Below are 922746 nucleotides of genomic sequence, written 5' to 3' on the forward strand. Positions count from 1 at the left end.
TGCGACGCCCCAAGACGTAGATGCCCGGGACAAGCCCGGGCATGACGCATATCGGAAAGATATTGGAGCAACGATCAGGCGTGCTTGACGTGCTTCTCGAGACCCGGATCGATCAGCTCGCCCTTCATCAGGAACAGCGGCGCCTTGTGGTAGAGCTTCAGGTCGTTGAAGGGGTCGGTGACGATCTTGGTCATCCAGACGAGGCCGGTCTCGATGTCGCGGATGAAGAACAGGTGGATGGTTCGGAACAGGAGGCCGCCGATGCCGACCACGAGCCAGACCTTGGCCACCTGACGGGTGAAGTCGCCCATCGTGACCCAGGGCTTGAACAGGCCGAACAGGGTCGGATCGAAGTACAGCACCATCGGCGACAGCGCCCAGATCGCCATCAGCACGACCTTGCGCTGCAGGTTGTAGCCGACCTTGATGTCTTCCTTGTGCTCGTGGGTCGCCTGGTTGACGTGGTCATACCCCTTCGGCTCGAAGAAGAAGTGACCGGCCTGGCGCGAGGTCATCGAGACCAGCCAGCCGACCAGTGCCGACACGACCGGATCGAAGAACAGCATCACATAGGCGAACAGGAAGCTCAGCGCGCTGACGAAGTGCAGGCTCTGGTTGATCCGGCTGTGATGGTAGAAGCGATGGTCATCCCAGCGCTGGGTACGCAGCTCTTGCAGAAAATTCTTGATCATTGGTTCCCCCAACATCTTTCGGGACAGGATTTACAGGGATTCGATGTACCGCGTGTGACATCATCATAATGACATATGACAATGCGGAGCGACGCCTTGACGCAACCGGGGAAGGGTCTTGCCTCATCCCGGCGAGGTCTGCGGGGATGAGGCGAAGGAGATCGTAGCCTCCTGGCTGGGGGCGCGCTCTGCGCCACCTCACCCGGAGGACCGGCGGGCTGAGCCGCCTGGTCAACCGCCTCAGGCGGCTTTGGCGACGTCCGCCTTGCGGAAGCGGACAAGCGAGAAGTGGCCGAGCGGCGGGATCAGGCGGCGCTCCGCGAGCTCCATGCCGCGCGCGCCGGCCAGCCACTTGGTGTAGCGCGACCAGGCGAATTCGGCGGTCCGGAACCCGAGCGGGCGCACCACCGGCTGCAGCTTCTGCTCGATGAAGCGGCGGACGCCGGCATCGGCGCTGACGCGGGTCAGGATGATCAGCTCGCCGCCCGGACGCACCACGCGGGCGAACTCGTCGAGCGCGGCTTCCGGGTTCGGCACCGCGGACAGCACGTACTGCGCCATCACCACGTCGAACGAATCGTCGGGAAATTCGAGCTTCTCGGCGTCCATCACCGCGAGGCCCTCGACATTCTTCAGGCCCTGCTCAGATACCCGCTTCTTGGCCTTCTCCAGCATCGCCTCGGAGATATCGGTGCCGAAGATGCGCACATTCTGGCTATAGAGCGGCAGCGAGATGCCGGTGCCGACGCCGACCTCGAGCACACGGCCGCCGATCTTGTTGGTGGCCTGGATCGCAGCCTGCCGGCCCTTGCTGAACACGCCGCCGAACACGAGGTCGTAGATCGGCGCCCAGCGGTCATAGGCCTGCTCGACCGTTTCGCGGTCGAAGTCCATGGAACGGTCGGCGCCCAGCTTGATGATTTCAGCCATAGATAGGTCTCTCGTCTTTCGTTCGTTTGAGCTGTTAATTCGGAACCGCACTGCGGCCGGCAACGCGGCGGGCGGGCCGCGGCGCGCGGCTCGGCTGCAACGTGGCCAGATTGCCGATGAACTGACGCGCACTGTTTTCCCAGGAACGCTCCAACGCAAAATTGCGGCAGTCGGCGCGCGACATATTCAGCGCGCGCAGGCAGGCGCTGCGCAGATTGTTGTCGATCGCGCCGATCGGATGATCCGCGATGACGTCCTTCGGGCCGGTGACCGGGAACGCCGCGACCGGCGTGCCGCAGGCCAGCGCCTCGAGCTGCACGACGCCGAAGGTGTCGGTCAGGCTCGGGAACACGAAGACGTCGGCGGCGGCGAGGTGCGAGGTCAGATCCTGGCCCTTCTTCTCGCCGAGGAAAATCGCGTCGGGATATTTATGTTCCAGCGCGGCCCGTTGCGGGCCATCGCCGACCACGACCTTGGAGCCCGGCAGATCCAGCGACAGGAAGGCGTCGAGATTCTTCTCCACTGCGACGCGACCCATGGTCATGAAGATCGGCCGCGGCAGGTCGAGCAGCGCTGGCTGGTCGGGATTGAAGATTTTGGTGTCGACGCCGCGAGTCCAGAAGCCGAGCTTGCGGAAGCCGCGCTCGGCAAGCTCTGATCGCAGCGAGTCGGTCGCGACCATCGTCATCGATCCGGCCGCGTGGAAGTGGCGCAGCACGGCATAGCCGACGCCGTCGGGAATGCCGGTACGCACTGAAACATATTCCGGGAAGCGCGTTGTATAGGAGGTGGTGAAGGCGAGCTTGTTGCGCTGGCAATAGCCGCGCACCGCCCAGCCGATCGGTCCTTCGGTCGCGATGTGGATCGCCTCGGGCGCGACCTCCTCGATCCGGCGCGCGATCTCGCGGCGGTTCGGCAGCGCCATGCGCAGGCCCGGATAGGTCGGCACGCCGACCGAACGGAAGCCGTCGGGGGTGAGGAATTCGATCTCGGCGCCGAGGGTCGCTGCGCTGCGCGCAAGCGACGTCAGCGTCCGGACCACGCCGTTGACTTGCGGATGCCAGGCATCGGTCGCAACGAGTATGCGCATCGCAGGAGACCCAAATCGTTAATCTTGATTCTGCTCGCACGACGTTCTGACATGGATGTTTCAAACGTATGACGTCATCGAAATGTTAGGTTGATTTTCACGACGAACTGCCGGTTTTTCGTGTAACATGACAGCCAGATGTCAGAGCAGCAGAGTGAACATTCCGGCACCGCGCGCCGCAGGCTCAGACGGCGAAACTCGTCGCTCCTGATCCTGGCGGCCGGCATCTTCGTGTTTGCCGTCGCCGCAGGGCTGCTGTTCTACGGGCTGCGTCCGGTGACGCTGAAGATCGCGGTCGGCCCGACCGGCAGTGACGACGTCAAGCTCATCCAGGCGTTCGCGCAGGCCTTTGCGCGTGACGGCAATTCGGTGCGGCTGAAGCCGGTCACGACACAGGGAGTCGCCGAAAGCATCGCGCTGTTCACCGCGAACAAGGTCGACCTCGCGGTCGTGCGCGGCGATCTCAGTCTGCCGGCGAGCGCCGAGGTGGTTGCGATTCTGCGCAAGAATGTCGTTGTGCTGTGGGCACCGTCGGGCGGGAAAGGCAAGCCGCGGTCTGCGAAGATCAAGAGCATCGACGATCTCCCGGGCCGCAAGGTCGGTGTCATCGGCAGCACCCCGGCCAACGTCACGCTGCTGCGCGTGATCCTGACCGAGTCCGGCATCAACCCCGACAAGGTTGCGATCAGCCAGTTCGCCGTCAACAAGGTCGCCGATCTCGCGCGCGATCCCTCGCTCGACGCCTACATGACCGTCGGGCCGCTCGAGAGCAAGATCACGGCGGAAGCGATCGCGGCGACAGCCGCGGCGCGCGGCGAACCGAAATTCCTTCCCGTCGATGTCTCGGAAGCGATCGCGCAGAAGCATCCGCTCTATGAGTCCGAGGAAATCGCGGGCAGCATCTTCTCCTCTTCGCCGGCCCGGCCCGAGGACAAGATCGAGACCGTCGGTGTCAATCACCTCATCATCGCGCAACATGCGCTGCACGAGGCAACCGTCGGCGCACTCGATCGGCAGTTGTTCACGCAGCGGCTTCAGGTCGCGCGCGACCTGCCGGCTGCCGCCAAGATCGAGAAGCCGGACACCGACAAGGATGCCGCGCTGCCGGCGCATCAGGGCGCGGCCGCCTATATCGACGGCACCGAGCGCACCTTTCTCGAAAAATACTCCGACTACATCTGGGGCGGCATCCTGCTGGTCTCCGGCCTCGGCACGGCGGGCGCCTGGCTGCGGCACTACGTGAAACGCGACGAGCGCGAGCGTTACATCACCCATCGCGACGGTCTGCTGACGCTGATCTCGCGGGTGCGCGGCGCCGAGACGCCGGAGGAGCTCGCGGCAATGCAGAGCGATGCGGACGCGCTGCTGCGTGAGGCGCTCGATTGCTACGACGACGGCGCGATCGAGGACGGCGATCTCTCGGCGATCGGGCTGACACTCGAGCAATTCCATCACGCCGTCTCCGACCGCCGCGCGGTGATCAACGGCGACAGGTCGGGCCTGCCGAGGATACGCGCCGGCTAGCCCGCTCGGGCACACCAATTGCACCGAGAGCAATGTTTGGATTGCGCCTGCATGCGTACGCCCCCATGTTGCGCCACACTATGATCGCATCCCTCATCGCAGACCTGCCCGCGCCGTTCGTGCTCGCGGTCGCACTGGCCGGCGTGTTCCTGATCTCCTTCATGAAGGGCGCGTTCGGCGGCGGCTTTGCCATTGTCGGCATCCCGCTGCTCTCGCTCGCGATGGACCCGATTGCGGCCGGCGCACTGCTTGCGCCATTGTTCATTTTCATGGACCTTACGGCGCTGCGTTTCTGGCGTCCGAGCACCTGGTCGCGCGTCGACCTCGCGATGCTGCTGCCGGCGCTCGTGGTCGGCGTCGTTCTCGGCTATTTCGCGCTGCGCGATCTCGACCGGCATGCCGTCGAGATCGTGATGGGCCTGGTGACGCTGGTGTTCGCCGCGCTGTGGTTCATCGGCGGCGGCGAGATCAAGCCGCGGCCGCGCTCGACGATCAAGGCGACGTTCGCCGGGCTCTCCTCCGGCGTCACTACGATGGTCGCACATTCAGGCGGGCCGCCGCTCGCGATCTATCTGCTGCCGCTCGGCATGTCGAAGGCGCTTTACGCCGGCACCACCAGCCTGTTCTTCACGGTCGGCAACCTCCTGAAGGCCGGTCCGTGGCTGGTGCTCGCCACGCCGTCGCGAAGTCTCTGGATGCTGATGGCGCTTTGCGTGCCGGCCGTGCCGGTCGGCGTCTGGTCCGGTTGGCGGCTGCACGAACGCCTCGACCAGCGGGCGCTGTACCGCGCCTGCTACGCCATTCTCGTCATCACCGCGGCCAAGCTGCTGTGGGATGGACTGGCCGGATACTTTCACCTCTGAGCGCCGGCGACGCTGTTGCTGCTCGTCAGGAAGATCGCCTGCTCGGGCTGCCGCTGACGGCTAGCGGCCCGGTCCCGTCGAGCATCTCGACCATATCCTCCGGCTCGAGCCGCTTGCGCGCCACGAACGAGAAATGGCGGCGCAGCCTCAGGACCGGCTTCTCGATCCAGTGCCAGGAGAACGCCGCGAACGCGGTGATCAGCACCAGCGCGACGGCGAACTGGACAATCAGCGACGCGTTCGGCAGCCACACCTTCACCACCTGCTGCACCGGAAAACCGTACAAATAGATCCCGTAGGAATAGTCGCCCCTTGAAAACAGCGGCAGCCGCGGCAGCTTCGAGACACCGAGGAACACGGTGATGTAGACCAGCGCCGGAGCAATGACGGCATTGAGGACGGGCTGGGTGATCCAGGCTGCCGGTCCGAGCAGTGCTGCTCCGAGGCAGAGCGCGCAGCAGACGGCGAGAATGCGCCCGTCATAGGGAATGCGGTCGCGGTAAAGGTAGATCGCGATCCCGAGCAGGCAGGCAACCGGCAGTTTCGCGCCGCGCCCGAGGAACAGCGCCGTGCTGAAGATCTTGTCATACAGCGAGCCGGCGACGCCCGGAGGCAGTTGCGACGGCGTTGCGGCATGGCCCGTGATCTGCACGGCAAAGCCGATGCCGACCAGGACGACGACGCCGAGCACGATCAGCGCCGGCCTGCGCAGCAGCCCCAGCGTCATGATGACCGCCATCACCGCGTAGCAGCCATATTCGAACGGCACGGTCCACAGCGAACTGTTGACCTCCGGCGCGGGATTGCCCGCGAACACGCCCGGCAGCGTGTAGTTCACGAGGCCGACGACGTTCGTGAAATATTTCCAGGTGCCGGCGCTGGTGAAATAGTCCCAGAGCGGCAGCGTGGTGAGGATCGGCCCGAGGATCAGCGCCGACAGCACGATCTCGACCGCGAGCGCCGGAATGATCCGCATTCCGCGATTGATCAGGAATTCCTTCAGGCTGAGCCGCAGCCCGCTTGCGGCGATCAGGAATCCGCTCAATGCGAAAAACATCACGAGGATGGCAAATTGCGGAAACCAGAGGATCCACGTCGGATCGGTGTCGCCGCGACCGGTAGCAACATAGGACGTATGCCCCGCGACGACGGAGATCGCGAGCGCAACGCGGAGAAAATCGAACCCGGGACCAAAGCCTTTCTGCTGATCCAGCATGCTCCCGATCGAAGGCGCTGGCATGATTTCCACTCCATTCCAAACCACCGCCGTTGGACAGCAAGTGCCGTGCCGGGAACGATGTCTTGGGATGGGACAGCCCTCCCGGCAACGCGCCCTTAACCCTGCGACGAAACACCGACGAAACAAATCCCTAACGGCACGAAACCATTTTGGCGATTTCGTGCAAACGTCCTGAAACGCCTCACCTGTACTGGTTTGACCCAACGACGCGCCGGAACTGGCGCGCAGGGCGCAAACAACAGGGGTCGACAATGTTCAATTCCATCAAGCTGAACGCACGTCTCGCTGCCGCCGCCTTCGGTGCGCTGGCGGTTGGCGCCGTCGCTTTCTCGAACGCCGCCGCGGCCGCTCCGCTGCCGATCTTCCCCTTCATCCTGACGCCGCCGACCGAGGCGGTGCAGCCGCCGGTGCAGTCGATGCCGCAGGCGCGGGACGAAGACCGTTCCGTCGAATTGCCCGCCCGGCTGCGCCGCCAGGTCGTCGCCTATCCGACCCGCGAGGCCCCCGGCACCATCATCATCGATACCCCGCACACCTATCTCTATCTCGTGCTCGGAGGCGGCCAGGCCATGCGCTACGGCATCGGCGTCGGCCGCGACGGCTTCACCTGGTCGGGGACCCAGACCATCACCAAGAAGGCGGAGTGGCCGGATTGGACCCCGCCGCCGGAAATGATCGCCCGCCAGCCCTATCTGCCGCGCCACATGGCCGGAGGCCCGGGCAACCCGCTCGGCGCCCGCGCCATGTATCTCGGCGGCACCGTGTACCGCATCCACGGCACCAACGCGCCGGAGACGATCGGCACCCACGTCTCCTCCGGCTGCCTGCGCCTCACCAATGAGGACGTCACCGACCTCTATTCGCGGGTCAACGTCGGCACCAAGGTGATCGTGCTGCCGATGACCGACCGCCGCGCCGACCTCGGCTCGGCCGTCCGCTAGCCCCGACACATTCAGACATTGACGACGGCTCCGGCATCATGCCGGGACCGTCGTCGCGTTCATAATCGTTAACGTCCGGATCGTTAACTTACAGGTGATGTCGGGCGACCTGCCCGTCTCCGCCCCCGAAGCAGCTTGATCCCGCCACACTGGCGCCCTCGTCGGCGGGCCTGTACAAACCCGTCAAGTTGATTTCATCCGGGGGAATGATGCGTCTACCGATGCATCCAAGAACGATCGCGCTCGGGCTCACGGTGGTGCTCATCTCGTTCGCGATCAGCCTCAAGGCCATGGACTGGCTCGCGCCGAGCGTCACGGTGCAGACGCCGCCGCTCGTGCAGCTGCCACCGCTGCCGCAGGCGCCGCGCTCCTCGACGGTCGTGGCGCAGGTCTCGGTCGCGCTGTCGGCGATCCGCGATGCCGCCGAACGCGGCGCGCCGAAGACCTTCGGCGGCAAGGCCGACAACCCGGTTCAGCAGATCCTGCAAAATGCCGACATCGGCTGGACCGCCTCGCGCGGGCCGATCGCGGCGACCGGCGCGCAGGACGTGCTGACGCTGACGACCCCGATCAACGGCACGCTCAAGGTCACCGGCTCGCTGTCCGCGAAGGCGACCGGCGCGGTCAGCGACGCGCTCGGCAGCCTGCTCGGCGGCAATGTCGCCAAGCAGATCGGCGCCGTGAACATCAAGAACATCAACGCCAATGCCGACATCAAGGGCAGCGTCACGCTGACCGCGCGGCCGAAGCTCGGCGCGTCCTGGCGGATCGAGCCGAACCTGCAGGCGCAGGTCAATCTCGGCGAGACCAGCCTGTCGGCCGCCGGCGTCCGCATCAGCGTGCCGGCCCAGGGTCAAGCCTGTCATCGACAGGGCGGTCGCCGACCAGATTTCCGCGGTCGAGGCGCGCTTGCACAACGACCCGGTGTTCCAGAACGCCGCCCGCACGCAATGGGTCAAGGCCTGCCGCTCGATCCCGCTGCAGGGCACCGGCGGCACCGCGTCGATGCCGCCGATGTGGCTCGAGCTGCGGCCGACCCGCGCGATCGCGGCGCAGCCGAAGGTCGATGCGTCCTCGCTGATCCTGACCATGGGGATCGAGGCCGAGACGCGGATCACGGAGACGCAGACCACGCCGAACTGCCCGTTCCCCGATAAGCTCTCGATCGTGCCGCCGATGCCGAGCCAGGTCGCGGTCGGCCTGCCGGTCGACATGTCCTTCACCACGCTGACGCAACTCGTCGAGGCGCAGTTGAAGGGCAAGACCTTCCCCGAGGACGGCTCCGGCCCGGTCGACGTGACCGTCAAGAGTGCGGGCATCGCCGCCTCCGGCGACCGGCTTTTGATCTCGCTTCTGGTGCACGCCAAGGAGAAGAAGAGCTTCTTCGGCTTCGGCGCCGAGGCGACCGTGCACATCTGGGGTCGGCCGCGGCTCGACCAGGCGGCGCAGACGCTGCGGCTGACCGACGTCGAGCTGGCGGTCGAGTCCGAAGCCGCGTTCGGCCTGCTCGGCGCCGCCGCGCGCGCGGCGATCCCGCATTTGCAGCAGGCGCTCGCCGACCGGCTGGTCGTCGACCTGAAGCCATTCGCAACCAACGCGCAGCGGAAGATCACCGCCGCCATCGCCGACCTGCAGAAGAACGAGGAAGGCATCCGCGTCGACGCCGACGTCAACAGCATCCGGCTTGCCGGCATCGCGTTCGATTCGAAGACGCTGCGGGTGATCGTGGAGACCGACGGCACCATCAAGGCCGCCGTCACCGCGCTACCGGCGCTGTAGGACGCAGATCGCGGCGTTCCATCCGCCGCGCGCCCCACGCATGCCCAAAAAGTCGTCTTTGCGACAGGTTGGCGCACCGGATAGAAGGTGCCTCGTGGAAGCAACCCCCAAGGAAAAGATCAGGGAGAGAAACACGATGAAATCGCTCTTGGCCGCAGCAGCGGCCGGCCTCGCGCTCGCGGTCTCCGGCACCGCGGCGAACGCCCAGATCTCCGACGACGTCGTCAAGCTCGGCGTGCTCACCGACATGTCGAGCCTCTATGCGGACGCCACCGGCAAGGGCTCGGTCGCCGCGGTCGAGATGGCGGTCGCAGATTACGGCGGCAAGGTGAAGGGCAAGCCGATCCAGGTCGTCGTGGCCGATCATCAAAACAAGCCCGACGTCGGCGTCAGCATCGCGCGCAACTGGTACGACAACGAGAAGGTCGATGCGATCCTCGACGTGCCGACCTCGTCGGTCGCGCTGCCGATCTCGGCGCTGACCCGCGAGAAGAACAAGATCCACATCAATTCCGGCGGCGGCTCCTCCGATATCACCGGCACCGCCTGCTCGCCCAACACGGTGCACTGGACTTACGACACCTACGCGCTGTCGAACGTCGCCGGCAAGGCGATGGTCAAGCGCGGCGACGACACCTGGTTCTTCGTCACCGCCGACTACGCCTTCGGCATGGCGCTGGAGCGCGACGCCGCCAACGTCGTCAAGGAGACCGGCGGCAAGGTCTTGGGCGACGTGCGCCATCCCCTCAACTCGTCGGACTTCTCGTCCTTCCTGCTGCAGGCGCAGGCTTCCAAGGCCAAGGTCGTGGCGCTGGCGAATGCCGGCGGCGACACCACCACCGCGCTGAAGCAGGCCGCCGAGTTCGGCCTGACCCAGGGCGGCCAGAAGTTGATCGCGCTGCTGATGGAAATCACCGACACCCACGCACTGGGCCTGAAGGCGACACAAGGCCTGATCGTCACCGACGCCTTCTACTGGGACATGAACGACGAGACCCGCGCCTTCTCGAAGCGCTTCAACGAGAAGGTCGGCCACATGCCGACCATGATCCAGGCCGGCCTCTACTCGGCGACCACGCATTACCTGAAGGCGATCGAAGCCATCGGCACCGACGAGGCGCCGAAGGTGATGGAGCAGATGCGCAAGACGCCGGTCAACGACTTCTTTGCCAAGAACGGCCATATCCGGATCGACGGCCGCATGGTGCACGACATGTACCTGTTCGAGACCAAGAAGCCCGAGGAATCCAAGGGCGAGTGGGATCTCTACAAGCTGATCGCCACCGTGCCCGGCGACGAAGCGTTCCGTCCGCTCGACAAGGGCGGCTGCCCGCTGGTGAAGTCGAACTGACGAGCACGCCGCCGCGAGCGGGTCGCCCGGATGTGCGCCCGATGACAGCCAACAAGAAATGCGCCCGGCCGGCACCGGGCGCATTTTTCTTTCCGCGGCAGGTCCCGGTAATCGCCCGCGTCAGCCGGCACTATTCGCCATTCGCGCGCGGGATCATCCAGGTCGAATACGTCTGCCAGACGCCGTCGCCCTGGTTGCGTTGATAGGCGATGAAATCGGCATGGTCGCCGTGCACGAGCTCATAGCGATAGTACCTTGAGAGGTCGTCGATCTGATTGGTCATGGAACGTCTCCGTCATGAGGGGAAGCCACTCAATTTCGACGTAGTCGAGCCGCGCCGGCGATCAATAGAATGGTTTTTATCATTCAATCACAGACGCGAGAGCTGGTCTGATCCGGTTTGAGGATGTGGGTCGATCGACGCACATTCTCTTTGCTGGGCCTCAGCGCCCGGCACGATGCGAACTGCGCCGCGGCACATGAACGACGCCGATGCCGCTCTCCCGCGCCTGCAGCGCCTGCAGCACGGCGGGCGGCAGCAGCACCAGCCTGGCCGCCGGCGTCGGCGCGCCGTTGTTGAGCACGTCCCGGTACGGATACAGCGCCTGATAAGCGGCCGGCTCGGAGATCGCGGCCTGCGCCGAGGCCGCCGTCGCCGTGATGGCCGACAGCGCCACAGCCAGCGCGACAGTTCTGAACGTCGTGGTTCTGAACGTCCTGGCGACGTGGGAAATCCTGGTAGTCATGGTAACGCTCCCGCGATTTACATCGCATACGATTAATTCGCTCGCGCCTGATAAAGGCATCGCGCGACCGGCCTTCAAGTATCCCGATTTAATCGGATGCGATTTATTCGGGCGCGGGGCTTCAAATATCCGTGTGACCGGCGATGCCATGCGCGGCCCGCAATGGCGGCCTGCTCGGGCCACGCGGCAGCGGCGCGAAAGTCAGCGGGCACGCTGGCGGTCGCAGGCGCGAACCTGGGCGGAACCTGGGTTCACTGCGGGATGGTTGGTCACATGCAGCGAGCACGCGAGCTTCGCGCTTCAAGCGCCCGCCGCTGGAATTGTGCATGCAACCGCGCGTCGATGCGGCGCACATCGAAGCGATATCGCTTGCGCAGCACCGGACGCGGTTGCTCCGGTCAAATTCGAGCCGGATCGGACAGGCTGCCGAGGTTGGCAGGATTTAACATCCACGCCATAGTGAATGACTATCCTCGTCATGAGCCAATGTGGGGTCAGCTATGGACGTGTCACCTTCTGGTAACGAGAGCCGAAGCACGTCGGAGCCACCACAAGCAGCGCGGCAGGACTATGCGCACGCCGCGATGCGCATGCCGGCCATCATTGTCGGCGTCGTTGCAGCGATCATCGTTGCGCTGTCGGTGTATTATCTGCTGCGGCCCGAGCCGCTGCTCGTGCAGGGCGAGGTCGATGCAACGCGGCTCGATATCGCCGCGCGCGTCGACGGACGGGTCAAGGACATCCCGGTCGAGCGAGGCCAGAACGTGCCCGCGGGCGCCGTCCTGGTGCGCATCGACAATCCGGAAACGCTTGCAAAGCAAGACCAGATGCGCGCCGCCAAGGCCGTTGCAGACGCGCAACTCGCCAACGTCATGGTTGGAACGCGAGTGGAAACCATTGCCGCGCGGAAGGCGGAAATGGAGCGCGCGGAGGCCGCGCAGGTGCTGGCGCAGAAGACCTTCGATCGCGCCAAGACACTGACCGAGCAAGGCAACGCGCCGCAAGCCCGTCTCGACCAGACCACCGATGCGCTGCACGAAGCCGAGCGCGGGCTCGACCAGGCGAAATCGGCCTATGAGCAGGCGGTCAACGGCTACACCAAGGAAGAACGCGCGATCGCGAAAGCCAATGTCGAAAAAGCCGAAGCCGACATTCAGAGCGTCCAGTCGGTGATCGATCAGCTCGCGGTCTACGCGCCGGTCGCGGCACAGGTCTATCAGCGCAACGTCGAGCCGGGCGAGTTCGTCTCGCCGGGCGTGCCGCTGGCGACGCTGATCAATCTCGGCGATCTCTGGATCCATTTCGATCTGCGCGAGGATCTGGTGAAGGGACTGAAGGTCGGCGACAAGTTCGACGTCCGGATTCCGGCGCTCGACGACCGTCATGTCACGGTCGAGGTCAAGCTGATCGCCACCAAGGGCGAATATGCAAGCTGGCGGGCGACCCGCGCCACCGGCGATTTCGATTTGCGGACGTTCTCGATCCGCGCCTATCCGGTGCAGCCGCTGCCTGAGCTGCGGCCCGGAATGAGCGCCTATCTCGACTGGCGGTCACGCCAATGAGGCTGGCCTCAAAGCCCGGATTCTGGCGGGTCGCACAGCGCGAATGCCAGTGGCTGTTGCGCGACCGCGTGGCATTGCTCTTGGTCTTCGGCGTGCCGCTGTTCGCCTTCGTGGTGCTCACGGCCGTGTTCAGCCAACCGGTGATCCGGGGCCTTGGCGTCACGATCGTCGACACCGACAAGTCGGATACTTCGCGGGCGCTGACGCAGCAGGTCGCGGCGTCGCCGAGTCTCAGAATCGTCGACGATTCCGGCTCGCTGTCGTCAGCCGTACAGGACATCCGGTCGGGCAAGGCGATTTCGGCGATCTTCATACCGCCGAATTTCGAACGCGACCTGAAGGCCGATCGCCGCCCGCAGGTCGTCGGCTTCTACAACCAGCAATTCCTGACCGCGGCCGGCATCGCGTCGTCGGGCCTGAACGATGTGCTGTCCGTCGCCGCGAGCGCGGCCGCTCCCGCCAATCGCGCCGCCCCCGCCCCGGCGTCGATGGGAACGCTTTCCGCGGAGACCATCGCGCTGGTCAATCCGCAGAAGAACTACGCGCAATTCCTGCTGCGTGCGTTGCTGCCGACGATTATCCACGTCGTGATCACGCTCGCCGCGGGCTATTCGGTCGGCTCCGAATTCCGCCGCCGCAACGCGCGCGAGTGGCTCGAAAGCGCCGGCGGCGATCCGATCGCCGCGCTCGCCGGCAAGCTGGCGCCGCTGTTCGTGACCTTCATCCTGATCATGCTGGCCCAGCCGCTGATCCTCGAAGGCGTGCTGCAGATTCCCTTCAAGGGCGATGTGCTGCTGATAATCGCGGCGGGCCTGCTTCTGATCATCGCATATCTGTCGCTCGGCGCCCTGCTGCAGCTTTTGGTCGGCGACCTCGCGACGGGGCTCGGCCTTGCCGGCCTGATCGCCTCCCCTGCCTTCGGCTATGCCGGTGTCGGCTTTCCCACCATCGGCATGAATACGTTTGCGCAGGTCTGGAGCGCGATCCTGCCGCTGCGCTGGTATATGTCGGTGCTGATGGGACAAGCGGCGCGCGGATTGCCGGCCTCGGAATCGGCAATTCCCTTCGCGGCGCTCGCAGGCCTCACGTTGCTGTTTGCCGCGCTCGCATTGCTGCGCATGGCGAGCCTGACGCGCCGGGGCTGGTTTGCGACGGCACAGCCCGAGGAGCCGCCAGCGAGCGAGCCGGCGCCAGCAGGCGTCGGTGGCGCCTTCGCGGCGGAGTGGCGGCGCGTGCTCGGAACGCGCAGCGCCTTCAGCCTGCTGTTCCTCGCGCCGCTGGTCTACGGCATCTATTATCCGCAGCCTTATCTGAACCAGATCCTCCGCAAGCTGCCGATCGCGGTCGTCGACAATGATCTCAGCGATCTCTCACGCCAGATCGTCGAGACGCTCGATGCCAGCGGCACATTGAGCGTGACGGTTCGCGCCCGCACCCTTGCGGAGGCAAGCACCGCCATCGACCGCGGCTATGCATTTGCCGCCGTGCAGATTCCGCCCGGCACCGAACGCGACGTGCTCAAGGGCCTCACCGCGCACATTCCGGTCTACGCCGACGCCACCTATCTGTTCATCTTCCGGTCGACCGCAGGCGCGGTCGCCACCGCGATCGGCACGCTGACATCCGAACTGGTGTCGCGGGGCGCCCGCGCCGACGGGAGTCTCGTCAAGGCGAAGCTGGCGAGCCTCAGCCCGGCCAACGTCCTGCTGCAACCGATCTTCAACCCGGTCGGCGGCTATGCGAGTTACATCGTGCCGGCGGCGTTCATCCTGATCCTGCAACAGACGCTGCTAATCGGCGCCGCGATGCTGACCGGCACGGCGCTGGCGAATTCCCGCAACACGGTCGCGGGCGTGTTCGGGCGCGGCGTTGCCCATCTGACCATCTATCTGCCGGCGCTCGCGCTCTATCTGATCGTGCTGCCGCGGATCTATGGCTTCTCGACGCTGGGCCATCTGCCGCAGATCTTCGCGCTGGCGACCGTCTTCCTGCTGGCGACGAGCTTCCTGGGACAGGCGATCGGCGCCTGGTTCACGCGGCCGGAGAACGCGACCATCCTGCTGCTGGCGACCAGCCTGCCGCAGTTCTTCACCGCCGGCTTCGCCTGGCCGCGCGAGGCCATCCCCCCTGCGGCCACGGCGCTCGGCCGGCTGTTCCCGGCCGACTCGGCGATCGACGGCCTCGTGCGTATCAACCAGCTCGGCGCCAGCATCTGGGAGGTCTCGCATGACTGGCTCAGGTTGTGGTGCCTGGCGCTGGGCTATTTCGTGCTCGCCGTGATCTCCGCGCTGGTGTTCAAGAGAGGACAGCAACATGCCCAACGCTAGGCGCGCAGCCATTGTCGCGATCCCCGTTGTGCTCGTCGCGGGCGCGCTGATCTACGCCGGGAGCCGCGCGACGCCGGCGCCCGCGATCGTCGGCGTGGTCCGCTCGACCGAGGTCAGGATCGAGCCGGAAGTGAACGGCCAGCTGGTGTCGATCGCGGTCGAGAAAGGCGCCAAGGTGCACGCGGGCGACGTCCTCGCCAAACTCTCTGCAGTCGAGTTGAGCGCACAGGCGGAGCAGGCGCGGGCCGCGCTCGCCGCCGCGGTGGCGAACCGCAACAACGTCTATGCCGGCGTACGCCGCGAGCAAATCGACTCGCTGAAAGCCGCGATCTCCAAGGCCAATTCGCGCCTCGACTATGTGGAGACCCAGCTCAAGCGGATCACCACGCTGGCGAGCCAGAGTTTTGAAACCCAGCAGGCGCTCGACCAGGCCGAGAACGACGTTGCCGCAGCGCGCGCCGGCGTGGCGGCGTCCCAGGCCAATTACGATGCCGGTGTGGCGGGGCCGACCAAAGAGGAGCGCGCCATCGCCGACGCGCAGGTGCAGGCGGCCGCGGCCGCCGTCGCAGTGCTCGAGCGCCGTCTCGACAAGATGGTGCTGCGCGCACCGGTCGACGGCGTGGTCAGCGTGATCGCCGCGGAAGTGGGCGAGAACGTTCGTGCGGGCCAGCCGATCCTGATGATTGCTGCGGCCGGCAAGAAATGGCTGTCGTTCAACGTGCGCGAGGACCATCTCGACGGTCTTGCGATGGGCAAGACCGTGAGCGTGATACCGAACGGCTCCGACGCCCCCACCAAGGCTGCCATCACTGAATTGCGGTCGCTTGGGGTGTTCGCCACCTGGCAGGCCGAGCGCGTGATCGGCGATCACGACCGCAACACGCTGCGTCTGCGTCTCGACCCTGCAGGCGCCGCGGACAGTCTCGAACCCGGCATGAGCGTCCGGATCGAACGTTGACAACGCGCCGCGATCGGCCGCGAGCCGCAATGAGGTGCGGACTGTCGCCCTCCGGCGCGTCGCGGAAGCTTGTGTCGGCCCGCCTCGCCGAATAGTCATCGGACTGTCAGAAGATTGCGACAAGAAGACAAAAGCGTCGGCCCTGTTGGGCTCGGCCTTCATGGCATCTCCCCGATGCCACGCAAAAGATGGAGACTTGGCCGTGAAGCAGATTCGTTCGCGACGGAAGGTGCATGTTGGCGCGATGCTGCTCGGTGCGGCGGCTTTGGCGGTCCTGCTGCCGTCGATGGCATCAGCGCAAACCGGCCCGGCGCCGGCCGGCGCCAAGCCGTTCCTGACCGTCGACGGCAAGCAGCCGCTTGTGATCGGGCATCGCGGCGTGCCGGGCCTGGTGCCCGAGGAGACCGAGGCATCGTATGAGCTGGCCGCCGACCTCGGCACCGACGCGCTCGAAGAGGACCTGCATTTGACCAAGGATTGCGTGCTGGTGGCACGCCACAATCCATGGCTCGGCGACAACACCAACGTCGCCGAAGTGGCGAAGACCAATGCGGACGTCGCGAAACGCAAGCGCACCGCGCCGGGCGTTGGCGTCAAGGTGAAATGGGCGCAAACGCCGACCAGCGGGCCGGCCGAATATCCCACCGACCTCATCGATCCGGCCGATCCCAAATCGGTGCTGAAAGCGCTGATCGTCGATGGCGACGACCATACCAATGACTGGTCGATCACCGATTTCACCATGGACGAGCTGAAGAGCTGGATCGCCGGCACCACCTATGATGCGGCCAACGAACGGCCAAGACTATTCAACGGCAAGTTTCCGATCATCAGTTTCCAGGGCATCATCGACATCGCCAAAGCCAAGAGCAAGGCGACGGGGCGTCCGATCGCGGTCTATCCGGAAACCAAGAATCCGACCTGGAACAATGCCCAGGCGATCGCCAATGGCTGCGGCGCGCCCGGCAGCCACCCGCTCGAGGACGCCCTGATCAAGATCATCAGGGATAACGGCCTCAACGCGAAGGACGCGCCGATCATCGTTCAGAGCTTCGAGCCCGGCAGCCTGAAATATATGCGCAGCCACGGACTGGAAACGCGGCAGGTGCAGCTCATCGATGGCAACGGCGTCGACTTCAAGACCGGCAAGGTGCTGCTCAACAACATCGCCAATTCCCGTCCGTACGACTGGACGGTCGCGGGTGACGGCCGCACCTTCGATGCGATGCTGACGCCCGAGGGCCTCGCGGAGATCAAGACCTATGCCGACGGCATCGGTCCGTGGAAGGCCTATATCGTCCCCTACAAGATCTCACCGTGGAAGGACAACAACGCCGACGGCACGCCATACAAGGGATCGACGGCGGATGCCTCGACGCAGGACGCCACCAGCGTGATTGCCGACGCGCACAAGCTCGGCCTGTTCGTGCATGTCTTCACGTTCCGGAACGAGAAGAAGTATCTCGCCGCCGACTATCGCGGCGACCCGAGCCTGGAATATCTGAAGTTCTTCCGTCTCGGCGTGGATGGGGTGTTCACCGATTTCACCCACACCGGCGTTGCCGCCCGCGCGGCTTACTTGCGTGAACTGGGCTGGTGACGCCGCAGCACGGCGCGCCCGGCATCGCCCGAGCGCGCCTGTGTCACTGCCGGAAAACCCGCAGCGTTACGATCTGGAACGGCCGCAGCGACAAACTGCAGCTCCGCGCTTCGGTCGGAATGGCAGCGATGCGATCTTCCAACGTGTTGCTCATCCACACCGACGACATGTCGACGCCGAAATCGAGCGTCGCGGCGGCACGAACGCCCGCACTCTCATAGAGCCGCACCACCCAGCCTTCGCCATCCTCGGCGGGTTTGATCGTATCGACGATCACGTTGGCCGGCGCCGCGGTCAGGAACGACTGCCGCAGCGGCGCGCGCGGCTGCCCCTTGGCCCAGAGCATCGGACGCTCAAAGCACAAAGCGCGCCCGACGGTGTCGGCCGTGCGCCAATCACCCTGGTGGGGGTAGATTGCGTAGCGCATCCGGTGACGTCCGATATCGGCCTGTGGATCAGGCAACTCGGAGCCGCGCAGCAGCGTCAGCGCGAGCTGGTTGCCAAACGCCGAATAGCCATGACGGCAATCGCGCTGAACAACGACACGCCGAAATCGGGCTCGGCGAGATCGGCCCAGCGATGGCCCGGCACCTCGTACTTGGCCGCATCGGCATCGGTGTTGGCATGGGTCGGCCGCTCGGTCGCGCCGAACATCGTCTCATAGGTCGCGTTCGATGCGTGACAGGCCACGGGGAACATGACCTTCAGCGTTGTCTTGCGCTCCTGCCAATCGACGATTGTCTCGAATGCGAGATGATCCGCGCCGGCATCGAGGCGGATCACTTGGGAGAGCCGGCTCGCGCGTCCGATCCCGCGCTCGAAACGGACTTCGCCGCGCAGCCCGCCATCCGACAGCACCTCGCAACTCACCTCGCCTGCCGCGGCGCGCGCGGTCTCCAGCGCGAATGGATCGATATCCCATGCCTCGAAATCGAGCGGCCTGTCATCGAGCAGCAGCAAGCGCGCAGCCGGCGATACGAACGTCTCGCGCCCGGTCGAGGCATGCAGCAGCGATCGGACAAGCCCGGTGCGATCAAGACGTGCCGTGAGTTGCGCATTCGACAGAACGAAGCCGTCCGCATCGGCGGCGACAGTGACGCGGTCGTCGATCGCCATCGCTTCTCCCGCCGCAAAGGGCGCGGCGGCGACATGGCGAAGTACCCCGTCGGGATCGGACACGATCTCGGTGCGCGCGCGTCCCAGCGTATTGACCGGCGTCCAGCCGGCACCTCCGGAATCGCACAGTGTGGCCAGCACGGTCTGCGAGCGGCGGTTGGCTTCCTCGGCGACCCCGGCCAGCTCGACCTCCGCCCGCTCATAGACCTCGCGAATGCTGCTGCCGGGGATGATGTCGTGGAACTGGTTGACCAGCAGCGTGCGCCATAGGCCTTCGATCTCCTGCGCGGACGGCGCCGATTGCTGCCAGGCGGCAGCGACCGCGACCACGAATTCGAGTGCCTGAAGGCCGGCCTCGCAGGCGCGGTTGAGGCGCTTGGTCTCGGACTGCGTGGTGTAGGTGCCGCGATGATATTCGAGATAGAGCTCGCCCTCGATCGTCGCCAGATTCTGCGCAGACTTTGCCAGGCGGTCGAAGAATTCGTCGGCGGTGCGGATTTGAATCCGCGGCAGGCCCTGCAGATCCTGCATCCGCTGCAACGCCTCGAGCATCGTCTCATCGGCGCCGCCACCGCCGTCGCCATATCCGAACAGATAGAGCGCTTCGGGCGATCGATCGGCATCCTTGTAATTGGAGGCGTGATAGCGGAGTTCGGCAAGCTGCACCGATCCGTTGTAGGTGTCCGCCGGCGGGAAATGTGCCAGCACGGTGCTGCCGTCCAGTCCACGCCAATGGAAGCTGTGATGCGGTGGCGAAGTGAACTTGTTCCACGATAGCTTCTGGGTGAGAAAGCGCGACATCCCCGCCGACTGCATCAGTTGCGGCAACTGGGCGTCGTAGCCGAACACGTCGGGATTCCAGAACACGGTGGAGCGCGCGCCAAACACGCGCTCGAAGTAGCGTTGGCCATAGAGGAACTGCCGGCAGATCGACTCGCCCCATGGCAGGTTGCAGTCCGGTTCGATCCAGCTACCGCCGACTGGAATCCACTGTCCGGCCGCGGCCTTGGCGCGGATTCGCGCGAACAGGTCGGGGTCGTTCTCCTCGATCACAGCGTACTGATAGGCTTGCGAGCAGGCGAACTTGAAATCGGGATAGCGGTCCATCAGCGCGACGGCCGTGGAGAAGCTGCGTTGCGCCTTGCGGCGGGTTTCCGCCAGCGGCCACAGCCACGCGGTGTCGAGATGGGCGTGACCGATCGCCGACATCTCGTGGGCAATGGTGCCGTTGCGCGCCGCCAGCAAGGTGGTGAGGATCTCCCGCGCCGCCGGCCAGGTCACGCGATCGTCGGGATCGGCGATGTTGCAAACGCGGTTGAGATCGTGCAGCAGGCGTCCCGCCCAGGTCCGATCAAGCGCCGGCTGCGCCGTCTCGCCAACAGCTCCGTACGACCTGCTCTTTATCGTGGGATCCCGATCGGCCTCGAGCTGGCGAAGCACCTCGTAGTCGAAATAGAACCCGGAAGCCTCGGGGTCGAAGCGGCGCAATTCGCACACCGCCAGCGCGTAGGCTTGCGGGTCGTTCCAGAACGCACCGAACAGGCCGTTGCAGGCAATTTCCACATGGAAGTTGACGGTCTCGCCGCCGCGCGCCGACTGAACGAGCGGCGCGGTGTGACGGCCGGGATTGAGGCCTTGCGACGAGCGGCCGTCGAGCCAAAGCAGCGCTTCCGAGCGGCTGTCCCAATAGAGATCGACGCGCGAGCCGGCCCAGGCTTCCGGTACGACCGCCGCGACCCGCACCCAGTAGGTCGCCCAGAGCGGCCCCAGCGTCTCGCCCAACGCGACCGGCCGGTAATCGAGCTCGAGGGCTTCCGCAACGCTGATCCGCTCAGTGGGACCGGCGATTTCGAGCGAGGTGACCGGCGCGCGGTCGGCGTGAATCTTCTGTTGCAGCCGCTCGGCAAAGCCTTCCAACCGGCGCCGCGTGTATTGCGGGTAGCGGCCGCGAATCCGGGCTATCGCGGGATTGTCGCTCTCTCGATCGGTTTCATTCATCGGGTTCTTCAGCCAGTTGACGAAAGAGTACCTAGGCGCAATTCAAGAATTGATAATAGCGATGGCGTCTCGCCGACCTCACCTTACCAAAGGTGCACAGGCGCGATATCCAAAACTGCTTCCTGCCTACTCGTTTCCCTACTCTCGACCGGAGCCTTTATCCGCAAGTCAACAAAAAGCACGCCCGGCAGTACCGGGCGCGCTGGTCTCTTACAGGTGGTGGTTACGATCCGCGTCAGTCGGTCGCGTACTTGAACTCGGGCATCGCCTTCAGCTCGTCCTTGGTCGCATTGAAGACGGCGTGATCCGGATACCACGGATTCGGCTTCGACGCCGCCGCCGCAGGCGCCGCGCCGGTGGTGGTCGTCGACTTGGTCGTGCTGCCGGTGTTCGAGGCGCCGGTGTAGGCGACCGGCTCGCTTTCGAACTTCACCTTGTCGAGCGGCACGGCGACCAGATGCTCGCCGACGCCAAGGAAGCCGCCGACGCCGATCACGACGGCCTTGATGGCGCCGCCCTTGTCCATCAGGAGATCGTTGATCGAGCCGACGCTCTCGTTCTTGTCGTTGTACACGCTGAGGCCGACGACCTTCGACGCGCGCCAGTTACCTTGATACGAGGTGGTGGCAGACGTGGTCGACGTTGATGTCGACGCCGCAGGTGACATCTTGTCGCCCTTGTCGGTGGGGGTCTGTGCAATCGCGACGGTTGCAAGCAGGGCGGAGCCGGCCACGCCGGCGATGATGGATTTGACCAACATAGTTGCGCTCTCCTCGGTTCGCAAAATCGATGCTGGGAAAACCCCTGATGTCCGCGACCGTTCCTAACGAGCCTGCGCTCAAAGGCCGCCCCAATGCTTGGGAACGCCATGGAAGCGATGCGGCAAGCCCGAGCATGCGCACTTTCCGACGCATGGAACGTTGCGGTCCTTGACGAAAGCGATCGTGATCTCTCAAGTAAGCTGCGGTTGAGCCTCACGACTGCGCCGGACGCGCAGTCCCTGATGTGACGATGTTTGGCTCACTAAGTCGTCCCGGCGAACCGCGCTTGCCCAAAATCATCCGCACGCGCATGTCGCAGCGCGCCCCGCGCCACGGAAGCTGAACGAGCGCGACGTGTTGCGCTCAGAAACCGCCCCAATAGGGCGGCACGCCGTAGAAGCGATGCAGCTCGACTTCCTGCGAGCGGTCGCCCCAATCGAAATCCTTGTCGGCGCGGAACGACGGCGCGCGCTTCAATTCGTCGTCCTCGATATCGAGCTCATAAGCCTCGAACTTCGGATTGTAGTGCAGCCGGGCCCACGGCAGCGGAAGCAGATTGGTTCCGATCCCGAGGAAACCACCGAAGCTCAGAACCGCGTACGACACCTTGCCCGAGATCTTGTCGATCATCAGTCGCTCGATATGGCCGATCATGTCGCCATTGGCGCGGCGCACCGCCGTGCCCTCGACCCGATCGCTTGCAATGAGCTGATGCGGCCTTGCCCTGACCTCGACAGCCATCTCATCCTCCTGGCCTGAAAGAGAAACAACGCGTCGCCTGGGGAACGGGTTCCGGCGCCGGATATGGCAGCCGCTCTTCCCCTTTTTTGGACCGCCGTGGCGCCGCGCGACCGACGCGCGGCATCGGAGACTTCCGCCCGTATTTCAACATATTAGGCTTGATGAAAGAACGATAACTTTTCTCCACAGCGCCAACCTGTTAACTCGTTATGCCGGGCAAGATTCCAGAAATGCACTGAAACAAAATTCCTGAGCCGCTTCCCCCGAATCACGGACAAAAGAGTCGGTATGACCCAGGCTGCGCCCAATATCCTCGTCGTCGAGGACGACCGCGAAACGCGGTCTCTCATCGCAAAATATCTCCGCACCAATTCCTGCCATGTCACGACCGCATCCGACGGCCGCGAAATGGCCCAAGGCCATGACCGATCACCGCGTGGATCTCCTGGTGCTCGACGTCATGCTGCCCGGTGAGGACGGCCTCAGCCTGTGCCGCAAGGTGCGCGCGGAGTCGCAGATGCCGATCATCATGCTGACCGCGCGCGGCGAGGACGTCGACCGCATCCTCGGCCTCGAGATGGGCGCCGACGATTATCTGGCCAAGCCGTTCAACCCGCGTGAGCTGCTGGCGCGCATCAACGCGGTGCTGCGCCGGCAGGCCGCCGCGCGCAACGCCAGCGCGATCGAGGGTGCGACCACGCTGACCTTCCTCGGCTGGCGCATCGACATCCGTCTGCGCGAGCTACGCAACCCCGAAGGCGCACGGGTCGCCATGACCAGCGCCGAGTTCGACCTGCTACGCACCTTCTGCGAACGGCCCGGCCGCGTGCTGTCGCGCGACAGCCTACTCGACCTGACCCAGGGCCGCAGCGCCGGCTCGTTCGAGCGTTCGATCGACGTGCTGGTCAGCCGTATCAGACGCAAGATCGAGCCCGATCCGCAGGAAGCCACCATGATCAAGACGGTGCGGTCCGGCGGCTATGTGTTCACTCCGAGGGTGGAGGCGGTTGCCGCCACGAGCAACTGACCATGAAGCTGCTGCGCGTGCTGAGTCTGCGGGGGATCGGCGCCCAGATGGCGGCGCTGGTCGTCGTCTCGATCGTCACGCTGCATCTGATCATCACCGCCACCTTCCTGATCCATCGCCCGGACCGGCCGGAGCCGTCCGATCGCTGGCACACCCAGCTCGCCGCCGCCGCGCAACTGCTCGGGCACGCGCCGGCATCGGAGCGGCCGCGGCTCCAGGCCGACGTCATCAGAGCCTTCCCGCAGCTTGCGATCGGTGACCTGCCGGCCGATACCGGCACGCTCACCGAGGCCGACACGCCGAGCCTGCACGCGCTGCGCCGGCTCGGCGCCGGCTATCGCGTCTACTCTCTGCCGCGCGAGGCGGGCAGCGCGCCACGTGACGGCGAAATCCGCCGCGTTGCGATCCGCCTGCCGGACGGCACCATGTTCGCCGCGAACCTGATGCCGGATCAGCACATGCGGCCGTTCTGGGGCGGCCCTTGGATGATGACCGTGCTGTTCGCCGTCATCAGCGTCACCCTGCTCGGCCTGTGGGCGGCATGGGCGCTGACGGCGCCGCTGTCATCCTTCGTCAAGGCTGCGGAGACCTTCAGCCTGAACGGCGCCGCCGCGCCGCTGCCGGAACGCGGCCCCGAGGAGATCCGCTCGCTGGCCAAGGCGCTGAACCGGATGCGCGAGCGCATCACGGCATTGATCGACGACCGCACCAAGATGCTGGCCGCGATCAGCCACGACCTGCGCACCCCGATCACGCGGATGCGGCTGCGCGCCGAATTCATCGAGGACGAGACCCATCGCCACCGCATGCTGCGCGACCTCGACCAGATGCGCTCGATGCTGGAATCGGTGCTGTCGTTCCTGCGCAACGACCGCAAGCTCGAGGAGATGACGCTGGTCGACATCGCGAGCACGCTGCACCTCGTCACCGACCAGTTCGCCGATATGGGACACAAGGTCAGCTACGAAGGTCCCCAGCACGCGATGGCGACCGCGCGGCCAGCCGACCTGCATCGCAGCATCACCAATCTGGTCGACAATGCCGTGCGCTTCGGCGGCGAAGTCGCGGTTCGCCTCGCCGTCAAGCCGGATCGCCTCGTCATCGACATCGAGGATGACGGCCCCGGCATTTCGGACGCGCACAAGGCAAGCGTGCTGGAGCCGTTCGTGCGCGGCGACCAGGCGCGCAACATGGACGAGGCCGAAGGCTTTGGCCTTGGCCTGTCGATCGCCAACGCCATCGTGCTCGCGCATGGCGGTACGCTGTCGCTGCACGATCGCAAGCCGCATGGGCTGGTGGTCCGGATCGAACTGCCGGCGCGGCAGCAGCTGCTGCAATCGGCGCGGAAATCCGCGGCCTGATCAGCCGGAGCTGATCGGCAACGAAGCTGACCGAGAATCAAGGCATCAGGCGGCGAGCGGCGTGAGCTGCGCTGTGTCGTAGATCGCGATCGCCTCGAAGCGGTAATTGCAGGCGCGGCAATTCCACAGGAACGACGTGCGCCCCTCGCTGTGCTCCACCCAATCGGGGCGGGCAATCGGCTTGCCGCATTGCGCGCAGGGATTTTCGCGAGGCATGTAGCCGGTGTCCTGACGGACCATGGCGCATCTCCCGAATGTTGTTTTTTTGCGTGCTCTGAAACGGACAGACGCGCTGACTCAACACGCGCGCCTGTCGTTGAGTGCAGTGTAAACCTTCATCGAGTCGTTTGCACGACAATCCGCTGTGGACAGCGTGCGGCAAAAGGCGGCCGAAAGAATCGGCGGCCAAGAAGATCGGAGACAATTTTCGGCTGAAAGGATTGAAGCAAACAATTTGAAGCATCTGTCTTCGCAACCGCGTCGTCCGCTTCACCCCCACCCGGATGATCACGGACGCAGAACGTTTCGCTGATGCGAAGGTTCTGCCACATTCCTGCCTGCTCGCCGTACCAATGAGACCGCAGAACCGACGCGCGTTTGATCACCCGGGCGATCCGAGATGAAGACCCTTCAGAGCCTTAGCTGCCTTGCCGCCGTCATCGCGGTGCTGGCGTCCTGCGCCGGTGCGCATGCACAATCGCGGGCGCAATATGAGGCGATGGTGGCGGCGGAGGCTCAGGCGAACCTGGTGCCGGAAGAGCTGGTGCATCGCGTCATCGTGCGCGAGAGCAAGTACCATCCGCAGTTGATCGGGCGCGGCGGCGCCATCGGGATGATGCAGATCAAGCTCGCGACCGCCCGCGGGGTCGGCTACAGCGGTACCGCCGAAGGTCTGCGCGACGCCGCGACCAACCTCAAATACGGCGTCAAATACCTTGCTGGCGCCTATCGCGCCGCCAATGGGGATTTCGACCGAGCCGTGCGTTATTTCGCGGGCGGCTATTACTATGTCGCAAAGCGGCAGCGCGGCGGTCACCTCAAGGAGGCGATGCAAGGCGGCGCGGGTGCGCCACCGAAGGAACTCGCCAGGCAAGAGCAAATGTCGGCCGAGACCGCCGAGCCAAAGCCGGAACAGGCTCCCAAATAGGTGTTTGCGTGTCCCGGACGCGGTACAACGCAAGCGTTGCTTCGAAAGAATGGCCCCGGACGCAGCCCACCGCTGTCGCGCTGGGCTGCATCCGAGGCACGCGCGCTCTGCGCACGCCGCGGTGCCGCTCCTGGCATGCAAGTTGACACATCCGCCCATCAGCTTACATTAGGCGCGTTCCGAGGGGTGCTCCGAAGGAGGAGCTGAGATACCGCAAGCTTGGACTTCGCCATCACGGCGATCAGTTCGGGACCGCGGTGACCCTTTGAACCTGATCCGGGTCATGCCGGCGAAGGGACAGGGATGTATCAGACGTCACAACCGCGGGGGGATTCCCCCGTCTCCATCATCGGCGCAGGCATAACCGGCGCCTGGCATGCGTTGTTGCTCGCAGAGGCCGGACGTGCGGTCACCCTGCATGAGCGCAGTGACGCTGCGATGACGCAATCGACAAGCCACTGGGCCGGCGGCATGCTGGCGCCGTGGTGCGAGGCGGAGGCCTCCGAGCCTGTAATCTCCCGGCTCGGCATCCGTTCGCTCGATTTGTGGCGGCAGCATTTTCCGGAAACGGCGTTCAACGGCTCGCTGGTGGTGGCGCATCCGCGCGACCGCGCCGATTTCGAGCGCTTTGCCCGCCTCACGTCAGGTTATCACCGGCTCGATGCCGAGGGCGTCCGCGAACTGGAACCGTCGCTCGAAGGCCGCTTCCGTGACGGCCTGTTCTATCCCGACGAGGGCCATGTCGAGCCGCGCCGCGTGCTGCCGCGGCTGCATGCCGCCATCGCGAAGGCCGGCGGCGCCATCAAGTTCGGCAGCGACGCCGAGGCTGATGATCTCGACGGCCTCGTGATCGATTGCCGCGGTCTTGCCGCGCGCGACCGCGAGCCGAGCCTGCGCGGCGTCAAGGGCGAGATGATCGTCATCGAGACCGCGGAAGTCGAATTGTTGCGCCCGGTGCGGCTGATCCATCCGCGCTGGCCGCTTTACGTGATCCCGCGCGGCGACGGCCGCTTCATGCTGGGTGCGACCTCGATCGAGGCCGAGGACAACGGCGTCAGCGTGCGCTCGGCGCTGGAATTGCTGGGGGCCGCCTATGTGGTGCATCCGGCGTTCGGCGAGGCGCGCATCGTCGAATTCGGCGCCGGCCTGCGCCCGGCCTTTCCGGACAATCTGCCCAAAATCAGCATCGAGCAGGAACGCATCACGGTGAACGGACTCTACCGCCACGGCTTCCTGCTCGCGCCGGCGCTGGCCGAGCTGACGCTCGCCTATCTCGCGCGCGGCGAAATCGACAATGAGGTGATGCAATGCGCGTGATCGTGAACGGCGAGCAGCGGGAGATCGCGGCTTCCAGCGTCGATGCGCTGCTCGCCGAGCTCGACTACGAGGGCACGCATTTCGCAATCGCCCTGAACTACGACGTGGTGCCGAAGAGCCGCTGGGCCGAGACCGCGCTCAAGGCCGGCGACGAGATCGAGATCATCACGCCGCGGCAGGGAGGGTGATGTGAACAAGAGTATTGCCGCGAACTCCCCTTACCTCGCCCCGCTTGCGGGGAGAGGTCGGATCGCATCGCGAGATGCGATCCGGGTGAGGGGGTACAGGTCCATCGGCATCGGAATGCGCGGAGAGATGCCCCTCACCCCAACCCTCTCCCCGCAAGAGCGGGGCGAGGGAGCAGACCGCAACATGCGGAGACATTGATGGTCACCTTCTACGGCAAATCCTTCCCGTCACGCCTCCTGATCGGCACGGCGCTGTATGCGTCGCCGGCGATCATGCAGGGCGCGATCCGCGCCTCGAGCGCCAGCATCGTCACCGTATCGCTCCGCCGCGAAGCCGCGGGCGGCAAGACCGGCGATGCGTTCTGGGCGCTGATCCGCGAGCTCGGCGTCACCGTGCTGCCGAACACCGCGGGCTGCCGCAGCGTGCGCGAGGCGGTGACCACCGCGAAGCTCGCGCGCGAATTGTTCGGCACGCCCTGGATCAAGCTCGAGGTGATCGCCGACAACGACACGCTGCAGCCCGACGTCGTCGGCCTGGTCGAGGCCGCCACCATCCTGATCAAGGACGGTTTTGAGGTGTTCCCCTATTGCACCGAGGATTTCTCGGTCGCCTCGCGGCTGGTCGAGGCGGGCTGCAAGGTGGTGATGCCGTGGGCAGCGCCAATAGGAAGTGCAAAAGGCATCACCAACCGCGACGCGCTGAAACTGCTGCGCGACCGCCTGCCCGACATCACGCTGGTGGTCGATGCAGGCCTCGGCGCGCCGTCGCACGCGGCGCAAGCGCTCGAGCTCGGCTACGACGCCGTGCTGCTCAACACCGCGGTGGCGAAAGCTGCCGATCCGGTGGCGATGGCCAACGCCTTCCGGCTCGGCGTCGAGGCCGGCCGCACCGCCTATGAAGCCGGGCTGATGGAAGCCCGCGACTTCGCCTCCCCCTCCACCCCTGTCGTTGGGACCCCGTTCTGGCATGCCGTATCCTGATCCGTTCTATCCCGTCGTCGACAGCATCAAATGGGTCGAACGACTGACCAAGCTCGGCGTCGGCACCATCCAGCTGCGCGCGAAAGAGCTCGACGATGCCGAGGCGCTGCAGATCGTCAGCGACGCGCTCGCCGTCACGAAGGGCACGGGCACAAAACTCGTCGTCAATGACTATTGGCGCGCGGCGATCGTCGCCGGCGCCGAGCATCTGCATCTCGGCCAGGAAGACCTCGCGGGAGCCGACCTCTCTGAAATCCGCAAAGCCAAACTCACGCTCGGCGTCTCCACCCATGACGATTCCGAGCTCACGACCGCGCTCGCGGCGAAGCCCGATTATGTCGCGCTCGGCCCGATCTTCTTCACCACGCTGAAGTCGATGCGGTTCGCGCCGCAGGGCATCCCAAAGATCACCGAGTGGAAGAAGCGCATCGGCGCGATCCCCCTGGTCGCGATCGGCGGCATCAAGTTCGAGCACGCCGCCGAGATCTTCGCCGCCGGCGCCGATTCGATCGCCGTCGTCAGCGACGTCACCCAGAACGCGGACCCCGACGCGCGGGTGCGGCAATGGCTCGGCCTCAACGCGGAGGCCGCGTGATGCTGCCCACCACGCACTGTCCATACCGTCACCCTGAGGTGGCCGCTTCTTCAGCGGCCCTCGAAGGGCGAGGGCCCGGCTCGTCGACCCTTCGAGGCTCGCTTCGCGAGCACCTCAGGGTGACGAGAACAACGACATTCACGCACACGAATTAAACCGGAGGATCCCATGAACATCCGCTCCAACCCCGACACCACGCTCCCCGCCGTCACCACCGGCCCGCTGCCCTCATCGCGCAAGATCTTTGTGACGCCGGAGGCCGCGCCCGATCTCCGCGTGCCGCTGCGCGAGATCATCCTCTCCGAAGGCGCCGGCGAGCCGAACCTGCCGGTCTATGACACCTCGGGCCCCTACACGGATCCGGCCGTGACGATCGACGTCAACAGCGGCCTGCCGCGCAATCGCCTCGCCTGGGTCAAGGAGCGCGGCGGCGTCGAGGAATATCAGGGCCGCACCATCAAGCCGGAAGACAACGGCAATGTCGGCGCCTCCCACGCCGCAAAGGCGTTCACCGCGCATCACAGGCCGCTGCGCGGCCTCGACGGCCACAAGATCACCCAGCTCGAATTCGCCCGCGCCGGCATCATCACCAAGGAGATGATCTACGTCGCCGAGCGCGAGAATCTCGGCCGCAAGCAGCAGCTCGAGCGTGCGGAAGCAGCCCTTGCCGACGGCGAAAGCTTCGGCGCCGCGGTGCCGGCGTTCATCACGCCGGAATTCGTCCGCAGCGAGATCGCGCGCGGCCGCGCCATCATTCCGTCGAACATCAACCATGCCGAGCTCGAGCCGATGATCATCGGCCGCAACTTCCTGACCAAGATCAACGCCAATATCGGCAACTCGGCGGTGACCTCGTCGGTCGAGGAAGAGGTCGACAAGATGGTGTGGGCGATCCGCTGGGGCGCCGACACCGTGATGGACCTCTCGACCGGGCGCAACATCCACACCACCCGCGAATGGATCCTGCGCAACTCGCCGGTGCCGATCGGCACCGTGCCGATCTACCAGGCGCTGGAGAAGTGCGAAGGCGATCCCGTCAAGCTGACCTGGGAGCTCTACAAGGACACGCTGATCGAGCAGTGCGAACAGGGCGTCGACTATTTCACGATCCACGCCGGCGTCAGGCTGTCCTACATCCACCTCACGGCGAACCGCGTCACCGGCATCGTGTCGCGCGGCGGCTCGATCATGGCGAAGTGGTGCCTCGCGCATCACAAGGAGAGCTTCCTCTACACCCATTTCGACGAGATCTGCGACCTCATGCGCAAGTATGACGTCTCGTTCTCGCTCGGCGACGGCCTGCGCCCCGGCTCGATCGCCGACGCCAACGACCGTGCGCAATTTGCCGAACTGGAGACGCTCGGCGAGCTGACGAAGATCGCATGGGACAAGGGCTGCCAGGTGATGATCGAGGGCCCCGGCCACGTGCCGATGCACAAGATCAAGATCAACATGGACAAGCAGCTCAAGGAATGCGGCGAGGCACCGTTCTACACCCTCGGGCCGCTGACCACCGACATCGCGCCGGGCTATGACCACATCACCTCGGGCATCGGTGCGGCGATGATCGGCTGGTTCGGCTGCGCGATGCTCTGCTACGTCACGCCGAAGGAGCATCTCGGCCTGCCCGATCGCAACGACGTCAAGGTCGGCGTCATCACCTACAAGATCGCGGCCCACGCCTCCGATCTCGCCAAGGGCCACCCCGCCGCGCAGCTCCGCGACGATGCGCTCTCCCGCGCCCGCTTCGACTTCCGCTGGCAGGACCAGTTCAACCTCGGCCTCGATCCCGAGACCGCGAAGAACTTCCACGACGAGACCCTGCCGAAGGAAGCCCACAAGGTCGCGCATTTCTGCTCGATGTGCGGCCCGAAATTCTGCTCGATGAAGATCACCCAGGACGTTCGCGACTACGCCGCGACGCTCAACGATCCGACCGGCGTCGGCGCGTCGATCTCAGGCACCATCGAAGACGGCATGGCGCAGATGAGCGCCAAGTTCAAGGAGATGGGCGAGAACCTGTATCTCGACGCGGACAAGGTGAAGGAGAGCAACAGGGTGTTGTGAGGAGTCGGCAGCGACGCCGGCTTGCACGGCGTCGCTGCTACGATGGAGTGCTCACCCCCTTAACTGAATACCTTTGTTGCCCCGACTAACGCGCCGGGCGACAAAATATCGATCAGAGGACGTTCCTGTTTAAATCGGTACTGCTAAACGCGGCGTCCAAATCGTCCTGGGAATAAGACTTGGGTCCCTCTTCGATCAACAACAGGAGTTGGGCGATGAATTCGCTATCTCGCATCTGCTTTCGCGATGCAGGTTGAATAAACGGAAAATTCCTTGGTAGAGTCGCGAAGGTCCATTCCGACAATTCCTCTACCTTGGAAATAAACAGCCCCGAGAACTTTGCGTGGCGCAACTCTTGGCGAGTTAGCTTGGCAACGTTTCGATTAATGCGATCGAACACCGTATTGATGAGGTTTTCATCCTCCGATGGAATGAATTCGACAGCAAATTGATATCTCCAGAAACTGCGCTTTGTGTCGTCATCCAAATCTTTGAAGTATTTGTCGCGATGTTTTGCAATCGACGCCTCGGAGGAGACGGGAAATTGATTCCCGGCAAACTCGAATAGAGTGAGCAGTCGCTGCTTACCATCGACAACGCTGTATTTTGCCACACCTTCTGGGGCAATATCCTCGTAAAGAAATATCGCCGGACAAGGATACTCATTGAGAACCGTGTCGACGAAGAAATCCTTGTAGGGTTGATTCCAGATACTCCTCCGTTGATAGGGAGGATCCATTTCTAGAAGGTTCCTGTTATACAGATCCCATAGCCAGGACAGGGATTGGAAAGTTGCTTTTCGTTGCATCGTTGCACTTTGCTCGCGCCATAGCTGCGGTTGGACATGTAGCTACTTATAATTGAATACTGTACGAGCGGAGAACGCAATACTGAGACGGTTGATAGGACCGATCTAAGCCTGATCTCCATCCTGCGCCACAAAAACCTTGTTATGCAGCAAGCGCGGCCCGAATGAGGGCAGCGTCGAATCCAGCCACTGATAGACGAAAGTCTACGCCGACGCGCTAGCCACCATCGCCTTTACGTTGCCACCCGAGCTCCCACCAAACGCAATCTCCCGATACCCGCCCGCGGCCACCCCGTTGATGATCCCCAAGAACTTCGGCGTACCGCCGTTGTAGACGAAGTACCGCACCGTGCCCTCCTCGTGGCCGGCGACGTTGGAGTTGTAGCCGGTGAACCACGACTTGGCTTTGCGCATCAGCATGATCTCGTACATCTTGACGACATGCGCGGTCCAGCGCTCTTGCGCCTCGAGTGTGGCGTCGGCGCGGGTCAGGCCGCGGTCCCACATGTATTGCAGCAGATTGGTGCACCAGTTGACGCCGTTCTCGATGCCGCGCGGGAAGTTCGTCGACGCGGATGCGCTTTGCGGGCCGGTCGGCATCAACAGGTTCGGGAAGCCGTGCACGAGCATGCCGAGGAAGGTCGACGGTGCATGCTTCCATTTGTCTGATAGCTTCGCGCCGCCGATGCCGGTGATGTCGATCAGATCATAGGCGCCGGTGATGGCGTCGAAGCCGGTGGCGTAGACGATGATGTCGAACTCGTAGTCGCGCGCCGTGGTGCGCAGGCCGGTCTCGGTGACGCGCACCAGCGGCGTCTCGGAGAGATCGACGAGATGCACATTGTCGCGGTTGTAGGCCTCGAAATAATTTGTCTCCAGCGGCAAGCGCTGCACGCCAAAGCCGTGATCTCTGGGGATCAGCTTTTTCGGCGACCTTGGGATCCTTCACACGGCGGCGGATGCGATCGGCGATGTATTCGGACAGCTCCGCATTGGCGGCCTCATCCATGAAAATCTCGCGGAAGTTCGCGAGCCAGATGCCGAAGCCGGGCTCGTCGTAGAGCTTGTCCCACAGTGCCAGCCGTTCCTCGCGGCTCACCTCGTAGAAGCCGCGCTTGTCGGGGCCGTGCACGAAGCTGCCGGGCGTCAGCGCGCAGGCGGCGAAGATCTCGTCGTAGCGTGCGCGGATATCGGCCATCTCCGCGTCCGAGATTTCGCTGTTGTTGAGCGGCGCGCTCCAGTTCGGCCGGCGCTGAAACACCGTGAGCTCGCCGACCTTGTCGGCGATCTCGCCGATCACCTGAATGCCGGTCGCGCCGGTGCCGATCACCGCGACCTTCTTGCCCGCGAGATCGACCGGCTCGTGCGGCCAGTAATAGGTGTGGAACGAGCGGCCCTTGAAGTCATCGATGCCAGGCACGCGCGGCATGGTCGGCGCCGAGAGCAAGCCGATCCCCAGCACGACGAAGCGGCAGGTCAGCGCGCGGCCGTCGCTGATCCTGAGCCGCCAGAGGTCGCGCGCCCCGTCGAACTGCATCGCCTCGACCTTGCAGTTGAACTGCATGTGCCGGCGCAGGTCGAACTTGTCGGCGACATAGTTCAGGTAGCGCAGATTCTCGGGCTGGCCGGAGAAGCGCTCCTTCCAGTGCCACTCGTCGAGCAGCTCGCGCGAGAACGAGAAGCCGTAGGTGTAGCTTTCCGAATCGAAGCGGCAGCCCGGATAGCGGTTCCAGTACCAGGTGCCGCCGAGATCGGGCGCGGCTTCGAGCACGATGGCGTCGATGCCGAGATCGGCGAGCCGCTTGATCTGGTAGATGCCGGCGACGCCGGCGCCGACCACGATCACCTCGTACTGGGTCTTCGGCTCTCCCGTCATGTCCTGCTCCAAAATTCTTCTTGATCTGTTGGCTGGATTACAGACCCTTTTGCTGGTGCAGGCAACTGCGCGCGAGCGGGCGCGACTTGCGTTGAGGCGCTGCGAGCGCCACATCGTAGCCCGGATGAGCGAAGCGGCATCCGGGTTTGCGAGCGCTCCGCATGTCGCTACGCTCATGCGGGCTACGCAACTAAGGCTACCATGACCGACAATCTCACCGGCGTCTGGGACGGCAGCTACGTCCAGCCGAGCGGTATGGTCACGTTCCTGGCGACGTTGATCGACGCCGGCGGCGCGCTCGGCGGCAGCGTGACCGAACCCTGCGTCGCGCCGGGCTGCCCGCTCAGCACCCACAATGCCTCGCTGGCGGGTCACCGCTCCGGCAGCGCGGTGTCTTTCGTCAAGCGCTACGAACCATCGGGCTACGGCTATGACACCGTCCACTATGAAGGCGCTGTCAATGCCGACGCGACGGAGATCGACGGCCGCTGGAGCATCCGCGGCACGGCGTTCTCGGGACGGTTCTTGATGGTGCGCTCGACGGGGCCCGGCGCAGGCGGCGACGACTGAGGACGAGATCAAGGAGCCGGTGCGCTAGCGCCTGACGAGATCAAGGCAATCGAGCCGCGACCTCGCCCCGCTATGCGGCAGGCAATCGCATAGGGCTACGGCCATGTCCCGTAGCGCGGGGTGAGGCGCGCCTATCCAATTTCGGAATAATAGAATAATGCCACTGATTTGCCCGACATGTCAAGTGGCCGTGCCCGAATGCCGGCACGCCGGCGGCTACTGTGCATGGGGTTGTTTTCGATGTTTTGGCAATGCGCCCCTGCGGAGCCAGGCCATATGCGGCTAAAGCCCCTCACCCAGCCCTCTCCCCGCAAGAACGGGGAGTGGGCGATTTACCGACAGCGCTCAGCCCAGCGCCGCGATCTCGCGCGCGAGGTTGTCGCGGGCCCGGCGGTCGTAGGTCGCGGCGAAGCCGGCGTCGGGGAAGATCACCTGGCGTGCGGCAAAGTGGCGAAGCACCTTGGCGCGGCCGGCGCGATAGTCGGCATCGGCGACATGGATGAACTCCTGCCGGATCGCCGCGGCATAGGCATCGTAGCGCGCGGGCTCGGCGCCGAGAATGCTGAGGTCGATCGAGATCAGGATCGCGCCGAGGCGATCGCCGGCCTGAACGTCGTGCGTCTTCGTCAGACGGATCAGGCGGCCGACCTCGTGGCCGATCCCGGCGCGAACGTGCTGCTCGGCGAGCTGCGCGCTCAGCTCCTCATTGTCCGTCCGGGTCGGGTCGTAGACGACATCGTGCCAGCAGATCGCTTCCGACAGGATCTCGCGCTCGACCGCGGAGAGCCCGTCGACGCGCGCGAGCGCCGCGAGGCAGTCCTCGATATGCGCGAGGTTATGATAATGGCGGCCGGGCGCCGTGTAGGCGGCGACCAATTCTTCGCGGTTCATCGCCGACGTATATGACGAGGGCGGCGGAAATGGTAGCGGTCGGGTCCGTCACACCGGCGACTTCCACCATCTCTCAAATGCAGGACAACGACAGTCACCGCCTCCCCGACCAGCTCCGCGCCAATCTGCGGCTGGTGTTCGTCGGCACCGCGGCCAGCACGCGCTCGGCCACCGTGGGGCATTACTACGCGCATCCCGGCAACCGCTTCTGGCGCGCGCTGCATGAGGCCGGCATCACGCCGCGGCGCTATCGGCCGGATGAGTTCACCGCACTGCTCGAACTCGGCATCGGCTTCACCGATCTCTCCAAGACCGGCGCCGGGATGGATCATGAGATCGCGCGGGGCTCGTTCGATGTCGCGGGCTTCAGGACCAAGATCGAGATGGTTCGGCCGAAGACCATCGCCTTCACCAGCAGGAAGGCGGCGAGCCTGTTTTACGACCGGCCGACAAGCGCGCTTGCGCTCGGCCGGCAGCCGCCCGTGAGCGGTTTTCCAGAGGTGTTCGTGCTGCCGTCGCCATCGGGTGCGGCGTCGGGGCACTGGACCTTGCAGCCGTGGCGTGAGCTGGCGCAGTGGATCGCAGAATCGTAGGATGGGTTAGCGCAGCGTAACCCGCCATCTTCAATCGCGGATATAAGTCGGTGGGTTACGCCTTCGGCTAACCCACCCTACGCACCGCGCCCCTTACTCCTTCAACGTGATCGCAAGCCCGCTGAGATCGACATTGGCCATCAACCCGATCTGCTTGCCGCTCAATTCGAGCACCGCGCCGTTCTGGTTGGTCAAGAGGATGCCGCGCACGCCGGCGCCGAGCGCAACGCCCATGCCTGCCGCGGCGTAGACGCCGGCGATATCCTGGGCGCGGCGGATATTGCGCACCCGCCCCTGCAACGTGGTCTGCGAGCCGCCGAACACGAGACCATAGTCCAGCCCGCCGGCGGTCAGCCCGTAGGTCTGGCCGTGGAAGGTCAGGACGCCCTTGCCGGCGGAGCCGCCGAAGATCCAGCCGCCCTTGAAGATGACGAGCGTCACCGCGCCCTCGTCGGCCAGTGCAGCGGACGATCCGGTGAGCAGCGCCAGTGCGAACCAGCACGGCGCGGGCGGCGGATGACAATCTCATGGGGAGTTCTCCGGACGAAGTGAAGCGAATCGCGGCAATCCAATCGGGCGGCGGCACGTCGAAATGCCGGCAAAACACGCGGGATTGCGCTTGTTCCTGTTATTGCGGAGTCTATCATCGGGCGTGTAGTCGCGCGACCATTGGCGCATGCGCTGCCACCGCTTTGCGCCATCGCTGAGGAGTTTGCGCAACAGGGACCCGCACCGATGCACGATTTCACCCCACTTTCCGGCCTCGCCGGCGGCGCACTGATCGGGCTTGCCGCCGCGCTGCTGATGCTGCTGACCGGGCGGATCGCCGGCGTCACCGGCATCGTCGGCGGCCTGCTCCAGCCCGATACCGCCGACCGCACTGCCGACCGCTCCTGGCGCATCGCGTTCATCGCCGGGCTGATCGCGGCGCCCCTGATTGCGGCATTGTTCGGCGCGCCGCTGCCGCGGCCGGCGATGAATGCGAGCCTTGTGGTGATCGCGATCGCGGGCCTTCTGGTCGGGTTCGGCACAAGGATGGGCAATGGCTGCACCTCGGGCCACGGCGTCTGCGGCTTCGCGCGGCTATCCGGCCGCTCGATCGTGGCCACGTTCATCTTCATGACGGCGGCGATCGTCACGGTTGCCATCGTCAGGCACGGGATCGGAGGTTGACCATGCCGGTTCTCGCAAGCTTCCTCTGCGGTCTGATCTTCGGCGCGGGCCTTTTGATCTCGGGCATGACCGATCCGCAGAAGGTGCTCGGCTTCCTCGATCTGTTCGGCGCATGGGACGCGACGCTCGCCTTCGTGATGGCGGGTGCGGTTGCGGTCTCGGCAACCGGCTTTGCGATCGCGCGGCGGCGCACGGCGCCCGCCTTCTCGGCGCGCTTCCTCTGGCCGGACCGCAACGACATCGATGCGCCGCTGGTTGGGGGCGCCGTGCTGTTCGGCATCGGCTGGGGCCTCGCCGGCATCTGCCCTGGGCCCGCGCTGGTCAAACCTCGCCGGGCTTTCGCTGCCGATCGTGGTGTTCGTCGTCGCGATGCTGGCAGGCATGATCGGCCAGAATCTCTTCGGCAAGAATCCCTGGCGCTGGCGTACGCTGGCGCCGAGCGCCGTCGAAACCGCTTCCCTTCCCTCTCGCGCAGACGGGTGACCCATGACTGAGATCAAGCACTTTCCTCCTCCGCCCGGCGTCACGGCGCCGCCGCTCTCGTTCGGCGCCCGCGTCGGCGATCTCTTGTTCATCTCAGGCATTCCCGGCTTCGACGCCAACCGCGAGCTGCCCGACGGCTTCGAGGCGCAGTTCGCCAATGTCGTCACCAATTTCCGGCGCGTGCTGACCGAGGCCGGCGCCACAATGCGCGATCTCGTCAAAGTCAACGTGCTGCTGACCCGCGCCTCTGACGTCGCGACGATGAACGTCCTCTATGCCGGCGCGTTCGGCCCCGCACCCTACCCCGCGCGCACCACCTGCGTCGTGGTGGCGCTGCCCAATCCGAAGATGCTGATCGAGATCGAGGGCGTGGCGTCAGTGAAGGGGTGATGGCGTCCTTGTAATTCCCGGCAATTGCGCACCCTGGAATGACGGAAGCCACAAACCAGATGTCGTCCCGGGCAAGCGAAGCGCGACCCGGGACCCATATGTGGACGGCCCCCGTGGCACAAGAGCTTTCTGGGATTGATCGGATCGCTTGCATCCATATGTCCGGCCTGTTGAGTGCGATCGAATGGATCGCTGGCCAAGATGGTTTGCGCGATGCGAGTTCCAAACAACCACGCGACCTGTTGACGGCCGATGGGTCCCACGGATTGTCTCGCATCGTTGCTCGATCGATCGCTCCATCTGCTCTTGCAGCTCCGGGTCGGCTGACGAGCGAGCCCGCCAGCCGGCCAATCTGTTAAGCGGTACCCGTCGTCGCGGCATTCAGCCGTGCGGCGTCATAACTCTCACCCGTCACCATCAGCTTCCAGACGATGCGCGCCACCTTGTTGGCGAGCGCTACGGCCGCAAGCTTCGGCGGCTTACGCTTGATCAGCGCCAGCAGCCAGCGCGAGTGATGACCGCGCCCCCGCCTGGCCTGCTGGATCACCGCCGTGGCCCCGACGACCAGCAGACGGCGCAGGTCCTCATCGCCCGCCCGGGTGATCTTGCCAAGCCTGGTCTTGCCTGCGGTGGAGTGGTCCTTGGGTGTCAATCCCAGCCAAGCCGCAAAGTGACGACCGGAGCGGAACGCGCCCGGATCAGGTGTCTTCATCACCAGCATCGTTGCAATGATCGGACCGACCGAGGGGATCTGAGCCAGGCGCCGGCCCGTGGCATCGCCGCGGTGCCAGGCCATCAGCCTGGCCTCAACCACCTCCAACTCGCCCTCGAGCCTGACGCACTCCCGGCCCAGCACGACAAACAGCTCGCGCGCCAGAGCGGGAAGCGTCTCGTCCTGCGCGATCCGCGCCAGCAGTGGTTCGATCGCCTCCAGTCCCTTGGGCGCGATCAGGCCATACTCCGCCGCATGGCCGCGGATCGTGTTGGTCAATTGGGTGCGCCGGGCGATCAGTCCGTCGCGGACCCCCATCAGCATCAGCGCAGCCTGCTGCTCGGCCGTCTTCACCGGCACAAAGCGCATGCTCGGCCGGCTCATCGCCTCACACAGGCCTTCTGCATCACGCCCGTCATTCTTGTTCCGCATCACGTAGGGCTTCACCAATTGCGGCGCCATCAGCTTCACCTCATGGCCCAGCCTGGAAAGCTCGCGCGCCCAATATTGCGAAGCTCCGCAGGCCTCCATCCCGATCACCGTCGGCGGCAATTTGGCGAAGAACTCCAGCACGAGTTTGCGCGAAAGCTTCTTGCGTAAGACCGGCTGCTCGGACGCATCAACCCCATGCAGCACAAAAATATGCTTCGACGTATCCATCCCAATACGGATAATCTCTCTCACGGACGGTCTCCTTGTCTGAGATTTACAACAACCTCATTCTGGCACACTGATGCCGTAGGGGGCCGTCCACACCATCAACCACGATTGCCAATTGGTTTGCGAAGCCGGAGCGACAGCGCGCTTCAACAATGCAGCCCTGTGGTTATGGGTCCCTGCTTCCGCAGGGACGACGACGTGGAGAGAACTGCGCTTCAATTCCAGCGCACGCTGCGCAGCTGTGCAGACGTTCGCTAAAACAACGACCCCTGCCCGTCATCCTCCGGCACCGGCACCTTGCGCACTGCTGCCTTCTTCGGCGCTGGCGCATCCTCGGCTGCGATCTCTTCCGCGCTCATCGGCAGCAGCAATTGCGCATCGTCGTTGGCGACGGCATTCACCCGCATCGTCACCTGGTGCCAGGCGAACTCGCCGACATCGGGTCCCTTCAGCAGCGGCATCACGTCGTCGACGTCGTTGGGCAGGCAGTCGAGCCAGCGCGCGAATTGCTCGGGCCGGATCGTGACCGGCACGCGGTGATGCAGCTGCGCGATGTCGGGGCTCGCAGGCGCGGTGACGATCGCGACCGTGTCCTGCTCCTCGCCGTTCGGTCCCATCCAGGTCTCGGCGAGCGCGGCGAAAGCAAGCGGATGGCCGTCGCGGCGATGGATGAAGAACGGCCGCTTGCGGCCGCCGGCATCCTGCCATTCGTAATAGCCGTCGGCCGGGATCAGCGCGCGGCGGCGCTTGATCGCGTTCTTGAAGGCGGGCTTTTCCCGCACCGTCTCGGAGCGGGCGTTGATCAACAGCGAGAATGTGCGGGGATCCTTGACCCAGGACGGGATCAGGCCCCAGCGCATCAATTGAAAATGCCGGCCGCCATTCTGCAGCAGCACGACCGGGATCGGCTGGGTTGGCGCAACATTATACCGCGGCGGAAAATTCGGCTGCTCGATGTAGCCGAACATCTCTCGCAAGGCCGCCGGCGGCGAAGTAATGACAAAGCGTCCGCACATATCCTGTCCAGGGTGGTATCCGTTTATTCCGCCTTAACTTGGACCGTTAAAGACTGCGACCAATGACCTCAACGGCCGCCATAGCGGGCACTTCCCCGCGACCGACGTTCCCCGACGAGGCGCGGGCGGCGCTGTTGCGCGCCGCCAACATCAATCCCCGCACCGGGCTTGCGACCGACTACCTCAATCACTTCAACGAAGCCATCATGCTGCTGGAGATGGTGCCGGACCTGCCGGAATGCGCCAGCGATTTCCTCGAATGGCAACCCTTGTCCTATGCCGAGCATTTCACCGCGTCCAATTTTCGGGCGCGTGACCTCGCGATCGAAGCCTATCAGATGGCGGATGCCGGCATCCGGGCAGAATTCGACCAGCTCACCGACAGCATGACCAAGATCCTGACCGAGGTCGGCTCCGCGATGCGGCAATTGCACCAGGACAGGAGCCGGGTCGCGCTCGCCGAGCAGGCGATCGTCTGGGTCAAGCCGCTGGTGATGCAGACCGCCGGTGTCATCAACGGCGCCGCAGAGGCCGATGTCGACGGCATCATGGCGGGCGCCTGATTTTATCGGGCATGATGGTCGTCAAAACTGGTTGTCGTCTTGAGCTCTCCCGAACCTCCGATCCGCCCGCAGCTCGCCGTCTCCGGCGTGATTTTCCGCGACGGCAGGGTGCTGCTGGTCCGCCGCGCCCGCTCGCCGGGCAAGGGCTTCTATTCGCTGCCCGGCGGCCGGGTCGAATTCGGCGAAACGCTGCATACCGCCCTGCACCGGGAGATCGACGAGGAGACCGCCCTGCGGGTCGAGATCCTGGGCCTGGCCGGCTGGCGCGAGGTGCTGCCGACCGGTCCCGGCACTGGGCATTATCTGATCATGACGTTCGCGGCGCGCTGGGCCTCCCGCGAGCCTGTGCTGAACGACGAGCACGACGATTTCAAATGGCTGGCGCCCGAGGAGATCGGCGACCTCAAGGTCACCGGCGGTCTGCATGAGGTCATTGCGGCCGCCCGGTGTCTGGTCTGAGGCCGGTTTGGGGGCGGTATTGGAGCCTTGCCGCCTTGCCTCGGGCGCATTGAGGGGGCATACCACGGCGATTCCGGAACCCCTGATGATCAGAGCCTTTCTCGCCGTTGTGATCCTGATGTCGGCATGCCTCGCGACGCCTGCCCGCGCGCAGGACGCGGCTGCGCCGTTCGACGGCGACCTACAGCGGCTCGCCGAGATCCTCGGCGCCCTGCACTATCTGCGCGGCATCTGCGGCTCCAACGAGGGCGCCAAATGGCGTAACGAGATGCAGGCGCTGATCGATGCCGAAACCCCCTCCGGCGACCGCCGCGCCCGCATGGTTGCGGGCTTCAACCGCGGCTACAACGGCTTCCAGCAGACCTACCGGACCTGCACCCCGGCCGCCACCGTGGCGATCCGCCGCTATATCGAGGAAGGCTCGAAGATCTCGCGCGACCTGACGGCCCGCTATGCCAACTGACCGCGCCATCTTCTTCGACCTCGACGGCACCCTGACCGACCCGAAGCCCGGCATCACCGGCTCGATCCAGTATGCGCTGGGCAAGCTCGGCCGCCCGGTTCCGTCGCAGGACGAACTGACCTGGTGTATCGGGCCGCCGCTGCGGGCGAGCTTTGCGATGCTGCTCGGCGGCGAGGAACTCGCCGACCGCGCCGTCGAGCTCTACCGCGAGCGGTTCGGCGATGTCGGGCTGTTCGAGAACAGCGTCTATCCCGATATCGCGGACGTGCTGGCGGAGCTGCGGCAGGCGCCGGGGCGCATCTACGTTGCGACCTCGAAGCCGCATGTGTTCGCGACGCGGATCGTCGCGCATTTCGGCCTCAGCCGGTATTTCGACCACGTGTTCGGCTCCGAGCTCGACGGAACCCGGGTCAACAAGGTCGACCTGCTGGCCTATGCGCTGGCGCAGGCCGGGGCCGACCCGGGCAAGGCCCTGATGATCGGCGACCGCAGTCACGACGTTGTCGGAGCGAATCGCAACGGCATCCGCGCGATCGGCGTCACCTATGGCTACGGCACGCCGGAGGAGCTGATCGAGGCCGGCGCCAGTCATCTGTGCGCCTCGCCGCGCGCCGTGCTGGACCATATCCACAGCGCATTTGGCTGATCGCGGCGGCGATACCCGGAATTCCCCTTCAAATGCCGTGGCGGGCGTTAACCTTTTCGAAAGATGTGGGCTAGGCGGTACCCGCATGCGTGATAAATCTCGCGCGTCGCAGTGGTTCGCTCCTCGGACCGCGCGCATCCATTTTGCAGAGTTTCATGCGCCATCCAGCGTCCTTTCCCCATCACCAAGACCCGCGTCCCGATCACGAGCAGAAGCAGGCCGCGCTGGGCTACCTGAACGAGGCGTGGGCGGAAGCGCGTCACGACGGCGTCGACGGCGACTGCCTCGCCCAGGCGAGCCTGTTCGCGGCGCTCGCCGAGCTCGTCGGCACCTATGGCGAGGACGCGGTGGCGAAGTTCGCCGAGGGCCTCGCCGCGCGCGTGCGCAACGGCGAGTTCTCGCTGGCATTGGCCCGGCAGTAATCCCGCAAAGCGTTTCGCGCGAAGTGGGCACCGGTTCGCGTAAAGAAAACGCGTCAAACAAGAATCTAGCGCATTTGATGCGCTAGGCCTTCAGCGTCTCGAGGAAGCGGACCGGCTCGCCCGTCGACGGCGTCGTCACTTCGCCCTGCCACATGACCCGCTTGCCGCGCACGAAGGTGCCGACCGGCCAGCCCTGCACCCGCACGCCGTCATAGGGCGTCCAGGCTGCGCGCGAGGCGATCCATTTGTTGGCGATGGTCTCGCTGCGCTTCAGATCGACCACGGTGAAGTCGGCATCATAGCCCGCCGCGATGCGGCCCTTGCAGGCGATGTTGAACAGCCGCGCCGGACCCGCGCTGGTGAGATCGACGAACCGCTGTAGCGACAGCCGCCCGGCATTGACGTGATCGAGCATCAAGGGCACCAGCGTCTGCACGCCGGTCATGCCTGACGGCGAGGCCGGATAGGTCTTGGCCTTCTCCTCCAGCGTATGCGGCGCGTGGTCCGAACCGAGCACGTCGATGATGCCCTGCTCGATGCCGTACCAGATGCCGGCGCGATGATCGGCCGAGCGCACCGGCGGGTTCATCTGCGCCAGCGTGCCGAGCCGCTCATAGCACTCCGGCGCGGCCATCGTGAGGTGGTGCGGCGTCGCCTCGCAGGACGCGACATCCTTGTGGTCGCGCAGATACAGAATCTCTTCCTTGGTCGAGATGTGCAGCACATGGATGCGCTTGCCGGTCTCGCGCGCGAGATTGACCAGGCGCTCGGTCGCCATCAGCGCTGCGGTCTCGTCGCGCCACACCGGATGCGAGCGTGGATCGCCCTCGATCCGCAGCGGCTTGCGCTCGTTCAGACGATACTCGTCCTCGGCGTGGAACGCGGCGCGGCGCCGGATCACCTGGAAGATCCGCCGCAGGCTCTCGTCGTCCTCGACCAAGAGCGCGCCGGTGGAGGAGCCGATGAACACCTTGACGCCGGCGCAGCCCGGGGCGCGCTCGAGCTCCGGCAGGTCCTGCACGTTCTCGCGGGTGCCGCCGATGAAAAACGCGAAGTCGCAATGCATGCGATGGTGGCCGCGCTTGATCTTGTCGGTAAATGCCTCTTCGGTGACGGTCAGCGGATTGGTATTCGGCATCTCGAACACCGCGGTGACGCCGCCCATCACGGCGCTGCGCGAGCCGGTCTCGAGATCTTCCTTCTGCGTCAGCCCGGGCTCGCGGAAATGCACCTGGGTGTCCATCACGCCGGGCAGGATATGCAGGCCCTTGCAGTCGATCACCTCGCCGGCCGAGGCCTGGCCGAGCGCGCCGATCGCGGCGATGCGGCCATTCGTGACGCCGATATCGCGCACGCCCTCGCCGTCCTGATTGACCACAGTGCCGGATTTTAGAATGGTGTCAAAATGCTGATTCATCGGTCCTCGGCGCCCGCTTTCGGCTGTCGCGCGGGCCTTGTTCGGCGCACTCTAGCGCCTTAGCTTGGCAGGGGATATCCGCGAGGACAGCGTTTCCCAAGGAACTTGGAAAAAGAGCCAATTTTGCGAATGAAAGCAGCGTTTCTTCCAGATCGGGGCGTGGTCAAAATCTCTGGCGAGGACGCCCGCAACTTCCTCAACGGCCTCATCACGACCGATGTCGAGCAGCTGGCCCCGGGACAGGCCCGGTTTGGCGCGCTGCTGACGCCGCAGGGCAAGATCATCGTCGACTTCCTGATCACCGAGATACCCACGGGCCACGGCGGCGGCTTCCTGATCGACGCGCCGCGCGCGCTCGCCAAGGGGCTTGCCGACAAGCTCGGCTTCTACAAGCTGCGCGCCAAGGTCGTGGTCGAGAACCTCTCCGACAGCCTCGGTGTGCTGGCAGCCTGGGACGGCGAGCCGGCGGCGATCCCCGATCTCGCTTTCTCCGATCCGCGCAACACAGCGCTCGGCTGGCGCGTCCTGATCCCGGAAGATCTGAAGCAGAAACTCGCTGAGCTGATCGGCGCCGATCTCGTCGACTCCAGCGCCTATGAGGCGCATCGCATCGCGGCCGGCGTGCCGCGCGGCGGGCTCGACTTCATGTTTGGCGACGCCTTCCCGCACGAGACCAATATGGACCGCCTCAACGGCGTCGATTTCGACAAGGGCTGCTATGTCGGCCAGGAGGTGGTGTCGCGCATGCAGCATCGTGGCACGGCGCGCACCCGCACGGTGAAGATCATTCTCGACGGCCCCTCCCCCGAGACTGGCGCGACGATCCAGGCTGGCGACAAGCAGGTCGGCACCATGGGCTCGACCGCCGGCGAGAAAGGCCTCGCGCTGGTGCGCATCGACCGCGTCGCCGATGCGCTCGACGCCGGCCTGCCGCTGACCGCGGGCGGGCTCGCGCTTCACCTCGCCGATCCTGATGCTGTCCGCACCACACCCAAGAAGACCGTTGCATGAGCCGCAGCGCGCAACTGCACCCCGACGGCAAGACGCGCTGCCCGTGGCCGGGCGAGGATGCGTTCTACGTCGCCTATCATGACAATGAATGGGGCGTGCCGGAATATGACGACCGCGCGCTCTTTGAAAAGCTGATCCTCGACGGCTTCCAGGCCGGCCTGTCCTGGATCACGATCCTGCGCAAGCGCGAGAACTTCCGCAAAGCCTTCGACGATTTCCAGCCCGAGAAGATCGCGCGCTACACCGACAAGAAGGTGCATGCGCTGATGAACGACGCCGGCATCGTCCGCAACCGCGCCAAGATCGAAGGTACGGTGGCGAGCGCCAAGTCGTATCTCGAGATCATGGAGAAGGGTCCCGGCTTCTCGAAATTCCTGTGGGACTTCGTCGACGGCAAGCCGAAGGTCAATCAGTTCAAGACCACCGCGAGCGTGCCGGCCTCGACGCCGGTCTCGATCAAGGTCTCCAAGGAACTCGGCGCGCGCGGCTTCAAATTCGTCGGCCCGACCATCGTCTATGCCTTCATGCAGGCGACCGGCATGGTCAACGATCACCTCGTGACCTGCTTCTGCCACGAGGCCTGCAGCGGCAAGCTCCGCACACCGCGGCTCAAGAAGAAATGACTGCGCGTCAATCGACCGAGACCACCCGCGCCTGGCAGCGGATGTTGTCGGGGCGGAGGCTCGATCTGCTCGATCCGTCGCCGCTCGATATCGAGATCGTCGACATCGCGCACGGACTGGCGCGGGTCGCGCGCTGGAATGGCCAGACCTCTGGCGCGCACATCTTCTCGGTGGCGCAGCACACACTGCTGGTCGAGGCCGTGATGCGCCAGCAGACGCCGCGCGTCGATATCCGCCATCGTCTCGCTGCATTGCTGCATGACGCGCCCGAATATGTCATCGGCGACATGATCTCGCCGTTCAAGGCGGTGCTCGCAGGCGAATACAAGGCGGTGGAGAAGCGGCTGCTGTCGGCGATCCATATCCGCTTCGGACTGCCAGCGGTGCTGGCGGATGAGATCACCCAGCAGATCAAGGCCGCCGATCGCGGCGCCGCCTATCTCGAGGCGACGCATCTGGCGGGATTTTCGCAAGCCGAAGCCAGGCGGCTGTTCGGCCGCGATCCGGAATTGCCGGAAGCCACCGAGCGCGACTATCTGACCCCATGGACCGCAGCGAGGGCTGAAAAGCAGTTCCTCGAACGCTTCAAGGCATTGCACGCGTCATAGGCGCCGCCGCGAAGCGTGCAGCCGGTTGCGCCGCAAAACGAAGAGCTGGCATCGCGCCGCCCGGCTTTGCCCACCTGGAAGCAACCGTTATAATCGGGCGCACCCGCTAGCCAAGGACCATCATGCTTCACGTCTGCTCGCTTGCCGCGCTCTCCGACACGGTTCGTGCCACCGGCGCCAGCCATGTGCTGACCGTGATGGCCAATGTCGACCAGGTGCAGCGGCCGCCCTCCGTGCTTCCCGCCAACCATCTGAAAGTGTCGATGGACGACATCGTCGAACAGATGGACGGATTCGTTGCCCCCAACGAGACGCATATCGAGAGGGTGCTGGCCTTCGTGCGCGGCTGGGATCGCCGCGCGCCGATGGTGGTGCACTGCTACGCCGGCATCAGCCGCTCGACCGCGAGCGCGTTCGCCACCGTCTGCGCGCTCAATCCGCACCGCGACGAAATGTCCATCGCCCGGCTGATCCGCGAGGCCTCGCCGATCGCGGCGCCCAACCGGCTGATCGTCGGCCTCGCCGACAAGGCGCTGGGCCGCGAGGGCCGGATGCTGCGCGCGCTCGATGCGATGGGCCCCGGCAGCATGAGCGTCGAAGGCCGACCCTTCCACATCGATCTGGACTGACTAGAGCGGGATGAATTTTGGTTGAATCTCATCTTGCCAAGGTTTCGGTTCACCTCTCCCCGCCGGGGAGAGGTCGGAATGCGAAGCAATCCGGGTGAGGGCTCTTGCTCTTTCGATAGACCGTAACCCCTCACCCGATTTGCTGCGCAAATCGACCTCTCCCAAGGGAGAGGTGAACCTGCGATCCCGTTGTAACACTATCCCATCTCGCTTTAGCACGAACGTGCCGCGCCCGATCGCTTGAACTTCCAGTCCTCTCACCTGCACTACTAGGTTGCGACGGGCGGCCGGCTGGCCGATGGTCCGGCGCGTCCCGCCGGAGGCCCAATGTTCGATTCGCCGTTCGATTTCCTCACGCTCGTCATCGCCATTGTCGCGATCATCTTTGCGCGCAAGGCGCTGGGCCAGATTGCGGTGCTGCAGCGCCGGCTGGATGGGATCGAGGCCGCAGCTGTGGCCGCCGCGCGGACGGCCGTGCCGCCGCCGCTGACGCCGCTCCAGGCGTTCGAGCAGACGCTTCCGGCGGCGCCTCCCATCGCACCGCCGCCGCTCCCCGAAGCGGCTGCGAGCGAACCGGATGTGCATGCAGACGCAGCCACGGAGGCGGCAAGCGCCGCCCCGCCGCCGCTGCCAGAACCGCCCGCCCCGCCGCCCCCGGCGCCCGGCTTCGAGGAAACACTCGGCACGCGCTGGGTGGTGTGGATCGGCGGCCTGACGCTCGCGCTCGGCGGCTTCTTCATGGTGCGCTATTCGATCGAGGCCGGGCTGCTTGGGCCCGGCGTGCGCACGATGCTCGGCGGATTGTTCGCACTGGCGTTGCTCGGCGCCGGTGAGTGGACGCGGCGCAAGGAAAGCATCTCCAGCATTGCAGCACTGCCGGTCGCCAACATTCCGGCGATCCTCACCGCCGCGGGCACCGCGGTGGCATTCGCCACCGTCTACGCCGCCTATGCGCTGTACGACTTCCTCGCGCCGGCAACCGCCTTCATCCTGCTCGGCATGGTCGCGCTCGGCACGCTCGCGGCCGCGCTGCTGCACGGACCTGCGCTGGCCGGGCTCGGCATCGTCGGCGCCTTCGTCACCCCGATCCTGGTCTCGTCCGACAAGCCCGACTTCTGGTCGCTCTACTTTTATCTTGCCATCGTTACGGCGGCGGCGTTCGGCCTCGCGCGCATCCGGCTGTGGCGCTGGCTCGCGGTCACGACGATCGCCTTCGCGCTGCTATGGACCTTCCCCTGCCTGCAATGCGGGCCGGAGATGATCGCGCCGCACGTCTTCCACGTCATCGCGGGCTTCGTGCTGGCGGCGCTGCTCGTGGTCTGCGGCTTCATGTTCGGCCCCGACGGCGATGGCGAGGAGATCGAGCCGATCTCGTCCGGCTCGCTCGCGGCCTATCTGTTTGGCGCCATGCTGATCGTGCTCAACAGCGCGCATGCCGACAGCGCGATGATCGGCTTCGCACTGCTGACGGCGGGAAGCCTTGTCGTGGCCTGGCGCGCGCCCGCCGCTGCCGGCGCGATCGCCGCCGCGTCGGTCTTCGTCTTCATCGTGTTCGGCGAGTGGGCCGTCCGCCGCAACGTCGACATGCTGGTGCTGCCGGGCGGTGCGATCCCGGGCATCGGCCCGTCCGCGACCGATGGCTCGGTCTCGCTGCATCTCGTCACCGCCGCTATGTTCGCGGCCGCCTTCGGCATCGCCGGCTTCCTCGCGCAACTGCGTTTTGCCACCACGAAGATCACGGTGACCTGGGCCGCGGCGGCCGTGTTCACGCCGGTCGCACTGCTGGTCGCACTCTATGCACGCATCGCGCATCTCGATCGCTCGATCCCGTTCGCCATCCTCGCCGTGCTGCTCGCCGCCGCCTACGCGGCCGCGACCGAAGCACTGACCCGGCGCGGCGAGCGGCCGGAGCTGTCGCCCTCGATCGCATTGTCGGCGACCGGCGCCCTCGCCTCGCTGGCGCTGGCGCTGACCTTCGCACTCGACAAGGGCTGGCTCACCATCGCGCTGGCGCTGGTGTCGATGGGCACGGCATGGCTGTCGGTGCAGCGGCCGATCCCGTTCCTGCGCTGGCTCGCCGCGATCCTGGCCGGCATCGTGGTGCTGCGGATCGGCTATGAGCCGCGGATCGCGGGCGATGCCGTCGGCACCACGCCGATCTTCAACTGGCTGCTGTGGGGCTACGGCGTCCCGGCGCTGTCATTCTGGGCGGCAAGCCATTTCCTGCGCCGCACTGGCGACGACGTCCCGCTGCGCATGGTGGAATCCGCCGCGATCCTGTTCACGGTGCTGCTCGCCTTCATGGAGATCCGTCATGCGGTCAATGCCGGCGACGTCTATCGCGACAGCGCCGGACTGACCGAGGTCGCGTTGCAGGTCGGCGTGACGCTTGCGATGGCGATCGGGCTGGAGCGGCTGCGGCTGCGCAGCGGCAGCATCGTCCATAATGTCGGCGCGGTGCTGCTGACCGCGTTCGCCGGGCTTGCCAGCCTGTTCGGCCTGCTGGGGCTGGAGAACCCGATGCTGTGGTGGCAGGACGTCGGCGGCAGCTTCTTCAATCTGCTGCTGCTCGGCTATGCATTGCCGGCCGTGCTGGCGCTGCTGCTGTCCTACGCGGTGGCGGGGCATCGTCCCGCTGCATATGCCAACACGATCGCCGCCGGCGCGCTGGTGCTTGCGCTCGCTTACGTCACGTTCGAAATCCGCAGGCTCTATCATGGACCGGTGCTGACGCGCGGCGAGACCACGGGTGCGGAGCAATACACCTATTCGATCGCTTGGCTGATGTTCGGCGTCGTGTTGCTCGGCATCGGCATCGTCGTCAACTCGCAGCGGGCGCGGCTCGCCTCCGCTGCGGTGATCGGGCTTACGATCCTGAAGGCATTCCTGGTCGACATGTCGACGCTCACCGGAGTCTATCGGGCGCTGTCGTTCATGTGCCTTGGCATTGTGCTGGTCGCGATCGGCTGGCTGTATCAGCGGATCCTGTTCCGCAGGCGGGCCGCTCCGCCGGTCCCGCAGGCTGGGGCCTGAAGCTTGTTGTCCTGAACGGCGAAAAGCCTCAGTCGACGGATTCGGCAACCAGCCGAATCCTGAACACGGGCTTGCGGCTCTCGTCGAGCAGCTCCATGTGCCATTCGCTGTCTTGCTTCATGTTGCGCGAAATGCTGCCAAGGAAATTACCGCAGACCTTGGTCATCTCGGCCCAGGCCACGTCACGGCTCTCGAACTCCGTCGCGTGGTCGGACGCACCAGCGTAATCGCCATCACTGATACGGAAAAAATACTGCGCCATATGACTACTCAAATCGGTGTCCCCGTCATCCCGCCTGTCGGCGAACGCTAAGGATATTGAGTAGCTATCAACGCGTGGCGACCGCCATCCGTATGACTACGGCTTGGCGTTATTCCCGCTAGCGCGCAGATGAGATGTTAGAGCGTTTTCGAGCGAAGTGGATACCGGTTCGCGTGAAGAAAACGCGTCAAAACAAGAATCTAGAGCCCGTTCCGATTCAATCGGAACGGATAGGCTCTAGTCGGTGGAACGGCGCAATTCCGGTGCGCTCTCGACCTTGGCAGGCTCGGCCTTGTCCGGCTCGAGCTTCGAGCTTCCGACCTGCGGTGTCTCGACACGCGACACTTCGGTCGGCGAGGCATCCGCGGATCGGGTGCGCGGGTGCAGCGAACGCGGACGCGCCACTGCGCGTGCCATCAGCATTTGCTGGCCGCCCTGGTGATGGAAATCGCAGTAGGCGAAGCCCATGCCGGAGACCGAGCCGCGGAACGTGCGGTCGTCCTGCTTGTCGAGATTGAAGCACGGTTCGAACGGAATGCCCTTCAGCGACGCGCACACGCTCTGACCGCGGATTTGCAGCGTATTGCCGGGCAGGCGCACGTGGCGGATGGGTCCGGAGCCGGAGAACTGGATCGAGCCGGTGGCGCCCAGATCGTCGAGGATACGGCCGGCGCCGCGGGTGCCGTCGAAACAGGTGAACGCGAACACCTTGCCGGCGACGAATTTGCGGGCCTCATCGGCGTTCATCATGCCTGCGAATGCCGGCACGACCATTGCTCCGGCCGTGACGGCCCCCAACACCAAACGCGCAAGCATGAGCTACTCCACTTACGAGCGCGGGCACCCGCTCCTTGTTGAGCATGATCCCCGCACCAACGCTTCTCGACGTCTGCGCGAGGAAACCCGGCCCCCCGGGATCATGCCGCAAGTCTCTTTACCCGCTGCTTACCATACCAACCGTGGCAACATTGGAGCAGCTTGGTTGGTAAAGTCTGAACGTCCTCAGACTATTTTTACCACGATCCGGCCGCGGACCTGGCCACCGAGGATTTTCGCACCGTACCCCATGACTTCGTCCAAGACGATTTCATGAGTGATATCAGCAAGTTTTGCCTTATCCAGATCGCTGGCAAGGCGGCGCCAGGCGGTCCTGCGAAGCTCGATCGGGCACATCACGGAATCGATGCCGAGAAGGCACACACCGCGCAAAATGAAGGGCGCGACCGACGACGGCAGGTCCATGCCGGCCGCCAGGCCGCAGGCCGCTATGGCGCCGCCATACCTGGTCATCGAAAGCAGATTGGCGAGCGTGGTCGACCCGACGCTGTCGACGCCGCCGGCCCAGCGCTCCTTCGCAAGCGCCTTGGGGGCACCCGACAGCTCGGCGCGGTCGATCACCTCGGTGGCACCGAGCCCCTTGAGATAGTCGGCCTCCGACATCCGGCCCGTCGAGGCGATGACGTGGTAACCGAGCTTCGACAGCACGGCGATCGCGACCGAGCCGACGCCGCCGGCGGCACCCGTCACCACCACCGGGCCGCTCTTCGGCGTGAGACCGTGCTTCTCCAGCGCCAGCACCGACAGCATCGCGGTATAGCCGGCGGTGCCGACCGCCATTGCATCGCGGGCCGAAATCCCGTCCGGCAGCCGCACCAGCCAGTCGCCCTTGACGCGGGCCTTTTCGGCGTAGGCGCCGAGATGGGTCTCGCCCATGCCCCAGCCATTGCAGACGACCTTGTCGCCCGCCTTCCAGTCCGGATGGCTGGATTGTTCGACCGTACCGGCGAAATCGATGCCGGCGATCATCGGGAAGCGGCGCACCACCGGCGCCTTGCCGGTCAGCGCCAGGCCGTCCTTGTAGTTCAGCGTCGACCATTCGACGCGGACGGTGACATCGCCGTCCATCAATTCCGTGTCGTCGAATTGGGTCAGTGCGGCGGTGGTACCCTTGTCCGCCTTGTCGATCCTGATTGCCTTGAACGTTGCCACGATGAGCACTCCCCGTAATTCTGGTTTCGGGGAGTGTTTAACCCATCAGGCAGGCTGCGCAACCGGGCGCACGACCGGCTTTTCGACGATCGGCAGATTGATCAGCGCCGACAGCACGCCGAACAGCACCGACAGCCACCAGATCGGCGTGTAGGAACCATACTGCTCGAACACGACGCCGCCGAGCCAGACCCCGAGGAAGCCGCCCACCTGATGGCTGACGAAGGCGAAGCCATAGAGGGTGGAGAACCAGCGGGTGCCGAACATCAGCGCGACCAGCGCCGAGGTCGGGGGCACGCTCGACAGCCACAGCAGCCCCGAGACCGCGCCGAATGCAATCGCAGAGAACGGCGTCACCGGGAACGAGATGAAGGCGACGGTCGCCAGCGCGCGCGAAAAGTAGATCACCGAGAGCAGGTAGCGCTTCGGGAAGAAGTTCTGCAGCCAGCCGACGCTGAGCGAGCCCACGATGTTGAACAGGCCGATCGCCGCAACCACCCAACCGCCGGTGGTCGCCGGAATGCCGCGGTCGGCCAGGTAGGCCGGCAGATGGATGGTGATGAAGGCAAGCTGGAAGCCGCAGGTGAAGAAACCGAGCACCAGCAGCACATAGGAGCGATGGCCGAAGGCTTCGGCAAGCGCGGTCTTGAACGACTGCTGGTCGGCGGCCGGCTCGTTGGCGGTCGCGGCGGGTGGCGTCACAAGCGCGAGCGAGAGCGGCACGATCAACAGCATCAGCGCGCTGAACACGACGAGCGCGGTCTGCCAGCCGAAATTGTCGATCATCGCAACACCAAACGGCGCGAACAGGAACTGGCCGAACGAACCGGCGGCGGTGCCGGCACCCAGCGCGATGCCGCGCTTCTCCGGCGGCAACAGCTTGCTGAACGCTGCCAGCACCAGATTGAACGACGAGCCCGACAGGCCGAAACCGATCAGCACGCCGGCGCTGATGTCGAGCGACAATGAGGTGGTCGAGTAACGCATCAGCAGCAGGCCGGCGGCGTACAGCAAGGCGCCGACGATCATGACGCGCAGCAGGCCGAAGCGGTCGGCAATGGCGCCTGCGATCGGCTGGCCGAGCCCCCACAACAGGTTCTGCAGCGCGATGGCAAGGCCGAACACGTCGCGGCCCCAGGCGAATTCGCGGCCCATCGGCTGCACGAAGAAGCCGAGGCTGGAGCGTGGGCCGAAACTCAGCAGTGCGGTCGCACAGCCGCAGACGATGATGACGAGCGGTGTGCGCCAGGTGGTGCCCGATGTCGGTCGGAGATCCCCGCTGCTAACGGCCATCTTTTATTCCCCCGCAACTGCTGCGGGGGAACCGCCCCGCGAAACATTGCCGGGAGTTAATGCATCTGCATGGAAAGCCCAAGAGGCGGCGGAGAAAAATATTCGCTCGCAAGGCAGCTCTGCAGAATCCGGGAGGATGACGAGCGTCATTCCGGGGTATGGCGAACCTGGAATGGAAGGCAGGAGGCGTTATCGCTTGGCGCTGGCCTGCTCGGCCGAGCTCTGGGCGGCTTCGGCGAGTTGCGCCGAGATCTTGGCGGTCTCGGCCGGGTTGCCCCAGCTCGGTGCGTCGCTGCCGTCGCCCCAGGCGCGCGGGCGATAGAAGGTGTGGACGCCGAACTTGTACGTCTTCTTCATTTCACTGACCCAGGACGGCCGCACCCAATAGGCGTGGTAGTGGGTCGAGCGATCGACTTCCGGCAGCCACAATTTGCCGTCGAGGATCGCCTTCGAGATCTTCTTCGCGCGGTCCCACATGTCGGGCTCGCGGACCACGTCGGGGATGTTGTCGCAGGCGAAGGTGAACTGGCAGGCGTAGTGGCGGTTCTTGTTCTGGTAGACCACGCCGCACACCGTCTCCGGATATTTGCCGGAGAAAGCGCGGTTCAGCACCACCTGGGCGACTGCGATCTGGCCCCGCACCGCTTCGCCGCGCGCTTCGAAATAGACCGCCTCGGCGAGGCACTTCTCCGACTTGGCGCGCGATTTCTCGTCGAACAGGCCGAGCCGTTCCGCCGGCGTCTTGGTGTGCTGGTCGTCGGCGTTGACCTCACCTTTCGGCGCGATGCTCTCGCCCATCTCACCGGCCTTGACCGGGCCGTCGGCATCGACCGGCAGTGACGCCATCACCTTCATGTCGGGATCGGGCTGCGCTGCCGGCACAACGACCACCGGCGCCTCGCCCGGCTGCCAGCGCTCGAGATTCTCGGGCGTGCCGAGCGACGAGCCGAAGAACAGGCTGGCGGTCTTGAATGCAAACGGGTCGCGCGCATGCGCTGAATCGACAGGCGGCGCAGCAGCAGGCTTGGCGGGCACAGGCTTCAGATCATCGAGCGGACTGGCCTCGAGCGACATCGACACGTCGTATTGCTGCGGCGACGGCTTGGCATATTGCGGCAACGGCGGCGCACGCAGCGCCTCCTGCAATTCGGGATCGAGCGGGGCGTTGTCGGCCGGCGCGGTCGCGGTCTTCATGCCCTTGACCGACGAATTCGATGTTGCGGGATCCTCGTTCGCCGGAGCCGTGTTCGCGGGCTGTGCAGGATCGACCTGGTCAGGCCGCCCGACGACGAGACGATCGCCCTTCAGGGTGCGATCGACCTTGGGAAATTCGGATGCCTGGTAGCGCGGCGGCGGAGCTGCGATCGGATTGCGCGTCACGGTGCCGGTGATGTCCGCGCTCGGGCTGTCCAGCCTTGCGAGCAGGATTTGCGGATCCTGCGGCGCCGATGTTCCGATCGGACGGCCGAAGCTGTAGGTCGCGACGTGGATGGAGCCGACCGCGGAGGCGAAGACGCGTTTCTGCCAGCGCTCGGCAACACCGGGCTGCCGGGCCAAAAGCGACGCAATATCCTGATATCCGAGCTCGGTCGGCATCAGTGCGAAGATGCCAAGACCGAGACCGAAGAGCGCAAGACGTGCGCCCTTCGGCTGGTTACGCGACACAAACATCGTACGCTCACGCAACGCTTACTGAGTGCAATCGAACGCGGTACATCCGCGCAATTCGACCTTTCTCGTTGCTAACTTGTTTAGGTTGCCGCGGAGTTAATCGGCGTTGCACGCGCGCTACACTCAAGCGATCGCGCATCCTAGGCGCGCTGCATCAGGCGCCTCGGTAAACGCGCGGCGCATGAAAGTCGTAAACACCGGGTCAATGAGAATAGTGAACAAAGTGTTGCAGGCGGTGACCGGCAATGCACCGTCATTGCGAGCGAAGCGAAGCAATCCATCTCACCGCTCAAGCGGGTCGATGGATTGCTTCGTCGCTATCGCTCCTCGCAATGACGGTGCTTACCAAGTGCCTCAACAAACAAAAATGGCCGGGACTTGGTCCCGGCCATTGCACTCTCTAAGCCGACTGATCGCTCACGCCTGGCTGGCGATCTCCTTGCCGAGCGCGGCCTGCGCTGCTGCGAGACGCGCGATCGGCACGCGATAGGGCGAGCAGGAGACGTAATCGAGTCCGACCTCGTGGCAGAACGCGACCGAGGCGGGATCGCCGCCATGCTCGCCGCAGATGCCGACCTTGAGGTTCGGCCGCGTCTTGCGGCCGCGCGTCACGCCGATCCTGACCAGCTCGCCGACGCCGTCGCGATCGACCGAGATGAACGGATCGATCTCGAGAATGCCCTTGGCGACATAGGTGCCGAGGAAGCTCGCGGCGTCGTCGCGGCTGATGCCGTAGGTGGTCTGCGTCAGGTCGTTGGTGCCGAAGGAGAAGAACTCCGCGGTCTGTGCGATCTCGCCCGCCATCAGGCAGGCGCGCGGCAGCTCGATCATGGTGCCAACCTGGTAGGTCAGCTTGACGCCGGTTTCCTTCATCACTGCGTTGGCGGTCGCATCGATCCGCGCCTTGATCAGATCGAACTCGGCCTTGGTCGCGATCAGCGGCACCATCACCTCGAGTCCGACCGGCTTGCCGGTGCGCTTGCCGGCTTCGACGGCCGCCTCGAAGATCGCGCGCGACTGCATCTCGGCGATCTCGGGATAGGCGATCGCGAGACGGCAGCCGCGGAAGCCGAGCATCGGGTTGAACTCGGACAGTTCGCGGGCGCGGTCGGCGAGCTTGCGCGGATCGGTATTCATGGCGCGCGCCACTTCCTCGATCTCGGCCTGGGTGTGCGGCAGGAACTCGTGCAGCGGCGGATCGAGCAAGCGGATCGTGACGGGCAGGCCCTTCATGATCTCGAACAGCTCGACGAAGTCGGCGCGCTGCATCGGCAACAACTTCGACAGCGCGGCGCGGCGCGACTGCTCGTCCTCGGAGAGGATCATCTCGCGCACGGTGCGGATGCGGGTCTCCTCGAAGAACATGTGCTCGGTGCGGCAGAGACCGATGCCTTCGGCACCGAACTTCACCGCGGTGCGCGCGTCGTCGGGCGTGTCGCCGTTGACGCGGACGCCGAGCTTGCGGACCTCGTCGGCCCAGCCCATCAGCGTGCCGAACTCACCGGACAGCTCCGGCTCGATCATCGGCATGCGGCCGGCCAGCACCTGCCCGACCGAGCCGTCTATGGTGATGACGTCGCCGGTCTTGAAGGTGCGCGAGCCGATGCTCATAGTGCCGCGGCCGTAGTCGACACGAATGGTGCCGCAGCCGGAGACGCAGGGCTTGCCCATGCCGCGCGCGACCACCGCCGCATGCGACGTCATGCCGCCGCGGGTGGTCAGGATGCCTTCCGCGGCGTGCATGCCGTGGATGTCTTCCGGGCTGGTCTCGATGCGGACCAGGATCACCTTGCGTCCGTCGGCCTGCAGCTTGGCCGCTTCGTCCGACGAGAACACGATCTCGCCGGAGGCAGCACCAGGCGACGCCGGCAAGCCGGTCGCGATCACGTCGCGCTTGGCGGCGGGATCGATGGTCGGGTGAAGCAGCTGGTCCAGCGACGCCGGATCGATCCGCGTCACCGCGTCCTTGCGCGAGATCAGGCCTTCATTGGCAAGCTCGACCGCGATGCGCAGCGCCGCCTTGGCGGTGCGCTTGCCGCCGCGGGTCTGCAGCATCCACAGCTTGCCCTGCTCGACCGTGAACTCCATGTCCTGCATGTCGCGGTAGTGCTTCTCGAGCAGCGTGTAGATCCGCGTCAGCTCCTTGAACGCGGCCGGCATCGCGGCTTCCATCGACAGCTTGTCGGAGCCGGATTCCAGCCGCGCCTCTTCGGTGATGTCCTGCGGCGTGCGGATGCCGGCGACGACGTCCTCGCCCTGGGCGTTGATCAGGAACTCGCCGTACAGCTTGCTCTCGCCGGTCGAGGGGTTGCGGGTGAAGGCGACACCGGTCGCCGACGTCTCGCCCATGTTGCCGAACACCATCGCCTGCACGTTGACGGCGGTGCCCCAGGATTCCGGGATGTCGTGCAGCTTGCGGTAGGTCACCGCGCGCGCGTTCATCCAGGATGAGAACACGGCGCCAATCGCGCCCCACAGCTGGTCGTGCGGATCCTGCGGGAAGTCGTGGCCGGTCTCCTTGGCGACCGCCTCCTTGTACTTGCCGACCAGTTCGACCCAGTCGTCGCCGGTGAGGTCGGTGTCGAGCGAGTAGCCCTGGCCGTCCTTGAAGGTGTCGAGGATGTCCTCGAAATGATGATGCTCGAAGCCGAGCACCACGTCCGAATACATCGTGATGAAGCGGCGATAGCTGTCATAGGCGAAGCGACGGTCGCCGGAGAGTTCGGCAAGCGCTTCGACCGTGCGGTCGTTGAGGCCGAGATTGAGCACGGTGTCCATCATGCCGGGCATCGAGGCGCGCGCGCCCGAGCGGACCGAGACCAGCAGCGGGTTCTTGGCATCGCCGAAGGTCTTGCCGGTCAGCTTGCCGACATAGTCGAGCGCCTTCTCAACCTGTGCTTTCAGTTCCTTCGGATACGTCTTGTCGTGGTCGTAGAAATAGGTGCAGACCGAGGTCGGGAGGGTAAAGCCGGGAGGCACCGGAAGGCCTAGATTGGCCATTTCCGCGAGATTGGCGCCCTTGCCGCCGAGCAGATTGCGCAAGGTCGCCTGGCCCTCGGCCTTGCCGTCGCCGAACGTATAGACCCACTTGCCGGCCTTGATCGCTGGCGGAGCCGCCTTTTTCGCAGCGGTGACGGCCTTTACCGGCGCCTTGCTGGCGGGCTTTGCAGCCGGCTTCAGAGCCGATTTGGCAGCGGGTTTCGGCGCCGGCTTCGGGGCGCTCTTCTTCAGCGCCTTGCGCGCCGGCACGGCCTTCCGGGCCGGTGCCGAGGACTTTGATTTCGCTGCGGTTTTCTCGGCAGTTTTCTTGGACTTCGCGACGGCTTTGGCCATGTCAGACAACAATCCGAAAAGAGGGGTCGAAGATGCGCGCCTTACACCATTTTGGGGGGTTCCGCGCAAGCCGCGAAACCCCGCTTTCCAGCTACAGGTGCAGCCAGCGCAGCAGGCCCATCCCCACGAGCCCGACGAAGATCAGGTAGATCGCGACGATGTAGTTGAGCAGCCGCGGCATGATCAGGATCAGGATGCCTGCAATCAGAGCGACAATGTGCGGCAAATGCCCAGCGGTGATGACCATTGAAGAGTTCTCCGGCGGTTTTTGGAGGAGCGAATCGAGCGGCAGTTTATCCGCTGCGGGGGTTTCCACATCAAGACGTCCGCCACGGCCTGAGAGTTCCCGCAACTCACGAAAATTGCTCCAAAATGCCGCGTATGTGGCGGCGATTTTTCCGGAACATCGCCACACCAGATGCATTGGCTCGCCGTGCGCATCGGCGAAGGCCGGCGCGCGCGTCAGACGAATGGAGCGAGCCATGCGAAACAGAATACTTGCCGTTGCAGCGGTTGCTGCTGCGATCACGGTGCCGGCTGTTGCCGCACAGGCCCAGACCGTCGGCATTGTCCGCGGTGGCCCGCCGGTTGCAGTCGAGGATGACGAGGGCATTGCCGTCGAGCAGCGCCCGGCATTCCGCGAATACATCGTGCGCGAGCGCGTACCGAACTACACCGTTCCGGATCGCGTCGTGGTCGGCACCGTGCTGCCGGATGCCGGCGTAACCTATTACGACGTGCCGCAACGGTTCGGCGCGACGCCTTATCGCTACACCGTTGTGAATGGCGAGACCGTTCTGGTCGAGCCGCGTTCGCGACGGATCGTTCAGGTCGTCGAATAGCGCAACTCTGCACGATCGCCTGAACGAACAGTCCGGGCGCCGCGCAAGCGGATGTGCGCGCAGATCGACCGGACCAGAAAGCCCCGCCCGGCCTCCCCTCCGGGCGGGGCTCTTCTGTTCTAAAGCATGATGAGATTAGGCTGAGCTGGAGCGGCGTCGAAAAGTTCACCTCTCCCTTTGGGAGAGGTCGATTTGCGCAGCAAATCGGGTGAGGGGTTACGGTCTGTCGAGAGAAGCAAGAGCCCTCACCCGGATTGCACCGGACGATGCTTCGCATCGCCGAGAGCAATCCGACCTCTCCCCGACGGGGAGAGGTGAACCGAAAGCGCGGCAAGCCGATTCAACCAAAACTCTTCCCGCTTCAGTGTCGCACCAAATTACGATTTCAGGATCGAGAGCAGCGTCGAGGTCGACTTGTAGCTCTTGATCGCCGCGTCCTGGAAATCCTGCGTCCAGTTGGCCGCCTGGCGTTCCTCCGCACTCATCGAGGAATATTGCTTGAGGATGCCGAGGCTGAACTGGCGCGGATCGCCGGCGGACTGGCTCTGCTTCAGCGCATCGAGCACCGCAAGACGGGTCCGCGTGTTGAGTTCCTGCTTGGCCGCGAAGATCTCCTCGCCTGAAAACTTCTTGTCCTGGTTCAACGAGATCGCCGACAGCGAGCGGTTGTCGAGCGAGGACAGGTCGGCGAGCTGCCCGGTCTTGCGGCGGGAATCGTACACCAGTTCCTTGCCGCTCTTCGCCGCCTCGCTCTTCTGCCGATCGAGGAAGGCACGCGCATCGCTCGCCACGCTGCCGAAATCGCGTGGCTTACCCGTCGTGGGAGATGTGGTTCCCGCCAGCGCGGCCGCGATCGGGTCGCCTGGAATTCCCGCCGGCGCCTTGTTCGGATCCTGCTGCGTCGCCTGATAGCCCTTCAGCACCGCGGCGCGCTGGCTGGCCCAGGTGGCGGTGGCCTTTTCCTCATCGCTGGCGCCGTCGAGATAGTCGAGCGCCGACTTGTAGCTGACGCTGTAGTCGCCGGTCAGGCGCGTGGTCGCAAGCGACGGCGCTAAGGCCTTGTCGAAGCGCTGCTTCAGTTCGGTGGCGGCGACCGCCTGCTCGTCCGGCGTGAACTTGCCGCCATTGTTGGTCGAGATCGCAAACAGCGAGCGGCGATCAAGTGTCGAGAGATCGATGGTGGTCTTGCCGTCGACGATCGGCTTGTTCACGCCCGCGACCGTGTAGAGCCGGTCGAGCGTGACGCGCGCGTCGTTGGTGACGGTCGCAAAATCCGGCAGCGGCGCCTTGGCGAGCTGCGCGCGGGCGGCGTCCGACAGCGTCAGGTTGGTTGCAGCGCTCGATGTCGCGGACGCCGACAGGTCGCCGGCGGTGCCGTCGCCCGACAAAGTCGCCGCCAGCGAGGGCGTCGCGGCGGCCCGCGCATAGGCCGAACCATATTGGGCGTAAGGATTGGGCGTGGTGCCGATCGAGGTCATCGGGGAGGTCCCTGCATTGGCGCGAGGGCCGATTTCTTAAGAAATCGTTGACTCGCCAGGAGCCTCGCAGGGCATGGTTAATAAATTGCGAATTGTTTCGAAATATTTCTGGCGCGACACATCTCGCGGCGGCAACCCCTTACCTGTCGACGACCCAGGCGTGGCGGCGCTGCGTAAAGACCGATTGCGACGGCGCGGGAAAATCGGGGTCCGCGAAGGCGCCGACCGCAACGCCTATCAGATCCGGCGCGCGACCGGGCTCCCAATAGACCGACGATCCGCAATTCGGGCAGAAATGAAACACCACCGCAGACCCGCTGCCGCCGATGCGGCTGTATTCGCGCGCCTCGCCCTGCGGCTCGACATCGGCGCGCGGAAAGAACGCGGCGACGCCATAGGTGCTGCCGGTCCGCTTCTGGCACTCCAGGCAATGACACAGCGATACCATGACGGGTTCGCCCTGACAGGTGACGCGGAGCTGTCCGCAGGCGCATGTCGCGAGCCGCGCCATCATCCCCTGCCCTTGCCGGCGACCAGCCGGTGAATGACCTTGCCGGACGAGGCGCTGACGACCTCCGCATCGAGCAGCAACTCGGCGGCCGCAAGTTCAGCCCGCACCAGCGCGGTATCGAACGCCGCGTAGAGCCTACCATGCACATCGCGCGCATCGTCACCCTCGGTGACGCGCCAGCTCAGGTAGAAGATACCGCCGGGTTTCACGAGTTCGAACATGCGGCGCACCGACGGCGCGATCAGCGCGTGATCGAGATGCATGATGACGGTCTCGCACAGCACATTGTCGAAACTGTCGGCGGCGATGCCGGATAGTTCGGGCAATTCGGCGTGGGTAAAGCGCAGCGTCGGGTAGCGGGCACGAGCTTCCGTGAGCAGACCCTCGGAGGCATCGAAGCCTTCGGCCGGAAAGCCGTTGGCATTCAGCCACGCCACCTCGCGGCCGCTGCCGCAGCCGATATCGGCGGTCGCGCCGCCCTTGATGAAGAATTGCCCGACGATCTCTTGCAGATCGACCGGCGCCGGCTGCTCGTGCCAGTCCTGCGCAAACGCCGCCGCCTCCTTGTCGTAAGCGGCGAGCGTTGCGCGGTCCATCGGTCAGCCCTCGATCCGGGAGAAATCTGCCACCGCGCGCGTCGCGGCGCGGATCTCGTTGAGCAGCTTCAGGCGGTTTTCGCGCACCTTGGGGTCATCGTCGTTGACCTTGACCTTGTCGAAGAACGCGTCGACCGCCGGACGCAGCTTGGCCATCGCGCTCATCGCAACGGCGAAGTCTTCCTTGGCGACGGCGGCGGAGGCCTCGGCCTTCACCTGGTCGATCGCCGCAGCCAGCGTCTTCTCTTCGTCGAGCTTGTAGAGCGCGGCGTCGGGCGCGCCGTCGAAGGTCCGCTTGTCCTTCTTCTCCTCGATGCTGAGGATGTTGCTGGCGCGTTTTGTGCCCGCGAGCAGGTTCTTGCCGTCGTCGCTGTCGAGGAATTTGCCGAGCGCATCGACACGGCGCACGACCAGCAGGAGATCATCCTGGCCACCGAGCGAGAACACGGCGTCGACGAGATCGTGCCGCGCGCCCTGGTCGCGAAGCTGGACCTTCAGACGGTCGGCGAAGAAAGCGAGCAGATCGTTCGGCAACGCGTCGGCATCGGCCTTGACCGACAGTCCACGCAATGCCGATTTGGCCGTCGTCAGGATCGGCAGACGCAGAGCGTTTTCGGCGATCAGCCTGATCACACCCAGCGCCGCACGGCGCAGCGCATACGGGTCCTTCGATCCGGTCGGCTTCTCGTCGATCGCCCAGAACCCGGCGAGCGTATCCAGCTTGTCAGCCAGCGCCACCGCGACGCTGACTGGATCGGTCGGCACGCGATCGGTCGGCCCCTGCGGCTTCCAGTGCTCCTCGCTCGCGGCTGCAACCGAGGCATCCTCGCCCTGAGCCAGCGCATAGTATTTGCCCATCAGGCCCTGCAACTCGGGGAATTCGCCGACCACTTCAGTCAGCAAATCCGCCTTGGCGAGGCGCGCGGCGCGTTTTGTCTTTTCGACGTCGGCGCCGACCAGCGGCGCGATCTCCGCTGCTAACGCCTCGATCCGCTTGATCCGCGCAGCCTGGGTGCCGAGCTTCTCGTGGAACACGATCTGCTCGAACTTCGGCAGCCGGTCCTCCAGCCTGGTCTTGAGATCGGTCTCGTAGAAGAACTTCGCGTCGCTCAGCCGCGGCCGGATCACGCGCTCATTGCCGGCGACGATGGTCTTGCCCCCGTCGGGCGCCTCGATGTTGGCGGTCAGCACGAACTTGTTGGTCAGTTTCCCCGTCTTGGGATCCTTGACCACGAAGCACTTCTGGTTGTTGCGGATGGTGGCGCGGATCACTTCGTCCGGAATCGACAGGAACTGCTCCTCGAACGATCCCATCATCACCACGGGCCATTCGACCAGGCCGGAGACCTCGTCGAGCAGCACCTGGTCCTCGACCAGTTCGAGGCCCTGCGCGAACGCCAGTTCCTTGGCGTCCTCGAGGATGATGTCCTTGCGCGCCTGCGGATCGAGGATCACCTTGGCGGCCTTCAGCTTGGCCTCGTAATCCTCGAAGCGGCGCACCGAAATTGCGCCCGGCGCCATGAAGCGGTGGCCATAGGTGGTCTGCCCGGCCTCGATGCCGTCGACCGAGAACTTGACGATGTCGGGCTCCTCGGTCTCCAGACCGAAGGTCGCGGTGATGGCGTGCAGCGGCCGCACCCAGGTGAGCGAACCTGATTTCGCCGAGCGCGCGCCCCAGCGCATCGATTTCGGCCACGGGAAGGTACGGATGATCACCGGCAGCATTTCCGCGATCACGTCGATCGCAGCGCGGCCGGGCTTTTCGATCAGCGCGATGTAGAAGTCGCCCTTCTTCGGATCGGTCTGGATCTTGGCCTCGCTGATCGAGGACAGGCCGGTGGCCTTCAGGAAGCCCTGGATCGCGGGCTCGGGTCCGCCGACGCGCGGGCCGCGGCGCTCGTCCTTCAGGTCGGGCTGGCGCGCGGGAATGCCGTGCACGGTGAGGGCAAGGCGGCGCGGGGTCGCGAACGCCTTGGCGCCTTCATAGACGAGGCCCTCGGCGACGAGCTTGTCGGTCACCATGCGGCGCAGATCGTCCGCCGCCTCGGCCTGCATGCGCGCGGGGATTTCTTCGGAGAACAGTTCGAGGAGAAGATCGGGCATCAGACCGCCCTGCCCGTTTCGGTGTGGATCCATGCCTCGCCGCAGGCCTTCGCCAGATCGCGCACCCGGGCGATATAGCTCTGCCGCTCCGTCACCGAGATGACGCCGCGGGCGTCGAGCAGATTGAACACGTGGCTCGCCTTGATGCACTGGTCGTAGGCCGGCAAGGCCATCAGATGTTCCTTTTGATTGCCACCCTCGCGCCAGCCGGCGGCGAGATATTTGCGGCAGGCCTCTTCCGCCATCCTGAATTGCTCGAACAGCATCGCGGTGTCGGCGTACTCGAAATTGTGCCGCGAATATTCCTGCTCGGCCTGCAGGAAAACGTCGCCATAGGTGACCTTCTCGGCGCCCTCGCGGCCGTTGAAGTTGAGGTCGTAGACGCGGTCGACGCCCTGCACATACATCGCGAGCCGCTCGAGCCCGTAGGTGAGCTCGCCCGCGACCGGCGCGCATTCGACGCCGGCGACCTGCTGGAAGTAGGTGAACTGCGACACTTCCATGCCATCGCACCAGCATTCCCACCCCAAACCCCAGGCGCCCAGCGTCGGGCTCTCCCAATCGTCCTCGACGAAGCGGATGTCATGGACGGCGGCGTCGATGCCGATCGCGGCCAGCGACTTCAGATACAGGTCCTGAAGGTTCGGCGGCGACGGCTTCATGATCACCTGGAACTGGTAGTAGTGCTGGAGGCGGTTGGGATTTTCGCCATAGCGGCCATCCTTGGGCCGACGCGAGGGCTGCACATAGGCCGCGTTCCAGGGCTTCGGGCCCAGCGCGCGCAGTGTGGTCGCGGGATGGAAGGTGCCGGCGCCCATTTCCATGTCGTAGGGCTGCAGGATGACGCAACCCTGCTCGGCCCAGAATCGCTGGAGAGCCAGGATGAAGCCCTGGAACGAACGTTCGGGGCGCATGTGGTCAGGCAGGGCGTCCATCGTCAGTACAGGTCTCGCGAGGGGGTTTTGAAGCGCGCGGGACCGTATCGGCGGCAGCCAATGGAATCAAGGCGATGCCGGAAAATCCGGCACCGCCATCTTGCGGAATCCGAAAGCTATTAGCCCGGGCGATAGGCTCCGGTCACGGGGTCGCGGCGCAGGGTCTTGATTTCGCTCGCACGCGTGGTCTCGGCCACGCGGGACAATCGCGCCTCTTCCAGTTCCTGGTTGATCCGGACGGCCGTCTTGTATGCCCAGCGGACCACGGCCAGGCCTCCCAGGACGCCTGCGAATGCAATCAGCGGCGGCATCGGTCGATCCTTGTCGTTCACGTCTGTCAGGCCCCCAATGGAATGTATTCTCGCGCAAGGCGGCCTGCGCCGCAATCGCGCTTTTGGGGCAAAATGGCGCGCTCAAATCCCCGTGTTCACAGCCCGAATCTGGCCCAAATCGCCCTGGTTTCCACCGCCGAGATCAGGTCGTCCGGCAAGCTTGCCAGCCCATCCAGCGCCGCCATCGAGCCCGCGCCGGGCGCCCGCCGGCCGAGCAGGCCGGACAGCATGCCGCTCGCAGGCGCGATCACCGGGGTCAGCACCTTCTCGCCATAGCGGGCCCGCAGCGTCGCGCGCAGGTCGCCGATGCCATCGGCGAGCCCGAGCCCGATCGCGGTCTCGCCGGCCCAGTATTCGCCGGTGAACAACTCCTCGTCGGGTCCCTTCAGGCGGCTGCCGCGGCTCTGCTTCACCAGCGCGATGAAGATCGCATGGATCTCGCGCTGGATCGACTTCAGCCGGGCGACGTCGTCGGGGTTCTCGGGAAGGAACGGATCGAGCATCGCCTTGTGCGCGCCCGCCGTATAGAGCCGCCGCTCGACCCCGATCTTCTTGATCAGCCCCTCGAGGCCGAAGCTGCCGCCGACCACGCCGATCGAACCCAGGATCGAGGACGGGTCGCAATAGATCTCGTCACCGGCGCAGGCGATCATGTAGCCGCCGGAGGCCGCGACGTCCTCGACGAACACCAGCACCGGCAGCTTCTTCTCCGCGGCCAGTTGCCGGATGCGCAGATAGATCTGCCGCGACTGCACCGGCGAGCCGCCCGGCGAATTGATCACCAGCGCCACCGCCTTGGCATTCCGCGTGCCAAAGGCGCGCTCCAGCATCTTGGCGACGCCGGAGAGCGTCATGCCCGGCCGCAGCGGCGTCACCGCGCCGATCACGCCTGACAGCCGCACCACCGGCACGACAGCCATGCCGGGCCTGAACCGCGCTGGAAGCATTCCCTGCACGCGTTCGAGCCATCCCGAACGTCCTCCAGAATACGTTCCGGAATGCCCTTGGCGATCACTTGTTTGTTCACTCATGCCGTTACCTCGAATTAACCACTTTTTATCACGCCAGTGTCATTGGATTTCGTGGAACGCGTTTTGCATTTTGTCATTCGGGCTGCAACGCGCGGGCGGAGAGGGAGCCATGAAGATCTACCTGCTGATTTTGCTGATCGGTACACTTCTGACCGCGATCCACTTCACATCCAGGCCTGAACGCCAGTCGGAAACGGCCCCGCAGTGATTTAGTGCCAGTACGACGCGGGCAGAATCCCTGCCCGTCAGCGCCGCGCCAGCGGCAATTCCCCTTTCCCAGCCAAGATCTCCTGCACCCATTTATTGGGCACACCTGACTCTTCCTTGAGCAATAGCGCGGCATGCAGCCGAGTCGGCGCCCGGCCGCCCTTGGTGGCCCGCACCAGGATTCGGATCGCCGGCGAGGCCGCCTCGCCATGAACCGGTAGGATCTCGAGGCTGCCAAAGCCGCGATCCAGCGCGGCCAGCACCTCGGCAATTCCGTCGGCCCGCCAGATCATCGCAAGCTGCCCATTCGACTTGAGGATCCGCCGCGCCACGTGAACCCAGCTAGCAAGCGTGGTCGCGGTCGCGACATGGGCGCGCTGCCGCACGCCGTCCGGCGAGGCGCGGTGCCTTGAGGGATCGTTGAACGGCGGGTTCATCAGCACGACGTCGGCGCTGTCGGGCGAGAGGCCAAAATCATCGAAGGCGGAGGCACCGGCCTCGACATCGAGCACGATCACATCGGCCGTGATCGCGTTGGCGCTGGCGTTATTCCGGGCCAGCTCGGCCAATGCCGGGTCGATCTCGACCAGGACCAGGTCGACCCCCCTCACCCGCCGCGCCACCGCAAGCCCGGCGGCGCCGACGCCAGCGCCGAGATCGACCACGCGGTCGCCTGACCGGGCCGGCGTCGCCGCGGCCAGCAGGATCGCGTCATGGCCGGCACGGTGGCCGCCGCGGGGCTGCCGGAGGCGCAACTGCCCGCCGAGGAATCCGTCTTCGGTGATCTCGGCGGCCGGAGACTCCTTCTTTGACGCGCTTTCTTCACGCGAACCGGGGCCGACTTCCCTTGAAAACGCTCTAGTCATCGGCCCGCAATTCGTGGCCGAGGCCGGCATCGGTCAGGAGCTGGCGGGCCTCGTGGTTGTCGTCCTCGTGTACCAGGATCCGCCGCGGCAGCACGCCGAGCGAGCCCTCGATGATGCTCATGTTCTGGTCCAGCACCAGATGGTGGATGTTAGCGCTGTCGAGCAGCGCGCCGATGGCGGAGACCAACACCATGTCATTGGTCCGTACCAATTCCCGCAAAATACGCTCTCCTGTTGCCCCGGCAGTGCAGCGAATGCGTCATATGTCAACAGCTTCGAGGCCTTGCCGCTGCACCGCGCAGTTTCTATTGTTATAGCTGAGCATAGTGCGAATTCGGCAAAATTGGAGACCAGCGTGGCGGTTATTGTACCCTTCGAAAGCCCGTCCAATGCTTCGATCGACGGGCTGGTGGGACTTGTCGCCGCCGACATGGAGCGCGTCAACGCGACGATCCTGTCGCGGACCGGCTCCGAGGTCACCATGATCCCCGAGGTCGCCAATCATTTGATCTCCTCCGGGGGCAAGCGGCTGCGCCCGATGCTGACGCTCGCGATGGCCCAGCTCTCCGACTACACTGGCGACGGCCATATCAAGCTCGCCGCCGCGGTCGAGTTTATGCACACCGCGACCCTGCTGCACGACGACGTGGTCGACGAGAGCGAGCTGCGCCGCGGCAAACTATCCGCGCGGATGCTGTGGGGCAACGAGGCCAGCGTGCTGGTCGGCGACTTCCTGCTCGGCCAGGCATTCCGGATGATGGTCGAGGTCGGCTCGCTGCGCGCGCTCGACATTCTCTCCGCGGCCGCCGCCACCATCGCCGAGGGCGAGGTGATGCAGCTTGCCGCCGCCAAGAACACCGCGACCACCGAGGACGAGTATCTCGCCGTGATCCGCGGCAAGACCGCGGAGCTGTTCGCCGCGGCCTGCGAGGTCGGTCCCGTGATCGCCAACCGGCCCAAGGCCGAGCAGACCGCGTGCCGCTCGGTCGGCATGAATCTCGGCATCGCCTTCCAGCTGGTCGACGACGTGCTCGACTATGGCGGCAAATCCGCAAAACTCGGCAAGAATGTCGGCGACGATTTCCGCGAGGGCAAGATCACGCTGCCGGTGGTGCTCGCCTTCCGCCGCGGCAACGACACCGAGCGCCAGTTCTGGATTCGCGCACTGGAGCGCGGCGAGATCGGCGCGGCCGATCTCGATCACGCGATCGGGCTGATGACCAAGCACCGCGCGCTGGAGGACACCATCAGCCGCGCCCAGCATTATGGCGCAATGGCCGTCGACGCACTGGCGCTGTTCCCGTCCTCGCCGATGAAGACGGCGCTGGAACAGGTCGTGGCGTTCTGCCTCGCGCGCTCGCACTGATCCAGGTACTTTCGAGCACCAAAGACGGTGTCGTCCTGGCGAACGCCAGGACCCATAGCCACCGAATTTGATTGTAAAGGAGATCGTGGTCCCGGCGTCGCGCAACAATTGGCATTTGGGGTAATGGGTCCTGGCTTTCGCCAGGACGACGCTGAGGATGGCTCTCGATTCAACCTGTCAAACAGCTTGCTCGGTGTCATCACCCGCGCATGCGGGTGATCCAGTATTCCAGAGACGCCGATGCTTGGCCCGAGAGGCCGCGGCGGATCGCCCGGTCGAGCCGGGCGATGACAGCTGAGGATGGGACGCAGTTTCGCACTCTCGCGACATGATCTGCCCGGACGGCGCGCCTCCTGGCGGCGAGCCCGGAATGACGAGGGGAGCTACTCCTCGACCGGCACCCAGATCTCGAGCCCGCCGTTACCGCTGTTCTTGTCGAACTTCTCGTCGTAGCGCTCGAAGTTCGGCGCGTCGGCGACCTTCATGCCGGACTGCGGCAGCCAGCGATTCCAGATCGTGTTGACGGTGCGGCGAATGGTCGAGATGTGGTCGGCGTGGGTGAACACCACGTATTTCTGCGCCGGGATCCGGACCCGCGCGAACTCGCGCGGCAGGTCGGAGAAATCGGCGACCTCGACACCCGCGATGTAGTCGAAATTGCCGGCATCGTCGCCGTTGCAGCAGACACCATAGGCAACGTCACCGGCCTGGCGGGGAATATGCGCGCATTGCTGGTGGAAGCCATGCCACTGGTTCGGGATGCCGGCCGTGCTGTCATTGGCGTGATTGTAGCGCTCGCCGATGCCGGCGACGAGGAATGCCCTGCCGGTCGCGATGCGCGGCGGATCGATGTGATCGAGAGCGGTCGAGATCATGGTGATCGGCTCCTGAAGCTTGAGCTTGGTCAGACACGTCGTCGCGCGCACCGTCTCCGGCGTGACGCCGAAATGGTCGCGAAACGCGCGGGTGAATGCCTCGTGGGAGCCGTAATCCGCATCCAGCGCGAGCGTGAGAATGTCGGGCGCACCGGCCGCGAGCTCGCGCGCGGCCTCGCTGAGGCGGCGCGCCCGCACGTAGCGCATCACCGAAAACCCGGTCGCCTCCGCGAACGCCCGCACCAGATGGAAGCGCGAGACCCCGGCAACGACCGCGATATCATCGAGCGTCAGCGACGTGCGCAGGTGGCTTTCGATGTACCAGAGCGCCTTCTGGGCTGGATTCATGGACGACGGCCTTCCTGCAAAGCTCGGGCATCATGCATGGCCGCGGCGCGCGGCATTTGACAGTCCTTGCTGCGCGGCGGCGAAACTATGATTCCGCTCCGCGAAATTTTACCGCAAAGCCGTCGCTGGCAACACCGCTGCAATCGTGCATACTCGCAGTTGCATCGATCCGACGGCTCACCAAGCTGCCCGAAAATCAAGACTGCATGAGCCGCGGCCAGCATGTCAGGGAGAACAATGATGCACCACCACCGCCTGAGCTATGTCAACTGCGTCAAGTCTGCGGCGCTTGCGGGGCTTTTGACGATCGCCGTCGCCAGCGCAGCCAACGCCCAGAAGAAATACGATCCGGGCGCGACCGACACCGAGATCAAGGTCGGCAACATCATGCCCTATTCGGGCCCGGCGTCCGCCTACGCCACGATCGGCAAGACGGAAGCGGCCTATTTCAACAAGCTCAACAGCGAGGGCGGCATCAACGGCCGCAAGATCAACTTCGTCTCCTACGACGACGGCTACAGCCCACCGAAGATGGTCGAGCAGGCCCGCAAGCTGGTCGAGAGCGACGAGGTGCTGTTGATCTTCAACCCGCTGGGCACGCCGGGCAACACCGCGATCCAGAAATACATGAACGCCAAGAAGGTGCCGCGCAGCTGTTCGTCTCCACCGGTGCCGCCAAGTGGAACGATCCGAAGAATTTTCCGTGGACCATGGGCTGGCAGCCGAGCTACCAGGTCGAGGCGCGCATCTATGCCAAATACATCCTGCAGAAATATCCCGGCAAGACCATCGGCGTGCTCTATCAGAACGACGATTTCGGCAAGGATTATCTGATCGGCCTGCATGAGGGGCTCGGCGACGCGGCCAAGAAACTGATCGTCGTCGAATCCTCCTACGAGACCACGTCGCCGACGGTGGATTCACAGATCGTGCAGATCAAGGGCGCCAACCCCGACATCTTCGTCAACATCGCGACGCCGAAATTCGCGGCGCAGGCGATCAAGAAGGCCGCCGAGCTCGATTGGCATCCGGTCCAGTTCCTGACCAACGTCTCCGTCTCGATCGGCGGCGTGATGAAGCCGGCCGGCTATGAGGCGAGCCAGGACATCCTGTCGACCCAGTATCTGAAGGATCCGGCGGATCACGAGTGGAAGAACGATCCAGCCATGAACGAGTGGCGCGCCTTCATGACCAAGTGGTATCCCGAGGGCGACCAGAACGACGCCTCGACCGTGTTCGGCTACGGCGTCGCCAAGGGGCTCGAGCAGGTGTTGCGGCAATGCGGCGACAACCTCACCCGCGAGAACCTGATGAAGCAGGCGGCGAGCCTCAACTTCGAGATCGGCATCTACCTGCCCGGCACCAAGATCAAGACCGGGCCGGACGACTACGCACCGATCGAGCAGTTGCAGATGATGCGCTTCAAGGGCGAGAGCTGGGAGCGGTTCGGCCCCATCATGAGCGGCGAGAAGAGTTCGTAGCAGCCTTCTCCACAGTTTCGGAGTTCGTGATGCCCGGCGCCACGCCGGGCATCCACGTCTTCGACACGATTCACGAGCAAGACTCGCCACAAGCAAGGCTTTACAACCAAGACCTGCGATGGCTGGAACCCAGGCGAGCAGCGACGCCGTCCAGACTGCCGTGTCCGGCCGTCACGAGCTCCAGCTACATCCTGCGATCGGAAGGACAACAACAATGAAGATCACCGACGTCCGCGCCCACCATATTCGCATTCCCTATGACGCAGGCCCCGCGAGCTTCCGCCAGGGCGCCTCCGCGATCTCGGCGCTCGACATGGTGCTGGTCGAGGTTTCGACCGATGCAGGCCTGACCGGCTGGGGCGATGCCTTCGCCTATGTCTGCCCGAAGACGAGTTGCGCGGCGGTGGCCGAGATGATCGCGCCGCAGGCCCGCGGCCTCGAGGTGCCCGATGCGGCCAGCATCCCCGCCGCGATGGAGCAGATCCAGCGCAATCTGCATCTGTTCGGCCGCTACGGCATCACGATGTTTGCGATCTCGGCGCTCGACATCGCGCTGTGGGACCTCGCCGGCAAGGTGAAGGGCGTGCCGCTGCATCAATTGATCGGCGGCGCCAAGCGCAGCACGATTCCGGCCTATGCCAGCCTGATGCGGATCGGCAATCCGACGCACATCGCCGCCGAATGCAAGAAGGCGATCAAGCTCGGTTACGCCGCGATCAAGCTGCACGAGACCACCGTGCCGGCCGTTGCCGCGGCGCGCGAAGCGATCGGCCCCGGCGTGCCGCTGATGGTCGACATGAATTGCCCGCTGGATGGACCGGCGGCGATCCAGTTCGCCCGCGACTGCAAGCAGGCCGCGCCGATGTTCCTGGAGGAGCCGATCTGGCCGCCGGAGGATTTTGCAACGCTCGCGGAGGTGCGGAGAGAAGGCCGGCTCGATATCGCCGCCGGCGAGAACGCCTGCACGGTGCATCAATTCCGCCAGATGATGACCGCGGGCGCGGTCAGTCACGCCCAGCCATCGGTGATCAAGGTCGGCGGCGTCACCGAATTCCTGCGCGTGGCGGTGCTTGCCGATGAGTTCGGCGTCCAGGTGATTCCTCATTCGCCCTATTTCGGGCCGGGCTTTCTCGCCACGCTGCATCTGATGGCGATCCGCGACGAAGGCCTGATCGAAGTGTTCTTCATGAAGCGCCCCGCTTGCCTGTGGGGCGACCGCATCGACGTCGACGCCCGTGGCCATGTCGCCGTGCCGCAGGGCCCCGGGCTTGGCTACGAACCGGATCGCGACGTGATGGAGACGTATCGGATAGCGTGAGCCGCACGCTGCGAGCCACGACAACGATGCGCCCCCTCTCCCGCTTGCGGGGGAGGGCTGGGGTGGGGGCTCTCTCCGCGAGTCACATCGTGGAGAGAGCCCCCACCCGTATCGCATCTGACGATGTGATACGGCCTCCCCCGCAAGCGGGGGAGGCGAAGCGAGACTGCCGACGGACTTCGCGCTACTTCGTCCCGTCCTTCGCGGCCGGCGTCGCATCCTTCGCCGGCGGCACGTCGGCTTTCTTCTTCATATCCTCGGTCAGCTTGACCTGCGTCGCCTGCAAATCGGTGACGAGCTTCTGCAAGCCCGCGATTGTGCTCTTCAGGCTTTCGATCTGGCGGTTGGCGGCGTCGAGCTTCTGCTGATGATCCGATGTGAGCTTGCCGATCGTCTTCTGCAGGAAATCGACATTGCTCTGCAGGCAGCTGGTGCGCCGCTCCATCGTCTTCTCGACGGTGCAGATCTCGATACCGGGAACGTCCTGCGCATGCGCGGTTCCGACGACGCCGAGTGCAAACGGCACGAGCAAGGCAGCAACGAAACGCGCGATCATCGACATCCCCAATCACATGCGTCATTCACAGTTTTGTGCTCGCGACGCTGAAAGCCAAGCACACATACCACACTGAAACCGCATTCGAGCGGTGTGCTTGACCCATTACGGGGACTACTCGTGGGGACGGGGGCCTTCGGAACTTGTTTGGTTCGACCCCTTTTGGCTCGACCTTGGGCAGTGGAGACAGATCGTATGGCTACGCGCGAAAAACGGCTGGCGCAATTCGACGGCAATGGTGAACCTTCGCCGGAACAACGCGTGGAAGTGCTTTGTGAGGATCACAGCGGAACGTATCAGCTGCCGTTCGCCTGCCGCTTCATCGACGGCCAGTGGCGCAATGACACAACCGGCGGCGCGCTGGAGGTCAATGTCATCGCCTGGCGCATGCCGCGCGTGAAGCAGGCCGGCATGGCCTGAGGGCCGCATTGGCGCGCTGTTTCAAAACGCGACGCGCACGCGAGGCGTTTTAAGATTTGGAACGCGGATGGAACGAACCGCGTCCGAATCACTGATTGAGCAACGTACTCCGTTGTTCACGGCTAGATGTGGTCATCAGTCCGAGGCAGCGCACCACATACAGAAGCATGACGATCGGCCGCAGCCAGCGGCCGACGACAAAGGTTAATTCCTCCGCAGACGACATTTGCACTCCCTCCTCGCGGTCATTTCCACGGCGTCACCGGCGGCACGGTCTCGGTCGCAGGCGGCACATCCACGGTCTTGAAATCGGCGGGGCTGACGATCTCGAGGTATTCCATGTCCTTCGAGTAGTCGAACAGATAGTGGGTGATGCTGCCGGGCCGCTGATGGATCACGTCGCCGGCCTCGACCAGCGTCTCCTTGTCTTCATACATGAAGCGCGCCCAGCCCTTGGTCATGATGACGATCTGAAAATCGCACAGATGCTTGTGCCAGCCGGTGCCCTCTTCCGGCGGCAGCTCGGGATTGGCCTTGACCAGATGGCAGATCACCTGCCCGCCGGTGGCATCGGCGATGCCGAGATCCCGATACAGGAAGAAGTCGCGCAGACCTCCGCCCTTGAACTCGGTGTCGCCGGGTTTGACGTGGGAGAATTTGCTGACGATGGCGTGCTGGTTCATTTCAAGCCTCCACGGTTCTCGTGTTCGCGAGATCGCGGCGCGGGCTCAGCGTCCAAATTTTCGGCAGCGTCGCATCGTCGCGGTCACAGCTTGCTTGTTGCTATGCGAAATCCTTGCCAGCCCGGTTGTGCTGCGGCGATCGGTCCTGCCATGCGCTGATATCGCCGCCGAAGCATTTGGCGCGAGGCACATATTTGCGTTCGGCGGCTGCCGGGCGCGCCCGCCGCACGCAGCCGGTGCCGGACGCCGAAGGCACGTCCATTGAGCAAGGCTTGCCTGGAGCTTGAGCCGCCGGCGCGGGCAGGCCGGGCGCGCGCTGCCTAATATTCGACCTCGAGCTCCTCGACATCGGCCGGCTCCGCCTTCGCGGCCTCGATCCATTCCTGCATCTCGGGCATGGTCATGATGGTGCTGGCATACACCGCAAGGGCCGGTTCGAGCTTGACGTCATAGGTCATGAAGCGGGTCACGACCGGCGCATACATCGCGTCCGCCATGGTGCGGCGTTCGCCGAACAGGAACGGTCCGCCGGACCTGCCGAGACAGTCGCGCCAGATGGTGCAGACACGGTCGATATCGGCCTGCGCCCGCGACCAGATCTTGAAGCCGGGAAAATGCCCCTTGAGATTGACGGGCAGCGAGGACCGCAGCGTGGTGAAGCCGGAATGGATTTCGCCCGAGATCGAGCGACAATGCGCGCGCTGGATCCGGTCCTCCGGGAGCAGCCCGGCATGCGGCGTGACCTCGTTGAGATACTCGCCGATCGCCAGCGTATCCCAGACGGTCGCGCCCTCGTGGCGCAGGCAGGGCACCAGGATCGACGACGACAGCAGCAGCAGTTCGGCCCGCGCCGAGGCGTCATCGGGCGCGGTGACCACCTCCTCGAATTCCAGCCCGGCGAATTTCACCAGCAGCCAGCCGCGCAGCGACCAGGACGAATAATTCTTGCTGCTGATGGTGAGTGTCGCTTTCGCCATATCGGATCCTCACGCCTGAACGCGTCCTGAGCCCCCGGTGACCGCGCGCCGGTCCAACCGCCGCGCCCCGAAGCCGTTCATTTTTGCAGCAAGCCACGTGCCAATTTGCCGGGCAGCCCGCCCCCGCTCTGGCGTCGATATTGCATATCCAGCCGGGCCAGGGGCGGATGCGTATGATGTCAATGATGTACCAAGCCTATCAGAACCATATGGACCTCACGGCGCCATGGCGGACCGGGGCTGCAGCGGCGCTGAAATACCTCAATCTGGTGCCGCAGGGCGCCGCCGACCGGGTGTACGGCCGGCTCGCGGCGGCGCTTGAGCTGATTTCGCGCTCCACCCTGACCTACGCCCGTCCCGACTACGCCATCGGCAGCGTGTCCGCCGGCAACCGGGAATACCAGGTGACTGAGGAGGTCGCCTACGCGACGCCGTTCGGCTCGCTGCTGCATTTCAGGAAGGTGGACGGCCCGGAGCAGCCGCGGCTCTTGCTGGTGGCGCCGATGTCCGGCCATTTTGCCACGCTGCTGCGCGGCACCGTGAAGACGCTGCTGCAGGACCACGACGTCTACATCACCGATTGGCACAATCCGCGCGACATCCCGCGCAAGGAGGGCCGCTTCGGGCTCGAGGACTACACCGATCATCTGATCGACTTCCTCGGCCAGCTCGGGCCGCGCGCGCATATGGTGGCGATCTGCCAGCCCTCGGTGTCGGCGCTGGCGGCTGCCGCGGTCATGTCCGAAGATAATCATCCGGCGCGGCCGGCATCGCTGACCCTGATGGCCGGACCGATCGACACAAGGATCCTGCCGACCAAGGTGAACGAATTCGCCAAGAGCAAGCCGATCAAATGGTTCGAGGACAATCTGATCAACTACGTGCCGATGCAGTGCAAGGGCGCGCTGCGTCAGGTCTATCCCGGCTTCGTGCAGCTGACGGCGTTCGTCTCGATGAACCTGGAACGTCACATCAAGCAGCACATCGACCTCGCTGACCATCTCGCCAAAGGCGAGACCGCCAAGGCCGAAGTGATCAAGACCTTCTACGACGAGTACTTCGCCGTGATGGATCTGCCGGCGGAATTCTACATCGAGACGGTGCGCGATGTGTTTCAGGAGCATCTGTTGCCGCAGGGCATGCTGATGCATCGCGGCCGCCCGGTGAACCCGGCGGCGATCCGGCGCATGGGTCTGATGACGGTGGAGGGCGAGAAGGACGACATCTGCTCGATCGGCCAGACGCTCGCCGCCCAGGACCTCTGCACCGGCGTCCGCACCTATCGCAAGGTGCACCACATGCAGGCCGGCGTTGGCCACTACGGCGTGTTCTCCGGCAAGCGCTGGAACAACGAGATCTACCCGCTGCTGCGCGATTTCGTGCATGTGAATTCGTGAGGGTGCTCCTCCCTCGTCATTGCGAGGAGCGAAGCGACGAAGCAATCCATCGGTCCGCATATGTGGAGCAATGGAGTGCTTCGCTTCGCTCGCAATGACGGCGACGCAACCCTAGTCACGCATTCCCTCGCGCAGTAATCTCCCCGCCTACGACGACCTGTTTCCCAAGAATCGTCCAGGGAGGAACTCCATGCGCGCCGCCACCGCCTTCCGCGTCCTCACGCTCGCCGTCATCGGCGCCCTCGCCCTCACGTCAGCCGCATCCGCCGCCGAAGTCCATGTCATGATCTCGGGCGGCCTGACGGCGGCCTACAAGGCGCTGGTGCCGGAATTCGAGCGCAAGACCGGGCACAAGGTGGTGACCGCCTTCGGGCCGTCGATGGGCACCACGACCAACGCCATTCCGGTGCGGCTGGCGCGCGGTGAGCCGGCCGACGTGCTGATCATGGTCGGCTATGCGCTGGGTGACCTGATCAAGCAGGGCAAGGTAGTGGCCGACAGCCGCGTCGACCTCGTGAAGTCGCCGATCGGCATCGCGGTGAAATCAGGCGCGCCACAGCCGGACATCGGCTCGGCCGAAAGCGTCAGGCAGGCGCTGCTGGCGGCGAAATCGGTCGCCTATTCCGACAGCGCCAGCGGCGTCTATGTCTCGACCGAGATGTTCGGCAAACTCGGCATCGCCGATCAGATGAAGGACAAGGCGCGGATGATCCCGGCAACCCCGGTCGGCGAGATCGTGGCCAGGGGCGAGGCCGAGATCGGCTTGCAGCAGATCTCGGAGCTGAAGCCTGTTGCCGGCATCGACATCGTCGGTCCCCTGCCGGAGCCGTTGCAGAAGATCACGGTGTTCTCCGCCGGCATCGCGACCGTCTCAAAGGAGCCCGATGCCGGCAAGGCGCTGATCAGCTTCCTCGCCTCGCCGGATGCGCGCGACGCGCTGGTCAAGAGCGGGCTCGATCCGATTGCCGCCGGCGCGACGCATTAGCGAGACATCGCCGGGTCTATCCCCGTCATCCCCGCTCTCTCCCCGTCATCCTGAGGCGCGAGCGGAGCGAGCCTCGAAGGATGAATCGGCCACCAGCGGGGGCCGTCCATCCTTCGAGACGCGCTGCGCGCTCCTCAGGATGACGGGGATAGGTTGGCGGATTTGGCGCCGCTACCGCCAATGATGCGCGCCGTAGGCGAGCAGCACCACCACGACGAGCGCCAGCAGCAGCGTGGTCGACTTCCAGAACAGCACCGGGTTGCGCTCGATCAGCGGGGTCGATGACGTCGTCAGATATCTTGCGTTGGGATTGCGCAGGTCGAACAGGAACTCCGAGAAGGTGTCGTAGCGTTTCAGCGGATTGGCGTGCACCGCGCGCTCCAGCGTGCCGTCGACCCAGGCCGGGATGTCGGGGCCGCCATGCGCAGCCGGACGGTAGACCAGCCGGTTGAAGTCGGATCGGGTGCGGGCGCGCGCGATCTGCGCGCCGTAGGGCAAGCGGCCCGTCAGCATCTGATAGGTCACGACGCCGAGCGAGAACAGGTCGGAGCGCGCGGTGCCGCCCTCGCCCAGGAAATACTCCGGCGCGGTGTATTGCTGGGTGCCCAGAATGTCCTCGACATCAGCCGGCGCCGCATCGGCAACGCCCGAGATCCGCGTCGAACCGAAATCGATGATCTTCACCGTTCCGGTCCTGTCGATCATGATGTTGTCGGGCCTGACGTCCTGGTGCAGCATCTCCTTGCGGTGGAACGCGCGCAGCCCTTTTGCAATCTGCTCGGTGATGTCGCGCACTGTTTCCAGCGCGGGAGCAGGATTGTCGATCATCCACTGCGTCAGGGTCTGGCCGTCGATATACTCCATCGCGACATAGAGGAAGTTGCGCTTGCGCTGCGGCAGAAACGGCTTCAGCACATGCGGGCTGTCGATCCGCCGGGCGACCCATTCCTCCATCATGAAGCGCTTCAGATAGGCGCCATCGTCGCGCAGGTCGATCGAGGGGATCTTGATCGTGACGGTGGTGCCGCTCTCCTCGTCGACCGCGAGATAGATGTGGCTGCGGTGCGATCCATGCAGCTCGCGGACGATGCGGTAGCCGTCGAACAGCATCCTTGCATCGAGCAGCGGCGGCAGCGGCAGCTCGGTGGGCTGGCCGAACACCTCGCTGGCGTCGCCGTCGGGCAATTCGTCGATCCGGATGATCTGCGCGGTGAGATTGTCCGGGCTGCCGTTCTCATAGGCCAGCTCGACGATCGATTTCGCGGCGGCATCGAGATCGGCAGCGCCGTCGAGGATCATCCGCGCCAGCTGCCGCGCGGGGACGTGCTCGTAGATGCCGTCGGTCACCAGCAGGAAGGTGTCGCCCCGCTCCAGCCGCAGATTCTGGTAGTCGATCTCCAGCTGCGGGTTCACGCCGAGCGCGCGGCCGAGATAGCTCTGCTGCGACGACAGCACGACGCGGTGGTCGTTGGTCAGTTGCTCGAGGCTGTTGCCCGCGACGCGGTAGATCCGGCTGTCGCCGACATGGAACAGATGCGCCGTGGTCGAGCGGATGACCAGCGCGCTCAGCGTGCAGACGTAACCCTTGTCCTTGTCGTAGGGGTTCTGGCTGCGCCTGGTCTGCGCGTGCAGCCAGGAATTGGTGGCCTCCAGCACCCGCTGTGCCGAGGTCTTCACCGACCAGGATTCCGAGGTGCAGTAATAATCAGTCAGGAAGCTTTTGACCGCCGACTCGGCGGCGACGCGGCTGACGCTGCTCGAGGAGATACCGTCGGCAAGCACCACGGCGATGCCCTTCAGGCCGAGCAGCGGCTCATCGGGGATCAGCACGCCGTGGAAATCCTGATTGGTGTCCTTGCGGCCCTGATCAGAGAATTGCCCGACCGATATTGTCAGCGCGCGCGGCATCGACCGTCCCAATGCGAATGGGGCCCTCCGTGACAGGAGAGCCCCATGAGCCGGCCAGGATCAAGCCGCGAGGCGCTGGCGCTTCGGCGCCGTCTTCACATGCGTCGTGTAGAGCGTGAGCCCGGTGAAGGCGAGACCGCCGGCGAGATTGCCCAGCACGGTCGGGATTTCGTTCCAGATCAGGTAGTCCATGATCGAGAACTTGGCATGGAGCATCAGTCCCGACGGGAACAGGAACATGTTCACGACCGAATGCTCGAACACCATGTAGAAGAACACCAGGATCGGCATCCACATCGCGATCACCTTGCCGGGCACCGTCGTCGAGATCATGGCGCCGACGACGCCGGTCGAGACCATCCAGTTGCAGAGCATGCCGCGGATGAACAGGGTGGCCATGCCCGCCGCGCCATGCGCCGCGTAGCCCAGTGTTCGCGCCTCGCCGACGTTTCCGATGGTCATGCCGACCTTGTCGGGCTCCTGCGTGAAGCCGAAGGTCGTCACGAACGCCATCATGAACGCCACCGTGAGCGCGCCGGCAAAATTGCCGACGAAGACGAGGCCCCAGTTGCGCAGCACGCCGCCGAGCGTGACGCCGGGGCGCTTGTCGAGCAGCGCGAGCGGTGACAGGACGAACACGCCCGTCAGCAGGTCGAAGCCCAGCAGATAGAGCATCACGAAGCCGACCGGAAACAGCAATGCGCCGATGAGCGGCTGGCCCGTGTTGACGTTGATCGTCACGGCAAACCAGGCCGCCAGCGCGAGGATCGCACCGGCCATGTAGGCGCGGATCACGGTGTCGCGCGTCGACATGAAGATCTTGGATTCGCCGGCGTCCACCATCTTGGCGACGAATTCGGACGGTGCGAGATAGGCCATTCGTAAATTCCCCTTGCGCAATTCGGCCGCGCCGGTTGCCTGCCGGAAGCGACGCGGGTTGGTTGCAATGCTCGTCCGTCGGGGAGTTGGGGGTGTAACGATTGCTCGCGGCGCCCGGGCGGGGCGCCTTGATCCCTCACCTCGGCCTGCATTGGCTTCGGCAATCCGGAGGACGGCAGTCGTCATTGACTAATGCAACCAAAAGCAATGGACATGCCAACCGGAAACGCTCGCGGGCGGCATTAAATCCTTGTTGATACAATGAGTTAGAGAGGCGACGCTGGAACCGCGTAGCGCGATGGCGCGGAATTGTGCAGCATGCCCAGATGTCACCCACGCCGGATGCGCCGGTCTACTTCACTTCGGTACGGACCGGGGAGCCCTTCAGCCCGTTATTGTCATAGGCCTTGCGCAGCGTGCCGTTGGCGATCGCATCGGTCATGAACCTGGTGGCGAACGCCGCAGCCAACGGATGGTTGAGCGGCACCGCAACCGCAGTGACGGTCTGCTTGAAGGTCTCGTCCAGCACGCGGCTACCCGGAATCTTTTTTGGCCATCGCATTGAGCTGATCGCGCGACAACGCGAACGCGTCGATCTCGCCGCTCTTCAGCAGATTGAAGATCTCGTCATAGGTCTGATAGCCCGTGACCTTGGCGTGCTTGAGGTGTGCGATCGCGCCGCGCATCGTGGTGGTGGCGTTGACGGCAGCGACCTTGACGCCGTCCTGGTCGAGCGCGGCGAAATTCGCGATCGCGGAGCCCGGCTTGACGATGTAGGTGGCGTCGGCAACTTCGTAGATCGGCCCGAACGTCATCTTGGTCTCGCGCTCGGGATCCTTGGGCAGGAAGGTGATATCCCAGCTGTTGCTCGACGCCGCGTCGGTGATCTGGCCGGAATTCTGGTGCACGACATAGTCGACGGGAACACCGAGCTGCGCCGCCATCTCCCTGCCGAGATCGACGGGAACGCCGGCATAGCCGTTCTCGGTCCGGGTCGACCAGAACGCACCGCCCGCCGGACTGATCGCGATCGCGATCCGGAGCTTTCCGGTCGGCGCGATCTGATCCTTCAAGGCGTCGGCATTGGCGGATATGGCCATGACAATCACTCCCAGAACGAGGCCAGCCAGACGCAGCAGTCGCGACAACATCGGACGCCCTCCACACCGGGTCTAGCGCCCGGCGGCGCGCAACAAACCGCAGGAGGCCGCTTTGCGCAAGCGGCGGTCGCGCAAGGGAGCTATCCGTATCGGCCTATTTGACCCGGATGGTGATTTTTTCGGAGACGACCGGCGGGTTGAATGGATAGTGCTTGGCGTCGCCCAGCACCAGCTGCAAGGTGTGCTTGCCGGGCGCCAGATCGAGCTGCGTCTCGGTCTGGCCCGCACCGAAGTGCTGGTGAGACTTGTCCGACGGGATCGGCTCATTCGGATTCAACGGGTCATCCACATCGATCAGAAGATGGTGATGGCCACTGTTCGGATATTCGTCGCCGGCATGGGTGACGCCCATGTTGCGCAGCCCAAAGCGGCACCAGAACGGGCTTCTGACCTTAGCTCCGTCGTGCGGCCAGATGAAATACAGCTTGGTGTCTTTCCCCGCCGGTTTATTTTGCGCGGTGGCCGGACTGGCGAGCAATGTCAGTGCCGCAGCGAGCATGATCAGGCCTGCACTTTTCATAACCCCTCCAAACCTGGCGATTACAGACGATCTCTCAGGGAGACAGCGCGACCCGGAAACCGTGGGTTGGGTAGCGAACATTGGTGTCGTAATTGTCGCGATTGGCCGGACGGACATAGCGCGCATCATTCTTCCAGGAGCCCGAACGAATGACGTGGGAGGCGCAGTCGCCGCCGGGCCACACCGCACCGTCGGCCGGGGCGCCCTGGTAGTTCCTGTGCCAGCAATCCTCGACCCACTGATCGACACTGCCGCCCATGTCGTAAAGACCGAACGGATTCGGCTTGAGGCTGCCGACCTTGACCGGCTGTTCGGCGGCACCGTCGCCGCCGCAATCCTTGCAACCGGCGTTGCCCGATTGAATCTGGTCGCCCCACCAGTATCTCGATTGCGTTCCGCCGCGCGCCGCATATTCCCATTCGGCTTCGCTCGGCAGCCGGTAGGCCTTCCCGGTGCGCTCGGCGAGCCACGTCACATACTGTTTCGCGTCGCTCCAGCTCACATTGGTGACCGGCACGTCGTCCTTGCCGCCGGCCGTGAAGTTACAGGCCTTGGCCGCCGCGCAAGCATTCCATTCCCGCACGGTGACCGGATATTTGCCCATCGCGAACGACTTGACCGTCACCCTGCGGATCGGGCGTTCCGAGGGATCGTCATTGCTCCCCATCGAGAAGCTGCCGCCCTGGAGCGCAATCATTTCGGGCTCCGGCACCGACACCACGGCTGGACTTGTCGAGGGTGCGGCTTGCGGTGTCGCTTGCTGTGCCGGCGCGGCACCTGGGATCGGACTTGAAGCCTGGCCTGGAGTCTGAGCGGGAGCGGCGGTTGTTGCCGGCTGCTGAGCTGCAGGCGATGCCGTCGGCGCGGAAGGCGCCCGCGCCACGTCGGTCAACCTGCCGCGCGGTTGCGCGAGCATGTACCAGAGCGCACCCGCGGCGATGATTGCGATGGCCAATCCGAGCAGCGTGAGCAGGATGGACTCACGACGCCTGCGCGTTCTTTGGTATGCGGCGGCGTCCGGCAGCACGCGATAAACCCGGACCGGATCGGTGATGTTCTTGACCTTGCGGTCCCCGAGCGATTCGTATCCGCAGACCATCTTGTGCTTGATCTGCTCGTAGATGCCGCCCGAGATGAAGACATCGCCCGGCGCCGCGATCCCTTCCAGACGCGAGGCCACGTTGACGCCGTCGCCATAGATATCGTCGGGCTCGATGATGACGTCGCCGAGGTTGACGCCGATCCGGTACTCGATCCAGTGATCTCTCGCGATCGCCGCATTGCGGCCGATCATGTTCTGCTGAATCACGATGCTGCAACGGACGGCCTCGACCGGGCTGTCGAACATCGCGATAAAACCGTCGCCGGTGGTCTTGACCAGCTTGCCGTGGTGCTCGGCAATGGTGGGCTCGACCAGATCGCGCTCGAGCCGCTTGACGCGGTTGTGGGTGCCCTCTTCATCGAGCTGCATCAGCCGGCTGTAGCCGGCGATATCGCCCGCAACGATCGCGGCAAGGCGTCGCGGCATCGCGTCGCCGGGCGGTGGCTTGCCCGGCTTGCCGGATCTGAAGTCGCGAATTTCGCCCATGGCCTCGGCTGCTCCACAAACCACAAATGGCAGTGATCGGCGCAACCGGCGCCTTGGCCCCGAAGGCCTGTGTGGAGCGTATCACACCGCCGGCTCCGGACAAAGTTTACGGATACAATTGTGCGGTGCGCGAAAAAAGCGCCATCCGCTTGGGGCGGACGGGCGCTGTGGGCTTGTTTCAGCTTGAAATGGGTGCGGCAAACCGCCAGGACGTCAACCCGCCTGCGCGGCGGGCGTCCGGATCTCGCGCGGCAGGATGATCGCGGCCGCAATCGCCAGCAGGCACAGCGCCGCGAAGGCACGCAGCATCATCGAGAAGCCGCCCTGGTCGTACAGCCAGGCCACCAGGCCGACGGAAGCGCCTGCGGCGGTGAAGCCGACGAAATAGCGCACCGCATAGGCGCGCGAGCGCCATTCCTCGGTCGTGTACTTGCCGACCATGGCATCGTTCACCGTGACCTGGCCGAACGCGCCCATCACGATGCCGATCGAGACCACGATCAGCGGAAAGTTGGACAGGCTCGCCGCCAGATAGAGGAACGGCGCCAGCATGAACGACAGCGGCAGCGCCACCGTCTTCAGCGAATGCCGGTCGAGCAGCTTGCCGATCGTGTACTGCGTCATCGCGCCGAACACATAGACCCCGGCCGCTATCACGCCGAGCAGCGCCGGGCTCCTGGTCAGATCGGCGAGCCGTTCGGCGAACAGCTTCGGCAGCGCCACCGTCACCGCGTTGAAGGTGGTCGAGATCGCGATCACCACGATCAGCAGCGACAGCACCACCCGCCACATGTCTTCCTTGGCGACCCGCACCTGGGCTGCGGCCTGCCTGGAGCCCTTGCGGTCCTCATGCACCACCGTCATCGCAAAGGCGATGCCGGCCAGCACGGTGACCGTACCGGGCACGATGAAGGCCCAGCGCCAGCCGAGATACTGGCCGATCACGCCGGTGACCAGCGCCGAGGAAGCGACGCCGAGATTGCCCCAGACGCCGTTGATGCCCATCTGGGCGCCGAGCTTCTCGGCATAGGACACGATCATCGCGGTGCCGACCGGATGGTAGATCGAGGCGAAGATGCCGATCGCCAGCAGTGCTGCGCCGAGTTGCAGCGGCGTCTGCACGAAGCCGACCGAGATCATCGACAGGCCGATGCCGACGAAGAAGATCACCATCATGTGGCGGCGGCTCCAGCGATCGCCGAGCCAGCCCGTGATCAGCGAGCCCGCGCCGAAAGCGATGAAGCCCGGCGTCGCATAGGGCAGCAGTTCCGAATAGGCCATGCCGAGCGCCGGGCCCATGATGATGACGGCGGCCGCGAAAATCAGCATCGCATAGTGGTCGATGAAATGGCCGGCGTTGACGAAGCTGATCACTCGGCTTGGACTGTTGGTTGGGCTGCTCATGGGCAGGTCTTTCACTGGCAAGTCTCTCACGCGATTCTTCAATTGCTTGAAAATAGGTTATAGGTCCTTGTCCTGACGGGATGTCGCCAATGACTATCGCTGAGCCGCCAATAAGAGCCCTCCACAAGGACCGGCGCGTCACCGGCGACGGGGTGCACATGGTCGCGCGCAGCTACCAAAAGGGCGTCCGCCTCGACCCGCACATGCACCGCGAGGCGCAACTGGTCTATGCCGCGAGCGGCACTATGCAGGTGACGACGCCGAAGGGCCGCTGGCTGGTGCCGCCGGACCGCGCGGTGTGGGTCCCTGCTCTGCTTCCCCACGCGATCGACGTGCTCGCCGATATCGAGATGCGCACGCTGTATTTCGACCGGGCCTGGCTCGCGCGCGAAGCGCGCAGCGACAGCCTCGACCATGAATTCGTGGTGCGGGTGTCGCCGCTGGTGCACCAGGCGATCCTTGCGCTGTTCGACGCCTCATGCGGACGCCAGCGCACCGACCTCCTCATCAGGCTCGTGATGCTGGAACTGCACCAGGCCGAGGATTCCGCGACCTTCATCCCGCTGCCGCAGGAGCCGCGCTGCCGCCGCGCCGCCGACATCGTGCTGGCCGATCCGACCAAGGACCACGAGATCGATGCGCTGGCGCGCACGGTCGGCACGTCGGCGCGGACGCTGTCGCGACTGTTCTCGGCGGAGACGCAGCTGTCCTTCAAGAGCTGGTGCCAGCGCGCCCGCATCGCGGCCGCGATCGAACGCCTGTCGACCAACGCGAATGTTTCGGTCAAGCAGGTCGCCTCCGACCTCGGCTATGCCAGCGTGCCGGCATTTTCCCATGCGTTCCGCCAGGTCACCGGCAAGACACCGACCGCGTTCGCGGAACGGACGTGAGCGGGGTTTGTCATCGGGCGCAGTGATGAAGAATTATACCGTTGTCGCGCTGCGACATATTTCCGTACGATCCATGCGCTTGATTGCATTCCTGCCGACCTTAAATCCCGTGTAAGGTCCGGCTTCACTGGATACGACCCGCTGGATACGACCCCGCACATGGCCAACGCCTTCTTCTCTGACCTGCTCTCGACGATTTCCGAACGCGGCCGCGTCCTGCTCGGCCGCGCCAGCCCGGCCAACGACAGGCAGGATGCCTCCGAGCTTCTGGAATTGTGCGAGGCGCTGCTGTCCGGCCGCGGCGAGGCCTCCGGCACCGCAATGGCGCGCGAAGTGCTCGACCGCTACCACCACCTCGATGCCGCTGGCCGCCTGTCGTTCTTCCAGACGCTGGCGCGCGATTTCGGCCCCGATCATGCCAGGCTGGCGCAGGCGATCGAGAGCTGGCGCGCCAAGGCGGATGACAAGGCCAATGGCGGCGACGCCAGCGACCTGCATTTCGCCTCCGAGCCGCGCCGCCAGGAATTGATTCGCCGGCTCAACCGCGCGCCGGGCGGCACCAGCGAGCTGGTGTCGATCCGATCGGATCTGCTTTCATTGATGAAGGGCAACAAGGACCTCGCCGCGCTCGATCGCGACGTGGTGCATCTGCTCTCGTCCTGGTTCAACAGGGGATTTCTCGTGCTGCGCAGGATAGACTGGTCGTCGCCGGCCAATATTCTGGAGAAGATCATCCGCTATGAGGCCGTGCACGAGATTCGCGACTGGGACGATCTGCGCCGCCGCATCGATCCGGTGGATCGCCGCTGCTACGCCTTCTTCCACCCGGCGCTGGCCGACGAGCCGCTGATCTTCGTCGAGGTCGCGCTGACCGAAGCCATTCCGGGCGCGATCGCGCCGCTGCTCGCGGAAGAGCGCGAGCCGGTGCCGGTCGAGCGGGCCCGCACCGCGGTGTTCTATTCGATCTCCAACACCCAGCGCGGGCTCGGCGGCATCTCGTTCGGCAGCTTCCTGATCAAGCAGGTGGTCGAGGAGCTGCGCCGCGAATTGCCGAAGCTCGACAATTTCGTGACGCTGTCGCCGGTTCCGGGCTTCATGCAGTGGGTGAAACAGGCCGATGACGTGCCGCTGTCAGATGAGGACCGTCAGCTCCTGGAAAGCCTCGGCAAGCCCGGCTGGTTCGAGAACGCCGAACTCGCCACGCAGCTGCGGACCGTGCTGGAGCCGCTCGCCGCCTACTACTTCCTGAAGGCACGCACGCCGAAGGGACGACTGATCGATTCGGTCGCGCGCTTCCATCTCGGCAATGGCGCACGGCTGGAGCGGATCAACTGGCTCGGTGACCTCTCGCCCAAGGGCCTGCGCGAATCCGCCGGCGTCATGGTCAACTACCTCTACCGCCTCGACGACATCGAGAAGAACCACGAGGCCTACGCCAACAATGGCGACGTGATCGCCTCGAGCGCGGTGAAGAAGCTCTTGAAGGGCGAAGGCCGGCGGCTGCTCGACATGCGGCTGGGGTAACAGGCCGCCCCTCTCTCCGCGTCATTGCGAGGAGCGTGAGCGACGAAGCAATCCATCCTTCCGCTTGTGCTGAAAGATGGATTGCTTCGCTTCGCTCGCAATGACAGCACCGCGGTCGACACCTCCGCCCCTAAAACCTCGCCCGCGCCGTCAGCCGCACCGTGCGGCCCTGTCCCGGCGAGATGTTGTTGTTGCCGTCGGCGGACGCCCAATAGCCCTTGTCGAAAATGTTCTCGACATTGAGCTGGGCGCTCCAGGTCTCGTCGATCTTGGCATAGACCGCCGCATCGAAACGGACGAAGCCGGGCAGCCGCACCGTGTCGTCGGACGAGGCAAAGGAATCGCCGAAATAGATCACGCCGAGCGCAGCCGCCCACATCGGCGTGAGCTGATATTTGTTCCACCAGGCAAACTGATTGTACGGCACGAGCTGGACGCGGTTGCCGGGCACGACGGTCGCCGAAGTGGCGCCGGTGATCTTCGCATCAGTATAGGCATAGGCCAGCGACGACTGCCATTGCTCGGTGACATGGCCGGTCAGGCTCGCCTCGACGCCGCGGGTCAATGTGCTGCCGGAGGGGAAGAAGAAGCCGGGATTGTTGCCGTCGGGGATCGGCTGGTTGGTGCGGTTCAGATTGTAGACCGCGGTCGAGAACAGCAGCTTCGGATTGATGTTCCACTTCATGCCGAGCTCGACATTCTCGAAGCGTTGCGGCTGCAGGATCAGCGTGCCGTCGGTCAGCGAGCTGAACTGATCGCCCGAGGCCGGCAGATAGGAGATGCTGTAGGCGGTATAGACCGACATCGAATCGATCGGCTTGATGATCAAGGCAGCCTGCGGCGACACCAGATTGTCGACCCGGCCGCGATTGGTGTTGGTGTTCATGTCGGTCGCCGACATGTCGAAGCGATCGAACCGCGCGCCCGCGATGATCTGCACCGCACGGGAAATCTCGATGGTGTCCCTGACATAGCCGGACTGGATGTTCAGCGCATAGCGGCTGTTCGAGTCCGGCGTGGTGACGCCGTCGGTATTGGTGCCGGTGAAATGGTGGATGAACGTCACCGCTCCGAAATAGGTCGGCGCGAACGGGTTCTGCACGATGGTGTTGATGCCGTTCGGGAACACGCCGGTGTTGCGGATGTCGACGCCGTTCTGCCGGCCAAATTCGGTGCCGAAGCCCACGGTGTGGAACAGCGGACCGGTCCAGGTCTTGTAGGTGAAATCGGTCTGGTTGAAGACATTGTCGCGGTTGGTCGTGTGCTGATAGGCGCCGAGATTGACCACGGTGTCCGCCGGATTGACCGCGCCCGCGAGCGCACCGCCGGTCGGGTAGACGTTCTGGTAGAACTTCTGGTAGTCGGCGGCGATGGTGCCGTTGCGCACCGTCAGCCCGTTCTCGAAATCGTGCTCGATGATAGCCATGCCGGTCTGCACCGTCGCCTGCGCGGTGTTCAGGCTCGGGCTGCCGAAGAAGGTCGAGAAATCGCCGTTCGGCGCGAACGGCGTGGTCGGGTTGAAGCGGGTCGCGCCGCCCAGCAGCCCCTGCGAGGGATTGCCGCGGTCGGCAGTGCGCTCGTCGTGGAAATACTCGTAGCTCAGCTTGATCCTGGTGTTGTCGTCGGGCTTCAGCGTCACGGTCGGATTGATGCCGTAGCGCTCGAGATGATTGAAATCGCGGAAGGCGTCGGCGCCCTCGTAGAACACGTTGAGCCTTGCTGCGACGTTCTCGTTGATCGCCTGTCCGCCATCGAGGGTGACGCGGCGATCGCCCCACGAGCCGGTCTGCGCCGTCGCCTCGTAGACGCGATTGCCGTCGGCCTCCTTGAGCGTGCGGTTGAGCAGGCCGCCGCCGGCGCCGCGGCCGAAGGTCAGCGCGCTCGGCCCCTTCAGCACCTCGATGCTCTGAGCGTTGTACATGTCGCGGAAATACTGCACGTCGTCGCGGAAGCCGTTGACGAAGAAGTTGGCGCTGGAATCGACGCCGCGGATCACGAGCTCATCGCGATTGCCCTCGCCCTGATGCACGGCGACGCCCGGAACGTAGCGGGTGACATCGGTGACTCCCTGGTAGTTCTGGTCGCGGATCTGCTCCCGCGTGACGACGTTGAGCGATTGCGGGATGTTGACGATGGCGGTGTTGGTCCTGGTTGCAACCGATGTGCTGTTGACGAAATAGCCTGACGTGCCGGTGCGGGCATCCTGCGATTCCGCGAACGGTTTTGCCGCGGCCGCAGGTTCGATCCGCCGCGCCGTCTGGGTGCGGCGGCCTCGCGCGGCGGCCGTGCTCCGCGATGTCGATGGCGCGCTGCGGCGGCGTTGCGCGGCCGGCGGGGTGATGGTCACTGGCGGCAGCGTCGAGGCGCCGGCTTGCGAGAGCGTCGGCTCCGCCTGTGCGGCAGACGCCGCGGGCGGAACGCTCAGTGCGAGATAACTCACCGTGAGCAGCGATAACTCCGCAAGCAAAACAGCGCGACGGTTGGTTTGTGATCCTGATGTCATGACGTCGTCCCCAAGCAACTGTCGCCTTGCGCGAAGGCGATGCGCCGTCCTCTAGAGACGTGAGGTGCTGCGCGTCCAGACGACGGACCTCGGAAAATTTTTGCGTGACGACGGAATAAAATCGCGACGAAAGCGCGCAGGCGCTGCTCGGAGCGAGCGCAGCGTTGGAAAAGTCAAGGATGCAAATGGCTTCTGTCGGCTTCCGGATTTGCGCCGGGAAACGAAGAGCGGCGCTCACGCGCCGCGCTTCTTGTAGGGATTCCAGATTGTACCGGTTCTAAAGCAGCCTTTCGATGCGCGCCGGCGTCACGCGGTGGCAGACCGCGGACGCAGCCCCGCCGGCAGATGCGCCTCGAGCCAGGCGGCGATCGCAGGCTCGTTGCGATGGTAGAGCAGGCCTGCGGCGATCACCGCAATTCCGATCAGCGACAGCGAGAACGGAAACCACAGCGAGTCCTTGAAAACGACGTCGGCGAGATGTCCGAGATAGATGCAGATGCCGAACGCGCCGAACACCGCATAGGCGCGCCGCATCAGGATCACCGCCACCGCGACGAGACCGACGTTGAGCAGGCAATAGACCGCTTTCGAGAGTTCGGTTGATCCTTCGGATGCAGTAATGCCGCCCCAGAACGCCATCAGGCCGAACAGGTGCAGCCAGAACGCAAAGTCACCGTTGCGGCTGCGATAGTCGACGATCCAGGCCACCGCGAGGACGGCCAATCCGAACCACACCGACACCCGGCGCCGTGTCTCGAAGTCGGCATAATTCGTGCCGCTGAACCACGGCGCCAGATCCATCGACATGAACCACAGTGCGAACGCGATGATCGCGACGATGAAGGCGAAGCGGAAGTAGCGCAGCGCGACGATGCCGGCGGCAACGGTCGCGATCTCCATGAAGATCCAGCTGCCCTTCACCCAAATGTAGAAATCCTGCACGGTTCCGGGCTTGCCGAACTTGCCCCACCAGCCGAGCTCGTCCTGGATGCCGTAGACCGCAAGCGGCGCCATCGAGACCGCGATCGCGATCAGCAAGCCGCCGGGAACCCGCAGATCCCTGCCGTACCAGAGGTGGTGACCGGCCACCGCGAATGCAGTGGCGTAGGCGATCGCACACACCGTCAGCGCCCGGCCGCCCATCTGCGTGAACGCCAGGGTCGAGAACAGGCCCATGGCGCCGATCACGATCAGCGCGCCGGCATACCAGAGCACATGGGCGGCATCGAACCTGGCCGCCGGGCTTGCGTCGCCCGCCGCGCCCTGCCCGTCATGGCTCGCCAGGAAGGCAAGCAGCCGGTCCAGATCAGCCGCGCTGATCACCCCGGCATCGGCGGCGTCCCGGAGATTTTTCGCTGAATATGGCATGCGACTATCCTCATGGCCGGTTCCGGCGCCCCTGCGGGGGGATCCGCGGAAGACGCCTCTCCCGCATGAGTATATCGGAACATGAGCAACGTTCAATATTTTATTGAGCGACGCTCAAATTATTCTGCGGCAGACCCAAGCCGATCGGGCGGGGCCGGACGGGCGCTGGCTACTCCGCCAACGCCTTCATCTCCTTGTAGAGGTCCGATTTGCCCTCGAAGCCGATGCCGGGAAGGTCGGGCATGACGATGTGGCCACCCTCGACGCGCACGCCGTCCGGGAACCCGCCATAGGGCTGGAACAGGTCGGGATAGCTTTCATTGCCGCCGAGGCCGAGGCCGGCCGCAATGTTGAGCGACATCTGGTGGCCGCCATGCGGGATGCAGCGGCTCGGCGACCAGCCATGGGTCTTCAGCACCTCGAGCGTGCGCTGGTACTCGCAGAGCCCGTAGGACAGCGCGCAGTCGAATTGCAGCCAGTCGCGGTCCGGCCGCATGCCGCCGTAGCGGATCAGGTTGCGCGCATCCTGGTGGCTGAACAGGTTTTCGCCGGTCGCCATCGCGCCCGGATAGAACTCCGCCAGCGCGGCCTGCAACGCATAATCGAGCGGATCGCCGGCCTCCTCGTACCAGAACAGCGGATACTCCCGCAGCATCTTGGCGTAGGCGATCGCGGTCTCCAGATCGAAGCGGCCATTGGCGTCGACCGCGAGCTGTGCGTCGCGGCCGATCTCCTTCAGCACCGCCTCGATGCGCTCACGATCCTCGGCGAGCGGCGCGCCGCCGATCTTCATCTTCACGACGTTGTAGCCGCGGTCGAGATAGCCGCGCATCTCCTTGCGCAACGCGCCGAGGTCCTTGCCCGGATAGTAGTAGCCGCCGGCGGCATAGACAAACACGCGCGGATTGGCTGATAGCCCGTGGCGCTCGGCAAGCAGCCGGAACAGCGGCTTGCCCGCGATCTTCGCCACCACGTCCCACACCGCCATGTCGATGGTGCCGACCGCGACCGAACGCTCGCCATGGCCGCCCGGCTTCTCGTTCGACATCAGCGTCGACCAGACCTTGTCCGGATCAAGATTGTCACCGGCGGCATCGAGCAACGATTTCGGATCGGCCTCGAGCAGACGCGGCGCAAAGCGCTCGCGGATCAGACCGCCCTGCCCGTAACGGCCGTTGGAATTGAAGCCGTAGCCGACCACCCGCTTGCCGTCGCGCACCACATCGGTGACCACGGCGACCAGGCTCGTGGTCATCTTGGTGAAGTCGATATAGGCGTTGCGGATCGGCGAGGAGATCGGTTTTGTCACCTCGCGGACGTCGACGATGCGGACGGACATGGTGCTGTCGCTCTCTGTGTTGAGTGCCCGCTTCTCTCCTCATCGCCATTGCGAGGAGCGAAGCGACGAAGCAATCCAGTTCTCAACAAGCGGAGGAATGGATTGCTTCGCTTCGCTCGCAATGACGGTGTAGGAAGCGCCTCAGGACTTCGCCTTGTCCCGGAAATACGGCTCGACCGGCCCGTGCACCTTGATGGTCAGCGGATTGCCGTAGCGGTCCTTGGCGTTGCCCGCGGTGACCCGCACCCAGCCTTCGCTGATGCAGTACTCCTCGACATTGGTCTTCTCGGCCCCCTTGAACCGGATGCCGACATCGCGCGAGAGAATCTCCGCGTTGTAGTACGGGCTGTTCGGATCGACCGAGAGGCGGTCGGGAAATTGGTCGTTGGTGTCGTCGCTCATAGCAGCGCCTCGATTTCCTTCTTCAATCCTTCGGGCCGGGCGGTCGGCGCATGCCGCGCCACGACCTTGCCGGCGCGATCGACCAGGAACTTGGTGAAGTTCCATTTGATCGCCGGCCCGAGCAGGCCCGACTTCTCACGTTTCAGATGCTCGTACAATGGATGCGCACCTGAGCCATTGACGTCGATCTTGGCGAACATCGGAAACGTCACGGCGTAGTTGGTCTCGCAGAACGCGGCGATCTGTTTCGCATCGCCCGGCTCCTGCGCGCCGAACTGGTTGCAGGGAAAACCCAGCACGGCAAAGCCGCGCGCCGCGAGACCAGCGTGCAGCTCCTGCAGGCCCTTGTACTGCGGCGTGAACCCGCAGGCGCTCGCCGTGTTCACGATCAGCAGCACCTGCCCCTCGAACCGCTGCAGCGGCACCTCGTCGCCGGTGAGCGATTTGGCGGTGAAATCGTAGACGGTCGCCATTTCAAACCACCGGATCGATCGGCGACGACGGCGTGCCGCCGGCTTCCACCGCCTCGCCCGCGGCAAGACAGAGGTCCTCGCGGTAGCGGCCGGCCACCAGTTGCACGCCGACTGGAATCCGCCCGACGAGGCCGGTGGAGACGACCAGCCCGGGAAGCCCCATGAAGGGGATCGCGATCTGCGGCAGCTGCGCGTGCCACACCCGCGCGAACGAGGCCTCGTCCTTGCGGTCGAGATGATCGGGGAACGGCAGCTCGCCGGAGACCGGCATCAGCAGCACCGGATATTTATCAAGGAACGCAAACCATTCGCGCGTCAAGGTTGCGCGGCGAGTCAGCGCCTGCGACAGGTCGAACGGATGCACCCTGGCGCGGACGCCGCGCAGGCAGGCCAGCGCGCCGGGATCGCCCTCGCGTTCCGCGAACGCGAGCTGGGCCTCGTAACCGTCGCCGAGCCAGAGCCGGGTCTGGATCTCGGCCGCCTCGCGCAGGGACGGCGTGTCGGCGATCTCCTCGACGATCCAGCCGGCCTCTCGCAATCGCTTGCCGGCATCGGCCACCGCGGCGACCACTTCCGGTACCGGGTTGAGGCCATCGGGATTGAGGCACATCGCAACGCGCTTCTCGCGCGGCGGTCCCTCGAGCGGCACCGGCGCGTACCAGGGATCGCGATAGTCCGGCGCCGACATCGCCGCGAGCGAGATGCGCAGATCGTTGACGGTGCGCGCCAGCGGACCCGACACCGCGCTGATCTGTGGGCCGATCGGACGCTCCGGTAAGGCCGCGTTGAAGGCGGGGATGCGGCCCATGCTCGGCCGCAGGCCGTGCACGCCGCAGGCATAGGCCGGATAGCGGACCGAGCCCGCGATATCGGTGCCATGCGCAATGTGGCCGATGCCGGCCGCGACCGCGGAGCCCGCGCCGCCCGACGAGCCGCCCGGCGTGATGCCGGGATCGCGCGGGTTCTTGGTGTCGCCGTGAATGAGATTGGTGGTGAACCAGCGATAGGAGACCGCCGGACAATTGGTGCGGCCGAGCAGCACCGCGCCGGCCTTGCGCAGATTGACGACCACCGGATTGTCGACCTTGGCGATTAAGTCGCGCTGCGCCTTCAACCCGTTGGTGGTGGCGTAGCCCTCCTGGTCGACATTGACCTTGATGGTGACAGGCACGCCGGCGAGCGGCCCGACTGCCTCGCCGCGCGCAATTGCCGCATCGATTTTCGCGGCCTGCGCCAGCACGTCGTCCGGCCGGTGATCGACCACCGCATTGATCTTCGGGTTAACCGCATCGAGCCGGGCGAGACCGGCCTCGGCCGCCTCCTTCGCTGACACCTTCTTGGATTTGATGAGGGAGGCGAGCTCGGCCGCCGACAGACGCCAAATATCCTGCATGAGACACTCCGTATGACGCAGGCGTTTTAGCCCCACACGAAGAGCAAGGCCAGCGGCCGGCCGCCTGATGTTTCAGCGGACATGCGCGAGGTAATAGGCAAGGTCGCCGATCTGCTCCTTGGTGACCGTCTGCATCACGTCCGCCATGGTGGCGTCGTAGCCGTGGCGGCTGTTGTCCTTGTATTCGGCCAGCGTCTTGGCGAGGTAGTCCTCGCGCTGGTTGGCGATGCGGGGGACGTTGTCCTTGCCCGAAAAATCGGTGTTGTGGCAGCTGTTGCAGCGGTTCTGCTGCGCCAGCGCCTGGCCACGCGCCATCCGCGCCGGATCGCCGGCATCCGCGGGCGGCGCAGGCTTCGGCAAGGTGGCGATGAAGTCCGAGAAGCTGCGCAAATCGTCGTCGGTCATCGCCTTCGCCATCTCGTTCATCGGGTCGAATACCCTGAGCTTCTCGCGGAACATGAAGAGCTGGATCAGCGCATAGGGCGCCTGCTGGCCGCCGAGCGAGGGCGTGTTCTCGGTTTCCGACGTGCCGCGCTCGCCATGGCAGGCGAAGCACGCCGCCGCGCGCTCCTGGATGGTCTCGGCATTTGCGGAGAAGCTGAGAGCGGCGAGCGCCGCGGCGATTGCGAGCTTACGCATCGGTCCATCCTTACGTGCAGTTCAAAAGAAAATCGGGGGCAGCAGACGCTGCCCCCGATCTCTGGTTTCAGCTTACTGGTTCGCGACCTTCGGCTTGCCGTAGCTGATGCGATAGACCGCGCCGTTCCAGTCGTCGGAGACGAGCAGCGAGCCATCCTTCAGCAGCATCACGTCGACCGGGCGGCCGACATACTTGTTGTCCTCGAGGAAGCCGGTCAGGAACGGCTCGATCGACTTCACGGTGCCGTCCTTGTTCAGCTTGACGACGACGACGTCACCGCCCTGCTTCTGCGACTTGTTCCAGGAGCCGTGGCGCGCGACGAAGATCGCGTTCTTGTAGGTCTTCGGGAACTGGCTTCCGGTGTAGAAGCGCATGCCGAGCGAGGCGGTGTGCGGACCCATCAGGCCGACCGGCGGCGTGTAGTCCTTGCAGTTCTTGCCCCAGCCGAGCTCCTGGTCGATGATGTTGCCCTGGTAGCAGTAAGGTGCGCCGAAATCCTCGCCCGCCTTGGTGACGCGGTTGAGCTCGTCTTCCGGCACCGTCTCCGACAACCAGTCGCGGCCGTTGTCGGTGAAGTACATCTGCTTGGTCTCGGGATTCCAGTCGAAGCCGACCGAGTTGCGCACGCCGAGCGCGTAGACCTCGGCGCCGGAGCCGTCGAGATTCATGCGGCGGATCTGACCATGATCGGCGTCATGCAGCACGTTGTTGCCGGGCTGGCCGACCGGGACATAGAGCTTGTTGTCGGGGCCGATGGCGATGAACTTCCAGCCATGCGCCTCGTCCTTCGGCAGCTTGTCGTAGATGACGGTCGGCTTCGGCGGGCTGTCCAGATTGTCCTCGATCTTGTCGATCTTGGAGACCTTCGACAGCTCGGCGATGTAGAGCGTGCCGTCCTTGAAGGCGACGCCGTTCGGACGGTAGAGGCCGGAAGCGATCACCTTGACCGAGCGTTTGCCGTCCTTGTTGACGATCGCATAGACCTTGTCGACGAGCCGGCTGCCGACGAACACGGTGCCCTTGTCGCCGAGCGCCAGTGAACGCGCATTGGCCATGCCCGCGGCGTAAACCTCGACATTGAAGCCGGCCGGCACCTTGAGCTTGGCGAGCGGCAGCTTGTCGGGCGCGGACGGCAGCGGCGGCGGCGCCACCGGCGCGAGCTTGGCGGCGGCTTCATTGTCCGGACGCCCGATCATGGGCGAGCCCGGCGGCAGCGGCTGGGCGGCCGGCGCGGCACCTGCGGCGGGCGCGGCCGCCGGCTGTTGCGCCGCGGCGGAGAGCGTGAACGCTCCCAGCATGGCCCCGGCGAGCAGCAGGCTGCGCGGTGCGAACGAGTGTTTTTTCATGATGATCTCCCCTGGGTGGAAGCCGTTGTTGATTGCGCCATTGACGTCGACCGGCGCCATTCGGCTTTCCGTTCATAGCCTTGCGAATTTGTCCGGACAATTGCAATCGGAAACATGCTGACATCGGCCAACGCATGGTTGTGGCCACGCGACCGTGTCGGTGTGCTCTGTGGCGGTGTCGCTCAGTGCTTTGTCATCGAGCGGTCCGGGCGATCGAGAATCGCCTCGGTGAATGGAAACTCCAGCACGATCTCGCCCTCGTCGTCGGTCACCTCGATCACCGCGTTGAGCAGCGCGCCGTCGGTCCCCTCGGTCTTGAGCAGTTCGCGAATCATCGCCCGCGCCATCTCCCACGCACGATCCGGATCCCGCAGGATTTCACCATCGGGGTCGGAGATCAGCTCATCGCCGATACGGGTATTGAAGAAATAGCGTGGCATCGGCAGAACTCGGCTCGGTTAGTTGCTTCCCGTCACCGGGAAGCACGGAATCGTCATCAGGACCTTCGGAGGACCGCGTGGCCCCTGTCTTCTAGTCCAAGATCACTGTTCACCGTGTGGCGAACAACAGGAAAAAGGTCTGATCCCACCGGGTTTTGACCGGAAGTGCGCGCACAAATTTGTGAGGGGACCGGATTCGCTTCCCGCAGTGCAGCAAGCGCTTCCGCAGGGCCGCTTGCGAAAAATTTAAGTGGCGAACTTTTCCAACCGCAGTAGTTTAACCTGCAGGGCGGAAAGTTCGTCCGGTTGCAACAAGGAGAGCCTAATGGCCTGGAAAGCACCGAAGATCGTCGAAGTGTCGGTCGGCATGGAAATCAACATGTATATGTGCGCCACCCGCAAGTAAGCGGGAGCGCCCTATACACGTTTAGCGTTTTAGCGCAGGTGGACATCCGGGCGTAACACGCTCCCGAGCACGGGGGCGTGTTCCAAAGCCGGCGTCCACCTCGTAACGTTTCTGGGTCCGGGTTTTTCGGATCCGAGTTAAACGTCTCCAGGGGACGGATCATGCTTCGTGTCGTCGTCCTGGGTGCCGCGGCGGGTGGCGGTGTTCCGCAGTGGAACTGCGGATGTGCCGTCTGCAGGACCGCACGAAGCGACCATCCGGAATTGCAGAGCACGCAAGCCTCGATCGCCGTCAGCGGCGATGGCGCCCACTGGTTCCTGGTCAACGCGTCCCCGGATCTCCGTCAACAGTTGATCGCCACGCCGCAGCTGCATCCGAAGCACGGCGCCTTGCGCCACAGCCCGATCGCCGGCGTCATCCTCACCAATGGCGAAATCGATGCGGTCGCCGGGCTGTTGTCGATGCGCGAGGGCTCGCCGTTTGCGATCTACGCGCATGAGCGGGTACTGGCGATCCTGCGCGCGAACAGCATCTTCAACGTGCTGAGCGAGAAGAACGTCGCGCGCCGGCCGATCGCGGTCGATCAGGCCTTCGAGCCGGCCCTGCCCGACGGATCGCCGTCCGGGCTCGAGGTGCTGCCGTTCGAGGTTCCCGGCAAGGGCGCGTGGTATCTCGAGGGCAAGGCGCACCCGGCGGGTGCCGACGGCGTCGGCGATACGCTCGGCCTGCGTATTGCGGACAAGCAGAGCGGCAAATACTTCTACTTCCTGGCCGCCTGCGCCCGGGTGACCGACGACCTGAAATCACGGCTCAAGGGCGCGCCCCTGGTGTTCTTCGACGGCACGGTGTGGCGCGACGACGAGTTGATCGCGGCGGGCCTTGGCAACAAGACCGGCCAGGGCATGGGACATATCGCGATGTCGGGCGATCAGGGCGCGATCGCGAGCCTCGCCGGGCTCGACATCGGACGAAAAGTGTTTTTGCATATCAACAACTCCAACCCGGCGCTGCTTGGGACTTCGGCCGAACGCAAGGCGGCCGAACAGGCGGGTTGGCAGATTCCCGCCGACGGAACGGAGATCGTGCTGTGAATGTCGTGCCTACCTCTGGAATGACCGCGCTCTCGATCGGCAAGGGCATCACGCTCGATAGCGCCGAGGCGATGGAGGCGACGCTGCGCACGATCGGCGCAACGCGCTATCACAGCCTGCACCCGTTCCACCGCTTGCTGCATGGCGGCAAGCTCAACAAGGGCCAGGTCCAGGCCTGGGCGCTGAACCGCTACTACTACCAGAGCACGATCCCGCTGAAGGACGCGATGGTGATGACGCGCTTTCGCGACCGCATGACGCGGGTCGAGTGGCGCCATCGCATCGAGGACCATGACGGCGATCTCGGCAGTGAGGGCGGCATCGAACGCTGGCTGAAGCTGACCGAAGGCCTCGGCCTCGACACGGCCTATGTCGAGTCGACCGAAGGCATCCTGCCGGCGACGCGCTTCGCCGTGGAAGCCTATGTGCATTTCTGCCGCGACCGCACGCCGCTGGAGGCGATCGCCTCCTCGCTCACCGAATTGTTCGCGCCGAACCTGCACGAGGAGCGCATCTCCGGGATGCTGAAGCACTACGACTTCGTCAACCCCGACATCATGAGCTATTTCAGCCGCCGCCTGACCCAGGCGCCCCGCGACGCCGGCTTCGCGCTCGACTACGTCAAGCAGCATGCCAGGACGCCGGCCGAGCGCGAGGCGGTCTGCAACGCGCTGATCTTCAAGACCAACGTGCTGTGGGTGCAGCTCGACGCGCTCTATCACGCCTATGTCGAGGGCCAGATTCCGCCCGGCGCCTTCGTGCCGAAAACAAGCTAGAGAACTGCAATGGCCAGCCGCAACATCAGCGTCAGCGAGACCAGCCGGCCGAAACTGCCGCGCCATACCAGGCTGAAATTCGACGAGACGCGGCAGGTCTGGGTGATCCTGGCGCCGGAGCGCGTGCTGGCGCCCGATGAAATCGCGGTCGAGGTGCTGCAGCTCTGCGACGGCGTCCGCAGTGTCGCCCAGATGGTGGACCAGCTCGCCGAAAAATACGCCGCCCCGCGCGAGGCGATCGCGACCGACGTGATCGCGATGTTGCAGGATCTGGCCGACAAGGGCTTTCTCACCGAAGCGCGCGAGAGCACGGCATGACTGACACGCTCGCCGGTAACAAGACAACGACAGCAGGCCCAACCGACGGACTCGCGGTGCTCGAGCAAACGCGCTCGGCAGCCGAAACCTACGGCATCCCGCTCGCGGTGCTGCTCGAGATCACCCACCGCTGCCCGCTGCAATGTCCGTATTGCTCGAATCCGGTCGAGCTCGACCGCGGCTCGACCGAGCTCACGTCAGAGGAATGGAAGAAGGTGCTGGGCGAGCTCGCCGAGCTCGGCGTGCTGCAAGTTCATTTCTCCGGCGGCGAGCCGACCGCGCGCAAGGATATCGTGGAGCTGGTACGACACGCGACCGATGTCGGGCTCTATTCCAACCTGATCACCTCGGCGGTGCTGCTGACCAGGGACAAGCTGTCGGCGCTGGCCGATGCCGGCCTCAGCCATGTCCAGATCAGCTTCCAGGGCAATGAACCCGTCGTCGCAGACCGGGTCGCCGGCCTGAAGGGACGCGCACAAGAAGAAGCTCGAAGTCGCGAAATGGACGCGCGAGCTTGACATGCCGCTCACGGTAAATGCCGTGATGCACCGGCAGAACCTGCACCAGCTGTCCGACATCATCCAGATGGCGGTCGATCTCGACGCCGACCGGCTCGAAGTCGCCAACGTGCAGTATTACGGCTGGGCGCTGAAGAACCGCGCCGCACTGATGCCGACGATCGAGCAGATCGAGGAAACCAGCCGCATCGTCGAGGAAGCCCAAGTACGCCTGAAGGGTACGCTCGCGATCGACTACGTGGTGCCGGATTACTATGCGCTGCGGCCGAAGAAATGCATGGGCGGCTGGGGCCGCCAGTTCTTCAACATCTCGCCGGCCGGCAAGGTGCTGCCGTGCCACGCCGCCGAAAGCATCACCGGGCTCGAATTCGAATCGGTGCGCTCGAACCATTCGATCGCCTGGATCTGGCAGAACTCGGAGGCCTTCAACCGCTATCGCGGCACCGGCTGGATGCCGGAGCCGTGCAAGAGCTGCGAGTTCCGCGAGGTCGACTACGGCGGCTGCCGCTGCCAGGCCTTTGCGCTGACCGGCGATGCCGGCAACACCGACCCGGCCTGCGCGCTGTCGCCGCGGCATGAGGAGATCTTCAAGCAGGCCGAGCAGGAATCCGCCGGCACGCAGAACCGCTTCCTCTACCGCAACTTCGCCGGCGGCACGCTGGAGACGGACGAACCCCAGGAAAAACCGCATGGCGCCTGACGCCGATGCCGGCAAGGCCGCAAGGCGCGCCGATCCCTTCGCTCCGCTGACATCGGAATGGCTCGATGTCGGCGACGGCCACGACCTGCATGTCGAGAGCGTCGGGTGCGAGGGCGGCATCCCCGCGGTCTATCTGCATGGCGGCCCGGGCAGCGGCTGCCAGCCCGATCATCGACGGCTGTTCGATCCGGAGCGCTTTCACGCCGTGCTGTTCGACCAGCGCGGTTGCGGCCGCAGCCGGCCGAAGGGCAGCCGCGACAACAACACCACGCAGCATTTGATCGCCGACATGGAGAAGATCCGCGAACGCTTCGGCTTCGCGCGCTGGATGGTGGTCGGCGGCTCCTGGGGCGCGACGCTGGCGCTGGCCTATGCGCAAGCTCATCCCGAGCGGGTCAGCGGGCTGGTGCTGCGCGCGACGTTTCTCGGCACCCGTGAAGAGCTGGAAGACGTTTTCCTGCGCGCCCTGCCGCGCTTCTACCCCGGCCTCTCCGAGGACTTCCTCAACTTCCTGCCCGAGCACGAGCGTGCGGCGCCGCTTGCGGCCTATTACCGCCGCATCCTCGATCCTGAGATCGCCGTGCATGCGCCGGCCGCGCGCGCTTGGCACGACACCGAACGCACGCTGTCGGAGCACACGCCGAAGCAGACGCGGCTCGACCTGACAAAGACAGCAGGCGCCCTGCCCTCGACGCCGTTCATGGAGGCGCACTACTTCGCCAACAACTGCTTCATGCGGCCGAACCAGCTGATGGACGAGGCCGGCAAGCTCGCCGGCATTCCCGGCATCCTGGTGCAGGGCCGCTACGATCTGCTGTGCCCACCCGCGACATCGCACGCACTCGCCGCGCGCTGGCCGGGCAGCGAGGTCCGCATCATCGATGGCGCCGGCCACATCCTCTACGACCCCGGCATCCGCAACGCCGTGATGAAGGCGATCGCGGATCTGGCGGCAAGACAATGACTGGGCGCGTACACATAAATTGGAGCGCCCGCTCGGCGGTGCGAAAGTAACGCTGCGTCACATCGCGAGCGGCTTTTCATCAACGCGGCGGCAGGGAAGCCCTGATCCGCTCCGAGAAATCGGGCGCGCCGTCGGCTGCCTGTGCGGCTGGATTGATCAGGGAGCGTTGCCGCAATTCATCGAACGGCATGTCCGTGTTGATCCGGCCCGAATGATACAGGTAGCTGTCGATCAGGCCGTTGAGCAGATGACGGATGTCGAACCTCCCCTTGCGTCCCGCGGCATTGGCGTAGCGTACGATGTTGATCGTGCAGCTGTTGGTCAACAGATGATAGAATTCGGGGTGATCGGCGAGCTGGTTGATGCGCTCCAGATAAACCAGCAACAGGCGGCGTGCGTCGTCGGCGGACGAATTGAGGCGATAAAGATAGGTCGGCTCGCTGCGATGGTTGGTCCGCACGCCAACGAGGTCGCGCTCGGTGCCCACTACGTAAATCAACTCGAACTGCTTGAACATCGATGCGATGGGAGCAAAACCTTCGCCGATCTCAGGGCGCGTCTCGATCGAGATGGTCAGCGGCGGCACATTGTCGAACATGAAGCTCAGAAACGTGTGCCCAACTGGCCCTTCCATGAAATAGGAAACGTAGAAATCGATGGCTTTTAGGTGCGACAGCCGCACCTCGCGCTCTTCGTAGCGCACTGTGAAATCGTTGCGCGAACGATAGTCGAAATCGCGCACGCCGGTGAACCGCACGCGGTCGCCGTCGATGAACGCCCGCGGCATCACGGCCACTTCCGGGCGCCAATTGCGATCATGTGACGGGGGAATGGCGATCCACCATCCGACGACGCCGAAAAACAGTACGGCCGCCACTGCGGACATGCTGCGCCGCCGCGACAGCAACAGCGCCCATACCGCAAATAGCGCGAAAGCCGCCGCCAGCACTAGGCGTGCCCAGGCCCACGGCAGGTTGGAATAATAGATAGCCAGCGTGGCCCATGTGACAGACAAGGCCTTCACCACAAAGCCGACGATCGCAATCAGCCGGTCGGCGATTCGAGTCAGAAATCCGACAGGTGCACTCATTGGCGTCCTGGCGTCGGAGCGCGTACGTCGCAGCGGACGGCGCGAGCGTACACGCATTGAACTTCACTTGTTAGACCCGCTCTGGTAGCATTCATGCCTGCGCGACGGTCCACAAATGGCGGCCGTCGAGATGCGATACTGTCACACGCGGCGCTCACGGCATTCTGCTGGATTCCATCCGCGAGGTATCTGCGATGGCTGCCTTATCCCTGCGAGCCTTTCGTGCCACCTTCCCGCTTCTAGCCCTCACTCTGGCGCCCGTGGTCTGCGCCCAGGGCACTCCGCCGGCGCCCATCAGCACGACGTTGTTCGAGAATGTGCGCATATTCGACGGCAAGGGCAGCTCGCTCTCGGCGCCGTCACATGTGCTTGTAAAAGGCAACATCATCGAGCGAATCTCGGCGACGCCGATCACCGCCGAACCTGGTAGCACCGTGATTGCCGGCAACGGGCGGACCCTGATGCCCGGCCTGATCGACAATCATTGGCATGCGATGCTGATCCGGACCAATCCCGTTCAGGCGATGGGCGACGTCGGGTTCAACAACATCGCCGCCGGCGTCGAGGCGACCGACACATTGATGCGGGGCTTCACGACGATCCGCGACCTCGGCGGCCCGACCTTCGGCCTGAAGGACGCCATCGACCAGGGATTGATCGCCGGACCGCGCATCTATCCCTCGGGCGCGATGATCACCGTGACCAGCGGACACGGCGATTTCCGCCAGTTATCCGATTTGCCGCGGACGATCGGCGGCATGCTGACGCGCATGGAACAGGTCGGAGGCAGCATGGTCGCCGACAGTCCAGACGAAGTCCGCGTGCGCGTCCGCGAGCAACTCATGCAGGGCGCTTCCCAGATCAAGCTAACGGCCGGCGGCGGCGTCTCCTCGCCCTTCAGTCCGATCGACGTGTCGACCTTCACGGAGACGGAGCTGCACGCCGCGGTCGAGGCGGCCGAGAACTGGGGGACTTACGTCGCGGTGCATGCATTCACCCCCGCGGCGATCCAACGGTCGATCGCAGCCGGGGTGAAATGCATCGAGCACGGCTTCTTGATGGACGAGGCGACTGCGAAACTGATTGCGGACAAGGGCGTTTGGCTCAGCACGCAGCCGCTCCCCGAAGAAATGCGGACCGGCCTGGCGATGGGATCGGTGCAGCGGGCAAAGGCCGATGAAGTCTGGCCCGGCATTACCAGGACCTATCAACTGGCAAAGAAGTATAAGATCAAGACGGCATGGGGCACCGACGTTCTGTTCTCCGGGGCATTGGCCAAGCGGCAGGGCGCGATCCTCGCTTCACTCACCCGCTGGTACACGCCTGACGAAGCGCTGGTCATGGCGACGTCGACCAACGCCGAATTGCTGGCTTTGTCCGGCAAACGCAATCCGTATCCCGGCAAGCTCGGGGTCGTCGAGCAGGGCGCGCTGGCCGATCTCCTGTTGGTCGACGGCAATCCGCTCGAAAATATCGATTTGGTCGCCGACCCCGCCAAGAACTTCAAGGTCATCATGAAGGACGGCAAAGTCTACAAGAACGAGAGTTGAAGCGGTGGCCACCACTAAGCCGTTCGACGGTCATGTAGCCGCCGATGCACGATTTCTGAATAATATAAAATTGTCGTTGATTTGCCCGACTCGTCAAGTTGCCGCGTCGAACCCCGGCAACCGACGGCACCTTTGCATGGGGTTGTTTTCGATATTTTGGCAGTGCCCCTTCAAACCAGGTTCAGATCCTTCGGCTTGATGCCGGTGAAGATGCGCTCGAGGCTTGCCTGCTGCAGGCCGTAGACGTGCTGGATCAGGCCGGCGAAGAACGCCTTGTAGTCGGTCAGCACAGGATAATCGCGGTTCTGGAACAGCGTCGCCTGGGCGACCTGGACCTGCTCGCCGGCCATGCGTCCGCCGTTGATGCCGCCGCCCATCACCCAGTAGACGCTGCCATGGCCATGATCGGTGCCGCGGTCGCCGTTCTCACGGAAGGTGCGGCCGAATTCGGAGATTACGACCACGACGGTGTCGCGCCACATCGCGGGGCCGATCTCTTCCGAGAAGCCGGCGAGGCCCCTGCCCAGTTCGCCGAGACGGTCGGCGAGATAGCCGGTCGCCGCGCCCTGGTTGACGTGGGTGTCCCAGCCGCCGACGTCGACGAAGCCGAGGTTGAACTGCTCGCGCATCAGCCGGCCGATCCGCCGCGCCGACAGCTCGAAGCCACGCGGCGACACGGCGCCGCGGTTGGCCGCCATCATCTCCTCGGAGACCGATTTGTAGACGTCGTCGCGGACCCGAAAGCCTTCCGACACCGAATTGGCGAGGTCGCCCCTCGCGTACATCTCCCTGATCAGCCGCGCCTGGCGATCGTCGACACCGGGTTTGCTGACGCTGGCGATGCCGATGTTCGGGATCTGGTTCTGGCCGCGGAAGATCAGCGGCAGCTGGTCGGTGAAGGAGATCGGCTTCACCCGCGTCAGCTCGGTCGCCAGCCGGCTCATGAAGCCGGAGCGGTAGTCGCGGCTGCCGCCGACCGCCTGCCCGAGCTCGATCGTGTCCTGGGTCTCGAAATGGCTGCGCGAGAGATCATCGCTGGTGCCGGCAAACGGAACGAAGGCGATCTCCCGCTTGGCCCACAGCGGATAGATCGAATCGCGCAAGCTTGGATGCAGCCCCCATCCGGCGTCGAGCGCCAGCGCCGCATTCGGGTTGCCGGCGTCGGGCCGCGCGACCGCAAGCGTCGGGCGCGAGGCGTAGTAGAATTCGCTGCCGACGGGCACGACGACATTGGCGGCGTCGTAGGCGCCGCGCAGGAACACCACGAGCAGCCGCGCGTCGGTCGCGGGCGCGGCCCAGACCCGGCCGGCAAGGGTGAGCGAAGCGGAAGCGGCGAAGGCCTTGATCAGTTCGCGGCGGTTCATTGGCGAACCTCCATTTCAATGCATGAACTCGGGTGACGACAGAAACAGCGTGTTCCAGTCCTGCGGCGAGACGGCCTGGTCGAGCGCGGCGAGCGTGGTCGGACTCAGCGTCTGCCTGATGTTGCTGAAGTAGAGCCCGTTCATCACCAGCGGAAACGCTGGCTGGTCGACCGCGTTGGGCTCGTTCGGCTTGAACAGCCCGGCCGATCCCGAGCCGATCGCGCGCGCGATCTCGAAACGCAGCATCATCTGCCCGGGACCGTTCCATGCCGCCGACAGCATCGAATAGCCATCGGGCGTCTCGTGATTGAACAGGCCCTCGGACAGGCGATTGAGCCAGCCCTGGATCGGCAGCGTGTTGAGGACGACCTTGCTATCGTAGGCGAGCCGCACCGACGACATCACGTAGAGCATCGGGTCCTTGAACTTGGCGCCGCCCTTCAGGCTCGCCGCGAATTCCGGTGCATGAACCAGCGTCGACATCACGGCCGCGATATCGCCGTCGGTCTTCTGGAAGGTCTGCGCCATCTGCTGCACCAGCGCGGGCGGCGGATTGTCCGACACGAAATAGGTCGCAAGCTGCTTTGCGATGTGCGTGGCGGTCGCGGGATGACGGCAGAGGATATCGAGGGCCTCGTCGACCTCGGCGAGACCGCGGCCCTTGATCTGATGGCCGAGGAAGGTCTTGTCGCCGAAATCGTGGCGCGCCGGATTGAACTCGAACGCGCCCTCGCGGACCAGCTGGGATTGCAGCTCCGGCTTCAGCTTCGGATCATCCGACTTGAAGTCGATGCCGACGCCGGTGAGGATCCGCGCCAGCGCCTCGACGTCGGCCTGGGTGTAGCCGGAGCCGACGCCCATGGTGTGCAGCTCCATGATCTCGCGGGCGTAGTTCTCGTTGAGGTGGCCGGCCGCGTTGTCGGCATTGTCGAGGTAACGCAGCATCACGGGATGATGCAGCGTGGCCGAGAGCAGGTTGCGGAATTTGCCGAGCGCGTTGGCGCGGATCGCGCGGTCCTCGTAGTCGCCGACCAGCACGCGGATGTTGGCCTTGTACTGGTGGACATTGAAGTGGTTGAACCAGAACCAGGTCAGGCGTTCGCGCAATTGATCCGGCGCGTAGAGCGAGTGCAGGATGGTGCGGGCCGCGGCCTGCCTGGCGCGGTCGTTCATGGCCTGCTGATAGACCTGTTGCGCCGCCTTGCGCTGCTCCGGATCGGCGACCTGGTTGGCGGATTTGCCCTGCTGATCGAACGAGGCCGCAATGTCGAACGGGAAGCGATGCACATCCGGCATCGCCTCGATCTGCTTCTGGACGGCGCCTGGGAGTGCGGTGTTGGCCGGATGCAGCTGCTCCTGCAGCCAGCGTTCGGTGCCGATCTCGCGCAGATGCGCCGCGCTCGAGGCGCTGACGCCCCAGGTCAGGCGGTCGAGCAGCGCGATGTCCTGCGCTGCGAGTTCGGCCGCCCGCGCCGGCTGGTGGAACGCCACCAGCCCCGCGATCGTACCGATCATCAGTTTCGCGGCTGTCCGCGCGCCGAGTGTGGCCGTGATGCTCATGAAGGCTGACCTGCCCGGCTCATGGTGTCATGCCCTCAGTGTTTGCATTTGCCGGGAGGGCATGCCGGCGCGGCGCGGGGTGCTGCTGCGGGCCTTGGCGGCGGCGCCGGCCGCGGCGGCGGCGCTGCGCGTTGCGCCTGCACAGCCGGCCGTGGTGGCGGCGGCGCGGCACGCGGAGCCGGTGCCGGATGCGGCGCAATGGCTGCGGCGCGGGGCGGCGGGGGGAGCCGCGCGGGGCGGAGCTGCGACCCGCGCCGGCGCAGGCCGGGAGACCGGTGCCGGCGACACCGCGGCATGTGCCGGTGCCGAACGCGCCGCCGGCGTCTGCCGTACTGGCGGCGTGCGGCTCGCCGGCGACGGCGCCGTTGCGGGCTTCACGTTCGCGGTCGGTGCGGTCGCGGTGAGCGGCTGCTGCCTCCCGGGCTTGCCGGCGGTCGCGGGCGAGGCCGGCGCATTGGTCACGGGGTTGCCTGGTGTCACCGCGTTCGGCTTTGCCCCGGGCTGCGCGGCGCCAGGTTGCACGGCGCCCGGCTGCACAGTGCCCGGCTGCACGGCACCATGCTGCTGCGTCGGGTTGGCCGGCGCGGTCGCCGACTGCGGCAGCGGCGGTCCATTCTTGGCGCCCGGCAAAGTGTGCGCACCCGGCGCACCCATCGCGTTCGGTGCGGCGGCTGCGTTCGGCGCAGCGCCGGGCGCGCCCATGGCCGCACCTTGCGCCGGGGTCACGCCTTGCGGACCGCCCGGCTGTGCCAGATTGGCGCGCTGCATCGCCGCGGCCGGCAGTTGCGGCGCCGCCGTGACCGGTGCGCCGCCCATCGCCGCCGTCACCCCGGCCGCGTGGAGCTGCGCCGGCGTCGGGTTGGGATTGTTGATCACCGTGTTGATCACTGTCGTGTTGTGGATGTTGTTGAACACGATGTTGTTCTGCGGCGGCACGACATAGGCCGGTGCGGCGACATAGGCCGGCATCGCCACGAAGAACGGCGTCGGCAGCACGAACAGTCCGATCGGCGGCGGCGGCGGCGGCAGCACGACGAAGTCGGGCGGCGGCGGCGGCAGGAAGAACACCGGCGGCGGCGGGGGCGGCGCGAAGTCGAATACCGGATCGCTGTAGTAGAGCACCGGGCGGTCGACATAGACGACCTCGTCGGGCGGCGGCGGCGGCACGTCGTAGTCGAGCGCCGTGAACTGCGGCGGCGGCTCCAGTGCGGCCGACAGATAGGCGAGCCGGCGCCGGGCGTCGTATGCATGCGGGCCGCGCGGATAACGCCGCAGATACGACCAATACGCATCGGGCGTGTCGGCGTTGTAGGTGCGCCGCCAGGTGATGGCCTCGCGCCGCGCCGCCACGATCGCGCGCACGCGCCTGGCGAGCGGATCGGTCGGATAGGCCTGCAGATAATCCTCGTAGCCTTGCAGCGTGTCGCGCTCCAGCGCGGCGGCATAGGCGTCGTGCGCCGGGAAGTCGCGGATCGGCTTGGTGCGCAGTCCGGCATCGACCTGCTGCGGCGGCGCGTCCGGCTTGCGCTCGAAGAACATGAAGGGCGCGTCGACCTTCTGGGCATTCCACGGGATCTCGGCGCCCTTGGTCATCTCGTTGACGCGCAGGCGAACGCGGTCGAACACCTCGGGCAAGGTCAGGCCGCCGGCGCGAATCATTTCCGCCAGCGCTTGCGCGTAGGGCCCGTAAGGCGGCGCCCCGTCAGGGGCGACGGTGCCGGGCGCCGAATTGAAGGCGATCAAGAGCTTCGGATCGGGGTCGACCAGCGCAAGGCCGCCGGCCAGCGGCTGGCCGTCCTTGGCGAAGGGATTGCTGCGCGCCGCATCGAGCACGATGACGCCCGCCTTGATCGGCAATGCCGACAGCTGATGGCTGTAGTCGGAGAGGCGGATCGCCTCGACCGGCACGTCGGTGTCGCGGGCGATCTTGGCGTCGACCGGCACGAAGTAGTTCTCTCCGGTGAGCTGCACGCCGTAGCCGGCGAGATAGACGAAGGCCACGGCATTAGGCCCCGCGTCCTGTACCTTCTGGATGAAATCGCGGAACGATTTGCGCAGCGTCTCGCTATCGAGATCGCGCGCTCCGACTACGTCGAAGCCGGCGGCCTGCAATGTCTGCGCGATCAGGCCGGCATCGTTTGCGGCAGTCTGCAACGCGCCGGCCTGATAGGCGCCGTTGCCGACCACGAGCGCGAGGCGCTTTTCCTGATCCTGCGCATGGACGGGAAGCGACGAGAGCGACACCAGACCGACGATCAATGCCCACAGAATGCGCGTCATAGTGGTCGTCCCTTTTCTTCTCGAGAGTTGGCGTTACGGATGGAAAGGCTACTTCCGTGAATGCGCGCTGAACAGGATTGCGGCAATTGTGGCAATCCTTGGTCTGCACGGTCGCGGGCACCCCGGAATCGGCTTCCCGGGCGCGCGCTATCAGGCGATATTGCGCAGATAAAACAGGCAAAAAAGGAGCACTCGATGCCAATCGCCGGACAAGGCATGCTGCTGACCTCGATGGATATCGACAGCTTACACGAAGCTGAATTCAACCGCTGGTACGATCGCGAGCATCTCGAAGAACGGGTCGCGATCGACGGATTCCTGGAGGCCCGCCGCTACGTCGCCCATGACGGCAGGCCGAAATATCTCAGCCTCTACTCGACCGCGACCTTCGAGGTGCTCGAGAGCCCCGCCTACCGCAAGGCGCTCGCCAACCAGACCGACTGGTCGAAGGCCAACATCGCGCGCTTCCGGAACATGATCCGCGGGGTCGCGCGCATCACGGTCAGCCACGGCGTCGGCCGAGGCGCAGCCCTCGGCATCATCCGCCTGCGCCCGCCGGCCGAGGGGGCGGACAGACTCCGCGCTGCATTGCGGGAGCAACTCGATCCGGCCGCGCGCGACGGCATCATCTCGATGCACCTGCTGGAGAACGACCCTGACCTGTCGAAACCGCTGACGCCGGACGCCGGGAAAGCCGATCCCGGTGCCGGCGACTGGTTCGTGCTGATCGACGCCACAGATGTCGGCGCGGTCCCCGCAGCCGCAGCAGGCATCACCGGCAATGCTGCCTTGAAGCCGCTGGTGGTCACCAGCGGCGTCTACCGGCTGTTGTGGGATGTCGCGAAGAGCGATCTTCCGCGCAACTGAAGCGTGGTCCGGAAAAGTGCGAAGCGGTTTTGCCCCGCGACCAACGCGCAGCGCTTGCGCGGAGATCATGCTCGAACAAGCGTGGTATCGCGATGCAGATCATGCTGCACCGCCACATAACGCAAACGAGATTAACGCTGGACGCGCATCAGCCGCGCGAAAGCTGATGATCGGACAATTTAGCCTTTGCCTTCTCCGGAACGGCTCTAATAAGATAAGCCTATGATCCAATTCAAAAACCAGAACAACGTCGTGTGAGCGTTCGTCGTCAACGATAAGGCCGCGCGGCAGGCATTTTTCGCGCGGGTCAAAGGTAGGAATGAAACCGACTGATATCTCGGCGCCGGATTACTTTCATAAAGTAGTCGATTGCCAATGGGCTTGCCCCGCGCACACCCCCGTTCCCGAGTACATCCGGTTGATTGCTGAGGGGCGTTACAGCGACGCCTACATGATCAATTGGAAGTCCAACGTGTTCCCCGGGATTCTCGGGCGCACCTGTGACCGTCCCTGCGAGCCGGCGTGCCGCCGCGGGCGGGTCGAGGACACTCCAGTCGCGATCTGCCGCCTGAAGCGCGTCGCCGCCGACTTCAAGGACGACATCAAGCACCGGCTGCCGAAGCCGGAGCCGAAGAACGGCAAGCGCATCGCGCTGGTCGGCGGCGGCCCCGCCTCGCTGACCGTGGCGCGCGATCTCGTCCCGCTCGGCTATCACTGCACCGTGTTCGACGGCGATCCCAAGGCCGGCGGCATGATGCGCAGCCAGATTCCAAAATTCCGCCTGCCCGACAACGTGATCGACGAGGAGACGGACTACGTCCTCAACCTCGGCGTCGAGTTCAAGGGCGGCCAGCGCGTCGACAGCCTGAAGCAGCTGCTCTCCGAGAATTACGACGCGATCTTTGTCGGCTCTGGTGCGCCGCGCGGCCGCGAGCTCGACATTCCCGGCCGCAAGGAGGCCGCCGCCAACATCCATATCGGCATCGAGTGGCTGGCCAACGTGTCGTTCGGCCACGTCGAAAAGATCGGCCGCCGCGTCATCGTGCTCGGCGGCGGCAACACCGCGATGGATTGCTGCCGCACCGCGCGCCGCCTCGGCGGCGAGAGCGTCAAGGTGATCGTCCGCTCCGGCTTCGAGGAAATGAAGGCCTCGCCGTGGGAGAAGGAGGACGCGCTTCACGAGGACATTCCGATCCTCAACTACATGGTGCCGGTGGCGTTCAAGCATGTGGCCGGCAAGCTGATTGGCGTCACCTTCCAGAAGGTGAAGGCGGAATACGACGACAAGGGCCGGCGCAATCTGGTGCCCTCGGGCGAGCCGGACGAGACCGTGTCCTGCGACGATGTGCTCGTTGCGGTCGGCCAGGAGAATGCGTTCCCCTGGATCGAAGCCGATTGCGGCATCGAATTCGACAAGTGGCACATGCCGAAGGTCGATCCCAAGACGTTCGTCTCGACCAATCCGAAGGTGTTCTTCGGCGGCGATGCGGCGTTCGGGCCGAAGAACATCATCTGGGCGGTGGCGCACGGCCATGACGCCGCGCTGTCCATCCACCGAATGCTGTCCGGCGAGGACATCAACGAGCGCCCGCTACCCGAGGTGCAGATCTCCTCACAGAAGATGGGCATCCACGAGTGGAGCTACGACAACGACATCTCCGCCGACAAGCGCTTCAAGGTGCCGCATCGCGACAAGGTGATCGCGCTGAAGGACATCCGCGCCGAAGTCGAGCTCGGCTACGACCTCAAGCTCGCGCTCGGCGAAGCGCAGCGCTGCCTGAATTGCGACGTGCAGACGGTGTTCTCCGCGCCGCTCTGCATCGAATGCGACGCCTGCGTCGACATCTGTCCGATGGACTGCATCACCTTCACCGAGAACGGTGAAGAGGATGACGTACGGCAGCGCCTGAAAGCCCCCTCGCCGCATCACGACCAGGCGCTCTACGTCTCCGGCGACCTGAAGACCGGCCGCGTCATGGTGAAAGACGAAGACGTCTGCCTGCATTGCGGGCTGTGTGCCGAGCGCTGCCCGACCGGCGCTTGGGACATGCAGAAGTACCTCATCGATATGGTTCAAGCGGGATCAACATGTCAGTCCAAAGCCCGATCAGCAGCGTAAACGACTTCGTCGTCCGCTTCGCAAACGTCAACGGTTCGGGCTCGGCTTCCGCCAACGAACTGTTCGCGCGCTCGATCCTGCGCCACGGCGTGCCGGTGTCGCCGCGCAACATCTTCCCCTCCAACATCCAGGGCCTGCCGACCTGGTATGAAGTGCGCGTCACCGAGGACGGCCATCTCGGCGCCCGCGGCGGCGTCGACATGATGGTGGCGATGAACCCGCAGACCTGGGACAAGGACGTCGCCTCGATCGAGCCCGGCGGCTATCTGTTCTACGATTCCACCAAGCCGATGCCGACGTCGAAATTCCGCGAGGACATCACGGTCATCGGCGTGCCGCTGACCGCGATCACCAATTCGACCTACACCGATCCGCGGCAGCGCCAGCTGTTCAAGAACATCATCTATCTCGGCGCGCTCTGCGCGCTGCTCGATCTCGACCCCAAGCTGGTCGAGCAGCTGATCGGCGAGCAGTACAAGGGCAAGGAGAAGCTGCTCTCCTCCAACGTTCATGCGCTGCACCTCGGCCGCGACTGGGCGCTGCAAAACCTGAAATGCCCGATCGGGCTCCGGGTGAAGAAGTCCGACAAGGTCGGCGACCGCATCTTCGTGGAAGGCAACAGCGCCGCCGCGCTCGGCGCCGTCTATGGCGGCGCCACCGTGTGCGCCTGGTATCCGATCACGCCGTCGTCGTCGGTGGCGGAAGCGTTCACCAGCCATTGCAACAAGTATCGTCACGATCCGGAGACCGGCAAGGCCAAATACGCCATCGTGCAGGGCGAGGACGAACTGGCCTCGATCGGTATCGTGATCGGCGCGTCCTGGAACGGGGCGCGGGCCTTCACCGCGACCTCGGGTCCGGGCATCTCGCTGATGACCGAGTTCATCGGCCTGTCCTATTTCGCCGAGATCCCGGCCGTGATCATGAACATCCAGCGCGCCGGCCCCTCGACCGGCATGCCGACCCGCACCCAGCAATGCGACGTGATCGCCTGCGCCTATGCCTCGCACGGCGACACCAAGCATGTGCTGCTGTTCCCGGAAGATCCAGCGGAGGCGTTCGAATTCGCCGCCGCCGCCTTCGATCTCGCCGAGCGGCTGCAGACCACGATCTTCCTGATGCTCGATCTCGACATCGGCATGAATCACCGGCTATGCCGCCCGCTGAAGTGGGACGACGCCAAGCAATACGACCGCGGCAAGGTGATGACGGCGGAGATGCTCGACGAAGGCCGCGACTTCGGCCGCTATCTCGACGTCGACGGCGACGGCATCCCGTATCGCACCTATCCCGGCACGCATCCGACCAAGGGCTCCTACTTCACCCGCGGCACCTCGCGCGACCGCTATGCGCGCTATTCCGAGGAAGGCGCTGTTTACGCCGACAACATGCAACGCCTGGTGCGCAAGTTCGAGACCGCGCAGGACATGGTGCCGCGGCCGCTGCAGGCCAACGCAGCGAAGCCGACCAAGTACGGCGTGCTCTATTTCGGCTCGACCTCGCCCGCGATGGACGAAGCGATCGGAATCCTGGAAGCGCGCGGCCATCAGCTCGACCGCATGCGCATCCGCGCCTTCCCGTTCCACTCCAGCGTCGCGAGCTTCATCGCCGATCACGACTTCGTCTACGTGGTCGAGCAGAACCGCGACGCGCAACTCCGTCAGCTGATCGTCAACGAAAACGGCATCGATCCCGTGCGACTGGTGCCGATCCTGCACTATGACGGCACGCCGATCACCGCGCGCTTCATCGCCAACGCGATCGGCGACCACCAGGATCATCTCAAGGTGACCCCTCTCCGCAAGGCCGTGACATGACCTACATTGCAAAGCCGAAGTTTCATCATCCCGGCCTGAAGAAGAACGAGCTGGGCTATACCCATCGCGACTACGAGGGGAAGATCTCGACCCTGTGCGCCGGCTGCGGCCACGATTCGATCACCGCCTCGATCATCGAAGCCTGCTACGAGCTCTCGATCGAGCCGCACCGGGTGGCGAAGATTTCCGGCATCGGCTGCTCGTCGAAGACACCGGACTATTTCCTCGGCAACTCGCACGGCTTCAACTCGGTGCACGGCCGCATGCCGTCGGTGCTGACCGGCGCCAATCTCGCCAACCGCGACCTGATCTATCTCGGCGTCTCCGGCGACGGCGATTCGGCCTCGATCGGCTTCGGCCAGTTCGCACATTCGATCCGGCGTGCAGTCAACATGACCTATATCGTCGAGAACAACGGCGTGTACGGCCTGACCAAGGGCCAGTTCTCCGCGACCGCCGACCGCGGCTCGAAGTCGAAGAAGGGCGTCACCAACACCGACAATGCGATCGACCTGGTCGCGATCGCGCTGCAGTTAGGGGCCACCTTCGTGGCGCGCAGCTTCTCCGGCGACAAGACCCAGCTGGTGCCGCTGATCGCGGCTGCGATCCGCCACAAGGGCGCGTCCTTCATCGACGTGATCAGCCCCTGCATCGCCTTCAACAACCACGCCGGCTCGACCAAGAGCTTCGACTATGTCCGTGAGCACAACGACGCGGTGAACCGTCTCGACGTGCTGGTCGGCCGCGATCCTATCAGCGTCGATTACGCGCCCGGCACCGTGCAGGTGGTCGAGCAGCATGACGGCTCGCGGCTCGCGCTGCGCAAGCTCGACGCCGACTACGATCCGCACGATCGGCTCGGAGCACAGACCTTCCTGCAGAAGCACGCGGCCAAGGGCCAGATCGTCACCGGGCTCCTTTACGTCGATCCGGATGCCGAGGACCTGCACACCCATCTCGACACCGTCGAGACGCCGCTCAACACGCTGGACGAACAGGCGCTCTGCCCCGGCTCGGCCGTGTTGGACAAGATCAACGCCAGCCTGCGCTGAGCACTCATTCTCGCCGACACAGTGGCGTGAAGGACGTGCAACAAACTCGGTGTCGTCCCTGCCTCGTGCGCAATTGCGCACGGGAGCAGGGATGACAGCGGAGTGGGTGACGGCTACTTGTCGCTCAAGACCTCGCCGAACAGCGCCCAGGACTTGCCGTCGAACCGCGCCATCTGGATCTGGCGGATCGGCGTCACATTGTCGGGCTCGGTCTGCACCTTGATGCCCGGCAGCAGCATCGGCAGTTCGAGCGCCTTCAGATTGGTCGCCTGCTTGATGATGTTGTCACGGCCGTAATCGCCGTTGCAGTTCTTCAGCACCGCCGTCATGACCTGTGCGACGGTGTAGCCCTGCACGTTGAAGAGGTCGCCCGGACTCGCGTTCGGCTGATACTTCTTCATCCAGGCCGAGAACTCCTGCTGCGCCGGATCGTCGGCCCAGCGCGAATCGGTCGGGTCCTTCAGATAGAGCCCGGTCACGACGCCGATGACGTTCTCGAGCCCGGCCGGCTCGAGCACTGCGGAGACCGAGTTGGAGACGGTCGGCAGAATGGTGAGCGGCTTCCAGCCCATGCTCGCCGCCTTGCGCAGCGCTTGCGCCGCGAATTTCGGCGTCGCTTCGGCGAAGAACACGTCGGCGCCGGACTCGCGCATCGTCACCATCTGGGAATCGATGGTCGGGTCGGTCGTGAGGTAGGTGGTCTCCGCAACGATCTGGCCGACATGCTCGCCGAGCCCGTCCTTGAAGCCCCTGAGATAGTCCTTGCCTGCGTCTTCGTTCGGCGTGATGACGGCGATCTTCGCGTCCGGCTTGGTCTTCAGAATATACTTCGCATAGAGCCGGCCTTCGAGCTCGTAGGTCGGATTGAAACCGACCGTCCACGGGAACTGCTTCGGATCGTTCCAGCGTGTCGCGCCTGAGGACACGAACAGCTGAGGCACGTGCTTGATGTTCAGATATTTCTGCACCGAGATGTTGGGCGCAGTGCCGACCGCGCTGAAGATCGCGAGCACCTCGTCCTGCTCGACCAGCTTGCGGGTCTGCTCGACGGTCTTCGACGGCGAATAGGCGTCGTCGAGACTCTCGAAATCGATCTTGCGACCGCCGATGCCGCCCTGATCGTTGAGCATCTGGAAATACGCGGCTTCGGCGCGCGCGATCGTGCCGTAGGCGGACGCCGGGCCGCTATAGGGTGCGGTGTTTCCTATTCTGATCGCGGAATCGGCTGCAACGGACGGCGAGATCGACGAGGCTGTGAGCGCGGTGAAGGCGAGAAAGGCCGCCAGGCGGGAGCGAGTTGACAAGAGCGTATCCTTTTCTTGGTTTTCTTGACGCGGCGCACATTATCAATCGCGCCCGCGCAGGCAATCGCCAAGAAGACTTCAATGAGATTTCCGCATGCCGGCAGTCACGTTCACGCGCGGAACATGACGCGCTTTCAATATCGGAATGTTGCCGGGATGTTCATGATGCGAGCCTTCGATAGACACGAAGGTTCGCCAAGCAAGACTCGCGTTCCGCGCGGCGGTCACCGCGCGCTGATCGCTGCGTGAGCGTACTGCTCAGGCAGCGACCGCAGCCGCGCGCGGGCTGACGACGTATTCCTTCAGCACCTTGTCGGTGCCGTCGAGTTCGGTGAGTGCCACGTCGTAGGTCCACAGATCGGCGAGATGCTGCAGCACGCGCCGCGTGTCGGTCTCGTTGAGTTGCGCGCCCTTCACGGTGGTGTGACGCAGCATCAGCCGGCGATCGCCGTCGAGATCGACATCCACGACCTCGATATTGGCGTCGACGAAGCCGACATCGTATTGCCGCGCCAGCTCACGGCGCACCCGCCGGTAGCCGCGCTCGTCATGGATCGCATCGACCTTGATACCCTGGCTTTCGGCGGGGTCGTCGTGCAGATGGAACATGCGGAAGCGCCGGATCAGCGCCGGGCTGAGGAACTGGTTGATGAAGCTCTCGTCGCGGTAATTGCTCCAGATCTCGCGCAGCACGCCCTCGACGTCGCCCTTGCCGGCGATGTCGGGGAACCAGGCGCGGTCCTCGTCCTCCGGACTCTTCACGATCCGCTCGATGTCCTGCATCATGGCAAAGCCGAGCGCGTATGGATTGAAGCCGGAATAGCGGCGATCGTCGAACTCGGGCTGAAACACCACATTGGTGTGCGACTGCAGGAATTCGAGGAAATTGCCATCGGTGATCCGGCCCTGCTGATGCAGCCGGTTCATGATGCGGTAATGGACGTAGGTCGCGGTACCCTCGTTCATCACCTTGGTCTGGCCCTGCGGGTAGAAGTACTGCGCGATGTGACGCACGATGCGAATGAGCTCGCGCTGCCAGCCTTGCAGGCGCGGCGCGGTCTTCTCGAGGAAGTAGAGGATGTTCTCCTGGGGCAGGCCGAGCAGCGCGCGGCGGCGCTCGGCAGTGAGCGCGGCCTTGCTCTTGGCCTTGGTGTTCGGCACCGTCCGCCACAGATCGTTGAAAACGCTCTCCTCGTGCTGCCGGCGCTCGCCGGCGCGCTTCTCCTCGGCACGCAAGTCGAGCGTCTTCTTTCCGGGATAGCGGTCGACGCCGTGCGACATCAGCGCATGCGCGGCATCGAGCGTCCGCTCCACCGTCTCGCGGCCGTGGCGATCCTCGCAGGCCGCGATGTAACCCTTGGCGAATTCGAGATAATCGAGGATGCCGTCGGCATCGGTCCACTGCTTGAACAGATAGTTGTTCTTGAAGAAGTGATTGTGCCCGAACGCCGCGTGCGCGATCACCAGCGTCTGCATCGTCGCCGTGTTCTCCTCCATCAGATAGGAGATGCACGGCGAGGAGTTGATCACGATCTCATAGGCCAGACCCATCAGGCCCTTGCGATAGGACGCCTCCTGGAAGGCGAACTGCTTGCCGAACGACCAGTGCTTGTAGAACAGCGGCATGCCGACCGACGAATAGGCGTCCAGCATCTGCTCGGCGGTAATCACCTCGATCTGGTTGGGATAGACGTCGAGCCCGAGCTCCTTGCGCGCGACCTCCTCGCATGCGTCGTGAATCCGCTGCAGCGTCTGGAAATCCCAGTCGGCGCCCTCGAACAGCCCGTTCGCCGGAAGACCCCATCAAACTATACCCTTTCCTGGCTGGTGCGGCGCTTGAACAGGTCCTGGAACACCGGGAAGATCTCGCCCCGCTCGCTCACCTTGCGCATCGACAACGGCGCGCCGTCGTTGCGCAGACGCTCATAGAGCGTCCAGAGCGAGGAGTCCGGCATGTCGAAGGTGTAGTTGGCGGCCTCGCCGACCTCGAGATAGGCGAAGAACTGGCAGACCGGCAGGATCTTGTCGGTCAACAGATGCCCGGTCACCGCGCTGTCGGAAGTCATGTTGTCGCCGTCCGAGGCCTGCGCGGCGTAGATGTTCCAGTCGGCGGGACGGAAGCGGGTGCGGACGATGTCGTTCATCGCAACCAGCGCGCTCGACACCAGCGTGCCGCCGGACGCCGGTCCATGGAAGAACGTATCCTCGTCCACCTCCTCGGCGCGGTCGGTGTGCCGGATGAACACGATCTCGACATGCTTGTAGCGCCGCTTCAGGAAGACGTAGAGCAGCATGTAGAACCGCTTTGCCAGATCCTTCATGTGCTCGGACATCGAGCCCGAGACGTCCATCAGGCAGAACATCACGGCCTGCGCCACCGGCTTCGGCACCGTCTCGAAGCGGCGGTAGCGGATGTCGATCGGATCGATGAAGGGGATCCGCTTGGCCTTGGCCTTCAGCGCTTCGAGCAGCGTGAGCAGTTCGCGGCGGCGCGTCTCGTCTTCGCACGCCGCGAGCTCCGCCTCGAGCGCCTCGATCTCGTCCTTGCGCGGCCGGCGCAGCGCCACGCGACGCGCCAGTGCCCGGCCCACCGTGCGGCTGATCGAGATGTTGGCGGGCGAGCCCGAGGTCGCATAACCGGCGCGCTGGATGCCCTCGCTCTCGGTTTGCGCGAGCTTGCGCTTGGCAAGATCAGGCAGTTCGAGGTCGTCGAGGAAGAGGTCGACGAACTCCTCGCGGCTCAGCACGAAGCGGAAGGCGTCCTCGCTGTCGCCCTCGCCCGCCGCCGGAGCCCTTGGCGCCGCTCTGGTTCGGACGCTGCAGCCAGTCGCCCTCGACGAATTTCTTGTTGCCCGGCAGCACCATGTCACGCGTGCCGCCCTCGCGCCGGAACCGCGGCTCATCCATGCCGTCCAGCGGGATGGTCACCTCGCCACCCTCCAGGACATCCTTGATGTCCCGGTCCTGCGACGACTTCTTGACGGCCCCCTGCACCAGCGCCTTGGCGCGCCGCAGGAAGCGCTGACGATTCTCCAGGCTCTTGCTACCCGGATTCAGCCGCCGATCGACGATATGCATGACCACGTTGCATCTGCCTCACGCCGGATGCGATCATGACAGTCGCATCGCATTCTTATTGGACGGGACGGAACGAGACGGAAAGCCGCTGCCGGCTTTCCGGATCGTGCACTAGCCGGCCTGCTTCACTCGCATGTACCACTCGACGAGCCGGCGGACCTGGCGCTCGGTATAGCCGCGCTCCACCATCCGCTCGACGAATTCGCCATGCTTCTTCTCGGTCTCGCCGTCCTTCTTGGAGCCGAACGAGATGACCGGAAGCAGATCCTCGACCTGGGAGAATATCCGTTTCTCGATCACGTCGCGAACCTTTTCGTAGGAGGTCCAGCTCGGATTCTTGCCGCCATTGTGCGCCCGCGAACGCAGCGAGAACTTGACGACCTCGTTGCGGAAGTCCTTCGGGTTGGCGATGCCGGCCGGCTTCTCGATCTTGGTCAGCTCCTGGTTCAAGAGCTCGCGGTTCATCAGCTGGCCGGTGTCCGGATCCTTGAAGTCCTGGTCCTCGATCCAGGCATCGGCGTAGTCGACATAGCGGTCGAACAGGTTCTGGCCGTAGTCAGCGTAGGATTCCAGATAGGCCTTCTGGATCTCGTTGCCGATGAACTCGGCATAGCGCGGCGCGAGGTCGGCCTTGATGAATTCGAGATAGCGCTTCTCGACCTCGTCAGGCAGCTGCTCGCGCCGGATCGCCATCTCCAGCACATACATCAGATGCACCGCGTCGGCGCCGACCTCGGTGGTGTCGTGATTGAAGGTCGAGGCCAGCACCTTGAAGGCAAAGCGGGTGGAGACGCCGTCCATGCCCTCGTCGACGCCGGCCGCGTCCTTGTATTCCTGCACGCTGCGCGCCTTCGGATCGGATTCCTTCAGGCTCTCGCCGTCATAGACCCGCATCTTGCCGAACAGCGTCGAGTTCTCGTGCTTGCGCAGCCGCGACATCACCGAGAAGCGGGCCAAGGTTTCCAGCGTGGCCGGCGCGCACGGCGCGGCGGCAAGCTCGGAGGTCTGGATCAGCTTCTCGTAGATCTTCTGCTCCTCGGTGACCCGCAGGCAGTACGGGACCTTGATGACGCAGATGCGGTCGATGAAGGCCTCGTTGTTCTTGTTGGTCTTGAAGCTCTGCCACTCGGCTTCGTTCGAGTGCGCGAGGATGATGCCGGTGAACGGGATCGCACCGATGTTCTCGGTGCCGATGTAGTTGCCCTCCTGCGTCGCGGTCAGCAGCGGGTGCAGCATCTTGATCGGCGCCTTGAACATCTCGACGAACTCGAGCACGCCCTGGTTGGCGCGGTTGAGGCCGCCGGAATAGCTGTAGGCGTCGGGGTCGTTCTGGGCGTAGGTCTCGAGCTTGCGGATGTCGACCTTGCCGACCAGCGAGGAGATGTCCTGGTTGTTCTCGTCACCGGGCTCGGTCTTGGCGACCGCGATCTGGCGCAGCCGGGAGGGCTGGATGCGCGCGACGCGGAATTGCGAGATGTCGCCGCCGAAGGCCTCGAGCCGCTTGTAGGCCCAGGGCGACATCAGCCCGCTCAGCCGGCGGCGCGGGATGCCGTACTTCTCCTCGATCATCGGCCCGAGCTGCTCGGGGTCGAACAGCCCGAGCGGGCTCTCGAACACCGGCGACAGCTCGTCACCCGCCTTCAGCACGTAGATCGGATGAATCTCCATCAGCGCCTTGATGCGCTCGGCGAGCGACGACTTGCCGCCGCCGACCGGTCCGAGCAAATAGAGGATCTGCTTGCGCTCTTCGAGGCCCTGTGCGGCGTGGCGGAAGAAGCCGACCAGGCGCTCGATCGTGTCCTCCATGCCGAAGAAGCCGGCGAAGGCCGGATACGACCTGATCGTACGGTTCAAAAAGATACGGCCAAGGCGTGGGTCCTTGGCCGTGTCGATCATCTGGGGCTCACCGATCGCCGCTAATAACCGCTCGGCCGCATTGGCGTATCGCATCGGATCACTTCGACACGACTCCAAATACTCGGCCATCGACATGTCGGTCTGGCTTCGCGCTTCAAACGACCTTGCGAAGGCGTTGAACAAAGAATCGTTGTACATGATCCCTCTCTCCACGATATGTATCGCCGCACGACTGACACGAGTCGCAACCAGAGCGTCCTAGGATCGAATCAGCGTCGGCACGCTGGGTCCATTGGACACTCGACCGACTCATTTCGGCAATGCACGGCGCGTGCAGCCTCTGCCTTATCAACAGGCAGGAAGCTTAATGGTTCATCAATATCCCCCGTTGGTAGCCTGATTTTAACGGTTGTAGCCCCTCAGCCACATCCGTGGTTTACCGGGGCCCAGGCTTCCGAGGCGGACATCCGAGCGGGGCAACCTCCCCGTCCGGCGATGAACGTTGGGCTCCCTGAAAAGGTGTGGCTGTCCTGCCTTGGCGTCAAGATGTGCACGTCACAGACTCGCATGAACAAACTGTCAGACGAGGTTGAACGTGCCTCCTTGTCGCCGCGACTAAGGCAACGAGCCCGCGCAGTTCCACGCGGCACCATTGCCGCGCATTAAAGATGACACCTTGGAGGCGCGGGCTATTCCCGAGGCGGTCATGAAGCAGACGTTCCTTGTTGTCGCACTTGCCGCCGCAGCCTGCGCCGGCGCGGCGTTAACCGTCGAGGCGCAGGAAGGCGTCGACAAGGCCAAGGCGGCCGCCTTCGACAACAGGATGTTCGCAGGCCCGCCCGGCGCGAAAAGCCTATGCCTGCTTCGTGCGGCGATACGATGCAAATCATCTGGCGCAGCATCCGAAGCAGAAGGTCAGCGCGATGAAGCTGCTCGTCGCCGCCGAGGATGCGCCGGAGGACAAGACCACCAACTACTCGTTCCGGCTCGGCGTCGCCTACCGCCACCGCCCCGGCAATTTCGACTCCAGCGGCTACTGCAACCACGCGGTCGCGACCGAATCCGGACACGAGATGCGCTTCGAATGCAGCGTGGATTGTGAGGGCGGCGGTATCACTGTGGCGTTGTCGAAAGACGACAAATCCGCGATCGCGCGCCTTGGCCGCATCGTGGTGTGGAATCGCAACAAGCCCGACGACGATGCGGGCGAGGCGCTGCTCGCCGGCGCCGACGACAAGATCTTTCGCGTCGATCGCGACGACTTGAGCCAATGCGCCGAACTTGTGACCGACCGCAAGGAACTCGCTGCCCTCCGGCACAAGTGATAGGCTTTGCGCCGATCAACAATCATTGCGCGAGGGACGCCATGCATCGACGCAGCATCCTGTGGGGCGCCCTCTCGGCGATCGGCGCTGCCTTTACAGCGTCACGGGCGAACGCCGCTACTGAGACCCCACCACCGGGAAAGCTGAAGGTGGTCTATCACCTCGACGACCTCGGCAAGGTCAATTTCGTGATCGGCAACATCCAGAACCATCTCGACGGCGTCGGCGGCCCCGGCAATGTGACGATCGCGCTCGTGGTGCACGGCCAGGCGCTGAAGGCGTTTCATTCGGCGGCGGTCAATCCCGGCCTGTCGAAGCAGGTCGGCCAGTTCACCAAGGATGGCATCGAGCTCGCCGCCTGCGGCAACACCATGAAATCGCAGAACATCACCCTCGCCGACCTGCTCCCGGGCTTCGTCGCCGCCGAACGCGGCGGCGTGGTCCGCCTCGCCGAGCTGCAATCCCAAGGCTACCTCTACCTGCGGCCCTGACGCGCAGCCGCGCGCCCGCAACGCGTCATAAAAATGTGCCGAGATCAGGGTCTGCTCGCACCGGCGTCCGAGGGGATCGAACTGTTGTGAATGGCGTTATCCCTTGGGAATGCTGATATTCCGCCCGGGCCCCCAGCCATGTTGACAATCCGCCTCCACCCCCGAAAGCTGCCCGGGAACCCAAAAATCGACCCTCGATCGAACGAGAACAGGCACCCATGAACCCCGTCAAAGCACTCGAAAATCACCGCCAGGCCGTCTGGCTGGACTTCCTTGCCCGCGGCTTCGTCGCCAAGGGCGACCTGAAGCGGCTGATCGAGACCGACGGCGTCAAAGGTGTGACGTCCAACCCCTCGATCTTCGAGAAGGCGATCGGCAGCTCGGACGAGTATGACGGGGCGATCGGCAAGGCCCTCAAGAAGGGCGACCGCTCGGTCGCCGACCTGTTCGAACACCTCGCGGTCGAGGACATCCAGCACGCCGCCGACGTGCTGCGCCCGGTCTACGACCAGAGCCATGGCGGCGACGGCTTCGTCAGCCTCGAAGTGTCGCCCTATCTCGCGATGGACACCAAGGGCACGATCGCGGAGGCCGAGCGGCTCTGGAAGGACGTTCACCGCAAGAACCTGATGGTCAAGGTGCCGGCGACGCCGGAGGGCCTGCCGGCGGTCGAGTATCTGATCGGCGAAGGCATCAGCATCAACATCACGCTGCTGTTCTCGCAGAAGGTCTATCGCCAGGTCGCGGAGGCCTATCTTAAGGGCCTGGAGAAGTACGTCGCCAAGGGCGGCGACCCCTCCCATGTGGCAAGCGTCGCCAGCTTCTTCGTCAGCCGCATCGACAGCGCCGTCGACAAGCAGCTCGACGAGAAGATCGCACGCGCCAACGACCCGTCCGAGAAGGAGCGGCTCGCGGCCTTGAAGGGCAAGGTCGCGATCGCCAATGCAAAGCTCGCCTACCAGGACTACAAGCGCCTGTTCTCGGGCCCGCGCTGGGACAAGCTCACGGCCAAGGGCGCCAAGCCGCAGCGGCTGTTGTGGGCTTCGACCGGCACCAAGAACAAGGACTATAGCGACGTGCTCTATGTCGAGGAGCTGATTGGCCCCGATACCGTCAACACCGTGCCGCCGGCAACCCTCGATGCCTTCCGCGACCACGGCAAGGTCCGCGACAGCCTCGAGGAGAATGTCGAGGACGCCCGCCACGTGCTGGAGGAGCTGGAGAAGTCCGGCATCTCGCTCGATGCGATCACCGAGGAGCTGGTCAAGGACGGCGTCAAGCTGTTCGCCGACGCGGCCGACAAGCTGTACGGCGCGGTCGCCCACAAGCGCGCGACCTCGCTCGGCGGCGGCATCGACCATCAGAAGCTGGCGCTCGGCGCCGGCATCGAGAAGGCGGTCGAGAAAAGCACCGAGGAATGGCGTGCGTCGGCCAAGATCCGAAGGCTCTGGCACAAGGACAAGTCGGTCTGGACCGGCGATGACGAGGACAAATGGCTGGGCTGGCTGACCAGCGCCGCGACCGCCGACGTCGCCGACTACGAGGATTTCGCCAAGCGCGTGAAGGGCCAGAACTTCACCGACGCCGTTGTGCTCGGCATGGGCGGATCGAGCCTCGGGCCGGAGGTGCTGGCGCAGACCTTCCCGCACAAGTCCGGCTTCCCGCGGCTGCACGTGCTCGACTCCACCGATCCGGCGCAGGTGCGCGCGATGGAGGAGTATGTCGACATCGCCAAGACGCTGTTCATCGTCTCCTCCAAATCGGGCGGCACGACCGAGCCGAACGTGATGAAGGACTATTTCTTCGACCGGGTGGCCAAGGCGATCGGCAAGGACAAGGCCGGCCATCGCTTCATCGCGGTGACCGACCCCGGCTCGTCGCTGCAGAAGGTCGCGATCAAGCAGGGCTTTGCCCGTATCTTCTACGGCGATCCCGCGATCGGCGGCCGCTATTCCGTGCTGTCGCCGTTCGGCCTGGTGCCGGCGGCGGCCGCAGGCATCGACGTCCGCAGCCTGCTCGGTCATACGCTCGCCATGGTGCGCTCCTGCGGCGCCGACGTGCCGCCGCAGGAAAACCCGGGCGTCCAGCTCGGGCTGGCGATGGGCATCGCCGGGCTCGAAGGCCGCGACAAGGTGACGATCTTCGCCTCCCCCGAGATCGCCGATTTCGGCGCCTGGGCCGAGCAGCTGATCGCGGAATCGACCGGCAAGGACGGCAAGGGCCTGATCCCGATCGAGGGCGAAACCATCGGCGACGCCGCGGTCTACGGCAACGACCGCTTCTTCATCGACCTGCGCACCGAGGGCGAGAACGACGCCGCGCATGAGGCAAAGCTCGCCGCGCTCGAGGCCGCCGGCCATCCCGTGGTCCGGATCGTGCTGAAATCGATCGACCATATCGGCCAGGAGTTCTTCCGCTTCGAGATCGCGACCGCGGTGGCGGGCGCGATCCTCGGCATCAACCCGTTCAACCAGCCTGACGTCGAGGCTGCCAAGATCAAGACCCGCGAGCTGACCGCGGCGTTCGAGAAGACCCGGATCGCTGCCGGCCGAGCAGCCGGTGGTCTCGGCGGATGGAGTCGAGCTCTACACCGACGCGCAGAACGCCGAGGAGTTGCGCAAGGCCGGCGCCAATGGCGACCTCAATTCCTGGATCAAGGCGCATCTCTCCCGCTCCGCCCGCGGCGACTATGTCGCCCTGCTCGCCTATATCGAGCGCGACGGCGACACCATCGATGCCATGCAGGCGATGCGGCTGAAGGTGCGCGACGCGAAACACCTTGCGACCTGCGCCGAATTCGGCCCGCGCTTCCTGCATTCGACCGGACAGGCCTACAAGGGCGGGCCCGACAGCGGCGTGTTCCTGCAGGTCACGACCGACGACAGCAAGGACCTTCCGGTGCCCGGCCAGAAGGCGAGCTTCGGCGTGATCAAGGCGGCGCAGGCGCGCGGCGATTTCGACGTGCTCACCGAGCGCGGCCGGCGGGCGCTGCGCGTGCACCTCAAGGGCGATCTCACCTCCGGGCTTGCGGCACTCGATGCCGCGATCTCGGCCGCACTGAACTGACGGAGGCGAGCAATGCAACTCGGCATGATCGGCCTCGGGCGGATGGGCGGCAACATCGTCCGCCGCCTGATGAGCAACGGCCACACCACCGTGGTCTACGACAAGGATCCGAAGGCGGTCGCGGCGCTGGTCGCCGACAACGCCACCGGTTCCTCGTCGCTGGAGGATTTCGTGCTCAAGCTGGAAGCGCCGCGCACCGCCTGGGTGATGCTGCCGGCCGGCAAGATCACCGAAGCCACCATCGAGGCGCTATCGAAGCTGATGCAGCCCGGCGACGTCATCATCGACGGCGGCAACACCTTCTGGCAGGACGACGTCCGGCGCGGCAAGGCGCTCAGGGAGCGCGGATTGCACTATGTCGATGTCGGCACCAGCGGCGGCATCTGGGGCATCGAGCGCGGCTACTGCATGATGATCGGCGGCGACAAGGCAGTCGTCGACCGGCTCGATCCGATCTTCAGGACGCTGGCGCCCGGCATCGGCGACATCCCGCGCACCTCCGGCCGCGAGGGGCGCGATGTCAGGATCGAACAGGGCTACATCCACGCCGGTCCGATCGGCGCCGGGCATTTCGTCAAGATGATCCACAACGGCATTGAATACGGCCTGATGCAGGCCTACGCCGAAGGCTTCGACATCCTGAAGAACGCCAATATCGAGGCGCTGCCGGCGGACCATCGCTTTGATCTCGACATCGCCGACATTGCCGAAGTCTGGCGGCGCGGCAGCGTGATCCCGTCCTGGCTGCTGGACCTCACGGCCTCGGCGCTGGCACAGAACCACACGCTCGACAATTACTCCGGCTTTGTCGAGGATTCCGGCGAAGGCCGCTGGACCGTCAACGCCGCAGTCGACGAGGCGGTGCCGGCCGAGGTGCTGACGGCGGCGCTCTACACCCGCTTCCGCTCGCGCAAGGACCACACCTTCGCCGAGAAGATCCTCTCGGCGATGCGCGCAGGGTTTGGCGGCCATAAGGAGCCGCCGAAAAAGGCTTAAAGCGAACCGCGGAAGGTCACGTGCAGAAGAAACCCGATCCTTGCTCCTTCATCATCTTCGGCGCCACCGGTGATCTGACACACCGGCTGGTCGTTCCGGCGCTCTACAATCTCGCCGCCGGCAATCTGCTGCCGGAGAAATTCTGCGTGGTCGGCATTGTCCGCAAGGGCATGTCGAGCGAGCAGCTGACCGACAGCCTGATGCAGGGGCTTCGCAAGTTCGCTACCCGCCCCGTCGACGAGGCGATCGCGAAGCAGCTGTTCGAATGCGTCACCTCGATCGAGGCCGATCCGAGAGATCCCGCTTCGTTCGATGCCATGAATGAACGGCTCGACAAGCTCGAGACCGCACGCGGCACCGGCGGCAACCGGCTGTTCTATCTCGCGACCCCGCCGAGCGCCTTCCTGCCGATCAGCGAGCAGCTCGGACGCACCGGCATGCTGGAGGAGAACGGCGCCTGGCGTCGGCTGATCATCGAAAAGCCGTTCGGCACCGATCTGGCATCGGCCAGGGCGCTGAATTCAGCGCTGCTGAAGCTGATGGACGAGCACCAAATCTACCGGATCGACCATTACCTCGGCAAGGAAACCGTCCAGAACATCCTGGTGCTGCGCTTTGCCAACGGCATGTTCGAGCCGATCTGGAACCGCAACCACATCGACCACATCCAGATCACCGTCGACGAGAAGCTCGGCGTCGGCCATCGCGGCAGCTTCTATGACGCCACCGGCGCGCTGCGCGACATGGTGCCGAACCATCTGTTCCAGCTGCTGTCGCTGGTGACGATGGAGCCGCCGGCGCGCTTCGACGCCCATGCGGTGCGCTCGGAGAAGGCCGAGGTGCTGAGCGCGATCCAGATCCAGAGCGCGCAGGAGGCGCTGTCCAACTCGGTGCGCGGCCAGTATCGCAGCGGCCGGATCGGCGACACCGAAATCGAGGACTATCTCAAGACGCCGGACGTCAAGCCCGACAGCTCGACCGAGACCTATGCGGCACTCAAGCTGACCATCGACAATTGGCGCTGGGCCGGCGTGCCGTTCTATCTGCGCACCGGTAAGGCACTGACCACCAAGCGCACCGAGATCGCGATCAAGTTCAAGCAGGCGCCGTTCGCGATGTTCCGCGATACCGCGGTCGACCGCCTGTCGCAGAACTACCTGGTCATCTCGACCGAGCCGACCGAAGGCATCGAGCTGCAGTTCAACACCAAGGTGCCGGGCCCGGCCATCAACATCGACGGCGTCGAGATGAAGTTCCGCTACAAGGACTACTTCAAGGCGGAGCCGTCGACCGGTTACGAGACACTGATCTACGACTGCATGATCGGCGACAATTTGCTGTTCCAACGCGCCGATAGCGTCGAGGCCGGATGGCAGGCGGTGCAGCCCTTCCTCGACGCCTGGAAGACTGCCGGCGGGCGTGGCCTGCAACCCTACAAGGCCGGCAGCGAAGGCCCGGAGGCGGCCAACGCACTGCTGACGCGCGACGGCCGCAGCTGGCGGAAGCTCAGCTGACCATGACCACGAGCGGCGAGCGCAAGATCATCACGGTCGCCGATCCGGCCGCATTGGCGCAGACCGCCGCCGAACGGATGATCGCCAGGATCGACCAGAACAGCGGCCGGATCGCGGTCTGCCTCACCGGCGGCTCCAGCCCCAAGGCGCTCTACCACCTGCTGGCGACGCCGGACTATCGCCGGCGGATTCCGTGGGATCGCATCGACTGGTTCATCGGCGACGAGCGGCTGGTGCCGCGCAAGGACCCGCTGCACAATATGAGCATGGCGCGCCAGGCCTTCCTCGACCGCTGCGCTCCGGCTGCGAACGTCCACCCGATCGCAACCGACACCGCCGATCTCAGGGATCCCGACGTCAGCGCGGCGCTGTACGAGAACGAGCTGATGGCCTTCTACGGCGCCGAACAGCTCGATCCGAAGCGGCCGCTGTTCGACCTGGTGCTGATGGGCATCGGGCCCGATGGCCACACCGCCTCGCTGTTTCCCGGCTATCCCGCGGTCGAGGAAACGCAGCGCTGGGTGGTCGGGGTGCCCAAGGCCAATGTCGAACCGTTCGTGCCACGCGTCTCCTTGACCCTGCCTGCCCTCGCCTCCTGCCGCGAGATGCTGTTCGAGGTGGCGGGCGAAAACAAGCGCGCGATCTTGACGCGCCTGTTCGCAGGCGAGAACCTGCCGGCAAACCGCGCGCGATCGCTAGGCGAAACCGTCTGGTTGATCGATCAGGCCTCGCTGCCGGAGGATTTTCGTGGATGATGCTCTTGGGTGACTTTCTTGGGTGACGGGCAAAACCCCTGCGCACTGGTCGTGATGGGCGTTTCCGGCTCGGGCAAGAGCACCATCGCCGACCGCCTTGCGATCAGGATCGGCTGGCGCTTCGAGGACGGCGACAGCTTTCATCCTCCGAGCAACGTCGCGAAGATGCATTCGGGCCAGCCGCTCACCGACGAGGATCGCTGGCCCTGGCTGCGCGCGATCGCCAATGAGATCGACCGCACCTGCGGCGTCCGCGAGCGCGCCGTCATCGCCTGCTCCGCGCTGAAGCGCGCCTATCGCGACATCCTGGTGCACGGCCGCGACGACATCCGCATCGTCTTCCTCGACGGCACGCAGGAGCTGATCGCCACACGGCTGGCCGCGCGCAAGGACCATTTCATGCCGCCGGGCCTGCTCGCCAGCCAGTTCAAGACGCTGGAGCCGCCGACGCCCGACGAACGCCCGATCACGGTTGCGATCGACCGTTCGGTCGACACCATCGTCGAAGACATCGTCAGTCAACTGAAACTGGACCGCCCATGACCCGCATCGCCCTTGTCGTGTCCGATGTCGACGGCACGCTGCTCACCAAGGACAAGACCTTAACCGACGGCGCCCTGGCGGCCGTGCGCAGGCTGCATGAGGCCGGTATCGGCTTCACCATCGTCTCCAGCCGGCCAACGATCGGGATGGGTTTCCTGGTCGCGCCGCTTGCGATCACGCTGCCGATCGGCGCCTTCAACGGCTCGTCGATCGTCGATCCGCAATTGCAGCCGATCGAGCAGCATGTGATCCCCCCTGCCGTCGCCAGGCGCAGCGTCGACCTGCTCCGCGAGCGCGGCGTCGACATCTGGCTGTTCACCAACGACCGCTGGCTGACGCGGAATCCCGACGGCGAGTACAACGCGCACGAAAAGCGCGCGATCAAGCATGATCCGACCATCGTCGGCGATTTCACGCCCTATCTCGACCAGGCCTGCAAGATCGTCGGCGCAAGCTCGGATGCGGCCCTGCTGCAGCGCTGCGAGGCGGAGATGCAGCAGATGGTCGGCAATGATGCGACCGCGGTCCGCTCGCAGACCTACTATCTCGACGTCACCCCGCCCGGCCACGACAAGGGCACCTTCGTCGAGGGCATCGCGAGGCGCCTCGGCGTGGCGCTGGAGAATGTCGCCACGATCGGCGACATGCAGAACGATCTGCCGATGTTTGCGAGAAGCGGCGTCTCGTTCGCGATGGGCAATGCCAGCGACGACGTGAAGGCGCGCGCCACGCATGTCACCGAAGCCAACGAGCACGACGGTTTCGCGCGCGCGATGGACATCGTGCTGACGATGGGCCGTTAAGACGGTTCTTCTAAAAAGATCGTGCGCAAGACAAATGCCACGATCAGGTCGACCGCTGCACCGCCGGCTTCTCGGCATCGGCCCTGGCGGCGCTGAGATTGTGTGCCGTGTTGATCAGCGCGATATGGGTCAGCGCCTGCGGGAAGTTGCCGGTCTGCCGGCCGGCTCCGGAGTCGAACTCCTCCGCCAGCAGCCCGAGATCGTTGGCGACCGCCACCACGCGTTCGAACATGGTTTGCGCCTTGTCGAGATCTCCCGCCAGCACATGGGCGTCGGCAAGCCACAGGCTGCAGGCCAGGAATGCGCCCTCGATCGGCTGGATTTCGTCGGACTCCTCGCGCGGATCGTGCCGCAGCACGAACCCGTCGCGCATCAAGCGCCGCTCGACCGCCGCGATCGTGCCGCGGATGCGCGGATCGGACGGCGGCAGGAAGCCGACCGACGGCAACAACAGCAGGCTGGCGTCGAGCAGCTTTGAGTCATAGCTCTCGACGAAGCTGTTGAGATCAGGATCGAAGCCGCGCCGGCAGACGTCGCGATGAATGGCCTCGCGCAGCACCCGCCATTTGACCAGCGGCCCCTTGAAGCCGAACCGTTCCGCGCTCTTGATGGCGCGGTCGAAGGCGACCCAGCACATCACCTTGGAGAACACGTAATGTCTGGGAGTGCTGCGACGCTCCCAGATGCCGTGATCCGGCTGGTCCCAGACATCGGCGAGATGACTGACGACGGTGCATTCGAGCGACCAGCTCTCATCATCGAGTTTCAGCTTGGCCATGCGGGACTGGTGGAAGGCGTCGATCAACTCGCCGTAGACGTCGAGCTGCAGCTGCGCATGTGCGGCATTGCCGACGCGGACCGGCTGCGCGCCTTCATAACCGGACAGCCATCCGGCTTCCCATTCCAAGAGGCGCCGCTGCCCCAGGATGCCGTACATGATCTGCATGTCGGCAGGAGCACCGGCCGCGGCCCGCAGCAGCCAGTTGTGCCAGGCCGCCGCCTCCTCGGTATAGCCCGAATTCATCAGCGCCAGCAGCGTGAAGGTGGCGTCGCGCAGCCAGCAGAACCGGTAGTCCCAGTTGCGCGCGCCGCCGAGTTTTTCCGGCAATGACGTGGTCGGTGCGGCAACGATGCCGCCGGTGGGCCTGAAGGTCAGCGCCTTCAGCGTGATCAGCGAGCGCATCACGAGGCTGCGCTGATAGCTGCCGTCATAGGTCGAACGGCTGCACCATTCCTTCCAGTATGCCTCGGTATCCTTCAGCGCTGCCTCGGGGGCGATCGACCCCGGCACCGGCTGATACGACGCTCCATATGTCAGGACGAACGGCACGGTGTCGCCCTCGCCGATCTCGAAATCGGCGATCGTGGTCAAGTCCTTGCCCGATGTCTTAACCGGCGTGCGCAGCACGGTCATGTCCTGCCCGCTGATCGCCAACAGTCCGTCGCCGTCCGGGTTCTTCTTCACCCAGGGGACATCGACCCCGAAGCCGAAGCGGATCACCAGCTCCATGTGCATCTTGACGCGGCCGCTGATGCCGCGAACCAGGCGGACCACGTCGGAGGCATTGCCGCGCGGCGGCATGAAGTCGATCAGCGCGACCACTCCATCCTCGGTCTCGAACCGCGTCTCGAGGATCAGCGTATCGTCCCAATAGCGGCGGGAGGTCTGTCGGACCTCCCCGGCCGGCGCCAGCAGCCAGCGGCCATTCCGCGACGTGCCGAGCAGCGCCGCAAAGCAGGCGTCGGAATCGAATGCCGGCCAGCACAGCCAGTCGATCGAGCCGTCACGGCCGACCAACGCTGCGGTCTCGCAATCACCAATCAGTCCATAGTCTTCGATACGAGAGGCCACGCGCCGTGCTCCGCGTTGTCAGGCGTGCGACCGCTCGCGGGTTGCACGCTTGAGCGCGTCGATATCGATCGCCGACGCGAGATGCTCGATCGAGACCGGCAGCCGCCGTTTCCAGTTCGGATGCTCATAGACGGTGCCGGGGATGTTCGGCTGCTCGACGATGCCGAGCAAATCCTCCATCGAAACCGCCATCATCCGCGACCGCGTCCGTGCCATGAAGTTCACCACCGAATAGAAATCATTGTGGTGGATGTCGTGACGGCGCAGCACGTCGTCGAGATGGCCGAGCGCATCCCAACGCCCCTGGTCGGTCTCGCCGGGATCGATCCCGAGCGCGCGCTTGGTCTTGAGGTCGCTGAACGAGCGCCAGCCGGCATAGGTCGAGAGGTCGTGGGTGTTGAACGTCACCAGCGCATTCGGCAGATAGTAGTCGACGTTGCGGAAGGCGCCCTGGTCGTCGGTCTCGAACATCATCACGAGATAGGACCAGATGCCCCAGCCGTTCATCTGCTCGCGGAACCCCGGGGGCACGGTGCCGAGGTCCTCGCCGATCACGACGCAGCGGCTCGCGACGCTCTCCTGCGCGGTCGCCGCCAGCAGCGCCTCGAACGGCATCAGCACGTAGGCGCCATTGGCCGGGCCGAAGCCGCGCGGCACAAGATAGAGCCGCTTCAGCCCGAAGGCGTGGTCGAGCCTGATCGCGCCGGCATGGTGCATCGAGGCGCGCAGCATCTGCCTGAACGGCTCGAACGAGCGCTGCTCGAGGCCCGCGGCATTGAAGCCGGCAAGCCCCCAGTCCTGGCCCGCGGTGTTGAGCGGATCCGGCGGCGCGCCAACGCCGAGATGACGCGAGATCGCGATCTGCTCATTCCAGGCGTCGAAGCCATCCGACTGCACGCCAACGGCGACGTCGAGATAGAGTCCGACCCGCATGCCGAGCTTGTGCGCGAGCGCCTGGCAGGCGCCGAGCTGCCGGTCCGCCGTCCATTGCACGAATTCGACGAATTCGACCTCAGTGGCGGTGTCGCGCGCCCGGCGCAATTTCGCGCACGCCGTATCGTCGGGCTGCCGCCATTCGTCCGGCCATTCCCACCACGGCGTGTTGAATTTGTGCCGCATCACCTCGAAGCAGGCGAAGCGCGACAGCAGCACGCCCTGCTCCTTGCGATAGGCCTCGAAATCCTGCCAGCGGCCGAGGCCGGGATTGGCCTTGAAGGCCGCGAAGGCCGCGCGCAGCGCGGGCCATTTCAGCGCCGCGGCACCGACATAGTCGACCATGTCACGGCTGCGGAGCTGCGCCAGCGCGGCTTGCGTCTCGGCATCGGCGCGGAATTCGGGAATCTTCGCGACGTCGATATAAAGCGCGTTGAGGAACAGCCGGCTGTTCGGCGAGTATGGGCTGCAATCGCCAGGCCGATCGTCGAACAGCGCATGCAGCGGATTGAGCCCGATGCCGTCGGCGCCGAGCCGATGGGCGAATTCGAGCAGGCCCTGCAGATCGGTGAAATCGCCGATGCCCCAGTTGCGCGCCGACCGCACGCCATAGAGCTGAACCGCGATCACCCAGCAGCGGTCGAACGCGCCGCCGAATGCGCCGTCCGGCGCCACCAGAAACGGCAGCTCCTCGCTGCCCGAGGCGTCCTTCAGCTGCAACCGGTGCACGCCCTCGGGCAGGCCCGACGGCCACGTCACACTCCGCTCATGCGCCTCGCCTTGCGCGAGCACTGTCGTGCCGTTGGTGAGCTTCCATTGCACCGGAAGCCGGGCCGCCTCGGCGAGCTGCGTCTGTCCGCCATGGCCGCCTCTGACGACCACGGGATCGGCGATCATCCGTCGCGGCGTCTGGGGCGGCAGCGCCGCGAGGATCGCCGTCAGCGCCTCAGGGGTTGTCACACGGCGGTGACCGCTACCATCGATATACTCGGTCTGGATTCCCAGGGTCTGGGCTTTGGCGTAATGGTCCATTCGGCACGCTGCCTGCTCGCAACGGTATTGGGATCGTTGCTAAAATTGTACAGATACGGGAAAGGGATAGTTGATGTTCAACGCTCTACCCTATCCGGCGTTCCCACCGGGAACCATTGCCCGGCGAGCGGCTTTCTATATGGGTCTGGCGTGCCTCCTTCCCGGCGCCGGGACTTCATTTGCCTATTCAATGGCGGCATCACCGTGAACAAAACCGCCCGGCCTGTCGAGAGTGCCCACGGCACTTTTCATATTACCGATGTCTATCCGTCGGTTGATGGCGGCCGCTTTGCGGTCAAGCGCATCGCGGGCGAACCTGTCGAGGTGTGGGCCGACATCTACCGTGACGGACATGATGTGATCGCAGCGGCATTGGTGTGGCGACATGAGGGCGACGGCGAATGGCAACACGCGCCGATGACGCCGCACAGCGACGACCGCTGGGGCGGCGCCTTCGTGCCCGACCGGCCCGGCCGCTACAGCTTCGCAATCGAGGCCTGGACCGACGAATTCGCCAGCTGGCGGCATCGCTTCGAGCAGAAGCAGCGCGACGGTGGCGACCACACGCTGGATGCCGTCGAAGGTGCGGGCATGCTGACCCGGGCGCAGGCCGGTGGCCCGGCCGCGGCCGCAATCATCATCAGGCAGTGCGAAATCTTTCTGCAGACCGGCGAGCCGGGCGCGCTGCTCGCACCGGAATTGCGGGAGGCGATGGCCGACAGCCAGTTTCGCCGCGACCTGATGCGATCGCAGCTCTATCCTCTCACCGCCGACCGGCCGCGGGCGCGCAGCGGCGCCTGGTACCAGATGTTTCCGCGCAGCCAGGGCAAGACACCGGGCGTGCACGCCACCTTCAACGACTGCATCGCGCGGCTGCCCGATATCGCGGCGATGGGCTTCGACGTCGTGTTGCTGGCGCCGATCCACCCGATCGGGCGGACCCATCGCAAGGGCCGCAACAATGCCGCCATCGCGCGGGCAGGCGATCCCGGCAACCCCTACGCGGTCGGTGCGGCCGAGGGTGGCCACGACGCGGTCCATCCGGAGCTCGGCACGCTCGACGACTTCCGCGCCTTCGTGGCGGCATGCCAAGCCCATGGCCTCGAGGCTGCGCTCGATTTCGCCGTGCAATGCTCGCCCGATCATCCCTGGCTCACCGCGCATCCGGAATGGTTCAAGCGGCGTCCGGACGGATCGATGCGCACGGCCGAACATCCGCCGCAGCGCTGGGACGATGTCGTCAGCCCGGATTTCGGATCCGAGGATGCCGCAGCGCTGTGGCGCGCGCTGCGCGATGTGGTGCTGTTCTGGGTCGAACAGGGTGTGAAAATCTTCCGGATCGACAATCCGCACACCAAGCCGCTGGCGTTCTGGGAATGGCTGATCCGAGAGGTGCAGGACCGCGATCCGGACGGGCTGTTCCTTTCGGAGGCCTTCGCGCGGCCGAAACTGATGAAGGGCCTCGCCAAGCTCGGCTTCACGCAGTCCTATACTTACTTCACCTGGCGCACGCAGCGTTCCGAGCTCGAACAGTATCTCGGCGAGTTGATATCCTATCCCGATCGCGACTTCTTTCGGCCGAATTTCTTCGTCAACACACCTGACATCCTGCCCTTCCACCTGCAAAGCGGCGAATCCTGGATGTTCAAGTCGCGTCTCGCGCTGGCCGCGACGCTTTCAAGCAACTACGGCATCACCAGCGGCTTCGAGCTGCTCGAGCACACGCCGGTCCCCGCCCGCGAGGAGTATCTCAACTCCGAGAAATACGAGATCAGGGTTCGCGACTGGGATCAGGCCGGGAACATCAAGCCCTATATCGCGGCCCTCAACCAAATCAGGCGCGGCAATCCGGCCCTGCAACAATTCGCCAATCTGCGCTTTATCAATGTCGATGACGGCGGCGTGATCGGCTTCGTCAAGGAAGCGGCCGATCAGGGCAATGTGATCGCGGCCGCGATTGCGTTATCGTCCGAGCCCCGCGACGTCTGGCTACCGCTCGGCGACGTCATGGCCGGCCGTGGCGATGCCCGCCGCCCCGTCACGGCCGTGGAAGACCTTGTCACCGGCGAGCGTCATGCGCTCGAATGGGGAGGCATCCGCCTGCGTCTGGATCCTGCGCGCGATCCCGCGTTGCTGTTGCGCTGTGTCGCCTGAAGGAGCCGTCATGAACGTATTCTCCTCCGTCAATAGCCAGGAGAAGGTCGCGACCGAGACCGCGGACCAGCTGTGGTACAAGGACGCCATCATCTACCAGCTGCACGTCAAGGCGTTCGCCGACAGCAACAATGACGGCATCGGCGACTTCGCAGGCCTGACCGAGAAACTCGGCTATCTGCAGGAGCTCGGCGTCACCTCGCTGTGGCTGCTGCCGTTCTATCCCTCGCCCGGCCGGGACGACGGCTACGACATCGGCGACTATGGCGACATCAATCCCGATTTCGGGACGATGAAGGACTTCAAGCGCTTCATCCAGGAAGCCAAGAAGCGCGGCTTGCGCGTCATCACCGAGCTCGTCATCAACCACACCTCGGACCAGCACGCCTGGTTCAAGCGCGCGCGCCGCAGCCCGCCGAATTCGAGCGCGCGCAGCTGGTACGTCTGGAGCGACACCGACCAGAAATACCTCGATACAAGGATCATCTTCACCGACACGGAGAAGTCGAACTGGACCTGGGATCCGGAAGCCGGCCAGTTTTACTGGCACCGCTTCTTCTCGCACCAGCCGGACCTGAATTTCGACAATCCCCGCGTGGTGCGCGCCATCGTGCAGGTGATGAAGCGCTGGCTCGACACCGGCGTCGACGGCTTCCGGCTCGATGCCATTCCCTATCTGTGCGAGCGCGACGGCACCAACAACGAGAACCTGCCGGAGACGCATGCCATCATCAAGCGGCTGCGCCAGGAGCTCGACGCCTATGCCAAGGGCAAGATCCTGCTGGCCGAAGCCAATCAATGGCCGGAGGACGTGCAGGAATATTTCGGCCAGGGCGACGAATGCCACATGGCCTATCACTTCCCGCTGATGCCGCGCATCTACATGGCGATCGCACAGGAAGACCGCTTTCCGATCACCGACATCCTCAGGCAGACGCCCGACATTCCGGCAGCCGCCCAATGGGCGCTGTTCCTGCGCAATCACGACGAGCTGACCCTGGAAATGGTCACCGACGTCGAGCGCGACTATCTGTGGTCGACCTATGCCAACGACCCGCGCGCCCGCATCAATGTCGGCATCCGCCGCCGCCTTGCGCCGCTGATGGACAACGACCGGCGCAAGATCGAGCTGATGAACTCGCTCTTGCTGTCGTTTCCCGGCACGCCGATCATCTACTACGGCGACGAGATCGGCATGGGCGACAACATCTATCTCGGCGACCGCAACGGCGTGCGGACGCCGATGCAATGGTCGCCGGACCGCAATGGCGGCTTCTCGCGCGCCGACCCGGCGCGGCTCTACGCGCCGATGATCATGGACCCGGTCTACGGCTATGAGGCCGTCAATGTCGAAGCGCAATCGCGCAGCCTGTCGTCGCTGCTGTCGGCGACCAAGCGGCTGATCGCGGTGCGCAAGTCGACGCTTGCCTTCGGGCGCGGCACCATGACCTTCATCCGCCCCGAGAACCGCTCGGTGCTCGCCTATGTCAGGCAGTACCAGGGCGAGGCAATCCTGTGCGTCGCCAATTTGTCGCGCTCGGCGCAGGCCACCGAACTCGACCTCTCCGCCTTCAAGGACCGCATTCCGCTCGAGATGCTCGGACGCACGCGCTTCCCGGCGATCGGCGAGCTGCCCTACATGATCACGCTGGCGCCCTACGGCTTCTACTGGTTCCAGCTGCAGGAGCGCGACAAGTCCGAGCCGGTGAAGCCGCGGGCGGTGCCGGAGTTCGAGACACTGGTCGTGCCGCTCGGTTCGACCTGGACGTCGCTGGCGCGGGAGCGCGGCGTGTTCGAGCACGACGTGCTGCCCGGCCATCTCGCCCGCTCGCGCTGGTACCCGGAGCATTCCGCGAAAGCGATCCAGCCGACGCTGGTGTCCGCGATCCCGTTCTGCGACATCGGTGACAACCGGCCCTGGCTGATCTTCTTCGAAACCACGGAGCGCGGCACCACCAGCCGCTACGTGCTGCCGATGCAGATCGAATGGGTGCGCTTCGACCGCGAGCGCTACAACCCGCGCGCCTTTGCCGCGATCCGTCAGGGCGCGCGCGAGGGCACGCTGCTCGATGTCGCCACCGACCAGATCTTCACCGGCCTGTTCCTGCGCAATCTCAGGGAAAACCTCACGGTCGACGAGGGCGAACAGGGCCTGAAGCTCGAATTCCGGCCGACCAGCCGCTTCTCCGACCGCCCGGTCCGGCAGCCCGAGCGGATCCGCGTCTTCGAGAACGATCAGCCGCATTCGACCGCGCTGGTCGACAACGAATATGTCACCAAAATCTACCGGAAGCTCGAGGTCGGCATCAATCCGGAGATCGAGATGGGCCGCTTCCTCACCGAAGTGGTCAATTTCCCCAACACACCGGCATTGCTCGGCACTTCGGAACTGGTGGAGGGTGACAATCGCAGCGCGATCGCGGTGCTGCACGCCATGGTGGTCAACCAGGGCGACCTCTGGACCGTGGCCGCTGCGCACCTCGATCGCCTCGTCGAGCGGCAGCGCCTGCTGGCAGCGAGCGAAAATCCCGATGAGAGCGGCGATCATGCGACTTATCTGCGCCATCTGTCGCACGGCGGAAAACGTCTCGCCGAGCTGCACATCGCGCTCGCCGGCAACCGCGACCTGCCGGATTTCGCGCCCGAACCGACCAGGCCCGAAGACCTGCAGCGCTGGAGCGACGAGATCATGGCGCGCGCCGAACGCGTGTTCGACACGCTGAAGCAACGGCGCGGCTCCCTGAAAGAGGCCGACCGGCTGCTGGCCGATCAGTTGCAGGCCCAGCACGACATGCTGCCGGAGCGGCTCAAGGCCCTGCTGCCACGTGAGACCGACGGGCTCAGCATCCGCCATCACGGCGACCTGCATCTCGGCCAGTTGCTCGTCGTCAGGGACGACGTCTTCATCATCGATTTCGACGGCGGACCGGGCCGCACCATCGCCGAGCGGCGCCGCAAGGCGCCGGCGGCACGCGACGTCGCCGGGCTGATCCGCTCGATCGATTACGCGGCGACTGTCGGGCTGGAGCGGGCCCTCAAGGTCGCGCCCGACGAGAGCGGCAGGCTGAGCCTCGCTTTGGCCGATTGGCGCGACCAGGCCGCGGATGCCCTGCTGGCGGCCTATCGCGAGACCATGGCCGGCCAGCGGCTGTGGCCCGCCGACGCCAGGGCGGCCCATCGCCTGCTCAACTTTTTCCTGCTTGAGAAAGCCTTCTACGAGATCGAGTATGAGCTGGCCAACCGGCCGGATTGGCTCCGCGTCCCACTGACTGGCCTGTTGAGACTCCTGGCCCAACAGCCGCATGAGGTTGCATGACCAAACTGCCCGCCGAGGCCTATGCCATCATCGAGGGCCGCCACTCCGATCCCTTCCACTATCTCGGGCTTCATGCCGAGGGGGATCGCAACGTCGTGCGCGCCTTCCTGCCTGATGCCAGCAATGTCGAGGCGATCGGCGAGCATGGCGAGGCGGCGCCGCTGGCCAAAATCCATGACGCAGGCCTGTTCGCGGGTCCCTTGCCGAACGGCTCGACGCGCTACCAGCTCCGCGCCCGCTTCGGCGACAACGTCGTCGAACTGGAGGATGCCTACCGCTTTCCGCCGATCCTGAGCGATTTCGATCTCTATCTGCTCGGCGAAGGCACGCATCTGCGCGTCTACGACACGCTCGGCGCCCATCCGATGACGCTCGACGGCGTCGACGGCATCGGCTTCGTGGTGCTGGCGCCCAATGCGCGGCGGGTCAGCGTGGTCGGCGACTTCAATTTCTGGGACGGACGGCGGCATCCGATGAGGGTACGCGGCCCGGGCTATTGGGAGCTGTTCATCCCGCGCGCACGCGTCGGCGATCACTACAAGTTCGAGATCATCGGGCGGAACGGCCAGCATCTGCCGCTGAAGTCCGATCCACTGGCGTTCGCCGCCGAGGTGCGTCCGAAGACCGCCTCGATCGTGATCGACGAGCGCAAGATCCCGCATCCGCGCCCGGCGCCCGATCGCATCAACGCGCTGAGCTCGCCGATGTCGATCTACGAGGTTCATCTCGGATCGTGGCGCCGCAAGGGCCGCAATGAGTGGCTGACCTATCGCGAGATGGCGGAGCAGCTTCCGGCCTACGCCAGCGACATGGGCTTCACCCATATCGAATTCCTGCCCATCACCGAGCATCCGTTCGACGGCTCGTGGGGCTATCAGCCGACCGGGATGTTCGCGCCGACCAGCCGTTTCGGCTCGCCCGACGATTTCGCCGCGCTGATCGACGCCTGCCACAGCGCAGGCCTCGCCGTGCTGCTCGACTGGGTTCCCGGGCATTTCCCCGACGATCCGCACGGTCTCGGCAATTTTGACGGCACCGCACTCTACGAGCATGCCAATCCGCTGCAGGGCCGTCACCTCGATTGGGGCACGCTGATCTATAATTACGGGCGCACCGAGGTCACCAATTTCCTGGTGTCGAACGCGCTGTTCTGGCTCGATCGCTACGGCATCGACGGGCTGCGCGTCGATGCCGTCGCCTCCATGCTTTATCTCGACTACAGCCGTCCCGCCGGCGGCTGGATTCCGAACAAATATGGCGGCCGGGAGAACATCGAGGCGATCGACTTCCTGCGCCGCTTCAACACCGAACTCTATGCACACTTCCCGCAGGCGATGACGGCGGCGGAGGAATCCACGGCGTGGCCGCAGGTGTCGCGGCCGGTCGAATATGGCGGGCTCGGCTTCGGCTACAAGTGGAACATGGGCTGGATGCACGACACGCTGAAATATATCGGCAAGGATCCCATCCACCGCAAATTCCATCACGGCGACATCCTATTCGGCCTGCACTACGCCTTCTCGGAGAACTTCATCCTGCCGCTGTCCCACGACGAGGTCGTGCACGGCAAGCGCTCGATCCTCGGCCGCATGCCTGGCGACGACTGGCAACGCTTCGCCAATCTGCGCGCCTATTACAGCTTCATGTTCGGACATCCCGGCAAGAAGCTGATGTTCATGGGCTGCGAGTTCGGCCAGGAGCGCGAGTGGAATCACGACCACTCGATCGATTGGCATTTGCTGCAACAGCCGAGGCATGGCGGCATCCAGAACCTGGTCCGCGACCTCAACCGGCTCTATCGCGCGCTGCCGGCGCTGCACGAGCTCGACTGCGACCAGGCCGGCTTCGAATGGGTCATCACCGACGACGCCAGCAACAACGTGTTCGGCTGGATCCGCAAGGGCAATGATGCGCGCGCCCGCTGCCTCGTGGTCCTGAACTTCTCGCCCAACGTCTACCGCAACTATCGCGTCCGGGTGCCGTTCGCGGGCAAGTGGCACGAGGTGTTCAACTCGGATTCCTCCCATTACGGCGGCACCAATGTCGGCAATATCGGCGAGGTCCGTGCCTCGGAGGGCGCCACGCCCGAGCTGAGCCTGACCATTCCGCCGCTGGCTGCGATCTTTCTCGTACCGGAAAGCTGATCCATGCGACTGACCGGGGGTACGTCCGCACGGCTCGGTGCAAGCTGGGACGGCAGAGGCACCAATTTTGCGTTGTTCTCGGCGAATGCTGAGAAGGTGGAGCTGTGCCTGTTCGACGGCCAGGGCCGCCGCGAGCTCGAGCGGATCGAGATGCCGGAGCGCACCGAGGACGTCTGGCATTGCTATCTCAACGACGTCTCGCCCGGCCAGCTCTACGGTTATCGCGTCTACGGGCCCTACGCGCCGGAGCGCGGCCACCGCTTCAATGCCAACAAGCTCCTGCTCGATCCCTATGCCAAGCGGCTCGCCGGCCGCCTGGTGTGGAGCGATGCGCATTTCGGGTATCGTACCGGCAGCGCGCGCGAGGACCTTTCGTTCGACCGGCGCGACAATGCCCGCGGCATGCCGAAGGCGGTCGTGGTCGACGAGACCTTCAACTGGGGCCGCCGCGAGATCCGGCCGCAGGTTCCCTGGCAAGACACCATCATTTATGAAGCCCACGTCAAGGGCCTGACGCAGAAGCGCGAGGACGTGCCGCCGAACCTGCGCGGCACCTATGGCGGCCTGTCGTCGCCGGCGATGATCGACCACCTCAAGCGGCTCGGCGTCACCACCATCGAGCTGTTGCCGATCCACGGCCTGATCGACGACCGTGTCCTGGTTGAGAAGAAGCTTTCGAATTACTGGGGCTACAACACCATTGCCTTCTTCGCGCCGGAGGCGCACTACGCCCAGGACAATGCGCTGGACTCGTTTCGCACCACGGTGGCGCGGCTGCACGATGCCGGCATCGAGGTGCTGCTCGACGTCGTCTACAACCACACCGCCGAGGGCAACCACATGGGCCCGACGCTGTGCTTCCGCGGCATCGACAATGCCTCCTACTACTGGCTGAACCGCGAGAACCCCCGCTTCTACGACGACTTCACCGGTTGCGGCAGCTCGGTCAACCTCACCCATCCGCGCGTGCTGCAGATGGTGATGGATTCGCTGCGCTACTGGGTCGAGGTCTGCCATGTCGACGGCTTCCGCTTCGATCTCGCCACGACCTTGGCGCGCGGACCCAACGGGTTCGATCGCAATCATCCCTTCCTCACCGCGATCCGCCAGGACCCGGTGCTGGCAACCGCCAAGATGGTCGCCGAGCCCTGGGACCTCGGTCTCGGCGGCTACCAGGTCGGCGCGTTTCCGTCGCAATGGTCGGAGTGGAACGACCGCTATCGCAGCGCGATGCGGCGCTACTGGAGCGGCGAAGGCAGCCTGATCGGCGACATCTCAGGCCGCATGACCGCGTCCTCGGATCTATTTCACCACGACAACCGAGCGACCCGCGCCAGCGTCAATCACATCACGGTGCATGACGGCTTCACGCTCGCCGATCTCTTCAGCTACAACGAGAAGCACAATGAGGCCAATGGCGAGGACAATCGCGACGGCTCGAACGACAATCACAGCAACAATTGCGGCCATGAAGGCCCGACCGATGATCCCGCGATCATCGCTCTGCGCCGCCAGCTCAGGAAGAACGCACTGGCCTGCCTGCTGCTCGCGCAGGGCACGCCGCTGATCCTTGCCGGCGACGAGGTCGCCAACACGCAAGCCGGCAACAACAACGCCTATTGCCAGGACAACGAAACAGGCTGGATCGGCTGGGAGAACCTCGGCACGGACGACGACGCCGTCGCCTTCATCGGTCATCTCACCGCGCTGCGCCAGCGCTTCGGCCAGATCCGCTGCCAGAGCTGGCTCGACGGCCGCCGCGCCGACGGCACCTATGGCGTGATCTGGCTGACGCCATCAGCGGAGGAAATGAAGGAGTCCGACTGGAAATTCCCGGAAAGCCGGTTCCTCGCCTACGTGCTGGGGCCGATGGAACAAGGCCAGGCGCCGATCTTTATCGTGCTGAATGCCGCGCCGCAGGAGATCGTGTTCAGGATGCCGAGAATGGCGGAATACAACAGCTGGCAGCAAGTCTTGAACACGACCAAGGCAGAACAAACGGCCGAGCAGTTCGCAGCCGGCACCGACACCACGGCACCGCCGCTCTCGGTCCTGGCATTCGCAGGCTCCGCATGAGTGCGCAGCATTTCGGCCCCGAACCGACCGCGGTCGGCACGCGCTTCCGGCTTTGGGCGCCGGCGGCGAAGCGTGTCGATCTCCTGCTCGACAAGCCGCATACGCAAAGCCGCGATGCGCATTCGCTCACGCGCGATGCCGCCGGCTGGTACATCGCCGAGATCGCGGGCGCACGCGCCGGCACGCGTTACAAATTCCGCATCGATGACGACGTCGATGTGCCGGATCCGGCCTCCGCGTTCCAGCCGGACGACGTGTTCGGCCCCAGCGAGGTGATCGATCGCTCAGCCTTCAAATGGCGCGCGACGGAATGGCGCGGCCGGCCCTGGCACGAAGCCGTCATCCTCGAGCGCCCATGTCGGGAGCTTCACGCCGGAGGGCACCTACCGCGCCATGATCGACAAGCTCGATCATCTGGTGGCAACCGGCATCACCGCGCTCGAACTGATGCCGCTGGCGGATTTCGCAGGCAAGCGCAGCTGGGGCTATGACGGCGTGCTGTGGTATGCGCCCGACAGTGCCTACGGCCGCCCCGAGGACCTCAAGACCCTGATCGACGAAGCGCATCTGCGCGGGCTGATGGTGATGCTCGACGTGGTCTACAACCATTTCGGGCCCGAGGGGAATTATCTCGGCCGCTACGCGCCCTCCTTCTTCAGCGACGCGCATACGCCATGGGGCAGCGCGATCGATTATCGCGTACCCGAGGTGCGCGCGTTTGCGATCGGCAGCGTGGTCAACTGGCTGCGCGACTATCGCTTCGACGGGCTGCGCTTCGACGCGGTCAACACCATCGTCGAAGCCGGCGAAATCTCCATCCTGCATGACTTCAGCAAGGCTGCCGGCAAGCTCGCCACGGAGACCGGCCGGCACATCAACCTCGTGCTCGAGAACGGCGACAACATTGCAAGCCTGCTCGATGCCGCCGAGGATCCGCCGCACGGCAAATTCCGCGGCCAATGGAACGACGACTATCATCACGCCTGGCATGTGCTGCTGACCGGAGAATCCCAAGGCTACTACGGCGACTACCGGACGCCGAAGCAGGACCTCGCGCGGGCGCTGTCGTCCGGCTACATCTACCAGGGCGAAGTCTCGGAGTTCTGGGGGGGCAAGGCCCGCGGCGAGCCGAGCGGCGCGCTGTCGCCGACCTGCTTCATCAACTTCCTGCAGAACCACGACCAGATCGGCAACCGGCCGCTGGGCGATCGGCTCGAGAGCATTGCAAAACCGGCGGCGATCGAGGCGGCGCTGGCGGTCACGCTGATGGCGCCGACCACGCCGATGCTGTTCATGGGCGAGGAATGGGGCGCGACGACACCCTTCCCGTTCTTCTGCGATTTCAAGGGCGGACCTCGCCAACGCCGTCCGCGCCGGCCGGCGCAAGGAATTCGCCTGGGCCTACGCCAAATATGGCGACGACATTCCAGACCCGCTCGCCGAGGAGACGGTGCAATCGGCCGTGCTCGACTGGGCTGCGCTTGGCCATGATCCCGCCCGCGCGCGGCTCGCGCTGGTACGCGACCTGCTCGCCGTGCGGCGGCGCGAGATCACACCGCGGCTCATCGGGGCACGGTTCGGCGGCGACCGCGTCGCGGGTGATCTCTTGACCGCGCATTGGCGGATGGGTGACGGCAGCACGCTGTGGCTGGCGGCCAATTTGTCGGATCGGGATATCACCGGCGCAGCGGAACCGAGGGGAACTGCGATCTGGGGCGGCGCGTTGTCGAGCGACCTCCCTGGCTGGGCGGTGCGCTGGCACATCGGATAGCACAATGCCTCCGGCGATCCCGATCGCGACCTACCGACTGCAACTCACTGCCGATTTCGATTTCGATGCCGCCGCCGCCGTGGCGCCGTATCTGAAGGCGCTCGGCATCAGCCATGTCTATGCCTCGCCGTTCATGAAGGCGCGCAAGGGATCGACCCATGGCTATGACGTCGTCGACCACACCAAATTCAATCCGGAACTTGGTGGCGAAGAAGGCTTTGCGCGGTTGAGCGATGCGTTGAAGCAGAGCGACCTCGGCCTGATCCTGGATTTCGTGCCGAACCATGTCGGCGTGCACTTTGCCGATAATCCGTGGTGGCTCGACGTGCTGGAATGGGGACCGGTGTCGCCGCATGCAGTCTCCTTCGACATCGACTGGGACCTCTTGCCCTATCGCGCGCGCGGCGGCGTGCTGTTGCCGATCCTCGGCTCGTCCTATGGCCAGGCGCTGGAGCACGGCGAGATCGAGCTGCGCTACGACGCAAGCGAAGGCAGTTTCTCCGCCTGGTATTTCGAGCACCGCCTGCCGATCGCGCCGGAGCGCTATGGCGAGGTGCTGCGAACCGTCGTCCGCGAGGCCGGCGCCGAAGACAGTCCGGCCGGGCGCGCGCTGCTCGAACTCGCCGCCAGGTATCGCGGGCTGCGTCACCCGAACCGCAAGGAAGCGCCGGCCCTGAAGGCCGCGATCCAGGCGATCGAGGGCGGTGCCGAGATCATCGCGCGTGGGCTCGACGCCTATCGCGCCGGCGAGGACCGGCCCACCCAGATACTGGCGCTGCATCATCTTCTGGAACGCCAGCACTACAAGCTCGGCCACTGGCGGCTTGCCTCCAGCGACATCAACTATCGCCGCTTCTTCGACGTCAACACCCTGGCCGGCCTCAGGGTCGAGGACGCCGCCACGTTCGAGGCGAGCCATAGTCTCGTGAAGCGGCTGATCGCAGAGGACCGGCTGCAGGGCCTGCGGCTCGACCATATCGACGGCCTGCGCGATCCCGCCCAATACTTCCAGCGCCTGCGCCGCCTGATCCGCTCCGCGCAGGGCGCCAAGGCCAAGCCGATCTACATGGTGATCGAGAAGATCCTCGGCGAGGACGAGAAGCTGACGAAATTCAGCGGCGTCCATGGCACCACCGGCTACGAATGGATGAACACGATCAGCCAGGTACTGGTCGAAGGCGGCGGGCTCGATCCGCTCAACGAGATCTGGCGCCAGATCAGCAACCAGTCGCCGAATTTGACGCCGGTGCTGCGCGCGGCCAAGCGCCGCGTGCTGGAGACCTTGCTGACCAGCGAATTCACCGTGCTGGCGCGGCTGCTGGCGCGCATCGCCAGTGGGCACTATTCGACCCGCGACTTCTCCGCCGACAGCCTGCGGCAGGCGCTCGAACTCTATGTGCTGCACTTCCCGGTCTATCGCACCTATCTCACCGCCTCCGGCCCGACCGCGCATGACCGCGCGCTGATCGGCGCGACCATCGCGCGCGCCCGCGCTGACTGGTTCGCCGCCGATGAAGGCATCTTCGACTTCCTGCGCGATGCCCTGACCATGGACCTCTTGAAGCCCGGCCGGCCGCCGCACGGTGCGCCACGGATCCGGCGCTTCGCGCTGAAGGTGCAGCAATTCACCGGGCCGATGATGGCGAAGTCGCTGGAGGACACCACCTTCTATCGCTACCACCGCCTGCTGGCACTCAACGAGGTCGGCGGCGATCCGGCGGCGAGCGCGATTACGCCCGCGACCTTCCACGCCATGATGCAGACCCGCGCCCGCGAATGGCCGCACGGCATGACGGCGACCGCGACCCACGACACCAAGCGCGGCGAGGATGCCCGCGCCCGGATCATGGCGCTTGCGGAGATCCCCGGCGAATGGACCAGCGCGGTGGCGCGCTGGAAGGTGCTGAACGCGCCGCATCTGGTGCTCGACGGCGAGATGCGCGCCCCATCGGCAACGTTCGAATACATGCTGTATCAGGCCCTGCTCGGCGCCTGGGACCCGGACGATACGTCGCTTGTCGCGCGTATCCAGGCCTATGCCCTGAAGGCCGCGCGCGAGGGCAAGCAGGAGACCAGCTGGCTCAATCCGCACGAAGCTTACGAGGCAGGCGTGAAGACCTTCATCGCGCGGATCCTCGATCGCACCGCCTCGCCTGAATTCCTCGAGGCGCTGGCGACGCTGGCAGAGCGCACCGCGCTGATCGGCGCACTGAACTCGCTCAGCCAGATCACCCTGAAGGCGACGATGCCGGGCGTGCCGGATTTCTACCAGGGCACCGAAAGCTGGGATCTTTCGCTTGTCGACCCCGACAACCGCCGTCCGGTCGATTTTGCCGCACGCGCAGGCATGCTCGCGGCGCTGGAGGCGCCGGACTGGGACGCGTTGGCGCAGAGCCGGCGCGACGGCCGTCTGAAGTTCGCCTGGACGCGGCATCTGCTGCGGCTGCGCAACGAGCTTCCCGAGGTCTTCAGCAGCGGCGGCTACCAGCCGTTCACGGTCAGCGGCCCGCATCGCGATCATGTCATCACCTTCGCACGGCGTCATGGCCGCGAGGCAGTCATCGTCGCGGTGGCGAAATCATTTGCCCCGTTCACGCAGGGCGGACGCAGCTGGCCGCGTCCCGAAGCCTTTGAAGGCGAGATCGACGTGGCTGGATACGCGCTCCCGGGCGGCGACAGCAGGATTCAGCTCTCGACGCTGTTCGCCAAACTGCCGGTCGCGGTGCTGAAGGCGAAAGCCGGCGCTGGAGCCAAGCAAGCTTCAAGCCGTGCGCGCGCACATGGCTAGCTCCGCGCGTCAGCGCTTGGTCAGCAGCAGCTGCCCGCTCTTCTGGATCGCGGCCTGCGCGACCTCGGCGAAGCGTTGCAGCAGCCACGGCAGCGTCACCTCCAGCCGCACACGGGTATCCTCGACATCGAGATGGCCGGCCGCGACCTGCCCCAGCGCGCGGACGCGGAAGCTCATGCGGTTATCCTCCCAGCGCTCTTCGTCGACGCTCATCACCGGCACGTTCGCCGCTGCGCGCGACAGGCCTGTCTTCAGGCGGCGCATCGCCTCGTCGCGGCCGAGGCTGTGGGGAATCGAGACAATCAGCGGAGCCGACATCGCGGTGCACTCCTCCATGGATTCCCTTGATGTAATTGTGTTCCAGCGCAAACGGAAGGACCACACAGGTTTATCGCACCGCCGAATCCGGAACCTTCGTAGTTCGCACGTGTTTCCTTCCCCGAAGGGCAGAGATCAATGGGCCCACGGGCTGAGGAGAGACTCAATGTCACTTGGAACGATCATTCTTATTATTCTGGTCATTGCGCTGCTTGGCGGCTTCAGCGGCATCGGCGGCGGACCGTTCTACGGCACAGGTTATTATGGCGGCGGCGGTCTCGGCCTCGTGATCGTGATCCTGCTGATCCTGCTGCTGCTGGGACGCCTCTAGCGCCCGGATGGATGTTGCGCAATCCGCATCAACAACTGTCATCACCCGCGAAAGCGGGTGCTGCAGTATTCCAGAGACGTCGACGATTGAACCGATGAGCCGCGGCGTACTGGATACCCCGCTTTCGCGGGGTATGACGGCTAAGCCAGCGGCACAAGCTTGCCTAGACGTTTGCTACTCGGCCGCGAGCTTCTTCATCGCCGCCTTGATCGACGAGGCCGCATCCTCATAGCCGTCCCACGCCCTGCTCTTCGCAAGCAGCGCCGGCACCGACCGTACCGTGTATTTCTTCGGATCGAGGTCGCCGCGCACCTGGGTCCAGGTCAGCGGCATCGACACCGTGGCGCCGGGCCGCGCCCGCGGCGACAGCACCGCAACCGCGGTCGAAAGCCGGTCGTTGCGCAGGTAGTCGAGGAAAATCTTTCCGGTACGCTTGGCTTTTGACATGTTGATCAGATAGCGCTCGGGATCGTCCTGCGCCATCCACTGGCAGATCGCTTGCGCGAACGCCTTGGCCTCCTTCCATGTCACTCTGTCCCTGGCGCCTGCGAGCAGCGGCGCCACGACATGAAGGCCCTTGCCGCCGGTGGTCTTGCAGAAGCTCGCGAGGCCGACTGCCGTGAGCCGCTGGCGCATGTCCTTGGCGGCCTCGATCACATCGGAGAACGCGACATCGGGCGCGGGATCGAGATCGAACACCAGCCGGCCCGGCGTGTCATAGGCATCGGGCGCGCAATTCCAGGGATGCAGCTCGAGGCCGCCGAGCTGCGCCACCGCCGCGAGGCCCTCGACCTCGTCGATTTGCAGGTAGGGTTTGCGGTCGCCGGAGACCTTGGCGAGCTTCAGGAGCTTCGACGTGCCGGCCATCGCGTGGCGCTGGAAGAACGTCTCGCCCTTGATGCCATCGGGAGCGCGCACGATCGAGCACGGCCGGCCCTTGAGGTAGCCGATCATCCATGTGCCGACCGCTTCGAAGTAATTGGCGAGATCGAGCTTGGTGACCGGCTCGCCGTCGCCGGCATCGGGCCACAACGCCTTGTCCGGATGGGAGATGGCGACGCCCATCACCGCGCTGGATTTTCCTTTGGCCATCGGCTTCACCACTCTGGTTACGACCGGCCGTTCGGCCTCGACCTCGCGCGCCGGCTTGTCCTGCCGCAGGCCCTTGAACGCCGCCTGGCGGATATTGCCGGCGTCGGTCCAGCCGGCGAACTCGATCTCGGCGACCAGCTCAGGCTTCAGCCAGTGCACGTCGCGGGTCTTCTTCGGCGCATCCTTGCCGCCGAACGGGCTGGTGTCTGACGCCGCCGCCTTCAGCGCCGGCATGATGCGGCGGACCGTGTCCTGGCCGAAGCCGGTGCCGACGATGCCGACAAAGACCAGATGATCGCCGCGATAGACGCCCGCCATCAGCGAGCGGAATTTGCCGTTGGTGGTCTTCCAGCCACCGATCACTACTTCATGGCCGGCGCGGATTTTCGCTTTCGTCCAGTCGTCTGAGCGCCCGGAGCGATAGGCGCCGTGGAGCCGCTTGGAGACGATGCCTTCCAGCCCGAGCTTGCGCGCGGACTCCAGCACGGCGTCGCCACGCTCCTCGAAATGCTCGACATAGCGGATCAGCTTGCCCTTGCGCGCGGCGAGCAGCACCTGCAGTCGCGCCTTGCGCTCGCTGAGCGGCAGCGGCCGGAGATCCTCGGAGCCGGCAAACAGCAGATCGAACGCGTAGAAGATCAGCTTCTCAGTCTTGCCGTCGGACAGCGCCGCCTGCAGCGCCGAAAAATGGGGGATACCGTTCTCGTCGAGCGCGACGATCTCGCCGTCGATCAGGGCATCCGGCAGCTTGCCGGCCTCCTTCATGATCGCGCCGAACTTGTCGGTCCAGTCGAGCCCCTTGCGGGTCCTCACCACGGCCTTGCCGTCCTCGACGCGAAGCTGCACGCGGTAGCCGTCGAATTTGATCTCGTGGCACCAGCCCGCGCCATTGGGCGGACTCTCGACCACGGTGCAGAGCTGCGGCGAAACGAAGTCCGGCATCTCCGCCACCTGCTTCGGCCTCGCCTTTGGCGGCGTCTTCAATTCCGCCTTGAGTTTTTCCCTGGGCGCCGGCGCCTTGGTCCTGGCGCGCGCGTTGGCGGCCATGCCGTGATTGGACTGCCAGACCGCATCTGCCTTGGCTTTGCCGTTGCCCTTGGCCAGCATGAACGGCTTCGGCGCCCGGCCCTTGCCGGCTGCGATCTCTGCCATCGAACGGCCGGAGGCGACCGAGCGGTCCTCGCCCAGGACCGCTTCGCCATTGCCATCCACAGCGTATTCATCGCGGTGCTTGATCAATAGCCAGTTGGTACGCTTGCCGCCGAAGCGGTCGTTCTTCATCCGCACCAGCACCCAGCTGCCGTGCAGCTTGTCGCCGTGCAGCGTGAACTTCAAGTCGCCCTTCTTGAAGCCGCGCTCGGGATCGTCCGATTCCCAGGTGCCGCGATCCCAGAGCTGCACCGTGCCGCCGCCATACTGGCCTTCCGGAATGGTGCCTTCGAAGTCGCCATAGTCGAGCGGATGGTCCTCGACCTCGACCGCCAGCCGCTTGTCGTGCGGATCGAGCGAGGGCCCGCGCGTCACCGCCCAGGACTTGAACACGCCGTCGAACTCCAGCCTGAAATCATAATGCAGCCGCGTCGCGTCATGCTTCTGGATGACGAAGCGCCGCTGCTTGCCGGGCGCCACCTTGACGTCGCCCGACGGCTCATTGGTCTTCTCGAAGTCGCGCTTCTTGCGATAGGTGGTGAGATTTCTCAGCGACACGTGATTTCTCAGCGACACATCCAGGCCTCGGCGCAAACCCCGGCCGCCGCCCTCGGTGCGGCCATCAGGAACCAAAACCTACGGTATCCGTTCAAGTTCCAAACTCAAGCTGTTTGGAGACGATCATGGCCGCTCCCCGCGCCTACTGGAAAGGCACGCTCAAACTCTCGCTGGTGTCGTGCCCCGTGGCGCTTTACCCGGCCTCGACCACGGTCGAGAAAACCCGCTTCCACATGATCAACCGGGAGACCGGCAACCGGCTGAAGCAGCAGATGGTCGATACCGAGACCGGCGACGTCGTCGAGGGCGACCAGAAAGGCCGCGGCTACGAGGTCACCAAGGGGAAATATGTCGAGATCGAGAAGGACGAGCTCGATGCGGTTCAGATCGAAAGCAACCACACCATCGACATCGACAGCTTCGTGCCCGAGGGAGAGATCGATAAGCGCTATCTCGACCACCCTTATTACATCAGGCCCGACGGCAAGGCTGGCGTCGACGCATTCGCCGTGATCCGCGATGCCATGAAGGACCAGGACCGCGTCGCGCTGGCACGGATCGTGCTCACCAATCGCGAGCACGTGATCGCGATCGAGCCGCTCGACAAGGGCATGCTTGGCACCACCCTGCGCTACCCTTACGAGGTGCGCGATGCTGGCGACTATTTCGACGACATCAAGAGCCCGAAGGTCACCAAGGACATGGTCGAGCTCGCCGGCCACATTCTCGACAGCAAGGCCGCGCATTTCGATCCGTCGAAATTCAAGGACGAGTACGAGACCGCGCTGAAGGCGCTGGTCCGCCGCAAGGCCGCCGGTAAGCCGATCAAGGCCGCCGCGCGCGAGGAGAAGCCGAGCAATGTGGTGAACCTGATGGACGCGCTGAAGCAGAGCCTGAAGGACCGAAAAGGTGGCGCGCGGCGCTCACGCCCCAGTGCACGCCGCCCGGCTGCGCACCGTGCCGCAAAGAAGGCGCACCGGCCGAGTGCGCGGTCGCGCAAGGCGGGGTAGGCCTCTCCACGTCATTGCGAGGAGCGAAGCGACGAAGCAATCCATCTTCCTGCAAATGCGGAAGGATGGATTGCTTCGCTTCGCTCGCAATGACGCTAGGATGGTGCTCGCCGCCCTACTTCTTCTTCGCGCTCTTCCGCTTCTTCGCGGCCTTGCGCTTCGTCGTCTTCTTCGACGCCTTCTTCCGCACCTTCCGTCCCTTGGCGCGCGCTTCTGACAGACCGATCGCGATCGCCTGCTTGCGGCTCGTCACCTTTTTCTTGGAGCGGCCGCTGCGCAGTGTGCCGGCCTTGCGCTTCTTCATCACACGCTCGACATCGCCTGATGCCTTCCGCGAGTATTTTCTTGCCATGGCTTCTCTCCCGGTAACGGAAAACAAGCCTCGATCGGGATGAAAGTTCCGACCATGTCGTCGCCCGGCTCGACCGGGCGACCCAGTATTCCAGAGACGCCAATGGTTGAGCGGAGAAGCCGCGGCGTACTGGATGCCCCGCTTGAAGCGGGGCATGACAGGTCAGTCCGCCGCGCGCAGCCGATAGCCGATCCCGGTTTCGGTCAGCACGAATTGCGGACGCTCGGGGTCGGCCTCGATCTTCTGGCGGAGCTGGCGCACATAGACGCGCAGATATTGCGCGTCGGTCAGCTCGTCCCACAATTCCTTCAGGAGGAAGCGATGGGTCAGCACCTTGCCGGCATGCTGCACCAGCACGCGCAGGAGATCATACTCCTTCGGCGACAGCTTGATCTCCCTGTCGGCGACCTTGACGATCCGGCGCACCAGATCGACCGAGAGATCGCCGGAGCGGAACACCGGCCGCTCGCCCTGCACCTGCAGCTGGTGGCGCAGCGCCGCGCGCAGCCGCGCCAGCAATTCGTCCATGCCGAACGGCTTGGTCAGGTAGTCGTCGGCGCCGAGGTCGAGCGCCTGCACCTTGCCGGCCTCGTCGCCGCGGCTCGACAGCACCACGATCGGGACGCTCTCGTTGCGGCCGCGGATCATGCGCAGGAGATCGTGCCCCTGGATGTCGGGCAATCCGAGATCGAGGATGATCAGCGCCGGCCCCTCGCCCAGCATCTCCAGCGCAATTTTGCCGTTGGAGGCCTCGAGGATGTCGTAGCCCTGCGTGCTCAGCCCCATCCGCAGCAGCTTGCGGATCGGCGGCTCGTCATCGATGACCAGGACCTTGATCGGCGTCGCGTTCATGCAGCAGTGTCCAGCGCGTTGGTGTCGGCGGGGATCGGCAGGCGGATGGTGATGATGGCGCCGCTCCGGTCGGATCGGTTGGCCGCCGCGATCGTGCCGCGCATTGCCTCGACGAAACCGCGCGAGATCGCAAGGCCGAGGCCGGTGCCGGGGCGGACATGGTCGCCCTTCTCGGCGCGATAGAACTTGTCGAATACGCTATCAAGCTCGGCGGCCGGAATGCCGTTGCCTTCATCGAGGATCTGCAGCGCGATGGTGTCGCGGTCGCGCACGCCGCGGATCGAGATCGTGGTGTCCGAGGGAGCATACTTGGCGGCGTTGTCGAACAGGTTAAACAGCACCTGCTCGAACAGCACGGCGTCGAGCTCCAGCATCGGCAGGTCGGCCGCGAGCTCCAGCGACACCCGGTGATGCACCAGGATCTTGGCGGCGCGCCGCAGCGCGCTGCCGACGATCTCGCCGACATCGTGCCGCGCAGTGTTGGGCACGATCGCGCCGGATTCCAGCTTGGTCATGTCCAAGAGATTGGCGATGAAACGATTCAGCCGCTCCGACTCGTCGATCACGGTCGCCAGCAGATCATGCTTCTGGGCATCGCTCAGGCTGGCGCCGAGATCGCGCAGTGCCGAAGCCGAACCGAGCACCGAGGCGAGCGGCGTCTTGAGGTCGTGCGAGATCGAGGTCAAGAGCGCGCCGCGGAGGCGATCGGACTCGACCGTGCGCTTGACGCGATCCATGTCCTCGACCAGCAGCACGCGCTCGATCGCCAGCGCGCCCTGGTCGACCAGCGCGTCGAGCAGCCGGCGCTGGTCCGGCGTCAACAGCGGCCCGGTGCGGTCGTCGTCGATGCCGATCACGCCGATCGGGCCGCGGCCGGTGCGCATCGGCAGGAACAATCGCTTGCCGCCCGGCAGCGTGTCGGAGCCGCGGCCGGCCGGGCGATCGTTGCCCCAGGCCCAGTTGGCGGCGGCGAGATCGGCCTGGTCGAGCTGGTCCTCCGGCGGATAGCCGCTCTTGACGGTCAGCATCCCGCCCTCCGGCAGCAGCAGCACCACGCGTACCTTCAACATCAGAGCAATCTGGTAGGCGGTTGCCCACAACACATCGTCGAGCGTCGCGGTGCCGGCGAGCTTGCGGCTGAACGCATAGAGCGACTCGGTGGTGCGGACGCGGCCGATCGCGGTGTCGGCCTGGACGCGCACCCGCGCCGCGACGTTGGAGACCAGAAGTGCGATCAGCATGAAGAAGAAGAACGCCGCGACGTTGGTCGGGTCGGTGATGGTGAAGGTGTAGACCGGCGGCAGGAAGAAGAAATTGTAGCACAGCGAGGCCGCGACGCTGGCCAAGAGCGACGGCCACAAGCCGTAGCGCGCTGCCGCGCCGACCACCGCGGTGATGAAGACGAGGTCGACATTCTCGATGCCGAAGAATGGCTGGATCAGCTTGGCCGCGCCGAGCCCGATGGCCGTCAGCAGCAGCGCCATCAGATAGGGCCGCGGGTTGAACGGCTCCTGCCGCTGCGCGGTCTGCACCGCCGCCTTGCCGACCGGCAGCTCGTCGCCGGCGATCACGTTGACGCTGATATTGCCGGCGCGGCGCACCAGATCGTGCACCACCGAGCCGTGCGTCAGCTCGAACCAGCGCGAGCGCGTCGACTTGCCGATGATGATCTGGGTAACATTGTTGGCCTGGGCGAAATTGATGACGTCGTCGGCGATGCGGCGGCCGACGCCGGGAAGGGTCAGCGCCTCGCCGCCGAGCGATTCCGCGAGCCGCATGGTGTCAGAAAGCCGATCGCGCTGCTCGTCGTTCAGTTGCAGGCTGCGCCGCGTCTCGATGCTGACGGCGGTCCATTGCGCATGCAGCCGGTCGGCCAGGCGCTTGGTATAGCGCACGAGCCCGGCCGCGCGCGGATCCTCGCTCAGGCACACCAGGATGCGCTCGCCGGCGGCCCAGGGACCCTGGATGGCATTGGCCTGCATGTGGGTGAGCAGCTGCTCGTCGACCCGCTCGGCGGTACGGCGCAGTGCGAGCTCACGCAGCGCGGTGAGATTGCCCGGCGAGAAGTAGTGCTCCAGCGCCCGCTCGGCCTGTTTGGGCACATAGACCTTGCCTTCCTTCAGCCGCTGGATCAGGTCGTCGGGCGTGAGGTCGATCAGCTCGATGGCATCGGCGCGATCGACCACCGAGTCGGGCACGGTCTCGCGCACCCGCACATGGGTGATCTGCGCGACGACGTCGTTGAGGCTCTCGATGTGCTGGATGTTGATCGCGGTATAGACGTCGATGCCGTGCGACAGCAATTCCTCGACGTCGAGATAGCGCTTGGGATGCCGGCTGCCCGGCGCATTGGTATGCGCGAGTTCGTCGACCAGTGCGAGCTGCGGCCGCCGCGCGATCAGGGCGTCGAGGTCCATCTCCTCGAGTGTCTGGTCGCGATAGGCCAGCCGCTTCCGCGGTATGACCTCAAGGCCCTTCAGCAGTGCCTCGGTCTCCGCCCGTCCGTGGGTTTCAACGACACCGACCACGACGTCGACGCCCGCCTTGAGGCGGGCGTGGGCGCTTTGCAGCATCTCGTAGGTCTTGCCGACACCGGGGGCGGCGCCGATGAAGATCTTCAGCCGCCCCGATCGATCGGTCTCCCGGCGCGCCGCTTCCAGCAGCGCATCCGGCGAGGGTCGTTTATTGGGGTCACGCTGATTGGCCATGCCGCAATATAGTCATCCTGCGAGAGCGGGCCTACTCCCCTATTTCGCCTTTGCCGCGTCGAGCGCCAGGTTGAGCGCAAGAACGTTAACGCGGGGCTCACCGACAATGCCGGCGAAGCGGCCCTGCGTGTTCTGCGTCACCAACTCGCGCACCGCGTCCTCGGACATGCTGCGCGCCTTGGCCACCCGCGGCACCTGGAACAGCGCGGCGTCCGGCGAGATGTCCGGATCGAGCCCGCTTGCCGAGGTGGTGACGAGATCGACCGGCACGTTGGCCGACGGATTCTCCGCCTTCAGCTTCTCGACATCCTCCTTGACCCGGTCGTTCAGCGCCTTGCTGGTCGGGCCGAGGTTGGAGCCGCCCGAATTGGCCGCGTTGTAGGGCGCCGGCACGGTCTTCGTGGAATCGTTCGGATCCCGGCGCGACCGTCGCCGACGGCCGGCCGTGGAAGTATTTATCCTCCTTGAACTCCTGCCCGATCAGGGCGGAGCCGATCACCTTGCCGTCCTTCTCGATCAAGCTGCCTTGCGCCTGCTTCGGAAAGATGACGCCGGCAATCGCCGTCATGGCGAGCGGATAGGCAAGGCCCGTGATCGCGGTCAGCAGGACCAGCACGAGGATGGCGGGGCGGATTTCTTTAAGCATTGTAGGTCTCCTCAGTCTGCTTCGTCATTGCGAGCGAAGCGAAGCAATCCATGGTTCGGCAGAACGAGTGGATGGATTGCTTCGTCGCTTCGCTCCTCGCAATGACGGTTGTGGTTACGCGAGGCCAAGGGCGGCGACGATGAGGTCGATCGCCTTGATGCCGATGAACGGGATGATGATGCCGCCGAGGCCGTAGATCATCAGGTTGCGGCTGAGCAGCGCGCCGGCACCGACCGCGCGATACTTGACGCCCTTCAGCGCCAGGGGAATCAGCGCGATGATGATCAGCGCGTTGAAGATGATCGCCGACAGGATCGCGCTTTGCGGGCTCGCCAGGTGCATGACGTTCAGCACCTGAAGCTGCGGATAGAACGCGAGGAACATCGCCGGGATGATCGCAAAGTACTTTGCGACGTCGTTGGCGATCGAGAACGTGGTCAGCGCACCGCGGGTCATCAGCAGCTGCTTGCCGATCTCGACCACCTCGATCAGCTTGGTCGGGTTGGAGTCGAGGTCGACCATGTTGCCGGCCTCGCGGGCCGCCTGGGTGCCGGTGTTCATAGCGACGCCGACGTCGGCCTGCGCAAGCGCCGGCGCGTCGTTGGTGCCGTCGCCGCACATCGCGACCAGCTTGCCCTTGGATTGCTCGTCGCGGATCAGCTTGAGCTTGTCCTCAGGGGTTGCCTGCGCCAGGAAGTCGTCGACGCCGGCTTCGGCTGCGATCGCGGCCGCAGTCATCGGATTGTCGCCGGTGATCATCACGGTGCGGATGCCCATGCGGCGCAGCTCGGCAAAGCGCTCGCGGATGCCGCCCTTGACAATGTCCTTCAGGTGCACGACGCCGAGCAGCTTGCCGTCCTTGGCCACCGCCAGCGGGGTGCCGCCGGCCTTGGCGATCTCGTCGGCGATCGCCTGGATCTCGCGCGCCTCCGGACTCATCGTCGCCGCGACCGCGCGAACCGTGTTGCCCGAGGCGACGGCGCGGGACGAGCCGCCATCGACATAGGCGAGGATGGCATCCACCGCGCCCTTGCGGACAGACGAGGTGCCGGCATCGATGCCGCTCATGCGGGTTTGCGCCGTGAACGGCACGAAGGTCGCGGCAAGCTCGTGCATGTCGCGGCCGCGGATGCCGTATTTCTCCTTGGCCAGCACCACGATCGAGCGGCCCTCCGGCGTTTCGTCGGCGAGCGAGGCGAGCTGCGCCGCGTCGGCGAGGTCCTGCTCGGAGACGCCGCGGATCGGCCGGAACGCGGTGGCCTGGCGGTTGCCGAGGAGGGTGATGGTGCCGGTCTTGTCCAAGAGCAGCGTGTCGACGTCGCCGGCGGCTTCCACCGCGCGGCCGGACATCGCCAGCACGTTGAAGCGGACCAGGCGGTCCATGCCGGCGATGCCGATCGCCGACAGCAGCGCACCGATCGTGGTCGGGATCAGCGTGACGAACAGCGCCACCAGCACCACGACCGAGATCGAGCCGCCGGCATAAGCCGCATAGCTCGGAATCGTCACCGTCGCGAACACGAAGATGATGGTGAGGCCCGCGAGCAGGATGTTGAGTGCGATCTCGTTCGGCGTCTTCTGCCGCTCGGCACCCTCGACCAGCCTGATCATGCGGTCGATGAAGGTCGAGCCCTGCGCCGCGGTGATGCGGACGCGAATCCAGTCCGACAGCACCTGGGTGCCGCCGGTGACCGCCGAACGGTCGCCGCCGGACTCGCGGATAACAGGCGCGGATTCACCCGTGATGGCGGCTTCGTTGACCGAGGCCACGCCTTCGATCACCTCGCCGTCGGACGGGATGTTGTCGCCGGCCTCGACCAGCACAATATCGCCGACCTTCAGCGAGGTGCCGGGCACCATGCGATAGGTCCGGTCGGTGCCGGTGAGCAGCTTGGCCTGGCTCTCGGTGCGGGTCTTCTTCAGCGATTCCGCCTGCGCCTTGCCGCGGCCCTCGGCGACGGCTTCGGCGAAGTTGGCGAACAGCACCGTGAACCAGAGCCAGATGATGATCTGGAAGGTGAAACCGAGGTTGGCGCCGCCGGTGACGAGGTCGCGCACGAAGATGATTGTGGTCAATGCGGCCACCACCTCCACCACGAACATCACGGGGTTCTTCATCATCAGCCGGGGATCGAGCTTGACGAAAGCCGACCAGATCGCCGGCACCAGGATCTTCGGGTCGAGCATGGTCGACGCCGTCACCTGCTTCTGCAGTTTCATGGTTTCCATGGATGTCACTCCGGACGTATTCGATCAGAACAGGGTGTTGGCGTTCATGGCGAGGTGCTCGACGATCGGCCCGAGCGCGAGCGCCGGGAAGAAGGTCAGGCCGCCGATGATCAGGATCACGCCGATGACGAGGCCGACGAACAGTCCGCCGGTGGTCGGGAAGGTGCCCGCCGAGGCAGGGATCGACTTCTTCTCGACCAGCGATCCCGCGATCGCCATCGCCGGCACGATCATGAAGAAGCGGCCGACGAACATCGCAGACGCAAGCGTCAGATTGTAGAACAGCGTGTTGCCGGACAGACCCGCGAAGGCCGAACCGTTGTTGCCGGTCGAGGACGTGTAGGCATAAAGCACCTCGGTGAAGCCGTGCGGGCCGGCATTGGCCATCGAGGCCACCGCCGACGGCAGCACCACGCCGACCGCGGTCCAGCCGAGATACATCAGCGGCAGCACCAGGATCGCGAGCATTGCCATCTTGACCTCGCGCGCCTCGATCTTCTTGCCGACATACTCCGGCGTGCGGCCGACCATCAGGCCGGCAACGAAGATCGCCAGCACGACGAACAGCAGCATGCCGTAGAAGCCGGCGCCGACACCGCCGATGATGACTTCGCCGAGCTGCATGTTGATCAGCGGGATCATGCCGCCGAGCGCGGTGAAGCTGTCATGCATGGCGTTGACCGCGCCGCAGGACGCGGCGGTAGTGACGACGGCGAACAGCGAGGACGCGACGATGCCGAAGCGGACCTCCTTGCCCTCCATGTTCCCGCCGGTAAGACCCAGCGCCTGCAGCGCGGAGGTTCCGTTGGCTTCCGCCCAATAGGTGACGGTGACGCCGGCGACGAACAGGATGCCCATCACGGCCAGGATCGCCCAGCCCTGGCGCTCGTTGCCGACCATACGGCCGAACACGTTGGTCAGCGCTGCGCCGAGCGCGAAGATCGAGATCATCTGCACCAGGTTCGACAGCGCGGTCGGATTCTCGAACGGATGCGCGGCGTTGGCGTTGAAGAAGCCGCCGCCATTGGTGCCGAGCATCTTGATCGGCAACCTGCGAAGCCACCGGTCCGAGCGCAATGGTCTGCTTGCCGCCCTCCAGCGTGGTGGCATCGACATAGGCGCCGAGGGTCTGCGGCATGCCCTGCGAGACCAGGAACAGCGCATAGACGATGCAGATCGGCAGCAGGACATAGAGCGTGCAGCGCGTGACATCGACCCAGAAATTGCCGACCGTGCGCATCGACGAACGGGTGAAGCCGCGGATCAGCGCCATCGCCAGCGCGATGCCGGTCGCCGCCGACAGGAAGTTCTGGTGGGTCAGGCCCAGCATCTGGACCAGATAGGACAGCGTGCTCTCGCCGCCGTAGTTCTGCCAGTTGGTGTTGGTGATGAAGGAGATCGCGGTGTTGAAGGAGAGATCCTCCGCAACCGCCGTCTGGCCGGCCGGGTTGAACGGCAGCACCGCTTGTAGCCGCATCAGGCCGTAAATGAGAGCGAAGCCGCCGACATGGAACAGCAGCATGGCGACCGTATAGGTCAGCCAGTGCTGCTCGCGCCGCTCCTCGACGCCGCCGACCCAGTAGATGCCGCGCTCGACCGGGCGCAGCACGGGCGAGAGGAAGGTGCGCTCGCCGTTGAACACGCGGGTCATGTACCAGCCGAGCGGTTTGACCAGCGCGACCACGATCGCGCAGAACAGAATAATTTGAATCCAACCGATGACGGTCATTGCGTCAAACCTTTCGAATGGGTGCGAAGCGCAGCAGCGACGCGAACACGCCGAGCAACAGCCCGGTCAGCACCGCGTCGGCCAACAGAATTGTGCAAAGCGCTGACATCGCGGGCCGCCTAGAAGCGTTCGGGCCGCAGCAGTGCGTAGGTGAGGTAGAACAGCAGGCTGAGCGAGACGAGGCCGGCGAGCGAGTAATCGAAGATCATCGCCGCCTCCCTTAAAGCCGTTCGCAGGCGTAGGCATAACCGATGCCGGCCGCGAAGAAGCCGATCGCGAGCGCCGCCATGAGAATGTCCATCATGTGAGACTCCTATGCATCCGAGGGGCGCGGGCGACCGTATAAGCGCTCCGCGCCGGATCACCGTGAGGTGCCATCCGGGGCATAGGTTTTCGAGATGTGACGCATAAGGACGTTATAGGAATCCTATAAGTACGACGGATGCTCTCCGCCGTCGTCCCGGCGAAGGCCGGGACCCCCATAACCACAGGGCCAAGTTTTGCGATGGCTGGGGCCCCAGCCTGATCTCACAAGCAGATTCGGTGGTTATGGCAATTGCGCACTAGGCCGGGACGACGCATGATCTTTATGGAATCCCTATATCTCCGCCCCTCGCCTCATCTCGTTTTCAAATGGCCATCGCGCCATTTTGGGCCTGCGGCCAATACCTTCGGCCGCATCTTCGACGAGATGACGCCATGTCCGTGCTATCCCAACCCACTTCCACCGACCTCGGCGAACGGCTCCGCGATGCCCATGCTGTCACCGCCGAGTTCATGGCCGACATCATCAGCCAGACCTGCCGGCGCTTTCCCTCGGTCGGACAAAGGGGCAAGACCTCCCGTGTCGAGCGCCTGATCCAGTCGGGCGCCTGGACCGATGCCGCGATCGCGCTGCTCGATCTCGAGCTGCCGCAATGGCAGATCCGCCGCCTGGTCTATGACGAGGGCGAGTGGTACTGCGCATTGTCGCGCGAACGCGAGTTGCCGGACTGGCTCGACCAATCGATCGAGGCCCACCATGCGGATCTTGCGCTCGCGATCCTCAGCGCCTTCGTCGAGGCGCAGCGGATCACGACACCCGAGAACCGCACCAGCGTGCCCACCGTCCGTCGCGGCATCAGCTCGCTCTACGAGCCGATGCTGGTCGACAATATCGGCTGATGGCGGCGCCGTGGTGAACGCAAAGCAACTGCCGCAGCAGCTGCAGTCGGTCCAGGTCCTGGTCCGGTTCGGTTTCCGGCTTGCCATCATGATCGGGTTCGCCGTCTTCGCGGGCGCAGGCTTCGGCAGGGGCCTCGTCACGCTGCTCTGGATGTCGGCGCTGATCTGCGCGCTCGCTGGCCTCGTCAAGCGCGAGATGCCGTTCGCGGCAAACCTCAATCACTGGGACGAGATGACCGCCTATGTCGCGCTGTGCGCGCTCGGCACCGGAATCGTCCAGCACATCTAAGCCACCCCCTCAAATCCTATGCCGCTCCTATGAAGTCGGCCGTCCGCCGCGCTCGATTTCATATCCGGCAAAACAGACATTGAACGCGTGACTTCCACCTGAAGGACTATCACCGTGAAACTCGTCGAACCTCCCTCGTGTAGCGCTGTGTCCACCATTGTCTTCATCGGCCGCAATCACCGCGGCCAGTGGGTCGCCCAGCAGCAGAACGGCCTCTATGGCGGCCTGTTCGTCAACCGCGCCCAGGCCGTCAAATACGCGCTGTTCGAGAACGGCCAGCACCCCGAAATGATCGTCGAGCTGTCGCGCGAGTTCGAGCTCGATATGCGCGGCGAAACCGCGCCCCTCCCCGCAAGCCGCGTGGGCCTGAGCCACTCCCATGACTGCGAAAGTCACTTCGAAAGCGGATTCGGCGGCGTGGCTGTCAGGCTTCATCCCCGATCTTCCGACCCCCTTCAACCACCGGGACGAAATCGACGCTGATGCGTTCGGCCGGCTGTGCGAGCGTCAGATCGCGGCCGGCGCCTCGGCGCTGGTGGTCGGCGAGACCGCGGGTGAAAGTTCGACGCTGGAGCCCGCGGAGCGCGCGCAGCTGGTTCGCATCGCGGCCAGTGTCGCGCGCAAGCGGATCCGCATCATCGCCGGTGCCGGGTCGAACGCGACGGATCGTGCCGTCACGTTCGCGCGCGCGGCGGAAGCGGCCGGCGCCGACGCCATCATGTCGGTCGTGCCGTATTACAACAAGCCGATGCCGCGGGGCATGGCGGCGCATTTCCGCGCCGTCGCCGCCGCCACGACACTGCCCGTGATCCTGCACGACATTCCCGCGCGGACGGTGAAAGGCCTCACCGACGAGACGCTGGTTGAGCTCGCAGCATCGCCGCGCATCATTGGACTGCGAGATGGCAGCAGCGACGTCGCCCGCCTCAGGCGCCTGCGTCCACGCCTGCCGGCGACATTCCGGATGCTGACCGGCGATGACACCGTGTCGCTCGCCTATATGGCCGCCGGCGGTAATGGCTGCATCTCGTCGGTCTCGAACGTCGCGCCTGATCTGTGCGTGGCGGTGGCCCGGCACCTGCGTGAGGGCCGGCTGTATCAGGCGCGCGAGCTGCATCAGCGCCTGGTGCCGCTCGCGACGCTGCTGGAGCGCGAGCATCCCGCCGCCCTGAAATTCGCACTGGCGCTGTTGGGGTTCATGCAGCCGGTGACGCGGCTGCCGATCGTGCAACTGGGTACAACGGCAAAGGCCGAGCTCGCGCAGGCGATGGCTGAGCTTGCCGACGAGTACCTCGCCGCTGCGCGGTGAGCTTTACCGACCCGACGCCAGCCATCGCGATGCACAATGGGATCAGCGAACGGCGTCCGTGACGCCGCGCCATATTGAGGTTCCGGAACGGCATCCCATATCCACGGCAAGGGAGTGCTTGCCGTGCAGACCTTCAAGGCGGCTCTCGTTGTGGCGATCGCCCTGGTCGCTCTGGTTGTTTCCATTGGTCCCGGTACGGCCGCGGACAACAACCGTCCTGCCCTGACCATTTCAATCGACGGAGCGATCGGGCCGGCATCGGCCAGCTACGTCAAGGACGGCCTGGCAAAGGCCGCTGAGCGGCGCGCCGAGATCGTCATTCTGCGCCTGAATACGCCGGGCGGTCTCAGCAGCAGCATGCGCGAGATCATCACCGACGTGCTGGCCTCGCCCGTTCCCGTCATCGGCTATGTTGCTCCCTCCGGCGCCCATGCAGCGAGCGCCGGGACCTATATTCTCTATGCGACCCATCTCGCGGCCATGGCGCCCGGCACCAATATCGGCGCGGCGACGCCGGTGCAGATCGGCGGCCCGATGCCAGGTTTGCCGGGCAGCACCCCGGACAAGGACGGCAAGGACCAGAAGGACGGCGACAACCCGTCCACGACCAAAGATACCATGACGGCGAAGGTGACGAACGATGCCGTCGCCTTCATCCGCAGCCTCGCCGAACTGCGCGGCCGCAATGCCGACTGGGCCGAGAAGGCGGTCCGCGATGCCGCCACTCTCTCCGCCAACGCCGCGTTGCAGGTCCGTGTCATCGAATTCACTGCGCATGATCCGGCCGACCTGCTCAGGCAGATCGACGGCCGGACGGTGGAGCTTGCCGGCGGCAAGACACAACGCCTGGCGACGAAGGATGCCGTGATCGAAGCCATCGAGCCCTCCTGGCTCTCGCGCGTGCTTGCGGTCATTACCGACCCCAACATCGCATTCGTTCTCCTGATGGTCGGCATCTACGGCCTGATCTTCGAATTCATGTCCCCCGGCGCCGTGGCGCCCGGAGTTGTCGGCACGATCTGCCTGCTGCTCGGCCTCTACGCACTCAACATGCTACCGATCAACTACGCCGGCTTCGCCTTGATGCTGATCGGGATGGCGCTGCTCGCGATCGAAGCCTTCAACCCGACCGTCGTGATCGGCCTCGGAGGCATCGTCGCCTTTGTCCTGGGAGCCGCCATGCTGTTCCGGATCGAGGCGCCCGGATACCACCTGTCATGGCCGCTCATCGGCATCGTCGCCGCGATGTTCGCAGGTCTCATTCTGGTCGTGCTCGGGGCGCTGCGCCGCGCGCGCAACGGTCCACTGCGGACAGGTGCGCAAGCCATGCGCGGGCTACCGGCCGAGGTGCTCGACTGGTCCGAGACGTCAGGTCACGTCTTCACCAATGGCGAACGCTGGCAGGCGCGCGGCACCGAGGCGTTCAAGGCCGGAGAGACGGTCGAGGTGGCCAACATCGTCGATTTGACGCTGGTGGTGCGGCGTGCGCCGGCTTCCGCCGGCGAAGGAGGTACAGCATGATGCTTGATTATTTTACCTATGCGGCGGTCGTCCTGCTTGTCATCATCTTCCTGACCCAGGCCGTGCGCGTGCTGCGCGAATACGAGCGCGGCGTCATCTTCACGCTCGGCCGCTTCACCGGGGTGAAGGGCCCGGGGCTCATCATCCTGATTCCGGTCGTGCAGCAGATCGTGAAGGTCGATCTCAGGGTGATGGTACAGGTGGTGCCGCCGCAGGACGTGATTTCCCGCGACAACGTCTCGGTCAAGGTCAACGCCGTCCTCTACTTCCGCATCGTCGACCCCGAGCGCGCCATCATCAAGGTCGGCGACTACATGGCAGCGACCAGCCAGCTTGCCCAGACCACGCTGCGCTCGGTGCTCGGCAAGCACGAGCTCGACGAGATGCTGGCGGAACGCGACAAATTGAACGCCGATATCCAGGAAACCCTCGACAAGCAGACCGACGTCTGGGGCATCAAGGTCACCGCGGTCGAGATCAAGGATATCGATCTCAACGAAACCATGGTGCGGGCGATCGCCAAGCAGGCCGAGGCGGAACGGTTGCGGCGCGCCAAGGTGATCAACGCCATGGGCGAGCAGCAGGCCGCCGAGAAGCTCGTCGAGGCCGGCCGGATCCTCGCCCAGGAGCCGCAGGCGATGCAGCTCCGCTATTTCGCGGCGCTGCATGATATCGCCGGCGAACGCTCATCGACCGTGGTCTTCCCGCTCCCGATGAACCTGCTCGATCACCTGATGCCACGAGGTGGAACGATGTAATCCGGTTTGCTAGTGCCCGTGATGCTTGGCCCGCCACGCCGGACCCGGGCCGCGCATATAATGCGCCTCGGGCCGGTAGCCGCTGATCGGCTCCTCGCCGATCCAGGCGAGGAATTTCAGCATCCCTTCGGCGGCGCGGCGCAGCAGGGCAGCGATGAATGAAGCGGCGCGCATCTCAGTAATCCCACTTCTCGCCGAGCACGACCGGCGCCCGGGGATATTTCTCGGCATCGCCGCCGAGCATGCCGACATGGAGATGGCTGCGCGCCCAATCCTCGTGGCCGCGATGCAGCAACAGCTCATTGCGCAGCCGATGGATCTTGGCAGCCGCGATGGCGCGGTGAACAGTCCTGAACGCAAGACCGATCCGCCGGATGGTCCGCCGCAGCGTCGCCGGCATGGCACCGGCCGAACCGTGCGGCCGGGCATCGTGTACATGGAGCAAGGTCATGTCCCACCTTCCTGGTAGGCGGTGCGCGAACGCACCGCGTCACGCCAGAAGATGCTGGGAAGGCCGTAGGAATTCGAGAGGACCCGCCGCGGTGCGGCATAGGCGCCGTATAAAGACCGGCCGCGCCGTCTGCTGTGACGGGGCGCCCCCGGGACTGTCGGAACAGGACGGACCCGCGCGTGTTGACCAGCGCCCATTCGGTGCTAGCCTTTTGATCGTGAATTGTCGTCAAGCGGATTCGATAACCGCGTCGAGGGTGGAGATCATGAACCTCGCATCGCCAACTGTCGCAACCGCCGGGCCCGTCCACTCCGATGGCGTCATCGCGGCAGGAGTCTACGTCGAGGGACGACGCGTTGCCAATATCGCGATCGATGAAGCAGCGGACTGGCGCAACAGGCCGGATCACGTCGTGTGGATCGGCCTGCACGAACCCGATATGGCAATACTCAGCAGCTTGCAGCGGCAATTCCAGCTGCACGACCTCGCCATCGAAGATGCGGATCACGCGCATCAGCGGCCGAAGATCGAGCAATACGGCGATGCGCTGTTCATCGTGGCCCGCACCGCGCAGCTCGACGGCGAAAGTATCGCGTTCGGCGAGACGCATCTGTTCGTCGGCGAGGGATACATCGTCTCGGTCCGACACGGCGCCTCGACATCCTACACGCGGGTCAGGGAGCGCTGCGAGAGCTGCCCGCGCGCGCTTGCCCGCGGCGAGGACTACATCCTCTATGCCATCCTCGATTTCATCGTCGACAACTACTCGCCGGTGCTCGAGACGATCCAGGACGAGGTCGAGGCGATGGAGGCGGAAGTGCTGGCGAGCGCGATGACGCGGGCGCAGATCGAGCGGCTCTATCTGCTGCGGCGGGATCTGCTGCGTCTGCGCAACGCGATTGGACCGCTCGTGGAGGTCTGCCGCAGGCTGGAACGCGACGATCTGCCGATGGTGCGCGACACGATGCGGCCCCTGTTCCGCGACGTCACGGATCACGTCCGCACGATCCAGGAACGGATCGACTCGCTGCGCGAGGTGCTCGCCTTTGCGTTTGAAGCAAGCCTGCTCGTCGGTCAGGCGCAGGAAACGGCGATCTCCAAGAAGCTCGCCTCATGGCTTGCGATCGTTGCGGTGCCGACCGCCGTCGCCGGTATCTACGGCATGAATTTCAAGTACATCCCGGAGCTGCAATGGGAGTACGGCTATTTCGTCGTGATGGGCCTGATGCTGGTCGTATGCGGCGGGCTGTTCTGGCGATTCCGGCATTCCGGCTGGCTGTAGGCGGCGATCCGAACATCGAGCCATTCCGGTCCGGGCAGCGCATCGCGCGCCGCCGCAAATCGCGGGATTTCGGACAATTTTAGCCTCGAACGGCCTCGCCCGGGGGCGGTTTACGGTCGGCTGCAAGACCGGTAACGTCGCCTCCCAATACGACGTGGAGAGTGCCCATGCGGCCCAAGGATCAGACCAACTGGATGCTGACGGATGCGATCGAGGCGCTCGCCCGCGCCGAGCGATTGCACCAGAGCTTCCTCAATTTGCACCCGCGCGCGGGCGGCAGCGAGCCGAGCTGGGAACCGCCGATGGACGTGATCGAGACCGAGGAGGAAATCCTGATCCTCGTCGCGCTGCCGGGGGTCGATCCCGACGAGGTCGAGGCCGCGCTCGACGGCGGCACGCTGGTGATCTCGGGCCGCCGCATCCTGCCCGCCGAGCTCCGCAACGCCCGCATCCTGCGCCTCGAGCTGCCGCAGGGCCGGTTCGAGCGCCGCATCGCGCTGCCGACCGGGCGCTACACCATCAGCCGCTTTGCCGCGCATGGCTGCGTCGGTCTGCGGCTCGGAAAATCGAGCTGAGGGATTTCGACATGGCTGCTTCAGGCGTTTCAAATCCGGCGAACTCGGCGCCGATCCCGAGCGACGCAACGATCATCGTCCCGGTGCGCAACACCGTGCTGTTTCCGGACGTCATCATCCCGATCACGATCGCGCGCGCGACCTCGATTGCCGCGGCCCAGCAGGCGGTGCGCGAGCAGCGGCCGATCGGCATCCTGCTGCAGCGTGATCCTGAGACCAACGATCCCGGCCCCGACGGGCTCTACCGCGTCGGCACCATCGCCAACATCGTGCGCTACATCACCGGCGCCGACGACAGCCATCACCTGGTCTGCCAGGGCGTGCAGCGCATGCGCGTGCTCGACTATCTGCCCGGCACGCCGTTCCTGGCGGCCCGCGTGCTGCAGATTCCGGAGCCGACCACCACCTCGCCGGAGATCGAGGCGCGCTTCCTCAATCTGCAGCGCCAGGCGCTGGAGGCCGCGCAATTGTTGCCGCAGACGCCGCCCGAGCTGATCGCCGCGCTGCAGGGCGCGACCTCGCCGGCGACACTGGCTGACCTTGCGACCTCCTACATGGACATCAAGCCGGCGGAAAAGCAGGACATCCTGGAAACCGTCGATCTCGTGGCGCGGATGGACAAGGTCTCGCGGCATCTTGCCGAGCGCATCGAGGTGCTCAGGCTGAGCCAGGAGATCGGGCAGAAGACCAAGGCGGTGTTCGACGAGCGGCAGCGCGAAGCGATCCTGCGCGAGCAGATGGCGACCATCCAGCGCCAGCTCGGCGAGGGCGACGGCAAGGCCGCCGAGGTCGCCGAGCTGACCAAGGCAATTGCGGACGCCAAGATGCCGCCGGAGGCCGAGAGCCAGGCGCAGAAGGAACTGCGCCGCTACGAGCGGATGCCGGAGGCGGCCGCCGAATCCGGCATGGTGCGCAGCTATCTCGACTGGCTGATCGACCTGCCCTGGAGCCTTCCGGAGGAGAAGCCGATCGACATCGCCGAAGCGCGCAAGATCCTCGACCAGGACCACTATGGCCTGGAGAAGATCAAGAGCCGCATCATCGAATATCTCGCGGTGCGCAAGCTCGCGCCCGGCGGCAAGGCGCCGATCCTCTGCTTCCTAGGGCCACCCGGCGTCGGCAAGACCTCGCTCGGGCAATCGATCGCACGCGCGATGTCGCGGCCGTTCGTCCGTGTCAGCCTTGGTGGCGTACATGACGAGGCCGAGATCCGCGGCCACCGTCGCACCTATATCGGCGCGCTGCCGGGCAACATCATCCAGGCGATCAAGAAGGCCGGCGCGCGCAATTGCGTGATGATGCTGGACGAGATCGACAAGATGGGCCGCGGCATCCAGGGCGATCCGTCGGCTGCGATGCTCGAAGTGCTCGACCCCGAGCAGAACGGCACCTTCCGCGACAATTACCTCGGCGTGCCGTTCGACCTCTCGCGCGTCGTCTTCATCGCCACCGCCAACATGCTCGACGGCGTCCCCGGTCCGCTGCTCGACCGCATGGAACTGATCAGCCTCCCCGGCTACACCGAGGACGAGAAGCTCGAGATCGCCAAGCGCTATCTGTTGCGCCGCCAGCTCGAGGCCAACGGGATCAAGGCCGAGCAGGTCGAGATCGATCCGGACGCGCTGCGGCTGATCATCAAGAGCTACACCCGCGAGGCCGGCGTCCGCAATCTGGAGCGCGAGATCGGCAAGGTGCTGCGCAACGTCGCGGTGCAGATCGCCGATGGCAGCACCAGCCATGTCACCATCGCACCGAAGGACATCGTGTCGCTGCTCGGCCAGCCCAGGTTCGAGAACGAGATCGCGATGCGCACCAGCATTCCGGGCGTCGCAACCGGGCTCGCCTGGACGCCGGTCGGCGGCGACATCCTGTTCATCGAGGCCTCGCGCACGCCGGGCCGCGGCGCGCTGATGATCACCGGACAGCTCGGCGACGTCATGCGCGAGAGCGTGCAGGCCGCGCTGACACTGGTGAAGAGCCGAGCCTCCCAGCTCGGCATCGACCCCAGTGTGTTCGAGAAGAGCGACATCCACGTCCACGTTCCCGCCGGCGCGACGCCGAAGGACGGCCCGAGCGCGGGCGTTGCGATGTTCACCGCCCTCACCTCGCTCCTGACCGATCGCACCGTGCGCAGCGACACCGCGATGACCGGCGAGATCTCGCTGCGCGGCCTCGTGCTGCCGGTCGGCGGCATCAAGGAGAAGGTGGTCGCCGCCGCGGCCGCCGGCCTGACCCGGGTGATGCTGCCGGCACGCAACAGGCGCGACTACGACGACATCCCCGCCGGCGCCCGCGCCAAGCTCGAGTTCATCTGGCTGGAGCGCGTCGACGAGGCGATCGCCGCGGCGCTGGAGCCCGCCAAGGCGACACCGGCCGCAGCGGAGTGACCGCTGGCGGTGGGATGAAGCTCCATGCCGATCATCTCGCCCTGGGCTTACCCCTCTCCCCGACCCTCCCCCGCAAGGGGGGAGGGAGCCTGACGAGCGTGCTCACCTCACGCTGCGCCGGACGAGCACGGACGATGCTTGGAAGTGCATTGCTCGACAACGCATACGAAGCGTTATGAGCACCAACCTTGTTTTCGACGGCCGCTGATGTGCGCGCGTGTAAGGGAGTCACCGGCGGAAGGGTTCCCTCCCCCCTTGCGGGGGAGGGTTAGGGAGAGGGGTGCCGCACGGCGGGCTCTCTCAACTTAACGCTCAACACCTTCAAATCGGGGCAGCCGGTTCTCAGGTCTTGTTCTCAGGTCTTGGCCATGCAGTCCGAGATATAGAACCAGCGATCATCGCCGGTCAGTCCCTTCTGCTTTACCTCTTTGCGGCAGGCCTTGAGCTTGGGCTTGTTGGCGCGCCACTGCTCCTTCATGGCCTTCAATTTCTCCATCGTCAGCTTGATCTTCGACGGCTTGGCCGTGGTGGTGGCGGCTGGTGCCGGCGCGGTCGGCGCCGCGGTCTGGGCTGACGCAGCATGAAGCCCTACGGCGAGCAGCGCGGCGGCAAGGCAAATCCGGGTGCGAAACATTGAAATCCCCCAATCCGATTTCTGTTCAAGGAATAGAGCGAATGCCGCGGGCGCCGGGAATCGGCGGCCCGCGGCGATGATGGTCGCAATCAGAGGATTTTGACCGCGCTGAGCAGCGTCATGTAAATGCCCCAAGCCAGCGGAATGCCGACGAACAGCCAGAACAGCGCCGCCCTGCCGTCCAGACCGCCCTTGCCGATGCCGAACGATCCGGTCGCGCCGTTGCCGCCGGTCGCCGTCGCCGCCTGCAGCTTGGCCACCTCGGCGTCGCTCATGTGCCACTTCGGATCGACCGGCTTGATCAGATAGTTGCAGATGAAGCCGGCGATCAGCATGCCGCACAGGATGTACATCGTGGTGTTGTAGAGCTGGTCGCGCGGCACGCCGGCGGCGAGCTGGAATTCGCGAAGGTAGTTCACCACGACCGGACCGATGATGCCTCGCGGTCGACCACGCCGTCAGCAGACGGCCATGGATCGCGCCGACGAACTGGGTGCCGAACATGTCGGCGAGATAGGCCGGCACGGTGGCGAAGCCACCGCCATACATCGACAGGATGATGCCGAAACCGAGCACGAACAAGAGCTTCGAGCCCATCGCTGCGAAGGTCGGCGCCAGCGCGTAGAGCACGATGCCGAGCACGAAGAACGTGTAATAGGTGTTCTTGCGGCCGATCTTGTCCGACAGCGAGGCCCAGAAGAAGCGGCCGCCGATGTTGAACAGCGACAGCAGGCCGGCGAAGCCGGCAGCGATCGCCGCGATCTGCGCCTTCTGCGACGCGTCGAGCGCGTTGAAGCCGACATTGGGCAGCCCGATCAGCTTGCCGGCGAAGATCTCCTGCAGCATCGGCGAGGCCATGCCGATGACGCCGATACCCGCCGACACGTTCAAGCACAGCACCCACCAGATCAGCCAGAATTGCGGCGTCTTGTGCGCATTGTCGAGATGAACGTTCTTGGTCGAGATCATCGCGTTGGTCTTGGAGGGCGGTGTCCAGCCGTCCGGCTGCCAGCCGCTCGGCGGCAGGCGATAGCGGAAGGCGCCGATCATCATGAAGACGAAGTAGATCGCACCCATGACGAGGAAGGTTTCCCAGACACCGACCGAGGTCGGGGTCTTGAAATAATTCATCAGTCTGTCCGCGAGCGGCGCGCCGATCATGGCGCCGCCGCCGAAGCCCATGATGGCCATGCCGGTCGCCATACCGCGGCGGTCGGGGAACCACTTGACCAGCGTCGACACCGGCGAGATGTAGCCGAGGCCGAGACCGACGCCGCCGATCACGCCGGAGCCGAGCCACATCAGCCAGAGCTGGTGCGTGTAGACGCCTAGCGCGCCGATCACGAGACCGCCGGCCCAGCACAACGCCGCGACGAAGCCTGCCTTGCGCGGACCGACCTTCTCGAGCCAGCCGCCCCAGATCGCGGCGGAGACGCCGAGCAACACGAAGAACAGAGTGTACATCCACCCCAGGCTCGCGACCCTCCAGTCGCAAGTCGTCGTGAACAATTCCTGGACCAGCGAGATATCGGGGCACGCCTTCGGCGCGGTCAGCCCGATCGCCCGCGACAGCGGCAGCCAGAACACCGAGAAGCCATAGGCCATGCCGATGCACAGATGGATGCACAGCGCCGCCGGCGGCACCAGCCAGCGGTTGAAGCCGGCGGTCGCGATCGTGTGTTCCTTGTCGAGGAAACCTGCGCCTGCCGCGGATACGCGTGCGGCGCTGCTCACTGTGGTCATTGACACCTCCCCTGCAGGCGCCATTACGTCGGCGCATCTGCGTCTTCGATCCCGTCTCAGCCCTTTGCGGCCACCGTCAGGCGACTGCTCCGCACATTTCCTCGATGCGCCGGGACCAACCACGCGCATTCCGCAAATGCTAACCCCCAATACGACCGGATATGCCCACCCGTGCCGTCCCTGATCTGGACGCAGGCCCGCCGTCGTCCGCCGATGTGCCCACATCCGGGCACAGCTGCATCTCCGCAACCCGGCGGAGATTATCAATTCGCGCAGAATGGAAAATAGGTGTCGATAGGCAAAAGGTAGATATCAAGCCGGATCTAGCGCGTACGCGGCGCTGCAGCATTTGAATTCTCTATCATTCCATTCGCCTTCTCGATCAGGAAAACGATCCGGACGTCGCTTCGCTCGGTGATCTCGACCTTGTCGCCGGTCTCCTGGATAAGGGCCGGAATATCGATCACCGAAAGCGGATCGGTGCAGTGCACTTCGAGGAAATCTCCCGCCGTCACGCTCTTCAGGGCCTTGCGCGTCTTCAGCGCGGGCAGCGGGCATTTCAGGCCGGTGAGATCGAGCTTCGTCGTGGTCATGGTTCGACCATGGCGAAGCCGTCAAGCATCGTCAACGGCGGCACCTTCTCGCCCTGTCAGCTTTCCGCCTCGGCCGAAGCCAGCACATCGTCGACCGGAATGGCGGGAGCGCAGCATCAATTCGGCGACGTCCTCGATGTCGTCGAGATGCGCGACCGGCAGCCTGGTTTCGATCGCGACGTCGCTGGCGATCCCGACCACGCGCGGGTCGTCCGGAAACAGCAGCGGCTTGCCGTTGGCAGCGCGATACACCTCGATCTTGTTGACCGGCTCGCGCTTGAAGCCCTCGACCACGACCAGATCGACCTGCGCCATCTTGGCGAGCAGTTCCGGCAGCCGCGGCTCGCTGGCGCCGCGCAGCTCGTGCATCAGCGCCCAGCGCCGCGTCGAGGACACCAGCACCTCGGTCGCGCCGGCCTGCCGGTGCACCCAGGAGTCCTTGCCGGGAATGTCGACATCGAATTCGTGATGGGCGTGCTTGATCACGGAGACGCGCAAGGCCCGGCCCAGCAGATAGGGAATCACCCGCGACAACAGCGTGGTCTTGCCGGCACCGCTCCAGCCCGCGAGGCCTATCACTTTCATGCGCAATCTCCGCAGACATATAACGTCCAATGCTGCTTATATCAGCCTTGACGCAATGTCATGCCAGCCCCGCCGGCGGCTGGCGATCGATCAGGCCCCCAAGAGGATCACCTTCGGAAACCCCTGGAGCAGCTGCGCCCGCGGCAGCGCGGACGCGACCGGGCCGCCCCATAAGGGCAATATTAACGGCATTTGCCGTACCAGTTCTCCCGATCAATGGGAGGCCTGTCCAGTGCCCAATCGTGATGGTGTTAGAGACGCCATAAGCCTGAAGAACAGGGTTCTGGTCACGGCGATCTTCCTGGCATCGGGCGCGGCATCCCTGATCCTCCAGGTTCTCTGGTTCAAGCAACTGCAATTCGTGCTGGGAAGCGCGACCGTCTCCGTAAGCGTTACGGTGGCGAGCTTCTTTTTCGGTCTCTCCCTGGGCAGCGCTTTCGGGGGCCGGATCGCCGACACCGTCAGCCGCCCCCTGAAAATCTACGGCTTTCTCGAACTTGCGCTCGCGGTCGTTTCCCTGGCGGTGACCGCGTTCCTGTCGCACTGGTCGACATGGGTGGGCTGGCTGTCGCCCATGTTGGACCTGGAGTCTCCATTCCGGTTGCCGCTCATGGTCGCGCTGTCGCTCGCCATCCTGTCGCTGCCGACGATGCTGATGGGCGCAACCCTGCCCTTCCTCGTGAAATTCCTGACCCGCTCGCAAACCGACCTGGCCAATCGCATCGGCCTGCTCTACGGGTTCAACACCCTGGGCGCCGCGATCGGCACCCTGGCTGTCGGCTTTGTCCTGATGGGCTTCTGGGGGATCACCGGATCGAGCCTGGTCGCAGCAGGCCTGTATGTCTGCGTCGGCGGCGTCGCCCTGCTCCTCGCGCGCGGCGCAAGCCCGCTGTCGCCGGTCACGGCGGAAGCGCCGGTGCAAACCGCCGGGCCGGGGCATCGCGGGACGTCCATCCTCATCGCGATCTTCGCGTGCTCCGGCTTCGTGTCCATCGCCTATGAAGTCGTCTGGTTCCGCTTCCTGACCAATGTCAGCACCTCGAGCGTTTACGCCTTCTCCGGCATGCTCGGCGTTTACCTGCTGGGCTTGGTGATCGGCGCCCTGATCTGCGCGAGGGTGCTCGCACCCCGCAAGGATCAACTGCTGCGATACTTCGCCGTAACACAGCTGCTCATCGCGGTTGCGGCCACGCTGACCGTCGGAATCCTCGGCAAGGCGCGCAGCGTGGAAGCCGTGCTGTCCCCCATCGTATCGGGCCTGGTTCCAGTCCCGGCGCAGGAGCTCTTGGGAGGTGATGTTTCATTCTTCCTGATCTGTGCCGTTGCCCTGTTGCTGCCGACCACGCTGATCGGCATCAGTTTTCCCCTGGCCAGCGAACTGACGGTGACGCAGATGAGCGCGCTGGGCCGTCGAATCGGCACGCTCTACGCCTTGAACACGATTGGCGGCGTGGTGGGCTCCCTGTCGGCAGGGTTTCTTCTGATCCCCTATCTAGGCAGCCAGGGGGCGCTCACCGCCCTGATCGTTCTGAACGTCCTGCTCTTTGTCGCGACGACCGTATCGCAACCGGGTCTTCTGAGGGAGAGGAGCCTGTGGCGGCAAGGGGCAGTCGCCGCAAGCATCATCGCTGCAGCGCTCCTGCTCTTCACCCCACACTATCTGGAACGGGTCCTGACCGCGATCGAAGGCGGCAATGTCCTCGAGCTGCGCGAGACCAAACAAGCAACATTTGCGGTGGTCGAGTATCGCGAGAAGGCGGCGGGCACTTATCAGCAATTGGTGGTGAATTCGAAGAGCTATGCCAACAACCGTCCGGAGGGCCGACGCTACATGGCCGCGATGGGGCACTATCCCATTCTGCTGCACCCGGGCCCGGTTGAAACGGCGGTCGTGATTTGCATCGGGACCGGCACCACCGTGGGTGCGGTCAGCACCCATCAGGAATTACAATCCATCGACGCGGTCGATCTGGCCTCGACGGTTTTCGAGTTTGCGCCCCGCTTCGTGCCGATCAACAAGCAGTTCTATCAAAATCCCAAGGTCCATCAGATCGTCGCGGACGGGCGCCATTTCCTGCTGGGGACAAACGAGACATTCGACGTCATCACCCTCGAGCCCCCGCCGCCCCATGACGCCGGCGTCATCAACCTCTACACAGAGGAATTCTATGCGCTGGCAAAGCAGAAGATGCGCCCCGGCGCCGTTCTCGCGCAATGGGTGCCGCTGGATTTCAACCGCGGCATTCTTCCGAAGATGATCCTCAAGGCGATGATGGGCCAGTTCAAGCACGTCTCCCTGTGGTTGCCGTCCAGAATGGAAGGCGTGGCCATCGCCTCCGATGAACCGCTGAAAATCGATCCTCGCGTGCTCGCCACGCGCATGTCGGAGCCTGGAGTGGCTGAAGACCTGACAGCCAACGGCCTGCGCTCGCCCGAGGATTTCCTGGCGACGTTCATCGCCGCTGATGAAAAGCTCGCGGCCTTTGTCAGGGATGTGCCGAGCCTCACGGATGATCGGCCGCGTCTCGAATATTACAACTGGTATCCGCTGAGTTCGGTCGGCGTGGACGAACTGAAGCGCCTCCGCGAGCCCGTGGAAACTTATCTTGCCGACAAATCCATCGACGAGGCCCGTCTCGACACCGCGCGCACGGTGGCCAATGCGATTCTGGATGAGCACCAAGCCACGGCTGAGGGTGACAAGTCCGCCGCCCGTGCCGCGCTTCGCCTGGCCGTCAAGCTGGACCCGGACAATTCCTATGTCGGCTTCCTGGACCGCAAGCTGCGCGAGTGATCGGGCAGCCTCCTAAGAGGGCCACTGGAAGCCGGTGCCGTCGCCGGGCGTCCCCAGGATCGATCACGCCACGCGCCATCCGACTATCCAGCGGATATACCTCGAAGTTTCCAATGCACGGGGCGACCGGAACACGATAATGTGCGGTGCCGGAGCACCAGCCATGCCTCGCTCACCTTCGATCGTGCCGCACCAAATCGACCACGACACCTATCTGGTGCTGAACGATTTTGGCCGGCTTGGCCGCGCCTGGTGCGAAACCGATGAAGAAGGCAGCGACCGGAAAACGTTGATCCGCCGCCTGCTGGATGACCATTACAGCCATCCGGTCCGCATCGTGGCCTTCAATACCAGCGAAGGATGGTCGCGCGACGTCACGACCGATATTGCCGACGAGCTTCGGCGCCGCTTCGTCGAATACGATGAGGTCCCCCGCTCCGTGCTGGAGTTCGTTGAGACGGCCATGCGGCACTGAGCCGGATCCGCAGTCGCACCGAGACCTGCGGCAAAACAACCCGACGGGGCCATCGTGCAGGGAAAGCCGGGTTGTTTCCGGTTACACCTGTGGTCCTACCCCCGTGCTTTCTACCTTTGCACGGGGCCCATGGGTGCGATCGGCACCCGGCTTTCCCTGCGCCCTCTGCCAAGCGAGAGGGCGAAGCAAGAAGCAAAACTCGGACAAATCATGTCGCGAGAATGCGAGTCCATGACTCCGCGGCCGCGCCACACATTCACTGTCGTCCCGGCCTTCGCCGGGACGACAGCGGTGATGTCTGCGGTGATGTCTGCAGCGTTCTTGAATCTACCATGCAGACGCCAACAATCGCCGCTACGCCGGCCTGAACCCTGCCGCCGTCAACGCGGCGCGGCCCTCGTCCGATGCCAGCGCGTCGAGAAAGGCCTGTACCGCCGGCCGCTGCTTGCGCGCCGTCACCAGCGCGAAGTCGTAGTGCTCTTCGGCAAGCGGAATAAAACCGAGCCCGGACGCACGGGCGACCGGGGCGATGGTCATGCCCCAGTCGGCGCGATGCTGCGCCACCGCGGCCGCAACCGCATTATGCGAGCGCGGCTGATTCCAGTAGCCGTCGGGCCGGCTGCCTGCCAGCAGGCGATCGATCAGGATACGCGTGCCGGCGCCCTGGTTGCGGTTGACCATGATGCAGGCGGGATCGGCGAGCGCGGCGCGCACCGCCTCTTCTGCGCTCAGGCCGGCAAAGCGCGTGTCGTCCTTGCGGAACACGATGCCCTGCATGCGCCGCCAGCCCGGCACGAGCTCGAGGCCGTCGGCCAGATACGGCGTGTTGTAGGTCTCGGTCTTGTCGTGGAACAGATGGATGGGGGCGAGATCGCATTCGCCGCGCTTGGCGGCGGCGAGTCCGCCGAGGCTGCCGACCGCGATCGAACGCACCACAAGGCCGGCCTGCGCCAGCGGTGCGGTGACGAGATCGAGCCCGGTGCAATGACTGCCGACAATGACGAGATCGGGCACCCGCACATGCGGCGTGAATAGCGTCACCTCGGCCTCGCTGCCGGCCGGCAGTTGGTCGGCGAGCGCCTCGATCTTCAAGAAGCCGTCGGCCTGGGCGAACGAGGTGATCGCGCCCGAGCCCTTGCCGCTGGGATAGGCGATCAGGCCGTCGGCGCCTTCGACCAACGACACCATCACGAACTCGGTACGTCCGAGCTCGGAGGCGATCCGCACCGGCACTTTCGCCGCCACCCTGGCATCCGAGCGCGGCGGCAGGCCGGCCATCCGCCGCAGCACCGGCACGATCATGTCGTGGAAGGTGAACATCGCCGAGGTCGGAAAGCCCGGCAGGATGATCACCGGCTTGCCGTCGCAGACCGCAAGGCACAGCGGCTTGCCTGGCTTCAGCGCCACGCCATGCGCGATGATGCCGGGCTTGCCGAGCCTTGTGATGATCCGGTGCGAGACGTCGCCTGCGCCCTTGGAGGTGCCGCCCGACAGCACCAGCATGTCGCTGTCCGCCAGCGCCTTGCGCATCGCAGCTTCGAGCATCGCCTCATTGTCCGCGATCGCGCCGAGGAACGCCGCATCACCGCCGTTCTCGGCAATCGCCGCGGTGACGATCGCGCCATTGGTGTCGTAGATCGCGGCCGGCCGCAGCGTCTCACCCGGCTGCACCAGTTCATCGCCAGTGGAGAGGATCGCAACGCGCGGACGGCGCACCACCTGAACGTCGGCAATGCCACAGGCCGCGAGCATGCCGATCTCGCGCGACCGGATCATCGTTCCCGCGCGCAAAAGCGCCTCGCCGCGCGCGATGTCAGAGCCGGCATAGGACACGAACTGCCCGGGCGACGCCGCGCGGCGGACCTCGATGGCGCCATTGCCGGCGGGTTGGGTGTGCTCGACCATCACGATCGCATCGGCGCCGCGCGGCACCGGACCGCCGGTCGCAATCGCGGTCGCGGTGCCCGGCAGCACCGGCCGGGTCGGCGCGGTGCCGCACGAAATGATCTCGTCGTTCAGCACGAGTTGCGCCGGCGTGGCTTCGCCGGCGGACGCAAGATCGGCGGAGCGCACCGCAAAGCCGTCGACATTGGAGCGATCGAACGGCGGCACGTCGATCGGCGCCACCACGTCCTCCGCCAGCGCACGCCCGAGCGCGTCAGCGAGCAGCCGCGTCTCGGACGGCAATTGCCGCGGGAACATCGCCGCCTCGAAGCGCGCGATCGCCTCCTCGCGGGACAGGATGGTCAGGAACTGATCCTGCTCGACGGACGGGTTGGGTTTCGGCGTGAACGTGTTGGTCATCTCGGGAACTCACTCCCGCAACATATAGGCATCGACAACCGTGGCCGCAGCGAAACCCTCGGCGGCGCCAGGCACGATCAAAAGGGCTTCGGCGCGCGCGATGGCATCGAGCGACAGGTCCCCGGTCGCAAGCACCGCCCAGGAACCGTGCTGAAAGCCCTGCCGAGAATCCTGCTGACGCGTCAGCAGCGCGACCTCGGCGATCCCGACGCCGGAGGCGATCTTGCGTTCCAGCGGCAGGGCGAGCGTCTTGCGCGGGCGCCGGCCCGACAGGCGATCGAGCACCGGAAGCGCAATCGCCCACCAGGCTGCGAAAGCCTGATCCGGCGTGCCCGGCAAGGCGACGACCGGCGTTGCATCGGCCCGGCCGACCGCCGTGGTGCGCCCGGGCTGCAGGGCAATGCCGTGCGCGACCAACGCTCCACGCGTCGCCAGCGCATTCACCGCCGCATCGGTGTGACCAACGCCGGTGCCGCCGATCGTGATGATGAGATCGCAACCATCTGCCTCGAGCGCGTTTGCAATCGCTCCCACATCGGGCGCCGCCTCGGCATAGACGATCTCAGCGCCCGCGAGGCGCGCGGTGTCAGCGATCAGTTGCGCGGTCAGCTGGCCATTGCAGATGTTGACGATGCGAAGCCGAGGCCGCCGGACGCGCAACAGCTCCAGTCCGGCCGCGCGCGCGAGCAGCAGGTCGCGCGGCAGCAGCGGTTCTCCCGCCGGCATCACGGCACGCCCAGCCGCAATGTCGCTGCCGGCACGCCGGACGCCCTGCCCCGGGATGGCTTCGGCGAGCACCTGCGGAAGCGGACCGGAGGTGTCGACGGCATCGGCATCGACCACGCAGTCGGTGCCATCGGGCATCGCCGCGCCGGCCGCGACCCAGACCGGGAGTCCGGCCAGCGGCAGCGGCGCATAGGACGACGCGCCGACCAGGTCATTGGCGCGCATCGCCCAGCCGTCGCTGACGGCGACATCGTGCGGCGGATAGGCGCGCAAGGCCGGCATCTCGGCTGCAATGCAGCGCAGTGCATCGGCCGGCGGCAGCTCGATCGGCTGGACCGGCGCGAGGTCGCGCAGCACGGCGGCCAGCGCCGCATCGAGCGGAGTGAGCGAAGCCGGAAGGCGCTGGGCGGTGATCATGGCCCGCTATGGACTGAATCGGTCCCGAAAGAAACCGGTTTGCGCCGGGCACCGCCATTAGACCGATGGCGCGTTGACGCGGACCCCAAAGTAGTTGCAAAAGAAACCAATATGACCGGGTCCCGGAGGCCCGGCACAACCATAATGGCCAATGCGCCAATTCAGGAGGGAGACAGAATGATCGCCACCAGACTAGCCATGTTCGGGACGCTCGCAGCCGCGCTGCTGGCGTCCTCGGCCGTATCGGCGCAGGTATCCGACGACATCGTCAAGATCGGCGTGCTGACCGACATGAACGGCCCGGCCTCGACGCCGACCGGACAGGGCTCGGTCACCGCCGCGCAGATGGCGGTCGACGATTTCGGCGGCAAGGTGCTCGGCAAGCCGATCTCGGTGATCGTCGGCGATCACCAGCTCAAGCCGGACATCGGCGCGACCATCGCGCGGCGCTGGTATGACGTCGATCAGGTCGATCTGATCGTCGACGTGCCGGTCTCGGCGGTCGGGCTCGCGGTGCAGAACATCGCCAACGAGAAGAAGAAGCTGTTCATCACGCATTCGACCGGCGCGACCGACTTCCATGGCAAGTTCTGCTCGCCCTATGCGATGCAATGGGTGTTCGACACCCGCGCGCTCGCGGTCGGCACCGCGCAGGAAGTAGTGAAGCGCGGCGGCGACAGCTGGTTCTTCATCACCGACGACTACGCGTTCGGCCACTCGCTGGAGAAGGATGCCTCCGCGATCGTGACCAAGAACGGCGGCAAGGTGCTCGGCGCGGTGCGGCCGCCGTTTGCGACGCCCGATCTGTCGTCCTTCATCCTGCAGGCGCAGGCCTCGAAGGCCAAGATCATCGGCATTGCCGGCGGACCGCCCAACAACACCAACGAGATCAAGACCGCCGCCGAGTTCGGTGTCTTCGCCGGCGGGCAGCAGATGGCGGCGCTGCTGGCGCTGATCACCGACATCCACTCGATCGGCCTGTCGGCCGCGCAGGGCCTGCTGCTGACCACCTCGTTCTACTGGGACATGGACGACAAGACCCGGGAATGGTCGAAGCGCTATTTCGCCAAGATGAACCGGATGCCGACGATGTGGCAGGCCGGCGTCTACTCCTCGGTGACCGCCTATCTGAACGCGATCAAAGACAGCGGCACCGACGATCCGCTCAAGGTCGCGGCCAAGATGCGCGAGAAGCCGGTCGAGGATTTCTTCGCCCGCAACGGCAGACTGCGCGAGGACAATCTGATGGTGCACGATCTCTGGCTGGTGCAGGTCAAGACCCCGGCCGAGTCAAAGTATCCGTGGGATTACTACAAGATCCTGGCCAAGATCTCCGGCGAGGACGCGTTCGGCCCACCGGACCCGGCGTGTTTGCTGATCAAGAAGTGACTGCGCAAGCAGTGATTCCGGGGCGCGCAACGCGCGAACCCGGAATCTCGAGATTCCCCGATGCACAATTGTGCATCTGAGGTCTGGTCCTTCGGACCATCCCGGAATGAGCTTTGCGGAGACGCGATAACGTCTCCGCAAAGATCACTTCGTCACCCCGATCTCGCGGAAATATCTGAGCACGCCGGGGTGGATCAGATTGATATCGGGCGCGGCGGCGACGGTGTTCGCTGCCGTGGTCTCGCAAGCCTGGGCGAGCTTCTTGCAGAACGTCGCCTCGATGCCGTGCAGCGTCTTCGCCAGCCGGTAGGCGACGTCGTCGGGCAACGTCTCACGCACCAGGATGTAGCTCCACGAGCCGACCGAAGAAATTGCCTCGCTCTGCTTCGGATAGCTGCCCGCGGGGATCGTCAGCGGCTTCAGGAACGTGTGCTTGGCCCGGATGCGGGCGATCTCGTCCGCGGTCGGCGCGATGAAGCGAGCGCCGGTCGTGCTCTCGGCCATCTTGGTGAAGCCGGGCCAGCCAATGCCGGCGCCCCACAGCGCCGCAGCGCGGCCGTCCTCGACCATCGCGGGCCCGTCGCCGGCGCGATCGAGATAGATCGACTTGAAGTCCTCGTCCTGCTTCAGCCCGATGCCGTCGAGGATGTAGCGCGACAGGATCGGCAGGCCGGAGCCCTTGGCGCCGAACGCGACGGGCTGGCCGACCAGGTCCTGGATCGTCTTGTAGGGACTGTCGGCACGCACCACGAACATGCCCGGGCTCGAATACATCGCGGTGAGGATCTTCAGCTTGGTGGCCTTCGGCCGGCCGATGCCCATGAAGGCCTCATAGGACGGCTCGCCCGCAACGGTTGCGATGTCGACGCTGCCGGTCTCGAGCAGCGGGATGTTCTCGTTGGAGCCCTTGGTGTTTGCGCGGCTCGATCGACAGCGTCGCATCGGCCGCGTTCATCACCTCGGCGAAGGCATTGCCATAGAGCGGAAAGCCGCCGCCCGGCGTCGCCGTGGCGAAACTGATCGTGGTCTTGGAAATGGTCTTGCTCCCCTCTTGCGCCGCCGCGCCGCCCGCGAGCAGCAGCGCGCTGGCGCAGATCATAACAGCGAATTTCATCCCGAGCCTCAAGCATTGCACATGAGCGCGACTATCGTCGCACGGGCGGGGTCGTAGGCAAAGCCAGCGTTTTGTGAAACCATGATGGCAACAGTCACGAGAAAATGACGGGAGAGACGATGTTCCGGTTCGCACGTGCCGCGTTGCTTGGCTTGATATGTTGCCTTGCCTCCGTTGCGCCTTCCTCCGCATCCGACTATCCGAACCGCCCGGTGCGCTGGCTGATCGGCTTTGCCGCCGGCGGCCCGGTCGACATCGTGGCGCGCATCATGAGCCAGTGGCTGTCGGATCATCTCGGCCAGCAATTCGTGGTCGAGAACCGCGCCGGCTCCGGCGGCAACATCGCAGCCGCCGCTGCGATCAACTCGCCGGCGGATGGCTATACGCTCTTGTTCGTCGCGCCCAACAACGCGATCTCGACCTCGCTCTACAAGAAGCTGCCCTACGACTTCCTGCGCGACACAACCCCGGTCGCCAGCATCATGCAGCTCACCAACATGCTGGTGGTCTCGAACGCGATGCCGGTGAAGACGGTTCAGGAATTCATCGACTACTGCAAGGCCAATCCGGGCAAGATCGCCTACGCCTCATCCGGCAACGGCACCTCGGTGCATATGTCGGCCGAGCTGTTCAAGGCGATGACCAAGTGCGACATGCAGCACGTGCCGTATCGGGGATCCGCGATCGCCTTCCCCGACATCATCTCCAACAAGGTGCAGCTGATCTTCGATAACCTGCCGTCGGCGCTGGAGCAGTCGCGCGGCGGCAGCGTCCGTGCGCTCGGCGTGACCTCGCCGCAGCGCTGGCCGGGCGTGCCTGACGTGCCGGCGATCGCCGAGACCGTGCCGGGCTTCGAGGCGGTCGGCTTCTACGGCATTTCAGCGCCGAAGGGCACGCCGCCGGAAGTCATCGATACCCTCAACAAGGCGGTCGGCGAGGCCCTGAAGGACCCCAAGCTGGTGGCGCGTCTCGCCGAGGTCGGCGGCATCCCGAAGCCGATGACCCCGGCCGAATTCGGCAGACTGGTCGCCGACGAGACCGAGAAATGGCGCAAGGTGGTGGAGTTCGCCGGCGTCTCGGTGGACTAAGGCGCCGATCGTGGAGCGCGCCGGATGGTCACGGTAGATGGCTGCCGGGCCGGTGTTCCAGCGATGCCGTCCGTGCGACGTGGCGGCACGACCGCGGTGGCGCAGGGCCAGGGGGTGGCATTGCCGAAACCCCACGCACCCTGTAAACGGAGCCCGCACCGTTGCCGGCCGCGGCCCGCAAGGCGGCGGGGCCTGTAGCTCAATGGTTAGAGCCGGCCGCTCATAACGGTCTGGTTGCAGGTTCGAGTCCTGCCGGGCCCACCACAGCAAGATCAAACACTTGTCGGTCACTGTCCTCGGTGCTGAAGCCCACCCCGAAACTGCAACGGTCTGTTCGCAGGTTGATCAACGAGGCGCCGGGGGATCACCTCGTCGCAATTGGAGAGCTACTCGGGCAGCCCTGCTTTCCGAAGACCTTCAACAAGCACCTTAAAGCCCGATTGCCCGTACGCGGACGCCCGAGCCATCCATGCGGATATTGCAAATGTGGGATCGGTCTCAAGCAGACGCGCCGCCGCCTCACGCGCCTCAGCGTCGCGTCCGAGATGCGCGAAAGCGGACGCGAGACACCGGTAAGCTGACGAAAACGAGGGGTTCCGACGAATGGCCTTCCTCGCTGCGATGATGGCCTCGTCGAAGCGACCAAGCTCAATAAAGGCGATCCCCATCCCAACAAGCGGCTGGTGTAGCTCCGGGCCTAGCGGGCTCATGTGAATAGCACGTTCAAAGCTTCGGACCGCTTCCTCCGGCAGCCCCGCAGCGTTATAAACCCAGCCTCGGCTGAACCATGCCCGATATGAATTGGGATTGAGCGCGACCGCCCGGTCCGCCATTTCGATCTCGCTTTCACGATCGCCGACCGTGTAAGCCGAGGTTAAGGCAGCCGATGCTAATGTATCTGGATCACCATCGTCGACGCTCAATGCCCACCGAAGAAGCCGAACCGCTTCGTTGCGTTCGAATTGAGGATCGATGGCATAACCAAAAATGACGTTTCGCGAGTGACAGAGACCTGCCAGAGCCGCGACCAAGCCGAACCGAGGGTCCAGCTTTAAAGCCCGATCCGCCAACCTGATCGCCTCGGCCAACGCTTCGCGGGTCGATAGGTAATAGTGCGGTAAAGCTCGGAGATAATAATCATAGGCAGTGAGGTTATCCGGTCGCCGCCGCGTCGCCATTGCAATTTCTGTTTGAAGCAATCTTGGCTGAATGGCTGAGACAACGGCGACCGTTACTTCGTCTTGGAGCGCGAAGATGTCTGTCAGGTTACGCTCGAACCTGTCCGCCCAAATGTGCGCGCCCGTCACCGCATCGATCAATTGCCCGGTGATGCGAACTTTCCCGGACGCCTTGCGCACAGCTCCCTCAAGGACATAGCGGACGCCAAGCCTGCGTCCGACTTCCTTGATATCGACGGCTCTGCCCTTGAACGTGAAACTGGAGTTGCGAGCGACCACGAACAGCGATTTGAATCGCGAGAGCGCCGTGATGATCTCCTCGACCATTCCGTCTGCAAAATATTCCTGCTCGGGATCGCCGCTCAGGTTCTCGAACGGCAGGACAGCGATGGAGGCCTTATCTGGAAGTGGCGCGGCCGCACTTAGCCTCTCGCTTAGCGGGCTATGCGCTCCCGCGCGTACGGTAAAAGCGCGGACCGGCTTGGAGATGTTCTTGAGCTGCTGTTCGCCCCGGTCCTCGAAGCCAACGTCCAGCTTGCCTTCGACTTCGCTGTGCACTTTTTCGGAAATCAGAATGCCCCCTGGATCGGCGCCCCCTTCTAGCCGGACAGCGATGTTGATCCCGTCGCCAAAAAGGTCACCGTCAGCCCCAACGATAACCTCCCCAAGATTGACGCCAATCCGTAGCGTAAGGGAGCTTCGGCCTGACGCGATGCTTTCCTGTACCTCCACCGCGCATCGCACCGCAGCCGATGGACTTGCGAACTCGGCCAACGCGCCGTCACCCGTGGTCTTGATCAGTCGCCCGTCGTGGCGGGAGAGGCTAGGCTCGATTACTTCGCGCTTCAGCCGCTCGAACTCGGCGTAAGTGGCTTCCTCAGCGCGTTGCATCAACGCTGAGTAACCGACCACGTCGGCAGCCAAGATCGCCGCCAGTCGTCTTTGAACCCGCTGCTCAGTCACGGCGCCCTCCGAGCGGCCAGACTAACCACGCCGCTGAGGCAAGGAGCAGCCTAGCACTTTGTCAAAGACCTGTGAGCGGCAATTGCCCTGGCACGGCGGCAATGAGCGTGCGTCAGCTCGGAGGTGCTCGCCGACATCGCACTCGACGAAGGCTAGTCGGCTGTGGCTCCAACAGCGGACTTTCGGGACCCCGGGGCCAAGCCGGTTTCAGGTCGATCGGGAATTCATCGCCGCCCACCAGAAATCCCACAGAAATCCCATGAACAAACGGGCATGAACATGCACGAACGGGCTCAAGAATCGTTGAAAATGCTCAGATTTTCCGGATATTCGCCCCGCTCATAACGGTCTGGTTGCAGGTTCGAGTCCTGCCGGGCCCACCATTCGAATCAAAGCCTTGATTAGATCAAAGCCCTGGCTCCGGGACCCATGCGCGCCGCGTCGATCGAGCCCTGCGGCATCGCCGCTCGCCACATCATCTCGCTACGGTCAACTACTCCCAGGCCGCCTGGAAAATGGCGCGGTAGCCGTCGGCATCCACAGGACGCGGATTGGTGGCGGTGGAATGATCCCTCGCCGCCTTCTCCGCCATGTCGTCCAGCACCGAGGCCGGCACACCCATGGCACGCAGGCCGCGCGGCAGATTGAGCTCGGCATTGAGAGCATCGAAGAACGCGGCGATGTCGGCAGCTTCGGGCAGACCGAGCGCCAGCCTCAGCCGCGGCAGCTTGCCCGCGATCGCCGGACCATTGTAGCGCATCACTGCAGGCATCAGCACCGCATTGAGCGTGCCGTGATGCAGGCTCGGCGATGCGAGGCTGCCAAGCGCGTGCGACAGCCCGTGCACCGCGCCGAGGCCTTTCTGGAAGCACAGGCCGCCCTGCAGCGCGCCCATCATCACTTCGGCGCGGGCGTCGCGGTCATCGCCCTCCCTCACGGCCTGCTTGAGATGGCCGACGATGCGCGCCGCGCCATCGAGGGCGATCGCATCCGCCGGTGGATTGAAGCGCGGCGACAGATAGGTCTCGACGCAATGCGACAGTGCGTCCATGCCGGTCGCAGCCGTGAGTGCCGGCGGGAGGCGGAGCGTCAGCAGCGGATCGCAGATCGCCCGCGCCGGGATGAGATGCGGACTGATCAGGCCGACCTTGCGGCCGTCCTCGAGCGTGATGAGGGCCGCGCGGCCAACCTCGCTACCGGTGCCGGCAGTGGTCGGAATCGCGATCACCGGCGCGACGGCGGCGGTGATCCGCGCGACGCCGCCATCGATCGCGGCATATTGCGCCAGCGGGCCTGCATGGGTGGCGAGCAGCGCCACCGCCTTGGCGAGATCGATCGGCGAGCCGCCGCCGAGCGCGACGAGGCCGTCGCATCCAGCCTCGCGATAGCGTGCGAGCGCCTGCAGCGTCGCACGTTCGGTCGGATTCGGTGGCGTCGCGTCGAACACGACATGCGCAGTGCCGAGCGGAGCGGTCACGCGTTCTGCCAGGCCGGCCGCGACAATGCCGCGGTCGGTGACCACCATCGGCCGACGGATACCGAGCGCTGCGATCTCGTCGCCGAGCGCGTCCGCCTCGCCGAAGCCGAAGCGAATGGTGGTGAGATAGGTGATCAGCGCCATGGCCTGTCGTCCGTTGCGCCGATTGATCAGAGATCGGTGCGTTCTTCGGCGATGTCGCGACGCTGCTCCATGTTGAAGCGCCCCGCATAGATCGGCCGCCCGCCGGTGGTCGGACCGGGATATTGCACGATCAGGATATCGCCGCCGGTCGCGGTCTCGAACTTGCCTTCGAAATGCGGGTCCGGATGAAAGATCATCGTGCCCGGCGTGTAGAGATTGTCGTCGATCCTGAATTCACCGCTGAGGATGTACCAGACCTGCGCGAACTCGTGATTGTGGATCGGATGATGTGCGCCCGGCTCCAGCCGCAGGATGCCCGCGTTCGGCTCGGTCGGCCGCTCGGGCCGCGGGTGGAACAGCATCTTGCCGGTCTCGCCAGGCCAGCGGATCGTCTCCCACTCCACATCGTCGATGTGCTTCGCCTCATACGGCAGGTGCCTGCCGGTCGCGGTTGCGGTCTGCATGGATCAGTCTCCTTGGGGCTTGCTCTTGGGTGATCGAGGCGGGGCGGCTGCGCTCGGCACGCGCCACCAGTCGAAATGCTCGGCCTTCTGCGGCGACTTCGCGACCACCATCAGAATGCGCGCTTCGTCCTCGCTGATGTTGTCGGCGCGGTGCGGCAGCTCGGAATTGAGGAAAATGCCTTCACCGGGCGCGAGATCGTACACCTCGGCGCCGACGTGGAAGCGGATACGCCCGCTGATCACGTAGCAGTATTCCTGTCCCGGATGCGACACCATCAGGTCCATCCGGTTCTTGCGCGGGAACGAGAGGTGAAACACCTCCAGATCGTCGTTCGGCATGCCGCCCGCTAACAATCGCCAGCGATAGCCGGTGCTCGGGATGCTTTGGTCTTCACCATCGTCGCCATGGCGATGCAGCGTGACGTGGCTGCGCGACTGGTCCTGCGGCGCGGCGAACAATTCGCTGACGCCAATGTCGAGCGCCTGCGCGATCTGGATCAGATTGGCAACGGAGCTCGACACCTGCCCGCGCTCGAGGCGCGACACGAAGGCGTCGGACAGCCCGGTGGTGTCGGCCAGATCCTTCAGCTTCATGCCACGCTCCTCCCGCAGCGAGCGAATGCGTGCTCCAAGCCTCGCCAGCGTCTCGTCCTGCGTTTTCATTGCTTCGACCCTCTCCCGAATTTGCTTACTTGTCAATAGAAATTGCTCTACAAGCAATTTTGTTGTGTCCGATGCTGAAAGATGCCCGTGGCTCTTCGCATCGATGCACGAGCAAATTGCGTATCACGCAACAAAACCAAACAGCAAACAACACGACCTCCGGAGGAGCACCCGACCATGACAACCACTCTCAGAAAGCTATGCGCGGCAATGACGGCGACGCTGCTGCACATTCACGTCGCGCACGCCGCCATGTCCGACAATGTGATCCGCATCGGGATCCTCAACGACCGCTCCGGCGCCTATGCCGACCTCGGCGGCGAAGGCTCGGTCGTCGCGGCGAAGATGGCGGCGGAGGAGTTCGGCAACAGCATCGGCGGCGCACCGGTCGAGATCGTCTCGGCCGATCACCAGAACAAGCCGGACATCGGACTTGGCATCGTGCGGCGCTGGTTCGACACGGAGAAGGTCGATGCCGTTGCCGACATTTCCAATTCGGGCGTGGGTTTCGCGGTGACCGCTCTCGCCAAGGAACGCAACAAGATCGTGCTGAACGCATCGGCCTCCTCGGACTTCACCGGCAAGGCCTGCACCCGGACCTCGTTCCAGTGGGTCTACACGAGCTATACCAACGGCTACGGCCTCGCGCGCGCGCTCACGGCGCAAAAGCTCGACACCTGGTTCCTGATCACGGTGGACTATTCGTTCGGACACGCCTTCGCCGCCGACATGCGCCGCGCGGTCGAGAACGGCGGCGGCAAGGTGATCGGCGAGGTGCGCCACCCGCTCAACACCGCCGACTTCAGTTCGGTGCTGCTGCAGGCGCAGGCGTCCGGCGCCAAGGTGATCGCGCTGGCCAATGCCGGCGCCGACATGACCAACTCGGTGAAGCAGGCAGCCGAGTTCGGCATCACCCGCGGGCAGGCATTGGTGGCGCCGACCGTGTTCCTCACCGACGTCGACGCGATGGGCCTTGCCGCCGCGCAGAACCTGCAGTTCGTCACCGCATACTATTGGGACCGCGATGCCGAGTCGCGGGCGTGGGCCAACAAGTTCTTTGAGAAGACTGGGCGGATGCCGACCATGACCCAGGCCGGCGTCTATTCGGCCGTGCGGCACTACTTGCGTGCGGTGCAGGCCGCAAATTCCGATGACGGCCTTGCTGTCGCAGCCAAGATACGCGAACTGCCGGTTGCCGATTCGTTTGCTCGCGGCACGGTCCGCACGGATGGCCAGTTCGTGCACGACATGTATCTGGCGCGCGTCAAGACACCGGCGGCCTCGAGCCGACGATGGGACTACTACGACATCGTCGCGACGATTCCCGCCGAGCAAGCCTTCCGCCCGCTCGGCGAGGGTGGCTGCGAGCTGGTCTCGCAGTGACGACGCAGGCGGACGGTGGCAAACACCATCATCCGCCATCGCCCATAACGGCCTGTATGCAGGTTGGCGAGCGACGTCTTTTGGGCTGCGTCAGGCGGGCTTTCGCCGTCGAAGTCTGAAATCGATAGACCGCTCGCCCGCGTTCAACTGCCGAAGTCAGTTGCGCGCTTCCCGCCGAAGAAATTGAGCAATCGGCATCAAGGCGTCGATCGAGGGCAAACCTGCGCGCGCTTCACCGTATGACGACCAGGGATAGGGGATAGCCGAAAGCCATTGCAGGACGGGCGTCTGATCGACAGCCGGCAGCACACACATGAACTCAATCTTGATGAGCAGCCGCTTGACGCGACCGTCGCCGGCGGCATCAAAATCCCAAGTGTACTCGCCGCAACCGACGCGAACGTCGCCGTCGGACTTGTTTGACATCCCCACCAGCCAGTCGCATTGAAACTGTGGAAGGCGATTGGACTCAGGGCGCGAGAGGCAGAAGGTGCGCACATTCTCATACTGCGATCCAAAGCTTCGGACGAGAACGTCGGTGACGCTCTCCAATCCATGAGCGGAGCTTGGAAAAGAGATTGCGTCGGTCAGGAGCTGCATCTGGAGCTCACACTCCTGCACGAACGCACGCTTCATGAGCTGGGGCAGGTTTCGGTCCTTTGCCTCGATGTACGTGCTGATCGCCTCGGCTGCCGTGATCGATTGGGTCTGAATCAAGTATTCTCTCCAGAGTTGCGCGACCAGATGCCAGGTGACAGCGGCGCCAACGACACCGCAGGAAACAACAAGATGGGTGCCGCCAAACCAGGCCCCACAATATACCGCAAGCTTGATTCCTTCACCCGCACGCCGCTGCGAAAGACGACTGCGATCAGGCTGCCGGAAATGCCGAGCACCGATCTGCCTGAATGGCAATGCCGACAGGCGCCCCCATTGGCCAGCGCAGAATGGCCTGCTCGCCCGGGGATCGCACCAGCAGCCGCTCCCCGGCGCACTCGATCTGAAGATCGACGTGGCCACCTTGGTAGATCCGAGCAACAACGCTGCCCTTGATGGCGCACGGCTCCTCGGGCGCCACAATGCTAAACTGCTCGGGGCGGACGAAGAGGTCAACCGCCGCGGACTTCTCGAGCCCGGACAGGCTCTCGCCCGGCACCTTCACCAGGGCATCGCCGAGCGCGACGGTCGCTTGCTTGGCCTGCATACTCACAAGCTGGCCACGCAGCCTGTTATTGTCGCCGACAAAGCCGGCCACGAACGGGTCCGCCGGGCTGCGGTAGACGTCGACAGGGCTTCCGAGTTGCCTGATACGGCCCTCGGACATGACAGCCACACGATCGGACATGCTCAAGGCCTCGCCTTGGTCATGCGTCACAAAGATCGTGGTCAGACCCAGCTTGCGCTGAATTTCCCGCAGCTCCACCTGCATCGAGGTCCGCAGGCTCTTGTCCAGCGCCGAGAACGGCTCGTCGAGCAGCAGGACGGTCGGGTTGATGACGAGAGCACGCGCGAGCGCAACGCGCTGCTGCTGACCGCCGGACAATTGCCGGGGCTTGCGGTTCTCCATGCCCTTCAGCTTGACCAGCGCCAGCGCATCGGCGACGCGCTTGTCCCGCTCAACCCTGGGGACCCGCCGCGTCTTCAGACCATAGGCGACGTTTTCCGCCACACTCATGTGCGGAAACAGCGCGTAGTTCTGAAACATCATGCCGATGCCGCGCTGGTAGGTCGGAATGTCATTCACGCGCTTGCCCTCGATCGAGATCGAACCGCCGTCCGGCCTCAGAAAGCCCGCGGCCAGCTTGAGCAGCGTGGTCTTGCCGCATCCTGATGGACCAAGCAGCGTCACGAACTCGCTGCGGCCAACGCCGAGCGTAACGGCGTTCAGGGCCACGACATCGTCAAATCGCTTGGTCACGGCGTCGAAATGGACCGCCGCTTGTTCCCCTTCAACATTCGCAGACGGCTTCAAGATCCGTGCTCCCTAGTGAGACTGCTCGATATTGAGGACCTTGCCGAGGCCCAGGAACGCATTGGCAAAGGCGATCAAGGCGGCGGTGCCGACGATATACATGACCGACAATGCCGCCATCGACGGATCGGCGAACTCGCGCACGTAATTGTACATCGCGACAGGAAGCGTCTGGGTCCGCTGCGAAGTCACGAACAGCGAGGCCGTGAACTCGTTGAACGACAGGATCGCCGCGAACAGCCAGCCGCTGACGAGCCCGGGCAGCAGCAGCGGCAGGGTGACGGTGGTCAGGACGCGAAGCGGTCCGGCGCCGAGGCTCGATGCTGCGTGTTCGTAGCTCTGATCGAGATTCCTCAGCGAGACATACACGCTGCGCAGCACGAACGGCAGCACCAGGATCACGTGGCAGATCACGACGACCGCAAAACCGCGGCTCAGGCCGACTTGCGCCGCGAGGATGAGAAAGCCGAGCCCTACCGTGAAGTGCGGAATCACCAACGGCGAAATCAGGATTCCTTCGATGGCGGACTTGAGCGGAAACTTGTACCGGTCGATGACAAAAGCGAACATGCCGCCAACGCACAGCGCGATCGTCGAGCTCCAGGCCGTGACGATCAGGCCGTTGAGGAACCCTTGCCGGAAGTCTTCATAGGCGAGGGCCCGACCAAACCATCGCCACGACCAGGTCTGCGGCGGGAATGACAGGATAGGCTTGTCGTTGAACGCGGCGATTGTCACGACTACCGCCGGCAGCACAAGAAAAGCGATGATGACGAGCACCGTCAACAATCCGACCCAGCCGAGCACTCTCTGATAGGTCGAGCGCGGAATCATCAGTGCACCTCCATCTTCTGAAGCGGTCGGGAGGCTAGCTGAAGCAGTCCAAGCACCAGGGCGGTCAAAGCCAGCCCGGCCACGCACAATGTCGCGGCGAAGGGAAAGTTGAAGCTGGAAAAGCCAAGCTGGTAGACCAGATTGGAGATCATATTGACGCGGCCGCCGCCGATCAGCTGCGGCGTGGCGAATGCCGAGAACGTCCAGGCGAATGCCGTCGTGGTGCCCGCGACCACGCCGGGCAAGGACAGCGGCAATGTCACGGTGAGGAACACGCGAATCGGACCGGCTCCCAGGCTTTCAGCCGCCCGGGAATAGTCGCGGTCGATATGGGACAATCCGGCAGCCAGCATGATGACCATGACCGGCAGCGTGACATGCACGAGAGCAACCACAACGCCGAATGGCGTGAACATCAGCTGCAGCGGCTTGCCGATGAAGCCGAGCGACATCAGCAAGGAATTGATGAAGCCGTTGTTGCCCAGGACGATGATCCACGCATAGGTGCGAACGACCTCGCCCAGAAACAGGGGCGTCACGACAATCACGAGGAGAATGGAGCGGAGGATCGGCTGTTCGACGCGCACAAGCGCATAGGCCAGCGGATATCCGACGATCAGCGTCACGACCGCGGGTCATCGCGCACACGACGACGGTATCGAGAAACACGCGCGCATAGAGCGGTTTGAGAAGGTCGGCGAAATTCCCCAGCGTGAACCCGCCGGGGTCGAGCGATCCCGGCACGTAGGTCCGGAGGCTGTATTGCAGAACCGCAACCATCGCCGCGAGGAACCCGATCGCACAGAGCGTCGCCGGCGCCGTGAAGATGCGCAGAAATGGCTGCTGATTCATGATGCAGGACCGATCTGGCAACGGATCAGTTCATGATGTTTTCGGCGAACCATTTGCGCCATTCCGCCGTCTTGTTGGCGCGCAGCTTGGCGTCGATGTTGATCTGCTGCTTCCATTGCTCCGCCGACGTGAAGACACCCGGAAGCTTGGCGATTTCAGGATCGATCTTCGCGTTGAGGACTGCCGGGCTCCCCTTCTTCTGCTTCGAGATCTCGGCCTGGATTTCGGGGTCGTAGAGCGCGTTGATGAACTTGTATGCGAGGTCAACCTTCTTTGACCCCTTCATGACCGCGACGGTGTCGATTCCCAGCACCGCGCCCTCTTTCGGCATCGCGAGCGTGATCGGAATGCCCTGCCCGATCATGTAGTAGGCGTTCATCGAAAGCACGATCTGCACCGGCGTCTCGCCGCTCGCGAGCAGTTGCTGGCTGTTGGCATCGTTGGTGTAGAACGCCTTGAAGTTTGGCTTGAGCGCCTTGAGCTTCTCCTCGCCTTTTTCCCAATGGGCCGGGTCGGCGCCGGCAAGAATGGCGGCGACCGCAATGATGTGACCGGGATCGAAATCCGGAGCGGCAAGCTTGTCCTTCAACTCCGGTTTCCAGAGATCATTCCAGCTCTCGAACTTGGTATCCTTGATCAGATCGGGGCGGTAGCCGATCGTGTAGACATAGGCCCAGGCGCCGAGATGGTAGGGACTGATCCGCGCCTCGTCCGCGAGGTTCTTCGCATTGGGGATCTTCGAGGTATCGATCGTCTCGAACAACCCGTCATTGGCATAGAGCCACCCGACATGCGACGTCGTGAACGTCACGTCGCTTTCGGGATTTCCCTTGGCGAGCTTTTCCTTGTTCAGTCGATCGATGGTGCCGCCGGTGATGAATTCGACAGGGACGCCGGTTTCGGCGGTGAATTTCCTGGCCACCGTCTCGGCCACCAGATCGCGCCAACTGCCGCCCCAGATACTGACAACGAGCTTGTCTTGTGCGTGAGCCGGCAAAGCAATCAGAACAACGATCAACACGGACCAAAGGCGAAGCATAGCTGCAGTCTCCCTCCAGCGAGGGAATGCAGCGCCCGGCTCCAGCTGCAATCCTCGGTCATGAAATTAAACTTATCATCTGCTTAATAGTACCTTTTATCAGGCGCCTCATCGACCCGCAATAGGTTTGTCTTATCGACAATAGTACCTTTTGCGATTAGCCTGCGCGCCACGTTGGTCGAAATCACGGAGGCAGTCGATGACGATATCGACGGAAGCTTTAGAGGCCCATCGGCCGTCTGCCGTTCTCAATACGCTCAGGCGTCTTGGTTTCGGCACCGTCGTCTCTGTCCCCGACAGCTGGCTGGGCGAAATCCTCATTCGCATCGACCAGGAGCCGGGCATGACGCTGGTGCGCGCAACGCATGAAGAGGAGGCGCTTGCGATCGCTTGTGGAAGCCGGCTCGGTGGCGTTCGCACCGCCCTGCTTGTGCAGAATGCCGGCGTACTCAGCATGGGTGCGGGCATGGTGTCGCTCGCGCAGCGTTATCAATTTCCGCTTCTGATGCTGGTGTCCTACCGCGGCACGCCGGATGATCCGGTCTTCTATCATGTGCCGAAGGGCCGAGCGACGGAGCCGGTCTTCCGCGGCATCGGCCTCGCCCATGCCTGCACCGATCGATACCGCCCGATCGGTCCACAGGTCGAACATGCCGCAACCTATGCGGAAGAAGCCTCATGTCCGTTTGCCCTGCTCATGGGTCGGGAGGATATCCAGTGGTGACCAATGCACGATCGACCCGGGCGGATCACTACAGGGCGCTTGCCGGCAGTCTGCCTTCTCGCGCGCTCGTCGTGACGTCGCTCGGCAATGCTTCGTATTTGTGGGCATCGCTGCATCACGCGCCGGAAAACTTCTACTTCGAAGACGCCATGGGACTGACACTCCCCCTAGCACTGGGCCTGGCGCTCGCTCAATCGGACCGTCCCGTCATTGCTGTCGAAGGCGATGGCGCGCTGCTCATGCATATGGGCGCGCTCGTCACGATTGGCGCGATGAACCCGTCAAATCTCACCATCCTCCTGATCCAGAACGGCGTTCACGCGGCTTCCGGCGGCCAAGCCTTGACCAACGCGACGCTCGATCTGGCACAGCTGGCGCGGGCCTCGGGAATCAAGCACGCTGAGAACCTGAATGCGCCGAGCGCACTCGCCGCCGGCATCGCCTCGGCCGAAAAACGCGATGGCGTCGGAGTCCTGGTTCTGGCGACGGAGCCCGACATCGAAGTCGTGCGGCCGCCGATCTCACTCGATCCGGTCGCGACAAAACATCGCTTCATGGCTGCGATCGAGGCACCACGTTACGTCCCGACGCTGTTCGGCGGCGGGATGCTCGAGCGGCCCTAGTCGACCAGCACTTCCCTTGCACGAATCCATGGCGGTCCGCTTCATTGCCGAAGCGGGCCGCCTTTTTCACATGCTTCCACATGCCACCCGGCCGCCGGAAGACGCTGCGATCTTAGGCACAGGACGTCGAAACTTTGAACTTGTCGGTCGTCCTTCACATAGTACGATGTATAGGACGATGGACTATTCGCCGGTTCGCTCGCTCTTGATGAGGACGACGACAACGATGGACAGCAACCAGGACGCCTTGCGGATCGATGTGGCCGCGTCGATTTCCGTCGGCATGCCCGTTATTCACTTCAATGACGGCGGCTCCCCGGTCCAGCCGAATAAGCTTGGTGAGACAGCGGCTGCGGGTCAGCCGCAACACGGTGAGCGTCGAATGCCGGTGCCCCAGGCCTTGCTGATGTGGATTTGCTCGTCATCCGGTGAGGCGTGGCCTTCCCTCGAACTCATCCTGGGCCGCGCGCTGTCGCCGCGGAGCCCGATCGGATCCGGCGCTTCATAGGTCATCTGCTTCCGGGTTAGCCAATCGCAAGGCCCTGGCACAGGCTGGCGCCATTTGCCGCCCGCCCTACATCGCCTTGACGATGTTCTCGGTGACCTTCTTGGCATCGCCGAGCAGCATCATGGTGTTGTCGCGGTAGAACAGCGGATTGTCGATGCCGGCATAGCCTGACGCCAGCGAGCGCTTGATGAACATCACGGTGCCGGCCTTCCAGACCTGCAGCACCGGCATGCCGTAGATCGGCGAGGTCTTGTCCTCTTCCGCCGCCGGGTTGGTGACGTCGTTGGCGCCGATCACAAACGCGATGTCGGCCTGGGCGAACTCCGAGTTGATGTCCTCGAGCTCGAACACCTCGTCATAGGGCACGTTGGCTTCGGCCAGCAGCACGTTCATGTGGCCAGGCATGCGGCCCGCCACCGGGTGAATGGCGTATTTCACCTCGACGCCTTCCTTCTTCAGGAGGTCGGTCATCTCGCGCAGCGCGTGCTGGGCCTGCGCCACCGCCATGCCGTAGCCGGGCACGATGATGACCTTGGAGGCGTTCTTCATGATGAAGGCGGCATCATCCGCCGAGCCGAGCTTGGCGGGCTTCTGCTCGCCGGAGCCGCCGCCGGCCGCCGCGGTCTCGCCGCCGAAGCCCCCGAGGATCACCGAGATGAACGAGCGGTTCATCGCGTGGCACATGATGTAGGACAGGATCGCGCCCGACGAGCCGACCAGCGCGCCGGTGATGATCAGCGCCGAGTTGCCGAGCGTGAAGCCGATGCCGGCCGCGGCCCAGCCGGAGTACGAGTTCAGCATCGAGATCACGACCGGCATGTCGGCGCCGCCGATCGGGATGATCATCAAGACGCCGAGCGCCAGCGCGATGATGGTGATCAGCCAGAAGTCGAGCGCGCTGCCCGACATCACCAGGCCGACGATGAAGAACACCAGCGCCAAGGCGAGCACGATGTTGATGACGTGGCGGAACGGCAGGATGATCGGCGCGCCGCTCATCCGGGCCGACAGCTTCAGGAACGCGATCACCGAGCCGGTGAAGGTCAGGGCGCCGATCGCGACGCCGAGCGACATCTCGACCAGGCTCTGCGGATGGATGTTGCCGGGCGTGCCGATGTCGAACGCCTCGGGCGCGTAGAACGCGCCGGCCGCGACCAGCACCGCGGCCATGCCGACCAGCGAATGGAACGCGGCGACCAGCTCCGGCATCGAGGTCATCGGCACCCGGCGCGCGATGACAGCGCCGATGCTGCCGCCGATCGCGATCGCGACGATCACCAGGAGCCAGGCCACGCCGTCGGCCGGCGGATGGCTCGCCAGCGTGGTGGCGACCGCGATCGCCATGCCGATCATGCCGAAGAAATTGCCCTGGCGCGACGATGCCGGGCTCGACAGGCCGCGCAGCGACAGGATGAACAGCACCCCCGCCACGAGGTACAGAACAGCAGCCAGATTGGCGTTCATCTCAGGTCCCCCTTTGTCTTCGTCACCCCGAGGTGCACGCCGCTCACTTGGCTTTCTTCTTGTACATCGCCAGCATGCGCTGGGTGACCAGGAAGCCGCCGAAGATGTTCACGCAGGCGAAGATCAGCGCCACGAAGCCGAAGCCGCGGGCCCAGGGCGAGCCGCTCGACACCATGCCGACGCCGACCGCGAGCAGCGCACCGACCACGATCACCGAGGAGATCGCGTTGGTCACGCTCATCAGCGGGGTATGCAGCGCGGGGGTCACCGACCACACCACGAAGTAGCCGACGAACACCGCAAGAACGAAGATCGACAGCCGGAACACGAACGGATCGACGGCCTGCGCGAGATGCTCCATGGCTTCTCTCCTTACTTCGGCTGGAAGTTGGGATGGATGACGGCGCCGTCTTTGGTCAGCACGGTGGCCTTCACCAGCTCGTCGTCCCAATTGACCGCGAGCGCCTTGCTGGCCTTGTCGACCATCGTCTCGATGAACGAGAACAGATTGCGCGCATACAGGCTCGAGGCCGAGGCGGCGACCCGGCCGGCGACATTGGTGTAGCCGACGATCTTGATGCCGTCGGTCTCGACCACCTCGCCAGGCCTCGCGCCCTCGACATTGCCGCCACGCTCGACCGCGAGATCGACCAGCACCGAGCCCGGCTTCATCGATTTGACCATCTCGCCGCTGACGAGCTTCGGCGCCGGACGGCCGGGGATCAGCGCGGTGGTGATCACGATGTCCTGCTTCTTGATGTGCTCGGCGGTCAGCGCGGCCTGCTTGGCCTGATACTCTTTCGACATCTCCTTGGCGTAGCCGCCGGCGGTCTGCGCGTTCTTGAACTCCTCGTCCTCGACGGCGAGGAATTTTGCGCCCAAGCTCTCCACCTGCTCCTTGGTGGCGGGCCGCACGTCGGTCGCGGTGACGACGGCCCCGAGCCGCCGCGCGGTCGCGATCGCCTGCAGGCCGGCGACGCCGACGCCCATCACGAACACTTTGGCGGCCGGAATGGTGCCGGCGGCGGTCATCATCATCGGGAAGGCGCGGCCGAACGCTTCGGCGCCCTCGATCACCGCGCGGTAGCCGGCCAGATTGGCCTGCGAGGACAGCACATCCATCACCTGGGCGCGGGTGATGCGCGGCATCAGCTCCATCGCAAACGCCGACACGCCGGCATCGGCCATCGCCTTCAGCGCGGTCTCGTTGCCGTAGGGATCCATGATCGCGATCACGAGCGCGCCGCGCTTGTACTTCGACAGCTCGGAGGCCTCCGGCCGCTTCACCTTGATGATGATGTCGGCATCCTTGAGCGCGTCGGCGCTGACGGTGGCGCCGGCCGCGACAAGCTCCGAATCGGGCAGCCCCGACTTGACGCCCGCGCCCGGCTCGACCGCGACCTCGGCGCCGAGCGCCTTGAACTTCTTGATGGTATCGGGCGAAACCGCAACCCGCGGCTCGGACGCATCGATTTCCTTGGCAACGGCGATCTTCACACTCACAGCACCACTCTTGAGAACCAACGAGGTCATTCACCAAATCCGCGCCGCAAGCACGGCATATCCCAGAGGATCGTCATCGATCCCAGGGTGGCCGCCCGCGTCGCAGAATTTTCCGGCTTGGCAACGCCGACGCATCAATCGCGCAGCGTCTCGAGCCCAAAGGAGACAATTCCGCCGGGCTCGAAGTCGGCGCATCGTTGCGCAAACTTGACGATCTCAGCACGAGCCTTTCGATCCCGCACCCTCATGAACGACGCGAGAAGCACCAGGCATTCGTCGGAACCCACCTCATCCCTCGCTCGCGCCGCACCGCCCATGAGATTCTCGTCATTCCTGCTCACCTGCCGTCATCCGCCCAAGTAGGCAGATCGCACATGTTCATCGTCGATGAGATCCTTGCCGCTCCCGGAAAGAACGATCGAACCGGTCTCCAGAAGGTAGGCGTAGTCGCACATCTCGAGCGCCGAGTAAGCGTTCTGTTCGACCATCAAGACCGTCGTCCCGGATTTCCTGATGCTATCGATGATCGAGAACACTTGTTCGACGATGTTGGGCGCAAGGCCGAGCGATGGTTCGTCGAACATCATGAGCCTGGGCTTGGACATGATCGCGCGCCCGATCGCCAGCATCTGCTGCTCGCCGCCGGATAGTGTCCCGGCAACCTGATGCCGGCGTTCGGCCAATCGCGGAAACATCCCGAAGATCCGCTCCCGATCCGCCGCGATCTCCCGACGGTCGGAGCGCAGATACGCGCCCATGTCGAGATTTTCGTCGACGGTCATGTCGGGGAATACACGCCGCCCTTCGGGGCAGTGGGCGATTCCCTTGCTCAGGATCTCCCGCGCCGAGCACTTCGTAATGTCGTGGCCGTCGAACGTAATCCGTCCGGCCGCTGAAGGCAGGATTCCCGAGATCGCCCGCAACGTCGTGCTTTTGCCCGCACCGTTCGCTCCGATCAGAGCGACCAGCTGCCCCTGCCCGATCGACAAGGTGACGCCCTTGAGAGCCTCGACCTTGCCGTATCGGCAAACAAGACCATTAATGTGCAGCATGCCGGCTGGCTCCTTCACCGAGATAGGCACGAATGACCTCGGGATTGCCGCGGATCGCCGCAGGCGGCCCCTCGGCGATGATGCGGCCGTAGTTGAGCACGACGATGCGATCGGAGACGCCCATGACCATGGGCACATCGTGTTCCACCAGCAGGATCGACATGCCGCGGCCGTGCAACTTGTTGAGCAGCTCCATGAACCGCGCGGTTTCCGTCGCGTTCATGCCCGACACCGGCTCATCCAGCAAAAGCATCGACGGGTCGGTCGCAAGTGCAAGGGCGACGCCGAGCAGACGCTGGTCGCCGTAAGACAGCGACCCGGCGAGTTCGTCGGCACGGCGCGCGATCCCGACGATCTCGAGCAGCTCGTGCGCAAGATTCCTCAACTCCGCCTCCGCGCGCCCTTCGCGCGGCAGCGCGAGCAGCGTATCCAGCAATGTCGACCGGCTCCGCCGGTGCAAGCCGATCATCACGTTCTCGAAGACAGTCACGCTCTGGAACACGCTCGTGCGCTGAAAGGTCCGCGCCAGGCCGAGCGAGGTGACTTCATGCGGCTTGAGGTTGCTGAGCGAGGTATTCTTATAGCGCACCTCGCCCTTGGTCGGCCGCAGAAAGCCGGTGATGACGTTGAAGGCCGTCGTCTTGCCGGCGCCGTTCGGTCCAATCAGGCTGACAATCTCACCCTGGTTGACGACGAAGCTCATATCGGTGATCGCAATCAGTCCGCCGAAATGCACGGCGATATGTTCAACGGACAGAACTGGCTGCGGAACGCTGGAGGGCATGGTGCTCATGGCGTGTCGTGCATCTTGGCTTGGAGAGGCTCCGGATCGGCGCGGGTGCTAGGCGCTGCGAACCACTTCTCGACTGCGGGGACAATGCCCTTCGGCAACACGAAGACGATGATGATCATCAGCAGGCCATAGAGGATCCACTGAATCTCGGGGGTAGCGAAAGACCGGGCGGCGACGGGAATGAAGCCGAAGATGAGGCCGCCAACGATGGGTCCCGCAAGGGTGCCCTTGCCGCCCGAGATCACCATGATCACCATCGTGACCGTGTAAAGAAACGCAAACACGTCAGGATCGATGATCTTGAGGTAATGGGCGTAAAGGCTGCCGGCGGCCCCCGCGATGCCGGCCGAAAACACCGCGGCCAGCACCAAATAGCGGGTGACGTCGATCCCGACCGAGACTGCCAGCGACTCGTTCTCCTTGAGCGCAATCATTGCGCGCCCGACGCGGGAGTAGACGAGACGCTGGATGACGATGTAGGACCCCACAAGGACGGCAAGCACGAGATAATAGTTGGATTGCTTGCTGTAGAAATCGAGATAGCCAACTCCGGGCAGCCCCAACGTCATCGGCGGGATCGAGGTCAAGGCCAGCGGCCCTTGGGTCAACTCGACCCAGTTCAGCGCGACCAGCCGGACCACTTCCGCAAAGCTGATGGTCACGATGACGAAGTAGGCGCCCCGCACCTTGAAGGACAGCTTACCGACGGCATAGCCGCAGAGCGCTGCAACCAGGGTGCCGATCACAAACCCGGTCCAGACCGGCCAGGGTTCGTGAACCACGCGGATACCGCCGATCAACTCGACATCGAAGCCCAGCGACACCAGCGCGCTGGTGTAGGCTCCAATTCCAAAGAATGCGACGTGACCAAGGCTCAGCTGTCCAGTGTATCCGAGCAGGAGATTGAGGCTCATCGCCGCGACAATGAGGATACCCGTCGTGATGAAGGCGTTCAGCAAATACGGATCGTGCAGCCAAAGCGGGACCGATGCGAATGCGGCGAGCGCGATATAGGGGATCAATCGCTTCATCCGATCCGCTCCGCGCGTGCAAAGAGGCCGGTCGGCTTGAAGAGGAGCACGACGATGATGATCAGGAAGCCCATGGCATCGCGGTAGCCCGACGAAACGTATCCGGCACCAAGCTCCTCGGCCAACGCCAGCAGGAAGCCGCCGATGGTGGCGCCCCCAATGCTGCCGAGACCGCCCAGGATGACGATGGCGAAAGCCTTCAGCGAAGCGAGATTACCCATTTGCGGGGAGATGACGTAGACGGGTCCGAGCAATGCACCCGCCGCTGCCGCGAGGCTCGAGCCGATCGCGAACGTCGCCATGTAGATGAACTGGATGTTGACGCCCATGAGCGAAGCAGCATCACGATCCTGGAAGGTGGCACGCATCGCCTTGCCGAGTTTTGTGCGGTTGATCAGGAGATAGGACACGCCGATCAAGGCAAGGGCAGCGCAGAAGACGAACAGGCGCAACCAGGACACCGAAATCGAACCAATGACGAGCGGAAGTTCCGGGAACGGCGTCGAAACCGACTTCGCGACACCACCCCAGATGAACTGCTCGCCATTCTGCATCACGATCATGGCGCCGATCATGACCAGCATGGTCGTATCGATGTCCGCACCACGCATTGGGCGCAGCAAGACGACCTCGATCAGCGCACCGGCAAAGCAGCCCAGGACGACCGCCACGATCAGCGCAAGGAAGAAGTTGAGGCCGAGCATCACGCCGACGAAATACAGCGCATAGGCTCCGAAGGAGTAAAGCTCACCATGCGCGAAATTGACGACGCGCATGATGCCAAAGATGAGCGTGAGCCCGATGCCCAGCAGCGCGTAGGTGCTGCCCAGAATGAGCGTATTGACGATGTGTTGCAGAAGCTCGGTCATGCTGATTTTTTCGGCCGAAAGACCGCTGATCCTCTCTTCAGAGCATGTTTATGGGCGAGGCAATGCCAAGGCGCCACCAATTATGGTGGCGCCTTCCGCGATCGTCGAGCTCAGGAGCCCGACAGGATGATCTTTTCGTTCTCGATCTTGATCAGATAGAGGTTGGGCATGCTCTGGCCGCTTTCCTTGCCGGTCGGCCCTTGCTTCTGGAACTTGATCTGACCGTTCAGGCCGGGAAAGTCGGTCGTCCAAAGCGCATCGGTGATCGCCGCGGGCTCTGCCTTGCCGGCCCGCTGGATCGCATTGGCGATCGTGCGAATTCCGTCGTAGCCGCGGAAGCTCTCGGTCGCGCCGGCGATCGCATAGCCACGCTTTTTCCACTCGCCGAGGAAATACTTCGTCGCTGCCGGATCCGGGGTCCTGTCCGGATACCAGGGCGCGAAGGTCGTCAGATGCATGGAGCCGTTCGCTGCGGCGCCGGCCTGCTCGATCAGCTGATCCGGATTCTGCGAGCCGCCGGTGGTGACGATCCGCTTGGTGATGCCGAGCGCTGCGGCCTGCTTCAACACCAGGGTCAGCTGCTCGACCGCGGTCGTGACCATGATCGTGTCCGAGTCGGTTGCCTTGATCTTGGCAAGCTGGGCGCTCATGTCCTGGGCGGCCTGATCCATGATCTCCACGAGGCCGACCTGAATGTTCTGGGCCTTCATGATCTTGCCGAAGTCCTCGGCTGATCCACGGCCCCAGTCATTGTTGATGACGAGGAAGTCGGCCTTCTTGATGCCGAGTGACGGCATGATAGACTTGAACTCGGTCGCCTCGACCGACGACGGCGGCGAGATGCGGAAGATGTAGGAATTGCCCGACGTCGTGATCTTGCTCGAGGAGGAGGTCTCCACCACCATTGGGACCTTGTATTCCATGAGCTTCGGCATCACCGCAAGCGTCAGGCTCGAGCCCCAGGCACCCATGATCACGGGCACCTTGTCGCCGGTGATCAGCTTCTCGGCGACGGCAGCGGCCTCCGTCGGATTGCTCTTGTTGTCTTCGATGACCAGTTCGATCTTCCGACCGAGCAAGCCGCCCTTCGCGTTGATTTCGTCGGCGGCAATCTTTGCGCCGTTCACGACATAGGTGCCGGAAGCGGCGAACGGACCGGTGAGCGGCTCATTGTGACACCGATCTTGATGGTCTGCGCCGCTGCGCCCGTCGCCAGTGCGGTCGACATCGCCGCGGCGAGGGCCGCGCCCGTAATCAATCCGTGTGCTCGCTTCATCTTTCCTCCTGTGCTCGCATGAGCCGTGCCTAGGGAACGAAACACCAGTGCAGCGCGCCAGCTTATGGGTGCCGGCCATTCGTCACCGCCAGGATGATCCTATCATCCTATTCTTAGTATCTTAAAGATACTTCTAATCCGTCGTCAAGCAGGCGCCCTGCTCTATTTTTGTTTTCGCAGTGCCCTCATTTGACGCAGCCGCTCATCATTTGCGCGATTGCTTTCGCCTAGACCAATTTCGAAACTCCTTCGACGGACACGATGCCGCGCGTGCCGATCAAGCGTTCGCCAAATTCGCTTCCTTGTTGAACTCGATGGTGAGTTGATCCCATTCGCCCAGGCTGTCCTGAATTTTGCTCCAGAAGGACTGCGAACGGCGCCGCTCAAAATCGGCGACTGAAACCCCCTGCTGCTCGACCCAGGTGTAGTAGCCGAGGTTGAAGACGGCGCGGCGCGAATGCTCCGTCAGCTCAATGAGATTGTCGGAGGCGGCGCCGAGCAGGCAGGCGCCGAAGATTTCGGCGGCGTTCACCTGATCAAGGCCACGCGCGTAGTGGCTCTCTTCGAACTGCCTGCGTTCACTGCCATACATGGAAGCGCTGTCCGTCGCCACGGTGACAATGGCCTTCTCGGGCCCGTAGTTCATCTGCTTTGCCAGCTTGATCGAGGCGATGATGTTGGCGAGCCCGGAGATGCCTATATGGTCAAAGGCGCGCACCAGCGCGGGTTCGAGACCGCGGCGCGTCTCGAGATAATCCCGGCCCGCTCTCGAACCGAACAGCAGGTTGAGCTGGTCCGTGGTTCGGTCCGAGACCCCGACGACGAAGTCGAGGTTCATGACATTGTGAATGAGCGGAATGTGCTTGTCGCCGATCCCCTGAATGTTGTGCTCGCCATAGGCCATTGTTAAGCATCGTCGGGCATTCGAGCGCCTCGACCGCTACGACCTTTGAGCCCCAGCGTCTCTTGAGAAAATCACCGGCGGCGATCGTCCCCGACGATCCGGTTGCCGAAACGAAGGCCGCCAATTCGTGGTTATCGTCTTGATTGAACGCCTTGAAGGCATCTTCCGCCGCGCGCCCCGTGCACTCATAGTGGATGAGATAGTTTGAGAACGACGAGAACTGGTTGAGAATGACGTTGCTGTCGTCCCGACTGAGCTCCGCGCACTTGTCGTAGATCTCCTTGACGTTGCTCTCGGTGCCGGGTGTCCGGATGATATCGCCTGGGTCCGTCACCCACTTCTCGAGCCATTCGAAGCGCTCGCGACTCATCCCTTCTGGTAAGACGGCAACGCCACGACAGCCGAGGATCCGTGAAACAGCGACGCCGCCGCGACAATAATTGCCGGTGGAAGGCCAGACAGCCTTCTGGTTGAATGGATCGAAGCGCCCGGTCACGAGCTGCTCGATCAAGGCGGCATAGGCCGGCAGGACCTTGTGCGCGCCGATCATCGGAAAGCGATCGCCGAGCAACACGATGATCTTGGCATCGACGCCGGAGATCTCCTTTGGCAGCACGATATGGCCCGGCACCAGGTCCCTGCGCCTGCGGTCTTCCGCATTGTACCAGTGCATGCGCCAGAGGTTCGCGGCGCTCGGCTCATCCGGCCCGACCGCCGCAATGTCCTCCCACACCCTGGCCGACGGAAGCGGTGGATGCGCGAGCTGCGAGAAGGTCGGCAGCCTCAGGTTAAGTTTGCGCGCTTGCGCCGCGGCTTGCCGCCAGCCTTTCCGGTCGACAACATTCGGCTCGATCACAAACGCCATTTCCATCATCCCTGTTGAATCTCACGGCCTCGCCCCGGGTCCTTTAGCACCCCGCGGATCGCATGCCCGTGCTGGTCTGCCGCTCGCGGACCGCGTCAAATGAACGCTGCCTCCGAACGTCATCCGCGACGCCATACGTCGTCGTGCGCTGACGCGGCACACGGCCTGCCGAAATGATGATCGATTCGAGCGCCTGCGGCGTCATTTCCTGGCCGTGCGAGGCGCCGGCCGACCGCGAGATGCTCTCATCCATCAGCGTACCGCCGAGGTCGTTGACACCGGCCGAAAGGCAGTGCCGCAGCCCCTCTGGTCCCATCTTGACCCAGGACGCCTGGATATTGGTGATGTGCGGGTTGAGCACGAGGCGCGACACCGCATGCATCAGGACCGCCTCGCGGAATGTCGGGCCCGGTCGTGCCCGGCCCTTGAGATAGACCGGCGCTTCCATGTGAACGAACGGCAGCGGCACGAGTTCGGTAAATCCGCCGGTCTCCGCCTGCAAGCGCCGCAGCCGGAGCAGATGCCGCGCCCAATGGTCGTACCGCTCGATATGGCCGAACATGATGGTGGCCGTCGATCGGAGCCCGATCGAGTGCGCCGTGCGCATGACGTCGAGCCACTGCTGGGTCCTGATCTTGTCGGCGCAGAGCGTCTCGCGCACCTCGTCGTCGAGGATCTCGGCGGCCGTTCCGGGCAGGGTGCCCAAGCCGGCCGCTTTCAGCTCCTGCAAGAATTCGGCAACCGAAATGCCAAGCGTGTGCGCGCCTTGATGGATCTCGAGCGGCGAGAACGCATGGAGGTGCATGGACGGGACGGCGCCCTTCACGGCCCGACAAACATCCAGGTACTTCTGCCCCGTATAGGAAGGATGGATGCCGCCCTGCATGCACACCTCGGAGGCGCCGCGGTCCCAGGCCTCGGTGACCCGCTGCGCGACTTCGGACATTTCGAGGTCGTAAGGACGCCCGCGCAGATTCTCGCTCATCTTGCCCTTCGAGAAGGCGCAGAACTGGCATTTGAAGGAACAGATGTTGGTGTAGTTGATATTGCGGCATACGACGTAGGACACCACGTCGCCGTTGACGCTGATCCGCAATTCGTCGGCCGCCTGGCAAATGCTGGTAAAGTCGCGCTCGTGAGCGCGGAACAGCCTGACGATCTCGCCCTCCGAAAGCTCATCGCCGCGCTGGGCCCTGGCAATGACCGATGTGACCTCGCTGCCGTGCGCGCTGCGCGGCACGGATTTCAACCATCCGAGCTCGCGCGATGGAAGCCCGCCGATGTGCCCTGGATGCCAGTCGTCGCTGCGCGGAAATCCGTCCCCATCGATGCGATCGAGGACCGACTTCAGCAGCTTGTTGTCGAGCCAGCGCGAGGGATAGCGCGCGAAGCTCGGATAGATCGGCAGCCGCTTCTCGAGCCGCTTGCCGGTTGACCGCGTTGCAGCCTCCAGCAGCCGCAGATGCGGCCACGGTGCTTCGGGATTGACGTGGTCCGGCGTGACCGGCGAAACGCCGCCCCAATCGTTGATCCCTGCCGCAACGACGCGCCCCAAGGCGGCCGGACTGAGGTTCGGCGGCGCCTGAATGTTCATCTCCGGCTCGAATATCAGGCGGGCGATAGCAATGGTCCAGAGATGATCGTCCACGGATGGCGCCGGCGCATCGGCCATGCGCGTCCCAACCTTTGGCCGGAAGTTCTGGACGATGATCTCCTGCAGATGCCCATGCGCATCGTTCAGGTCCCGCAGCGCGAGCAATGCATCGATCCGTTCGGCCCTGGTCTCCCCGATGCCGATCAGGATTCCGGATGTGAAGGGAATGGCCTGCTCACCGGCAGTCTTGATTGTCTGAAGCCTGACGGCAGGCACCTTGTCCGGCGATCCGAAGTGGGGGCCGCCCTTCGCGCAAAGCCGATCGGACGCGGACTCCAGCATGATCCCCTGCGAGACCGATACCTTGCGCAGCATGGCAAGATCGAGCTCGCTCATGATCCCGGGATTGACGTGAGGCAGCAGGCCAGTTTGCTCGAACACGGTCCCGGCGACTTCGGCGAGATACGACAGCGAGGATTCGTGGCCGAGCCTTGTCAGCTCCTCACGCGCGACGCGGTAGCGAAGCTCCGGCTTGTCGCCGAGCGTAAACAGCGCCTCGTGACAGCCGGCCTCCTTGCCAGCCTTCGCGATCGCGACCGCTTCCTCGACCGAGAGATACGGCTTGACGTTCGAACGCGGCGCGTGAGCGAACGTGCAGTAGTGACAGACATCGCGGCAAAGCTGGGTGAGCGGGATGAACACCTTGGGCGAATAGGTGATGACATCGCCGTGCGCGGCATCCCTTCGGTTGGCGGCGGCCATTAGGAGCTCATCCATGTCAGCAAGATCTATGAGCTCGTAGGCTTCGCTTCGGGACAGGCGGCGGTCGAACGGGAGATTCAAGACGGACGTCATCAGAACAGCCTCACGGGAACGGGATGGTCGTCGATGCCGAAGCGCACGGCAATTTTAAGCTCATCAAGAAACGAACCTGTCGTTCCGAGGTTTTGCGACGAGATCAGATACGGACCAAAATCGATTGGGCAGTCGATGTCCTTGCCGATGCCATGGGACTTGAACACGCTGCAGCTCAGTTGTCGCTGCCGCGCCAGAGCGCGGTGCGCGCGGAAACTGTCTTCGCCAAATCGAGGCTCCAGCATGTCGGGCGACCGCATCGCCAGAGCATTTGTGCCGCCGTCGTAAAGTGCGGGTACGAGCACGATCGGCGTGTGGTCCAGTAACCGGATGACGTGTTCGAAGTCCTCCGGACGGGCGAACGGAATATCGGCGGGGACGACAAGAACCCGCCGCCCGAACGGTTGGAACGCATCGAGGCCACGCTGCACCGCGGCATTGACGCCGGTCTCGACCTCATCAAAGATCATGGCCGCGCCGTAGCGCTTGGCGATCGCAAAAGCTTCCGGATCAGCGCTCACCACGGCGATGCCGGCCAACGAGCGCGTATCCCGCAGGTTTCCGAGAACATCGCACAACATGGCTTGCGCCAGCTGTGTGCGCTCGGTCGCCACCAGGATGTCGCCCAGCCTGCTCTTTGCTTGACTGAACCGTTTGACAGGCACCAGGGCCCAGGTTTCCGAATCGTCCATCGCTTCGCTCAGCCGTTGAGTCGATCAAGAAATCGGAGACACTCGCGTGCCAGCTCAACGCGCTCATCCTTCGAGCGCATGATCGTGTTCGTCGCATGCACGGGAATGCCGACCGCATCGGCGTCAGCCTGGTCCTCGCGATCCATCACCAGACCATCGAGGAAGCCATAGTGCCTCACGATCGAGACGCAATTTGTCGCGACGCCGAGCTCGTTCATGATCTTCGCGGTCGGTCCCTTGATGGCGCGGCCGCCGACGAGCGGCGAGATTGCAACGATGGGAGCCTTCGCCGCGTCCAAGGCTGCCCGGATACCGGTTACAGCCAGGATCGGATCGATGCTGAGATACGGGTTCGACGGACAGACAATGATGGCATCCGCGGCGCCGATGGCCCGCAATGCGGCGCTGGTCGCCGTTCCACCGCTGGGGCTCTGGAATTCGATCTTCCTCACCTCGGGTCGCGCCTGCAGCTCGACGAAATAGCGTTGCGAAACGCGAGCTTCTGATCGGCCGTCACGACGATCGTCGCAAACGGATCGTCGGTCATCGGCAGGATGCTCGCCTCAATGCCGAGATGCGATGCAATCCTGCCCGTGAAATCGGTCAAGGTCACGCCGGCGCTCAGCGCGCGCGAGCGCAGGACGTGCATGGCAAGATCGCGGTCTCCCAAACGAAACCATGTCTCGCCCTTCAGGCCGCCGAGCGCCTCCATGAAATTCCAGCTTTCGCCGGCTCGCCCCCAGCCACGCTCTTCGTCGGCAAGCTCGCCCAGCGTATAAACGACCGTGTCGATGTCCGGCGAGATCGTGAGACCGAGATGCTCGAAGTCGTCGCCTGTGTTGACGATGACGGCGAGCTTGGCGCCCAGCAGGCGATTGAGGCCATAGGCAAGCTTGGCGCCCCCGACCCCGCCGCAAAGCGCAACAACGTTGAGGTCAGCGCCACTCATCGGAACATGTCCTGGCTCTTGGGTCGCGCGAGCGCAGCCGCGGGTAAAACCGGTCCATCAAGCGTAAGGCCACGGACGAGAATGATCGGCATCCCCTCGCCCGCCTGCCCCATCAGGAGCGACGTCGCGCCGGCGATCTCATCGGCGATGGCGACCTCGGTGACGCGCATCGCCCGGCCGAACATGTCGGGGACGCCGATTTGGCTCAACAGCGAGGGAATGCCGGCGGCGCCGATCGCCACGCCGACGACACCATTGCGCCAGGGACGGCCAAAACTGTCGTTGATGATGATTCCAAGATTGAGGTCGCCGGCGGCGTCCAGCGCGACCTTCAGCCTCTGCGCGGATCCGTCGGGATCTTTGGGCAGCAGCAGGACGCGCTCCTCGCCTTCACGGTGCTCGATGTTCGATTGATCGATGCCGGCGTTGGCCATGACGAAGCCGAGCCGGTGCGCGGCGATGACGACGTTCGGCCGCGTCTTGACGACTTCGGAGGATTCGCGCAGCACGACCTCGAGGAAGCGCGGATCCTTACCGACCGTCGCCGCGAGTTCGAGCGCCGCCGGGGAAGGCTCGACGTCGCTCAGCCGAACGTACCGCCCTTCCGATTTCGAGACGATTTTCTGCGCAATGACGAGGATGTCGCCCCGCTGCAGCTCGAGAGACATCCCGGCCAGGCTTTGCCCGATGAGCGCGGCAAGATCCTCGCCCGGCTCAACGCGCCGAATGTCCTGCAGGGCGATGTATTCGACTCGCGTCCCCACAGGCATGGATCAGGTACCCGGGCTAGCGGACAGGCCGGTGATGCGGATGCCGGCGCCGGGCACCTTGTAGCGCCGATTGATCCCGATCAGCACGGATGTCAGCGCCTCAGCCGCCGCCGAGTTCGCCAGCACGCCGCCGTCGATGCCGGCGGATGCAACTTCGTTGGCGAGCCCGATGACGACGTCGCGCGCCGCCTTGTCGTCGCCAAAGACCAGAACGTCGCAATCCGCCCGGCTGCCCTGGTGCAGCTTGGTTGCACCCACATTGTGGAAGGCGGAGACGACCCGCACGCCGGGTCCGAGCAATTGCTGCGCGATCTGCGCGGCCGAACCTGCCGGCGGAAGCTGGACGACCGACACTTTCGGCGGCACCAGCGGGACCGCGGCATCCACGACGATCTTGCCCTGGACCACGTCCTTGACTTCGTTCAGCGTCGCGTCATGGCTCGCGAACGGCACCGCAACGACCACGATGTCGGCAGCCCGGGCGGCGGCGGAATTGTCGTCGCCCGCAACGTCGCCGGTCATGGTCTGGGCCGCGCTCCTGGCCTTCTCCGCGGAGCGTGAACCGAGAATGACTTTGTAACCGGCCGCAAGCCAGCATTTCGCGAGACCGGATCCCAAGTCTCCGGTTCCTCCAAGGATGGCAATCGTTGGTTTCGTGTTCATGTCTCGGTGGCCTTTCCGGGATTAGTCGAGGGGCATTTCGGTGAGCGGCACGAGCTTGACCCCGGCCTTCTCGAGGCCTTCCCGCACTGCACGGGCCGTGGCGACGCCGGTGGGCTCGTCGCCATGGACGCACAGCGAGTGGACCTTGCATTTGATCTTCTTGCCGTTGCGGGAGGTGATGGTGTTGTTCAACACCATGTCGAGCACCTGCCGGGTGGCGACCGCCGCATCCTTGATGACCGAGCCTGCGATCTTGCGCGATGTCAGATTGCCGTCGTCATCGTACTGGCGATCGCAGAAGCCTTCGATCGCGACGGGAAGTCCGAGCTTGCGGCCGGCCTTCTCCATCTCGGACCCCGCAAGAGCCACATAGATGATGCGCGGATCGACGGCCTTGATGGCGCGGCCGATGGCGAGCGCGTATTCGGCGTCTTCGGCGGCCATGTTGTTGAGCGCGCCGTGCGGCTTGAGGTGGGTGACCCGCTCGCCTTCGTAGGCCGCCATCGCCTGCAGCGCGCCAATCTGGTAGGCGACCATGTATTCGAGGTCGTCGGGGCGCATATCGATGCGCCGGCGTCCGAAACCCCAGAGATCGTTGAAACCGGGATGGGCACCGATCGTGACGCCGAGGCGCTTGGCTTCGCGCACGACGTTGCGCATCACCCGCGGGTCACCGGCGTGAAAGCCGCAGGCGATATTGGCCGATCCGATGATCTTGAGGATTCCGGCATCGTCACCGACGTCGTAGGCGCCGAACCCTTCGGCCATGTCGGCGTTCAAGTTGATCGATATGGTCATCCGTCACCTCGTCTGCTTGAGCTATAATGTCCTATCGTTAGTAAGACAATTCCTTTTGGCACACAATTTTTCCCGTTTTCCGAAGACCATTCTAGAGCGACGACAGCAGGCGGCCGTCTCACGAGATCCGTATTGAACCATCATCCCAATGATAGTATGTATCTCCAATCCTGGCAAGCTACGCTGCCCGATGACAACGCGTTCGATCAGCGGCGGCGGCTCCCACCAAACAACTCATCGCGAAGGCCGGTTCGAATGTTCCTGTCGAATACAAGTTCATCTCACGACCAACCGCTCGACCCGGCGGATGCCGCCACGCTGGCGCGTGAAGAAGCGAGCGAAGTCGAGCGCTTTCTCGCCTTCCGACCGAACCACGCGGAAACGCCGCTGCGATCGCTGCCGGCGCTCGCCCGCGAATTCGAGGTGAAGTCCATCCATATCAAGGACGAATCGCATCGGCTCGGCCTCGGCAGCTTCAAGGCTCTGGGCGGATCCTACGCCGTCGTCAGGCTACTGCTGGAGCATGCCGGCAACAAGCTGGGCCGCGCGGTGGATATCAGCGAGATCGGGACGCCAGCGATACGCGAGATCGCGCGCAGCCTGACGGTCGGATGCGCCACCGATGGAAATCATGGGCGATCGGTCGCGGCCGGCGCGCAGATGGTCGGAGCCAAGGCGGTCATCTTCGTGCATTCCGGGGTCACGGATGAGCGCGTGCAGGCAATTGCCCGCTTCGGCGCGGAAATCGTGCGGGTGCCCGGCACCTACGACGACTCCGTCGCGGTCGCCGACAAGGTCTGCCAGGACAATCATTGGATCGTCGTCTCTGATACGTCCTGGCCCGGCTATGAGCGCATCCCCGGACTGGTCATGCAGGGTTATACGGCGATGCTGAACGAGATCCTCCGGCAGCAGCCGGAGGCGCCCACTCACGTCTTTATCCAGGCCGGCGTCGGCGGCCTCGCCGCCGCGGTCGCGGGTTACTTTGATGTCGTCTTTGGCAAGAGCCGGCCGACATTCGTGGTCGTCGAACCCGAACGGGCTGCGTGCCTCTATCAAAGCGCCATCGCGGGCGCGCCGATCAAGATCGCCCATGGCGAGCCGACGATCATGGCGATGCTGGAATGCTACGAGCCTTCTCTGGTTGCCTGGCGCATCCTGTCGCGGAAGGCGGACGCATTCATGATGGTCGGCGAAGAGGATGCCGCGGCAGCGATGCGCCGCCTCGCGCATCCGACGGGCGATGATCCAGCCATTGTGGCCGGCGAAAGTGGCGCAGCTGGATTGGCCGGCCTTTGGCGCGCCGCCAAGAGCAGCGCCGTGCGTGAATCGCTGGGCCTGAACCAGGCATCGCGCGTGCTGCTGATCAACACCGAAGGTGCGACCGACCAACAGCGCTACACGGAAATCGTGGGCGCTTCGCCGGCCAGCATCCTCGCCTAGAGCATCTTCGGTTCTGATTACATCAGAACCGAAGCTCTAGATTCTTGTTTTGACGCGTTTTCTTCACGCGAACCGGTGGCCACTTCGCTCGAAAACGCTCCAGCGCGGCCTCGGAGCGGGCCTTGCGCCCGCTCGTTCGTCAGGCCTTCGTTCGCTTCTTCGATTTTTCGAGAAGGTCGGAACGGAGCGCGAAGCAACTACGATGATAGTGGATATTGGCGACGTAGACGGCGATGTCGTTGCTGTCGACCAGCACCAGGCGACAATCGGCCGTTGGTTCGCCGAGGCCGATCTTGAGCAGTTCAGCCGTTTCGGGATCGGCCACGCCGATCGTCACGACCTGATGAGCATGGGCGAGCGTTATGTCGTCCATCTCCATGATCTTCGTCAGCGCGGCCGTATGGGTGAAGCGCTTGCGATCCTTGAGGTAGAGGTTGCGCGCCAGATGGAGGTTGACGACCGAAAACGGCTCGTCCTCGTTGTATTGCACGCTTCTGAGAAACGCGTAGCTGGCGGCGGGCCGGCCTTCATGCGCGGCGAGCCGGGGCGGATCCGCATTTTCCTCGACATAAACGCGCTTGAGGACGTTGTTCCTGACGGAATCGACCATCGACTCGAAATCGTTGGCCAGGTTCAGCCAGTGACGATTCCTGGGTCTTCCGGACACGAACGTCCCGCGTCCCTGCTGCGCGTCGAGGAGCCCCTCGTTCCGCAACATCTCGATCGCCTGCCGGATCGTAACGCGCGCGACGCCGAATTCGGTTTCGAGCTCCTCGATGGTCGAGATCTTGTCGCCCTCTTGCCATCGCCCGGACTCGACCCGTTGGCGCATGACCGATGCAACCTGCACGTAGAGGGGGACCCGACTGCGCTCGTAATTTGGGACTACCTTATTCATGATAGTAAGATAGTCCATTTCATCGCCAAAGGCGAGTTTTTATCGCCGAACAACTAGGATCGTCGCAAGAGCCATCGAAGCGCTCGTCTCACATAATCCAACGCCATCGATCGCATGAGCGCGCCGGCGTCGAATTCCCTGACCATGGCCGGCTCGCCCTCGCCTCCACCCGATCGATGGGAGAGCCGCGTCTCGAGGTTCTGGACAAAGACAGCGATGATTCGTCCGGCCACATCCTGGATCAAGCCGGAGCGGCTGAACTGCGCCAGTGCCCCGGTCAAGGTGAAGCCAATGCTGAGATCGACCCTGGTTTGGTTCTCCACGTCACCCGGCTTGACGGCATAGCCGATCAAACCGCGGGTTGACGAGTTACTGCGCTTGTCCTTGCCTGCACCGACAATCGTGCCCGTGCGGCTCGCATCATCGCGCGTCACATCGGCGATGCCTTGAAATTCGGCAGAGATCGGCCCGACCTTGATCTTGATCTGACCGTCGACGTGACCGTCGACCGGCTCTCCGGCCAGCGATGCACCCGGCAGGCAGGCCGCGACCGCGCCGATATCGGAGAAGAAATTCCAGACGTCATCGACCGGATGCCCGACGGTGAAGCTCTGCGTGAACGTCGTTTGCGGCTTCCAGCTCGTATCCCTGAGCGAGGTCGCCGCCGCTGCCGGAGCTTCCGCCTTTATCGCCGTTGGTGCGGCGGTTGTCTTGGGCCGAGCAGCAGCCGCGGTCACCGCGGTCGCATTGCCCGAGCCCGAAGGCCCAAGACGCGTCCGGTTGCCGTTGGGAATCGCCGCGATCCCTCGCCCCCTGCGGTCCGCGATCACACCCTGGATGGCGCGGACGATGCCGACATAGCCGGTGCAGCGACAAAGGTTTCCGCTCATCGCCACGCGAATATCGCGCTCGCTGGGGTCCTGCATGCGCAGCACGACATCGCGCGCCGACACAACCATCCCCGGCGTGCAATAGCCGCATTGCAGGCCGTGCTCCCTCGTGAAGGCCGCGCGCAGCTCGCGCGTGATCTCGTCGTCGTCGAGCCCCTCGATCGTCGTGACTTCGGCCTGCTGGCAAGCCAGCGCGAAGGTGATGCAGGAGCGCGTGGGCACACCATCGACAAGCAGGGTGCATGCGCCGCAGACGCCGTGCTCGCAGCCCAGATGGGTGCCGGTCAGATTGAGCTTCTCGCGGAGAAAGTCCGCAAGATGCGTCCGCGGCTGGATCTCCGCGCTGACGGCGCTCCCGTTGACGTTGAGGTTGCAGGTGCTCATTGCGGCCGTGCCTGCTCGATCGCGCGGCGCAGCGCGACGACATGGGTTTGCTTGTCCAGGGGATCGACCATCCCTGCCTTCTCCAGAATCTCGTCGACGGCCCCGCCGTCGAAACTGTCGCTCGGACGCGGCGCGCGGCCGTCGCCGATCACATTGCTTGCCTTGGCAATGACGATCGGACGGCTCTCCGTCGCGCCGATCACCGCACGGCTGATGCCGCGATCGGGGTCGGTCATGAAGGCGCCGATCGCGTGGGCAAATTCGCCCGTCTTGCGGCAGCTCTTGTAATAGCCCCAGCGCGCCGATTTGCTCATTCGCGGCACCATGACGCGAACGAGAACTTCGCCAGGACGCAGGTCGGCCTCGAGAGCGCCGACCATGTAGTCCTCAACAGCCACGGTCCGCTCTCCGGCCGGGCCGCGCAGCACGACTTTTGCCCCAACCGCGGCGAGGATCGAGTGCCAGTCGGCTGACGGATCGGCATGCGTCAAGCTTCCGCCGATCGTGCCGCGATTGCGCACCGCGCGATAAGCGATGCCGTTGGCCACGGTCGGCAACGCACCGCGCGTGACGTCGGTGACGCGGAGGTCCTCGATATCGGCATGCGTGACGCAAGCCCCGATCGAGATTTCGTCCGCGCCGTCACTGAAACAGCGGAGCTCTTCGATTCCAGTGAGGTCGACGATCAGATCGGGCGAGCTGCACGAGCCTGAGATTCAACATCGGCCCGAGCGACTGGCTCCCGGCCATCATCTTGACGGTTCTGCTGTCGTCCGCGATGAGCCTGATCACCGCGTCGACCGCATCGGGGCGCGCATAGTCGAAATTGACAGGTTTCACGCCGGCAACCTTTCCGCCAGTTCGGGCGCCTTCTCCTTGCGGCCCTCGGCTGCGGCCCGAATGGCCTCGAGAACACGCCGCGGCGTCATCGGCGTGTGCAAGACCTGCGCACCGAGAGGCCGCAATGCGTCATTGACCGCATTGCCGATTGCTCCGGGAGGCGCAATGGCGCCGCCCTCGCCGATGCCTTTGACACCGAACTCCGTATACGGCGCCAACGTCTCCATGTGGCCAAGCTTGGGCGCGGGCACCTCGGTCGGGCCCGGCAGCAGATAGTCGGCAAAGGTCGACGCGAGGGGCTGCCCCGACGTGTCAAAGTTCATTTCTTCATACATTGCGGTGCCGATGCCTTGCGCCAGCCCGCCATAGATTTGCCCATCGACAACCATGGGGTTGATCAGCTGGCCGCCATCTTCGACGACCACGTAGTCGATCAGTTCGATATCGCCCAACTCCGGATCGACGGCGACCACCGCGATATGGGTCGCGTAACTGAACGTGCCGGAATCACGCGCGGGCTTGTAGCCGATGGTGACCTCCAGGCCCCTCGGATCGACAGTTGCCGGCAGATCCTGTGGCCGGCGATACCAGGTGTGCGCGATTTCATCGATCTTCACGCTGTTCGACGGACCAACCACCGCGCCGTTCTCGAGCTTGACGTTCTCGACTTCGGTCTGCAGCAGATGCGCGCCGATGCCCTTGATGAGCTTGGCGAGTTCACGCGATGCCGTCGCAACCGCGCCACCGGACATCACCGCGCAGCGCGACCCCCAGCTGCCCGTCGAGTAAGGCGTGTACTCGGTGTCGCCGTGAACCAGCTTGATGCGCGCGATGTCGATGCCAAGGATCTCGCGCGCGACCTGCGGAAGCGTAGTCTCCATGCTCTGACCGTGCGAATGCGCGCCGATGCGCAGCTCGAGGCCGCCGTCCGGGGTCATGCGGGCGGTCGCCTGTTCGTGCCCCGGAACCATCGGGATGCCCCAGCCTGCGTAGACCGACGTGCCGTGGGCGCCCTGCTCGCAATAGACTGAAAGGCCGACCCCGATCAACCGACCGTCCGGCTCGCCCTTCTTTTGGCGTGCGCGGAGGCCCGCCAGATCGATCTTTGCCAGAGCCTGCCGCAGCGATTCCGGATAATTCCCGCTGTCGAAATGCTTCTTGGTGATGTTGTCGAACGGCATCTGTTCCGGCCGCACCAGGTTCTTGAGCCTCACCTCGTAGGGCTCAAGACCGCATTCGTGTGCGATCGCGTCCATCATCAGTTCGATCGCGTAGCACACGCCGGTGCGGGCAACGCCGCGGTAGGGCAGAATCGGGCACTTGTTGGTCGACACCGACCAGGTGCGGCAGCGATAGGATGGGAAATCGTACGGCCCGGGCAGAATGCTGGCGATCTGCGCAGCCTCCAGGCATGCCGAGAACGGATACGACGAATAGGCGCCGGAATCGACCGAGGCCTCGCACTCGACACCGCGCAACTTCCCGTCGCGATCGGCATAGACGGTGATGTTATAATGATGCTCGCGGCAATTCGCGCCCGCCGTCAAATGCTCGCGACGATCCTCGATCCAACGCACGGGATAGCCGCAGCGCATGGCGAGCCAACCCAGACAAACATCCTCCGTCAGGACGATACCCTTGTAGCCGAAGCCGCCGCCGACATCGGGCGAGACGATGCGGATCTTCAGCTGCTCGAGATTGAGGCATTCCGACAGGCCATTGCGCACGATGTGCGGTTGCTGATTGCCGGTATAGAGGACGAGCTGGTCCATCCGCTTGTGCCAGACCGCAACCGTGCCGCGGCCTTCCATCGGCGCCATGCTCTGCCGCGCGGTCGATATCTCGCGCGTGATCTTGATCGGAGCGTCGTAGGCCGCTTCCATGTTGATGTCGACAAACGTCTCGAGGAAGACGTTGTCACCCCACTCTTCGTGCACCAGGGCCGAGCCCGGACGCCGCGCCAGCAGCATGTCGTGCACGGCCGGCAATTCCTCGAAATCAACTTCGACCGCAGCCGCAATGTCCTCGGCTTCCGCGCGGGTATCAGCGACGCACATCGCGATCAATTCGCCGACCTGACGGACCTTCTCGAACGCGAGGATCGGCTGATCGGAAGGCTTGAAGCCCGGCAGTCCGGACACAGCGCGAATGGGACGCGTATCGGCCGCGATATCCGACGCAATGAAGACGTTGCTGCGGAGGTGCGGCGGGATACGGATATCCTTGATCCGCGCATGTGCAAGCGGACTACGGACGAACGCAACGTCGCGCATGCCGGGCAAGCGAATATCGCCGACATATTCGCCTCGTCCACGCAGAAAGCGATCATCTTCCTTTCGGGGAACGGAAGCTCCAACGCCTTGCTTTGCCACTCCGTCTCCCCTCTTGTCGTCCGTGTCCGGAGCGATCGACGGCTCGAACATCAAATTCATTCTATTATCTCAAAGATAGCATCACCAGGAATGAGCGTCGAGTCTCGAGACCGCTCCCGTGTGCGACAATAGCGAGTTCGCAGCACCGACGCCGCCAAAAATGGAGGGGCCCAAACCATGGGCCCCTTCCCGATCAATCCGGCCCTTGATTACTTGGTTGGGGCGGAATTGCACCAGTCGTGGATGCTGAGCGCCATGACCTTGATGGCCGTCAGATAATCATCGATCGACACATACTCGTCGTTCGCATGCATGACCGCCGTCGAGCCGGGTCCGAAGATCACGGTTGGCGTATTCGCGTACTTGTTCAAGAACCGTGTATCCGCGGCACCCTGGCGCCCCGAGATCGTCGGCTTCTTGCCGGTCACTTCCGTATAGACGTCGCAGACGGTCTGCACGATTGGATGCTGGACCGGAATCTCCGAAGCCTCGGCGTCGTAGCCGACGAACTTCACCACGGGAGGATGGTCCTTCATCCAGGGATCCTGAGCCGCAACTTCGGCGATCTTCTTGACGAGGCTCTGCTTGACGCCCTCATGGTCCTCCCTCGGCACCGTACCGATCGATCCCTTCAGAACGGCGCTCGCCGGGAAGGCGCTCGGATAGTTGCCGGCCTGGAAGCTGCCGATGATGCAGGGCAAGGAGTCGATGGCGCTCGGGTAGAGCGCGTGCTTGACGTTCGCAACGCGCTCGTCTTCCAGCTCCTGCACGGCCTTCACGATCTTGTTGCCGAGCTCAATGGCGCTGATGCCAAGGTAGCGCTGCTGGATACCGGCGGGCTTGCCTTCGATGTCGATCTGGAACCAGATACGCCCGATGCAAGCCGGCTGCACGAACAGGTCGCTGGTCTCGCCGGAAATACCGGCGTCCGCCTTGTATCCGCGGATGACGGTGTCGAGCGTGCCGTGTCCGCTGACTTCCTCGTCGATGACGATGTTGATCATGACATCGCCCTTCGGAGTGAGCCCAAGCTCTTTCAAGTACTGGACCGCGAGCACGTGGCTGGCAACGCCGCTCTTCATGTCGCACGAACCGCGGCCATAGATGCGCCCGTTCTTGATCGAAGCGGACCACGGATTGTCGCTCCATCCCTCGCCGTTGCCGACGGGGATCACGTCGGTGTGACCATTGAGAAGCAGCGAGCGGCCGCCGCCGGTGCCCTTCAGGGTCGCAACGATGTTGGGGCGATTCTCATAACCGCGGTCGACCGGGCGATAGCCGGGATGCTTCTTCAGCTCGTCCCAATTTGTCTCCCACATGTCGACCTCAAGACCGACCTCGGTCAGGTAGCCGTGCATGTGCTTCTGGATCGCGGCTTCATCGCCGGTCACGCTCGGGATCGCGACCATATCCTGGAGGAACTTGATCGCGTGATCCTTCGAAGCGTCGACCTTGTCGAGGATCTTCTTGCGTACGGGGTCAGTCATCTGCTTGTCGCCTGTGTTGAGCGTTTTCCGGGTTCGTTACTTGGCGCGCAGGCGCGGGATGATCTCACGCGCGATGGTCTCGACCTGGTCCGCCTGATACTTGTACGGGACGAAGATGATCTTCTGGACGCCGAGCGCGATATGCTCGCGCAGCTGGGCGACGCACTCATCAACCGAGCCCATGATGGCGCTCTCGCGGCTGCAATCGCTGTGAGCCGGGAAATCCCACTCCTTGTTGAGCCAGTCCATCATGTCGGCTTCGACCGCCTGCCGCGATTTGCCGATCATGATCGGCAATTGCGAGGCGTTCTTCAAAGTCGACGGATCCTTGCCGCCTTCCTTGGCGAAGTTGATGATCTTGTCCCAGGACTTCTTGAAGTCGGCGGGACGATAGAAGTAGGTGAGCCAGCCATCCCCGTTCAGAGCGGCGCGCTTCAGCACGGGATCGGCGTATCCGCCGATCAGCAGCGGAATTTGCGGCTGCGCCGGCTTCGGATACATCACCGCCTTCGAAATGTTGTGGCGCATGTATTCGCCGGTAACCGACTCTTCGGTCCACAGCCGGCGCATGATCTCGAGATTTTCATCCATGATCTTGCCGCGCTTCTCGAAGGGAATGCCGAGCGCGTCGAACTCGCGCTTGTACCATCCGGACGCCATGCCCATGATCAGGCGGCCTTCCGACAGCTGATCCATGCTTGAGAGCTGCTTGGCGAGAGCCACCGCGTTGCGGAGCGGCAGAACCAGGATGCCGGTGCCCATCTTGATCCGCTTCGTGCGCGCGGCGATGCCCGTCAGCGTCGTCAACGAATCGATGATTGGGAAGTTCGGATCGACGCCGAGAAGCATGTGATCCCAGACCCAGACCGAGTCGTAGCCGAGCTCCTCGACCCGAACGCCGTACTCGACGAGCGCCCGGGCGTTGGGCATTTCGGGATAAGCGGTGAAATTGCGCGCGGCAATACCAAACGTGTTGGCGAGCGTGGTCATCAATAGATCTCCGGACTTGGTGTAGCTTTAAGCGGTGAAGAGACGGTTGGGATCGAGCATCCGCAGCGTCTCGAGTTCGTGATCGGTCGGCGGCGACGTGACGTGGAGGTTCTCGTCGAAGTCGAGCCTGAAGCCGGTATTGTCCTGCACTTCCTCGCGGCTGACGCCGGGATTGAGCGCCAGCACCTTGATGCGCCGGGTCCTGTCATCGAAGCCGAACACCGCGAGCTCGGTAATCACGCGCCACATGCCGCCGCTCGGCAGGCCGGAGTCGCGCCGGCTGGTGCCGCCGCGGATGAACCCGGGGCTGGTGATGAAGTCGACCTTTTCGACGAAGCGCCGCTTCTCGTGCTTCATCGCGACGATCATGTTGGTCAGGCTGGAGATGTCATTGCCGCCGCCGGTACCCGGCAAGCGCGTCTTCGGCTTCGCCGGGTCGCCGATGAACGACGAGTTCAGATTGCCGAACTGATCAATCTGGGCGCCGCCCATGAAGCCGACATCGACGTAACCGCGCTGGAGCAGCAGCAAGACATCGGCGCTGCCGAGGACCATGTTGGCGCGCTTGGTGCAGCGCTGGTCGTTGGTCGACGGCGGCAGTTTGCCCGGCTCGACGAAGGCGCCGACAACGCCGCCTTCGAACAGAATGGTCAGGGCCGGACAGCGGGTGCGCTGGGCCAGGGTTGCGGCGAGCAGCGGCACGCCGATGCCGGCGAAGACCACCTGCCCGTCCTGCAGCTGACGCGCGCTCAAGATCGCGAGAATTTCGCTTGCGGTGTAGCGCTGCGCCTCAGTCATTATAGATGCTCCTGCCCTTCTGCGTCGCCTCCAACACCTCATCCATGCCGATCAGCGAGAGATATTCGTTCCAGGACTTCGGGCTGTAAAAATAGCGGTCGAGATATTCCTGCATGCCCTTCACGGGATCCGCGTTGACCTGCGCGACATAGGCTTCCATGTGCCGCATCATCGGCTCATAGAGGCCGTAGCACTCGTGCGGCGCCGATCCGTAGGGAACCTCGACCACGGCATCAACGCAGAAGAACGGGATCTTGGTCTGGTCCGGCGCGCGCCGGATCTGGTCGTTCGAGACAATCCGCTCGGTCGTGAGGATCACGCTGTTGGCGGCAAGCGCGAGATCGATGTCCATGAATTGCAAGCCGTCGATCTGGGCGTTGCCGTAGGGGTCGCAGCGCTGGACGTGGATCAGCGCGACGTCAGGATTGAGCGCGGGGACCAGCAGCAGCTTCTCGCCGGTGAACGGACAATCGATCTGCTTGGCTTCGGGACGCTGACCAACGATATCCGACCCCAGCATGGCGCGGGTCGGCAGGAACGGAACGCCCATGCCGCCGGCGCGAAAGCGCATGCCGACAGCCATGTGGCTCCATTCCTCATAGCGCTTGCCGCCATTTTCCACGTGATGCCGCATCACCTTGGACAAACCCCAGAGAATCCCCTGGGCGAACCAGCTGGTGACGACGTGGTTCGCGATGCCGGATCCGAACACGAGGTCACCGTCCGTCGAGACGATGCAGCGCGAAATCGAAAGGTCCTTGCGATGCTGGCGGATCAGCTCCCAGAGCATCGCCATCGGCGTGCGGGACATGGTCGACCCGCCAACACCCACTTTCATGCCATCTTGGACGAAGCCTGCCGCTTCCTCGAGCGACACCACCTTCTCGCGCAGGCTGCGGTCGCGCTGCGCCATCTTCTCTCTGAGCCGCGTGTACGGCTCCACCAGGGTATCCGGCAAAACATCCTCCTTGTCGGCAACCGGCAGCGGCTGAGGAGCGAACCGCAGGCCCTCCTGCCAATTGGACCTATCGTACTAATGTTAGTCCCATGCGTCTAGCAGAATCTTCGCGACGGCCAATCGTGACGGATTCGGCAGCCGCGACATGCCATGGCGAAGTAAGTGGCCATCGAAGGACCGCAGCAGTCCTTGCTGCGAGAGATGAGCTATTGCGTCAGGCGACAATTGCTCGGCGCGTCATCGCGCCCTTCGGCCGGATGGTTGAGAACATCCGAATCACCAGGCAGCTCGGCAAGGCTGACCATTCCTTGACGCGAAACAGGGCGAAGCACTTGAACAAGCGCTACGGCATCATTGTGCCGCTTGGCGATCGCAAATCATGAGTCGAACGCGCGAGCTCGCTCATGTCTCAGATGATCCGCGACGGAAGACCACAGGTCGGCTGCACGTGAGACGAGCAGCGCGCACTATTCCAACTTGACGGTCCATCTATCACGGTTCCGGCCATCCGCTGCGTGAGCGGACGGAACTGCCGCATGGTTGACCTGACCAGCTCAAAATGTCGGCTCGAAGCGGCGAGTATTAGGACCATAAGGCGATAGATAGGATGTCCTATCCAGCATCACGGGTCTTGGCACAGATCGTGCTTATGAGCCAACGTCACTTTCGAAAGCATCGCCATGCAGCGCCCTGCTTCCATCACCCCGTTGAAGTGGCCGCCTGGTGCCGCAGCGGGCGCGGAGGCGCCAACAAGAACCAATGAGAAAGGATGGACCGTGGAGCATTATCTTACCTCGACACCAGATCATCTTCATTGGGGACTGTGGGATGGTCGGCTCAGTCCCGTCATCAGAATTGCGTCTGGTGATCGGGTGACGATCGAGACGCTATCGGCCGAGCCGGATGAAGCATTCGATCTCGCGAACGACTCGGTCGAGTCGGCTGCTCGCAGCGACATCCTCGCGTCCCACGGAGCCGCACCGCGGCTATTGACCGGACCGATCCACATCGAGGGCGCCGAACCGGGTGACGTGCTCGAGGTTCGTGTCCTCGATGTCCGCCTGCGATCGGACTGGGGTTGGAACATGAGGGCCCCGACGAGCGCTGCGCGGGAAACCTCATTGGACTTTTGCTGCCGGCATGTCCCGCTCGATCGCGCGCGCAATATCGCGCGCCTGCCTTGGGGACGGGAGCTGAGATTGTCGCCGTGCTTTGGCAACTTTGGTGTCGCGCCGCCGGCGAACTGGGACCCCCGCAAGCCGAAAGAAGCGGATGGTTTCAGCGGGCGCATCGACGACAGGGACCTCGGCGTCGGATGCATCGCCTATTTTCCAATTTTCGTCGCGGGCGCACTGTTCTCGGCGGGTCATGGCCATGCGTTGCTCGACGATGGAGCTGCACACCTCTCCGCCATCGAAACGGCGCTCGCCGGTACGTTCGAATTTCACATTCGCCGCAATCTGCATCTTGCGACCCCTCGGCTCGAGACCACATCCGCGTCGGCTAGCTCATCAATCGTCAATGCGCATGCACCGCAAGGCCGCGGCCAACGCACGAACTAGTGCTGCACGCCGCGCACAGCGCCTTGGCTCGGCGCGATGACACGACCGTCTATTGCTGCTGCAACGCCTGCTCGACGATAGCCACGGCTTCCGAAGGAGCCTTGGCCTTCCACATTGCGATTGGTGCCGACGCACCTTGCTTGAGCGCGGCGAGAACGGGAGCCGGCGCCGGCTCTGCGATCTCAACCCCGTTGGCGCGCATGCGCGCATAATTCTCGGCTGTGCGATTGGCCAGAAGCTGGAACTGGCTTTGTTCCGTCTCGGCAGCTACCTGCATCACCTGGCGTTGAACCGATTCCGGGAGCGCTTCAAAAGCATCGGTCCTTACAAAGGCAAGCGAGATCGGAATCGCGTAGTTGATCGCCGTGAAATGGGGCAGGTCCTGCCAGAGCTTTCGGCCGGCCCCGCCGTCGCCCGACGTCAGGATGGCATTCAGCTCATGGCTTCTTACCTTGGCGATTGCCTCGTTGAACGGAAGGTACTCGGCCGTTGCACCGACCGCGCGCATCACCTCAGCCGAATTGTAGTCATACGTCCGTGCGGCAATGGATCGCAGGTCCGCCGGCGTCGAGATTGGCTGGACACTCCAGAGGCCGGTGGACGGCCAAATGGTGATGTACAGGAGCTTGAGGCCCTGCGCGGCTAACGCCTTCTCATAGAGTGGCCGCGCTTGTGCGTTGATGGTCCGCGCCGCCTCGATGGACTGGACGACAAACGGCAGCGACGGCAGACCAAATACCGGATCGGACGCTTCGAGCGGTCCCGCAAATGCGTCACCACCGGCAATCCGTCCCTCTTGGGCCGCGCGCAGCATTTCGCCGGAGCTGATCTTCAACTCGTTGTCGAACGCATTGCGGACCGTAACGTATCCGCTCGTCTGCGCGGACACGAGCTCCGCGAATTTTGCCAAGCCAACTCCCGAGATATTGCTTCGAGGATATTCCGTCGCCATCGGCCACGCTACTTGAGCGGACGCAGGTAGGCTGAAGATGACCGTCGACGCGATGAGAAGCGCCGCCATGGCAGAGCGCAGACCTGCCCAACGGGTCGGCGAAGGCAAATCAGAATCCGAATTGAGCACCGGAAATGTCCCGCAAGCACAGTTTGACTGCGATCAGTCTTGCCTATGCTGACTGGGCCGTCAAATGACCCAGCTGTCTGCAACTTGTCTTGCGCTGGCTCCGTTCAATCAGCCAGGCTTCTCGCCTCCCTGCACATGCCGTCCTAGACCGGCGAGTGCCCGTCATCGCTTGCTGCTACGCCGTTTCTCGGCGCGGCGCGGTGCCGCCTTTGCCGTCGCACGGGCCTTGTTCGGCTTTGGCGCCTGCAACCCGTAGGTGGAGAACCCCTTCGCGGTGTCGGCGATCTCCTCGTCGCTCAGGATGATCCGCGAGTCGAGCGCAAGCGAGAGGTAGTATTGCCGCGCGAGGGTCTCGAGCTCGACCGCGAGCCACATCGCCTTGTCGAGATTGGCGCCGAGCGCGATCATGCCGTGATTGGCGAGCAGGCAACCATTGCGGCCTTCGAGCGCGGCAATCGCATGATCGGAAAGTTCCTTGGTGCCGTAGCGCGCGTAGCCGGCGCAGCGGACGTCGGTGCCGCCGAATGCCGCTATCATGTAGTGGCAGGCCGGGATCGGCTTGCGCGCGATCGCAAGCACGGTTGCATAGGTCGAGTGGGTGTGAACGATGGCGCCGACATCGGGCCGGGCGCGCGTGATGTCGAGATGGAAGCGCCATTCGGTGGAGGGCTGCAGCGGCCCCTCCCACGTCCCATCGTCGCCCTCGAGCGGCATCGAAGCGATCATCTCCGGCTTCATCGAATCATACGGGGTCGCCGAGGGCGTGATCAGCATCCTGTCCTTGTAGCGGGCGGAGATGTTGCCTGATGTCCCCTGATTGAGACCCGACGCGTTCATCCATCGGCACTTGGCAATGATCGCCTCGCGCAATTGTCGTTCCTCACGGGTCATACGGACTGCCTTTCTCTTCAGCACGAATTGCCTCTTCAGCACGGATTGCGTGACGGCTCGCCGATGTCTTGCACCGCCAACCGTTCTCTTTACTCTGGACCAGCGTAGGACCTCGTCGCTTCATCCCTTCTCGGCGGAGAGGAACAGCCGATAGGCGGGATTCTCGCTCTCGTTCCAGTAGGGGTAGCCGAGCGCGTCGAGCGCCTGAACGAACCGGGCGCGCTCGGAAGGCTTGACCTCGATGCCTGCAAGGATGCGTCCGTAGTCGGCGCCGTGATTTCGGTAATGGAACAGCGAAATGTTCCAGTCGGGCGCCAGGCTCTCGAGGAATTTCAGCAATGCGCCGGGACGCTCCGGAAACTCGAAGCGGTAGATCACCTCGTCCTTGAGAAGCGGCGCGCGACCACCCACCATGTAGCGCACATGGTCCTTGGCCATCTCGTTCTCGCTCAGATCCAGGATCGGATAACCCTCGCGCCGGAGCAGCTCCATGACTTCCCGCTTCTCGGCCTCGCCACGGCTCAGCGCGATACCGACGAAGAGCTGCGCCGGCGCCGTCGTCTCGGCAAAGCGGTAGTTGAATTCCGTGATGGCCCGCGAACCGAGGATACGGATGAAGTGCCGATAGCTGCCCGGCTTCTCCGGCACGGTTACCGCAAGCAGCGCCTCCCGATGTTCGCCGACCTCGGCGCGATCGGCGATGGTGCGCAGCCGGTCGAAATTCAGATTGGCGCCGCTGTTGACGGCAATCAGGCTTCCGTCGCTGAGCGCGCCGCGCTCGGCGTAGGCCTTGAGGCCGGCGAGCGCCAATGCGCCGGAGGGCTCGGCCACGGATCGGACGTCATCGAAGATATCCTTGATAGCCGCGCACATGGCGTCGGTATCGACGGTGACGACCTCGTCAAGCAGGTCGCGGCAGAGCCGGAACGTCTCGGCACCGACCTTGCGGACCGCAACACCGTCGGCGAACAGTCCGACCTGATCCAGCGCGACAACGTTGCCCTTGGCGAGCGCGGCCGCCATCGACGCAGCGTCTGCCGGCTCCACGCCGACGACCTTGATCGACGGATTCAGGAATTTCACGAAGGCGGCGACGCCGGCCGCCAGCCCACCCCCGCCGATCGGCACGAAGATCGCCTCGATCGGATCGGGATGCTGGCGCAGGATTTCCATCCCGACGGTCCCCTGGCCGGCAATCACATCAGGATCGTCGAACGGATGCACGAAGGTCAGGCCGCGCGCGACCTCGATCTCCCTGGCCTTGGTTTGCGCATCGTCGAACGTGTCGCCGTGCAGCACAACGTCGCCGCCCAAACGCCGGACGGCTTCGACCTTGATGGCGGGCGTCGTCCTCGGCATCACGATCGTCGCGGGAATGCCGAGCTTGCGCGCCGCCAGCGCCACCCCCTGCGCATGGTTGCCGGCCGACGCGCAGATGACGCCCTGCCTTCGCTGCGCGTCCGGCAGTCTGACGATCTTGTTATAGGCGCCGCGAAGCTTGAAGGAGAAGATCGGCTGGAAGTCCTCCCGCTTCAGCAGGACGGCGCGCGACAAGCGCTCCGAGAGCCGCGGCATCGGATCGAGCGGCGTCTCGATCGCCACGTCGTAGACACGGGCGGTCAGGATGCGTTGGGCGTAGTCACGGAGAGCGTTGGCGGCAGTGGTCATCAGGTCGCTTCTGTCGATGGGGAGGCAATCCATATCGGTTGCACCTGCCCATCGTCGGCGCCGACCTGGCGAGCAGACGGCCAGAGCCGGCCGCTGCATCCAACTCGAAGCATCGCATGACCGGAGGCTCGAGTGAAGCAAAGACCGCCGGATCAATCGCCTGGCCGAGCGCACATGAAGTCATCTGGGCCGTCGCAGGCAGGCGCCGCCAAAATATCGAAAACAACCCCATGCAAAGTAGCCGGCAGCGTCGCCGGCCTTGACCGGGCAACTTGACACGTCGGGCAACTCAGGGATACATTTCTATTGTTCCGAAATTTGCCGGCGAGCGCCTCCAGCACCGCGGCGGAATCGGTGCCCAGCCAAAAATGCAGTCCTGGCGTTGACCGCCTCACGCCATGAGACGCGACGAATTCCATTCCCTGCCGTGGTCGCCGGGCGCTTCCCAGCCCACCTCGGAGACGAGCAGCGTGTCCTCGAGCTTGATGTAGCCGCGCGCCGGATGCAGCAGCGCGGTTTCGATCGAGATCACCATCCCGCATTCGAGCGGCCGGCCGGCGTCATACGGCGCGTAAGGCACCGGACCGGTCGCGGCGAGGCGCGGCGCTTCGTGACTGACAAGCCCAATACCGTGTGCGGTGAAGTCGAGTACGGCGCGATGCGGAGAGGTTTTGACGGCCGCCTCGCCTGCTGCAATGATATCGCCACCCATGGCGCCCGGCCGGATCGCGCGGCGGGCCACCTGCTGGATGTCCTCGACCTGTTGCAGCAACTCACGCAGCTCACTATCGGGCTCGCCCAGAATGCCCATGCGGCTGAGGTCGCCGATATAACCCCGGTAGTTTCCGCCGGAATCGATCGAGATCACGTCTCCCTCCGCAAGACGCTGGTTCGACGGCGCGCGGTTATGGCTCTTGCCCGCGGCAATCAGGCAATATTCGAAGACGAGATCACGTTGCTGCTCCTCACGGCGCAGACGGGCGACGACGTCGTTCTTGGTCATGCCCGGCGCGCAGCCTTTGAACGTGGCCAGCATCGCATCGACGACCCGTTCGGAAGCCTCCCTGATGAGATCCAGTTCGGCACGAGATTTTACGGCACGAAGCCGTTCCAGCGTGAAATGGGCCTCGCGGACCTCGACGTGGCCAAGACCGGCAAGCAGGTGATCCCTGGCGTCGGCCGGCAGGAAGGCCGCCTCGATGCCGACGCGCTTGGCGGCGCCCCCGAGCTTTCTCACATGATCAATGGCGAGGCCGATCGCATCGATCGTTCCCCATGCGCTCGCCTTGACAATCGGCGCCGATATCCGTCCGAGTTCATGCTCGAACTTCTCCATGCAGTTGCCGATGTAGACGGAATTTTCAGGGTGCCCTTTCTGGTAGACGAAGACAGGCAGATAGCGGCTGGTGCCGATCGCCTCCATGACGTCGAAGAAGAAGAAGCGATATCCGCCGAGCAGGTACTGCACATTATGCCGCGAGGTGACGATCAGGATGTCGAGCCCCGCCTCATCCATCAGCCGATCGAGTCTTGCGGTATCGAACGGCGCCGCCGCCGCGACCATGTCGAGCGCATTGTCCATGATATGACCTTCCGTCTGCTCAAGTTGCCGTTTTTGCCGCCAGCGACTTCGGTGCGGCGCTCGCGCCCCCGTGTTCACCAAACAGAGCCACCGGGTGTCCGTGCGGCTCGACGCCGAGGAACGTAAAGGCGAGTCCAATCAAGAGACCCGCGCCGGCAAGAAAGAGAAACGCCGGCATCACCGCCGACGCGGTCGCACTGGGATGCACAACATTGTCCGCGCCGGCGATCAATGCGAGACACAGGGGACCTACGATCTTACCGACCCCGTTCGAGAGCTGGGCAAGGCCGACCGCGCGTCCCGAAAGCTGCACCGGAAAGATCTCCGCGGGATAGGGCCCGATGTTGGAGAATCCACCGTCGAAGAACACGGCGCCGATGATCAGGAAGACCAGAAACAACGGGACCGAGCCGGCAAAGTCGGCGTGAAAATAGGCGGCCAGCGCCAGCGAGACCGCGGTGCCATAGCCCATCAACTGACCGCACGGCTTGCGGCCGATCCGATGGGCGAGAAAGGCAAAGCCGGTCCGGCCGACAACGCCGGCGAGGCTGACATAGATGAACATCTTCGCCGCATCCTGGGGCGCGACGCCAAGCAGCAGCGCCACGATCGTCGGTCCCCACAGGAAGACGCCGTAATTCGCTGTGCTGGCGCCGAACCAGACCAGGACTGTCAACCAGAAGCGCCGCTGCTCGGCAAACAGATCGGCAAATGTCGCCGGGTTCGCCGGCGGCAGCGTGGGCAGGACAAATGACTCGCCGCCAACGTGATAGAGCTTTCGGATATTCGACTGCGCCTCGCGCACACGGCCTTTGCTGATCAGCCAGCGCGGCGATTCCGGCATGATGATCATGGTCAGAATTCCGAGGATGATCGGCAGGAAGCCGACCGCCGCCAGGCCGCGCCAGCCGACCAGCGGCAACAGGAAGCTCGCTGTCACCGATGCCGACAGCACGCCAAAGGCGACTGGAACGACCACGAGGCTCGTGACCAGCGTGCGATGACGGGTCGGTGCGAATTCGACGATGGCAGGAACTGCCGCCGCCGCGCCCGCGGCAAGACCGAAGCCGACGAAAAAGCGCAGGATCGCAAACGCAATCCAGCCGTCTTCCGGAATGAACGCGATTGCGCCCGAGGTCAGGCCACAAAGCAGAACGCCGGCAACCGCCAACGGCTTGCGCCCGAAACGATCCGCGAGGATCCCCGCGGCGAACGCGCCCAGCATTGCTCCAATGCCGGCGCTCATCAGCATGATCGAGGTTTGCCCAAACGTCAGGTGCCATTTCGGCGCCAGCACCGAGACCAGAAACCCGACCACAAAGAAATCGAAGAAATCCACCACGCCCGAGATGGCGAAGATGATGATCGATAGCCAATAGCGCGTCGTCACCGGCGCTTCGTCGAACGGCACAGCGCTCGCTTGCTCAGCCATGGTCTCTCCCTGTTGTTGTCAAGCCGCCTTCTTTTTGAATTCAGAAATGTCGCCACCGCTTCCGCGACCCGCCCGGGGGCCTGGATCGACGCGACATGGCCGACGTCCGCGATGGTCTTGGTCTCGACGCTCATAAGATCGTGGGCGAGTCCGAATGTCTCCGCGTTCGGGATCAGCCGGTCGTCAGCACCCGCCAGCAGCAACGTCGGGCGATCAAAGCCCGTCAGATCGGCGGCGACTGGCTGCGCGAGCAAGGCGCCGCGTCGTGCCTTCTGGCCGTCGTCGCGGTTCGAGCCACGGAAGATATCGATCAGTTCGGGCCGCGCGCGCAGGTAAGCCGGCGGAAAGAAGAACTCCGCAATCTTCGGCGCGTTGCCTGCAGTGTCCGCGCGGAATGAAGCGAGTGTGCGGAAGACCTCCGCATTGACGTCGAGCGGGCTTCTGTTGACCTTCCAGGTGCTGCTCAGGATCAGGCGGTCGATGCGGCCGGGATGGCGGGCCGCCAGCACTTGCGCGATCAGACCGCCCAGCGAGGTTCCGAAGACATGGGCACGATCGTAGCCGAGCCCTCCGATCAAGGCCGCGGCATCATCAGCCAGGTCGGCCAGCGAATAGGACGACGGAGGATTCCTGGTGGTACCGGAATCGCGCTGGTCATAAGCGATCACGGTGAAATGCGCCGCCAATGCAGGCGCGAGGCTGTCGAACATCGAATGATCGGCTTCGCCGCCATGCAGCAGCACGATCGGCTCGCCGCGTCCGGTCTTCTCAAACGCCGTGACGACGCCATTGGATTCGAACGATTGCATGGGAGGCCCCGCTAATGCAGCAGCGTTGAAAGCGCGCCGGCCAACTCCTTCGCCGGATCCGACGGCACCCACGGCATCCGCCACGCCACGTGTCCGTCAGGGCGCACCAGCACGGCGCCGCGCATGCCCAACTGGAATCCGTCCGCCGGGTCGGCTGACGGCAGTTGCTTGAGCGAGAGCGGCAGGCCGGTCTTCTCCGACACCTGCTTCCCTGCCTCCAGCCACTCGCTGCCGAGCGGACCCGTGACGACGGTGAATTCCTTGTCGAACCAGTCGAGCGTCGATTTCTTGCGCGATGGCTCGAGCCACATATGCGGAAAGCGCGCGCCGGGACGGTCCGTCGGCGTGTAGTAGCGGGAGTTCAGTGCCTTCGCGACGGTGCCATCGGGGATCACCGCGCCCTCCTCGTAATTGTGCCCGAGGTTCTGCCCGATGCTGTGCAAATGATTGTCCATATCGTTGATCCAGAACTTGATCCGGTCCGGATTGCGCGATCGCACGGCGTCGTCGGTCAGCCCAAATCGCAACCTGTTGCCATAACTGAAATTGGCATTGGATTGCGCGATCGGGCGGCGCTCGCTGGAATAACTGTCGAGCAGCCTTTCGTCGGCGCGGCCCTTCAACACGAAGGCCAGCTTCCAGGCGAGATTGTGCGCGTCCTGAACGCCGGAGTTCAGGCCGAAGCCGCCGGTCGGCGGAAAGCGGTGGGCGCAGTCGCCGACCAGAAACACCCGTCCCTTTCGAAAGGTCTCGGCCACCTGCATGCTGACGCGCCAGATCGAGCGATTCAGAAGCGTGACATCGAGGTCCGGAATGCCGACATGGCCGCGCGCGATCTCGATGAACTCCTGGTCGGTCCACGGCCGCTCGCGATCGTCCTTGGTCAGGCCGATTTGCGTCACCGTGAGCCAGCGATCCCGGCCATTGGTGTTCAAGATGCCGGCGCGCGGCAGATCGGGTCTGTCCGGAACGATGATGAAGCCGGCGGCCTCGCGTGCGATCGGCAATCGCGACAGATCGGCACGCCAATACTCGTTCGACATCACCGCCAGCGTGGAGGGGCCGACCATGTCGATCCCGGCGCTGCGCCGCGTCTGGCTGCCCGCGCCATCGGCGGCGATCAGGTAAGTCGCCGTCCACCGCGTCACTTCGCCGGTCTTTTCGCAACGCGTCGTGACGCTGACGCCGCGATTGGTCTCCACGAACGATTCACAGGCCGTGTTGAACAGGACCGTGGCGTGTTTTGACTTCTCGACCACCCGCAGAATTTCCTCCTCGACAGCGTCCTGGGCGACCAGGCTCTTCCAGGCGGGCGTGTGACCGACATTCGGTTCGGGACGGGTGCGGCCGAACTCGTGACCCGCGATGCTGTCGAGGAACACGAACATGTCGGAGTTGTCCTGCAGGCCGCGGTCGCGGATCGCCTGCTCGATGCCCCACTGCCGGAAGATCTCCATGGTGCGGACCCAGCAGCCGCGCGACTTCGGATGATCTGTCGTCGTCGGGCTCTTCTCGACCACGACGCAGTCGATGCCGAAGCGATCGAGCAGCAGCGACATCGCAAGGCCGACCGGCCCGCCGCCGGCGATGAATACGGACGTCTGGCGTGCCTCATCGGTGGCGATGCCCATCCTCGTCTCTCCTCCGTTTGATCCTTGGGAAGGAGACTGCTCCTTTCTTGGTATCTCACAAGAATATGTTTGATATGGTATCCATCTCGAATTGAGATGGAGCGCCCATGGACCTGCGGCAGATCCGTTATTTCGTCGCCGTCGCCGAGCGTGGCGGCTTTGCCGCCGCCGCGAGCACGCTGAACGTCGCCCAGTCGGCGCTCAGCCGTCACGTCAAGGAACTCGAAGACGAATTGGGCGGCGCCTTGCTCGAACGTGGCGCGCGCGGCGTCTCGGTCACGGAATCCGGCAAGGTGCTGCTCGCGCGCGGACGCTGGCTGCTTGGAACGATCGACGACATCAAGGCCGAGGTGCGCACGGAAAATCGGGAGCCCAGCGGTACGGTCCGGATGGGCGCGCCGCCAAGCCTCGGCGATATCCTCTACCCGCCGCTTGCCCAGACATTCGTGAAGCAATTTCCACGCGTGCGGCTCGAGCTCAGCGAAGTCTTGACGGAAAACGCATCCGAACGCCTGCTGCGCGGTGAGCTCGATCTGGCGATCGTGACGACGCCGCCCCCCAACGATCACCTCGACTATGAACTGCTCATCGTCGAGCAGGTGTTCCTGATCGGGCCGCCGCGCGATCCGCTGCTGAAGCGCGGCAGACTGACCCGCAAGGAGTTCGACGCGCTGCCATCCGCCGTGGGCCCGCTCAGCCGCAACCCGTTCCCATCGACAATGCCCTGCGCGGTACGGGTCGACAACAGCACGCCGATGAAGCGCATGGTGGCATCGGGCCTCGGCTATGCCCTGCTGCCCTTCTCCGGCATTCACCAGGAAGTGGCTGCCGGCGCGCTATCGGCAGCGCTGTTGCCGTGGATGCGCGCCGACCGCGTCCTGGCATTGCCGCGTGGACGGCCGGTCAGCCGGGCAACGCGTGAAGCGATTGCAACCTTGAAGAAAATCTGCCGCGCCCTGATCGATGAGGGAATCATCCTGACTGCGCCGGTGCGCAAGACCTGAACACGCAACTCCACCCCAAACGATCTGCTCGTTCCGCGCTGGTGCCCTACGCGCGGCTCCCATGCGCTGCATCCCACCGCCCGTTCCAGACGGCCGGGGGCCCCACCGCGTCTCACTCCGGCTGTCCGGTCAACCAATCGTCTTGACCATAGTTGTCATGACAACTATAGAGTTATTCCAAGATTGGCGATCAAGCCGGCTGTTCCCGCCGCGGACGGACGAGAGCCGTGAAACGGCCATGGCTCTGCAGGCGACCTTGTGGGTCGCCTTGCACAGCCGGCGGTAAGCCGAAGGGAGGACGTGATGAACGCTGCTTCGCAGAACCACGCGGCACGGCTGCGGGAGATCTCCCGGCTGATTGACGACCGCCCCAGCGAACGCATCTTCGAAGTCGATCGCCGGATCTTCACCGATCCTGACGTGTTCGACGCCGAGCTCCGATATATTTTCGAGGCCACATGGAATTTCATCGGCCTGGAATCCCAGATCGCCCGGCCCAACGACTTCGTCACCACCCATATCGGCCGGCATCCGATTCTCGTGATGCGGAGCGCCGAAGGCAAAGTCGGCGCATTCCTCAACACCTGCCGACATCGCGGAACGATCGTCTGCCCCTTCAAGCAGGGCCGGCAGAAATTCCATGTCTGCCGCTATCATGGCTGGGCCTACGACTCGAGCGGCCGCAACATCTCGGTGACGGAGGAAGCGAGCGGGCAGTATCCGCCGTCGTTCTCGAACCGGAATCACGACCTTCTCCCGGTCGCCCGGCTTGGCTCGTATCGCGGATTCCTGTTCGCAAGCCTCTCGGCCGACGTTCCACAACTGGAAGATTTTCTCGGCGACACCCGCGCCTTTCTCGACCTCATCATCGATCAGAGCGACAGCGGTGAGGTCGAGTTCGTGCCGGGTGCCAGCACCTACACATTCGATGCAAACTGGAAGCTGCAGTTCGAAAACGGCCTCGACTACTACCATTTCGCGACCACCCATAGCTCCTACGTCGACATCCTGAAGAAGCGCAACGCCACAGCCGGACCGGACGCCGGTTTCACGGTTGAGCCGGAAGGCGAACAGGAAGGGCAAGGCAGCTTCAGCTTCGATTATGGCCATGCCGTCAACTGGTCGATCAAACGGACGCAGCTCTATGGTCGTCCGCTGGGCATGGACCCCGCGCGTCTCGATGCCGTGCGGCAGCGCGTCGGTAGCACCCGCGCCAAGTGGATGCTTCGGCAACGCAATCTCACGATTTTCCCAAACCTCCAGGTCATCGACATCCTGTCGGCGCAGGTGCGGACCTGGCGGCCGCTGGCGCCGGACAAGACCGAGATGGTGTCGCATTGTCTCGCGCCGGTCGGCGAAAGTGCCGCCGCGCGCACGCTTCGGATTCGCAACTACGAAGACTTCTTCAACGCCTCCGGACTCGCGAGCTCGGACGATAACGTCATGTATGAATTCTGCCAGACCGGCTACGACGCGACATCAGCCGCGCCCACGCAAGGCTATCTGCGCGGCGTTGCGGAGGTCGGCCACGGCGAGAGCGCGCATACCCGCGAGCTCGGCATCACGGCGTCCGAATGGTCGTTCGGCCCCCACCAGCTTCGGCGGCGAGACGAATTTCCACCCGGGCTATCGTGAGTGGCGCAGGCTGTTGCAGCACGCCGCCGGGGAGACGGTGTGATGGCTGAAAGCGCAATCAAACATACGGATGTGCATGCGGTCGCCGCCGCTGTCATCTTCCGCGAAGCCCGCCTGCTCGACACCGGCGAATGGACCGATTGGGTCGCAATGTACAGCGAGGATGCCGTCTATTGGGTGCCGGGATGGCTCGACGAATACACCACCACCGATGATCCCGATACGCAGGTCTCGCTGCTCTACCACGATGCGCGGCGCGGGCTGGAAGAGCGGATCGCACGCATCGAGTCGCGCAAATCGATCACGGCGCTGCCGCTGCCGCGCACGGTGCACCAGATCTCGAACCTGGAAGCGTCCGAGAGCGGACCTGACGAGATCACCTGCCAGTCGGTGTTCTCGGTGCACGTCTACGACCCGCGCGTCGCCAAGGAGCATCTGCGCCACGGGCGCTATCAGCACACGCTGCGGCGTGAAGGCGACACCTGGAAGATTGCGCGCAAGGTCATCACGCTGGTCAATGACCGGGTCCCGACCGTGCTCGATTTCTACAGCATTTGAGAAGGCAAATGACGGATCAGGGAACCTGGCACGAAGCTGTCGCACTCGGCGCGCTGAACGAAGGCGAGCCCCACGGCATCGAGATCGCCGGCCACCACATCGCGCTCTATCGCGTCGGCAATGAGTACTACGCCACCAGCAATATCTGCACCCATGCGGAGGCGCTATTGTCCGACGGCATGCTGGACGGTTGCGAGATCGAATGCCCGCTGCATATGGGCCGCTTCGACATAAGGACCGGCGAAGCGCTGACCAGTCCGGTCGAGATCGACATCCGGACCTATCCCGTCCGCGTGGTTGGCGACAGGCTGGAAGTCTGCCTCTCCGCATAAGGCGACCATCAAAAATCAAGAATCGGGGGAACTGGGATGACCGAAATCGTGTTGGACAAGGCGGCGAGTGCGACCGCCGACCCGGAGATCGAACGCATCACCATCCGCAAGGTCGCGCTGCGCCTGATGTGGTTCGTGATGGCGATGTACTTCCTCGCCATTCTCGATCGCGGAAACATCTCCTTTGCCGCACTGCAGATGAACAAGGAGCTCGGCCTCAACGCCGAGATGTTCGGCATCGCGGTCGGCATCATGTATTTCACCTATTCCATCTTCGAGATCCCGAGCAATCTCATCCTCAGCAAATACGGCGCGCGCGTCACGCTGACGCGGATCGCGATCCTGTGGGGCATTGCCACCGTGCTGATGGCCTTCACCCAGGGTCCGCTGAGCCTCTATGCTTTCCGCGGCTTCCTGGGCTTTGCCGAGTCCGGCCTGTTTCCCGGCGTTATGCTGCTGCTGAGTCTCTGGTTTCCGTTCAGCTACCGCGCCCGCTACAACGCGATGTTCAATTATGCCGTGCCGATCTCCTACATCTTCGCCTCGCTGATCTCCGGCGCCATCCTCGAGCTGAACGGAACGTTCGGCATTTCGGGCTGGAAGTGGCTGTTCATCCTCGAAGGCGTGCCGCCCATCATTCTGGGGATCGTCGGCATCTTCTATCTGACCGACCGCCCGCAGCAGGCGAGCTGGCTGTCGACCGCGCAGCGCAACTGGCTGACCGGCGCGGTGGAGCGCGACGCCAAGGCAACCGGGGTGGTGCATGCCGAGGGCGTGCTCAGGACCATCACCAAGCCGATGGTGCTGCTGTTCGGCCTGTGCAATTTCGGCCTGTTCTGCGGGCTGGCTTCGCTGTTCCCCTGGCTGCCGCAAATCATCAAGTCGTTCGGCCTGCCGAATTCGCAGGTCGGCTTCGTGACCGCGATCCCGCCGATCGCCGGCCTGATCGGCATGATTGCACTGTCGCGGCATTCGGACCACGTCGGCGAACGCTTCTACTATGCCGCGACGACCTTCGTGATCGCGGCAGCGGGCTTCGCGATCGCGGCCTTTTCCACCTTGCCGGTCTGGATCATCGTCGGATTCATGGTTGCCAATGTCGGCGTCTATGGTACGCAGGCCGTGTTCTGGACTATTCCGCAGTCCTACATGTCGCGGCAGAGCGCGCCGGGAGCGATCGGCCTGGTCGGCATGATCGGCAGCATCGGAGGCGCGACGATCCCGATCGTGATCGGACGCGCCAAGGACGCTTCGGGCAGCTTCACCACCGGATTCCTCGTGGTCACAGGCGTTCTCCTCGTCGCGGCGGTCCTGGTCTTGATCGCGCGCACACAACTCGTGAAAGAATGAAAAATCGGACAGCCACAAGTCGGACCAAAGTCGCTGACGCGCGCCACGCCCCGCAGGAGGACGCGCGCTCGGAGCTGGTGATTGATTTCGAACGCTATGTGCCGACGGTGCTGTCGAGCCTGGTCGCGAAGTTGCGCGCGAACGCCAACGCGTTCTTCCCGCAGGCCTACGGCGTCTCGCTCGCGGAATGGCGGGTGCTGTCCTTTCTCAGGGAGCATGAGCCCGCCAGCGCCTACGACATCTGGACCAACGCGCAGCTAGACAAGGCCGTCGTCAGCCGCGAGACGACATCGCTGAAGAAAAAGGGGCTGATCGCCTTGACGCCGGTCAGGGGCAGTGCCCGGAACCGGAGCGAGATCCGCCTCACTTCCCAGGGTGTGGCGCTGCTTGACCGCAGCCTCGACGAAATCCTGCGCCGGCACAGCAACCTCACGGCCGGCCTCGATGCCAGGACGCTGGACACCTTCTTCCGCGTCGTTGATCACATCGAGCACCGCATTCCTCACATGGCCGATCCGTCCGGACATGCCGCGCCGGCGCATGCGCCGGTCAAGCGCATTGCGAAGCGGAGATCGCCGAGCGGCACCTGACAGCGGCAGGCCGGGAAGACGGCGATCGCGCAGGTCGAAATACGAGTCACGGTGCGGTGAGTGCACGAAGGAACCGGGCGTAATTTAGGTTTCAGTAAGCAAGTTGTAGCTAGGATCGATCAGTGAGTTGCGTATAGGAGACTTCCAGTGATCGACTTTGACGAACTTCGTAGTATCGCCGCGGATGTTCGTATCTTTATCGATGCTTCGGAAGACAAGGGTGGCGCGTTGAAGGCCATCGTCGACGCCTACGATGTCGTCCTCGGCATCTTCCCCGCCGGCCCCGGAATGGACCTTCACGTGGTCAAGGGCACCGAGGTCCTCAATCACATCGCGCAGACCCAGGCCTCGTCGGGCTTCACCCATACCGCGATCGCTTTCCAGACCCGCGAGCAGGCTGTTGCACTTGAGCACCTGATGGCGGCCTAGCCACCGGCGCAGAGCCGCTAACGACCGCGCAATTTGCTTTGAGATCAATCGATTGCCCGCCATGCGGCGCGATATGCACTTTGTGCCAGTCTCGTCCCCAAGGCGCGCGGTCCTGACAAAACGACGTCCCGACCCATCAATTCCGTGCCGTGGTCCACGTTGCCTTCCCGGGCAAAACCGGCAAAAATCCCGCCCACGATTCCGCCGTGGGACGCATGGATATGGGCCAGCACCTGACGGTTCACAGCGGTGAGCTTGACGGCTTCGAGGGACTCCACGACGCCGTCAAAGGCTCGCATGTCGAGGTCATGCAGCTTGAGCGCGGCAAGCTGCGCGGGACGTTGTCCCATGTCGGGATCGGCGATTTTTCGCTCAGCATCGGCGCATTCAATGTCGGGGTCCGCACCCAGCGTACTTCGGCCGATGACAAGCTGATCATCGGAATGCTGCTGAACGCCACGGATCGCGTCACGCATTGGGCATTCGACATGCAGCCGGCCGACGTGCTGGTGATCCCTCCGTCAGTCGAGCATGACGGCGTCTTTCACAAGGCCTCGTCCTATGCCGCCATTCGCTTCGACATGGCCGATCTGCCCGACATCTTCGGCGGCGAGCCGCGGCTCGCCGATGCAGAAACATGGAGCGTCAAGAACCATTTTCGCGCTGACCGCACGATCGGCATGAGCGCGGCGAACAGGCTGCCGCAAATCATCGAGCATCTCGCGCGGTATCCGGACGCCTTGTCGGAGGCGTCGGCCGAATTCTGGAAACGTGCGATCATCGACTGCGTGACCGCGACGGTCGTCACGTCGATGCCGCCTGACGGAACCAGCTACCTGCCGTCGGCGATGAAGCTGGTGCGCGACGTCGAGGACTATCTGCACGCCGCGGGTGCTCGCCCGGTCCATGTCTCGGAAATCTGCACCGAGCTTCGGCTGTCGCGACGCAGCCTGCACCGCGCCTTCCACGAAGTGTTCGGCGTCGGCCCGGTGACGTTCCTGCGCTACAAGCGGCTCTGCATGATCCGTTCGATCCTGCGCGAAAGCACGCCGGAGCAGACCACCGTTTCCAAGGTTGCGATCGAACAGGGCTTCATCGAACTCGGGCGCTTCTCGCAATACTACCGCGCGATGTTCGGGGAGTACCCGTCGCAGACGCTCGGCTACGCCGGTTAGAACGATCCGGCGGCCTCACGCACATTCAAACCGCTGCGCGCGCAAGCTCATTTCGATCGTCCCGGATCGCCATTGCCGGACAGCACCTGCGCGGCGCCGCCGATGCCGCGCCGGAAGGCCTCATCGAAGGTGACGCCGCGAAACCGCCATGTGTAGTCCCTGCCGCGCCACGCCATCCGCCATTGCGTGGTCCAGCCGAGATCCTTGTCATCCCAGACCAGCTGTCCGACCAGAATGGCCTCGCCGCCCCGCGGCGCCACGACCGAACTCAGCTGTGTGGGCGGCATCTTCAGGAGCACGGCGGCCGTGACATTGGCGCTCGTCAGAGCGGCCGTCTCGGGCAGCACGAAGCGCATGCCGCGCTTGCCGGCCGCAGCCGCGAGTGCATCGCGCTGCAAATCGGACTGCGTCCCGTCCGATGTGACGATGTAATCCTTCGGGGCGTGCAGCATCTCGACGAAGACGCCGAGCGTCGGCCGCTGCGATCGCCACGGCTTGAGGCCGAGCTTGGCGAGAAGACCGTCGATCTTGTTCTGGTCGAAAGCCACCGTCAGGTCGTAAGGCCGATCGCGGGTGCCCTGCTCGTCATGATGCGGCTTGCCGGCATACTGGTCGTGATAGTCGAAACTGCTGACGAACTCCTTGGCCTTCGCTTTATATGCGGCAAGCCGGCGGTCGCTTGCCAGCATCGGCTGGCCGGAGACCTTGATCAGGACGTCCTCCAGACATGCACCGAAGCCGATGATGCGGTTCGGCTCGCCCTGGCCGGTGACGACGGTCTGCGCACGGTAGAGGTTGTCATCCGCCGCCGCCATCGCACCACTGCACCAGATCAATGCAGCGGCAAGCAGCACCCGGACCACACCACGCGCGAACGCGGCGATCGGATTGCGTTTCGTCTCAAGCAAGGCAGCCATGGTCACCTCCGCTCGGTCACGTCATCAACGGCACATTGGCGGTATTTTCTGGCAGCGCCAACATGTTCGGACATGGGCGCCATGCCATCGGCCGCAACGCGCGCTATGGCCACACGTGGCAGGCCTGACATATGCTCGGTGGATGCGCGGCGGCGCCAGGTGCGCCGCCCGTGATAACAAGCCCCGGCAGGAGACGTCCCGTGAAATGCTATGAGTTGCAAGGTCCCGGCGGCGTCGACGCGCTTGCGCTGGTCGACAAACCGGTTCCACAGGCCGGCCCCGGCGAGGTGCTGGTGCGGCTGAAGGCGGCGACGCTGAACTATCGCGACCTGCTCACGGTCAAGGGCGGCTACGGCTCGCGCCAGAAATTTCCGCTGGTGCCGGTCTCCGACGGCGCCGGTGTCATTGAGGCGGTCGGCGCCGGGGTCAGGAGTTTCGTACCCGGCGATCGGGTGATCGGCAGCTTCTTCGAAAGCTGGCTCGGCGGCGAGCCGAGCGAGGCGCGGATGCGCGCAGCACTCGGCGGCAGCGTCGACGGCGTGCTGACCGAATACCGGGTGTTCCCGGCGCACGCGCTGGTGCGCACGCCGGACCATCTCAGCAACATCGAGGCCGCGGCGTTGCCATGCGCCGGCCTCACGGCGTGGAGCGCGGTAGTCAAGCTCGGCGACATCAAGCCGGGACAGACCGTGCTGACCCAGGGCACCGGCGGCGTCTCGCTGTTTGCGCTGCAATTCGCCAAGATGTGCGGCGCCCGCGTCATCGCGACCTCTTCCAGCGACGCCAAGATCGTGCGGCTGAAGCAGCTCGGCGCCGATGTGACGCTCAACTACAAGACCACGCCCGACTGGGGCAAGAAGGCGCGCGAGCTGACCGGGCGCGGCGTCGATCTCGTCGTCGAGGTCGGCGGCGTCGGCACGCTGAACGAGTCGATCCGCGCGACGAAAATCGGCGGCACCATCGCCTTCATCGGTGTGCTCGCCGGTCCCGCCTCGTCCGACACCCGGCTGCCGCTGATGGTAATGCAGCAGCAAAGGCTGCAGGGCGTCACCGTGGGCTCGATCGAGGACCTGCAGGCGCTGTGCGACGGCATCAGCATGCACGGCGTCAAGCCCGTGATCGACAAGGTGTTCGCGTTCGACCAGGTCAAGGACGCGTTCGCCCACATGGCGAGCGGCGCGCATTTCGGCAAGATCGCGATTGCGATCGGCTGACTTGCACACCATCTCGCTCTATCGTCCCGTGAACTGGGCCTTGCGCTTTTCGACGAAGGCCTTGCGGCCTTCCAGCGCATCGGCACTTTCACGGATCACCATCTGCAGCTCGATTTCGCGGCGGAACTGATCGGCGTAGCTTGCGTGCTCGCTCTCCTCGAGCAGCTGTCGCGTCGCGACCAGCGCGCGCGTCGGGCCGTCGGCGAGGCGGCCGGCGAGCGCTTTCGCCTCGTCGAGCAGCCTTGCGTCGTCGACCACGTCGCGCACCAATCCCCACTCCTTGGCCCGCTCGGCCGACAACGGCTCGTTCAGCAGCATCAGGTCGAGCGCACGCTGGCGGCCGACCAGCCGCGGCAACAGCCAGGTCGAGCCGAGGTCGGGCACCAGGCCGATCCGGCTGAACACCTGGATGAAGCTCGCCGAGCGCGCGGCCAGGATGATGTCGCCGGACATCGCAAGGCTGAAGCCGCCGCCGGCCGCGACGCCGTTGACCGCGACCACCACCGGCATCCGGCACTCGCGCAAGGCCTGCATCGCCGGCCAGTAATGCTTCATCACGCCGGTATAGATGTTGTCGCCGAGCGAGTTGAACGCCTTGAGATTCTGCCCGGAGCAGAAGCCGCGTCCCTCCCCGGTCAGGATCAGCGCGCGGATGCCGGGATCGACGCCCATCTCGCCTATGGCGCGCGCGAGATCGCCGAGCAGTTCCGGCGTCATGGCGTTCAGGGTGGCGGGATCGTTCAGCGTCAGAATACCGACCTTGCCGTCCCGTTCACGCTTCACACTGCTCATTTTCCGCTCCCTGAAACCGGTTCTTGTTGCACTGACAGTGCCATGCTTGGCATGCTACGCCAACGTGACCCACCCGCAACAAGAACAGCGAAAGCAACGCCATGTCCGACCAGTTCTCCAACTCGCAAGTGATCCGCAAGCCGGCCGTCAGCGCCAAGGGCGGCATCGTCGCCGCGCAGGCGCGCAAGGCGGCCGAAGTCGGCGCGGAGGTATTGGCAGCGGGCGGCGACTGCGTCGACGCCGTGATTGCAACCACCTTTGCCCTCGGCGTGCTGGAGCCGTGGATGAGCGGCGTCGGCGGTGGCGGCGCGATGGTGCTGTATCGCGCCCAGGAGAACCGCGTCGAGGTGATCGACTACGGCATGCGCGCGCCGGACGGCCTGCGCCTGGAGGATTATCCGCTGACCGGCGGCGCCGCCTCCGACCTGTTCCCCTGGGCGCGGGTCAAGGACGACCGCAACCTGCACGGACCGGGCTCGATCGCGGTGCCCGGTGTCGTCGCCGGCATGGAAGAGGCACATCGCCGCCACGCCAAAATGCCGTGGAAGGACCTGCTCGCACCGAGCGTCAAGCTTGCCGGCGAAGGCCTGCTGGTGGAATAATTGGTGGACCACCGACATGATCGCAAGCTCGGCCGCGGATCTGCGGCGCTATCCGGCCAGCGCCGCGGCGTATCTGCTGGATGGCCTGCCGCCGAATGCGCAATGGGGCATCAAGTCGGTGGTCCGCATGCCGCAGGACAGGCTGAAGGCGACGATGGCGCAGCTTGCCGCAGCCGGGCCGCGCGACTTCTACGAGGGCGATCTGGCGCGCAGCATCGCCGACGATATCCAGGCCGGCGGCGGCGCGCTGTCGGTGCGCGATCTCGCCGCCTTCCGCGCCCATCTGCACGAGCCGCTCAGGATTCCCTATCGCGGCGGCACGGTCTACGCGACGCCGGAACTGACCGCGGGTCCGACCATGGCGCGCACGCTCGGCCTGCTGCAGAAGGCGTTCGCGCCCGCACAGGGCGGCCCGGATGCGGCCGCCTATACCGCCTACGCCGAGGCGCTGCAGGCCGCCTATCGCGAGCGGCTGAAGGACATGGGCGACGTCGACGGCCGCCGCGCGCTCGGCGCGGAGGCGATCGCCCCAAGCTGCACCACACATTTCTCCGCGGTCGACCGCCACGGCAACATGGCCGCGGTGACGCAGACGCTGCTGTCGACCTTCGGCTCCAAATTCGTGACGCCGAACACCGGCCTCACCATGAACAACGGCATCATGTGGTTCGATCCGACGCAAGGCGCACCGAACTCGCTCGCGCCCGGGAAGCGCTGCCTGACCAATTACACGCCCGTGGTGGTTGAGGCGGCCGACGGCCGCCGTCTTGCCGCCGGCGCGTCGGGGGGCCGCCGCATCCTGCCCGCGGTGTCGCAACTGCTCTCCTTCGTGATGGACTTCGGCATGGATCTCGACGCCGCGATCCACCAGCCGCGCATCGACGCCAGCGAAGGCAATGTGGTGATCGGCGATGTCCGCCTGTCGCAAGCCGTGCGTGAGGTGCTGCGCGGCAGCTTCGACTATGAGGAGGCACGCATCCAGACCCAGCCAAAGAAGTTCGCCTGCCCCAGCATCGTGCTGCGCGATGGCGCCACAAACAGCGGCGCCACCGAGCCGTTTCATCCGTGGAGCGATGCCATCGCGGAGGCGTGACGGCAGGGACGGTGCATCAAAGCTGTCGTCCCGGCGCCGATCAAAACGACTTGCAGTTGGTTGCAGACTCTCATGCAAAACAACCACGGTGTCATCACCCGCGAATGCGGGTGATCCAGTATTCCAGAGACGCCTGTGCATGAGCCGAGAGGCCGCGGCGTACTGGATCGCCCGGTCAAGCCGGGCGATGACAGTGTGAGTGGGGACGCAGCTTTCATTCTCGCGGCGTGATTGCCCGAGCTTTGCTCTTCGTTCCGCCCTCTCTCTCGCAGAGGGCGCAGGGAAAGCCGGGTGCCGATCGCACCCATGTGACGGGGGGCTTGCGCCGTCGGGCAACTTAGTGATTGGCACTTTCGTGATGGCGTCTCGCGTGCCGGCAAGCCGGAAACCCACGAGGCCACCGGGCATGGTCCGAGGTATCCGGAACGTGAACCGTGTTTCGGCAGCAGAGGACGATGGCGCGCCGAGGGACATTGCAGGACGCAAATGGGCTGATACATTTCGGCTGACAACGAACAATGGTGACCGGCTTGAGCGATGCAAGCGCAGACGTGCCGCCCGGTGCTCAGCTCCTGGGACGCGAATGGCTCGGCTTCGACGGCGAAATCGCCTCGATCCGCTTTGTGGCGCAACCCCTGTTCACCAACCGGCATGGAACGATTCAGGGTGGCTTCCTTGCCGCGATGCTGGATTCGGCGACCGGCCTCGGCGCCCTCGCTGTACTTCCGTCAACCAAGACCGTGGTGACCAGAACTCTCACCACGCGGTTTCTCAAGCCGGCGCGCGTCGGTCCGATCACGGCCAAGGCCAAGGTCGTCTCGCAGACCGACCGCGACATGATCGTCGAGGCCGATCTGATCGACGCTGACAATTTGACCGTTGCCAGCGCCACGGCCGAATTGCGGAATTCTGGACAAGCGATAGCCATGCGTTTTGCTCCCTTCGTGCTGTCAGCGCTGTTGCTGCTTGCGGTCTCGGCGGCGCAGGCGGCCGGGCTACGGCGCTTCGACGTTCCCGCGGGCCCCGACGGGCCTGCGATCAGAGGGGTGGTATGGCATCCCTGCGCCGAGCCCCCGCACGAGATCGACGCCCGCGGCGGCAGAACGTTCTTCGGCGTCAACGACTGCCCGATCGTGGGAGACAAGCTGCCGCTGATCGTGATATCGCATGGAAGGCGCGGCTGGCTCGGCGGCCATCATGACACGGCCGCAGCGCTTGCGGATGCCGGCTTCATCGTCGTGACGATCAATCATCCGACCGATACCGAGCGCGACATCAGCGGCACCGACAGCCTTGCCGTCATGGTCGAGCGGCCTGCCGACATCAAGCGCGCGATCGACTATGCACTCGGAGGCTGGCCAGATGCAGTTCGCATCGATGCCGGACGCATCGGTCTCTATGGTTTCTCCCTGGGGCGGTTATACGGGCCTCGCGGCGATTGGCGGTGAGCCCGATCTCCGCAAGGGCCTGCCGAACTGCCAGACGTCGAGCTTGCGGGCCTGCAAGGAGCTCGAAGGCGGAGAAAAGCCTAGCGGACCGGTCATCCACGATCTGCGGATCAAGGCCGCGATCATCGTCGATCCCTTTCCTGTGCTGTTCTTTGCCGCCGAGAATCTGAAAGCCGTGACGATCCCGATTCAATTGTGGAGCTCGGACCCCGCGCAGAATGGCGACGGTCTCTCCGGGTGCTGTGCGGCCGCGATCAACGACAGGCTTCCGTCCAGACCGGAATTTCACCTGGTGCAGGATGCGAAGCACTTTTCCTTCCTCGCGACCTGCACGCCCGCGGAGACAGCGAAGATGGTTGCCATCTGCACCGACGCGCCGGGCTTCGATCGCGTCGCCTTTCATCAACGCTTCCACGCCGCGGCCATCGCGTTCTTCAGAACGCAGCTTGGCGAGGCCGCGACGCGATAGCGCGTAGCTAGACCCCGAGCTTGTCCCTTACCCGGCCGGTCAGCACCGCCGTGGTGACGCCGACGCGCCAGAAGGCGTGCATCGGGATCGGCTTGATGCCGGTCACGGGCATGTCGATCTCGGCCTTGGGACCTCCGATCAGGCGGCGGGCGAGTTGCGCGCCCATCGCGGTCGAGAGCGCGACGCCGCGGCCGTTGCAGCCGAGCGAGATCAGCAAATTCTCCGCGGGCGCATGGACATGCGGATAGTAATCGGTGGTGATGGCGAGCCGGCTGTTCCAGCCGTGGGTCCAGCTGACGCCCTTGAGCTGCGGCCACAGCCGCTCGGCGTAGCGGATCAGATAGGCGACGTCGGTCGGCTTGCTGATCCAGCGCATCGGGCCACGGCCGCCCATCAGCAGGCGATTGTGCTGGTCGATGCGATAATAGACCGTGATATGGCCGCTCTCGTACAACACCGGACGCGTTGGCATGATCGCACGCGCGATCTCGTCGGACAGCGGCGCGGTCGCCGCGATCGAAGAGAACACCGGCACGATGGTGCGGCGGAGCGCGGGCCAGAGATCATCGGTAAAGCCATTGGTCGCGAGTAGCACCTTGTCGGCACGCACGACCGCGCGCGGGGTCTCGATCCGCCAGCTTCTGCCGTCACGGCGCAACGACAGCGCCGGCGTCTCGCCATGGACGGCGACGCCGGCACCGATCGCGGCGCGCGCCAGGCCGCGCGCGTAACTCAGCGGATGCAGATCGCCGCCGCGCGCATCCAGCATGGCGCAGAGGTAACGGTCGCTGCCGGTCATCTCGCGCATCTCGGCGGCATTGAGCAGCTTCACCGGCATGCCGCGCCGGATGCACTGCTTCGCCGTGGTCTCGATCGCGGTCGCGCTGGCTTCATTGTAGGCGGCACGTAGCGTGCCGTTCTGCCGCGCCTCGCAGGGAATCTGGTAGCGGCGGATCAGGTCATGCGTGAAGTTGGTGGTGCCGTAGGAGAACTCGATCATGCGGCGGCCGAGGTCGGCGCCGAAATCCTGTTCGATCTGATCGGGGTCGTGCTTCAGCCCGGGATTGGTCTGGCCGCCATTGTTGCCGGAGGCGCCCCAGCCCGGCTCCTGCGCCTCCAGCACGGTCGCGAGCACGCCCTGCTCGGCGAGATGCAACGCGGTCGACAGCCCGGTGAACCCGCCGCCGATGATCGCGACCGGCACGCTCTTGTCCGATGTCAGCGGCGGTGTCGGCGTCGCTTCCACCGCGGTGTCGGCGTAGAGGCTCGGTGGCAGCGGCAAGCGGGTAGAAGAGGTCATGTAGGATACCGAACTAGAATGGATGTTGTGCCGAACGGCGCGTCCGCGGACTCACTCACCTCTCCCGCTTGCGGGGGAGGTCGGATTGCATCGGAGATGCAATCCGGGTGGGGGATTTCTCCTCAATATGACTCGTGGCGAGACCCCCCGCCCCAGCCCTCCCCCGCAAGCGGGAGAGGGAGTGCAGTCCCGACGCGGAAGCGGCTTGCGCAAACGTCGTCATCGTCATCACAGCGGGTGCAGCACGCGGCGCAGGAAATCCTGGGTGCGCGGATGCTGTGGTTGGTTGAGGACGGATTTGGCGGCGCCCTGCTCGACGATGACGCCGCCGTCGATGAACAGCACGCGGTCGGCGACGTCGCGGGCAAAGCCCATTTCATGGGTGACGACGACCATGGTCATGCCGTCATCGGCGAGCTTGCGCATCACCGAGAGTACCTCGCCGACCAGTTCCGGATCGAGCGCCGAGGTCGGCTCGTCGAACAGGATCGCCTTCGGCTGCATCGCCAGCGCACGCGCGATCGCGACGCGCTGCTGCTGGCCGCCGGAGAGCTTTGGCGGATGCACCTCGGCCTTGTCGGCGAGGCCGACCTGCACGAGCAGCGCGCGGCCGCGCGCGATCGCCGCCTCGCGCGGCTCCTTCTTCACGTAGAGCGGCCCCTCGATGACGTTCTCGAGCGCGGTGCGATGCGGAAACAGGTTGAAACGCTGGAACACCATCGAGACCTGGGTGCGGATCGCCACGATCGAGCGGTCGCCCTGATCGACCCGCGCGCCTTCGACGCTGATCTCGCCGCGATCGTAGCTCTCGAGCCCGTTGATGCAGCGCAGGATGGTCGACTTTCCGGAACCAGACGGGCCGATGATGCAGACCACCTCGCTCTTGGCGACCGAGGCGGTGATGCCCTTCAGCACCTCGACCTTGCCAAAGCTCTTGTGGACGTCGTTGAGCTCGATCATTTGCGGTTCGCCTTGTTCTCGAAGTGCCGAACCAGCAGGATAAGCGGAATGCTCATGGTGAGGTACATCAGCGCCACCAGCGTGAACACGCTGGTGTTCTTGAAGGTCGAGGAAGCGATCAGCTTGCCCTGCAGCGCGAGCTCGGCGACGGTGATGGTGGAGGCCTGCGAGGAATCCTTCAGCATCATGATCATGATGTTGCCGTAGGGCGGCAGGATGATCCTGACCGCCTGCGGCAGCACCACGCGGCGCATGGTGAGCCACCAGCCCATCCCGATGGTCTGCGCCGCCTCGATCTGCCCCTTGTCGATCGCCTCGATGCCGGCGCGGAAGTTTTCCGCCTGATAGGCCGAATAGGCAATACCGAGCCCGATGATCGCGGCCTGCAACGCGGAGAGAGCGATGCCGAAATCGGGCATCACGAAATAGATATAGAACAGCAGCACGATGATCGGGATGCCGCGGATCACATTGATCAGCGCGGCGCTGAGGCCCGTGAGGATGCCGTTGCCGGACACCCGCATCAAGGCCCACACCAGCCCGAGCACGGTCGACAGCAACAGCGAGCCGATCGTGACGACGATGGTCAGCCAGACACCCTGCAACAGGATCGGCACGAACTCGACGGCGTCATGGAAGAATTTTTGCATCGGTAGAATGTATCCAGTCCCTCGAATACGTCCCCGTCATCCTGAGGAGCGGCGCCTTCGCCGCGTCTCGAAGGATGAATCGGCCCGGCTGGTGGCCGTCGACCCTTCGAGACGCGCTACGCGCTCCTCAGGGTGACGGGTCAACTGATCTCATCTAGCCCTGACGGAGTGAAGCAAGGCGCTCACGACGCGCCAGCCTTCTGGCCCCATTTCTCCAGGATCTTCGCGATCGTGCCGTTGGCCTTGAGCTTCGCCAGCGAGGCGTTGATCTTGCCGAGCAGCTCGGTGTCGCTCTTGCGGATGCCGATCGCGACCGTGCCGACGGTGACCGGCTTGTAGCCATCGACCAGCCGCACGTCGGCGAAATTGCCCTGCTGCAGATTGTAGGCGAGGATCGGATAGTCGGCGAAGCCGGCCTTGAGCCGGCCGGCATTCACGTCGCGCAGGATGTCGGGAATGGTGTCGTAGACCTTGACCTCGCTGAACAGCCCGGTCTTCTTCAGCGCGTCGACGAACGCCGTGCCGACCTGGGCGCCGACCACGGTGCCCTTCAGATCCTCCTGCGTGGCATAGGCCTTGGTGTCGGCCTTCGGCACCACGAGGCCCTCGCCATAGGTATAGACCGGCTCGGAGAAATCGATCACCTCCTTGCGCGCGGCGGTGGCGAACATCGCGGCCGCGATGATGTCGATCTTGTTTGCGGTCAGCGAGGGGATCAGCGCCGAGAACTGCATCGGCTCGATCTGCACGGAGAAGCCTGCATCCTTGCCGATCTCGGTGGCGAGATCGACCATGATGCCCTGGATCGAATTGGTCTTGGTGTCGAGGAAGGTGAAGGGGATGCCGGTCGGTGTCGAGCCGACCTTCAGCACCTGCTGCGCCCCTGACGGCGCGCTCAAGGCAAGGGCAAGCGCCGCGACCGCGGCATGGACGAGACGCTGAAAGGACATCGCAACACCTCCCGAAGCTGGCCTCGGCGCCGCATCGCCCTGCTTTTCGAGCTAGATGTTGCGGGCGACGCCGTTTCGGCCTATTTTCACCAATATGAAATTGTGGTCACGAAACCGCGGCCAATGCAAGCGGTTTTCATGCACATGAAGGAAGCGGATTGACGTGAGCGGCGGCAAGAGAATGCGCAAAGGCGCGGCAGCGCGGCCCGTGACGCCACGCCGCGCGGCCAAAAAGCCGGTCAAGAAGCCGGCCGAGCCGGCGATGGATCTCGCGGTCGGGCGCCGTATCCGCGACCTGCGCCGCACCAAGCAGATGTCGCTGGAGGTGGTCGCCGCGCGTACCGACCTGTCGATCGGCTTCATCAGTCAGATCGAGCGCGGCCTGTCGTCGCCCTCGCTGCGCGTGCTGGCGACGCTGGCCGACGTGCTCGGCGTCGGCATCGCCGCGCTGTTCGGCGCGACCCCCAAGGATGACGGCGCCAGCGGCGTCGTGACCCGCGAGGTGCAGCGCGCCGAGCTGAAACTGTGGCGCACCGGCATTTCAAAGCAGCTGCTCAGCCCCGCGGGCAGCGAGAGCCGGCTCAATCTCTTCCTGGTGCATCTCGAACCCGGCGGCAACACCGGCGACGAGAGTTCTACACCCATGACGGCGAAGAGGCCGGCCTCGTGCTATCAGGCGAGATGATTCTGACGGTCGACACCGAGACCTGGACGCTGAAGCAAGGCGACAGCTTCCGCTTCGCCAGCCGCCGCCCGCATCGGTTCTCCAATCCGGCGCGTGATGCCAACGCCGTGGTGCTGTGGGTGAATTGCGTGACGGCGGCGGGGTGAGGCCTCGCTGCCACCCTCCCCTGGAGGGGGAGGGTCGGATCGCGTTGAGCGCAGCGAAATGCGAGCCGGGGTGGGGTGATCTCTCCCCACGGGCAGCACACGCGTGGAGAGACCGTCACCCCACCCCGCTAAGCATCTTGCTTCGCGCGATGCTTATCGACCCTCCCCCTCCAGGGGAGGGTGAAGCACCTATCCCGCCAACCCCATCACCAATTCCTCGATCTTGATCGGGAAATTCCGCACGCGGGTGCCGGTGGCGTGGAAGACGGCGTTGGCGACCGCGCCAGCGCTGCCGGTGATGCCGATCTCGCCGACGCCCTTGATGCCGAGCGGGTTCACATGCGGATCATGCTCGTCGACCGTGATGACCTCCATCGGCGGCACATCGGCATTCACGGGCACATGATACTCGGCGAGGTTCGCATTCAGGATGCGGCCCGAACGATGGTCCATCACCGCCTCCTCGTGCAGCGCGAACGAGAGGCCCCAGATCATGCCGCCGTAGAGCTGGCTCTGCACCATCAGCGGATTGATGATGCGTCCGGCCGCGAACGCGCCGACCAGCCGCGTGGCGCGGATCTGGCCGAGCTCCGGATCGACCTTGACCTCGGCAAACACGGCGCCATGCGCATGCATCGCATATTGCGACTGCGCCGCCGCATCGGCCGCGCCGCTGCCGGTGGCGTCGACCTCGGCCAGGCCGGCGCGCGCCAGGATGTCGGCGTAGCTTTCGCTGCGCGCGTCATCGTCGCGGCGATGCAGCCGACCGGCCCGCGCCACCACGCCGGCGTTGCCGGCGCCGAACAGCGGCGAGCGCTCATCCGAGGTCGCAAGCTCGGCGAGCTTTGCGATCACGGCAGCACCGGCATTGTGGATCGCGGCGCCGACGGTTGCGGTATGCCCCGAACCGCCGGCAATGCCGGCATCGGGCAGATCGGAGCTGCCGGAGCGGAACGTCAGCTGATCGAAATCGAGACCGAGCGCGTCGGCCGAGATCTGCGCCAGCGCGGTCCAGGCGCCCTGCCCCATATCATGCGCGCCGGTCTCCATCACGCCCTTGCCATCGGCGCGGATCACCGCGCGCGCATTGCCCTGGAACATGATGGCCGGGAAGGTCGCGGTGCCGACGCCCCAGCCAACCAGAAAGCCGTTCTCGTCCCGCATCTGCTTGGGCTGCAACGGACGCCCCGCCCAGCCGAAGCGTTCGGCGGCTCTTGCATAGCACTGGCGCAGCGCCTTGGAGGAGAACGGCTTGCCGGTGGTCGGCTCGACCTCGGCGTAGTTCTTCAGCCGGAACTCCAGCGGATCGATGCCGCAAGCGAACGCCGCCTCGTCGATCGCGCTTTCCAGCACGATCGATCCGGTGGCCTCGCCCGGCGCGCGCATGAACAGCGGCGTGCCGGTGTCGACGCGCACCGCCTCGTGCGCGGTCCGGATCGCAGGGCTCGCATAGAGCGTGTGCGAGGCGTCGGCCGCGGGCTCGTAGAAATCGTCGAAGCTCGACGTCGTGACGCGCGCCTCATGATTGATCGCGGTCAGCTGGCCGGCATCGTCGGTGCCGATCCGGATGCGCTGGCGGGTCGGCGGACGATGGCCGACCGGCCCATACATCTGGCTGCGGCGCAGCACGAGCTTGACCGGACGGCCGATCAGCCTGGCGGCCATGATGCCGAGCACCTGCGGCCCGGAGATCAGCCCCTTGGAGCCGAAGCCGCCGCCGAGGAAAGGGCTGTTGATATGGATATTCGCCGGCGGAATGCCGAACAGCCCGGCGATGCGCATCTGGGCGAACCCCATACCCTGGCTCGGCGTGTCGATGAACAGGCGGTCGCCGTCCCACACCGCGACGATCGCATGCGGCTCCATCGCGTTGTGATACTGCGCCGGAGTCTCGTAGGTCGAATCGGTCAGTTTCGCAGCCGCGGTCATGCCGGCATCGATATCGCCGTGGCGGACTTCGGCGGGGTTGCCGATCCCGACTACCGGTGGCGCATAGGCCTCGCCGGCGTCGAGGCCGACGCGCGCGATCTCGACCTGGTAGCGCGGCGACAGCAGCGCCGCGCCTTCGGTCGCGGCTTCCAGCGTCTCGGCGATCACGACCGCGATCGCCTGGTTGGCGTAACGCACCTGGTCGCTCTGCAACAGCTCCATGCGGAAGGCGAACGGATTCCCCTTGGCGTCGGGGTCTTCGGCAAGTTCGGGCTTGTGCGCCGGCGTCATCACGTCGATGACGCCGGGATGGCGCTTGGCGGCGGCGACGTCGAGCGCGGTGACGCGGCCGCGCGCGATGCAGCTGGTCGCGATCACGGCATAGACCATGCCGGGCGGATGATTGTCAGCGGCATAGCGGGCCTTACCGGTGACCTTCAGCACGCCGTCGGTGCGGGTCATCGGCTGGCCGATGTTCGAGCCATGCCTGAGATGGGCGGGGTCGCGGGTCAGACTCAGTTCAACCGTCATGCGTTACGCTCCTGCAACGGATGAGAAGGGAGAGCCGGGCAGCGCGGCAATGCGGTCCGGCGTGCCTGCGGCAGCAAGGGTGAGCGCGCGCACGACGATACGCTGCGCGAGCTCGATCTTGAAGGCGTTGTCGCCTGACGGCTTTGCGCCAGCGAGCGCAGCGCGCGCCGCCTCGCGATAGACCGCCGCATCGGGCGCGGCGCCTGCGAGCACCTGCTCGGCCTCGCGCGCCCGCCACGGCTTGGCCGCAACGCCGCCGAGCGCGAGCCGCGCGTCGCGGATCCTGCCGTCTTCTATCCGCAAGGCCGCCGCAGCCGAGACCACGGCGAAGGCATAGGACGTGCGCTCGCGCACCTTGATGTAGCGGGCATGCCCGGCGAAGCCTTGCGCCTCGGCCGGCAGCCGGAGCGCGACGATCAGGTCGCCGCGCTCCAGCGCAGTCTCGCGCTCCGGCGTCTCGCCGGGCAGACGATGCAGCGCCTCGAGCGGCAGCTCGCGCCGGCCGCCCTTGCCCTCGATCTCGACGATTGCATCGAGCGCGACCAGCGGCACGCAGAAATCGGACGGATGGGTGGCGATGCAGCCCTCGCTCCAGCCGAGCACCGCGTGCAGGCGGTTCTCGCCCTTCAACGCGTCGCAGCCGGCGCCCGGCCAGCGCCGGTTGCAGGCGCTGCCGGCGTCGTAGAAATAGGCGCAGCGGGTCCGCTGCATCAGATTGCCGCCGACGGTCGCGGCATTGCGCAGCTGTGCTGATGCGCCCGATAGCAGCGCCTCGGCGACCGCAGGATAGTTGCGCGCGAACGCGGCGTCATGGGCGAGATCGGCGTTGCGCACCAGCGCGCCGATGCGCAAGCTGCCGTCGGAGAGATGCTCGATACGATCGAGCCCGGGCAGACGCGTGACATCGACGAGGCGACTCGGCCGGCTGACGCCGCCCTTCATCAGGTCGAGCAGGTTGGTACCGGAGGCGAGATAGCTCGCGCCCTTCTCGGAAGCCGCCGCGATCGCGTCCGCGACGCTGGCCGGCCTGACATAATCGAAATTCATCATGCGGAGCGCCTCTGCTTGCTGGCGGCCATGTTGGATTGTGCCTCGAGCACGGCTTCGGTGATCCCCCGATAGGCGCCGCAACGGCACAGATTGCCGCTCATGCATTCGCGCACGCGCTCCGGGTCGTCGCCGGCCTGCCCCTCCTGGATCAGGCCGATGCCGCTCATGATCTGGCCCGGGGTGCAGAAGCCGCACTGGAAGCCGTCATGGGCGATGAAGGCGGCCTGCACCGGATGCAGCTCGCCGCCGCGCCCGACGCCTTCGATGGTGGTGATCTCGGCGCCGTCGTGGCTGACGGCGAGCGCGAGGCAGGAATTGATGCGGCGGCCGTCGACCAGGATGGTGCACGCGCCGCACTGGCCGCGGTCGCATCCCTTCTTGGTTCCGGTGAGGTCGAGCCGCTCGCGCAACAGGTCGAGCAGCGTGACGCGGGGGTCGTCGAGGACAATGTCCCGTCGAACGCCGTTGATGGTGAGACTGAGTGGGAGATTCATGCAAGGCGCTCCGATCCGTGTATGGTCGGGTTGAATCGAGGCAACGCGAACCCGTGGCCGCCGATGCATGATCGGCGCGCCTTGTCAGGCCCGGTGCTGGTCGCCATATACGGAGGCATCCTCCGTTTACAAGGGAGGGTAAAAAGAAAAAGGAATGGCCGGGTCATCACCAGAAATTGTCCGCAAGCCGCGCGCCGACGCCGTGCGCAACCGCGAGCGCGTGCTGGAAGCGGCCAAGGCCGTGTTTTCGGCCGGCGGCAGCGAGGCGAGCCTCGAGGCGGTGGCGCGCCATGCCAGGCGTCGGCATCGGCACGCTGTATCGCCACTTCCCGACCCGCGAGGCGCTGTACGAGGCGGTCTATCGCCGCGAGGTCGAGCAGCTCGGCGATCTTGCCGAGCAGCTGCAATGCGCGCCCGAACCGGTCGAGGCGCTGCGGCGCTGGCTGCGCGCCAATGTGGAATTCGTCGCCACCAAGAAGGGCATGGTGGCAGCCCTTGCGCTGGTCGCGCACGGCTCGACCGAACTGCACGCCTATTCGTTCGATCGCCTGACCAAGGCGATCGGCACCCTGCTGGCGCGCGCGGTTGCAGCCGGCGCCATTCGCGACGACATCAGTGCCGAGGACGTGCTGCGTGCGCTGATCGGCATGTGCTACATGCACGACCAGCCGGGCTGGCAGACCACGACACTCAGGCTGTTGGATGTGTTCGTGGACGGACTGCGGCTGCAGCCGGCGGCCAAGGCGGCGTCCACGGCGAAACCCGCGAAGAAGAAGGCCGGCCGGCCGCGCTCGCCGTAGCTGCTACAAATATATCGTAATCAGAAATACTCCGCGCGAAGGCCACGTGTTGGGCCTGCGGATTTCGGCCATTGAACGAAGGTCGAATGAACGATCCGGTGTTTCCATTCGCGTGCCGTCCCCGGGAATGACTATGCTGGCAAAAAACAGGTAGACGCGAAGGCCAACTCCGCGATCTGCCGATTGGCCATGGCGAGGAAACGCGCGTTCGCGCTCGAGCTTTTCGAGGACGAGTCCCGGCATTCGGGAAAAGATGCGCCTGCCGTTCATTTGGATTGCCGAAATGAACGAGAGCATCTCATCTCCGTTTATCCGCTACCCTATCGGCACCTCGCTGCTGATGGCCGGCATTCTGTTCGTCGGCATCGTCGCCTATCCACTGCTTCCGGTCGCACCGCTGCCGCAGGTCGACTTTCCGACCATCCAGATCTCCGCAAGCCTGCCGGGCGCAAGCCCCGAAACCATGGCCTCCTCGGTTGCGCAGCCGCTGGAGCGGCAGTTCGCGCAGATTCCCGGCATTGCCCAGATGACCTCGACGAGCTCGCTCGGGTCGACCGCAGTCACCATCCAGTTCGATCTGAACCGCAACATCGACGGCGCCGCCAACGACATCCAGGCCGCGATCAACGCCGCAGGCGGCCAGCTGCCCAAGAACCTGCCGTCGCCGCCGACCTATCGCAAGGTCAACCCGGCGGACTCGCCGATCCTGCTGTTGTCGGCGACCTCCGACACGCTGCCGCTGATCAGGGTGAGCGATGCGGTCGACGCCCAGCTCGGGCAGCAGATCAGTCAGATTTCCGGCGTCGCTCAGGTGTTCATCGGCGGACAGCAGAAGCCCGCGATCCGCGTGCAGATCGATCCCGCCAAGCTCGTCGCCAAGGGGCTCTCGCTGGAAGATATCCGCAGCCAGATCGCCATCACGACGGTCGACAGCCCGAAGGGCAACATCGACGGCGCGAGCCGCGCCTACACGATATACGCCAACGATCAGCTCCCGGATGCCAAGGACTGGAATGACGTCATCGTCGCCTACCGCAACGGCGGCCCGTTGCGGATTCGCGACATCGGCCGGGCCGTCGCCGGGCCGGAAGACATGAAGCAGGCCGCCTGGGCTGACGGCAAGCGCGGCGTCTTCCTCGTCATCTTCAAGCAACCCGGCGCCAATGTCATCGGGACGGTCGACAGGATCAAGGCGCAACTTCCAAGACTGATTGCCGCGATTCCGCCCGCCATCAAGATCAAGATCATCAGCGACCGGACATTGACCATCCGCGCCGCCGTCGAGGACGTGCAGATCACGCTGCTGATCACCATCGTTCTGGTCGTCATGGTGATCTTCGTCTTCCTGCGCAGCTTCTGGGCCACGGTGATTCCCGCCGTCACGGTGCCGCTCGCGCTGCTCGGCGCCTGCGCGCTGATGTGGGTGTTCGGCTATACGCTCGACAATCTTTCGCTGATGGCGCTGACGATTGCGGTCGGCTTCGTGGTCGACGACGCCATCGTCATGCTGGAGAACATCACGCGATACGTCGAGCAGGGCGAGCGGCCGCTTGCCGCAGCGCTGCGGGGCGCCGGCGAGATCGGTTTCACGATCCTGTCGATCAGCATTTCACTGGTCGCGGTGCTGATCCCGTTGCTGCTGATGGGGGGCGTCATCGGCCGGCTGTTCCGCGAGTTTGCGGTGACCCTGGCGATGGCGATCTTCGTCTCGCTGGTGGTGTCGCTGACGCTCACGCCGATGATGGCATCGCGCTTCCTGCGCGCGCATGGCGAAACCAGGCACGGCCGGCTCTATCAATGGAGCGAGGCGGCATTCGACAGGATGCTGCATGGCTATGAGCGCGGCCTCGATCTGGCGCTGAGCTGGAGCCGGACCACGCTCTGCATCTTCTTCGCGACGCTGGCGCTGTCGGTCTATCTGTTCGTAATCATACCGAAGGGATTTTTCCCGCAACAGGACAACGGCTTCCTGAACGCCGTGTCGGAGATGGCCCAGGACATCTCGTTTGCCGACATGAAGCAGCATCAGGAAGAACTCAGCCGGATCGTCCGGGCCGATCCCGCGGTCGACAGCATGGCCGAGTTCATCGGCGGCGGCGGCACCGCGCTGAATTCCGGCCGCATGTACATCACGCTGAAGCCGCACGAGGAGCGCGACGCGGACGCGCAGCAGATCATCGCGCGGCTGCGGCCGAAGCTCGAAGCGGTCGAGGGAGCACGCCTCTACATGCAGGCCTCCCAGGACGTCCGGCTCGGCGGACGCGCCACGCGGACCCAGTTCGAGTACACGCTGCAGGATGCCAATCTCGCCGAGCTGAACCAATGGGCGCCGAAGATCCTGGCCAAGATGAAGACGCTGCCGCAATTGCGCGACGTCGCGACCGACCAGCAGACCGAGGGAACGACGCTGACGATGACCTTCGATCGCGACACCGCGTCGCGCTACGGCATCCAGCCGCAATTGATCGACGACACGCTGTACGACGCGTTCGGCCAGCGCCAGGTGGCCCAGTACTTCACCCAGCTCAACAGCTATCACGTCATCCTGGAGATCCTCCCCGAATTGCAGGGCAAGCTCGACACGCTCAACAAGCTCTACATCAAGTCGCCGACCACGGGCGACGAAGTCCCGCTCTCCGTGTTCGCCAAGTGGACGACAGTGCCGGTGCGCCCGCTCGCAATCGCCCATCAGGGGCAGTTTCCTGCGACCACGATCAGCTTCAACCTCGCACAAGGGGTCGCGCTCGGCCAGGCCACCGATGCCATCCAGAACGCCGTCGCCGATCTCGGCGCTCCGGCAACGCTGAGTTCAAGCTTCCAGGGCACCGCGCAGGCCTTCCAGCAATCACTGAGCTCGGTGCCGCTGCTGATCCTGGCTGCGCTGGTGGTGGTCTATCTGATCCTCGGCATGCTCTATGAAAGCTACATCCATCCGCTCACGATCCTTTCCACGCTGCCGTCGGCCGGCGTGGGTGCGCTGGCGATCCTGATGGCGTTCGGATTCGATTTCAGCCTGATCGCGCTGATCGGCATCATCCTCCTGATCGGGATCGTGAAGAAGAACGGCATCATGATGGTCGACTTCGCGATCGCCGCCGAACGCGAGGAGCATTTGTCGCCGCGTGAATCGATCCGGAAAGCGGCGCTGTTACGTTTCCGCCCGATCATGATGACGACGATGGCCGCTCTGCTCGGCGGCGTACCGCTGATGCTGGGCACTGGAACAGGAGCGGAAATTCGTCAGCCGCTTGGCTATGCGATGGTTGGCGGCCTGATCGTGAGCCAGGCGCTGACGCTGTTCACGACGCCGGTCGTGTATCTCTATCTCGACCGGCTGTCGAACGCGCTTTCGAACTGGACGGCGACGAAACGGCACGACGATGCCGAACCGTCCGTGGACCGGGATGCCGCCGAATAGTGCAGCTCAGCCGCGTTGCGCCTCCTCCACCAGCCAGTCCCGGAAGGCGACCAGCGCGGGATTGGACTCCGAGGACGTCGGATAGACCGCATAGTGGCAATAGGCCACGCGCAGACTGTGGTCGAACAGGCGCACCAGTTTCCCCGCCAGCATGTCCGATCGTGTGATCGAGAGGCGCCCGAGCGCGATGCCCTGCCCGGTCACGGCAGCCTCCATCAGCGCGTTGGTATCGGTGAAGGACGTGCCGACGATGTCGCGATCGAGCTTCAGGCCCGCCGACTTGAACCAGGCCCGCCATGACAGATTGCGGTCGATCAGGAGCGGCTCCGACAGCATCGCAACCGGGTCCTTCGGCAACCGGCCGCCGTTGAGGCTCGGGCTGCACACCGGGAAAAACTCTTCACCGAACAGCTTGATGGCACGAAGCCCCTTCCAGTCGCCGGTGCCGAACCGGATCGCGATGTCGACGCCATCGGATTTGAAATTGGCCAGCGCCTGACCGGTCTTGATGTGCAGGTTGATGTAGGGATGGCGGGCCGTGAAGCGCGACAACCGCGGCACAAGCCAGCGCGCCGCCATCACCGGCAACAGGCTCACGATCAGCTCGGCGTCGGTGCGACGCGTATGAAGGCTGCCGAGCGCCGCGTTCAATTCCGAAAACGCGCCCTTGACGCCGGCCTGCAGCCGCAGTCCGGCCGGTGTCGGCACCATCCGGTTGCCCTGCCGCTCGAACAGGGTGAGGCCGAGCTCCTCTTCCAGCTGCCGGATGCGCTGGCTCACCGCGCTGTGCGTCACATGCAGCTCGCGCGCCGCTTCCGAGTAGCTGCCGTGACGGCAAGCCACCTCGAACACGCGCAGGGTCTCCAACGGCGGCAACGGGGCCATCCGGCAATTGTTAGGAACGCTAACAAGTGCTGTCAAATCATATCGTTCGCCCCATTGCCGCGGCGGGACTAGGTGAGCAGCTGCCGAGACCGAGCACCCTGGAGCACCTGCGATGTCCTCTTCCGCTGCCCTATTGCGCCGAACCGAAGCATCGGCCGACGGACGTCGTTGCCCGCATCGTCACGCAAGCCCGCCGTCGCGCGCCGCGGCCGCCGATCTCGATCCGCGCACCCGCATGCTGCTGGAGCAGCCGATCGCGCCGCTGATCCTGCGGCTTGCGCTGCCCAACGCCACCGTCATGACCGTGCAGATCCTGATCGGCCTGCTGGAGGTCTATTTCGTCTCGCGCACCGGCGTCGATGCGCTGGCCGGCGTGGCGCCGGTGTTTCCGCTGGTGTCGCTGGTGGTGGCGATCGCGCAGGGCGCGATCGGCGGCGGTTTCGTCACGACGGTCGCGCGTGCGCTCGGCACCGGCCGGATCGGCGACGCCAGCGACTACGCGTGGTATGCCGTGGCGCTCGGCGTTTTGCTTGGCCTTGCGACATCGGTCGTGATGTTAACCTTGGGCTCGCAGCTCTACGGCGCGATGGGCATCTCGGCCAACGCGCTAGCGATCGCGTTGTCCTATTCCGGCATCATCTTTGCCGGCGCGATCCCGATCTGGCTGTTCAACCTGCTGATGGCCGTGGTGCGCGGCACCGGCAACCTGCTGGTCCCCGTGATCGTGGTGTGCAGCGGTGCCTTGATCCTGCTGCCGCTGTCGCCGGCGCTGATCTTCGGCGCGTTCGGTTATCAGGGCCTCGGCCCCTCCGGCGGCGCGGTCGCGATGCTGGTGTACTACGCGTTCGGAACGCTGGCCTACGCGGTCTATCTCTGGGGCCACTTTGGCGCGCTGAAGCCATCGTTTCGCATGCCGACGCTCTCGCTTGCGCCAATGCTTGCGATCCTTCGCGTCGGCGGCATCTCGGCCGTCGTATCGGCCACCACCAATCTCACGCTTGCGATCGTCACCGCCTATGTCGCGATCGGCGGCGTCGAGGCGCTGGCCGGCTATGGCGCGGGCTCGCGGCTCGAGTTTCTGCTGGTCCCGCTCGCCTACGGCATCGGCGGGCCGGTCGGCATCATCATCAGCGCCAATCTCGGTGCCGGCCGGATCGACCGCGCGGTGAAGACGTCGTGGATCGGGATTGCGATGGCCTGCACGCTGACCGAAGCGATCGGGCTAGCCGCAGCGGCTTTTCCGGAAGCCTGGATCGGACTGTTCAGCCAGGACCCCGCCGTGCTGCAGATCGGCGCGGAGTATCTGCACCGCGTCGGTCCGTTCTTCGGATTCTTCGGGCTCGGCTACGTGCTCTACTGTGCCGGCCAGGCGACCCGGCGAATGGAAGCGTCGGTGCTCGCCGCGCTGCTCAGAGCCGCGATCGCGATCGCCGGAGGCTACGCGGTGGTCGCGTTGAAGGCGGACGTCACCTGGAATTTCATAGCGGTTGCGGTCGGCATGGTCGCGTTCGGCGTGTTCGCAATGCCGTCGCTGATCAGGCGCGCGGGCTACGAATAGCCCACTCGCTTTCACCCGAACCTGACATCGTAGCGCTTGATCGACAACTCCTTGGTGTCGATCTCGGGCTTCTTCCCCGAAAGCATGTCGGCCAGCACCCGGCCCGAGCCGCAGGCCATGGTCCAGCCGAGCGTGCCATGGCCGGTGTTGAGGTGCAGATTGGCAAAGCGCGTGGCGCCGATCACCGGCGGGCCGTCCGGGGTCATCGGGCGCAGGCCGCACCAGAAGGTGGCCTTGGGCAGGTCGCCGCCGCGCGGAAACAGGTCGGTCAGCGAATGGTCCAGCGTCGCGCGCCGCGCGTCGTAGAGCTTGGTCGAATAGCCCGAGATCTCGGCGGTGCCGCCGACCCGAATGCGGTCGCCGAGCCGGGTGATTGCGACCTTGTAACTCTCGTCCATCACGGTGGACTCAGGCGCGCCGCTCGCGTCCTTGATCGGCACCGTGATCGAATAGCCCTTCACCGGATAGACCGGCAGCGAGATGCCGAGCGGCCGCACCAGATGCGGCGAGTAGCTGCCCAGCGCCAGCACATAGGCATCGGCCGTCATCATCCCGGCGCTGGTCGCAACGCCGGTGATCCGCGTCGCGTCAGCGTTCAATCCGTCGATGCCGACATTGAAGTTGAAACGCACGCCGATCTTCTCGGCCTCCAGCGCCAGCGCCTGCGTGAACATGTGGCAGTCGCCGGTCTCGTCATGCGGCAACCGCAGCCCGCCGGCGAATTTCTGCTTCACGCCGGCCAGCGCCGGCTCGGCTTTGATGCAGCCGTCACGGTCGACCACCTCGAACGGGACGCCGTATTGCTTCAGCACGGCGATGTCGTCGCCGGTGTGATCGAGCTGGGCCTGCTCGCGAAACAGCTGCAAGGTGCCCTGCGCGCGCTCGTCGTAGCGGATGCCGATCTCGCTGCGCAGCGCCTGCAGACAGTCGCGGCTGTATTCCGCGATCGGGATCATCCGGCTCTTGTTCACCGCGTAGCGCGAGGTGGTGCAGTTGCGCAGCATCTTCAAGAGCCAGAGCCACATCACGGGATCGAGCTTCGGGCGGATCACCAGCGGGCCGTGCTTCATCAGCAGCCACTTCACCGCTTTCACCGGCACGCCGGGGCCGGCCCAGGGCGACGAATAGCCCGGCGACACTTCGCCGGCGTTGGCGAACGACGTTTCGAGCGCAGGCTTCGGCTGACGGTCGATCACCGTCACTTCATGGCCGGCGCGCGCAAGATAGTAGGCCGAGGTGACGCCGATCACGCCACTGCCGAGAACAAGGACCTTCACTTTTCCTCACATCCTGCAGCGAAAACGCAATCGCCGCTGCGAAACCACTCTGCTTCGCAACGGCGACAGCAATTTGTAGAGCTAGCTAAAGTTTAGCTAGCAATTATCAGGCCACGCGCTTGATGGCGTCGCCGAGGAACGAGACGATGTCGTCGATATGCGACTTCTCGACGATCAGGGGCGGCGACAATGCCAGCGAGTCGCCGCTCATGCGGAAGTAGAGGCCGCGGTTGAAGCAATCGACCATGACGTCATAGCCGCGCGCACCGACGGCACCATCGCGCGGCGCGAGCTCGACCGCGCCCATCAGGCCCTGATTGCGGATGTCGACGACGTTCGGCAGGCCCTTGAGCGAGTGCAGGCCATCGCGCCAGTAGTCGGAGAGCGAGGCGCCGCGGGTCAAGAGACCCTCGTCCTTGTAGATGTCGAGCGTGGCAAGACCTGCGGCGCAGGCCACCGGATGCGCCGAATAGGTGTAGCCGTGGAACAGCTCCATGGCGTTGTCCGGGCCGACCATCAGCCCGTCATGGACCTGGCGGCTGGCGAACACCGCGCCGCACGGTACGGTGCCGTTGGTGATGCCCTTGGCGGTCGTCATCATGTCGGGCGTGACGCCGTAGAAGTTGGCGGCGAACGGCGTGCCGAGCCGGCCGAAGCCGGTGATGACCTCGTCGAAGATCAGGAGGATGCCGTGCTTGGTGCAGAGCTCGCGCAGGCGCTGCAGATAGCCCTTCGGCGCCGGCAGCACCGCGGTCGAACCGGGCACCGGCTCGACGATCACGGCCGCGATGGTGTCTGCGCCATGCAGCGCGACCATCCGCTCGACGTCGTCGGCGAGCTCGGCGCCATGATCCGGCTGGTCCTTGGCGAATGCGTTGCGGGCGAGATCATGGGTATGGCGGATGTGGTCGACACCCGGCAGATGGGTCGCGAACTGGCGGCGGTTGGCGACCATGCCGCCGACCGACATGCCGCCGAAGCCGACGCCGTGATAGCCGCGCTCGCGGCCGATCAGGCGGGTGCGGGTCGCCTGGCCGGCGGCGCGATGATAGGCCAGCGCGATCTTCAGCGCGGTATCGACCGATTCAGAGCCCGAATTGGTGAAGAATATCCGATCCAGCCCCTTCGGGGCGATCTCGGCGAGGCGCTCGGCGAAATCGAACGCCAGCGGGTGGCCCATGTTGAAGGAGGGCGCGAAGTCCAGCGTGGAGAGCTGGCGCTCGACGGCGGCCGCGATCTGCGGGCGGCCATGGCCGGCGTTGACGCACCAGAGACCGGCGGAGCCGTCGATCACCTGCCGGCCGTCGACCGAGGTGTAGTACATGCCCTTGGCGGAGGAGAACAGCCGCGGCGCTTTCTTGAACTGCCGGTTGGCCGTGAAGGGCATCCAGAACGAATCGGTCTTGATGGTGTTCGGAATCTGATGAACGGTCACGGCGGCGCTCCATTGCTGACTGCGCCTAGTCGGACCACTCTTCACGACACTCAACAAGTCCTTTTCTTTTGCACGGCAAGCCATTGATCTTGTTGAGGCGGTCTGCGACCATTTGTTCGATCCGCAACACCTGCAACAGGGATCTTCCATGAGCGTCGACATCGGCGGACGGCTTCGATTCATCCGCGCGCGGCACAAGCTGTCGCAGCGCGAACTCGCCAAGCGCTCCGGCGTCACCAACTCGACGATTTCGCTGATCGAATCCAATCAGATGAACCCGTCGGTCGGCGCGCTGAAGCGGATCCTCGACGGCATCCCGATGGGGCTTGCGGAATTCTTCGCGATCGAGCCGGAGCGGCCGCGCAAAGCGTTCTACCGCGCCGACGAACTGACCGAGATCGGCAAGAAGCCGATCTCCTACCTCCAGATCGGTGACAGCCTGTTCGGACGTGCGTTGCAGATCCTGAAAGAGCGCTACGAGCCCGGCAGCGACACCGGCCGGGTGCCGCTGGTGCATGAGGGCGAGGAAGGTGGCATCGTGGTCTCGGGCCGGCTCGAAGTCACGGTCGACGACGAGCGGCGGGTGCTCAACGCCGGCGACGCTTATTACTTCGAAAGCCGCCGCCCGCACCGCTTCCGCTGCATCGGCGCCAAGCCGTGCGAGGTGATTTCGGCCTGTACGCCGCCGACATTTTGAACCCGGCGCAGGCGCTGCGCGACCCAAGCCGCAAGGGCCGCATGTCGCGGTCTTGCGGGTGACGTCGATGCCTTGCTCCCCACGGCTTGCGGCCGCCGTCGCGGCCATCTCGGTCCTTGCGCCCGGCGCGTCGGCTGCGATGGACGATTTCCTGCGCGCATCGAGCAGCGCGCCGACCGCGATCAGGCTGTGCGGCGATAGCGGCGACGACCGGATCAAGACCGACTGACTGCAGGAAGGCTGGCTACGTCAAGCTCGTGGCGCAGATCGACAAGGCGTTCGACGCGGCGCTTCCCAAGCTGCCGGCGAATGTCAGGCCGCTGTTGAAGCGCGACCAGGCCTGGTTCAACGAGATGATCATCGACGCCGCGGACGTGCTGGCCGATACCGACGAAGACGAGCTGAAAGCAAGTTTTGCCGCGGCCTTGCGCCGCCGCGCGGTCGCGCTTGAGGGCATGGCATCCGGCCGTCCGGGCCTGTCAGGCAACTGGGTCAATGCCTTCGGCCACCTCACGCTGACGCCGACTGAGGGCGGCGCCTATCGCCTCGCCGCCGATCTGCGCGGCGACTATGGCGGCGATCGCAGGCGAACCTGCAAGCTGACGGCCGATCTGAAGCCCTCGGGGACTGCCTGGCTCTCCGGCCCCGTGCTGATCGAGGCCGAGACGGCGCCCGACAAGCCCAAGACTAACATGGCGACCGATGCCGCCGCCGCCTCAAGCAAGCCCGCCGTCAATAAAACTCCGCCGCCAGGGCGACACGCTGCGGATCGTCGGCACCATCGATGACGAGGAGTTTGACGGGCTCAACGACTGCTCGTCGATGTGGCAGGTCACCGGCAGCTACTTTGCCGCCGGCAAGGATGCGGCATCCGACAAGGCCGACACCGCGTTCATCGCGCCGACCTTCGACTGCACCAGGCCCGAGACCGCGACCGACGAGGAAATCTGCGCCGATCCTGATCTCGCCGACAATGACCAGCGGCTGAACCGCGCCTGGAAGGCGTTGCAGCCGCGGCTCGACGAGGCGACGCGGCGCGCGCTGATCGAGGACCAGCGCAACTGGGTGAAGAGCCAGACCGAACAATTCCCGGAATTCCTGCATCCGGCCTGGAACAAGCAGAGCTCGCAGGTCCACTTCACCGTCGATGCGCGCGATCACGTCAACGGATTGCAGCGCGAACGCCTGGCGCTGCTCGAAGGCTTTGACGACAAGCGCAGCGGGCTTGCCGGCGTCTGGCTCGCCTATAACGCCATCATCAAGGTTACTGCCGAGAAAGACGGCGCGCTAAAGGCGACCGGATGGAAGTGGGACCAGGGCGACTGGAAGGCTGGCTGCGACTACGAGATGACGGGCAAGATCACGAGCGGCGCGTTCCGCTCCGACGAGCAGCGCAAGAATCCGGATACGCTCGAGCGCGATCATGCGATGCTGATCGTCAACCGGCGGGACGATTTCTTCGCCAAAAAGCGCACTGGGAAGGATGGCACCGAAGACAGCGCGGACGAGGCAAAATGCAAGCGCCGGCTCGACAACTCCTCGACCGCACGGCTGTTTCCTGCCCGTCCCTCGGCTGACATCGACAGTTTCAAGGGCTCGATCAGGTAGCAGCTGCGCGGCCGGACGGCTGCGCCATCACAGATTGCGGGTCTGGTGGTCGCCATAGGCGATCACGAACGCGACCGTCGCGAACATCATGGTCACGGCGATGACGACGAGAATGGTATCCAGGGTCATGACGGTCCTCCAAGATTGGCACAAGGTTAGTGCGCCGGCCGGAGCAAGCCTTGCGGCAGATCAATTTTTCGACGGGAATCGATCGCGCGTGAAACCACGCCGGATTTGCCGCGTAAGCTCAAGGATCGACCAGGGAGCCTTCCGATGCGCGCGATCGCCCTCATTGCCGCCATTCTGTTCGCCATCGCCTCGCCGGCCATGGCCGACGATGTCAGCGCCGCGCAGGACGTGATCCGCGCCCAGGAGCAGGCCTTCGGCCGCGACGACGCCGCGGCGGCCTATTCCTATGCCGCCCCTGCGATCCGCCAGATCTTTCCGCAGGCCGATATCTTCATGTCGATGGTGCAGAACCAATACGCGCCGGTCTATCGCCACAGGAGCTTCGAGTTCGGCGAGGCACAGAGCGCGGGCGACCGGATCGCGCAACGCGTTCACATCGTCGACGCCAATGGCGAGGCGTGGGAGGCGCTCTATACGCTGGAGCGGCAGGCCGACGGCAGTTTGAAGATCACCGGCTGCTCATTGCTGAAGGCCGGTCAGGCGGTGTGATCGCACGGATCGTATCCGCAACGGTCACCTTGGGCCGGTCGCTTCAGGACAAGCCCGTTCTCAGCCGGAGCCTGTCTTCAAGCCAGTCGAATATCACTTCATTGGCCAATGTAGGGTTGTCGATATGCCCCTGCATGGCGGCGGTTTCGGCACGCCGGAACAGGATCAGGCTGGCGTCGCGATGAATTCGGCTCAATTGGTTGCCGAATTCAATCAAGGCGCCCGGAAGGAGCCAGCCGCCCTCGCCCGCGGTGACGAGGAGCGGACAATCGATGCTTCGCGAGATCGCATTGGCTTCATCGAGCCATCCGGCCTGCTCGCCGTCGCCGGCTTGCCGATAAAAGAAACTCTTCTCGTGCGAGTCCCAAATTCCGGCGTCGCAAACGGCCGCGGCAAACCGGGCATCACTCGCGGCTGCCCGGGCGACCAGGGACGAGTTGCAGGCGTCCGCCACGATGGCGATCCGCGTGCTGTCGACACCGGGCTGCTCCGAAAGAAAGTCGAGGACGTGGCTCATCGCCGCCTCGAACTTGTGGCCCTCCAGCCGTTCCGGCGACAAGGCCGTGTCAGTCCCCAACAGATCCATGGCGAGAAGCGAGAACCCGCGCTCGTTGGCGTGACCTGCGTATTTGGTGATCAACTCTTCCTTGTAGGAACCTGGCTCGCCAATGCACACGATGACGGGTCCGTCGTCGCGCAAGGTTGACGGCAGGTAGTAGGCCTGAAGCGACAGGTCTTCCGTCCAGGGAACGGAGAGCACCTGGCCGGCCGGAACCCGGGTCTTCAAAAAGCTGGTTGCGCATCGCCGCATGCCGTCGACGGCACGATTCAGCAAATGGTTGGCGTATCCGGGAGGCCTGGCGGCGGCGTGAAAGTAGGTGGTCGCTCGAAGCCAGTTGCGACGGGCGGTGACCAGATTGTTGTTCAGCAACGAAAGCTCAGCTCTCGCCTCGTTCAGTTCCGCGGTCTTGATCCACTCTTCGGACCACGAGCTCTCCGAGGCGAGGTTTATCTTGCTCAATGTCAGCCAGCATTCGGAGACCGTCGAGCCGCCTTCCTGTGCGGCGGCCAGAAGCTTGATGAACTCCGCAGATAGATCCTCGCGATCCGGCCAGGCAGGCCAGCCCTTGTCATCGAACTCGACGCTGCTTGACGAGGCTCCACGCGCCCCACAGTGCTCATGCATATTTCGTCAACTCGTTCGCACCCGGCTCCGCTGCCGGTACGCGTGAAAGGTACGAGTCCGCCCGTTGGGGTCGACGAGCCGCCGCTTCGGTCGCCACAAAAAATCGGCGCCGAAATCGCAAACGCCAATCACGCGGCTCTCCCAAGAAATTATTCCAAATCGGATTCATATAATTGAAGTAATTCGGCGGCGGCAAATGTTGATATGGCGGCGCAGGAATGCGTTGCGCTTATGCCTGAGGGCGAATGTTGCTGCAGCAATCGTTGCCGAGCAAATGCTCGGTCATGTTCCGGAAGCCATCGACTCGCTTTGTCTCGTGTGGCGAACTTGCCGTCGGTATACTCACGGGATCGCGAGAACCGGCACGCCGTCACTCACTCGGCCGTGACTTCGCGACGCAGGTCGCTCGAACGCGCGTCGGCACTGCGCAGGCTTATCCCGGCACCGCTAAGGGGATGCGTTGTCGCCGTCGTCCTGCATCGCCCGCGCCCAAGCTCGGGATCGCGCGACCCTACCGCCTCAAACGAAAAACCTCCGGCAGGGCATTGCCGGAGGTTCTGGAGGTTTCATGAAGAAGTCTGATATCTCCCTCGTCATGGTCGGCAGAGCAACCGACACCCAGTTTGTACATGATAGACTAATGTTAGTAAATCATACAACAGACTCTTCTTTCAAAATCAAAGCCTCGACAGTTTCCCGTCGAGGCTTTGGGTAGCGATCAAGTCCGGATCAACCGGTGCTTTACCAGTTGCGCTGCGCGCGCAGCAGCAGCATGTAGGTGTCCTGGTTGCTGAGAGAGTAGACGGCGGCCGGCTTGCCGATCGCAGCGCTACCCGGGTAGGTGATCGTGCCAGCGTAGTTCTGATCCAGATGGGTGTAGGTGAAGTCAGCCGAGAAGGTCAGGTTCTTCACCGGGGTCCACTGGGTCTGCGTACCGATCTGAGCAATGCTGTAGTCGGGGTTGCACGAGGTCAGATTCGAGGTGGCGCCGATCAGGACGCCGAACGATCCTCCACCGCCAGTCCCGCCCGGGCCGCAGATGTAGCCTTTGGCGGTGCTGTTGTAGTTAACCTGGGCCCACGCACCATAGACACTGGTGTTCCAATAGGGATTCCAGTTGTGAACGTACGCACCGCGCACGCCGTAAGTCGTGATCAGCTGCTGCGAGCCGCCGCTGACGAACACGCTGTCCGGCGCGATGCCGAAGCCGATGCTCTGGTAGGCACCGGGAACGCTGGTGTTGCCGAAGTAGGTGAACGCACCGGCACCCGAGAGATCCTGGATGTTGTAGCGCGTTGCGCCGTTGGTATAGACGCCCTGGACGTTGATGGTATCGCCAGGTCCGGTCGGGATGTTCTTGATCGACAGGGCCAGCTGACCTGCCCAGCCCCACTTGTCGTCCGGATGACCGGTCAACTCGGTGCCACCGTAGTAGGCCGCGTGATTGTCATGCGCCGCGAACGACGCCTGGAACAGACCCCAGGCCTGATCGACGCGGAGAGACGCGACCAGATCCGGAGCAATCGTGCCGGCATAGTCGCTCGCGCCGTAGGGACCGAGAGCGCCGGTACCCTGCACACCGAGATTCTGCACGCCGGCCTGATAGTAGGCCGACTGATCCTGGGCCGACAGGGCCAGCGACACGCCGTTGCCGAACTGCGCGGTGTAGGTGAACTGGTTCACACCGGTGATCGTGCCGCCGCCGCCGACGAGACCGTCGAAGTTGTTGCCCGGATAGTTGGCCCACGGCGCCGAGAACTGGGAGACCGCCTTACCCATGGTGAAGCCGGCGAACTGGATGAAGGCGTAATAGACGCCGACCGTGCCGGCGGCGACACCGCCTGCACTTGCGTTGTTCGGGGCAGCAGCCGTTCCGATCGGCGAGTAGACCGTCGAGCCTGCCGCGGCGCCCGCGCCGTAGCTGTCCGAGGTCCAGCTGAAGGTCGCATCGAAGAAAGTACGGACCACGCCGTATTCGGTCGCGGTACGGGTGTCGACGTTGAGGTCTTCACGCGAGCGCCAGGTGTAGCCGTTGGTGAAGCGGTTCTGTGCGCCGCCCGCGCCGGCGTAGTTGCCGGTATGGTCCGAGTTGGTGTTCGCCAGAACATCCATGCGCAGGTAGCCGCCCAGCTTGATGCAGGTGTCGGTGCCCGGAATAAAGTAGAAGCCCGGACCATAGAGCGAGCAGACCTTCACGTACTCGACTGCCTTGGCCTTGACCGGAAGGTCGGCCGCCATCGCTCCGCTGCTCGCGGCGAGAGTTGCCACCGAGCCCAACAAAAGGCCCTTAACGATCTTCATGCTATCCTCCAAGTGATGCCTTGCACTGCTGGCAAAGCGACAAACGTTCCCCTCCCGAAAACCGCTGCGGCGCAGCCATTTTCAAGATGCTCGTGGTCAACTCGGCCACTGCAGGCGTGAGATGGTGGATGCCCCCCATCTACGACGGGGAACAATGCAATCGGGTAGTCACATATTCAACTTATATTAGTTAGTCATTCTATGTTTGCGCAGCCATGTGTCATTCAGGCAACGCATCGACGAACATTTTCGTCACGGCGCCCGCTTCAAAAATTGCTCGATATCCGTGAAGATGAATTTTTGTTAAGGTACGTCATGACCGAGCGCAAATCGACCGACAAACTGCAGGACGCGGCTGAGCGATTGGCTTGGGAGATCGTGTCGACCAGCATCCGCCTGGACGAGCTGCGCAGCATCTGGGCCAAGATGATCGGAATCACTGGTCCGCAATGGATGATCATGACGGTCCTGGCGAATGCCGAGGACCGCAGCGTCGGCCTGCCGGTCGGCGCGGTGTCGAGGGCACTGCGCGTCGATCAGTCGTTTGTGGTGACGCAGTCGAAGCTGCTCGAAAAAAAGAACCTTGTGCGCCGCAAGAGTTCGACCGAGGATGCCCGGGTCGTGAACCTGTCACTGACAGAGCACGCCAAGAAGCAGATGGCGAACCTGTCCGCGCAACGCAAAGAGTTGAACGAGTTCGTCTATGCCGACCTCGATCTGCGGGAGCTGCTGCAACTGACCGGCAAGATGGATTCCATCAAGAGCCGCCTGGAAAAGGCGATCGCGAGAATCTCGGTCGATCTTTAGGAAGTTGCCGAGATTCCGCTGCAGTCCCGCTTCGCACTTTTCCGGATCATGCGATCGCCAGCCGCTGCCGCGACCGCATCAGGAGCAGCAGGATGATGCTGACATTGAGCAGGTTCCAGGCGAGGCCATTGGCGAAGGCCGCGGCATAGGAGCCGGTGGCGTCGAAGATCACGCCCGAGATCCAGCCGCCGAAGGACATGCCGAACACCGAGGCGAAGATCACGATGCCGATCCGGGTCGCGGCTTCCGAGGCCGGCATCGCCTCGCGCACCATGATGGCGTAGCTCGGCACGATGCCGCCCTGGAACAGGCCGAACATCGCCGAGATGATGTAGAGCGAGGTCAGGCCGTCGAAGAACAGGTAGAACAGCAGCGCCGCGCCCTGCGCGATCGAGCCGATCAGCAGCGTGCGGATGCCGCCGATCCTGTCGGCGAGGAAGCCGGAGCCGATCCGGCTGATGATGCCGAAGCCCAGCATCAGCGACAGCATCTCGGCGCCGCGCGCCACGCCGTAGCCGAGATCGCCGCAATAGGCGACGATGTGAACCTGCGGCATCGACATCGCCACACAGCAGGAGATCGACGCGAGCGACAGGATCGCGGTCAGCGCGTTGGTGGAGAGCCGCATGTCGACCCGCGGCGGCGCGGCGTTGACATGGCTGCGCCGGGTCGCAGCCCCCATCAACAGACGCAGCACCACGAGCGCAAGCGCCATCGCGATCGCGGTGAAGATGCCGATCGCGATATGGGTGGTGCGCCAGCCGATGCTCTGCATGCCGAAATTGACCAGCGGCGGCCACACCGTGCCGCCGACATAATTGCCGCTGGCGGCGATCGCGACCGCAAGGCCGCGGTAGCGCTCGAACCAGTGCGAGGCCTCCGCCATCAGAGGGCCGAAGGTCGCGGCCGACGACAGACCGATCGCGAAATGCAGCAGGATGAAGGCCCAGATCGACGGCGCGTAGCCGGCGCAGATATAGCCGAGACCGAGAATGCCGATCCCGGCACCGATCGCCGCGACGATGCCGTGGCGATCGCTGATCTTGCCGGTCACGACCTGGCCGAGGCCGAAGCCGAGCATCACCATCGTGAAGGCGAGCGACGCCGTTCCGCGGGTCGCGCCGAAGTCGGTCTGCACTGCCGGCAACGCCACTACGACCGACCACATGCCGACGCTGCCGAGCGAGCCGATCACCACGGCGACGGCAAGACGCAGCCATGCCCGGCGCGAGTCGGGAATGAACACTGCTGCTTCAGGGGAAAATTCAGAAGAAATTACCACGGCGCGCGGAACTTCGTCGGCATTTGCCTCCGGGTCAAGCCACATTGCCGAGAGATTAGGCATGCGCCAGCGAGGGGACGCATTGCCTTCACCGGCGCGTGAGGCGGCTCAATTGCCGTAGTTCGGATCCTGCGCCTGGAACGGACCGCACTTCGCACCGATGCCGAAGCGCTGATCGAAATCCACGGTGCCGCCGCCGACCGGTATGCGGGTCGGCGGCAAGCCGCGCCGCCGACCGGTATGCGGGTCGGCGGCAAGCCGCGCGTGTACTGGTCGACGGTCACAGACTTCTTGTCCGCGCTCATCGTCACATGCACCGGCTCGAGGTCCTTGCCCTTGTTGAGCTCGGTCAGATCGAGCGTGTAGTAGCCGTCCGCCGTCTTGCCCGCGGCCATGCCGCCATGCGGCGCGAAGACGACGGATTGCGGCAGGTAGACCTCCATCAGGACGCCGTTACCCTTGCAGGCGATCATGCGGATCATCCAGGCCCGGTCGTCCGGCAGCGTCACGGCGGACGCCGGCGCCGACAGCAGTGCGATCGCGGCAGCAAAGCCTGCTGTCATGGTTCGACCTGCCCGGTTCGACATGGATGCCTCTGGCGGCTGAGTGGCGTTGCTGGCGCTTGGTCGGCGGCCGGGCCGCGAAAGTTCAATCCGCATCGTGCACCGCAGCGGTCGCAACGGACCGATCGACCGGGAATATCGTCCGTCGAACCGTGATCCATGCTGATGAGAAAAACTGCTACAATGCGAGCCGGTTCACATTGGCAGCTCGCCGTCCGGACCTATCATCCGCCCGGATGGCGCGCAGCTCGCAAGGTAAAGGATCGAAGCGCACATCGTCGGAGGAGATCGTCATGCATTCGTCGTCAGCAGAGTGGTTACCCGTTGCGTCGGCGCCGTCTGACCGGGAGCTCGAGGTCTGTGTCCTCGACTATGACGGCATGGTGCACGCGCTGATGTTCCCGTGCCACCGGGACGGCGCCGAATGGGTCGATCATGCCGGCAGCAGGCATCTCGACATCCAGCCGACGCATTGGCGCAGATGGATGCTCTCAGCCAATTGACGCCGCCATGATCGGTCTCGGGCAGCCAACGCCGATCTCGCGCCGGACCGGATATTGAGCTAGACTTGCCACGTGAGGTTCAAGGGTGGGCCAGGAGGCTCGTCATGGAATCACACGTGATCCCTTTCGAAAATCGCTGGACCAACGGCAAGCATGCCTGGGAGTGGCATTGCGAGCTCGAGCGGCTGGGCGTGCCGACGGTCCGCACGATGTATTGCGAGCATGAGACGCACCATCGCGACGAGCTTGCCGTGGTGTTCGACATTCCCGCGGGCTTTGTTCGCGACTGGCTCGCCTTTCATGACCAGCGCGCCGCCCGGCAGCAATTGCTGTGGCGTGCCAGCGTCATCACGCTCGGCCTCATCGCCGCATCGGGCGTCGTGCTCGGCGCGCTCAGATAGAGGCTGCGAACCCGCCGCCGGAACGGCCGGGCGGTCCCACCACCCCTCGCGCCCCATGCCCGGCGCCTGCGACGCCCCGCGCGGTCCTTGGACGGCACTTATTAACCCTTTGCTAACCATACACCCGGCAAGAATTGCCCAGTGAAGTCGAGTGTCGTCGAACGCGTCTAACGGGCGGAGATCCCCGTGAACGCCAGCGCGGTGCCTCACTTTCGGAACGGCGGCCCTGCGGCCGTCGCGCAGACGCTTGGCGGCCGCGGCCGCCAGTCGCGGGGGAGAGCGGCTACCATGGTCGACGTCACGGCGGGTCAGGGCACGGCAGGCAAGGGCGGATTGCCGAGCCTCGGCGAGATCGGCGACATCCTCAAGCGCGGCGATCTCGCGCTGGCGCTCGGCGTCCTCACCATCCTCGTGGTGCTGATCCTGCCGCTGCCGTCGATCGTGCTCGACCTGTTTTTGGCGGTCTCGATCACGATCTCGATCCTGATCCTGATGACCTCGCTGTTCATCCAGGCGCCGCTGGAATTCTCGTCGTTTCCGACCATCCTGCTGATCTCGACCATGATGCGGCTGTCGCTGAACATGGCCTCGACCCGGCTGATCCTGAGCCACGGCCACGAGGGCACGGCGGCTGCCGGGCACGTCATCGAGGCCTTCGGCAACTTCGTGATGGGCGGCAACTTCGTGATCGGCATCATCGTGTTCGCGATCCTGGTGATCGTGAACTTCGTGGTCATCACCAAGGGTTCGGGCCGTATCGCCGAAGTCGCGGCGCGCTTCCAATTGGACTCGATGCCCGGCAAGCAGATGGCGATCGACGCCGACCTGTCCGCCGGCCTGATCGACGAGAAGGCCGCCAAGGAGCGTCGCAAGGCGCTGGAAGACGAAAGCGGCTTCTTCGGCGCGATGGACGGTGCCTCGAAATTCGTCCGCGGCGACGCCATCGCCGGGCTTTTGATCGTCGGCATCAACATCGTCGGCGGCATCATCATCGGCGTCGCCCAGCAGGGCCTCTCCTTCGGCGAAGCCGCCCGCACCTACACCGTGCTGACGGTCGGCGACGGCCTCGTCACCCAGGTGCCGGCGCTGATCGTCTCGACCGCAGCCGGCCTGCTCGTCTCCAAGGCCGGCATCACCGGCGCCGCCGACAAGGCGCTGATGCGTCAGCTCTCCGGCTATCCGCAGGCGCTCGGCATGTCGGCCGGCGTCATGCTGGTGCTGGCGCTGCTGCCGGGCATTCCGACGCTGCCGTTCCTGGCGCTCGGCTCCGGCGCCGCGGCGCTGGCCTGGAACGCGCGCAAGAAGAAGCGGGTCGCCAACGCCGCCGAGGCCGCCGCCGCAGCCGCCCCCGCTGCAGCCGCGGCCGCCGCCGCTGCCGCCGCGGAAGAGCCGATCGCTGCCGCGCTGAAGATCGACGACCTCAAGATCGAGCTCGGCTACGCGCTGCTGCCGCTGGTCAACGGCCCCGACGGCACCGACCGCCTCACCGAGCAGATCAAGGCGCTGCGCCGCTCGCTCGCGATCGAGATGGGCTTCGTGATGCCGGCGGTGCGCATCCTCGACAATGTGCAGCTCGAGGCCAACAGCTACGTCATCAAGATCAAGGAAGTCGACGCCGGCACCGGCAAGATCTGGCCGAGCCAGTTCATGGTCATGGACCCCGCCGGCAACCAGGTGCAGCTGCCGGGCATCCACACCATCGAACCGACCTTCGGCCTGCCGGCGACCTGGGTCGATGCCGGCCTGAAGGAAGAGGCTGCGCTGAAGGGCTACACCGTGGTCGACGCCGCGACCGTGCTGTCGACACACCTGACCGAGCTGCTCAAGACCAATATGGCGGACTTGCTGTCCTACGGCGAGGTGCAGAAGCTGCTGAAGGACCTGCCGAAGGAGCAGGGCGAGCTGATCAAGGACATCGTGCCGAGCCAGGTCACGATGTCGGGCATCCAGCGCGTGCTGCAATTGCTGCTCGCCGAGCGGATTTCCATCCGCGACCTTTCCACCATCCTCGAGGGCATCGCCGACGCGCTGGCGTTCTCGCGCAATCCGGCCACCACGGTCGAGCATGTCCGCGCCCGGCTGGCGCGGCAGATCTGTGCCCAGAACACCTCGCCGAACGGCTATCTGCCGCTGATCGCGCTGTCGGCGCGCTGGGAGCAGGCATTTGCCGAATCGATCGTCGGCCAGGGCGACGACCGCAGCCTGGCGATGCAGCCCTCCAAGCTGTCGGAATTCATGACCGCAGTGCGCAACGCGTTCGAGCAGGCGGCGCGCGAGGGCGAGGCGCCGGTGCTGGTGACCTCGGCCGCGATCCGGCCGTTCGTTCGCTCGCTGGTGGAGCGGTTCCGCTCGCAGACCACCGTTTTGTCGCAGGCCGAGATCCATCCCCGGGCCCGGCTGAAGACCGTTGGCAGCGTGTAGAGCTTCTTGTTTGGACGCGTTTTCTTCACGCGAACCGGCGTCCACTTCGCTCGAAAACGCTCTAGCCGTCGCAAATCATTTGCGTTTTCGCTTGTGCTTTCTCGCCACAGGCAACTGATTTATGCGGAACGGTCCGGAACGGCCCCATCTAGCGTAACATGATCCGGCTTCCGAGCAAGCTATTGATATTACATCAAATTAATGTTGATTTGGGGAGCCGGAGACGGTTTTTGATCGCGCCCGATCACGTCTAATCACGCCCTTGTGATGACCCCTAGGGAACGGAATCGGCAAATCCTACGTTGGGGAGGCAAGAGACGTTGAACCGGGCAACAGACCAAACCGACAGATTTACTGAGAGCAGGAAGGCGGCAGGAGACTTCCATGAACCACTCGATCTACAGCGCTGATCGTACGACGCACCTGAAGATTGTGGTCGTGGCCTTGGTCGCCGGTATCCTGGTCGCTGGTTTCGGGATCACCGCGCACAATTCGTCGGACGAGGGTTACACCCAGACGGCACGTGTCATGAAGGCCGGCAAGCCGGTCGCGATCACGAGCACGAACAACTCGCTGGTCCGCTAACAGGAGAGTTTCACGAATTCACGTAGTGTTCTTTACAGCCCCCCAAAGTCGCTGCGTGGATATTTAAGACCCCCAACTACCCCAAGTTGACTATCGAAAACGCCCGCTCCCCACGGGCGTTTTCTTTTTTGTGCGGGTGGTGGGTTTAACGCCGGTGCCGACTGACAGCGCGCACAGCCCTGTCCACGTCATTGCTTCGTCGCTCCGCTCCTCGCAATGACGTGCTCACCGCTTCCGACAAGTCTCCAACGATGAGGCGCGCTGGCCTACCGTGGCGGCGTGTTCGACGCAGGCGGCACGGTCTCGATCAGCTTGCCGGTGAAGATCGGCGCCGAAGTCGGCTGGCCATTCGGCGAACCGCCGGCCTGCTCGACGGGGGTCACCGCGTAGGTGGCGCCGTTGATCACGTCGGGATCGTAGCCCGACAGCACCGGGCGCGCGGTGAAATCATCAGCGCCGATCACGCCGAGCGAGCGCGGCTGCGGCAGCTTGTCGGAGATCAGCCAGAGCTCAAAGCTCTTGCCGGGCTCGGACGGGGCGCCGACCTTGCGCACGGTGAAATTCTTGGTCGCGCCGTCGATGGTCATGATGAAGGCCGGCCCGCCATTCTGTCCCTGCAACAGCGCGACATATTGCGCCGACGGCGCGAGCGCCGGCGTCGGCGTCTTCACTTCCACGGTCTGGATGCGCGGCTTCGGCCGGATCGCATTCGGCAAGGCGTCGGGCCGGTAGACCTGCAGGCCGAGCGTGACCAGCAGCGCGGCCGCGATCGCGGTCGCGACTGAGGCGATGCCGCGCCAGCGTTTCACGCGGCTCGCAAGCGCGACGACGTTGCTGTCGCCCGCGCCGATCGGTGGCTGGACCGGTAGCTGCCGGATCTCGGCCGGCCGACGGATCTCGGATGGCTGCGGGGGCTCCGGATCGAACGCCGAGCCGAATTCGGGATCGTCGGTTATCGGCGGCGGTGTCACCGTCGCGGCCGGCGTCTCGGGCAGCACCAGCGGCGCCTGTGGCGCGCCGGCATGGCCGATCGCCGCCTTGATGTTTTCCCAGACCACCGGGCGCGGCTCGACCAGGCCGACCATCTGGTTCAGCGGCCCGAGCCTGAACTCCCAGGCCTGCACGAGCGCGGCGAACTCGGTGTCGACGGCCATCATGGTCTCGACCTGCGTGCGCTCGTCGGCATCGAGCGTACCGAGCGCATATTCCGCGGCGAGCGCGATATGGTCTTCGCTATAGGCCATCAATCAGAGTCCAAGACACTCCCGGATATCCATCAGGCTGCGGCGCAGCCAGGTCTTCACCGTGTTCACCGGTGTCTCGAACTTTGCGGCGAGCTGCTCGCGGCTCCAGCCGTTGTAGTAGGCGAGCAGCACGAGCTTCTGACGATCGGGCTCCAGACGACCGACGCACTCCAGCAACCGTTTCAACTCTTCCGTCATTTCCCGTCGCGCCAGCGGATCGGGCGAGTCGGCGGCGACTTCCATCGCCGCAGGCTCATCTTCCAGCGAGGACTCGCCTCGCTTGCGCACGACATCGATGGCGCGGTTGCGCGCGATCGACGCCATCCACGTGATCGGGGACGACAGGGCCGGGTTGAACTGCCCCGCGCTGTTCCAGATCTTGACGTAAGCCTCCTGAATGACCTCCTCGGCGAGGTCCTGACGCCGCAAGATACGGAGCACGACGCCAAAGAGTTTCGAACGGGTCGCGGCGTACAGCCGCTCAAAGGCGTCCTGATCCCCCTTCGCGACGGCGGCGATCAGCCAGACGAGCTCAGCCGGCGTCAGCATTCAGCGCCCTCCAAGCCTGCATCCCCCATCGCCCCATTGCCACCGCGCCGCCGATCATCATCTGGTCTGGACCGGTGGTAGCATATGTTTTGGGACAGCACGATCCGCCAAGTGGCCGACGAGAGGCCGGCTTGTGGACAGCGCCCAACAAAAAGCCCGGGCGATCGGCCCGGGCTCTCAAGATTGTCAGCGGAGGGAGCGAGATATCAGGCGATGACGCCGAGCCGGGCCCGCATCAGGCCGATCGAATCCATGTCGGCTTGCTCGCGGGCGCTCTCCTCCGCGCGTTCGCGCGCCTGGTCGCGCTCATCGAGCAGCTCGACCTTCTTCAGCTCCTCGAACGCCTCCGACAGCAGCGCCTTGGCGTCGTCGAGCTGGGCGCGCAGTTCGTCTGCCGAGCGGGTCAGGTTCTCCCGGCGCTGGATCGCGGCCTTGGCGTAGGTGGGATAGGCGAAGTGCGTGGGGTCGTTGATCCCGGCGCGCTCCTGCTCGGTCTGGATCTCGCGCTCGAGCTCGACGGACATGCGCTGGAAGTCGGCGATCATGCCTTCGATCTGGGTAACCCGACGGCGCTTTTCATCGACCTGGAAACTTCTTCAGGCGGATCAGCGTTTCACGTGACTTCATCGACTCATACTCCCCAGAAGTCCCAAATCTGAACGCGGGACAGAACCGGCTCCCCCCTGGGCCCCGCCGGCATAGCTATGGTGTGCCGAGGATGATGGCCTGACAAAGTTAGCGTTCCGTTTCCAAACCCGACAGGATTTGAGCGAGTTGCCGGTAGCCGTCGCCGAGGCTGGTCGCCTCGTCCTTGGCCTGGCGCAGGAAGCTCTCCAGCGGCTCGTGCAGCCGGATCGCCTCGTCGACCTCGGGGCTGGAACCCGGCCGGTAGGCGCCGAGCCGGATCAATTCCTCCATGTCGGCATAGGTCGCCATCACCTGCCGCGCCTTGTTGATGAAGGGCAGGAAGTCGGGGTCGGCGGACCGCGGCATGGTGCGCGAGACCGACTTGAGGATGTTGACCGCGGGATAGCGGCCGCGCTCGGCGATCGCCCGCTGCATCACAATATGGCCGTCAAGGATGCCGCGGACCGCGTCCGCGATCGGCTCATTGTGATCGTCGCCGTCGACCAGCACGGTGAAGATCGCGGTGATGGTGCCGACGCCGGTGCCCGGCCCTGCCCGCTCCAACAGCTTCGGCAATTCGGTGAACACGGTCGGCGTGTAACCCTTGGCGGTCGGCGGCTCGCCGGCCGAGAGGCCGATCTCGCGCTGCGCCATCGCAAAGCGCGTCACCGAGTCCATCAGGCACAGCACGTCCTGGTCCTCGTCGCGGAAATACTCGGCGATCGCGAGCGTCAGATACGCCGCCTGGCGCCGCATCAGCGCCGGTTCGTCTGAGGTGGCAACCACCACGACCGAGCGCGCCAGCCCCTCCTCGCCGAGATCCTCCTGGAGGAATTCCTGCACCTCGCGGCCGCGTTCGCCGATCAGCCCGATCACCGAGATCGCGGCATCGACATTGCGCGCCAGCATCGACAGCAGCACCGACTTGCCGACGCCGGAGCCGGCGAAGATGCCGAGCCGCTGGCCGCGGCAGCAGGTCAGGAAAGTATTGAGGCCGCGCACGCCGAGATCGAGCGGCGGACCGACCCGCCTGCGCGAATGCGCCGGCGGCGGCGAGTTGCGGTAGGACATCGGCGAGGCGCCCTGGACCAGCGGCCCCTTGCCGTCGATCGGTTCGCCCATCGCGTTGACGACGCGGCCGAGCCAGGCCGGCGACGGCCGCACCTGGCTCGCCGCATTGGCGATCACGGCGCGGCAGCCGCGCCTGACGCCTTCGAGCCCGCCGAACGGCATCACCACCGCGTTCTCGCCGGAGAAGCCGATCACCTCGGCCGGGATGAAGCGGCCGGCGCCGACGTCGATCACGATGCGGGCGCCGACCGACATCGCGTGAATGGGGCCGGCGATCTCGACCATGAGCCCGCGGACGCCGACCACACGGCCATAAATATTGACGCCGTCGATGTCCCCGATCTGCTCCGCGAGCGCCTTCATTGCGAAAACCTTAAGTTTCCGCAATTTGTGCGCCGGCCGCTTAACTTCGTGTTTACCCGCATCATTAATCATTGCGTCACTGTCTTTGGTGACTGAGGTCGCTCGCCCATCAGAAGAAGGGCGAGTCGCGAGAGTCGGTTAGGCCCGGCTCTTAATGTGGAAACTGAACGAGCGCGGTTAGGAAAAGCTTCTTCTACGCAATATCTTAGGGCGATTCGACAAAAATTGCACGGTTAGAGCTTGCGTCGAGGAATCAGTTTTTGTTAACCATATCTCGTCAGGATCCGAATCAGTTGTTCAAAGGCGTTTTGTGAGTGCCGCAAGTGCGGCCGACCTGACGCCCGGAGCGGCGACTATAGGGGACTGGCATGCGCGTTTTGCTGATTGAAGATGATAGCGCCGTCGCGCAGTCGATCGAATTGATGCTCAAATCCGAGAGTTTCAACGTCTACACGACGGATCTCGGTGAAGAAGGCGTCGATCTCGGCAAGCTTTACGACTACGACATCATCCTGCTCGACCTCAACCTGCCCGACATGTCCGGCTACGACGTGCTCAAGCAGCTCCGGGTTTCGAAGATCAAGACTCCCATTCTGATCCTCTCCGGCCTCGCCGGCATCGAGGACAAGGTCAAGGGTCTCGGCGTCGGCGCCGACGACTACATGACCAAACCCTTCCACAAGGACGAGCTGGTCGCCCGCATCCACGCGATCGTGCGCCGCTCCAAGGGTCACGCCCAGTCGGTCATCCAGACCGGCGATCTCGTGGTCAATCTGGACACCAAGACGGTCGAGGTCGGCGGCCAGCGCGTGCACCTCACCGGCAAGGAATACCAGATGCTGGAGCTGCTCTCGCTCCGCAAGGGCACCACGCTCACCAAGGAAATGTTCCTCAACCATCTCTACGGCGGCATGGATGAGCCGGAGCTGAAGATCATCGACGTCTTCATCTGCAAGCTCCGCAAGAAGCTCGCCAACGCCTCCGAGGGCCGCAATTTCATCGAGACCGTGTGGGGCCGCGGCTACGTGCTGCGCGAGCCGCACGAGGCCGACGAGCGCATTCCCGCCTGACCTTCTGGCCCGCAGCGTTCCGACTTCGCTTTCGACTTGAGCCCCGCCGCAAATGGCGGGGTTTTTGTTTTTAGGGCTTACGCCACCGGGATCGCGGTCAAAGCGGCGAGCAGATCCGCGCCCTTCGGAACACCGAGCCCGGTGCAGGCGCTCCAGCCAGGGCCGGCATCGTAGCCCTTGCCGCCGACGCGGTTGTTGCCCTGCTCGACCACACGGAATGCGCCGGGGTTGGAATAGAGCGCAGCGTTGAGAAGGCCGATCTGCTCGCCGCGCGCGGCGATCGCAATCGCGACCAGGGCGGCCCATAGCGGTGTCGCAGCACTGGTCCCGCTCATCGCCATCGCCTGTCCGTTGACGATGATGCGGTAGCCAGGGCTTGCCGCGGCCGCGCAGGCGACATCAGGGACGCCGCGCCGGATGGCGCCGTCGTTCTGCGATTTCGGTAGCGTCAAATGCGAATTGATAATCGGGGACCGGAAACGCGTCGCTGATGCCGCCGCCGGTGCCGACCGCACCGGCGTTCCAGACCGCCTCCGCTGCGGCCGGCCCATTGCCCGCGGCAGGCACGGGCTGGGTGCCGCCGCAGCTCGTCGCATAGGGGCTCGAGGCGGGAAACCAGACATGGAGCTTGCCGTCGGTCAGGCCACCAGAGGCGAACAGCACGCTGACGCGCAGCCGCGCGGCATCGGCCAGCACCGCCTGCATCGCGTCGCGCCCCGGCCCGGTCCAGTATTTCTCGGCACTGCCCCAGCTGACGGAGACCACCTGCGGCGCATGCTGTTCATCGAACACCGCCTGATGGATCGCGTCGGTGAGACCCGCGGCGGAGTTCTCGGCAAAGTAGACCACGATCTTGCTCTTTGGCAGCAGGCCGGCGAGCACCTGGAGATCGAGCGCGATCTCCTGATCGGCGACATCGTTGCTGCCGAAACCGCCATTGCCGGTCGGCGGCACATTGACGACAACCGGCGGCGGCCGGTTCATGCCGGCCACCGCCATGGCGAGATCGCTCGCGAGATAGCCGCCGCCGAGAGCTATGATGCCGACGCAGATCGACGACACGTCGCGATCCAGCGGAATGCCGTAGAGAGCCGCGATGTCGGTTGGCCACAATCCGCTGCCGCTGCCCGTGTCGGCCTGGGCCTGCACCAGCGGCGTCCTGGTCCGCAGCGGCCGCTGATCGAAGCCGAGAATGGCCCGGGTCCACGGCGCGATCTCGGCCGGCACCGTCAGGCCGCCGACGCGCGCGCGAAACGTGCGCTCGCTGTCGCGGTAGGTGCGAAGCGTCGCGCCGAAGATCTCGGCCATCTGTCGCGCGGTGCCTTCCAGCTCGACCGTGCGCGCGACAGAATCTGTGCGGCCGACGGTCAAGCCGCGCTCTGCCGCCAGCCGCACCACGCGGGCGACGGCGCGGGCATGGCTGCGATGGCGCTGCGTCGCGAGCTGGTGCCGCGTGATCGGCCGGGCGAGCCGGGCGAGATCCCCGGCGCTGCCCGTCGGAAACTTGTCGGGCGTGCGCCGCTTCACATAGACCACGATGGGGATCCGCTCGTCGGAATCGACATCGCCGACCAGCGTCGCTCCGACAGGCGCGGCGCGGTTGCTGCCGGCAAGCGGAACCATGCGCTCGGAGGTGCCCGCCATCGATGCGATCTCACTTTCCGCCGCATGGCGTCGGCTGCACCGGATTCTGCGTATCGTCGTAGGCGCAGAACGGGATCGACCACACGAAGTCGGCCGCGGTCGCGATGCGCGTGAGACCGGGCTTGCCTTCGAAGATCGGCGGCTGGCCCGAGAACTTCCAGTACCATTCGGGCAGCAGCGGCCCGAGCGGAGCGATCGGGCCATTCGGACCGAACGACAGGAATCCCGCCTGCGACGACGGCGTGCCGTCCGCCTTGAAGGCTGCGCGGCCGTGGCAGGTAATGCAGGACGATGTTGCGACGAAGCCGTCCTCGGTGACGGAATTGCCGACCCTGATGTCGAGCCCGACACTGTCGACGAAATCGGCCTGGGATCCCTTCAGGCAATAGTTGCTGTAGACCGGATCGATGTCCGCGCTCGACAGCATCGCCGTCAATGCAGCCGTCTTCACGCAATCCGGATAGCCCTGGCCGGCAGTCCGGTTCGACGGCACGAATGCGGTCTGCGCGCCGAAATTGTCACGACAGCCGATGATGTCGCAGCGACTCGGGTTGAACCGGTGCTCGAATGTCGCCCAGGTCCAGTTCGGCACCTGCTTGCTGATCACATGCATCGAGACCAGGGCGTACTGCACGCCGGCCGCGCTGTTGACGTGATAGAGCTGCGGCACCTGCGCCACTGTCACCTTGTTGTTGGTGAATTGCGGAATGTCGCTGACCGGCAGCCAATTCCCCTTCACCTCGATGGAATCGACCGGGAACGACAGCGCCTTGCCGAATGCGGCCTTCACGCCCGAGCGCTTGTGGAGGTTGTTCTGCACGATGAAGTCGAACGTCGGCTTGTTGTGACGCGTTTCCTCCATCTGCCCCTGCGCTGCGCCGGGCGGCAGCGCCGGCAGCAAACCACCGCTCTCCTGCACACCTTCTCGCGCCACCTGGGGGAGGATCGGCGGGCGCAGCGCCGGCGGCGTCGCGGCGGCCGGAAACTGCGGATTGGGCTGGAACAGATCGGTATCGCTCGCCCAGGTCTCGAACGTCGAATTGCTGCCGCCGGCGCGGGTATTGGCCTGGACGAAGAGCTGCCAGGCGACCTGATCCGGCGCGGTCATCGCGGGATTCGGCGGCGATTGCGCCGCGGCCGGAAGCGCGGGAAGCACGAGCAGACCACAGACGAGCAGCGTATCGATCGACCTTCTCATCTTGCTCTCCACATCGGGTTCAAGGTTGGAATCCGTCCCCCATCCAGCTCGCATAGACATCGAGCGCGTCCTGCGACCACCGGTGACCGGGCGGCATGAAGCCGGACGACAGCGCAGCGAAGACGCGGCGTGCGTTGGCGTGATCGGCAAAGTCATCATTGCCGGCCGGGTCGCAGATCCAGCCGGCGTCGCCGAGCCGAACGCCCTTGGGGGTCATGCAGGCGATGTCGCCCGGTCGAAACATCGGCAGGATGTCGTTGCCAAAACTGGTCGTCATCGGGAGCACCGAACCCATTCGCGACATGCACTTCTGGTTGCATATCGTATAGGCGACTATCGCGAGGGCCGCTGTGAAGCGGCTCACATCCCCGCGCAGCAATTTTCCGGCGGCCGTCCGCGGCCACCGCAGCCCACAGGTTGGGTCGAACCGAAGCTTCGCGAACCGCGACCAATCAGCTATAGGATGACCATCTAGGGCTGTTCGGGCGCATCACATGATCCTGCAATCCCTCGCCGGCCTGCCGGCGTTCCTGGTCTATTTCTGCACGGCGCTGATCGCCGTGGTCGCCTACCTCTTCGTCTACACCCGCGTCACCCCGCATGATGAATTCAAGCTGGGAGATCCGCGACAACGATCCGGCGGCGGCGATTGCGCTGGGCCTCAGCCTGCTCGGCTTCGTGCTGCCGGTGGTCAGCGCCATTGCCCATTCCGCCAATGTGGTGGACTGCCTGATCTGGAGCATCATCGCGCTGATCGTGCAGATCATCGTCTATTACATCGTGAAGATCCCGGTGCCGAACCTGTCGGCGCGGATCGCCTCCGGCGAGATGGCGGCGGCGATCTGGCTTGGGCTGTCCTCGCTGGCCGCAGGCGCGCTGAACGCCGCCTGCATGATCTACTGAGCCATAGAGCTAACCATGGCGCGCAAACCGAACCCGGAATTCGGCAAACGGCGACCGGCGGTGCCGCCGCGGCCGGATCCGCCTTCCAAGCGCTCCAGCCATGTCGCGCTGCTCATGATGGGCACGCTCGCGGTCGGCGGCAGCGCCTACGCGCTGATGCCGCGGCAGAATTGCCAGCCGATCCAGCCGACGCCACCGGGCGTGACCGCGCCGGCCCCCCTGCAACCCGGCGCCGATTGCGCGCCGCGCAGTTCGTCGTCCGGGTCGGGTGGCAGCGGCGGCGGCTCGTCGCACAGCAGCTTCTACAGCGGCAGCTCATCGTCGGGCGGCTCTTCATCCTCGTCGGGTTCGTCGTCAAGCGCGTCAGTGAGCCGCGGTGGCTTCGGCTCGTTCGCGCATGCGTTCGGCTTCGGCGGCGGCTGACAAGCACTTTACCGTGTCGTCATGCGCTTTCACTTGCCCGGCGATCGGAGCTGATGGAGACTCGGCGCGGCTCGCAAACGACAAGACGGAAGGCAAGGATCGCGTCCATGAAACGCTCGCGACGGGTCTGGCTGAAATTGATGGGAAGCGTCGCGATCGGCACGGCCTCGATGGGCCTGGCACCGGGCCATGCCCGCAGTCACCACCGTCATCCGGAGCACACGAAGCGAAAGCCCGAGCAAGTGTCACCTTCCGGCGGCTTCGGCGGCGCGCCGCGCAGCATCGCCCACTACGCACAACGGTCCCTCGCATGGCGGCGGCTGACGCCGAGCCGACACCCATCGTCTGAAGATCACGGACTCCTTCATGCAACGCATCGCATGTTCCGAGCGCGACGATTGGCAGGCAACCGCCGAAAGCGCCGGCTTCACCTTCCACACCATCGACGGCGAACGATACTGGGACGAGCGCGCCTATTACGCCTTCACGCTCGACGAGATCGAGCGCGATATCGAGGCGCCGACCGGCGAAATCGACGCGATGTGCCTCGAGCTCGCCGGACGCGCGGTCAGGGATGAACAATATCTGCGCCGGCTGAAGATACCGGAAGCATTCTGGGACCTGATCGCGGCGAGCTGGCGCCGCAAGGAGCCGAGCCTCTACGGCCGGCTCGACCTCAAATTCAGCGGCAGCGGCCCGGCCAAGCTGCTGGAATACAATGCCGACACGCCGACCTCGATCTTCGAGGCGGCGGTGTTTCAATGGACCTGGCTCGAACAGGCGATCGAACGCAACATCATCCCGAAGCGCGCCGACCAGTTCAACTCGATCCACGAGGCGCTGATCGAGGCCTGGAAGACGATCGGCGCGACCCATCCGCTGCATCTCACCGGGCTGACCGGCAACGCCGAGGACGCCGGCACGCTCGCCTATCTCGAGGACACCGCGGCGCAGGCCGGGCTGAAGACCACGCTGCTCGACATCGAACAGATCGGACTGCGCAATGACGGCCAGTTCGTCGACCTCGACGAAAGCCCGATCGCGCTCGCGTTCAAGCTCTATCCATGGGAGTGGATGTTCCACGACGCGTTCGGCAAGAACCTCGCGACGGCGCCCACGCAATGGATCGAGCCGCCCTGGAAGGCGATCCTGTCCAACAAGGGTATCCTGCCGCTGCTGTGGGAGATGTTCCCGAACCACCCCAACCTGCTGCCAGCCTATTTCGAGGACGACCCGCAGGCCGCGCAGCTCGGCACCTCGTTCGTGCGCAAGCCGATCTATTCGCGCGAAGGCGCCAATGTCGAACTGGTCAGCGCCGGCATCACGCTGGTCGCGGAGCAAGGCCCCTACGGCGCCGAGGGCTTCATCCGGCAGGCCCTCGCGCCGCTGCCGAATTTCTCCGGGCAGTATCCCGTGCTCGGCAGCTGGCTGGTCGATCACACGCCCTGCGGGCTGTCGATCCGCGAGGACGAGAACCCGATCACCGGCAACACATCGCGCTTCCTGCCGCACGCGATTTTGTAGCGCGTCGACGCGGTTGCGGTTTCATCCGTCATCCTGAGGAGCGCGTAGCGCGTCTCGAAGGATGAACGGCCCGGCTGGTGGCCGTCGATCCTTCGAGACGGCCGCGTTGCGGCCTCCTCAGGATGACGGACCAAGCAGTATCGCGCAGCCAATCGGAGAACTTCAGCTAGCGCGCCGCGGACGCGACCGCCTTCAGCACATGCGCGGCGCCGGCGCGCGCGACCGGCGCGGTGCTGGGCTGATAGAGCCCGCGGCGGTCGGGATAGGGCCTGAACAGATTGGTGATGCCGACCGCGGATTCCGCCGCGCCAAGCGCCAGCACGCCGTCGGGCTCAAGCATCCGGGAGATCTTGCCGAAGATGCCTGCCTTGGTCTGCTGATCGAAATAGATCAGCACGTTGCGGCAGAAGATCACGTCGAAGGTGCCGAGATGCGAAATGTCCTGCAGCAGATTGAGCTGGCGGTGCTGCACCATGCCGCGGATATCGGCGTTGAGCTGCCAGAGCTCGCCCTTCTGCACGAAGTGCTTGACCAGCAGCTGGATCGGCAGGCCGCGCTGCACCTCGAACTGGCTGAACAGGCCGGCCTTCGACTTTTCCAGCACCGCCTGCGACAGGTCGGTGGCGATGATTTCGATGCGCCAACCGGCGAACAGCGCGGTCATTTCCTTCAGCAGCATCGCGATCGAATAGGGCTCCTGCCCGGTCGACGAGGCCGCGCACCAGATGCGCAGGCTGCGGCGCGCGGCGCGCGCCTGTGCCAGCGCCGGCAGCACCGCCTCCTTCAGATGGTCGAACGGGATCTTGTCGCGAAAGAAGAACGTCTCGTTGGTGGTCATCGCCTCGACCACCTCCGACGTCAGCATCTCGGCGCCGCCCTTCATCTTCTGGACGAGCTCGGGAATGCCGGCGAGGTTCGACCGGCGCGCCAATGGCAGCAGGCGGCTCTCGACGAGATATTGCTTGTCGGCCGACAGATCGAGGCCGGAGCGTTCTTTCAGCAGCTTACGCAGATACTCATAGTCCAGCGGCGTCACGAACGGTCTCCGGCAAACACGCGCACAAGCTTCGATGCGATCTGATTGAGCGGCAGCACGGCGGCGCAGATGCCGGCATGGACCGCCGCACCGGGCATGCCCCACACCACGCTGCTCGCTTCGTCCTGGGCGATCACGCTGCCGCCGGCGGCGACGATGTCCTTGCCGCCGCGCATGCCGTCGGAGCCCATGCCGGTCAGGATCACCGACATGATGCTGCCCTGCCAGACATCGATCGCGGAGGTGAACATCGGATCCACCGCGGGTTTGCAGAAATTGACCGGCGGCCCGTCGTCGAGCGCGATCGTGGCATCGATGCCGTGACGAGCGATCCGCATGTGGCGTCCGCCCGGCGCCAGATAGATCTGACCCGGTTTGATGCTCTCGCCGTCGATCCCCTCATGCGCCGGCCGCTTGCTGGTGCGCGCCAGATGCTCGGCGAGAATGGTGGTGAAGGTCGGCGGCATGTGCTGGGTGATCAGCACCGGGACGCGATCGATCACAGGGCCGATCTCTGCGACCAGCGCCATCAGCGCCTGCGGGCCGCCGGTGGAGGAGCCGATCAGCAGCACCTTGGGCTGCAGCAGGCCGAACGAACGGCGCGCGACCTGGGCGGGCGCTGCGGCGGGAGGCAGCCCCGGGCGCGGCTTGTCGTGTCCGGGCGCCAGCGGCGGGCTCACCGCCGTATGCACCGTGCTGCGCCGCGCCTTGGCGCCGAGATGACGGATCTTCTGGATCAGGTCGTGGCGGAAGGTTTCCGCGGCGGTCGCCTCACGCGTGCTCTCCGGCTTCGGAATGTAGTCGGACGCGCCGAGCGAGAGCGCCTTCAGGCTGATCTCCGCGTTGCGGCGGGTCAGCGTAGAGGCCATGATAATGACGAGATCGCGCTTCTTCGCCAGCAGCTGCGGCAGCGCCGAGATGCCGTCGAGGTCGGGCATCTCGATATCGAGCACCGCGACGTCGGGGTTGATGCGCTCGAGCTGGTTGACGGCGTCGAGGCCGGTGCGCAGCGAGGCCACGACCTCCATGTCGGGTTCGGCGCCGATCCAGCGCGAGATCATCCCTCGGATGACCACGGAATCGTCGACGACCATCACCCGCACCTTGTCGGAACGGGTCGATGTCGGGACCGCAGTACTTGTCAACGCAACACTCATGACTTCACCAGCGACGCAACACGACGCACAACAACCGTTGAGCCGAAGGCTTCTGCCGCCGGATCGAACGTAGAGTTAAATCAAACCGACTTCCTGGAACTTCGCGGTGACGATGTCCCGGTCGAACGGCTTCATGATGTATTCGTTGGCACCGGCATGCAGCGCGCGTGCGATATGCGCGACGTCATTCTCGGTGGTGCAGAACACGACCTTGGGCTGATCGCCGCCGGGCATGCGGCGGAGATTGCCGAGGAACTCGTAGCCGTCCATGACAGGCATGTTCCAGTCGAGCAGCACGGCCTCGGGCATCGCGCGCTTGCAGGCCTCGAGCGCCTTGGCGCCGTCCTCGGCCTCGACGATCTGGAAATCGAGACCTTCCAGGATACGGCGGGCAACCTTGCGAATGACGCTTGAGTCATCGACAACAAGACACGTTCTCATCTGCGACCTCTACTTCCTCATCCCCGCTGGGATGTTTCAGTTCTTCGATTCAGTCGGCCCGTCTCAGGCCGCTTTGGCATCAGGCACCAGTTCGAGCACGCGATCGACATCGAGGACGACCATGAGCTGGCCATCGAGGCGGTGAACACCGCCGGCGAGCCTCGCCATGCGGGGATCGAGGTTGACCGGATTGTCCTGGCGGCTGTCGTCGGGCAGCCGCAGCACCTCGCCGATCTGGTCGATCAAGAGGCCGTAGGATTCGCCGCGCTGGTCGACGCCGACCGCCATCGGCGGCTTGCCGTCGTCGGCCTTCGGCAGGCCGAGCCGGGCCCGCATGTCGACCACGGTGACGATGCGGCCACGCAGGTTGAGCACGCCGGCGATCTCGCTGGAGGCCAGCGGCACCCGCGTCAGCCGCTCCGGCATGAACACGTCCTGCACCCGCGAGATCGGCAGGCCGAACAGCTGCCCGCCGATCACGGCCGTGACGTATTCGGCCATTGCGCCTTCGCTCATCTCGGTCTTGCTGGTCATTACTCTCGTTTCCTTTAAGCGGCGCGGCGCAGTTCGGCGGTCTGCTCTTTCAGCGCCGCGATCAGCCCGGGACGATCGAACTTGGCGACATAGTCGTGGAAGCCGGCCTGGCGGCCGCGCTCGATCGCCGCCGGCGACACCATCGCCGACAGCGCGATGATCGGCAGCCCAACGAGGTTGTGGTCGCTTCGGATGTTCTCGGCGAACTCAAAGCCGTTCATCTCGGGCATCTCGATGTCGGTCAGCACGACGTCGAAGGCCTGTCCCGAGCGCAGCGCGGCGAGCCCTTCCTGCGCGTTCGGTGCGGTCCGCACCTTGTAGCCGGCAGCCTTCAAGACCGGCGCCAGCATGTTGCGGAAGAACGCGGAGTCGTCGACCAGCAGCACCGACTGCGCCGACGCCGACGGGCGCATCTCCTTGCGCGAGAACCAGTCGGCGAACGCCATCGGGAGGAAGTGGCCGACGTCGATCACCTCGGTGGCCTGGCCCTTGATCACGGCCGAGCCCAGAATGCCGTCCTGGGAGCCCGCGACCTCGATGTTGAGCCGCTCCTCGACGATGTCGATGATCTCGTCGACCACGAGCCCCATCGAGCGGCCGTCGTCGGCGAACACCAGGATCGGCTGCGCGCCTTGGGTCTGCACCTCGACCCCGGCCATCTGCACCAGCGGCATCAGCTGCTCGCGGTACTGCACCATGTAGCGGCCGTTCGAGAGCTCGATCTTGTCGGTTGCGATTTCCTCCAGCCGGGTGACGAGGCCGAGCGGCACCGCCTTGGGCTGGCTCGAACCGGCGCGGAACACCAGCAGCGAGGTGAGCTGCTCGCCGCTCGTGGCATGCGCGGCGGCATTGTCATCTGCCATGTCATGGGCCGCCGCGCTGGAGGCGCCGAGCGCCTTGGCAATCCCATTGGGGTCGATGATCATGATGACGGCGCCATCGCCCAAAATGGTGTTGCCGGAGAACATGTCGATGTGCCGCAGCTTGGTCGACATCGGCTTGACCACGATCTCCTCGGTGTGGAACACGCCGTCGACCACGATGCCGAAGGTCTGGCTGCCCACTTGCGTCACCACGATGAAGCCGTTCTCGGCATCGGTGGTGGTCGCGCCGTCGTCGATCTTGAGGAGCTTCTTGAGGTGGATCAGCGGCAGCAGCTTGTTGCGCAGCCGCAGCACTGCCGTATCCTTGATCCGCTCGATGCGGTGCTCGGAATTGGCGCGCGCCCGCACCAGCTCGACCACCGAGAGCTGCGGGATGGCAAAACGGTCGCCGCCGGCTTCCACGATCAAGGCGGAGACGATCGCCAGGGTCAGCGGGATCTTGATGGTGACCGAGGCGCCCTCGCCGGCCACGCTCTTGATGTCGATGGTGCCGCCGATCTGGTCGATATTGGTGCGCACCACGTCCATGCCGACGCCGCGGCCGGACACCGAGGTCACCTGCGCGGCGGTCGAGAAGCCCGGCGCGAAGATGAACTTGTGGATCTGGGCTTCGGTCATCTTCTCCAGTTCGGCCTCGGTGACGAGACCGTTCTGGAGCGCCTTGGCCTTGATCCGCTCGGTGTTGAGCCCGCGGCCATTGTCGGCGATGCAGATGATGATGTGGCCGCCCTCGTGATAGGCGCTGAGGCGGATGGTGCCCTGCTCGGGCTTGCCGCTAGCGACCCGCTCGGCGGTGGTCTCGAGGCCATGATCGGCGGAGTTGCGCACCATGTGCGTCAACGGATCCTTGATCAGGTCGAGCACCTGGCGGTCGAGCTCGGTGTCGGCGCCGTGCATCTCCAGCTCGATCTGCTTGCCGAGTTCGCCGGAGAGATCGCGGACGATGCGCGGCAGCTTCTGCCAGGCATTGCCGATCGGCTGCATGCGCGTCTTCATGACGCCTTCCTGCAGCTCGGCGGTGACGTTGGAGAGCCGCTGCAGCGGCACCTTGAACTCGGTGTCCTCGTTGCGGCGACTGATCTCCAGCAACTGGTTGCGGGTCAGCACCAGCTCGGAGACCATGGTCATGAGGTGTTCGAGGGTATCGACATTGACCCGGATCGACTGGTTGGCGATCTTGTCGCCTTCCTGAACATCCTCGGTGGCGGCCTTGCGGGCCGGCTTCTTTGCAGCTTCCGCCGGCTCGGCTGCGGGCGCGGCGGCTGCGGGCTTCGCGACCGGCGCGGGTGCGGCGACTTCGATCTCGGTCTCGCGGAAGGCGCGCTCGAGTTCGTCGAGCGAGACCTCACCCGGGCGCAGCGGACGCTCCAGCGTCTGCACCACCAGCGTGCCTTCAGTCATTGCTGCCTGCACGGATGGAGATTCAACGACAGGCATGTCTTCAGGAGCAGCCTCACCGGCCACCATAGCGGCCATGCCGTGCTCGACCATCGCCTCGAGCTGATCGATCAGGTCGCGGTCGTTGCCCTCAGGCTCGGCTTCGGTCGCCTCGAGCCCGCCGAGGATCTCCTTGATGCGGTCGATCGAGGACAGGATCAGCGTCACGGCTTCCGCCTTCACCGGCATGCCGTCGCGGAATTTGCCCATCAGGGTCTCGCCGGCATGCGCCAGCGCTTCCAGCCGCGGCAGCCCGAGGAAGCCACAGGTCCCCTTGATCGTCGTCGTGTGCACAAGCCGGAAAATATTATCCAGGATCTTCGCGTTGTTCGGATCCTGCTCGAACTGCACCAGCTGGTTGTCGACCGTGTCCAGGCTCTCGCTGCTCTCCGTCAGGAACTCGCGCAACAGATCGTCCATGAAACCAACCTTCGAAAAACGCCGAAAACGCTGCGGCGCGCGACATCGACGCGCCGGCCGGAACTTAGGTCAGCTTGTCCGCAAAGCGTTTAAGTTTGGTTGAGTAATTGGAAAAGAACGGGATCAACAAAGAGATAAGGCCGCACGATCGAATCGCGCGGCCGGTCGTAACCTTTGCTTAATGATGTTCCCGCGGCCGCGTTCAGGACGCTGCGATAATGACCTTGTCGCCGTCGAGCGTGAGCGTCACTTTCAACCCGCAGGCTTCGGCCAAGAGGCGCGTGTAATGCGGCTGCACAGCATGCGCATCGACCGTGTTCGACGAGCTTGCATTGAGCAGGTCGACGATGTTCTGCGGCACCCGCGCATTGAGGCCCGCGGCCAGGATGCGGAAGCTCATCGTCTCACCCTCGCCGACCGGATCGATGGTGAGCGTGCCGCCGCGCGGGATGGTCTGCTGCGCGATGACCAGCATGTTCAACAGCAGCTTGACCCGGTTCTTGGGCAGCAGCAGCCGCGGCAAATTCCAGGTCAGCGTCACCTTGCCGTCCTCGATATGCCCCTTCGCCATGTTCTGGGCATCGCCGAGGTCGATCTGCGCGCCGGAGGAACCCGCGGCACCGAACGCCAGCCGGCAGAACTGCAGCCGCGCCGAAGCGGTCTTGGCGCTCTTGCGGATCAGATCGAGCGCGAAGTCGCGGTCTTCGGGCTTGGGATTGTCGTCAAGAACCTCAAGCCCATTGACGATCGCGCCGACCGGACTGATGAGATCGTGACAGACCCGCGAGCACAGCAGCGCAGCGAGTTCGAGTGCATCGGGAGCGGGACCGGGAGACGAAGTGCCAGACATCAATTGTTTCCTGGAAAGCCGCACGCCGCGGGAGGAGTGCGAATCACGCATGCCTGCCGGCTTGATACACCGTGCAGACGGATGCTGCCAGCTTGCGGCGGGACTGATAAGGCATGATCCGGAAAAGTGGAAACCGGTGTTCCGAAAAGATCATGCTCAAACAAGGGGATGAGATCATGATGCGATGCCTTGTCATCGCATCATGATCTCAGGGAACACAAACAGGATATGAGACCCGCCCATGAATAAGGCACAGCCGTCCCTGATCGGCTGCGAAGCCGCCGCCACGCTGCTCGAATCGCTGACCGAACTGGTGATCCAGGCCGGCGAGGCGATTCTTGCGGTCAACCGATCCGCGATGAACGTCACGGGCAAGAGTGACGGTTCGCCGGTCACCGAGGCCGATCTCGCCGCCGACCACATCATCGTCGAAGGGCTGACGCGGCTGACGCCGCATGTGTTGCTGCTGTCGGAGGAGCGCGTCCAACTGGCGACGCCGCCCTACAAGGACAGCTTCTTCCTGATCGATCCGCTCGACGGCACCAAGGAATTCGTCGCCGGCCGCAATGAATTCACCGTCAATGTGGCGCTGGTCACGCACGGCGTGCCGCTGCTCGGCATCATCGGTGCGCCCGCGCTCGGGCTGATCTGGCGCGGCATCGTCGGCAAAGGTGCGGAGCGATTGACATTGCAGGGCGGCGCGGTTTCGCGGGCAGTGCCGATCAAGAGCCGTCCGTGCCCGCCGCGCGGCGCGCCCTGGACCGTTGCAGTCAGCCGCTCACACGGCGATGCGCGCACCGAGGCCTTCATCGACGAACGCGGCGGCGCGGTCCGCGCCGTGCTGGGATCGGCGGTCAAGTTCGGCCGTGTCGCCGAGGGCGAGGTCGATATCTATCCGCGTCTGTCGCCGACATCAGAATGGGATGTGGCGGCTGGTCACGCGGTCGTCGTTGCGGCCGGCGGCAAGGTCACCGATTCGAAGGGGCGCCAATTGCATTTCGGGCTCGGCCGCGAGGACTTTCTGGTGCCCGAATTCATTGCCTGGGGCGACCCGGCCGCAGCATTGTGATTACTGCGCGAGATTTTCTTCCAGCTCCGGCCAGCGCGCCGCGGCTTCCTTCAGGAAGCGCGCGGGATCGGCGGCGAAGGTGTCGCGGCTGTGTTCCCGGTTGAACAGATAAAGCCTGTTCCCGACAACGGCCCAGAAGCGCGGATTGCCCGCGCAGGTCACGCCCCGCACCAGATCGGTCGGATCGTAGCCGCCGAACTGCGGGCCATAGATTTCAGGATGCGCCACGAACGAGGCGCGGTTGCCTTCGTTGCGGAAACGCCATACCACGCCGCTTTCAGCGGCCTCGTATTCCGGCCGCCCCTGGGTGGCGGCGGCATCGGTGAAATAGGCGACGGGATCGAATCCCTCGATCGCGAGGCCAGAGTAGCGGTTCGTCACCACGCGCTCGGTCGTCGTGGCCTGAACAGGCAAAGAGGGCCCGATGGCCGCCAAAATGCCCGCCAACAGGCCGAAAAACGCCATGCCCCGGCACGATCCATATCTTTCCTGCCGTTGTGCCGTCATAGTTGATACCGATAACATCCGAGTCGAGGGGACACTGGGCGCAACCTAGAGCCGTGCCTGTTGGCATCAGGTTAAGGGGCAACGCCCGGATTTCGATAGCAGGGGTTCTTAATGACTTTCGCATCACGCCTTGCCGCGGTCGCGTTTGCCGCGCTGATGTGCTGGAGCGCAGGGGCGTCCGCGCAGCAGCCCCCACCACCGCAATATCCACCGCCGCAGCGTGAGCCGACACCGTATACTTACGGGCCCGACGAGCTGGTGGGCGCCGGACACAAGTTCTTCGGCAACGTCTCGCGCGGGCTCGCCTCGGTGATCGAGCGCGCGGTCAGCCAATGGGGCCTGCCCAACGGTTACGTGCTCGGCGAGGAAGGCTCCGGTGCCTTCGTGGCCGGGCTGCGCTATGGCGAAGGCACGCTCTACACCAAGAACGCCGGCGACCTCCGGGTCTATTGGCAGGGTCCTTCGGTCGGCTTCGACTGGGGCGGCGACGGCGCCCGCACCATGACGCTGGTCTACAACCTGCCCTCGACGCAGGCGATCTATCAACGCTTCGTCGGCATCGACGGCTCGGCCTATATCGTCGGCGGCTTCGGCATGACGGCGCTGACCGCCAACAACATCGTGCTGGTGCCGATTCGCTCCGGCATCGGCTTGCGGCTCGGTGCCAGCGTCGGCTATCTCAAATTCACCCCGCGCGCGACCTGGAACCCGTTCTAGGTCTTGGGCCCGGACGGGTGATCCGACACGGTTAGCGATTCAGGTTAACGCGGCAAACGGGCTGGCCTTTGGCCGGCCCGCCGTGGCATTGTGATTAACAAATTCCTTCTTTCTTTGGAGTGACCCTTCATGATCGAGCCGATCATGTACGCGGCGATCGGTTTCCTGATCTCGATGCTGTGCGGCCTGATGATCGTTCCGCTGGTGCATAACCGGGCGGTGCGGCTGACCACGCGCCGCATGGAGGCGGCCACCCCGCTGTCGATGGCCGAGATCCAGGCCGACAAGGACCAGCTCCGCGCCGAGTTCGCGATGTCGGCTCGCCGGCTCGAGATGAGCGTCGATCAGCTCAAGAGCAAGACCACGAGCCAGCTCGCCGAGCTCGGCAAGAAGACCGATGCGATCAACCGCATGAAGATCGAGCTCGGCGAGAAGAACGCCGCGATCTTCGCGCTGGAGGCGCGCGAGAAGGCGATGAAGGAGCAGCTTCGCGCCACCGAGGAAGAGTTTTCCGCCAAGACGGAGCTGTTGCGCAACGCCGAGCAGGCGCTGACCGACAAGCAAAGCGAGCTTGGCAAGATCAACGCCGAGCTCAGCGATCGGTCGATGACGGCGGACAGCCGCCAGATCGAACTGGTCGCGGTGCGGACCCAGGTCGAGGAGCTGAAGAGCCGTGTCGGCGATGCCGCCAGGGAGTTTGCCGCAACCGAAGCCCGCCTCACCCAGGAGCGCAACCAGTCGGAAACCGCAACGCGCGAGCTCACCGACGCGCGCGGGCGGGTCGAGAATCTGAGCCAGCGGGTCACCGATCTCGACCGCCAGCTGATCGTCCAGGTCAAGGAAGCCGAGATGCTCGGCAACCGCGTCACCGACCTCGAGACCCGGCTTGCGACCCAGGGCAAGCTGCTCGCCGAACGCGAATTCGAGAACGGCCAGCTCAAGCAGGCCAACGCCGCCGCCGAGCGGACGGTGCAGGAGCTGCGCGAGGAGATCGCCGCGACAAGCGGCGGCAAATCGTCCGTGCTCGAGAAGCTGCGGCAAGAGAAGGCGGCGGTCGAGGAGCAGCTGCGCATCGCCCGCGACGAGCGCGGCAAGCTGCAGCGCGACATCAACGCGATCCAGCAGCAGGCCGAGAGTTCCTGGGCGACCGAGCGGATGGAGAACGCGCTGCTGCGCGAGCGCATCAACGACATCGCCGCCGAGGTGGCCAAGCTCGCGATCCAGCTCGAGGGCCCCAATTCGGCGATCGAGGCGATGCTGGCGGCGGAGCCGACCGTGCCGGCCAAGGAGGCCGCCAAACCCGCCAACGGTGCCGCAAATGGCGTCCCGCCGGGCAGCGGGATGCCCGAAGGCGGCGGCACGCTCGCCGAGCGCATCCGGGCGCTGCAGTCACACGCCTCCCGCGCCCGCCAGCAAGGCGCCTGATTCGCGGGCTCGATTCTCGCAGGGTTTGGCTTGACACCCCTACCCGGCACTTCGTAAATCGCACGCTCTGACGAAGCGCCACTTTTCGACCGGCCGCCGACCAGCGGCCATTGGCACGTCACATCCCGGACGCATAGCTCAGCGGGAGAGCGTTCCCTTCACACGGGAGAGGTCCAAGGTTCGATCCCTTGTGCGTCCACCATTCATCAAGCTAAATCAATAGCTTAGCGTCGATCCTCCCCTCTTATAGGCCCCAGAAAAACCGGGACACAATCGGGGCACTCTTGATCAATGTCCCTTTGCCGCCGTTCGAGTCCAATGGCCCGGTGGCGTTCGATGTAGTCGCGAGAAATCGTTCGGGTGTCAGCTGAGCGGGACCAGCCCGGCTCTTTGCTCGCGGCGAACTATTCGTCGCCAGATCGAGGTCTTGTCGTTGCGAGTGACTGCTCGACGCAAGCATGACTTGCGCGACTTGTTCGCCCTGTCGTTAGCCTCCAAGCCCAAACAATGGAAAGTTTAGGCATCATTCTCTATTAAAAGATAGGTTTGCAGATCAAATCGGTTGACTTTGTGCGGCAAAATGATAGCTAAACTAATCATTTCACTCAACAAAGATATGAATACCTATCATGAAGTCCTTCGACGCTCTACATGACTTGGGAAAAATCCTGCACGATGCCAGGAGACAGGCAAAACTGACGCAAGAGCAGGTGGCCGGGCGCGCAGGCATTTCCCGACCGAGCTATCGCGACATCGAGAACGGCGGAGCGGCGGCTCGCGCGACAACACTCATCAACGTTGCCCGCGCGCTCGGTATGGAATTGATGCTGATCCCGCAAGCGATGGTGCCTGGAGTGCAAGCGCTACTGCGCCCTTCCGAAGACGATGACCGCCCAGCATTCACTATTGAACCTGACGATAACGATCATGCCTAAAGTCAGCGCCCCTCACGAAATTCAATCGCTAGACGTATTCCTCCAGGACCTCAAGGTTGGCACGATCGTCCGAACGCCAGGCGACTTCAACGCCTTCAGCCTCGAAACGGAATATCGAAAGCTCGCGAAGCCGCCCATAGTGAGTCTGTCCTTCAGATCCGCAAATGGCGGCCTCCGCAACGATCCAAAACCTACACTGCACACGCTCCCCGCATTCTTCGCGAATATGCTACCCGAAGAACGGCTTCGCGAAGCGATGGAGAAACACCACGCCGGCAAAGTCCGTTCTGGGAACGACTTTGATCTGCTGACGGCACTCGGCGGCGATCTACCGGGCGCAGTGCGCGCACTGCCAAGCGACGGAAGTGCCACATCCCCTCCTCCGGGTGCCGCCGGCGCGATCAAGGCGCGCTTCTCTCTGGCCGGTGTACAAATGAAGCTCTCCGTAATGAAGAACACCGACAAGGAAGGTGGATTGACATTGCCCATCGGTGATGGACAGGGCCAATACATCGCAAAATTCCCATCCACCAATCATATAGGACTGTCGGAGAACGAATTCGCGATGCTGGCTCTCTCCGAGGCACTAGGGATGGATGTACCTGAACGTGAACTGGTCGATAAATCCGCTTTCGAGGGAATTCCCGAAGAGTTCAACACCCACTCCACAGGCAAAGTGCTCCTCGTCAAACGCTTTGATCGAGGCGCTAAAGGCGCGCGCATCCACATTGAAGACTTCGCTCAAATCTTCGGCGTCCCGCCTTCCCGGAAATATGATGGAGCTTCGTATCACGATATCGCCAGCGCCTTGAATGCGGCGGTCTCGATTGACGCCGCGATTGAATTCGTACGTCGACCCTTGGCATTTGCCGCGCTGATCGGAAACGGCGACATGCACCTCAAAAATTGGTCGACTATTTATCCAGGTGATGGACTGACCCCTGCGCTCGCCCCGGTATATGACGTGCTGTCCTCAGTCCCATATCTTCCGAAAGACCAAATGGCGCTCTCCCTGGGTGGCGAGAAGCCATTTAGGGCGCTTACTCCCATCGTCTGGCGCAAATTCAGCAACCGCGCCCGGCTTCCGGAAAAGGCGGTGCTGATGGCTGTAGAACAGGTCGTAACTTCCGTAAATGAGCATTGGTGGAAGCTGCCCGAGCGAAGCGTCGTGCCAGCTTCCGTGCTTGAGAGAATCGATGACCACGTCCGTATGATGAGCAACGTCTTGCCTCCCGGCTAACGACCTTCATATCCTCGCCGGAATCTTACTCGACGTCATGATCCGGGGTGCTTGGTACGATCTCTCGAACGGATTTGGTCCCTACCACCACTTGCCACAAGCGCTTTGTTCGCTGCCGGGAGCAGGTGTATGAATAGTTATCATAAGCTACTTGCTGGGCCCATTACGCGGCTCCGGCAACCCATCCCTTTAGTACGATCTACTATCTTGTTGCGCGACCTCGCTGCCGTCGAGGTTTCGAGCGTCGGCGGCAATCTGCAAGATGCATCCGCGCCACACGACTGGACGCGTTTCAGTAGCTCAGATTTCGACGGTTCATGCCACGTTTTGCGGTAATTCCTGCTGGTTCTTGGCCGCGTCGTATGTCAGCTGCAATTGCAGCTGGGTATTGCGGCGAACCAACCGCTGAGGCCTTCCTCAAGCGTGTCGGGAAAGAGTATCCTCCGCCCCGGATATCAGAGGGGCGCCGCCGGTTATGGCTCAGGGACGACCTGGACGCGGCAATCCTGCCGCAGGAAATGGTCCCGGCAACCGACATCGCCGCGGATCTGTGACCGTGAAGCTGCCTCGCCACGTCATCCCAAAGAAACTGGCGTCCGGAAAGACAGCCTTCTACTACAACGTCCCTACCCGCTATCGGAAGATGAGTTGCCCGGTGCCGAACGAGCCACTGGGCACCGATTACGCGGAGGCCTGCGGCGAAGGCGGCCGTGCGGCGACGCTGAATGGCCTCTTCGACGAATGGATGGATGGCCACAAGGGTCTCCCGATCTCGAGCGTGTCCGCGCCCCGGATCGGAACCATCGACTGGCTGTTTCGGGAGTACCGACAAAGCCGCGCCTACCTTGAGAAGGTCAAGCCTCGATCGCGCCGAAATTACGAATGGAACATGCGTGAGATTTGCGACACGCTCACCAAGCGCGGTGATCGGGTCGGCGGCCGGCCGATCAAGTCGGTGTCGCCGCTTGGCGCGGACAAGCTGTACGATGCGTTCGTGAAGGGAGGCAAAGGCAACCGCCTACGGACCGCTGAAAAGCTGGTCGTGCTGTGCCGTAAGGCTTGGCGCGTCGTCCACCGCATTCACCCCGCCGAATTTCCGTCCGACATCCCGAACCCGTGGCTGGGCGTCACGATGGCGACCCGCGTCAAGCTAGTGAAGCACGCCGTCACGCGAGAGCAGGTTTACAAGTTCGCGCACGGCTGCGTGGAGCGCGGCGAGCATGAGTGTGGTGCTGCTGCTGTCATCTGTTTCGAGTGGCTGCAGCGCCCAGAGAATGTGATCGCCGGCCATATCAAATGGACGGGCTACCGGACCGGACCGAAGCCGACGATCCGGATTGAGCACCACAAAACCGGCGCCGTGATCGACCACCCGCTGGAGGAGCACTTGCCATCCGGCGAGGTTGTGAAGTTCTATGAGGAAGCCGAAGGCGTGCTCGCCAAGCTGACACGCCGCGGCGTGCCGATGATCTTGCGGGAGATTGTCCCCAAGCGCCGTAGCTCGGATAAGGATCAAGAGATCGTCTCCAAACCATACTCGTTCTCCGGCATGCAGAAGATCGTTCAGCGCATGAGGAAGGAGATCGGTCTGCCGAAGGAGTTCACCTTGGACGCTTGCCGGCACGGCGGAATGACCGAACTCGAGGAGGCGGAACTGACCGAGGGACAGGGCCGCGCGCTCTCGGCTCACCGCACCCGGGAAAGTTATGCCGGGTACGCCAAGCGGACCGAGGCACGAATGCTGTCGGCGACTCGGAAGCGCCACGCGCACATGCTGGCGAACCAAACGGCAACAGATGTTCAGAATGCGCGGGCGGACGGCGTTCAGAATACGGACAGAATACAGAACAAGAACCATCAAAAACAGCCTGATAAATCAAAGCGATAGGATGGCTGGGGCGGGAGGGATCGAACCTCCGAATGGCGGAATCAAAATCCGCTGCCTTACCGCTTGGCTACGCCCCAACGCGCCGATCGAAGGCCACGCCGGTCTATAGGGTGAGTCCCACCATTTCAACAGGGCGGCGCGCGAAAAGGCACGAAAGCCGCAGGTTGATGCCGGCACCCTCATTATAGGGGCGCGACGCCGCGGTGGCCGAAACAGACCGGGCGATGTCCGCTCGGACAGTTGAGAGGCCGCTGGTTTCATGGGAAGACAATTTCCAAACGCCTCGTCGGGAGTAACGCCATGACCTACCGTGCGCCGATCAACGATATCCTGCTGTCCCTCAATCACGGCGCGGGGCTCGCTGCCGCCGTGGCGGCCGGCCACTACGGCGATTTCGACGGCGACATCACCGCTGCGGTGCTGGAAGAAGCCGGCAAGTTCGCCTCCGATGTGCTGGCGCCGCTGAACAAGGTCGGCGACGAGCACGGCATCAAGCTCGACAACGGCAAGGTGACGACCGCGCCCGGCTGGCCCGACGCCTATCAGCGCTGGACCGCCGCGGGATGGAACGCGGTGTCCGGGCCGGAGGCATTCGGCGGCCAGGGCCTGCCGCTCGCGATCAACGCCGCCTGCACCGAGATCTGGAGCGCATCGAACGTCGCCTTCGGCCTCTGCCCGCTGCTGACGCTGTCGGCGATCGAGGCGCTCGATGCCCATGGCAGCACTGAGCTGAAGAAGACCTATCTCGAGAAGCTCGTCACCGGCGAATGGACCGGCACCATGCAGCTCACCGAGCCCAACGCCGGCTCCGACGTCGGCGCGCTGCGCACCCGCGCCGAGCGTGCACCCGACGGCACCTACCGCATCAAGGGCACCAAGATCTTCATCACCTATGGCGAGCACGACATGACCGACAACATCGTGCACTTCGTGCTCGCACGATTGCCCGATGCGCCCGCCGGCACCAAGGGCATCTCGCTGTTCCTGGTTCCGAAATTCATGGTCAATGCCGACGGCTCGCTCGGCGAGCGCAACGACATCCATGCCTCCGGCGTCGAGCACAAGCTCGGCATGCACGCCTCGCCGACCTGCACCATGACCATGGGCGACAAGGGCGGCGCGATCGGCTTTCTGATCGGCGAGGAAAACGCGGGCATGCGTTGCATGTTCACGATGATGAACCAGGCGCGGCTCGGCGTCGGCCTCGAAGGCGTCGGCATTGCCGACCGCGCCTATCAGCAGGCGCTGGCTTATGCGCAGGAGCGCCGCCAGGGAAAAGCGATCGGCCACAAGGGCGACGGCATGGATCCGATCATCGTGCATCCCGACGTCAAGCGTATGCTGATGCAGATGCGCAGCATGACGGCTGCGGCGCGCACGATCTGCTACGCCACCGCGGTCGCGCTCGACGTCTCGGTGCGCGCCCAGGACGCCAAGGTGCGCGCGGATGCGGCTGCGCGCGGCGCATTGCTGACCCCGATCGCCAAGGCGTTCTCCACCGACATCGGCAACGAGGTCGCCTATCTCGGCGTGCAGGTCCACGGCGGCATGGGCTTCATCGAGGAGACCGGCGCCGCGCAGCATTACCGCGACGCCCGCATCACCTCGATCTATGAAGGCACCAACGGCATCCAGTCGATCGACCTCGTCACGCGCAAGCTCGGCGCCAATGGCGGTGCCTCGGTGTGGGCGCTGCTCGACGAGCTCGCCGCCACCATCAAGCAGGTCGAGACCTCCAACGATCCGGCATTCGGCACCACCGGCACGAAGCTCCGTGACGCCCATGCCGCGCTCGAACGCACCAGCAAATGGCTGCTCGAGCGGCTGGCCTCGGCGCCGAACGAGGCGCTGGCCGGCGCGACGCCCTATTTGCGGCTGTTCGGCACCACCCTCGGCGGCTGCATGCTTGCCGGCGAGGCGCTGGCCGCCAAGGCGAACGGCGACGCCGAGCCGCAGCGCTACGTCGCACTGGCGCGCTTCTTCGCCGAGAACATCTCGGTGCAGGCGCCGTCGCTGGAGAAGACGGTGACGGAGAGCGCCGAGGCGGTGACCGGCGCGGATGCGGTGCTGGCGGGGTAGGACGCTTTCCGCCGCCCTCATCGCAATTGTCGTCCTGGCGAAGGCCGGGACGACTGCGAATGTGTGGCGCGGCCGCGGAGTCATGGACTCGCGTTCTCGCGACATGAATCGTCCGAGCCTTTCACTTCTGGTAATACGAAATGTTTTTGCCGCGGGGGCTTGCGCCGTCGGGCGAATCAGAGATTGGGCTTCCGCGATCCCGTCGGCACCGACCAGGGACTCCCGTCGCATGCCAATCGGTCTCGCAGTCAAGGCAAGAAGCCGCACGACCGTTTCGTCAACGATCCTGGCGAGACGAGCGAAACTCCCTGGGACCGTCCAGCAGATCATGCTTGCGGGCAGACTGATCGATCAGGCTGGCCGAATGATCTGCCATTGCGTTGATGGCCGTGCCGGCGAGGTTCTGCGCACGCTGCCGTCGCACCTCGTCCTTCGATCGAACATCCCGGTCTTCGGCTCTCCGACGACAGAGTTCGTCAGAGATGCGTTCCTGGAGACATCCATTGCCTCGATAAGGTCGCTGCTTCATCTTGCACGCTCCCTCCAACAGGATTGCGGTACGGAGGACTAACTCTCTCGGGGGCCGCTGGTTCGCGGTGCCAATTGACTGAGTGCCGGGAATTTCGGCGCCAGCAATCTGGGCTTCTTCGGCGGAGCCGCAATCAATCCGTCCCGTATCGCCTGCTTGCGGGCAAGCTTGCGAGCTCGCCGCGCGGCCTCGGCTTTCTCCCGAATCTTTCTTTCCGAAGGCTTTTCGAACGAGCGGCGGCGCTTCATCTCTCTGAAGACGCCTTCGCGCTGCATCTTCTTCTTCAGAACGCGCAGTGCCTGGTCGATATTGTTGTCCCTGACAAGAACCTGCAACGGATCACCTCTCGCGGTAGAAGACACGTCAAGCGCACAAATACGAATGCCCGCTCTATCGGTGACAGAGCGGGCCGCACTGCCATTCCAGTACATCCGTGAAACGGCAGCCGATCAACAAGGTGACAAAAGCTTCAGCCGCAGTGCCGATAGCACTGCGCCTTCCCTTTCATCCGACGATGTCTTTGAAAAAGGGTCCCCTGGGACCGATCTACAAGGCTCAAGGCCAGTCGATATAATAGAAGTATACACTTATCTCAGCTATGCAAGGTGCAATTGCCAGTTCCGGGATTTATCTCTCGCGCTTCAAGCGTTCGAGATCGTAGCCGGAAGACGGTAGCGGGCCAGAGCGGGCCGCGTGAGCGGTTCCTTGAATCGATATCATTGTTGAGTAGCAAATTCGGACCCGCTGACGCAGAGTGCGGCGCTGCCGGGTGAATTCAGCGCGCCGGCATTCGAGAGCCTGGGCAGCTCCCACCGCAAAGAGGGAGCCACAATTGGCAACCCGCTATTATTTCGACATCCGCAACGGCGAGGAACTCTATGCCGACAGGCAGGGTATCGAGCTGCGCGACGAGGAGACTGCTGCCCACGAAGCGATGCAGTCATTGCTCAGCATGGCGAAAGACAACCCGCCGTTGGACAAACACAGTCTGTTGGCGTTCGAGATCCGCACGGACCAAGGGCCGCTGTTTCAGGTCAGTCTCAATCGGGGCATAACGCGGCACTAGGGGCGTCGGCGCGCAACCGAACGTCAAGAATCCGGCCGGCGAAGGCGCCAGGCGATGGCTACGGCTCGTGATCCAAATCTGGGGCGGAGATGCACCAGCTAGTTTCGAAAGACGAGGCAGCGCCCGCCGATTGCCTCCAGCCGCGCGCAGAGCTGGTTGGCTCGTTCGCGCGTCGTCTCGGCAACCCGGAGCAGATACCAGGTTGCCGAGCCAGGCCCGGCCATACGCGCTCTCAGAACGAGCGGCGCGCGATCGCCGAGCACGGATGCAAATCGCTTCTGAAGCTGCTGGTAATCGGCGAGGACCCTGGATTGCGACGGACCGCCGGCCAATTGGAGTCCCCAAGGTCCCCACGCCGCCTGCTGTGCAATTGCCACGGCCTCTCTCGGGGCCGCGGGCAGCGCCCTGATGAGCATACCGCGCACGATGTCACCGCAGGCCATGGCAGCGTCGGTGTGGACTCGGTCCTCTACCGAGTCCTGCGCCCATTCTTCGGCAGACTTACCGGTAATGATCCTGACATAGGCGCGTGTTTCGCCCGGCAGATTCCCACGTCCCGCCAACCAATCCTGAACGCGCCGCGGGCCACCATTATAGGCAGCCGCCGCAAGGCCAAGATTGCCGAATTGCGCGCGCAGCTCGCGAAGCCAGCGGGCGGATTCCTGCAAGGCAGGCAGTGGCTCGAACGGGTCGGCCAGGCCGCGCCAGCGCGCGGTGCCGGGCATGAATTGGGCAATACCCTGGGCACCGGCCGGACTGACCGAACCGGGATCGAAATTGCTTTCCTGCCAGATCAGCCGGACGAAGAAATCCGGCGGCAAGCCGTTCTCCAATGCGGCCTGCTCCAACGCCTTGCAGTATTGTTGCGGCCCGTCGAGCTTCGAAGGCGGTGGCGCCGGCGACGGAACGGATGAGGATTGATGGTCCGACGCCGACCGGTCGGCCTGACCATTGTGCTCTCCGATGCTCGTATTCGGACGAGATGTTTCCGTTTGCGCTGGCCCTGCGTCTTGCGCGGCCGGCGTCACGGCTGGGTCGCCGACGGGTTCAGCGCTTGCCAAGCGGACGAACAGCAGAAGGCAGACCCAGCCGATCGCCGCTCGTGGAAATCGATGAACCAGCTGCGGCCTGAAAATCGACTGCATGAAAGCGATCATCAAAGGGAGTACCTGTTCACCCGATCGTAGCATCAGCACCGCCTGGCAGGCAGAAATCTGGGATGCCGACCTCGTCGGGGTTGTCTTGACGTAAATCTGGAACATTTTTGGCGGGTAGATGGAACAAACGGAGCTATGCTCGCCTTGTGAGTTCGCGCAATTCCGCGCAGGAGGAATATCTCGGTGAGATATGTTCAGTGGATTACTGCAGGGGTGTCGTTATTGATTTTGGCGTTTGTCAGCCCTGCGTCCGCGAGGTTGGGAATAGCGCCGATTGCGGCCCAGGACGCAGCCGTCATTCAGGTAAGGGGCGGCCATGGACACGGCCACGGACATGGCGGTTGGCACGGCAATCGCGGTCATCACTACGGATGGTACCGCGGCCGGGGCAACTGGAAGCACCGTCACTGAAGCTGTCGGGGAGTTGCGACCAAGGGGCCAAATCTTGAAGTCGCCGGGTAGACCGGCGACTTCAATGCAGGCTTGATCCTCTACTTGCGCTTGTCGTTCATGCGATCGCCCGGCGTATATTCAGACGCGCCCTTTGCCCGGCCTACCGTGCCTTTGTCATGCATACGATCCCCGGGGCTGTATTCAGACGCGCCGGGCCCGGTGCTGCTCTTCGAATTTTGCATCTCATGGCCCGGGCTGGACTGCGAAGCGCCCGGAGATGCCGTTCCGCGGCCGCTCTTCGACGTCTGCGCCACAGCGAATGAAGCTGTGCCAAGCAGCAATGCGGTTGCGACTGCAATTGCCTTTGTCATTGCGGTTCCCTCTCTTGGAAGCCCCTTTCACCCAACAGCGGAAGAAGCCGGTTCGTTCCGCCGCGTTGCCCCAGGGGTCGGATGCATTGACGTCTAGTGGTCGGACAGGCTGCCGACGATCGATGCGCGGCGGGACACAGTTCGATCCAGTTGCCGTCCGGATCGAGGATCATGGAAATCCGCGCGACCTCGCCAAGCGTCACCGGCGCGAGGCCCTCGCGTACGCCCTTGGCGCGCAGCCCGTCGTGCACGGCGTCGATATCGGCGACTTGCAGCGTGACGTAGCGCCAGCCGCGCGCGCCCCGAACCGGATCGACGGTCGCGGCCCGATCTTCCCTGAGCAGGATCAGGCTCTCGCCGAGGCGAAACGCCAGACCGCCCGACCAGGATTGCTCGGCGAAGCCGAGAATATCGCCGTAGAATTCGCGATGCGCGGCGAGGTCGCGCACGGCCATGGAAACGGCAATCTGGGTGATGCCGTCATGTCCGGGCGCCACCAGGCAAACGCTGTTGCCGTCGGGATCGGCCATGCGCTGCGGCGCTCCGACGCCGTCTCGCGCAACGATCAGTTCGCGATAGCCGCTCGGTGCCGCATCCGGCAGCGGCTCGACATGATGGTTGAGCTTGATGACCGAACCATGCGCGTCGTGCCGGTACTGCTTCTGTCCGCGCCGGATCGGCAACATGTGGTCGAAGCGAACGCCGGCGTCCTGCTGCCAGAACCGCAGCATCGGCTCCAGATTGTTGGTGGAAAGGCCGACGTCGATCACGTTCTTTGCGAGTTGCATGTCCCGTCTCCCCAGCCGCCGTGCGCGCTCGCTGGGCCGGCTCAGCCGGGAAAGCGATCGCCGAACATCGGCAGTCCGCTGCGCGACTGTTCGCGCGTCGCCTCATCCTGGATGACGTCCCAGTGCTCGGCGAGCACGTCACCCTCCATGCGCACAATGTCGGCGACGACCCATGCCGCCGGCAGACCATGACCGCTGAACCGGCCGTGCAGAATGACGAAATCGCCGCGCGCCGCGCCGACATGGTTCTCATAGCGCAGCGTCGCGGGCAAGCCCTTGACGAGATCGAACAGCCCGTCCCGGCCGGGCGCAATGTGCGCGCTGTGCTGGATGTAGCGCGGCGACCAGAGCCGCTCGGCGGCGGCATAGTCGCGCCTGTTGAACAGGGTATCGAACGCGTCCAGCACGAACTGGACGCGGCAATCTTGGTTCGACGTGTTCATGGCTTCGTTCCCTTGACGATATCAGGGTTACTTGATCAGGGTTGCTTGCGGACCAGCGGGATCTGCAGATTGGTCGGCCGATTCTGCTCGGTGTCGAAGCCGCGGCCGTCGACATTGCGGGCGCCCCAGAACAGCAGGTCGCCCCTGAGATAGACCAGGTCGTATTCCATGAAGTTGGTGCCTTCCTTCAGCGCAAACGGCGCGAAGGATTTGCCGAAGATGCTCTGCGGCGCGTCGACCGCCCATGGCGCGTAGCCGGCGGAGGCGACCTTGTTGAGCACATCGGCAAAGCCCTGTGCCAGCGGCGTGACCTCGTAGGCCTCGTCGGCGACGAAGTCGACCTTCTGCGCGCCAGGTGCGATCGGATGCACACCCTGCCACTGCATGTGTCCGACGATCCTGATCCGCGCCAGCGGCACCTTGCCGTACGGATCGGCCGAGTTGACCACCACGAGTTCGAACCGGTCGGAGGACTGATAAATGAAGGCGCGCTTGAGATAGAACGGCTTGATCGAGCCGTCCGGATTCTTGCTCGGCCGGATCTCGGGCGCGATGCTCTCCCAATTTCCGGCGAGTGCCTGCTTGATCGTTGCGACGTCCGCATCCATGGCACTTGCCCTCGTTTGATTGCCGAAAGATTGCGCGGCGGCACCGCCGGGCCCTGTCAGCACCAGCAGCGGCAACAGCAATGCTCCGAGCCTCATCCGCATGCGCAAGCTCCGGCCTGGCTTCGCGCGGCTCCTCTGCCTGCGAGGCAGAGCGCGCACTGGGAATACGCTTCGCTATAGTGAGCGCTGGCCGGCTTGAAAAAGACTTTGTAAGCTGGCCCCATGCCTGCGAGACATGGCGATGAGGTTGGCAGGCCGTGATTGGGAGATTGCGATGGAGCTCCGGCATCTCCGCTACTTCGTTGCCGTGGCTGATGCCGGCAGCCTGACGGTTGCCGCCGAGCAGAGGCTCCACACCTCGCAGCCCTCGCTCAGCCGGCAGATCCGCGATCTCGAGGAGGAGGTCGGCGTACAACTCTTGAATCGCGGCGCGCAGGGCATCGAGCTGACCGCGGCCGGCAAGGCATTCCTCGACCATGCCCGCATGGCGCTGTTGCAGGCCGAGGCCGCCAAGGAAGCGGCGCTGCGCGCGGCCCAGCCGCCGAAGCCTGTCTTCTCGCTCGGCTTCCTGTCGGGCGCCGAAATCGATCTGCTGCCCGAGGTAACCCGCGTGTTGCGCGAGGAATTTCCCGGCATCGACATCCGCCTGTCGAGCGACTACTCGCCCTTGCTCGCCAAGGCCCTGATGCGGCGCAAGCTCGATGCGGCCTTCATGCGCGCCGACGAGAGCATGGAAGATCTGGCGAACAAGCGCGTGCGCACCGATCCGCTGGTGTTCGTGTTTCCGAGCAACCATCGGCTGGCGGCGCAGTCAGCCGTCGCGCCGGAAGACATCGCGGGCGAGACCTTCTATCTGCCGTCCAAATCCGCGCCGGCGGTGCGCCGCGTCGTACTGGACTATTTCAACCGCGCCGGGATCGATCCGAGGCCGGAGCACGAGGTGCATAATGTCGTGCACGCGATATCGATGATCACTTCGACGCATGGCGTGATGCTGCTGCCGGCCTACACGGCGCGCTATCTGCCCGATAGCATCACGACGCGGCCGGTGCAGGGCGAGGCGCCGACGCTGGATCTCGTGATCGCCTATCACAAGGCCAACAAATCGCCGATCCTGAAACTGCTGCTGTCGCGGGTCGGCCGGCTGGCCGCGGCGCCGGCCTGACACAACCAATCCAGTGAGGACCGATATGCCGGCAAGCCTCGTTCAGACTTTTCGCGCCTTTGCTTACAACAACGCCTGGGCCAATCATCGCCTGCTCGTAGCATGCGGCAGTCTCGGCCAGACGGAGTTCGCCGCCGCGCGGACCGGATTCTTCCCGAGCCTGCAGGCGACGCTGAACCACATCCATGTCATCGATCTGTTCTACGTCGACGCGCTCGAAGGTGGCTGGCTCGGGCCGAAGGCGTGGGCGAACGAGGTGCCCTACCCGGCGGTCGCGGCGCTGCAAGCAGCGCAAGGCGCGATCGACCAGCGCCTGATCGTTCACTGCGATGCGCTGACGCCTGAACGGCTCGATGAGGTGGTCAAGATCAATCGCGACAGCTCGGTGCAGACCGAGCGGCGCGACCGCCTTCTGATGCATTTGTTTCAGCACCAGATCCATCATCGCGGTCAGGCCCACGCCATGCTCTCCGAAACCACCGTCAAGCCGCCGCAGCTCGACGAATTCTTTGCCGCCTGCGAGGCGCCGCTCCGGGCGGCCGAGTTCAAGGACCTTGGCTGGAGCGAAGCCACCGTCTGGGGCGGCTGAACGCCAGGTTGCGCAAGCAATCTGGCGGCGGTGTGGATCGGTTTCCCGATTCGGAACAAGGTCTTGAATCCCGGTGCCTCCGCGCTCACCTCAGGTGAAACGTGGGGAACTCCAGACATGCCATTCGCCAATCATCGGGGCCAGCGCATCCATTACACCGTTGAAGGGTCCGGGCCGCTGATCGTGCTACAGCACGGCCTGCTGCTCGACGCCGCCAGCTGGAAGCAGTGCGGCGTGGTCGACGCGCTCGCCGATCGCTTCCGCGTCGTCTGCGTCGATTCGCTCGGACATGGCCTGAGCGACAAGCCCGCCGATCCCGAATTCTACGATCAGGAACAACGTGCCGGCGATATCGTCGCCGTGATCGACGATCTCGGCCACGAGCGCGCCCATGTGGTCGGACATTCGATGGGGGGCTGGGTGGCGGTCGGCGTCGCCCGGTTCTTCCCGGCGCGGCTGGCGTCGCTGGCGATCGGCGGCTGGGACTTTCTCACCGGACTACCGCGCGGCAATGCCGGCCCGCTGACGTATGGCGCCTTCATGACGTTTGCGCGCCGCACCGCGCCTCAGCTCACGGGATGGGTAACGTCCGACCTCGAGGGCGGCGTGCGCGCCTGCTTCAATGCCCTCGGCCAGGTCGACGGCGCCCGGGACGCCGTGCTGTCCTCGCGCGTGCCGGTGCTGCTCTGGAACGGACAGGACGACGCACCGCATGTGCCGATGCAGCGCTTTGCCGCGGAGAACGGCCTTGATGCGATGTCGGTCCCCGGCGATCATCTCGGCGCCCTACTTCATCACGGCGTGGAGGTCGGCCGCGGCATCGGCTCGTTCGTCGGGCGCGGCTGAGCGGAGCACGATGCAGGGTTACATGCGACGGCGCCGGTTCGGCTTGCGAGGCCGGCGCCCTGCAAATCGCGAAATCCGGTTAACTGCATTGCGCCGTTCTCATGCTCGCCCACGGGGAAAAGCAGAGCAGAACACGCTGGAGCCCTTGGGGCTTGCACGGGATCATGTAGGATGGCGTCACGACCGCTACCGGCGACGCTGCCGGCCGACACTCGGACCGCTTACTCTGGGACTGCTTGATGACCGCGCATGTCATAGTCACCGATGAAGCCGCCACACGCGTGATCCGGCTGCGCAGGCCCGAGAAGAAGAACGCGATCACCCAGGAGATGTTTCGCGCGATCAGCGATGCGATCGACAAGGCGCAGAACAATCCGAAGATCCGCTGCCTGATCATCACCGGCGGCTCCGGCGTGTTCACCGCGGGCAACGACATCGAGGACCTGCTCGCGCAGGGCACCTCGACCGGCGAGACGCCGCCCGCCTCCGACCTGGTCAAGTTCCTGTATTCACTGGCCCACAATGTGAAGCCGATCATCGCCGCCGTCGATGGCGTCGCGATGGGCATCGGCACCACGATGCTGTTTCACTGCGACTATGTGCTGGCGAGCAAGGCCGCGCTGTTCTCGACGCCGTTCTCCAGTTTCGGCCTGGTGCCGGAAGGCGCCTCCAGCCTGCTGATGCCGCGCATGATGGGCCATCAGCGCGCCTTTGCGATGCTGGTGATGGGCCGCACCATGTCGGCCGACGACGCCCGCGTCGCCGGCTTCGTCAACACCGTGGTGGCGCCGGGGCATGCCGAGGTCGAGGCGCACAAGGTGGCGCGCGAGATCTGTGCGCTGCCGGCCGAGGCGGTGGCGATCTCGCGACGCCTGATCCGGCTGCCGCCCGAGGACGTCACCCGCCGCATCGAGCAGGAGAACCATCTGTTCAGCGAGCGGATGCGCTCCAACGAGGCGGTCAGCGCCTTCAAGGCCTTCATGGCGCGCACGAAGGATTGAAACGAAGCGTCGCAAAATTGTAGTGGCGTCGCGCCATGACCGTGTGTTCCATGATCGTGCACGCCCTGGACAGGTCATGAGACAGCCCCGCCTTACGCCCCTCGCCGCGCTGTGCGCACTCGGACTGGCCGCGGCAGGCCCCTGCCAGGCGCAGACCGCAGCGCCGGTGAGCCTGCGCATTCTCGCGATCAACGATTTCCACGGCTATCTGCGGCCGCCGCCGGGCGGCATCCGCATCACCGATCCCGCTGACGCGACCAGGAAGATCATGGTGCCCGCCGGCGGCGCCGAGCGATTATCCACCGTCGTCAAGCAGCTGCGTGAAGGCCACAACAACAACATCTTCGTCGCGGCCGGCGACCTGATCGGCGCGAGCCCGTTTTTGTCGGCGATGTTTCACGACGAGCCGACTATCGAGTCGCTGTCGATAATGGGGCTTGCGATCTCGTCGGTCGGCAACCACGAATTCGACGAGGGCAAGGACGAGCTCCTGCGGATGCAGAAAGGCGGCTGCCACCCGGTCGACAAATGCCAGGGGCCGCATCCCTTCCTGGGGGCCAAATTCCGCTATCTCGCCGCCTCCACGATCGACAAGACCACTGGCAAGCCGGTGTTTCCGCCCTACGAGATCAAGGAATTCGACGGCATACCGGTGGCCTTCATCGGGTTGACGCTGAAGAACACCCCGAACCTGGTATCGCCGGCCGGCGTTGCCAGCCTGGAATTCCGCGACGAGGCCGAGACCGTCAATGCGCTGGTCCCCGAGCTGAAGGCGAAGGGCGTCGAGGCGATCGTGGTCTTGATCCACGAAGGCGGCTTTCCGACCGGCGACTATAATGAATGCCCCGGCATCTCGGGGCCGATCGTCGATATTGTCAAGAAGTTCGATCGCGCCGTCGACGTCCTGATCTCCGGCCACACCCACCAGGCCTATGTCTGCAAGATCGACGGACGGCTCGTCACCTCCGGCGACAAATACGGCACGCTGGTCACCGCGATCGATCTTCAGCTCGATCCGAACAACCATGACGTGATCAGCGCCAAGGCCGACAACACCATCGTGAAGATCGGCGGCACAGCCAAGGACCCGGAGCAGAGCGCGCTGCTGGAATCCTATGACCGGCTGGCCGCGCCGATCGCCAACCGCGCGGCAGGCTCGGTGACGGAAACGCTGTCGCGCACGCCGGCCGAGACCGGGCGAAAGCCCGCTCGGCGATATCGTCGCCGACGCGCAGCTGCTTGCCACCAGCTCGGAGCCGAATGGCGGCGCGGTGATCGCCTTCACCAATCCCGGCGGCGTGCGCACCGACATCGTCAAGCGCGAGGACGGCGCCGTCACCTATGCCGACATCTTCGCCAGCCAGCCGTTCCGTAACCAGCTGGTGACGATGACGCTGACCGGCAAGCAGCTCAAGGACGTGCTGGAGCAGCAATGGGCCGACCCGAAACGGCCGCGCGCCCTGCAGGTCTCGAAGGGCTTTGCCTATGCGTGGGATGCGAGCAAGGGCGACGGCGCGCGCATCATCGCCGCGCGGATGTCGCTCGACGGCAAGCCGATCGATCCGGCCGCGAGCTATCGCGTCACCGTGAACCATTATCTCGCCGAGGGCGGCGACGGCTTCACGGTGTTCAAGGACGGAACGGCGCAGCAGTTCGGCATCTACGACGTCGATGCGCTCTATGCCTATTTCAAGGCCAACAGCCCGGTCGGCCCGGCGGCCGGAAAGCGGATCGAGCGGATCAATTGAAGTGCGGGCATGGAACATCCGTGGGGCGGAGACAGGCCTTTCCGGCGGGCCGGTAACGGCCTAAATTAGACGCTCCTCGCACGCGCGCCCAATGCGCCGGGAATTTGCATGACACTGCTTCTGACGCACACCGCCTGCCTCGAACACCTGACCCCACCCGGACATCCCGAACGCCCCGACCGGCTGCGCGCGGTTGCCGAGGTACTTGGCGAAGACCGCTTCAAGGCGCTGGTGCGCGACCTCGCACCGGAAGGCGACCTCGACAGCGTGCTGCTCTGTCATGGCGAGCACTATGTCGGCGAGCTGCGCCACATCGCGCCGACCTCCGGCATGATCTATATCGACGGCGACACCTCGATGTCGCCGGGCACCTGGGAAGCCGTGATGCGCGGCGTCGGCGGCGCGGTGGCGGCGACCGATGCGGTGATGACCGGCGCGCACCAGACCGCCTTCGTCGCGGTGCGCCCGCCCGGGCATCACGCCGAGAAGTCGACGCCGATGGGCTTCTGCTTCTTCGACAATGTCGCGATCGCCGCGCGTCACGCGCAGCGCAAATACGGCATCAAGCGCGCCGCGATCATCGATTTCGACGTTCACCACGGCAACGGCACGCAGGATATCTTCTGGGCCGATCCGACCGTGATGTACTGCTCGACGCATCAGATGCCGCTGTTCCCCGGCACCGGCGCTTCAGGCGAGCGCGGCGAGCACGACACCGTCGTCAACGCGCCGCTGGCGCCCGGCGACGGCGGCGCTAAATTCCGCTCCGCCTTCGAGAACCTGATCCTGCCGCAGCTCGAGAAGTTTTCCCCCGAGCTCGTGGTGATCTCGGCGGGCTTCGACGCGCACCACCGCGATCCGCTGGCCTCGATCAACCTGACCGGCGAGGATTTCGGCTGGGTCACGCGCAAGCTGATGGACCTCGCCGACAAGAGCGCCGGCGGCCGCGTCGTCTCCGTGCTGGAGGGCGGCTACGACCTCGAGGGCCTGAAAGAGTCGGTGGCATCTCACGTCACCGCATTGATGGGCGGGTAAATCCCCGCCACAATACCCCCGCAAAAATTCGATTGATTCTGCGCCGGGGCAAGCATGGCCTGCGACAGGTCATGGTTGGACGACAAGATCCGATCACGGTCTGATCGGCGCACTGGGAACACATAATGGCCGAAAACGCTCAAGCCGACGTCAAGAAGCTCTCCTTTGAACGCGCGATCGAGGAACTCGAATCGATCGTCAAGCGGCTCGAGGACGGCAAGGTCCCGCTTGAGGAATCGGTCGCGATCTATGAGCGCGGCGAGGCGCTGAAGCGGCGCTGCGAGGAATTGCTGCGCCAGGCCGAAGCCCGCGTCGACAAGATCACCACCGACGCCTCGGGCCAGCCGACCGGCACCGAGCCGCTCGACGTGCAGTAGCGCCGATCCACCGCGATCACGCGACAGGATGTCCGCCAGCGGCGGGCGATTGTTGCTGCGCATTTCCGTTGATCGACCACGCCGCGGGGCGACCGCGGCGATCGGGTGCGGCTGCGAATCAGGCCGATCCGGACCGTCCCGGCCCCGCTAAATTAGCAAAAATGGAACCCGTCCCCGGCCCAAGCATTGAAAAGTCTAGGTTTTTCAGGACAGCGCATAGGAACCCTGCGCCCCCTATCGGGTTGGCTTTGGCTACGGCTTTGGTGTAATGCTTCCAGTTCTATGGGCATTTGAGGGTAGCGGGCGGCCCGAATTTTTCGGGCGGCATGCATCTCAAATGGTTCGACAAAACTGAACCGGGACGGGTGAAGAGCGACCAAGGTGATGCATATCACGTGGTCCAATCCGGAGTGAATCTAGGCTTACAACCAGGCAGGGCCTGCCGGGACGGCACCCAGTGTCTGGCATTCGCTGCGCGGTGAGCGCGCCAACCCATCTCGCGTCGGGCCGTTCGTTCCGACAGGCAAAAATTGGAAATTCGCTGTGACCACATTTAGTAAGACGCCGCTTCTTGACACTATTCACACGCCGGATGACCTGCGCAAGCTGAAGGTCGAGCAGGTGCGGCAGGTTGCCGACGAGCTCCGCCAGGAAACCATCGACGCCGTGTCGGTGACCGGCGGCCATTTCGGCGCCGGCCTCGGCGTGGTCGAACTGACCACCGCCATCCACTACATCTTCGACACGCCGCGCGACCGGCTGATCTGGGACGTCGGCCACCAGGCCTATCCGCACAAGATCCTGACCGGTCGCCGCGACCGCATCCGCACCCTGCGCACCGGCGGCGGCCTCTCCGGCTTCACCAAGCGCACCGAGAGCGACTACGATCCGTTCGGCGCCGCGCACTCCTCGACCTCGATTTCGGCCGGCCTCGGCATGGCCGTGGCGCGCGACCTCTCCGGCGGCAAGAACAACGTTATCGCCGTGATCGGTGACGGCGCGATGTCGGCGGGCATGGCCTATGAGGCCATGAACAATGCCGGCGCGATGAACTCGCGCCTGATCGTGATCCTCAACGACAACGACATGTCGATCGCCCCGCCGGTCGGCGCGATGAGCGCCTATCTGTCGCGCCTCTACTCCGGCAAGACCTACCGTTCGCTGCGCGAAGCGGCCAAGCAGATCAACAAGCGCCTGCCGAAGATCCTCGCCAACCGCGCCAACCGCGTCGAGGAATACTCCCGCGGCTTCATGATGGACGGCGGCACGCTATTCGAGGAGCTCGGCTTCTATTATGTCGGCCCGATCGACGGCCACAATCTCGACCATCTGCTGCCGGTGCTGAAGAACGTCCGCGACATGGAGACCGGGCCGATCCTGGTTCACGTCGTTACCCAGAAGGGCAAGGGCTACGGTCCGGCCGAGGCTTCCGCCGACAAGTACCACGCCGTCGTCAAGTTCGACGTCGCGACCGGCACCCAGGCCAAGGCCAAGCCGAATGCGCCGGCCTACCAGAACGTGTTTGGCCAGAGCCTCGTCAAGGAAGCCCAGAAGGATGACAAGATCGTCGCCATCACCGCGGCGATGCCGTCGGGCACCGGCGTCGACATCTTCAACAAGGCGTTCCCGGACCGCACCTTCGACGTCGGCATCGCCGAGCAGCACGCGGTGACGTTCGCCGCCGGCCTCGCCACCGAAGGCTACAAGCCGTTCTGCGCGATCTATTCGACCTTCCTGCAGCGCGGCTATGACCAGGTGGTCCATGACGTCGCGATCCAGAGCCTTCCGGTCCGCTTCGCGATCGACCGCGCCGGCCTGGTCGGCGCCGACGGTGCGACGCATGCCGGTTCGTTCGACAACGCCTATCTCGGCTGCCTGCCGAACTTCGTGATCATGGCGGCCTCCGACGAGGCGGAAATGGTTCACATGGTGGCGACGCAGGTTGCGATCAACGATCGTCCGAGCGCACTGCGCTATCCGCGCGGCGAAGGCCGCGGCGTCGAAATGCCGGAAGTCGGCATTCCCCTGGAGATCGGCAAGGGCCACATCGTCCGCGAGGGCAAGCAGGTCGCGCTGCTGTCGTTCGGCACCCGCCTCGCCGAGTGCGAGAAGGCTGCCGACGAGCTTGCCGCCCACGGCCTCTCCGCCACGATCGCCGACGCGCGCTTCATGAAGCCGCTCGACGAGGAGATGATCATGAAGCTCGCCCGCGGCCACGAGATCCTGATCACCATCGAGGAAGGCTCGATCGGCGGCTTCGGCTCGCATGTCATGCAGTTCCTGTCCGACAACGCCATGCTGGACAGCGGCATGCTCAAGTTCCGCTCGATGATCCTGCCCGACGTATTCCTCGACCACGACTCGCCGGCGGCGATGTACGCCCGCGCGGGTCTCGACGCCAAGAGCATCGTTGCCAAGGTCTTCGAGACCCTCGGCAAGGACTACAAGACCGAGACCGTGAAGCTCGCGTAATCGCTTCGGGCGGCGCCCACTAGAGCATATTCGGTTCTGATTGAATCAGAACCGAAGCTCCAGGTTCTTCTTTGGACGCGTTTTCTTCACGCGAACCGGTGTCCACTTCGCTCGAAAACGCTCTAGCCCCGGCAAGTCCATGAAAATCTATCTGGCAGGTCCTGACGTGTTCCTGCAAGATGCCGTGGAAATTGGCCGCCGCAAGGTGGAGGTGTGCGCCTATCACGGGCTGACCGGACTCTATCCGCTCGACAACAGCATCAATCCCACAGCCGCCGGCGCTTCACTCACCATCTTCAAAAGCAACGAGGCGATGATGGAGTCGGCCGACGCCGTCATCGCCAATTTGACGCCGTTTCGCGGCCCCAGTGCCGACGCAGGCACCGTCTACGAACTCGGCTACATGGCGGGACGCGGCAAGCTGTGCCTCGCCTATTCGAACGATCCCACGTCCTACGCCAATCGCGTGGCGCGGCTGCAGCAGGTCGTGCCGGCATCCGACGGACGCCTGATCGACGCGGAGGGACTGACGGTGGAAGAGTTTGGCTTGCCGGACAATCTGATGATGATGCATGCGCTCGAGCTGCACGGCAGTCCGCTGGTGACGCCGAGGGAGCCTGCGGCCGACCTCTGGCACGACCTCACCTCCTTCGAGACCTGCGTGCGGCTCGCCGCCGCGCAGCTCCGGCAGGGCGCCAAGTGACCAAGCACGTGACCAAGGCAGGCGACAACGACAACAACGCATCCGCCGGCAAGCGCATCGACGTGTTGCTGGTCGAGCGCGGCCTGTTCGAAAGCCGGGCCCGGGCGCGCGCCGCGATCGACGCCGGCCTCGTCACCGCCGACGGCAAGCCAATTGCGAAGGCATCCGAACTCGTCGCGCCCGGCGCCGCACTCACGGCCGAGCCGGCGCATCCCTATGTCTCGCGCGGCGGCGTCAAGCTCGCCGGCGCGCTCGAACACTATCCGATCGACGTCGAGGGCCATGTCTGCCTCGATGTCGGCGCCTCGACCGGCGGCTTCACCGAAGTGCTGCTCGCCAATGGTGCAAGCGTCGTGTTCGCCATCGATGTCGGCCACGGCCAGCTGCATCCCTCGCTGCAGGGGCATCCGAAGATCGTCTCCATGGAGGAGACCGACATCAGGAATTTCGAGGGCAAGCGGCTGCCGGCGCGGCCTGACGTCGTCGTGATCGACGTCAGCTTCATCTCGCTGAAGCTGGTGCTGCCGGTGGCGCTGTCGCTGGCGGCAGCGCCGATGCATCTCCTGGCGCTGATCAAGCCGCAATTCGAGGCGGCGCGCAAACACGCCAAGCGCGGCGTCATCCGCAACGCGATGGTGCACCAGGAGATCTGCGACGATATCGCCGCCTTTGCTGCCTCGCTCGGCTGCACCGACATTCAGGTGTTCCCGTCATCGATCACCGGCGGCGACGGCAATATCGAATTCTTCCTCGGTGCGCGCCGTGGCTGAGCTTCTCACCATCGACCATGTCGGCCATCGCGGCGACGGTGTCGCGATCGACGGCGCGCAGTCGATCTTCGTGCCCTACACGCTGGCCGGCGAAACGGTCGAGGTCGAAGACGTTCCGGGCAATCATCCCGACCGGCGGCGACTGGTGCGGGTGACGCAGGAAAGCCCCGAGCGGATCACGCCGTTCTGTCCGCATTTCGGCGTCTGCGGCGGCTGTGCGATCCAGCACTGGAATGACGCGCCCTACCGCGCCTGGAAACGCAACATCGTGGTCGAGACGCTGGCGCAGGCAAAGGTCGCGGCCGAAGTCGCGCCGCTGCTCGACGCCCATGGCGCCGGCCGCCGCCGCATCACGCTGCACGGACGCATGGGCACCCATGAGGTGCTCAAGGTCGGCTTCGCTGCGGCCGGTTCGCACGACATCATCCCGGTCGACCGCTGTCCGATCCTCGATCCGGCGCTCGACGGCGCGCTCGAGGCGGCCTGGGCCACAGCCGAGCCGCTGATCTCGATCGGCAAGCCGCTCGATATCCAGGTGACCGCGACCCTCAATGGTCTCGACATCGATGTGCGCGGCTCCGGTGCGCTGCCGACCAGCCTGATCACCGCTCTGTCGCGGGTCGCCGAGAAACACCGGCTGACACGCCTGACTCGGCATGGCGAGCTGGTGCTGCAGCGCGGCTCTCCCGAGATTGCGATCGGAAAGGTGAAGGTCGTGCTGCCGCCGGGCTCGTTCCTGCAGGCGACCGTCAAGGGCGAGGAGACGCTTGCGGCGCAGGTTCGCGAGCATTGCGGACGCGCCAAGCACATCGCCGATCTGTTTTGCGGGGTCGGCCCGTTTGCGCTCCGCCTAGCCGAGAAGGCGCGGGTCACGGCCTTCGACAGCGACGCCGGCGCGATCACGGCACTGCAAAAGGCTGCGCAATCGACGCCGGGGCTGAAGCCGCTCAAGGCCGAGGCGCGCGACCTGTTCCGCCGCCCCCTGATGCCGCAGGAATTGCGCGACTACGACGGCGTCGTGTTCGATCCGCCCCGGCAAGGCGCGCAGGCGCTCGTCACCCAGCTTGCGGCGAGCAAGGTGCCGGTGGTCGTCGCGGTGTCCTGCAACGCCGCAACGTTTGCGCGCGACGCAAAAATCCTGATCGATGGCGGCTACAAGATCGCTAGCGTCACCCCGGTCGATCAGTTCCGCCACACCCCACATGTCGAACTGGTGGCGCGCTTCGCACGCTGAGACAACGCTGCGACTATCGCAGCCCGCAATGTCCTCGCTATAATCCGCATCGCATGTCCGACGATCCGCTGCTCGCGCGCATCATTCCCGTCCTTGCCGGCGTGCCGGGCGTCGCCGCCATCGTGCTCGGCGGCTCGCGGGCGCGCGGCACGGCGCTTGAGGCCTCCGACACCGATCTCGGCCTCTACTATCGGGATAACGCCGCTCCGGATATCGATCGGCTGCGCGCGGTGGTGACCGGCCTGGTCGATGATCCCGCAGCTGCCCATGTGACGGCAGTCGGGGAATGGGGTCCGTGGATCGTCGGCGGCGCCTGGCTCGCGATCGGCGGCCGTAAGGTCGACCTGCTTTACCGCAGCATCGACCAGGTCACGACGGTGATCGATGCCTGCCGGAACGGTGAGGTCAGCATGCACTACCAGCCGGGCCATCCGCACGGCTTCTGCTCGGCGATCTGGATGGGCGAGGTTGCGCTGTGCCGTGCCCTGCATGATCCCGATGGCCTCATCGCGGCGCTGAGGGCAAAGATTGCGCCCTACCCGTCCGCCCTGCGCGATGCGCTGGTGCGGCGCTTTCAATGGGAAATCCTGTTCGCGATCGAGAGTGCCGGGCTTGCGCTGCCGCGCGGCGACAGCACGCATATCGCCGGCTGCGCCTATCGCGCGCTGGCGTGTATCGCGCAGGTGCTGTTTGCACTGAACGGGCAGTATCTGATCAACGAAAAGGGCGCGCTGGCGCAGGCGACGAATTTTCCGGTGACCGTTCGCGGCCTCGCCGGGCGCGTTGCCGAAGTGTGGCGGCAGATCGGCGCCGCGGAGCACACGGCCGCGATGCAGACGCTCCGCGAACTCGAGAGCGACGTTCGAGAGATTTGTACTGGGGGTTAGCGAAGCGTAAACCGCCGTCTTCGTGGCCGCAGATATGGTGGATTACGCCGGAGCCTGTCATCGGGCCGCTTCGCGCGGACCCGTTCGGCTAATCTCTACCCTACGAAGCATCGTGGTCGTCGTCATCGCCCCCAGCGATCCTGCCAGATCTTCTCGCCGATCGTGCAACTGACCCGCGGCTCCTTCTCGGCGGTCCGCATGATCGGGCGCTCGGGGGTGCGGCCGGCGACCTCGAGCAGCAGCTTGGTGCGGATCGCTTCCTTGAACTTCTCGCGATCCTTGATCGACACCACGAAGGAGCCGGGCCCGCCGATCACGCAGTCCTCGTAGTAGTAGTCGAGATTTTCGATATCCATCGTCGAGTAGGACGGCTCCTTCACCATGATCGGCAGGCCGTTGATGACGATGCCCTTGTCGAGCGCCGCATCGCGCGCAGGCGTGATCGGCGTGCCGTTGTTGTTGGGGCCGTCGCCGGAGATATCGATCACGCGGCGCAGGCCGCGATGCGGATTCTCGTCGAACATCGGGATCGCGAAATAGATCGCGCCCGAGATCGAGGTGCGCGAGGCGCGGCGCACCGGCGTCTTCATGATCTCGGCGGAGACCGCATCGGCGGATTCGGGGCCGTCGATCACCCGCCAGGGAATAATGACCTTCTGGTCGTTGGAGGCGGCCCATTCGAAATAGGTGATCGAGATCTTGCCGTTCGGGCCGGCCTTCAGCGCCTGCAGGAACTCCTTGGAAACGATCGCCTGCGCATAGCCCTCGCGCTGGATCGCGAGTTCGTCCATGTCCATCGAGTAGGAGACGTCGACCGCGATGATCAACTCGATGTCGACGCTCGGCGTGGATTCCTTTTCGGCCAGCCGGCCTGTCTGTGTTCCCGGGCCGGGGGCGGCAACACCGGCCACATCGCCGCTGGCCAATATGCCTGCGACAAGCACCGCTCCGATCGAGACATACCAGCGCATTGCGGCCCTCCCGTCGTGTCCTGTCATGGTGACACGCAAATCAGGCGGCGAAAAGCGCAGATATCATCTGTCCTTCACATTCAAGTTAGAGGCCTGCAAGTTAGAGACCTACAAGTTAGACGCTTGCAGGCTGGACATCACTTGCCACGCATGAGGCAACGCGCCGTGCCGTTGCCGCAATGACGCCGTGCAAATCGAACGGTTCCAACATGTGCGGGAAGACGGTATTCTTACGGGCAATCGCGAGGGAGTGCGATGCCCGATACCGTCGTCAAGCCGAAAACCAGGACCAAGACCAAGGTCGAGCGGCCACGCCTGCACAAGGTGATCCTGGTCAACGACGATTACACGCCGCGCGAATTCGTCGTCACCGTGCTGAAGGGCGAATTCCGCATGACCGACGACCAGGCCTACAAGGTGATGCTGACCGCGCATCAGCGCGGCGTCTGCGTGGTCGCGGTGTTTACCAGGGATGTCGCCGAGACCAAGGCGACGCGCGCCACCGACGCCGGCCGCGCCAAGGGTTATCCGCTGCTGTTCACCACCGAGCCCGAGGAATAGCGGCCATTACCGCTCCGTCGGCCGCGCGAGCTGCGCCCGCTGGCTCAGCGCAATGTCGGCGACGACCGCCCCCATCACCAGCGCGCCGCCGATCAGGGCGCGCGACGACGGCACCTCGGCAAACGCCAGCCACACCCAGAACGGCATCAGCGGCGTTTCGAGGGTTGCGATCAGCGAGGCCTGCGCGGACGGCAGCAATCGGGAGCCGACCGTGAACAGGGTGAGGCCGAGACCGACCTGGCATGCGCCGAACATCGCGAGCACGCCGAGATCAGCGCCGGTGACCGCGCCGATGCCCTGCCCCAACGGCAAGCTCACGGCGCTGCCGAGAAAGTTCGAGAGCGCCGCGGCGGCGATCATCGGCGTGGCCTTGCGCCGCCGGATCACCACCGTCATCAGCGAAATCGCCAGCACCATCACGCAGGCAAGGCCGATGCCCCTGTAATCCGCGATGCCGCCGGCGCCGCTGACGGTGATCGCCACACCCGCGAGCGCGACAAGGCTCGCCAGCAATGTGCCGGGCCGCGCCCGCTCACCGAGCCGAAGCCGGGCGATCGCGGCCGCCGCAAACGGCTGCATCGCGATCAGAATGGCGACATTGGCGACGCTGGTCAGTTGCAGCGCCGGAATGAACGTCACCATGCCGAAGGTCGAGAGGCCGGCCACCAGCCATCCGCTCGCCGGCATCACGACGAGATCGTGCGCACCGCGCCAGCCCTGCGTGGCGACCAGGAACAGCGCGATCGCGCCGCCACCGAACAGCCCGCGCCAGAACAGGATGGTCCAGGAATCGAAGTGCAGCAGCCGCGTGAAGAACGGCGCAGTGCTCCAGGCCGCCGCAGCCGCGACGACTAGCGCGATCCCGGTACGATGTTGCGCGTCCTTGTCAGTCACCGTGCGCAGCCGCTAACCAGCCGCCGCAATCGGCGCCTCGTCGAACAGGCCGTAGACCCGCTCTGCCTTGGCAAATCCCGCGATCGGGAACTCGCCGAGATCGCTCCAGCCGCCGTCGTGAATGCCGGCGAAGCGCTCGGAGGCCACGACAGTGCGGCCGAGGCGGCCGGCGATCTTCTCGAGCCGCGCGGCGAGATTGACCGCCGGACCGATGCAGGTGAAGTCGAGCCGGTTGCCGCCGCCGATATTGCCGTAGAGCACGCGCCCGAGATGCAGCGCGACGCCGAAGCGGAAGCGCTCGACCGCGTCGCCATTGGGGAATTGCAGCGCCTCGACCCCGGCGCGGGACGCGCGTGCCGCCTCCAGCACCCGCGAGCACACCTGCACTTCGTCGCCGAGATACTCGTCGACCGGGAAAACCGCGAGCAGTCCGTCGCCCATGAATTTGAGCACCTCGCCGCCATGGTCGCGGATCGCGGTGACCTGACAATCGAAGTAGAGGTTCAGGATCTCCACGACAGTCTCCGCCGGCAAGCGGTCGGACAACGCGGTGAAGCCGCGCAGGTCGGACAGCCAGATCGCGGCATCCATCGTGTCGGCATGGCCGCGCCTGATCTGGCCGCCCATGATGCGCTCGCCGGCACGGTTGCCGACGTAAGTATCGAGCAACAGCGTTGCGGTGCGGCGCAGCGTGATGATCTCGATGTAGCGCGCCAGCGGGACAGTGATCGAGCGGATCGCGTCGAGCTGTTCCTCGGTGAAGCCGCCCGGCTGCCTGGTGGTCCAGCTCGAGGCATTGGCGAAGCCGTCGGTATAGACCAGCGGCACCGCGATGTAGTCGGTGACGCCCTCGGCCTGCAAATCTACGACAATCGGAAAGCGCTTGCTGGCGGGGTCGTCGAGCCGCGCGCGCACTTCAACACCCTGCTTGAAGACGATCGACAGCGGGCTGACGGCAAATTCCGGGGTGTCCAGAATGTTGTGATCGACGGTGCCGGTTTCGACCTCGGCGCCGGGCTTCCAGAAGAAATGGCGGCCATAGATCTCGGGGTGCAGCGTGCGTACGAAGACGCCGACGCGCCATAGCGGCAGCCCGGCCCGTACCAAGCGTTCGCAGCATTCCGCCATCATCTGCGGCGGCGTCGGCGCCGATCGCGCGCCGCCGATCATCCATTCGATGATGTCCCGAAGCTCCGACGCGTTCATGGCATTCCCCAGGCGAGCACCCGATCCGGTGATCTCCACTATACAGGGGATCAGCGCCCGGTCTGCCCGCGGTCGCGCAGAAAATGATCGGCCAACACGCAGGCCATCATGGCCTCCCCCACCGGCACCGCGCGGATGCCGACGCAGGGGTCGTGACGGCCCTTGGTCAGGATGTCGGTATCGGCGCCCTTGCGGTCCACGGTCCGGCGCGTGGTCAGGATCGAGGACGTCGGCTTGACCGCAAAGCGCACCACCACCGGCTGGCCGGTCGAGATGCCGCCGAGCACGCCGCCGGCATGGTTGGACAGGAAACGCGTTCCGTTGTTGCCGGTCCGCATCTCGTCGGCATTCTCCTCGCCGGTGAGCTCGGCGGCGCCGAAGCCGGCGCCGATCTCGACGCCCTTGACGGCGTTGATGCTCATCATCGCCGCAGCGAGATCGCTGTCGAGCTTGGCGTAGATCGGCGCGCCGAGCCCGGCTGGCACGCCCTCGGCGACGACCTCGATGACGGCGCCGATCGAGGAGCCGCTCTTCCTGATGCCGTCGAGATAGCTTTCGAAGAACGCCGCCTTGTCCTTGTCGGGGCAGAAGAACGGGTTGTTGGCGATCTCGTCCCAGTCCCACTTCTCGCGGTCGATCTTGTGCGGCCCCATCTGCACCAGCGCGCCGCGCACCTTCACCTCGGGCAGGACTTTTCGCGCGATCGCGCCGGCCGCGACGCGGGTTGCGGTCTCGCGCGCAGAGGAACGCCCGCCGCCGCGGTAGTCGCGCAGGCCGTATTTCGCCTCATAGGTGAAGTCGGCATGGCCGGGGCGGAACTTGTCCTTGATCTCCGAATAATCCTTCGAGCGCTGGTCGGTGTTCTCGATCAGGAGCGCGATCGGCGTGCCGGTCGTGACCTGCACGCCGATCTCCGGATGCGCCATCACGCCGGACAGGATCTTCACCGCATCCGGCTCCTGGCGCTGGGTGGTGAAGCGCGACTGGCCCGGCCGGCGGCGGTCGAGGTCGTGCTGGATCTCCTCCACCGTCAGGGGGATCATCGGCGGACAGCCGTCCACCACGCAGCCGATCGCGACCCCATGGCTCTCGCCGAAGGTCGTGACGCGGAACATATGGCCGAAAGTATTGAAGGACATGGCGTGTCGTAACGCGCAGGGTCGGCAGCGTCAAACGGGTTTCATGAACCCAGGGACGTGGCTGGCTGGGCGCCCTTAACTATACTTCTGCAGGCCCGCCGCGCTGAACACGTAGACCGCGCCCTGCTCGATGGTGAGGTCGGCCGCAGAGGCCGGGGTCTCGAAGCCGAGCGCCACCATCAGCGCCCGCGCCGTGCCGCCATGGGCGATGGCGACCGTATCCGACGGCACTGAGCGGTACCACTCGGTCATCCGCGCCTGTACGTCGACATAGCTCTCGCCGCCCTCCGGCGCCACCGTCCACTTCTCGGCCAGGCGGCGGGCATAGACGACGGGGTCGGCGGCCTGCGCCTCTGCCAACGTCGAGCCTTCCCACGTCCCGTAGGCGATTTCGCGCAGCCGCGCGTCGAGGGCGTAGTCACCCGGCGGCAGGCCAAGCTCGGTGCGCACCAGCTCCATGGTCGCGCGCGCCCGGAGCAGCGGACTTGCGACGAAAGGCAGCGTCGTCTTGTCACGGCCGTCGCGCGCCAGGAGATCGGCGAGGATGCGGCCGGCATGTGCCGCCTGGGCGCGGCCGCGCTCGTTGAGAGCAATATCCTGCACGCCCTGAAGCCGGCCTTCGGCGTTCCATGAGGTCTCGCCGTGGCGGATGTAGTAGATCGTTGGCACAGGCATTCGCTTCGAATTTTTCTGGCCCGGAGGTACACCAGCACTTTGGCTGGCGACAAGCCCAAATCGGCCGCAGCCGAGGCGCTATGCGCGCAGGTCGGCGCAAACCGGAATAGCCACGCCGTTAGGGTGTTATGTTGAGCAAGGCGGCTATCGCCGCAACCATCGAAGACTGGGATGCATGACCGCGTTTCGTCAAAGTGTCGAAGCCATGATTCCAGCGCTCCGCCGCTATGCGCGGGCGCTGGTGCGTGACACGGATATCGCCGATGATTTGGTGCAGGACACGCTGGTGCGCGCGCTGCGCTCGGAGCGGCTGTTTCTCGGCGGCGACGTCAGGAGCTGGCTGTATACGATCCTGACCAATCTGAACAAGAACCGGAGGCGCTCGCTGGCGCGGCGGCCGGCCTTCATGCCGCTGCTCGACAACAATGCCGACGCCAGCGGCACCGAGGCGGAGGGACGCGACATCGAGCGCGCGCTGTCGACACTGGTCGAGGAGCAGCGTTCGGTGCTGCTGCTCGTGATGCTGGAGGGCATGAGCTACCGGGAGGTCGCCGACATCCAGGGCGTGCCGATCGGCACGGTGATGTCCCGCCTCGCCCGCGCGCGCGCCCATGTGCGGGCCTCGATCGAGGGCCAGCGCCCAACGCTGAGGCGGGTGAAGTGATAATGTGCGCGATGACAGGCGTTACGCATGAACGTTTTTCGAACAAGATTTGGCAGAGACCATTGATATGACCGACCCGAATATCCCCGTCACCGAAGACGAGCTGCATGCTTACGTCGACAACGAGCTGCCGGCCGAACGCCGCGGCGATGTCGAGGCGTGGCTCGCCGCGCATCCTGACGACGCGGCGCGGGTGCAGTCATGGCGCGCGATGGCCGAGACGCTGCATGCGCGCTACGACGCCGTGCTGGACGAGGCGGTGCCGAAGCGGCTCGAACTTGAGCGGCTGGTGCGCCAGCCGCGCCGCTGGGTCTATGGCGCGGTGGCGGCGACGCTGATGGCCTTCATCGCCGGCGGCGGCGTCGGCTGGATCGCACGCGGCGCCGCGGCGACGCCGTCGGCCTTCCAGAGCTTCACGCTCGATGCGCTCGATGCGCATCGGCTCTACGTGGTCGAGGTCCGTCATCCCGTCGAGGTGCCCGGCAGCGAGCGCGACCATCTGCAGCAATGGCTGACCAAGCGCTGCGGCTGGGACGTCCGCGCCCCCGACCTCACCGGGCTGAAGCTGGTCGGCGGCCGCCTGCTGCCGGGGCCGAGCGGGCCGGCGTCATTCCTGATGTATGAGAGCACGTCCGGCGAGCGCTTCACGGTCTACACCGCCAAGGCGAAAACCGAGGCGACCCAGATGCGCTATGCCGTCCAGGGCAGCGACGGCGCACTGTTCTGGGCCGATCGCGGTGTCGCCTATGTCGTCAGCGGCGGCACCGATCGCACGCGCCTGACCCAGGTCGCGCAGGCCGTCTACGATCAGATGGAGAAGAACGGCGGCTGATCTCCCGTAGATTTACGGGGAGATCAGCCACCGACATTGTGCCGTTTCGAGCAAGTGAATCCAGCCTCACTCGGCGTCCCAATTCCGACATTGAAAATTTCGATTCGCGTCATGGACGCGTCTCATTGTCGTACCGGATGCTCACGCGAAGATGATCCGCGCCCGATCCGCCGATCGGCGCACGCGGCCTCGATTGGGGTTTTGTGTACCGCGCTGGTCCCCCTCTCGAGGCCGCACTCTTTTTCCGCAGTCCGATCTGCACGCCGCAGATTTGGACGTCGGACGGCCGGTCATCCATTGACGCCCTCGCAACGGCTGCGTCTACCCCGATAGAGTCCGGGGTAGTGCAGTTTCGCGTCTCTTGCGCCTTTTGGGGCGCGCTCTCGGCGGTCAGCCGAGATCGCTGCGCGGATTGTAGGGATTTCGCTCCCGCCACGTCTGCATCAATGCCTCAAGCTCGGCATCGTTCCCGTCGGGAAGGATGATGCGGGTCGTGACATAGAGGTCGCCGACGGCGCCCGCCTTCGACAGCCCCTTGCCCTTGAGGCGGAAGGTACGGCCGCTCGAGGTGTTCTTCGGGATCGACAATTCGACCGCGCTGCCGAGCGTCGGCACCCGGACCTTGCCGCCCAGCACCGCCTCGTAGAGGGTCACAGGCAGATCGATCCGGAGATCGTTGCCGTCGACCTTGAAGAACGGATGCGGCGCGATCGAGATCGTGATCAGGAGGTCACCGGGCGGGTGGCCTTGCGCGGTGTCGCCCTGTCCCTTCAGGCGGATCTGCTGGCCGGCGGTGACGCCGGGCGGAATCTTGACGTTGAGCTCACGGCCGGTCGGCAGGCGGACGCGCTTGTCGCCGCCCCTGACCGATTCCTCCAGCGACACCGTCATGGCGACCGAAAGATCGAGGTCGACGCCGACCCCGCCGCCTTCGAATTCAAACGGGCTGGCCCGCCCCCCGCGCGCGCCACCGCCGCCACGCGCGGCGTTGCCGAACATGCTGTTGAGGATGTCCTCGAAGCTGCCGCCGCCCACGCCGCCGGGGCCGGGGCCGCCGCGGAAGCTGTACTCGAAGCCGCCGGGACCGCCACGGCCGCTGGCGCCGCCGCCGCCAGGGAATCCCTGAAAGCGCGGCTTGCCCTCAGCATCGATCTCGCCGCGGTCGAACTGCTTGCGCTTGTCCTCGTCGCCGACGATCTCGTTGGCCGTGTTGATCTCCGCAAAGCGGGCGGCCGCCTTCGGATCGTTCTTGTTGTTATCAGGGTGATGCTTCTTGGCGAGCTTGCGATAGGCGCTCTTGATCGTCGCAGCGCTGGCGCTCCGCTGCACCCCCAAGACCTCATAGGGGTCGCGCATCCGTCACGTCTCCTTCACGGGAAAATCAGTTTTGGCCGGGAACCCATCCGGGCTCACTTTACCTTCATGTGGGGGCTCAGTGGCATTTTTGCAACTAGCTTGGCGCCGGCATCGGCCGGAACTTTCAGGACTTGCTCCAGGGCTTCAGGCTATGGATTTGCCACCGGGCCTTGTCCAGACTTGCAGGCGGCGCCCTGCAGCCAGGTCTCGGTGGCTCCATTGACATAGCTGGCGAGAAAATCCCGGCACGTCTTGCCGTCCTCGCCCGAATAGGCCTGGGCCAGCGGCGTCACCGAGCCACGCGCGCCGGTCTGGGGATTTTCCCAGGGCTGGCTGGAATCCTTGTCGCCCTTGGTCAGCACGTCGGAGGCGGCGTTACGGGCAAAGGCGAGATCACTATCGGTCGGCATCACCGCGCTGACCTGGGTCGGACTGATCGAGCCCGTCACATCCTTGTCGTCCATCCTGGCGAAAGCATCGGTGCGCGACAGGCTGCAGCCGCCTGCGCCGACGCCGATCAGGATCAAGGTCACCACCGCGCCCGCGGGGTGGATCGCCGATAGGCCAACGCGCCCCCATGCCCTATATAGGGCTAGAAACGCGCTCTCGGACGCGGGCGAATGCAAATCGGGACTCCTGACATGACCGACACGACCTCCATCAAACACCCGACACCGTTAACATCGGGTGATTTCACCGCGGCGGAGGAGCCGTTCGCCCTGTTCGGCGAATGGTTTGCGGAAGCGGTCAAGTCCGAGCCGAACGATCCGAACGCGATGGCGCTCGCAACCGTCGATGCCGACGGGCTGCCCGACGTGCGGATGGTGCTGATGAAGGGCTTCGATGCCGACGGCTTCGTGTTCTACAGCCACGTTGCCAGCGCCAAGGGCCGCGAATTGGCCGCAAACCCCAAGGCCGCTTTACTGTTTCACTGGAAATCGCTGCGCCGCCAGGTGCGCATCCGTGGGCCGGTGACGCCGGTAACCGATGCCGAGGCCGACGCCTATTTCGCCACGCGGCCGAAGCAGGCGCAGATCGGCGCCTGGGCCAGCAAGCAATCGCAACCGCTGGAGAGCCGCTTCGCGTTCGAGCAGGCGATCGCCAAGGCCGGCGCGAAATACGTCATCGGCGAGGTGCCGCGTCCGCCGGGCTGGAGCGGCTGGCGGATCACGCCGCAGCGCTTCGAGTTCTGGCACGACCGCCCATATCGCCTGCACGACCGCATCGAATTCCGCCGCGACGGCGCCGGCAGCGCATGGTCGAAGGTGCGGCTCTATCCGTGACGACGACAGCTTAAAAGACGCCAACCTGAAAGACACCATGTCCCCTCCTTCCAACGCGCCGCGCCGTACCCTGCTCCTGACCGGTGCCAGCCGCGGCATCGGTCACGCCACCGCGATCCGGTTTGCTTCCGCCGGCTGGCGCGTCATCACCTGCTCGCGGCATGCATTTCCGGAAGTCTGCCCCTGGGGCGCTGGACCGGAAGATCACATCGAGGTCGATTTCGGCGACCATGACGACACGGTTCGCGCAATCAGCGAGATCCGCAAACGGTTGGTGAACGACGAGTTGCACGCGCTGGTCAACAATGCCGCGATCTCGCCGAAGGGGACGGGCGGTGCGCGGCTCGGGACCATGGACACCGATATCGAGACCTGGCTGCACGTGTTCCGCGTCAACTTCTTCGCGCCCATCATGCTGGCCCGCGGGCTGATCGACGAGCTCAGGCACGCCAAGGGCGCGGTGGTGAACGTCACCTCGATCGCCGGCTCGCGCGTGCATCCGTTCGCAGGCGTTGCCTATGCGACCTCGAAAGCCGCGCTGGCGTCACTGACGCGGGAAATGGCATCCGACTTCGGCCGCGTCGGCGTGCGCGTCAATTCGATCGCACCGGGCGAGATCGATACTTCGATCCTGTCGCCAGGCACCGAGAAGATCGTCGACCAGCAAATCCCCATGCATCGCCTCGGCACTCCGGACGAGGTCGCCAAGATCATCTACGTGCTGTGCACGGAAACCAGCTCCTACGTGAACGGCGCCGAGATCCACATCAACGGTGGCCAGCACGTCTGAGCTGTGGCTTGGATGTTATTTCGGGGAAGGAAGCGAAAGGTTCGAGGCGATCCCGGCCGCCGCCGCGGCCGTCACGTTGGGATTGCTTCGATTGCAGGCGTAACGATGCAGACGAGGCTTCTGCCTCCAAAAGGCCTCAGCCTCTAGTCCGCATAAAACCGACGAGATTTCTTCTCAAGCGGCTGCAGCGCGATGTCATTCAACGCGCTTGAGCAATCGTCTTCGTCCTCGCCATCCAGCAACGCAGCGCCACAGTAGCGGCAAAGTCTCGGCGAGATCGCCTGCACCTTGCCTGCTGCGCGGTCGTGTTGATAGCGCGCAAAGTCGATGACGTTACGCCGTGGCGTTATGATCTTCTCAACCATTGCTGTCCTCCGGCTTCGAGGCGGGCGTTATCGCAGACAAATTTCGCCCAAACGTTCAGCGCAACGCTCAAATTTTAGCAGAGGAAATAAGGCAGAAAGCGCGTCCCAAAACGCGACGTGTGGAACCGGCGCTACAGCCACTTTTTCCACTTGAAGATCCAGTACGGCACGATCGCCGCGATCAGCATCAGCACCAGCGCGAACGGATAGCCGTGCGTCCATTCGAGTTCCGGCATGATCTTGAAATTCATGCCGTAGACCGAGGCAATCAGCGTCGGCGGCATCAGCACCACCGCCATCACCGAGAACAGCTTGATGATGTTGTTCTGTTCCAGATTGACCACGCCGAGCATGGCGTCGAGCACGAAGGTGATCTTGTTGGAGAGATAGGAAGCGTGGTCGGTCAGTGAGGCCACGTCACGCTGCATGGTCTTGAGCTGCTCGCGCATGTCCTTGGACCATTTCACGCCCTCCACGATCGCCGAAAGGAAGGTGACGAGGCGGCCGATCGAGACCAGGCTTTCGCGGACCTTCGAGGTCAGGTCGCCCTTGCGGCCGATCGCGATCAGGATCTGCGAATATTGCTTGGCGTGGCCGTGGCGCTGGCTCTCCGGCTCGAAGATGTCGTGGGAGACCTGGTCGATGTCGGCCCCGCAGCGCTCCAGAATGTCGGCGCAGCGGTCGATCACCGCATCCAGCAGTTCCATCAGCACCTGCTCGCCGGTGATGCCGGGGGAACAGGCCCGAGCCAGCTTGTTCTCGACCAGCGCGAACGGCTTCGGCAGGTCGTAGCGCACCGTGACCAGCCGATGGCCGGTCAGGATGAAGGTGACCGCCGTGGTGCGCGGCATATCGGTGTCGGACTGGCACATCAGCGTTGCGGTCATGTAGCGGGCGCTGTTCTCGATATAGAGCCGGCTGGAGATCTCGATCTCCTGCATGTCTTCCCGGGTCGGAACCGCGATCCCCGCGAGCCTCTCGACGGCACGATCCTCCTCGACGGTCGGGTTCACCAGGTCGACCCAGACCGCCGCCTCCGGCAGCACGCCGAGGTCGGTGGCGGCGGCCTTCTTGAGGGAAAAATCGGAGGGAACGAACACCGACAGCATCACGGGCTCCACGAAACAGGGCTGGCAAGACCCGTCGATCTAGCGCGATTCTGGCTGGCGCTTCATGACCGGGCGATTAACCGGACATCCACCTTTGTGGCCGCCAGGCGGCGGTGAATGTGACGTTGAAGCAGCTTCGATTGAACAACCGTTGCCTGTTTGCACAAACACTGGCCGCACACCAGAAAACTTGCGGCAAAAAAGCCACAGGCGACGTCCCGCGATGCGGGAAAGGCATCTAAACTCTGGGAATAATGGCACGTTTCGGCAATAATGCCCTTCATGGAATCGTGGCGTTTGGGGCGTAATGTTGGCGCTTTCGGGCGCGGATTTTCGATTGGAATGTAATCATGTCGTCGTTCAAAGTTACCTTCGGGATCCTGGCCGCGGGCCTGATGTTGTCGGGCTGCATGCAGGCCACGACCTATGAGGCAACCAACACGGCCGCCTTCAAGCCGCGTGACAAGGAACTGCTGGCCAAGACCACCTACGTCAAGACGCCGGTGGCTGAACCGTTCCGCCGCGCCATCGTCGAGTACCACCGCAAGGAAGCCCCCGGCTCGATCGTGGTCGATTCCGACAACCATTACCTCTACTATGTGCTGAACGACGGCAAGGCGATCCGCTACGGCATCACCGTCGGCGAAGAAGCAATGGCCTGGTCGGGCATTGCCAAGGTCGGCAGCATGACCGAATGGCCGGCCTGGCATCCCACCCCCGGCGAAATCTCGCGCCTCGGCGTTCCGACCTTCGTGGCACCCGGCCCGGACAATCCGATGGGCTCGCGCGCGATGTATCTCTACTCGGGCGGCAAGGACACGCTGTTCCGCATCCACGGCACCAACCAGCCGGAATACATCGGCTCGTCGATCTCCTCGGGCTGCATCCGCATGACCAACGAGGACGTCATCGACCTCTACAACCGCGTCAAGCTCGGCACCATCGTCGTGGTGCTGGAGCCGAAGCACGGCGACTCGCCCTACAAGCCGCAGATGGCGCTGCAGGGCGCCGGCGGCACGACCTACTGATCCCAATCACGTCGCAGTCGCGATCAAAGGCGCCGGCTTTGCCGGCGCTTTTTTGTTGGCTGCGGCTTGGTCTCGGCAGCGCCGTCGGGCGCGGCCGCATCATCTGATTTCGCCGCATCCGGCTCATCAACCTTGCCGCGGTCGGCCGTGGATCCGTCGGTCCTGGATGAGTCCGGCTTGGACGCGTCCGATTTGGCGGCGACCTCGCGCGGCGGCGCCTCTTCGGGGCGCTCGGCCGGCAACAGCGGCGCGACACGCGGCAGCGGATCGTACACGTTCCACTGGCAGATCCGGTAATTGTTGCGACGCTCCGTCAGGTCGAGATGGACGTGATCCTCGTGGTACCAGTCCGAGCCCGGACCGAGCACGGTGGAGAAGCGGGCGCAGACCGAATGCAGCACGGTCTCGCGCAGATCGCGCGGCACGCTGCGGTCGGTCAGCGAGATCGACTTGCCGTTGGCGAGACCGAAGGCGCGCACGTCGAGCGCATTGGCGCGGCCATGTTCGGAGAGCTGCGCGCCGGCGACGCGATTGCGGCCGCGGCACTCGAACGAGTCGAAATTGTCGAGATTGCTGATCCCGCCCCCGAGGCTCTGCGCCAGCGGCGCGATATCGGTGCGGACCCAGTCGGCAACCGCACTTGCCATCTTGCACCGGAGGATCGCCGCGGGCTTGATCGCGACCTTGCGCTTATCCGGCAGCACGATGGCCTCGAGCCGCACCAGATCCTCGCCGCCGCAGCCGCCGGCGCCGTGGATATCCGGAATGCTCGGCGCGATCGCGATCTCCTCGGTGAGGGCCTGCCGGCAGGCCGACAGCTGCGACCTCAGAGGCTTGGCTGCTTCGGCTGGCCTGGCCGTCTCGCCGGGCCTGGCAGCCTCAACAGGCGCGGCCGGTGGCGGTGCCGCAGCCGCCGGCGGCTCGGGCTCCGCGGCCGCAGGCGCGTCAGCTGCTGCCGGCGCCTCCGCGGGGCGTGGCTTCGGCAGCGGCACCGCTGAGCGGTGGACCGCCTTGTGCGCCCTGTGCGGCCGGGTGCCGAACAGCTCGTCCCAAGGAAAGCCAGGCGCGCCGCGGGCGGCCTGCGCGGATCCCGCTTGCATGCCAAGGCACAGCAGCGCGGCGGCAGCGGTAACCATTGCCGCGCCCCCGCGACGAAACGCGCCATCAGGCCATTTTCGGCTTGCTTTCTCCGCGCTACAGTTCATGTCAGTTCCATGATTTTACTGCCGGCCGTCCAAGATGCCGGCAGATCATGCGTGAGGATCGAGGAGGGATTTGCGTATGCTTGGCTTGATGCAAGACTGGCCCCTGCTGTGCCACAAGATTATTGAGCACGCCGCCAAATATCACGGCACGCAGGAAGTCGTGACCCGGTCGGTCGAAGGCCCCATTCATCGCACCACCTACGCCCAAATCCATGCCCGCGCACTGAAGGTCTCGCAGAGCCTGGAACGCGACGGCATCAAGCTCGGCGACCGCGTCGCCACCATCGCCTGGAACACCTGGCGCCACCTCGAAGTCTGGTACGGCATCATGGGGATCGGCGCGATCTGCCACACGGTCAATCCACGACTGTTTCCGGAACAAATCGCCTGGATCGTCAACCACGCCCAGGACCGCATCGTCATCACCGACCTCACCTTCGTTCCGGTGCTGGAGAAGATCGCCAGCCAGCTGCCGAGCGTCGAGCGCTACGTGGTGCTGACCGACAAGGCGCACATGCCGCAGACCACGCTGAAGAACGCGGTCGCCTACGAGGACTGGATCGCGGCATCCGACGGGAAGTTCGAGTGGAAGACCTTCGACGAGAACACCGCCGCGGCGATGTGCTACACCTCCGGCACGACGGGCGATCCCAAGGGTGTCCTCTATTCGCACCGGTCCAACGTGTTGCACGCGCTGATGGCCAACTCGAAGGACGCGCTCGGCACCTCCGCGTCGGACACAATGCTTCCGGTCGTCCCCTTGTTCCATGCCAACAGCTGGGGCATCGCCTTCTCCGCGCCATCGATGGGCACCAAGCTGGTGATGCCGGGTCCGAAGCTCGACGGCGCCTCGGTGTACGAGCTGCTGTCGACCGAGAAGGTCACCCATACCGCGGGTGTCCCGACGGTGTGGCTGATGCTGCTGCAATACATGGCCGCCAACAATGTCAAGCTGCCGGATCTGCAGATGGTGATCTGCGGCGGCTCGGCGATGCCGCGCTCGATGATCAAGGCGTTCCTCGACATGGGCAGCCAGGTGCGCCACGCCTGGGGCATGACCGAGATGAGCCCGCTCGGCACGCTGGCGACGCTGAAGCCGCCATTCAACGATCGCAGCGGCGAGGAGCGGCTCGACATCCTGCAGACCCAGGGCTATCCGCCGTTCGGCGTCGAGATGAAGATCACCGACGATGCCGGCAAGGAGCTGCCGTGGGACGGCAAGACCTTCGGCCGTCTCAAGGTCTCCGGCCCCGCGATCGCGAAAGCCTACTTCCGGGTCGATGCCAACATCCTCGACGACGCAGGCTTCTTCGACACCGGCGACGTCTCGACGATGGACGAGCACGGCTACATGCGGATCACCGACCGCTCCAAGGACGTGATCAAGTCCGGCGGCGAATGGATTTCCTCGATCGATCTCGAGAACCTCGCGGTCGGCCACCCGGCGGTGGCGGAGGCGGCCGTGATCGGCGTCCATCACCCCAAATGGGATGAGCGGCCGCTGCTGATCGTGCAGCTCAAGCAGGGCGAGAGCGCCACGCGCGAGGACATCCTGAAATTCATGGACGGCAAGATCGCCAAATGGTGGATGCCCGACGACGTCGCCTTCGTCGACGGCATTCCCCACACCGCGACCGGCAAGATCCTGAAGACCGCGCTGCGCGACCAGTTCAAGGATTACACCTTCCCGACCGCCGCGGCTTGACGCTTCACCCTCCCCTGGAGGGGGAGGGTCGGCTCACAGCGAGCAAAGCGAGATGTGAGGCGGGGTGGGGTGATCTCTCCACTCGGGCAGCGCCCGATATGAGAAACCTTCACCCCACCTCGGTCCGCATTTCATGCGAACCGATCCTCCCCCTCCAGGGGAGGATAAGAATGTCCCAAATCCCTTGAATTCGCCGCAGGTCCGTGGTCTCACACGATCATTGGCGGCGGCTGAGGTCGCCCAAGGACATCTCAACCGGCAGATCTTTCGACGATGGCGCGCAGGTTTTCCGCTCCCTACCAGCAGGAGCCCGTGTCCGGTCTCGCCACCTGGTCACGCAACCTCGCCATCTTCTCCGTCGTCGCGGTGCTGATCTCGATCATTATCGTCCGGTTCGGGTTCCTGGAGGTCAAACCGGCACTGGCGACCTTCTTCGGTGCGCTTGGCCTGGCCGGCCTGTCGATCCTGCTCGGGCTGGCCGCCTTCGCCGCGATCTGGCAGAACGGCACCCGCGGTATGGGCCGGATCCTGCTCGCGTTCCTGATCGACGCCGCGATCCTCGGCTACCCGGCCTATCTGACCTATCAGTACCGCAAGCTGCCGCGGATCTACGACGTCACCACCGACGCGATCGACCCGCCGAAATTCGAGGCGCTGGCGCGGCTGCGCACCGGCGAAGGCACCAACCCGGCCGCCTATGCCGGCCTCTATTCGGCCGAGAAGCAGCGCGCGGCCTATCCCGATATCGAAACCGTCGAGCTGGAAACCCCGGTCGACCGTGCCTATGAGATGACCTTGCGGCTGGTGAACCGCCGCAAATGGCTCGTCATCGACGCACGCGCGCCGCAGCCGCCGCGCCGGATCGGCCGCATCGAGGCGGTGGCGCGCACGCCGATCATGGGTTTCCGCGAGGACGTCTCGATCCGGGTCACGCCCGACGACGAGGACTCGCGCGTCGATATCCGCTCCGCCTCGCGCTATTTCGACACCGATCTCGGCAGCAACGCCGCGCGGGTCAAGAAGCTGATCGAGGACCTCAACTCCGCCGCAGACAACGAAAACGCCAAGCCGGCGAAGAAGGCGGCCCCGGTCGCGCCGAAGGCGCCGCCGGCGAAGACCGTGAAGAAATAGTCTCCCCCGTCATTCCGGGGCGCGCGTAGCGCGAGCCCGGAATCCATCGGGCCGCAGACTCCGTGGTGAAATGGATTCCGGGTTCTCGCGGAGCCTGTCATCGGGCCGCGCTTCGTGCGGACCCGTTGGCGAGCCCCGGAATGACGAACTAAGCCATCCGGTACGTGCCGCCGATCACGGGATCGCCATCCGTCGACACGATGCCGCGCGCGACCAGATCCTCCAGATGCGCCAGCACCGAATAGCCGGCGGCATTGGCGAGGCGCGGGTCGAGCCCGATATAGATCGCCCGCACCATGGTCGGGATGTCGGCCTCGCCCTTGCCGAGGCGATGCAGGATCGACGCTTCGCGCGCCCGTCGATGCCGCGCCAGGAAACGGACGTAACGCGGGCCTTCCGGAATCTCCGGGCCGTGGCCGGAGAAATAGAGCTGCTCGGGGCGCTGCCCCAGCTGCTCGAGCGAAGCCATGTAGTCGATCATCGAACCGTCCGGCGGCGCCACGATCGAGGTCGACCAGCCCATCACATGGTCGCCGACGAAATTGATGCTGCGCTCGGCCCAGGCAAACGCCAGGTGATTGGCGGTGTGGCCAGGGGTCGCGACCGCCTCCAGCGCGAAGCCACTGCCCTCGATCACGTCACCGTGCTTCACCTCGACGTCGGGCCGGAAATCGCGGTCGGCGCCGGATTCCGGATTGTGCTTCTCGCTCTCGAAGCGCGGGCGCGAGGCGCGGTGCGGCCCCTCGGCATAGACAGGCGCGCCGGTCGCAGCCTTGATCCGCGGCGTGTTCGGCGAATGGTCGCGATGGGTATGGGTGACCAGGATATGCGTCACGGTCTCGCCCTTGACCGCATCGAGCAGCGCTTTCGCATGCGCCTCGTCGTCGGGACCGGGATCGATGATCGCGACCTTGCCCTGGCCTACGATGTAGCTGACCGTGCCGGTGAAAGTGAACGGGCTCGGATTGTTGCAGAGGACACGGCGTACGCCGGGCCGGACCTGCTCGACCACGCCGGGCTTCAGCGGAAAATCGCGGTTAAACGGGATGTCGTCGTTGTCGGCCATGGGATCCGATTCCTTGTGAGCCGTCATCCTGAGGTGCGAGCTCTTGCGAGCCTCGAAGGATGTCGGGCACCACCTCTCGTCATCCTTCGAGGCGCGCCAAAGCGGCGCGCACCTCAGGATGACGCCTCCGGGATTTACGAGAACGCCTGGATGCCGGTGATCGCGCGGCCGAGGATCAGCGCGTGGACGTCGTGCGTGCCCTCATAGGTGTTGACAGTCTCGAGGTTCGCGGCGTGACGCATCACGTGATACTCGATCTGGATGCCGTTGCCGCCGTGCATGTCGCGCGCCATGCGGGCGATGTCGAGCGACTTGCCGCAATTGTTGCGCTTGACGATCGAGATCATCTCCGGCGCCATCTTGCCCTCGTCCATCAGGCGGCCAACCCGCAACGAGGCCTGCAGGCCGAGCGCGATCTCGGTCTCCATGTCGGCGAGCTTCTTCTGCACCAGCTGGGTTGCGGCGAGCGGCCGGCCAAACTGCTTGCGGTCGAGCGTGTACTGACGCGCGCGGTGCATGCAGTCCTCGGCGGCGCCGAGCGCGCCCCAGGAGATGCCATAGCGGGCGCGGTTGAGGCAGCCGAACGGGCCCTTGAGGCCGGAGACGTTGGGCAGCAGTGCGCTTTCCGGCACCACGACGTTGTCGAGCACGATCTCGCCGGTGATCGAAGCGCGCAGCGAGAGCTTGCCGCCGATCTTCGGCGCCGACAGGCCCTTCATGCCCTTCTCCAGGATGAAGCCGCGGATCTGGTTGTCATGCGCGGCCGACTTGGCCCACACCACGAACACGTCGGCGATCGGCGCATTCGAAATCCACATCTTGGCGCCGTTGAGCTTGTAGCCGTCGGCCACCTTCTCGGCACGGGTCTTCATGCCGCCGGGGTCGGAACCGGCATCCGGCTCGGTCAGGCCGAAGCAGCCGACCCATTCGCCGGTCGCGAGCTTGGGGAGATATTTCTTGCGCTGGTTCTCGTCGCCATAGGCGCTAGATCGGATACATCACCAGCGACGACTGCACCGAGTTCATCGAGCGATAGCCGCTATCGACGCGCTCGATCTCGCGCGCCACCAGGCCATAGGCCACGTAGCTCGCATTGGCGCAGCCATATTCCTCCGGCAGCGTCACGCCGATCAGGCCGAGCTCGCCCATCTCGTTGAATATCTCGCGATCGGTCTTCTCTTCCAGATAGGCCTTGGTGACCCGCGGCAGCAGCTTGTCCTGCGCATAGGCCCGCGCCGTGTCGCGGATCAGGCGCTCGTCTTCGGTGAGCTGGTCGTCGAGCAGGAACGGATCATCCCACTGGAAGCTGGCGGCAGCCGGCTTATCCTTGGCCTGGGGGCGCACGCTCATGAAACATCCTTTCGCATCGTCTCTCGGAAATTGGCGGATAAATTAAAGCGCTATGCTGCGAAGCGCAATTGAATTGGGATCATTGTCATCCCGGGGCACGCGATAGCGTGAACCTCAGGAGCGCCATTGCGCCCCCGGGGAATCTCGAGATTCCGGGTCTGGTCCTTCGGACCATGCCGGAATGACGATGGTCAGCACTCCAGCCTCTCGTTCGACACGATCTCGATGCCGAAACCGGACAAACCCTTGTAGTCGTGCACCGAAGAGGTCAGGTGGCGGATCGAGGTGATGCCGAGATCGCGCAGGATCTGTGCGCCGACGCCGACCTCGCGCCATTGCTTGTTGCGATCGGCCTCCGCCGACTTCTGCTCGCTCACCGGCTGGACCGGAACTCCGGCGGCACCATCCCGCAGATAGACCAGCACGCCGCGGCCGGCAGCCTTGAAGTGCCGCAACACGGCTTCCATCCGCGCCGGCCCGGTGAAGAGGTCCGTCACGATATTGGGCTTGTGCAGCCGGGTCAGCACATCCTTGCCGTCGCCGATGCCGTTATAGACGAAGGCGGCATGCATGATCTCGTCGAACGGCGAACGATAGGCATAGCCCTGCAGGGGGCCGATCGGGCTTTCGATGGTGAAGGTCGCGACCCGCTCGATCAGCTTCTCGCGCGCCTGGCGATAAGCGATCATGTCCGCGATCGTGACATGCTTGAGCTTGTGGGCGGCGGCGAATTTCGCGACCTGCTCGCCCTTCATCACGGTTCCATCGTCGTTCATCAGCTCGCTGATGACGCCGACCGGCGGCAGGCCGGAGAGCCGGCACAGATCGACCGCGGCTTCGGTGTGGCCGGAGCGCAGCAGCACGCCGCCGTCGCGCGCGATCAGCGGGAAGATGTGGCCGGGGCGCGCGAAATCGTTGGCGCCGGCATTGGGATTGGCGAGCGCGCGGCAGCAGGAGGCGCGTTCGTCGGCGGAGATGCCGGTGCCGCCATCGGGCTTGTAGTCGATCGAGACGGTGAAGGCAGTGGTGTGGTTGGACTCGTTATGCGCCACCATCGGGTCGAGCCGCAGCCGGCGGGCGTCCTCGGTGGTGATCGGCGCGCACACGATGCCGGAGGTGTGACGGATGATGAAGGCCATCTTTTCCGCCGTGCAGAACGACGCCGCGACGATCAAATCGCCCTCGCCTTCCCGATCATCATCGTCGGTGACGACGACGAGTTCACCCTTCGCAAAGGCTTGCAGCACTTCCTGGATCGTATCGGCCATTGTCCTGACATCTCGTTATATGCAGGCAGTGGATTAGCCGGGTTCCGATGTCAGCGCCAGTATCATTATGCAACCCGCCATGCGTCCCGCAGGCATACCAGGACGCTCCACCTCTCCCAAAGGGAGTCGGATTGCATCGCCAGATGCAATCCGGGTGAGGGGCTGCCGCCCTCGTGAGAGCTGAGCCCCCTCACCCGCGCTTTCAGCGCGACCTCTCCCCGATGGGGGAGGTAAGGGAAAGCTCGCTACGGCAGCACCTCGCGCCGATCGCTGAGCTGGGCGTCCAGCTCGGCGCGCTTGTCGTCGAGCAGGCCGGCGTCGGCGGCCTCGATCACCGAATAGAGCTCGCCGGCGTCGCTGAGCCGGGTCACCGTCACGTAGTCAGCGCCGGCGTCGTAGAGGTCGTCGACGCCGGTCAGGAGATCGGCGGTGGCAACAACCTTCGCGGTCGGATTCAGGGCGCGGACGTGGCGTACCAGCTTCTCGTTGTCGGCACCGACCAAGAGGAAATCCGGCACGCTCAGGATGATAATCTCGGCCTTGCCGATGCCGGCATGAACCAGCGTATCGACATTGCTGATGTCGCCATAGATCACATGCATGCCGCGGTCGGTCAGCGTGCGGAACACTAGCGGGTTGAAGTCGATGACGCTGATCTGCTCGAGCAGCGACTGGTTCTGCCGCTCGATCTGGCTGATCAGCGCGCTCGCGGCACGGAAAAAGCCGAGGATGACGATGCGCCGGATTTCGCCATGTCCCTCCTCTTGGCCACTCTCGGGTCCGGACTCGCCGCCGCGCTCGCGTCGATGGTCGAGATCACGCAGCCCGATCCGCTTCAACGGACCGATCAGGCCGCGCACGATCTGATCGCTGCGGGCCATCGCGAAGGTCGAGAGCACCGCCAGCACCACGAAGGCGAACGAGACCGCATTCGCGGTTTCGGTCCCGATATGGTTGGCGGCAACGCCGGTCTGGATCACCACCAGCGAGAACTCGGAAATCTGCGCCAGATTGATCGCCGGCAGCAGGCTGGCGCGCAGGCCCTGCTTCATCAGATAGAGCGGCGTGAACGTCGTGACCAGGCGGCTCGCCACCGTGAAGGCCGCGACGACCAGCGCAAGCCAGATCACCTGTAAGCCCGGGATCGGGATCGTCATGCCGAGCGCGACAAAGAACAGCGTGATGAAGAAATCCCGCAGCGTCGTGACCTTGGCGGTGACGTCGAGCGCGTAGGGAAAGGTCGAGATCGAGACGCCGGCGACCAGCGAGCCCATCTCGCGCGACAGGTGCAGCCGCTCGGCGATCTCGCCGATCAGGAAGCACCAGGCGAGCGCGCCGAGCAGCACCAGCTCGGGCCGGCGCGCGATCTGGTGGAACAGCCGCGGCAGCACGTAGCGGCTCAGCACCAGTGCGGTCGCGACCAGCACCGCGACGCGGGCGATCGACAGCAGCACGACGCTGATCTGCAGATTGTCCAGGCTCGGCTGCACCGCCAGGAACAGGATCGCGAAGATGTCCTGCAGCACCAGCACGCCGAGCGTGATGCGGCCCGGCAGCGTGTCCAGCTCGCGCTTCTCGTAAAGCACCTTGACGATGATGACGGTCGAGGACAGCGCGCAGGCGACGCAGAGATAGACCGCATCGAACCTGCCGCCGCCGATCGCAAGCCCGATCCCGGCAAAGAACGCCACGCCGATCAGGCAGCCGCCGATCAGCTCGCCGGCGCCGGCGAACAGGATGACCTTGCCGGCACGGATGATCTTCTTGAGGTCGATTTCCAGCCCGATCATGAACAGCATGAAGATCAGGCCGAGCTCGGAGATGACGCTGATCGATTCCTGGGACTTGACCCAGCCCATGCCGAATGGACCAATGAAAAAGCCGGCGATAAGGTAGGCCAGTATCAGCGGTTGCCGGGAGAGATGGGCGAGCAGCCCAATCCCCCAGGCAAACAGGATACAGAGCGTGATATCGCGAATGAGTTCATGCATGCGTCAAAGACTTCCTGTTGCCGCAACCTAGAGGGCCGGGCGTGAGGATCAACCGAGCAATGTGTCACATCCGCGCAGGCGGCATTTTTCTGGCAGTTTTGCTCTGCCTGCTCACCGTGCGCATGACCGAGGCGCTAGCACAATCCTCGGCAAGTATTGAACAAAATTTTGCGAACTCGCTGACGGCGGTGCCATCGGAAGGCCTCACGGCCTCCGGTGCATTCTACGTGCCGGTCTATTCCAGCGTGTCGATGAGCCAGGGCAAGCTCAGGGCCGATTTCTCGGTGACGCTCAGCATGCACAATGCCTCGGAGACGAGGCCCCTGGTGCTGAAGCGGATCGCCTATTTCGACACATCAGGCAAGATGGTGGAGAGCTACCTCAAATCGCCGATCGCGCTAAAACCGTTTGCGACCGTCGAGGTCTCGATCGCGACGACCGATACCCGCGGCGGCACCGGCGCCAATTTCGTGGTCGATTGGGCGGCCGCCGGCGAGATCGCGGAACCTGCGGTCGAGGCCCTGATGGTCGGCAGCGTCGGCGCCGGGCACTATGCCTTCATCAGCCAGGGTCGCCCGATCCGGCCGACCGGCAAGAACTGACTTCATGGAAGGCCCTTGCCACGGGCCTTCTCAACGACAACAACACGGAGCGAAACGTCCATGTCCACCTCAGCCCAGTTCGACTTTGCACCGCTGCTTCCGGCCGGCCTGCCTGCGCCGGCCGCGCGCTGGACCGGGCTCGCCAAATACAGCTTCGTCGGCGGCAACAACGATCCCGACCAGGTCCCGGTCGATGGGCTGATCGAGGCGGTCAATGCCGTGCTGAAGCGCGAGGGCAGGAAGCTTGCGACCTACAACCTCGCGCACGGGCCGCAGGGCTATCTGGCGCTCCGCCAGTTCCTCACCGAGAAACTGAAGCGCGATGCCGGGATTGCCTGCACGCCGGACGAGATCATGATCGTCTCCGGCTCGCTGCAGGCGCTTGACCTCGTCAATCACACGATGCTCGCCAAGGGTGACACGGTGCTGATTGAGCAGGAGACCTATCAGGGCTCGCTGAACCGGCTGACCCGGCTTGGCGTCAACGCGGTCGGCATTCCCCTCGATGGCGACGGCATCCGGATCGATGCGCTGGCCGCGGCGCTCGCCGATCACAAGCGGCGCGGCATCACGCCGAAATACATCTACACCATTCCGACCGTGCAGAACCCGACCGGCTCGATCCTCCCCGAGGACCGTCGCGCCGAGATGCTGAAGCTATCGAAAGAGTACGGCGTGCCGATCTTCGAGGACGATTGCTATGCCGATCTGATCTGGAACGGCGAACGGCCGCCCGCGATCTATGCCATGAGCAAGCATGGCGGCGTGATCCATATCGGCTCGTTCTCGAAGTCGATCGCACCGGCGCTGCGGGTCGGCTTCATCGTCGCGCCCTGGGAAATCATGTCGCGGATGCTGCCGCTGAAGACCGACGCTGGCTCCGGCGCGCTGGAGCAGATGGTGCTCTCGGAATATTGCGCCCCGCATTTTGCGACCCACGTGCCGCGGCTGACAAAGGGCCTGCGCGCCAAGCTCGACACGCTGATGGAGGCGCTGAACGAGCAGTTCGGCACCGCGGCCGAATTCGAGGCGCCCAAGGGCGGCATCTTCCTCTGGGTCAAGCTGCCCGACAATGTCGACACCATGAAGCTCTATCAGGCGGCGCTCGCCGCCGGCGTCTCGATCAATCCGGGGCCGGAATGGTCGACCAGCAAGGCGCATTCCGCCAGCCGGCTCCGCCTCTGCTTCGCCAGCCCCTCGCACGAGCAGATCCGCGAGGGCGTCGCCGTGCTGGCGGAGGTGTGCCGCAAGGAGTTCGGCGTGCCGGCGCGCAGCAGCAATGTGGAGAAGCGCGGCTAGCGATCCGCATTCGCCGTCTCACGCGGTCAGGTGAAATTCCACATGCACCTGGCCGCTGCCACTCGACGGGAAATAATCGCAGAGCTGCTCGGCCGCGCCGTGAAAATCGTACCAGCCGAGCGCGGCAAACAGCATGATGGTATCGGCCATGCCGCCCTCGCCGTTGCACCGCACGGCGTAATCGGGGAGCATGTCGAGGAACTCCCGGTAACGGCGCTGCTGCCACAGCTCGAGCACACGCAGATCGACCTGGCGGTTGAATTCGCTGGCGATCGATGTCCAGGCGTCGGGGCCAAGCTTCTTGTTCGGCAATAACCGATGCGACAGCGATCCGCTGGCGAGCAGTGCGACCCGCTCGCCGGACCGCGCGATCGCACGGCGGGTCGCTTCGCCGAGCAGCCGGCTCTCCTCCATCGACGTGAACAGCGGCGACGCAACCGAGACGACCTTGGCCCAGCCATCTTGGTTCAGGTAGTGCATCGGGACGATGGTGCCGTATTCAAGACCGAGGCTTTCGACCCGGTGCGCCATCACATTGAGACCATCGCTCTCCGCCTCGCTCGCAATCGCTTCCGCAAGCGCGGTATTCCCCGGCCAATCGTAGCGCAGATCCTTGATCATCTGCGGCGCCTCGTGGCTCGTGAATGAGCCGCCGTGCCGGGCATTGGCGTTGATGTGGTAGCCGAAATTGGACAGCCAATGCGTATCGAACACCACGAAGGTCGACACGCCGCGTTCCCTGGCGCGCCGGCCGAGCTCATGTAATGCGGCGACCGCGCCGGCCCGCGCATCGTGCAGCGGGTGATCGGGGCGTTCCGACAGCATCAGGGACGGTACGTGGCTGACCTTGGCAGCAAGAACGAGTTCACCCATCGGCGTGATCTTCCCCTTCCCGGTCAGGCCGCCTTGGGGGCGTCGCTGCGGAACGCGTTCAAAATGCGCAGCAGCAGCAAGATTGAGACGTTGCCCTTGCCCGCTTCGATGAGAGCAATGTAGCGCTGCGACACGCCGGATCGGCGGGCCAGTTCGCGACGCGTCATGCCGATATTAGCCCGCGCCCCGCGCATGGCCTCGCCCAGTTGCCGCAGGAAGTCGCTTTCGGAAAACGACGTACCACGAGGCGCGGAAGAGCGTGTCAATCGGTCTATGGAGGAACGATTCCCAGTCACGACGTGCCCCTTATGATTGCCCATCATCGACGAGCAAGATTTCCTGTCCTTGACGCGGATCAATGACAGGAAACCGGCGGGGCCTGCCGCTTATCGTACCGAAAACGGCGCCTGATAGGGCCGGCCGAACGGCACGCCGTTCACCACGGTCTGCACCGGCTTCAGCTGCAGATTGCCGTCGCGCTTGTTGTTGCGGGTGTCGACGAAGGTGACCGGGCCTTCGATGAGGTCCATGATCGCGACATCGCCGGGGGCCCCGCGCTGCAGCGTGCCGATCTTCGGGGTGCGGTTGATGATCCGCGCCGGCACCGAGGTCGCCATCGCCACCACCTGATCCAGCGAGGAGCCCATCGCCAGGAACTTGCTCATCACATTCGGCAGGAACGGGATGCCGGGCGAATTGCCCGAGAAGACGTGGATGTCGGACGAGATCGTATCGGGCGTGCAACCGGCGGGGATCGCGATCTCGGCCACCGTGAAATCGAAGCTGCCGCCGCCATGGCCGACGTCGAACAGCACGCCGCGTTGCTTGGCCGCGAGCGCCGCCGGCAGCAGCTTGCCGTCCTGCACGATGTTGGTGAAGGCGCCGGACATGTTCGGCGCGCCGGAATAGGCGTGGGTGAGGATATCGCCCGGCCGCAGCAAATCGAGGATGTCGGACATCAACTCCCTGGTCTCGACACCGCCGATATGCACCATCATCCGCGCCGGCCAGCCGCACATCTCGCAGGCCTGGATACCGCGCTTCAGCGGCTCGATGCCATGCTTGAAGATGACGTTCTCCGACATCCGCACCTTGACCCCGATCAGGAAGTCCGGGTTCTCGGCGAGCGCCATCGCGCAGGCTTCGACCTGGGCGTTGTCGATGTTGTAGAGCTCGGCTACCGGGAACGCCGACAGGCCGTTGTTGGCGATATGGACGAAGGCATAGATCCGCGCCCGCGACTGCGCCACGATGAAGCGCCGCAGCGCCGCGAGATTGTTGACGCCGGCATCGCCGGCCGAGACCACCGTCGTGGTGCCCTGGAACTGCACCAGCTCGTCGGCGGGAATGCCGATCGCCGAGCCGTAAGGATAGACGTGGCAGTGCAAATCGACGAGGCCCGGCATCACGAGCTTGCCCGATGCGTCGATGGTCTTGGCGGCACGCGCGGCCGGGATCTCGTCTTCGATCGCCTCGATCAGACCCCAGCGGATGCCGATGTCGCGCTTGCCGCGCAGCGACTGGCTAGGATCGATCACGTCGCCACTCTTGATCACGAGGTCGAATTTGTCGTCCGGCCCCATCGCCGCAGCGGCCGGCCCTGCGATGGCAGCAGCTGCTGCCGATCCCGTAGCTTTCAAAAAATCACGGCGCGAAAATCCACCCACGGCGACGTCCCCCCGAACATTGATTTTTATGAAGCGATGATGCGTCGGACGCAGTGGTTAGGCAAGACCACCTGAACAACCGTTCAGAAAACTCCGCCGATTCCGAAGGAACGTTTCGATGCCTGTACGGTTTCCTCCCCGCATCATTTGAGGAGGATGAAATGAAAAAGATTGGTTTTGTTCTTGCGGCGATTGGTATGCTTGCAGTGGCCGTTCCGTCGATCGCGAGCGCCGAGACCGTCGTGATCAAGCGCGGCCATCACCATCACTGGGATCGCGGCTGGGGTGCGCGCGCCGAGATGCGCCATGACCGTGGTTGGCATCGCGGCTGGCATCACGACCATGACCGCACGGTCGTAATTCGGCGCGACCGCTACTAACCGCCGACACATCCAAGAGACCGACACAACGGAAAATGGCTCCTCGCGGAGCCATTTTTCTTTTTCAGCAATCGTATCGGGAGGTCGACGGCTTAATCCCACGCCGGCGCAAAACCTGGATTGACGCAGCGCATGTCCTTGCGCAGCGCAGCGATCGCCTTGCGGTCGTCGTCGTCGAGCTTGACCTTCAGCGCGTCGAGATTGGCCTTTTGGCTTTCCGCGCGCGAGGCTTTCGGGATGGCCGCAACGCCATCCTGGTCGAGCAGCCATTTCAGCGCCACCTGGGCTGCGGTCGCATCATGCTTGCTGCCGATTTTCGCCAGCGTCTCGTCGGTGGCGAAGCGGCCCTGCGCCAGCGGACAGTAAGCCACCAGCGGGATCGATTTCGCGGCGAGATATTTCCGCACCGGCGTCTGGTCCAGCATCGCGTGATACTCGATCTGGTTGCAGGCGATCGGCGCCTTGATGTCCTCGACCACGGTCTTGAGCAGCGCGGTGGTGAAATTGGCGACGCCGATCGCGCGGGTGCGGCCCTCCTGCTTCAGCTTCATCAGCGTCTCGAAGACCGCGGGCAGCTTCATGTTCCGCGACGGCCAGTGCACCAGATAAAGGTCGACGTGATCGAGGCGCAGCTTCTTCAGGCTCGCGTCGAACGCTTTCCGGATCGCGTCCGGCGCCAAATTCTCATGCCAGACCTTGGTGGTCACATGCAGGTCCTTGCGCGCGACCTTCGCGTCTGCGATTGCGGCCCCGATCGCTTCCTCATTGCCGTACATCTCGGCGGTGTCGATATGGCGGTAACCGAGCCCGAGCGCGCTCTCGACCGCCGCGCGGCAGTCATCGCCCTGCATGCGGAAGGTGCCGAGCCCGAGCTGCGGCAGGCTGATGCCCTGTGTCTGCAGACTGTCCATGGATAGCTCCTGACGCGTGGGACGCCGATGTCATCGACGACGTCACGCCAGCAAATCGTCTAGTGGGAATGAAATTGGCAGAACTACCAACACGCAGTCTGCCCGCAAACCGGCCCTTCGGGCAAGGCACCCGCAAATCAAGATGTCGCGACGAATCCTCGCTTGACGCGTTTTCCTCACGCGAACCGGAACCCCACTTCGCTCGAAAACGCTATGGGTTCTAGATGTGCTGCGCCATGATCTGGCCGGGCCGCGCATCCGGCCGCGGCTCGATGTCGACCGACCAGAGATCGTGGTTGTCGACGTCCTTCAGGGTCACTTTCATCACGCCGGTCCTGCCGTCGATGTCGACGCGGCCGAAGAATTGCAGGCCGAAGCACGGCGCGAGATTGTCGCCCTGCTCGGCCGAGCACCCCTTCTGGTACATCGCTTTGGGGCCGAAGGTGTTGTCGAGCTCGCCTGGCGACCAGGTGCCGGCATGCAGCGGGCCGGAGACGAATTCCCAGAACGGCTCGAACTCCTGAAACACGGCGCGGTTCGGATCATAATGATGCGCAGCGGTGTAGTGCATGTCGGCGGTGAGCCACACCGTGTTGCGGATGCCGGCGCGCTTCATGAAGGACAGGAGATCGGCGATCTCGTGCTCGCGCCGCTCAGGCGGGCCGTCGCCGAGCGCGACGGCATCCAGGCTGACGAGGCCGATCGGCAGATCCGCGGCGACCACCTTCCAGTCGGCATCCGACGCCACCAGCTCCCGCTTCAGCCAGGCGAGCTGATCCTGACCAAGGATGAACGCCTGGTCCGCGTCGCCCTGCTTGTTCCAGCTGGAATCGCGATAGGAGCGCATATCGATGATGAAGACGTCGAGCAGCGGCCCATAGGCGATCTTGCGATAGACCCGGCCGTCGCGCTCCGGCATCACCCGCATCGGCATGAATTCGTGGAAGGCGCGGCGCGCCCGCGCCACCAGGCGCGAGATGCCGTCCGTATCGTAGCCGGTTGCATCAGCGGTGCCGATTGGCGACCAGTCGTCGGCGACCTCATGGTCGTCCCATTGCGCGAACATCGGCACCTCGGCGTGGAAGGCACGGAAGTTGTCGTCGAGCCAGTTGTATTTGTAGTTGCCACGAAACTCCTCGAGGCTGTGGGCGACGACCGATTTCTCCTCGGTGACGATGTTGTGCCAGATCTCGCCGTTGGGCAGCGTCTGTTCCGCCGGCACCGTGCAATCCGCATAGATGTGATCGCCGGAATGGATGAAGAAATCCGGGCGCTCGTTCAGCATGGTGCGATAGCTGCGCAGGCCGCCGCGCGCGGGGTCGATGCCCCAGCCCTGCCCCACGACGTCGCCGGACCAGACGAACGAGACCGAGCGGCGGTCGACCGGCGCGGTGCGGAAATGCCCAATGCGGCTTTCGCCGGCGACGCCGTCGCGATCCTCGAAGCGGATACGGTAAAATAGGTCCTGGCCCGGCGGCAGGCCGTCGAGCAGCAGCTTGGCGGTGAACTCGCGCTCAGGCAGTGCATCGGCGGACGCGGTGCGCAGGATAGTGGCGAAGCTTTCCACCGTGGCGCATTCGATATGCATGCGCGCGGCGCGGTCGGCACGGGCCCAGATCACTGCGGAATCGCTGGCGACGTCGCCCGGACTGGATGCCCGCGATCGCGGCCCGATCCGCGGCGCGGCTCAGATAGGGCCTTGCCAGCGAGCCCAATCCTGCCAGCGCGGCCGTCGATGCCGAGCGCACCAGAAGCTGACGCCTTGTGAGGCCTCGCCCCCTCGCGGAGATCGCTGTCGGCATCGAATAACCTTCGTCGAATCGCAACGAAGGTTTTGCCTGCGCTGTTTGACTCCGCCCTTACGGTTTCTTGACTCTGCGCCGACGGTTTTGCGACGGCGGGATGACTCGGGGGATGATGGCTTTTGGAATGGCGGCACTCAAAGTTGATCCGTCATCCTGAGGCGCGAGCGGAGCGACGAAGGATGCACGGCCCGGCTGCGAGAGCGCGGCCGATTCATCCTTCGAGACGGCCGCTTCGCGGCCTCCTCAGGATGACGGATTTGGTATTGGTGCGAACGCGCGCGCAAGCCGGCGTGAGACCGCCGATTCGCACTCACCGCTGCCAGTTGCAGATGCCGCCGGTGCGGCACGGCCAGGTCTGGATCCTGGTGTCGCGGGCTTCCGCATCGAGCGGGTTCGAATGGCGCCGCGCGAGCTTGGCGCGGGCGGGGACGTGCGCCACTGCGCGCTTGGGTTCATGCGGTGCCGACACCCTGGTCGTCCGCACGGCCTTCTGCGGCTCGACTTTCGGCTGTTCGACCTTCGGTTCGACACTGGCGTGCTGATCCGGGCCATGGTCGGTCTTCGCCTCGACCGGAACCGGCTCGAACTGCGCCGGCGGGCCAAGCGGCTTCGGCGAGAGCACGGCCCGCGAGAGATCGAGGCTGAAGAACTCGCTTGGTCGATAGTCATCAGCAAACGCCACGCCACCCAACGCCAGGTACGCGGTGCAAACAGTTGCAACAAAAGCATTTTTCAGGACCATCAAAGGGCCTCCTGAAATCACTCGAACAGAACAGCCATCATGTAGGGACCCGGCCGCGCGAATCCAGCCGCGTCTCGCGGGCAGGGTTACCGGTCAACCAAGGCGGCCGTGGAAAGTTCCGCTGCCGCCGCCTCGAGCGCCGTTCCAACGGTATCGGAACGGGGCTCTAGGTTCTTGTTTTGACGCGTTTTCTTCACACGAACCGGTAGCCACTTCGCTCGAAGACGCTTTGGCCTATTCGGCCGCCTGCGCCAGCGGCTGGCCGATCGCACGCTCCAGCCGCGCACATTCGGTGCGGTAGCGGGCGACGTTGCCTTCCTTGATGTGGCCGTAGCCGCGCACGAGGTCCGCGGTCTTCGCCAGCGCCACCAGGCGCGGCAGGTCGAGCGGCGTCTTGCCGTCGAGATGACGCAGGATCATCGCCGCGTACTCCACCGGCAATGCGCGCTCCATCTTGCGCTCGGCGGTGTAGCCGAAGATGTCGAATGCGGTGCCGCGCAGGCCCTTCAGCCCCGCCAGCAGGCCGAACGCCTTGAAGATCCACGGGCCGAATTCGCGCTTCTGCAATCGCCCGGTGACGGGATCGCGCTGCGCCAGCAGCGGCGGCGCCAACAAGACCTTCAAGCCGGAATTGCCCTCGAACTGCTCCTTCAAGGCCTTGCTGAACTCGCCGTCCGAATAGAGCCGCGCGACTTCATATTCGTCCTTGTAGGCCATCAGCTTGAACAGGCCCTTTGCAAAGGCCTCGGTCAGGTCCTGCGAGCCCGGCGCTGCCGCAGCTTCGGCGGAGCGGACGCGCGCGACGTCGTCGAGATAGCGCTTCGTGTAGGCCGCGTCCTGATAGTCGGTGAGGAATTTGGCGCGGAACGCGATCGCCTCGTCGAGCGTCTTCTGCGCTGGTGCGGCGCCTGCGTTCTTGAAGCGGGCGGCGCTGACCACGCGCTGCAGATCATGCGCGGCGAGCCGGCCCCACGAGAACGCGGTCTTGTTCATCTCGATCGCGGCGCCGTTGAGTTCGATCGCCTTCAGGATGGCCTCGAGCGACAGCGGGATCGCGCCACGCTGGAACGCGAAGCCGAGCGTGAAGGCGTTGGTGGCGATGCTGTCGCCCATCAGCGCGGTCGCAAGTCCGGTGGCATCGAGGATGTCGAGATCATCAGGTCTCACCGCGCCGTTCAGCGCATCGCGCATCGAGCTGGCCTCGAAATCGATATCGGGATCGATCACGAAGCTCGCGGTCGGCAGCAGGTCGGCGTTGACGACCACGCGGGTGACGCCGCGCTCGGCGCGGCTCAGCGCCGGCACGCTGGTGGCGACGACGAGGTCGCAGCCGAGGATCAGATTGGCATTGCCGGGCGCGATGCGGACCGTGGTCAGCATGTCGGACGCCGGCGCCAGCCGGACATGGCTCATGACCGCGCCGTTCTTCTGCGACAGGCCGGTGAAGTCGAGCGTCGAGCAAGCGAGGCCCTCGACATGGGCGGCCATGCCGAGCAGCGCGCCGATGGTGATGACGCCGGTGCCGCCGATGCCGGTGATCAGGATGTTGTAGGGGCCAGTCAGCGCGGCCGCTGGCGGCGGCGGCAGGTCCGCGAACAGCGCCTTGGGATCGGCGGCGGTGCGGTCGGCCTTGCGCAGCTTGGGATCCTGCACCATCACGAAGCTCGGGCAGAAACCCTCGATGCAGGAAAAATCCTTGTTGCAGTTCGACTGGTCGATGCGGCGCTTGCGGCCGAACTCGGTCTCCAGCGGCTGCACCGAGACACAGTTCGACGCCACCGAGCAGTCGCCGCAACCCTCGCAGACGCGCTCGTTGATGAAGACGCGCTTGGCCGGATCGGGAAACAGCCCGCGCTTGCGGCGGCGGCGCTTCTCGGCGGCGCAGGTCTGGTCGTAGATCAGGACGGTGAGGCCCTCGATCTCGCGCAACGTGCGCTGCACGGCGTCGAGCTCGCGGCGATGATGGATGGTGGCGCCGGACGGGAAGTAATTGGCGGGATATTTGTCCGGATCGTCGGAGACGATCGCGAGCCGCTTGGTGCCCTCGGCCGCGACCTGGTGCGCGATCTGCGCCACCGTGAAGCCGCCTTCGGCCGGCTGGCCGCCGGTCATTGCGACCGCGTCGTTGTAGAGGATCTTGTAGGTGATGTTGACGCCGGCCGCGGCCGCCGCGCGCAGCGCCAGCAAGCCCGAATGCGTATAGGTGCCGTCGCCGAGATTCTGGAACACATGCTGTTCGCTGGTGAACGGCGCCTGCCCGATCCAGCTCACGCCCTCTGCGCCCATATGCGAGATGGTCTGGGTATTGCGGTTCGGTACCGACAGCGCCATGCCGTGACAGCCGATGCCGGCCATGGCGCGGCTGCCTTCCGGAATCTTGGTCGACGAGTTGTGCGGGCAGCCCGAGCAGAAATACGGCGTGCGTTGCAGCTTCGCGGTGCCCGTGCCCTCGGCCGGGCGATCGAATGCCTCGAGTTTTGCCAGACGCTGCTCCAGCAGCGGGCTGCGGTGGCCGAGCTTGCGCAGACGCGCGACGACGGCGGCCGCCACCATGGTCGGCGTCAGCTCGCCCTCGCTCGGCAGCAGCGGCGCGCCGCTCTCGTCGCGCTTGCCGACCACGGAGGGACGCCTGGAGGCGTCCATGTTGTAGAGGATGCGGACCAGCTGGTCCTCGATGAAGCCGCGCTTCTCCTCGACGACCAGCACGTCCTGCAGGCCTTCGGCGAAATCGCGCGCGCCGCGCGCTTCGAGCGGCCAGGTCAGCGCCACCTTGTAGATGCGCAGGCCCAGCGCCTGCGCCTCGGCGTCGGTGATGCCGAGATCGGCGAGGGCCTGGCGCAGATCGAGATAGGCCTTGCCGGTCGCCATGATGCCGAGCCGCGCCGGCTTGGAATCCAGCACGATGCGGTCGAACCGGTTGGCGCGCGCGAAGGCCGCGACCGCCTCCATCTTGGGCCCGTGCAGCCTGCGCTCGGCCTCCAGCGGCGGATCCGGCCAGCGGATCGAGAGCCCGCCCGGCGGCATCTCGAAATCGTCGGGCATGATGATCTTGATGCGATCGGGATCGCTGACGATCGAGGCCGAACTTTCGACCGTCTCGGAGATCGCCTTGAAGCCGACCCAGCAGCCGGAATAGCGCGACAGCGCAAAGCCGAGGATGCCGAGGTCGAGATAGTCCTGCAACGTCGCCGGATTGACCACCGGCATCAGCGCCGAGGCGAACACCTGCTCGCTCTGATGCGCCAGGGTGGACGACTGGCAGCCATGGTCGTCGCCGGCGAGCGCGATCACGCCGCCATTCGGCGAGGTGCCGGCGGAATTGGCGTGCTTGAGCGCGTCGAGCGAGCGGTCGACGCCGGGGCCCTTGCCGTACCAGATGCCGAACACGCCATCGACCTTGGCGCCGGGGAACATGCCGACCTGCTGGCTGCCCCACACCGCGGTCGCCGCCAGGTCCTCGTTGAGGCCGGGAACGAAGGCGATGTCATGCTCTCTGAGGAACGATTTCGCCCGCCACAGCGCGTGGTCGTACATGCCGAGCGGCGAGCCGCGGTAACCGGAGATGAAACCCGCGGTGTTCAGCCCGTGCGCGCGGTCGCGTTCGCGCTGCAACATCGGCAATCGGACCAGAGCCTGGGTACCGGAGAGGAAGATTCGTTTCGTATCCAACCGGTACTTGTCGTCCAGTCCAACTTCCATCAACGCCATCAGTTTCAGGCTCCCCGCCGATCAGGTCACGCCGGTCCGAACCGGTCTCATTCTCTTGCCCATGATCATGCATCAGCATGCACCGATTTTGTTATGCATGAACAGCCCCGTTCCATGGCCGCAGCACATATCTCATGTTGCGCATGCGAGGCCTTGTTGCTCTGCGAGGCCTTCTTGCTCTGCGAGGCTTGCCGAACCCCGGCTTCTTTGAAACGGTGGCGCGCAAAGGGAGACCAAGGATGATTAAAGTCGAATCCGCATTCACGACGGAAATCGTGGAGAACGGCAATCTGCTGATGGGTCCCTGGCGCAGCCCGAAGCAGATGCTTCAGGCCCAGACCTACGACTCCCACGCCTCGATTCACGACGATGCAACCGCGCAGAAGCTCGGCTTCCGCGGCGGCACGATCGAGGGACCGACCCATTTCAGCCAGTTCGCGCCGCTGTGCGAGCGGATCTGGGGCCGCGCCTGGTTCATGACCGGGTGCCTGTCCGCGCATTACCGCAATCCGGTGTTCGAGGGCGAAGAGGTGCAGGCCCAGATCGAGAAGCCGAAGCCGGGCCAGACCGTTTGCGCGGTCGGGATGATCAAGCCCGATGGCACCGAGATCCTGCGCGGCACCGCCTCGATCGACGGTGACGGCACGGAGACGGCGCTCGCCCGCAGGCTTGGCGAATTGAAGCCGCTGACCGATCCCGTGATCCTCGCCGACATCAAGGTCGGCATGAAGACGCCCCGGCAGGCGATCAAGATGGATTTCGACCAGAACATGGGCGATCTCTATCCGTTCTCGCTGGCAGACAAGCTCAAGGTGATCACCGAGCCGTCGGACTATTATTCGCTGGAACACAATCCCTGGGGCCGCGCCATCATCCCGATGGAGATGCTGAGCGTGCTGTTCCAGTACCGCGCGCGCGAGGACCGGCTGCCGGTCCGCGGCCCGGCCGTCGGGCTGTTCGCCGATCAGGAGATCCGGCTTGTGCGCGGACCGCTGTTCCCGGGCGAGACCTATTGGGTCGAGCGCGAGGTCGTTGCGCTCTCGGGCAGCAAGCGCACCGAGAGCATGTGGGTGCGCTCGACCGTGTTCGATGCCGACAACGCCGTGGTCGCGACCATGCTGCTCAACGGCGCCAGCATGAAGGACTCCTACGCCAACTACGAGCGCGAGCACAAAGCCCTTTACGGCTGAAGCGTCAGCTGCCTGCTCGCAAGCCGCCGAACCAAGGACAACAATAATGGCCCGCCTGCCCTATCTCGAAGCCGATCAGGTCGCTCCCGAATATCGCGACATGCTCAAGCGCAACACCAATCTGCACAAGCTCTTGGTGAACTCGCCGGACATGGCGCGCGCCTTCAACGGCATCGGCGGCTACATCCGCTTCAAGAGCAAGCTCGACCCGCGGCTGCGCGAGCTCGCGATCCTGCAGGTCGGCTGGCTCGATAAGTCGGAATACGAGTTCACCCACCATGTGAAGATCGGCAAGGAGTTCGGCGTCACCGACGAGGACATCAAAGGCCTGATCGCGGAGACGGACGCCAAGCCGTCGAAGCTCGAGCCGCTGGCAAAGGCGATCCTCAAGGGCGCCCGCGAGATGGTGCGCGAGCTCGCAATGTCGGAGGCAACCTTCGCCGAGATCAAGCGAGAGCTCTCCGACGAGCACATGACCGATCTGGTGCTGACGATCGCGTTCTACTGCGCCGTCGTGCGCGTGCTCGCCACCATGCAGATCGACAACGAGCCAAGCTATAAAGAGGTACTGCAGCAGTACCCGATCCCGGGAGGGAAGTGACATGCGCCTGCAAGATCGCGTCGCCATCGTCGTCGGCGCCGGCCAGAGCCCCGGCGAGGGTATCGGCAACGGCCGCGCCACCGCGCTGACCTTCGCGCGCGAAGGCGCCAAGGTGCTGTGCGTCGATCACAACCTGGCATCGGCGCAGGAAACCGTCGATATGATCGCGGCCAAGGGCGGCACCGCTGTCGCCTTCAAGGCCGACGTCACCAGGAATGCCGACATCAAGGCGATGGTGGCGGATGCGCATGGCCGCTGGGGCAGCGTCGACATCCTGCACAACAATGTCGGCGTCAGCCTCTCCGGCGGCGATGCCGAGCTGCTCGACATTACCGAGGAGGCGTTCGACCGCTGCGTGGCGATCAATCTGAAGAGCTGCATCCTCGCCGCCAAGCATGTGATCCCGATCATGCGCAAGCAGCAGCGCGGCTCGATCATCAACATCTCGTCGATGGCCGCGATCACGACCTATCCTTATGTCGCCTACAAGGCGACCAAGTCGGCGATGATCGCCTTCACCGAACAGCTCGCCTACCAGAATGCGCAATATGGCATTCGCGCCAACGTGATCCTGCCCGGATTGATGAACACGCCGATGGCGGTGGACACGCGCGCACGCGAATTCAAGAAGAGCCGCGCCGAGGTCGAGGCCGAGCGAGACAGCAAGGTGCCGCTGCGTCACAAGATGGGCACCGGCTGGGACGTCGCCAACGCCGCGCTGTTCCTCGCCTCGGATGAGGCCAATTTCGTCACCGGTGTGACGTTGCCGGTCGATGGCGGCGCCAGCGTGCGGCGCGGTCAACCCTGGGGATTAACCTGTGTGACGATGTGCGGTTAATCACTGTGACGGCATCACGCGGCAATGCGCCACAATGATTCGAAAAACTTGAAACATTCCAATGACACGGCGATGTGACGACGCGTCCACATAAATCGAAATCCTGACTCGTTGTGGTCGCACGAAATTCACCTGCGCTCTGTATCTCGCACGCCAAGAACTTCTGGAGTGCCTGGACCAATGAGCGAAGAATTCGAACTCAGACCCGATCAGTGGGATGCGTTGAAAGCGTTGCGGGCTCCCGCAGCAAACCCTTCACGGCTGAACCGGTTCGCCGTCGAAAGCCTGATCACGCTCGGTTATGTTGCTGTGCGAGGAGATTCGTTTGAACTGACGACCGCGGGCCGCAAGGTGCTGGTCCGCGGTTCGTCACAATTGCTGCTCGATATCGCAGCCTGACCCCCTTCAAACTGACACCAACGAGAGCTTCAGTTTTGATCAAAACCGAAGCTCTCGTTTCTTGTTTGGCGCGTTTTCTTCGCGCGAACCGGTATCCACTTCGTTCGAAAACGCCCTGCACACGCGGCATCATGCCGCGTGTGCTTTTCCGGGAATGGTCGCCTCGCCGTGCTGCGTCAGCGGCTTCATGCCGGTGACGGTGCGCAGCAGCACATAGAACACCGGCGTCAGGAACAGGCCGAACACGGTGACGCCGATCATGCCGGAGAACACCGCGACACCCATCGCGCGCCGCATCTCCGAGCCCGCGCCGGTCGACAACACCAGCGGCAGCACGCCCATGATGAACGCCATCGACGTCATCAGGATCGGCCGCAACCGCAGGCGGCTGGCCTCGATCGCGGCGCGGATCGGCGAGCGCCCCGCGAATTCGAGCTCGCGCGCGAATTCGACGATCAGGATGGCGTTCTTGGCCGACAATCCGACCAGCACGATCAGTCCGATCTGGGTGAAGACGTTGTTGTCGCCCTTCGACAGCCAGACGCCGAACATCGCGGCCAGCAGGCCCATCGGCACGATCATGATGATCGAGAGCGGCAGCGCCAGGCTCTCATAGAGCGCGGCGAGCACCAGGAACACCAGGAGGATCGCGAGCGGAAACACCCAGATTCCGGAATTGCCGGCGATGAACTCCTGATAGGTCAGGTCGGTCCATTCGAAGGCAAAGCCCGGCGGCAGCGTTTCGGCCGCGATCCGTGTCGCCGCCTCCTGCGCCTGGCCAGACGAAAAGCCCGGCGCCGCGGCGGCGTTGATGTCCGACGACAGGAAGCCGTTGTAGCGGATCGCGCGTTCCGGACCCGCGCTCTGGCGGACCTTCAGCAAGGCCGACAGCGGCACCATGTCGCCCGAGGACGAGCGCACCTTCAACTGCCTGATGTCGTCGGCACGCGCGCGGAATGGCGCGTCCGCCTGCACATAGACCGAATAGGTGCGGCCGAATTTGTTGAAGTCGTTGACATAGTAGGAGCCGAGATAAATCTGCAGCGTGTTGAAGACTTCCGTGACCGGCACGCCGAGCTGCAACGCCTTGGTGCGGTCGATGTCGGCGAACAGCTGCGGCACGTTAACCTGGAAGCTCGAGAACACGCCGGCGATCTCCGGCGCCTTCTGCATCGCCGTCATGAACGCCTTGGTTGCGTCGTTCAGCGCCTCGTAGCCGAGGCCGGCGCGGTCCTCGATCTGCAGCTTGAAGCCGCCGATGGTGCCGAGGCCGTTGACCGGCGGCGGCGGGAACATCGCGATGAAGGCATCCTGGATGCCGGCATATTTCTTGTTGAGCGCCGCCGCGATCGCCGGGCCGCTGAGCGAGGGATCCTTGCGCTCGTCGAACGGCTTCAAGGTCGAGAACACGATGCCGGCGTTGGAGGAGTTGGTAAAGCCGGAGATCGACAGGCCGGGAAACGCCACCGAGCTTTCGACACCCGGCTGGGTCAGCGCGATGTCGCTCATCTTGCGGATCACTTCCTCGGTGCGGTCGAGCGTCGCGCCGTCGGGCAGCCGGGCAAAGCCGACCAGATACTGCTTGTCCTGCCCCGGCACGAAGCCGCTCGGCACCTGCTTGAACAGCACGCCGGTCAGGCCGATCAGCAGCACATAGAGGCCGATCACCACGGCCTTGCCGTAGATCACCTTGGTGACGGTGCGGCCGTAGTTCTCCGACGACTTCGTGAAGACCTTGTTGAAGCCGCGGAAGAACCAGCCCAGCGACTTCTCCATGCCCCGGGTCAGCCAATCCTTCGGCTCGTCATGCCCCTTCAAGAGCAGCGCGGACAGCGCCGGCGACAGCGTCAGCGAGTTGATCGCCGAGATCACGGTCGAGATCGCAATCGTCAGCGCGAACTGCTTGTAGAACTGTCCGGTGAGGCCGGAGATGAAGGCCAGCGGCACGAACACCGCGATCAAGACCAGCGCGATCGCGATGATCGGGCCGGACACTTCGCGCATCGCCTGGTTGGTGGCATCGCGCGGCGACAGGCCGGATTCGATGTTGCGCTCGACATTCTCGACCACGACGATGGCGTCGTCGACCACGATGCCGATCGCGAGCACCAGGCCGAACAGGCTGAGCGCGTTGATCGAGAAGCCGAACACATGCATCACCGCGAAGGTGCCGACGATCGACACCGGGACCGCGATCAAGGGAATGATCGAGGCGCGCCAGGTCTGCAGGAACAGGATCACGACCAGCACGACGAGTGCGATCGCCTCGAGCAGCGTGTGGATGACGGCCTCGATCGAGGAGCGCACGAACTGCGTCGGATCGTAGACGATCTGGTACGACACGCCTTCCGGCATGTTCTTCTTGATCTCGGCCATGGTGGCGCGGACGTGGTCGGAGATCTCCAGCGCGTTCGAACCCGGCGCCTGGAAGATCGGGATCGCGACCGCCTGCTTGTTGTCGAGCAGCGAGCGCAGGCCGTATTCGGAGGCGCCGAGCTCGATCCGCGCGACATCGCGCAGCCGCACCACCTCGCCGTTCGCGCCGGTCTTCACCACGATGTCGCCGAACTGCTCCTCGGTCGACAACCGTCCCTCGGCGTTGACGGAGAGCTGGAGGTCGAGGCCCTTGACGCTGGGCGAGGAGCCGACCACGCCGGCCGCGGCCTCGACGTTCTGCGCCTGGATCGCGCGCACCACGTCGCTTGCGGTCAGCCCATGTTCGGCGGCCTTCTGCGGGTCGACCCAGACCCGCATCGAATAGTCGCCGGCGCCATAAAGCTGGACGTCGCCGACGCCGTCGATCCGCGCCAGCCGGTCCTTGACGTTGAGCACTGCGTAGTTGCGCAGATACGTCATGTCATAGCGGTTGTTCGGCGACAGCAGATGCACGACCATGGTGAGGTCGGGCGAGCTCTTCTTGGTGATGATGCCGAGCTGGCGCACCACGGCCGGCAGGCGCGGCTCGGCCTGCTGCACGCGGTTCTGCACCAGCTGGGTCGCCTTGTCGGGGTCGGTGCCGAGACGGAAGGTCACCGTCAGCGTCATCGCGCCGTCGGTGGTCGCCTGGCTCGACATATAGAGCATGCCCTCGACGCCGTTGATCTGCTCCTCGATCGGCGTCGCGACCGTCTCGGCGATTACCTTCGGATTGGCGCCGGGATAGGTCGCCCGCACCACGACCGACGGCGGCACCACATCGGGGTATTCCGAGATCGGCATCGCCAGCAGCGAGATCAGGCCGGCCAGGAAGATCAGGATCGACAGCACGCCGGCGAAGATCGGCCGGTCGATGAAGAATTTTGAGAGATTCATGGATCCGCCCCCGCGTGCAGCGCCTAGCGCTGCACGACGTGCTGGTTGGTTTCAGTGGATGCCTGCTGCATGCCGCGGGCGCCCATCTCGGCGACTTCCATCTTCAGAAGTGCACCGGGACGCACGCGCTGCAGGCCGTTGACGACGATGCGGTCGCCGGACTTCAGGCCCGCGGTCACGATCCGCAGACCATCGACCGCGCCGCCGAGCGTGACGGAGCGGTACACGGCGCGGCTGTCGTCGCCGACCAGCATGACGAACTTCTTGTCCTGGTCGGTGCCGACGGCCCGCTCGTCGATCAGCACCAGCGTCTGCTGCTTGGGCTGGCCCATGCGCACGCGGGCGAACTGCCCCGGGATCAGCCGGCCGTCTTCGTTCTTGAACACGGCGCGGACGCGAATGGTGCCGCTCTGCCCGTTGACCTGGTTGTCGATCAGCTGGATGTGGCCCTTGGCGCCGAGGCCGCCCGACGTCACCATGTCGACCGGGATCTGATCGAGATTGCCGCGTTTGCCGGAGGCGTCCGCGATTGAATTCAGCGCGCGCAGCACGACCTCCTCATCCGCATCGAAGCTCGCATAGATCGGATTGACCGAGACCAGCGAGGTCAGGACCGGCGAAGACGTGCCCGCCGCAACGAGGTTGCCGACGGTGACCTCGATCCGGCCGACCCGGCCATCGACCGGTGCGCGGACCTCAGTGTAATCGAGATTGAGCTTTGCGGTCTGCAGCGCGGCTTCGGCGGCCTTGACGTTGGCGATCGCCTCGCGATTGGTGTTGTCGCGCTGGTCGAAATCGCGCTTGGTCACGATGTTGTTGCCGACCAGTTGCGCGCCGCGCTCGACCTCGTTTGCGGCAAACACCGCACGGGCCTTGGCGGCGTCGAGCTGGGCCTGGGCGCGGTCGACCTCGGCCGCGTAGGGCGCGGGATCGATCTTGAACAGGATGTCGCCGGACTTCACCAGCGCGCCCTCGGTGAAATTGGTCGCCAGGATCGCGCCGGCCACCCGCGGCCGGAGCTGGACGCGGTCGACGGCCTCAAGCCTGCCTGAGAAGTCGTCGAACAGGGTAGTCGGGCGAGGCTGGATCACGGCGACGGTCACAGGCACCGCCGGTTCAGGGGCGGCGGCGCCGGTCGCCTGCGCAGCGTGGAAATAATGGCCGGTCGCGATCGAACCGGCCACCGCGAGAGCGCCAAGGATCACGACACCGCCGACGACGCGTCGGAAACGGCCGGAACGGGGATTTTGGGTTGACGAAGGCATTCACGCGCTCCAGATATCTGTAGTGTTGGCTACAGATGTGGAGCTGGACGTCGGTTCGCAAGATACTTATATATCGAGCACTATGAATTTATTATCTCATTCGCGGGGAAATGGGAAGTCGCGGAAAACATCACGTGCAACAAGAGGATAAGCTAGGGACAATCCGTCACAGAAACGGCACCCGGCTTACGGAGCAACAAAAATGGGAATGGGACGCCCCCGCGCCTTCGACGCGGACGCCGCTTTGGACCGGGCCATGGACGTGTTCTGGCGCCACGGTTCACGAGGGCACCACGATCGCGCAGCTCACCGAGGCGATGAGCATCAATCCGCCGAGCCTCTACGCCGCCTTTGGCAGCAAGGAAGGCCTGCTGAAGGCCGCGCTCGACCGCTACTCCGAAAAGCGCGACGCCTGGATGGAAAAGGTTTTGGGCGCCGCAACCGCCCGAGAGGTCGCCGAACGATTTCTGATGGAGCACGCGGACGCCCAGACCGATCCCGCCAACCCGCCCGGCTGCCTGCTGGTCCAGGGCGGCCTCGCCTGCGGCACCGGCTCGGCAAACGTTCCATTCGAGCTGGCGGCGCGCCGCACCCATACCGAAGACCAGTTGCGCGAACGCTTTGTCCGCGCCAAGGCCGAACGCGATTTGGGCGAAAGCGCCGATCCGGTCACGCTTGCCCGCTATCTCTCCGCGGTCACATCGGGCATGTGCGTGATGGCCTCCTCGGGCGCCGACCGCAACACGCTGCGCGAGATCGCGGCAGTGTCGCTGAAGGCCTTCGATGAGCAGGCGAAGGCCTGAGCCGCCGCCTCTTTCGTCACCACATCGTCTGTCGCGCGCGCTCCGGCCATTCGCGATCGTATTTCTCGCCGCCGACCGTGTGCTCGCTCATCTCGGCGAGGATCTGGCCCGGCGTCGGCAAGGCCCTCGGATCGACCCGCTTGTCCGGATTCCAGAGGTCGGAACGCGCGATCGCGCGAGCGCACTGGAAGTAGATCTCGTCGACATTCATCACGATCACCGTCCGCGGCGCCTTGCCTTCCATCTTGAAGGAGGCCAGGAGCTCCGGCTCGGCGGTGACATAGGCGCGGCCGTTGACGCGCAGCGTGCTGCCCGAGCCCGGGATCAGGAACAGCAGCCCGACGCGAGGATCGCGAACGATGTTGCGCAGCGAATCGCAGCGATTGTTGCCGCGGCGATCCGGCATCATCAGCGTCTTCGAATCATGGATGCGCACGAAGCCCGGCAGGTCGCCGCGCGGCGAGCAATCGAGCCCCTCGGGCCCCGAGGTCGCAAGCGACACGAACGGCGACTTCTCGATGAGCACACGATAGAGCGGCGTTACGTGGTCGGCGACCTTCACGGTCGACGCGTCGTTCGGGAAGCCGTAGATCGCCTCAAGCTGCTCGATCGTAGAGATCACCGACATTCGTGCTGTTCTCCTCGTTTGTTTTTTGACGCGTTTTCTTCATGCGAACCGGTATCCACTTCGCTCGAAAACGCTCTACTCGTCCCAACGCTCGCCCTTGATGATGCGGACAAGCTGTCGCGCGTGATATTCGGCGGTGCCGGAATTGACGATGGTGAAATCAGGCGTCGACGTGCTTTCGTCGACGGTGCGGGCCAGCCGCTGCGCGAGAAGGCCGTCGCTGCTGCGTGCCCGCATCGCGAGCCGCGCCGCCAGCACATCCAGCGGCGCCGTGATCGAGACAACCACGGCATTGGCATAGTTACGGCGCGCTGCCGCGATTACCGTGCGCGAGACGTTCGCGATCACGGTGCGCCCGGCGCGGATCTCATCGTCGATCGCCCGCGACAGCGCATAGCGATGGCCGTGTGCTTCCCAGTGCATGGCGTAGTCGCCGGCGGCGGCCGCGCGCTGGAAGGCCTCCGCGCTGACCTCTTCATTGTCTTCCGAGGCCGAGGCCTGGCGGGTGATCAGGCGGCGGGGAAACACGATGTCGCGATCGTCGGCGCAGGCCGCCTTCGCCAGCCCCAGCAGCGTATCCTTGCCGGCGCCGCTCGGACCGACCACCAGGATCAACCGGCCCGGACCGATCGTGGTGGTGTGCTGCTGCGCGGCGACGGCAGGGATTTCGCTCATGCGACCCTCGCTCCTTCGCGCCAGACGCTGCGCACGACTGGCAGATCGCGCGCAACATGCACGCGGATCAGATCGGCCCGTCTGCCGACCGCGATCTCGCCGCGATCGGCGAGCCCGACCGCCTCGGCGGGCGTCTTGGTCACGGTGCGGACGGCGGACGCAAGTTCGATCGCCGGCACATGCCGCGGCAGCTGCAGCGCCGCCATCAGCAGGCTGGAGGGGATGTAGTCCGACGACAGGATATCGAGCATGCCCTCATTGGCGAGATCGACGGCGGCGATATTGCCGGAGTGTGACCCGCCGCGCACCACGTTCGGTGCGCCCATCAGGATGTCGATGCCGGCGCCATGCAGCCCGCGCGCGGCTTCCATCGTGGTCGGGAATTCCGCGACCGCGACCTTATCGTTGACGGCATCGAACACGTTTTCATCCGTGGTGTCGTCGTGGCTCGCCAGCGGAATCCTGTACTGATGCGCCAGCGCGACGATCGCGCGGGTGTTGGCCACGGCATATTCCTTCTGATAGGCGAAGCGCCGTGCGAACAGCACGTCGAGCTGGGCGTCGGTCATGCCGCCGCCCTTGCCGCGGTAGTAGTCGCGCAGCTTCACCTCGTCGCGGAACTGGCGCTGGCCCGGCGTATGGTCCATCAGCGACATCAGCCGCACGTCGGGCCGCTCGATCAGCTCCTTGGCCTCGGCGACGACGTCAGGCATCGGCACCTCGCAGCGCAGATGCAGGAAGTGATCGGCCCGCAGCAGGTCCTCCTCGCGCGCGGCCGAGATCGCCGCCGCCAGCACGCCGGCGCGGCCGTCGACGTCCTCGGCGCCGTCCTCGCGCCAGACCCGCAGCGAATCCAGCACCGTGGTGATGCCCGAGGTCGCGAGCTGGCCGTCATAGGAGATCACGGCCGCGACCGGATTCCAGAACACCTTCGGCCGTGGCACGTAGTGCATCTCGAGGTGGTCGGTGTGCAGCTCGATCAGCCCGGGCATCAGGAGATCGCCGCCGGCATCCTCGGCTGCCTCGGGCGCCTTGCCCTCGCCGAATTCGGCGATCTTGCCGTCTGATATCGCAACCCAGCCCTGCTCGATCACGCGATCGGCGAGGACCAGCCGGGCGTTGCCGATGATGGTGTCTTGCTTGGCGATCATTTCAAACGGTCCTTCAGGCAGCAGCAGGCGAACGAGGTCACATCGACGATGCGATCGGCAATCAGATGGCGGATTTCGTCGTCATGGACAATCGCGACCATCGCGACTCCCCTGGTCTTTTTCTCCGCAATCAGCTCGACCACCACTGCGCGATTCGCCGCATCGAGCGAAGCGGTCGGCTCGTCCAGCAGCAGGATCGGGAGGTCCGAGATGAAGCCGCGCGCGATGTTGACGCGCTGCTGCTCGCCGCCGGAGAAGGTCGAGGGCGGCAAGGTCCACAGCCGCTCCGGAATGTTGAGCCGGCGCAACAATTTCCCGGCGCGATCGCGGGCCTCCTCGCGCGCCACGCCGTTGACGATCAGCGGCTCGGCGACGACGTCGATCGTCGCCACCCGCGGCACCGCGCGCAGGAACTGGCTGGCATAGCCGATGGTCGAGCGGCGGATGCTCAGCACCTGCCGCGGCTCGGCGGTCGCGAGGTCGACCACCGTGCCGCGGTGGCGAATGCCGATCCGGCCGCTGTCGCAGCGATAATTGCCGAAGATCATCTTCAGGATCGAGGATTTGCCGGCGCCCGACGGGCCGGACAGCACCACGCACTCGCCCGGATCGGCGTGGAACGAGACGCCCCGCACCACCGGCAGCTCGACGCCGCCTTGCAGATGCATGGTGAAGGTCTTCTCGGCGTTGGCAAGTTCGATCATCGCGGTCATTGGCAAGCTCATGGCGGAAGTATCGAGGAAACGAGCAGCTGCGTATAGGGCTCGCGGGGATCATCGAGCACCTGGTCGGTGAGACCGGTCTCGATGACGCGGCCGCCTTTCATCACCATCACGCGATGCGACAGCAGGCGCGCGACCGCGAGATCGTGGGTCACGACGATGGCGGCAAGGCCGAGCTCGCTGACGAGATTGCGCATGAGGTCGAGCAGGCGCGCCTGCACCGAGACGTCGAGGCCGCCGGTCGGCTCGTCCATGAACACCAGCCGCGGCTCGGTGACGAGGTTGCGCGCGATCTGCAGACGCTGCCGCATGCCGCCCGAATAGGTCTTCGGCGCATCGTCGATGCGGCCGACATCGATCTCGACCCGATCGAGCCAGGTCGACGCGGTGTCGCGGATCCGGCCATAGTGATTCCAGCCGACCGCCATCAGCCGCTCGCCGACATTGGCGCCGGCCGAAACGCCCATGCGGAGGCCCTGCGCCGGGTCCTGATGCACAAAGCCCCAGTCGGTGCGGAACAGGAAGCGCCGCTCCGCTTCGTCGAGTTCGGCGAGATCGCGCAGCACGCCGTCGCGCATCCGGTAGGACACCCGCCCAGCGCTCGGCGCGAGCTGCGCGGAGAGCAGTTGCAGCAGGGTCGACTTGCCCGAACCGGACTCACCGACAATCGCCAGCACTTCACCGGGATAGAGCGCGAACGAGACATCGCGGCAGGCCGGGAGCCGGCCGTAATTCTTGGCAAGCCCCTCCGCCACCAGCAGCGGCTGATCATTGTCGAGGCTCGAGAGCTCAGACATGCGCCTTCTCCTTGTGCGGCGCCGCGCTCTCGGTGCCGTGATGGCCGGCGGCCTGGCGCTGCTCGCAGAAGTCGGTATCGGAGCAGACGAACATCCGCCCGCCCTTGTCGTCGGTGACGATCTCGTCGAGATAGGAATTATCGGCGCCGCACAGCGCGCAGGGCGCGTTGAAGCGGTAGCGCGTGAACGGATGATCCTCGAAATCCAGCGAGACCACGCTGGTGTAGGGCGGGATCGCGTAGATGCGCTTCTCGCGGCCGGCGCCGAACAGCTGCAGCGCCGCGCAATTGTCCATCTTCGGATTGTCGAATTTCGGCGTCGGCGACGGGTCCATCACGTAGCGTGCGTTGACCTTCACCGGATAGGCGTAGGCGGTCGCGATGTGGCCGAAGCGCGCGATGTCCTCGTAGAGCTTGACATGCATCAGCCCGTATTCGGCGAGCGCGTGCATGCGCCGCGTCTCGGTCTCGCGCGGCTCGAGAAAGCGCAGCGGCTCGGGGATCGGCACCTGATAGACCAGCACCTGTCCGGCGTGCAGCGACGCCTCGGGAATGCGGTGCCGGGTCTGGATCACGGTCGCGTCCGTGGTCGAGGTCGTGGTCGCGACACCCGCGGTCTTGCCGAAGAACTTGCGGATCGAGATCGCGTTGGTGGTATCGTCCGAACCTTGGTCGATCACCTTCAGCACGTCGTCGGGGCCGAGGATCGCCGCCGTCACCTGCACGCCGCCGGTGCCCCAGCCATAGGGCATCGGCATCTCGCGGCTCGCGAACGGCACCTGATAGCCGGGGATCGCGATCGCCTTCAGGATCGCGCGGCGGATCATCCGCTTGGTCTGCTCGTCGAGATAGGCAAAATTGTACGTCGGCGCGTTCATTCCGCGGCCTCCTGCATTTCCACGGCCTCATTGGCCTCCGCGAACTCCTGCCGCAGCTTGCGCAGCAGGCCGAGCTCGGACTGGAAGTCGACGTAATGCGGCAGCTTGAGATGCTCGACGAAGCCGGTCGACTGGACATTGTCGGAGTGCGACATCACGAATTCCTCGTCCTGCGCCGGCGCTTCCGCCTCCTCGCCGAGCTCGCGTGCGCGGAGCGCGCGGTCGACCAGCGCCATCGACATGGTCTTGCGCTCGCTCTGGCCGAACGCGAGGCCATAGCCGCGGGTGAAGCACGGCGCTTCGGTGGTCGAGCCCTTGAACTGGTTGACCATCTGGCACTCGGTCAGCTCGATCGAGCCGAGCGGCACCGCGAAGCCGACGTCCTCGGCTGAGAATTCGACCTCGACCTCTCCGAAGCGGATCTCGCCGGCGAAGGGATGATTGCGGCCGTAGCCGCGCTGCGTCGAATAGCCGAGCGCGAGCAGGAAGCCCTCGTCGCCGCGCGCCAGATTCTGCAGCCGCAGATCGCGATCGGCCGGGAAGCTCAGCGGCTCGCGCGTGAGGTCGCCGACCGGCGCGTCGGCGTCCGCCTGCGGCGACGATTCGATCAAGCCGTCGCGGCCGAGAATGTCGGTGACCCGCGGCGTTGCCGCCTGCGAGGCTTCCGCGGTCGCCGGCTGCTCCGGCACAAAGCCTTCCGCGAGCTGCGGATCGAGCAGGCGATGGGTGTAATCGAAGGTCGGCCCCAGGATCTGGCCGCCCGGAACGTCCTTGAAGGTCGAGGAGATGCGCCGCCGCACCTGCATCTCGCCGGTATTGACCGGCTCGGTGGCGCCGAAACGCGGCAGCGTGGCGCGGAAGGCGCGAACCAGGAAGATCGCCTCTATCATGTCGCCGCGCGCCTGCTTGATCGCGAGCGCCGCAAGCTCGCGATCGTAGAGCGAGCCTTCGGTCATCACGCGGTCGACACCGAGCGCGAGCTGCTCGGAGATCTGCGCCAGCGTCACCTCGGGCACATCGCGATCGCCGCGCCGCTCATGCGCGAGCAGCCGATGAGCGTTCTCGATGGCGCGCTCGCCTCCCTTGACGGCTACATACATCGCTCACACTCCGCTTGCGATCAGCCGCGTGGTGCGCGGGATCGCGACAATCTTGTCGTCCTGGACCAGCACGACGTCGATGCCGCGCGGGAACAGCGCTTCATTGATCGACAGCCGCTGGAACAGGTCGCGCGGCTTGATCATCGCCTGCAACAGCGCGCTGCCGTCGATGCCGGGACCTTTCAGCTCGAAGGCCGGCCCCTGCGTCAGGCTGTCGACCTGCAGGATCAGAGTGGTCGACCGGTCAGGATATTCGCTGCTGCCGAACGCGAAACGCTCCAGCGCCGGCAGGTTTGCGGCATCGCCGATCAGCGCAAAGCTTGCGATCGCGGAATCCGCGACCACCGGCGCGCTGGCGTGAAACTTCAGCCAGCGGGCGACGTCCAGCGTCGCCGACATCGCGGCATCGAGCCAGATCGGCGTATCGTGATCGAACAGCGTCAGCGCGATCGCGGCCGAGCCGCGCATCATCCCGGCCGGCGTTCCGACATCAGCGGCGACACGCTGCACGCTGCCTGGGCGCGCCATCGCATCCATCACGGAGCGGAACGTGGATTGCGCCGACAGCACCTTGTCGGCAAACCCTGCGGGCATTTCGGCAATCGTCGTCATTGCATCATCCCTCACCGCGCACCATGGTGTAGAAATCAACCCGCGTCGCCGCGGTCTCCGCGGCCTTGCGGGCGCGTTCGGCATTCATGGCAACACGCAGCGGCGCGATCACCTTCGCTTCGACCTCGCCGGACAGCTCCGCCGATTGCACCATGGCGTCGCACAGCGCGATCATCTGCGCCTTGTGCGCATCGCGGCCGAGCGTGTAGCCGAAGCCCACCTCGCCGGTCGCAAGCCGCACCGCCGCGCGCGACACCGTCGCCTCGCCGACGTTGAACGGCGCACCGTCGCCGCCGATCCGCCCGCGCATCATCACGAGGCCATTCTCCGGCTCGCGCAGGTTTTCATGCGTGGGTACTGCGATCGCCGCCAGCCTGCCTGCGATATCGGCCGCGGCGGAGTGCGCCAGCACCGTCATCGCGGCCTTGCGCTGGGCCTGTCTGCTGTCGGGTCCGGTCGAATTCATGGGCAACCTTGCTTGCATCAAGTTGTCTATGATAATAGACAACTTGATAGCCGAGTGCCATGACTGTTTCGTGACAAACCGAAGATTTCTGGTATCACCGCGCCATGAGCATGCAGGAAAGTTCCGGCGTCGCCTTGTGGCGGCAGGTCGCTGACGGCATCGAGCGCGGCATCGCCGACGGCCGCTTTGCCGCGGGCGAAAAGCTGCCCGGCGAGATGGAGATCGCCGAGACTTACCGGGTCAACCGCCACACCGTGCGGCGGGCGCTCGCCGCACTGGCGGAGCGCGGCCTGGTGCGCGCCGAGCGCGGCAGCGGCACCTATGTCGAAGCCCAGCGCCTTGCCTACCCGCTGCGCTCACGCACGCGATTCTCGGAGATCGTCGGCGCCGGCGGCCACGAGCCGCGCGGCCAGCTGATCGATGCAGGCAGCGATGTTGCCAATCGCGGCATCGCGCGCGAGCTGGGCTTGAAGATTGGCGCGCCGCTGATCCGGATCGAAGCGGTGCGTCTCGCCGACCGGACGCCGATCTGCGTTTCCACCACCTGGCTGTCGGCCGAGCGCTTTCCCGATGCAGGCAGCGTGTTCGCCGACGTCCGGTCGATGACGAAGCTGCTCGGGCATTACGGCGTGAAGGATTACCACCGCGCCTCGACCCGGATCACCGCGGCGATTGCCGATGCGACCGACGCCGCACGGCTCGATCTGCCGCTGGGCCGGCCGGTGCTGGTGGTCGACGCGACCGATGTCGATATGCTGGACCGCCCGCTGGTGACCAAGCGCTCGCGCTTCGCCGCCGAGCGCGTGGAGTTTCTCGTCGAGAATAGCTGATCTCTCTACTCCCTCGCCCCGCTCTTGCGGGGAGAGGGTTGGGGCGAGGGGCTGCCTCCGCGAATCCGACAGATGTGAGTACGGGGACAAACCCCTCACCCGGATTGCACCGGACGATGCTTCGCATCGCCGAGCGCAATCCGACCTCTCCCCGCAAGCGCGGGGCGAGGTGACGTCCTACACCACCGCCCTTTGGCCGATGATGGCAAAGCGCAGCTTGCTCGAGATGAAATCGATCGCGGCGACCGCAATCAGGATCATCAGGATCAGGAACGACACCTTCTGCCATTCCAGCACCCGGATCTGCTCGGCGAGCTGCAGCCCGATGCCGCCGGCGCCGACGATGCCGATGATGGTGGCCGAACGCGTGTTCGATTCGATGAAATAGAGCACCTGCCCGGCGATCACAGGCAGCACCTGCGGCAGCAGCCCGAAGCGGATTTCATGCAGCGCGTTGCCGCCGGAAGCGCGGATGCCCTCGACCTGCTTGCGGTCCGCCGCCTCGATCGCCTCGGAGAACAGCTTTCCGAACGCGCCGAAGTCGGAGACCATGATCGCCAGCACACCGGCAAACGGGCCGAGGCCGACGACGTTGATCCAGACCAGCGCCCAGATCAACGTATCGACGCCGCGGATCGAATCCAGGAAGCGGCGCACCGGAAAGCGGATCAGGTTCGAGGGGATGATGTTGCGCGCCGCCAAGAGGCTGACCGGCAGCGCAAAGAGGGCCGCAAGCGTGGTGCCGAGCAGCGCGATCGACAGGGTCTCGCCGAGCGCCTGCATGTAGAGCGGGAACGACGCGCCGGGATTCGGCGGGATCATCATCATGGTGATCCAGCCGAGTTGGCTCATCCCCGTGATCAGCTTCGCTGGCGAGAAGTCGAGATCGACCAGGCCGTATGCGAAGATCGCGAGCGCCGCCACGATCACGGCCGGCAGCGCCAGCCGTGCCGACGCCGGACGTTCGAACACGCCGGGGTATTTCCCGCGCAATTCCGCGGTGTCCGGCTTCGGCAGCTGGCTCATCGGCGGGTTTCCTTGCCGAACAGCCGGCCGCGCAGCCAGCCGGTCGAGATGTCGATGATGAAGACGGTGACGATGATGGTGACGAGGATCGCGCTGACGTCGGAATAGTAGAACTTGCGGATCGCGACTACCAGCTCCTGCCCGATGCCGCCGGCGCCGACGAAGCCCATCACCGACGCCTCGCGGACATTGATCTCGAAGCGCAGCAGCGCATAGCTGGCGTAGCCCGCCGAGACCTGCGGCAGGATGGCAAAGCGCATGCAGGACAGCCAGCTCGCGCCGGTGGAGCGGATGCCCTCGACCGGCTTCATGTCGGCATTCTCGACGATTTCGGCGAACAGCTTGCCGAGCGCCCCGGTGGTGTGGATCGCAATCGCCAGCACGCCGGCCATCGGCCCGAGGCCGAACGCGATCACGAAGATCAGCGCGAACACGATGCCGGGCACGGTGCGGGCGAATTCGAGCAGGCGACGGACGGTAAAGCGCACCCACGGTCCCGGCGAGGTGTTCTGGGCGGCGAAGAAGTTCAGCGCAAAGGCGAACACGGCACCGGTCAAGGTGCCGACATAGCTGATCAGGAGGGTCTCACCGAGCAGCCGGAGCCATTTCTTCAGACCCCAGAACCATTCCACCGGATCGGTCCAGACCCGGGCACCGGAATCCAGCGTCAGGATGCGGTCGAAATAGCTGACGAAGTTGCCGAAATAGGTGAAGAACGTGTGCAGATTCACCTCGGCGCCGAGCGCCGCGATAAAAAGCGCCGCGCAGAACACCGCGGCCGCCACCGTTACCTTCAGCCGCTTGCGCGCGACCGCCTTGCGATAGGCATCGTTCAGCGTCGCCAATTGCTGCGCGGGAAGGATGGAAATGGCGGTCGCCATCGATGCGGGCCAGTCTGCTCGAGGGGTGAACGAAAAGGGCCGGGTTGTCGAAACCCGGCCCAATTCAGCAGCGACGTGCGATCAGGAGCCTTTCTTGCGCAGAGCGTCGACGAACTTGATCAGCTCGATGGTCTTGTCGTAGTCGGCGTTGGTGACTGGCTGCCATGGACGGTTCTTGCCGTCGGACAGCTTCTTGAAGGCTTCCGGATCCTTCGTCGGCATGTCGAGGAAGGCCTGCTTGATCTTCGCCTTCATGTCGTCGGGAAGACTCTCGAGATAGGCGTAGGGCGAGTTGATGATCAGGTCGGACTTCACGATGATGCGGAAGTCCTCCTTCTTCAGCGGCGTGCCGTCGCTCGACTTCACCATGTTCTTGGCGAGCATGCGGGTCAGGTTGGAATCATCGTCGGCATTCCACCAGTTGGCGGCGACGTCGACGGTGCCCTGCGCCAGCGCCAGCACAGCGTTCTCGTGGCTGCCGGTGAAGACGACCTTGGAGAAGTAGGTCTCCGGATCGATCCCCATCTGGTTCAGCTTGAAACGCGGCATGTTGTTGCCGGAGGTCGAGTTGGGATCGACCAGGCCGATATTCTTGCCCTTGAGGTCTTCGACCTTCTGGTACGGGCTCTTGGCGAGCACGTAGAACACCGAATAATAGCCCTTCGAACCGTCGGCATTGACGTCGATCACGAACGCGTCGGTCTTGACGCCGGTGAGGCGGGCGCGGGCGAACGACGCCGGGCCGTAGTAACCGATGTGGATGTTGCCGGCGCGCTGGCCCTCGATGACGGCTGCGTAGTCGTTGGCGACGCGCAGGGTCACCTTGATGCCGAGTTCCTTCGACAGATATTCGGTGAGCGGACCGTAGCGCTCGGTAACGCCGGAGCCGTTCTCGGCGGGGATCACCGCGAAGGTGATCTCCGGATACTTGGTCTTCCAGTCCTCGGCCGAAGCCGATCCTGCGAATGCCAGCGCAGCGGCGCCGGCCAGAATGATGCGACGAGTGATCATGTTACCCCTCTTTGGTAGTTACGCCTGTTGGCCGGGCGAAATGCCCGGTTGCCCTGTTTCTCGAAAATGCGCCGCTCAGGCCGCGGCTGCGGTGCCGAGCGCCGGAGCAGTTGCGCCATCGGGCACGGGCAGCGGTGCCGCGCCCATGACGTCATTGGCCTCGAGGTCATAGAGCTCGCGGGCAATGTGGTCGGTCAGCGCCGCGGGGGCGCCGTCGAACACCACGCGACCCGCCGCCATGCCGATCAGGCGATCGCAATAGGTTCGCGCCAGGTCGAGGGAATGCAGGTTGCAGAGCACCGTGATGCCGAAATGCTTGTTGATGCGCAGCAGCGCATCCATCACAATCTTGGTGTTGCGCGGATCGAGCGAGGCGATCGGCTCGTCGGCAAGAATGATGTCGGGCTCCTGCACCAGCGCGCGGGCAATCGCGACCCGCTGCTGCTGGCCGCCGGAGAGCTGGTCGGCGCGCTGCGCCGCGAGCTGGGCGATGTCGAACTGCTCGAGCGCCGACAGCGCAAGCGCCCTGTCCTGCTCCGGCCAGACCTGCGCCAGCGAACGCCAGGACGGGATCTGCGCAAGCCGGCCCATCAGCACGTTGGTCAGCACGTCAAGACGCCCGACGAGGTTGAATTGCTGGAAGATCATCGCCGAGCGCGCCCGCCACTGCCGCAGCGCCTTGCCGCGCAGCGCGGTGACATCGGTGCCTTCAAACAGGATGCGGCCGGAGGTCGGGTCGGCGAGACGGTTGATCATCCGCAGCAATGTCGACTTGCCGGCACCGGAGCGGCCGATCACGCCGACGAAGCTGCCCGGCGCGATCGAAAAGGATGCGTTATCGACTGCGGCCTTTGTGCCGAACCGGCACGTCAAACCTTCCACCACCAGCATGCAATGCTCCAACCGCGTCGCGTTGGGCCATCGCTATCCCCGGTGCTTGACAGTTATGTGACGTGACATTGCAGTGCGGCGATCGTCCACACCCCTCCCCTGCCGTTCGTTTGACGTCATTGCAACGTCATGATGTTGTCATCAAGCATCCCGATGACGAGCCCGCATCTCCCCGGAAGCCAAAGATTTACAAGATTTGCGGAGGCCCTGATGGCCGGAAAAACACTCTCGGTTGTGCCGACGATCGACCCGACTGCGTCGGTGCGCGAGAGCAAGCTCGGCAAATATACCGAGGTCGGCGCGCGCACCATCCTGCTTGAAGTCAGCATGGATGACTATTCCTACGTCGTGAACGACAGCCAGATCACCTACACCTCGATCGGCAAGTTCTGCTCGATCGCCGCGATGACCCGCATCAATCCCGGCAACCACCCGATGCATCGCGCGACCCAGGCGCATTTCACCTACCGCGCCAGCGCCTATTTTCCCGGCGAGAGCGACGACACCGACTTCTTCAACTGGCGACGTGCGCATCACGTGCATATCGGCCATGACGTCTGGATCGGTCACGGTGCGATCCTGCTGCCGGGCCGGAACGTCGGAACCGGCGCTGTCGTCGCTGCAGGCGCGATCGTGACCAAGGATGTGCCCGCCTACACCATCGTTGCCGGTAATCCGGCGCGTCCGGTCAAGCGGCGCTTCTCCGAGACAGCAGCGGATCGCCTGACAGCACTCGCGTGGTGGGACTGGGATCACGAAACACTTCGTCGTGTCCTGCCCGACTTCCGCAAGCTCGCGGTCGAGGAATTTCTCGACAAGTACGAGGCCGAGGCCGTATCCCAATCACGGAATAAATAACGGAGCACCGTATCGTGACGGACATTTTCATCGAGGGCGGACGCGCGCTGGTTGACGGTGCCTTGGTCGAGACTTCGCTGCGGACCTCAGGCCGCGACATCGGCGCGCTCGACGCCGAACAGGGCCGCGCCGCGCTCCACATCAATGCCGGCGGCCTGCTGGTGCTGCCCGGCATCATCGATCTGCACGGCGATGCGTTCGAGCGGCAGATGATGCCGCGCCCCGGCGTCGATTTCCCGACCGACGTGGCGCTCATCGACAGCGACCGGCAAGCGATCGCCAACGGCATCACCACCGTCTTCCATGGCACGACCTGGTCGTGGGAGCCCGGCCTGCGCAGCGCGGAGAACGCGCGCAAGCTGCTCGATGCGATCGAGGCGCTGCGGCCGCAGCTCGCCGCCGATACGCGCTTCCACCTGCGTCACGAGACCCACAATCTCGAAGCCGAAGCCGAGATCATTCAATGGCTCACCGAAGGCCGCATCGACCTGTTCGCCTTCAACGACCACAGCAACGTCAAGCCGAAGAAGCGCAACCAGCTGGCCGAACGCACCGGACTCTCCGTCGAAGCCGTCAACGACATGCTCGATCGGATCGTGGCGCGCCGTCCCGTGGTGCCCGCCTCGATCGCGCGACTGGCGGCCGCAGCACGCGCGGCGAACATTCGGATGCTCTCGCATGACGACAACACCCCCGCGATGCGCCAGGAGTTTCGCGCGCTCGGCGCCACGATCGCCGAATTCCCCGTCAATGAAGACACCGCGCGCGATGCCGCGGCCGCGGGCGACTTCATCGTGTTCGGGGCGCCCAATGTGGTGCGCGGCGGCAGCCACACCGGCTGGACCAAGGCATCCGACATGATCGCACAGGGCCTCTGCTCGGTGCTGGCGTCGGACTACTATTATCCGGCGCAACTGCTCGCCGCGTTCCGCCTCGCCGCCGATGGCATCCTGCCGCTCACCAAGGCCTGGGACCTGATCTCGTCGGCGCCGGCACGCGCGGCCGGGCTTGCCGATCGCGGCGTGATTGCCGCGGGCCGCCGCGCCGACATCATCGTCGTCGACGACAAGGTGCCGCAGCGGCCGCGCATCGTCGCCGTAATATCAGCCGGACGGTTGGTGCATCTGGCTGATGCGAGCTGCCTCGTTCACTCGCTCGCCCCGCGCAAAACGGTTGCGGCAGCATAGTCAGGACCTATTCTGCTGCCATGGCCAACACTCCGCGCTACGCGATCTATTATGCGCCGTCGCCCGACAGCGCCCTGCACCGCTTCGGCTCGACGCTGCTCGGCTACGACGCCGTGTCGGGCGACGACCTGCCGTTTCCCGATGGCGTCGCGCCGGACTGGCGCGAGGTAACGGAGGATCCGCGCAAATACGGCTTTCACGCCACACTGAAGGCGCCGACCGCGCTCGCCGATGGCGCGAACGAGTCCGAGCTTGTCGACGCCTGCGCTGCCTTCGCCGGGCGCGCACGGCACATTCCCGTGATCGCGCCTGTGGTCGATGCCATCAGCGGCTTCATTGCCGTGATCCCGGCGAGCCGCTCGGATGATCTTCAACAGCTTGCCGCCGATTGCGTCACCGAATTCGACACCTTCCGTCCGCCGCTGACGCCGCAAGATCGCGCGCGGCGCAGACCCGACCGGCTCACTGCGCGGCAGCGCGACTATCTCGATCGCTGGGGCTATCCTTATGTCATGGAGGAATTCCGCTTCCACATGACCCTGACGGGACGATTGAGCGAGGAGCGGCGGGGCCCGATCGTGGCGCGGCTGCGCGAGCGGTTCGCGGCGATCGACCTTGCGACGCTCGCAATCGACCGCATCGCGCTGTTCAAGCAAGCCGACAGCGCATCCCGCTTCCGCATCATCGGCAGCTGGCCGTTGCGAGCGTAGCGGCGGACGCTACTCGTCCACCCGGGTGCGGGCGATGATCTCGGCGGCACCCTTCGCGAGCAGCTCCATCCCGACGGCGCGACCGAGTTCGCGCGGCCGGTCCGCCGGTCCGCGCCGCGTCACCTCGATGAAGCCGGCACCGGCCTCGTCGAGCACCGAGGCGCGCAGCGTCAGCTCGTTTCCGGCGAGCGTGGCGTGGCCGGCGATCGGCGAATTGCAATGGCCGTTGAGCACCCACAGCACCTCGCGCTCGGCCTCGGCGGCAAGCCGCGACTGCGCGTTGTCGATCCCGGCAAGCCGCGCCCGCGTCGCCCAGTCGGTCTCGACGCATTCGACCGCGACGATGCCCTGACCGACCGCCGGAAGCATCTCGTCGACGGAGAAGTCATGCGCGATCCGCGCGGTCATGCCGATGCGCTCGAGGCCGGAACGCGCCATCACCAGCGCATCCGCCGGCCCCACCTCGCCGCCATCGGGCAGCCGCTGCTTGGCAGCGCGATCGAGTTTTGCAATTCGCGTGTCGGCGGCACCGCGGAAATGAATGACCGTCGCCTCCGGAAACAGCCGCCGCAGATAGGCGGCGCGGCGCACGGCATTGGTGCCGATCATGAAGCCCTTGCCGCGCGAGGCGCGAAACGCATCCAGCGACAGGCCCGGCCGCAACACGAGGCTGTCATTGGCGGCATCGCGCGCCAGCATCGCGGCAAGGACGAGACCCGGCGTCTCCTCATTGCCCGGCACGTCCTTCAGCGAATGCATCGCCGCCTGCAGCGTGCCGGCACGCATGGCTTCGCGGATCTCGGCGACGAAGGCGCCGCCCTTGCCGCCGTGACGCAACAGCTTGCTGGTCTGGTCCTGGTCGCCGCGGGTCTCGAACTTGACGATCTCGACGGCAAGGTCGCCCGCCGAGGCGCGCAGCAGCCGCGCGACCTCGTCCGTCTGCGCGAGCGCCATCGCGCTCTTGCGCGTCCCTATCCGCAAAACCTGTCCTGACACGAAAGCTCCGCTGCGCGTGATCATCAACGGCTGGGGATTAGAACAAAAGGCCAGTTAAAACAATGGTTTTTGCCCCGACCCGGCCACGCTCAGGGAATCTCGTCAACGAGCGCCACGCCGGCCTCGCGCATCGCCGCCGTGGCGGCAGCAAGCGAACCGCCGAGATCGATGGCGCGGCAGCCCGCCAGCACGACCGCGGTCTCGAACCCGAGCCGCCGCGCATCGAGCGCCGAATACTGCACGCAAAAATCCGTCGCGAGCCCGGCCATCACGACGCGCTTGAGGCCGCGCTCGCGCAGATAACCGGCGAGCCCGGTCGGGGTTGTCCGGTCGTTCTCGAAGAACGCCGAATAGGAATCGATCGCGGCCCGGAACCCCTTGCGGATCACGAGCTCGGCCCGGTCGGTTACGAGGTCGGGATGAAACGCGGCGCCCGCCGTGCCCTGGATGCAATGATCCGGCCACAGCGTCTGCGGCCCATAGGGCATGGCGACCGAGGAGAACGCTGCCGCGCCCGGATGCGAGCTCGCAAACGAGCTGTGGCCTGCCGGGTGCCAGTCCTGGGTCAGCACGACATGGTCGAAGCGCCCGGCGAGCCGGTTGACGACAGGCACGACGGCATCGCCGTCGGCCACCGCCAGCGCGCCGCCCGGGCAGAAATCGTTCTGCACGTCGATGATCAGCAAGAGATCGTCGGGCCCGATCTTCATCACGTCCCGATCCGCAACGACGCGCGCAGCTTGCGCAGGCAGGCGATCACCGACAGCGCCGTGATGCGGCCGGTCTTGGGATTCTCCGAGGGGATGTTCTCGATCATCATCGAGAATCGCGCGGAATCGGAATCGACCTCGATCCGGTGGGTGTTGCGTGTCACCGTCGGATCCGCCCAGATCTCGACCCGGGTGCGATCGGGGCCGATGCCGGCGAGCGACAGCGCCACCGCGACGTTGAGATTGGCCGGAAAGCCCTTCGCCGCGTCGCGCGCGCTGCCCTCGAAGACGCGCAGCGGTTCCGTGATGTCATCGATCCGGATGTTGTTCTCGACCAGATGCGGCGCGCCGATGAGGCCAGCGACCGGCTTCCGCGTCACGAGCCTTGCCGAATGGATGGTCCCGACCGCAGCCGCAGTCACGGCATCGAGCCCGATCAGCGCGCCGGTCGGCACGATGATCTGGCCGCCATGCGCTTTCGCGAGATCGACCAGGTCCTCGTTCTGCAACAGCGCGCCGACGCTGAGCACGACCGCGGTCTTGCCGCGCTCGACCACCGGCGCCACGATCGCGCGCACCAGCTTGCTCGGCGCACACTCGACCACGATGTCGGCGAGCTCGGCAAGCTCATCGATCGGCACCAGCTTCGGCGCAGACTTGAGCTCCGCGATCCAGCCGCGGTGCTTGTCCGGGCTGTTCGCCGACACCGCAACCAGCGTCAGGCCCTCGATGCCCCGATCGAGCGCCTTGACGACATCGGTGCCGATCGCGCCGAGGCCGGCGACCGCAACCCGTGTCTTTGCCTTGCTGTCAGCCATCATTTCCCGCCGGCGAGCATCTTGACCAGGCGATAGAGATACTCCTCGCCCTCGTAGAATGATTTGACGAGCACGCGCTCATCCTTGCCATGGTTCCGGTTGTCGTCGACATCGGCGCCGAGCCCTGAGTGACCATAGGTCGGAATTCCGGCATTGCGCAGATAGCTGCCGTCGGTGGCGCCGGTGCTCATCACCGGGACGATTTCGGCATTCGGCCAGAACTCCTTCGACAGCTTCTCGACCGATCCCATGATCTCTTCGTTCAAAGGCGACGGCGGGCTCAACACGGCTTTTCCGGTCGGGGTCACTTCGAGTTGCTTGTCGGCGAGCACGCGCTCGATCGTCGCCTGAACGCCTTCGACCGGCTCGCCGGGCAGAATCCGGCAATTCACCTTGGCGGTCGCCAGCTGCGGCAGCGCATTGATGGCGTGGCCGCCTTCCAGCATGGTCGCGACGCAGGTGGTGCGGAGCTGCGCGTTGTAGCCAGGATTCTCCGACAATCGCGCCAGCGCCGCCGGATCGGGCTGCGGTGCCAGGATTGCCTTGATATCGTCGGCATGCGACTTGTCGACCTCGGCGGTCTTGGTGAAATAGATCCGCGTCGTCTCGTTGAGATTCATCGGGAAGTCGTAGTTGGAGAGCCGCACCAGGCCTTCGGCGAGCCGATAGATCGCGTTGTCCTTGCGCGGCAGCGAGCTATGGCCACCGCGATCCTTCACGGTGAGCTGATAGCCGATCGAGACCTTCTCGCTGGTCTGCACGCTGTTGCGGATCGCCTTGCCGTTCTTCAGGCCGACGCCGCCGCCTTCGTTGAGCGCGAACTCGGCGTCGATCAGGTCGCGGTGGTTCTTGATCAGCCACTGCATGCCGAGACCGTTGGCATCGAGGATCTCCTCGTCGGTCTCGAGCGCGACGATGATGTCGCGGTCCGGCTTGTAGCTCTCCTTCTTGTAGCGGATCAGGTTGGTGATGAAGGCCGACGCCATGTATTTGTCGTCGCTCGAGCCGCGGCCATAGAAATAGCCGTCCTGCTCGGTGAGTTTGAACGGATCGACCGACCAGTCCTCGCGGAGGGCGGGGACGACGTCGATATGGGCGACCAGCAGGATCGGCTTGCGCGCACCGGAGCCGTGCAGCCGTGCCACCAGATTGCCCTTGTGCGGGGCGGGCGAGAACACGTGGACGTCGCCCTCGGGAAAGCCCGCCGCGCGCAGCCGCGCGCCCATCGCCTCCGCCGCCTTCTGGGTATCGCCGGTCGCGGTGGTCGTGTTGATCTCGACCAGCTCCTGGTAGATGCCGCGGGCAAATTGCTGCTGCTCGGTCAGTCCCTGCGCGCTGGCGCCGGACGCGAGCAGGAGCGGAGCGAACGCTGCCGCGATCTGCAGCGATCGAACCATGTTTCGGGGCCTGTGCGACATCGTGCTCTCCCAGAATTCCACCACCTGATTGGGGATGAATTCAGACAGGCGGCACGCGCTTTGGCAAGACGGCGAGCCCTTCAATTTCCGCGCGCATGCTCCGCGCTTTCGCGCACGCATTTGGCGTCCTTATTTGGCCGCAATCACCTCGATCTCGACCAAGAAGCCGGGATTGGCGAGCGCCGCGACGCCGACCACCGAGCGCGCCGGCAGGTTTGGCTGGCTGCCGCCGAAGAACTGGGTGTAGCCCTCCATGAAAGCCTTGAAGTCCATCGGCGCAGCCGTGTTGTGGACCAGGAACACCTGCATCTTGACGACATCGCCCATGCCGAGCCCCTGACCTTCCAGAATGGCCTTGATGCGGTTGAGCACGCCGACGGTCTGGGTCTTGGTATCGCCATAGGCCTGCGGGCTCGACGGATCGGCATCCTTGTTGGCGACCGGCGGCACCTGGCCGCTGACATAGACCGTCGTGGTGTTGCCGGTGACGGTCACGGCCTGCGCGATCGGGAAGGTCGAGTTGGGAATCGGATGCCTGACCACATCAGCCGAAGCAGCGGTCGCCATCGCCGACAGCGCGGCGCCCAGTGCAATACCGATGAATTTCATCGAACTCTCTCCAAAGTGGTTAGCGGCGGGCGTCCTGGACGTCCTTGGTCGTCACCGCGTCCTGATAGGTGTTACCGAAGTGCGTCCGCAGATAGTTCACAACGGCGGCGACTTGACCATCGGTCATCATGTCGCCGAACGCCGGCATGCCGCGGCGGCCGTTGACGACGAGGTAGATCGGATAGCTGCCGGTTTCGAGATTCTTGTTGCCGGCGAGCGAGGGATAGGTGCCGGCGCCGCTTGCGCCCGTCGCATCCGGCATGTGGCAGCCCTGGCAGACACTGCCGAACAGCTCCTCCCCGGTCATCTCCACGAAACGGTAGCCTGAAGAGAAGGTGCGCTTGGTCACCCCGCTGTCCTGCCCGAGGGCCGCGGTCGCCGACAGCAGTGCGAGCGCCGCGATAACCGATGTTCCTGTCCGCACCATCATGTCTTCACCACGCGTTCGTGCAATCGGGTAATGGCGTCGAGCGCGGACAGGATTGCGCCCTCCTGCCAGGCCGGCAACTGCGAAGCGTGCTCGCCCGCCAGCGCGATGCGGCCGTCGATCTGGCAGAGATTGCGGTAATGCTGCGCCCGCCCGGCTTCGGTCCATTCACCGGCGCAGCCGAGCGTGAACGGCACGCGATGCCACGCCACCGCGACACCGTTCTCGAACTCGCTTTTGTACTGCGGATGGATCTTGGCGCCGAACTCGACCGCGCTGGCGACCCGCTCGGCCGGCGTCATCGCGGTGAACTCGAAGGAATTGGCGCCCTCGTACAAATAGGCGCCGAGCAGGACGCCGCGGCCGCCGCGGTTGAAACCATAGTTCGGATAGCCGATATTCCGGATCGGCAGATCGGTGTAGCTGATGCCGCCATAGATCGCCTCATCCTCCTCCCAGAACCGCCGCTTGAACTGCAGCCCGACCTTCACCGAGGCGGCGTAGGGCAAGGAATCGATCGCATTCTTCATCGGCCCGCTGACGTCGAGCGGCAGCTGGCTCAGGATCGGCAGCGGAATGGTGCAGATGCACCAGTCGGCGGTCGCCTGCTGCACCGCGGATGCACTGGCGGTGTCGACATAACTCACGGTGACGCCGGAGCCGTTCTGCTGGATCTGCGTCACCTTGGCGTTATAGCGGATGAGATCGCCGACCTCGCGCGCGAACGCCTTGCCGATCATGTCCATGCCGCCGACCGGCTGGAACATCGTGGTCTGGAAATCGTAGTGCGCGAAGCTCTGCACGTAGCGCCACATCCGCGACCGCAGCAGTTCCTGGAGCGAGATCGGATCGCTGGGCAGCGGATCGCCCATCAGGCCACCGCCGGGATCGCGCGCATAACCGCGGACGTCGGCGGAGCCGAGATTGGCATTGTACTTGTAGTCGCGATCCAGTGCGCCCCAGTCGCGCAGCGCCTGCAGCAGGATCTCCTGGTCTTCCTTGCTGACGAACTCGTCGAGCCTGCCCTGCTGGCTGACTTTCGCGAGCAGTTCCGACAATCCGCCCTGGAAGTCTGCCTTGATGCTGCGAAAGCGTTGCTTCTTGCCGTCGAATGCACGCGTCGCGTGCAGATAGGCATTGTGGTTAAGCTGGATGAAGGGTTCCAGCGTCACGTTGAGCCGGCGGCAGTAATCGAGCAGCGCGCGATGATGATAGGGAATCCGCCACGGGCCGGGATTGAGATAGAGCCCCTGCTCGAACTGGCAGGTCTGCTTGAAGCCGCCGAGCTCGGTAAAGCTGTCACCGCCGCGGATCGACCAGTTGCGGCCGCCGGCGCGGTTGTTGAATTCGAGGATCTGGACCTTGTAGCCGGCCTTGCGCAGTTCCAGCGCCGCCGTCATCCCGGCAAGCCCCGCGCCGAGAACCAGCACCGAAGCGCCCTTCACGTCGCCCGCGAGCTTGAGCGGCCCCTTGTAGGCGGACTCGGATGCGAAGCCGAGGCTCGTCATCGCCTGATACATCGCCGAACTGCCGGCGATGGTCCCGATCAGCGCCAGCAAATCCCGCCGCCTGATCACAGATTGGTTCTGCACCCGCGTTCACCCAGCCGATGATTTCGATGGCGAAGGGAAACGGTTGACGCGACCAGTGTCAAGAAAGCGCACGCGCTTACACATCCGCCCACACGCGCTTTTGATGCATCACGCGACCGATAGATCACACTACGCGTTCGAGTTGCACACGCCGGCAATCCATTTCATAGTCTAATCCAACCACCGGCGGCCGGTCGAAATGCCAGGTCAGGCCGTTGCGAAGCACGCCACGGCGGCCGAGCTCGCTTTCGAGCACCGGATAGGCATCGTGCACGGTGTAGAGCTGCACCGCGGTGGTGTCGCGCCAAGAGGCACCGAACGCGCTCATCCGGCGTTCCATCTCGTTAGCCACGAATTTCGCCTTCGCCAGGATGCCAGCCGGGCTGGTGTCGCCGGGCGCGACAGTATGATCGCGATAATTGGCCTTGCCCTCGACCGACTCGCCGCTGCCGGCGACGACGAAGCTCGTCGGCGCGTCCTTCGCCGCCCCGGCACCGTGTAGCAGAAGGCGTGGAACGACGGCTCGGCGGGCGGATCGAGCTTTGGGCAGACATTGCTGCGCGCCACCGGATTGACGCCGTCGCGCATCACGCCCCAGGCGATCAACGTCTTGATGTAGATCTCGTTGAACGCCTTGAACCCGTCCTCTGTGAACGGCGCCGGCGAACGCAGTTCGCAGGCAGCGAACGCCGTCAACGGGCGGCCCGCGTCCCTGATGATCTCGGCTATCCGTTCAAAACCCGCGCTCAAGGGTGCCGGTTCAGAGAACCTGACCCGCTCGATGGCATAACCGGGCAGCGCACCGACGCCGCAGGAATACTGACTGACGCCGGGCATGAAGCGGTAGCCGCCGTCGGGAGCCTCGATGGTGTTGGTCATGGTGCCTCTGTTGGATGCTCGATGCGGTCGTCGCGATGGAGGGTATGCGCGGACTGCTCGATTTCATCACAGCCGTCGTCCTGGCGAAAGCCAGGACCCATAAACACCGCATTTCGTGATGAATGGGATCGCGGCCCCAGCGTCGCACAGCATTTGAGATTTGGGTAATGGGTCCTGGCTTTCGCCAGGACGACGCTGAGTGTGTTGCACCGCTTGTGAGTCGCACGTTCGCATTCTCGCGACATGAGCCCGAGATTTGCTTCTCATTTCGCCCTCTCCTCTCGCAGAGGGCGCAGGGAAAGCCGGGTACCGATCGCACCCGTGGGTCCGGTGCAACAAAAAGCACCGGAGATAAGACCACAGGTGTAACCGGGAACTCCGGATCTCGCCCGGGGGGGCACCCCTCTCCCCACCCACTCCCGCAAGGGGAGCGGGAGCCCGCGAAGCTCACCTCACCCCCGCTTCCACAACCGGCGCATCAGAACGCCGGCCGCAATCGCCTCGCTCCCTAATGCGCCTTGGCGACGTAGGGGCAGCCGCCTTCATCGAGCGGACGGAAGGCCTGGTCGCCCGGCACCGTCGCGAGATATTCGTAGAGATCCCACTTGCTCTTGGACTCTTCCGGCTTCTTGATGCGCATCAGATACATGTCGTGCACCATGCGGCCGTCCTCGCGCACCACGCCGTTCTGGGCAAAGAAATCATTCACCGGGGTCTTGCGCATCTGCGCGATCACGGTCTCCGAATCCACCGAGTTGGTCGCCGCGACCGCCTTGAAGTAGTGCCGCAGCGCCGAGTTGACGCCGGCCTGGTAGGCCGTCGGCATCGCGCCATGTCGCTTGAAGAACTCCTGGGCGAAGACGCGGGTCTCGGGCGTGCGATCCCAATAGAAGGAATCGGTGAACAGCAGATCGTGCGCATGCGCGAGGCCAAGCGCCGGCACGTCGGTGAGCGTCACCTGCAGCGCGACGAGCTGCATGCTGGCGCGGATGTTGAACTCGTCGGCCTGGGACACCGCGTTGCGGAAGTCGGAGCCGGCATTGGCGAGCGCCAGGATCTTGGCGCCGGAGGACTGGGCCTGCAACAGGAAGGACGAGAAATCGGCGGTGTCGAACGGATGACGGACCGCGCCGAGCACCTTGCCGCCGGCCGATGTCACGGCCTTGCTGGCGTCGCGCTCCAGCGCCTGGCCGAACGCGTAATCCGCGGTGAGGAAGAACCAGGGCGTGCCGCCACGCGCAACCACGGCCTTCGCCGTCGCGTTCGAGGAGGCATAGGTGTCGTAGGTCCACTGCACGCTGGTCGGCGAGCATTGCTTGCCGGTGAGGTCGGATGAGCCGGAGCCCGAGATCAGAAACAGCTTCTTGCGTTCGCGGGTCACCGTCTGGATCGCAAGCGCCACCGCGGAGTTGACGCCTTCGGCGATCACGTCGACACCCTTGTTGTCGATCCAGTTGCGCACGATGCCGGTCGCCACGTCGGGCTTGTTCTGGTGATCGGCGGAGATGATCTCGATCTTGCGTCCGGCGACCGTGCCGCCGATCTCCTCCGCCGCCATTTGCGCCGCGATCACCGATCCCGGGCCATTGCCGTCGGAATATTGCCCGCTCATGTCGGTGATGATGCCGACACGCAGGACACCATCCTCCGCGCGGGCAGCGCCGGCCGCAAATGAGAGACAAGCGGCGGCAATTGCGACCAGGACATGCGAGCTTTTGGTGATGGACATTTCGTTCCCAAGGGTTCGGATGGTTGGGACGATCTCCTGAAGCAATCAGGGATCGCCGACAACCCCGTGGCCGGCATGGCGCTCTGCGATTCCGCGCAAGAATTCCGGGAGGAGGAACATGCCCGCTGACACGCGCGTCGCCGATCATGCGAACGCCGCGACGAGATCTCGCCGCGGCGTTCCTTACAGTGCTGGGTGGTTTCGAAATCGCCTTAACGCCGCTGCCACAATTGTCTTGCCAGGATGCCGACCTTGCGCTCGATCGCCTCGGCCGCATCGAGACACATGTCCTCGCGATAGCGCGAGCCGACGATCTGGACGCCGACCGGCAACCCCTCATGCAGGCCGACCGGCACCACGGCCGCCGGTAGCCCCAGCACGTTTATCGACGAAATGAAGCGCAGGTCGTTCCAGAACAACTCCTTGACGCGCTGGTCGCCGCCGAGATCGGCATTGACCTCCGGCGTCTGGCGCACCGAGGTCGGCATCAGCACCAGCGGATACTGCTCGAGGAACGTCATCCAGTTCCTGATGTGGCGCGAGCGCTCGGCGATCGCCTTCATGTAGCCGGCCTGGTCGAGCGGGTTGGCCAGCGCCATGAAGCCGCGGAACGTCTTCTGGAAGTCGGCACTCGTCGTCGCCAGCATCTGGTCCTGCTGCAGGACGCGGGTCTCGGTCATGATCAGGTCGCACCAGAGCTGCCAGACCTTGTTGAGATCGGGCACCTCGACTTCGCTGACCGCGTAGCCTGCATCGGCCAGATGATCGGCCGCCTTGCGCTGAAGCGCGATCACGCCGCGATCGGTCGCCATGTCTTCAGGGATCCTTGCGAGCGCGACCTTGACCGGTGCGGCCGGCTTCGGCCCCGTCAACGGCGCCGGCACGTACCAGGGATCGCGCGGGTCGCGCTGCGCCATCACCTCGAGGCCGAGGCGCACGTCGGCGACGTGGCGCGCCAGCGGTCCCTGCGACGACATGAACTGCGCCATCAGCGGCCGTTCTGTCGTGGCGCTGGGATTGAACGCCGGAATTCGGCCCTGGGTCGGCTTGATGGTGGCGATGCCGTTGCAATGCGCCGGCCAGCGCAACGAGCCGCCGATGTCGTTGCCATGCGCGATGGTGCCGATGCCGGCCGCGATCGACGCGCCGGCGCCGCCCGAAGATCCGCCGCAGGTCACGTCGGCATTCCAGGGATTGCGCGTCAGGCCGTGCAGCGGATTGTCGGTAAAGCCGCGGAGCGAGAATTCCGGCGTGTTGGTCAGGCCGATGATGATTGCGCCGGCCTTCTTGAGATTGGCCGTCACCGGCGAATCGCCCGGCGCGATATTGTCCTTGAAGGCGACCACACCGTTTGAATTGGCCTGGCCCTCGACGTCGATGTTGATCTTGATCGTGACCGGCACGCCGTGCAGCGGCCCCACCGCGCCGCCCTTCCCTTTGCTCGCCGCCAGCGCTTCGTCCGCCGCCTTAGCTGCCTTCATCGCTGACGCGCCGAGATCGACGACGACGGCGTTGAGCGCCGGGTTGGCCGCCTGCATGCGGTCGAGATGGTTGCGAACCACCTGCTCCGAGGTCACTTCGTTGTTTCTGATCGCCCCGGCCGTCTCGAGGGCGGACCATTGCCAGATCGGTGCATTCGTCACGTGGTGTTCTCCCGTTATGTTGAGTGCTTTGTTGTTGGTTCAGTCGCGCGGGTCGATCGGCGTCAGCGTCGACGCACGCGCCTCGATCACCTCGGCGACGGCGAGACAGACATCCTCGCGGAAACGGCCGGCAATCACCTGGACGCCGACCGGCACGCCGCCGGCGGTCCCGGTCGGCACCACGACCGACGGAAAGCCGAGCGCGGGGACGGCGAGCAGCGGCCGCTGCGCATCGAGCAGCGCGCGCACCACCGTTGCGTCCTCCTGATCCTGATCGAAGCGGAACGGCAGTTGCGCCGAGACCGGCAGAATGATGACCGGGCAACGCTCCTGGAACAGCTGCCAGGCCCGCACGATCGCCAGCCGCTGCTCGAAGCAGGCCAGCACCTGATCCCCGTCGAGCTCAGGCGCATACGCAATATGGCAGTCCAGATTGTAGCGGCTCCGATCGTCGCCGAACTTGCGGATCATCGGCGCCAGCACGCGCCGCTCCTCATTGATGACGAGGCGATGCCAGAGATCGGCAGCCTCCGCGAGCCGCGGCGGCACGGTCTCCTCCACGGCAAAGCCGGCCTCGGCGAGCCAGCGTCCGGCGGCGCGCACCGCCGCGCTGACCTCCGGCGCCTCGTCTCCGAACGGCGCCGCCGCGATCGCAACGCCGACCGGACGCTTGAGTGGCGCGCCTTGCAGAGGCACCGGCAGCCATGTGCCGTCGCGCGCGTCCGGCTGCGCCATCGCGGCGAGGCCTGTGCGCAAATCGGCGACCGAGCGCGCGAGCGGCCCCTGCACCGACATCATCTGCGCCGTGATCGGACGATCGGAAGTCGCCGATGGATTGAACGAGGGAATTCGTCCCGGCGTCGGACGCAGGCCGGCGACGCCGCAGGCATAGGCGGGATAGCGGATCGAGCCGCCGAAATCATTGCCGTGTGCGATCGCGCCCATGCCGGAAGCGACGGCCGATGCGGCGCCACCGCTGGAGCCGCCCGGCGTCAGCCGCCGGCTCCAGGGATTGTAGGTCGCGCCGTGCAGATCGTTGTTGGTGAACCAGCGGTGCGAGAACGCCGGCGTGTTGGTGCGCCCGACAATCACGGCACCCGCTTTGCGGAAACTCGCGACCACCGGGCTGTCGTCGGTCGCGATGACGTCGCGGAAGGCGACGACGCCGTTGGTGGTGGCGTGGCCGCGCTGATCGACATTGACCTTGATTGTGACCGGCACGCCGTGCAGCACGCCGAGCTCCGCGCCGGATTTCACCGCTTCATCCGCCGCATCCGCCGCAGCCAGCGCTTCATCGGCGAGCACCTCGACGATGGCGTTCAACGCCGGATTGACCTGCGCGATCCGGTAGAGGCTGGATTGCACAGCTTCCCGGCTCGAGATCACATGCGTCGCGATCGCGCGCGCCAGATCGACGGCCGACCAGCTCCACAATTCATTCTCGCGCCGCGTGACCATTGTTGTTTCCTCCAACGCGTGATGCAGCAGTCAGCCGATGCGGTTCAGTCGAGCCGCAACGGCTGGTGAAAGACGGGCAGATCCATGCGGCGGTCTTCCGCGGGGACCACCACGGCTTCGGCGCTCAGCACATGGTCGAGCATCACGCGCCGGGCGCGCGCGGCATTGCCGGAGCGGAACGCGGTCATCAGGCGCTTGTGAAACTCGATATTCTCGCAGGTGAAGCTGGATGCGAATTCCTGCACGCCGAGCTTGCCGATCAAATGCCGGATCGCCTCGTTGACGAAGCGGGCGACCAGGCCGAGCAGCGGATTGGGACAGGCCTCGATCAGGATGTCATGGAAATCGATCTCGGCGTGGCGGTGGTGCTCCCAGTCCGCGATGCCACCGGGATGATGCTCCTGAACCGCGATCGCCTTGTCGAGCGCCGCGAAATGCGCCGCTGTGAGGTGGCCGACCACGCTGAAGGCGAGCTCCGGCTCGATCAGGCGGCGGATCTGGTAGATCTGCGCGGTGCTGATCGACTGGAAATAGAAGTAGTTGCTGAGCAGGCCAACGATCCGGTTGATCGACACCGGCGCCACCCGCGCGCCGCCGCCGGGACCGGTGGTGTTCTGCACCAACCCCTGTACTTCCAACGATTTGAGGGCCTCGCGGATGGTCGAGCGACTGCAGCCGAACATCTCGATCAGCTCAACCTCCTGCGGCAGCCGGTCGTTCGGCTGCAAGCCGGCCTGGAAGATGTGGCTGCGGATCAGATCGGCAACGGCGTCCGAGCGCTTGCGCTTGATCGAGGCGCGCCGCGACGGGTCCAGGGAGGGGAGAGCCGATTTATCCATTTTATGATCATAAATAGGATCGCGACGGCTTGGCAAGGGGTTTGATCGCCCCTCAAGTCGTCATGCCCGGAGTTCTCCCGGGCACAACGGCAAACCGAACATTCAGGAATTGGCGAGAGACGATCGCTCAGTTCGTTCCGCGCTGTGCCTCGAGGCCGCGGCTGTAGCGCGACATCGCAAAGCAGAACACGAAGTAGATCAAGCCGACGAACACATAGACCTCGACGCTGAAGGACTGCCAGGCCGGATCGACGATCGCGGTCTTCGCGGTCGTCAGGAGATCGAAGATGCCGATGATCAGGACCAGGCTGGTGTCCTTGAAGAAGGCGATGAAGGTGTTGACCAGCGGCGGGATCACGTGGCGGATCGCCTGCGGCAGCACGATCAGCGCGTTCTTCTCCCAGTAGGACAGCCCGAGCGCATCGGCGGCCTCATACTGTCCGCGCGGCACCGCCTGCAGGCCGCCGCGCACAACTTCCGCTAGGTAGGCGCCGGCATAGAGGATGAAGGCGATCTGCGCGCGCAAGAGTTTGTCGATGTTGACGCCGTCGGGCATGAACAGCGGGAACATCACGCTCGCCATGAACAACAGGCTGATCAGCGGCACGCCGCGGATCAGTTCGACATAGAGCACGCAGAGCGAGCGGATCGCCGGCAGCTTGGAGCGCCGGCCGAGCGCCACCAGGATGCCGAGCGGGAAGCCCAACGCCAATCCGAAGGTCGCGAGGATTAAGGTCACCGGCAGCCCGCCCCAGCGGTCCTGCGTGACAAAGGACAGCCCAAGGAAGCCGCCCCACATCAGGCATCCGATCGCGCTCAAGGCCGCGGCCCAGAGCAGGAACAGCTCCTTGCGCCAGAAGCTGCGGCGGCTCGAGACCGCGAACAGCGCGATGAAGATCAGGACCGCGAGCGCCGGCCGCCACTGCTCGTCGAACGGATAGGTGCCGAACAGGATGAAGCGGTACTTCTCGGGCACGACCGCCCAGCAGGCGCCGGCGCCGCGCAGCGCGCGGCAGGCGCTGGTGTCGTTGCCGGAGACGATCCAGACCGCGTTGGCAATGCCCCATTGCCAGAGGCCGATGCACGCCTTGCCGAGCACGAACAGCAGCAGCAGCGTCATGATGCTGGACGGGATCGAGGCGAACAGATTGGCGCGCAGCCACGCAGTGAGATGTCCACCGAGCGCCCGTGGTGCGGGCCGCGGGCCGATCGGCAGCGGATCCTGCGGAAGGTGCGCGACCGAGCTCATGTCAGCGCTCCACCAGCGCGATCCGCGCATTGTACCAGTTCATGAACAGGCTGATGCCGAGACTGATGGTGAGGAACACCATCATGATCAGCGCGATCGACTCGATCGCCTGCCCGGTCTGGTTCAGCGTGGTGTTGGCGATCGAGACGATGTCCTGGTAGCCGACCGCGACCGCAAGCGACGAATTTTTCGTCAGGTTCAGATACTGGCTGGTCATCGGTGGGATGATGACGCGCAGCGCCTGCGGCAGCACGATCTGCTGCAAGACGAAGCTGCGCTTCAGCCCGAGCGCCTTGGCGGCGTCCCACTGGCCGCGCGGCACCGCCTGGATGCCGCTGCGCACGATCTCGGCAATGAACGCCGAGGTGTAGGTCACGAGCGCGATCAACAGCGCGAAATATTCCGGCGCCAAGGTCAGGCCGCCGACGAAGTTGAAGCCGCGCAGCTCCGGCAGCATGATGCTCCAGCTCGCGCCCGAGAGCCACGACACCAGCGCGGGCAGCGCGACCACGAGGCCCAGCGCGTAAGGCCAGGCCGGCCGCGCCTTGCCGTCGAGCATCTGCTGCGCGATCAGGCGGCGCCTGACGAGATGGAGCACGACGAGGCCTACGACCAGCGCAAGGATCGTCCACCAATTGGCCTCCTGCAACGGGACCGACGGCAAGATCAGCCCGCGGTTGGAGAGGAACACGGCCCTCGACCGGCTTCCAGGCCTGGCGCGCCGCCGGCAGCCCCTGCATCAGCACGTACCAGAACAACAGCTGCAGCAGCAGCGGCAGGTCGCGCAGCACCTCGACATAAACAGCGGCAAGCCGCGCCAGCAGCCAGTTCGACGACAGCCGCGCGATGCCGACCAGCGTGCCGATCACGGTCGCCAGCACGACGCCGATGACAGCGACGCGCAGCGTGTTGACGATGCCGACGATGAAGGCGCGCAGGTAAGTGTTCTTCGGCGAGTAATCGATCCAGGAATCCGCGATCGGCATGCCGGCTTCGCGGCCGAGGAAGGCGAAGCCGGTCGAGATGCGGCGCACCGAGAGATTATGGACCGCGTTCGACCACAGCCAGGCGACGATGGCGACCGCGATGGCGACCACCAGGACCTGCCAGAACAGGCCGGCGACACGGGGATCGCTCAGCGAAAGCCGCCAGGACCGACTTGGAGCCCGGGCGGGAGTGCGTTTCGGCGTCGATGTCGTCACAGCACAAGGATCCCAGTGAGAAGCGATCTTCTGCCATGCGCAAGAGCGTATTCTGCGCACTTCATATGTTGCACCAAATTGATATTCGTGCAACATATGTTTCATGGCCCAGGCTCAGCCGAAACCATCGCCCCTGAACGAATTGTGCAGCGCATTGCCATCGCTGCCGATGCGTTTGCAGGAGGTCGGGCGTTTTGTCGCAGCCAATGATTACGACGCCACCACCCGCTCGATGCGCGAGCTCGCCTCGGTCGCCGGCGCCGATCCTGCATCCTTCACCCGTCTTGCCAAGGCACTCGGCTATTCCGGCTGGGACGAATTGCGCGCCGCACTCACCGAGGCGCGACGGCCGGCGCAGAGCTCGCCGTTCTCCGGCCGCGCCAAGGGCCGCCGCGCCGGGCCGAATGCCGATGTCAAACTGGTGCACGACAAGATCGAGGCTGAAGCTGCGGGGCTGGCGCGGATTTCCGCGAGCGCGATCGCGGACGCCGCGCGTGCGCTGCATTCCGCTGATAGAATCTGGATCACGGGCTTTCGCAGTTGCCGCAGCGTTGCGGAACTCCTGACCTATCAACTTCGCCTGTTCCGCCCCGACGCCGTGCAGCTGGTCGGCGGTTCCGGCCCGTTCGATCTCGACCATGGCGCCTTCCGCTCAGGCGACGCCGTGGTCGTGATCGGCTTTGCGCCCTACACATTGGTCAGCGTCGAGACCGCGCGTGCGGCGCACCAAGCGCGCGCCACGCTGATCGCGATCGCCGACACGATCAGCGCGCCGATGGCCGAGGGCGCCGATCATCTCTTGCTGTTCGAGGCCGCCTCCTCGCCCGGCTTCTTCCCGAGCCTCACCGGCGCAATTGCGGTGGCGCAGTCGCTGGCCGCCGTCGCCTTCACGCTGGGCGGCGCGGGTGCGAAGCGCAAGCTGGAGGAGACCGAGGGCCGGCTTGCCGCGATGTCGCAATATTTTGTCGAGAAAGGATAAGTGTCATGGCAGTCCCCTTGGCCGCCAACAAGAGCCGCGTGATGCATCGCAGCCTGCGCGAAACCCCGCCGAAAGCGGTCGGCGGCGACGGCGTCTGGTTGATCGCGGAGGACGGCCACCGCATTCTGGATTCCTCCGGCGGCGCCGCGGTGTCCTGCCTCGGTCATCAGCATCCGCGGATTCTCGCCGCGATCGCCAAGCAGGCATCAAAGCTAGCCTATGCGCATACTGGCTTCTTCTCCTCGGAACCCGCGGAAGAGCTCGCCGAGCGGCTGGTCGGCCACGAGCCCGGCGGCCTCGGCTATGTCTACTTCGTCAGCGGCGGGTCGGAGGCGATCGAGGCCTCGATCAAGCTGGCACGGCAATATTTCATCGAGCGCGGCGAGCCGAAGCGCGCCCGCTTCATCGCGCGCCGCCAGAGCTATCACGGCAACACGCTGGGCGCGCTGTCGGCCGGCGGCAATGCCTGGCGACGCGAGCCCTATGCGCCGCTGCTGTCACCCGCGTTCAGCCACGTCACCCCGGCCTTCGCCTATCACGAGAAGCGCGACGATGAATCGGAGGCCGCGTTCGTGGCCCGACTTGCCGCCGAGCTCGAGGCCGAATTCCAGCGGCTCGGCCCCGAGAACGTCGCCGCCTTCATCGCCGAGCCCGTGGTCGGCGCCACCGCCGGCTGCGTGCCGGCGCCGGACGGTTACTTCAAGGCGGTGCGCGAGATCTGCGACCGTCACGGCGCGCTCCTGATCCTCGACGAGGTGATGTGCGGCATGGGCCGCACCGGCACGCTGCATGCGTGGGAGCAGGAAGGCATCGCGCCCGACATCCAGGCGGTCGCCAAGGGGCTCGGCGGCGGCTACCAGCCGATCGGTGCGATGCTTGCGAGCGGTACAATCGTCGACACCGTGCGCAACGGCTCCGGCGCGTTCCAGCACGGCCACACTTATCTCGCGCATCCGCTCGCCTGCGCTGCCGCGCTCGAGGTGCAGAAGGTGATCAGTGAGGAGAAGCTGCTCGACCAGGTCAAGGAGCGCGGCCGCCAGCTCGAGCAGCGGCTCACCGAGCGCTTTGGCAATCACCGCCATGTCGGCGACATCAGGGGCCGCGGCCTGTTCTGGGCGATCGAGCTGGTCGCCGACCGCGGCACGCGGCAGCCGTTCGATCCCAAGCTGAAGCTGCATCAGCGGATCAAGTCCACGGCCTTCGCCGGCGGCCTCGGCTGCTATCCGTCGGGCGGCACCGCCGACGGCCAGCGCGGCGACCATGTGCTGCTCGCGCCGCCCTATATTGCGACTTCCGGCGACATCGACATGATCGTCGAAAGGCTCGGCTCTGCGGTAGACAGCGCGTTGAAAGATGTTGGTCATTAGGAGGAGGACAGGATGAGGAAAATATTGGTCGCGGCGAGCCTGGTCGCCGCAAGCATCACGGGCGCAAGCGCGGCGACGCTCGACACCGTCAAGCAGCGCGGCACGCTGGTGTGCGGCGTCTCGACCGGCTTTGCCGGCTTCTCGGCGCCGGACTCGCAGGGCAACTTCAAGGGCCTCGATGTCGACTATTGCCGCGCGCTTGCCGCAGGCATCCTCGGCGATGCCAATAAGGTGCGCTACGTCGCGCTGACCGCGCAGAACCGCTTCACCGCGCTGCAGTCGGGCGAGATCGACGTGCTCTACCGCAACTCGACGCAGACCTATCTGCGCGGCACCACGCTCGGCCTGCGCCAGGGCCCGGTCAATTTCTACGACGGCCAGGGTTTTGTGGTGAAGAAGGACCTCGGCGTGAAGGAGCTGAAGGATCTCAAGGGCGCCACGGTCTGCGTCGCGCAGGGCACCACGCATGAGGTGACGCTCGGCGATTACGGCCGCGCCAACGGCATCGACTGGAAGCCGCTGGTGTTCGACCGCCCCGACACCATGTACCAGACCTTCTTCGGCGGCCGCTGCGATGCCATGACCCAGGACGCCTCGGCGCTCGCCGGCGCGGTCGCGACCGCCGCGCCAAAGGCGGAAGATTACGTCGTGCTGCCGCAGACCATCAGCAAGGAGCCGCTCGGCCCGTTCACCCGCAACGGCGACGAGGTCTGGAGCGACATCATCACCTGGCTGCATTACGGCCTGGTCGAGGCCGAAGAGCTCGGCGTCACGCAGGCCAATGTCGACGAGATGACGAAGTCGCAGGTCCCGGCGATCCAGCGCCTGCTCGGCGCGTCCGGCGATCTCGGCAGCCGGCTCGGCCTCGACAACAAATGGCTGGTCGCCGCGATCAAGGCGGGCGGTAATTACGGCGAGATCTTCGAGCGCAATGTCGGCAAGGCGAGCCCCTTGAAGCTCGAGCGCGGTCTCAACGGCACCTGGAGCAAGGGCGGGTTGATGTACGCGATCCCGTTCAAGTAACGCTTCTTACCTCGCCCCGATTGCGGGGAAAGAGCCCCTCACCCCAACCCTCTCCCCGCGAAGAGCGGGGAGAGGGAGAACAAGAAGCATCGATGCGTATCACCCTCATTCACGCGCTGAAGCATTCGATCGTCCCGATCGAGGCCTCGTTCGCACGCCATTGGCCGGAGGCGCGGCTGATGAACCTGCTCGACGACAGCCTGTCGGCTGACCTTGCGCGCGACGGCAAGCTCAGCGAGCGCATGACCGAGCGTTTCCTCACGATGGGCCGCTACGCCGTCAGCACCGGCGCCGACGGAATTCTCTTCACCTGCTCGGCGTTCGGCCCCTGCATCGAGGCGGTGGCGCGCGCACACGCACCGATGCCGGTGCTGAAGCCGAACGAGGCGATGATCGAACAGGCAGTCGCGAAGGGAAAGCGCATCGGCCTGCTCTCGACCTTCCCGCCGACGCTGGTGTCGATGCCGCCGGAGTTTCCAGCGTCGGTCACTCTGGTGCCGAAACTCGCCGAGGGAGCGCTGGCGGCGCTCGATCGCGGCGACCGGGCCGAGCATGATCGCATCGTGGTCGAGGCAGCCAGGGATTTGCGCGACTGCGACCTGATCGCGCTCGCGCAATACAGCATGGCGCCGGCGGCCGAGCGCGTCGCGGAAATCACCGGCCGCGAGGTGCTGACGACACCCGACAGCGCGGTCAAGAAGCTGAAGGCGATGGTCGGGGCGTGAGCCCCGTCATTGCGAGCGAAGCGAAGCAATCCATCGCGCAGCATATGCGGCGACATGGATCGCTTCGTCGTTTCGCTCCTCGCAATGACGGAGATGCGAATTCACCGCCCTACCGATCCTACCCGCCCGCGTCATTCACGTTGAGATCAACGCCCTGCGGATCCTTGATGGTCGACACCGTGATCAGCGAGATCAGCGACAGCACCGCGATATAGACGCCGACGCGCCAGGACTGGCCGTAGGTGCCGATGATCCATTGCGCGATCATCGGCGCGAAGGCGCCGCCGAAGATGGCGCCGAGCGCGTAGCCGATCGAGACGCCGGAATAGCGCACCTTGGCCGGAAACAGCTCGGCATAGAGTGCCGCCTGCGGGCCATAGGACAGACCGAGCGCGATGGTGAGGCCGACGGCGCTGACGAAGAACAGCAGCAAATTCTTGCTGTCGATCAAAAACCACATCGGCACCGCCCACAGCACCATCAGCCCATAGCCGATCTGGAAGCAGCGCACGCGGCCGATTCTGTCGCCGAGGATGCCGCCGAGCAGCGTGAAGATGAACCAGCTCACCGCCGCCAGCGTGCCGATCAGAAGCAGCTGTTCCGACGGCATCTTCAGCGTGTTGGTGCCATAGCTGATGATGAACGCGATCAGGATGTAACCGGCCGCATTGTTGGCCATGAAGATCAACGCGGTGCGCAGGATCTCCTTGCTGTGGTTGCGCATCAATTCGCGCAGCGGCGCCGAGGATTCTTTATGCCGGCGCTGCATCGCCAGGAACACCGGAGACTCTTCGACCGTGCGGCGGATCACGATGCCGACGACGATCAGCAGGATCGAGAGCAGGAACGGAATCCGCCAGCCCCATTCGATCATCGCCTGCTTGCCGAGCGAAGCTGTCAGCGCCCACAACACGCCGGTTGCCAGGATCATGCCGAGCGGCGTGCCGATCTGCGGGAACGAGCCGAAGAAGCTGCGCTTGTCGCGAGGCGCCGATTCCACCGCCATCAGCGCCGCGCCGCCCCACTCGCCGCCGGCCGAGAAGCCCTGCAGGATGCGGAGCAGAATAAGGAGCGCCGGCGCCCAGGCGCCGATCTGCGCGTAGGTCGGCAGCAGACCGACCAGCGCGGTCGCAGCGCCCATCAGCAGCAGCGTGACGACGAGCATGTTCTTGCGCCCGAAGCGGTCGCCGAGATGGCCGCAGACGATGGCCCCGAGCGGGCGGAACAGGAATGAGAGGCCGAGCGTCGCAAACGAGACGATCTGCGCCAACAGCGGATTGTTCGCGTTCATCGGCGCGAAGAACAGCGCGCCGAACACCAGGCCCGCCGCCTGTGCGTAGACGAAGAAGTCGTACCACTCGATCGTGGTGCCGACGAGCGTTGCGATGAGGACCTTGCGCTCCTCATCCGACAGCGTAGCTTCGCGCGAGCGCGCGGAAATTTCGATGGACATTTGGCCTCCCCAAACCCGTTCTTGTCTGCACGGGCATGATCGGCTGCGATGCGCCTGCCCCGCACGGATGCTGGTATCGGGATAGCAGAGCTTCCTGCGCGGGACGAGCAAAATAGTTGCAGAAGCAACGATATAGCACCAGCCGACGGGCGCGCGGCCGGTTCCATGACCCGGCTACCTCACCCGCCGCCGACGGTCTCCCATCCCAAAACGCCGATTGTGCAATGCAGCAAGGCCGCTATGCTGGGAGCCTCCAAGGGGTTCTAAGTGTCTGACATCAATGCCGATGCCTGGGTGTCCTCAGGCCACCGCCCGATGGGCTTTCCCGAATTCGTCGTCGTCATCGCTTCCATCATGGCGCTCAACCCGCTGGCGATGGACATGATGCTGCCGGCGCTGCCGAGCATCCGTTCCGCGTTCCAGATCGCCGACGCCAACCGTCCGCAGATGGTGCTGTCGATCTTCCTGGTCGGTTTCGGCGTCGGCCAGTTCGTGATGGGCCCGCTGTCTGATCGCTTCGGCCGCCGCCCGGTGCTGCTCGGCGGCATGACCGTCTACACCATCGCCGGCCTGCTCGCGATCATGGCACCCTCGTTCGAGACGCTGCTACTGGCGCGCGCGCTGCAAGGGCTCGGCACCGCGGCAACCCGCGTGATCGCGACCTCGATCGTGCGCGATTGCTACGCCGGACGGCGCATGGCGAGCGTGATGTCGCTGGCGATGATGGTGTTCATCGCCGTGCCCGTGATCGCGCCGTCATTCGGCCAGGCGGTGATGCTGGTGACGCATTGGCGCGGCATCTTCGTGCTGCTGATGATCTACGGCGTGATCGCGCTGGCCTGGAGCGCGATGCGAATGCCCGAGACGCTGCCGCTCGAATTGCGCAAGTCGCTGGCGATCCCCGAGGTGCTGTCCGCGTTCCGCCAGACCATCACCAACCGCCAGACGCTCGGCTACGCGCTCGCCGCCGGCGGCGTGCAGGGCTCGCTGTTTGCCTTCGTGTTCTGTTCGCAGCAAATCTTCACCGAGATCTTCAAGCTCGGGCATTACTTCCCGGTCGCCTTCGCGGCGTGCGCGGTCGGCGTCGCGATCGCCGGCTTCCTCAATTCGCGCATCGTCGGCCGGATCGGCATGCGGGTGATCTCGCACGCCGCGCTGACCGGTTTTGCCGTGGTCGCCGGCGCGCTGTTCCTCGCCGTGAAGACCGACACGCTGTCGCTGCCGCTGTTCATGGTGCTGGCCGGCCTGATGATGTTCGCGTTCGGGCTGATGATGGCAAACTTCACGGCGCTCGCGATGGAGCCGCAGGGCAAGATCGCCGGCACCGCGTCATCGCTCTACGGCACCATCACCACCCTCCTCGGGATCGGCGTCGGCACCACGATCGGCCAGGATTACGACGGCACGCTGCTGCCATTCGCGACCGGCTTCTTCCTCTGCACGCTGGCTGCGCTCGCCGTCGTCCTGGTGACGGAAAAGGGCCGCATGTTCCGGCCGCATCATCATCCGATTTGATTTCGTAGGGTGGGTTAGCCGAAGGCATAACCCACCATCTTTCTCGCGAGTAGAACGGCGGATTACGCTCCGCTAATCCGCCCTACAGAGCCGGCGTTGGTCCGCGCCCGCACCGGCGCGGCGACACGCCGCGTCGCCGCAAACCCTTCCATACCAAGCTGCCACTGCAGGCCGACGATCGCGCCCTTGGTCGGCTGCAGCAGTCCGAGCGCGCTGAACAGCGTGAACGGCAGCCAGATCGCCAGTTGCAGCCAGGCCGGCGGCGCGTAGGTCATTTCCATCCAGAGCAGCGCCGGCACCACGACGTGGCCGACCACGACGATCACGAGATAGGCCGGGAAATCGTCCGCGCGCTGCGGGGTGAAGTCCTCGCCGCACGCCTCGCAATGATCCGCCACCTTGAGGAAGCGGCCGAACAGATGGCCGCGCCCGCAGTTCGGGCACTTCATCGTGAAGCCGCGCCACATCGCCTTGGGAAGGGAAACCGTCTCGGTCATTGTCGTTGTCCTTGACCTGATCTGATGATCCATACAATATGAATTGTGGCGCATACAATCAAAGACAAATTGCCGAATTGCATGGATTGGATCCCTACAGTTTCCGAATGGCACGGCCCGATGTTCCTGCGGATCGTCGATGCGCTCGCCGCCGATATCGCGGGCGGCCGGCTGGTACGCGGCCAGCGGCTGCCGACCCATCGCGCGCTGGCGTCGGCGCTCGACATCGATCTCACCACGGTGACGCGCGCCTATGGCGAGGCGCGGCGGCGCGGGCTGCTCGACGCCCGGGTCGGCCAGGGCACTTTCGTCTCGGAGACCACCGCGCGCGCGGCGTCCGACCTGCCCGCCTCCGTCAACATCGACCTGTCGATGAATCTGCCGCCGCAGCCGGTCGAGGCCAATCTCGATCTGCGGATCGCGCAGGGACTCGCCACCATCCGCTCCGAGGCCGGGTTCTCCGCCTATCTCGGCTATGCGCGTCCCGGCGGCACCGCTGATGAGCGCGACGCCGGCGCTGCCTGGCTGCAGCCGCGTGTGCCGCAGGCATCGGCCGAGCGGATCGTGATCTATCCGGGATCGCAGGCGATCATCTTCAACGCGCTGCTGGCGCTGACGTCGCCCGGTGATGTCGTGGTGACGGAGGCGTTGACGTTTCCCGGCATCAAGGCCGCGGCCGCGCGGCTCGATGTCCGCCTCGTGGGTGTTGCGATGGACGCCGAGGGGGCCAGGCCCGACGCGCTCGACGACGCCTGCCGCAAGCACAAGCCGAAGGCCGTCTATCTGGTGCCGACGCAGCAGAACCCGACCACGGCGACGATGAGCGCGATCAGACGCAAGGCGATCGCCGACATCATCAGGAAGCGCGGCTGCGTCCTGATCGAGGACGACGTCTACGGCCCGCTCGAACCGCAGGTGGCACCGATCGCCACGCTGATTCCCGAACGCACCTACCTTGCCGCGAGCATCGCGAAATGCATCGCCCCGGCCTTGCGCGTCGCCTATCTGCTGGCGCCGGATGCCGCCGCCGAACAACGGATGCGCGCCGGCATGCAGGCCACCATGCAGATGCCGCCATCGCTGATGGTCGCGCTGGTGACGCAATGGCTGCGCTCCGGCGTCGCCGCCGACATCATCCGCGCCATCCGCAACGAGGCGGCCGCGCGCCAGCAGCTCGCGGCCCGCTTCCTCAAAGGCGTCAGCTACGCGGCGCGGCCGGCGAGCCACCATCTCTGGGTGCCGTTGCCAAAACATTTCGACGGCACCGACCTGCTGTCGCATCTTATGCGCAATGGCCTTGCCGTGGTCGGCGAAGACGCCTTTGCGGCCGGCGATGCCGCGCCGCGCGGCTTGCGCGTCTCGCTCGGCGCCGCGCGCAATCGCGCCGAACTGAGCCAGGCGCTGCAGGTGCTGTCGAACGCCGTGCGCACGCCGGCCGGCGCCACGCAAATTGTATAAATTTCAACCATCGTGAGGGAATAAACTCGCCCGAAAATGATTATGGTGCGGGGGCGCCTGCGCTAGAACTGCGGCGTTCAGGGCATCAGGCAGGGGCGGCTTTCAATGTCATGCGGATACGATCGAGCATTCCACACTGCCGTGCGGACGCTCCGTGAGGTAGTGACCACGATCGCGTGTCTTGCACTTGTGACATCAAGTGCGGCGCGCGCCACCGAGGCCCCTGCCCCGTCGCCGGACAAGCTCGAACGCATCACCGCGTTCTTCGACAACGAGGTTGCGACAGGAAAAATTCCAGGCGCCGCCATCCTGATCCAGCAGCACGGCAAGCCGGTCTATCTGAAGACCTTCGGCTATCGTGACGTCACGACCAAGTCGCCGATGCGGCCGGACACCATGTTCGCCCTGCATTCGATGACCAAGCCGATCACCAACACCGCCGCGATGATGCTGGTCGACGAAGGCAAGCTGTCGCCGCAGGATCCGCTGTCGAAATACATTCCGGCATTCGCCGACGTGAAGGTCGGCATCGAGCCGGACGGCGGCAACGATCTGGGCAAGCTCGAGCTGGTGCCGCCGATCCGCCCGGTCACCATCGAGGACCTGATGCGGCATACCTCGGGCATCACCTACGAATATATCGGCGCCGACTGGATCCAGAAGCTCTACCGCGCAGGGCATCTGTTCGACGGCAAGTTCGACAACAAGGAATTCGTCGCGCGGCTCGCCAAGCTGCCGCTGTCGCGGCAGCCGGGCACGATGTGGCGCTACGGTCATTCCACCGATGTGCTCGGCCGGGTGATCGAGATCGTCACGGGCAAGACGCTCTATCAGTTCGAGAAGGAGCGCATCTTCGATCCGATGAAGATGAACGACACCAGATACGTGCTCGATGCGGAGACCGAACGGACGCGGCTGGCCGAGCCGCTGCCCTCGGACACGATCCTAATCGCGGGGGAGAACGACCGGCGCGGTGCATCCGGAGTGGGAATCCGGCGGCGGCGGCCTGGTGTCGACCATCCTCGATTATGCACGGTTCGCGCAGATGCTGCTCAACGGTGGCGAGCTTGACGGCAAGCGCTATCTCAGCCCTGCCGCCTTCAAGACCATGACGACGGACCATATCGGGCCGGGCTCCGGCGTCGGCCGCGACTATTGGTACTTTCCGGGCGACGGCTTCGGTTACGGCTACGGCATCGCCGTGCGCACCGATCCCGGCATTGCCAAGCCACCGCCGCCCGGCTCGATCGGCGAATTGAAATGGGACAGCGGCAGCGGCACCTATTTCGGCGTCGATCCGAAGCTCGACATGATCTACATCATGCTCGAGCAAACCCAGAACGAACGCCAGCGCATCACGCCGGCGTTCCGGAAGCTGGTGTACGAAGCGTTCAGCCCGGATTGAGTGAAGATCGGCAGCTCCGTCATTGCGAGCGCAGCGAAGCAATCCATCTCGCCGCATGGGGATAGATGGATTGCTTCGTCGCTTGCGCTCCTCGCAATGACGGAACCGGAAGCATTTCGCTTTACGACTTCCGCCGAACCACTTCCTGCCTGCGCCGTGCTGCTGCCGCGATCAAGCTCGCGGTGCATTCGTTGCGGACGAACGCACACTCATCCGCAAACAGGCCGATCCGCGGTTCGAATCCGATCGCACCATCATCGGCCAGCCCATCGATGACGCCGCCGCAGCACACGCATCGGTGGCGTGACGCCAGTTCCCACTCCATGACGCGCCCTCCGGCCGTCGCAGCTTCCCGCTCCGCAGCTTCCTCTCTCTGCAGCTTTCCTTGCGCTATATACTATCCTATATATCGAGACGACAAGGCAGGCGGGTGAACAATCCGGTCGGGAACCCTGCAGACAACAACCATCGACCGGAGACGATCGCCTCACAATTCCTGCCTGGTCCAACCAGGTTCATTGAGGAAACGCGATCATGATAAAAAAGAACGGCGACGCGGGACATCCGCGCGCAACGGGAGAACTGCTCAAGATCCGCCGCGCATCGGCGGAGCGTTTTCGAGCGAAGTGGATGCCGGTTCACGTGAAGAAAACGCGTCAAAATAAGAATCTAGCGCGCGCCGCGGCCACCATCCTTGCGCTCGGCATGGCCGGTATAGCCCGCGCCGAAACCGCTCCGGTCGGAGTTCCCGACAAGAGTTTCCCGGAGAGCGTGACCTCGACCTCCGACGGTACGCTTTATGTCGGCAGCTTCAACCATGGCGGGGTGACCAAGATCGCCGGCGGCAAGGCCGAGCAACTGGTCAAGCCGGGTGCTGCAGACAGCCGCTCGACGCTCGGCGTGCTCGCCGACGAGAAGAGCGGAACACTCTATGTCTGCTCCAACGACATCAGCGCCATGGGCGTCGCGGGACCGAGCGACGTCAAGGGCGCCTGGCTGAAGACCTTCGATCTGAAGAGCGGCGCACCGAAGGGCAGCTTTGCCCTGACCGATCCGAAATCGTTCTGCAACGACATCGTGGTCGGCGCCGACGGCACCGCCTATGTCAGCGATTCCTTCGCACCGTTCGTCTACAGCCTGAAGCCCGGCGGCACGGCGCTCGCGACCTTCGCGACCGATCCGCAGCTCGCGCCGGCCAAGGACGGCGTCGGGCTCGACGGCATCGCGATCGGCGCCGACGGCAACCTCTATGTCACGACCTTCGTTCCGGCAAAGCTGTTCAAGATCGAGATGAAGGACGGCAAGGCCGGCGCCGTGACGGAGCTCAAGCCGTCGCGGCCGCTCGACCACGCCGACGCGCTGCGCGCCCATGGCGGCGGCTTCCTGCTGATCGAAGGCAATGGCAAGCTCGACAAGGTCACCGTGAAGGGCGGCGATGCCACCATCGACACCATCAAGGATGGTCTGGCCGAGCCGGTCTCGGTGACGCAGGTCGGCGATGTCGGCTGGGTCGCCGAAGGCAAACTGTCCTACGTGATCGGCGACAACAAGGGCAAGGACCCCGGCCCGTTCAAGCTGACGCCGGTGGTGCTGCCGAAGTGAAGACCGAGAGTATCGCGATCTCCCTCCACTGACTCGCTATACCTCTCCCGCTTGCGGGGGAGGTCGACACGCGACGAACGACGCGAAGCGTCGTCCGGAGCGTGGCCGTATATCCTCGTCCATCGCTGTCATCGCCCGGCTCGACCGGGCGACCCAGTACGCCGCGGCCTATCAGTTCGAATACTGACGCCTCTGGAATACTGGATCACCCGCATGAGCGGGTGATGACACTGAGCAAGCTGAGCAATCACCCCATCACCCTGTGAGCCCGCCAACGGCGGGCGTCTCGAAGGATGGCCACAAGAAGCGACGCGCCAAGGTTTCCCATGCGAGGGACGTGTGCCACGATTTCTGAATAATGGAAGAATGCCGCTGATTTGCCCGACGAGTCAAGTTGCCGTGTCCCCCGGCAGCCACCGGCTATTTGCATGGGGTTGTTTTCGATATTTTGGCAGTGCGCCCCTCGCGACGGCAGGCTATCGCATCCGATGCGGTCGCACCGCCGTCACCACGTCATCCGCTAGATCACATAAAACCCATGCGTGCCGTCGCGGCGCAGCTGGTCGACAAGGCCGTACTCCCAATCGAGATAGGCCTGCATCGCCTGCTCCGCGACGCCGGTGCCTTCATAGGGACGCCGGTAGCGGTGCGCGGGATCGGGCCTCGGCACGACGCGCGACTGTCCGACTTCAAGCGGGCCGTTATAGCAGCCGTCGAGCACATAGACCTCCCAGCCCATCTGCGCGAGCCAGGACGCCGTCATGTCGGCGCGGATGCTCTTGTCGTCGGTCAGCACGATGCGGGCGCCGCGCACCGGCGCGGCCATATCGATTTCCTGCACCAGCTGGCCGCCCGCATAATGGCGGAAGCCGGCCAGATGGCCTGCGGCGTACTCCTCGGCGTCGCGCACGTCGAAGCGATACAGCGTGCGGCGTGCGTCCTTTTCCAGCGCGGCGAGTTCAGCCGCGCCGATGTGGCGGACGCCCGCGCGATAGGCGACCTCGCGCGCATTGTCGGCGGCGCCCGCGAACGGCCCGATGCCACCGCGCTGGCCGGCGCCGTGTTCGAGATCGTGTTTCGCCAGCGTCCAGCCGATCGTGCCGTTGCGCAGCGCCCACACCTTGTTGGGCAGCCCGGCATTGATCAGCGACTGCGTGCCGATGATCGAGCGGGTGCGGCCGGCGCAGTTGACGATGATGGTGGTGTCGGGATCGGGTGCCGCGCTCCCTGCGCGCAGCACCAGCTCCGCGCCGGGCACGCTGACCGAGCCCGGGATGTTCATGGTGGCATATTCGTCGAAGCGGCGGACATCGAGGATCGCGATGTTGGCCTTGTCGGCTATCAGCGCGGCGACCTCGTCGGCGCTCAGCGAGGGCGTGTGCCGGCGCGACTCGACCAACTCGCCGAAGGCCTTGGCGTAGGAATTGACGTCCTCGAACACCTCGTAGCCGGCCGCCTTCCAGCCCCTGCAGGCCGCCGGCGAGCGCCGCAACGTTGCTGTAGCCCAGCGCCTGCAACTCGCCAGCCGCGGCAGCGACCAGTCCCTCGCCATTGTCATAGAGAACGATCGGCACGTCCTTGCGCGGCAGTCGCAGCTCGGCTTCGAGCGCGATCCGGCCGGCGGCCATGTTGGCGGCAAACAGCGGATGGCCCGTGGCGAATTCGGCCTCATGCCTGACGTCGAGCAGCGCGATCTCCTGGCGCAGCAGCAGCATTGCACGGATGTTCTGGGGCGTGACGGAAGAAACTGTCATGAGATGCCGGCCTTGGGCAGGAAATGCGCAGGCCTGCTCTAGGCCGAAATCGCGCGCCGTCAATAGCCTTAACCAGCCCGCAACCCCGATCTTCAGAGGCCGGGATTCGGGGAACGAAAATCCGCCATCCCGCTTTGCCCAACCGGGGCGCGCTTGCTAACGTTCCAATCGGCCCCGTTGGCGCCGATCAGGCCTTCCGGACAAGAGAAGGTAGCGGGGCCGCGCCTGGAGTTCTGGGAGGACGACCATGAGATCAGTCGGAAATGAACCATTGTCGCGTCACGCCCTCGCCTACGTGCTGGCCGGCGGACGCGGCAGCAGACTTCAGGAGCTCACCGACAGGCGCGCCAAGCCGGCGGTGTATTTCGGCGGCAAGTCCCGCATCATCGATTTCGCGCTCTCCAACGCCGTGAACTCGGGCATCCGCCGCATCGCGGTGGCGACCCAGTACAAGGCGCACAGCCTGATCCGACATCTGCAAGGCGGCTGGAACTTCTTCCGCCCGGAACGAAACGAGAGTTTTGACATCCTGCCGGCAAGCCAGCGCGTCTCCGAGACCAACTGGTATCTCGGCACGGCGGACGCCGTGTATCAGAACATCGATATCCTCGAGGCGCACGGCACCAAATACATCCTGGTGCTCGCCGGCGACCACATCTACAAGATGGACTACGAGGTGATGCTGAAGCAGCATGTCGAGAGTGGCGCCGACGTCACGGTCGGCTGCCTCGAGATGCCGCGCACCGAATCCAGCGGCTTCGGCATCATGCATGTCGACGACAACGGCCTGATCAAGTCGTTCCTGGAGAAGCCGGCCGATCCGCCGCCGATGCCCGGCAAGCCCGACAAGTCGCTCGCCAGCATGGGCATCTACGTGTTCGACTCGCAATTCCTGTTCGACGAATTGCGCCGCGATGCCGCCGATCCGAATTCCAACCACGATTTCGGCAGGGACATCATCCCCTATATCGTCAAGCACGGCCGCGCGGTGGCGCATCAGTTCAACGATTCCTGCGTCCGCTCCGGCGACGATCCCCGCTCCTACTGGCGCGATGTCGGCACCGTCGACGCCTATTGGGGCGCCAACATCGATCTCACCGACGTCGTGCCGGAGCTCGATCTCTACGACCGCGCATGGCCGATCTGGACCTATGCCGAGATCACCCCGCCCGCCAAATTCGTCCACGACGAGGACGGACGGCGCGGCCAGGCGGTGACCTCGCTGGTCTCGGGCGCCTGTATCATCTCGGGCGCCGCGCTGCGCCGGTCGCTGCTGTTCACCGGCGTTCACGTCAATTCCTACGCCAATGTCGAGAACGCGGTGATCATGCCCTATGTGAATGTCGGCCGCGGCGCGCGGCTCCGAAACGTCGTGATCGATCGCGGCGTGCGGATTCCGGAAGGGCTCGTGGTCGGCGAGGATCCCGAGTTCGACGGCAAGCGATTCCGCACCACCGAGAACGGGATCACGCTGATCACGCAACCTATGATCGACAGGCTCCCGACATGACGCCCATCCGCGTCCTCGCGGTCGCCTCGGAAGTCTACCCGATCGTCAAGACCGGCGGCCTCGCCGACGTGGTCGGCGCGCTGCCGGCGGCGCTGAAGCAGCACGGCGTCACGATGCGGACGCTGGTGCCCGGCTATCCCGATGTGCTCAAGGCGCTGGCCTCCGCGGAGACCCTGCTGAACTGGGGAGAATTTTACGGCGGGGGGCCGATCCGCCTGCTCGGCGGTACCCATGACGGCCTCGATCTTGTTGCGCTAGACGCGCCGCATCTCTATACGCGCCCCGGCAATCCCTATGTCGGTCCCGACGGACGCGACTGGCCCGACAACGGCATCCGCTTTGCGGCGCTGTCGCGGATGGCGGCCGAAATCGGCCGGGGTGCGATCGAGGGCTTCGTCCCCGACATCGTGCATGCGCATGACTGGCAGGCCGGGCTCGCGCCGGCCTATCTGCATTACGGCGGGCAGCCGCGGCCGGGCACGGTGATGACCGTGCACAACCTCGCCTATCAGGGGCAATTCTCGCCGGACATGCTGGCTGCGTTTGGTCTTCCGGGCGAGGCCTATTCGCTTCACGGGGTCGAATATTACGGCACCATCAGTCTCTTGAAGGCCGGCCTGCAATTCGCCGACCGCATCACCACGGTGTCGCCGACTTATGCGCAGGAGATCCAGAGCGACGAAGGCGGCATGGGGCTCGGCGGCCTGTTGCGCGAACGCTCCGACGTGCTGAGCGGCATTCTCAACGGTATCGACATCGATGTGTGGAATCCGGCCACCGATCCCGACATCGCCGCGCGCTTCAGCGCCGGACAAATCGCGGAGCGCGCAGCCAACAAGGCGGCGCTGCAGCGGCGGTTTGGTCTCGATCCGGCGCCAGATGAGATGCTGCTCGGCGTCATCAGTCGGCTGTCATGGCAGAAGGGGCTCGACCTGCTGCTCGAGAACATTCCGACATTGCTCGGCGAAGGCATTCAGCTCGCGCTGCTCGGCAGCGGCGATCGCGATCTGCAGGATCGCTACGCCGCGCTGGCGCGCGACAACCCCGGGCGGATCGCGGTCGTGATCGGCTATGACGAGGCGCTGGCGCATCTGATCCAGGCAGGCGCGGATGCGCTCGCGGTGCCGTCGCGGTTCGAGCCGTGCGGCCTCACCCAGCTCTGCGCGCTGCGCTACGGCGCGGTCCCGATCGTTGCCAATGTCGGCGGCCTTGCCGACACCGTGCAGGGCTTCGACGAAGCCGCGATCACCGGCAGTGCTGCGACCGGCGTCAAGTTTGCACCCGTGACCTCGGAAGCGCTCGCCCATGGCTTGCGCACAGCGAACCTGCTGTTCAACGACAAGGTGACGTGGCGCCGGCTGCAGCAGGCCGGCATGGCCACCGACGTCTCCTGGCACAATCGCGCCGGCCGCTACGCCGCGCTCTACCGCGAGCTCGCCGCCGCGCGAGGATGACGCGCGATCAATTCAACAGATCGCAGGACGCGATGCGGTTGATGTCGGCGAGGCGGCGGTCGGGATTGCCCTTGAGATCGAGGCTTGCGACGAGAGCGAGCAGGCGGCCATAGGCGCGGTCGGCGACCGCGACGGGCAGCGGCTCCTCGTCGAAGGCCTCGATGTAGTTGCCGACGAGACCGCTCAGCAGCCGGCACATGGCCCGTTGCTCGGGCTGATGCCTGCTCAAGGTCTCGAGTTTTTCCTGGAGGGTCCGGTAGGTTCGCAGGCCGTGCGGCTGTTGCGAAAGCCAAGTATGCAAATCAGGAGCGTGCAAATCAGAATTTTGTAAATCAGTCATATCAGCCTCTTCAAGCAGGAGAAGAAGCTACCGGTTTATATAGCCGATCACGGTTCCGCGCCATGACGATTTTTGCATGCATCCCCTGCTCGGCCGCGCAGGCCGTGTCATCGGATTGGCGCGCGGCATAGCTAAAGTATCTTGGTTTTGATCAAAGTCGCGCGAGTGCCGGCAGGATCCTGTAGCGCGCGATCTCGTGCGGATAGTCGCCGCGATTGGCGAGCAGCACGATGCCGAACCGGCGCGCCGGCACCAGGCCGATATAGGCCGAGGCATTGTTGAGACCGCCGGGTTTGTCGATGACGGTGACACCGTCCAGCCGCGCATGCTCCCACGCCATCGCCTGCCCGAACGTCGCATCGACACGAAAACTCTCGCGCATGGTCATCTGCAATGCCGCGCGCAATTCGGGATCGATCACCGCGCCGTCGAGACAGGCGCGCAGCAGCACGCCGAGATCGCGCGCCGACGAGAACATCTGGCCAGTGCCGGGAAAATCGTAATAGCTCTGCTGATTGCCGGGTGGACCGATCGCCGTGCCGTCATGGGAGTAGCCCTGGACCATGCGCTGCATGATCTCCGGCGCCATCGCCGCGCGATTGTCCTCGCCACGATCCGGAACGAAGGTCGAGGTCATGCCGAGCGGCCTGAGGATACGGCTCTCGATCAACGTCGTGATCGGCATGCGATAGCGCTGCTCCAGCACCAGCTGCAGCAGGACATAGCCGGCATGGCTGTAGATGCGCTGCTTGCCCGGCTGCTCTCCTTTCTTGGGCGTCCAGGCATTGAGCATCGCGATGAACTGATCGCGGCTGAAGGCCTCGTTCGGCCAGGGCGGATGATCGGTCGGCAGCAGCAGCCCCGATGTATGGTCGACAAGCTCGCCGACCGTGACGCGGCTGATATAGTCGCCGTGCAACTCCGGCAGATACTTGCCGACGGGATCGTCCAGCCGCAATTCGCCGCGCTCGGTGCCGAGGGCAACCAGTGTCGCCTCGAACAGCTTGCGCAGCGAGGCGAGATTGAACAGCGTGTCCGAGGTGACCGGCCGCTTTGCCGCAGCGTCGGCGAAGCCGTAGTTGAAGAAGGCGACCCGACCGCCGGCATAGACCGCCGCGGCAAGGCCGCCCGGATCGGCCACGGTCGCGGTTGGCGCCAGTTCCGTCGTGACGATGTCCCTGATCTGCGCATCCATGTCGGAATCAGCTCGCGCTGCCGTCAGCACGCTAGCGGCAACGGCAAGCAGGACGGCCGCGATCCGGACGAAGAGCCATTGTCTCATGTAGAACGAATTCGGGACGATGTTGCGGTATGACCCGCAGCCTGTTCAGCCATCGAGAAATGGCGACATCGCGATCCTAGCGGTGGGACCCACGTTTCCAAATTCACGATCGCGCGTCTTGCACCGTGACCCGTTCCGGCTGGGGAACGGGCGGCCCGATCGCTGCTCCGGCGGTCACTCCCGGAACCCGCGATCGCGACCGCCCTCCCACTCCAGCCACGGCGCGGGAACTGCAATGGAACTAAAAAATGCGGGACGTTTGAAAATACGAGAAATGTGCAGCGACGGAGAGGCAATACCGACGCTTGCCGGGCTCGCCGCCGATATGTCTGACTTCGCCACATTCCGCTCCCAACCCGGGGACGGTTTCTTACTAGCAACAATTCGTCAATCAAGGGTTGCATATGCCCATGGGATTCGATTTGCAAGACACGGCTGCATGCGACGGATTGTCCTGTTCCCGATGCAGGGCGCGCGCGATGCCGTGGTTAAGCATGGCTTAACTATTGAACGCAGGGCGCGCCTATCCGCTTCGCGACCGGACGATCGACCGCGGCAACGACGCCAGCAGCAGCACGAGGCAGACGCAGAGCAGCACGATGTCCTTGAACAGGAACTCGCCGGCCAGGTTCCATGCCATCGGGTCGGTCGACAGGCTCCATTTCACCACCCCGGGTGTCGTGAAGAAGAACGACCAGGTCACCGCAAAGGTGATCACGCCCATCAATGCGCCGATCGCGGACAGGATCGGGCTGAACGCGCCGGCGGCAAGCAGCACGGCGATGCCGAACTCGGTGACGCCGAGCACATAGGCCTCGCCGCGAAGGCCGAACACCGACAGCCACGAGACGAACGGACTGTTGCTGATGAATTGCACGATGCCTTGCGCCGATTGCAGCGTGAACTTCTGCATGCCGAACGACACGAAGATCACCACCATGACCCAGCGCAGGATCGCGAGCAGACGATAAGACCCCTCGCCTTGTTCGGCGATGTTGAACGACAGATTCATGCGGATGTTTCTTCCCTCGCTGCGATGCCACCATCAGCCGCGGTTACGGCGTTCGTGGCAAACTACGCGGCGCGCCGCGCGCGCGTTACGCGCGGGACACGCTCGCAGCCTTCACGATCATGTGCAGAAGGTGATCAAGATCGTCGCTCGCGGCGATGGTCCTACGCGCGCTGACGCAGCGGCCGCGCGGTGTCCTTGGCCGGCACCGGCATGGTGAAGCCGTACAGGAACAGGTCCACCACCATGTCGGCGAACTCGCTGGGGTCGACGCCACCCTTCGGGTCGTACCAGGTGTGGCTGAAGTTCAGGATGCCGAACAGCATCATGCTGTAGATCTTCTTGGTCCGCCTGACGATCTTGCCTTCCTTGTCGAGCTTGACCAGAAGATCGGAGACCGTGTCGACCAGCTGGCGCTCCAACGCCTTGATCGCATCCTGCTCGGTCTCACCGAGGAACGAGAGGTCGTTGAGGATGACGCGCTGCTCGTCGCTGGAGCGCGCATTCAGTGCGACGATGGCCTGGATCGCCGCGCGGAACTGCTCCAGCGTCGCCGCCTTGCCGGCCATCGCGGCCTCGACATCGGCTATCATCTCGCGGATATGCGCATCGAGGATCGCGAACAGGATCGCTTCCTTCGAGTCGAAATAATGATACAGCGCGCCGCGCGACAGCTTGCAGGCGTCCGCGAGGTCCGCGATCGAGGCACGCATGTAGCCCTGGCGCGCGAACAGGCCGCAGGCGGTGGTGAGAATGCCCCGCTGGATCTCGTCGTAGTTTTCTGAGCGCGTCCGCGCCATACCCGTCTCTCTCGTCCACCGCTGACGCCGCCGGAATCGGGCGGCTTCCGTCTCTCTATACTATAGCCGTCGCGCTCTCCTCCCCTTTGCGGGCACCGTCCACCAGAACTCATCAACCCTGGCGCAGCGGGATCATTGACCTGCGTCAAAAAATAATTTGAACGACCGGTCGGATTATATTATCGTGACCATCATCAAGCAAGCAGATTGCGCACGCCGGAACCAATCCGGCGGCATCGAGGGAGGCTGCGCGTGGATGCTCATAAGGTCGATGCTGTGGTGATCGGAGCTGGCGCCGGCGGGCTGTGCGCCGCGGCGCGTCTCGCCCATGGCGGGCTGCATACCCTCGTCGTCGACGACAAGGACCGGCTCGGCGGGCGCGCCTCGACCGAGGAGATCGACGGCTTCAAGGTCAATATCGGCGCAATCGCGATCGAGTTCGGCGGCGTGTTCGAAGAGACCTTCCACCGTCTGCGCGCCGCTCGATATCCGCGCGCCGGAGCCTGCGAGCTCGTTCTTCATCGACGGCAAGGTGATCGATGTCGGCCGCGGCGGCTGGTCGCTGCTGCTCGGGCAACTGACCAAGCAGGCCTCGCGGATCCTGGAGAAATTCGCCGATGCCCGCTCCGGCAACCTGCCCGACGGGCGGCAATCGACCGAGGACTGGCTGAAGGGCTACACCAGCAACGCGACGGTGCACGCGCTGTTTCGCAACCTCTGCGCGGCGATCTTCGCTTGCAACGCCGCCGAGCTGCCGGCCCGCGCCTTCCTCACCTATTTCACCAGCAAGGGCGCTTTCAAGAAGTTCGGCTTCTGCCCGCAAGGCACGATCGGGGTCTGGAACAGCCTCGGCGGCGCGATCAAGCGCAATGGCGACATCTGGCTCGGCACGCCGGCGACCACGATCCACACCGCCAACGGCCGCGTCGAAGGCGTCACCGTTCTCAGGAATGGCGAGCGGGTGCGGATCGAGAGCGATCTCGTCATCAGCAACGCGGGACCGAAGGCCACTGTCGCGCTTGCCGGCAGCGAGGTCTTTCCAGCGGATTACATCGCCAAGGTGAAGAACGACCTTCGCCCGGCCGCCAATATTGTGATCAATGTCGCGAGCCGCGAGCCGCTGATCAACCATCCCGGCATCGTCACCTTCGGCAAGACGCGCCGGCTCTGCAACATGGCGAACCTCTCCGCCACCTGTCCGGAACTCGCTCCGCCGGGCTGGCATCTTTACGTCGCCTACGCCGTGCCGGTGCCGGCGCTCGGCGATTTCGACGCGGATGCCGAGGTCGCGCTCGCGCTCGAGGACCTCCGCGAGCAGTTCGCCAATTTCGATCAGGCGAAAATCCTGTCGATCCGGGTGATGCGCGACGACTGGCCGGCGCAACGGAGCTGCGCCGGTTACGATCTGCCGCGCGAGACCGGCATCGAAGGCCTGTGGTGCGTTGGCGACGCGGTGAAGCAGTATGGCAATGGCGGCACCCAGGCTTGCGCCGAGACCGCCAAGATCGTGACCGATGCGATCTTCGCCGCGCGACCGCGCCGGTCGGCCGGCCGGGTCTAAACGCGATGCCGACGACCATTCCGCATCCGACGCCGCCGGTAGCGCCCCAGGCCGCGCCGGCGCGGGAGTGCCTGCTCGAATTCCGCAACATCCGCATCGTCTACGACAACGCCATCGAGGCGATCCGCGATGTCTCGATCGCGGTGCCCGAAGGCAACATCGTCGCCCTGCTCGGCTCCAACGGCGCTGGCAAGTCGACACTGCTGAAGGCGATGTCCGGCATCCTCTATACCGAGGAAGGCGCGATCGAGAACGGCAGCATCCGCTTCCGCAATGACGAGGTGCATCACCTCGCGCCGGACGAGCTGGTGCGCCGCGGCATCGTGCAGGTGCCGGAGAGCCGCCGCGTGTTCGCGGCGCTGACCATCGATGAGAATTTGCAGATGGGCGGCTACACCAGGACCAGCGTCGAGGCGCGCGAGCGCCGTGACAAGGTGTTTGCGCTGTTTCCGCGGCTCTATGAGCGGCGCGACCAGATCGCCGGCTACATGTCCGGCGGCGAGCAGCAGATGCTCGCGATCGGCCGCGCGCTGATGACCGACCCCGTGCTGCTGGCGCTCGATGAGCCGTCGCTCGGCCTCGCGCCTCTGATCATCGACCGCATCTATGAGGTGATCGTCCGGCTGCGCGACGAGCTGAAGATGACCGTGCTGCTGGTGGAGCAGAACGCGCAGCGCGCGCTCGATATCGCCGATTACGGCTACATCCTGGAGACCGGCCGCGTCGTGCTCGACGGCACGGCCGCGAGGCTCACCGCCAACGAGGACGTCCGGGAATTCTACCTCGGCGTCTCCTCCGCGGGCCGCAAGAGCCTGCGCGACGTCAAGCATTACAAGCGCCGCAAGCGGTGGCTGTCGTGACGGCGCTGCTCGCAGTCGAGAACCTGTCCAAGCGCTTCGGCGGCCTGCAGGCGGTCGCCGATGTCAGCCTTGAAGTCGCGGCGGGCGAGATCTGCAGCGTGATCGGCCCGAATGGCGCCGGCAAGACCACGCTGTTCAACATGATCTCGGGCGTGCTGCGACCGAGCGGCGGCCGGATCACCTTCGACGGCATCGACCTTTCGACCATTTCGCCGTGGAAGTTCGCCGCCGTCGGGATCGGCCGCACTTTCCAGAATCTCGCGCTGTTCAAGCACGGCACGGTGGTCGAGAACATCCTGACCGGCCGCCACACCCATCTGCGCTCGACCGTGCTCGATGCCGTGGTGTTCTTCGGCCGCACCCGCAAGGAAGAAATCGCGGCCCGGCAGCGCGTCGAGCACATCATCGAATTCCTCGAAATCGAGCATATCAGGGACGCCGTGGTCGGCACGCTGTCCTACGGCCAGCAGAAACGGGTCGAGCTCGCCCGCGCGCTCGCCTGCGAGCCGAAATTGCTGCTGCTCGACGAGATGGTATCCGGCATGAACCAGGAGGAGACCGAGGACATTGCGCGCTTCGTGCTCGACATCCGCGACGAGCTCGGCATCACCGTCGTCATGATCGAGCACGAGATGCGCATCGTGATGGACATCTCCGACCGCATCCACGTGTTGAATTTCGGCCGCAAGATCGCCGAAGGCACGTCCGACGAGATCAGGCGCGATCCGGCGGTCGCGGAGGCCTATCTCGGCGGCCAGCGCGCCGAAGCGATGAAGGCAGGCGCGTGATGTCGACGATGGACAGCCTGCGCACCACGCATCCGCCGCTGCAAGCCAGCGCCGCGCGCAGCGCGCCTGCGGCAGGCACGGACGCGCTGCAGGCGACGCTTGCGGATGCCGCCATCACCATCCCGCAATTGCTGCGGCAGCGCGCCGTCATGCATGGCGACGCATTGGCGCTGCGGGAGAAGGACTACGGCATCTGGAATCCCTATTCCTGGCGGTACTATTACGAGACCGCGCGCGCGGTCGCGCTCGGCCTGCTCGCGCTCGGGATCAAGCCGGGCGACCGCGTCGCTATCGCCGGCGAAAACACGCCGGAATGGTTTTACGCCGATCTTGGCGCCCAGATGATCGGCGCGGTCGCGGTCGGCATCTATCCGACCAATCCCTGGGTCGAGCTGCAATATATCGTCAAGCATTCCGGCGCCCGGGTCGTCATCACCGGCGATCAGGAGCAGACCGACAAAGTGCTCGACGCAATGGCCAGCAATGGCGGCCTGCCGGATCTGGAGGCCATCGTCTGCGTCGACATGAAGGGCCTGCGGCACTACCGCCAGTCCGAGCTGATGTCGTTCGCAGCGCTTTGCGAACGCGGCAAGGCCTACGCCGACGCGAACCCGGAGGCTAACGCCACCCTCGACCGCCTGATCAGCCAGGGCGCACCCGACGATGTCTGTATCCTCGTCTACACCTCGGGCACAACGGGCCCGCCCAAGGGCGCGATGCTGACCCACCGCAATCTCGTCTACGCCGCCTATGCCTACGCCAAGACCGTCGGCATTGCAGACAAGCCGTTCGAGGCGGTGAGCTATCTGCCGCTGTGCCACGTCGCCGAGCGCTGCTACGGCACGGTGACGCATTTGGTGCTCGGCGGCACCGTGTCCTTTGCAGAATCGATCGACACCGTCGCGATCAACATCCGCGAGATTGCACCAACTTTCTTCGTCGGTGTGCCGCGCATCTACGAAAAGCTGCAGCAAGGCTTCCTGTTCAGGCTCGGCGAGAGCGGCCGGCTGCGGCAGGGCTTCACCAAGGCCTGCCTCGGCTGGGGCCGCACGCTGTCCGACCGCCGGCAGGCCGGCAAGGCCAATTGGCTCGATCACGCCGCCTACGGGCTGCTTTACCTCCTGATGTTCCGCAATTTGCAGCGCCATCTCGGCTTCGCTTACAGCCGGCACCGGCTCTGTGCCGGCGCATCGATCTCGCCGGAGACGTTGCGCTTCTTCGACATCGTCGGCCGTCCGGTGTCGCAGGGCTATGGGCTGACCGAAAGCGGCGGCGTCGCCTTCATCCAGACCGAAAGCCACCACCGGATCGGCGGCTGCGGCGTGCCGCTGCCGCAGACCGAATGGAAACTCGACAGCGACGGCGAGATCCTGCTGCGCAACCCCGGCGTCTTCAAGGGCTACTTCCTCGACGAGAAGGCCTCCACCGCTTCGCTCGAACAAGGCGGCTGGCTGCGCACCGGTGACATCATCGACGTGCTCGACAATGGCGAGATCGCCGTGGTCGACCGCAAGAAGGCGATCATCATCACCGCCGGCGGCAAGAACATCGCCCCGTCGGAAATCGAGAACGCGCTGAAGGATTCCGAATTCATCAAGGAAGCGATCGTGGTCGGCGAGGCCAAAAAATACCTCGGCGCCATTGTCCAGGTCGATTACGACAATGTCGGGCGCTGGGCGCGCGATCGGGCGCTGGCCTACACCAACTACAAGTCGCTGTCGCAGCTGCCTGAAGTGCACGAGCTGGTCGAGCGGATCGTCAACGAGACCAACAAGCGCTTCGCCCGGGTCGAGAACATCCGCCGCTTTGCGATCCTCGAGAAAGAGCTCGACCACGACGATGGCGAGCTCACCGCCACGCAGAAGGTGCGCCGCGCCATGATCGAGAAGAAGTTCGCGCGCGAGCTCGCCATCATCTACCAGTCGGAGGGCTGAATGCAGTATCTCATCCAGCTCCTGATCTCCGGGCTGGCGATCGGCGCGATCTACGGCCTGATCGCGATGGGCTTTGCCGTGATCTACAAATCTACCGGGCTGGTCAATTTCGCGCAGGGCGAGATGACCATGATCACCGCCTATATCGCCTGGACGATCTCGACCACGGTTCAGCGGCAATGTGCTCGTCGTCGCGGCGGGCGCGATCCTTGCAGCCATCGTGCTCGGCCTCATCATCGAGCGCTTCGTGATGCGGCCGATGCTTGGCGAGCCGGTGTTCGCGACCGTGATGGTCACGATCGGGCTCGCCGTGATCCTGCGTTCGGCCATCAACTTCATCTGGGACGCCTATCCGCACGGCCTCGATATCGGCATGGGCCGCGGCATCGTCCATCTCGGCGGCATCGGCGTGCGCACCGGGCAAATCGCCGTCATCGTCACGCTGCTTTTGCTGCTCGCCGCGATCTGGGCGTTCTTCCGCTACAGCAAGGTTGGCGTCGCGATGCGCGCGGTCGCGGCCGACGACCGCACCGCGCTGTTGATGGGCATCAGCGCCACGAAGGTCCATGCGCTGGCCTGGGCCGCGTCGTCGGTGATCGCCGGCATCGGCGGCGTGTTCTTCGCGCTGTCCTACGACCTGTCGCCGGCGATGTTCCAGCTCGGCCTGAAGGCGTTTCCGGCCACGATCCTGGGCGGGCTCGACGCCGTGCTCGGCTCCGGCCTCGGCGGCCTCCTGATCGGCATCACCGAAAACCTCGCCGGCGGCTATCTCGGCTCCGGCATGAAGGAGGTGGCGGGCTTTGCCATGATCATCGTCGTGCTGATGATCCGCCCGTTCGGCATCTTCGGCGAACGCGACATCGAGAGGGTCTGATGCGCACCGGTGATTACAAGCAGAGCTATGGCGATCTGGTTGCGCTGATCGATTCCCCGCCGGTGTGGCTGTGGTCGGCCGTGCTGCTGCTGGCGCTGATTGCAGCACCTTATCTTTTGAATTCCTACGCGCTGTCGTTCCTGATGATCATCCTGATCACGGTGACCGGCGCGCTCGGGCTCAACATCCTGACCGGCTACACCGGCTTGATCTCGCTCGGCCATGTCGGCTTCCTCGTCACCGGCGCCTATGCCTACGCGGTGCTGGTCTCGAAGTACCACATGCCGCCGCTGGTCGGCTTCCTCGGGGCCGGCGTGGTGCCGGCGCTGGCGAGCCTGATCGTCGGCGCGCCGTCGCTGCGGCTGAAGGGGCTCTATCTCGCCGTCACCACACTCGCCTTCTCCTTCATCATCAACACCGTGATTCTGGAGATGCGCTGGCTCACCAACGGCGCGCGCGGCATCCAGGTGCAGCGGCCGGAGATCTTCGGCATCAGCTTCGACGGCGACGCGGCCTTCACCTATCTCTGCCTCGCCTTCGCAGCCTTGACGCTATTCGCAACCCTCAACATCCGCCGCAGCCGGGTCGGCCGTGCCTTCGTCGCGATCCGCGACAACGACACCGCGGCCCGCGTGATGGGGATCAACCTGCATGCCTACAAGCTGTTCGCCTTCGTCACATCGGCCTTCATCATCGGAATCGCCGGCGCGCTCTACGGCATCTACCTCTCCTTTGTCAGCGTCGAAGGCTTTCCGTTCCTGCTCTCGATCGAGGCGCTGGCGATCCTCATCGTCGGCGCGGGCTCGGTTCGGCGCTCGGCGCCGTGCTCGGCACCGTCCTGATCGTGCTGCTGCCGGAAGCGACAAGGCTCGTCTTCAGCCTGTTCAGCGCTCAGATGGACGCGACCTTCACGACCGGCGCGCAGGAGCTGAAGAGCATGCTCTACGGCCTCGTCATCATCCTGTTCCTGCGCTTCCAGCCGAGGGGGCTGGTCGGCGCCTGGCACGACATCAAGCGGACCTGGGTGCACTGGCCGCTGCGCTACTAACCAAAAAAAGAGACACAGCACCATGAGGAGGAGACAATGATCAGACATCTGGCGGCGGCTTCGCTGCTGCTTTCCACGGCCTGCCTTGGCATCGGTCCCGTTGCCGCCGCCGACCCCGGCATCACCGACACCGAGATCCTGATCGGCGACGTCGAACCCCTGACCGGCCCGCCGGCGCTGCTCGGCGTCGCGGCCTCGATTGGCCACCAGATCGCAATCGCCGAGGCCAATGCCACCGGCGGCATCAACGGCCGCAAGATCAAATACGTGCTGGAGGACGACGGTTATGTCACCGCGCGAACCATCCAGGGCGTCAAGAAGGTGATCGACGTCGACAAAGTGTTCGCGATGATCGGCATCTCCGGCTCGGGCCAGTCGATCGCTGTGATGCCGGTGCTGGAGAAATCCGGCATCCCGACCGTGATCGACGTCGCGCCGGTGAAATTCCTGTGGGAGCCGCCGCGCAAGAACGTGTTCGTGGTCGGCCAATCCTACGAGGAAGGCATCATCCACCTCGTCAATTTTCTCGCCGACAAGAATCCCGGCAAGAAATGGGGCCTGATCACCCAGGACGACGATTACGGCATCACCGTGCGAGACGGCTTCGATACCGTCGTCAAGGCCAAGAAGCTGAACGTCGTCTACAGCGGCAACTACAAGAAGGGCCAGCAGGACTTCTCGTCCGACATGCTGCAGCTGAAGGATTCCGGCGCCGAGGTGTTCCTGGCCGGCGGCATCATCGGCGAGAACATCGCGATGATGAAGGAGCTCGAGAAGCTCAGCATCAAGCCGGTGACCGGCATTTTCTGGCCCGGCCGCATCGAACCGGTGCTGAAGCTGATGGGCCCGGCCGGCGACGGCATCTATGCGGTCGACTATGTCGAACCGTTCGCGGGCGCAGCCGGCAAGGCATTTCTGGAGAAGGCCAAGCCGCTGGTGTCGGAGGCCGAGTTCAAGGGTATCAACCGCTACACCATGACTGGCTATGCCGCCGCGAAGGTCCTGATCGCAGCGATCGAGCGCTGCGGCAAGCAACCGACCTGGGCTTGCACCATCGCGGAGCTGGAGAAGACCAAAAATGTCGAGACGGGCGTGATGGCGCCGATCGGCTTCGGCCCCGGCGTCCGCTTCTCGAACCAGAAGCTGCAGATCATGCAGGCCGATACGGCGACGCTCAGCTTCAGGCCGGTGAACTAGAACGATGAAGGTCCTGATCGTCTTTGCCCATCAGGAGGCGCAATCCTTCAACGCTGCGCTGCTGGCGCGATCGGTGGCGGAACTGACCGCGCTCGGACACACGGTCAGGATCTCCGATCTCTACGCTATGCGCTTCAACCCGGTGGCGACCGCCGAAGACTTCGGCGAGCGGCGGTTCCCCGACCGGCTGCAATATGACCGCGAGCAGAAATACGATCTGCAACAGGAGTCGCTCAGCGGCGACATCGTCGCTGAGATCGAGAAGCTGTTGTGGTGCGACCTCTTGATCCTGCAGTTTCCGCTGTGGTGGTTCTCCGTTCCCGCGATCATGAAGGGCTGGATCGACCGCGTGTTTGTCAACGGCGCGGTCTATGGCGCCGGCCGCCGTTACGACACCGGCGGCCTCGCCGGCCGACGTGCCATGGTCGTGACCTCGACCGCCGCCTATCCCGGGATGTGCGCGCCCGACGGGCTGATCGGCGCACTCGATGTGGTGCTGTGGCCGATCCAGAACGGCACCTTGGCCTATGCCGGCTGCAAGGTGCTGCCGCCCTTCGTGTCGTATTCGGTGAACTTCGTCGACGAGGCGACGCGGCACCGCTATCTCGACGGCTACGCCGAGCGGCTGCGGCAGCTCGAGACCACCGAGCCGCTGTTCTTCCATCCGCTCGCGGATTTCGGCGAGGACTGGCGGCTGAAGCCAGGGATCGCGGCACAGACGGTCGGCCAGGGTAAGGCGGCGGCGACTTAACGGCCGCCCTCCTTACATCCGCTTGGCAACCTCTTCCAGCATCACCTCGGTGGCGCCGCCGCCGATCGTCAGCACCCGCGCGTCACGCACCATGCGCTCGATCGGCGTGCCGCGCATGAAGCCTGAGCCGCCATGCAGTTGCAGGCAGCCATGCACGACCTCGTGCAGCACCTCCGGCGACAGCGCTTTCACCATCGACACTTCGCGCAGACACTCCTGACCGGCCGCCGCAAGCTCGGCGGCCTGATAGGCCAGTGCGCGCGCCGCGGCCGCCTTCGCCGCGAGCTGGGCGAGCTTCAGCCAGCACGCCCTGCTGGTTCCAGAGCGGCACGCCGAACGCCTGTCGCGTCTTCACATAATTCGTCGTCAGCTCGATCGCCTTGGCGGACTCGCCAGCGCAGATGCCGCCGATGCAGATGCGCTCGTTCTGGAAGGTCTCCATGATGCCATAGAAACCCTTGTTCTCCTCGCCGAGCAGGTTTTCCGCCGGGACGCGCACGTCCTGGAATGAAATCTCGGCGGTGTCCGAGCAGAGCCAGCCGTGCTTGTCGAGCTTGGTTGCCGTGATGCCCGGCGTGTTGCGCTCGACGATGAACAGCGAGATGCCGCGGCTGCCCTTGGCATGCGGATCGGTGCGCGCGGCGACGATCAGGATGTGGCCATAGACCGCATTGGTGATGAACATCTTGGCGCCGTTGATCACCCAGCTATCGCCGTCGCGCCGCGCGCGCGTCTTGAGGCCTGCGACGTCGGAGCCCGCGTCCGGCTCGGTCACCGCGATCGAACAGACCGTCTCGCCGCGGATGATCGCCGGCAAATATTTCTGCTTCTGCTCCGGCGTGCCGCGCAGGCTGATGTGCACCGCCGACATGTCGGTATGAACCAGGATCGACGAGGTGAAGCCGCCGAAGCTCGAGCGCCCGAGTTCCTCGGCGAATACCATCGAGGCCAGCGGCCCCATGTCGGTGCCGCCATATTCGGCCGCATGGCGCATGCCGAGGAAGCCGAGCGCACCCATGCGGCGATAGATCTCGCGCGGGATCTTGCCGTCGCGCTCCCAAGCTTCGGCATGCGGCACCACTTCCTTCTCGACGAAGCGGCGAACCTGCTCGCGCAGCATGCGCAGCTCCTCGGGCAGGTTGGGCTGCTCCGGGAAATGGAACTCGCTTTCGGTGAGGTGGCGCGGATCCGAGGTCATGACGTTCATTGTGGCGCCCTCTCATGGCCGATGTGAAGATGGTTGCGCAGAAAAACTGCGAGGGATGCGATCGCCTCTCGCGTCTGCGGAATCTCGGGGAACATCTGGAAGACGTGGATCATGCCGTCCCAGACCTGCAGCTCGACGTCGGCGCCGGCAGCCTTGGCGCGCGCGGCAAGGTCCACTGAATCGTCGCGCACGGTCTCGCGGTCTCCGACCTGAACCAGGAGGGGCGGCAGACCGTTGAGATCGGCATGAAGCGGCGAGGCCAATGGATTACGGGGATCGCCGTCCTTGCCGAGATAGTTCTTGGCGAGCGCCAGGATCATTGTGCGCTGGTGGATCGGATCGGCCTCGGCCCTGCTCTCGTAGCTCGCGCCAGCAGCGGTGAGATCGGTCCAGGGCGACATCAGCGCGCCGGCGGCGGGGAGCGGCAGGCCGCGGTCTCTCGCTGCCAGCATTGCAGCGAGCACGAGATTGCCGCCGGCCGAGTCCCCGGCGAAGGCAATATCGGCCGGACGCAGTCCCTGATCGCGGAGATACTGATAGGCAATCAGCGCATCATCGAGCGCCGCCGGAAACCGGTGCTCCGGCGCGAGCCGGTAATTGATTGCGAGCACACAGCAGCCGGACGCAGCCGCGATCCGCGCAATGAGGTCGCGATGCGAGGCGACCGAGCCGATGCGGAAGCCGCCGCCGTGAAAGTAGAGGATCGCCTTGTCGCGCGATGCGTCTGATGGCACCAGCCATTCGCCGTCGATGCCGCCGGCGGAAACCGGCTCGCACCTCACCGGCACCGAGCAGCCGGCAAAGGCCGCATCCCAATCGCTGCGCATCTGCGCCACCGATGTGTCGCGGGTCCAGCCGCGATAGATCGCACGCAGGCGCTCGATTGCGCGATCGACCGGCGTGATGGCGATATCGTTGCCTGTGCTGGCCATCTCAGCCGCCGATGCCCATACCGCCGGACACGCCGAGCGTCTCGCCGGTGATATAGGCGGCCTGGTCGGAGGCCAGGAACAGCGCGGCCGCCGCAACCTCCTCCGGCTCGCCGAGCCGGCCGAGCAGTGTCGCGCCGGTCATCGCCTGCAGGATCTTATCGCCGCCCTTTGCGACGGCTTGCTCCAGCATCGGCGTGCGGATCGGTCCCGGCGCGATCGCGTTCGCGGTGATGCGAAAGCGTGCATTCTCGCGCGCGATACTCCTGGTGAAGGAGATCACGCCGCCCTTGGCCGCGGAATAGACCGCGCCGCCCTTGGAGCCGAGCCGAGCCGCCTCCGAGGTGACATTGATGATGCGGCCGAACCGTGCCGCCTGCATCGCCGGCAGCGCGGCGTGGGTGCAGGCCAGCACCGAGGTGAGATTGACCGCGATCAGCCGCGCCCAATCATCCGCCGTGGTGTCGGTGAAGAATGCGTGCTGATCGACGCCGGCATTGTTGACGACGATGTCGAACGGGCCGTCCTGCGCTATCACGGCCTGCACGGCGGTGGCATCGCTGACGTCGAGCCCGGCGACGCCGGCGCCGGTCTGGCGCGCGAGCTCCGAGGCTGCGGCGACGTCGAGATCCGCGATCACGACCCTGGCGCCTGCGCCGGCAAAGCTGCGGACGATCGCCGCGCCGATGCCGCGCGCGCCACCGGAGACGAAGGCGCGGCGGCCATCGAGACGCCCGAACGGCAAGGTGCCCACCACGTCTCAGCGCCCCTTGAAGACGGGCTTGCGTCTCTCGATCACGGCGGCGAGCCCTTCGCGCGCGTCGGCCATTCCCGAGAGCTCGGCAACGGTGCGCGCCTCTTCCGACAGGCACTGCTCGATGCTGGTGCCGGTGCCGGCCCAGACCAGCCGCTTGGTCGCCGCCAGCGCCTTCGGCGCGCCAGCCGCGAGCTCGCGCGCCAGCGCGAGCGATGCATCGGCAAGCTCGGCATCGGGTACGACCTTGGTGACGATGCCCATCTGCAGTGCTTCCGCAGCCGGGATCACCGGGTTGGTCAGCAGGATCGACATCGCCCGCCGCAACCCGACCAGCCGCGACAGCGTGACGGAGACGCCGGCATCCGGCGCCATCGCCACCCGCGTCGCACCGGCGAGGAATTTTGCCGACTCCGCCGCAATCACGATGTCGGAGGCGCAGACCAGGCCGAAGCCGCCGCCGCCCGCCGCAAAGCCCTGCACCGAGGCGATCACCGGCGCCTCCAGCCGCAGCAATCCGCTCACCGCATTCTGCAGATACGCGGTGGCCTGCCGGATATAGTCCGGCAGCTTCTCGCCCTTGGAGGCAAAGGCGCGGACATCACCGCCCGCACAGAAATTGGTACCCTCGCCGCTCAGCAGCACGACGCGCAGATCCGGATGGCCGTGGCAGACCATGATGGCGTCGCACAATGCGCTCAGCAGCTCGGCGCTCATGCCGTTCGCCGCGTCGGGCCGGTTGAGCCGCAGCCGTGCGATGCCGTCGGTGATGTCGAGCAGAACGGGGCCCTTGTCGATCATGGCGAGACCTTCCCTAAAGCATGATCCGGAAAAGTGTGAAGCGGTTTTCCGAACAGATCATGCGCGAGCAATTTTCTAAAGCGCGATGAAGTCATCGCGCTTTAGACCAGGAATGACAGCGTGTAGATCGCCTTGTCGTTGTTGACGAGGATGACTTTCTTGCTGGCCATCCGCAATTCGCCATCGACATGGCGTAGCCGGTATTCGTTGCGCGCCGCCCACAGCGTGTCGTCGCGCAGGCTCGACTCGAAGATCAGGCTGTTGCTGGCGACCGCGATGTCGCCATCGTCGGGCTGCTCGTCCATCAGCTCGATGTTGGAGATCAGCCGGCGCAGGTTCGACTGCGGCGTCTGGGTGAAGTGCTTGCCGGTCATCAGCTGCCGGACGCGCAGCGCGATCCGCGAGCGGTTGTCGTAGATGATCGACATCTGCCGCTCCGGATCGATGTCGGCGCCGTTGGCCGGCACCCAATAGACGCCGTCGTCGGTCCAGAGCTTTTCCCAGGCCTCATATTGATGCTCGTCCTGCAACCGCGCCTCGCGATAGAGGAAGGCGGTGATGGCGCTAATCAACGTGGCACTGCTCTCGCGCGACAGCATCAGGCCGGCTCCATCAGCTTGCGGTAATGGGTCCAGATGCCGCGCGACGGCACCTCGTCGGTGACGTGGCCGACCGTGAAGCCGAGCTCATCCTGCCGCTCGCGTTTCTCGCCGCGGCCGAGGAAGATCCATTCCGGATTGCGCGCCAGCACGCCGCGATGGCAGCGCTCGTACATCTCGGAATCATCCGCAAGCAGGAAGCCGGCCGGGCCGACCGAGCCCATGGTCTGCTGGCGCAGCCGGCGGTTCAGATCGGGCGCGCCCTTGAACTGCAGCGCGGTGACGTGCTGCACGCTGTCGTCGACGCCGAGGGGCTGGATCACGAACATCTGGATCTCGGCGATGAACAGGTTCGGAAAGATCATCACATGCGGCGTGCCGTCGATCATGATCTCGCGCGCCGCGGTGTCGCCATAGGCTGTCTTCATCCGCGCGGTGTAGTCGGGCAACCGCTCCTCGCTGGTGCCGAACCAGCTCATCGGCGCATCGCGCTTGCGAAACTCGGGCCGCAAATCGATCTCGGTGTGTCCATTGCCGTAGTCACGCGTCAGCGCGGTCGAGGCGCCGCCATAGAGCTTGCCGATCATGCTGTCGGCGACGCCGAAGATCGAGGTGTGCACGAAGGCCGGGTGATAGCCGTCGCACTCGTTCTCCAGGATGAACTTCCAGTTCGCCTTGACGCGATGCTTGAGGAAACCCGCCGTGATCTCGACCTCGCCTTCTGGCGAGGTGCGCACCAGGCGATCGATGGTCTCGGCGGCGCCGCCGAGATGTTCCTTCAGGGTCGGGCCATCGGCCGCGAAAGAGCCGAACACGAAGCCGCGATAGGACTCGACTCGCGTCACCCGCCCGAGGGCGAGCTGCGACTTGTCCTGTCCTTCGTAACCATCAGGGAACGCATAGCCGACCAGCCGGCCGTCATTGGCAAAGGTCCAGGAGTGGAACGGACAGGTAAACGAGCGCGCATTGCCACGCTCAAAGGAGCAGACCTGGTTGCCGCGATGCGAGCAGCGGGTTGAGCAGCAGATTGACCTTGCCCTGCTCGTCGCGCGTCATGATCACGGATTGCGGACCGATCGACTTGACGACGTAGTCGTTGGCGTTCGGTACCTCGCTCTCGTGCCCGACATAGATCCAGGTCCGGTACCAGATGTTCTTGAGCTCGGCCTCGAAGATCTCCGGATCGGTATAGAGCGATCCATGCACCCGATCGGGCCGGATCAATCGCTCCCATGGCGAGACGCCGGTCATCATGTTCATCGCTCCGTCTCCCTCGCCGGCCGCTTGCGCGGATGCCTTCACTGACCGCCAATAATAATCCGAACGGCCGTTTTGTTAATGAATAACACGTGCGAGACGGGCCGGCAAGCTTCTTTGCAAACACCGCGGCTGAGTTCCGGAGCAGCGCGCAATGATGCAATCCCGGGTGGACCGCTGCGTGACTGCCTCAGCCCTGCGCCGCGCCGCCATCGCGTTCGCCGCCCGCGATCTGCTGCAACATCGACTTCGGCGTCGTCGCAAGCTCGACCTTGAGCTGGTCGCAGATCGAACGCCGTAGCAGCTGCTCGATCTCGGCCGCGGCATCGCGATTGGCCGCACGCGCGTCCGCGCCGCTCGCCCAGAGCAGAAGCTGCCCCAGCCGCCGGTCGCCATCGTCGCGCAACGCCTCGATCGCGGCAGTGTCGGACAAGTCGCTCGGGATGCGGGGCGTCGTCGGAATCTCCGGATGCGCAGCGCCATCCGCCAGTCGTTTGACCGCAGCAAGAGTATCGTCCTGCAGACGCACCTGCTCGAGCAGCGGTCCCACCTTCCAGTCGGCGGCGAGCTTCAGGCCATTCAGCGCATAGATCGCGGAGAACACCTGGCCGCGGACGAAATCATCGTCGCTGTTCGGCACGACGTGGATTTGCAGGGCATCGATGATGCCGTCGACCAGCCGCTCGAAGGATGCACTCATGCCGCGGCCTCCAATGCGCGCTCGAAGGCCCGCACGATCGAGGGCATCTGGCTTGCCATCACCGCAAGCCGCAGGTCGTTGAAGCGATCGACCTCGAAGGCGCGCACCGCACACATCTGGATCGCCGCCGCCTGATACAGCGCGTAGGCCTCGTAGAAGGCGAGGCTCTTGTCCGAGACCGCAATGCCGGAGGCGCGCTGATAGAGATCGATCACCTCGGTGCGCTCGAGCACGCCATACAGCTTGCGGCTCCTGGCATTGAAGGTCGGCATCATCGCCCAAGCCAGATCCTCATGGGGATCGCCGAGGTGAGTGAGCTCCCAATCGAGAATGGCGGTGATCCGCCCATTGTGCTCGATGAAGTTCCCGATCCGGTAGTCGCCATGCACGATGGTGCGGCATGGCGGCTGTGGGCAGTTGTCCTCAAGCCAGCGTCCGCCCCAATCGAGCAGCGGATAATAGCGCGCGGTCGGACGCGCCAGCGACGCGCGCCAGCCGGCGATCGCGCGAACTTCGGCGCGCTCTCCGCCCTGTTGCAGCGATGCAAAAGGGGTTGCGCTCGGGTCGATCCGGTGCAGCGACGCCAGGATCTCGACGAATTGCCGGGCGATCGAGCGCTTGTGGTTCGGATCGAGTTCGCTCGCCGTCCATGGTGCGGGCACGTCGCCCTCGACATGCGTACAGATGAAGAACGGGAAGCCGAACTCGGCGCCATCCTGTTCAAACGACACCAGCGCCGGAACCGGCACACCGGAGCCGGCAAGCGACTGCAGCGCATACACCTGCGACAGCACCGAATAGGGCGCAAACAGCCCATTCGGCGGACCGACGCGCAGGATCAGCATGCGGTCTCCGTCAGCAGCAGAGCGCGCCACGAAAACATAGGTGATCCAGGAGAAGCCCGACGATTTGCGGCCGAAGCTCGTGATCTCCGTCCGGCTCCCAGATATTCGCGACAGATGCTGCGCGAGCGCCGTCCGCACGGCGTCGTCGTTCACCACGGCCGGGCGGACGGGCTCCGACACATCATCGGATCGTTTGGTAGCCTCCTGCATCAATTGACCGACCTCGTATAGCCCTGCCACTTCTCCTCGCGCAGCGCCGACTTCATGATCTTGCCGGAGCCGGTCAGCGGCAGCGGCTCGAGGCGGATGTCGACCGAACGCGGGCATTTGTAGCCCGCGATCAGGGTGCGGCAATGCGCGATCACCATGTCGGAATCGAGCCGTGCGCCGTCCTTCGGCACGACGATCGCGTGCACCGCTTCGCCCCATTGCGGATCGGGCACCGCGATGACTGCGCATTCCCTGACTTGCTCGTGCTGGAAGATGGCGTTCTCCACCTCGCCGGAATAGACGTTCTCGCCGCCCGAGACGATCATGTCCTTCAGACGGTCGACGATATAGACGAAGCCGTCCTCGTCCATCCAGGCGCCGTCTCCGGTGTGCAGCCAGCCGTTGCGCAGCACGCGCGCGCTCTCTTCCGGCTTGCGCCAGTATCCGAGCATCACGCCGGCGCCGCGGATCGCGATCTCGCCGACCGTGCCGCGCGGCACTTCGTTGCCCGCGAGATCGACGATGCGGATTTCGACACCGGGCGCTGCTCGCCCTGCCGATTTGCGCTTTCCCGCCAGCGGTCCTTCCAGCGCGTGGTACTCCCACGGCAGGATCGTCGCCAGCGCCGCGCTCTCGGTCATGCCGTAGCCCTGGTGAAAGCGCCAGCTCGGCAGCACGCGCATCAGCTTGACCAGCAGCGCATCCGGCATCGGCGAGGCGCCATACTCGCAATCCCTGACGCTGCTCAGATCATAGCTGCCGAAGGACGGATGATTGAGCATCATGTTGAGCATGGTCGGCACGAACAGGCAGTAATCCACTCTGTGCTCGGCGATGGTCCGCATCGCGAGCTCGGGCTCGAATTTCGGGATCGTGACATGGGTGCCGCCGACCAAAGTCAGCGCGATCATCGGCGAGGTGCCGGCCAGATGGAACATCCCGGCCGAGTGCAGGTATCGCGTGTCTTCCCGGAACCGGAGCGCATAGATCCAGACCAGCGATTCATAGATGATATTGGCATGCGACAGCATCACGCCCTTGGGGAAGCCGGTGGTGCCGCCGGTGTAGAAGATGCCCGCGAGATCGTTATAGGCGCCGGATGCATCCTCGATCGGCGCGTTCGCAACAAGCTCGTCATAGCCCTGCATGCCGTCGGGAACCTGTCCCTCGTCCAGATAGACCATCGCGGTGAGTGATTTCGCGCCACGCAGGCCCGACGCGATCTCGGTAAAGGCCTTGTCGACCAGCAACAGCTTTGGCGTAGAATCGTCGACCGCATAGGCATTCTCGGCGACCGCCCAGCGTGTGTTGAGGGGCACTGCGACCGCACCGGCCCAGGCGATGGCATAGAGCGCCTCGATATAGAGGTCGCTGTTGTGCGCGAGGATCGCAACGCGATCGCCGGCCTCGACGCCGAGCCGCCGCAGTCCGCCTGCGGCGCAGGCGACGCGACGGCCGATCTCCTTCCAGCTTCGCGACCGTCCCGCATGGATGGTGCCGGGCGCATCCTTGCGCAACTGCACCGCCGAGATGAGCGCCTGCGTCAGCTTCATGTTTCCTCCTCACCGCCATGCGGCCGCGCGCGCCTGCGGATGTTTCCGTCATGCGTGAAGCCGATACGCTGCCCGGAGATTCCAGTTGATAATCCGGACAGACGGTCTATTATTACACAGCCAACGCGACGGGTAAAGCCCTTGAAGGCACCGCCGCAGGGATCAACCAGCCCCGCGAAAGAGGGCGTCATGGGAGGGGAAGATGCGGAAGCCAATCGTCACGCTTGCCGTGTGGGCGTTCGCGCTCACCGGCGCGCTCGGAACAGCGAATGCCCAGAAGGCTTATGGTCCCGGGGTCAGCGACACCGAGATCCTGCTCGGCGCCAATGCGCCCTACAGCGGACCGGCGTCGATCTATTCGAGCTTCCCGAAGACCATGCTCGCTTATTTCACGATGCTGAACGAAACAGGCGGCATCAACGGCCGCCACATCAATTTCGTAACCCGCGACGACGCCTATAGCCCGCCAAAGACCGTCGAGGTGACGCGCGCGCTGGTCGAGAACGACAAGGTGCTCGCCATCATGGCGCCGTTCGGCACGCCGACCAACGCCGCGATCCAGAAATACCTCAACAGCAACGGCGTCCCGCAGCTCCTGGTGCAGAGCGGCGGCACCCGCTGGAACGATCCCAAGCAGTTTCCCTGGACGACGCCCTACTCGCCGACCTACGTCAACGAATCCCGGATCATCGCGCGCTACGTCCTGCGCGAGAAGCCGGACGCCAAGATCGGCGTGCTCTTGCAGGCCGACGACATCGGCAAGGATTTTGTCCTTGGCCTGAAGGAAGGACTGGGCGCGAAAGCCGACACGATGATCGTCAAGGAGGCGATGTATCAGTCGACCGAGCCCACGATCGACTCCCAGATCGTGAATTTGAAGGCGTCCGGTGCCGATACCATCCTGATCGCCGCGCAAAACAAATTTGCCTCGATGGCGATCCGCAAGATCCACGAGCTCGGATGGAAGCCGCTGATCTTCCTCGGCTCGACTGCGAATTCGATCGCCGGCGTGCTGGTGCCGGCGGGGATCGAGGCCTCGACCGGCATCCTGACCACGACCTCCTACAAAACGCCGAACGATCCGGCCTGGGCCAATGACAAGGGCATGACCGACTATCTCGCCTTCGCCGCGAAATATATGCCGGGCATGGACCCGAACGACGTGATCGCGGTGACCGGCTACACCACGGCCCAGCTCGGCGCGATCATCCTGCAGCGCTGCGGCGACAATCTCACGCGGGAGAACGTGCTGAAGCAAGCCACCAACTTGAGCGGCATCGAGCTGCCGATGCTGCTGCCGGGCATCACCATCCAGACCACGCCGCAGGATTACGCGGCGATCACCGAACGCCGCTTCGCCCGCTTCGACGGCAAGACCTGGGTGCTGTTCGGCGACATCATGGGCGCGGGCCCGGCCAAGGACTGATCCTGCGCCTCGCATCCGACTGACCGAGCCGGCTCAAACACAAGGACAAGAACAATGCTGACAGCCCAGGACGATCTCATCGGCCACCAGACGCCGCAGCCGTTTGCCAAGGCAGGCGGCGGCGACATCAGGTTCACCGAGCGCTACTGGTACACCGCGCATCCAATCGACGGCAGCGAATTGCTGATCGACATCGGGCTCGGCTATTACCCGAACCGCAACGTGATGGACGGCTTTGCCGGCATCACCATCGGCCGCCGCCAGCACAATTTCCGTGCCTCGCGCCGGCTCGGGGCGCGTCCGCTGGAGACGGAAGTCGGTGGGCTCAGGATCGAGATCGTCGAGGGCATGGGCCTGCATCGGCTGTCGCTCGCCGACAATCCGTCCGGGATCAGCTTTGCGCTCGAATTCAAGGCGAGCTTTCCGGCGGCGCAGGAGAAGCAGAATTTTCGCGAGCGTAACGGCGTCGTCGAGGAAGACCTCGCGCGCGTCTCGCAATTCGGCCGCTGGCGAGGCTGGATCGTTGCCGACGGCAAGCGCACCAACATCGAACCGGAACTGTGGTGGGGACAGCGTGACCGCTCCTGGGGCCTGCGCTCCGAGATGCGCACCGACGAGACCAGGCCGCCGGTTGCAACCCATCGCAATTTCTTCTGGACCTGGTCGATGTTCCAGTTCGAGACGTCGGCGCTGTCGATCTTCATCAAGGAGCGCACGCCGGGCAAACCGCATTACCTCTCGGGCAGCGAGTTCCGCCGCGAAGCCGACGGATCTGTTTCGCATCGCGAGGTGACCTCGGTCGAGCACGCGATCGAATGGGTCGACGATCCGCTCGGCCAAACCATCGCTGTGGCCGACTTCACCTTCGGCTTCGATCGCGGCGAGCCGCGCCGCATCAGGATGCACGGACTGCCGATGCGATTTTATCTCAAGGCCGGCATGTATGGCGGCCTGCAAGGCTGGACCCATGGCGACGACCGCGGCGAGAACCATGCCGCCCACGACACCTGGAACCTCGACGACGCGGCAACGCGCGCCATCGCGCGGACGCTGTCGGACCATGTCGTCCGACTCGAAAGCGGCAACGAGACCGGCTTCGGCATCAGCGAGTACGGCGTCGCCGCCGGCTACCCGCTCTATCCGGGACCGCAGAAATTCCCGGCGATGTGATGGACGGGCAAGGCATCCGCGTCGCGGAGGAACATGGCGACACCTGCGATTCCTGGGACGACAAGGCAGCCGAGGCACTGGTCTCGCTCGAGACCATCGCGCCGCTCCGCTATCGCAGCCGCTTCGGCGACGGCAATCTCAACGGCCGTTCGTATGGCGGCCAGATCCTTGGCCAAGCGATGATGGCCGCGACGCTCAGCGCGCCCGAAGATCGCCCGGCGGCGATGCTGCAGCTCTTGTTCCTGCGCGGCGCCGATCCCACCCGGCGCATCACCTTTGACGCGGAGGTTCTGCAGGACGGCAAGCGGTTCTCCTCCCGCCATATCGTCGGCAGCCAGGGTGACGGGCGCACCGTGTTGAGCGCGCAGGCTACGTTCTGCGCAGCCCAGCCGGGCCCGCGACACGCAGCGCCGTTTGCGCCGCCGGAAGATCCCGAAAGCCTGCCCGATCTGACCATGATCCCCGATGAGCTGATGGCGCAGTTGCGGCCGCTCGGTCCCTATTCGCCGCAAATCAAGCCTAGCATGGATTTCCGCATCCCCGAGATCGAACGTCAGCTCTCGGCCGCGACGGCAGAGCCGCGACTGCGCTTCTGGATCAGATGTCGGCAGCCGCTCGCCGCCGGTTCCCGCGCCCAGGCCGCGGTGTTCGCCTATCTCTCGGATTGGTGGCTCAACTTCTCCAGCGTCGGCGGCCATCTCCGCGACCTGCAGTCGCGCGCGCCGCTCTATCTGTCGAGCCTCAACCATTGCATCTGGTTTCATCGTGCATTCTCGCCCGACGCCTGGATGCATGTCGAAACCGAGAGCCCATGCGCCGATGGCGGCCGCGGGCTGTCGATCGCCCGCGTCCATGACCGCGATGGGTCGATGCTCGCAACCTCGATCCAGGAAACCTTGATGGTGCATCCCGATGGCGATGCGTAGGTCACGCAGCAACAGCTGAGACGGCGCCGTGATCGCGGCTGAGTTGGAGCCGCTGTTCATCACCGGTTCCATGACCTGTTGAATCCCGGCAACACCGGCAGACAAAATGCGCGATCGTGCAGATTGCGCGTTTTGAACCACGACTGTGCCGCATCTCGGTCCAATCCTGCCTGCGGGTGGCGCAACAAAAACACGATTGGGGAAAACCTACATGCAGCAGGCACCGTCGGGCGCACGGAGCGCGGAACCGTCTGGATATGTTCTCCACTTCCAGCTTGCCAGCAATGGCGCGAGACGCGCGTGCAGTCTGACGATCCAGGCGGAAAGTGCCAACGAGGCAGCGCGAATCTTCCGCGAGAACTGGAGCGCAATCGAATCGATGGCACGCGACGGCGTCAGCACGGGGATGGTCGGCTCGGCGCCCATCCTCTTGGCGATGTCGTGAAGCGCACCGCGCTACATGAGCCATCCTGCGCTTGAGGCGTGACAGGACAACGACCGCTCACGTCATGCGAGGATCGCGCGACCATTTGACGCGCTAACGTGACATCAAGTCATGAGATGCGGGGCTCGCGCACACGCGCGAGCCCCGTTGCGTCTTAGAACGATTCAAATCCAATCCGGTTAGAGGGATTCAAGTCTGCTCCGGTTCTTTTCGCGCGCGCCGACTGCTAGAGGCGCGGCGTGAATGAGTTCGCGTGAATCGGAAATGCAAGAGTGCCTGTGATTGCTGATGGCCGGATTGTCGGCGACCGTCGAAATGCCGCCGACAAGGGCCGCACCCATCTGCTGATCGGCGCAGCATTCCTGCTCGCCGACATCTCCTCGGCGGTGACGCCGGCAAGCGCCCAATCGAGCGTCCCCTTGCCGCCGGTCATGGTCGAGCAACCGATACAGAAGCGCAAGCCCGCAGCCAGTTCGGCGCGGTCGGCACCGCGAACGCAGTCGGCCGCCGCGGCACGGCAGCGCAGCCGGAATGCCCAGCCGACCCCACCGACACCATCGGAGCGTGCGGCAGCTGCCGGCGCCGTGCTGAACGAAGCCAAGCTGCACTATCGCGCGATGCCGAGCTCAACCACCTTGCGCAGCGGCGCCTCGCCGCTCGACACCGCGCAAACGGTCAACGTCGTGCCGGAACAGGTGCTGAAGGATCAGCTGCCGCGCAATCTCGACGACGCGCTCGCCAATGTCAGCGGCGTCACCCAGGGCAACACGCTGGCCGGCACCCAGGATGCGGTGATGCGCCGCGGCTTCGGCGACAACCGCGACGGCTCGATCATGCGCAACGGGATGCCGCTGGTGCAGGGCCGCAGCCTCAACGCTGCAGTCGAGAGCGTCGAAGTGCTGAAAGGCCCGGCGTCGCTGCTCTACGGCATCATGGATCCCGGCGGCATCGTCAACACGATCAGCAAGCGCCCCGAGCTCTATCAGCATGGCTCGGTCACCCTGCTCGGCTCGACCTTTGCCAACTCGAGGACTGGCGCCGACGGCACCATCGACATCACCGGCCCGATCGGTAATGGCGGCCTCGCCTATCGCTTCATTGGCTATGGCGTCAGCGAGGACTATTGGCGCAATTTCGGACGCCATCGCGAAATGCTGGTCGCACCGTCGCTGGCCTGGTACGGCGAGAACACCACCGTCCAGCTCAACTACGAGCACCGCGAGTTCATCACGCCGTTCGACCGCGGCACCGCGTTCGATTCCGTGACCAAGGTGCCGCTGGCGATCCCGGCGACGCGCCGGCTCGACGAGCCCTTCAACAACATGTGGGGCACCTCGGACCTGATGCAGGCCTCGGTCGAGCACCGCCTGAACCAGGACTGGAAGCTGTTCGCGGCCTACAGCTACAACACCGAGACATTCAGCGCCAACCAGCTCCGCATCACCGGCATCAACACCAAGACCGCCGTCGAGACCCGCAGCAATGACGGCACGCAGGGCTCGCTCAGCAATTCGAGCTACGGCACCTCCTTTCTGCAGGGCAATGTCTGGCTCGGCGGTTTCCGCAACGAGGTGCTGTTCGGCGGTGACGGCCAGTACCGCACGATCTACCGTGACAATCTGATCCGGCAGGCGACGCCGAGCTTCAACTTCTATAATCCGGTCTATGGGTTGATCACGCCGGGTACCACCGTGTCCGCCGTCGACAGCGCCCAGACCGACAAGCTCGGCCAGTGGTCGCTGTTCTTCCAGGACACGCTACATCTGACCGAGCGCTTCGCGCTGGTCGGCGGCGTGCGCTACATGGACTACGACCAGATCGCGGGCAAGGGACGACCCTTCATCACCAACACCAACGTCTCGCAGGACAAGGCGCTGCCGCTCGGCGGCGCGATCCTCAAGCTCACCGACGAGGTCTCGCTCTATGCGAGCTACACCCAGTCGCTGAAACCGACCTCGACCATCGCGCCGCTCACCGGCGGCGTCGTGATCGGCTCCAACATCGCCCCGGAACAGGGCACCCAGTGGGAGACCGGCGTCAAGTTCGACTTCAACAAGCGGATCTCCGGCACGCTTGCGCTTTACGATATCGACAAGAAGAACGTGCTGGTCTCGCAGCTCAACCCTGCCACCAGCATTGTCGAGTACCGCACCGCCGGCAAGGTCCGCTCGCGTGGCATCGAACTCGACGTCACCGGCAGGCTGACCGAAAATTGGAGCATGATCGGCAGCTACGGCTATACCGATGCGCGCGTCACCGAAGATCCGGTGCTCTTCGGCAAGGCGTTGCAGAACGTCGCGCTCAACACCGCCTCGCTCTATCTGGTCTATGATTTCGGCACCACCCTGCCCGGCCGGCTGCGTCTTGGCGGCGGCGCACGCTATGTCGGCGACCGGCCCGGCGATGCCACGAACAGCTTCGTGCTGCCGGCCTACACCGTCGCGGATGTCTTTGCGACCTATGAGACCAAGGTCCAGACGTTCCCGGTGGTCTATCAGTTCAACGTCAAGAACCTGTTCGATACCGTCTACTATCCCTCGGCCGTCAGCAATCTGGCCGTGGCGATGGGCGACGCGCGGCGCTTCTCGCTTTCGGCGACGGTGAAATTCTAGCATGGCCACTGCACGGACAGCAATCGGACTGCTGGCCGTCCTGGCGACGACCGCCTTCGCCTGCGTCACCGCCCGCGCCGACGAGCTCACGCTCTACTCGACCCGCGAAGCCAATCTGGTCGAGCCTGTCATCGCGGCCTTCACCGCAGCGACCGGCACCCAGGTCAAGACCGTCTTCGTCGAGGACAGCCTGATCAAGCGACTGGCAGCGGAAGGCGACAATTCGCCGGCGGATGTCCTGCTCACCATCGGTCTCGACAAGACGACCCAGCTTGCCGCGCGCGGGCTGACACAGGCGGTTGCATTGCCGGCGCTTGACCAGGCGGTTCCGGCTAACCTGCGCGGCAACAACGGCCAGTGGATCGCGCTCGCAATCCGTCCGCGTGTGGTGTTCGCACGCAAGGACTACCCGCTCGCGGCGATCGCCTATGAAGAGCTCGCCGATCCCAAATGGCGCGGAAAATTGTGCATACGACCGGCACAGCACCAGAACAATGTCGCGCTGATCGCGGCCTATCTCGCGCATCACGGAACAGATGCGACGGAGAGCTGGCTCGCCGGGCTGAAGGCCAATCTCGCCCACAAGCCGAAAGGCAAGGACAACGACGTGATCCGCGAGATCGCGGAAGGACACTGCGACATCGGGATCGGCAACACGGTGGCACTCGCCCAGCTCCGCGACGGCCGCGAAGGCAATGACTTTCGCACATGGGCGGACGCCGTGAAGGCCGTTCCGACCGCGTTCGCGAGCGGCAGCAGTCACGTCAACCTGACCGGCGCAGCGATTGCCCGGCACGCACCGCACCCGGCCGCGGCGTGCGCGTTCCTCGAATTCCTCGTCACACCCGAGGCCCAGACGATCTTCTCCCACCGCCGAGCTGGAATACCCCGTGGTTGCGACCGCAAAGCGGGCCGCGATCGTGGAGGGAATCGGATCGTTCGCTGCCGATGCTCTCCCCATCGACGAGATTGCCGCGCATCAAGCGGCCGCAATCGCACTGATCCGAAAGGCCGGATTCGATGAATGATATCCGCCGCCCGATCAAGGCCGCGCTGCTGCAGGTCCACTCCCTCGCCGGCCTCGCGCTGGCGCTGCTGTGGGCTGTGGTCGGCATCACCGGCGCGACGATGGCGTTCGAGGACGAGATCGAGGCCAGCCTGAACAGCCACATCATGCGCGTCGACGCCAGCGCGACGCGGCGGCTGACACCGGATGAACTGGTCGCACGGCTGCAGTCGGCCGGCGACTTCGGCCGGCCCTCCGCCGTGACGATGGCGAGCGACCCGTCAGCGGCCGCACGCATCCGTTTCGCCCGCAGCGAAGGCGGCGCGCGTCCCTCCTCGGTCTATGTCGATCCCTATGACGGACATTTGCTCGGCTCGCCCCGCGGCGAGGACTTCTTCGCCACCGTCCGCAAGGTGCATCGCTGGCTGCTGTTGCCCGGCGACGGCAATAGTATCGGCCGCAAGGTCACCGGGTCAGCCGCGATCTGCCTGATCGTGATGCTGATCACCGGCCTCGTGCTGCGCTGGCCGCATCGCGCGCGCAGCGTGAAGATGTGGCTGAAGCCAAACCTCGGCCTGCGCGGGCGCGGCCTGCACCGCTCGCTGCACGCTGTGATCGGCACCTGGGTGCTGCCGGTCTATCTGGTGATGACGCTGACCGGCCTGTGGTACTCGTTCGAGTGGTACAAGGCCGGCGCTAACTGGCTCCTGGCGCGGCCTCAAGCCGCGGATGCGGCGATGCAGCCCAAGCCACCACGCGGCGCGGCGGCCGCCGCGGGCAAGGGCGATGCCAAAATCGAAGCGAAGGCGGAAGCAAAGCCGCTCGCCTTCGATCGTGTCTGGACCACGTTCCTGCAGCAGGAGAACAACGATTACGGACGGGTCCTGCTAACCCTGCCGGCCGGCGCGGGCACCGTGGTGCGCGTGCGGTCATGGCTGCGGGATTCGTCGCTCGAAAGCGTGCGCGACGAATTCCGGATCGATGCCGTCACCGGGCGCGTCATCTCGTCGGATCGTTACGCGGACAAGACGTTTGGCGAGCGCGTCCTTGCCGGCGTGCTCGACATCCACCGCGGCGCCATCCTGGGTTGGCCCGGCAAGCTCGTCTTCATGCTGGCCGCCGCCATGATGCCGCTGTTCGCCGTGACCGGCCTGCTGCTCTATCTGTCCCGCCGCAGGCACCGGTGCCTCGCGCGACAGCCGATTGGCCACCTCGTTCCGGGTGAATGAACCTCGCGATCAGCCGAAGCCGCACGCCGCGAGCCGGGCGCGCAACGCGGCGTCCGCTTCGGCAGCGAGTTCGAGCAACCCGCGATAGGGATCGCCCGGTATCCCGAGCAAGGCGACGAACGCAGGCTCGGTCCTTGAGGCCATCTGCCCGCAACTTGCCGACGGCTCGCCGCAACCGTCCGTTATCAAGCGCGAGCAGCCGCCGCTCGGCCTCGAAATGGATCCAGCCCTGCTGCTGGTTTACCGGACGCTGGTCGCCGAACAGTTCGAAAGGCCAGCCATCCCACACAAAGCGGGCAATCGCCGGACACGTTCCCTTGGCCCATCGGTACAGCACGAAATCATCGGCCGATTGGCAGTGGGTCCAAACGATGTCCGCGAAAGCGTTCGGATCGGGCGCATGACAAACGATATCGATGTCGCTACCCGGCACGGCAAGGCCGAGCGGCAGCGTTCCGACGATGCGGGGATCGAACGGCTTGAGCAGCTCCATCACAGCGGAGCTGGTGACGGCGGATGCATAGTGCCCGACAGTCATCGCGTGGTATGCCCTCAATGGTCGCAGTGACGCAATACCACGCTGGCAGGGAACGAGAGAACCTCGACAAGCGGGGACGAAGCCTGACGGGAACGGTCTTGCATACGCTACGGGGCGAATTCGACCGCGTCACCGTGGTCGAAATCGCCCGGCCAAACGAGCAGACAGGCGAGACTGCCTCGCAATCCCGCCTGTCCAGCCGATGTCTAAATGACCTATTCGATCGATTAGCCGAACTGGTTCATCGTGTTGTGCGCGCCGCCCGCCTTGAGGGCGGCCTCACCCGCGAAGTACTCCTTGTGATCGTCGCCGATGTCGGAGCCTGCCATGTTCTGATGCCTCACGCAGGCGATGCCCTGACGGATCTCCGCGCGCTGCACGTTCTTGACGTATCCGAGCATGCCCTGGTCGCCGAAATACTCCCTTGCGAGGTTGTCGGTCGACAGCGCAGCTGTGTGATAGGTCGGCAACGTGATCAGATGGTGGAAGATGCCGGCGCGCTTGGCCGAATCCGCCTGGAAGGTACGGATACGCTCGTCGGCTTCCTTCGCCAGCGGCGTCTCGTCGTACTCCGCCTTCATCAGCTCGGCGCGATTGTACTTGCTGACATCCTGGCCGGCTTCCTTCATCGCGTCGTAGACCTGCCAACGGAAGTTGAGCGTCCAGTTGAACGACGGCGAGTTGTTGTAGGCCAGCTTCGCGTTCGGAATGACCTTGCGGATGCGATCGACCATCGAGGCGATCTGCTCGATATGCGGCTTCTCGGTCTCGATCCACAACAGGTCGGCGCCGTTCTGCAGCGAGGTGATGCAGTCGAGCACGCAGCGATCCGCACCGGTGCCGGGACGGAACTGGTAGAGATTGCTGGGCAGACGCTTCGGGCGCATCATCTTGCCGTTCTGGTTGAGGATGACGTCGCCATTGCGCGCATTGGCAGCCGTCACTTCCTCGCAATCAAGGAAGCTGTTGTACTGGTCGCCGATGTCGCCGGGCTTGTGGCTCACGGCAATCTGCTGCGTCAGGCCGGCACCGAGCGAGTCGGTACGGGTCACGATGATGCCGTCTTCGACGCCGAGCTCGAGGAACGCATGGCGGCAGGCGCGGATCTTCGCGATGAACACCTCGTGCGGCACGGTGACCTTGCCGTCCTGGTGGCCGCACTGCTTCTCGTCGGAGACCTGGTTCTCGATCTGCAGGGCACAGGCGCCCGCCTCGATCATCTTCTTGGCGAGCAGATAGGTCGCCTCGGCATTGCCGAAGCCCGCGTCGATGTCGGCGATAACAGGCACGACGTGAGTCTGGAAGTTGTCGATCTTCTCGATCAGCGCCTTTTCCTTGGCCTTGTCGCCTTCCTTGCGGGCCGCATCGAGCGCGCGGAAGATGTCGTTGAGCTCACGCGAATCCGCCTGGCGCAGGAAGGTGTAGAGCTCTTCGATCAGCGCCGGCACCGAGGTCTTCTCGTGCATCGACTGGTCGGGCAGCGGTCCGAACTCGGAGCGCAGCGCAGCGATCATCCAGCCGGACAGATAGAGGTAACGACGGTCGGTAGTGCCGAAGTGCTTCTTGACCGAGATCAGCTTCTGCTGGGCGATGAAGCCGTGCCAGCAGCCGAGCGACTGGGTGTACTTGGTGCTGTCGGCGTCATAGGCGGCCATGTCGGCGCGCATCAACGCAGCGGTGTAGCGGGCGACATCCAGACCGGTCTTGAAGCGGTTCTGCAGGCGCATGCGCGCCACGGCCTCGGCGGTGACGCCGTTCCAGGTGTCCTTGGTCTTGAGCAGCGCTTCGGCCGCCTCAAGCTCGCTCTGATACGAAGCCGGTCCCTGGATGGCCCGATCGCTGATCCCGCGCGGTTGGAAGTTCATGTCCGTGATCCCTTCGGTGACGAAATAACTGCACCATTTGTGACGCGCGGCGTCATCGGGAGCTAGACTTGGCGCGGAAAACTTGTCATAACTTACAAGAAACTGATGTATTGTTGTAAGAATCTTACAAACCTTGGATGAGGCGATGGTAACCTCAAGCGCCCGTTCCGTTTTCATGGGCCCGCGGCTGCGGCGGCTGCGGCGCGATCTCGGGCTGACCCAGGCGGACATGGCAGCCGATCTCGAAATCTCGGCCCCCTATGTGGCGCTGCTGGAACGCAATCAACGGCCGGTGACGGCGGACATGCTGCTTCGCTTGGCCCGGACCTACAAGATCGATCTTGCCGATCTCGCCGGCGACGGCGGCGCGGATCACACCGCGCGCATGCAGTCGGTTTTGAAGGAGCCGATGTTTGCCGACATCGACATCCCCGCACTCGAGGTCAGCGACCTCGCTGTCAGCTATCCCGGAATGACCGAAGCGTTCCTGCGCCTCTACACCGCCTATCGCGAAGAGCAGCTGGCGCTGGCCGAGCGACGCGCGCCGGACCTGGTGGGTGGCGGGTCGCACCCGGGGCAGGAGAACTTTGACGCCAACGATCCCGTCGCGGAAGTCAGGCGATTTCTCGCCGCCCGCCGCAACAATTTCGTCAACCTCGACGATGCCGCCGAGCGTCTCGTCCATGAACCGGCCGGACCAGCCGGATTTATCGAGCGGCTTCGCGAGCGTCACAAGCTCCAGGTCCGCTACCTGCCGCCGAACGTCATGCTCGGCTCGGTCCGGCGACTGGACCTCCATCGCCGACAATTGCTGCTCGAGGATTCGCTCGATACCGCAGGCCTCAATTTTCAGCTGGCCAAGCAACTCGCCTATCTGGAGCTGGAAGGCGAGATCGGCGCGGCGGTGGAAGACGGCAAGTTCACCAGCAAGAGCGCCGAGCTGCTGGCCCGCCGGGCACTCGCGGCCTATGCGGCGGCCGCGCTGATCATGCCGTATTCCGTGTTTGCCAAAGCGGTCGAGACGCGTCGCTACGATCTCGAGGCGCTGGCGCGCCAATTCGGCACCAGCTTCGAGCAGACCGCGCACCGCGTCACGACCCTGCAGCGGCCGGGGCTCGAGAAAGTGCCGTTCTTCCTGATCCGCGTCGATCCCGCCGGCAACATTTCCAAGCTGCTCGATGGCGCAGGGTTTCCGTTTGCCAAGCACGGCGGCGCCTGTCCGCTATGGTCGGTTCACGATATCTTCAAGACGCCGCGCCAGATCGTCACGCAATGGCTGGAATTGCCCGACGGACAGCGGTTCTTCTCGATCGCCCGCACCGTGACCGCCGGCGGCGGCGCGTTCGGGGCCATCCGCGTGGAGCGGGCGATCGCGATCGGCTGCGCCGCCGAGCATGCAAGCCAGCTGATCTACACGCGCGACGGACAGGGGCCGAACGCGGATGAGCCGACCCCGATCGGCGTCGCCTGCCGGGTCTGCCATCGCCCGCGATGCGCGGCGCGGTCGGCGCCTCCGATCGGACGCGAGATTCTTCCCGACGATTTCAGAACCTCGAGCGTCCCGTTCGGCTTCTCGGCTGATTGACGAGGTCGATCACCCCTGCGGCCGGTTCGCGTCATACAGCACCCGCACCCGGATCGTGCCGTCAATGGCTTTCAAATCGGCCAGCAGCCCCTCGCCCTCGCCGCCGACAACGTCGGTCTCGAGCACGACATAGCCGACTTCCGGATCGGTCTGTAGATATTGCGCCAGGATGTTGATCCCGTGCCGGGAAACCGCGTCGTTGACCTGACGCATGACGCCCGGAACGTTGCGGTGAACGTGGATGAAGCGGGTGCCGGTCGGTCGCGCCGGCAATTGCACCTGCGGAAAATTGACCGCCCCGAAGGTCGATCCGACATCGGAATAATCGATCAGCTTGCGTGCGACTTCGCCGCCAATGCGATCCTGCGCTTCCTCCGTCGAACCGCCGACATGCGGCGTGAGGATGACGTTGGAGAGGCCCTGCAGCGGCGAGACAAAGCGCGCCTCGTTCGACACCGGTTCAACCGGAAACACGTCGACTGCGGCACCCGCCAGCCGGCCCTCACGCAGGGCGCTCGCCAGCGCATCGAGATCGACCACGGTGCCGCGCGAGTTGTTGATCAGATAGGCCTCGGGCTTCATCAGCCGGAGCTGGGCTGCGCCAATCATGTTGGCGGTGGTCGGCGTCTCCGGCACATGCAGCGAGACGACGTCGCTCGCTGCCAGCAGCGCGTCAAGCGATTCAGCGGGCTCGGTATTGCCGTGGCGGAGCTTGTCGGTCTGATCAAAATAGATCACGCGCATGCCCATGGCTTCCGCGAGGTTCGACAGCTGCGATCCGATGTTGCCGTAGCCGACGATGCCCAGCGTCTTGCCGCGCACCTCACGGCTGCCTTCGGCGGACTTGTCCCAGCCGCCGGCATGTGCGGAAACCGAACGCGGAAATATCCGGCGGAACAGCATGACGATCTCGGCGATGGTCAGCTCCGCCACGCTGCGGGTGTTGGAATATGGCGCGTTGAATACGGGGATGCCGAGCTTTCGCGCGGCGTCGAGATCCACCTGATTGGTGCCGACCGAAAAGCAGCCGACAACGAGCAACCGGTCGGCAGCCTCGAGGATTTCCGCGGTCAACTGGGTCCGCGACCGAATTCCCAGCATATGGATACCCGACAGCGCTTGCCTGAGTTCTTTCGGTCCTAGCGCCTTGGGCAGGCGTTGCAGCTCGGTATAGCCGTTCGCCTCGAACATCCGGGCTGCGGAATCATTCACGCCCTCCAGCAGCAGCACGCGTATTTTGGTCTTGGGCAGCGACAACATCATCAAGATCCAGGCTCGTAGGTTCGGGCAAGTTAGGCACGAACGCAGTTTCGACGGATCAGGTGATAACATGGAAAACAATCGCGTCAGAAGCCGCCATGGGCGGCGCGCCCTGCGATTTCCGGTGAAGCCCCCTCGATCCGAGGGTTCAGACGCGAGGCAGGAACCGAATCAGCCAAATGTCCTGTCAATTCGCCGGCAAAGCCCCTGTTGCGGTTCCCAAGGCGTTCGAGCGCCAGCTCCGGCTGAAGGTCAATCCCAGTCGCTTCAACTCGGCGCCGAGGGTTATGTCCGGAGCGTTGGTCTCACTTCCCGGTTCCGGTGCCCGCAAGCCTGCTGCCGTCGCCGGAGCAGATCAGCAAACAGCCATCCCTGACGCGCTGTCGAACAAATGCGTTCGCTCGAGATCGAGCGCGACGTCGATGACATGATCCGGCTCAGCGGCAACGCCGACCGGCATTTGCGCCGTAAACGCAAAGCCGGCGACGGTCCCGATCACCAGCGTGTGCGGCCCCAGCGGCTCCACGTCTTTCACGAGCAACCGGACGGAAGACCCGTCCGGCGCGCCTTGCCGCAACACATGATCGGGCCGCACGCCGAGCACCACCGGCTTGCCGACGCTGCCCGCATAGGTCGCCTCACGCGACTTCGGCACGCGCAACGCCGTGCCCGATGGCGCGGTGAAGGTGAGCGCGCCGTCGCGAGCGATGATCTCGCCATCGATGAAGTTCATGCTGGGCGCGCCCATGAAGCCCGCGACAAAGAGATTAGAGGGCTTCTCGTAGATCGTGATCGGATCGGCCGCCTGCTCGATCCGGCCTCTGTTCATCACCACGACGCGATCGGCCATCGTCATGGCTTCGACCTGGTCGTGGGTGACATAGACGATCGTCTTGGCGAGACGGCGATGCAGCGCCTTGATCTCGGTCCGCATCTCGATGCGGAGCTTGGCGTCGAGATTGGACAGCGGCTCGTCAAACAGAAACACGTCCGGGCTGCGCACGATGGCACGGCCGATCGCTACGCGCTGGCGCTGTCCGCCGGAAAGCTGCTTGGGCCGCCGCTGCAAATATTGCTCGAGGTCAAGCACGCGTGCCACGTCATTGACGGCCTTCTCGATGCTGGCGCGCGATCCGCCCCGCACCTTCATGCCGTAGCCGATGTTCTCGCCGACCGTCATGTGCGGATAGAGCGCGTAGTTCTGGAACACCATCGCGCAGTTGCGCAAGCCGGGGCGCAACTGCGTGACGTCGCGGTTGCCGATGCGGATGGTTCCGCTGGTGACGGCCTCCAGTCCCGCGATCATGCGCAATGTCGTGGTCTTGCCGCAGCCGGACGGGCCGACCAGCACGACAAATTCCTCGTCGGCCACGTTGAGGTCGAGCCCCTCGATGATCTTGTAGGGTCCGTATGCCTTGCTGACGTTCTCGATCTCGACGTGCGCCATGGAATCCTTTTCCGTCCTTTCGTCGACGGCTGGTCAAGCCCCGGATGACGCTCGCGCATCATCCGGAGGTCTCACTGGAAAGCTAGTTCTTGGGCGGGAGGCCCATCGCGGCGCGATAGGCGGCAAGCTGCTTGGCCCGGCCGAATTCGTCGGTCAGGCGATTCCACTCCTTCGCCATCGCCTCGAGCGCCGCCTGCGGCGTGGTCTGGCCGGCCAGCGCCTTGCCGAGCTCGATCTCCACCACCTCGGTATAGGAGAAGTAGCCGGGCAGACGCATGTCGAGCGCGACGTTCTTGGCGTTGATGGAGTCCGATTGCGCGCCGAGATATTCCTTGGCCTCTTCCGGCGAGAAGATCTTGCTCCACAGTTGCAGATTGGCGGTGTGCGATTTGCGATAGGGATTGACGCCGCTGCCGCCGGTGATCGCCGCCTGGCCCGACACTTCGGGGCTCGTCAAGGTCTTGACGAAGTCCCACGCCGCCTGCTGGTTCTTGCCGGCCTTCGGCACCGCGATCTGCCAGCCGCCGAATGCCATGAACGGGCCCGGAAGCACGCTCGGGAATTTGTCCCATTTCTTGGTCTTGGCGTTCCAGATCTCGTCCGAACCGGGCAGCATCGCCGAGCCGACCTTGCCCGAGATCTTCGACTGCTTCGGGTCGGCGGCGATCACGCCGGTGTCGCCCCAGCCGATCGATTCCGCCACCTGACCGCCGGCCACCGCAGCGTTCACCTCGCCGAACGAGAAGTTCAGCGCGTTGGGCGGCCCGAGCTTCGAAGCCCTTATGTATTCCTCGAGCCCCTTCACCCAGCCCGGGTTGTTGATCTGCGCGTCCATCGTCTCGGGGTCGAAGAACATCGCACCCGGATAGTTCGGATTGTTGGCGTAGGCCGCCGCATGGCTGAAGAAGAACCAGAACTGCTGACCGCCGCGACGGAAAGCTTCCGCCGTTCCCCACAGGCCCTTGTCGGGCCGCTGGAAGAACTCCGCAATGTCGAGATACTGCTTCCAGGTCTTCGGCGGCGCGAGGTCGTAGCCGTACTTGGCCTTGAAGGCGTCCTTCTCCTTGGGATCGCTGAACAGGTCCGTGCGGTAGGTGTAGGTGTGGACGTCGCCGTCCATCGATTGCGAGTAGATCTTGCCTTCCCACACCATCAGGCGTTCGCGATAAGCCGGCTCGATATCGTCCCAATCCTTGCCGGACTGCATCTCCTTCGGCATCTCGCTGAGATAGGGGACGAAATCCGGCAGCCAGGCCGGCGCAAAGCTGACGAGATCGAACGTCGCGTCCGACGCCGTGAGCGATGTCGCGATCTTCGGATAGAGCTCGGACCATGGAAATTCGACGACATTGACCTTGCCGCAGGTCTTCTTGGCCCATTCGTCCGCGCCGAGCTTGAGCGCGGATGCGATATAAGGTCCGGTCTGCGACGCCACTGTCAAGGTGACGCCGGTGTAATCCGGACTGCAGGCAGCATTCGCCTGGCTTGCGGCACAGGCCATCGCCAGCGAGGTGGTCAGCATCAGGAACGTCCGTCGCAACATGGTCTAGTCCTCCCTACAAGGTTTTTTGCTATTTAATGGCCCCGAGCAGCAGGCCCGACCGCATCATCCGGCTGAGCAAGCCCGCCATGATCATCATGGGAACGATTGCGACGAGCGCCGCAGCTGATATCGCCCACCATTCGTCGCCGCGCTGGCTGTTCTGTCCTGCCACCAGGATGGGCAGCGTCTGCCATCTGGAATTGGTCAGGAACAGCGCGAACAGAAACTCGTTCCAGACGAAGGCCAGCGTGATCATGAACGTCGCCAGCAGCCCGTTCATTGACATCGGCACCACGATGCCGAAGAAGATGCGCCAGCTCGGCACGTTGTCGACCATTGCGGCCTCCTCGACCTCGATCGGCACCGCCTCGAAGAAGTCGCGCATCAGCCAGACGACGATCGGCAGCGAGAAGGCGACGTAGCACAGCGTCAGGCCTACAAAGCTGTCGATCAGCTGGAAACCCAGCCGGCCGATCTCGCTGTAAAGCAGATACAGCGCGAAGGCCGTCACGATCGGCGGGAACATGCGCTGGCTGACGAACCAGAACAGGATGTCCTCATTGCCGAGGATCGGTCCGGGCAACGGCAGGCGGTTGGCGACGACGGCAGCGATCAGCGCGATTGGAAAGGCGAGTAGCAGCGCCTGCGGCCGGGTAAATCCGAACGTCGCGTTGAAGAGCAGATAGCCGCCGAGTGCGAGCAGGAAGAACACGAGGCCCGCACCAAGGCGTACCCTGAACTCGAACCGCACCAGCGCATAGGCCGCCATCGCGCCAATCGCGGTGGCGATGGCTGCCGCAGACAGGCCAACGATGGTCGAATTCAGGAAGGTGTGGAAGAACTCGCCGCGGATTCCCTGATAGAGATCGATGAAGGGCTGCAACGTCGGCGTGAAGTCGATGAACGGCAGATAGGTCGGTCCGCCGACCACGCCCGGCGGCGTCTTGAATGCGGTCACCACCACCCAATAGAGCGGAAACACCGTGATCAGGCACCAGGCGAGGACGCCGACCGCGACCAGGCGGCGACTCCATGGCGACAGTCCGGTCAAGCCCTGCCCGCTCATCGGCGTTTCTCCAGATGAGGCCGCAGCAGCGCCAGATAGGTGACGCCGATGATCGTGATCGCGATCAGGAACAGGAAGCTGAGCGCCGACGTGTAGCCGAGATTGAACTTCTTGAAGCCTTCCTGATAGGCGAACAGCGTCAGCGTCTCGGTGTCCACGCCCGGCCCGCCGCCCGTCATCACGAACACCGTGTCCATGATCTTGTAGCTCTCGATCAGGCGGATGAAGACGATCGCGGCCGAGATCGGCAGCAGCATCGGAAAGGTGATGCCCCAGAACTGCTGCCAGGCGCTGGCATTCTCGAGCTCGGCGGCCTCATAGACATCTTCGGGAAGCGTTTGCAGGCCGGCCAGCATCATCAGGATCACGAACGGGGTCCACTGCCAGACCTCGACCGCGATGATGCAGGCGAGCGCCCAATGTCCGTTGGTGAGGAACGGCAGGTTGACCAGGCCGAACTTCGATAGGAACTGGTTGAGCGGCCCCATGGTCGGGTTGAACATCATGCGCGCCACCAGCGCGACCGCGACGGGCGCGAGCAGCATGGGCAGCAGCAAGGCGACGCGAAACAGCCGCTCGCCCGGCACCCGCGCGTTCAGCGCCAGTGCGACGCCGAAACCGATCGCGTATTGCAGTCCGACCGCGATGAAGGCAATCAGCGTCGTGGTGTAGATCGCGTTCCAGAACCGCGGTTCCTGCAACAGCGTGGCATAGTTGCCGAGCCAGACGACCCGCGGCGGGATCGGCGGAATCAGGCGGTAGCTCAGGAAGCTCGTGGTAAGCGAATAGATCAGCGGAAAGATCGAGATCGCCAGCACGACGAGCACCGCCGGCCAGATGAAGACATGCTTGATCGGATCATTCCGCATCATCGCGCGATCATCCCTTCAGCAGCGCGTCGATCTCCGCGCGCCGCGGCATCGCGGGCGCGGTGCCCGGTCGCGTCACCGAGATTCCGGCCGTGGCCGAACCGAACCGCGCAGCCTCCAGCGGATCGGCGCCGTCAGCGAGCGCCGCCGCGAAGCCGCCGACGAAGGCGTCGCCTGCGCCGGTGGTTTCGACCACCTTGCCTGCGGCGAAGGGCGGCACGTGCACCGAGCGATCCCGCGCATGAAACAAGGCGCCGCGCTCGCCGAGCGTGATCAGCGCCGTTCCTGCGCCTTTCGCCAGCAAGGCATCGCCGGCGCGGCGGGCACCGGCGAGATCGCCGACCGCGATGCCGGTCAGCGCTTCGGCCTCGGTCTCGTTGGGGACGACATAATCGCAGAGCGCAAACAGGCCAGAGTCGAACTTGATAGCCGGCGCCGGGTTGAACACGGTGATGCTGCCGGCGGCGCGCGCGATCTCGAGCCCGCGCCGCGCCGCATCGACCGGCTGCTCGAGCTGCGTCACGAACACGCGGCTGTCGCGGATGGCGTCGGCCACCGCGTCGACATCGGCCGAACCGATCCCGCCTGCTGCGCCCGGCACCACGATGATCGCGTTATCGCCGCGCGTCTCGTGGACGTAGATGAACGCAGCTCCAGTCGGCGCGTCCGCCGTCGTGGCCACGCGCGGCCGGATTCCCTCGGCCTCCCAGGTCCTGATCGCAAGCTCGCCAAACGCGTCGCTGCCGATCCGGGAGATGAAGCTCACGCTGGCGCCGGCCCGCGCCGCCGCGACAGCCTGATTGGATCCCTTGCCGCCGGGCCCCATGGCAAATCCCGAGCCGGCGATGGTCTCGCCGATCGCCGGCATGTTGCCGGCGCGGAACGCCAGGTCGACGACGAAGACGCCGAGGACGGCGACGCCATGCTTGCTCATGTCGTCACTCCCCATCCGGCGCAATGACGCCTTTGCTGAACAGGAAGCAGCCGTAGAAGCGCCGCTCGCCGGTCGCGATCACGCAATAGGCCGCCTTCGCCTTCTCGTAGAACGCATGGCGCTCGACGCCGACCAGCGGCCAGGATCGTCCCTCGGCGCGATCGATCGCGGCCTGCACCTCGCGCTGCACGGGAGGCACTTCCTGGGCCTGGCCGACGATCTCCATCCGGATCGCGGCATCGTCGACAAACGTATCGAGCGACATCACCGAGAGAACGGCTTCGACCGCCTTGGCGGCACTTACATTGTCGATGCGCAGCAACCGGCCAAGCGCGCTCTGGCGCGCGATCGAGTCGGCCGGAAAATTGGTGTCGCATACCACCAGGCGATCGCCATGCCCCATCGCCCGCAGGGCGTAGAGCACGTCGGCATTGAGCAGTGGATTGATGCCCTTGAGCATGTTGCGTCCCTCCCTTGTCGTCTAAATCGCCGAACTCTGGCGGTCCGGATCCCCATCCCTATCACCGCAAGGTGACGTCTCTAGTGCCCCGTTCCGATTGGATCTGACCGGGGCACTCGATTCTTGTTTGACGCGTTTTCTGCACGCGAACCGGAACCCACTTCGCTCGAAAACGCTCTAGTCGCCATACGGAATCCAGATGTTCTTCACCTGCACGGCATGGCGGAGCAGGATCGGGCCCTCGCTCGCGGCCTTGTCGTACCAGTCGATCGCGAGGCCTTGATCGACCAGCGTGCGCTTGAGATTACCGATCGAGTATCGTTCGGCCGCCGTCGAGGCGTCCTGCGACCCGAACGCCCAGAGCGCGTCGACATCGTCATGCTCGGCAAGGACCTTGACCAGCTCATCGCGATCGCCAGTGACGATGTTGACCACGCCGCCCGGCACGTCCGACGTCTCGAGCACTTGGTAGAAGTCGGTCGCGGCGAGCGGATGCCGCTCGCTCGGCACGGCGACGACCCGGTTGCCCATCGCAACCAGCGGCGCGACCAGGCTGATGAAGCCGAGCAGCGGCGCCTCGTCGGGACAGACGACACCGACCACGCCGATCGGCTCATGCATCGCCAGCGCCACGCCACGCAGCGGCGGCGCATGGATGGATCCCTCGAATTTATCGGCCCAGGCACCATAGCTGAACAGCCGCTCGATGCTCGCATCGACTTCCGCGCGCGCCTTTGCTGCAGAGACACCGGTCATGTCGGCGATGCGGCGACTGAATTCGTCGCCGCGCGCGGAAAGGTTTTCGGCAAGGTAGTAGAGGATCTGGGCGCGATTGTGCGCCGTCGCCCGCGCCCATCCCTCGGCGGAGCGCGCCGCGGCCACCGCATTGCGGATATCCTTGCGATTGCCCTCGCCCGCCTCGCCGAGACGCCGACCCTTCGGCGAGAGCACCGCGCGCGAATAATTGCCGTCCGGACGGACCTGCTTGCCGCCGACGAACAGTTTTGCCGTTCGATCGATCGGCGGCACGTCGAAGCCGGCGCTGGCGCCGGACGCCGTCGGCAGCGGCGATGGCTTGGTCCGTGCCTTGCGGCCGCTCCAGGCCTTCGGCTTGAGATACTCATACATGCCTTCACGGCCGCCCTCGCGGCCGAAGCCGGACTCGCGATAGCCGCCGAAGCCGACGCTGGCGTCGAACAGATTGGTCGCATTGACCCAGACCACGCCGGCCAGGAGTTTCGGCGCGATGTCGAGCGCCAGCCCGATCGTCTCGCTCCACACGCTGGCGGCAAGGCCGTAGCGCGTGTTGTTGGCAAGCATCACGGCCTCGTCGGGCGTGCGGAACGTCATCGCCACCAGAACAGGGCCGAAGATCTCTTCGGTCGCAACCGTCGACGACGGATGCACGTTCCAGAGCAGGGTGGGCGGATAGAAGCAGCCTTCCGACGGGATCGCGCCGGACGCCTGATATTTCTCGGCGCCCTCCTTCACCCCGGTCTCGACCAGCGACTTGATCCGTTCGAGCTGCACCGGCGCGACGACCGCGCCCATGTCGATCGCCTTGTCGAGCGGCATGCCGACGCGAAGCGTCTCCATGCGGCGGATCAGGCGCCTGCGGAAGGTCTCCGCAATCCCCTCCTGCAGCAGCAGCCGCGAGCCGGCGCAGCAGACCTGGCCCTGGTTGAACCAGATGGCGTCGACCACGCCTTCCACCGCGCCATCGAGATCGGCATCGTCGAACACGATGAACGGCGATTTGCCGCCGAGCTCCAGCGTCAGCGATTTTCCGGTCCCTGCGGTCGACTGGCGGATCAGGCGCCCGACCTCGGTCGAGCCCGTGAAGGCGATCTTGTCAACGCCGGGACTTTCGACGAGCAGCGCACCGGTGGCACCGTCGCCGGTGACGACGTTCAGCACGCCCGGCGGCAGGCCGGCTTCGGCCGACAGTTCGGCGAACAGCAGCGCGGTGAGCGAGGTGAATTCCGCCGGCTTCAGCACCATCGTGTCGCCCGCGGCCAATGCCGGAGCAATCTTCCACGCCAGCATCAGCAGCGGGAAATTCCACGGGATGATCTGGCCGATCACACCGATCGGCACCTGATCGGCGAATTCGCGGTCCTGCAACTGCGCCCAGCCGGCATGATAGAGGAAATGGCGCGCGGCGAGCGGCACGTCGAGATCGCGGGTTTCCCGGATCGGCTTGCCATTGTCGATCGCCTCCAGCACGGCGAACAGCCGGGCGTGACGCTGCAGCATGCGCGCCAAGGCATAGAGATGACGCGCGCGGCCGTGACCGCCGAGCTTTGCCCACGCGACCTGCGCGGTGCGCGCGGCGTTGACCGCCGCCTCGACATCGGCAGCGTCGCCCTGCGCGATGCGCGCCAGCGCCTTGCCGGTGGCAGGTTCGCTTGTCGTGAGGTGCTTGCCCGCATGCGGCGCTGTGAACTTGCCGGCGATGAAATGCCCGAACGTGGCGCCATGCCGCGCCAGCCAGGCGCGCGCCTCGCCGTCCGCCTCGGGCGCGGGGCCATACTCCATGGTCTCGAAATAGCTTGCGACGCTCATCGCTGGAGTCTCATCCCACGGGGTGGCGGTTGAAAGCCGAGTAGTGGCCGGTCACGTGATGCTCGAGCTGCCGCTCGATGTCGGCGAGCAGGCTGGAGGCGCCGATGCGGAACAGATCCGGCTCGAGCCAGTCGCGTCCGAGCTCCTCTTTCATCAGGAACTGGTAGTTGAGCACGTCCTTTGCCGTCGAGATGCCACCGGCCGGCTTGAAGCCGATCTTGTAGCCGGTGCGCTCCTGATAGAGGCGGATCATCCGCAGCATCGCCAGCGTCACCGGCAGCGTCGCGTTCACGCCTTCCTTGCCGGTGGAGGTCTTGATGAAGTCGGCGCCGGCCATCATGCAGACCATCGACGCCTTTGCGACATTGCGCAGCGTCTTGAGGTCACCCGTGGCCAGGATCGTCTTCAGATGCGCGTTGTCGCAGGCGGCGCGGAAATCCCGCACCTCGGAGTAAAGCGCCCGCCAATCGCCGGTCAGCACGTGCTCACGCGTGATGACGATGTCGATTTCCTGCGCGCCATTCCGGACCGACGCCTCGATCTCCTTCAGTTTCAGCTCATGCGGCACCAGGCCTGCGGGAAACCCGGTCGAGACCGCGGCGACGGGGATGCCGGATCCATCGAGCGCTTCGACAGCGGTGCCGACGAACCGATCGTAGACACAGACCGCTCCGGTATGCAGCTCGCGCCCGGCAAAGCCGAGCTGCTCGAGAAGGTCGCCGCGCACGGGCGCCTTGGCCTTGGCGCAGAGCCGCTTCACTCGTTCGGCCGTATCGTCGCCGTTGAGCGTGGTCAGGTCGATGCAGGTGACCGCCTTGAGCAGCCACCCCGCCTGTGCGTCCTTCTTGACCGTGCGCCGGCCCGGCAGGCTCGCGACCCGCCGTTCGGCGGCCGACAGGTTGATCCTGATGTCGTCGACCCAATCCATCTCGAGCGCACGGCCGCTGTTACGCGGCAGCGGATGCAAATGCTCGCCGCCCGGGGAAGGCGATTGCACGGCCAACGGGGACGGATTCTGGATGAAGACGCTCTGCGTCATGGCGGCGCCGTGCGGTCCTAGCGAATCGACGAGGTGGCCAGATAGATTGAATGTGTCGATCGCAACATGTGATCCTCCCCTGACCTGGCCGCCGGGTTTTGCCGCCTGCCGAGGACGACATCGTCTCGACACCGGATCAGCCCGCCTGGATGTTATTATTGTAACAAATCGACGTTGATAAACTCACAACATTGTAAGATCATTGTCAATCGGATAAGCAAGCTCGGCGATCAAAATGGCTGAAACTTCCAACGCACGACCAAGCGAGACGCGCGTCCAGCGCCTACAGAGGCTGCGCCGCGCGGTCGAATCGAGTGGTGCGCTGCACCTGAAGGACGCCGCCGAGCTCCTCAAGGTTTCCGAAATGACGGTGCGCCGCGACCTTGCCGGTCCGGAGGCCGCCCTCGCTTTGCTCGGCGGCTACGTCGTCAATGCGGCGTCGCCGACCGGCATCAAGTACACGTTCGAGCAGGAGATCGACCAGCACACCCAAGACAAGCGCCTCGCCTGCCGGGCTGCCGCCGCCTCCATCAACGAAGGCGATACGATCTTCATCGACTGCGGCACCACGATGCAGTCGCTGGCGGACTGCCTGCCCGAGGATCTGCCGCTCTCGGTGATTTGCTATTCGATGAACGTGGCGTCGATCGTGACGCGCCGGCCGGGCACGCAGGTGATGCTGATGGGCGGGCTCTATCATCCCTCGTCGCAGTCCTTTGCGTCGGACGACGGCCTGTCCTATCTGCGGCGGCTTGGGATCAACAAGGCCTTCATCTCCGCCGGCGGCGTGCACTGGACCCGCGGCGCGAGCTGCTCCAACTTTCACGAGGTCGCCGTCAAGCAGGCCGTCATTGAGACCGCGATGGAGAGCACCCTGGTGATCGACGCGAGCAAGCTCGGCAGTCTCAAGTCGGCATTCTTCTCCGATATCGGCGCGTTCTCGCGGATCATCGTCGGCGGCGCGGCGTCATCGGAGATGCGCAAGCACTTCCGCAGCCTTCCTGTCGAGTACGTGACCAGCGCAACCTGATCCGAGCGGGGGCTGGCACGCCCGGATCAGGCTGCTCACGATGCGCGGGCTCGCGGGACCACGCATCGAACTCCTGCGGCTCAGTTGCAGGCAGGCTTCGCCTTGTTGCAGGCGTCGGTCAGTTCCGGCGGCGGCTCCTTCTTGAACACCGTCTTGTAGGATTCCAGCACGTTCGACTGCGTCACCGGCAGCGACTGCACGCCGATCCAGCCGGGCGTTTCCTTGCCGAGCAGCGCGTTCATCATCGCCATCGCTTCCGCGACACCCTGATCGTAGGGGCGCTGCGAGCCAGTCGCCTTCAACGGACCGCCCTTGGCGATCTCGATCGCCGATTGCAGGCCGAGGTCGACGGTCGTGACCGGAATATCGATGCCCTGCGCGCGCATCGAGCTCAGCGTATCGAGCGCCGGCTGATCCCAGACCGCGAACAGACCCTTGATATCTGGATTGCCGGTGAGGAAGTCACCCGCGATCTGCGACACCTTCGGCGGATCGGTAAAGTCGATCTGCTTCATCTTGACGTCCGGCCGGTTCTTCTGCATCCACTCGCGGACACCCTTGGTGCGCTCGTTGGTGCTGAAGTAATCGACGCCGAAATTGACGAGGCCGATGGTCGCGCCCTGCGCCACGCAGGAGGCCAGGATCTGGGCCGCGATCTGGCCGTTACCCTGACTGTCCGCCGAGATCATCGAGGCGTATTCCTCCGGATGCTTGAGGCCGGTCGGGATGCTGTCCATCAGCACGAGCTTGATGCCGGCCTTGGCGATCTTCTTGTAGGTCGGCGCGGTCGCCGTGAAATCCACCGGGATCGAGATGATGCCGTCCGGATGCTGCTGGATGGTGTTCTCGATGTCGGCGATCTGCTTGTCGACCTGATATTCGGCGGACGCGACGCCGGTCACCGTCACACCGTACTTCTTCAGCGTATCGGTGATGCCCTGGATCTGCAGTTGCGCCCAGTCGAGGTTGACGGTCTGCATGGAGATGCCGACCTTGAAATGCTTCTCCTTGATCTTGGCGGCGTCGGCGTCCGACAGTGCGAGCACCTCGGGCGATGCGGCCTTCTCGCCGTGCGGCCCCTGACCGACGATCGATTTCGGTCCCAGCGTCGCGAGATCGACGCCCTTGACGCAGCTTGCCGGCACTTCGGCGCGGGCCGAAGGGGCGATCGAAACGGCCGTCGCCGCGATCAGTGCGGTCAGCGGCAGGGTTTGTCGCAAGATTGGCTTCATTGTTTCCTCCCTTTTTTGGTCGCCGATTGACCGGAGGCCGGCGACCTTGCCCCTACCCTTCAACGCAGTGACCTTGCGGCCCATGCGCTTGGCGTCTTATTGGAGCATGATCCGGAAAACCGCTTCACACTTTTCCGGATCATGCTCTAGCGTTTCGTGAAGGCGACCGCGGCCACGATGATCGCTCCCTTGATGACGAGCTGCATCGGCGAGCTGACGCCGAGCAGCACGAGGCCGTTATTAAGCGTGCCGATGATGAGGCTGCCGAACAGCGTTCCCAGGATGTAGCCGCGCCCGCCGAACAGGCTGCAGCCACCGAGGATCACCGCCGCAATGACGTCGAGCTCCATCCCCTGCACGACGTCGGGCCGCGCGGCATGCGAGCGCGCGGACAGCACCAGCGCCGCAAGCCCGGCCAGCGCGCCGGTCAACACAAAAGCCGCCGTCGTCACCCATTTGGTGTTGATGCCGGAATAGAGCGCCGCGGTCGGATTGCCGCCGACCGCATAGATGCGACGGCCGAACACATTGTAGTGCAGCAGCAGGATGCCGACGATCATCGCCGCCAGCGTCCAGGCAATGGGAACGGGAATGCCCAGGAACGCGCCTTCGCCGAAGATCGCAAAGTATGTCTCGTTGGTGATGATGACCGGCTTGGTGTTGGTCACCATCATCGCCAGCCCCCGCGCCAATGCTCAGCGAGCCGAGCGTGACCAGGAAGGACGGGATCGAGAGCTGCGTGGTCAGGATGCCATTGAGCAGCCCGACCAGCGCACCGGTGCCGAGCCCGGCAATCGCGCCGACGATCCAGCTGTTGCTGATCTGGCTCATGGCGAGCGCCGCGGCCATGCCGGACAGCGCCAACGTCGATGCGACCGACAGATCGATCTGACGTGCGATGATCACGAAGGTCATACCGACGGCGATGATCGACACCAGCGTCGTCTGGCGTCCGATATTCAGGAAATTGTCGACCGACAGAAACCAGGGCGAGGACAGGCTGAAGACGACCAGGAGCACGACGAAGGCGATGTAGAGCATGTAGGGCCGCTCGCCGCGCAGCAGATTCTGCAGCAGCTTGCGGCGACGATCGGTTCGGGTCGACGCGGCGACGACATTTGGCGCAGTCAGTTCGGTCATGCGGGCAGCTCTTGCAATACGCCTTGTCCGGAGGCCTGGTACATCTGCAGAAGATGGTGGAGCTCTTCGGCATCATCGATCTCGCCGCGCGCGAGCGTTCGCGCCACGCATCCATCGACGATCACGGAGATGCGGTCGCAGAGCTCGATCAGTTCGACGAGATCCGAGGAGACGATCAGGACGCCGCTGCCGTCGCGGGCGGCATTGCGGATCACGCCGTAGATTTCCTCGCGCGCGCCGACGTCGACGCCGACCGTCGGTTCGTCCAGCAGCAGCACGCGCGGCCGCGGATCGTTCCATTTTCCGAACACGACCTTCTGCTGGTTGCCGCCGGACAGTGTCCTGACCAGGCTGGAAGCGCCTTGCGCTTTCACCGAAAGCCGCGCGACCGCGGCGTCCGCGCGCCGGGCGGCGGCGCGCTGCTGCACGAAGCCCCAGCGCGAGAAATGCGGAATCCGCGGCAGGGTGATGTTGCGTTCGATCGAGTGATCGAGCACCAGGCCCTGCACATGCCGATCCTCCGGCACCAGCGCGACGCCCTGATCGATTGCAATTCGCCGCGCTCTTCGGCAACCACGGCCGGCTCTCGATCTCGAGCGTGCCGCTCTCGGCCGGCCGAAGTCCGAAGATCGTCTCCAGAATCTCCGTGCGCCCGCTGCCGATCAATCCGGCAAGGCCGTGGATCTCCCCCTTCATCACGGACAAGTCGACGTCCGACAGCCGGTCATTCGACACACCCGACAGGGACAGAACCGGCGATGAATCCAACGAACGCACTGCCGCGGGCGCGGCGCGCGATGCCGCCGGCGCCAACCGATCGGTTCCGATGATGGCGTTCACTAGCCGCTTCATGTCGGTATCGGCGGTGACGAACGTGCCCGCATTGGCGCCATCGCGCAGCACAGTGACACGCTGCGAGATCTCGAACACCTCGTTGAGCCGATGGGTCACGTAGATCACGCCGACGCCGCGGCGCGTCGCCTTGCCGATCGCGTCGAACAGGATGCGGACCTCATCCGACGTCAACGAGGATGTCGGCTCGTCGAGGATCAAGAGCCGCACCTCGCCCATCAACGCCTTGGCGATCTCCGTCATCTGGCGGTAGGCGAACGGCAGGGAGCCGACCGTCGCGCGTGTATCAAGGGGAATGCCGAGCTCCCTCAGGAACGCTTCGGCTTTGGCCATCAGCTCGCGCTTCCGGACAAAGCCGAACCGCGCGCGCGGCTCGCGGCCGAGCAGCAGATTGTCGGCGACACTCAGCGATTCGACGAGGCTGAGGTCCTGATAGACGACGGCGATCCCCGCTTCGCGCGATCTTGCCGGGCTGTCGAACGTCACTGGTTTGCCGGCGATCTCGATCGTGCCACTGTCGGCCGCATGAACGCCGCTGAGGATCTTGATCAGCGTGGATTTTCCGGCGCCGTTCTCGCCCAGCAGCGCATGTACCTCGCCGGAGAGGACCTCGAGGTTGACGTCGCGCAGCGCGCGCACGCCGCCAAAGCGCTTGTTGATGCCACCGACCGTCAAAAGCGACGCCGACGGCCGAGGCTCTGGCCGCGATCGAACCGGACAATTCCATTTTCCTCCCATCGCCGCGCGAAACGCTGATGCGATGATGACATCTTGTTATTTTTGCAACTTATTATGTTATAATTCTATCACATCGGGCGGTCTGTCAATGGGAGATCACGCCGCCAGGCGCTCGATTTGGGGGCGGCCGGTCGCGATCGGGTCCGGCACCGCGCCACCGGCCTCCCCAAGCACGATGGAAGCCGGCAGGTTGTGCTACGCTTCAGTCGCTCATCTCATCAAAGCCAACGCTGGTGAACCACGATGAAACTGAGTGCCGCGATTGCCGTCGCCCTGATCTGGTCCTGCCTTCCCGCGACAGCGCAGCAAAGCGGAGCCGCTCTCTACGCGCAACGCTGTGCGCAGTGTCACGACAGCAGCAACACGGATATCCGCGCGCCGAGCCGCACCGCGCTGCAATCGAGGTCGTTCGATGAGGTCCTGGGTGCGATCACCACGGGCGCGATGTCATCCTTCGCGCAGGGGGCTGAGCAATGACGAGCGGGCGGCGATCGCCTCACTCGTCACCGGCAAGGCCGCCTCGCATGCGTCGGCCGACAGTGCAGGCCAATGCGCGCAGAGCGAGACCGGTTTCCCGCAACCGATCGATGGGCCACGGTGGAACGGCTGGGGCGCGGATCTCAACAATAGCCGATTTCAGCCGGCGGCGATGGCCGGCCTCACGCCAGACCAGGTCTCCCGGTTGCGTCTGAAATGGGCCTTCGGATTTGCTGACACGTCCAACGCCAACGCTCAACCGACTGTGGTCGGTGGCTTGCTGTTCGTGGGTGGCGGCGACCGCAAGGTCCACGTGCTCGACGCCAAGAGCGGATGCACCCGCTGGGTGTTTCCGACCGAGGCGCCGGTCCGGGCGGCCATCAGCGTTGCCCCGCTGGATAATGGCCGGTCCGCCATTTTCTTTGGTGATGTGCGCGCCAACATCTACGCCGTGAACGCTGCGACCGGTGCGCTGATCTGGAAGAGCAAGGTCGACGATCATCTGGCCGCCCGGATCACCGGTGCCCCAACCTTCCACGCCGGCGTCGTCTATGTCGGCGTCTCATCGATCGAAGAGGCCATCGGGTCCCGCCCCACCTACCAATGCTGCACGTTTCGCGGAAGCGTCGTTGCGCTGAAGGCCGAAACCGGCGCGCAGATCTGGAAGGCCTACACCATCCCTGAAGCGCCCCAGGCCACGAGGACGAACGCTATCGGGACCCAGCTGTTCGGTCCGGCGGGCGCGTCGGTCTGGTCCGCGCCGACGATCGATGTTCAGCGCCAGGCGCTCTATGTCGCGACGTCGAACAGCTATGCCGACCCGGCAACCGACACCAGCGACGCCATCCTCGCGTTCGATCTCGCGACCGGGCGAATGCTTTGGCATCAGCAGGCGACGCCGAGGGACAGCTTCGTCGTGGCGTGCTTCGGCACCGACCAGAGCAACTGTCCGCAGGACCGCGGCCCGGACCACGACTTCGGACAATCGCCGATCCTGGTGACCTTGCGTGACGGACAACGCGTGCTGGTGATCGGCCAGAAATCCGGCGTGGTGCATGCACTCGATCCCGACCATGAGGGCAAGATCCTGTGGCAGACGCGGATCGGCCAAGGTGGCCCATTGGGAGGAACCGAGTGGGGCTCCGCCGCGGACCAGGAGCGAATTTATGTCGCCAATTCCGACGTGCGGTTTCTGAGGGACGGCTCGAGGCGCCTCAACTCAAGCGAAGGTGGCGGCCTGTTTGGCCTCGAACTTGCGACCGGGAAAATCGCGATGCAGGTGGCGCCGGTTGCCTGTGGCGATCGTCCCCAATGCAGTCCCGCCCTCTCCGCAGCGATCACCCTCGTTCCCGGCGTCGTCTTCTCAGGTGGAGTGAGCGGTTTCTTGCGCGCCTACGCCACCGATGATGCGCGGCTGCTTTGGGAGATCGACACCGCGCGCGACTACACCACGGTGAATGGCGTTCCGGCCCGTGGCGGCGCCATGGACGGCCCCGGCGCGGTCGCCGTCGATGGCATGCTGTATGTCAATTCCGGCTACGCGCAATGGGGCGGCCTGCCCGGCAACGTTCTGCTGGCCTTCGAGGTCGGCAACCCCTGACGAGCGCAATGTCAGCATTTGCGACGGCACGTTGAGCACTACTCGCCACGGGCTATTCGTGCTTTGATGTCGGCCAGGATCGACTGACAGGTCCGACGGGAGGCCTTCTGGTGCTTGGTGACGTGCTACCCAACATCACGTCAGGCGGCTTTTCCCCCGCGCCCAACAATCGTCGCGCGTCAGGTTCCGAGCGGCGTCGAATCGAATCGACGGACATGGCTGCCGCGCCCGAAATCGATGCGCATGTCGTTGCGCACAAAAAACACAGAAACTATAAGTGCTTGGAAGAATGGTCGGAGTGGCGGGATTCGAACCTGCGACCCCTGCGTCCCGAACGTAAGTAGCAAGCGAAAATCACAACGAAAACAATGAAGTTTGGTTGCGATTGACCACCTTTATCGCCCCTTGTTCACGGCGTTTCGGTGGTCAATCGGTGGTTGGCGAAGCCTGATTTCTGGCGTGAGTAGCGGATTCTACTCCGCGGGTTGCAGGTTCGAATCCTGCCGGGATCGCCAGTTCATTTTCCCGCTCCAGTCTTCTCAATAGGTTGCGATTGATTTTGGCTCACCGGGTCGAAAGGTGAGCCAATGCCTATTCCTGAAATGAGCTTCGCTCCCTCCCGTGCCATCCGCTTCCGGTTTGCCGATCGCGTGTAGACCTGCGCCTGCGAGATCGACGTCCAGCCAAACCACGCCATTAGCTGATGGTCGGTAAAGCCCAGCTCAGCCAAGTACGTCGCGGCAGCCTTCCGAAGACCGTGCGAGGTGCAGTGCTCGGGCAGCTCCGCCTCACGGCAGAGATCGCGGAAGTAGTTTGCAAAGCCGGCAGCGGTGAAGGCTTGCCCTGCGCCGTGACCAAGAACGTTAGATGATCGCTCGCTGGCATCGCATCGATCGCGGCCTGTAGGCGCGGCATGACCTCCACGCTGAACGGAGCGCCGGTTTTCTGCCGGCCCATCGTCATCATGCCACCGCGGACACCCGCATGGATTGGGGCGAAGTGATCGACTTCGCGAAGGGCGTTTTCTGGCTAGCACCCGCGGCGTTCATTCCGAGCTTGTGCTGGAGTTGAGCAAGTTTCTTGCTAGTCTGCGCTCATCTGTGCTGGTTGGAAGGTGCAAACCAAGCCTCTGGGCCCGGTCATAAATGGAGTTGATCGGGCGCCTCAGTGCGACGGCAATGCGGTTAGCACTCGCTCGCGCAGCAATCATAGCTTTCAGTCATTCGATCTGTCCATTTTCGATAGCGCATCTCGTTTAAATCATTCGTGGACGGCCGCGTTCCGTTCCCCACCGCGCTGCTGATTTCTGATGAAATAACCTATGTGAATCCGCCCGGTGATATTGCCACTTGTTCCTGAAAAAACGGCCTCAACGAGAGGGACGCGGCTGAGGCCAAGTCTCCACTTTGGTCGACCCAGCGCGCAGACGCGCTGGAAACGCAACAACCGCATTGTCTTTTCGTCGTTCCTCCTGCCGGACTTTCGCAAGGATGGCCTCGCTCCGGACGTAGCTTTCCTATAACGCGCGCGCTGTCGAGGATCGCTAGGAACCGACGTCTTTTACAGTTGGTTGGAGAACACGGGCGGCGCGTATATGGACTTGGCACTGTGGAAGCCATGATGATGCACAAGGACGCGATCATAGACGAGCTAAGGCAGATTGAGTTCGATGTGGTCAAAAACGAAAAGCGGCTAGCGGAGCTTGAGGCGCTCCTGATTGAAATGAAGCGGCTGAATGAAGACACGACCAGAGTTCAAGCCGAGCTTGCCCTGATGCGTAGAAATCAGCTCGACCGGGATCAGAGCCGCCAACGCCTACTTTCGCTTCTTCATCCCTAACGGAAGGCAATTGCCAATGAGTCCTAGAGAACGCCATGACATGCCTTGGATAGTCGGAGCTGCCGCTTTGGCTTTCGTCCTAGCGATCGTGGCGGGAGGATTGACCTACTTCCATTAACCGGCCGGTCCCATTCTTGGCGGCGCGTCTACCGAACGAAAGATCGAGCCTCGCTTGCCGCAAACTGTGCAGGTGATTGCCGCGGGTACCCGGCACCTCTTGCTGCAGCATATGCCCAAGGGCGTAAAACTGCGGCTTGCTGACGTACTCGAACTGTTCAAGTTGATGCGATGACGACCCTAACGCTCGTCCCGCATATATGGACTTCGTTGGGAGACGAGTCTCAGGTCGCGATCTACAGCCAGCGCTTGGAGCCCGTGCATACGCGGCACATTCACCGGATTGCCCCAAAAGGTCCAGGCGACTGCGCCAGTGGCAAGTATTCCACCGCAGATAGCCAAAAGGTCCCGCCTCATTGCGCTTTCCTCCGTAGGCCATCTCGAAGCAAAACCAGGCTAAGCCCAGCGAGCACGATGCCAATCACTGTGTGGAAAAGGCCAGGAAGGCCGCGACACTCAATAACGCAGTCCAGACTAGGAAGTGCTCAGCAATCATTCCCGCCCCCTCTTTGCCAATCAGTGGTCAAAACGGGCCAAACAAGGATGGACGCGCTACCGTGATGGACGCGCTACCGTTATGAGCGTTTGGCGTCCAGTTGACGGCCCCCGGCCTGCGCTTGGGTCGATACCCGTATGGACTGGAGCGAGGTCATTAACTTCGCCAAGGGCGTTTCTGGCTGATTCGGCACCCCGTAAAGGCCCGCCAACCGCAAGGCCACGCTGCACGACCTTCGTAAGGCGCTGGAGGACCGGAATATGGTCCGCGACTACGGCGGACAGTGGAGCGTGAATAACACCGGCTAGGTTCGGTTACGGTTTACGGCTCTCTATAGAGAGAGAGCCGTAACGTAACGCCGTACGCGCGCCGCGATGTGTCTCATTGCCTTAGCCAGGCGGAAGGTAGCCGCCCGGCTTCAGGTCCTTCACCATCGCAAGATTCTTGTCGATCGCCGCCAGCAGCTTGTCGAACGCATTTCCGGGAACACTGACCGGGCTGGTCGGCTTGCCTCCCGAAACTGCTCCCAGTTCGTCGGCTGACAGTTCACGAATGCTCGTCATCTTCATCTGCTTTCCCTCCTGTTGCCGGCGGCTCCATTGCGACCGGTGCGGGATGGATACGAACTCCGAGCGAGGGTCGCCGTGACGCACGTCACACTCGCCTACAAGCGATAGGGCCGCTGCGGATCGCCCCCTCGCCAGCTACTGCTATATATTATACCTGATGGACCTCTTTCTCCGCCCTACCGTCATAGCCGGCGACAAGCTCGAGAACGACTTCGGCGTGATCCACGAAAGCCGGATGGCCGGCCGGATCAGGTTCGCGCAATTTCACGTTAATGCGAATGCCCAGAACCGGCATAGGCTTCATCAGGCGCTGTTGGACGCACTCTCCCCCGATACACCGCCGACAGAGAACCACCGTCTTCTCGCTCAGCTGCCCCTTACGACTGTTTGGACAACAAACTATGACCGGCTGATCGAGACTTCTCGTCGAAGAGTACAACGAGGTGACTGAGGTCCTAAAGGAGCTCGTGAATCGCTACCGACGTCGTACTGTCTTTATTTCGGCTAGCGCGGTTGACCTCACCCCTTGGGGAACAAGCGCCGTGGTCAACTTTGCGCAAGATCTGGGGCGCGCGATTGTGGCCGACGGAATGCGAACCGCGGCATGGCCGGATTGACGGCAAGGAAAGCCAGCCCGCCGGGCGTGAACCGGCGGACCAGCGCCAAGGTCGCCACTAAAACTCCCAGTCGAGGATGGGCACCTGAAAGGGAGCGTGTATCTACTCCAGCCGTTGCCACTAGTTCCCGACGACGGGCGGGCTTCATCCCGCTATGAGGTTAAAGAAATAGCAACTTGGACATAGGCACTGACGTTATGCGTCACGCTGGGAATTTTCAGGGCCCGGTTGTAGGAATGAACGCCGCCCGGGCACGTATTTCTGAAACCGGCGGCGTCTTTTCTTGGGACGATTTGATCAGGCGCAGTCGTGGCCACCGATCAGAGCGGCGATAGTCAACCGCGCAATAATGAGAACGACCCCGGCATGGGCAGCACGCCGAGGTCGCCATTCTAAACTCCCGACCGGGGGTTGGGTGTGAGAGCCGGGAGTATTTCCACGACTCCCGGCATTGTCACTTGTTCCCCGCTCATTTGGCGGCGGTAAATTGAACGTCAGTCCAACGGTGAAAGCGTCGAAGGCAACACCTTGTGGCCCTGCGGACAACCTGTTCGCCCATTGAGCGGCAGAACCGGAGCTGAAGTGGCCGCGGCCACCTCAGTCGTCCGGCTCACGAAATGGGCTAGATTGGCGTCCGACGACCACTCCACATAACCAACGACCGCAAATGCAAGCGCCGCTACGACGAGAATGCCGATCACCGAAGCGGTCGCTACTCCGGACCAACTTTCGCTGCTGAATGATGGCATCGCGATTCTCCGACACGGGGGCTTGCCGGTCGATAGGCCTACTCGCGATTTTCAAATGTGAACTGCGTTACATCTCACGCACACTTGATGCGCCGGCCGCCGTTAGAAAATCAGCAACTGAACCGGCGCAGGCTTCTTGTGGCACGGGATCGTTGGGGACGCAGCGCGGTCGCGTTTCGGGGAGGAGCCTGGGGCGCGGGCCCTGACGCCGGCTCCTCTTCCATTAACTTTGTGTGAACGAAGCCACAGTCATGTGCCCCCGATCCTGCTAGAAACATCGCCACTGGGGATTTCAGGGCCCAGGGCTGGAAGAACAGGCCGCCGCCGGGACGCTGCATTTCGAGCCCGGCGGCGTACTTTTCGACCGGGTCAGGCGCAGTCGTTGCCTCCAATCAAAGCGTACGGGAGCCGCCACCTCTCCTCCTCGTCGACGGTGAGGAAGGCCGTCACCAGTTGCTCGGAAAGCCGCGGCACCATCAGCGCATCCTCTGAAAGATGCGCGACCATCTGAATCGCGTGACGGCGATGCCAAGACTGCGCTTTCATGCCATCGCTCCCCTGCTGCCAATCATTGGTGCCGGCCTGCTCGTGGAGCCCGTCGTGATCGCCGATGCCGGATTCGGCGGGATCGGCCTCGAGGTCACGGCGACCGCCTGCAGCCCATCGCTCTTGGCTGTGATTGTGGTCCAAGCTGCCGAGGGTCCGCTCTAGATCGGCGTAATCCAGCTCAGCGTCGACTTCGACCTGCTCAGCGCCGATCCGTTGCCGGTTGGACCGCTCCTGATTGATCACCCGGTCGAAGCTACCCAGATCCGGCTCGCGATCGTCGCCGCCTCCGCCCGGGCCCATGCCGGGAAACGCGTCTTGGGTGCCGAGAGACGGCTCGTCATCGTCCGGCTCCCGCTCCATGTGGTCGTCGGTACCGTTCAAAAACCGGATGAGCCAGTCTATCTCGTCCCCGGCCTCTCTGCGGAGTTGCCCTATGGCGACGAAGACTATCTCCGGGGAAATGTCGGTTCGGAAATAGAGCTCACCAGCTGGCTCCGTAGCGGCGGGCATAGCTATGCTATTCTCAAATCAACCTGAGCCATGAATCACCTCATAGCTTAGACTAGTCCTGTTGCAGTGTTGCAAGCGCTGCGGCGGGCCGCTTGTTTTCAAGCCCAATAAGTGTAGTACGTTTTTATGAAGCCGTCAAAGAAAAACGTAGTACGGAAACGCCCTGGGCGTCCTGCCACAGGGCAAGATCCGGTGACGGCTATTCGCTTGTCGGAGGACTTGCGCGCCGCTGTTGATGGCTGGGCAGAACAGCAGGACGACGCGCCAAGCCGCTCCGAAGCCATCCGCCGGCTGGTCGAGATCGGGTTGACCGTACCGACCGAGCCCCTGCCTGATGAGCGCGAAGAGCAAGGCCGGGAAGACCCAAAGCAGCGCGCCCGCGAACTGGCGAGCAAAGCAATCGACAAGGTTACCGACCCTGCGGCCAGCCCGGACGAATCAAGCCAGTCGTAAGCGTCGGCTCATCAAAGGACCGGAGGAGTTTCAGAAAGTCAGACGCGACCGAAACTCAACTTGAGCAGTTTCGGCATGGCCGCCGCCGTCCCCTGTCAGCCCCCCAAAGCAAATAGGATCAAAACCAAGTCTCTGCGCGTTGACTGTCGAGCCCAAAATGGGAGGTCAACAATGATCAGTGACCGAGAACGACGGGCACCTACGGCAGCGGAACGCGAAGCCCGCAAGGTATTCAGACAAGCCGAAGCGAAGAAAGCTTTGACCGAATATGCGAAATCGCAAAAAGCGCTCCACGACAATCGGGAGCGCCTAAAGGCGGAACGGCTGGCGCGGGAGGCTGAAGCGGCCAATCGCACAAAAGCAGGTTAAAGCGTTCATCTGGATGACCGCGGAGGACAAGCTTGGACCCCGCCTGTTGGAGGGCTGAAATGGCCCTGCACTTTCGTCGCGTCGATACTGCTGAGGATCTGGAAATTTGGATCGCAAGCAGCGATGACTATTCATTCGTTATCAGCAGCGAGAATCGAAGTGGACCGGGCTTGCATGGAGAGCCTGGTTTTGTTGCGTCATATCGCCCGGACTTTCTGAATATGCCCGCGGCTCAAGTATCCGGATCGCCCTTCGGCACGTTCGCTGAAGCCGAGCGGGCCTGCAATGCGTTCCTGGGTCGCCTCACTATCGAGGGATGACTACCAGGGTCACCAGAGCAGCAAGGGTGACGTTCGTCCCGTGTTCTCCACCGTAAACTCACGCGCTACGGACGGTCCCGGACACCGCTTCCCTGCCCGCTTAGGTTGCGATACGTTGTCGCGCCTTTATAACGGGAGAGCGACCAAATGGCCGATAACCGAAACAAGCGCGGATCGCCGGACAGCAAGACGATCAACATGAACGAAGAATGGGAGAAGGAGTATTGGAAAAAGAAGTTCGATGTGTCGGGACAGCAGCTCGCGGGGCAGTCCGAGCCGTCCGGAAATCCGTCGCTAAAGTCAAAAAGTACCTAGAGGATAAGTGAGCCCGGAGTGAATGGGAAGATCATCTGTTGAGCTCTTCTTGGGGAGCGTTAGTTGCGACGGCACTTTGGGCGATATCACCATGTTTTTCGGAGAGCCATTCAATGTGGGGGATGCTGCAGGGCCGGGCGCCACCGTATTTGCTGCGGGAATGGCAGGTTGGATAAGCCCCAGCTTGTCGAAGTATTGGCGCGACGATTCCTAGCGGCTTCTCTCCGCACGCGATCGGCGTGATCATGGCGCCTGCCCTGGCGCACGAAGCCCGCTCGTTTCCTCAGATATTGGTCCGGCCCCGTTGATCGAAACGCCGGCTTCAAGACGGTGCTGGTCTCCTGCGTCGGGTGCCAGCACCACAACGGCCGGCTGAAGCTCGAGGACCTCCCCGACTGGGATTGGCAGGATACTTCGGCGCACCTCAAGTGCACCGCCTGCGGCAAGGTCGCCTGGGTCGATACACGGCTGGATTGGGGCGAGGTCGTTAATTGTCGCGCGCCATGGAAAACTGCCCCCTCAGCGTCACGAGGAATTGCCCCCTCCTCGGATAGCTGAGGAGAGAGTGAATGAAGCAGGAACGAATCACTGAAGGCTCGGCGTGGAGTGATCCACGGGAGCAGGTGATGAAGACGCCGGATGACGTGGCGGAGATGTTGCGCCTGAGGGCGTGCGGGTGGGGTCTGAAGCGGATTGCGCGGCAGCTGGGCTGCAGCCATCACACGGTAAAGGGCTACGTGGCGGCGGGCGGGGTGAAGGCGTTCAAGTCGCCTGAGCGGCCGAAGCGTCTCGACGGCCTTGAGGGTTGGCTGCGCGAGAGGCTCATTCGGCATCGCGGCAATGCCGACGTGGTGCGCCAGGACCTGTTGGCCGAGAAAGGCGTGACAGTCAGCCGGCGGACGCTGCAACGCGCCGTGCAGCCCAATCGCCAGGCGCAGAAGGCGGAGGCTCTGGCGACGACGCGGTTTGAGACGCCGCCGGGGCCGGCAGCTGCAGATCGACTTCGGGGAGCGCTTGGTCGAGATCGGAGGAGCGAAAGTCAAGGCATTCGTGTTCGTGGCAACGCTCGGCCACTCGCGACGGCTTCATGTGCGTGCGTTCCGGGCCGAGAGGCAGGAGCATTGGTTTGCCGGGCTCGAGAGTACATTCACGACCCTCGGCGGTGTGCCGGAGGAAGTGCTGATGGACAATCCTCGGGCGCTCGTGGTGCGCCACGACGCGGTGAGCCGGTCGGTTCAGTTCAATGACAAGCTGATCGCCTTCGCAAAACATTGGGGCTTCCGTCCTCGCGCGTGCGCGCCATATCGGGCGCGCACGAAGGGCAAGACGGAGAACGGCGTCGGCTACGTGAAGAAGAACGCGATCGCCGGTCATACCTTCCCTAGTTGGGAAGCATTCGAGGCGCATCTCGACAGGTGGGAGCGTGAGGTTGCGAACGTTCGTATCCACGGAACGACCGGCGAGGCGCCGATCATCCACTTCGCGCGTGACGAAATACATCGGTTGAAGCCGCTCGGCGGGCAGCCGTCGTTCGGATACTTGCGTGAACTGACCCGCGTCGTCGGCAATGATTGCGCCGTCGAGATTGATACGAACAGCTACTCGGTGCCGTGGCGCCTTATTGGCGAGCGCGTAGCGGTAACGATCGCGGCCGGCGAGGTGCGGATCCGCCATGGCGGGCACCAGGTCGCGGTTCACGAGCAATCGAAGGGGCGCCGGCTGCGGATCGTCGATCCGGTTCATCTCGACGGTGTTGCCGGGCGCAATGGCGCGGTCCGCCGGCCGGAGACTGCAGCGGCGGTGCCGGGATCGTCTCCACCGCATTCGTTGTTGCGTCCGCTTACCGAATATGAAGCCGTGATCGGGGGAAGCTTCTGATGACGCGCGCAAAGAAGGCAACCGAAGCACCGACCGATCCGCTCGATGCCATGCTGGCGCGATTGCAGCTCTCCGGCATCCGCGATCAGCTCGACAGCCTGCTCGACGAGGCGGCGCGCGCGAACCTGTCGGCGCGTGAGACGCTGATCTTGCTGTGCGAACGTGAGATCGCGCGCAAGGATCATCGCCGCATCGATATGGCGCTGAAGCTTGCACACTTCCCGGCCGTGAAGGAGCTCGCAGGCTTCGACTTCGAGGCGCAGCCCTCGATTGATCCCAAGCAGATCCGCGACCTTGCCGCATCACGTTGGATCGCTAACGGAGAGAACGTGCTGTTGCTCGGGCCGCCCGGAGTCGGCAAGACGCACTTGTCGATCGCGCTGGGGCGAGAGGCGATCCTGGCCGGGTACACGGTGCAGTTCACCACGGCGACAACACTGGTCGCAGGCCTTGCCAAGGCGCATGGCGAACGGCGTCTGGATGAGAAACTGCTCGCGCTGTCGAAGCCAAAGCTGCTGATCGTCGACGAGCTCGGCTACCTGCCGCTGGAACCTGACGCGGCGCATCTGTTCTTCCAACTGGTCAGTCGGCGCTATGAAACTGGCGCCATGCTGATCACCTCGACCCGCAGTGTTGCCGAATGGGGCACCGTGTTCGCCGATCCCGTGGTCGCCACCGCGATCCTCGACCGGCTCTTGCACCACAGCCACGTGCTGACGATCCGCGGCGACAGCTACCGGCTCCGAGCCAAGCGCAAGAGCGGCCTCATCAAAACGCCGACCGCCGGTGACGGCCCTCCGGTCGGCTCCGCCTCCCTCCGGCCCGTCACCGGCGGAAACAACCTTCAACCGAGATCATAATCCCGATGGAGGGGGCAGTTCTTCATGACGCAAAGGGGGCAGTTCCGGATGGCGTTTGACACGTTAATTTTGCGAAAGGCGTCTCCGGCTGATTCAGCGTCCCGTAAAAGGCCGGCCTTGCCCTCCATTGGCGGTTGCGGAAGGCGGTCTCTCCCTGAGAGCCGACGCGGCACCCTAATATCGATCACTAGTGATTTGCTCTGGCACCACACCCAGGACGCGGCCAGCAGGCGCTTCGGAAGGGACAAAGGGCTAATGGTTGACGTCGAAGTCTATACCGCCCGCTATGAACGCGAGCATGGGCACCCGCCAGTCGCAGCCGGTTCTGGCTGTTCACGCTGGTGTCGGAGACCGGCGCCATCCTCTACGAGGTCAACCTCAACGAGCAGATGATCTACCCGGCGGCACTCGATCGGGCCCGGGCAACGGCTGAACAGAGGAACGCCTTCCGGATTATCGTGGAGCCCTAGCGCGATTCTCGGGCCGTGAACCCGCCGCCTACATGGTGGCCAGGGGAGCGGTAGATCCGCTGCCCAAGTCTGCGCAGGCTGCACCATGATGAAACAACTAACCCGTCTTATTCATCAGCGGCTTGTTGAGAGGCTGGCGAGCGTGGCGTAAGCCGCTGAGATGGCGTAGGATTCGGTTGCTGACACCCACCCTCCGCGCATCCGGGCCGCCACACTCGCCATGACCGACGATACGAGTCTGCCGTTCTCATTTCCAGCCGTTTCCCGCAAGAAGATCACAGCCTCGTTCGACGGCGGCAAGCTGACGTCGGATGGCGGCGTCATGCTTCTGGCCATGGCGGACCGGCGCCTCGGCTTGGCCGCGAAGTTGTCCTGCGTATTCCCCGAGCGGCGCGATCCGGGACGCATCGTGCACAGCCTTGCGGATATGATCCGCGCCCGCATCTTCGCCATCGCGTGTGGCTACGAGGATGGCAATGATCTCGATCGTTTACGCGGCGATCCGGCGTTCAAGCTGGCTTGCGGCCGACTGCCGGACACTGGCCGGGATCTGTGTTCGCAGCCGACCCTATCGCGCCTGGAGAATGCACCACACCTGCGCGAGGTGATCCGGCTGAGCTCTGTGCTGGTTGACCTATGGATGGACAGCTACGCGCGAGCGCCGAGCGCAATCACGCTCGACATCGACGACACGGTCGACGTGGTGCATGGCCGTCAGCAACTCTCGCTGTTCAACGCCCATTATGATGAACACTGCTTCCTGCCGATCCACGTCTACGACACCGAGCACAGCCGGCCTGTTGCGGTCATCCTGCGCCCCGGCAAGACGCCGAGCGGCCGCGAGGTGCGGGCACACCTGCGCCGCCTGGTTCGGCGCATTCGCCGGCGCTGGCCCGATACGCGTATCACCTTCCGCGGCGACAGCCATTACGCCGGCCCCGAGGCGATGACTTTTTGCGAGCAAAACGGCGTCGATTACATCTTCGCGCTAGCCGGCACGAAGCCGCTCGCCAGAAAGGTCGACGAGGTCTGTGATGCATTTCGAACCGAACGTGCGATCGAGAACAAGATCGTGGTTCGCGGCTACACCGAGACCCGCCACGCGGCCGGCTCCTGGCATCGTGAGCGCCGCGTCGTCGCCCGCATCGAGGCAACCCAACAAGGGCTCGACGTCCGCTACGTCGTCACCAGCCTGGATATCGGCTCGGCTGAGTGGATCTATGACAGCCTCTATTGCGCTCGCGGACAGGCCGAGAACCTGATCAAGCTGCACAAGACCCAGCTCGCCTCCGATCGCACCAGTTGCCGCTCGGCGCTCGCCAACCAGGTCCGCCTCGTCTTCCACACCGCCGCCTATTGGCTCATCCTCGCCGTGCGCGATGCCATCCCAAAGCCGCGCGATCTGGCAACGGCCGAGTTCAACACGATCAGGCTCAGGCTTCTCAAGATCGCAGCCCGCGTCATCGAGACCGCCACCCGCGTCCGTCTCGCCTTCGCTGCGGCGTGCCCCGACGCCGACCTGTTCCGCGGCTTGGCAAACGCTCTGGTCCCGCAAGCACCCTGACGCGCGGGGCATGAGCCCCCGGTCACCCCGCTGCCGTCCTCCAACGCGTTCACGAAGTCGGGTCGAAAAGCGGCGAAAAAGCCGAAGCGTTCGCGCGCGCCTTCACCCCGACCGGAAATGTTCCAGCTGCCCCGCCCGGCAATCATGAATAAGACGGGCTAAGACACTTGATCTAGGAGATGCACATCGAAAGAATGCAACCTACTGGCGGGGACGCGCCGACGCGGGGTTTCGAGAATGATAGACGAGCGAGGTCGAACGGCGGCGGTCGAGTACAGCTCCGCTTTCGTCATCTTGGTGGATGGCTACATTACTAAAGGCAACCTGACTGCGCTTCAGAGCCTTCGATCTATCTACACCGCGGCCGCGCGCAGGCCACTAGTCTCCAACCGGCAAGACAATCTGGACCTGATGTCGATCTTCAAAACTCGCCTCGATCTCCTGGACGAGGCTATCACCACGGTCAGCCTCAACGCGCTCGAACGACATCTCATTCAAGAGCGGCCATTGTGAAATCCGTGCCCGGGGAAGCCGCGTACAAGAACAGCGATCCTCAAGGAGTGGGACCGTTGGATTGGGACGCAGCCAGGTCTAACAAGCCCAACGGGGCGTGACGCCTTCAGATTTTTCCTAGAGCTTCGATCATCGAATTCTTGCTCGATTTCGGCTCTGACGACGACAAATGGCAAGTTGTTCACGGTTGGCTGTTGAGCGCTGGCCGCGTGACAGACTGAAGCGCCTCCGGATAGGAACGCTTGACGATTGCGATGATTGCTTTCTGAAGCAGTCGTTTGTGGAGGATTTATCATGGCATTGGAAGCGAACGAGGCCGGCAACCTGATTGGAAGCGATAAGGTCGAAGGCACTGCGGTATACGGAGCGGACAGCCAGAAGATCGGCAGCATCGAACGGCTGATGATCGACAAGATGAGCGGGAAAGTGTCGTATGCGGTTCTGAGCCTCGGCGGGTTTCTCGGCATCGGCAACGACCACTATCCTCTCCCGTGGCAATCACTGAAGTATGACACCAATCTTGGAGGCTATGTCACTAGCATCACCGAGAGCCAGCTTCAGGGCGCCCCAAAGTATCGTGAAGAGACAGGCTGGAACTGGAGTGATCCGGCAGCTGGCCGGTCGGTGAACGAATACTACGGCGTCCCATTCTGACAGCATCAGCTCCACAGGGCGCGCTCGTTCCCGGGCACGCTGAAACTGTATTTGCCTATGTCCGGTCAACGCGAACTCTACCATAGCTCTAACGGGGATCGCTGGACGCTCTGCAGCGAGGATGACGGACGCGTATTTGTGCTGCACGAGGCCCATCTACCCTCGGGCGGTGCCTTTAAGAGGATAGAGATTTCGGACTTTCTTTCTCACGGAAACGGTGGACCCGAGCAGCAAGCTCTCCTTAAATTAATCGCTGCACTCGTTCATATGAATTGAGCGGCGGCTCGCCGCCCATGATGGCGGATACACACTCACCCTTGCGAACCCACCGGTCTCTGGAACCTAAGCGATCCGCTCGGCGTTCCTAGCGTTTGGAGGCTCGACAATGTCAATCAAAGAGATAGATGTAGGCGTTCGAGAAACGCTGAGTGAGTTTTCTCAGCGGCTTCCCAGCGAGCGAGCGAGCCCGGTATGGATCGATCGTCTCAGCGCAGCAACCCGTGAAGCTCCGCTTGAGATGCTTGCCGCGGCCTTTCTCATCGGAGCACTTCTGGGGCGTCGTCGACGCTAGCAAAACGCCGGCCTAAGCAGAAGCGCCGCGCGATATCAGCATTCACAGTTATCTCTCACCCACAAAAGGTTAGGCGGCCGAAGCCGCCGCCTGTCGATACTACGCCGTTGCCGCCGCGACGCGAAGCATCGCCTCGGCAAGGTCGTAGCCGAGAAGCACTCCCCGACTGCTCTCCGTAGCTATGACCGCCTCACTATGCCTCTTCGAAAAATGGTCATAGCGCGCGCGAAGATCAGCACGCCCGCCACCGTTCGCGGACGATGCTTCCGAATTTTGCACAACAGCGAATGGATTTCGGGCGCCCGTGCGCGCGCAGCTTTTTTGCGGCGTCGAAGCCCGACGCCCCGATCGCATTCGCGCAGTCGGCCTCGTACCCCTTCACCGCGACGATGCGGTTGGTCAGGTCCGCTTCCAGCCGTTGCAGAGCCCTCTTCCCACCCCAATCGCTGGGCTCTGTTACGGTCGTGTCGAGGAGCGACCGGAGGCGATCGGACCCGAGCACGTTAAAAAAACGTGGGCTGCCTAAAGCCGCCGGCCTGCTCAAAGCAGCCTTGGAAGGCGCGCCGGTCGGCCGCAGATGCGATCACGATCGACGCCGGCGGTTCGGGCCATAGTTCGGCAGCGAGCGCCTTGGTTTGCTCCACGCGCGCAAGAGCAAGCCGGCAGGCAGCCTGCTTCGCGTCCAGTTCGTGGCCCAGGGTCAGCAATTCGCAAATCCGCCGCAAGATAACCAGGCGCGCTACGGAGGGGCTGGTAAGAATTCGCCCTTCCGAGGAAAGGCAATGGTGATAGTTCATTTTTCGTGCCGCGGCTGCGGCGCTGTTTATTCTGCGGTTCAAAAGCGGAGCCCCGCTCACGTGATCAGTTCCGGATTTTTTAGCTGCGAACGTTGCGGGACCATCGTGCATCATTGGTCGGGACTCTATGGTTACGCCAACTGGAAGCGCATCGGGCACGGTGGCGATGGAAAAGAGGCGCCTCCGTTAAAACGGCCGCAGCTCCGGGGTAAGCATTGAGGCCGATCCATGATGACGTCACGCACACGCTCTTTCGGTGGGCGGCTCGTACCTTGAGGCGGCGCACTTCTATCTTGATGCTCGCAATCCCTTCGGCGTTAGCCATTCGCTCATATGGGCCGCCTCTTCGTGCTGCTGTGCCCTCCTAAGCAGCGATTTCCGGTCCTGACCCGACGAAAGCTCTTTCGCCCGGCGGTGCAATTCCTCGACTTCTTGTGCAAGGCGCTCTTCAAGGGAATGAATTTTTCTTAACCCAGCGTCGCTTCGTGCATGGTCACTCGCTCCGCTGAAAAATTCCCGGCGAAATGGAATCAATAAGCGCAGCACTGCCAAAAGTTCCTTTAATCGGAACCTACGGGCTGGAGCGAACGTCGCTCATGGCGCGCTCGACTTCATCAGCCAGGGGGCACGCGCACCTCCGGTAGTGCGTGGCCAGCTTGGCGAACAGCTCTTTCTTGGTCGCGTTGGGCGAGCTTGTTGATTAGCTCGCACTCGTCAGCTTCAATCCGAAGCTTCTCCAAGTGCGCTCGCATGTCCTGCATGAGAAAATCCCCCTCGGGACAGGCATCATCCCATGCGGAACCTGTCGCGGATAGTGGCCTTTTGGGAGAACGGATCGCGTTTGCTTAATCGGAATTAGGACACTCCCAAAATCCACTTAGGACACTGGCACAGACAGCTGCCGCTGGGCCGGTACTGGCCGGAATACTCGTAGGAACGCTGCGGTTTGGTTTGGTTTGGTTGGGATATCGGAGATCTGAAATGAGCGCCCGATGCCTCGATACTACTTCGACCTGAAAGACAGGAACGGAACTGCCGTTGATGAGGAAGGCCTTGACCTACGGGATTTGGTAGCGGCGCAGAGCGAAGCCGCGCTATCCTTAGGAGGCATGGCTCGGGATGCAGTCGTCAGCGCCAATCAGAACGGGATCGAGCATATGGAGATCGCGGTCCGGGATGAGGATGGACCGGTGATGGTCGTTCGCTTTTTCTTTGAGATCTGCTCGAAAAAGAAGAGCTAGCGCGCCGCCAAGCTGGCCACGGTCGATGGAAACAGCCCAAGCCAGGCGGCCTGTTAAGAGGTGCCTCGATGAATTCTGACCGGTCGCCCTGGTTTCCAAAAGAATGGCTCGAGCGAGGAGCTGGAGCCCAAAAATGTCGCCGGACTCCGCCGGGTGTCGAGGTCAGCGGACCCGTACTCGACGCCGACACCGGCGAAGAAGTCGCGTCCGACGACATCATATCGACGATCTCTATCTCGTGCGCCCCTACTACATCGTTCCCGATGGCAAGGTAGGACACGACGCTTATGCGGTCATCCACGAAACCATCCGCTCGCTCGATAAAATCGCCCTCGCCGGTGTGGTCTTGAGCAACCGCGAGCACGTCGTCGCCCTCGAGGCGCGCGACAGGAGCCTGATGGGCAGCTGCTTCGCTCCCCCTATGAAGTTCGCAACGCCGCAGAATACTCCGACGACATCCAGGATGTGGAGCCCGAAACATTTGAAGACCACTACGAGCAGGCTTTGCAGGAACCGCTCGACCAGAAGCGGAAGGGCCTTCCGATTGCGGCCGCCCGGAGGCCGGCACCGAGCAATGTGTTCAATTTGATGGACGCGTTGAAGCAAAGCATCGAGAGCGGCGACAAAGCTAAGCCAGTGACGAAACCCACGAAGGCGAAGAAAGCACCGGCCAAGCGTCTCACCTAGATAAACCGTTCTGACCATGGACGCCGGCGCCGCGGCCTTTCTTCGGCTTCTAGGTCGGCTTCTTCTGGCCTTTGCGCTTGGCCTCGGCCGCGGCGCCGCCGACGCTCTACCGCAGTCCATCCGATCGACGACGAACGGGCACTGCACCGTGTATAAGGAACGCTTCTGGGCAGATTTAATTACTGCCTTAGGGACTTTGCTGGTCCGCATGAGTTACACCGTCGTTCAGCTCGCTTCGGAGGTGAAATCAAGTATGAATCTGATGGAAGCCGAATCCGTCGCTCGATTGCCGCGCGGAGCAGAGTGGCAATATGAGCCGAAGTGGGACGGATTCCGTTGTCTTTTGATCCGCGAGGGCAGCCGAATTCGCATGCAATCCAAAGGTGGCCGCGACCTTGTTCGCTACTTTCCGGAGGTTGCTGCGGCCGCGGCGACCTTATCGCAGAAAACGCTCACGATGGATGGCGAATTGATCATCGAGCTTGAGGCCGGGTATTCGTTCGACGCGTTGCTCCAGCGCATCCACCCGGCCGTGAGCCGGGTTAAGCGCCTTGCCGAGGAGACGCCCGCGACCTTCATGGTTTTTGACCTGCTGCAATCGGGTACGAGAGACCTTGCGGTGCTTTCGCTTATGAAGCGTCGTGTCGCTCTTGAAAAACTTTCGCGACACACTTTCGAGGTAGGCGGCATCTTTCGTCTGTCACCGGCAAGCCGCAACTATGCGGACGCCGAGGCCTGGCTCAACACCGTGAATGAAGATCATGATGGCGTCGTCGCCAAACGCCTTGATCTTCCCTATCGAGCCGGCGCCAGGGATGGTATGCAGAAGATCAAGCTCCCTCGGTCGGCCGATTGCGTTATCGGAGGGTTTCGTTACGCCGAGAAGAAGCTGGCCAATCGTAAAGTGGTCGGCTCCTTATTGCTCGGACTTTACAGCAAGGACGGCCTTCTGCACCATGTCGGCTTCACCTCCGGCATCCGATCGTCGGATCGACCGGCTCTCACCGACCGGCTGGAGAAAATTGTAACGCCGCAGAGCTTTACCGGCAACACGCCCGGCGGCCCAAGCCGGTGGACGACAAAGCGATCCGGCGAATGGAGAGCCGTTCGACCGACTTACGTCGTCGAAGTGTCCTACGATCACGTATCGGGCGACCGTTTCCGGCACGGCACGAAGATAATCCGATGGCGTCCCGATAAGAAGCCGTCGCAGTGCCGCCTGGATCAGCTTCGGCAAGCGGCAACCAAGCGGCCTTTGAAAACTGTTAGCGGGGCTTGAGAAAGGCTGATGTGGACGGCAATGGTCGCGGGCGCTTTTCATAGATGTCGTGCCCGGGGCATTGTGGCGACGTCACGGCCTTGCCTCATTCACAATAGTTTTCAAGATTGTCCGCCCTTGCGTCCGGCTTCGCTGGCTTTTCGCGGTCATTGGCGAAGTTGCCCGGATTGCCCGACGAACTTCCGCCCTGCTGGCCGGGCTTGCTTTGCGCGTTGCGCCTGCTGCCCCGACTGCCAGTGGCTGTGCTCGCCACCTTTCTTGGCCCGCTTCCGATGCGCGCTGCGGATCATTCGCGAAATCTCCAGCACCACCGAAGACGCAATGGCGAAAGTGACAAGAAATGTCGGAAGGCATGCGGGAGATTCTCGAAGAGAGTCAGCCCCGGGCCAAGCGCTCGGCTTTCTCCGCGAGACTCCGCTTCCCTCATTGCTCTCGCTTTCATGCTTGGCTGCCTTGTCGCCCGCCGTTAGTCGGAAATATCACGGTCGATTGCAAAGTCATCGAGCAGGGGCGACGATCCTCCCGAGAGAAGCGAGCCGATCAGCTCCGCGGCTAGGAAGCTGAAGGTAATTCCGTTACCGCCATAGCCAAAGGCCGCAATGATATTCTTGCAGCCGGGCACTGCGCCGATGAGGGGCAGCCCGTCGAGGGTGGCGTCGAAGGCTCCTGACCAGGCGAATGCTACGCGGCTGGAGGCGCGCGGCCAGAGAGCTTTCAGGCGTTCCTTCAGTACCCTCACCTTTGCCGGGGTCGCAGCATCGCGGGCGCCAGATTGAATCAGCCCATGATCATCCTCACCGCCGAAGATGATGCGGCCATCGAATGTGGTGCGGGCATAATGGTAGTTCTGGGTTGCTTCCCAGATGAGCGCCTGCTCCGGCCATAGATTATCCCCCTGCGGGGCAGTTGCGATCGCCCAACTGGAGGCCGGTTGTTGGACAGTGGATCGCACGATGTCCGGCATGACATAACCTGTCGCCAGCACCACATGCTGCGCTTCGATCGAAAACCCGTCTTCAAGGCCGACGGTCACGGTCGAGGCGGTGTCGTCATATGCAACCGCGTTGGCCCTCAGAAGGCGGGCGCCACGCTTGCGTGACAGATCGAGCAGGCCGCGCGTGAGCAGAACGGGATCTGCGTCGGCTGCGTCACTTGACAGGATGGCGCCGGCCCGGACGAGCGCGAAGCGTTGCAGAAGTTCGGCATGGCCCAGTAGGAGGGACGGCAGATCAGTGCGGCTTCTGAGGCCATATTCGTCCTGAAAAAGCTTCGGGCTCTCATCGGCCGCAAGATAGAGCGAAGGACGCGGCCGCATGTGACACGCGATTCCATAGTGCGCAATCAACGTCCGCAATCCCCGAGCAGCCCGGTGACTGGCGCGATAGCAGCGGACTGCCTTCTCGAAACCGTAAAGCTGTGTGAGTTGGAAAAGCGGACGGTCGATTTCCCAAAGCAGCATTGCAGTGCTGGCGACCGTGCTGCCGAGGCTTGGAATCTCGCGATCGATGATGACGACCTGCCGACCTGCCGGGTCAGGCGCTGAGCCACCAGGGCACCGGTGATACCAGCGCCTATGACCAGGACTTCGCAGCGAAAGCTGTCGGCAATCGGCTCGATGGACGGTGGCGGGAGAACCGCCCATGGTGTGCGGGCACTGCGCAGGTCGTCCTGTTCGATATCTTCGTCTTTGAAGATGGAAAGCTCCCGAAAATAGGTGAAGTGACCTCGTCACGCAGGCTTATCGTTGAACGGGTCGCAAGGCCGAAACGGCCGGCGCATTGATCGGCTGGCCATTGGGCGCGAAGATCGAGCCGTGGCATGGACAGTCCCAGCAGGTCTCGAAGCTGTTCCAGTGCAGATGGCAGCCGATATGGGTGCAGCTTGCCGAATGCAAATGCAGCTCGCCCGCTTTGTCCCTGTAGGCAGCGATCTTCTCAAGACCACGACGCAGGATGGCGCCCTCACCCGGTCTAAGCTCCTCGAGCGAGGCGATTTCACCCGGCGCCACATACTCGGCGAGGTTTTGCAGGATCGTCATGTTCTCGCGCACGAAATTCCGTGCCGCTGCGAGAGGTTTGCGATCCGGCGCATAGACAGACCTCCAGGGGTGATCCTCGCCGAGAATGAGGGATGAGTTCAGCACCGCGCCCATCACACCATGGGTGAGCCCCTGACCGGAGTCGCCCATTGCGAGGTATATGCGCTTGCTGCCGGGCTCGCGGCCGATGAAGCCCGCATAATCGATGGTATCGAGTACCTGTCCCGACCAGCGGTGCGTGACGCTGCCAAGGGCCGGGATCAATTCACGCGCCCAGCTCTCCAGCCGGGCAAAGCGCTGGTCGGCGTCATTTGCCTCGCCGCTTTTGTGGTCTTCGCCGCCGACAAGAACGAAATCATGATCGTCCAGACCCGCTTGCAGCCGCACATAGTGGTAGGGATCCTCGGTGTCCCAGTAGAGCCCGTCCCGGAAGTTCACCCCGCGCGATCGCAAAAGCGACCACGTAAGTGCGATAGGGAGCGACCTTGGAATGCAGCTGGAAGCGGTCGGCAATCGAGGCGTTGGTCGCGATCACGGCGTGACCCGCGGTGATCTGCCCGTGTGGGGTTCGCAGCGTAACGCCGCCGTCCCGTTCGGCAACTTCTTCGACCGGGCTGTTGGCGAAGAAGCGAACACCGTTCGTTTCGCAGACTGCGGCAATTCCGGCAAGATATTTGAGAGGATGGATTTTTGCCTGGCGCGGATAGTGAAGCACGTGGCGTTTCTCACAGCCTTTGAGCGGCACGCCGACCAGCCGATGGACCGGCGCGCCGACTTCCTGCACCGCTTCCAGTTCCTGGTCGATGATGTCGGCCGGCATGCCGTTGCCCTGAAACAGGTACCCATCCAGTCGCATAAAATCGCAGGCAATCTTCTCGCTGGCCTGAATCTCCTCGATCCGATCGACCGCGGCGGCCTGACTTTCGTAGAATAGCTTGGCGATTTTAGCGCCGCGCAGTTTCTTGAATTCGGTCATCAGATCGTCGCAGAGCGGCGCAAGGTGCGCCGAAGTCCGCGCTGTCATGCCGCGGCCAATACCCTTGCGATCGATGACGATGACCGACTGGCCGCGCTTGGAGAGTTCATAGGCGGTCGAAAGCCCGGCGATTCCGGAGCCGACGACGGCTACATCGCAATGCGCATCGCCTTTGAGCTCAGCCGCCTCTGGGAGTATCTCCGTGTCCATCCATAGCGAGGTACTGACCATCCTGATCTCCGCGCAATATGGCAAAACGCCCGCTCGGTGCCGCAGTTCCGCCTGCGACGGGAAACGGCCTCCGCGCCCCTTCGCAGGGATGGTCAGAACGGCGACCCGACAGTTGCGGCCGCCGCGGCAAAGGCTGCGAGGAACAAAGTCTAATCCGCGCCGTTCCATCGGTTTGAATCAAGGAGTGACGTCATGGGACTATTCACAAAGGACATCAAGACGATGGATGATCTTCTGCTGCACGGTTTGCAAGACATCTATTATGCCGAACAGCAGATCCTCAAGGCGCTACCGAAAATGATCGACAAGGCCACCAACCGGGATTTGGTCGCGGGCCTCAAGGGCCATCTCGAAGAAACGAACAAGCAGGTCGAGCGTCTCGAGAAGGCCTTTCAGAAACTGGGCAAGTCGGCGAGCGGCACGCAATGTCCCGCCATCGACGGCATCATCAAGGAAGCAGATGCGACGACCGGCGAGATCGAAGACAAGACGGTACTCGATGCGGCGATCGTCGCCAATGCGCAGGCTGTCGAACATTACGAGATATGCCGCTACGGCACGCTGATCGCTTGGGCGGAAGCGCTCGGCCACGACGATATCGTGCGTTTCCTGACCACGAACCTGAACGAGGAGAAGGCGGCCAACACCAAGCTCAACACGGTTGCGCTGCGCAAGGGCGTCAACAAGAAGGCCTCCACCGCCGCCTGATCGCCGCCCACGGGTCTGGCGCATGAACTCGCGAGGCCCGTACCCATTTGTCGACGCCGAGATCGACGGTCGCGCCATGACCAATCTGACAAAACTGCCAAGCTGGGCCGACGACGACAACATCTTCGCCGTTGTCGAGACGCCGCGCGGAAGCTCTTGCAAGCTCGATTTCGATCCCAAGCTCGGTGTTTTTGCCCTGGCGAAGCCGCTAATGGCGGGTCTGACCTATCCTTACGACTGGGGCTTCATCCCCTCGACCAAGGCCGAGGACGGCGATCCGCTGGATGTGCTGATCCTGCATGACGCGCAGACCTATCCGGGCGTCGTGCTGCGCTGTCGCCCGGTCGGAATTCTCGAAGTAGAACAAAGGCGCAAGGACAAGAAGGAGCGAAACGACCGTGTGTTTGCCGTGCCTGACCGGTCACCGCTCGAAACGGATATCAAGGATATCCGAAATCTGCCCTCCCGTGCGCGCGACGATCTCGAACAGTTCTTTCGAGCGACGAATGCGCTGGAAAATAAGGAACTGAAATTTCTCGGGTGGCACGGCCCGAACCGTGCGGCCAAGACCATCAAGCGTCTGGCCCGCTAGTCGGCCCGGTCTTAATGCACATGGCCTCATGGTTTAGGGTTCGTCCGCACCCTTTGCTTCCTTGGAAGCGCCGCCGCCGCTCGTAGTCGGCAGCCAGCGCCTCGATTTTCGAAGCGGCTTCTCATTCATTGATGGAGGCAGCCAAACGTCGACACCGCGACGCTTCCGCAATCAAGCGGTATATTCGTTCGGCATTTCTTCTTAACAATCGGGTAGCGGCATGAGCTTCCCGACGGAAGCTACGCCGGAAAGAACTTGACCGGTTGTTAATCGTTGCCGCTCCAGCTCGCAAGAATGCTGGCAACTGGAGCCACCTCGATCTGCAAGCTGAATCGCTTGGTATAGAGATTGATGAGCGCATCATGACTTTCATCGGACGAGCTGCAGAGCGCGTCCTCAGCGAGGATGACACGGTAGCCGATATCGACCGCAGCCAGTACCGTTGCGAGCACACAGACATCGGTCTCACCGCCGGACACGATCAGCGTGTCCACCTGATGCCCATCCAGAAAGGCCTGCAGCCGCCCATTGGTGAACGCGCAGTAAGTCTGGCGGTCGAATACTGTGGCAGGCGGCACAAAGCGTGTCAGGGCCGGCATCAGCTCAAGCAACGCCGGATCGACCTTGTCGCGCGTCACGCATTCCCATTTCTCATAATAGGCTTTCCAGACGCCGCGCGCCTCGGACTTGTTGCGGACCGGAATGAAGCGCGTGAAGACAGTACGTTGCGGCGCGTGCGCGATCAGTCTGACTGCCTCAGGCAGCGCACGCTCCAACGAGGGCGTTGCCCATGGGGCACATGGCGCGAACAACCCTTGCATGTCGATACAGAGATGGACGGCACGCCGCCCTGCTTCCAGCCAACAACCGAAGCGACATGCATCGGCGGCATCAGATATTGCTGCAGCGCCGGCAGGTCGGGCCGCGCACCGATCTGGGTCTTCGGGTCGGGGGCCGTCTCCCTGCTGCAGCCAGCAAGTCCCAGCCCGGCCGTCAGCGCTCCGACCAGTGCGATGCGAGTTGCGTTTGTCGGATCAAATCGCATCAGTCCGCCACTCCAACCCGATACCGATAGACCATGGTCCAGCCGAGCCAGCCCGTGAACAGCATGACGAGGACCGTCAGCGCCGACAGCACCAGACCGGTCGGCACCACCGACGTCCAAGCGTCGCGACTGTGGATCAAGGCGTTACACAGCGCGAGCAGCATCACAACGACGTTGCCGAGCATGTGCAACCAGGCATAGGGCAGCCCGCGGACCAGGCGATTGCCCCAGGAAGTCGATCAGGCCGGCGATTGCGGCAAGACCGCCCATGATCAGTCCCGCGAACAACAACCAGGCCGAGAAATCCGCCCACATCATTTCGGCCGTGCGCCAGTAAGTAATGTCGGTCACCAACGTGCCGACGAAGCAGGCGATCGGAAATGGCACCAGCATCGGATGGAGGGGATGCATGCCAATTTTTGCCGTAGAGGCGGGATTGATAGAGCACGTGGTGACAGTCACGACCTCGTGCATTTGCGCACCTCCGAAAAAAGCCCAACGGCGCGCTCAGAGCGATGTTCCTAAAGTGTGTGCGGCCTCGTCCCGGCACACATTCTCATCTACGTTTTGATAAGATAGATGCGAACGCGTCGGCTGTCAGAAGCGGGCTGTCAAGCCGCCGTCCGGCACATCTCCGCGCCTGCCATCATCAAGCGGAAATGTGCCGGCCCAACGTGCTTGCCGCCGGTGACGGGGCAATGGTTCATCGCCGTGGCAAGGCAGGCCTTGGAAGAGGAAGTGCGAGCCTCGGCGCATCGGGTCATCTCATCCGAGAACGCCATGACTGCCACCTCATGCCGCGCTGCGTTGTGTATGCCGGCCTTCTCTCACCTCCTCGATGATCTTAGCGCTGAAGGCCTCAAGATCTCCAGGATTTCGAGAAGTCACGACGCCCTGGTCGACGACGACCTCGGCGTCCTCCCAGATTGCGCCGGCATTCGCCACGTCGGTCTTGATCGACTTGTAGGAGGTCATCTTGCGGCCCCTGGCGATCCCGGTCTCGATCAACAGCCAGGGCGCGTGACAGACCGCTGCGACGATCTTCTTCGCATCGAAGATATCCTTGATGAACTTCAGCGCCTTGGGTTCGACACGCAGCAGGTCTGGATTGATTTGTCCGCCCGGCAGGACGACCGCGTCGTAATCTAAGGCTGCCGCTTGATCCAGCGTTTTGTCGACGTTGACCGGACGTCCCCAATCCTTCTTGTCCCATCCCCTGATCTCGCCCGCGGCGATCGACACGATTTCGACCGTGGCGCCGGCCTTTTTCAGGCGATCGCGCGGCACTTCGAGCTCCGACTGTTCAAAGCCATGCGTTGCGAGGATAGCAATTTTCTTGCCATTCAAATTCATGAGTTGCTCCGTTGGCGTTCTTCACCGATCCATGATCAACGCGAAGCGGCACAGCTATCTGACGTCCTGCGATGGCGAGCGTAATGCCTCCGTCAGCAACCGTCGCAAGTAGCGCAGCCCGTCAACGGTCAGCCTGGTTTCTCTCACCTCGCCCTTCGCGACCTCCGCCTTGAGAAACGTCTCAGGCTCGGGAAGCGCACAATCGAACTTGTCTGCGATGCCCATTAGCTCGCAGGTTTCCTTGATGCGCTCGATCGGTCTTTCCAGCACGTTGACCTGAACCATTTGGCTCAAGCGCGGGTGCTGTTATTGGTTCCTATGTACATCGCAAGTTACGCGGTTGCGAAAAATAGCATCCACCTCGGCATCATGCGGCGGTCACGTGCGTTCATGGAACATGCGCCATCGCCAGGCAAAAGCGTCCGCCGCGCTTCTGGAATGGTTGCGCGATCGTTGAACGGCACAGGGCGTATCAATCTCGGGCAAGGCGCGGTCCCTACCGTCCAGGGCGTTGGCGCGTTGCTCAGCTCCGCACTCGGCGGCCGGATCGCACAATGGATCGGCTACGGCCCAGCCTTCTTGGTGCTCGGCGGATTGGGACTCCTGTCGGTTGCGATCTGGATCGCTTTCCGGTCAACCGTGCGGCTGTACTAGACAACGAGCGTCTTGCTATGACGCCCTGCCAACCGTATCCGCCATCCTTGCGCCCCGCGCCCCGAGGGGCTTGCCGCGACCCTCGGTCGAATCGATAGCGGTCTGATGCTCGATCTCCGAATTCAATTCTGCGCCACACAGCACGATGATAGCGGACATCCACATCCAGGTCATCAGGCCAATGGCCGCGCCGAGCGAGCCATAGGTTGCGCCGTAATTTCCAAAGTTTGCAAGATACCAGGAGAGCAGCGCGGAACCGATCAGCCATAGGAGAGCCGCCGCGACGGCACCGACGCTGAGCCATTGCCAGCGCGGCTTGGCTCGGCTGGGGCCATAGCGGTAAAGCACCGCAAGCGCCGTTAGGAGTAGGAGCAGCAAGATCGGCCACCGTCCGAACCGGACGATAAGCTCGGCCCGTGTGCCCAGGCCAAACTGCTGCAGCAGAAGGGGCACGACGACCACAGCTCCGACCATCAGCATGATCGAGATCAGCGCTGCGACGGTGAATGAGAGGGATATCAGATTGAGCTTGAAGAAGCCACGCTTCTCCTTCTCCTCGTAGACGACGTTAAGCGCATCGAAGATCGCTTTCATGCCGGCATTGGCGCTCCAGATCGCAACCAGCAGACCGACCACAAAGGTCAGGCCGAGCGTCGAGGTGCCCTTCGCCAGCACGCGGGCGATCTGGTCCTGGACGATCCCAAACGAACCTTCCGGAAGCATCAGCGCGAGGCTTTGCAGATTGGACGAGATCGTCGACGGATCGGCGAACAGGCCGTAACTCGACACCAACGCGGTGATGGCCGGGAAGACCGCCAGCAGGCCGTAGAACACGACGCCGGCGGCGGTCGCCAGCAGCCGGTCCTCGTCGATCTGCTGATAGGTTCGCAGCAGAATATCTTTCCACCCCGCGGCCGGAATCTGAAGCGGCGTCTCAGCCAGCCGTCCACGATCCTGTGCTTCGGCCAATGCGGGCTTGATGCCTTGCTCGCGCTCGACCGGCGCCTCCCACCGCGAGATATGTCGATAAATCGCGAGGGTTGCCAGAGCCGTCGCACCGGCAAGCATCAGGTCGTTTGGCCAACTGGAGCGCTGTGCCATCGCCAGCCCTAAATGCCGTCGTGCCGCCGCTTGAAGCGCGATGCGGCGAACCAGCCGACGAGCATGATTGCAGCCCCAGCGGCCAGCACCTGGGTCGTTGGGTCGACGGCTGCTGCCGATCCCGACCGGGAGGTGGCGATCAGCCGCGCCGCGACGGGCACGGCGATGGCACGCTTGAGCATGTCGGACTGCCGGCTGGGGCGCGGCACCGCCGGCGCTGGGCGGGCGAGCAGAATACGACCCGCCAGCAGCCCAATAAGCCCGAGCAGCAGAAAGGCGCCTCCGACCACCGCGTATGCGATCCAGATGTCGTAGCGCATCTCAAGGGCGTGAAAAGCCGCGCCAACCCCGATCCCGATCGCAATGAAGAGCGAGACCGCGCCAAACAGCATGACTCCGCACGCCACCGCGTAGCCGGTCATCAGGCGTCCGGCCCAACGTCGCAAGTCCCCGAGATAGGAGCGGAAGATCAGGCTCAGCGAAGACGATCGGGTGTGGGCGCCCATGGCGATATCCAATGCAAGTCGGCATCCGACAACCCGGCAGGATCATCGACGTTCCCTACCCCTGCCGCTTGAGACGGCTCCGGCCGGGCGGTGCCGGAATCGGTGAGCATGGCAGTGACGAGGTCCATGAGCCGCTGCTTGACGGCGTCGGCGTCGGCCGGCTACCACGTTCCCGCCACGTGGCCGGTCGCCAACCGAGTGCCTAGCTGATCGGAGCGAGATGCGTGCGCGGCGGCAGGGAACTTGAGAACGGCCTAGCAACCATGAGGGCCGCGCGCTCGTCGGTTTCGAGCGCGATCTTCTGGGCAAGCATCACGTCGCCCGGCACCAAACAACCGACCGGCCGAAAGCACCAGCCGACCACAATGCGGCCTGTGTCGTCTATTTCATAGACGTTGGTCGATGTCCCGTAGCAAATTCGATATCGCTTGCCCGACTCCGAGCCGACGACGTCGAAGCGGTTGCATTTTTCGAACTGCGAGCGCTGCTCGGGCGACAACCATGCGGACATCAGCGCCAGCCCGCGCGCCTCGTTTCGTTCGTGGGCCTGCCAGCGCTCCCAAATCGCGGATAGCGTCGCACGCAGCGTACCGACGGCGCGCCGCAATGCGGACAGTAGAGGCACGGTACGCAGACGGGCCATCATGGCCTTATCCGCCGACCAGCCTTGGATAGAACAAGGTTTCCTCGGCGGTCGGATCCAGCGCCCGCACGAGCGCGGCTTCGCCGTGCGATCTCCGCACCGCGGCGGTGTAGCCATCCGACGTCAGTTCGGCAAAGCGCGCGTTCGCCCAGGCGAGTTGCTCGCTGTCACTCGGGTCGAAATAATGCCGAGTGTCGCCGGTGTGGTCCATGATCAAGATCGTTGCCATCTCTGTCTTCCTCGAGCACGTTCAATCAACGATTCAAACGATCGGTACGGCCGTGGTCGGCCGACTTCCCATCCACTCCGGCAGTGGTGCGCCATCGCGGTGGCGACCTCCCGCGCAGGCCGCAACCCAAGCCGCGACCGCGCCGCACAGCAGCGCCGCCGCAGCAGAGAATGCCAGGATCACCGAGCTGCGCCGCGACCGCTGGATTGCGGTTCTGGCATCACCGATGACGCTGTCGACGCGACTTTCGGCGTCGGCAGCCGGCAACCCCGTCGCCGCCGCAACCTGCTGGATCAGATAGCTGTGATCTTCGGTGCTCACGCCGCTATGGCCAGAGCTAGTCAATAGAATGCGGCCTGCCTCAGCCCGTTCGTAACCGATGTCAATATTGGCCGGACGTCGTGGCGACCGGTACAGCCGGTCAAGCTCGGCACTCAGCAACGGCTCCGCGGCCGTGGCCGATGGCCGATTCTGGATCGTCGGACGCGCGGCCGATAGTCCGACCAGCGCGACAACCGCCGCGCCCACGATGACGGCGAGCGCCCAGGCGATCAGACCATGAAGCCCGTCGCTGCTTTCGATCACGTCGGCCGGCGTCGCGCCGATCACCTGCCGCGCGCGGCCGGCAATATAGCCGCCGACACCGAAGCTAACCAGCGCCTGCAGGACCAAGTACAGCCCGGACAGCAACGCGAGCGCAGACGATGCATCGCGCCACGAAGGTGAACTCGAGCTAACGCCCAAGCCGATTGCAGCGCCGAAGCTGATCAAGATCAGCGACAGAGCAGCTGCGGCGAGCGCACCCGCGAAGACCGGGCTCCACTGCAGACGCAAGCCGACCTTGCTGTCGACGACGTCGGCAACACTTTGGTGACTGTCCATGATGTACCTACCGCAATCCAAAGAACGACAGCACCGCAAGGATGACCACGATCAGTCCCACCAGGTAAATCAGCTGGTTCATGCAAGCCTCCTCCGCTCAATCGTCCTGACAATCTGGCCAGGAAGCCAAAGTTCCTATGCGAGCCAACGAGCCCGATGCGCGGGTGAACACTCGCGAACGGCCAGAAGCTGGAACAGGCGTGTGGCACAGCTGTTGGTGGAGAACGATCTCGCTGTTGACGAGGAATACGGCCCTATTCCTCGTAAGGGCTATCGAGTCGCGAGACTTCGCGAATGCGAACCTCAGACCAATTGGAAACTGGCCATCTCGCCTGAAGCGCCATGACGTCGCTACCCAACCCAAGCGGTTCAAAATTGGACGGGTGAATTGATCACCCCGGAAGCGTGGTCCTGTTGGGTTGGTCGATCTCCGTCGGTGCGTCAGGGCTCTCGCGTTCTGCATTTAACTCGACTTCCGCCGCGTGCCAGAATTCGGTGTCCCGGCCTTCTGGCTTCCCAGCTCTCTCCCAGAGCAGGTGCGCGTAGTCTCGTATCTGCTGTTCGGTCGCCATGGCTACTCCTTGATCCCCAACTCTTTGCGCACCGTCGCTGCAGAATTCCCGACCTTGTCGACGGCCTTCTGAAGCTCTTCCTTCGACACGCCAAGCGCATGAGTCCAGTATTTGACCTCAAACGGCTCGTGCATGTTGATCTTCGACCGGTCCGGCTGCTCTTTTTTCGTCAGATTGTCCATCGGCCCTTCGTTATTTCAAACGGCGCATTCGGGACGGCTTTGGTCCACGCAAATACCTCACTGCCTCGACCGCGACGACGTTTTCTTCGCCGGCCTTTCCGGCGATGAACTCGGTGACAGGTTGCCTAACCGACTTGCTTCTCCGCGGTCAAATCAGTCATCCTTCTCCGGCTGCTCCTTCGGGAAGACCGATCAACGCGGCCTAGAAACCGTCGTTCCTCGCGTTCGATTGGGGGCCTGAAAAATGAGGATCGATCGGTTCGGAGACGGAGTGTCCGCGTTGCCTTCAGCGGCTCGAGCCCATGATGTCTCTGGAGCGGCGCGCCAACCTGATCCGCCGACGCTGCGGTTAGGTTGAGCAGCGATCGGACAACAATATCAGGTCATCGGCCAGACGATCGAGATTTGCAGGGTGCGGTAAGCGACAGGACGGCACGCGCGGAAGCAAGCGTCCAGCAATCGGCACAAGCGCCGCTGACCAGGTTGGCGCCCGAATAGGAACGTAGTGCGTCTCGCGGGACTTAGGACTCGCTAGTTCGTCCTCCAGGAAACCAAGCAATGGCGAAGACAACGAAACCAACCCGCGAATTGCGCGGGACGGCAACCATTCACGACCAAAAACTTGAACGTGGTGAAGGAGGCGAACTTCATCAAATTGCATCAGGTAAGGTGCCTATGCTCACGACGGCGCAGGGTGGTCCGGTTTCCGACGACCAGAACTCCCTGAAAATCGGTCCGCGTGGCCCGACGCTGCCGGAGGATTTCCATTTTCGGGAAAAGATCTTCCACTTCGATCACGAACGGATCCCCGAGCGGGTCGTGCATGCCCGTGGCTACGCGGCGCACGGCTTCTTCGAGAACTACAAGCCCCTGTCGAAGTATACCAGGGCTGACCTGTTCCAGCGCACCGGTGAAAAGACACCAGCCTTCGTCCGATTTTCAACCGTGGCCGGCAGCAAGGGCTCTTTCGACCTCGCCCGGGATGTCCGTGGCTTCGCCGTAAAGCTCTACACACAGGAAGGCAATTGGGACATCGTTGGCAACAACATCCCGGTTTTCTTCATCCAGGACGCCATCAAGTTTCCCGACATGGTCCACGCTGTGAAGGAGGAACCTGATTGCGCCTTTCCGCAGGCACAATCGGCCCACGACAATTTCTGGGATTTCATCGGCCTCACCCCTGAGAGCATGCACATGATCATGTGGGTGATGTCCGATCGTGCTATCCCGCGATCGTTCCGCTTCATGGAAGGGTTCGGTGTGCACACCTTCCGGTTCGTAAACGCGAAGAACGAGTCCACCTTCGTCAAATTTCACTGGAAGCCAAAATTGGGCATGCAGTCAGTGGAAGCCGTCAAAATCAACGGTGCCGATCCGGACTTCCATCGCCGGGATCTTTGGACCGCCATCAAAACCGGCAACTTCCCGGAATGGGAACTTCAACTGCAACTGTTCGATCAGGACTTCGCCGATTCCTTCGACTTCGACGTGCTTGATCCGACGAAGCTCATACCGGAGGAAGTACTGCCGCCCATCCCCGCCGGTCGGCTAGTGCTCAATCGCATGCCCGACAATTTCTTTGCGGAAACCGAACAGGTCGCCTTCATGACCCAGAACGTTCCGCCGGGGTCGAATTCTCGAACGATCCGCTGCTGCAAGGACGCAACTTCTCGTACCTCGACACCCAGCTCAAGCGGCTCGGAAGTCCAAACTTCACGCAGATCCCGATCAATGCGCCCAAATGCCCGATCGCTCATTTTCAGCAGGACGGCCACATGGCCCTGCGCAATTCAGTCGGGCGCGCCAACTACCAGCCGAATTCCTTCGGCGAGGGCCCCAGAGAGTCGCCACAGCGCGGCTTCACGTCATTCGCCGACGTGGAGCAAGGCCCCAAACGTCGTCTGCGCGCCGAGAGCTTCGCAGACCATTATAGCCAGGCGCGTCAGTTCTTTATCAGTCAAACCATGGGAGAGCAGGCGCACATCGCTGCCGCTTTGACGTTCGAACTCAGCAAGGTTCAAACGCCTGCAATCCGGGAACGGATGGTCTCGCATCTCCTGAACATCGATGAGAAGCTGGCCAACAAGGTCGCCGGCAAACTTGGTCTGCAGAAGATGCCAAAGCCGGCAGATGCTGCCGCACCGACACGTCAGGATCTCAATCCCTCCCCGGCGCTGAGCATCGTCGAGAACGGACCCGAGCGCTTCGAGGGCCGCAAGTTGGGTATCCTGGTTTCCGACGGAACCGATGCCGGTCTCCTTCAGGCACTCAAGGCCGCGCTCGGCCAGGCCGGAGCGACGTACGAGATCATTGCGCCGACGGTCGCCGGAGCCAGGGCGAACGATGGCAGCTGGATCCACGCCGATCAAATGATCGATGGCGGGCCCTCGGTGTTGTACGATGCCGTTGCCCTGCTGCCGACACAGGCGGCCATGGACGATTTACTGCAGGAGTCATCGGCACGGGATTTCGTCGCCGACGCCTTTGCTCACTGCAAGTTCATCGGCTACGTTGGCTCCGTGCTACCGCTGTTCGCGAAAGCCGGCATCGCCGCCGATGACTTCGACGAGGGTTGTGTCACCTTGGAAAGCGCCGGGGACGCCAAATCGTTTGTCGACGGCCTCGGGAAGCTCCGCGTCTGGGAACGCGAGCCCCATGTCAAGATTCCCTAGAAGAGACAGTCTTAAGCGGCCAGAAGGAAGGCTTCGACGACGCGTCTGCGCTTTGCGAGCGAAGCGGCCAGACCGACCGGTTCGAAAATAGATTTCTGACTGAAGCGGAGCGCGAAATCGGCGCGGGCACGACTGAACCGTCGCAATAACAACGCCGCCGCTGCTTTTCATTCAACTTATGAAGACAAGAATCGATCAGCGCCGTCCTCCAACCTCGTCAATCCGGCGCAACAGGTCGGCTGGGTCGTCATAGACGCGAAACGCTCCGGATTGCCTGAGTTCGTCCGATCCATAACCGCCGCTCAGGAGACCTACTCCCAGTGCACGGCAACGAACGGCCGCCATCATGTCCCAGACACTGTCGCCGACCACGATGGCAGTCTCGATTGGCGCGTTAAGCCGCGCGGCCGCGGCAAGAAACAAATCCGGATCCGGTTTGGCATACTTGACCTGATCGCGCGTCACGACCGAGGTTCGTTCCGGATCGACGCCCAACGAAGCAAGATTAACGGCAGCGGTTTCCATTCGACCACTGGTCGCGATCGCCCACGGTATTCCAGCTTCCGACAACCATCGCAAAAGATCGCGCGCGCCCGGCAGGGGGCGGACCTGGCTTGCCTGTTGCTGGTAAGAGGCCGCATGCGCGCGCCGTAGGCGGTCGATGCGCTCCGCGCTGATCTCGATGCCAATCTCCCGGAGGAGTTGATTGGTGAAGAGGCCACCGCTCATGCCAATCTTGCGATGGATGCGCCAGACCGATAGTTCGATTCCTTCGGAATCGAGTGCATGCTTCCAGGCCAGCACGTGCTGATAGACGCTGTCGACCAGCGTACCGTCGAGGTCGAACAGGAAGACTGGCTCGATGCGCATGCGAACTCTCCGTCACAGTGGGCTTGCACCCTCCCCGAGGGACGACATAGGACTCATCGATACGCAATCAAGGTGCTGGCCCTTGGCCGACTGGAATGTAGGCTTCAGTCCTCGCCTTGCAGTTGCAATCAGTGAAGCGCACTTTTCCGACACAGGCCGGGACGCTTCTTTGGGGACCGCAAATGTCGTCGGATCAACTTCGCTCGCGCTGTATGAAACATCTGCGAGAGGCCGCGCAGGTTCCGCGGCCGACTGCGCCTAACAAGGCTCACTGCGCAATCGGCGCAGCCCGCCGATTTCTCTGGACGCCGCCTTCATCAAACCCCTTGCCGCCTCGCGCTCCCGACCAACCACAAATCCGGACACGAATGCCTGAGCCCTCCGATTGGCGCGAGGGGCGTTCAGCGCAGCGTTCGTCCCCATCTCGCGATGCGCCATAAAGTCATTCAAGGAGCCAAGGGCCGATTGAATTCTCTTGAGCCGGTCGGAGAGCCCTGCGAGTTCCTTGTGATCGCTATGGGCGTAAAGGCTCTTAAAGAACTCGACTGCATAACGGATCTTCTTGATTCTTATGCGTAGTTTGTGGCGTTGCGTCGGATCGAGTTCCTGCAAGCGCTTGCCTTGCTTGCGTGCCTTCCTGATGCGCCGGTCGAGCAGTGCTGCCGCATAGGGACCAATCAATCGCTTGTCGTGGGCTGACGCGCTGCTGGTCGCGATCCATTCGAGCACATCGAGCAAAAGACGACGAAACCGGGCCGACGCAACCGCCCGTCCAGCGCGCCTGAAGGCCGCAAGCCGTTGGGCGGCAAACTTCTTCTCGATAGCGCGAGAGCCGCGTTTTGGCACGCTCTCATGCGCGACGGGATGAACGCGCTCTTTCAAGAATACGTCGATCTCACGAGCTGGCGCGAGCTCACGGGTGAGCCATTTAAGCTCAGCCTTAATCCGCGCGGTATTCGTTCGCGGAAGGACATCGTTGAAGAGCGAGATGGCGGCACGCGTTCGCCGCAAGCCTACGCGCATCTGATGGATTGCCTCCGAATCCAGTGCACGCACCGCATCCGCATTGCATGCAAAATGCCGGAGCGTCGCAGACGCAACAATGCGGAAGGCTCCGTTTGGCGCTAACTCACGATCAAGCCGAATAGGTGCCGCATGCATCGCTCTTTCGCCGTCATCTTCGAGGAGCCGATAGCCCTTCTCTGCCTTCGATCGCAAGTCGAGTTCGGCGGCGGTCTTGCGGTCGAGCTTTCGCGCCAACGAAAACAGATCCGACGGACGCCCGGATTTTAATTCGAGCTCGAATTCGGCAATCGGTTGCGAGCGCCCGCCGGCCGAAATCTTGCCGCGGTCGATCGCGAGCTCAATCTCGCTGCGGCGGGTTCGAATTGTCTGTACGGCACGGCGAATCGAGGTGCGAAAGACCGGCTTCAGCTTCCGGGACAAGTGCTTAGCGCTGAAATCATCGAGCGGCGTACCTTCCGCCTTGGCAATGTCGGGCTTGAGGCGATCGACCTCGGCCTCCCATTCGCCACGCGTGAGGTTTCCTGAAGCGGTCGACTTTACCGTTTGCACAAACTTGTTGTCGACCTGTCGCACCCTCAGCGTGAGGCCACTCCGCTTGAGCTTGCGCTTGTTCGTATCAAAATACGTAGAAACAAGATCTTGCTGGGACCAATCGGCGCGCCGCACACCGGGGACGCCGCCCTTCGTCATGGCCGATAGCCCGCGGGGCGAAGCTCGGAACTTCAATTCAGTCTCGACGCTCATTGCCGATTCAAAAAGACGCAATCACGGAAAGGTTCCCGTCGTCGCGGCGTGAGATCTTTTTGGCTGTGACTGCGCAGTTAGGATTTGGCACGGCGACCGCGCCACAAACTTGTCGTCATGACTGGAACAGACAGGCCTTCCCGGTTTTGAACCGAATATTTCAATCGAGGAGGACCCCATGCCTCGCGGCGACAAGTCCAGCTACACTGAAAAGCAAAAGCGCCAGGCAGAGCACATCGAGGAAGGCTACGAGCACCGCGGCGTTCCGGAGAAGGAGGCCGAGCGGCGTGCTTGGGCGACCGTGAACAAGGAGACCCACGGCGGCAAGAAAAGCGGCTCCGGCCGCGGAACAGAAGAAGACCATTCGCCGTCGAAGAAAGGCGGCCGTCTCGGCGGCGCCGCCTCGGCCAAGCGGCCCGCTGCGGAGCGGTCGCGATCAGCCAAGAAGGCGGCGCGGACCAGAAAGCGGCGCGCTGCCTGAAGACGCGTAATCGGCTGCCGCTTCTCGGCGCGAGAATGGCTGTCCTTGCCACGGATCAAACGGGAGCCATCTGTGGACGAAAGGTTCCAGGAAAGGGCCATCATCACTACCGGCGGGGCGTCCGGCATCGGCGAAGCAAGAGCTCGCCGGTTCGCGGCCGAGGGCGCCAAGGTCGCGTTGGTCGACCGCAACAAGGACGCCCTCGAAAAGCTCGCCAAGAGCCCGCCGGCCGACCGGACGATGGCCCATGCCGCCGACGTGTCGGATTCCAGGGCTGTCGACGCAATGGTCACCGCAGTAGTGGGTCACTTCGGCCGGCTAGACGTGGCACCAAACCGGCGCGGCCGCCTTGGGTGAGACTTTCGGCCTCTTAGGCCTTGTCGCGGGCAAAAGACGTAGTCGCATCTGAGGCCGGTATCCGACATGGATTCATTGTGAGGTGATCGCGAGCACGGCCGTCGGCCATGCTCGATCGTTAAAGGAACGCCGCGCCTTCTATCCGGTTGTTTTTGACTTTCAACCTTGCGGGAGAAGCAGACGAAGGAGGAAGCAGTCATGCGGATACCCACTCTATTGACGCTCGTCTTCGCGGCCACGGCGATTGGTCTTCCGGTAGCCGCCCAGCAGACGAGCCCGGGGCAAAACCTTCAGAGCGAAGCCGACAAGGGTGCGAAAACCCACAACTCAGGCGCGTCGGGCTATGTCGGAGAACAAGAAAAGCCGGGCGCTGCCTCCCATCCGCCTGGCGAGCCGAACACCGCTGCCGCGGGCACAAGTCCGGCAACGGCGCCCAGCGCGCAGAATTCCGGTGCCGGCATCAGCGGTTCAGCTGGCAACAAGAACGGACCTGCTGCGCAAAAGGGCACAGTCGGATCAAGCCAGCAAAACCTCTCGGTGCAGGAACAGGATCCCTCGAACATCAGGGGCCTTCCGGGGGGCAAGAGCGGATCCGCCACCAAGCGATCACCTCGGTAGAACGTCAGACTATCTGTTGTCTTGAAGAAAAGGTGCCGCTGCGATCGTGGCGGCTCCTACGTGTGTGCGCGAGGTCGATGCTCGTGCAATATCCGCAACATTCGCGCGTCGCCGACACGACGTGAAATCCCGTTCGCACGCTAACCAGCAAGAGCCTGGATCCCGTCGTCTTCCGAAGGCGCACACTGTCCAGGAACCGTTCGCCCGCGCGCGTTCGCGCCCCTCGCGGCGACGTTCGGGTCGCCGCCTCGTCCGGTCAACGCCACATAATCGGCGCCTGCGAGAGAGCTCGGCGTCCGACCTGCTTGAGACCTTCGGGGCGACACCTCTCCGCAGTTGGCAGCTTCCAAAATCTTCGAGGCGAGTGGGCATGAAGGTCGCAGCTTTTCGAGGCTAGCCACGAGGGAGCTTTTCGGCCGCCGGCTGCCATACCGCGCCAGGGCCGGATTCAAATAGTTTCGGTTTGCACGACAGCTAGGAGGTCGCGGCATCGCCGGTCCGATGTGACGGCAATCGCGTCCATCTAGCTAAAAGTACGGCAGTTGCCGACGCCGGAGCTTTAGTGCCTTTCAGGTGACAGGCGGAGGACCCATATTAGATTTCCCGCCTCGTCAGTTACTTCCATCCGCCATTCCTGGCCGGGCTTCAGCGTGCCATCGAGGTCCTGAAGGAATTTTCCAGCAGTGATGGTGGCTTCCTTCCAAGCGGCGTCGCTGTCGGGCAGGTCCATGCCTGTTTCGTCTGGATCCCGCTGTCGGTGCTGGATGTGAAAAAAATACCGCGGCATCTCGGGGCCACTGATTGGAACTATTGCGCTCAAGTTGGCGGGACAATTATCTACATTCACGCCCGTTCCAAGCGTATGGTCGGAGTGGAAGCGGACAGCCTCCCGTCCGGAAAGGTTGACAAGGAACTTCAGATGCCCATCGAGATGATGATCCGGAAGTTGCGGCAGCACTCTGAGTTACCCGACGAGGATACGAAAGCCCTCCGGTCCATTATTGCATCGGTGAAGAGCTTGCCGGAAGATTCTTCGATCTTTCGCGAGGGGCAGCTTAGTACCCAGTGCTGCGTGATTCTGAGCGGCTTTGCCTATCGATCGAAAGTGTCGGAAGATGGCAAACGGCAGATTCTATCATTCCACATCGCAGGCGACATGCCCGATCTTCACGGCTTGCCACTGAAGCGGATGGACCACGACCTGACCACGCTGTCGAAAGCGCAACTTGGTTTCATTGATCACGATGCGCTCGAGCGAACCCTTAGTACGCGTCCGGCTTTGGCACGAGCGCTCTGGCGCGAATCGCTTGTTGACGCCGCATTGTTCCGGCAATGGATAGTCAATTTGGGCACACGATCCGCATCGGGGCGCATGGCCTATTTGATTGCGGAATTGCGCCAGCGGCTTGGAGCGATGGGTATGGTCGCTAACGAGCAGTTTGACTTTCCGATCACTCAATCGAACGCTGGCCGACGCGCTTGGATTGAGCGTCGTGCATGTCAACCGCGTCCTTCAGGCGTTCCGAACCCAAGGCATCCTTGATTTAAAGCGCCGCGTCGTTACGCTTGGCGACTTCGAAAGGATTGTCCAACTCGGTGGATTTGACAGCTTAAACGACAAAACTAGCACCCAGTAGCGCCCAGTGCGGTTGAGAAGCAGGACGGACTTCCGCTTGGGGCCAGACTCGGAAGTCAAAGGGCGCACCCGCGACGTCCGCTTCACCGCCCACTCTCGCGCCGCTTGCGCAGGTTTTTGCTCCTTCCAATGCGCGCGCAACGCGTCGAGTGTCTTGCAAATCGCAAGCCCTCATAATGCTGGTTTTTTCCGCCGGCGAAAGCCGATCGCCCGCACGCCGAGATCAGACAGTGCGATGCTCATCAAGGACATGCCGATGCGCTCACCGGTGGTCAACAACCTGTCGAGTTCGCGGCGATTAGGATGCGGGCTGCCTGATAGGCCATCCTGACGAGTTCGTCTGTGGTCTTGACGATCGCCGAAACGATCGCGACGACACGATGACCACGGCCAAATCTGCTGTTGCGAGACAGGCGCCGCGATATTTCTGCACGGTGACGGGATTGGTAGGCATTCTTGCCCGCGTCTTGTTGAAAGGCGCAGCTGGACGGGATCAGATCGTTCTCCCCTTCGACGCTTTTGCGGTGTTTGATCGTCTCGCCACGATCTGCAGAGCGCCCCTGTTGCGCTTCTTGATATCCGCTTGCGCGTGAGCCCGATCCGAGGCCTGTTGCACAGCCCAGCTCGCGACAGGGTCGATCATTTGGATCAAAATGGAAACGCGCAATGGGCGGAAGCCGTTGGCCCTACGTTTTCCAAACGCTGTTGCTCGAGCGCAACGTGCAGCTGCTGGCAGCGCGCTGCTGCGTTCGGTGATTTTCACCGACGATGAGCTCTGATATTGGTGTCGTCACCGAAACGATCAAGACTCCCCTCCCCGGCCGCGGCGACGTGTTACGGCGTGTATCCATACATCCCGGATGTCCGGTTTTGATGCTGCTACTCCAAGGACAGCCGGACCTACTTTTTCGCGTGCTTCGGGGCCGGTGCGCCGTCTTTTTCCCTTTTGATATTCCCCTTGGTCGCACTCATGCCGGTCGTATCCATCGAACCATCTGGCTTGGCACCGTGCGTCACTCCGGGTTTCTCCATCCCTGTCTGTGGAGCGGGGCCGGTGTTCTGAGCCAAGGCCGAGCCGCACAGGAGCGTAAGAGCGGTGACCGCGACGAACTTCTTCATTGGTGTCTCCTTTGGATGACCTACGAATAATTCGGCGCGCTAAAGTGCGGTTCCCAGGTAGGCGATCGCGGCGCTTGTAAGTGCAGCAGCGGACTGGCAAAAAGCGGCAAAGATTCACATGCGTTATTTCGGGAACCGCAGATCAATTTGATGATCCGAGCCACGGGGCACCTGATTTTCATTTCGTGTTTTTTCAGCCCTAGTAGCGACGACCGCTGCTTCTCGGCGGACGGCGGTTCGGCGATCCGGATTGGCCCCGGCATTACCCTCCAAGGGTGCCGGGGCCTTTTTTGTGGTGGCCAAACAGCACAAAACGGCCGCTAGAAATACGCGCGAGAATCCAGCCAGGCGCGGGCGCCAAACTCGTCAAAGGGCTGACGAGTTTCAAACGGGAGCGGAGCGACAGAAGCCAAAAACGATCGGCTGAAATATGCCAAGCCTTGCCAACGGCTCGCAGGCTTTGGAACATCGCGAAGTCATTGCCGTTGCTTCCCAATGCGAGGAGATGTGATGCTGATCCAAAAAAGCAGGCAGACCGACTGCGTATCAACATACATCAAGTCGCTGACATCAAGCACTGGACACACCCTCTCAGTGTGCCGAAGGCAGAGCTTCGAATGATCGTCGAGAAAGCCTGCGATTCAGTGATCGCCGTTCGCAAACAGCCTGGCATCGAGTGGAGCGATGAAGATGAATCGTGAGGCTGAAGAACTGGCAATTGAAGCCGCGCAATGCGCAAAAGAGGCCCGCCACCAAGCTGCGCTCCTACCGGAAGGTCCAATTCGCGATGCGCTACTTGAAAAAGCAAGCCAATACGAAGCTCTAATCCAAGTCGATCCAACGCATAATCCTGTTGGCTAGCGACAGGAACGGACTGCGCCGTCCTCGTCGCGCACCTCAATTGCTAATTCGCGTGTAAGTCCGCCGTCAGAAATAGCTCGCCGCGCCTCATCTCTAGCGAAGTTGGCCAAGCGCTCGTGCCGCTTCGTCCTGCAGGGCTATGACATTGCCTCGCTCGTCTCGTAGATCGAAAAAATAACTGCGCATTGAGTGCGCTCCCATATGGGGCGGGAGCATGATCGTTCCTACCCAGGCGGTTTCCCGATAGTCCCGCTTTCTTTCGCGAAGGCATCGCCCTTTCGCCCAAGACGCAGTGCGCGAGGCAACACCGGATGGAGCTTGCCTTTGGTTCGTGTATCGCCACTTGCGAACAAGGTAACGTCATGCCCAAGCTCGACCAGCTCGTCCCCCAACCTCTGCGTCGCCATAGAGCTTCGGAGAAACGCCTTCAGCCAGGAGGACCAAGTTGGGCTATGCGCATAGCCTATTCCCCCGCTCCGAGCATGGATCGCAGGGCCAACACGACGATTGAAGAGAGCAAATATGAGACGGCGAGGAGTGTCCAAACTGGCCGCGCGCCGACCGTGACGATGCGCTCGAGCAGCCTTTCTCTGCGCTTTAACATTCGACGTCGGGAAGTCGCGTGAGATAGGCCAGTCCAAAGCTGGCAATCTCTTCCGCATCGCCTTCGCGAACCTCCCATCCTGCATGCAGATGACGTTCAAGGAGACAGCGGCGCGTATCCGAGGCATCGACCCCCGAATGAGTAGCGCGGAAAACGGACCAGGCGGTGTCGACAGCTGTTCGCAACGTGCATGCTTCTGCCATTCACAAAGCTCCAAGGGCGCAGGTATCATTCGCCGGTAACTCGGAATCGGGGCGAAGGTTGCTACTTTCTCCCGATCTGACAAAACAGCTGCGACCACCCTGCCGCGCCACGTCGGAGCCTCTCCGGCGGGCCGGGCCCTGGCGTAGCCTGCTAGCCTCTACAGATCGGCAGTACCGCCTCGATCAGGCCCCATGTTTTGCGTCCTGATTCTCGGCGCGGCCCGCAACCCAGCAAGAATAAGAAGCGGCGGAAAGTTTCAGGCGGGCTATGTACCTTGGCCGTCGTCTCCGTCCTGTCGTTCGCGCCGTGCCCGTTGTCAATGGATGGTCAGATGGCCCGTCACCGCGACGGTCGTACCTGACGTATAGCTCGATCATGATGGCTGGCTGCTTGAGAGATGCCAGCAGTAGGGCTTTTCGGACGACAAAGCCGGAGACTTCTGACTTGATCCCCTGCCGAGAGGGGTTGCAGAGTAGGTTTTCTGCGGTGCTGCTTGAGAAGAGCCTCCTTTTGCCTTTTGTGCCCCAGCGACGCCCCATCCGACGGCGAGGCAATAGACCCGGCAAGGCTCCGGAATCGCCGACAGCACCGCCGACGATGCCGAGCGCGAAAACTAGCTCCGCGAAAGGAGTTGCGGCTTCAAGACCTCGGCTGCCCGAGAGCGCCTGTCCTCACGCCCACGCCGCCGCATTCTATGCGCGGCGCCGGTCGTCCTGCCTCATCCTTGGAACATTTGCCACTTCGTCCTGTTCCATAAAGGCAATCACCGAGGGAGACATAAGATGAAGAAACTCTTCGCTATTGGGCCTCTGCTGGCCGTCGCAATGGTAACCGGCGCATCCGCCGCAACAACCGTCCTAAAGGAAGGACCGACGGAAAGTTGGACTGTGACGAATTACTACAAGCAGGCCGTGTACGATCCGAAGGAAAGCAAGATCGGCGATATCGACGACGTCCTCGTCGACAAGTCGGGGAAGATCACGGGTCTCGTGATCGGCGTCGGCGGCTTTCTCGGAGCCGGCCAGAAGGATGTCATTGTGCCATTCACGGCAGTCAAAACCACCAAGAAGAACGACAAATGGTGGTTGACCCTGGACGAAACAAAGGACGACCTGAAAGGCGCTCCGGGCTTTAAGTACGACCGCACCAGCACCACCTGGGTGCCCGAGACAAAGTAGCGCGATATCAGCGAACGCGAGCATTCGTTGCTCGTGTTTGCTATGCAGCGTCGATCGCGCGGCAACTGCCGAAGGAGCAGGCGTCGCGAATTTGGCAATACGCCTCTCGGATGTCCGAGAGCGGTTCGCTAGGCGATTGAGATGCGGATAGCCTCGGCCGCCGAACCTAGTGGCGACACTTATCGCAGTGCCATGCGATGTCCATGGCTGCCATGTTCGCGGACGCGGAGGAACGAAATTCCTCACCAGGCCGGAGAGAAGCGACGCGCCACCTGGTTTGCCGGCGATCTGAAGATGCGTCCCGACCTCGGGCACGTCGTTCTCAGGCAGCCTGGCGTCAACGGACGTCGTCGTTCCCTATGCGATCGCCGCCAAATAGGCTGCGCCCGATTGTCCGTCATTGCGCCGTCGGCGACGGCCCCAGGGGATCGCGACTGATGCGCACCGGCACCGACTTGGCCGCCGGGCCCTTGCTGCCCACGGCGAAATGCCAGAGCGGGATAAGGACGTTGCACTCCGGATAGTATCCGACGATGCCGCCAGGGGCACGTCGTAGGGAACGACCTGAAGTTCTCCCAGCCGGCGCTCGACACCGTCATTAGCTGCGGTCTCCAGCGTGACGAGATCTCCCTGGGCGAGACCTAATGCGGCCATGTCGTCCGCGTTCATCAGCAAAACGTCACGGCTGCCGTAGATCCCGCGAAAGCGGTCATCCTCGTTGTAGACGGTCGTGTTGAACTGACCGTCAGCGCGGATCGTCATGAGTTCGAAGACGCCGTCGCGGATTTGCGGAACATCGATCGCTGCCTTCGGAACCGTGAAATTGGCCTTTCCGTTCGGCGTATGCCACTTTCGCTCACGGGCGCCAAGCGGACGGGCAAAGCCGCCGGGCTCGAACATGCGCGTGTTGAAATCCTTGAACTGATCCGGATAGGTCCGCTCGATGGCGTCGCGCACCAGCGCGTAATCGCCGACCCAGGCATCCCAGTCGACGTTCGGATTGCGCGACAACGTCGCTTTCGCCATCTCCGCGATGATCCGCGGTTCGGACAGAAGCCGGTCGGCAACCGGCTTGCGCTGTCCGCGCGAGCCATGAATGCACGCCGTGGAATCTTCCATGGCGACAGCTTGCGCCCCGCTCGCCTGCTGATCGATCTCGATCCGGCCAAGACAGGGCAACAGATAGGTCACCTCGCCGGGCACGAGATGCGTCCGGTTGAGTTTCGTCGCGATCTGCACGGAGAGCCGAAGCTTAGTCCAAGCCGGCTCCATCAGCGACCGATCAGGAATGGACCGGACGAAATTACCACCGAGGCTGACGAAACCGCGCACCTCGCCCTTCAGAATACCCTTGCAGGCGTCCACCGTCGTCAGACCGTCCTCTCTCGGCGGCTCGAAACCATAGAGCTCCTTCAGCTTGTCGAGAGGGACGAGCTTGGTCTTCTCGGAGATGCCGACCGTGCGCTGGCCTTGGACGTTGGAGTGGCCGCGGATCGGCGAGATTCCAGCGCCCCGCTTTCCGATATTGCCGCGCAACAGCAGCAGATTGACGATCATCTTCACGGTCTCGACGCCGTGTCTGTGCTGCGTGACACCCATGCCGTAGTTTGCGATCACGGCCTTCGCGGCCATGTACGTGCTCGCGGCCTGGGACATCGCGGCCTGGCACAAACCGGACGTCCGCTCCAGGTCGGTCCATGATTGCTTGCGGCAGAAATCCGCGAAAGCATCGAACCCGTGTGTATGCTGTTCGATAAAGCTCACGTCGACGATACGTGCATGCCCCGCGGACCGCGCCGCGTCATCCGCCTCGATTACTGCCTTGCAAATACCGAGGATGGCTGCGGCGTCGCCGCCGAAACCTGACCTGATGGTATTGCGAACTGATGCGGGTGCCGCCGGCCACCATCTGGATGGGATCCTGTGGATTGGTGAAGCGCTCAAGACCACGTTCCCGCAGCGGATTGAAGGTGATGATCGGCACGCCGCGCTGCGCTGCCTCCTGCAGCGGATGCAGCATCCGAGGCGCATTTGTCGTCGTGTTATGGCCGAAGAACAGGATGCAGTCGGTTTGCTCGAAATCGTCGAGGTGCACGGTGCCGACGGGCACGCCGATCACCGGGGGCAGGGCCACCGACGTGCTTTCGTGGCACATGTTCGAACTGTCGGGGAAATTGTTCGTACCGTACATCCGGCCGAACAGCTGATACATGTAGCTCGCCTCGAGCGAAGCACGGCCGGAGGTGTAGAAGACCACTGAGCGCGGATCGAGCGCCTTCAGTTCACGGCCGATTTCTGCGAACGCGTCCGACCAGCTCACCGGCGCGTACCTGTCTGACGCCGCGTCATAGCGCATCGGCGCCGTAAGACGTCCCTGCTCCTCGAGCGCGTTGTCGGACCAGCCACGCAATTCCGCGAGCGTGTATTTCGTAAATAAGGTCGCGTCGACCGCCTTGTTGGTCACTTCCCATGCGGTCGCCTTGGCACCATTCTCGCAAAACTCGAACGGACGCGGCTTGGCCGGCTTCGCCCAGGAACAGCTGACGCACATGTAGCCGTCGGGCTTGTTCTGCTTCGACAGGATCTCGCTGCCGAGCAGCATCACTTCCTCCTGCGAAAGAATGCCCGCGACGGCTTTGATCGATCCCCATCCACCGGCCGGCCCGGCATATGGTTTCACCGTCACTTTTCGCTTCATGATTGATCTCGCAGAGCGCATCTTTTGGCGAAAACCACTGATCGAATGGGAAGTTCCTAGTGCGAGGAGGAACCTCCTCGCTGTGCGCTGTGAGCCGCGCCGGGATCAGGATGGATTCGAGGCGTGGCGCGCCCTCGCCGAGGAGTGCCCCCATCGCGTCCAGCTGCTGCCGTCCTATTCGTGACACCCGACGACCTCGAGGAGTTTCAATGATGTCGCCGAACTGCGGTCGATCGACGTCACTCTGGGCCCATCAGGTATTGAGTTGCGCATGTGGCTTGCCGGCGCCGGCGAGGAGCGCTGAGGCGCCGTCACCGGAACCTTGTCGGCCCGACGGGCTCCGGCCAATTCGGAATCGAGACCCTTGCGGACGCCGCACGTCCAATGCTGCAGTTGACCAGCTGGACCGCGCTGCGTCCTACAGAAACGGCTTCCCGCCAGTCACGGCAACGGTCGCACCGGACGTAAAGCTCGAGAGTGGATCGGCCAACATGACGTAGGCTGTCGCCAGTTCGGCGGGCTGTCCAGCCCGCTTCAGCGGAACCTGCTTGCCGAAATTCGTCACCGCCTCCTCCGGCATGGTCGACGGAATCAGCGGCGTCCAGATCGGTCCCGGCGCGACTGCATTCACGCGAATGCCTTTGGACGCCAGCATCTGCGCCAGCCCTCCGGTGAAGTTGTGGACGGCGCCTTTCGTGGTCGCATAGGCCAACAGGATCGGGTTCGGCATGTCGGAGTTGATCGACGCGGTGTTAATGATCGCGCTACCCGCCGGCATATGCGGCACCGCCGCTTTGGTGAGATAGAACATCGCGTGGATGTTTACCTCGAAGGTCAGCTGCCATTCCTCGTCGCTGATATCGGCAATGTCCTTGAACGTGGCCTGATGCGCGGCGTTGTTGACGAGGATATCGATCCTGCCAAAATCCTGGACGGCACGGCAGACAACCGAGCGGCAGTGGTCAGCACTGCGCAGGTCGCCAGCGATCAGGACCGCCTTGCGTCTTTCAGCCTCAACCAGCGCTTTCACCTCAAGCGCGTCGTCATGCTCGTTCAGATAGGCGATCAGGATGTCGGCCCCCTCGCGGGCGTAGGCGAGCGCGACCGCACGCCCAATGCCGCTGTCCGCGCCTGTGATGACGGCCTTCTTGCCTTTGAGTTTGCCCGAGCCGCGGTAGCTGGATTCGCCATGGTCCGGAGGCGGATCCATTTTGGCCGTCGTGCCCGGCATGGGTTGCGTCTGATTAGGATAGGGCGGCTTGCGATAATCGGGCATGAACGACTCCGCGTATTGATTGATTTTCAATCGCAGCGCTTGACAAGTGTTCCTAGATGCCAGTGTTCGTGGATAGCAGAGCGCAGCACAAAGGCAGCAACGCGCCAAGTGCTACGCTTTAAAGTGCGGATGATTCAGTGTGAGCGGGACCAGGATGGCCAAACGAAGCGGCAGCGCAGACCTTCCTCTCCACGGCGGACGCGTTCCGCCGTGGCTTGCCGAACGGGTGTCCGAACTCGGCGCCATCGTCGCTAGGTCGTCGCGCGTCAATATGCTCGCGACGAGTTCCTGCAACGGCTGTTACATCCCTTTTGCTTCCAGTCGTTCGGACCGTCAATCACGGCCAGTGGCATCGGCGCTCTGAAGCACTCCTGTCGCCACTCGAGCGAGAGGTGGGAAGCATACGTCAGCGGCGACCGCGGCAAGCACTTGCGCCGCACGCCGACGAGCTAGCTCAACTCGGCGAGCGCACGGGCGTCGACGGCCGGAATGACGCGGGCGAGCCGGCTCGGGCGAAAGTCGACAGTGTCGCGGTGCGGACAGTGAGCCTCCATGGGTTCTTCGCGACGCGGTACCGCAGATGGACCGTGGTGCAGCAGGGCGTGAACGGCGACAAGCGGCAGGCCTGGCGCTAGCATTCCGGAAATCTGCGCAGTTTTGTCGATGAGCCGCACAGTGCGATCGATGGTCCGGAGCAATGCGAGATCGCCAACGTAACGGATCATCGTGCCGCCCTTTCCCGCGACACCCCAGATCGATCTGCTTGCCGCGCTCGGCCCTGACGGAGTCGCCAATCAATACAGGACGCATTTCAACCATCTCGACCGCATGTGCGACACATTGCGACGCCCCATCCAGGCGGCCGAAGCGGTTGCTTCCCCACTTCGCCAATCCTACCGCAGAAGCCCGGCGCGTGCATCGCCGGGCCTTTAGGGGTGCAGATCGTCTGGGCTCACCAATAGGGCGAGGCTCGATAGTAATCGTAGACGCGCCGGTCGTTCTCGCGATTCCAGCTCCAGTCATTGTCGCTGGTGTAGCGTGGCGCTTTTTCCAATTGGTCCTTGGTAACGTTGGTCCGGTACCCGCCGAGATTGGTATCATAGGTTAAGCTTGACCACGGCGTCGGATAGTGATCATCGCCGATGCCCAGGAACCCGCCATAGCCCAAGACGGCATAGGCGACCTTGCCCGACACCTTGTCGATCATGACGCGCTCGATGCTACCAATCTTCTGCTTGTCGGCTCCATAGACGGCGGTGCCTTCCACCTTGTCGCTGCCGATGAGATTTCCAGTCTCGCGTTCTGCCATCACTCTCTCCCGGGGTTGGACGGTTAGAAAGTCAAACGCGGGCCTAATGAGCTCGTTCCTAGTGCTGAGAACGTGTCGCGGGAGATTATGATGGCCAGGTCCAGCACCTCGGGTGCTATCGCATATTGCGGGCGCCAGGCTCGAGGGCGATGCGTTGTGGCCTCGGCCACCCTTCGCGCCATGGTGGATCGTCAATCGCATCATGGCGCGCCTCAAACCATGAACGATGAGGAGCGCGCCGTCGTCATTGCAATGATCGACACGGGTGCGCGGCCGAGCGAGATCATCAACCTACGCCGCCGACATATCGTCCCGGACGCCACTCCCGCATATCCGCGTGCGGCTGGACGAGCGCGTCCTGAAAACAGCGTTTTGCCACCGCGACATCCCAATGATCAGAATCTTGCTCGAGGCGATGCAGCATTCCCTGACGGCTTCCCGCACCACCGCAACAAGGGCGGCATCCTGTCGGCCGCAGTCAATGCGTACTTCTCCGACCATGGTTTGCGCGAGACAGAGCACCACACGCTTTATTCGCCTCGTCATGGCTTCAAGGATCGTCTGCGAAGCGTCGAAAATGCCGGACGAGCTCGAGGACGGGCTGATGGGCGACGACGCTAAGAAGCCGAAGTATGGGGACGGTCACGGGCTCGGCCTGAAGCGGAAGTACATTCAGCTGGTCGCTCTAGCGCCTGGAATGCGGGTACTCGCTGCGCTGCAGCTGGCGGCGACAGGTTAGGAGTTCGTACTCACGCAGATCCGGATGTTTGCCTTCGGGAGGGAAAGCGGAATCTGGAACATTTTACTCCCCCGTGCTTCATCCGTTTCTAGGGCAGCAACATCAGCTTTGCAAAGAGGAGCCATGAAGCGACCACGCCGGGTCAAGCAGATTTTTTCCCTTGAAGAACGCCTTGCCAAAGAAGCCGAAGAGCTGCGCCAACGGGCTAGGAAGCTTCCTGCATGTGGAGAGCGAGAGGCCTTGCTTGCGAAGGCACAGCATGACGAGACCGCCGCCAATTTGACCGTGTGGCTCCTGTCACCCGGTCAACGCGCGCCCTTCTAGCCCCAGCGCGGAGACGACCTCGCGCCTGCGGGGTTTTCGCTTGGGGAGTGGGCCAGCACCGGGAGTGCGCTGGGATCGCAACAGGGCTTGGTCGAGATCTCAAAAATGGCGCTCTGTTAGCATGATATGGCGCAGCGAGAGCATGCGTCAGCCGTGTTTCATTCCAGCACCTCGGATCCTAGGGTCCTGACCAACTGCAATGGATGGTCCCGCTCACCCACGCCTTTGCGCCTCTTCAGTCTGCATGGACGCGGCCCGCCAACCAGGCCTTCTCCGCTGGCGGCGGCGGCGCTCTGGATACATGAAGGAGTTGCCTTGCTCATTGTGGAACCGCAAGCGGCCGCAACCGCTGCATGCAGGGCTGCACGCGTTCCAACTGGCTGGCGAGCTGCAGCAGAAGTGTCTCGTTGCCGAACGAAGCGATGAACTGTACGCCGAGTGGCAGACCCGCGGCCGTCCGCAGCGGCACGCTCATGGCCGGCGCACCCGTCAAATTGGCGAATGGTGCAAAGTGACACGAGCGTCAAGTTCTGGCGCGACAAGTCGGCGAGTGCTCGTTCCATCGGGCCGAGGCTAGCAATGCTACCCCAGATTCCGGTATTCAGCAAACGCGACCAAGACACTCCACTGCGCGGCAGGCATCACCGCCGGCAAGCATCTTAGACCTAGCTCATTTTGCGCCTTCTGGTGTCAGCTAAGCTGGAGCTTTCGCGTTACGAAGTGCGCCGTTCAAAAAGTTAGAATTCCAGGCGAACCAAGATACCGCCCATAATGCGGATACTTGGTTCGCCAGGACGAGCGCCAAGAGCGCTGGCGTCATCATCGAAAAACGCTCCGGGAAATAGGGACGGTCCGAGCTAGGCCATTGATCAGCATCGCGGACTTTACTTTCTCAAAGGCTCGTTGCTCGATCTGGCGGACGCGCTCCCGCGATATTCCGTATTCGGCCGCAAGCTGTTCAAGTTTTAAGGGTTCGTCGGTCAGCCGGCGGGCGATGAAAATTTGACGTTCGCGTGGATTAAGGGCGACGATGGCGTTGTGCAGACGCTGATGGCGATAGGTTGCCTCCTGCTGCTCGGCCAACGTGGCTTCGTGAGTCTCTGAAGGATCGGCAAGCCAATCCTGCACCTGTTCGGCGCCACCGTCGTCATGAACCGGGACATTCAGGGAAACGTCGCCCCGAAGACGGCGATTTATTTCAACGACATCTCGCTCGGCGACCTTGAGACGTTCCGAGATCAATGCCACCTGCTCTGGCCGCAAATCACCGTCCTGCAGCGCCGCAATCGCGCTTTTGGCCCGCCGTAGCTTGAAGAACAATTTTTTCTGACTGGCGCTGGCCGCGATTTTTACCAGCGACCAGGAGCGAACAATGTGCTCCTGGATTGTGGCCTTGATCCACCACATCGCATAGGTCGAGAGCCGAACTCCGCGGTCCGGATCAAAACGCCTAACCGCCTGCATCAGCCCAATGTTGCCCTCGGACACGATTTCGGAGATGGGGAGTCCGTAGCCGCGATAGCGCATCGCGATTTTTGCGACCAACCTGAGATGGCTGGTGACAAGATGAAATGCGGCTTCGCTATCCCGGTGTTCGTGCCAGCGCCTTGCGTAGGCGGCCTCTTCCTCCGGATCGAGCATAGGAAATTTGCGGATCTCGGCGAGGTATTTGGACAATCAGACGGAGCTGGCAGGCTTGCAATGCTAGTCATGTTTGACACCCCGGTCGCTGCCATGGTGGGGTGCATCGACCAAATCAGAAGAACGGTCGACATTGACAATTAGCCGGAACGGGCTGAACTCGGTGGTCCTCATAGCCAAATCCTCCAAGGAGCAAGATGGGTACGAGCAGGCGTCGGACACCTCCGGCGCCCGTCTGTGCCGGGCCCACGAGGGGCGCCCGGGCCGCTTGTTGCGGCAAGCAGAAAATTATCAAATCGATTTTTGGTTTCAAGAGAAAAGGCAACAATTTTGTCTAACAGCTAATCCATGGTTGCCCGCGATATCGACCTATTTACATCAGCACCGACGCAGCCCGCCACGTCGGTCACCGCCGCGCTAATTTCCGATCCCAGCTTGATTTGCCGAGTTGCGCGCTGACACTCAGGCAACGGGATGCGAAAAATTCGGTTTCGGCGATCCCGGCCAGCCGGATGAGGCGATGGCGATGTTCGGCATCAAGATCCTGAGCTGTGAGAAGCCGCCTGCAATGTTCGATAACTCTGCGTTGGCCACCAGCAGGAAGGATCGCTCGCTCGAAGAAGTCCCTCAGAACCGGCTGGCCGGGATCGCCGAAACCGGACACTGGTCGGTAAGTCGGGCATAGTCGATTGACAAGTTGAGTGGCAGGTTCGGGATGCGATCCGCAATGCCGCTCATGACTGGCGATCAAGTCATTACACTCCGTGCAAATAGGTGCCAGACTCGTGCAAATAGGTGCCGCAATTTTCTGGCGGGTACTCTTGAAAAAGGTACCGGTTTTTTCTAACTCGTTTCTTGCCGCTTACGGGCGGTGCCGGGCGCCAGCTTTGGGTCCGGCTGACTTAACAGGGCGCCGGACCGGTGTCTTGCACGAGTGTCCTGCGCTCCTTCGTACCCATCTTGCTCTTAGGAGGACTTGGCTATGAGGACTTACGACTTCGCTCCCGTTTGGCGTTCGACGATCGGCTTCGACCGCCTCTTCGATCTCCTCGACCAAACCCAGCACCGGCCCGAGGAAAATTACCCGCCCTATAATATCGAGCGGCTCGGCGAAGACCGCTACCAGATCTCGGTGGCGTTGGCTGGATTCAGCCCAGACGAGATCGCGGTTACGGCCGAGCAGAATGTGCTGACCGTTGAAGGTCGCAAGCGCGACCAAGACCAGCATGAGTATCTCTATCAAGGCATCTCGGCTCGTCCGTTCAAGCGGCAGCTCAACCTTGCAGACTACGTGCAGGTAAAGGCTGCGAGGTTCGACAATGGCCTGCTACGGGTCGAACTCGTCCGTGAAATCCCCGAGGCCATGAAGCCGCGGCGCATCGCCATTGGAAGTGGTACTCCCGCTGGGAAAATCATGCAGAAGGCGGCCTGAGCCCGCTTCACATTGAGTCAAATCACGCACGGACCGTAACCGTCCGTGCGCAGACCAAGTTCATGTGAAGGAGGATATCATGGGTATTCGGGATCTTGTTCCCTGGTCCAAAGCTCAAGAACTTTCGACCAAACGCGAGACGTTCGATCCGTTTCTTACGCTTCACCGCGAGATGAATCGCCTGTTCGATGACGCCTTCCGCGGCTTCGGCCTATTCGATCGCGTCAACACTTCCCTAATGGAAGGCCCGTTCAGTTGGCCGCGAATCGAACTGAGTGAGACCGACAAGGAGGTCACGGTTTGCGCCGAACTCCCAGGCCTTAGCGAAAAGGATATCCGGGTCGAAATCGCCAATGGCGTGCTTTCGATTCGCGGTGAGAGGAAAGCTGAACGCAGCGACGAGGCCAGGTTCGTCAGCGAGCGATACTACGGGGCTTTCGAGCGCCAGATTCCCCTTGAGGGCGTCGTGGAAGATCGGGCGAAGGCCGACTTCAAGAATGGCGTACTCACTGTGACGCTGCCAAGGTCTGAGCAGTCAAAGTCGAACGTCAAGCGCATAGCAATCAACAGCAACTGACGCCAGAAGCCGGCGGCGATCACCGTCGCCGACTTCCACTCCCAGACTATAATCAAACGCGTCTCTGGACGCCTCGCCGACCTCCTAACTGCACTAAAGCACCTGGACGATACGAGCGATCCACCGCTGCGCGGAACAATCGCCATGCGGCCGTCTCGTTTCGGCAAGCCCGACTGCACCATTTCCGGTCCCGGACGGCATGTCTCGAAGAAGCGGCATCGGCCGTTGAGGGTATCTCGCGCAGATGCACAGTGGACCCTCGAAGCAAATGTACGGCGGTACCGGAGGCCGTTGAACACTCAACTGACGGACGTGGAACGTAGCTTCATCAAGCGGCGGCTCATCGTTGATCAGCTCAAAAAGCGGACGTCAGACGAACTGAAGCCGGTGCGACCGCTGGTCGCTGGCGTCATATGATCAAAAAGACGCCGCGCTGTGCTCGAGCGGCTTGGCCGGCTCCTGATCCCGCGCGCCATCGATATCTTCCGCGTAGCAACTCGGGTTCCTGAGAGCGGCCATCGAGCGGCAACGCCGAACGCCCGTCCATCTCCAACTGTAACTCCCTCACTTCTGTTCCTTCGTCTTGCGACCGTGCCTTGTATAGGCGCCGCGAAGTTCACCATTCCTCTTTCAATTCGGGGGCAGCTAGGCGCTCAAGCGGATCGCTGCAGCCAAATTGTTCACTAGTGACCACAGCACTGGGAGCGGTGTGCCAGCAGAGGGAACCGGCTGCACTTGGAGCGATTACTGTTAAGAGAGGAACCTCCGTGATAAGTTTTATCCGCGACACCACGCGCATACCCACCGGAATTAGCGGCCTCGACGATATTCTCGGCGGCGGCCTCACAAAGCACCGTGTTTATTTAGTCGAAGGCACACCCGGTACCGGCAAAACGACGCTTTCGTTGCAGTTTCTGCTTGAAGGCATGCGAGCCGGCGAGACCGGGCTCTACATCACCCTTTCGGAAACCGCAGAAGAGCTCAGAGCGGTTGCCGCGACCCACGGCTGGTCGCTGGAAGGGTTGTCCCTGTTCGAACTCGTCAACCAGGACGACCTCGATCCAGACAGAGAACAGACCATACTTCATCCATCAGAAGTCGAGTTGGGGGAAACGACCCGTGAAGTCATGAACCGGGTCGACAAGCTTCGCCCTTCCCGGGTCGTGTTTGACAGCTTGTCTGAAATGAGGCTCCTGGCGCAGAACCCGCTGCGGTATCGACGCCAAATCCTGGCCTTGAAGCAATTCTTCGCAAGTCGCGATTGTACCGTCCTGATGTTGGACGATCGCACGTCGGATCCGAACGATCTTCAACTGCACAGCATTGCCCACGGCGTGATTTCGCTCGAACAGGCCGCCCGGGAATTTGGCGCGGAGCGGCGCAGGTTGCGGGTGGTCAAGATGCGAGGCATTAAGTTTCGCGGCGGTTATCACGACTTCATTCTGAACCGCGGCGGTCTTTCGGTATTTCCCCGGCTTGTCGCGGCAGAGCATGGCACGGAATTTTCTTCCGAAGCAGCTTCGACCGGAAACGACAGGCTCGACCGGTTGCTCGGCGGAGGCCTGATGCCCGGCACCAATACCCTGCTGAGCGGCCCATCCGGCGTAGGAAAGACGACCACAGCGATCTTTTGCATCCGCGCGGCGCTGGATCGCGGGGAAAGGGCGACCTACTTCCTGTTTGACGAAGGCATCAAGACGCTGCTGATCCGCAGCAAAGCCCTGGGAATGGATCTGGCTCGTTATATCGAACGCGGTGTTCTCGATATTCAGCAGATAGATCCCGCCGAGCTTTCTCCCGGGGAATTCACCAGCCGCGCGAGAGTCGCGGTGGAAAACAACGGGTCGTCCTTCGTTTGCATCGATAGCCTCAATGCCTATCTGCAAGCGATGCCGGGCGAGCAGTTCCTGCTCCTGCAAATGCACGAAATGCTCAACTATCTGAATCAGTCCGGTGTCACCACCATGTTGATCCTCGGACAGCACGGCCTGGTGGGCGACATGCGGTCCGATATCGACCTGAGTTATCTGAGCGATACGATCCTGCTGTTTCGCTTCTTCGAGGCCAAGGCGGAGGTCCGCACTGCCATCTCGGTCGTCAAAAGCCGAACGAGTTCGCATGAACGCTCCATACGAGAGTTCACGCTTGGCCCGGGCGGCCTCGAGGTCGGCGAAGCGTTGCGCGACTTCGAAGGCGTGCTGTCGGGCCTGCCTTCCTACAAAGGCGAGACCCCTCTGCTCCCATCGGCGACGAAGGGATAGTCGTGGATCATTCCTTGCGCGAAACACTGTTGATCCTGGCTCCGCGAGGTCGGGATGCGGAGGTGATCCGTCGGGCACTCGAAAGAAACGCCGTGAGGTCTCGGATCTGCGACAGCTTGCCGGCTCTGCAAACCCAAGTCATGAGCGAGACCTTCGGAGGCATCATCTTGACCGAAGAGTCCTTGGCCGGCTCTGGACTGGCGGAGCTGCTTGACGGCTTGACGCGCCAACCTCCCTGGTCGGACTTGCCGATTGTCGCCCTCGCCACCAAACAGGCCGGCCATCGTTCGAAGAACTCGTCCAATCTGCTGCAGCGGCTCGGGAACGTCGTGCTGCTCGAGCGGCCGATCAACGCGGAGACGCTGGCCAGCGCCGCTCAATCCGCATTGCGTGGACGGAGGCGGCAATACCAGGTTGAAACGCTTCTCGAGGAGCAAGAGCGCTCGGCGATCGAATTGAGAGCCCTCAACGAGACGCTCGAAGAGCGGGTCGAGCAGCGCGCCCGCGAGTTGAACGAGGCTCGGGAAACCTTGGCGTTCGCTCTGGACTCCGCCGGCATGGGATCGTGGGATTTCGATCTGGTTCAGGGGTCGGCGCGGAGAAGTGCCAGACACGATCGGATCTTCGGATACGAAACGCCGCTGCCGTCGTGGAGCACGCGCGATTTCATCGCTCACGTTGTCGATGAAGATCGGCAGACGGTCGAGACGGCACTGGCGAAGGCCATGCAGGGCGGCATCTTGGACGCCGAATGGCGCATCGATCGTCGAGACGGCAAGATCCGGTGGATCGCCGCTAAGGGTCGCGTCGTCTATGGCGCCGACGATCGGCCGGTTCGGATGGCCGGGATCCTGATGGACATCACCGAGCGAAAGCAAACGGAGGCCGCGCTGCATCAGGCCCAGCGGATGGAGGCCATCGGTCAGCTCACCGGAGGTGTTGCTCACGACTTCAACAATCTCCTGACGGTTATCGTCGGCGGGCTCGACATGATCATCCGTCGTCCGGACCAACCCCAACGCGTGGCCCATCTGGCTCAAGCAGCCCTGAGCGCGGCCCGTCGCGGCGAACAATTGACGCAGCAGTTGCTGGCCTATTCCCGTCGGCAAATGCTGCGGCCCGAAACATTGAACCCGAACCGACTTCTGCTCGATTTCAAGGGGTTGGCCGACCGCGCGGTCGGGGACTCGATCACGCTTGAATTCCACCTGGACCCCGGCGTCCATCCGATCCACGTGGACGCCGCGCAATTGGAGTCCGCGGTGCTTAATCTCGTCGTCAATGCACGAGACGCGATGCCGCAAGGGGGCGTCATCTCGATCACCAGCAGGAACGTTCACTGCGGGTCTGAGGCGGTGGCGGGAAAAGGCGTCGATCCTGGTGCATATGTGCAGGTCAGCGTCACCGACCAGGGCACGGGAATGGACCAGGACACGCTCGACCGCGTTTTCGAGCCGTTTTTCACGACCAAGGAAGTCGGCAAAGGTTCGGGCCTCGGACTTGCGCAGGTCTACGGGTTCATTCGCAGCGCCGGCGGCTTCGTCGCGATCGACACCGAGAAAGGGCGCGGCACAACCGTAAGGCTTCTTCTGCCACGATCCAACGAGCGCATTTCTCATGACCATGCCTCCTCGACAGGCCAGTTGCCCCTGAGGCCGGCAGCAACCGGCGAAACGGTGCTGCTGGTCGAAGACGACGAACAAGTGCTTGCGATGGCCGTCGAGAGCCTCGAAGAACTGCATTACAGAGTGATCGTGGCGCACGACGCGCGTGAGGCACTCGCGCATCTGCGTGGGCCCGAGCGCATCGACATCATGTTTTCGGACGTGGTGATGCCGGGAGGCATAAATGGAGCTCAGTTGGCGAACCAAGCGAGGACTATGCGACCGGAGCTCAAGGTCTTGTTGACGTCGGGATATGCCGGCGAAGCCGGAGATGCCGAAGTGCTCGACAAGGATATGCCGCTATTGACGAAACCCTACCGCAGGGACGAACTTGCCGAAAAGCTCCGGCTGGTGTTGGGATCGCGGTGATCAGTCGCCACTGCTGCGGCGCCCGGACTGCACAAGTCGGGACGCCAAGCTGACGTTCGACCCTCGCGAGTTGCAGGCCAGAAATCCCCGGCAGGCCAACATCCGTTAGAAGGATGTCTACGAGACGCTCATTAAGGATCTTGTATGCCTCCTGGGCCGTGCTGGCCCATCTCACATTGCATCCAAGATCCTCCAGCATCTCTGTTGTCATGGAGCGGATGAAATGGTCGTCTTCGACAAGCAATACCATCGCGCCCTTGAGAACCTCATTGTTCTTCGACTGATGCGACCCTTGAGGCATGATGCGCTTTTGGGCATGATTGGCCAAAACATGCCTGATCTTTCGTGCGAGTGCCTCGCGCGTGTAGGGCTTCGGCAGGAGCTCTACCCCCGGGATCGAGCCGTCCGCCGTGTACAATGGCGTTCTGTGTGTAGCCGGACGTGAAGAGGACGGCGACGCTAGGTAAGCGATCCTTGGCCTTCCGCGCCAACTCGGGACTGCGCATCGCGCCAGGCATCATCACGTCGGTGAAGATCAGATCAATTGGCATGCCGCCAAGTAAGGGAAGCAACCGGCACGTCGTGCTGGCGGAGGAAGGAATTGCTTCCGGCCCTGGACAGCTAACATTGCCTTTGGCGATCGGATCTTTTTGAGGAATGATAGTAAACTGCGGGTACAGCGGCCACTCAATGAGGCGAGTGGCCTGACTACAATCGTTCCAGCAGTGAACTATCGCTTCCTGCGGCTCGCGCATCTTACTTCGCCACGGCTGGCGTGCCCATGGGGGGTAGCCGCGCGACAACTTGGCTATGCAAATTCGCGAATGAAGCACTGCGCTCATTTCGCGCCAAGCCGTCGGGCCATGGCGGCCGGGGTTCAGCCGCTCTCTGCCCCCGGAAAGACCCGATGTTCCTTCTCCGGAACGTAAACTTGTTGCTGCGGTTAACCTTCCATGGAGGACTCTCGCATGAGCCTGAGACGGATTATAGAAAGTCTTGGACCCTATCCATCGTTGCTCCTTTTGGGGGTGCCGGCCGCCACGGTCGAGCCGCTGAAGGTCGCCGCCGTGGCCGTCGCTGGCAAGGGCCACTGGATCACCGGTACGGCGATGATCATCGCTTGCTACGCGTTCAGTCTTCTGGTGATCGAGCGGCTCTTCGTCATCGTAAAGCCGAAGCTGCTGACGATTCCCTGGTTCGCCAAGCTCTGGGAAGCGTTCGTTTTCGCCCGAACGCGCGCATGGCGGATCCTCAAAACTTCGATCGGCCATCGCAGTGATCGAAAACCAATCGCATCATCCTCATGGAGAGCGCGAAGCTCCCCCCGCTAAAGCAGTCCTCGAGCCCAGGTCTGCCCGGAGATCTCCCGCGCAAGAAAGCCGCGTCAACGCGACGTCCAAGCTAATGCTAGTTCGGGCGCGCCCTTTGTGGCCCGCGGCCACCTCGCCGTCGATAATCGCCTGACCTGGAGCCTCGAACGCGCCTGCGACGAGCGAGAAATTCCTTGTCCAGTCCAACCCGTTATGCGTGTAGGCTGCCGCCTTCCCATGTTGAGATGCGGCTGCACACCGTAGCCATCGTGCTTTAGGCAGCGCCTCGCACCGCCATAGGCACGCGCGAACATTGCCGATTTTTCCCGATCTTAGGAACGAACTGATTTGTCCCACGTTCACCGTTCGAAGCAAACGCGGAGTGGCTGAGATGGGCGTTAGCGATCAGCTCGCATGCATGTCGATGGTGGCAGTGTTCTCACTTGCGTTGATCGTGACGTCCAGTCTGTTCGCGGAATCGAGGGCTGCAAAGAACCTCGCGCTGCCGGCCGTGCAACAGGTCCGCGCCTCCCGCTAGCCGAGCAGGTCGCGGCTATTTGCACGGCGACAAGCGGACCAGCTCAGTGGTTCGCGCTCGGCAACACGAAGAGGGCCGCGGATTTCCCTAGCGAGACGTCAGGAACGGTTGCCGCTTTTTCCCGTTGTCGGGCGCCGACGCCGATACGCGGAATTTGGTGAAGATTGATGCCTCTGCTTCGATACGTTCTGTTTACCAGCTCGATGCTGCTTGGCCTGCTGTTTCTCGCGGATTGGTATTTTCCGGCAACGCCGATCGCCGTCGCCCATGACGACATCGATCGCGCAACGATCCGCATTCGCTCCCAGCACAAATGGCCGGAGCCGATACGGATGGATACGAGCACCCCGCTCGTCACCATCTCACCGGCCCCCCCGGCTCCTATTATCGCCGCGGCTCCGGCGCCCGAGGCGAAACCTGCAGCTGTCGTGCAAGCCGACACGCCTCGGTCAATTCCGTCGAAGGCGCCAGAGCAAGCCACCCGGCACGCCAGATCCACCCGGCACACGCAGCGCGAGAGAAGCCGGCGATTTGCACAACGCGGCCAGCGCTACGCGAGCTACCGCGCGCCGGACCGGCAACGCTGGCCGTTCCCCAGCTGGTGAACTCAGCGCGATTTCCCGGATGCGGATCGCCAGAGCACTGCGTTCGTCGCGTCCATTGCCCGACGAACGCGGCATCTTCCGACAAAGAAGAACTGGCCGCATGATTGTACGTTCAATTCCTGCAAGCGTCAGGCGAGTTCCATTTCGACGGCGATCCGCACCAGGTCGGAGTGGTTCTTCGCGCCGAGCTTCTGCTTGAGCAGGGACGTGGTGTTGGCGACCGTCTTGTAGGAGATACCGAGCGCCGCTGCGACGTTGACGATCTTGTCGCCGCGGCCGAGCAGCCGCAGGATCTCCAGCTCCCGCGCCGACATTTGCGAGGCAGGATTGGCCTTAATCGCGGCTCCAGCGAAGGCGACCGCCTCAGCGAGGTGCGGCGAAATGAACCGCTCGCCTGCGGCGACCTTGCGCACCGCCTTGACGAACAGGCGCGGGTCGTCGCTCTTGGAGAGATAGCCTTGCGCGCCCATCTCTACGGCCCGCACCACGAATGCGGGATCGTCATTCATGCTGAACATGATGATGCGAGCGTCCGGATCGTCCTTGCGGATCCTGCGCAGCAACTCAAACCCGGAGACGTCGGGAAGCTTGATATCGATGACGGTCACGTCCGGACGCTTATGCATGAAGGCACGATGGCCGGCCTTGGCGTCGGCAGCCTCGTCGATCCTGACCGTCTTGTCGGCTGCGAACAGGGATCTGCAGCCCGACACCACCACCGGGTGGTCGTCGACGATTAATACCCTTGTGGCTGATTTGGCCGTATCGTGCACGACTGCCTCCGCTGCCAAAATAGAACTTCGCGCCGGAATTAAAAGAGAAGATTCGTCGAATGGAGCCCGAAGTGCCAAGAGCCACAGAAAGTCCCTCGACAAAATTCTCAAGTCAACTCTGGAACCGGCTCTCCCTGCGCGCACGGCTGTTGCTGCCACTGGGGGCAATGGTCGTCGCCGCGCTGCTGCTCGGCGGCGTTGCCTTACAGACTTTCTCACCCGAGCAGTTCGAAGATGAGAATGCCCAGGGCGCGCGCGCTGCCCAGTTCGTGGCCAATGCGCTAAATGCTGCGCTCGCAGCCGCGAGCAATCCGCAACAGACGCTCGACGCGTTCGCGGACGGACTGGGCACGCTTGCCGGCATCGAGTTCGTGCCGGCGGGATCGAGGCCGCCCCGCACCGCCACGGACACCCATCGCGGCAACGTTCCCGCTTGGTTCACCGCCCTGCTACAGATTCCGCAGCTTGGCTCGACCCATCCAATCAGAGTCGGAACGGCGCATGTCGGCGACATCGTCTTCAGGCCGGACCTCTCGGCCGAGATCCTGGAAAAATGGATAGGCTTTCTGGCCATCGTCGCGTCCAGTGCGGCGCTGATGCTGCTTGCCGGGCTCAGCGCTTATTTCACAACAGGCACTGCGCTGCGGCCGCTGGCGCAGCTCGGCGCCGGACTGACCCGGATGCGAAACGGCGACTATGATGCCACGATTCCATTGGGCGGCCCACCCGAGATCCGCCAGAGCTGTGCAGAGGCCAACGAGCTCGCTGCGACGCTGAAGCGCCTCAGCCGCGACAATCGAGACCTGCTGCGCAAACTCGTCGCCGTGCAGGACGACGAGCGCCGCGAGCTGGCCAGGGAACTTCACGACGAGATGGGGCCGCTTCTGTTCGCGATCCGCGCCAACGCGACGGCGCTGTCAGACCCTGAGGCGGAAGGCCCTCCCGAGCCCGGCTCGCCGGCGCACGGCATCCTCAGCGCGGCTGAGGCCCTGCAACAGGCGAACCGGCGCGTGCTGGAGGGCCTGAGCCCGGTCTACGTTGCGGAACTCGGGTTAGCCGCGAGCATCCAGGCGCTGCTGCGCAATACCCAATCCCAGGCTCCCGGACTTCGCGTCACATCCCGGATCGATAATCTTCTCAATGAGCTCGACGGCCCGATCTCGCAGACCATCTACCGCGTGATCCAGGAGGGCTCGATCAATGTGCTTCGGCATGCGCAAGCGACCACGATGGGCGTCGTGGCGACGGTCAACAGCGAACAGATCCAGATCGAGATATACGACGATGGCATTGGCCTGCCGCAAGACCTGACGTTCGGCAGAGGCCTGACTGGCATGCATGACCGCGTGCGCGCGCTCGACGGAACACTGCAGCTGCTCCGCGAGCACGGCCAGACCGTCGTGCGCTGCTGGCTTCCGCTCGACCGCCCTGTTGGGCCGTGACGAAGACATCACCGCGACGACGGGGCGCAGCACATGTGCTCAATCTTGCCCTTTGCATCGAACATAAATTCGATCCTAACCCGCCTGCCCTCGAAGCTCAGATAGTTCAGCGTCACCCGGTCTGCCGCGGCGCGATCTCTTCGAGCCTAAACGCGTCCGACGTCAGCGTGGACAGCTTCGGCCGCCAATAGTCCGCCAGCGCAGATCGACCGTTGATCCACCTCCCCTCGCACGGGCGTGGGGAGCCTCGAGGCCGCCTATTCCACTTCCAGCAGCCGGGCATAGGACCTAGCGGCCCGGCCATCCCGGGCCGCGGTGACGCGCTCAACGCCAGCTACCCTAGCTCGAGGTGAGGTGTCTCAGCTGCGACACCCATCAGACGGTCGCACTGGATATCGTGCGACAGCCGAAGTCGACGCCAATCCGCGCGCTAGCGCGGTACATGCGATGCAAGCAGTGCACTCGGCTGCATGGCTATCCGTTCAAGCGGAGCCATCTCGTGGCATTGAGGACCACCAAGATCCCGACCATGAACCCGCGCGCTAGGGTCGGGTCGTCGCTTTATTGCTTCCATGAAACAAAATTAAACCGATTGACGAAATCCGCAGGTAATGTTTGACGACTAGCCTTTCCCCATTGATTTGGGGAGAATTGCAAATGGTTGCGCTTTCGAAGCCCGTTACTGCTCTTCAAGCTGCTCGACGGCCCATTTCGGGTCTTGCCGTCGTAGCTCTGTTCAGCCTCTTCGGCCTGGTGCTGTCTATCGCTCTCGCGCGGTACGGGATCGATATCGCCGCGAGCATGTAGCTCGCGATTGCCAGTCGGGTCTGCGTAAGCCTGTTCCAGGAATAGGACGATTGCCGTACCTTCCGGTATTGGCGCCTGACCTCGATTGCTGAATCGGCCGCATCCCCTTCCTGCATAAACACCGAGGTGTCACGTTCAGCGTGACCCGGTAAACGACGATCAATTGAGATCGTCATTGAGCTTAACGATGAAACGGCACACGGCGCGGCGCACGAGGCTGCCCGAGTTGGCAAAGCTGCGCGCCGAAATTGTTGATAATCCGCAAGCTCAAGGAGACGATCAGACCAGTCTGAGAATGCGAGAGCTTCCCGACTGATGCGCGGAAACGAGGTCATCCGACCGATGATAGGATGAGGCGACGCCGGCTGAATATTGGCCAGCCTACAGCATGCAATGGGCTCAGGCTGGCTCGAATACCACGAGAGCGGGACGTTCGTGCGAAAGAAGCAGGCCGGGAAAGACCTGTTCACATAAAAAACACCAGCGCTGACGGCCAGCGGCAACGCTGGTGCTGAAGTTCCGGGGACGTGTAGCGAGCGCCCCCACGTTGGGAATTTTCCGCAAAACCTGCCGCCCAAGACAATGCGAAATTCGTCTAAGCGAGTCGCGCTTGCATCCCTGAATATTATCTTTCGGGCATACCAAAGCTCAAATTTGCCTGCCTCACGGTTGGGCAAGCCGTGCCCGCGAGTCCCGAATAGTTCCACGATATCAAGCACGACCGCTACCGCCTCTGCCTCGAGCGCGTCTGGCTGATCACTAGGGCCCCCACGACTGAACGAAACGCCTCCTGTGGATCGTTGAGGCCGGGCTTCAAGAACCGTCAGAAACAGGTTGAGATTGACGGCGAGAGGATCGTGCGCGGCGTTGACGGCTACTCCGACATCAACGTCCTACACTCAGGCGAGCACAATACCGCGGTCGAGATGCTCCGTTCGGGAGCCCGGCGACGAAAAATAACCTACGTGAATCCAATGAAGCAAAATTGCAACCTTTTCCCGCGCATTCGCGGTTGGTCACTTTTCGGGCTTGTCCCTCCGCTGAAATCAAATCACGGTTACGTTGACCAATCCTGATGACGCGGGACTGGCCAAGTGGCCCCAGCAATCGCCCCCTGGGCCTCCAAGGGTTGCTGGGGCCGCTAACAAGGCCAGATTCTTGCACGCTATAAACCAGGCACTCCGGTGACGGCACCACCGACCTATTCTATCTTCGTCGTCGAAGACGAGACGATGATCAGGATGCTGGTCGTGGAAATGCTAGAGGAGCTCGGTCATACCGTCGCGGCCGAAGCCGCTCACTTGGAACAAGCGCTTGATCTGGCAAGCAGTAGTCAGTTCAACCTTGCGATCCTGGATATAAACCTCGCCGGCAGATCAAGTTTACCGGTGGCGGAGGTCATCAAGGCACGCAAGCTCCCCTTCATCTTATCAACCGGTTACGGCGCGAACGGCATGCCACCCGACTTTGCCGATGCTCCTGCTATCCAGAAACCTTTCACCATTGAAGCGCTGGGCCGAACGATCAACGAACTTATGAAAGGGACGTTACCCTAGCCGATGCCCATTAGGCGCTACATCTGCCGATCGAATGATTGAGCGCGCTTGTCAGAACAGTAGCAGGTGAATCGCTATCGAGAGACGCACCTCGACCATCTCGCGCGTCCATCGAGACATTTAGCGCCATCCGCAGCGCGTCTAGAAGGCAGATGCGGAAATCTTCGAGGGCCGGCAACGCTCACGAAAGATCTTGGGATAGTAGGTCGACGAGCGACGCTATCAATATGATGAGCAGCGAAGCCGAGACGAAGAAAAGTAGGTAATCATGCGACATGATCGTTACCGGTCCCTTCGCCATGGCGCTCGTTTCAGCGACGATTTGGGTTCTCGGCATTGATGCATCAGGGCACCAGGTAGGCAGCCGGCATTTGCAAAAGAACTGCCCGGGCGAAAGGCAGGCGCGCAGCGGACCGACGACTATGGCGCCGTTGCCGTTTAGGAACGATCCCAGGCAAGCCTTGTTTTTCAGTCTGCTCTTAGAAGCAGGAAGGAAAACGGACCAATGAAAATCGCAAAAATTGCCTTGGCTACCGCGTTCGTATTCGGTTCAATTGCTGCGGCATCCGCACAAGGCGGCGGTGGTGGTGGTGACTCGCCGGCCGCGACCTCGGGTCAGGGCGCGTCCAGCAGTCCCAGCGCGGCAAATCCAGGTGCAACGCAGAATGACCCGAAAGAGCGGGAAGGCACGACAGGCAAGAGCACCGGCACGACGCCCAAGCAAGGTGCGATGTCCAAAGACATAAGGAAGTGAGCCACGATTAGGAATACTTCATCGGAATTGCTCCACTTCAACCCGGCCTCAGCATGTCCTCCTCGCTGGGGCCGTCTTTTACGAAGGTACGATGCGGTGCAACATCCTCTCCCGCCTCCTGATGTACTACGTCTGTTGCGGCGACCGCGGTGTTCCGGGCGCAAGATCAGACGGCGGGCACAGCCGAGCCAGCCCATTCGTAGCCGGACGCGTCTCGTTGCGAGCTATACGCATCGTACTTTGTCCTGCCATCTTGATCGCCCTGGCATTGGCACGGCCACCCCCGCATGCGTCTGCGCGTCGTAGATCCTAATCTGAAGCATGGGAAAACGCTTCTTCAGTTCGCCACCTGCCCTGGCGCCGTCTCTGGTTGTACACTCGGCTTTGAGCCGGCCGTCCCCTTCAAGCGCGCAGCCAGAGGCCGGCAATTCACGGGTGGCTGCAACCATTTCATTCCCATTGTGCAGTGAGGTGATTGGGAATGATGGGTAGCGTGAGTCGCCCAAATAGCGCCGAGCCACCTGTCCAAGCGCGGTGATTGGCCAGCGCACGTTGTGGATTGGGCCCTGCGGGATCGTATCAAGGATGGGCATTTGCATCGTCCGAACAGGCGGACGGCTTTCCACTTGCGCGGATGCATGCACGATAGAGCCACGGCTCGACGAAGCTGCCCTTCCAGAGTCCCTGGCCGGTGCGTTCGGCCTCGCGCTGAGCTTCGTGATACCTACTCTTAGAGTATTGAGGCCAATCCAGCGCAAGGCCATTGCGTACAAGCCATTCGCCGAGATCCGCACCACCGACCCTCGGTCGCGACCGTACGGCCATACGAGTCGAGGCTAACTGGAACACAATTGACGGGATGGCGGGCAATGAAGGCGTCAAGGCAAAAGCCGAATGCGCACTCCGCGCATTTCCAATGTGTCGCCGTCGATCACGCTGGTTTGTCCGACAAAATCGTCGGCTAACGCCACGTTCGACAGAATGGCGAGAATCAATGCGACAGAGGTTCGGCGCATTCCAATGACTTTATAGCTACCGCAAATCTCGCAGGTTGGATTTCGGACAGTTCTCGAGTGGGTTCATTGCCGGCAGGTTCTCTCTGGCCGCTCGAGATAGTGAAACTCTGTGCCGCGCAGCCACTCGTCACGCGCGACGCGGACAAGGTAGACAAGATTGCTGCGCGGCTGGTTTTGCACAAGGCGACGGAACACGTGGAAAAACATCTGCCCCGACGATTTCGAATCCCCGCCCTGTGTTAGCAGCCGGAACGAATCGAGGGTTGCAAGGATTCGTCCGCTCGGAGGAGCGATCTTGATGCTGATGAGCAAGGAGGGGCGGACGGCGATCCGCACGGTGCGGGGGTGGGCAATAACCGTGCTGCAGGAGGCAGGCGCGATCTGCGAGTGTGAGTACCACGGCTGGATGCAGGACCGCGCAGATCCACACGCCCGTCAGCGGGGGCTCGAAATCGCCCGCCAGGATCCGCCACCGGGTCTTTCGCCCGAGGCGGCCGCCGGCGCGGTGTTCGAAGTCCTGGACTCGATCGGCGATACCTGCCCCGAATGCCGGCCCGAGGTCTAGGCAACGCGCCGGACAATCGGCGCGAGCAAAGACCTAGCGCTCGAGACGCTTCTCAACCCGCTTCCGGCTGTTGCCGACCTTCTTGACAGCCTTCTTGACCGCTAACGCTGACCGGCCCGTCTTCTTGGACTCGTACCCCACTTCATACTTTTGCCCGCCGGCCACACGGGCCCGGTCCTGCTTGCGCCCGCGCGCCGTCTTCTTCTTCGCTGCCGCCATCAGCTCCTCCTTGTCGTATTGATGACAGACCAACGCAGCAACGGATTCACGGGTTCCGGAACGATTCGAACTGTGTCAGTTTGAATCAGCTGTTGCGTGGAGTTCTTGAGTGGCGTTTCAGCGTAAAAACCCGGCGGCCATCGGCGTCAAGGCGCCCTTCCCCGGCTTCATCGAACCGGCCCTGGCGACCTCGATCGGAAGGGTGCCGTCCGGCAGGCGATGGCTTCACGAAATCAAGTTCGACGGCTACCGGGTGCAGGTCCATCTGGCCAACGAGGCGGCAGGATCTTTACCCGGCGTGGCCACGACTGGACGCACCGCTTCAAGAAAGTCGCCCACGATGCCTGGCGCATCAAAGCGAGCTCCGCCGTCATCGACGGCGAGATCGTCGTCCCCGCCACCGACGGCACCACCGACTTCTCGGTGCTGCAGAACGAGCTTAAGGGCAGGTCGACCAAGATCGTGCTGGTGGCGTTCGATCACACACTGCTCTATCTGAATGGCCGCGATCTGCGGAAGCTGCCTCTATTCCTGAGGAAGGCCGAGCTGAGGAAGATCGTCGATGGCACCGACGTCCAGTTCAGTGAAAGTTTCGAGATCGGAGGTCAGGAGATGTTCGCGCACGCCTGCAAACTTGGTTTGGAAGGCGTCGTCTCGAAGGTGCGAGACGGTCCCTATCCGAAGGGCCGCACGAGCGATTGGGTGAAGAAAACCTGTGTCCAGCGCGAGACGCTGACGATCGCCGGCTTCGCCCTCGACGAGGGAAAGTGGGACGGCATCTATGTCGGCCGCCGCAAGGGCGACGATCTCGTCTATGCGGGGAAGGTCGACCACGGCTTTGATAAGACATCCGCCGCTGATCTCCAAAAGAGACTGAAGCCGCTGATCCGGAAGACGCAGCCGTACACGAAGCGGATCGCACATAAGGGCATCTGGGTCGAACCAAAGCTGCTCGCGGAGATCGAGTATCGCGCGAAGTCGGCCGAGGGAAAGGTCCGGCACCCATTCTACCGAGGCCTGCGGGAGGATTTGTGATGGATGCATTCGATCGCTTCTGGCAGTGGGCCAACAAGCCCTGGAGAGTCATCTGACCATACCGGCCGAGTTATATCGGGCCGTCATGGAGCTCGCTCCGGAGGACCGACGGGACCGCGCCACCGTGAACGAGGCCGTGGGACGCGTCCTAGATTCCCGAAAGGGTTGAAGGGACTTCCCGCGTCGGCCCGCCATAGAAACTAGCCCCGCGCGCGCCGCAGCGCAGCTTTCAGCCGCACCTTCTCCTTATCCCAGCGAGCGTCTTCGGTTTGCGATTTCTTCTCAAGTGCCTCGACCTCGGCCCTGATGGCGGCCGCCCGCTTCGCGTGCTCCTGCTCGGCCTTGGCCAACGCAGCCTGCGCCTTGTCGACCGCCTGCTGACGTCGTTCACGCTTTTTCTGCCTGGCGGCCTCTTCCTTCGCCTGTTCTCGCTCGCGGCGCCTCTGCTCCCGTTCGTAGGCGAGAGCGGCCTTCCGCTCCGCAGCCTTGTCGACGGGGGGAGAGGAACCCTTCTTCGCCTTTGAGCCTTTCGACTTGCGGGCGGCTTTCTTTGGTCCGCCGCGGCCAAGATCGGTAGGCAGCTCGGCATGTTCGCTGAAAGGTCGGTCGGTTCCAACCGGGCGCCTGAGAACGACGCCGGGCTTTGCCATGGCCGCGGCGATGACGTCCGGATCGTCGCTCTCCTTCGCCGCGCCCTGATGAAACAGATTGCTGTCGGCGCCCCAGGCTTCCAGAGCCGCCTTCATAGATGGCGCGGCGATTGCCTGATCGTAGAAGCCCAGCGAGGTCTGATAGGTCTTCAGTTTTCTGGCCATCGGTCTGATGCGCCCTCCGCGATCGATCGTGCTCGCGCCACGGCAGCGCCTACGGAACACGACGCGGGCTGGAAGCGTTCCCTAAAGCTTGAAGGACGTCCATGCATTTCGCAACGCGCATTCAAGGATTGGCTTCGAATGAGCCGGACATCGACCCTGCCCAAGCGCTTGCAGCCGATGCTCGCGACGCTCACCGACGCGCCGTTCAGCGATGCCGACTGGGTTTTCGAGGACAAGTACGACGGCTTCCGGATGATCGCGGAAATCCGGCGGGGCAAGGTTGCACTCTACAGCCGCAACGGCAAGATCATCAGCCGCAGCTATATCGAGGTCGCCAAAGCGCTGGAGGGCGTGAAGGGCGACGCCGTGATCGACGGCGAGCTCGTCACGATCGGCAAGGACGGCGTCTCACATTTCCAGCTACTTCAAAACGCGCTGCGTCATGAAGCGAAGCTCCTGTATTGCGCCTTCGATCTCATGTTTCAGAACGCAGTTGACTTGCGCAAACAGCCTCTTCTCGAGCGCAAGGAGCGGCTGAAAGCGATCCTGCCGAGCAACCGCCTGATCGCCTTCAGCCGTCACCGCAAAGCGAACGGCACGAAATTCTTCGCCGAGGCCGAGCGGAAGGGCCTGGAAGGCGTCATCGCGAAGCGCGCCGGCAGCGCGTATGCGTCCGGAAGCCGGACGGCGGATTGGCTGAAGATTAAGACAGCAAAGCGGCAGGAAGTGGTGATCGCGGGTTTCACGGCGCCGAAGCGCACCAGACCGTTCTTCGGCGCCCTGGTCCTCGCTGTGCGGGAAGACGACACATGGCGCTATATCGGACACGTCGGCACTGGCTTCAGTCACAAGGTCCTGGGAGACCTCCATGCCAAACTCGTGAAGCTAACGACCCCGAAATCACCCTTCCCTGCCAAAGTGAAGGACGAGGCCGCCACGACCTGGGTAAGGCCTTCGTTGGTGGCCGAGGTCAAATTCGCGGAGTGGACGAGCAAGGGCGAGCTGCGCCAGCCCGTCTACCTCGGGCTCCGGTCCGACAAGCGGGCGAAGGATGTCGTGCGCGAGCGAGAACGACCGCGCAAATAACGCTTCCCTTCGGGCGCAACCGCGAGCGGAACGAATTTGCGCATTCGCCTCGTCTGCTGTTAATTCCCTGCACGCTGACGCGCTCAGTCCCCTCGAAGGTCGTGGATTTCTGGTCGCATGCCCTTAGGGGTGATTTGGAGCGTCGCTAGCGTGATCGGTAGCTTGAAGCGCCGCGGTCCCGCGCTGCCGGGATTCAGGTAGAGAACGCCACCGACTGTGTCGATCTTCGGCACGTGGGAATGCCCGGAGACGATGATGTCGATGCCGGCGCCAAGACCGGCCTGCAGCGTCTTCAGGTCGTGCAGAACGTAGATCGACTTTCCCGCCAGGCGCACGAGCTTCGTGTCGGGGTATTGGCGGGCCCACGCGTCGTTGTCCACGTTTCCGCGGATGGCCGTGACGGGCGCGATCCGGCGAAGCGCGTCGACGATCTCGGGGCGCCCGATGTCGCCGGCGTGAACGATGTGGTCGACACCCGCCAGGCCTCGTTCCGCCTCGGGCCTCAACAGGCCGTGCGTGTCCGAAATGATTCCAATCCTGAACATCATTTCCCCGCGCTCTCAACCGCGTTCGCCAAAAGACGATCGAGAAGCTCTACCTGAGCGGACAGCATTGTGGCCCGCGCAAACTCGATATCGAACCATTCCGCGCGGTCGACTTCGGGAAAGATTTGGCGTTGGCCGCTTCGCGGCGGCCATTCGATATCGAAGGTATTGCTGGTCAGCGCCGCCGGGGCAAAATGGCCCTCGCCTGCGAATGCGATGACGCGCTTGCCTCCGCGCTGTCGGACCTCCCCCAGCTTCCGGAGTGGACCAATCGAAGGGCTCGGGCCGAGTTCTTCGGCAAACTCGCGCCGCGCGGCCTGCTCCGGAGCATCCGCTGCATCGATTTCGCCCTTCGGAATGGACCAGGCGCCACTATCCTTCTTGCGCCAGAACGGACCGCCGGGATGAACGAGCAGAACCTCGCGCCCACGAGCGCCCTTGCGGTAGGCGAGAACGCCCGCGCTCAACAGCGATCTCCTGGAAGTGTTCTTCAGCGTGCTCCTCCTTCGTCACCTCGATGAAGGTGTCCGTGTCGACCTTGTACCCCTTGACGATGTCCTCGTTGTCGACCTCCTCACCGGTATCGACATCAACCTTGGCGTATTTGATGCGGTGGCCGGTCTTTCGATTGAGCTGGTTGAACGAGACCTTTTCGGATACCGATCCGATCTCTTTGCGCCTGGATGTCTGGATGGCCCCGAAGTATCACCCCATGCCCCTGTCGGGCGGCGACCGCAAGGCTCTGGCGAAAGAGATCGGCAAGGCACGCACGATGGCCAACATCCTGGCCGCCCAATCGGCGGAGACGCGGGCCAAGGGCGAAGCAATGATTTAGCAGGCTGGCAGGCTGCTTTGCGAAAGCTGGAACGAGCGGATGTGGAGCGACGGCGAGGCCTTCAGCTGGGAGGGAATGGTGAAATTGTACATCGGCGCGCCGATCACCACGATGTCGGCGGCAAGGAACTCGTCGAGAACCGCCGTCGAAAGGGCCGCTCGGAGAGCGGCCCTTTCCTTGTTACCAGCTCCGGGTGCCGAAGCTAAAACCGATGGTCGGACCGCCGCCGTAGTAACCGCGATCGTAGTAGCCCGGCCCGCCATAATAGCCGTAGCTGCGGCGGACCACATAGCCGTCGTCATCGCCGTAATAGCGCTGAACGTAGCGGGGACCGCGAGTGCGGTAGCAACGTCCGTATTCGTTGCAGACCAGGCGGACCTGGTCGATGCCGGAGACCCCCGCGGAGCCAACGGCGGTCGGATTGAGCGGTGCGGCGACCGCTGCCGATCCCAGCAGCGCCGCCGCAATGGCGCCAAATGCGATTGTCTTCATGGTGTTCCTCCTTAATGCGAGATCAGTGGATCTCTTCGATAATGCGACGGTCACCGGGCTCGACGATGTAGGTGCGGCTGTCGCGGTTGATGTACCGGTATTCTCGGAGCGTCGGAGCCTCGCGATAAACCTCCTCGGGGAAGGCCTCAATCTCCACGCCCTCCGGCACTCGCTCGCCGGTGCGGATTTCGGTCCGGACCGAGCTGCCGGTCGTCACGCGCTTCTCCCGCTCGGCAGGATGCGCCTTGGCGTGCTTGCGAATGACTTCACGATCGCGATCGCTGAACGTCGCGTTACGCTGCTCGGTGCGCGCCGGCGCGGCGGCCGTGGAGCGGCCGGTGTACGGCAGGGTCGCGACGATCTTGTAGCTCGACGGCTCCACGATGACGATCTCGTCTTTCACCAGAACGAAGTTATAGCCGCGATATTGCGGCACGAGCTCCACCACTTCGGCCGGCAGCGGCTGCAAGCGGACGTCGCGTGGCACGACCGTGCCCACCGATAGCGAGAAGTTCACGTTGTTCAGCGGCTGCACGTTCAGGTGCGAAATGGACGCGCTGATGCGAGTCCGCTGCTGGTCATTGATGTTCACCGACGCATTCGCGTTGGTGTTCGACGAACGGTCGGCCGTGTTCTGCTGATTGTTCGGCTGCTGGGCCGTGTTGGTCGAACCGCTGCCCGTCGGCGACTGCGCTTGGCTGGTGCCCGAGGGGGGCGGATTGGCGCTCTGCGTCTGGGGGTTCGTGTTGGAAGGCGAATTGGTCTGCGCCTGGTTCGAAGGCGCGGCGCTCTGGTTCGAGGGCGGATTGGTCTGCGCCTGATTAGTCGAAGTGCCCGAAGCCGGCGCCTGCGTGGTGTTGGTGCCAGCACCGGAATTGGTCGATTGGCCTGCGGCGGCCTGACCGGCCGAAGACGGAGACTGCGTTTGTGCCGAATTCGTCGGAGGATTGGTCTGCGCGGATCCCGAGGAAGAGTTGGATGAGGGTGCCGACGTCGAAGCGGACGGCGTCGACGTGGAGTCCTGCTGACGTTGCGTCGTAGACGGGTTCGAGCTGGACGTGCTGGGAGAAGACTGCGCGAAAGCGGAAGTAGCGATCGCGACTGCGGCGGTCGTGGCCAAGAATAAACGCTTGTTCATCTGAAACCTCCTGGATGTGGACGCCGATCAACCTCTGATGTGTTGCGAAGTTCCTTTCCGGGACATTTCGGCAACGCAGAGGCCCCAGCCTTGCTTCCGACCGGCGACGGATCGCTGTGTAAGCGAAATTGGACGCATCGACCGTGTCGGGAACAACCGGAACTTCGGGCAAGTCTCCTCGTTGGCAATGACCACTTACGAAAATCCTATGAGGAGGACATCATGAAGAAGTTGATCGTGTGCAGCGCCCTTGCCGCTTTCGCCCTCGGCACCCAGGCCGCGAGTGCCGCCGAGTTCTACATCGTTCGCGACGCGACCACCAAGAAGTGCACCATCGTCGACAGCAAGCCGACAACGACCACCACGACGGTCGTAGGCGACGGTGTCTACAAGACCAAGACGGAAGCCGAATCCGCCGTGAAGACCACGAAGGTCTGTACCGAGCAGTAACCGCTCCGCGGCTCCGAACGGGCAACATTGGAGGAGAAAATGCCCGTCCTGATTTTATGGGCCGTTCCTGCCATCCTCGTTGATTGGCGGCGTCGGCTATTTTCTGGTTCACATGCACTGAGTGATTAAAACTCGCACAATGGGCTCGTCCGGAATTCCGGGCGGGCCCATTTCGTCTGGCGCGGCGACAACGGCCGAAGTTTGCGACCGTCGCGGCGGCGATTGAGGCGCCCGCGAATCCCTTACGACCCATTTAGGTTGGCGCGAGGCGCCGTCCCCGGGCGATCAGCTCGCGATATCGAGCTTCGTAATCTCTTGCCATCCGGCTCGCCGCGAAACGTTCCTCGAAGCGAGCGCGAATCCTTCTTCGGTCCAGTCGGCCCACCTCGTCGAGGGCTTCGATCGCCTGCTTCTCGCCGTCCGCGATGAAGCCTGTGACGCCGTCTTCCACGACTTCCGGCACCGATCCCGAGCGGTAGGCGATCACGGGCGTACCACACGCCATCGCCTCGATCATGACGAGTCCAAACGGCTCCGGCCAGTCGATCGGAAACAGGAGGGCGGCCGCGCCGGCGAGGAATGGCTGCTTCCTGTTTTCGTCCACCTCGCCGATGAGCTTGATCTCTTCCCCGTCGATCTCGGGTTCGAGCTTCTTCTTGAAGTAGGCCGTCTCCGCGCGTGGTATCTTGGCCGCGATCCGCAGCGGCATCCCGACGGCGCGTGCGATGCGTATGGCGTCTTCCGGTCCCTTCTCCGCCGTGAGCCGACCGAGAAAAGCCAGGTAAGAACCCGGTTCGTAGGAGGGCCGAAGCAGATCCGTTGGCAGTCCGTGCGGAATTGTCGCGATCCAGTTCGCATCCGGAAGCGGCCGGCGCTGGTTGGCGGAGATGGAAACGAAGGGAGCTTCCGGAAAAGCTCCGATCACGTCGGATAGGCCAGGAATGTCGAGCCGGCCGTGCATGGTCGTCAGAAAGGGCACCCCGGCCCGGCTTAGTACAGGCAGGGGCAGCCAGTCGACATGAGAGTGAATCACGTCGAAGTCGCGGGCGCGGTCGGCGATGGTCTCGATCATCACCGCGCAGGCGGCGTTCGGATCGACGCCCTTCCGCCCCAGGCGCAACGCGCGCGGCCACACTGCCTGGAGCGTTGCTTTCGTCTTCGAATCCCGGCTCGCGAACAGGGTGACGTCGTGTCCAAGCCCAACCAGCTCGTCCACCAACCAGGCAATCACGCGCTCCGTGCCGCCATAAAGCTTCGGAGGGACGCTTTCGGCAAGTGGCGCGAGCTGGGCGATCCGCATCGGTTAGGTCCCGAAAACAAACTGTAGGACCAAGACAAAGGCGGCGGAAAAGATCGGCGCGATGGCGAGCAGCGTCCAGGCGGGCCTTGTGCTTCCGCGAGCGGCCCGCGCGACGAGCATCTTCAGTCCCTCAACATTCGTCCGGAAGCCGCCGCAGGTCGGCAATCCCAAAGCTGGCCGGTCTCTTCGGAATCGCTCTGTCGCTCTTGCCCTATTCCCGACAGGTGGCGCTGGCGCTCCAGTAGACATCGCCGCCCGCCGTGCAAATCGGCTTCGGGGGCGCTTCGCGCGGTACAGCGTCCAGGCCATCTCTGTGGCCCTTCTCGCCACGATTTCGTCGACCATCCTCGTGCTCCGCGGCCGGATCCAGTCGCTGCCAACTCGATGTGCTCCGGAAAGTTTCCGGGTTTTCCCGAAGAGCCCATGGGAAGTTAGCCGGAGAGTCGAGACGCGGAGGTCAGGAAGCCTTTGTCCCCGAGTTGCTCGGCGCCTTGATGCGTCAGCCGCCGTTCAGCCGCTTGACCAGCGCTGGGGGGTGCGGGGTCCGACGCAGTCACGTAGAGGCAGGAAGCCCAGGCGGAACGATCAAGCAGTCGTTCTGCTCCGAGGAGATTGTTCTGCAACGCGATAAGATGTCGTGATACGGCACCCGCGCCGGCAGGCGCCCCGCTCGGCGCAGTCCCGTCCGATCGTCGCTAGGATTGCCATATCGCGCTTGAGGTTCGTCATAGCGGCGAATCCATCCGGGCGGCTCACTGGGTCTTCAAAACCGTGACCTGGAAGTTCACGGCCCGCCTTCGCTATCGCCGCGTGGTCGGCACGCCTCGCAATGGGCCGAGCGTCAATCCAGCAACCATCACCTCTTTTTCCCGTTGTGAGTCGGGCAGATAGCTTGGAAGGAGAAGTTGATGAAGAAGATTGCAATGGTGGCGGCCATGGTCGGCGCCCTTGGCGTCGGCTCGATCGCGACGACATCGCCCGCCGAAGCTCACTGGCGCGGCGGCTGGGGCCCCGGCATCGCGGGCGGCTTGATCGCCGGCGCGGTGATCGGCGGACTGGCCTCGTCGGCCTACGGCTGGGGACCTGGCTACGGCTACTATGGGGGCCCCGGGTACTACGGCGCCGGCTATTACGGCGGACCATACGCGTACGACTATGGATACGATTCGCCTTATCGTTGGGGCGGCGGCTATGCCACGACCACGTACTACACGGCGCCCGTCTCCTATGGCTATCGGTACCGCCGGGTCGTTCGACCAGCCTATGCTTATTACGGCGGCGCATATCCGATCGTGCGGCACCGGTTCCATCATCATCACTGGTGATGCGCTCCCAACGCGACCTCAAGCCGCGCCGGTACGGCGCGGCTCTCGCTCGTCCGAAGCGCAATCGTCCAGACGATACCATCCGTCCGCAAAGAAGTCCTACCGATCGAGCGCCAAGCCGTCGATCGGGCGAACGTCTCACCGGCTTCGTCCACCGTCTCGCCTGCCGGCCTTCCGCGTGGATGCGGGACCGCTCGCGGCTCGCCAGCGCCGACACGCGACCCGCATGCTCGGGCACGGACGCAACGGACAGCGCTGTAGCGGCGTCTCACGCTCACCTCGCGCGATCGGTCAACCGTCCTGACTCACGGCATGCCGAGCGCTCGATGCGTTCGACCAGGCGCCGCAGAATCCGCGCCAACGCGCCGAGACCGAATGAAGGTTGACCGCGGGGAGTCGCCCCTCGTGAACTCATGCTGGGCGACGGAACATTCGGCTCAGCCGCCAGTTCGCCCAAGTTCGCGGCGGCGCACTTGTAACTCCTAAGCAAGCGTTTGTTCATGTAGGTTCCGCTGATGTCACCGTCCGATCCAGTCGGGAGTGTTCACGATCGACGCCAACGAAGGCTATTGATCGTGCTGGCTTTCGGATTTGTGGTTTTTGGCGCCGCTGCGGCCGCCCTTTTCTATGTCTTACAGCCCGAAACCCTCCGGATCGCTGTCGGACCCGCAGGCAGCGACGACCATCAGGTGGTCCAAACGATGGCCGAGGCTTTCGAGGAGGAAAGCAGGACGGTCAAGCTCTCCCCGATCACGACCGAAGGAGCTGCCGAATCCCTGGTCCTGCTGGGCGCCGGCAAAACCGACCTGGCAATTGGTCGCGGCGATCTTGGCATGCCGGCCGACGCGCAGACACTGGCCGTCCTACGCAAGAACTACGTCATCCTGTGGTCGCCCTCCGGGCGACCGGGCAAGGACTCCAAGAAAAAGTCCACTGGAAAGATCGGAGAGATCGCCGATCTGGCCGGTCATAAGGTCGGCATCATCGGAAGGTCCGGAGCCAACGTCGCACTCTTGCGGACCATTCTGGAGGGCTCCGGCGTGCAGCCCGAGAAGGTTGCCACGGCTCAATTCGGGACCGAAGAGATCCAAAAACTTGCTCAAGACGTCACCATCGATGCGTATCTCGCCGTCGGTCCGCTCGACAGCAAGATCACCGCGGACGCGATCGCGGCGACTTCCCGATCCCGCGGAGCTCCGAAGTTTCTTCCGGTAGAAACATCCGAGGCCATCGCATTGAAGCACCCCCGCTACGAAGCCGAGGAAATTCCAGCTAGCATCTTCAACGCGAGACCGGCCTGGCCTGAGGACAAGGTCGATACCATCAGCGTCAACCATCTCATCCTGGCCAGAAAAGAACTATCGGAAGCCAAAGCGGCGGCCTTCTATCGGCAGCTTTTCGCTGTGCGCGACACGATCGCGCAACGTGTCGCCGGCGCCGCGCACATCACGAAGCCCGAGACGGAGAAGGAGGCGGAGCCCTCCGTGCATAGGGGGGCCGCGGCGGTCATCAACGGGACAGAGCGGACCTTTCTGGACAAGTACAGCGACTACTTCTGGTTCGCCTTGCTGCTTCTTTCCGGCATCGGTTCGGCCGCCGCCTGGCTGCGTCGCTATCTGAACCGGGACGAACGGGACGACGACACGAGCCACCGCAACCGCATTCTCGCGGTGGTCTCGGAGGTTCGCAATGCCCGGTCCGAACAGGACTTATTGACATCGCAACGTGAAGTCGACGCGATCATCGCCGACATCCTGAAGAGCTACGATGATGGAGCGATCGAACAAGAGGATCTGGCCGCGTTCGATCTGGTCCTTGAACTGTTCAATCATGCTGTCGCCGAAAGGCGAGCGACGTTGCAGAGCGATCCCACCGATCAAGCAAAGTCTCCGGGTCCAAGCCTTGCGACTCGCCGGTAGGGCATGCGGCCCATGAGAGTGTATCTAGCTGGCCGCGGCCGCTCAAAGGTTCGCGCGGAGCCGCTTGATGAAGGGATGGCGCACCTTCCCCTCGGCCGACTTGGCGGGGTACTCGATCTCGGCCAACAGCTTCGGCTCCGCCCAGATGCCTTTGTGGCGATCCGTATCATAAAAAAAGGCCCCGCATCGCGGGGCCTTTGTCTTGTCGAGGCGGAGGAGCCCTATCGCCGGGCGCCCGCGCCGTAAAGCTCGCGCTCGCGGCCGATGTCCTCCGGCGACAACGGCGGGCTTGCGGCATCGAAGTCGGTCCAGCCGGACTTCTGCCAGGCCGCGCTACGCTCCTGCAGGTTCACCGCTTTCTCGTTGAGCAGCGCATCGAGGCGCGCGCGGTCCTGGTCGGGCACCTTTGCAGTCACCAGCGTGCCGCCGCGGCGGACGCCCTCGGCATAGCGCGAGGCGTCTTCGCGGGAGACGCCGGCTTCCGTCAGGGCACCGACGATCCCGCCCGTGGCCGCGCCGGCTGCCGCGCCGACGGCCATCGAGGCGAGCCAACCCGCCGCCACGACCGGCCCGAGGCCGGGGATCGCGAGCAGGCCGAGGCCGGCCAAGAGGCCTGCCGCGCTGCCGAGGCCGGCGCCGATGCCGGCACCGGTGCCGGCGCCTTCGGCGCGATCGTCGACGCCATCGCGGTCACGATCGACCTTGCCGGACCGCGCTCCGTACCAATTGTCCGAATTGTTGGCGACGATGCTGATGTCGGAGTGCGGCACGCCGGCTCCTTCGAGACGGGTCACAGCGCGCTCGGCATCGGCATAGGTGTCGTAAAGGCGCGAGATGGTGGTTGTCATTGCATGATTCCTTACTTGGCGGGGTTTACGTTGCCCTGGAAGTCCAGGCTGACGTCGGTCTTGGTGCCAGCCTTGTCGGCCTTGCCGCGCCAGATGCCCTGATCGTCCTTGTGCAGTTCGGAGACGTTGGAATATCCGGCGCCCTCGATCCGCGATTTCGCCTGTCCCTCGGTGAAGCTGTTGCGGCCCTCGACCGGCTTGTTCGAGTTGTTCTGGTCCGAGCTGTTGATGGCATTGTTGCCCGGCACGGTTTGCGCGGGCTGCGACTGCGCGCCTGCGGGCACGGCTGCGAGCATCAGCAAGGTTACGGCTAATACGGTAAGACGTCTCATTTGTTGTTCTCCGGCGGTGAATGTGCCGGCGGCAACCTGTAAGATTCGAATTGGTTGCTAGGGCGCGAAGACGGGGAGTGAGGCAGTGCTACCTCTCTTTAAAGCGAGCCTGAGCAAATGAAGCAGTGAGGAACGATTGCCGCGATGTCCCGTTCAGCCTTCTTGCTCACCTCCGCGGCGGGCCGGCGTCCTTACGAGATTGCCCCGACTTAAATCGGAGATTGCGAGCGACAACCGTGATCGAATTGGTTCGAAGGGAGTAATCGCGCAGCTTTGCATATCATCGGGGTACGGGCGATGAAGATGATCGTGGACAGTCTCGTTTCAGGCGTATTTCCTGCGGGCCTGAGGAGCGCTTTGATCCGCTTCCCCGAGTATCCGAAATTGAAAGAGGACAACATTCTGCTGCCGTTTGCTGATCTTCCCAAACTGAGGCGGCCAGAATGAAAGAGCCCGCCAACCGAGGCGGCCTTACTTCATGCGCCCAAAAGGCGGGTTGCCGTAACCAGAATTACGAAGCCGGCCCCGGTGACGGCAACGAAGGTGAGGAAATACCAGATGCGATACATGCCGGGTTAACCCGCACGCGTCCGGATGGTTCTGTAAGCGGACAAGCTTCCCGCTGGTTTGGAGCGCCTTACTCGTCGTTTTCGGTCCATGTCTGTTCGCTGCACTGGCACCTGAACATGCGAACCGTCTTGCCGTTTTTTACATTCAGCGTCTTCAGCTCAAGCCTAGGGGTTCGCCCACATTGATTACACGGCTTGGTCGGATTGGGTTGAAAGCTGGAAAAAACTTCGTTCTTAAAATCGTGATGCACGGCAGTGTCCTCTCCGTATGCAAAGTCACTAAGTGCAAAAGTGAACATTTGTTCCAGCGGAGAATCGGCCGGCACCTTGAAATGAACGAGGCCGACAAATGTCGGTCTTACGTTCTAAGTCGGAGCTTGTAGACCGGGCGAAGCAAGCCATTCGCTCATGTGCACGCCTGTCTCAGCCTGCCGTGCTTTCTAGAGGAAGCGACTTGGCCTTTTCGCGGAGGGCTTTTGCTTCATCGCCAAGCCGTTGTTCAAGTGAGCGCGTTTGCTTTACGCGACGCCGTATTTGTACCATGGCCTTCCCTCGTTCAGGTCCCTGCCCGGGAACGGGGAATCTAAATGTCAGGTTGGCGTAAGGTTCCTATTTCGGGTCATTCATTGCTCGCTCGACCTCATCAGCAAGCGCACGGTGATGCGCAGCCAATTTGGCGAACAGCTGCTTTTTGGTCGCGTTGGTCGCGAGCTTACTGATCAGTTCGCATTCCTCCGCCTCGACACGAAGCTTTTCCAAATGCGCTCGCATGTCCTTCATGGACAGTCTCCCCCGCCCGAATTGAGAGGGATTATCCCACATGGAACTCGGCGGGCAAATGACATGGAGACCTCCGTTCACCCACGGAGAAACCCTGGTACTCTCTCTGTTCTGTGGATTGGGAACAGATAGCGTCCTATGGAAATTTATAAGCCCAGAACCTTGAATATGGCCTCTCGGCAGTCCTACTGAGAACACGAGCAAGCCTTGGTTTCTGTTCAAACCACTCCAAAATCCAAATTAGGCCATTAGCGGTTAAAACAGGCCAGCACCCGAGCGCGACTACAAATGCAGTGTTTGCGGCACGTCCGGCGCGGGCATCAGACCAAACTTCGATACCGTCGTTCGCCTAGCCCCTGGTGAGCGCGAACCGGACTGCCGCACAGGCGGGCTGTATCGGTCCAGGATTACGGTCTTTGGGGAACTCTGCGTCGGTCGCGAGAAGGCACCATCGAACTGGCGATAGCCGCCAACCGCTCCTCATCGTGCGCATGAGGCCAGTCAGCGGACGGTTTCGCCGCTCCATTCCCCAGACCGGATCCCGCCATGATGCGCTCCAGCCGTAGCTTATAGACCGAGTTGGGTTAACATCATGATGAGGAGGTCCTTATTGCATGTGAGCGGCGCCTCACCGGACTCCCGGCGGGTAATCCGGATGGATGTGCGATCCGGCGGATCTACGGGAACAAGTGGCATTCCAGAAGTTAATCGCCAGTTCGTTATGGAGTCGGACACTTCCACGGCCTCAGCGCTGCCCCGGGTGCTGGGGCCGTCGTTTTTTGCGCGTTAGCAATCCTGACAATCAAGAAAAATGGAAACTCCGGCATAGGCATTGACGTTTGCTCGCGCTTGGGAATTTTCAGGGCCCAGGTTTTGGAATGAACGCCGCCGGGCACGTATTTCTGAGACCGGCGGCGTCTTTTCTTTGGGAGCCTCCAATCAAAGCGATCAGTGAAGCCGATTTCATCTCCGGCTCGTCGACGGTCAGGAAGTCCGCCACAAGCTCAGTTGCCAAGCACAATACAGCAACGCGTCCTCGGTTTTTTCCGGAAGTTGGCTTGCCAGCATCACGGCTTCACGGCAATGCCACTCCTCGATCTTCACGCCGTCCCCGCGTTAGGCTCAATCTGGTGCACGTCCGAGAGCGACAGCGGCGTGCGCCGGGGTCGGACGCCTCTCGATCTGATCCCTGATCGATCGGTCGATCTCGCGTGTTCGCCGATACCAAAACGCATCGGCGGGGAAAGACCCGGCGCAGGTCGTCCTGCAACCGGTCGAGATCCCGCGCACAACCTTCGGATGAATTGATCGAAGCGGTCGACGCATGGGCCGCTGTACAGCCTGACGAACCCACCCGCTCAGAAGCCATCCGCCGGCTGGCCGAGATCGGGTTGACGGTACCGACCGAGCCCCTCTGGTTGGAACGGTCAGAGGCACCAAGCTCTGGGCGGGTGACTGCGTTGGTGCGGCGCCTACTGCGGCCGAAACTCCGTCGCCGCCACCCCCGCTGCCCCCAAGCGACTTCGGCGCCCCTGCAGAAAGGCGGTAAATTTCCGCGCGTCGCTTCGCGCGACAAGTCTCAGATCATGGCGCCGTACCAAATCACGAGCGCGAAGATCACCAGCAAGACGATGGTGATGATTTGTTCACCGATGGGTATCGGTCGTTTGTCCATGATGGCCCGGGCCCTCCGTGCGCGCGGGGAGCGGGATGCTGCAACGGGCCGTTCGGTTCATCAGCACAGCGGCTCCCGCTTAAACTGCGTGCGGGGCGGGCCATTGGCTGCTCTGGACCCAGGAAGGTGATGCAAAATCCTGACGGCTCAAAGTCTGCACCCTCCGTGGGCGAAGGGCTATGGCGCAAACGGACTAAGCGCCGGGCGAAAGGGGCGTTTCGGTCCCGATAGCAAAAATAGTTCTGCTTGATAACGATGTTCACCGAGAACTAATCTAAAGGTGTAGCGTGGTTGGTCCCTCAGTAAGCGTTCAGGGGCCCCCCTATGACTGCTCTGCTTGCCAAGCTGGAACGATTTGAGAGTCTCGCCGCGGAATGCGATTTGATCGCTGGCCGGGAGGCGGATGGAAGCAGGCGAGAACTCTACTTGCGCTTGGGGGCGCACTACCGCCAACTAGCCTGCGACATGCGCAGTGTCATTGCGAGCGTCGACGCCGCCGCATGATGGCGTTTAATTCCACGCCTTGACCCGATCTCTTGTTGAGCACGCCGCCACCGCGCGATTGCTAGCGGCTTCCCTCCGCGCGATCGGCGCGATCATTGCCGCATGCCCTGGCGCCGCAAGCCCGCTCAGTTCCTCAGATACTGGACAGGCCCCGTCGATCGCAACGCCGGCTTCAAGACGGTGCTTGTGTTCTGTGTCGGCGCCGATCCGACATTTGGGCCATTGCAGGAACTGAGGTGCATATCCGATTGTTTGCTTCAGTACGAAGCCACTGGAGGTTTCAGTGCGGGACCGATTAGCATTGATTTTCCTTATGCTGTCCTGCGGATTAGCCACGGCGCAGCCTGCGACAAAAGGGGACGTCAATGCGCCAACTGGGCGTTCGGCTCCCGAAGACAAAGGTCAATTGCAACCCCAAGGCTGGACTGGCCCAATCAACACAGGCTCAGGCGGAGCGCCACCAGAAAGCCCCCAGGGGCAAAGCCCGCCAGGGATGCAGCCGGCGCCGGACGGATCGACAAAAACGACGGTCGCGCCTCCTAAATGACTGGGGCGGCCAAACATCGCCGCCGGTGCACCTGGTGCTGCACCGGCTGGGAAAGCAGCAATCGACCTCTGGCCATAGTGGCGGAGAGCCTTGGCGACGAGGTTGCCGGACGCCGCAGACAGACAATTGACCAACCAATAGCGCAACGGGCGGTTTGACCGGCAAATCCTGGCGGTCTTGCTCCGTACGCGATCATGGGCGCACGCCCTGGCGCACGAAGCCCGCTTGTTTCCTCAGATATTGGTCCGGCCCCGTCGACCGAAACGCCGGCTTCAAGACCGGCGCTGGTCTTCTGTGTCGGGTGCCAGCACCACAGCGGACGGCTGAAGCTCGAGGATCTTCCAGACTGGGACTGGGTGGACATCTCCGCGCACACCGCATGCGGCAAGGTCGGCTATGTCGACACCCGGCGCGACTGGAGCGAAGTGATCGACTTTAACCAGGTCATTTCCGGTCGATTCAGCGCCCCGTAGAAGCCCGGCCTTGCCCTCCATCGGCGATTGCGGAAGGCTGCCTCTCCTGAGGGCCCGAAGCGGCCAACCAGATTTGCTCTGGCATCACCACACCCCGGACGCCAGCAGGCGCTTCGGAAGGAACAAAGGCTGATGGCTGACGTCGAAGTCTACACCGCCCGCTATGAACGCGAACATGGGTACCCGCCAGCCGGGCGCCGGTTCTGGCTCTTCACGCTGGTGTCGGAGACTGGCGCGATCCTCTATGAGGTCAAACTCAACGAGCAGCTGATCTACCCAATGGCTCTGGATCGTGCTCGGGCGACGGCCGAACAGAGGAAGGCCTTCCGGATTATCGTCGAGCCTTAGGCTCGATAAAAATGGCCCCAGCGCGCGAGTGTACACTGAGGCCAAAGGTGGAGTCGTCGAGGGTCCCATTCTGCACGCGGCTTCGCTCCACCGCATTAGCCTGTGTAAAGAAGGGTCGGCCCCCTCGCTCTAAATCAACAAGCAGCCCAACTTGAGGAACCGCGCGCTCGAATGAGCGCGCCCCCACCGCGCACCATACGCGGCGCGGCAATTTCACCCCGGTTCAGCGACTGCGACCAGCTCATATTTCGGGCGCAGTTCTCTGCAGATGCGCTCGAGCCCAGAATGTAGCTCATAGAGATCCTCCTGCGCCGCCACCATGGTTGTGGTCGTGTCCCCGGAGGTGATGAGCTCGGTAGAGCAAAGCAGCGGCCCGGACGCGCGCCTCCAATAGCGTCGTAGCGGGCGGGCGGCTTTGCGGTGGTCACCGGCAGTTCTCCGGTAGGATCGGGTGGCGACACGCCAACGCAACCGAGGAACCACCGATGACCGACGACATGATGAACCTCCTACAATGCGCCTGCTCGCCATCTGAGCTATGCGCGCGTGGCGCCGGCGGAGATCTGAACTGCCGACCTTCGCGTTACGAAAGCGCGGCGCTACCGCTGCGCCACGCCGGCGAGAAATTCTCAAACGGCCGGGACCTGCCCGGCCAATAGAAAGAAACATCGCTGCCTGAAACCACCGTTTGCCGCTCCACTGAAGGAGACCGGTACCGGTCAGCGAGATCGCCTTATGTCCTTGGGGGCGACCATCCCGTATTCGAAGTTCACGTCATGCAGCCGTGCGCGCGCCGCGACGATGCGGCTTCGCTCGGTTGAGGTAGTCGAGATAGATCCTGCGAGCCCGGGCCTCGGTCACGCCGCGGCGAACCACGACGGTCGCTGCTGCTTCGGTGTCATTTCGTCGCTCGTCCTCCGCTCGGGGCCATAGGAACACAGGCCTCTAAGTCAGAGTTATCCGCGTTGTCGTAAGGAGTTCTGCGGTGGTCACCACGATGATCTCTGCAAAGGATCTAGAGCTGATTGCCCTTCGAGAGCTTGGAAGCGTTCCCGGGGGCGAATACATCGCCCATGTGGAAGTTGATCCCATAAGCGACGAGTGGCGTCTCAACGTGACCGCCCGGGACGGCGCCGATCTCGACCGCATCCAGGAGGCAATCAAAACAACGACGAACAGGCTCAAGCAACGATACGTCCTGCGGACTGATTGGTGAGGCGCCGGTCGTCATGGGCCGACATCCTCCCCGTGGATGACACCGGTTAGCCGCTCCTCCCGCTGGCCAGAGGGGGTCCGCACGAAGGCGAGCGCTACCGGCGAAGAGAAAATCCTCGGCCCGGCGCGGTTCTCCCGCCATAGCCGGCGCCCATTGACCAAGTCGTTGTAGGCGGGTGCGGGCTGCCCGATAGTTCTAGCGGCTTCCCACCCTCGCGGATCGGCGCGATCATTGGGAATGGGATCCAAGTCTCGCGAGTACATGTTCGGGTCGACGGTCAGGCATCTGGCCGAGCGTGCTGCCGATGCTCGACGGGATGCCGACATATTGGCCTGCCAGGCGTGGAACGCCCGCATGCTCGCCTTCCGGGGCCGGCCCAGCCGTCCCCGGCGCTCGGCGACGCGCTCAACGCCGCCTACCGATACCTCGAGGTGAAGTGCCTCGGCGCAGGAGTCGTTCGCGCTCGATGCCCGGTGGAGTTCCTCTTGCCTCTTTGCGCCGGCGCTGCGCTTCTTCGTTCAAGCGTTGATAAAGCGACGTGGAATATTTGACAGGATGCCGTTGCTGCATGACGCACTTCCTTGCTTCGTGGAAGGCGGGAGCATGATGCTCTCAGTCACCGGTAAATTGCCAAGCGGCCGAGCGGTGATATTCAATATGTAGCTACCCAACCTCTATCAAAACAGGCCACCGCGCCGAATATTCGCGGCGGTGTCGGTTTGCGGACCGGGGCCAAAAAGCGGAGTGTGGCAGGATCACTGGCTTGTAGCTGGCCACCGTCGGCGCATAGTCTCTTGATGACCGAGCAGCTACCAGCTTTCATGGCTTGCAAAAATCCCGGCACTGGCTGGAGGATCGATATTCTATGGCCCGATGGCGAAACGGAAGTTATCAAGGGCTTTGTTACGGAGCACGACGCGACCAAGTGGATTTCTGAGCACTCGACGACGTGGCAAGAAAATCCGGACCAACCGCGCTAGACAATTGACCCACCATTGGTGATCGCCACCCATAGGCGGCCGATTCCTAGCGGCTTCTCTCCGCATGCGATCGGCGCCATCATCCGGCCATGCACCAGCGTCGATCCACGAAATGGTCCGGCCGCTACCCGCCGGGAAGTCCGGCTGATTGGCTCGCGGACGGCCACGTTACCTGCAATATCCAGTGCCACGGCGGTTGCGATCGGTTGGTCGATTTCAGGCTGGACGCCCTACCCCAAGATCAGCCATGGTCGCGCGTTGGCTGGCGACTGGTGTGCACCGGCTGCGTCGCCGTTGGCGCTGCGAACATCGTTCCGAATTGGCATGACAGGGTCGGTCGCGCGATGCCATTCAGTGCGGGATGGAAGTCGTGATTCTCCGCCGATGAAACTCACCGCAGATCGTCCTTACGCCAATCCCGAGAAAGCCGCCCGCAGGATCATGGAACACGCGCGGGCATTCGAGCCCATCCAGGATGGCCGGATCTACATCGAGAAGACCAACCGTCCGATGATCGACCAGGACAAGGCGACGCCGGCCGAATATTGGGCGGGACTACAGCACGCGATCGGCCAAGGCTGGCTCGAGTACCACGAGAGCGGGACGTTCGTGCGGATGAAGCAGGCCGGGAAAGACCTGTTTACCTGAAATGAAAAGGGGAGGGTCCACGCGGGCGCCCAAAAGAAAAGGCCCCAGCACCTGGGGCCTAGGGGCCGGTGCTGAGGCCAGTTATTCCTATACTGTCGGGGCGTGACCCGATGTTCCAAGACTGCACGCTCGGTTCCCCAGGGTCAAAGGAATTGCCGCTTCTTCCCGATGCTCGTCTGTCGGGCGAGTTGACGCCCCGTAATCCTACGGGCGACGATTGGCACAAGCTGCACTGGAATTGCCGAGTTTTCCCGGCGTAGGCTGCTCGTCTACGTTCAGTGGTTGGAAAAGCATACTCCAAATTTGACGGTCGCGGCGAAGCGACCGTCATCGTGGCGTAGATTCTTGCATGTAATCGGTTACGGCACCGACGCGAAAGCACCTCCGAAAGCGTAGGGGGCACACATGGAAGAGCGAAAAATTGCGATGCTGCGCATGCACGAGCAAAACATCGAGCGCTACCAAGGGTTGCTGCGCACCAAACTTAGCGATATCGAGACTCACTTCATCGAACGTCGCCTCTCCGAAGAGCGTTTCGCGATCGAGATGCTGAAATTTATGAGTCGCGGGGAAACGCCCCCGAAAGATCATCTGTTCGTATAAAGACGTTTAGTCAGAGGTAGTAGCCCGTTCGAGACCTGAACCAGGGCAGGCTTCGTGCTGACCTTTATCTGTCGGGATTTTGCACATCCTTCCCGGGCTAGACAAACGCCGCCAGCGAGTATTTTAAGCTTGGCGGCGTTGTCATGCGATGGCTTAGACATGCCCATCACCCGAAGGCCGCTCGGATTGTAAATTACAAGTCCTTCCATTACCTGCACCAGCATCTGCGTCCCCAACGCAAGTAGCGAATGGAAAGATAAATAAAAACAACGGAGGTCGTTGGGGCCTGCCCCGTCGCGTGAGTTCGAAGCTGCCTAATCTCAAGGACATCTCGCCGCTCACCCGGGTGCTCGCCCTGCCGATAAGTCGCCACCGGACCCCCGCTCCATGGCCTTCCCTCGCAGTTTTTGAGGCTGTGCTGGATGCCCAGCGCGGATGAGTTTCCGACAACATGCTCGCTTTTCAAGGCCCGGTACAACCAATTGCTGGCGCTTACCGACGCGTCAGGACGCGGCCCGCGAAACCGTTTTCACCAGCTGGCGAAACCGGCCGGAAACACTCGGCTGATACCACTTGCCTCAAAATGATAAGGGGAAGTGTCATGATGGAAATCGCGATCATCGGTCTGCTGTTTGTAAGTACCGTCATCTTTGGCGCTCACGCTTACGACGCGATCCACACCCATTGAAGAGCCGTGACAGCCTCGGCGACGCCGTTGCTGGAGGACACACCATCACGCGGATTGTCCCCTGGATGGCTCGCTGAGCATGCGGGCGGTTTCGGCCAAACTTAGGCGTCTCTATCCACAGCCACGATGCGCAGTAGGGCCGCCCTCTTCCCCACTTCAACCGATTGACAATTTGCTGCGCCGTTCGAGCCCTGCCTTCTGATCGCAAGGGCTCGAAATCTCGGGAGTATATGAAGCGCCATCGTCGCCTTTCCCTGATTACTCTGCGCCCGTTGTTCGCAATGCCGGTGACGAGTGGAGGATCGAGTGCGTCCGACTCAGATCAATCGCGTCAGCGCGGCAACTCGTGAACTCGTGGAGTACCCTTGAGATGTTACCTATGGCCGTTCTGATCGGAGCACTTTTGGAGGCGTCGTCGACGCAGGTTCGAACGGCGTACCTACAACGCTACTCTGCTGGCGCAGGCCTATGACTGCCTTCGATTGACGGCCGGTCGCCGGACTTTAACGCGGCTGACAACGTCGTGAATGATCTCAAGACTGCTTTTCAAATCGCGATCAAGCGAGGATTCGCAATCGCGTCACGCGATTGAGCATCCGTACGCTTCACGACGCCGTCCGTCGATTTGATCGGCCCTTGCCGCGGCGGCGCCGCGTTTGTTGACGACGTTTTCGAGGAGGATCAGGCAATCTCGACGCATCTGTCGCCCCCGGCGCAGCGGGTTCAGTGGTTGGCGGATCGTCCACTGATCGAAGCGGCGATCTTCGAACAGCGACCGCAGTTTCTAACGCGGCCAGGAATAGCCGCCCCTCCGCCGTGATTTCCCAGCCCGCGTCATCGCGAAGCACGAACTTCGCCGAGAAGATATTCAGGTCCGGCGCATGCTCGGCCAACCGCTTCATGCGCTCGGTCCAGTCTCTGCCGCTGTTCATCAAGATTGCAACGGCGTGCCGTAAGTCGGCAACGGAGGCCCGCCCGGCGGACTGGCCGGCCAGCACTTTCAAGACGGTCAGTTGGAAGGACACTTCCACGTCTCCGGTCTGGCTGGGTGCAAAGTGTCGGCGAGATCGGTTAACCGCCCGTCAAAAATCGGACTGATGCGCCGGCTTATCCCCTCGCCAACTTCGAATTCTCCTGATCGATAACCGATCGTTCACCAAAATCACCCTACTTAAGCGTGTGACCTGAAGGTCCTCAGACGGTGCCGTCGTGCGCGTTGAGTTGGTGACGGCGACCCCTTCCATGAGCGAGAAATCAGCCAAGAGGCGAAACACCGTTCAGCGTGACGCTCCAATCGCGCGAGGCGCGAGCGTGGCGCAGGCGTGCTCTGATCTGGACGAGTGCTCGCCATAGCTTCTTCAATGGCTTGGTGATTGCAGTTATCACGGGCGCTGTGCTCAGCTTTATGTTGATCGCCAAGCATTACTCGTGGTCTCTGGGCGGTGGAGGAATTTGCGATCGTGGCGAGCGGCCGCTGATTGGCGCTTCAGATTGCACAAAGCGCCGTTCGTAGTGGGCCGCTAGCTGCAGAAGGCGCAGCTTGATAAACGGATCAGCCTCTTCGGCCAGCGCGCGAACGGTCCGTGCCCTCTCCTTGCAGAACTCGTGCTCCATGGTGTCCTCGCTGAAATCTACAGCGGGGATAGTCTCGGTTAAGCGGCTGGGCCCCGGTGTGACGTAGGTTACATTGCCAAGGGGTTTTCCCCGCAATTCGCCGGATACGTAGAAAGTCAAAGCGACGCCGGGGGCGCGCCATCGTGACCCCAGCTTCCGGACGTCCACCTTCGTGGGGTCCTTGCCGGCCTTCGACCGTCCAACCAGGCCCGGGGTTACGGGCTTCGGCGTTGCGGATTTGGTGTCCTCGTGCATTTCCTGCCGGGTAATGCCAGCGTCCTTTTGCGTGACAATGTCGGCGCGTGCGACATTGTCACGGTAGTGACCGCCTTTCCCGGCGGCTTCGCCCCGCGCCAGGCATGCGCTGGTATCACGTGCCGGCTCGTTCACGCTCGCGTGCGATGAATTTGCCGGGATTAGTTTAGGCGGTACAGAGAGAAGTTTAAGAGCGACGCAAACGCCACCCAGGCCGCGTAGGGGAAAAATAAAAGCGCAGCGAGCCGATTGGCCTGCCATTGCAGGACTATAAAAAGCAGTATCAAACCCAGCAGCAGAACAATGACCGAAAGTCCCATAGCCAGGTTGTGCAATCGGAAAACGATGGGAGACCAAAGAAAATTAAGTGTCATCTGTGCGAGCCAAACTTGCAAGGCGAGGCCATTAATCTCCTGTAGGTAGGTACGCCATCCGGCGATTGCGATCATCACGTACAGAATGGTCCAGGTTGGCGCGAACACCCAGTTTGGAGGATTGAATGACGGCTTCTGCAGCGCAGCGTACCATGCGCCCGGCAAGTTGGTTGCGCCGATCAGCCAACCAACACCCACAACGGCGACAAGAAAGATGAGCAGACTTCGGTTTCGTGCTTTCATGAGCCGATATTGCACGTTCAGTAACGGTCAGAAATAGGAGAAAACAGACATCGACAGGTCAATTATCCCGGGGGCACCATTCGCGGCGTTGCCCGATGGCACGCTAAGTTACTCGAGGAGCAGATAATGTGCCCGCGGGTCCGCGAAATTTGCAACAGGAACCATCGTGATCGACGTCTGTTCTTGACTCCTATGAGTGAGCTGTTGCCAATCCTCGTGGAGAAGTCGATTCAGATCGCCTGGGACTTCCTTGAGCGCTCCGGCGAAATCACAGATCCTCGCGACGCGAGCCGCTTCCTTCTTCGCAACATCGACGACATGGCGCGGGCTGGTGAGCATCGGCCACTGATGCTAGCGAACCATGCCATCGACGCATATCGGCGCTACAAGCGCCTGCTCGCGGCATGATCAATCCCAATTGTCCGATCTGCGGGGGTTTGGGCTGGGTCTGCGAAAACCATCCGCATTTGCCGTGGACGAAGGATCCGCGTGGTTGCCAGTGTGGCGCAGGGATGAGGTGCGCGTGCAACAGCTCCGACGACATTGATGTAGGCGTTGAGAAGCCCGATGTGAGCGGGGTCATCGAGGAGAACCCGCCGACCAAGAATTAGCGCCGCGTGATCTTCTTGCGGCGGTTGTACGGTGAGCGGTTTATCGGCCGCAGCGAGATGCCCTCCCGATGCGCTTTGCTCGCGATCGAGCCCTTCGGCCTCTGCATCTTTAGGCTAATGACGCCTGTTGGGGTGTTCGCTCTCGCCAGCGACCGAAGCTGTCTGACTTCTTTATCCGTCCAGGGCTGGCGCGAACGGCGCTTGTACTTTGGGTTGGCTTTGCGTGGGGCCCTTCTTGCCGATGGGTGAGCCCGGTCGCTTCCATGCTGCTTTTGCCATGGGGCACCTCCTGATCGGATGAACACACCAAGCAGGCCACCAGTTCCTACTTAGGAACGTAGCGCCCGAGCCGCAGTTGTTTGAGAATGAACAGTCTTACGAAGAAAGATCAATTCGAGCGCTCAAAAATCGATCTGCATGCGCCTGGTCAAATGAAATGCTGGGCTCATGCACTCGGCGTCTCGAAGGAAGAGCTTCGCAATGTCGTCGATAAGGTCGGGAATTCTGCCGCGGCCGTCCGCAAGGAGCTGGAGGCGAATCGTGACGAGAGAACAAGAAGTCAGCGCTGAATGTGCACGGGAGGCGCGAAGGCAGGCCGCGCTTCTGCCGCCTGGTCCAGTCAGAGACGCGCTGCTGGAAAAGGCTCGCCAGTACGAATTGGCCTTACAGACTGATTTGCATCACGATGCCAAAGAACCGCCCCTGGGATCCTGCTGAAGACGACCTTCTGCATAAGCTCATCACGGAAGGCCGCTATGCTGTCGACATCGCCGTCGAAATGAGCCGCAGCGAATCAGCGGTACGGCTCAGAGCCAAGATTCTAGAGCAGATTCTGATCAGACACGGTCATAACCGGCTGCGGCGAAGAAGTTCAGGCACTCTTAGGGCGGTGAAGGCGGTCAGGGCGATGGCAATAGCGTTGTCCAAAGCCTCGATTGATCTGGCGGCGGCCTTTCGAAGTGCGGCTTTGAGCTTGGCGAAGGCCATTTCGATCGGATTGAGGTCGGGCGAATAAGGCGGCAAATAGAGGAGCTGGGCGCCCACGGCATCGATTGCGATGCCGACCTCGGCGCGCTTGTGTGCTGCGAGATTGTCCATCACCACGATGTCGCCGGGCCTGAGTGTCGGCACGAGGACTTGCGTCACGTAAGCCTCGAACGCCAGACCATCCATGGGACCGTCAAGGACCATCGGCGCAGTCATGCCGGTCGCTCTGAGGGCGCCGACGAAAGGTCGTCGTCTTCCAATGACCATGCGGGAGCGCTGCGACACAGCGCTGGCCGTACGGCGAGCGGCCATAGCGCCGCGCCATCTTGGTCGAGGCTCCCGTCTCGTCGATAAACACCAACCGATGGATGCCGATCTCAGGCTGAGATGCCTTCCACGCCGCGCGTTCAGCGGCCACGTCCGGCCGATCCTGCTCGCTGGCGTGCGATGTTTTTTTTGAACGTGATGTTGCGGCGATCGAAGAATCGCCAGACCACGCTCGGCACGAAACGCTCGCCGTGGACTTTGAGGAGATGGTCAGCGATCTCGGCCAGCGTCATGTCAGGCGTAGCCTTGACCAGGGAGAGGATCTCCGCAGCATGACCCTCGATCCGAGCTGAACGTCTGTCTCCGCCCTGCGCTCCCGCCTCACAAGCGCCGGTGCTGCGCCATTCGTTGACCAGTTCGATCGCTGTCGATGGCGCTACGCCGAACCGGCCGGCGGCGCCCCGACAGCTCATGCCTTCCTCTTCCACAGCCCGAATAATGCGAAGGCGAAGGTCCGGCGAGAGCGGCTTAGCCATGGGGGCTGGCCTCCATCACCAGCCCTCAGGGTGAATCACGATTTGCCTCACAAGGGAATCCCTTCCGATTCCGCCAGGTCAGAAAATGCTCTAGGTCTGAACTTTGCCACCGCGCCGCGCGGCCCAAGGCCGAGATAACGCGGGTCGTCCCAGCCGAATGCTGGGAAGACCCGCAAGCCGGCTACTTGGACCTGGTCGAGCCGCCCGACTTCATGCCCGTGTTGGCCCCTGTCGTCTGACCAGGAGCGTATCCCGAGGCGCCGGGGCTGCCAGCCTTCGAGCCTCTTGCCTGCATTTCCTGTCCGGGCGCATAGCTTGAGGCGCCAGGGCTTCCCTTCTTGGAGCCCCTGTCTTGCATCTCATGACCGGGAGATTTGCTCGAGACGCCTTGTGCAAAAACGGCGGTGCTCGAAGCCATCAGGCATGCTGCGGAAAGTGCGATGATTGTGCGCTTCATTTTGTCCTCCAGAGTGAGCCCCGCCAACCAACCACCCGATCCTAACGACGTTCCATGGATGTTGCTCATCGGGCTCTTGGTCGACGCCGTCGCAAGAGTGCGCCGCGCTCTGCTTGGCTCCGGACGCAGCGGTCGTGAACCGGAGGTGAACGCATTGTTCAGCGGGCATTCCAACACACAACTGATAATCTGTCGGGTTATTAGTCAAAAAGGGTGGAGACTCATAAGATGAAACGGCTTCTCGCAATCGCATTTATTGGCTGTGCTTTTTCGCTCGCGCCAATTCTGTCGGCATCGGCCATGCCGATGGCAACGCCACATACGCTGGGTAGCACAGACGATGGCGTTATCCAGGTCAGAGGCGGCCATGGACATGGACACGGGTGGGGCCATCACGGTGGGCGCGGCCATCACTACGGTTGGGGCCGCGGTCGTCACTATGGCTGGCACCGGGGCCATCACTACGGTTGGCGGCATCATCACCGCCATTGGTGGTGACGTCCTGAATCAATGGCAGAGGCCGCATTTGATATGCGTGCGGTCTCTCTTTTTGTCGTCCGATCGCAGATGTCGCGCCGTGCCTGTCTACGACTGCGTAACGGCAGCCGGCTATCCGACCATCGCAGGCATCCAGTCGAAGTCTCGTCAGTCTGCGCTGAGGAATGATTCGAGCTCCTCGAAGAACTGCGGCATTCCGGGGTCGTTCTCCAGGGGCAAGTGATTCTTACCGGGTAACGAAACGAACTTTGCGCCTCGTATCCCGGCGCCCAATAGGCGGCCTTCTTCAAGCGGAACCATCGCATCATCGCGGAAATGCAAAACGAGCGTGGGGACGGCTACCTTCGGAAGAAGTTCGCGGACGTCAAAGTTGCTCACCGTTTCGTAGTATCGCGCTGCGCTTTCCGCCGACAAGCTCCGACGCTGCATTTCATTGAAGGCAAGCGCTTGTTCCTTGGTAGCACCGGGAATCAATTGCGAAGCCAACATCTGTCGGAATGTGGGATCCTCAGAGCTCCATCCGAGCCTAATGAGGGTTGCAGTAGCTTTGTATCGCTCCAAATCCGCGGCCGTGGTTGATGGTCTCCTGAATCTACCGGTTGCAAATCCGCCGAGCAGAACTAGCTTGGATACTTTTGCGGGATGTCCGACCGCATAGGCGATCGATACCGCGCACCCCTGCGAAAAGCCGAAGATGGGAAAGCGCTCCAGACCCACAGCATCCGCGATGGCTTCCATGTCATTTACCCACGCTTCCAGCGATAGCTCACTTTGATCCCAATCAGACAGTCCGTTGCCACGCGCATCGTACCGAATGAGTTTGTGCCGTTTCGTCAAACCTACGAACAGATGGCGATAGAGAGGTAGCTCCCAGTCGAGCTCCAAGTGGTTGATCCAGTTCGCTGACTTCAACAAATAAGGACCACTGCCGACGACAGAATAGGCCAGCCGAACGCCGTCGGCAGATCGGCAATATTGGATTTTGTTGCTGAAATTTGGATGAGGCCGGATTATTTGCTTTTGATGCCCCTGAAGAGGCCAAACGGCTCCGTAACCGTATTGCGTAGGCTTCGATCGGGCGTGTGATGTTCTTCAATGCCTGAAGCCCAAGAGGTTCGATGGGGTAGTTGATCTTTCCGTCCACCTGATCGAAAACGGCGCCGGATATGCAAATGCCACCGGGATCGGATATTCCTTCAAGGCGGGCAGCGATGTTGACTCCATCTCCTAGGAGATCATTTCCCTGAACGACAACGTCCCCTAGATGAATACCAATCCGAAAACGAAGCGCCAGGTCTTCCGGCTGACCATCCTCGGCTTCGACCAGCCGAACCTGAACGGCGACGGAACATTCAACTGCGTCGTTTGCACTGGGAAACTCGGCTAGAATACTATCACCAGCCGTGTTCGCTATCCGGCCGCCGTATTCCGAGATCAGTCCATCAAAAATTTGACGATATGCGGAAAGTGTTTGGAGAGTGGCGGTCTCGTCATGACTCATCAGACGAGAATAGCCCGCTACGTCGGCCGCCATGATGGCAGCTAGCTTACGTTGAAGCGCCACCCTGGCCAATTCCCTGCACTCCCCCTTCGATACCTCGCAACGGCTGCTCGTACGATCGCGAGTTTAGATTAACCCACGGCTTTGGCGCCGAGAAATTCAAAGCGGAGAATTCTTGCGGGTCCGCTAGAGTCATTACCGTCGATTTGACAGTCGAGCGCTCACTTCCGATCTTCCCGCAACTCCGGACACGAGCCCGCGAAGCGGAACCATGATCGGCTTTGGTGAAGAGCCGACTTCACTCGCCGGCAGGCCTCCGCATCGATTCAAAATACAATCAGACCGGTGTCGCGAGCGGTTTTCCTTTTTCAACGATGTAATTGATCAATAGCCTGGTCTTCATCTCTGCAGGCTTGCCGCCGGCATGCGGGGTTCCTGGCGGGATCTGAAAGGCTTCGCCGGCTTTGAGAATGCGCGTCGGCTGCCCCTCGACCGGAAGTTCGCCCCCACCACCTTCCATGACGTAACTCGACTCGATCCCTGGATGCGTGTGGCGTGCTACCCCCACACCGGGTTCTATGGTGACGTCCATTACGATCGTCGTGTAGCCCGGTATTGGGCCGTCAATCTGCGACAAGACCTTGCGCGTCACTCCACCCGAGGTGGTGGCGGGTTGGGCACTCCCCTGCGCGGAGGCATCCTCCGCTAAGAACCCCGCCAGCCCACAAATCGCACATGACGCGACACCTGCAAAACCTCGGCGTGTCAGCATGACTTCCTCCGTTTGCGTCCAGGTCACGAGCGCCCGGATTGGCAATGACGATAGTAACGCTTGTTTGCAGCCCACGACAAGCTTGGTGCGCCGCCGAAGATCCCGCTTGGGTCAGTCGCTTCGGTTTGACCGCTTGCCGATGGCGTCGAGCTTAACCCGGTTCTCGGACATAACCGACGTGGGACGCTGCTTTCGAGAACGGCCACGCCTGCGACATTACAGCTCTCGTCGCTGTTAGCTCGTCCGCCCGTTGATATGGATCAAAGGGTCCTTCGCCAATCGTAAAGCTTGATGATGAGCTGTGCGGGGGTCGTCATTTCAGTCTATGTTGCTCAGCACCGCTTGAAGATCCTCTTTGGACCAAGCGTGTTCGCGGCTCACGGCGGATCACAAGTTCGGATTCCCTCTATCCATTGTTATGGAAGAAGCCGCCCTGTGGCCGAGCGCGGCGCCGCCGCTCAGCAACGATTAACCCGCAATGGGGACGGGCTGAACCAGGCAGCGGATGCCGCCACCGCCTCTCGCAATATTGGGGGTGCTGATCATCAGCACTTCGCGACCAAGGAATGCCTCAGCCAGCGCCCTCTCCGCTTCCCGGTCTCTTTCCCTGTCACCAAATTTGCTGGCGATCACCGCCCCGTTCGGCGTGTAGGTGTTGACGTAGGTCGCGGCGAAAAGGCTGTCCTCTGCGGCAGAGACTCGCGGGGGATCGATCACCCTTAGGTGGCCCAAATGAGGATGGGCACGCAGGCAGGCGATGTCTGCGTCCCTCGCTGCGGCACAGGGATCGTCGGGCTCACAACGCTGGACGAGCAGGTCGCCGGATTCAGTCGGGAGGAGATACCCATCCACATGTCCGCTCGTGATTGGCTCGGCCGGGTCTCCATAAAGCCAGATGACTTCACGCGCCCCAAGCCGCACGAGCTCCCGCTCGATATCAGACTGGCTCAACTGCGGATTCCTATTCCTGTTCAAGAGGCAGCTACGGGTGATTCCCGAGGAATATTTTTATAACGACGGCTAGGGGCCGCAAGACGCGAGGCGGCCCCTTTCGATTCGGCGGAGCGGACAACGCGGGCTATCGCTATCTTGAGGTGAAGTGCCTCGGCTGCGAGACGCATCAGACCGTCGCGCTCGACGTTGTGCGGCGCCAGAAGTGGACGCCGGTTCACGAACTCGAGCGGTACATGCGATGCAAGGAATGCTCGCGCCAGCAACGTCATCCCTTCAAGCGCGGCCACCTGGTGGCGCTTCGGACAAGTAAGATTTCCGCCATGAACCCGCCGTCGACCTGGTGGCCGGGAGAGCGGTGACCATCGCGGCATGGCGAAATTAGTTGGGTCCGAAAATCATATAGAGCAGCATTGTGCCAACCACGGCTGTCCGGCCGATCGAAGCGGCAACGGCCCACACCTGTATCGGCATTGGACGCTTCCTTTGCAATTCGATGAAGCAAAACGAAGAGGCCGCTGGCGCTGGACAGCGACCTCTTGGACCCGATCTCAAATGAACGTCTTGGAAATAAAATCGCCGCCGAAGGTCCATCGTTGTTAAACAACGAATTCGCAGCGCAGTGAAGCCTAAACACGTTCCATGCTCTGCGGAACTATCGTAACGTGTCGAGGACGACACACTTTCTTCCTTCGAGATTCTCAACAGCGAGCACGCGCGGGCGTTTGAGCCGATCAAGGATGGCGGTATCACATCATTAACGCGGATTGTTTTTGCCTCCACTTTTTCCCTAACCCATACTTCTGCGGACCTACGGTATATGAGCCAAGAGCAGTTTCGGACAGTCGAAGGGAGATTCAAGGTCTATTTTTCGTGCCGCGGCTGCGGCACTATTTATTCTGCGTCGCAGGAGCGAAGCTCCACTCCTGCCTCAGGCCTCTTTAGCTGCTTAACTTGCGGCAAGCCCGTCCATCATTGGTCGGGGATCTACGATTACACCGACTGGAAGCGCGTCTTTAAGGCATAAGCAAAACGGCCCCAGCATCCGGATCATGCTGGGGCCGAGTTGGATCGCCCAACCGCTGTCCGCCGAGAAGCAGCGGGTCGTCGTTGCTAGGGCTGAAAAAATACGAAATGAAAATTACCTGCCCTGTTGCTTGGATCATCCCAAACGACGTCCGGTTCGGGAAATAACCCGTGTGAATCTCGATGGGACAAAATTGTCTTGACGGATTTCCGAAGAGAGTTTGATTTGCGGCTCGACTCTCTCCAGGCCGAGAACCCCTACCGCGCAAGGCAAGGCCCCGTAGAAATCCCATAGCGGGGCCTTCGCTGCGGATTCGTAATCCGGCCCCGGATACTTATCTTCCGGATATGCCGATTACACGAAAGCCGCTCGAAATCCCGCCGGAGGTGGCTCGCCAGTTTGCTTCCAAGATGCGCCTATTCCACGCTGCGCACAGCCCGCTTGAGCGGGACGAGATCGCCGCGGATACCCGGCACCTCTTGCTGCAGCATATGCCCAAGGGCACAAAATTGCGGCTTGCTGACGTACTCGAACTGTTCAAGCTGATGCGATGACTGAGCCAGCATGCATCCTTTGCGACGATACCGGATGGGTCTGTGAGACCCACCCGGACCAACCGTGGACGGGATTCATGCTTGCAGGTGCGGCGCCGCTGGGGCGCCCTGTCCGAGTGCAACAAGCCGAAGCCGGATGATGGAGTACCACGGCTGCCTCGCGGGTTTCGCGACATATTTGATAAGGGCGAGCGCTGAGCGATCGATGGCCGCCGTCGCCCCAGCTCGGGGGGCGTGAGCTGGGGCTAACGCGGCATAGGAGGTTGAGCGGCCAACCTCCGACTATCATTTTACGACTTTCCCGAATTCCATCTATATGGAATCCGCAATTGCTGCGTCGCGCTACTACTTTTGCGCCATCGGTCTGCCGCGCCAATACCGTCAGCCGCGCCGTTCGCCATTGGGTTGTGATGGTAGCCTCCCTCTCTTTTAAGGAAGGAATTTTCAATGAAACGATTGGTTCTGGCGGCTTGTTTATCGATGCTGGCCGGTGGCGCCTGGGCGGAGCCGCGAGAGATTCCCTCGGAAGGGACGATCGAACTCGTCATGGGTCAGGCCAAGACGTTCGAATTCAAAGATCCGGTCGGCGAGATTTATTTCGCGCCCAAGAACGTTGTGGAAGCCCAGCCGCAGAGCGACAGGCAATTTACGATCACGCCATTGACATCGGGGATGACCCCGGCTGTTTGTCCGATCCAACTCGATATCGTCGTGGCGCCAGAGCCCGGACATATCGTCAAGTTCTACGGCGACACGAAAAATGCTGATTTCAACGCGGGTTACAGTGCGGTCTATTGCACCGAAACAACGTGCGAACGACCCGACAGGGATTTGCCAAAACCGACCACGTATTCGGTTGGCTTTCCCAGCAGCGGGTTTCCGGAGACAGGAAAGGGCAATGATCCGTCAATCGGCGTTTGACTGGGGCTCTGACGCAGTTTTGGTGTGAATAGGCGCCCAACATTGACCCTGTCATCATGAGGTCGATCAGGTAGTTAGAAGGCCGATCGGCGCTCGGACCCCACACCGAAAGGGCCCTTCTTCTTGCACAAGACAGCGCTGCTCTCTCCACAATCAACATCGTTATCGCTGAAGGAATGGACCAGCTATTCCGAAAAGGGGACCAATTCCAGGTACCCGTGCCCGCCATTCTTGGAAGCGGGTAAAGCGGCGACAGTAATGGTCCCATCCTCTTTCCGATGGAGCGACGTGACGCCGATCGGTTGGCACGGCATTTCGTTGGGGCGATCCCGGAGACTACGACCGACTACTGACCGCTCTGGGTCAAACTCGGAAGTCGGAACGCGCGATTCGCGACGTCCGCTTCACTCCCGGCACCGGACCTTCAATAGCTAGCGCGACAGTTCCGAGAAGAGCCAACTCCGGAAGCCTCGGTCTGTGTAACGGTTTATGATACGAACGCATCGAGCAACCGTCTGGCCGCCTTCAGATCAACAGTGTCAAAGCCTTCGGTGAACCAGTCATAGACCGGTGCAAGCAAATCGCGGGCCTCATCGCCCTTGTCTTGATGGCGCCGAAGCCGCGCCATGCTCGTCGCGGCGCGCAACTCGCACCTTGCTTCCGGGCTGAGAGTGGTGCTGATCGCGCATGGTATCGATCAACGTAATGCCAATCGCCTTTGGAATGTCTGCGTCGCGATGAGCGCCATCGCCGCAGCCCGCGATCATCGCGGGAATGTGCGGCGTCAGGATCGGTGCATTGGCTTCGTGACTTGCGGACGTGGTTATCGCGGTTGCATACGCCGTTCTGCGCAAGGGCGCGGGAATACCCGACCCGGGTGGCCTGTCGACACCCACGTGGTGATTGACTCTCCGATTCGCTGTTATCGTGGTGCTGGTGTTCCTGCAGGGCTGGCGGCCGGCGATCATCCCGAGTTGCGATTGACCACCTTTATCGCCCCTTGTTCACGGTGTTTCGGTGGTCAATCGGTGGTTGGCGAAGCCTGATTTCTGGCGTGAGTTAGCGGATTCTACTCCGCGGGTTGCAGGTTCGAATCCTGCCGGGATCGCCAGTTCATTTTCCCGCTCCAGTCTTCTCAATAGGTTGCGATTGATTTTGGCTCACCGGGTCGGCGCGGCAATTTCACCCCAGTTCAGCGACCAGCTCAATTTCGGGCGCAGTTCTCTGCAGATGCGCTCGAGCCGAGAATGCAGCTCATAGAGGTCCTCCTGCGCCGCCACCATGGTTGTTGTCGTGTCCCCGGAGGCGGTGTAGCTCGGTGGATCAAAGCAGCGGCCCGGACGCGCGCCTCCAATAGCGCCGTAGCGGGCGGGCGGCTTTGCGATGGTCACCGGCAGTTCTCCGGTAGGATCGGGTTGCGACACGCCAACGCAACCAAGGAACCACCGATGACCGACGACATGATGAACCTCCTACAATGCGCCTGCTCGCCATCTGAGCTATGCGCGCGTGGTGCCGGCGGACAGGTTTGAACTGCCGACCTTCGCTTTACGAAAGCGCTGCGCCACGCCGGCACAAGCCCGGCAAATAGAAAGAAACATCGCTGCCTGAAACCACCGTTTGCCGCTCCACTGAAGGAGACCGGTACCGGTCAGCGAGATCGCCTTATGTCCTTGCGGGGGCGTGTTCGAAATTCACGTCATGCAGCCGTGCGCGCGCCGCGGCGATGCGGCTGCGCTCGGTTGAGGTAGTCGAGATAGATCCTGCGAGCCTGGGCCTCGGTCACGCCGCGGCGAACCACGACGGTCGCTGCTGCTTTGGTGTCATTAGGAACGCAGACTCTAAGTCAGAGTTATCCGCGTTATTGTAAGGAGTTCTGCGGTGGTCACCACGATGATCTCTGCAAAGGATCTGGAGCTGATTGCCCTTCGAGAGCTTCGAAGCATTTCCGGGGGCGAATACATCGCCCATGTGGAAGTTGATCCCATAAGCGACGAGTGGCGTCTCAACGTGACCGCGCGGGACGGCGTCGATCTCGACCGCATCCAGGACGCAATCAAAACAACGACGAACAGGCTCAAGCAACGATACGTCCTGCGGACTGATTGGTGAGGCGCTGGTCGTCATGGGCCGACATCCTCTCCGTGGCTGACACCGGTTAGTCCCTCGTCCCGCTGACCAGAGGGGGTCCGCACGATGGCGAGCGCTACCGGCGAGGAGAAAATCCTCTGCTCGGCGCGGTTCTCCCGCCATAGCCGGGCGCCCATTGACCAAGTCGTTGTAGGCGGGTGCGGGCTGCCCGATAGCTCTAGCGGCTTCCTACCCCGCAGATTGGCGCGATCATGGGGGATGGGATCCAAGTCTCGCGAGTACAGGTTCGGGTCGACGGTCAGGCATCTGGCCGAGCGTGCTGCCGATGCTCGACGGGATGCCGACATACTAGCCTGCCAGGCGTGGAACCAGGGGCCGGCCCAACCGTCCCCGGCGCTCGGCGACGCGCTCAATTCCACTTACCGATACCTCGAGGTGAAGTGCCTCGGCTGCGAGACCCACCAGATTGTCGCGCTGGATATCGTCCGGCGGCCGAAGTGGACGCCGATCCACGAACTCGAGCGCTACATGCGGTGCAAGGGCTACTCCCGCCAGCAGGGCCACCCGTATAAGCGCAGTCATCTCGTGGCACTCCGGACCACCAAGATCTCCGTCATGAACCCGCCGCCGACCTAGTGGCCTGGGGAGCGGTAGAGCCGATGAAGAACTGACCTAGTCGTCAAACCGAACAAACCCGCCGAAGTCCGGCAGGTTTGAATGCGACTGCGCATCATTCTCGATCCTATCTGGCCGATGGCACGAACCGTGCAGGAGACTTGCTGCCGGGAATTTCAGTGTCCCGGTTCAGGAATAAACTGTCGCCTGGTGTGTGATTCTGAGACCAGCGGCCCGACCAATTGGGGAGGCATCATTGAACAACACCCCACCTCTAGACGCCAGATTCATTGTTCGAAGAGGAAGCACCGACTGGATGGTTTACGATCGAGAACTCAAGGGACCGGCGCAGTTGGAAAAAGGTGGCCGTTTCGCCGAGAAACTGACGATGGAACAGGCCGAACACATCAAGCAGGCGCTCACGAATTCCCTCATTATGCAGGCGGGAGCGCGTTCGGTCTCTCAGCCACCGACGTCTACGGGCAAGCCTCGGCCGTGAAAGCGGTAATCGACCATCACATCGGTGCTCGCAAACCGCGAGACCACCGCGCCGAATATTCGCGGCGGTGTCGGTTTGCGGACCGGGGCCAAAAAGCGGAGTGTGGCAGGATCCCCGGCTTGTAGCTGGCCACCGTCGGCGCATAGTCCCTTGATGACCGAGCAGCTACCAGCTTTCATGGCTTGCAAAAATCCCGGCACTGGCTGGAGGATCGATATTCTATGGCCCGATGGCGAAACGGAAGTTATCAAGGGCTTTGTTACGGAGCACGACGCGACCAAGTGGATTTCTGAGCACTCGACGACGTGGCAAGAAAATCCGGACCAACCGCGCTAGACAATTGACCCAACATTGATAGTCGCGACCGGTTCGTAGCTATCGCATCTCGACAACTCGACCGTGGAAGGTCCTTAGGACGGCGAAAGCCGGCACAAGGGCTTCACTTGAAGATCAATTCAGCCATGTTGCTGCGTGCTGCTCCGATGCGCGGTTAGACTGTTTACAGCCTCGAGTACCGTTCCGACGACGAGTTCCGGCGCGGTGATCAGCGACGCATGATCGACCTTTTCCGAGCGAACCTGCGCGCCCATTCGGTGCGCCAGAAATCGCTGCGTCGCCGGGTTGATCATCCGATCCTCTTCAGCGATGAGGTACCATGAGGGCCTCGACTTCCAGGCCGGCTTCGCAGCTTTTTCCTGGATGGCTGCGACGGCTATGGGTCGCTGCGTCGCTCCGAGAACCGCAGCCTCTTCAGGCCGCGCGTTCTGACACCAGGCAGCGCCAAATCTATCCGCAGGCATCCAAAGCAAGCCATGACTATCAGGCGCCAGCTTCGGAGCCTGCGCCGACGGCTTATCGCGATAGAATACTTCAGCGACCGTTTCACCTTCGTCCGGACAGAGAGCGGAGATGAAGACCAGCGACCGCACTCTTTCGCTCGTGCACGCGCCGATCACGGCGCCGGCATACGCATGCGCAACGAGGACGACCGGCCCATCGGTCCGCTCCAATGCGCGCTCAAGCGCCGCAACGTCATCTGATAACGATGTCAGCGGAATCGGAGCGGCGATCGTCGACAGCCCCTTGGATTGCAATGGCCGAATGACGCGCGCCCAGCTGGAACCGTCAGCCCATGCGCCGTGGACGAGAACGACGGTGGCGTGCGTTCTCGCAGCCTCCGATTCGCCAGCTACATGTCGGGCCACCTTCCTGGTCGTGCCAGCATCCGCCAGCGCCGTCATGCCGACCTGCGCGGCGGCAACCGTCGTTGCGGCGACGCCAAAAAACTGCCGGCGGCCGCGGTTGATTTTCTCAGACATGACTGACTACCCTCTTCTTCGGGACGGTTGGCGCAGCCACGCTTACGCCACTGCACCTTCCACCATTCGGAATGGCGGCCGGATTGGTTACAGCTGGAAGATTATTCTTGCGATCGGCTCCCTGGGTTCGCTGGCAGGTGGCCGTGATCGAATCTCTTGCTCGAAAGGTCTGCTCCATCGCGGGTAACAGCAAGAGTCATTCGAGCTGCGAAGATTGGGCCGATCGGCGTCGGTCCCCGGCCGCCATCATTCAGCAGGAACGGTTTAAACACGCCAATCCTGCGAAAGCGTGTTTCCGTGACGCCCGGTAACCTCCATCGAGGGGCGGCCGCAAAGAGAGCGGCGCACCAATCGAAGGAAATCGCAGATGGCGGACAACACCAGCATCGAACGTCGCGCATTCGTCCAGGCGATTACTGCGGCGTCGAGCGCCGCGCTGTCGTTGGCGATTCTGCCGCAGCGCTCCATGGCTCAATCCCTTGATAACGTGAGCTCGGCGGATCATTTTGAAACGGCGGAAGTCGAAGCCGAGGGCAACAAAATTTTCTTCAGGCGCTACGGGAACGGATCCCCGCTACTCATGGTTCACGGGTTTCCTCGGACCAGCTTGATGTGGCGGCATGTGGCGCCGCATCTGGCTAGCAACCACACCGTGATTTGCGTCGATCTTCGCGGCTATGGCCGCAGCGGCGTGCCGGCCTCCACCGAAGATCATTACCCCTATACAAAGCGAGCGAGCGATGGCGAAGGAGCTTGTCGCCGTGATGGACAAACTTGGGTTCACCAAGTTCGATTTGGTCGGACACGACCGGGGCGGCCGCGTTTCCTACCGCCTCGCGCTCGATCACCCGGAGAAGGTGCAACGTCTCGCGGTGTTTGATGTCCTGCCGATATCAGAAGCGTGGGGTCATGCCGACGCCAAATTCGCCATGACTTACTGGCCATGGAGCCTCCTCTCGCAGAAATCACCGCTTCCGGAACAATACCTTTCGAGTGCACCTGGTGCTGTCTTCGACAACCCATTTGGTGAAGGCTCGTTCGGCCACGAAATAAGAGCGGAATACACGGAAACCTATCGCGATCCAGCTCGTGTGCATGCAATCTGCGAGGAATACCGCGCGGCTGCAACACTGGACATCGAGCATGACGAGGCGGACCGGAAGGCATCTCGGCGCATCGCGTGCCCGATGCTGCATCTGTGGGCTGCCGGCGGACCACTGGACACCTTTTACGAAAAGGATGGTGGCGCATTGGGAATCTGGCGGAAATGGGCGGACAACATCCAAGGGCAGGCCGTTAAAGGCGGCCACTTCTTTCCCGAGGAGAATCCCGCGGAGACGACGGAGATGCTGACAAGGTTTCTATCGGCCTGATACTCGACAGCGGCTCCAATCCCGCAATCGAATGCCGTATCCTTGAGAACGGCGTCGTTGACGGCCTCAAGCATCATCGTGCGTGCTTCAACCTTGCCGCTTGCATGCCCCCTGAACGACAGAAATTCCTTCACCGCCTCGTCCGGTCCAACCGTGAAATGGGTCGTGGCGAAAGCGATGGTTCCGTCGGGCTGGATCATGTATGCGTCAAACCGCATGCTCGCCTTGATCGGAGGTCCCGCCTGGCTCGCACCATGAACTTGGCAGGCTGAAAAGTCGACGAGCATACGGAGCTCCTTTCCATCGACGATCGCCTTGTTCAGCGCCTCACAGTCGGCATTTCTCGCTTCGCCCTCGATCGTGTGGCGCGGCCAGAAGCTCGCGACGATCGTCAGGGCAATGGCGGCGCAGTTGCGCAGGTCATTCGTCATGTGGATCCACGGATGGAGGCTCTCGGCAGGACTTCCTTTCGCCAGAGCAGGCATGCGGCGATATTCGCCGCCTAGCCGCCCCCCGATTGGAGCTTCACCGCCTCATGATTGGCGATGACTTCCCGAACGACCAGAGCATGCAGCTTCTGGATAAAATCCGGACCGAGCCCGCTCTGTATTGCGAGGGTGCGAAGCCGCTTCAATTGCGCAGCTTCACGTTTGGGATCTCGGGAGACCAGTCCATGCCTAGCCTTGAGTTCGCCGATCGCGTGAGTACAGCGAAAGCGTTCCGCAAGCAGATGCACCACCGCCGCATCCAGATTGTCGATGCTGCGGCGCAGTTCGGCCAGATCGCCGGCAAACTCCTGGTGATCATCCGTCATCGATGGGCACCTCCAGAGAGCGACGCGGCGGACAACCCGCCCTTCTGCAGAATGAAGCCGGCGATCTCATCGACACCTTGGCCATTCTTCAGATTGGAGAAGACGAACGGCCGCGCGCCACGCATCCGTCGTGCGTCCGCTTCCATGATCCCCAGATTCGCACCCACCAGGGGGGCGAGGTCGATCTTGTTGATCACCAGCAGGTCGGATCGCATGATCCCCGGCCCCCCTTTCCGCGGGATCTTCTCTCCGGCCGCAACGTCGATCACGTAGACGGTCAAATCCGCAAGCTCCGGGCTGAAGGTGGCGGCGAGATTATCACCGCCCGACTCGACGAAGCAGAGCTCCGCGTCCGGAAACTTCAGGTTCATGTCATGGATCGCGGCCAGGTTCATCGACGCGTCCTCCCGTATCGCCGTATGCGGACAACCACCCGTTTCCACTCCCATAATGCGCTCTGCCGCCAATGCTTGCGCGCGGGTCAGAATGAGCTGATCCTCCTTGGTGTAGATGTCGTTGGTGATCACGTATATCTCATAGAAATCGCGCAAATGTTTGCACAGCGCCTCGACCAGCGCCGTCTTTCCGGAGCCGACCGGACCGCCGATTCCGACGCGCAGCGGCCCGTTGGTTGCCGAAATGCCGGATGCGCGCAGAGACCTGCTCTCGCGTTCAATCGTGGTCATGACCGAAACAACCTTGTGTACTGGAGTTCGTGCGCGATGGAGGCGAGCTCGACCATCACGGCCGCCGAACCGAGATCGTCGACGGTCTCAAGGCTTGCGATTTCACTGCGCGATAGGATCGCCTGTTCGAGCGCCGCGATAGTGAGCTGCCCATCGGTCTGACCGAGAGGCACCAATCGGACGCCTGCGCTCGCCAGATTGGCGACGTAGCTGTGCAGGAATGCCGGCAGTGCGATGTCGAGCGCTATCCGTTCACGCGCCGCTCGCACACCGAGCAGGACGGCCAGCACGGGCGGACACCTCGGGTCGGAGAAAATATCCAGAATTCGATCCGGCCAGACACTGCGAAGGGTCGCAAGGCACGCGGACGATTGCTGCGCGGATTCGAGCACGAATTCCGACGTGCCACGGGAAGCGGCCGCAAGTTCGGCCAGATCCGGAAGTTCATCTTCGGCGCCCTCGGCGACGCATCGATAGGCTTCGCTGAAGAAGATCGCTTCGTTCCGGCCGGAGCCGTAGCAAAGGTCGGCCTCGAGCCAATCGATCAGGCTGCGTCGATCGGAGACATAGCCGGCCTCCACGGCCCATTCCAGCCCGTGCGAGTAGCTATAGGCCCCGTTCGGGAACGACGGCGAGAGCCAGCTCTGCAGCCTCAGGAGCGCAAGCGCCGTACATCCACGGCTTTCATCTGTCATCGCAACACCATGCCGGCAACGCGTCAATACATGAAATAGCGTTGCGCCATCGGAACCGTATTCACCGGCGGACAAGTTAGGAGGCGTCCGTCCGCCCGCACCTCGTAGGTTTCGGAATCGACCTCCATGTGGGGCAGCGCGTCGTTGAGGATCATGGAATGCTTGCCGATCGATCGCGTATTCAAAACCGGCAGGAGCTGCTTTGCCAGGCCCAGCTGTCTCGTCGTTTCGAGCGAGGCTTGACTGACGAAGGTCACGGAATTTCTGCCGGGAGAACGGCCAAAGGCGCCAAACATGGGCCGGTAGTATTCCGGCTGAGGCGTCGGTATCGATGCATTGGGATCGCCCATGATCGCGGCAACGATCATGCCGGATTTCAATACCATGTCGGGCTTGATCCCGAAGAACACCGGATCCCAGATGACGATGTCCGCGAGCTTGCCTACTTCGATCGAACCGACATAACGCGACATTCCCTGCACGATGGCCGGATTGATGGTGTATTTCGCGACGTAGCGCCGCGCCCTGAAATTGTCGTTATGCCCGCTCTCCTCGGATAACCGCCCGAACTGCTTCTTCATCTTGTCGGCCGTCTGCCAGGTCCGCGTAATCACCTCGCCGACGCGCCCCATCGCCTGGCTATCCGACGACACGATCGAGAACGCGCCGAGATCGTGCAGGATATCCTCTGCGGCGATCGTCTCCTTCCGGATGCGGCTCTCCGCGAAAGCGACATCTTCCGGGATACGGCGATCCAGGTGATGGGTCACCATCAGCATGTCGAGAGCTTCGTCGAGCGTATTCGCGGTGTAAGGCCGCGTGGGATTTGTCGACGCTGGGATGACGTTCCTCTCTCCGCAGATCTTGATGATGTCCGGCGCATGGCCGCCGCCGGCCCCTTCCGTATGGGCCGCGTGGATCGTCCTGCCCTTGAATGCCGCGATCGTGCTCTCGACGAACCCGCCTTCGTTCAGGGAATCGGTGTGGATCATGACCTGCACATCCATGTCGTCGGCGACAGAGAGGCAGCAGTCGATCGCCGCGGGCGTTGCACCCCAGTCTTCGTGAAGCTTCAAACCGCATGCTCCGGCCTCGATCTGCTCGACCAGGCCGGCGGGTACGCTCGTATTGCCCTTGCCGAAAATGCCGAAGTTCATCGGGAACGAATCCAGCGCCTCGAGCATCCGATGGATGTGCCATGGCCCGGGCGTGCAGGTCGTCGCCGTCGTTCCGGCGGCAGGTCCGGTGCCGCCACCCATCATGGTTGTCACGCCTGAGAAGAGCGCTTCGTCGATCTGCTGAGGGCAGATGAAATGAATGTGCGTATCCATCCCGCCGGCGGTGAGGATCTTGCCCTCGCCGGCAATGATTTCGGTGCCTGGTCCAATGATGATGGAGACACCCGGCTGAATGTCGGGGTTGCCCGCCTTACCGATGGCGGCAATGAGCCCGTCCTTGATAGCAATGTCGGCCTTGACGATTCCCCAATGATCGAGGATCAGCGTGTTGGTAATGACCGTATCGACCGCACCTTGCGCGCGCGTGAGCTGCGATTGTCCCATGCCGTCGCGAATGACCTTGCCGCCGCCGAACTTCACCTCTTCGCCGTAGATCGTTAGGTCCTTCTCGGGCTCGATGAACAGATCGGTGTCTGCCAGACGCACCCTATCGCCGACCGTGGGGCCGAACATCTGCGCATAGGCTCTGCGGCTCATCGTATGGGACATGTCTTCCTCGCCCTATTCGTTGGAGCCGGACGCATCGGTTCCTGACCCCAGAGGTCCCATCACGCTGCCGCTGAATCCGTAGACGCGCCGCGCTCCGACAAACGGAATCAATGAAACCTCGCGCGATTGACCTGGCTCAAACCGCACGGCCGTTCCGGCCGGAATATCGAGGCGGCATCCGCGAGCGACGGACCTATCGAACGTGAGAGCAGCGTTCACTTCGGCGAAGTGATAGTGGCTGCCTACCTGGATGGGCCGGTCGCCGGTGTTGGAGACGGTGATCGATAGACCCGTCCTGTCCCCGTTCAGGACGATGTCGCCGTCATTCGAAATGACCTCCCCGGGAATCATGCCACGCCTCCGAGCAGCAGCAGCCCGACAAGGCCGGCACAGACACCCGCCGCGCGAATCAGGCCTCTCCTTGCCGCGCTTCTTCCCCAATGGCCAGCTACCATACCGACAAGGAGGAGAGCAGCGGTCGCCATTGTGAAGCCGACGACGTAGGGAACAAGCATCGAAGCCGCTTGTGTTCCGTGCGCGTGACCATGGAAGAATGCGAACAGGCCGACCGCCGCCGCACCCAGCATGACGGGCATCCTGAACTCGAACGCAACGAACGCTCCCAGCGCCACCACCGAAAGGCTTATGGCCGCCTCCACAAAGCTCGCCTGAAGTCCCGCGCTTGCCGCGACGAAGCCGGCCAACATCGCGATCAGAAAGGTCAGCGGCCACACGGCTCTCGCAGATCCGCCCGTGAGCGCGCTCCACATTCCTACCAATGTGATCGCAATCAGATGATCCGCGCCGCTGAACGGATGGACGAGGCCGGCGTCGAACGAGCCGCTCATGCCCAGGACAGGATGAGCGAAAGCCGGCGAAGCAAGCATGCTCAACACCGCGACGCAAAACAGGACGATACGCATCATCAGCTCCTATCGGATCGGGTTGTGCACCGGGACCAGCTTGGTCCCGTCGGGAAATGTCGCCTCCACCTGGATCTCGCGAATCATTTCCGGGATGCCTTCCATGACCTGGTCGCGGCGCAGAAGCCGGCCGCCTTCGGACATCAGGTCCGCGACCGTCCGTCCGTCGCGAGCGCCTTCCGTGATGGCATCCGAGATCAATGCGATGCTTTCGGGATAATTCAGCTTGACGCCGCGCGCGAGCCGGCTACGCGCAACGATCGCAGCGAGGGCGATCATCAGCTTGTCTCGTTCCCGTGGCGTCAGATTCAAGGTGCTTCTCCCGCTTGGCCGTGCTGTTAACAGGACCACATCTTCGGCACCCCGAAGGGCCCCGATCCGAGTTCGTGGTTGAGTTGATCGAGGAAGCGGCGCAGACCTCGTCTGAGATCCGCGCCGGAAATCGCGGCTACCCGGATCACGATGATCGCGCCCACGATCGTGACGCCGCACGCGCATTCGAGCGAGGCACCGATCTCGCGCAATCGCTCGAGTCGGCTCTCAGGACGTGGACCGAAATAGATCATTGTTGCGATCGCTTTCCAGGTCGCAAGCAGAGCCGTCTTCCGAAGCTGCGGAAATACCTGGTCAGACGCCAGGAAGCCATCCGCCCACACCAGACGGCCGTCGACCCTAATTCGCCAATTGTCCAGGAGATGTCCGCCGAGAACCTCCTCGCCGCTCTCGATGCGGCCAAGAACCAGCCACTCGAGGGCGATCAGCTCGGTGCCCGAGCTCACATCGATCTCGGTCTGCCGCGCGATGCGGGCCTGGTTGAAGACGATCGCCTCTTGTGGAAGCCACGCTAGTCGAGCGGCTCCTTCGGCCCGTAACCGGGTCAGGATTCGGGCAGGCCGATCCAGCGCCCGATAGACCTTCTCCGCGGCCTGCGTGGTCACCACGACCGACGCATTGCCTTGAGCGACCACATCGACCCTGATCTCGTCGCCGCCTGCGACACCTCCCGAGGTGTTGATCAGGACCGCCTCCTTGCACCGATGATCATCGACATTCGGAAAGGCAATGGCCATTGGAAACTTCTGATAGATGTCGCTGATCTCCGTATCGCTTGCCGCGCCGGAGAACACCATGCGCGCGGCCCCTTCGGCGCGCTGCAGGACGACTTTTTCCGCCGCATCCTGCCCTCCTCCCGGAAGGCCGGGACGGGCTGTGGATTTGCCACGAGAGCGCTCATGAATCACCTTAAGCATTCGTCTCGGGGCTCGGGGTTGACGTTGCATGTTTGGCTTGCGGATCAACGAGAAGCTGGGCGTGGAGCGGCAAGGCCGGCCACGCCCAGCTTCGGGTTGCGATCAGAACCCTGCCAGCCCCTGCGGGCTGTTGTACGGAATCTTGACGCTGCCGATCTCCTTCAACGAGCCGTCCGGTTGCGTGCTGTAGCTGACCAGCTTCGAGGCGTTGCCGTAGATCTGATAGAGATAGGCGCCATCCGGCGTAATCCAGCTATCGCTGGGGCCACTCGTCACGGTTCCGTTCAAGCCCCTCGCAGTGCCGTCGCCGGGAACCTTCGGACATGCCGGATCGCACGCAACCTCCAGGCCGGCACCATTGATGCGGTAGCTGCTGATGTTGCCGTAGCCGAAATTCGTCGCGTAGATCGTGCGGTCGTCGGGCGCGACGGCGAGCCAGCACAGCTCGGTCGGTACGCCCGCGCTGGTGTCGATCTTGACGAGCGGGCCAATATTGATCGAGCCGTTCTTCTCGATGGTACACATGGAGCACCCGTCGCCGACGGCATAGCCAATGACGAACGTATTCGGACGCTGGTGCAGGAAGGCGATATAGAAGGGCGAACCAGCCTTCGCATCGTAGAACCTGGCCGGGCCGAGCGAGCCGTCCTTTCGCAGAGCGAACACGGCGAGGCCGTCCGGATCCGGTGCGTTCGAAGCGATCGAGTGCAGCGCGCCGCCGGCCCGCTGGACCCAAAGGATGGGCGAGCCGTCCGGATACAGGCCCGTCAGCGCAATCGGCTCATCGAAAGTGGTGCCGACGAGCACCAGCTCCTCGTTCGGCGAGACAACGACCATGGTGGAGACGCGGTTTCGCTTGCTGGAAGTGTTCACCGTGTACCGCTCGGGCCGCGCCTTGAGCATGCCCTCGGCATCGACCGACATCAGCCGAAGATGATCCGGCCCGAACGAGTGCAGCACGAAGAGCGTGCGCGTCGACGGGGCGAAAGCCAGCGATTTGGCCGTGCCGCTCCGTCCTTCGATCGGATTGCCGGTCGACTTCACATCGAGCAGCGTGAGGCGGCCATCGCTTTCCAGGCGGAAGCTCGAAACGGAGTTGTCACCGCCGTTGGTCGCAAACATGAAGCGCCGATCGGATGTGATGATCACACTCCCAGCGCCCTCAAAGGAGTTGGGCGCGCTGTCCTGGCCACTGATCGGCTTGAACTCACCGGAACCGGCACCGCCCGTCTTGATGCGTTCGACCTCGACCAGTTTGCCGTCCGCCTGCCGCGTATAGTGAATGATCGCATTGTCGACTTCATTGGTCTGGATGTAGAGATGGCCGCCCTGTCCTTTCGACATCCCCATCTCACTCGTCGTCGCCTCTTTAGCCATCTGTCGCTCCTTTGATGATTGGCTTTGGTTGAATCGAATGATGTCCCGTGACTGCACCGGTCTTAATGCTTCAACGGAGGGTATCCATCGACGTAAACCCAGTCGGATGCCTGCGCTGGCACATGGCACGCCTGACACTCGGCCCTGTAATTCGACGTCGTCGTTCTTGACGGATCGCCGGCGTCGAACCAGGACCATCCCCAGCCGTCGCCCCACAGCGCGTTTTCCGGGTGACTGTTCGCTGCGTCCTTCACCATGACGAACCACCCCTTCAAAACGTCGGCACGGCTGACGGTGCCGGTCGTCATTTCAGAAGTTGCCGCCTTGAACACTTCCTTGATCAGGACGGCCCCGTCGGGAAAGCGTTTGTCCTTCCGATAGGCGTCGATCGCGCCGGGCGAAGCGTACACGACGTGTAACTCCTTCGAGCCGCGTCCGTCGTCCAGCGCAATCGCCCAGCTTCCGAGGAGCTGATAAGTCGTGCGGTAATCAGCAGGCACATGCAGATGCCCGTCACGGTCGGCAACACGCGCGTCGGTGGAAGCACCACCCGCTGCGTGCGCCCATAACTGTGGCTGCCTGATCGCAAACGCTCCCGCCAGGATCACGACCAGGGTCGCACAAGCTGCTTTGAGGATTTTCATGCCGACCTTCCGCCGATTACGCGGTCACCGCGCATCCTTGTTGTCGAGCAGCGGATAGAATTGGGTCCAGACCTCATCCTTCTTGGCGTTCGCGATATGGCAGTAGGCGCACTCGTCCTTCGACTTCACCTTGGCCATTGGCGCCTTCGGCTCGTGGTGATTGAAGTTGAAGTAGCCCCAGCCGTTGGTCTCGGCGAAGCGCTTCGAGTCCTTGACGGTCACGTCCGCGCCGTTCCACTTGCCCGGGAAGTAGCCGCGTCCCGACGCCTCCGTTCGCGAGCCGTCGGCATTCTCCTGCGGCAGCGTCAGCTGCAGTTCCTTGAACAGGATCGTCCCTTCGGGGAATTCGCCGGTCTTCTTATAGATCGCATACGAACCCGGCTCGATATAAACATTGTGGAATTCCGGGAAGTTCGCCTGCCCGCCGTTGAGGGCATTCGGCGTCAGCGGCGAGCCGACATAGACCCACTCGTGGAAATTCTTCGGTAGGAGCAATTGCCCGTCCGCGGTATATTCCGGCAGATAGCGCGTATTGGTCTGGGCGCTGCTATCCTTGAGCGAGCCGAAGAGCAGGATCGTTGCGACTGCACTGCTTACGATAATCGCCGCTGCTGCCTGGAATCCCACTCGCATTGCTTCCTCCTGCGACTGCGGCCGACACGCGGGGTACCGGCACGGTTAACTTGTCGATAAACGACATAATCGGTCGCAGAGCCCCTTGCGCGATGGAGATTGCCTTCGCTTGTTCTATCTTGATGTATTCCGCAGCGATCTTGCGATCGAAGCGAGCTTCGTGCTTCGCAAGCAAGAGGCATGGCCCGACTGCGGCTGCACCGCCGCGCGGACAGCGCTCGCACCGGGAGGATGCAAGGTCGGCTGGTCTGAAAGCGGGCTTTCTCGGGTGATGATTCGCATCACCTGAGAACGCTCGCGACACAAGGAGGTCGGCCTCGCCCTCAAGTGGCCTGCCGTTGACCTGAAGATCGGTTGGACGTCTCGTCAGGCGCGAAGCCGCCGAAGATTGATGCTGCGGGACGGCCGGCCGATCAGCTAGCTGGTCCGTCACGCCCGCAGAGGACGCTCGCGGCAGATTCGGTAATTGTCCTGCCAGGGACGAAGCCTTTCGAACGCTGCGCTCGCAGCCAGTACCTCGAAATCGGCGTTTCGCCGACCTATGATTTGCATCCCCACCGGAAGACCGTCGGATAGTCCCGCCGGAATCGAAGCCGCCGGATGGCCAGTGAAGTTGACGAAGTAAGTCAGGCCCCATCCGATGAGAGGATCGATGTCGACACCATTGATCGACCTCGGCCCAATCGTGTTGCCGTCGCTGGCGTTGTCGACCGGCGGACACGCGACAGTCGGCGTTACCAGCAGATGAAATCTGCCGAGGACGCTCTGGAACGCGTCGTATACCTCTGACCGGACAGCCTGGTCGCGGAAGAAGTCGAGCCCCGACATGCGATTGGTCTTCTCGACCCAATCCATGTATTCGGGCGGAAAGTCGTCGCGATGCTCGCCGAACAGATCGATGCCATCGCGTTTCATGTTCTCGATCGCCTGCAGATTCAGAAGCATGTAGAGGCGCGACCAGACGTCACTCAGCTCCCGTTGCGAGCGTGTGATGCCGAGCTTCACTTCCTCCACGTGAGCGCCGGCTTCCTCGAACGCCCGTAGCGCCCGGCCGACGGTCTCCGCGACCTTTGCGTCGATCGGAAAGACGTCCAAGTTTGGACTATAGGCAATCTTGAGGCCACGGATGGACCGACGGGTGGCGGCGGTGAAGTCGACGGATGGCTCGATCAGGCTGAAGGGATCTCGCGGATCATGGCCGGCAAGGACGTTCAGCGCGATCGCGGCATCCTCGACCGTCCGCGTGATAGGCCCTTCGAACAGGAACGGAGAGTCGGCCGTGCCGAACGCATTGGGACGCACAAGGAACGGCACTCGGCCAAATGACGCCTTGTAACCGTAGACACCGCACCAGGCGGCGGGGATTCGGATCGAGCCGCCGGCATCCGTACCTTCTGCAATCGGCAGCAGTCCATCGGCCACCGCCGCGGCGCTTCCTCCGGAGGACCCGCCGGTATTCTTGGCGAGGTTGAAGGGGTTGCGCGTGGGACCAAACAGGTAATTATCGCAAGTGCCCCGGAATCCCATCAGAGGGCTGTTGGTCTTGCCGAGGAACACCGCTCCGCCGCGCTTCTCCATCCGCTCGCAGAACATGCAGTAGCCGTTCACGACGTGGTGCTTGAGCGCACGTATACCGCCCAGACTCGCAGGCCAGCCCGGTTTGAAGTCGAACAGATCCTTGAGCGCTGACGGAATGCCGTGCAGCGGCCCGAGTGATTCGCCGGCGACCACTGCACGCTCGGCCTCTTTCGCTCTCGCGCGAGCGCCGTCGAAATCGAGATAGACCAGCGCATTCAGGCTCGGGTTGCGCGCTTCGATACGACGGATAAACGCATCGACCACTTCAACCGGCGACAGCTCACGGCTCCTGATGCGAGCCGCCAGCTCGTGCGCAGTGAGGTAAGCGAGTTCGTCGGAATGCAAAGTTTGGCTCGCGCTCGTCATCATTCCTCCTTTTGAACCACTTCGGGGCGAACAGCATTTGACATTGAAATTGTCCGCCCCTGCGCAGTCGCTATTGCTTCGTCTTTCGCAATCTTGATGCATTCACCGCGACGGCCATCGACAAGGCATCGATCAGGGTTCATGTGCGCTTGAGCGGGCTGCACGGCGTGCCGATGCACATCCGGACACCCCGCGCCTCACTGCATAAGGGCACGCGCCATGGACCGACCTCCCGTTTCCCGCGGCTTCAAACCAAGGCGGCAGACATCCGACGCCGCCCGGTTGCCACCAGGGCAGTATCTGACGACCGACTTCCCGGTACTGTCCGCCGGACCCACGCCGGAGATCCGTGTCGCCGACTGGAAGATTGCACTGCAATTTGGCGGCGCGTTGCTCGGGAAATGGAGCTGGGACGAATTCGAGGCGCTGCCCCAAAGCAGGATCACAGTCGACATTCACTGCGTCACCAAGTGGACGAAGTTCGACACGGTTTGGCAGGGAGTGAGCCTCGACGATCTTCTCAAGGTCGCCGGAGTGAGCGAACCGCCGGGCGCCTACGTCATGGCGCATTGCGACGGCGGCTACACGACGAACCTTCCGGTCGCCGACCTCGTCGCGGGAAAGGCGATGATTGCCACGCGCTATGAGAGGTTGCCGCTCGCTCCCGCGCACGGTGGTCCTGCCCGACTCTTGGTGCCGCATCTCTATTTCTGGAAGAGCGCAAAGTGGCTGCGACGGCTCCGCTTCATGCCCAACGACGAGCCGGGTTTCTGGGAATCGCGTGGCTATCACAACTATGGCGATCCCTGGCGGGAGCAGCGTTATGACGGCGACTGATGCACCCCTGCAGCAGCCCAGCATCGCATGGCAGACCGGTCGGGTGCAGGCCATCCTGGCCGAAACCAGCCGCGTGAAGAGCATCATCCTGCAGCCGGCGACATGGTCCGGGCACTGGCCCGGCCAGCACGTCGACATACGTCTCACGGCCGAAGATGGCTATCAGGCCGAACGAAGTTACTCGATCGCATCGCCTCCGGAGGAAAAACTGCTCACCCTCACCGTGGAACGGGTCGACGACGGCGAGGTGTCCTCTTATCTGCTCGACGAATTGCGGGTTGGTGACGCTCTCGAGTTTCGCGGGCCCATCGGGCGGCATTTCATCTGGAACCCAGACTCGCGGTGGGCCGATTTGCCTGGTCGCGGGCGGCACAGGGATTACGCCGCTGATGGCGATGCTGCGTCACCGCGACAGGTCGCTCGCACATGTACAGGCATCATTGATCTATTCGGTACGCAGCCTGGCCGACGTCGTGTACCGGGATGAACTCGATGCGATGGCTCACGGCGATCGCGACCTGCGCCTCGTCTATGCGCTGACCCGCGAGCATCCCGCTGACTGGAGCGGACATAGGGGGCGGGTCAATGAGATTCTGCTCGCAGATAACAGCTTTGCGCGCGAGCACAATCCGAGCTTCTTCGTGTGCGGACCCACTGGGTTCGTCGAAAGCATCTCGAGCAAGCTGATCAAGCTCGGCTTCGATCCCCTCAGTATCAAGACGGAACGATTTGGACCATCAGGAGGATGATCGCCATGGCAGACAATATCGCCGACCTCATTCTCGGTGGTGACGCAGGGACACGCTTGCTTCAAGAACCCTTTGCCTCCGACATCACGCTGATGAAGATTCGGTGTGCGGCATGCAACACCGTGTCCAGTCTTGGCGCATTAGTCGTCGATAGCAGCCCCCTGGAGGCGCTCGTCAGGTGCGCCGATTGCGGCGGCGATCTGATGAGGGCAACGCGAACCCAGAACGGCTGTGTCCTTGAATTGAGCGGTGCCCGGCACCTGTACTTCTAATTGCGGTGTCGTCCGCCAGACTCCGAAATCAAAGACCTTTCATGCACGGTGAAGACATCCATCTCACTGAGATCGAACGCCAGATTGCCGCCGCAGTTGCGACCCTTCGCGAGTTGATCGAACAGGCCGCCTCATATTCTGTCGCCGTGGGTGAAGAGCTCCTCGGCAAGCAAATCGACGATCAGGCCGCGCGGCTCGAGATTCTGATCAGGCATCGCGAAGTGCTTCTCAGATCCAGAACTGGAGAAGACTGAAAGGGTCGGCAAGCGCCGGCGACGGGGTCTGGAAGCGAAGCGTCGACTGAATAATCCGTCCCGTCCGCGGTCCCGCAGTCCGAACGCATGACGGTTGCGCCCGGCCCGCCGGTCAGATCGACTTCACCTCGCCCCCATCCATTCGTAACGCCGAGCCGGTCATCCAGCGCGCGCCGGACGATACGAGGAATGCCATCAGCTCGGCAATTTCCTCCGGCTCGCCATAACGCGCGATGCCGGCCTCCTTGGGAAACTTCGCCGTCGCCTCCTCGAGGCTCATGTCGTGCAGGGGCGCCCAATGCTGGAGGTAGGAACGGCGACGGCCGGTCATCACCGGCCCCGGCAGGACGCTATTCACCTGGACGCCATCGCTGATTCCCTTGTCGGAGAAGGCCTTGGCCAAAGCGACGATCGCAGCGTTGATGGTGCCGACCGCGGCATACGGCGCGTTGGGAAAGGAGGCGGAGTTTCCCGACATCATCACCACGGCCCCCTTCGCGACCATGAGCGCCGGCCAAGCGGCGATCGTGAGCCGCCGAGCGCCATGCAGCTTCAACGCCAGCCCCGCTTCCCACTGAGCCTCCGTCGTCTCGAACAGTTCGACCTGAGGTACCGCACCGGCGATATTGAGCAGCGCATCGATCCGGCCGAAGGCCGCCAGGGTCTGGGCGACGACAGATTGGGCAGCAACTGGCTCGGCCAGATCGACATCGATCACCAGCACCTCGGCGCCGGCGGCCTTTACCGCCTTTGCGGTATCCTCAAGGTTAGCGCGATTTCGCGCCACCAGGACTAGCGCCGAGAAATCGCGCGCCAGACGCACTGCAGTCGCCCGGCCGATTCCCTGGCTCGCACCCGTCACGATCGCCACTGAATTCGGCATTTCAACTCTCCCGGAATACCACGCTTGCAAACATCAGTCGCGAACAACGACCATCTTTCCGGCCGCCTCGTTCGCCTCCATGACGCGATGGGCCTCGCGAATCTCGTCGAAGCGAAAGATGCGGGCTGGCTTGACATCCAGCCGGCCGGCCGCGGCGTCGGCGGCAATTTCCCGCAGCGGCACGTCGGAGAGCGGAAACCCGGGCGTGCCGAACACGAAGCTGCCGAAGAAGGTCAGGTACACGCCGCTCGGCATCTGTAGCAGCGGATTGAAATCCGGAATCGGATCAAGCCCGCCGAGCCAGCCGGCGAGACAGGAACGGCCGCTACGGCGAAGCATGGCAAGGGAGTCGAGAACGACGCTGTTGCCGACGAGGTCCAGAACTGCGTCTACCTGCTTCGCCTCGGCCAGATGTTTTGAGAGATCCCGCCGTTCGATCTCGCACCGCGCGGCCCCGAGCTTCTCCAGCATGGCGAACCGTTCCCGGCTGCGCGTCGTCGCAATCACCCGCGCTCCGGAATTGACCGCGAGCTTGAGCGCCGCTTGACCAAACGAGGAGGTCGCTCCCCGGATGACAATAAGCTGGCCTCTCTGGAGCTCGAGGTTTCGGAACAAACAGGTCCATGCCGTCGCGAAGGTTTCGGGTATCGCTGCGAGCTCAGCCCAGGGCAAATCTGCGTCGATCAATGCGACGTTCGAGACTGGAGCACGCGTGTACTCGGCGTAGCTGCCATTGATGGTCCGGCCTAGGCCGCCCATCAGTGCGGCCACCTTGGCCCCCACGGGAAATTCTCTGCCCGGGCACGACGTCACAAGACCGACGCATTCGATGCCGCTGATCGGCGCCGCTTCGACCCATTCGCCTCGGCGCATGTGCATCTCTGCATGATTGATGCCGAAGCCCTTGACCTCGATCACGACATGGCCAAACTGCGGTTCCGGGTCCGGAACGTCCCGATAGACAAGGCTGTCCAAGCCGCCGAATTTTTCAAGAACGATGGCAAGCATGATGGTTCTCCTGGCGTCTGGCGCGGCGGAAAGCGCTGATCATGCAGTGGAGATCGGCTGCGCAAGAAAATTACCGATCGCCGCGGCGATCTCCTGGGCATGCGTCTCAAGCGCAAAGTGACCCGTGTCGAAGAAGCGCACTTCGGCATCCGGGATGTCGCGCTGGAACGCCTTCGCGCCAGCCGGCAGGAAGAAAGGATCGTTCTTGCCCCAAACTGCCAGCAAGGGCGGCCTGTGCTTGCGGAAGTAGGCCTGGAATTCCGGATACATGGCGACGTTGGTCCTGTAGTCGCCGAAAAGGTCGAGTTGGACCTCGTCGGCGCCGGGGCGCGCGAGATAATGGTTGTCGAGCGTGTATCCATCAGGAGAGATCAAGGAGGCGTCAGGCACCCCGTGGGTGTATTGCCAGGCCGTCGTTTCCGGCGAAAGGAATGATCGCAGCACCGCCCGGTTCGCTTGCGACGGATCTTGCCAGTAAGCACGGATCGGGCTCCAGCCTTCGCTCAATCCCTCCTCATAAGCATTGCCATTCTGTGAAATGATGGAAGTGATACGCTCGGGATGTCGAACAGCCATCCGAAAGCCCGTCGGCGCGCCATAATCGAAGACGTAGAGCGAGAAACGAGCAAGTCCGACGATTTCCGTGAACCGTTCGATCACCTGCGCCAGGGCGGCGAACGTATAGGCAAAACTTTCGCGAGCCGGCATGTCTGACTGGCCGAACCCGGGCAGATCCGGCGCCACCAGTCGGAAGCGATCCGAGAGGGCCGGGATTAACTCGCGGAACATGTGGCCCGCCGTCGGAAATCCGTGAAGCAGCAGCAAGACGGGCGCGTCGGCCCGGCCAGCCTCCCGATAGAATACGTTCAGTCCGTCCACGTCCGCCTTGCGGTATCGAATGCTCGTCATCTGCGGTCCCTTGCGGCTCCCCTCGACGCCGGTTGCGTCTTGTGAAAAGGATGACCCGTTGGCAGCCGATCCGCGGCGGTCTGACGTAGCTATTTCGCGGCTCGGCACGATCCGGTTACAGCCCTGGGATTTTTCTGCCCAGCACGAAACCCCCTGTCACCTCCTCTGCCCGACTGATCACCCTTCTGATCGACTCATTCGAACTCCCTGCGATAGTCGGAGGGCGTCCAACCCGTCGCTTTGCGAAAGGCTGAGCTGAAGGAGCTCGTTTGCGCGTAGCCAAGGCTGAGCGCGATGTCCGTAATCGATACCGCGCGATCCGCCAGTCTCGACTTGGCGAACTCCATACGCCGCTGGACCTGATACTGATAGGCCGGGATTCCGAACGACTTCTTGAATGCGCGGCAGAAGTGGTGAACGCTGAGCCTGGCAAGCTCGGCGAGCTTCAGCAGGCAGACTTGCTCGCCCAGATGCTCCTCGATGTACTCGACCACGACGCGCTTCTGCCAACCTGCAAGACCACCGCGGCTGACCGGTGCCGGTTCGCGAACAAGATGGTGATCAGACCTGGAAAGCTCGTGGGCAAGCACGCCACAGAGCGCCTCGAGGTAGGGCGCGCAATTCGTCTCCGCGCTCTCGATTGCCTTCTTCAGTTTGGAGGCGGTCTCCCAGACCAGCGGATCCTCGAAGTATATCCTTGGCGCGAGCCCGTTCTTGCTGTCGTCGGACTTATGAAGCGCGGCGGGATCGAAATAGAGGAAAGTCACCTGCGCCGACGAGGCGGTCTCATACCATTCCCTGTAAGCGCGTCCGGCCGGGACAAAGGTCAGTCTGTGGTCGGAACCGCGCAGCTTCGACGAACTGAGACCATCGATGGAAGTCTCGCCGCCTTTCCGTGCCCCCTCGTTGTATAACGCCAGGAGGTGTCTCGATCCCTGAAAGCGAAATTCAATCCGGTTGCCCAACGGAAGGTGGACGCTCTCCGAAAACCACCAGCGCCAGCCTATTCCAAGGCGCTTCACCGGCTCGGAAGGCGTTATGCTGACCGTCGGATGAAGCGCCGCCTCGGACGGCCTGGACGTTTGCGTCGCGTTCACCGGACTGATTGGCGAAGCGGAGACAACCATTCGCGGCGCACTCTCACTCGAATTTGATACATACATCCCCATCGTCGTCGCCCTGTTCTGTGCTCCGGATGGCTGTGTCCAGTCGTCAACGAACTTCTGCTCGGAGGAGACGCCTTGATCGCACGGATGCGAGCGTTGAAGCTGGAAGCTGCAAGTGGCGTCACCTCGCCGGTTAAAGCGAGATGCCAACACCGGCTGGCAGCCCCGCACAGGAGCACCATGCTTTTCATCACCCTGGCGGGCAATCTCACGCTTGTGCTGTTCCGTCCCATACCTAGGTATGGGGTCCGCGTGCAGGGACGGCGCTGGCGATTGGCTGCGCGGTGCCAGCTCCGGAGAGACGCTTCAGCCCTGGAGTTGGAGCGCCTCAGCCATTCGAACGAGCGTTGCCGCGGTCTTTGCCCCGAGCTTCCGCATCACGCTGCCGCGATGCATCTTGACCGTCGCTTCGCTGATCGAGAGTTCGCTGGCGACCTGCTTGTTCATCAGACCGGATGCCACCAGCGTCATCACTTGCCGCTCGCGCGTGGTCAGGAGCGCAAACTTCTCCTGCAACTGCGCAAGGTGCGCGTTGTCATCGCGTCGATCGATGTCCTTTCGGATCGCGGCGGTGACCGCATCGAGAAGATCCTGGTCACGTATCGGCTTGGTGAGAAAATCGACCGCGCCCAGCTTCATGCCCCTTACCGACATCGGAATGTCTCCGAAAGCGGTCATCAGGATCACCGGGATTCCGACGTTGATTTTTGTCAGGTACTCCTGCAGCTCCAAACCGCTCGTACCCGGCAATCTGACATCGAGCACAAGACACGCGGGCGCATCGGAAAGGTCAACCTTGAGGAAATCCGGAGCAGATCCGTACAAGGCGACCTTGTAGTGCAGGGACTCGAGCAGGTCGCCAAGGGACTCCCGAACCGCGCGGTCATCGTCGACAATATGAACAATGCCAGAAGCAGGCATGTCTACCGGCTTTCCGACGTCCGAACCGCCTGGCGAAGCGGGAGAACGAAGGTGAACCTCGCTCCGCGCCTCCCGTTTTCTTCCACCCATAGCTGTCCTCCGTGGAGTTTCACTATCTTGCGGCAGATCGACAGTCCCAGACCGAGTCCCGCCCCCTTCGTCGTATAGAGCGTCTCGAAGACCCGCTCTCTATCAGCCGGGCTGATGCCAACCCCCGTGTCCGCGATTACGACGGAAATCATACCATCGGCGACCCTCGAAGAGAGAGCCAAAATGCGGTTCCCCTCCTCAACCCCGGCCATGGCCTCGATCGCGTTGCGCACCAGGTTGAGCGCAACCTGCTGGACCTGAACACGATCCGCTTCGACATGAGGCGATGATCGATCGAAGTCGGTCCGGACGATGATGCCGGCTCGCTCGATCTCCCTTTTCGACAGAAGCAGAACCTCCGTAACCGCCTCGTTGATATCGAACTCGGAAAAATGGACCTGCGTACCCCTCACGAGAGATCGCACCCCAGTCACAACCTCCGCGGCGCGGCGAGCCTGCCTGATGATGCGTGCGGCCGACCTCCGGGCAGCCGCGGCCTGGACGGGATCTCTGGAGAGCCATCGGAGGCAAGCTTCCGCGCTCATGATCATCCCCGTCAGCGGCTGATCGATCTCGTGAATGATCGAGCCGGCGAGCTCGCCAAGGGACGCCAGACCCGTCGCTCGCGCCAGCTCGTTCCGTGCGTCGGCAAGGGCTTGCTCCGCCGCCTTCCGCTGCGTGACATCGGTGATGATGCCTTCCAGCTCAAGGTCTCCCGTCGGCCCGTCATCGAACTGCCCGACGGCGGTGACATGCAACGTCTTGCCGTTTCGATGGACCACCCGGTAGTCGTGGGAGAATGGCGACTTCGCGCTGATCGCCTCGGTGAGAGCCTGCTCCAGCGCGGGATAATCTTCAGGATGGACCCGGCTCCTGAACACCTCGAATGGCACGGGATTTAAGTCGAGATCGATATCCAGAATGCGGTAGCATTCGCGCGATCCACGAGAGAGCAGCGTCCGGGTATTCCAGCGATAGCTGCCCATCCCCCCGATCTGCTGACCTCTGACCATCCACATGTTGGTCTCGCGCAGCGCCTCGAAGAGGCGTACGGATTCGAATAGGACGGCGGCCTGGTTGGCGAGCATCGATATCACCCAGACGCATCGCGGCGTGAAGATATCTGCATCTCCGTCCGCCTCGATATAGAGAACGCCGATCGCCCAGTGCTGGTGAACCAACGGCAGGCATAGCTGGGTTATCTTTCCAGACGGCAGGTTCGCATGATCAACTAGCGCCGACCTCTCCACGTCAACCCGCCTCACCACCGTTTCCTTGCGATCGAGCACCTCTTCGGCGAGATCACTCGGCAAGCGGAATTGCGCGTTCGGCGGGAAGGAGGCGAGGAAGTTCGCCCTCTCGCGCGGGAAGCTCGCATCGGCTTTGGCAAGCAGCTCTCTTTGCCCGCCGAGCAAGATCGCCCCCCGAGTCGCGCCGGAGTAACTCAGCGCCTCCATGAGGAGAGCCTTGGCCAATCCCTGATAGCTAATTTCCTTCGAGATGATCCGAAACGCCTTGGCGACCAGATCCAGTTCGTGCCTCTCGTGATCAAGCCTCATACCGAGATGTCTCGTCGTCACCTTCATATCCAGACGTCTCGACGCATCACCTCGCGGCCTGCGCATAGAGGGCTGGGGACGAGAGCGTGCGTCAGTACGTCCCGAGATGTAACGGGACTCGCGAACGTTGCCAAGTTTTGCTGCGGGGAGCCACGGTTCACGAACCCGCAACAGACACTTCACCGCGCATCGCGCTTTTTTTTCGAAGCCGGTGTAACCAATGCGATGGCTGCTTCGAATAATCACGAAAGTGCGGAAGAGTGTTACTGCGCCTTGCTGGTCATTGGCATGGCGCTCGCCATGACTGCTTCTGCCTTGCGGGGTATCTCAAGCCGCAAGTCGCTTCACGACCCGCACCGTGTCTTGCTTCAGAAGATACAACGACACCGCAAGCAGCACGACATCCTTCATCAGGAATGGGACATTGCCCGTCATCGCCGGAAAGCCGCCCGCCGCAGCGTCCCAACCATCCGGCATGAACGGAATGATCGTGACCGTCGCAATGAAGGTACCAGGTGGATCCAAGGGCCCCTAGAATGCCGAGGCGCTTGCTCCAGAAGCCTGCGAATATCAAGGCGCCGAAAGTCCATTCGGAGACGCCAAGAAACCAACTGGCCCCCTGATGGCCGAAAGCGGGGTAGAGCCACCAGATCAAGGGACCGTTGCTAATGAAGGGCTCCAGGCGATCCGCCTCGTACGCCCACCATTTCTGGTAACCGAAGAAGAAGAATAGGATCACCATCGAAGCCCGGACGATGTGATAGTCCAGATTTCCCGCCAGCAGACCCGATACCGGCAGCTTGCTTGCGAACGATTTCCGCGGAATGCTCGTCAATAGGCTCATGATGTCGATCCTTTTATCTTAGCTAACAGCCGCTTGTGTGGCCTGCGTCTGGCCGAGATCGATCAGAAGCCGGCAGACAAGACCGTCGGGCGCGAAGTCGAGATCGACCTGCGCCCCCGGTAACACCTTCGCAATCAATTGCGTGCCGAAGCCCCTGCGTTCCGGCTTGGTCACCTTCGGTCCACCGCGCTCGCTCCACTGGATGGCAAGGCGTTGTCCGCCGAGATAAGGCAAGCTCTTCCAGATCACCTCGACGGCTCCCGCAGCCGATGTCAGCGCGCCGTACTTGCTCGCGTTCGTCGCCAGTTCGTGAATGATGACGTGCAGCGACAGCGCGATGTGAGGCTCCAGCGCAAGGTCCGGTCCAGCGAGCAGAATCCGGTCCTTGTGAAACATTGCGTGCGGCTTGAGCGTTCGCTTCAGCATCCCCGCAAGAGGCACGCGCTGCTCTCGCGCAGACTCGATAATCCTGCAAGCATCGGACAGGATCGAGATCCGGGCCGAGAGCGCGGCCCGAAAGTCCGTCGTCGTGCTCGCATCGGTGTTGTTCACGAAACACAAGACGATGCTGAGGATATTGCGCATTCGATGCTGCAATTCCCGTACGACGAGCTCCAGCGAATCATCGCGGGTCGGAGCGATCCGCTCGTGGTTCGCGCCCCCGCTTTCATGACGGAATGAACCGGTGACAGTGCGCCTCATATGCAGGCCTATCGCTGTTTGCTGAACCGGATATCGGTCAACAGCCGCGGCAGATTTTCAGCTTCTTGTCGAGATCTGCCTCCAGATCTTCCTGTTTTCGGTTGAAGTCGGTAATGCGCTTCTGCACCGCATCCTCGGCGAGCGAATTCGGCATGAAATCATTGCCGCGCGGCTGCACCTGGACGCTTGCAGCCGTGCTCGACGCTTTCGGCGACGGCGCCGCGACTGGATCTGCCAGGGCGGCCAGGGGAACAGCGGCGAAGCCCAGGATGAGGGGTGAACGGAGTTGCATGGTCGTACCTCAACGCAGTTGATTGCCGTGAAGACGCGCGCACTATGCAACATAGGTTCGAACCTCGCTGTTTGTGGATTGCGCCGACTGAGGCGATATTGTTGGAATGATTCCGTTTAGCCTGACGCAACCTAGGGCGATGCCTGCGCGGGCATTTTCTCCGCGAGTATGACTGAGCTTGAGAAGAGCTTGCTGTCGTCAGCCCAATCGGCGATGGGACTCCATCCGCCGGCCTGCAGCAGGACAAAGGCATCCCTCCGCCCGTATTTGCGGCTGTTCTCCGTGTGGATGGTCTCGCCCTTCGACAACGAGAAGACGCGACCGTCGACCTCGAAGTGGGCGTCGCGAGTGGCTTCCAGATGCATCTCGATACGCGCCTCCGCATCATTCCACCGCGCCAGGTGGCGAAATGCCCCCAGAGGAACCGAGCCGCCCAGTTCGCGATTGATCCGATGCAAGAGATTGAGATTGAAGGCGGCCGTCAGCCCTTGCGTGTCGTCATACGCCGGCAGCAGAAGCCTCTGATCCTTGATGCGGTCGATACCTATCAGCAACATCGATCCGGTACCCAGCGTCACCGCCATAGCCCGCAACAGATCGACCGCCGCAGGCACGGCGAGGTTCCCGATTGTCGACCCCAGAAAGACGGCGAGGCGCGCAGTCGACGCAATCTCTCCCGGCAACGCAAAGGGATACGTAAAGTCGGCCTCTGTTGGATAGATCGGTAGCCTTGGGAATGCCTGCGACAGGTCTTCCACCACCTCCCGGAGGAATTCTCCCGAGATGTCGATCGGCACATAGGCGATGGGCGCCGTCTCCGCCAGCAGCAGTCGCGTCTTTGCCGACGAGCCCGAGCCGAATTCTATGACTGCGCGGTCGGGCCCCGCCAGCGCGGCGATTTCCGATGCAGCGGACGCCAGGATCGATCGCTCAGTTCGCGTTGGGTAGTATTCGGGCAGTAGCGTGATGGCTTCAAATAGAGCCGACCCGCGACGGTCATAAAGCCATCTCGCCGGAACTGCCTTTTGCACGAGGCTCAGCCCTTCCATGATGTCACAGCGGAACGCCGTCGTCAGGTCGGCGGCCCCGGATCGCACCTCGTACTGGAGTTGAAGCAATTTTGTCTTTCCTTCGCGCGACGTCCCGCTTGCCCGGCCGGCGGCGGCCATGGCGTCAGGAGACCAATGCCGCCAATTTCTTCAAGCCGCGGTGGATATTGATCTTCACCAGGGCCGCCGACTGGCCGGTCGCACCTGACGCTCGCGCGATGCTGAGACCATTGAGCTTCACGAGGCGGATCACACGCTCTTGCGCGGGCTTCAGCCGGCCGAGCAACTGGTCAAGCGCAGCAGCGCTGAGCGTGGCACTTTCGTGATCCTCGACTGCGATGTCCTCATCGAGCGCGAGCGCACTGTAGCGCGATGCATCGCGAACCCGATCGACCCATTTGTAGTGGGCAATCGCCGTGACCCAGGCCCCGAAGGGCTTCGATGGCGCAAACATGTGGCGTTTCGCGTGAATGGCCAAGAGCACCTCCTGCCGCGCATCGTCGGCGGCGGGATAGGGAAGCCGGCGCGCATAGTAGGCCCGAAGCCATAGATCCAGCTCCCGAAGCAATTGCTCATATGCGGCTCCATCCCCCGCTCGCGCCGCAAGCATCAGCCGGCCCCATCGCTCCGAGCAGTTGTTCCATCTCTCCCAGCGGGCCGTTTTCCGGCGATCATGCCGCGACCGATCCGCATCGTCCGGGGGCCGCGCATACCCGGCTTCGTCGCCACCAGACGATTGCGTAGCCATAGAGGACGTCACGTCGTCACTCGAGACCGCTTTCATCTTCGCAGACTCCTGTCGAGACACTCAAGCAGCGCGCTGGTTTCGAACGGCTTTCTGAGCAGGCAGAATGCGCCTATCGAGGTCGCCTCCGCGTCCAGCTGCTTGTGAGGAAGCGCGGTAATGAGAATCACCGGCGCTCCGACCTTCTGCTGCTGGAGCTCGCGAACGAGGTTGAGCCCGCCTATTCCAGGCATGTGAACGTCGGCGATGATGCAATCGAAGCTGAACCGGTCGGCGTAGCTAAGTAGCGTTTCGGCGCTGTCAAACGGCTCGGAGCGGTAGCCGATCGATCGCATCAGATCCACCAAAGACAGGCACAGGGCCTCGTCGTCATCGACGACTCCTACGAAAAGGGACCTTCACCTGACTTACCCTCGCAAGGCGCAACCATCATCGAAACGCGATCGCAACGAGGTCGACCGGCGCGCTGGCCGCACGCCGTCCGACGAAGCGACCGCCGTCGTAACGCTCCATGCTTTTTCGCGAGAAGCGCATGTTCGGTCTCCCCGAGTGAGGAAAATCCAGTAGTTGCGCCAAGATTGGTTGCGCAGATGAGCCCGGAGCATGCGTTCGGCAGGTGCCCCCCTACAATCTCACGATTGTGATGCACAAACCCATACTTTGGTATGGGTTTGCGGCGGCGGCACGAGCCACCGGGGCGACACGGACACGCAGCTGCAAGACCGCCCTTCGTCTCACGACGTCGTCCGCAGACACCGGAACTCGAGCGAGGTCAGGCTACGCTGACACGGTTGCCGGCAGCCGAACGGCGCAATTTTGAGAAACGCGCGATAAGCCGCGCACAGCGCGCCCTTCGAAGCTTGGCTATCGTTCAGGCGACGATAAGCGTCGACGCCACCCTTGGCACCAATCCGCAACCTCGATGACGAGACGACATCCGATGGACCATCTCATAAAGAAGCTGTCCGAGCTCGATCTGGTCAGGGGCGATTTTGACTACCATGCCACTCGTGTGGCGATGATCGTGGTCTTCTTCGTCTTCAGCTGCCAGAAATGGTTCGACTACGAAGCGCATGCGTTGATTCCATTCATCAGCCACGGCCCTCTGATCTTCTGGCTGTATCCGGTGTTTGGCGTGCGCGGGGCGGCCTACTTCCTGGGTTCTGCGGAATTGCTGTTTGGATTGCTTCTTGTGCTCGGCTTCTGGAACCGAAAACTGGCGGTCTTGGGATCACTGGGTTCATGCGCGACCTATGTCGCTACCGTGACGATCATTCCGTTTTTCCCTGATGCCTGGGCCGCGCCGGCCGGTGGCTTTCCCGCAGCGACCTTGCCGTTCCTCTTTCTCATGAAGGACGTCGTACTGCTTGCGGCTTCCGTCTATCTGCTCAAGCAGGACGTCATCCGCGCAGCAGCCGAAGGGTCCCCGGCGCGGGACAGGGTTATTCGACAGGGAGCGATACACTAGCACCGGTTGACCCGAGAAGAGCAAGATCAACGCCGACGAATACATTCGTAGACCAGCGCGGCTTGCTGACGACGCGGGTCAAAAAGCTGCCGGCGGCTCACGGGAGAGCCGTTGCCCCTTTGAGTTCCCTATCAAATCAATCTGTAACCGCTACGGCGGCATCGCCGAATATTGGAGGCGAGCAAGCCCGGCGTGCTGATCAGTGCCGTTGTGAAGGACCCTTCCGGGGAGTAACGTTATAAAGGGGGCGTTTGGACGCTGGGTACCCCTTCTCCACGGGCCCGCCGACCAGCTGCGGAGTCCGGCAGATGAATGCATCTTCGCCGATCCCCACGCACGGTGGTTCCGGTCCCGAGCTTCTGTGGGACGACGGGGAGCGCATCTTCTGCCGCGAATGGCGCCGAAGCGCCGATGGCGACCTCAATAGTGTCTTGACCGTAAGAGCCGCTGCGGAACATCCGCCCGCCGTCTACGACCGGCTTGCTCACGAATACGCCTTGCGGGACGAGCTCGATCGAGCCTGGGCCGTACGGCCGCTGGAGCTAGTCCGCAATGGCGATCATGCCTTGCTGATATTGGAAGATCACGGCAGCGAGCCCCTCGAGCGGCAGCTCGGCGAGCCGATGAAGCTGGACCGCTTTTTGCGGTTGGCTCTAGCTATCACCATTGCTGTCGAGCAGCTCCATCGGCGGGGCCTGATCCACAAGGACTTGAAGCCCGCAAATCTTCTGGTGACCGAAGCCGACGAGGTCAGGATCACCGGATTCGGCCTCGCATCTCGCTTGCCGCGTGAGCGTCAGCAGCTCGAACCACCGGAGACGATCGCAGGCACGCTGGCCTATATGGCGCCCGAGCAGACCGGCCGCATGAACCGGTCCGTCGATTCCCGCAGCGACTTGTACGCGCTCGGCGTCACGTTTTTACCGGATGCTCACGGCCGTTCTCCCGTTCACCGCGGCCGATGCCATGGGATGGGTGCACTGCCACATCGCGAAGCGAGCGGTACCACCTGTCGAACGAACAAAGGACGTGCCTAGTGCCGTCTCGGCGATCGTCATGAAGCTTCTGGCCAAGACTGCCGAGGATCGCTACCAGACCGCCACCGGCCTCAAGAGCGATCTCCAGCGCTGCCTCGCCGAATGGGAAGCCCAACGCCGAATCGAACATTTTCCGCTCGGCGAAGAGGACCAACCGGATCGCCTCCTGATCCCCGAGAAGTTGTACGGGAGAGAGCGCGAAATCGCGATCTTGCTTGCGTCGTTCGATCGCGTTGTCAAGTACGGTAAGTCGGAGCTGGTCTTGGTGTCAGGACATTCCGGCATCGGCAAGTCTTCTGTGGTCAATGAATTGCACAAGGTGCTTGTTCCCCCGCGTGGCCTCTTCGCCTCGGGCAAGTTCGAACAGCACAAGCGTGACATCCCATATGCCACGTTGGCGCAAGCGCTTCAGAGCCTTGTCCGACCGCTGCTGGGTAAGAGCGAAGCCGAGCTGCGCATCTGGCGCGATGCGTTTCTAGAGGCACTCGGCCCGAACGCACTGCTCATTGTGGATCTCGTCCCCGAACTAAAGCTCATCATAGGAGAACCGCCGCCGGTCCCTGCTCTTCCGCCACAGGATGCGCAGCGGCGCTTCCAGCTGGTGCTCCGGCGTTTCATCGGCGCATTCGCACGGCCGGAGCATCCGCTTGCTCTCTTCCTAGACGACTTGCAATGGCTCGACGCCGCAACGCTCGATTTGCTCGAAGACCTGCTGACTCAGCCGGATGTGCGGCACCTGATGCTAATTGGCGCTTATCGAGACAATGAAGTCGATTCCGCCCATCCGCTGATGCGCAAGCTCGAAGCGATCCGAAAAGCGGAAGCGGCAGTGCAACAGATCCTCCTCGCGCCGCTGGTCCGCAGAGACCTTGGTCAGCTGATTGGGGATTCTCTTCGCTGCGAGCCAAAGCGCTCGGCTCCGTTGGCACAACTGGTCCACGAAAAAACTGACGGCAATCCATTTTTCGCTATTCAGTTTATCTCTTCGCTTGCCGAAGAGGGGCTACTTATCTTCGATCATGGCGATTCTCGATGGTCCTGGGAGCTGGCCCGGATTCATGCGAAGGGTTACACCGATAATGTTGTGGACCTTATGGTAGAAAAGTTGAGCCAGCTCCCCATCGAAACTCAGAACGCGTTGCAGCAGCTCGCTTGTTTGGGCAACAGCGCGGAGTTCGACCAGCTTGTCATGGTTTACCAGGAGACGCAGGAGGAAATTCACCACAAGCTTTGGGAAGCCGCCCGAGCCGGCCTCATCTTCCGCTCGGAAGTTTCCTACAAATTCCTCCATGACCGCGTTCAGGAAGCAGCATATTCCCTGATCTCGGAACGGTCGCGCGCGGAAGCTCATCTTCGAATAGGGAGGTTGCTAGTGACGCATACGCTTCCCGAGCAAAGAGAAAAAGCGATCTTCGATATTGTCAATCAGCTCAACCGCGGCACCACAATGATCACTTCGCGAGAAGAACGCGAGCATGTCGCTGAGCTAAATCTGATCGCAGGCAAGCGCGCCAAGGCATCAACAGCCTACACCTCAGCGCTTGGATATCTCATTGCCGGCGGAGCACTGTTAGCCCACGACGCCTGGGAGCGCCGGCGCGAGCTTATTTTCACATTGGAATTGAACCGAGCTGAATGCGAGCTTCTGTCTGGGCAGCTGGCTGCGGCAGCGGATCGCTTGACGATACTTTCATCACGCGCCGCAAACACAATCGAACTAGCCACCATCACATGTATGCAGATGGACCTGTATACAATACTTGATCAGAGCGATCGCGCAGTTGCGGTCTGTCTCAGCTATCTGCGGCATGTCGGCGTCGAATGGTCCCCGCACCCAACATGCGAGGACGTGCGGCAAGAATACGATCGGATCTGGTCGCTGCTCGGAAGGCGCACAATCGATGCCCTAACCGAGCTCCCTTTAATGAGCGACACCGCCTCTCTCTCGACGATGGATGTTCTGACAAAAGTCATGTCGGCGGCATATTTTACAGACGAGAACCTGTCTTCGCTTGTCATTTGCCATATGGTCAATCTCAGCCTCGAGCACGGCAATGGCGACGGGTCATGTTTCGCATATGTATGGCTTGCCGTCATTGCTGGACCGCGCTTCAACAACTATCAGGATGGCTTCCGTTTTGGAAAACTAGGCTATGACTTGGTCGAAGAGCATGGATTGAAGCGTTTTCAGGCACGAACTTATATGTGTTTCGGAAACATGGTCATGCCGTGGGTGAGACATATCCAGGCCGGACGTGCTCTCGTGCGTCGAGCATTCAGTGCGGCAAACGAAATCGGTGACCTTACCTTCGCGGCCTACAGCTGCAACCACCTCGTCACAAATCTTTTGGCGGCGGGAGATCATCTCGGAGAGGCGCAATATGAAGCCGAAAGGGGTCTCGCGTTTGCCAGGAAGCTTGGCTTCGGTCTCATTGTGGACGACATCACAGCCCAGCTCAGACTAATCCTGAGCCTCCGCGGGTTGACCGCTAAATTCGGCTTTTTCGACGATGAGCAATTCGATGAGCTCCAATTTGAGCAACATCTTGCAAGCGGTCTCGTTGTGGCGGAGGCTGAGTGCTGGTATTCGATCCGAAAGCTGCAAGCCCGCTTCTTCGCCGGGGATTATGCTTCGGCCGTCGACGCCTCATTGAGAGCGAAACCGCTGCTTTGGACATCGCCATCACAATTCGAAACGGCAGAATTTCACTTCTATAGTGCGCTTTCTCACGCGGCATGCAGGGATTCCGCATCTCTCGACCGGCGACACTTTGAAGCTTTGGCAAATCACCATCATCAGCTCCAGGCGTGGGAGAAGAATTGTCCGGAGAATTTCGAAAGCCGCGCCGCATTGGTGGGGGCGGAGATCGCTCGGATTGGAGGCCGCGAGCTAGACGCCGAGGGGCTCTACGAGCAGGCCATCCGCTCGGCCCGCTCAAACAGTTTCGTTCACAATGAGGCCCTCGCCTACGAGCTGGCCGCAAACTTCTATGCGGCCCGTGGCTTCGAAGAATTTGCGCTTGTGTATCTGCGGAAAGCGCGCGAGGCGTATGTCCGCTGGGGGGCCGATGGCAAAGTGCGGCAGCTCGACGACATGCACCCGCACCTCGCGGAGAAAGCACCCGTTCTCAGCCCGACGAGCACGATTGGGGCGCCTGTCGAACACTTGGACCTCGCAACGGCCTTAAAAGTCTCTGAGGCAGTCACGGGTGAGATCGTTCTTGACAAGCTCATCAAAACGCTCATGCGTACAGCCCTCGAGCACGCTGGCGCGGAACGTGGACTGCTGATTCTGCAGCAGGACGCGGAGCCGCGGATTCGAGCGGAAGCGATGACCCAGGGAGTTTCGATCAATGTCGGTCTGTGCGATCGACCGATCTCCCACATGGAAATCCCGGAGTCGCTCGTCCTGTACGCGGCCCGCACGCAGGGGAGCGTTATTCTCGACGATGCTGCGGAAAGTGGGGCCTTCAGAGGGGATCGCTACTTCCAGCTCAAGAGCGCCCGGTCGATTCTGATCATTCCGCTCACGAAGCAAGGCAGCCTGGTCGCTCTGCTGTATCTCGAGAACAATCTTGCCAAGGCTGTATTTACGCCAGCAAAGGTCGCTCTTCTCAAATTTCTCGCGTCTGAGGCCTCGACGTCGCTCGACAATGCGCGTCTGTACCGCGAAGTTCAGGAGCGTGAGCAGCGTTACCGCGAGGCTCAGATGGAACTGGCTCACGCCAACCGCGTGGCGGTAATGGGACAGCTGACGGCGTCGATCGCCCACGAGGTCAATCAGCCGAACACCGCCGTTATCGCCAGCGCGCAGGCGGCATTGAGCTGGCTCGATCACCGCCCGCCGGCGCTTGAGCAGACGCGCAGGGCGCTGACGCGCACCATCGAGAACGGTATCCGCTCCAGTGAAGTCATTGGACGTATCCGCGATCTGATAAAGAAATCACCGCCGAAGCGGGACTCACTGGCGATCAACGACGTGATCGGCCACGTCATCGAGCTGACGCAGGCCGAAGCGGCGCGGAACGATGTCTCGATCCGAACGGCGTTCGCCGATCGCCTGCCCAAGGTCATCGGCGATCGCGTCGAGCTGCAGCAGGTGACGCTCAACCTGATCCTGAACGCCATCGAGGCGATGAGCGGAACCGCAGTGGGGAAGCGCGAGCTGCTGATCCGGACCGCGAGAGCCGATGCGGAAAGCATACTCGTGTCGATCGCAGATTCGGGACCGGGACTGTCGCCAGAGGGCCTCGCGCGGCTGTTCGAACCCTTCTACACGACCAAATCGGGCGGCCTCGGTGTTGGACTATCGATATGCCGTTCGATCATTGTCGGGCATGGCGGCAGGCTGTGGGTGACCACAAACGAACCGCGCGGAGCCGTCTTTCAGTTTACCGTTCCGATCGACGATGGACTTGCGGTTGGCTGAGTCACACCCTCAAATGCGCGACCGGGCAGCGAAGATGCATCATCCGCGGTTGAGCGGAATCACTGGTCAGAGCACACCGGAACAACCCTTGACGGTCGATGATGGCCTCGATCAGGGCTGCGCGTCCGGAATATGGCTCATACTATGGCTCTGATCCCGGCTATTGTTGGCGACTGGCGTTGGGAGTACGTTCCCGCACGGGACAGGCAAACACCTCTCCCTCGTTCTCAACCGAGTGGCCGGCTGCCCCCGGAGTCCGGCAAATGCAAGTGTCGTCGCCGATCCTCACGCATGGAGATGCCGGTCTCGAACTTCTCTGGGACAACGGGGAGCGCGTCTTTTGCCGCAAATGGCGCCGGGGCGCCGATGGCAATCTCAATAGTGTTTTGATCGTAAGGACCGCAGCAGAGCATCCGCCGGCCGCGGTCCTCGACCGGCTTGTCCATGAATACGCCACTTGCGCGACGAGCTCGAGCGGACGTGGGCCGCGCGGCCCCTGGAGCTGATCCGCGACGGCGGTCGAATGTTTCTGATATTGGAAGATCACGGCAGCGAGCCCCTCGAGCGGCAGCTCGGCGAGCCGATGAAGCTGGACCGCTTTTTGCGGTTGGCTCTAGCGATCACCATTGCTGTCGAGCAGCTCCATCGGCGGGGCCTGATCCACAAGGACTTGAAGCCCGCAAATCTTCTGGTGACCGAAGCCGACGAGGTCAGGATCACCGGATTCGGCCTCGCATCTCGCTTGCCGCGTGAGCGTCAGCAGCTCGAACCACCGGAGACGATCGCAGGCACGCTGGCCTATATGGCGCCCGAGCAGACCGGCCGCATGAACCGGTCCGTCGATTCCCGCAGCGACCTGTACGCGCTCGGCGTAACGTTCTATCGGATGCTCACCGGCACACTGCCGTTCAGTGCGGACAATCCGATGGAATGGGTGCACAGCCACATCGCGAGACGAGCCGTTCCGCCGGTCGAACGGATCAAGGGCGTCCCTGGTGCCTTGTCGGCGATCATCATGAAGCTCCTCGCCAAGACCGCCGAGGAGCGCTACCAGACCGCCACCGGCCTCAAGAGCGATCTCGAACGCTCGCTCGCCGAATGGGAAGCGCAGGGACGGATCGATGATTTCGTTCTGGCCCAATCCGATACGCCGGACCGCCTGCGGATTCCCGAACGGCTATACGGCAGGGAGCGCGAGATCGAGGCGTTGCTCACCTCGTTCGATCGCGTCACCCGGAGCGGCACGCCCGAGCTCGTCCTGGTGTCCGGCTCCTCGGGTATCGGCAAGTCCGCACTCGTCGACGAAATGCACAAGGCTTTGGTCCCATTGGGAGGGTTCTTCGCCTCGGGCAAGTTCGACCAGCATAAGCGCGACATGCCTTACGCGACGCTCGCGCATGCTCTTCAGGGCCTTATCCGAGGCCTGCTCGCCAAGAGCGAAGCCGATCTCGCGCCTTGGCGTAGCACCCTGCGCGAAGCGCTGGGTCATCTCGGTCAACTGATGGTCGATCTGGTACCGGAGCTGCGGCTGGTGATCGGGGATCAACCGCCTGTCCCGGAGACCTCCCCGCAGGACGCACAGCGACGCTTCCAACTCGTCGTTCGACGCTTCATCGCCATTTTCGCCAAGCCGCACCATCCCCTTGTCCTTTTCCTCGACGACCTGCAGTGGCTCGACGTGGCCACATTGGATCTGATCGACGACCTCCTGAACAGATCTGACCTGCGGAATCTGCTTCTCGTCGTCGCGTATCGACGCAACGATGTCGACGTCAAATATATGCTGGCACAACGGCTCGTCGAAATTCGCGCTTCCCGCAAGCGGGTGCGCGAAATCGACCTGGCCCCCCTCACACGGGATGCCGTCGGGAAGTTCGTTGCGGATGCACTTCACTGCGAGGCGGCATCCGCCATGCCTATCGCCGAGGTCGTGTACGAGAAAACGGGCGGCAATCCGTTCTTCCTCACGCAATTTCTGCAGACGCTGGCCGAAGAAAAGCTGCTGACCTTCGATCATGACAAGAGGCGGTGGCAAGGGGACCTCGAACGCATCAAGGACAAAAGCTACGCCGAAAACGTCGCAGATCTCATGGTCGGCAAGCTGAGTGGCTTGCGCGAAGAGACGCGTCAGGCCCTGCTGGAGCTCGCCTGCCTGGGCAACAGCGCCGAGGTCGCAATGCTCTGTCTCGTGCACAGAGGATCGGAGGAGACGCTCCACGCTGATCTGCGAGACGCGACGCGTCTCGAGCTGGTTCGACGCCTCAAGAACTCTTACGCTTTCGTGCACGATCGCGTTCAAGAGGCCGCTTATGCGCTAGAACCGGACCAGGACAGGCGAACGTCCCTTCACCTTCGGATCGGCATGACCCTGGCAGCGCAGCTGACGCCCGACGAAACCAACGAGCGCGTCTATATCGTCGCCAACCAACTGAACCGCGGCATCGCCGCTTTGGCAGCCACGGTGCCGAACGCGACCAGGTCGTTGCCGTCAATCTCGCTGCGGGTCGCCGCGCGCGAAATGCAACGGCTTACCACGCGGCAACAGCCTACCTTGAAATTGCCCACAAACTGCTCGGGGAGGAAGGCGATCCACGACGCAGCCAGGACGCCTTCGCGATCGGCCTGCTCCATGCCGAATGCAAATTTCTGCTCGGCGATTTGAAGACAGCCGAAGCGGAAATGGCGATCCTGTCACAGAGCCGATCGGACATCCAAGAGAGCGCTGAGGTCGCCAGACTTCGGGCCCAGCTGTACACCGCTGCGGGACAGCTCGAGCGGGCGGTCGACGTCTGCCTTGCTTTTTTGCGCAGGACCGGGATTGACTGGTCCCACCATCCCAGCCGAAGCGAGGTCGAGGAGGATCGGCGGCGCCTGCGAAGGCTGACCGAAACACTGTCTGACGACCAGCTCCAAGCGCTACCGCCGATGACCGATCCGAATCATCGAGCAACGATGTGCGTCTTGGCTGACCTCCTCACGCCAGCCTTTCTCACGGATCGCAACCTGTCCGACATTATGCTCGTGGAGGCTACCCGGCTGACGATCGAACACGGGGTGAGCTCGGAAGCGTGCTATCCGCTGACCGCCATATTCGGCGTGCTCGCGAGCAGTTCGACCGATGCCGAACTTGGATTCCGACTGTCACAATTTGGCGCAGCCCTTGCTGACAGGCAGCCACAGCAAGGATTGAGCGGCCGGGCACTCCTGGCATTCGGCCTCCACGTAACCCCGTGGATTCGTCCGATCCGATCGGGACGGCCGTTCATTCAGCGCGCTCTTGCAATCTGTTTGGCGACTGGGGAGCTGGCGTTCGCGGCGTACTCGCATCGCGGACTGATATCGGTGGATCTGTTCTGCGGCGATTCGCTCGTGGAAGTCTGCTCGAGCGTCGAGCGAGCCTTGTCATTCGCGGAAGGTTTGGGTATCCGGCTGGCGGCGGAGGGCCTGGCCAGGCAAAGAAATCTGGCGCTGAGCCTTACGGGGCGCGATGGGGGGATTAGCTTCAAGAGCCCCGGAGCGCTTCAGCCCCTGGATGCAAGCGAGCCGATCAGCGCCTTCTTCTACTACGCGACGCACATCCAGATCGAGGTCCTTGCCGGACGTGACGACGTCGCGGTTGCCCTCACCCCGCGCGCCGAAGAGCTCTCATGGTGCGCACTGTCTTATTCGGATTTCTCCGAATACCGGTTCTACGCGGCACTCGCTCATGCCGGGGCTTATCACGCGTCACGCCCCGAAGATCGCGAACAACGCCTCAGCGGCCTCCGCGAAAACCATCGCAAGCTCACGGTCTGGTCGAACCGCTGCCCGACGAACTACGCCGCCCGGCAGAAGCTCGTCACGGCGGAGCTTGCGCGCATCGAAGGCCGCGAGCTCGAGGCGGAACAGCTATACGAAGAATCGATCCGATTGGCGCAGGAAGCCGGATTCGTGCAGATCGAAGCAATCGCCGCGGAGCGTGCGGCAGCGTTCTACGAGGCGCGCGGCATTCGAACGGTCGTCCTGTCCTACCTGATAAAGGCGCGCGATTGCTACGCGCGCTGGGGCGCCGAAGCAAAGGTGAGCCAGCTTGAGGAACGCTATCCGGACGTGCGGGAACGAGGATCCGCACTCAATGCCGCGGGCATGATCGGAGCGCCCGTCGAGCAGTTGGACCTCGCGACGATCCTCAAGGTGTCGGAGGCCGTTTCGGGCGAGATTGTGCTGGAGAGGCTGACGGAAACCCTGCTTCGTTCGGCCATCGAGCACGCGGGTGCGGAGCGCGGCGTGCTGATCTTGCCGAGGGGACCAGAGCTGCGAATTCGGGCGGAGGCGGTGACCGGCGGCGGTTCGGTCGCTCTCGATCTTGCCGATTCACCGATTTCCGCCGCCGAAGTGCCGATGTCGATCGTACTCTACACGGCTCGCACGCGAGAGAGCGTCGTGCTCGACGATGCCTCGACGAGCAGCGCATTCGGCGGCGATGAATACATCAAGCAGAAGCGCGTCTTGTCGGCCCTGTGCGTACCACTCATCAAGCAAGGCAGGGCGGTGGCATTCTTGTATCTTGAGAACAATCTTGCCTCGCGCGTTTTCACCCCCGCCCGGATCGCGATCCTTAAATTTCTCGCGTCCGAAGCCGCGACCTCGCTCGACAATGCGCGTCTGTATCGAGAGCTTCAGGAGCGGGAGTCGAGGATTCGCCGGCTGGTCGAATCCAACATCATCGGGATTTTCATCTTTGATCACACCCCGGACATCCTCGATGCCAATGAGGCCTTCCTGAAGACCCTGGGATATGATCGTGAAGATCTCGCCGCAGGCCGGTTGCGCTGGGCGGATCTAACGCCGCCCGAATGGCAGGAGCGAACCGATCGCGCCCGAGCCGAACTGAAGGCGACGCGTGTCGTCAAACCTTTCGAAAAAGCATTCTTCCACAAGGATGGCAGCCGAGTGCCGGTGCTGACCGGCGGAGCCTTGTTCGACGACGAACAGGAGCAGGGTGTTGCCTTCGTGCTGGATCTCAGCGAGCGCAAGCGCGCAGAAGCCGAGGCATGCGAGAACGAGCAGCGTTACCGCGAGGCGCAGATGGAGCTGGCCCACGCCAACCGCGTGGCGGTGATGGGACAGCTGACGGCGTCGATCGCTCACGAGGTCAATCAGCCGAACACCGCCGTTATCGCCAGTGCGCAGGCGGCATTGAGCTGGCTCGATCACCAACCGCCGGCGTTGGAACAGACGCGCAGGGCGCTGACACGCGCCATCGAGAACGGTATCCGCTCCAGTGAAGTCATTGGACGTATCCGCGATCTGATAAAGAAATCACCGCCGAAGCGGGACTCACTGGCGATCAACGACGTGATCGGCCACGTCATCGAGCTGACGCAGGCCGAAGCGGCGCGGAACGATGTCTCGATCCGAACGGCGTTCGCCGATCGCCTGCCCAAGGTCATCGGCGATCGCGTCGAGCTGCAGCAGGTGACGCTCAACTTGATCCTGAACGCTATCGAGGCGATGAGCGGAACCGCGGCGGGGCAGCGCGAGCTGCTCATCCGGACCGCGAGAGCCGATGCGGAAAGCATACTCGTGTCGATCGCAGATTCGGGACCGGGACTGTCGCCAGAGGGCCTCGCGCGGCTGTTCGAACCCTTCTACACGACCAAATCGGGCGGCCTCGGTGTTGGACTATCGATATGCCGTTCGATCATTGTCGGGCATGGCGGCAGGCTGTGGGTGACCACAAACGAACCGCGCGGAGCCGTCTTTCAGTTCACCGTTCCGATCGATGATGGATTTGCGGTTGGCTGAACCATCTCGGCCCGCTTGGAGACCCCGCGGAAACTGTTGTGGCAGCCTGTAACCAAGGCCCGGCCGCGGACGAACTATATTCACCGGATCACGCCTGCGAAGCCAAGCGAGGGCGGCAGCAGGCCTGCCGGCGGCTGACGGCGAGCCAAAAGGAGAGAGCAGTTGGGACTGTCCTGGCAACAAGGCCCGCTTTCAACGGGAGCAATTGGCCGCTTCCTCGTTCCTCAGCCGCTGCCTAAGCGACTATTATACGTCGAACCGTTACGCCGCCGTATGCGCGTGCACTTTGGCGGACGCTGGATCGCCGAAAGCGAGAAGGCCCTCCTGCTGTTTGAACCGGGCCGTTATCCTGTGGCCTATTTCCCGGAGGCCGACGTGTCGCCCGATGTCCTGGAACGCACTGAGCATAGCACCGAACACGCCGACCTCGGGCCCACATCCTGGTACAGCGTCCATGCGGACGAGCAACACATCGCGGCGCGGGGAGCCTGGCAGCACACCAGCTTGCCAGCCCACGCGAGCGACTTGCACGGTCTAATCGCCTTCGCCTGGCGAGCCATGGATGCTTTCTACGAGGAGGATGAACGCATAGTGGGCCATGCCGCCGATCCGTATCACCGCATCGACATCCGCCAGACCTCTCGTAACCTTGTGGTCAGCCATCAAGGCCGAGTGATCGCCGATACGAAGCGGCCGCTTGCCCTTTACGAATCCGGCTTTGCACCTCGCTGGTACGTTCCACGTACCGATATCGACGAGTCCGCTCTTACTCCGCTGAAGCTGCAGACGTTCTGCCCATACAAGGGTCTCTGCAGCTATTATTCCATCGGAGAGGCGCGCCAGGCGGCATGGTCGTACCCCGACGCCTATCCAGAGGTCCGCCGCATCTCCAATTTTGTATCGTTCGAGCCCGACATCGTGACGGTTCATCTCGATGGCACGCAGATGCGTCTCGAAACCGGCCAGTCGGTGGTTCCACATGGCCCCGATCGCAATCTAGACGTAGCCGAGGTGGCCGCCCCGCCAACGCCTGGCAGCTGGCCCAAAGGGGCTGCAACCGGCTAGAAGATAGCTGGATCGGTCGAAACGGAGCGGCACATGGCGCGACTCCTGTCGGTGAACGTCGGACTTCCTCGCAACGTCGCCTGGAAGAATCGCACCATACGCACAGGGATCTGGAAGAATCCGGTGCATGGCCGCTGTCGGGTCGGCCGATTGAACCTGGACGGAGATGGTCAGGGCGATCTGGGTGGCCACGGAGGCGAGCAGCGAGCGATCTTCGTGTACCAGATCGAATCATATCGCTACTGGCAGGTGCAGATGGGCCGCACCGATTTCGTCCACGGACAGTTCGGCGAGAATTTCACTATCGAAGGGCTGCCCGACGACGCCGTTTGCATAGGCGATCGCTATCGAATCGGCAGCGCCGTGTTCGAGGTCACTCAACCGCGCGTGACCTGCTATCGCGTCGGCATTCGGACCAACGAGCCGAGGATGCCGGCACTGCTGACGTCCAGCGGAAGGCCGGGGTTCTACTTTCGCGTCCTAGACGAAGGCGAGGTCGGCGCCGGCGACGAAATCGTGAAGCTCGGCGAAGCCGACGAGCGAATGACGGTCGCCGAGATCAACGCGCTGCTCTATTCGTCCAATCACCCACGCGATCGGCTGGAGCGCGCCTTACGTATCGGGGCACTTTCACCAGGATGGCGCGCCTCGTTTGAGGCGCTGCTTCAGAGCCAAACGACCGATACGGGGAGCAGCGGCAACGCGGGCCTTGCTCCGGCAGCCGCAGCATATCCAGCCGCTTCGGGATTTCATCGCGTCATGGTTGCGTCGATCGATCGGGAGACCGTGGACGTCGTCTCGCTCTCCCTGCAGCAACCGGCCCGCGAGCCGCTGCCACCATACCTGCCCGGCCAGTACGTGGTCCTGCGCCTTCCGCGAACCGACGGCCCACTGCTCGTTCGCAGCTATTCACTCTCGGGTCCCCTCTCGACAGCGAGATACCGGATCAGCGTGAAGATCGAGCCGAATGGAGCGGCCGGGAACTACCTCGACGAGCACGTCCGGGTGGGCGACGTTCTCGAGGTCAGCTCTCCACGCGGAGGCTTTACCCTGCAGTCCGGAGAGCGGCCGGTGGGGTTGGTCAGCGCGGGGATCGGAGCAACGCCCGGTTCTGGCCATGCTGCACGCTCTGGCAGCGGCACGTTCGAGGCGACAGGTCTTCTGGCTGCATGCTGCGCGCGACGGGCGGCATCATCCGTTCGCGGACGAAGTACGCCGCCTCATGCGTGCCCTGCCACAGGGCCGTAGCTTTGTCTGCTACAGCAGACCGGATTCGCGCGACAAGCTCGGCGAGGGGTTCGATGCTCCCGGCCGCCTGTCGCAACAGATCTTCGAGGACATCGACATTCCGCGCGAGGCGGACGTCTACCTCTGCGGGCCAGCGCGCTTCATGGCGGACATGAAACAAGCGCTCGCCGGGTCCGGCATGATGCCGGAGCGAATTCATACGGAAATTTTCAATGGCGGCGAATCATTGATGCCCGGCATCGTCGGCGCGGCCAGCCGGGCTCCGCACCCGCCCAAGGACAGAGCCGACAGCGGCCCGCTCATATCGTTCGCGCGAAGCGGCATCGCCGTCCATTGGGAGCCGTCGACTTACGCGAGCATTCTGGAGTTGGCTGAGGCGTGTGACGTTCCGGTCCGCTGGTCATGTCGGACCGGCGTCTGTCACAACTGTGAAAGCGGCCTGGTTTCCGGCGCGGTGGCCTATGCGCCGCTGCCGCTCGACAAGCCGGCCGACGGCAATCTTCTGATTTGCTGCTCACAGCCGGTTCAAGACGTCGTCATCGATTTGTAGATCGCAGCGATGCAGTCAGGAGCCATCATGAAGTTTTCGGTCGAGGTGCTTACTGTTCCCGTGACAGACGTCGAGCGGGCACTGCGCTTCTATGTCGATCAGGTCGGCTTCGCCCTCGACGTCGACTATTCACCGAATGGCGCATTCCGCGTGGTGCAGCTCACGCCCCCCAGCTCAAGCTGCTCGATCCAGATCGGCAACGGCATCACCGATGCGCCCGCGGGGTCGCTTCGTAACGCCTATCTCGTCGTCACGAATCTCGAGACCGCGCGACGCCACCTGTTGAAACGTGGCGTGCAGGTGAGTGATATCAGGCACAAGACGCCGATCGCTCGGTGGGATGGCGGCTTCGCCCCAGGCCTCGATCCCGCGCGCAGCGACTATGCCAGCTTCGCCGACTTCTCGGACCCGGACGGCAATAGCTGGGTGCTCCAGGAACGAGGCTACCGCACGGCTTGACGCATGCGGCCGCGTCAACATTGGTCACGGCAGACCAGTCCGCTCATCGACGCCTGTGAGACGAACGAGCATAATTCCGAGATCGCGCGGCATTCAGACTTTCGCGTCCACGACTATTGTGGAGCTCCACGGAGCCGCTCACCCCGAGCCTCCACCCAAGGGGGCGCCGCCATGTCCCCTCTTTCGAGCCAGACACATCCGATCCGTTCCGCTGTTGCGCGCCTACTCTTGATCGGCCTGCTGTTGCCCGCATGCCACCGATCGGAGCATCTCTTCCAACGCCCTCCCCGGCCTGACCTCGCGGACCACCCAGTACCTGGCTTCGGTCGAGCTGACGTCGCGCCTGCCCTGGCTCGCTCCGGTCGGCCACCATCAGCCCGACCGGGCCGACGTGCCGCAATCGGATGCGCTGTCGGCCTGGGCGCATGAGCAGCAGCAGAGCGACCGGATGCTGGATCGCAAGCTCATCATCTGCCGTGGATGCTGAGGTCCCGGCTACCCGGCGTTCGTCGCCCAGGCTTTCTCAAACCGGTATCGCGTCTGTGTTCTTCGCGAGTATCCAGCTCGTCAATCGCCACAGGCGTCTGCGCCGCCTTTCGCCATTGCGCAGGGGTGACACCCATGTGTCTCTTGAACGCCCGCTGGAACGCCGCCTCCGACTGATAACCGACCGCTTCCGCGACCGCTCCGGTCGAGATCGATCGTTTCCTCAATTCATTCGTTGCCAGCGTCATGCGGATATCGGTCAAGAGTTCGATCGGTGAACGTCCGACCTTGTCCTGGAATTGACGGGCGAGTGTCGCGCGCGACATGTTGGCGAGTTGCGCGAGCTCGGGCAGCGTCCATGCGCGCGCGGGCGCGTCGAACATGGCCGCAACCACCGGCGCGAGGCGCGGGTGACCGGCGAGGGCAAGCAGCCCGCGTGGAGCGTCGCCGGTCTCGCTGGCGAGGCGCAGCACGAGCGCGAACATCGCCATCGACAACGCGTTCAGCATCGCGCGACCACCGAGCTGATCGCCCGCGGTCTCGCCCCGCATCAAGGTAACGAGTCCTGCGAGCTGCCCCTTCGCGTCCCCCTCGCCGGCCTGCGCGCCGGCCCTCACGATCAGCACTGGCGGCAGATAGTTGCGCAGTAGCCGGTCGTGCGGCGGGGCGATCGAAAAATGCCCGCACAACAGATCGAGCCGCGCGTCCGAGCCGGGGTTCTCGCTGATCGTGAAGTTGAGAAGCGCGCGGTTGCGGGCCTTCAGCGGCGCAGCGCCACTGTCGTCATGCATGACATGGCGGGGGTTGCCCGGCAGCAGCAGGATGTCGCCGGCCTACAGTCGCAGCGGGCGGCCTCCCGCCGGATTGTCGAGCATAGCCGAGCCTGCAAGCACCGCATGATACGGGATTTCGTTGGCCTCGCCCGGCCCCTGCTCGATCCGCCAGGGCGCGCCATAGGAGCAGCGCAGGTCAAGACGACCGCGCACCGGCATCATGTCGAACAGCTGGCTCAACCAATCCATTGTGACCTCTATTGGTGCGCCAAGGTGAGACGAATGAGCATATAAACGAGCATATTAGGAATTTAACATCTCATATCCCGATCATATCGTCACTCCGAAATCGTTCACTGTTTCAACCAAGGAGTGCCATCGTGCCCCGCCTTTCCGTCCCGAACCTCGAAACTGACGCCGGCCCTTCCGGGCAGGTCTACGCCCAGATCAAGAAGGCGATCGGCAGCGTGCCGAATACCTTTGCCGCCATCGCCGCCCATGGCCCGGCCGCGCTCAGGTCCATCCTCGCTGCCGATACCGTGCTCGCCTCGGGCCGCCTGACCAAGTCCGACAAGGAGATCGTCAAGCTCGTCATCAGCGAGGCGGCCGGCTGTGACTATTGTGTCGCCGCCCACAGCCATCTTGGAAGGCTCGCCGGCCTGACCCCGGAGGTGCTGAAGCAAATCCGCGATGGTCTGCCGACGGGCGATATCAAGCGCGATACGCTGGTCGCTTTCGTCGACAAGCTCGCGCGGACCAGCGGCACGGTAAGCGAAAAGGATTTCCGCGCGATCAAGTCCGTCGGCTACAGCGACGCACAGCTCGTCGAAATCAGCCTCGCCTTTGCCACGACCACGTTCACCAACATCTTCAACCGCATCAACGACACCGAGATCGACTTTCCGGCGGTCGCGTAACGCAGCGACGCGGTCTCGTCTCGACAGGGATCACGACCATGACCATGCTAGCCAGCACCAATTCTTCTCAGACCCCCTTCGTCCGCGCGTTGCAAGGATCCGGCCTGCTCGCCGCGGACATCGACTACCATCTCGTTCGCGCCTCGATGGTGATCATGTTCTTCTTCTTCGGGTTACCAGAAGTGGTTTCCGTACGAATTCGAGCGGCTGCTCCCGTTCATCAGCAACGGCCCATTGATCTGGTGGCTCTACCCGCTATTCGGCCACGCCGGCGCCAGCTATTTCCTCGGCGCCTCGGAATGGACCTTCGGCGCACTGTTGCTCGCGGGCTTCTGGAGCCTCCGGCTAGGCGTGCTCGGAGCGCTGGGCTCGACCGGCACCTTCATTGCGACCGTTACCATCATTCCCTTCATGCCGGAGGGTTGGGACGTCGCGGCGGGAGGCTTCCCGGCGATGACGGGTAACGTGCCTTTCCTGATGAAGGACGTCGTTCTGCTCGCAGTCTCCCTCTACCTGCTGCGGCAGGATCTGGTTCGCCTGATCCGGCATTAGGTGGCCCTCTGCCGAGGGCGATGCATCGCCGGCGAGCTCTTGAGTTCGCCGGCGATTGCCCGTCTTGGCGCGGCAAGCGATCAGCAGTGGCGGCAAATGACCAGCCGTCGATCAAGCTCCTGATCCTGCAATTTCAGCATCTCGTCCAGATCGATAGCCCGCCTGTGAACCGCCATCGCGCTCGCAGAGTTGGGGTCGAACGACGGCCCATGCGGCTGAACGTGCACCTCCGGCAATGGTCTGGCGGAATCCGAATAGGCCGGTTGTCCTCCGCGCCTGGATGGATCGTCGTAGCTCGGCACCGCGTCCACATGCTCCGACGGTCCCTGCATCATTCCCGAGGTCCCATGGCTATAGCGCCGCGTGGATGCACTGGTTGGGCCCATGATCAACATAAGGCTGAAGGCTGCGATCGTGACGTGCCAGCACTTTGATTTTCTACTCATTTCCCACCTTTGTAAGCCGCAGTTGCGTCGCAGCCGCGCGGGCGGCCTGTACGATCACGTCAGTTACGACGTCCGGATTGGAGACGGTGACGGCGTGCGATGCATTCACCTCAACGACATGCGACTTTGCACGGTCAGCTTCGAACTTCTGTTCGGCCTGAGGAATGGCGAGATCCTGCAAGGTCCTGATTTGCCAACTCGGCTTGCTCGTCCATGCAGCGGATGTCAGCGTCTCGGTCAGGGCTGCCAAGTTCATCGGCCGTTGGGTGGCGAGCATCATGGCAGCCTCGCTCGCTGGCACATCAGCAGCGACGTTGCTGTGGAACTTGTCGGCCCGATAGAGGAGATACGTGCCGCTGGTCCCGTCAGGGAGAGAGTAGGTGACCGCCTCGACGGACGTGGGGAATGTGCTGCCGGGAAACCGCTCGAGCAAATTGCTTGCGGCTTCCCCTGCCGCGGGCATGACCGCGGCAGCGTAGACGAGGCCCTTGACCTTGGGGTCCGTGCCGGCCTCGGTGATGACGGCTCCGCCGTAGGAATGGGCGGCCAGGATCACGGGTCCCTGGATCCTGTCCAACACGCTACGCAGGTAGGCGGCGTCGACCGCCACACCCAGCAGCGGATTGGCAAAAGCGACGACCGGGTAGCCGGCGCGCTGGAGCCGCTCGATCACCCTTATTCCAGATCGACGCGTCTTCGAAGGCTCCGTGCACAAGCACGATCGTGGGCGCGACTGTTGCGGGATTCATCGTGGTTCCTTCTGATGAGAGTTACGCAGGCAATGGATTCGATGACGTGCGCGCAAAGCCGTGCCGCCCGCGAGCATCATCCGCCTTGTGAGCTGCCGGGGCCGGCGCCCGTGCGATCGTCCGGGATCGCAGTGACGGAGAGAGCCACGTGATGCGGACAGCGCTAGCTGCGCAAATGGTGCTGCCGGTACCACTTGTTGATCTCGCCGCTGGTCGTCAGCCACACGTCCTTTTGGCTCGAGATGTGGGCGAACGCCGCCGCAAGGTGCTTGGTCCGAAACGCCTGTCCCGTGATGAAGGGATGCAAGGCAATGGGAAGAACCCTCGGTATCCGTTCGCCCTCCTCATAAAGGACATCGAATTGGTCGCGTATCATCCGGCCAAAATCTTCCGCGGATGTGCCGAAGCTCAGAACCGACGGGAGGTCGTTACATTCGACGGAGTACGGCATTCCCAGAAGAGAGCCCTTCCTCACCTTCATCTGAAAGGGCAGATCATCGCACGTATAGTCGCACAAATACTCGATGCCTTGCTCAGCGAGCAGATCCGGCGTGGCGTGAGTCTCCGTCAAGAACGGGCTAAGCCAACCCTTGGGCTTTTCACCAGTGGCCGCAGCGATGACCGAGAGCGTTTCCTCGATCAGCGCAGCCTCCTTCTCCAGCGAAAGGCCGTTGACAATCTCGGAGTTGTTTCGTCCGTGCCCCATGAAATCCCACTTGCGTTTCGCGCTTTCCTCAACGACCCGGGGATACTCCCGACAGACATCGGAGTTGAGACACACGCTCGCCGGCAAGCCATACTTGTCCAACGCCTCCATCAAGCGCCAGACGCCCACGCGCTGCCCATAGTCGCGCCAGCCGTAGTTGAGGGAGTCCGGCTCGAAATGCGCGGTGTGCGGCACGATCGCCGGGCCAGGCCGGTCCTCCCGGAAAATGCTCCAGATTGATATAGATCGCGACCGCGACGCGTTCTTCTTTCGGAAAGGACGCACGCGGACGATCGACAATCGGCGTGAAGTCGTAACGTCTGGTTTGGGTCTGCATCAGTTGATCACTCCTCGGGAAGCTACCTTGGCCATCGCTCTCACGGCGACGCACCGCCGCGAACACGGGGCGTCCGAAATGCCCTTCTGCGAGGCGGTCAGTCCAACTTTAGCCATGCTTCCCCTTGTCAATTGCCTGTCGGCCGCGGGCGAGTGCGACGCCGACCGCCGGCACGATCAAGGTTCGGATTAGGCGCCAGTTTGGTTACAGGCATCGAATGATTATGATCATCCAGCGAGCCCCGGCACCGCCGGTTGGCGACGATCTTCTCGTTGCCAGCCGAGCCGGCGGATCAAGATAGTCAAATGGTTGGATATGCCCGCTTTTAAGCGTCGCTCACGTCATGAGGGCATCAAGTCGCGCGCAGTCGACTCCCTCGGGACGCCGAGTTTGGAAATGTTGTCGCGATTATAGCAGTCTTGCCTCTAACTGCCGCGCGATGGGCCCGTTCTTGATCGTACCCATTGTGAACGCTAGGCCCGACAATATACTCGGCCCAACCTCGTATAATTGACGTACCGAAAGACGAAGTCATCTTCGGGTTGGGCGCAAAGACAACGGAAGGAAGACGACCGCAAGCTGATATCTAAGCGCGTGAGGGAGATTGATCACCGAGGAGCCAAATGGCAATGGCAAGTCGATTTGCCGACTGCCATTTGACTTCGGTCTTGATGCGTTATGGCATCGTCTCTCGCTCGTAATGAAGGGCTCTCGCCACCGTGTATCAACAAACGCCCAGCTTATGGAGTTGAGGTCTTTTATACCCTGGAATCAATTTCCATGTCCAAAAGGCATTGGATGCTACGACGGTATGGAGGCCCTGTGCCCGTTGTCCGCTGCTTTTGTTTTCGGCATGGGACCGGCTGCGGCAAACTTCAAGTGGCATTAACTCGATGTCCGCCGATTTCGCCTTTCTTTCCTCGCTCACGCTGCGTATGGCAGTGTCCGCCGCATTCGTAGTCACAGCGTCCATCATCACTGAACGTTCCGGTCCCGCAATCGGCGCGCTGATTGCAACGCTGCCACTCTCGGCCGGTCCAGCCTATTTGTTTCTCGCTCTCGATCACGATGCCACGTTCATCGCAAAAGGCGCGGAAGCTGGCTTGGCGATCAACGCGGCCACGATGATCTTCTGCCTGACGTATGTGATGCTAGCGCAATGTCGCAGCGCGCTCCTCTCAATCGGCGGCGCCGTTGTAGTGTGGATCGTTCTTGCTGCACTGGAAGGATTTGTGACGTGGACATTGCTCAAGGGATTTCTCGCGAACGCCGCCGCATTCGCAATCTGCATTCCGCTCCTTCGTCGCTTTCAGCATGTGGAGAAGTTACCGCTGGTCGCACACTACTGGTACGACATTCCGCTGCGAGCGACGATGGTAGCCGCGCTGGTCGCCATTGTCGTTTCGTCATCTCACTGGGTCGGCCCCGTGGTTAGTGGCGCCATTGCTCTTTTCCCGACCGTTCTTTTTAGCATGATGCTCATACTCCATGCACGCATTGGCGGAAGGACGACGGCCGCCATGATCGCTAACGGCGGTTGGGCCATGATGGGATTCGGCCTTGCGATAGCTATCCTTCAAGTCACCGCGATCCCGTTCGGGTCGGCGCTTGCGCTCAGCCTCGGTTTGGCGACCTGCATAGTCTGGAACCTTGCCCTGTGGCGTTTGGGACGTGAAAAGTGATGGCGAGAAGAATTACCAAGCGTTCCCTAGCTCATCAGATTGGATGACCAAACATGCGCCTCGACTTCGACGCGATCGTCATTGGTTCAGGACAGGCCGGTCCCTCTTTAACAGGCCGATTAACTGCTGCCGGAATGAAGGTCGCACTGATCGAGCGCGGCAAATTCGGGGGCACTTGCCCGAACACAGGTTGCATGCCAACCAAAACCTTGGTCGCTAGTGCCTATGCCGCGCAACTTGCCCGCCGCGGCAGCGAATACGGCGTCATTTTGGAACATCCTGTCCGTATCAACATGAAGAGAGTCAAAGACCGAGCTGCGACCGTAATCGCCAACGCAAGTCATGGCGTCGAAGCTTGGTTACGAAACATGAAAGGCTGCACCGTCTTTCAAGGCACCGCGCGATTCGAAACGCCCACGGAAGTCCGGGTCGGAGCCGAAGTGCTTTCAGCACCTCGAATCTTCATCAATGTCGGAGGGCGAGCGTCAGTTCCCGAACTCCCGGGACTAAGCGAGATCCGATTCCTCACTAACAGCTCGATAATCGGCCTGGAGCGCGTCCCCGAACATTTGGTGGTCGTGGGCGGCAGCTACATCGGCCTGGAATTCGCTCAGTTGTATCGCCGATTCGGCGCCGAAGTCACCGTAGTTGAAAAAGGGCCCCGCCTCCTCGGCCGCGAGGATCCCGACGTCTCGGACGCGGTGCGCGATATCCTGGAAAAGGAGGGAATTCACATCAGGACATCCGCGGAGTGCGTTCGTTTCGCGAACGACGATCCCGATATCCTCGTCGGTGTCGATTGCTCGAAAGGAGATCCCGAAATTCGTTGCTCGGACGTACTATTGGCCGTTGGCCGACGACCGAACACCCATGATCTCGGCTTAGCGAAGGCGGGGATAGCCACAGATCCGCTTGGTTACATCGTCGTCGACGACCGACTTCAGACGAATGTTCCCGGCATCTGGGCTCTGGGCGATTGCAATGGACGTGGCGCGTTCACGCATACTTCCTACAACGACTACGAGATAGTCGCGGCGAACCTCCTCGATGGGGAGGATCGGCGCTTAAGAGACCGTGTCGTCGGCTATGCTGTATTCATTGACCCCCCGCTCGCCCGCATAGGGATGACCGAAACGCAAGTACGAGCCCGTGGCCTCCCTTACCTTTCCTCCACTCGACCCATGTCGCGCGTCGGCCGGGCTGTCGAAAAGGGAGAGACGCTCGGCTTCATGAAAGTTTTGGCCGATCCTGAAACCAAGCAGATTCTCGGGGCGTCTATACTAGGCACTAATGGAGACGAAGCGATTCATGGGATCCTCGACGCCGTCAGCGCCCAGACTCCCTACGATATACTTCGTTGGGCCGTACCAATCCACCCGACTGTATCAGAGCTCATCCCAACCCTTCTAGTCGGGTTGAAGTCCGCTTCGTTGGATGAGTAACGATTCTCGTTCAGTACGCGCGGGACGCTCGGTAGACACTGCCCGTGAGTCCTTCGGAGCCTATTCGATTGGCCGTCAGCGTGCGCCAGCCACCAGCGCACCATCAGCATCCTTCGTTTCCCCGTCGGCGAAGTCACTTGCGTTCACTAACGCGCCCGTCGTTGTGGCGGTGCCGACCCCACGACCGTCTCTTCCGACTAAAACGGCCGCTGGCCCACCTGCCTCCACGGTAAATGCACCCGATAAACCTTCCGCAGGCCATCCAAGCGCAAAGTTGAGGCGGTTATTACTTCTGCGGCTATAGCTGCGCTCATCATCAAAGCTAGTCGGGATCAATATCACGCGACGGGCAAACCTTGTGCGTGTTCGACCTCATCAATCAGAAGCGGGCGGGCAAGCCGATCGTTCCGAAGGACCGTCTGCGCGGCGAGAACGTGGTCGACCTGATGGATGCTTTGCGCAAGAGCGTCGGCGGCGCGGCAGCGCGGAGCAAGGCTTCGAAGAAACCGGGCAAGAAGCCGAAAACGGCCGCGGCCGGTCAGAAGGAGATGCTGGTGCCCATCGCCGGCAAGAAGTCGGCGAAATAGGCGGCAGACCCTGGGCGATTGCTGCGACTGACAGGCGTTCCATGGACTGATAAGGTTTGTGCAATTTCCTTATCAGTTGCGAACTGGATAGGTTTTGCATGAAAGCTTATCAGTCACGCATCAACGAGCTCCGGCCAACTACTTGGGCCAGGCCGAAAGCCATCGGAAAACCCAATTGCGCTTGAGGTACCACACGGCAGCCGGAACGGCACAGGCCAGCCTACTGTTTCCGCTATGAAGCTACTTGACGCGTCAGGGTCCGCGCCTCGCAGCTCGAGAAGCGTCATTCTCATCGGTGAAGAAAACGACTGAACAGGCCGCTATATCACTTCGGATTCGAAGGCGGCTTCACTTTGACGAATTGATTGGGTTGATTGCTCGGAAGATACAACATCAAGCAGTTTCCAGTTGAGTCTGCGATCAGCCAAGGGTGCGTCACGTATGTGTGGTATGCACGGCTCTCGCCATTCTGAACCGTATTATAAAACTTCCGGTTACCTTCTGGGTCTATCCAATAGATGACGACCGGTTCTCCCGTTTCATTCTCGAATTGAACTCCCACGGCCACCTCCGCCGATGTAGGCCGATGCTTGCTCTCTTCATCGCACATTAGACGCGGGGATCGATCCGATGGATAGATGCATCCGGGGTCCAAGCCGGGGATGCACGCCTCTGCGGAGGCCGGCCGTGTTAACGAAACGACCGCCAAGAGCATCAAGAGCAGCCAAAACCCGGCTCTCTCATTGAATGATCGAAGTAGCAGCCCAGGCAGCGTTGAGTATCTCGCGGGGTGCAGCATCATCGAGCGAGAGCCCGATTTTGAACCCTTGCCGAAACGCAGTTTGCCGCTCCTCGGTCGTTCCATGATGAAGTTTTTCCGTTGCATGATCATCACCGCGAATGAGCGAGGTCAGGCGGGTTGTCGCCAAGACAAGCGGCATCCTTCTGCAATGCTTCGAGCGGTCTGTTGCCCGCTCGTTTCGTTGGCAGATGTAATGCATCTGAGCAAAGCAGAGGCTGAATGACGATCGTCTTCAAGTCCTTGTTTTTCGGTCGTAACGTCACGACGGTGAGAAGATTTGCCTCTTCCATGTTTTGCTCGGGAAGCGGGCTGAAAGACGCCCAAATCGACTCTCTGGGACGCACGGTTGAGGAATTGAAGCGTAAGCTTCGAGCAGGGCTCGCAGCAAACACAGGGCGAGGCCTTTGAGCTCGAGCTTGAGAATTTGCTGCGGGGGAAATTTCCACTCGATCTCGTTGAGCCGGTGGCTAAGGGTGAAACAGGAGGCGACATCGTTCACACGATCAACGGCCAAATCGGATCACCGGCCGGCATCATCCTCTGGGAGCTAAAAAACACAAAGAATTGGTCTGATAGCTGGCTCCCGAAACTGCGCGACAACAAGCGCGCAGCTAAAGCCGATGTCGCTTTGATAATCTCTACAGCACTGCCCAAAGGGGTCGAGACCTTCGACTTGATCGATGGCGTCTAAGGCCCTGACCGAGTTTCTGATTGAAAAGCGAAAAAAGGCGGGACTGACTCAAGCCGAAGTTGCTAAGAAGCTCCGCCGATATCAGTCGTTCATTGCGACCGTTGAGAGTGGTCAACGAAAGATTGACGTAGTCGAGCTACTAGCATTCGCTGAAGTTATCGGCTTTGACCCTCGCGAAGCAATAAAGCGGCTGTCGTCGATCAAGGCTGACTGACGCATACTCGTCATCCTTCTGGCGCCGGTCTTCCGGCTTCAATCCCTTCGCGCAGGAGGATATGGTCGGCTGGACAGAGCCAGTAGGCGATCCCCGCTAGTGTCGTGGACCAGAAGTTCGCGATATCGAATCTGGATTTGGCGGAGCGTTGTACCGGCAGAAGCGTTCGATGGATGCCAGGATGTCATCGGCGGACTTAGTCCAGCGGAACGGCTTGGGATCGGCGTTGTGCCGGTCGATGAAGGAAGCGATGTCTGCCCGGAGGGCGGCAACGCTTCGATAGATGCCGCGTCTGATCTTCTTGTCGGTCAGGAGTGCGAAGAAGCGCTCGACCTGGTTGAGCCATGACGAACTGGTCGGGGTCAGGTGCACGTGCCACCGGGGCCGCTTGGCGAGCCATCTTCGGATCAATGGCGTCTTGTGCGTGGCGTAATTGTCCATGATCAAATGGACGTCGAGGTCGCGCGGCACGGCAGCCTCGATCTCGTCGAGGAACTTGCGGAACTCGACAGCACGGTGGCGTCCGTAGCACTTGCCGATCACCCGTCCACTGGCAATGTCGAGGGCGGCGAACAGCGATGTGGTGCCGTGCCTTGTGTAGTCATGGCTTCTTCGGGCCGGTTGGCCGGGACGCATCGGCAGCATCGGCTGACTGCGGTCCAGTGCCTGGATTTGGGATTTCTCATCCACACAGAGAACGATGGCGTGCTCCGGCGGCGAGACGTAAAGGCCCACGACGTCGCGCACTTTGGCCACGAAGTTTGGATCGGTCGAGAGCTTGAACGTCTCTAGCCGGTGCGGCTGGAGCCCGAAGGCCCGCCAGATGCGTTGCACCGTCGACACCGACAGGCCGCTGGCCTTCGCCATGCCGCGGGAACTCCAATGGGTGGCGTTCTCGGGGCAACTCTCCAACGTCCTTACGATCAGGGCTTCGATGCGGGCATCGTCAACCGTACGTGGCGCTCCGGAGCGGGGCTCGTCACGCAGCCCGTCCACGCGCCGCTCCACAAAACGCCGCCGCCACTTGCCTACCGTTGACCGGCCCAAGCCCAGCTTGGCCGCCACTTCCTTGTTTTGACCGCCTTCCGCGCAGGTCAGCACGATCCGGGCTCTCAGAGCCAGCGCCTGCGCCGTCTTCCGCCGCGTCGTCAGCGCCTTCAGTTCGTCGAGCTTGACCGAGAGATACTCGCGATCGCTGTCGCGGGCGGTCTTCTTCCAGGCGGCGCCGAACTCGGTGCTACCTGCAAAGATGCGGTAGTCGGGAGCCTTGTCGTTGTCCTTCTCGGATGCGACGAGCTTTGCCTTGATGTTGAGCGTCAGCGTCTTGATCGAGCCGGCGTAGCCGGTGTCGGAAGCGGTGAAGGTGCCGATGGTCGCCATGATAATCTCCGTCTGTTTTTGCTCGGGCCGCGCCCACCGCAGCCTCGATGGCGATCCCTTGCCCGGGGCGCGATCGGCCCGCAGCCGCAAGGCCCGCAGCGCCAGCGGAGGACGGCGAAGGCCTGCTTTTTTGCACTTATCGCGAGGAATGCCGCCGCTTGGCGGCAGGGGAAAAAAGCAGGCGCAGCCGTTGCGGAAGGCGATCGAGGCCCTTGCCGCCCCCCGGGCTTGATCAGCCCAATCGAGACTGCGTTGGACGCGAGCCCTTGACCGGAACTGACGGAGATTTTCGTGGCGACCGCTCCCTCGTAGCATCAGGAAGCAGTTGGATCGGTCAAAAAAGCCGATGTCCGCGCATCAATCGCAGTGAGGACGCAGCCGGATCACCGCGAGGAAACCCGGCCACATATTCGCACAAGAAGCCGATCGCACCGCCAGAATTACCCGCCGGAATGCGCGCTCAATGCGCGCCGGCAAGACCAGGACCCGCGCTTCCCGGCCGCGATCTGCGCCTCGCTGGTGAAGGTTGATGGGAGCGCGATACAGCTACCCTGGCTGCCGCAGCAATCGGCGTAGATTGGACGGATCGTGCCCCCGATTGGATGAAGCGCTTGCGTAGGGAATCGCCACTTTGCATCCATGGTATCGGCCGCGCGCCACAGGCGTGCGGCCGATTTTTTTGACCCGTCGGGGCCGCCCACGCGGCCCCGACGGCGGTATCACTCCGCAGCCTGCGAACGGGGCTCGCCGTCCTGCGTCTCGCTTTGCAGATCGGTTTGCCCTTGCGGGAGGGCCGTCCTTAGCAACGACGGCAGCCAGTCAGTTGCGGCCAACAGCTGCTCTGCGGCCTGCGCCATGTCGGCCTTCTTCAGGTCCGAGAGGCGCTCAGCCGCCTCCTCGCTGACGGCTTCGCGCACGGCCTCCAGAATGCCCGCCTTGGTGACGCGGCCGAGATAACCGCGCGCTGTCGGGCGCCAGTAAGCGGTCATGTCGAGGGCCAAGGCCTCAGCCAAACAGCGGGCCGCCGCCAGGGCGCGCGGCCTCCGGTCAAATGGCAATTTGACCGCATTGACCGTCAGGGCAACGCAATGCGCGAACAACGCCATGCGGCTGTCGTGGTCGAGTTCGGCCACGAATTCCCACAGTCCGGCGACGTCTTTGGGCATCTGCCGCGCCCAATTGGCATGGCGATCCGACCACGCCTTGCCGGCCGGCGTATCCTCAATCCCGTCCGCATGCGCAGAGAGTTCGATCTTCACCGGCTGGATGCCGACCACGTGCGCATTGGCACCGAAATAGAAGATTTGGGCGACGAGCGCATGGGTGACCGCCACGATGGCGACGTCAGGCTGCTCACTCAAATTGAGCCGCAGCCCCAAGGTTCGGTGCGCAGTCAAGTCGCGAACAAGAGCGTCGGACAGCGGCTGGTCCTCGTCCTCCTCGTCGCTCGCGCCCTCGTCTTCCTCGCCATCCGGCGCGGCGTCCTCGCCTCCCCGGTCCTCCTCATCCCGCGCCTCGGCGTCGCTTTCCGGCCCGGTTTCGGCCTCGGGTTTCTCGTCTTGCGGGCGGATAAAACCCCGTTCGATCCTGACCGTGCCGTCGTGATTGAGGACCACGAACGCGCCGCCGCGCGCGACGTCGTCGGGATCGTAGGCCTGCCGCCTTGCTTCCAGCCGCTCGATTTCGGCTTCCAGTTCGCCAAACCGCGCATCGACGTCGTCAGCCAGTTCCTCGGCCGTCTGATGCTGTTCGGTCAGCCGGTCGAACTCGGTCTGGACGGTCTGAAGGGCGGCCTGATCTTCCGCCGAAAGCACAACCGGATGCCGGTAGACGCGCCGCATGCCGTGGGCATGCGGGAAGTCCAGATGTGCTTCCGTCCACCGCCATCCCTCGGCCACCCGCAGCGCATCCGCCTCGCGGCCGAGCCTTGCCGTCACCAGCAAATCGAGCAGCGAGACGTCCTCCAGATAGCCGCCGCGATCCTCGGTAAAGAGGTCGCGCAGCACCGTGCCGCCGGCTTCCGTGTAGGCCTCGAGCCCGACAAAGCGCGCACGGCGATCGGTGGCCGCGACGTGGGTTTCGGTGAGCAGACGGCGGATGGTGCTGGCATCCGGGTCGAAGGGCAGGCGCTCATAGACGGCTTCCTGCCGGGCATGATCGTCCGTGATGGCAAACGCCATCAGCTGCTCAAGCGTCAGATCGCCATCACGATAGAGCTGCACCAGTTTGGGCGAAACCGCCCCCAGCCGCAGGCGCTGCCGCACCACATGCGCCGTCACGCCGAAGCGGGCCGCGATCTCCTCAGCGCCGAAACCGCGCTCGTCCGCAAGCTTCCTGAACGCCTCGAACTCGTCCGCCGGATGCATCTTCTCCCGGGTAACGTTCTCGTCCAGGCTGATCTCGTGCGGATCGTTCGCGGTATCGACGATGCACCGGATCAGCTCGTTTTTCTTGATCTCCTTGCGCTTCACCCGCAGCAGCTGGGCCAGCCGTCTGCCCTCGCCGATGGTCACGCAAAAAATCCCCGTGGCCGCTCCCTCTCCATCGACCTCCGGCTCAACGACCAGATTCTGCAGGATGCCCCTTGGCCGCGATGCTCGCCGCCAAGGCCTCGATCGCCGCATCACTGTGCGGCGTCTTGCGTGCATTATTCGGGGACTTCTTGAGCTTGCCGAGCGGAATGCGAACCTCGGTTCCGCTCGGCATTCCAACTGATTTAGCCGACATGGTTGATCTCCTTTTGGCTTCATGGGTGCAGGGCGCACTCCGCGCCTGCGCCCCTGCCCGTCGGCGAGACCGGGGGTAGCAAGTGCCAGGGCGACCCGAGCGGAGGGGGTTCACCCGCCCGAAGGGCCGCTTCGTGAGAAGCGGGTCTGCACAAGCGTGTGCCACATCATCGAAAGTCGATAGCGTGAAAGCAGCGCGGAAGACCGGGGAAACCGCTTGGGGCGGCGACGGCAAAGCCGGCGCTTTACCCTGGCGCGCGCGAGGGGCAGCGCCCCTTCAATGTCTTTATTCGTGAAAAGAGACGCGCAGCGGCCATCGCGGCACCGAGGGTGCGGTGGTTAGGTGATCGCAATCGAGATGCTCTCAAGCGTGAGAATGCTGGGCACTGCAAAGGAAGTGAAATCAAGCCGGGAGTGACCAAATTAAAGAGCAGCCGCCGACAGGGCAGTGATAGCGACGCGGGCATGCAATGACCGCGGGCCCCGAGGCGACTGCAGTCGCGAGACCGGTCAACAAGGCACCCCAACGCGGGACAGTGATAGCGACGCCGGCATGCAATGACGGCGGGGCCCGCGGGCGAGTGCCTCCGGCGAGCGACACATTATATATATTGCGATATATCGCGCGCGTGATCGTGATATGTTTCCGCGAGGGATCGAGGCCGGATGGCCGAGACGCCACGCGGCTCGGTTCACAAGAGCCCGGTGCGGCATCGCCGCACGCGCCTGGACAAAGGCACCATGACCAAGTTTGACGAATCTGGATCTCGTTGCGAGCCATTGTCGTCGCGTCATTGATTTGCGCGTTGGAAAGAATCTCTTCAACTCTTTCCCACCTGGCCTGGTGCTTTCCCGGGTCGCAGCATCGGTCTTCGGTCGTTATCCACTGCAGACGCAAGACTGAAGCGAACGGAGCGCCACGGCTCACCGGACTTCAATCCTCGAGCTCGCGTCGTCGCGAATCCCAGCCATGTGATAGGAGGGGAACGAATGGCGGGCACAGCGATTCGTCTGTCAGGAGCTATTTTAATGCTGATGACGAGGGAACGAATGCCGGCGATACGGACGTTGCGCGGATGGGCGATCCGCGTGCTCCTGGAAGCGGGCGCCATCCGCGAGTGCGAGGAGCACGGCTGGATGCAGGATCGCGCCGATCCGCATGCGCGGGATCGCGCCATCGATATCGCCCGTAAAGACCCGCCAGCAGGCATCTCCACTGATGAAGCGGTGGCTGAGGTTCGCGAGGTGCTGGATTCGATCGGCGATACCTGCCCGGAATGCCCCTGATTCAGGAAGGGCTATTCGAGCGCGCAAGACATCTGTCTCATGGCCCCGTTCTCAAAATACACGACACCATCCTGGGCCGTGCTGCTGACGAACTCAGCGGCAAAGGCGCGAGCGATATCGTCCTGCTCGATCGCGCCAAAACGCCCCGGAATCAGGCGGCCGAGCCAGGCGACATACCTCGGCGTATGCGCATTGCCCGCGATGATTCCCGGGCGAAAAATCGCAAGACGTTGAAAGCCTGCCGCTTGAACCGTCTCCTCCTTGAGCCCCATGACCCGCACGTAGCGAATCCTGCTCTTCGAGGTGCTTCCCACGGCCGAGAGCAGAGCAAACCGTGTGATACCCCCGGCGCGGCAACCGCGGGCAAAGCCACCGACCACGCCGATCTCAAGGGCCTTCAGCTCCTCTTCGCTCCATTTCAGGCTGCCTTGACCGACATCGACACAGCATGCCGCCAAGACGGGATCGCCCTGCGCGATCATGCTCTGGGCAAGCTTGGTCACATCTGACGGAAACTCGGCAGCTGCGGTATCCAGAACCACCTTGCGCACACGGGGAGCAGCGTTCAGGGAGATTGCCCGGCGATTGACCATCACGACTTCAGCGCAGGACGGCTCCGCAGCCAGGGCTCGCACCACCGCAGCGCCCACCTGCCCCGTGCCGCCTATGATCAGGACACGAAATGCCATGCCGCACCTATATCAGCAAAATTCGGCAGGACGGCCTAAGCTGATTTCCGCTGCGGTTTTGCCGCCGGCTTCTTTGCCGCAGCTTCCTTCGCCGACTTCTTGCCGGTGATCGGCATCAGCATTTCCTTCTGACCGCTTGCGACCTTGCGCGGCTTCCTGGCCGGCCTGGATGCCTTCTCCGCTTTCTCGCCGCCAATGCTCTTGCGCAACGCGTCCATCAGATCGACGACGTTCTCGCCACGCGGCCGCTCCTTCGCGGTAATCGGTTGGCCGGCGCGCTTCTTGTTGATGAGCTCGATGAGAGCGGTTTCGTACTGATCCTCGAACCTGTCCGGCTCGAAGTGACCCGACTTTTGATTGACGATGTGCTTGGCCAGATCGAGCATGTCCTTTGTCACTTTGACATCCTGGATCTCGTTGAAATATTCGGCCGCGGGTCGCAGCTCATAGGGGTAACGCAGCAGCGTTCCCATCAGGCCCTTGTCCATGGGCTCGAGCGCGATGATGTGCTCGCGGTTGGTCAGTACCACGCGGCCGATGGCGACCTTGTTCATCTCGCGGATGGTTTCTCGAATCACGGCAAACGCATCGTGCCCAACCTTGCCATCCGGACACAGGTAGTAGGGCCGGATCAGATATCGCGGATCGATCTCGCTGCGGTCGACGAACTCGTCGATCTCGATGGTTCGCGTCGATTCCAGCGCGACATTCTCGAGCTCCTCTTTGGTCACCTCGATGAAGGTGTCGGTGTCGACCTTGTAACCCTTGACGATGTCCTCACTCGCGACCTCTTCGCCGGTGTCGGCGTCGACCTTGGCGTATTTGATCCGGTGGCCGGTTTTCCGGTTGAGCTGGTTGAACGAGACCTTCTCGGATTCGGACGTGGCCGGATACAGCGCGACCGGACAGGTGACCAGGGAAAGACGCAGAAAGCCTTTCCAGTTAGCGCGGGGGGCCATGGTGGTGGGAACTCCGATACTGATACCGGATTCAAGACGATCCGCGGGCCTTGGTTCCGACATCCTGACGTCCCCAACGGGACGATTTTTCTCCGCGACCGCCTGAGCGGACTCGACATTTGTTCTTGTTATGTTCTAATTCAGACATGAATGACCGACCCGCGAGCTGGCGCATGCCGACCCCGAAGCAGATGGAAAAACTGGCCGCCGAGGCCGCCCGCAGACCGGCTTCGCCCGCTCCGGCTCCGGATGCACCGCTTCCCGCCGAATACTGGGAATCGGTGCTCAAGGATCCTCGCGCCGATGTGGCCGATGCCCAGATGCGGCAACGGCGTCTGTCTGACATTCGGCGTCACGTCCTTCGCGTGTCGTGCCGCCGCTGCGAGCGGATCGTCGAAATCCAGACAACCGATGCAGTCCGGGTTGTATGGCCGCAACGCGATCTGGAAGGACGTCGCGCAGCGGCTGCTCGACAACACCTGCCGACAACGAACCGGCAGGCATGAGGAAGACGGGTGCTGGCCGGCGTTCGAGACGCCGTAGCCAGCACCAGGTCGCCGATCGGATCTCTTTGCGCCGGTGTCCGGATGGCCCCGAAATACCACCCTACGCCCTTGTCGGGCAGCGGCCGCAAGGCGCTGAAGAAGGAGCTTGGCAAGGCGCGCGCAATGGCCAACATCCTGGCCACCCGATCGGCAGAAATGCGGGCGAAGGGGGAAGCATGCATCCAGCAGGCGGACAAGCTGCTGTGCGAGAGCTGGAACGAACGCATGTGGTCCGACGGAGAGCCGATCAATCCGTCCCCGACGATCGACCAGGCCGTGAATGGAGGCTTCGCCTGGCTCGAAATCAGATGCGAAGGTTGCAAGACGCCAAGTGACGTTGACCTCGCGGCGATGAACAATCCGCGGGCCACCTTCGTGCATGATCTCGCCTGCCGGCTGCGCTGCCGAAAATGCAGCACGGCCGGCCGGCGTCCCTCTGCGACTCTGTTACAACTGGCGGGGCAGCCGCGCCACTCTCGGACCAAAGCCTGACCGATGTGCAATCTCTACTCGATCACGACCAATCAAGCCGCCATCGCTGCGCTGTTCCGGGTCGTGAACCGGTACGTCGGCAATCTGGCGCCGATGCCGGGGGTTTTTCCCGATTACAAGGCGCCGATCGTGCGCAATGGCGCCGCGGGCCGCGAACTCACGACGGCGCGGTGGGGAATGCCGTCATCGCAGCACGCCCTGATGGAGGCGACCAAAAAGCGTGTGGTAAAGCTCGAAGCGAAGGGTAAGGCGGTTGATTTCGGGGAATTGCTGCGGATGGAGCCGGACGGCGGCACGACCAACATCCGCAACGTGAAGAGCAAGCATTGGACGAGATGGCTCGGCCCCGAAAACCGCTGCGTGGTGCCGTTCAACTCCTTCAGCGAGTTCAACAAGGCCGAGGGTGGCGATATCTGGTTCGCGCTCGATGAGACGCGTCCCCTCGCCTGCTTCGCCGGCATCTGGACCAATTGGACGTCTGTTCGGAAAGTCAAGGAAGGCGAGACGACCAATGACCTCTACGCGTTCCTCACGACAGAGCCGAACGCAGAGGTTGGCGCCATCCACCCGAAGGCGATGCCGGTGATCCTCACATCTCCGGATGAGGTAGAGGCCTGGATGACGGCATCTCCTGGCGAGGCACTGAAGTTACAGCGGCCGCTTGCCGACGGAACACTTCGGATCGTCGCTCGTGGCGTCAAGGAGGATACAGCCGGGCTAGCGATGTGACTCTCGAGATCGATGACGACGAGGCGGTTGCGCCGGTCCCCCAGCGCAAGATCATCCACATCGACATGGACGCATTCTATGCGTCCGTCGAGCAGCGGGATAATCCGGACCTGCGCGGCAAGCCGGTCGCCGTTGGAGGTCCCCGCGAACGCGGCGTCGTAGCGGCGGCCAGCTATGAAGCCAGAAAGTTCGGAGTTCGTTCGGCCATGCCGTCCGTCACGGCAAAACGGCAATGCCCCGATCTGATCTTCGTCAAGCCGCGCTTTGAGGTCTACAAGTCCGTCTCGCAGCAGATCCGTGACATCTTCGCGGAGCATACATCGATCATCGAGCCCCTGTCACTCGACGAGGCCTATCTCGACGTGACCGACAACCTGCAACGCATTCCATGGGCACGCGACGTCGCGCTCGCAATCCGGGCCAAGATCAAGGTCGAGACAGGTCTCAATGCTTCGGCCGGCATCTCCTATAACAAGTTTCTGGCAAAACTCGCCTCGGATCACCGCAAGCCGAATGGCCAGTACGTCATCACGCCTGAGATGGGCCCGGCCTTTGTAGAAACCTTGCCCGTCGGCAAATTCCACGGCATTGGTCCTGCGACCGGCGCCAGGATGAATGCCCTGGGCCTCTACATTGGGCTCGATATCCGCAATCAGTCGCTCGAATTCATGCAGGCCAATTTCGGCAAGGCCGGCGCGTACTACTATTGGATCTCGAGGGGCGTCGATCATCGTGAGGTCCGCGCGGATCGAATCCGAAAGTCGGTCGGCGCAGAGACCACTTTCTCAAGCGATTTGACCGAATTCCAAGCGTTGGCCGCCGAACTGCAGCCACTTGTCGACAAAGTCTGGCGGCACTGTGAAGACAAGGCAGCGCGTGGCCGAACGGTGACCCTCAAGGTAAAGTTCAACGATTTCGAAGTCATCACGCGCAGCAGGTCGGTAGCTGCCGCGGTTTCAAGCCGCGCAGAACTCGAACGACTTTCGATCGCGCTGCTTCAAAACGAGATACCCTTCTCCAGGTCAGTCCGGCTGTTGGGGGTTTCGCTTTCGTCCTTACAAGGCGACGATGCGGCGCCGCAACTTGACCTGCGGATCTGAAGGTCGCGGCTGGCACAAGGACGTCGCCAATTCCGGACGATACGTCTTTCATCGCCACGCTGCGGAAATCCGGATTGCCGAAGCGGCTCTATCGCATGGCTGCAACAAGTTCGGCAGTGGCGCCGAGGATCGGCCGGTCGGCAACACCTGCCATCGGGGCAGCGGGACGCATGAAGAAGACGGTGCTGGCCAACTTTTGATGATGCATTGAGGGTCTCGATCAGCCGTCATTTGTCCGTATCGACGGCCCGGTAGCGGATTCCGCGCCGGCCGGCGAGATGAGCGCGCCTAGCTCTCATCTCGCCGGCTGCGCGTCATTTCACGAGCGCATCATACGCTCGAGACCGGAGCAGCCTTCATCGCCGGCTCCGAGTCCGCATCGGCCTTGAAGCCCTTCGCGGACAAATCCCGACCGAGCGTCTCAGGAAGCAGAAGAGAGGCCAGAACGAAGGTAGCTGCGGCGGGAAGAGCCACGGCGACCATGCCGTTCAGCAGGCTTCCGCCAAAATGAGCGGCTGCAAGGGGCACAACAACCGGCGCGATGCTGCCAAGGCCGCGACCGCCCATATAGAATGTGGACACTGCCGTCGCGCGCAGATTGACCGGATAGAGTTCCGAGATCCAGACGCCCGTCACGCCGAGCGCAACGTTGCCAATCCCGAAGCCGATATAGAGCCAGAACATCGGCCACTCGGACTTCGAGCCGGCGTAGAGCTGACCTCCCCACACTGCCATGCCAACCAGCGATCCGATCCAGAACAATGCCGGCACGAGAGCACCGAACCGGCGGCCGGCCCTGTCGTTGAAAAAGCCGTTCGCGAGATAGCAGATGCCGCTGACCACCGAAAGAAGGACGGCCGTGGTGCGAACGACGTCGCCCGGCGTGTGCATGTCCCGGAGCAACAGCGTCGGAATGAAGGAGACTACGCTATAGTAGCACAGCATGTAGCTCATCAGCCATACGAAGGCAGTAGCGGTCTGCCGCGCCAGACCGTTGCGGAACAGATCTGCAAGGGGAAGAGTGCGGGCTGCCTCTGCAACCTGACCGGCTTTGCGTTGGGCCTCATACTCCAGCCAGATCTTCGATTCAGGCATGAAGAAGCGGATGAAGATGATCAGCAGAATCGGCACTCCACCACTCAGCAGGCCGATGCGCCAGCTCCACTCGTCGCTGAACGTCGCGATGAGCCAGATTCCGGCGATCGAAGCCGTGGACGATGCGATCACGGCGCAGCCCTGAAGCGCAGCCGCGCCGAAGCCTCGGCTGCCTTTTTTCCAGGCTTCGTTGAAGAGCACCATGCCAACGCCATACTCGCCGCCAAGACCGATGCCGGTGATGAACCGCAGCACCGCAAGCGACCAGTAATTCCATGCGAATGCGGAAATGATCGCCGCAACCGAGAACAATGCGATAGTGAGCTGAAGCGAGGTCTTGCGGCCAAGGCGATCACCGATGACGCCGAACAGAGCCCCGCCGATCGCCGATCCGAACAGGGTCAGGGCCTGCAGAGAGCCGATCTCAGTCAACGATAGCGACATTGACCGCTGGATCGCCGGCAAGAGAAACGGAAAGATCAGGACATCATAGAAGTCGAGAATGTATCCCAGCATTGCCGAGATCATGATCGAATACCGTTGCGTGGCCGTGTAATCTTCCGCGCCTGAGCTGGTTGTGGACATGCAATGCGTTTCCCGTTGAAAGAGCTGAACAGTGGATGGTCGTTGCCGAAGCGCTTTCCGCGTTATTGGAGGCCGCAAATACGGCTCCGGGCACGAGGTCGATGGGCGCGGCCTAACGGCCTGGTGCCCTCAACTCCGGATAGGCAAACTCGCCCTTGTCGAGGATATGGACATCGTCGAGCCAGAGGCTGCAGCCGCGAAGCGGGATGTCGAGATGACACGGCGTGTCGTTCGTGCCGCCAAGCTCGGTATTTGGTCCCGTCGAGAACAGAACGTTCCCATAAAAGGAAAGGGCATTCATGATATGCTCCGACGCGAGCTGCTGAGATGCAGCTATATGGTGCCAGTCGGCGCGCTCATTCGATCCCCACCCGATATGCGAGATTGCCCAACCTCGTGGATCGCCGAAACTGTCGATATAGTTCCTGATGAGCGTCGCGTCGGTGCCCTCGCCCTTGAGGTCGACGATGTAGCCGTCCTTGATGGTGAGCGTGACCGGAGACTGGATGTAGCGCTTGAATGCGCAGAGAATGTCGCCCGGCATCAGAACGACAGTTCCGTTGACGTCCCCATCGGTAGCTTGCGTGAAAGCAAATCCTGACGGGAAATGATCCCAGCGGCCCGGTTCATCCGTGTATCCGTACTCGGAAATGACCGGATACTGATTTAGGCCGTAGGTCACATCTGTTCCGCCCGGCGACGTGATGCGCATGGTTCTGGCTGACTGCAGGAGCGTTCGTGAGAGCTCGGTTCGCCGGCGGAGATCCTCAGTCGGGAACATCTTTTTGAGAATGTGGAACGGCTCCATTACGCGCAGAATGCGCGTGCCCGCCTCCTGAATTTCGAGTTGCTCGCGCGAGAACAGCAGGCCCAGAAGATCAATCACCATATCCACGCGCCTGAGTGTGTCGATCGCCGGCTGGTTGCCGCTCAGCGCGTGTCTGCCCTGCTGGCCCGCAACCTTGCTCTGGCCGTACTTTGGAACATTGAGGTGGAAGGTTGTCGCGCCAAGGCTCCGCGCGGCCAGCATGAACGTCTGGGCATACTCCGACTGATCCTCGCCGCCGCTCAGGACAGCTACGACCTCGCCTTCCCTCACCTTGCAAAGTGCAAGTTCGGCCTTGAAGAGTTCGAGCATTTCAACATCGATGCGTTGCCGGGTCATCTTCAGTCATCTCCTCTTTGCCAGGCATGTATTCGCAGCGCTCCGACCGGCGTTTCGGCGGTCAGGCGAGGACGTCACTGACGATCGACAGGAAGCCTTCCGTGTCGTCGATGTGCATTTGGTGACCTGCGCTCTCCAGTCGCTTGATCTCGATGGACGGTAATAATCTTTGAATCTCTCTTTCATCCTCGGGACGGATGACGTCGCCTTTTGCCTGCAACGAGCAGCCAAGTGCGGACGCTGAGGTTGGCAAGATCATTGTGAATGTCATCGTGATGAAAGCCCTTGTGACTTTCGATCAGGGCACGCTCGTCGCAGGTGTGCATCCACTCGGCCCTCGCACGAATGTGCTTTTCGGGCCAGCGCGGCGCGGACGGGCTTCGCAGCGCCGCGTCCGCTTCCCCAAGGCTTGCGCTATGAAGCAGCTTGAGAAGAGGCCCGATCGGACTCGGGTAGGCGCGACGTCCGGGGCCGGAGACCGGTGGATCGACCAGGATCAACTGTCTTATGGACGATGGCCGCCACCGTGCGGCACGAATTCCGATCCGGGCCCCCATGGAGTGGCCGAGCAGGGTATACGCGCCTATTTCCAGCGCCCCGGCGAACGAGACCAGATCGGAGGCGCAGGCATCCAGCGAATAATTGAGATGCGGTCCGCTTTCGGAAAGGCCGCGCCCCCGGACGTCGACTACATAGACGTCGTGTCCGATGCACAAACGTTCCGCGATGAACGCCCATTGTGCCGCGGCCGTTGAGATGCCCGGGATGATGACGATGGCCGGGCCGGCTCCGCCGAAGCGCAGGTAATGCTGGCGGATGCCGTTCGCGCGTACGTGAGCACCGTAGAGCAGACGGGAGACCTGGGCGACACTCATGTCGGGCGATCCCTGTTACGATCATCCGGCAGCGCACGAAGCCGCTCGATGGCTTCCGAGGTTGGCATCACATCTGCGTACTTGCTGGCTATATCGAACAGGTTGACGGCGTGCGAAGTCGGCGAACGATCGTAGACGGCATCGCTCGGCACGATCGATTTGAGATTCAGCGCGCATGCATCGACAACCGATGCCCGGACGCAGCCGCTGGTCGTGCAACCGGTCACCACCAGTGAATCGATCCCGGCCCCGACGAGATACGTCGTGAGCGGGGTGCCGAAGAACGCGCTTGCCTGCGCCTTTGGCAGCAGCAGTTCCCCCGGCTCTGGAGCCACCTCGCGAACAAAGGCGTAGCCCCCGGGCGGAATTTGCATGATGCCCGGAATTTTTGCCGCGAATGACCCTTGATCATGGCTGACCTTGGAGGCGACATGCGGAAATATCACCGGCCATCCTCTCCCGCGAAACAACCGCATCAGATCGGAGATCTGCGCTATGGCCTGCCAACCAGCCTCACCGCAGCTGGTTGGATATTGCTTGATCGCCTCGCGGATCGGCATCGGACGGTCACCGACCGAGCGGTACTGCACGTCGATCACCAGGAGCGCAGGCCGCGTGCCGAATCCAGCCGCGCCACCCAATCCTGCGATCGCATAGGTCTCGCGCTCTTCGAGCGGTATTACGTCGTCCCAGGGCTGCTCTTTGCCGATCATCGTTGTGCACCGGTGCTCGTTTGGAAGAGATGTCAACGAAGAGGAACGGCGGTCGCGTCGTACTGGTAGATCCAGTCGTAACGAGCGGCGGTCGCTTCCGGCGCCCACTGCGTCCTGATGTAGTCTCCCGCGGTTTCGGCCTTGGACAGCGCCGGGTTATGGAAGATCGGCAGCATCCCGGCCGCGGACTTCACAACCCTGGTTGTGCGATCTAGGCGCAGGCTCTGATATGTCTGGAAAGCTCTTTCTGGATCGTCGGGGTGCTGCTCGAGGCATCGGGCGAGAACGGAGGCGTCCTCCAACGCCATGTTCACGCCCTGACCGAGATATGGCAGCATGGAATGGCACGCGTCTCCAAGAAGCGTGACCCGTGCTTGCGACCAGCCAGACAGCGTAGGCCGCACGAACAGACCCCACTTGTGAAGGCTTTCGACGTTGCTGACGAGCGCGATGATGTCGGGATGCCAGCCCACGAAATCCTTCAGGCACTCCTCGACAGACCCCTTCTCCGACCAGGATTCCAGGAGCCAGTCGTTGCGATCGACCTGACCCGAGAACGTCATCAATTCCGTGTTCTGCCAACGGACCGGATATGCCGTGACATGCGCGGTCGGCCCGATCCAGGTCGACACCACGGGCTCGCGTTGATGCGGCTCGAGCCGGTCGACCGGCACAAGACCACGCCAGGCGATTGCGTTGGTGTACTGGCTTTCGATTTGACCGATCAGTCCGGTTCGGACTTTCGAATGCGAACCGTCGGCGCCGATCAGCGCCCGACCTTCGATCTCGCGGCCGTCCGCGAGCCGGGCCCGAACTCCCTCCTGGTTCTGGCTGAATCCGACAACATGAGCATTCAAATGGATGGCGTCCGCCTTCAATCGTCGGACACCGTCGACGAGGATTTTCAACAGGTGCGCGCGCAACAGAAGATAGGGCTGGTTACGGGCTGCGTCGGAGCTCCGGTTATAGAGGGACCAAGTTTCACCAGTATTCCAGAGCCGGATGGAACGTCGCTCGGCTGCGATGCAATTCTGTTCGACCTGCTCGGTGAGGCCGAGATCGCAAAGAACACGGACGCCGTTCATAGACACCCATAGGCCGGCGCCTACCTCGCGCAACTCGGCCGCTTGCTCGAAAACATCACAATCGATTCCGCGGCGAAGCAGCGATAGTGCCATCGCCAATCCGCCGATGCCCGCGCCTGCAATGAGGACGCTTGTCTTTTTGATCTCATCGATACTCATTGATACCTCCAAAACGTGGCTGCACTATTTCGCGGCGATCAAGCGGCATCTTGCGAAGATTGCTCAAGCGCAAGGCTCTTCACGGCTTCGAAAATCTTGATGTAACCGGTGCAGCGGCAGAGATTTCCGTGCAGATGATGCCGGATTTCCGCGTCTGTCGGATGTGGAGTGGTTTTCAAAATCGCTGTCACCGCCATGATGAATCCGGGCGTGCAGAAGCCACACTGCAGGCCGCCGTGGAGCACGAATGCCTGCTGAATACGGGACAGCCCGTCGGACGGCGTCACGCCCTCGATTGTGGTCACCTCGCGCCGATCAACATCGACGGCGAGCGTTGTGCAACTCGAGATCGGCTCACCGTCGAGAAGGACCGTGCAGGCGCCGCACACTTCCATGTCGCAGGAGCGCTTTGTCCCCTTGAGACCGAAGCGATCGCGAATAAGGTCGATCAAGAGCGTATGGGCCGGGATGTCGACGACGATGCTCTTGCCGTTCAACGAAAAAGAAATGGCCAACAGCTGCGTCATTTCAGCCAGCTCCCGCCGGCGATGATCGCGTCATCAGTGTTACGAAGAAGAAGCACGCCTGCAAGGTGACGCTTGTAATCGGCCCCGCCATGCCGATCCGCGTTGACGTCAAGCTGATCCAGCGCTGCCGGAAGCACTGTCTCGATCGTGCCACGCGCCTCGCCTACAGCCACGTCTCGGAGGGCGCTTTCGACGGCCGTCAAGGGCTGTGGCCGCGAACCAAGCGCGCCGACCCGCACGCGAGCGCTTTTGATGGCGCGCCCGCCGGCGTTCAGTGACCAGGCCATCGCGACGTTCACCGACGGCCTCTCACCATGCTTGAACCGACGATAGGTTACCGGTCCCGCGGGCCGCGGGAACACGATGACTCTTAGCAACTCGTCAGGCTCGCGCACAGTTTCCATTTCACTTCGGATGAAATCATCAGCGTGAATTTCACGCGTGCCCTTGGGTCCCTCGAGCACCAGTCGTGCGTTCAGGGTCGCCAGCATCGTCGGCGGATCGGCGTGAGGCTCCCCGAAGCACAAGTTGCCGCCGATTGTTCCGACGCTGCGGACCCTGATGTTCGCCACCTCGGCGCAGAGCGCTGACAAGGCCGGCACGTGCTCGCGGATGACGGAATCGCCGGCGATTTTCTTATGCGTGCACCGCGCGCCGATCTCGATCTCGTTCAGATCGTTGACGGCGATGCAATCGAGCCCAGGGATTCCCTTGATATCTATGAGGCGATCCGCACGGATGACGCGCATTTTCAGCGCGAGCAGCAATTCGGTCCCACCGGCATAGAACATGCCGTCGCCAGAATCGCCGACGGCACGCACGGCGTCGGCGATCGTCGAGGGCCGCTCGAATTTGGAAGGGTGACGGCAACATGATCAGGCCGCGCCCAGCATTTCTTTGAGCCGCTTCTCAAACTCTTCGAAGTTCTGATCGACGCGGCGTTTGATGATGCCGAATCCCATTGTCGCAAGCCGGCCCTGCACGTCGACTTTCGCGTCCACGGCAAATGTGGAACCAGACCCGTCCTGTGTGACGGTCACGTCGAGGACAACCGCCAGCCGCGTTCCTGTGATCTTGTCGCGGCCCGTAGCGCGGGTGCGCACGTGAGACGGCTCGGTGATCGACTCAACGATGATGTCTGCCGGCACTTCGAGCTTGAAAGGGCCGATCCTCTGCTTGACGGTCGCTTTGTAGGTTGCAAGCCGCTGGATTTCCTCGACGCTTTCGCACCCGGGAATGCAGCTTGATATGCGGGGAACGTCGAGCAGCGTGTTCCAAAGCTGCGCCGGCGTCGCCGGCACCGCCATTGACATGTTGAATTCCACGAATTCAGCTCCTCTTCTGTAGCGCGCGCCCCCCCCCCCCCACACTTTTTCGGGTGTCATTGGTAGATCGGTGATTCGGATGCCGTAGGCAGAAAACAGCGCATTGGCGATCGCCGGTGCGACTGGAAGGATCGCTCCCTCGCCCATTCCCTTGGCTCCGCCAGGCCCGGGGCCATCGCCGTTTTCGACAAGTATCGTGTCAAACGAGGCCGGCACGTCGCAGATTCGCGGTATTGAATAATCGATCGGTGTCGCGTTGACGGGTTGTCCGTCTTCGAACTCGAGGGCTTCATAGAGTGCGTGCCCTAGCCCCATGATCGCAGCGCCTTCGTCCTGACCTTCCGCAGCGAGGCGATTGATCACGCGGCCGACGTCGGCGGCGCTGGCATACCGAGGAACATGGATCTCGCCGGTCTCTTCATCGACGACGATCTCGGCGATGCCCGCGGAGGTCTCCCAGAACAAAGGTGACTCGGCCAGGGCGCCCTTCTTCGAACGAGGCGTTATGGCGCCGCGGCCGACGACTTCTCCCGAATCGACACCAAGGCTGCGGTGAAATATCTGATGGAAAGTGAGAACTTCCGAACCAGTCGAAACGCCCCCCTCGACGAGTGACAGGCTGTCGCGGGGAAGCTCCCAGACCTCGGCAACCATTTCGAGAATCTGATCGGCTGCGTCGAGAGCGGCGCTCTCGACGCAGAGGCCAACGACGACGGTCGAGCGGCTCGCGCCGGTACCCCAGTCGTAAGGGGCGACCGCTGTATCGGAGCGCAGGACGGTGACCGCAGACACCTTCTGCTTCAAGGTTTGCGCCGCAATTCGGGCCATCGTCGCGTGCGCACCCTGACCAACTTCAATGCTCGAGACCGAAACGAGGACCGACCCATCGATCTTGAGACGCACGATCGCGTTGCTGATCGGCGTGTTCGCCGGATCGGTTGCGGCGACGGCCAATCCGCGCGCCTGGCGGTTGGAGGGTTTCGCTTCCGGCGCGAACGATTTCGTCACCCGACCGATCAACTCGCTCATGTCCATGTCGAGCGCGCGCAGGTCGGGGCGGATGCGCTCACCACGGGAGGCCAGATTCAGCATGCGGAACTCGGTCGGATCCATGCCGATTGCCGCGGCCACATTGTCCATGTGGGATTCTTTGGCCCAAACAGCTTGCGGGCCACCGATTGAGCGGAATGCCGCGCCCGGGACCGTGTTCGTGTAGACCGCAGATGCTTCGAGGCGCATGTTCGGCACCACGTACGGTCCCATGATGCGATTTGCCGATTTTGTGGCGACGGCTGAGCCCGTATCTGAATACGCTCCGCCGTCGAGAAGAAGTTTCGCGCTGTTCGCGAGGATCCGTCCTCTGGCGTCGACGGCGGTTCGTATCGTGATGTCTGCGCCGAGCCTTCGACAGGTGAGCATCGATTCGGCCATGGATTGAGCGAGGCGAACAGGGCGCCGCACCTTCCAGGACGCAGCAGCGACCAACGGCTCGATCTTGACGGAGGCCTTACCGCCGAATCCTCCGCCAACGAACGGGACGATGACGCGGACCTTGGCCAAGGCCAGCCCGAAGAGCCTGGACAGGACCTTCTGAACCGCCGTCGGCGTCTGCGCACCAGCCCAGACCGTCAGGGAGTCTCCCTGGAAGTCGGCGATGACCGTATGCGGCTCCATCGCGAAATGCGAGATCGCCGGAAAGCTGAAGTGGTCTTCGTGGATGTATGCCGCAACTGCCTCCGCAGCGTCGACGTCTCCGACGTTGTTTCTGTAGGTGTGGAATATGTTGCTGTTCGGGGTCGGCCGGGCGCCGCCCTTGAAGTAGAAGTCCTCGAGATTTTCATGACGCTCATGGATGAGCGGCGCATCCGCCACCAACGCATCCCGGATGGTCGTTGCATGCGGAAGTTCGTCGTACGCGATGTCGACCAGCTCAGCGGCAGCCTCGGCGATCTCGATGGTCTCGGCGATCACCATGGCGACCGCCTCACCCACGTAGCGGACCCGGTCGATCGCTATGATGGGCCGGTCTTTGAGCACAACTCCCCAGCAACCGAACGATACGACGTCCTCGCCGACAAGCACGTCAATGACGCCGTCCGCTGACCGGGCAGCGCGCGTATCGATCGAGGCGATGCGTGCGTGACTCGCGGGCGAGCGAACCACAAAGCCGTGCAGCACTCCTGGGATCATCAGGTCAGTTACGTATTCCGCGCGACCCGTGACCTTCTCAATGAGGTCGGGCCGCACAGAACTCATAATGTCAGTCGTCGACATGCGCGCATCCGGGGTGCGAGGTCGCCCCCGATGGTCGCGCCGACGTGGCTCCTCCCAGGGGGCAATCTTCAAACCCTATCCCATTTATCACTCGTATGCAAGCGCTACACTCGTATACGAGTAATAAACGATGCGCCAGCGATGAACGATCCGATCAGATGGATCGCGATGGGGACGAACGGCATGGATTCTTGGGTTCAACGAATGTACACAAACGAGCAGCCCGACACTCTCGGAGCCAAGCCATCAACTTTCTTCAAACCGAGCCAGGTTAAGTGCCGCAAGGGAACGAAAACCGTGCAACCGAAAACCAAGTCGCCTCCGACTGAGAAGACGAGAGAGGCCGCACAATCTTACAGGTTGGACGATGCACCAGGGTTCCTGTTGCGCGTCGCCCTTCGCACACACACGTCCATCTTTGCCGAGAAGATGATCGAAGAGCTGACCCCACCCCAATTCTCGACGCTGGCGAAATTGAGGGAAGTCGGATCATGCTCTCAAAATCACCTGGGGCGGCTGATCCACTATGACTCAGCAACGATCACCGGCGTCATCAATCGCCTCAAATCGCGCGGGCTGATCAAGAGCTCCAAGGATCCTTTAGATCCCCGACGACGGCAGATCGAATTAACCGACAAGGGGAGGCGAACAGCGGACGCGGCGATCGAGACCATTGGTGAGATTTCGGGCGAGACTTTTGCCCCCTTGACCCGGGAGGAATTTAAGACGCTGACCGAAATCCTCAAGAAAGTCATACGCCGCTGAGTCCCGCAGCGCCGAGCCGACCGATAAGCTGATCCCGCAATCGTTTCGATCGATGCCAAGCGAAACAATGGCCCGGCGCGAGCCGGGCCAAGTACAGGGAGGAGCGAGGGATGTAGATCCTTCGCAAACGCCGAACGCGGATCTCGATCGAAGACAGCCCAACGACCGATCTCAGCGGCAGAACTATCCGGCATGCCGCCCAGCATTTTGTGCTGAAGAGGACGGAACTGCGCTATTCTGTGGCATTTTTCGCGCTGGTTTGCGGCAGGCGCCGATGCAGCGTGCGCCTCATAGGGATGCATCCGTTCGCTCGCGAGACATGGCCGGGATGAGCCGCATCGGCGCGCGAGCCATGCTGTATGGACCTGCTCGCCAGTTGGTCTGCTGCCGATGACGACATGATCCCGCGGTAGATGGCGCCCATCACTGGCCGTCTATTTGATGCCGGGCTTCTTCGCGCGATCGATCGACCCCGCTCCGCCAGCGGCTATCTCGCGCTTCTGCGCAGGGCACGGACAATTTTTGTCCTGAAGCGTGCGAGATCAAAAAGCAATTTGGGCGCTCTCCTGATCGCAATCGCTTTACCCACGATTGCGAGCCGCAGAACTCGGACCAATCTGGCCAGACCGAATGCCATGAATGCTTCCCGGACATGTGGCTGGTTGGCGATCGAAAGCATATTGTTCACGACAACGATCGACGATCTGAGCTCTGGCTCCTTCTGCAGAACGAAGTCTCGGCATGCTGCCGCGAACTCCTGCTCCTGAGCGCTCAAGGGTATGCTGAAGACGGTTCGAGTATCTTCCGTCATATCCAATTGCCCCCGAACGATCGCCGTGCACGGCCTTCCGTCTTCGATCTCCTGGACCGCGCAGCTTGGCTTTGCTTCCCAATAAGCAACGCGTCCGTGCCGTAGACTTTCTGCGATCTTCTTCCGTGGTAGCATTGGAGGCTGCAGCATTTCCTGCCGAAAGCTCTCGCGTCCAGGCTTAAAAGCGCGATCGATGAGGCCAATTGACGCGAGGTCCGGCATTCTCTGCCATCGGCGCGCTGACCTCTCCGACGCCGGGAAGCGGTATTCGAATTGCGCGTATTGTCGCAGCTGCTCGCGCTGCGTTGACGTTGCGGCCCGATCGCGGACCCCGAGCATGAGCAGCCGTTAAGGTCACCAAAGTGCTCGTCCCGGCCGGACAAGGCCAACCCCCAGGATCGGATTCTCGTTTCTCCGTGCTACTTTTCGGTGACGAGCATTTCCCGGAGCGCTATCTTCTGCCGGAACCGAGCCGAGCCCGTTATCGCCGTCTCCTGAACTGCGGGAACTACAGCCAAGAACGAGCGAATTCGATGAGCATGTTGTCCACGTCCGAAATGGATCCTGGTCTTGCCAGAATGAATTTGCCCGAGCTTCGGATCAACTACGATCCGATCGATCCAGATCAGTTCGATCGGCCGATCACCTCATTTTGCATCGAAACCGGCGAAGACAATGACGAGCTTTCCGCTCCACTCACACAAGAAAGGACAGCTCGTTGTCGCTTCACATGGATCGGTTATGTGTCGTGCCCCTGGCGGCTTATGGATCGTTCCGCCGCAGGGTGCCGTGTGGATACCCGCCGGGGTCATGCATAGCAATTGCGTCTCGGACAATGGAAAGGTCTACGTCGTCTTCATCGATCCGCAGGCGAGTACGCTTCCGAGCACGTGCTGCACATTCACGATATCATCGCTCGTCCGTGAACTGATACATCGGCTCTCCATCTTTCCTCCCCTGTATCCGGTCGAGGGGCCGACCAGCCGACTCGGACGCGTGCTGCTCGACGAATTGGTGCAGATGTCCACCGAACAGATGTACTTGCCCATCTCCACCGACAGCCGACTTCAGCATCTCGCGACATCGCTGCTCAATGACCCCGGAGATCGCAGCACGATCGACGAATTGGCGACCAGATACGCGATGAGTGTCCGGACCTTCGCCCGCCTGGTCTTGAAGGAAACCGGGATGACGTTCGGACGCTGGCGACAGCGCCTTCACATCCTCGTCGCGCTGCAGCGGCTGTCTGCAGGATCTTCCGTTCAGGCCGTCTCGCTCGATCTGGGCTATGAAACTCCCAGCGCCTTCATAACCATGTTCAAGAAGGCAATGGGCAAGAGCCCGCGCCGCTTCCTTGCCGAGCGATCCAGCTTCGTCAGCCGTGAGCCTTTGGCTTGAAGACCTTCGCCCGGGAGCCCTGGCCCCAACATCGCCCGCTGGCGCCGCAGCTCACGGCTTCGCCTATCGCGAGTTGAATGGGACCAGAGGATATTGGAGCGCAGCTTCGGCGACCGACTGCGGCGCCACCACGCGAGGCTTCCCGTTCTGCCCTTGAAGGATGGTCACGTCGCTGCCCGTATTCTGGCCATTGGCGTCGAATTTGATCTTGCCGCTGGACATCAGGATAGGCGTCATGTCCGTTCCTTTAAGCGCGGCGTGGATCGCAGCAGACTCGGAAGAACCGGCGGCGGCTTACGGCGTCCGCAACAATCTGAACGGCTTCGAAGGCACACCCTGAATTCCCGTCGACCCAGTCATCTGGATAATCGGACGCAAATCTCTTCAAGATCGCCGCGGCATCGGGCGCCTTCGGATTATACCACAGGGTCGAGAGTATCGCGCCGTCGCCGTACTTGCCCAACGCGTCATAGTACGCCTTGTCCTGCGCGCCATTCGAGTTGGGTGAGAAGATCATTTTGGGATTCCACCCCTGCTTGGTGCATTCCCGAATGATCATGATAGCGTCGTTGACACGCGTCACGGAGACCAACGCGTCCGCGCCTGACGCTTTGGCTTTTGCAACTTCGACCGAGAGATCCTTGGCTCTTTCATCGTATGGAATATACTCGGCAATCCGGAGGGGCACTTCGACCTCCTTCCACGCCTGATCGATGCTCGCCGCGGTCGACTGTCCCATCGTATTGTTGAGGTGCATGACGGCGGCGCTTGTTGGAGCGTCCTTGAGCGAGGACAGGAGTGATTTCAGCTCCATGAGGGACTTCCTGACGATTGTGAGGGACGTCGGGTAGTACCTGAACACCTCCGTGAATCCTTGAGAAGTCACCTGGGTCGCGCTCGCGATGTGAACGACCATAGGCACTTTTGCGGCCTCTGCGGCCTGAAGCGCGGAGATGGTTGCTCCGGAATCCCACGCGCCGATAAGTACCGTGCACCCCTGTCTGATCAGGTTCTCGGCGGCAATCCGTCCGTTTTCCGGCCGACTTTGCGTGTCCGCATGGATGATTTGCAGGTCTATACCGAACTTCTCCTTTGCGAACTTCGCACCGACATCGATGCCGCGCACGCAAGCCTGCCCCGGAAACGCCAGGACGCCACTGCTCGGATTGATTGCGCCGACGCGCACCTTGGCCGGTGTGGCAGCTCTTGACTGCCACGATGCGAGCCCGACGGCGGCGCCAATTCCGCTACCGATCAAGGACCGACGGGTCAAACCGCTTTCGCTGTGCTTTCTCATGTAACTCCCCTTTGGTTGGCTGCAAGAATATCGATGCGGTCTGACAGGCGCGCTCAATGACCAGTGAGGTGCTCTCGCGCCGGGGACGTGCACTCGCGCTCGGCGCCTCACGGGATGCGCCGCCCGCGTGATTTTCAGGGTTTGATTTCCGCCTTGACGAGGTTGTCTTCGCTCTCGTCATAAAGCGTATCGATCAACGACCGATACCTCTCCATGATCTGCTTCCGACGCTTCTTCCGAGTCGGCGTCATCATGCCGTTCTCGGGAGAAAGCTCTTCCGGCAATATCCGGAACGCCTTGATCTGCTCGGCCCTGGCGAGCCTGCCATTCGCCTTGCCGATCTCCGCTTCGATCATCCGCACCACGATTTCGGAGTTCGCCAGTTCCGAGTACCGGTCGATCCGCAGACCGTGCGATCTGGCCCAATCCATCGTCGCGGTCGCGTTCACCTCGATCAGCGCGGTGAGATACTTCTTACCTTCTCCAAGCACAGCCGCCTCAGAGATAAAGGGACTGCGCCTGAGCTCGTTTTCGATCTGCGTCGGGCTGATGGATTTTCCATTGGAAGTGTTGATGATCTCCTTTTTTCGATCGACCAGCCTGAAGAGGCCCGTCGAATCGACGTCCACGATGTCGCCGGTGTAGAGCCAGCCATCGCGAAGAGCGGACTTGGTCTCCTCAGGCTTATTCCAGTAACCGACAAAGAGTCCCGGTCCCCTGACAATCATTTCCCCGTCCTCGAGAACCGCGGTCTCCCAAGCGGGATCCCGCAGGGGTACGCCCACGGTGCCAGCCTCCGGCCATTCCGCCATCTGCACCAGGTTGGCACCGACCAGCTCTGTCTGTCCGTAACATTCCTTCAGCTGCAGTCCCCATAGCTGCCACAGCGACATAAGCTCGGGAGGCATCGCCGCGGACGACGTATATGTAACCGCGAGTTCCTCGAACCCGACCTCACAAAGCAGCGGACGAAAAACGTGTTGCTGGCACACGGCAAAGAGGCCAGAAATGAAAGGGTCCGTCACGCCTCCGGCCTGGCGATCATCGAGGGCCCTGCGGGCGATGGTCATTGCGAGCTGATAGTCCTGCTTCTGCTTCTCGGACCCGGAGTGAACCTTGCTGAGGATCTGGGTGGCATACCGCTGGAAGAAGCGCGGTGGAGCCATAAAGTAGGTCGGCTTCACTTCCTTGATCGTTTGAGCGAACTCTGCGCTGCTCTCGCCGAAGTACGGCACCAGGCGGATGAGCAAAGGCAGTGTCGTTGCCTGTGCGCGTGCCACCGTGTGTGACATCGGCAGGTGCACGACGACACGGTGGACATCGGAGCGCATCTTCGACGTGAACAGGGTTACGCTGTGCGCACCGGCGAGCAGCGACAAATGGGTCAGCATCGCTCCCTTCGGAAATCCCGTCGTGCCGGACGTGTATCCGATGCTGGTCAGATCGCTCGCCTTTGCTTTCGCGACCTGCTCCTGTAGAAAGATGTCGGCGTCGACCGATGTTTCCCTCCAGAAGTCATGAAGAGAGACGACGTTCGTCGGCTCGCCTGCCTTCTTCCACGCGGGATCGAGCACGATGATTTTTTTCAGCTGGTCAGCATGGCCCGATGCAAGGACGGTACCGAGCTGAAGTTCACTGCCGACGAACATGAACGACGTTCCGGAGTCGCTGAGATAGAAACCGATCTCCTCCGCCGATGAGGTGAAGTAGACGCCGACCATGATGCCGCCGGCACAAATGATCGCCATATCCGCAAGAAGCCATTCCTGGGACACATCTCCCATGATGGCCGCGCGATCGCCGCGTTCGAACCCGGCCATTTGCAGAGTGGCCGCCAGCTTAGCCACTCGGTCCGAATATTGCTTCCAGGTCGTGGCGATCCACTCACCGCGACGTTTTTGCTTGAAAGCGATCTCGTCAGAAAGCTCCACCCTCCGCTGGCTTAGAAGCTGCGGAATGGTCACGTCGGCGAGTTGGGCGCCTGACGAAAAGCCCCTCGGCGCTCACCTCAACGCTCCGCGAAGCGCTTGCGCTTTTCAGCGAAGGCGGCCACGGCATCGCGCCGGTCGGGCGCGGCAAAGGTGATCGTCTCGAGGGCGGTCGAGGTATCCAGGAGCAGATGCGCGTACTGCTTGATGATCTTGTTCACGCAATACTTGGTCCAGATGATTGATTCTCTCGGGCCGCTCGCAAGCATCTCTGCGTACTCGATTGCAGCATCCTTGACGTCCCCGTTCGAAATCACCTCGTTGATCATGCCGATGGACGCGGCCTTTTCGGCGGAGATGAAGTCACCCGTCATCAGGTAGTGCTTCGCACGGACGGGCCCCATCAACAGTGGCCACATCACCGCGCCGCCATCGCCCGCGACCACGCCTGCGGTAACATGCGTGTCGGCAAACCTCGCGGCCGGACTCGCGAATATGACATCACAGAACAAGGCGAGAGTTGCCCCGAGACCGACCGCGACGCCGTTGACCGCGGCGATGATCGGCACCTCGACTTCCAGCATGTTCCGGATCAGGTGGCGCCCGCCCCGAGTCGGCGACGGGATCGGACTCTTGTCGAGCGTTTTCTGATCGCCGCCCGAACAGAACCCCCGTCCCGCCCCCGTCAGAACGATCGCGCGGACCGCCTTGTCCTCGTCCAGCTCGACGAAGACCCGTTCGAGTTCGCTGTGCATATCCCAATTGATCGCATTGAGGATCTCCGGCCGGTTCATCGTGACGATGGCGACACCGCTCGGCCGCTTCTCGACGATCAGATATTTGTAGTTCTGCTTCGACATGGTTATCTTCCGTTGGTTCCTGTTGGCCTTACTTTTGCGGTCGCATGGCGCGGATCTGTCCGAGAATATCTTCCGTAGGCCGGACGACGTTGTTCTTGTCGTTGAAGTGGGGGATCACATAGCGGCCACACATGTCGATCGCTTCCATGATTTTCTCGTGACTGACGGAGTCGAGATGCAGAAGAACTTCGTCGACGCCCATCGCCTGGAACTTCTCGATCTGACGAATAACGGTGTCGGGGCTCCCGCAGACTGTTGTCGCGGAGTGGTTGAGTAAGTAGTCCCAGTCCTTTCCCGCGCGCTCCATGGCTGGCACGCTCTCGCTCATATACGCATAGTCGTCGGCGAGCTTTGCGAGACGGGGATACGCGTCCGTTGAAATCCTCGCATAGTGCATGAGGGGCTCGGCGTAATCGTCCTTCGCTTTCTGATCGGTTGGCCCGATGCCGAAGAAAAGCGGAATGCCGATGCGCGGCCGATCAAGCGGACCTTGCTCGTCACGCTTCCAGGCGCGACGGTATGTGTTTAGAAGCTTTTCCTGGACCTCCCATCCCTGGTAGATGGAGTTGCTCATGACGGCGAGGCCTTCGGATCCGGCCCAGCTGTGGCTCCGCTCGCTGGTCGCAGCGATGCCGATTACCGGATGCGGCTTCTGCATCGGCTTGGGCACCAGCATCCGCGGCGGGATCTGATAGTACTTGCCCTCGAAGGTGAAGATATCTTCGCGCATCGATTTCTTCAGGAGCGCGATACCTTCCTCCATTTGAGCGAGAGTTTCGCTCGGATCAACGTTGAAGGCGCGCATGGCGATGGTCGTGTTGGCCCGGCCGGCGTAGAATTCCATGCGGCCATGCGAAAGGATGTCGGTTACTGCCAATCGTTCCGCAGATCGCAAGGCATGATTGATCTTCTGGGGCATCAGCGTCACCGCTGACCTCAGCTTCACGCGCGAGGTGACGGCTGCCAGGTACCCGTAGACGACCTCCGGCGCGGAGCTCGATATGCCGCCGAGTGCAACGTGCTGCTCGGAAAGCGCGACGCAGTCGAATCCGACTTTTTCCGCCAGACGCACCTCGTCCACGAGTTCATGGAGTCGGCGGGCATAGCTCTGCCCGACCTGGGTTTCTTGCTCCGACCAAAACCCGAACGTAAGTGCCATCTTCTGGATCCTCATGGAGTGTCAAGATGGCGAAGCATTTCATGGGCGCGGCAACATTTTTGTTCGAATGCGCCCCACAGTTACATGACTTTCCGAATTTTGTGCCGTAAGCAGTCGACGCCCACTCCTTTCGCAGCCAACACCGCGGAACGTGGCGCGACATTCATTCTCGGCGTTCGTCCGTGGAGGAGCACGAGAGATTCAGACAGCGTTGCTTGGCCTTTGAAACGAGACAGCCAGAAGATCCGCTATCGCCTCGAGACATCGCTCGCCGATCCGGGCCGTCGAGCCAAACGGGTTGCCGATGATGCCGTTAACGGTGACGGACTTGATCCCGTTCATCCACATTAATTGAAGCTGCTCCTCGGATAGCGCACCGAGATGGCCGACCTCGAACCGATCGAGCCGAACGCTATCGGGCCGGAGCAACATCATGAGCGACGTCTCCGCAATATCGGCATGCCCGCCAACAGCATTCGGGTCACCACCCGCCTGCTCGACGGCGCTTCGCCATCTCTCGATCCAGGCGATGGCGTCGCAGTACGCGTCGACCTCGACGTCTTGCGCAACTGCGCTCCTCAGCCGGGGAAGCATGTCCCGGAGGGCGGGAAAATTTCCGACGTGCCCCGAGAACAGCAGAATGCGCCTGAAGCCGTGTTTCGCGAGACTTGTGCAATAATCCAGGCAGATCGATTCGAACGTCTCCGGGCGAATGGATATCGTCCCCGGGAAGACCAGATGATGGGCTGAACAGCCGACCTTGATGGTGGGCGCGATCAGGGTGCGTCCTAGACACCGCGCCAGCCTTGCGGCGATGGCGTCGGCATGATCTGCATCCATGCAGAGCGGAAGGTGCGGTCCATGTTGCTCCACAGCTCCGCAGGGTATCAGGACGGTGGATGCCCCCGCAGCAAGGGCGGCCGATACCTGTTCGAAGCTCATAAGTTCAAGGCGGAGCTCCTCAGGCAATGCCGGTGCGGTCATTCACGCTTTCCTTGGCTGTTTCGACAGGAAGCGCGAACGCGCCTGTGACGCGCTATCGTCTACCAGATAGGCCGCGAGATCTTCGATCGTCACCGCCTCGAGCGAAGCATCGTCCATTTGGGCGGTCAGGTTGAGCGAACGCTTGATCGCCGCAAACAGCTTTTGCTCCTTTCCACGAAGATACTTGCATACCTCCCCGGCCCTCACCATCACTTCCGTGGTGCTAGCGATCTCGTTGATCGCCCCAATTTGGAGTGCCCTTGGGGCGTCGGTCAAGTCGCCCCAATAGAGCAGTGCCTGCGCCTCACGAAGCCCAAGCTTCTGAACTGCCTTTCGGATTCCCTTGGCTGCCGGCAAGAGGCCGTGGTTGATCTCCGGAAATCCGATCTTGCATTCGCGGTTCGCTATGACGTAGTCGGCGTGAAGAAGAAACTCCAAAGCCCCGCCGACGGCGTATCCACGCACGGCACACACGAAGGGCGCGGGGTATCTTTCCATCTCGCAAAGAAGCGCGTGGAAGCTCCTCATCCGAGGCCGGGATATCTCGATGCCGGCGACCTCCTTTATGTCTCCGCCCGCGCTGAAGAAGCGCTCGCCCTGGCCGGTCAGGACAATGCCCGGCGGCGACACTTCACGAGACAGTGCGCGAAACGTGTCCAGCAGCCGGCCAACAAGCGCGTTATTCAATGCGTTTGCCGGCGGCCTGTTCATGGTCATGGTGACCACATCGCGGTCGCGTTCGATTAGAAGAGCGTCATCGGCTTCCATAGAAATAGCTTAAGCGAGGCCTTGCGGAATTGATTGCGGTACACCCTTTCCCCGACGCCGCTGCTCGACACAAATGGTCGTGCCGGGGCTATTTCGCGGCATCTTCTGCTGCGATCTCTCGGTCGCCTTTTCGGACGACGGTGTGATCCGCCATTCAGGACCGCTACATTCCAAGATAAGCGCGCTGAATCTCGGAATTGTTCAGCAACTCGTCGCTGGATCCGTGGAGCACGATTGAGCCGTTCTCCAGAACGTAGCCGCGATTGGCCAACGCAAGCGATTTCGCCACATTCTGCTCTACCAGCAGTACCGTGGCTCCCTGCTCGTGCAGGGACTTCACCACACCAAACATGACGTCCGTTAGGGCGGGCGACAACCCGATGGAAGGCTCGTCAAACATGATGACCTCGGGCTTTGACATGATTGCACGGCCGATAGCCAGCATCTGCTGCTCGCCGCCTGACAGCGTACCGGCCAATTGCCCCCGGCGCTCACGAAGCTTCTCAAACAAGTGGTAAACGAACTCGAGCGTTTCGGACCGTCGGGCCTTCGCGCGCTTCAGCGCCCCTCCCAGGAGCAGGTTTTCTTCGACAGAAAGACTTCCGAAGATCTGCCGACCTTCCGCGACCTGGGCAATGCCGCGCTCGCAGATCTCCCATGGCGGCATCCCGGTGATATCAACACCGCTCATTTTGATGACACCGCTCGACGACCGAACGATGCCCGAGATTGATCTGATGAGTGAGGTCTTCCCTGCGCCGTTAGCGCCAACGACGCAGATCAATTCGCCTTTGTGTGGATCTGCAAGGAGACGCCGTTCAAAGCGCACGATCCATCGTACGCGACACAAAGTCCATCGATCGTCAGAAGCGCATCGTCAAGCATGAAAGCCTGCTCCCAGATAGCTCTCGAGGACCCTCGGATCCGCAACCACTTCTCCGGGAGCTCCTTCTGCGATCTTGGCGCCGTGATGCAGCACCACCACACGCGAGGCCACTTCCATCACGATGCGCATGACGTGCTCGACAAGGAGGATCGTCAATCCACCTTCGGCAAGCTTCTGCAGTACGCTTACAACACCCGCAGCTTCAGTGGGTCGGAGGCCCGCCATAACCTCGTCCAGCAACAGCAATTTGGGCCGGGTCGATAGCGCCTTGGCCGTCTCCAGCATTTTCCGATCCGGGAGCGTTAATTGATCCGTCCTTGCGTTTGCCTTGGCGCCGAGACCAACGCTTTCAAGAGACTCGTAAGCCTTCGATCTGGCCTCGCTTACGTTTCTGGTCCAGCTGAAGGCTCCGATCATGGCATTCTCAAGTACCGACATCTCCCGCATCGGTCGCACGATTTGAAATGTTCGCGCGATACCCATCCTGCAAACAGTCTCGGGTGGCGAATTGTCGATCTGGCGCCCTTCGAACAGCACCCGGCCGCTGGTCGGCTTCAGGGCACCAGCGACCAGGTTGAAGCATGTCGTCTTTCCCGCTCCATTTGGTCCAATCAGCGCGGTGATCCGTCCGGCTCCAAGTGAGAAGCTTACATCCTTCACCGCGACCAAGCCTCCGAACGACCGGGAAAGGTTCTTGACCTCGAGCAGGGTTGTCATTCTTCGACCTTCCGCGGATGCCATAGCCAGGCCCGGGGCGGGGCCTGGATAGTTTTGCAAAGGCGCACGATCGCCGGCCAGATGCCGTCTGGCAGGAACCAGACGACTGAGATCAGGACAACACCGTATGTGACATTGTTCAGTCCCGGGATCCGAAGACTGTCGCCGAGCGCGCTCATCAAGTGATTGAGCGAGATCGTGGCGAGCGACCCGACCAGCGGACCGAACGTGGTCCCCAGTCCCCCCACCACAGGCCCTATCAGGACGTCAACCGATAGCCCCATTCCCATGATCGAGTCCGGGAATATCGCGCCTTGCACGAGAGCCAGAACTCCACCGCCCGCGGCCGCCGTTGCAGCCGATATCGAGATCACGAGAATCTTGTGCTGGAATGTCCGGACGCCGAGTGCGCGTGCGGCCGCTTCGTCGTCTCGCATCGCCCGCCACACGTATCCGAGGTAGGATCGTGAAATAAATTCAGTTCCAATAATTCCCAACGCCGCCAATGCAAGCGCGACGAAGTAGTAGAAGCGGGCATCGCCGCGAAGCATGGAGATTTCAATCCCGCCTGTTGGCGCAGGAAAGAACAACCCCTGCATTGCACCAACAAACTCCCAGCCACTGAACATGATCCTCGCGAATTCGGCGGCGGCAATCGTGAGCAGCGCGAAATAGATGCCGCGAACTTCGAAACCGGAAGCTCAACCATGCGATCACCGCGCCGACGGATCCGGCGAGGATCATTCCGGTCAGGAGCCCTACCCATGGCGAAATGCCGTACTTTACGTCGAGGACGCCGACGGAATAGGCTCCCAACCCGACAAAAAGGGCATGACCGATCGATAGCTGTCCGCCAATCCCAAGCATCAGATTCCAGGACTGTCCGAGGAAGGTGAACAACAATACGATCGTCAACAGCGAGATGATGTACGGGTTTGCCAGTACTCCGACTAATCCCAGGACAGCAAAGACCATTATCCCGGCGAGCCACCGTGTCTTCTCCAACCCACGATCAAATTTCATTTGCACCAAAGAACCCTCTCGGACGGAAAACCAGGATGATGATCAGGAGCGCGTAAGGAAGCGCCGTCTTCATCGAAGGCGCGAACATCAACGCCGCGACTGCCTCGGCGACGCCGATCACCAAACCTCCAAGGAGTGCTCCGCCGAAGCTACCGAGACCGCCCACTATGACCGTCACGAAAGCGAGTAGAGTAAAATCGACAGCGAGATATGGTTGAGCGTCGAATAGTGGAGATATCAGTGCGCCGGCGACCCCTGCACAGGCCGCTCCGATGCCGAAGGTAACCGCATAGACTCGTGGAATGTTCAGTCCAACAACGAGGCCGCCCAAACGATTATCCGCCGCCGCTCGCAGCGACCGGCCAAACGAGGACAACTTCAGATACGCTCCGAGCAGAGCTATAAGCAGCCCGGCGATCGCTGCTGCCTGCACTCTCGCCAGGTCGAGCGTCACAAAGCCCAGTGATATGGTCTGAAACGATAACTGCGAAGCGGTTGGACGCGGATCCGGCCCGAACGCGACCAACAGGGTGCCGCTAAAGAGCAACGACAAGCCGATGAAGACAATGAACTGATAGTGGTGCGGCCGGCTCACGAACCGCTTTACGATCAGCGCTTCCAACAGATATCCGAAGACGAACATCACGGCCGCAGCGATTGCAGCCGCCACGATGACTGGGACGTTCCACAAGCGGACCGTCCAATATCCGATATAGACACCGAACACGACCATCTCACCGTGCGCAAAATTTACGACGCGCATGACGCCAAATATGATGGTCAGGCCCAACGCGACGAGGCCGTAAACGAGACCGAGCAGAATGCCACTCGCAAGAACATTGAGCCAGAGCGAGAGCATCAGCGAACACTGACAAGCGCGAGCGAATACTGGGCCTTGGACACCGCGACACTCAGAGAAACTGCTACCCGCAACTGGCCGCACTCGGCCGGGATCGAGACCACCCCGGCATTGAATTTCCACCCGATCTGGTCAGCGCCCATAGTCCCCTGCATAAACATTGCTCCAATTTTTGACGACAGGCATCCTCTCAGCGACAGGACGTTCTGGCTCGAGCTTTGCGGCGACATCTCGGTCGGCATGCCGGCGCTATTCTGACTAACGTGCAACATTTCTTCGACAGCCGAATTAGTCGAAGTGTAGATTTCTAACGCTTCGGTACGGTGAAGTCGCCGTTTACGTAGACGAGCGGTTCTCGATCGAGGTTAGTCGTCTGCGCAATCACTTCGCCGACAAAGATCGTATGGCTACCGGCATCGTACGCGCCCGACACCCGGCAATCGAAGCTGCAAATTGCCTCGATGAGGCTGGGCGCACCTGTAGTGAGTTTACGCCACAAACCTTCTGTGAAGCGTATGTCACCCTTGCTTCCGTCCTGTCCCGCAAACCTCTTTGCCAGCTCAGCGTGATCCGCCGTGAGAATATTCCAGCAGAATGATCCGCTCTGCTTTATTGTGTCGTGACCGCCGGCGGATTTGTTGACGCAAACGAGCACGCTTGATGGGTCCGTTGACAATGAGCAGCCGGCCGTCAACGTCAAACCGTGCCTGCCCGGTTGTACCCCCGTGGTCACGATAGATACCGCACCGGGCACGCTGCGCATTGCGCTCCGGAATGCCGCGCTGCTGAACACCGGGGTTTCTTGATCTGGCATCGGAGACACTCGGAAGTTCATGATGATAGGTTCCCGCAGATACTCGAACCGAATTGTCCGGAGCCGGCTATCCGCCCTGCTTGATCGCAGCCTGAAAGAGCTGGACCATGTTGTGCTGCGGATCCTGCAAGTGAGCCACACGACCATGCGCCCCCATGTCCCGCACTTCGCCGAAGACCTCGGCTCCCAAGGCGCGGGCGCGATCGAGCGTCAGCTCCAGATCATCCACTTCAAATACGACGACCGCATTCCGAGCCCGCTCGGATACCGACTCTCCCGGGCTTGCGATGCAGAAGGCGGCCTTCTCTCCGGCGAATTGAACCCACTTGGCGCTGTCGGCGAAGCGGATCGTCAATCCAAGCCCTTCATAGAACCGGGCTAACGCTTCCGGCTCCAGGGCGGTAAGATAGATGTGCTTGAGCTTCATCCTTCGCTTTCGATTCCAGGCTCACCATCGATCTGTGACCTTCAGACCACGATTGTCCGATGATATTTGCGCCGCCCGGTCGGCATTAATGTTCGAAATTTTCACCACGTGCATCGCCAATCAGCATATTATGCTGCAGGCTATCCGGACCGGGTTGCTTAATCCCGGCACGTGCGAAGAGGGGAGACGATTCATAGCGTTATTGGAACGCTGACGCTTCCGCGGAAGAGCGATCGGCGCGCATCATCGTTTCCGCCGGTTGCGATTTGGCGGGCGGCGATCCGTGGTGATCTAATGCCGTGCGCTTGTGCAGCTCGCGAGTCACCGGTGATCGATTTTGCACCTATTGGGGCTCTCTGCCGGCCCATTCACGCTGCTGCAAGGCGGCTCGATTCTAGAGTCGCCGCATGTCGCATGAATGAGGCTTTCAGAATGCCCACTTCAGTATGTTGTGGAACTTCGGTTCGCCTTGATGTGACGCGGACTGAAAGTCAGACGCGTGCGCAAAATCGTTCGACCTTGATCAACCATAGCCCATTGACATACGAGGGCGATTGTCCCATCGCCGCCCTGGAACACCGACATCTCCTCACGGTAGAATGCGAAGATCGCGATCCCTTGTTGTCACGTAAACTCCAGGATCAGTGCATCGACCGCGAGCGTGGCACCGGCGGCGGTGTGGATCTTCTTGACCGTGCCGTCGCGCTCAGCGCGCAGCACGTTCTGCATCTTCATGGCTTCCACCACCGCGAGCGTCTCGCCGGCCTTGACCTCCTGGCCCTCGGTCACCGCGATCGACACCACGAGCCCGGGCATCGGACACAGCAACTTCTTGCCGGTGTCGGCCGCCGAGGTCACCGGCATCAGCCGCGCCGAGGTCGCCTCGGTCTCGGTGAAGACATAGACCGGCACCTCATAGCCTTGATGCGCGAGGCGGAAGCCGTTGTTGATGGCCCGCACCTGCACGGCGACAAAATTGCCGTCGATGGTGCCCTGCCACACCGGCTCGCCCGGCGCCCAGCTCGACACCAGATTGTGCGGATTGCCCGGCAGCCCATCAGCGCCGATGAAGCGCACCGCGATGGCGTCATCCTCGCGCGCGACGTCGAGCGCGATTTCGGCGCGATCGAGCCACACCGCGCGACGGCGCTCGCGCTGCACCACGCGGCCGCCCATCTGGCCGGAAATCTGCCGCTTGCGCTCGCCCAGCACATGATCGATCGCGGCACCGACTGCCGCGAGCCGCCGCGCGATCTCGCCCTCGGGGGCGCGCGCGGAGAATCCCTTCGGGAATTCTTCCGCGATGAAGCCGGTCGAGAGCCGGCCCTCGCGCCAGCGCGGATGGTTCATCAGCGCCGACAGGAACGGAATGTTGTGCCTGATGCCGTCGACATAGAACGCGTCGAGCGCGGTCGCCTGCGCCTCGATCGCGGCGGCGCGCGACGGGGCATGGGTGACGAGCTTGGCGATCATCGGATCGTAGTGGATCGAGATCTCGCCGCCCTCCTGCACGCCGGTGTCGTTGCGGATCGTGATGCCGTCATGGCTGGCCTCGGCCGGCGGACGGTATTTCACCAGCCGGCCGATCGAGGGCAGGAAGTTGCGGAACGGATCCTCGGCATAGACGCGGGACTCGACCGCCCAGCCGGTCAGCGTGACGTCCTTCTGCGCGAGTGCAAGCTTCTCGCCGGCGGCCACGCGGATCATCTGCTCGACGAGGTCGATGCCGGTGATCAGCTCGGTGACGGGATGCTCAACCTGCAGACGGGTGTTCATCTCCAGGAAGTAGAAGCTCTTGTCCTGGCCGGCGACGAATTCCACGGTGCCGGCAGAATCGTAATTCACCGCCTTGGCCAGCGCGACTGCCTGCTCGCCCATCTTGCGGCGGGTCTGCTCGTCGAGCAGCGGCGACGGCGCTTCCTCGATGACCTTCTGGTTGCGGCGCTGGATCGAGCACTCGCGCTCGCCGAGATAGATCACGTTGCCATGCTTGTCGCCGAGGATCTGGATCTCGATGTGCCTGGGATCGACGATGAATTTCTCGATGAAGACGCGGTCGTCGCCGAACGACGACTTCGCCTCGGCCTTGGCGAGGTTGAAGCCTTCGGCGACTTCGCTCTTCGAATGCGCGATGCGCATGCCCTTGCCGCCGCCGCCGGCGGAGGCCTTGATCATCACGGGATAGCCGATCTCGTCGGCGATCTGGACCGCGTGCTTGTCGTCCTCGATGACGCCGAGATGGCCGGGCACGGTCGAGACCTTGGCCTTGGCCGCAGCCTTCTTGGATTCGATCTTGTCGCCCATCGCGGCGATGGCGCCGGGGTTCGGGCCGATGAAGACGATGCCGGCGGCTTCCAGCGCGCGCGGAAAGGCCTCGCGCTCGGACAGGAAGCCGTAGCCGGGATGCACGGCCTGCGCGCCGGTCTTGCGGCAGGCGTCGACGATCTTGTCGATCAGAAGATAGCTCTCGGCCGCGGCGGGCGGGCCGATCAACACGGCGTCGTCGGCCATCTCGACATGTAGCGCGTCGCGGTCGGCCTCGGAGTAGACGGCAACCGTCTCAATCCCCATACGGCGCGCAGTCTTGATGACCCGGCAGGCGATCTCGCCGCGGTTGGCGATCAGGATTCGTTTGAACATGATCACAGAGGCAAGTTGTCGTGTTTCTTGGCCGGGATCTCGACCTTCTTATCCCTGAGCATCGCCAGTGCCCGCGCGATCCGCCGCCTCGTCGAATGCGGCATGATGACGTCGTCGATGTAGCCGCGTTCGGCGGCGATGAAGGGCGACAGGAAGCGGTCTTCGTATTCCTTGGTGCGCGCCGCGATCTTGTCGGGGTCGCCGATGTCAGAGCGGAAGATGATCTCCACCGCGCCCTTGGCACCCATCACCGCGATCTGCGCGGTCGGCCAGGCGTAGTTCATGTCGGCGCCGATCTCCTTCGAGGCCATCACGTCGAAGGCGCCGCCATAGGCCTTGCGGGTGATGATGGTGACGAGCGGCACCGTGCACTGCGAATAGGCGAACAGCAGTTTCGCGCCGTCCTTGATCAGGCCGCCATATTCCTGGGCGGTGCCCGGCAGGAAGCCCGGCACGTCGACGAAGGTGACGATCGGGATGTTGAAGGCATCGCAAAAACGAACGAAGCGCGCGGCCTTGCGCGAGGCATCGCTGTCGAGCACGCCCGCCAGCACCATCGGCTGGTTGGCGACGAAGCCCACGGTGCGGCCCGCGATGCGGCCGAAGCCGGTGACGATGTTCCTGGCGAAGGTCTCCGAGATCTCGAAGAAGTCGCCCTCGTCCACGACCTTCAGGATCAGCTCCTTCATGTCGTAGGGCTTGTTCGGATTGTCGGGGATCAGCGTGTCCAGGGACATGTCGACCCGCTCGATCGAATCGAAGCTTGGCCATTCCGGCACGCCGTCGGAATTGTTCGACGGCAGGAAGTCGATCAGCCGGCGCATCTGCAGCAGCACGTCGACATCGTTCTCGAACGCGCCGTCGGCGATCGAGGAGCGCGTCGCGTGCACCGAGGCGCCGCCGAGTTCCTCCGCCGTGACCACCTCGTTGGTGACGGTCTTCACGACGTCAGGGCCGGTGACGAACATGTAGCTGGTGTTCTTCACCATGAAGATGAAGTCGGTCATGGCAGGCGAATAGACGTCGCCGCCGGCGCAGGGGCCCATGATGACCGAGATCTGCGGGATCACGCCCGAGGCCTGCACGTTGCGGCGAAACACATAGGAATAACCCGCGAGCGCGGCGACGCCCTCCTGGATGCGCGCCCCGCCGGCGTCATAGAGGCCGATGATGGGCGCCCTCGCCTTCATCGCCATGTCCTGAAGCTTTGTGATCTTCAGCGCATGGGTTTCGGAGAGCGAGCCGCCGAAAACTGTAAAGTCCTTGGCAAAGACAAAAGTCTTGCGGCCGTTGACCGTGCCCCAGCCGGTGACGACGCCGTCGCCGGGGATCTTGCTCTTCTCCATGCCGAACTCGATCGAGCGGTGCTCGACGAACATGTCGAATTCCTCGAACGAGCCCTTGTCCAGCAAGAGCTCGATCCGCTCGCGGGCGGTCAGCTTGCCGCGGGCGTGCTGCGCCTCGATGCGCTTTTCGCCGCCGCCGAGCCTTGCGCCGGCGCGCCGCTCTTCAAGAGCTTCAATTGTGGAGATCACGCAACTATCCTCAGTGGGTCCGCTAAGGCAGGCACCTACCCCGCCATACACAAGCAAGACGAGACCTGAGAAGGCTTGAAGACGCACATTTGCACATGTTACATAATTACAAATAGTAAATTGCGAAGTTGCAAATGGCAGGAAAGCTTTATATTGGTCGGAGGTTCCGCGAGGTAAGGGAGGGCACCAGGCTCACCCAAGCCGCGTTCGCTGAGCGGCTGGGAATTTCGCTTAGTTACCTGAATCAGATCGAGAACAATCAGCGGCCGGTTTCAGCCTCTGTACTGGTGCTTCTCGCCGAAAAATTTCAGGTCGACCTTAGCTCCTTATCGCTTAACGACAGTGACAAGGTCATTTCGATGCTGACCGAGTCGTTGGCTGATCCGATCTTCGCTTCCTACGCGCCCAGCATACAAGAGTTGAAACTGGTGGTTCAGAACGCACCCGGTTTCGCTCAAGCGCTCCTGATCGCTCATCAGGCATATCGTCGCAACAGCGAGCAGCTCGCCAGCCTGGATGGCCAGATCGCCAACCTGGCGGGAGAGCCGACGGCTTACGAGGAAGTTCGCGATTTCTTTCACCTGGTCGACAACTACGTCCACGAGTTGGATACGGCGGCCGAGGCTCTTGCTGAACGGCTGAATATTCCCGAGAGCAACGCGACAACGGCGTTGATTAGCTACCTGGAATCGCAACATGGCGTGCAGATACGCCAGAGCGCTCCTAACGAGACCTCGTTGCGGCAATTCGATCGTGCATCGCGCACGCTTTTTCTGAGCCAATATCTACCTACACCAACTCGAACCTTCCAGATTGCCCTGCAAATTGCGGCGCTTGAAGAAGAAGACCGGATTGGTCAGATTGCAGATCGGGCGACGTTTCGATCAGTCGATGCACGAAACGTATGCGCGGCCGGATTGCGAAACTATTTTGCCGGCGCTCTCATTCTACCGTACCAAAGATTCCTGCAGTCGTCTCGAGAGCTACGGCACGATCTCGAATTGCTCGCGACCAAGTTCGGAGCGAGCCTGGAGCAGGTTGCCCATCGTCTGTCTACGCTTCAACGGCAAGGCTCGAAGGGGGTGCCCGTTTTCTTCGCGCGATTGGACCGCGCCGGAAACATCACCAAACGCCACAGCGCGGCAAAGCTGCAATTTGCACGTTACGGAGCCGCGTGCCCGCTCTGGAATGCTCACCAGGCATTCGAGGCCCCAAGTCAAATCATTCGGCAACTCGCCGAGACACCAGACGGCATCCGATTTCTTTGTATCGCAACCGAGCTTTCGAAGGGCCGGGGCGGCTTCGGCTCCCCTCGTCCGCGCTATGCCATCGCGCTGGGATGCGAGGTCTCCTACGCGAAAGATTTCGTGTATGCAGATGGGCTCGACCTCACAAACAAAGGCACTTACGATCCCATCGGAATTTCTTGCCGAATCTGCGAGCGGACCAATTGTTCTCAGCGGGCGATTCCGCCGCTCAAGAGCAGATTGAGAATAGACCGCGATCGCAGGGACATACTGCCCTACCAAATACTTGGCTAGGCCCGACGACAAAGACCCGGATCTCCAGAGATTGCAGGCTTCGCGCTGGACGCCGATTCAAGCCCCGCGACCAAATGCAATGCCCAGCTTGCAATCCTGTTGCCCATCGGGAGGGCAACAGGCAACGGCGCGTCGGCCACACGCTCGGGCGGCAAGACCAGATTGACCGTTTTTCGATACAAGTCGTCATTTTATCGAAATTCTACGCGCCCGGGCGAGGGATAGCATTTATTTCATCGAGATGTCACCACGCGAGATAACGCGAGGGCCGGGCCTCGATGGGACGACGAATGCTTGCCCATGGGAGAACGAAATGACGACGACGGCTTTGGACAGGATCGACATAAAGATCTTGAATGAACTGCAGCAGAACGCCAGTTTGACCAACGTTGAACTTGCTTCCCGTGTCAATCTCTCACCGTCTCCCTGTCTCGCCCGAGTTCGTACGCTCGAAAAGCTCGGGGTAATTGACCGGCGAATTGCAGTGCTGGATCCCGCAGTTCTCGGCATCGGCGTTACGGCATTCATCCAAGTAAAGCTTGAAAGACAGGCCCAACCATCACTCGAGAGCTTTACGCGTTCAATTGATCGCCTTAGCGAGGTGATGGAATGCTATCTGATGACCGGGGATAGCGATTATCTTCTCCGCGTTATGGTGTCTGACATCGAGGCCCTTGAGGATCTCATCGTAAACCAGCTCTCGCGCATAGCCGGCGTCTGCAGCATTCGCTCGAACCTGGCCTTGAGGCGGATTTCTCACAAGACGGTGCTCCCCATCGACACGAACCGACCAGTTCAGGTCAAGTCATGCAGCTCATCTTCCAGGCGCCTCGACAAACCCGCCAAACAGCAATACGGCGCCTCGCCCCAGGCGCGAATCGATGGCGGCATGAATCTCGAGGCTTCTCGGATTGTGCAGGGTGACGGGCAGTACCCCTCAAGCCCTCCGTTAAGCTAGGGCGCCCAGGAGAAGATTCTCGAGCTTGCGCTCGCTGTCGTGGCCTTTGGACCGCTCCAGGGCACACAGACCAAGTGCCGTTCCGCATTCGATTGCCCGCGCGCCGAACGCGACGATCAAGAGCCAACCGCTTGGAGACAGAAAAGGCTCCCGCGCGAGGCGCGGGAGCCCAAAATCCCGGGCTAGTCTCCGGGATTCCAGATCAGGAAGAAGCCGTTATCGTCGCCCAAGCCGACGGCTCGGCCAAGGTTGGCGTAGAGCTTGCGAGACCCGAGCTCAGGTGCCGCAAGGGACAGGCTGACGTAGTCCTTGCCGCTGCTCTCGCCGCGCCGGATCCAGCCGGCTCCGATCTCAACTCCCTGGGCGAGGATGCGGAAATCCGGCTGGGCCTCAGTCGACTTGCCGCTGTTGGGAACGATGTCGATGTGGGCACGGATGGACAAGGTCTTGAGCTCGCCCCTGAAGCCGCCGTTGTCGTTACGGGTGACGAATCCGATTGCAGTCATGGTCTGTCTCCTTCGTTGCCGCAGGGCCGATCCCCTGCGATGGCGAGACCGTCGTGGCGGCCGAACGCCGCCGAACCCCTGGGGCGAAGCGTCAGCGGCGCACCCGAGCTCGCGCCTTTTTTGCAGCGAAGCGGCCGCGAGGAGCCGGCTTGCCGGCGGGGAAAAAAGAAGCATGCGAGGGTTTCGGCGGCGGGACGGCTGCCACAGGTCGTACAGCCATGAGCAGGGAAATCGTCCCTGGAGCAGCGGTAAAACAGACATCGAGCGCATCGATATCCCGAACCGAAGCGCACCCGTGGGTTCGTCAGGCCAATGCTCCACCTGTCAAATCTACCAGTACCGGCAAAACATCCGACCCGATAGAATCCAGCAAGCCACGTCGAGCAAGCCCCGCATATTGTCGAACTAGATCGATCTATCGGCCATCGTGCGAAGCGCTGCGCGTAGCCGAGTCAGCGGCCAACTCGAGCCTGTTTCGCCCGCACCGTTGACGGTAGTAAAGGTTGGCAAGTCGAGAATTCGGCCGAAACGAACAACGTGAGATGAGCCCTTTCGCAAAAGTGATCAATATCCGCACCTAGGATAGCGCTGGCGCTTCCGTCCCAGGCATTCTCCCTGCCCGATCATATCGGCCCAAACTGCGGCTCGTCGCAATTGAGTTGCCGTCCACGGGTTGATTGTATGTGCCGATGGGCTCTGACAATCCCGAGACGTCCAGCACCACGGAGCGGCTGATCAGAAACGGCAACGCTGATCAGAACCGCATCTTTGATCAATACAGGAACACATTTTCGGCTCCCGACAACTCCGAGACAAACACACGCTCTAAACAATCAGAGAAACAAGAATGCAACTCGCGTAGGCTCGATCACCGTCAGTGCGTTCGCAATTTGCGATTTCACTGACATGATCGACACAAAGCACCGCGAAGCTGTTGGACTGCACGATCCGCTTCGGCTTTCGGTGGCAGCGGCCGTGGCATTTCCCGATGGTTCGATGACCGCCTCCGGGTTGCGCAGAGAGAGTGCTCGCGGAAGGCTCATCATCGAGCGCATTGCGGGCAAGGATTACACGACACTGTTTCATATAGAGAGAATGAGGGAATTATGCCGCGTCCAAGCAAAGGAGCCCGGCTCTACAGACGCAAAGCACGGTATCGCGGAGGCAACCTCGTCGCCCAGTCCGTTTGGATTATCAAAGACGGCGACCGTCATATCGCCACAGGATGCATTGCGAGCGCGTCTGAAACAAAGCCTCCGCAGAAAGCAGAGCAAGCGTTAGCAAACTACATCGCGCAAAAATATCAACCGGAGCGCAGTCGACGAGATATTGACGACATCGATTGCGCCGACGTGCTGTCGATCTATCTGACCGATATCGGCGAGCCCGGTGATCAGTTTGAAATCGAAGCGAGGATCGACCGGCTCAACGATTTCTGGGGTGGCAAGAAGCTGGCGGCAGTCAACGCGCAAACCTGTGCCGGCTATGTCAAACATCGCGGCAGCCGTGGTGGCGCGCGTCGTGACCTTGAGACTTTCCGCGCCGCGATCAACCATCATGCAAAAGAGGGCTTTCACCGGGGCACGGTTCGCATATCCCTCCCGGCAAAAGGTGAGGCGCGCGACCGTTGGCTGACACGCAGCGAGGCGGCGGCCCTGATTTGGCAATGTTGGCGCTATCGCGAAAAACAGACAATCCACGCAGGCAGCTCTAAGGGCGACCCGGTATGGACAGACCGCCGACCGCTGCGACACGTGGCCAGATTTATCCTGATCGGCCTCTACACCGGCACGCGGGCAGGCGCGATCGCGGCGGCATCGCCATACCCCGAGCTTGGGCACTCGTACGTTGATCTCGAGCGTGGTATCTTTTACCGGAGGCCGATCGGGAAGCGGGCGACCAAGAAGCGTCAGACGCCAGCCCCGCTTCCACCCCGGCTACTGGCTCATTTGCGTCGCTGGAAGGACCGGAAGCTGATCAGCACCTGCTTCGTCGAGTTCAATGGCAAGCCGGTCGCTTCCGTAAAGAAAGGCTTCAAATCTGCCGTGGATCTGGCCAAGCTGCCCGGGAAAGTCACTCCGCACACGTTGCGCCACACGGCGGCGACCTGGTTGATGCAGCGCGGCGTGCCGATCTGGGAGGCGGCCGGGTTCCTCGGCATGTCGCCGGAGGTCCTGCAGGAAATCTATGGCCATCACCATCCCGATTTTTTGCACGGGGCGGCGGCAGCCATTGGCCAAAAAGCGCGGTATGTTTCGGTGGTCAAATCGGTGGTTGACTCGGGAACAGCCACCGATGAGAAGAAAAAACCTAAGGAAATCTGGTCGGAGTGGCAGGATTCGAACCTGCGACCCCTGCGTCCCGAACCCGGTTATCGCGCCGCATAGTGCTGAAAAGTCTAGCGTTTCGGCTTCATCCGACCACGGATATTTCCGTTCGCTTCTGACTTAGCCGGGGTTATCCCGGGGTTGGCGCTCCATGTAGAATATACGTTTTTCGGTTGGTTGCGGAGGCCCGCAACCGCCGATACCGACATTTGCTGATGGTGGCCATCTGAGGCGGAGAGTTTGTTCCGGTGCAGCACGGCACGATAATCCTGGTGCATAACCACCCCACTACCCCTTCGTCGATCACGCTAAATCACGCTCGATAGTTATGTGCGTCAAGTTCTGCAAGATTGATCGTGGGGTCCGGTTGAGCCATCCCCTCGGAGCCACCGTCGCTCGCTTGCCCAAAGCGTAGCGCTGGCGAGCGACGGTGGCGGAGAGGGGTGGCGTGCATCCCCTTGGTGGGCCTGAGCATCGTCAGGCCGCCTGACGTAGCGCCTCCTTCTTGTGCTCCTTCAATAGATCCATGTTCAGATAGCGATGGTCTTCGAGCCAGGCCTCGTGGCGCTCGACGGTCAGCGCCCGCACCAGCCGCAGACAGCTCTCGGCATTGGGGAAGATTCGCACCACATAGGTGCGTCGCCTGATCTCCTCGTTGAGCCGCTCCAGCATGTTGGTCGACTTCATGTGTTTGCGGTGCGCCAGCGGCAGGCGGAAGTAAGTCAACGTCTCCTCGATGTTCTCCTCGACCCAGCCGGTGAGCTTGGGGTACTTGCCGCCCCATTTGGCCAGCCAGGCGGCGAGATCACGCCGCACCTCTGAGAGGTCGCGCCGGTCGTACATCCAGCGCAGCTCGAGCAGGCAATCGTCATCGACCTTGCGCGGCACATAGTCGAGCGCATTGCGCAGGAAGTGCACATAGCAGCGCTCCTAGAACACGCCTGAGAGAACCTCCGGGATCGCTTTCTTCAAGCCCGGATGATCGTCGGAGACGACGAACTCCACCCCATGCAGGCCGCGGACCTTCAACGTCTCCAAAAATTCCTTCCAGCTCGACCGGCTCTCGCGGTTGGCCAGCTCGACCGCGAGCACCTGACGGCGGCCTTCCCAATCGACGCCAAACGCGATCAGCACCGCCTGGCTCGCAATGATCCCGTCCTCCCGGATGCGCTCGTAACGGGCGTCCAGGATCAGATACGGGAACGGCTCCTGCAGCTTGCGCTCGGCCAGCGCCGCGACCAGCGCCTTCTCCGATCGCTGATGGCGCTCGGACGGCATTGTTACGCCGTTTGTCCTAGACGGCCCCATGGATGGAGATACTTTCCTTGCCTACGTCGAACTCGCCAGGCGAGTGTCGAAACTATCTCGTCGCCGAAAGATACGACGCAACGTGATCGGAATATGCTCTAGCTCCCGCAAGGTTGATGCGAGCTGAGAGGACAATCCCGTCGGCTTGGATTATCGTTACTGCGTATTCGTCAAAGCGATTGAGCGGTACCAAACAGCCGTTTTCCGGCTTGCGCCAGCCGCCAGTGCGCCGATGACAGTTCGAGCGGACGATTCTCCTGCCGCCGCGGCGAATCTATGAGAGAGACTTCGAGTTCCCAAAAACCAAATCAACATACTCTTTCATTTGCCCGATATGCGCTTCCGAACGAGGAGATGTGCATTCATTCAAATGGTCTTCCAGCTTTTCAAGGCGCATCAGTATTTTTTTGCCCTGATAAGAAACACTCCGAAATACCGGGATGGGCTTGATGCTTTCGATGTAAGTGCGGCGGCCGGCGCCATTTCTGCTCCCCTTTGCCAATTGAATGTTTAAGATCATACTTAAGACGAGATGCGGCGCGGTATACCATCCCCACGTCAAGCTACCCAAAGAATAGGCAATAACACCAATACGACCTGGATCCCTCTTTGTCCGGTAATATTCAAGCGGCTGAATAACGTGAGGGTGATGCCCCAGAATCAGGTCCACTCCTTCCTCAATCAATGAATGAGCGGCCTCGATTTGTCTGTAACGCGGGAAAAACTCAAATTCGTACCCCCAATGAATCGATGCGATAATGAAATCACAACCTTGTTTATTGCAATCGTCGATTTGCTTTTTGAGCAACCCTAAATCGGTTGGGACGTACTTGGACAAGAGTTTGGCCGTATGCACACGAAATATCTCGTTATCGGGCAGCTGATGCGCATTGAGTCCAAACGTTGCCGATACGAATCCGACCTTGATTTGATTTTTGGCAAGAATGTTTGCTCGCCCGTATTCCTCGGGGAGACGGGGAACACCAATATTTACGATCCCGGTTTGGCTCATCAGGCTCCGGGTAGCTTCAATACCCTCTATTCCCAAGTCCAATATGTGATTATTGGCGGTGTTGAGAACAGTAAAATGCTTGCTCCCATGTTCCGTCAACGCAGAATATTGAGCGAACGAGCAACACATCATCGCCGAGCGGCCGTCACCTAAAGCTTTTCTTACAACCTCTTCTTCTGCTACAGGCGATTCATAATTCGCGAATGAAATGTCAGCATCAAAGAGGGCAGAAGCAACGTTTTCAAAAAGGAAATCCTTGGAGGATTCGAGGCCATCTGCCTGAATTAGATCACCCGATGCGCTCAGCGTCACCGACGTATCGCTCCTGAAGTCATCCGGCAACTTCACAACGGATTTGTCGTGTAGGAACAAGATCTCGGATACATTCTTTTCTGATCTTGTGATCGGCCTTGCACTTTTGTAGAACCAGTATGCCATATCCATAAATCTCATTTCTTCTAAATCGGTGGCTACATCCTGAAGCGGACGATCCCAGAGACCTAACCACGTGGCGCATTGTACGGCTGCGCGTGTTCGCGCGGAGACACGGAAAACCTCGGCAGGACTTGCGGGAAGGTGACGCGGCATGAACAGATGTCTCTCGAGTAGGAAGAGGATAGGGCTTTGTGATGCCTGGCGGGTCAATAGCTGTCGTCGGTGCGATCAATTATTCGCGCTGGCGTGGCCACTCTCGACGGAATTCACCCCGACGGCCGCCCCGCATCGGGATCGTACTGACGCACTCATCAATCGGCGCGCGGGTTGAGCTCTGATAGCGTCTTTACCTGAGCGATGGATATGCTCCAAAACTTGCCGCGACATCGATTCCGCCGGCGCCCGCTGATAGTAAGTCCGTTGTTTGAGGTTTTCTCTTTGGCTGGCAGCCTTCATTGGAACTCCTTCCCTATCTCGGAAGTGTTTTCCGCAGATCTGGATAGCTTTTGGTGCGCTGAGACTATGTGGAGGGTCGCGCCTCGAAACTACCAGCATCGATAGTTGATAGTTTGGTAGCCGTGATCTGCCACTGAGCTTTCAGGCCGTTAGGTAGCTATCGCGGCTGCTCTTGGTCCGTGTTGCTTGCTGGCTAGGATCATCTGCGAGACATCATCGCTGCAGGTCGAGCGTATCGCAACGAACCACGACATTTGATAATGTGAAAGATCGTCTCGCAAGATCGATGGCAGATTGAAAACGGATGCGGGTTGGCTCTTTCGGCCGATCCAACTGAAAATGGTTCGCCATTTTGTACAAGTTGTCCTCGTCCTCCGTCGCGCGGCGCGTGACCGCGTCCTGTCGCTTGAACACATACGTCTGATCGCCATAGTCGATTCCGGCAAAGTATCGGACGCCATCGACGAACGGCGCGCGCACACCGATGTCCGCGCGTTGGTTTGTCGGCAGAAAATTCGTGGCGAGCAGGATGGGAGCGCCAACCGGATTACGGTCGGACCGGAGCTCCACGGCAAATTCGCCGGGCTTCACGCACTGCTTCTGAGGGTCGTTGGGCGTGGCGGCTGCCGGAGCATCGGCAGCTCCGGGCGCGGCTGCGGGCTTTTGAGCTAACTGATCCGCGCGCGGTTGTTCGGGCATCGCGGTCTGATCCGCGGGTACCGGGCCATTGGCCGGAGCCGTGTGCTGGTGGGCTTTCGTCGGTGTGCAGAGGGAGATACTTGTCAGCGCAACGGTGCAAAGGGCAACGAAAAGTGATCTGAGCATTTGTCGCCCCAATAGCCGCAACATCGGCGCCATTTACCAAGGGTTGCATCAAAATCATAAGACAACCTGTCGCGTTGTCCCCCGCTATGCGATCAGCGGCCCCAAACGACTGGCAGCAACAGCCGTCCCCAGAACGAGATAGTCGGCGAGAAGTACAACGTCGCATCTGATGTCAGTCGCCGTAGGGTCGGAAACAAAACGGCACCTCCCCAAGACACCCACACCTGCCGCCGCGCCAGCTGACGGCCCAGACAAAGCCGCACGCTGTGGCGAAAGGAGAGGTATTGCTTGATGTCCGGGCGGCAGATGTCGAACTGCTCGGGGTCCGGCAGCACGTCCGGATCCTGTCGCCGTAGCAGAATCAGTTTCCCCCAGGAATAGACATGTCACCTGCGATCCCAACAAGCGAAGCGCGCGCCCACCCAAAGGCCATGCCAGTCGTCCTCCCAACTCAGAGAAGTACGGCACCTGAATGCGCCCCTTGGAATGACGGCAATGCAGTGTCCGCTCCGTACAATTCCCTGGAGATCGTAGCGCCGGTGATAAGTAAGATCCGGCGCCGTTCACTTGAGGCTCTGGGGCGAGCCTCGGCTGCCGCCGGACGGCATCGTCCGCTCGTTATGAGAGTGTACCGCAGGAGAGTAGCAGGACGCTTGCGTGTCGGCTATCAATCTAGTGAATCTTAAGAACGTAGAATCACTTTCGGGGTAGGACGCGGTTTGGAAATCACCGACGAACAGTGGAGGGAGAAGGCTCTCGGCATTCCCACCGGTCTCCGGGCTGTGTCTCGCAGCGAGGACGACGACGGTTTGCGGCGGGCGATGCTGATCGTATGGGCGGCTCTTGCCAAGGCGTCGGGGACGATCAAACATCTGTACTCGCTCGTCCGGGAATCGGCGATCCTTGAACTCGCCGCCAGCCTCGACATGCAGGCGCCTGACTATGGGCTCTCATTCGACGGCACGGAGAGCTACCAGGAGATCGTGAAGCGGCTCGGCGGATGTCTTCGCGCCATGGAGCGCGAATATACCGAACGGGATCTGGGCTCGAGGCCCACAGATCCGGCCGATTGGCTCGTCGACCATGCCGGGCATTGCGCGTATCTCATCCCGATGGGACGCGTGGCCTGGAGGGAGGCGAGAAATCCAGCCCAAGACATGCGCAACTTCGACCAGCGGGGACTGCTACGCCTTCGGTTCGTGCCCGCCATCGTGGACGGCGCGAGGGTCCAGATCGTGAAGGCCGACCGGATGGCCAAGCAGAAGTCGTCGGCGTTCGGTGCCGTGCTATTTCCCGATCCGACCTTCGACTGCGACGAAACTCCGATGACGTTTTTCGTCAAGGCGGTCGGCATTCCAAATGGCGAAACGATCATCTCCGACGCGTGCAAGGCCGCTCACGCCGAAGTCTGCCTGACTGCGGTTTTTCCCGAACTCATGATCGACCCGCAATCGCGTCGGCTTATTCAAGCCCAACTCGCCGAGAAACCTTGGCTGGCCGACGGTGAAATACCAGAGGCGCCGGGCATCGTGGTAGCGGGCTCCTGGCACGAAGTGGAGGGCGGCCAACGATACAACATCGCCACCATCTACGATGGTCATGGCGTCCAACTCGCTCGCCACAAGAAGCGGATGGCCTACAGGGACGCTGAAGGACGTGTAGAAGACATCCAGCACGGAACCGAGCTCATGGTCGTGGTCCTGCAAGAAGCCCTTTTCGGCTTCGGCATCTGCCTCGACTTCTGCAATAGGTGTTATCATACCCCATATGGATGGCTCGACATTGATTTCGCGATCGTTCCGTCGTGCGGCAACGAGGCGACCATGGATGGACACATCCGTACGGCAAAAGATCTGCACAATGAACGAAACACCCGCAGTTTCGTGGTCCAACAGGCCTATCCGCCGCTGCAGCAGGCCGCCGGCTATGTCCTTAATCCCGACGGGAACTCATCGAGCTGGGTGGCAAACCAACTTCTCATCGAGGTGCCCTGGAGTGTGTACCGCGGCCAAACGTTACACGACCGTTGACTTGTCCTTAATGAGGGCCGATGTAAAGCGTACGGAAACGAGTTCTGCCGGATCTCCACTCACCGGGTCCCATGTCCGCCACAGACCGCAAAGCCTTCGAAACCTCGCTCGATCGCATCGGGCGCGGCGATGCGACGCCGGCCGAAGCGGCCGCCGCTATCCGAAAGGCGCTGACCGCTGAGCCATCTCTGGCCGAGCGAGTCTACGACGCGCTGCGCGACGTCACGTGGCGGACGTTGACGTCGCGATCCTTCGGCGACGAGCTTTTGCAATGGTTCGAGGTGTTGCGGCACGCCGCGGCACTTGCTGGTAGCAAGAATGCCGGCGGCATCTCGGAGAGGATGCGCGCCTTTGCGGACCTGATCTCGCAGTCAGCCAGGTTCGCTGAGCTCCAGCCGTTGGACGAGGTCCTGAATCGAAAGCACACGAAGCCGCTTCTGAGCGCAATCGCAGGTGCCGGCAAGGCCGTAAGCAACATCGCACTGATGAGCATTCTCGGTCTTCGGGAATCGAACCTCTCAAGGGTGACCGGAGCTCTCCAGGGAACGGGGCTGATCGAGCGATCTTCGTCAGGAAAGGAAGCGAGCTTCACGCTAACCGACCTGGGCCGCCGAGTGGCGAAGAAGCTCGACATCGCCATCAACGATCCGGGCACAGATCGCGAATGGTGGCATGAAGCGCCCTTCCCGCTGGCGATCTGGGACGCGAGCGGTGAATCCGTCGGCGCGAATGCCGCGTTCTATCAACTGACTCGTTCAAAGCAACCGCATATCCTTCCGTCGCTTACCGACTGGAAGCTGATAATGGCGAAGATGGTGCGCGACGACCGGATGACGTCGAAGCATACTTGGCGGTTGCAGATCGACGACGCGACTTGGATACAATTCACCGAAGCTGTGATGCCAGACGGCCGTCTGTGTCTCTTGGGATCGGATGTGTCAGTCGCCATGAAGGGGATGAGCGACGTCGAAGATGCGCTGAAGATCGCGAAGGAGGCCGCGGCTCGGGCCCGACGCGAGTTCGCTGATACAAAGAACCGTTTGGTCGCCTATCAGTCTGCGAACTCGCACATCAGAGACGAGATCATAAGCGTTGCCGCACGGTCGAACCAGCGCGTCCGCGACACGATACACGTTTGGGCGCACGCCGCAGCAGGCCAGATTGTGCCACACGAACTTCATGCGGTGGAGAAGGACCTCGGCGCGATGCAGGTCGCGGTGCGCAACCTCATGGGCCCGGCCGATGTCGTTACGCACGGAAAGACCGCGTCGGATTGGATCGACCCAAATCGAGTCGTGACCGAGGCCATGAACACGGCGAGAGATCTCGACCCGAGCATCCATGCGACCGCATCGTTCGCTAATGTTCCGAGAGTTCGTGGTGCCGTATCCCCACTACGTACGGTGCTGAGCCACATGGTGATCATAGGCACCCGTCATGGCGCGTACGATTTTCATGGCACGTTGAAAGGATCCAACCTGGTCACAACGGTACGCGTCAAGAGTCCTGACGAGCATGCATATCTCGACCCGCTCGAGGCGGTGACGAATTCCGGTCTAGGCTATTGCCGCGCGATTGTAGAAACGAATGGCGGAGCCTGCGAAGTACGGGAATCCGGATCGGGATCCGATACCATGATCGTCTTTTCTTGGCCTGTTGAAGAGACGACTCCGCACGCAGGCAGGATAAAGTTCGGACCATCGGCCAAGACGAACAAATCGCGCAAGCCCACTTCGCGGAGCCATCGATAACGTTCGTAGCTCACCATTCGGCTTGAGCCAGCGCCTAGATGTTGGATGACACCTTTAGCGTATGTTGTCACAGTTGGCGAATACCGAAGTCCACGACGGGGCGCCACACCGAGCCTAATTTAGCGCGTACGAGAGCCGATTTTCCCTACTATGAGACCCTTTCACGGGGAACGAGCAAGCCGGCCTGCAGGCGACCCAGGACGACATCGGTTACAGCTCGGCGTCCTGGTATTCGCAATAGGGCCGGGGCTCGGCATCATGTTTGGGAAGCGCGCGAGTTAACCTTTGGTTAACCAAATGCCGGCGAACGTGACAACCTTGGGTAAGGAGGCGCCTATGGCGACGTTTCGAGTTCAGCTCGCCGATGGCGAAAAGAGGCTTAAGACCGACTTGAGAGCCGCCAACGAGGATTCAGCCCGCGATGCTGCGGAGAAATGTTTCGACGGCGCTCGTTGGCACATCGTCGAGATCCGGCGGCTGACCGACTGATCACCGTTCCGTCGACGACTGACCGTGCGACCGGCCCGAAAGATCCAAGCAACACGCAGGAAAGCATGAGCGAAATCAGCGCCGGATTTAAGGCCCGCCTCGAGTTCGTCCTCGACCAGACTTGCGTCGAGGCACCGGACGGCGGTAGCCACGAAATGCGCCGTTTCATTGCGGAAAGCCTGATGCGGTTGGCCCAAGCCGGAGAACGCTCCAGCGAGGGATTGGCTCAGGTAGCACGTCAGGCGCTGACGGCATTCCGCGAGCAAATGATGACGAAGACCGCCTGAAGGATTCGACCTGAGAACCTATTCCCTTCTCGCTTCGCTGAGATCGCTTCGGCGCAGGAGGCGCGCCTGAGATGTTGAGGATCGTCCAAGCCACAATGCGTGGTGCCACTGACGGTGGGTTCGCGTCAAGGCCGGCGTCTCGACGAGACATCGTGCGGTCGTTGAGACCATCTCATGGGGCCGCGCTGAAGCCGGCAACACGAAAGCAGCGCGACAATATTGCCAAGCAACCGCGATCATCCTTTTGAGATCAATGTGATCGTACCGACGAAGGCCTTGAGGTCGCCTTCGTCACGCCGGCCGTTCTCGATCCGCTGCTTCATCCTGCGAACGAATGCGTCGAACGCGAATGGCTCGAACGAGCGCCCCTCGGGCGATTCCCAGACCTTGGGAACGGCCATCCGGCGCATCAGATCCGCGTCAAATCTTTTGCTTAGGCGATTGCTGCAGATCGCGAAGGTCAGGGATATCTTCGCTCGCTGCAAGGTGGCACGGATCTTCTCGGCGCGAGCTTCCTCGAGCTGTAGGCAGGGAATCGAGGCCGGTTTGAAAACGAGCTCCGCAAAATACGGCTGCTTCTGAATTCCGCCAGCGCCAGACCAGAGAGGCTCGACGAAGAACGCCGCTGGAATTTCCTTTCGACATGCGGACTCGAGCGCATCGAGCGTCGCCTGTTCACAACCGTTTGCTGGGAACGGGACAGAGGTGACGTCAAACAGCAGCGTAGGCCACCTTGAACAGGCCTCGCGCCCCAACCGACATCGCCCCAACCGTATCGCCGTGATAGGAATGTTGCATCACGACAATGCGTATTCGCTGTTTGCCTATATTATGCCAATAGCCGAGCGCCCTTTTTAAGGCGGCTTCCGCACTGCTTGAGCCACTGTCGGAGAAGAAGACATGGTCGAGACCACGCGGCGCGAGTTTTAGCAGCAGCAGCGCAACCTCCTCGGCCGGGTTCATGGGTGTACCCGGTAAAGATGATCTGGTTGAGCTTGCCAGCCTGCTCGACGATATGCGGATGACAATGGCCATGGCTTACTATTACCCGCCAGGAGGAGATTGCATCTATGATGCGGCGCCCATCTGCCGTTTAAAGATAAGCCCCATCAGCGCGCACGACCCTTGTCATCTCGTCTTGAAGCGCGTGTTGCGTGAACGGATGCCAGATCGACGACTTCTTCTTTTGCGTCATGGCTTGAAATCATCGCGGCGGAAGGAGGTCTTGAACGCGGCTTGCAGCGTGTCTGCCGATAGAGGAGCAATCCAGGGTAGTCGTCCCAGCCACCGCACGCGGCCAATCTCGCAGATTGCTCTCACGGCATCCGAATTCCTTTCGCCAACGAAGGCGATTCCGAGAATGTCGATCTGACGTTTTCGGAGGACCTCTATCGACAGCAGTGAATTATTGATTGTCCCCGGTGCTGTGCTCGCGCAGAGCACGACAGGAAGTCGCCATCTCTCGAAGACGTCAATGTAAAGCGCGCCGCCACTCAGCGGCACCATGACTCCGCCGGCCCCCTCGATCACGAGCGGCTTCTCTCCGGTGTCCGGCACGTCGAGCGAATCCGCGTTGATGCGAACCTCGTCAAGCTCCACGGAATGAAGAGACGAAACGGCGGTTTGCAGGCGGTAACGCTCAGGCACGATGCGATCTGGTGGAAGACCGCCAAGCCGAGCGACACGCTCGGTGTCTGTCTCTCCTTCGAGGCCGGCCTGAATCGGTTTCCAAAAACTCGCGCCGAGGAGATTGACGAGCCCCGCGCAGAAAACCGTCTTTCCGATGCCGGTGCCTGTACCGGTTACCACAATCCGCTGCTGACTCATCGAGCTTGACCTCTTGTCTCCTCGACCAGAGCATCCAGCATTTTACGCACGTCGTGCTCCGCGACTCAGTGCATCAGTGAAATTCACACGCGCCAGCCGTGAGGATCGTCTTGGCCTTGGACAGCTCGGCAGCCTACGATCGACCCACGGTGATCCGAACTCCCAGCGAATCGAGCAAAGGCTGCTCAGCGTCCTTACAACTATTCTTCCAATCGCTTAACGCCAACAGCGGCGACACAATTGTTATGCAAGATACCAAACAACTTAACAGCCACGTCGCCCCCGACCTAAAGACTCTTCCCGTACGTCAACTGACAGGTTGAACCATCGAGTCGCCACGCACTGCCATCGCGCTCCCCTGAGTTGCGTTTCATGCATTGTGACAGGTTGAGATTGTTATCGGTGCACAAATATTTGTCCGGACCGGACGAAGGCATTCACGTCCGGCTGGATGTATCCTAATAGATGCAGAACGGTACGTTTCGAACGGCAGCCATACGTTTGGTGAGTGAGTTCACTCAGTTTGGCGTCATTGAAATAATGCTGACTCGCCCTGTCAGGAAAACAATCGACGCATATGGCTCTGCGGATCAAAGCGGCCGATGCCAGCCGCGCCTTTCATAATGACCCGAGTGGGCCCTATGGATTGGTATTCGCGATGGCGCGCAACTAGTGGCTGACGACCGCCCCCGATCACGATCATCGTCTGATTTTGCAAACGCTCCAAGCGCGCGACGTCGATCAAGATAACCTGCTTGTGCGCCACATACCATTGAGCACCTGGCAACGCCCCCTCCTGATCAGTAGAAATACTGCGGGCTTCTGCGGCAAGGCTGGGACGTGGTACGAGCGTCAAACACCTCTTCTGCTGTCAACCCTTTTCCAGCATTGCGTTGAGCTCGATCCCGATATAAGAACGCTGCCAAGTTGCGGCGTCACGTTTGCGGCCAACATGATCCGTCACATCGTCTTCTTCACAGCCAAGGATAAGGCCGGTATCGACCAAATCATCGAAGGTCTGTCGGTCCTCACCTCAATCCCATATGCACGCCGGCTCGAGATTGCGCGCAACCGCAAGAGCGATCAGCTCGGCAACGATATCGACGTCGTGGTGTACGGCGAGTTCGACAGCGAGACGGATCTTGCTGCGTACAAAACGCACGATTTGTATCGAGAAGCGATCCGGTGCGTACGCCCAATCCGGGAGCTGCGGTTTGCCGCTGACTACGAGCTATCAGCCGATGTGCATTTCGCCGGAACGGCAGGGTTAAGCCAAGTTGCTCGGCGCAGCCGACCAGCTGGCCGCGACTAGCTTGATGATCAGCCTCGAGGCCTTGTACGTGCCGGACAAAAATAGCTCTTGTTCGGGACGGGATCACGATTGGCGCGTGCCTCACCGCCTGCTGGTGGTCGATAACGGATAGCCCTATGCACGTCCGCGAATTGCAGTGGATTGAGCCTGTCAAGGCGCTGCGATGCTTGGCGCAGCGGCCGCAGCTTACCTTTCTCGATAGCGCGGCAGGGCATGAGCTGCTTGGGCGTTACTCATATCTGACCTGCGAACCGTTCAGCACCTATTTGGTCGCCGATGGACAGGCAAATTGGAATGGAGCGGCCGTTACTGGCGATCCATGGGCGGTCCTCCGCAGCCTTCTCGCCAGATATCGAGAAGCGCACCGCCCCGATCTCCCGCCGTTCCAGGGCGGCGCTGCCGGCTTCCTTGCTTACGACCTGAACCGAACACTGGAGCGGCTGCCGGCGACGTCAATTGCCGGTCTCGGGTTGCCTCAATCGATACTACATTTCTATGACGTGGTGGTCAGCTTCGATCACCGGGACCACAGGTGTTGGATCGTCTCGACCGGATGGCCGGAGCAGGACTCCGCTCGACGAACCGAGCGTGCGTGTCGTCGCGCCGACGAGTTTGCGTCGCTGCTTGCCAAGCCAAGGTTGCCGCGGATCATAATGCCTAGCACGGCTGGTGGATGGGATTCGAACTTTGGCCGAGAAGGCTTCATAGCCGCGGTCCAGCGCGTCATCGAGTTGATTCTGGCTGGGGATATATTTCAGGCGAACATCGCGCAATGCTTCAGTGCCAGGGTGTCGCCCCTGTTCGATCCGCTCACCTTCTATTGCCAGCTCCGGTCATCGAACCCGGCACCGTTCGCAGCCTTCTTGCGCTACGACAAACTAACGATCGCATCGAGCTCTCCTGAGCGATTTCTGAAACTTGACGGACGACAGGTCGAAACACGCCCCATCAAGGGCACGATCGCGCGCTCCGCTAATTCAGATGAAGATCGGCGTCGCGCCGAAATCCTTCTTGCGTCCCAAAAAGACCACGCCGAAAACATTATGATCGTCGATCTGCTGCGCAACGATCTGTCACGCGTTTGTACAGACAACTCGATTGAGGTTGCAGCACTATGTAACGTCGAATCCTATGCCTCAGTGCACCACCTCGTCTCGGTCGTCAGGGGCGCACTTGCTGCAGACCAGGATGCGGTCAGTCTGCTTCGCGCTTGCTTTCCGGGCGGCTCCGTGACCGGTGTTCCAAAGGTGCGGGCGATGGGAATCATTGCGGACATCGAGAAAGTGGCGCGAGAGGTCTATTGCGGGTCGATCGGCTTCATCGGGTTCAATGGGCACATGGACACCAACATTGCGATCCGCACCGTGATGATCGACGACAACCTGGCTGTGTTTCATGCAGGGGGCGGAATAACGGCGATGTCGAATCCTGAAGCCGAATATGAGGAGACGCTTGCCAAGGCACAGCGTCTCTTCGACGCCTTTGGTGCCGATCTATCTGGTGCATTTTGATTTTCATCATCGACAATTACGACTCCTTCGTGTTCAACATTGCGCGCTATTTCCGCAAGCTTGGTGCAGAGACCAAGGTAGTGCGGAACGACGCGATCAGCGTCACCGATCTCGTCGGACTTCAGCCGCGTGCAATCGTCATATCTCCCGGTCCCTGCACGCCAATGGAGGCCGGTATATCCACTGCGGTTGTCCGCGAACTTTCGGGTCGTGTTCCGATTCTTGGCATCTGTCTTGGGCACCAGTGTATTGGGAGCGTTTTCGGCGGACGCGTCGTGCGCGCACGTCGTCCCATGCACGGCCGGGCCTCACACATAACGCATGGCGGCCGTGGGTTATTCAAGGAACTCCCGTCTCCACTTTGTGTCGGGCGCTACCATTCTCTGGCGGTCGAACTCGATGGGTCAGGCCCGCCGGACCTCACGGTGACAGCCCGTTCAGATCAGGGAGAGATCATGGCCTTGGCACATCGTCATCAACCAACCTATGGCGTACAGTTCCACCCGGAGTCGGTACTTACTGAACAAGGTCACGTCTTGCTTGGGAATTTCCTGGGATTGGCAGAGAGCTTCCGAGCGTGAGGATCGAAGACTTCGTTCCGGACATGGCAGCCTAATCCGGGGCAGGAAACGGCAGCTGCGCACTGAATGAATCGGCTCGGCAGAACGTGGTGCGAGACAGCTCTGATCTGTTGAAGATGTAACGAGAAAGCGCGAAAGAGCTCAATTGGTACGCTGCGTACTCAACTTTTTCTTTCAGTGCAGTCTCAATTGAATTACTTGAAGCCAGCAATGCGTAGCCCTCTTCGCATCACCTCCATTCCATGAGCAGGCGGATTATCCTCTAGCCTCGCCGCAAAACATGTTTACTTGAGATCCGCCAAGAGATTGGCGGTGCCTGCGGTAGTCTCGCTACCGCTGCCCTCACGGGCGTTTCCTCCCTTGACTTGGCCGCCGGTCCTACAGGATCGGCGGCTCCCTTCGGTGCGAGGTCAACGTTCTCATGATTGAGGAACCATGGATCAATCTGCACTCGGCCGACGCGGCGCCGACAGGCGCAACGTGGGTGATGGGGGGGGTGGGAGAATTTATGCAACACAGAGGCGTGCAATTCAGCATTCGAGAAGCGTTGCCGGGCGAATGGCGCTACAGTTTTAAGATCGACGACAAGATTATCAGTGGCAAGACCCAGACGAGATTGCAGCTTCTTGCGGTCCGCCGGGTCAAGGATCGCATTAATCGCGAACTGAATCGCGGCACAGAAACTGAGAGTTGATATTGGAGTGGGCTCCTCTCCCAGGTGCGCTAGCTCAACGTCTGCGACGACGGGACGCAGCGGCGCGAGTTGGCCCGCCGTCTCGAACTTGATGCGCACGCGCAGCACTGGGCGCGATCCGTCGTTGGACCTCGCCCATCGCAGCCCAACGGGCGGCGCCTCTTCGCCCCGGCCGACGTGCACGTTGCAGAGCGTTTCATGTCCCGCCCCCATCGGCACGTCATAGAGCTCTGGCAAAATGAACTGAATTGGTGCAACCTCAGGTAATGACGGGTGGGACCGACATATGCGTCGCGTGGTTTCTATCGGCTTTCTAGCCTTGGCTCTCGGCATTGCGGTATCCCCGGCCCGCGCATGGTGGGACGAAGGGCACATGCAGATCGCTTATTTGGCGTATAAGCGCCTCTCCGATCCTGTCCGCGATAAGGCCGACGCCTTGCTGAAGCTCAACAAGGATTACGCGAAGTGGACCTCCGGCGCCGCCGACGACAAGACGGCGAAGATGCACGCTTTCGTCCATGCCGCGACTTGGGCCGACGACATCAAGACCAAGGAGTACGGCTATACACGCGACGCGGTCAACAGCCCGACGGCCGGCCAGAACATCGGCTATTCGGATCACAACCAACATGCCTACTGGCATTTTAAGGACATCGACTTCACACCCGACGGTACGCCCCTGCCCGCCGCGGCCGCGGTCGACTTCGTCACCCAGCTCAAGCTGATGATCGCTGCGCTGCCGGCATCCTCTGGCGCATCCGACGATTTGCGCTCGTATGACCTCGTCTGGATCCTTCATCTCGTCGGCGACGCCCATCAGCCGCTGCACGCCGCCGCCCGCTACACGCTGCAGATCCCCGACGGAGACGCCGGCGGCAATGCGGAATCCGTGATACCCGCGAGCGGATCGAGCATGGCTCTGCACAGCTACTGGGACGCGATCTTCGGCGGTTACTCCTCGCCCTATGGTGCCACCTTCGACGCCGATGACAAGGACGGGCTGTCGAGCGTCGGCGTCAGCCAAGCCGAGGCGCAGATCGCCGATCCCGCCGTCTGGGCTCGGGAAAGCGCGGACCTCGCCAAGCAATACGCCTACGCTGCGCCGATAAGCACGGGAAAGAATCCCGTCCTTCTGACGCGCGACTATGAGACGAGCGTCAAAAACGTGGCCCGGGCCCGGGCCGCGCTTGCCGCCGCCCGGCTGGCCAACCTGATCGAGACGGCGCTCAAGTAGATTTTCGCCGGATTCCGGCATGCGATGATTTGGAGGACCAGACCATGTTGAGACTTTTCGCCGCCGTCGCCTTGTCCCTTGCGTCGCTCCTTTCGGCGCCCGCCTTCGCGGGATCGCCTTTGGCGCAGCTGACGCCGACCTCCGGCACTTCCGTTTTCTTCGACGCCAAGCGCATCACCGCGGTCACTTCGCTGCCGCCGATCAACGAATTCAGCGTGAACGCCGAGACGTTCCGCCTTTTGCCGCAGATATTCTTCCCGACGCCTGCCCAAATCGAATCGACCGCGCCGAAGGCGCCGGTCACGCAGGTGCTAGGCGTCTTCGCGAACCTGATGCCGGTAAAGGAATCCGTAGACGACGTTCTGGAGCTGGCCGGCCGCGACCAGTTCGCCGAGTTCATCCTGATGGACGGCTCGAAGGTGTGGATGCGCGCCTCCGCTATCGGGTGGGTCTCCCACGAATTCCCGGCCGCGGGCATCCCCAACGCCGGTAGCTTCGTCGGCCTCGGGCTTGCGCCCGGCCGGGCCACTGCATTGAAGGAGGACGTGGATACTGTGCGCAAGGCCATCGAGCAGATCACCGCTCATTAGCAGACGACGTTTCGCGCTTTCGGCTACGAAGCGCGCGCAGCATCCATACCATGCGCGATGGGCATCAGCAGCCGTCGCAGAATCCATCGTCCAATTCACGGTTGAGAGACCGCGGATGCAGTCCGCACTGCGCAACGAGCACGACTCCGCGGAGCTCCACTTCAGACCGGGGGCGAGCGCCGCCTGAATGTTGCGGTGACGCGTGCAACAGAGAAGGTGGTCATCGCCACATCCATGCCGATATCGGAGATATCAGACCTGCTGACGAGACGGAGCGGCCGAAGGGTGCCGCGCGACTATCTGCAAAGCTACCTGAATATGCTAGGACAGTATCCGATGGTCTTACAGACTCCGGAAAGACTCTGTTGGACCGCATGATCGCCGAACAGCGTCCTCACAACGAAGCTCGAGATCATGAGGAGGACGGCTTTACAAGGTCCGTCGAAGCCTTACAGGCCCAGCAGGGCTCGCGATGGCGGCGCATTCAGCCTTTATTTCGCCGTGATGATCCCCGGACCGGCCTCTAGGATCGGCGTGGGAATGCGATCCGCCGCGACATCGATTGCATCAAAGAGCGTGCTCGCGAGATCTGGCGTCCGAATGTGTTGGGAAGAGCCGTCCCTTACTCCAGAGAGTTTGTTCGTATGCCTGGCCTCATGGCGGAGACGCCAAACGCCTGCGGCTCAAGAACGCTGTCGAACATGCGCTCCGCGGGGGGAGGATTGCAATGAGCGGACCCAAAGCATTCAGGATCGCAACCCGAGCCGAGATCGTCGCCATCTGTCGTCGCAACCTCGCGCGGCTCGACGCCGCGATCGAAAGCTGGACCTCCGCTGGCAGACGCAATGGGATGATTGAGCAGACGGACATCGAAAAGGTCATAGCCCGGCGATGCTCTTCATCCGCGAAGTGAGTCGGCCGTCGCCCGGGCAAGGTCCAGTTCGTCGAACAACCGTCCTTGTGCCGTTTGGCGTTTGATGGACGTGGAGCTGGAGACTGGGTGGCACGATGAGGTTGGGTCGACGTGCATATTGACGCGCACGGCAAAGATCCGAACGATCACCATCGCACCGGAAGTGCTTTACGCCAGATCCTGCAAAAGAGACTCAGTCAAACTCTCTTCGGCAATCGATAGCTGATGCTCCCGCATCGCCACGCGCAGAGCCTCATCCCATACTGCTTTGGCTTCGGGACCCGTTAATGCAAGTCCCGGGCGAGGTGCCTGCGCAACCGCAGCGATGTAGTTGGCAGCGTCAAAGCGCCATGGTTGGGCGCCGCATTCGCGCATGACATAGTTGCCAATGCGCACGCCGGCCCAATCGAAGTCTCCATGGTATCGCAACAGAGCACCAGCATCTGCCAGTTGTTGCAGCATAACCCGTTGCGCGGCCGCTGGCATGCCATCGGTGCACATCATCGCCGCACAGTTAGCGCCATGCCGATCAGCCGCCGCGGCAAGCAGGTTTGCGTTCTCACAGACATAAACGTCCCGTCCTTCTACGTCCCAAGAAGGATTGGACCGCAGCAAGAAGCGAAGTGAGGCATAGGTAGGCTCGCCCGAGGCGACCAACTGTGTCGATCGCCCCTTTACGTTGAGGTTCAGCAATAGAGCTGGCCGCGCTAACTCGTTGACCAGCACGCCAGCCCTCGCCCAAACGTCCCGAATCCGCTCGTCGCCGATGTCGTTCTCGACGCCGAATGCGTCTTCATCATGTTGCTTTGGCGCCGGCTTCTCTCGCCACACCGCCAGAACTAGCGCGGCCACAGGCCGCCCATTGTCGAGCGCATGCGCGTCTCCCAGAATGGTTGCAGCCAACTGAGCTCGAGTCATTCCACCAGCCGGCAGAGCATTGAGAACAACATTTGCGCGGTAGCACAATTGGCCGGCGGCATCTGGATTGCCATTCGACAAACGCTTCAAAAGACCAAGTCCGGAGGGCGCCTGAAGAAATGCCAAGAGGTCTGCGTGGCTGGCAACTGAAACGGCCTTCGACCATTGCGCGTGCAGTTCGGCGCGAGCCGTCTCGGCATGAACGATGGGGCCGTCGATGAGCTCAAGCGCCTCACGGAGCGATCCGGCTATGCCGGCTCGGCTCAACGCCGCATCAATCAATGGAACATCGATCTGCATCGAACTTGTGAAACGCACGTTGCGGCCGATGAGTCCTGCGAGCGCAGCATGCTCGTCGGCATCAAGATTGGCAAGACGAAGGCTTTCCAGCTTGCCATCCGCCGGACCGCGTTCAAAACGCTGCCGAAGCCGCTTTCTGAGCGATGACAGCACCTCTCCCCCGAGCAGACGCTGCAGACGATCGTCATCTTGCATCATGCGTCAGCGAACCGTCGGTTGGGATCGCTGTCTCGTTGCTTGGCGCGACCATCCCATGTCCAACGAGAGACGTGTATCGCGTCGATATTTTCAAGCCGCTGAAGGTGGCAGATGGACACGCCCGGCAGTTCAGCGTAACAGCCCCATTCGCGCTCGCTGGTTACGACGAAGTCGAGATCGAACTCGCGAATCAAAGCCATACAATGGGCCCGCGCAGCATCGTCGATGCCGGCGAATACTTCGTCCAATAATACCAGACGCGGCGAGTGTGGAGTACCGCTCTGGCTGTAGAAGCTCGCGACCGCCGCGAACAACGGTACGGTGAGCCCCAGCGCACGTTCGCCGCTCGAAGCCGGCCCCGACAATTTGACCCATTGTTTGTCTTGCCAGCGTTGAACCGTAAATCTATGCCAACGACGATAGTCAAGAGCTCGGGTCAATTGGTCGAGCAAGCTTCCTGTCGTAGACGCATCGGCATTCGCTCGCTCAATGTTTATTCGCTCCTGCAGCATCGCGCCGACGACGCTGCGATCCTCCAGGCTCCAAAGATCCGCGTTGGTGTTGAGCAGGCGCTTGCGCGCGGTTGCGAGACCGACTGGCGCGCCGCCGACACCCTCGGGAAGAGGCTGCCAGTCCAGACGAAAGCGAACACCCGTCGAAGTTGGCCGCTTGTACAATTCGGCGTTGATGGCTTCGACCTTCCGATCGGCGTCCTGCAGCAATCGTTGGATGGCTGCGGCAATTTCCGCCTGAAGATGATTCTCCAGGACCTCGCGTTCACGCGCCGTCAGCAATTCGCGGCGCTGAGCAATTTCCGCCTCGAGCCGTTCGGTCAAACGGTCGGGCCGTTCCGCGCGATTCTGATAAATAATTGTGACGACCAAACCGTAATCGGCAGTCTGATCCATCTGGGGTTGATGACCCAGGGCACTCAGAGCACGGCCGAGATCGGTATAGTCCTGTGAAAGCTGGGCCTGGATGCGCTTCCAAGCTTCATCGTCGGAGACGACCTCTGAGAGTGACTGTTCGGCGCGACGCGCAAGCGTCAGCGCAGGCTCGATGGTCCATGTTGTGCGCAGGTCGGGAAGCTCCATCTCGGGAAGCGCGACGGAAAGCAGATCCGTCGCCGCGAAACCCTGAAGCCGAGTTATGGCCTGCTGCCGCGCGAGCGTCCGCTCATGCAAGACCTCATCCGCGGAGGTCACCTTCTGTTCGGCACGCGCGCGTTGCTCGCCGGCGATACGCGCGGCCGTTTCCTTTGTCTCCAGGTCGGCTTCGCCAAGCCTGACTGCGGTCCGAGCCGCAGCAAGCTTCTCCTGCAATTCCGCGACCTTCGCGCCGACCGACCCTTGCAGTGTTTCGAGCCGGACCTTCGCTTCGTTGGCTTGGCGTGCTCGCTCCTCCGCGTGTGCGGCGCTTCTTTCAACGTCGACTTCCGCATCATGTTCGCGTTGTCGTTGCCGCAACAGCTCGGATTGGGCTTGGCGCAGATCCCGCCCTGCATGGACCAGCGCCAATAGCTTCTCGATCAGTTGTGATAGCGCCGCATCGACCGCATCCAATCCCGCATGGGTATCCGGAAGGCGCAGGTCTTGGGCGTCGCGCGCAAGCACCGAACGTGCCTGGTTGACGGTTTCAACAGCGCTTGCCAACTGTTGCGCGGCCTGCTCAAGGCGACCGGCCGCCACACGAAACTCGCGAGCGCCCGCTGCCGCGCCAGCATGCGAGGCGCGCAGCCGGTCGTCGGCCGGCGCGTTGCGCCACTCAGCGGCTGCGCGCTCCTGGTCGCGCGCGTGTTCCGCAAAGCGCGCGTCGAGATCTTGATGCGCTTGTGCAAGCTCCGCGAGCCGGGCAGAAATGGCCGTGAGCCTGCGCGCGCGGGCATCGGCGCGAGCGGCGTAGCCGATATAGACCGCAACTGGCTTTACCCACGCGCCGGCGAGCGCACCAATCCGGAATTCGCCGGCAGGCGACAGCCAGGTCTCTGCTTGGCCGCCATCTGTGGCGCCACAGCTCATGCCTTGGAGTAGCTTCTCAACAATCTCACCTGCGACCTGACGACCCGAAGGTCTTAACCACCCCGCCAGGGTCTCCGACTGGGCCGCTCGTTCCACCAGCTTCGCATCGTGAAGCGGTGGAACGCCATTTGGCAGTTGTATCTGCCCATCCGGGTCAACCCAGGCATCAAGCAATCCTGACGCTTCGAGGGCGGCTTCCAACCCGGCCCGTTGCGCGGCGTCGAGGCCGTCGTGAAAATCCACCAACTGCCACAACGGCGCGCCGGCACGACCGACGCGAGCATCGCCGGCTCGGAATGGCGGAACCGGCGGAGTGCTGTCCTCACCTTTCTCAAGACGCTCGCGCTCGTCCTTTAGCTCCGCTTCTTCAGTCGCAAGCGTCCTTCGCTCGGCTGCAAGCGCAGATTGCCGTCCTGCAAGGCGTTCGCTGGCCAGCTGTTGCGCGATTTGCAACGAAGCGCGCGCCGGGTTCTCCCCTTCAAGCGTTGTAACCCAAGTGGCGAGGTCACGCAGCGGCTGCTCCGCGCTCGGCAGGATCAATTGCTGCAACGCGCCAAAATGTGTTCCCCATGCCTCGAGGAGTGCACTGCCTTCCTGTTCGACTGAAAGATCCGCGGCATCGCGACGCGCTTGCGCAGCTTTTGCTTCGTCTTGCCGCTCTTGGTGCGCTCGAATCCTGATATCATGCTCGCGCTCAGCATCGTCCATCGCTTTCCGTCGTTGCCGCACGAGCGCCGCCTGTTCCCGACGTCGATCGATCATGACTCGTAAGTCGTCTTTTGCCGAATCGTAGCTCTTCTCGTCGAGTTCAACGAGCTCGGCGGCGCCCGCTGTGGTCAGCGGGCTGTCGCTCCATCGACGATCGAGCCCGGCCCGTCTCAGCGAGAGGAACGGCGGCCGTTCTGATGCCGAGCAGCGCGCGTTCAATCTCCGCGACGCGCTTTGCGCGCTCGGCCGCTGCGCTCGACTCCCTGGACAATCGGGTCCGCGATTCGATCGCGCTGGTCTCTGCCCGTTCGGCGTCGCGCCGCCGATCGTCGGCATCCCTGGATGCCGAATCCAGTCTGTTCGCATCCTGATTGACCGGATCAGACTGTAGAACCTCAAGACGGGTACGCTCGGTTGCCACTGTTTCCTTCGTCGCCAGATGAGCGGCCTTGGCCACTTGTTCTTGCGCCTGCGATTCTTCGAGCTCTGCGCGTGCCTCGTTCAGTGCGCGGCTGGCGCTATCAAAACCGGTCTGCGCGGTGCGGAGCAATCGAGCCTGCCGGCGGGTTTGAGTCTTTGCGTAGATCCGGTAGCGATCGGAGAAATGCCCTACGCCTCTAGCAAGAGCTTGATACTCCTGCAGCTGACGACGGTCTTCCTCAATGCTGGTTGAACGCCTCGGCCACGTCGGTGAGCAAGTCGGTCGAAAGCGGCGGCAGTGCCTCGGTCAGTGCGGCGGAGAGGCTCGCCTCATCCGGCTTTTTCGAGAGCTGCGGCTGCCTGAGTTGGATCAGCGTGTCCATCAGGGCCGCATAGCGCGCATTTCCCAGCTGAAAGAGATGTTCATCGACCGCGCGGCGGTAGCTTGCGGCTGTCTCAAAGACCTGACCGTGGTCTGCCAGCACCTCTTTCAGTTTTTCCTTTGACAGCACGATCCTTTGCCGGTTCGTGAGCCACACCTCGTGACCGACACGCCATCCTTCAAGAATGAAGAACCAACTGTCGACATTGCTGCGGGCCGCAGCGGCGGACAGGCCACTGCCTAGCGTGAGAAAGTGAGATTGTCCGTCGCCGCCCAGGCGCCCGAACTCGATCCACGCATATCCCATCCGGCGCTCGTGCTTGCCGAGCAATAAATTCCAGGACATTTTCTTCGAGCCATCGCCATCAGGTTCTATTCGCGATGACTTGAGCTGCGCATCAAACAGAAATGGCAGCGTCAGGGACAGAACCTTCGACTTTCCGGTGCCATTATTCCCACGGAGCAGCAAATGGCCGTCCCTGAACCAGAATTCTTCGCTATCGTAATGGAACAGGTCAACCAGGCCGAGCCGAAGCGGTTGCCAGCGTTCGCGGGTCGGCATAGGTAACTCTGGCTTGTGACCGTTAGCGGGCATCGGAGTTCTGCCGAGAAGGGGTTTTGCGAACAGTATTTGCCTCGCGCACTTCCGCCGGCCCGACGGCGAACCGGCCGATTGCAGGCAACGGCCGAACTATTCCGTCCGGCGATATCGTGATCAATCGAAGCTTGCGCAGTCGTTCCAGCGCGATCTGAGCCAGTTCACGCTGCATACCGGGCTCTCGAGCAGATCGGCGCCAATAGCGACCATATCTCTCGCGGGCTTGGTCGATGAAGCTTGCGATATCGACCTCGGACGATTGCCCGAAGTGCTCTGCGCCCTGCCGCAATTTCCTGGAGAGATATTCGGCCACCAACAGCGTAATGTGCGCCTCAGTGCCTTCAGCCGGCATCGAGATATCGGTCAGCGTACCGGCTTCGTCAGCGAGCGCCAGGCCTTCCGCGCGTTGCTCGGCCACAAGACCGGCAGCCTCCGACAGGCGGGCAGCCATCGGCCCGCGTTGGTTCAGGAAGTAAGCCCGCGTGGTCGCATCGAGCGCGTCGGTATAGACCACAGGGTCGTCGAGGAGACGGCGCGACAAATCGCGCCGCATGGCAGTTCGGCGGGCTTCGTCACTGTCCGGGACATGTTCGGCCGCGAGGGCTCGTAATCGCTGCTCAATGTCGCTCGGCATTTCGTCTGCGGCCCACGTGGATGGCCCTCGTATGGCCGCGAGGACTCCTGCAAGCACGCGGCGTTGCACATCATAAAGCGCGTCATGCAAATGTTCACCGCTCTCGAAAGCGTGATGAACGAAGCCCTCCTCTTCCCCGGCAACTCGCACCAAAATGCCGAGCTCCAATAGGTGGTGACAGACCGCCACGAGTTCGCGTCTTTCGTGGTGCGTCTCCAGTTTGAAGCTGAAGCCAACGTCGTTCAATGTGGGTTCAGCGGCCAACGCCAGCAGGCGGTCGCCTAGAACGCGAAGCGTAATCTGCGGATCGGCGCGTTCAAGTACAGCGCACGCCAGGCAGAACAGGACATAGCGACGCCGGTCGTAATCCGGAAATCCCCGCGTGGAATCGAAGAGATCGGCGGGACGTTTGAAAAGTCGGGCGCAATCGCGCTCAACGTGAAGAACCCAGCCGGTCTCACGCGCGAACCATTCCCTAAGGTCCTCGACATGCCGCCGCACCGCCGCGAAGTCGGCATGTCCTGACGTCATCAGCGGGGTCATCAACAGTGCACGCAGCGCCGACGAGAATTCTTCACGCAAATACTGTGTCTGATGCCATCCAATGCTTTGACTCTCGGTGCGGGCCGTCCTTCCGTTGATCTTGCCGTCTCGTCCAGTTTCGTCGCCATGCGTTTCGAGCACGCTATTCATCTTTTCACTTCCATCGAGGTTACGGTGAGAAGATGATCACGGCCAGCGAACAGGCCTGTCTCAGTCAGGATCTCAGCGGTAGAGTCAGCATCGAGTGGCTCCAGGCGCACGTGAAGGAGGCCATCGCCGGTTTGTCGTTCGACGGCATCATCAGGATTTGTTTGCGCTGGGAGCGTTTCACCCAGCAGATGCAGAAACAGCTGAAATCCATGGCGATCGAGCTCACCAAGATCAGACAAGCGCTTTGGCTCGCCATTCGCAAGCCGCGCACGAGCGGCTTGAATTTCACGGTCTTCTTCCGTCAGCTGCGCTTCGAGCCGCTCGCGCTCGGCCTGGCGATCCTGTACGCGTGGTAGCGGGCCACGCGGAGCGACCTCGCCATATTCGCGCAGGCGCGGATGAATGCGAATAGGCGGGGCATCGGCCCAAGGGATCGTCGCTGGCAGTTCCGGTACTTCCGCCCCGATCAGGAAATGGCGTGCGGGATTGAGTGCGAAGGCCGCACGCGCAAGACGATGTGCATCGCCGTCGTTCTGACAACCGGCGAACCAATGGGCAAGGGTCCGAAAATCCGCCGAACGATCGCTGCGGCCGCTACGCCGCTCATTCAACGCAGCAATGACCGCAAGCAGGTGTGGGATCGCGGACCGCGCCCTCGATCTTAGAACTTCGGCCTGCGGCGGCTCATGTCCGGCGCTGACAAACCAGCCGCGCAAGCCTTTCCATCGCTCGCTCCAGGCCTGATAAGACCGAGACAGCGCATCTTCCTGCTCATTTTTCTGATCGGGAGCGGCATCACGCGACTCGCGCTGCGACGCCTGCTGCAAAAGCGGCTGAATTATGGGATCAAGCGCGACAATATGCTGTGCAATGCCGCCCGAGCGACCCACGAGGTCGCCAATGAATCGGTCCAGATAGTCAATCAAGCGGCTTTTGTAGGCAATGATAGAGGTTGTGTCTGAATGCTGAAGCTCGATGCTGCGGCCGATATTCACCATGAACGCCTGAGCGTTCTCCGCCAAACCTTCGAAGACGCGTACGAGATCCCTCAGAGTTTCGTGAATCTTGGCCGCATCAAAGACCGCCTCTTCCGCGAGATTGCGGAGAACCTGAAGCTGCTTTGCGATGTCTTCAAGCGCAACACTCTGCAGCTCCGCACGTCGCTGCAGCGCCTGATTGAACACAGTGAGCGCGGATTCGACCGCTTCTCCACCCTCGGAAAGGCGATAAAGAAAGCGCGCACGATAGAAATCGCTGATACTTGCAACACGCGCCGTGTCGGGCTGCGACTGCAGGTTCCCCCACTCGCTCAGTTGCGAGAGAGCAGCTTGGAGATCTTCTATCTTCGGCGGCGATCCTTCCCACTGGGCCTCGGCAAGAACCTCGTCAGGCCTTAGGTGGAGACGGAACTGACGTTTCGCCGCGGCGAACGCCCCCATGATGTCACGGTAAAGAACGCATTTCTCGGCACTGACGTGCCGAAAGAGCTCGCGTGCATCAATACGCATGGGATCGTCCCAGGATCGGGAAGACTAGTCGCGGGAGACTCGCAGTGGATTACCGAAATAGAACAGTTCGGGAACAACCGCAAGCCGGCGGCGCGAGTTTTCTATGCGCCAACTCCGATAACTCGATCTTATGCGAGTTAGCACATAACTTGGTTTCATGCGCCATATCCGAATATTGCAGCTTTATCGGATCTGTCGCATAAATGGGGTCGGACAGTGGGCATGACCGACCTCGCAAGGACACCATAGCAAATAGGCAATCTGATACGCCGCGCCCGCAAAAAGCGTGACCTCAGCCAGACGCAGCTTGCCGATCTGGCGGGGGTGCGACAGGAGACGATTTCTCTGATCGAGACCGGTAACCCGGCGGCGAGGCTGAAGACCATCCTCGCCGTGCTAGCCGCCCTCGACCTCGAATTCCGGATTGTGGCCCGCAGCAAGACCAACCCGGCAGAAATCGAGGATATCCTCTGATGGCGCGCCGCCCCCGCCATGTGCTGCTGCGCGTGCTCCTCAACAACCGGCTTGTCGGTCGGCTTATCAAAGTAGATCCTATGCAGGCGCGACGGACAGGAGGTTTGTGTTACCGCTTCGGTTTCTACCTTCACCAGGTGCATAGGAGAGACGCTGATGGAAACCCGGACAGTGAACAACCTGCCGCCCGCCGCAACCCATGATGACGCCGTACGCTGTCTTCTTGCAATCGAATTGAGCAAGAAAAGTTGGATTGTTGCCGTCAACACGCCCTTGTCGGACAAGGTCAGTCGCCACACGTTGAAGCCCTGGGATGGGAAGGAGCTGTTGGATCTGTGCGAGCGGATCCGGACGCGAGTTGCCAGAGAAACAAAGCGGCGCGTGGAAATCATTTCTTGCTACGAAGCTGGCTACGACGGCTTCTGGCTCCACCGCCTGCTCGAAGCACACGGCATCCGCAACTACGTCATTGATCCGGCAAGTCTGCAGGTTGATCGTCGGGCGCGTCGCGCGAAGACTGACCGCGTCGATGTCGAGCGATTGCTCCGATCACTGATGGCGTATCTGCGAGGTGAGCCGAAGGTTTGGAGCGTTGTGCGCGTGCCAAGTATCGCCGAAGAGGACAACCGTCGGCTCCATCGTGAGCGTGGTCGGTTGATTAACGAACGTATCCAACATGTCAACCGGATCAAGGGACTGCTCGCGATCCATGGCATCTATGAGTACCAACCCCTGCGCCGCGATCGGATGCAGCAGCTGGAACGGTTGCGCACCGCTGATGGTCGGTCGTTGCCGCCGCGACTCATGGCGGAACTCCTGCGCGAACTGCAGCGGTTGGAGCTTGTCATCGGAATGATCAAAACGATCGAGGCGGAGCGCGATGCCATTGCATCGGCCAAGACTGAGGCGGAGCATACGAGCGCAAAGAAGATCCAGGATCTGGCCATAATTAAGTGCATCGGGCCCGAATTTGCGAACACACTTGTCGGCGAAGTGTTCTACCGCTCATTCGACAATCGCAAACAATTGGCGAGCTATGTCGGTCTGACGCCAGCGCATTTCCAGAGCGGCGCGACGTGCCGTGATCAGGGGATCAGCAAGGCTGGCAACGCCAAGGCTCGCACGGTCATGATTGAGCTCGCCTGGCTGTGGTTGCGGCATCAGCCTGACAGCCCCTTGAGTATCTGGTTCCGCGATCGTGTTGGCAAACTCAAGGGCCGCATCCGGCGGATTACGATCGTCGCCGTCGCACGCAAGCTGCTGATTGCGCTCTGGCGCTATCTTGAGACAGGTCTGGTGCCTGAAGGCACTGCTCTGAAGGGGTGTGACTAGATTCACTGAAAGAGGACGAAAGGAACATTACCGATTCCAAGGCGGATGTGTGACCGGTAGCCTAGCCTGGCTGCAATACGCCGCAAAGTAGAATGGTCCCATCCTCCTTGGAGCCCTGTGCCCTCGCACTGTTGCATGAGGGACCTTGGTATGGGCTCGTCCCGACCGGATATAAGTTGATGCGGCGAGCGCCGCATAGCGAAAGGGGCTCCGCCTTGGGTCAATTGAACAAACGTCATCGGGAACGTCAAAACGGGGAAAGAGGATCAACAGAAACGCAGTTACGTTTGCAGCGTAATGGGCCGGACACCAATTGTAGCTCGGCGCGCGCTTTCGCCGTCAACCCCTCGCGCCTTCCGGCGCGACCCTCCGGGCTCCGGGCGGTTGACCGCTCAGCGCGGCCAAGCAAAGGGGCCTGCCGTGCCATCAATGCAGAACTGCGCTCGCACGAGCCCCCTCTTGAAACGTAGGAAGAGAAGAAATGTTGATCGCGAAAAACTTCTTGACACGCCAAGCCCTCATATAAGCTAGCGGCACCATCGAATTCCGGTACGAGACTGAATGGCTTGGCTGGGAGCATGCCCTGCCTGTTTCGCTCTCGCTGCCGTTGCGAGAGGACGCCTTTCCGCGGCGAAACGGTCACAGCAGTCTTCGACAACCTCCTCCCCGATTCCGATGCGCTGCGCCGCCCTGATGGCGCAAAAGGTTGGTGCCGCCGGAACCGACGCCTATAGCTTGCTCGCTGCCATCGGCAGGGACTGTGTCGGCGCCCTGCAGTTCGTCGCCGACGATGATGATATTCGCTATGGTGATCCTAAAAGAAGTGGTGCTCGATGTACTCAGCTACGCTGGGCTCATTGCCCGGCACCGTGTAAAGCCTGCGGATGTAGCCGGTGGCGTCCGGGTGCTTCCATTGTGGCTTCACCTGACGGTACGGCCCGGTGTATTCGCACAAACGACCATCCGGACCGGTCCATTCGCGAGAATAGAAGATGGGGATGTACTGATGCTTTTCACCTGTTCCTGCCGCCAACCTTAAAAGCCCGCCCTATGCCGGCTGCTTTGCTATAGGAACTTGGCAAAGGCCATCCTGAATACGTGAGAGCCGCCACGAGAATGCTCGCGTCCTGAAAGGGACTGGTGGATTGTGGAGAGCCAAAACGACCGGGCGCATATCGACTGGCACACCTTCAGCTGCCGCGCACGTCTATTGATCTGGGAAGGAGGTGCGAGTCCGAAGCGTTTACGGATCCAGCGGTCATACACCGATCCTGACCAGACGTAGAACGTCAGAACAGCATTTTCTTCCTTGACCTCAGAATCGAGCAGGACCGACGTCGCACAAGTCCCTTTCAGAGTACAACCTGCCAAAGCTGCCGCCCATCCAAGCCCAGTCACCGCTCATAAAAATATCGCAGCGAGCGTGCCAAGCCCGCCGAGCGCCAGCCCGATCAGCGAACCGACCGTCGGCAGGTCTCGAAAGAGCAGAACGGTGAGAAGCGGTTCAACCACCACAATAATAGCTTCCACCGATATTTGCGATAATTATCGAAATATTCTTAAGATGCGTGTAGCCGAGCGCGCATCCGAAGACGAGCAGGATACCAGCAAAGGATATCAGCACAAACATCGGCAGGAGCATTGTCAGATCCCCGCCGGCCTTTCCAGACTGCCTTGAGGCAATCAACTCCGCGATTATCGAATCGCGCTTCTCCAAGGAAAATCGCTGCTACCGCTACAATCTTCAAGATCAAGCTGATCGCCTCGTTTCGAAAAACGCAAGGTCAACGGCACCACCGAATATTGACTCCATCTCCGTGCTGCCTTTGACAGCTGGAAACGCAAAGGCCTTCGGCAAGGCACCACCGTCTATCGCCCCTCGCAGACAATTCAACGTCTGTCCGGCGGCTGCCCGGATCCCGAGATGCAGTGATTCCTTCGCACCGATCAAAGCGCTTTCATTACTGTGCAGCAGCGAGAGTGGCCCAAGACGGACGCAAGCGCGCCGCTTGCTGGCTCTCAGGCCAGAGCATCACAGCCTAAGCAGCAATCTGCACAGGCAGTGCGGAATAGCCGTGCACAAAGTTAGACGCAATTCGCTCGGGTTCGCCGACAACCTTGACCTCCAGTCGCGCATTCAAGATCTCTTCCCAGAGGACTTTCAACTGCAGTTCCGCGAGGTGTCGACCAACGCAGCGATGGATTCCGAATCCGAACGAGAGATGCTGCCGTACGTTCTTGCGGTCGATGACGAAACTGTTGGCGTTCTCGATGACCTCTTCGTCTCGGTTGCCAGAGATGTACCACATGACGACCTTGTCGCCCTTCCTGATCTGTTTCCCACCTACGATGCTATCGGCCGCGGCGTTGCGGCGCATATGAGCGATGGGCGTCTGATATCGAATTATCTCGGACACGGCGCTCGACACCAGCCTGGGATTGTCGCGTAGTTTTCGCAGCTCGCAGGGGTGCTGATTCATGAACAGAAGGCCACCGGTAATCGAGTTGCGCGTTGTGTCATTCCCCCCCACGATCAGCAGAATCAGGTTCCCGAGAAACTCACTCGGCTCCATATCGCGTGTGGCGGGCGAGTGCGCCATCAAAGAAATCAGGTCGACGCGCGGCTCGGCATCGATCCGCTCGTTCCAAAGTCGAGTGAAATAATCCAAGCACCCGGACAAGAGTGTGCTCCGCTTGGCCCAACTGTCGATCACTTGGCCTTTTTTAGGAATCGCGACAGCTATATCCGACCAATAGGTCAAGAGACGCCGATCCTCAAATGGAAAGTCGAATAACGTGGCGAGCATCTGCGTCGTCAACTCAATGGAGACCATGTCCACCCAATTGAAGGCGACGTTGCGAGGCAAGCCGTCCAGAATCGCCCTGACCCGAGAGCGGATCAGGCTCTCGAGCTTCGTCAGGTTTTCCGGTGCGACTATCGGACTTACAGTATTGCGCTGCTCGCGATGTTTAGGAGGACCCGTCTTGATGAAACTCTGAGTCCAGTGCTCATTAGGCACGTCGACAATAGTGACACCTTGCTCTGAAGAGAATGCCTTGTGATTTGTATCTACTGCTACGATATCGCGGTATTTCGTTATGGACCAATATGGACCATAAGGGCTATCCTGGCAGTAGTGAACCGGATCTTCCCTTCGCAGCCGCTCGAACCATCTCCAAATGCTATCATCTTGAAAGCGCTTGGCTTCGCTTACATCGAGATTGCTCAGCGAGATATTACACGCATCGTCGGCTCCATAATTTGCTAATCGGGTTTTCATGATCGTCTCCGCGGATTTTGCTCTGTCGAGAGCTTACGCATCCACAGGTCGGGATCCATGGTTTCGAGCTGCCATGGTGTTTTGGTTGCGAGCGCGCCGCTCCTCGCACAGAATATCCCAAAGTGCAGACCGTCCCTCCTACCATGTCCGGCAGTAAGGATCGGATTGACTTTCTGAATCGATTTGCTTCAGTGGATCGATGAGAACTATCACCACTACGCGGGCATCGTCATAGCAGCGGCATCGCTACTCGAGTTATCGAAGAGGATGCAATGTGACCGCAGCTTCCGACTTCGTTGCGCGACGTCCTCGGCTCCTCGCGGCCGTACTTGAGGTGGCTACTCGCTGGCCGCAGGATCGTGAGGTGACAGTAGCCAAGGCCGATCGTGGTCGACGAAATCGGTACCGCCGTCCCTCCTGGAAAACCCAGTTTGTTCCTCGACATGGCAGCAAACCTGCGAGCATCCAGCATCCTGGCTAGCCAACCTGCCATTTAGGCGGCGCACGGACCCTTCGCGGATGATCGGGCTTCGGGGGCCAAGATGCTCGATCGCCTGCTGCAATACATGCATATCGTCCAGACCGATCGCGAGCGCTATCGCCTCGCGACAAATGAAACAGCAGTCCGGCACGCAAGCCGTGATCGGAGAAAATACCATGTCCCCACTGAAGCGGGTCAGATGCCAGTTACGCATCGTTCGCGATTCCAGAAGCATCTCGGCACGCTCTTCGGAAATGATCTCGCTCGACATTCGTAGCTGATATTGCACTAACCTTGCCAAGGTGTTGCTCAAACAATGCTTCCTGCGTCGGCTGCCTTGCCGGGACGATCAGCTTCCAGGAGCTGACGAAATTTCGTTCTCCGGAACGGAAACATGATAGATATCATACCCAGTCTACGGCGTCAGTGATGCACAGAAGAAATCCTGCGGTGGTCACAGGGCGTCTTGCCTCCGACACGATCGGTAGGTTGCTCCGCGGTCGCAAACCAGGAGAAAGAAATGGGCGCCTGAGATGGGGCTTGCTTTCCTTGGCTCTCTCTTAGCGATACGATCACCGAAGTTCTCGCAACAGAAGCATCCTTCAATATCGGAGCTGCGGGCGTTCACAACGCGGCAGAGAGCTCCAAGCTCGTGATAGCCCGCCGAACGAGCTTGAATCGCACGTAGCGTCATATTGTACGATCTCGAGTGCGCTACAACTGTCCCGGCAAGCCAACGCAGGCTATTCCAACGCCCTGAGCGCGCTGGACGCTCTCGGTCAACTCTGGTTATGGCAGTTCTCACGGTAGTAGTGACCTTGCTCCGATCGGCAGGTCACCTTGCCGCATGGCGATCTTTAGCGTTTGAGGTAAGACAATGGCCGCCAATCGGCACGATGTATGTAGCCGGGAGCAGTCCGAATGTGGCGACCTCGTCCACTCGATCGCCGGAAATAGATTTCCGATCCGGTCCCTCAGGATCGAACGTTTCCTCGCGGGCCAACTTACGCCTCTTCAACGAAGCAGCCCGGCGAGCGCCACCGAACCCGGGCATCTGGCGTGTGGCGAGACCGAACGAGGATGTCAGTAGCAGTCAACGATCCTAAGCGGCAGTCGAGGCTGAGAGTGGGGTTGCGACACGCCAGGCTGATCCGACCTTCGGTAGCGGATTGGCGAACTCGGCACAGCGTTGGCGATCTGCTAGGAGCTTCGTCCAGGGGCCTTTTTGTCAACGTTCCCATCCTTGAATTGCAATCCGACGGAAGCAAAGCAAGCCGCTGTGCACTGAACGCTGCGCCCTGCTCATGCAATTCCTTGCTCCGGCAGCTGAAAGGACCAGCCAGAATGACCGCATACTCCTTGGTGTCGCAAAACTTACGCGCAGCCAATCCCGGTGGCGGCGTATTAGAGATAACCACGACCGCAGGATGTATCGTCCGATGTTCATATTGCCTCCAGGACAAGTTTGCCGATCGTCAAAGGCCAATCTCCCAAGCGAAGCACCTTGGTCTTCAGGATTTCAAGCAGTGTCTGGCACGCGTACCGACAGCTATCGACATCAGTTTTGCGGGCTACTCAGAGCCTTGGCTCCATCCGGCGTGCACCAAGATGGTTGAGCATGCTTACGCACTCGGCCATGGCGTCCGAATTTTCACGACTCTTGTCGGTATGAATGGGAGTGACATTCGGCGGTTGCGAATGCTGAAGTTCAGGGCATTCGTTGTCCACGTCCTCGATGACGGCACTTACATGAACAGCCGCCTTGTCGGAAAGACCTATCTCAATGTCATGCGCCGACTGGTCGAGGCGAACATTCCGTCAATTCGATTCGTCGTCGTCGGCAACGTCCATCCCGATCTCGTTCGGCATAATTCCCGCCGGAACGCTAGCGCGCTTGCAGCCGCTCGGTAGAAGGCGCGGAAGCATCGATCGACAGCCGCTCGTCGGAACTCTGACATGTATTGGCAAACGGCAATATCGGAATGTCCTTCTCCCAAATGGCGACGTCACTCTTTGTTGTATGGATTTTGAGCGGCGCCACGTCTTGGGCAACCTTCTGCGCGAGGAATACGAAGATCTCTTCGAAGGACCAAGCTTTCGCGAAATCGTCAATCGAATGAACGGAAGGGATGGGTTTCTGCTTTGCAGGATGTGTGAGTTTGCCAGACCACAGGCGTCGGGATGTACGATGGGTGCCTACCAAGCTTCTTGAGCGGCAGCCCCGCTTGCGTGCCGATGCTATGGGTCTGTGAGGAATGATATGACGAGGAGCTGCAGGTCGCCCCGCCAGTTGCGGCCTGCAACCGGACTTCGTTACCCGTCTGCGCGGCAATCCGAACTGCCGCTCCCTCAGCATCACTGACGTGACCGCAGTTGGCTATCCCAGCCGCGAAAAGCTCTTCGGCGTGAGCTACCATTTGCTGTTTCGCCGACGCTGAACGCGCATATCCGCGATCGACCGCCACGATCACCGCGATCGAAATCGGAAGCGCATCACGATCACGCTCATCAGTGGAAGGGCATACGCCAACTGCAGCTGAGATCTTCGGCTGACAACTCTCTTTTGTCATCAGACGCCTTCCTTGCTGGCACGACCTACGCTGCAGCGTCTATCGAGATAGGGTACCTGCAGGTCGTCGCTCATTCTACCTTTCACTATGCCACGTCAGGTTTAGGAAAGCCGATATTGGTAGCGTGAGAACGAGAGATCGATGCCAGCGGACGGGAATTGGATAGGCTTAACGATATCAGCCCAGCCGATCCGCTGCGTCCGACACCACCGTGGAGCAGCTGCAACAGCAGCGAGCGGCGTTAGAGCAGCACCACCTGGGAGATGCGCGACAGATTGGCCCCATATATCCCCCACAGGGAGCTTCATGATGTCGCTGAGTAAGACGATCGCCTCATCCAAGCAGCGTCCGCTGCCGCGCTCGAGCGAAGACCAAGCTGAGTGCGACCACCGTCGAAGTTTATGATCGTCGACTTCGCAGATTGGCCGAGGCGCTGAAGCAGTCTGACCAGTCAATTTCTCGGCTCGATGACGATACGTTGATCGATTTCGCCAAGAAGCTGCGGCCAAAGGAAAAGGTCGTCGTCTCGGCATTCGAAGAGTCCTACGCCTTGAACCCGCGTTTCAAGTGCCTAAAGCAGTTTCCGCCGGATTTGAATCTGAGGGATTCCCAAACGGTTAGCGATGATGGAGACTCTGTGCATTGATTCTCCTTGCCGGCGTGGGCGGGCGGTGCCGAAGGCCTATTCTTGTGACCTGCGGGAGCGCGTTATCGAGGCCGTGGCTGCGGGCGCGTCACGGCGCGAGGCGGCCGAACGTTTCGAGGTGAGCGTAGTATCGGCGGTCAAGTGGCTGCAGCGCTGGCGAGACGATAACAGGGCCGCTGCGAAGCCGCGCGGCGGAAGCGTTTCGCCACTCGAAGAGTTCGCGACAGAGATTTTGGCTGTGATTGCTGATCATCCAGACCTGACCCTGGTGGAGACGCTTGCAGAGCTGCGCAAGCGGCGAATTCGAACCAGCCGCAGCGCGCTGTGGCGTTTTCTCGACCGTCACAACATCACCTTTAAAAAAAAGCCTGCAAGCTACTGAACGGCAGCGAGAGGACGTTGCCCGAGCACGCCGACGTTGGATACGAGAGCAAGGTTTTCTTGATCCCGCCCGGCTCGTGTTCATCGACGAGACTGCGGTCAGCACAAATCTGGTGCGGCTCGGGGGGCGTGCGCCAAGGGGTGTCGGGGTGATCGGCGCCGTTCCGCTGGGGTCATGGGAGACAATCACTTTCGTGGCGGCTTTGCGCCACAATAAAATGACTGCCCGGTGGTCGAGGGAGCTATGACCGGAGAAATGTTCCTCGCCTATGTTGAGCAGTGCTTGGTTCCAACCCTCCCGGCGCAACGACATCGTGGTGATGGATAACTGCCGAGTTCACATGGCTCCTGCCGTGAGGGAAGCGATTGAGAAGGTAAAGGCGAGCGTGCGGTATCTCCCGAAATACTCGCCTGATCTTAATCCGATCGAGCTGCCTTACAGCAAATTTAAGGCGTACCTGCGCAAGGTCGCGGCGCGAACAGTTCCGCATCTCACTCGCGCGATCCGTTCGTTCATCCCACAACTAAGCCCAAGCGAATGCGCCAACTATTTCGCTCACGCAGGCTATGTTTCAAAATGACCGGAATCCGCTTTAGCTCCGAAATGGACTTGAATCGCACCCGGCGTCAGATTGTACGCTCTTGGACAAGTCGCGGCATCCGCCGCGTCGCACTCCAGACAGGGAGCTAAAATTGCGAATGTCTCAACGTCACAAGATCACACCGCTCGACTGCGTCATGATCGTCGCGCATCACTTCTCCCGATTGGCGGGTCGTCAACAACCCTATGCACAGCGCAGTAGATCCGCCAGCATGCGAGTTGCAGCCGGGATAAAACGAGCCCCTCGACGGCAGAGCGGACCGCATGCGGCCAAATTCAGCGCCGGTCCGCTGTCGTCGAGCTGTAGCATCGGCGGCATCAAACAGAACTGAATACCGAAACTTTCCGGTGTTCGTTCGTTATCTCCCCTCTCAAAAGGATCTTCCGCTGGTTGGGCGCCTATCAGTCGCTTCGTCTGGCATAACAGCCTCTGGGCTGATGGGCCGGCGTTGGTCGCGCCTCACCCTGCTCTTCAACATCGCTCCGCGCCTCTGGCATTTCCCAAACGGGAGCTCTCTGGATTCGTCGGACCTCCTTACCGACGTTGATGCGCTCGGATCTTGGCGTGGTCGGACGAAAGGCGATTAGATGCGAATTCTCTTTGTTGATCGTGATGTGGACTTCGCGCGCGTCGTAAAGGAGGCGCTATCAGCTCGCGGTTTTGCCGTTGACGTCATCGGCACCCTTAACGAAGCGCAGATCGCTCTGGCTTGCGCCAGCTATCACATTCTGTTGCTCGAGCTGGTTCTGCCGGATGGAGATGGCCTGGACTGGCTGAAGCAGCTCAGACGCGAAGGATACTCGATGCCCGCGATAACGATGAGCAGCTTGAACGATCTCGGCAGACGGATCGCGATCTTCAATGGTGGTGCCGACGATTTCCTGCCTAAGCCGGTGTCGATCGATGAGCTGATCGCGCACATGCGCGCCATTTTGCGCCGGTCGTCGCAAATGACGGCCCCTGTCGTGACATTCGGCAATCTACATTTCGATCCAATCGGCCGGCAGGTCTCAGTTGGTGGGCGGCCGTTGAAGATTGCGCGTCGTGAAATCTGCATCCTTGAACATCTGCTCAACCGCGCAGGGCGCACCGCGCCGCGCGCGTCGCTGGAGGAAGGCCTCTATGCCTTTGATCACGAAGTCTCGACCAACGCGCTGGAAGTCGGGATATATCGCTTGCGCACTCATTTGAACCAGTCAGGTGCGACGCTACGGATCAAGACCGCGCGCGGCATCGGTTACGCGCTTGAACTGAGCAGGGCGGCATCCGCTGCCTAGCCGATGGAACTCGAGAGCAAAGCACAACTGAAGCTTCCGCCTGATAGTTATACTGGCAGCCGCGGACTTTCGAGCGCCGTCACGTCTGCCGTTCTTTCCCGCCTTTTGTACGCCCTGTGCACGACCGCTCTCCTCGTTCCTCTCACTGCCGCAGCGGAGATGAGGCGCGACGCCAATCAGGGGACGCCTCGCGCAACTCCTGACAGCCTTAGTGGAACTCTGTGTCTCTCCTCCCAGGGCAAGACTGTTCGTCTCCCAGCGCCAGCCGCGAGCATCTTTGTTGCCGACCCGGCGATTGCGGACTATCAGGCGCCGTCGAGCACGACCATCTTCGTCTTTGGAAAAAAGCCGGGGCGGACCAGCCTTTTCGCTTTGAACGAAAATGGAGAGGCGTTAGCTGAGTTTCGCGTTGTCGTCACCCAACCCGTCGAAGATCTGCGTGCCACGCTCAAGGCCGAGCTCGGGGACTATCCGATCCAGGTCACATATACGGCGCGTGATGCCATCCTGAGCGGGACAGCGCCGAATGCCGAGATCGTCGACGGCGCCAGGAAGATCACTGAGCAATATCTCAGTGCGGGCGCGCTGGTCGTCAACACGATCCAGGTAGCCGGTTCATTACAGGTCAATTTGAGCGTGCGGGTCGCCGAGGTTTCACGCAGCGCCATGAAGGAGCTCGGCATCAATCTCTCTGCCTCGGGACAAAACGGCGCCTTTGTTTTCGGCTTAGCAGTGGCAAAGCTGGCGGTAGCCGCGCAAGCCGTGGCGGCGGCACGGCCAGCGTCGGAGTCGGCGTTGGCGGTGCGAACGTCAATGCCGTGCTCGACGCACTCGCCAGCGAGCACCTCGCCTCAGTCCTGGCTGAACCGAACCTGACCGCCATGTCCGGTGAATCGGCAAGTTTCCTGGCAGGCGGCGAATTTCCGATCCCGGTGATGCAGGACAATCGGCAAGCGTCAGTCCAGTTTCGTCAATTCGGGATCAGCCTCGAGTTCGTGCCGATCGTTCTCAGCAACAATCAGATCAATATCCACGTAAAGCCTGAAGTCAGCGAACGATCGAAAGAAGGCGAAGTGAGCGCGAACGGGATATCTGTGCCAGGTCTCTCCACCCGGCGTGCCAGTACTGTCGTCGAGCTTGCCAGCGGTCAAAGCTTTGCCATCGGGGGACTCATCAGGCGCAATTTCAGCACTGACACTGGTACTTTTCCTTGGTTAGGCGATGTGCCGATCCTGGGTGCGCTGTTTCGCTCCTCTTCATTTCAAAGGCAGGAGACGGAGCTGGTCATCATTGTCACCCCCTACATCGTGCGCCCAGGATCTAGCCCGGGCAAGATGAGCGCGCCAACTGAGCGCATCGGACCGCCTTCGGACGGGGGGCGCACTTTGACGAACACGCTGGCAGGTTCGCCAGAAGGCCGCCAGGCGCCTCGCACGGCTACACCGGGCGCGACCGGCGGTGCCGGCTTTATCATCGAATGAGGACCGCGAATGAGCTTGCGACACCTGTGCCATTTGATCGCGGTTGCGGCAGCCCTGGGCGGATGTACAAATACTGCTGCGATTCATTCCGGGCCGGCTGAACAAGCGATCGGGGTGGAGCAGAAGACCAGTGTGTTGCTGCTCCAGAACCTCCGTCGCACCGAGAGGTATGATCTGCGGAATTTCATTGCGAATGCCAGCCGCGGTCGGCGGGATGCACTCCAGCTCGACGTCGCTGGCTCGCCCCGGCTAATGGCGCAGGTGGCCCATGAGGCGCGCGCGATGGGCGTTGCGCCCTGCAATATCCGCCTGTCCGCCTCCCCTATCGATCTGTCCGCCCATTTCGGGGTACGGATCGAGGTGATTACGAAGCACATCCTGCCATCTGTTCCCCCCTCTCGATCGTTGGGCCTTCTGTAGACGACAATTCGTCCAGTTCGACTTGGCTGCTCGGTCCGGAATAACCTCGCAGTCATGATCAATGATCCTGGCGACTTGCTGGGCAATGGGGCCGTCATGCCGATCGTGCGGTGCTTCCTCTTACCGCACGCGGCGCCCCGGCGGCGGGCAATAAGAGCAATTTGGAAGATGGGACCCATGACAGGATTCCGCCAGAAACCCAATAAGCGGCTCGTTAGACCCGAGCAGCATGAACGTTTGTTGTGTTCCGGTCCACGCCGGTCTCGCGATAAGCAGACGAGCCCCCAAGACTCAGTCTTCACGCTGCCTCTTCCGGTCGCCCGGCCTGCAGATCAGGTGCTGCGACAATTGGGCTTTGACCAAAGGCCCGAATGCATCGCTCTGGCGCGCGAAGCTAGGCCAGCCCCGCAGCAAAGACTGCCTTTGCAACCCTCTCAAAACAGTTCATTGGAACGGCCTTTCCCGGCGCGCCTTTTCGGATCAACTGACGCACCAAGACATGGTCCTCGATAATGCTCAGACGCAGGGCCTGCGCTTCGTCCAGTAACCGTAAAGCCGTTTCGTCCTCGCCGAGGCACACCAATACCGGGACGCCGGTCTCACCACGAACGTAACGCAGCCCAATCAACGTCGCGCGTCCCGTCAGAATCAATGTGGCCCGATGGTCGCCGAGCGGAGACTCGTTCGCCGACTCCCGACCGAGCCTGCGGTGTTCACCCTTGATGTGCGGATTACCGTCCTGCTCCTTGGACCCGCGCTTGGCTTCGCTCTGCGTCATGCGCATATCGCGCAAGAACAACCAGCGCTGGATGAGCAGATCGGCCGAGCCGCTAATCAGAAAAGCCTGGACGACCCGGATGATCTCGGCGTCGGGATAATGGATGTCGACGAGATCACGCATGCATTGGGCGTAATCTCGTGCCGCTCGCCGCTCGGTGACCTTGACCTTGCGCCAGGGACGATGCACGTCGAGGAGAAAGAAGAGGCGCGGCGCTTCTCGGCGTCTGCAAGATCCCTGGACGCTCGCTCCACCGCTTCAACTGCGATTCGGTGCCGCGCTTCCATATTGGACAACTCACGAAGCGCGCTTCGCTCCCTCATGTCTTTCACCAGCCGCAATTTCGACGCTTCGGCGGGATTCAGGCCGTCAGACGCGACATCCATGTGACGGTCTCATCAAAGCCGCACTGCTCGCCCTCCCCCTGGCGCAAGAACTTCCGCAGCCGGCCGCGCTTAAATGCCTCTCTGACGTTCGTATTTGATCGCGCACCGATCATCCTGTAGAACGCAGGAATTGTGCAGCGCAGAGGATCTGGACGCCCGAAAAACGTAGCGATCCTCTGCAAATTCTCGTCATAAGCCCGGCGTAAGGTGATAGTGATTGACAACAGCCTTGCATCGAACCGGTCGCCACTTCCGCCGAGGAATGGGCGGCAATCTGCACGTTCTCAGACGCAACCAATCGGCATGAATACGGAGCCATGGACCGGCTGCACACTGAAGACCCGCATGGTTGATCGTTTCCAAGACCAGTGAACCAACATCTGTGATGACGTCGATTGATGATAGATTAAGTGAGATCAGATGGGTGCGGAACGAGATCTGGCGTTGTCGTAGATTGCTTAAAACGGAGCTGCCTCACGTAGAACGTAAGGTCGTTGAGAAGCGTCTACTTGAACAGCTTTCTGCCTTTGAACGGCTCTTGAGCTTCGCCTTTCCTTTGGCCTTGCGCTGTGAAGTGGATTCGACCAAAAGCACCACAATCGGACCGAGCGACTCTACTGAAGTGCCCATCTCGAACGCCGGAACGGCATAAACCCGGCTCCTCTCAGGGGTCGATGCGTGCCGAATCTCCGCCTTCGCGGCCGACAATCAAGGCCAAGCTAATCCCGCACAGAGCCGCTCTGAGTTGGAAGGCCACCCGGGGATGAGCTTCCCGACGTTCACGTTCATCAATTTTTGGCCAGCTATAGCCGATTTGGCCAGGTTGCCGGAAACTTTGAGCTGTCGACGATATCGCCATAGATTGACGGATCCATGGATTGATGAACCGTACGGATTGCCGAACGAAGTCCGGCCGTAACCACCTCAAGCGTGCACGCCGATATATTCTCCGGACCAGTTCCAGCGAACTGATGGCAACTCATCAAATTTCTCCGAATTGGCTGCACGGCCGTTGATGACCGCAAGCGGTGCATCCGCCAAATACGCACTTCAGATCGGATCACCATCTCGCGATGCGCGCACGCGCCCTCTCGATTCGCGCAATCGCGCTTATCATTCATGCAGCTCACGTGCCGCCGGTGACTCAATTGCGAGCCGGCAGGATGACGCTTGCAGCTCGATCAGCTCTAGAGAGAGACCTACCTGGCGAAAGCTCAGCGGCCCATTAGTTTGGGGCACGCGTCGCTTATGTTTCAAAACTTCCGTTCGGGCGGTTCACTCTCGCTGGAGGACGATCGGACATTTGTTGACGCGTCGTTTCGGTCCTCCCTTTCTCTGCGCCGCGGCTGGCATTACGCGGCGACATTCGATACCTAAGCTTTTGAAGTTGTCCTTGAGACAAAATATGGCAGCGTCCACGTCGCTACGTCCTGTAAAGTTGTCACAGAGGCGCATCACGTCTGGCCTGCACGACGTCAAGACCTCCTCTGCGCGCCGCTCTCGCGCCCGAGCGTATCCCGTGCAGCACGTGGCAGCGATCGCAATTGCCGCGAAGACAGCTGCATGGCGATGCGAATTGTAAGTCCAACCCATTCGTCGTTTTCGATTCACCGAACCCCTCTTAAGTCGCATAGGCTTCACTATTCTTCTTCCCCGTGGCCCTCATCTGTTTGCCGGAAACTAGACAAACGCCGCGGCAGCGAGATGCGGGCCCGCCGTTCATTGCGGCACTCACCCAATCGTCGTGCCCGGCCCCGCGCAACGCACCTACTGCGAGCACCAAGACACGACAGAGATCGGCCACACTAGCAGCGCGCACTTTGCGCTTGTGACATTCGCGACGTTAGCTACCAATATGATGCTTCTGCAAAGGTCTCCGATTCTGCTTCGCAATGCCTACAACCTGACGCTACGGTCGATTCAAGCACTTTGGGTGTCGCGCAAGTGTGAATACGCTCTGAGACGAGCACATCTGCATCTCGACGTGAGCCAGCAGGGCACACCCTCGACAACTGCACGCCTCACCGGCCGCGGCGCGCGCGAAACGTCATCCAATGTTGGTTATCCCCCGCCCAGTGTGGGGGTAAAGGGCGTCGCAATGTGCACAGCGATTCCGTCGAATCGACCACCGACAAGTTGCGTCAACGCAACTACTTTGTTCGGCGTCCGGCCATGTCATAAACCGGCAGACTAACTAAATGCAGCTTTCGGTGCTAAGCGTCAAGGCGTGAGGTGATGGGCCAGAATACCTGATCTGGACGGTAATTGTCGCGTCTGTGACGGACGCTTGATTCCGCAGGTCAGTCCGTGGTCCTCACGGTAGCAACACTCCGCGCTGTGAATGCCGAGGAATACGGCGCAGGCACTCAGGCCCGCCGTCACGAACTCAAGATGCACGGCCTCTACGCGCAGCTCTCAGTCGGACAAGAAAATTGCGGACTTCTGAGCTCCTGCCCCTACCGGTAGGCTTTCGCGACAGTCGCTTGGGCTTGCGGCCAGGCCCTGAGAGGTTGCCAGCCGCGACTGCTACCTCAGGCGCGATGAGCTCCTCAACGGGTCGTTCGGTTGTGAACCGCCTTTCGCTTTCAAATGCTGAACAAGGCGTGCGTTTCGGGACGCGATCGTGCGAAGTGTCACGGCCTCGACCCGAATGACCTTCGCCTCATTTGTTCTTCGGCAACTCGATCGCTAAGGCGTTCCAGTTAGGCGGTCTCTGACCGAGTAGTTGCGAACAAAGAAGTCCAGCAGCTTGAGCTCGGCATAACCGCCGGAGTGTTCCGTGATCGGCGCCGGTGTTGATGAAATCAGGAGATCGTTCAGGAGTTCGCGCGTGGCGCCTCATCCCTCGGTGTTGCGGGGGCGATCGCGCGAGTCTGCGGACAGGGCTCGGCCGTGATCCACATGAAGTGACGGCAGCTCGCGTCTTTGAACTGTCCATCCGAGGGATCACTAACTTTCTGGTGAAGTGGTCAAAAGCCCTCGGTGCCAATGAGCCAACCTTCTCCTACGCGCAGATCGGAAGGTGCGGACAAATTGGATGGTGCCAGCTTATGTTCTACTCTAACGGGATCGTCAAAACACCATCAACGCAAGAGGCAATGGTATCATCCTTAGCCCCCATCTCGTCCCTCCTGCATGTCGGGTTGATGACGCGAACGTCCGAAACTTAACAATACGATGTGGTCAGCCGCGCGCTGGGCCCGACTCTATGCGAGTTTCCCATGACCAAGCCGGCCGCGCACGGTATTCCTTGAATCGGCACGGGGATTGCTGGATGAGGAGCAAGGAGTTGCCGGAAGAAAGCGGTCGCGGCGGACATCCTCGGGGTCCCAATGAGGCTTATCCAATTGACTCTAATCGATCTGGCTTTGACGCTGCTTGCGCCTGAAATTACAGAAGCCATGGATGTGGGCTCCCGCGCGAACTTCGCATTGGCTACCAAAGCTGTGGCGCTGTTCAAGCGGGTTGTCCACCCCCAGGCGGTATTGAGCTCTGGTGATAGGCGACACTTCTACAGCCGAACAACACAAGCCGTACAGTTCGTGCCAGCGGACAGCCACGGTAAGGCCAAGCTGGCTGAGAGTTCCGCGATTTGCCTGTTTCACCGGCAAGCGCGCGCGGCAGCGTTCGATTGCCACGATCCTCGATGGCGCGGAGACGCTCAAGATGCCAGGTGTGCGGACACCATCGATCTGCAATCCGGCCGCCGCAAATTATGGCTTCCTCGGAGCGGAGACGCCGCGCTGGAGCAAAAGAGGCTGTCTTGTCGCCGGCATGGCGATCATCGCCTTTGCGCCATCCTTCTCGGCACCATGGAAGGATACAGCACAGGCGCGGGCACGTGAGAGAAGCAAAACCGGGCTATATTGAAGTTGCCTTCAACGGCTCTCGCGCCAACGTCCCGCTGGATGCACAATTCAGCGTACCCGCCAACGGGGTTACGGCAATTTTCGGCGCGCCAGGGTGCGGCAACGCCACACTCGCGCGCTGCATCGCGGGCGTACAGCGTCTACCAAGCGGATTTTGTGCGATCGATGGCGAGATTTGGCAGGATGAGACCACGTTCCGGCCGCCTCATCTGCGTCCCGTGGCATATGTATTCCAACGACCAATTCTTTTTTCTCATTTGTCTGTCAAGCGCGCCCTTCTGTACAACGCGTCGAAATCGAAGCCGACACTCATCGATTTTGATGGCGTGGTCGAATTGCTCGGCTTGGGGCCACTGCTTGATTGCTCGCCGTCACGTCTTTCTGGCGCAGAGCGACAGCGGCTTGCCTTGGGCAACGCGCTGCTAGCGCAACCTCGGCTACTTTTGCTGGACGACCCGCTCACTATGCTCGATCGCTCCGCCAAGTGCGAGATCCTGCCGTTTCTGGAGTGCATGCGGGAAAAGCTCCCACTGCCGATGATCTATATCAGCCATGACATGGCTGATATCGAGCGCTTTGCCGATCGTCTCGTCATGATGAAAGATGGCATTGTGACTGCGGTCGGGCCGCTCAACGTCGTTCAGAGCGATCCCGTGCTTGCGGCGTGCGGCGACGCAGCGGTCTGCCTTGATACCGTGGTCGGCGGCTATGACGGGCGCTATGGGCTGATCATCCTCCGCCTCAAAGGTGCGCGCCTTTTGATACCTGGAGCGCCGCTTAGACCGGGCGCGCAGCTGCGGCTGCGCATCGCAGCCGGCGACGTCAGCATCGCGTACGAACCCCCGCGCGCAAGCTCCTTCCTCAATGTCTTTCCGGCACGCATCAAAGCCTCTCTGCCGTTCGACGAGGCTGAGGTCACTTTGGTTCTGGCTGTCGAAACTGCCCGCTCGGGCGTCACGTGCCGCTTCTGGCGCGCATCGCGCGCCGCTCCTTTGATGCGCTAGGGCTCAGCAATGGAATGAACGTATTCGCGGAGGTTGCGCGCGCCGCGCCGGTTGCGGTCCCCGAGCGGTTGCTCATAACGCCTTCCACATCAGCAGGAAACGTTCGATAGGTAAGCGCCGGCACGAGAAACGAGCGGCATTAGGACTACGGCCATGATCGACAATCTTGATGAAATCGCTCCGAATTTCGTGGGGGCAATTCTCTACCGGCCGAAGGACGACGTCGATCGGCTGCTGGCCGATCTCGCGTGGCGAGGCGTACGCGTCGGCGGACTCGTCCGGCGACACGAGAGGGGTGCGGCGGCACGCACGTTATGCTCGCAGTCGACGTTGCGACCGGGCAAGAGATCTCGATTGCCCAGCCACTCGGCAGCGGCGCTATGTCCCGTAAGCTCGATACAAATGTAGGTGCCGAGGCCGTCGCTGTCGTTTGACCGGCGCTTCGCGACAAAGTCGATCTCCTCGTGATCAGCAAATTCGCCAAATAGCAAGTGGCTGGCCGCGACTTGCGTATCGAATTCGTTGACGCGATCACCCGCGGTGCACCACTTCTGACAGCCGTTCAAAGAAGATGTCTGGACTGAGGATGTTGCCACGCTGCTGCTTGCGATCGTCAACTCGGGGAGCAATGGTGGCGCGGCTCGCCGCATACACGCAGTGTGTTGGACAGGCGATTCAATCGAACCATGGATCAAATGCCCGCAGCCAGGCCACCGGGTGGCGTAGTTAGGACAATCGGATATTGAGAACGGATGGCATATGGCTTGCTTCACCAGTGAGGTCACGATCTCCGGAAACAAACCTTGTGAGGGCAGTATGCTTGGAATTGGAAGTCAGTTGCCGCCGTTCGAGATCACAGGCGTGAAGCCCGGCTTTCAGGCTCAGGAAGAAGACGGGCAGAGCGCATTCGAGAAGTTGACCGAAGCGAGCTTTCCAGAAAAATGGAAGATCATCTTCTTCTATCCCAAGGACTTTACCTTCGTCTGCCCGACCGAGATCGCTGAGTTCGCCCGGCTTTCGAAGGAATTCGTCGACCGTGATGCGGTGGTACTGGGTGGCTCGACTGACAACGAGTTCTGCAAGCTCGCTTGGCGCCGCTCACACGCCGATCTGCACAATCTGCCAATCTGGCAGTTTGCCGACACCAAGGGAACGCTGGTCGATGGCCTTGGTGTACGTTCACCCGAGGGTGTCGCCTATCGCTACACCTTTATCGTTGATCCGGACAACACAATCCAGCACGTCTATGCGACCAATCTCAATGTCGGGCGCAGCCCCAAGGACACGCTGCGCGTTCTGGACGCGCTGCAAACCGACGAGCTCTGTCCCTGCAACCGCGAAATTGACGGTGAAACCCTGAAGGTTGCTTGAGCCAGCATGTCCTCGATCGAACAGTTGACCGATAAGATTCCCGATTTCGCCAAGCACGCCAGGCTCAACCTGACGTCCTTGGTGGCCGATGAGACGCTCTCGCCGCAGCGACGGACCGCGGACGTCAGTTCCGAAGCGATCCAGACCGCCGTGCGATTTTCCGCGATCGTGCAGTCAGTGGCTGTCGCAATCGAGGCCGATGGGCCTATCTCCTCGCAGGCGACAGGCTGAGTCCTCCTCTGCCATCGATCGACAGCGTTGTGGCGCCACTCAGCCGCGCCACGATCGTCCTTCGTGTTGGTCCCGGGAGACAGTGATACCCGCAAGCTGTCGCTTGCGGAGCATCCCCTTGAAAGTTGGCGTCTCGCTCGAATTTTGACTTTGCTCCGAAGCGAGGCGGAATGCGCCACAAACAGGTGAGATCCTGTCGCTTAATGGCGATCACACCGGGTCCCTTCGTTGCTTTCTCAGCCAAACTTGAACAGCACTCCATATCCGCCGCGCGGGTGGCTCCATTGGATATCGCCGGTGGGCTCGGCGATCACGCGGCAGGTGCCGCACTCGATGCAGCCGTCGACGGTTTATCTCAACCTGGCCATTGTCGTTGAGTTCGTAGCATCGCGCCGGGCAGGCTTTCAAAAGTGCAAGTAGCTGCGGCGATGGCGTCGTGTGCGCGCGGACCTTGACGTGGGGGCGACCGACGTCAACAAGATAGCGGTTGTAGTACAGTTTGTCTTCCACGCGCACTGAGGGTTCGACATTCATGTTTTGGCCTTCCATTGCAGGACTTCACACTCTTGCCGATCAGCGCCAGGCCCGGGCAAAACGACATGCATCGCCGAACAGACCTGTCCATGACCGCGCCTTGACAAAGGCTTTCAGGGTCGCCTTCTCCTTCTCAGCCTTCGGCGTACCATCGACGCGCACAAAGTTATGCATCGCTTTGGAGATGAGTTGTGGATAGGTGAGAAAGAAGTTTCGCGAGTTGGTATGCATCAGGGGCGGCAAATCCTTGTACTTCTTGAGATCCTTCATGACGAAGGAATCGTCCAGCATCTTCTTGTAGAGCGCCAGATTTGCCGCGGTCATCGGCTCGCCGCGCGATTTCACCAGGCCGATCGCTTCGGCCGCGATGCGGCCTGAGGTCATCGCGAGATTGGAGCCCTCGCGATGAATTGCATTGTTGAGCTGCGCCGCATCGCCTACCATCACCCAGCCCTCTCCATAGAGCTGCGGGATCGACTTGTAACCGCCTTCAGGAATGAGATGCGCCGAATATTCCTTGACTTCGGAGCCTGCTATCAGCGGCGCCACAGAGGGATGCTTCTTGAATTGCTCAAGCAAGCCATAGGGCGTCCGGGCGGTACGCTGGAAATCGGCGACGAGACAGCCGATGCCGAGCGAAATGCACTCTTTGTTGGCATAGATGAAACCCATTCCGGTCATGCCGTGGGAAATGGTACCAGCCGCCTCGATCACGACGCCTTCATCGCCCTTGAGATTGAAACGCGCCTCGATCGTCTCGCGAGCCAAAAAGTGCATCTCCTTCACCGCGAGCGCAACGTTATCGGGTGTCGGCCGCGGGCGCAGGCCCGCGCGCGTCCCAAGCAAGCCATTGACACCTTCAGCTAGCACGACGACGTCAGCGTGTATTTCGCCGTCGCGGCGGTCCGTTCGAACACCGACGATCCTTTCACGGTCGTCTCGTGCGAGCTCGGTGACGGTCGTCTCGCACAGCACGGTCGCACCGGCCTCCCGCACCTTCGACGAGAACCATTTGTCAAACTGCGCACGTATGATCGTGTAGCGGTTCGGCCGCTCCTCATTAAAGTCGTCCGAGCGGTAGTGCATGCCAACATGGGAGCGGTCGTCCATCATCCAGAACCGCTGTTCGATCAGATGGCGTTCGAGCGGCGCCTCCTCGCGAAACTCAGGGATCAGCTTTTCCATCATGTCGGCATAGAGGATTGCGCCCTGCACATTCTTCGATCCGGGATATTCGCCCCGCTCGAGCTGCAGCACCTTCATGCCTTGTCTGGCCATGGTCAGCGCCGCCGCGTTGCCGGCCATACCGGCCCCGACCACGATCGCATCGAACCTCTCTTCAATCATCGTCATCTCCTCTAGACCGCGATCCGGGCGCGCGAATTCGGCAAAAGCCGGGCACGAAATGCCGCCGTCAGCGCCGGTAGCAATTGCACGGCGTCACTGACGATTGCGATATGGGCGAAGTCGAAGATCGGAGCGTGCTTGTCGGTATTAATGGCGACGATCAGATCCGCTCCCTCCACGCCGACCCGATGCTGGATCGCGCCGGAAATGCCGGCAGCAATATACAGCTTTGGCCTGATGGTCTTGCCGGTCTGGCCGATCTGCCGGTCAGACGTCACCCACCCTTTTTGCACCAGAGGACGCGAGCAGCCATATTCAGCGCCGAGCAGAATTGCGAGCTCCCGCACCAGCCGAAAATTCTCAGGCGATCCCAGTCCCAGGCCGCCCGCAACCACGACATCGGCGTAGGCGAGATTGGACGTTTCGGAATCGCGGTCGGGGATGAACGACAGCACTTTCGTGACAATATCGTCTTCGACGAGGCCGAGTGGATGGATGATGATGCGAGCGGCATCGCGTACGACGCGCTCAGGCATCGGCATGACCCGCGGGCGGACGGTTGCCATCTGCGGACGATAATTCAAGGTATAGATCGTGCAGAGCAGCGACCCGCCAAAGGTCGGACGCGTCGCCGCGAGGGAACCATCGGCATCGACATCGAGCGCGGTGCAGTCGGCAGTAAGCCCCGTCGACAAGGTCGTGGCCACGGAACCTGCGAGATCGCGACCCAGCGTCGTCGCACCCAGCAGCAGGATCTCGGGCTTGTAGGTGTCGACGAGTTCGGTCAGCGCTTTGGTATAGGATTCGTTGCGGTAATCCGACAAGACATTGTCGCTCACGAGATAGGCCAGATCGGCGCCATAGCAGAAGGATTCAAGCGCGGCGTTACGTGTGAGCTGCCCCTCCGGACCAATAACGACCGCGGCGAGATTCACCTTCAACCTGTCGGCGAGCCTGCGCCCCGCACCCATGAGCTCCCAGGAAACCGGATGGACCTGCCCGCGCTCTAGCTCGACGAATACCCAGACATGCTTGTAGGTCTTAAAGTGCTCCGGCAGTTCTTTTTTGGCTGCCGCGCGGCCGGCCGCTGCCGGCGTCGGCGTTTTGGTGACATTGCTCATGCTCTAGATTTCCCTCAAAAACACGCGCGCCCGCGCCACAGGTTTGCTCTCTAGCTTCGGATAACTGAAGATCACTTTTGATCAGCAAGTGGCCGGCCGGCTACTCGTCTGCTCCATCTGCTCGGTGCAGCTTGACCGCACAACGAGACGCGTCGTCGCGGCAGACTCGCCGGGCGGGCCACAATTGGAGAGGTCCTCGACACTGGTCTCTTGCGTGCTCCATTCGACGAGCGCCACCAGCGGCGGCCAGGCCGCTGCGAGGGCTGTGACCGGTCGTTTCCATGCATGAGTTGATGTGTCCGCTTGCCGCGCGAGACCCGCGCCTCGCTATCGGCCCAGCGCTCCCACATTGAGTCTGATCGCAAAAGCGATCCTGGCATCGCACCTGTTACGCAATCCGTGCCCGGGCTCCAGCGCCCACAACTCGCACTGGCCGCCGTTTGCATCTCATCCTGACGCATGTTGCTATCCGCCTTGCGATGGATGCAGCTCTGCGCACTGTTGCGGACCTGCTCAATGCGGACGGCTATGTCCATACTCTCTCCACATGTAGCGTCGAAGGGCGACTTAGCCATTGACCACCATCTCACGGTCGACGCTGGCTTCGATCGCATCAAAGGCCATTTCGAACGGACCCGGCGCGCATGAGCCATGAGACGTATCGCTCGGCAGGCAGTAGAAGCAACGTCATAGGGTCTTCCTTCAATCTCATCGCGGACGACAATCGTCTGTCGGCGTCGATGACCGGACAGACACGACAACAGCAAGTGTTGTACCAGTTGCAAAAACCATGGAAAGTCAGTCGAACGCAATGATTTTGGAGAGACTTAAAATGGCCGCTGACACCGCTGACACGACCAGTCCAGACATGGGTCGGGAATACGACAGCGCCGCTCGGATCATGACTGCAGAAAGTTGTTCTGAATGAAGGCGAAGGCTTCGCAAGCGGGCCGCTACGGCGCCGCTTGGGGCAAACCTCACTGGCAGTGGACGCGAGATCACTTCAGCGCGTTCAAGGGGACAAAAGCCGGAGGCTTGTGAGTGTCTGCGACGGCATCCTTCAAAACCTTGAACACTCTCTGGTCGATCGGTGTCGATGCCACGAAATCGGCATAGGCCTGCTCCAGCATCGCTTTGCACCGCGCTCTGATTTCCGGCTCTGCGGCACCAGCGAATTGCTCCTTGGCAAAATTTTGTCCCATGCGCCTTAGGATGTGAAGGCGCGCGACATTGACGATCCTTGGGTTGTAATCGACGCCAAGCAGCGAAAAAAACTCCTCCGCCGACGAAGCCTTGCTGAGCCGATCCAGGATACCGGCTGCCGGGGGTGAATTGATCATCGAGAATCTCCTTTGGATTAGCTCGTGGACGTTCAATGAGACGCGATAGAGCCGATTGCTCCTGCTGCAGTGCTAGCTCGCACGGCTCATGCGGGCGCCAACACCTGCCCCTGAAAAGCCGACGCCCTCAACTTCGCTACCCAGATCAGCAGGCGGTGACGACGTCCGTCTCGATGGAGGTGCAGCATCAATGGCCAGACCGCGATCAATGTTGACGTTCGTCAGGGCGGTGGCCGGACCGGAAAGCAGCCGCACGGGGAGCCGCACGCTTGGCAGTCCGGGGACAGCTCGCGATTGGATAGCAGGTCACAGCATGTATGCCGAAATGGCCAGCAAGCTCTGGAGCTGAGATCGCGCCAGGGGATCTGGCATGCGTAAGCAAGACGTCGTTCCCGCCGATCAGCGACAACGGATAACGTCCTTGCGGCGCGTTGGTTTTCGAATGGTCGGCGCAAACGAAGGTGAACACGGCTCTTCACGCGGGGTGGGTTGCCAGGCATCCGCACGCGTCGTGCCAGATCGCCGCCACCGTTTCGCGCCCGACCGGCAGCTTGTGCTCGATGGCATGTTTGCGGACTTGCGACAGGATCTGTCTGGCCTGATCGGCGCCGGTGACGAGTTGTAGTTCATCGAGTAACTCGGTGATCGCCGCAAGTCCGGAATGCTTGCCGATCACAAAGCTGTTGCAGCGGCCAACCAAAGCAGGATCAAGCGACTGATAGGTGCGTTGATCCTTTAAGAGGCTATCGACATGAATGCCGGATTCATGCGTAAATACATGCTCTCCGACGATGGCCCTGTTCAGAGGAATCGCACGTGCGGCCGCGGCTGCCACCACCGCGGCAACGTTCTCGAACTCCGGCAGTACGATGCCGGTCTCGCGCCCGTAGAGCTGCTTGAGTGCGACCGCGATTTCCTCGAGCGGCGCATTTCCGGCCCGCTCACCCAGCCCGATGACGGTCACCGAGGCGTGGGTCGCGCCAGCCTTGATGGCGGAGAGCGTATTGGCAGTCGCCAGTCCGAGATCGTCGTGGCCGTGAAATTCGAGTTCGAGATCGGTGGTCGCACGCAAACTCCCGACCAGCGCGTAGGTTGTGTCTGGATCGAGCACACCGAGCGTATCTGCAACACGAAAGCGACGCGCGCCTGTGGCTTTTGCGGTTGCCATCAGTCTGACGAGAAAATCGATGTCGGCGCGGGAAGCGTCCTCACCGCCGACGGCGACCTCAAATCCCCGCTCACGGGCATAGCCTACCACTCGCTTCACCTGTTCCACCGCCCGGTCGCGATCACCGCCAAGCTTGGCCGCGATCTGCACATCGGAAGTCGGGATCGACATATTGATCATGGACACCTTTGCTTCGATCGCCGCGTCGACGTCCGCTTGCCGCATCCGGCACCAGCCTGTGGTGGTCGGCGGAAGATCTGCTTCGACCATGGCGCGGATGGCTGCGATCTCCTCGTTGCCCATCGCTGGCGTTCCCGCCTCGATCTCCGTGACCCCGGTCCGCGCCAGCGCCTGCGCGATCGCCAGCTTTTCCTCTGTGGTGAACGCAACGCCAGGGGCTTGCTCGCCGTCGCGCAACGTCGTGTCGTTGAGCACGGTGGGCTCGGCGCGCGCCTGATCGGACCAAGACGGTTTGGCGGCGGTGGTGGCGGCAATCACGCAAGGGCTCCTCATTGTTTGACCCGCATATGCTTCAGCAACCGGCATGCCAGCCAGCCGCGCCCGACAACCCATTGACGAGGCTACGCCTCCTTCCTCAACCACTTCGGCAAAAGGATTGTCGCAAATGCGACAGGCTCGTGAAGCGGACGCCTTGCCTTCTCTCGCCAGTGCGAGCTCGAACGTTAACGCGATTGCGGCGCGCCGGGATGCGAGAATTGTCGCGGAGCACTTGACCCTGCGCCGCTTTGCACACCTCACTCGCTCGCATCGAAACGGCGTTAGCTGCGCCCTCCGCCTCCCGCCAAATCGGGCGAGGCCTTCTCGGATGACGGGACGATCGAGGAGGGACCCTTGTGGCAACTCAGATGGGCCAGTCGCCGGCAACGACCGGGCGAGCCGGCTGCCGCAGAAAATCACGCCGGCGCTCGGCCATCCGGCTCTCACCGCTTTCTTCACCGAAGCAGAGGCTGAAGTCGTTACATTGTGTGCACACGGGTGTCGTGCACATTGCGAGGCCTTCATCCTCGCAAAGCATGCGGTAGAAGAAGCGCTTCCAGCGCATATTGTTGATATTGCGCGCGGCGAGCGGCGCGAAATGGCGGCTTAGCAGCCGAGAGAGTTCGCCCCGATTGCGCAATCCGAGAGCTTCCCATAGATGGTCTGGCTCAATGGCGCGGCGCGCGATCATCGCAGCCAGCCAGCGGCCGATATCCCCTTCAGTCGAGCGTTGCTTGAGCAAGAGATCGCGTACCATTGCGATCTCGTCGTTCTCATCGCACTTAAAGGTCAGCAGCTGCGCCGCGAGCTTGATCTCAAGCGACGGAAAGTACCGGTGCAGCAAGGCCGCAAGTTCAAGGCCGGACAAGCCGGCCTTCTCGGGAAGCGGGCCACCGTCCATTGTGGCAGCCGCCAGAATAGACGCCAGGACATGGCGATCGAGATTGCTGTCAATGGCAATGTCGGCATCTGCGGGAGACGCACCGGTGAGCAGGCGGTAGGTCGCAATTCCCCTGTGTACCTGGCTGTTCGCACCTACGCCACAAGCAACCATGAACGGAATGAAGTGCGCTTCGGACATGGTTTTGTCGATTTCCATAACGGTCAGGTCTACCTCGCCGCATTTGGTTCCGGTCAGGGGTCGATCGTCAGAATGCCGGCCTCCCCGGATGGGGGGTGGAGGGAGGCCGGCATCCGTCGCGCGCCTTCACAAGGCCGCGACTCGCGACCTTTACGAGGCCGCGAGTTCCGCGGCGGTCTTGCCGACGATGGATTCGTCGACGGGCTTCATAATGCCATGCTCCATCAGCATGTCCTCGAGCTCGTCCATGGAGATCGGGGTCGGAACGATGCCCTTGCCGCCATTGTTGTGAACCTTGGTCGCGAGGTTACGATAGTGATCGGCCTGCTTCGACTCGGGCGCATACTCCAGCACCGTCATGCGGCGTAACTCGGCATGCTGCACCAAGTTGTCGCGCGGGACGAAGTAGATCAGCTGAGTGCCAAGCTTCTTGGCCAGCGCCTCCGCCAGTTCCAGCTCCTTGTCGGTCTGTCGCTCGTTGCAGATCAGGCCGCCCAGCCGCACGCCGCCAGAGTTGGCGTATTTTAGGATGCCTTTGGAGATGTTGTTTGCGGCATACATCGCCATCATTTCACCGGACATCACGATATAGATCTCCTGCGCCTTGTTCTCGCGGATCGGCATCGCAAAGCCACCGCAAACGACGTCGCCGAGCACGTCGTAGGAGACATAGTCAATGTTCTCATAGGCGCCGTTCTCCTCCAGGAAATTGATCGAGGTGATGACGCCGCGGCCGGCGCAGCCGACGCCCGGCTCCGGACCACCGGACACTCCACGCAGCGGATGTCCCTGTAGCCGACCTTCATCACGTCCTCGAGTTCGAGGTCCTCCACGCTGCCAGCGCTCGCTGCAAGACTCAAAATCGTGTCCTGCGCCTTGGCGTGCAGGATCAGGCGGGTCGAATCCGCTTTCGGATCGCACCCCACAATCAGGATTTTCTGGCCCATCTCGGCCAGCGCCGCCAGCGTGTTCTGCGACGTGGTCGACTTGCCGATGCCGCCCTTCCCGTAGAATGCGATTTGTCTCAGTGAAGACATGTTGCTCTCCATCAACCGATTTGCCAAAAGTTGCGCGCTTTTTACGCGCGAGCTTGTTTCTCTCTCAGAAGCGGGCACACGGGTTCAAGGGAAGGAGCGCATCGCTCGTCGTACGCGTCGGCGTGCACTCAGCCCTCACTCAGTGTTGCTGCCCCATACTAGCAACCGCCGTGCCAACGCTTGTCCGCGCCCCTTAAGCTTCTGATTACGTTTTATAAAACGCCAACGAGCCGGTGAGTGATCTTGGCTGTTTTGGATCTGACAGCATCTACGCGGCTGTCAGAAAACGAACAAGGCCACAACCGTCAACCCGATAAAGCCGACTTGGCATGACCTGTTCCGACACCTTCATGTGTGGGACGGGACTTGCTACGGTTCCCGCAAGCCGGTTGGCGGCGATTTGAGGAGGGTCAAGATGCATGGCGGGCTCGCAACCTAGCGGACCAGCGACGGGTGTTACGCACACGGTGCGCTTAGTCCGCCGACGTTGGAGATGATCGGCAGGAAAGTCGAATGGGCTTCCGGACGCGGCGGCACCGCACCGAGGACGTAACCGCCAAGGATATCTTGACGGAGCCGTGCAGTCCGGCGGAATTGCGCCGCTTTTTTTGCGAGCCCGTATCCTGGTTCAACCGAGCCGCGCCCCGTATCAAGTCAGTCGAAGTCAATCCCGACACTATGGACGCGGCAAGGGCACTCGCGTTAATGGCAGGCGATCCCCTCCTGCTACGACGACCTTCGATCAACATCGACAGGGCAGGATGCGCCGGATTCGATCCGCGCTGTCGCTGCTTGGCCGGAAAACGCAAGCTGATCTCGAGAGATGTTCGCACGACGCAAAGGGCACGCTCTATCCGCAGAGGTGAGGAAACGACGGATCGCACCATGCCGGCAAAGGAAGAACGACGTTTGAGGCTTCTTTCACGGGTAGCCGACGGGACCTTCGCTGAGAAGGCCAGCGTGATGGCTCCGTACAACGGCATTGCCCATATTGCGCTCGGTGCGAATGCAGGCTTTCCCGCCCTTGCAGTGTGTGAAAGGCGTCCGCAGTTGCCGCCTTCATCGCGCATGCCCCCTGCGGACCCGATTGGATTGGATCAGAGCATCAAGCGGTGAAACAGTTTCTTGAAGAGATTCGGCTCAGGCGGACTCTTGAATTGAATAACGATCAGTCACAGAGACCACGACACTTCGCGGCCGTGATCCTTATGCAACTTGGCGGCATAATTGCGCTACGGCCGCTCCCATTTTGATCGGCGTCAAATCCTTCGCCATCCGCCATGTGTGACAGAGATCTCGCGCGACTCTTCGCGCGGACTTTGGAATGGAGAATTCGATGAGAACAAGAACAATTCTGACGACGGCATCGCTCCTCGCGCTCGCGACCTCGTTGGCCAGCATCTCGGTACAGGCTGCGGATCTGGGTCCGTCACCAGTCTACTACAAAGCGCCTCCGATCGAACCCTTCAATCCATGGATGATCCGCCTGCGCGCGCTCGGTGTTTTGCCGGACACCGCAGGCAGCTCGGTCAACGTCGCGGGGGCGCCGCCGCTGTCCTCGCCAAGTTCTGGACTGTCGATCAGCGCTCAAGCCATACCGGAGCTTGACATTACCTATTTCTTCACAAAGAACATTGCCGCCGAACTTATTCTCGGCGTGACCAGTCATCACATCAGCGGCACTGGCGCGCTTAGCGGGCTCGATATCGGCAAAGCCTGGCTGTTGCCGCCAACGCTAACCCTGCAATATCACTTCACCGATTTCGGCCCGCTCAAACCGTATATCGGCGCAGGCATCAACTACACCGCATTCTTCAACCAATCGGCCGCCAATACGTCCTTCGCCGGGCTTGCGGTGACGGATTTGCACATCAGCAACCAGTTCGGCGCGGCGGTCCAGTTCGGCTTCGATTACATGCTTGACCGCCACTGGGGCCTTAACTTCGACGTGAAGAAGCTGTGGCTGCGGCCGAACTATTCCGCGACCGTCAACAATGGGATTGCCGTCACCGGGCGCGCCAATATCGACCCATGGCTCGTCAGCGGCGGCGTCACTTACAAGTTCTAACGAACAGCATTCAGAGAATGGCATCGGTTTGATCAACTCGGACGCGCCGAGTCATCGAGCGCGTCCACCAACCGCACCGCAGTCCGACGGCGAGCGAGATGACGCGTCAAAGAAAACGTCGTCTCGCCGGGCATCGGGAGCCACTCGCAGCATTGCTTTCGCTGTGAGCTACGGGTGGGACGGCATGAACTGACGAACCACAAACGGTTCGAGCCAACAGCGATCGATCAGATCATGCTCTTGTTTCGCAGCGCGCTGCAAAAGCGCCACTTGCTTGTGAGAGCCGAAATCCAGCCGGTACGCCGCTCTGTGAAGACGACCGCCTCACAAAGGACTTGACGCTCAGGGCTCACCGACCCCGATCAAGAGCAGCACTCTGATCGGGGATCCTCGCACCGAACATCGCGATGAAATCCCGAGCCATAACGACAAGCTCAGTGGCCCGCTGTTGCGCGCGTCCTGGAGCGTGAGGGCGCCCGGTCATCCTCGGACGATTCGACATATCGAGATGCCAGCTCATGGACGGATAAGCCATCTCTCTGTTTGATAGGCCGCGCAAGCGACGCTAAGCGACGCCTTTAGCTTCTCTTTAGCACCATCACGAGGCGGTTGACACGTTTGCCCTGCTTGAGATGGGAGTTTACGATTTCATCAACGTCCTCAGGCGTTGTCGCGCGATACCAGACTCCGTCTGGATAAACGACCAACAAGGGACCGGCGCTACAAAAGCCGAGACAGCCCGCCATCGTGAAGCCGACATCGTTGAGGCCTTGCACTTCGATTGCCTTGCCCATCCGCTCCCACAGGGCTTGCGCGCCAGAGGCGCCGCAGCTGCCGTGCGGATGAGTCGGTGGACGTTGCGTGTGGCAGGCAAAGACATGATGCCTATAAAGTTGAGGAAGCTCGAATTCCGTTTCTGCGTTCATGCGCCTGTCCTGTGATCATCTGAAAAGAAGCAAGTCCGATCGCGTCGCCCCCCATCTATTGCAGTTGAAGGCGGCATTGAGCATTAATGCTGCTGATTCCCACTCGTGCTTGCTTAAGCAGGCGAAATGAGCGGGCGCCATGGTGATTGTCATCGCTAAAGATCAGCGACAGGTATCTCTGCGTCTGGAGCAGCCTTCTTGATCAGTTTCAACGTCTTCTGCATCGCGATCTTTTTACTCCGCATCGTTTTCTCGACCACCCCACTTCTCCAAAGCAAGTTCCACACCAGAAGCGTAACGCTCGTTTCTGCAACGGTCCCTTGCTCTGCTCCGCCGCAGCTGACAACCGTTGCCGAGGTTGCGACAATGTCGTTTTCTTCTGTTTTGGACACGACAAGCGTCGCATCGCGCGCTTCAGCCTTCCGCAGTTTGTACGCAGAATAGGCGGGAGTCTCGGTTATCCGTTTAGCTCTTGCGCTATCATTTCGTGAAATGAGCAGAGATCTTCATGATCCCCCGTACGGCCTATCGAGGAGCTTTCATTTTGGAAGATCGGCCCGGTAAATAGAGCGGTATGCTCCCCCCTGGCGTGATCAGCTGGCTGCATCGTCCGGCGTGAGCCCGCCGCATCTTCTTTGCCTAAAAGCTGGACGCCGCGTTTTGCCATCGTTTGCCTCAACAGGTTAGCGCCTGGCGCGAGCCCAAAGACACGGGTGATCGCCGAGCCGCGTTTAAGGCTACAAGTTAAGCCGGCCGCAATCCTGATTGGCAGCAACGGCAAACCGACAACACAGCGGTCCGGGCGCCACCGCTTTGCACGATACACGTGAAGACACGCTTGCCGCATCTAATGCGGAATAAGAGCACGTGCTCGTTCATGCATTCGACCCAAACCGGCGCCGTCGGCTGACCATGGTCGCGCCACTCGCTAAGGGCGTCGCATGGACGAAGGTCTGGCATTGCAATTGCAGCGCAGGCAATAACGCCGGTTGCGGCGGACGGCCAAGAACTTCTAATACAGGATCGTCATTCCTCCTGCCCAAACGGTCCTGTCAGTCTGGGTCTCCCCATTCTCCCAGCCCAGACGGTGCCCTCGGCGGACTTCTAGCCACCGAGGGCATTTCCTTCTCGAACGTATTGTACCCGCCGGCAGCAAGGACCGCGTCCTGCCAGCCGGATCCATTGGGGAGCTAGCGCCAGGGCACCTTCTTGATGCGGCGGAGATCGCCGGGGCATGACCGCAATTCAGCGGGCTGCTCGTTTGCTCTCACAAGTTCAAAAGCGATGACACGCGTCTGTTCCGACGCTCACGCGTACGACGGCTTTAGCCGGTGACAAAGCGCCCAAGGCAACTTGCGCGACAGCCAAGTAACGGCAAGGTGATACGCGTGTTAATCCGGCTGGATCGCGATATCCATGGTTTCGTCGCTGTCCTCGAACGGGTCGGAAAACCGATCGTCCTCCATCAGCTTGACGCCGCACAGGCAGACGTCACCTTCGATCACCGCGAGCGCTACCGGCTCAAGCGCTTGTCCATCGCAGGGGCCATCGATGCACACCCCAGTGTCGATCTCAAAGCTTGCACCGTGGCGGCCGCATCTGAGAAAGGAGCGGTCCGCCGAGAAAAACTCGCCGGAGCCGATGTTGAGCCAGACGCTGTCATGCGGACAACGGTTGACGTAACCAAAATAGTCATTTCCGAAAGTGCGCACCACAATAATTGGAAATGGCCGGCTCTCGCCGCTATCATCGATCCGCGACAGGCTAAAGCCCCTGACGCCACTCCGCTCGATGGCATCGGCCGGACAGACCACAAACACCTCGATTTGATCGCTCATCAGGTTGCCGATCGTCTTCGCTCATCGCGACCTCGTCGTGTCCTGTTTTAACGCTTCGACCGCAATCCTGTTCAACCGAAAAACGCCACGGCCACGAGCGAGCGGCTGATAGGCCGAGCCGGAACGGGCGTTGAGAACATCAAACCATTGGTTCGGCGTGAGCTTCCCCGGGCGCTCACTGATTTGGACCACCCTCCCGTTCGGAGCGAAGCGAACGTGAATGATGACTTGTTGCGAGTTCATAGCAATCCCCTATTTGGCTAACTCCAGAGACCCGAGCCGAGACCGAGGATCTCGATTGTGATGTGCCCGGTTTCCTGCACCTTGGCCCGTGAACCTGGAGCCGCGGCTTGGAGACGTCGTCTTCTGTGTCGAACAGGTCTTCTTCACGCTCGCAGTTGGAGCATTTCTCCTGCGGTCTTCCCCGACGAATACATGACTGGAGCGTCATCCGGCCTTCTCCTCGCATTTACGTGGCTGGTGATCCGCGCGCTAAGCACGTCCGTCGCAAGCGATGTCGCCTCGGCCCCCTTGCTCATCTCTCGCTATGACAACTACGATCATCGCCATTCAATCCTCAGTCTTCCATGTCGCGGATGACGACGATCTCAGTAGATCGCTGCACCTGCGCCCACGTTGATCGACGCATCTTTCATGGTCTCGACGATAAACTCGATCTGGTTGTTCGTGAGATGGGTGTGAAACGGCAGCGCCAGAGCGCGATCGGCTATCTTTTCCGTAACCAGGAAGTCGCCGCGCCGATAGCCGAGGTCGAAATAATGGCGCTGTAAGTGCAGCGGGTAGCTGTAGGCGGCGGATTCAACCTCTGCGGCGTTCAGATCATCGACAATGGCATCGCGGGCGGATCGCGTGAAGCGTGTCCCCAGATGAACGAGATAGAGCAGCCAGTTCACCTCCGTCACATGGGGTCCAACATAAGAAGGTTTGATGCCCTCAAATGATTGCATATGCGCGTTGTAGAGCTGCTCGACCAGCCGACGCCGCTCCAGGATTTCATCGAGACGTTTGAGCTGCGCCAACCCCAAGGCAGCCGTGAGATCGCTCATGCCGGCCTGGTAGGGTGCTGTGCCACCGACGACAACGGAGAAGCGCTCGTCCAGGCGGTGGGCGCGATGGCGACGCAAGCCAACCGCAATGTCGATATCATCCGTCACCACCATTGCGCCTTCGCCACAGCTTAGGGCCAGTGGCTGGGCAAAGTCGAACACCGCCAGGTCGCCAAACCGGCCGACGAGCTCACCCTTGTAGCTCGATCCGATTGCCTCGGTGGAATCCTCCAAAAGCAGCAGCTGATGGCGCTGCGCGATCGCGCGCAGTTGCGACCATGGCGCGGGATGACCGTTAGGGTTGCCGGCGACGATCGCCCGCGTGTTGGCCGTGATGCGCTCTTCCGCCTTCGCTGGGACCAATGTTCCCGACCAATAGTCGATATCGGCAAATACCGCCCGTGCGCCTGCGAGACTAATGGCATACGCGGTCTCGCGAAAGGAGTAGGGCGAGGCGATGACCTCCTGCCCCGGCCCGATGCCGAGCGTCTTCAGCGCAAGCAGGAGCCCGATGGTACCACTCGAGACCGCAACGGCATATCTGCGCCCAAGATAGGCCGCGAAAGCGTGCTCGAACGCCTCAGTGATCCGCCCTTTGGAGATTTGGGGCGAACACAATAGCGTTTCCACGGCAGAGAGCTCGGCGAAGGTGATATCGGGATCGGACAGTGGAATGAAGGACGTCTTTTCCTCCACAGTGTGCGCGCCATCAAGCCTATGCTCTGCGAGTTTGGTGCCGCTCACCGCCCAACATTCCTTTTGGCCAACACGATGCCGGTCGCCCGCGCCGGATCGGCCGTAATCTGCACGCAGTGATCCGATCCATCGAGCAGATGAAGGTCGAAAGAGGAAAACTGCCGGAACGGCTGGTCCGCTACATCCGACGCATCACAGCGCGCGAAAGCAAGCTGCGGAAAGCGGCGCCGCAGCTCAACAAACTGACCCATCTCGGCATCATCGGCCGCAAGCAGCCGCTCGATTTCGATCAATTCCTCCGCGGTGAGCGCCATCGTGGCTCCTCTATGACTCGTCAAAGGTGGTTCATCATTGCCAGAACAGACGCTCCGGATCTGCATTCAATTCGTCGATTGCTGAAGTCAAGCGGTTGTAAAGGCTGTAAAATTCCCAGATTCCTCGCGTGTGGTTCTTGCGAAACATCTTCCAGATACCGCTCACGGCATCATAAAGAATCAGCGCGACATCAATTAGACCGCCATCCTCGTCGATATTGCGCGAGCAACAGGGACTCTCGACGTGGTAGCCGCCCCTCACCGGCGTCACGTTCGGCACGACATAGAGATAGCGCTTGCGCGAGCTCAAGCCGCGCTCGATCCGCTTGCGATCGAGCTCGTTGGGGTGAGCCACCAGCCCGGTCTTTACCTTCCTCATCAGTGCGGCATTCATTGCCAAAGCCACCCTTCAAAGCACTGTAATTTCTTCTTCGAGACAGCCGATGAGCAGTTGCTCACCAAAATCGACAGTGTAGATCGGTACGTTCGCTTCGGTATGGATAGCAACCCTGATGACCTCGCCGGTCGCTCCGGCGGCGAGCAAGACTCCCTCGGGCTCCGTATTGGGAAAAGAGCCGTCATTGATGAGGTCGACAGCGGTTTTGACCCGCTGGCCCCGTCGATATTTCGGAAAGCCGGGCTCCGTCATGACACGGCCTCGTCCGGCAACGGCAGATCATCGATCTCCTCGCAGGCGTCCACCGAGTCAAGTTCCTTACGCTTCATGCCGACGCGGTAGCCGCTTTCCAGAAACTCGACGCCGTAGATGTAAAATTGCTGCAGGAATGTGCCGATCGAGATGACGTAACCTACCTCACCCTTCTTGACCAAAATGTCGCCAATCTCCTTGCCCCGATAGGTCCCGTCATTGCGGATGGCGCGATTAGCTCGCACCTTTTCGTTGAAGCTAAAGACAGGCGGCCCGCTCAGCTCGACGACGTTGCTGTCGCGCACAATGCTGCTCATGTACCGCTCCCTCGTGGACGCGCAGGGACGCTGCCCGGCCCCGCGCATGCGCGGTGCTGCATCACTTTGTACTCGACGAACTCAGACGATTCACCAGCCGCAATGCAGCTCGGCACCCCCTGCCGGTCAGGACAGCGCTCTAGGGCAGCTCGCGCCTCCGCCAACGGCCGATGTGCGACCTCGAGCCGCACGGAGGTGTCCAGGTCGCTCGCTATGGCTAGGAGCCACGCATTGGGAACATCGCCTGTCATGATGCGGCGAAACTCGCTATCCTCGTCACTGATCGGCTGAATGCGCAGCTGCGACGCGACGTGGCGCGCGACCGCGCGACTAACTTCATAATCCTTGTTGGCCAACATCGGCGTCACTTCCTCGCACCAAACGGAGTTTGTAGAAGTAGAAGCGGTAGATCCCAATCAGGACCGCGGCATGGTCCGGCGCCAGCGCACGCGCTTCGAGCAGATGTTGTTCCGCAACGTCGTCCAAATGATAGGACAGCCCGGCATGCGGCAGATGATCCTCAGCTTCGCGCGGGAGATCGTCACCGGACAGCGTGGACGCGATCAGCGCTCTCTGGCTGCCGGATGGCGGCTTCAATGCTACATCCAGGTTCATCGGCGACTTTGCTCTTGAGTGAGCTTGGCGATGTTCCGGCGCGGCACGACTGATCCCGCGAAAAATGCGCTGATCTGCGCGGCATGGTTAGTCACATCGACGATAACAGCGCCGCCTGGAAGGCGCCTCTCGGTACACAGAAGCGCCTTTGGACCTCCGCACGGAATGAAAAGCCCGCCACGGCTGTGCTGCCCGCGACCAACAGCACTATCGCAGGGCAATCCAGAGCAGTCGGCGTCCGTGAGGCAGGACCGAACGTCGACGTCTACGCCGCCGCCAACGCGCAGCACGAAGCTTGCGACGTCTTCGGCTCTTGGCATGCTGTTCATGTGGCTCGCCCGTTAGGCTGGCGCCTGGTAGCGCGGCAAGGACGTGTCAAGGACGCGGGTATTGTCGACCGGCCAGGGGGCGACACATTGCGGCTCGTCGAAATAGCCAATACATTCTGTGCATTTCGCCGGTTCAATGAAGAAGCTCTCCCCTTCTCCGAGATGGCAACGTTCGGTCGCAGGCTGAGCAGCTCGTGCACTGCGAGGCGATGATCTTGAATGGCACATACCCCCCTTACGCCGCAGAGATCAGAGCTCCTTGCCGGATCGCGGCGTCGCCGCGCTTGGCGTGCTGGATCTCACCGCTTTTCACCTTGTCGAGATAGGACCTGAACCAGGCGATCGCCGACTTCTCGATGAATTCATGCGCGTATTGATCGACCGGTTCGATCCCGGCCTTAATCAGACTGCTTTTCGGGGAGGCGCCGATCTTGGCCACGAAAACCGCATGGCAGTCATGGATGCCACGGATGATGGTCGAAAGCCTGTCCTCCTCGCCATAACCGCCCTGGCAGTAAACGTCTACGCGACGATGGCCGACGAATTTGGCGCCGGATGTAGAAAGTTCGTACACCTTGAACTCTTTTGCATGCCCAAAGTGCTCGTTGATAAGCCCCGAGCCCTTGGTTGCGACCGCCACAAGAAGCGTGATCGTGCTCATCTCGCCGGCGAACTTCGTAAGCTCCTCTTCGCCGGCCGCGACTTTGGCGGCACGCTCATCCTCTACCCTGTCTTGATACGCCTTGCGCATCTCGAGGTCATATCTGACATCCATTTTCATGACCTGGTCGGTGGTGAACTCTGCGCTGCGATCCTCTCCGAGCAGACCCACAGCATCGGCGCGGCACTGGCGGCAATGCCGCATCATGTTTATCTGCCCTTCGCAAGCATCCTGCAGCGCCTTCAATTCCTGCGCCGTCGGTCCCCGCTGACCCTTGAGGCCAAATACTGTGCCGTACTCGGGCGCGGAGATCAGCGGCATGATATTATGAAGGAAGGCACCGCGCGACTTCACCGCCTTGTTGACCTCGACCAGGTGATGGTCGTTGACGTGCGGGATCATCACCGAGTTCACCTTGCACAGGATACCCCGTTGGCTAAGCATCTCGAGGCCTTGCAGCTGGCGATCGGTGAGAATCCTGGCCGCGTCGACGCCGGTGTAGCGCTTGTGGTTGAAGAAGATCCACGGATAGATCTTGGCTCCGATTTCGGGATCGATCATGTTGATGGTGATGGTGACGTGGTCGATTCTGGACTTGGCGATGATGTCAATATGGTCCGGCAGCGTCAGTCCGTTGGTTGACAGACACAGCTTGATGTCGGGAGCCGCCTTGGCGACCAGTTCGAACGTCTTGAACGTCTTTTCTGGATTGGCCAGGGGATCGCCAGGACCAGCGATGCCGAGCACGGTCATCCGCGGAATGGCGGTCGCGACCGCGAGCACCTTTCTCACCGCCTGCTCAGGGGTGATCTTCTCGCTCACCACGCCCGGACGTGATTCATTGGCGCAGTCGTATTTGCGGTTGCAGTAGTTGCACTGGATGTTGCAGGCTGGCGCTACCGCGACATGCATGCGGGCGTAATGATGATGCGCTTCTTCGCTGTAGCAGGGATGGTTCTTCACCTTTTGCCAGATTTCGATCGGCAGATCGCCTTGGCCTGCCCGCGAGCCGCAGCTTGCCTGGTCGGTCTTTGCCGAGATGCGGCAGCCCTTATGCTCGACGGCAGGCTGCATCATCTTGCCGTGATCCACCGCAGCTTTGGCATATTTTCCGCGCCCGACGACCGCGTTCATGTTCATTTCTCCCTGCAGGCACCATCGACTTCCCAGGACCAACCCTGAGCAAGCTTCAAGAAGAGGAGTAGCAACTCACATGCCACGGCGGAGACGATGAAGTTGCAGCTATACGTCAAAGAGTTAGCAGGCACTGATCGACCCTGACGCATGTAGAGCAGTAATGATGTGCATGTTGTAAATGCGACACGGACGTCGTCGTTCTGACAAAGTGGCTCCGCGGTGAGCCGCTTCGTTCTCGCGCTAAGCCCGCGAGAACCCTGCTCCATCTCAACCGAGTTTGATGCGATGCGGCCTCTCACAATAGGCCGACGAGGTGAGCGAGCCGGCCCTTACAACGCCGTTAATTGGCCAGCAGTACCTCCACCGCACGAGGGAGCCCAATCGCAAGCGGCGTCAGGCCTTGCTCGATTAAAATCGGACCTCGTTGCGTGAAAGCGCATCCGGATCAACGATCGCATAATGGGTGTCGGCCGTACGCTTGATGATCTGCCGCGCATAGCTACGCAACAGCTGGTCGTTGAAGCGACAGCCGATGAAGAGAAAGGTTTGTCCGGTCCGCTTTTTCTTGATGATGTCCGGAATCGGTGTCTGGATGTCGATTTCGGTCAACACCTCGACATAGTCAGCGTCGGAGATCAGGAAGTTCTTGGCCGGGTGCACGCCGCCGTGCGGCTTGTACAGCACCGTCGCCCAGCCGCCGGCCACCACACTGTCGACCTCTTGTCCAACGGAATCATAAAAGCGGTACCAGCGGTTCTCGCCAATGCCGACGCGGGTGATACCCTGCACTTCGCCCCATCCATCGCGCTCACCCAGCGCCGCGCGCATCGCGCCATCGTACCACGCATCGACTATGACGGGCAGCGACAGGGACGCAAGATGATGGTGCAAGCGCGTCGGCTCGACTGGCCGAGCGAAGGCCTGCGTCATCAATGTCGTCACGGCAGAGCGATGTTTGCTGATCTCGATATGCTGCGCCGACGCCCACGCATTGCCCTTGGCCCGTCGCGGCAACGCTACCCTGCTGGCGAAGAAGCCGGCAAGCGCTTCGGGCGTGGTCGGCACATCGGATCTGGACAACTCGACGAGGCCAGGTCCAAGATAAGGCACAACGCCCGCGGCCCTCAGCCCGGCAGCGACGTCCGCGAGAATGGCCTTTGCATCCGCCGCATCGACAAAATCGATCCGCGGGGTCGACTTCACGGATCGTCCCCGTTCTCGCCACGTTTTTTGGCATTGATTGTGATCGGTAACCGCGTGTCGCTCGCCATCTCGGGTAGATCGAGCACCCAGCCATTGGCTATTTTGATCCAGCCGCCCCAGAGCGTTTCGTACTCGGATTCCACGATCGGTTCTTCGAGATCCTTTTTGGGCACGTAGATCGACAGGCCCGCGTCCAAAGACCGGCGGATCATGATTTTCACGAGGGCAACTCCTTGGACTGTGACGCATAGCTGGCCAGACCGGCAGACTCCCGCGACGTGGCGCGCAGGCGAGCCACAATGTCGGACACTGCGCACACGACCTCATCGACCTCCCCGAAGGAGGTTTCACGCGACAGAGAGAAGCGCACCGCGCCGCGCATGCTCCACGCCGGCACCTGCATGGCGCGCAAAACATGCGATGGCGCCATTGAGCCGGAGTTGCAGGCTGATCCGAGCGACACGGCTATGCCCGCACGATTGAGATGATGGACGATTGCTTCGCCTTCGAGATGGCCGAAGGCAATATTGGCCGTGTTCGCCAGCCGGTTGCTGACATCGCCGAGCGTGACGCACTCGCCATTGTGCAAAAGCCCCTGCTCCAGGCGGTCACGCAACGCACCAATGCGAAGGCGCTCCGGTTCGAGCCGCTCCACCGCAAGCTCCGCAGCCTTTCCAAGGCCGACGATGCCCGGAATATTCTCAGTTCCAGCGCGGTGCCGTCGTTCCTGTGATCCGCCCCAGATCAGCGGCCGGAATCTTGTCCCTTTGCGCAGATAGAGCGCGCCGATCCCCTTGGGGCCATGCAATTTGTGCGCGGATAGCGACAGCATGTCGATCGCGCTGTCCTTTAGGTCCACGCGCACCTTGCCCATGGCCTGGACCGCATCGGTGTGAAACAGCGCGCCCGCCTCACGGGCCAACCCGGCCAGAAACTCGACAGGAAAAATCGTGCCGGTCTCGTTGTTGGCCCACATGACAGAGGCAATCGCCGTGCGTGGCCCGAGCGCGCAGCGAAATGCCTCGATGTTGAGCCGTCCCCGGGAATCCACGGGTACGATATGCGTCTTGACCCCTCTTGTCGCCAATTGCTCGACTAGCGCAAGCACGGCGGAGTGCTCAACCGAACTGGTCACGATCTCGTCACGGTCTTCCTGAGTCGCAAGCGCAGAGAGGATTGCGGCATTGTTGGCTTCGGTCGCACCCGAGGTGAAAACGATCTCATGATCGTAGGCGCTCCCTAGCAGACCCCGCAAGCTGCGCCGGGCCTGCTTCAGCGCGACTGCGACCTCGCCGCCGAAGGCATGCGTGGATGAGGCGTTGCCGAACTGCTCAGTAAAGAACGGCAACATGGCTTGCACGACAGCCGGATCGGTCCGCGTCGTCGCATTGTTGTCGAGGTAAATCGGCATTTGATCCCCGCTCAATCCGGCGTCTTGCCTGCCGCACCAACCGGGATCAGGCGGATGAATTCGCCGAGCCTCTCGACCAGCCGCGCCTGAATGCCTTCCAGCGTCAGCCTCGAAAGCTTACAGAACGTGCAGGCCCCGGTCAGCCCGACCATGACCTTGCTGCCATCGATCCCGATCAGCTGACAGTCGCCCCCATCGCGTTGCAGATCGGGGCGGATCTCCTCGATGACGCTGCGAATGCGCAGCTCTCGCTCGGTTGCAGTCGCCGACGATTGCCTCAGTTGTTCGGTTTCGGCTAGCATGCCTCGACGCCTCTTCTTCATCAGCTGAACGATTTTCCGCAGGAGCAGCTCGCGGTCGCATTCGGGTTATGAAAGGTGAAGCCAGGGCTCTCCAGCGCCATCACGAAATCGATGGTCGTACCGACGAGATAATCATGGCTCTTGTTGTCGACAAATACCTTCAGACCGTCGCACTCGATCACAGTGTCATCAGGCTTCGGTTCCTCGGCCAGACCCATCATGTATTTGAACCCGTTGCAGCCGCCTGCTTCGACCATAATGCGCAGACCACTAGCCGGCCGCGTCGACGATGAAATCGCGCTCTTGATTGCGTTCACTGCGCTATTCGTCAGGTTTATCACGGCTTGCCCCTCGTCGGCTTAGGTCTGCCTGCCCAAGGGCAAGTCATGTGCCGGCGTGCAGACGCTTGACGATGCTCACATTTTCCGATCGCGCCTGCCGGCTTTGGAAGCCGTGTCGGATTTCTGACAGGGCTACGTGAGACCGATCGCCGCCCGCTTACGCGTTTTCTTTCTAAGCTCCGCCGAAGGCCGCCACACATGCGACGGCAAGCAATTTGCATTGCATCTGGCACCGGCCAAGGAGTCGGTGAGGAGCTTAGATCGAGGACCAATTTAATGACTGCAATCGAGAACACCGCACTCAGCAGACTTGAGAAGGAGGGCCGCCTGCTCAATGCCGTACTCAAAGGCGGGACGACCAAGCCGGGCCGGTTCGGCTTTCGCGGCGACATCGCACTACACTTCCAGACTCAAGTCGCGGACGAGAAACGGCCGCCGGACTATTCGATCGAGCAGGTTTTGACGATCGCGCAGGACGGAGAACGCACTATTCCGGTCCTGGCCGGCTACCTGCATTCCTTCGCGTATCTTGCTGACGTCGCGACCGTCCTTGATGGTGCCTTAAGCTCGCGCGGAAGTTACTTCATGTTCTGCAACAACATAGATTTGCTGGCGAAATACCGAACCAAGCTCGGTGATATTACCTTCCACGTCCTACCGTGCGATGAATCCACGGTTTGGAAGGAGATGATGGACCTGGTCGGGGTCAACAAGGACGACATCAAGAAGCTCGATGCGGGCGGCAAGCTTGATTACCTGCTCGATGCCGCAAAGGATCTCGATCAGTCCTATGACGAGATCTCCTATGAAGACGGGCTGAAGAGAATGGAACCGGTGAAGAACCGCAACGAGAACGCGGCCGGTCTGAGCGCGAACTTCATTCGTTCCGGGACACGTCGTCTTCGACAAGACGTACGCCGACAACACAGACGTCACCATCCAGAACTGTCAAGGCGATCGGCGTGAGCGCTCTGCCCTTACATGGACCTTCGACGCACCGCCCGGTGCCGAGTTCGAAGGTCGATCCGTGCTTGCCGCATATCAGCCGGACGCTGTATGGATCAAGGAATCTGTTCCGCTCCCAGTCCAGATTGACGCCGTTGTGCGGGCACTTGTTGATATAGCCAAGCACCTTTTTGCCCCATCGCACGACAACGATGGACCATGGTCGGTGAACGCCGTCGTTGTCGATAGCTATAAGGTGAACGCCCATGGCGTGGCGGTTTGGAATGTCGTCAAAGCCGCAAATTGTATAGATAGCTTCTGGCTGCATTGATTGCTCTTCGGGCACTCTTCATTGTCGCGGCGCGATCGCCCCTACAAAGACCGTAGGAGTAGGGACGACCCGCGTTCTGGTATTCCAGGCAGCGGGCTGCACCACTTGAGCACACCTCATCGGTGCGGGTGCATAATTCAGACCACTTCGCAGACCCTTGCTTCCCGTTCACGGGCGTGCTGCGCAGGGGCAGCGTTCGCGACATCTAAAGTCAGTGCCTGCTCGCAAAAGCAGTCGCGCCGAATAGCCAGAGCGTGTTAGCAATTTCACGTCGGCACAGCTTTGAGATGCGCGCAGCCACTACTCCCATGTACACGTCTCGCCCGCTGATGCAATCGACCGGAAGACTACGGCCGCGACCCGAATTAATCTTCGCCGAAGGAATTGAGCTGCTCCGCCCTGTAGGGGTGAGCACATCACCGGGGTTTGGACAACCGTCGCGCTTTGCGAACAAGCTTGTTGCAACATCGACGATCTTAGCTTGCCCATTTCGGCACTCCCCGTCATCAAGCTGACTTATGGATGCGGCTTGTTCGCCACGTTATTGCTGTCTTCGAATGCACGTTCGGCGAACCGTCGACCAAACGTAAACCTGGCGTCCAGGCGGCGCAAAACGGAGCACACGCTTCGGACGCGCGCAGCGCTTTTTGAAGGCCAAGACTGTTTTGCCGACGTTGGCGTTGACGGGAGACCAGTCATTTCGGCGCTGCAGTCCGATTCGCCTTGCTCCCTAGCCAGCTTTTCCATGGCTCGATCCAAATAACAGGACGGATCATCATCAGACGAGTCACTATCGACGCTACCATCGTCGCCAGCTTTGGAAGGATACTTTGTCGGCCTGTCTACCCGCTGCCACTCGTCGTTATCGTTCTTCGTTCACACCTCAGGATGCTGGCTAGGATCACGCACCCTGTGATTACGACCCACATGAACAAAAACCCATTTCCGCGAGTCGGGGCTCCATGCCGGGCAAGGCAGGACGTGACAAGACCAACGGATAATCGCCGTCTTCTCGCAGCTGATGTTCCGGTAGAATATCGCCGGCGTTCTGGACCAGGGATGAGTAATCCGCAGATCTACTTGAGACGTGATGTCGTTTCGCCAAAACTGCTGCCGAAAATGCTCTCTCTTAATCAGATCTGGGCCTCCCATCCTTAACATCCCGACAGCTTCGTCACCCAACTGATAGCTGAAAAATCGAGCCGGGATGTCCGGATCATCGGAACTGTTGGCAAAGCTTCCAGCAACCGTTGCTGCGCGCTCAGCTTTATCTGCGACGAAATCCGAGTATTCCTTTGGGCTACTGGCGATGCGCACGACTCAATATGATCTCATCATCAGGCACGTACTCTGTACACACACAGATCCGCGCCCGCGAGCACTCGTCTGACCGCGCTGCCGCTGTTGAGAAGCGCCCTCCCGTTCCCCCATGTCGACGAAGTTCACGAACTGACCGCTCCTTTGGTCGGCGCAGCGATGTCGTTCGCGAGTGAGACCTGCTCAGAAGGATCGAGAGCCAGCCCAAAAATACTCGGCTGAAGTGCGAGCTACCCCAATCAAGGCAGAGATGATTGGCCGCGATAGAGTCAGCCGTCACTCACGCCGCTGCCGCTGTGGCCGAACCGTGGGTCTGGCAGTTGGCTGGGCAGACCCTGGCGCAGGCGCCGCAACCGATGCAGGCGCCCTGATCGTTGAGAACCATGATCTTCTTTTCAATCTCGTCGTCCTCATCATCGTCGAGGTCGACAAGCTCGCCCTCCTCGTTGATTCCCCTTAGCATCATGACATCTCGACCGCACACCTTGAAACAGCGCCCACAGCCGATGCACTTCTTGGCATCGATCGAGATCAGGTAGTTTGGCGTCCAGTCACGGCCGTCGCGCGTTGCAAATGACATGATCGGGCCCCTTTAAGTATTTTCCAGCGCCTTCAAATCGCGGCTCTTGCGCTCGAGCGCGGCATAGGCATCGTGCGCCTTCTGCGCCACCACCATGATTGAGGCCCAGTTGATGGGCAACTCTTCCGAACGGTCATGCAGATCCATTTTTGCCTGTATCGCTTTGGCCGACAGCTTCTTGAGATCTGCCCTCAGTGTTTCACGATCGCTCATGAGCGTCCTCAATATTTCGCCACCTCGGGAAATTTACGAATCAGGTCGATTCCGTCGCTGACATATTTGTCACCCTCCTGCGCGAGCTTTACGAAGTTATCGAAGCCGAAGCGATGCACATCGCGAAGCTGCTTGTTCACGGCGATCAGCCGGCCTCCGATTAGCACCACGCGGCCGAAGCCTTCATGATGCAGCTCCAGAATCGGCTGGATCATCACGCCGGTTACCCTCTCGATCGAGAGCGCGACCGCATCGAAGAACAGCTCAAGCCGCCACACCGTATCGGGATCAGGATCGCCGACAATCGGCAATGCGCGCCGCTTTTCCTTGTCCAAGATATAGGGTTCGAGCAAGTCGAGATCGCTCTTGGCCTCCCAGGCTCCGTTGGTATCCTGAGCGCGCCAAATCTTGACTAGCTCCATGAGGAACGGCGCCTCGACGCCGCTGCCCTGCTGCTCCATTTTTGCGCGTCATATCGCCTCATTCGTCGAACTCGAACGTACGCCGTTGGTCCTTTGCCATAGCCTTGCGTAGCCAGGGAGGTGGCGTGCCCTTCAGGGTGTGCTCGAGTTTTTCGAGCAGGACCAAGATGCTTTCCGGCTCGTTCACCTTGATAGGATGGATTTTGTTGGCGACCACCCGCGCGGCACCGGCACCGCCGATGGCGGCGACGTAAAGAATTGTGCAATCCTTGATCGCGTCAATCTTCGGCGCCAACTTGTCGTCGTTGCCGTCTTCCTTGAGATCCCCCTCAAACTCAATCGCCTTGAGAAACACGTGCCCGCCTGGCGCGACATCATAGATAGCGATATACTTTGCCCAACCAAAATGGGCATCGACCCGTCTCAGGTCTTGAGTTGCGAATGCGACCTTCATGCAATCGACCTCTCAGCTGCACTGATGGAGCTGCGGTTCCCGGACCTTAGTGGCAGTGGCCGGAGCCCGCCATCTGTCGGGAGTAGGCTGATGGTTCTCCTCGCGGTCCGCGATCACAAGATTGGCGATATCGAAGATCAGATCGCGCGTACCACGATAACCGATGGATCGTTGGTGCCCTGCGCCAAGCCGATCGAACATCGGAAAACCGGCTCGATAGAACGGGATTTTCAGCCGAGCCGCCGCTTGCCTGCCATGCGAATGCGTGATCAGCAGGTCGCAATGCTTGGTTCTGGCAAGCTCTTCCAGATCCTCAAGATCGCCGATCAGCACTTCCTCGGTCTTGATCCGCTCAATGACCGCCGACTGAGTAGTCGTCACGGCCGCCGTCACCTGCGCGCCCATGTCGTGCAGCATACCGGACAGGTCAAACAGGAGGTCTGGCTCGGCGGCGATTGCAACTTTGCGACCACCAATATGGAAGTGCGCGTCCAGCATTGCATCGGCGAGCTGGCCGCGCTGGCGCCGATATTTGAATGGTACGGGGCGGCCGCTGATCTCACTCAAGAACGTGATGAAGTCGTCGTTCGGGCCGAGACCGCACAGCCGTTCGAACAGCCGAAATGGCACGCCGGTCTTGGCCTGCATGACCTCTGCCGCTCGCCGCATCTGGGCGCCAATTGCGATAGTCCAGTTGGCGCGGCCCATGCTCGCAATTTCGTCGACGCCGATGCCGCCAATGGTCGTTGCCGTAAACTCATCGGGGATATGCCCATCGAGCGATCCCGCCAGGTCAGGCAAGAAGGACGGCCGCAAGCCAAAGTCCTCCAGGGTGGCCCGGAGTTCATCAAGATCACCCGGCGTGAGGTGACATCCTGGAAGAACATTCACCCTCGAGGGATCGCGCAGGCCATTGACGCTGGGCGGTTCAACCAGCAACTCCACAATGCGCGCCACAGCCTTCTCCCAGCCGTCCTGGAACGCACCCTTGAAATCAGGGGTCGAGACATAGACCAGCGGCAATTTCGCGAGCTGCGGATGCTTGTCGAGGATTAGCTTGAGGTAGGCATCGACATCGTCCCCATTGGTCTCGGTGACGCCGGTCGAGCAGATTCCGATGATCTTTGGCTTGGTACGGTTGTAGATATTGAGTATCGCCTGCTCGAGATTCCCGTAGCCGCCAAGCACGGTCGCGACCTCGCTCATCGCGGTGGTCTGCAGCGGCACGGCCTCCCTGAAATGCCGGACAAAGAGCGTGAGCCCGAAGGATGTGCACCCTTGCGAGCCGTGCAGAAGCGGCATTGCCCCACGCAACCCCATGAAGGCGAAGGCGCCACCGATCGGTTGGCTCATCTTCAGCGGATTGACGGCACAGGCTTTTGTGGACGCCGTGAGGCTGGCCATGACACTTCCCTATTCTGCGGCCTGTGGCATGGCCGACGGCGTGGACACCAGGATCCCCTCGATGCGTCTGTTGCAGCAGCCACCGACCGCATTGGTGTACTCTCTGACCGCCTCCACGCTCCTCAGGCCGTGCCCGTCGATTGCATCCTCGATGGTGCCGAGATCGACCTTGTTACAGAAGCAGATCCTCCTCGCGCGGCGCGCCGTTTCGGCGAGCACCGAATCGCAAGCGATGCCGGCCATTGGCGATCGCATCTGCACCATCGCCTTCGCCAATGCCTCCCATGGCGCTGGTCGCCGTAGCTGCTCCCACATTGGATTGGAGAGCGCCTTGTCGATCTCCTCCACCAGCTTGACCATTCCGAAATAGCCCATATAGGCATGGCACCGCTCCTGGTTGATATCGAGCCAGGGCATCGCCGCTTTCAGCGCGATGAACTGCGACTTGCCGCCCGAAAGCATGATGTCCGCTTTGGCGTCCTTCAACATCTTGTACATTTCGCGCGGCGTCATGTCCTCGATCATGTGGGCATCCTGCCCCATGAGCTCTTTGATGCGCTGCTTGTCCTGCCTTGTCGATTTCTTCACGCTGGTTCCGACTAATTCGAGCCCGGCTTCCTGCAGTGCCGCAACGACCGACCATGACTTGACGCCGCCGGTAATCAACAAGGCCTTCTTGCCTTTGAAGCGTGGCTTGTACGGCTCGATCGCAGCCCAGGCCCACGCTTCCTGGCGCGCGATCACCGCTTCGGTGCGCGCGAGCAGAGCGTTCGGCGCGCCGCGTTCAACCAATAGGCGCGCAATCTGGCGCAGCGATTCGCTTGAATCCTGAATACCGTAGAACGACCCCTCGAAGAACGGGATCCCGTAGCGTTGCTCCATCTTGCGTGCCACGTTGATCATCGACTTTGAGCACACCAACATCGCCGCCCGCGCGCGATGAGATGAAGCGACTTCGCGATATTTTCCATCGCCGGAGATGCAGGAGAGAATCCGCACTCCAAGCTCGTCCAACAATGGCTTCACTTGCCAGAGCTCTCCCGAAAGGTTGTATTCGCCGATCAGGTTGATATCGTATGGTGTGGTGTAGTCCGGTTCCTGCGTCCCGATCACATAGTCGAGCAAGGCCTCGCCGGCGAGCTTGTTACCGAGGTTCTTGGAACCGACGAAGCCCGGGGAATTGATCGGGATCACCGGCTTTCCGAACCTTCGAGATGCTGCCTTACAGACCGCGTTGATGTCGTCGCCGATCATCGCCGGGATGCAGGTTTGATAGACGAAGATGGCGGGCGGATCGTACTTGTCGATGATCTCCTTGATCGCTTTGCAAAGCCGCTTCTCGCCTCCGAATACGATATCGGTTTCGCTCAAATCGGTTGTGAATGCGATGCGCCACAGATTCGAGCCGGAAGACGCCGCGCCGCGATTGTCCCAGGAGTTGCCTTCGCACGCGATCGGACCATGCACCAAGTGAGCGACATCGGTAAACGGCTGCAGCGCAATCTTGGCGCCGTCGAAAGCACAGCCGCCCGCAGCGCTGCCCGGCTGCAGCTGTTTGGTGCAACCCTTCTTGCGCTCAGCCTCCGACTTACTGCCATTCCTGGCGCAGCCCGGCTCGTTGAAACTGTCCTGGACCGTGGCCGCTAGCGAACTCATCCGTTTTTCCTCTCAGCCGAAGCAAATTGCAAGGGTCAATCGTCTTGCGCTTGTGCCATCGTCGCGTGTTTTCGACGATGGCACGCGCACTGCCCGCCATCAGCGAATGATGTCGAAGCTGTAGTCAGTTTTGCCGAGAACATTGGTCTTCTTGTCGATTTCGTCGAAGATCTTGTCGAGGATCTTCACCAGCACATTCAGGCCCCCCTGATAGCCCCATACAGGGGAGCGGTGATGGTGATGCCGATCAAAAATCGGGAAACCGATGCGGATCAGTGGCGTTCCAGTGTCACGCTCCAGGTACTTGCCATAGGTGTTGCCAATCAGAAGATCGACCGGCTCGGTAAACAAGAGCGAGCGCATGTGCCAGAGGTCTCGGCCCGGATAGGCGTGGCAGGCTTCCCCAAACGGTGAGCTCGCAAATAGCGCCTGCATTTTTTCATGCCAGGCCTTGTTGCCGTTGGTGGACAGTACGTGGGTTGGTTCGGCGCCGAGCTCGAGCAGAAAGGCAGCTAACCCATAGCAGAGATCCGGGTCGCCATAGATCGCGAACTTCTTGCCATGGATATGCGCGCTGGAGTCCGCGATGGCATCCACGAGGCGGCCACGCTCGCGCGTGAGTTGTTCCGGAATCTCCTTGCCGCTGATGCGTGATAACGTCAGGAGAAGGTCATCCGTTGCGGATATGCCCACCGGGTAATTGAAAGATACGACCTCCTGGCCATGCTCGGACACGAACGGCAGGGTCTTTTCCGTACACCACTGCTGCATGGAGACTGTCGCTTTGGCGTGAACCGCGTTGGCCGTATCTTCCAGCGTGGTGCCGCCGTCATACATCCGGAACTCGCCATCTGTCGGGGTATCGAAGACTTCGGAGTTATCCGCGAGTATGGTGTGCTGGATACCCATCAATGCTAGGATGCGGCTAATCTCGCGAAGGTTTCCGACGGTATAGCCATCGAACCCACCAATGATGTTGATTGCCTCGTTCGGGCTGCGTTCTAGCTTCGGCGCTGTTCCGGCCTTGCCGTCCCAAAAAATGCCCCAGAATGCCCTTGAGCGCGTTGTCATAGCCAGTGATGTGGCTGCCGACGAACGCTGGTGTGTGTGCGAACGGCACGTCGAACTCTGCCGGAATAGAGCCTTTTTCCTTCGACGTCTTGATGTAGGCGTTGAGGTCATCGCCGATCACCTCAGCCATGCAGGTCGTGGAAACCGCAATCATCTTTGGCTTGTACATATTGTAGCTGTTCGCGAGTCCGTCGATCATGTTGTTCAGGCCGCCGAATACAGCAGCGTCTTCCGTCATCGATGAAGAGACGCAGGAGCTCGGCTCCTTGAAGTGTCGCGCCAGATGGCTGCGGTAGTAGGCCACGCAGCCTTGAGATCCGTGGACGAAGGGCAGCGTGCCCTCAAAGCCGACCGAGGCGAACACGGCGCCAAGCGGCTGGCAGGCCTTGGCCGGATTTATCACCAATGCCTCCCGCGCAAAGTTCTTCTCGCGGTATTCGGGTGTCTTCGTCCATTCCTTGGTACGTTCGACCTCAGCGGGATCGCGAGGATTCTCGAATATCTTCTTGTCGGCCAGCATCTGCTGGTATTCCGGACCGCGGAACAGTTCTAGATGATCGAGCACGTGTTCGGCACTCTGCGCCATTTTTGGAATCCTTCGTTATCGAAACTGGTATCGCCCAGCTCTCCGCGAGAGCGGGAATTGGTAGCTTTATTCTGCAGCCAAGAGTCTTGGCTTCGAAGCTTCCTTCCAAGGCGCCTTCGTCTTCTTCCAGACCGGCGAGTTGACAGCCATGTCCATGTCGCGCGCGAAGATCGCAAAGCCGTCATAGCCGTGATATGGGCCCGAATAGTCCCAGGAATGCATCTGCCGGAACGGCACACCCATCTTTTGGAAGACGTATTTTTCCTTGATGCCCGAGCCGACCAGGTCGGGCTGGAGCTTTTCGACGAAGCGCTCAAACTCATAGCCTGTGACGTCGTCGTAGATGAGCGTGCTGTCCTTTACGTAGTGCTGGGCGGTGCGCTGATAGTCGTCGTTGTGAGCGAACTCGTATCCGGTGCCCACGACTTCCATCCCGAGGTCCTCGTATGCGCCAATCACGTGACGCGGACGAAGCCCGCCGACGTACAGCATCACCGTTTTACCCTGCAGGCGCGGACGATATTTTGCGATCACGGCGCTCACCAGCGGCTGGTACTTTTCAATCACCCGCTCGGCGCCTTCCTTGATCTTATCGTCGAAATGTCCCGCAATCTTGCGTAGCGATTCTGCGATCTTTGAAGGTCCGAAGAAGTTATACTCGCACCAGGGGATACCGAACTTCTCCTCCATGTGGCGGGAGATGTAGTTCATGGAACGATAGCAATGCAGAATGTTGAGCTTTGCCTTCGGCGTTGCCTCAAGCTCAGCGAGCGAACCGTCGCCCGACCACTGCGCAATCACCCGCAGGCCCATTTCCTCCAAAAGAATTCGCGATGACCAGGCATCGCCGCCGATATTGTAGTCTCCGATGATCGCAACATCGTAAGGCGTCGGCTCGAACTTTGGTTTGCCATCCGGCTCGAGCTTGTCGAAAATCCAATCGCGCACCGCGTCGTTGGCAATGTGATGGCCGAGCGACTGCGACACGCCGCGAAAGCCCTCACAGCGGACCGGAACGATGGTCTTGCCGCCATACTCCTTCGATTTCGCTCTTGAGACGGCCTCGATATCGTCACCGATCAGTCCGATCGGGCATTCTGACTGGATGGTGATGCCGTTGTTGAGCGGAAACAGCTCCTGGATTTCGTCCAGAACTTTGACCAGTTTCTTGTCGCCACCGAATACGATATCCTTTTCTTGGAAATCGGAGGTGACCTGCAAGGTCACGAAGCTATCGATCCCCGTCGTGCCAACGTAATAGTTGCGGCGCGAGCCCCACGAATACTGACCGCAACCGACCGGGCCATGGCTGACATGGACCATGTCCTTGATCGGTCCCCAGACCACCCCCTTCGATCCCGCATAGGCGCAGCCTCTGATTGTCATCACGCCGGGTATGGATTTGATGTTGGACTTCACCCCGCAGTCGGACTTGCCGGCTTGGTGAACGTTGAGGTGCTTGGCACGCCGTTTCGCGGTTTTCTCCGGATAGACCTTCAGCACCTCCTCGATCAACTCTTTGTTGCGAGCCCTGATTTCTGCGATGCTCTGGGTCGTGGCGAGACTCATCTGATGTCCTTCAAGGTTAGCTGTTGCGAGAGCGGCTTCTTGATCAAGACTTTTGCAACCAGCATGCCAGCGGCTCGTGAGCACAAAAAACAGAACGATCAAAACCGGTTAGCGCGTCTCGCGCTGTGACAATGGATGTTGTTGCGAATGCGACATCGCGCTTTGCGCGGAGAACTCTTGGTTTGGCCTGTTCGAAATGGAACAAGGGCTGGTGTGTGTAAAATTTCCCGCTCAATTCTCCGCGCGTGTCCGCGTTCGCAGTACTTTGCGATCGCGCTCGCTGAAGGCGGCCGCAACAAGGAAAACCGGCTGCAGGGTCAGCTGGCCGACACAGACTTGCAATACGATCTCTGCTTGCCGAGACCTACAGGAGCTTACCCTCTGCGATGACGATGATGCTCAGGTGCATGACGTCATCCTCCTCCAGAGCTCAATGCAAGCCCCCTCCCACCTGGACGTGGCGGGCTCGCCGATCACGAGAACAGCTGCCGCGCCTTGATAAGTGCACGCACGAGCGTATCAATCTCTTCGCGGGTGTTGTAAAGTCCGAGGGACGCACGGCACGTCGCCTGCACGCCGAAGCGCTTGAGCAGCGGCATCGCACAGTGAGCTCCCGCCCGCACCGCTATACCGGCGCGATCGATGACGGTGGCAATATCATGCGCATGCGCACCTTTCATATCAAAGGAGATGATTGGCCCTTTCTCGGCCGAAGTCCCAATCAGGCGCACGGAGTTGATGTCCCCCAGCTTTTCCTGCGCGTAAGCAAGCAGTGCGCTCTCGTGCTTGCGGATCTGCACCTTGCCTATTGAATTGATGTAATCCACAGCCGCGCCCAAACCGATCGCCTCAACAATCGGCGGCGTACCCGCTTCGAACCGGTGCGGCGGATCGGCATAAATGACGCCGGAACACGAGACCTCGCGGATCATTTCGCCGCCGCCATTGAAGGGCGACATCGATGCCAGATGCTCAGACTTGCCGTAGAGCACGCCGATCCCGGTCGGACCATAGAGTTTATGGCCGGTCATGACGTAGAAATCGCAATCAATGTCGCGTACGTCGGCGCTCAGATGGACGCAGCCTTGCGAGCCGTCGACCAGCACCGGGATACCACGAGCATGAGCGATTCTCACCGCGTCTTTCACCGGCAAGACCGTGCCGAGCACGTTCGACATTTGTGTGATTGCAACCATCTTGGTGCGCGGGGTCAGCAGTCGCTCAAATTCGTCGAGCAAGAAGTTTCCGTCATCATCCAGTGGTGCCCATTTGATCACTGCACCGAGCCGCTCCCTGAGAAAATGCCATGGCACAATGTTGGAGTGGTGTTCCATAATCGACAGAACGATCTCATCACCCGGGCTGATGCGTTCACGGCCAAAAGTCTGGGCGACCAGATTAATTGCCTCGGTGGCGCTGCGGGTGAAGATGATCTCTTCGTTCAAATGCGCGTTCACAAACCGCGCCACCCTCGTACGGGCGCCCTCATACGCCTCGGTCGCCGCGTTAGCGAGGTAGTGCAAGCCGCGATGAACGTTGGCATATTCGCTGGAGTATACCTGCATCATACGGTCAAGTACCACATTGGGCTTTTGCGCGGATGCAGCGTTATCGAGGTAAACAAGCGGCTTGCCGTACACCGTCATGGCCAGCGCAGGAAAGTTCGTACGCAGACGGTTGACCTCGTAACTACCATTGCTAACCGCGGGATGTGCGCTCATCGCCGCGCCTGCAGCCAGTGTTCAGCTTGCGCGGTCACAAAATCGCGCAGATTCTCGGCGGCAATATCTTCAATCGACTCGCCAATGAACGCTTTAATCAGCAACATCTGCGCATCCTTTTCGGATAGACCCCGAGCGCGCAGATAAAATACGAGAGTGCCGTCCAGCGCACCTGATGTCGATCCGTGGCCGCAGGTCACGTTATCGGCCAAGATTTCAAGTTCGGGCTTATGGTCGGCCTCGGCCTGGTCAGAGAGGAGCAGCGCTCGCGTCGTCAGCGTGGCGTCCGTCTTCTGTGCGCCGGGACGAACGACGATTCGGCCCTGGAACACCGAGCGGCCGCGATCATCAACGATCGCGCGGAACTTCTGCCGACTGGTGCAATGTGGCACAGCGTGGTCGACTACGATTGTTGTGTCGGCGTGCTGCTTGTGGCTGATGAGATTGACGCCGTTCGCTGAGAGCTTGGATCCCTCGCCTGCCAGCGTGACGAATCCCTGATAGCGGCTAATGGAGCCACCACAGGTCATGGTGAAAAGATTGAGCTTCGCCCTGGAGCCGACCGCGATGATCGCCGACGAGATGTTCACGGCGTCAGCAGCATCGGCTGCCACTCGGATATGCGAAAGGCTCGCCTCGTCACCAACCAGGACGATCGTCGTATCGTTGGTCTGATAGCCGCTCGCGCCCTCAGCCGAGACGAAGCTTTCCACAAAGGCCGCATGCGCGCCCTTACCGAGTTGCAGATAGGAACGCGTGAAGTTGGATACCGACAATCCGGTCGCGACATGAACGATGTGAATCGGGCGCTTCACCAAATTGCCCTCGGCGATCGCAATCACCAGGCCATCGGTCGCCATTGCGGCATTGAGCGAGACCACCGCATCAGTCGTCGTCGATAGCACCAGACGGGCCGTCGCGCTGTTGGCCGAATTCTCCAGAACGTCTCGTAACGACACGACATCGACCCCATTTTCCAGCCTGCCGAGATCGGATAGCTCAGGTGCGAATATGCCATCCACCAAAACCAGTTTGACTGCCTGGTCCAACGCCGCTTGCCTGGCTGAGGCCTTCGCGCGCACCAGCGCAGCTGCATCCGGTCCTGGAGCGAGTGGCAGCACCTTGCCGATCAGGGCGCGTAGATCGGTGTATTTCCATGCCTCCATGTGCCGATGCGGGAGGCCGGCACGCTCGTAGGCCTCGAATGCCCTCGCACGGATATCGGGAACAGCGCCCACGCCTGGCAGCCTTCCAAGCGCTGCAGCGAAGACATTTCCCATTGCGCGTCCGGCGTCGCTTTTGGCCAAAACTTGCTTCATCATGAAATACTAGAGCCGTCAGGCGGCGTCCTCGAATTTGGCGTAACCGGTGGCCTCGAGCTCCATGGCCAGTTCTTTACCGCCACTCTTCCTGACCCGCCCTTTCGCCATCACGTGCACAACGTCCGGTATTATGTAGTCGAGCAGCCGCCGATAGTGGGTGATCACGATCATCGCTCGTTCCCGCGAGCGCAAGGCGTTGATGCCGCTAGCGACGATACGTAGCGCGTCGATGTCGAGACCGGAATCGATCTCGTCGAGTATGCAGACGGCCGGCTCGAACAATGCCATCTGCAAAATCTCGTTGCGCTTCTTCTCGCCGCCGGAGAACCCGACATTGACGCCGCGCTTCAGCATGTCCTGGGGGATGTTGAGCGATTCGGCGACATCGCGGACTCTTTTCAGAAATTCGGGGATGGAGAATTCCTGCTGGTCGCGCGCCTTGCGCTGGGCGTTCAGCACCGTGCGCAGGAAGTTCATCGTGGTCACGCCGGGGATCTCGACCGGATACTGGAACGCCAGGAACACGCCCTTCGCGGCCCGCTCGTTCGGCTCCATCGCCAGCAGGTCCTCGCCCCGGAACAGGATTTGGCCGCCGGTGACTTCATAGCCCGGCTTGCCGGCGATGACGTGGGAGAGCGTCGATTTGCCGGAGCCGTTCGGCCCCATGATCGCGTGCACCTCGCCCGGGTTCACCGTGAGCGACAGCCCGTGAAGGATCTCGCGCTCCTCGACACGGACCTTCAGATCTTTCACTTCAAGCAGAGACATCTGATTTTTCCTGAGCATCACCCCGGGCGCGTCGGCCGCGCCCTTGGCGGGATGGATTAGCCAACCGAACCTTCAAGGCTGATCGAGATCAGCTTCTGCGCTTCCACCGCGAACTCCATCGGCAGTTGCTGCAGCACGTCCTTCACGAAGCCGTTGACGACGAGGCCGACGGCTTCCTCCTGCGAGAGCCCGCGCTGGATGCAGTAGAACAGCACGTCCTCGGAAATCTTCGACGTCGTCGCCTCATGCTCGAACGTCGCCGAGGAATTCTTGGCCTCGACATAGGGCACGGTGTGCGCGCCGCATTTGTCGCCGATCAGGAGCGAGTCGCAGGCGGTGTAGTTGCGCGCGCCGGTGGCTTTGCGGTGCGCGCTGACGAGGCCGCGATAGGTGTTCTGCGACTTGCCGGCGGCGATGCCCTTGGAGATGATCCGGCTCGACGTGTTCTTGCCGAGGTGGATCATCTTGGTGCCGCTATCGACCTGCTGGAAGCCGTTCGAGATCGCGATCGAGTAGAACTCGCCGCTCGAATTGTCGCCGCGCAGGATGCAGCTCGGATATTTCCAGGTGATCGCTGAACCGGTCTCGACCTGGGTCCAGGAGATCTTGGAATTCCGGCCGCGGCAGTCGCCACGCTTGGTGACGAAATTGTAGATGCCGCCCTTGCCTTCCGAATTGCCGGGGTACCAGTTCTGCACCGTCGAATACTTGATCTCGGCGTCATCGAGCGTGACGAGCTCGACCACGGCGGCATGCAGCTGGTTCTCGTCGCGCTGGGGCGCGGTGCAGCCTTCGAGATAGGAGACGTAGGAGCCCTTGTCGGCGATGATCAACGTGCGCTCGAACTGGCCGGTGTTGCGCTCGTTGATGCGGAAATAGGTCGACAGCTCCATCGGGCAGCGCACGCCCGGCGGTACGTAGACGAACGAGCCGTCGGAGAACACCGCCGAGTTCAGGGTCGCGAAGTAATTGTCCGAGGTCGGCACCACGGTGCCGAGATATTTCTGCACCAGATCGGGATGCTCGCGGATCGCCTCCGAGATCGGCATGAAGATCACGCCGGCCGCCTTCAGCTCCTTCTGGAAGGTGGTCGCCACCGAAACCGAATCGAACACGGCATCGACCGCGATCTTGCGGTTCGGCGATGGCGGGCCGCCGGGCGGCGGCTCGACGCCCTCGAGGATCGCGACCTCGCGCAAGGGAATGCCGAGCTTCTCATAGGTCTTGAGGATTTCCGGATCGATCTCGTCGATCGAGGATAGTGTCTTTTTCGGCTTCGGCGCCGAGTAGTAATAGAGATCCTGGTAATCGATCTTCGGATAGTTGACGCGCGCCCAGGTGGGCTCGGTCATGGTCAGCCAGCGGCGATACGCCTCCAGGCGCCATTCCAGCATCCAGGCCGGCTCATTCTTCTTTCCGGAGATGAAGCGGACGGTGTCTTCCGACAGCCCCTTCGGGGCCTTGTCGGATTCGATCAGCGTCTCAAACCCATATCGATACTGGTCGACGTCGATGCGCCGGACGCGCTCGACCGTCTCTTGTATAGCTACCACTGCCCGCTCCGTTCGCGCAAGAACAACTCCCGCCGGCGATGATTTCGCCGAGCCCTCTCCGAGCGGATCGCGCAAGTCACGGCCAACTCGGGGCCAGCGAGTGAGAGAACCAGGAGACGGATCCAAAAGGCGGCAGCCGCCGATAGGGTCTTCATCATGTTTCGCGCCAGAATTCCACTTCGGCTACCTACCTATGCCGGCACGCACGTATCGGGCACCGGGCAAACGACGGCGCATTGCGGCGCTTCAAAATGCCCCTCACATTGGGTGCACTGGGTTGGATTAATCACATATATGTCGTTCTTCAGGTTGATCGCGGCGTTAGGACATTCGAACTCACACGCACCGCAGACGGTGCACTGGGATGCGATTATCTTGTAGGCCATCACTGCGATTCCATGAGCAAAAGGTGCGGGACAATTTGTTGCTTTCAAGTCTTGTGCCAGACAGTTTACGCTTGATTTGTCTTGGCTATTGCCGATAACGCAAGTCGCCGCCTCGACACGGTGTCGCAAATCCTACAATTGGCATTACAGCGGCTTGATCTCGATGCCGTAGTTTGGGCATCGTCGATCTCACGGCAGTCAGCCGGTGAATCGCGTTCGCCAGTCGCAGGAACCGATCTACGATCCTTCCCATGGCCGCGGTGGCGCGGCGACGATCGATGGGCCTCGCCACTTCGCAAGGGCTCTGCCGCTGCGTCAGGCGACCGCATCTTATCGGTTCTACTCACCGGGACAGCGGCGGATTCAGCGACAGCACCAGATGACCAACCGGCGCGGTCGTCGCTGGTCCGGTCCGCGTCTCCACAGCGCAGCCAGAAAAGGTCGCGGCGATCGCGCCAGATAAAGCCGCTCCGGTGATCGCGGGCCCCTGGGGGAGCGGCCGCACGCAATTTTCAATCCCCGCGGATTGCCGGCAAGCCGGCATTTATAGGCCCTGTTATGGGGCAAAAGTACATTGTCCCGCATCGCGAGGACGGCTGAACGCCAACCGTGGACCGCCTGCTGATCCCCGGCTTCCCTTCGCGCTCCAAACAAATGCAAGTGGTGCGCAGCAGATCAATAGAGCCGAAAAAGGCCACCCCGCAGGGTGGCCCAAGTCAGGGAGGAAACGTCCCGTAGGGACCTCTGGGATCAGGCTGCAACCTGCTCGATCGGTGAGAAAGGGAGCCCGAGGCTCTCGGCCACGGCCTTGTACGTTAGCCGGCCCCGATGGACGTTGAGGCCCGCGCGCAGATGCGGATTTTCGAGCACGGCGGAAAAACCCTTGTTAGCCAGAGCCAAACCAAACGGCAGCGTAGCGTTGTTCAATGCTTGGCTCGAGGTCAGCGGCACGGCGCCGGGCATATTAGCCACGCAATAATGAATGACGCCATCCACTTCGTAAGTTGGATCAGCGTGAGTGGTTGGGTGCGACGTCTCAAAACAGCCGCCCTGATCGATGGCGACATCCACGAGTACCGCCCTCTTACGCATCGAGCTCAGCATGTTCCGACGGACCAGCTTTGGCGCGCTCGCACCTGGAACGAGCACCGCACCAATCACCACATCCGCCGCAAATACCTCTTCCTCTACGGCATCGATGGTCGAAAACCTGGTGCGAACGCGTCCTTCGAATAGCTCGTCCAACTCGCGGAGCCGGGGTATCGAACGGTCGATGATGGTCACCTCTGCGCCCAGACCGACCGCCATGCGCGCCGCGTGCGTACCAACGACGCCGCCTCCGATCACCACGATCCGGGCCGGCTGAACGCCGGGCACCCCACCGATCAACAGCCCTCGTCCGCCTGCACTCCGCTTCAGCGCGCTACCCGCCGCTTCGATCGCAAGCCTACCCGCGACCTCGCTCATCGGCGCCAGCAGTGGAAGACCACCATGCGCATCAGTTACGGTCTCATAGGCGATCGCGGTGCATCCAGATTTTAGGAGGCCCTTCGCCTGCTCAGGGTCGGGGGCTAGATGCAGATAAGTGAAGAGGATCTGATTCTCCCGCAGCTGGCTCCATTCGGACGGCTGAGGCTCCTTAACCTTTACGATCATCTCGCTCGATGCAAACACCTCAAGTGCGGAAGTTAAAATCGCTGCGCCGGCGTTGCGATAGTCGTCATCGGTTGCACCAATGCCGGCGCCGGCATTGGTCTCGATCGTCACGCGGTGGCCCGCTGCCACGTATTCGCGGACGGCTCCAGGAGTCAGGCCCACGCGATATTCGTGCGCCTTGATTTCCTTGGGAACTCCGACCTTCATTTGAAAACTCCCTGCCTGAAACGCCTTTCTAGTCGGAAGAGCGCAACGATATTGCCACACAGCCACCAGACTGGCGCAGGAATTCAGCGATATTTGACAAGCTACGCAGGATTTCAAACACACGGGTGCCGAGCGGGTCGAGTGACCTGCTCGCCGAGCTTGACCGCCGAGACTGCGCAATGGCGCTGAATCGTTTCGAGTTGGGTTCTCGGTTCGTGGAAAGGCTAACAACCAAAATCCAGCCTTGTCGAACTTCTTAAAGAGCGAGCAGTCTGCCAGTTGGGCAGGATTGCCCATAGACTAGCCGAGAACCGGAACCCCTCCTCGATGATGAAGCTGGCCGACAGATAGGGCGTACGTGCACCGGACATCACGACACCATTGATCGTGCCGTGCACAGCGAGTGAGCCGATATTGCCGCCGGGAAAGAACAGCGGGCGAAACCACATAGCCGTCGGTCGTCATGGCCATCCCGCCTGCCGCAACGTCAAACGCCGACCGATCGGTGCAGCGGGCAAGCCATTCATTACCGAGGCCTGGTGAAAAAGGCCGGAGATCAGCTGTGCCATGGCACGGCCCCCGGATCATTGGGAAAGATCAACGCGTCCGTTCTCGACGTCGAGGTTGCGTTGATAGGCCTTTACATTCATGACATCCGCCTCACTTGATCATCGCGAACTCGGCCATATGTCCAATATGCGGCACAGGCACCTTCCGATGAGACTATGCAGGACGCAATGGGAGTTTCCGGCGTGCAGACGGTTCCAAACAGCTTGCAGTCGACCGGCCGCTTGGCGCCGCGCAGGATCGCGCAGCATTCGCACGCCGGATTGTCGGCGACACGCAGTTCGTGCATCGCAAAACGCGCCTCGGCGTCGAATCGCGCGTAAGCCTGCTTCAGCTTCAGTCCGCTACTGGTAGGAGTCCAAGCCCACGCCATTCGGGTTGCTCACGCATTTCGAATATCTGCGAGACCTCGCCGTTGGCGCGCCGATTGCCTTCCCGCGTCACCGCGCGGCTGTATTGGTTCTCCACCTCGTGGCGGCCTTCGTTCACCTGCCGCACCAGCATCACAATGGCTGCATCACGTCGAGCGGTTCAAACCCCCGCGGTCATGATCGGCTTGCCGAATTGTGCCGTCAGGGGCTCGTAAGGCTGCGCTGGGAGACAAATGCTTCGTTGTCCCGCGTGATGGTGACGGTCGACTTCAGCGCGCCGCCGACGGCGAGCACGGGCGGTGCGGTTTTCTGGATCGAACAGCTCACTGAGGCATTGCGGACAGGTCGCCGCATCGGCGGCGATCCGCGTTGACAACTTGCCGCTTTCGCTTGCGCCGATCGAAAAGTCTTTCGCCGCCAGCGCCCGGGTCTCCTGAACGCAGATGTGGTCGATGCGGGCCAGTGGAGGCGCCTCGAGCGGCAAAGCGGCGACAAACTCCGACACACGGTCACCCTCGATCTCGATCGTGACGCCCTCGGGACCATTCACGACAAAACCGGCCAATCCGTACCGCGTGGCCAAGCCATGGACATAAGGACGAAAGCCGCCCCCTTGGACGGCCCCGCTCACGCGCACGCGCAGCCGTGTTCAGTCGCAGGTGGCGGCGACGCTCATCGGCTTGTCCAAGCGCAGAGCGCGCCAACACCCTCGCCGGTTCGCGCCAAAACCGTAAGCCCTTCTATCTTTGGATTGACACGTCTTGTCAGACCTCGAACGATGCCGAACGCATTCGAGCGGCCGGAGTGCCAGCCACTCGGTCTTCGCTCGCGAGATCGCAAGCAAGCGCGCGCCGGGGTGGTGGTTGCAATCGCCAGAGACGGCAAGCTGATACACTACAAGGCAAGACGCTGCTGAGAAACTCCAACGTCATCGGCCTTCGCCTCCGGCAGAGGCGCGGCGTGCGCTGAATTGACGACGGTTCCAGCAGCCGCCTCGGCCAAAACAAGCTTGTTCATTGTATCCTCGCCAAGGAAGGATGGATCTGGCTTGCAACCCTGCTGCTCGGTCATGATCGGACATGTGTGGCCTGCAGTCCGAACGCGATTCGATCCGGCCTAATGCGCCTGCCCTCAAGTGCCTCTCCTGGCACAATATTTGTCGATGAGCGTTAACGAGAAGATGGCAGCAAAGGCGAACATCACCATACCGCCGGCAATCAAACTCGTCTCGCGCCAGCGCGATGCTTGGACGTACTCTTTGACGTAGGCCGACAACACCTTGGTGCGCCCAGGAATGTCGCCGCCGATCATCATCACGACCCGAATGTGCCGATCGTATGAGCAAAGCCAAGCACCGTGGCTTCGACAAACTCCAGTCGCGCCAAAGGCAGGCCGATGGTAATGAAGGCATAGAACGGAGAAACGCGCCGCGCAGTTTCCAGCGGGCGGCCATCTATCGCAGCAAAAGCGTTACGGATCGGCTGCACTACCAAACGCAGTGCCGACAGAACCGATCCGACCACGATTCCTGCAAAGGTAAAGGCGAGCACGCGCTCGCCCCAGAAAGAGGCGAGAAGGCCCCCGGTCCGTCCGAGCCGAGCAGCACGAGTACACAGAAACCGAGTGCCGTCGGCGGTAGCACCAGCGGCAGCGCGATCATCGTCGCTGCCGCCTCGCTGAGAACCGTCTTTGAGCGCGCTAGCCATCACGCGAGCGGCGCGCCAATCACCAGGAGGATCATGGTCGTCAGGCTGGCGAGCTCTATCGTGAGCGCACCGGATTGCCAAATCTCTGCCGAAACGGCATCCATGTCCGTCAGCCCGGCAGTGAGAGCACGTCGCCATACCGACACAGTGATCGCCTGCATGTCCGGCTCGCCGAGGCGATGTAGCGCGCGTCGCCTTTTAGTCGAGCGGAATTAGTGGCGGCCGCTACATTGACGCGCGTCGTTTCTGCGAGCAAGAGCAGCATCGCAAGCCTCATCGAAAACTCCAGTGACAGGGCCGCTTCGACCGGTCTCACCGGCAGCTCCTTGCACGTCACCCAGCAATGCCCGTGCCGTTTGCGAAATGTGGTGCGCCCTATGCTCCAACGTGAGAAAAATGCGCGGAGATGCCGACGTCGCTGTGGAGCGGACCTGACGCTCTGTCAGTTTTCCGGCACCTTTGTTCCCGAGCAGAAAGCGACGGCACGATGCAGCGGCAGGATTTGACGGCCCCAAGAACTCTTGTTGGGTTTTCCCGCGCTCCATGATCACGCGATGTAATCCTTACGTCCATTATGCTTCGAAGAATTGGCTGCGCATTGACAATCCTGCAAGCGGATATGAGCGCCACCACCCGCCGCAGTCCCATTTGCGAGAATGGACGCGGCTACGAAAGTTCCGAAATTCAAGTCTTGCCGGACTATCGTTTGGAGAAAGACAACCTTGGGACATGCGTGATTCTGCCGGGCGCTGGGTCGGAACCTGCTGCCGAAAAACAACACCTTATAACGCGTCCGGTCGGAACAGGATATCGATTGTGATAGTGCCGCGGGCGCGAGAGACACAGGCACAGATCTTTTCGTTTGCGCGCTTTTGTTGCTCGTTCAAGACGTCACGGTGGTCAACCTCGCCGTCGACGTTGACGAGCTCGATCGCGCAAACGCCGCACGCGCCGCGCCGGCAATCTGCGATCACCTCGTAACCGGCCTCGCCCGAGTACTTCTAGCAACGAACGATCGCGCGGAATCTCGATCCCGACAGCCCAATCTACAAGGCGCGCCCGGAAGCCTTCAGTCGGCAGCGAGGCGAACAAGTTATCGAAATCGAGGCGGCGCCCTTTATTACCTGCATCGACACTAAGCCGCTCGTTCAGCAAGGGGGCGAGAACATCCAAATAGACGGCTTGCTCGCGGGAAGGCACAGCAAAATGCAGGGTGAAGCCGGCATTGCGGCGGGCGAGCGCCTGGGCTGGTCCAACCGGTGGCGTAATGCCGATGCCGCCTTGCCGACCGGATAGGCCGCGACATCAAACTTTTCCGGTTTGATCAGGAGCTCGCGGATCGAAGGCGTCAGATCGCGCGTCGCGACGAGGGTTGGGGGGTGCCCAGCTTTCAATGAAACGCATGCAGATTTCCTTTAATCGCCTGCCATCCTGATGAGCGCCAGTCCTGACAGCAGATCAAATGCGTCGTGTTCTTGAGCGCCATGCGCAAATTGCGCGCGGCCACTCGCACGTGCTCGCGCATGAGCGCTTCGATCCGCGCGCCTTCGAGGTTTTCGATTGCGTCGATCACGACGCGGTGTTGATCTTGCGCAATCAAGAGCGTGCGGCGCTCACCCAGCAGAGTAGATTGGGTCATCACAAAGCCGCTTGGCGAGGCGAATGGCAACGCGGACGCGCGATCGACCTGCCGGATCAGGAGCGGGCTGCGCGACAATTCAGTCAACAGGGCCATCTTATCGGCCGCATGTTGACGTGTGGCGCATATCTTGCTTGACGAAAAACGATAATAACTGAACGTCCGCCTTTTGCAATGACGCCCGGCTCTCGGAACCGTCCTCAATCGGCCACGGCGAAAATGACAGCCTCGTATGATGACGTCGCCTCTCAATGAAGAAGCGGCTCGTATTCGAGTGCATTCGGGAAGGAAGCGTCATGACCACCATGGCAACAACGGCGCCCGCGCGCGCGTCGCAGACTTGGTATAAAATTCTCTACGTCCAGGTATTGATCGCAATCGTAATTGGCGCCATCCTTGGCTGGTCGTGGCCATCGGTCGCGACCAACGACTGGGTCAAGGCCCTCGGTGACGGGTTCATCAAGCTGATCAAGATGGTGATCGCGCCGATCATCTTCTGCACCGTCGCATCCGGCATCGCGCATATTCAAGATGCAAGAAAGGTCGGACGTGTCGGCGTCAAGGCGCTGGTTTATTTCGAGATCGTCTCGAGCTTCGCCTTGGCGTTGGGGCTTGTTATGGGCAATCTCGTCCAAATCGGCCGTGGCCTTGCGGTCAAACCCGACGCTGCGGCGGTCGCCAATTACGTCAAGCAGGCGGAAGCCTCGAAGACCGTCGATTTCTTTCTCAATATCATTCCCGATACGGTGGTCGGCGCCTTGGCTCGCGGCGACGTTCTGCAGGTGCTCCTGTTCGCGATCCTGTTCGGCTTCTCGCTGATGGCGCTGGGAGAGCGTGGAGAACGGTTGCGCCGCATAATTGATGACCTCGCGCACGCCGTATTCGGCGTGATCGCCATCATCATGAAAGCGGCCCCGATCGGCGCGTTCGGCGCGATGGCCTTCACGATCGGCAAGTTCGGGCCGGCGGCGCTCGGGAATCTGATCGGTCTGATCGCGCTGTTCTATGCGACGGCGGCGATATTTGTGGTAGTCGTGCTCGGTCTGATCGCGCGCATCGTCGGTTTCTCGATCTTCAAGTTCATCGCCTATATCAAGGACGAGGTCCTGATCGTGCTCGGCACCTCGTCCTCGGAAAGCGCGCTGCCGCAGTTGATGGAGAAGCTCGAGCGGCTTGGCTGCTCCAAGCCCGTGGTCGGCCTCGTGGTGCCAACCGGCTACTCTTTCAACCTCGACGGCACCAACATCTATATGACGCTTGCGACACTGTTCATTGCCCAGGCACTCGGGGTCGATCTCACGTTTGGCGAGCAGCTCACGATCTTGCTCGTGGCGATGCTGACCTCGAAGGGAGCGAGCGGCGTCACCGGCGCAGGCTTCATCACGCTCGCCGCGACATTGTCGGTGGTCAACCCAGCGCTCGTGCCGGGGATGGCAATCGTGTTCTCGATCGACAAGTTCATGAGCGAGGTGCGAGCTCTTACGAACATCGCCGGCAATGGCATCGCCGCGGTGTTCGTGTCCTGGTGGGAAGGCGAGCTCCAGCACGCGACGCTGCACGCCCGCCTCAACCAGCCCACCGATTCCAGCAGCACCGCCAACGGAAGAAGGAGGCAGGCTTCGGATTTTACGCATGATGACAAGAAGCGTCGAACTCGACCGTAACCAATTCACGCTTCTTCGCTGTTCAAGTCGGTAGAGCCGACTTGGAATGCGAACGGAGCGTTTTTCACCAGGTCTTCGGACCGCTCCGCCGGATCAAGGCCGCACCCCGGCAACAGCCTCTGAAAAGATCCGCTCACACGGGCGTAAAAGAAATTGTTTTCGGCAGTCATCTGCAGGTCACCTTTCGAGTTGAAAGCTCCTGCTGTCCAAATGCCGGCACAAGGTTGGCCAAGTCAGACACTACGTTAGGACAGAACGCACCCGCCCTGGCGGCCAAGGTAGCTGGGCTGCGCATGAAACGGCTGGTGCGCGACCACCGCAAACGTCGCCCGCCCATGTGGTGGCGATCTCACCGGCGCAACTCGATTCATCCCTTTGTTCCGGTGCATGTCGGGCATCGGACCGCGACGGAGATTGGCACCTTCGCCAAGCCGAGATGAAGCTCACAGGAGCTAATGTCACGCCCTCCACAGCTTTGTCGCTGCTCTTTGCAGATTCGGCAGCGCGTGCCTTATTGTTTCAGCCGCAGCTTCTAGCTGACGCGATGTAGCCGTTTTCTGCCGCGTAGGATGTGCCTGGCCGCCACGCAGCTGTCTGTGCTCGGCCGGCTGCCTTCAGCCTCAGGCGCCGCCAGAGGAATAGGCAGCGAAGGAAAACAGACGTCTCATACGCGATTGTACGCACGTCAGCGCGTCATATCGAAAGGTTTAAGACAACTATACCTACGTTTGTAATGCGTCTTTCTTCGGCCGCGTGCTGAGTCCCTGCAAGCAATCGATCTCCGAACCACCCCGCGAGCATGTCTTGGGCCGAAGGATTGCCTCATTTTTGCCTAAGATGTTATAGTTCTCCGCTGGAGAAAGGCCGGACGGTCCAAAAATGTATAACCAGTTCAGCAATTTCAAACGTTCGGCCACGCAGCTTGCTTTCGGCAGCATAACGCTGGCGGGGATGACGCTAACTTCCCTGTACCTTGATACGCATTTTGCTGCGACGGCGTTCGCCTATTTGCTGGTGATATTGCTGTTTTCGTTGATTGGCAGCTTTATCGCATCGTACGCGCTTTCCGTCTTAGCCATGGCTGCTTTGTCGTACTACTTTACTTCGCCGGCATTCAGTCTGAGGATCGACGACCCTCAAGTCTTTACAGTGGTTGTCGCATTCTTTACTGTCTCGATTGTCGGAACGCACCTCATCGGAAAAGTCCGGCGGGAGAGAGAGGTTGCGCGTGAAGCTGCCGCTGAGCTCCGGCGCAGCGCGGCCGATTTGAAGGATCGCGAAAAGCAGTGGCGCGCAATCTTTGAGCACAATCCGGCCATGTACGTCATGGCCGATGAAGCCGGTACTGTCCTCAACGTCAATACGTTCGGCGCGACAGAACTCGGCTATGCGCGTTCCGAACTGATCGGTCAATCCGTCCTGGGAGTCTTTCTGGAGGAGGATCGCGAGTTCGCTCGCAAATGTATTCGGACGTGTCTTGATAATATCGGTCGATCGCAAACCTGGGAGGCCCAGAAAGTCAGGAAAGACGGCTCGGTACTGTGGGTACGCGAAAACGCCAAAGCCATGCCCTGGGCCGACGACCGGCCCGTTATCCTCATAGCGTGCGAAGATATCACGGAGCGAAAGCGGACCGAATTTGCCCTGCAGCGCAGCGAAGCACATTTGGCCCAGGCGCAGGAGCTAAGCCAAACAGGCAGCTTCAGCTGGAACGTCGCCACCGGCGAGGCCTTTTGGTCGAAGGAGACCTTTCGAATTTTCCGGCTAGACCCGCAGACGGTTCCGGCGCCGCACCTGGTCGTCGAGCGCACTCATCCAGAGGATAGGGCTTCGGTTCAAGAGGTCATCGATCGAGCGAGGCGAGATCCAAAGGATTTCGAGCATGAATACCGGCTGCTGCTGCCGGATGGCTCGGTGAAGCACGTCCACGCGCGGGCGCGAGCCACGACAACCGCCACTGGTGACATCGAGTTTGTCGGAGCAGCGACGGATGTCACGGCAGCACGGCAAGCAGAACAGCAGCTGCGCCGCAGCGAGGCCTATCTGGCCGAAGCCCAGCATCTCAGTCACACGGGCAGTTGGTGCTGGGACGCCCACCGTCTCGATTTTATATATCGCTCCGCCGAGGTCGATCGTCTGTTTGGCTTTGATCCGCAAGAGACCGTGTCGATAGAGACCATTCGATCGCGCATCCATCCAGACGACCTGCCGCGGCTTCAAGAAGTGCAGCGACTGGCTAGAGACGACAAGGAAGGCCGTTTCGAATATGATTTTCGAATCCTTCTCCCAGATGGCTCGATGAGGCACATACATTCTGTGGCCCATGTCGCGGTTGGCAGCGAAGGCAATGTCAGCGAGCTCATCGGAACACATATGGATGTCACTGAGCAGTTCGCAGCCAGGGAACGCCTTGAAAACGCACTTGCTGCGCTGCGCGAAAGCGAGCAGCGCTTTCGCGACTACGCCGAAACGGCTTCCGACTGGCTCTGGGAGACCGGGCCAGATCATCAGGTCACCCACTTTTCCGAGCACACCAGCGCTGCGGGGATCCTGGCCAAAGGACTAGTGGGTCTGGACATTGCTTGCGACGTCGAGGACGAACCCGAGAAATGGCGGCAACATCGTGCGAGGCTGGACGCACATCTGCCGTTCCGTGATCTGGTCTATCGCACCGTCAACCGGATCGGATGTCCGATCTACGTCCGGACGAGTGGCAAGCCATTTTTTGATATAAACGGCAATTTTCTTGGCTACCGCGGCGTCAGCACCGACATCACCGCTATAATTCGCGCAGACCAGGCTGAACAAGAGCTGCGGAAGGCACAGGCGGAACTCGCCCATGTGACGCGCGTGACGACACTTGGGGAGCTGACAACCTCCATCGCCCACGAAATCAGCCAGCCGCTCGCCGCTATTATCAACAACGGCGACGCGTGCCTTGGTTGGATGGGGCGCGAAACTCCCGATCTCTCCGCCGCGCGCTCTTCGGTTGAGTGGATAATCGAAGATGCAATCCGGGCAAGCGAGGTGATCCGTCGCATTCGCGCGCTTGCGAAGAAAGGCGAGATCGAGATGCTGCCGCTCGACATCAATGATGTCGTTAAGGACGTCATTGCGCTGGTGAGACGTGAGCTGGTCAGCCACCGAGTGACGCTAAGAACGGAACTGGCGGCAGCGCTGCCAGTAATTCTCGGTGACCGGATTCAGCTGCAACAGGTGATCATCAATCTGGTCATGAACGGGATCGAAGCCATGGACGCAGTTACGGACCGGACCCGCGAACTGGTGATCCACTCATCTAGGGACGATATCGGACACGTGCAGCTTGCCGTGACTGATTGCGGCGTCGGAATCGCCGACAATGACCCTGAGCGAGTGTTAGACCCCTTTTTCACAACAAAATCGAATGGCCTTGGCATGGGTCTTTCGATCTGCCGTTCGATAGTGGAAGCTCACGGAGGGCGCCTTTCGATCGTCCCCAAGCAGCCGCCGGGAGCGAGCTTTCGGTTTGACTTGCCGTCGCACAAGGAGGTCGTCACGTGATCGAGCGCCCCAACTTCCCGCGCGAAGACAGCAAGTCCGAGGCGTCGACAAATGCGATTGTCTTCGTTGTCGAAGACGACGCCTCGATGCGTCGCTCGCTTACGAACCTCTTTCAATCCGTCAGCCTGGAAGTCGTTGCATTCGGATCGGCCCGCGAAATGCTGCAGAGCAAACTTCCGGACGTTGTTAGCTGCCTGGTTCTAGACGTCCGGCTGCCTGGCTTGAGCGGCCTAGAGTTCCAGACTGAGCTAGCCAGGTTGAACATTCGTATTCCCACCATTTTCATTACCGGACATGGCGACATCCCCATGAGTGTCAGGGCTATGAAGAGTGGAGCGGTCGATTTTCTGACCAAACCGTTTCGCGATCAGGAACTGCTGGACGCCGTGATCGCGGCGACCGAGCGCGATCGCAAAAGACGTGAGGCCGAGCAGACCGTCGCGAACCTGCAGTCCCTGTTTGAGACCCTAAGCCCGCGCGAGCAGACGGTGATGAAACTGGTCGCCACCGGCCTGATGAACAAGCAGATCGCCGCCGAACTGGGGCTCGCCGAGATTACGGTCAAAATCTACCGCGGACACGTGATGAGAAAGATGGGCGCCCGGTCGCTGCCGGCTTTGATCAGAATGACTGATTCGCTGGGAATCCGCGCCAATCGCTCCGAACAAACCTAAGTATGATTTTACAATTTAACGACTCAAGCCCACTTTTCGGCCAGGGTGGCTAATGCCTCGGGAGCCGCTATTCCCGCCTCAGGAGGGCTTGTCTTGTCCACGCCTTTAATTTCTGTGGTTGATGACGACGCGTCGGTCCGTGCGGCGACAGAGAATCTTTTGAAATCGCGTGGCTACATCGTTCAAACGTTTGCGTCGGCCGAGGCGCTTTTGAGGTCGCCTCGGTTGAACGAAACCTCCTGTGTAATCACGGACGTGCAAATGCCGGTTATGAGCGGCTTGGATCTGATGGCGGAAATGCGGATTCGTGGTTACGCTGCGCCGTTTATTTTCATTACTGCATTTCCCAACGATCGCTTGCGCGCCTCAGCCCTGAGCGCGGGAGCGATTGGCTTCTTGGCTAAGCCCTTCGCCGGGCATACCCTGATCGAGCGCCTCGATGCCGCTCTGAAGGAGAACCGCGGCGGGGCTGACACCTGAAACGATCGGCCGGCCGCCAACTTCATGTCGATCTCAGCGCGTCTCATGCGAGACGATCTCGATCGACGCCCTGGCAGTCGAGCACGCTGCCCATTCAGTTAGGCTCCCCTCAGGCGGGTCTGCTGATCCGTCGTCGTATCGCCGGTGGCGATCGCGCCTCCTTCACCACCTGGTGTCCAGCGGAAACGTCTATCGAAACGCCGGTGACGGTCGAAGGCCATCGGTGGGCGATCGAGGACAGCGTTGAGACTGCGAAGAACGAGTTTGGTCTCGATCACAACGAGAGCACCGGCCCCTGCCGAGAGGCGCTTGAAATAGAGAGGCTGCCTACGCCGCCCCACTCCAGACATGCGCTGACAGCAGTTCGTTCGAGGAGCGGGACAGCAATTCCCGCGCCGAGAATGAGGAGCGGCTCTCTTGGTCAACCAGATCTGCGGCCTCGCGATAGGAATCCATTGCGATCGCTGGCCGACAACCGTATTTGCTGTTGTACCAATCCGCGTCGCCGCGAGGGCGTCAGCCAGTCGGCTGTTGCTGGGTCAGATAATGGCCGATATACGCCGGCCGCACATACAGCCGAGGCGCCGCGTCCTCCGGTGCGGTGCACTACTTGCACTTGATTCTAGGCCTTCAATACCTTGTACGGGAATGTCTTTTCTAACGATCTTTGATGACCCGTAGCAGGTGGGAGGGCCGGCGGTGCACGTGCGAGCCCAACCGAATCGGATGAGCTGCAGAGCTGATAGCAGGCTGGGTTACCAAGAGCTGACGTGGATCTCCTACTTGTCCCCTAAGTCCCACTTATTATCGACCATTCTAATTGAACGGCAGGAAGGTGACGCTCGCGCCCATTGGCCGTGGTCATGATTGACGAGAGACCGCGAGCACGACTGAAGCTGCTCGTCCAGAATGAGTTGGATCAGTCTATGATTGGCCTGTCGATGCAGCGATCGTTTTCCTTCCGAGCTTGCCCCGCGCCATAGTGACGCTCAGATCTTTGTCTCGTCGGTCAGCGGAGCACGGGCAGGCTGACCATAGTATTGCCCGAGGTCGCGCAACCATGCGGCAGCTACGAGCAACTTCGTATACAGCAGATTGAAAACTTGTCCGGCTCCGCCATCCACAAGACCGATGCAACCAAAATGCACCCAACGGCTCGACGACGGAGCGCAGCGCTCCGATATTAACGCTACGGCCTATTCCACAGTCACCGATTTTGCGAGATTACGCGGCTGATCTATGTCCGCGCCCATTGCGAGGGCAGTGTGGTAAGCCAAGAGCTGGACCGGAATGGCATAGACCATCGGCGTAAAGCTTGCGACCATCTCTGGCAGCACGATGGTCACGAGTGTGTCCACCGTCGCTTCCGAAGCGCCCTTCGCATCGGTGATCAGGATGATCTTGCCGCCACGAGCGGCGACTTCTTGCATGTTCGAGACGGTCTTCTCGAAGACCTCGTCGTAAGGCGCGATCACCACCACAGGCACGGTCTCATCGATCAATGCGATCGGTCCGTGCTTGAGCTCGCCGGCGGCATAACCTTCTGAGTGGATATAGGAAATTTCCTTCAGCTTGAGTGCGCCCTCCAGCGCTAGAGGGGCCGATGTGCCACGGCCGAGATAGAGCACGTGCCTCGAGTTGGCGATATCACGCGCGAGTTTCTCGATCTGCGGCTCGATCAACAGCGCCGCAGCAATCAGCCGCGGCACCTCGATAAGCTCACGCACGAGCTTTGATTCATCGATCTCGGACAGCTTACCGCGCTCTTTGCCTGCTACAACGGCAAGCGCCGCCAACACCATCAGCTGACAGATGAATGCCTTCGTGGAGGCGACTCCAATTTCTGGCCCCGCCAGCGTCGGCAGCGCGGATTCGCTCTCGCGCGCGATCGTCGACGTCGGGACGTTGACCACAGATATCGTATGCAGGCCCTGACTCTTGGCGTATCGCAACGCAGCTAACGTGTCAGCGGTTTCCCCCGACTGGGAGATGACGATTGCGAGATCGCCCCTGCGCAAAGGCGCCTCTCTGTAGCGGAACTCGGAGGCCACATCGATATCGACCGGTAAGCGCGCCAGCCGCTCGAACCAGTATTTGGCGATGTGACCGGCATAGCTTGCCGTCCCGCACGCGGTAATTGAGATGCGCTGAATGAAATTAAAGTCGAACGGTAATGTGAGCGGCAGGGCTACGCGCTCGGCTGCCATATCCAGATAATGCGCCAATGTCTGGCCCGCCACAGTCGGCTGCTCGTGAATTTCCTTGGCCATGAAGTGACGATAATTCGCTTTGTCCACCAGGAGTGACGACACGTCAGACTTTGATGTTTCGCGGTGGACGACAGCGCCGTCTGCGCCATAGATCACGCAGATCCTACGGGTAAGCACGGCCCAGTCGCCTTCTTCAAGATAGGTAATGGTATTGGTCAAGGGCGCGAGCGCGATCGCGTCCGATCCTAGATACACTGCGCCGTTACCATGCCCAATCGCAAGCGGCGCCCCCTTCCGTGCACCGATCAAAAGGTCGTCATGGCCTTTGAACAGAAATGCCAGAGCGAAGGCCCCGCGCAGCCGCGGCAGCGACGCTTGTACCGCATCCTGCGCCGAGTAGCCATTTTTGAGGTAAGAATCGACGAGATGCGCCACCACCTCGGTGTCCGTCTCTGAGCTAAAATGAGCTCCATTCCGCTCCAGTTCACCTCGCAGCTCGCGGAAATTCTCAATGATCCCGTTATGGACGACCGCGACATTTTCAGTCGCATGCGGATGTGCATTGCTCTCGGTCGGCTTTCCATGAGTCGCCCAGCGGGTGTGACCGATACCGATATGCCCCGATGGCGGACAATTGCGCAGCCGCTCCTCAAGGTTTCTCAGCTTGCCTTCAGCGCGCCGCCGCTCGATACGCAGCCCTTCGAGCGTCGCGAGGCCTGCGGAGTCGTAACCACGATACTCCAATCGCTTGAGTGAAGCGACCAACTGCCCAACGACCGGACCGCGCCCCAAGATGCCGACAATTCCACACATATCGATCAATGCAGCCCAAGTTCCCGGAGCCCGACGTTCCCCCTACAGGAATCTGGCCATGAGATTCGCTTACCCGGTGGTAATTGGTCAATTTCGAGATTGTTGCGGCCGCCTGTATCGCCGCCGCATTCAGAAGCGAGAGTTAGCTCTCCTTCAACCGTCATCGTTTCGCCCAGCTACATTCCGCTTTTGGCTGCCCCCATCGAGTACATAGTCTGATGCGGCTACGAATGGCATAACTGCTCCGAGGTAATCGGGAGATGTAGGTTCGCCTGCGCGGCTTGGTGCTGAATCCAAGCCTGATAAGAACTGACTCTTCGCTCGATAGCGACGATGGATGTCATCGTTGCAGCAAGCCCGCGGCGAGGATATATCGCGCAAGTAGGCTGACGCCATAGATTGAGGACATTCGAACCAGATCGGTAGACCAGTCATCCTACGATAAAACATCATGTCTTGTTTGACTCATCATCGCTGATGAGCCATTCACGACCCTTTCAGCTAAAACTCCCAAGAAAGTGAGCGGCGATGCCGCCGGACCGGATGGCACTTCGTGTACTGGGGCCTTTGGTTTCACTGACAGACTCTTCGAGAGGCTCACATCCCGCATCGGCTGCGCTCCTTGGGCAGATAGAAAGATGCAGTCTCCCACTGCCGTCGCACGGCCTGCTCTCGATTTATTCACGCAGCCGTCCTAGCGTGAATTGTCGTATGTTATTGGAAAGTTTTTGTCGCGCTGGTTTAAGAAGCTAATCATACTCGGACAGATGCAAGCTATGCTGGTCGGGATGAGACTAAACGATTGGCATCGAAGCTCTATTGTACGAACGTAAGCTTTCTATATAGAAACGTTCGAGGAACTATACCAACGTTTGCTACTTTTTCCCATTTCGTACTTGCGTCGACCGTCCGCTGCCTACGCGAGCAGGCTGTCAGCAGAAGCTACAGATCGTGGTCGATGACGCTGCCGCCCAGACGGCGCTTTCCGTCCGGAGGTTGAAGGGTCGGGCTTCTTGTAGGCTACGATATTGATGCGTAGGTTTCACTGTGTGCTGTCCTGCGTGTCATCGTTCAGACGAATGCATCAACAACTGCGGCTTCAACACGTCACTCTCCCCCGCTATGAGGAAACCAATCGAATGCATACGTGCGCCTGAAGATAGATAAGGAGCACAGACGGTTGGCCTTTATCTCGTTGGAAGTATCGCCTAGGGCAGCGCGCCCGGCCGCGCCTAACGGCGTTTGGCATCCATCTCGCCTGCTTAGGATCATCGCGGATATCAGGCAGGTTGCGATGGTTAGTTGACTTTCATTTTTTGAAGCTCAATGGTACTGGCGCGCTCCAGTCCAGTATAAATCTATGTATATAGTGTACATTCTTATGCGATGTGTATGACTAGAGCCAACGATCGCTTTCCTCTAATTGCGAGTGGAGCACGCTTGCGCATGTAGATTTATCGAGAGGCCAATTCGCAAAATAGCGTTTCAAAGGGAAGCTTTCTTTCCGGCGCAATTAAGAGAGACCATGGCGGCTCAGGACTCAAAGCGGCGCGTTGCGCTGATCACCGGCATCACCGGGCAGGACGGCGCGTATCTCGCCGAATATCTGCTCGGCCTCGGCTACACCGTGCACGGGATCAAGCGCCGCTCGTCCTCGTTCAACACCGCACGCGTCGACCATCTCTACCAGGACCCGCACGCCGGCAACGTGCCGTTCCTGATGCACTACGGCGACATGACCGATTCGACCAATCTGATCCGGCTGATGCAGCAGATCCGGCCGACCGAGATCTACAACCTCGCCGCCCAGAGCCACGTCCAGGTCAGTTTCGAGAGCCCGGAATACACCGCCAACGCTGACGCCATCGGCGTGCTGCGCCTTTTGGAGGCGATCCGCATCCTCGGCATGGAAAAGGAGACCCGGTTCTACCAGGCCTCGACCTCGGAGCTGTACGGGCTCGTGCAAGAGGTGCCGCAGAAGGAGACCACGCCATTCTATCCGCGTTCGCCCTATGGCGTCGCCAAGCTGTATGGCTACTGGATCACGGTGAACTACCGTGAGGCCTACGGCATGTTCGCCAGCAACGGCATCCTGTTCAACCACGAGAGCCCGATCCGCGGCGAGACCTTCGTGACGCGCAAGATCACCCGCGCCGTCGCCCGCATCGAAGTCGGCCTGGAGACCAAGCTCTATCTCGGCAATCTCGATGCCAAGCGCGACTGGGGCCACGCCCGCGACTATGTCGAGGGCATGCACAAGATCCTGCAGGCGGACGAGCCCGGCGACTTCGTGCTCGCGACCGGCGAGACGCGCTCGGTCCGCGAATTCGTCGAACTGGCATTTGCGGAGGTCGGCCGCAGCATCGAATGGCGCGGCAAGGGCGTCGAAGAGGTCGGCGTCGACAAGGCGACCGGCAACACCCTGGTGCAGATCGACCCGGTCTATTTCCGTCCGACCGAGGTCGATCTTCTGATCGGTGACGCCAGCAAGGCGCGCGCCGTGCTCGGCTGGGCGCCGAAGACGCCGTTCGCGCAGCTGGTGAAGGAAATGGTCGCCAGCGATCTCGTCGAGGCCAGGCAGGATGCGGCCAATGGCAAGCACGGCGTTTGAACTGAAGGGCAAGTCGGTTTTCGTTGCCGGCCATCGCGGCATGGTCGGCTCGGCGCTGATGCGCCGGCTGGCGCGCGAGCAGGCCGATCTGCTGACGGTGTCGCGCAACGAGGTCGACCTGCGCGACCAGGCCGCGGTCAATGCCTGGTTTGCCGCGAAGCGGCCGCAGGCCGTGTTCCTGGCCGCCGCCAAGGTCGGCGGCATCGTCGCCAACAACACGCTGCGGGCCGAGTTTCTCTACGACAATCTGGCGATCTCGACCAACGTGATCCAGGCGGCCCACGTCAATGGCTGCCGGAAGCTGATGTTCTTCGGGTCGTCCTGCATCTATCCGCGTCTGGCGCCGCAGCCGCTGCGTGAGGACTCGATGCTGACCGGTCCGCTGGAGCCGACCAACGAGCCCTATGCCATCGCCAAGATCGCCGGCATCAAGATGGCCGAGGCCTATCGCAGCCAATACGGCGCCGATTTCATCAGCGTGATGCCGACCAATCTTTACGGTCCCGGCGACAACTATCACCCCGAATACAGCCACGTCGTCGCCGCGCTGATCCGCCGCTTCCACCAGGCCAAGGTCTCGGGTGCCACCAACGTCGTGGTGTGGGGGACCGGCACGCCGCGCCGCGAATTCCTCTATGTCGACGATCTCGCCGACGCCTGCACCCACCTGATGAAGACCTATTCCTCGCCGGAGCTGGTCAATATCGGCACCGGCGAGGACATCACCATTGCCGAATTCGCTCGCGTCGTCGAAGCCGCCGTCGGCTATCGCGGCGAGATCAGCTTCGACACGTCGCGGCCGGACGGCACGCCGCGCAAGCTGCTCGACGTCGGCCGGCTGGCGAAGCTCGGCTGGCGGGCCACGACCTCGCTTGAGGACGGCATTCAGCTGGCATACCGGTCGTATCTTGCCGACAGCAAATGGACGGCACCAGAGTGATCTGCGTGTTCCCGACAAGCGGGCCCATCGGATGATGAGTCGGGCGGTGAATGTCCCAGCCTAGCTGCCTGCCCCTCAAGTACGGATCAACTTTGCCGCGCGTTGACCAACGCTCTTCGTCAACAACAGCGCTCGGTCGGACGCCAAGCACCCGGCGAGCCGGTTATTCTAGCGACGACTCAGCCAACCGACTTGTCATGATCGAGACGTGCTGTTCTACTGCCATCAAGCTGAGACCTGATCGACTCTCAGCCTCAAACGCCGACTCGGGCCGATCACTAGCTCGAAACGTGCTGGGTCCCTTTCTTTCGACCAAGGGTCTTAGCGAGAGTCTGCCATCACCGTCCGCGCCGACAGCATGACGATACACATGAGCGCGCCTAAAATCCCGAATGCCAAAGGCAAGCCGGTCATGTGTGCCACGAGCCCGATGCTGGCGGGCCCCACCAGTATACCCGCGTAGCCGGCTGTCGTGATGACCGTGATCGCAACGCCTACTGGCATCAATTGTGAGCGTCACGATAGGATCACCGGTGCCGGGGCTTGACTTGCGCGGAATGCTTTGGATAGCGCGGTCGGAATGATTGACGCCGCCGGCGCGCGGTGATGGGGTGACCCCCGGTTCGGAGCGGGCAACGGGGATCAGAATGACCAGCGAGTCGCAGCTGCGCGAGAAGCTTCGGAAGATCGAGGCGTTGTTCGCAGGTGCCGGAACTACTGGTGAGCGCCTTGCGGCGGAAGCCGCGCTGCAGCGGGTGCGGGCCCGGGTCGAGGAGCTCGCTCGCCACGATCCACCGATCGAACAGCAATTCTCACTTCCCGACCAATGGTCTCGGCACCTTTTTCTGGCGCTTTGCCGCCGATATGGGCTGCGGCCGTTTCGTTATCGCCGGCAGCGACGCAACACGGTGATGGTCCGTGCATCACGAGGCTTCGTCGAACGAGTCCTACTGCCGGAGTTCACTGAGCTGGAGGGTGCGCTGCAAGTGTATCTGCACGAGGTGACGCTGCGCGTGATCCGCGAGGAGATCTACGACGACGCCAGCGATGCGCAGGAAGTTCCCGACGCCTTGCCGTCGAACTGATCAAGCGGCGAGCTTTGCCTCCGAACCGTCGCGCTCGGCTTTCCAGTTCCACGGCAACAGCAGGTGCAGCTGATTGATCTTTGTACGTCCGGAGACGATGCGCTCGAGAACATCGGTCAGATAGTGCCGCGGGTCCATGTCGTGCAGCTTTGCCGTGTTGATGAGCGACGCGAGAATGCCCCATGTCTCGGCCCCGCCTTCACTGCCGGCGAACAAGTAGTTCTTTTTTCCCAGGCCTATCGGCTTGATGCTGCGCTCGACCGTATTGCTGTCGATCTCGATGCGTCCGTCATCGATGAAGCGTGTCAGGCCGTGCCAATGGTTGAGGGTGTAGCGGATGGCTTTGCCCAGACCGGATTTCTTCGAGACTTCCAGCAGTCGCGCCTCGAGCCAGGGTTTGAAGTCCTCGATCAGCGGCCTAGTGTCGGATTGCCGCACCGTAGCTCGCTGCGTCGCCGGCAAACCGCGAATGCGATCCTCGATGGCGTAGAACATCGCGATCCGCTGCAGCGCTTCCGCGGCAATCGGCGACTTCGTCGCGACGTGAACGTCCCAGAACTTCCGCCGCGCATGCGCGAAGCAGAACGCAAGTTGCATCAGACGGCCGCCGTTCTTGATCAGGCCCTTGTAGGCGGCATAGCCATCGACCTGCAGGATGCCGTCGTAATCTCCAAACAGCTGCCTGGCGCGGATCGCCTTGCGATCCTCGGCGAACACGTAGACCACTGCCGGCGGCGCCGGGACCGCCCCACGGACGGTCGTCGGTCGCGATCGCCCAGAACTGGCAGACTTTGGTTCTGCCACGGCCGGGATCGAGAACTGGCAGCGGCGTCTCGTCGGCAAACAGCCGCGGGTAGGACATCACTGCGCGGCGCAACAGCGCGTGAAGCGGCTTCGGCCACCAGGCGACGCGGCCCATCCACGAGGCCAGCGTTTGCCGGTCGAGCGTGATGCCTTGGGCGGCAAACATCTGTTCCTGGCGATACAGCGGCAGCTGGTAGCCGTATTTCATCACCGCGATGTGGGCCAGCAATACTTCCGTCACCATTCCACCGTCGATCGCCTGGGCCGGCGCGGGTGCCTGCAGCACACCCACCCTGGCGGCATCCCCGGCAGCCGTACCGTGGACGCACAATGCGCTTGACCCGGTACTGCATCGGAATGACGTCGAAGGCTTCCTTGACGGTCTCCCCGATCTTGTGCAGCTGCTCGCTGCAGCAGGGGCAGATGTGGCTCTCGATATCGATCACGACATCGATGCGCGGCAAATGCTCCGGAAGCTTCCCCCGGTTGCGTCGCGCCGGTCGCTTTCCACGGCCCTCCGCTCCGTCAGGCAGCCTGCCTCCGGTCACGTCGTCGTTGGCGGCGGCACGAGCCGCCTGTGCCGTGATGGTGAAGAGAGACAGCTGTCCGAGATCCAGTGTCTCGGAGCGGGGACCGAAGACCGTGCGCTTGTACTGTGACAGGATCATCAGGAGCTTGTCGTTCTCCTGGATCGCAGCGTCGCGTTGGGCGATCGCGGCATCACGCTCGACCGAAAGCGAGCTGCATTCCGCCGACAACGCCGCAAGCCGTGACGATAGCGCCATCACGGTTTGCCGGATCAATGCTGGATCGGAAGGCAAATCACTCATGCAAAGTGATTCTACAACAACTCCGCATGAGTGACGAACGACTCTTGATAAGGATCAACCAGCTCGTACTGGCTGATCCACAATTCGCATCGGCACACGCTTCCAGTCCGAGCCATCGAGCAGCACCGAGAGCTGAGCATGAGACAGCGGCATGACGCCTTCCTTGATCGGCGGCCAGGTGAACTGCCCCTCGATTCTCTTGTAGTAAAGGACAAGCCCGCTTCCATCCCAAGTCAGGATCTTCACGCGATCTCGGCGCTTGGAGCGGAAGACATAAAGTCCGCCGTCGAACGGATCGGCTCCAAAGGCCTCGCTCACCAGCATCGCCAGCGAGTCCATGCCACGACGGAAATCGACCGGCTGCGTCGCAATCCAGATCGACAACCCAGGTCGAAGCCCGATCATCGACCAACCGTCCCGACTGCCGCCAGCACCTCGCACAGTGCCCGCCGGTCGACTGTCCCCCTGACACGGATGCGAACCGCGCCGACGTCGATCTCGATCGCCGCCTGCTCCTCACTCGGCAATTGGCCCCCGCAGCCGGTGATCGCGACCGGCACAAAGCCAGGTGGCATGCCTCTGTCCCCGCGCTCCACGACCTGCGCCCGCGTGGCCTGGCGACGCCAGAGAAACAACAGACTTGGACTGATGTCGTGTCGCCGCGCCACCGCGGACACGCTTACACCCGGCGCAAAACTCTCCGCGACAATCGCCGCCTTCGCATCGGTCGACCAGCGCGGACGCCGGCCCGTCCCGGTGATGATCTCGACACGCTGCAGCGTGTCGGCGCCGTTTTCTAGGATAGGCGTATGCCTACCCTTATCGCTATCCTTACGACTATCCTTGGACATTGTGACCTCGCGACAAACCATTCCGCGAGATCTTTCTAGCTGACCAGATCAGCCCTCAGCGCGTGGTCCCTGCATGACGCCCACCATCAATTTCTGTTTGCCGGCGCGCCGACACAGTACGGGTACAGCATTTGAAATACCCAATCCAATAAGCCGGAACCCCGCCATAGCAATCAACGCAACCGGGGCGGCCACCACAGCCAAGAAGCCTGTCACGATCGGCAGAGTCCCGAGCATTAATGTAGCACGGTCACCGATACGCGCGACCAAGGCATCTCCGCCGAGACGCCCTGCGGTCATCGCGATTGAGAAGAGCATACAACCAAGGCCCCCATGCGCCTCCGCGAGAAGATCTCGCCCAACGAGAAGCAAAGCGCTCCAATCGAGCATTGCACCTTCGACAAGAAAGGTGATAGCCGCGAGCACGGCTATTAACAACACACTGCGATGGGGCAAGACAAACAACAGCCCCTGCTGCCTCAATCCCGTCGCGAGCAACCGCGGCCTAGCCGACAAAATCGCGATCATCATTAATGCCGAACAGACCAACGTCGAGATAAACGGGCCAAACTGCAGCGAGAGGAACGAGGTCACGGCGGCAGAGCCGGTGAATTCCCCAATGCTATAGTGGGCGTGGAAGCCGGACATCAATGGACGGCCGGTGGCCCGCTCCAATTCGATCGCATGAATGTTCATGGCTACATCGATCGGGCCGAGTGAAACGCCGAAAGCAAACAGCGTGGCACCGAGCCTGAGAGGTGTGCCAGCAACAGCAAGCCACGGCAGGATGAGCGCGACACCAAGTCCACCCGCGAGGATGACGGGCTTGCTGCCGTACCGCGTATTCGACAAGCTGGTCAAAAGCATAGCGGCGACGGATCCAGTCCCGAGGCAGAGCAGAAGAAGGCCAAGCATGCGGTCATCTACCGCGAGCCGCTCCTTGGCGAGCGGCACCAAAGGCGCCCAGGCAGCGAGGCCGAATCCGGCAACCAAAAATGCGAGCCGCGTCCCAAGCAGCCCGGCAGACCAATTGGCGGATATTATCACAGGCACTCCTGAGAGAACGGGCTCGTGAGCGCTGCGCCCCTCATCCTGTGAGCGTCGCCTGCAAGCGGCCCACAGCTCGACGATGATGGCCTCAAGTCGACAATTTCATCCCTGAAATGCGATGCCGTCGCAAAACTGGGCCAAGTCTCGCGGGGCAAGCGTCAAATAAGAGTGATTGTCGAGCACCCTGATACGGTGTTTCGCCTATCTTCTCGGATAAGCTAGCCCTACGAATGACGATAGTCTTTGCTAGTCTCCGACAGTCGGAGGCGCAACAGCTCAAGGAAGATTTGTCGCAAAACGTACAAAGCCGACGGCGCCAAGCCCCTGCGCGTAATTGGCGGGAACACGGCCGTAAGTTTTATGACAGCATTTTCAGCCAATCCGGAAGCTGTCATCACAAGCAACGGCACAGTGTTACGAGATCAATACAGCGAACATCACCAGAGCAGGTTCTAGATCAACACCTAACTTGGTTTGGCACAATCGCGGAGGCCGAAGGACAGCTTGGTTATGCCCAGTATGCCAACGTCACTCGTGAACTGGTGCGCGACGGTCCATTTCGGATCCCGTTATTCGTGCGGCGCGATCGACGCCTCTGCCTTTGCGTCTGGCTTCTCCGAAAGCGCTCCCGTCAGCCAGCAGCTTCATGCGTTTTCGCGTCGCTCCTCGCAAACGCAGGTCCTAATCCGGATCGGTAGAATTGGAGCGTATCACGTGCCCGCCGAAAGCTTCCGGGCAACCGGAATAGAGCAGGAATGCGTCCGGGTGGCTATCGAACCGGACGGCGATCGCCCGCGAGCCGTCAATGTCGGCCCGATACCTGTGGAATTCCAATATTCATTCCCGGATGCAGGCTGCCAGGTGGCTCCCCCCGCCGCACTCGGTGTGCTTGTGTCTCGAGTGATCCGTTTGCTTCTCGTTTGGCGCTCGCGGGCGACGACCACAACCACTTCGAACGACACCGCGGCAACATCAGCCTGCAAAAGGTAAGGGTTGTTCTCTGATTCCAAGTTCCCGGCGCCGGTGTTGCTGGGTTGTCTTGGAGCAATCAACCAACCAGATCCCCCATACCACAATGCTCGGGGCTGAAAAGGGCGGCGTCGGGTCGCGTGCGCTCATCGATTACCTTTTCGATCGGCCTGGTCGGGTCCATGCCGCGCGCGCATTCGATACCGAGGCGCCCGCCGGCATCCTCAGGCGTTTATGTCCGCAGCTCGCCGGGATCGTCGCTCTGACCAAGTCGGACTGTGCGTGGTAAAGAACAAGTATAGCAGGCAGAGATCAATCAGTATCGTCGTCACCATCACGCTATAAGCCCAGGGACTCTGCACTAGAGCGAGCTCGATCAGCCCCCGTGACAGACCGAAGCCCACGATCCAAGCATCAAAGCTCATGCAGACGCGTCGGAATATCTCCGGATCAAGCCGGCGGATGACGTAGGATCCCAACGGGATGCCGAGCACAACGCTGGGTATAAAAACATAGAGCAGGCTGCCGCTTTCGGAAATGAACAAGCCGAGCTTGCAATAGACGAAGGCGGTAACGCTCGATTCCGCCACGCGAACCAGGGCTAGAGCGGTTCACGAAATTACTGAATCTGGAGGGATTCCGGTTCAGCGGCGAATATGATTCAAGATGCTGGCTGGATTGGAGGCCAGCATCGATGGTCAGACCCCTTTCCAATGACCTGCGGAAGCGGGTGGTGGCGGCGGTATCGAAGGGTGAGAGTTGCCGCTCAGCGGCCTTGCGTTTTGGCGTCGCGGTCTCCTCGGTGGTGAAGTGGTCGCAGCGTTATCGAGCGACCGGCTCTGTCAAGCCGGACAGGATGGGCCGACAGCGCAAGTCTGCGCTGGATCCGCACGGCGACTTCATCAAGGAGCGGATCAGGCAGACCCCGCATCTGACGCTGCACGCGCTGAAAGACGAGTTGGCGGCGCGCGGGGTCGAAGTCTCGCATAATGCGGTGTGGCTGTTCATGCACCGCGAGGGGCTGCGGTTCAAAAAAAACACTGTTCGCTCTTGAACAAGGCCGCTTTGATGTGGCCCGCAGACGGCGACGCTGGCGATCGTGGCAGGCTGGTCTTGATCCTCAGCGCCTCGTCTTCATCGACGAGACCTGGATCAAGACCAACATGGCTCCGCTGCGCGGATGGGCACCGAAAGGAACTCGCCTTCGCGGCTTCGCACCACATGGCCACTGGCGCACGATGACCTTCCTTGGCGCACTGCGTTACGACCGCCTCGCGGCTCCCTGCCTGTTCGACGGGCCGATCAATGGGGAATGCTTCCGTGCCTATGTCGAGCAGATCCTGCTGCCCTCGCTGAAGCCTGGCGACGTCGTCATCATGGACAATCTCGGCAGCCACAAGTCGGCTGCGCTCCGCCGCATCCTCAGGGCCGCTGGAGCCAGGCTTTGGTACCTGCCGCCTTACTCGCCTGACCTCAATCCGATCGAACAGACCTTCGCCAAGATTAAGCACTGGATGCGCGCCGCCCAAAAACGCACCATCGACGAGATCAGCCGCCACCTCGGCGAACTCATCCAAACCATCCAGCCAGACGAATGCAAAAACTACTTCGCCAACGCCGGATACGCTTCAATAAAAACGTGAAACGCTCTAGGCCAGCGCGAAATTCGTTTTTGACGAGGCCCTGATTGTTAAACAGCATCGCCAAAGGCGGGCCAGAGATAGTCGTCACCGAATAGAGGATGCCCAGCATCGACCCGAATGGCAGACCGATCAGCCAGCTTGCTTCGATAGGGCGCCGCCAACCCGCGGCTTGCAGGAGGATCAGGGGCAGAATGATCGTGTAGGTAGCGAATTTGATCCAGCCCGGCTGCAGCGAGGCCAACGCATAGCCGCCGAGCGCAATGCCCGGCAAGAGCCCAAGCAAGATGGGAAACACTCGTCTCCAAGCCGCCGGCACACCCTTCAGATTGATGAGGAGGACGTAGACGTTGACGAAGACTTCGATGATGACAATGGCGGGGTTGAGAACGCGATTGGTGTAGAAAATAAGCGCAAGGGGTACAGTGAGCGACGAAAACCCGTAGCCGATGGCTCCATTTACAAAGGCCGCAAAGCACGTCGTTGCGGCCAGAAAAAACATAGCAGCATCAAACTCAGGCATTTCCTTAACTTTCCCACTCCGGAGGGCGTCGGATCACCCGTCAGGGAACCAGGCGTGAACATTGGTCATCGGGATGGCGGCAGATTCTGACCACTCGCTTGGCAGCTCCAGCAGCCTTCATAGTGATAGTGGCCGTGGTCAAGTGCAGAGGTTCAACAGTTGCTCCAATTATCGACTTCGGTCGTACAACGAAAGCCGTACCGTACTTCCCACTACCCGACTACGATCACTCAGCCAATACGTGTCAGTCTGTTTTTCGGTTTGACGATCAATGGTCTTCGTTATGGCAACGTCACCTTTTTATAGGGAAGCATGAGTTCTCTCTGCGCCCGGCGAGGTCGAGCTTGGGCGTTCCGCTGCCGTGGATGTCCGGCAATTCGCCGTGGCGGAGCAGCAACGGATCGCTGACGTGCTCTTCGCCGACCATCTGATGCTCCCCAAGCTCGGCACCACGGGCGTGAATATCTCGATGCGGGAGGGAGCGTGAAGCCGTCCCAGGGTCCGTCGCTCATCACACCGGCACCATGAAGCAGTCGTATCTCTTGCGGTGTAGTGCTTCACCGCGAGCGAACGATAGGTAGAGACGAGCGCAGCAGCCGGGAATCATCCTTCGGTATCGTCACGAATGTCGGACCCATCAAATCACCGCGGTCGGCGAGCAATGCCCTGTCTAGAGCAGCAATCGAGCCAATCCGCATGGATTTTTAGCGTCATCGCTTGGCCAGCTGGGGATCCGCAGCGTCAGTGAGGTTGAGCTCGGCTGCGTTCTTCGCGCGACCGGAACTCGCATTGGCTCGGTGATCGGACGCGATCGCGACATAGACCGCGGGCAGCACGAAGAGCGTGAACAGCGTGCCGACAGACATGCCAGCGACGATCACGAGCCCGATCGAGAAGCGGCTCGCGGCACCAGCTCCCGTTGCGGTCAACAAGGGTATGAGGCCCGTGACCATCGCCGCCGTGGTCATCAAGATTGGACGAAGTCGCACGCGCGCCGCCATCTCTATCGCCGAGCGACGGTCAAGTCTCTCCTTGAGCTGCAGCTTATTGGCAAACTCAACCATCAGGATGCCGTGCTTGGAAATCAAAGCGACCAACGTCAACAGTCCGACCTGGGTGTAGATGTTCATCGTCGCCAAGCCAAAGAATAGCGGGATCAAGGCGCCGACTATCGCCATCGGCACGCTGATCATGATGATGAGGGGGTCGCGCAGACTTTCGAACTGCGCCGCAAGCACCAAGAATATGATGATGAGTGCAAATGCAAAGGTGATGGGCAGTTGGTTACCCTCGTGCACATACTGGCGGGCGTCGGCGAGGAAGTCGTGGCTGAAGCCTGCGGGCAGTTTCTTTGCCTCCGCTTCCAGGAAGTCCACTGCCTGGCCGATCGTAACACCGGGCATCGGCACGGCCTGAAAAGTCGCGCAGTTGAGCTGGTTGTAGTGGGTGAGTGCGTTCGGATCAGTCGCAGTCTCGATGGAGACTACGGTGGACAGCGGGAGCATCGAGCCCGTCGCAGTCTTCACATAAAAGCTCCCGATTGCTTCCGGTGCCAGGCGCTTCTCGCGCGGCACCTGCGGGATCACCTGGTAGGAGCGGCCCTGCAGGTTGAAGCGATTGACGTAGTTTCCGCCAAGTAGGGTGGCGAGCGCGTTACCGATGTTCTGCATGGTGATGCCAAGATCGTTGGCCTTGGATCGATCGACCTTGATCCGCACCACCGGCCTGGTTGAACTCGAGGTCAGAGTCGCTAACCATGAAGAGACCGCTCTTGCGCGCGGCATCCTTCAGCTTCGACATCTGCTCATAGACGGATTGGAAGCCGAGCGTCGAATTGATCACCATCTGCACTGGTAGGCCGCTCGAACCGCCCGGAAGCGGCGGCAAGCTAAAAGCAAATGCGTTAATGCCTTCGATTTTGGACAGCTCCGCCTGGACAACGGACTTTAGCGCGATCGATGACCGCTTGCGCTCGTCCCATGGCTTGAGCAACATGCCAGCCATGCCACCCTGCGGGCCGCTAGTGCCGTTGAGCACGAAGCTCAAATCGGTCTCGGAAAACTTCTGGAACGCCTTTTCGAGCTTGGCGCCGTAATAGTCGAGGTAGTCAATATTGGCGTATTTCGGCGCCTTGGTTAGTGCGAATACGATGCCTTGATCCTCCTCGGGCGCGAGTTCTTTGGAAGTATGCATATACAGAAAGCCGACGAGTCCCAGCAGGGTCAGCGCGCGAACAGCCCGGTAATCGGGCGATAGTCGAGCGAGCGGTCTAGCTTGCGCCCGTACCAGCGTGTCATGGCGCCGAACACGCGGTTCACAAATCCGGCAAACCGCCCCTCCTCAGCGCTCTTCAGGAACACCGAGCACATCATCGGCGACAGCGTCAAAGCAATCACGCCCGATACGATCACCGCCCCCGCCAGCGTAAACGCGAACTCGCGAAACAGCGCACCGGTGAGGCCGCCGAGAAAGCCGATTGGGGCGTATACGGCGGCCAATGTAATCGTCATGGAGACAACGGGGCCAACGATCTCGCGCGCGCCCCCCTTAGCAGCCTGCAGGGGCGGCGCACCCTCTTCTAGATGGCGATGAATGTTCTCCACCACGACAATCGCGTCGTCGACCACGAGACCGATCGCGAGCACGATCGCAAGGAGGGTCAGGAGATTGAATGAAAACCCCAGCGCCAGCATCATGCTGCAGACGCCAACAAGCGACAACGGGATGGTGACGACAGGAATGATGACCGACCGCAGCGAGGCCAGGAATAGGAAGATAACCACCACGACGATCATGACGGCCTCAATGAGAGTCTTTTCCACTTCATCGATCGATGATTGAATGAATTTTGTGGAGTCGTAGGCCACTTTCATCTTCAGCGATGGCGGCAGGTTACGCTCCATTTCTGGAAACAGCGCGCGAACGCCTCGCACTATGTTCAGCGGATTGCCCTGCGGGCTCGCCCGCACGCCAATGAAGACCGCGTGCTCACCGTTCATCGCGACGCTGACGTCTGTGGTCTGCGCGGCAAGCTCGACTGTCGCAATGTCCTCAATGCGCACAAGACCGCCATCGTTGGCTTTGACGATCATGCGCTTGAAGTCATCGACACTCCGCAGATCGGTATTTGCCGTGACGTCGGAGATAGTGAAATAGCCCTTGGTCTGGCCGGCCGCCGCCTGGAAGTTGTTGGCGGCGATTGCAGCTGAAACATCAGCCGGCGACACGCCGTGCCCCGCCATTTTCGCAGCATCGAGCCAAAGCCGCATCGCAAAACTCTGGCCGCCCAGGATGTCTGTCGCTGCGACGCCGTCGACGGTTGACATAACCGGTTGCACGACGCGGGAGAGATAGTCGGAGGTCGCGCTGGCCGTCAGTTCGTCGCTAGAGAAGGCGATATACATGACAGCGGTGGTCTGACTCGTTGACTTAGTGACGACCGGATCGTTTGATTCCTTCGGGATTGAATATTTGACTGAGTTGACCTTAGAGAGCACCTCGGTGAGCGCCTTATTGGGATCGAAATTGATCTTGATGTAGGCTTGGATCGTCGACGTGCCGAGCACCGATGAGGAAGTGATGTAGTCGACGCCCTCGGCGGAAGCGACTGCCTGCTCCAGGGGAGCGGTGATGAACCCCTGGATCATGTCGGCAGAGGCGCCAGGATAGGAGGTCGTGATATTGACGACCGTATTAGACAGCTCGGGATACTGCCGGATCGGTAGAACGGTGGCCGCGCGAAGTCCGATCAGCAGGATCAGGAGACTGACGACGACAGACAACACCGGACGTTTGATGAAAAGCTCGGTAAATGCCATCTCGGCTCGCATTCAAGAGGGTGACGCAAATTCGCTAGCAAGTCGCGCTATGGCCATGGTCATCAATGCGGCGATGCGGCTAAGGCCCGTATTATGAGGGAAGCGGAAACGCCTGCTCTAAAGGCTCGCACGTTCCTAAGCGGAGAGCTCAATCCTCCGCTTCTTCCATCCTCGTTGCTTGGATGAACGTCGGCCTTGCCATGCTGATCGCTGATCGCGATCTCGAATAGGGGGAGCACCTTCCCAAGATAAAGAGCCATGTTTTTTGCGGGCAATCAGCCTGAGGTCCGCGTCAAGATGTGGGCTCACGTGTTTCCATTTAGTCTCGTCCTCAGGTCTGAATGGAACGCAACGACTTCCAGCAAGGAATTAAGCCGGCTCAAGGCTTCGTGTCGACCGCTCGATCCAATGATCCAGCTTCGATATTGAACGTAGAACCAAACTGACGGGTGCTCAACTCTACAAAGGTAAGTGGATAGTATAGAATGGGTTGCCAAACCTATACCAAGGTTTGTCAAAACGGAACGCTGGTCGCAACCGCGCAGACTTGTGGCGTCGCTAGGCGGAAAATTCTTGGTCCGTTTTGACTCCCACAGTATGACCCCAGGCGCCCCGATCGCATCTTTAAGCGCTGAATAACGTTGGCTGCGACTTCGCCCAACGCAGTTGCGCCGGCAGATACGCACCAGCTACGAGGCACACGGTAATAGGGGTTCTCCACCCAGCGCTCGCACAAGACCGCGTCGGAGAGGTCGTAGGTATGCTTGAGGATGGCAAGTCCCGCCATCAAGCGCGTCGGCAGCGGCGGCCGGCCCGGCTTATCCTCATGGACCGCGCCGAACCGCTCTTCGAGGAACGACCAGTCGATCGTCCGCGAAAGCTTCACCAGCGCATGGTTCATGTCGATGATCGCGTCCAGCCGGGAGCGCAGGAGATCGGCTTGTCCGCTGTCGCGTCGTTCCTTCGGCTTCATCGTTCCCTCCGATCCGACCGAAGGAATCACGACGCGCGATCCGACGGAATCTTGAGGGTTCTGTGAGGTCGCGGGGCAAAAGCTCACCACCTCGTCGGCACTCAGCACGACCCGCAGCTTGCGTGGCTCCCGCGCGTAGGCGATGCGCTCCGGGATCGTGCTGTGGCCGAGCGTCACGCTGTAAAAACAGCGCAACGCGCAGACAATCTGATTAAGCGCAGGCCATGATATCCCCGTCGCAACCAGATGAACCTGGAACGCGTGGACATCCTCCAAGCCCAAATGGTCGGGCGATCGGCCAAAATATCGGCTGAACTTCGATACCGCGTTGAGATATGACCGCTGCGTCGCCGGCGACAAATTGCGGACCGTCATGCTTCGATCATGCGTCGCCGGAGAGGGCTCACCTGGGCCATCGGAAAACCTCCTGTCTGAAGGGTTGGGCTCGGAAAACCCTCGATCCTCTCAGACAAGAGGCGGCCGTTACCACCTCTCCTCAAATGCCGCGCCAGCGGCTTCGTTCAATCCTCAAAAGCAAAATCGCAAGCTTTTGGGCCATCAAAGCCCGAAAACCTGCAATCTCAAAACTCCTCTCCTCAGAAAAAACGACTCCCGCTCAAAGGCCTAGAAGTTCTTCACATGGCGTAATCGCGGCTGGCGTCTTCTTGAAGATACGAGGGTTGGTAGGATCGGCCTTAGCGGATTATCGAAAGGGAGCAGCGCTATGAAGCAGTACGTAGGTCTGGACATCTCTATGGAAGAAACCAGCATTTGCGTTTTGGATCAGACCGGCAGCGTGACATTCGAAGGTTGCGTGCCCACCAATCCAGAGGTCATCGCTAATCTCTTGCGGCGTCATGCCGACAATGCTGAGCGGATCGTTTTTGAAACAGGCTCGCTATCGAACTGGCTTTGGCACCAACTCAAGGCGCTGGGCTTTCCGGTCATTTGCCTTGATGCGCGTCATGCCAACGCAGCGTTATCGATGCGCATCAACAAGTCGGACCAGAACGACGCCAAGGGGTTGGCCGAAATGGCCCGCATGGGATGGTATCGGGAAGCTGCGGTGAAGGGGGCGGAGAGCTGGAAAACCCGTTCGATGCTGGCGGCTCGAACCAAGCTGGTGAATCTGCGGCGAGATATTGACAACCAAATGCGAGGTCTGTGCAAGGGGTTGGGAATAGTGCTCGGCAAGGCCAGCTCGACGAACTTGGCTCGCAAAGTCGACGCCGTGCTTGCTGAAGCGCCGGATTTACAAGATATTTTCGCACCGCTGGTCCTTGCCCAGTCCTGTTTGACCGAGCAAATTGAGAGGTTCGATCGACAGCTCCTGGCAGTGGCAAAAGGCGACCAAGCTGTTCGGCGAATGATGACCGTTCCCGGTATCGGTCCCCTGACTGCCCTGTCCTTCGTCGTAACCATCGACAACCCCACTCGCTTCAAACATTCCGCCGACGTGGGTGCCTATCTAGGCCTGACACCAAGACGTTATCAATCCGGCGAGATGGATCGTACTGGCCGCATCTCCAAGCGCGGCAACCACCAGATGCGAACTTATCTGTTCGAGGCCGCGAACGTCCTGCTGACCGTTGTCAGGCGAGGTTCTGCGCTCAAGCGCTGGGGCAGCAAGCTGGCCAAACGCATCGGCGCCAAAAAGGCCAAGGTTGCCGTGGCTCGCAAAATAGCTGTCATCCTCCATGCTATCTGGACCGACGGCACCGAATTCCAGGCAGAGATGCGCACCGCATGAACCAGTCTTAAACCAGCCCGGATCCGCCTTCGGCGGAACAAGCGTCCCTGCCGGGACGAAGGTGTGGGCAATCTCGAAGTCGTCCCTGCGGGCTTTACGCACCGCGCTCTTCACATCGAGATGCCACGCCTTTTGAACGCCATCATGCGGCGCTCCTGCATAGAGACGACCGCGGAAAGAACCATGAACCCGGCAGCGGATCATTTTTGTCTATCGGGGTTGACACCGTGCCCGCGATTAAAGAACGGACGACCAAAGCCTTCTTGACCTCGCTTCAAATGAAACCGGAGACCGGCTATCACGCGCGTGCGTACCGATACGATCCCTTGATGTTTTGAGCCAGGAATTGGCCTTTGGAGGCTGCCCGAACGAACCCATCATAGGCGGCTTCGGGGACATCGTAGTATTCGTAACGTCCGCCGTTGTTGAATTCGACGATGAGAACCTGCCTTGATCCATCGTAGACAAAGCGCGCAATGGTCGACGACTCGGGTGTTTCAATCCAATTCATGACTTCTTCTTTCCTGGCAATGCCGACTTGGTCGAACTCTTTTTGTGCTCGTAGCGGGGGGACTGTTTCCGCCATTGTCGCATGACGATCGCATAATCTTCGTCATGCCGATTGACTGCCCATCCACCCTCGCCCTCGTACCCGTCCTTGTTGGGATCACCACGGACGACCACTCGAGGATCGCTGCTGTCTGGGCGCCGTCCCTAGTCGGGAGGATCAATAAGAGTTCTGATCGGCAAACTGACCGCTTCGCCGACAATAATTGCTTCTCCAGTTCGGAGAATGGGAAGCATGTCGAACAATCCCTTCAGATTGTCAGACGCCGAGCCAGCCACCTGCCCCCGATCGAGATCGTTGGCCAATCGCATGGCAAAGATGGTACCGCACTGTGACAGGATCGTCGGATCGATTTCGGATGGCCGCTGGCTTACGATCATAACCCCGACGTCATACTTTCGGCCCTCTTTGGCAATTCGGCGAACCGCCGAGGCAGCAGGCCCCGCGTGCTCTTTGCCTAGATAAGCATGGGCCTCTTCCAAGACGACCATCAGAGGGCGCTCACGACCACCCTCGGGAAGATTCCTTGCCCAGAACAGCGCATCATAAAGAATGCGAAGCAACGCCCCGACCAGATCATTAAGAACTGTGGATGGTGTTCCGGACAGATCCAGGATGGTGATCGGGGACGAAGTGCCGATCCAATCTTTCAGCACCCCATCGAGATCCTGCTTTACGGTGCCATCGAGCTGCGGCGTCCAGTCCGCTGGGTTGAAAAGAAATGCGAACTGGGGATCTCGCAACTTGGAAGCCAGTACAGCGAGCTGTTGCCTGATGTTGAGCGCATCGGGCCCCCAGTTGACGCGCTCCGCGGGCGGCCCCGATGTTTTTACGGTCCTGTAGAGCGGAGGCGTCACAGACATCGCATCCCCCGGCTGAGAGGGCTTGCCATCGGCGCCTAGCACATAAGCTGGCTCGATTTCATCCGCGGCAGCACCAGGCTTCGGAATTACGGTCCGATGCTCTCTCTGATGGAATTCAAACCACAATTTGTGGATGCAGAAAGGTACCGGTGTATCAACCGTCAGCCGATTCGAATCTATGCCTTCACGTGGTTGTTTGCTGAGAGCTTCGGCCTTCAGCTCAACCACCTTGTCAGCGACGACGGCGGCCTGCCGATCATCGAGCTTTCCGAAAGATAACTTGACCAATTCCTCGAGTGCCCAGAACGGAATGACGAGCGCCTTCTCGTCCTTTTCGGTATCTGGTGTGATGCGAAAGACCGTTGCCCGATCAGCAAGTGCCTTCGCGTATTCACCGTGGATGTCCAGGATCACGATGCGAGAGGATGGATAACGCTGCGGTTCGGAAAGCGCGGCCAGCAACCCCGCCACCGTCGTTGATTTTCCGGCTCCCGTCGTTCCGACTACAGCGCAGTGGCGCGTCACGAGCTTGTTGATGTTGACCAGCGCTGGGATGGATTCGGCACTCGCCAGCCGGCCAACGCTCACGAAATCGACGGGATCACCAGGACCATAGATCTCCCGAAGGTCGTCCTCCGTGACGATATGGACCGCGTCGTTGATCGTTGGATGTTGCGAGACACTCCGCTCGAACTGACCGTTGCGACCGCGCTCTCCCACCAACTGGATGCTAAGCCATTGGTTGCCCCAGGGACGGGCATCGCCCTCAGCCTTTGGGGCGGCGCCCGCCCCGACCTGAGAGACGATGCCAAACAGCGACGTGTAGCCGAGCGGAATGCGGACAAAGCTGCCGACCTGGCCAATGCGATGGGACTCACCCTTGTAAAAGCTCAGACCCGTCGCGGACTCGCGGACCAATGCAACACTCACGGCCGTTCCAGCCACATCCTGTACCGTACCGATGAGGGTCGGATCAGAGCGCATCGCCGGCTTCCTGTTCAATGTCCCTGCTGGCGAGCTGATGAGCCAAAAGCTGGCCAAAAGCCTTGAAGTCTCCAAGCAGCCACTTGCATTGATCCGCAGGGGCGGCCGTTCGACCCGACATGACGTCTTTGCTTACTGCGATTGCGTAGGCCGGGTTGCCGTCCCGATGTGTACTGTCCCAGCCGCGGTCCACCGTTCCGACAATCCCGCCGTCTGCAGCGAGCACAGTTAGGTTGGCATGCTTCTCTGCCAAAGCGACTGCTTTCGGTGCACTGCTCCGATCGTTGAAAGACATCGCAAGGCAGGATGCGTTTGGATTACCTTGCGAATGAATAGCCGCACGTCAGTAGCACGCACTGGTCTGAACGTAGGAACGTGGCGAGCCGGTCAAGCATCGCGTAATAGGGCATCTGCCGGCTCTGATCATATTTGAGATGGGACGGGTAAATAAGCAATTGCTCGCCATCGATCTTGTCCCGGCTGCGCCGTATCTTGGCCTTTTTGGTCATCCACCAATTGACTGAACCATGGATTTTCCATAGCCGCGCCCAGCGCGACGGCAGATCATCCTGTGCCATCGATTCATGGTCGAGGAACGCAGTATCCGATCCGACAAAGCCATCGAAATATGGGACGCCCTGCTCCTCTAGAGCTTGCTCCAGCAGCAGATCGTAGTTCGTGGTGAATATCTCCACCGGTTTTTCGCGGTCGATTGCCTGGATCCAGCTTGCGAGCACATGATATGGCGTATCGCCATTCGGCAATGAAACGCTGACGATCGCGCGAACGTGTTCGCAGATCGCGAGGTCGAGCTTGTGAAGCTGTTCGCCCGTGAAGCCATCGATCGCACCAGCGCCGCAAAGCGACTTGAGCGTGCGGATATGGCTCAATACGTCCTCGATCGTCGGCGTCCCCACACCACGAGCCACGATGCGCGACCAGGCGATCTCGGCAACCTGCTTCAACTCGCCTGAGCCGTCCAGAACCGTCTTCACCTGAGCGGTCAATCCAGCGATGTCCGGTATCAGCGGCTTCGTGCCGTTTCCATCGGTAACCCGAACCGACAGGGGGCATCCTGCCCCGATGAAAAAACCAATTCGCATTTTCCCAGGTGAAAGGCGCTGCAACAAGTCGGTTGTCCGTCGAAACGGACTATGCGCAGGCTTGATCGGAGACGGTGACGCCTGCTTTGTGTCCTTGTCAGAAGGGATACTCGCATCCAATGACGCCCCCGCATCACTACTCATTGTTGTCGGCCCCCTCGAAATGAGCAAGCTCGGCTCGTCCACGCTCCTCCGAATAGCTCGAACCTCAGTCCCCACCCAAAATCGGCATCCTTGCGCCGTCGCGGCTACAGAAATTTGCACCCGCCAGTTGCATTGGGCATTTTCCCGTGGAACAGTCTCACACAGAGAGCTGCGCAGCATCTAGCGATCCGATGGCGATCTTCAGCCTCACCACAGCTTGCTCGGCCCCAGTACCACGCTGCGGACGCCACCAGACATTATGCCCCATGCGACCGGCGAGGACCTCTGCACCGAAAATATCAGTCGGAGCAGCAACGACTTAGCGAAGCGGAGCAAGCCCGGCCGGAAGTCCGGGATGGAAGCCTGTTTGCAGCAACTCGACCGTGAGCGTCATAACGATCGGCGGCGGCGCGGACGATAAAGAGCCATGTCAAGTGTTTGCTACGGAAATGACTGATCGGAGAAGATAAATTGGCTGATCCGCGACCACCAGAAGATCACCGGCCGGAGCGCTATGTCGCCCTCGGACTAACCATTTTCATCGTTCTATTCTGCGCGTACATCATTGCTCGTCCTGAACAGGATATCAGTCCCAACTCGGTCGTCTTCATGCGGATCCTCTTGTCCGTCGCCTGCGGCGTGCTTGGAGGTACGATCCCAGGCTTCCTGAATGTACGATACGACGTCGGTGGACTTGCGATCAGAGCAGCCGGCGGACTTGCATTCGCCGTCCTTGTGTACGTATTTACGCCGACCGTATTGCCCAACATGCAGACCCCGACCGAAAAGACGTTGCAACGCTCCAGCAGCGGCGACATCGGGCAGCGATTTAGGTCCGTCAACTCCTATTGGGATCAGCCGGGAAACCGAGAACGCTACCAACAAACCAAGCTCGAAGACCGCAAAAAGCTGATCTCGGAATGGGTGCGCAGCGATGGCAGCAGGAACGAAGCCCTCTTGGAAGTGCCCAAATTCCTTGCTGATGTGCATGGCTGTATCCAAAGCAAGCGGTGCGACGCAGATCGACTTTGCTCATCTTCGTTGTTCGACGATGCGGACAATTTCTTGATCTTCTTCGATCCGCTTTTGGAGGATTGGGCAAATTCGGGCTACTAGCAAACCCTAGTCAAGGCCAGAGAGTTCATCGGTTGCGATTGCTACAAGGAGCTCGACGCTAAGCGTTGCCCCGACTATCCGTCGGAGTGCGGGGCTCCGCCAAAATGTCATGAGCGCGCCACATGACCCACGTCTTCGTTCTGTCTCGCGTCTTGTCGAGACGCGGCATCGACGCCGCTTGCGATCTGCTCTTGACCTTGGGCACCGTGAACGCGGCAGCGAGCGGAAGACGAGCTACCGATCGCAGTCATTGCAGATATGTCAATGCCGGGCGCTGCAGGTCCATCCATGGCGCTCGCCGTCAAACTCGCGCTCGAGGACTCACGGCTTTCAGGCGAGCTCAAACACAAAGTTCGTCTCGTAGAGATGGACGACCAATGCAAGCCTGACTGGGCGAGCGCGATGGCACGCCAAGCGGTTCTGCAAGATCGCGTAGTCCTCGCAATCGGCCATTCGTGCTCTGGCGCGAGCATTGCCGCTTCCGCAGTATATCAAGAAGTCGGTGTCCTCCAGATCGACCCTGTGACGACTGCCCCCCTACTTACCGAACGCAACCGGGGCAAGTCGGTCCCGCTGTTTCGGATTGCCGAACGACAAGACCGGGCGGCAGCAATCGCGGTCGTCGCTCTGAGCGACGCCATCTCAGGCAAGAATGTCTTGCTTGTCGGAGGTCGCCATCAAAAGGTTTGGCTCGATCGTTTCCAGTCGCTAGCCTCCGGCAAAGTCAAGAATGTCGCAGTAAAAGACGCTATTTCAGACGACACGCCCTTGTCAGACGTAGCTATCGTTTACGATCAATATTCTCTGAGCAGAGACATGAATTCCGCGCCGAAAAGCGACAATGTGTATGCGGTCTATGGTCCGGACGAACGCTTTGGCGTGTCATGGGGCGATAAAGCGGCGGTCGAGAAGCTCGTCGATCGACTCAAGCAGGAGCGTCAGCTTCCACCATTCGGTGCCGCGATCAACGCCTATGCTTCGGTGCAGGTGTGGGTGAAGGCACTGAAGGCAGCAGGTAGCGTCGACCGCGATCGGGTGGTCGAGCAGATACGGAAACTGAAATTCAATACGATCAGGGGATTGATCACCTTCGACGAAACCGGCGATGTGCGGCAGCCTGTCATCACGATCGTCCGATACTCGAATCCGATCATTCAGGTTCCCAATCAATGCAACGAACCTGTGTGCAAGGACTGCAAATGCGAGGTGTGCTGTCGGAAATAGAAATGACCATGTGCACTCGTGTCCCTGCTGATCCGAAGCGAATACGAGCGATGAACGCCTTTACTTTTCAGAGCATCGAGGGCCGGGTTGTCGCTCGGTGCCGCCCCCTGACGCCGCGCGATATTCGCCCTATCGCAATCGGCCCCATCGATTTCGAACACCTGAAGGCATAGCTTAGCAAAGGAAGCTTGGGGGAGATTCCTTTAAATGCCGCGAAAGACGTGTCCACATTGCCAGGAACGTAGATATGGAGTGCTTTCGCATCGACGAAAGCGGATATACGGGGTTCGACGTCCTGAACACCGACCAGCGCTTCCAGGGCGCTTCAGCGATGGCCATCAGCGACGAAGATGCCGCTCGCCTCATCAGGGAAGACTTTCCCCGACTCCAGGCGCCGGAGCTCAAGTATCTTCACTATCGCGCCGCCCCCCCAATCACGAGCGCCTGCCTTCGCTGCAACGCGACCTTCTCACCCACTACAAATGCGTGACGTATGTCTGTGACAAGCACTATCTGCTGGTGCTCATGTTCGTGGACTATGCTGTGGAACCCTTTTACTACGAGCGGGGCATCGACTTCTACGAGAACGGGCAGAATTTCGCGATGGCGTCGTTGCTCACGATGTCCGGCCCTACCTTTCTCGGACAGGCGGCCTTCGACAACATGCTCGCGGCGTTCCAAATACGCCGTCAAGGACAAAACGCCGGAGGCGTTTAAGGCGCTTATTGCCGCAGCGCGCGCGACGCGCTGGCGCGAATTCCCCGAGGCCCTTGGACCACTTGCCCAGTCCGCCGCGCCCGAATGTTCCTCGGTAATCGCGACGCCCAGCGTGAACACCGACGTTGCCCTCGTAGTGTTGCAGTCGCTCATCAGCCGAATGGAAGTGATGGCAGATGGGCCCTATCGCGTCGAGCACGACCAATCGAAAAATCTGCTCACCTATCATGACCTGCTGCAGCGTTTCATCGATCACGACCAGGAAATCGAGTTTCGCCAAACCGAAATTACATCGCTTAAATTTCCGCTTAAGCTCGCAGAAGTCACACAGGTTGATTCAAGGACGAGCCCAGCTGTGCAGCTGGCCGACGTCATGATTGGCGCCGCGATCGAAGCGGCAAACAATATAGCGGGCCTACGGTCCAGTGGGCTCGATCCCGAAGCGGTACGCCGACCACCAATTCATCCATATGGTGCCCTCCGTCGACTTCGATGAACAGCGACGATTCAGACAAGGCACCCAGGCTGCCGAACTGATCGACTATTTTTCGGCGAACTTCTATGGCCCACGCGAAAGCTGAAAGGACCAGACATGCGTCGACACGCAGAGGCGAAAACCTTCCCCCGCGTCCGAGCCCGTCGGTCTCGGCCCCCCTCTTCGGGCGAGCTGTCCGGCAACGCCTCGCTTGTGACCTCTACTTGACTTGCAGGAGGTTCGTCGCCCTTTTTGCAGCTGAGACAATCCGTGCGAGCGGGCTCGAACCGCTACCGTCGGGAGTACAACATCGTAGAAGATCGTAGTTTGGCGTGCAAAGCCATCTGAACGCGCGTTACTCTGGCTTTACGGGGTCACCTGCGACTACAAGGCCATCGATTGATGGGGTCGAGTAGAGGCGTCGATCGCTCGACGCCACCGGGTCGCGCGAGGCGGTCGCCCGCCTCGCGCTCCCACAGAACGTAGCGCGCGGATTTACCGCACTACGCTCTTCGGTAGTTGGTTCACAGCGCTGCTAGTGCCTGCAGCCTCCCGTATGGGAGGCGCAGTTTTGGTTTCAGCAATGGTGTCCGCTCTTTGATTTGGTGGAAGGCGTCCCAAGTGAGGCAACGACCTGCCCAGCTGCGGCTACACAACATCTTGCGCCAGTAACGCTCGACGACCCGATAGACTTTTACGAGGCTCCGGAGATTTCCGGCAACACCGTAGTAAGCATAGTGGCCGCGAAGGACGGCGTTGATTTCGCCAACCTGTTCACTGATCGTTTGATGTCATATTCGCTGTATTAGCTCTTGCAGAGACGTAAGGCTGCGCCGTAGCCGAGATTTCTCGGTGCGCATCCCAACCTTGAAGTTGCCTTTCAGGTTTCGCGTGCAATACAGCGTCAGTCCCAGGAAGTAGATGGTTTCCGGGCGCTTTCTGCCGCGTTTGCCCACGTGTCGCTGCGCGAACCGTCCAAACTCGACCAATTTGGTCTTGGTTGGCTCGAGAGTGAGGCCGAACTTTCCCAACCGCAGGCGTAAGGCATCCTGAACACCAATGGCGTCCGATCGATGTTTGAAGCAGATCACAAAGTCATCGATATAGCGCACTGGCCGGGCTTCGCCCCGCAACCGGTCCTTCACGACGCGTTCGAACCAGAGGTCGAGCACATGATGGAGATAAAGGTTGCTCAAAAGCACGCTGATCGATCCCCCTTGCGGTGTTCCTTCCTCGTTCGGATGAACCTTTCCATCTTCCAAGACACCCGCCCTCAGTCAGCGCCGGATCAAGCTGATCAGGCGCGGATCGCCTACTCGATGTTCGACAAACCGGAGGACCCAATCATGACTGAGACTCCCGAAAGACTACTCGACAGAATACCCACCACCGCGCTCATTATCTCGACGACTATCCCGATCAGGCAACCATCGTTCGGTCGCGCCATCCCTTTGAGGATCTGCGCTTAACGTGCTTGGCTAGTGTCATCGACGCGGCGAACTTCACCTGACGCTTGTACTGCCCGATGGTACCCGCGCCCTTGTACCGGCCGCGTGGACGGATCTGCCTATCGCACAACATTTACCGCGTGCAAGCCCGCAATGCGCTGGAGCGGCATTCCTGGCTTCCCACGCCGAACTGCTGCACGCCCGGACGATCGTCAACGCTTTGCTGCGGCAATTGGATGCCGCGCATACAGTCCTGCCACCGGAATCGGAGGACAGCCATGCAGCAGCTAAGCTTTCTCGACCCACCACCTCAGCGCGGGGCCGTACCCGTATGGGAGACCCTCGATAAAGAGCAGCGCGCACATCTCGTGCTGCGACTCGCCCGAGCAATCGCCACTGCCGGAGATCACAACGATGAACGAACTGAGCAAGATCACCGCTGAGCACCTACGCCGATGCGCAATCGTCTACGTGCGTCAGTCCAGTGCGACGCAGGTCGATCATAATCGCGAGTCCACTGCCCGTCAGTACGAGTTAGGCGAACGCGCCGCGCGGCTTGGTTGGCGATGGTACGCAGACTGCGCCTCAAGTCATGCATGGTGAATTTTGCGACCCCCGCCTCCTTGACCAAGCGATTGACCATCTTGGTGAAGCCCGGCATCTGGCCACCGGTCTTCGGTGACGGGAAGACGCAGTCGGACGTGGCACGCTGAAAATGTTTCGCGGCCGCGAGCACCTCATCAACGAGGTGGGTGCGCGGTACATCGTGGTGCAAGGCCATCTTGGTCCAGGCCGCATCGAAGTGATGCGATCATCCATGACGTGCTTTTGCCATTCGATCATGGTTGGCTCACTCTGGCGCGGGCCACCAAGTAGGCACATCCTCGTCAGGAGCCCAAAGGTGCCGAGCTTGCCGGATGCGTGCCAGACCTTGATGATTTCTTCGTCGGTCAGCGCACGGCCCTTCGTTCGGCGTCCGACCCTTTGCGCACGAGTTTCCTTAGGGTCGCGATAACCAGCCAGCACAATGTGGTCGACATAGCCCTCGCCAACGCACCATTCGAGGAACGTGTGGGTGTGCTTGCGCAGGTCCTTGGCCGCGCCCCACTTGCCGGTGACCTTGTCGACCGCTGCCATGATTTGCCATCGCGTCAGATCCCCCACGCCACTCTCGGCGTTCTCCTTGAGCCCGCGCCGCAGCGCCCACATTGCCAGCTTCCGGTTGATGACCTGACGTCCGGTCAATGACGTCTGGTAGGGACATCTTCAACGATGAGGTCCGCCAGTGTGGCGCGCTGCTTTTCAGCCGCCTGTTGCCGCCTCTCCTCACGTTTCGCGTCGTTGGGGATCATGCCCTTCACCACCTTGCCTGCGGCGATGGTGGCGGCCTTGCGCACGGCCTTCTCACTATACCTGGGCCATGGGCGAAGGGTGTTGCGTTGGGTGCCTCTCACGCCCGTCTTGGTGAAGAGGTGAACCCAAGTCCGGCCACCGGTGGCGCGCATGCGCGGGGCGAGGCCAGGCAGCTTGTCGTCGTGGAGATAATGCTGTGCCTTGCCGAGCGGCAGCCTGGCATTGCGGATCACCGTATCGGTGAGTGTCAGCTGGTTGGTCGGCGCTGTCAGCCCCGCGCAGAACCGGCTCTCAGACCTTCCCGACATTGTGGCCCTAGGAGAAAATCTGCGGCGGGCACATGGCCGCTGTAATAAAATGAATTACTTCGACAAATCTGTGGCCGCGTGTGGTCAGGCTTGATTTACGGACTGTGGTTCTGACTGACAAGATCGTTGGCCTGTAGCAGTTCGTCTCCGACGGTCCATTGTCGCCACTCATTGGGTCTTTCGCTCTGTGTATCTTGGCAATCAGCCTCCACAAGCAAGCTTCAAAGTACTTGATTCGCACGTAGCGTCAGATTGTACCATCTAACGCAGCGGCGGGGTGGACTAGAGCGCCGGCTAGACCGAGCGAGACTCCAATGATCGGCATCACTTTTGAGAGCCCTCGGCGAGAACAAGTCGGTGGATGATCGTCCGGCCCCTTCCAGGCGCCTCGTCGGGACACATCAGTCGACCACAGGAGATTGGCGAGTGTGCCGGATACCGGCAGGATGTTCGATATGGGTGCTGTCAACACCTACAGGACGCTTTCCTGACCAGTCCCGTAAACGTCCATTCGTCCGTGCCCGTCCGATACTTATGGATGAACCTGGCAACAACTTGAGCCTATCCGTACCAACCTAAGTTCGATTCAAACATCATTGCGCCGGACTGCTGGGTCGCCGCGTCATACCAACGGCGAAGCAGACCAAGACGCGGCGCGATATCGGGAGCTCCACCATGTCGATTCTTCGCGTTCATAGGCTTGCAACTGCTGCGCTCCTTTCCTTGATCCTGAGTTCGAGCGCCTGGGCAAAAGATGTTTACATTGCGGTAGCGGGCCCAATGACGGGTAGCACTGCGGCGCTCGGCGCACAGATACGCGACGGAGCGGTCGCGGCTGTGGATTCGATAAATGCATCGGGTCTGCTGCCTGACACAAAGCTCATATTGAGGATTGCCGACGATGCATGCGATCCCAAGCAGGCCGTCGCTGTTGCCAATCGCTTGACAACCGACGGGATCAAGCTTGTCGTCGGGCACTTCTGTTCATCTTCCTCGATTCCGGCTTCAGATATATACGCCGAAGCGGAGGTGATTCAGATTTCACCTGGCTCGACGAAGCCCCGCCTGACAGAGCGTGGCCTAACCACGCTGTTTCGGATTTGCGGCCGCGATGACCAACAAGGCAGGGTTGCAGCCGAATACATCGCGCGGCACCACCAAGGCGCAAAGATCGCGGTCCTCGACGACAAGAGTACAGCAGGTAAAGGCATCGCCGATATCGTTGCATCGCGGCTTCGTGCAGCTGGCGAGGACATTACTCGACAAAGCTATGTTGCCGGCGAGAAGGATTACACCGCTCTGGTTTCGAGACTGAAGAGAGAGGAAATCCAGATCCTCTATATCGGCGGCTATTACAACGAGATCGGCCTAATCGTGCGTCAGGCCGCGGAGGCGGGCGCACGCCTGACCGTGATTGCCAACGATCCGCTGATGACAAGCGACTTTTTGGCTATTGCCGGCGACGCCGCAAACGGCACGCTCTTCACCTTTATGCCGGACCCGACGAAGAATGCTGCAGGGGCAGCCGCTGTCGCCAAGCTCAAGGGTTCGAGCCAATCTGCGGCAGGTTACACGCTCTACGCTTATGCCGCGGTTCAAGCATGGGCCGACTCGGTCAAACGGGCCGGCACCTTCGATGCCACGCGGGTCGCTGCGGCCCTACGCTCGGACTCAATCGAAACGGCCGTTGGCACGGTTCGATTCGACTCCAAGGGAGACAATGCCGCTCCCGGATTCATCGTTTACCGCTGGCGCGACAATACCGTGGAAGCGGTCGAACAGAACTGATCGCCCGTCGCAACACCGCACGGAGCGTTCGAATGATGAACCATCCTCGACATAGAGATGACGCGCTGCTCACGTGCCTCGCAGTCACCACAGTCGCAGCATTTCTCGTTCTCGCGGCAATGCTATCACAGCCTCGCCCGTGTGCCGGTAGGCCAGGGTGGCAGATGGTGGCAGGCGGCGTTGCAAGACCAGAGCGTCCTTGTTGCCTTCTTTCCGGATGCCGGCCTGCATGAGTGCTTTCGGGTTAGCATCGGTACAAAGCCCCAGATGGATGCTTTTCTCGCGGCTGTCGGCACCATTCTTAAGAGAGTGGGATGCCGTGGCTAGTGGCCCCTTTCACTCATGTCACAGATCCCAGTTCGTAATCGATCCGAACTCACACATGATGCAACCGGAGTCAGTTTCTATGCGGTCGGCGCATTACGAGCTGTTGAGAACGGCTTCGCAGCATATGCAGCGCATTGCCAGCGAGCACCTCTTGCATTCCCGAAACCCGGCGGACTCCGGTCCTTTCTATATAGGAGATAACTGAGTGAGAAACGTTGTTCCCTCAAATCTGACCTGCGGCATCTTTGATCATCTTGACGAGGACGGCCGCGATATCGCCCAGCAATACGCTGACCGCCTCGCGCTGGCCGAGGCTTACGACCGGCTCGGTTTCTATGCCTATCATCTGGCGGAGCATCATTGCACTCCCCATGGACGGGGTCCATCGCCGAACTTGTTTCTATCGAGCGTTATACAACGCACACGGCGACTTCGCGTCGGTCCATTGGTCATGCTGCTCAACCTCTATCACCCGCTGCGGGCATTCGAGGAGATCTGCATGTTGGATCACCTGAGCAGTGGCAGGGTCGAGGTCGGCCTTGGTCGCGGCTCCCTACCGATCGAACTGAGTTATTTTGGGGTTGGAGCCGACGTTGCCTCAAGCCGTTACGAGGAAGCCTCCCAAATCTTCGTTAGCGCGATGAATGGCGGCTCGCTGTCGTACCGAGGACGACATTTTGCGCTGAGCGATGTTCCTTTGACGCTTTCACCTCACCAGCGTCCATGTCCCCCGACATGGATTGCCACAAATCGGCCAGAGTCCGCGCATTGGGCGGCGGCGAATGGCGCTAATCTGGCGTGCATGGGGCCCTCTTCCGCCGTTCGCAAGGTAACAGATGGCTATCGCGCTCACCGAAACGCCGAGCATGACGCCAACGGTTCAGCACCATTTCTTGCATTGCTCCGCATGATCGTAGTTGCCAGCTCTGAAGCAGCGGCCCGTTCTCTCGCCGCACCCGCCTACGAAGCATGGCTCAAGAGTTTTAAGTTCCTGTACGAGCTCAATGACATCCTGCCTCCATCCAACCTGCCCCTCACCTTGGACGCGGCAATTGAGAGTGAACTGTGCGTTGTCGGAACGCGCGCTTCGGTGCGCCAAACTCTTCTCGATCATGTGGAAGAGGCAGGCGCCAACTATCTCCTTTGCCAGCTCGCCTTCGGATCTCTGACACTGGATGCATGCGTCAATACGGCAACTGCGATTCACTCCGAGCTCATAGCGGCCGACCGCTGACGGTGAGTCAACAGCGAGTTCCAATAAATCCGCCATTGCCCCAGAAGCAAGTGGCAACACCGAGGCCGAAGAATACCGAAGGCCAATGCATCCATAAGGCCGCTCTTGCGATCCACATGACTTTTATGCGCATGCGACCCTTTCGACTAATCACCGAACAGGAGGCGTAACGCCATGAATGGCCTGTCCTCCACTTTGCGGATGTCGACACAACCCGAGCAGTGGTTTGCTTGGGCAGGTAAGTCGGCCCAGCTGCATCCCGCTTTGGCGCGCCGGTTCGTCGATCGCATTCCGCACGGATCCAAGCTGTGGCTTATTGCCGGAGCGGGCCTGTCGCGACGCGATCTCGGCAGCGCTCCGCTCAGACCAAAGAGATCGCGCGTAAGCTCGGGATCGTACTGGCGGAGTTGGCCTCGCCGCGCATTCTACTGGCCGCGCACGGCATTAGCACCCCGCGACCTTTCGATGAGGACTACCTCACTGTTCAGCGGTTCGCAGTGATGAACCACATAAGCTCGGAAGCCGTGCTCTCTCGGATGGGACTTGAATCGTACCTAGCATCACGTTGTAGGATCAGGCATCCGCCGCCTCACGCCGACAACAGGTCCACCACCGATGGTGGGCGTGTGACGTAACACATCAAAGCAATCCTCCAGTTAGACGTCGAGATGACGACAGCACTCCATTTTCTACTATGATCTTCTTGTGCGGCTTTGGACTAGGATACCCTGTGCGCAGCTGGCGTTCCCGCAAACGACGTGAGCGCGCCCGGCTCTATGGTGCTTTCTTTCATTCCGGCACTTCTGCTCCGCCGCCGCTCCGAGTTCCCGCACGCGGCGGTTCCTAACGCTGCATTCGGCCTTCCTCAAACAAGGAAGTTGCCGATCCGCCACGCTAGGGGCGAACACCCTCCGCCGCCAGTTCGTCGAGCACAGATTCGCAAGACAGACTGGAGGCCACGCGCATGCTCGCGTGGAGTCAGCCCCGACCACGGTGTAACGTGTGACTGATCGCCGATTTGACCCGAGACACTGAGCGGTGAAGACTACGAATCGGCGCTTCACGGATCATCGGGCGGCGACGGTTGATTCGCAATCGGCCTCGGCCCGACAACTACATCTGTATGATCTTAGCATGTGCGGAAGCATTGGCAGACCGAATTCCAATCAGCGCTGGTGTCAAATGCGGAGACGATATTTCCGGCACGCGAGTTAGCGCTTGAACTGAATTCGACACGAGCACGATTGCGACAGCGTCGATAAGGAGCACCTTCACTCTCCTGCAGCATTTACAGCGCTTCGATGCCCGTCGCGATCTGCGCTCGGCAGAAGGGAGATCCAGAGCCCTCGCACGACTTCGAATTTCATCGCGCGCCAGGATCAACGCCGCGTTGATTGTGACCAATGTTTCCTGGCCGAATTCGATTCGCTGAGCTAGCCCACCTAAACTGAGAGGTTTCGAAGGTTAGGCTTCCTTCGTAGAACTCGATCCGCGATAGTCAGTACGGCGGATGCATCATGAAGCGTGACGATCGCCTCGCCGAAGTCCTTGAGAATAGCGCGTGTTTTGATGATGAGGCATGGGAGGTGTAGGCACGGTGCCTCTCACCCGCTGAGCGGCTGGCGTATATTCGCAAGCATCGCTCTCACTTCCGGTTCACAGATTACGATGACGTGAGAGCTGTCATGCGGGGTCAGCGCTTCACTGGTTGCTCATCGCAGCTCCTTCGATGGCATCACAGGATAAGAGCAAGGACGTTGCAAAGCGCTTTGCTCTCTTCGGTTGCGGTGTGGCTTGGCATCATCTGGCTTGCGGTGCGCTTAATCCGCTGAGGTCAGCAGTTCGCTTTTCGACCACGCCTACGCAAACTATGTGCGCGCGCGAAGGAAGAGCATTGCGACGCCGTGGGATATGATCTGCAACACCGCAACCTGACGCAGCGTTCGGTTCAAGCATTCCTTTCGGTGCGAATGTTGCGATGCGGTTACAGCAATTCGCGCGGACGTTGTTAAGACCCACGAAGCTCGGGGGCACTCAAGACATGAGAGTAGAAATGAAGAACTTCTTGCTTGCGACTGTGAGCATCGTGGCGTTTGGCGCAGTGTCGTCCGCATTAGGTGCAGATCTGGCTGTGCAGCCCGTCCAACCTCTCTACACCGGAGCTCCGCGGCCTGTCGCGGCTGCAATCTACGACTGGAGCGGCTACTATCTCGGTATGAACGGCGGCTTGGGCTCAAGCTCGAATTGCTGGGATTTCAATGGCGGCACGCCTGAGGGCTGCCATGATGCGACGGGCGGTACCGTGGGTGGCCAGATCGGCTATCGATGGCAGATGGGTCAGATCGTGCTTGGCGTTGAAGGCCAGGGGAACTGGGCTGATTTGACCGGCTCGAATGTCAGTGTCGCGTTTTCGGATGTCAACCAGACCAAGATTGATGCGTTCGGCCTGGTAACGGGGCAGATCGGCTATAGCTTCGACAACGTACTGATTTATGCCAAGGGCGGCGCTGCAGTCACGAGCAACACCTATCAGATCAGCTCGTCCCTCACGGGCGCGCAGCTTGTAAACAGCGAGCACGTTCTTTGGGGCAGCGCGTTGGGAGCCGGGATCGAGTACGGCTTCGCACCGAACTGGTCGGTTGGCCTCGAGTACGATCATTTATTCATGCAGCCCGGCACGGTGAACGTCGCCGCACCGGCTGGTGGGGCCGATCGCATCCGCCAGGATTTGGACCTTATGACTGCACGGCTCAACTATAAGTTCGGCGCTCCGATTCTTCTCAAATATTGATCTATCGTTCAAATGGCGGATCAAAAGCCCCGGCCCATGGGCCGGGGCTTTTTTTGGACCTGTTGGTCTGCTGTACGGGAGGCACCCACGGTCTTATGCATTCCGGGAGGCCACGCTTGCTGCATCAAGCAAGCCGCGCTCCTCGTCGTAGACATCCATGATCCGCGACAGGTCCAAGCCCGTGCGAACCGTGTCGCGAACAAAGTGAGCCATGTGCCCGGAAGGCACCAAATCCTGGATCGACGGCGGCAGCAGCCAAACCTGATCAACGTCTCAAGGACGAAATGTCGTAAGCGGCAAAGAGACCCCGTCTGGCGGAGTGGGTGAGCGATCGGCTATCGGCTGCTGAGTTTGTGAGCCGATGTGAGCTTCTATGTCTGAGCCTAGTTCTGGAACTAGAACCTTCCATATGATCGAAGCGGTCGCCGACCGTCTCGAGGGAGCGCCGCGGCAGCTTCGCCTCATAGTCCGTCGCCATCATGCCGTCGACGCCGGGCGCGCCATCCTTGCGCGTCAGACGATAAGCCTCGAGCATCCATTCACGGTCTCACGGTCGATCAGGTGATGCAGCGCGGTCAGCACCCGCTCGGGATGTTGCCTCGCCAGATCGGCTATCCATTGTCGTTTCGTGGACAGGTTTGCGGGACTCAGGGTTCCCTCCCGTGCTTCTCGTCAATGGGTCTTAACGCGTGACGGCTCCCTTCCCTCCAGCGGGTCCCGGTGAGCCCAGTTCCCCGCCTTCCTCGGTACTACGAAGCCGCTACGACTTCCCGCCGCGCATGTCCGTCAGCTTATGTCTTCGCCTCGGGTTTCACATGCCTTGGTGTTTCGTGTTCGCGTCTGCGCTCCCGATGTTCGCCAAGTCGGTCATCAGGCCCGGAGCATTGTTCAGGCCGGTGCTCCTGTCCGGCCGATTCATGTGGACACAAACGGGATCTCTCAGGTTTCCTGGTGGCCCATCCTGTACCTTTGCCCTGCTCTGAGACCCCGGCCGAACCGGTAAGCCTGACCATAGCGGCTTTCCCAGTGCTGCCCCCGGATCCAACACGGCGAAGGCTTCAGCACGACCATGATTTCGAGGCTTGCCACAGGGCTTTGGTACCCGCTGTCTACGCTTCACGAGTGACGTTGCCGTCACCCATGCAAGACTCGCTTCCGGCTGGCGGGCTCCGCCTTTGCCGCGAGGGCGTCGAACCCTCTGGGTCACGATGAAAGGTTTCAGGTCACATTCTTCCTCCTCTTTCCAGGACTTATCCTGACGCAAGCTGGTCACACAGCAGACGCAAGTTCTACGAGCTGCATGTTGCAGGAAGCTCGAGAGTGGCAACGACGACGGTCGAGCGGATGGCAAAGCTCTGGCAGGTCGAGAAAACCGTGCGCGGTCAAAGCCCCGACGCACGCGTCGCCGCGCGCCAGCAAGCCTCCGCGGCGATCGTCGCAGATCTCTTCGACCTCTGGCAGCAGACGTTGCGGCGGATCTCCGGTAAATCAAAACTGGCCGAGGCAATCCGCTATGCCGTCTCGCGCCGACGCCGTCTTCGAACGCTTCCTCAATGACGGCCGCATTGAGCTCGACTCCAACATCGTCGAACGCGCCATCAGACCGCAAACAATTACGAGAAAGAACAGCCTCTTCGCCGGCAGCGGACGAACCTGGGCGACCATCGCGATACTGCTGCAGACAGCGAAGATGAACAACGTCGATCCGTTCGCCTGGCTTACCCTAACGCTTCAGCGCATTGCCAACGGCTGGCCGAGCAGCGAGATCGACGCGATTATGCCATGGAAACACGCAGCCTGAACGGCCTCAGCTTTCCACTTACGAAATGTCTTGCTCATCCGCCTTTGAATCGCGACGCTTGTTCCTCGTCGAGAAAACTCCGAATACTCGGACAGGCTCCTAGCCGGCGTGCCGCACGGCCTGAGGGAATCAATGCGCATCGTCTAGTTGGAAGTGGAAAATTTCCGCGGCATCAAAAGGTTGAAATCGGCACTATCCCCGGCGTAAATTGTCTCATTGGCCCAGGGGATTCGACCAAAACCACCGTGCTGGACGCGATCGAGCTGTGTCTCAATCCCAGGTCCTACATTTTTGCTGACGACCGCGATTTCTTCGATCTCGATATCAAGGCGCCAATCCGGATCACCGTGACCGCTTTCTGACCTGCCATAGCACTTCTAGGCCGAAGATCCATATGGGCTCCACCTCCCGGGATGTCTCGGCCAAACAATCATTGATGAGCCGGGAACAGACTTGGAGCAAGTGCTCTCGATCAAACTCGTCATCGATTAGACTACGGAGGCTACGCTCGTTTTCTGAGACGGTAGCAGGCGGAATTTCTCCCTGGCCACCCCGCTGCAACAAAGTGACGAATTCATTTGCATATCCGTCGCGCGCCGGGACGCGGCCTCTATCAGCGCAGCGGTCGCACTTTGAGATTGCCCTCGGGTGCGAGGAGGTATTGAATCCGCTTTGTACCACTTAGCAGGAGTGGCTGGTGGCTGGTGGCTGAAGGCGAGCGGCATCGATACCGCGACCGCCGAGCGAAGCGGACGGGGAGCGATTCGGCCGTAATGTCGCCGTCGGAGCAGATGTTCGACTTCGGCATGAGGCCGCCATCATCATTCAACATTCCGCGTTGTCGTGTTCAGCCGTGTCCGGCTGAAGACGTTAATTGTCCGGGATCAGACACTGAGCGCGAGTATTCCGTCGGTGGACCCGAAGCACATGGTTTTGACCTCTTCAAGCGAGGCTCGCAAATGGCTTTGGTGGCACGTGGATTGCTGGGACGCCGTACGGAATCCGTACGACCATGACGGCCTCGCAGTCGCCAGCCCAGGAGTCCAAATGAAACTGCTCGATTAATCGAAATCAATGCCATAGACGCTGCGCGATTGCCTGCGGTCCGGCCTAAAGCTTTGCCGCATTCCTTGCGGGTCCCGCTGTCTCAAAGGTGGACCACCATTTTCCCGAGCAGTATTCGCACCCCTCGGCGCATGAAGTCTTCCTCGGTGCCGTTTCGCAAATGCCCGAAGGACATTCGCTTGGGCCACGGCATCTGTCTTCCTCGCCGAACCATGATCATCCCGCGCGTGTAGCCGAGCGGATGGCGACGCTCGTTCTGATATACGGTGGTTGCCTCGAGTGGGAGCCGATAAACGCGCCTTTGATCGAAATGCACGGCTTCGGTATCGAGCCCGAGCTGAAGAGCGCGATGCGAAGCGAGGAACGGAGGTGCCATCGCGCCTTGCTTCACACGAAAGCTAGTGTTGTGACACTGACGCTTGTTTCGCTCGGGCGACTTTTTCGAGGATTTGGCCCGCGGATTTTGTCCAGACGAAGGGTTTGGGATCGGCATTGTGGTTCTACAGGTATTCCATGATGGTGCTTTTGCGCTCGGCCACGCTCTTGAAGGCACCGCGGCGAATGCGGTTTCGGGTGATCTCGGCAAAGAAGCGTTCGACCATGTTGAGCCAGGACGCCGAGGTCGGCGTGAAGTGCAAATGCAAGCGCGGATGCGCCTTGAGCCAGCGCTTTACGGCAGGCGTCTTATGGGCGGCATAGTTATCGACGATCAGATGGAGGTCGAGACCGCGCGGGGTCCGATAATCAATCAGCTTGAGGAAGCGCAGGAACTCACGATGCCGGTGGCGTGGCATGCAGATCCCGATCACCTTGCCGTCCAGCATGTTGAGCGCCGCGAGGCTAAAACAGACAACGACGCCACAGGCGCAGGCGTCCGACACCGGTCGAGAGGTGTTAGTCGATGTCTCAAGACGAACTGATCCTTCGTCGCTTCGAGTCCGGGGATAGCGATGGTGTATGGCATCTGCACAGAAGCGCATCGCAGGATGTTGGTGTGTGTGGGCCGGAAGGGGCCTGGGAGGATGATTTCCGCAATATCGAGGAAGTGTACATCGGGTCGGGCGGAGACTTCGTAGTTGCGCATATTGGTCCCCGACTCGCTGCCATGGGTGGGTTGAAACCTTTTGATGATGATGTCGCAGAACTTAAACGTATGCGGGTCGATCCCGTCCTTCAGCGACGAGGGCTTGGAAGGACGGTTCTTCGTGAATTGGAGTCGCGAGCTGTTGCTCTCGGTTTCAAGTGGATAATGCTTGACACGACAACGATCCAAGTAGGGGCTCAAAGACTCTATGAGACCGCTGGCTATGTTCGCCGCAGCGAAGGTATATTGCACGGATATGCAGTGATCTTTTACGAGAAGCGGCTGACTGGGCAGGATGACCCAACATGCGCAAATGAGGGTTGTGAGACCGGATAATCCAGTGGTGGATCCAACTCTGGTTCGCGACGCGGTTGATGAATTCCTCTAAGAAAACTTCGAGGGACGTTGTGAATCCGGGTCTCTTGCGTGGTCGGTCGTAGAGGCGTTGCTCGATCCATCGCAGGCGGCTCTTCGGTGATGGTGCTGAAGTCGGTGTGCCGTGGCAAGTACTGGCGTGTCAGTCCATTTGCGTTTTCGTTGCTGCCGCGTTGCCAAGCAGAGTATGGATCGGCAAAGTAGAGATCGGCCTGCAGGGCCGTGGCAATGAGCCGATGATTCGGCAAATTCTTTGCCGTTCTCTGCTGTCAGCGTATGCACCACATGGCCCAGCTTGCCCAGGCGGTGGACAATGGCGTTGCGCACGTTCTGGGCCGTGCCATCGGGCGAATGGGCAAGCAGGTGCAGACCACTGCGACGTTCGGTCATGGTGACCACCACGGCCTTGCAGTGCGAGTTGTCGATGGTGTCCAACTCCCAGTCGCCGATGCGGCTGCGTTGCTCGACCACAGCGGGGCGTTCTGTCCAATTACGTCGGTGCGTCAGCTGTCCGCGGCCATCGCGCATGCGCCGTCGACGGCGCTTACGACGGCGTTTGCGCAAGTGCGTGAACAACCACCACGCTTCTGGTCGGCGTAGATGTACTGATAGATCCATTCGTGACTGGCCAAGCCGGTGCGACCGGCGATCTGTTCCGGGCTGAGGTCCTCAGCCAACAAGACCTCGATCTGTGCAATACGCTCGGCATCAATGCCTGGCGCTGACTGGCCTGCGTGCGCCGATGCCCGCTCAAACGATGCGCTTGCTCCGGCGCATAGCCTTTATCCTGACGATGACGACGCAGTTCGCGGCTGATCGTGCTCAGTGTGCGCTCCAAGACAGCGGCGATGGCGCGTAGCGACAGACCGGTTTCGTAAAGCGCATGCAGACGGTATCGTTCGCACAGGTCCAGGCGGCTGGATGACATGGGCAACTCCACTTGGCGGTGAAGTGGCACAGGTCAGGTCGCCTGCGCCGCTTCACAACTGATGGTGTTGCAGAGTTGAATTCGCGGACGAAATACCAACCGCCACAAGTCAAGCATCTGGCGATGCACGAACGGGTGAGCGCGGAATCGTCGGAATCGATTATCAGGCAGTGGAATCGACGTGTCGCTGCCTGCAGATTGCCACGTGGGGCACTACCGGTTGCAGATTCATGCCACTTTCCTCACTGCGGATACAGCTTTCCCAACGTTCGCACGCGCACAAGGTTGTAGCCGTCATGTTCAGCACGAACATCTGGTCCACCTTCTCCAGCCCGCGCATCATCGCCCGCCGGATGCGTCCGACCGTCTTGGCCCAACCGAAGCCCTGCTCGATCAACTTGCGCTTGCGTTGAGAAACCGCGTAACCCTCGCTGGCCGCCACCGCATCGGCGACAGCCGAACGTCGACCTCAGGTGTTTTGCGCCACATGTGCAACCACCTTCGGTTCTTCCAGCGCTCGAATGAACTCGGCCGCGTCATAGCGCTTGTCCGTCCCCAGCGTCAGCACCGCCTCCGGCTCGGCCGCCTGCCGGGCATCGGCAATCATCGCCTTGGCCGCCTCGCGTTCGGCGTAGCCGTCGGCCTGCGTCACCCGCGCATTGGCGATCAGTCCATGCCGGTTGTCGCTCAGCGTGTGTTCGACGTAGCGCAGCTCGCTGGCCGTGCTGCCTTTGCGATACAGCCGCGCATCCGGATCGCTCGTGGACACGTGCGTGTGGTTGCTGCGCGATTGTCCGCGGAAGTCGCCGCTGTCCTCGTCATCGCCGTCCTTGCGCATGAAGCTCCTGTGCCCGGCCCAGGCCTGGATCAACGCGCCATCCACACTGAAATGTTCGCCCGACAATAAGCCCCGCCGCCAGATCAGCCGAGCCGGTGCAGAAGCGTCGGCGACATCGATCACCGCCACGCCCACGCTGCGCGCGGCGCGAGCGATCTGCCCCAGGACGCCGCGCCAGTCGCGGTCGCCCTCCGGCTGTACCGCTTCCTGCAGCGGATTGAGATGGACGATGAGTCCATCGGCCTCCAGCGCATCCACCGCCCGGCGCGCCAGGTCCAGGCCGTCGGCCTCGCGCAGTTGCGCGGCGCCGATATTGGCCAGCAAGGGAATGTCTGGGGCTAGCAGCGCAGCGCGCGCGTCAACCCTTGGGCGTTGCGGGATTGCAGGCTCACGCGCTGCGAACCGATGCACATGGCGATCCCCAAGGCTTGCGCTGCCTCGCTCAGATGCCGGTTGATGGCCTCGGCGCATGGCATGCCGCCGGTCATGGAGCTGATCAGCAGCGGCGCGCGCATGGTCTTGCCCAGCAGCGAGGCGCGCAGGTCGATCTGCGTCAGGTCCAACTCGGGCAATGCGCAGTGTTCGAAACGGATGTACTCTCAGCCAGGGCGACCGTGGCCGGCGCCGTTCGCCGATCCAGCACGATGTCCAGATCGTCGTCCTTGTGCCGGCTCAGAGCAGTGTCGCTTATGCTCGCTCCATCCGTCGCATCGGCCGACGGCGTTGCGTCGGATCGGACCGACGGCAGCGCGCGCACGCCGCCGCCTCCCGCGCGTTCAGGCCGGCGCACGCTGGCCTCACCCCGCAGCGTCGCTGCGGTAGCGGCTGGTCGAGGTCTGGTAGTACTGCGCGCGGATGGCCGCCATGGCCTCGATCAACGCTCCCCACGGCGCGGGAAAGCGTTCTTCCGCCATCACCCGGTGCAGCATGCGCGTATGGCCGGCCAGCTCGTCGTTGAGGAACTCCGCCACAGGCATCGCCGGATAGCGCTGCAGCAGCAGGATCGCCGCGTTGTCGGCCTCGCCGGCCGACCTGTCCTTGTCGCGTCCATGCAGATCGTTCTGCAGGCGCCCTATCGCGGAGATGAGCCGCAAGACCTGGCGAAACGTCGGACGCGCGCGCAAGGTCGCCATGTCCAGCCCCCACAGCAACGACAGGCAACAGAACACGTTCGCGTAGCCGATCGAATCGATGCCGTTGTGCAGGTACTCGGCGTAAGACCAGCGTTCCGCCCCTGCCGCCTGCGCGTGTCCGGCGCGCAGCGCCGCGCAGTAGCACCGGGTATCGTCGAGAAGCTGAGCATAGTCGCGACGATCGTAAGCGAGCGCGGCCAGCGAAGCGCGCAGCACAGCGCAGCCCTCGAATCCGGGGAGCGCGCACGGCACGCCCTGCCCCAGCGCCTGCTCCACCGCGGCGAGCTGCTCCGGCGCGATCAGGCCAAGGTCGTTGCAATCGTCGAGCCAGAACAGCAACGCCAGTTCGCGACAGAATGCCACGATCAGCGTTTCGTCCTGCGGATCGCGGCCGGTGCGGGCGCTGGTGTCGCGCAGGCTCGGGTGGATGCGCTGCAGGATGTACTGGCCGCCCCTGACCGCTTCCACGGCATGCTCGTCGGCGAACCCGGTCAGGGAACGCCCCCACTCCAGCACCTGCTGCAGCGCGAGTTCGGTCTGGATCATGGCGCCGCTCCTGCTCCCTCGGTCAGGACGCGCCGCCCCCAACGAAGCGCCAGCCACAACCCGGCGAGTTCGGCCACGCGCACGACCCGGGTGGGGCAATACAGTTCCTTGCCGATCCACAGTGGCGTCTGCGGCAATGCATGCGCCGCATGGCGGGCGAGCATCCACTCCCGCGCACGCGCCACCGCCTGCGCGACGCGCCGGCGCCCTGTCGGCTCTTCGCTCCCGTCCATCACGTGCAACGCGAACAGCGCATAGGCGGTTTCCTCGAATGTGGACGCGCGACCGGCGCCCCAGCCGCCGTCGTCGCGCTGCGCCTGCAGCAGCGCCGCCAGCGCGCGCTCGTCGCGCCACTGGGGCTTGCCTTGCGCCAGCGCAGCGACCGCATGCGCGGTGGGATACAGCCACGAAACATGCCATTTTTCGTTGTCCCATAGACCGTGCGGGTTGCGATTGGCCTCGACGTAGGCGCTGGTGCCGACGGCGGGCTTTCCCAACAGTCGCAACGCATGCAGGGCATGGATGTTGGTCGACACCGAGGCATTGCGCTCGCCGGGGAAGGTGACGAACAGCTCGCCGATTTCGAAATGGCGCAACGCATCGACCGCCGGGTCGCGGCCTGCAAGGCGCAGGACGCACAACGCAACGGCGGTGTCGTCCGCATCGGCCGCGAAGTGCAAGGCCGGGCCCAGACCGCGCCCCCCCAGGCGGGCGTCGAGCTGCGCGACGATCACGCGCACCGCCTCGGCGAGCGCGGGATGAGCGAACAGCCCGGCCAGATGCAGGGTGTACAGCGACCAGCATGGCTCGAACACATTGATCGGCCAGACGTTGGGAACGACACCTTCGATGCCGCTGCGCGTCGCCCGCGATGCCGCCTGCAAATACGCGTCGGCGCGCCCGACCTGCGGCGTGCTCCCCTGTGTCGCGGCGTGCGCACGCCACGCGGCGGTGGCCGCCGGACTGATGCCGATGCTGCCGTCGTCATCCGGGCATGCGGTGGTCGGCGACGTCCCCCAGGCTTCCCAGGAGTGCAGCAACGGATGGCCGCTCGGCAACGTCACCACCGCCCCCAGCTTGACCAGGCACGCTTGCCGCAACGGCAACAGCGCCGGGTGGCGCGGAAACGCCGCGTCGCCCAGCAAGGATGCGGCCTCGCCGCAAAACTGCGGCAGGATCAGCTCCGCGCCGATCGGCGCGTCTTCCGGCACCGCATGCGCGTACGGATCGGGCTGGCGCTCGAGGAACCGGGTTGCTGCGTGGACTGCGTCGGCAGCGCCGGGAAGAGGATCGGCACGCTGCAATGCCAGCAACGCCGCCCACGTGGGTGCATGGCGGAACAGCGGGAAGTCCGCGCTTCCCCATCCGCCATCCGCCTGTTGCTGCGCGATCAGCCACGCGTACGCGTCCTGCCGACCGGTGACGTTGCCGTGGAACTGCAGAGTTCGCGCCGTGTCGTAGACGGACGGACCGACGCTGCCGCCATCGCTCATCTCGCTCAGCAGGTGACGCAATTCGGAAAGGATATGTTCGGACAGCGCCTTCACGCGGGATGTTCCTTCTGCAGACGGTTGACGAGAACCAGGATCGGGCAGACGCCGCGCATGTCGCCGCAGGCCCGTCGCCGCCCAGCGCATGGGCAGCGCCGGACGGCCGCCCTGCGCCGGCGCGGCGACGCGCCCGATGCTGGCGCCGGTCCGCCGCATAGGCTTGCGCGCAGCGCGCCGCGTGCGCCGCGGCCGTGCTGGCAACCGCTGCGATCGGCGCCGCGGACCCGGACACAGTGCAGCATGCACCGCTGCCGCCGGCCGATCGCAGCGGCACAGGGGCGACTCCATGCGGACGGGCGCGCTCATGCGCATGGCGCGTGCTTGAACAGATACGCGTTGGCCCGCTGCAGCATCTGCGCCAACCGTTCCGCACGCGGCCCCAGCGGGGCGATGGCCTCCCCGGCGTCGCGCAACAGATCCAGCGCGAACTGGCGCGCTGCCTGCAGCCCCATGATCGACGCGCAGGTCGGCTTCTGCGCCGCCGCGTCCTTGCCGGGGGTCTTGCCCAGCGTCGCGGTATCCGCTGTCACGTCGAGAATGTCATCGACCACCTGCAACGCCAGGCCGAAACAGGCGCTGTAGCGATCGAGCGCACAGTACAGCGCAGCGTGCGCGGCATCCTCCGCGATGGTGCATAGCGCGCCCATGCGAACGGACGCGCGCACTAGCGCTCCGCTCTTCATCCGGTGCATCGCCACGATCCTGTCCAGCTCGACGTGCTTTCCAACCAGCGACAGATCCATGGCCTGCCCGCCTGCGGCACCCTCGGCGGACACCGCCTGCGCCAGTTCGCGCACGAGCGCGATACGGTTGTCGCCCGGCGCATCCAGGTTCGCCAGGGTCAGGAAGGCGTGCGCCTGCAGCGCATCGCCGACCAGGATCGCAGTGGCTTCGCCGAACTTGACGTGCACGGTCGGAAGGCCGCGGCGAAGCACGTCGTCGTCCATCGCGGGCAGGTCATCGTGGACCAGGGTACAGGCGTGCATCATCTCAATGGCGGCGCCGACGTCGTCGAGCATGTGCGCCGGCGTGTCGGCTAGTGCGCCGGCAGCCAGACAGAGCAAGGCGCGGGTGCGCTTCCCGCCATGCAAGGTGGCGTAGCGCATCGCCGCCATCAGCTCGGTCTCACCATCGTCTTCGGCGCAGAGAAGACGCGCCAGCGCCTGTTCGACCCGCTTTGCGCCGTCCTGCATCCAGATCTCCGGCAGCAGCCTGCCGGATGCGTCGCGCGCCTGCGCGCCCAATCCGCCGAGCGCGGAAACGCCACTTCGGTCGTCGTGTAGCGTGGAACCGGTCTGCATGTTGTTCATGTCCTTGTACCTGACAGGAGACGGCCACGGCGAGCGGCGAGCCGCCGCGGTGTTGCCGGCGTCGCACCGAGCGCGCGCGCCGAGTGCAGCAATGCCGCGCGTCGCCGGCGCCGCTGCCTCGCCACACGGGGCGTGCGATGCCAGCTCATGAGAATCCGATGCGGATTGTCATGGACGGATGTGCGGTCGGGTAATAGCGCCGGCCTTTTTCGACGCCGCTCAGCAACCGCGGCCGAACCCCGGCCTTGTGCATGGTCAGCGCCAAGGCGATGCAGAACTGCACCAGTTCCAGCCATACCAGGTGGTAGCCGATGCAGACGTGTGGGCCGGTACCGAACTGCAGCATGTCCACCGGCCGGATCGGCTCCGTGCGTTGCAGCCACCGCGCCAGGCGGAACTGATCAGGCGCCTCGTGCAGCAGCGCCGAGGTCGAGAAATGCAGCAGCGGGATGCACAGATCGGTGCCCGCGGGAATGCGCCGTTGGCCGAGTTGCAATTCCTGCAGCGCGCGACGCGGCAGGAGCGTGGTCGGCGGATGCACGCGCAGCGTCTCGCGGAACAGCGCCTCGGCGATCGGACACTGCGCCAGGTCCGCGTGCCGGGTCGGCACCGCGCCCACGCGTTGCGCCTCCTCGACCAGGGCGTCCCACAGCACAGGCTGCCGCGCCAGCTCGATCACCATCCAGGCCATCGTCGAGGCGGTGGTGTCGTGACCGCCAAGCAGCAGCAAGCGGATATTGGCGACCAGGACATCATCGGAGAGCGCATCGTCGCTGCGATCGAAGGCGCTCACCATGTCGTTGATCAACCCGGTGCGCGCGGCATGCGCGCGCGCGTCGCGGACGAACTGGCGCAACTGCGCGTCGATCCAGTCGCGGGCGGCGCGGCCGCGCCGCAAGGGCAGTCCGGGCAGCTCGACCGGGGGCGCGACGATCAACTGCAGCAGTTGCCGGTACTTGCGATGCCATCCCGGCAGGTCCTGCGCGGGGATTCCCATGAAGCTGAAGATGAGCTTGAGCATCAGGTCGCCGGTTTCGCGCAGGATGGTTACGTCGCCGCGGTCGCGCCACGCCTGCACCCGCGCCCGGATGACGGGAGCGAACAGGTCGCCGATGCCTGCCTGGGTCAGCCCCTTGGGCAGGAACGCCGCCTTGATCGCATCGCGCGCCTGCCGGTGCGCGCCGCCGTCCTGGGCGACCAACGTTCCGCCAAGCAATTCGGGCGCGATCTCTTCGATCAGCGCCGAGGACACGTCCTTGTGCCGGAGCAGTGCGAACGCATCCGGATCCACGCAGGTCATCAGGTGTCCGGCAGGGCCGAAATCCAGCCAGAAGTGGCTGCCCAGCGTTCGTTCCGCGCGCCGCAGCAGGCGCGGCAGGTTGCAGACGATGGCGGGGAGATGCCCGACCAGGGGGAAAGCGCCGGGCACGATCGGGATGTCGCACCGCAGCCGGTGCCGACGCTCCAGCGGGTTGAGCAGCATGTCCATCAGCAGCGCCGCGCCGCGGCCGCTTCGGCAGTGTCGCCGGCACGCCGCGCGGCGCGGCTGTTGCCACCGTCGGCGTACGTCGGCACATGCGCCAGCATGCCGCCGTCGATGCACACGACCTGGCCGGTGATGAACGCAGCATCGTCGGAGAGCAGGAACGCCGCCAGCGCGGCCACGTCCTCGGGGCGCCCGACGCGCGGCAGGAGCTGGTGCCGGCGCAGATGCCGTTGCATGCACTCGTCCAGCTTGGCGAGGAGCCGCTCGGTCATGATGAGACCCGGCGCAACCGCGTTGCAGCGGATCCGCGCATGACCGTACTGGGTGGCGAGCGAGGCCGACAGCATGTTCATCGCCGCCTTCGACGCGGCGTAGGATGTCTGCGCGGTGTCACCGCTGAGCCCCTGGCACGACGACATGTTGACGATCGCGCCACCGCCGCGGGCGATCATCCGTGGGATGGCCTGCCGGCAGCAGAGCAGCGTGCCGCGCAGATTGGTCGCCATGGTCTGATCCCAGACCGCCAGGTCCAGGTCGAGGATCGCGCGGTCGCGCGGGGTCAGATGCATGGCGCTCGCGTTGTTCACCAGCAGGTCGACCCCACCGAAGTGCCGCTCCGCCGTCTCGAACAGCGCTGCCACTTCCTGCGCATCGGCGATGTCCATGGACAGGGCCAGCGCGTGGCCCGCTTCGGCCGCGATCAGCGCGGTGCAGGCGATGGCCGCCGAGCCATCAATGTCGGCCACCACCACTCTGCCGCCCTCGCGCGCGATGGCGAGGGCGCATGCCTTGCCGATGCCGGCGCCGGCGCCGGTCACCACGGCCACCTTGCCTTCAAACCGTCCCATCGTGTCCTCCTGGATTGCGTTGGTCTTTCGCGGCATGCCGCTCGGCCTCCGCCGGAGAAGGCGCAGGGTCGGCGCTGGCACGCTCGTCATCGCCACCGTCGCTTTCGATGATCCGAATGGCGGCGACCGGACACTGGCTGGCCGCGAGCCGCACGGCGGCGTGCAGCGCCGGCGGGACCGTCGCCACGCACACTTCGGCCACGCCGTCCGGTTCGCGCTGGCGAAAGGTGCCCGGCAGCGTCAACACGCATTGCCCGGTGGTTCCGCACAGATCCTGGTCGACCACGACGCGCATCTCAGCCCCCTGCGCATGCAGCCGCACCGGCAGCGCGCGGAACGTCCTAAGGAACGCGGAGGGCTCCCGGGTCGGCTGCTCGGCCAATGCCAGGGTGGGGAAGCGCGCCTGGATCCGCGGCAGGCTCTCGGCCAACTGCACCCGGGCCAGTTGCGCACCGAGGCAGAAGTGGATGCCGTGGCCGAAGCTCAGCATGATCTTCCCGTCGGTCGACATGCCAGGACTGGTGCCGTAGAACCGCGCGGGATCGAAGCGGTCGGGATCGGCGAAGGCGTCGGGGTCGCGATTGCCGGCCGCGATCAGCACGCGCACGTCCGCGTTCTTCGGGATCACCACACCGCCCAGTTCGATGTCGCGCTGGGCGATACGCGGAATGGAGCTGAACATGGCGGGCGCGTCGCAACGCAGGACTTCTTCGACGAATGCCTTCACCCCCACGGCGTCTCCCTGCAGCCAGTGCCGCCGTTCGGGATACGCCAGCATCGCCAGGACCGCATGGTCGATGGTCGCAGCAGTGGTGGCGAAGCCGCCCAGCAGCATGCCCCACAGCATGCTGATCAACTCCGCATCCGACAGCGTGTCGGCATCGTCCTCGTGTGCGCCGACCAGCATCGACACGATGTCGTGGCGGGGATCGGTGCGCTTGCGCTGTATGAGGTCGCCGAAGTAGGCCTGCACCCTGGCGCTGGCCGCGTCCGCCGCGGCGAGTTGGGGATCGCTGGCGTGCGGGCTCAGGCCTTCCAGAATGGCGCCGGTGCCTGCGGCGAGCCCGAACATGTCGTCCTGGGGCATGCCGAACAGTTCGGCGAAGACCAGCATGGGCAAGGCCAGCGCGAATTCCCGATGCAGGTCCACCGTCTCCCCGCGCTCCAGCGCGGGCGCCATGCCGTCCAGGCGCGCTGCGACGATGCGCGCGATGCTCGGCCGCAGGTTGTCGATCTGGCGCATGGTGAAATCGCGCGAGATCAGCCGGCGCAGACGCGTATGCGTCGGTGGTTCCTTCATCGCTAGCGTGGACGCCAGCAGATTGAGCGACAGGCTGGTCTCCGCACGCGGGAAATAGCGCGCCAGTTCGCCCGGCGCCGGTCCTCGAAACGCATCGCCCGTGGCCTTGAGCGCCCAGTAGATGTCGGCGTGGCGGCTCAACAGAAAGAGGCCCGACGCCGCGCGATGCACCGGATCGTGCTCGCGCAACCACCGCATGAACGGATACGGGTCGTGGATGCACGCTGGCGACGCCAGTTCGGCGAAGGCGTCCCGGCATGCTGCCGTGGTTTCTTGCACGTCCATCTTGGTTAACTGTTGGCTGGCTGGTTTGACCGGCGCGCGCCAGGCGCGCCGGCAAATTGCGGAGAAGATCACGATTCCCGGCGGCGTCCGCGCATCACCAGAGCACCGGGAACTCCTCGAACCCGCCAGTGATGATCTCCTTGCGCAACTTCAGTTCTTCGGGCGCCACGGCCAGGCGCAGCGCGGGAAAGCGCTGGAAGATCGAACCGAACACCACCTTGAGCTCCAGCCTGGTCAGCGCCACGCCGATGCAGTAGTGCGGTCCGTAGGAGAACGCCAGGTGCGGATTTTCGTCGCGTCCGATGTCGAAGCTTTCCGGGTCGTCGAAATGGCGCGGATCGAACGACGTCGCCGGCAGGCCGACCAGCACCTTGCTCTCCGCGGGAATATGCACGCCCGCGATGGTCACGTCGGTCCTCGGATAGCGCATGATGCCGTCCCAGCCCGCGCCCGGCGGGTACATGCGCAGGGTTTCCTCCACCGCCTTGTCCACCAGGGACGGATCGCCGACCAGGCGTTCGCGCTGTTGCGGATGGCGGAACATGGCCAGCAGGCCGAATTCGATCTGCGCGACGGTGCTCTCGTGCCCCGCCACCAACATGCCCGCCGCCAGGCCGATCGCCTCTTCCTCGGTCGCGTTGCCCTGGTCGACCGCCGCGAGCAGATCCGCCAGCAGGTTGTCGCCCGGATCCTGGCGCTTGTCCCACATCTTGCCGCGAATGTAGGCGCGCAGTTCTTCCCAGGCCAGGCGCGACGCGCTGCGCGGGCCGCTTTCATGCTGGTGCGTCATCACCTCGTCGGACAGCGCGGCGAAAAATGCGTGATCCTCGTAGAGCACGCCCATCAGCGCGCTGATGACCATGGCCGGAAGCGGAAAGGAGAGGTGGCGCCGCAGGTCGGCGGGCTGGGGCTGGGCCGCCAGCGTCTCGAACAACTGCGCGGCGATCGCCTCGACCTGCTGCGCGAGCAGCTTCACCCTGCGGTCGCTGAAGGCCGGCGCCACGATCGTGCGTAACCGGGCATGCTCGCCCCCCTCGTGCGAGACCAGCCACCCCGGCGAACCGAGAATCACCGAATCCGGGGTGAATGCCGCCGGCGGCATTCCCGCGGGCCGGAACGCCGCGTCGGACAGCACCGCCTTGGCCTCGTCGTAGCCTGTCACCCACCAGCCTTCGTGCCCGGACGGGAAGCGCACGCGGTGGATCGGACCGTTGGCGCGTAGCGCCAACATCTCGGGCGAGGGCTCGATGTGATCGACGCGCCACATCGGCAGCGTCGGCAAGGGTTGTTCGGACATGGTGGCACTTCACTCTCTAAGCGATGGAAGGGCGGAAGGTGACCGGCAGGCACTGCGGGCAGCGGCTTCACGTGCGCTTGCGTTCACTTCTGTTCGTCGATGATGACCGGCAGGGAAGGCGGCCGGACCCTAGAGCCTCAAGTTGGCTTTAGCCAACTACCGAATCTTGTAGTAGCCCCTAAGCTAAACGCCTCTGGTGGCACGAAAAATATGCAGAAAACTCTGTCGCCACGCGCTGCCATACGGAAACCTATTTCCGATGGGTATCCGCCTATGTCGGTTGACTACGTGCGCATGTCGTCGGACTCCGAGCGCCGGAGCACGGACTTGCAGCGCGATGCGCTGCTCGCCGCCGGCGTTGATCCGCGTCACCTGTTCGAGGATCATGCCTCGGGCGCGAAGGATGACCGCACCGGCTTGGCGCGGGCGCTCGAATTGGTCCGGCCCGGCGACGTGCTGGTCGTGTGGAAACTCGACCGGCTCGGCCGCTCGCTGTCGCACCGGCTCGTCATCGTGGCCTCGCTGAAGGACAATCGTGTGGGCGTTCCGCTCGTTGACCGAAAACCTGGACACCACGACGCCCTCGGGCGAATTCCTGTTCCAGGTGCTGTTCGGCGCGCTCGCGCAGTATGAGCGCGCTTTGATCCAGGAGCGTGTCGTCGCCGGCCTGGCCGCCGCACGCAAACGCGGCCGGATCGGCGGCCGGCCGCAGGCGATCACCGGCGAGAAGCTGGACGCCATCATCGCCGCGCTGGACGGCGGCATGTCCAAAGCGGCGGTATGTCGCAACTTCTGCGTCAAGCGAACCACGCTGATCGAGAGCCTGACACGGGTCGGTTGGATGGGCTCCCGCGGAGCGTCATCGCGATGACGACCAAGAGCGAACGCTTGACCGTCCTATCGGACGCCGAGCAGGAAGCCTGTACGGCCTGCCGGATTTCGACGACACCCCAGCGGCTGGAATACCTGGCCTTGACCGAAACCGAACTGGCGCTTGCCAGCAGCCGTCCCAGCCTCACCGCTCGGGTTTATTGCATCTTGCAGACCGGCTACTTCAAAAGCCAAGCATACCTTCTTTCGCTTTGACTGGAACGAGGTCGAGGAGGATTGCGCCTTCGTGCTCAGTCGCTATTTCCACGGCGATGCGTTCGAGCGCAAGCTGATCACCAAGCACGAACACTACACCCAGCGCGAGCGAATCGCTGCGCTGTTCTGCTACCGGCCGTGGGCGGCCGACTTCCTGCCGCAGCTCGCGCAGCAAGCTGCGCAAATCGTTCGGCGCGACGTGACGCAAGGATTCGTCGCCACCGAGTTGATTGGCTGGCTCAATGAGCACAAAACCATCCGATGTCGCGGAGCAGGTGCGCCGTCAGCAAGACACGCCACAGGTCGGTCGCCTGCTGTCACTTTACATCGACGACAGCGTGCCCGACCCCACGCCGTTCGGCGATGTATGCCAGCGCCTACAAGATCATGCCCCGCGATACGCTGCAAGCCACGGCACTGCGCATGAGCGTGAAGCCGGTGAGAAAACTGGCTTTGCATTGGCAGGCGGTGGACGGCCTGGCCGAGCGTATCCGTCGGCATCTTCGACCATTGTACGTCGCGCTCGATCCCGCCGGCACCGAGGATCGGGTTGTAGGACGCCAGGAACCAGATCTCTCTGCCGTCCCTTCCGATACGCTTGTATTCGCTCGACTGAAATTCCCCTCGGCTTAACCTGCTCCAGAATTCACGATAGCCGTCGCTGTCGCGTTCGCCCGGTGCAACGAACATACTGTCGTGCTTGCCTTGAATTTTCCGAGAGAGAATAACCTACCATCCTGAGAAAGTTCTCATTCGCATCGAGGATGGTGCAGTTCACACCGAACGCAATGACGGCCTGCGATCGCCCTATTGCAACAAGCTGTCCTTCATTCTCCATGTCCATGATTTTTCGGGCCGTTACATCGGTAGCGAATTTGATGACCTTTAACGGACTTGCCTCGGACATCGAGCACCGGATTGTACGACGCCTGGATCCAGACTTCTTTCCCGCCCTTTCCGACCCGCTTGTACTCGGCAGCCTGGAATTTTCGCCGATTGAGCTTTGCCCGGAATTCGCCATAGGCAACGCTCTCCCGCTCGCCGATCTCGATCTCGACGAACATACTGTGGTGCGCCGCCGCTCCTCGCCCTCCGTCAAGCGGCGGAATTGCTGAGAACCCAACAATCGGGTCTCAGCCGAAGAATCAGCGAGATCGAATATCACCTGGGGAATTGCGATTTTTGAGCGCTTCAGGGGTGGTGTGCGCCCGACGCAGGCAGGCCGCAGTGCTCTTCGCGTGGCAAGGACAATTCTTGCGGAGTTCGATGCTCTCATCGCGACCGCGAGGGCCGTTCGGAACAGCGAGGCTGGCCGGCTGAGTGTCGGGCTCTGCACCCCACTTTCCATTGGCAACCTGCAGACGTCCTTGCTGGATTTCAAGCAACAATTCCCTCAAATCGAGCTTGTGACGATCGAGAAATCACGAACACGCCTGGCGACGGCACTTCGCAACGGCGTTCTCGATATCCTGATCGTCACAGGGAACCTGCCGTTACTCGACAACAGAGTGATGCCGCTGTGGAGCGAACGTGTTCTGGTCGCCTTACCCCATGATCATCCCCTCACTGCGCGCGACACAGTCTATTGGACTGACCTGCGCGGCGAGACGGTCCTTCTGAGCCATTACGATCCGGGAAAGGAGTTTGAAGATCTTCTGATTTCCAAGCTCGTGTCGCCTGAGGACCATCCTAAACTCGAGCGCCACGACGTCAGCCGCGGTATCATCAAGAGCCTGATCAGGATGAACACAGGAATCAGCCTGGTGCTGGAATCCGACATGGGCATCAACTATGCAGGTCTCGTCTACCGCGAATTGCGCGACGGAGCCGGTCCGAGCCGATTCGACTTTTCGGCATACTGGCGAGACGACAACGAAAACCCTGTCCTGGCTGGCTTCCCGAAGTTGCTCTCAGAGCGCTATCCCTCATCTCCGCTCGGACGCGCCCGTCGAGCCTTCCGGAAATTTCTATCCGCTGCCATGAACCGCGCCAACATGGGAGCGATAAGCTTGGCCGGCTCCCCGATCGGCTGTCCGCTCTCTTGTGCAAGGATTTCAGCATATGCCACGAGATCCCTGTGCACGCTCGCCGGGAGTTCATGCGTAATCTTGATCGGCTTATCGTCTTCGATCGCTCCAAGTTTAAGCTTTGCCATCGTACCTCACCCTCTATACGGTTCGAGCACCAGGTCGCGATTGACGATCACCCGCACCGCAAATCCCGGACGGATCGTCAACGTTGGCTGGATATTGAGATTGCGCCGAACCACCTGCTGGCCGGTTTGATTGAGCGAATCTCCAGCCCCACGGCGGAGCGCCTGGACAATGTCGCTGTTGGTGTTACCCGTGTCTGCCCCCGAATTCACCTCTGTGCCGACGGCGAGCAGCGTCGAAAGCGCGGCTGCCGCTAACAACTCTTTCCAATGATTGTCGACCTCGTCCTCAAGACCAGAGTAGCCTGCCGCATCTGCACCGGGCTGCCGCTCCAAAACGATCGACCTCCCATTCGGCATGATAAGGCGCGTCCAGACCAGGAGCACGCGCGACTGCCCAAATGCGACCTGGCTATCGTAGGTCCCAATCAGCCTTGCTCCCTGAGGGATAAGGCGTGCTCGCCCGGTAGGAGAATCGTACACCGCCTCTGTTACTTGCGCCGTGATCTGGCCAGGCACGTCGGAGCGGATTCCTGTGATGAGAGCGGCCGGAATGACCGTTCCGGCCTGGACTACAAAAGGCGAAGCCGGCCTCACCAGGCGATCGGGACTGGTCGTCCGGCGATCGACGGTTTCATTGACGAACGCAAGCTTTCGGTCCTGGCCATTCTGGGCAAACGCTTCGTCGGATGATGGCGCTGTGTTTGAACGGGCTTCGCTCGACGAGCTGGCAGGGGCCTGTGGCCGGACGTTGGTGCTCGCAAACAGCTTGCTGGTACGTGCCGCCTCGCCCTCTTGGTTGACGCGCTGCTGTTCAGCATCAACCCCAAGTGGACTTGCCGTCGAAGAGCCCTGTGCTGCAACGATCGGACGGCCAAGATCGCCCGGCAAAGGCGGTCCCAAGCGCGGCACATCCTTCGGGATCTCGGTGTAATCCTTCGGTAAGGTCGCAAGCTGATCGGCGACATTGTGGTGGTCGGTCGCGTAAAGCTCCTCGGGGGCAGGCCGTGCCGATCGCTTCTCCTGCAGAGCCCAGAACACCGCGCCAGAGATGAGTACCAGTACAACGGCGCTGCCGCCCGCAAGGACCTTGCGCGACAGGCGCGCAACTTCCGGCCGCTCCGGCCGCAGTCGCAGGGTTTCGACGATCTCTCCCGACTGCTGCGGCCGAGGAGCATCATGGGGTCCGCCATTTACCTGATCGGAATCGGTCACAAGGACCTCCCGTCGGCTCGGACGATCCTGACCTTCTGCTGGTGATCATCGCCCAGCCTCAGTTCCGCAGCCGCGAACAGCCGGTCGACGATCAGCACATTGCCGTAAGTGCGGTAGTTGACGAGCTCTGTCTTGCCATCAGGCCCGATCACGAAGAGCGGCGGCATCTCGCCTTGGCCGATGCCAGGCGAAAACTCGATGTAGACCTTGCGCCCATCGTCATAGGCATTGACAGGACGCCAGGGTGGGCTGTCTCCCTCGATGGCGTAACGGTAACGGCGCTGCGCCTGATCCGGGATGACCGGTGTGGGCGGCAGAGTTCGACCACGCGCGGTCCGATCCTCCGGATAGAACCACGAGACCTGTGGCATGTAGGGCTTTTCGCGGGAGCGCAGCTCGATCAGGTAGGTGCGCCGATCCGTGTTGATGACCAGATTGGTCTCGATCGAGGGCCGGGTTGGCTTGACCATGATATGTACGCGGCGCGTTTCGCCGCTGCCGCTCTCGGTGTCGCCGACCACCCAACGCACGGTATCACCCGCGGCAACTGGTCCCGACCCGATCAGCTGCTCGCCGGGCTCCAAGGCGATGTCGGTGATCTGCCCCGGCGCGGCATAGATCTGATAGAGAGCGCCCGGACTATAGGAAAATACTTGCACCGCATTGAAGTAGCCGGCTTTCCGAGGCTGCACGCGTGCCGCGTCATTCGCGGTCTCAATCCGCTCGACGGGCTCTTTGGCTTCCGCGTTCTTGCCGCCGCGCGCCGCCTTCCAGGCCGGTGGCACATGCAGCGGGCGCGGCCGATCGTCGGCAAGCGCCGGCAGATCTGGAGCTGGCGGGACATCGCTATCGTAACTGATCTTCGGCGGCTTGAACGTGGTGCACCCGCCAAGGGTGGACACACCAATAACGAGAGCCAGAGCCAGGCGTCGGGCGGACCCTCTGTGACGCAATAACGAGACCTGACCGCATGACTAGCCCAGCTCCTTCGACCAGTTGATGGCGTTGACGTAGATGCCAAGTGGATTCATCCGCAGCCGATCCAGATCGCGGGGCATTTCTACGACGATGGTGAGGATGGCGCTCCACCGCTCGGTTGCGGCAAGCTGACCGTTGTCGTAGCGCCGCTCGATCCAGGCCAAGCGAAAGCTCTCAGGGGATGCCCGGATGACGCTCGAGACCTCGATCGCAATTTGCGTCTTGCCGAGCTTGGCGAATGGATCGTTATTGCGGGCGTAATCATTGAGCGCGGCGGCGCCGCGGTCGGTCGTGAAGTCGTAGGCACGCAGCCAGTTTTCGCGAAGGACGATGGCGTCCATCGGCAGGCCACGCACATGCTCGATGAAGCGGGCCAGATGAAAGGCTACTTGAGGATCGGTCGGTTGATAGCTGGCATTTGCCGGAGCAACGGCTTTCGCTTCGCCCAGTTGATCGACCTCGACCACCCAAGGCGTGATCGTCCCGTGCGCCGATTGCCAGACCAGGGCGCCGGCGAAACCAGCGGATAAGAAGAGGGAGCCAAAGGCCATCAGGCGCCAGTTCTTGGCCTGCACGCGCGCAGACCCAATGCGGTCATCCCAGACCTGGGCGGCGCGTTGATAGGGAGTGACGGCTTCTGGCGTGCGGCCATAGTGAACAGCCGATCGTTTGAACATTGCTTGACCTCAAGAGATGGCAGGGAACCGAATTCGAAAGAAAGGAGTCGTCAGTGATCCTGCGAGAGGTCGACAGATCCGCCGCCGCCTCCGTGATCACCCGAACGGATCGCGTGGGTTGCCGCTGATGTGCCATGGCTGATCGTCTGCGCTCGCTTCATGCGCCGAACCCAGGCGGGCACACTGTCGGACGCTCTCGAGGGGCCCCCTCCCCCCTTACCGGCATTGCTCGCCGGTCCGCCACGACCAGCTGCGACCGAGCGCAATGGACTTGCAGCAGGCGAAGCGCTCGCCTCGGAGCCGGACTGACTCCCCGCCCGAAACACGCTCATGGTGCCGCTTGCAATCGCGCTTCCACCTCTTACGGCGCCTGCAATCGCGCCGCCGGCGAGACCGGCAGCGCCGGCCGCAAGGCCAGCGCCAGCCGCGACGACTCCACCGGCGGCAAGTCCCGTCCCAACGACGCTACCCGCGCCGAGCTGCGGGCCTCCGGAGACGATGCCGTTGGCAATGCCGGGTCCGAAAATGCCGAGGCCCAACAAGGCGAGAGCGCCCAGGACAAGCGCCATCGCGTTCTCGATGGTCGGCTGATTGCCGCCGAAGCCTGCCGTGAACTGCGAGAACAAGGTCGATCCGATGCCGACAATGACGGCAAGGACCAAAACCTTGACGCCGGAGGAGATGACGTTGCCCAGCACCCGTTCGGCCGCAAAGGCGGTCTTGCCGAACAGACCGAAGGGGATCAGCGCGAAACCTGCGAGCGTCGTCAGCTTGAACTCGATCAGCGTGACGAAGAGCTGGATAGCGAGAATAAAGAAGGCCAGAAGCACCACGATCCAGGCGAACAGGAGGACAGCGATCTGAACGAAATTCTCGAAGAAGCTGACATACCCCAACAGCCCCGAGATCGAGTCCAGGATCGGACGGCCGGCATCGAGCCCCACTTGCGCGATCCGACCTGGCCGCAAGAAATCTGCCGATGACAGGCTCGTGCCCGAGGCCTTGAGGCCAAGTCCTGCAAAGCTCTCGAAGACGATGCGGGCAAGGCTATTCCAATTCCCGATAAGGTAGGCAAAGACGCCGACAAACAAAGTCTTCTTGACGAGGCGGGCAACAATATCTTCATCAGTCCCCCAGGACCAGAACAGCCCCGCGAGTGTGAGGTCGATTGCGGCCAAGGTGGTCGCGAGATAGCCGACTTCGCCCCCGACCAGGCCGAATCCGGAATCGATATAGCGGGTGAAGGTTTCCAGGAACTGGTCGATGACGGAGGTGCCGCTCATTGCTCACTCGCTTTGGCTTCGAATGGAGGGTGGGAGGGACGGGACGCGGCTTTCGTCCTTACGCGGCAGCGGGGAGGAAAATGGCGCCGTGCCCGCCCCGCTATTCAAACCGTCTACCGAGCCGCTTTTCCCCAAGAACCGCCTGCGCTGTTCCGCCCAGATCTTTTGGCATTCGAGAAGAACCTCTCTCTGCTCGTAGGTGACGGTGCGGCATTGCTCGAGCTTTGCCGCCGTCGGATCGGGCTTTGCAGCAAACGAAGCGGACGATTGGGTCGCGCTCTCGTCCTCGCGCAGGCGGATGGCGCAGGCGGCGACGACCAGGACAGCAAGGCTAACTGCCACCGCCGTCGGCAGCCGTTCAAATCTATTCTTCATCATCAGTGGAACATCTGTACGGTTGTCGGTTGGTAGCCCTGACCCCGGGTCAGAAAGCGCCGAAGCTGCTCCCTCCCCTGATCCTGGGCACTTGCTCTTTGCGCGGCTTCGAGCGTTTTGTGCGCGCCCCTGCGCGGCCACGGTCGCGGTGAGATCAGCAAGCTGCTGGGCTTGAAGCGCAAGCAGCTGGTTGCCGGCCTGGTTCGCCTGGAGTGCACCTGAGGCGCCCTGGCTCGCAGTGACCAAAGCCGACATCTGGGTGCGGTTGGTGTCGAGATTGCCGACGACGGTTGCCTGCATCCGCATGGCGTCCTGCAGGCCGGCAACCGCATTCTGCCAGCGTGTCTGGGCGTTGGCGACGAGGAGCTCATTGGACATGCTCGCGGATGTGGGCGCGTAAGTGGTGGAGTACGCACGATCGATCTGCTGGACGTCGTAAGCGATCCGCTGCGCCTGGGAGAGCAGCTGCTGGGTGCGCTGAATCGATTGCTCGAGCTGCTGCAACGACGAATATGGCAGGCTGGCGAGGTTCTTCGCCTGATTGATCAACATCTGCGCTTCGTTTTGCAACGAGGTGATCTGGTTGTTGATCTGCTGCAGCTCGCGCGCGGCCGTCATCACATTCTGCACGTAGTTGTTGGGATCGAACACGATCCACTGTGCCTTTCCTTCCCGGGGCACCTGGGCCAGGCTAATTGCGATGACACTTGCTGCCAGAAGCGGACGGAGACGGCTCATGACAAGCCTCCTTCCTTGGCAAGCTGCGGAATGAGATTGCAGGCCCAGGCGAGGTCTCGCGCCTTGAGCCAACCGGTGACGAAGTCATCCCTTCCGTGCTCCTCGAGCACCGGCTCGACGAGAGCCTGGTCGGTTTTGGAAGACGCGGCCGCAAAAGCCAGCGCGATTTCGCCAAGGCCGAGCTCGAACAGCCGGTTGCCCCGGCGCGACTGGCAATAGTAGTCGCGCTTTGGCGTCGCACGAGCGAGGATCTCGATCTGACGGTCGTTCAGCCCAAACCGCCGGTAGATCGCCGTGATCTGCGGCTCGATGGCGCGGTCGTTGGGAAGAAGGATCCGGGTCGGGCAGCTCTCGATGATGGCCGGCGCAATTGCCGAACCATCGATATCGGCCAGCGATTGGGTCGCAAACACGACGGAGGCGTTCTTCTTGCGCAGCGTCTTCAGCCATTCGCGGAGCTTGCCGGCAAAATCGGCATCGTCGAGCGCAAGCCAGCCCTCATCGATGATGAGAAGCGTTGGACGACCATCCAAGCGATCCTCAATCCGGTGGAACAAATAGGAGAGAACCACCGGCGCGACACCGGTCCCGATCAAGCCATCGGTCTCGAACACCTGGACCGAGCCCTCTCCGAGCCGCTCACCTTCCGCATCCAGCAACCGCTCAAACGGCCCGCCGAGGCAATAGGGCTGCAGCGCGCGCTTCAGCGCATTGGATTGCAGAAGAACGGACAAGCCAGTCAGCGTCCGCTCTCCAACAGGCGCCGAGGCGAGCGAGGTCAATGCCGACCAGACATGATCCTTGGTCTCGGGCGTGACCTCGATACGCTCGCGCGCAAGGATCGATACGATCCAATCGGCTGCCCAGCCGCGCTCACCAATATCCTCGATCCGCGCAAGCGGCTGAAGCGCCACGAATTCTGCCGAGTCTCCACTAACCGCGCCGCCGAGATCATGCCAGTCGCCACCCATGGCGATCGCCGACGCACGGATCGACCCACCGAAATCGAAGGCAAAGATCTGCGCTTCCGGATAGCGCCGGAACTGCAGGGCCATCAGCGCGAGCAGCACCGATTTCCCGGCACCGGTCGGTCCGATCACCAAGGTGTGTCCGACATCCCCGACATGGAGCGAGAAGCGGAAAGGGGTCGACCCTTCCGTCTTGGCGAAGAAGAGCGGAGGCGCTTTGAAGTGAGCGTCCCTCACCTCTCCGGCCCAGACTGCGGAGAGCGGGATCATGTGGGCGAGGTTCAACGTCGAGACCGGCGGCTGGCGGACATTTGCATAGACCTGTCCCGGCAGGCTGCCGAGCCAGGCCTCAACGGCATTCACTGTCTCGGTCATGGAGGTAAAGTCCCGGCCCTGGATCACCTTTTCGACCAAGCGGAGCTTTTCGTCCGCCGCGTGCGGATCCCTGTCCCAGACCGTGACGGTTGCCGTCACGAAGGCTTCACCGATCTGATCCGAGCCCAGCTCCTGGAGCGCACTATCTGCATCCATCGCCTTGTTGTGGGCATCGGTATCCAGAAGCGCGGACGCCTCGTTGGTCATCACCTCCTTCAGAATCGCGGCAATCGACTTGCGCTTGGCAAACCATTGCCGCCTGATCTTGGTCAGGAGTTTGGTTGCATCCGTCTTGTCGAGCATGATCGCGCGCGTCGACCAGCGGTACGGGAACGCCAGCCGGTTCAGATCGTCGAGAATTCCGGGCGTGGTCGCGCTCGGAAATCCCACGGCGGTCAGAACGCGCACATGCGCCTCACCCAGCACCGGCTCAAGCCCGCCTGTCAGCGGCTGATCGGCAAGGAGCGCATCGAGATACATCGGGATTTCCGGCACCCGAACGCGATGCCGCTTGGTCGAGACCGTCGAGTGCAGGTAGGTGAGCGTTGCCTCGTCATCGAGCCAGCCGCATTCCGGCATAAAGCCCTCAACGAGCTGCAGCACGCGGTTGGTCCGGTCGACGAAGCCACTCAGCACCTCGCGCGCATCAGCTCCCGCGCCGCGATGGCTGCCCTCGTACAGGAGACGCTCGGCCACAGCTGCACTCTCTGCTGGCGGCAGATAAAGGAAGGTCAGGTAGTAGCTCGATTCATAATGGCTGCCGGCCTCCTCGAATTGCGCTTTGCGCTCCGCATCCACCAGGGCGGATGCGACATCCGGGAATGTGTCGGGCGGATAACGCCCTGCCGAATGCCGTTGCGCCTCGACGAAGACGGCCCACCCCGATCCGAGACGCCGGAGCGCGTTGTTCAGCCGGCTTGCGACCGCAACGAGCTCGGCCGGCACGGAACTGTCGAGATCCGGCCCTCTAAACCGCGCCGTCCGCTGAACCGAGCCGTCCTTGTTCAATACAATTCCCTCGTCGACGAGTGCGGCCCCAGGGCAGGAAGTCGGCAAGGCGCGTATTTGAACGGCGGTATTCGGCAAGATTCATCATGGGACTATTCTCAAGTGCTGAGGTGACCGGGAACGCGAACATGCCGGCGCACGACTTCCACGAATTCCGGATCGCGTTTTGCGGCCCAGACCGCGGCCATGTGGCCGATGAGTGCCAGCAGAAGGCCGGCTAGCCACAAGCGCAGGCCGAGGCTGAGTGCGGCGGCCAATGTGCCATTGAGGATGGCGACCGGACGTGGTGCCCCGCCCAGCAGGATCGGCTCGGTCAGCGCACGGTGGACAGGGGCGACAAAACCCGGGACTGGCTCATCCATCAGATCATCACCCCGCCGCCAAACGAGAAGAACGACAGGAAGAAGCTCGAGGCGGCAAATGCGATCGACAGACCAAACACGATCTGGATCAGCCGCCGGAAGCCACCCGACGTGTCGCCGAACGCGAGCGAGAGACCGGTCACGATGATGATGATGACCGCGATGATCTTGGCGACCGGCCCTTCGACCGATTGCAGGATCTGGTTGAGGGGCTGCTCCCAGGGCATGTTGGAGCCGGCGGCCCAGGCCGGTAGGCTAGCCAGGTACAGACAAGCGAATGCCGCAACTGACGTGAAACCTCGTCCGAGAGACGATCGTGCGTTCATGACTGATCTCCGATTTTTGAAAGGCTGTAGTCGCCTGATGTCCCGAGCCCAGTGACGCAAGCGAGCTCGCTCAAACGCCGTTCGGCACCACGGCCAGAGAGCACGGCGATGACGTTGATGGTCTCTGCGATCAGTGCGCGCGGGACCGTGACGACGGCCTCCTGGATCAGCTGCTCGAGCCGGCGTAGCGCGCCAAGCGCGGTGCCGGCGTGGATCGTGCCGATTCCACCGGGATGCCCGGTGCCCCAGGCTTTGAGCAGATCGAGAGCCTCGGCCCCGCGCACCTCGCCAATCGGGATACGATCAGGGCGCAGACGAAGCGACGAGCGCACAAGATCGGACAGCGAGACCACGCCATCCTTGGTCCGCAGCGCCACAAGGTTCGGCGCTGCGCACTGAAGCTCCCGCGTATCTTCAATCAGAACGACGCGATCCGAACCTTTGGCCACTTCCGCCAGAAGCGCATTCGTCAGCGTCGTCTTACCTGTCGAGGTGCCGCCGGCGACCAGGATGTTCTTGCGCGCGACAACCGCATCACGCAGCGCGTTCGCCTGCGCCGAGTTCAGGATGCCGGCAGCGACATAGTCGTCCAGGCCGAAGACAGCGACCGCGGGTTTACGGATTGCGAAGGCCGGCGCGGCGACGACCGGCGGCAACAGGCCTTCAAAACGTTCTCCCGTTTCCGGCAGCTCAGCCGAGATGCGGGGCGAGCCGGCATGAACCTCAGTGCCCACATAGTGCGCGACCAGCCGGACAATTCGCTCGCCGTCGGCAGCCGATAGACCGTCGCCGGTATCGGTCAGGCCGCTCGACAGCCGATCGATCCACAGCCGGCCATCAGGGTTCAGCATAACCTCAACGATCGACGGATCTTCCAGAAAGCCTGCGATGGCAGGCCCCAGCGCCGTGCGCAGCATGCGCGCACCCCGCAACTCGGCTTCCGAATGAAATGAATGGATCGCCACGACTGCCCCCAGTTAACTGAGGCAGCTAGCGTTCACCGGCCCCACGTGAGGACAACTAGAAAAAGCAGAACCTGCGCTTTAGCAACAATGGGACCAAATTGATCGTAGTCTGGCGTAGAAGAAGAAAGATTCGGGACGAACGCTTTGGACGCGCCGAAAATCATGACCCCGGACATCAGCCCGGCGACAGGCTGGCTTCACCACTCAGCATGGTCGTCCGCCTCCAGGATGGCGAGCTCGGCTGGTGGAATAACGGCCTCAACCGAGTTCCAGCCGCTCGCCGGTTGATGTGTGACCGAAACGCCAGCCGTCCATTTCCGGCGCTCGAGCCACGGGACGGCGAACCAGACCAGCGCTGCCAGCTGCAGAAAAACGTTCACACCGAACGCGGTCTGATAGGCCGTCAAAGGATAATGCCCAGCCTCTAGAGGCCATTGCTCCAGAATCAGTCCCATCCCGTACTGCACGACGAACGCCCAGCCACATTGCAGGACGTTCAGACCCCCATTGGCGCGCGCAACCAGCTCGGCCGGGCAATAATCCGCTATGATGGCGTAGGTCAGAGCAGTGGCTGATCCGGCCAACGACACCACGCACCACGGCAGGAGTGATGGCCAGGGCGGATGCAGGATCAGCACAAGCTCCGCCACAATCAACATCGCCGCGACCAAACCAGACAGAGCCTCGGTCTTCTTAGCCCGGCGGCGCACCCAGTTGGCAAGGACGCCCAGGACCAGAGCCCCGAGACTCAGAGCGACCGCCATCACGAACAATTCGTTGACCAGTCTCGTTCGATCCAGCCGCTCCACATCGGAAAGCCAGGGCGCCGCCCATAAGGATTGCAGTGCCCAAGCGGACCCGACGCAGGTCGCCGATAAGGGCGCAATTCTCCAGAACCGGGCATCGGAATAGACTGTTTTCAGAGTGGCGGGCGTCCTGCTGCCCTGTGGCCGAGTGGTTCGTTCGGGAACCACGAGATAGATCAAAATGGCAGCAGCCGCGCTTGCGGCGGCCAGCACGCCGAATAGACCCCGCCATCCGATCCAGTCCAGGAGCGCCTCGGCAGGTGCTGTTGCAGTGACGGCGCCCAATGAGCCCAGCATGATCATGCAGCCATTGATGAGCGCCATACGTTCTCTTGGAAACCAGAGGACGATGATTTTTAGCCCGGACATCAGGGCTGCTGCACTCCCAAGTCCGACCATCGCGCGAGCAAGAAGAAGCGACAGGAATCCCGTCGATAGTCCAAAGAGCGCGGCACCTCCTGCAGCAACAGCCAAGAGCACGCTCTGGACCCGGCGCGGCCCAAAGCGATCAAGTAACATGCCGATCGGAATCTGGGCCGCCATAACGACCAGAAAATAGATTGACGTGAGCAGCCCGACATCGGCAGCGCCAAGCCCGAGATCAGAGGCGAGGCGTCCAGCAATGAGCGTATTGATCGTCCGGAACAGGTACGAAAGGTAGTACCCGGCCGCGAAGGGAAGAAACACGCACGCGACGAGCCGCCACACATTACAGGGCTCAACGCGCTTTGCGGGCGATGATTGCGCCCTAACTTGCTTCGGCGCGCTTCTGCCGGCCCGCTCAGTCGCCTCAAAAAAAGGAGTTAGGCAGGTTTCGAAAGTTCAGATTGCTGCCGCCCTCCTCGGCGGCAGCGCTCGGCTCGGAGTTTCCATCCGCCGCGACTGCGGACAGACCTTCCTGACTCGACTGTTCTTCTGCCGCGCTCTGTGACGCGCCGCCATGGGCTTCACCGGCAGGTCGACTGCCCCTGCCCAGCCGATCGATCGTCTCCCGGATCAATGGCTGACCGAGCCGTACCCGCCGTTCGACCTGTTCCGCCAATACCTTGAAACGCTGCTGGCCGAGCAGGCACGCCTCCCGTTGCCCCGATGGCGGCATGGGCGGCGTCACGGTGAGGTGATAGCGCGCATGCAGGGCCACCGTCTCGGCAACGATCGCGATCTCGCGCTCGAGCCTGGCGATCTGGCCACTTGTCCGGTCCAGAGCCTCATGAACGAGCCCCTCGATGGGCGGTGCAGGATTCAGGAATCGTTCAAGGGCCATCTCGACGACCATGCTTTTGCCGAGGCCCGGGCGCTCGGTGGCAACTTCAAGCCGCTGAAACATGCTCTCGGAGAGCTGAACGGTGACCTTCTTGGTTCGCGGTCCTTCGTTCGGGCTCGACTGCGCATCGCTGTCGGCTTGATTCACAATCGAGCTGGGCTGGCCTCCAAGCTCTCCATCGACTTGCATTGCTTGTTCACTCCCCAATGTTCGACCGCGACCTGCCCGCGCACCGGGGCACGCGCGGCGTTCCGATCGAAACGGCTGAATTGCCCCCAGCGATGATGGACTTGAGAGAAGGGCCAATCCGAACCTCGCTTCAACCGCACCGACATCTGCGTCGTAGTCTGGCGTAGCCAAAGAAAGACAAGGCGGTCTCAAGAAGAGACGGATTTGTCAGCCTATATCGTTCGCGGGAAGCTAACGGCCTGTTACGGCGGCCCCGGAACCTTGAGTGACACGCCCATGCCTTGCGTGCTTCGTGGCGTGCTGCCGATCTGCGGGTCGGCTTATCTGACCAAGCGCCGCATCTATTGCCAGGAGCTGCCAAGGCGCATTTGGGGCGCGCGTACTGATTACTCGTGCTTCTCAGAGGCGTGCATATCGATACTCACCTCTTTCAGGACGGTGGATCCGCTTGCAAGCCGCCGTCCGAGCGCCTCCACAAAGCGATCGTAACGTTCTGCGCCCTTGGCGCGCGCGGCGGGAGTCGAATGTTCGGGGAGCGCCGGCGTCGAGATCAACCAGAAACGGATGAAGAGCGCGATGGTCTCAAGCGTGATGCCATCATTGCGCTCCTGGCGTTTTCGAGCACGCGTGCGATCCGGTCCAGCCGCTTGGCGATCGCCGCCTCGCGCCGATCGGAATCATCGGGGGAAAGGAACGCGGCTATCGCGGCCTCGGCGACCAGCGACTTGGGCTGCCCCCGGCGTTTCGCAAAGGCCTCGAGGGTTTTGAAGGTTTCCGGATCGAGATAGATACTGAGCTGGATCTTTTTCACGCTGCCTCCATCACAGATCCATCCCATCGTCCGCGTCGAGGCTGACGGTCCGCGCGACGCCCTGCATCGAGCGGCTCAGAGCTCGTGCCTGGACGGCATCGGCATCACCCTCGTCGAGGTCGGCGTCGAATTCGTGTTCGCCGAGCGGTGCCTTGATCTCGATCTCCTCATGTTCTGGCAATTCCGGCTCGCGACGCAAACCACCGTTCGCCCCGTCGCTCCTGCGCTTGCGTCTGGTCAGTAGCTCGACTGATGGTGGAATTGGAGCGCCGGCCGACCAGTCATCCGGTCCTGCGGACAAGGTGCGCGGCTCGAAGCGGGGCGGCTTCAACACACGTCGCTGAAACTGCGGATCCTCATAGTAGCGGACTTTCGTGGCACGCACCGGGTGCACCCCGGAAATCATCACGATTGCGTCTTTAGGCGAGAGTTGCATGACCTCGCCTGGCGTCAGCAGCGGCCGCGAGGTCTCCTGACGGCTCACCATGAGATGTCCAAGCCAGGGGCTCAATCGGTGCCCGGCATAGTTCTTCATGGCGCGTAACTCGGTCGCAGTTCCGAGTGCGTCGGATACGCGCTTGGCCGTACGCTCATCATTGGTCGAGAAGGCGATCCGCACGTGACAATTGTCGAGGATGGCATGGTTCGGCCCATAGGCGCGTTCGAGCTGATTGAGGCTCTGGGTGATCAGAAAGCTGCGGATGCCGTAGCCCGCCATAAAGGCGAGCTGGCTCTCGAAGAAATCGAGCCGGCCGAGCGCTGCAAACTCATCGAGCATCAGAAGAAGTTTTTGCCGGCGCCGGTTTGCATCGAGGCTTTCGGTCAATCGCCGCCCGATCTGGTTGAGAATGAGTCGCATCAAGGGTTTGGTGCGAACGATGTCGGATGGAGGCACCACGAGATAGAGTGAGACGGGCTCCGCGCCGTTGACGAGATCGCGGATGCGCCAATCGCTTCGCGCGGTGATCTTGGCAACGACCGGATCGCGGTAGAGCCCCAGGAAGCTCATCGCGGTTGAGAGCACGCCGGAGCGCTCGTTCTCGCTCTTGTTGAGAAGCTCGCGCGCGGCCGAAGCGACAACGGGATGAACGCTACCTCCAAGATGCGGGGTTGCGAGCATTGCGTTGAGCGTAGCGTCGATCGGGCGGGAGGGATCAGACAGGAAATTGGCGACGCCGGCGAGGGTCTTGTCGGCTTCGGCGTACAGGACATGCAGGATTGCGCCGACAAGGAGAGAGTGGCTGGTCTTTTCCCAGTGGTTGCGGCGTTCGAGTGCCCCTTCCGGGTCGACAAGTATGTCGGCGATGTTTTGGGCATCTCGCACCTCGCAATCACCACGACGGATCTCGAGAAGCGGGTTATAGGCGGCGCTGGCCGGATTGGTCGGATCGAATATGAGCACTGGCCCAAATCGGGCGCGCCAGCCGGAGGTCAACTGGAAGTTCTCGCCCTTGATATCATGAATGATCGTGGAGGCCGGCCAGGTCAGAAGGGTCGGTATGACGAGGCCCACGCCCTTGCCCGAGCGCGTCGGAGCAAAGCAGAGCACATGCTCCGGTCCGTCATGCCGTAGATAACGCCCCTCAAAACGTCCGAGCACGACGCCATCAGGCCCCAAGAGCCCCGCGCGCCTGACCTCGCGCGAATCGGCCCAACGCGCTGAGCCGTAGGTGGTGACGTCCCTCGCCTCATGGGCCCGGAACACCGAGAGCATCATTGCCAGCGCGATTGCCGCAATTCCGCCGCTTGCGGCGATGGCGCCGCCCTCAAGGAAGATCACAGGCGCGTAAGCATCGAATTTGAACCACCAGGCGAAGAAGGCAGCCGGCTGGTAAACCGGCCACCGCCCGAGGCTGAACCAGGCGGGTCCAAGCTGCGGCTGGAAGGCAAGCCGCCAGGCGGTCCATTCGGTCGCCGCCCACAGGAAAGCGAGCGCGACGAGACAGACCAGGATGATCTGATGCCAGATGATTTTTGTCGCGGACATGGGTTTGAGATGTGGACACCATCCACGTGCGAGCACAACCACAGCCCTCGCGGATCGCAGTCGCGCGCGTCCGAGCGGAGAGATCGGCGGGTCAGAGCGACAGCCCGCGTTTGCGCCCAAAGCTCCACTCGACGCTGCCGGGACCGGCGATGCCGCCCACCTGTTTGCCCAATTCGCGCTCGAGCGAGGGCGCCCAAGGCACGAGCTGGAAACCGAGACCATTGTCGATCATGGCGAAGCGCCCCGAGGCCAGTGACAGCCGCTGGCGATAGATCCCCGAAATCTGCTCACCTGCCTCAGCGGACAAATGCGCAAGCCCCCGTTTTATCGGCAAGCCCTCGTCCGACTGCGTCGAGCTCGCGACGGCGCAGGGTCTCGGTCAGGTTGCGGCCGAGCGTGATCTTGTCGCCATTGCGGCGGGCAAGTCCCTGCTCTGCCAGGACGTCGATCCGCCGCTCGAGCGCGGCGCGCACCTCGGCGCCAAAGCCGGCGCGTGAGAGATCGGTAGGCTCGCGTGCCACGAGCCGTCGGTCGAGCCAGGTCGCCCCTTCCGCCGAGACCTGCTGCTCGAGCGCCAGGTCCGAGCGGACCGCAAGCGCGATCCGTGTTCGGCCGCGCGCATCCTCGAAGCGCCGGAGCTCCACGATTCCACCGATCGGGCCATCGCCGGCCGCCTCGATATCGGGAATTTTGAGATGATGCACGCGCCCATCAACCCCGTCGACAATGGCAAAGGCCGTACCCTTGAGTTCGTCATCGAGCCCGCGCGCAACGAGACGACCGATGACCGGTTCACCATGGCGTTCGCCTTCGAGTGCCCAGGACGAGGGTGCACGTGACGTGCCCTCCTTCGCAATTGTGTTGTGTAACCGCTTGATGATGTCGCCGCGCTCACCGAGCGCACGCAGCCGCGGCTCGGCGTCGGCGGCCAGCACCCAGCGCGCAGGACCGGCGGGCTCGGCCAAGCCGAGCCGCTCGAGCGTCCGCATCCGCCCTATCCGGATCTCCCGTAACGGATCGCGCCCGGCATCGCGGTCGGACCTCAGATCGATCACCCCGTCCGCCGCGCCCGCTTCCCGGCCAAGCGCCCGGTCGAGCCTCGTGAAGCGTTCGGCCGCCACTTCCGCTTCAAGGGTTTGGCGGATCTGGAGCTCTGACCGCGGACCGAGCTCGCGCGTGACGAGATCGCCGGCCCGGGCGCGCAAGCCCGTCGAGATATAGTCACGACTGATGACGAGGTCTGTTCCGTCGTCGGCGCGACCGCGCACGAGGATGTGGACATGCGGGTGCTCGGTGTTCCAATGATCCACGGCGACCCAATCGAGCCGGGTGCCAAGGTCGCGGGCGGCCTGATCCATCAGCTCGCGAGTAAAGGTGCGCAAGTTAGCCAGTTCGCCAGCATCATCGGGCGAGACGATGAACCGGAAGTGATGCCGGTCGCCCTCGCAGCGCTCGGCGAACGCGCGGCCGTCGGCATCATTGCCCGCCGGGTCAAAGAGCTTGCCCGGCGTCCCATCGCGGGTGACACCGTCGCGCTGGAGATAACCGATATGCGCTCGCAGCGCGCCCGGCGAACGCATCCGGCGCACGACCCGCGCCTTGACCATGGCGCTTCGTGCGCGGTTGTTGAAGAGCCGCGTCGCGGCAAGGCTCGCCGCGCGACCGCGTCCGAACCTGGAGCCGTAACCGCGGCCGCCGCGCGAAAGACCGCCGGCCTTCTGTGCGGCTCTGAGTGCTTGGCCCAGAAACGGTTTTGTCCGGGGCCCGCGCGTCGAACGGATGCGGCCTGGACGGACACGGAACTCCTTGTTACCGCTCATCGCGCGCTTCGCAAGGTGACGAAAACTGAGCAGGATCGGTGTGTTGGTGAAATGGGCAATGTGCGCTGAGTATCCGCAATGTTCACTGTGCAATTGAAATTGATACAGTTTCGCCAACAACCGACCGGCCACACCTTGCGGCTTTTATCCTGCCATCCCCGGTCGCCTTCTCTCTGTGGCCTGTCAATCAGCTTTCGACCTGTCAAAATCTCCGACGCCCTACAACGAAATGCGATTTCAATCATGGGATCGCACCCGGTTCGCTCGATGCACGAACATGCCATCGGCATGCGGCGTCAGCACATGCGGACTTGCCCCGGACAGCACATCCGACGACAGTTTCGAGGAGAACGACGATGCTGATGGGTCGATAAGGTGTCGCGACGCCCGATGAACAGCGGAGCTTGTCGCCAAGTCATGATAGGGTTCGCGACGGAGGCATCGGCGTCACGTGGCTCGGCGTCAAGCATTGGCGCGAGCGCAACTACGTACGCCTGCGTTTTCTGCTGGAAGCGGTCGACCCGTGGTCAGGTGTTGTTCATAGCGGTCGGGACCCGCGTTGTAGGCTGCAAGGAAGCCGGGCGATCCGAAGCGGTCATGCATCTCGCGAAGATATCCTGCGCCTGCCATGATGTTGTCGCGCGGATCAAATGGATCGATGCCCAGTCCGTAACGAACGCTCAGCTCAACCCAGGTCTTGGGCATGACTTGCATCAACCCGAGCGCTTCCTTTGGCGAGATTGCTCGCTCATTTGTGCCGCCATCGAGCTGCATAACTGCGCGAATCCAGTGCTCCGGGATCGCAAATCTGCGGGATGCCTCGGCAATGAAGTCTGCAAAGGGCTCGACACGAGATGCGCTCATCGAATGTGCTACCGGAGCGATCAACTTAACATCCGCCAGGGCTTCGTATGGCAATACAGTCGTCACAAGAGCGGAAATACACATGGCTATCCCAAGAAGCCGGAAACCTGCCATCGCGCTCGCGACCGTCCAGGGTAAACGCGCGCTTGCGCCGGCCTTGCGGCCGCGCTGGACCGCCCCTGTGCGCGACGGCTGGCACGAAGGTGGTCGGGACGAAGGAATGGTACTGCGATCGATCGAACAAAGGAATGACAGGCTTTTCGATATTGGCGATCACAATCACTCCTCCCTAGTCCACATAGGCAACGCCTTGCCGATGACGGACGAGTGAGGCACAAGGCCAAAGTAGCGGCCGTCCAGAGAGTCTTCCGATTCCAAGTTCATGAGAAAAAGTTCGTCCGTGCCGACGACGCGGCATCCCTGCCAGATCGGGAGCGGCCTCCCGCGACCATCGCGCGCTTTTGCCTCTCCCATCTCGATCGCGTCGACGGAGATGGTGAGCCCTTTTCTGCAGACCGTTTGTCCAGGAAGCGCCAGCACGCGCTTGAGCATGGGAACGCCGATCGGCAGATAGCCGTTCAGATCGAGAAAAGTCGCAAGTGGTTCAGGCGGTCGGGCAGCGACGAGCTCAGTCACCAGCAAGCCTACCGGTCGGCTGCAACTGGTAGAGACCGATCGGAACGCTCTTCGAGGCGTTCCAAATGTACGCTGGCGTTGCCTCTCCCATTGTCGACGTGACAAGGGCAACAGCTGCGAACGTCACTAGAATTGTCACTGACCGACTTCTCACGGTGCGATCCTCCGCCGACGCAGCCAAGCTTGGTGGCGTCCGCGAGTGTACGGCCGCGGCGTCTCATTCACGGACAAGCGGTTGTGGACGTGATGCCAATAGTCCAGCGCGACGTCGGCCGGATGGATGTCGAGCGCTTCCACTGCATCGATTAACTGCAGCACACGTTCGACTTTCGGCCAGCCGGTAAGCCGTAATAAAATGTCACCACCTGGCTTGACCCAAGGCACCGTCGAATAGCGCTGCCCGGGCGTGGCAGCGCGCATAATGTCGACACGCGAGATGACCGTGCCAAAATCGTTGGACGCCCATCGAACGAACGCAAAGACGGTGCCGGGCGCGAATGACAGGATGCGCCGGCGGCGATCAATGGTTTGTTCCGCTACCGCTCGGCCGAACCGAATTCGATTCTCGATACGCTTTTCGAGCCACAACAGCTCGACCGTCGTGAGGTCAGTCACGTTGTCCTCCGAAGCTTGTGGGGAGTTATTGCGGCAGGGCAGATTCCGACGTACACTTGGGCGATCGCGTCTGGGTCGCGTAGCCATCTTGCCGTTGGCGTATCCGTCACGACCACTTGTCGGTGGATGCTTTGGCCAAGCAAGCGCCAAGCGGCTGTATGTGACTTTGCAGACCGCACGCTATTATCCACAGTCCCTGTCGGTGGGCGAGGTTTCGTGAATCGGCGGGAGAGCGGACCTGAGTCCGCGCAAGGACTTGCGTGCATAGAGTTCGTTCCATGTTTGTGAACTGATCCCAAAATGTGCGAGGATTGCGTACTGAGTCGTTTTCCAGATGGAGGGCGATTTGCGGCGCATTCCGCTGAGCCGGCGGTCGCATGTGACTGGATTCCAGTCGCTGGGGACCGGGTTGACGGAGCATGAGAGCGCGCTTGAGCGTGACTTTGTGACGCTCGCGAGCTTCATGGATGCTGGTGCCGTCGTCACGGCGCAGCCGGTGACAATCCGCTTCAGGGATGACGGTCGGCCGCGCCGGTATACGCCGGACTTCCGCGTCGATTGGAGCGATGGCCGAACCGATGTTGTCGAGATCAAGTACCGCGCCGATCTGCGAGCCGGATGGAGCCGGCTCCGACCGGCCTTTGCGGCCGCGCGGGATTGGGCGAGCAACAACGGCGCGCGGTTCAGGATCTCGACGGAGTGCGGCATCCGCGGTCCGCGCCTTGAAGCCGCAAAGCGACTGCTGCCGCTGAGAAATACGCCGATTGACGCGATGCTAGCCGCGCGAGCTGTCGCGTATGCCCGCGCCCATGCAAACACCTTTGGCCACTTGGTCGATCTGCTGCCGGCACCGCGCGAGGCCGGCCTCGCGGTCGTGTGGCGACTGATCGCGCGCGGCGCTCTCGTCGTCGATCTGACGCTGCCGATTACCACCGACACGCGAGTAACGGCGCCATGAGCGCGCCAGAGATCTCGATGGTGGATGTCGTCGCATGGGACGAAGCGCGCCGCTATCTGCCCATCATCCGCCGGCTCGCCGAGAACTCGAGGCGCACGCGACAGGACGTGGCGGCTGCCGCGGCCGAGCTCGCCTGCGGACCGACGCATGTCTATGCGCTGCTGCGGCGCTACCTCGCCGATGCTCGCCTGACGAGTCTGCTGCCGCGCCGCCGGGGACCGGCGCGAGGCACGTCCTTGCTGGATCAGGAGGTTGACGCGCTGATCAATAACGTCATCGAGGATGTCTATTTGACGCGTCAGCAACCGCGGATCAGCGATCTGGTCGATGAGGTCCGACGCCGCTGCATGGTGGCGGGTTTGGTCGCTCCCAGCCGCAAGGCGATTACCGCACGGCTGCAATCGCGCCCGGCACGCGAAGTCGTCGCAAAGCGCCAGGGCAGAAAGGCAGCCCGCGATCGCTTCCTTCCCGCGGTCGGTTCGCTTGAGGCCCACTGGCCACTGTCGCTGATCCAAATCGATCACACGCTGGTCGACGTGATCGTCGTCGATTCCGTCACCCGAAAGCCGATTCAACGACCGTGGCTGACGCTCGCAATCGATGTCCGCACACGCTGTGTTGCCGGATTCCACCTGTCGCTGGAGCCGCCGTCTGCGACATCGGTCGCGCTCTGCTTGAGCCATGCGGCACTGTCCAAGGAGAGCTGGTTGGCCGAGCGCGGGATCGATGCAGTCTGGCCGGTGCGCGGTATCCCCGAGCGGTTGCACCTGGACAACGCCAAAGAGTTCCGCTCCGAAGCCTTGAAGCGCGGTTGCGAGCAATACGGCATCGCCATTGATCACAGGCCGGTGCGAACGCCGCATTATGGCGGGCACATCGAGCGGCTGATCGGCACCATGATGGGTAAGGTTCATCTGTTGCCGGGCACCACCTTCTCCGATGTCCGGACCAAAGGCGAGCTGAACCCCGACAAGATGGCTGCGATGACGCTCGATGAAGTTGAGCGCTGGCTTGGCCATGCGGTTGCGGGCATCTATCACTGCGATCTGCACCGCGGCATCGGCACGACGCCACTGGCTGCCTGGAAACGCGGCACGGTTGGCGACAGCACGACGCTCAGCCGTGGCGAGCCGACAGCGGTCACCGATCCTCGCCGCTTCCTGATCGACTTCCTGCCGATTGCTCGCCGCATGGTCCGGCGCGACGGCGTCGCGCTGCACTCGATCGCTTATTGGGCTGACGTACTGACCACCTGGATCGGACACCTGGAGCCGATGATCATCCGCTACGATCCGCGCGACCTCAGCCGGATCTATCTGCTCGGGCCTGACGGCTCCTACTACGACTTGAGCTACCGCGATCTGCGGCGCCCGCCGATCAGCTTGTGGGAGCATCGCTTGGCGCTGACGCGGCTGCGCGAGGACGGCCGCTCGCTGGTCGATGAGGCTGCGATCTTCCGCACGATAGAGACCATGCGCAAGATTGCCGATGATGCCGTGCTGGCCAGCAAGACGGCACGCCGGCAGCACGAACGGCGCAGACGTATTGTGCCCGCGAGCGAGCGTACCGATCTGCTCCCGGTCGAGCTCGATGCGGGCGATACCCTCGAGCAGATCGGCAAGGAGTTGCAGCCGCACGAGCGGATGTTCCCTGTCGAGGAGTGGGAATGAGCAAGGATTACGCACATCTCCGCCCGACGACGCGTCCATTTGCGGCCGAAGATGCAGGGTCGCGGATACGCCGCATCCGCACGGATCGATGGATCGGTTACGCACGGGCGGAAGCCGTCCTGGCGGCGCTGGAAGACCTGCTGAGCTTCCCGAAGCGTCTGCGGATGCCAAACCTGTTGTTGGTCGGCCCGACAAACAACGGCAAGACGATGATCGTGGAGAAGTTCCGGCGAACGCATCTGGCGAATGCCGCGAGCGAACCTTCTGACGGCGCGGCACTCATTCCAGTCTTGAAGGTACAAATGCCTTCGGGGCCAGATGAGGGCCGCTTCTTCGGCGCGATCCTCGAGGCGCTGGGAATGCCGTTCAACCCACGAGATCGGATCGCCACCAAGCAGGACACGGCGGTGCGCCTCATGCGCGCGACCAACGTACGGCTATTAGTGATAGATGAGCTCCACAATCTGCTCTCGGGCACGGCGATGCAGCAGCGGCGACTGCTCAACGTACTGCGCTGGCTCGGCAACGAATTACAGATCCCACTGGTCGGCGTCGGAACGACCGAAGCGCTGCGGGCGATCCGCAGTGACGAACAGCTCGTCAACCGATTTGAGCCGTTCCCCCTGCCCGTTTGGACCGATGACGACGAATATCGCCGGTTACTGAGCACCCTGGAGGCGGTGCTGCCGCTGCGCAGGCCGTCGAATCTGACCGATCCAGCGATGACAGCGCGCATCCTGTCCGCCGCCGAAGGCGTGCTTGGCGAGATCATTGCGATTGTCGCCCGCGCCGCCGTTAAGGCGATCGAGACGGGTGCGGAAACGATCTCCCCGCGCATGATCGAGCGTGCAGGCTTCATCAGACCCTCCGAGCGTCGACGTGTTGCAATCTGATCTGTTTGCAGTCACGGCATTGCCGCCAGCTCCGGCAATGACCGGTCTCCTGCCTCTGCGTGTCGTTCCGCAGAGCGGAGAAGCGCTGGCATCCTGGATTACGAGGCTCAGCGCTGCTTTGAGGTTGTCGCCCCTGGCGCTGGGCCGCATTGCATTTGGCGTTGATGCGACTGCCGATCCCGACTGGTGGCGCCGCCCATCGACCGAAGTGCTGGCGCTGATCGCCGAGAAGACAGGTGTCAGCACACGCGACCTTGCAGCAATGACGTTCAGAGATTGGGGGATTGCCCGCGATGATGAGGCCGCGCAACGGATAGGCAGCAAATATCACTTCGGCTCGCATCGGAGCCGCCGTGACCGGCGTATTGGTATCTGTCCGCGGTGCCTGGCCGACGACCGGTCCGGCTATTTGCGACTGCTCTGGATGAACGGATGGGCTGGCGTCTGCCCGGAGCATCGTATTGTCCTGACAGGACATTGCCCGTCTTGTCGCTGCGTGCTGCGAGTTCCCGGTCTGAACACGCGTCAACCCGTCGACTTGACCATCTGCCGAAAATGCGGCCTGAAGCTCGCCGGCACCATAGGAGTTCTCGCCCCTCCATCGGCACTGTGCCTTCAGGCGATCCTTGTTGCGGGCAAGGAATTGAACCGAACAAGGTTGCCGGGCGGCAGCACCCTCGACTGGCCGACCACAATGGCGCTGATCGACGTGCTGCTCAGCATGGTCTGGATCGACATCCCTCGGAAGTATCGCGAGCGCCTGTTCGTTCGCATTGCCAAGGATCTCGATCTCGGCGAACACAATAATATTGTGTGGAGCTCGAACTATGGCGGCCTCTTGATCCTCGCCTGGCTGCTTGAAGATCTCGCGAAGCGCCTGTCGGCGGCCATCGCCATTCTGCATGCGCCACGGCTTGATCGCCTGCTCGCTCGCGTGCCGGACTTGTCCGCCGAGATGAGCGATCTGCTGCGCGTCATTCTCGCGCCGGCCATTGCTTCTTCGCCGAAAGGACGCCGGAGCTGGTGCAGCTGGATCGAGACTCTTCCTGAGGCTGGAATCGATCTGCGTGAGCGTGCGCTCCGTGAACGCTACAAGCTGCGGCGCCAGCGCTTGTTCGCGTTCGCGGCCGTCCATGATGGCGCGATGGTCGAGGCCGCCGCCGAGAGCGTCGGCGTCACTGCCCGAACGCTCTATCGCTGGCTGCTCAAAGGCGCGGAGCACGGACTGGAAGCTGCGCTGGAGCGTCCTCGACGGCAATCGCAATTGACTGGCGCTCAAGCGGAGGCGCTCGGGAGATGGATCGCTGCCGATCGGGCTCATCAGCATCGCCCCGTGGTGATTGCTGAAGCGATGGCTCAGTTCGGGATTGCTCTCAGTCCTGATCACGCATCCGCGCTGCTTCGTGTCCATCGCCGCGCCAAGCCAGGACGTCGTCACCGACGATGGAAACCGAAGCCACGGAAGCTCACGCAGGTTGCCGGACCTACTCATGATCCGGCTCCTGGTTTGTGAATCCAGTTCGCGAATCCTGGAGCCGTTCCGCGAAACGTTGCACGAGTTCGCGAAACCTCGCGCACCGACACTTGTTCACAACGTACTGATTCACAACAAGAAGTTAGTGTCAGTATGTTAGGAAAGTTACGGGGCGAAGTTGGGATTGAGTGCCAAGGCGTTAGCTCCGATTCCGGTCCCCGATAGCACGAGGATCGGGTCCCTGATGGCACGACAGTTGCGGTCCCCGATAGCACGAGATGATTCACAGGCTACCCCCTGACGGAGGAATGGGTCCGCGCTTGCGCAACCGCCCCACAAAGGCGTCGCTAAGAACGGGCGTGAAGTTCAGTCGTTCTGCTCGGCGCGGGTCATGCGTAATGACCAATCGGTAGCCAGGCAGTGTCTGCCGGCGAACAATCTCGCGCAGATCGTAGGTGAAATGCTTGAGCGGAGAGAGGCTGCCGGATTTGGCGTGGAGATGCGCAAGATCAAAGCTCCAGCCACCCTCCTGGCGACCGCCGTGCTTGCGTACGAGGCGGTAGAGCCAACGCTCCAGTCCGCCGGTCAGATCGAAATAGGCGCGATCGATGGTCAGTACGAGCGATTCGTTCAGGACGCCAGTATAGAACCAATCCGGTAGGATCAGTTCGAGTCCTCTTGCGCGGCCGTGCATATCGGCCGTCTCTTTCCATTCATTGATCCAGGAGAAACGATGCCGCCGCCGCTCCGTCGGCTGGCGGATCGAGGTCATAACGGTGGTCGATTGCAGCCGGTCGAGCGCGGCCTTGAGGCGATCGTAGTCTCTCACGCTGGTGCCTCGACCGGCAAAGGACAGGATTTCGTACGGCGTTGCCGCCATCAGACGGGATGTCTTCAGACCGGCGTCGCGAGCCTCAACGATTTGCGAGGCAGCCCAGATCAGAACGTCCGCGTCCCAGATCGTCGCCATGCCATGTTCCGTCAGGGCTTCAACCCGAATGGTGATAGTCCCGGCGCGGAAATCGATCGGGGCGATGCGCCTGGATTTCGCCAGCGAGAAGAACGGATAGGCCATTAGATCCTGCGCGTCCCGCGGCGCCAGATCGCCGGGCAAGGCGCGAAAGAGATCGAGCTGCGCACGCTCTGATCGATGTCTTCGCGGTGATGACATGTGGTGCTCCACTGCCGTCAGCGTCGCGGCTTGCCAGCGTATGGAATGGGCGCAGCCTGCCGTTTGGCCGGCAGGACGGTGCCGTTGCCCGGATCGGCGGTTGATGTCTTGGTGCCGCGGTCAGCCCAGGTTTTGAGATCATCGAGCGCGTACACCACGCGCCCACCGATCTTCCGATAGGTCGGTCCCGTGCCGTAGGTACGGTGTTTTTCTAGCGTCCGGCCCGAGAGACTGAGGAACCGGGCAGCTTCGGGCGTGCGCAGGTAACGCGGCGGCAAGTCGGCGTTCGGATCGGACATTGGAAAAGCTCCGTGATCGTCTGGAGCGCCCGAGCGGCTGCCGGCGCCTTGGCGGTTACGATCGCGGAGAAATGCCGCAAAGGGGGATGGCGAAGAAAGGGGGATTGGTTTTCGATACCCCGTCGACTTCTCTACTTCTTGCGGGGTGATGGTCGCAGCAACGCGCGATAGCCACCGCGCATCAAGGCAAAGCCGGTCTGAACGAGTCTGATCGTTCGATCACGCAGATCGTGGGTTTTCCAAGCGCGTTCAGGAATCTGCCCCGCGCTAAACAGGATTTCCGCGATTTCGCGGTACGTATTGCCGTCCATCCGCGCATCGAGTGCGCGAAGTGCGAGCGCCAGGCGGCGGCGCTGGGCGGAAAACATATGCAATGGCGGTCCGGGCGGACGGTCATTCAAGGTTCGCCACAGCCGGCGCGCTGCGTGCGCACGAAATTCGAAGTCGCGGTCGAGCTGAAGCTCGACTGCATAGGTTTCGGCGACGACTGGTGTTTCCTTCAGCCACAAGCGGTGTTCGACGCCGCGCGGATTCAGCACGGCGTACCAGCCGTCGGGCGCTTGCCGCAGCTCTCCCGCGGTCAATTCGCGCAGCTTAAGACAGGACGTGAGTGTCCGCGCTGAACGGCACCGCCGGACGAATTGGGATCATCGTCGGCAAGACCTCCGGCGCCCAAAACACTGTCTGTTTCGAGAAAGATTGGTCAGGGTTAGCTGCGAAAACACAGCAGCCATTTTTGGCGGAATTCGGCGCTCACAGTGGAGGCCGGGGCGATGCTGCGACAGTCGCGTTGATAATCTGATTGCGACGCAGGCATTCCCAGGCAAATCCGGTGATCTCTGCGCCTTGCGCGCGCTCGTAGCTGTTCGTCGAACTCCAATCAAACTTAGACGTTCGCGTCCCCACTTTGCGTTGCAAGAAATTGCGGGGCGATAATCCTGATCAGCAGAGGTTGTGGAAGTCCCCGATCATGCATCGCGTGATGCATTGGGACGATCCTTCAATGCTGGAGGAGTTTTTTCCAACGGCCTGCAAAAGCGCAATTGACTATTCTGAATTGGACGCACCACCCCGCAGCAAATGGCGATATCCCTGTTCAGTCTTCCATTTCGCGCGGATCAGATGGCTTTCGAATGCAGTTCTTGCCCGAACAGGTTCAAGTTCCGGGTCAATATGGAGCACAAGCTGCGCTGCCTCGCGCCAATCCGCTCCTTCGGCGTCGGCATCAAGCAGCCGCAGATAGGTAATGATGTGCTCTTCATCATAGACTGTGAGCACTGAATTGGTCGGAGCCTGATCAGCGACGTCGGGATTGAGGGGTGGCTTCTTCATGACACTCTATAGCCGGGAGCTATTCTAATCTCCCGAGGCCAGTCGCCTAATTTTAGCCCAGATCAATTCTGGCACCGCCAGGGCATGCGCAAATACATATTATAGGAGATAAACCTCATAGTATGTGTGAGTCACGTCGACCTAGTAATACCCGATGACGAAGCGCGCGGCGCACGGGTCAAAACATCCAAGCGAAAATGAGCGCGCCCCTTTCAAGACCGTCATAGATAAAAGTCGGATTTTGATCTTCCGCGAGCCGGTCTGGCGGCCCGGCGACCCGCCGCACCCGGATGCGCGTCATCGCCGCCGGTCCCGCTTGCCGGATCGGCGGCGACATAGGCCGTACCTAGGAAACAGCCACGCTACCTTCGCGATAGCGCGACTCATACAGCCCCTCAGGAAGGCGAAGCCTTGGCACGCCGCGCAGATGGCGAGCGAGCGCAGTCGGACAGTGCGACAATGAAGCGCCCCGCTCAGATGAGCGGGGCGTTCGCATGCTGACCTATGCCTCAGTCGCCGTTGGACTTGCGACTGCGGGACCAGATGAGGGTGAAGGTCTCGGCGTCTTCGTCGTCGAAGAGGTTGGCGTAGATCGGAGCGTTGAAGCTCGGATCGTCCAGCTTGACCGAGAGGTAATCGCGGCCCTCGCTGGAGCGCTTCGACCAGGCGGCCCCGATCTCGGCGCGACCTACGTAGACCCGGTGGCTCGGAGCATTGTCGTTGGTGCGGTCTGTCTCGGGGACAATGCGGACGCCCTTGGTCTGGAGGCTCAGGGTGACGATTTCGCCCTGGAATTCCTGGCCGGATTTCTTGAATGAGCCGATGTTAGCCATGTCACTTCTCCTTGCTGTTTTCGAGCTCCGCGACCACCGCGGCCTCGATGGCGATCTGAAGGCCGAAGGCGATCGACGCCGCACCCGTTGGGCCGCAGCGCAGCGGAGGATGGCGGCGGTGAGACTTTCTTGCCTCGCGAGGAATGGGCGAAGCCCAGGGGAAGAAAGTCTCACCGCCGCCATTGCGGTTGAGGCGATCGAGGCGCAGCCGGCCTTCGGCCAGATCAAGCCAATGAGAGGCTAGGTGCTCGCGTGCGCTGAACAGCATTCAGGAGAAGTGCCAGGCGGCGATCGGCTCACACAAGAAGCTCCGCATTCCCAGCGAAGGAAAAGAAAACCTGGCGTGCAGAAAGGTGGCCGCCTGTCGCCGCGCAGACAGAAGACAACGCACACTAAGCGACACAGCGGATCGTGGGCTGCCGACGAGATCACCGGCTCAATCGAAGTCTCCAACAAGAGCCGCGATTATCTCTCGGTCAAGCTGGACGATCCGAGCTTCAACGCTCCGATCCACGCCAACGGAGATAGACGACAAACGCGCGCTGTCACCCGCCCATAGTCGCCGCTCCACGCGGCGCCTGCATAGGGCTGACTGCAGCACCCGGTCTGAGGGCGGGATCGATCTGCGTCGATACACCAGCCCAGGCAATGCTCCCAACAGCGATGGCGCCAAACAAAGCGAATGATTCCCGCCAGCCTTCCGAGGAAATACCGAGCTGTGCAAGGGCAAGCGTCTCGCCATAACCGGCGCGTGGCCGCAGGGACCGCGAATAGTAACCCGATGACAACGCGGACAATCGGTGAGCGTGCGACGGAAAGGGCGAACTGCCCGACCACGAGCGTGAACCCGGCCGTAACGAAGCCGACGACGATGGCCGCTAAGGGACCTGCTCCGGCTTGAGATGAATAGATCCCCACCGTCATGCCGACGAAGAACGGCAATGCATGGATTGCAAGCGCGAACAGAGCCCAGCAGAAAATACCGAGCCCGACGACATTAAGGAGAATGCCGATGATAAGCATGGTGATGGTCCCGTGACAAAGGTTGCAAGGGTCGCGCCTTCCACCACCACCACGGCGCGGTCCTAGGAATAGCCGATACTGTGCTCGTTTGGAATCCCTAGCGGCCGGGCTGGCGAGCCAGATTTCCGGCCGCAATAGGACGGCCGAGCGCATGGCCCAGTTCGCTGTAACCAGCAGAGCGGCATTGTCGCTCTGCGGGTTCGATGGATAGCAACTCAGACAGGAATAAGGTGGCGCTTACGCGCCGCCGTTGCCGAATTTCCAGACAGGGATCCCGAGCTTTCGTGCCTTGTCGGCGAGGTTGTCCTGAATGCCGGTACCGGGGAAAACGATGACACCGATCGGCAGGACGTCGAGCATCTGATCGTTGCGCTTGAACGGTGCTGCCTTGGCATGTTTGGTCCAATCGGGTTTGAAGGCGATTTGCGGAACCTTTCGGTGGTCGGCCCAGCGGGCGGCAATGCGTTCGGCGCCCTTCGGCGAACCGCCGTGCAAGAGAACCATGTCCGGATGTTTGGCATGGACCTGGTCGAGCTTGTCCCAGATCAGGCGATGATCGTTGCAGTCGAGGCCGCCGGTGAATGCGACCTTCGGCCCGGCGGGCAATAGCACCTCGGTCTCGGCCTTGCGTTTGGCGGCAAGGAAGTCCCGGCTGTCGATGACAGCCGAAGTCATGGCGCGGTGGTTCACGATCGAGCCGCTGCGCGGATGCCAGTGCGATCCGGTGTGGCGTACGAAATGGTCTGCGGCCTGGTCGCGGAAGTATTCCATGCTGTCGCGCCGCTCGATCAGCGTCATACCCTCGGCGGTAAGACGCTCGAGTTCAACCGAGCGGATTTCGGAGCCATCCTGGTCGCGTTGGCTGCGCCTCTGCGCCTGTTCGTTGTCGTCGAGTTCGCGTTCGATCCGTTCGTTGGCGCGGTGGAAAAGGTTGACGGCCGACCACAAGAGGTCTTCGAGGTCGGGTTCGAGGCGGGTTTCGCTCAAGCTCGCGATGAGGGCGTCGAAGATGTCGGCGACGGCGGCCGCGACGTGACATCCTTCGGGCAGCGGTCTCGGGTCGGGTTCGTCCTGGAAGGGGCGATAGCCGTGAAGCTGGAGTCCAGTGAGGACGTGATCGGTCGGGGATGTGGCGCATGGCTGCTCGTAGTCGGTTTCGGTGCGCTCGATCGTCATGGCGGCTTTCCTTGGTCGGATCGGCCGCGCTCATCGCGGCCTTCATGGCGACGAAAGGCGGCAGGCGGGCCGGACCTGCACCGCCGAGCGCAGCGACCGCGGCCGGAGCGCCAGCGGAGGATGGCGGGAGCCGACTATTTTGTTTCGCGATGTAAAGCGCCCTCTTTAGGGCGCGACGGAAAATAGTCGGCTCCCGCCATTGCGTGGCCGGTCCGCTCGCCGCACGGTCGCCCTCTCAAGAAGGCCGTGAGCGCGGTCCTCTCTGACAATAGAAGAAGCCTCGGGATCGATCGCGCGTCGGCGGAGCGGAATAAGAGCCTCATCCCCTATTCCGGGTCCAAGCTCTCGTCCTCAGGAATCGAGCCACGTCTTCAGACACGAGCTGGACGTGCAAAGCCGCACGCAGCGCGTTGATGTTAGAGTGCCGCAGATCCCCGTTGAAATCTCCACACTGCGGCGACAGCACCATGGATTCGATCCCGACCGACTGCGCCCTGTCGAACAGTGCCGCCACCGCGCCATCGCCGGCCGGATCGTCGTCACGGACGATATAGAGTCGGCGCAGCGTTGCCGGAAACAGGATGGCTCCGAGATGCGCGGCCGAAAGTGCTGCGACCATCGCCATGGTGGGCATGACGCAGCGGAGCGACAGCATGGTCTCGATACCCTCGCCAGCTGCCATGACATCGCCAGCCGGACCGAAGCGGACCGCGTGACCGAGAAGATGACCCATCGCGCGGCGTGGGGTATCGACCGGTGCCTTGTCGCGCCCTGACGGATCGAGCCAGGTGCGATGCGCGCCGGTGATGTGGCCTTGTAGATCGGTCACGGCGGCGATCATCGCGGGCCAGGTCTCGGTTGGCGTGTCGGCGTCGGGACGATAGTAACAGCGTGGATGGTATCGGAGGCTACCGATGCCATGCAGATAGGTGATCCCGCGTCTTCGCAGATAGGTTTCCACGACCGTTCCGGCAATCGGCTGCGACATGGCAAACAGACGCCGCGCCGACTCCGGTGAACCGATCGACGCTGAAGGCGAATGAGGCCGATTGTTCGATTCCGGTTCGGATCTTGGCAGGCTAAGGAAGCGTCGTGCCTCCTCGATAACGTCGTGGAAATCAACCAGACCGCAACTTTCTCTGATGACGTCGAGCAGGTCGCCGTGCTCACCGGTTGCCGCGTCGGTCCATTTGCCCGCCGGGCGGCCACCGGTGTCACCGCCTTTCAGGCGGACGAACATCGAGCGGCCCGACGTATTCCTGACGTCACCGACCTGCCAGTAATTGCCGACGCGACGTCCCTTGGAGAGATAGTGACGGCACACCGCCTCGGCCTCGCGCGCGAGGCGATGTGCCAGCTCTGCCGCATTGCGCGGCATGTCACGCCGCCGCGCGATCGGAGATGCGGGCAATGGGACAGCACTCCAGAACCCTGGCGAGGATCGCAGGACCGGTCCTATCGACCGGGACGAAGAAACGCAGCTTCCACGAAATGATCTCGCCGAACAGGCCGTAGGCGCGCAGCCGATCCCGCATGGGTCCCGAGAAACCGGTCAATTCGATCCGGTTCGTGCTCATTACGCGGACACGCCTGAGCTGAAGACCGTCGGCGAGATCGAGGATGGTCTTGCCATCGATAAGCGCGGTGAAGGCGGCGGCGGGAGAAAGACTCGACGTTCCGACTTCCAGCGCACTGGCGACCCACGCGGGTGAGACCTTGCGACCGATAATCTGCTCGCCGCTATCGGTCTGCAGCCGACACACCCTCGTCGACTCGTTCGGCAGGCGCTTCCAAATCGGCAATAGAAGGCCTGCAACGATATGGATTTCGCTATCGGTGAACTCCGGAACCCCGGCGACTTCGGCCGCCCAGGCGCGGGCGAAGGTGTGGCGATCGACTTCCTGCCAATGTTTCTGCGGCATCATGGCTAGCGGGACGGTCGGATGCTCCATCGGTCGGATGAGACGAACCCGGCGTTCGACCTCGCCATCGTCGAGCATCACGCTGCGGGCCGGAACCTGTACGGCGGCGCGGCCCGACTGGCTGTTGACCAGAAGAACCGCGCGGGGACCGGAGAAACGCGACAGCGCTTCATCCGATGTGACCGGACAATTGCGCTCGCGCTGGGTAATCGTCAGCAGCCGGGTCTCGGCGGAGGTGCCGGGATGGGTGTAGATCGTCTGTCGGTCGGCGACGACGAAGCTCTCGGCCGTCAACGTCTCCAGTCCAACATCATAGGTGCCGGACGCGATTGCGCCCTCGATCCGCGCGGTCAGCAATTGCTCAAACGCGGTGAAGAGGATGTTCTGCAGATCGATGGTCAGGGCCAACAGTCGATTGAGAAACGTTGTGATCGGCGGCAGCTCGTGCTTAATGCCATTTGGGTCGGTGAGCTTCAGTCCAGTCGCTTCCTCAAACACCTGAAGCGAACAATCCCTGACCTTGCCCGTGACCAGCAGAACGTAGAGTTGGCGCAGCGCATCGCGCACGTAGTGACTTTCGAGATTGTCCTCGGGGCGGAAAAGGCCCTGCCCGCCGGTCTGGCGTTGTCCCTTTGTAATGGCACCCAACGTGTCGAGGCGCCGTGCAATGGTCGAAAGGAAGCGCTTCTCAGCCTTCACATTGGTGGCGATGGGTCGAAACAACGGAGCTTGTGCCTGGTTGGTGCGGTTGGTGCGGCCCAATCCCTGAATCGCGGCATCGGCTTTCCATCCGGCCTCCAGGAGATAATGCGTCCGCAAACGCCGATTCCTCGCCGACAGCTCCGCGTGATAGGAGCGCCCGGTACCGCCGGCGTCGGAGAAGACGAGGACGCGTTTGACGTCATCCATGAATGCCTGGGTCTCGCCGAGGTTGGCGGAGCCGGCGCGGTTCTCGACGACGAGGCGGTCGACGCCATCATTCCCTCGCTTGCTTATGATACGCCGCGAGCGCCCTGTGACTTCCGCCACGATGTCGGTGCCGAAACGCTGCACGATCTGATCGAGCGCTCCTTGAACCGGCGTCAAAGACGCCAACTTCTCGATCAAGAGGTCACGACGCGCGACGGCGTCCCGGCATTGCACCGGCTGGCCATCTCGGAAGGCCGGGCGCGACGACAGGTTACCTTCCCTGTCGGTAAACGGCTCATAGAGTTGGGTCGGGAAGCTGTGTACCAGATAATCCAGCACATATTCGCGCGGTGTGATGTCGATCTGGAGGTCGTCCCATTCCTCGGTCGGGATTTCGGCAAGCCGGCGTTCCATCAACGCCTCGCCGGTCGAGACGATCTGGATCACAGCGGCATGGCCGTCGCTCAGATCGCACTCGACTGACGCGATCAATGACGGCGTCTTCATCGCCGTGATCAGATGATTGAAGAAGCGCTGTTTCGCCGATTCGAACGCTGATCTGGCCACGGACTTGGCCTGCGCGTTCAGCGTGCCGGTCGCGCCGGTGATGTTCGCCGCCCGTATGGCCGCGGCGAGATTGTTATGAATGATCGCGAAGGCGCCGGCATAGCTGTCATAGATGCGGATTTGCTCATCCGTGAGCTGACGCTCGATCAGTTCATACTCAATTCCTTCGTAGGACAGCGACCTCGCCGTGTAGAGACCAAGCGCCTTGAGATCGCGGGCCAGCACCTCCATGGCCGCGACGCCGCCCGCCTCGATTGCTTCGACGAACTCGCTGCGCGTCGCGAACGGAAAGTCCTCCCCTCCCCACAGCCCGAGCCGCTGGGCGTAGGCGAGATTATGAACCGTAGTGGCGCCGGTCGCCGAGACATAGACAATGCGCGCGTTCGGCATGGCATGCTGAAGGCGAAGCCCCGCGCGACCCTGCTGCGACGCGGCCTGATCGCCGCGTTCGCCCTTGCCGCTTGCGGCATTCTGCATCGCGTGGCTCTCATCGAAAATGACGACACCGTCAAAATCGGCACCCAACCATTCCACAATCTGTTTGACCCGCGAAACCTTCTCGTCGCGCGCGTCGGAGCGCAGCGTAGCGTAGGTTGTGAAAAGGATGCCCTGTTCCAGACGAATCGGTGTGCCCTGGCGAAAGCGCGACAGCGGCGTGACCAACGGCCGTTTCATGCCGAGCGCCGACCAGTCGCGCTGGGCGTCCTCGACCAGCTTGTCGGACTTGCTGATCCACACCGCGCGGCGGCGGCCTTTCAGCCAGTTGTCGAGCAGGATGCCGGCGACCTGCCGGCCCTTCCCCGCGCCGGTGCCGTCTCCCAAAAACCAGCCACGCCGGAATCGCACGGCATTGTCGGCATCATCGCGCGCCGCGCAGACGAGGTCATAAGTCTCGTCAACGGTCCATGATCCCGCAAGCAGCTGGGAATGCGCCTCGCCGGCATAAATGACGGACTCAAGCTGCGCATTGGACAGCAGACCGTTGATGATGATCTCAGACGGGAGGTGCGGCCGATAGGAAGGGGTCGGTGGTGCCACCGACGCCATGGCGGCGGATTGGACCAGCTTGGTGGGATGTGGTTGAGAACCGGGAATGCGGATCGATGGAAGTGCATATTCCTCGTAAAGCGCCTCGGTGATCCGGCCGCCCTCAGCCGGTGTCCAGGCAACGGTCTCATAGGCGAGTTCAGCCGCTGCAGGATCCGCTGTAGGAGCCGCGATGCCGGACGGGCGCATAGCGTGGGCGCGGACTGGTCCCGAAACGGACGGACGCGTGATCGACGGAGCGGCAACAGCCGCAGATATCGGCAGCCGCGCTGGAACGTACTCCCTGACCCAGCGGAGCAGCGTGGCAACGTCCGGCGCCACGCCGAGAGAGGACGGAAATATTGTCGCATCGTCCGCGGACAATCGGTCGATCACAGTCAACCGCGTCTCGATGGTGGTAGCGTGCTTGGCGTAGACCTCGCCGGCAACGGCGGCGCTGAAGACGACGCGCCCGCGTTCCTGCAACCGGATGAAGGCATCGCGCCAGACCGGCTTGTCCGGCGAAGAGCTCGTCCCGGTGATCGCGACCAGCCGGCCGCCTTCGGGGAGCCGCGCCAGGGCCGACGCGATATGTCGCAAGGCAGCGTCGGCCATGCGGCGATCCACGTTGGCGGCGGCCGAGAATGGCGAGTTCATCAGGACGACGCTTTGCGTGATACCGGTGTCGAGATGATCGTTGATATGGGTGGCGTCGAAGCGCGTGACGGCGATGCCGGGAAAGAGAAGTGAAAGGAGTCCAGCGCGGGTTTCGGCGAATTCGTTGAGAACAAGCGACGCGCGCGACAGTTCGGCCAGGATCGCCAGCAAGCCCGTGCCAGCCGAAGGCTCCAGCACAACATCCGCCGGCGTGATCGCCGCTGCGGTGCTCGCCGCGAAGCCAAGCGCAAGGGGCGTGCTAAACTGTTGAAGCGCCTCACTGTCTTCAGAACGGCGGGTGTGGGTGGGAAGAAGGCCGGCGATCTTTGCCAGCATCGGCAGCATCGCTGCAGACGAATCGGCACGCGCGCGCATGGCCGGACCGAACTTGCGAAGGAACAGGACGGTGGCCGCCTCACAGGCGTCGTAAGCCGTCTTCCAGTCCCATCCACCATCGGCGTCGGAGGCACCAAAGGCGCTTTCCATCGCCTCGCGCAACATCGGTGCATCGACGCGTTGACCGCGCTCTAGATGCAGAAGAAGATGTTGCGCGGCTCTAGCGATCGTGCCGGCCTTGTTCAGCGAAGTGGGCGTAACGCGAAGCGGCGCGGCCGCAACAGCGGCCACGGATGCGGGAATGATCGTCATGGAGGAAGCCTCGGAGAGCGGGGAAGGATCGAGCCGCAGGGCGCTCTCTCGACCGCGCCGGCTCAAACCCATCCCGGCCAGCCTCTCCCTCTTACGGTGGCGGCTACGCTGACTGACCGCCAAAAAACGCAGGCCAAGTGGCTCCGCACCACGGAAGTGAAGGGAAACAGGCCCTTTTGTCACACGAGGCGGCGCGCTATCTTTCTGCCTATCGAGAATCACAGGCGAAGTGACGAGATGAACCACGAGACGATCAGGCGACGAGTAACCACGCCAGCCGAACGAGAGGCGCTGAAAGTATTCGGGCCGGTCAAGACCGAGAAAGCCGTGAGCGAGCATGAAAAGGCACAAAAGGCGTTTCACGAAAATCGCGAACGCTTGAGGGCATTGCGATTGGCGCGTGAAGCCGCCGAAAAGGCAAAGCGAACATGACGCCCACGCTTTTTCCTTCGGTCTTTACGATCGAAATCGACGGCAAGCCAACGCTCACGTTCGAAGCAAAGAGCCTCCATGAAGCGAGCGAGATTTGCAACGCGCCGTGGCTACGCGAAGATTTTGTGTCAGCACATTCCAATGGCTCACCGTTGTGGGATGGCAAGGCCGAGTTGAGAGCGCGCATGGGCTACGAGGACGAGATCGCAACATTCAGCGAGGCTTCCAAAGATGCTCAACCGTCTGATGGAATGTTGCTGGTCTATCTCGTCGAATTGGACGACAATGACGGCGCAGAGAATTCCGAGTCCAATTCACCTACGTAACTACGCTGAGAAACGATGGCAAGATTTCTTCGAGCCGCATCGAGATGATCCTGGAGGCCTCAAAAAGAAAAAAACCCGGCCCGGAATGCCGGGCTTGGGAAGGCTTAAGATAAGAAGGTGCGGGCTGGCCGGAGCGCCCGCACCTGGTAGATTATTCTGCCGCAATGATGTGCGGCCGGTCGTCGTCGGCCTCGGTGTCAACTTCGTCCTCGCGGGCCGCGAGGAACTCCGGTAGCGCCTCGGGATCTGCAGCTGGCTCTCCTACCGCGCCCACCTCATCGAGACGAAGTGGTTCAGGCAGCCATCCGGTCCCTCGAGCAGTCTCTCGGCTTCCCGCGCCATGTCGCCTTTTTTGAGGTGATCGATGAGTTGCACCGATTGTTCGCCCTTTACCTCGCGCACGGCCTCGAGAATGCGAGGTTTGGTGACCCGGCCGAGATAGTTGTCGACAGTCGGCCTCCAGCCCACTGCTGCCATGTCGAGACCGACGGAACGGGCAAGAACGTTGGCATGATCGAGCCTTCGGCGTGTGCCGTGGGCGGAGATGCGTCCCTCATTGTAGCGGTTGGCTGGCTCGTAGAGCGCGTTGACCGCGGATGACGCGCAATGCGCGAACAACGCGGCCTGCTCTTTTCCGTCGAACGCAGTGAGCACGTTCCACAAATCGGCTTCGTCCTTGGGCAGGCGGCCTTTCCATCCGTCATGGCGAGCGTCGATAGCTTGCGCCGATGCACTCTCCTTCGAGCCGGGTGCTTGAGCGGGGAAGGTCGGGGTCCGGATCGCAATTTCCAGGCAGCCGTCCGAAGACGCGAAGCGGTAGAAAGTTGCCAGCACGATATTGTGCAGCACCGCCTGGAAGGCGACGGCCGGATCGTTCGCCGGCGCATTGCGCAACGCCAGTGTGCGATGCGCGGTCAGCTCGGTGATGAGCCGATCCGGCAGCGGCCTGACCGTGTCGTCGTCCTCCTCCTCGACGGCTGGCGCACCGCCGACCGTGATCACCGCGTTGGACCACGCCATTGGCAGCTGGCCTGTCGTCGTTGGTCTGGACGTCGCCTTGTACTTCGCTTTCGGAATCGACGGCGCTGGGTGCCTCATCCCCTGGCCGCACGAAGCCACGGGCGATCGACAGCAAACCCTCGGCATCGACGCTGACGAACACGCCGGCGCGGGCGATCTCTGCCGGATCGTAGACAAGCGATCGAGATTCCAGGACGGACCGCGCCGCCTCGATTTCTCCGAGGCGCTGATCGATCTCGTCCGGCAGTTCGTCGGCGTCCTTGTAATCCTCCTCGATCTTGGCGTACTCGGCGTTGAGGGCGTCAAGCGTCGCCCGCTCCTCCTCCGTCAGATCAGCCGGTTCACCCTCAATCTCGCGCAAGCCGTTGGTGTGGCCGGAGGGAAAATCGACCGCCACTGCGATCCACTTCCAGCCCTCAACCGCGATCGTCTCGGCCTCAGCCTTCAGCTTTTCGGTGACGAGACGGTCGAGCAGTGGAACGTCCTGCAACCAGCCGCCGTCGTCATGCGCGAACAGATTACGCATCACGGTACCGCCGGCCCGCTCGTAGGCTTCGAGCCCGATGAACTGCGCGCGGCGGTCGGACGCACGCACTGTATCCTCCGTGAGCATCCGACGAATCTGATAGGGTTCGTCATTGCCGGAGCAGCCTACGCCATCCCAAATCTGCTCCTGCCGCGCATGATCGCCAGTCACTGCAAACGCCATCAACTGTTCGAGTGTCATGCCATCGTCGGCATAGATGTCGTGCAACTTCGGCGACACTGACGCCAGACGCAGGCGCTGCTTGACGATCGCCGGCGAGACGAAGTGCCGGGCGGCAATATCCTCTTCGCTCATGCCACCGTCATGCAGCAGCTTGAACGCGCGGAACTGATCGAGCGGATGTAGACCGACCCGCTCGTCATTCTCGGCGAGGGAATCGTCCTCGGCGATGCTCCTCCATCCCTGATAATGCAAGGGACAGGTTGCGTCTTCGCCATACGCTTCTGCTTGACCAGCAATTCGAGCGCGATAGCGTCGTCCGCCGGCGGGTACCTCGAACATGCCGGTCTCCTGTCCGTCGGCATCGACGACCGCACGAACGCTCAACCTTTGTAACAGCGTGCGCTGAGCGATGCTTTCTGCCAGTTGCTCGATCGAGACGCCGGCCTTCACGCGGCGGACGTTGGACTGGCTGAGCACCAACTTGTTGAAGGGAATATCGCGGGAGGAACTGGGTTTGATTTTCTGAACGCTTGCCATGTCAGATTCTCCACGACGGGCGGCCGGGAGACTCTCTCTCGACCTCCACCCCATCACAGACAAGCCGGCGCTCCTCTCACTCTCTAACGCGCAGCATCTGCTGAAGGCTAAAACGGCGTGCGGATGCATCATGCGGCCTCCTGGCTGCTCTCAACGACGGAATCGATCGCGGGCGGCAGAAAGGCGAGCAGGAAATCAGCGGCTTTCGATGCCGCGCTCGCGGCGCGCATGACGGCCCGATTATCCTCGCGCAGCACGTCCAGCCACGAGCCAATATAATCGGCGTGCCGCACCGTAGGCACGATACCGAGCGACGCGCAACTGAACGCAGACGAGATTTCCGCAACCAACTCCTCAAAGGCATACTTCTTGGTACCAAAGCTGCCTGACAGGTCACGGTTGAGACGTGAGGGATGGCCGCAGGCATGTGCCAATTCATGCAGGGCCGTTCGATGCCAATTGATCGGTTCGAAATAGGCTTGGGGTGGCGGCACCTGCACATAATCTTCCTTCGGCGCATAAAAGGCACGGTTGCCGCCGATCCGGAAGTCGATCCCGGTCGCCTTGATCAGGTATTCGACGTGCGGCTCGATCAGGCCTGGCGGCGGAGGCGGCGCCGTTGTTGCGATCTCTGCAGGCAGGCCGTCGCATTGATCGCTGTTGAAGACCGTGAAGCGCTTGAGGAACGGAATGGCCTGCGCTTCCTCACCGTTCTCGCTCGCGCGGCGCCTTTCGTCGACCGGCACAAAGCGGTCGGCGTAGACGACGGTCGTGCCGCGCTCGCCCTTGCGGACGTGACCACCGAGCGACAGCGCCTGGCGGAATGTAAGCCAGCTCTGACCGGTGAATGCGCGCTCAGTGGCGGCTCCCCAGAGAATCAGAATGTTGATGCCGCTGTATTGACGGCCGGTCGCAGCGTTTTTGGGCATAGCCAAAGTCGCCTTCGCCGCCGCGGTACCCCAAGGCTGCACCCACGGCACTCGGCCAGCCTCCAGTTCGGCGATGATCTTGTTGGTGATTTCGTCATAAAGGCTCGTCCGGTCCTCACTGGTGCGCGCCCGAGGATAATGTCTGGACATCGCGGATCTCCGCGACGGGCGCCGCGAGCCTCTCTCGCAGCCTGTAACCCGTCACGGCAAAACCGCGCGACACTCTGACTCTCGCCTCTACCTGAGAGAATGCGAAATCTGCGACGCAGCCCGCCTTGCATCGGATATTCATGGGAATTGCGTTGAACTACCTAGGGCCGCAGGCCCGACCCGGCGTGCGCCAGGGGCGCATCGCCTCAACGGAAAATGGCACCCGGAGAGCGTGAGCATAGCGACCCGAAGGGGCACGCGGGTCCGAGTGCAGCGACGAGACCGGTTCAATAGCGGCACCCGGGAACGGGGCAGTGATAGCGATCGCCGCAGGCGAGCCCCTTTTCCGAGTGCCCCCGGCGAGGAGCTCCGCTCCCTTTGCGCGAGGGATCGACGCCGCGCGGCCGAGACGCAAAGCGGCTCGGTTTACGAGAGCCCGGTGCGGCGAAAGCCGCACGCGCTCTGGCCGACCAACTCCGCCAAAACTTGAATCAGCGGATCTAGATTTCCTCGCGCGCATTCGTCTGCGCGTCATAGATCCTGATCTGAAGCATGGGAAAACGCTTCTTTAGTTCTTCGCCACCTGCCCTGGCGCCGTCTCTGGTTGCAAATTCAGCTTTGAGCCGGCCGTCCACTTCAAGCGCGTAACCAGAAGCCGGCAATTCACGGGTGGCTGCAACCATTTGATTCCCATTGTGCAGTGAGGTGATTGGGAATGATGCGTAGCGCGAGTCGCCCAAGCCGCGCCAGATCCACCGACCCAAATGCGGTGATAAACCATTGCACATTGTGGATTGGCGCCTTGCTGGGATTGATCGGGATAGGGGGGAGCCTCGCAGCTCCGCCCCTCCCACACCACCGTGCGAACGGGTCCGTACACGGCGGTTCGAGAAGTTGCGCTAACACGATTGGAACAAGGATGTCAGGCCGAGCGATTTGAAGTATGCATTTTGAGAGCCCAGTAGAGAGGGCTCTGCTGCGGGCGAGATACCAAGGACCGCGGCCGCTGCCGGCCGTGTTCCTTGCAGCCCACTCTGAGACCCCATTTGCGATGAGTGCTGCGCGGCGGCGCCGTGGAGTTTTCCATTGGCGCCACAGAGCGGCCCGCAGTCGCAGTCGGACCCAGCGAGTGAGGGCTATCAGCACCTCGGGCGTTTCGCAGAAGCCGAAATAGCCGCGCCAGCCCCGCACATAGGTGGCCAGTTCTTCCATTGTCGCCTTGATGCTGACGCCCTTTGCCTTTCGCGTGATCTCCCGGATTCGCTGTTTGAAGCGTTCCAGAGATTTCGGCGCGATCGTGCGCTTGATGCCTGGACCAGCGGTGAAGCTGAACCCGAGAAACGTCCGCTCCTGCGGTCGTGCCACCGCACTCTTCGCCTCATTTACCTTGAGTTTGAGCTTTTGTGAGATGAAGCGCGAGATGCTCTCCATTACCCGCTGACCCGCGCGTTCGCTGCGAACGTAGATGTTACAGTCGTCCGCATATCGAGCAAAGCGGTGTCCTCGGCGCTCCAACTCGCGGTCGAGTTCGTCGAGCACGAGGTTACTTAGCAGTGGCGAAAGAGGACCTCCTTGCGGAGTTCCTTCCACGCTCGGACTGACCAGTCCATTCTCCATCACCCCGGCATTCAAAAATGCCCGAATGAGCTTTAACAGCCGCTTGTCCTCGACGCGCTTGGCTATTTGGCCCATCAGTTTGTCATGATTGACTCGATCGAAGAATTTTTCCAAATCGAGATCGATCACCCATCCGTGGCCTTGCGCAATATATTGCTGCGCTTGAGCCACGGCGGGATGCGCCGACCGACGCGGTCGGAACCCATAGCTGTATTGGGAGAACGTTGGATTCCATTGCCTTTGCAGAACCTGCATCACCGCTTGTTGGATAAAGCGATCTAGCACGGTTGGGATGCCAAGCTTTCGCACCCCTCCTCCATCCGGCTTCGGGATTTCCACCCGTCTCACCGGTTTTGGTTCGTAGGTTCCGTTCAGCAATTGCTCCCGAATGGACGGCCAGTGCTGCTTCAGGTAGTCGCCAAGCTGATCGACCGTCATCCGGTCGACGCCCGCGCTGCCTTTGTTGCTTCTCACCTGCCGCAATGCCTCCTTCAAGTTTGCTCGTTCACATATTTCCTCCATGATTCGACTCGTGTTGGCTGGGCGTTCGGGTTCATGCACCACCGGGAGCGATTCGATGTCTTCCCGTCCCGCCTGCCGGGCTTCACCCGTCGGCGTCGATGAGAAGTCCAGTCTCAACTGGATGTTCAGCCGCGTGTCGCTCTCGAGAATCATGTCCTAATTGCCTCTCCTCTCGTTCGGGCCTTCAGTCACCGTTCCCGGCTCGGCCTATCTGTTGACTCCGCCTTTCGGCATGGAGTGCCTCACTAGACGACCGATTCCGTGAACTTGGCAGTGATGGAACGGGACGTTTGTTTGTGGATTCCTCGTTTGGGATTGGCTGAACGAGGAGTTTCATCATGGCAGGATGGCGGCGAGCGGTCGAGTTGGCGATGACCGATGAGGAGATTGAAACGTTGACGGCTCTTTCGCGGTCGAGGACCGAACCGGCGCGCCGGGTGTCGCGGGCCGCGATGCTGCTTGCCTACCGCGAGACCCCGTCGTTCTTTGCGGTGGGACAAAGACTTGGCGCCCATCATCAGACGGTCCAGCGCTGCGTCGAGCGGGCGGCGGCCGATGGCGCGCTGGCGGCGCTCGACGAGCGCCCCCGCGACCGGGCAAGGAGCCGGTGATCACGCCGGCGGCCAAGGCCTGGCTGGTGTCTCTGGCGTGCGACAAGGCCAAGGAGCACGGCTATCCGCACGAGTTGTGGACGACGCGGCTGTTGGCCCGCCATGCACGCGAGCACGGACCGGACGCCGGACATGAATGTCTCGCCCGCCTGGTTCAGGGCACGGTGTGCAAGCTTCTCGGTCAGGAGGAAATCAAGCCACACCAAGGTGCGCTACTATCTTGAAAACCGCGACGCCGAGTTCGAGCAGAAGATGGCGGAGGTTCTGTATGTCTATCGCGAGGTCCAGGTCCTGAAAAAAGCCGCTGCCCGGTCGAAGAAATCGGACAAACCGGTAGCGATCGTCTCCTACGACGAGAAGCCGGGGATCCAGGCCATCGCGACGACAGCGCCGGATCTGCCGCCAGTGCCGGGCGTGCATGCGACCTTCGCGCGCGATCATGAGTACAAACGTCACGGCACGCTCAGCCTGTTGGCGGGGATTGACCTGCTCACCGGGAAAGTCCACGCGCTCGTCAAAGACCGCCACCGCAGCCGAGAGTTCATAGAATTCCTCAAGCTCCTTGATGCCGCTTATCCGGCCAGGACCGCGATCAAGTTGATCCTCGATAATCATTCCGCGCACATATCGAGAGAAACCAGAGCCTGGCTCGACACACGACCGGCAGGCCGCTTCCAGTTCACCTTCACGCCCAAGCACGGCTCCTGGCTCAACCTCATCGAGGGCTTCTTCTCCAAGTTCGCCCGCTCCGTCCTGCGTCACATCCGGGTTACATCAAAGCATGAACTCAAAGAGCGCATCATGGCCGGAATCGACGACGTCAATCGCCATCCCGTCGTCCATACTTGGTCCTACAAACTCGCCGAGGCCGCCTGATATGATTCGAACCAAGAAAACGCTGACCTAGCCTCGCCGACGACATGACCCACTATGCCCTCTGCTGACTTCTGCCCCGCGGTCAGGATGCCTCGCGGCATTCTCAGTCGCCGAAGCGACACGGGACAGATCTCCTGGGGTAAGCTCAGCCGCCTTCCGCGCACTGTCGCCGAATCTACGCTTCGCATCTTTGATGGATATGGACTTCGCGGTACGTTGCCCGCTTGTCCGACGCTAGCGCCTTGTATTCGGTTTTTGTCCATCGACTCACGCGTTTGCTCGATGCTTCCTTCAGACACCGCCTCGCGGCGGCAGCCCTTGCACTTTGCTAGCCCTTCACCTCCATCAGGTTGGGCAGAGGACTTTCACCTCCAAGCTGCTGAGCATGCCCAGCACACAACGAACCCGCTACGCGGGATCCGCGGCTTGGCCGGTAAGGGAGGGCAGCTGACCGGAGGGCTCCTGGCTGAGAGGATGTGGTTGTTCACGCCCATCCCACTCAGAACAGGAGCCCTCCGATGGCTACGATAAGCCCTCTTCGCCGGCGGATGATTGAGGATATGACGATCCGCAATCTGTCGCGCTCGACTCAGCAATCGTACATCTATGCAGTCGCGAAGTTTAGCCGGCATTTTGGCCGCTCCCCGGATCTGCTCGGTATGGAGGAAGTACGAGCCTACCAGTTGCATCTGATCGAGCAGAAGTACTCGTGGGCACATGTTAATCAGGTGGCATGCGCGCTGCGGTTTCTCTACGGCATTACGCTCGGGCAGAAGGAGGCGTTCGAGCGGATCGTCACCGGCAAGGCCCCTGAGAAACTGCCGCCGGTTCTGAACTCTGAGGAGGTCGTACGTTTCCTGCAGGCGGTTGTAGGCCTGCGGAATCGTGTTGCGTTGACGACGGCTTATGCGACGGGCCTGCGCATCGGCGAAGTGGTGCGGCTGAAGGTCGCCGCGATCGACAGCGGACGGATGCTGATCCACATTGAGAGCGCTAAGGGCGGGCGAGATCGGTATGCGATGCTGTCGCCGCGTCTTCTGCAGATCCTGCGGGCCTATTGGAAGCGAGCGCGGCCGAGCTTGTGGTTGTTTCCCGGTCAGGAGCCCGGGAGCCATGTCAGCCGCGGCGCTCTTCAATCGGCCTGCCGCGTAGCGCGGCGGCGAGCTCGGATCGGCAAGCATGTGACAGTCCATTCGCTGCGGCATAGCTTTGCCACCCACCTTCTGGAAAGCGGTACCGACATCAGGATCATCCAGGTCCTGCTCGGTCACTCCCATCTTGAGACGACGGCTCGTTACGCCCAGGTCGCGACCGGCCTGATCGCTGGAACGCCGAGTCCGTTCGACGCGCTGGCCTTGGAGGTCATCCCTCCCGATTAGCGCAGCCTCATGCGTCCCGTACTGGAGGTGGCGGACATTTTCCGCCGCCATGGCGAGGCATTCCGCGTCGCGCAGGGTGATCGGCTTCTGCCTGACCAGCGCCGCGTCATGGCGGCCATCGAAGCGTGCCGCACCGCGAGGCTCGGCGGCCATGTCGAGCAGTGCGATGACTGCGGCCTGGTTCGCGTCGCATTCAACAGCTGTCGCGATCGGCACTGCCCCGAAGTGCCAGGGTCTGGCGCGTGCCCAGTGGCTTTCTGATCGCCAGGCCGACCTGCTGCCCGTTGCCTACTTCCATGTCGTGTTCACGGTGCCTGCACCCGTCGCCGCCATTGCTCTCCAAAACAAGGCGATCGTTTACAACATTCTGCTCAAGGCAGCCGCCGAGACGATCCGCCGTATCGGTGCCGATTCCCAGCATCTCGGTGCCGAGACCGGGATGATCGCCATCCTCCACACCTGGGGCCAGACGCTGACGCATCATCCACACGCCCATTGCCTCGTACCGGGCGGCGGCCTTGGCCCCGGCGGGCACTGGGTTCATTGCCGGCCTGGCTTCTTCCTTCCAGTGCGCGTTCTCTCGCGGCTCTATCGCCGTCTGTTCCTCGAGCACCTGCAGGCGGCGTTCGACGCTGCAAAGCTCGAGTTCTTCGGTCGTCTTGCGCATCTCGCGGAGCCAACAGCATTCGCCCGCCATCTCAACCTCCTGCGCAAGGCCGAATGGATCGTCTACGCCAAGCGGCCGTTCGCCGGGCCTGAGCAGGTTCTCGCCTATCTCGGGCGCTACACCCATCGTGTCGCGATCGCCAACAGCCGTCTGCTGGCCTGCGAGAATGGCCATGTTCGCTTCCGTTGGAAGGACTATCGCGACGAGAACAAGTCCAAAGTCATGACGCTCGAAGTCGATGAGTTTATCCGTCGCTTCCTGCTCCACATTCTGCCGAAAAGCTTCCGCCGTATCCGTCACGTCGGCTTCCTGGCGAACACCTGCCGAGCCGCCAAGCTCGCACTGATCCGCGGCGCTCTCCAAGCGCCAGAACCGCCGCCGAGGGTCAAGTCGGCCGACTATCGCGAGCGCTACGCCGTGCTGACTGGGCATCGCATCGACCTTTGTCCCATCTGCGGAGGTCGCATGATCGAGATCGGCCCTTATCCGCGCTCGCCAATGCCGCGACGTTCAGCACCGCGGTGCGACACGTCATGACCACCTTTAACCCCGCACGTCTGAGCATCCGTTACACAGATCGTAATCCCGACCTCCTCCGTCGGAATACTCAGGCGCGCCCGCATGTTCCGCTACGGTCTCTCCGTCGTACATTTGTCATTGACGATCCCGGGGTCATCAAGAATGATCCATCCGGTAATCGACGCTACCGTCGCCGACCAAACGTTCCGAGCAGGCCGTCGCCGTGCGCTATGCCTTCCTCCGCACCCGCTACCTGTCTTCAACGCCCATAAGGCCCGGGCCAACAACACGCGGCTTCGTTCAATCCGGCTTCAAATCGCTCCCGCGCTGAGCAAGCGGTGACGTCGGCGACGCGGGACCGATTTGAAGCCTCTGAGATTCCATCAAGGATGAGCATTTGCATCGTCCGAACAGGCGGACGGCTTTCCACTTGCGCGGATGCATGCACGATAGAGCCATGGCTCGACGTAGCTGCCCTTCCAGAGTCCCTGGCCGGTGCGCTCAGCCTCGCGCTGAGCTTCGTGATATCTGCCCCTCGAGTATCGGAGCCAATCCAACGCAAGACCGTTGTGCACAAGCCATTCGCCGAGGTCCGCACCACCAACCGAGCAGGTCGCGACCGTGCGGCCATATGGGTCGAGGCTGACTGGGACACAATTGACGGGACGGCGGGCAATGAAGGCGTCAAGGTCGTTCGCGGCCTGCGCACCGCAACGATATTGTAAGCTGTCTTCGCCGCGGCACAGCTGGCCGCTCTCCGGTGCATCGATACCCCAAAGCCGAATGCGCACGCCATGCATTTCCAACGTGTCGCCGTCGATCACGCTGGCCTGTCCGACAAACTGATCGGCCAACGCCACGCTCGACATAATGGCGAGAATCAATGCGACAGAGGTTCGACGCATTCCGATGACCTTGTAGCTATCGCAAATCTCGCGGATTGGATTTCGGCCAGCTCTGAAGTGGTTTCAGCGCTGGCAGGTTCTCTGGCGGCTCGGGAAATGAAACTCCATGCCGCGCAGCCAGCGTCCTTCGACGCGAGCCCAGAACAGAAGTGCGTCCATCTGCCAAGTGGATTCATAAACCTTCCAGACGCCGTCATTCCTTATAACGTCGCCGGTCGCGTTAAATGGCAGGCTGTTCAGCTGGCAAAGCGCGTAAATTTCGTCCCGGCGCGCCCCTTGGGATGGGGCAAGGCGCTGCAGCGCTCTCTAACCACGATGATCATCGGCATGATCATCATGGTCGTCCCGGCTAAAGCGCGATCAGATTGGGTTGAATCGCCATCGCGCTTTAGCTCATTGTTTGAGCATGATCTTTTCGGAAAACCGCTTCACACTTTTCCGGATCATGCTCTAGGTCGCCTTCTCCCCGTCCCTCAGGGCTCGGGCTTCCTGTGCGCGCGGCATCAAGAACTCCGCAAGCGTCTTGGCCACATCCGTCAGGGGACCCGGGTCGACCGCGACCTGCCTGGTGAACGCCGCCCACTGATCCTTCTTGCCGGCGTCCTCGGTGAAGGCCGGGGTGAATGCGTTCCGGCGGTGCGGTCGGAATCTCGGTCTTGCGGCGCGCGAATGTCGCCTTGATGGCGCGGGCCAGCGTGTCGCCCTCGAACTTATAGGAGCGGATCAGCACCCAGACGTCGTACAAGTCTTTCAGGCGTGTGTTGGCGAAGCCGAGCGCGACCGTCGCCTGGAAATTTCTCGGCGATGACGGTCTCGCGCGGATAGGAGCGCAGCTTGGGCGCCGGAAAATCCAGCAGCACCGGGAGATCAGTTTCCTGCACGCCGGGCTCGATGGCGTCGCCGAATGCGATATCGATTACGACGCGAACGCGGGCATTATCGACCGTGGCGTCGCCCTTGATCCGGACGCCGCCATATTCGTTTTCGTCGCGGATGCGGTCGACGGTGAAGCTGGCCGGATCGAAGATGACGCCATCGACGGCGGCGATCTCCTTGAAGATCGCCAAGAGCGCGTCGGGATTGCCCGAGCCGAGAAGGTCGAGGTCGCGCGTCGGCCGGAACTGGTTGTCGACCCAGGTTGCGAGCAGCGTCGCGCCCTTGAGAGCGAAGCGGTTGCGATAATCCGTCGAGCCGAGGCGATAAAGGAGCCGTTCCAGCACGTAGTGGGTGAGGAAAAGGTCGAAGGGCTGGTCGCGCTCTCTGGAGAGCGTAAGCAGCCGCGTGCGAACCGAGGCAGCGACATTCTTGGGTGGGTTAGCCATTGGCGGTCATCGCTTCCATATAAGGTTGCATGACCTTCCAAACCCCCGCCTTGCGTGCGAAACCTGCGATCTCCGAAGGCTTGGCCTTACGGGTTCGCAGGGCCTCGCGCAGGCCTTCGAGCGCGAGGTTGAGGCCGGGTGCTGTGACGATAGCGTGTCCCGGCGCTCCGCTGGTAGCGAAAAAGATCGACGACGGTCTTGGCCGGGCTGAAGATTCTTCACCGGGCAACCTTCGATCGTATGGATCTCCACGCCCTCCTGAAGCCGCTCCGGGTTGAAACGAACGAACTGCATGGCTGGATTGGTTGGGAAGGGGCTGGCGGTCTTTGGGACCGATGGCGAGCCAGACCATCGAAGGAATGCTATCGGTCAGGTCATGGAAGGCGAGCGCCGAGGTCAGCGCGACGACCCCTTTGGGCACGCGCTTGGCGGCTTCGGCGAGGGAATGGTGCGTATCGATGGGCGCGTCGGGCAGTTGGTAGAGACCGCGCCCGAGTTGGACAACGAGGCCTTTTTCCTTCATGCGGGCGATAGTCGCGGCCGTGATCCCTGCCGTGGCAACCTCGGAAGGGCCCGATGCCGCGCTCCTTGAGGAGTTCGATGGCACGGTCTTGTTGGGTCGAGGATAGCTTGGCCGTGGCTCATGATCCGATTTGTCGGATATATCCTATTTATATCCTGCATTTCATATCATACGGAACTACCGCGTTATAGATATCCTGCGGAACAAAATCCGATCCTCTACGGCCCGCTTGCCGCGCCACAACTGGCGTGGTCGGCCGGCCATACTCTGCGCGCTCCGTTCTGCTGACAGCATGGGAATCTGACACAAGGTGTCCCAGAACGCGGGCCGCACCGTCATGGTCTGATATTGTGTTCGTCGGTCCTGCCGAGCCGCAATTGGCGGCCATCCGGCGCCAACGCAATGTATAGCTTCGTGGGGCAGCCTTCGTGCTTGCCCTAGCTGCGCAGGGTGGCCACGTTCCATGACGCGGCACTTTCCGCGACGAATCTAGCGGTCTCGACCGGGAATTCGCTGGGCCTCGTTTTAATACGACAAGACCGACGCGAGAAATGTCCGCTAAGCTGCCTGAGCCGACACGGTTTCCAACGAAACAAACAGAACACCGCGTTCTTTTTCGCCTGCCTGAACGGTTAACTCATCTCCTGGCGAGCCTTGCGACAGCGCCTGTCCAAGCGGCGAGGACAACATCAGGTAGCCATTGATCGGATCATCCGCGATGTCGCTTATTGTGAGAAATTCCGGCCGCGACGGTTCCACGTCGAGATACCGGATGACGACGCGGTCGCCAGGAGCTAATCGGTATTCCGAATCAGCGTCATTTGATGTGGGATCGAGTTCAGCTCGCAAGGCTGCTACCGAGATTGTCCTGTCTACCTGCGTCGCCGCAAAATCGCCTGACGTTTCTGCAGCAGGCGAAATGGCACGATGCTCGGAATAACTTCGATTGACCGGTTCGAGTCCGATCGGCTTAATATGCATACGATCGAGCGTCTGAATTAGATCGTCCATAACGCCTTGTTGATCGATCTGGTAGTTGGAACCGAAGCAGCGCCAAAAGCTCCAACCTACGCGCTCCAGGATGCGCTGCCGGCGCATGTCGTCCGCCCAACGCTCCGGGCCGTGATACCTGTCGCCGTCGCATTCGACAGCAAGACGCCTTCCACCTTCTCCCTCGACCACCATATCAATGGAAAACCCCACAGATCCCACTTGCGGAATGACGCGGTATCCCCGTTCGATAAGTGCCATAAACACAGCCCGCTCGAATTCAGACTGGCAGAGATCAATGAGGTCCAAGCTAGGGTTAACGACGTTCAGCATCGGCTCGCGGAAGTGTCCGATCACTTTCGATTTCAGGTCTTTTGGATTTAGCTCTTCCTCTTTCACGGACCGCACAAGCACCATCCGATCCCTTGCCCGCGACAATGCCACATTGAACCGCTGTTGATACTGAATGGATGTCTGCGATTGTTTGCGGGAACGATCGGCAATCATTGAAATGAAGACGATGTCGCGCTCGTCTCCCTGGAGGGACGCACTGTCACCGCACACAACGCGATGGCGCATCATGGCCGCTTCGCCGATGCGCTCCATCAGAAGCTTCTGAATATGCAGAGCCTGATCGACGCCGATAAGGGAAATGACCCCGATTGACCGCACCGATCCTTCGACAGCCGACGCCTGCTCGACGATCCCCGCAATCTCCTCAACGATAACTTCAGCTTCTCGCGGATTGACCTTGGATTTTCCTCGGCGCTGTCCATCCTCTACGTAAATATCGATCAGCGGCGGGTCCAACCGCTCACTTGGCTTTGGAATGCGAAGCGGCACCAGGTCTTGATTATAGAATTGCATCGAAAAACGTATGATGGGTTCGACACATCGAAAATGCTCCTTCAGCATGACGAATTTGGCGGGGAACATAACGCGCGCGAGATCGTAGATCGAAGACCCCGGTTCAACTTCCGCACGGAAAGGAAACTCGCTAAGGAAATTCTGTCGTAGGCGCGCGATGTTCGCGATCGACAGGAAAGCAGAGCTCGGACTGATCTGGCGGTCGTCACCAACAACAAGCACCTTTTTGCCGCGCAAGAGCGCTGGTAATTCGCGCGCATCGGACTGCGACGCTTCATCAAGGATCACGAGATCAAAACTGGCGAGGGTTGCAGGCAACTGTTCGGAGACGCGCCACGTAGGCATAATCCAGCACGGTACCGCCTCGTAGCAATTCTGCATGGCTAGACGTGCGTTCTGACGATGCAGTACGACCCTTTGCCCGGTCCACGGCCCCCAAACGCCGAATAATGTTGGCAAAACCTTGAAGGGCGGATTTGGCGGATCCCTTCATTGTAGCGGCAAGATTGAAGAAGGTTCTTTCCTTCACGAGCGTGGCGAACCCGTCGCGAAGAGCCTTCTCTACCTCCAACCGCTCCTGATGCAACTGGGCGAGATGACTGGTGGCTCCAATATTTTCGAGGTAGGTCAACCGCGCCGCCCATTCCCACGCCTCCCGCCAGTCCTTTGGCGCTGTTGGATCTGTTGCTTCGTTGGCAGGTTCGCTTCGTAGGCGCTCGGCCCATGCTGGTACTCCTGCCTTCGAGAGTTCGCCACAGGTGTTGGTGATGCGATCGAAGAAAGGCCCTAATGCACGAACATGACCTAGTTTAGAAAGAATACCCTGCCACACGCGCGTCAGCCGTTCGATATCCGCGTTCGGCTTTCCGATCAGTTCGGTCAAGAGTTGCCGCGCAAATCCTGCCAGATCGGTTTTGCTGCCGTCGAATTGTGCCACCGCTTCTGCAACGTTCTTTGCGACGGCGGCCAGCCTTACAGACGAAACGTGATGTGCTAATGCCTGAGAGAAGGCGGCAGTCGCCGTGGGATGCCGCAAAATCGCGCTCGCTTCATCGCGATTACCGAGGGCCACCGACAATTGCCTCGATACTTCGGCTATTTGGCCAGGCACGCCGGTCAGGCAGGCATGGAGCGTGTCGGAAAGTGTATCGAGCAGGAATACCGATTCTACCGCAAACGAGAGATCGTTTGGCCCTGATAGCTCCACCTTGAGCGTCTCCCAACGCGCCGATAGGCTCGTGACCGCACTGCAGAATTCAATGAATCGCTGAACGTGTTGCCAATCGTTCGGCGTGGTAGGCCGCAGGCCTGAAATTCTCACCGCTTCAAAAACGGGTTGATGACTCTTGGTGCCGAAGGCCATCAGTCCAAACGGGTTCTTTCCGATGCTGAGGGTTGCCAGAATTTGAGAGAGCTGTTTTGCAGGCGGCAATTCCTTCGGGAGATGGACTGGCCTTGCAATAAATGGCGCGCGCTGCGCCACTAAATCGCGCGCGTCGGCCAAAAATGCATGCGCGAGAGGTTCGAGTCGACCGGCCATTGCCGTTTGCTCGAGGATGGCCTCGGTCAACGTCCATGCCCAGGATTGGTCCCGGAGAGAGGATATGCTCGACGCTAGGCGCTGCAGCCGCTCGCCAAGCTCGGCAGCCTTGTCGATGCCAAGCGTTGCAATTGCGCGCCGGGTTAAAGGTTCGGAAGCCGCATTTTCGGCTGTAAGGGCTTGTGCCGCAATCAAATCGAGATGCCAGGCACGCACAGTCTCGGGATCTGGCAAGTTGGCGGGGCTAGGAAATTGTTCTCCCAGGTATTTGAGATCACCTTTGACCGTTCTGCGCGCTGTGAAAAGCGCGTCGATCTCGGCCAGGGTCACGCCCGTTTCCGAAAACGATCGCACCGGCCGATCCGAAAACCATGTATAACGCGCCTTGTCCTCAATCACCCGTTTGGCGGCCTCAAACGGCAGTTCGGTAGAGCCAGGTATCGGCAAGAGATGTTGGGTCGCAATTTTTGCAAGACGCACATCGATTTCGCCAAGGCGATTTCTGTCCGCAAGAATGTTGGCCTCAAGGTCGCGAATAATGTTCACCTGCCGCGCGCGGTTCGTATCGATCGTGTTAACTACCCCGAGCATGAGGCCGATCGCCTTCTCGACCTGCTTCATCCCCTCGCGTTCGGATGTTGTCACGCTGATTGCAAGATCGCGTACACCCTCGGGCAGTTGGTCCTGAATGACCCGTAGCGCAGTCTCTCCATGCGAAACGACAAGGACGCGCCGTCCCGTCGCCAGCATGTGGCTAATGATGTTCGCGATGGTGTGCGTTTTTCCGGTGCCTGGCGGCCCCTGAACCACGATCCCATCCGACTTCTCCAGGCGGCGAATGATCTCGACCTGCTCGTCGTTGAACGGCTTGGGAAAGAACAGGTCGCCATGATCCGGGTCAACCGCCCCCTCCTCTGCGTCCAGTTGGACCTCGCCGGCTGCGCCCAAGCGGTCTCCCAACGGCTTGAACATGTCGTCAACACCGTCGGTGGGACCCAGGACCAGCGTTCGGGCCGCACCTTCAATCTTAATCGGCTTGCTGTCCTCCGAAGACACTTCTTTCTTGAGACGCTCGATATCACGCAGTACGGAATTGCTCGACCGTCGGCGCGCATACAGCACGTAACGGTCGCTCACCGTCAGATATTCTCCCTCGGGCTCAGGAACCGGCTCAGATGCCGGCAGCGAACGGTGGTCGGGAAGAAACCGGCCTTCGGGGTCAAGCTGGCCACCGCAGATTTTTAGGATGGGCTCAAAGGTCTCCGCACGGAACGGGGAGATTCCTTCATTATCTGGCCCTTCCAGCGAGCGAAGGCAGCGCCGCGCCGCGTCTTCCGCCAGCACAAATCGCGCGCCGGCGAGCTTCTCAAACGGCCGAAGTTCAACGCGCGTCACACCGCTACGCGGGCGAACGGTAATGTCGGCGTTGCCCGTCTCGGCGATTTCAATTTCAACTCCGCATTCAATCATTGGAAGGTCGACGAGCTCGGAAAGGTGCTTCCATCGCGCTAGACCGATTCCCCACACCAACTCGATCGATTCACTGCCGCCAGACTGGAGTAATCGCTGTGCGATCTCGAAGAGCCGCTGATAAACGGCGATGGATCGCCTTCGCGGCTTCTCTACCTCGGACCAAAGCGACCAGGGGCCGGCACAGTATTGTTCAAGCGCGCCTTGAAGCGCCGGCCGATCCCCCAGACGCAACATAACATCGTAGAACTTTTGGTTGGGGGTATCTGATTTCTCCGTTTTCAGTGATGGGACGCAATCTTCCGGGCGTGCTTCGCAGGTCGCTATTAGCCGCTGCTGTTCCGCCTCGGGCACACGGATATGAAGTGCGTCGTGTATAACCGGAACGCGAAGCGGATCGTTAGAAACCTCGATCCACTCCTTGCCGGCGCCGTCAATCGCCGGCGGCGTCGTGCGCTGCAGGCGTTGAACCCGCAACCAGATCGGGCCGTCAGCGTCACTGGTATCGCACTGGATTGCAGGAAGTCCTACGATTTCATGCTGGTGAAGAGCGAAATGGGATCCATCGGCGAGTTTGTGCTGCGACAGTCGCGTTGCAACGCGCTCATCCAGCTTGACGAGCGCCTCGACGTAATCAAGCAGGCCCGCCAACCGCCGTGCGGCCAGTTCGTCTTCTACAGTTATTTGGGCGGGCACGGCGAGCGGGACCCCTAAAAGTTATGGACAGCTTTAGAGCGAATCGTTGCGTATTTTAGGCGCCCCTTCAACTGGTATGATCGTAGCACCACAACTCTCGCGAGGTTATTTTGCTGTTAACTATCCACTTCCGCATACCTCCCGCAAACAGCCGACGCCATTCAGTTGGCACCGAGCACAGCCCAAACCTCACGCCGCCTCCCGAATTTCCAACGGGGCGGCACCAAGCCGGGTGAAAAGCCGCTTTCGGCAGGTCAAAACGATAATCTGCACTTTGTCGCCAGCGCGCATCAGGACATCGAACATGCTTTCAATGCGGTCGTCGTCTGAAAAAGCGAGCGCGTCGTCGAGGATGACCGTGGCCGGCCGGCCCTGGCCGAGCAGCAGCTCGGCGAACGCCAACCGCGTGAGGACGGCGAGCTGCTCCTTCGTGCCGCCGCTCAGTACATCGAAATCCTCGCGTTGTCCGGCACGTTGAATCGCGGCGATGCGCAAATCCTCGTCGAGAACAATATTGGCTCCTGGCAGGAGCATTTTCAGGTAGGGCTCTACACGGCTGATAACCGGCGTGAGGTAGCGGGTCTTTGCCTCACCTTCGGCTGCTTCTAATGTCTGCGAAAGGAGTTTTAGGACAGCCGCCTCGTTCTCAAATTCGGCTACGGCGCTCGTGAGGCGATCACGTTCAGCCTCGGCGGCAAGAAGCATTTCTTCGACGCCAGCGCCTTCGTTAGCCTCGATCAGCGCGGTAAGGCGTGTCACCTCAATCCCGAGATTTGCGACCGACCGCTGGTGGTTGGCGGCGGCGCCTTCGAGCCGCTTAATTCGGGCGTCGATAGCCTCCACTGTTTCGCCCTGACCGCGCAGCTTCTCTGCCAACTGTTCATCCCTCGCAACGGCGTCACGTTCAAGGCTCTCTGCGTTTGCGGTGAGCTGCTCGTCGCTGGCGCCGGCACGTCCAGCTGCTAGGTCCGCTTTCTTGGTCTCGATCGTGCCGTTCAACCCAGCAAGACGTTCGCGCGCGCTCAGGAGTTTTTTGTCGGCCTGGGCGAGAGCGTCCTGAGGCCCTGCCAATTCAGCCTCAGCTGTCTCGATTTCGGCAGCAAACCGCGCGCCTTCTGCATGATTGTTGGCAATGTCGCTTGTCAAATCATCTTCGCCGGGAATTTCCGCAAGTCCGCATTTTTCCATCTCAACTCTGAGCCGGCCGCGCAACTCGCCCAAATGGCCCTTGAGAGCTTCCAGCCCGGCCGCCAACTTCTTCGTCCGATTTCCGGGAGCGAGATTTGCCAGCTCCTTGCCGACGTCTGCGGAACGCCGCAGATATTCCTTGCGCTGGGCCGCCGCCGTGCGCGCGGCGGCTAGATCCATGACGCCTGCAGTCTCCAAAGCGGCTTTCACTTCCTCTTGGGCGGCGTCCCGGCGTGCGACCAAGGCGGCACGATCTTTGATTTGAGGCTCTACCGTGATCGCGCCCACGTCTTGAATGGTGATTACTGTCTTGCCAAGGATTAGCATCGATGTTGCGGATGCATCGAGCGCTTTGCCGTCTAAGGCAACACTCGGCAGCGCGCTTTCCTCCAGGGAGAATGAAACAGTGGTCGCAACAGCGTTCGCGGCTGCATCCGCGGCCGATAGCTCCGTAACGGCCTCCTCGATCCTCGTTACGGCGGCATCGGTCGTCGCAGTAGCACCGATCAATTCCGAAAGCTTTCCCGCCTCGCACTCAAGCGAAGCGGCCTTATCGAGGGTCAGCTGATGCTGGATGAGTTCCGCATTCAGCGACACAATGGCACGGATACGCTCAAGATTCCGCGCTCGTTCGGCGTTCCGGCTTGTTTCACTGCGAAGATCAGAGAGCTTGGCTTCGCCGGTATCGACGGAAGCCTGGGCGTCGGCCTTCGCAGCAACAGCGCCGGCGCTTGCCGTATTCAGATCGCTGAGTTGCAACTCGAGCGATTCCAGTTCTGCAACGGCTTTGGCGCGATCATCAACCGATCTCCGGGCTTGTGTTGCGCGTTCGCGCGCGAGCTTGGCCGCGTCCATCGCACTTCGAAGCTCGGCAGCGTGTGTCGCGGCAACCGTGCGCTTGGTCCGTTCTGCCTCGACTTCCAGGCGGTACGCCGCGTCGTCCCAGCTATCCGTTTCCTGTTTAAGCTCGCGCTTATTTCGCGCAAGATCTTCCATCAACTGAAACACTGACTGCCGCTTCGCTTCGAGGTCGGCGGTCTCCTGCTTGCTCTCGGCAAGCCGATCCATTGCGTCCTTGAACTTCCCGCGCGGTCCTTTCGAACTCCGTAGCTTTTCAAGGGCGTCTCTGATGGCTTTCGGAATTTTCTGGCCTCGCGTTCCACCTGTCACAAGGCCTACCTGCGCTTCCAGGCAGCCTTGCATGGTGCGCTGGCCATGCTCGTCAAGCGCCGCATCACCGAAGGATTGCCCCTGCTGCACCCAAAGCGTTCCCCAGATACCAGGCTCGCCGCCGCTGCGACTGCCGGCAAAGCCGAGAAGGCGCTGCAATTCCGCCTCCGCTGCGTCGTCCTCGAACAGCCGGCCATCCGAGCAGGTCAAGGTTGACTTACCAGCTTGTCCCGCGAAACGCTTGTGAATGGTCCAGCCCTTGCCGTCGATGTCGAAGGCGAGCTTCACTTCGGGCACGGTGCCGTTGACGAAGTGGCGAAACGCCTTGACGTGCGCAGCCGTCGACTTGGCCTTTTCGAAGAGTGGCGCCGTTGATGGCTTTCAGCAGGGTCGATTTGCCCAACTCGTTTCGCCCCACCAAGACATTCACGTTGTCGCCAATGTTGTCGACGCGGATGGTTCCGACAAATTTGCAGAAGTTGGTAAGCTCAATCGATCGGATCTTCATGACCGTGTCCCCTGACGAAGGTGCTCGATGTAAAGACGCTTGAGAGCAAGGGCGGCAAGCGACGCCTGGCCTTGATCGGATAAGATTGCAGCCATGGCCTTGAGGCGGTCTGCTGCCACGCGCACAAAGCCGCCGTGATCGATCTCATCGAGATCCTGGTCGGTCGGATTGAGGACAAGGCCGGCCTCGTCAAAGCGCAGGCCGCGAAGCGCAGCTCCGACGCTCTGGAGGATTTGTTCCTCAAATTTCTTACGGCCGGCGAGAGACACCGCGCCCGTAACCCGGAGATCGACGACGATTTTGCTGAGGTCTGAATCGAGCGCACGAAGCTCGCTTTCGAGCAAATCCACTTGTGCATCTTCGGTCAGGACCTTCTCGACCCTGTGCCATTGGTAACGGCCTGTCGGGATTGGCGAGACCACCGGCAATGCATTTGAGCTGTTGACCTCGACAAGAAGCGCCGAACCGCCGTTGCAGTGCGAGGAGACGGGATTTGGCGGAAGCTTGAACTGGTCGGCCTCGGGCGTGCCGCTATACCAGCAACGGTCGTTCACCCGCATCTGCCGATGCCAGTCACCCATCGCAAGGTAGCAGAGGCCCGCGCTGTCCGCGCGGCTTGGCGCCACGTAGTTGCTGGCTTCACCCTCTGATCCAAAGCCTTGAATGGAGCCGTGCGCCATGCCGATACGGATCGCACCTTCCGGCGTTGCCTCCTTATCCATATAGGCCGTGAGATCGTCCGCGCTCGACGTGAAACGAAGGGGCGCAGGCAACACAAAGATAGGAGCGCCACCCTCGTCCGCGATCTGCACCGCACCCGTCTGCGTATGCACGGTCACATTCGAGGGGAGCTGCATGCGGACAATCCGATCCCATAGTCCGTTTTCACGGAAGTGATCGTGGTTTCCCGGCATGAGATGCCATTGAACGCTTTTGAACGCGCGCATGTTCTCAATGGCCCGTGCCAAGGTCTGTTGAGACATCTGTTGTTTTTCGTAGATGTCGCCGGAAATGAGGACCGCCGTCGCGCCGGATTTAACCGCAGCCTCCCCAAGGGTCCGAACGACGGCCTGACGTGCATCCTGCAGGGCGCTCGCAACCTCCGGCTCGAAATAGCCAAAAACCTTGCCGATTTGGAGATCGGATGAATGGATGAATTTCATGGTAGACGCCCTCCCCTTAATTCTCGCTAGAGTAGAGAGCAATGTGCTCCTGGCCTAGCGGGAAGCCCAGTTATGCCCATTTCGTTTTTGTCTTCTGCGAACCGGTTCTTCGCAGTGAAAGGGTGAACGCCCGCCGAAGCGGGCGTTCAGGCTTAGGCGTATTGGTTGAGCACCCAGGTGACGGCTTTGCCGTCGTAGGGGGGCATCCGGTTGCCCTTCGCGATGGGTGCGGTCGTGCTCGGCGAGCCGTCGACCTTCCAAACACCGCTCTCCGGGCATACTTCTCCGGTGCGGGCCTTAGTGCCAATCGGGGCACGTTTTGCTGTAGCAGTACTCATGTCTTACTTTCCTCATAGGTTGGCAGGTCATCCCGGCTAGGCACGCCTTGACAGGCCCGGCGGCCACTAGATCCGCCGTAAGGCATGGCCCTGCGCCTGCCTTCAAAGGGTCAATCGATGCGAAGAAGGCCGACCGGTAAGTCCGTCGGAGCTACAAAGAATTTTTTTTCGAGCACGCCGTCGGGCACGGGGCCACAGATGAAAAAAGCCGGGCAACGGGGACAGATACGCGCGGATTCCTTCCGTGGAAGCAGCCCGGCGCGGATTTCAGCGATAAACTCCTCGGCGGTCGCACACCGATTGTTTAAGACCCGGTCCGTCATGGTTACGGCGCCAATCGTGCCGTCACCGAGATGGACGAACTCAACGGTACATCCCGGAAAGGCCTTGTACGCTGCGAGCGTAAAGACGCCCGCCGAAATGTTCTCAAAATCCTTGGAGCCGGCATGGCCGGTCCGGATCGCCCGAATATGCTTCCGGCCGTTCGGTGCCGTAAGCACCTCGTCGGGACGAACAATGACCTCACTGGCGCCAACGCGAAAGCGCATCTCGGTGGGTATGGCGCGGGCGTAGCCAGTGCGGGAAGATACAAAGAAATCAATCAATTGCTTGGCAAATCGGCGATAATCTTCTGAATAGCCATGGTCCGTGAGCCGCCGCGAATCCCATGCCTCAGTAAGGCGAGCATCAAGCTCAGCGGCGGACGGCGTGAGGGTTGGATCCGCAGTCAACCATTCGACGAGCGACCGAACGGCATTGTGCATCTGCATGAACGGGGTTTCGGTTCGCCTTCCACCGATCTCAAGAATATGCGTATAGAAGAAGCGGCGAGGACACCGCTGGAACAAGGCGAGCTGGTGATCCGTGAGTACAATCCCCGCTGGGAAACTGAGGTGAACGGGAGCGGCATCTACATCTGGGGGAACTGCCTGGCGCGGGTGAACGTGCCCGCTGACGATTGTCGACCCGAGCCGAGCCAGAAACTCGGAAGGATCGCGCCGCCGCCCGTTCTTAGCCTTGGTCGGCGAATACAGAAGAAGGCGGTCTCTCGCCCGGGACATCGCAACAAAGAATAAGCACTCTTGTTCTTCGACGTGACCCTTCCTCAGAATATCGACGGCGGTGCCCGACAAACCTTCAATCATGCCATCCGGAGGTATGCACCCGCGCATCTGGTTGGGCGAACGCGGAATTGTATCAGCATTCATACCCGGAAGGTGGACAGCGCGAAACTCCAGGCCCTTGCTCCCGTGAATCGTCATGACGCGGAGAGCATCGATGCTCTGTGCAGCCGCCGGCAGCTCCCGGAGATCCCGCTCATCAGCGAGCAAAACAAGTCGGCGTATTCTGTCGAGAAGACGCGAAATCGGAAGCCCGGCTGCCGCCGGCTGTGCCCGGACAAAATTCATGAATTGCCAGATCGCTACACCCCGCGCACGGACCGCGACATCGTCAGAATTCGCAATAGCAGCCGCAAACCGCGTGCGATCGAGGAGAACCGTCGATACCACCTGCCAAGGGGGCGACGCACGGACGAACCCGTTCAGAACATCTCGCAGCCGCGTCAACGCAGGGGTCGCATCTGCGGAGACGCTGCTCAACGGTGCACCTTCCCTCAGCCAAGCGAGCGGCTCACCCTCGTATTCCCTTAAGTGGGCGATAACCGCTGCGGTAGCCGCCAACGAAAGCCGGAACTCCGGTATTGTTCCCACACGCGCAAGGCCCATCGCGCGTCGGTCGATCAGCAACGAGAGTAGAGAGAGCAGCTGTTGGATTTCGTCTCGCTCAAAGAGACTGCCAAGGAACAGCAACGGGATTCCCATGCTCTCCAGCTCGGCCGCCATTCGTCCAAGGCGCTCATTACCTGTACAGAGCAGGGCTTGGTCTCGATAGGAAATCCCTGCAGCCCGCTGAGTTTCGATGGCTTCGGCAATGGCCGCGACTTCGTCCGGAGCCATGTCGACGGCGGAGTACTTCGGTTTCACACCGGACGGACCGCGCTCCGCCTTCAATTTCACGTCTGCGCCCGCCGCCGCCTTCATGCCATGCTCCGCAAACGCGACAAACGCGCTCACGATCTCTTCGGTCGACCGGTAGTTCACTTTGAGGCGGCCGGTTTGACCACCTGGGAAATCCTTAGTGGCAAACCGCGCAATATTGACAGACGACGCGCCCCGGAAGCGATAAATGGACTGCTTGGCATCGCCGACGACCCAGAGGTTTGTCCCGTCCCCGCACAGAGCTTTAAGAAGGCGCACACTGGCCCGATTCACGTCTTGGAATTCATCAACCAGAACATAGCGATGGCGAGCGCGGAGTTGCGCACGCACCTCCTCATCCGTTTCAATCAGTCCTACCGGCAGCGCGACGAGATCGCCGAAATCAAGGCACTGACGCTCAATTTTCAACGCTTCGTATGCTGCATAAACCTTGGCGACCTCCTGACATTTTTCAGCCGCCTCTCTCGTCTCACCCGGTGCAGCAGTTTCCCACATGGCATCGGCAAGCTCGGCGTAACGCTCCGGTGATGTTACCTCATCTTTCGCACGCGAAATCGCAGCGAGGATGTCGCTTAGCGCAAGCGACGGGTCCCATACATCGCGATAGTGTTTCAGATCCAAGCGCGGAAACTGATCGGCCAGCTCGTCGATGGCTTCCGTACGATCCATCAGCCTAGGATTCGTGGGAAGCTCAAGGCGCTCGTGAAAACGACGGATAATGTCTAGGCCGAATGAGTGAAATGTACCGATCCACATTGCGGCGGCGGCTGCAGGGATTCGGGCCGCCAAACGATCTGAGAGTTCACCGGCCGCTTTGTTGGAGAAGGTCAGCACAAGGATCTGGTCTGCAGGAATCTTCTTGTGCTTGAGTAGCCATTCCACCCGACCTACTAGGGTTTGCGTCTTTCCCGTACCAGGACCGGCCTCAAGCAAGTAAGGTGAACCCCAATGTTCGGCCGCAAAACGTTGCTCGGGGTTGAGCGACTTTTCCGCATGGACATCCGTATCTAAGCGAACGGGAGGAAGTAGAAGAGCATCTAGTAACTGCTGTGCCACAACATCGAAGGGCGCACCGAGCCGCTGCGCAATGGCCGTTGCCGTCAAATTTTCGTCGAGATGAAGTTTGCGCACAACGGATCGGGGCAAGAGCAGCTCTCGCCCGAACAGGTCCATTTGGACCTCGCGGCGTTCGCGGCGGCCATAGTCAATAACCCGATCGACACCAATGGGCGCCGCCTCCGCCGGGCGCATCGGGCTCACCTCATAAGAGAGCGTGCTCTCTCCAGCCCCGCCGAATTCAACGTGCCCGATCTCATGCGCGACAAGAAACGCATTCATAAAATCATTGCCGGCATCTTCGTGCAGAATGGTCAGTCCGCCTGGGTCGTATGAAGCACGCGCGCCGCGCAAGCGCGCATCCCCCGTCGGAAGCTTCTCGACGGCAATCGACCGGCGAAGAGCTTCGGCACAGGCGAAGGCGTAAGGCTGCCAGGGATTGGCTCCCTTTTGCGCGGCCGCAAGATGCAGCCGTTCGGCTGTCTGGCGTGTGATTTCGATCGTGTCCATCTAGGTAGACGACATGAAAATATCGTCTTTCTCCTCGGAGGTGACACCTGAGTTAATGAGGAGTCGCTCGAATTCGATCTTGGCGGGAGCTTCGGGCTTCCCGTCCGACTTATAGCTCGCCCCGGGAGCCACGGTCGTGGGTTGATCGAGATATTCAAGAAGGACTTCGGTCGTTGAACGGGTCGCTATGGCTAGCCGCCTTAGGAAGGGTTTGGGAATTGATGTCGCAATGACGATCCGGTCCCTTAGTGCAATCAGGATAGAACGGCGAATACGAAGCTCGGTCGCTTAAGGCAACAAAGGAAGGCCCCTGAAACAGGGTAAAGGGATTCTCGACTAAGCGGGGACGTTCGGCGCGGGGCGGCGTGGCAGTAAACGCATCCCATGCCTTTTGTACTGCAGATTCATCATCTGTGGTATGAACGATCCCTTCGGAAGAGAGCCTAAGCTCGCTCAAGAGATCAACCAAATCGGTCGCGTATTGCGGATAACGCGAAAGATAGCGCTCAAGAGTCGCTTTATCGTAAGAAGGCTCGACGGCAAACGCCAACAGCACATGCTCAAGAAGGGAGTCTGTATCTGCTGTGCTCATGCGTCTTCCTCCGTTTCGAGAGCCTTCCGAATCGCTGCATACGCTCGGTCGCGGCGGTTCCGGGCAGTCTTTTCCGTGCAACCGAGGAATCGGACGATCGTAGGAACGTTGGGTTCCTGAGAATCTATCTGGATTCCGCGCAGCAATAGTTCGATCACGCGGCGCTGATTGTCCGGTAATGATTCAATCGCGGCGTAAAGCAGTGACCGGTAAACAGGATCGTCAAGTTTTGACTCGGATACTGGATTCTGGGCTGCCGCGGCTTTCTCCACCTCAGCATTGAGTTCACTGGTTTCATCGTCATAGCCAATGGATTCCGAGCGCTTTTCTTCTCTTAGGCCCTTTTTTCGACCGTCCAGACGAAGGGTAGCCAAAGCGGCATCAAAATTTACTTCGTAGTAATCGAGCCGCTCATCATATCCGGCCCGATCCTGGACAAGCATCCCCTGAAATCGATCGACCACATGCTCATTGATCGCCATGTTCCGCTGCGAAACCAACGACTTACCCTCACTGCCCCCCTTTATCGCCGGGTTCGGTAATCGAGCGAGGATCCGTTGCCTTAGTGTGCGGAATATCATTGCGAAGAAATGGTCGGAGTCGTCGGAGCGACACCCGCGGATCAAGTGAAGTAGGCACTCCGTCGGAATATAACCGGGATCAGATGGGTCGGTGATCTTACAGCGATCTACTTGATCCGAACGCGACACCTTCACGAGATCATCAATCGCATTCTCAATCAGCAGCCTGCGCTGATACAAGACCCCATCTTTCAACTTGCGAAGTGGAACGGCCATGTGGGTCCAAACGACGTGATTGGGAAAGGATCACTCGGTTCTAGTCATTGCTTCCTTGCTACCGGAAGCTGTAACTCAATTGCGGCGAACCGTCGAGACAGAGCTCGTGTGGAAGGATAAAATCTCTTATATACAATAGTTTAGCGGCAGCTCACCGGAAATCCGCACCTTCAACGTATCGATATGCAAATCCGGTCTGTACGTGTCGCGCGGCTGGATGACGCGATGCTTTGGCCTCACGGCTGTCAAAGCCGCTGCCACCATACTTGGCTTCGTCCCCTCGCCCCGTTTTCAGCGGGGAACGCTGCATCGAGACCGGAAATGCACTTCATCTCCGCTGTAAGATCGGCGACCTGATCGACCACCAGATGAATGAACGCCGTTGGCGTTTTGCACTTTTTCCGGCAGACCCCATCAAGGATGCGGCGAGGATAGCGCGGCGGTTCTTCTCGAATATCGAGGGCCACACGATGATATTCGCATTGGCGCTTTTCCAAGGAAGCCGCCGACAACCTTGCCAAGCTAAAGAAGCATGCGATGGCTGAGCTCTGTCCACTCGTCAAGTGAGCGCTTGCCGTCGTGAATGATGGCCCTGTGTCGAATTTCAGCCGGCCGGCGTGAGGCCGATAATAAAGTCACGGTGACGGATCAACACCTCTGGTCCACCCTGGGTGGACCGATGAACATTTCAGCTTCGAAGCGTAGCGCCGACCCCAGACCTAGCCCCCCTGATAGATACCTCGCACGGACCAAGCGCAGGCGGGGTAATCAGAAGCTCGTCGAGATTATCAAACAGCGCTCCTTGACAGGGGATTCGGGTGCCAAACCGGCTATCGAACACCTGGAAGCTCTGAGGTTTCAGAGGCGCAAGTCCGAGAAGCAAGTTGCTGAGTGATTACATGGGCGACAGAAACCTGTAACGCTGATCGTTGCTGGTGCTGGACCGCTGATCAGGCTCGCGTGTGCAGACGAGTTGAGGCTGCTCCGTCGTTTGGGCGCCCCGTTGGCACTGGGGCTTACTCCGCGGCCCGGGCGACCGCGGCGCCGGCCCCCTCCGCGACGTCGGGTACCGCAAGCGCCTTCGGCTTGCGCAAGCGCACGTAGACCTGCGTCGTCAGAAGCGCCACGTACAAGACGTTGCGGGCAAGCCGGCTATGGCAAAGGTTTTTCCTGTAATAAGCGGCGCACTCACTGACACAGCAATCGTGCATCATAGCCCATTTGACCGGACTGCGCTCGCACGAGCCGCAGCCACAAGAGGACACCCCTGCATCTGGCTCGGTAGCCTTCAGGTCGCTCGGCGCGCCTGGGACGGGTACGGATCAAATGGCGGCTATGGTCTAAAGAATCTCGCCACGTCATTCGGCATCGAGTTCAAGCATCATGACGCGGCAGAAGACGCGAGAGCCTCCGGCTTAATCGTTACGCGCGCAATCACCGATACAAAGATCAGCCTCCAGGCGTGGATTGATGACATCGGATATGAGGGTGTCGCCGGTTTGCCTCCGAGACCATTTAAGCGCAAGACCGACTGGAAAAGACATTCCCAAGACGGCAATCCCGATGGACCGCTATTCGGTGAGACCATCGTTTTTACTAGCGCGTTATCTATCGAACGCGGCTCAAGCCGCTCAGATGGCGGCTGTCGCAGGGTGCAAGGTTGCAGATTCCGTAAGCAAGAACATTACCATCCTGGTTGTCGGAGATCAGGATCTGCGGCTTGCTAAGGGACAAGAAAAAAGTTCGAAGCATCGCAAGGCGGAAGCGATGATTGCCGATGGCGTCGCGATAAGGATCGTTCGCGAGAGCGATTTCTTGATGATGGTTGAATGACTGGACGCTGGCGATTACGATTCCACGTGACAAATATGTAAGCCGCCATACGAGGTCTGGTATCTCGACGTATGCGCCACATATGGCAGGCATGAACAAGACATTTCCTCAATTTGAGCCACGACAGGCGAAAGGCGGTCGCTGGTTCGTTTCGGTAAAGACCGGAAATGGTCCAGATTCCCATATTGGGGACTTCGCGACCGAGGCGGAGGCGCGGCATCGGATTTCGGCCAAATCGAAATACTGGCCCGACAAACCGATATAGGGGTAGCCCAAAAAAATACGCCGTCGGGCTCGAAATACGCGTTCCGGCTGCGCCCTGTTGCCGGTTCGTCGAGTTTTCCAGCCTCAAAATGTCCGACGATGGAAAATTGCTGTTTGATCGATCGCGGCTGCAGCACCGCCTCGGTGCAGCCACTCAAACGCCCTATTGGAGGTTCGCTCCCACAAAATCACCCGCTAGATCGTTTGATTTTGCTGAGGAGCTTAGTGTGTTTCTTCGGCGCTCGAAAAAGAAGCTCGACGCAGGTGCGGCTGAAATGGCGTTACTCGTCAAGATCGAACGACTGCTTAACGAGTGGTAGCATCCCGCTTCGCCAAGCCTCAGATCACTCCCGCCCCGCAGCCATGCGGCGCCGACTTCGAGGTAAGCCGCCCCGCCACGGTCGAAATCATACTTCGTCGCGCGATCGCGAAGCTACCAGATTGTCGACATTAGCGAACGACCTACGTTGACGGCCCCGCCAGAAAGTTTTTCCTCGCTTGAAACCTTTTACGCCGAGGCGCGTTGAGGGCGGCGAGAGAATCCTGGATTGCTTCGATTGTCTCTTAAGCGGAGAACTGGCGCGTGAACACAATAGAGCGAACGGTCGATATCTACGTCAAGCTTTGTGATCGCAACGCCTTGTGTGAACTTCGCGAACATCGCCAGAGATTAGTTTCCGGGCTCGATCACAACCCGCACACAGTCACAGGGCGCATGGCCCGTGAAGTGCGTGCGGAAGTCGCAGTGATCAATGCTGGCTTAGCCAAGCTTCCGGATTAAGACCTAGGCGAGTACGCGACGCGCTTTCGCATCCTTGACCGCGGCAACGATTCATATCGCTGGCGAACTGGTCGAGCCGAGCGCCGAGCTGGACGACTAAATCGTTTGACATTGGTAATCCTATAGTTGAATGCGCGCTGCTGCACGAGCGCGGTCACGCAGTGGTGAAAACGAACGTGCGCGGGTTTGCGTGTCGCGCGGGTTGGGGACGCAGCGCGGTCGCGTTTCGGGGAGGAGCTTAGCGCACGGGCCCTTGGCGCCGGCTCCTCATCCGTTAACTTTGTATGAACGATGTCACATTCATCTGTCCCGGATCATGCTAGACTACCGCCACTGGGGATTTCAGGGCCCAGGGCTGGAAGAACAGATCGCCGCCGGGACGCTATATTTCGAGCCCGGCGGCGTACTTTTCTGAGAAGCCGTAAGATCAGCGACCCCGCCCGCGGGACCAAAGTCCGACTGCGTATCTTTGTGTGCTGTCGAGCCGTAAGCCCCCAAAAGGCAATGAGCAGCAAGGCGCAAGCACCAAGTCCCATCAGCGACACTAGGGCTTCCAGCTCCCTGGCCGAATCAACCTCGCCCGTTCGCAAAGCATGCGCGCGAGCGAAGTTTTTGTCGTCATCAAAGGCGATATAGTCGCCCGCCAACTTAGAGGCCGACGCGGCGCCATCCCTAGTCGCTCATCCCCGGTTCACATTGACCCTCCTACTGTGCGCGACGCCCTAGAATGCCAGAGGAGGGAAACCATGAAGCTCAAATTTGCACTTGTTGGACTTGCGGCACTCGGTAGCCTTGCCGCGGGAGGAACAGCGTCCGCTATGCCGGCTGCCCCACTTTCCGCCGCTTCAAACGTCGAGAACGTCGCCGTGGTCTGCGGCCCGCGCGGTTGTGTCCGCACCGCGCCCGCCTACCGACGGTACGGCTACGGTGTTCGCCGCTATGGTTATGGCGTGCATCGGGGTTACGGGTATCACCGCGCATATCGCCGTTGGTGATTGGCGCCTAGCCAGTTTTCCGCCCGCGGCTTAACGGCGCCGCCGTCACCAAAGAAAAAACCGCCGGGCGCGAATGCCGGCGGGGAATTGCCTCCGACCATCGTTAGCCGACTCTCAGATTTTCCGCGGACGTCTTGCCCCGGTTTTCCCTCTCTTCGTAACTCACCTTGGCGCCCTCGTTGAGGCCGCTGAGGCCGGCCTTTTCTACGGCCGAGATATGCACGAATACGTCCTTGCCGCCATTGTCGGGCTGGATGAATCCAAATCCCTTGACTGGATTGAACCATTTCACAGTACCTGTCGCCACGTCGCTCTCTCCCTTTGAAGCAATAACGGGCAGCCTAGGGGGACAGCGCATCACACCGCAAGGAAAAACCCGCCGGGCGTGCCGGCAACGGGTAAGGATCCGTCGCGAACCTTCAGATTCTCAGACGAGTTCATGAACGATCTCAATGCGTGGGCCGTTGCAAACGGCGTTACACGCTCCGAGGCTGTCCGCCGGCTGGTCGAAATCGGGCTAAAGGCGAAGAAATGAGCGCGGCTACCAAGCTGGCTCAGGCCTTTCGCCTTCTTCAGGCGAGCAACCTGCTTTCAGAGGCATCCTCCCTCGGAGATCGGCGGGGCGCCAGCATCGACCTACTTGCTCCAGCTCTATCGAAACTCAACGGTGCTTTCTCGTCGATCGCGTCGAAAGACATCCCGACCGCGCGAAAGCGCTTGGCGGAATCGAAGAAAATGCTGATCGATTTAACGGCGAAAATGTCGCCGTTGCGACGGCTGGGGCGAGACCAGATCAGGCTGAAGCCCTCGCCTTCCTCGTCGGCGAAGAGGTTGGCGAAGATCGGAGCGGTGAAGCTCGGATCGTCGAGCTTGAGACCCAGATAATCGCGGCCCTCGTTGGAGCGCTTGGACCAGGCGGCCCCGATCTCGACACGGCCGACATAGATCCGGTGGCTGGGGGCGCTGTCGCCCGAGCGGCTGGTCTCGGGGATGATGCGGACGTTCCTGGCCTGGAGCGAGAGGGTGACGATTTCGCCGTTGAACTCGTTGTTGCCGGTCTTCTTGAAGGTGCCGATGGTCGCCATGGTAGTTCTCCTTGATCTCTGTTTTCCGAGCCCGCACCTTGCGGCCTCAATGGTGATCGACAGGCCGGAGGCGATCTACGGCGCACCCCGCAGGGGCTCGACAGCAAAGGAGGAACTTTCTTGTTTCGCGAGGAATGACGGCGCAGCCGGCAGGGGATGAAAGTTGTGACGCCGCTGTTGCGCCATAGGCGGTCGAGGCTTCTTAGCCGGCCTTCGGCCAGATCCATCCATCGAAGAGGCCGTTTCGCGCGCTCGATCCGAACAGAGCTGACATCAAGGAGAACGCAGCGATAGCGAGTCCCGCCGGGAAGCCGGCCCAACGAATTCAGTGGTGATTGGCTCTTTGTGCTGCCAGGTGCAGATTTGCGCTTCCGCGATCACTGCCTCGGCCCTACGCCCCGCTCACAATAGTCGCCGGCCGTATCTGTGATCCGCCGCTATTTGGTCGATCGCTCACAACGATCGCCACGTATCTGCCTCCCTGCGACAATCGGTCGAGCCACGACGCTTGCGCTGCTCTGAGTGACGCTTCAAAGCGGCGAGCGCTCCGGCTGTGTGATCCAGTCAACCTCACTCGACGTGAAATTATCAGCCCATCGCCGAGCCTTGCCCGGCAGGTCCGGGCGCGGTCACTCGCAGGCTCTGCATCGACAAATCCAACCAGAGCGTGGCCGCTCAGACAATGGCAGCGGCCGGGCGAGCGATCACCTTGCCGAAACAGGCAATTCCCTGTGGCCTGTGCCACGTGCGCATTCTGTCAGAATACAAGCGCGCTTCATGTCTGAAACCCGCCTCCGACTGTCTTCGAAAGCCACATTGCATCAAAAAAGACGCGAGAGTGCCCCTTCTATAGTGCTGGCCCAAATCCTGCACCGGCTCTCTGCGCCATGAAGTTTGGCGACGGCAACAAGATGGGAGTCGCGTTTGGGTCTCGATCCGTCAATCGACAATGCGGTTGCCTCGCCGGAGGTCGCCTGTCTGCACCACGCTGGGACAACGGAACACGTTCCTGCTTGCCACGGCCTCGCGCGGCATCGGTCATGCCACCGGAAAACTGCTTTCAGAAGAGGGCCGGCGTATCTTCACTTGCACGCGGCACCCCTTCGGTGGCGGGCGATGTCGGCGGGATTTGGAGACAGACAACCATGTCCAGGTAGATCTAGGCATTCGTCGGACGGTGCCGCGCGCCACCGCCAAGGTCGCGGAACGGCTTGTTGGCGCACCGCTACACCTATTGAGCCACAATGCCGGCATTTCGCCATAGACACCGGACCATACCCGGCAGAGGTCGTTGATGGCGTCATTCGAAAGCTGGATGAGGCTGCTCCATCTCAATCTGCCTGGCCTGACCCTCCTCCCGCAAGATCTCTTTCCCGAGTTCAAGGCGGCCTCGGTAATGATCGTCGAGATGACTTGATCGGCAACCTAGCCGCGCGCAACCGTTTCCCAGCACCGCCATTGCCTCCCGCGTCAAGACTGACGGTTGCCTGCTCACCCTGAAGCGAGGCGTCAAGACATGACCGATGAACTGGATCTGCGAACCTTCACGCCACATCCGCAACGCAACGCTGTGCTCGGCGAAGTGCACGCGCGCCCTTTCACGCGCCTTGTTTCGCCCTTCAGCGTGATCCACTTCGCTTTTCTCGCACAGGGCGAGGCGGCCACAAGCGATCGCTGCCGTTTTATCGATTTTTGCCTCGAGCGCAATCTTCCGCCGCCTGAGCAATCGGCGAAACTTCATCAGATTGTCATCGGGCCCGCTACGCTACGCTGGGAGCAGCATTCGGAATTTACAACATTCACCTGGATCTGGACTAACGCAAATTGTTCTGCCGCACACCAATTTGACAAAGTTGATGGTACCGTCCGATCGCTGATCCACGCGTTGCGTCAGACCGGACAGTTGCTGGTCGCGATTAGGCTAGAAGTGGAGCAGGACGCCTCGCCGACCAGGCGCGCCGAACAGGTTTTTGACAAGAATAGCCTGGCCATGGTTGCCACAAAGAGCGGTGCAGGGGTTGCTGCCTCAGACTTCCGCGTAGACGAAAAAGGCTTCACGAAAATCCTCGTCTGCGACCTCGGGTTGACGCCGCACGATCTCGGAGCGCTGGTGCAACGGCTCCTGGAAATCGAGACCTACCGTCCGTTGGCGCTGCTTGGCCTGTCGGCGGCCCTTGAGCTTGCACCATCTGTTGATCGCATCGACCGCCGTCTTGTTGAGGCGCTCGAGAAAATGCAAAGCGGTGAGGGGCTGCAGTTCAACAACCATCTGCTTGCCGAACTGACGGCGCTGGCCGCCTCCTTCGAAAGAGGCGCGACCGGCAGCCTGTTTCGCTTCGGCGCCAGCAGGGCCTATAACGAGCTGGTCCAATCGCGACTGTCCATCATTGAAGGCAACGATGTCTCGGGTTATCCAACCTGGTCGTCGTTTCTGGCGCGCCGCATGGCGCCGGCGATGCGAACCTGCGCGACTGTGGAGGATCGTCAGGCGACTCTGTCGGTGAAGCTCGCGCGTGCCGCCGATCTGTTGCGAACCCGGGTCGACGTCGAAATCGAGCAACAGAATCGTGACCTGTTGCAGGCTATCAACGAGCGCGCGAGACAGCAACTTCGCCTGCAGTGCACGGTCGAAGGATTGTCGGTCGGGGCGATAGGATATTATGTGGTCAGCCTGTTTAGTTATCTTGCCAAGGGCGCGCATGATGTCGGACTGCGAGTAGAGCCCTCGTTCCTAACCGCAGCCTTCGTGCCGATCGCGGTCGGCGTGATCTGGCTGGTGAGTTACAATGTCCGAAAGCGACACCTCAAGCACGACGACGCGCCCTCGGTGGCTTGCGACTAGAGCTCCTCGAGGGAATCAGTGCGTCCGTCCTGCGAAGCTCGCATGGTCGTGGTGCGACGCTGCCGCAAGATCGCGGCCGGCTCCTGAGCAAATAATGCCCACGCCCGGACCAGCCGGGCAAGGCATTGTGGATCGGGTCAGTCGCCGTTGCGACGGCTGGGGCGAGACCAGATCAGGCTGAAGCCCTCGCCTTCCTCGTCGGCGAAGAGGTTGGCGAAGATCGGAGCGGTGAAGCTCGGATCGTCGAGCTTGAGACCCAGATAATCGCGGCCCTCGTTGGAGCGCTTGGACCAGGCGGCCCCGATCTCGACACGGCCGACATAGATCCGGTGGCTGGGGGCGCTGTCGCCCGAGCGGCTGGTCTCGGGGATGATGCGGACGTTCCTGGCCTGGAGCGAGAGGGTGACGATTTCGCCGTTGAACTCGTTGTTGCCGGTCTTCTTGAAGGTGCCGATGGTCGCCATGGTAGTTCTCCTTGATCTCTGTTTTCCGAGCCCGCACCTTGCGGCCTCAATGGTGATCGACAGGCCGGAGGCGATCTACGGCGCACCCCGCAGGGGCTCGACAGCAAAGGAGGAACTTTCTTGTTTCGCGAGGAATGACGGCGCAGCCGGCAGGGGATGAAAGTTGTGACGCCGCTGTTGCGCCATAGGCGGTCGAGGCTTCTTAGCCGGCCTTCGGCCAGATCCATCCATCGAAGAGGCCGTTTCGCGCGCTCGATCCGAACAGAGCTGACATCAAGGAGAACGCAGCGATAGCGAGTCCCGCCGGGAAGCCGGCCCAACGAATTCAGTGGTGATTGGCTCCCGGCCGCATGGCGACACAAGGATCTAGGTTTCCGCGACCGCACTCGAGCAATACGCCCGACGACTCGAGTTGTCGGCCGTGTTTGTGGGACGTCACCGCCTAGACCACCGCGTTTCAACAGTCGCCGTTAGCTCGGCCACATCGCGATGATCGAGCTTCACCGTTCTCTATCGAGTATCGGGGATGGGCGCCGCGAGCGCTCTGGACGCCTGATCTTGTCGCGGCCCAACGTCCGACGCTCGGGTGTTAGCCCTGCGCCAAATCCCGTCCGACGGATCCGGGTGCGGTCGTAGCCGTAAAGCGGATGAACGCCGTGATGGTGACGGCAGTCGCGCCAACGATCGCGAAGATCGTTTGCCAGGCGGGCGAAGGCATCGTCATCTGGGCGATTCCGTGCGTCGCGCTGTAACCCGCGAACGTGGCGGGCGCGACATACAGGAGGATGATCAAGAGTCTAAGCCAAGTCCATGGCACGTAGGCAAGCGCGAGTTGGCCAATGCAAATGGTTGCACCGCCCGCCACGAGCCCTGCTGCCGTGCCACTGAGCATTCCGGCGCCGGTGTAGAAGGCCCAGATGCCGATCGTCAGGCCAACGAAGAGGGGCAGCGCGAAAACAGCGAGTGTGAACAGCAGCCAGCAGAAAAAAGCCGATGCCAACGACGACGAGCAGTGGTCCGAAGATGACCATGGTGGTGGGCTCCGTGAGATAAAGGTCTGACGGTCGTGCCTTCCACCACGACCACGGCGCGAGCAACACTATAGCAGCAAAAGCAGCGACCGGAATCGTCACAGATCCAGTTGCGCGCGACAGACAAAGTGACCATATTGACGGTCAGGAGCCGATCGCCTGGGCTGCAAGCGACCCAAAAGGCGGCATCTCGATTTCTCAATCGAACACCCCAACGGCAACCATTCTGCCGGCGCGCGGTGGTCATGAAGCGCTTGTGACTGCCACTAAGACGCCGGAGTAAAATGGATTTGCCATGTCTACCATCCAAAAGGACTGCGCAGACTTTCTGCGTATGACGTTCAACAATCTGGCCGGCGGCAAGCTCGGATCAGGTCACGCCCACGAGATCGTGGCTGCGTATTTTGGCTATGGTACCGCGGCGGCTCTGAGGGCCGAGCCGAAGTACCAGCTTGCGGCTTTGGACAAGGCCGCGATCCTCATGCCCGATCTGCGCTTGATGGACCAGCGCGTGCGGCAGCTCAACGGTCTTCCCGCGGGCCTACCCGTTGTTGACGAACTGGCGTCGCAGCTCTCCAACTTTATTAGCACAAACGGCTATTTTTCTGGTGAGGTTTGGTACACCCGAGATCTCGAAGAGTACATCAACGTGTCCTTCATTCAAGAAGATCCCATGATGATCGAGGACGCCCTCTCGGGTGAGATGGCTATGACGAACGCCTTTTTTGATGAGCTTTACGTCAAAGAAGTAAGTCTGGACGTTGGAGACGATGTCCTTGTGGCAAATGTCTCAGGTGCGCTCAATGGGGACAACGATCCGGATAAACCCTTTCACGGAGATTCGATCGCGTTCACAACGATCATGTCATTTGAGCGTGTAGCCAGTCGGGTCGGGTATAGGCAGCCGGAGCTGGATACATCGGGCGCCATTGATGAGTCACATTACTATGATGAGGACGCCTGAGGGTTGTTAGGTACTTCATGGCGCGATTGGACTCTCAGCTCGCCCGTCGTTCTGCACGACGGGGTACGGCGGCGCCTATGCGCCGCCAAACTTCCAGACCGGGATGCCGAGTTTCTTTGCCTCGTCGGCCAGATTGTCCTGGATGCCTGTGCCCGGGAAATACATCACCCCGATCGGCAGCTCGTTGAGCATCGCATCGTTGCGTTTGAACGGAGCGGCCTTGGCATGCTTCGTCCAGTCGGGCTTGAAGGCGATCTGCGGAACCTTGCGGTTGTCGGCCCACTTGGCGGCGATCAACTCGGCGCCCCTGGGCGATCCGCCGTGCAGCAACACCATGTCCGCATGCTTGGCGTGAACCTGATCGAGCTTGGCCCAGATCAACCGGTGATCGTTGAAGTCGAGTCCACCGGTCAACGCGACTTTCGGGCCGGGCGGCATGAGCACCTGATTGTCTGCGCGCTTCTTCGCGACCAGGAAATCGCGGCTGTCGATCATCGCGAAGGTCAGATTGCGGCTGCCGCCGACGGAAAATAGTCGACCCACGAGGTTGCCGGTCCGAGCCGCTTGCCGCCCGATCGCCCTCTCAGAAGGCCGTGGGTGCGGTCCTCTCCGGCGCCGAGGGGAGGCAGGACCACCGGCCTCCCCGTAATGAAGCGGCCGCATTGCCCTTATCCGTTCCGGCTATGCCGCCAGGTCCATAAAGCGCGCGACGTCCTGCGCCGGGATCTGCACGCGGCTCGCGGCCCGAAGGGCGTCAAATCCGAGCAGGCGAAGATCCGAGGGACGCGGGCGATTTTCTCGAGCGGAGGCGATTTGGCTCTGGCTCCAGTTCTGGATGGGGCAGACTCAGAAAGCGTCGGGCCTCATTGGCGACATCGCGAAAGTCTACGAAACCGCAGCTCTCGCGGATCACGTCAAGGAGATCGCCATATTCGGCCGAGGCGGCATCCCGCCAATGCCCGGCGGCGCCAGGACCGAATTCCGGTCCGCTGAGCCGGACGAACATCGACCGGCCGGGCGTATTGCGGACGTCGCCGACCATCCAGTAGCGGCCCTGGCGCCTTCCGTTGGACAGGTAATGGCGGCACACCGCCTCGGCGTCACGCGTGATCGGCGGCAGCTCGTCCTTGATGCCGTTCGCGTCCATGAGCTCCAGGCCCGTGGCGTTCTCGAAGATCTGGAGCGAGCAGCCTTCGACCTTGCCGCGCACAAGCAGCAGATAGAGCTGGCGCAGCGCATCGCGGGCGTAGTCGCTCTCAAGATTGTCCTCGGGCCGGAACAGGCCCTGGCCGCCGGTCTGGCGCTGGCCGCGCGTAATGGCACCCAGCGTGTCGAGCCGGCGCGCAATGGTCGAAAGGAAACGCTTCTCGGCCTTGACGTCGGTCGCGATCGGCCGGAACAGCGGTGGCTGCGCCTGGTTGGTGCGGTTCGTGCGACCGAGACCCTGGATCGCGGCATCGGCCTTCCAGCCCGGCTCGAGCAAATAATGGACGCGAAGCCGGCGGTTCCGCTCCGAGAGCTCGGCGTGGTAGCTGCGACCCGTGCCGCCAGCCTCCGAGAAGACAAGCACGCGCTTTGCGTCATCCATGAAGGCGGCGGCCTCGGCGAGATTGGCGGAGGCGGCCCGGGTCTCGACGGCGAGGCGGTCACCCTTGTGCACCACGCGTCGCGACCGTCCGGTCACCTCCGCCACGAGGTCTGCGCCGAAACGCTGCACGATCTGGTCGAGCGCGCCGGGAACAGGCGGAAGAGAAGCGAGCCGCTCGATCAGCTCATTGCGGCGGGCGACGGCCTCGCGGCTCTCGACCGGCTGGCCGTTGCGGAAGACGGGCCGGGACGAGAGATTGCCCTCGGCGTCAGTGAAGGGCTCATAGAGCTGCACCGGGAAGGAATGGGCGACGTAATCCAGCACGTATTCGCGCGGCGTGATGTCCACGCGCACGTCGTTCCATTCCTCAGGTGGAATCTCGGCGAGCCGACGCTCCATCAGCGCCTCGCCGGTCGACACGATCTGGATCACCGCGGCATGGCCCTCGGCCAGATCCCGCTCGATGGAGTGGACCAAGGTCGGCGTCTTCATGCTGGTGAGCAGATGACCGAAGAAGCGCTGCTTGGCTGACTCGAAGGCCGAGCGCGCGGCCGCCTTTGCTTGGCGATTGAGCGTGCGGGTCTCGCCGGTGATGTTAGCGGCCTGCATGGCTGCGTCGAGGTGATTGTGGATGACGCTCAAGGCGCCGGCGTAGGCGTCGTAGATGCGCCGCTGCTCGTCGGTAAGCTGGTACTCGACCAGCTCATATTCGATGCCGTCGTAGGAAAGCGAGCGGGCGGTGTAAAGGCCGAGTGAGCGAAGGTCGCGGGAGAGCACCTCCATCGCCGCGACGCCGCCCTCCTCGATCGCCTCGACGAACTCGGCGCGGGTCGCGAACGGGAAATCCTCGCCACCCCACAGGCCGAGCCGCTGGGCGTAGGCGAGATTGTGGATCGTGGTGGCGCCCGTCGCCGAGACATAGACGACGCGGGCGTTCGGGAGCGCGTGCTGCAGGCGCAAGCCAGCACGGCCCTGCTGCGAGGGCGCGACATCGCCCCGCTCGCCCTTGCCGCCACCGGCATTCTGCATGGCATGGCTCTCGTCGAAAATAATGACACCGTCGAAGTCGGAGCCCAACCATTGAACAATCTGCCGCACGCGCGAAAGCTTCTCGCCGCGGTCGTCGGACCGCAGCGTAGCGTAGGCTAAAAATAGGACACCTTCGGCCAACCGGATCTCACGCCCTTGAGGGAAGCGCGAGAGTGGTGTGACCAGCAGACGCTCCATGCCGAGCGCCGACCAGTCGCGCTGGACGTCCTCGAGCAGCTTGTCGGACTTCGAGACCCAGACCGCCTTGCGCCGGCCCTGCAGCCAATTGTCGAGAATGATGCCGGCGGACTGGCGACCCTTGCCGGCGCCGGTCCCGTCGCCGAGCATGAAGCCTCGACGGAAACGAACGACGTTCGACGCGTCGTCGCGGGCGGCCGTGACGAGATCGAAGGTCTCGTCAACGGTCCAGGCGCCGGCGAGATAATGACCGTGCGCCTCGCCGGCATAGATCAGCGTCTCGAGCTGGGCGTCGGACAGGATGCCGTCCCTGACGAGGTTGGCCGGCAGACGTGGCCGTTAGCTCGGCTTTGCCGGCGCGACCGAGGCCATCGCCGCCGACTGCACCAGCTTGGTCGGGTGCGCCTGCGCGCCGGGGATCCGGATCGATTGCAGCCGGTACTCCTCGTAGATGGCGTCGCTGAGGCGCGCGCCCTCGGGCGGCGTCCAGTCGATTGTCTCATAGGCGAGATCAACGGCTTCGGGATCGGTGACCGACACCTTGGTCGACTGTGCGGCCACCCGCGCCAGATAGCCGCGCACGGTGCGTGCCGGCGAGGCTGACACGGGAAGCGCGCCAGTCGAGGCGACTGGCAAGCGAGCTGGAACGTGTTCGCCGATCCAGCGGAGCAGCGTCGCGACGTCGGGCGCGATTCCCGGCGACTTCGGGAATATGCGCGGGTCATCGGCCGGCGTCTTGTCGATGATCGCGAGACGCGTCTCGGTCGTGGTGCCGCGCTTGGCGTCAACCGCACCAGCGATCGCGGCGGTGAACACCACCCGGCCGCGTTCCTGCAATCGGGCGAAGGCGTCGCGCCAGGCTGAGGCTTCGGGCGAGAAGGTTGCGCCGGTGATCGTGACCAGCCGGCCGCCATCGGCAAGACGCACCAGCGCCGAGGCGATGTGACGGTATGCAGTGTCGGCCGTGCGGCCGGAGACGTTCGCCATCGCCGAGAACGGCGGGTTGAGGCCGTCACTATCTACGGAATGCACGATATTTCCCACCTTATTCCGCCATCGTCTCCTACCAAGTCGCTGCCTCCGAGGCAGTCCGGCCCCGTCAGCAATCCTCGACTCACTTGATCGCGGTGCAGAATACGTCAAGCGCTGCGATACGCTGCTGGCATTGCGTCAAGCTGAAGATAAGATCTCCGGGAACAAGGCCAGCGCGATCTTTCCTGACACGCTTTGGCGATCGTCTTGCGCCACTGTGCGTGCTTTGCCGATCTTGTTGCGAACACTCTCGATTTCAAGGACAGCATCCCTGTTGGTCAGTTGGGCGAAGGTGCGAATGAGGCGCACATAGCGCTGTCGTCGCTCGACATTGAGGAAGGAGTTCAGCACCTCGACAAGATTTTGCTGCCGCGATCCGACCGGCCGACCGTCGACCAGGGAAAGCAGACAGTTGATCAATGCATCCACGTCGAGCGCGTGCAGTTCGTTGACGTCGCTCCCCGGAATCGCCACTTTGGCGACGAGTTCGCCAAACAGGATCTCACGCTCTTTCCATTTCGTACCTTTTTCTCCGAGCGCGCCGCGCCAGCGCGACAGAAAGTCATGATGCCAAGGCGGCCTCGACGGGACCGCGTTTGCGCGCCCTCCCTCGATCCAATTGAGGTCGGAAATCGTGACCAATTTCGAGCGCCATGCATCTTCATCCAGCCAGAACGCGCGCAAGATTACTTCTTGCCGCTGTCTGGAGAGGACTATCGTTTCATCGTCCATTGAGAACAGGTTCTTGTCGTGGGAGTAGAAAATGTCCTCAAACGAACTGAGTAATCGGCGGCTCGCGGGTGGCTCAAAATTCCAAGTCAGCCACATCAGGCGAATGGACGCGTTCTCATAGAAATCTTCGCGTTGCACTATGATGGGGATTTGCGTGGTTGAAAGTTGAACCTCCACAACGAGTGGCATGCGATCGTAGATCGCCCGTACGTCCGGACGCCGTCGTCCATTCTCTAGGATGAGATACTCATCGACAACGACGCTTCCCGCGGTCGTGCGCTGATCGTGGGTCAATAACTCACCGACGATATGTTTGATTTTAGCATGCAGCGGGCTTTCCCGCGCTCCGTCAAATTGCTGCGCGCTAACGATATCGACGCTGGCCGGCGTCCCCGTCCACCAGGGACAAACTTGTGGGGCACCCGGGTGGTGTTTCCAGTAAGGCTGGCCGGTCCGACCTTCGCGCGGAGCATAGACGGCATGTCCGCATTTCGCGCAGGCGAAACGCGCTTTCCTGTCGAGCCGCGCACGCGTCGCCGCGCGACGGAGAACCTGATAATCGTCCTTGCTCATCGCAATGAGCGCATCACTCGTGATGCTGTGCATCGATGCAAGGTCAACCACTCTCTTGAGTGTCCTTCGGAGAATCGCCCCGACCATCTACCGAATCTCCCTTCCTCCGACGTGATCATTGAGCATTTGCGGGATCGCGTGCTATGGAAAATCGCCTGGGTCTCAAGGAAGTCCAGCCGACGCATGACCGACGGCGGGGCGAGGCCGCAACTCGCGGCGTCACCGATTATCAGCCCGGCATGGCGGCCGTCAGGTGTCCGCACCGGGAAGAATGGGTTCTTCGCCGAAGGGGCGGTTAATGATCGACAGCGCGTCGGGCGCGGCGAAGACGCGGTTGCGCGCATAGCCGGTACGCTCGTTCAAGATTTCATTCTCGACTAGTTGCTCTACCGCTTGCGAGGCTGCAGGCACCGTAATGCTGAGAAGCGAGGCCAGACGCTTGACGGTCAGCACCGGATAGTGCGGCAGAACATCGAGTGCGCGCAGGCTGGCTGAGCCCTGGCGAAACTTCCGCCGCTTCCGCCATAGATCGCCAAGTGCAGACAAGGCGTCGCGGGTCTTCAGGAGCTCATCTGTGGTGCCGACAATCGCGTCTGCCATGAACCCGACCGCTTCATGCCATTCGAGGCGCTGCTGAGCCGCCTTGAGCGATTCATAATAAGCTGTCTTGTGGGCTTCAATGTACGGCGACAGGTAAATCGGCATCATGCCTTCGGCGGCCATCATCAATGGCAAAAGCAGACGGCCAACGCGGCCATTGCCATCACGAAACGGGTGGACCGCCTCGAAATGTGCGTGCGCAACCGCCATTCGCACGATGAAGCTCTGGTACATTGCCTGCATGCCCTCGCAGCGCATGTACTTCATCGTGCCCTCAAGGCACGCGGCAATGTCCGACGGCGGCGTCGGATTGTAGGTTGAGTAAGCGATATCGCCCCTGCCGCCGATCCAGACGACAACCTGGCGAAGATCGCCGGGCCTGTCCTTGTATTCCGCGTCGCCGCGCATGACGGCGCGATGCAGATCCTGCACCAAACCGCTTGTGAAGATTTCCAGTTTCTCTTGTCTGGCCCGCGGCAGGAAGTCATCGAGCGCGAGCGCGTAATCACGCACCTGAATTACCGCCTCGCCCTGCTGGGAGTCTTCGCTTTCTTCACCGGACAGCAATTCGTCAAGCGTGCTGTTGGTGCCTTCGATCGCCGAGCTGCTGACAGCTTCCCGCCGTGGCAAGATGCGGCTGATCAGATACGGGTCATTTAGTTCGGCCGCGAGCGTCTCGATGCGCACCAGGGCTGTATCCGCCGCCCTGAGCCGGGCAAGGACCGGACCCACGGCAACGCCGTCCTCGGGCGGGGGCAGCGGAACCACGCCGTAATGCGCGGCATGGGGCGCCGGAAGCCGCTTCAATCGTTCCCGCACGACGTGAGTGAGATTATCGCGGTTCAACAGAAACCTTTCGCATAGGAGCTAATTTCGGCACCATAATAAAACGTTATTTATACATACTTCAATAAGGCACCTGACGGGGATTCCTACGCAAGGTTTTCTGAATTCCATTTCTGAGGAACCACTTTCCCGTACTGTCGTTACGACCTATATCACGTAACGACAGTACGGAGACATTTCGTGGCCGATCCTACGGTAGTCAGGCGAGTAAAACGCCAGCGCGACGTTCGCCTGGCTGAAGGCTGGCAGGAAGTCCGCGTGTGGGTGCCCACCGAACAAGACGCAAACGACATCAGAAACCTCGCCGCCGAGCGCAGGGCAAAAGCCAAAGCGCTCGCCGGCCTTGACGAAGGAATTAAGAGCATGCCCCCAGAAACACTGCACCGCATTGCCGAGGCTATCGCATCCCAGGGCTCGGCAGCCTACACGACCCCCTCCGGGCCGGTACTGGACCTCCTGACCAAACTCGCGGAAGAGGACGATCTCGCGAGCTTCTCACGGGCCTTCATTCTTCTGGCGCGCGCCGAACCGGCTAACGCCGCCTTTGTCGCGGGCGCGGTGCCGGCAAAGATCTCCAACTTCCTGATCAAGCATCGGGGCGTCAAGGCGACCGCGCTGATCAAGTGGACCGAGTCCAATCCGGATTGGGCTGAGGAGTTCAAGAACGCACTGCGTGATCCCGATCTATTTGTTCGGGTCGTCGAAGGCTTCGCCTCTGCGATCAAGCAAGGTGCCGCCGCTCACTAGACCTTTGACAAAGAAACCGGCGCCGTTTCTAAAAAAGGCGGCGCCGGTTTCCTTGTGACTCGGATGAGCCTTCACAATGAATGCGCCTTAGGGCGACTCGCCTTGCCATGCTAGACTGGGCAATGCCCTTTCCAGTCACCGCCGCAGCCGGAGACGATCCCCGCCAGTTTCTGATTCAAGACCCGACGGGGGTTCGGCATCCGATTATCTCCTTGCTGGCAATCGACAGCCACACAGGCCGCGTCTCTGGTCTCGGCACGGCGATCCGGATCGACCCCTTCGGAGGATATCTGATCGCGCAGCACGTGCTTGAAGCATGGCTCGGGCCATCGCCTCTGCAAGCACCATGGCGAACTTCACCCGAATCGCGTCGCCGATCAGTTCCTGGATGCCGGGGCGAAGCAGCGATGCACCAGAGATCGCTCGGTCTGTATAGCTGTCGACGACAGTCCAACCTTGCTTCTCGGCGTGGAGCCGGCATAGGCGCAATTGATCCTCGATCGAAGCATCGCGCCGGTTGTCTGATGAGTAACGGGCGTAGAGCGCGATCTTCATGACGCCTCATTCCGGGAGACGGTCACGCTTCCGTCTGTCTGTTTCGGCTTGGACGAAATCCCGCACGGCCTGCCGAGCCAGCAGGCGCACCAAATTGACCAGGCGCGGATCGGATTTCGATGCGGCGACGGTCGCAACGGAGGCTCCGGGCGCCGTATCGGCGACCACGCGAAGCTTTTCGGATGTTGTTCCTCTCGGTCGCGCCAACGCGGCGTCCTTGTCGTTGCGCGGATCGCTCCGCATCGTGACAAAGATAGCGAGTCGCGGCCCCAACGCAAGAAAAATATCTAGCGATATCAGTATCTTGTGTCGTAATCGCGCGTTGATCCGAGATGCGAAGCGTAGCGGATAGGGAAATCGCAAAGTCGAGCGCACGAAAAATATTGTCGTGGTCACCTCTGCAAGATGCAATCTGTTTAATCGCAACGTCGGACAACACACCGACCTCTTACTACTGCTGCTGACGTCAAATGAGACCGTCGCAGTCTTGCGGCAAGCCGAAGATTCGGCTAGATATCCAGATATACCATTGGAGGCGATCCGTGGGCAATAGTGCGCAGAAAAGGGCGATCGAAAATTACCGATCCCGGCTGATCAAGCGCGGCATCGTGCGGTTTGAGCTCCAAGCCCTCGAGACCGATCGCGATCTCATCAGAGCGCTTGCCCGGAAGTTGACCGAGGAAGGGCCGGAAGCCGGGCATCTCCGACGGGCGGTGCAACAGGCCGTTTCTGGCGGGTCACCGAAGCACGGTGGCATCTTGAGTGCGTTGCGTCGCTCGCCGCTCGTTGGTGCCGATCTCGACCTGACGCGCCCCCGTGAAGAGGGGCGTAAGGCCGATCTGTGACGCGCTATCTTCTCGACACCAACATCATCAGCAACATCGTCAAGCCGAAACCGTCAGAGCCACTGTTGGCCTGGATAGGCCAGCAGCGCGACGACGATCTGTTCATTGCCTCGCTGACAGTAGCCGAAATCCGGCGCGGTATTCTGGAGACGCCACGCGGCAAGAAGCGCGATGCGCTCGACGCCTGGTTCGTTGGTCAAGAGGGACCGCAAGCGCTGTTTGCGGGGCGCATTTTGTCGTTCGACGACAAGGCAGGCCTGGTCTGGGCGCAGCTGATGGCGGAAGGGAAGGCTGTCGGACGCCCTCGTAGCGGACTCGATATGATCATCGCCGCGGTCGCGGATGCCAATGACTGCGTGGTGGTGACGGACAACGAAAAAGACTTTGCTGGGCTTCAGATCATCAATCCATTGCGCGGCGACTTGTAGGGGGAAGTGCATGACAGGAGGACCGCCTCAGCCGCGATCAAGAGGACATTGCAGGGCTCTTCAAGCGCATGGCCTTCGCCGGCGTGCCGATCGTCACCCTTTCGGAGGGCGACGTCACACATCTCCACGTCGGGCTGAAGGGCACGATGAATGCCCTGTTCCTGAAAGACCTAGTGTTCTGACTCATTCATTTGCATCCCGCTTTTGCGATGGCGAGCGCTTTTTTGGCTCGGCGGTGCTTTGCGAGGATGGATTTGGCGCTGGCGATCCACTTGAAGGGCTTTGGGTTTTGGTTTCGATGCTCGATCCACTCGTCAATCGCGGTCTTGAGTTCGGTGACGTCATTGAAGGTTCCTCGCCGGATGCGCTGGCGAGTGATTTCGGCGAAGAGCCGCTCGACGAGGTTGAGCCAGGAACAGGATGTCGGCGTGAAGTGCAGTGTGAAGCGTTTGTGTCGCGCCAACCAGCGCTTCACGGCCGGTGTCTTGTGGGTGGCGTAGTTGTCGAGGATCAGATGCAGATCGAGATGTGCGGGCGTCCGGCGGTCGATTGTTTTTAGAAACGACAGGAACTCGTCTGCCCGATGGCGTGCCAGACATTCGCCGATGACGGTACCGGCCGCCACATCGAGCGCGGCGAAGAGTGTTGTGGTGCCGTTGCGCTTGTAATCATGGGTCATCGTGCTGGCACGGCCCTTTTTCAAGGGCAAACCCGGTTGCGTGCGGTCGAGTGCCTGGATTTGGCTCTTCTCATCGACGGAAAGCACCAGCGCCTTCTCCGGCAGATCGACGTAAAGGCCGACGATGTCCTCGACCTTCGCGACGAAGTCGGGATCGTTGGAGATCTTGAAGCTGCGCACGAGATGCGGCTTGAGGCCGTGTTCGGCCCAGATGCGCTGCACGCTCGTGTGGCTGATGCCCATTTCTTCCGCCATCGATCGCACGCTCCAATGCGTGGCATTGGCGGGACGCTCCTTCACGGTCTTCTCGACGACCTTGAGCTTCATGGCAGCGCTGAGCGGCTTTCGGCCAGGCGGCTTGGAGCGGCCTTTGATCAGACCATCGACGCCGGCCTCGGCAAAATAGTCCTGCCAGCGCCAGACGGTGGTCTTCGAAACCCCGACCTCACGCATAATCGCCACGACGCCATGACCGTCCGCCGTCATCAGCACGATCCTCGCTCGCTTGGCGATCTTCTGAGCCGTGTTTCCATCGACGAGCAGTTGCTCCAGTTCCCTGCGAGCCTTGCGATCAAGTACAATCAAGTCATTTCCCATCCCGCGAGTGAATCATGTTCGCGACAAGCTGGGATTCAAATGTCAGTGACAGAACACTAGCGGACAAGACGCGTCGGGGTCTGCGGGGTCGCGTCGCGCACGGTAAGTCCGGCGGGGGCTGTGCTTCGGATATGAAGTCGTCAAGCAGTTCACTGCCGGCGGCGAGCCAATCCGCGGCGATCGAACGATAAACGAAGCCGAAGCGGCTGTCGTCCGGCGCATCTTCACAGATTACCTCTGTGGCAAATCCTCGCGCACAATCGCCTTCGAACTAAACCGCAAGGGTGTGCCTGGACCCCAAGGCGCCGAATGGGGACCATCGACCATTCACGGCAATCCAAAGCGCGGCGTTGGCATTCTCAACAACGAACTCTATGTCGGCCGCCTTGTGTGGAATCGGCTTCGCTACCTGAAGGACCCAGATACGGGCAAACGGGTTTCTCGGCTAAACCCCGAATCCGAGTGGGTGATTCTGCACGTTCCCGAATTGCGCATCGTCGATCAGGATACCTGGGACGCTGTGAAGACGCGTCAGCAGACGCTCGCCTACGAGCCCTCGGCCCCGGCGAGAACAAGCTTAACGACCGTCGGCGACCCAGGCATCTCTTCGCCGGTCTAGTGAAATGCGGTTGTTGCGGCCTCGTGGCAAAGGCAACGATTCGTCCCATTTGTACGCCACAGCTACCCCGCCGCAATATCTGCGCTCTCGATCCCTTTCTTGCTCGAAAAGCCTCGAGCCTAATGCCCCAGACCCGATCACGGTTCAGGGCAAAGGCATGAGCGGCAAGGACCAAGCGAATCGGATCGAGGGATTACGGGCGCCAGATAGTCTGAAAATGCCGCTCGCGACGAAGCGCCATCGCAAGAACCGTGGCATGCCGCCGCCCGCGACATTCGATATCGATACGCTGCCGGGCAGCTCCAACTTGACCGCATTAGAGGCGGCAGCGGTCATCCGGCGCACGCCCGGTGCACTTGAGCAGTGGCGGCGCGACCCGAACCACCCGCTGAAATGGCGCTACGTCGATGGCCGGCCACTCTATCGTGTCGATGCAGTGCGTGACTATCTGGCCAAGTGCGACAAAACCACTAAGACCCCTCAGCCGCATAATGCTCACGGAGACGCCCGAGGAGCTCGGCCTTGATCGGGTCAAGCGGATTCGTCCGCTGCAGGCGCACGATTTTGCCGACCGCTTTTCGCGCCGACCAACTCCGCAATGTAGTCGTGAGCCGCTTCGAACGCCATCTTGCGGATGATCCACTGTTCGTCGTGATTGTAGACCTGATCGATTCCACTTGGCTTTTGCCCAACACACAGCCGCTGGATTTCGTTGTCGTAGCCACAGCGTGACATGATCGTGCGCAAGCTGCGCCTTAAGTCATGCATGGTGAACTTGGCGACGCTCGCTTCCTTGACCAGGCGGTTGACCATCTTTGTGAAGCCGGACATCTGGCCGCCGGTCTTTGGTGACGGGAAGACATAATCGGAGGTTGCCCGCTGGAAATGTTTCGCGGCCGCGAGCACCTCGTCAACGAGATGGGTCCGCGGCACGTCGTGGTGCAGGCCCATCTTGGTCCATGCCGCATCGAAGGTAATGCGGTCATCCATGATGTGCTTTCGCCACTCGATCATGGTTGGTTCGCTGCGACGCGGGCCACCGAGTAGGCACATGCGTGTCAATAGCCCAAAAGTCCCGAGCTTGCCGGACGCATGCCAGACTTTGATGATCTCCTCATCGGTCAGCGCGCGGCCCTTCGTTCGACGCCCGACCCTCTGCGCACGGGTTTCTTTGGGCGCGCGATAGCCGGCGAGGACGTTGTGCTCGACGTAACCTTCGCCGACGCACCATTCGAGGAAGGTGTGCGTGTGCTTGCGCAGGTCCTTGGCTGCGCCTCGCTTGCCGGTCTTGGCGATCCTGTCAACCGCCGCCATGATTTGCCGTCGCGTCAGCTCGGCGATGGCGTGGCCGAAATGATCCTTCAGACCGCGTTGCAGCGCCGACATGGCCGGTTTCCAGTTGACGACCTGGCGTCCGGTCAGGGACGTTTCGTAGGGGCCATCCTCAATGATCAGGGTCGCCAGCGTGGTGTACTGCTTCTTGGCCAGCTGTTGCCGCTTTGCCTCGCGTTTAGCGTCGTTCGGATCGACCCCAATGACCACCTCGCCGGCGGCGACGGTGGCAGCCTTGCGCGCGGCCTTCTCATTGAACTTGGGCCATGCGCCCAGCGTCTTGCGTTGGGTGCCTCTCGCCCCAGGCTTGGTGAACAGGAAGACCCAGGTCCGCCCACCAGTCGCGCGCATCCTGATGGCAAGCCCCGGCTGCTCTGTGTCGTGCAGATAGTGCTGCGATTTGCCCGGCGGCAGCGTGGCTGCGCGTATCGCCGCGTCAGTGAGCCTCAGGTAGTTCGCCGTCACCTCGGCTCTGAGACCCTTCTCGTTGTTTTCCATCGTTTGTGCCCTTACTCTTTGTGCCCTGGGACACGCTGAGAGAGATCCAAGAAACGGATCACAAACCGTTCCCCCAACGTTCCCAGCTCTGTTGTGCCCCATGGGAAAATTCACGAGGGGCACGGCCGGGACATACAAAATGTACCAAGGCCAGCTATGGCCTCCTAGGGGCCAATATGGCCACAAGTCCATGTTCTGCAAGGACTTTCAAAACTATACTATGGCGTGATTAGGTTGGCTATGGTCTACAGATTGTGGTTCACACGGGAGAGGTCCAAGGTTCGATCCCTTGTGCGTCCACCATTCCCCTTCCTGAACCGCCGGTGGCGGACGATTGTCGACATTCTGCTACCCTTCGGGACCGCGCCTCATCAAAAATGTCGAAAACAACCCCATGCAAAGTAGCCAACGCAAGCCGTAGCGGCGCTTGACCGCCGTTCGTCGCGCCGTTCCGGTTCACTGCCGGTGGCGGTTCGGTGCGGATGACCGCTTGGCGGTGCGTCGGCCGAGTTCGCCGAGCAGGTCGCGAACCGCGCCGTCGAGTTCGTCGGGTGGGGTGGCGCGACCGGCCTGCCGCGTGCCGGGCGGCTGTCGCAGGTTACCGGCGGAGATGTCGTCGTTCGCGGCGAGGAGCGCGTCGGCGTCATCATCGTGCCGTCTCCGTGCCCAATGCCGCGCGGCGCGAACCTTCGGCGCGTGAACGCCGAAAGGAGACCGCCGTCTGCGGCGGGAGATCAGCTCGCGCACGCCGTACCCCGCCACGAACCCGATCCCGGTGACCAGCACGACAATCAGAAATTCCAGCATTGTGTCGTCCCACCATCACCCTGCCGCAATGCAATAAGCGCGACAATGCGGCAGCGGCTTGACCGGGACGGTTCCTTTTCACTGCGCCGAGCACAACGCTGACCCTCGGAGTCCTACGGGGTTTTGTTTGCAGGCCTCCTCGGCTACCTTCCCGGAACTCGCGGAGGCCGGGACGTCTCGATGCGCAAGGGCAACGACTACATTTTGAAGCTGCGGCCGTGGTCATTGTCGACGTTCGTCGTCGCCCTGCTGGCCGTGGTGCTCGCCACCGCGACGCAGGAGATGTTCGCAAGCTTCGGCATGCAGTTCTATTTCGCGGCCTTCGTGCCGGCGATCCTGATCGCCGGGCTGATGGGCGGCGCGCCGGCCGGCGCCTTTGCCACCATCATCACGGTACCGATCGTGTGGTGGGTGTTCATGCCCCCCTACTTCGAGTTCGCCTGGCCGACGGCCGACGATTATGACAGCCTCGCGACGTTCCTGCTGTCGAGCGCGCTCTTGCTCGGTTTCTCTCAGCTCTACCGGGAAGCGCTGGCCATTTTGCGGAAATAGCTGACCGGCGCAGGCCGCGAGCACCCGCCGGCGCCGGCAAGCCGGTTGCCTGCGCGGATCGTTCGCCCTCAGATCCCGAACATCCAGACCGCGACGATGGTCGCCAGTGTCGCCAGCCCGCTGATGGTCCAGCCCACCGTGTAGAAGGTATCCTCGGGGGCGGTGTCGAGCACCGTATTGGTGGTTTCCGTCATTGACCGCCAGCGCATGGCGTCTCTCCTCGGAGCTCCTGCCCAGCGACATAACGCGGCTCGCGGTTCCCGGTTCCGGCTCTTTCGCGGCGACTGCGCCGTTCACGCACAACTCACGGACTGCTGATCGGGGTCGCGGAACCTGCGACATTCTGTCCCGTTGAGGGTCGCCGGAAACCAACTTGGGAGAACCATCCGATGCGAACACTGATCCTCGCCGCCACGGCGCTTGCCTTCGTCTCGTCCACCGCGCTCGCGCAGGACAAGGCCGGCAGCAGCCCGGCCCCCGCAGCGCAAAGCGGCGACACGGCGACCAAGGGCGAGGCGACCAAGATGGCGCCGAAGAAGAAAGCCAAGAAGAGCGCAAAGAAATCGAGCGCCAAGGGAGGCAAGGCTGGCGCCGCCACGACCGGCGACGATGCGGCCAAGCAATAAACAGAAACAATCGCGGTAGCCGATCACGGATCTGGCGATCACGGAAAAGGCCGCCCCGAAGGCGGCCTTTTTGCTTGCTGTCTCGGTGCGGATGCCGCCTCGCCCGTCGCGTCGCGTCGCGATCAAATGCGCCGACCGCTTGGGGCAGTGATTGTTGGGCAAGCCAAAATTGAACCAGTGAGAATTGAACCAGAAAATTAAAGTGCGGGAGAGGGAGCGAAAGAGGCGCAGAGCCGATAATCCGCACCGCCATCGGATCGTTCTGAAAATTGACCACCAGCTCCAGGAATTGCTCCACCTCCCGCACCTTTTGTTGTGACGCGCGTGCAGCGGCAACGCATGATCCAAACGGGCTATCACTGCGATGCAGAGCAAGATTCATCGCGATAGAGTCAATGCTGGGCACCATCGTCGCGCCTGCCCGCGAGCCCGCTCTCGCGTATGCGCTCCGCAAACCAGCGCGACGTGGCGCTGTCGATGGCGCCGCCGGCATAGACTTCGGAATGGCTCACGCCGTGCTGTCCGATGATCACCAGAACGCCCATTGCATAGGCAAACCAGACATTCGGATCGGTCAGCGCCTGCAGCTTGCGCTGATCGTGCTCGAGCGGCTGGTGGTTGCTGTCCTTGCGCAGCTCGATGGCCAGGAGATTGTTCGGGATGTCGCGCTGATGCACGACGATATCGGGATAGATCGACTTGCCGAGATGGTCATCGGTCGAGCTCCCCGAGCCGCGCGGCAGCCGCAGCGTGCGCTCGCCGAGCCGATCATAGTTGCAATCGACCTGCCAGCCGGGAAACTGCCGCTCGACATAGACAGCCAGCCGGTGAGTAAGCGTTCGCTCGCCGAGATCGCGCTCCAGCAGGAACGTTTCCCGCGCGTAAAACTCCTGCACGGCGGCGATCACCTTGTTCAGCTCGGTCTGCATTGGCGCCTCCGACTGGACTAAAGCGCGATGAGATCAGGTTGATCCATCATCGCGCCTTAGCTTTTTGTCTGAGCATGATCTTTTCGGAAAACCGCTTCGCACTTTTCCGGATCATGCTCGGCCGCCGCCGCGGCCTTTTCAAATCATGCTGTTACATCTGCACTTCGATCAGCCGCGGGCCCGGCTCGGCGACGGCATTAGCCAGCGCCTTGTTGAACTCGTCGGCATTCGTCACCGCCACCGCCGGCACGCCCATGCCCTTCGCGAGCGCGACGAAATCGAGCGTCGGCCGATCGATCTTCAGCATGTCCTGCGCCCGCTTGCCTGGCTCGCCGGCGCCGACGCCGTCGAACTCGCCGCGCAGGATCTGATAGATCCGGTTGGCGAACACGATGGTCACGACGTTGAGCCCTTCGCGCGCCTGCGTCCACAGCGACTGGATAGTGTACATCGCGCTGCCGTCGCCCACCATGCAGATCACCTTGCGGTCCGGACAGGCAACAGCGGCGCCGGTCGCGACCGGCGTCGAGAAGCCGATCGAGCCGCCCATGTTCTGCAGCCAGTCGTGCGGCGCGGCCGCCGCCGTCGGCGGGAAGAAGCCCCGGCCGGTGGTGACGGACTCATCGACCATGATGGCGTTCTCGGGGATCGCGCACGCGATCGCCTGCGCGATCGTGGTGTGGTTCAGCGCGCCGGTCGGCTTGACCAGCTCCTGGTGCTGCTGCGGCCTAACGTCCTGCGCCGTCGCATGCAGCGCATTGGCGAGCGCCCCGAGGGCTGCGACCGAATTCTCGCCCCAGGCGGTCATGCGATGCACCTCGCAGCCTTCCGCCTTCAGCATGCTCGGCTTGTTCGGATAGGCGAAGAACGCCACGGGATCGTTGGCCTCGACCAGCACGATGTGACGGAAATTCTTCAGGATCGGCAGCGCTTGCTCGATCACATAGGGGATGCGGTTGATCGAGAAGCGGCCGCGGCCGCGCGCCATGCGCGGGTGATAGGTCTGGCCCATCACGGTGCAGCCGGTCTTGCCGGCGATGCGCTCGGCGAGCGCCAGCCCCTGCTCGGTCAGCGCGCTGCCGGTGACCAGCAGCAGCGTGTGCGCGGCATCGCCATGCAGGATTTTTGCCGCGGTGTCGACCGCCTGCGGCGAATAGCTCGGCCGCTGCGTATCGACAGCCACCTCGGCGATGCCGTCGGCCTCGTTCCAGGCGGTGTCGGCCGGCAGGATCAAGGTTGCGATCTGCGGCGGCGCGCTCTTGGCCGCGGCGATCGCAGCCGCGCCATCGGCGGCGACTGACTTGGCATCGGGTGACGTGCGCACCCAGGACGACATCGGCCGCGCCAGGCCTTCGATATCGGACGTCAGCGGTGCGTTGTAACCGATGTGGTAGGTCGCGTGCTGGCCGACGATGTTGACGATGCCGGAATGCGCCTTCTTGGCGTTGTGCAGATTGGCAAGGCCGTTGGCAAGGCCGGGCCCGAGATGCAGCAGCGTCGAGGCCGGCGTTCCCTTCATGCGGAAATAGCCGTCGGCTGCACCGGTCACCACACCTTCGAACAGGCCGAGCACGCAGCGCATGCCGGGGACCTTGTCCAGTGCCGCGACGAAATGCATCTCCGAGGTGCCGGGATTGGTAAAGCAAACGTCCACGCCGCCTGCGACCAATGTCCGCACCAGACTTTCCGCACCGTTCATGCTCACGCTCCCGTTTCGAGATGTTCTTGAGGTCGCTCCAGATCAACCATTCTTCATCCGCTTCGTCAAAGGTTTGGCCGGACAATGCAGCTATCGCTTCCGGTCTGTTGCCTTTTTAAACCGTCTTGTTCGAAAGTGCCTGAAGTCACGGCTTCGTCGCTTGCGAAAGGCCGGCGATTGTGGCCTTTTTGGCTGCATATTTGATTGTTCGCGAGGACGACGATGCGCCCGATTGCCGTGATTTTTGCCGCACTCACGATCCTGGCAGGTGCCGGCCAGGCCCACGCCCAGTTCTTCGACTCCCGTGGCTACCAGACCGAAGCCCCGAGCTTCTTCGGCGGTGGCGGCGCGAGCCCGATCCCGCGCACCACCGTCAACTACCCGACCAACTACGCCCCCGGCACCATCGTGGTGAACACCGCCGAGCGCCGGCTCTATCTGGTGCTGGCGAACGGCCAGGCACTGCGCTACGGCATCGGCGTCGGCCGCGACGGCTTCCGCTGGGGCGGAGTCCACCGCATCAGCGCGAAGAAGGAATGGCCGTCGTGGACGCCGCCGTCGCAGATGCTGCGCCGCCGCCCCGATCTGCCGCGCCACATGGCCGGCGGCATCGAGAACCCGCTCGGCGCACCGCGCGATGTATCTCGGTTCGACGCTGTACCGTATCCACGGCTCCAACGAGCCCGAGACGATCGGCCAGGCCGTCTCGTCGGGTTGCTTCCGCATGACCAATGACGACGTCAAGGACCTCTATGATCGGGTCTCGGTCGGCACCACCGTCGTGGTGAAGAACTGATCGCGTCGATTTCAACGGAACCAGGCGCTTCCATCCGGCAAGATCGCTGATCCCGCCTTGCGCTGCCGCGCGCATTGCGGCAGCGTGATTCGAATGCGCCAACCTTGCTCGCCGATCCTGCTGCTGCTCGCCGCGGCGCTCACCACCTCGCTCACCGACGCCATCGTACCGGCGACGGGCGCAGAGATTCCGGCCATCGCCTCGCGCCAGCGCAACGAAAAGAAGGTCTTCACCGACGCCGAGATCGTCGAGGGCTTTCTTAAAACCGCGTTCGGCGCCGAATATCATCTCGCCGGTCGGGTCGACCGCATCCGCAAATACGACAGACCGGTGCGCGTGTTCGCCGACGGCAACCGCGCCGACCGCAAGGTCCAGCTCGCCAAGGTCATCGCCGACATCCGAGCCAAGGTGCAGCATCTCGACATCGCGATGACCGATAACAACGACGCGGCCAATGTCGTGGTCAAGCTGGTGCGCGACCGCGAGCTCTACCGCACGATCGCGATCTTCTACGGCCAGGAGCGCGCCAAGGAGATCCGCACCTCGCTCGACCCGCAATGCCTGTCCGGCTTCCGCAAGAACGAGAATTACGAGATCGAGCATTCCGACGTCATCCTCACCGTCGACAATGGCGATTTCGTCTTCCTCGACTGCGCCTATGAGGAGCTGTTGCAGTCGCTCGGCCCGATCAACGACACTGCGACCGTGCCGTGGACGATGTTCAACGACAGCGTCTCGATGGGCTTTTTCGACGTCTACGACCAATACCTGCTCAATCTGCTCTACGACCCCCGCATCAAGCCCGGCATGAACGTGCAGGAGGTCAAGGCCGCGCTGCCCGAAGTCCTCACCGACGTCCGCGCCTGGGTGGCGAAGGTGAACCATCTGGAGTGAGGGCGGGCCGCCGCAATAGGCAGGGATGCCGCAACACATAAAACTGTCGTCCCGGCGAAGGCCGGGACCCAGGATTGGCTTGGTGAGGAAAGCTGTGGCCCCAGCGTCGCGCAACAATCACCTTCAGTGGTAATGGGTCCCGGCTTTCGCCGGGACGACACTGAGTTTGTGGTGCCGCTTGTGAGCCATACTTCCGCATTCTCGCGACATCTTTTGCCCGAGTTCTGCATCTCGTTCCGCCCTCTCCTCGAACAGAGGGCGTAGGGAAAGCCGGGTGCCGATTGCACCCATGGGTCCCGTGCAACAAACGGCGTGCTCGCCTCACTGTCATTCCGCGACCTGGGGACGGCCACCCTGCCCGCTTGACCTTGCCCCTGCGGCCGCCTCCATAGAAGCGCGGTCAGACGACGCGAGGTGATTCGATGAATGCTCCTGCTGCCCGTTTCCTCAGTCCGTCCGAAGCTGCAAGGCAGCTCGGGATCTCGGCGAAAGCGCTGCGCCTCTATGAGGAGCGCGGCCTGATCGCACCCGGCCGCACGCCGGCGGGATGGCGCGCCTATGGTGCGGCCGAGATGGCGCGCGGCGCCGAAATCGTCGCGCTGCGCGCGCTCGGTCTCAGCATCAATGAAGTGGCGCGGATCCTGAGCGGCGACGCCGTGATCCTCGATCGCGTGCTGGCCGCGCATGAGGCCACGCTCGAAGCACGCATCCGCCAAAGCGGCGACAGCATCGCCAGGGTGCGCCGGCTGCGCGCCGACCTCGGCCGCGGCAAGATGCCCGCGACGTGCGATCTCATCGGTGCGGTCAGGGTACGGCCCGCGATCGGCGTCGCGTTCGATCTGCCGTGGCCGTGGGGCGGCGAGCGCTTCGAACTGCGCGACATCAAGCTGCTGAACTACATCGTCGGCCCGCTCGGCAGCGGCAAGACGCGCCTCGCGCAGCGGCTCGCCGACGTGCTGCCCGACGCCGGCTTCGTGGGGCTGGACCGTGCCGCCGACGGCGGCGCGGCCGTTCGCGCGCGGCTCGATGCCGACCCGGCGCATAAGGCGAGGGTCGAGGCGAGCCTTGCCGTCCTCCTCGCCGACGGCGCGGTGGACTCAGCCGCACTGACCGCCCTGCTCGCCGCTCTCGAGGCCAATGGCGACGCGATCCTGGTGATCGACATGCTCGAGCAAGGGCTCGATGCGGCCAGCCAGGAAGCCGTGATCGCGCATCTGCGTCGCCGCGGGCCCGAAGCGCGGCCGCTGTTCTTCCTCACACGCTCCAACGCGATCCTGGACCTCGACGCGGTCCGCGACGACGAAGCGATCATCCTGTGCCCCGCCAATCACAGCCGGCCGATCTGCGTCACGCCCGTGCCCGGCGCACCCGGCTATGAGGCGGTTGCGACCTGCCTTGCCTCGCCGGAGGTGCGCGCGCGGACCGAAGGCATGGTTGCGTGGCGGCCATCCTGATTTCTCGCATTGGTTGTATTATAATCACGCGACAAGGTCGGATGCACGGCAGGAAAAGTGTGCTATAAGCTCACGCAATGAGCGAGCTTCCCCGTACCCAGGCCTTGCGTTGCTTCATCACGGTTGCCCGTGAGGGCACTGTATCGCGCGCTGCAGCGATGCTGAAACTGACCCAGCCGGCGGTCAGCCTGCAACTCAAGGCGCTCGAGGAAAGCACCGGGCTGCAGCTGTTCAACCGCACCCCCGGCGGCTTCACGCTGACCGAGGCCGGCGCCGCGCTGCTGCCGCTGGCGCACCGCGCGGTGGCCGCCGCATCCGACTTCAAGGCGATGGCGGACTCGCTGAACGAGGCGCAGCGCGGCACGCTGCGCGTCGGCACCATCCTCGATCCCGAATTCACCCGGCTCGGGCCGTTCGTGCGCAGCCTTGCGATGTCCTCGCAACGCACCGAAGTGTTTCTGCGCCATGGCGTCAGCGACGACGTGCTGGCGCAGGTCGGCCGGGGCGAGCTCGACGTCGGCTACTATGTCGACGCCACGCCGCCGGAGCAGCTCAACCATCACAGCTTCGCCGAGCGGACCATCGCCGACGGCCGCTACCAGCTGGCGCCGCTGCTCAGCTACCACTACCGCGTGATCGCGCCGATCGGCTGGCGGGACCGGGTGATCGGCAAGGACTGGGCGGAGCTTGCCGAGCTGCCCTGGCTCGCGACACCGCCGCATTCCGGTCACCGGCGACTGCTCGACGACATCTTCCGTCCGCTCGGCGCCTTGCCGAAGCGGGTCGGCTACACCGATCAGGAAGAGGCGATGATCGACTTCGTCGAATCCGGGCTCTGCCTCAGCCTCGCGCGCGACAGCGTGCTGGCGCCACGGATGGCGCGCCCGCATCAGTTCGTGGTCTCCGACAAAGTGAAGCTCACCTGCGATCTCTCTTTCGCCTGCCTTGCCGCCCGCCGCCAGGAGCCGGTGATCGCGCACGCCTTCGCGGCCGTGCGCGCGGTGTGGAACATCAAGCCGGCGATCGCCGGCGCCGGACCGACGCGAACGCGGAAGGTCGCGAAGAACGTGTAGGCGGCGCGCGGTCCAGGGGCCGCACTCTGCGAGACGCCACGTGAATTCGCCGACAATGCAAGTTGAGAGTAGCGATCAGCCCATGGCCGAACGACAGCGGAGCGAGAGACCGTTTCGTGAGAAGATATGAAAGCTCTCGCATCGTCGCGTTCTGCGTCGCATTGGCGATGCTGGCGCTGGATCAGCTGACAAAGCTTTGGGCCCTTCGATCGCTGGAAACCGGCGCCACCGTCGAGCTGCCCGGCCCCGTTGATCTCACCCTCGTGTTCAATCGCAGCAACGCATTCGGTCTCGTTCCCGACTACGGTGCGTTGTCGCGGTGGGCGCTCGCGTCCGTCGGTCTTGCCGCAGCGGCGGCCCTGCTCGGATCGATCCTGCGGCGATCGACATCGACCATCAACGCCTTCGGATTCGCCTTGATCGGCGCCGGAGCCGCCGGAAATGCCCTCGACCGTCTTCGATTGGGTGCCGTCGTCGACCTGTTCGATGCCTCGAAACTTCGATTTGTCTGGATTTTCAACACCGCCGACGTTTCAATCGATTTGGGGATCGCGCTTGTCTTGCTTGCTGCGCTCCTGCCGTCGTTGGAGGCGCCCAAGGCAAAGGCAGAGTCAGACCACGGCAACAACTAGATCGATATCCTAGGCTGCGACGACCAGCGGCTGCGTCATCTCCGCGATTGTTGGCACCAGCGACGGCGCCTCACAATCCTGCAGAGCGAGTTCGTTCACGAGCTCGCGCAGCCTTGGCGGCAGATTGGTGTAATCGTCGCGCAGCACGTAGCGCAGTCTCTCGCCAATCTCTTCGCAGATGGCGCGCGCGTGCTCCGGCGCGATCGGATGATGCTCAATCATGGACGTGCACCGCTTGCGACGGCCGCGCGCCGTCCGCCTGCACGCCTGCACGCCTGCAACCACGGATCCCGCATACCGAGATGCGATCAAGACGAGGATCCGAACAATGCTGAACATGGTTCGTACTCCCTTTTCCCGGCCATCAATAGCAGGAGGACACTACCGTCCGATTAGGGAAACTGGTTCCCGCGGCCTTTAAGGGATTGGTAAACGTGAGGTTCACGACTGCGCCGCAGCCGGATCGAAACCTGCGGGATGGGGTCGGCTTTCCTGAAGGCGCGAGCCCTTCCCGGGCGCCACCCGGATGTCCCCAATCAGGGGGACAGACGGATCAGGCGGAATCAATATGATGCGAAACCGGAAGCCGGTCGGCTATCATCGCCGGCGCATTATAGAAGAAAGACTTGCTGGGAGGATTTGCAATGAAGCTGGCCATGGCCGGACTCTGGGTACTCGCGGGCGTGCTTCTGATCGCGCCGGACGCGCGTGCCGACATCAAGGTCGGCGTCGTGGTGTCCGCATCCGGGCCGGGCTCGGCGCTCGGCCAGCCGCAGATGCGCACCATCGCGGCGCTGCCGAAGGAGATCGGCGGCGAGAAGGTGGTCTATATCGCCCTCGACGACGAGTCCGACCCGACCAAGGGCACGCAGAATGCCCGCCGCCTCGTGATCCAGGACGGCGTCGATATCCTGATCGGCTCCTCGCTGACCCCCGTGACCATGCCGATGCTCGACGTCGCGTTCGAATCCAAGACGCCGATCATCTCGCTGGCGGCGGCGACCGCGATCGTGCGGCCGATGGACGACCGCCGCCGCTGGGCGTTCAAGGTGGTCCCCAATGACGATCTGATGGCGGCGGCGATCCTGAAATACATCGCGAAATCCGGCATCAAGACGCTCGGCTATATCGGCGTGTCCGACGGCTATGGCGAAGGCTACTACAATGAGGTGTCACGGCTGGCACCCACGCTCGGCCTCACCGTCACCACGCATGAGGTCTATGCGCGCGCCGACACCAGCGCGATGGGCCAGGCGCTGAAGGTGATCGCGACCAATCCGGAGGCTGTCTTCATCGCGTCCGCAGGCACGCCGGCGGTGCTGCCGCAGGAGGCGCTGCGCAGCCGCGGCTATGCCGGCAAGATCTTCCAGACCCACGGCGTTGCGTCGGAGGAATTCATCAAGCTCGGCGGCGCCAATGTCGAGGGCGCTGTCTTCACCGGCGAGGCCTTCACCATCGCCGACGATCTGCCGGCGAGCGATCCGTTCCGCCAGGCGCGCGACGCGTTCGTGACGTCCTACGAGAAGGTCAACGGCTCGAGCCCGAACATCTTCGGCGCGCATCTGTGGGACGCCGTCACGCTGTTCAAGCGGGCGGCGGCGAGCGCGCTGAAGACGGCGAAGCCCGGCACGCCGGAATTCCGCGCCGCGCTGCGCGACGAGCTCGAGCGCGGCAAGGACGTCTACCTCAACAACGGCCTCTCGACGATGAGCCCGACCGACCACAATGGCTATGACGAGCGGTCGGCGTTTCTGATCAAGGTCGAGGCCGGCAAGTTCAGGCAGGTGAAGTAGAGGCTCGCGACCGGCTATACGATGATTTCAGGTTGAAACCGCGTCAGGTTTTCCATGATCCGAGCCGACGCCAGGTTCGACGGCACCGCGGAGGGAGTGAGAGCAATGAGCGGTTCGCATGATGCAAGCTGCTCTCTGCCTGCCGACGATCGACCGCTGGCCATTGCGTTGGCTGCGCCGTCTTTGGACTGTGCCAGGCGGCGTCATCACCTCTTGCGCGCCACGATGTAGGGGCGGTGATCGTCGCCCTTCGTCGCATGGTTCTCTGCAGCAACGATCTCAAACCCGCCGGCACCCAGGAACTCGCGCAGTCTCTCGGACGTGAACACGCCTGCATGGGGCGCCATTCCGATCGCGCGCATCGCCGGCAGCACAAGCCGCACCAGCGGGTTCATCTCACCGACACAGGGCGTCTTGGAAATGAAAACGCCATCTGCCGCCAGCAGCGCGTGAATCCGGCAGAGAGTGCCATGCAGGTCCCCGAACCAGATGGAGGTAGTTGAACCCCAGGATGGCGTCGAACGCTCCAGCATCGACCGCAGTGGTATCGACGGTCGCGACCCGGAACGTCAGACCCCGGATCGGCGTCGTCGCGTGCTTCTCATTGGCGATCGCAATCATCTCCGCCGAAATGTCGGTGGCGAGATAACTCTCGACGTCGCCCGCGAGCCGGAGCGCCGTGGTGCCGGTCCCGCAACCGAGCTCCAGCACACGATCGCTGGATTTCAACAGTGCGCGGGTGCGGTCCAGCGTGCGCTCATATTCGGCCGGCGCTGCGATCGGCCGCGCGGCATATTTGCGTGCAGCCCGGTCCCAGAAGCGGGCGTCGCTTTCGATGGTCAAGACGGGCAAATCCTCCGGGCACGCGCGGGCTCGGAGACCATGAGCAGTCTGCACCCACTCGGGTCAATTCGGTCAAAATGTCGCGCGACCGAGGGAAGCAATGGCCCGCTCAGTCCTACCCAAATTCCCGGCTGCCTGAGCTCATCGCGCTAGTCGCCGCCCCGGCGCCAGCGCGGCGGCTCGCCCTTCCACCAGCACACGCCGGTGAGCAGGACGCTCAGCACGACGACATAGGCGATGAAGCGTGCCGGAGAATGCGGGAGGATCGTCGCTGCGCCGACGGCGATCAGCGCGACAAAGCCCGCGAGAACCGACCAGCCTTGCCAGTTGTTCGGAGGTCCCCAGCCCCAGCCGTAGCGCTTGGCGGGAAACCAGTATCTGTCGTCACGCGGCATGGGACTGCTCCAGTCCGCAATCCCCTGCTTCACACCTTGCCCTTGCCCGATCCGCAGATGCCCTTCAGCGCCTGCCATTCGGCGGACGACAGCAGCGGCTGGCCGTTGGCCGAGCCGGCGGCATCGGCCTTGTCCATGCGCGCGAGGCGATCCTCGGTCAGCGGATGGCTGGCGACGAGCGAGAGCCCCTTGCCGCCTTCCTTGCCGGTGACGCGGAACATCAGTTCGCCCATCGGCTTCGCCGGACGGCCGAGCTTGTGCATGGTCTCGATCGCAAAGCTGTCGGCATTGGTCTCGGCGTCGCGCGAATAGGATGACGTCACCAGCGAGCGCGAGGCGAAGACCAGCGCGCCGGACCCCGTGATGTCGCCGAACAGCAGCCCGATCAGGAACGAGGTGCCGCCATTGTGGATCAGCTCGCGCATGCTGTCGCGATGGCGGAGATGGCCGAGCTCATGCGCCAATACGCCGGCGATCTCGTCGGGGTTCTCCGCCTTCTCCAATAGCCCCTCGAACAGATAGACCTTGCCGCCCGGCAGCGCGAAGGCGTTCGGCACCGAGGTCGCCAGCACGCCCGACTGAACCGAATTGTCGAGGCCCGCGGTCTCCCGCAGCTTGCCGACCAGCTTCTCGAATGCCGCCTGGCCGGCCGCGTTGCTGCACGGCTTGCCGTCGAACACCACCATGACCTGCGCTTCCGCGACGTCGCCGAGACGCCGCTCGAAGGCATCGGGCACAAGCGGCGTCAGCCGCTCGGCGGCGAGCGGCACGCCGAACAGCACCACCAGCACGATCGACGCCGCGGCCGCGAGCGACCAGCCGACGATGCCCGCGACGCCCTTGCGGTTCGGCAGGTCCTGCTCGAGCCTGTCGCAGCGCGCGACCAGCGCGGCCATCAGCTGCGCGTCGCGGATTTCGAGCCGCGCCAGAGCCGGCGCGGTCAGGCAGCTCAGCCGCAGCAGGCCGGCCGGGCTGTCGGCGCGGCGGATGTCGGCAAACGCCCAGCGCGCGAGCAGTTCGCCGCCTTCCCCGATCTCCAGCGCATCGGACAGTTTGAGCGCGACGATGCGCCGGCGGTTCGATGCACCGTCGAAGAATACCGCGTCCGGGACAGGCGGCGCCGCCGAATTGGCCGGGCTGACATCGGGTTCCATGGCGCTAGAATCCCGCGACGTCGAGGCCGTCGGCAAAGCCTTCGCCGAGCGCATTGGCGAGCTCGCCGCGCGCGGTGACGTTGGCCGCCGCCTCGATGTTGTGCACGATGGTCGACGACAGCACCCGGACCCAGAGATCGCGCATCAGGTAGACCCGCATCACCACGTTCATCGCCAGCGCAAGGGCAAGATAGCCGATGCCGAGCAGGACCATCAGGGGAATGCTCCTGGCGAACGCCTCGGTCCTGAAGAAGTCCGCGATCGAGGAGCCGTCCATGCTCGCGGCCAGGAAGATGCAGAGCGCGAGATAGGCCGAGAACAGCGCACCGAGCAGCACGGCCCAGCCGATCACCTTCCAGTACAGCCCGATCAGCGCGCTACGGCGCATGGTAGATTCCAGCCTGACCCCGCCGAAGCGGATGCCCGACAGCCACCAGCGCCACTCGATCGCCTTGAACGCGGCATAGGCGAACGGGCCGAAGACCGAGACCAGCGCGAACGGCATCAAGAGCCAGAGCCACCAGCCCCGCTTGAAGAAATCCCAGCCGCGGCCCTCGAACGAACCCTGCAGATCGCCGTAATAGGAATGCCGCATCTTGTAGCGCTCGAGCGCCGCCTCGCGCCAGGGCAGCGCCAGGCCGAGCGTGATCACGACCAGCATGCCCCATAGCGAGGCCTTGAGCGCATAGATCCAGCCCGAGCCGCTCATCCAGAAGCGGATGCCGCGCCACACCGTGCGAGTCAGCCGATAGCGCCGCGCGCGGTAGATCGCGAACTGGCCGAACAGATAGAAGAAGGCGACCAGCGGCAACGAGGCGAACGCCTTGAGATGCTCGGCCTCGATGCCGATCAGGAAATATCCGAGATAGATCGGCATCAGGATCGCCAGCGCAACCAGGAAACCGATCAGGAGCTCCTTGCCGCGGCCGGTATATTCCGGCGCATCGCCGTCGATCAGGGTGTTCGACCAGAGGTGACGGCGGATGTCGGTGGTGAGCCAGAACCGATAGAAGCCGAGCGTGACGAGCTCGAGCCCGGCGCCGCGCGCGACCAGGCGGAAGAACTCGTTCCGGCTCCCGGAAAACGCCACCGGCATCGGCGGCGGAACCGGTTGCGGTGGCGGCTGCGGCGGCCCCGGCGGGGTCCAGCTCATGTCGTTCACGGGATAGCTCCAGGACGGGACAATCTCTGCGCATCAAAAGCACAGGTTTGTCGCTGCGAGTGTGATCCAGGTTTCACAGGAGGTCGAGAGCGCGGGCCGCTTTTGGCTGGGTGGGGTTGGCTTTGCCTTAACGGGACTGCTGGAGATCGGCCGCAAGCCGAGCTGCCGCCCTTTTTCCCACCCCGAGGTCACCAGCTTCCCACCCCGAGGTCACCAGCGTCGAACCCAAAGCGGGAATTTGCCGACTTAACCGACAAGCCGAACGGCAAAGACGCCGCCGCAAGCGCGAGGAAAGCTTGGCGATGAACAGATGGATCTTGGCGGCGTGCTTCCTGGCGCTCACGGCGGCTCCCGCGGCTGCCGTCGACGTGCGGCTGGATTCCTATCGCAATCCGAAGAATGAGAACTTTCGCATCTTCAATCATATGTACCTGGACGGCGTCAGGGGCGGCCTGATGGCTTCCAATGCCTGGTTGAAACGGCATGGCGGCCAATTGCTGTTCTGCATGCCCGACACCCTCGCGCTGACCAGCGAGCAAACCGAAGAGATCATGCTCAAGTCGGCCGACAAGCGGTCCGCGAAAGGCGAGATGGTGGTCGCTCTCCTGCTGTTGTGGGGCATGCAGGACACCTACCCCTGCGAAAAGCCCGGCACCCAATAGACAGTCCCCGCACCGTTCGCACCTGCCGCCTAACCAAATCAAACGCCGTTTCAAACAGCGTTGGTCGCCACCTCGCCCCCTCCACCGGCGAAAAGCCCGGATTCGGCCGCTTTGGCCTGACATCAATGCGGCCAAATGCGCGTTGAGAGCCCTTGCGCAAACCGCGGAATGAGAATGTAATTCGGTAAAACATGCCGCGCCGGCGATGCCCCGGCCGCGAAACGGTTGAGGAGCCGCTCATGCACGGGACCATCGATCTGGTCGACGACACCAATCTGGATGCCGCACGCGAACGCGCCGACACGCTTGCGCTCGCGGACTACGATCCCGGCCATCCAGAGCTGTTCAAGACCGATACCTTCTGGCCGTATTTCGATCGGCTGCGCCGCGAGGATCCGGTGCACTACTGCAAGGATTCGATGTTCGGTCCGTACTGGTCGATCACCCGCTACAACGACATCATGGACATCGAGACCAACCACGCGGTGTTCTCCTCGGCCGCATCGCTCGGCGGCATCACCATCCGCGACGTGCCGCCGGATCTGCGCCGCGAAAGCTTCATCGCGATGGACCAGCCGCGCCATTCGGCGCAGCGCAAGACCGTGGCGCCGATGTTCACGCCGACGCACCTCGACGAGCTCGCGATCAATATCCGCAACCGCTCGACCGAGTGCCTCGACAATCTGCCGCGCGGCGAGGCGTTCGACTGGGTCGACAAGGTCTCGATCGAGCTGACCACGCAGATGCTCGCGGTGCTGTTCGATTTCCCCTGGGAGGATCGCCGCAAGCTGACGCGCTGGTCCGATGTCGCGACCACGCTGCCCGGCGCCGGCGGCCTGGTCGCCACCGAGGACGAGCGGCAGGCCGAACTGATGGAATGCGCGACCTATTTCGCAAGGCTCTGGAAGGAGCGCAGCAACCAGCCGCCGAAGAGCGATCTGCTCTCGATGATGGCGCACAGCGACGCCACGCGGAACATGGACCCGAAGAATTTCCTCGGCAACCTGATCCTGCTGATCGTCGGCGGCAACGACACCACGCGCAACACGCTGTCCGGCAGCATCTACGCGCTGAGCAAGCATCCGGAGCAATACCGCAAGCTCAAGGAGAACCCGGCGCTGATCGACAGTTTCGTGCCCGAGGTGATCCGCTGGCAGACGCCGCTCGCCCATATGCGGCGCACCGCGCTCGCCGACTTCGAGTTCCGCGGCCGCCAGATCAAGAAGGGCGACAAGGTCGTGATGTGGTACGTCTCGGGCAACCGCGACGAAGAGGCGATCGAGAAGCCATACGAGTTCCTGATCGACCGCGCCCGGCCGCGCACTCACATCTCCTTCGGCTTCGGCATCCACCGTTGCGTCGGGCTGCGTCTCGCCGAGCTGCAGCTCAAGATCATCTGGGAGGAAATCCTCAAGC

800 protein-coding genes, 4 tRNA genes, 115 pseudogenes and 1 riboswitch (1 of these 920 only partly in view) are annotated in these 922746 nt (G+C 62.6%); of the genes and pseudogenes, 382 read left to right on the forward strand and 537 right to left on the reverse strand.

Annotated elements, in window-relative coordinates; all coding sequences use genetic code 11:
* Positions 1–74: 74 nt before the first annotated feature.
* The 3 genes from ACVWW1_RS17700 to ACVWW1_RS17710 all read right to left on the reverse strand — a co-directional run bounded on the left by ACVWW1_RS17700 (position 75) and on the right by ACVWW1_RS17710 (position 2712).
* A complete protein-coding gene (locus ACVWW1_RS17700) occupies positions 75–692 on the reverse strand; it encodes a hypothetical protein (protein ID WP_176529785.1) in 618 nt (205 codons plus the stop codon).
* Positions 693–932: 240 nt separating this feature from the next.
* On the reverse strand, positions 933–1622 hold the full coding sequence (locus ACVWW1_RS17705; RefSeq protein WP_176529784.1) for a class I SAM-dependent methyltransferase: 690 nt from the start codon (positions 1620–1622) through the stop codon (positions 933–935).
* A 34-nt stretch (positions 1623–1656) separates the two neighbouring features.
* Positions 1657–2712: a glycosyltransferase family 4 protein gene (locus ACVWW1_RS17710; RefSeq protein WP_456656849.1), complete on the reverse strand. Its 1056-nt coding sequence runs from the start codon at positions 2710–2712 to the stop codon at positions 1657–1659.
* A 138-nt stretch (positions 2713–2850) separates the two neighbouring features.
* Between ACVWW1_RS17710 and ACVWW1_RS17715 the strand changes: the two genes are divergently transcribed.
* Positions 2851–4236, forward strand: a complete 1386-nt coding sequence (locus ACVWW1_RS17715; RefSeq protein ID WP_456656850.1) for a TAXI family TRAP transporter solute-binding subunit — start codon at positions 2851–2853, stop codon at positions 4234–4236.
* A gap of 80 nt (positions 4237–4316) precedes the next feature.
* Complete coding sequence (locus tag ACVWW1_RS17720) at positions 4317–5099, forward strand: sulfite exporter TauE/SafE family protein (RefSeq protein ID WP_456656851.1); 783 nt, start codon at positions 4317–4319, stop codon at positions 5097–5099.
* Positions 5100–5124: 25 nt separating this feature from the next.
* On the opposite strand, the gene ACVWW1_RS17725 is transcribed toward ACVWW1_RS17720, so the two are convergent.
* Positions 5125–6339: an acyltransferase family protein gene (locus ACVWW1_RS17725; RefSeq protein WP_456656852.1), complete on the reverse strand. Its 1215-nt coding sequence runs from the start codon at positions 6337–6339 to the stop codon at positions 5125–5127.
* Positions 6340–6590: 251 nt separating this feature from the next.
* Here ACVWW1_RS17725 and ACVWW1_RS17730 point away from each other — a divergent pair, with 251 nt between their 5' ends.
* The 3 genes and pseudogenes from ACVWW1_RS17730 to ACVWW1_RS17740 all read left to right on the forward strand — a co-directional run bounded on the left by ACVWW1_RS17730 (position 6591) and on the right by ACVWW1_RS17740 (position 10410).
* Positions 6591–7280, forward strand: coding sequence for a L,D-transpeptidase (locus ACVWW1_RS17730; RefSeq protein WP_456656853.1), 690 nt, complete (start codon positions 6591–6593; stop codon positions 7278–7280).
* A 209-nt stretch (positions 7281–7489) separates the two neighbouring features.
* Positions 7490–9059 (forward strand): annotated as a pseudogene (locus tag ACVWW1_RS17735) (DUF4403 family protein).
* Positions 9060–9195: 136 nt separating this feature from the next.
* The gene (locus ACVWW1_RS17740) at positions 9196–10410 is read left to right on the forward strand and encodes an ABC transporter substrate-binding protein (RefSeq protein WP_456656854.1); all 1215 of its coding nucleotides are present in this window, start codon (positions 9196–9198) and stop codon (positions 10408–10410) included.
* A 130-nt stretch (positions 10411–10540) separates the two neighbouring features.
* Here ACVWW1_RS17740 and ACVWW1_RS17745 read toward each other — a convergent pair whose 3' ends face one another.
* Positions 10541–10693, reverse strand: a complete 153-nt coding sequence (locus tag ACVWW1_RS17745) for a hypothetical protein (protein WP_176529778.1) — start codon at positions 10691–10693, stop codon at positions 10541–10543.
* A gap of 160 nt (positions 10694–10853) precedes the next feature.
* Positions 10854–11156, reverse strand: a complete 303-nt coding sequence (locus ACVWW1_RS17750; protein WP_207841007.1) for a hypothetical protein — start codon at positions 11154–11156, stop codon at positions 10854–10856.
* 590 nt (positions 11157–11746) lie between these two features.
* Here ACVWW1_RS17750 and ACVWW1_RS17755 point away from each other — a divergent pair.
* The 4 genes from ACVWW1_RS17755 (at position 11747) to ACVWW1_RS17770 (ending at position 17603) form a co-directional block, all read left to right on the forward strand.
* A complete protein-coding gene (locus ACVWW1_RS17755) occupies positions 11747–12718 on the forward strand; it encodes an HlyD family secretion protein (protein WP_456656855.1) in 972 nt (323 codons plus the stop codon).
* Positions 12715–15045: an ABC transporter permease gene (locus ACVWW1_RS17760; RefSeq protein WP_456656856.1), complete on the forward strand. Its 2331-nt coding sequence runs from the start codon at positions 12715–12717 to the stop codon at positions 15043–15045. Before ACVWW1_RS17755 ends, ACVWW1_RS17760 begins: the two co-directional genes overlap by 4 nt.
* The gene (locus tag ACVWW1_RS17765; protein ID WP_456656857.1) at positions 15032–16003 is read left to right on the forward strand and encodes an HlyD family secretion protein; all 972 of its coding nucleotides are present in this window, start codon (positions 15032–15034) and stop codon (positions 16001–16003) included. The genes ACVWW1_RS17760 and ACVWW1_RS17765 overlap by 14 nt, the downstream gene beginning before the upstream one ends.
* A gap of 202 nt (positions 16004–16205) precedes the next feature.
* Positions 16206–17603: a glycerophosphodiester phosphodiesterase family protein gene (locus tag ACVWW1_RS17770; protein ID WP_456656858.1), complete on the forward strand. Its 1398-nt coding sequence runs from the start codon at positions 16206–16208 to the stop codon at positions 17601–17603.
* A 43-nt stretch (positions 17604–17646) separates the two neighbouring features.
* Here the strand turns inward: ACVWW1_RS17770 and ACVWW1_RS17775 are convergent, their stop codons facing one another.
* The 4 genes from ACVWW1_RS17775 to ACVWW1_RS17790 all read right to left on the reverse strand — a co-directional run bounded on the left by ACVWW1_RS17775 (position 17647) and on the right by ACVWW1_RS17790 (position 22219).
* Positions 17647–17949 carry a glycosyl hydrolase-related protein gene (locus tag ACVWW1_RS17775; protein WP_456656859.1) on the reverse strand — a complete coding sequence of 101 codons (303 nt, stop codon included), beginning with the start codon at positions 17947–17949 and terminating at the stop codon, positions 17647–17649.
* Positions 17950–18086: 137 nt separating this feature from the next.
* Positions 18087–20717: an alpha-mannosidase gene (locus ACVWW1_RS17780; protein ID WP_456656860.1), complete on the reverse strand. Its 2631-nt coding sequence runs from the start codon at positions 20715–20717 to the stop codon at positions 18087–18089.
* Positions 20718–20952: 235 nt separating this feature from the next.
* On the reverse strand, positions 20953–21477 hold the full coding sequence (locus ACVWW1_RS17785; protein ID WP_456656861.1) for a PRC-barrel domain-containing protein: 525 nt from the start codon (positions 21475–21477) through the stop codon (positions 20953–20955).
* Between the two features lie 364 nt (positions 21478–21841).
* On the reverse strand, positions 21842–22219 hold the full coding sequence (locus tag ACVWW1_RS17790; protein WP_456656862.1) for a PRC-barrel domain-containing protein: 378 nt from the start codon (positions 22217–22219) through the stop codon (positions 21842–21844).
* A 288-nt stretch (positions 22220–22507) separates the two neighbouring features.
* Between ACVWW1_RS17790 and ACVWW1_RS17795 the strand changes: the two are divergent.
* Both ACVWW1_RS17795 and ACVWW1_RS17800 read left to right on the forward strand, forming a co-directional pair.
* Positions 22508–23246: pseudogene (locus ACVWW1_RS17795) on the forward strand (response regulator).
* A 2-nt stretch (positions 23247–23248) separates the two neighbouring features.
* Complete coding sequence (locus ACVWW1_RS17800) at positions 23249–24607, forward strand: ATP-binding protein (RefSeq protein ID WP_456656863.1); 1359 nt, start codon at positions 23249–23251, stop codon at positions 24605–24607.
* Positions 24608–24652: 45 nt separating this feature from the next.
* Here ACVWW1_RS17800 and ACVWW1_RS17805 read toward each other — a convergent pair whose 3' ends face one another.
* On the reverse strand, positions 24653–24847 hold the full coding sequence (locus ACVWW1_RS17805; protein WP_050403193.1) for a hypothetical protein: 195 nt from the start codon (positions 24845–24847) through the stop codon (positions 24653–24655).
* A 379-nt stretch (positions 24848–25226) separates the two neighbouring features.
* Between ACVWW1_RS17805 and ACVWW1_RS17810 the strand changes: the two genes are divergently transcribed.
* The 6 genes from ACVWW1_RS17810 to thiC all read left to right on the forward strand — a co-directional run bounded on the left by ACVWW1_RS17810 (position 25227) and on the right by thiC (position 30902).
* Entirely contained in the window at positions 25227–25754 is a 528-nt protein-coding gene (locus ACVWW1_RS17810) for a transglycosylase SLT domain-containing protein (RefSeq protein WP_456656864.1), read from the forward strand.
* 172 nt (positions 25755–25926) lie between these two features.
* Positions 25927–26070: riboswitch (TPP riboswitch) on the forward strand.
* Entirely contained in the window at positions 26058–27071 is a 1014-nt protein-coding gene (locus ACVWW1_RS17815) for an FAD-dependent oxidoreductase (RefSeq protein WP_456656865.1), read from the forward strand. Its footprint overlaps the riboswitch before it by 13 nt.
* Positions 27062–27259 carry a sulfur carrier protein ThiS gene (thiS, locus tag ACVWW1_RS17820; RefSeq protein ID WP_028332603.1) on the forward strand — a complete coding sequence of 66 codons (198 nt, stop codon included), beginning with the start codon at positions 27062–27064 and terminating at the stop codon, positions 27257–27259. Before ACVWW1_RS17815 ends, thiS begins: the two co-directional genes overlap by 10 nt.
* 198 nt (positions 27260–27457) lie before the next feature.
* Entirely contained in the window at positions 27458–28240 is a 783-nt protein-coding gene (locus ACVWW1_RS17825) for a thiazole synthase (RefSeq protein WP_456656866.1), read from the forward strand.
* The gene (locus ACVWW1_RS17830; RefSeq protein WP_456656867.1) at positions 28227–28835 is read left to right on the forward strand and encodes a thiamine phosphate synthase; all 609 of its coding nucleotides are present in this window, start codon (positions 28227–28229) and stop codon (positions 28833–28835) included. The genes ACVWW1_RS17825 and ACVWW1_RS17830 overlap by 14 nt, the downstream gene beginning before the upstream one ends.
* A gap of 168 nt (positions 28836–29003) precedes the next feature.
* On the forward strand, positions 29004–30902 hold the full coding sequence (thiC, locus tag ACVWW1_RS17835) for a phosphomethylpyrimidine synthase ThiC (RefSeq protein ID WP_456656868.1): 1899 nt from the start codon (positions 29004–29006) through the stop codon (positions 30900–30902).
* Between the two features lie 112 nt (positions 30903–31014).
* Here the strand turns inward: thiC and ACVWW1_RS17840 are convergent, their stop codons facing one another.
* The 3 genes from ACVWW1_RS17840 to ACVWW1_RS17850 form a co-directional block, all read right to left on the reverse strand.
* Complete coding sequence (locus tag ACVWW1_RS17840) at positions 31015–31710, reverse strand: DUF262 domain-containing protein (RefSeq protein WP_456656869.1); 696 nt, start codon at positions 31708–31710, stop codon at positions 31015–31017.
* A gap of 204 nt (positions 31711–31914) precedes the next feature.
* Positions 31915–32517: a hypothetical protein gene (locus tag ACVWW1_RS17845; protein ID WP_456656870.1), complete on the reverse strand. Its 603-nt coding sequence runs from the start codon at positions 32515–32517 to the stop codon at positions 31915–31917.
* Positions 32417–33586 carry a flavin-containing monooxygenase gene (locus ACVWW1_RS17850; RefSeq protein ID WP_456656871.1) on the reverse strand — a complete coding sequence of 390 codons (1170 nt, stop codon included), beginning with the start codon at positions 33584–33586 and terminating at the stop codon, positions 32417–32419. Before ACVWW1_RS17850 ends, ACVWW1_RS17845 begins: the two co-directional genes overlap by 101 nt.
* Before the next feature lie 201 nt (positions 33587–33787).
* Between ACVWW1_RS17850 and ACVWW1_RS17855 the strand changes: the two genes are divergently transcribed.
* Positions 33788–34156 carry a hypothetical protein gene (locus ACVWW1_RS17855; RefSeq protein ID WP_456656872.1) on the forward strand — a complete coding sequence of 123 codons (369 nt, stop codon included), beginning with the start codon at positions 33788–33790 and terminating at the stop codon, positions 34154–34156.
* Positions 34157–34501: 345 nt separating this feature from the next.
* Here ACVWW1_RS17855 and ACVWW1_RS17860 read toward each other — a convergent pair whose 3' ends face one another.
* Positions 34502–35047, reverse strand: coding sequence for an HD domain-containing protein (locus ACVWW1_RS17860; RefSeq protein ID WP_456656873.1), 546 nt, complete (start codon positions 35045–35047; stop codon positions 34502–34504).
* A 77-nt stretch (positions 35048–35124) separates the two neighbouring features.
* Between ACVWW1_RS17860 and ACVWW1_RS17865 the strand changes: the two genes are divergently transcribed.
* Positions 35125–35640: a mismatch-specific DNA-glycosylase gene (locus tag ACVWW1_RS17865; RefSeq protein WP_456656874.1), complete on the forward strand. Its 516-nt coding sequence runs from the start codon at positions 35125–35127 to the stop codon at positions 35638–35640.
* 93 nt (positions 35641–35733) lie between these two features.
* Here the strand turns inward: ACVWW1_RS17865 and ACVWW1_RS17870 are convergent.
* A pseudogene (locus ACVWW1_RS17870) lies at positions 35734–36169 on the reverse strand (hypothetical protein).
* Between the two features lie 206 nt (positions 36170–36375).
* Between ACVWW1_RS17870 and ACVWW1_RS17875 the strand changes: the two are divergent.
* The 3 genes and pseudogenes from ACVWW1_RS17875 to ACVWW1_RS17885 all read left to right on the forward strand — a co-directional run bounded on the left by ACVWW1_RS17875 (position 36376) and on the right by ACVWW1_RS17885 (position 37686).
* Complete coding sequence (locus ACVWW1_RS17875) at positions 36376–36813, forward strand: YeeE/YedE family protein (RefSeq protein ID WP_207831919.1); 438 nt, start codon at positions 36376–36378, stop codon at positions 36811–36813.
* Positions 36814–36815: 2 nt separating this feature from the next.
* Positions 36816–37296, forward strand: a pseudogene (locus tag ACVWW1_RS17880) (DUF6691 family protein).
* A 3-nt stretch (positions 37297–37299) separates the two neighbouring features.
* Entirely contained in the window at positions 37300–37686 is a 387-nt protein-coding gene (locus ACVWW1_RS17885; RefSeq protein ID WP_229168840.1) for a RidA family protein, read from the forward strand.
* A gap of 355 nt (positions 37687–38041) precedes the next feature.
* Here ACVWW1_RS17885 and ACVWW1_RS17890 read toward each other — a convergent pair whose 3' ends face one another.
* Together ACVWW1_RS17890 and ACVWW1_RS17895 are read right to left on the reverse strand one after the other, a co-directional pair.
* Complete coding sequence (locus ACVWW1_RS17890) at positions 38042–39082, reverse strand: IS110 family RNA-guided transposase (protein WP_456655417.1); 1041 nt, start codon at positions 39080–39082, stop codon at positions 38042–38044.
* Between the two features lie 230 nt (positions 39083–39312).
* Positions 39313–40074 carry an SOS response-associated peptidase gene (locus ACVWW1_RS17895; protein ID WP_456656875.1) on the reverse strand — a complete coding sequence of 254 codons (762 nt, stop codon included), beginning with the start codon at positions 40072–40074 and terminating at the stop codon, positions 39313–39315.
* Between the two features lie 62 nt (positions 40075–40136).
* Here ACVWW1_RS17895 and ACVWW1_RS17900 point away from each other — a divergent pair, with 62 nt between their 5' ends.
* From ACVWW1_RS17900 to ACVWW1_RS17920, 5 genes are all read left to right on the forward strand, one after another.
* Complete coding sequence (locus ACVWW1_RS17900; RefSeq protein ID WP_456656876.1) at positions 40137–40637, forward strand: hypothetical protein; 501 nt, start codon at positions 40137–40139, stop codon at positions 40635–40637.
* A 39-nt stretch (positions 40638–40676) separates the two neighbouring features.
* Positions 40677–41096 (forward strand): NUDIX hydrolase, encoded by a 420-nt coding sequence (locus ACVWW1_RS17905; protein ID WP_456656877.1) that lies wholly within the window; start codon positions 40677–40679, stop codon positions 41094–41096.
* A gap of 85 nt (positions 41097–41181) precedes the next feature.
* Positions 41182–41559 carry a TIGR02301 family protein gene (locus ACVWW1_RS17910; protein ID WP_176529752.1) on the forward strand — a complete coding sequence of 126 codons (378 nt, stop codon included), beginning with the start codon at positions 41182–41184 and terminating at the stop codon, positions 41557–41559.
* Positions 41549–42205 carry an HAD family hydrolase gene (locus ACVWW1_RS17915; RefSeq protein ID WP_456656878.1) on the forward strand — a complete coding sequence of 219 codons (657 nt, stop codon included), beginning with the start codon at positions 41549–41551 and terminating at the stop codon, positions 42203–42205. Before ACVWW1_RS17910 ends, ACVWW1_RS17915 begins: the two co-directional genes overlap by 11 nt.
* A 155-nt stretch (positions 42206–42360) precedes the next feature.
* Complete coding sequence (locus tag ACVWW1_RS17920; protein ID WP_028332620.1) at positions 42361–42627, forward strand: hypothetical protein; 267 nt, start codon at positions 42361–42363, stop codon at positions 42625–42627.
* Positions 42628–42709: 82 nt separating this feature from the next.
* Here ACVWW1_RS17920 and ACVWW1_RS17925 read toward each other — a convergent pair whose 3' ends face one another.
* The gene (locus ACVWW1_RS17925) at positions 42710–44044 is read right to left on the reverse strand and encodes a dihydroorotase (protein WP_456656879.1); all 1335 of its coding nucleotides are present in this window, start codon (positions 44042–44044) and stop codon (positions 42710–42712) included.
* Positions 44045–44173: 129 nt separating this feature from the next.
* Here ACVWW1_RS17925 and ygfZ point away from each other — a divergent pair, with 129 nt between their 5' ends.
* From ygfZ to ACVWW1_RS17950, 5 genes are all read left to right on the forward strand, one after another.
* Entirely contained in the window at positions 44174–45055 is an 882-nt protein-coding gene (gene ygfZ, locus ACVWW1_RS17930; RefSeq protein ID WP_456656880.1) for a CAF17-like 4Fe-4S cluster assembly/insertion protein YgfZ, read from the forward strand.
* Positions 45052–45678 carry a DNA-3-methyladenine glycosylase I gene (locus tag ACVWW1_RS17935; protein WP_456656881.1) on the forward strand — a complete coding sequence of 209 codons (627 nt, stop codon included), beginning with the start codon at positions 45052–45054 and terminating at the stop codon, positions 45676–45678. The genes ygfZ and ACVWW1_RS17935 overlap by 4 nt, the downstream gene beginning before the upstream one ends.
* Positions 45675–46286, forward strand: coding sequence for a YfbR-like 5'-deoxynucleotidase (locus ACVWW1_RS17940; protein WP_176529747.1), 612 nt, complete (start codon positions 45675–45677; stop codon positions 46284–46286). Before ACVWW1_RS17935 ends, ACVWW1_RS17940 begins: the two co-directional genes overlap by 4 nt.
* 122 nt (positions 46287–46408) lie before the next feature.
* Positions 46409–46915 carry a tyrosine phosphatase family protein gene (locus ACVWW1_RS17945; protein WP_176529746.1) on the forward strand — a complete coding sequence of 169 codons (507 nt, stop codon included), beginning with the start codon at positions 46409–46411 and terminating at the stop codon, positions 46913–46915.
* 327 nt (positions 46916–47242) lie between these two features.
* On the forward strand, positions 47243–49948 hold the full coding sequence (locus ACVWW1_RS17950; RefSeq protein ID WP_456656882.1) for a DUF2339 domain-containing protein: 2706 nt from the start codon (positions 47243–47245) through the stop codon (positions 49946–49948).
* 28 nt (positions 49949–49976) lie between these two features.
* Here the strand turns inward: ACVWW1_RS17950 and ACVWW1_RS17955 are convergent, their stop codons facing one another.
* The 7 genes from ACVWW1_RS17955 to ACVWW1_RS17985 form a co-directional block, all read right to left on the reverse strand.
* Positions 49977–50210: a DUF6894 family protein gene (locus tag ACVWW1_RS17955; protein WP_050403167.1), complete on the reverse strand. Its 234-nt coding sequence runs from the start codon at positions 50208–50210 to the stop codon at positions 49977–49979.
* Between the two features lie 237 nt (positions 50211–50447).
* On the reverse strand, positions 50448–51026 hold the full coding sequence (locus tag ACVWW1_RS17960; protein ID WP_456656883.1) for a hypothetical protein: 579 nt from the start codon (positions 51024–51026) through the stop codon (positions 50448–50450).
* A gap of 186 nt (positions 51027–51212) precedes the next feature.
* On the reverse strand, positions 51213–52199 hold the full coding sequence (gene acuI / locus ACVWW1_RS17965; protein ID WP_456656884.1) for an acrylyl-CoA reductase (NADPH): 987 nt from the start codon (positions 52197–52199) through the stop codon (positions 51213–51215).
* Between the two features lie 45 nt (positions 52200–52244).
* Positions 52245–53492 (reverse strand): MFS transporter, encoded by a 1248-nt coding sequence (locus tag ACVWW1_RS17970; protein ID WP_456656885.1) that lies wholly within the window; start codon positions 53490–53492, stop codon positions 52245–52247.
* Positions 53493–53681: 189 nt separating this feature from the next.
* A complete protein-coding gene (locus ACVWW1_RS17975; protein WP_456656886.1) occupies positions 53682–55163 on the reverse strand; it encodes a cell wall hydrolase in 1482 nt (493 codons plus the stop codon).
* Positions 55164–55580: 417 nt separating this feature from the next.
* Positions 55581–58496: a pyruvate, phosphate dikinase gene (gene ppdK, locus ACVWW1_RS17980; protein ID WP_456656887.1), complete on the reverse strand. Its 2916-nt coding sequence runs from the start codon at positions 58494–58496 to the stop codon at positions 55581–55583.
* A gap of 91 nt (positions 58497–58587) precedes the next feature.
* The gene (locus ACVWW1_RS17985) at positions 58588–58743 is read right to left on the reverse strand and encodes a DUF3096 domain-containing protein (RefSeq protein WP_084518327.1); all 156 of its coding nucleotides are present in this window, start codon (positions 58741–58743) and stop codon (positions 58588–58590) included.
* A gap of 235 nt (positions 58744–58978) precedes the next feature.
* Between ACVWW1_RS17985 and ACVWW1_RS17990 the strand changes: the two genes are divergently transcribed.
* Entirely contained in the window at positions 58979–59338 is a 360-nt protein-coding gene (locus ACVWW1_RS17990; protein ID WP_176529739.1) for a DUF1236 domain-containing protein, read from the forward strand.
* A gap of 377 nt (positions 59339–59715) precedes the next feature.
* Here the strand turns inward: ACVWW1_RS17990 and ACVWW1_RS17995 are convergent, their stop codons facing one another.
* The 9 genes from ACVWW1_RS17995 to ACVWW1_RS18035 form a co-directional block, all read right to left on the reverse strand.
* Positions 59716–60816 carry a hypothetical protein gene (locus ACVWW1_RS17995; protein WP_456656888.1) on the reverse strand — a complete coding sequence of 367 codons (1101 nt, stop codon included), beginning with the start codon at positions 60814–60816 and terminating at the stop codon, positions 59716–59718.
* A 139-nt stretch (positions 60817–60955) separates the two neighbouring features.
* Positions 60956–61330, reverse strand: coding sequence for a GFA family protein (locus tag ACVWW1_RS18000; protein WP_456656889.1), 375 nt, complete (start codon positions 61328–61330; stop codon positions 60956–60958).
* Complete coding sequence (locus ACVWW1_RS18005) at positions 61327–61923, reverse strand: class I SAM-dependent methyltransferase (RefSeq protein ID WP_456656890.1); 597 nt, start codon at positions 61921–61923, stop codon at positions 61327–61329. Before ACVWW1_RS18005 ends, ACVWW1_RS18000 begins: the two co-directional genes overlap by 4 nt.
* A 3-nt stretch (positions 61924–61926) precedes the next feature.
* On the reverse strand, positions 61927–64026 hold the full coding sequence (gene glyS / locus ACVWW1_RS18010) for a glycine--tRNA ligase subunit beta (RefSeq protein WP_456656891.1): 2100 nt from the start codon (positions 64024–64026) through the stop codon (positions 61927–61929).
* Positions 64026–64961: a glycine--tRNA ligase subunit alpha gene (locus ACVWW1_RS18015; RefSeq protein WP_456656892.1), complete on the reverse strand. Its 936-nt coding sequence runs from the start codon at positions 64959–64961 to the stop codon at positions 64026–64028. Before ACVWW1_RS18015 ends, glyS begins: the two co-directional genes overlap by 1 nt.
* 119 nt (positions 64962–65080) lie before the next feature.
* A complete protein-coding gene (locus ACVWW1_RS18020; RefSeq protein WP_050403245.1) occupies positions 65081–65272 on the reverse strand; it encodes a hypothetical protein in 192 nt (63 codons plus the stop codon).
* Positions 65273–65388: 116 nt separating this feature from the next.
* Positions 65389–66324 (reverse strand): S49 family peptidase, encoded by a 936-nt coding sequence (locus tag ACVWW1_RS18025; protein WP_456656893.1) that lies wholly within the window; start codon positions 66322–66324, stop codon positions 65389–65391.
* Positions 66325–66569: 245 nt separating this feature from the next.
* Positions 66570–67397, reverse strand: coding sequence for a tRNA1(Val) (adenine(37)-N6)-methyltransferase (locus tag ACVWW1_RS18030; RefSeq protein ID WP_456656894.1), 828 nt, complete (start codon positions 67395–67397; stop codon positions 66570–66572).
* A complete protein-coding gene (locus tag ACVWW1_RS18035; RefSeq protein WP_026193157.1) occupies positions 67390–67617 on the reverse strand; it encodes a putative signal transducing protein in 228 nt (75 codons plus the stop codon). The genes ACVWW1_RS18030 and ACVWW1_RS18035 overlap by 8 nt, the downstream gene beginning before the upstream one ends.
* Positions 67618–67752: 135 nt before the next feature.
* Between ACVWW1_RS18035 and ACVWW1_RS18040 the strand changes: the two genes are divergently transcribed.
* Complete coding sequence (locus ACVWW1_RS18040; RefSeq protein ID WP_456656895.1) at positions 67753–68763, forward strand: polyprenyl synthetase family protein; 1011 nt, start codon at positions 67753–67755, stop codon at positions 68761–68763.
* Positions 68764–69146: 383 nt separating this feature from the next.
* On the opposite strand, the gene ACVWW1_RS18045 is transcribed toward ACVWW1_RS18040, so the two are convergent.
* Entirely contained in the window at positions 69147–69986 is an 840-nt protein-coding gene (locus ACVWW1_RS18045; protein ID WP_456656896.1) for an AraC family transcriptional regulator, read from the reverse strand.
* 237 nt (positions 69987–70223) lie between these two features.
* On the opposite strand from ACVWW1_RS18045, the pseudogene ACVWW1_RS18050 reads away from it, so the two are divergent.
* Together ACVWW1_RS18050 and ACVWW1_RS18055 are read left to right on the forward strand one after the other, a co-directional pair.
* Positions 70224–71467: pseudogene (locus ACVWW1_RS18050) on the forward strand (ABC transporter substrate-binding protein).
* A gap of 214 nt (positions 71468–71681) precedes the next feature.
* A complete protein-coding gene (locus ACVWW1_RS18055) occupies positions 71682–72785 on the forward strand; it encodes a mandelate racemase/muconate lactonizing enzyme family protein (RefSeq protein ID WP_456656897.1) in 1104 nt (367 codons plus the stop codon).
* Positions 72786–72969: 184 nt separating this feature from the next.
* Here ACVWW1_RS18055 and ACVWW1_RS18060 read toward each other — a convergent pair whose 3' ends face one another.
* The gene (locus ACVWW1_RS18060; RefSeq protein WP_456656898.1) at positions 72970–73341 is read right to left on the reverse strand and encodes a hypothetical protein; all 372 of its coding nucleotides are present in this window, start codon (positions 73339–73341) and stop codon (positions 72970–72972) included.
* 195 nt (positions 73342–73536) lie between these two features.
* Here ACVWW1_RS18060 and ACVWW1_RS18065 point away from each other — a divergent pair, with 195 nt between their 5' ends.
* Entirely contained in the window at positions 73537–73761 is a 225-nt protein-coding gene (locus ACVWW1_RS18065; RefSeq protein WP_029079022.1) for a hypothetical protein, read from the forward strand.
* A gap of 88 nt (positions 73762–73849) precedes the next feature.
* On the opposite strand, the gene ACVWW1_RS18070 is transcribed toward ACVWW1_RS18065, so the two are convergent.
* The 3 genes from ACVWW1_RS18070 to ACVWW1_RS18080 all read right to left on the reverse strand — a co-directional run bounded on the left by ACVWW1_RS18070 (position 73850) and on the right by ACVWW1_RS18080 (position 75421).
* Positions 73850–73987 (reverse strand): hypothetical protein, encoded by a 138-nt coding sequence (locus ACVWW1_RS18070; RefSeq protein WP_456656899.1) that lies wholly within the window; start codon positions 73985–73987, stop codon positions 73850–73852.
* A 19-nt stretch (positions 73988–74006) separates the two neighbouring features.
* Positions 74007–74444, reverse strand: coding sequence for a cupin domain-containing protein (locus ACVWW1_RS18075; RefSeq protein WP_456656900.1), 438 nt, complete (start codon positions 74442–74444; stop codon positions 74007–74009).
* Positions 74445–74764: 320 nt separating this feature from the next.
* Complete coding sequence (locus ACVWW1_RS18080; RefSeq protein ID WP_456656901.1) at positions 74765–75421, reverse strand: glutathione S-transferase; 657 nt, start codon at positions 75419–75421, stop codon at positions 74765–74767.
* Positions 75422–75594: 173 nt separating this feature from the next.
* Between ACVWW1_RS18080 and ACVWW1_RS18085 the strand changes: the two genes are divergently transcribed.
* Together ACVWW1_RS18085 and ACVWW1_RS18090 are read left to right on the forward strand one after the other, a co-directional pair.
* On the forward strand, positions 75595–76818 hold the full coding sequence (locus ACVWW1_RS18085; RefSeq protein WP_176534909.1) for a polyhydroxyalkanoate depolymerase: 1224 nt from the start codon (positions 75595–75597) through the stop codon (positions 76816–76818).
* 190 nt (positions 76819–77008) lie between these two features.
* Positions 77009–77803, forward strand: coding sequence for a substrate-binding domain-containing protein (locus ACVWW1_RS18090; RefSeq protein ID WP_456656902.1), 795 nt, complete (start codon positions 77009–77011; stop codon positions 77801–77803).
* 171 nt (positions 77804–77974) lie between these two features.
* On the opposite strand, the gene ACVWW1_RS18095 is transcribed toward ACVWW1_RS18090, so the two are convergent.
* From ACVWW1_RS18095 to ACVWW1_RS18120, 6 genes and pseudogenes are all read right to left on the reverse strand, one after another.
* A complete protein-coding gene (locus ACVWW1_RS18095; RefSeq protein ID WP_456656903.1) occupies positions 77975–79711 on the reverse strand; it encodes a protein kinase domain-containing protein in 1737 nt (578 codons plus the stop codon).
* Positions 79712–79771: 60 nt separating this feature from the next.
* Entirely contained in the window at positions 79772–80590 is an 819-nt protein-coding gene (locus ACVWW1_RS18100) for a formate/nitrite transporter family protein (protein ID WP_456656904.1), read from the reverse strand.
* A gap of 352 nt (positions 80591–80942) precedes the next feature.
* A pseudogene (locus ACVWW1_RS18105) lies at positions 80943–81690 on the reverse strand (transporter substrate-binding domain-containing protein).
* 154 nt (positions 81691–81844) lie between these two features.
* The gene (locus ACVWW1_RS18110; protein ID WP_456656905.1) at positions 81845–82249 is read right to left on the reverse strand and encodes a DUF4399 domain-containing protein; all 405 of its coding nucleotides are present in this window, start codon (positions 82247–82249) and stop codon (positions 81845–81847) included.
* 55 nt (positions 82250–82304) lie between these two features.
* On the reverse strand, positions 82305–83858 hold the full coding sequence (locus ACVWW1_RS18115) for an SUMF1/EgtB/PvdO family nonheme iron enzyme (RefSeq protein ID WP_176529720.1): 1554 nt from the start codon (positions 83856–83858) through the stop codon (positions 82305–82307).
* A 213-nt stretch (positions 83859–84071) separates the two neighbouring features.
* Positions 84072–85262, reverse strand: coding sequence for an MFS transporter (locus ACVWW1_RS18120; RefSeq protein ID WP_456656906.1), 1191 nt, complete (start codon positions 85260–85262; stop codon positions 84072–84074).
* A gap of 89 nt (positions 85263–85351) precedes the next feature.
* Here ACVWW1_RS18120 and ACVWW1_RS18125 point away from each other — a divergent pair, with 89 nt between their 5' ends.
* Entirely contained in the window at positions 85352–86152 is an 801-nt protein-coding gene (locus ACVWW1_RS18125; protein ID WP_456656907.1) for an AraC family transcriptional regulator, read from the forward strand.
* A 159-nt stretch (positions 86153–86311) separates the two neighbouring features.
* Entirely contained in the window at positions 86312–87676 is a 1365-nt protein-coding gene (locus tag ACVWW1_RS18130) for a malonyl-CoA decarboxylase (protein WP_456656908.1), read from the forward strand.
* Positions 87677–87806: 130 nt separating this feature from the next.
* Here the strand turns inward: ACVWW1_RS18130 and ACVWW1_RS18135 are convergent, their stop codons facing one another.
* The 9 genes from ACVWW1_RS18135 to ACVWW1_RS18175 form a co-directional block, all read right to left on the reverse strand.
* Positions 87807–90179 carry a TonB-dependent receptor gene (locus ACVWW1_RS18135; protein WP_456656909.1) on the reverse strand — a complete coding sequence of 791 codons (2373 nt, stop codon included), beginning with the start codon at positions 90177–90179 and terminating at the stop codon, positions 87807–87809.
* A 306-nt stretch (positions 90180–90485) separates the two neighbouring features.
* The gene (locus ACVWW1_RS18140) at positions 90486–91547 is read right to left on the reverse strand and encodes a hypothetical protein (protein WP_456656910.1); all 1062 of its coding nucleotides are present in this window, start codon (positions 91545–91547) and stop codon (positions 90486–90488) included.
* Between the two features lie 169 nt (positions 91548–91716).
* Positions 91717–92886 (reverse strand): mandelate racemase/muconate lactonizing enzyme family protein, encoded by a 1170-nt coding sequence (locus ACVWW1_RS18145; RefSeq protein WP_456656911.1) that lies wholly within the window; start codon positions 92884–92886, stop codon positions 91717–91719.
* Between the two features lie 141 nt (positions 92887–93027).
* A complete protein-coding gene (locus tag ACVWW1_RS18150) occupies positions 93028–93288 on the reverse strand; it encodes a DUF3297 family protein (protein WP_092116110.1) in 261 nt (86 codons plus the stop codon).
* On the reverse strand, positions 93285–93761 hold the full coding sequence (locus tag ACVWW1_RS18155) for a glutathione peroxidase (protein ID WP_456656912.1): 477 nt from the start codon (positions 93759–93761) through the stop codon (positions 93285–93287). Before ACVWW1_RS18155 ends, ACVWW1_RS18150 begins: the two co-directional genes overlap by 4 nt.
* 1 nt (position 93762) lies before the next feature.
* Entirely contained in the window at positions 93763–95154 is a 1392-nt protein-coding gene (locus tag ACVWW1_RS18160) for an amidase family protein (protein ID WP_456656913.1), read from the reverse strand.
* A gap of 72 nt (positions 95155–95226) precedes the next feature.
* Positions 95227–95793, reverse strand: coding sequence for a c-type cytochrome (locus tag ACVWW1_RS18165; RefSeq protein WP_456656914.1), 567 nt, complete (start codon positions 95791–95793; stop codon positions 95227–95229).
* 72 nt (positions 95794–95865) lie between these two features.
* Positions 95866–97140 (reverse strand): PQQ-dependent sugar dehydrogenase, encoded by a 1275-nt coding sequence (locus ACVWW1_RS18170; protein ID WP_456656915.1) that lies wholly within the window; start codon positions 97138–97140, stop codon positions 95866–95868.
* Between the two features lie 182 nt (positions 97141–97322).
* On the reverse strand, positions 97323–97580 hold the full coding sequence (locus ACVWW1_RS18175) for a DUF6894 family protein (protein WP_176529710.1): 258 nt from the start codon (positions 97578–97580) through the stop codon (positions 97323–97325).
* Positions 97581–97905: 325 nt separating this feature from the next.
* On the opposite strand from ACVWW1_RS18175, the gene pqqA reads away from it, so the two are divergent.
* From pqqA to pip, 6 genes and pseudogenes are all read left to right on the forward strand, one after another.
* Positions 97906–97986, forward strand: coding sequence for a pyrroloquinoline quinone precursor peptide PqqA (pqqA, locus tag ACVWW1_RS18180; RefSeq protein ID WP_035635412.1), 81 nt, complete (start codon positions 97906–97908; stop codon positions 97984–97986).
* A gap of 161 nt (positions 97987–98147) precedes the next feature.
* Positions 98148–99077, forward strand: coding sequence for a pyrroloquinoline quinone biosynthesis protein PqqB (pqqB, locus tag ACVWW1_RS18185; RefSeq protein WP_456656916.1), 930 nt, complete (start codon positions 98148–98150; stop codon positions 99075–99077).
* 20 nt (positions 99078–99097) lie between these two features.
* The gene (gene pqqC, locus ACVWW1_RS18190) at positions 99098–99853 is read left to right on the forward strand and encodes a pyrroloquinoline-quinone synthase PqqC (protein ID WP_176534908.1); all 756 of its coding nucleotides are present in this window, start codon (positions 99098–99100) and stop codon (positions 99851–99853) included.
* A 9-nt stretch (positions 99854–99862) separates the two neighbouring features.
* Complete coding sequence (gene pqqD / locus ACVWW1_RS18195) at positions 99863–100171, forward strand: pyrroloquinoline quinone biosynthesis peptide chaperone PqqD (protein WP_173638120.1); 309 nt, start codon at positions 99863–99865, stop codon at positions 100169–100171.
* Positions 100168–101389, forward strand: a pseudogene (gene pqqE, locus ACVWW1_RS18200) (pyrroloquinoline quinone biosynthesis protein PqqE). Before pqqD ends, pqqE begins: the two are co-directional and overlap by 4 nt.
* Positions 101379–102353, forward strand: coding sequence for a prolyl aminopeptidase (gene pip, locus ACVWW1_RS18205; protein ID WP_456656917.1), 975 nt, complete (start codon positions 101379–101381; stop codon positions 102351–102353). Before pqqE ends, pip begins: the two are co-directional and overlap by 11 nt.
* A 79-nt stretch (positions 102354–102432) precedes the next feature.
* Here pip and ACVWW1_RS18210 read toward each other — a convergent pair whose 3' ends face one another.
* Complete coding sequence (locus tag ACVWW1_RS18210) at positions 102433–103443, reverse strand: Lnb N-terminal periplasmic domain-containing protein (RefSeq protein ID WP_092116131.1); 1011 nt, start codon at positions 103441–103443, stop codon at positions 102433–102435.
* Between the two features lie 194 nt (positions 103444–103637).
* On the opposite strand from ACVWW1_RS18210, the gene ACVWW1_RS18215 reads away from it, so the two are divergent.
* Positions 103638–104993 (forward strand): metal-dependent hydrolase family protein, encoded by a 1356-nt coding sequence (locus ACVWW1_RS18215; RefSeq protein WP_176529705.1) that lies wholly within the window; start codon positions 103638–103640, stop codon positions 104991–104993.
* Between the two features lie 170 nt (positions 104994–105163).
* On the opposite strand, the gene ACVWW1_RS18220 is transcribed toward ACVWW1_RS18215, so the two are convergent.
* The 3 genes from ACVWW1_RS18220 to ACVWW1_RS18230 are packed head-to-tail and all read right to left on the reverse strand — an operon-like array spanning position 105164 to position 110197.
* Entirely contained in the window at positions 105164–106357 is a 1194-nt protein-coding gene (locus ACVWW1_RS18220) for a DUF1501 domain-containing protein (RefSeq protein ID WP_456656918.1), read from the reverse strand.
* A gap of 15 nt (positions 106358–106372) precedes the next feature.
* Positions 106373–107917, reverse strand: coding sequence for a DUF1800 domain-containing protein (locus ACVWW1_RS18225; protein ID WP_456656919.1), 1545 nt, complete (start codon positions 107915–107917; stop codon positions 106373–106375).
* Between the two features lie 27 nt (positions 107918–107944).
* Positions 107945–110197 (reverse strand): caspase family protein, encoded by a 2253-nt coding sequence (locus ACVWW1_RS18230; protein WP_456656920.1) that lies wholly within the window; start codon positions 110195–110197, stop codon positions 107945–107947.
* Positions 110198–110392: 195 nt separating this feature from the next.
* On the opposite strand from ACVWW1_RS18230, the gene ACVWW1_RS18235 reads away from it, so the two are divergent.
* The 4 genes from ACVWW1_RS18235 (at position 110393) to ACVWW1_RS18250 (ending at position 116052) form a co-directional block, all read left to right on the forward strand.
* On the forward strand, positions 110393–111064 hold the full coding sequence (locus ACVWW1_RS18235) for a hypothetical protein (protein WP_456656921.1): 672 nt from the start codon (positions 110393–110395) through the stop codon (positions 111062–111064).
* A gap of 319 nt (positions 111065–111383) precedes the next feature.
* The gene (locus ACVWW1_RS18240; protein ID WP_456656922.1) at positions 111384–113183 is read left to right on the forward strand and encodes an FAD-dependent oxidoreductase; all 1800 of its coding nucleotides are present in this window, start codon (positions 111384–111386) and stop codon (positions 113181–113183) included.
* On the forward strand, positions 113153–115000 hold the full coding sequence (locus ACVWW1_RS18245) for a 2-oxoacid:acceptor oxidoreductase subunit alpha (protein WP_456656923.1): 1848 nt from the start codon (positions 113153–113155) through the stop codon (positions 114998–115000). Before ACVWW1_RS18240 ends, ACVWW1_RS18245 begins: the two co-directional genes overlap by 31 nt.
* Complete coding sequence (locus ACVWW1_RS18250) at positions 114997–116052, forward strand: 2-oxoacid:ferredoxin oxidoreductase subunit beta (RefSeq protein WP_176529699.1); 1056 nt, start codon at positions 114997–114999, stop codon at positions 116050–116052. The genes ACVWW1_RS18245 and ACVWW1_RS18250 overlap by 4 nt, the downstream gene beginning before the upstream one ends.
* Positions 116053–116165: 113 nt before the next feature.
* Here the strand turns inward: ACVWW1_RS18250 and ACVWW1_RS18255 are convergent, their stop codons facing one another.
* The 4 genes and pseudogenes from ACVWW1_RS18255 to ACVWW1_RS18270 form a co-directional block, all read right to left on the reverse strand.
* Positions 116166–117356 carry an ABC transporter substrate-binding protein gene (locus ACVWW1_RS18255; RefSeq protein WP_456656924.1) on the reverse strand — a complete coding sequence of 397 codons (1191 nt, stop codon included), beginning with the start codon at positions 117354–117356 and terminating at the stop codon, positions 116166–116168.
* Between the two features lie 258 nt (positions 117357–117614).
* Entirely contained in the window at positions 117615–119138 is a 1524-nt protein-coding gene (locus ACVWW1_RS18260; protein ID WP_456660605.1) for a SpoVR family protein, read from the reverse strand.
* Between the two features lie 26 nt (positions 119139–119164).
* A pseudogene (locus ACVWW1_RS18265) lies at positions 119165–120440 on the reverse strand (YeaH/YhbH family protein).
* A gap of 105 nt (positions 120441–120545) precedes the next feature.
* Positions 120546–122489, reverse strand: a complete 1944-nt coding sequence (locus ACVWW1_RS18270) for a PrkA family serine protein kinase (protein ID WP_173638133.1) — start codon at positions 122487–122489, stop codon at positions 120546–120548.
* A gap of 508 nt (positions 122490–122997) precedes the next feature.
* On the opposite strand from ACVWW1_RS18270, the pseudogene ACVWW1_RS18275 reads away from it, so the two are divergent.
* The 8 genes and pseudogenes from ACVWW1_RS18275 to ACVWW1_RS18310 all read left to right on the forward strand — a co-directional run bounded on the left by ACVWW1_RS18275 (position 122998) and on the right by ACVWW1_RS18310 (position 131784).
* Positions 122998–123616 (forward strand): annotated as a pseudogene (locus ACVWW1_RS18275) (hypothetical protein).
* A 41-nt stretch (positions 123617–123657) separates the two neighbouring features.
* On the forward strand, positions 123658–124107 hold the full coding sequence (locus tag ACVWW1_RS18280) for a DsrE family protein (RefSeq protein WP_456656925.1): 450 nt from the start codon (positions 123658–123660) through the stop codon (positions 124105–124107).
* Positions 124108–124325: 218 nt separating this feature from the next.
* Positions 124326–127173: pseudogene (locus ACVWW1_RS18285) on the forward strand (bifunctional transaldolase/phosoglucose isomerase).
* Positions 127174–127185: 12 nt separating this feature from the next.
* A complete protein-coding gene (gnd, locus tag ACVWW1_RS18290) occupies positions 127186–128169 on the forward strand; it encodes a phosphogluconate dehydrogenase (NAD(+)-dependent, decarboxylating) (RefSeq protein WP_176529693.1) in 984 nt (327 codons plus the stop codon).
* Between the two features lie 20 nt (positions 128170–128189).
* The gene (gene zwf, locus ACVWW1_RS18295; protein WP_456656926.1) at positions 128190–129683 is read left to right on the forward strand and encodes a glucose-6-phosphate dehydrogenase; all 1494 of its coding nucleotides are present in this window, start codon (positions 128190–128192) and stop codon (positions 129681–129683) included.
* A gap of 2 nt (positions 129684–129685) precedes the next feature.
* Positions 129686–130438 carry a 6-phosphogluconolactonase gene (gene pgl, locus ACVWW1_RS18300; RefSeq protein WP_456656927.1) on the forward strand — a complete coding sequence of 251 codons (753 nt, stop codon included), beginning with the start codon at positions 129686–129688 and terminating at the stop codon, positions 130436–130438.
* Between the two features lie 54 nt (positions 130439–130492).
* A complete protein-coding gene (locus ACVWW1_RS18305) occupies positions 130493–130981 on the forward strand; it encodes a gluconokinase (protein WP_456660606.1) in 489 nt (162 codons plus the stop codon).
* Positions 130978–131784, forward strand: a complete 807-nt coding sequence (locus tag ACVWW1_RS18310) for a Cof-type HAD-IIB family hydrolase (RefSeq protein ID WP_456656928.1) — start codon at positions 130978–130980, stop codon at positions 131782–131784. The genes ACVWW1_RS18305 and ACVWW1_RS18310 overlap by 4 nt, the downstream gene beginning before the upstream one ends.
* Before the next feature lie 43 nt (positions 131785–131827).
* Here ACVWW1_RS18310 and ACVWW1_RS18315 read toward each other — a convergent pair whose 3' ends face one another.
* Both ACVWW1_RS18315 and malQ read right to left on the reverse strand, forming a co-directional pair.
* Complete coding sequence (locus ACVWW1_RS18315; protein ID WP_456656929.1) at positions 131828–133636, reverse strand: glycoside hydrolase family 15 protein; 1809 nt, start codon at positions 133634–133636, stop codon at positions 131828–131830.
* Between the two features lie 18 nt (positions 133637–133654).
* Positions 133655–135601, reverse strand: a complete 1947-nt coding sequence (gene malQ, locus ACVWW1_RS18320) for a 4-alpha-glucanotransferase (protein ID WP_456656930.1) — start codon at positions 135599–135601, stop codon at positions 133655–133657.
* A gap of 204 nt (positions 135602–135805) precedes the next feature.
* On the opposite strand from malQ, the gene ACVWW1_RS18325 reads away from it, so the two are divergent.
* The 6 genes and pseudogenes from ACVWW1_RS18325 (at position 135806) to treY (ending at position 149850) form a co-directional block, all read left to right on the forward strand.
* Positions 135806–137755: an alpha-1,4-glucan--maltose-1-phosphate maltosyltransferase gene (locus ACVWW1_RS18325; protein WP_456656931.1), complete on the forward strand. Its 1950-nt coding sequence runs from the start codon at positions 135806–135808 to the stop codon at positions 137753–137755.
* Positions 137756–137765: 10 nt separating this feature from the next.
* On the forward strand, positions 137766–141071 hold the full coding sequence (treS, locus tag ACVWW1_RS18330; protein WP_456656932.1) for a maltose alpha-D-glucosyltransferase: 3306 nt from the start codon (positions 137766–137768) through the stop codon (positions 141069–141071).
* A complete protein-coding gene (glgB, locus tag ACVWW1_RS18335; RefSeq protein ID WP_456656933.1) occupies positions 141068–143215 on the forward strand; it encodes a 1,4-alpha-glucan branching protein GlgB in 2148 nt (715 codons plus the stop codon). Before treS ends, glgB begins: the two co-directional genes overlap by 4 nt.
* A gap of 3 nt (positions 143216–143218) precedes the next feature.
* Positions 143219–145291 carry a glycogen debranching protein GlgX gene (gene glgX / locus ACVWW1_RS18340; protein WP_456656934.1) on the forward strand — a complete coding sequence of 691 codons (2073 nt, stop codon included), beginning with the start codon at positions 143219–143221 and terminating at the stop codon, positions 145289–145291.
* Positions 145288–147062 (forward strand): annotated as a pseudogene (gene treZ, locus ACVWW1_RS18345) (malto-oligosyltrehalose trehalohydrolase). Before glgX ends, treZ begins: the two are co-directional and overlap by 4 nt.
* 4 nt (positions 147063–147066) lie before the next feature.
* Positions 147067–149850, forward strand: a complete 2784-nt coding sequence (gene treY / locus ACVWW1_RS18350; RefSeq protein WP_456656935.1) for a malto-oligosyltrehalose synthase — start codon at positions 147067–147069, stop codon at positions 149848–149850.
* 9 nt (positions 149851–149859) lie between these two features.
* On the opposite strand, the gene ACVWW1_RS18355 is transcribed toward treY, so the two are convergent.
* Positions 149860–150168 (reverse strand): polyhydroxyalkanoic acid system family protein, encoded by a 309-nt coding sequence (locus ACVWW1_RS18355; RefSeq protein WP_456656936.1) that lies wholly within the window; start codon positions 150166–150168, stop codon positions 149860–149862.
* Between the two features lie 166 nt (positions 150169–150334).
* On the opposite strand from ACVWW1_RS18355, the gene ACVWW1_RS18360 reads away from it, so the two are divergent.
* The gene (locus tag ACVWW1_RS18360) at positions 150335–150499 is read left to right on the forward strand and encodes a DUF3309 family protein (RefSeq protein WP_076865768.1); all 165 of its coding nucleotides are present in this window, start codon (positions 150335–150337) and stop codon (positions 150497–150499) included.
* Positions 150500–150673: 174 nt separating this feature from the next.
* Here ACVWW1_RS18360 and ligD (ACVWW1_RS18365) read toward each other — a convergent pair whose 3' ends face one another.
* Positions 150674–153298, reverse strand: a complete 2625-nt coding sequence (gene ligD / locus ACVWW1_RS18365; protein ID WP_456656937.1) for a DNA ligase D — start codon at positions 153296–153298, stop codon at positions 150674–150676.
* Positions 153299–153423: 125 nt separating this feature from the next.
* Here ligD (ACVWW1_RS18365) and ku (ACVWW1_RS18370) point away from each other — a divergent pair, with 125 nt between their 5' ends.
* Positions 153424–154308: a non-homologous end joining protein Ku gene (ku, locus tag ACVWW1_RS18370; RefSeq protein ID WP_456656938.1), complete on the forward strand. Its 885-nt coding sequence runs from the start codon at positions 153424–153426 to the stop codon at positions 154306–154308.
* A 115-nt stretch (positions 154309–154423) separates the two neighbouring features.
* Here the strand turns inward: ku (ACVWW1_RS18370) and ACVWW1_RS18375 are convergent, their stop codons facing one another.
* The 7 genes and pseudogenes from ACVWW1_RS18375 to ACVWW1_RS18405 all read right to left on the reverse strand — a co-directional run bounded on the left by ACVWW1_RS18375 (position 154424) and on the right by ACVWW1_RS18405 (position 163033).
* Positions 154424–154660 (reverse strand): DUF6496 domain-containing protein, encoded by a 237-nt coding sequence (locus tag ACVWW1_RS18375; protein WP_456656939.1) that lies wholly within the window; start codon positions 154658–154660, stop codon positions 154424–154426.
* A gap of 162 nt (positions 154661–154822) precedes the next feature.
* Positions 154823–155512, reverse strand: coding sequence for a response regulator (locus ACVWW1_RS18380; protein WP_207832041.1), 690 nt, complete (start codon positions 155510–155512; stop codon positions 154823–154825).
* Positions 155509–158220: a DUF4118 domain-containing protein gene (locus ACVWW1_RS18385; protein WP_456656940.1), complete on the reverse strand. Its 2712-nt coding sequence runs from the start codon at positions 158218–158220 to the stop codon at positions 155509–155511. Before ACVWW1_RS18385 ends, ACVWW1_RS18380 begins: the two co-directional genes overlap by 4 nt.
* A gap of 39 nt (positions 158221–158259) precedes the next feature.
* A pseudogene (locus ACVWW1_RS18390) lies at positions 158260–158866 on the reverse strand (K(+)-transporting ATPase subunit C).
* A gap of 114 nt (positions 158867–158980) precedes the next feature.
* Complete coding sequence (gene kdpB, locus ACVWW1_RS18395) at positions 158981–161095, reverse strand: potassium-transporting ATPase subunit KdpB (protein ID WP_456656941.1); 2115 nt, start codon at positions 161093–161095, stop codon at positions 158981–158983.
* Positions 161096–161119: 24 nt separating this feature from the next.
* Positions 161120–162824, reverse strand: a pseudogene (gene kdpA, locus ACVWW1_RS18400) (potassium-transporting ATPase subunit KdpA).
* A gap of 119 nt (positions 162825–162943) precedes the next feature.
* Positions 162944–163033: a K(+)-transporting ATPase subunit F gene (locus ACVWW1_RS18405; protein WP_456656942.1), complete on the reverse strand. Its 90-nt coding sequence runs from the start codon at positions 163031–163033 to the stop codon at positions 162944–162946.
* A 490-nt stretch (positions 163034–163523) separates the two neighbouring features.
* On the opposite strand from ACVWW1_RS18405, the gene ACVWW1_RS18410 reads away from it, so the two are divergent.
* The 6 genes and pseudogenes from ACVWW1_RS18410 (at position 163524) to ACVWW1_RS18435 (ending at position 167865) form a co-directional block, all read left to right on the forward strand.
* Positions 163524–163988 carry a hypothetical protein gene (locus tag ACVWW1_RS18410; RefSeq protein WP_456656943.1) on the forward strand — a complete coding sequence of 155 codons (465 nt, stop codon included), beginning with the start codon at positions 163524–163526 and terminating at the stop codon, positions 163986–163988.
* Between the two features lie 13 nt (positions 163989–164001).
* Entirely contained in the window at positions 164002–164277 is a 276-nt protein-coding gene (locus ACVWW1_RS18415; RefSeq protein ID WP_456656944.1) for a hypothetical protein, read from the forward strand.
* Positions 164278–164391: 114 nt separating this feature from the next.
* A pseudogene (locus ACVWW1_RS18420) lies at positions 164392–164604 on the forward strand (hypothetical protein); the annotation flags it as partial.
* A 52-nt stretch (positions 164605–164656) separates the two neighbouring features.
* A complete protein-coding gene (gene dapA, locus ACVWW1_RS18425) occupies positions 164657–165586 on the forward strand; it encodes a 4-hydroxy-tetrahydrodipicolinate synthase (RefSeq protein ID WP_456656945.1) in 930 nt (309 codons plus the stop codon).
* A gap of 123 nt (positions 165587–165709) precedes the next feature.
* Complete coding sequence (locus ACVWW1_RS18430; RefSeq protein ID WP_456656946.1) at positions 165710–167107, forward strand: NfeD family protein; 1398 nt, start codon at positions 165710–165712, stop codon at positions 167105–167107.
* Positions 167104–167865: a slipin family protein gene (locus tag ACVWW1_RS18435; RefSeq protein ID WP_456656947.1), complete on the forward strand. Its 762-nt coding sequence runs from the start codon at positions 167104–167106 to the stop codon at positions 167863–167865. The genes ACVWW1_RS18430 and ACVWW1_RS18435 overlap by 4 nt, the downstream gene beginning before the upstream one ends.
* Positions 167866–167874: 9 nt before the next feature.
* Here the strand turns inward: ACVWW1_RS18435 and ACVWW1_RS18440 are convergent, their stop codons facing one another.
* Together ACVWW1_RS18440 and ACVWW1_RS18445 are read right to left on the reverse strand one after the other, a co-directional pair.
* The gene (locus tag ACVWW1_RS18440) at positions 167875–168039 is read right to left on the reverse strand and encodes a hypothetical protein (protein WP_171947520.1); all 165 of its coding nucleotides are present in this window, start codon (positions 168037–168039) and stop codon (positions 167875–167877) included.
* A gap of 1 nt (position 168040) precedes the next feature.
* Complete coding sequence (locus ACVWW1_RS18445; protein ID WP_092116213.1) at positions 168041–168316, reverse strand: hypothetical protein; 276 nt, start codon at positions 168314–168316, stop codon at positions 168041–168043.
* 265 nt (positions 168317–168581) lie between these two features.
* Between ACVWW1_RS18445 and corA the strand changes: the two genes are divergently transcribed.
* The 3 genes from corA (at position 168582) to lon (ending at position 172560) form a co-directional block, all read left to right on the forward strand.
* A complete protein-coding gene (gene corA, locus ACVWW1_RS18450; protein ID WP_207832064.1) occupies positions 168582–169598 on the forward strand; it encodes a magnesium/cobalt transporter CorA in 1017 nt (338 codons plus the stop codon).
* A 167-nt stretch (positions 169599–169765) separates the two neighbouring features.
* A complete protein-coding gene (locus tag ACVWW1_RS18455; RefSeq protein ID WP_176529666.1) occupies positions 169766–170173 on the forward strand; it encodes an Hsp20/alpha crystallin family protein in 408 nt (135 codons plus the stop codon).
* A gap of 11 nt (positions 170174–170184) precedes the next feature.
* Entirely contained in the window at positions 170185–172560 is a 2376-nt protein-coding gene (lon, locus tag ACVWW1_RS18460; protein ID WP_456656948.1) for an endopeptidase La, read from the forward strand.
* 355 nt (positions 172561–172915) lie between these two features.
* On the opposite strand, the gene ACVWW1_RS18465 is transcribed toward lon, so the two are convergent.
* From ACVWW1_RS18465 to mobB, 4 genes and pseudogenes are all read right to left on the reverse strand, one after another.
* Positions 172916–173194: a hypothetical protein gene (locus ACVWW1_RS18465; protein ID WP_456656949.1), complete on the reverse strand. Its 279-nt coding sequence runs from the start codon at positions 173192–173194 to the stop codon at positions 172916–172918.
* A gap of 89 nt (positions 173195–173283) precedes the next feature.
* Positions 173284–174937 (reverse strand): annotated as a pseudogene (locus ACVWW1_RS18470) (OFA family MFS transporter).
* Between the two features lie 323 nt (positions 174938–175260).
* Positions 175261–175530, reverse strand: coding sequence for a sulfurtransferase TusA family protein (locus ACVWW1_RS18475; protein WP_176529662.1), 270 nt, complete (start codon positions 175528–175530; stop codon positions 175261–175263).
* A 56-nt stretch (positions 175531–175586) separates the two neighbouring features.
* A pseudogene (mobB, locus tag ACVWW1_RS18480) lies at positions 175587–176115 on the reverse strand (molybdopterin-guanine dinucleotide biosynthesis protein B).
* Between the two features lie 232 nt (positions 176116–176347).
* Between mobB and ACVWW1_RS18485 the strand changes: the two are divergent.
* Both ACVWW1_RS18485 and ACVWW1_RS18490 read left to right on the forward strand, forming a co-directional pair.
* A complete protein-coding gene (locus ACVWW1_RS18485) occupies positions 176348–178909 on the forward strand; it encodes a fused MFS/spermidine synthase (protein WP_456656950.1) in 2562 nt (853 codons plus the stop codon).
* A gap of 139 nt (positions 178910–179048) precedes the next feature.
* Entirely contained in the window at positions 179049–179384 is a 336-nt protein-coding gene (locus ACVWW1_RS18490; RefSeq protein ID WP_224943467.1) for a hypothetical protein, read from the forward strand.
* Positions 179385–179738: 354 nt separating this feature from the next.
* On the opposite strand, the gene ACVWW1_RS18495 is transcribed toward ACVWW1_RS18490, so the two are convergent.
* Positions 179739–181688 carry a molybdopterin biosynthesis protein gene (locus tag ACVWW1_RS18495; protein WP_456656951.1) on the reverse strand — a complete coding sequence of 650 codons (1950 nt, stop codon included), beginning with the start codon at positions 181686–181688 and terminating at the stop codon, positions 179739–179741.
* 9 nt (positions 181689–181697) lie between these two features.
* Positions 181698–182831 (reverse strand): molybdopterin-binding protein, encoded by a 1134-nt coding sequence (locus tag ACVWW1_RS18500; protein WP_456656952.1) that lies wholly within the window; start codon positions 182829–182831, stop codon positions 181698–181700.
* 177 nt (positions 182832–183008) lie between these two features.
* Here ACVWW1_RS18500 and ACVWW1_RS18505 point away from each other — a divergent pair, with 177 nt between their 5' ends.
* On the forward strand, positions 183009–184220 hold the full coding sequence (locus ACVWW1_RS18505; RefSeq protein WP_456656953.1) for an ABC transporter substrate-binding protein: 1212 nt from the start codon (positions 183009–183011) through the stop codon (positions 184218–184220).
* 144 nt (positions 184221–184364) lie between these two features.
* On the opposite strand, the pseudogene ACVWW1_RS18510 reads toward ACVWW1_RS18505, so the two are convergent.
* Positions 184365–185334: pseudogene (locus ACVWW1_RS18510) on the reverse strand (TAXI family TRAP transporter solute-binding subunit).
* A 119-nt stretch (positions 185335–185453) separates the two neighbouring features.
* On the opposite strand from ACVWW1_RS18510, the gene ACVWW1_RS18515 reads away from it, so the two are divergent.
* Entirely contained in the window at positions 185454–186422 is a 969-nt protein-coding gene (locus tag ACVWW1_RS18515; protein WP_224943469.1) for a Bug family tripartite tricarboxylate transporter substrate binding protein, read from the forward strand.
* A 188-nt stretch (positions 186423–186610) separates the two neighbouring features.
* Positions 186611–186686, forward strand: a tRNA-Ile gene (locus tag ACVWW1_RS18520).
* Positions 186687–186808: 122 nt separating this feature from the next.
* Here the strand turns inward: ACVWW1_RS18520 and ACVWW1_RS18525 are convergent.
* The 4 genes from ACVWW1_RS18525 to ACVWW1_RS18540 all read right to left on the reverse strand — a co-directional run bounded on the left by ACVWW1_RS18525 (position 186809) and on the right by ACVWW1_RS18540 (position 191311).
* Positions 186809–188563 (reverse strand): adenylate/guanylate cyclase domain-containing protein, encoded by a 1755-nt coding sequence (locus ACVWW1_RS18525; protein ID WP_456656954.1) that lies wholly within the window; start codon positions 188561–188563, stop codon positions 186809–186811.
* A 493-nt stretch (positions 188564–189056) separates the two neighbouring features.
* The gene (locus tag ACVWW1_RS18530; protein ID WP_456656955.1) at positions 189057–190184 is read right to left on the reverse strand and encodes an iron-containing alcohol dehydrogenase; all 1128 of its coding nucleotides are present in this window, start codon (positions 190182–190184) and stop codon (positions 189057–189059) included.
* Between the two features lie 26 nt (positions 190185–190210).
* A complete protein-coding gene (locus ACVWW1_RS18535) occupies positions 190211–190648 on the reverse strand; it encodes a cupin domain-containing protein (protein WP_092116247.1) in 438 nt (145 codons plus the stop codon).
* A 3-nt stretch (positions 190649–190651) separates the two neighbouring features.
* Positions 190652–191311 (reverse strand): helix-turn-helix domain-containing protein, encoded by a 660-nt coding sequence (locus ACVWW1_RS18540; RefSeq protein ID WP_456656956.1) that lies wholly within the window; start codon positions 191309–191311, stop codon positions 190652–190654.
* A 177-nt stretch (positions 191312–191488) separates the two neighbouring features.
* Here ACVWW1_RS18540 and ACVWW1_RS18545 point away from each other — a divergent pair, with 177 nt between their 5' ends.
* Positions 191489–192694, forward strand: a complete 1206-nt coding sequence (locus ACVWW1_RS18545; RefSeq protein ID WP_456656957.1) for an ABC transporter substrate-binding protein — start codon at positions 191489–191491, stop codon at positions 192692–192694.
* A gap of 156 nt (positions 192695–192850) precedes the next feature.
* On the opposite strand, the gene ACVWW1_RS18550 is transcribed toward ACVWW1_RS18545, so the two are convergent.
* The 5 genes from ACVWW1_RS18550 to ACVWW1_RS18570 all read right to left on the reverse strand — a co-directional run bounded on the left by ACVWW1_RS18550 (position 192851) and on the right by ACVWW1_RS18570 (position 197391).
* A complete protein-coding gene (locus ACVWW1_RS18550) occupies positions 192851–193411 on the reverse strand; it encodes a hypothetical protein (RefSeq protein ID WP_456656958.1) in 561 nt (186 codons plus the stop codon).
* A gap of 154 nt (positions 193412–193565) precedes the next feature.
* Positions 193566–194612 (reverse strand): ABC transporter ATP-binding protein, encoded by a 1047-nt coding sequence (locus ACVWW1_RS18555; protein WP_456656959.1) that lies wholly within the window; start codon positions 194610–194612, stop codon positions 193566–193568.
* Between the two features lie 66 nt (positions 194613–194678).
* Positions 194679–195500: an ABC transporter permease gene (locus ACVWW1_RS18560; protein ID WP_207832089.1), complete on the reverse strand. Its 822-nt coding sequence runs from the start codon at positions 195498–195500 to the stop codon at positions 194679–194681.
* Positions 195500–196126 carry an ABC transporter permease gene (locus ACVWW1_RS18565; protein WP_456656960.1) on the reverse strand — a complete coding sequence of 209 codons (627 nt, stop codon included), beginning with the start codon at positions 196124–196126 and terminating at the stop codon, positions 195500–195502. Before ACVWW1_RS18565 ends, ACVWW1_RS18560 begins: the two co-directional genes overlap by 1 nt.
* Positions 196127–196377: 251 nt before the next feature.
* Positions 196378–197391: an ABC transporter substrate-binding protein gene (locus tag ACVWW1_RS18570; RefSeq protein WP_456656961.1), complete on the reverse strand. Its 1014-nt coding sequence runs from the start codon at positions 197389–197391 to the stop codon at positions 196378–196380.
* Positions 197392–197590: 199 nt separating this feature from the next.
* Here ACVWW1_RS18570 and ACVWW1_RS18575 point away from each other — a divergent pair, with 199 nt between their 5' ends.
* From ACVWW1_RS18575 to ACVWW1_RS18585, 3 genes are all read left to right on the forward strand, one after another.
* On the forward strand, positions 197591–198115 hold the full coding sequence (locus ACVWW1_RS18575; RefSeq protein ID WP_456656962.1) for a thiamine pyrophosphate-binding protein: 525 nt from the start codon (positions 197591–197593) through the stop codon (positions 198113–198115).
* Entirely contained in the window at positions 198109–198738 is a 630-nt protein-coding gene (locus ACVWW1_RS18580) for a thiamine pyrophosphate-dependent enzyme (protein WP_456656963.1), read from the forward strand. The genes ACVWW1_RS18575 and ACVWW1_RS18580 overlap by 7 nt, the downstream gene beginning before the upstream one ends.
* Before the next feature lie 178 nt (positions 198739–198916).
* Positions 198917–199246: a hypothetical protein gene (locus ACVWW1_RS18585; protein WP_456656964.1), complete on the forward strand. Its 330-nt coding sequence runs from the start codon at positions 198917–198919 to the stop codon at positions 199244–199246.
* Between the two features lie 66 nt (positions 199247–199312).
* Here the strand turns inward: ACVWW1_RS18585 and ACVWW1_RS18590 are convergent, their stop codons facing one another.
* The 18 genes and pseudogenes from ACVWW1_RS18590 to ACVWW1_RS18675 all read right to left on the reverse strand — a co-directional run bounded on the left by ACVWW1_RS18590 (position 199313) and on the right by ACVWW1_RS18675 (position 215324).
* On the reverse strand, positions 199313–200710 hold the full coding sequence (locus ACVWW1_RS18590) for an NAD(P)(+) transhydrogenase (Re/Si-specific) subunit beta (protein WP_456656965.1): 1398 nt from the start codon (positions 200708–200710) through the stop codon (positions 199313–199315).
* Between the two features lie 43 nt (positions 200711–200753).
* Positions 200754–201071, reverse strand: a complete 318-nt coding sequence (locus ACVWW1_RS18595) for a proton-translocating transhydrogenase family protein (protein ID WP_456656966.1) — start codon at positions 201069–201071, stop codon at positions 200754–200756.
* An 11-nt stretch (positions 201072–201082) separates the two neighbouring features.
* Complete coding sequence (locus ACVWW1_RS18600; RefSeq protein WP_456660607.1) at positions 201083–202207, reverse strand: Re/Si-specific NAD(P)(+) transhydrogenase subunit alpha; 1125 nt, start codon at positions 202205–202207, stop codon at positions 201083–201085.
* Between the two features lie 140 nt (positions 202208–202347).
* Positions 202348–202530: a hypothetical protein gene (locus ACVWW1_RS18605; protein WP_456656967.1), complete on the reverse strand. Its 183-nt coding sequence runs from the start codon at positions 202528–202530 to the stop codon at positions 202348–202350.
* A 30-nt stretch (positions 202531–202560) separates the two neighbouring features.
* Positions 202561–203265, reverse strand: a complete 705-nt coding sequence (locus ACVWW1_RS18610; protein WP_176529642.1) for an ABC transporter ATP-binding protein — start codon at positions 203263–203265, stop codon at positions 202561–202563.
* Entirely contained in the window at positions 203252–204058 is an 807-nt protein-coding gene (locus ACVWW1_RS18615) for an ABC transporter ATP-binding protein (protein WP_224924548.1), read from the reverse strand. The genes ACVWW1_RS18610 and ACVWW1_RS18615 overlap by 14 nt, the downstream gene beginning before the upstream one ends.
* Positions 204055–205089, reverse strand: a complete 1035-nt coding sequence (locus tag ACVWW1_RS18620; RefSeq protein ID WP_456656968.1) for a branched-chain amino acid ABC transporter permease — start codon at positions 205087–205089, stop codon at positions 204055–204057. The genes ACVWW1_RS18615 and ACVWW1_RS18620 overlap by 4 nt, the downstream gene beginning before the upstream one ends.
* On the reverse strand, positions 205086–205958 hold the full coding sequence (locus tag ACVWW1_RS18625; RefSeq protein ID WP_456656969.1) for a branched-chain amino acid ABC transporter permease: 873 nt from the start codon (positions 205956–205958) through the stop codon (positions 205086–205088). Before ACVWW1_RS18625 ends, ACVWW1_RS18620 begins: the two co-directional genes overlap by 4 nt.
* 110 nt (positions 205959–206068) lie before the next feature.
* Positions 206069–207234 (reverse strand): annotated as a pseudogene (locus ACVWW1_RS18630) (ABC transporter substrate-binding protein).
* Positions 207235–207511: 277 nt separating this feature from the next.
* The gene (locus ACVWW1_RS18635) at positions 207512–207952 is read right to left on the reverse strand and encodes a hypothetical protein (protein ID WP_456656970.1); all 441 of its coding nucleotides are present in this window, start codon (positions 207950–207952) and stop codon (positions 207512–207514) included.
* A complete protein-coding gene (locus ACVWW1_RS18640) occupies positions 207939–208769 on the reverse strand; it encodes a pyridoxal-phosphate dependent enzyme (protein WP_456656971.1) in 831 nt (276 codons plus the stop codon). Before ACVWW1_RS18640 ends, ACVWW1_RS18635 begins: the two co-directional genes overlap by 14 nt.
* Before the next feature lie 277 nt (positions 208770–209046).
* Positions 209047–211452, reverse strand: coding sequence for a 5-amino-6-(D-ribitylamino)uracil--L-tyrosine 4-hydroxyphenyl transferase CofH (gene cofH / locus ACVWW1_RS18645; RefSeq protein ID WP_456656972.1), 2406 nt, complete (start codon positions 211450–211452; stop codon positions 209047–209049).
* Positions 211452–212144: a 2-phospho-L-lactate guanylyltransferase gene (gene cofC, locus ACVWW1_RS18650; protein ID WP_456656973.1), complete on the reverse strand. Its 693-nt coding sequence runs from the start codon at positions 212142–212144 to the stop codon at positions 211452–211454. The genes cofH and cofC overlap by 1 nt, the downstream gene beginning before the upstream one ends.
* A gap of 8 nt (positions 212145–212152) precedes the next feature.
* Positions 212153–212596: a 2-phospho-L-lactate transferase CofD family protein gene (locus ACVWW1_RS18655; protein ID WP_456656974.1), complete on the reverse strand. Its 444-nt coding sequence runs from the start codon at positions 212594–212596 to the stop codon at positions 212153–212155.
* A complete protein-coding gene (locus ACVWW1_RS18660) occupies positions 212593–213093 on the reverse strand; it encodes a 2-phospho-L-lactate transferase CofD family protein (protein ID WP_456656975.1) in 501 nt (166 codons plus the stop codon). The genes ACVWW1_RS18655 and ACVWW1_RS18660 overlap by 4 nt, the downstream gene beginning before the upstream one ends.
* Positions 213090–213863, reverse strand: a complete 774-nt coding sequence (gene cofE / locus ACVWW1_RS18665; RefSeq protein ID WP_456656976.1) for a coenzyme F420-0:L-glutamate ligase — start codon at positions 213861–213863, stop codon at positions 213090–213092. The genes ACVWW1_RS18660 and cofE overlap by 4 nt, the downstream gene beginning before the upstream one ends.
* A gap of 3 nt (positions 213864–213866) precedes the next feature.
* A complete protein-coding gene (gene npdG / locus ACVWW1_RS18670) occupies positions 213867–214526 on the reverse strand; it encodes an NADPH-dependent F420 reductase (protein WP_456656977.1) in 660 nt (219 codons plus the stop codon).
* Between the two features lie 21 nt (positions 214527–214547).
* Positions 214548–215324: a LamB/YcsF family protein gene (locus tag ACVWW1_RS18675; protein ID WP_173638209.1), complete on the reverse strand. Its 777-nt coding sequence runs from the start codon at positions 215322–215324 to the stop codon at positions 214548–214550.
* A gap of 255 nt (positions 215325–215579) precedes the next feature.
* Between ACVWW1_RS18675 and ACVWW1_RS18680 the strand changes: the two genes are divergently transcribed.
* Complete coding sequence (locus tag ACVWW1_RS18680) at positions 215580–216767, forward strand: diaminopropionate ammonia-lyase (protein ID WP_456656978.1); 1188 nt, start codon at positions 215580–215582, stop codon at positions 216765–216767.
* A gap of 139 nt (positions 216768–216906) precedes the next feature.
* Here the strand turns inward: ACVWW1_RS18680 and ACVWW1_RS18685 are convergent, their stop codons facing one another.
* The 8 genes and pseudogenes from ACVWW1_RS18685 to ACVWW1_RS18720 all read right to left on the reverse strand — a co-directional run bounded on the left by ACVWW1_RS18685 (position 216907) and on the right by ACVWW1_RS18720 (position 226339).
* Positions 216907–217665: a GntR family transcriptional regulator gene (locus ACVWW1_RS18685; RefSeq protein WP_176529633.1), complete on the reverse strand. Its 759-nt coding sequence runs from the start codon at positions 217663–217665 to the stop codon at positions 216907–216909.
* A 53-nt stretch (positions 217666–217718) separates the two neighbouring features.
* Entirely contained in the window at positions 217719–218939 is a 1221-nt protein-coding gene (locus ACVWW1_RS18690) for a xanthine dehydrogenase family Fe-S subunit (protein WP_456656979.1), read from the reverse strand.
* Positions 218936–219779 (reverse strand): annotated as a pseudogene (locus tag ACVWW1_RS18695) (FAD binding domain-containing protein). The gene ACVWW1_RS18690 and the pseudogene ACVWW1_RS18695 overlap by 4 nt, the downstream one beginning before the upstream one ends.
* Positions 219776–222202: a xanthine dehydrogenase family protein molybdopterin-binding subunit gene (locus ACVWW1_RS18700; RefSeq protein WP_456660608.1), complete on the reverse strand. Its 2427-nt coding sequence runs from the start codon at positions 222200–222202 to the stop codon at positions 219776–219778. The pseudogene ACVWW1_RS18695 and the gene ACVWW1_RS18700 overlap by 4 nt, the downstream one beginning before the upstream one ends.
* Before the next feature lie 158 nt (positions 222203–222360).
* Positions 222361–223638, reverse strand: coding sequence for an ArgE/DapE family deacylase (locus ACVWW1_RS18705; RefSeq protein ID WP_456656980.1), 1278 nt, complete (start codon positions 223636–223638; stop codon positions 222361–222363).
* A 36-nt stretch (positions 223639–223674) separates the two neighbouring features.
* Positions 223675–224628 carry an LLM class flavin-dependent oxidoreductase gene (locus ACVWW1_RS18710; RefSeq protein WP_207832125.1) on the reverse strand — a complete coding sequence of 318 codons (954 nt, stop codon included), beginning with the start codon at positions 224626–224628 and terminating at the stop codon, positions 223675–223677.
* A 27-nt stretch (positions 224629–224655) separates the two neighbouring features.
* Positions 224656–225426, reverse strand: coding sequence for a CoA-transferase subunit beta (locus ACVWW1_RS18715; protein ID WP_456656981.1), 771 nt, complete (start codon positions 225424–225426; stop codon positions 224656–224658).
* Positions 225419–226339 carry a CoA transferase subunit A gene (locus ACVWW1_RS18720; RefSeq protein WP_456660609.1) on the reverse strand — a complete coding sequence of 307 codons (921 nt, stop codon included), beginning with the start codon at positions 226337–226339 and terminating at the stop codon, positions 225419–225421. The genes ACVWW1_RS18715 and ACVWW1_RS18720 overlap by 8 nt, the downstream gene beginning before the upstream one ends.
* Positions 226340–227064: 725 nt before the next feature.
* On the opposite strand from ACVWW1_RS18720, the gene ACVWW1_RS18725 reads away from it, so the two are divergent.
* Positions 227065–227946, forward strand: coding sequence for an acetamidase/formamidase family protein (locus ACVWW1_RS18725; RefSeq protein WP_456656982.1), 882 nt, complete (start codon positions 227065–227067; stop codon positions 227944–227946).
* A gap of 49 nt (positions 227947–227995) precedes the next feature.
* On the opposite strand, the gene ACVWW1_RS18730 is transcribed toward ACVWW1_RS18725, so the two are convergent.
* The 7 genes from ACVWW1_RS18730 to ACVWW1_RS18760 all read right to left on the reverse strand — a co-directional run bounded on the left by ACVWW1_RS18730 (position 227996) and on the right by ACVWW1_RS18760 (position 237040).
* Positions 227996–228967: a TRAP transporter substrate-binding protein gene (locus ACVWW1_RS18730; RefSeq protein ID WP_456656983.1), complete on the reverse strand. Its 972-nt coding sequence runs from the start codon at positions 228965–228967 to the stop codon at positions 227996–227998.
* A gap of 222 nt (positions 228968–229189) precedes the next feature.
* Entirely contained in the window at positions 229190–229918 is a 729-nt protein-coding gene (locus tag ACVWW1_RS18735) for a class II aldolase/adducin family protein (RefSeq protein ID WP_456656984.1), read from the reverse strand.
* A gap of 120 nt (positions 229919–230038) precedes the next feature.
* Complete coding sequence (ilvA, locus tag ACVWW1_RS18740) at positions 230039–231586, reverse strand: threonine ammonia-lyase, biosynthetic (RefSeq protein WP_456656985.1); 1548 nt, start codon at positions 231584–231586, stop codon at positions 230039–230041.
* Positions 231587–231977: 391 nt separating this feature from the next.
* Positions 231978–233168: a M24 family metallopeptidase gene (locus tag ACVWW1_RS18745; protein ID WP_456656986.1), complete on the reverse strand. Its 1191-nt coding sequence runs from the start codon at positions 233166–233168 to the stop codon at positions 231978–231980.
* 19 nt (positions 233169–233187) lie between these two features.
* On the reverse strand, positions 233188–234600 hold the full coding sequence (locus tag ACVWW1_RS18750) for an MFS transporter (protein WP_456656987.1): 1413 nt from the start codon (positions 234598–234600) through the stop codon (positions 233188–233190).
* Complete coding sequence (locus ACVWW1_RS18755; RefSeq protein ID WP_456656988.1) at positions 234555–235409, reverse strand: alpha/beta fold hydrolase; 855 nt, start codon at positions 235407–235409, stop codon at positions 234555–234557. The genes ACVWW1_RS18750 and ACVWW1_RS18755 overlap by 46 nt, the downstream gene beginning before the upstream one ends.
* Before the next feature lie 11 nt (positions 235410–235420).
* Positions 235421–237040, reverse strand: a complete 1620-nt coding sequence (locus tag ACVWW1_RS18760) for an FAD-dependent monooxygenase (protein ID WP_456656989.1) — start codon at positions 237038–237040, stop codon at positions 235421–235423.
* Positions 237041–237147: 107 nt separating this feature from the next.
* Here ACVWW1_RS18760 and ACVWW1_RS18765 point away from each other — a divergent pair, with 107 nt between their 5' ends.
* The 8 genes from ACVWW1_RS18765 to ACVWW1_RS18800 all read left to right on the forward strand — a co-directional run bounded on the left by ACVWW1_RS18765 (position 237148) and on the right by ACVWW1_RS18800 (position 244113).
* Positions 237148–238044, forward strand: coding sequence for a LysR family transcriptional regulator (locus tag ACVWW1_RS18765; RefSeq protein WP_456656990.1), 897 nt, complete (start codon positions 237148–237150; stop codon positions 238042–238044).
* Between the two features lie 303 nt (positions 238045–238347).
* Positions 238348–239679 carry an aromatic ring-hydroxylating oxygenase subunit alpha gene (locus ACVWW1_RS18770; protein ID WP_456656991.1) on the forward strand — a complete coding sequence of 444 codons (1332 nt, stop codon included), beginning with the start codon at positions 238348–238350 and terminating at the stop codon, positions 239677–239679.
* A 42-nt stretch (positions 239680–239721) separates the two neighbouring features.
* Entirely contained in the window at positions 239722–240237 is a 516-nt protein-coding gene (locus ACVWW1_RS18775) for an aromatic-ring-hydroxylating dioxygenase subunit beta (RefSeq protein ID WP_456656992.1), read from the forward strand.
* Positions 240238–240245: 8 nt separating this feature from the next.
* Entirely contained in the window at positions 240246–240569 is a 324-nt protein-coding gene (locus tag ACVWW1_RS18780; RefSeq protein WP_456656993.1) for a non-heme iron oxygenase ferredoxin subunit, read from the forward strand.
* Positions 240570–240605: 36 nt separating this feature from the next.
* Positions 240606–241919 carry an MFS transporter gene (locus tag ACVWW1_RS18785; protein WP_456656994.1) on the forward strand — a complete coding sequence of 438 codons (1314 nt, stop codon included), beginning with the start codon at positions 240606–240608 and terminating at the stop codon, positions 241917–241919.
* 77 nt (positions 241920–241996) lie between these two features.
* Complete coding sequence (locus ACVWW1_RS18790) at positions 241997–242509, forward strand: MarR family winged helix-turn-helix transcriptional regulator (RefSeq protein WP_456656995.1); 513 nt, start codon at positions 241997–241999, stop codon at positions 242507–242509.
* A 147-nt stretch (positions 242510–242656) separates the two neighbouring features.
* A complete protein-coding gene (locus ACVWW1_RS18795; RefSeq protein ID WP_050401090.1) occupies positions 242657–242938 on the forward strand; it encodes a hypothetical protein in 282 nt (93 codons plus the stop codon).
* Between the two features lie 221 nt (positions 242939–243159).
* A complete protein-coding gene (locus tag ACVWW1_RS18800; protein WP_456660610.1) occupies positions 243160–244113 on the forward strand; it encodes a helix-turn-helix domain-containing protein in 954 nt (317 codons plus the stop codon).
* 47 nt (positions 244114–244160) lie between these two features.
* On the opposite strand, the gene ACVWW1_RS18805 is transcribed toward ACVWW1_RS18800, so the two are convergent.
* A complete protein-coding gene (locus ACVWW1_RS18805) occupies positions 244161–245030 on the reverse strand; it encodes a DUF2066 domain-containing protein (RefSeq protein ID WP_456656996.1) in 870 nt (289 codons plus the stop codon).
* A gap of 200 nt (positions 245031–245230) precedes the next feature.
* Here ACVWW1_RS18805 and ACVWW1_RS18810 point away from each other — a divergent pair, with 200 nt between their 5' ends.
* A complete protein-coding gene (locus tag ACVWW1_RS18810; RefSeq protein WP_456656997.1) occupies positions 245231–246244 on the forward strand; it encodes a zinc-dependent alcohol dehydrogenase family protein in 1014 nt (337 codons plus the stop codon).
* Positions 246245–246262: 18 nt separating this feature from the next.
* Here ACVWW1_RS18810 and ACVWW1_RS18815 read toward each other — a convergent pair whose 3' ends face one another.
* A complete protein-coding gene (locus ACVWW1_RS18815) occupies positions 246263–247036 on the reverse strand; it encodes an enoyl-CoA hydratase-related protein (protein WP_456656998.1) in 774 nt (257 codons plus the stop codon).
* A gap of 101 nt (positions 247037–247137) precedes the next feature.
* On the opposite strand from ACVWW1_RS18815, the pseudogene ACVWW1_RS18820 reads away from it, so the two are divergent.
* The 3 genes and pseudogenes from ACVWW1_RS18820 to ACVWW1_RS18830 all read left to right on the forward strand — a co-directional run bounded on the left by ACVWW1_RS18820 (position 247138) and on the right by ACVWW1_RS18830 (position 250648).
* Positions 247138–248731, forward strand: a pseudogene (locus tag ACVWW1_RS18820) (gamma-glutamyltransferase family protein).
* Positions 248732–249261: 530 nt separating this feature from the next.
* Positions 249262–250179 (forward strand): hotdog fold thioesterase, encoded by a 918-nt coding sequence (locus ACVWW1_RS18825; protein WP_456656999.1) that lies wholly within the window; start codon positions 249262–249264, stop codon positions 250177–250179.
* Positions 250180–250321: 142 nt separating this feature from the next.
* Complete coding sequence (locus tag ACVWW1_RS18830; RefSeq protein ID WP_456657000.1) at positions 250322–250648, forward strand: hypothetical protein; 327 nt, start codon at positions 250322–250324, stop codon at positions 250646–250648.
* Positions 250649–250655: 7 nt separating this feature from the next.
* On the opposite strand, the gene ACVWW1_RS18835 is transcribed toward ACVWW1_RS18830, so the two are convergent.
* The 4 genes from ACVWW1_RS18835 to ACVWW1_RS18850 form a co-directional block, all read right to left on the reverse strand.
* Positions 250656–251948, reverse strand: a complete 1293-nt coding sequence (locus ACVWW1_RS18835; RefSeq protein ID WP_456657001.1) for an NAD(P)/FAD-dependent oxidoreductase — start codon at positions 251946–251948, stop codon at positions 250656–250658.
* A gap of 228 nt (positions 251949–252176) precedes the next feature.
* A complete protein-coding gene (locus ACVWW1_RS18840; RefSeq protein WP_456657002.1) occupies positions 252177–252908 on the reverse strand; it encodes an amino acid ABC transporter ATP-binding protein in 732 nt (243 codons plus the stop codon).
* Positions 252905–253558 (reverse strand): amino acid ABC transporter permease, encoded by a 654-nt coding sequence (locus ACVWW1_RS18845; protein WP_456657003.1) that lies wholly within the window; start codon positions 253556–253558, stop codon positions 252905–252907. The genes ACVWW1_RS18840 and ACVWW1_RS18845 overlap by 4 nt, the downstream gene beginning before the upstream one ends.
* A 182-nt stretch (positions 253559–253740) precedes the next feature.
* Entirely contained in the window at positions 253741–254508 is a 768-nt protein-coding gene (locus ACVWW1_RS18850; protein WP_456657004.1) for an ABC transporter substrate-binding protein, read from the reverse strand.
* Between ACVWW1_RS18850 and ACVWW1_RS18855 the strand changes: the two genes are divergently transcribed.
* Both ACVWW1_RS18855 and ACVWW1_RS18860 read left to right on the forward strand, forming a co-directional pair.
* Entirely contained in the window at positions 254485–254670 is a 186-nt protein-coding gene (locus ACVWW1_RS18855; RefSeq protein ID WP_456657005.1) for a hypothetical protein, read from the forward strand. The two genes, ACVWW1_RS18850 and ACVWW1_RS18855, sit on opposite strands and share 24 nt — an antisense overlap.
* Before the next feature lie 19 nt (positions 254671–254689).
* Positions 254690–255339, forward strand: a pseudogene (locus ACVWW1_RS18860) (cupin domain-containing protein).
* Positions 255340–255528: 189 nt separating this feature from the next.
* On the opposite strand, the gene ACVWW1_RS18865 reads toward ACVWW1_RS18860, so the two are convergent.
* From ACVWW1_RS18865 to ACVWW1_RS18875, 3 genes are read right to left on the reverse strand one after another with little or no spacing between them, the layout of a single operon-like run.
* The gene (locus ACVWW1_RS18865; protein WP_456657006.1) at positions 255529–257799 is read right to left on the reverse strand and encodes a xanthine dehydrogenase family protein molybdopterin-binding subunit; all 2271 of its coding nucleotides are present in this window, start codon (positions 257797–257799) and stop codon (positions 255529–255531) included.
* Between the two features lie 3 nt (positions 257800–257802).
* On the reverse strand, positions 257803–258849 hold the full coding sequence (locus ACVWW1_RS18870) for an FAD binding domain-containing protein (protein ID WP_456657007.1): 1047 nt from the start codon (positions 258847–258849) through the stop codon (positions 257803–257805).
* The gene (locus ACVWW1_RS18875) at positions 258846–259343 is read right to left on the reverse strand and encodes a (2Fe-2S)-binding protein (protein ID WP_456657008.1); all 498 of its coding nucleotides are present in this window, start codon (positions 259341–259343) and stop codon (positions 258846–258848) included. Before ACVWW1_RS18875 ends, ACVWW1_RS18870 begins: the two co-directional genes overlap by 4 nt.
* A gap of 154 nt (positions 259344–259497) precedes the next feature.
* Here ACVWW1_RS18875 and ACVWW1_RS18880 point away from each other — a divergent pair.
* A pseudogene (locus tag ACVWW1_RS18880) lies at positions 259498–260143 on the forward strand (TetR/AcrR family transcriptional regulator).
* Positions 260144–260146: 3 nt separating this feature from the next.
* Here the strand turns inward: ACVWW1_RS18880 and ACVWW1_RS18885 are convergent.
* Positions 260147–260440 (reverse strand): hypothetical protein, encoded by a 294-nt coding sequence (locus ACVWW1_RS18885; RefSeq protein ID WP_456657009.1) that lies wholly within the window; start codon positions 260438–260440, stop codon positions 260147–260149.
* Between ACVWW1_RS18885 and ACVWW1_RS18890 the strand changes: the two genes are divergently transcribed.
* Positions 260427–263561, forward strand: a complete 3135-nt coding sequence (locus ACVWW1_RS18890; RefSeq protein ID WP_456657010.1) for a multidrug efflux RND transporter permease subunit — start codon at positions 260427–260429, stop codon at positions 263559–263561. The genes ACVWW1_RS18885 and ACVWW1_RS18890 overlap by 14 nt on opposite strands.
* Positions 263562–263567: 6 nt before the next feature.
* Here ACVWW1_RS18890 and gcvA read toward each other — a convergent pair whose 3' ends face one another.
* Complete coding sequence (gcvA, locus tag ACVWW1_RS18895) at positions 263568–264446, reverse strand: transcriptional regulator GcvA (RefSeq protein WP_456657011.1); 879 nt, start codon at positions 264444–264446, stop codon at positions 263568–263570.
* Positions 264447–264558: 112 nt separating this feature from the next.
* Here gcvA and ACVWW1_RS18900 point away from each other — a divergent pair, with 112 nt between their 5' ends.
* Positions 264559–266004, forward strand: coding sequence for an MATE family efflux transporter (locus ACVWW1_RS18900; RefSeq protein WP_456657012.1), 1446 nt, complete (start codon positions 264559–264561; stop codon positions 266002–266004).
* Positions 266005–266015: 11 nt separating this feature from the next.
* On the opposite strand, the gene ACVWW1_RS18905 is transcribed toward ACVWW1_RS18900, so the two are convergent.
* Together ACVWW1_RS18905 and ACVWW1_RS18910 are read right to left on the reverse strand one after the other, a co-directional pair.
* Positions 266016–267281, reverse strand: coding sequence for a D-amino acid dehydrogenase (locus ACVWW1_RS18905; RefSeq protein WP_456657013.1), 1266 nt, complete (start codon positions 267279–267281; stop codon positions 266016–266018).
* 106 nt (positions 267282–267387) lie between these two features.
* Complete coding sequence (locus ACVWW1_RS18910) at positions 267388–268716, reverse strand: aminotransferase class III-fold pyridoxal phosphate-dependent enzyme (protein ID WP_456657014.1); 1329 nt, start codon at positions 268714–268716, stop codon at positions 267388–267390.
* Positions 268717–268864: 148 nt separating this feature from the next.
* Here ACVWW1_RS18910 and ACVWW1_RS18915 point away from each other — a divergent pair, with 148 nt between their 5' ends.
* From ACVWW1_RS18915 to ACVWW1_RS18935, 5 genes are all read left to right on the forward strand, one after another.
* Positions 268865–269413 carry a cupin domain-containing protein gene (locus tag ACVWW1_RS18915; protein WP_018273259.1) on the forward strand — a complete coding sequence of 183 codons (549 nt, stop codon included), beginning with the start codon at positions 268865–268867 and terminating at the stop codon, positions 269411–269413.
* Positions 269414–269480: 67 nt separating this feature from the next.
* Positions 269481–269642: a hypothetical protein gene (locus tag ACVWW1_RS18920; protein ID WP_456657015.1), complete on the forward strand. Its 162-nt coding sequence runs from the start codon at positions 269481–269483 to the stop codon at positions 269640–269642.
* A gap of 28 nt (positions 269643–269670) precedes the next feature.
* Positions 269671–270201, forward strand: coding sequence for a hypothetical protein (locus ACVWW1_RS18925; protein ID WP_456657016.1), 531 nt, complete (start codon positions 269671–269673; stop codon positions 270199–270201).
* Positions 270116–271021 (forward strand): lysozyme inhibitor LprI family protein, encoded by a 906-nt coding sequence (locus ACVWW1_RS18930; protein WP_456657017.1) that lies wholly within the window; start codon positions 270116–270118, stop codon positions 271019–271021. The genes ACVWW1_RS18925 and ACVWW1_RS18930 overlap by 86 nt, the downstream gene beginning before the upstream one ends.
* 273 nt (positions 271022–271294) lie before the next feature.
* Positions 271295–271699 carry a DUF4864 domain-containing protein gene (locus ACVWW1_RS18935; RefSeq protein ID WP_456657018.1) on the forward strand — a complete coding sequence of 135 codons (405 nt, stop codon included), beginning with the start codon at positions 271295–271297 and terminating at the stop codon, positions 271697–271699.
* A 43-nt stretch (positions 271700–271742) separates the two neighbouring features.
* Here ACVWW1_RS18935 and ACVWW1_RS18940 read toward each other — a convergent pair whose 3' ends face one another.
* Together ACVWW1_RS18940 and ACVWW1_RS18945 are read right to left on the reverse strand one after the other, a co-directional pair.
* Positions 271743–272885 carry an alpha/beta hydrolase family protein gene (locus ACVWW1_RS18940; protein WP_456657019.1) on the reverse strand — a complete coding sequence of 381 codons (1143 nt, stop codon included), beginning with the start codon at positions 272883–272885 and terminating at the stop codon, positions 271743–271745.
* A gap of 741 nt (positions 272886–273626) precedes the next feature.
* Positions 273627–275186 (reverse strand): porin, encoded by a 1560-nt coding sequence (locus tag ACVWW1_RS18945; RefSeq protein WP_456657020.1) that lies wholly within the window; start codon positions 275184–275186, stop codon positions 273627–273629.
* Between the two features lie 201 nt (positions 275187–275387).
* Between ACVWW1_RS18945 and ACVWW1_RS18950 the strand changes: the two genes are divergently transcribed.
* Complete coding sequence (locus ACVWW1_RS18950; RefSeq protein ID WP_207832191.1) at positions 275388–275993, forward strand: MarR family winged helix-turn-helix transcriptional regulator; 606 nt, start codon at positions 275388–275390, stop codon at positions 275991–275993.
* Positions 275994–276039: 46 nt separating this feature from the next.
* On the opposite strand, the gene ACVWW1_RS18955 is transcribed toward ACVWW1_RS18950, so the two are convergent.
* Together ACVWW1_RS18955 and ACVWW1_RS18960 are read right to left on the reverse strand one after the other, a co-directional pair.
* Entirely contained in the window at positions 276040–277239 is a 1200-nt protein-coding gene (locus ACVWW1_RS18955) for an MFS transporter (RefSeq protein WP_456657021.1), read from the reverse strand.
* 29 nt (positions 277240–277268) lie between these two features.
* Positions 277269–277838: a hypothetical protein gene (locus ACVWW1_RS18960; protein ID WP_456657022.1), complete on the reverse strand. Its 570-nt coding sequence runs from the start codon at positions 277836–277838 to the stop codon at positions 277269–277271.
* Positions 277839–278131: 293 nt separating this feature from the next.
* On the opposite strand from ACVWW1_RS18960, the gene ACVWW1_RS18965 reads away from it, so the two are divergent.
* From ACVWW1_RS18965 to ACVWW1_RS18980, 4 genes are all read left to right on the forward strand, one after another.
* The gene (locus ACVWW1_RS18965) at positions 278132–278341 is read left to right on the forward strand and encodes a hypothetical protein (protein ID WP_173638244.1); all 210 of its coding nucleotides are present in this window, start codon (positions 278132–278134) and stop codon (positions 278339–278341) included.
* A gap of 104 nt (positions 278342–278445) precedes the next feature.
* On the forward strand, positions 278446–278742 hold the full coding sequence (locus tag ACVWW1_RS18970; RefSeq protein ID WP_176529589.1) for a hypothetical protein: 297 nt from the start codon (positions 278446–278448) through the stop codon (positions 278740–278742).
* A 288-nt stretch (positions 278743–279030) separates the two neighbouring features.
* Positions 279031–281163, forward strand: coding sequence for a flagellar biosynthesis protein FlhA (gene flhA / locus ACVWW1_RS18975; RefSeq protein ID WP_456660611.1), 2133 nt, complete (start codon positions 279031–279033; stop codon positions 281161–281163).
* A gap of 384 nt (positions 281164–281547) precedes the next feature.
* On the forward strand, positions 281548–281748 hold the full coding sequence (locus tag ACVWW1_RS18980; RefSeq protein ID WP_456657023.1) for a hypothetical protein: 201 nt from the start codon (positions 281548–281550) through the stop codon (positions 281746–281748).
* Positions 281749–282014: 266 nt separating this feature from the next.
* Here the strand turns inward: ACVWW1_RS18980 and ACVWW1_RS18985 are convergent, their stop codons facing one another.
* The 4 genes and pseudogenes from ACVWW1_RS18985 to fliI all read right to left on the reverse strand — a co-directional run bounded on the left by ACVWW1_RS18985 (position 282015) and on the right by fliI (position 285602).
* Positions 282015–282992: an anti-sigma factor gene (locus ACVWW1_RS18985; RefSeq protein ID WP_456657024.1), complete on the reverse strand. Its 978-nt coding sequence runs from the start codon at positions 282990–282992 to the stop codon at positions 282015–282017.
* 3 nt (positions 282993–282995) lie between these two features.
* On the reverse strand, positions 282996–283541 hold the full coding sequence (locus tag ACVWW1_RS18990) for a sigma-70 family RNA polymerase sigma factor (RefSeq protein ID WP_173638249.1): 546 nt from the start codon (positions 283539–283541) through the stop codon (positions 282996–282998).
* Positions 283542–283747: 206 nt separating this feature from the next.
* Positions 283748–284168: pseudogene (fliJ, locus tag ACVWW1_RS18995) on the reverse strand (flagellar export protein FliJ).
* A gap of 108 nt (positions 284169–284276) precedes the next feature.
* The gene (fliI, locus tag ACVWW1_RS19000) at positions 284277–285602 is read right to left on the reverse strand and encodes a flagellar protein export ATPase FliI (protein WP_456657025.1); all 1326 of its coding nucleotides are present in this window, start codon (positions 285600–285602) and stop codon (positions 284277–284279) included.
* A gap of 368 nt (positions 285603–285970) precedes the next feature.
* Here fliI and ctrA point away from each other — a divergent pair, with 368 nt between their 5' ends.
* A complete protein-coding gene (ctrA, locus tag ACVWW1_RS19005) occupies positions 285971–286672 on the forward strand; it encodes a response regulator transcription factor CtrA (RefSeq protein ID WP_016848562.1) in 702 nt (233 codons plus the stop codon).
* Between the two features lie 77 nt (positions 286673–286749).
* Here ctrA and ACVWW1_RS19010 read toward each other — a convergent pair whose 3' ends face one another.
* Genes ACVWW1_RS19010 through ACVWW1_RS19025 form a run of 4 tightly spaced genes read right to left on the reverse strand, consistent with a single transcriptional unit; the run spans position 286750 to position 289791 of the window.
* Positions 286750–287124, reverse strand: a complete 375-nt coding sequence (locus ACVWW1_RS19010; RefSeq protein ID WP_456657026.1) for a hypothetical protein — start codon at positions 287122–287124, stop codon at positions 286750–286752.
* Positions 287072–288316 (reverse strand): S53 family peptidase, encoded by a 1245-nt coding sequence (locus ACVWW1_RS19015; protein ID WP_456657027.1) that lies wholly within the window; start codon positions 288314–288316, stop codon positions 287072–287074. The genes ACVWW1_RS19010 and ACVWW1_RS19015 overlap by 53 nt, the downstream gene beginning before the upstream one ends.
* A 10-nt stretch (positions 288317–288326) precedes the next feature.
* Positions 288327–289514, reverse strand: coding sequence for a hypothetical protein (locus ACVWW1_RS19020; RefSeq protein ID WP_456657028.1), 1188 nt, complete (start codon positions 289512–289514; stop codon positions 288327–288329).
* A 19-nt stretch (positions 289515–289533) separates the two neighbouring features.
* Positions 289534–289791: a hypothetical protein gene (locus tag ACVWW1_RS19025; protein WP_456657029.1), complete on the reverse strand. Its 258-nt coding sequence runs from the start codon at positions 289789–289791 to the stop codon at positions 289534–289536.
* Between the two features lie 217 nt (positions 289792–290008).
* On the opposite strand from ACVWW1_RS19025, the pseudogene ACVWW1_RS19030 reads away from it, so the two are divergent.
* From ACVWW1_RS19030 to ACVWW1_RS19040, 3 genes and pseudogenes are all read left to right on the forward strand, one after another.
* Positions 290009–290417: pseudogene (locus tag ACVWW1_RS19030) on the forward strand (DUF350 domain-containing protein).
* A 15-nt stretch (positions 290418–290432) separates the two neighbouring features.
* On the forward strand, positions 290433–290840 hold the full coding sequence (locus ACVWW1_RS19035; protein ID WP_456657030.1) for a hypothetical protein: 408 nt from the start codon (positions 290433–290435) through the stop codon (positions 290838–290840).
* A 366-nt stretch (positions 290841–291206) separates the two neighbouring features.
* Positions 291207–292364, forward strand: coding sequence for a glutathionylspermidine synthase family protein (locus ACVWW1_RS19040; protein WP_456657031.1), 1158 nt, complete (start codon positions 291207–291209; stop codon positions 292362–292364).
* Positions 292365–292530: 166 nt separating this feature from the next.
* On the opposite strand, the gene ACVWW1_RS19045 is transcribed toward ACVWW1_RS19040, so the two are convergent.
* The 6 genes from ACVWW1_RS19045 to chpT all read right to left on the reverse strand — a co-directional run bounded on the left by ACVWW1_RS19045 (position 292531) and on the right by chpT (position 299123).
* Entirely contained in the window at positions 292531–293400 is an 870-nt protein-coding gene (locus tag ACVWW1_RS19045) for a CheR family methyltransferase (RefSeq protein WP_456657032.1), read from the reverse strand.
* On the reverse strand, positions 293397–294557 hold the full coding sequence (locus ACVWW1_RS19050) for a protein-glutamate methylesterase/protein-glutamine glutaminase (RefSeq protein ID WP_456657033.1): 1161 nt from the start codon (positions 294555–294557) through the stop codon (positions 293397–293399). Before ACVWW1_RS19050 ends, ACVWW1_RS19045 begins: the two co-directional genes overlap by 4 nt.
* 75 nt (positions 294558–294632) lie before the next feature.
* Positions 294633–294998 (reverse strand): response regulator, encoded by a 366-nt coding sequence (locus tag ACVWW1_RS19055; protein WP_018273268.1) that lies wholly within the window; start codon positions 294996–294998, stop codon positions 294633–294635.
* 63 nt (positions 294999–295061) lie between these two features.
* The gene (locus ACVWW1_RS19060; protein WP_456657034.1) at positions 295062–295532 is read right to left on the reverse strand and encodes a chemotaxis protein CheW; all 471 of its coding nucleotides are present in this window, start codon (positions 295530–295532) and stop codon (positions 295062–295064) included.
* A 14-nt stretch (positions 295533–295546) separates the two neighbouring features.
* A complete protein-coding gene (locus ACVWW1_RS19065; protein ID WP_456657035.1) occupies positions 295547–298273 on the reverse strand; it encodes a hybrid sensor histidine kinase/response regulator in 2727 nt (908 codons plus the stop codon).
* A gap of 202 nt (positions 298274–298475) precedes the next feature.
* Positions 298476–299123 (reverse strand): histidine phosphotransferase ChpT, encoded by a 648-nt coding sequence (gene chpT, locus ACVWW1_RS19070; protein ID WP_176529576.1) that lies wholly within the window; start codon positions 299121–299123, stop codon positions 298476–298478.
* A gap of 241 nt (positions 299124–299364) precedes the next feature.
* Here chpT and cysQ point away from each other — a divergent pair, with 241 nt between their 5' ends.
* Positions 299365–300192 carry a 3'(2'),5'-bisphosphate nucleotidase CysQ gene (cysQ, locus tag ACVWW1_RS19075; RefSeq protein ID WP_456657036.1) on the forward strand — a complete coding sequence of 276 codons (828 nt, stop codon included), beginning with the start codon at positions 299365–299367 and terminating at the stop codon, positions 300190–300192.
* Here the strand turns inward: cysQ and ACVWW1_RS19080 are convergent, their stop codons facing one another.
* Entirely contained in the window at positions 300193–300657 is a 465-nt protein-coding gene (locus ACVWW1_RS19080; protein WP_456657037.1) for a YHS domain-containing (seleno)protein, read from the reverse strand. It lies immediately after the preceding gene.
* A 153-nt stretch (positions 300658–300810) separates the two neighbouring features.
* On the opposite strand from ACVWW1_RS19080, the gene ACVWW1_RS19085 reads away from it, so the two are divergent.
* The 6 genes from ACVWW1_RS19085 (at position 300811) to ACVWW1_RS19110 (ending at position 306904) form a co-directional block, all read left to right on the forward strand.
* The gene (locus tag ACVWW1_RS19085; protein ID WP_097677239.1) at positions 300811–301416 is read left to right on the forward strand and encodes a DUF1134 domain-containing protein; all 606 of its coding nucleotides are present in this window, start codon (positions 300811–300813) and stop codon (positions 301414–301416) included.
* 129 nt (positions 301417–301545) lie between these two features.
* Positions 301546–302841 (forward strand): hypothetical protein, encoded by a 1296-nt coding sequence (locus tag ACVWW1_RS19090; protein ID WP_456657038.1) that lies wholly within the window; start codon positions 301546–301548, stop codon positions 302839–302841.
* A gap of 127 nt (positions 302842–302968) precedes the next feature.
* Positions 302969–303043: transfer RNA gene (locus ACVWW1_RS19095), tRNA-Val, on the forward strand.
* 427 nt (positions 303044–303470) lie between these two features.
* Entirely contained in the window at positions 303471–303776 is a 306-nt protein-coding gene (locus ACVWW1_RS19100; protein ID WP_429029085.1) for a helix-turn-helix domain-containing protein, read from the forward strand.
* Positions 303769–305016: a type II toxin-antitoxin system HipA family toxin gene (locus ACVWW1_RS19105; protein ID WP_456660612.1), complete on the forward strand. Its 1248-nt coding sequence runs from the start codon at positions 303769–303771 to the stop codon at positions 305014–305016. Before ACVWW1_RS19100 ends, ACVWW1_RS19105 begins: the two co-directional genes overlap by 8 nt.
* Before the next feature lie 550 nt (positions 305017–305566).
* A complete protein-coding gene (locus ACVWW1_RS19110; protein WP_456657039.1) occupies positions 305567–306904 on the forward strand; it encodes a hypothetical protein in 1338 nt (445 codons plus the stop codon).
* Positions 306905–306906: 2 nt separating this feature from the next.
* On the opposite strand, the gene ACVWW1_RS19115 is transcribed toward ACVWW1_RS19110, so the two are convergent.
* Positions 306907–306981: transfer RNA gene (locus ACVWW1_RS19115), tRNA-Gln, on the reverse strand.
* A gap of 223 nt (positions 306982–307204) precedes the next feature.
* On the opposite strand from ACVWW1_RS19115, the gene ACVWW1_RS19120 reads away from it, so the two are divergent.
* Complete coding sequence (locus ACVWW1_RS19120) at positions 307205–308983, forward strand: acyl-CoA dehydrogenase (protein ID WP_456657040.1); 1779 nt, start codon at positions 307205–307207, stop codon at positions 308981–308983.
* A 277-nt stretch (positions 308984–309260) separates the two neighbouring features.
* On the opposite strand, the gene ACVWW1_RS19125 is transcribed toward ACVWW1_RS19120, so the two are convergent.
* Positions 309261–309512, reverse strand: coding sequence for a hypothetical protein (locus ACVWW1_RS19125; protein WP_176532911.1), 252 nt, complete (start codon positions 309510–309512; stop codon positions 309261–309263).
* A gap of 38 nt (positions 309513–309550) precedes the next feature.
* Entirely contained in the window at positions 309551–309847 is a 297-nt protein-coding gene (gene rpsU, locus ACVWW1_RS19130) for a 30S ribosomal protein S21 (protein WP_092124744.1), read from the reverse strand.
* A gap of 497 nt (positions 309848–310344) precedes the next feature.
* Between rpsU and ACVWW1_RS19135 the strand changes: the two genes are divergently transcribed.
* Positions 310345–310578: a DUF6894 family protein gene (locus tag ACVWW1_RS19135; protein ID WP_176532912.1), complete on the forward strand. Its 234-nt coding sequence runs from the start codon at positions 310345–310347 to the stop codon at positions 310576–310578.
* Positions 310579–310676: 98 nt separating this feature from the next.
* Here the strand turns inward: ACVWW1_RS19135 and ACVWW1_RS19140 are convergent, their stop codons facing one another.
* The 4 genes from ACVWW1_RS19140 to ACVWW1_RS19155 form a co-directional block, all read right to left on the reverse strand.
* Positions 310677–311840: a lytic transglycosylase domain-containing protein gene (locus tag ACVWW1_RS19140; protein WP_456657041.1), complete on the reverse strand. Its 1164-nt coding sequence runs from the start codon at positions 311838–311840 to the stop codon at positions 310677–310679.
* A 655-nt stretch (positions 311841–312495) separates the two neighbouring features.
* Positions 312496–313287, reverse strand: a complete 792-nt coding sequence (locus ACVWW1_RS19145) for a VOC family protein (protein ID WP_456657042.1) — start codon at positions 313285–313287, stop codon at positions 312496–312498.
* Between the two features lie 41 nt (positions 313288–313328).
* Positions 313329–313730 carry a nuclear transport factor 2 family protein gene (locus ACVWW1_RS19150; protein WP_456657043.1) on the reverse strand — a complete coding sequence of 134 codons (402 nt, stop codon included), beginning with the start codon at positions 313728–313730 and terminating at the stop codon, positions 313329–313331.
* A gap of 35 nt (positions 313731–313765) precedes the next feature.
* Entirely contained in the window at positions 313766–314440 is a 675-nt protein-coding gene (locus ACVWW1_RS19155) for a hypothetical protein (protein ID WP_456657044.1), read from the reverse strand.
* Positions 314441–314612: 172 nt separating this feature from the next.
* Here ACVWW1_RS19155 and ACVWW1_RS19160 point away from each other — a divergent pair, with 172 nt between their 5' ends.
* From ACVWW1_RS19160 to ACVWW1_RS19215, 12 genes and pseudogenes are all read left to right on the forward strand, one after another.
* On the forward strand, positions 314613–315503 hold the full coding sequence (locus ACVWW1_RS19160; RefSeq protein WP_456657045.1) for a LysR substrate-binding domain-containing protein: 891 nt from the start codon (positions 314613–314615) through the stop codon (positions 315501–315503).
* 25 nt (positions 315504–315528) lie between these two features.
* On the forward strand, positions 315529–316092 hold the full coding sequence (locus ACVWW1_RS19165; RefSeq protein ID WP_456657046.1) for a DinB family protein: 564 nt from the start codon (positions 315529–315531) through the stop codon (positions 316090–316092).
* A 117-nt stretch (positions 316093–316209) separates the two neighbouring features.
* Positions 316210–316938 (forward strand): alpha/beta fold hydrolase, encoded by a 729-nt coding sequence (locus ACVWW1_RS19170; protein ID WP_456657047.1) that lies wholly within the window; start codon positions 316210–316212, stop codon positions 316936–316938.
* A gap of 239 nt (positions 316939–317177) precedes the next feature.
* A complete protein-coding gene (locus tag ACVWW1_RS19175; RefSeq protein ID WP_173641414.1) occupies positions 317178–317939 on the forward strand; it encodes a crotonase/enoyl-CoA hydratase family protein in 762 nt (253 codons plus the stop codon).
* Positions 317940–318015: 76 nt separating this feature from the next.
* A pseudogene (locus tag ACVWW1_RS19180) lies at positions 318016–319687 on the forward strand (bifunctional metallophosphatase/5'-nucleotidase).
* Between the two features lie 108 nt (positions 319688–319795).
* On the forward strand, positions 319796–320722 hold the full coding sequence (locus ACVWW1_RS19185) for a histone deacetylase family protein (protein ID WP_176532921.1): 927 nt from the start codon (positions 319796–319798) through the stop codon (positions 320720–320722).
* 125 nt (positions 320723–320847) lie between these two features.
* Positions 320848–321099, forward strand: a complete 252-nt coding sequence (locus ACVWW1_RS19190) for an exodeoxyribonuclease VII small subunit (protein WP_092124735.1) — start codon at positions 320848–320850, stop codon at positions 321097–321099.
* A gap of 543 nt (positions 321100–321642) precedes the next feature.
* Positions 321643–323571 carry a 1-deoxy-D-xylulose-5-phosphate synthase gene (gene dxs, locus ACVWW1_RS19195; protein ID WP_456657048.1) on the forward strand — a complete coding sequence of 643 codons (1929 nt, stop codon included), beginning with the start codon at positions 321643–321645 and terminating at the stop codon, positions 323569–323571.
* A 139-nt stretch (positions 323572–323710) separates the two neighbouring features.
* Positions 323711–324274: a nucleoside 2-deoxyribosyltransferase gene (locus ACVWW1_RS19200; RefSeq protein ID WP_456657049.1), complete on the forward strand. Its 564-nt coding sequence runs from the start codon at positions 323711–323713 to the stop codon at positions 324272–324274.
* The gene (locus tag ACVWW1_RS19205; RefSeq protein WP_456657050.1) at positions 324271–325044 is read left to right on the forward strand and encodes a TlyA family RNA methyltransferase; all 774 of its coding nucleotides are present in this window, start codon (positions 324271–324273) and stop codon (positions 325042–325044) included. The genes ACVWW1_RS19200 and ACVWW1_RS19205 overlap by 4 nt, the downstream gene beginning before the upstream one ends.
* Positions 325037–326278, forward strand: a complete 1242-nt coding sequence (locus tag ACVWW1_RS19210; RefSeq protein WP_456657051.1) for a class I SAM-dependent RNA methyltransferase — start codon at positions 325037–325039, stop codon at positions 326276–326278. Before ACVWW1_RS19205 ends, ACVWW1_RS19210 begins: the two co-directional genes overlap by 8 nt.
* A gap of 53 nt (positions 326279–326331) precedes the next feature.
* Positions 326332–327165: a nucleotidyltransferase domain-containing protein gene (locus ACVWW1_RS19215; RefSeq protein ID WP_456657052.1), complete on the forward strand. Its 834-nt coding sequence runs from the start codon at positions 326332–326334 to the stop codon at positions 327163–327165.
* A 122-nt stretch (positions 327166–327287) separates the two neighbouring features.
* On the opposite strand, the gene ACVWW1_RS19220 is transcribed toward ACVWW1_RS19215, so the two are convergent.
* Positions 327288–328136 carry a DUF1194 domain-containing protein gene (locus ACVWW1_RS19220; protein ID WP_456657053.1) on the reverse strand — a complete coding sequence of 283 codons (849 nt, stop codon included), beginning with the start codon at positions 328134–328136 and terminating at the stop codon, positions 327288–327290.
* Positions 328137–328391: 255 nt separating this feature from the next.
* Between ACVWW1_RS19220 and clpS the strand changes: the two genes are divergently transcribed.
* A complete protein-coding gene (clpS, locus tag ACVWW1_RS19225) occupies positions 328392–328697 on the forward strand; it encodes an ATP-dependent Clp protease adapter ClpS (protein WP_021076758.1) in 306 nt (101 codons plus the stop codon).
* A 6-nt stretch (positions 328698–328703) separates the two neighbouring features.
* Here the strand turns inward: clpS and ACVWW1_RS19230 are convergent, their stop codons facing one another.
* The 4 genes from ACVWW1_RS19230 to ACVWW1_RS19245 form a co-directional block, all read right to left on the reverse strand.
* A complete protein-coding gene (locus ACVWW1_RS19230; protein ID WP_456657054.1) occupies positions 328704–329591 on the reverse strand; it encodes a DMT family transporter in 888 nt (295 codons plus the stop codon).
* Positions 329592–329603: 12 nt separating this feature from the next.
* Positions 329604–330797, reverse strand: coding sequence for an adenylate/guanylate cyclase domain-containing protein (locus ACVWW1_RS19235; protein ID WP_456657055.1), 1194 nt, complete (start codon positions 330795–330797; stop codon positions 329604–329606).
* A 50-nt stretch (positions 330798–330847) separates the two neighbouring features.
* Complete coding sequence (gene aroC / locus ACVWW1_RS19240; protein WP_456657056.1) at positions 330848–331936, reverse strand: chorismate synthase; 1089 nt, start codon at positions 331934–331936, stop codon at positions 330848–330850.
* A 75-nt stretch (positions 331937–332011) separates the two neighbouring features.
* Positions 332012–332611, reverse strand: a complete 600-nt coding sequence (locus ACVWW1_RS19245) for a histidine phosphatase family protein (protein ID WP_456657057.1) — start codon at positions 332609–332611, stop codon at positions 332012–332014.
* Between the two features lie 175 nt (positions 332612–332786).
* On the opposite strand from ACVWW1_RS19245, the gene ACVWW1_RS19250 reads away from it, so the two are divergent.
* Entirely contained in the window at positions 332787–333275 is a 489-nt protein-coding gene (locus tag ACVWW1_RS19250; protein WP_173641402.1) for a sigma-70 family RNA polymerase sigma factor, read from the forward strand.
* Positions 333276–333342: 67 nt separating this feature from the next.
* Entirely contained in the window at positions 333343–334107 is a 765-nt protein-coding gene (locus tag ACVWW1_RS19255; protein WP_176532930.1) for an anti-sigma factor family protein, read from the forward strand.
* A 390-nt stretch (positions 334108–334497) separates the two neighbouring features.
* Here the strand turns inward: ACVWW1_RS19255 and ACVWW1_RS19260 are convergent, their stop codons facing one another.
* Positions 334498–335463, reverse strand: coding sequence for a DnaJ C-terminal domain-containing protein (locus ACVWW1_RS19260; RefSeq protein ID WP_176532931.1), 966 nt, complete (start codon positions 335461–335463; stop codon positions 334498–334500).
* A 149-nt stretch (positions 335464–335612) separates the two neighbouring features.
* On the reverse strand, positions 335613–335996 hold the full coding sequence (locus ACVWW1_RS19265; protein ID WP_456657058.1) for an RT0821/Lpp0805 family surface protein: 384 nt from the start codon (positions 335994–335996) through the stop codon (positions 335613–335615).
* 108 nt (positions 335997–336104) lie between these two features.
* Between ACVWW1_RS19265 and pdxH the strand changes: the two genes are divergently transcribed.
* Both pdxH and ACVWW1_RS19275 read left to right on the forward strand, forming a co-directional pair.
* The gene (gene pdxH / locus ACVWW1_RS19270) at positions 336105–336746 is read left to right on the forward strand and encodes a pyridoxamine 5'-phosphate oxidase (protein ID WP_456657059.1); all 642 of its coding nucleotides are present in this window, start codon (positions 336105–336107) and stop codon (positions 336744–336746) included.
* A gap of 37 nt (positions 336747–336783) precedes the next feature.
* Positions 336784–337536 (forward strand): SDR family NAD(P)-dependent oxidoreductase, encoded by a 753-nt coding sequence (locus ACVWW1_RS19275; RefSeq protein WP_176532934.1) that lies wholly within the window; start codon positions 336784–336786, stop codon positions 337534–337536.
* 143 nt (positions 337537–337679) lie between these two features.
* Here the strand turns inward: ACVWW1_RS19275 and ACVWW1_RS19280 are convergent, their stop codons facing one another.
* From ACVWW1_RS19280 to ACVWW1_RS19290, 3 genes are all read right to left on the reverse strand, one after another.
* Complete coding sequence (locus tag ACVWW1_RS19280; RefSeq protein WP_176532935.1) at positions 337680–337901, reverse strand: hypothetical protein; 222 nt, start codon at positions 337899–337901, stop codon at positions 337680–337682.
* A 131-nt stretch (positions 337902–338032) separates the two neighbouring features.
* Positions 338033–339010: a magnesium transporter CorA family protein gene (locus ACVWW1_RS19285; protein WP_207835875.1), complete on the reverse strand. Its 978-nt coding sequence runs from the start codon at positions 339008–339010 to the stop codon at positions 338033–338035.
* 62 nt (positions 339011–339072) lie between these two features.
* The gene (locus ACVWW1_RS19290; protein WP_456657060.1) at positions 339073–339294 is read right to left on the reverse strand and encodes a hypothetical protein; all 222 of its coding nucleotides are present in this window, start codon (positions 339292–339294) and stop codon (positions 339073–339075) included.
* A gap of 66 nt (positions 339295–339360) precedes the next feature.
* Here ACVWW1_RS19290 and ACVWW1_RS19295 point away from each other — a divergent pair, with 66 nt between their 5' ends.
* Positions 339361–340038, forward strand: coding sequence for a L,D-transpeptidase (locus ACVWW1_RS19295; protein ID WP_173641394.1), 678 nt, complete (start codon positions 339361–339363; stop codon positions 340036–340038).
* Positions 340039–340061: 23 nt separating this feature from the next.
* Here the strand turns inward: ACVWW1_RS19295 and ACVWW1_RS19300 are convergent, their stop codons facing one another.
* Positions 340062–341243, reverse strand: a complete 1182-nt coding sequence (locus tag ACVWW1_RS19300; protein ID WP_456657061.1) for an extensin family protein — start codon at positions 341241–341243, stop codon at positions 340062–340064.
* Positions 341244–341319: 76 nt separating this feature from the next.
* Here ACVWW1_RS19300 and ACVWW1_RS19305 point away from each other — a divergent pair, with 76 nt between their 5' ends.
* A complete protein-coding gene (locus tag ACVWW1_RS19305) occupies positions 341320–342948 on the forward strand; it encodes a fatty-acid--CoA ligase (protein WP_456657062.1) in 1629 nt (542 codons plus the stop codon).
* Positions 342949–343221: 273 nt separating this feature from the next.
* Positions 343222–344079: a DUF1499 domain-containing protein gene (locus ACVWW1_RS19310; protein WP_456657063.1), complete on the forward strand. Its 858-nt coding sequence runs from the start codon at positions 343222–343224 to the stop codon at positions 344077–344079.
* 148 nt (positions 344080–344227) lie between these two features.
* Here ACVWW1_RS19310 and ACVWW1_RS19315 read toward each other — a convergent pair whose 3' ends face one another.
* From ACVWW1_RS19315 to ACVWW1_RS19330, 4 genes and pseudogenes are all read right to left on the reverse strand, one after another.
* On the reverse strand, positions 344228–345145 hold the full coding sequence (locus ACVWW1_RS19315; protein WP_456657064.1) for an MBL fold metallo-hydrolase: 918 nt from the start codon (positions 345143–345145) through the stop codon (positions 344228–344230).
* A gap of 134 nt (positions 345146–345279) precedes the next feature.
* Positions 345280–346495 (reverse strand): annotated as a pseudogene (locus ACVWW1_RS19320) (acyl-CoA dehydrogenase).
* Between the two features lie 191 nt (positions 346496–346686).
* A complete protein-coding gene (ribB, locus tag ACVWW1_RS19325) occupies positions 346687–347763 on the reverse strand; it encodes a 3,4-dihydroxy-2-butanone-4-phosphate synthase (protein ID WP_207835872.1) in 1077 nt (358 codons plus the stop codon).
* A gap of 245 nt (positions 347764–348008) precedes the next feature.
* Positions 348009–349754 carry a cation:proton antiporter domain-containing protein gene (locus ACVWW1_RS19330; RefSeq protein ID WP_456657065.1) on the reverse strand — a complete coding sequence of 582 codons (1746 nt, stop codon included), beginning with the start codon at positions 349752–349754 and terminating at the stop codon, positions 348009–348011.
* A 59-nt stretch (positions 349755–349813) separates the two neighbouring features.
* Between ACVWW1_RS19330 and ACVWW1_RS19335 the strand changes: the two genes are divergently transcribed.
* Together ACVWW1_RS19335 and ACVWW1_RS19340 are read left to right on the forward strand one after the other, a co-directional pair.
* Positions 349814–350356, forward strand: a complete 543-nt coding sequence (locus ACVWW1_RS19335) for a DUF3124 domain-containing protein (RefSeq protein WP_456660613.1) — start codon at positions 349814–349816, stop codon at positions 350354–350356.
* A 60-nt stretch (positions 350357–350416) separates the two neighbouring features.
* Complete coding sequence (locus ACVWW1_RS19340) at positions 350417–351655, forward strand: aminotransferase-like domain-containing protein (protein ID WP_456657066.1); 1239 nt, start codon at positions 350417–350419, stop codon at positions 351653–351655.
* 18 nt (positions 351656–351673) lie between these two features.
* Here ACVWW1_RS19340 and hpaD read toward each other — a convergent pair whose 3' ends face one another.
* The 3 genes from hpaD to ACVWW1_RS19355 are packed head-to-tail and all read right to left on the reverse strand — an operon-like array spanning position 351674 to position 354195.
* The gene (hpaD, locus tag ACVWW1_RS19345) at positions 351674–352528 is read right to left on the reverse strand and encodes a 3,4-dihydroxyphenylacetate 2,3-dioxygenase (RefSeq protein ID WP_456657067.1); all 855 of its coding nucleotides are present in this window, start codon (positions 352526–352528) and stop codon (positions 351674–351676) included.
* A 23-nt stretch (positions 352529–352551) separates the two neighbouring features.
* Positions 352552–352887: a helix-turn-helix domain-containing protein gene (locus tag ACVWW1_RS19350; RefSeq protein WP_456657068.1), complete on the reverse strand. Its 336-nt coding sequence runs from the start codon at positions 352885–352887 to the stop codon at positions 352552–352554.
* Between the two features lie 27 nt (positions 352888–352914).
* Complete coding sequence (locus tag ACVWW1_RS19355) at positions 352915–354195, reverse strand: amidohydrolase family protein (protein ID WP_456657069.1); 1281 nt, start codon at positions 354193–354195, stop codon at positions 352915–352917.
* Between the two features lie 161 nt (positions 354196–354356).
* On the opposite strand from ACVWW1_RS19355, the gene ACVWW1_RS19360 reads away from it, so the two are divergent.
* The gene (locus ACVWW1_RS19360; protein ID WP_456657070.1) at positions 354357–354575 is read left to right on the forward strand and encodes a hypothetical protein; all 219 of its coding nucleotides are present in this window, start codon (positions 354357–354359) and stop codon (positions 354573–354575) included.
* 92 nt (positions 354576–354667) lie between these two features.
* Here ACVWW1_RS19360 and ACVWW1_RS19365 read toward each other — a convergent pair whose 3' ends face one another.
* From ACVWW1_RS19365 to ACVWW1_RS19380, 4 genes and pseudogenes are all read right to left on the reverse strand, one after another.
* Entirely contained in the window at positions 354668–355486 is an 819-nt protein-coding gene (locus tag ACVWW1_RS19365; protein WP_456657071.1) for an aldo/keto reductase, read from the reverse strand.
* A 220-nt stretch (positions 355487–355706) separates the two neighbouring features.
* A pseudogene (locus ACVWW1_RS19370) lies at positions 355707–357288 on the reverse strand (alkaline phosphatase D family protein).
* A 313-nt stretch (positions 357289–357601) separates the two neighbouring features.
* Positions 357602–358033 carry a hypothetical protein gene (locus ACVWW1_RS19375; RefSeq protein ID WP_176532956.1) on the reverse strand — a complete coding sequence of 144 codons (432 nt, stop codon included), beginning with the start codon at positions 358031–358033 and terminating at the stop codon, positions 357602–357604.
* Between the two features lie 234 nt (positions 358034–358267).
* Positions 358268–361741, reverse strand: coding sequence for an indolepyruvate ferredoxin oxidoreductase family protein (locus tag ACVWW1_RS19380; protein ID WP_456657072.1), 3474 nt, complete (start codon positions 361739–361741; stop codon positions 358268–358270).
* 239 nt (positions 361742–361980) lie between these two features.
* On the opposite strand from ACVWW1_RS19380, the gene ACVWW1_RS19385 reads away from it, so the two are divergent.
* The 4 genes from ACVWW1_RS19385 to ACVWW1_RS19400 all read left to right on the forward strand — a co-directional run bounded on the left by ACVWW1_RS19385 (position 361981) and on the right by ACVWW1_RS19400 (position 364769).
* Positions 361981–362931, forward strand: coding sequence for a hypothetical protein (locus ACVWW1_RS19385; RefSeq protein WP_456657073.1), 951 nt, complete (start codon positions 361981–361983; stop codon positions 362929–362931).
* Positions 362932–362977: 46 nt separating this feature from the next.
* Positions 362978–363532, forward strand: coding sequence for a carboxymuconolactone decarboxylase family protein (locus ACVWW1_RS19390; protein ID WP_456657074.1), 555 nt, complete (start codon positions 362978–362980; stop codon positions 363530–363532).
* Position 363533: 1 nt separating this feature from the next.
* Positions 363534–364370 (forward strand): SDR family NAD(P)-dependent oxidoreductase, encoded by an 837-nt coding sequence (locus ACVWW1_RS19395; RefSeq protein WP_456657075.1) that lies wholly within the window; start codon positions 363534–363536, stop codon positions 364368–364370.
* Between the two features lie 180 nt (positions 364371–364550).
* Complete coding sequence (locus ACVWW1_RS19400; protein ID WP_456657076.1) at positions 364551–364769, forward strand: hypothetical protein; 219 nt, start codon at positions 364551–364553, stop codon at positions 364767–364769.
* Between the two features lie 129 nt (positions 364770–364898).
* Here the strand turns inward: ACVWW1_RS19400 and ACVWW1_RS19405 are convergent, their stop codons facing one another.
* Together ACVWW1_RS19405 and ACVWW1_RS19410 are read right to left on the reverse strand one after the other, a co-directional pair.
* Positions 364899–368081, reverse strand: a complete 3183-nt coding sequence (locus ACVWW1_RS19405) for an efflux RND transporter permease subunit (protein ID WP_456657077.1) — start codon at positions 368079–368081, stop codon at positions 364899–364901.
* A gap of 23 nt (positions 368082–368104) precedes the next feature.
* Entirely contained in the window at positions 368105–369346 is a 1242-nt protein-coding gene (locus tag ACVWW1_RS19410; protein WP_456657078.1) for an efflux RND transporter periplasmic adaptor subunit, read from the reverse strand.
* A gap of 202 nt (positions 369347–369548) precedes the next feature.
* Between ACVWW1_RS19410 and ACVWW1_RS19415 the strand changes: the two are divergent.
* A pseudogene (locus ACVWW1_RS19415) lies at positions 369549–370149 on the forward strand (TetR/AcrR family transcriptional regulator).
* A gap of 16 nt (positions 370150–370165) precedes the next feature.
* Here ACVWW1_RS19415 and ACVWW1_RS19420 read toward each other — a convergent pair.
* From ACVWW1_RS19420 to phnG, 9 genes are all read right to left on the reverse strand, one after another.
* The gene (locus tag ACVWW1_RS19420) at positions 370166–370777 is read right to left on the reverse strand and encodes a pyridoxamine 5'-phosphate oxidase family protein (protein WP_456657079.1); all 612 of its coding nucleotides are present in this window, start codon (positions 370775–370777) and stop codon (positions 370166–370168) included.
* A gap of 75 nt (positions 370778–370852) precedes the next feature.
* Entirely contained in the window at positions 370853–371452 is a 600-nt protein-coding gene (gene phnN, locus ACVWW1_RS19425) for a phosphonate metabolism protein/1,5-bisphosphokinase (PRPP-forming) PhnN (RefSeq protein ID WP_456657080.1), read from the reverse strand.
* The gene (locus ACVWW1_RS19430; RefSeq protein WP_456657081.1) at positions 371449–372603 is read right to left on the reverse strand and encodes an alpha-D-ribose 1-methylphosphonate 5-triphosphate diphosphatase; all 1155 of its coding nucleotides are present in this window, start codon (positions 372601–372603) and stop codon (positions 371449–371451) included. Before ACVWW1_RS19430 ends, phnN begins: the two co-directional genes overlap by 4 nt.
* Positions 372600–373316 carry a phosphonate C-P lyase system protein PhnL gene (gene phnL, locus ACVWW1_RS19435; protein WP_456657082.1) on the reverse strand — a complete coding sequence of 239 codons (717 nt, stop codon included), beginning with the start codon at positions 373314–373316 and terminating at the stop codon, positions 372600–372602. Before phnL ends, ACVWW1_RS19430 begins: the two co-directional genes overlap by 4 nt.
* Before the next feature lie 8 nt (positions 373317–373324).
* The gene (phnK, locus tag ACVWW1_RS19440; RefSeq protein WP_456657083.1) at positions 373325–374122 is read right to left on the reverse strand and encodes a phosphonate C-P lyase system protein PhnK; all 798 of its coding nucleotides are present in this window, start codon (positions 374120–374122) and stop codon (positions 373325–373327) included.
* Positions 374115–374999 (reverse strand): alpha-D-ribose 1-methylphosphonate 5-phosphate C-P-lyase PhnJ, encoded by an 885-nt coding sequence (locus ACVWW1_RS19445; RefSeq protein WP_456657084.1) that lies wholly within the window; start codon positions 374997–374999, stop codon positions 374115–374117. Before ACVWW1_RS19445 ends, phnK begins: the two co-directional genes overlap by 8 nt.
* On the reverse strand, positions 374996–376099 hold the full coding sequence (locus ACVWW1_RS19450) for a carbon-phosphorus lyase complex subunit PhnI (RefSeq protein WP_456657085.1): 1104 nt from the start codon (positions 376097–376099) through the stop codon (positions 374996–374998). The genes ACVWW1_RS19445 and ACVWW1_RS19450 overlap by 4 nt, the downstream gene beginning before the upstream one ends.
* Positions 376100–376102: 3 nt before the next feature.
* Entirely contained in the window at positions 376103–376711 is a 609-nt protein-coding gene (gene phnH / locus ACVWW1_RS19455; RefSeq protein WP_456657086.1) for a phosphonate C-P lyase system protein PhnH, read from the reverse strand.
* A 4-nt stretch (positions 376712–376715) separates the two neighbouring features.
* Positions 376716–377177 carry a phosphonate C-P lyase system protein PhnG gene (gene phnG, locus ACVWW1_RS19460; RefSeq protein WP_456657087.1) on the reverse strand — a complete coding sequence of 154 codons (462 nt, stop codon included), beginning with the start codon at positions 377175–377177 and terminating at the stop codon, positions 376716–376718.
* A 104-nt stretch (positions 377178–377281) separates the two neighbouring features.
* On the opposite strand from phnG, the gene phnF reads away from it, so the two are divergent.
* Positions 377282–378007: a phosphonate metabolism transcriptional regulator PhnF gene (gene phnF / locus ACVWW1_RS19465; protein ID WP_456657088.1), complete on the forward strand. Its 726-nt coding sequence runs from the start codon at positions 377282–377284 to the stop codon at positions 378005–378007.
* A 177-nt stretch (positions 378008–378184) separates the two neighbouring features.
* Here phnF and phnE (ACVWW1_RS19470) read toward each other — a convergent pair whose 3' ends face one another.
* The 4 genes from phnE (ACVWW1_RS19470) to phnC all read right to left on the reverse strand — a co-directional run bounded on the left by phnE (ACVWW1_RS19470) (position 378185) and on the right by phnC (position 381816).
* Positions 378185–379033 (reverse strand): phosphonate ABC transporter, permease protein PhnE, encoded by an 849-nt coding sequence (gene phnE, locus ACVWW1_RS19470; protein ID WP_456657089.1) that lies wholly within the window; start codon positions 379031–379033, stop codon positions 378185–378187.
* Positions 379030–379914 carry a phosphonate ABC transporter, permease protein PhnE gene (phnE, locus tag ACVWW1_RS19475; protein WP_456657090.1) on the reverse strand — a complete coding sequence of 295 codons (885 nt, stop codon included), beginning with the start codon at positions 379912–379914 and terminating at the stop codon, positions 379030–379032. The genes phnE (ACVWW1_RS19470) and phnE (ACVWW1_RS19475) overlap by 4 nt, the downstream gene beginning before the upstream one ends.
* Before the next feature lie 81 nt (positions 379915–379995).
* Entirely contained in the window at positions 379996–380925 is a 930-nt protein-coding gene (gene phnD / locus ACVWW1_RS19480) for a phosphonate ABC transporter substrate-binding protein (RefSeq protein WP_092124685.1), read from the reverse strand.
* A 75-nt stretch (positions 380926–381000) separates the two neighbouring features.
* Positions 381001–381816, reverse strand: coding sequence for a phosphonate ABC transporter ATP-binding protein (gene phnC / locus ACVWW1_RS19485; protein WP_092126925.1), 816 nt, complete (start codon positions 381814–381816; stop codon positions 381001–381003).
* A 210-nt stretch (positions 381817–382026) separates the two neighbouring features.
* On the opposite strand from phnC, the gene ACVWW1_RS19490 reads away from it, so the two are divergent.
* From ACVWW1_RS19490 to ACVWW1_RS19500, 3 genes are read left to right on the forward strand one after another with little or no spacing between them, the layout of a single operon-like run.
* Positions 382027–382674, forward strand: coding sequence for a transferase hexapeptide repeat family protein (locus ACVWW1_RS19490; RefSeq protein WP_456657091.1), 648 nt, complete (start codon positions 382027–382029; stop codon positions 382672–382674).
* Positions 382675–382688: 14 nt separating this feature from the next.
* Positions 382689–383861 (forward strand): alpha-D-ribose 1-methylphosphonate 5-triphosphate diphosphatase, encoded by a 1173-nt coding sequence (locus ACVWW1_RS19495; protein WP_456657092.1) that lies wholly within the window; start codon positions 382689–382691, stop codon positions 383859–383861.
* Between the two features lie 20 nt (positions 383862–383881).
* Entirely contained in the window at positions 383882–384571 is a 690-nt protein-coding gene (locus tag ACVWW1_RS19500; RefSeq protein ID WP_456657093.1) for a DUF1045 domain-containing protein, read from the forward strand.
* Positions 384572–384580: 9 nt separating this feature from the next.
* Here ACVWW1_RS19500 and hemC read toward each other — a convergent pair whose 3' ends face one another.
* The 14 genes and pseudogenes from hemC to ACVWW1_RS19570 all read right to left on the reverse strand — a co-directional run bounded on the left by hemC (position 384581) and on the right by ACVWW1_RS19570 (position 400038).
* Positions 384581–385591 (reverse strand): hydroxymethylbilane synthase, encoded by a 1011-nt coding sequence (gene hemC, locus ACVWW1_RS19505; RefSeq protein ID WP_456657094.1) that lies wholly within the window; start codon positions 385589–385591, stop codon positions 384581–384583.
* Positions 385592–385656: 65 nt separating this feature from the next.
* The gene (gene pncA / locus ACVWW1_RS19510) at positions 385657–386277 is read right to left on the reverse strand and encodes a bifunctional nicotinamidase/pyrazinamidase (RefSeq protein ID WP_456660614.1); all 621 of its coding nucleotides are present in this window, start codon (positions 386275–386277) and stop codon (positions 385657–385659) included.
* A complete protein-coding gene (locus ACVWW1_RS19515; protein ID WP_456657095.1) occupies positions 386277–387095 on the reverse strand; it encodes an aspartate dehydrogenase in 819 nt (272 codons plus the stop codon). The genes pncA and ACVWW1_RS19515 overlap by 1 nt, the downstream gene beginning before the upstream one ends.
* Positions 387095–388513 (reverse strand): M20/M25/M40 family metallo-hydrolase, encoded by a 1419-nt coding sequence (locus ACVWW1_RS19520; protein WP_456657096.1) that lies wholly within the window; start codon positions 388511–388513, stop codon positions 387095–387097. The genes ACVWW1_RS19515 and ACVWW1_RS19520 overlap by 1 nt, the downstream gene beginning before the upstream one ends.
* Before the next feature lie 129 nt (positions 388514–388642).
* The gene (locus tag ACVWW1_RS19525) at positions 388643–389122 is read right to left on the reverse strand and encodes a Rid family hydrolase (RefSeq protein ID WP_456657097.1); all 480 of its coding nucleotides are present in this window, start codon (positions 389120–389122) and stop codon (positions 388643–388645) included.
* A gap of 19 nt (positions 389123–389141) precedes the next feature.
* Positions 389142–389552: a c-type cytochrome gene (locus tag ACVWW1_RS19530; RefSeq protein WP_456657098.1), complete on the reverse strand. Its 411-nt coding sequence runs from the start codon at positions 389550–389552 to the stop codon at positions 389142–389144.
* The gene (locus tag ACVWW1_RS19535) at positions 389549–391141 is read right to left on the reverse strand and encodes an FAD-dependent oxidoreductase (protein WP_456657099.1); all 1593 of its coding nucleotides are present in this window, start codon (positions 391139–391141) and stop codon (positions 389549–389551) included. The genes ACVWW1_RS19530 and ACVWW1_RS19535 overlap by 4 nt, the downstream gene beginning before the upstream one ends.
* A gap of 124 nt (positions 391142–391265) precedes the next feature.
* Positions 391266–392020 (reverse strand): annotated as a pseudogene (cnbZ, locus tag ACVWW1_RS19540) (2-amino-5-chloromuconate deaminase CnbZ).
* 508 nt (positions 392021–392528) lie between these two features.
* Positions 392529–393749, reverse strand: a complete 1221-nt coding sequence (locus tag ACVWW1_RS19545) for an ABC transporter substrate-binding protein (protein WP_456657100.1) — start codon at positions 393747–393749, stop codon at positions 392529–392531.
* Positions 393750–393961: 212 nt separating this feature from the next.
* Positions 393962–395392: an amidase family protein gene (locus ACVWW1_RS19550; RefSeq protein ID WP_456657101.1), complete on the reverse strand. Its 1431-nt coding sequence runs from the start codon at positions 395390–395392 to the stop codon at positions 393962–393964.
* A 39-nt stretch (positions 395393–395431) separates the two neighbouring features.
* Entirely contained in the window at positions 395432–396850 is a 1419-nt protein-coding gene (locus tag ACVWW1_RS19555; protein WP_456657102.1) for an amidase family protein, read from the reverse strand.
* 44 nt (positions 396851–396894) lie between these two features.
* Positions 396895–397689: a FadR/GntR family transcriptional regulator gene (locus tag ACVWW1_RS19560; protein WP_456657103.1), complete on the reverse strand. Its 795-nt coding sequence runs from the start codon at positions 397687–397689 to the stop codon at positions 396895–396897.
* A 127-nt stretch (positions 397690–397816) separates the two neighbouring features.
* A complete protein-coding gene (locus ACVWW1_RS19565; protein ID WP_456657104.1) occupies positions 397817–398938 on the reverse strand; it encodes an ABC transporter permease subunit in 1122 nt (373 codons plus the stop codon).
* A 1-nt stretch (position 398939) separates the two neighbouring features.
* Positions 398940–400038, reverse strand: a pseudogene (locus ACVWW1_RS19570) (amino acid ABC transporter permease).
* On the opposite strand from ACVWW1_RS19570, the gene ACVWW1_RS19575 reads away from it, so the two are divergent.
* The 5 genes from ACVWW1_RS19575 to ACVWW1_RS19595 all read left to right on the forward strand — a co-directional run bounded on the left by ACVWW1_RS19575 (position 399923) and on the right by ACVWW1_RS19595 (position 404234).
* A complete protein-coding gene (locus ACVWW1_RS19575; protein ID WP_456660837.1) occupies positions 399923–400159 on the forward strand; it encodes a hypothetical protein in 237 nt (78 codons plus the stop codon). The pseudogene ACVWW1_RS19570 and the gene ACVWW1_RS19575 overlap by 116 nt on opposite strands.
* An 84-nt stretch (positions 400160–400243) precedes the next feature.
* A complete protein-coding gene (locus ACVWW1_RS19580) occupies positions 400244–401119 on the forward strand; it encodes a MurR/RpiR family transcriptional regulator (protein WP_456657105.1) in 876 nt (291 codons plus the stop codon).
* A gap of 17 nt (positions 401120–401136) precedes the next feature.
* A complete protein-coding gene (locus ACVWW1_RS19585; RefSeq protein WP_456660615.1) occupies positions 401137–402486 on the forward strand; it encodes an aspartate aminotransferase family protein in 1350 nt (449 codons plus the stop codon).
* A gap of 12 nt (positions 402487–402498) precedes the next feature.
* Positions 402499–403509 (forward strand): amino acid ABC transporter substrate-binding protein, encoded by a 1011-nt coding sequence (locus ACVWW1_RS19590; protein WP_456657106.1) that lies wholly within the window; start codon positions 402499–402501, stop codon positions 403507–403509.
* Between the two features lie 92 nt (positions 403510–403601).
* Entirely contained in the window at positions 403602–404234 is a 633-nt protein-coding gene (locus ACVWW1_RS19595) for an aspartate/glutamate racemase family protein (protein WP_456657107.1), read from the forward strand.
* Between the two features lie 118 nt (positions 404235–404352).
* Here ACVWW1_RS19595 and ACVWW1_RS19600 read toward each other — a convergent pair whose 3' ends face one another.
* Complete coding sequence (locus tag ACVWW1_RS19600; RefSeq protein WP_456657108.1) at positions 404353–405687, reverse strand: MFS transporter; 1335 nt, start codon at positions 405685–405687, stop codon at positions 404353–404355.
* A 315-nt stretch (positions 405688–406002) separates the two neighbouring features.
* On the opposite strand from ACVWW1_RS19600, the gene ACVWW1_RS19605 reads away from it, so the two are divergent.
* A complete protein-coding gene (locus ACVWW1_RS19605; RefSeq protein WP_456660616.1) occupies positions 406003–407202 on the forward strand; it encodes a multidrug effflux MFS transporter in 1200 nt (399 codons plus the stop codon).
* Between the two features lie 62 nt (positions 407203–407264).
* On the opposite strand, the gene ACVWW1_RS19610 is transcribed toward ACVWW1_RS19605, so the two are convergent.
* On the reverse strand, positions 407265–407699 hold the full coding sequence (locus ACVWW1_RS19610; protein WP_456657109.1) for a DUF983 domain-containing protein: 435 nt from the start codon (positions 407697–407699) through the stop codon (positions 407265–407267).
* A gap of 81 nt (positions 407700–407780) precedes the next feature.
* Between ACVWW1_RS19610 and ACVWW1_RS19615 the strand changes: the two genes are divergently transcribed.
* The 3 genes and pseudogenes from ACVWW1_RS19615 to ACVWW1_RS19625 all read left to right on the forward strand — a co-directional run bounded on the left by ACVWW1_RS19615 (position 407781) and on the right by ACVWW1_RS19625 (position 412164).
* The gene (locus ACVWW1_RS19615; RefSeq protein ID WP_456657110.1) at positions 407781–409157 is read left to right on the forward strand and encodes an aminotransferase-like domain-containing protein; all 1377 of its coding nucleotides are present in this window, start codon (positions 407781–407783) and stop codon (positions 409155–409157) included.
* Between the two features lie 105 nt (positions 409158–409262).
* Positions 409263–410562, forward strand: a pseudogene (locus ACVWW1_RS19620) (serine hydrolase domain-containing protein).
* Between the two features lie 534 nt (positions 410563–411096).
* Positions 411097–412164, forward strand: a complete 1068-nt coding sequence (locus tag ACVWW1_RS19625) for a hypothetical protein (RefSeq protein WP_456657111.1) — start codon at positions 411097–411099, stop codon at positions 412162–412164.
* 520 nt (positions 412165–412684) lie between these two features.
* Here the strand turns inward: ACVWW1_RS19625 and ACVWW1_RS19630 are convergent.
* Positions 412685–413918 (reverse strand): annotated as a pseudogene (locus ACVWW1_RS19630) (rhodanese-like domain-containing protein).
* Between the two features lie 247 nt (positions 413919–414165).
* On the opposite strand from ACVWW1_RS19630, the gene glgC reads away from it, so the two are divergent.
* Positions 414166–415428, forward strand: a complete 1263-nt coding sequence (gene glgC, locus ACVWW1_RS19635; RefSeq protein WP_456657112.1) for a glucose-1-phosphate adenylyltransferase — start codon at positions 414166–414168, stop codon at positions 415426–415428.
* Entirely contained in the window at positions 415425–416882 is a 1458-nt protein-coding gene (gene glgA / locus ACVWW1_RS19640; RefSeq protein ID WP_456657113.1) for a glycogen synthase GlgA, read from the forward strand. The genes glgC and glgA overlap by 4 nt, the downstream gene beginning before the upstream one ends.
* Before the next feature lie 7 nt (positions 416883–416889).
* Here the strand turns inward: glgA and ACVWW1_RS19645 are convergent, their stop codons facing one another.
* The 4 genes from ACVWW1_RS19645 to ACVWW1_RS19660 form a co-directional block, all read right to left on the reverse strand.
* A complete protein-coding gene (locus ACVWW1_RS19645; protein ID WP_456657114.1) occupies positions 416890–417222 on the reverse strand; it encodes a hypothetical protein in 333 nt (110 codons plus the stop codon).
* Positions 417223–417373: 151 nt separating this feature from the next.
* Positions 417374–418504, reverse strand: a complete 1131-nt coding sequence (locus tag ACVWW1_RS19650) for a serine hydrolase (protein WP_456657115.1) — start codon at positions 418502–418504, stop codon at positions 417374–417376.
* A 523-nt stretch (positions 418505–419027) separates the two neighbouring features.
* Complete coding sequence (locus tag ACVWW1_RS19655; RefSeq protein WP_456657116.1) at positions 419028–419516, reverse strand: DUF417 family protein; 489 nt, start codon at positions 419514–419516, stop codon at positions 419028–419030.
* Between the two features lie 161 nt (positions 419517–419677).
* Complete coding sequence (locus ACVWW1_RS19660; protein WP_456657117.1) at positions 419678–420313, reverse strand: TetR/AcrR family transcriptional regulator; 636 nt, start codon at positions 420311–420313, stop codon at positions 419678–419680.
* A 279-nt stretch (positions 420314–420592) separates the two neighbouring features.
* On the opposite strand from ACVWW1_RS19660, the pseudogene ACVWW1_RS19665 reads away from it, so the two are divergent.
* The 11 genes and pseudogenes from ACVWW1_RS19665 to ACVWW1_RS19715 form a co-directional block, all read left to right on the forward strand.
* A pseudogene (locus ACVWW1_RS19665) lies at positions 420593–420739 on the forward strand (NAD(P)-binding protein); the annotation flags it as partial.
* 106 nt (positions 420740–420845) lie between these two features.
* Entirely contained in the window at positions 420846–421874 is a 1029-nt protein-coding gene (locus tag ACVWW1_RS19670) for an FAD-dependent oxidoreductase (RefSeq protein ID WP_456657118.1), read from the forward strand.
* 5 nt (positions 421875–421879) lie between these two features.
* Positions 421880–422734 carry an ABC transporter ATP-binding protein gene (locus ACVWW1_RS19675; protein ID WP_456660617.1) on the forward strand — a complete coding sequence of 285 codons (855 nt, stop codon included), beginning with the start codon at positions 421880–421882 and terminating at the stop codon, positions 422732–422734.
* Positions 422731–423522, forward strand: a complete 792-nt coding sequence (locus tag ACVWW1_RS19680; RefSeq protein WP_456657119.1) for an ABC transporter ATP-binding protein — start codon at positions 422731–422733, stop codon at positions 423520–423522. Before ACVWW1_RS19675 ends, ACVWW1_RS19680 begins: the two co-directional genes overlap by 4 nt.
* Positions 423522–425456 (forward strand): AMP-dependent synthetase/ligase, encoded by a 1935-nt coding sequence (locus tag ACVWW1_RS19685; protein ID WP_456657120.1) that lies wholly within the window; start codon positions 423522–423524, stop codon positions 425454–425456. Before ACVWW1_RS19680 ends, ACVWW1_RS19685 begins: the two co-directional genes overlap by 1 nt.
* A gap of 66 nt (positions 425457–425522) precedes the next feature.
* Positions 425523–425567, forward strand: a pseudogene (locus ACVWW1_RS19690) (hypothetical protein); the annotation flags it as partial.
* Positions 425568–425637: 70 nt separating this feature from the next.
* Positions 425638–426330 (forward strand): branched-chain amino acid ABC transporter permease, encoded by a 693-nt coding sequence (locus ACVWW1_RS19695; RefSeq protein WP_456657121.1) that lies wholly within the window; start codon positions 425638–425640, stop codon positions 426328–426330.
* A complete protein-coding gene (locus tag ACVWW1_RS19700; protein ID WP_456660618.1) occupies positions 426330–427172 on the forward strand; it encodes a branched-chain amino acid ABC transporter permease in 843 nt (280 codons plus the stop codon). The genes ACVWW1_RS19695 and ACVWW1_RS19700 overlap by 1 nt, the downstream gene beginning before the upstream one ends.
* The gene (locus tag ACVWW1_RS19705; RefSeq protein WP_456657122.1) at positions 427154–427378 is read left to right on the forward strand and encodes a hypothetical protein; all 225 of its coding nucleotides are present in this window, start codon (positions 427154–427156) and stop codon (positions 427376–427378) included. Before ACVWW1_RS19700 ends, ACVWW1_RS19705 begins: the two co-directional genes overlap by 19 nt.
* Positions 427379–427414: 36 nt before the next feature.
* Positions 427415–428575 (forward strand): ABC transporter substrate-binding protein, encoded by a 1161-nt coding sequence (locus ACVWW1_RS19710; RefSeq protein WP_456657123.1) that lies wholly within the window; start codon positions 427415–427417, stop codon positions 428573–428575.
* A gap of 4 nt (positions 428576–428579) precedes the next feature.
* Positions 428580–429326, forward strand: a complete 747-nt coding sequence (locus tag ACVWW1_RS19715) for an NAD(P)H-dependent oxidoreductase (protein WP_456657124.1) — start codon at positions 428580–428582, stop codon at positions 429324–429326.
* 12 nt (positions 429327–429338) lie between these two features.
* On the opposite strand, the gene ACVWW1_RS19720 is transcribed toward ACVWW1_RS19715, so the two are convergent.
* The 11 genes and pseudogenes from ACVWW1_RS19720 to ACVWW1_RS19770 all read right to left on the reverse strand — a co-directional run bounded on the left by ACVWW1_RS19720 (position 429339) and on the right by ACVWW1_RS19770 (position 438181).
* Positions 429339–429626 (reverse strand): acyl-CoA dehydrogenase family protein, encoded by a 288-nt coding sequence (locus tag ACVWW1_RS19720; protein WP_456660619.1) that lies wholly within the window; start codon positions 429624–429626, stop codon positions 429339–429341.
* 64 nt (positions 429627–429690) lie between these two features.
* Positions 429691–430533 (reverse strand): annotated as a pseudogene (locus ACVWW1_RS19725) (acyl-CoA dehydrogenase family protein); the annotation flags it as partial.
* Entirely contained in the window at positions 430530–431465 is a 936-nt protein-coding gene (locus tag ACVWW1_RS19730) for an alpha/beta hydrolase (RefSeq protein ID WP_456657125.1), read from the reverse strand. The pseudogene ACVWW1_RS19725 and the gene ACVWW1_RS19730, both read right to left, overlap by 4 nt.
* A 1-nt stretch (position 431466) precedes the next feature.
* Positions 431467–432219: an SDR family NAD(P)-dependent oxidoreductase gene (locus ACVWW1_RS19735; protein ID WP_456657126.1), complete on the reverse strand. Its 753-nt coding sequence runs from the start codon at positions 432217–432219 to the stop codon at positions 431467–431469.
* A 3-nt stretch (positions 432220–432222) separates the two neighbouring features.
* Complete coding sequence (locus tag ACVWW1_RS19740) at positions 432223–433017, reverse strand: enoyl-CoA hydratase/isomerase family protein (RefSeq protein WP_456657127.1); 795 nt, start codon at positions 433015–433017, stop codon at positions 432223–432225.
* Between the two features lie 101 nt (positions 433018–433118).
* Complete coding sequence (locus ACVWW1_RS19745; protein WP_456657128.1) at positions 433119–433616, reverse strand: aromatic-ring-hydroxylating dioxygenase subunit beta; 498 nt, start codon at positions 433614–433616, stop codon at positions 433119–433121.
* The gene (locus tag ACVWW1_RS19750) at positions 433616–434461 is read right to left on the reverse strand and encodes an RHO alpha subunit C-terminal catalytic domain-containing protein (protein WP_456657129.1); all 846 of its coding nucleotides are present in this window, start codon (positions 434459–434461) and stop codon (positions 433616–433618) included. Before ACVWW1_RS19750 ends, ACVWW1_RS19745 begins: the two co-directional genes overlap by 1 nt.
* 130 nt (positions 434462–434591) lie before the next feature.
* Positions 434592–434876, reverse strand: a complete 285-nt coding sequence (locus tag ACVWW1_RS19755) for a hypothetical protein (RefSeq protein ID WP_456657130.1) — start codon at positions 434874–434876, stop codon at positions 434592–434594.
* 187 nt (positions 434877–435063) lie between these two features.
* Positions 435064–435573, reverse strand: a complete 510-nt coding sequence (locus ACVWW1_RS19760) for a hypothetical protein (RefSeq protein WP_456657131.1) — start codon at positions 435571–435573, stop codon at positions 435064–435066.
* Positions 435570–436598: a phosphotransferase family protein gene (locus tag ACVWW1_RS19765; protein WP_456657132.1), complete on the reverse strand. Its 1029-nt coding sequence runs from the start codon at positions 436596–436598 to the stop codon at positions 435570–435572. The genes ACVWW1_RS19760 and ACVWW1_RS19765 overlap by 4 nt, the downstream gene beginning before the upstream one ends.
* Before the next feature lie 29 nt (positions 436599–436627).
* The gene (locus tag ACVWW1_RS19770) at positions 436628–438181 is read right to left on the reverse strand and encodes an acyl-CoA synthetase (protein ID WP_456657133.1); all 1554 of its coding nucleotides are present in this window, start codon (positions 438179–438181) and stop codon (positions 436628–436630) included.
* 202 nt (positions 438182–438383) lie between these two features.
* On the opposite strand from ACVWW1_RS19770, the gene ACVWW1_RS19775 reads away from it, so the two are divergent.
* From ACVWW1_RS19775 to ACVWW1_RS19805, 7 genes are all read left to right on the forward strand, one after another.
* Entirely contained in the window at positions 438384–439607 is a 1224-nt protein-coding gene (locus ACVWW1_RS19775; RefSeq protein WP_456657134.1) for an ABC transporter substrate-binding protein, read from the forward strand.
* Between the two features lie 54 nt (positions 439608–439661).
* Positions 439662–440777, forward strand: a complete 1116-nt coding sequence (locus ACVWW1_RS19780) for a hypothetical protein (RefSeq protein ID WP_456657135.1) — start codon at positions 439662–439664, stop codon at positions 440775–440777.
* Positions 440777–441703, forward strand: coding sequence for an acyl-CoA thioesterase (locus ACVWW1_RS19785; protein ID WP_456657136.1), 927 nt, complete (start codon positions 440777–440779; stop codon positions 441701–441703). Before ACVWW1_RS19780 ends, ACVWW1_RS19785 begins: the two co-directional genes overlap by 1 nt.
* Positions 441704–441914: 211 nt before the next feature.
* Positions 441915–442148, forward strand: a complete 234-nt coding sequence (locus ACVWW1_RS19790; protein WP_456657137.1) for a hypothetical protein — start codon at positions 441915–441917, stop codon at positions 442146–442148.
* Positions 442149–442426: 278 nt separating this feature from the next.
* Entirely contained in the window at positions 442427–444760 is a 2334-nt protein-coding gene (locus tag ACVWW1_RS19795; RefSeq protein ID WP_456660620.1) for a TonB-dependent siderophore receptor, read from the forward strand.
* Between the two features lies 1 nt (position 444761).
* Entirely contained in the window at positions 444762–445784 is a 1023-nt protein-coding gene (locus ACVWW1_RS19800; RefSeq protein WP_456657138.1) for an extracellular solute-binding protein, read from the forward strand.
* Positions 445781–446995, forward strand: coding sequence for a PepSY-associated TM helix domain-containing protein (locus ACVWW1_RS19805; protein ID WP_456657139.1), 1215 nt, complete (start codon positions 445781–445783; stop codon positions 446993–446995). Before ACVWW1_RS19800 ends, ACVWW1_RS19805 begins: the two co-directional genes overlap by 4 nt.
* A 9-nt stretch (positions 446996–447004) precedes the next feature.
* Here ACVWW1_RS19805 and ACVWW1_RS19810 read toward each other — a convergent pair whose 3' ends face one another.
* From ACVWW1_RS19810 to ACVWW1_RS19820, 3 genes and pseudogenes are all read right to left on the reverse strand, one after another.
* Entirely contained in the window at positions 447005–447139 is a 135-nt protein-coding gene (locus ACVWW1_RS19810) for a hypothetical protein (protein WP_456660838.1), read from the reverse strand.
* Positions 447140–447185: 46 nt separating this feature from the next.
* Positions 447186–447533, reverse strand: a pseudogene (locus ACVWW1_RS19815) (DUF4269 domain-containing protein); the annotation flags it as partial.
* Positions 447534–447760: 227 nt separating this feature from the next.
* On the reverse strand, positions 447761–449398 hold the full coding sequence (locus tag ACVWW1_RS19820) for an isocitrate lyase (RefSeq protein ID WP_456657140.1): 1638 nt from the start codon (positions 449396–449398) through the stop codon (positions 447761–447763).
* A 145-nt stretch (positions 449399–449543) separates the two neighbouring features.
* Here ACVWW1_RS19820 and ACVWW1_RS19825 point away from each other — a divergent pair, with 145 nt between their 5' ends.
* Complete coding sequence (locus ACVWW1_RS19825; protein WP_456657141.1) at positions 449544–450983, forward strand: helix-turn-helix domain-containing protein; 1440 nt, start codon at positions 449544–449546, stop codon at positions 450981–450983.
* A gap of 9 nt (positions 450984–450992) precedes the next feature.
* On the opposite strand, the gene serA is transcribed toward ACVWW1_RS19825, so the two are convergent.
* The 9 genes from serA to deoC all read right to left on the reverse strand — a co-directional run bounded on the left by serA (position 450993) and on the right by deoC (position 462055).
* On the reverse strand, positions 450993–452246 hold the full coding sequence (gene serA / locus ACVWW1_RS19830; protein ID WP_456660621.1) for a phosphoglycerate dehydrogenase: 1254 nt from the start codon (positions 452244–452246) through the stop codon (positions 450993–450995).
* A gap of 352 nt (positions 452247–452598) precedes the next feature.
* Positions 452599–453690, reverse strand: a complete 1092-nt coding sequence (locus tag ACVWW1_RS19835; RefSeq protein ID WP_456657142.1) for an ABC transporter ATP-binding protein — start codon at positions 453688–453690, stop codon at positions 452599–452601.
* 82 nt (positions 453691–453772) lie between these two features.
* Entirely contained in the window at positions 453773–455212 is a 1440-nt protein-coding gene (locus tag ACVWW1_RS19840) for an extracellular solute-binding protein (protein WP_456660622.1), read from the reverse strand.
* Positions 455213–455261: 49 nt separating this feature from the next.
* Positions 455262–456299 carry a carbohydrate ABC transporter permease gene (locus ACVWW1_RS19845; RefSeq protein WP_456657143.1) on the reverse strand — a complete coding sequence of 346 codons (1038 nt, stop codon included), beginning with the start codon at positions 456297–456299 and terminating at the stop codon, positions 455262–455264.
* Positions 456296–457171, reverse strand: coding sequence for a carbohydrate ABC transporter permease (locus tag ACVWW1_RS19850; RefSeq protein ID WP_176533088.1), 876 nt, complete (start codon positions 457169–457171; stop codon positions 456296–456298). The genes ACVWW1_RS19845 and ACVWW1_RS19850 overlap by 4 nt, the downstream gene beginning before the upstream one ends.
* Positions 457172–457178: 7 nt before the next feature.
* Positions 457179–458102: a ribokinase gene (locus tag ACVWW1_RS19855; RefSeq protein WP_456657144.1), complete on the reverse strand. Its 924-nt coding sequence runs from the start codon at positions 458100–458102 to the stop codon at positions 457179–457181.
* 4 nt (positions 458103–458106) lie between these two features.
* Positions 458107–458562 carry an RbsD/FucU family protein gene (locus ACVWW1_RS19860; protein WP_456657145.1) on the reverse strand — a complete coding sequence of 152 codons (456 nt, stop codon included), beginning with the start codon at positions 458560–458562 and terminating at the stop codon, positions 458107–458109.
* A 177-nt stretch (positions 458563–458739) separates the two neighbouring features.
* Positions 458740–461127: an aldehyde dehydrogenase family protein gene (locus ACVWW1_RS19865; protein ID WP_456657146.1), complete on the reverse strand. Its 2388-nt coding sequence runs from the start codon at positions 461125–461127 to the stop codon at positions 458740–458742.
* 10 nt (positions 461128–461137) lie between these two features.
* Positions 461138–462055 (reverse strand): deoxyribose-phosphate aldolase, encoded by a 918-nt coding sequence (gene deoC, locus ACVWW1_RS19870; RefSeq protein WP_456660623.1) that lies wholly within the window; start codon positions 462053–462055, stop codon positions 461138–461140.
* Positions 462056–462401: 346 nt separating this feature from the next.
* On the opposite strand from deoC, the gene ACVWW1_RS19875 reads away from it, so the two are divergent.
* Positions 462402–463196 carry a DeoR/GlpR family DNA-binding transcription regulator gene (locus ACVWW1_RS19875; protein WP_092124613.1) on the forward strand — a complete coding sequence of 265 codons (795 nt, stop codon included), beginning with the start codon at positions 462402–462404 and terminating at the stop codon, positions 463194–463196.
* A gap of 80 nt (positions 463197–463276) precedes the next feature.
* Here the strand turns inward: ACVWW1_RS19875 and ACVWW1_RS19880 are convergent, their stop codons facing one another.
* The 3 genes and pseudogenes from ACVWW1_RS19880 to ACVWW1_RS19890 all read right to left on the reverse strand — a co-directional run.
* Positions 463277–464428 carry a substrate-binding domain-containing protein gene (locus ACVWW1_RS19880; protein ID WP_456657147.1) on the reverse strand — a complete coding sequence of 384 codons (1152 nt, stop codon included), beginning with the start codon at positions 464426–464428 and terminating at the stop codon, positions 463277–463279.
* Between the two features lie 146 nt (positions 464429–464574).
* Positions 464575–465102 (reverse strand): ABC transporter permease, encoded by a 528-nt coding sequence (locus tag ACVWW1_RS19885; RefSeq protein WP_456657148.1) that lies wholly within the window; start codon positions 465100–465102, stop codon positions 464575–464577.
* Between the two features lie 67 nt (positions 465103–465169).
* A pseudogene (locus ACVWW1_RS19890) lies at positions 465170–465343 on the reverse strand (ABC transporter permease); the annotation flags it as partial.
* Between ACVWW1_RS19890 and ACVWW1_RS19895 the strand changes: the two are divergent.
* A complete protein-coding gene (locus ACVWW1_RS19895; RefSeq protein ID WP_456657149.1) occupies positions 465327–465464 on the forward strand; it encodes a hypothetical protein in 138 nt (45 codons plus the stop codon). The pseudogene ACVWW1_RS19890 and the gene ACVWW1_RS19895 sit on opposite strands and share 17 nt — an antisense overlap.
* Before the next feature lie 100 nt (positions 465465–465564).
* On the opposite strand, the gene ACVWW1_RS19900 is transcribed toward ACVWW1_RS19895, so the two are convergent.
* Together ACVWW1_RS19900 and ACVWW1_RS19905 are read right to left on the reverse strand one after the other, a co-directional pair.
* Positions 465565–466095: an ATP-binding cassette domain-containing protein gene (locus tag ACVWW1_RS19900; RefSeq protein WP_456657150.1), complete on the reverse strand. Its 531-nt coding sequence runs from the start codon at positions 466093–466095 to the stop codon at positions 465565–465567.
* 97 nt (positions 466096–466192) lie between these two features.
* Positions 466193–467050: pseudogene (locus ACVWW1_RS19905) on the reverse strand (ATP-binding cassette domain-containing protein); the annotation flags it as partial.
* On the opposite strand from ACVWW1_RS19905, the gene ACVWW1_RS19910 reads away from it, so the two are divergent.
* The 3 genes from ACVWW1_RS19910 to ACVWW1_RS19920 all read left to right on the forward strand — a co-directional run bounded on the left by ACVWW1_RS19910 (position 466946) and on the right by ACVWW1_RS19920 (position 469235).
* Positions 466946–467176, forward strand: coding sequence for a hypothetical protein (locus ACVWW1_RS19910; protein WP_456657151.1), 231 nt, complete (start codon positions 466946–466948; stop codon positions 467174–467176). The pseudogene ACVWW1_RS19905 and the gene ACVWW1_RS19910 sit on opposite strands and share 105 nt — an antisense overlap.
* Positions 467177–467401: 225 nt before the next feature.
* Positions 467402–467635 (forward strand): hypothetical protein, encoded by a 234-nt coding sequence (locus tag ACVWW1_RS19915; protein WP_456657152.1) that lies wholly within the window; start codon positions 467402–467404, stop codon positions 467633–467635.
* On the forward strand, positions 467583–469235 hold the full coding sequence (locus ACVWW1_RS19920; RefSeq protein ID WP_456657153.1) for an outer membrane protein assembly factor BamB family protein: 1653 nt from the start codon (positions 467583–467585) through the stop codon (positions 469233–469235). Before ACVWW1_RS19915 ends, ACVWW1_RS19920 begins: the two co-directional genes overlap by 53 nt.
* Positions 469236–469752: 517 nt before the next feature.
* On the opposite strand, the gene ACVWW1_RS19925 is transcribed toward ACVWW1_RS19920, so the two are convergent.
* Positions 469753–470271: a tyrosine-type recombinase/integrase gene (locus ACVWW1_RS19925; RefSeq protein ID WP_456657154.1), complete on the reverse strand. Its 519-nt coding sequence runs from the start codon at positions 470269–470271 to the stop codon at positions 469753–469755.
* Between the two features lie 584 nt (positions 470272–470855).
* Between ACVWW1_RS19925 and ACVWW1_RS19930 the strand changes: the two genes are divergently transcribed.
* Positions 470856–471074 carry a hypothetical protein gene (locus ACVWW1_RS19930; protein WP_456657155.1) on the forward strand — a complete coding sequence of 73 codons (219 nt, stop codon included), beginning with the start codon at positions 470856–470858 and terminating at the stop codon, positions 471072–471074.
* Between the two features lie 1002 nt (positions 471075–472076).
* On the opposite strand, the gene ACVWW1_RS19935 is transcribed toward ACVWW1_RS19930, so the two are convergent.
* Positions 472077–472256: a hypothetical protein gene (locus tag ACVWW1_RS19935; protein ID WP_092117602.1), complete on the reverse strand. Its 180-nt coding sequence runs from the start codon at positions 472254–472256 to the stop codon at positions 472077–472079.
* Between the two features lie 148 nt (positions 472257–472404).
* Complete coding sequence (locus ACVWW1_RS19940; protein WP_456657156.1) at positions 472405–472551, reverse strand: hypothetical protein; 147 nt, start codon at positions 472549–472551, stop codon at positions 472405–472407.
* 148 nt (positions 472552–472699) lie between these two features.
* Between ACVWW1_RS19940 and ACVWW1_RS19945 the strand changes: the two genes are divergently transcribed.
* Entirely contained in the window at positions 472700–472873 is a 174-nt protein-coding gene (locus ACVWW1_RS19945; protein ID WP_456657157.1) for a hypothetical protein, read from the forward strand.
* A gap of 494 nt (positions 472874–473367) precedes the next feature.
* On the opposite strand, the gene ACVWW1_RS19950 is transcribed toward ACVWW1_RS19945, so the two are convergent.
* Positions 473368–473622, reverse strand: coding sequence for a hypothetical protein (locus ACVWW1_RS19950; protein ID WP_456657158.1), 255 nt, complete (start codon positions 473620–473622; stop codon positions 473368–473370).
* A gap of 369 nt (positions 473623–473991) precedes the next feature.
* The gene (locus ACVWW1_RS19955; RefSeq protein ID WP_456657159.1) at positions 473992–474681 is read right to left on the reverse strand and encodes a hypothetical protein; all 690 of its coding nucleotides are present in this window, start codon (positions 474679–474681) and stop codon (positions 473992–473994) included.
* Positions 474682–474873: 192 nt separating this feature from the next.
* Here ACVWW1_RS19955 and ACVWW1_RS19960 point away from each other — a divergent pair, with 192 nt between their 5' ends.
* The 9 genes and pseudogenes from ACVWW1_RS19960 (at position 474874) to ACVWW1_RS20000 (ending at position 482077) form a co-directional block, all read left to right on the forward strand.
* Positions 474874–475134, forward strand: coding sequence for a hypothetical protein (locus ACVWW1_RS19960; protein WP_456657160.1), 261 nt, complete (start codon positions 474874–474876; stop codon positions 475132–475134).
* A 171-nt stretch (positions 475135–475305) separates the two neighbouring features.
* A complete protein-coding gene (locus ACVWW1_RS19965) occupies positions 475306–475503 on the forward strand; it encodes a hypothetical protein (RefSeq protein ID WP_456657161.1) in 198 nt (65 codons plus the stop codon).
* 59 nt (positions 475504–475562) lie between these two features.
* Entirely contained in the window at positions 475563–475823 is a 261-nt protein-coding gene (locus ACVWW1_RS19970; RefSeq protein WP_456657162.1) for a hypothetical protein, read from the forward strand.
* Between the two features lie 147 nt (positions 475824–475970).
* Complete coding sequence (locus ACVWW1_RS19975; protein WP_456657163.1) at positions 475971–476138, forward strand: DUF3606 domain-containing protein; 168 nt, start codon at positions 475971–475973, stop codon at positions 476136–476138.
* 569 nt (positions 476139–476707) lie between these two features.
* A pseudogene (gene istA, locus ACVWW1_RS19980) lies at positions 476708–478016 on the forward strand (IS21 family transposase).
* Complete coding sequence (istB, locus tag ACVWW1_RS19985; protein ID WP_456657164.1) at positions 478016–478876, forward strand: IS21-like element helper ATPase IstB; 861 nt, start codon at positions 478016–478018, stop codon at positions 478874–478876. Before istA ends, istB begins: the two are co-directional and overlap by 1 nt.
* A gap of 690 nt (positions 478877–479566) precedes the next feature.
* The gene (locus tag ACVWW1_RS19990) at positions 479567–480910 is read left to right on the forward strand and encodes an IS1380 family transposase (protein WP_176528776.1); all 1344 of its coding nucleotides are present in this window, start codon (positions 479567–479569) and stop codon (positions 480908–480910) included.
* 237 nt (positions 480911–481147) lie between these two features.
* Positions 481148–481423 (forward strand): hypothetical protein, encoded by a 276-nt coding sequence (locus tag ACVWW1_RS19995; RefSeq protein WP_456657165.1) that lies wholly within the window; start codon positions 481148–481150, stop codon positions 481421–481423.
* A gap of 294 nt (positions 481424–481717) precedes the next feature.
* Positions 481718–482077 (forward strand): PRC-barrel domain-containing protein, encoded by a 360-nt coding sequence (locus ACVWW1_RS20000; protein WP_456657166.1) that lies wholly within the window; start codon positions 481718–481720, stop codon positions 482075–482077.
* A 1074-nt stretch (positions 482078–483151) separates the two neighbouring features.
* Here ACVWW1_RS20000 and ACVWW1_RS20005 read toward each other — a convergent pair.
* On the reverse strand, positions 483152–483445 hold the full coding sequence (locus ACVWW1_RS20005; protein ID WP_456657167.1) for a hypothetical protein: 294 nt from the start codon (positions 483443–483445) through the stop codon (positions 483152–483154).
* Positions 483446–484437: 992 nt separating this feature from the next.
* Between ACVWW1_RS20005 and ACVWW1_RS20010 the strand changes: the two genes are divergently transcribed.
* The 3 genes and pseudogenes from ACVWW1_RS20010 to ACVWW1_RS20020 all read left to right on the forward strand — a co-directional run bounded on the left by ACVWW1_RS20010 (position 484438) and on the right by ACVWW1_RS20020 (position 486652).
* Positions 484438–484686 (forward strand): DUF6894 family protein, encoded by a 249-nt coding sequence (locus ACVWW1_RS20010; RefSeq protein ID WP_456657168.1) that lies wholly within the window; start codon positions 484438–484440, stop codon positions 484684–484686.
* Between the two features lie 205 nt (positions 484687–484891).
* Positions 484892–485373 (forward strand): annotated as a pseudogene (locus ACVWW1_RS20015) (Ku protein); the annotation flags it as partial.
* Between the two features lie 253 nt (positions 485374–485626).
* On the forward strand, positions 485627–486652 hold the full coding sequence (locus tag ACVWW1_RS20020; protein WP_456660624.1) for an ATP-dependent DNA ligase: 1026 nt from the start codon (positions 485627–485629) through the stop codon (positions 486650–486652).
* Positions 486653–487118: 466 nt separating this feature from the next.
* Here the strand turns inward: ACVWW1_RS20020 and ACVWW1_RS20025 are convergent.
* Positions 487119–488347 (reverse strand): annotated as a pseudogene (locus ACVWW1_RS20025) (NAD(P)/FAD-dependent oxidoreductase).
* Between the two features lie 43 nt (positions 488348–488390).
* Positions 488391–489897: pseudogene (locus ACVWW1_RS20030) on the reverse strand (FAD-dependent oxidoreductase).
* A 192-nt stretch (positions 489898–490089) separates the two neighbouring features.
* Between ACVWW1_RS20030 and ACVWW1_RS20035 the strand changes: the two are divergent.
* Together ACVWW1_RS20035 and ACVWW1_RS20040 are read left to right on the forward strand one after the other, a co-directional pair.
* Complete coding sequence (locus ACVWW1_RS20035) at positions 490090–490605, forward strand: YciE/YciF ferroxidase family protein (RefSeq protein ID WP_456657169.1); 516 nt, start codon at positions 490090–490092, stop codon at positions 490603–490605.
* Positions 490606–490681: 76 nt separating this feature from the next.
* Complete coding sequence (locus ACVWW1_RS20040) at positions 490682–491197, forward strand: inorganic diphosphatase (RefSeq protein ID WP_456657170.1); 516 nt, start codon at positions 490682–490684, stop codon at positions 491195–491197.
* Between the two features lie 266 nt (positions 491198–491463).
* On the opposite strand, the gene ACVWW1_RS20045 is transcribed toward ACVWW1_RS20040, so the two are convergent.
* The 4 genes and pseudogenes from ACVWW1_RS20045 to ACVWW1_RS20060 form a co-directional block, all read right to left on the reverse strand.
* Entirely contained in the window at positions 491464–492057 is a 594-nt protein-coding gene (locus ACVWW1_RS20045) for a cysteine hydrolase (RefSeq protein ID WP_456660625.1), read from the reverse strand.
* Positions 492058–492241: 184 nt separating this feature from the next.
* Positions 492242–492716 (reverse strand): annotated as a pseudogene (locus ACVWW1_RS20050) (DUF2231 domain-containing protein).
* Positions 492717–493034: 318 nt separating this feature from the next.
* Entirely contained in the window at positions 493035–493595 is a 561-nt protein-coding gene (locus ACVWW1_RS20055; RefSeq protein WP_456657171.1) for a type 1 glutamine amidotransferase domain-containing protein, read from the reverse strand.
* A gap of 54 nt (positions 493596–493649) precedes the next feature.
* Positions 493650–493880 carry a hypothetical protein gene (locus ACVWW1_RS20060; protein WP_456657172.1) on the reverse strand — a complete coding sequence of 77 codons (231 nt, stop codon included), beginning with the start codon at positions 493878–493880 and terminating at the stop codon, positions 493650–493652.
* 234 nt (positions 493881–494114) lie between these two features.
* Here ACVWW1_RS20060 and ACVWW1_RS20065 point away from each other — a divergent pair, with 234 nt between their 5' ends.
* A complete protein-coding gene (locus tag ACVWW1_RS20065; protein ID WP_456657173.1) occupies positions 494115–494249 on the forward strand; it encodes a hypothetical protein in 135 nt (44 codons plus the stop codon).
* 15 nt (positions 494250–494264) lie between these two features.
* On the opposite strand, the gene ACVWW1_RS20070 is transcribed toward ACVWW1_RS20065, so the two are convergent.
* The 7 genes from ACVWW1_RS20070 to ACVWW1_RS20100 all read right to left on the reverse strand — a co-directional run bounded on the left by ACVWW1_RS20070 (position 494265) and on the right by ACVWW1_RS20100 (position 498364).
* Entirely contained in the window at positions 494265–495350 is a 1086-nt protein-coding gene (locus ACVWW1_RS20070; protein ID WP_456657174.1) for a YihY/virulence factor BrkB family protein, read from the reverse strand.
* A gap of 8 nt (positions 495351–495358) precedes the next feature.
* Positions 495359–495856, reverse strand: a complete 498-nt coding sequence (locus tag ACVWW1_RS20075; RefSeq protein WP_456657175.1) for a hypothetical protein — start codon at positions 495854–495856, stop codon at positions 495359–495361.
* Positions 495857–496058: 202 nt separating this feature from the next.
* The gene (locus ACVWW1_RS20080; RefSeq protein WP_456660626.1) at positions 496059–496499 is read right to left on the reverse strand and encodes a hypothetical protein; all 441 of its coding nucleotides are present in this window, start codon (positions 496497–496499) and stop codon (positions 496059–496061) included.
* 7 nt (positions 496500–496506) lie between these two features.
* Entirely contained in the window at positions 496507–496728 is a 222-nt protein-coding gene (locus ACVWW1_RS20085; protein ID WP_456657176.1) for a hypothetical protein, read from the reverse strand.
* A 33-nt stretch (positions 496729–496761) separates the two neighbouring features.
* Positions 496762–497610 (reverse strand): hypothetical protein, encoded by an 849-nt coding sequence (locus tag ACVWW1_RS20090; protein ID WP_456657177.1) that lies wholly within the window; start codon positions 497608–497610, stop codon positions 496762–496764.
* 392 nt (positions 497611–498002) lie between these two features.
* On the reverse strand, positions 498003–498182 hold the full coding sequence (locus tag ACVWW1_RS20095; RefSeq protein ID WP_456657178.1) for a DUF2934 domain-containing protein: 180 nt from the start codon (positions 498180–498182) through the stop codon (positions 498003–498005).
* A gap of 2 nt (positions 498183–498184) precedes the next feature.
* Positions 498185–498364, reverse strand: a complete 180-nt coding sequence (locus tag ACVWW1_RS20100) for a DUF3606 domain-containing protein (RefSeq protein ID WP_092117711.1) — start codon at positions 498362–498364, stop codon at positions 498185–498187.
* Positions 498365–498922: 558 nt separating this feature from the next.
* Here ACVWW1_RS20100 and katE point away from each other — a divergent pair.
* Positions 498923–501036, forward strand: a pseudogene (gene katE, locus ACVWW1_RS20105) (catalase).
* A gap of 195 nt (positions 501037–501231) precedes the next feature.
* On the opposite strand, the gene ACVWW1_RS20110 reads toward katE, so the two are convergent.
* Complete coding sequence (locus tag ACVWW1_RS20110) at positions 501232–501906, reverse strand: HAD family hydrolase (RefSeq protein ID WP_456657179.1); 675 nt, start codon at positions 501904–501906, stop codon at positions 501232–501234.
* Between the two features lie 258 nt (positions 501907–502164).
* Complete coding sequence (locus tag ACVWW1_RS20115) at positions 502165–503676, reverse strand: CYTH and CHAD domain-containing protein (RefSeq protein ID WP_456657180.1); 1512 nt, start codon at positions 503674–503676, stop codon at positions 502165–502167.
* Positions 503677–503854: 178 nt separating this feature from the next.
* Between ACVWW1_RS20115 and ACVWW1_RS20120 the strand changes: the two genes are divergently transcribed.
* The 3 genes from ACVWW1_RS20120 to ACVWW1_RS20130 all read left to right on the forward strand — a co-directional run bounded on the left by ACVWW1_RS20120 (position 503855) and on the right by ACVWW1_RS20130 (position 505132).
* Positions 503855–504157, forward strand: a complete 303-nt coding sequence (locus ACVWW1_RS20120) for a plasmid stabilization protein (RefSeq protein ID WP_420965901.1) — start codon at positions 503855–503857, stop codon at positions 504155–504157.
* A 72-nt stretch (positions 504158–504229) separates the two neighbouring features.
* Entirely contained in the window at positions 504230–504514 is a 285-nt protein-coding gene (locus tag ACVWW1_RS20125; protein ID WP_456657181.1) for an SDR family NAD(P)-dependent oxidoreductase, read from the forward strand.
* 165 nt (positions 504515–504679) lie between these two features.
* Complete coding sequence (locus ACVWW1_RS20130; RefSeq protein ID WP_456657182.1) at positions 504680–505132, forward strand: hypothetical protein; 453 nt, start codon at positions 504680–504682, stop codon at positions 505130–505132.
* A 559-nt stretch (positions 505133–505691) separates the two neighbouring features.
* Here ACVWW1_RS20130 and ACVWW1_RS20135 read toward each other — a convergent pair.
* Entirely contained in the window at positions 505692–505862 is a 171-nt protein-coding gene (locus ACVWW1_RS20135; RefSeq protein WP_456657183.1) for a DUF6894 family protein, read from the reverse strand.
* Between the two features lie 27 nt (positions 505863–505889).
* Here ACVWW1_RS20135 and ACVWW1_RS20140 point away from each other — a divergent pair, with 27 nt between their 5' ends.
* The 3 genes from ACVWW1_RS20140 (at position 505890) to ACVWW1_RS20150 (ending at position 507361) form a co-directional block, all read left to right on the forward strand.
* Positions 505890–506675, forward strand: a complete 786-nt coding sequence (locus tag ACVWW1_RS20140; RefSeq protein WP_456657184.1) for a Crp/Fnr family transcriptional regulator — start codon at positions 505890–505892, stop codon at positions 506673–506675.
* Entirely contained in the window at positions 506626–506769 is a 144-nt protein-coding gene (locus ACVWW1_RS20145; protein WP_456657185.1) for a hypothetical protein, read from the forward strand. Before ACVWW1_RS20140 ends, ACVWW1_RS20145 begins: the two co-directional genes overlap by 50 nt.
* A gap of 379 nt (positions 506770–507148) precedes the next feature.
* Entirely contained in the window at positions 507149–507361 is a 213-nt protein-coding gene (locus ACVWW1_RS20150; protein ID WP_456657186.1) for a hypothetical protein, read from the forward strand.
* A 307-nt stretch (positions 507362–507668) separates the two neighbouring features.
* On the opposite strand, the gene ACVWW1_RS20155 is transcribed toward ACVWW1_RS20150, so the two are convergent.
* Positions 507669–507887: a hypothetical protein gene (locus tag ACVWW1_RS20155; protein ID WP_456657187.1), complete on the reverse strand. Its 219-nt coding sequence runs from the start codon at positions 507885–507887 to the stop codon at positions 507669–507671.
* A 275-nt stretch (positions 507888–508162) separates the two neighbouring features.
* On the opposite strand from ACVWW1_RS20155, the gene ACVWW1_RS20160 reads away from it, so the two are divergent.
* Positions 508163–508588 (forward strand): DUF3606 domain-containing protein, encoded by a 426-nt coding sequence (locus ACVWW1_RS20160; RefSeq protein WP_456657188.1) that lies wholly within the window; start codon positions 508163–508165, stop codon positions 508586–508588.
* The gene (locus ACVWW1_RS20165) at positions 508572–508748 is read left to right on the forward strand and encodes a hypothetical protein (RefSeq protein WP_456657189.1); all 177 of its coding nucleotides are present in this window, start codon (positions 508572–508574) and stop codon (positions 508746–508748) included. Before ACVWW1_RS20160 ends, ACVWW1_RS20165 begins: the two co-directional genes overlap by 17 nt.
* Before the next feature lie 278 nt (positions 508749–509026).
* Here ACVWW1_RS20165 and ACVWW1_RS20170 read toward each other — a convergent pair.
* Positions 509027–509208 (reverse strand): annotated as a pseudogene (locus ACVWW1_RS20170) (glycosyltransferase family 4 protein); the annotation flags it as partial.
* Between the two features lie 1130 nt (positions 509209–510338).
* On the opposite strand from ACVWW1_RS20170, the gene ACVWW1_RS20175 reads away from it, so the two are divergent.
* Positions 510339–510734: a PRC-barrel domain-containing protein gene (locus ACVWW1_RS20175; RefSeq protein ID WP_456657190.1), complete on the forward strand. Its 396-nt coding sequence runs from the start codon at positions 510339–510341 to the stop codon at positions 510732–510734.
* A gap of 397 nt (positions 510735–511131) precedes the next feature.
* Here ACVWW1_RS20175 and ACVWW1_RS20180 read toward each other — a convergent pair.
* Both ACVWW1_RS20180 and ACVWW1_RS20185 read right to left on the reverse strand, forming a co-directional pair.
* A pseudogene (locus tag ACVWW1_RS20180) lies at positions 511132–513432 on the reverse strand (FdhF/YdeP family oxidoreductase).
* 418 nt (positions 513433–513850) lie between these two features.
* On the reverse strand, positions 513851–514708 hold the full coding sequence (locus ACVWW1_RS20185; RefSeq protein ID WP_456660627.1) for an SDR family oxidoreductase: 858 nt from the start codon (positions 514706–514708) through the stop codon (positions 513851–513853).
* Positions 514709–515100: 392 nt separating this feature from the next.
* Between ACVWW1_RS20185 and ACVWW1_RS20190 the strand changes: the two genes are divergently transcribed.
* Positions 515101–515343 carry a hypothetical protein gene (locus ACVWW1_RS20190; RefSeq protein WP_456657191.1) on the forward strand — a complete coding sequence of 81 codons (243 nt, stop codon included), beginning with the start codon at positions 515101–515103 and terminating at the stop codon, positions 515341–515343.
* Between the two features lie 317 nt (positions 515344–515660).
* Here ACVWW1_RS20190 and ACVWW1_RS20195 read toward each other — a convergent pair whose 3' ends face one another.
* Positions 515661–516017 (reverse strand): PRC-barrel domain-containing protein, encoded by a 357-nt coding sequence (locus ACVWW1_RS20195; RefSeq protein ID WP_456657192.1) that lies wholly within the window; start codon positions 516015–516017, stop codon positions 515661–515663.
* A 180-nt stretch (positions 516018–516197) separates the two neighbouring features.
* Between ACVWW1_RS20195 and ACVWW1_RS20200 the strand changes: the two genes are divergently transcribed.
* The 3 genes from ACVWW1_RS20200 (at position 516198) to ACVWW1_RS20210 (ending at position 517080) form a co-directional block, all read left to right on the forward strand.
* Entirely contained in the window at positions 516198–516638 is a 441-nt protein-coding gene (locus tag ACVWW1_RS20200; RefSeq protein ID WP_456657193.1) for a hypothetical protein, read from the forward strand.
* Positions 516622–516756 carry a hypothetical protein gene (locus ACVWW1_RS20205; RefSeq protein ID WP_456657194.1) on the forward strand — a complete coding sequence of 45 codons (135 nt, stop codon included), beginning with the start codon at positions 516622–516624 and terminating at the stop codon, positions 516754–516756. Before ACVWW1_RS20200 ends, ACVWW1_RS20205 begins: the two co-directional genes overlap by 17 nt.
* A gap of 123 nt (positions 516757–516879) precedes the next feature.
* Positions 516880–517080: a hypothetical protein gene (locus ACVWW1_RS20210; RefSeq protein ID WP_456657195.1), complete on the forward strand. Its 201-nt coding sequence runs from the start codon at positions 516880–516882 to the stop codon at positions 517078–517080.
* Positions 517081–517399: 319 nt separating this feature from the next.
* Here the strand turns inward: ACVWW1_RS20210 and ACVWW1_RS20215 are convergent.
* Positions 517400–517579: pseudogene (locus ACVWW1_RS20215) on the reverse strand (amidase); the annotation flags it as partial.
* Between the two features lie 320 nt (positions 517580–517899).
* Positions 517900–518757, reverse strand: a complete 858-nt coding sequence (rpoH, locus tag ACVWW1_RS20220) for an RNA polymerase sigma factor RpoH (protein ID WP_456657196.1) — start codon at positions 518755–518757, stop codon at positions 517900–517902.
* A 412-nt stretch (positions 518758–519169) separates the two neighbouring features.
* Here rpoH and ACVWW1_RS20225 point away from each other — a divergent pair, with 412 nt between their 5' ends.
* The 5 genes from ACVWW1_RS20225 to ACVWW1_RS20245 all read left to right on the forward strand — a co-directional run bounded on the left by ACVWW1_RS20225 (position 519170) and on the right by ACVWW1_RS20245 (position 525024).
* A complete protein-coding gene (locus tag ACVWW1_RS20225; protein WP_456657197.1) occupies positions 519170–519406 on the forward strand; it encodes a hypothetical protein in 237 nt (78 codons plus the stop codon).
* Positions 519407–519703: 297 nt separating this feature from the next.
* Positions 519704–520153, forward strand: a complete 450-nt coding sequence (locus ACVWW1_RS20230; protein ID WP_456657198.1) for an Hsp20 family protein — start codon at positions 519704–519706, stop codon at positions 520151–520153.
* A gap of 79 nt (positions 520154–520232) precedes the next feature.
* A complete protein-coding gene (locus tag ACVWW1_RS20235; RefSeq protein ID WP_456657199.1) occupies positions 520233–520730 on the forward strand; it encodes an Hsp20/alpha crystallin family protein in 498 nt (165 codons plus the stop codon).
* Positions 520731–521497: 767 nt separating this feature from the next.
* Positions 521498–522991, forward strand: a complete 1494-nt coding sequence (locus ACVWW1_RS20240; RefSeq protein WP_456657200.1) for an ATPase domain-containing protein — start codon at positions 521498–521500, stop codon at positions 522989–522991.
* 140 nt (positions 522992–523131) lie between these two features.
* The gene (locus tag ACVWW1_RS20245; RefSeq protein ID WP_456657201.1) at positions 523132–525024 is read left to right on the forward strand and encodes an ATP-binding protein; all 1893 of its coding nucleotides are present in this window, start codon (positions 523132–523134) and stop codon (positions 525022–525024) included.
* Between the two features lie 118 nt (positions 525025–525142).
* On the opposite strand, the pseudogene ACVWW1_RS20250 reads toward ACVWW1_RS20245, so the two are convergent.
* Positions 525143–525325: pseudogene (locus ACVWW1_RS20250) on the reverse strand (hypothetical protein); the annotation flags it as partial.
* 667 nt (positions 525326–525992) lie between these two features.
* Between ACVWW1_RS20250 and ACVWW1_RS20255 the strand changes: the two are divergent.
* Both ACVWW1_RS20255 and ACVWW1_RS20260 read left to right on the forward strand, forming a co-directional pair.
* Positions 525993–526355, forward strand: coding sequence for a hypothetical protein (locus ACVWW1_RS20255; RefSeq protein ID WP_456657202.1), 363 nt, complete (start codon positions 525993–525995; stop codon positions 526353–526355).
* 720 nt (positions 526356–527075) lie between these two features.
* Positions 527076–527477 carry a hypothetical protein gene (locus ACVWW1_RS20260; RefSeq protein ID WP_456657203.1) on the forward strand — a complete coding sequence of 134 codons (402 nt, stop codon included), beginning with the start codon at positions 527076–527078 and terminating at the stop codon, positions 527475–527477.
* A gap of 128 nt (positions 527478–527605) precedes the next feature.
* Here the strand turns inward: ACVWW1_RS20260 and ACVWW1_RS20265 are convergent, their stop codons facing one another.
* Positions 527606–528250 carry a response regulator transcription factor gene (locus ACVWW1_RS20265; protein WP_456657204.1) on the reverse strand — a complete coding sequence of 215 codons (645 nt, stop codon included), beginning with the start codon at positions 528248–528250 and terminating at the stop codon, positions 527606–527608.
* Between the two features lie 71 nt (positions 528251–528321).
* Here ACVWW1_RS20265 and ACVWW1_RS20270 point away from each other — a divergent pair, with 71 nt between their 5' ends.
* The 4 genes and pseudogenes from ACVWW1_RS20270 (at position 528322) to ACVWW1_RS20285 (ending at position 532809) form a co-directional block, all read left to right on the forward strand.
* Positions 528322–529692 carry a histidine kinase gene (locus tag ACVWW1_RS20270; protein ID WP_456657205.1) on the forward strand — a complete coding sequence of 457 codons (1371 nt, stop codon included), beginning with the start codon at positions 528322–528324 and terminating at the stop codon, positions 529690–529692.
* Positions 529693–529973: 281 nt separating this feature from the next.
* Positions 529974–530311, forward strand: a pseudogene (locus tag ACVWW1_RS20275) (hypothetical protein); the annotation flags it as partial.
* A 1372-nt stretch (positions 530312–531683) separates the two neighbouring features.
* Positions 531684–532055, forward strand: coding sequence for a response regulator (locus tag ACVWW1_RS20280; RefSeq protein ID WP_456657206.1), 372 nt, complete (start codon positions 531684–531686; stop codon positions 532053–532055).
* 505 nt (positions 532056–532560) lie between these two features.
* On the forward strand, positions 532561–532809 hold the full coding sequence (locus ACVWW1_RS20285) for a hypothetical protein (protein WP_456657207.1): 249 nt from the start codon (positions 532561–532563) through the stop codon (positions 532807–532809).
* Between the two features lie 878 nt (positions 532810–533687).
* Here the strand turns inward: ACVWW1_RS20285 and ACVWW1_RS20290 are convergent.
* The gene (locus ACVWW1_RS20290; RefSeq protein WP_456657208.1) at positions 533688–533825 is read right to left on the reverse strand and encodes a hypothetical protein; all 138 of its coding nucleotides are present in this window, start codon (positions 533823–533825) and stop codon (positions 533688–533690) included.
* A gap of 63 nt (positions 533826–533888) precedes the next feature.
* Positions 533889–534137 carry a hypothetical protein gene (locus tag ACVWW1_RS20295; protein ID WP_456657209.1) on the reverse strand — a complete coding sequence of 83 codons (249 nt, stop codon included), beginning with the start codon at positions 534135–534137 and terminating at the stop codon, positions 533889–533891.
* On the opposite strand from ACVWW1_RS20295, the gene ACVWW1_RS20300 reads away from it, so the two are divergent.
* Positions 534124–534390: a hypothetical protein gene (locus ACVWW1_RS20300; RefSeq protein ID WP_456657210.1), complete on the forward strand. Its 267-nt coding sequence runs from the start codon at positions 534124–534126 to the stop codon at positions 534388–534390. The genes ACVWW1_RS20295 and ACVWW1_RS20300 overlap by 14 nt on opposite strands.
* Positions 534391–534423: 33 nt before the next feature.
* Here the strand turns inward: ACVWW1_RS20300 and ACVWW1_RS20305 are convergent, their stop codons facing one another.
* Entirely contained in the window at positions 534424–534609 is a 186-nt protein-coding gene (locus ACVWW1_RS20305; RefSeq protein WP_456657211.1) for a DUF3606 domain-containing protein, read from the reverse strand.
* Between the two features lie 109 nt (positions 534610–534718).
* Between ACVWW1_RS20305 and ligD (ACVWW1_RS20310) the strand changes: the two are divergent.
* Positions 534719–535644: pseudogene (ligD, locus tag ACVWW1_RS20310) on the forward strand (non-homologous end-joining DNA ligase).
* A gap of 200 nt (positions 535645–535844) precedes the next feature.
* Here the strand turns inward: ligD (ACVWW1_RS20310) and ACVWW1_RS20315 are convergent.
* Positions 535845–536459 (reverse strand): cell envelope biogenesis protein TolA, encoded by a 615-nt coding sequence (locus tag ACVWW1_RS20315; RefSeq protein WP_456657212.1) that lies wholly within the window; start codon positions 536457–536459, stop codon positions 535845–535847.
* 138 nt (positions 536460–536597) lie between these two features.
* On the opposite strand from ACVWW1_RS20315, the gene ligD (ACVWW1_RS20320) reads away from it, so the two are divergent.
* Positions 536598–537545, forward strand: coding sequence for a non-homologous end-joining DNA ligase (gene ligD / locus ACVWW1_RS20320; RefSeq protein ID WP_456657213.1), 948 nt, complete (start codon positions 536598–536600; stop codon positions 537543–537545).
* Between the two features lie 83 nt (positions 537546–537628).
* Here the strand turns inward: ligD (ACVWW1_RS20320) and ACVWW1_RS20325 are convergent, their stop codons facing one another.
* The 3 genes and pseudogenes from ACVWW1_RS20325 to ACVWW1_RS20335 form a co-directional block, all read right to left on the reverse strand.
* Complete coding sequence (locus ACVWW1_RS20325) at positions 537629–538093, reverse strand: metallophosphoesterase family protein (protein ID WP_456657214.1); 465 nt, start codon at positions 538091–538093, stop codon at positions 537629–537631.
* Positions 538090–538557 carry an NUDIX domain-containing protein gene (locus ACVWW1_RS20330; RefSeq protein WP_456657215.1) on the reverse strand — a complete coding sequence of 156 codons (468 nt, stop codon included), beginning with the start codon at positions 538555–538557 and terminating at the stop codon, positions 538090–538092. The genes ACVWW1_RS20325 and ACVWW1_RS20330 overlap by 4 nt, the downstream gene beginning before the upstream one ends.
* Positions 538541–538753, reverse strand: a pseudogene (locus tag ACVWW1_RS20335) (Ku protein); the annotation flags it as partial. The pseudogene ACVWW1_RS20335 and the gene ACVWW1_RS20330, both read right to left, overlap by 17 nt.
* A 28-nt stretch (positions 538754–538781) precedes the next feature.
* On the opposite strand from ACVWW1_RS20335, the pseudogene ACVWW1_RS20340 reads away from it, so the two are divergent.
* Positions 538782–538986, forward strand: a pseudogene (locus ACVWW1_RS20340) (hypothetical protein); the annotation flags it as partial.
* Here the strand turns inward: ACVWW1_RS20340 and ACVWW1_RS20345 are convergent.
* The 3 genes and pseudogenes from ACVWW1_RS20345 to ACVWW1_RS20355 form a co-directional block, all read right to left on the reverse strand.
* A pseudogene (locus ACVWW1_RS20345) lies at positions 538982–539065 on the reverse strand (NAD(P)H-dependent oxidoreductase); the annotation flags it as partial. The pseudogenes ACVWW1_RS20340 and ACVWW1_RS20345 sit on opposite strands and share 5 nt — an antisense overlap.
* Positions 539066–539105: 40 nt before the next feature.
* The gene (locus ACVWW1_RS20350; RefSeq protein WP_456657216.1) at positions 539106–539417 is read right to left on the reverse strand and encodes a hypothetical protein; all 312 of its coding nucleotides are present in this window, start codon (positions 539415–539417) and stop codon (positions 539106–539108) included.
* 22 nt (positions 539418–539439) lie between these two features.
* A complete protein-coding gene (locus tag ACVWW1_RS20355; RefSeq protein WP_456657217.1) occupies positions 539440–540555 on the reverse strand; it encodes a DUF1236 domain-containing protein in 1116 nt (371 codons plus the stop codon).
* A 222-nt stretch (positions 540556–540777) separates the two neighbouring features.
* Here ACVWW1_RS20355 and ACVWW1_RS20360 point away from each other — a divergent pair, with 222 nt between their 5' ends.
* Complete coding sequence (locus ACVWW1_RS20360) at positions 540778–541005, forward strand: hypothetical protein (protein ID WP_456657218.1); 228 nt, start codon at positions 540778–540780, stop codon at positions 541003–541005.
* 253 nt (positions 541006–541258) lie between these two features.
* Here ACVWW1_RS20360 and ACVWW1_RS20365 read toward each other — a convergent pair whose 3' ends face one another.
* Positions 541259–542305, reverse strand: a complete 1047-nt coding sequence (locus ACVWW1_RS20365; RefSeq protein ID WP_456657219.1) for a glycosyltransferase family 4 protein — start codon at positions 542303–542305, stop codon at positions 541259–541261.
* 908 nt (positions 542306–543213) lie between these two features.
* Between ACVWW1_RS20365 and ACVWW1_RS20370 the strand changes: the two genes are divergently transcribed.
* The gene (locus tag ACVWW1_RS20370; RefSeq protein WP_456657220.1) at positions 543214–543630 is read left to right on the forward strand and encodes a hypothetical protein; all 417 of its coding nucleotides are present in this window, start codon (positions 543214–543216) and stop codon (positions 543628–543630) included.
* 515 nt (positions 543631–544145) lie between these two features.
* Entirely contained in the window at positions 544146–545549 is a 1404-nt protein-coding gene (locus ACVWW1_RS20375; protein ID WP_456657221.1) for a TAXI family TRAP transporter solute-binding subunit, read from the forward strand.
* A gap of 42 nt (positions 545550–545591) precedes the next feature.
* On the opposite strand, the pseudogene ACVWW1_RS20380 reads toward ACVWW1_RS20375, so the two are convergent.
* The 3 genes and pseudogenes from ACVWW1_RS20380 to ACVWW1_RS20390 form a co-directional block, all read right to left on the reverse strand.
* Positions 545592–545705, reverse strand: a pseudogene (locus ACVWW1_RS20380) (DNA ligase); the annotation flags it as partial.
* A gap of 65 nt (positions 545706–545770) precedes the next feature.
* Positions 545771–546397 (reverse strand): hypothetical protein, encoded by a 627-nt coding sequence (locus ACVWW1_RS20385; RefSeq protein WP_456657222.1) that lies wholly within the window; start codon positions 546395–546397, stop codon positions 545771–545773.
* A gap of 11 nt (positions 546398–546408) precedes the next feature.
* Positions 546409–546729: a hypothetical protein gene (locus ACVWW1_RS20390; protein ID WP_456657223.1), complete on the reverse strand. Its 321-nt coding sequence runs from the start codon at positions 546727–546729 to the stop codon at positions 546409–546411.
* Between the two features lie 297 nt (positions 546730–547026).
* On the opposite strand from ACVWW1_RS20390, the gene ACVWW1_RS20395 reads away from it, so the two are divergent.
* Complete coding sequence (locus tag ACVWW1_RS20395; protein WP_456657224.1) at positions 547027–547176, forward strand: hypothetical protein; 150 nt, start codon at positions 547027–547029, stop codon at positions 547174–547176.
* A 731-nt stretch (positions 547177–547907) separates the two neighbouring features.
* On the opposite strand, the gene ACVWW1_RS20400 is transcribed toward ACVWW1_RS20395, so the two are convergent.
* Entirely contained in the window at positions 547908–548078 is a 171-nt protein-coding gene (locus ACVWW1_RS20400) for a hypothetical protein (protein ID WP_456657225.1), read from the reverse strand.
* A gap of 2920 nt (positions 548079–550998) precedes the next feature.
* On the opposite strand from ACVWW1_RS20400, the gene ACVWW1_RS20405 reads away from it, so the two are divergent.
* From ACVWW1_RS20405 to ACVWW1_RS20430, 6 genes and pseudogenes are all read left to right on the forward strand, one after another.
* The gene (locus ACVWW1_RS20405; RefSeq protein WP_456657226.1) at positions 550999–551277 is read left to right on the forward strand and encodes a hypothetical protein; all 279 of its coding nucleotides are present in this window, start codon (positions 550999–551001) and stop codon (positions 551275–551277) included.
* A 132-nt stretch (positions 551278–551409) separates the two neighbouring features.
* The gene (locus tag ACVWW1_RS20410) at positions 551410–551625 is read left to right on the forward strand and encodes a hypothetical protein (RefSeq protein WP_456657227.1); all 216 of its coding nucleotides are present in this window, start codon (positions 551410–551412) and stop codon (positions 551623–551625) included.
* 985 nt (positions 551626–552610) lie between these two features.
* Entirely contained in the window at positions 552611–552841 is a 231-nt protein-coding gene (locus ACVWW1_RS20415) for a hypothetical protein (protein ID WP_456657228.1), read from the forward strand.
* Between the two features lie 237 nt (positions 552842–553078).
* Positions 553079–553287: pseudogene (locus ACVWW1_RS20420) on the forward strand (hypothetical protein); the annotation flags it as partial.
* Between the two features lie 549 nt (positions 553288–553836).
* Entirely contained in the window at positions 553837–554469 is a 633-nt protein-coding gene (locus ACVWW1_RS20425) for a hypothetical protein (protein WP_456657229.1), read from the forward strand.
* A 405-nt stretch (positions 554470–554874) separates the two neighbouring features.
* Positions 554875–555072 carry a hypothetical protein gene (locus ACVWW1_RS20430; RefSeq protein WP_456657230.1) on the forward strand — a complete coding sequence of 66 codons (198 nt, stop codon included), beginning with the start codon at positions 554875–554877 and terminating at the stop codon, positions 555070–555072.
* A 1293-nt stretch (positions 555073–556365) separates the two neighbouring features.
* Here ACVWW1_RS20430 and ACVWW1_RS20435 read toward each other — a convergent pair.
* From ACVWW1_RS20435 to ACVWW1_RS20445, 3 genes are all read right to left on the reverse strand, one after another.
* Entirely contained in the window at positions 556366–556785 is a 420-nt protein-coding gene (locus tag ACVWW1_RS20435; protein WP_456657231.1) for a hypothetical protein, read from the reverse strand.
* A 397-nt stretch (positions 556786–557182) separates the two neighbouring features.
* On the reverse strand, positions 557183–557764 hold the full coding sequence (locus ACVWW1_RS20440) for a hypothetical protein (protein ID WP_456657232.1): 582 nt from the start codon (positions 557762–557764) through the stop codon (positions 557183–557185).
* Positions 557765–557790: 26 nt separating this feature from the next.
* Positions 557791–558261 carry a TspO/MBR family protein gene (locus tag ACVWW1_RS20445; protein ID WP_456657233.1) on the reverse strand — a complete coding sequence of 157 codons (471 nt, stop codon included), beginning with the start codon at positions 558259–558261 and terminating at the stop codon, positions 557791–557793.
* Positions 558262–558438: 177 nt separating this feature from the next.
* On the opposite strand from ACVWW1_RS20445, the gene ACVWW1_RS20450 reads away from it, so the two are divergent.
* Together ACVWW1_RS20450 and ACVWW1_RS20455 are read left to right on the forward strand one after the other, a co-directional pair.
* The gene (locus ACVWW1_RS20450) at positions 558439–558654 is read left to right on the forward strand and encodes a hypothetical protein (RefSeq protein WP_456657234.1); all 216 of its coding nucleotides are present in this window, start codon (positions 558439–558441) and stop codon (positions 558652–558654) included.
* Positions 558655–559222: 568 nt separating this feature from the next.
* Positions 559223–559426 (forward strand): DUF3606 domain-containing protein, encoded by a 204-nt coding sequence (locus ACVWW1_RS20455; protein WP_456657235.1) that lies wholly within the window; start codon positions 559223–559225, stop codon positions 559424–559426.
* Between the two features lie 267 nt (positions 559427–559693).
* Here the strand turns inward: ACVWW1_RS20455 and ACVWW1_RS20460 are convergent.
* The 5 genes and pseudogenes from ACVWW1_RS20460 to ACVWW1_RS20480 all read right to left on the reverse strand — a co-directional run bounded on the left by ACVWW1_RS20460 (position 559694) and on the right by ACVWW1_RS20480 (position 564868).
* Positions 559694–560647, reverse strand: a pseudogene (locus tag ACVWW1_RS20460) (IS630 family transposase).
* Positions 560648–561749: 1102 nt separating this feature from the next.
* A complete protein-coding gene (locus ACVWW1_RS20465) occupies positions 561750–562487 on the reverse strand; it encodes an alpha/beta fold hydrolase (RefSeq protein ID WP_456657236.1) in 738 nt (245 codons plus the stop codon).
* Positions 562384–563136 carry an adenylate/guanylate cyclase domain-containing protein gene (locus ACVWW1_RS20470; RefSeq protein WP_456657237.1) on the reverse strand — a complete coding sequence of 251 codons (753 nt, stop codon included), beginning with the start codon at positions 563134–563136 and terminating at the stop codon, positions 562384–562386. The genes ACVWW1_RS20465 and ACVWW1_RS20470 overlap by 104 nt, the downstream gene beginning before the upstream one ends.
* Positions 563137–563440: 304 nt before the next feature.
* Entirely contained in the window at positions 563441–563755 is a 315-nt protein-coding gene (locus ACVWW1_RS20475; protein ID WP_456657238.1) for a cupin domain-containing protein, read from the reverse strand.
* Positions 563756–564343: 588 nt separating this feature from the next.
* Complete coding sequence (locus ACVWW1_RS20480; RefSeq protein WP_456660628.1) at positions 564344–564868, reverse strand: agmatine deiminase family protein; 525 nt, start codon at positions 564866–564868, stop codon at positions 564344–564346.
* 65 nt (positions 564869–564933) lie between these two features.
* Here ACVWW1_RS20480 and ACVWW1_RS20485 point away from each other — a divergent pair.
* Positions 564934–565188, forward strand: a pseudogene (locus ACVWW1_RS20485) (hypothetical protein); the annotation flags it as partial.
* Positions 565189–566269: 1081 nt separating this feature from the next.
* Here ACVWW1_RS20485 and ACVWW1_RS20490 read toward each other — a convergent pair.
* Positions 566270–566419, reverse strand: a complete 150-nt coding sequence (locus ACVWW1_RS20490) for a hypothetical protein (RefSeq protein WP_456657239.1) — start codon at positions 566417–566419, stop codon at positions 566270–566272.
* Between the two features lie 435 nt (positions 566420–566854).
* On the opposite strand from ACVWW1_RS20490, the gene ACVWW1_RS20495 reads away from it, so the two are divergent.
* The gene (locus tag ACVWW1_RS20495; RefSeq protein WP_456657240.1) at positions 566855–567328 is read left to right on the forward strand and encodes a hypothetical protein; all 474 of its coding nucleotides are present in this window, start codon (positions 566855–566857) and stop codon (positions 567326–567328) included.
* Positions 567329–567815: 487 nt separating this feature from the next.
* Here ACVWW1_RS20495 and ACVWW1_RS20500 read toward each other — a convergent pair whose 3' ends face one another.
* Positions 567816–567956, reverse strand: coding sequence for a hypothetical protein (locus ACVWW1_RS20500; protein WP_456657241.1), 141 nt, complete (start codon positions 567954–567956; stop codon positions 567816–567818).
* Between ACVWW1_RS20500 and ACVWW1_RS20505 the strand changes: the two genes are divergently transcribed.
* Positions 567955–568374 (forward strand): hypothetical protein, encoded by a 420-nt coding sequence (locus tag ACVWW1_RS20505; protein WP_456657242.1) that lies wholly within the window; start codon positions 567955–567957, stop codon positions 568372–568374. The two genes, ACVWW1_RS20500 and ACVWW1_RS20505, sit on opposite strands and share 2 nt — an antisense overlap.
* A gap of 114 nt (positions 568375–568488) precedes the next feature.
* On the opposite strand, the gene ACVWW1_RS20510 is transcribed toward ACVWW1_RS20505, so the two are convergent.
* Both ACVWW1_RS20510 and ACVWW1_RS20515 read right to left on the reverse strand, forming a co-directional pair.
* Positions 568489–568719 carry a hypothetical protein gene (locus ACVWW1_RS20510; protein ID WP_456657243.1) on the reverse strand — a complete coding sequence of 77 codons (231 nt, stop codon included), beginning with the start codon at positions 568717–568719 and terminating at the stop codon, positions 568489–568491.
* Positions 568720–568838: 119 nt separating this feature from the next.
* A tRNA-Thr gene (locus tag ACVWW1_RS20515) sits at positions 568839–568902 on the reverse strand.
* A 307-nt stretch (positions 568903–569209) separates the two neighbouring features.
* Here ACVWW1_RS20515 and ACVWW1_RS20520 point away from each other — a divergent pair.
* The 3 genes from ACVWW1_RS20520 (at position 569210) to ACVWW1_RS20530 (ending at position 570533) form a co-directional block, all read left to right on the forward strand.
* Positions 569210–569440 (forward strand): hypothetical protein, encoded by a 231-nt coding sequence (locus tag ACVWW1_RS20520; protein WP_456657244.1) that lies wholly within the window; start codon positions 569210–569212, stop codon positions 569438–569440.
* Between the two features lie 237 nt (positions 569441–569677).
* Positions 569678–570055, forward strand: a complete 378-nt coding sequence (locus tag ACVWW1_RS20525; RefSeq protein WP_456657245.1) for a hypothetical protein — start codon at positions 569678–569680, stop codon at positions 570053–570055.
* Between the two features lie 235 nt (positions 570056–570290).
* Complete coding sequence (locus ACVWW1_RS20530; protein ID WP_456657246.1) at positions 570291–570533, forward strand: hypothetical protein; 243 nt, start codon at positions 570291–570293, stop codon at positions 570531–570533.
* Positions 570534–570988: 455 nt separating this feature from the next.
* On the opposite strand, the gene ACVWW1_RS20535 is transcribed toward ACVWW1_RS20530, so the two are convergent.
* Positions 570989–571852, reverse strand: a complete 864-nt coding sequence (locus ACVWW1_RS20535; RefSeq protein ID WP_456657247.1) for an alpha/beta fold hydrolase — start codon at positions 571850–571852, stop codon at positions 570989–570991.
* A gap of 367 nt (positions 571853–572219) precedes the next feature.
* Between ACVWW1_RS20535 and ACVWW1_RS20540 the strand changes: the two are divergent.
* A pseudogene (locus ACVWW1_RS20540) lies at positions 572220–573225 on the forward strand (alpha/beta fold hydrolase).
* Positions 573226–573299: 74 nt separating this feature from the next.
* On the opposite strand, the pseudogene ACVWW1_RS20545 reads toward ACVWW1_RS20540, so the two are convergent.
* The 12 genes and pseudogenes from ACVWW1_RS20545 to ACVWW1_RS20600 form a co-directional block, all read right to left on the reverse strand.
* A pseudogene (locus tag ACVWW1_RS20545) lies at positions 573300–573710 on the reverse strand (VirK family protein); the annotation flags it as partial.
* A gap of 17 nt (positions 573711–573727) precedes the next feature.
* Entirely contained in the window at positions 573728–574039 is a 312-nt protein-coding gene (locus ACVWW1_RS20550) for a chorismate mutase (RefSeq protein WP_456657248.1), read from the reverse strand.
* The gene (ureG, locus tag ACVWW1_RS20555) at positions 574036–574725 is read right to left on the reverse strand and encodes an urease accessory protein UreG (RefSeq protein ID WP_456657249.1); all 690 of its coding nucleotides are present in this window, start codon (positions 574723–574725) and stop codon (positions 574036–574038) included. The genes ACVWW1_RS20550 and ureG overlap by 4 nt, the downstream gene beginning before the upstream one ends.
* Positions 574722–575420, reverse strand: a complete 699-nt coding sequence (locus tag ACVWW1_RS20560) for an urease accessory protein UreF (protein WP_456657250.1) — start codon at positions 575418–575420, stop codon at positions 574722–574724. The genes ureG and ACVWW1_RS20560 overlap by 4 nt, the downstream gene beginning before the upstream one ends.
* A gap of 23 nt (positions 575421–575443) precedes the next feature.
* The gene (gene ureC / locus ACVWW1_RS20565) at positions 575444–577147 is read right to left on the reverse strand and encodes an urease subunit alpha (RefSeq protein ID WP_456657251.1); all 1704 of its coding nucleotides are present in this window, start codon (positions 577145–577147) and stop codon (positions 575444–575446) included.
* Between the two features lie 12 nt (positions 577148–577159).
* Complete coding sequence (locus ACVWW1_RS20570; RefSeq protein ID WP_456657252.1) at positions 577160–577498, reverse strand: urease subunit beta; 339 nt, start codon at positions 577496–577498, stop codon at positions 577160–577162.
* A complete protein-coding gene (locus tag ACVWW1_RS20575) occupies positions 577495–578070 on the reverse strand; it encodes a HupE/UreJ family protein (RefSeq protein WP_456657253.1) in 576 nt (191 codons plus the stop codon). The genes ACVWW1_RS20570 and ACVWW1_RS20575 overlap by 4 nt, the downstream gene beginning before the upstream one ends.
* Positions 578071–578079: 9 nt before the next feature.
* The gene (locus ACVWW1_RS20580; RefSeq protein WP_456657254.1) at positions 578080–578382 is read right to left on the reverse strand and encodes an urease subunit gamma; all 303 of its coding nucleotides are present in this window, start codon (positions 578380–578382) and stop codon (positions 578080–578082) included.
* Positions 578383–578408: 26 nt separating this feature from the next.
* On the reverse strand, positions 578409–579200 hold the full coding sequence (locus ACVWW1_RS20585; RefSeq protein WP_456657255.1) for an urease accessory protein UreD: 792 nt from the start codon (positions 579198–579200) through the stop codon (positions 578409–578411).
* 222 nt (positions 579201–579422) lie between these two features.
* Positions 579423–580826: a lactonase family protein gene (locus ACVWW1_RS20590; protein ID WP_456657256.1), complete on the reverse strand. Its 1404-nt coding sequence runs from the start codon at positions 580824–580826 to the stop codon at positions 579423–579425.
* Complete coding sequence (locus ACVWW1_RS20595) at positions 580760–581341, reverse strand: cytochrome P460 family protein (protein ID WP_456657257.1); 582 nt, start codon at positions 581339–581341, stop codon at positions 580760–580762. The genes ACVWW1_RS20590 and ACVWW1_RS20595 overlap by 67 nt, the downstream gene beginning before the upstream one ends.
* A gap of 24 nt (positions 581342–581365) precedes the next feature.
* Positions 581366–581974: a cytochrome P460 family protein gene (locus tag ACVWW1_RS20600; RefSeq protein ID WP_456657258.1), complete on the reverse strand. Its 609-nt coding sequence runs from the start codon at positions 581972–581974 to the stop codon at positions 581366–581368.
* Between the two features lie 109 nt (positions 581975–582083).
* Here ACVWW1_RS20600 and ACVWW1_RS20605 point away from each other — a divergent pair, with 109 nt between their 5' ends.
* Positions 582084–582263, forward strand: coding sequence for a hypothetical protein (locus ACVWW1_RS20605; protein ID WP_456657259.1), 180 nt, complete (start codon positions 582084–582086; stop codon positions 582261–582263).
* Between the two features lie 140 nt (positions 582264–582403).
* Here ACVWW1_RS20605 and ACVWW1_RS20610 read toward each other — a convergent pair whose 3' ends face one another.
* Positions 582404–583918, reverse strand: coding sequence for an amidase (locus ACVWW1_RS20610; RefSeq protein WP_456657260.1), 1515 nt, complete (start codon positions 583916–583918; stop codon positions 582404–582406).
* A 219-nt stretch (positions 583919–584137) separates the two neighbouring features.
* Between ACVWW1_RS20610 and ACVWW1_RS20615 the strand changes: the two genes are divergently transcribed.
* From ACVWW1_RS20615 to ACVWW1_RS20635, 5 genes are read left to right on the forward strand one after another with little or no spacing between them, the layout of a single operon-like run.
* The gene (locus tag ACVWW1_RS20615; RefSeq protein ID WP_456657261.1) at positions 584138–584755 is read left to right on the forward strand and encodes a sulfite oxidase-like oxidoreductase; all 618 of its coding nucleotides are present in this window, start codon (positions 584138–584140) and stop codon (positions 584753–584755) included.
* A complete protein-coding gene (locus ACVWW1_RS20620; RefSeq protein WP_456657262.1) occupies positions 584742–585242 on the forward strand; it encodes an FAD-binding oxidoreductase in 501 nt (166 codons plus the stop codon). The genes ACVWW1_RS20615 and ACVWW1_RS20620 overlap by 14 nt, the downstream gene beginning before the upstream one ends.
* Positions 585151–585504: a hypothetical protein gene (locus tag ACVWW1_RS20625; RefSeq protein WP_456660629.1), complete on the forward strand. Its 354-nt coding sequence runs from the start codon at positions 585151–585153 to the stop codon at positions 585502–585504. Before ACVWW1_RS20620 ends, ACVWW1_RS20625 begins: the two co-directional genes overlap by 92 nt.
* A gap of 5 nt (positions 585505–585509) precedes the next feature.
* Positions 585510–585776: a DUF6510 family protein gene (locus ACVWW1_RS20630; RefSeq protein ID WP_456657263.1), complete on the forward strand. Its 267-nt coding sequence runs from the start codon at positions 585510–585512 to the stop codon at positions 585774–585776.
* A 41-nt stretch (positions 585777–585817) separates the two neighbouring features.
* The gene (locus ACVWW1_RS20635) at positions 585818–586030 is read left to right on the forward strand and encodes a hypothetical protein (protein WP_456657264.1); all 213 of its coding nucleotides are present in this window, start codon (positions 585818–585820) and stop codon (positions 586028–586030) included.
* 112 nt (positions 586031–586142) lie between these two features.
* On the opposite strand, the gene ACVWW1_RS20640 is transcribed toward ACVWW1_RS20635, so the two are convergent.
* The 13 genes and pseudogenes from ACVWW1_RS20640 to ACVWW1_RS20700 form a co-directional block, all read right to left on the reverse strand.
* Positions 586143–586913, reverse strand: coding sequence for an SDR family oxidoreductase (locus tag ACVWW1_RS20640; RefSeq protein WP_456657265.1), 771 nt, complete (start codon positions 586911–586913; stop codon positions 586143–586145).
* A gap of 33 nt (positions 586914–586946) precedes the next feature.
* On the reverse strand, positions 586947–587921 hold the full coding sequence (locus ACVWW1_RS20645) for a zinc-binding alcohol dehydrogenase family protein (protein WP_456657266.1): 975 nt from the start codon (positions 587919–587921) through the stop codon (positions 586947–586949).
* A gap of 39 nt (positions 587922–587960) precedes the next feature.
* On the reverse strand, positions 587961–588830 hold the full coding sequence (locus ACVWW1_RS20650; RefSeq protein WP_456657267.1) for an alpha/beta fold hydrolase: 870 nt from the start codon (positions 588828–588830) through the stop codon (positions 587961–587963).
* Positions 588831–589024: 194 nt separating this feature from the next.
* Positions 589025–590149, reverse strand: a complete 1125-nt coding sequence (locus tag ACVWW1_RS20655) for a helix-turn-helix domain-containing protein (protein WP_456657268.1) — start codon at positions 590147–590149, stop codon at positions 589025–589027.
* Positions 590150–590302: 153 nt separating this feature from the next.
* Positions 590303–590917: a response regulator transcription factor gene (locus ACVWW1_RS20660; protein WP_456660630.1), complete on the reverse strand. Its 615-nt coding sequence runs from the start codon at positions 590915–590917 to the stop codon at positions 590303–590305.
* Positions 590918–590919: 2 nt separating this feature from the next.
* A complete protein-coding gene (locus ACVWW1_RS20665) occupies positions 590920–592593 on the reverse strand; it encodes an ATP-binding protein (RefSeq protein WP_456657269.1) in 1674 nt (557 codons plus the stop codon).
* 300 nt (positions 592594–592893) lie between these two features.
* Positions 592894–593091, reverse strand: coding sequence for a DUF417 family protein (locus ACVWW1_RS20670; protein ID WP_456657270.1), 198 nt, complete (start codon positions 593089–593091; stop codon positions 592894–592896).
* Between the two features lie 58 nt (positions 593092–593149).
* A pseudogene (locus ACVWW1_RS20675) lies at positions 593150–593410 on the reverse strand (DUF417 family protein); the annotation flags it as partial.
* An 18-nt stretch (positions 593411–593428) separates the two neighbouring features.
* Positions 593429–594112 (reverse strand): HWE histidine kinase domain-containing protein, encoded by a 684-nt coding sequence (locus tag ACVWW1_RS20680; protein ID WP_456657271.1) that lies wholly within the window; start codon positions 594110–594112, stop codon positions 593429–593431.
* Between the two features lie 37 nt (positions 594113–594149).
* Positions 594150–594404: a hypothetical protein gene (locus ACVWW1_RS20685; protein ID WP_456657272.1), complete on the reverse strand. Its 255-nt coding sequence runs from the start codon at positions 594402–594404 to the stop codon at positions 594150–594152.
* 131 nt (positions 594405–594535) lie between these two features.
* Entirely contained in the window at positions 594536–595573 is a 1038-nt protein-coding gene (gene egtD, locus ACVWW1_RS20690) for an L-histidine N(alpha)-methyltransferase (protein ID WP_456657273.1), read from the reverse strand.
* Between the two features lie 4 nt (positions 595574–595577).
* Positions 595578–596237: a sigma-70 family RNA polymerase sigma factor gene (locus tag ACVWW1_RS20695; protein ID WP_456657274.1), complete on the reverse strand. Its 660-nt coding sequence runs from the start codon at positions 596235–596237 to the stop codon at positions 595578–595580.
* A pseudogene (locus ACVWW1_RS20700) lies at positions 596234–596569 on the reverse strand (response regulator transcription factor); the annotation flags it as partial. The pseudogene ACVWW1_RS20700 and the gene ACVWW1_RS20695, both read right to left, overlap by 4 nt.
* A 569-nt stretch (positions 596570–597138) precedes the next feature.
* On the opposite strand from ACVWW1_RS20700, the gene ACVWW1_RS20705 reads away from it, so the two are divergent.
* Both ACVWW1_RS20705 and ACVWW1_RS20710 read left to right on the forward strand, forming a co-directional pair.
* Positions 597139–597666, forward strand: coding sequence for a YkgB family protein (locus tag ACVWW1_RS20705; protein ID WP_456657275.1), 528 nt, complete (start codon positions 597139–597141; stop codon positions 597664–597666).
* Positions 597667–597974: 308 nt separating this feature from the next.
* Positions 597975–603132 (forward strand): annotated as a pseudogene (locus tag ACVWW1_RS20710) (trifunctional serine/threonine-protein kinase/ATP-binding protein/sensor histidine kinase).
* 227 nt (positions 603133–603359) lie between these two features.
* On the opposite strand, the gene ACVWW1_RS20715 reads toward ACVWW1_RS20710, so the two are convergent.
* Complete coding sequence (locus ACVWW1_RS20715) at positions 603360–603578, reverse strand: hypothetical protein (RefSeq protein ID WP_456657276.1); 219 nt, start codon at positions 603576–603578, stop codon at positions 603360–603362.
* Between the two features lie 11 nt (positions 603579–603589).
* Between ACVWW1_RS20715 and ACVWW1_RS20720 the strand changes: the two genes are divergently transcribed.
* The 5 genes and pseudogenes from ACVWW1_RS20720 (at position 603590) to ACVWW1_RS20740 (ending at position 612241) form a co-directional block, all read left to right on the forward strand.
* Positions 603590–605794: an ATP-binding protein gene (locus ACVWW1_RS20720; RefSeq protein WP_456657277.1), complete on the forward strand. Its 2205-nt coding sequence runs from the start codon at positions 603590–603592 to the stop codon at positions 605792–605794.
* Entirely contained in the window at positions 605791–608919 is a 3129-nt protein-coding gene (locus ACVWW1_RS20725) for an ATP-binding protein (RefSeq protein WP_456657278.1), read from the forward strand. The genes ACVWW1_RS20720 and ACVWW1_RS20725 overlap by 4 nt, the downstream gene beginning before the upstream one ends.
* Before the next feature lie 162 nt (positions 608920–609081).
* Positions 609082–609984 carry a DUF427 domain-containing protein gene (locus ACVWW1_RS20730; RefSeq protein WP_456657279.1) on the forward strand — a complete coding sequence of 301 codons (903 nt, stop codon included), beginning with the start codon at positions 609082–609084 and terminating at the stop codon, positions 609982–609984.
* A 33-nt stretch (positions 609985–610017) separates the two neighbouring features.
* Positions 610018–611782 (forward strand): annotated as a pseudogene (locus tag ACVWW1_RS20735) (MOSC domain-containing protein).
* 27 nt (positions 611783–611809) lie between these two features.
* A complete protein-coding gene (locus ACVWW1_RS20740; protein WP_456657280.1) occupies positions 611810–612241 on the forward strand; it encodes a VOC family protein in 432 nt (143 codons plus the stop codon).
* Between the two features lie 467 nt (positions 612242–612708).
* On the opposite strand, the pseudogene ACVWW1_RS20745 reads toward ACVWW1_RS20740, so the two are convergent.
* Positions 612709–613749 (reverse strand): annotated as a pseudogene (locus tag ACVWW1_RS20745) (AraC family transcriptional regulator).
* Between the two features lie 131 nt (positions 613750–613880).
* Between ACVWW1_RS20745 and ACVWW1_RS20750 the strand changes: the two are divergent.
* Together ACVWW1_RS20750 and ACVWW1_RS20755 are read left to right on the forward strand one after the other, a co-directional pair.
* The gene (locus ACVWW1_RS20750) at positions 613881–614417 is read left to right on the forward strand and encodes a carboxymuconolactone decarboxylase family protein (RefSeq protein WP_456657281.1); all 537 of its coding nucleotides are present in this window, start codon (positions 613881–613883) and stop codon (positions 614415–614417) included.
* Positions 614418–614636: 219 nt separating this feature from the next.
* The gene (locus ACVWW1_RS20755; protein WP_456660631.1) at positions 614637–614969 is read left to right on the forward strand and encodes a DUF417 family protein; all 333 of its coding nucleotides are present in this window, start codon (positions 614637–614639) and stop codon (positions 614967–614969) included.
* Between the two features lie 438 nt (positions 614970–615407).
* Here ACVWW1_RS20755 and ACVWW1_RS20760 read toward each other — a convergent pair whose 3' ends face one another.
* The gene (locus tag ACVWW1_RS20760; RefSeq protein WP_456657282.1) at positions 615408–616088 is read right to left on the reverse strand and encodes an alpha/beta hydrolase; all 681 of its coding nucleotides are present in this window, start codon (positions 616086–616088) and stop codon (positions 615408–615410) included.
* 239 nt (positions 616089–616327) lie between these two features.
* Complete coding sequence (locus ACVWW1_RS20765) at positions 616328–617065, reverse strand: polysaccharide deacetylase family protein (protein ID WP_456657283.1); 738 nt, start codon at positions 617063–617065, stop codon at positions 616328–616330.
* Positions 617066–618100: 1035 nt separating this feature from the next.
* Here ACVWW1_RS20765 and ACVWW1_RS20770 point away from each other — a divergent pair.
* The 3 genes and pseudogenes from ACVWW1_RS20770 to ACVWW1_RS20780 form a co-directional block, all read left to right on the forward strand.
* The gene (locus ACVWW1_RS20770; RefSeq protein WP_456657284.1) at positions 618101–618889 is read left to right on the forward strand and encodes a hypothetical protein; all 789 of its coding nucleotides are present in this window, start codon (positions 618101–618103) and stop codon (positions 618887–618889) included.
* A gap of 53 nt (positions 618890–618942) precedes the next feature.
* Complete coding sequence (locus ACVWW1_RS20775; protein WP_456657285.1) at positions 618943–620331, forward strand: FAD-containing oxidoreductase; 1389 nt, start codon at positions 618943–618945, stop codon at positions 620329–620331.
* A gap of 368 nt (positions 620332–620699) precedes the next feature.
* Positions 620700–620918 (forward strand): annotated as a pseudogene (locus ACVWW1_RS20780) (Ku protein); the annotation flags it as partial.
* Between the two features lie 325 nt (positions 620919–621243).
* Here the strand turns inward: ACVWW1_RS20780 and ACVWW1_RS20785 are convergent.
* Both ACVWW1_RS20785 and ACVWW1_RS20790 read right to left on the reverse strand, forming a co-directional pair.
* Positions 621244–621720 (reverse strand): VHL beta domain-containing protein, encoded by a 477-nt coding sequence (locus ACVWW1_RS20785; protein WP_456660632.1) that lies wholly within the window; start codon positions 621718–621720, stop codon positions 621244–621246.
* Entirely contained in the window at positions 621659–621859 is a 201-nt protein-coding gene (locus tag ACVWW1_RS20790) for a hypothetical protein (protein ID WP_456660839.1), read from the reverse strand. Before ACVWW1_RS20790 ends, ACVWW1_RS20785 begins: the two co-directional genes overlap by 62 nt.
* A gap of 200 nt (positions 621860–622059) precedes the next feature.
* On the opposite strand from ACVWW1_RS20790, the pseudogene ACVWW1_RS20795 reads away from it, so the two are divergent.
* Together ACVWW1_RS20795 and ACVWW1_RS20800 are read left to right on the forward strand one after the other, a co-directional pair.
* Positions 622060–622408: pseudogene (locus tag ACVWW1_RS20795) on the forward strand (DUF2130 domain-containing protein); the annotation flags it as partial.
* Entirely contained in the window at positions 622401–622625 is a 225-nt protein-coding gene (locus tag ACVWW1_RS20800; protein ID WP_456657286.1) for a helix-turn-helix domain-containing protein, read from the forward strand. The pseudogene ACVWW1_RS20795 and the gene ACVWW1_RS20800, both read left to right, overlap by 8 nt.
* A gap of 96 nt (positions 622626–622721) precedes the next feature.
* Here the strand turns inward: ACVWW1_RS20800 and ACVWW1_RS20805 are convergent, their stop codons facing one another.
* Together ACVWW1_RS20805 and ACVWW1_RS20810 are read right to left on the reverse strand one after the other, a co-directional pair.
* The gene (locus ACVWW1_RS20805) at positions 622722–624005 is read right to left on the reverse strand and encodes an IS630 family transposase (protein ID WP_456657287.1); all 1284 of its coding nucleotides are present in this window, start codon (positions 624003–624005) and stop codon (positions 622722–622724) included.
* 719 nt (positions 624006–624724) lie between these two features.
* Positions 624725–626732 (reverse strand): annotated as a pseudogene (locus tag ACVWW1_RS20810) (chromosome partitioning protein ParB).
* A gap of 1028 nt (positions 626733–627760) precedes the next feature.
* Here ACVWW1_RS20810 and ACVWW1_RS20815 point away from each other — a divergent pair.
* Positions 627761–628018 (forward strand): hypothetical protein, encoded by a 258-nt coding sequence (locus ACVWW1_RS20815; RefSeq protein ID WP_456660633.1) that lies wholly within the window; start codon positions 627761–627763, stop codon positions 628016–628018.
* Positions 628019–628029: 11 nt separating this feature from the next.
* Here ACVWW1_RS20815 and ACVWW1_RS20820 read toward each other — a convergent pair whose 3' ends face one another.
* Both ACVWW1_RS20820 and ku (ACVWW1_RS20825) read right to left on the reverse strand, forming a co-directional pair.
* A complete protein-coding gene (locus ACVWW1_RS20820; protein WP_456657288.1) occupies positions 628030–628707 on the reverse strand; it encodes a hypothetical protein in 678 nt (225 codons plus the stop codon).
* A gap of 35 nt (positions 628708–628742) precedes the next feature.
* Entirely contained in the window at positions 628743–629666 is a 924-nt protein-coding gene (gene ku / locus ACVWW1_RS20825; RefSeq protein ID WP_456657289.1) for a non-homologous end joining protein Ku, read from the reverse strand.
* A gap of 146 nt (positions 629667–629812) precedes the next feature.
* Here ku (ACVWW1_RS20825) and ACVWW1_RS20830 point away from each other — a divergent pair.
* The 4 genes and pseudogenes from ACVWW1_RS20830 to dinB all read left to right on the forward strand — a co-directional run bounded on the left by ACVWW1_RS20830 (position 629813) and on the right by dinB (position 632532).
* Positions 629813–630209, forward strand: a pseudogene (locus ACVWW1_RS20830) (hypothetical protein).
* A gap of 44 nt (positions 630210–630253) precedes the next feature.
* Positions 630254–630703 (forward strand): hypothetical protein, encoded by a 450-nt coding sequence (locus ACVWW1_RS20835; RefSeq protein ID WP_456657290.1) that lies wholly within the window; start codon positions 630254–630256, stop codon positions 630701–630703.
* Between the two features lie 3 nt (positions 630704–630706).
* Positions 630707–631432, forward strand: a complete 726-nt coding sequence (locus ACVWW1_RS20840) for an SOS response-associated peptidase (RefSeq protein WP_456657291.1) — start codon at positions 630707–630709, stop codon at positions 631430–631432.
* Positions 631429–632532 carry a DNA polymerase IV gene (gene dinB, locus ACVWW1_RS20845; RefSeq protein ID WP_456657292.1) on the forward strand — a complete coding sequence of 368 codons (1104 nt, stop codon included), beginning with the start codon at positions 631429–631431 and terminating at the stop codon, positions 632530–632532. The genes ACVWW1_RS20840 and dinB overlap by 4 nt, the downstream gene beginning before the upstream one ends.
* 330 nt (positions 632533–632862) lie before the next feature.
* Here the strand turns inward: dinB and ACVWW1_RS20850 are convergent, their stop codons facing one another.
* The 8 genes and pseudogenes from ACVWW1_RS20850 to ACVWW1_RS20885 form a co-directional block, all read right to left on the reverse strand.
* A complete protein-coding gene (locus ACVWW1_RS20850) occupies positions 632863–634212 on the reverse strand; it encodes an MFS transporter (protein WP_456657293.1) in 1350 nt (449 codons plus the stop codon).
* A 112-nt stretch (positions 634213–634324) separates the two neighbouring features.
* Positions 634325–635377 carry a leucyl aminopeptidase gene (locus ACVWW1_RS20855; protein WP_456657294.1) on the reverse strand — a complete coding sequence of 351 codons (1053 nt, stop codon included), beginning with the start codon at positions 635375–635377 and terminating at the stop codon, positions 634325–634327.
* 61 nt (positions 635378–635438) lie between these two features.
* A pseudogene (locus ACVWW1_RS20860) lies at positions 635439–636252 on the reverse strand (alpha/beta fold hydrolase).
* On the reverse strand, positions 636249–636851 hold the full coding sequence (locus ACVWW1_RS20865) for an isochorismatase family protein (RefSeq protein ID WP_456657295.1): 603 nt from the start codon (positions 636849–636851) through the stop codon (positions 636249–636251). The pseudogene ACVWW1_RS20860 and the gene ACVWW1_RS20865 overlap by 4 nt, the downstream one beginning before the upstream one ends.
* 146 nt (positions 636852–636997) lie before the next feature.
* Positions 636998–638209 carry an FAD-dependent monooxygenase gene (locus ACVWW1_RS20870; RefSeq protein ID WP_456657296.1) on the reverse strand — a complete coding sequence of 404 codons (1212 nt, stop codon included), beginning with the start codon at positions 638207–638209 and terminating at the stop codon, positions 636998–637000.
* 38 nt (positions 638210–638247) lie between these two features.
* Positions 638248–638736: a (2Fe-2S)-binding protein gene (locus tag ACVWW1_RS20875; protein WP_456657297.1), complete on the reverse strand. Its 489-nt coding sequence runs from the start codon at positions 638734–638736 to the stop codon at positions 638248–638250.
* On the reverse strand, positions 638733–639557 hold the full coding sequence (locus tag ACVWW1_RS20880) for an FAD binding domain-containing protein (protein ID WP_456657298.1): 825 nt from the start codon (positions 639555–639557) through the stop codon (positions 638733–638735). Before ACVWW1_RS20880 ends, ACVWW1_RS20875 begins: the two co-directional genes overlap by 4 nt.
* A 54-nt stretch (positions 639558–639611) precedes the next feature.
* Positions 639612–642335 (reverse strand): molybdopterin cofactor-binding domain-containing protein, encoded by a 2724-nt coding sequence (locus tag ACVWW1_RS20885; RefSeq protein ID WP_456657299.1) that lies wholly within the window; start codon positions 642333–642335, stop codon positions 639612–639614.
* 141 nt (positions 642336–642476) lie between these two features.
* Here ACVWW1_RS20885 and ACVWW1_RS20890 point away from each other — a divergent pair, with 141 nt between their 5' ends.
* Positions 642477–643100 carry a MarR family winged helix-turn-helix transcriptional regulator gene (locus ACVWW1_RS20890; RefSeq protein ID WP_456657300.1) on the forward strand — a complete coding sequence of 208 codons (624 nt, stop codon included), beginning with the start codon at positions 642477–642479 and terminating at the stop codon, positions 643098–643100.
* Between the two features lie 487 nt (positions 643101–643587).
* On the opposite strand, the gene ACVWW1_RS20895 is transcribed toward ACVWW1_RS20890, so the two are convergent.
* Complete coding sequence (locus ACVWW1_RS20895) at positions 643588–644133, reverse strand: hypothetical protein (protein ID WP_456657301.1); 546 nt, start codon at positions 644131–644133, stop codon at positions 643588–643590.
* A 311-nt stretch (positions 644134–644444) separates the two neighbouring features.
* Between ACVWW1_RS20895 and ACVWW1_RS20900 the strand changes: the two genes are divergently transcribed.
* Together ACVWW1_RS20900 and ACVWW1_RS20905 are read left to right on the forward strand one after the other, a co-directional pair.
* Positions 644445–644729, forward strand: coding sequence for a hypothetical protein (locus ACVWW1_RS20900; protein ID WP_456657302.1), 285 nt, complete (start codon positions 644445–644447; stop codon positions 644727–644729).
* 178 nt (positions 644730–644907) lie between these two features.
* Positions 644908–645309 (forward strand): helix-turn-helix domain-containing protein, encoded by a 402-nt coding sequence (locus tag ACVWW1_RS20905; protein WP_456657303.1) that lies wholly within the window; start codon positions 644908–644910, stop codon positions 645307–645309.
* Positions 645310–645372: 63 nt separating this feature from the next.
* Here ACVWW1_RS20905 and ACVWW1_RS20910 read toward each other — a convergent pair whose 3' ends face one another.
* The 17 genes from ACVWW1_RS20910 to ACVWW1_RS20990 all read right to left on the reverse strand — a co-directional run bounded on the left by ACVWW1_RS20910 (position 645373) and on the right by ACVWW1_RS20990 (position 661203).
* Entirely contained in the window at positions 645373–645546 is a 174-nt protein-coding gene (locus ACVWW1_RS20910) for a hypothetical protein (RefSeq protein ID WP_456657304.1), read from the reverse strand.
* Between the two features lie 10 nt (positions 645547–645556).
* A complete protein-coding gene (locus ACVWW1_RS20915; RefSeq protein WP_456657305.1) occupies positions 645557–646606 on the reverse strand; it encodes an ABC transporter substrate-binding protein in 1050 nt (349 codons plus the stop codon).
* Between the two features lie 134 nt (positions 646607–646740).
* Complete coding sequence (locus ACVWW1_RS20920; RefSeq protein WP_456657306.1) at positions 646741–648570, reverse strand: AMP-dependent synthetase/ligase; 1830 nt, start codon at positions 648568–648570, stop codon at positions 646741–646743.
* Between the two features lie 44 nt (positions 648571–648614).
* Complete coding sequence (locus tag ACVWW1_RS20925; RefSeq protein WP_456657307.1) at positions 648615–649394, reverse strand: enoyl-CoA hydratase/isomerase family protein; 780 nt, start codon at positions 649392–649394, stop codon at positions 648615–648617.
* Between the two features lie 28 nt (positions 649395–649422).
* The gene (locus ACVWW1_RS20930) at positions 649423–650553 is read right to left on the reverse strand and encodes an LLM class flavin-dependent oxidoreductase (protein ID WP_456657308.1); all 1131 of its coding nucleotides are present in this window, start codon (positions 650551–650553) and stop codon (positions 649423–649425) included.
* Between the two features lie 201 nt (positions 650554–650754).
* Entirely contained in the window at positions 650755–651537 is a 783-nt protein-coding gene (locus ACVWW1_RS20935; RefSeq protein ID WP_456657309.1) for a creatininase family protein, read from the reverse strand.
* Entirely contained in the window at positions 651538–652305 is a 768-nt protein-coding gene (locus ACVWW1_RS20940; protein ID WP_456657310.1) for an enoyl-CoA hydratase/isomerase family protein, read from the reverse strand.
* A 163-nt stretch (positions 652306–652468) separates the two neighbouring features.
* Complete coding sequence (locus ACVWW1_RS20945) at positions 652469–653134, reverse strand: ABC transporter ATP-binding protein (protein WP_456657311.1); 666 nt, start codon at positions 653132–653134, stop codon at positions 652469–652471.
* Positions 653135–653182: 48 nt separating this feature from the next.
* A complete protein-coding gene (locus ACVWW1_RS20950) occupies positions 653183–653908 on the reverse strand; it encodes an ABC transporter ATP-binding protein (protein ID WP_456657312.1) in 726 nt (241 codons plus the stop codon).
* Positions 653905–654507, reverse strand: a complete 603-nt coding sequence (locus ACVWW1_RS20955) for a branched-chain amino acid ABC transporter permease (protein WP_456657313.1) — start codon at positions 654505–654507, stop codon at positions 653905–653907. Before ACVWW1_RS20955 ends, ACVWW1_RS20950 begins: the two co-directional genes overlap by 4 nt.
* Positions 654467–654931: an ABC transporter permease subunit gene (locus ACVWW1_RS20960; protein ID WP_456660634.1), complete on the reverse strand. Its 465-nt coding sequence runs from the start codon at positions 654929–654931 to the stop codon at positions 654467–654469. Before ACVWW1_RS20960 ends, ACVWW1_RS20955 begins: the two co-directional genes overlap by 41 nt.
* Entirely contained in the window at positions 654921–655790 is an 870-nt protein-coding gene (locus tag ACVWW1_RS20965) for a branched-chain amino acid ABC transporter permease (RefSeq protein WP_456657314.1), read from the reverse strand. Before ACVWW1_RS20965 ends, ACVWW1_RS20960 begins: the two co-directional genes overlap by 11 nt.
* Entirely contained in the window at positions 655790–656032 is a 243-nt protein-coding gene (locus ACVWW1_RS20970; RefSeq protein WP_456657315.1) for a hypothetical protein, read from the reverse strand. The genes ACVWW1_RS20965 and ACVWW1_RS20970 overlap by 1 nt, the downstream gene beginning before the upstream one ends.
* Before the next feature lie 65 nt (positions 656033–656097).
* The gene (locus ACVWW1_RS20975) at positions 656098–656604 is read right to left on the reverse strand and encodes a flavin reductase family protein (RefSeq protein ID WP_456657316.1); all 507 of its coding nucleotides are present in this window, start codon (positions 656602–656604) and stop codon (positions 656098–656100) included.
* A gap of 67 nt (positions 656605–656671) precedes the next feature.
* Complete coding sequence (locus ACVWW1_RS20980; protein ID WP_456657317.1) at positions 656672–657031, reverse strand: VOC family protein; 360 nt, start codon at positions 657029–657031, stop codon at positions 656672–656674.
* Between the two features lie 624 nt (positions 657032–657655).
* A complete protein-coding gene (locus tag ACVWW1_RS20985; protein WP_456657318.1) occupies positions 657656–659671 on the reverse strand; it encodes an acetyl-CoA carboxylase biotin carboxylase subunit in 2016 nt (671 codons plus the stop codon).
* Between the two features lie 2 nt (positions 659672–659673).
* Positions 659674–661203: an acyl-CoA carboxylase subunit beta gene (locus ACVWW1_RS20990; RefSeq protein WP_456660635.1), complete on the reverse strand. Its 1530-nt coding sequence runs from the start codon at positions 661201–661203 to the stop codon at positions 659674–659676.
* Positions 661204–661340: 137 nt separating this feature from the next.
* On the opposite strand from ACVWW1_RS20990, the gene ACVWW1_RS20995 reads away from it, so the two are divergent.
* Both ACVWW1_RS20995 and ACVWW1_RS21000 read left to right on the forward strand, forming a co-directional pair.
* On the forward strand, positions 661341–662747 hold the full coding sequence (locus tag ACVWW1_RS20995) for a helix-turn-helix domain-containing protein (RefSeq protein ID WP_456657319.1): 1407 nt from the start codon (positions 661341–661343) through the stop codon (positions 662745–662747).
* A 313-nt stretch (positions 662748–663060) separates the two neighbouring features.
* Positions 663061–663705 (forward strand): Lrp/AsnC family transcriptional regulator, encoded by a 645-nt coding sequence (locus ACVWW1_RS21000; protein ID WP_456657320.1) that lies wholly within the window; start codon positions 663061–663063, stop codon positions 663703–663705.
* Positions 663706–663887: 182 nt separating this feature from the next.
* Here ACVWW1_RS21000 and ACVWW1_RS21005 read toward each other — a convergent pair whose 3' ends face one another.
* Positions 663888–664211, reverse strand: coding sequence for a DUF736 domain-containing protein (locus ACVWW1_RS21005; RefSeq protein ID WP_212017804.1), 324 nt, complete (start codon positions 664209–664211; stop codon positions 663888–663890).
* Positions 664212–665317: 1106 nt separating this feature from the next.
* Here ACVWW1_RS21005 and ACVWW1_RS21010 point away from each other — a divergent pair.
* Positions 665318–666598, forward strand: coding sequence for a tyrosine-type recombinase/integrase (locus ACVWW1_RS21010; protein ID WP_456657321.1), 1281 nt, complete (start codon positions 665318–665320; stop codon positions 666596–666598).
* Positions 666599–667015: 417 nt separating this feature from the next.
* Here ACVWW1_RS21010 and ACVWW1_RS21015 read toward each other — a convergent pair.
* From ACVWW1_RS21015 to ACVWW1_RS21030, 4 genes and pseudogenes are all read right to left on the reverse strand, one after another.
* Positions 667016–667771, reverse strand: a pseudogene (locus ACVWW1_RS21015) (IS256 family transposase); the annotation flags it as partial.
* A gap of 349 nt (positions 667772–668120) precedes the next feature.
* Complete coding sequence (locus tag ACVWW1_RS21020; protein ID WP_456657322.1) at positions 668121–669446, reverse strand: CapA family protein; 1326 nt, start codon at positions 669444–669446, stop codon at positions 668121–668123.
* A gap of 516 nt (positions 669447–669962) precedes the next feature.
* The gene (locus ACVWW1_RS21025) at positions 669963–670448 is read right to left on the reverse strand and encodes a hypothetical protein (RefSeq protein ID WP_429028946.1); all 486 of its coding nucleotides are present in this window, start codon (positions 670446–670448) and stop codon (positions 669963–669965) included.
* 218 nt (positions 670449–670666) lie between these two features.
* Positions 670667–670909 carry a hypothetical protein gene (locus ACVWW1_RS21030; protein ID WP_456657323.1) on the reverse strand — a complete coding sequence of 81 codons (243 nt, stop codon included), beginning with the start codon at positions 670907–670909 and terminating at the stop codon, positions 670667–670669.
* A 384-nt stretch (positions 670910–671293) separates the two neighbouring features.
* Here ACVWW1_RS21030 and ACVWW1_RS21035 point away from each other — a divergent pair, with 384 nt between their 5' ends.
* From ACVWW1_RS21035 to ACVWW1_RS21050, 4 genes are all read left to right on the forward strand, one after another.
* Positions 671294–672604 carry a hypothetical protein gene (locus ACVWW1_RS21035; protein WP_429028945.1) on the forward strand — a complete coding sequence of 437 codons (1311 nt, stop codon included), beginning with the start codon at positions 671294–671296 and terminating at the stop codon, positions 672602–672604.
* A gap of 71 nt (positions 672605–672675) precedes the next feature.
* The gene (locus ACVWW1_RS21040; RefSeq protein ID WP_429028944.1) at positions 672676–674355 is read left to right on the forward strand and encodes a hypothetical protein; all 1680 of its coding nucleotides are present in this window, start codon (positions 672676–672678) and stop codon (positions 674353–674355) included.
* A 297-nt stretch (positions 674356–674652) separates the two neighbouring features.
* The gene (locus tag ACVWW1_RS21045; protein WP_429028943.1) at positions 674653–674844 is read left to right on the forward strand and encodes a hypothetical protein; all 192 of its coding nucleotides are present in this window, start codon (positions 674653–674655) and stop codon (positions 674842–674844) included.
* 65 nt (positions 674845–674909) lie between these two features.
* Positions 674910–675131: a hypothetical protein gene (locus ACVWW1_RS21050; RefSeq protein ID WP_429028942.1), complete on the forward strand. Its 222-nt coding sequence runs from the start codon at positions 674910–674912 to the stop codon at positions 675129–675131.
* Positions 675132–675700: 569 nt separating this feature from the next.
* Here the strand turns inward: ACVWW1_RS21050 and ACVWW1_RS21055 are convergent.
* The 3 genes and pseudogenes from ACVWW1_RS21055 to ACVWW1_RS21065 form a co-directional block, all read right to left on the reverse strand.
* Positions 675701–676206: pseudogene (locus ACVWW1_RS21055) on the reverse strand (aminotransferase class III-fold pyridoxal phosphate-dependent enzyme); the annotation flags it as partial.
* 116 nt (positions 676207–676322) lie between these two features.
* A complete protein-coding gene (locus ACVWW1_RS21060) occupies positions 676323–676958 on the reverse strand; it encodes a dethiobiotin synthase (protein WP_456657324.1) in 636 nt (211 codons plus the stop codon).
* 556 nt (positions 676959–677514) lie between these two features.
* A complete protein-coding gene (locus tag ACVWW1_RS21065; protein ID WP_429028939.1) occupies positions 677515–677814 on the reverse strand; it encodes a hypothetical protein in 300 nt (99 codons plus the stop codon).
* Between the two features lie 96 nt (positions 677815–677910).
* Here ACVWW1_RS21065 and ACVWW1_RS21070 point away from each other — a divergent pair, with 96 nt between their 5' ends.
* The 7 genes from ACVWW1_RS21070 to ACVWW1_RS21100 all read left to right on the forward strand — a co-directional run bounded on the left by ACVWW1_RS21070 (position 677911) and on the right by ACVWW1_RS21100 (position 683793).
* Positions 677911–678270, forward strand: a complete 360-nt coding sequence (locus ACVWW1_RS21070; protein ID WP_429028938.1) for a Dabb family protein — start codon at positions 677911–677913, stop codon at positions 678268–678270.
* A gap of 116 nt (positions 678271–678386) precedes the next feature.
* On the forward strand, positions 678387–679781 hold the full coding sequence (pabB, locus tag ACVWW1_RS21075; RefSeq protein WP_429028937.1) for an aminodeoxychorismate synthase component I: 1395 nt from the start codon (positions 678387–678389) through the stop codon (positions 679779–679781).
* Positions 679778–680362, forward strand: coding sequence for an anthranilate synthase component II (locus ACVWW1_RS21080; protein WP_429028936.1), 585 nt, complete (start codon positions 679778–679780; stop codon positions 680360–680362). Before pabB ends, ACVWW1_RS21080 begins: the two co-directional genes overlap by 4 nt.
* 421 nt (positions 680363–680783) lie before the next feature.
* Complete coding sequence (locus tag ACVWW1_RS21085; RefSeq protein WP_456657325.1) at positions 680784–681056, forward strand: hypothetical protein; 273 nt, start codon at positions 680784–680786, stop codon at positions 681054–681056.
* 286 nt (positions 681057–681342) lie between these two features.
* A complete protein-coding gene (locus ACVWW1_RS21090; protein ID WP_429028934.1) occupies positions 681343–682290 on the forward strand; it encodes a S1/P1 nuclease in 948 nt (315 codons plus the stop codon).
* Positions 682291–682319: 29 nt separating this feature from the next.
* Positions 682320–682880, forward strand: coding sequence for a hypothetical protein (locus ACVWW1_RS21095; protein WP_429104331.1), 561 nt, complete (start codon positions 682320–682322; stop codon positions 682878–682880).
* A gap of 727 nt (positions 682881–683607) precedes the next feature.
* Positions 683608–683793 (forward strand): hypothetical protein, encoded by a 186-nt coding sequence (locus tag ACVWW1_RS21100; RefSeq protein WP_456657326.1) that lies wholly within the window; start codon positions 683608–683610, stop codon positions 683791–683793.
* Positions 683794–683961: 168 nt separating this feature from the next.
* Here ACVWW1_RS21100 and ACVWW1_RS21105 read toward each other — a convergent pair whose 3' ends face one another.
* From ACVWW1_RS21105 to ACVWW1_RS21130, 6 genes are all read right to left on the reverse strand, one after another.
* On the reverse strand, positions 683962–685206 hold the full coding sequence (locus ACVWW1_RS21105; protein WP_456657327.1) for a TIGR02679 family protein: 1245 nt from the start codon (positions 685204–685206) through the stop codon (positions 683962–683964).
* The gene (locus tag ACVWW1_RS21110) at positions 685206–688154 is read right to left on the reverse strand and encodes a TIGR02680 family protein (protein ID WP_456657328.1); all 2949 of its coding nucleotides are present in this window, start codon (positions 688152–688154) and stop codon (positions 685206–685208) included. Before ACVWW1_RS21110 ends, ACVWW1_RS21105 begins: the two co-directional genes overlap by 1 nt.
* Positions 688036–688485 (reverse strand): hypothetical protein, encoded by a 450-nt coding sequence (locus ACVWW1_RS21115; RefSeq protein ID WP_456657329.1) that lies wholly within the window; start codon positions 688483–688485, stop codon positions 688036–688038. The genes ACVWW1_RS21110 and ACVWW1_RS21115 overlap by 119 nt, the downstream gene beginning before the upstream one ends.
* Positions 688486–688594: 109 nt before the next feature.
* A complete protein-coding gene (locus ACVWW1_RS21120; RefSeq protein WP_456657330.1) occupies positions 688595–689299 on the reverse strand; it encodes a hypothetical protein in 705 nt (234 codons plus the stop codon).
* A 22-nt stretch (positions 689300–689321) separates the two neighbouring features.
* Complete coding sequence (locus tag ACVWW1_RS21125) at positions 689322–690662, reverse strand: TIGR02678 family protein (RefSeq protein ID WP_429028929.1); 1341 nt, start codon at positions 690660–690662, stop codon at positions 689322–689324.
* The gene (locus tag ACVWW1_RS21130) at positions 690659–692170 is read right to left on the reverse strand and encodes a TIGR02677 family protein (protein ID WP_429028928.1); all 1512 of its coding nucleotides are present in this window, start codon (positions 692168–692170) and stop codon (positions 690659–690661) included. Before ACVWW1_RS21130 ends, ACVWW1_RS21125 begins: the two co-directional genes overlap by 4 nt.
* A gap of 261 nt (positions 692171–692431) precedes the next feature.
* Between ACVWW1_RS21130 and ACVWW1_RS21135 the strand changes: the two genes are divergently transcribed.
* The 4 genes and pseudogenes from ACVWW1_RS21135 to ACVWW1_RS21150 all read left to right on the forward strand — a co-directional run.
* Entirely contained in the window at positions 692432–692644 is a 213-nt protein-coding gene (locus tag ACVWW1_RS21135) for a helix-turn-helix transcriptional regulator (RefSeq protein WP_429164911.1), read from the forward strand.
* A gap of 156 nt (positions 692645–692800) precedes the next feature.
* On the forward strand, positions 692801–693976 hold the full coding sequence (locus tag ACVWW1_RS21140) for an IS110 family RNA-guided transposase (protein ID WP_456657331.1): 1176 nt from the start codon (positions 692801–692803) through the stop codon (positions 693974–693976).
* Between the two features lie 583 nt (positions 693977–694559).
* Positions 694560–694670, forward strand: coding sequence for a hypothetical protein (locus tag ACVWW1_RS21145; protein WP_456660636.1), 111 nt, complete (start codon positions 694560–694562; stop codon positions 694668–694670).
* Positions 694670–694714 (forward strand): annotated as a pseudogene (locus ACVWW1_RS21150) (hypothetical protein); the annotation flags it as partial. The gene ACVWW1_RS21145 and the pseudogene ACVWW1_RS21150, both read left to right, overlap by 1 nt.
* A gap of 76 nt (positions 694715–694790) precedes the next feature.
* Here the strand turns inward: ACVWW1_RS21150 and ACVWW1_RS21155 are convergent.
* From ACVWW1_RS21155 to ACVWW1_RS21170, 4 genes are all read right to left on the reverse strand, one after another.
* Entirely contained in the window at positions 694791–695009 is a 219-nt protein-coding gene (locus ACVWW1_RS21155) for a hypothetical protein (protein ID WP_429028926.1), read from the reverse strand.
* Positions 695010–695377: 368 nt separating this feature from the next.
* A complete protein-coding gene (locus ACVWW1_RS21160; RefSeq protein WP_456657332.1) occupies positions 695378–695506 on the reverse strand; it encodes a hypothetical protein in 129 nt (42 codons plus the stop codon).
* A 509-nt stretch (positions 695507–696015) separates the two neighbouring features.
* Positions 696016–697257 (reverse strand): cytochrome P450, encoded by a 1242-nt coding sequence (locus ACVWW1_RS21165; protein WP_429028925.1) that lies wholly within the window; start codon positions 697255–697257, stop codon positions 696016–696018.
* Positions 697258–697595: 338 nt separating this feature from the next.
* Entirely contained in the window at positions 697596–698051 is a 456-nt protein-coding gene (locus tag ACVWW1_RS21170; RefSeq protein ID WP_456657333.1) for a hypothetical protein, read from the reverse strand.
* A gap of 1031 nt (positions 698052–699082) precedes the next feature.
* Between ACVWW1_RS21170 and ACVWW1_RS21175 the strand changes: the two genes are divergently transcribed.
* Both ACVWW1_RS21175 and ACVWW1_RS21180 read left to right on the forward strand, forming a co-directional pair.
* On the forward strand, positions 699083–699649 hold the full coding sequence (locus ACVWW1_RS21175) for a hypothetical protein (protein WP_456657334.1): 567 nt from the start codon (positions 699083–699085) through the stop codon (positions 699647–699649).
* The gene (locus tag ACVWW1_RS21180; RefSeq protein ID WP_456657335.1) at positions 699633–699950 is read left to right on the forward strand and encodes an SPASM domain-containing protein; all 318 of its coding nucleotides are present in this window, start codon (positions 699633–699635) and stop codon (positions 699948–699950) included. Before ACVWW1_RS21175 ends, ACVWW1_RS21180 begins: the two co-directional genes overlap by 17 nt.
* Here the strand turns inward: ACVWW1_RS21180 and ACVWW1_RS21185 are convergent.
* Positions 699847–700308: a hypothetical protein gene (locus ACVWW1_RS21185; protein ID WP_456660840.1), complete on the reverse strand. Its 462-nt coding sequence runs from the start codon at positions 700306–700308 to the stop codon at positions 699847–699849. The genes ACVWW1_RS21180 and ACVWW1_RS21185 overlap by 104 nt on opposite strands.
* Before the next feature lie 421 nt (positions 700309–700729).
* On the opposite strand from ACVWW1_RS21185, the gene ACVWW1_RS21190 reads away from it, so the two are divergent.
* The 6 genes and pseudogenes from ACVWW1_RS21190 (at position 700730) to ACVWW1_RS21215 (ending at position 705115) form a co-directional block, all read left to right on the forward strand.
* Positions 700730–700954 carry a hypothetical protein gene (locus ACVWW1_RS21190; RefSeq protein WP_456657336.1) on the forward strand — a complete coding sequence of 75 codons (225 nt, stop codon included), beginning with the start codon at positions 700730–700732 and terminating at the stop codon, positions 700952–700954.
* A 25-nt stretch (positions 700955–700979) separates the two neighbouring features.
* Entirely contained in the window at positions 700980–701336 is a 357-nt protein-coding gene (locus ACVWW1_RS21195) for an IS630 transposase-related protein (RefSeq protein ID WP_456657337.1), read from the forward strand.
* A 268-nt stretch (positions 701337–701604) separates the two neighbouring features.
* A complete protein-coding gene (locus tag ACVWW1_RS21200) occupies positions 701605–701916 on the forward strand; it encodes a transposase (RefSeq protein WP_429028921.1) in 312 nt (103 codons plus the stop codon).
* Positions 701917–702524: 608 nt separating this feature from the next.
* Positions 702525–703214 (forward strand): response regulator, encoded by a 690-nt coding sequence (locus ACVWW1_RS21205; RefSeq protein ID WP_429028920.1) that lies wholly within the window; start codon positions 702525–702527, stop codon positions 703212–703214.
* A 3-nt stretch (positions 703215–703217) separates the two neighbouring features.
* Positions 703218–704695 (forward strand): annotated as a pseudogene (locus ACVWW1_RS21210) (type II and III secretion system protein family protein).
* A gap of 9 nt (positions 704696–704704) precedes the next feature.
* Positions 704705–705115: a hypothetical protein gene (locus ACVWW1_RS21215; protein ID WP_429028919.1), complete on the forward strand. Its 411-nt coding sequence runs from the start codon at positions 704705–704707 to the stop codon at positions 705113–705115.
* A 394-nt stretch (positions 705116–705509) separates the two neighbouring features.
* Here ACVWW1_RS21215 and ACVWW1_RS21220 read toward each other — a convergent pair whose 3' ends face one another.
* Positions 705510–706016, reverse strand: coding sequence for an EscU/YscU/HrcU family type III secretion system export apparatus switch protein (locus ACVWW1_RS21220; protein WP_456657338.1), 507 nt, complete (start codon positions 706014–706016; stop codon positions 705510–705512).
* A gap of 3595 nt (positions 706017–709611) precedes the next feature.
* Between ACVWW1_RS21220 and ACVWW1_RS21225 the strand changes: the two genes are divergently transcribed.
* The 4 genes and pseudogenes from ACVWW1_RS21225 to ACVWW1_RS21240 form a co-directional block, all read left to right on the forward strand.
* Positions 709612–710124 carry a hypothetical protein gene (locus ACVWW1_RS21225; protein WP_429032738.1) on the forward strand — a complete coding sequence of 171 codons (513 nt, stop codon included), beginning with the start codon at positions 709612–709614 and terminating at the stop codon, positions 710122–710124.
* A complete protein-coding gene (gene modC, locus ACVWW1_RS21230) occupies positions 710121–711152 on the forward strand; it encodes a molybdenum ABC transporter ATP-binding protein (protein ID WP_456657339.1) in 1032 nt (343 codons plus the stop codon). Before ACVWW1_RS21225 ends, modC begins: the two co-directional genes overlap by 4 nt.
* Before the next feature lie 816 nt (positions 711153–711968).
* Positions 711969–712523 carry a peroxiredoxin gene (locus tag ACVWW1_RS21235; RefSeq protein WP_429032858.1) on the forward strand — a complete coding sequence of 185 codons (555 nt, stop codon included), beginning with the start codon at positions 711969–711971 and terminating at the stop codon, positions 712521–712523.
* Positions 712524–712529: 6 nt separating this feature from the next.
* Positions 712530–712637: pseudogene (locus ACVWW1_RS21240) on the forward strand (alkyl hydroperoxide reductase); the annotation flags it as partial.
* Positions 712638–712990: 353 nt separating this feature from the next.
* Here ACVWW1_RS21240 and ACVWW1_RS21245 read toward each other — a convergent pair.
* The 7 genes and pseudogenes from ACVWW1_RS21245 to nifH all read right to left on the reverse strand — a co-directional run bounded on the left by ACVWW1_RS21245 (position 712991) and on the right by nifH (position 720880).
* Positions 712991–713288, reverse strand: a pseudogene (locus ACVWW1_RS21245) (ferredoxin family protein).
* A 39-nt stretch (positions 713289–713327) separates the two neighbouring features.
* Positions 713328–714635, reverse strand: a complete 1308-nt coding sequence (locus ACVWW1_RS21250; protein WP_429032745.1) for an FAD-dependent oxidoreductase — start codon at positions 714633–714635, stop codon at positions 713328–713330.
* An 11-nt stretch (positions 714636–714646) separates the two neighbouring features.
* Positions 714647–715756, reverse strand: coding sequence for an electron transfer flavoprotein subunit alpha/FixB family protein (locus ACVWW1_RS21255; protein ID WP_429032747.1), 1110 nt, complete (start codon positions 715754–715756; stop codon positions 714647–714649).
* A 998-nt stretch (positions 715757–716754) separates the two neighbouring features.
* On the reverse strand, positions 716755–717096 hold the full coding sequence (gene nifW / locus ACVWW1_RS21260; RefSeq protein ID WP_429032749.1) for a nitrogenase stabilizing/protective protein NifW: 342 nt from the start codon (positions 717094–717096) through the stop codon (positions 716755–716757).
* Positions 717097–717571: 475 nt separating this feature from the next.
* On the reverse strand, positions 717572–718759 hold the full coding sequence (gene nifV / locus ACVWW1_RS21265) for a homocitrate synthase (protein WP_456660637.1): 1188 nt from the start codon (positions 718757–718759) through the stop codon (positions 717572–717574).
* Between the two features lie 367 nt (positions 718760–719126).
* The gene (locus ACVWW1_RS21270; RefSeq protein ID WP_456657340.1) at positions 719127–719861 is read right to left on the reverse strand and encodes a nitrogen fixation protein NifQ; all 735 of its coding nucleotides are present in this window, start codon (positions 719859–719861) and stop codon (positions 719127–719129) included.
* 132 nt (positions 719862–719993) lie between these two features.
* Positions 719994–720880: pseudogene (nifH, locus tag ACVWW1_RS21275) on the reverse strand (nitrogenase iron protein).
* Between the two features lie 513 nt (positions 720881–721393).
* On the opposite strand from nifH, the gene ACVWW1_RS21280 reads away from it, so the two are divergent.
* Positions 721394–721996: a hypothetical protein gene (locus ACVWW1_RS21280; protein WP_456657341.1), complete on the forward strand. Its 603-nt coding sequence runs from the start codon at positions 721394–721396 to the stop codon at positions 721994–721996.
* Positions 721997–722204: 208 nt separating this feature from the next.
* Positions 722205–722948, forward strand: coding sequence for an OmpW/AlkL family protein (locus ACVWW1_RS21285; protein WP_456657342.1), 744 nt, complete (start codon positions 722205–722207; stop codon positions 722946–722948).
* A gap of 578 nt (positions 722949–723526) precedes the next feature.
* Here the strand turns inward: ACVWW1_RS21285 and ACVWW1_RS21290 are convergent.
* The 17 genes and pseudogenes from ACVWW1_RS21290 to ACVWW1_RS21370 form a co-directional block, all read right to left on the reverse strand.
* Complete coding sequence (locus tag ACVWW1_RS21290; RefSeq protein WP_429032758.1) at positions 723527–723874, reverse strand: (2Fe-2S) ferredoxin domain-containing protein; 348 nt, start codon at positions 723872–723874, stop codon at positions 723527–723529.
* 155 nt (positions 723875–724029) lie between these two features.
* Positions 724030–724266 (reverse strand): hypothetical protein, encoded by a 237-nt coding sequence (locus ACVWW1_RS21295; protein WP_429032760.1) that lies wholly within the window; start codon positions 724264–724266, stop codon positions 724030–724032.
* A gap of 999 nt (positions 724267–725265) precedes the next feature.
* Positions 725266–725712: a Rieske (2Fe-2S) protein gene (locus ACVWW1_RS21300; protein ID WP_456657343.1), complete on the reverse strand. Its 447-nt coding sequence runs from the start codon at positions 725710–725712 to the stop codon at positions 725266–725268.
* 608 nt (positions 725713–726320) lie between these two features.
* The gene (locus ACVWW1_RS21305) at positions 726321–727475 is read right to left on the reverse strand and encodes a DegT/DnrJ/EryC1/StrS family aminotransferase (protein ID WP_456660638.1); all 1155 of its coding nucleotides are present in this window, start codon (positions 727473–727475) and stop codon (positions 726321–726323) included.
* Between the two features lie 44 nt (positions 727476–727519).
* Positions 727520–727789, reverse strand: coding sequence for a DUF6129 family protein (locus tag ACVWW1_RS21310; protein ID WP_456657344.1), 270 nt, complete (start codon positions 727787–727789; stop codon positions 727520–727522).
* A 34-nt stretch (positions 727790–727823) separates the two neighbouring features.
* Positions 727824–728183 carry a DUF3024 domain-containing protein gene (locus ACVWW1_RS21315; protein ID WP_456657345.1) on the reverse strand — a complete coding sequence of 120 codons (360 nt, stop codon included), beginning with the start codon at positions 728181–728183 and terminating at the stop codon, positions 727824–727826.
* 15 nt (positions 728184–728198) lie between these two features.
* Positions 728199–728438, reverse strand: coding sequence for a nitrogen fixation protein NifZ (locus ACVWW1_RS21320; protein WP_429032766.1), 240 nt, complete (start codon positions 728436–728438; stop codon positions 728199–728201).
* Entirely contained in the window at positions 728435–728755 is a 321-nt protein-coding gene (locus ACVWW1_RS21325) for a nitrogen fixation protein NifZ (protein ID WP_456657346.1), read from the reverse strand. The genes ACVWW1_RS21320 and ACVWW1_RS21325 overlap by 4 nt, the downstream gene beginning before the upstream one ends.
* The gene (locus tag ACVWW1_RS21330) at positions 728752–729114 is read right to left on the reverse strand and encodes a hypothetical protein (protein WP_456657347.1); all 363 of its coding nucleotides are present in this window, start codon (positions 729112–729114) and stop codon (positions 728752–728754) included. The genes ACVWW1_RS21325 and ACVWW1_RS21330 overlap by 4 nt, the downstream gene beginning before the upstream one ends.
* A gap of 19 nt (positions 729115–729133) precedes the next feature.
* Positions 729134–729370 (reverse strand): annotated as a pseudogene (locus tag ACVWW1_RS21335) (hypothetical protein); the annotation flags it as partial.
* A gap of 341 nt (positions 729371–729711) precedes the next feature.
* Positions 729712–729925: pseudogene (locus ACVWW1_RS21340) on the reverse strand (ferredoxin).
* Positions 729926–729934: 9 nt separating this feature from the next.
* A complete protein-coding gene (gene nifB, locus ACVWW1_RS21345) occupies positions 729935–731494 on the reverse strand; it encodes a nitrogenase cofactor biosynthesis protein NifB (RefSeq protein ID WP_456657348.1) in 1560 nt (519 codons plus the stop codon).
* Between the two features lie 343 nt (positions 731495–731837).
* A pseudogene (locus tag ACVWW1_RS21350) lies at positions 731838–732700 on the reverse strand (SIR2 family NAD-dependent protein deacylase).
* Positions 732697–732921 (reverse strand): putative nitrogen fixation protein NifT, encoded by a 225-nt coding sequence (nifT, locus tag ACVWW1_RS21355; RefSeq protein WP_429032775.1) that lies wholly within the window; start codon positions 732919–732921, stop codon positions 732697–732699. The pseudogene ACVWW1_RS21350 and the gene nifT overlap by 4 nt, the downstream one beginning before the upstream one ends.
* Complete coding sequence (gene nifS, locus ACVWW1_RS21360) at positions 732918–734111, reverse strand: cysteine desulfurase NifS (RefSeq protein ID WP_456657349.1); 1194 nt, start codon at positions 734109–734111, stop codon at positions 732918–732920. The genes nifT and nifS overlap by 4 nt, the downstream gene beginning before the upstream one ends.
* Positions 734112–734122: 11 nt before the next feature.
* The gene (locus tag ACVWW1_RS21365) at positions 734123–734413 is read right to left on the reverse strand and encodes a NifU family protein (protein WP_456657350.1); all 291 of its coding nucleotides are present in this window, start codon (positions 734411–734413) and stop codon (positions 734123–734125) included.
* 20 nt (positions 734414–734433) lie between these two features.
* Complete coding sequence (locus ACVWW1_RS21370; protein ID WP_456657351.1) at positions 734434–734754, reverse strand: HesB/IscA family protein; 321 nt, start codon at positions 734752–734754, stop codon at positions 734434–734436.
* Positions 734755–735030: 276 nt separating this feature from the next.
* Between ACVWW1_RS21370 and ACVWW1_RS21375 the strand changes: the two are divergent.
* Positions 735031–735609, forward strand: a pseudogene (locus ACVWW1_RS21375) (hypothetical protein); the annotation flags it as partial.
* 22 nt (positions 735610–735631) lie between these two features.
* Here ACVWW1_RS21375 and ACVWW1_RS21380 read toward each other — a convergent pair.
* From ACVWW1_RS21380 to ACVWW1_RS21490, 23 genes and pseudogenes are all read right to left on the reverse strand, one after another.
* Positions 735632–736027, reverse strand: coding sequence for a Rieske (2Fe-2S) protein (locus tag ACVWW1_RS21380; RefSeq protein WP_456657352.1), 396 nt, complete (start codon positions 736025–736027; stop codon positions 735632–735634).
* Positions 736028–736906: 879 nt separating this feature from the next.
* Complete coding sequence (locus ACVWW1_RS21385) at positions 736907–737347, reverse strand: hypothetical protein (RefSeq protein ID WP_456657353.1); 441 nt, start codon at positions 737345–737347, stop codon at positions 736907–736909.
* A 280-nt stretch (positions 737348–737627) separates the two neighbouring features.
* Positions 737628–737927, reverse strand: coding sequence for a ferredoxin III, nif-specific (gene fdxB / locus ACVWW1_RS21390; protein WP_456657354.1), 300 nt, complete (start codon positions 737925–737927; stop codon positions 737628–737630).
* Positions 737928–737939: 12 nt separating this feature from the next.
* The gene (locus ACVWW1_RS21395) at positions 737940–738140 is read right to left on the reverse strand and encodes a CCE_0567 family metalloprotein (protein WP_456657355.1); all 201 of its coding nucleotides are present in this window, start codon (positions 738138–738140) and stop codon (positions 737940–737942) included.
* Between the two features lie 8 nt (positions 738141–738148).
* Positions 738149–738601: a NifX-associated nitrogen fixation protein gene (locus tag ACVWW1_RS21400; RefSeq protein ID WP_456657356.1), complete on the reverse strand. Its 453-nt coding sequence runs from the start codon at positions 738599–738601 to the stop codon at positions 738149–738151.
* 19 nt (positions 738602–738620) lie between these two features.
* On the reverse strand, positions 738621–739016 hold the full coding sequence (nifX, locus tag ACVWW1_RS21405; RefSeq protein ID WP_456657357.1) for a nitrogen fixation protein NifX: 396 nt from the start codon (positions 739014–739016) through the stop codon (positions 738621–738623).
* A gap of 12 nt (positions 739017–739028) precedes the next feature.
* Complete coding sequence (gene nifN / locus ACVWW1_RS21410; RefSeq protein WP_456657358.1) at positions 739029–740420, reverse strand: nitrogenase iron-molybdenum cofactor biosynthesis protein NifN; 1392 nt, start codon at positions 740418–740420, stop codon at positions 739029–739031.
* Positions 740421–740429: 9 nt separating this feature from the next.
* Positions 740430–742076: a nitrogenase iron-molybdenum cofactor biosynthesis protein NifE gene (gene nifE, locus ACVWW1_RS21415; RefSeq protein WP_456657359.1), complete on the reverse strand. Its 1647-nt coding sequence runs from the start codon at positions 742074–742076 to the stop codon at positions 740430–740432.
* 99 nt (positions 742077–742175) lie between these two features.
* A pseudogene (nifK, locus tag ACVWW1_RS21420) lies at positions 742176–743733 on the reverse strand (nitrogenase molybdenum-iron protein subunit beta).
* 66 nt (positions 743734–743799) lie between these two features.
* On the reverse strand, positions 743800–745302 hold the full coding sequence (gene nifD, locus ACVWW1_RS21425) for a nitrogenase molybdenum-iron protein alpha chain (RefSeq protein ID WP_429032803.1): 1503 nt from the start codon (positions 745300–745302) through the stop codon (positions 743800–743802).
* Between the two features lie 473 nt (positions 745303–745775).
* Positions 745776–747023 carry a cysteine desulfurase gene (locus tag ACVWW1_RS21430; RefSeq protein WP_456657360.1) on the reverse strand — a complete coding sequence of 416 codons (1248 nt, stop codon included), beginning with the start codon at positions 747021–747023 and terminating at the stop codon, positions 745776–745778.
* Positions 747020–748342 carry a Fe-S cluster assembly protein SufD gene (gene sufD / locus ACVWW1_RS21435; protein WP_456660639.1) on the reverse strand — a complete coding sequence of 441 codons (1323 nt, stop codon included), beginning with the start codon at positions 748340–748342 and terminating at the stop codon, positions 747020–747022. Before sufD ends, ACVWW1_RS21430 begins: the two co-directional genes overlap by 4 nt.
* Positions 748343–748360: 18 nt before the next feature.
* On the reverse strand, positions 748361–749113 hold the full coding sequence (sufC, locus tag ACVWW1_RS21440) for a Fe-S cluster assembly ATPase SufC (protein ID WP_456657361.1): 753 nt from the start codon (positions 749111–749113) through the stop codon (positions 748361–748363).
* Between the two features lie 56 nt (positions 749114–749169).
* Positions 749170–750666 carry a Fe-S cluster assembly protein SufB gene (gene sufB, locus ACVWW1_RS21445; RefSeq protein ID WP_456657362.1) on the reverse strand — a complete coding sequence of 499 codons (1497 nt, stop codon included), beginning with the start codon at positions 750664–750666 and terminating at the stop codon, positions 749170–749172.
* Between the two features lie 191 nt (positions 750667–750857).
* Positions 750858–751052 (reverse strand): 4Fe-4S binding protein, encoded by a 195-nt coding sequence (locus ACVWW1_RS21450; RefSeq protein WP_456657363.1) that lies wholly within the window; start codon positions 751050–751052, stop codon positions 750858–750860.
* A gap of 750 nt (positions 751053–751802) precedes the next feature.
* On the reverse strand, positions 751803–752915 hold the full coding sequence (gene ald / locus ACVWW1_RS21455; protein ID WP_456657364.1) for an alanine dehydrogenase: 1113 nt from the start codon (positions 752913–752915) through the stop codon (positions 751803–751805).
* Between the two features lie 314 nt (positions 752916–753229).
* Positions 753230–753565, reverse strand: a pseudogene (locus ACVWW1_RS21460) (AIR synthase related protein); the annotation flags it as partial.
* Positions 753562–754046: pseudogene (locus ACVWW1_RS21465) on the reverse strand (hydrogenase formation protein HypD); the annotation flags it as partial. The pseudogenes ACVWW1_RS21460 and ACVWW1_RS21465, both read right to left, overlap by 4 nt.
* A 108-nt stretch (positions 754047–754154) precedes the next feature.
* Positions 754155–754496: pseudogene (locus ACVWW1_RS21470) on the reverse strand (acylphosphatase); the annotation flags it as partial.
* 251 nt (positions 754497–754747) lie between these two features.
* Positions 754748–754924, reverse strand: a complete 177-nt coding sequence (locus ACVWW1_RS21475) for a hypothetical protein (protein WP_456657365.1) — start codon at positions 754922–754924, stop codon at positions 754748–754750.
* Between the two features lie 60 nt (positions 754925–754984).
* Positions 754985–755663: pseudogene (locus ACVWW1_RS21480) on the reverse strand (molybdate ABC transporter permease subunit).
* A gap of 678 nt (positions 755664–756341) precedes the next feature.
* Positions 756342–756533: a 2Fe-2S iron-sulfur cluster-binding protein gene (locus ACVWW1_RS21485; protein ID WP_456657366.1), complete on the reverse strand. Its 192-nt coding sequence runs from the start codon at positions 756531–756533 to the stop codon at positions 756342–756344.
* 441 nt (positions 756534–756974) lie between these two features.
* Positions 756975–757291: pseudogene (locus tag ACVWW1_RS21490) on the reverse strand (GntR family transcriptional regulator); the annotation flags it as partial.
* Between the two features lie 203 nt (positions 757292–757494).
* On the opposite strand from ACVWW1_RS21490, the gene ACVWW1_RS21495 reads away from it, so the two are divergent.
* Positions 757495–758862, forward strand: coding sequence for a dicarboxylate/amino acid:cation symporter (locus ACVWW1_RS21495; RefSeq protein ID WP_456657367.1), 1368 nt, complete (start codon positions 757495–757497; stop codon positions 758860–758862).
* A 5-nt stretch (positions 758863–758867) separates the two neighbouring features.
* Here ACVWW1_RS21495 and ACVWW1_RS21500 read toward each other — a convergent pair whose 3' ends face one another.
* Positions 758868–759032, reverse strand: a complete 165-nt coding sequence (locus ACVWW1_RS21500) for a hypothetical protein (protein ID WP_456657368.1) — start codon at positions 759030–759032, stop codon at positions 758868–758870.
* A 709-nt stretch (positions 759033–759741) separates the two neighbouring features.
* On the opposite strand from ACVWW1_RS21500, the gene ACVWW1_RS21505 reads away from it, so the two are divergent.
* The 4 genes and pseudogenes from ACVWW1_RS21505 to ACVWW1_RS21520 form a co-directional block, all read left to right on the forward strand.
* A complete protein-coding gene (locus tag ACVWW1_RS21505; RefSeq protein WP_456657369.1) occupies positions 759742–762405 on the forward strand; it encodes a PAS domain S-box protein in 2664 nt (887 codons plus the stop codon).
* A complete protein-coding gene (locus ACVWW1_RS21510; RefSeq protein ID WP_429032826.1) occupies positions 762402–763079 on the forward strand; it encodes a response regulator transcription factor in 678 nt (225 codons plus the stop codon). The genes ACVWW1_RS21505 and ACVWW1_RS21510 overlap by 4 nt, the downstream gene beginning before the upstream one ends.
* Before the next feature lie 93 nt (positions 763080–763172).
* On the forward strand, positions 763173–763559 hold the full coding sequence (locus tag ACVWW1_RS21515) for a response regulator transcription factor (protein ID WP_456657370.1): 387 nt from the start codon (positions 763173–763175) through the stop codon (positions 763557–763559).
* 116 nt (positions 763560–763675) lie between these two features.
* Positions 763676–763846, forward strand: a pseudogene (locus ACVWW1_RS21520) (IS701 family transposase); the annotation flags it as partial.
* 909 nt (positions 763847–764755) lie between these two features.
* Here the strand turns inward: ACVWW1_RS21520 and glmS are convergent.
* Positions 764756–766582 carry a glutamine--fructose-6-phosphate transaminase (isomerizing) gene (gene glmS / locus ACVWW1_RS21525; RefSeq protein WP_456660640.1) on the reverse strand — a complete coding sequence of 609 codons (1827 nt, stop codon included), beginning with the start codon at positions 766580–766582 and terminating at the stop codon, positions 764756–764758.
* A 1525-nt stretch (positions 766583–768107) separates the two neighbouring features.
* Between glmS and gmd the strand changes: the two genes are divergently transcribed.
* From gmd to ACVWW1_RS21540, 3 genes are all read left to right on the forward strand, one after another.
* Complete coding sequence (gmd, locus tag ACVWW1_RS21530; RefSeq protein ID WP_456657371.1) at positions 768108–769193, forward strand: GDP-mannose 4,6-dehydratase; 1086 nt, start codon at positions 768108–768110, stop codon at positions 769191–769193.
* The gene (gene fcl / locus ACVWW1_RS21535) at positions 769174–770133 is read left to right on the forward strand and encodes a GDP-L-fucose synthase (protein ID WP_456657372.1); all 960 of its coding nucleotides are present in this window, start codon (positions 769174–769176) and stop codon (positions 770131–770133) included. Before gmd ends, fcl begins: the two co-directional genes overlap by 20 nt.
* 584 nt (positions 770134–770717) lie before the next feature.
* Positions 770718–771218, forward strand: coding sequence for a hypothetical protein (locus tag ACVWW1_RS21540; RefSeq protein WP_456657373.1), 501 nt, complete (start codon positions 770718–770720; stop codon positions 771216–771218).
* Here ACVWW1_RS21540 and tnpC read toward each other — a convergent pair.
* The 4 genes and pseudogenes from tnpC to ACVWW1_RS21560 form a co-directional block, all read right to left on the reverse strand.
* Positions 771219–772807 (reverse strand): annotated as a pseudogene (tnpC, locus tag ACVWW1_RS21545) (IS66 family transposase).
* Positions 772808–772906: 99 nt separating this feature from the next.
* Positions 772907–773257: an IS66 family insertion sequence element accessory protein TnpB gene (tnpB, locus tag ACVWW1_RS21550; protein ID WP_247275681.1), complete on the reverse strand. Its 351-nt coding sequence runs from the start codon at positions 773255–773257 to the stop codon at positions 772907–772909.
* On the reverse strand, positions 773254–773703 hold the full coding sequence (gene tnpA, locus ACVWW1_RS21555) for an IS66-like element accessory protein TnpA (RefSeq protein WP_456657374.1): 450 nt from the start codon (positions 773701–773703) through the stop codon (positions 773254–773256). Before tnpA ends, tnpB begins: the two co-directional genes overlap by 4 nt.
* A gap of 48 nt (positions 773704–773751) precedes the next feature.
* Positions 773752–774747, reverse strand: coding sequence for an MFS transporter (locus tag ACVWW1_RS21560; protein ID WP_456660641.1), 996 nt, complete (start codon positions 774745–774747; stop codon positions 773752–773754).
* A gap of 1669 nt (positions 774748–776416) precedes the next feature.
* Here ACVWW1_RS21560 and ACVWW1_RS21565 point away from each other — a divergent pair.
* Positions 776417–777365, forward strand: a protein-coding gene (locus ACVWW1_RS21565; RefSeq protein ID WP_456657375.1) for an IS630 family transposase whose coding sequence is annotated in 2 segments (ribosomal slippage) — positions 776417–776752 and positions 776754–777365 — 948 coding nt in all. Because the reading frame shifts where the segments join, the coding sequence is not laid out codon by codon here.
* Here ACVWW1_RS21565 and ACVWW1_RS21570 read toward each other — a convergent pair.
* From ACVWW1_RS21570 to ACVWW1_RS21590, 5 genes and pseudogenes are all read right to left on the reverse strand, one after another.
* Positions 777292–777885, reverse strand: coding sequence for a sulfite exporter TauE/SafE family protein (locus ACVWW1_RS21570; protein ID WP_456657376.1), 594 nt, complete (start codon positions 777883–777885; stop codon positions 777292–777294). The genes ACVWW1_RS21565 and ACVWW1_RS21570 overlap by 74 nt on opposite strands.
* A 292-nt stretch (positions 777886–778177) precedes the next feature.
* A complete protein-coding gene (locus ACVWW1_RS21575) occupies positions 778178–778312 on the reverse strand; it encodes a hypothetical protein (RefSeq protein ID WP_456657377.1) in 135 nt (44 codons plus the stop codon).
* Positions 778313–778595: 283 nt separating this feature from the next.
* Positions 778596–781703, reverse strand: a pseudogene (locus ACVWW1_RS21580) (efflux RND transporter permease subunit).
* A 700-nt stretch (positions 781704–782403) separates the two neighbouring features.
* Positions 782404–782676, reverse strand: a pseudogene (locus ACVWW1_RS21585) (transposase); the annotation flags it as partial.
* Between the two features lie 69 nt (positions 782677–782745).
* A pseudogene (locus ACVWW1_RS21590) lies at positions 782746–783092 on the reverse strand (site-specific integrase); the annotation flags it as partial.
* 308 nt (positions 783093–783400) lie between these two features.
* On the opposite strand from ACVWW1_RS21590, the gene ACVWW1_RS21595 reads away from it, so the two are divergent.
* Positions 783401–784426, forward strand: coding sequence for an IS110 family RNA-guided transposase (locus ACVWW1_RS21595; RefSeq protein WP_456657378.1), 1026 nt, complete (start codon positions 783401–783403; stop codon positions 784424–784426).
* Positions 784427–784724: 298 nt separating this feature from the next.
* Here ACVWW1_RS21595 and ACVWW1_RS21600 read toward each other — a convergent pair whose 3' ends face one another.
* From ACVWW1_RS21600 to ACVWW1_RS21615, 4 genes are all read right to left on the reverse strand, one after another.
* On the reverse strand, positions 784725–785012 hold the full coding sequence (locus ACVWW1_RS21600) for a KTSC domain-containing protein (RefSeq protein ID WP_456657379.1): 288 nt from the start codon (positions 785010–785012) through the stop codon (positions 784725–784727).
* 128 nt (positions 785013–785140) lie between these two features.
* Positions 785141–786841 (reverse strand): ATP-binding protein, encoded by a 1701-nt coding sequence (locus ACVWW1_RS21605; protein WP_456657380.1) that lies wholly within the window; start codon positions 786839–786841, stop codon positions 785141–785143.
* Entirely contained in the window at positions 786831–787136 is a 306-nt protein-coding gene (locus ACVWW1_RS21610) for a hypothetical protein (RefSeq protein WP_456657381.1), read from the reverse strand. Before ACVWW1_RS21610 ends, ACVWW1_RS21605 begins: the two co-directional genes overlap by 11 nt.
* A gap of 22 nt (positions 787137–787158) precedes the next feature.
* Entirely contained in the window at positions 787159–788088 is a 930-nt protein-coding gene (locus ACVWW1_RS21615; RefSeq protein WP_456657382.1) for an SIR2 family protein, read from the reverse strand.
* 471 nt (positions 788089–788559) lie between these two features.
* Here ACVWW1_RS21615 and ACVWW1_RS21620 point away from each other — a divergent pair, with 471 nt between their 5' ends.
* The 5 genes from ACVWW1_RS21620 (at position 788560) to ACVWW1_RS21640 (ending at position 791641) form a co-directional block, all read left to right on the forward strand.
* Positions 788560–789204: a hypothetical protein gene (locus ACVWW1_RS21620; protein WP_456657383.1), complete on the forward strand. Its 645-nt coding sequence runs from the start codon at positions 788560–788562 to the stop codon at positions 789202–789204.
* Between the two features lie 240 nt (positions 789205–789444).
* On the forward strand, positions 789445–790428 hold the full coding sequence (locus ACVWW1_RS21625) for a branched-chain amino acid ABC transporter substrate-binding protein (protein WP_456660642.1): 984 nt from the start codon (positions 789445–789447) through the stop codon (positions 790426–790428).
* Between the two features lie 247 nt (positions 790429–790675).
* Positions 790676–790918, forward strand: a complete 243-nt coding sequence (locus ACVWW1_RS21630) for a hypothetical protein (protein WP_456657384.1) — start codon at positions 790676–790678, stop codon at positions 790916–790918.
* A gap of 35 nt (positions 790919–790953) precedes the next feature.
* Entirely contained in the window at positions 790954–791145 is a 192-nt protein-coding gene (locus ACVWW1_RS21635) for a hypothetical protein (protein ID WP_456657385.1), read from the forward strand.
* A gap of 112 nt (positions 791146–791257) precedes the next feature.
* Positions 791258–791641, forward strand: coding sequence for a hypothetical protein (locus tag ACVWW1_RS21640; protein WP_456657386.1), 384 nt, complete (start codon positions 791258–791260; stop codon positions 791639–791641).
* 770 nt (positions 791642–792411) lie between these two features.
* On the opposite strand, the gene ACVWW1_RS21645 is transcribed toward ACVWW1_RS21640, so the two are convergent.
* Together ACVWW1_RS21645 and ACVWW1_RS21650 are read right to left on the reverse strand one after the other, a co-directional pair.
* On the reverse strand, positions 792412–792882 hold the full coding sequence (locus ACVWW1_RS21645; RefSeq protein ID WP_456657387.1) for a reverse transcriptase domain-containing protein: 471 nt from the start codon (positions 792880–792882) through the stop codon (positions 792412–792414).
* 1427 nt (positions 792883–794309) lie between these two features.
* A complete protein-coding gene (locus tag ACVWW1_RS21650) occupies positions 794310–794729 on the reverse strand; it encodes an Arm DNA-binding domain-containing protein (protein WP_456657388.1) in 420 nt (139 codons plus the stop codon).
* A 675-nt stretch (positions 794730–795404) separates the two neighbouring features.
* Here ACVWW1_RS21650 and ACVWW1_RS21655 point away from each other — a divergent pair.
* From ACVWW1_RS21655 to ACVWW1_RS21675, 5 genes and pseudogenes are all read left to right on the forward strand, one after another.
* Positions 795405–796517 (forward strand): branched-chain amino acid ABC transporter substrate-binding protein, encoded by a 1113-nt coding sequence (locus tag ACVWW1_RS21655; RefSeq protein ID WP_456657389.1) that lies wholly within the window; start codon positions 795405–795407, stop codon positions 796515–796517.
* 132 nt (positions 796518–796649) lie between these two features.
* A pseudogene (locus ACVWW1_RS21660) lies at positions 796650–796844 on the forward strand (histidinol-phosphate aminotransferase); the annotation flags it as partial.
* Positions 796845–797049: 205 nt separating this feature from the next.
* A complete protein-coding gene (locus ACVWW1_RS21665; protein WP_456657390.1) occupies positions 797050–798078 on the forward strand; it encodes an LLM class flavin-dependent oxidoreductase in 1029 nt (342 codons plus the stop codon).
* Positions 798079–800131: 2053 nt separating this feature from the next.
* Complete coding sequence (locus ACVWW1_RS21670; protein ID WP_456657391.1) at positions 800132–800869, forward strand: outer membrane protein; 738 nt, start codon at positions 800132–800134, stop codon at positions 800867–800869.
* 1266 nt (positions 800870–802135) lie between these two features.
* Positions 802136–802670: pseudogene (locus ACVWW1_RS21675) on the forward strand (IS66 family transposase); the annotation flags it as partial.
* Positions 802671–804133: 1463 nt separating this feature from the next.
* On the opposite strand, the pseudogene ACVWW1_RS21680 reads toward ACVWW1_RS21675, so the two are convergent.
* A pseudogene (locus ACVWW1_RS21680) lies at positions 804134–804571 on the reverse strand (IS630 family transposase); the annotation flags it as partial.
* A 65-nt stretch (positions 804572–804636) separates the two neighbouring features.
* Between ACVWW1_RS21680 and ACVWW1_RS21685 the strand changes: the two are divergent.
* Entirely contained in the window at positions 804637–805155 is a 519-nt protein-coding gene (locus ACVWW1_RS21685) for a GNAT family N-acetyltransferase (RefSeq protein ID WP_456657392.1), read from the forward strand.
* A gap of 16 nt (positions 805156–805171) precedes the next feature.
* Here ACVWW1_RS21685 and ACVWW1_RS21690 read toward each other — a convergent pair.
* From ACVWW1_RS21690 to ACVWW1_RS21735, 10 genes and pseudogenes are all read right to left on the reverse strand, one after another.
* Positions 805172–806122, reverse strand: a pseudogene (locus ACVWW1_RS21690) (IS30 family transposase); the annotation flags it as partial.
* A gap of 242 nt (positions 806123–806364) precedes the next feature.
* Positions 806365–807038, reverse strand: a pseudogene (locus tag ACVWW1_RS21695) (transposase); the annotation flags it as partial.
* 39 nt (positions 807039–807077) lie between these two features.
* Positions 807078–807708: pseudogene (locus ACVWW1_RS21700) on the reverse strand (type 2 isopentenyl-diphosphate Delta-isomerase); the annotation flags it as partial.
* Between the two features lie 49 nt (positions 807709–807757).
* Positions 807758–808639 carry a terpene synthase family protein gene (locus ACVWW1_RS21705; protein ID WP_456657393.1) on the reverse strand — a complete coding sequence of 294 codons (882 nt, stop codon included), beginning with the start codon at positions 808637–808639 and terminating at the stop codon, positions 807758–807760.
* On the reverse strand, positions 808636–810186 hold the full coding sequence (locus ACVWW1_RS21710) for a hypothetical protein (protein ID WP_456657394.1): 1551 nt from the start codon (positions 810184–810186) through the stop codon (positions 808636–808638). The genes ACVWW1_RS21705 and ACVWW1_RS21710 overlap by 4 nt, the downstream gene beginning before the upstream one ends.
* Before the next feature lie 305 nt (positions 810187–810491).
* Complete coding sequence (locus ACVWW1_RS21715) at positions 810492–811490, reverse strand: polyprenyl synthetase family protein (protein ID WP_456660643.1); 999 nt, start codon at positions 811488–811490, stop codon at positions 810492–810494.
* Between the two features lie 154 nt (positions 811491–811644).
* Positions 811645–812988, reverse strand: a complete 1344-nt coding sequence (locus tag ACVWW1_RS21720) for a cytochrome P450 (RefSeq protein ID WP_429031452.1) — start codon at positions 812986–812988, stop codon at positions 811645–811647.
* A complete protein-coding gene (locus ACVWW1_RS21725) occupies positions 812988–813833 on the reverse strand; it encodes an SDR family oxidoreductase (RefSeq protein WP_456657395.1) in 846 nt (281 codons plus the stop codon). Before ACVWW1_RS21725 ends, ACVWW1_RS21720 begins: the two co-directional genes overlap by 1 nt.
* A complete protein-coding gene (locus tag ACVWW1_RS21730; RefSeq protein WP_456660644.1) occupies positions 813820–815418 on the reverse strand; it encodes a cytochrome P450 in 1599 nt (532 codons plus the stop codon). Before ACVWW1_RS21730 ends, ACVWW1_RS21725 begins: the two co-directional genes overlap by 14 nt.
* A 94-nt stretch (positions 815419–815512) precedes the next feature.
* On the reverse strand, positions 815513–816715 hold the full coding sequence (locus tag ACVWW1_RS21735; protein ID WP_456657396.1) for a cytochrome P450: 1203 nt from the start codon (positions 816713–816715) through the stop codon (positions 815513–815515).
* Positions 816716–817042: 327 nt separating this feature from the next.
* On the opposite strand from ACVWW1_RS21735, the gene ACVWW1_RS21740 reads away from it, so the two are divergent.
* The 3 genes and pseudogenes from ACVWW1_RS21740 to ACVWW1_RS21750 form a co-directional block, all read left to right on the forward strand.
* On the forward strand, positions 817043–817348 hold the full coding sequence (locus ACVWW1_RS21740; RefSeq protein WP_456657397.1) for a recombinase family protein: 306 nt from the start codon (positions 817043–817045) through the stop codon (positions 817346–817348).
* The gene (locus tag ACVWW1_RS21745) at positions 817269–817586 is read left to right on the forward strand and encodes a recombinase family protein (RefSeq protein WP_456657398.1); all 318 of its coding nucleotides are present in this window, start codon (positions 817269–817271) and stop codon (positions 817584–817586) included. The genes ACVWW1_RS21740 and ACVWW1_RS21745 overlap by 80 nt, the downstream gene beginning before the upstream one ends.
* Positions 817583–818341 (forward strand): annotated as a pseudogene (locus tag ACVWW1_RS21750) (DUF4158 domain-containing protein); the annotation flags it as partial. The gene ACVWW1_RS21745 and the pseudogene ACVWW1_RS21750, both read left to right, overlap by 4 nt.
* A 45-nt stretch (positions 818342–818386) precedes the next feature.
* Here the strand turns inward: ACVWW1_RS21750 and ACVWW1_RS21755 are convergent.
* Positions 818387–818874 (reverse strand): annotated as a pseudogene (locus tag ACVWW1_RS21755) (PAS domain-containing protein); the annotation flags it as partial.
* Between the two features lie 165 nt (positions 818875–819039).
* Here ACVWW1_RS21755 and ACVWW1_RS21760 point away from each other — a divergent pair.
* Positions 819040–819651: pseudogene (locus tag ACVWW1_RS21760) on the forward strand (LysR family substrate-binding domain-containing protein); the annotation flags it as partial.
* A 68-nt stretch (positions 819652–819719) separates the two neighbouring features.
* Here the strand turns inward: ACVWW1_RS21760 and ACVWW1_RS21765 are convergent.
* The 19 genes and pseudogenes from ACVWW1_RS21765 to ACVWW1_RS21855 form a co-directional block, all read right to left on the reverse strand.
* On the reverse strand, positions 819720–819956 hold the full coding sequence (locus ACVWW1_RS21765; protein ID WP_456660645.1) for a DUF2274 domain-containing protein: 237 nt from the start codon (positions 819954–819956) through the stop codon (positions 819720–819722).
* A 6-nt stretch (positions 819957–819962) separates the two neighbouring features.
* On the reverse strand, positions 819963–821102 hold the full coding sequence (locus tag ACVWW1_RS21770) for a TrbI/VirB10 family protein (protein WP_456660646.1): 1140 nt from the start codon (positions 821100–821102) through the stop codon (positions 819963–819965).
* A gap of 62 nt (positions 821103–821164) precedes the next feature.
* A complete protein-coding gene (gene trbG, locus ACVWW1_RS21775; protein ID WP_456657399.1) occupies positions 821165–822121 on the reverse strand; it encodes a P-type conjugative transfer protein TrbG in 957 nt (318 codons plus the stop codon).
* 21 nt (positions 822122–822142) lie between these two features.
* Entirely contained in the window at positions 822143–822823 is a 681-nt protein-coding gene (gene trbF / locus ACVWW1_RS21780) for a conjugal transfer protein TrbF (RefSeq protein ID WP_456657400.1), read from the reverse strand.
* A gap of 50 nt (positions 822824–822873) precedes the next feature.
* Positions 822874–824106 carry a P-type conjugative transfer protein TrbL gene (gene trbL / locus ACVWW1_RS21785; RefSeq protein ID WP_429031475.1) on the reverse strand — a complete coding sequence of 411 codons (1233 nt, stop codon included), beginning with the start codon at positions 824104–824106 and terminating at the stop codon, positions 822874–822876.
* Between the two features lie 3 nt (positions 824107–824109).
* On the reverse strand, positions 824110–824484 hold the full coding sequence (gene trbK-alt / locus ACVWW1_RS21790; RefSeq protein WP_429031477.1) for a putative entry exclusion protein TrbK-alt: 375 nt from the start codon (positions 824482–824484) through the stop codon (positions 824110–824112).
* Positions 824484–825219, reverse strand: a pseudogene (trbJ, locus tag ACVWW1_RS21795) (P-type conjugative transfer protein TrbJ). The gene trbK-alt and the pseudogene trbJ overlap by 1 nt, the downstream one beginning before the upstream one ends.
* Positions 825216–827658, reverse strand: a pseudogene (trbE, locus tag ACVWW1_RS21800) (conjugal transfer protein TrbE). The pseudogenes trbJ and trbE overlap by 4 nt, the downstream one beginning before the upstream one ends.
* Positions 827659–827668: 10 nt before the next feature.
* Entirely contained in the window at positions 827669–827932 is a 264-nt protein-coding gene (locus tag ACVWW1_RS21805) for a VirB3 family type IV secretion system protein (RefSeq protein WP_429031485.1), read from the reverse strand.
* Entirely contained in the window at positions 827932–828258 is a 327-nt protein-coding gene (locus ACVWW1_RS21810; RefSeq protein WP_429031488.1) for a TrbC/VirB2 family protein, read from the reverse strand. Before ACVWW1_RS21810 ends, ACVWW1_RS21805 begins: the two co-directional genes overlap by 1 nt.
* Entirely contained in the window at positions 828255–829175 is a 921-nt protein-coding gene (trbB, locus tag ACVWW1_RS21815; RefSeq protein ID WP_429031491.1) for a P-type conjugative transfer ATPase TrbB, read from the reverse strand. The genes ACVWW1_RS21810 and trbB overlap by 4 nt, the downstream gene beginning before the upstream one ends.
* 245 nt (positions 829176–829420) lie before the next feature.
* Entirely contained in the window at positions 829421–830737 is a 1317-nt protein-coding gene (locus ACVWW1_RS21820; RefSeq protein WP_456657401.1) for an MFS transporter, read from the reverse strand.
* A gap of 82 nt (positions 830738–830819) precedes the next feature.
* Positions 830820–831482, reverse strand: a complete 663-nt coding sequence (locus ACVWW1_RS21825) for a ribbon-helix-helix domain-containing protein (protein ID WP_429031495.1) — start codon at positions 831480–831482, stop codon at positions 830820–830822.
* A 386-nt stretch (positions 831483–831868) separates the two neighbouring features.
* A pseudogene (locus ACVWW1_RS21830) lies at positions 831869–832320 on the reverse strand (CopG family transcriptional regulator).
* Positions 832304–834280, reverse strand: coding sequence for a conjugal transfer protein TraG (locus ACVWW1_RS21835; protein ID WP_456657402.1), 1977 nt, complete (start codon positions 834278–834280; stop codon positions 832304–832306). Before ACVWW1_RS21835 ends, ACVWW1_RS21830 begins: the two are co-directional and overlap by 17 nt.
* A 91-nt stretch (positions 834281–834371) precedes the next feature.
* Positions 834372–836100 (reverse strand): annotated as a pseudogene (locus ACVWW1_RS21840) (relaxase/mobilization nuclease domain-containing protein).
* Positions 836101–836562: 462 nt separating this feature from the next.
* Positions 836563–837048, reverse strand: a complete 486-nt coding sequence (locus tag ACVWW1_RS21845; protein ID WP_456657403.1) for a lytic transglycosylase domain-containing protein — start codon at positions 837046–837048, stop codon at positions 836563–836565.
* Between the two features lie 195 nt (positions 837049–837243).
* Positions 837244–837691, reverse strand: a pseudogene (locus tag ACVWW1_RS21850) (S26 family signal peptidase).
* A gap of 59 nt (positions 837692–837750) precedes the next feature.
* Positions 837751–838215 carry a DUF2840 domain-containing protein gene (locus ACVWW1_RS21855; protein WP_429031505.1) on the reverse strand — a complete coding sequence of 155 codons (465 nt, stop codon included), beginning with the start codon at positions 838213–838215 and terminating at the stop codon, positions 837751–837753.
* Between the two features lie 346 nt (positions 838216–838561).
* Between ACVWW1_RS21855 and ACVWW1_RS21860 the strand changes: the two genes are divergently transcribed.
* Genes ACVWW1_RS21860 through ACVWW1_RS21875 form a run of 4 tightly spaced genes read left to right on the forward strand, consistent with a single transcriptional unit; the run spans position 838562 to position 843249 of the window.
* Positions 838562–839173 carry a TnsA endonuclease N-terminal domain-containing protein gene (locus ACVWW1_RS21860; protein WP_429031507.1) on the forward strand — a complete coding sequence of 204 codons (612 nt, stop codon included), beginning with the start codon at positions 838562–838564 and terminating at the stop codon, positions 839171–839173.
* Positions 839170–840843, forward strand: a complete 1674-nt coding sequence (locus tag ACVWW1_RS21865; protein WP_456657404.1) for a transposase — start codon at positions 839170–839172, stop codon at positions 840841–840843. The genes ACVWW1_RS21860 and ACVWW1_RS21865 overlap by 4 nt, the downstream gene beginning before the upstream one ends.
* On the forward strand, positions 840840–841736 hold the full coding sequence (locus ACVWW1_RS21870; protein ID WP_429031513.1) for a TniB family NTP-binding protein: 897 nt from the start codon (positions 840840–840842) through the stop codon (positions 841734–841736). The genes ACVWW1_RS21865 and ACVWW1_RS21870 overlap by 4 nt, the downstream gene beginning before the upstream one ends.
* Positions 841723–843249, forward strand: a complete 1527-nt coding sequence (locus tag ACVWW1_RS21875; RefSeq protein WP_456657405.1) for a TniQ family protein — start codon at positions 841723–841725, stop codon at positions 843247–843249. The genes ACVWW1_RS21870 and ACVWW1_RS21875 overlap by 14 nt, the downstream gene beginning before the upstream one ends.
* Positions 843250–843493: 244 nt before the next feature.
* Here ACVWW1_RS21875 and ACVWW1_RS21880 read toward each other — a convergent pair whose 3' ends face one another.
* The 3 genes from ACVWW1_RS21880 to ACVWW1_RS21890 all read right to left on the reverse strand — a co-directional run bounded on the left by ACVWW1_RS21880 (position 843494) and on the right by ACVWW1_RS21890 (position 845264).
* Complete coding sequence (locus ACVWW1_RS21880; RefSeq protein ID WP_429031517.1) at positions 843494–844381, reverse strand: replication initiator protein A; 888 nt, start codon at positions 844379–844381, stop codon at positions 843494–843496.
* 17 nt (positions 844382–844398) lie between these two features.
* Positions 844399–844680, reverse strand: coding sequence for a helix-turn-helix transcriptional regulator (locus tag ACVWW1_RS21885; protein WP_456657406.1), 282 nt, complete (start codon positions 844678–844680; stop codon positions 844399–844401).
* Positions 844681–844811: 131 nt separating this feature from the next.
* Entirely contained in the window at positions 844812–845264 is a 453-nt protein-coding gene (locus tag ACVWW1_RS21890; protein WP_429031522.1) for a DUF2285 domain-containing protein, read from the reverse strand.
* Between the two features lie 26 nt (positions 845265–845290).
* Here ACVWW1_RS21890 and ACVWW1_RS21895 point away from each other — a divergent pair, with 26 nt between their 5' ends.
* Positions 845291–845482 carry a hypothetical protein gene (locus ACVWW1_RS21895; RefSeq protein ID WP_456660841.1) on the forward strand — a complete coding sequence of 64 codons (192 nt, stop codon included), beginning with the start codon at positions 845291–845293 and terminating at the stop codon, positions 845480–845482.
* On the opposite strand, the gene ACVWW1_RS21900 is transcribed toward ACVWW1_RS21895, so the two are convergent.
* The 5 genes from ACVWW1_RS21900 to ACVWW1_RS21920 form a co-directional block, all read right to left on the reverse strand.
* Positions 845434–845586, reverse strand: a complete 153-nt coding sequence (locus tag ACVWW1_RS21900; RefSeq protein ID WP_429031584.1) for a transcriptional regulator domain-containing protein — start codon at positions 845584–845586, stop codon at positions 845434–845436. The genes ACVWW1_RS21895 and ACVWW1_RS21900 overlap by 49 nt on opposite strands.
* 141 nt (positions 845587–845727) lie before the next feature.
* The gene (locus tag ACVWW1_RS21905; RefSeq protein WP_456657407.1) at positions 845728–846012 is read right to left on the reverse strand and encodes a DUF2285 domain-containing protein; all 285 of its coding nucleotides are present in this window, start codon (positions 846010–846012) and stop codon (positions 845728–845730) included.
* 178 nt (positions 846013–846190) lie between these two features.
* Positions 846191–846349, reverse strand: a complete 159-nt coding sequence (locus ACVWW1_RS21910) for a hypothetical protein (protein WP_456657408.1) — start codon at positions 846347–846349, stop codon at positions 846191–846193.
* A 172-nt stretch (positions 846350–846521) separates the two neighbouring features.
* Positions 846522–846845, reverse strand: a complete 324-nt coding sequence (locus tag ACVWW1_RS21915; RefSeq protein WP_429031527.1) for a DUF736 domain-containing protein — start codon at positions 846843–846845, stop codon at positions 846522–846524.
* Between the two features lies 1 nt (position 846846).
* A complete protein-coding gene (locus ACVWW1_RS21920) occupies positions 846847–847113 on the reverse strand; it encodes a hypothetical protein (protein WP_429031530.1) in 267 nt (88 codons plus the stop codon).
* A gap of 75 nt (positions 847114–847188) precedes the next feature.
* Here ACVWW1_RS21920 and ACVWW1_RS21925 point away from each other — a divergent pair, with 75 nt between their 5' ends.
* The gene (locus ACVWW1_RS21925) at positions 847189–847404 is read left to right on the forward strand and encodes a DUF736 family protein (RefSeq protein WP_429031532.1); all 216 of its coding nucleotides are present in this window, start codon (positions 847189–847191) and stop codon (positions 847402–847404) included.
* A gap of 701 nt (positions 847405–848105) precedes the next feature.
* Here ACVWW1_RS21925 and ACVWW1_RS21930 read toward each other — a convergent pair.
* The 3 genes from ACVWW1_RS21930 to ACVWW1_RS21940 all read right to left on the reverse strand — a co-directional run bounded on the left by ACVWW1_RS21930 (position 848106) and on the right by ACVWW1_RS21940 (position 854773).
* Positions 848106–849044, reverse strand: coding sequence for a DUF2493 domain-containing protein (locus tag ACVWW1_RS21930; protein WP_429031536.1), 939 nt, complete (start codon positions 849042–849044; stop codon positions 848106–848108).
* Between the two features lie 319 nt (positions 849045–849363).
* On the reverse strand, positions 849364–850422 hold the full coding sequence (locus tag ACVWW1_RS21935) for a DUF7146 domain-containing protein (protein ID WP_429031537.1): 1059 nt from the start codon (positions 850420–850422) through the stop codon (positions 849364–849366).
* 1 nt (position 850423) lies between these two features.
* A complete protein-coding gene (locus tag ACVWW1_RS21940) occupies positions 850424–854773 on the reverse strand; it encodes a strawberry notch-like NTP hydrolase domain-containing protein (RefSeq protein WP_456660647.1) in 4350 nt (1449 codons plus the stop codon).
* 237 nt (positions 854774–855010) lie between these two features.
* Between ACVWW1_RS21940 and ACVWW1_RS21945 the strand changes: the two genes are divergently transcribed.
* Entirely contained in the window at positions 855011–855205 is a 195-nt protein-coding gene (locus ACVWW1_RS21945; RefSeq protein ID WP_429031541.1) for a hypothetical protein, read from the forward strand.
* Complete coding sequence (locus ACVWW1_RS21950) at positions 855202–855531, forward strand: hypothetical protein (RefSeq protein WP_456657409.1); 330 nt, start codon at positions 855202–855204, stop codon at positions 855529–855531. The genes ACVWW1_RS21945 and ACVWW1_RS21950 overlap by 4 nt, the downstream gene beginning before the upstream one ends.
* A 151-nt stretch (positions 855532–855682) precedes the next feature.
* Here the strand turns inward: ACVWW1_RS21950 and ACVWW1_RS21955 are convergent.
* From ACVWW1_RS21955 to ltrA, 4 genes and pseudogenes are all read right to left on the reverse strand, one after another.
* Positions 855683–857797 (reverse strand): annotated as a pseudogene (locus tag ACVWW1_RS21955) (ParB/RepB/Spo0J family partition protein).
* A 128-nt stretch (positions 857798–857925) separates the two neighbouring features.
* Positions 857926–858876 (reverse strand): ArdC family protein, encoded by a 951-nt coding sequence (locus ACVWW1_RS21960; protein WP_456657410.1) that lies wholly within the window; start codon positions 858874–858876, stop codon positions 857926–857928.
* A gap of 500 nt (positions 858877–859376) precedes the next feature.
* A complete protein-coding gene (locus ACVWW1_RS21965) occupies positions 859377–859559 on the reverse strand; it encodes a hypothetical protein (RefSeq protein WP_028153819.1) in 183 nt (60 codons plus the stop codon).
* Positions 859540–861168 carry a group II intron reverse transcriptase/maturase gene (ltrA, locus tag ACVWW1_RS21970; RefSeq protein WP_456657411.1) on the reverse strand — a complete coding sequence of 543 codons (1629 nt, stop codon included), beginning with the start codon at positions 861166–861168 and terminating at the stop codon, positions 859540–859542. Before ltrA ends, ACVWW1_RS21965 begins: the two co-directional genes overlap by 20 nt.
* A gap of 185 nt (positions 861169–861353) precedes the next feature.
* Between ltrA and ACVWW1_RS21975 the strand changes: the two genes are divergently transcribed.
* The 5 genes and pseudogenes from ACVWW1_RS21975 (at position 861354) to ACVWW1_RS21995 (ending at position 865085) form a co-directional block, all read left to right on the forward strand.
* Positions 861354–861626, forward strand: coding sequence for a hypothetical protein (locus tag ACVWW1_RS21975; protein ID WP_456657412.1), 273 nt, complete (start codon positions 861354–861356; stop codon positions 861624–861626).
* Positions 861623–861850: a hypothetical protein gene (locus tag ACVWW1_RS21980; RefSeq protein ID WP_456657413.1), complete on the forward strand. Its 228-nt coding sequence runs from the start codon at positions 861623–861625 to the stop codon at positions 861848–861850. The genes ACVWW1_RS21975 and ACVWW1_RS21980 overlap by 4 nt, the downstream gene beginning before the upstream one ends.
* Entirely contained in the window at positions 861834–862502 is a 669-nt protein-coding gene (locus ACVWW1_RS21985) for an IS630 family transposase (RefSeq protein ID WP_456657414.1), read from the forward strand. The genes ACVWW1_RS21980 and ACVWW1_RS21985 overlap by 17 nt, the downstream gene beginning before the upstream one ends.
* A gap of 518 nt (positions 862503–863020) precedes the next feature.
* Positions 863021–863881, forward strand: a complete 861-nt coding sequence (locus ACVWW1_RS21990) for a tyrosine-type recombinase/integrase (RefSeq protein ID WP_429031550.1) — start codon at positions 863021–863023, stop codon at positions 863879–863881.
* Between the two features lie 9 nt (positions 863882–863890).
* Positions 863891–865085: pseudogene (locus tag ACVWW1_RS21995) on the forward strand (IS91 family transposase).
* Between the two features lie 365 nt (positions 865086–865450).
* Here the strand turns inward: ACVWW1_RS21995 and ACVWW1_RS22000 are convergent.
* On the reverse strand, positions 865451–865972 hold the full coding sequence (locus tag ACVWW1_RS22000) for a thermonuclease family protein (protein WP_429031553.1): 522 nt from the start codon (positions 865970–865972) through the stop codon (positions 865451–865453).
* Between ACVWW1_RS22000 and ACVWW1_RS22005 the strand changes: the two genes are divergently transcribed.
* The gene (locus ACVWW1_RS22005; RefSeq protein WP_456660842.1) at positions 865862–866653 is read left to right on the forward strand and encodes a hypothetical protein; all 792 of its coding nucleotides are present in this window, start codon (positions 865862–865864) and stop codon (positions 866651–866653) included. The genes ACVWW1_RS22000 and ACVWW1_RS22005 overlap by 111 nt on opposite strands.
* Before the next feature lie 4 nt (positions 866654–866657).
* Here ACVWW1_RS22005 and ACVWW1_RS22010 read toward each other — a convergent pair.
* The 13 genes and pseudogenes from ACVWW1_RS22010 to ACVWW1_RS22070 all read right to left on the reverse strand — a co-directional run.
* Positions 866658–866702 (reverse strand): annotated as a pseudogene (locus ACVWW1_RS22010) (hypothetical protein); the annotation flags it as partial.
* Complete coding sequence (locus ACVWW1_RS22015; protein ID WP_429031557.1) at positions 866683–867294, reverse strand: nucleotidyl transferase AbiEii/AbiGii toxin family protein; 612 nt, start codon at positions 867292–867294, stop codon at positions 866683–866685. The pseudogene ACVWW1_RS22010 and the gene ACVWW1_RS22015, both read right to left, overlap by 20 nt.
* Positions 867287–867817 carry a type IV toxin-antitoxin system AbiEi family antitoxin domain-containing protein gene (locus ACVWW1_RS22020; protein WP_456657415.1) on the reverse strand — a complete coding sequence of 177 codons (531 nt, stop codon included), beginning with the start codon at positions 867815–867817 and terminating at the stop codon, positions 867287–867289. The genes ACVWW1_RS22015 and ACVWW1_RS22020 overlap by 8 nt, the downstream gene beginning before the upstream one ends.
* A 558-nt stretch (positions 867818–868375) precedes the next feature.
* Positions 868376–869992, reverse strand: a complete 1617-nt coding sequence (locus tag ACVWW1_RS22025) for an AAA domain-containing protein (RefSeq protein WP_456657416.1) — start codon at positions 869990–869992, stop codon at positions 868376–868378.
* Positions 869967–873380: an AAA domain-containing protein gene (locus tag ACVWW1_RS22030; protein ID WP_456657417.1), complete on the reverse strand. Its 3414-nt coding sequence runs from the start codon at positions 873378–873380 to the stop codon at positions 869967–869969. The genes ACVWW1_RS22025 and ACVWW1_RS22030 overlap by 26 nt, the downstream gene beginning before the upstream one ends.
* 189 nt (positions 873381–873569) lie before the next feature.
* The gene (locus ACVWW1_RS22035; RefSeq protein ID WP_456660843.1) at positions 873570–876035 is read right to left on the reverse strand and encodes a hypothetical protein; all 2466 of its coding nucleotides are present in this window, start codon (positions 876033–876035) and stop codon (positions 873570–873572) included.
* The gene (locus tag ACVWW1_RS22040; RefSeq protein ID WP_456657418.1) at positions 875956–876246 is read right to left on the reverse strand and encodes an AAA family ATPase; all 291 of its coding nucleotides are present in this window, start codon (positions 876244–876246) and stop codon (positions 875956–875958) included. The genes ACVWW1_RS22035 and ACVWW1_RS22040 overlap by 80 nt, the downstream gene beginning before the upstream one ends.
* Positions 876243–877409, reverse strand: coding sequence for a metallophosphoesterase family protein (locus tag ACVWW1_RS22045; RefSeq protein ID WP_456657419.1), 1167 nt, complete (start codon positions 877407–877409; stop codon positions 876243–876245). The genes ACVWW1_RS22040 and ACVWW1_RS22045 overlap by 4 nt, the downstream gene beginning before the upstream one ends.
* Positions 877410–877561: 152 nt before the next feature.
* Complete coding sequence (locus tag ACVWW1_RS22050; RefSeq protein ID WP_456657420.1) at positions 877562–877747, reverse strand: hypothetical protein; 186 nt, start codon at positions 877745–877747, stop codon at positions 877562–877564.
* Positions 877748–877857: 110 nt separating this feature from the next.
* Positions 877858–881313, reverse strand: coding sequence for a UvrD-helicase domain-containing protein (locus ACVWW1_RS22055; RefSeq protein ID WP_456657421.1), 3456 nt, complete (start codon positions 881311–881313; stop codon positions 877858–877860).
* Positions 881314–881467: 154 nt separating this feature from the next.
* Positions 881468–881905, reverse strand: a complete 438-nt coding sequence (locus tag ACVWW1_RS22060; protein ID WP_456657422.1) for a hypothetical protein — start codon at positions 881903–881905, stop codon at positions 881468–881470.
* A complete protein-coding gene (locus ACVWW1_RS22065; RefSeq protein WP_429031568.1) occupies positions 881902–882702 on the reverse strand; it encodes an RNA polymerase sigma factor in 801 nt (266 codons plus the stop codon). The genes ACVWW1_RS22060 and ACVWW1_RS22065 overlap by 4 nt, the downstream gene beginning before the upstream one ends.
* Before the next feature lie 245 nt (positions 882703–882947).
* A complete protein-coding gene (locus ACVWW1_RS22070) occupies positions 882948–883199 on the reverse strand; it encodes a hypothetical protein (RefSeq protein ID WP_456657423.1) in 252 nt (83 codons plus the stop codon).
* A 1066-nt stretch (positions 883200–884265) separates the two neighbouring features.
* On the opposite strand from ACVWW1_RS22070, the gene ACVWW1_RS22075 reads away from it, so the two are divergent.
* The 3 genes from ACVWW1_RS22075 (at position 884266) to ACVWW1_RS22085 (ending at position 885580) form a co-directional block, all read left to right on the forward strand.
* Positions 884266–884535 carry a hypothetical protein gene (locus ACVWW1_RS22075; RefSeq protein WP_429031571.1) on the forward strand — a complete coding sequence of 90 codons (270 nt, stop codon included), beginning with the start codon at positions 884266–884268 and terminating at the stop codon, positions 884533–884535.
* Between the two features lie 353 nt (positions 884536–884888).
* The gene (locus ACVWW1_RS22080; RefSeq protein WP_456657424.1) at positions 884889–885119 is read left to right on the forward strand and encodes a hypothetical protein; all 231 of its coding nucleotides are present in this window, start codon (positions 884889–884891) and stop codon (positions 885117–885119) included.
* Positions 885120–885382: 263 nt separating this feature from the next.
* The gene (locus tag ACVWW1_RS22085) at positions 885383–885580 is read left to right on the forward strand and encodes a hypothetical protein (protein WP_456657425.1); all 198 of its coding nucleotides are present in this window, start codon (positions 885383–885385) and stop codon (positions 885578–885580) included.
* Positions 885581–886678: 1098 nt separating this feature from the next.
* On the opposite strand, the gene ACVWW1_RS22090 is transcribed toward ACVWW1_RS22085, so the two are convergent.
* Both ACVWW1_RS22090 and ACVWW1_RS22095 read right to left on the reverse strand, forming a co-directional pair.
* Complete coding sequence (locus ACVWW1_RS22090) at positions 886679–886882, reverse strand: cold-shock protein (RefSeq protein ID WP_429034178.1); 204 nt, start codon at positions 886880–886882, stop codon at positions 886679–886681.
* 454 nt (positions 886883–887336) lie between these two features.
* Positions 887337–887660 (reverse strand): annotated as a pseudogene (locus ACVWW1_RS22095) (DUF736 domain-containing protein); the annotation flags it as partial.
* 949 nt (positions 887661–888609) lie between these two features.
* Between ACVWW1_RS22095 and ACVWW1_RS22100 the strand changes: the two are divergent.
* The 3 genes from ACVWW1_RS22100 to ACVWW1_RS22110 all read left to right on the forward strand — a co-directional run bounded on the left by ACVWW1_RS22100 (position 888610) and on the right by ACVWW1_RS22110 (position 890502).
* Positions 888610–888924, forward strand: a complete 315-nt coding sequence (locus ACVWW1_RS22100; protein WP_429034179.1) for an SDR family NAD(P)-dependent oxidoreductase — start codon at positions 888610–888612, stop codon at positions 888922–888924.
* 30 nt (positions 888925–888954) lie between these two features.
* The gene (locus ACVWW1_RS22105) at positions 888955–889077 is read left to right on the forward strand and encodes a hypothetical protein (RefSeq protein WP_429034180.1); all 123 of its coding nucleotides are present in this window, start codon (positions 888955–888957) and stop codon (positions 889075–889077) included.
* Between the two features lie 99 nt (positions 889078–889176).
* Entirely contained in the window at positions 889177–890502 is a 1326-nt protein-coding gene (locus tag ACVWW1_RS22110) for a DUF3422 family protein (RefSeq protein WP_429034181.1), read from the forward strand.
* Between the two features lie 137 nt (positions 890503–890639).
* Here the strand turns inward: ACVWW1_RS22110 and ACVWW1_RS22115 are convergent, their stop codons facing one another.
* Both ACVWW1_RS22115 and ACVWW1_RS22120 read right to left on the reverse strand, forming a co-directional pair.
* Positions 890640–890966 (reverse strand): DUF736 domain-containing protein, encoded by a 327-nt coding sequence (locus ACVWW1_RS22115; protein ID WP_429034182.1) that lies wholly within the window; start codon positions 890964–890966, stop codon positions 890640–890642.
* A 589-nt stretch (positions 890967–891555) separates the two neighbouring features.
* Positions 891556–891997: pseudogene (locus ACVWW1_RS22120) on the reverse strand (hypothetical protein).
* 295 nt (positions 891998–892292) lie between these two features.
* On the opposite strand from ACVWW1_RS22120, the gene ACVWW1_RS22125 reads away from it, so the two are divergent.
* Entirely contained in the window at positions 892293–892961 is a 669-nt protein-coding gene (locus ACVWW1_RS22125; protein WP_456657426.1) for a hypothetical protein, read from the forward strand.
* Between the two features lie 75 nt (positions 892962–893036).
* Here the strand turns inward: ACVWW1_RS22125 and ACVWW1_RS22130 are convergent.
* The 4 genes and pseudogenes from ACVWW1_RS22130 to ACVWW1_RS22145 form a co-directional block, all read right to left on the reverse strand.
* A pseudogene (locus ACVWW1_RS22130) lies at positions 893037–893474 on the reverse strand (DUF2493 domain-containing protein); the annotation flags it as partial.
* Positions 893475–894066: 592 nt separating this feature from the next.
* A pseudogene (locus ACVWW1_RS22135) lies at positions 894067–896784 on the reverse strand (strawberry notch-like NTP hydrolase domain-containing protein); the annotation flags it as partial.
* Positions 896785–896946: 162 nt separating this feature from the next.
* Positions 896947–898200 (reverse strand): DUF6035 family protein, encoded by a 1254-nt coding sequence (locus ACVWW1_RS22140; protein ID WP_429034184.1) that lies wholly within the window; start codon positions 898198–898200, stop codon positions 896947–896949.
* Positions 898201–898362: 162 nt separating this feature from the next.
* Positions 898363–899559 (reverse strand): Fic family protein, encoded by a 1197-nt coding sequence (locus tag ACVWW1_RS22145; RefSeq protein ID WP_429034185.1) that lies wholly within the window; start codon positions 899557–899559, stop codon positions 898363–898365.
* Between the two features lie 180 nt (positions 899560–899739).
* On the opposite strand from ACVWW1_RS22145, the gene ACVWW1_RS22150 reads away from it, so the two are divergent.
* Positions 899740–900306: a hypothetical protein gene (locus tag ACVWW1_RS22150; RefSeq protein ID WP_429034186.1), complete on the forward strand. Its 567-nt coding sequence runs from the start codon at positions 899740–899742 to the stop codon at positions 900304–900306.
* A 321-nt stretch (positions 900307–900627) separates the two neighbouring features.
* On the opposite strand, the pseudogene ACVWW1_RS22155 reads toward ACVWW1_RS22150, so the two are convergent.
* Positions 900628–900861, reverse strand: a pseudogene (locus ACVWW1_RS22155) (recombinase family protein); the annotation flags it as partial.
* A 6-nt stretch (positions 900862–900867) separates the two neighbouring features.
* Positions 900868–901257, reverse strand: a complete 390-nt coding sequence (locus ACVWW1_RS22160) for a hypothetical protein (RefSeq protein ID WP_429034187.1) — start codon at positions 901255–901257, stop codon at positions 900868–900870.
* A gap of 146 nt (positions 901258–901403) precedes the next feature.
* Here ACVWW1_RS22160 and ACVWW1_RS22165 point away from each other — a divergent pair, with 146 nt between their 5' ends.
* Together ACVWW1_RS22165 and ACVWW1_RS22170 are read left to right on the forward strand one after the other, a co-directional pair.
* Positions 901404–901706 (forward strand): hypothetical protein, encoded by a 303-nt coding sequence (locus ACVWW1_RS22165; RefSeq protein ID WP_429034188.1) that lies wholly within the window; start codon positions 901404–901406, stop codon positions 901704–901706.
* On the forward strand, positions 901703–902134 hold the full coding sequence (locus ACVWW1_RS22170; protein WP_429034189.1) for a PIN domain-containing protein: 432 nt from the start codon (positions 901703–901705) through the stop codon (positions 902132–902134). The genes ACVWW1_RS22165 and ACVWW1_RS22170 overlap by 4 nt, the downstream gene beginning before the upstream one ends.
* A gap of 187 nt (positions 902135–902321) precedes the next feature.
* Here the strand turns inward: ACVWW1_RS22170 and ACVWW1_RS22175 are convergent, their stop codons facing one another.
* The gene (locus tag ACVWW1_RS22175) at positions 902322–903410 is read right to left on the reverse strand and encodes an IS630 family transposase (protein ID WP_456657427.1); all 1089 of its coding nucleotides are present in this window, start codon (positions 903408–903410) and stop codon (positions 902322–902324) included.
* Between the two features lie 220 nt (positions 903411–903630).
* Between ACVWW1_RS22175 and ACVWW1_RS22180 the strand changes: the two genes are divergently transcribed.
* Together ACVWW1_RS22180 and ACVWW1_RS22185 are read left to right on the forward strand one after the other, a co-directional pair.
* Positions 903631–904029: a recombinase family protein gene (locus ACVWW1_RS22180; protein ID WP_456660648.1), complete on the forward strand. Its 399-nt coding sequence runs from the start codon at positions 903631–903633 to the stop codon at positions 904027–904029.
* A gap of 157 nt (positions 904030–904186) precedes the next feature.
* Positions 904187–904555: a hypothetical protein gene (locus tag ACVWW1_RS22185; RefSeq protein ID WP_429032199.1), complete on the forward strand. Its 369-nt coding sequence runs from the start codon at positions 904187–904189 to the stop codon at positions 904553–904555.
* Here the strand turns inward: ACVWW1_RS22185 and ACVWW1_RS22190 are convergent.
* Both ACVWW1_RS22190 and ACVWW1_RS22195 read right to left on the reverse strand, forming a co-directional pair.
* Positions 904500–905859 (reverse strand): annotated as a pseudogene (locus tag ACVWW1_RS22190) (tyrosine-type recombinase/integrase). The gene ACVWW1_RS22185 and the pseudogene ACVWW1_RS22190 sit on opposite strands and share 56 nt — an antisense overlap.
* Before the next feature lie 456 nt (positions 905860–906315).
* On the reverse strand, positions 906316–906666 hold the full coding sequence (locus ACVWW1_RS22195; RefSeq protein ID WP_456657428.1) for a hypothetical protein: 351 nt from the start codon (positions 906664–906666) through the stop codon (positions 906316–906318).
* A gap of 180 nt (positions 906667–906846) precedes the next feature.
* Here ACVWW1_RS22195 and ACVWW1_RS22200 point away from each other — a divergent pair, with 180 nt between their 5' ends.
* On the forward strand, positions 906847–907218 hold the full coding sequence (locus ACVWW1_RS22200; RefSeq protein WP_176529532.1) for a DUF4118 domain-containing protein: 372 nt from the start codon (positions 906847–906849) through the stop codon (positions 907216–907218).
* A 68-nt stretch (positions 907219–907286) separates the two neighbouring features.
* Here ACVWW1_RS22200 and ACVWW1_RS22205 read toward each other — a convergent pair whose 3' ends face one another.
* Positions 907287–907427, reverse strand: coding sequence for a hypothetical protein (locus tag ACVWW1_RS22205; protein ID WP_171947715.1), 141 nt, complete (start codon positions 907425–907427; stop codon positions 907287–907289).
* A gap of 180 nt (positions 907428–907607) precedes the next feature.
* Between ACVWW1_RS22205 and ACVWW1_RS22210 the strand changes: the two genes are divergently transcribed.
* Entirely contained in the window at positions 907608–907844 is a 237-nt protein-coding gene (locus ACVWW1_RS22210) for a hypothetical protein (RefSeq protein ID WP_456657429.1), read from the forward strand.
* A gap of 392 nt (positions 907845–908236) precedes the next feature.
* Here ACVWW1_RS22210 and ACVWW1_RS22215 read toward each other — a convergent pair whose 3' ends face one another.
* Both ACVWW1_RS22215 and ACVWW1_RS22220 read right to left on the reverse strand, forming a co-directional pair.
* Positions 908237–908773, reverse strand: a complete 537-nt coding sequence (locus ACVWW1_RS22215; protein ID WP_456657430.1) for a hypothetical protein — start codon at positions 908771–908773, stop codon at positions 908237–908239.
* Between the two features lie 151 nt (positions 908774–908924).
* Positions 908925–910472, reverse strand: coding sequence for an acetolactate synthase large subunit (locus ACVWW1_RS22220; RefSeq protein ID WP_456657431.1), 1548 nt, complete (start codon positions 910470–910472; stop codon positions 908925–908927).
* Between the two features lie 222 nt (positions 910473–910694).
* Between ACVWW1_RS22220 and ACVWW1_RS22225 the strand changes: the two are divergent.
* The 5 genes and pseudogenes from ACVWW1_RS22225 to lspA all read left to right on the forward strand — a co-directional run bounded on the left by ACVWW1_RS22225 (position 910695) and on the right by lspA (position 915321).
* Positions 910695–911268: pseudogene (locus ACVWW1_RS22225) on the forward strand (L,D-transpeptidase).
* A 93-nt stretch (positions 911269–911361) separates the two neighbouring features.
* The gene (locus ACVWW1_RS22230; RefSeq protein WP_456657432.1) at positions 911362–912162 is read left to right on the forward strand and encodes a DUF2927 domain-containing protein; all 801 of its coding nucleotides are present in this window, start codon (positions 911362–911364) and stop codon (positions 912160–912162) included.
* A gap of 422 nt (positions 912163–912584) precedes the next feature.
* Complete coding sequence (locus ACVWW1_RS22235; RefSeq protein ID WP_456657433.1) at positions 912585–913616, forward strand: MerR family transcriptional regulator; 1032 nt, start codon at positions 912585–912587, stop codon at positions 913614–913616.
* A gap of 77 nt (positions 913617–913693) precedes the next feature.
* Positions 913694–914689 carry a LysR family transcriptional regulator gene (locus ACVWW1_RS22240; RefSeq protein WP_176529524.1) on the forward strand — a complete coding sequence of 332 codons (996 nt, stop codon included), beginning with the start codon at positions 913694–913696 and terminating at the stop codon, positions 914687–914689.
* A 116-nt stretch (positions 914690–914805) separates the two neighbouring features.
* Entirely contained in the window at positions 914806–915321 is a 516-nt protein-coding gene (gene lspA / locus ACVWW1_RS22245; protein WP_456657434.1) for a signal peptidase II, read from the forward strand.
* Between the two features lie 9 nt (positions 915322–915330).
* Here lspA and ACVWW1_RS22250 read toward each other — a convergent pair whose 3' ends face one another.
* Positions 915331–915543: a hypothetical protein gene (locus tag ACVWW1_RS22250; protein WP_207832269.1), complete on the reverse strand. Its 213-nt coding sequence runs from the start codon at positions 915541–915543 to the stop codon at positions 915331–915333.
* A gap of 422 nt (positions 915544–915965) precedes the next feature.
* Here ACVWW1_RS22250 and ACVWW1_RS22255 point away from each other — a divergent pair, with 422 nt between their 5' ends.
* A complete protein-coding gene (locus tag ACVWW1_RS22255; protein WP_456657435.1) occupies positions 915966–917114 on the forward strand; it encodes an ABC transporter substrate-binding protein in 1149 nt (382 codons plus the stop codon).
* 206 nt (positions 917115–917320) lie between these two features.
* On the opposite strand, the gene ACVWW1_RS22260 is transcribed toward ACVWW1_RS22255, so the two are convergent.
* The 5 genes from ACVWW1_RS22260 to ACVWW1_RS22280 form a co-directional block, all read right to left on the reverse strand.
* Positions 917321–917509 carry a hypothetical protein gene (locus tag ACVWW1_RS22260; protein ID WP_456657436.1) on the reverse strand — a complete coding sequence of 63 codons (189 nt, stop codon included), beginning with the start codon at positions 917507–917509 and terminating at the stop codon, positions 917321–917323.
* Position 917510: 1 nt separating this feature from the next.
* Positions 917511–917957: a class I SAM-dependent methyltransferase gene (locus ACVWW1_RS22265; protein WP_456657437.1), complete on the reverse strand. Its 447-nt coding sequence runs from the start codon at positions 917955–917957 to the stop codon at positions 917511–917513.
* Positions 917958–918106: 149 nt separating this feature from the next.
* Entirely contained in the window at positions 918107–918352 is a 246-nt protein-coding gene (locus ACVWW1_RS22270; protein WP_456657438.1) for a hypothetical protein, read from the reverse strand.
* A gap of 29 nt (positions 918353–918381) precedes the next feature.
* The gene (locus ACVWW1_RS22275; protein WP_456657439.1) at positions 918382–919506 is read right to left on the reverse strand and encodes a M48 family metallopeptidase; all 1125 of its coding nucleotides are present in this window, start codon (positions 919504–919506) and stop codon (positions 918382–918384) included.
* Between the two features lie 4 nt (positions 919507–919510).
* Positions 919511–920659, reverse strand: coding sequence for a DUF898 family protein (locus tag ACVWW1_RS22280; RefSeq protein WP_456660649.1), 1149 nt, complete (start codon positions 920657–920659; stop codon positions 919511–919513).
* A 311-nt stretch (positions 920660–920970) separates the two neighbouring features.
* On the opposite strand from ACVWW1_RS22280, the gene ACVWW1_RS22285 reads away from it, so the two are divergent.
* Positions 920971–921330 carry a hypothetical protein gene (locus ACVWW1_RS22285; RefSeq protein ID WP_456657440.1) on the forward strand — a complete coding sequence of 120 codons (360 nt, stop codon included), beginning with the start codon at positions 920971–920973 and terminating at the stop codon, positions 921328–921330.
* Between the two features lie 239 nt (positions 921331–921569).
* A protein-coding gene (locus tag ACVWW1_RS22290; protein WP_456657441.1) for a cytochrome P450 crosses the window boundary here: on the forward strand, positions 921570–922746 show its 5' portion. 95 nt of this gene lie beyond the right edge of the window; 1177 of the gene's 1272 nt are visible here — the first part of the coding sequence; the start codon lies at positions 921570–921572; its stop codon lies off the right edge, out of view.

The organism is Bradyrhizobium sp. JR3.5 (genome assembly GCF_054057015.1).

Bases quoted from the DNA above. Each gene is read 5' to 3' on its own strand.
- ACVWW1_RS17700 (WP_176529785.1), bottom strand. From the start codon at position 692: ATGATCAAGAATTTTCTGCAAGAGCTGCGTACCCAGCGCTGGGATGAC.
- ACVWW1_RS17705 (WP_176529784.1), bottom strand. From the start codon at position 1,622: ATGGCTGAAATCATCAAGCTGGGCGCCGACCGTTCCATGGACTTCGAC.
- ACVWW1_RS17710 (WP_456656849.1), bottom strand. From the start codon at position 2,712: ATGCGCATACTCGTTGCGACCGATGCCTGGCATCCGCAAGTCAACGGC.
- ACVWW1_RS17715 (WP_456656850.1), top strand. From the start codon at position 2,851: ATGTCAGAGCAGCAGAGTGAACATTCCGGCACCGCGCGCCGCAGGCTC.
- ACVWW1_RS17720 (WP_456656851.1), top strand. From the start codon at position 4,317: ATGATCGCATCCCTCATCGCAGACCTGCCCGCGCCGTTCGTGCTCGCG.
- ACVWW1_RS17725 (WP_456656852.1), bottom strand. From the start codon at position 6,339: ATGCCAGCGCCTTCGATCGGGAGCATGCTGGATCAGCAGAAAGGCTTT.
- ACVWW1_RS17730 (WP_456656853.1), top strand. From the start codon at position 6,591: ATGTTCAATTCCATCAAGCTGAACGCACGTCTCGCTGCCGCCGCCTTC.
- ACVWW1_RS17740 (WP_456656854.1), top strand. From the start codon at position 9,196: ATGAAATCGCTCTTGGCCGCAGCAGCGGCCGGCCTCGCGCTCGCGGTC.
- ACVWW1_RS17745 (WP_176529778.1), bottom strand. From the start codon at position 10,693: ATGACCAATCAGATCGACGACCTCTCAAGGTACTATCGCTATGAGCTC.
- ACVWW1_RS17750 (WP_207841007.1), bottom strand. From the start codon at position 11,156: ATGACTACCAGGATTTCCCACGTCGCCAGGACGTTCAGAACCACGACG.
- ACVWW1_RS17755 (WP_456656855.1), top strand. From the start codon at position 11,747: ATGCCGGCCATCATTGTCGGCGTCGTTGCAGCGATCATCGTTGCGCTG.
- ACVWW1_RS17760 (WP_456656856.1), top strand. From the start codon at position 12,715: ATGAGGCTGGCCTCAAAGCCCGGATTCTGGCGGGTCGCACAGCGCGAA.
- ACVWW1_RS17765 (WP_456656857.1), top strand. From the start codon at position 15,032: ATGCCCAACGCTAGGCGCGCAGCCATTGTCGCGATCCCCGTTGTGCTC.
- ACVWW1_RS17775 (WP_456656859.1), bottom strand. From the start codon at position 17,949: ATGCTCTGGGCCAAGGGGCAGCCGCGCGCGCCGCTGCGGCAGTCGTTC.
- ACVWW1_RS17780 (WP_456656860.1), bottom strand. From the start codon at position 20,717: ATGAATGAAACCGATCGAGAGAGCGACAATCCCGCGATAGCCCGGATT.
- ACVWW1_RS17785 (WP_456656861.1), bottom strand. From the start codon at position 21,477: ATGTTGGTCAAATCCATCATCGCCGGCGTGGCCGGCTCCGCCCTGCTT.
- ACVWW1_RS17790 (WP_456656862.1), bottom strand. From the start codon at position 22,219: ATGGCTGTCGAGGTCAGGGCAAGGCCGCATCAGCTCATTGCAAGCGAT.
- ACVWW1_RS17800 (WP_456656863.1), top strand. From the start codon at position 23,249: ATGAAGCTGCTGCGCGTGCTGAGTCTGCGGGGGATCGGCGCCCAGATG.
- ACVWW1_RS17805 (WP_050403193.1), bottom strand. From the start codon at position 24,847: ATGGTCCGTCAGGACACCGGCTACATGCCTCGCGAAAATCCCTGCGCG.
- ACVWW1_RS17810 (WP_456656864.1), top strand. From the start codon at position 25,227: ATGAAGACCCTTCAGAGCCTTAGCTGCCTTGCCGCCGTCATCGCGGTG.
- ACVWW1_RS17815 (WP_456656865.1), top strand. From the start codon at position 26,058: ATGTATCAGACGTCACAACCGCGGGGGGATTCCCCCGTCTCCATCATC.
- thiS (WP_028332603.1), top strand. From the start codon at position 27,062: ATGCGCGTGATCGTGAACGGCGAGCAGCGGGAGATCGCGGCTTCCAGC.
- ACVWW1_RS17825 (WP_456656866.1), top strand. From the start codon at position 27,458: ATGGTCACCTTCTACGGCAAATCCTTCCCGTCACGCCTCCTGATCGGC.
- ACVWW1_RS17830 (WP_456656867.1), top strand. From the start codon at position 28,227: ATGCCGTATCCTGATCCGTTCTATCCCGTCGTCGACAGCATCAAATGG.
- thiC (WP_456656868.1), top strand. From the start codon at position 29,004: ATGAACATCCGCTCCAACCCCGACACCACGCTCCCCGCCGTCACCACC.
- ACVWW1_RS17840 (WP_456656869.1), bottom strand. From the start codon at position 31,710: ATGCAACGAAAAGCAACTTTCCAATCCCTGTCCTGGCTATGGGATCTG.
- ACVWW1_RS17850 (WP_456656871.1), bottom strand. From the start codon at position 33,586: ATGACGGGAGAGCCGAAGACCCAGTACGAGGTGATCGTGGTCGGCGCC.
- ACVWW1_RS17855 (WP_456656872.1), top strand. From the start codon at position 33,788: ATGACCGACAATCTCACCGGCGTCTGGGACGGCAGCTACGTCCAGCCG.
- ACVWW1_RS17860 (WP_456656873.1), bottom strand. From the start codon at position 35,047: ATGAACCGCGAAGAATTGGTCGCCGCCTACACGGCGCCCGGCCGCCAT.
- ACVWW1_RS17865 (WP_456656874.1), top strand. From the start codon at position 35,125: ATGCAGGACAACGACAGTCACCGCCTCCCCGACCAGCTCCGCGCCAAT.
- ACVWW1_RS17875 (WP_207831919.1), top strand. From the start codon at position 36,376: ATGCACGATTTCACCCCACTTTCCGGCCTCGCCGGCGGCGCACTGATC.
- ACVWW1_RS17885 (WP_229168840.1), top strand. From the start codon at position 37,300: ATGACTGAGATCAAGCACTTTCCTCCTCCGCCCGGCGTCACGGCGCCG.
- ACVWW1_RS17895 (WP_456656875.1), bottom strand. From the start codon at position 40,074: ATGTGCGGACGCTTTGTCATTACTTCGCCGCCGGCGGCCTTGCGAGAG.
- ACVWW1_RS17900 (WP_456656876.1), top strand. From the start codon at position 40,137: ATGACCTCAACGGCCGCCATAGCGGGCACTTCCCCGCGACCGACGTTC.
- ACVWW1_RS17910 (WP_176529752.1), top strand. From the start codon at position 41,182: ATGATCAGAGCCTTTCTCGCCGTTGTGATCCTGATGTCGGCATGCCTC.
- ACVWW1_RS17915 (WP_456656878.1), top strand. From the start codon at position 41,549: ATGCCAACTGACCGCGCCATCTTCTTCGACCTCGACGGCACCCTGACC.
- ACVWW1_RS17920 (WP_028332620.1), top strand. From the start codon at position 42,361: ATGCGCCATCCAGCGTCCTTTCCCCATCACCAAGACCCGCGTCCCGAT.
- ACVWW1_RS17925 (WP_456656879.1), bottom strand. From the start codon at position 44,044: ATGAATCAGCATTTTGACACCATTCTAAAATCCGGCACTGTGGTCAAT.
- ygfZ (WP_456656880.1), top strand. From the start codon at position 44,174: ATGAAAGCAGCGTTTCTTCCAGATCGGGGCGTGGTCAAAATCTCTGGC.
- ACVWW1_RS17935 (WP_456656881.1), top strand. From the start codon at position 45,052: ATGAGCCGCAGCGCGCAACTGCACCCCGACGGCAAGACGCGCTGCCCG.
- ACVWW1_RS17940 (WP_176529747.1), top strand. From the start codon at position 45,675: ATGACTGCGCGTCAATCGACCGAGACCACCCGCGCCTGGCAGCGGATG.
- ACVWW1_RS17945 (WP_176529746.1), top strand. From the start codon at position 46,409: ATGCTTCACGTCTGCTCGCTTGCCGCGCTCTCCGACACGGTTCGTGCC.
- ACVWW1_RS17950 (WP_456656882.1), top strand. From the start codon at position 47,243: ATGTTCGATTCGCCGTTCGATTTCCTCACGCTCGTCATCGCCATTGTC.
- ACVWW1_RS17955 (WP_050403167.1), bottom strand. From the start codon at position 50,210: ATGGCGCAGTATTTTTTCCGTATCAGTGATGGCGATTACGCTGGTGCG.
- ACVWW1_RS17960 (WP_456656883.1), bottom strand. From the start codon at position 51,026: ATGCTTGCGCGTTTGGTGTTGGGGGCCGTCACGGCCGGAGCAATGGTC.
- ACVWW1_RS17970 (WP_456656885.1), bottom strand. From the start codon at position 53,492: ATGGCCGTTAGCAGCGGGGATCTCCGACCGACATCGGGCACCACCTGG.
- ACVWW1_RS17975 (WP_456656886.1), bottom strand. From the start codon at position 55,163: ATGTTTGTGTCGCGTAACCAGCCGAAGGGCGCACGTCTTGCGCTCTTC.
- ppdK (WP_456656887.1), bottom strand. From the start codon at position 58,496: ATGGCCAAAGCCGTCGCGAAGTCCAAGAAAACTGCCGAGAAAACCGCA.
- ACVWW1_RS17985 (WP_084518327.1), bottom strand. From the start codon at position 58,743: ATGGTCATCACCGCTGGGCATTTGCCGCACATTGTCGCTCTGATTGCA.
- ACVWW1_RS17990 (WP_176529739.1), top strand. From the start codon at position 58,979: ATGCGAAACAGAATACTTGCCGTTGCAGCGGTTGCTGCTGCGATCACG.
- ACVWW1_RS17995 (WP_456656888.1), bottom strand. From the start codon at position 60,816: ATGACCTCGATCGGCACCACGCCCAATCCTTACGCCCAATATGGTTCG.
- ACVWW1_RS18000 (WP_456656889.1), bottom strand. From the start codon at position 61,330: ATGATGGCGCGGCTCGCGACATGCGCCTGCGGACAGCTCCGCGTCACC.
- ACVWW1_RS18005 (WP_456656890.1), bottom strand. From the start codon at position 61,923: ATGGACCGCGCAACGCTCGCCGCTTACGACAAGGAGGCGGCGGCGTTT.
- glyS (WP_456656891.1), bottom strand. From the start codon at position 64,026: ATGCCCGATCTTCTCCTCGAACTGTTCTCCGAAGAAATCCCCGCGCGC.
- ACVWW1_RS18015 (WP_456656892.1), bottom strand. From the start codon at position 64,961: ATGGACGCCCTGCCTGACCACATGCGCCCCGAACGTTCGTTCCAGGGC.
- ACVWW1_RS18020 (WP_050403245.1), bottom strand. From the start codon at position 65,272: ATGCCGCCGCTGATTGCATTCGCAGGCGTCCTGGGAGGCCTGGCCGTG.
- ACVWW1_RS18025 (WP_456656893.1), bottom strand. From the start codon at position 66,324: ATGAGTGAACAAACAAGTGATCGCCAAGGGCATTCCGGAACGTATTCT.
- ACVWW1_RS18030 (WP_456656894.1), bottom strand. From the start codon at position 67,397: ATGACTAGAGCGTTTTCAAGGGAAGTCGGCCCCGGTTCGCGTGAAGAA.
- ACVWW1_RS18045 (WP_456656896.1), bottom strand. From the start codon at position 69,986: ATGAATCCAGCCCAGAAGGCGCTCTGGTACATCGAAAGCCACCTGCGC.
- ACVWW1_RS18055 (WP_456656897.1), top strand. From the start codon at position 71,682: ATGAAGATCACCGACGTCCGCGCCCACCATATTCGCATTCCCTATGAC.
- ACVWW1_RS18060 (WP_456656898.1), bottom strand. From the start codon at position 73,341: ATGATCGCGCGTTTCGTTGCTGCCTTGCTCGTGCCGTTTGCACTCGGC.
- ACVWW1_RS18065 (WP_029079022.1), top strand. From the start codon at position 73,537: ATGGCTACGCGCGAAAAACGGCTGGCGCAATTCGACGGCAATGGTGAA.
- ACVWW1_RS18070 (WP_456656899.1), bottom strand. From the start codon at position 73,987: ATGTCGTCTGCGGAGGAATTAACCTTTGTCGTCGGCCGCTGGCTGCGG.
- ACVWW1_RS18075 (WP_456656900.1), bottom strand. From the start codon at position 74,444: ATGAACCAGCACGCCATCGTCAGCAAATTCTCCCACGTCAAACCCGGC.
- ACVWW1_RS18080 (WP_456656901.1), bottom strand. From the start codon at position 75,421: ATGGCGAAAGCGACACTCACCATCAGCAGCAAGAATTATTCGTCCTGG.
- ACVWW1_RS18085 (WP_176534909.1), top strand. From the start codon at position 75,595: ATGATGTCAATGATGTACCAAGCCTATCAGAACCATATGGACCTCACG.
- ACVWW1_RS18090 (WP_456656902.1), top strand. From the start codon at position 77,009: ATGCGCGCCGCCACCGCCTTCCGCGTCCTCACGCTCGCCGTCATCGGC.
- ACVWW1_RS18095 (WP_456656903.1), bottom strand. From the start codon at position 79,711: ATGCCGCGCGCGCTGACAATATCGGTCGGGCAATTCTCTGATCAGGGC.
- ACVWW1_RS18100 (WP_456656904.1), bottom strand. From the start codon at position 80,590: ATGGCCTATCTCGCACCGTCCGAATTCGTCGCCAAGATGGTGGACGCC.
- ACVWW1_RS18110 (WP_456656905.1), bottom strand. From the start codon at position 82,249: ATGCTCGCTGCGGCACTGACATTGCTCGCCAGTCCGGCCACCGCGCAA.
- ACVWW1_RS18115 (WP_176529720.1), bottom strand. From the start codon at position 83,858: ATGGGCGAAATTCGCGACTTCAGATCCGGCAAGCCGGGCAAGCCACCG.
- ACVWW1_RS18120 (WP_456656906.1), bottom strand. From the start codon at position 85,262: ATGAGCAGCCCAACCAACAGTCCAAGCCGAGTGATCAGCTTCGTCAAC.
- ACVWW1_RS18125 (WP_456656907.1), top strand. From the start codon at position 85,352: ATGACTATCGCTGAGCCGCCAATAAGAGCCCTCCACAAGGACCGGCGC.
- ACVWW1_RS18130 (WP_456656908.1), top strand. From the start codon at position 86,312: ATGGCCAACGCCTTCTTCTCTGACCTGCTCTCGACGATTTCCGAACGC.
- ACVWW1_RS18135 (WP_456656909.1), bottom strand. From the start codon at position 90,179: ATGACATCAGGATCACAAACCAACCGTCGCGCTGTTTTGCTTGCGGAG.
- ACVWW1_RS18140 (WP_456656910.1), bottom strand. From the start codon at position 91,547: ATGCCATATTCAGCGAAAAATCTCCGGGACGCCGCCGATGCCGGGGTG.
- ACVWW1_RS18145 (WP_456656911.1), bottom strand. From the start codon at position 92,886: ATGTCCGTCCGCATCGTCGACGTCCGCGAGGTGACAAAACCGATCTCC.
- ACVWW1_RS18150 (WP_092116110.1), bottom strand. From the start codon at position 93,288: ATGAGCGACGACACCAACGACCAATTTCCCGACCGCCTCTCGGTCGAT.
- ACVWW1_RS18155 (WP_456656912.1), bottom strand. From the start codon at position 93,761: ATGGCGACCGTCTACGATTTCACCGCCAAATCGCTCACCGGCGACGAG.
- ACVWW1_RS18160 (WP_456656913.1), bottom strand. From the start codon at position 95,154: ATGCAGGATATTTGGCGTCTGTCGGCGGCCGAGCTCGCCTCCCTCATC.
- ACVWW1_RS18165 (WP_456656914.1), bottom strand. From the start codon at position 95,793: ATGCGTAAGCTCGCAATCGCCGCGGCGCTCGCCGCTCTCAGCTTCTCC.
- ACVWW1_RS18170 (WP_456656915.1), bottom strand. From the start codon at position 97,140: ATGAAAAAACACTCGTTCGCACCGCGCAGCCTGCTGCTCGCCGGGGCC.
- ACVWW1_RS18175 (WP_176529710.1), bottom strand. From the start codon at position 97,580: ATGCCACGCTATTTCTTCAATACCCGTATCGGCGATGAGCTGATCTCC.
- pqqA (WP_035635412.1), top strand. From the start codon at position 97,906: ATGGCCTGGAAAGCACCGAAGATCGTCGAAGTGTCGGTCGGCATGGAA.
- pqqB (WP_456656916.1), top strand. From the start codon at position 98,148: ATGCTTCGTGTCGTCGTCCTGGGTGCCGCGGCGGGTGGCGGTGTTCCG.
- pqqC (WP_176534908.1), top strand. From the start codon at position 99,098: ATGACCGCGCTCTCGATCGGCAAGGGCATCACGCTCGATAGCGCCGAG.
- pqqD (WP_173638120.1), top strand. From the start codon at position 99,863: ATGGCCAGCCGCAACATCAGCGTCAGCGAGACCAGCCGGCCGAAACTG.
- pip (WP_456656917.1), top strand. From the start codon at position 101,379: ATGGCGCCTGACGCCGATGCCGGCAAGGCCGCAAGGCGCGCCGATCCC.
- ACVWW1_RS18210 (WP_092116131.1), bottom strand. From the start codon at position 103,443: ATGAGTGCACCTGTCGGATTTCTGACTCGAATCGCCGACCGGCTGATT.
- ACVWW1_RS18215 (WP_176529705.1), top strand. From the start codon at position 103,638: ATGGCTGCCTTATCCCTGCGAGCCTTTCGTGCCACCTTCCCGCTTCTA.
- ACVWW1_RS18220 (WP_456656918.1), bottom strand. From the start codon at position 106,357: ATGAACCGCCGCGAACTGATCAAGGCCTTCGCCGCTTCCGCTTCGCTC.
- ACVWW1_RS18225 (WP_456656919.1), bottom strand. From the start codon at position 107,917: ATGAGCATCACGGCCACACTCGGCGCGCGGACAGCCGCGAAACTGATG.
- ACVWW1_RS18230 (WP_456656920.1), bottom strand. From the start codon at position 110,197: ATGACGCGCATTCTGTGGGCATTGATCGTCGGTCTGGTGTCGCTCTCG.
- ACVWW1_RS18235 (WP_456656921.1), top strand. From the start codon at position 110,393: ATGCCAATCGCCGGACAAGGCATGCTGCTGACCTCGATGGATATCGAC.
- ACVWW1_RS18240 (WP_456656922.1), top strand. From the start codon at position 111,384: ATGAAACCGACTGATATCTCGGCGCCGGATTACTTTCATAAAGTAGTC.
- ACVWW1_RS18245 (WP_456656923.1), top strand. From the start codon at position 113,153: ATGTCAGTCCAAAGCCCGATCAGCAGCGTAAACGACTTCGTCGTCCGC.
- ACVWW1_RS18250 (WP_176529699.1), top strand. From the start codon at position 114,997: ATGACCTACATTGCAAAGCCGAAGTTTCATCATCCCGGCCTGAAGAAG.
- ACVWW1_RS18270 (WP_173638133.1), bottom strand. From the start codon at position 122,489: ATGTACAACGATTCTTTGTTCAACGCCTTCGCAAGGTCGTTTGAAGCG.
- ACVWW1_RS18280 (WP_456656925.1), top strand. From the start codon at position 123,658: ATGCATCGACGCAGCATCCTGTGGGGCGCCCTCTCGGCGATCGGCGCT.
- gnd (WP_176529693.1), top strand. From the start codon at position 127,186: ATGCAACTCGGCATGATCGGCCTCGGGCGGATGGGCGGCAACATCGTC.
- pgl (WP_456656927.1), top strand. From the start codon at position 129,686: ATGACCACGAGCGGCGAGCGCAAGATCATCACGGTCGCCGATCCGGCC.
- ACVWW1_RS18305 (WP_456660606.1), top strand. From the start codon at position 130,493: ATGGGCGTTTCCGGCTCGGGCAAGAGCACCATCGCCGACCGCCTTGCG.
- ACVWW1_RS18310 (WP_456656928.1), top strand. From the start codon at position 130,978: ATGACCCGCATCGCCCTTGTCGTGTCCGATGTCGACGGCACGCTGCTC.
- malQ (WP_456656930.1), bottom strand. From the start codon at position 135,601: ATGGACCATTACGCCAAAGCCCAGACCCTGGGAATCCAGACCGAGTAT.
- treS (WP_456656932.1), top strand. From the start codon at position 137,766: ATGAACGTATTCTCCTCCGTCAATAGCCAGGAGAAGGTCGCGACCGAG.
- glgB (WP_456656933.1), top strand. From the start codon at position 141,068: ATGACCAAACTGCCCGCCGAGGCCTATGCCATCATCGAGGGCCGCCAC.
- glgX (WP_456656934.1), top strand. From the start codon at position 143,219: ATGCGACTGACCGGGGGTACGTCCGCACGGCTCGGTGCAAGCTGGGAC.
- treY (WP_456656935.1), top strand. From the start codon at position 147,067: ATGCCTCCGGCGATCCCGATCGCGACCTACCGACTGCAACTCACTGCC.
- ACVWW1_RS18355 (WP_456656936.1), bottom strand. From the start codon at position 150,168: ATGTCGGCTCCGCTGATTGTCTCGATTCCCCACAGCCTCGGCCGCGAC.
- ACVWW1_RS18360 (WP_076865768.1), top strand. From the start codon at position 150,335: ATGTCACTTGGAACGATCATTCTTATTATTCTGGTCATTGCGCTGCTT.
- ku (WP_456656938.1), top strand. From the start codon at position 153,424: ATGGCCGCTCCCCGCGCCTACTGGAAAGGCACGCTCAAACTCTCGCTG.
- ACVWW1_RS18375 (WP_456656939.1), bottom strand. From the start codon at position 154,660: ATGGCAAGAAAATACTCGCGGAAGGCATCAGGCGATGTCGAGCGTGTG.
- ACVWW1_RS18380 (WP_207832041.1), bottom strand. From the start codon at position 155,512: ATGAACGCGACGCCGATCAAGGTCCTGGTCATCGATGACGAGCCGCCG.
- ACVWW1_RS18385 (WP_456656940.1), bottom strand. From the start codon at position 158,220: ATGGCCAATCAGCGTGACCCCAATAAACGACCCTCGCCGGATGCGCTG.
- kdpB (WP_456656941.1), bottom strand. From the start codon at position 161,095: ATGGAAACCATGAAACTGCAGAAGCAGGTGACGGCGTCGACCATGCTC.
- ACVWW1_RS18405 (WP_456656942.1), bottom strand. From the start codon at position 163,033: ATGATCTTCGATTACTCGCTCGCCGGCCTCGTCTCGCTCAGCCTGCTG.
- ACVWW1_RS18410 (WP_456656943.1), top strand. From the start codon at position 163,524: ATGTCCGTGCTATCCCAACCCACTTCCACCGACCTCGGCGAACGGCTC.
- dapA (WP_456656945.1), top strand. From the start codon at position 164,657: ATGACTGCGAAAGTCACTTCGAAAGCGGATTCGGCGGCGTGGCTGTCA.
- ACVWW1_RS18435 (WP_456656947.1), top strand. From the start codon at position 167,104: ATGATGCTTGATTATTTTACCTATGCGGCGGTCGTCCTGCTTGTCATC.
- ACVWW1_RS18440 (WP_171947520.1), bottom strand. From the start codon at position 168,039: ATGCGCGCCGCTTCATTCATCGCTGCCCTGCTGCGCCGCGCCGCCGAA.
- ACVWW1_RS18445 (WP_092116213.1), bottom strand. From the start codon at position 168,316: ATGACCTTGCTCCATGTACACGATGCCCGGCCGCACGGTTCGGCCGGT.
- corA (WP_207832064.1), top strand. From the start codon at position 168,582: ATGAACCTCGCATCGCCAACTGTCGCAACCGCCGGGCCCGTCCACTCC.
- ACVWW1_RS18455 (WP_176529666.1), top strand. From the start codon at position 169,766: ATGCGGCCCAAGGATCAGACCAACTGGATGCTGACGGATGCGATCGAG.
- lon (WP_456656948.1), top strand. From the start codon at position 170,185: ATGGCTGCTTCAGGCGTTTCAAATCCGGCGAACTCGGCGCCGATCCCG.
- ACVWW1_RS18465 (WP_456656949.1), bottom strand. From the start codon at position 173,194: ATGTTTCGCACCCGGATTTGCCTTGCCGCCGCGCTGCTCGCCGTAGGG.
- ACVWW1_RS18475 (WP_176529662.1), bottom strand. From the start codon at position 175,530: ATGACCACGACGAAGCTCGATCTCACCGGCCTGAAATGCCCGCTGCCC.
- ACVWW1_RS18490 (WP_224943467.1), top strand. From the start codon at position 179,049: ATGTGCGGTGCCGGAGCACCAGCCATGCCTCGCTCACCTTCGATCGTG.
- ACVWW1_RS18495 (WP_456656951.1), bottom strand. From the start codon at position 181,688: ATGACCAACACGTTCACGCCGAAACCCAACCCGTCCGTCGAGCAGGAT.
- ACVWW1_RS18500 (WP_456656952.1), bottom strand. From the start codon at position 182,831: ATGATCACCGCCCAGCGCCTTCCGGCTTCGCTCACTCCGCTCGATGCG.
- ACVWW1_RS18505 (WP_456656953.1), top strand. From the start codon at position 183,009: ATGATCGCCACCAGACTAGCCATGTTCGGGACGCTCGCAGCCGCGCTG.
- ACVWW1_RS18515 (WP_224943469.1), top strand. From the start codon at position 185,454: ATGTTCCGGTTCGCACGTGCCGCGTTGCTTGGCTTGATATGTTGCCTT.
- ACVWW1_RS18530 (WP_456656955.1), bottom strand. From the start codon at position 190,184: ATGGCGCTGATCACCTATCTCACCACCATTCGCTTCGGCTTCGGCGAG.
- ACVWW1_RS18535 (WP_092116247.1), bottom strand. From the start codon at position 190,648: ATGCAGACCGCAACCGCGACCGGCAGGCACCTGCCGTATGAGGCGAAG.
- ACVWW1_RS18540 (WP_456656956.1), bottom strand. From the start codon at position 191,311: ATGAAAACGCAGGACGAGACGCTGGCGAGGCTTGGAGCACGCATTCGC.
- ACVWW1_RS18545 (WP_456656957.1), top strand. From the start codon at position 191,489: ATGACAACCACTCTCAGAAAGCTATGCGCGGCAATGACGGCGACGCTG.
- ACVWW1_RS18560 (WP_207832089.1), bottom strand. From the start codon at position 195,500: ATGATTCCGCGCTCGACCTATCAGAGAGTGCTCGGCTGGGTCGGATTG.
- ACVWW1_RS18570 (WP_456656961.1), bottom strand. From the start codon at position 197,391: ATGCTTCGCCTTTGGTCCGTGTTGATCGTTGTTCTGATTGCTTTGCCG.
- ACVWW1_RS18575 (WP_456656962.1), top strand. From the start codon at position 197,591: ATGACGATATCGACGGAAGCTTTAGAGGCCCATCGGCCGTCTGCCGTT.
- ACVWW1_RS18585 (WP_456656964.1), top strand. From the start codon at position 198,917: ATGGACTATTCGCCGGTTCGCTCGCTCTTGATGAGGACGACGACAACG.
- ACVWW1_RS18590 (WP_456656965.1), bottom strand. From the start codon at position 200,710: ATGAACGCCAATCTGGCTGCTGTTCTGTACCTCGTGGCGGGGGTGCTG.
- ACVWW1_RS18595 (WP_456656966.1), bottom strand. From the start codon at position 201,071: ATGGAGCATCTCGCGCAGGCCGTCGATCCGTTCGTGTTCCGGCTGTCG.
- ACVWW1_RS18605 (WP_456656967.1), bottom strand. From the start codon at position 202,530: ATGGGCGGTGCGGCGCGAGCGAGGGATGAGGTGGGTTCCGACGAATGC.
- ACVWW1_RS18610 (WP_176529642.1), bottom strand. From the start codon at position 203,265: ATGCTGCACATTAATGGTCTTGTTTGCCGATACGGCAAGGTCGAGGCT.
- ACVWW1_RS18615 (WP_224924548.1), bottom strand. From the start codon at position 204,058: ATGAGCACCATGCCCTCCAGCGTTCCGCAGCCAGTTCTGTCCGTTGAA.
- ACVWW1_RS18620 (WP_456656968.1), bottom strand. From the start codon at position 205,089: ATGAAGCGATTGATCCCCTATATCGCGCTCGCCGCATTCGCATCGGTC.
- ACVWW1_RS18625 (WP_456656969.1), bottom strand. From the start codon at position 205,958: ATGACCGAGCTTCTGCAACACATCGTCAATACGCTCATTCTGGGCAGC.
- cofH (WP_456656972.1), bottom strand. From the start codon at position 211,452: ATGACGTCCGTCTTGAATCTCCCGTTCGACCGCCGCCTGTCCCGAAGC.
- cofC (WP_456656973.1), bottom strand. From the start codon at position 212,144: ATGGACGATTCGGAAACCTGGGCCCTGGTGCCTGTCAAACGGTTCAGT.
- ACVWW1_RS18660 (WP_456656975.1), bottom strand. From the start codon at position 213,093: ATGAGTGGCGCTGACCTCAACGTTGTTGCGCTTTGCGGCGGGGTCGGG.
- cofE (WP_456656976.1), bottom strand. From the start codon at position 213,863: ATGCCTGTGGGGACGCGAGTCGAATACATCGCCCTGCAGGACATTCGG.
- npdG (WP_456656977.1), bottom strand. From the start codon at position 214,526: ATGAACACGAAACCAACGATTGCCATCCTTGGAGGAACCGGAGACTTG.
- ACVWW1_RS18675 (WP_173638209.1), bottom strand. From the start codon at position 215,324: ATGACCATATCGATCAACTTGAACGCCGACATGGCCGAAGGGTTCGGC.
- ACVWW1_RS18680 (WP_456656978.1), top strand. From the start codon at position 215,580: ATGTTCCTGTCGAATACAAGTTCATCTCACGACCAACCGCTCGACCCG.
- ACVWW1_RS18685 (WP_176529633.1), bottom strand. From the start codon at position 217,665: ATGAATAAGGTAGTCCCAAATTACGAGCGCAGTCGGGTCCCCCTCTAC.
- ACVWW1_RS18690 (WP_456656979.1), bottom strand. From the start codon at position 218,939: ATGAGCACCTGCAACCTCAACGTCAACGGGAGCGCCGTCAGCGCGGAG.
- ACVWW1_RS18700 (WP_456660608.1), bottom strand. From the start codon at position 222,202: ATGTTCGAGCCGTCGATCGCTCCGGACACGGACGACAAGAGGGGAGAC.
- ACVWW1_RS18705 (WP_456656980.1), bottom strand. From the start codon at position 223,638: ATGACTGACCCCGTACGCAAGAAGATCCTCGACAAGGTCGACGCTTCG.
- ACVWW1_RS18710 (WP_207832125.1), bottom strand. From the start codon at position 224,628: ATGACCACGCTCGCCAACACGTTTGGTATTGCCGCGCGCAATTTCACC.
- ACVWW1_RS18715 (WP_456656981.1), bottom strand. From the start codon at position 225,426: ATGACTGAGGCGCAGCGCTACACCGCAAGCGAAATTCTCGCGATCTTG.
- ACVWW1_RS18720 (WP_456660609.1), bottom strand. From the start codon at position 226,339: ATGGCGCAGCGCGACCGCAGCCTGCGCGAGAAGGTGGTGTCGCTCGAG.
- ACVWW1_RS18725 (WP_456656982.1), top strand. From the start codon at position 227,065: ATGCAGCGCCCTGCTTCCATCACCCCGTTGAAGTGGCCGCCTGGTGCC.
- ACVWW1_RS18730 (WP_456656983.1), bottom strand. From the start codon at position 228,967: ATGGCGGCGCTTCTCATCGCGTCGACGGTCATCTTCAGCCTACCTGCG.
- ACVWW1_RS18735 (WP_456656984.1), bottom strand. From the start codon at position 229,918: ATGACCCGTGAGGAACGACAATTGCGCGAGGCGATCATTGCCAAGTGC.
- ilvA (WP_456656985.1), bottom strand. From the start codon at position 231,586: ATGACCACTGCCGCCAACGCTCTCCGTGACTACGCCCAACGCATCCTG.
- ACVWW1_RS18745 (WP_456656986.1), bottom strand. From the start codon at position 233,168: ATGGACAATGCGCTCGACATGGTCGCGGCGGCGGCGCCGTTCGATACC.
- ACVWW1_RS18750 (WP_456656987.1), bottom strand. From the start codon at position 234,600: ATGGCTGAGCAAGCGAGCGCTGTGCCGTTCGACGAAGCGCCGGTGACG.
- ACVWW1_RS18755 (WP_456656988.1), bottom strand. From the start codon at position 235,409: ATGCAATCGTTCGAATCCAATGGCGTCGTCACGGCGTTTGAGAAGACC.
- ACVWW1_RS18760 (WP_456656989.1), bottom strand. From the start codon at position 237,040: ATGGGCATCGCCACCGATGAGGCACGCCAGACGTCCGTATTCATCGCC.
- ACVWW1_RS18765 (WP_456656990.1), top strand. From the start codon at position 237,148: ATGGACCTGCGGCAGATCCGTTATTTCGTCGCCGTCGCCGAGCGTGGC.
- ACVWW1_RS18770 (WP_456656991.1), top strand. From the start codon at position 238,348: ATGAACGCTGCTTCGCAGAACCACGCGGCACGGCTGCGGGAGATCTCC.
- ACVWW1_RS18775 (WP_456656992.1), top strand. From the start codon at position 239,722: ATGGCTGAAAGCGCAATCAAACATACGGATGTGCATGCGGTCGCCGCC.
- ACVWW1_RS18780 (WP_456656993.1), top strand. From the start codon at position 240,246: ATGACGGATCAGGGAACCTGGCACGAAGCTGTCGCACTCGGCGCGCTG.
- ACVWW1_RS18785 (WP_456656994.1), top strand. From the start codon at position 240,606: ATGACCGAAATCGTGTTGGACAAGGCGGCGAGTGCGACCGCCGACCCG.
- ACVWW1_RS18800 (WP_456660610.1), top strand. From the start codon at position 243,160: ATGGGCCAGCACCTGACGGTTCACAGCGGTGAGCTTGACGGCTTCGAG.
- ACVWW1_RS18805 (WP_456656996.1), bottom strand. From the start codon at position 245,030: ATGGCTGCCTTGCTTGAGACGAAACGCAATCCGATCGCCGCGTTCGCG.
- ACVWW1_RS18815 (WP_456656998.1), bottom strand. From the start codon at position 247,036: ATGAGCAGTGTGAAGCGTGAACGGGACGGCAAGGTCGGTATTCTGACG.
- ACVWW1_RS18835 (WP_456657001.1), bottom strand. From the start codon at position 251,948: ATGACCTCTTCTACCCGCTTGCCGCTGCCACCGAGCCTCTACGCCGAC.
- ACVWW1_RS18840 (WP_456657002.1), bottom strand. From the start codon at position 252,908: ATGATCGAGCTCAACGACGTCCACAAGAGCTTTGGCAAGGTCGAGGTG.
- ACVWW1_RS18845 (WP_456657003.1), bottom strand. From the start codon at position 253,558: ATGCAAAAATTCTTCCATGACGCCGTCGAGTTCGTGCCGATCCTGTTG.
- ACVWW1_RS18855 (WP_456657005.1), top strand. From the start codon at position 254,485: ATGGACGAGACGCTGAAAGGACATCGCAACACCTCCCGAAGCTGGCCT.
- ACVWW1_RS18850 (WP_456657004.1), bottom strand. From the start codon at position 254,508: ATGTCCTTTCAGCGTCTCGTCCATGCCGCGGTCGCGGCGCTTGCCCTT.
- ACVWW1_RS18865 (WP_456657006.1), bottom strand. From the start codon at position 257,799: ATGACGGTTGAACTGAGTCTGACCCGCGACCCCGCCCATCTCAGGCAT.
- ACVWW1_RS18870 (WP_456657007.1), bottom strand. From the start codon at position 258,849: ATGATGAATTTCGATTATGTCAGGCCGGCCAGCGTCGCGGACGCGATC.
- ACVWW1_RS18875 (WP_456657008.1), bottom strand. From the start codon at position 259,343: ATGAATCTCCCACTCAGTCTCACCATCAACGGCGTTCGACGGGACATT.
- ACVWW1_RS18890 (WP_456657010.1), top strand. From the start codon at position 260,427: ATGAACGAGAGCATCTCATCTCCGTTTATCCGCTACCCTATCGGCACC.
- ACVWW1_RS18885 (WP_456657009.1), bottom strand. From the start codon at position 260,440: ATGCTCTCGTTCATTTCGGCAATCCAAATGAACGGCAGGCGCATCTTT.
- gcvA (WP_456657011.1), bottom strand. From the start codon at position 264,446: ATGGCCCCGTTGCCGCCGTTGGAGACCCTGCGCGTGTTCGAGGTGGCT.
- ACVWW1_RS18900 (WP_456657012.1), top strand. From the start codon at position 264,559: ATGTCCTCTTCCGCTGCCCTATTGCGCCGAACCGAAGCATCGGCCGAC.
- ACVWW1_RS18915 (WP_018273259.1), top strand. From the start codon at position 268,865: ATGAGCGTCGACATCGGCGGACGGCTTCGATTCATCCGCGCGCGGCAC.
- ACVWW1_RS18920 (WP_456657015.1), top strand. From the start codon at position 269,481: ATGCCTTGCTCCCCACGGCTTGCGGCCGCCGTCGCGGCCATCTCGGTC.
- ACVWW1_RS18930 (WP_456657017.1), top strand. From the start codon at position 270,116: ATGCCGCCGCCGCCTCAAGCAAGCCCGCCGTCAATAAAACTCCGCCGC.
- ACVWW1_RS18935 (WP_456657018.1), top strand. From the start codon at position 271,295: ATGCGCGCGATCGCCCTCATTGCCGCCATTCTGTTCGCCATCGCCTCG.
- ACVWW1_RS18940 (WP_456657019.1), bottom strand. From the start codon at position 272,885: ATGCATGAGCACTGTGGGGCGCGTGGAGCCTCGTCAAGCAGCGTCGAG.
- ACVWW1_RS18945 (WP_456657020.1), bottom strand. From the start codon at position 275,186: ATGAAGATCGTTAAGGGCCTTTTGTTGGGCTCGGTGGCAACTCTCGCC.
- ACVWW1_RS18950 (WP_207832191.1), top strand. From the start codon at position 275,388: ATGTTTGCGCAGCCATGTGTCATTCAGGCAACGCATCGACGAACATTT.
- ACVWW1_RS18960 (WP_456657022.1), bottom strand. From the start codon at position 277,838: ATGACAGCAGGCTTTGCTGCCGCGATCGCACTGCTGTCGGCGCCGGCG.
- ACVWW1_RS18965 (WP_173638244.1), top strand. From the start codon at position 278,132: ATGCATTCGTCGTCAGCAGAGTGGTTACCCGTTGCGTCGGCGCCGTCT.
- ACVWW1_RS18970 (WP_176529589.1), top strand. From the start codon at position 278,446: ATGGAATCACACGTGATCCCTTTCGAAAATCGCTGGACCAACGGCAAG.
- flhA (WP_456660611.1), top strand. From the start codon at position 279,031: ATGGTCGACGTCACGGCGGGTCAGGGCACGGCAGGCAAGGGCGGATTG.
- ACVWW1_RS18980 (WP_456657023.1), top strand. From the start codon at position 281,548: ATGAACCACTCGATCTACAGCGCTGATCGTACGACGCACCTGAAGATT.
- ACVWW1_RS18985 (WP_456657024.1), bottom strand. From the start codon at position 282,992: ATGGCCTATAGCGAAGACCATATCGCGCTCGCCGCGGAATATGCGCTC.
- ACVWW1_RS18990 (WP_173638249.1), bottom strand. From the start codon at position 283,541: ATGCTGACGCCGGCTGAGCTCGTCTGGCTGATCGCCGCCGTCGCGAAG.
- fliI (WP_456657025.1), bottom strand. From the start codon at position 285,602: ATGAAGGCGCTCGCGGAGCAGATCGGGGACATCGACGGCGTCAATATT.
- ctrA (WP_016848562.1), top strand. From the start codon at position 285,971: ATGCGCGTTTTGCTGATTGAAGATGATAGCGCCGTCGCGCAGTCGATC.
- ACVWW1_RS19015 (WP_456657027.1), bottom strand. From the start codon at position 288,316: ATGGCGGGCACCTCCGAGCGCATGGTTCCGCTTGCCGGCAGCAACCGC.
- ACVWW1_RS19020 (WP_456657028.1), bottom strand. From the start codon at position 289,514: ATGAGAAGGTCGATCGATACGCTGCTCGTCTGTGGTCTGCTCGTGCTT.
- ACVWW1_RS19025 (WP_456657029.1), bottom strand. From the start codon at position 289,791: ATGACGACCAGTTTTGGCAACGACATCCTGCCGATGTTTCGACCGGGC.
- ACVWW1_RS19035 (WP_456657030.1), top strand. From the start codon at position 290,433: ATGGCGCGCAAACCGAACCCGGAATTCGGCAAACGGCGACCGGCGGTG.
- ACVWW1_RS19040 (WP_456657031.1), top strand. From the start codon at position 291,207: ATGCAACGCATCGCATGTTCCGAGCGCGACGATTGGCAGGCAACCGCC.
- ACVWW1_RS19050 (WP_456657033.1), bottom strand. From the start codon at position 294,557: ATGAGTGTTGCGTTGACAAGTACTGCGGTCCCGACATCGACCCGTTCC.
- ACVWW1_RS19055 (WP_018273268.1), bottom strand. From the start codon at position 294,998: ATGAGAACGTGTCTTGTTGTCGATGACTCAAGCGTCATTCGCAAGGTT.
- ACVWW1_RS19060 (WP_456657034.1), bottom strand. From the start codon at position 295,532: ATGACCAGCAAGACCGAGATGAGCGAAGGCGCAATGGCCGAATACGTC.
- ACVWW1_RS19065 (WP_456657035.1), bottom strand. From the start codon at position 298,273: ATGGACGATCTGTTGCGCGAGTTCCTGACGGAGAGCAGCGAGAGCCTG.
- chpT (WP_176529576.1), bottom strand. From the start codon at position 299,123: ATGTCTGGCACTTCGTCTCCCGGTCCCGCTCCCGATGCACTCGAACTC.
- cysQ (WP_456657036.1), top strand. From the start codon at position 299,365: ATGAATAAGGCACAGCCGTCCCTGATCGGCTGCGAAGCCGCCGCCACG.
- ACVWW1_RS19080 (WP_456657037.1), bottom strand. From the start codon at position 300,657: ATGGCGTTTTTCGGCCTGTTGGCGGGCATTTTGGCGGCCATCGGGCCC.
- ACVWW1_RS19085 (WP_097677239.1), top strand. From the start codon at position 300,811: ATGACTTTCGCATCACGCCTTGCCGCGGTCGCGTTTGCCGCGCTGATG.
- ACVWW1_RS19090 (WP_456657038.1), top strand. From the start codon at position 301,546: ATGATCGAGCCGATCATGTACGCGGCGATCGGTTTCCTGATCTCGATG.
- ACVWW1_RS19100 (WP_429029085.1), top strand. From the start codon at position 303,471: ATGAAGTCCTTCGACGCTCTACATGACTTGGGAAAAATCCTGCACGAT.
- ACVWW1_RS19105 (WP_456660612.1), top strand. From the start codon at position 303,769: ATGCCTAAAGTCAGCGCCCCTCACGAAATTCAATCGCTAGACGTATTC.
- ACVWW1_RS19120 (WP_456657040.1), top strand. From the start codon at position 307,205: ATGACCTACCGTGCGCCGATCAACGATATCCTGCTGTCCCTCAATCAC.
- ACVWW1_RS19125 (WP_176532911.1), bottom strand. From the start codon at position 309,512: ATGAAGCAGCGACCTTATCGAGGCAATGGATGTCTCCAGGAACGCATC.
- ACVWW1_RS19140 (WP_456657041.1), bottom strand. From the start codon at position 311,840: ATGTTCCAGATTTACGTCAAGACAACCCCGACGAGGTCGGCATCCCAG.
- ACVWW1_RS19145 (WP_456657042.1), bottom strand. From the start codon at position 313,287: ATGCAACTCGCAAAGAACGTGATCGACGTCGGCCTTTCCACCAACAAT.
- ACVWW1_RS19150 (WP_456657043.1), bottom strand. From the start codon at position 313,730: ATGAACACGTCGAACCAAGATTGCCGCGTCCAGTTCGTGCTGGACGCG.
- ACVWW1_RS19155 (WP_456657044.1), bottom strand. From the start codon at position 314,440: ATGCGGATGAGGCTCGGAGCATTGCTGTTGCCGCTGCTGGTGCTGACA.
- ACVWW1_RS19160 (WP_456657045.1), top strand. From the start codon at position 314,613: ATGGAGCTCCGGCATCTCCGCTACTTCGTTGCCGTGGCTGATGCCGGC.
- ACVWW1_RS19165 (WP_456657046.1), top strand. From the start codon at position 315,529: ATGCCGGCAAGCCTCGTTCAGACTTTTCGCGCCTTTGCTTACAACAAC.
- ACVWW1_RS19170 (WP_456657047.1), top strand. From the start codon at position 316,210: ATGCCATTCGCCAATCATCGGGGCCAGCGCATCCATTACACCGTTGAA.
- ACVWW1_RS19175 (WP_173641414.1), top strand. From the start codon at position 317,178: ATGACCGCGCATGTCATAGTCACCGATGAAGCCGCCACACGCGTGATC.
- ACVWW1_RS19185 (WP_176532921.1), top strand. From the start codon at position 319,796: ATGACACTGCTTCTGACGCACACCGCCTGCCTCGAACACCTGACCCCA.
- ACVWW1_RS19190 (WP_092124735.1), top strand. From the start codon at position 320,848: ATGGCCGAAAACGCTCAAGCCGACGTCAAGAAGCTCTCCTTTGAACGC.
- ACVWW1_RS19200 (WP_456657049.1), top strand. From the start codon at position 323,711: ATGAAAATCTATCTGGCAGGTCCTGACGTGTTCCTGCAAGATGCCGTG.
- ACVWW1_RS19215 (WP_456657052.1), top strand. From the start codon at position 326,332: ATGTCCGACGATCCGCTGCTCGCGCGCATCATTCCCGTCCTTGCCGGC.
- ACVWW1_RS19220 (WP_456657053.1), bottom strand. From the start codon at position 328,136: ATGCGCTGGTATGTCTCGATCGGAGCGGTGCTTGTCGCAGGCATATTG.
- clpS (WP_021076758.1), top strand. From the start codon at position 328,392: ATGCCCGATACCGTCGTCAAGCCGAAAACCAGGACCAAGACCAAGGTC.
- ACVWW1_RS19235 (WP_456657055.1), bottom strand. From the start codon at position 330,797: ATGAACGCGTCGGAGCTTCGGGACATCATCGAATGGATGATCGGCGGC.
- aroC (WP_456657056.1), bottom strand. From the start codon at position 331,936: ATGTCCTTCAATACTTTCGGCCATATGTTCCGCGTCACGACCTTCGGC.
- ACVWW1_RS19245 (WP_456657057.1), bottom strand. From the start codon at position 332,611: ATGCCTGTGCCAACGATCTACTACATCCGCCACGGCGAGACCTCATGG.
- ACVWW1_RS19250 (WP_173641402.1), top strand. From the start codon at position 332,787: ATGACCGCGTTTCGTCAAAGTGTCGAAGCCATGATTCCAGCGCTCCGC.
- ACVWW1_RS19255 (WP_176532930.1), top strand. From the start codon at position 333,343: ATGACCGACCCGAATATCCCCGTCACCGAAGACGAGCTGCATGCTTAC.
- ACVWW1_RS19260 (WP_176532931.1), bottom strand. From the start codon at position 335,463: ATGCGCGACCCCTATGAGGTCTTGGGGGTGCAGCGGAGCGCCAGCGCT.
- pdxH (WP_456657059.1), top strand. From the start codon at position 336,105: ATGACCGACACGACCTCCATCAAACACCCGACACCGTTAACATCGGGT.
- ACVWW1_RS19275 (WP_176532934.1), top strand. From the start codon at position 336,784: ATGTCCCCTCCTTCCAACGCGCCGCGCCGTACCCTGCTCCTGACCGGT.
- ACVWW1_RS19280 (WP_176532935.1), bottom strand. From the start codon at position 337,901: ATGGTTGAGAAGATCATAACGCCACGGCGTAACGTCATCGACTTTGCG.
- ACVWW1_RS19285 (WP_207835875.1), bottom strand. From the start codon at position 339,010: ATGCTGTCGGTGTTCGTTCCCTCCGATTTTTCCCTCAAGAAGGCCGCC.
- ACVWW1_RS19290 (WP_456657060.1), bottom strand. From the start codon at position 339,294: ATGAAGGGCATTATTGCCGAAACGTGCCATTATTCCCAGAGTTTAGAT.
- ACVWW1_RS19295 (WP_173641394.1), top strand. From the start codon at position 339,361: ATGTCGTCGTTCAAAGTTACCTTCGGGATCCTGGCCGCGGGCCTGATG.
- ACVWW1_RS19300 (WP_456657061.1), bottom strand. From the start codon at position 341,243: ATGAACTGTAGCGCGGAGAAAGCAAGCCGAAAATGGCCTGATGGCGCG.
- ACVWW1_RS19305 (WP_456657062.1), top strand. From the start codon at position 341,320: ATGCTTGGCTTGATGCAAGACTGGCCCCTGCTGTGCCACAAGATTATT.
- ACVWW1_RS19310 (WP_456657063.1), top strand. From the start codon at position 343,222: ATGGCGCGCAGGTTTTCCGCTCCCTACCAGCAGGAGCCCGTGTCCGGT.
- ACVWW1_RS19315 (WP_456657064.1), bottom strand. From the start codon at position 345,145: ATGGCCGACAACGACGACATCCCGTTTAACCGCGATTTTCCGCTGAAG.
- ribB (WP_207835872.1), bottom strand. From the start codon at position 347,763: ATGGCCGATACGATCCAGGAAGTGCTGCAAGCCTTTGCGAAGGGTGAA.
- ACVWW1_RS19330 (WP_456657065.1), bottom strand. From the start codon at position 349,754: ATGCATGAACTCATTCGCGATATCACGCTCTGTATCCTGTTTGCCTGG.
- ACVWW1_RS19335 (WP_456660613.1), top strand. From the start codon at position 349,814: ATGTGTCACATCCGCGCAGGCGGCATTTTTCTGGCAGTTTTGCTCTGC.
- ACVWW1_RS19340 (WP_456657066.1), top strand. From the start codon at position 350,417: ATGTCCACCTCAGCCCAGTTCGACTTTGCACCGCTGCTTCCGGCCGGC.
- hpaD (WP_456657067.1), bottom strand. From the start codon at position 352,528: ATGGGTGAACTCGTTCTTGCTGCCAAGGTCAGCCACGTACCGTCCCTG.
- ACVWW1_RS19360 (WP_456657070.1), top strand. From the start codon at position 354,357: ATGAAAAAGATTGGTTTTGTTCTTGCGGCGATTGGTATGCTTGCAGTG.
- ACVWW1_RS19365 (WP_456657071.1), bottom strand. From the start codon at position 355,486: ATGGACAGTCTGCAGACACAGGGCATCAGCCTGCCGCAGCTCGGGCTC.
- ACVWW1_RS19375 (WP_176532956.1), bottom strand. From the start codon at position 358,033: ATGGTCCTGAAAAATGCTTTTGTTGCAACTGTTTGCACCGCGTACCTG.
- ACVWW1_RS19380 (WP_456657072.1), bottom strand. From the start codon at position 361,741: ATGGCGTTGATGGAAGTTGGACTGGACGACAAGTACCGGTTGGATACG.
- ACVWW1_RS19385 (WP_456657073.1), top strand. From the start codon at position 361,981: ATGATTAAAGTCGAATCCGCATTCACGACGGAAATCGTGGAGAACGGC.
- ACVWW1_RS19390 (WP_456657074.1), top strand. From the start codon at position 362,978: ATGGCCCGCCTGCCCTATCTCGAAGCCGATCAGGTCGCTCCCGAATAT.
- ACVWW1_RS19395 (WP_456657075.1), top strand. From the start codon at position 363,534: ATGCGCCTGCAAGATCGCGTCGCCATCGTCGTCGGCGCCGGCCAGAGC.
- ACVWW1_RS19400 (WP_456657076.1), top strand. From the start codon at position 364,551: ATGAGCGAAGAATTCGAACTCAGACCCGATCAGTGGGATGCGTTGAAA.
- ACVWW1_RS19405 (WP_456657077.1), bottom strand. From the start codon at position 368,081: ATGAATCTCTCAAAATTCTTCATCGACCGGCCGATCTTCGCCGGCGTG.
- ACVWW1_RS19410 (WP_456657078.1), bottom strand. From the start codon at position 369,346: ATGCCTTCGTCAACCCAAAATCCCCGTTCCGGCCGTTTCCGACGCGTC.
- ACVWW1_RS19420 (WP_456657079.1), bottom strand. From the start codon at position 370,777: ATGTCGGTGATCTCTACGATCGAGCAGCTTGAGGCGATCTACGGCTTC.
- phnN (WP_456657080.1), bottom strand. From the start codon at position 371,452: ATGAGCGAAATCCCTGCCGTCGCCGCGCAGCAGCACACCACCACGATC.
- ACVWW1_RS19430 (WP_456657081.1), bottom strand. From the start codon at position 372,603: ATGATCGCCAAGCAAGACACCATCATCGGCAACGCCCGGCTGGTCCTC.
- phnL (WP_456657082.1), bottom strand. From the start codon at position 373,316: ATGACCGCGATGATCGAACTTGCCAACGCCGAGAAGACCTTCACCATG.
- phnK (WP_456657083.1), bottom strand. From the start codon at position 374,122: ATGTCTGAGCTCTCGAGCCTCGACAATGATCAGCCGCTGCTGGTGGCG.
- ACVWW1_RS19445 (WP_456657084.1), bottom strand. From the start codon at position 374,999: ATGAACGCGCCGACGTACAATTTTGCCTATCTCGACGAGCAGACCAAG.
- ACVWW1_RS19450 (WP_456657085.1), bottom strand. From the start codon at position 376,099: ATGTATGTAGCCGTCAAGGGAGGCGAGCGCGCCATCGAGAACGCTCAT.
- phnH (WP_456657086.1), bottom strand. From the start codon at position 376,711: ATGACGACGATTGCCGAAATGCCCGCAGGGTTTGCCGACAAGGTGCTG.
- phnG (WP_456657087.1), bottom strand. From the start codon at position 377,177: ATGAATTCGACCGGACCCGACAGCAGACAGGCCCAGCGCAAGGCCGCG.
- phnF (WP_456657088.1), top strand. From the start codon at position 377,282: ATGAGCATGCAGGAAAGTTCCGGCGTCGCCTTGTGGCGGCAGGTCGCT.
- phnE (WP_456657089.1), bottom strand. From the start codon at position 379,033: ATGAGCCAGCTGCCGAAGCCGGACACCGCGGAATTGCGCGGGAAATAC.
- phnE (WP_456657090.1), bottom strand. From the start codon at position 379,914: ATGGCGACCGCCATTTCCATCCTTCCCGCGCAGCAATTGGCGACGCTG.
- phnD (WP_092124685.1), bottom strand. From the start codon at position 380,925: ATGATCACTCGTCGCATCATTCTGGCCGGCGCCGCTGCGCTGGCATTC.
- phnC (WP_092126925.1), bottom strand. From the start codon at position 381,816: ATGCTGGTGGTGGAAGGTTTGACGTGCCGGTTCGGCACAAAGGCCGCA.
- ACVWW1_RS19490 (WP_456657091.1), top strand. From the start codon at position 382,027: ATGGCCGGAAAAACACTCTCGGTTGTGCCGACGATCGACCCGACTGCG.
- ACVWW1_RS19500 (WP_456657093.1), top strand. From the start codon at position 383,882: ATGGCCAACACTCCGCGCTACGCGATCTATTATGCGCCGTCGCCCGAC.
- hemC (WP_456657094.1), bottom strand. From the start codon at position 385,591: ATGATCACGCGCAGCGGAGCTTTCGTGTCAGGACAGGTTTTGCGGATA.
- pncA (WP_456660614.1), bottom strand. From the start codon at position 386,277: ATGAAGATCGGGCCCGACGATCTCTTGCTGATCATCGACGTGCAGAAC.
- ACVWW1_RS19515 (WP_456657095.1), bottom strand. From the start codon at position 387,095: ATGGCTGACAGCAAGGCAAAGACACGGGTTGCGGTCGCCGGCCTCGGC.
- ACVWW1_RS19520 (WP_456657096.1), bottom strand. From the start codon at position 388,513: ATGTCGCACAGGCCCCGAAACATGGTTCGATCGCTGCAGATCGCGGCA.
- ACVWW1_RS19525 (WP_456657097.1), bottom strand. From the start codon at position 389,122: ATGAAATTCATCGGTATTGCACTGGGCGCCGCGCTGTCGGCGATGGCG.
- ACVWW1_RS19530 (WP_456657098.1), bottom strand. From the start codon at position 389,552: ATGATGGTGCGGACAGGAACATCGGTTATCGCGGCGCTCGCACTGCTG.
- ACVWW1_RS19545 (WP_456657100.1), bottom strand. From the start codon at position 393,749: ATGTCCATCACCAAAAGCTCGCATGTCCTGGTCGCAATTGCCGCCGCT.
- ACVWW1_RS19555 (WP_456657102.1), bottom strand. From the start codon at position 396,850: ATGGTCACGCGGCGCGAGAATGAATTGTGGAGCTGGTCGGCCGTCGAT.
- ACVWW1_RS19560 (WP_456657103.1), bottom strand. From the start codon at position 397,689: ATGGATAAATCGGCTCTCCCCTCCCTGGACCCGTCGCGGCGCGCCTCG.
- ACVWW1_RS19565 (WP_456657104.1), bottom strand. From the start codon at position 398,938: ATGAGCTCGGTCGCGCACCTTCCGCAGGATCCGCTGCCGATCGGCCCG.
- ACVWW1_RS19575 (WP_456660837.1), top strand. From the start codon at position 399,923: ATGCCGGCTTCGCGGCCGAGGAAGGCGAAGCCGGTCGAGATGCGGCGC.
- ACVWW1_RS19580 (WP_456657105.1), top strand. From the start codon at position 400,244: ATGGCCCAGGCTCAGCCGAAACCATCGCCCCTGAACGAATTGTGCAGC.
- ACVWW1_RS19590 (WP_456657106.1), top strand. From the start codon at position 402,499: ATGAGGAAAATATTGGTCGCGGCGAGCCTGGTCGCCGCAAGCATCACG.
- ACVWW1_RS19595 (WP_456657107.1), top strand. From the start codon at position 403,602: ATGCGTATCACCCTCATTCACGCGCTGAAGCATTCGATCGTCCCGATC.
- ACVWW1_RS19600 (WP_456657108.1), bottom strand. From the start codon at position 405,687: ATGTCCATCGAAATTTCCGCGCGCTCGCGCGAAGCTACGCTGTCGGAT.
- ACVWW1_RS19605 (WP_456660616.1), top strand. From the start codon at position 406,003: ATGGGCTTTCCCGAATTCGTCGTCGTCATCGCTTCCATCATGGCGCTC.
- ACVWW1_RS19610 (WP_456657109.1), bottom strand. From the start codon at position 407,699: ATGACCGAGACGGTTTCCCTTCCCAAGGCGATGTGGCGCGGCTTCACG.
- ACVWW1_RS19615 (WP_456657110.1), top strand. From the start codon at position 407,781: ATGGATTGGATCCCTACAGTTTCCGAATGGCACGGCCCGATGTTCCTG.
- ACVWW1_RS19625 (WP_456657111.1), top strand. From the start codon at position 411,097: ATGATAAAAAAGAACGGCGACGCGGGACATCCGCGCGCAACGGGAGAA.
- glgC (WP_456657112.1), top strand. From the start codon at position 414,166: ATGAGATCAGTCGGAAATGAACCATTGTCGCGTCACGCCCTCGCCTAC.
- glgA (WP_456657113.1), top strand. From the start codon at position 415,425: ATGACGCCCATCCGCGTCCTCGCGGTCGCCTCGGAAGTCTACCCGATC.
- ACVWW1_RS19645 (WP_456657114.1), bottom strand. From the start codon at position 417,222: ATGACTGATTTACAAAATTCTGATTTGCACGCTCCTGATTTGCATACT.
- ACVWW1_RS19650 (WP_456657115.1), bottom strand. From the start codon at position 418,504: ATGAGACAATGGCTCTTCGTCCGGATCGCGGCCGTCCTGCTTGCCGTT.
- ACVWW1_RS19655 (WP_456657116.1), bottom strand. From the start codon at position 419,516: ATGAATCTGTCGTTCAACATCGCCGAACAAGGCGAGGGGTCTTATCGT.
- ACVWW1_RS19660 (WP_456657117.1), bottom strand. From the start codon at position 420,313: ATGGCGCGGACGCGCTCAGAAAACTACGACGAGATCCAGCGGGGCATT.
- ACVWW1_RS19675 (WP_456660617.1), top strand. From the start codon at position 421,880: ATGCCGACGACCATTCCGCATCCGACGCCGCCGGTAGCGCCCCAGGCC.
- ACVWW1_RS19685 (WP_456657120.1), top strand. From the start codon at position 423,522: ATGTCGACGATGGACAGCCTGCGCACCACGCATCCGCCGCTGCAAGCC.
- ACVWW1_RS19700 (WP_456660618.1), top strand. From the start codon at position 426,330: ATGCGCACCGGTGATTACAAGCAGAGCTATGGCGATCTGGTTGCGCTG.
- ACVWW1_RS19710 (WP_456657123.1), top strand. From the start codon at position 427,415: ATGATCAGACATCTGGCGGCGGCTTCGCTGCTGCTTTCCACGGCCTGC.
- ACVWW1_RS19715 (WP_456657124.1), top strand. From the start codon at position 428,580: ATGAAGGTCCTGATCGTCTTTGCCCATCAGGAGGCGCAATCCTTCAAC.
- ACVWW1_RS19730 (WP_456657125.1), bottom strand. From the start codon at position 431,465: ATGGCCAGCACAGGCAACGATATCGCCATCACGCCGGTCGATCGCGCA.
- ACVWW1_RS19740 (WP_456657127.1), bottom strand. From the start codon at position 433,017: ATGATCGACAAGGGCCCCGTTCTGCTCGACATCACCGACGGCATCGCA.
- ACVWW1_RS19745 (WP_456657128.1), bottom strand. From the start codon at position 433,616: ATGCTGTCGCGCGAGAGCAGTGCCACGTTGATTAGCGCCATCACCGCC.
- ACVWW1_RS19755 (WP_456657130.1), bottom strand. From the start codon at position 434,876: ATGAACATGATGACCGGCGTCTCGCCATGGGAGCGATTGATCCGGCCC.
- ACVWW1_RS19760 (WP_456657131.1), bottom strand. From the start codon at position 435,573: ATGAGTGCATCCTTCGAGCGGCTGGTCGACGGCATCATCGATGCCCTG.
- ACVWW1_RS19770 (WP_456657133.1), bottom strand. From the start codon at position 438,181: ATGAAGCTGACGCAGGCGCTCATCTCGGCGGTGCAGTTGCGCAAGGAT.
- ACVWW1_RS19775 (WP_456657134.1), top strand. From the start codon at position 438,384: ATGCGGAAGCCAATCGTCACGCTTGCCGTGTGGGCGTTCGCGCTCACC.
- ACVWW1_RS19780 (WP_456657135.1), top strand. From the start codon at position 439,662: ATGCTGACAGCCCAGGACGATCTCATCGGCCACCAGACGCCGCAGCCG.
- ACVWW1_RS19785 (WP_456657136.1), top strand. From the start codon at position 440,777: ATGGACGGGCAAGGCATCCGCGTCGCGGAGGAACATGGCGACACCTGC.
- ACVWW1_RS19790 (WP_456657137.1), top strand. From the start codon at position 441,915: ATGCAGCAGGCACCGTCGGGCGCACGGAGCGCGGAACCGTCTGGATAT.
- ACVWW1_RS19800 (WP_456657138.1), top strand. From the start codon at position 444,762: ATGGCCACTGCACGGACAGCAATCGGACTGCTGGCCGTCCTGGCGACG.
- ACVWW1_RS19805 (WP_456657139.1), top strand. From the start codon at position 445,781: ATGAATGATATCCGCCGCCCGATCAAGGCCGCGCTGCTGCAGGTCCAC.
- ACVWW1_RS19810 (WP_456660838.1), bottom strand. From the start codon at position 447,139: ATGGCCTCAAGGACCGAGCCTGCGTTCGTCGCCTTGCTCGGGATACCG.
- ACVWW1_RS19820 (WP_456657140.1), bottom strand. From the start codon at position 449,398: ATGAACTTCCAACCGCGCGGGATCAGCGATCGGGCCATCCAGGGACCG.
- ACVWW1_RS19825 (WP_456657141.1), top strand. From the start codon at position 449,544: ATGGTAACCTCAAGCGCCCGTTCCGTTTTCATGGGCCCGCGGCTGCGG.
- serA (WP_456660621.1), bottom strand. From the start codon at position 452,246: ATGATGTTGTCGCTGCCCAAGACCAAAATACGCGTGCTGCTGCTGGAG.
- ACVWW1_RS19835 (WP_456657142.1), bottom strand. From the start codon at position 453,690: ATGGCGCACGTCGAGATCGAGAACGTCAGCAAGGCATACGGACCCTAC.
- ACVWW1_RS19840 (WP_456660622.1), bottom strand. From the start codon at position 455,212: ATGCTGACCACCTCGCTGGCGATGGCCTGTGCCGCAAGCCAGGCGAAT.
- ACVWW1_RS19845 (WP_456657143.1), bottom strand. From the start codon at position 456,299: ATGAGCGGGCAGGGCTTGACCGGACTGTCGCCATGGAGTCGCCGCCTG.
- ACVWW1_RS19850 (WP_176533088.1), bottom strand. From the start codon at position 457,171: ATGATGCGGAATGATCCGATCAAGCATGTCTTCATCTGGCCGGCGGTG.
- ACVWW1_RS19855 (WP_456657144.1), bottom strand. From the start codon at position 458,102: ATGAGCAAGCATGGCGTCGCCGTCCTCGGCGTCTTCGTCGTCGACCTG.
- ACVWW1_RS19860 (WP_456657145.1), bottom strand. From the start codon at position 458,562: ATGCTCAAGGGCATCAATCCACTGCTCAATGCCGACGTGCTCTACGCC.
- ACVWW1_RS19865 (WP_456657146.1), bottom strand. From the start codon at position 461,127: ATGAGCGTCGCAAGCTATTTCGAGACCATGGAGTATGGCCCCGCGCCC.
- deoC (WP_456660623.1), bottom strand. From the start codon at position 462,055: ATGGATTGGGTCGACGACATCAGGATCAACCTGTCGGCCGCCGAACGG.
- ACVWW1_RS19875 (WP_092124613.1), top strand. From the start codon at position 462,402: ATGGCTGAAACTTCCAACGCACGACCAAGCGAGACGCGCGTCCAGCGC.
- ACVWW1_RS19880 (WP_456657147.1), bottom strand. From the start codon at position 464,428: ATGAAGCCAATCTTGCGACAAACCCTGCCGCTGACCGCACTGATCGCG.
- ACVWW1_RS19885 (WP_456657148.1), bottom strand. From the start codon at position 465,102: ATGATGGTGACCAACACCAAGCCGGTCATCATCACCAACGAGACATAC.
- ACVWW1_RS19895 (WP_456657149.1), top strand. From the start codon at position 465,327: ATGATCACGAAGGTCATACCGACGGCGATGATCGACACCAGCGTCGTC.
- ACVWW1_RS19910 (WP_456657151.1), top strand. From the start codon at position 466,946: ATGAACGCCGCTGAGGATCTTGATCAGCGTGGATTTTCCGGCGCCGTT.
- ACVWW1_RS19915 (WP_456657152.1), top strand. From the start codon at position 467,402: ATGAAACTGAGTGCCGCGATTGCCGTCGCCCTGATCTGGTCCTGCCTT.
- ACVWW1_RS19930 (WP_456657155.1), top strand. From the start codon at position 470,856: ATGATGCACAAGGACGCGATCATAGACGAGCTAAGGCAGATTGAGTTC.
- ACVWW1_RS19935 (WP_092117602.1), bottom strand. From the start codon at position 472,256: ATGAAGATGACGAGCATTCGTGAACTGTCAGCCGACGAACTGGGAGCA.
- ACVWW1_RS19940 (WP_456657156.1), bottom strand. From the start codon at position 472,551: ATGCCGGTTCTGGGCATTCGCATTAACGTGAAATTGCGCGAACCTGAT.
- ACVWW1_RS19950 (WP_456657158.1), bottom strand. From the start codon at position 473,622: ATGCCATCATTCAGCAGCGAAAGTTGGTCCGGAGTAGCGACCGCTTCG.
- ACVWW1_RS19955 (WP_456657159.1), bottom strand. From the start codon at position 474,681: ATGCCCGCCGCTACGGAGCCAGCTGGTGAGCTCTATTTCCGAACCGAC.
- ACVWW1_RS19965 (WP_456657161.1), top strand. From the start codon at position 475,306: ATGATCAGTGACCGAGAACGACGGGCACCTACGGCAGCGGAACGCGAA.
- ACVWW1_RS19970 (WP_456657162.1), top strand. From the start codon at position 475,563: ATGGCCCTGCACTTTCGTCGCGTCGATACTGCTGAGGATCTGGAAATT.
- ACVWW1_RS19975 (WP_456657163.1), top strand. From the start codon at position 475,971: ATGGCCGATAACCGAAACAAGCGCGGATCGCCGGACAGCAAGACGATC.
- istB (WP_456657164.1), top strand. From the start codon at position 478,016: ATGACGCGCGCAAAGAAGGCAACCGAAGCACCGACCGATCCGCTCGAT.
- ACVWW1_RS19990 (WP_176528776.1), top strand. From the start codon at position 479,567: ATGACCGACGATACGAGTCTGCCGTTCTCATTTCCAGCCGTTTCCCGC.
- ACVWW1_RS19995 (WP_456657165.1), top strand. From the start codon at position 481,148: ATGATAGACGAGCGAGGTCGAACGGCGGCGGTCGAGTACAGCTCCGCT.
- ACVWW1_RS20000 (WP_456657166.1), top strand. From the start codon at position 481,718: ATGGCATTGGAAGCGAACGAGGCCGGCAACCTGATTGGAAGCGATAAG.
- ACVWW1_RS20005 (WP_456657167.1), bottom strand. From the start codon at position 483,445: ATGAACTATCACCATTGCCTTTCCTCGGAAGGGCGAATTCTTACCAGC.
- ACVWW1_RS20010 (WP_456657168.1), top strand. From the start codon at position 484,438: ATGCCTCGATACTACTTCGACCTGAAAGACAGGAACGGAACTGCCGTT.
- ACVWW1_RS20020 (WP_456660624.1), top strand. From the start codon at position 485,627: ATGAATCTGATGGAAGCCGAATCCGTCGCTCGATTGCCGCGCGGAGCA.
- ACVWW1_RS20035 (WP_456657169.1), top strand. From the start codon at position 490,090: ATGGGACTATTCACAAAGGACATCAAGACGATGGATGATCTTCTGCTG.
- ACVWW1_RS20040 (WP_456657170.1), top strand. From the start codon at position 490,682: ATGACCAATCTGACAAAACTGCCAAGCTGGGCCGACGACGACAACATC.
- ACVWW1_RS20055 (WP_456657171.1), bottom strand. From the start codon at position 493,595: ATGAATTTGAATGGCAAGAAAATTGCTATCCTCGCAACGCATGGCTTT.
- ACVWW1_RS20060 (WP_456657172.1), bottom strand. From the start codon at position 493,880: ATGGTTCAGGTCAACGTGCTGGAAAGACCGATCGAGCGCATCAAGGAA.
- ACVWW1_RS20070 (WP_456657174.1), bottom strand. From the start codon at position 495,350: ATGGCACAGCGCTCCAGTTGGCCAAACGACCTGATGCTTGCCGGTGCG.
- ACVWW1_RS20075 (WP_456657175.1), bottom strand. From the start codon at position 495,856: ATGGGCGCCCACACCCGATCGTCTTCGCTGAGCCTGATCTTCCGCTCC.
- ACVWW1_RS20080 (WP_456660626.1), bottom strand. From the start codon at position 496,499: ATGGCCCGTCTGCGTACCGTGCCTCTACTGTCCGCATTGCGGCGCGCC.
- ACVWW1_RS20085 (WP_456657176.1), bottom strand. From the start codon at position 496,728: ATGGCAACGATCTTGATCATGGACCACACCGGCGACACTCGGCATTAT.
- ACVWW1_RS20090 (WP_456657177.1), bottom strand. From the start codon at position 497,610: ATGGACAGTCACCAAAGTGTTGCCGACGTCGTCGACAGCAAGGTCGGC.
- ACVWW1_RS20095 (WP_456657178.1), bottom strand. From the start codon at position 498,182: ATGGCGACCGAACAGCAGATACGAGACTACGCGCACCTGCTCTGGGAG.
- ACVWW1_RS20100 (WP_092117711.1), bottom strand. From the start codon at position 498,364: ATGGACAATCTGACGAAAAAAGAGCAGCCGGACCGGTCGAAGATCAAC.
- ACVWW1_RS20110 (WP_456657179.1), bottom strand. From the start codon at position 501,906: ATGCGCATCGAGCCAGTCTTCCTGTTCGACCTCGACGGTACGCTGGTC.
- ACVWW1_RS20115 (WP_456657180.1), bottom strand. From the start codon at position 503,676: ATGAGCGTCGAGACTGAATTGAAGTTCCGAGCTTCGCCCCGCGGGCTA.
- ACVWW1_RS20120 (WP_420965901.1), top strand. From the start codon at position 503,855: ATGCCTCGCGGCGACAAGTCCAGCTACACTGAAAAGCAAAAGCGCCAG.
- ACVWW1_RS20135 (WP_456657183.1), bottom strand. From the start codon at position 505,862: ATGGACCTGCCCGACAGCGACGCCGCTTGGAAGGAAGCCACCATCACT.
- ACVWW1_RS20150 (WP_456657186.1), top strand. From the start codon at position 507,149: ATGACCACGGCCAAATCTGCTGTTGCGAGACAGGCGCCGCGATATTTC.
- ACVWW1_RS20155 (WP_456657187.1), bottom strand. From the start codon at position 507,887: ATGAAGAAGTTCGTCGCGGTCACCGCTCTTACGCTCCTGTGCGGCTCG.
- ACVWW1_RS20165 (WP_456657189.1), top strand. From the start codon at position 508,572: ATGAAGATGAATCGTGAGGCTGAAGAACTGGCAATTGAAGCCGCGCAA.
- ACVWW1_RS20175 (WP_456657190.1), top strand. From the start codon at position 510,339: ATGAAGAAACTCTTCGCTATTGGGCCTCTGCTGGCCGTCGCAATGGTA.
- ACVWW1_RS20185 (WP_456660627.1), bottom strand. From the start codon at position 514,708: ATGCCCGATTATCGCAAGCCGCCCTATCCTAATCAGACGCAACCCATG.
- ACVWW1_RS20195 (WP_456657192.1), bottom strand. From the start codon at position 516,017: ATGGCAGAACGCGAGACTGGAAATCTCATCGGCAGCGACAAGGTGGAA.
- ACVWW1_RS20200 (WP_456657193.1), top strand. From the start codon at position 516,198: ATGGTGGATCGTCAATCGCATCATGGCGCGCCTCAAACCATGAACGAT.
- ACVWW1_RS20205 (WP_456657194.1), top strand. From the start codon at position 516,622: ATGGGCGACGACGCTAAGAAGCCGAAGTATGGGGACGGTCACGGGCTC.
- ACVWW1_RS20210 (WP_456657195.1), top strand. From the start codon at position 516,880: ATGAAGCGACCACGCCGGGTCAAGCAGATTTTTTCCCTTGAAGAACGC.
- ACVWW1_RS20230 (WP_456657198.1), top strand. From the start codon at position 519,704: ATGAGGACTTACGACTTCGCTCCCGTTTGGCGTTCGACGATCGGCTTC.
- ACVWW1_RS20235 (WP_456657199.1), top strand. From the start codon at position 520,233: ATGGGTATTCGGGATCTTGTTCCCTGGTCCAAAGCTCAAGAACTTTCG.
- ACVWW1_RS20245 (WP_456657201.1), top strand. From the start codon at position 523,132: ATGAGCGAGACCTTCGGAGGCATCATCTTGACCGAAGAGTCCTTGGCC.
- ACVWW1_RS20255 (WP_456657202.1), top strand. From the start codon at position 525,993: ATGAGCCTGAGACGGATTATAGAAAGTCTTGGACCCTATCCATCGTTG.
- ACVWW1_RS20260 (WP_456657203.1), top strand. From the start codon at position 527,076: ATGCTGCTTGGCCTGCTGTTTCTCGCGGATTGGTATTTTCCGGCAACG.
- ACVWW1_RS20285 (WP_456657207.1), top strand. From the start codon at position 532,561: ATGAAAATCGCAAAAATTGCCTTGGCTACCGCGTTCGTATTCGGTTCA.
- ACVWW1_RS20290 (WP_456657208.1), bottom strand. From the start codon at position 533,825: ATGCGCCGAACCTCTGTCGCATTGATTCTCGCCATTCTGTCGAACGTG.
- ACVWW1_RS20300 (WP_456657210.1), top strand. From the start codon at position 534,124: ATGCTGATGAGCAAGGAGGGGCGGACGGCGATCCGCACGGTGCGGGGG.
- ACVWW1_RS20305 (WP_456657211.1), bottom strand. From the start codon at position 534,609: ATGGCGGCAGCGAAGAAGAAGACGGCGCGCGGGCGCAAGCAGGACCGG.
- ACVWW1_RS20315 (WP_456657212.1), bottom strand. From the start codon at position 536,459: ATGGCCAGAAAACTGAAGACCTATCAGACCTCGCTGGGCTTCTACGAT.
- ligD (WP_456657213.1), top strand. From the start codon at position 536,598: ATGAGCCGGACATCGACCCTGCCCAAGCGCTTGCAGCCGATGCTCGCG.
- ACVWW1_RS20325 (WP_456657214.1), bottom strand. From the start codon at position 538,093: ATGATGTTCAGGATTGGAATCATTTCGGACACGCACGGCCTGTTGAGG.
- ACVWW1_RS20350 (WP_456657216.1), bottom strand. From the start codon at position 539,417: ATGAAGACAATCGCATTTGGCGCCATTGCGGCGGCGCTGCTGGGATCG.
- ACVWW1_RS20355 (WP_456657217.1), bottom strand. From the start codon at position 540,555: ATGAACAAGCGTTTATTCTTGGCCACGACCGCCGCAGTCGCGATCGCT.
- ACVWW1_RS20360 (WP_456657218.1), top strand. From the start codon at position 540,778: ATGAAGAAGTTGATCGTGTGCAGCGCCCTTGCCGCTTTCGCCCTCGGC.
- ACVWW1_RS20365 (WP_456657219.1), bottom strand. From the start codon at position 542,305: ATGCGGATCGCCCAGCTCGCGCCACTTGCCGAAAGCGTCCCTCCGAAG.
- ACVWW1_RS20370 (WP_456657220.1), top strand. From the start codon at position 543,214: ATGAAGAAGATTGCAATGGTGGCGGCCATGGTCGGCGCCCTTGGCGTC.
- ACVWW1_RS20375 (WP_456657221.1), top strand. From the start codon at position 544,146: ATGTCACCGTCCGATCCAGTCGGGAGTGTTCACGATCGACGCCAACGA.
- ACVWW1_RS20385 (WP_456657222.1), bottom strand. From the start codon at position 546,397: ATGACAACCACCATCTCGCGCCTTTACGACACCTATGCCGATGCCGAG.
- ACVWW1_RS20390 (WP_456657223.1), bottom strand. From the start codon at position 546,729: ATGAGACGTCTTACCGTATTAGCCGTAACCTTGCTGATGCTCGCAGCC.
- ACVWW1_RS20395 (WP_456657224.1), top strand. From the start codon at position 547,027: ATGAAGATGATCGTGGACAGTCTCGTTTCAGGCGTATTTCCTGCGGGC.
- ACVWW1_RS20400 (WP_456657225.1), bottom strand. From the start codon at position 548,078: ATGAAGGACATGCGAGCGCATTTGGAAAAGCTTCGTGTCGAGGCGGAG.
- ACVWW1_RS20405 (WP_456657226.1), top strand. From the start codon at position 550,999: ATGGGCGCACGCCCTGGCGCACGAAGCCCGCTTGTTTCCTCAGATATT.
- ACVWW1_RS20410 (WP_456657227.1), top strand. From the start codon at position 551,410: ATGGCTGACGTCGAAGTCTACACCGCCCGCTATGAACGCGAACATGGG.
- ACVWW1_RS20430 (WP_456657230.1), top strand. From the start codon at position 554,875: ATGGAAGAGCGAAAAATTGCGATGCTGCGCATGCACGAGCAAAACATC.
- ACVWW1_RS20450 (WP_456657234.1), top strand. From the start codon at position 558,439: ATGAGTGAGCTGTTGCCAATCCTCGTGGAGAAGTCGATTCAGATCGCC.
- ACVWW1_RS20455 (WP_456657235.1), top strand. From the start codon at position 559,223: ATGAACAGTCTTACGAAGAAAGATCAATTCGAGCGCTCAAAAATCGAT.
- ACVWW1_RS20470 (WP_456657237.1), bottom strand. From the start codon at position 563,136: ATGGCGGCCGACGTAGCGGGCTATTCTCGTCTGATGAGTCATGACGAG.
- ACVWW1_RS20490 (WP_456657239.1), bottom strand. From the start codon at position 566,419: ATGCTGGCTCAGTCATCGCATCAGCTTGAACAGTTCGAGTACGTCAGC.
- ACVWW1_RS20495 (WP_456657240.1), top strand. From the start codon at position 566,855: ATGAAACGATTGGTTCTGGCGGCTTGTTTATCGATGCTGGCCGGTGGC.
- ACVWW1_RS20505 (WP_456657242.1), top strand. From the start codon at position 567,955: ATGCTCGTCGCGGCGCGCAACTCGCACCTTGCTTCCGGGCTGAGAGTG.
- ACVWW1_RS20500 (WP_456657241.1), bottom strand. From the start codon at position 567,956: ATGGCGCGGCTTCGGCGCCATCAAGACAAGGGCGATGAGGCCCGCGAT.
- ACVWW1_RS20525 (WP_456657245.1), top strand. From the start codon at position 569,678: ATGGGATCCAAGTCTCGCGAGTACAGGTTCGGGTCGACGGTCAGGCAT.
- ACVWW1_RS20535 (WP_456657247.1), bottom strand. From the start codon at position 571,852: ATGTCTGAGAAAATCAACCGCGGCCGCCGGCAGTTTTTTGGCGTCGCC.
- ACVWW1_RS20550 (WP_456657248.1), bottom strand. From the start codon at position 574,039: ATGACGGATGATCACCAGGAGTTTGCCGGCGATCTGGCCGAACTGCGC.
- ureG (WP_456657249.1), bottom strand. From the start codon at position 574,725: ATGACCACGATTGAACGCGAGAGCAGGTCTCTGCGCGCATCCGGCATT.
- ACVWW1_RS20560 (WP_456657250.1), bottom strand. From the start codon at position 575,420: ATGACAGATGAAAGCCGTGGATGTACGGCGCTTGCGCTCCTGAGGCTG.
- ureC (WP_456657251.1), bottom strand. From the start codon at position 577,147: ATGTCCCATACGATGAGCCGCAGAGCCTATGCGCAGATGTTCGGCCCC.
- ACVWW1_RS20570 (WP_456657252.1), bottom strand. From the start codon at position 577,498: ATGATTCCCGGGGAGGTCATTTCGAATGACGGCGACATCGTCCTGAAC.
- ACVWW1_RS20575 (WP_456657253.1), bottom strand. From the start codon at position 578,070: ATGCGTATCGTCCTGTTTTGCGTCGCGGTGTTGAGCATGCTTGCTTCG.
- ACVWW1_RS20585 (WP_456657255.1), bottom strand. From the start codon at position 579,200: ATGGTGTTCTCCGGCGCGGCAAGCGATACGGAGATCAGCGACATCTAT.
- ACVWW1_RS20595 (WP_456657257.1), bottom strand. From the start codon at position 581,341: ATGAAAATCCTCAAAGCAGCTTGTGCGACCCTGGTCGTGATCCTGGCG.
- ACVWW1_RS20600 (WP_456657258.1), bottom strand. From the start codon at position 581,974: ATGCGAGTGGGATTCCAGGCAGCAGCGGCGATTATCGTAAGCAGTGCA.
- ACVWW1_RS20610 (WP_456657260.1), bottom strand. From the start codon at position 583,918: ATGACGAGCGCGAGCCAAACTTTGCATTCCGACGAACTCGCTTACCTC.
- ACVWW1_RS20615 (WP_456657261.1), top strand. From the start codon at position 584,138: ATGGACCGACCTCCCGTTTCCCGCGGCTTCAAACCAAGGCGGCAGACA.
- ACVWW1_RS20620 (WP_456657262.1), top strand. From the start codon at position 584,742: ATGACGGCGACTGATGCACCCCTGCAGCAGCCCAGCATCGCATGGCAG.
- ACVWW1_RS20625 (WP_456660629.1), top strand. From the start codon at position 585,151: ATGCTGCGTCACCGCGACAGGTCGCTCGCACATGTACAGGCATCATTG.
- ACVWW1_RS20630 (WP_456657263.1), top strand. From the start codon at position 585,510: ATGGCAGACAATATCGCCGACCTCATTCTCGGTGGTGACGCAGGGACA.
- ACVWW1_RS20635 (WP_456657264.1), top strand. From the start codon at position 585,818: ATGCACGGTGAAGACATCCATCTCACTGAGATCGAACGCCAGATTGCC.
- ACVWW1_RS20640 (WP_456657265.1), bottom strand. From the start codon at position 586,913: ATGCCGAATTCAGTGGCGATCGTGACGGGTGCGAGCCAGGGAATCGGC.
- ACVWW1_RS20645 (WP_456657266.1), bottom strand. From the start codon at position 587,921: ATGCTTGCCATCGTTCTTGAAAAATTCGGCGGCTTGGACAGCCTTGTC.
- ACVWW1_RS20650 (WP_456657267.1), bottom strand. From the start codon at position 588,830: ATGACGAGCATTCGATACCGCAAGGCGGACGTGGACGGACTGAACGTA.
- ACVWW1_RS20660 (WP_456660630.1), bottom strand. From the start codon at position 590,917: ATGCCTGCTTCTGGCATTGTTCATATTGTCGACGATGACCGCGCGGTT.
- ACVWW1_RS20665 (WP_456657269.1), bottom strand. From the start codon at position 592,593: ATGAAGGTGACGACGAGACATCTCGGTATGAGGCTTGATCACGAGAGG.
- ACVWW1_RS20680 (WP_456657271.1), bottom strand. From the start codon at position 594,112: ATGAGGCGCACTGTCACCGGTTCATTCCGTCATGAAAGCGGGGGCGCG.
- ACVWW1_RS20685 (WP_456657272.1), bottom strand. From the start codon at position 594,404: ATGCAACTCCGTTCACCCCTCATCCTGGGCTTCGCCGCTGTTCCCCTG.
- egtD (WP_456657273.1), bottom strand. From the start codon at position 595,573: ATGGCCGCCGCCGGCCGGGCAAGCGGGACGTCGCGCGAAGGAAAGACA.
- ACVWW1_RS20695 (WP_456657274.1), bottom strand. From the start codon at position 596,237: ATGAAAGCGGTCTCGAGTGACGACGTGACGTCCTCTATGGCTACGCAA.
- ACVWW1_RS20705 (WP_456657275.1), top strand. From the start codon at position 597,139: ATGGACCATCTCATAAAGAAGCTGTCCGAGCTCGATCTGGTCAGGGGC.
- ACVWW1_RS20715 (WP_456657276.1), bottom strand. From the start codon at position 603,578: ATGGACAAGCCGGTCGAGGACCGCGGCCGGCGGATGCTCTGCTGCGGT.
- ACVWW1_RS20740 (WP_456657280.1), top strand. From the start codon at position 611,810: ATGAAGTTTTCGGTCGAGGTGCTTACTGTTCCCGTGACAGACGTCGAG.
- ACVWW1_RS20770 (WP_456657284.1), top strand. From the start codon at position 618,101: ATGTCCGCCGATTTCGCCTTTCTTTCCTCGCTCACGCTGCGTATGGCA.
- ACVWW1_RS20775 (WP_456657285.1), top strand. From the start codon at position 618,943: ATGCGCCTCGACTTCGACGCGATCGTCATTGGTTCAGGACAGGCCGGT.
- ACVWW1_RS20785 (WP_456660632.1), bottom strand. From the start codon at position 621,720: ATGATGCTGCACCCCGCGAGATACTCAACGCTGCCTGGGCTGCTACTT.
- ACVWW1_RS20790 (WP_456660839.1), bottom strand. From the start codon at position 621,859: ATGCCGCTTGTCTTGGCGACAACCCGCCTGACCTCGCTCATTCGCGGT.
- ACVWW1_RS20800 (WP_456657286.1), top strand. From the start codon at position 622,401: ATGGCGTCTAAGGCCCTGACCGAGTTTCTGATTGAAAAGCGAAAAAAG.
- ACVWW1_RS20805 (WP_456657287.1), bottom strand. From the start codon at position 624,005: ATGGCGACCATCGGCACCTTCACCGCTTCCGACACCGGCTACGCCGGC.
- ACVWW1_RS20815 (WP_456660633.1), top strand. From the start codon at position 627,761: ATGCTGATGACGAGGGAACGAATGCCGGCGATACGGACGTTGCGCGGA.
- ACVWW1_RS20820 (WP_456657288.1), bottom strand. From the start codon at position 628,707: ATGGCATTTCGTGTCCTGATCATAGGCGGCACGGGGCAGGTGGGCGCT.
- ku (WP_456657289.1), bottom strand. From the start codon at position 629,666: ATGGCCCCCCGCGCTAACTGGAAAGGCTTTCTGCGTCTTTCCCTGGTC.
- ACVWW1_RS20835 (WP_456657290.1), top strand. From the start codon at position 630,254: ATGGCCCCGAAATACCACCCTACGCCCTTGTCGGGCAGCGGCCGCAAG.
- ACVWW1_RS20840 (WP_456657291.1), top strand. From the start codon at position 630,707: ATGTGCAATCTCTACTCGATCACGACCAATCAAGCCGCCATCGCTGCG.
- ACVWW1_RS20850 (WP_456657293.1), bottom strand. From the start codon at position 634,212: ATGTCCACAACCAGCTCAGGCGCGGAAGATTACACGGCCACGCAACGG.
- ACVWW1_RS20855 (WP_456657294.1), bottom strand. From the start codon at position 635,377: ATGACCCGGCAACGCATCGATGTTGAAATGCTCGAACTCTTCAAGGCC.
- ACVWW1_RS20870 (WP_456657296.1), bottom strand. From the start codon at position 638,209: ATGAGTATCGATGAGATCAAAAAGACAAGCGTCCTCATTGCAGGCGCG.
- ACVWW1_RS20875 (WP_456657297.1), bottom strand. From the start codon at position 638,736: ATGACGCAGCTGTTGGCCATTTCTTTTTCGTTGAACGGCAAGAGCATC.
- ACVWW1_RS20885 (WP_456657299.1), bottom strand. From the start codon at position 642,335: ATGTCGACGACTGACATTATGAGTTCTGTGCGGCCCGACCTCATTGAG.
- ACVWW1_RS20890 (WP_456657300.1), top strand. From the start codon at position 642,477: ATGAACGATCCGATCAGATGGATCGCGATGGGGACGAACGGCATGGAT.
- ACVWW1_RS20895 (WP_456657301.1), bottom strand. From the start codon at position 644,133: ATGCCGGACCTCGCGTCAATTGGCCTCATCGATCGCGCTTTTAAGCCT.
- ACVWW1_RS20900 (WP_456657302.1), top strand. From the start codon at position 644,445: ATGAGCATGTTGTCCACGTCCGAAATGGATCCTGGTCTTGCCAGAATG.
- ACVWW1_RS20910 (WP_456657304.1), bottom strand. From the start codon at position 645,546: ATGACGCCTATCCTGATGTCCAGCGGCAAGATCAAATTCGACGCCAAT.
- ACVWW1_RS20915 (WP_456657305.1), bottom strand. From the start codon at position 646,606: ATGAGAAAGCACAGCGAAAGCGGTTTGACCCGTCGGTCCTTGATCGGT.
- ACVWW1_RS20925 (WP_456657307.1), bottom strand. From the start codon at position 649,394: ATGTCGAAGCAGAACTACAAATATCTGATCGTCGAGAAGCGGCCGAGC.
- ACVWW1_RS20930 (WP_456657308.1), bottom strand. From the start codon at position 650,553: ATGGCACTTACGTTCGGGTTTTGGTCGGAGCAAGAAACCCAGGTCGGG.
- ACVWW1_RS20935 (WP_456657309.1), bottom strand. From the start codon at position 651,537: ATGACCGCACCGGCATTGCCTGAGGAGCTCCGCCTTGAACTTATGAGC.
- ACVWW1_RS20940 (WP_456657310.1), bottom strand. From the start codon at position 652,305: ATGGAAGCCGATGACGCTCTTCTAATCGAACGCGACCGCGATGTGGTC.
- ACVWW1_RS20950 (WP_456657312.1), bottom strand. From the start codon at position 653,908: ATGACAACCCTGCTCGAGGTCAAGAACCTTTCCCGGTCGTTCGGAGGC.
- ACVWW1_RS20955 (WP_456657313.1), bottom strand. From the start codon at position 654,507: ATGCAGGGGTTGTTCTTTCCTGCGCCAACAGGCGGGATTGAAATCTCC.
- ACVWW1_RS20960 (WP_456660634.1), bottom strand. From the start codon at position 654,931: ATGAAATTTGATCGTGGGTTGGAGAAGACACGGTGGCTCGCCGGGATA.
- ACVWW1_RS20965 (WP_456657314.1), bottom strand. From the start codon at position 655,790: ATGCTCTCGCTCTGGCTCAATGTTCTTGCGAGTGGCATTCTGCTCGGT.
- ACVWW1_RS20970 (WP_456657315.1), bottom strand. From the start codon at position 656,032: ATGCCGACCGAGATGTCGCCGCAAAGCTCGAGCCAGAACGTCCTGTCG.
- ACVWW1_RS20975 (WP_456657316.1), bottom strand. From the start codon at position 656,604: ATGCCAGATCAAGAAACCCCGGTGTTCAGCAGCGCGGCATTCCGGAGC.
- ACVWW1_RS20980 (WP_456657317.1), bottom strand. From the start codon at position 657,031: ATGAAGCTCAAGCACATCTATCTTACCGCCCTGGAGCCGGAAGCGTTA.
- ACVWW1_RS20985 (WP_456657318.1), bottom strand. From the start codon at position 659,671: ATGTTCAAACGAATCCTGATCGCCAACCGCGGCGAGATCGCCTGCCGG.
- ACVWW1_RS20995 (WP_456657319.1), top strand. From the start codon at position 661,341: ATGGCAGGAAAGCTTTATATTGGTCGGAGGTTCCGCGAGGTAAGGGAG.
- ACVWW1_RS21000 (WP_456657320.1), top strand. From the start codon at position 663,061: ATGACGACGACGGCTTTGGACAGGATCGACATAAAGATCTTGAATGAA.
- ACVWW1_RS21005 (WP_212017804.1), bottom strand. From the start codon at position 664,211: ATGACTGCAATCGGATTCGTCACCCGTAACGACAACGGCGGCTTCAGG.
- ACVWW1_RS21010 (WP_456657321.1), top strand. From the start codon at position 665,318: ATGCCGCGTCCAAGCAAAGGAGCCCGGCTCTACAGACGCAAAGCACGG.
- ACVWW1_RS21020 (WP_456657322.1), bottom strand. From the start codon at position 669,446: ATGCCGCGTCACCTTCCCGCAAGTCCTGCCGAGGTTTTCCGTGTCTCC.
- ACVWW1_RS21025 (WP_429028946.1), bottom strand. From the start codon at position 670,448: ATGCCCGAACAACCGCGCGCGGATCAGTTAGCTCAAAAGCCCGCAGCC.
- ACVWW1_RS21040 (WP_429028944.1), top strand. From the start codon at position 672,676: ATGTCCGCCACAGACCGCAAAGCCTTCGAAACCTCGCTCGATCGCATC.
- ACVWW1_RS21045 (WP_429028943.1), top strand. From the start codon at position 674,653: ATGCCGGCGAACGTGACAACCTTGGGTAAGGAGGCGCCTATGGCGACG.
- ACVWW1_RS21050 (WP_429028942.1), top strand. From the start codon at position 674,910: ATGAGCGAAATCAGCGCCGGATTTAAGGCCCGCCTCGAGTTCGTCCTC.
- ACVWW1_RS21060 (WP_456657324.1), bottom strand. From the start codon at position 676,958: ATGAGTCAGCAGCGGATTGTGGTAACCGGTACAGGCACCGGCATCGGA.
- ACVWW1_RS21070 (WP_429028938.1), top strand. From the start codon at position 677,911: ATGATCCGTCACATCGTCTTCTTCACAGCCAAGGATAAGGCCGGTATC.
- pabB (WP_429028937.1), top strand. From the start codon at position 678,387: ATGCACGTCCGCGAATTGCAGTGGATTGAGCCTGTCAAGGCGCTGCGA.
- ACVWW1_RS21085 (WP_456657325.1), top strand. From the start codon at position 680,784: ATGATTGAGGAACCATGGATCAATCTGCACTCGGCCGACGCGGCGCCG.
- ACVWW1_RS21090 (WP_429028934.1), top strand. From the start codon at position 681,343: ATGCGTCGCGTGGTTTCTATCGGCTTTCTAGCCTTGGCTCTCGGCATT.
- ACVWW1_RS21100 (WP_456657326.1), top strand. From the start codon at position 683,608: ATGAGCGGACCCAAAGCATTCAGGATCGCAACCCGAGCCGAGATCGTC.
- ACVWW1_RS21105 (WP_456657327.1), bottom strand. From the start codon at position 685,206: ATGCAAGATGACGATCGTCTGCAGCGTCTGCTCGGGGGAGAGGTGCTG.
- ACVWW1_RS21120 (WP_456657330.1), bottom strand. From the start codon at position 689,299: ATGCCGACCCGCGAACGCTGGCAACCGCTTCGGCTCGGCCTGGTTGAC.
- ACVWW1_RS21125 (WP_429028929.1), bottom strand. From the start codon at position 690,662: ATGAATAGCGTGCTCGAAACGCATGGCGACGAAACTGGACGAGACGGC.
- ACVWW1_RS21130 (WP_429028928.1), bottom strand. From the start codon at position 692,170: ATGCGTATTGATGCACGCGAGCTCTTTCGGCACGTCAGTGCCGAGAAA.
- ACVWW1_RS21140 (WP_456657331.1), top strand. From the start codon at position 692,801: ATGGAAACCCGGACAGTGAACAACCTGCCGCCCGCCGCAACCCATGAT.
- ACVWW1_RS21165 (WP_429028925.1), bottom strand. From the start codon at position 697,257: ATGAAAACCCGATTAGCAAATTATGGAGCCGACGATGCGTGTAATATC.
- ACVWW1_RS21175 (WP_456657334.1), top strand. From the start codon at position 699,083: ATGACCGCATACTCCTTGGTGTCGCAAAACTTACGCGCAGCCAATCCC.
- ACVWW1_RS21185 (WP_456660840.1), bottom strand. From the start codon at position 700,308: ATGACAAAAGAGAGTTGTCAGCCGAAGATCTCAGCTGCAGTTGGCGTA.
- ACVWW1_RS21200 (WP_429028921.1), top strand. From the start codon at position 701,605: ATGTTGAGCAGTGCTTGGTTCCAACCCTCCCGGCGCAACGACATCGTG.
- ACVWW1_RS21205 (WP_429028920.1), top strand. From the start codon at position 702,525: ATGCGAATTCTCTTTGTTGATCGTGATGTGGACTTCGCGCGCGTCGTA.
- ACVWW1_RS21215 (WP_429028919.1), top strand. From the start codon at position 704,705: ATGAGCTTGCGACACCTGTGCCATTTGATCGCGGTTGCGGCAGCCCTG.
- ACVWW1_RS21220 (WP_456657338.1), bottom strand. From the start codon at position 706,016: ATGCGTGATCTCGTCGACATCCATTATCCCGACGCCGAGATCATCCGG.
- ACVWW1_RS21225 (WP_429032738.1), top strand. From the start codon at position 709,612: ATGAGGCTTATCCAATTGACTCTAATCGATCTGGCTTTGACGCTGCTT.
- ACVWW1_RS21235 (WP_429032858.1), top strand. From the start codon at position 711,969: ATGCTTGGAATTGGAAGTCAGTTGCCGCCGTTCGAGATCACAGGCGTG.
- ACVWW1_RS21250 (WP_429032745.1), bottom strand. From the start codon at position 714,635: ATGATTGAAGAGAGGTTCGATGCGATCGTGGTCGGGGCCGGTATGGCC.
- ACVWW1_RS21255 (WP_429032747.1), bottom strand. From the start codon at position 715,756: ATGAGCAATGTCACCAAAACGCCGACGCCGGCAGCGGCCGGCCGCGCG.
- nifW (WP_429032749.1), bottom strand. From the start codon at position 717,096: ATGATCAATTCACCCCCGGCAGCCGGTATCCTGGATCGGCTCAGCAAG.
- ACVWW1_RS21270 (WP_456657340.1), bottom strand. From the start codon at position 719,861: ATGGAAATCGACAAAACCATGTCCGAAGCGCACTTCATTCCGTTCATG.
- ACVWW1_RS21280 (WP_456657341.1), top strand. From the start codon at position 721,394: ATGGGCTTCCGGACGCGGCGGCACCGCACCGAGGACGTAACCGCCAAG.
- ACVWW1_RS21285 (WP_456657342.1), top strand. From the start codon at position 722,205: ATGGAGAATTCGATGAGAACAAGAACAATTCTGACGACGGCATCGCTC.
- ACVWW1_RS21290 (WP_429032758.1), bottom strand. From the start codon at position 723,874: ATGAACGCAGAAACGGAATTCGAGCTTCCTCAACTTTATAGGCATCAT.
- ACVWW1_RS21300 (WP_456657343.1), bottom strand. From the start codon at position 725,712: ATGAGCGATCAAATCGAGGTGTTTGTGGTCTGTCCGGCCGATGCCATC.
- ACVWW1_RS21310 (WP_456657344.1), bottom strand. From the start codon at position 727,789: ATGGCGCTCACCGCGGAGGAATTGATCGAAATCGAGCGGCTGCTTGCG.
- ACVWW1_RS21315 (WP_456657345.1), bottom strand. From the start codon at position 728,183: ATGAATGCCGCACTGATGAGGAAGGTAAAGACCGGGCTGGTGGCTCAC.
- ACVWW1_RS21320 (WP_429032766.1), bottom strand. From the start codon at position 728,438: ATGACGGAGCCCGGCTTTCCGAAATATCGACGGGGCCAGCGGGTCAAA.
- ACVWW1_RS21325 (WP_456657346.1), bottom strand. From the start codon at position 728,755: ATGAGCAGCATTGTGCGCGACAGCAACGTCGTCGAGCTGAGCGGGCCG.
- ACVWW1_RS21330 (WP_456657347.1), bottom strand. From the start codon at position 729,114: ATGTTGGCCAACAAGGATTATGAAGTTAGTCGCGCGGTCGCGCGCCAC.
- nifB (WP_456657348.1), bottom strand. From the start codon at position 731,494: ATGAACGCGGTCGTCGGGCGCGGAAAATATGCCAAAGCTGCGGTGGAT.
- nifS (WP_456657349.1), bottom strand. From the start codon at position 734,111: ATGCCGATTTACCTCGACAACAATGCGACGACGCGGACCGATCCGGCT.
- ACVWW1_RS21365 (WP_456657350.1), bottom strand. From the start codon at position 734,413: ATGCTAGCCGAAACCGAACAACTGAGGCAATCGTCGGCGACTGCAACC.
- ACVWW1_RS21380 (WP_456657352.1), bottom strand. From the start codon at position 736,027: ATGCAGCCAGAAGCTATCTATACAATTTGCGGCTTTGACGACATTCCA.
- fdxB (WP_456657354.1), bottom strand. From the start codon at position 737,927: ATGTCATTTGCAACGCGCGACGGCCGTGACTGGACGCCAAACTACCTG.
- ACVWW1_RS21395 (WP_456657355.1), bottom strand. From the start codon at position 738,140: ATGAGCGATCGTGAAACACTGAGGGCAGATCTCAAGAAGCTGTCGGCC.
- ACVWW1_RS21400 (WP_456657356.1), bottom strand. From the start codon at position 738,601: ATGGAGCAGCAGGGCAGCGGCGTCGAGGCGCCGTTCCTCATGGAGCTA.
- nifX (WP_456657357.1), bottom strand. From the start codon at position 739,016: ATGAAGGTCGCATTCGCAACTCAAGACCTGAGACGGGTCGATGCCCAT.
- nifN (WP_456657358.1), bottom strand. From the start codon at position 740,420: ATGGCCAGCCTCACGGCGTCCACAAAAGCCTGTGCCGTCAATCCGCTG.
- nifE (WP_456657359.1), bottom strand. From the start codon at position 742,076: ATGAGTTCGCTAGCGGCCACGGTCCAGGACAGTTTCAACGAGCCGGGC.
- nifD (WP_429032803.1), bottom strand. From the start codon at position 745,302: ATGAGTCTCGCCACGACCCAGAGCATCGCAGAAATCAGGGCTCGCAAC.
- ACVWW1_RS21430 (WP_456657360.1), bottom strand. From the start codon at position 747,023: ATGAGCGCACATCCCGCGGTTAGCAATGGTAGTTACGAGGTCAACCGT.
- sufD (WP_456660639.1), bottom strand. From the start codon at position 748,342: ATGAAGCAAGTTTTGGCCAAAAGCGACGCCGGACGCGCAATGGGAAAT.
- sufC (WP_456657361.1), bottom strand. From the start codon at position 749,113: ATGTCTCTGCTTGAAGTGAAAGATCTGAAGGTCCGTGTCGAGGAGCGC.
- ACVWW1_RS21450 (WP_456657363.1), bottom strand. From the start codon at position 751,052: ATGGCCTACAAGATAATCGCATCCCAGTGCACCGTCTGCGGTGCGTGT.
- ald (WP_456657364.1), bottom strand. From the start codon at position 752,915: ATGAAGGTCGGAGTTCCCAAGGAAATCAAGGCGCACGAATATCGCGTG.
- ACVWW1_RS21475 (WP_456657365.1), bottom strand. From the start codon at position 754,924: ATGACCGAGCAGCAGGGTTGCAAGCCAGATCCATCCTTCCTTGGCGAG.
- ACVWW1_RS21495 (WP_456657367.1), top strand. From the start codon at position 757,495: ATGACCACCATGGCAACAACGGCGCCCGCGCGCGCGTCGCAGACTTGG.
- ACVWW1_RS21500 (WP_456657368.1), bottom strand. From the start codon at position 759,032: ATGACTGCCGAAAACAATTTCTTTTACGCCCGTGTGAGCGGATCTTTT.
- ACVWW1_RS21505 (WP_456657369.1), top strand. From the start codon at position 759,742: ATGTATAACCAGTTCAGCAATTTCAAACGTTCGGCCACGCAGCTTGCT.
- glmS (WP_456660640.1), bottom strand. From the start codon at position 766,582: ATGTGTGGAATTGTCGGCATCTTGGGGCGCGGTCCGGTCGTTGGGCAG.
- gmd (WP_456657371.1), top strand. From the start codon at position 768,108: ATGGCGGCTCAGGACTCAAAGCGGCGCGTTGCGCTGATCACCGGCATC.
- fcl (WP_456657372.1), top strand. From the start codon at position 769,174: ATGGCAAGCACGGCGTTTGAACTGAAGGGCAAGTCGGTTTTCGTTGCC.
- tnpB (WP_247275681.1), bottom strand. From the start codon at position 773,257: ATGATCGGGCTTCGACCTGGGTTGTCGATCTGGATTGCGACGCAGCCG.
- tnpA (WP_456657374.1), bottom strand. From the start codon at position 773,703: ATGTCCAAGGATAGTCGTAAGGATAGCGATAAGGGTAGGCATACGCCT.
- ACVWW1_RS21570 (WP_456657376.1), bottom strand. From the start codon at position 777,885: ATGCCTGAGTTTGATGCTGCTATGTTTTTTCTGGCCGCAACGACGTGC.
- ACVWW1_RS21575 (WP_456657377.1), bottom strand. From the start codon at position 778,312: ATGGTCGGCGAAGAGCACGTCAGCGATCCGTTGCTGCTCCGCCACGGC.
- ACVWW1_RS21595 (WP_456657378.1), top strand. From the start codon at position 783,401: ATGAAGCAGTACGTAGGTCTGGACATCTCTATGGAAGAAACCAGCATT.
- ACVWW1_RS21600 (WP_456657379.1), bottom strand. From the start codon at position 785,012: ATGGCGGAAACAGTCCCCCCGCTACGAGCACAAAAAGAGTTCGACCAA.
- ACVWW1_RS21605 (WP_456657380.1), bottom strand. From the start codon at position 786,841: ATGCGCTCTGATCCGACCCTCATCGGTACGGTACAGGATGTGGCTGGA.
- ACVWW1_RS21610 (WP_456657381.1), bottom strand. From the start codon at position 787,136: ATGTCTTTCAACGATCGGAGCAGTGCACCGAAAGCAGTCGCTTTGGCA.
- ACVWW1_RS21615 (WP_456657382.1), bottom strand. From the start codon at position 788,088: ATGAGTAGTGATGCGGGGGCGTCATTGGATGCGAGTATCCCTTCTGAC.
- ACVWW1_RS21630 (WP_456657384.1), top strand. From the start codon at position 790,676: ATGGAGTGCTTTCGCATCGACGAAAGCGGATATACGGGGTTCGACGTC.
- ACVWW1_RS21635 (WP_456657385.1), top strand. From the start codon at position 790,954: ATGTTCGTGGACTATGCTGTGGAACCCTTTTACTACGAGCGGGGCATC.
- ACVWW1_RS21650 (WP_456657388.1), bottom strand. From the start codon at position 794,729: ATGTCGGGAAGGTCTGAGAGCCGGTTCTGCGCGGGGCTGACAGCGCCG.
- ACVWW1_RS21655 (WP_456657389.1), top strand. From the start codon at position 795,405: ATGTCGATTCTTCGCGTTCATAGGCTTGCAACTGCTGCGCTCCTTTCC.
- ACVWW1_RS21670 (WP_456657391.1), top strand. From the start codon at position 800,132: ATGAAGAACTTCTTGCTTGCGACTGTGAGCATCGTGGCGTTTGGCGCA.
- ACVWW1_RS21685 (WP_456657392.1), top strand. From the start codon at position 804,637: ATGTCTCAAGACGAACTGATCCTTCGTCGCTTCGAGTCCGGGGATAGC.
- ACVWW1_RS21705 (WP_456657393.1), bottom strand. From the start codon at position 808,639: ATGATCCAGACCGAACTCGCGCTGCAGCAGGTGCTGGAGTGGGGGCGT.
- ACVWW1_RS21715 (WP_456660643.1), bottom strand. From the start codon at position 811,490: ATGCAGACCGGTTCCACGCTACACGACGACCGAAGTGGCGTTTCCGCG.
- ACVWW1_RS21720 (WP_429031452.1), bottom strand. From the start codon at position 812,988: ATGGACATGCTGCTCAACCCGCTGGAGCGTCGGCACCGGCTGCGGTGC.
- ACVWW1_RS21725 (WP_456657395.1), bottom strand. From the start codon at position 813,833: ATGGGACGGTTTGAAGGCAAGGTGGCCGTGGTGACCGGCGCCGGCGCC.
- ACVWW1_RS21730 (WP_456660644.1), bottom strand. From the start codon at position 815,418: ATGGACGTGCAAGAAACCACGGCAGCATGCCGGGACGCCTTCGCCGAA.
- ACVWW1_RS21735 (WP_456657396.1), bottom strand. From the start codon at position 816,715: ATGTCCGAACAACCCTTGCCGACGCTGCCGATGTGGCGCGTCGATCAC.
- ACVWW1_RS21765 (WP_456660645.1), bottom strand. From the start codon at position 819,956: ATGGCAAAGCTTAAACTTGGAGCGATCGAAGACGATAAGCCGATCAAG.
- trbF (WP_456657400.1), bottom strand. From the start codon at position 822,823: ATGTTCAAACGATCGGCTGTTCACTATGGCCGCACGCCAGAAGCCGTC.
- trbL (WP_429031475.1), bottom strand. From the start codon at position 824,106: ATGAGCGGCACCTCCGTCATCGACCAGTTCCTGGAAACCTTCACCCGC.
- trbK-alt (WP_429031477.1), bottom strand. From the start codon at position 824,484: ATGATGAAGAATAGATTTGAACGGCTGCCGACGGCGGTGGCAGTTAGC.
- ACVWW1_RS21805 (WP_429031485.1), bottom strand. From the start codon at position 827,932: ATGGATGAGCCAGTCCCGGGTTTTGTCGCCCCTGTCCACCGTGCGCTG.
- ACVWW1_RS21810 (WP_429031488.1), bottom strand. From the start codon at position 828,258: ATGAACGCACGATCGTCTCTCGGACGAGGTTTCACGTCAGTTGCGGCA.
- trbB (WP_429031491.1), bottom strand. From the start codon at position 829,175: ATGCTGCGCACGGCGCTGGGGCCTGCCATCGCAGGCTTTCTGGAAGAT.
- ACVWW1_RS21825 (WP_429031495.1), bottom strand. From the start codon at position 831,482: ATGCAAGTCGATGGAGAGCTTGGAGGCCAGCCCAGCTCGATTGTGAAT.
- ACVWW1_RS21835 (WP_456657402.1), bottom strand. From the start codon at position 834,280: ATGTCCGCGACAAAAATCATCTGGCATCAGATCATCCTGGTCTGTCTC.
- ACVWW1_RS21845 (WP_456657403.1), bottom strand. From the start codon at position 837,048: ATGTGTATTTCCGCTCTTGTGACGACTGTATTGCCATACGAAGCCCTG.
- ACVWW1_RS21865 (WP_456657404.1), top strand. From the start codon at position 839,170: ATGAGCGCGCCAGAGATCTCGATGGTGGATGTCGTCGCATGGGACGAA.
- ACVWW1_RS21870 (WP_429031513.1), top strand. From the start codon at position 840,840: ATGAGCAAGGATTACGCACATCTCCGCCCGACGACGCGTCCATTTGCG.
- ACVWW1_RS21880 (WP_429031517.1), bottom strand. From the start codon at position 844,381: ATGTCATCACCGCGAAGACATCGATCAGAGCGTGCGCAGCTCGATCTC.
- ACVWW1_RS21885 (WP_456657406.1), bottom strand. From the start codon at position 844,680: ATGTCCGATCCGAACGCCGACTTGCCGCCGCGTTACCTGCGCACGCCC.
- ACVWW1_RS21905 (WP_456657407.1), bottom strand. From the start codon at position 846,012: ATGAAGAAGCCACCCCTCAATCCCGACGTCGCTGATCAGGCTCCGACC.
- ACVWW1_RS21910 (WP_456657408.1), bottom strand. From the start codon at position 846,349: ATGTCGCCGCCGATCCGGCAAGCGGGACCGGCGGCGATGACGCGCATC.
- ACVWW1_RS21915 (WP_429031527.1), bottom strand. From the start codon at position 846,845: ATGGCTAACATCGGCTCATTCAAGAAATCCGGCCAGGAATTCCAGGGC.
- ACVWW1_RS21920 (WP_429031530.1), bottom strand. From the start codon at position 847,113: ATGCTGTTCAGCGCACGCGAGCACCTAGCCTCTCATTGGCTTGATCTG.
- ACVWW1_RS21930 (WP_429031536.1), bottom strand. From the start codon at position 849,044: ATGACGATCGAGCGCACCGAAACCGACTACGAGCAGCCATGCGCCACA.
- ACVWW1_RS21935 (WP_429031537.1), bottom strand. From the start codon at position 850,422: ATGCCGCGCAATGCGGCAGAGCTGGCACATCGCCTCGCGCGCGAGGCC.
- ACVWW1_RS21940 (WP_456660647.1), bottom strand. From the start codon at position 854,773: ATGACGATCATTCCCGCATCCGTGGCCGCTGTTGCGGCCGCGCCGCTT.
- ACVWW1_RS21945 (WP_429031541.1), top strand. From the start codon at position 855,011: ATGAACCACGAGACGATCAGGCGACGAGTAACCACGCCAGCCGAACGA.
- ACVWW1_RS21950 (WP_456657409.1), top strand. From the start codon at position 855,202: ATGACGCCCACGCTTTTTCCTTCGGTCTTTACGATCGAAATCGACGGC.
- ACVWW1_RS21960 (WP_456657410.1), bottom strand. From the start codon at position 858,876: ATGTCCAGACATTATCCTCGGGCGCGCACCAGTGAGGACCGGACGAGC.
- ACVWW1_RS21965 (WP_028153819.1), bottom strand. From the start codon at position 859,559: ATGGTTGCAGCCACCCGTGAATTGCCGGCTTCTGGTTACGCGCTTGAA.
- ltrA (WP_456657411.1), bottom strand. From the start codon at position 861,168: ATGATTCTCGAGAGCGACACGCGGCTGAACATCCAGTTGAGACTGGAC.
- ACVWW1_RS21975 (WP_456657412.1), top strand. From the start codon at position 861,354: ATGGCAGGATGGCGGCGAGCGGTCGAGTTGGCGATGACCGATGAGGAG.
- ACVWW1_RS21990 (WP_429031550.1), top strand. From the start codon at position 863,021: ATGGCTACGATAAGCCCTCTTCGCCGGCGGATGATTGAGGATATGACG.
- ACVWW1_RS22005 (WP_456660842.1), top strand. From the start codon at position 865,862: ATGCATTTCCAACGTGTCGCCGTCGATCACGCTGGCCTGTCCGACAAA.
- ACVWW1_RS22000 (WP_429031553.1), bottom strand. From the start codon at position 865,972: ATGCGTCGAACCTCTGTCGCATTGATTCTCGCCATTATGTCGAGCGTG.
- ACVWW1_RS22015 (WP_429031557.1), bottom strand. From the start codon at position 867,294: ATGGCTAACCCACCCAAGAATGTCGCTGCCTCGGTTCGCACGCGGCTG.
- ACVWW1_RS22020 (WP_456657415.1), bottom strand. From the start codon at position 867,817: ATGAAGGAAAAAGGCCTCGTTGTCCAACTCGGGCGCGGTCTCTACCAA.
- ACVWW1_RS22040 (WP_456657418.1), bottom strand. From the start codon at position 876,246: ATGAAGATCCGATCGATTGAGCTTACCAACTTCTGCAAATTTGTCGGA.
- ACVWW1_RS22045 (WP_456657419.1), bottom strand. From the start codon at position 877,409: ATGAAATTCATCCATTCATCCGATCTCCAAATCGGCAAGGTTTTTGGC.
- ACVWW1_RS22050 (WP_456657420.1), bottom strand. From the start codon at position 877,747: ATGAGTACTGCTACAGCAAAACGTGCCCCGATTGGCACTAAGGCCCGC.
- ACVWW1_RS22055 (WP_456657421.1), bottom strand. From the start codon at position 881,313: ATGGACACGATCGAAATCACACGCCAGACAGCCGAACGGCTGCATCTT.
- ACVWW1_RS22060 (WP_456657422.1), bottom strand. From the start codon at position 881,905: ATGAGCACAGCAGATACAGACTCCCTTCTTGAGCATGTGCTGTTGGCG.
- ACVWW1_RS22065 (WP_429031568.1), bottom strand. From the start codon at position 882,702: ATGGCCGTTCCACTTCGCAAGTTGAAAGATGGGGTCTTGTATCAGCGC.
- ACVWW1_RS22075 (WP_429031571.1), top strand. From the start codon at position 884,266: ATGGACCGCTATTCGGTGAGACCATCGTTTTTACTAGCGCGTTATCTA.
- ACVWW1_RS22080 (WP_456657424.1), top strand. From the start codon at position 884,889: ATGTCCGACGATGGAAAATTGCTGTTTGATCGATCGCGGCTGCAGCAC.
- ACVWW1_RS22100 (WP_429034179.1), top strand. From the start codon at position 888,610: ATGCGGTTGCCTCGCCGGAGGTCGCCTGTCTGCACCACGCTGGGACAA.
- ACVWW1_RS22105 (WP_429034180.1), top strand. From the start codon at position 888,955: ATGGCGTCATTCGAAAGCTGGATGAGGCTGCTCCATCTCAATCTGCCT.
- ACVWW1_RS22110 (WP_429034181.1), top strand. From the start codon at position 889,177: ATGACCGATGAACTGGATCTGCGAACCTTCACGCCACATCCGCAACGC.
- ACVWW1_RS22115 (WP_429034182.1), bottom strand. From the start codon at position 890,966: ATGGCGACCATCGGCACCTTCAAGAAGACCGGCAACAACGAGTTCAAC.
- ACVWW1_RS22125 (WP_456657426.1), top strand. From the start codon at position 892,293: ATGTCTACCATCCAAAAGGACTGCGCAGACTTTCTGCGTATGACGTTC.
- ACVWW1_RS22140 (WP_429034184.1), bottom strand. From the start codon at position 898,200: ATGGTCGGGGCGATTCTCCGAAGGACACTCAAGAGAGTGGTTGACCTT.
- ACVWW1_RS22175 (WP_456657427.1), bottom strand. From the start codon at position 903,410: ATGGGAAATGACTTGATTGTACTTGATCGCAAGGCTCGCAGGGAACTG.
- ACVWW1_RS22185 (WP_429032199.1), top strand. From the start codon at position 904,187: ATGAGCGGCAAGGACCAAGCGAATCGGATCGAGGGATTACGGGCGCCA.
- ACVWW1_RS22195 (WP_456657428.1), bottom strand. From the start codon at position 906,666: ATGCTGGAATTTCTGATTGTCGTGCTGGTCACCGGGATCGGGTTCGTG.
- ACVWW1_RS22200 (WP_176529532.1), top strand. From the start codon at position 906,847: ATGCGCAAGGGCAACGACTACATTTTGAAGCTGCGGCCGTGGTCATTG.
- ACVWW1_RS22205 (WP_171947715.1), bottom strand. From the start codon at position 907,427: ATGCGCTGGCGGTCAATGACGGAAACCACCAATACGGTGCTCGACACC.
- ACVWW1_RS22210 (WP_456657429.1), top strand. From the start codon at position 907,608: ATGCGAACACTGATCCTCGCCGCCACGGCGCTTGCCTTCGTCTCGTCC.
- ACVWW1_RS22215 (WP_456657430.1), bottom strand. From the start codon at position 908,773: ATGCAGACCGAGCTGAACAAGGTGATCGCCGCCGTGCAGGAGTTTTAC.
- ACVWW1_RS22220 (WP_456657431.1), bottom strand. From the start codon at position 910,472: ATGAACGGTGCGGAAAGTCTGGTGCGGACATTGGTCGCAGGCGGCGTG.
- ACVWW1_RS22230 (WP_456657432.1), top strand. From the start codon at position 911,362: ATGCGCCAACCTTGCTCGCCGATCCTGCTGCTGCTCGCCGCGGCGCTC.
- ACVWW1_RS22235 (WP_456657433.1), top strand. From the start codon at position 912,585: ATGAATGCTCCTGCTGCCCGTTTCCTCAGTCCGTCCGAAGCTGCAAGG.
- ACVWW1_RS22240 (WP_176529524.1), top strand. From the start codon at position 913,694: ATGAGCGAGCTTCCCCGTACCCAGGCCTTGCGTTGCTTCATCACGGTT.
- ACVWW1_RS22250 (WP_207832269.1), bottom strand. From the start codon at position 915,543: ATGATTGAGCATCATCCGATCGCGCCGGAGCACGCGCGCGCCATCTGC.
- ACVWW1_RS22255 (WP_456657435.1), top strand. From the start codon at position 915,966: ATGAAGCTGGCCATGGCCGGACTCTGGGTACTCGCGGGCGTGCTTCTG.
- ACVWW1_RS22260 (WP_456657436.1), bottom strand. From the start codon at position 917,509: ATGAACCCGCTGGTGCGGCTTGTGCTGCCGGCGATGCGCGCGATCGGA.
- ACVWW1_RS22270 (WP_456657438.1), bottom strand. From the start codon at position 918,352: ATGCCGCGTGACGACAGATACTGGTTTCCCGCCAAGCGCTACGGCTGG.
- ACVWW1_RS22275 (WP_456657439.1), bottom strand. From the start codon at position 919,506: ATGGAACCCGATGTCAGCCCGGCCAATTCGGCGGCGCCGCCTGTCCCG.
- ACVWW1_RS22280 (WP_456660649.1), bottom strand. From the start codon at position 920,659: ATGAGCTGGACCCCGCCGGGGCCGCCGCAGCCGCCACCGCAACCGGTT.
- ACVWW1_RS22285 (WP_456657440.1), top strand. From the start codon at position 920,971: ATGAACAGATGGATCTTGGCGGCGTGCTTCCTGGCGCTCACGGCGGCT.